This is a genomic window from Jeotgalibaca porci (assembly GCF_011299095.1).
Lineage (GTDB): Bacteria > Bacillota > Bacilli > Lactobacillales > Aerococcaceae > Jeotgalibaca > Jeotgalibaca porci.
The window spans coordinates 1,282,501-2,205,246 of sequence record NZ_CP049889.1 but is presented as its reverse complement, the minus strand read 5'-3'; the positions used below and the strand labels follow the sequence as shown (position 1 = coordinate 2,205,246).

General features: G+C 40.3%; 876 protein-coding genes, 10 tRNA genes, 3 rRNA genes, 1 other RNA gene, 11 pseudogenes, 7 riboswitches and 6 other annotated features (2 of these 914 cut by a window edge). Of the genes and pseudogenes, 242 read left to right on the top strand and 659 right to left on the bottom strand.

The features are described 5' to 3' along the window. The 4 genes from cmk to G7058_RS11080 all read right to left on the bottom strand — a co-directional run. On the bottom strand, positions 1-606 hold the 5' portion of the coding sequence (gene cmk / locus G7058_RS11095; protein ID WP_166063583.1) for a (d)CMP kinase. The gene continues 57 nt to the left of window position 1, outside the view; only the first 606 of its 663 coding nucleotides appear in the window; the start codon lies at positions 604-606; its stop codon lies off the left edge, out of view. 71 nt (positions 607-677) lie between these two features. After that, positions 678-1,271 (bottom strand): LysM peptidoglycan-binding domain-containing protein, encoded by a 594-nt coding sequence (locus tag G7058_RS11090; protein WP_166063582.1) that lies wholly within the window; start codon positions 1,269-1,271, stop codon positions 678-680. A gap of 67 nt (positions 1,272-1,338) precedes the next feature. Then, positions 1,339-2,793: a RecQ family ATP-dependent DNA helicase gene (locus G7058_RS11085; RefSeq protein ID WP_166063581.1), complete on the bottom strand. Its 1,455-nt coding sequence runs from the start codon at positions 2,791-2,793 to the stop codon at positions 1,339-1,341. Continuing rightward, complete coding sequence (locus G7058_RS11080; RefSeq protein ID WP_166063580.1) at positions 2,777-3,832, bottom strand: helix-turn-helix domain-containing protein; 1,056 nt, start codon at positions 3,830-3,832, stop codon at positions 2,777-2,779. The genes G7058_RS11085 and G7058_RS11080 overlap by 17 nt, the downstream gene beginning before the upstream one ends. Before the next feature lie 42 nt (positions 3,833-3,874). Here G7058_RS11080 and G7058_RS11075 point away from each other — a divergent pair, with 42 nt between their 5' ends. Then, on the top strand, positions 3,875-4,099 hold the full coding sequence (locus tag G7058_RS11075) for a ferredoxin (protein WP_166063579.1): 225 nt from the start codon (positions 3,875-3,877) through the stop codon (positions 4,097-4,099). Positions 4,100-4,225: 126 nt separating this feature from the next. Here the strand turns inward: G7058_RS11075 and G7058_RS11070 are convergent, their stop codons facing one another. The 16 genes and pseudogenes from G7058_RS11070 to dnaE all read right to left on the bottom strand — a co-directional run. Continuing rightward, positions 4,226-4,801, bottom strand: a complete 576-nt coding sequence (locus G7058_RS11070; RefSeq protein WP_166063578.1) for an ECF transporter S component — start codon at positions 4,799-4,801, stop codon at positions 4,226-4,228. Positions 4,802-4,934: 133 nt separating this feature from the next. After that, a riboswitch (FMN riboswitch) is annotated at positions 4,935-5,062 on the bottom strand. A 93-nt stretch (positions 5,063-5,155) separates the two neighbouring features. Then, the gene (locus G7058_RS11065) at positions 5,156-6,916 is read right to left on the bottom strand and encodes a sensor histidine kinase (RefSeq protein ID WP_166063577.1); all 1,761 of its coding nucleotides are present in this window, start codon (positions 6,914-6,916) and stop codon (positions 5,156-5,158) included. 32 nt (positions 6,917-6,948) lie between these two features. Next, the gene (locus G7058_RS11060; protein WP_319593427.1) at positions 6,949-7,662 is read right to left on the bottom strand and encodes a response regulator transcription factor; all 714 of its coding nucleotides are present in this window, start codon (positions 7,660-7,662) and stop codon (positions 6,949-6,951) included. 24 nt (positions 7,663-7,686) lie between these two features. After that, on the bottom strand, positions 7,687-8,409 hold the full coding sequence (locus G7058_RS11055) for a pseudouridine synthase (protein ID WP_166063575.1): 723 nt from the start codon (positions 8,407-8,409) through the stop codon (positions 7,687-7,689). A 10-nt stretch (positions 8,410-8,419) separates the two neighbouring features. After that, a complete protein-coding gene (gene scpB / locus G7058_RS11050) occupies positions 8,420-9,001 on the bottom strand; it encodes an SMC-Scp complex subunit ScpB (RefSeq protein ID WP_166063574.1) in 582 nt (193 codons plus the stop codon). 3 nt (positions 9,002-9,004) lie between these two features. Then, entirely contained in the window at positions 9,005-9,772 is a 768-nt protein-coding gene (locus tag G7058_RS11045; protein WP_166063573.1) for a segregation and condensation protein A, read from the bottom strand. After that, entirely contained in the window at positions 9,769-10,155 is a 387-nt protein-coding gene (locus tag G7058_RS11040) for a GNAT family N-acetyltransferase (protein WP_166063572.1), read from the bottom strand. Before G7058_RS11040 ends, G7058_RS11045 begins: the two co-directional genes overlap by 4 nt. A gap of 112 nt (positions 10,156-10,267) precedes the next feature. Next, entirely contained in the window at positions 10,268-11,086 is an 819-nt protein-coding gene (locus tag G7058_RS11035) for a purine-nucleoside phosphorylase (protein WP_166063571.1), read from the bottom strand. Positions 11,087-11,111: 25 nt separating this feature from the next. Further along, positions 11,112-12,284: a phosphopentomutase gene (gene deoB / locus G7058_RS11030; RefSeq protein WP_166063569.1), complete on the bottom strand. Its 1,173-nt coding sequence runs from the start codon at positions 12,282-12,284 to the stop codon at positions 11,112-11,114. 13 nt (positions 12,285-12,297) lie between these two features. Then, positions 12,298-13,188 carry a site-specific tyrosine recombinase XerD gene (gene xerD / locus G7058_RS11025; protein ID WP_166063568.1) on the bottom strand — a complete coding sequence of 297 codons (891 nt, stop codon included), beginning with the start codon at positions 13,186-13,188 and terminating at the stop codon, positions 12,298-12,300. 2 nt (positions 13,189-13,190) lie between these two features. Continuing rightward, positions 13,191-13,649, bottom strand: coding sequence for a ferric iron uptake transcriptional regulator (fur, locus tag G7058_RS11020; protein WP_166063567.1), 459 nt, complete (start codon positions 13,647-13,649; stop codon positions 13,191-13,193). A gap of 20 nt (positions 13,650-13,669) precedes the next feature. Beyond that, a complete protein-coding gene (locus tag G7058_RS11015; RefSeq protein WP_166063566.1) occupies positions 13,670-14,545 on the bottom strand; it encodes a CvfB family protein in 876 nt (291 codons plus the stop codon). Positions 14,546-14,737: 192 nt separating this feature from the next. Then, a complete protein-coding gene (pyk, locus tag G7058_RS11010) occupies positions 14,738-16,495 on the bottom strand; it encodes a pyruvate kinase (protein ID WP_166063565.1) in 1,758 nt (585 codons plus the stop codon). A gap of 36 nt (positions 16,496-16,531) precedes the next feature. Then, a complete protein-coding gene (gene pfkA / locus G7058_RS11005) occupies positions 16,532-17,494 on the bottom strand; it encodes a 6-phosphofructokinase (RefSeq protein ID WP_166063564.1) in 963 nt (320 codons plus the stop codon). Between the two features lie 160 nt (positions 17,495-17,654). Further along, entirely contained in the window at positions 17,655-18,086 is a 432-nt protein-coding gene (locus G7058_RS11995; protein ID WP_264372335.1) for an OB-fold nucleic acid binding domain-containing protein, read from the bottom strand. A gap of 6 nt (positions 18,087-18,092) precedes the next feature. Next, a pseudogene (gene dnaE / locus G7058_RS11000) lies at positions 18,093-20,983 on the bottom strand (DNA polymerase III subunit alpha); the annotation flags it as partial. Positions 20,984-21,115: 132 nt separating this feature from the next. On the opposite strand from dnaE, the gene G7058_RS10995 reads away from it, so the two are divergent. After that, positions 21,116-21,301: a YjzD family protein gene (locus tag G7058_RS10995; RefSeq protein WP_166063563.1), complete on the top strand. Its 186-nt coding sequence runs from the start codon at positions 21,116-21,118 to the stop codon at positions 21,299-21,301. A 78-nt stretch (positions 21,302-21,379) separates the two neighbouring features. Here the strand turns inward: G7058_RS10995 and queA are convergent, their stop codons facing one another. From queA to G7058_RS10885, 22 genes are all read right to left on the bottom strand, one after another. Then, positions 21,380-22,426 (bottom strand): tRNA preQ1(34) S-adenosylmethionine ribosyltransferase-isomerase QueA, encoded by a 1,047-nt coding sequence (gene queA / locus G7058_RS10990; protein ID WP_166063562.1) that lies wholly within the window; start codon positions 22,424-22,426, stop codon positions 21,380-21,382. An 8-nt stretch (positions 22,427-22,434) separates the two neighbouring features. Next, entirely contained in the window at positions 22,435-23,448 is a 1,014-nt protein-coding gene (ruvB, locus tag G7058_RS10985) for a Holliday junction branch migration DNA helicase RuvB (protein ID WP_166063561.1), read from the bottom strand. Between the two features lie 12 nt (positions 23,449-23,460). Beyond that, positions 23,461-24,063: a Holliday junction branch migration protein RuvA gene (gene ruvA / locus G7058_RS10980; protein ID WP_166063560.1), complete on the bottom strand. Its 603-nt coding sequence runs from the start codon at positions 24,061-24,063 to the stop codon at positions 23,461-23,463. A gap of 129 nt (positions 24,064-24,192) precedes the next feature. Next, positions 24,193-24,618, bottom strand: a complete 426-nt coding sequence (gene msrB / locus G7058_RS10975; RefSeq protein WP_166063559.1) for a peptide-methionine (R)-S-oxide reductase MsrB — start codon at positions 24,616-24,618, stop codon at positions 24,193-24,195. A 75-nt stretch (positions 24,619-24,693) separates the two neighbouring features. Next, a complete protein-coding gene (gene mutL / locus G7058_RS10970) occupies positions 24,694-26,538 on the bottom strand; it encodes a DNA mismatch repair endonuclease MutL (protein WP_166063558.1) in 1,845 nt (614 codons plus the stop codon). A gap of 12 nt (positions 26,539-26,550) precedes the next feature. Further along, entirely contained in the window at positions 26,551-29,112 is a 2,562-nt protein-coding gene (gene mutS, locus G7058_RS10965) for a DNA mismatch repair protein MutS (protein ID WP_166063557.1), read from the bottom strand. A 9-nt stretch (positions 29,113-29,121) separates the two neighbouring features. After that, positions 29,122-29,487 (bottom strand): YlbF family regulator, encoded by a 366-nt coding sequence (locus G7058_RS10960; protein ID WP_166063556.1) that lies wholly within the window; start codon positions 29,485-29,487, stop codon positions 29,122-29,124. Further along, positions 29,487-30,293: a TIGR00282 family metallophosphoesterase gene (locus tag G7058_RS10955; RefSeq protein ID WP_166063555.1), complete on the bottom strand. Its 807-nt coding sequence runs from the start codon at positions 30,291-30,293 to the stop codon at positions 29,487-29,489. Before G7058_RS10955 ends, G7058_RS10960 begins: the two co-directional genes overlap by 1 nt. Positions 30,294-30,400: 107 nt before the next feature. Then, positions 30,401-31,963: a ribonuclease Y gene (rny, locus tag G7058_RS10950; RefSeq protein ID WP_166063554.1), complete on the bottom strand. Its 1,563-nt coding sequence runs from the start codon at positions 31,961-31,963 to the stop codon at positions 30,401-30,403. 220 nt (positions 31,964-32,183) lie between these two features. Continuing rightward, positions 32,184-33,224, bottom strand: coding sequence for a recombinase RecA (gene recA, locus G7058_RS10945; protein WP_166063553.1), 1,041 nt, complete (start codon positions 33,222-33,224; stop codon positions 32,184-32,186). A 108-nt stretch (positions 33,225-33,332) separates the two neighbouring features. Then, entirely contained in the window at positions 33,333-34,574 is a 1,242-nt protein-coding gene (locus G7058_RS10940; RefSeq protein ID WP_166063552.1) for a competence/damage-inducible protein A, read from the bottom strand. 95 nt (positions 34,575-34,669) lie between these two features. Then, positions 34,670-35,254 (bottom strand): CDP-diacylglycerol--glycerol-3-phosphate 3-phosphatidyltransferase, encoded by a 585-nt coding sequence (pgsA, locus tag G7058_RS10935; RefSeq protein WP_166063551.1) that lies wholly within the window; start codon positions 35,252-35,254, stop codon positions 34,670-34,672. Between the two features lie 24 nt (positions 35,255-35,278). Beyond that, positions 35,279-36,148 (bottom strand): helix-turn-helix domain-containing protein, encoded by an 870-nt coding sequence (locus G7058_RS10930; RefSeq protein WP_166063550.1) that lies wholly within the window; start codon positions 36,146-36,148, stop codon positions 35,279-35,281. 70 nt (positions 36,149-36,218) lie between these two features. Further along, on the bottom strand, positions 36,219-36,944 hold the full coding sequence (gene ymfI / locus G7058_RS10925; protein ID WP_166063549.1) for an elongation factor P 5-aminopentanone reductase: 726 nt from the start codon (positions 36,942-36,944) through the stop codon (positions 36,219-36,221). Then, positions 36,941-38,242, bottom strand: a complete 1,302-nt coding sequence (gene yfmH / locus G7058_RS10920) for an EF-P 5-aminopentanol modification-associated protein YfmH (protein WP_166063547.1) — start codon at positions 38,240-38,242, stop codon at positions 36,941-36,943. Before yfmH ends, ymfI begins: the two co-directional genes overlap by 4 nt. Next, positions 38,235-39,506 (bottom strand): EF-P 5-aminopentanol modification-associated protein YfmF, encoded by a 1,272-nt coding sequence (gene yfmF / locus G7058_RS10915; protein ID WP_166063546.1) that lies wholly within the window; start codon positions 39,504-39,506, stop codon positions 38,235-38,237. Before yfmF ends, yfmH begins: the two co-directional genes overlap by 8 nt. A 121-nt stretch (positions 39,507-39,627) precedes the next feature. Beyond that, entirely contained in the window at positions 39,628-40,587 is a 960-nt protein-coding gene (locus tag G7058_RS10910) for an ABC transporter permease (RefSeq protein WP_166063545.1), read from the bottom strand. Further along, the gene (locus tag G7058_RS10905) at positions 40,588-41,661 is read right to left on the bottom strand and encodes an ABC transporter permease (RefSeq protein WP_166063544.1); all 1,074 of its coding nucleotides are present in this window, start codon (positions 41,659-41,661) and stop codon (positions 40,588-40,590) included. Further along, positions 41,654-43,228: an ABC transporter ATP-binding protein gene (locus tag G7058_RS10900; protein ID WP_166063543.1), complete on the bottom strand. Its 1,575-nt coding sequence runs from the start codon at positions 43,226-43,228 to the stop codon at positions 41,654-41,656. Before G7058_RS10900 ends, G7058_RS10905 begins: the two co-directional genes overlap by 8 nt. Positions 43,229-43,410: 182 nt before the next feature. Next, positions 43,411-44,514 (bottom strand): BMP family lipoprotein, encoded by a 1,104-nt coding sequence (locus tag G7058_RS10895; protein WP_166063542.1) that lies wholly within the window; start codon positions 44,512-44,514, stop codon positions 43,411-43,413. Positions 44,515-44,675: 161 nt separating this feature from the next. Continuing rightward, entirely contained in the window at positions 44,676-47,126 is a 2,451-nt protein-coding gene (locus tag G7058_RS10890; RefSeq protein ID WP_166063541.1) for an FtsK/SpoIIIE family DNA translocase, read from the bottom strand. Between the two features lie 104 nt (positions 47,127-47,230). Further along, positions 47,231-47,542: a DUF1033 family protein gene (locus tag G7058_RS10885; RefSeq protein ID WP_166063540.1), complete on the bottom strand. Its 312-nt coding sequence runs from the start codon at positions 47,540-47,542 to the stop codon at positions 47,231-47,233. Positions 47,543-47,661: 119 nt separating this feature from the next. Here G7058_RS10885 and G7058_RS10880 point away from each other — a divergent pair, with 119 nt between their 5' ends. Together G7058_RS10880 and yidC are read left to right on the top strand one after the other, a co-directional pair. Further along, positions 47,662-47,937, top strand: coding sequence for an acylphosphatase (locus tag G7058_RS10880; protein WP_166063539.1), 276 nt, complete (start codon positions 47,662-47,664; stop codon positions 47,935-47,937). Between the two features lie 102 nt (positions 47,938-48,039). Beyond that, positions 48,040-48,972, top strand: coding sequence for a membrane protein insertase YidC (gene yidC, locus G7058_RS10875; RefSeq protein ID WP_166063538.1), 933 nt, complete (start codon positions 48,040-48,042; stop codon positions 48,970-48,972). A 129-nt stretch (positions 48,973-49,101) separates the two neighbouring features. Here yidC and G7058_RS10870 read toward each other — a convergent pair whose 3' ends face one another. The 3 genes from G7058_RS10870 to gndA all read right to left on the bottom strand — a co-directional run bounded on the left by G7058_RS10870 (position 49,102) and on the right by gndA (position 52,915). Beyond that, the gene (locus tag G7058_RS10870; protein WP_166063537.1) at positions 49,102-50,604 is read right to left on the bottom strand and encodes a HAMP domain-containing sensor histidine kinase; all 1,503 of its coding nucleotides are present in this window, start codon (positions 50,602-50,604) and stop codon (positions 49,102-49,104) included. 18 nt (positions 50,605-50,622) lie between these two features. Beyond that, positions 50,623-51,330, bottom strand: a complete 708-nt coding sequence (locus G7058_RS10865; RefSeq protein WP_166063536.1) for a response regulator transcription factor — start codon at positions 51,328-51,330, stop codon at positions 50,623-50,625. Positions 51,331-51,484: 154 nt separating this feature from the next. Further along, the gene (gene gndA, locus G7058_RS10860) at positions 51,485-52,915 is read right to left on the bottom strand and encodes an NADP-dependent phosphogluconate dehydrogenase (protein WP_166063535.1); all 1,431 of its coding nucleotides are present in this window, start codon (positions 52,913-52,915) and stop codon (positions 51,485-51,487) included. Positions 52,916-53,087: 172 nt separating this feature from the next. Between gndA and G7058_RS10855 the strand changes: the two genes are divergently transcribed. After that, the gene (locus tag G7058_RS10855; protein WP_227004445.1) at positions 53,088-53,216 is read left to right on the top strand and encodes a DUF4044 domain-containing protein; all 129 of its coding nucleotides are present in this window, start codon (positions 53,088-53,090) and stop codon (positions 53,214-53,216) included. 54 nt (positions 53,217-53,270) lie between these two features. Here G7058_RS10855 and G7058_RS10850 read toward each other — a convergent pair whose 3' ends face one another. The 6 genes from G7058_RS10850 to rpmG all read right to left on the bottom strand — a co-directional run bounded on the left by G7058_RS10850 (position 53,271) and on the right by rpmG (position 57,033). Further along, positions 53,271-53,702: a pyridoxamine 5'-phosphate oxidase family protein gene (locus G7058_RS10850; RefSeq protein WP_166063533.1), complete on the bottom strand. Its 432-nt coding sequence runs from the start codon at positions 53,700-53,702 to the stop codon at positions 53,271-53,273. Between the two features lie 373 nt (positions 53,703-54,075). Continuing rightward, positions 54,076-54,495, bottom strand: a complete 420-nt coding sequence (locus tag G7058_RS10845; RefSeq protein WP_227004444.1) for a rhodanese-like domain-containing protein — start codon at positions 54,493-54,495, stop codon at positions 54,076-54,078. A 64-nt stretch (positions 54,496-54,559) separates the two neighbouring features. Further along, positions 54,560-55,525, bottom strand: a complete 966-nt coding sequence (locus G7058_RS10840; protein WP_166063532.1) for an ROK family glucokinase — start codon at positions 55,523-55,525, stop codon at positions 54,560-54,562. A gap of 37 nt (positions 55,526-55,562) precedes the next feature. Beyond that, the gene (locus tag G7058_RS10835; protein ID WP_166063531.1) at positions 55,563-56,246 is read right to left on the bottom strand and encodes a rhomboid family intramembrane serine protease; all 684 of its coding nucleotides are present in this window, start codon (positions 56,244-56,246) and stop codon (positions 55,563-55,565) included. 35 nt (positions 56,247-56,281) lie between these two features. Then, entirely contained in the window at positions 56,282-56,833 is a 552-nt protein-coding gene (locus G7058_RS10830) for a 5-formyltetrahydrofolate cyclo-ligase (protein ID WP_166063530.1), read from the bottom strand. A 50-nt stretch (positions 56,834-56,883) separates the two neighbouring features. After that, entirely contained in the window at positions 56,884-57,033 is a 150-nt protein-coding gene (gene rpmG, locus G7058_RS10825; RefSeq protein ID WP_166063529.1) for a 50S ribosomal protein L33, read from the bottom strand. A 218-nt stretch (positions 57,034-57,251) separates the two neighbouring features. Between rpmG and G7058_RS10820 the strand changes: the two genes are divergently transcribed. Both G7058_RS10820 and G7058_RS10815 read left to right on the top strand, forming a co-directional pair. Further along, positions 57,252-57,617 carry a LuxR C-terminal-related transcriptional regulator gene (locus G7058_RS10820; protein ID WP_166063528.1) on the top strand — a complete coding sequence of 122 codons (366 nt, stop codon included), beginning with the start codon at positions 57,252-57,254 and terminating at the stop codon, positions 57,615-57,617. 15 nt (positions 57,618-57,632) lie between these two features. Continuing rightward, positions 57,633-58,121: an endolytic transglycosylase MltG gene (locus G7058_RS10815; RefSeq protein WP_166063527.1), complete on the top strand. Its 489-nt coding sequence runs from the start codon at positions 57,633-57,635 to the stop codon at positions 58,119-58,121. Between the two features lie 52 nt (positions 58,122-58,173). Here the strand turns inward: G7058_RS10815 and G7058_RS10810 are convergent, their stop codons facing one another. Then, positions 58,174-60,204 (bottom strand): penicillin-binding transpeptidase domain-containing protein, encoded by a 2,031-nt coding sequence (locus tag G7058_RS10810; protein WP_166063526.1) that lies wholly within the window; start codon positions 60,202-60,204, stop codon positions 58,174-58,176. A gap of 140 nt (positions 60,205-60,344) precedes the next feature. Between G7058_RS10810 and G7058_RS10805 the strand changes: the two genes are divergently transcribed. Next, entirely contained in the window at positions 60,345-62,999 is a 2,655-nt protein-coding gene (locus tag G7058_RS10805) for a YfhO family protein (protein ID WP_166063525.1), read from the top strand. 38 nt (positions 63,000-63,037) lie between these two features. Here G7058_RS10805 and G7058_RS10800 read toward each other — a convergent pair whose 3' ends face one another. Then, positions 63,038-63,646, bottom strand: a complete 609-nt coding sequence (locus G7058_RS10800) for a superoxide dismutase (protein WP_166063524.1) — start codon at positions 63,644-63,646, stop codon at positions 63,038-63,040. A gap of 153 nt (positions 63,647-63,799) precedes the next feature. Here G7058_RS10800 and G7058_RS10795 point away from each other — a divergent pair, with 153 nt between their 5' ends. Further along, the gene (locus tag G7058_RS10795; protein ID WP_166063523.1) at positions 63,800-64,582 is read left to right on the top strand and encodes a DUF1189 family protein; all 783 of its coding nucleotides are present in this window, start codon (positions 63,800-63,802) and stop codon (positions 64,580-64,582) included. Positions 64,583-64,638: 56 nt separating this feature from the next. On the opposite strand, the gene G7058_RS10790 is transcribed toward G7058_RS10795, so the two are convergent. Next, positions 64,639-65,955, bottom strand: a complete 1,317-nt coding sequence (locus G7058_RS10790; protein WP_166063522.1) for a DEAD/DEAH box helicase — start codon at positions 65,953-65,955, stop codon at positions 64,639-64,641. Positions 65,956-66,075: 120 nt separating this feature from the next. Here G7058_RS10790 and zwf point away from each other — a divergent pair, with 120 nt between their 5' ends. Continuing rightward, positions 66,076-67,569: a glucose-6-phosphate dehydrogenase gene (gene zwf / locus G7058_RS10785; protein ID WP_166063521.1), complete on the top strand. Its 1,494-nt coding sequence runs from the start codon at positions 66,076-66,078 to the stop codon at positions 67,567-67,569. A 193-nt stretch (positions 67,570-67,762) separates the two neighbouring features. Here zwf and G7058_RS10780 read toward each other — a convergent pair whose 3' ends face one another. Genes G7058_RS10780 through G7058_RS10770 form a run of 3 tightly spaced genes read right to left on the bottom strand, consistent with a single transcriptional unit; the run spans position 67,763 to position 70,772 of the window. Continuing rightward, entirely contained in the window at positions 67,763-68,725 is a 963-nt protein-coding gene (locus G7058_RS10780) for a DHH family phosphoesterase (RefSeq protein ID WP_166063520.1), read from the bottom strand. A gap of 13 nt (positions 68,726-68,738) precedes the next feature. Continuing rightward, entirely contained in the window at positions 68,739-70,064 is a 1,326-nt protein-coding gene (locus G7058_RS10775) for a DRTGG domain-containing protein (protein WP_166063518.1), read from the bottom strand. Positions 70,065-70,091: 27 nt separating this feature from the next. Further along, positions 70,092-70,772, bottom strand: a complete 681-nt coding sequence (locus G7058_RS10770) for a metal-dependent hydrolase (RefSeq protein ID WP_166063517.1) — start codon at positions 70,770-70,772, stop codon at positions 70,092-70,094. Between the two features lie 172 nt (positions 70,773-70,944). Between G7058_RS10770 and G7058_RS10765 the strand changes: the two genes are divergently transcribed. After that, positions 70,945-71,271, top strand: coding sequence for a PadR family transcriptional regulator (locus G7058_RS10765; RefSeq protein ID WP_166063516.1), 327 nt, complete (start codon positions 70,945-70,947; stop codon positions 71,269-71,271). 15 nt (positions 71,272-71,286) lie between these two features. Further along, on the top strand, positions 71,287-72,267 hold the full coding sequence (locus G7058_RS10760) for a permease prefix domain 1-containing protein (RefSeq protein ID WP_166063515.1): 981 nt from the start codon (positions 71,287-71,289) through the stop codon (positions 72,265-72,267). A 44-nt stretch (positions 72,268-72,311) separates the two neighbouring features. Here the strand turns inward: G7058_RS10760 and G7058_RS10755 are convergent. The 15 genes and pseudogenes from G7058_RS10755 to G7058_RS10685 form a co-directional block, all read right to left on the bottom strand. Next, a pseudogene (locus G7058_RS10755) lies at positions 72,312-73,132 on the bottom strand (ZIP family metal transporter). 4 nt (positions 73,133-73,136) lie between these two features. After that, entirely contained in the window at positions 73,137-74,279 is a 1,143-nt protein-coding gene (dinB, locus tag G7058_RS10750; RefSeq protein WP_166063514.1) for a DNA polymerase IV, read from the bottom strand. A 20-nt stretch (positions 74,280-74,299) separates the two neighbouring features. Next, positions 74,300-74,953, bottom strand: a complete 654-nt coding sequence (locus tag G7058_RS10745; protein ID WP_166063513.1) for a metal-dependent transcriptional regulator — start codon at positions 74,951-74,953, stop codon at positions 74,300-74,302. 307 nt (positions 74,954-75,260) lie between these two features. Beyond that, a pseudogene (locus G7058_RS10740) lies at positions 75,261-75,776 on the bottom strand (transposase); the annotation flags it as partial. A gap of 109 nt (positions 75,777-75,885) precedes the next feature. After that, a complete protein-coding gene (adhE, locus tag G7058_RS10735; RefSeq protein WP_166063511.1) occupies positions 75,886-78,486 on the bottom strand; it encodes a bifunctional acetaldehyde-CoA/alcohol dehydrogenase in 2,601 nt (866 codons plus the stop codon). A gap of 297 nt (positions 78,487-78,783) precedes the next feature. Then, complete coding sequence (locus G7058_RS10730) at positions 78,784-79,065, bottom strand: post-transcriptional regulator (protein WP_166063510.1); 282 nt, start codon at positions 79,063-79,065, stop codon at positions 78,784-78,786. Between the two features lie 33 nt (positions 79,066-79,098). After that, positions 79,099-79,422, bottom strand: coding sequence for a preprotein translocase subunit YajC (gene yajC, locus G7058_RS10725; protein WP_193567957.1), 324 nt, complete (start codon positions 79,420-79,422; stop codon positions 79,099-79,101). Between the two features lie 60 nt (positions 79,423-79,482). After that, complete coding sequence (gene tgt / locus G7058_RS10720) at positions 79,483-80,628, bottom strand: tRNA guanosine(34) transglycosylase Tgt (RefSeq protein WP_166063509.1); 1,146 nt, start codon at positions 80,626-80,628, stop codon at positions 79,483-79,485. 106 nt (positions 80,629-80,734) lie between these two features. Further along, positions 80,735-81,496 carry a sugar phosphate isomerase/epimerase family protein gene (locus G7058_RS10715; RefSeq protein WP_166063508.1) on the bottom strand — a complete coding sequence of 254 codons (762 nt, stop codon included), beginning with the start codon at positions 81,494-81,496 and terminating at the stop codon, positions 80,735-80,737. 19 nt (positions 81,497-81,515) lie between these two features. Continuing rightward, on the bottom strand, positions 81,516-82,301 hold the full coding sequence (locus G7058_RS10710; RefSeq protein WP_166063507.1) for a hypothetical protein: 786 nt from the start codon (positions 82,299-82,301) through the stop codon (positions 81,516-81,518). Next, positions 82,301-83,281, bottom strand: a complete 981-nt coding sequence (gene floA, locus G7058_RS10705) for a flotillin-like protein FloA (protein ID WP_166063506.1) — start codon at positions 83,279-83,281, stop codon at positions 82,301-82,303. The genes G7058_RS10710 and floA overlap by 1 nt, the downstream gene beginning before the upstream one ends. 1 nt (position 83,282) lies before the next feature. Continuing rightward, positions 83,283-83,885 carry an NfeD family protein gene (locus G7058_RS10700; RefSeq protein ID WP_166063504.1) on the bottom strand — a complete coding sequence of 201 codons (603 nt, stop codon included), beginning with the start codon at positions 83,883-83,885 and terminating at the stop codon, positions 83,283-83,285. Positions 83,886-84,004: 119 nt separating this feature from the next. After that, positions 84,005-84,169, bottom strand: coding sequence for a hypothetical protein (locus tag G7058_RS10695; protein WP_166063503.1), 165 nt, complete (start codon positions 84,167-84,169; stop codon positions 84,005-84,007). 9 nt (positions 84,170-84,178) lie between these two features. After that, on the bottom strand, positions 84,179-84,520 hold the full coding sequence (locus G7058_RS10690; RefSeq protein ID WP_166063502.1) for a metal-sulfur cluster assembly factor: 342 nt from the start codon (positions 84,518-84,520) through the stop codon (positions 84,179-84,181). 68 nt (positions 84,521-84,588) lie between these two features. Beyond that, on the bottom strand, positions 84,589-85,356 hold the full coding sequence (locus G7058_RS10685; RefSeq protein WP_166063501.1) for a prolyl oligopeptidase family serine peptidase: 768 nt from the start codon (positions 85,354-85,356) through the stop codon (positions 84,589-84,591). A 105-nt stretch (positions 85,357-85,461) separates the two neighbouring features. On the opposite strand from G7058_RS10685, the gene G7058_RS10680 reads away from it, so the two are divergent. Further along, positions 85,462-86,262 carry a Cof-type HAD-IIB family hydrolase gene (locus tag G7058_RS10680; protein ID WP_166063500.1) on the top strand — a complete coding sequence of 267 codons (801 nt, stop codon included), beginning with the start codon at positions 85,462-85,464 and terminating at the stop codon, positions 86,260-86,262. A gap of 226 nt (positions 86,263-86,488) precedes the next feature. On the opposite strand, the gene G7058_RS10675 is transcribed toward G7058_RS10680, so the two are convergent. The 7 genes from G7058_RS10675 to G7058_RS10645 form a co-directional block, all read right to left on the bottom strand. Then, positions 86,489-88,906, bottom strand: coding sequence for a glycogen/starch/alpha-glucan phosphorylase (locus tag G7058_RS10675; RefSeq protein ID WP_166063774.1), 2,418 nt, complete (start codon positions 88,904-88,906; stop codon positions 86,489-86,491). A 39-nt stretch (positions 88,907-88,945) separates the two neighbouring features. Then, the gene (glgA, locus tag G7058_RS10670) at positions 88,946-90,379 is read right to left on the bottom strand and encodes a glycogen synthase GlgA (protein WP_166063499.1); all 1,434 of its coding nucleotides are present in this window, start codon (positions 90,377-90,379) and stop codon (positions 88,946-88,948) included. 14 nt (positions 90,380-90,393) lie between these two features. Next, positions 90,394-91,545, bottom strand: coding sequence for a glucose-1-phosphate adenylyltransferase subunit GlgD (gene glgD / locus G7058_RS10665; RefSeq protein ID WP_166063498.1), 1,152 nt, complete (start codon positions 91,543-91,545; stop codon positions 90,394-90,396). Continuing rightward, positions 91,532-92,680 carry a glucose-1-phosphate adenylyltransferase gene (locus G7058_RS10660; RefSeq protein ID WP_166063773.1) on the bottom strand — a complete coding sequence of 383 codons (1,149 nt, stop codon included), beginning with the start codon at positions 92,678-92,680 and terminating at the stop codon, positions 91,532-91,534. Before G7058_RS10660 ends, glgD begins: the two co-directional genes overlap by 14 nt. Positions 92,681-92,720: 40 nt before the next feature. Then, positions 92,721-94,640, bottom strand: coding sequence for a 1,4-alpha-glucan branching protein GlgB (gene glgB / locus G7058_RS10655; protein WP_166063497.1), 1,920 nt, complete (start codon positions 94,638-94,640; stop codon positions 92,721-92,723). 239 nt (positions 94,641-94,879) lie between these two features. Further along, positions 94,880-96,163: an alkaline phosphatase family protein gene (locus tag G7058_RS10650; protein ID WP_166063496.1), complete on the bottom strand. Its 1,284-nt coding sequence runs from the start codon at positions 96,161-96,163 to the stop codon at positions 94,880-94,882. A gap of 105 nt (positions 96,164-96,268) precedes the next feature. Continuing rightward, positions 96,269-97,156: a DUF4349 domain-containing protein gene (locus G7058_RS10645; RefSeq protein WP_166063495.1), complete on the bottom strand. Its 888-nt coding sequence runs from the start codon at positions 97,154-97,156 to the stop codon at positions 96,269-96,271. 457 nt (positions 97,157-97,613) lie between these two features. Between G7058_RS10645 and G7058_RS10640 the strand changes: the two genes are divergently transcribed. Further along, complete coding sequence (locus G7058_RS10640; protein ID WP_166063494.1) at positions 97,614-98,396, top strand: hypothetical protein; 783 nt, start codon at positions 97,614-97,616, stop codon at positions 98,394-98,396. Between the two features lie 62 nt (positions 98,397-98,458). On the opposite strand, the gene cdd is transcribed toward G7058_RS10640, so the two are convergent. Continuing rightward, on the bottom strand, positions 98,459-98,872 hold the full coding sequence (gene cdd / locus G7058_RS10635; protein ID WP_166063493.1) for a cytidine deaminase: 414 nt from the start codon (positions 98,870-98,872) through the stop codon (positions 98,459-98,461). A gap of 180 nt (positions 98,873-99,052) precedes the next feature. Between cdd and G7058_RS10630 the strand changes: the two genes are divergently transcribed. Then, positions 99,053-99,967 carry an AEC family transporter gene (locus G7058_RS10630; protein ID WP_166063492.1) on the top strand — a complete coding sequence of 305 codons (915 nt, stop codon included), beginning with the start codon at positions 99,053-99,055 and terminating at the stop codon, positions 99,965-99,967. Positions 99,968-100,035: 68 nt separating this feature from the next. Here G7058_RS10630 and G7058_RS10625 read toward each other — a convergent pair whose 3' ends face one another. The 3 genes from G7058_RS10625 to G7058_RS10615 all read right to left on the bottom strand — a co-directional run bounded on the left by G7058_RS10625 (position 100,036) and on the right by G7058_RS10615 (position 102,230). Beyond that, on the bottom strand, positions 100,036-101,010 hold the full coding sequence (locus G7058_RS10625) for a DUF1002 domain-containing protein (protein WP_166063491.1): 975 nt from the start codon (positions 101,008-101,010) through the stop codon (positions 100,036-100,038). A 68-nt stretch (positions 101,011-101,078) separates the two neighbouring features. Next, entirely contained in the window at positions 101,079-101,630 is a 552-nt protein-coding gene (locus G7058_RS10620; RefSeq protein WP_166063490.1) for a hypothetical protein, read from the bottom strand. Positions 101,631-101,711: 81 nt separating this feature from the next. Next, positions 101,712-102,230 (bottom strand): transcription repressor NadR, encoded by a 519-nt coding sequence (locus G7058_RS10615; RefSeq protein WP_166063489.1) that lies wholly within the window; start codon positions 102,228-102,230, stop codon positions 101,712-101,714. Between the two features lie 111 nt (positions 102,231-102,341). On the opposite strand from G7058_RS10615, the gene G7058_RS10610 reads away from it, so the two are divergent. After that, the gene (locus G7058_RS10610) at positions 102,342-102,785 is read left to right on the top strand and encodes a GNAT family N-acetyltransferase (RefSeq protein WP_166063488.1); all 444 of its coding nucleotides are present in this window, start codon (positions 102,342-102,344) and stop codon (positions 102,783-102,785) included. 14 nt (positions 102,786-102,799) lie between these two features. Then, entirely contained in the window at positions 102,800-103,027 is a 228-nt protein-coding gene (locus tag G7058_RS10605) for a hypothetical protein (RefSeq protein WP_166063487.1), read from the top strand. A 45-nt stretch (positions 103,028-103,072) separates the two neighbouring features. On the opposite strand, the gene G7058_RS10600 is transcribed toward G7058_RS10605, so the two are convergent. The 3 genes from G7058_RS10600 to G7058_RS10590 all read right to left on the bottom strand — a co-directional run bounded on the left by G7058_RS10600 (position 103,073) and on the right by G7058_RS10590 (position 105,025). Further along, on the bottom strand, positions 103,073-103,738 hold the full coding sequence (locus G7058_RS10600; RefSeq protein WP_166063486.1) for a YrrS family protein: 666 nt from the start codon (positions 103,736-103,738) through the stop codon (positions 103,073-103,075). A gap of 70 nt (positions 103,739-103,808) precedes the next feature. Then, positions 103,809-104,258: a threonine/serine exporter family protein gene (locus G7058_RS10595; protein ID WP_166063485.1), complete on the bottom strand. Its 450-nt coding sequence runs from the start codon at positions 104,256-104,258 to the stop codon at positions 103,809-103,811. Then, a complete protein-coding gene (locus tag G7058_RS10590) occupies positions 104,255-105,025 on the bottom strand; it encodes a threonine/serine exporter family protein (RefSeq protein WP_166063484.1) in 771 nt (256 codons plus the stop codon). The genes G7058_RS10595 and G7058_RS10590 overlap by 4 nt, the downstream gene beginning before the upstream one ends. Positions 105,026-105,167: 142 nt before the next feature. Here G7058_RS10590 and G7058_RS10585 point away from each other — a divergent pair, with 142 nt between their 5' ends. The 6 genes from G7058_RS10585 to G7058_RS10560 all read left to right on the top strand — a co-directional run bounded on the left by G7058_RS10585 (position 105,168) and on the right by G7058_RS10560 (position 108,747). Then, positions 105,168-105,953: an NAD-dependent epimerase/dehydratase family protein gene (locus G7058_RS10585; RefSeq protein WP_166063483.1), complete on the top strand. Its 786-nt coding sequence runs from the start codon at positions 105,168-105,170 to the stop codon at positions 105,951-105,953. 87 nt (positions 105,954-106,040) lie between these two features. Further along, positions 106,041-106,346, top strand: a complete 306-nt coding sequence (locus G7058_RS10580; protein WP_166063482.1) for a hypothetical protein — start codon at positions 106,041-106,043, stop codon at positions 106,344-106,346. 57 nt (positions 106,347-106,403) lie between these two features. Beyond that, positions 106,404-106,506, top strand: a riboswitch (TPP riboswitch). Between the two features lie 72 nt (positions 106,507-106,578). Continuing rightward, complete coding sequence (gene thiT / locus G7058_RS10575) at positions 106,579-107,154, top strand: energy-coupled thiamine transporter ThiT (protein WP_166063481.1); 576 nt, start codon at positions 106,579-106,581, stop codon at positions 107,152-107,154. Between the two features lie 56 nt (positions 107,155-107,210). Next, positions 107,211-107,293 (top strand) — tRNA-Leu (locus tag G7058_RS10570). A gap of 273 nt (positions 107,294-107,566) precedes the next feature. After that, entirely contained in the window at positions 107,567-108,019 is a 453-nt protein-coding gene (locus tag G7058_RS10565; protein ID WP_166063479.1) for a PH domain-containing protein, read from the top strand. Positions 108,020-108,096: 77 nt separating this feature from the next. Beyond that, on the top strand, positions 108,097-108,747 hold the full coding sequence (locus G7058_RS10560) for a helix-turn-helix domain-containing protein (protein ID WP_166063478.1): 651 nt from the start codon (positions 108,097-108,099) through the stop codon (positions 108,745-108,747). A gap of 314 nt (positions 108,748-109,061) precedes the next feature. On the opposite strand, the gene G7058_RS10555 is transcribed toward G7058_RS10560, so the two are convergent. The 5 genes from G7058_RS10555 to G7058_RS10535 form a co-directional block, all read right to left on the bottom strand. Further along, positions 109,062-109,916, bottom strand: a complete 855-nt coding sequence (locus G7058_RS10555; protein ID WP_166063477.1) for a DegV family protein — start codon at positions 109,914-109,916, stop codon at positions 109,062-109,064. Positions 109,917-109,941: 25 nt separating this feature from the next. Then, positions 109,942-110,394: a SprT family protein gene (locus G7058_RS10550; RefSeq protein ID WP_166063476.1), complete on the bottom strand. Its 453-nt coding sequence runs from the start codon at positions 110,392-110,394 to the stop codon at positions 109,942-109,944. A gap of 71 nt (positions 110,395-110,465) precedes the next feature. Continuing rightward, a complete protein-coding gene (locus G7058_RS10545) occupies positions 110,466-110,984 on the bottom strand; it encodes a type 1 glutamine amidotransferase domain-containing protein (RefSeq protein WP_166063475.1) in 519 nt (172 codons plus the stop codon). 63 nt (positions 110,985-111,047) lie between these two features. Continuing rightward, positions 111,048-113,210, bottom strand: a complete 2,163-nt coding sequence (locus G7058_RS10540; protein ID WP_166063474.1) for a Tex family protein — start codon at positions 113,208-113,210, stop codon at positions 111,048-111,050. A gap of 7 nt (positions 113,211-113,217) precedes the next feature. Further along, positions 113,218-113,967: a metallophosphoesterase family protein gene (locus G7058_RS10535; protein WP_166063473.1), complete on the bottom strand. Its 750-nt coding sequence runs from the start codon at positions 113,965-113,967 to the stop codon at positions 113,218-113,220. Positions 113,968-114,202: 235 nt separating this feature from the next. On the opposite strand from G7058_RS10535, the gene G7058_RS10530 reads away from it, so the two are divergent. Continuing rightward, complete coding sequence (locus tag G7058_RS10530; protein WP_166063472.1) at positions 114,203-115,675, top strand: NCS2 family permease; 1,473 nt, start codon at positions 114,203-114,205, stop codon at positions 115,673-115,675. A gap of 267 nt (positions 115,676-115,942) precedes the next feature. Beyond that, entirely contained in the window at positions 115,943-118,606 is a 2,664-nt protein-coding gene (locus G7058_RS10525; protein WP_227004530.1) for a cation-translocating P-type ATPase, read from the top strand. A 123-nt stretch (positions 118,607-118,729) separates the two neighbouring features. On the opposite strand, the gene gorA is transcribed toward G7058_RS10525, so the two are convergent. The 12 genes from gorA to G7058_RS10465 form a co-directional block, all read right to left on the bottom strand. After that, a complete protein-coding gene (gene gorA / locus G7058_RS10520) occupies positions 118,730-120,079 on the bottom strand; it encodes a glutathione-disulfide reductase (protein WP_166063470.1) in 1,350 nt (449 codons plus the stop codon). Between the two features lie 11 nt (positions 120,080-120,090). Continuing rightward, on the bottom strand, positions 120,091-120,624 hold the full coding sequence (locus G7058_RS10515; RefSeq protein WP_166063469.1) for a dihydrolipoamide dehydrogenase: 534 nt from the start codon (positions 120,622-120,624) through the stop codon (positions 120,091-120,093). A gap of 10 nt (positions 120,625-120,634) precedes the next feature. Beyond that, positions 120,635-121,204 (bottom strand): chromate transporter, encoded by a 570-nt coding sequence (locus G7058_RS10510; protein WP_166063468.1) that lies wholly within the window; start codon positions 121,202-121,204, stop codon positions 120,635-120,637. Between the two features lies 1 nt (position 121,205). Continuing rightward, the gene (locus G7058_RS10505) at positions 121,206-121,772 is read right to left on the bottom strand and encodes a chromate transporter (protein WP_166063467.1); all 567 of its coding nucleotides are present in this window, start codon (positions 121,770-121,772) and stop codon (positions 121,206-121,208) included. Positions 121,773-121,941: 169 nt separating this feature from the next. Further along, positions 121,942-122,661, bottom strand: a complete 720-nt coding sequence (locus tag G7058_RS10500) for an MIP/aquaporin family protein (RefSeq protein WP_166063465.1) — start codon at positions 122,659-122,661, stop codon at positions 121,942-121,944. Positions 122,662-122,671: 10 nt separating this feature from the next. Beyond that, complete coding sequence (locus tag G7058_RS10495; RefSeq protein WP_166063464.1) at positions 122,672-124,324, bottom strand: FAD-dependent oxidoreductase; 1,653 nt, start codon at positions 124,322-124,324, stop codon at positions 122,672-122,674. Next, positions 124,324-125,838: a glycerol kinase GlpK gene (glpK, locus tag G7058_RS10490; RefSeq protein WP_166063463.1), complete on the bottom strand. Its 1,515-nt coding sequence runs from the start codon at positions 125,836-125,838 to the stop codon at positions 124,324-124,326. Before glpK ends, G7058_RS10495 begins: the two co-directional genes overlap by 1 nt. 130 nt (positions 125,839-125,968) lie before the next feature. Next, positions 125,969-126,349, bottom strand: a complete 381-nt coding sequence (gloA2, locus tag G7058_RS10485; RefSeq protein WP_166063462.1) for an SMU1112c/YaeR family gloxylase I-like metalloprotein — start codon at positions 126,347-126,349, stop codon at positions 125,969-125,971. A gap of 10 nt (positions 126,350-126,359) precedes the next feature. Further along, positions 126,360-127,538: a hypothetical protein gene (locus G7058_RS10480; RefSeq protein WP_166063461.1), complete on the bottom strand. Its 1,179-nt coding sequence runs from the start codon at positions 127,536-127,538 to the stop codon at positions 126,360-126,362. A 16-nt stretch (positions 127,539-127,554) separates the two neighbouring features. Next, entirely contained in the window at positions 127,555-128,379 is an 825-nt protein-coding gene (locus G7058_RS10475; protein WP_166063460.1) for a hypothetical protein, read from the bottom strand. Further along, positions 128,376-129,065 (bottom strand): ATP-binding cassette domain-containing protein, encoded by a 690-nt coding sequence (locus G7058_RS10470; protein WP_166063459.1) that lies wholly within the window; start codon positions 129,063-129,065, stop codon positions 128,376-128,378. Before G7058_RS10470 ends, G7058_RS10475 begins: the two co-directional genes overlap by 4 nt. After that, positions 129,058-129,429, bottom strand: coding sequence for a GntR family transcriptional regulator (locus G7058_RS10465; RefSeq protein WP_166063458.1), 372 nt, complete (start codon positions 129,427-129,429; stop codon positions 129,058-129,060). The genes G7058_RS10470 and G7058_RS10465 overlap by 8 nt, the downstream gene beginning before the upstream one ends. Positions 129,430-129,863: 434 nt before the next feature. On the opposite strand from G7058_RS10465, the gene G7058_RS10460 reads away from it, so the two are divergent. Next, positions 129,864-130,427, top strand: coding sequence for a recombinase family protein (locus tag G7058_RS10460; protein WP_166063457.1), 564 nt, complete (start codon positions 129,864-129,866; stop codon positions 130,425-130,427). Between the two features lie 279 nt (positions 130,428-130,706). On the opposite strand, the gene G7058_RS10455 is transcribed toward G7058_RS10460, so the two are convergent. The 6 genes from G7058_RS10455 to G7058_RS10430 all read right to left on the bottom strand — a co-directional run bounded on the left by G7058_RS10455 (position 130,707) and on the right by G7058_RS10430 (position 134,514). Continuing rightward, positions 130,707-130,994 (bottom strand): type II toxin-antitoxin system RelE/ParE family toxin, encoded by a 288-nt coding sequence (locus G7058_RS10455; RefSeq protein ID WP_166063456.1) that lies wholly within the window; start codon positions 130,992-130,994, stop codon positions 130,707-130,709. Further along, a complete protein-coding gene (locus G7058_RS10450) occupies positions 130,984-131,313 on the bottom strand; it encodes an AbrB/MazE/SpoVT family DNA-binding domain-containing protein (RefSeq protein ID WP_166063455.1) in 330 nt (109 codons plus the stop codon). Before G7058_RS10450 ends, G7058_RS10455 begins: the two co-directional genes overlap by 11 nt. Positions 131,314-132,028: 715 nt before the next feature. Then, complete coding sequence (locus tag G7058_RS10445; protein WP_166063454.1) at positions 132,029-132,805, bottom strand: class I SAM-dependent methyltransferase; 777 nt, start codon at positions 132,803-132,805, stop codon at positions 132,029-132,031. A gap of 98 nt (positions 132,806-132,903) precedes the next feature. Beyond that, positions 132,904-133,362, bottom strand: coding sequence for a putative immunity protein (locus G7058_RS10440; RefSeq protein ID WP_076768367.1), 459 nt, complete (start codon positions 133,360-133,362; stop codon positions 132,904-132,906). Between the two features lie 232 nt (positions 133,363-133,594). Beyond that, entirely contained in the window at positions 133,595-133,921 is a 327-nt protein-coding gene (locus G7058_RS10435) for a hypothetical protein (RefSeq protein ID WP_166063453.1), read from the bottom strand. Between the two features lie 113 nt (positions 133,922-134,034). Further along, entirely contained in the window at positions 134,035-134,514 is a 480-nt protein-coding gene (locus tag G7058_RS10430; RefSeq protein WP_166063452.1) for a hypothetical protein, read from the bottom strand. A 208-nt stretch (positions 134,515-134,722) separates the two neighbouring features. Between G7058_RS10430 and G7058_RS10425 the strand changes: the two genes are divergently transcribed. Further along, on the top strand, positions 134,723-135,172 hold the full coding sequence (locus G7058_RS10425; protein ID WP_166063451.1) for an NUDIX domain-containing protein: 450 nt from the start codon (positions 134,723-134,725) through the stop codon (positions 135,170-135,172). 344 nt (positions 135,173-135,516) lie between these two features. Here G7058_RS10425 and G7058_RS10420 read toward each other — a convergent pair whose 3' ends face one another. The 5 genes from G7058_RS10420 to G7058_RS10400 all read right to left on the bottom strand — a co-directional run bounded on the left by G7058_RS10420 (position 135,517) and on the right by G7058_RS10400 (position 139,881). Then, positions 135,517-136,572: a 2,3-butanediol dehydrogenase gene (locus tag G7058_RS10420; RefSeq protein ID WP_166063450.1), complete on the bottom strand. Its 1,056-nt coding sequence runs from the start codon at positions 136,570-136,572 to the stop codon at positions 135,517-135,519. A 395-nt stretch (positions 136,573-136,967) separates the two neighbouring features. Beyond that, entirely contained in the window at positions 136,968-137,459 is a 492-nt protein-coding gene (locus tag G7058_RS10415; RefSeq protein ID WP_166063449.1) for a hypothetical protein, read from the bottom strand. Positions 137,460-137,595: 136 nt separating this feature from the next. Next, entirely contained in the window at positions 137,596-139,056 is a 1,461-nt protein-coding gene (locus tag G7058_RS10410; RefSeq protein ID WP_166063448.1) for a DUF2812 domain-containing protein, read from the bottom strand. Then, positions 139,034-139,372 (bottom strand): PadR family transcriptional regulator, encoded by a 339-nt coding sequence (locus G7058_RS10405; protein WP_166063447.1) that lies wholly within the window; start codon positions 139,370-139,372, stop codon positions 139,034-139,036. Before G7058_RS10405 ends, G7058_RS10410 begins: the two co-directional genes overlap by 23 nt. Positions 139,373-139,707: 335 nt before the next feature. After that, positions 139,708-139,881 carry a hypothetical protein gene (locus G7058_RS10400; RefSeq protein ID WP_166063446.1) on the bottom strand — a complete coding sequence of 58 codons (174 nt, stop codon included), beginning with the start codon at positions 139,879-139,881 and terminating at the stop codon, positions 139,708-139,710. A gap of 283 nt (positions 139,882-140,164) precedes the next feature. Between G7058_RS10400 and G7058_RS10395 the strand changes: the two genes are divergently transcribed. The 3 genes from G7058_RS10395 (at position 140,165) to G7058_RS10385 (ending at position 141,572) form a co-directional block, all read left to right on the top strand. Next, on the top strand, positions 140,165-140,368 hold the full coding sequence (locus tag G7058_RS10395) for a helix-turn-helix transcriptional regulator (RefSeq protein WP_375812846.1): 204 nt from the start codon (positions 140,165-140,167) through the stop codon (positions 140,366-140,368). A gap of 3 nt (positions 140,369-140,371) precedes the next feature. Continuing rightward, positions 140,372-140,839, top strand: coding sequence for a hypothetical protein (locus G7058_RS10390; RefSeq protein WP_166063445.1), 468 nt, complete (start codon positions 140,372-140,374; stop codon positions 140,837-140,839). A gap of 181 nt (positions 140,840-141,020) precedes the next feature. Continuing rightward, positions 141,021-141,572: a tyrosine-type recombinase/integrase gene (locus G7058_RS10385; protein ID WP_166063444.1), complete on the top strand. Its 552-nt coding sequence runs from the start codon at positions 141,021-141,023 to the stop codon at positions 141,570-141,572. A 676-nt stretch (positions 141,573-142,248) separates the two neighbouring features. Here the strand turns inward: G7058_RS10385 and G7058_RS10380 are convergent. Beyond that, positions 142,249-143,568, bottom strand: a complete 1,320-nt coding sequence (locus G7058_RS10380) for an IS1380-like element IS1678 family transposase (protein ID WP_166063443.1) — start codon at positions 143,566-143,568, stop codon at positions 142,249-142,251. Between the two features lie 265 nt (positions 143,569-143,833). On the opposite strand from G7058_RS10380, the pseudogene catA reads away from it, so the two are divergent. The 3 genes and pseudogenes from catA (at position 143,834) to G7058_RS10365 (ending at position 147,842) form a co-directional block, all read left to right on the top strand. Then, positions 143,834-144,553, top strand: a pseudogene (gene catA, locus G7058_RS10375) (type A chloramphenicol O-acetyltransferase). A gap of 608 nt (positions 144,554-145,161) precedes the next feature. Continuing rightward, a complete protein-coding gene (abc-f, locus tag G7058_RS10370) occupies positions 145,162-146,643 on the top strand; it encodes a ribosomal protection-like ABC-F family protein (RefSeq protein WP_010706272.1) in 1,482 nt (493 codons plus the stop codon). Further along, positions 146,643-147,842, top strand: coding sequence for an MFS transporter (locus G7058_RS10365; RefSeq protein ID WP_010706273.1), 1,200 nt, complete (start codon positions 146,643-146,645; stop codon positions 147,840-147,842). Before abc-f ends, G7058_RS10365 begins: the two co-directional genes overlap by 1 nt. 252 nt (positions 147,843-148,094) lie before the next feature. Here G7058_RS10365 and G7058_RS10360 read toward each other — a convergent pair. The 12 genes and pseudogenes from G7058_RS10360 to G7058_RS10305 all read right to left on the bottom strand — a co-directional run. After that, positions 148,095-148,301, bottom strand: a pseudogene (locus tag G7058_RS10360) (IS256 family transposase); the annotation flags it as partial. A gap of 358 nt (positions 148,302-148,659) precedes the next feature. Continuing rightward, the gene (locus tag G7058_RS10355; RefSeq protein WP_166063442.1) at positions 148,660-148,806 is read right to left on the bottom strand and encodes a hypothetical protein; all 147 of its coding nucleotides are present in this window, start codon (positions 148,804-148,806) and stop codon (positions 148,660-148,662) included. 353 nt (positions 148,807-149,159) lie between these two features. Further along, positions 149,160-149,516 (bottom strand): DUF6075 family protein, encoded by a 357-nt coding sequence (locus G7058_RS10350; RefSeq protein WP_166063441.1) that lies wholly within the window; start codon positions 149,514-149,516, stop codon positions 149,160-149,162. Between the two features lie 210 nt (positions 149,517-149,726). Continuing rightward, a complete protein-coding gene (locus G7058_RS10345; protein ID WP_166063440.1) occupies positions 149,727-150,206 on the bottom strand; it encodes a JAB domain-containing protein in 480 nt (159 codons plus the stop codon). Between the two features lie 956 nt (positions 150,207-151,162). Beyond that, positions 151,163-153,283 (bottom strand): type IA DNA topoisomerase, encoded by a 2,121-nt coding sequence (locus G7058_RS10340; RefSeq protein ID WP_227004443.1) that lies wholly within the window; start codon positions 153,281-153,283, stop codon positions 151,163-151,165. A gap of 86 nt (positions 153,284-153,369) precedes the next feature. Further along, complete coding sequence (locus tag G7058_RS10335; RefSeq protein WP_025785303.1) at positions 153,370-154,101, bottom strand: hypothetical protein; 732 nt, start codon at positions 154,099-154,101, stop codon at positions 153,370-153,372. Next, a complete protein-coding gene (locus G7058_RS10330) occupies positions 154,094-155,941 on the bottom strand; it encodes a site-specific integrase (protein WP_025785302.1) in 1,848 nt (615 codons plus the stop codon). Before G7058_RS10330 ends, G7058_RS10335 begins: the two co-directional genes overlap by 8 nt. A 5-nt stretch (positions 155,942-155,946) precedes the next feature. Continuing rightward, a complete protein-coding gene (locus G7058_RS10325) occupies positions 155,947-158,577 on the bottom strand; it encodes a helix-turn-helix domain-containing protein (protein WP_025785301.1) in 2,631 nt (876 codons plus the stop codon). Beyond that, on the bottom strand, positions 158,555-159,910 hold the full coding sequence (locus G7058_RS10320; RefSeq protein ID WP_025785300.1) for a hypothetical protein: 1,356 nt from the start codon (positions 159,908-159,910) through the stop codon (positions 158,555-158,557). Before G7058_RS10320 ends, G7058_RS10325 begins: the two co-directional genes overlap by 23 nt. A gap of 388 nt (positions 159,911-160,298) precedes the next feature. Further along, entirely contained in the window at positions 160,299-161,207 is a 909-nt protein-coding gene (locus G7058_RS10315) for an Mph(B) family macrolide 2'-phosphotransferase (protein WP_025785299.1), read from the bottom strand. Positions 161,208-161,218: 11 nt separating this feature from the next. Continuing rightward, the gene (locus G7058_RS10310; RefSeq protein WP_025785298.1) at positions 161,219-162,082 is read right to left on the bottom strand and encodes an alpha/beta fold hydrolase; all 864 of its coding nucleotides are present in this window, start codon (positions 162,080-162,082) and stop codon (positions 161,219-161,221) included. A gap of 43 nt (positions 162,083-162,125) precedes the next feature. Next, positions 162,126-162,734, bottom strand: a complete 609-nt coding sequence (locus tag G7058_RS10305; RefSeq protein WP_025785297.1) for a TetR/AcrR family transcriptional regulator — start codon at positions 162,732-162,734, stop codon at positions 162,126-162,128. 503 nt (positions 162,735-163,237) lie between these two features. Between G7058_RS10305 and G7058_RS10300 the strand changes: the two genes are divergently transcribed. Together G7058_RS10300 and G7058_RS10295 are read left to right on the top strand one after the other, a co-directional pair. Beyond that, positions 163,238-163,984 (top strand): ABC transporter ATP-binding protein, encoded by a 747-nt coding sequence (locus G7058_RS10300; protein WP_104844536.1) that lies wholly within the window; start codon positions 163,238-163,240, stop codon positions 163,982-163,984. Next, the gene (locus G7058_RS10295) at positions 163,981-165,945 is read left to right on the top strand and encodes an ABC transporter permease (RefSeq protein ID WP_104844535.1); all 1,965 of its coding nucleotides are present in this window, start codon (positions 163,981-163,983) and stop codon (positions 165,943-165,945) included. The genes G7058_RS10300 and G7058_RS10295 overlap by 4 nt, the downstream gene beginning before the upstream one ends. Positions 165,946-165,975: 30 nt before the next feature. On the opposite strand, the gene G7058_RS10290 is transcribed toward G7058_RS10295, so the two are convergent. From G7058_RS10290 to lnu(G), 3 genes are all read right to left on the bottom strand, one after another. Continuing rightward, on the bottom strand, positions 165,976-166,899 hold the full coding sequence (locus tag G7058_RS10290; RefSeq protein WP_219842500.1) for a sensor histidine kinase: 924 nt from the start codon (positions 166,897-166,899) through the stop codon (positions 165,976-165,978). A 65-nt stretch (positions 166,900-166,964) separates the two neighbouring features. After that, entirely contained in the window at positions 166,965-167,639 is a 675-nt protein-coding gene (locus G7058_RS10285; protein ID WP_101152101.1) for a response regulator transcription factor, read from the bottom strand. 403 nt (positions 167,640-168,042) lie between these two features. Then, positions 168,043-168,846: a lincosamide nucleotidyltransferase Lnu(G) gene (lnu(G), locus tag G7058_RS10280; RefSeq protein ID WP_025785293.1), complete on the bottom strand. Its 804-nt coding sequence runs from the start codon at positions 168,844-168,846 to the stop codon at positions 168,043-168,045. Positions 168,847-169,466: 620 nt separating this feature from the next. Between lnu(G) and G7058_RS10275 the strand changes: the two genes are divergently transcribed. From G7058_RS10275 to G7058_RS10265, 3 genes are all read left to right on the top strand, one after another. Beyond that, on the top strand, positions 169,467-169,667 hold the full coding sequence (locus G7058_RS10275) for a hypothetical protein (RefSeq protein WP_166063439.1): 201 nt from the start codon (positions 169,467-169,469) through the stop codon (positions 169,665-169,667). A gap of 12 nt (positions 169,668-169,679) precedes the next feature. Further along, a complete protein-coding gene (locus G7058_RS12075; protein WP_166063770.1) occupies positions 169,680-169,799 on the top strand; it encodes a type II toxin-antitoxin system RelE/ParE family toxin in 120 nt (39 codons plus the stop codon). Between the two features lie 138 nt (positions 169,800-169,937). Further along, complete coding sequence (locus G7058_RS10265) at positions 169,938-170,111, top strand: helix-turn-helix transcriptional regulator (protein ID WP_166063438.1); 174 nt, start codon at positions 169,938-169,940, stop codon at positions 170,109-170,111. A gap of 137 nt (positions 170,112-170,248) precedes the next feature. Here G7058_RS10265 and G7058_RS10260 read toward each other — a convergent pair whose 3' ends face one another. The 6 genes from G7058_RS10260 to gcvT form a co-directional block, all read right to left on the bottom strand. After that, a complete protein-coding gene (locus G7058_RS10260; protein ID WP_227004442.1) occupies positions 170,249-170,596 on the bottom strand; it encodes an iron chaperone in 348 nt (115 codons plus the stop codon). Positions 170,597-170,611: 15 nt separating this feature from the next. Then, complete coding sequence (locus tag G7058_RS10255) at positions 170,612-171,316, bottom strand: beta/alpha barrel domain-containing protein (RefSeq protein WP_166063437.1); 705 nt, start codon at positions 171,314-171,316, stop codon at positions 170,612-170,614. A gap of 399 nt (positions 171,317-171,715) precedes the next feature. Beyond that, the gene (gene gcvPB / locus G7058_RS10250) at positions 171,716-173,161 is read right to left on the bottom strand and encodes an aminomethyl-transferring glycine dehydrogenase subunit GcvPB (protein WP_166063436.1); all 1,446 of its coding nucleotides are present in this window, start codon (positions 173,159-173,161) and stop codon (positions 171,716-171,718) included. Next, the gene (gene gcvPA / locus G7058_RS10245) at positions 173,158-174,510 is read right to left on the bottom strand and encodes an aminomethyl-transferring glycine dehydrogenase subunit GcvPA (protein ID WP_166063435.1); all 1,353 of its coding nucleotides are present in this window, start codon (positions 174,508-174,510) and stop codon (positions 173,158-173,160) included. Before gcvPA ends, gcvPB begins: the two co-directional genes overlap by 4 nt. Next, positions 174,510-174,899, bottom strand: a complete 390-nt coding sequence (gene gcvH, locus G7058_RS10240; protein WP_166063433.1) for a glycine cleavage system protein GcvH — start codon at positions 174,897-174,899, stop codon at positions 174,510-174,512. The genes gcvPA and gcvH overlap by 1 nt, the downstream gene beginning before the upstream one ends. A 12-nt stretch (positions 174,900-174,911) precedes the next feature. Further along, positions 174,912-176,027: a glycine cleavage system aminomethyltransferase GcvT gene (gene gcvT / locus G7058_RS10235; protein ID WP_166063432.1), complete on the bottom strand. Its 1,116-nt coding sequence runs from the start codon at positions 176,025-176,027 to the stop codon at positions 174,912-174,914. Positions 176,028-176,273: 246 nt separating this feature from the next. On the opposite strand from gcvT, the gene G7058_RS10230 reads away from it, so the two are divergent. After that, the gene (locus tag G7058_RS10230; RefSeq protein ID WP_166063431.1) at positions 176,274-179,705 is read left to right on the top strand and encodes a pyruvate carboxylase; all 3,432 of its coding nucleotides are present in this window, start codon (positions 176,274-176,276) and stop codon (positions 179,703-179,705) included. Positions 179,706-179,760: 55 nt separating this feature from the next. On the opposite strand, the gene G7058_RS10225 is transcribed toward G7058_RS10230, so the two are convergent. From G7058_RS10225 to G7058_RS10215, 3 genes are all read right to left on the bottom strand, one after another. Next, on the bottom strand, positions 179,761-180,288 hold the full coding sequence (locus tag G7058_RS10225) for an acyl-CoA thioesterase (RefSeq protein ID WP_166063430.1): 528 nt from the start codon (positions 180,286-180,288) through the stop codon (positions 179,761-179,763). 49 nt (positions 180,289-180,337) lie between these two features. Then, positions 180,338-180,952, bottom strand: a complete 615-nt coding sequence (locus tag G7058_RS10220; RefSeq protein WP_166063429.1) for an NUDIX hydrolase — start codon at positions 180,950-180,952, stop codon at positions 180,338-180,340. A gap of 143 nt (positions 180,953-181,095) precedes the next feature. Next, positions 181,096-182,676, bottom strand: coding sequence for a hypothetical protein (locus G7058_RS10215; protein WP_166063428.1), 1,581 nt, complete (start codon positions 182,674-182,676; stop codon positions 181,096-181,098). Positions 182,677-182,820: 144 nt separating this feature from the next. Between G7058_RS10215 and G7058_RS10210 the strand changes: the two genes are divergently transcribed. Continuing rightward, entirely contained in the window at positions 182,821-184,074 is a 1,254-nt protein-coding gene (locus G7058_RS10210) for an MFS transporter (RefSeq protein WP_166063427.1), read from the top strand. An 84-nt stretch (positions 184,075-184,158) separates the two neighbouring features. On the opposite strand, the gene G7058_RS10205 is transcribed toward G7058_RS10210, so the two are convergent. The 6 genes from G7058_RS10205 to G7058_RS10180 all read right to left on the bottom strand — a co-directional run bounded on the left by G7058_RS10205 (position 184,159) and on the right by G7058_RS10180 (position 192,099). Further along, the gene (locus G7058_RS10205; protein WP_166063426.1) at positions 184,159-185,415 is read right to left on the bottom strand and encodes a dicarboxylate/amino acid:cation symporter; all 1,257 of its coding nucleotides are present in this window, start codon (positions 185,413-185,415) and stop codon (positions 184,159-184,161) included. A 171-nt stretch (positions 185,416-185,586) separates the two neighbouring features. Beyond that, positions 185,587-186,534 (bottom strand): DNA-methyltransferase, encoded by a 948-nt coding sequence (locus G7058_RS10200; RefSeq protein ID WP_166063425.1) that lies wholly within the window; start codon positions 186,532-186,534, stop codon positions 185,587-185,589. A 144-nt stretch (positions 186,535-186,678) separates the two neighbouring features. Then, positions 186,679-187,506: a metallophosphoesterase gene (locus tag G7058_RS10195; protein ID WP_227004441.1), complete on the bottom strand. Its 828-nt coding sequence runs from the start codon at positions 187,504-187,506 to the stop codon at positions 186,679-186,681. A gap of 1 nt (position 187,507) precedes the next feature. Further along, positions 187,508-189,280 carry a DNA helicase RecQ gene (gene recQ, locus G7058_RS10190; protein WP_166063423.1) on the bottom strand — a complete coding sequence of 591 codons (1,773 nt, stop codon included), beginning with the start codon at positions 189,278-189,280 and terminating at the stop codon, positions 187,508-187,510. A 68-nt stretch (positions 189,281-189,348) separates the two neighbouring features. Beyond that, positions 189,349-190,884: an ATP-binding cassette domain-containing protein gene (locus G7058_RS10185; RefSeq protein WP_166063421.1), complete on the bottom strand. Its 1,536-nt coding sequence runs from the start codon at positions 190,882-190,884 to the stop codon at positions 189,349-189,351. Between the two features lie 261 nt (positions 190,885-191,145). Next, positions 191,146-192,099 (bottom strand): 2-hydroxyacid dehydrogenase, encoded by a 954-nt coding sequence (locus G7058_RS10180; RefSeq protein WP_166063420.1) that lies wholly within the window; start codon positions 192,097-192,099, stop codon positions 191,146-191,148. A gap of 287 nt (positions 192,100-192,386) precedes the next feature. Here G7058_RS10180 and G7058_RS10175 point away from each other — a divergent pair, with 287 nt between their 5' ends. Beyond that, positions 192,387-192,587, top strand: a complete 201-nt coding sequence (locus tag G7058_RS10175) for a cold-shock protein (protein WP_076768310.1) — start codon at positions 192,387-192,389, stop codon at positions 192,585-192,587. A gap of 344 nt (positions 192,588-192,931) precedes the next feature. Here G7058_RS10175 and G7058_RS10170 read toward each other — a convergent pair whose 3' ends face one another. After that, positions 192,932-193,816 (bottom strand): NAD-dependent epimerase/dehydratase family protein, encoded by an 885-nt coding sequence (locus G7058_RS10170; protein WP_166063419.1) that lies wholly within the window; start codon positions 193,814-193,816, stop codon positions 192,932-192,934. 453 nt (positions 193,817-194,269) lie between these two features. Between G7058_RS10170 and G7058_RS10165 the strand changes: the two genes are divergently transcribed. The 17 genes and pseudogenes from G7058_RS10165 to G7058_RS10080 all read left to right on the top strand — a co-directional run bounded on the left by G7058_RS10165 (position 194,270) and on the right by G7058_RS10080 (position 210,997). Then, positions 194,270-194,584: a YdcP family protein gene (locus G7058_RS10165; protein ID WP_000421280.1), complete on the top strand. Its 315-nt coding sequence runs from the start codon at positions 194,270-194,272 to the stop codon at positions 194,582-194,584. 20 nt (positions 194,585-194,604) lie between these two features. After that, the gene (locus tag G7058_RS10160) at positions 194,605-194,982 is read left to right on the top strand and encodes a YdcP family protein (protein WP_001234189.1); all 378 of its coding nucleotides are present in this window, start codon (positions 194,605-194,607) and stop codon (positions 194,980-194,982) included. 9 nt (positions 194,983-194,991) lie between these two features. Continuing rightward, positions 194,992-195,765, top strand: coding sequence for a Mom family adenine methylcarbamoylation protein (locus G7058_RS10155; protein WP_000185760.1), 774 nt, complete (start codon positions 194,992-194,994; stop codon positions 195,763-195,765). Between the two features lie 21 nt (positions 195,766-195,786). After that, a complete protein-coding gene (locus tag G7058_RS10150; protein ID WP_001130247.1) occupies positions 195,787-197,190 on the top strand; it encodes an FtsK/SpoIIIE domain-containing protein in 1,404 nt (467 codons plus the stop codon). A gap of 181 nt (positions 197,191-197,371) precedes the next feature. Beyond that, positions 197,372-198,556 (top strand): MobT family relaxase, encoded by a 1,185-nt coding sequence (mobT, locus tag G7058_RS10145; protein ID WP_166063418.1) that lies wholly within the window; start codon positions 197,372-197,374, stop codon positions 198,554-198,556. Positions 198,557-198,821: 265 nt separating this feature from the next. Beyond that, positions 198,822-199,043, top strand: a complete 222-nt coding sequence (locus G7058_RS10135) for a hypothetical protein (RefSeq protein ID WP_001009054.1) — start codon at positions 198,822-198,824, stop codon at positions 199,041-199,043. Between the two features lie 59 nt (positions 199,044-199,102). Then, the gene (locus G7058_RS10130; protein ID WP_000494842.1) at positions 199,103-199,864 is read left to right on the top strand and encodes an abortive infection family protein; all 762 of its coding nucleotides are present in this window, start codon (positions 199,103-199,105) and stop codon (positions 199,862-199,864) included. Between the two features lie 61 nt (positions 199,865-199,925). Further along, a complete protein-coding gene (locus G7058_RS10125; protein WP_000421245.1) occupies positions 199,926-200,426 on the top strand; it encodes an antirestriction protein ArdA in 501 nt (166 codons plus the stop codon). A gap of 71 nt (positions 200,427-200,497) precedes the next feature. Beyond that, entirely contained in the window at positions 200,498-201,523 is a 1,026-nt protein-coding gene (locus G7058_RS10120) for a hypothetical protein (RefSeq protein WP_000234705.1), read from the top strand. Positions 201,524-201,593: 70 nt separating this feature from the next. Further along, positions 201,594-201,989 (top strand): conjugal transfer protein, encoded by a 396-nt coding sequence (locus tag G7058_RS10115; RefSeq protein WP_000723886.1) that lies wholly within the window; start codon positions 201,594-201,596, stop codon positions 201,987-201,989. Further along, positions 201,973-204,426 (top strand): conjugal transfer ATPase TcpF, encoded by a 2,454-nt coding sequence (tcpF, locus tag G7058_RS10110; RefSeq protein ID WP_000941001.1) that lies wholly within the window; start codon positions 201,973-201,975, stop codon positions 204,424-204,426. The genes G7058_RS10115 and tcpF overlap by 17 nt, the downstream gene beginning before the upstream one ends. Beyond that, on the top strand, positions 204,423-206,450 hold the full coding sequence (locus G7058_RS10105) for a CD3337/EF1877 family mobilome membrane protein (RefSeq protein ID WP_000192390.1): 2,028 nt from the start codon (positions 204,423-204,425) through the stop codon (positions 206,448-206,450). Before tcpF ends, G7058_RS10105 begins: the two co-directional genes overlap by 4 nt. Continuing rightward, positions 206,447-207,469, top strand: a complete 1,023-nt coding sequence (locus tag G7058_RS10100; protein ID WP_000768374.1) for a bifunctional lytic transglycosylase/C40 family peptidase — start codon at positions 206,447-206,449, stop codon at positions 207,467-207,469. Before G7058_RS10105 ends, G7058_RS10100 begins: the two co-directional genes overlap by 4 nt. A gap of 16 nt (positions 207,470-207,485) precedes the next feature. Then, positions 207,486-208,415, top strand: coding sequence for a conjugal transfer protein (locus tag G7058_RS10095; protein WP_000584387.1), 930 nt, complete (start codon positions 207,486-207,488; stop codon positions 208,413-208,415). A 313-nt stretch (positions 208,416-208,728) separates the two neighbouring features. Beyond that, positions 208,729-208,776 (top strand): annotated as a pseudogene (locus G7058_RS12070) (hypothetical protein); the annotation flags it as partial. Between the two features lie 15 nt (positions 208,777-208,791). Beyond that, a complete protein-coding gene (gene tet(M) / locus G7058_RS10085; protein ID WP_000691737.1) occupies positions 208,792-210,711 on the top strand; it encodes a tetracycline resistance ribosomal protection protein Tet(M) in 1,920 nt (639 codons plus the stop codon). 100 nt (positions 210,712-210,811) lie between these two features. Beyond that, on the top strand, positions 210,812-210,997 hold the full coding sequence (locus G7058_RS10080; protein ID WP_413926387.1) for a cysteine-rich KTR domain-containing protein: 186 nt from the start codon (positions 210,812-210,814) through the stop codon (positions 210,995-210,997). Positions 210,998-211,054: 57 nt separating this feature from the next. Here the strand turns inward: G7058_RS10080 and G7058_RS10075 are convergent, their stop codons facing one another. Further along, the gene (locus G7058_RS10075) at positions 211,055-211,408 is read right to left on the bottom strand and encodes a helix-turn-helix transcriptional regulator (protein ID WP_001227349.1); all 354 of its coding nucleotides are present in this window, start codon (positions 211,406-211,408) and stop codon (positions 211,055-211,057) included. Between the two features lie 531 nt (positions 211,409-211,939). Between G7058_RS10075 and G7058_RS10070 the strand changes: the two genes are divergently transcribed. From G7058_RS10070 to G7058_RS10050, 4 genes are all read left to right on the top strand, one after another. After that, positions 211,940-212,362 (top strand): RNA polymerase sigma factor, encoded by a 423-nt coding sequence (locus G7058_RS10070; protein WP_000804878.1) that lies wholly within the window; start codon positions 211,940-211,942, stop codon positions 212,360-212,362. Continuing rightward, the gene (locus G7058_RS10065) at positions 212,359-212,589 is read left to right on the top strand and encodes a helix-turn-helix domain-containing protein (protein ID WP_000845144.1); all 231 of its coding nucleotides are present in this window, start codon (positions 212,359-212,361) and stop codon (positions 212,587-212,589) included. The genes G7058_RS10070 and G7058_RS10065 overlap by 4 nt, the downstream gene beginning before the upstream one ends. A gap of 495 nt (positions 212,590-213,084) precedes the next feature. Next, on the top strand, positions 213,085-213,285 hold the full coding sequence (locus G7058_RS10055; protein ID WP_000633909.1) for a DUF3173 domain-containing protein: 201 nt from the start codon (positions 213,085-213,087) through the stop codon (positions 213,283-213,285). Positions 213,286-213,311: 26 nt separating this feature from the next. Continuing rightward, complete coding sequence (locus tag G7058_RS10050) at positions 213,312-214,505, top strand: site-specific integrase (RefSeq protein WP_000237798.1); 1,194 nt, start codon at positions 213,312-213,314, stop codon at positions 214,503-214,505. Positions 214,506-214,572: 67 nt separating this feature from the next. On the opposite strand, the gene guaA is transcribed toward G7058_RS10050, so the two are convergent. Together guaA and coaA are read right to left on the bottom strand one after the other, a co-directional pair. Beyond that, positions 214,573-216,126 (bottom strand): glutamine-hydrolyzing GMP synthase, encoded by a 1,554-nt coding sequence (gene guaA, locus G7058_RS10045; protein ID WP_166063416.1) that lies wholly within the window; start codon positions 216,124-216,126, stop codon positions 214,573-214,575. 18 nt (positions 216,127-216,144) lie between these two features. Beyond that, positions 216,145-217,068 carry a type I pantothenate kinase gene (gene coaA, locus G7058_RS10040; RefSeq protein WP_166063415.1) on the bottom strand — a complete coding sequence of 308 codons (924 nt, stop codon included), beginning with the start codon at positions 217,066-217,068 and terminating at the stop codon, positions 216,145-216,147. 228 nt (positions 217,069-217,296) lie between these two features. Here coaA and G7058_RS10035 point away from each other — a divergent pair, with 228 nt between their 5' ends. Genes G7058_RS10035 through fni form a run of 6 tightly spaced genes read left to right on the top strand, consistent with a single transcriptional unit; the run spans position 217,297 to position 223,045 of the window. Continuing rightward, on the top strand, positions 217,297-217,545 hold the full coding sequence (locus G7058_RS10035; RefSeq protein WP_166063414.1) for a hypothetical protein: 249 nt from the start codon (positions 217,297-217,299) through the stop codon (positions 217,543-217,545). Next, entirely contained in the window at positions 217,546-218,901 is a 1,356-nt protein-coding gene (locus G7058_RS10030) for a tripartite tricarboxylate transporter permease (RefSeq protein WP_166063413.1), read from the top strand. 28 nt (positions 218,902-218,929) lie between these two features. Then, positions 218,930-219,880 (top strand): mevalonate kinase, encoded by a 951-nt coding sequence (gene mvk / locus G7058_RS10025; protein WP_166063412.1) that lies wholly within the window; start codon positions 218,930-218,932, stop codon positions 219,878-219,880. Next, complete coding sequence (mvaD, locus tag G7058_RS10020) at positions 219,877-220,881, top strand: diphosphomevalonate decarboxylase (RefSeq protein ID WP_166063411.1); 1,005 nt, start codon at positions 219,877-219,879, stop codon at positions 220,879-220,881. Before mvk ends, mvaD begins: the two co-directional genes overlap by 4 nt. Before the next feature lie 17 nt (positions 220,882-220,898). Then, positions 220,899-221,987 carry a phosphomevalonate kinase gene (locus G7058_RS10015; protein WP_166063410.1) on the top strand — a complete coding sequence of 363 codons (1,089 nt, stop codon included), beginning with the start codon at positions 220,899-220,901 and terminating at the stop codon, positions 221,985-221,987. Next, the gene (gene fni, locus G7058_RS10010; protein WP_166063409.1) at positions 221,984-223,045 is read left to right on the top strand and encodes a type 2 isopentenyl-diphosphate Delta-isomerase; all 1,062 of its coding nucleotides are present in this window, start codon (positions 221,984-221,986) and stop codon (positions 223,043-223,045) included. The genes G7058_RS10015 and fni overlap by 4 nt, the downstream gene beginning before the upstream one ends. A gap of 133 nt (positions 223,046-223,178) precedes the next feature. Here fni and G7058_RS10005 read toward each other — a convergent pair whose 3' ends face one another. Next, positions 223,179-223,502, bottom strand: coding sequence for an AzlD domain-containing protein (locus G7058_RS10005; RefSeq protein WP_166063408.1), 324 nt, complete (start codon positions 223,500-223,502; stop codon positions 223,179-223,181). Beyond that, positions 223,492-224,199, bottom strand: coding sequence for an AzlC family ABC transporter permease (locus G7058_RS10000; protein WP_166063407.1), 708 nt, complete (start codon positions 224,197-224,199; stop codon positions 223,492-223,494). Before G7058_RS10000 ends, G7058_RS10005 begins: the two co-directional genes overlap by 11 nt. Positions 224,200-224,328: 129 nt before the next feature. Here G7058_RS10000 and G7058_RS09995 point away from each other — a divergent pair, with 129 nt between their 5' ends. Then, positions 224,329-225,030, top strand: coding sequence for an MgtC/SapB family protein (locus G7058_RS09995; protein WP_166063406.1), 702 nt, complete (start codon positions 224,329-224,331; stop codon positions 225,028-225,030). Positions 225,031-225,072: 42 nt separating this feature from the next. On the opposite strand, the gene G7058_RS09990 is transcribed toward G7058_RS09995, so the two are convergent. Both G7058_RS09990 and rpiA read right to left on the bottom strand, forming a co-directional pair. Further along, positions 225,073-226,374: a pyrimidine-nucleoside phosphorylase gene (locus tag G7058_RS09990; RefSeq protein WP_166063405.1), complete on the bottom strand. Its 1,302-nt coding sequence runs from the start codon at positions 226,372-226,374 to the stop codon at positions 225,073-225,075. Positions 226,375-226,380: 6 nt separating this feature from the next. Continuing rightward, positions 226,381-227,079 (bottom strand): ribose-5-phosphate isomerase RpiA, encoded by a 699-nt coding sequence (rpiA, locus tag G7058_RS09985; protein WP_166063404.1) that lies wholly within the window; start codon positions 227,077-227,079, stop codon positions 226,381-226,383. A 140-nt stretch (positions 227,080-227,219) separates the two neighbouring features. Here rpiA and G7058_RS09980 point away from each other — a divergent pair, with 140 nt between their 5' ends. Next, positions 227,220-227,900, top strand: coding sequence for a serine dehydratase beta chain (locus G7058_RS09980; RefSeq protein WP_166063403.1), 681 nt, complete (start codon positions 227,220-227,222; stop codon positions 227,898-227,900). A gap of 10 nt (positions 227,901-227,910) precedes the next feature. Then, positions 227,911-228,822, top strand: a complete 912-nt coding sequence (gene sdaAA, locus G7058_RS09975; protein WP_166063402.1) for an L-serine ammonia-lyase, iron-sulfur-dependent, subunit alpha — start codon at positions 227,911-227,913, stop codon at positions 228,820-228,822. Between the two features lie 223 nt (positions 228,823-229,045). On the opposite strand, the gene G7058_RS09970 is transcribed toward sdaAA, so the two are convergent. From G7058_RS09970 to murB, 7 genes are all read right to left on the bottom strand, one after another. Beyond that, positions 229,046-230,116: an ABC transporter substrate-binding protein gene (locus tag G7058_RS09970; protein ID WP_166063401.1), complete on the bottom strand. Its 1,071-nt coding sequence runs from the start codon at positions 230,114-230,116 to the stop codon at positions 229,046-229,048. Further along, entirely contained in the window at positions 230,113-230,955 is an 843-nt protein-coding gene (locus G7058_RS09965) for an ABC transporter permease (RefSeq protein WP_166063400.1), read from the bottom strand. The genes G7058_RS09970 and G7058_RS09965 overlap by 4 nt, the downstream gene beginning before the upstream one ends. Beyond that, positions 230,955-231,764, bottom strand: coding sequence for an ABC transporter permease (locus tag G7058_RS09960; RefSeq protein WP_166063768.1), 810 nt, complete (start codon positions 231,762-231,764; stop codon positions 230,955-230,957). Before G7058_RS09960 ends, G7058_RS09965 begins: the two co-directional genes overlap by 1 nt. Before the next feature lie 15 nt (positions 231,765-231,779). Beyond that, positions 231,780-232,868, bottom strand: a complete 1,089-nt coding sequence (locus G7058_RS09955; protein WP_166063399.1) for an ABC transporter ATP-binding protein — start codon at positions 232,866-232,868, stop codon at positions 231,780-231,782. A gap of 23 nt (positions 232,869-232,891) precedes the next feature. Beyond that, positions 232,892-233,434: a helix-turn-helix domain-containing protein gene (locus tag G7058_RS09950; protein ID WP_166063398.1), complete on the bottom strand. Its 543-nt coding sequence runs from the start codon at positions 233,432-233,434 to the stop codon at positions 232,892-232,894. A 752-nt stretch (positions 233,435-234,186) separates the two neighbouring features. Then, positions 234,187-235,890 carry an ABC transporter ATP-binding protein gene (locus G7058_RS09945; RefSeq protein WP_166063397.1) on the bottom strand — a complete coding sequence of 568 codons (1,704 nt, stop codon included), beginning with the start codon at positions 235,888-235,890 and terminating at the stop codon, positions 234,187-234,189. A gap of 34 nt (positions 235,891-235,924) precedes the next feature. Next, positions 235,925-236,869, bottom strand: a complete 945-nt coding sequence (gene murB, locus G7058_RS09940) for a UDP-N-acetylmuramate dehydrogenase (protein WP_227004440.1) — start codon at positions 236,867-236,869, stop codon at positions 235,925-235,927. Positions 236,870-237,076: 207 nt separating this feature from the next. Here murB and G7058_RS09935 point away from each other — a divergent pair, with 207 nt between their 5' ends. The 4 genes from G7058_RS09935 to G7058_RS09920 all read left to right on the top strand — a co-directional run bounded on the left by G7058_RS09935 (position 237,077) and on the right by G7058_RS09920 (position 239,565). Continuing rightward, positions 237,077-237,328, top strand: a complete 252-nt coding sequence (locus G7058_RS09935) for a hypothetical protein (protein ID WP_166063396.1) — start codon at positions 237,077-237,079, stop codon at positions 237,326-237,328. 11 nt (positions 237,329-237,339) lie between these two features. Beyond that, complete coding sequence (locus G7058_RS09930; protein ID WP_166063395.1) at positions 237,340-238,101, top strand: exodeoxyribonuclease III; 762 nt, start codon at positions 237,340-237,342, stop codon at positions 238,099-238,101. 67 nt (positions 238,102-238,168) lie between these two features. Next, positions 238,169-238,735, top strand: a complete 567-nt coding sequence (locus tag G7058_RS09925) for a helix-turn-helix domain-containing protein (RefSeq protein WP_166062738.1) — start codon at positions 238,169-238,171, stop codon at positions 238,733-238,735. Next, positions 238,621-239,565: an IS3 family transposase gene (locus G7058_RS09920; protein ID WP_227004523.1), complete on the top strand. Its 945-nt coding sequence runs from the start codon at positions 238,621-238,623 to the stop codon at positions 239,563-239,565. Before G7058_RS09925 ends, G7058_RS09920 begins: the two co-directional genes overlap by 115 nt. Before the next feature lie 58 nt (positions 239,566-239,623). Here the strand turns inward: G7058_RS09920 and G7058_RS09915 are convergent, their stop codons facing one another. The 8 genes from G7058_RS09915 to G7058_RS09880 all read right to left on the bottom strand — a co-directional run bounded on the left by G7058_RS09915 (position 239,624) and on the right by G7058_RS09880 (position 246,322). Further along, the gene (locus G7058_RS09915) at positions 239,624-240,151 is read right to left on the bottom strand and encodes a GNAT family N-acetyltransferase (RefSeq protein WP_166063393.1); all 528 of its coding nucleotides are present in this window, start codon (positions 240,149-240,151) and stop codon (positions 239,624-239,626) included. Further along, positions 240,141-240,617, bottom strand: coding sequence for a tRNA (adenosine(37)-N6)-threonylcarbamoyltransferase complex ATPase subunit type 1 TsaE (tsaE, locus tag G7058_RS09910; protein ID WP_166063392.1), 477 nt, complete (start codon positions 240,615-240,617; stop codon positions 240,141-240,143). The genes G7058_RS09915 and tsaE overlap by 11 nt, the downstream gene beginning before the upstream one ends. A 145-nt stretch (positions 240,618-240,762) precedes the next feature. Beyond that, positions 240,763-241,743 (bottom strand): phosphate acetyltransferase, encoded by a 981-nt coding sequence (gene pta, locus G7058_RS09905; RefSeq protein ID WP_166063391.1) that lies wholly within the window; start codon positions 241,741-241,743, stop codon positions 240,763-240,765. 277 nt (positions 241,744-242,020) lie between these two features. Next, entirely contained in the window at positions 242,021-242,704 is a 684-nt protein-coding gene (locus tag G7058_RS09900; protein WP_166063390.1) for a hypothetical protein, read from the bottom strand. Continuing rightward, positions 242,701-243,720, bottom strand: a complete 1,020-nt coding sequence (locus G7058_RS09895) for an LLM class flavin-dependent oxidoreductase (protein WP_166063389.1) — start codon at positions 243,718-243,720, stop codon at positions 242,701-242,703. The genes G7058_RS09900 and G7058_RS09895 overlap by 4 nt, the downstream gene beginning before the upstream one ends. 73 nt (positions 243,721-243,793) lie before the next feature. Further along, the gene (locus G7058_RS09890) at positions 243,794-244,660 is read right to left on the bottom strand and encodes a prephenate dehydrogenase (protein ID WP_166063388.1); all 867 of its coding nucleotides are present in this window, start codon (positions 244,658-244,660) and stop codon (positions 243,794-243,796) included. A 256-nt stretch (positions 244,661-244,916) separates the two neighbouring features. Next, a complete protein-coding gene (locus G7058_RS09885) occupies positions 244,917-245,639 on the bottom strand; it encodes an alpha/beta fold hydrolase (RefSeq protein WP_166063387.1) in 723 nt (240 codons plus the stop codon). Continuing rightward, a complete protein-coding gene (locus tag G7058_RS09880) occupies positions 245,636-246,322 on the bottom strand; it encodes a uracil-DNA glycosylase (RefSeq protein ID WP_166063386.1) in 687 nt (228 codons plus the stop codon). Before G7058_RS09880 ends, G7058_RS09885 begins: the two co-directional genes overlap by 4 nt. A 94-nt stretch (positions 246,323-246,416) precedes the next feature. On the opposite strand from G7058_RS09880, the gene G7058_RS09875 reads away from it, so the two are divergent. The 3 genes from G7058_RS09875 to G7058_RS09865 all read left to right on the top strand — a co-directional run bounded on the left by G7058_RS09875 (position 246,417) and on the right by G7058_RS09865 (position 248,310). Further along, positions 246,417-247,283: a Cof-type HAD-IIB family hydrolase gene (locus G7058_RS09875; RefSeq protein WP_166063385.1), complete on the top strand. Its 867-nt coding sequence runs from the start codon at positions 246,417-246,419 to the stop codon at positions 247,281-247,283. 49 nt (positions 247,284-247,332) lie between these two features. Beyond that, positions 247,333-247,473 (top strand): YvrJ family protein, encoded by a 141-nt coding sequence (locus G7058_RS09870; protein ID WP_166063384.1) that lies wholly within the window; start codon positions 247,333-247,335, stop codon positions 247,471-247,473. A gap of 102 nt (positions 247,474-247,575) precedes the next feature. Next, entirely contained in the window at positions 247,576-248,310 is a 735-nt protein-coding gene (locus tag G7058_RS09865) for an amino acid ABC transporter ATP-binding protein (protein ID WP_166063383.1), read from the top strand. Positions 248,311-248,358: 48 nt separating this feature from the next. Here the strand turns inward: G7058_RS09865 and G7058_RS09860 are convergent, their stop codons facing one another. Next, positions 248,359-249,552: a 3D domain-containing protein gene (locus G7058_RS09860; protein WP_166063382.1), complete on the bottom strand. Its 1,194-nt coding sequence runs from the start codon at positions 249,550-249,552 to the stop codon at positions 248,359-248,361. 767 nt (positions 249,553-250,319) lie between these two features. On the opposite strand from G7058_RS09860, the gene G7058_RS09855 reads away from it, so the two are divergent. The 3 genes from G7058_RS09855 to G7058_RS09845 all read left to right on the top strand — a co-directional run bounded on the left by G7058_RS09855 (position 250,320) and on the right by G7058_RS09845 (position 254,616). Further along, positions 250,320-250,805, top strand: a complete 486-nt coding sequence (locus G7058_RS09855; protein ID WP_166063381.1) for a nucleoside 2-deoxyribosyltransferase — start codon at positions 250,320-250,322, stop codon at positions 250,803-250,805. 152 nt (positions 250,806-250,957) lie between these two features. After that, the gene (locus G7058_RS09850; RefSeq protein ID WP_166063380.1) at positions 250,958-252,529 is read left to right on the top strand and encodes a Ppx/GppA family phosphatase; all 1,572 of its coding nucleotides are present in this window, start codon (positions 250,958-250,960) and stop codon (positions 252,527-252,529) included. Positions 252,530-252,564: 35 nt separating this feature from the next. Further along, complete coding sequence (locus tag G7058_RS09845) at positions 252,565-254,616, top strand: RNA degradosome polyphosphate kinase (protein ID WP_166063379.1); 2,052 nt, start codon at positions 252,565-252,567, stop codon at positions 254,614-254,616. Between the two features lie 77 nt (positions 254,617-254,693). Here the strand turns inward: G7058_RS09845 and G7058_RS09840 are convergent, their stop codons facing one another. After that, positions 254,694-256,055 (bottom strand): ISL3 family transposase, encoded by a 1,362-nt coding sequence (locus G7058_RS09840; RefSeq protein WP_166062228.1) that lies wholly within the window; start codon positions 256,053-256,055, stop codon positions 254,694-254,696. Between the two features lie 150 nt (positions 256,056-256,205). Further along, entirely contained in the window at positions 256,206-257,546 is a 1,341-nt protein-coding gene (gene brnQ / locus G7058_RS09835) for a branched-chain amino acid transport system II carrier protein (RefSeq protein ID WP_166063378.1), read from the bottom strand. Positions 257,547-257,648: 102 nt separating this feature from the next. On the opposite strand from brnQ, the gene G7058_RS09830 reads away from it, so the two are divergent. Further along, positions 257,649-258,626 (top strand): hypothetical protein, encoded by a 978-nt coding sequence (locus G7058_RS09830; RefSeq protein ID WP_166063377.1) that lies wholly within the window; start codon positions 257,649-257,651, stop codon positions 258,624-258,626. Between the two features lie 83 nt (positions 258,627-258,709). Further along, positions 258,710-260,338 carry an ABC-F family ATP-binding cassette domain-containing protein gene (locus tag G7058_RS09825; protein ID WP_166063376.1) on the top strand — a complete coding sequence of 543 codons (1,629 nt, stop codon included), beginning with the start codon at positions 258,710-258,712 and terminating at the stop codon, positions 260,336-260,338. Positions 260,339-260,403: 65 nt separating this feature from the next. Here G7058_RS09825 and G7058_RS09820 read toward each other — a convergent pair whose 3' ends face one another. After that, positions 260,404-261,153 carry an acyl-[acyl-carrier-protein] thioesterase gene (locus G7058_RS09820; protein WP_166063375.1) on the bottom strand — a complete coding sequence of 250 codons (750 nt, stop codon included), beginning with the start codon at positions 261,151-261,153 and terminating at the stop codon, positions 260,404-260,406. A gap of 21 nt (positions 261,154-261,174) precedes the next feature. Next, on the bottom strand, positions 261,175-261,963 hold the full coding sequence (locus G7058_RS09815; protein ID WP_166063374.1) for an SDR family oxidoreductase: 789 nt from the start codon (positions 261,961-261,963) through the stop codon (positions 261,175-261,177). Between the two features lie 83 nt (positions 261,964-262,046). Between G7058_RS09815 and G7058_RS09810 the strand changes: the two genes are divergently transcribed. Both G7058_RS09810 and G7058_RS09805 read left to right on the top strand, forming a co-directional pair. After that, complete coding sequence (locus G7058_RS09810) at positions 262,047-263,189, top strand: exonuclease SbcCD subunit D (protein ID WP_166063373.1); 1,143 nt, start codon at positions 262,047-262,049, stop codon at positions 263,187-263,189. Next, complete coding sequence (locus G7058_RS09805) at positions 263,176-266,235, top strand: AAA family ATPase (protein WP_166063372.1); 3,060 nt, start codon at positions 263,176-263,178, stop codon at positions 266,233-266,235. Before G7058_RS09810 ends, G7058_RS09805 begins: the two co-directional genes overlap by 14 nt. A 516-nt stretch (positions 266,236-266,751) precedes the next feature. Here the strand turns inward: G7058_RS09805 and G7058_RS09800 are convergent. From G7058_RS09800 to G7058_RS09750, 11 genes are all read right to left on the bottom strand, one after another. Then, positions 266,752-267,162 (bottom strand): universal stress protein, encoded by a 411-nt coding sequence (locus G7058_RS09800; RefSeq protein ID WP_166063371.1) that lies wholly within the window; start codon positions 267,160-267,162, stop codon positions 266,752-266,754. An 83-nt stretch (positions 267,163-267,245) separates the two neighbouring features. After that, positions 267,246-268,376, bottom strand: coding sequence for a PfkB family carbohydrate kinase (locus G7058_RS09795; RefSeq protein WP_166063370.1), 1,131 nt, complete (start codon positions 268,374-268,376; stop codon positions 267,246-267,248). 45 nt (positions 268,377-268,421) lie between these two features. Beyond that, the gene (locus G7058_RS09790) at positions 268,422-268,913 is read right to left on the bottom strand and encodes a tetratricopeptide repeat protein (protein ID WP_166063369.1); all 492 of its coding nucleotides are present in this window, start codon (positions 268,911-268,913) and stop codon (positions 268,422-268,424) included. Between the two features lie 82 nt (positions 268,914-268,995). Next, positions 268,996-270,015: a class C sortase gene (locus tag G7058_RS09785; RefSeq protein WP_166063368.1), complete on the bottom strand. Its 1,020-nt coding sequence runs from the start codon at positions 270,013-270,015 to the stop codon at positions 268,996-268,998. Then, positions 270,012-270,869 (bottom strand): class C sortase, encoded by an 858-nt coding sequence (locus G7058_RS09780; RefSeq protein ID WP_166063367.1) that lies wholly within the window; start codon positions 270,867-270,869, stop codon positions 270,012-270,014. Before G7058_RS09780 ends, G7058_RS09785 begins: the two co-directional genes overlap by 4 nt. Before the next feature lie 90 nt (positions 270,870-270,959). Then, positions 270,960-276,140 (bottom strand): SpaH/EbpB family LPXTG-anchored major pilin, encoded by a 5,181-nt coding sequence (locus G7058_RS09775; protein WP_166063366.1) that lies wholly within the window; start codon positions 276,138-276,140, stop codon positions 270,960-270,962. A gap of 430 nt (positions 276,141-276,570) precedes the next feature. After that, entirely contained in the window at positions 276,571-277,758 is a 1,188-nt protein-coding gene (locus G7058_RS09770; RefSeq protein ID WP_166063365.1) for a CapA family protein, read from the bottom strand. 79 nt (positions 277,759-277,837) lie between these two features. Beyond that, positions 277,838-278,806 carry an ABC transporter substrate-binding protein gene (locus tag G7058_RS09765; RefSeq protein ID WP_166063364.1) on the bottom strand — a complete coding sequence of 323 codons (969 nt, stop codon included), beginning with the start codon at positions 278,804-278,806 and terminating at the stop codon, positions 277,838-277,840. Positions 278,807-279,170: 364 nt separating this feature from the next. Further along, complete coding sequence (locus G7058_RS09760) at positions 279,171-279,704, bottom strand: biotin transporter BioY (protein ID WP_166063363.1); 534 nt, start codon at positions 279,702-279,704, stop codon at positions 279,171-279,173. Continuing rightward, positions 279,701-280,672 (bottom strand): biotin--[acetyl-CoA-carboxylase] ligase, encoded by a 972-nt coding sequence (locus tag G7058_RS09755; RefSeq protein WP_166063362.1) that lies wholly within the window; start codon positions 280,670-280,672, stop codon positions 279,701-279,703. Before G7058_RS09755 ends, G7058_RS09760 begins: the two co-directional genes overlap by 4 nt. Before the next feature lie 281 nt (positions 280,673-280,953). Beyond that, positions 280,954-281,709 (bottom strand): 3D domain-containing protein, encoded by a 756-nt coding sequence (locus G7058_RS09750; RefSeq protein WP_166063361.1) that lies wholly within the window; start codon positions 281,707-281,709, stop codon positions 280,954-280,956. 420 nt (positions 281,710-282,129) lie between these two features. On the opposite strand from G7058_RS09750, the gene G7058_RS09745 reads away from it, so the two are divergent. Both G7058_RS09745 and G7058_RS09740 read left to right on the top strand, forming a co-directional pair. Then, positions 282,130-282,840 carry a helix-turn-helix domain-containing protein gene (locus G7058_RS09745; RefSeq protein WP_166062311.1) on the top strand — a complete coding sequence of 237 codons (711 nt, stop codon included), beginning with the start codon at positions 282,130-282,132 and terminating at the stop codon, positions 282,838-282,840. Next, a complete protein-coding gene (locus tag G7058_RS09740) occupies positions 282,747-283,688 on the top strand; it encodes an IS3 family transposase (RefSeq protein ID WP_227004412.1) in 942 nt (313 codons plus the stop codon). The genes G7058_RS09745 and G7058_RS09740 overlap by 94 nt, the downstream gene beginning before the upstream one ends. A gap of 108 nt (positions 283,689-283,796) precedes the next feature. Here the strand turns inward: G7058_RS09740 and G7058_RS09735 are convergent, their stop codons facing one another. The 7 genes from G7058_RS09735 to G7058_RS09705 form a co-directional block, all read right to left on the bottom strand. Further along, positions 283,797-284,006 carry a heavy-metal-associated domain-containing protein gene (locus tag G7058_RS09735; protein ID WP_166063360.1) on the bottom strand — a complete coding sequence of 70 codons (210 nt, stop codon included), beginning with the start codon at positions 284,004-284,006 and terminating at the stop codon, positions 283,797-283,799. Between the two features lie 12 nt (positions 284,007-284,018). After that, complete coding sequence (locus G7058_RS09730; RefSeq protein ID WP_166063359.1) at positions 284,019-286,472, bottom strand: heavy metal translocating P-type ATPase; 2,454 nt, start codon at positions 286,470-286,472, stop codon at positions 284,019-284,021. A 2-nt stretch (positions 286,473-286,474) separates the two neighbouring features. Beyond that, positions 286,475-286,939, bottom strand: coding sequence for a CopY/TcrY family copper transport repressor (locus G7058_RS09725; RefSeq protein ID WP_227004439.1), 465 nt, complete (start codon positions 286,937-286,939; stop codon positions 286,475-286,477). A gap of 114 nt (positions 286,940-287,053) precedes the next feature. Next, positions 287,054-287,314 carry a hypothetical protein gene (locus G7058_RS09720; RefSeq protein ID WP_166063358.1) on the bottom strand — a complete coding sequence of 87 codons (261 nt, stop codon included), beginning with the start codon at positions 287,312-287,314 and terminating at the stop codon, positions 287,054-287,056. Between the two features lie 180 nt (positions 287,315-287,494). After that, positions 287,495-288,292 carry a Cof-type HAD-IIB family hydrolase gene (locus G7058_RS09715; RefSeq protein WP_166063357.1) on the bottom strand — a complete coding sequence of 266 codons (798 nt, stop codon included), beginning with the start codon at positions 288,290-288,292 and terminating at the stop codon, positions 287,495-287,497. A gap of 84 nt (positions 288,293-288,376) precedes the next feature. Next, positions 288,377-288,634 (bottom strand): YkvA family protein, encoded by a 258-nt coding sequence (locus tag G7058_RS09710; RefSeq protein WP_227004438.1) that lies wholly within the window; start codon positions 288,632-288,634, stop codon positions 288,377-288,379. A gap of 128 nt (positions 288,635-288,762) precedes the next feature. Continuing rightward, entirely contained in the window at positions 288,763-289,422 is a 660-nt protein-coding gene (locus G7058_RS09705) for a deoxynucleoside kinase (protein WP_166063765.1), read from the bottom strand. A 153-nt stretch (positions 289,423-289,575) separates the two neighbouring features. On the opposite strand from G7058_RS09705, the gene G7058_RS09700 reads away from it, so the two are divergent. After that, positions 289,576-290,475 (top strand): nuclease-related domain-containing protein, encoded by a 900-nt coding sequence (locus G7058_RS09700; protein WP_166063355.1) that lies wholly within the window; start codon positions 289,576-289,578, stop codon positions 290,473-290,475. 164 nt (positions 290,476-290,639) lie between these two features. Here G7058_RS09700 and G7058_RS09695 read toward each other — a convergent pair whose 3' ends face one another. The 3 genes from G7058_RS09695 to G7058_RS09685 are packed head-to-tail and all read right to left on the bottom strand — an operon-like array spanning position 290,640 to position 295,375. Then, a complete protein-coding gene (locus G7058_RS09695; RefSeq protein ID WP_166063354.1) occupies positions 290,640-292,448 on the bottom strand; it encodes an ABC transporter substrate-binding protein in 1,809 nt (602 codons plus the stop codon). A 30-nt stretch (positions 292,449-292,478) separates the two neighbouring features. Then, on the bottom strand, positions 292,479-293,948 hold the full coding sequence (locus G7058_RS09690; RefSeq protein WP_166063353.1) for an ABC transporter permease: 1,470 nt from the start codon (positions 293,946-293,948) through the stop codon (positions 292,479-292,481). Between the two features lie 5 nt (positions 293,949-293,953). Next, positions 293,954-295,375 (bottom strand): ABC transporter permease, encoded by a 1,422-nt coding sequence (locus tag G7058_RS09685; protein WP_227004436.1) that lies wholly within the window; start codon positions 295,373-295,375, stop codon positions 293,954-293,956. A gap of 68 nt (positions 295,376-295,443) precedes the next feature. After that, positions 295,444-295,686, bottom strand: a binding site (T-box leader). Between the two features lie 166 nt (positions 295,687-295,852). Between G7058_RS09685 and G7058_RS12090 the strand changes: the two are divergent. The 3 genes and pseudogenes from G7058_RS12090 to G7058_RS09675 all read left to right on the top strand — a co-directional run. Then, a pseudogene (locus tag G7058_RS12090) lies at positions 295,853-296,617 on the top strand (ATP-binding cassette domain-containing protein); the annotation flags it as partial. A 36-nt stretch (positions 296,618-296,653) separates the two neighbouring features. Further along, positions 296,654-297,577: an ABC transporter ATP-binding protein gene (locus G7058_RS12085; protein ID WP_227004529.1), complete on the top strand. Its 924-nt coding sequence runs from the start codon at positions 296,654-296,656 to the stop codon at positions 297,575-297,577. Positions 297,578-297,592: 15 nt separating this feature from the next. Continuing rightward, positions 297,593-298,555 carry an aromatic acid exporter family protein gene (locus tag G7058_RS09675; RefSeq protein WP_166063350.1) on the top strand — a complete coding sequence of 321 codons (963 nt, stop codon included), beginning with the start codon at positions 297,593-297,595 and terminating at the stop codon, positions 298,553-298,555. 20 nt (positions 298,556-298,575) lie between these two features. Here G7058_RS09675 and G7058_RS09670 read toward each other — a convergent pair whose 3' ends face one another. Further along, complete coding sequence (locus tag G7058_RS09670; RefSeq protein ID WP_166063349.1) at positions 298,576-299,769, bottom strand: helix-turn-helix transcriptional regulator; 1,194 nt, start codon at positions 299,767-299,769, stop codon at positions 298,576-298,578. Between the two features lie 112 nt (positions 299,770-299,881). Here G7058_RS09670 and G7058_RS09665 point away from each other — a divergent pair, with 112 nt between their 5' ends. Continuing rightward, positions 299,882-300,859 (top strand): NAD-dependent epimerase/dehydratase family protein, encoded by a 978-nt coding sequence (locus G7058_RS09665; protein ID WP_166063348.1) that lies wholly within the window; start codon positions 299,882-299,884, stop codon positions 300,857-300,859. A 257-nt stretch (positions 300,860-301,116) separates the two neighbouring features. Here the strand turns inward: G7058_RS09665 and G7058_RS09660 are convergent, their stop codons facing one another. Beyond that, positions 301,117-302,031 (bottom strand): DMT family transporter, encoded by a 915-nt coding sequence (locus G7058_RS09660; RefSeq protein WP_166063347.1) that lies wholly within the window; start codon positions 302,029-302,031, stop codon positions 301,117-301,119. A 194-nt stretch (positions 302,032-302,225) separates the two neighbouring features. Here G7058_RS09660 and G7058_RS09655 point away from each other — a divergent pair, with 194 nt between their 5' ends. From G7058_RS09655 to G7058_RS09630, 6 genes are all read left to right on the top strand, one after another. Then, positions 302,226-302,831: a 50S ribosomal protein L25 gene (locus G7058_RS09655; RefSeq protein ID WP_166063346.1), complete on the top strand. Its 606-nt coding sequence runs from the start codon at positions 302,226-302,228 to the stop codon at positions 302,829-302,831. A gap of 154 nt (positions 302,832-302,985) precedes the next feature. Continuing rightward, positions 302,986-304,458, top strand: a complete 1,473-nt coding sequence (gene thrC, locus G7058_RS09650) for a threonine synthase (protein WP_166063345.1) — start codon at positions 302,986-302,988, stop codon at positions 304,456-304,458. 68 nt (positions 304,459-304,526) lie between these two features. Then, a complete protein-coding gene (locus G7058_RS09645; RefSeq protein WP_166063344.1) occupies positions 304,527-305,921 on the top strand; it encodes an L-cystine transporter in 1,395 nt (464 codons plus the stop codon). A gap of 101 nt (positions 305,922-306,022) precedes the next feature. Further along, the gene (locus tag G7058_RS09640) at positions 306,023-307,327 is read left to right on the top strand and encodes a hydroxymethylglutaryl-CoA reductase, degradative (protein ID WP_227004435.1); all 1,305 of its coding nucleotides are present in this window, start codon (positions 306,023-306,025) and stop codon (positions 307,325-307,327) included. An 84-nt stretch (positions 307,328-307,411) separates the two neighbouring features. Next, positions 307,412-307,978 carry a helix-turn-helix domain-containing protein gene (locus G7058_RS09635; RefSeq protein ID WP_166062738.1) on the top strand — a complete coding sequence of 189 codons (567 nt, stop codon included), beginning with the start codon at positions 307,412-307,414 and terminating at the stop codon, positions 307,976-307,978. Beyond that, complete coding sequence (locus G7058_RS09630) at positions 307,864-308,808, top strand: IS3 family transposase (protein ID WP_227004523.1); 945 nt, start codon at positions 307,864-307,866, stop codon at positions 308,806-308,808. The genes G7058_RS09635 and G7058_RS09630 overlap by 115 nt, the downstream gene beginning before the upstream one ends. A gap of 64 nt (positions 308,809-308,872) precedes the next feature. Here the strand turns inward: G7058_RS09630 and G7058_RS09625 are convergent, their stop codons facing one another. Both G7058_RS09625 and G7058_RS09620 read right to left on the bottom strand, forming a co-directional pair. Next, positions 308,873-309,418, bottom strand: coding sequence for an NADPH-dependent FMN reductase (locus tag G7058_RS09625; protein WP_166063342.1), 546 nt, complete (start codon positions 309,416-309,418; stop codon positions 308,873-308,875). An 88-nt stretch (positions 309,419-309,506) separates the two neighbouring features. Next, the gene (locus tag G7058_RS09620) at positions 309,507-310,673 is read right to left on the bottom strand and encodes a hydroxymethylglutaryl-CoA synthase (RefSeq protein WP_166063341.1); all 1,167 of its coding nucleotides are present in this window, start codon (positions 310,671-310,673) and stop codon (positions 309,507-309,509) included. A 145-nt stretch (positions 310,674-310,818) separates the two neighbouring features. Between G7058_RS09620 and G7058_RS09615 the strand changes: the two genes are divergently transcribed. After that, entirely contained in the window at positions 310,819-311,259 is a 441-nt protein-coding gene (locus G7058_RS09615; RefSeq protein ID WP_166063764.1) for a YaiI/YqxD family protein, read from the top strand. Here the strand turns inward: G7058_RS09615 and G7058_RS09610 are convergent. Together G7058_RS09610 and G7058_RS09605 are read right to left on the bottom strand one after the other, a co-directional pair. Next, the gene (locus G7058_RS09610; protein ID WP_166063340.1) at positions 311,236-311,712 is read right to left on the bottom strand and encodes an SRPBCC family protein; all 477 of its coding nucleotides are present in this window, start codon (positions 311,710-311,712) and stop codon (positions 311,236-311,238) included. The genes G7058_RS09615 and G7058_RS09610 overlap by 24 nt on opposite strands. A gap of 139 nt (positions 311,713-311,851) precedes the next feature. Then, positions 311,852-313,240 (bottom strand): uracil-xanthine permease family protein, encoded by a 1,389-nt coding sequence (locus tag G7058_RS09605; RefSeq protein ID WP_227004434.1) that lies wholly within the window; start codon positions 313,238-313,240, stop codon positions 311,852-311,854. A 222-nt stretch (positions 313,241-313,462) separates the two neighbouring features. Between G7058_RS09605 and G7058_RS09600 the strand changes: the two genes are divergently transcribed. After that, complete coding sequence (locus tag G7058_RS09600) at positions 313,463-314,014, top strand: TIGR01440 family protein (RefSeq protein WP_166063339.1); 552 nt, start codon at positions 313,463-313,465, stop codon at positions 314,012-314,014. A 223-nt stretch (positions 314,015-314,237) separates the two neighbouring features. Here the strand turns inward: G7058_RS09600 and G7058_RS09595 are convergent, their stop codons facing one another. The 6 genes from G7058_RS09595 to G7058_RS09570 form a co-directional block, all read right to left on the bottom strand. Continuing rightward, positions 314,238-314,960 carry an amino acid ABC transporter ATP-binding protein gene (locus G7058_RS09595; RefSeq protein ID WP_166063338.1) on the bottom strand — a complete coding sequence of 241 codons (723 nt, stop codon included), beginning with the start codon at positions 314,958-314,960 and terminating at the stop codon, positions 314,238-314,240. Continuing rightward, positions 314,953-315,603, bottom strand: a complete 651-nt coding sequence (locus tag G7058_RS09590; protein WP_166063336.1) for an amino acid ABC transporter permease — start codon at positions 315,601-315,603, stop codon at positions 314,953-314,955. Before G7058_RS09590 ends, G7058_RS09595 begins: the two co-directional genes overlap by 8 nt. A 57-nt stretch (positions 315,604-315,660) precedes the next feature. Continuing rightward, positions 315,661-315,882: a binding site (T-box leader), on the bottom strand. Positions 315,883-315,913: 31 nt separating this feature from the next. Further along, a complete protein-coding gene (locus G7058_RS09585) occupies positions 315,914-317,275 on the bottom strand; it encodes a cyclic 2,3-diphosphoglycerate synthase (RefSeq protein WP_227004433.1) in 1,362 nt (453 codons plus the stop codon). An 11-nt stretch (positions 317,276-317,286) separates the two neighbouring features. Next, complete coding sequence (locus G7058_RS09580; protein WP_166063334.1) at positions 317,287-318,135, bottom strand: transporter substrate-binding domain-containing protein; 849 nt, start codon at positions 318,133-318,135, stop codon at positions 317,287-317,289. A gap of 135 nt (positions 318,136-318,270) precedes the next feature. Further along, positions 318,271-318,499 (bottom strand) — a binding site (T-box leader). Between the two features lie 79 nt (positions 318,500-318,578). Then, entirely contained in the window at positions 318,579-319,598 is a 1,020-nt protein-coding gene (locus G7058_RS09575) for a LacI family DNA-binding transcriptional regulator (protein ID WP_166063333.1), read from the bottom strand. A gap of 99 nt (positions 319,599-319,697) precedes the next feature. Next, a complete protein-coding gene (locus G7058_RS09570) occupies positions 319,698-321,974 on the bottom strand; it encodes a glycoside hydrolase family 65 protein (RefSeq protein ID WP_166063332.1) in 2,277 nt (758 codons plus the stop codon). A 238-nt stretch (positions 321,975-322,212) separates the two neighbouring features. On the opposite strand from G7058_RS09570, the gene G7058_RS09565 reads away from it, so the two are divergent. Together G7058_RS09565 and G7058_RS09560 are read left to right on the top strand one after the other, a co-directional pair. Continuing rightward, the gene (locus G7058_RS09565; RefSeq protein WP_166063331.1) at positions 322,213-323,874 is read left to right on the top strand and encodes a PTS transporter subunit IIBC; all 1,662 of its coding nucleotides are present in this window, start codon (positions 322,213-322,215) and stop codon (positions 323,872-323,874) included. 18 nt (positions 323,875-323,892) lie between these two features. Next, a complete protein-coding gene (locus G7058_RS09560) occupies positions 323,893-324,714 on the top strand; it encodes an endonuclease/exonuclease/phosphatase family protein (RefSeq protein ID WP_166063330.1) in 822 nt (273 codons plus the stop codon). A gap of 192 nt (positions 324,715-324,906) precedes the next feature. Here the strand turns inward: G7058_RS09560 and pepF are convergent, their stop codons facing one another. From pepF to G7058_RS09530, 6 genes are all read right to left on the bottom strand, one after another. Further along, entirely contained in the window at positions 324,907-326,721 is a 1,815-nt protein-coding gene (pepF, locus tag G7058_RS09555) for an oligoendopeptidase F (protein ID WP_166063329.1), read from the bottom strand. A 67-nt stretch (positions 326,722-326,788) separates the two neighbouring features. After that, entirely contained in the window at positions 326,789-327,085 is a 297-nt protein-coding gene (locus G7058_RS09550) for an AEC family transporter (protein ID WP_166063328.1), read from the bottom strand. Positions 327,086-327,206: 121 nt separating this feature from the next. After that, positions 327,207-328,148 carry an IS3 family transposase gene (locus tag G7058_RS09545; protein ID WP_227004395.1) on the bottom strand — a complete coding sequence of 314 codons (942 nt, stop codon included), beginning with the start codon at positions 328,146-328,148 and terminating at the stop codon, positions 327,207-327,209. Then, positions 328,055-328,765 (bottom strand): helix-turn-helix domain-containing protein, encoded by a 711-nt coding sequence (locus G7058_RS09540; protein WP_166062311.1) that lies wholly within the window; start codon positions 328,763-328,765, stop codon positions 328,055-328,057. The genes G7058_RS09545 and G7058_RS09540 overlap by 94 nt, the downstream gene beginning before the upstream one ends. Before the next feature lie 34 nt (positions 328,766-328,799). After that, positions 328,800-329,423 carry an AEC family transporter gene (locus tag G7058_RS09535; protein WP_166063327.1) on the bottom strand — a complete coding sequence of 208 codons (624 nt, stop codon included), beginning with the start codon at positions 329,421-329,423 and terminating at the stop codon, positions 328,800-328,802. 4 nt (positions 329,424-329,427) lie between these two features. Next, positions 329,428-330,282, bottom strand: a complete 855-nt coding sequence (locus tag G7058_RS09530; RefSeq protein WP_166063325.1) for a pyridoxamine kinase — start codon at positions 330,280-330,282, stop codon at positions 329,428-329,430. Between the two features lie 151 nt (positions 330,283-330,433). Between G7058_RS09530 and G7058_RS09525 the strand changes: the two genes are divergently transcribed. Further along, the gene (locus G7058_RS09525; RefSeq protein ID WP_166063324.1) at positions 330,434-330,913 is read left to right on the top strand and encodes an ECF transporter S component; all 480 of its coding nucleotides are present in this window, start codon (positions 330,434-330,436) and stop codon (positions 330,911-330,913) included. A gap of 235 nt (positions 330,914-331,148) precedes the next feature. Here the strand turns inward: G7058_RS09525 and G7058_RS09520 are convergent, their stop codons facing one another. The 4 genes from G7058_RS09520 to G7058_RS09505 form a co-directional block, all read right to left on the bottom strand. Beyond that, complete coding sequence (locus G7058_RS09520) at positions 331,149-331,868, bottom strand: hypothetical protein (protein ID WP_166063323.1); 720 nt, start codon at positions 331,866-331,868, stop codon at positions 331,149-331,151. Positions 331,869-332,160: 292 nt separating this feature from the next. Next, entirely contained in the window at positions 332,161-333,507 is a 1,347-nt protein-coding gene (gene mgtE, locus G7058_RS09515) for a magnesium transporter (RefSeq protein ID WP_166063322.1), read from the bottom strand. 177 nt (positions 333,508-333,684) lie between these two features. Continuing rightward, positions 333,685-333,853: riboswitch (M-box (ykoK) riboswitch) on the bottom strand. Between the two features lie 49 nt (positions 333,854-333,902). Next, entirely contained in the window at positions 333,903-334,535 is a 633-nt protein-coding gene (locus G7058_RS09510; protein WP_166063321.1) for a copper homeostasis protein CutC, read from the bottom strand. 99 nt (positions 334,536-334,634) lie between these two features. After that, positions 334,635-336,323: a bifunctional diguanylate cyclase/phosphodiesterase gene (locus G7058_RS09505; RefSeq protein WP_166063320.1), complete on the bottom strand. Its 1,689-nt coding sequence runs from the start codon at positions 336,321-336,323 to the stop codon at positions 334,635-334,637. A 152-nt stretch (positions 336,324-336,475) separates the two neighbouring features. Between G7058_RS09505 and G7058_RS09500 the strand changes: the two genes are divergently transcribed. Further along, positions 336,476-337,444, top strand: coding sequence for a tocopherol cyclase family protein (locus G7058_RS09500; protein WP_166063319.1), 969 nt, complete (start codon positions 336,476-336,478; stop codon positions 337,442-337,444). A gap of 273 nt (positions 337,445-337,717) precedes the next feature. On the opposite strand, the gene G7058_RS09495 is transcribed toward G7058_RS09500, so the two are convergent. The 19 genes from G7058_RS09495 to G7058_RS09410 form a co-directional block, all read right to left on the bottom strand. After that, positions 337,718-338,593, bottom strand: coding sequence for an ROK family protein (locus G7058_RS09495; RefSeq protein WP_166063318.1), 876 nt, complete (start codon positions 338,591-338,593; stop codon positions 337,718-337,720). 196 nt (positions 338,594-338,789) lie between these two features. Further along, positions 338,790-339,740, bottom strand: a complete 951-nt coding sequence (nrdF, locus tag G7058_RS09490; RefSeq protein ID WP_166063317.1) for a class 1b ribonucleoside-diphosphate reductase subunit beta — start codon at positions 339,738-339,740, stop codon at positions 338,790-338,792. Between the two features lie 12 nt (positions 339,741-339,752). Then, positions 339,753-342,278, bottom strand: a complete 2,526-nt coding sequence (gene nrdE / locus G7058_RS09485; RefSeq protein ID WP_166063316.1) for a class 1b ribonucleoside-diphosphate reductase subunit alpha — start codon at positions 342,276-342,278, stop codon at positions 339,753-339,755. After that, positions 342,279-342,512, bottom strand: coding sequence for a glutaredoxin domain-containing protein (locus G7058_RS09480; protein ID WP_166063315.1), 234 nt, complete (start codon positions 342,510-342,512; stop codon positions 342,279-342,281). A 120-nt stretch (positions 342,513-342,632) separates the two neighbouring features. Then, positions 342,633-342,823, bottom strand: a riboswitch (cobalamin riboswitch). Positions 342,824-342,914: 91 nt separating this feature from the next. Further along, positions 342,915-343,850, bottom strand: a complete 936-nt coding sequence (locus G7058_RS09475; RefSeq protein ID WP_166063314.1) for a 2-keto-3-deoxygluconate permease — start codon at positions 343,848-343,850, stop codon at positions 342,915-342,917. Positions 343,851-344,029: 179 nt separating this feature from the next. Further along, positions 344,030-345,613: a xylulokinase gene (locus tag G7058_RS09470; protein ID WP_166063313.1), complete on the bottom strand. Its 1,584-nt coding sequence runs from the start codon at positions 345,611-345,613 to the stop codon at positions 344,030-344,032. Between the two features lie 7 nt (positions 345,614-345,620). Beyond that, complete coding sequence (locus tag G7058_RS09465) at positions 345,621-347,039, bottom strand: glycoside hydrolase family 43 protein (protein WP_166063312.1); 1,419 nt, start codon at positions 347,037-347,039, stop codon at positions 345,621-345,623. A gap of 15 nt (positions 347,040-347,054) precedes the next feature. Then, positions 347,055-348,266: a glycoside hydrolase family 27 protein gene (locus tag G7058_RS09460; RefSeq protein WP_166063311.1), complete on the bottom strand. Its 1,212-nt coding sequence runs from the start codon at positions 348,264-348,266 to the stop codon at positions 347,055-347,057. Next, positions 348,266-350,233: a glycoside hydrolase family 127 protein gene (locus G7058_RS09455; RefSeq protein ID WP_166063310.1), complete on the bottom strand. Its 1,968-nt coding sequence runs from the start codon at positions 350,231-350,233 to the stop codon at positions 348,266-348,268. Before G7058_RS09455 ends, G7058_RS09460 begins: the two co-directional genes overlap by 1 nt. A 63-nt stretch (positions 350,234-350,296) precedes the next feature. Further along, positions 350,297-351,721 (bottom strand): L-arabinose isomerase, encoded by a 1,425-nt coding sequence (gene araA / locus G7058_RS09450; protein ID WP_166063309.1) that lies wholly within the window; start codon positions 351,719-351,721, stop codon positions 350,297-350,299. Next, a complete protein-coding gene (gene araD, locus G7058_RS09445; RefSeq protein WP_166063308.1) occupies positions 351,722-352,429 on the bottom strand; it encodes an L-ribulose-5-phosphate 4-epimerase in 708 nt (235 codons plus the stop codon). 430 nt (positions 352,430-352,859) lie between these two features. Continuing rightward, a complete protein-coding gene (locus tag G7058_RS09440; protein ID WP_166063307.1) occupies positions 352,860-353,954 on the bottom strand; it encodes a GntR family transcriptional regulator in 1,095 nt (364 codons plus the stop codon). 85 nt (positions 353,955-354,039) lie between these two features. Further along, a complete protein-coding gene (locus G7058_RS11915) occupies positions 354,040-354,198 on the bottom strand; it encodes a DUF6171 family protein (protein WP_227004528.1) in 159 nt (52 codons plus the stop codon). A gap of 86 nt (positions 354,199-354,284) precedes the next feature. Next, a complete protein-coding gene (locus tag G7058_RS09435; RefSeq protein WP_227004431.1) occupies positions 354,285-355,736 on the bottom strand; it encodes an alpha-N-arabinofuranosidase in 1,452 nt (483 codons plus the stop codon). A 20-nt stretch (positions 355,737-355,756) separates the two neighbouring features. Continuing rightward, positions 355,757-356,710, bottom strand: coding sequence for a glycoside hydrolase family 43 protein (locus G7058_RS09430; protein WP_166063306.1), 954 nt, complete (start codon positions 356,708-356,710; stop codon positions 355,757-355,759). 12 nt (positions 356,711-356,722) lie between these two features. Continuing rightward, positions 356,723-357,346: a DUF624 domain-containing protein gene (locus tag G7058_RS09425; protein WP_166063305.1), complete on the bottom strand. Its 624-nt coding sequence runs from the start codon at positions 357,344-357,346 to the stop codon at positions 356,723-356,725. 34 nt (positions 357,347-357,380) lie between these two features. Then, complete coding sequence (locus G7058_RS09420; protein WP_166063304.1) at positions 357,381-358,217, bottom strand: carbohydrate ABC transporter permease; 837 nt, start codon at positions 358,215-358,217, stop codon at positions 357,381-357,383. A gap of 14 nt (positions 358,218-358,231) precedes the next feature. Further along, entirely contained in the window at positions 358,232-359,164 is a 933-nt protein-coding gene (locus G7058_RS09415) for a carbohydrate ABC transporter permease (protein ID WP_166063303.1), read from the bottom strand. 65 nt (positions 359,165-359,229) lie between these two features. Then, a complete protein-coding gene (locus tag G7058_RS09410; protein WP_166063302.1) occupies positions 359,230-360,612 on the bottom strand; it encodes an ABC transporter substrate-binding protein in 1,383 nt (460 codons plus the stop codon). A gap of 423 nt (positions 360,613-361,035) precedes the next feature. Here G7058_RS09410 and G7058_RS09405 point away from each other — a divergent pair, with 423 nt between their 5' ends. Beyond that, the gene (locus G7058_RS09405; RefSeq protein ID WP_166063301.1) at positions 361,036-361,938 is read left to right on the top strand and encodes an ArsR/SmtB family transcription factor; all 903 of its coding nucleotides are present in this window, start codon (positions 361,036-361,038) and stop codon (positions 361,936-361,938) included. Positions 361,939-362,066: 128 nt separating this feature from the next. Here the strand turns inward: G7058_RS09405 and arfA are convergent, their stop codons facing one another. The 6 genes from arfA to G7058_RS09375 form a co-directional block, all read right to left on the bottom strand. After that, the gene (arfA, locus tag G7058_RS09400) at positions 362,067-363,566 is read right to left on the bottom strand and encodes an arabinosylfuranosidase ArfA (RefSeq protein ID WP_166063300.1); all 1,500 of its coding nucleotides are present in this window, start codon (positions 363,564-363,566) and stop codon (positions 362,067-362,069) included. Between the two features lie 83 nt (positions 363,567-363,649). After that, positions 363,650-364,291: a YesL family protein gene (locus G7058_RS09395; protein ID WP_166063299.1), complete on the bottom strand. Its 642-nt coding sequence runs from the start codon at positions 364,289-364,291 to the stop codon at positions 363,650-363,652. 11 nt (positions 364,292-364,302) lie between these two features. Next, on the bottom strand, positions 364,303-365,202 hold the full coding sequence (locus G7058_RS09390) for a carbohydrate ABC transporter permease (protein WP_166063298.1): 900 nt from the start codon (positions 365,200-365,202) through the stop codon (positions 364,303-364,305). 11 nt (positions 365,203-365,213) lie between these two features. Continuing rightward, positions 365,214-366,182 carry an ABC transporter permease gene (locus G7058_RS09385; protein ID WP_227004430.1) on the bottom strand — a complete coding sequence of 323 codons (969 nt, stop codon included), beginning with the start codon at positions 366,180-366,182 and terminating at the stop codon, positions 365,214-365,216. Positions 366,183-366,262: 80 nt separating this feature from the next. Continuing rightward, complete coding sequence (locus tag G7058_RS09380) at positions 366,263-367,975, bottom strand: type 2 periplasmic-binding domain-containing protein (RefSeq protein WP_166063296.1); 1,713 nt, start codon at positions 367,973-367,975, stop codon at positions 366,263-366,265. A 307-nt stretch (positions 367,976-368,282) separates the two neighbouring features. Further along, complete coding sequence (locus tag G7058_RS09375) at positions 368,283-369,038, bottom strand: helix-turn-helix transcriptional regulator (RefSeq protein ID WP_166063295.1); 756 nt, start codon at positions 369,036-369,038, stop codon at positions 368,283-368,285. A 106-nt stretch (positions 369,039-369,144) separates the two neighbouring features. Here G7058_RS09375 and G7058_RS09370 point away from each other — a divergent pair, with 106 nt between their 5' ends. Continuing rightward, entirely contained in the window at positions 369,145-371,055 is a 1,911-nt protein-coding gene (locus G7058_RS09370) for a right-handed parallel beta-helix repeat-containing protein (protein ID WP_166063294.1), read from the top strand. A gap of 203 nt (positions 371,056-371,258) precedes the next feature. On the opposite strand, the gene G7058_RS09365 is transcribed toward G7058_RS09370, so the two are convergent. From G7058_RS09365 to G7058_RS09355, 3 genes are read right to left on the bottom strand one after another with little or no spacing between them, the layout of a single operon-like run. After that, positions 371,259-372,863, bottom strand: a complete 1,605-nt coding sequence (locus G7058_RS09365) for a glycoside hydrolase family 43 protein (RefSeq protein WP_227004527.1) — start codon at positions 372,861-372,863, stop codon at positions 371,259-371,261. A gap of 45 nt (positions 372,864-372,908) precedes the next feature. Then, a complete protein-coding gene (locus tag G7058_RS09360) occupies positions 372,909-374,789 on the bottom strand; it encodes a sialate O-acetylesterase (protein ID WP_166063292.1) in 1,881 nt (626 codons plus the stop codon). Positions 374,790-374,794: 5 nt separating this feature from the next. Continuing rightward, entirely contained in the window at positions 374,795-375,814 is a 1,020-nt protein-coding gene (locus G7058_RS09355; RefSeq protein ID WP_166063291.1) for an endo-1,4-beta-xylanase, read from the bottom strand. 296 nt (positions 375,815-376,110) lie between these two features. Here G7058_RS09355 and G7058_RS09350 point away from each other — a divergent pair, with 296 nt between their 5' ends. Then, entirely contained in the window at positions 376,111-377,295 is a 1,185-nt protein-coding gene (locus G7058_RS09350; protein ID WP_166063290.1) for an ROK family protein, read from the top strand. 61 nt (positions 377,296-377,356) lie between these two features. On the opposite strand, the gene G7058_RS09345 is transcribed toward G7058_RS09350, so the two are convergent. The 7 genes from G7058_RS09345 to xylA all read right to left on the bottom strand — a co-directional run bounded on the left by G7058_RS09345 (position 377,357) and on the right by xylA (position 387,074). Continuing rightward, on the bottom strand, positions 377,357-378,970 hold the full coding sequence (locus tag G7058_RS09345) for a mannitol dehydrogenase family protein (protein WP_166063289.1): 1,614 nt from the start codon (positions 378,968-378,970) through the stop codon (positions 377,357-377,359). An 11-nt stretch (positions 378,971-378,981) separates the two neighbouring features. Beyond that, positions 378,982-380,049, bottom strand: a complete 1,068-nt coding sequence (uxuA, locus tag G7058_RS09340) for a mannonate dehydratase (protein ID WP_166063288.1) — start codon at positions 380,047-380,049, stop codon at positions 378,982-378,984. Positions 380,050-380,106: 57 nt separating this feature from the next. Next, positions 380,107-381,633 (bottom strand): glycoside hydrolase family 43 protein, encoded by a 1,527-nt coding sequence (locus G7058_RS09335; protein WP_166063287.1) that lies wholly within the window; start codon positions 381,631-381,633, stop codon positions 380,107-380,109. A gap of 37 nt (positions 381,634-381,670) precedes the next feature. After that, positions 381,671-382,780 carry a glycosyl hydrolase family 8 gene (locus G7058_RS09330; protein WP_227004429.1) on the bottom strand — a complete coding sequence of 370 codons (1,110 nt, stop codon included), beginning with the start codon at positions 382,778-382,780 and terminating at the stop codon, positions 381,671-381,673. A gap of 30 nt (positions 382,781-382,810) precedes the next feature. Continuing rightward, positions 382,811-384,163 carry an MATE family efflux transporter gene (locus tag G7058_RS09325; protein WP_166063286.1) on the bottom strand — a complete coding sequence of 451 codons (1,353 nt, stop codon included), beginning with the start codon at positions 384,161-384,163 and terminating at the stop codon, positions 382,811-382,813. 100 nt (positions 384,164-384,263) lie between these two features. Then, complete coding sequence (gene xylB, locus G7058_RS09320; RefSeq protein ID WP_166063285.1) at positions 384,264-385,751, bottom strand: xylulokinase; 1,488 nt, start codon at positions 385,749-385,751, stop codon at positions 384,264-384,266. 12 nt (positions 385,752-385,763) lie between these two features. Beyond that, positions 385,764-387,074 (bottom strand): xylose isomerase, encoded by a 1,311-nt coding sequence (gene xylA, locus G7058_RS09315; protein ID WP_166063284.1) that lies wholly within the window; start codon positions 387,072-387,074, stop codon positions 385,764-385,766. 218 nt (positions 387,075-387,292) lie between these two features. Between xylA and G7058_RS09310 the strand changes: the two genes are divergently transcribed. Beyond that, on the top strand, positions 387,293-388,465 hold the full coding sequence (locus G7058_RS09310; RefSeq protein WP_166063283.1) for an ROK family transcriptional regulator: 1,173 nt from the start codon (positions 387,293-387,295) through the stop codon (positions 388,463-388,465). A gap of 72 nt (positions 388,466-388,537) precedes the next feature. On the opposite strand, the gene G7058_RS09305 is transcribed toward G7058_RS09310, so the two are convergent. Continuing rightward, positions 388,538-389,086, bottom strand: a complete 549-nt coding sequence (locus G7058_RS09305; protein ID WP_166063282.1) for a GNAT family N-acetyltransferase — start codon at positions 389,084-389,086, stop codon at positions 388,538-388,540. A 31-nt stretch (positions 389,087-389,117) separates the two neighbouring features. On the opposite strand from G7058_RS09305, the gene G7058_RS09300 reads away from it, so the two are divergent. After that, positions 389,118-389,459, top strand: coding sequence for a hypothetical protein (locus G7058_RS09300; RefSeq protein WP_166063281.1), 342 nt, complete (start codon positions 389,118-389,120; stop codon positions 389,457-389,459). Positions 389,460-389,502: 43 nt separating this feature from the next. On the opposite strand, the gene G7058_RS09295 is transcribed toward G7058_RS09300, so the two are convergent. Then, complete coding sequence (locus G7058_RS09295; RefSeq protein WP_166063280.1) at positions 389,503-390,708, bottom strand: L-lactate MFS transporter; 1,206 nt, start codon at positions 390,706-390,708, stop codon at positions 389,503-389,505. A gap of 287 nt (positions 390,709-390,995) precedes the next feature. Further along, positions 390,996-391,310 (bottom strand): hypothetical protein, encoded by a 315-nt coding sequence (locus G7058_RS09290; RefSeq protein WP_166063279.1) that lies wholly within the window; start codon positions 391,308-391,310, stop codon positions 390,996-390,998. A 147-nt stretch (positions 391,311-391,457) separates the two neighbouring features. Here G7058_RS09290 and G7058_RS09285 point away from each other — a divergent pair, with 147 nt between their 5' ends. Then, complete coding sequence (locus G7058_RS09285) at positions 391,458-391,655, top strand: helix-turn-helix transcriptional regulator (RefSeq protein WP_166063277.1); 198 nt, start codon at positions 391,458-391,460, stop codon at positions 391,653-391,655. A gap of 3 nt (positions 391,656-391,658) precedes the next feature. Continuing rightward, on the top strand, positions 391,659-392,084 hold the full coding sequence (locus tag G7058_RS09280) for a hypothetical protein (protein ID WP_166063276.1): 426 nt from the start codon (positions 391,659-391,661) through the stop codon (positions 392,082-392,084). 52 nt (positions 392,085-392,136) lie between these two features. Here G7058_RS09280 and G7058_RS09275 read toward each other — a convergent pair whose 3' ends face one another. The 4 genes from G7058_RS09275 to chvE form a co-directional block, all read right to left on the bottom strand. Then, positions 392,137-392,460 (bottom strand): PTS sugar transporter subunit IIB, encoded by a 324-nt coding sequence (locus tag G7058_RS09275; protein ID WP_166063275.1) that lies wholly within the window; start codon positions 392,458-392,460, stop codon positions 392,137-392,139. A 13-nt stretch (positions 392,461-392,473) separates the two neighbouring features. Further along, positions 392,474-393,670, bottom strand: a complete 1,197-nt coding sequence (mmsB, locus tag G7058_RS09270; RefSeq protein ID WP_166063274.1) for a multiple monosaccharide ABC transporter permease — start codon at positions 393,668-393,670, stop codon at positions 392,474-392,476. Then, on the bottom strand, positions 393,671-395,203 hold the full coding sequence (gene mmsA, locus G7058_RS09265; RefSeq protein WP_166063273.1) for a multiple monosaccharide ABC transporter ATP-binding protein: 1,533 nt from the start codon (positions 395,201-395,203) through the stop codon (positions 393,671-393,673). It abuts the gene before it with no gap. A 67-nt stretch (positions 395,204-395,270) separates the two neighbouring features. Further along, positions 395,271-396,362 carry a multiple monosaccharide ABC transporter substrate-binding protein gene (gene chvE / locus G7058_RS09260; RefSeq protein WP_166063272.1) on the bottom strand — a complete coding sequence of 364 codons (1,092 nt, stop codon included), beginning with the start codon at positions 396,360-396,362 and terminating at the stop codon, positions 395,271-395,273. A 242-nt stretch (positions 396,363-396,604) separates the two neighbouring features. Here chvE and G7058_RS09255 point away from each other — a divergent pair, with 242 nt between their 5' ends. The 3 genes from G7058_RS09255 to G7058_RS09245 are packed head-to-tail and all read left to right on the top strand — an operon-like array spanning position 396,605 to position 400,608. Beyond that, on the top strand, positions 396,605-397,573 hold the full coding sequence (locus G7058_RS09255; protein ID WP_166063271.1) for a substrate-binding domain-containing protein: 969 nt from the start codon (positions 396,605-396,607) through the stop codon (positions 397,571-397,573). Positions 397,574-397,585: 12 nt separating this feature from the next. Further along, a complete protein-coding gene (locus G7058_RS09250) occupies positions 397,586-399,031 on the top strand; it encodes a sensor histidine kinase (RefSeq protein ID WP_166063270.1) in 1,446 nt (481 codons plus the stop codon). Beyond that, the gene (locus G7058_RS09245) at positions 399,031-400,608 is read left to right on the top strand and encodes a response regulator transcription factor (RefSeq protein ID WP_166063269.1); all 1,578 of its coding nucleotides are present in this window, start codon (positions 399,031-399,033) and stop codon (positions 400,606-400,608) included. The genes G7058_RS09250 and G7058_RS09245 overlap by 1 nt, the downstream gene beginning before the upstream one ends. A 275-nt stretch (positions 400,609-400,883) precedes the next feature. On the opposite strand, the gene helD is transcribed toward G7058_RS09245, so the two are convergent. The 4 genes from helD to G7058_RS09225 form a co-directional block, all read right to left on the bottom strand. Next, a complete protein-coding gene (helD, locus tag G7058_RS09240) occupies positions 400,884-403,136 on the bottom strand; it encodes an RNA polymerase recycling motor HelD (protein WP_166063268.1) in 2,253 nt (750 codons plus the stop codon). Between the two features lie 186 nt (positions 403,137-403,322). Then, positions 403,323-403,943 carry a sugar O-acetyltransferase gene (locus G7058_RS09235; protein ID WP_166063267.1) on the bottom strand — a complete coding sequence of 207 codons (621 nt, stop codon included), beginning with the start codon at positions 403,941-403,943 and terminating at the stop codon, positions 403,323-403,325. After that, complete coding sequence (locus G7058_RS09230) at positions 403,940-404,710, bottom strand: SDR family NAD(P)-dependent oxidoreductase (RefSeq protein WP_166063266.1); 771 nt, start codon at positions 404,708-404,710, stop codon at positions 403,940-403,942. Before G7058_RS09230 ends, G7058_RS09235 begins: the two co-directional genes overlap by 4 nt. A 118-nt stretch (positions 404,711-404,828) precedes the next feature. After that, on the bottom strand, positions 404,829-405,761 hold the full coding sequence (locus tag G7058_RS09225) for a ring-cleaving dioxygenase (RefSeq protein ID WP_166063265.1): 933 nt from the start codon (positions 405,759-405,761) through the stop codon (positions 404,829-404,831). Positions 405,762-405,869: 108 nt separating this feature from the next. On the opposite strand from G7058_RS09225, the gene G7058_RS09220 reads away from it, so the two are divergent. After that, positions 405,870-406,037, top strand: coding sequence for a hypothetical protein (locus G7058_RS09220; RefSeq protein WP_166063264.1), 168 nt, complete (start codon positions 405,870-405,872; stop codon positions 406,035-406,037). Positions 406,038-406,046: 9 nt separating this feature from the next. Here the strand turns inward: G7058_RS09220 and G7058_RS09215 are convergent, their stop codons facing one another. The 6 genes from G7058_RS09215 to G7058_RS09190 form a co-directional block, all read right to left on the bottom strand. Beyond that, on the bottom strand, positions 406,047-406,688 hold the full coding sequence (locus tag G7058_RS09215) for a hypothetical protein (protein ID WP_166063263.1): 642 nt from the start codon (positions 406,686-406,688) through the stop codon (positions 406,047-406,049). Positions 406,689-406,768: 80 nt separating this feature from the next. Further along, positions 406,769-407,431: a DUF6320 domain-containing protein gene (locus tag G7058_RS09210; protein ID WP_166063262.1), complete on the bottom strand. Its 663-nt coding sequence runs from the start codon at positions 407,429-407,431 to the stop codon at positions 406,769-406,771. Continuing rightward, positions 407,431-408,807, bottom strand: coding sequence for a condensation domain-containing protein (locus G7058_RS09205; RefSeq protein ID WP_227004428.1), 1,377 nt, complete (start codon positions 408,805-408,807; stop codon positions 407,431-407,433). Before G7058_RS09205 ends, G7058_RS09210 begins: the two co-directional genes overlap by 1 nt. Then, positions 408,758-409,747: an alpha/beta hydrolase gene (locus tag G7058_RS09200; protein ID WP_166063261.1), complete on the bottom strand. Its 990-nt coding sequence runs from the start codon at positions 409,745-409,747 to the stop codon at positions 408,758-408,760. Before G7058_RS09200 ends, G7058_RS09205 begins: the two co-directional genes overlap by 50 nt. A 245-nt stretch (positions 409,748-409,992) precedes the next feature. Continuing rightward, complete coding sequence (locus G7058_RS09195) at positions 409,993-413,235, bottom strand: DEAD/DEAH box helicase (RefSeq protein ID WP_166063260.1); 3,243 nt, start codon at positions 413,233-413,235, stop codon at positions 409,993-409,995. 114 nt (positions 413,236-413,349) lie between these two features. After that, positions 413,350-413,856, bottom strand: coding sequence for a GNAT family N-acetyltransferase (locus tag G7058_RS09190; RefSeq protein WP_166063259.1), 507 nt, complete (start codon positions 413,854-413,856; stop codon positions 413,350-413,352). A 131-nt stretch (positions 413,857-413,987) separates the two neighbouring features. Between G7058_RS09190 and G7058_RS09185 the strand changes: the two genes are divergently transcribed. After that, positions 413,988-414,830, top strand: coding sequence for an aldo/keto reductase (locus G7058_RS09185; RefSeq protein ID WP_166063258.1), 843 nt, complete (start codon positions 413,988-413,990; stop codon positions 414,828-414,830). Positions 414,831-415,086: 256 nt separating this feature from the next. Here the strand turns inward: G7058_RS09185 and G7058_RS09180 are convergent, their stop codons facing one another. The 5 genes from G7058_RS09180 to G7058_RS09160 form a co-directional block, all read right to left on the bottom strand. Further along, the gene (locus tag G7058_RS09180) at positions 415,087-415,518 is read right to left on the bottom strand and encodes a GatB/YqeY domain-containing protein (protein WP_166063257.1); all 432 of its coding nucleotides are present in this window, start codon (positions 415,516-415,518) and stop codon (positions 415,087-415,089) included. Positions 415,519-415,592: 74 nt separating this feature from the next. Then, a complete protein-coding gene (locus G7058_RS09175; protein WP_166063256.1) occupies positions 415,593-416,252 on the bottom strand; it encodes an NADPH-dependent FMN reductase in 660 nt (219 codons plus the stop codon). Between the two features lie 186 nt (positions 416,253-416,438). Next, a complete protein-coding gene (locus tag G7058_RS09170; RefSeq protein WP_166063255.1) occupies positions 416,439-417,671 on the bottom strand; it encodes an ABC transporter permease in 1,233 nt (410 codons plus the stop codon). Next, positions 417,668-418,372: an ABC transporter ATP-binding protein gene (locus tag G7058_RS09165; protein ID WP_166063254.1), complete on the bottom strand. Its 705-nt coding sequence runs from the start codon at positions 418,370-418,372 to the stop codon at positions 417,668-417,670. The genes G7058_RS09170 and G7058_RS09165 overlap by 4 nt, the downstream gene beginning before the upstream one ends. A 3-nt stretch (positions 418,373-418,375) precedes the next feature. Beyond that, positions 418,376-419,497, bottom strand: a complete 1,122-nt coding sequence (locus G7058_RS09160; protein WP_166063253.1) for an efflux RND transporter periplasmic adaptor subunit — start codon at positions 419,495-419,497, stop codon at positions 418,376-418,378. A gap of 114 nt (positions 419,498-419,611) precedes the next feature. Here G7058_RS09160 and G7058_RS09155 point away from each other — a divergent pair, with 114 nt between their 5' ends. Then, a complete protein-coding gene (locus G7058_RS09155; protein WP_227004427.1) occupies positions 419,612-421,063 on the top strand; it encodes an amidase in 1,452 nt (483 codons plus the stop codon). A 309-nt stretch (positions 421,064-421,372) separates the two neighbouring features. Here the strand turns inward: G7058_RS09155 and G7058_RS09150 are convergent, their stop codons facing one another. The 3 genes from G7058_RS09150 to G7058_RS09140 form a co-directional block, all read right to left on the bottom strand. Continuing rightward, complete coding sequence (locus G7058_RS09150; RefSeq protein ID WP_166063251.1) at positions 421,373-421,780, bottom strand: hypothetical protein; 408 nt, start codon at positions 421,778-421,780, stop codon at positions 421,373-421,375. A 97-nt stretch (positions 421,781-421,877) separates the two neighbouring features. Continuing rightward, positions 421,878-422,363 (bottom strand): AI-2E family transporter, encoded by a 486-nt coding sequence (locus G7058_RS09145; protein WP_264372313.1) that lies wholly within the window; start codon positions 422,361-422,363, stop codon positions 421,878-421,880. A 74-nt stretch (positions 422,364-422,437) separates the two neighbouring features. Next, on the bottom strand, positions 422,438-423,256 hold the full coding sequence (locus tag G7058_RS09140) for a carbohydrate deacetylase (RefSeq protein ID WP_166063249.1): 819 nt from the start codon (positions 423,254-423,256) through the stop codon (positions 422,438-422,440). Positions 423,257-423,377: 121 nt separating this feature from the next. Between G7058_RS09140 and G7058_RS09135 the strand changes: the two genes are divergently transcribed. Then, positions 423,378-423,626: a hypothetical protein gene (locus G7058_RS09135; RefSeq protein WP_166063248.1), complete on the top strand. Its 249-nt coding sequence runs from the start codon at positions 423,378-423,380 to the stop codon at positions 423,624-423,626. Positions 423,627-423,641: 15 nt separating this feature from the next. Next, positions 423,642-424,334: a DUF554 domain-containing protein gene (locus G7058_RS09130; RefSeq protein ID WP_227004426.1), complete on the top strand. Its 693-nt coding sequence runs from the start codon at positions 423,642-423,644 to the stop codon at positions 424,332-424,334. Positions 424,335-424,378: 44 nt separating this feature from the next. Here the strand turns inward: G7058_RS09130 and G7058_RS09125 are convergent, their stop codons facing one another. Continuing rightward, entirely contained in the window at positions 424,379-425,086 is a 708-nt protein-coding gene (locus G7058_RS09125; RefSeq protein WP_166063247.1) for a class I SAM-dependent methyltransferase, read from the bottom strand. A gap of 89 nt (positions 425,087-425,175) precedes the next feature. On the opposite strand from G7058_RS09125, the gene G7058_RS09120 reads away from it, so the two are divergent. Continuing rightward, positions 425,176-425,811 carry a DsbA family oxidoreductase gene (locus tag G7058_RS09120; RefSeq protein WP_166063246.1) on the top strand — a complete coding sequence of 212 codons (636 nt, stop codon included), beginning with the start codon at positions 425,176-425,178 and terminating at the stop codon, positions 425,809-425,811. Between the two features lie 46 nt (positions 425,812-425,857). Continuing rightward, complete coding sequence (locus G7058_RS09115; RefSeq protein WP_166063245.1) at positions 425,858-426,343, top strand: hypothetical protein; 486 nt, start codon at positions 425,858-425,860, stop codon at positions 426,341-426,343. A gap of 114 nt (positions 426,344-426,457) precedes the next feature. Here the strand turns inward: G7058_RS09115 and ald are convergent, their stop codons facing one another. From ald to G7058_RS09100, 3 genes are all read right to left on the bottom strand, one after another. Then, entirely contained in the window at positions 426,458-427,570 is a 1,113-nt protein-coding gene (gene ald / locus G7058_RS09110) for an alanine dehydrogenase (RefSeq protein ID WP_166063244.1), read from the bottom strand. A gap of 234 nt (positions 427,571-427,804) precedes the next feature. Next, complete coding sequence (locus G7058_RS09105; protein WP_166063243.1) at positions 427,805-429,712, bottom strand: cobalamin-binding protein; 1,908 nt, start codon at positions 429,710-429,712, stop codon at positions 427,805-427,807. A gap of 12 nt (positions 429,713-429,724) precedes the next feature. Then, the gene (locus tag G7058_RS09100; protein WP_166063242.1) at positions 429,725-430,792 is read right to left on the bottom strand and encodes an NAD/NADP-dependent octopine/nopaline dehydrogenase family protein; all 1,068 of its coding nucleotides are present in this window, start codon (positions 430,790-430,792) and stop codon (positions 429,725-429,727) included. 126 nt (positions 430,793-430,918) lie between these two features. Between G7058_RS09100 and G7058_RS09095 the strand changes: the two genes are divergently transcribed. Next, positions 430,919-431,461 (top strand): DUF924 family protein, encoded by a 543-nt coding sequence (locus G7058_RS09095; protein WP_166063241.1) that lies wholly within the window; start codon positions 430,919-430,921, stop codon positions 431,459-431,461. 263 nt (positions 431,462-431,724) lie between these two features. Here G7058_RS09095 and G7058_RS09090 read toward each other — a convergent pair whose 3' ends face one another. The 3 genes from G7058_RS09090 to G7058_RS09080 form a co-directional block, all read right to left on the bottom strand. Further along, positions 431,725-432,306 (bottom strand): PepSY domain-containing protein, encoded by a 582-nt coding sequence (locus G7058_RS09090; protein ID WP_166063240.1) that lies wholly within the window; start codon positions 432,304-432,306, stop codon positions 431,725-431,727. 30 nt (positions 432,307-432,336) lie between these two features. Next, positions 432,337-432,516 carry a lipoprotein gene (locus G7058_RS09085; RefSeq protein WP_166063239.1) on the bottom strand — a complete coding sequence of 60 codons (180 nt, stop codon included), beginning with the start codon at positions 432,514-432,516 and terminating at the stop codon, positions 432,337-432,339. 81 nt (positions 432,517-432,597) lie between these two features. Further along, on the bottom strand, positions 432,598-433,551 hold the full coding sequence (locus tag G7058_RS09080) for a Gfo/Idh/MocA family protein (RefSeq protein ID WP_166063238.1): 954 nt from the start codon (positions 433,549-433,551) through the stop codon (positions 432,598-432,600). Positions 433,552-433,659: 108 nt separating this feature from the next. Between G7058_RS09080 and G7058_RS09075 the strand changes: the two genes are divergently transcribed. The 7 genes from G7058_RS09075 (at position 433,660) to G7058_RS09045 (ending at position 438,739) form a co-directional block, all read left to right on the top strand. Further along, on the top strand, positions 433,660-434,118 hold the full coding sequence (locus tag G7058_RS09075; RefSeq protein ID WP_166063237.1) for a flavodoxin: 459 nt from the start codon (positions 433,660-433,662) through the stop codon (positions 434,116-434,118). Positions 434,119-434,151: 33 nt separating this feature from the next. Beyond that, positions 434,152-435,036 carry a coiled-coil domain-containing protein gene (locus G7058_RS09070; RefSeq protein ID WP_166063236.1) on the top strand — a complete coding sequence of 295 codons (885 nt, stop codon included), beginning with the start codon at positions 434,152-434,154 and terminating at the stop codon, positions 435,034-435,036. 14 nt (positions 435,037-435,050) lie between these two features. Continuing rightward, positions 435,051-435,593: a GNAT family N-acetyltransferase gene (locus G7058_RS09065; protein WP_166063235.1), complete on the top strand. Its 543-nt coding sequence runs from the start codon at positions 435,051-435,053 to the stop codon at positions 435,591-435,593. A 174-nt stretch (positions 435,594-435,767) separates the two neighbouring features. After that, entirely contained in the window at positions 435,768-437,012 is a 1,245-nt protein-coding gene (locus tag G7058_RS09060) for an aminopeptidase (RefSeq protein WP_166063234.1), read from the top strand. Between the two features lie 505 nt (positions 437,013-437,517). Next, complete coding sequence (locus tag G7058_RS09055; RefSeq protein ID WP_166063233.1) at positions 437,518-437,778, top strand: hypothetical protein; 261 nt, start codon at positions 437,518-437,520, stop codon at positions 437,776-437,778. Between the two features lie 64 nt (positions 437,779-437,842). Then, positions 437,843-437,915 (top strand) — tRNA-Arg (locus G7058_RS09050). A gap of 104 nt (positions 437,916-438,019) precedes the next feature. Beyond that, positions 438,020-438,739 carry an MBL fold metallo-hydrolase gene (locus G7058_RS09045; protein WP_166063232.1) on the top strand — a complete coding sequence of 240 codons (720 nt, stop codon included), beginning with the start codon at positions 438,020-438,022 and terminating at the stop codon, positions 438,737-438,739. Positions 438,740-438,753: 14 nt separating this feature from the next. Here G7058_RS09045 and G7058_RS09040 read toward each other — a convergent pair whose 3' ends face one another. From G7058_RS09040 to guaC, 3 genes are all read right to left on the bottom strand, one after another. Then, entirely contained in the window at positions 438,754-439,569 is an 816-nt protein-coding gene (locus G7058_RS09040) for an HD-GYP domain-containing protein (protein ID WP_227004425.1), read from the bottom strand. An 829-nt stretch (positions 439,570-440,398) separates the two neighbouring features. Continuing rightward, the gene (gene nagA / locus G7058_RS09035) at positions 440,399-441,544 is read right to left on the bottom strand and encodes an N-acetylglucosamine-6-phosphate deacetylase (RefSeq protein ID WP_166063230.1); all 1,146 of its coding nucleotides are present in this window, start codon (positions 441,542-441,544) and stop codon (positions 440,399-440,401) included. Positions 441,545-441,645: 101 nt separating this feature from the next. Beyond that, positions 441,646-442,680: a GMP reductase gene (gene guaC / locus G7058_RS09030; RefSeq protein ID WP_166063229.1), complete on the bottom strand. Its 1,035-nt coding sequence runs from the start codon at positions 442,678-442,680 to the stop codon at positions 441,646-441,648. Positions 442,681-442,901: 221 nt separating this feature from the next. Here guaC and G7058_RS09025 point away from each other — a divergent pair, with 221 nt between their 5' ends. Both G7058_RS09025 and galT read left to right on the top strand, forming a co-directional pair. Continuing rightward, positions 442,902-444,059, top strand: coding sequence for a galactokinase (locus tag G7058_RS09025; RefSeq protein WP_166063228.1), 1,158 nt, complete (start codon positions 442,902-442,904; stop codon positions 444,057-444,059). Continuing rightward, complete coding sequence (gene galT, locus G7058_RS09020; protein ID WP_166063226.1) at positions 444,056-445,507, top strand: UDP-glucose--hexose-1-phosphate uridylyltransferase; 1,452 nt, start codon at positions 444,056-444,058, stop codon at positions 445,505-445,507. The genes G7058_RS09025 and galT overlap by 4 nt, the downstream gene beginning before the upstream one ends. 233 nt (positions 445,508-445,740) lie before the next feature. Here the strand turns inward: galT and G7058_RS09015 are convergent, their stop codons facing one another. From G7058_RS09015 to G7058_RS08995, 5 genes are all read right to left on the bottom strand, one after another. Further along, on the bottom strand, positions 445,741-446,901 hold the full coding sequence (locus tag G7058_RS09015) for an MFS transporter (RefSeq protein WP_166063225.1): 1,161 nt from the start codon (positions 446,899-446,901) through the stop codon (positions 445,741-445,743). Between the two features lie 3 nt (positions 446,902-446,904). Then, positions 446,905-447,741, bottom strand: coding sequence for a Cof-type HAD-IIB family hydrolase (locus G7058_RS09010; RefSeq protein WP_166063224.1), 837 nt, complete (start codon positions 447,739-447,741; stop codon positions 446,905-446,907). Positions 447,742-448,012: 271 nt separating this feature from the next. Next, positions 448,013-448,309 carry a rhodanese-like domain-containing protein gene (locus G7058_RS09005; RefSeq protein ID WP_166063223.1) on the bottom strand — a complete coding sequence of 99 codons (297 nt, stop codon included), beginning with the start codon at positions 448,307-448,309 and terminating at the stop codon, positions 448,013-448,015. Further along, positions 448,302-449,957: an FAD-dependent oxidoreductase gene (locus G7058_RS09000; RefSeq protein ID WP_166063222.1), complete on the bottom strand. Its 1,656-nt coding sequence runs from the start codon at positions 449,955-449,957 to the stop codon at positions 448,302-448,304. Before G7058_RS09000 ends, G7058_RS09005 begins: the two co-directional genes overlap by 8 nt. Before the next feature lie 2 nt (positions 449,958-449,959). Further along, positions 449,960-450,271, bottom strand: a complete 312-nt coding sequence (locus G7058_RS08995; protein ID WP_166063221.1) for a rhodanese-like domain-containing protein — start codon at positions 450,269-450,271, stop codon at positions 449,960-449,962. Between the two features lie 133 nt (positions 450,272-450,404). On the opposite strand from G7058_RS08995, the gene G7058_RS08990 reads away from it, so the two are divergent. After that, on the top strand, positions 450,405-450,665 hold the full coding sequence (locus G7058_RS08990) for a metal-sensitive transcriptional regulator (protein WP_166063758.1): 261 nt from the start codon (positions 450,405-450,407) through the stop codon (positions 450,663-450,665). Positions 450,666-450,900: 235 nt separating this feature from the next. Here the strand turns inward: G7058_RS08990 and G7058_RS08985 are convergent, their stop codons facing one another. From G7058_RS08985 to G7058_RS08945, 9 genes are all read right to left on the bottom strand, one after another. Then, positions 450,901-452,619, bottom strand: a complete 1,719-nt coding sequence (locus G7058_RS08985) for an ABC transporter permease/substrate binding protein (RefSeq protein WP_166063220.1) — start codon at positions 452,617-452,619, stop codon at positions 450,901-450,903. Between the two features lies 1 nt (position 452,620). Beyond that, on the bottom strand, positions 452,621-453,808 hold the full coding sequence (locus tag G7058_RS08980; protein WP_166063219.1) for a quaternary amine ABC transporter ATP-binding protein: 1,188 nt from the start codon (positions 453,806-453,808) through the stop codon (positions 452,621-452,623). A 105-nt stretch (positions 453,809-453,913) separates the two neighbouring features. Then, on the bottom strand, positions 453,914-454,540 hold the full coding sequence (locus tag G7058_RS08975) for a GntR family transcriptional regulator (protein ID WP_227004424.1): 627 nt from the start codon (positions 454,538-454,540) through the stop codon (positions 453,914-453,916). 122 nt (positions 454,541-454,662) lie between these two features. Beyond that, positions 454,663-455,430, bottom strand: a complete 768-nt coding sequence (locus G7058_RS08970; RefSeq protein WP_166063217.1) for a glucose 1-dehydrogenase — start codon at positions 455,428-455,430, stop codon at positions 454,663-454,665. Between the two features lie 339 nt (positions 455,431-455,769). Continuing rightward, positions 455,770-456,369, bottom strand: a complete 600-nt coding sequence (locus G7058_RS08965; RefSeq protein WP_166063216.1) for a ribonuclease H1 domain-containing protein — start codon at positions 456,367-456,369, stop codon at positions 455,770-455,772. Continuing rightward, positions 456,359-458,149 (bottom strand): ABC transporter ATP-binding protein, encoded by a 1,791-nt coding sequence (locus G7058_RS08960; RefSeq protein WP_193567955.1) that lies wholly within the window; start codon positions 458,147-458,149, stop codon positions 456,359-456,361. Before G7058_RS08960 ends, G7058_RS08965 begins: the two co-directional genes overlap by 11 nt. After that, entirely contained in the window at positions 458,142-459,905 is a 1,764-nt protein-coding gene (locus G7058_RS08955) for an ABC transporter ATP-binding protein (RefSeq protein WP_166063215.1), read from the bottom strand. The genes G7058_RS08960 and G7058_RS08955 overlap by 8 nt, the downstream gene beginning before the upstream one ends. 70 nt (positions 459,906-459,975) lie before the next feature. Beyond that, positions 459,976-460,263, bottom strand: coding sequence for a GNAT family N-acetyltransferase (locus tag G7058_RS08950; RefSeq protein ID WP_166063214.1), 288 nt, complete (start codon positions 460,261-460,263; stop codon positions 459,976-459,978). A gap of 14 nt (positions 460,264-460,277) precedes the next feature. Next, complete coding sequence (locus G7058_RS08945) at positions 460,278-461,087, bottom strand: aldo/keto reductase family protein (protein WP_166063213.1); 810 nt, start codon at positions 461,085-461,087, stop codon at positions 460,278-460,280. 199 nt (positions 461,088-461,286) lie between these two features. On the opposite strand from G7058_RS08945, the gene G7058_RS08940 reads away from it, so the two are divergent. Further along, complete coding sequence (locus G7058_RS08940; protein WP_227004423.1) at positions 461,287-461,949, top strand: YczE/YyaS/YitT family protein; 663 nt, start codon at positions 461,287-461,289, stop codon at positions 461,947-461,949. A gap of 63 nt (positions 461,950-462,012) precedes the next feature. On the opposite strand, the gene nagE is transcribed toward G7058_RS08940, so the two are convergent. The 17 genes from nagE to G7058_RS08855 form a co-directional block, all read right to left on the bottom strand. After that, on the bottom strand, positions 462,013-463,479 hold the full coding sequence (nagE, locus tag G7058_RS08935; RefSeq protein WP_166063211.1) for an N-acetylglucosamine-specific PTS transporter subunit IIBC: 1,467 nt from the start codon (positions 463,477-463,479) through the stop codon (positions 462,013-462,015). 414 nt (positions 463,480-463,893) lie between these two features. Next, positions 463,894-465,027: an AI-2E family transporter gene (locus tag G7058_RS08930; RefSeq protein ID WP_166063210.1), complete on the bottom strand. Its 1,134-nt coding sequence runs from the start codon at positions 465,025-465,027 to the stop codon at positions 463,894-463,896. A gap of 21 nt (positions 465,028-465,048) precedes the next feature. Beyond that, positions 465,049-465,948, bottom strand: coding sequence for a DUF7916 family protein (locus G7058_RS08925; RefSeq protein WP_166063209.1), 900 nt, complete (start codon positions 465,946-465,948; stop codon positions 465,049-465,051). A 132-nt stretch (positions 465,949-466,080) separates the two neighbouring features. Continuing rightward, positions 466,081-467,034, bottom strand: coding sequence for a ribose-phosphate diphosphokinase (locus G7058_RS08920; RefSeq protein WP_227004422.1), 954 nt, complete (start codon positions 467,032-467,034; stop codon positions 466,081-466,083). Between the two features lie 90 nt (positions 467,035-467,124). Next, the gene (locus G7058_RS08915) at positions 467,125-467,853 is read right to left on the bottom strand and encodes a hypothetical protein (RefSeq protein ID WP_166063207.1); all 729 of its coding nucleotides are present in this window, start codon (positions 467,851-467,853) and stop codon (positions 467,125-467,127) included. A gap of 196 nt (positions 467,854-468,049) precedes the next feature. Continuing rightward, positions 468,050-469,480, bottom strand: a complete 1,431-nt coding sequence (locus tag G7058_RS08910) for an FAD/NAD(P)-binding protein (RefSeq protein WP_166063206.1) — start codon at positions 469,478-469,480, stop codon at positions 468,050-468,052. A gap of 225 nt (positions 469,481-469,705) precedes the next feature. Then, positions 469,706-470,251 (bottom strand): hypothetical protein, encoded by a 546-nt coding sequence (locus G7058_RS08905; RefSeq protein WP_166063205.1) that lies wholly within the window; start codon positions 470,249-470,251, stop codon positions 469,706-469,708. After that, positions 470,248-470,787, bottom strand: coding sequence for a hypothetical protein (locus G7058_RS08900; protein ID WP_166063204.1), 540 nt, complete (start codon positions 470,785-470,787; stop codon positions 470,248-470,250). The genes G7058_RS08905 and G7058_RS08900 overlap by 4 nt, the downstream gene beginning before the upstream one ends. Before the next feature lie 4 nt (positions 470,788-470,791). Next, on the bottom strand, positions 470,792-471,781 hold the full coding sequence (gene pilM / locus G7058_RS08895; protein ID WP_166063203.1) for a type IV pilus biogenesis protein PilM: 990 nt from the start codon (positions 471,779-471,781) through the stop codon (positions 470,792-470,794). 22 nt (positions 471,782-471,803) lie between these two features. Further along, positions 471,804-472,562: a prepilin peptidase gene (locus G7058_RS08890; protein ID WP_166063202.1), complete on the bottom strand. Its 759-nt coding sequence runs from the start codon at positions 472,560-472,562 to the stop codon at positions 471,804-471,806. A gap of 59 nt (positions 472,563-472,621) precedes the next feature. Next, positions 472,622-472,984 carry a prepilin-type N-terminal cleavage/methylation domain-containing protein gene (locus G7058_RS08885; protein WP_166063201.1) on the bottom strand — a complete coding sequence of 121 codons (363 nt, stop codon included), beginning with the start codon at positions 472,982-472,984 and terminating at the stop codon, positions 472,622-472,624. A 143-nt stretch (positions 472,985-473,127) separates the two neighbouring features. Further along, positions 473,128-474,330 (bottom strand): type II secretion system F family protein, encoded by a 1,203-nt coding sequence (locus G7058_RS08880; RefSeq protein WP_166063200.1) that lies wholly within the window; start codon positions 474,328-474,330, stop codon positions 473,128-473,130. A gap of 18 nt (positions 474,331-474,348) precedes the next feature. Further along, positions 474,349-475,362 (bottom strand): type IV pilus twitching motility protein PilT, encoded by a 1,014-nt coding sequence (locus tag G7058_RS08875; protein ID WP_227004421.1) that lies wholly within the window; start codon positions 475,360-475,362, stop codon positions 474,349-474,351. Positions 475,363-475,374: 12 nt separating this feature from the next. After that, the gene (locus tag G7058_RS08870; RefSeq protein WP_166063198.1) at positions 475,375-477,000 is read right to left on the bottom strand and encodes a GspE/PulE family protein; all 1,626 of its coding nucleotides are present in this window, start codon (positions 476,998-477,000) and stop codon (positions 475,375-475,377) included. Positions 477,001-477,015: 15 nt separating this feature from the next. Beyond that, complete coding sequence (locus tag G7058_RS08865; protein WP_166063197.1) at positions 477,016-478,677, bottom strand: PilX N-terminal domain-containing pilus assembly protein; 1,662 nt, start codon at positions 478,675-478,677, stop codon at positions 477,016-477,018. A 5-nt stretch (positions 478,678-478,682) separates the two neighbouring features. Further along, entirely contained in the window at positions 478,683-479,138 is a 456-nt protein-coding gene (locus G7058_RS08860) for a prepilin-type N-terminal cleavage/methylation domain-containing protein (protein ID WP_166063196.1), read from the bottom strand. Next, a complete protein-coding gene (locus tag G7058_RS08855) occupies positions 479,101-479,490 on the bottom strand; it encodes a type IV pilus modification PilV family protein (RefSeq protein ID WP_166063195.1) in 390 nt (129 codons plus the stop codon). Before G7058_RS08855 ends, G7058_RS08860 begins: the two co-directional genes overlap by 38 nt. Before the next feature lie 441 nt (positions 479,491-479,931). Between G7058_RS08855 and G7058_RS08850 the strand changes: the two genes are divergently transcribed. Next, complete coding sequence (locus G7058_RS08850; protein WP_166063194.1) at positions 479,932-480,273, top strand: hypothetical protein; 342 nt, start codon at positions 479,932-479,934, stop codon at positions 480,271-480,273. A gap of 7 nt (positions 480,274-480,280) precedes the next feature. Here G7058_RS08850 and G7058_RS08845 read toward each other — a convergent pair whose 3' ends face one another. The 10 genes from G7058_RS08845 to G7058_RS08800 form a co-directional block, all read right to left on the bottom strand. Beyond that, a complete protein-coding gene (locus G7058_RS08845; RefSeq protein ID WP_166063193.1) occupies positions 480,281-481,336 on the bottom strand; it encodes a GGDEF domain-containing protein in 1,056 nt (351 codons plus the stop codon). 28 nt (positions 481,337-481,364) lie between these two features. After that, positions 481,365-482,075, bottom strand: coding sequence for an EAL domain-containing protein (locus G7058_RS08840; protein WP_166063192.1), 711 nt, complete (start codon positions 482,073-482,075; stop codon positions 481,365-481,367). A 275-nt stretch (positions 482,076-482,350) separates the two neighbouring features. Next, complete coding sequence (locus G7058_RS08835) at positions 482,351-483,052, bottom strand: Crp/Fnr family transcriptional regulator (protein WP_166063191.1); 702 nt, start codon at positions 483,050-483,052, stop codon at positions 482,351-482,353. Positions 483,053-483,085: 33 nt separating this feature from the next. After that, positions 483,086-484,777 (bottom strand): arginine--tRNA ligase, encoded by a 1,692-nt coding sequence (gene argS / locus G7058_RS08830; protein WP_166063190.1) that lies wholly within the window; start codon positions 484,775-484,777, stop codon positions 483,086-483,088. Between the two features lie 85 nt (positions 484,778-484,862). Next, positions 484,863-485,801 carry a carbamate kinase gene (arcC, locus tag G7058_RS08825; RefSeq protein WP_166063188.1) on the bottom strand — a complete coding sequence of 313 codons (939 nt, stop codon included), beginning with the start codon at positions 485,799-485,801 and terminating at the stop codon, positions 484,863-484,865. Positions 485,802-485,819: 18 nt separating this feature from the next. Next, positions 485,820-487,157 carry a M20 family metallopeptidase gene (locus G7058_RS08820; RefSeq protein ID WP_166063187.1) on the bottom strand — a complete coding sequence of 446 codons (1,338 nt, stop codon included), beginning with the start codon at positions 487,155-487,157 and terminating at the stop codon, positions 485,820-485,822. 31 nt (positions 487,158-487,188) lie between these two features. Next, positions 487,189-488,694 carry a YfcC family protein gene (locus G7058_RS08815; protein ID WP_166063186.1) on the bottom strand — a complete coding sequence of 502 codons (1,506 nt, stop codon included), beginning with the start codon at positions 488,692-488,694 and terminating at the stop codon, positions 487,189-487,191. A gap of 69 nt (positions 488,695-488,763) precedes the next feature. Continuing rightward, positions 488,764-489,765 (bottom strand): ornithine carbamoyltransferase, encoded by a 1,002-nt coding sequence (gene argF / locus G7058_RS08810; protein ID WP_166063185.1) that lies wholly within the window; start codon positions 489,763-489,765, stop codon positions 488,764-488,766. A 36-nt stretch (positions 489,766-489,801) separates the two neighbouring features. Continuing rightward, on the bottom strand, positions 489,802-491,028 hold the full coding sequence (gene arcA / locus G7058_RS08805) for an arginine deiminase (RefSeq protein ID WP_166063184.1): 1,227 nt from the start codon (positions 491,026-491,028) through the stop codon (positions 489,802-489,804). Positions 491,029-491,292: 264 nt separating this feature from the next. Continuing rightward, a complete protein-coding gene (locus G7058_RS08800) occupies positions 491,293-491,775 on the bottom strand; it encodes a prolyl-tRNA synthetase associated domain-containing protein (protein ID WP_166063183.1) in 483 nt (160 codons plus the stop codon). Positions 491,776-491,890: 115 nt separating this feature from the next. Between G7058_RS08800 and G7058_RS08795 the strand changes: the two genes are divergently transcribed. Beyond that, positions 491,891-493,333 (top strand): PTS transporter subunit EIIC, encoded by a 1,443-nt coding sequence (locus tag G7058_RS08795; protein WP_166063182.1) that lies wholly within the window; start codon positions 491,891-491,893, stop codon positions 493,331-493,333. A 3-nt stretch (positions 493,334-493,336) separates the two neighbouring features. Continuing rightward, positions 493,337-493,657, top strand: a complete 321-nt coding sequence (locus G7058_RS08790) for a hypothetical protein (protein WP_166063181.1) — start codon at positions 493,337-493,339, stop codon at positions 493,655-493,657. Between the two features lie 48 nt (positions 493,658-493,705). Here the strand turns inward: G7058_RS08790 and G7058_RS08785 are convergent, their stop codons facing one another. The 4 genes from G7058_RS08785 to G7058_RS08770 form a co-directional block, all read right to left on the bottom strand. Continuing rightward, the gene (locus tag G7058_RS08785; protein ID WP_166063180.1) at positions 493,706-494,743 is read right to left on the bottom strand and encodes a 3-deoxy-7-phosphoheptulonate synthase; all 1,038 of its coding nucleotides are present in this window, start codon (positions 494,741-494,743) and stop codon (positions 493,706-493,708) included. Positions 494,744-494,832: 89 nt separating this feature from the next. Further along, positions 494,833-495,642 (bottom strand): PTS system mannose/fructose/sorbose family transporter subunit IID, encoded by an 810-nt coding sequence (locus tag G7058_RS08780; protein ID WP_193567954.1) that lies wholly within the window; start codon positions 495,640-495,642, stop codon positions 494,833-494,835. After that, positions 495,635-496,438, bottom strand: coding sequence for a PTS mannose/fructose/sorbose/N-acetylgalactosamine transporter subunit IIC (locus G7058_RS08775; RefSeq protein WP_166063178.1), 804 nt, complete (start codon positions 496,436-496,438; stop codon positions 495,635-495,637). The genes G7058_RS08780 and G7058_RS08775 overlap by 8 nt, the downstream gene beginning before the upstream one ends. A 4-nt stretch (positions 496,439-496,442) precedes the next feature. Further along, on the bottom strand, positions 496,443-497,372 hold the full coding sequence (locus tag G7058_RS08770) for a PTS mannose/fructose/sorbose transporter subunit IIAB (RefSeq protein WP_166063176.1): 930 nt from the start codon (positions 497,370-497,372) through the stop codon (positions 496,443-496,445). Between the two features lie 177 nt (positions 497,373-497,549). Here G7058_RS08770 and G7058_RS08765 point away from each other — a divergent pair, with 177 nt between their 5' ends. Next, positions 497,550-498,260, top strand: coding sequence for a GntR family transcriptional regulator (locus G7058_RS08765; RefSeq protein ID WP_166063175.1), 711 nt, complete (start codon positions 497,550-497,552; stop codon positions 498,258-498,260). Between the two features lie 30 nt (positions 498,261-498,290). Here G7058_RS08765 and G7058_RS08760 read toward each other — a convergent pair whose 3' ends face one another. After that, positions 498,291-500,069, bottom strand: a complete 1,779-nt coding sequence (locus tag G7058_RS08760) for a glycoside hydrolase family 35 protein (RefSeq protein WP_166063174.1) — start codon at positions 500,067-500,069, stop codon at positions 498,291-498,293. A gap of 241 nt (positions 500,070-500,310) precedes the next feature. Here G7058_RS08760 and G7058_RS08755 point away from each other — a divergent pair, with 241 nt between their 5' ends. From G7058_RS08755 to G7058_RS08745, 3 genes are all read left to right on the top strand, one after another. Further along, entirely contained in the window at positions 500,311-500,799 is a 489-nt protein-coding gene (locus tag G7058_RS08755) for a nucleoside deaminase (RefSeq protein ID WP_166063173.1), read from the top strand. Further along, entirely contained in the window at positions 500,792-501,097 is a 306-nt protein-coding gene (locus tag G7058_RS08750) for a DUF4298 domain-containing protein (RefSeq protein WP_166063172.1), read from the top strand. Before G7058_RS08755 ends, G7058_RS08750 begins: the two co-directional genes overlap by 8 nt. Before the next feature lie 114 nt (positions 501,098-501,211). Next, on the top strand, positions 501,212-501,739 hold the full coding sequence (locus tag G7058_RS08745) for a VanZ family protein (RefSeq protein WP_227004420.1): 528 nt from the start codon (positions 501,212-501,214) through the stop codon (positions 501,737-501,739). A 224-nt stretch (positions 501,740-501,963) separates the two neighbouring features. Here the strand turns inward: G7058_RS08745 and G7058_RS08740 are convergent, their stop codons facing one another. Together G7058_RS08740 and G7058_RS08735 are read right to left on the bottom strand one after the other, a co-directional pair. Beyond that, positions 501,964-502,335, bottom strand: coding sequence for a hypothetical protein (locus tag G7058_RS08740; RefSeq protein WP_166063171.1), 372 nt, complete (start codon positions 502,333-502,335; stop codon positions 501,964-501,966). Positions 502,336-502,442: 107 nt separating this feature from the next. Next, positions 502,443-503,654, bottom strand: a complete 1,212-nt coding sequence (locus tag G7058_RS08735; protein ID WP_166063170.1) for an MFS transporter — start codon at positions 503,652-503,654, stop codon at positions 502,443-502,445. Positions 503,655-503,932: 278 nt separating this feature from the next. On the opposite strand from G7058_RS08735, the gene G7058_RS08730 reads away from it, so the two are divergent. Further along, positions 503,933-505,945 (top strand): right-handed parallel beta-helix repeat-containing protein, encoded by a 2,013-nt coding sequence (locus G7058_RS08730; RefSeq protein ID WP_166063169.1) that lies wholly within the window; start codon positions 503,933-503,935, stop codon positions 505,943-505,945. 234 nt (positions 505,946-506,179) lie between these two features. On the opposite strand, the gene G7058_RS08725 is transcribed toward G7058_RS08730, so the two are convergent. The 10 genes from G7058_RS08725 to G7058_RS08680 all read right to left on the bottom strand — a co-directional run bounded on the left by G7058_RS08725 (position 506,180) and on the right by G7058_RS08680 (position 516,067). Further along, positions 506,180-507,700 carry a carboxylesterase/lipase family protein gene (locus tag G7058_RS08725; protein ID WP_166063168.1) on the bottom strand — a complete coding sequence of 507 codons (1,521 nt, stop codon included), beginning with the start codon at positions 507,698-507,700 and terminating at the stop codon, positions 506,180-506,182. A 110-nt stretch (positions 507,701-507,810) separates the two neighbouring features. Further along, positions 507,811-508,260: a GNAT family N-acetyltransferase gene (locus tag G7058_RS08720; protein ID WP_166063167.1), complete on the bottom strand. Its 450-nt coding sequence runs from the start codon at positions 508,258-508,260 to the stop codon at positions 507,811-507,813. A 92-nt stretch (positions 508,261-508,352) separates the two neighbouring features. Next, positions 508,353-509,348 carry a Na/Pi cotransporter family protein gene (locus G7058_RS08715; RefSeq protein WP_166063166.1) on the bottom strand — a complete coding sequence of 332 codons (996 nt, stop codon included), beginning with the start codon at positions 509,346-509,348 and terminating at the stop codon, positions 508,353-508,355. A 51-nt stretch (positions 509,349-509,399) separates the two neighbouring features. Further along, entirely contained in the window at positions 509,400-510,068 is a 669-nt protein-coding gene (locus G7058_RS08710) for a Na/Pi symporter (protein ID WP_166063165.1), read from the bottom strand. A 217-nt stretch (positions 510,069-510,285) separates the two neighbouring features. Further along, positions 510,286-510,801, bottom strand: a complete 516-nt coding sequence (locus G7058_RS08705) for a hypothetical protein (protein ID WP_227004419.1) — start codon at positions 510,799-510,801, stop codon at positions 510,286-510,288. A 159-nt stretch (positions 510,802-510,960) separates the two neighbouring features. Continuing rightward, the gene (locus G7058_RS08700) at positions 510,961-511,404 is read right to left on the bottom strand and encodes a GNAT family N-acetyltransferase (protein ID WP_166063163.1); all 444 of its coding nucleotides are present in this window, start codon (positions 511,402-511,404) and stop codon (positions 510,961-510,963) included. Between the two features lie 25 nt (positions 511,405-511,429). Next, complete coding sequence (locus tag G7058_RS08695; RefSeq protein ID WP_166063162.1) at positions 511,430-511,882, bottom strand: GNAT family N-acetyltransferase; 453 nt, start codon at positions 511,880-511,882, stop codon at positions 511,430-511,432. 843 nt (positions 511,883-512,725) lie between these two features. Next, entirely contained in the window at positions 512,726-513,667 is a 942-nt protein-coding gene (locus tag G7058_RS08690) for an IS3 family transposase (RefSeq protein ID WP_227004395.1), read from the bottom strand. Next, on the bottom strand, positions 513,574-514,284 hold the full coding sequence (locus tag G7058_RS08685) for a helix-turn-helix domain-containing protein (RefSeq protein ID WP_166062311.1): 711 nt from the start codon (positions 514,282-514,284) through the stop codon (positions 513,574-513,576). Before G7058_RS08685 ends, G7058_RS08690 begins: the two co-directional genes overlap by 94 nt. A 445-nt stretch (positions 514,285-514,729) precedes the next feature. Further along, the gene (locus G7058_RS08680; RefSeq protein WP_166063161.1) at positions 514,730-516,067 is read right to left on the bottom strand and encodes an MFS transporter; all 1,338 of its coding nucleotides are present in this window, start codon (positions 516,065-516,067) and stop codon (positions 514,730-514,732) included. 570 nt (positions 516,068-516,637) lie between these two features. Between G7058_RS08680 and G7058_RS08675 the strand changes: the two genes are divergently transcribed. Genes G7058_RS08675 through G7058_RS08665 form a run of 3 tightly spaced genes read left to right on the top strand, consistent with a single transcriptional unit; the run spans position 516,638 to position 519,618 of the window. Beyond that, on the top strand, positions 516,638-517,540 hold the full coding sequence (locus tag G7058_RS08675) for a substrate-binding domain-containing protein (protein WP_166063160.1): 903 nt from the start codon (positions 516,638-516,640) through the stop codon (positions 517,538-517,540). Then, complete coding sequence (locus tag G7058_RS08670; RefSeq protein WP_166063159.1) at positions 517,524-518,975, top strand: HAMP domain-containing sensor histidine kinase; 1,452 nt, start codon at positions 517,524-517,526, stop codon at positions 518,973-518,975. The genes G7058_RS08675 and G7058_RS08670 overlap by 17 nt, the downstream gene beginning before the upstream one ends. Beyond that, positions 518,959-519,618: a response regulator transcription factor gene (locus tag G7058_RS08665; RefSeq protein WP_227004418.1), complete on the top strand. Its 660-nt coding sequence runs from the start codon at positions 518,959-518,961 to the stop codon at positions 519,616-519,618. Before G7058_RS08670 ends, G7058_RS08665 begins: the two co-directional genes overlap by 17 nt. A gap of 401 nt (positions 519,619-520,019) precedes the next feature. Here the strand turns inward: G7058_RS08665 and rpsI are convergent, their stop codons facing one another. From rpsI to G7058_RS08635, 6 genes are all read right to left on the bottom strand, one after another. Continuing rightward, entirely contained in the window at positions 520,020-520,412 is a 393-nt protein-coding gene (rpsI, locus tag G7058_RS08660; protein ID WP_166063158.1) for a 30S ribosomal protein S9, read from the bottom strand. A 12-nt stretch (positions 520,413-520,424) separates the two neighbouring features. Then, a complete protein-coding gene (rplM, locus tag G7058_RS08655; protein ID WP_166063157.1) occupies positions 520,425-520,868 on the bottom strand; it encodes a 50S ribosomal protein L13 in 444 nt (147 codons plus the stop codon). A gap of 139 nt (positions 520,869-521,007) precedes the next feature. Continuing rightward, positions 521,008-521,790, bottom strand: coding sequence for a tRNA pseudouridine(38-40) synthase TruA (gene truA, locus G7058_RS08650; RefSeq protein WP_166063156.1), 783 nt, complete (start codon positions 521,788-521,790; stop codon positions 521,008-521,010). 11 nt (positions 521,791-521,801) lie between these two features. Next, positions 521,802-522,599 carry an energy-coupling factor transporter transmembrane component T family protein gene (locus G7058_RS08645; protein WP_166063155.1) on the bottom strand — a complete coding sequence of 266 codons (798 nt, stop codon included), beginning with the start codon at positions 522,597-522,599 and terminating at the stop codon, positions 521,802-521,804. Continuing rightward, positions 522,592-523,467 (bottom strand): energy-coupling factor ABC transporter ATP-binding protein, encoded by an 876-nt coding sequence (locus G7058_RS08640; protein WP_166063154.1) that lies wholly within the window; start codon positions 523,465-523,467, stop codon positions 522,592-522,594. Before G7058_RS08640 ends, G7058_RS08645 begins: the two co-directional genes overlap by 8 nt. Beyond that, positions 523,443-524,282 (bottom strand): energy-coupling factor ABC transporter ATP-binding protein, encoded by an 840-nt coding sequence (locus tag G7058_RS08635; protein ID WP_166063153.1) that lies wholly within the window; start codon positions 524,280-524,282, stop codon positions 523,443-523,445. The genes G7058_RS08640 and G7058_RS08635 overlap by 25 nt, the downstream gene beginning before the upstream one ends. Positions 524,283-524,454: 172 nt before the next feature. Between G7058_RS08635 and G7058_RS08630 the strand changes: the two genes are divergently transcribed. Further along, the gene (locus G7058_RS08630) at positions 524,455-525,204 is read left to right on the top strand and encodes an alpha/beta hydrolase (protein WP_166063152.1); all 750 of its coding nucleotides are present in this window, start codon (positions 524,455-524,457) and stop codon (positions 525,202-525,204) included. Further along, complete coding sequence (locus G7058_RS08625; protein WP_166063151.1) at positions 525,191-525,709, top strand: GNAT family N-acetyltransferase; 519 nt, start codon at positions 525,191-525,193, stop codon at positions 525,707-525,709. The genes G7058_RS08630 and G7058_RS08625 overlap by 14 nt, the downstream gene beginning before the upstream one ends. Here the strand turns inward: G7058_RS08625 and G7058_RS08620 are convergent. Continuing rightward, positions 525,706-526,656: a VOC family protein gene (locus tag G7058_RS08620; protein WP_166063150.1), complete on the bottom strand. Its 951-nt coding sequence runs from the start codon at positions 526,654-526,656 to the stop codon at positions 525,706-525,708. The genes G7058_RS08625 and G7058_RS08620 overlap by 4 nt on opposite strands. An 83-nt stretch (positions 526,657-526,739) precedes the next feature. Between G7058_RS08620 and G7058_RS08615 the strand changes: the two genes are divergently transcribed. Further along, positions 526,740-527,594: a nuclease-related domain-containing protein gene (locus G7058_RS08615; RefSeq protein WP_166063148.1), complete on the top strand. Its 855-nt coding sequence runs from the start codon at positions 526,740-526,742 to the stop codon at positions 527,592-527,594. 624 nt (positions 527,595-528,218) lie between these two features. Here the strand turns inward: G7058_RS08615 and rplQ are convergent. From rplQ to pth, 49 genes are all read right to left on the bottom strand, one after another. Next, on the bottom strand, positions 528,219-528,599 hold the full coding sequence (gene rplQ / locus G7058_RS08610) for a 50S ribosomal protein L17 (RefSeq protein WP_166063147.1): 381 nt from the start codon (positions 528,597-528,599) through the stop codon (positions 528,219-528,221). A 28-nt stretch (positions 528,600-528,627) separates the two neighbouring features. Next, positions 528,628-529,572 carry a DNA-directed RNA polymerase subunit alpha gene (locus G7058_RS08605; RefSeq protein WP_166063146.1) on the bottom strand — a complete coding sequence of 315 codons (945 nt, stop codon included), beginning with the start codon at positions 529,570-529,572 and terminating at the stop codon, positions 528,628-528,630. A gap of 78 nt (positions 529,573-529,650) precedes the next feature. Then, positions 529,651-530,037, bottom strand: a complete 387-nt coding sequence (gene rpsK / locus G7058_RS08600; RefSeq protein WP_166063145.1) for a 30S ribosomal protein S11 — start codon at positions 530,035-530,037, stop codon at positions 529,651-529,653. Positions 530,038-530,062: 25 nt separating this feature from the next. Then, positions 530,063-530,428, bottom strand: a complete 366-nt coding sequence (gene rpsM, locus G7058_RS08595; protein WP_166063144.1) for a 30S ribosomal protein S13 — start codon at positions 530,426-530,428, stop codon at positions 530,063-530,065. A 20-nt stretch (positions 530,429-530,448) separates the two neighbouring features. Beyond that, positions 530,449-530,562 carry a 50S ribosomal protein L36 gene (gene rpmJ, locus G7058_RS08590; RefSeq protein ID WP_166063143.1) on the bottom strand — a complete coding sequence of 38 codons (114 nt, stop codon included), beginning with the start codon at positions 530,560-530,562 and terminating at the stop codon, positions 530,449-530,451. Between the two features lie 34 nt (positions 530,563-530,596). Beyond that, complete coding sequence (gene infA, locus G7058_RS08585) at positions 530,597-530,815, bottom strand: translation initiation factor IF-1 (protein ID WP_062470719.1); 219 nt, start codon at positions 530,813-530,815, stop codon at positions 530,597-530,599. Positions 530,816-530,954: 139 nt separating this feature from the next. Beyond that, entirely contained in the window at positions 530,955-531,602 is a 648-nt protein-coding gene (locus G7058_RS08580) for an adenylate kinase (protein ID WP_166063142.1), read from the bottom strand. Between the two features lie 60 nt (positions 531,603-531,662). Beyond that, on the bottom strand, positions 531,663-532,958 hold the full coding sequence (secY, locus tag G7058_RS08575) for a preprotein translocase subunit SecY (RefSeq protein WP_166063141.1): 1,296 nt from the start codon (positions 532,956-532,958) through the stop codon (positions 531,663-531,665). Then, positions 532,958-533,398: a 50S ribosomal protein L15 gene (rplO, locus tag G7058_RS08570; RefSeq protein ID WP_166063140.1), complete on the bottom strand. Its 441-nt coding sequence runs from the start codon at positions 533,396-533,398 to the stop codon at positions 532,958-532,960. Before rplO ends, secY begins: the two co-directional genes overlap by 1 nt. A 33-nt stretch (positions 533,399-533,431) precedes the next feature. Beyond that, on the bottom strand, positions 533,432-533,614 hold the full coding sequence (gene rpmD / locus G7058_RS08565; RefSeq protein ID WP_166063139.1) for a 50S ribosomal protein L30: 183 nt from the start codon (positions 533,612-533,614) through the stop codon (positions 533,432-533,434). 14 nt (positions 533,615-533,628) lie between these two features. Beyond that, positions 533,629-534,129: a 30S ribosomal protein S5 gene (gene rpsE, locus G7058_RS08560; protein ID WP_166063138.1), complete on the bottom strand. Its 501-nt coding sequence runs from the start codon at positions 534,127-534,129 to the stop codon at positions 533,629-533,631. A gap of 20 nt (positions 534,130-534,149) precedes the next feature. Next, entirely contained in the window at positions 534,150-534,506 is a 357-nt protein-coding gene (gene rplR, locus G7058_RS08555; protein ID WP_166063136.1) for a 50S ribosomal protein L18, read from the bottom strand. 54 nt (positions 534,507-534,560) lie between these two features. After that, positions 534,561-535,097, bottom strand: coding sequence for a 50S ribosomal protein L6 (rplF, locus tag G7058_RS08550; protein ID WP_166063135.1), 537 nt, complete (start codon positions 535,095-535,097; stop codon positions 534,561-534,563). Positions 535,098-535,142: 45 nt separating this feature from the next. Continuing rightward, on the bottom strand, positions 535,143-535,541 hold the full coding sequence (rpsH, locus tag G7058_RS08545) for a 30S ribosomal protein S8 (RefSeq protein ID WP_166063134.1): 399 nt from the start codon (positions 535,539-535,541) through the stop codon (positions 535,143-535,145). A 33-nt stretch (positions 535,542-535,574) separates the two neighbouring features. Then, positions 535,575-535,760 (bottom strand): type Z 30S ribosomal protein S14, encoded by a 186-nt coding sequence (locus G7058_RS08540; protein ID WP_076768503.1) that lies wholly within the window; start codon positions 535,758-535,760, stop codon positions 535,575-535,577. A 19-nt stretch (positions 535,761-535,779) separates the two neighbouring features. Continuing rightward, positions 535,780-536,319 carry a 50S ribosomal protein L5 gene (gene rplE / locus G7058_RS08535; protein ID WP_166063133.1) on the bottom strand — a complete coding sequence of 180 codons (540 nt, stop codon included), beginning with the start codon at positions 536,317-536,319 and terminating at the stop codon, positions 535,780-535,782. 28 nt (positions 536,320-536,347) lie between these two features. Beyond that, positions 536,348-536,656, bottom strand: a complete 309-nt coding sequence (gene rplX / locus G7058_RS08530; protein ID WP_166063132.1) for a 50S ribosomal protein L24 — start codon at positions 536,654-536,656, stop codon at positions 536,348-536,350. A gap of 33 nt (positions 536,657-536,689) precedes the next feature. Further along, positions 536,690-537,058: a 50S ribosomal protein L14 gene (gene rplN / locus G7058_RS08525; RefSeq protein WP_166063131.1), complete on the bottom strand. Its 369-nt coding sequence runs from the start codon at positions 537,056-537,058 to the stop codon at positions 536,690-536,692. A 43-nt stretch (positions 537,059-537,101) separates the two neighbouring features. Beyond that, the gene (gene rpsQ / locus G7058_RS08520) at positions 537,102-537,368 is read right to left on the bottom strand and encodes a 30S ribosomal protein S17 (RefSeq protein ID WP_166063130.1); all 267 of its coding nucleotides are present in this window, start codon (positions 537,366-537,368) and stop codon (positions 537,102-537,104) included. 24 nt (positions 537,369-537,392) lie between these two features. Then, on the bottom strand, positions 537,393-537,590 hold the full coding sequence (rpmC, locus tag G7058_RS08515; RefSeq protein WP_166063129.1) for a 50S ribosomal protein L29: 198 nt from the start codon (positions 537,588-537,590) through the stop codon (positions 537,393-537,395). Beyond that, positions 537,580-538,014 carry a 50S ribosomal protein L16 gene (rplP, locus tag G7058_RS08510; protein ID WP_166063128.1) on the bottom strand — a complete coding sequence of 145 codons (435 nt, stop codon included), beginning with the start codon at positions 538,012-538,014 and terminating at the stop codon, positions 537,580-537,582. The genes rpmC and rplP overlap by 11 nt, the downstream gene beginning before the upstream one ends. 3 nt (positions 538,015-538,017) lie before the next feature. Then, complete coding sequence (gene rpsC / locus G7058_RS08505) at positions 538,018-538,674, bottom strand: 30S ribosomal protein S3 (RefSeq protein WP_166063127.1); 657 nt, start codon at positions 538,672-538,674, stop codon at positions 538,018-538,020. A 3-nt stretch (positions 538,675-538,677) separates the two neighbouring features. Then, entirely contained in the window at positions 538,678-539,034 is a 357-nt protein-coding gene (gene rplV, locus G7058_RS08500; RefSeq protein ID WP_166063126.1) for a 50S ribosomal protein L22, read from the bottom strand. A 20-nt stretch (positions 539,035-539,054) separates the two neighbouring features. Next, positions 539,055-539,336: a 30S ribosomal protein S19 gene (rpsS, locus tag G7058_RS08495; RefSeq protein WP_166063125.1), complete on the bottom strand. Its 282-nt coding sequence runs from the start codon at positions 539,334-539,336 to the stop codon at positions 539,055-539,057. Positions 539,337-539,384: 48 nt separating this feature from the next. Then, the gene (rplB, locus tag G7058_RS08490; RefSeq protein ID WP_166063124.1) at positions 539,385-540,215 is read right to left on the bottom strand and encodes a 50S ribosomal protein L2; all 831 of its coding nucleotides are present in this window, start codon (positions 540,213-540,215) and stop codon (positions 539,385-539,387) included. Between the two features lie 44 nt (positions 540,216-540,259). Beyond that, positions 540,260-540,547: a 50S ribosomal protein L23 gene (rplW, locus tag G7058_RS08485; protein ID WP_166063123.1), complete on the bottom strand. Its 288-nt coding sequence runs from the start codon at positions 540,545-540,547 to the stop codon at positions 540,260-540,262. Then, a complete protein-coding gene (gene rplD / locus G7058_RS08480) occupies positions 540,547-541,170 on the bottom strand; it encodes a 50S ribosomal protein L4 (protein WP_166063122.1) in 624 nt (207 codons plus the stop codon). The genes rplW and rplD overlap by 1 nt, the downstream gene beginning before the upstream one ends. 27 nt (positions 541,171-541,197) lie before the next feature. Continuing rightward, the gene (gene rplC, locus G7058_RS08475) at positions 541,198-541,833 is read right to left on the bottom strand and encodes a 50S ribosomal protein L3 (RefSeq protein ID WP_166063121.1); all 636 of its coding nucleotides are present in this window, start codon (positions 541,831-541,833) and stop codon (positions 541,198-541,200) included. A gap of 51 nt (positions 541,834-541,884) precedes the next feature. Beyond that, positions 541,885-542,193 carry a 30S ribosomal protein S10 gene (rpsJ, locus tag G7058_RS08470; protein WP_166063120.1) on the bottom strand — a complete coding sequence of 103 codons (309 nt, stop codon included), beginning with the start codon at positions 542,191-542,193 and terminating at the stop codon, positions 541,885-541,887. A gap of 814 nt (positions 542,194-543,007) precedes the next feature. Next, the gene (locus G7058_RS08465; protein WP_166063119.1) at positions 543,008-544,297 is read right to left on the bottom strand and encodes a mechanosensitive ion channel; all 1,290 of its coding nucleotides are present in this window, start codon (positions 544,295-544,297) and stop codon (positions 543,008-543,010) included. 149 nt (positions 544,298-544,446) lie between these two features. After that, positions 544,447-544,953, bottom strand: coding sequence for a general stress protein (locus G7058_RS08460; RefSeq protein ID WP_166063118.1), 507 nt, complete (start codon positions 544,951-544,953; stop codon positions 544,447-544,449). A 160-nt stretch (positions 544,954-545,113) separates the two neighbouring features. After that, positions 545,114-546,301: an elongation factor Tu gene (gene tuf / locus G7058_RS08455; protein ID WP_166063117.1), complete on the bottom strand. Its 1,188-nt coding sequence runs from the start codon at positions 546,299-546,301 to the stop codon at positions 545,114-545,116. Positions 546,302-546,430: 129 nt separating this feature from the next. Beyond that, positions 546,431-548,518 (bottom strand): elongation factor G, encoded by a 2,088-nt coding sequence (gene fusA, locus G7058_RS08450; RefSeq protein WP_166063116.1) that lies wholly within the window; start codon positions 548,516-548,518, stop codon positions 546,431-546,433. 63 nt (positions 548,519-548,581) lie between these two features. Further along, on the bottom strand, positions 548,582-549,052 hold the full coding sequence (rpsG, locus tag G7058_RS08445; RefSeq protein WP_166063115.1) for a 30S ribosomal protein S7: 471 nt from the start codon (positions 549,050-549,052) through the stop codon (positions 548,582-548,584). A gap of 51 nt (positions 549,053-549,103) precedes the next feature. Then, on the bottom strand, positions 549,104-549,526 hold the full coding sequence (gene rpsL / locus G7058_RS08440; protein WP_166063114.1) for a 30S ribosomal protein S12: 423 nt from the start codon (positions 549,524-549,526) through the stop codon (positions 549,104-549,106). A 471-nt stretch (positions 549,527-549,997) separates the two neighbouring features. Continuing rightward, a complete protein-coding gene (gene lysS / locus G7058_RS08435; RefSeq protein WP_166063754.1) occupies positions 549,998-551,473 on the bottom strand; it encodes a lysine--tRNA ligase in 1,476 nt (491 codons plus the stop codon). A gap of 206 nt (positions 551,474-551,679) precedes the next feature. Continuing rightward, positions 551,680-552,045 carry a pyridoxal-phosphate dependent enzyme gene (locus G7058_RS11985; protein WP_166063753.1) on the bottom strand — a complete coding sequence of 122 codons (366 nt, stop codon included), beginning with the start codon at positions 552,043-552,045 and terminating at the stop codon, positions 551,680-551,682. Next, positions 552,030-552,554 carry a pyridoxal-phosphate dependent enzyme gene (locus G7058_RS11980; protein WP_166063113.1) on the bottom strand — a complete coding sequence of 175 codons (525 nt, stop codon included), beginning with the start codon at positions 552,552-552,554 and terminating at the stop codon, positions 552,030-552,032. The genes G7058_RS11985 and G7058_RS11980 overlap by 16 nt, the downstream gene beginning before the upstream one ends. Before the next feature lie 12 nt (positions 552,555-552,566). Next, a complete protein-coding gene (hslO, locus tag G7058_RS08420; RefSeq protein ID WP_166063112.1) occupies positions 552,567-553,448 on the bottom strand; it encodes an Hsp33 family molecular chaperone HslO in 882 nt (293 codons plus the stop codon). A 135-nt stretch (positions 553,449-553,583) separates the two neighbouring features. Continuing rightward, positions 553,584-555,656 (bottom strand): ATP-dependent zinc metalloprotease FtsH, encoded by a 2,073-nt coding sequence (ftsH, locus tag G7058_RS08415; RefSeq protein WP_166063111.1) that lies wholly within the window; start codon positions 555,654-555,656, stop codon positions 553,584-553,586. A gap of 128 nt (positions 555,657-555,784) precedes the next feature. Continuing rightward, positions 555,785-556,324, bottom strand: coding sequence for a hypoxanthine phosphoribosyltransferase (gene hpt, locus G7058_RS08410; protein WP_166063110.1), 540 nt, complete (start codon positions 556,322-556,324; stop codon positions 555,785-555,787). Continuing rightward, on the bottom strand, positions 556,305-557,690 hold the full coding sequence (gene tilS, locus G7058_RS08405; RefSeq protein WP_166063109.1) for a tRNA lysidine(34) synthetase TilS: 1,386 nt from the start codon (positions 557,688-557,690) through the stop codon (positions 556,305-556,307). The genes hpt and tilS overlap by 20 nt, the downstream gene beginning before the upstream one ends. A gap of 99 nt (positions 557,691-557,789) precedes the next feature. After that, positions 557,790-558,290, bottom strand: a complete 501-nt coding sequence (locus tag G7058_RS08400; protein ID WP_166063107.1) for a S1 domain-containing RNA-binding protein — start codon at positions 558,288-558,290, stop codon at positions 557,790-557,792. A 72-nt stretch (positions 558,291-558,362) separates the two neighbouring features. Continuing rightward, positions 558,363-558,791, bottom strand: a complete 429-nt coding sequence (locus tag G7058_RS08395; RefSeq protein ID WP_166063106.1) for an FtsB family cell division protein — start codon at positions 558,789-558,791, stop codon at positions 558,363-558,365. A gap of 98 nt (positions 558,792-558,889) precedes the next feature. Continuing rightward, complete coding sequence (locus G7058_RS08390) at positions 558,890-559,156, bottom strand: RNA-binding S4 domain-containing protein (RefSeq protein WP_166063105.1); 267 nt, start codon at positions 559,154-559,156, stop codon at positions 558,890-558,892. After that, entirely contained in the window at positions 559,143-559,835 is a 693-nt protein-coding gene (locus tag G7058_RS08385; RefSeq protein ID WP_166063104.1) for a MazG nucleotide pyrophosphohydrolase domain-containing protein, read from the bottom strand. Before G7058_RS08385 ends, G7058_RS08390 begins: the two co-directional genes overlap by 14 nt. A 12-nt stretch (positions 559,836-559,847) precedes the next feature. After that, positions 559,848-561,431 carry a putative polysaccharide biosynthesis protein gene (locus G7058_RS08380; RefSeq protein ID WP_166063103.1) on the bottom strand — a complete coding sequence of 528 codons (1,584 nt, stop codon included), beginning with the start codon at positions 561,429-561,431 and terminating at the stop codon, positions 559,848-559,850. Next, entirely contained in the window at positions 561,421-564,948 is a 3,528-nt protein-coding gene (gene mfd, locus G7058_RS08375) for a transcription-repair coupling factor (RefSeq protein ID WP_166063102.1), read from the bottom strand. Before mfd ends, G7058_RS08380 begins: the two co-directional genes overlap by 11 nt. Before the next feature lie 46 nt (positions 564,949-564,994). Then, on the bottom strand, positions 564,995-565,564 hold the full coding sequence (gene pth, locus G7058_RS08370; RefSeq protein WP_166063101.1) for an aminoacyl-tRNA hydrolase: 570 nt from the start codon (positions 565,562-565,564) through the stop codon (positions 564,995-564,997). A 182-nt stretch (positions 565,565-565,746) separates the two neighbouring features. Between pth and G7058_RS08365 the strand changes: the two genes are divergently transcribed. Then, positions 565,747-566,721 carry an L-lactate dehydrogenase gene (locus tag G7058_RS08365; RefSeq protein WP_166063100.1) on the top strand — a complete coding sequence of 325 codons (975 nt, stop codon included), beginning with the start codon at positions 565,747-565,749 and terminating at the stop codon, positions 566,719-566,721. Positions 566,722-566,961: 240 nt separating this feature from the next. On the opposite strand, the gene G7058_RS08360 is transcribed toward G7058_RS08365, so the two are convergent. The 10 genes from G7058_RS08360 to G7058_RS08315 form a co-directional block, all read right to left on the bottom strand. Continuing rightward, the gene (locus tag G7058_RS08360; RefSeq protein WP_166063099.1) at positions 566,962-567,945 is read right to left on the bottom strand and encodes a ribose-phosphate diphosphokinase; all 984 of its coding nucleotides are present in this window, start codon (positions 567,943-567,945) and stop codon (positions 566,962-566,964) included. Between the two features lie 91 nt (positions 567,946-568,036). Further along, entirely contained in the window at positions 568,037-569,413 is a 1,377-nt protein-coding gene (gene glmU, locus G7058_RS08355; protein ID WP_166063098.1) for a bifunctional UDP-N-acetylglucosamine diphosphorylase/glucosamine-1-phosphate N-acetyltransferase GlmU, read from the bottom strand. Between the two features lie 233 nt (positions 569,414-569,646). Next, on the bottom strand, positions 569,647-570,459 hold the full coding sequence (purR, locus tag G7058_RS08350; RefSeq protein WP_166063097.1) for a pur operon repressor: 813 nt from the start codon (positions 570,457-570,459) through the stop codon (positions 569,647-569,649). A 148-nt stretch (positions 570,460-570,607) separates the two neighbouring features. Beyond that, entirely contained in the window at positions 570,608-571,426 is an 819-nt protein-coding gene (locus G7058_RS08345) for a metal ABC transporter permease (protein WP_227004417.1), read from the bottom strand. Beyond that, complete coding sequence (locus G7058_RS08340) at positions 571,372-572,079, bottom strand: metal ABC transporter ATP-binding protein (RefSeq protein WP_166063096.1); 708 nt, start codon at positions 572,077-572,079, stop codon at positions 571,372-571,374. Before G7058_RS08340 ends, G7058_RS08345 begins: the two co-directional genes overlap by 55 nt. A gap of 15 nt (positions 572,080-572,094) precedes the next feature. After that, positions 572,095-573,069: a metal ABC transporter solute-binding protein, Zn/Mn family gene (locus tag G7058_RS08335; RefSeq protein WP_166063095.1), complete on the bottom strand. Its 975-nt coding sequence runs from the start codon at positions 573,067-573,069 to the stop codon at positions 572,095-572,097. A 432-nt stretch (positions 573,070-573,501) separates the two neighbouring features. Next, the gene (locus G7058_RS08330) at positions 573,502-574,365 is read right to left on the bottom strand and encodes a metal ABC transporter permease (protein ID WP_166063094.1); all 864 of its coding nucleotides are present in this window, start codon (positions 574,363-574,365) and stop codon (positions 573,502-573,504) included. Next, positions 574,362-575,276: a metal ABC transporter permease gene (locus G7058_RS08325; RefSeq protein ID WP_166063093.1), complete on the bottom strand. Its 915-nt coding sequence runs from the start codon at positions 575,274-575,276 to the stop codon at positions 574,362-574,364. Before G7058_RS08325 ends, G7058_RS08330 begins: the two co-directional genes overlap by 4 nt. Beyond that, on the bottom strand, positions 575,257-576,024 hold the full coding sequence (locus G7058_RS08320; RefSeq protein ID WP_166063092.1) for a metal ABC transporter ATP-binding protein: 768 nt from the start codon (positions 576,022-576,024) through the stop codon (positions 575,257-575,259). The genes G7058_RS08325 and G7058_RS08320 overlap by 20 nt, the downstream gene beginning before the upstream one ends. A 15-nt stretch (positions 576,025-576,039) precedes the next feature. Continuing rightward, positions 576,040-576,966: a metal ABC transporter solute-binding protein, Zn/Mn family gene (locus G7058_RS08315; protein WP_166063091.1), complete on the bottom strand. Its 927-nt coding sequence runs from the start codon at positions 576,964-576,966 to the stop codon at positions 576,040-576,042. Between the two features lie 146 nt (positions 576,967-577,112). Here G7058_RS08315 and G7058_RS08310 point away from each other — a divergent pair, with 146 nt between their 5' ends. Further along, on the top strand, positions 577,113-577,766 hold the full coding sequence (locus tag G7058_RS08310; protein ID WP_166063090.1) for a metal-dependent transcriptional regulator: 654 nt from the start codon (positions 577,113-577,115) through the stop codon (positions 577,764-577,766). Between the two features lie 50 nt (positions 577,767-577,816). Here G7058_RS08310 and ispE read toward each other — a convergent pair whose 3' ends face one another. The 11 genes from ispE to G7058_RS08255 form a co-directional block, all read right to left on the bottom strand. Beyond that, positions 577,817-578,671 carry a 4-(cytidine 5'-diphospho)-2-C-methyl-D-erythritol kinase gene (gene ispE / locus G7058_RS08305; protein ID WP_166063089.1) on the bottom strand — a complete coding sequence of 285 codons (855 nt, stop codon included), beginning with the start codon at positions 578,669-578,671 and terminating at the stop codon, positions 577,817-577,819. Positions 578,672-578,796: 125 nt separating this feature from the next. After that, complete coding sequence (locus G7058_RS08300) at positions 578,797-579,054, bottom strand: Veg family protein (protein ID WP_166063088.1); 258 nt, start codon at positions 579,052-579,054, stop codon at positions 578,797-578,799. A 118-nt stretch (positions 579,055-579,172) separates the two neighbouring features. After that, a complete protein-coding gene (locus tag G7058_RS08295) occupies positions 579,173-580,486 on the bottom strand; it encodes a sensor domain-containing diguanylate cyclase (protein WP_166063087.1) in 1,314 nt (437 codons plus the stop codon). A gap of 163 nt (positions 580,487-580,649) precedes the next feature. Further along, positions 580,650-581,003: a hypothetical protein gene (locus G7058_RS11905; protein WP_227004416.1), complete on the bottom strand. Its 354-nt coding sequence runs from the start codon at positions 581,001-581,003 to the stop codon at positions 580,650-580,652. A gap of 98 nt (positions 581,004-581,101) precedes the next feature. Next, positions 581,102-581,962: an AAA family ATPase gene (locus tag G7058_RS08285; RefSeq protein WP_166063086.1), complete on the bottom strand. Its 861-nt coding sequence runs from the start codon at positions 581,960-581,962 to the stop codon at positions 581,102-581,104. A gap of 26 nt (positions 581,963-581,988) precedes the next feature. Next, complete coding sequence (gene rsmA / locus G7058_RS08280) at positions 581,989-582,885, bottom strand: 16S rRNA (adenine(1518)-N(6)/adenine(1519)-N(6))-dimethyltransferase RsmA (protein WP_166063751.1); 897 nt, start codon at positions 582,883-582,885, stop codon at positions 581,989-581,991. Further along, a complete protein-coding gene (gene rnmV, locus G7058_RS08275) occupies positions 582,882-583,460 on the bottom strand; it encodes a ribonuclease M5 (protein WP_166063085.1) in 579 nt (192 codons plus the stop codon). The genes rsmA and rnmV overlap by 4 nt, the downstream gene beginning before the upstream one ends. Next, positions 583,457-584,230: a TatD family hydrolase gene (locus G7058_RS08270; RefSeq protein WP_166063750.1), complete on the bottom strand. Its 774-nt coding sequence runs from the start codon at positions 584,228-584,230 to the stop codon at positions 583,457-583,459. The genes rnmV and G7058_RS08270 overlap by 4 nt, the downstream gene beginning before the upstream one ends. An 83-nt stretch (positions 584,231-584,313) precedes the next feature. Continuing rightward, complete coding sequence (gene metG, locus G7058_RS08265; protein WP_227004415.1) at positions 584,314-586,332, bottom strand: methionine--tRNA ligase; 2,019 nt, start codon at positions 586,330-586,332, stop codon at positions 584,314-584,316. A gap of 86 nt (positions 586,333-586,418) precedes the next feature. Continuing rightward, positions 586,419-587,180 carry a MerR family transcriptional regulator gene (locus G7058_RS08260; RefSeq protein ID WP_166063083.1) on the bottom strand — a complete coding sequence of 254 codons (762 nt, stop codon included), beginning with the start codon at positions 587,178-587,180 and terminating at the stop codon, positions 586,419-586,421. 191 nt (positions 587,181-587,371) lie between these two features. Beyond that, the gene (locus G7058_RS08255) at positions 587,372-588,676 is read right to left on the bottom strand and encodes a C40 family peptidase (protein ID WP_166063082.1); all 1,305 of its coding nucleotides are present in this window, start codon (positions 588,674-588,676) and stop codon (positions 587,372-587,374) included. A 215-nt stretch (positions 588,677-588,891) separates the two neighbouring features. Next, positions 588,892-589,094: a binding site (T-box leader), on the top strand. Positions 589,095-589,150: 56 nt separating this feature from the next. Here G7058_RS08255 and tyrS point away from each other — a divergent pair. Further along, positions 589,151-590,413: a tyrosine--tRNA ligase gene (gene tyrS / locus G7058_RS08250; RefSeq protein WP_166063081.1), complete on the top strand. Its 1,263-nt coding sequence runs from the start codon at positions 589,151-589,153 to the stop codon at positions 590,411-590,413. 3 nt (positions 590,414-590,416) lie between these two features. Continuing rightward, positions 590,417-590,914: a GNAT family N-acetyltransferase gene (locus G7058_RS08245; RefSeq protein ID WP_166063080.1), complete on the top strand. Its 498-nt coding sequence runs from the start codon at positions 590,417-590,419 to the stop codon at positions 590,912-590,914. Between the two features lie 39 nt (positions 590,915-590,953). Here the strand turns inward: G7058_RS08245 and G7058_RS08240 are convergent, their stop codons facing one another. From G7058_RS08240 to G7058_RS08165, 16 genes are all read right to left on the bottom strand, one after another. Continuing rightward, positions 590,954-591,325, bottom strand: coding sequence for a hypothetical protein (locus tag G7058_RS08240; protein ID WP_166063079.1), 372 nt, complete (start codon positions 591,323-591,325; stop codon positions 590,954-590,956). Then, positions 591,325-592,161: a DsbA family protein gene (locus G7058_RS08235; RefSeq protein ID WP_166063078.1), complete on the bottom strand. Its 837-nt coding sequence runs from the start codon at positions 592,159-592,161 to the stop codon at positions 591,325-591,327. The genes G7058_RS08240 and G7058_RS08235 overlap by 1 nt, the downstream gene beginning before the upstream one ends. Further along, positions 592,154-592,297: a hypothetical protein gene (locus G7058_RS08230; RefSeq protein ID WP_166063077.1), complete on the bottom strand. Its 144-nt coding sequence runs from the start codon at positions 592,295-592,297 to the stop codon at positions 592,154-592,156. The genes G7058_RS08235 and G7058_RS08230 overlap by 8 nt, the downstream gene beginning before the upstream one ends. A gap of 18 nt (positions 592,298-592,315) precedes the next feature. Further along, entirely contained in the window at positions 592,316-592,498 is a 183-nt protein-coding gene (locus tag G7058_RS08225; RefSeq protein WP_166063076.1) for a hypothetical protein, read from the bottom strand. A 3-nt stretch (positions 592,499-592,501) separates the two neighbouring features. Continuing rightward, the gene (locus tag G7058_RS08220) at positions 592,502-593,233 is read right to left on the bottom strand and encodes an NAD(P)H-dependent oxidoreductase (RefSeq protein WP_227004414.1); all 732 of its coding nucleotides are present in this window, start codon (positions 593,231-593,233) and stop codon (positions 592,502-592,504) included. Positions 593,234-593,584: 351 nt separating this feature from the next. Beyond that, positions 593,585-595,306 carry a glycoside hydrolase family 3 protein gene (locus G7058_RS08215; protein ID WP_166063074.1) on the bottom strand — a complete coding sequence of 574 codons (1,722 nt, stop codon included), beginning with the start codon at positions 595,304-595,306 and terminating at the stop codon, positions 593,585-593,587. Between the two features lie 20 nt (positions 595,307-595,326). Next, a complete protein-coding gene (locus G7058_RS08210) occupies positions 595,327-596,175 on the bottom strand; it encodes an HAD family hydrolase (protein WP_166063073.1) in 849 nt (282 codons plus the stop codon). A gap of 93 nt (positions 596,176-596,268) precedes the next feature. Continuing rightward, complete coding sequence (locus tag G7058_RS08205) at positions 596,269-597,117, bottom strand: SDR family oxidoreductase (RefSeq protein ID WP_166063072.1); 849 nt, start codon at positions 597,115-597,117, stop codon at positions 596,269-596,271. Positions 597,118-597,198: 81 nt separating this feature from the next. Continuing rightward, positions 597,199-598,251: a mannonate dehydratase gene (gene uxuA / locus G7058_RS08200; protein WP_166063071.1), complete on the bottom strand. Its 1,053-nt coding sequence runs from the start codon at positions 598,249-598,251 to the stop codon at positions 597,199-597,201. 21 nt (positions 598,252-598,272) lie between these two features. Then, the gene (gene uxaC, locus G7058_RS08195) at positions 598,273-599,688 is read right to left on the bottom strand and encodes a glucuronate isomerase (protein ID WP_166063070.1); all 1,416 of its coding nucleotides are present in this window, start codon (positions 599,686-599,688) and stop codon (positions 598,273-598,275) included. Positions 599,689-599,722: 34 nt separating this feature from the next. Next, positions 599,723-600,370: a bifunctional 2-keto-4-hydroxyglutarate aldolase/2-keto-3-deoxy-6-phosphogluconate aldolase gene (locus G7058_RS08190; RefSeq protein WP_166063069.1), complete on the bottom strand. Its 648-nt coding sequence runs from the start codon at positions 600,368-600,370 to the stop codon at positions 599,723-599,725. 551 nt (positions 600,371-600,921) lie between these two features. Then, positions 600,922-601,998, bottom strand: a complete 1,077-nt coding sequence (locus G7058_RS08185) for a Gfo/Idh/MocA family protein (protein WP_166063068.1) — start codon at positions 601,996-601,998, stop codon at positions 600,922-600,924. Between the two features lie 19 nt (positions 601,999-602,017). Beyond that, positions 602,018-603,049 (bottom strand): Gfo/Idh/MocA family protein, encoded by a 1,032-nt coding sequence (locus G7058_RS08180; protein ID WP_166063067.1) that lies wholly within the window; start codon positions 603,047-603,049, stop codon positions 602,018-602,020. Positions 603,050-603,077: 28 nt separating this feature from the next. Further along, positions 603,078-603,863, bottom strand: coding sequence for an AraC family transcriptional regulator (locus G7058_RS08175; protein ID WP_166063066.1), 786 nt, complete (start codon positions 603,861-603,863; stop codon positions 603,078-603,080). A gap of 608 nt (positions 603,864-604,471) precedes the next feature. Continuing rightward, positions 604,472-606,223, bottom strand: a complete 1,752-nt coding sequence (locus tag G7058_RS08170) for an ABC transporter ATP-binding protein (RefSeq protein ID WP_166063065.1) — start codon at positions 606,221-606,223, stop codon at positions 604,472-604,474. Further along, the gene (locus G7058_RS08165; protein ID WP_166063064.1) at positions 606,220-607,962 is read right to left on the bottom strand and encodes an ABC transporter ATP-binding protein; all 1,743 of its coding nucleotides are present in this window, start codon (positions 607,960-607,962) and stop codon (positions 606,220-606,222) included. The genes G7058_RS08170 and G7058_RS08165 overlap by 4 nt, the downstream gene beginning before the upstream one ends. Before the next feature lie 343 nt (positions 607,963-608,305). Here G7058_RS08165 and G7058_RS08160 point away from each other — a divergent pair, with 343 nt between their 5' ends. After that, complete coding sequence (locus G7058_RS08160) at positions 608,306-609,478, top strand: pyridoxal phosphate-dependent aminotransferase (protein WP_227004413.1); 1,173 nt, start codon at positions 608,306-608,308, stop codon at positions 609,476-609,478. Between the two features lie 825 nt (positions 609,479-610,303). Here G7058_RS08160 and G7058_RS08155 read toward each other — a convergent pair. From G7058_RS08155 to G7058_RS08145, 3 genes are all read right to left on the bottom strand, one after another. Then, entirely contained in the window at positions 610,304-610,789 is a 486-nt protein-coding gene (locus G7058_RS08155; protein WP_264372333.1) for a CDP-alcohol phosphatidyltransferase family protein, read from the bottom strand. Positions 610,790-610,917: 128 nt separating this feature from the next. Continuing rightward, positions 610,918-611,859 (bottom strand): IS3 family transposase, encoded by a 942-nt coding sequence (locus tag G7058_RS08150; RefSeq protein ID WP_227004412.1) that lies wholly within the window; start codon positions 611,857-611,859, stop codon positions 610,918-610,920. After that, positions 611,766-612,476, bottom strand: a complete 711-nt coding sequence (locus G7058_RS08145; protein WP_166062311.1) for a helix-turn-helix domain-containing protein — start codon at positions 612,474-612,476, stop codon at positions 611,766-611,768. Before G7058_RS08145 ends, G7058_RS08150 begins: the two co-directional genes overlap by 94 nt. Positions 612,477-612,715: 239 nt before the next feature. Here G7058_RS08145 and G7058_RS08140 point away from each other — a divergent pair, with 239 nt between their 5' ends. Both G7058_RS08140 and G7058_RS08135 read left to right on the top strand, forming a co-directional pair. Continuing rightward, positions 612,716-613,615, top strand: coding sequence for an ABC transporter ATP-binding protein (locus G7058_RS08140; RefSeq protein ID WP_166063061.1), 900 nt, complete (start codon positions 612,716-612,718; stop codon positions 613,613-613,615). Continuing rightward, on the top strand, positions 613,608-614,867 hold the full coding sequence (locus G7058_RS08135; RefSeq protein WP_166063059.1) for an ABC transporter permease: 1,260 nt from the start codon (positions 613,608-613,610) through the stop codon (positions 614,865-614,867). Before G7058_RS08140 ends, G7058_RS08135 begins: the two co-directional genes overlap by 8 nt. 123 nt (positions 614,868-614,990) lie before the next feature. Here G7058_RS08135 and yidD read toward each other — a convergent pair whose 3' ends face one another. From yidD to G7058_RS08060, 15 genes are all read right to left on the bottom strand, one after another. Further along, positions 614,991-615,302 carry a membrane protein insertion efficiency factor YidD gene (yidD, locus tag G7058_RS08130; RefSeq protein ID WP_227004411.1) on the bottom strand — a complete coding sequence of 104 codons (312 nt, stop codon included), beginning with the start codon at positions 615,300-615,302 and terminating at the stop codon, positions 614,991-614,993. A gap of 63 nt (positions 615,303-615,365) precedes the next feature. Next, positions 615,366-616,532, bottom strand: coding sequence for an aminotransferase class I/II-fold pyridoxal phosphate-dependent enzyme (locus tag G7058_RS08125; RefSeq protein ID WP_166063057.1), 1,167 nt, complete (start codon positions 616,530-616,532; stop codon positions 615,366-615,368). Further along, a complete protein-coding gene (locus G7058_RS08120) occupies positions 616,529-617,023 on the bottom strand; it encodes an Lrp/AsnC family transcriptional regulator (RefSeq protein ID WP_166063056.1) in 495 nt (164 codons plus the stop codon). Before G7058_RS08120 ends, G7058_RS08125 begins: the two co-directional genes overlap by 4 nt. A gap of 213 nt (positions 617,024-617,236) precedes the next feature. Next, the gene (locus G7058_RS08115; RefSeq protein ID WP_166063055.1) at positions 617,237-617,803 is read right to left on the bottom strand and encodes an NADPH-dependent FMN reductase; all 567 of its coding nucleotides are present in this window, start codon (positions 617,801-617,803) and stop codon (positions 617,237-617,239) included. Beyond that, positions 617,804-618,874 carry an LLM class flavin-dependent oxidoreductase gene (locus G7058_RS08110; protein ID WP_166063054.1) on the bottom strand — a complete coding sequence of 357 codons (1,071 nt, stop codon included), beginning with the start codon at positions 618,872-618,874 and terminating at the stop codon, positions 617,804-617,806. 330 nt (positions 618,875-619,204) lie between these two features. Continuing rightward, on the bottom strand, positions 619,205-620,965 hold the full coding sequence (locus G7058_RS08105; RefSeq protein WP_166063053.1) for a glycoside hydrolase family 3 protein: 1,761 nt from the start codon (positions 620,963-620,965) through the stop codon (positions 619,205-619,207). A gap of 294 nt (positions 620,966-621,259) precedes the next feature. After that, positions 621,260-622,093, bottom strand: coding sequence for an alpha/beta fold hydrolase (locus tag G7058_RS08100; RefSeq protein ID WP_166063052.1), 834 nt, complete (start codon positions 622,091-622,093; stop codon positions 621,260-621,262). A gap of 72 nt (positions 622,094-622,165) precedes the next feature. Then, entirely contained in the window at positions 622,166-622,582 is a 417-nt protein-coding gene (locus tag G7058_RS08095; RefSeq protein WP_166063051.1) for a VOC family protein, read from the bottom strand. An 88-nt stretch (positions 622,583-622,670) separates the two neighbouring features. Next, positions 622,671-623,360, bottom strand: coding sequence for an ABC transporter ATP-binding protein (locus G7058_RS08090; protein WP_166063050.1), 690 nt, complete (start codon positions 623,358-623,360; stop codon positions 622,671-622,673). 9 nt (positions 623,361-623,369) lie between these two features. Continuing rightward, on the bottom strand, positions 623,370-624,455 hold the full coding sequence (locus tag G7058_RS08085) for an ABC transporter permease (protein ID WP_166063049.1): 1,086 nt from the start codon (positions 624,453-624,455) through the stop codon (positions 623,370-623,372). Between the two features lie 484 nt (positions 624,456-624,939). Further along, positions 624,940-625,311, bottom strand: a complete 372-nt coding sequence (locus tag G7058_RS08080) for a hypothetical protein (protein ID WP_166063048.1) — start codon at positions 625,309-625,311, stop codon at positions 624,940-624,942. 48 nt (positions 625,312-625,359) lie between these two features. Then, positions 625,360-626,250 (bottom strand): diacylglycerol/lipid kinase family protein, encoded by an 891-nt coding sequence (locus G7058_RS08075; protein ID WP_166063047.1) that lies wholly within the window; start codon positions 626,248-626,250, stop codon positions 625,360-625,362. 18 nt (positions 626,251-626,268) lie between these two features. Continuing rightward, positions 626,269-627,438, bottom strand: coding sequence for a GNAT family N-acetyltransferase (locus G7058_RS08070; RefSeq protein ID WP_166063046.1), 1,170 nt, complete (start codon positions 627,436-627,438; stop codon positions 626,269-626,271). A gap of 18 nt (positions 627,439-627,456) precedes the next feature. Then, the gene (locus tag G7058_RS08065; RefSeq protein ID WP_166063045.1) at positions 627,457-628,308 is read right to left on the bottom strand and encodes an HNH endonuclease; all 852 of its coding nucleotides are present in this window, start codon (positions 628,306-628,308) and stop codon (positions 627,457-627,459) included. A 20-nt stretch (positions 628,309-628,328) separates the two neighbouring features. After that, positions 628,329-629,699: a Sau3AI family type II restriction endonuclease gene (locus G7058_RS08060; protein WP_227004410.1), complete on the bottom strand. Its 1,371-nt coding sequence runs from the start codon at positions 629,697-629,699 to the stop codon at positions 628,329-628,331. 190 nt (positions 629,700-629,889) lie between these two features. Between G7058_RS08060 and dcm the strand changes: the two genes are divergently transcribed. After that, entirely contained in the window at positions 629,890-631,116 is a 1,227-nt protein-coding gene (gene dcm / locus G7058_RS08055; protein WP_166063044.1) for a DNA (cytosine-5-)-methyltransferase, read from the top strand. A gap of 86 nt (positions 631,117-631,202) precedes the next feature. Here dcm and G7058_RS08050 read toward each other — a convergent pair whose 3' ends face one another. The 8 genes from G7058_RS08050 to G7058_RS08015 all read right to left on the bottom strand — a co-directional run bounded on the left by G7058_RS08050 (position 631,203) and on the right by G7058_RS08015 (position 642,052). After that, the gene (locus G7058_RS08050) at positions 631,203-633,794 is read right to left on the bottom strand and encodes an SNF2-related protein (protein ID WP_166063043.1); all 2,592 of its coding nucleotides are present in this window, start codon (positions 633,792-633,794) and stop codon (positions 631,203-631,205) included. 3 nt (positions 633,795-633,797) lie between these two features. Continuing rightward, positions 633,798-635,072 carry an RNA polymerase subunit sigma-70 gene (locus G7058_RS08045; protein ID WP_166063042.1) on the bottom strand — a complete coding sequence of 425 codons (1,275 nt, stop codon included), beginning with the start codon at positions 635,070-635,072 and terminating at the stop codon, positions 633,798-633,800. Positions 635,073-635,086: 14 nt separating this feature from the next. Continuing rightward, positions 635,087-635,800 carry a PDDEXK family nuclease gene (locus tag G7058_RS08040; RefSeq protein ID WP_166063041.1) on the bottom strand — a complete coding sequence of 238 codons (714 nt, stop codon included), beginning with the start codon at positions 635,798-635,800 and terminating at the stop codon, positions 635,087-635,089. A 510-nt stretch (positions 635,801-636,310) separates the two neighbouring features. Then, a complete protein-coding gene (locus tag G7058_RS08035) occupies positions 636,311-637,246 on the bottom strand; it encodes an ABC transporter ATP-binding protein (protein ID WP_166063040.1) in 936 nt (311 codons plus the stop codon). Beyond that, a complete protein-coding gene (locus tag G7058_RS08030) occupies positions 637,230-638,318 on the bottom strand; it encodes an ABC transporter ATP-binding protein (protein WP_166063039.1) in 1,089 nt (362 codons plus the stop codon). Before G7058_RS08030 ends, G7058_RS08035 begins: the two co-directional genes overlap by 17 nt. Before the next feature lie 2 nt (positions 638,319-638,320). Then, positions 638,321-639,367 (bottom strand): ABC transporter permease, encoded by a 1,047-nt coding sequence (locus tag G7058_RS08025; RefSeq protein ID WP_166063038.1) that lies wholly within the window; start codon positions 639,365-639,367, stop codon positions 638,321-638,323. Continuing rightward, on the bottom strand, positions 639,360-640,301 hold the full coding sequence (locus G7058_RS08020) for an ABC transporter permease (protein WP_166063037.1): 942 nt from the start codon (positions 640,299-640,301) through the stop codon (positions 639,360-639,362). The genes G7058_RS08025 and G7058_RS08020 overlap by 8 nt, the downstream gene beginning before the upstream one ends. Positions 640,302-640,387: 86 nt before the next feature. Then, on the bottom strand, positions 640,388-642,052 hold the full coding sequence (locus G7058_RS08015) for a peptide ABC transporter substrate-binding protein (RefSeq protein ID WP_166063036.1): 1,665 nt from the start codon (positions 642,050-642,052) through the stop codon (positions 640,388-640,390). Positions 642,053-642,588: 536 nt separating this feature from the next. On the opposite strand from G7058_RS08015, the gene G7058_RS08010 reads away from it, so the two are divergent. The 4 genes from G7058_RS08010 (at position 642,589) to G7058_RS07995 (ending at position 646,817) form a co-directional block, all read left to right on the top strand. Further along, positions 642,589-644,556: a S9 family peptidase gene (locus G7058_RS08010; RefSeq protein ID WP_166063035.1), complete on the top strand. Its 1,968-nt coding sequence runs from the start codon at positions 642,589-642,591 to the stop codon at positions 644,554-644,556. 241 nt (positions 644,557-644,797) lie between these two features. Next, positions 644,798-645,385: an acetate uptake transporter gene (locus G7058_RS08005; RefSeq protein WP_166063034.1), complete on the top strand. Its 588-nt coding sequence runs from the start codon at positions 644,798-644,800 to the stop codon at positions 645,383-645,385. A gap of 118 nt (positions 645,386-645,503) precedes the next feature. Next, complete coding sequence (locus tag G7058_RS08000) at positions 645,504-646,487, top strand: aldo/keto reductase (RefSeq protein WP_166063033.1); 984 nt, start codon at positions 645,504-645,506, stop codon at positions 646,485-646,487. 15 nt (positions 646,488-646,502) lie between these two features. Then, positions 646,503-646,817 (top strand): hypothetical protein, encoded by a 315-nt coding sequence (locus G7058_RS07995; RefSeq protein ID WP_166063032.1) that lies wholly within the window; start codon positions 646,503-646,505, stop codon positions 646,815-646,817. Between the two features lie 160 nt (positions 646,818-646,977). On the opposite strand, the gene G7058_RS07990 is transcribed toward G7058_RS07995, so the two are convergent. From G7058_RS07990 to G7058_RS07975, 4 genes are all read right to left on the bottom strand, one after another. Beyond that, on the bottom strand, positions 646,978-649,335 hold the full coding sequence (locus G7058_RS07990; protein WP_166063031.1) for a glycoside hydrolase family 3 protein: 2,358 nt from the start codon (positions 649,333-649,335) through the stop codon (positions 646,978-646,980). A gap of 89 nt (positions 649,336-649,424) precedes the next feature. Further along, entirely contained in the window at positions 649,425-649,652 is a 228-nt protein-coding gene (locus G7058_RS07985; RefSeq protein WP_166063030.1) for a hypothetical protein, read from the bottom strand. 39 nt (positions 649,653-649,691) lie between these two features. After that, positions 649,692-650,696: a sugar kinase gene (locus G7058_RS07980; protein ID WP_166063029.1), complete on the bottom strand. Its 1,005-nt coding sequence runs from the start codon at positions 650,694-650,696 to the stop codon at positions 649,692-649,694. 150 nt (positions 650,697-650,846) lie between these two features. Further along, complete coding sequence (locus G7058_RS07975) at positions 650,847-651,626, bottom strand: IclR family transcriptional regulator (protein ID WP_166063028.1); 780 nt, start codon at positions 651,624-651,626, stop codon at positions 650,847-650,849. A gap of 129 nt (positions 651,627-651,755) precedes the next feature. On the opposite strand from G7058_RS07975, the gene G7058_RS07970 reads away from it, so the two are divergent. Next, the gene (locus tag G7058_RS07970; RefSeq protein WP_166063027.1) at positions 651,756-652,757 is read left to right on the top strand and encodes a nucleoid-associated protein; all 1,002 of its coding nucleotides are present in this window, start codon (positions 651,756-651,758) and stop codon (positions 652,755-652,757) included. Between the two features lie 330 nt (positions 652,758-653,087). Here the strand turns inward: G7058_RS07970 and G7058_RS07965 are convergent, their stop codons facing one another. Beyond that, on the bottom strand, positions 653,088-654,854 hold the full coding sequence (locus G7058_RS07965; protein ID WP_166063026.1) for an ABC transporter ATP-binding protein: 1,767 nt from the start codon (positions 654,852-654,854) through the stop codon (positions 653,088-653,090). Further along, a complete protein-coding gene (locus G7058_RS07960; protein ID WP_166063025.1) occupies positions 654,844-656,598 on the bottom strand; it encodes an ABC transporter ATP-binding protein in 1,755 nt (584 codons plus the stop codon). The genes G7058_RS07965 and G7058_RS07960 overlap by 11 nt, the downstream gene beginning before the upstream one ends. A 171-nt stretch (positions 656,599-656,769) precedes the next feature. Here G7058_RS07960 and G7058_RS07955 point away from each other — a divergent pair, with 171 nt between their 5' ends. After that, positions 656,770-657,606, top strand: a complete 837-nt coding sequence (locus tag G7058_RS07955) for a helix-turn-helix transcriptional regulator (protein ID WP_166063024.1) — start codon at positions 656,770-656,772, stop codon at positions 657,604-657,606. 125 nt (positions 657,607-657,731) lie between these two features. Further along, positions 657,732-659,069: a DUF1576 domain-containing protein gene (locus G7058_RS07950; protein WP_166063023.1), complete on the top strand. Its 1,338-nt coding sequence runs from the start codon at positions 657,732-657,734 to the stop codon at positions 659,067-659,069. Between the two features lie 47 nt (positions 659,070-659,116). On the opposite strand, the gene G7058_RS07945 is transcribed toward G7058_RS07950, so the two are convergent. The 6 genes from G7058_RS07945 to G7058_RS07920 form a co-directional block, all read right to left on the bottom strand. Then, positions 659,117-659,857, bottom strand: a complete 741-nt coding sequence (locus tag G7058_RS07945) for a sulfite exporter TauE/SafE family protein (RefSeq protein ID WP_166063022.1) — start codon at positions 659,855-659,857, stop codon at positions 659,117-659,119. Positions 659,858-660,657: 800 nt separating this feature from the next. Continuing rightward, entirely contained in the window at positions 660,658-661,872 is a 1,215-nt protein-coding gene (locus G7058_RS07940) for a YcjF family protein (protein WP_166063021.1), read from the bottom strand. Between the two features lie 19 nt (positions 661,873-661,891). Continuing rightward, complete coding sequence (locus G7058_RS07935) at positions 661,892-662,491, bottom strand: TetR/AcrR family transcriptional regulator (protein ID WP_166063020.1); 600 nt, start codon at positions 662,489-662,491, stop codon at positions 661,892-661,894. Positions 662,492-662,658: 167 nt separating this feature from the next. Then, entirely contained in the window at positions 662,659-663,354 is a 696-nt protein-coding gene (locus tag G7058_RS07930; protein WP_166063019.1) for a zinc metallopeptidase, read from the bottom strand. A 54-nt stretch (positions 663,355-663,408) separates the two neighbouring features. Beyond that, the gene (locus tag G7058_RS07925; RefSeq protein WP_166063018.1) at positions 663,409-664,023 is read right to left on the bottom strand and encodes a 5' nucleotidase, NT5C type; all 615 of its coding nucleotides are present in this window, start codon (positions 664,021-664,023) and stop codon (positions 663,409-663,411) included. Positions 664,024-664,134: 111 nt separating this feature from the next. Next, on the bottom strand, positions 664,135-665,451 hold the full coding sequence (locus G7058_RS07920) for a uracil-xanthine permease family protein (protein ID WP_166063016.1): 1,317 nt from the start codon (positions 665,449-665,451) through the stop codon (positions 664,135-664,137). Positions 665,452-665,900: 449 nt separating this feature from the next. Between G7058_RS07920 and G7058_RS07915 the strand changes: the two genes are divergently transcribed. Next, on the top strand, positions 665,901-667,457 hold the full coding sequence (locus G7058_RS07915) for an NAD(P)H-hydrate dehydratase (protein WP_166063015.1): 1,557 nt from the start codon (positions 665,901-665,903) through the stop codon (positions 667,455-667,457). A gap of 141 nt (positions 667,458-667,598) precedes the next feature. Here the strand turns inward: G7058_RS07915 and G7058_RS07910 are convergent, their stop codons facing one another. Further along, a complete protein-coding gene (locus G7058_RS07910) occupies positions 667,599-668,474 on the bottom strand; it encodes a glucose 1-dehydrogenase (RefSeq protein ID WP_166063014.1) in 876 nt (291 codons plus the stop codon). 61 nt (positions 668,475-668,535) lie between these two features. Further along, a complete protein-coding gene (locus G7058_RS07905) occupies positions 668,536-669,135 on the bottom strand; it encodes a cob(I)yrinic acid a,c-diamide adenosyltransferase (RefSeq protein ID WP_166063013.1) in 600 nt (199 codons plus the stop codon). A 111-nt stretch (positions 669,136-669,246) separates the two neighbouring features. Between G7058_RS07905 and G7058_RS07900 the strand changes: the two genes are divergently transcribed. Continuing rightward, positions 669,247-670,434 (top strand): AI-2E family transporter, encoded by a 1,188-nt coding sequence (locus G7058_RS07900; RefSeq protein ID WP_166063012.1) that lies wholly within the window; start codon positions 669,247-669,249, stop codon positions 670,432-670,434. A gap of 46 nt (positions 670,435-670,480) precedes the next feature. Here the strand turns inward: G7058_RS07900 and G7058_RS07895 are convergent, their stop codons facing one another. The 7 genes from G7058_RS07895 to G7058_RS07865 form a co-directional block, all read right to left on the bottom strand. After that, positions 670,481-671,407 (bottom strand): 2-dehydropantoate 2-reductase, encoded by a 927-nt coding sequence (locus G7058_RS07895; RefSeq protein ID WP_166063011.1) that lies wholly within the window; start codon positions 671,405-671,407, stop codon positions 670,481-670,483. A 26-nt stretch (positions 671,408-671,433) separates the two neighbouring features. Further along, on the bottom strand, positions 671,434-672,480 hold the full coding sequence (locus tag G7058_RS07890) for a PTS sugar transporter subunit IIC (RefSeq protein ID WP_166063010.1): 1,047 nt from the start codon (positions 672,478-672,480) through the stop codon (positions 671,434-671,436). 236 nt (positions 672,481-672,716) lie between these two features. After that, complete coding sequence (locus G7058_RS07885; RefSeq protein WP_166063009.1) at positions 672,717-673,730, bottom strand: hypothetical protein; 1,014 nt, start codon at positions 673,728-673,730, stop codon at positions 672,717-672,719. Positions 673,731-673,733: 3 nt separating this feature from the next. Beyond that, a complete protein-coding gene (locus G7058_RS07880) occupies positions 673,734-674,453 on the bottom strand; it encodes a 16S rRNA pseudouridine(516) synthase (RefSeq protein ID WP_166063008.1) in 720 nt (239 codons plus the stop codon). Further along, positions 674,443-674,823 (bottom strand): DUF1622 domain-containing protein, encoded by a 381-nt coding sequence (locus tag G7058_RS07875; protein ID WP_166063007.1) that lies wholly within the window; start codon positions 674,821-674,823, stop codon positions 674,443-674,445. Before G7058_RS07875 ends, G7058_RS07880 begins: the two co-directional genes overlap by 11 nt. Positions 674,824-674,915: 92 nt before the next feature. Further along, positions 674,916-676,373: an MFS transporter gene (locus tag G7058_RS07870; RefSeq protein ID WP_166063006.1), complete on the bottom strand. Its 1,458-nt coding sequence runs from the start codon at positions 676,371-676,373 to the stop codon at positions 674,916-674,918. A gap of 395 nt (positions 676,374-676,768) precedes the next feature. After that, complete coding sequence (locus G7058_RS07865; RefSeq protein WP_166063005.1) at positions 676,769-678,949, bottom strand: DNA topoisomerase III; 2,181 nt, start codon at positions 678,947-678,949, stop codon at positions 676,769-676,771. Positions 678,950-679,029: 80 nt separating this feature from the next. Here G7058_RS07865 and G7058_RS07860 point away from each other — a divergent pair, with 80 nt between their 5' ends. After that, positions 679,030-679,671, top strand: coding sequence for a ribonuclease P (locus tag G7058_RS07860; RefSeq protein WP_166063004.1), 642 nt, complete (start codon positions 679,030-679,032; stop codon positions 679,669-679,671). Positions 679,672-679,882: 211 nt separating this feature from the next. Here G7058_RS07860 and G7058_RS07855 read toward each other — a convergent pair whose 3' ends face one another. Beyond that, positions 679,883-682,303, bottom strand: a complete 2,421-nt coding sequence (locus G7058_RS07855) for an AAA family ATPase (protein ID WP_166063003.1) — start codon at positions 682,301-682,303, stop codon at positions 679,883-679,885. Positions 682,304-682,542: 239 nt separating this feature from the next. Here G7058_RS07855 and G7058_RS07850 point away from each other — a divergent pair, with 239 nt between their 5' ends. From G7058_RS07850 to G7058_RS07840, 3 genes are read left to right on the top strand one after another with little or no spacing between them, the layout of a single operon-like run. Beyond that, entirely contained in the window at positions 682,543-683,160 is a 618-nt protein-coding gene (locus G7058_RS07850) for a phosphoribosyltransferase (RefSeq protein WP_227004409.1), read from the top strand. A 32-nt stretch (positions 683,161-683,192) separates the two neighbouring features. After that, positions 683,193-683,426: a DUF1858 domain-containing protein gene (locus G7058_RS07845; protein ID WP_166063002.1), complete on the top strand. Its 234-nt coding sequence runs from the start codon at positions 683,193-683,195 to the stop codon at positions 683,424-683,426. Next, positions 683,423-684,628 carry a DUF438 domain-containing protein gene (locus G7058_RS07840; RefSeq protein WP_227004408.1) on the top strand — a complete coding sequence of 402 codons (1,206 nt, stop codon included), beginning with the start codon at positions 683,423-683,425 and terminating at the stop codon, positions 684,626-684,628. The genes G7058_RS07845 and G7058_RS07840 overlap by 4 nt, the downstream gene beginning before the upstream one ends. On the opposite strand, the gene G7058_RS07835 is transcribed toward G7058_RS07840, so the two are convergent. Beyond that, the gene (locus tag G7058_RS07835; protein WP_166063001.1) at positions 684,625-685,191 is read right to left on the bottom strand and encodes an NUDIX hydrolase; all 567 of its coding nucleotides are present in this window, start codon (positions 685,189-685,191) and stop codon (positions 684,625-684,627) included. The two genes, G7058_RS07840 and G7058_RS07835, sit on opposite strands and share 4 nt — an antisense overlap. A 15-nt stretch (positions 685,192-685,206) precedes the next feature. Next, positions 685,207-685,443 carry a hypothetical protein gene (locus G7058_RS07830; protein ID WP_166063000.1) on the bottom strand — a complete coding sequence of 79 codons (237 nt, stop codon included), beginning with the start codon at positions 685,441-685,443 and terminating at the stop codon, positions 685,207-685,209. 121 nt (positions 685,444-685,564) lie between these two features. Here G7058_RS07830 and G7058_RS07825 point away from each other — a divergent pair, with 121 nt between their 5' ends. After that, the gene (locus tag G7058_RS07825) at positions 685,565-685,885 is read left to right on the top strand and encodes a putative heavy metal-binding protein (RefSeq protein WP_166062999.1); all 321 of its coding nucleotides are present in this window, start codon (positions 685,565-685,567) and stop codon (positions 685,883-685,885) included. A 22-nt stretch (positions 685,886-685,907) separates the two neighbouring features. After that, positions 685,908-686,585, top strand: coding sequence for a Crp/Fnr family transcriptional regulator (locus G7058_RS07820; RefSeq protein WP_227004407.1), 678 nt, complete (start codon positions 685,908-685,910; stop codon positions 686,583-686,585). An 80-nt stretch (positions 686,586-686,665) separates the two neighbouring features. Here the strand turns inward: G7058_RS07820 and G7058_RS07815 are convergent, their stop codons facing one another. From G7058_RS07815 to G7058_RS07800, 4 genes are all read right to left on the bottom strand, one after another. After that, positions 686,666-686,986 (bottom strand): hypothetical protein, encoded by a 321-nt coding sequence (locus tag G7058_RS07815; protein ID WP_166062998.1) that lies wholly within the window; start codon positions 686,984-686,986, stop codon positions 686,666-686,668. Positions 686,987-687,019: 33 nt separating this feature from the next. After that, positions 687,020-687,766 (bottom strand): DNA/RNA non-specific endonuclease, encoded by a 747-nt coding sequence (locus tag G7058_RS07810; RefSeq protein ID WP_227004406.1) that lies wholly within the window; start codon positions 687,764-687,766, stop codon positions 687,020-687,022. A gap of 2 nt (positions 687,767-687,768) precedes the next feature. Continuing rightward, positions 687,769-688,230, bottom strand: coding sequence for a hypothetical protein (locus tag G7058_RS07805; protein WP_166062997.1), 462 nt, complete (start codon positions 688,228-688,230; stop codon positions 687,769-687,771). A 78-nt stretch (positions 688,231-688,308) separates the two neighbouring features. Then, the gene (locus G7058_RS07800) at positions 688,309-689,817 is read right to left on the bottom strand and encodes a DUF1846 domain-containing protein (RefSeq protein WP_166062996.1); all 1,509 of its coding nucleotides are present in this window, start codon (positions 689,815-689,817) and stop codon (positions 688,309-688,311) included. Positions 689,818-689,946: 129 nt separating this feature from the next. On the opposite strand from G7058_RS07800, the gene G7058_RS07795 reads away from it, so the two are divergent. Beyond that, positions 689,947-690,018, top strand: a tRNA-Val gene (locus G7058_RS07795). Positions 690,019-690,077: 59 nt separating this feature from the next. Here the strand turns inward: G7058_RS07795 and G7058_RS07790 are convergent. Continuing rightward, positions 690,078-690,590: a hypothetical protein gene (locus G7058_RS07790; RefSeq protein ID WP_166062995.1), complete on the bottom strand. Its 513-nt coding sequence runs from the start codon at positions 690,588-690,590 to the stop codon at positions 690,078-690,080. A gap of 54 nt (positions 690,591-690,644) precedes the next feature. Further along, complete coding sequence (locus G7058_RS07785) at positions 690,645-692,660, bottom strand: methyl-accepting chemotaxis protein (protein ID WP_166062994.1); 2,016 nt, start codon at positions 692,658-692,660, stop codon at positions 690,645-690,647. Positions 692,661-692,812: 152 nt separating this feature from the next. Between G7058_RS07785 and G7058_RS07780 the strand changes: the two genes are divergently transcribed. Then, the gene (locus G7058_RS07780; RefSeq protein ID WP_166062993.1) at positions 692,813-693,688 is read left to right on the top strand and encodes a nuclease-related domain-containing protein; all 876 of its coding nucleotides are present in this window, start codon (positions 692,813-692,815) and stop codon (positions 693,686-693,688) included. Positions 693,689-694,203: 515 nt separating this feature from the next. Here the strand turns inward: G7058_RS07780 and G7058_RS07775 are convergent. After that, positions 694,204-696,810: an ABC transporter ATP-binding protein/permease gene (locus tag G7058_RS07775; protein WP_166062992.1), complete on the bottom strand. Its 2,607-nt coding sequence runs from the start codon at positions 696,808-696,810 to the stop codon at positions 694,204-694,206. A gap of 224 nt (positions 696,811-697,034) precedes the next feature. On the opposite strand from G7058_RS07775, the gene G7058_RS11975 reads away from it, so the two are divergent. The 5 genes from G7058_RS11975 to G7058_RS07745 all read left to right on the top strand — a co-directional run bounded on the left by G7058_RS11975 (position 697,035) and on the right by G7058_RS07745 (position 702,512). Beyond that, a complete protein-coding gene (locus G7058_RS11975) occupies positions 697,035-698,120 on the top strand; it encodes a hypothetical protein (protein WP_264372312.1) in 1,086 nt (361 codons plus the stop codon). Positions 698,121-698,151: 31 nt separating this feature from the next. After that, complete coding sequence (locus G7058_RS07760) at positions 698,152-698,829, top strand: PspA/IM30 family protein (protein WP_166062991.1); 678 nt, start codon at positions 698,152-698,154, stop codon at positions 698,827-698,829. Positions 698,830-698,979: 150 nt separating this feature from the next. Further along, entirely contained in the window at positions 698,980-700,368 is a 1,389-nt protein-coding gene (locus tag G7058_RS07755) for a glycoside hydrolase family 1 protein (RefSeq protein WP_166062990.1), read from the top strand. Between the two features lie 28 nt (positions 700,369-700,396). Further along, complete coding sequence (celB, locus tag G7058_RS07750) at positions 700,397-701,671, top strand: PTS cellobiose transporter subunit IIC (RefSeq protein WP_166062989.1); 1,275 nt, start codon at positions 700,397-700,399, stop codon at positions 701,669-701,671. Positions 701,672-701,798: 127 nt separating this feature from the next. Continuing rightward, the gene (locus tag G7058_RS07745; protein ID WP_166062988.1) at positions 701,799-702,512 is read left to right on the top strand and encodes a GntR family transcriptional regulator; all 714 of its coding nucleotides are present in this window, start codon (positions 701,799-701,801) and stop codon (positions 702,510-702,512) included. A 719-nt stretch (positions 702,513-703,231) separates the two neighbouring features. Here G7058_RS07745 and G7058_RS07740 read toward each other — a convergent pair. The 5 genes from G7058_RS07740 to G7058_RS07720 all read right to left on the bottom strand — a co-directional run bounded on the left by G7058_RS07740 (position 703,232) and on the right by G7058_RS07720 (position 706,461). Continuing rightward, positions 703,232-704,200 (bottom strand): Gfo/Idh/MocA family protein, encoded by a 969-nt coding sequence (locus G7058_RS07740; protein ID WP_166062987.1) that lies wholly within the window; start codon positions 704,198-704,200, stop codon positions 703,232-703,234. A 14-nt stretch (positions 704,201-704,214) separates the two neighbouring features. Continuing rightward, the gene (locus tag G7058_RS07735; protein WP_166062986.1) at positions 704,215-705,072 is read right to left on the bottom strand and encodes an ROK family protein; all 858 of its coding nucleotides are present in this window, start codon (positions 705,070-705,072) and stop codon (positions 704,215-704,217) included. A 108-nt stretch (positions 705,073-705,180) separates the two neighbouring features. Further along, on the bottom strand, positions 705,181-705,498 hold the full coding sequence (locus G7058_RS07730) for a PTS sugar transporter subunit IIB (protein ID WP_166062985.1): 318 nt from the start codon (positions 705,496-705,498) through the stop codon (positions 705,181-705,183). Between the two features lie 2 nt (positions 705,499-705,500). Beyond that, the gene (locus G7058_RS07725; protein ID WP_166062984.1) at positions 705,501-705,821 is read right to left on the bottom strand and encodes a PTS lactose/cellobiose transporter subunit IIA; all 321 of its coding nucleotides are present in this window, start codon (positions 705,819-705,821) and stop codon (positions 705,501-705,503) included. A 169-nt stretch (positions 705,822-705,990) separates the two neighbouring features. Then, the gene (locus tag G7058_RS07720) at positions 705,991-706,461 is read right to left on the bottom strand and encodes a YehS family protein (RefSeq protein ID WP_166062983.1); all 471 of its coding nucleotides are present in this window, start codon (positions 706,459-706,461) and stop codon (positions 705,991-705,993) included. Between the two features lie 74 nt (positions 706,462-706,535). Between G7058_RS07720 and G7058_RS07715 the strand changes: the two genes are divergently transcribed. Continuing rightward, complete coding sequence (locus G7058_RS07715) at positions 706,536-707,423, top strand: RluA family pseudouridine synthase (protein WP_166062982.1); 888 nt, start codon at positions 706,536-706,538, stop codon at positions 707,421-707,423. 60 nt (positions 707,424-707,483) lie between these two features. Here G7058_RS07715 and G7058_RS07710 read toward each other — a convergent pair whose 3' ends face one another. Then, a complete protein-coding gene (locus tag G7058_RS07710; RefSeq protein WP_166062981.1) occupies positions 707,484-708,182 on the bottom strand; it encodes a B3/B4 domain-containing protein in 699 nt (232 codons plus the stop codon). A 131-nt stretch (positions 708,183-708,313) separates the two neighbouring features. After that, entirely contained in the window at positions 708,314-709,216 is a 903-nt protein-coding gene (locus G7058_RS07705; protein WP_166062980.1) for a LysR family transcriptional regulator, read from the bottom strand. Positions 709,217-709,333: 117 nt separating this feature from the next. Between G7058_RS07705 and G7058_RS07700 the strand changes: the two genes are divergently transcribed. Further along, positions 709,334-710,506 (top strand): uroporphyrinogen decarboxylase/cobalamine-independent methonine synthase family protein, encoded by a 1,173-nt coding sequence (locus G7058_RS07700; protein WP_166062979.1) that lies wholly within the window; start codon positions 709,334-709,336, stop codon positions 710,504-710,506. A gap of 64 nt (positions 710,507-710,570) precedes the next feature. Here the strand turns inward: G7058_RS07700 and G7058_RS07695 are convergent, their stop codons facing one another. The 10 genes and pseudogenes from G7058_RS07695 to G7058_RS07650 all read right to left on the bottom strand — a co-directional run. Further along, entirely contained in the window at positions 710,571-711,311 is a 741-nt protein-coding gene (locus G7058_RS07695; protein WP_166062978.1) for an SDR family NAD(P)-dependent oxidoreductase, read from the bottom strand. Positions 711,312-711,556: 245 nt separating this feature from the next. Continuing rightward, positions 711,557-712,831: a peptidase U32 family protein gene (locus G7058_RS07690; RefSeq protein ID WP_166062977.1), complete on the bottom strand. Its 1,275-nt coding sequence runs from the start codon at positions 712,829-712,831 to the stop codon at positions 711,557-711,559. A gap of 18 nt (positions 712,832-712,849) precedes the next feature. Further along, positions 712,850-713,770, bottom strand: a complete 921-nt coding sequence (locus G7058_RS07685; protein WP_166062976.1) for a peptidase U32 family protein — start codon at positions 713,768-713,770, stop codon at positions 712,850-712,852. Between the two features lie 208 nt (positions 713,771-713,978). Continuing rightward, the gene (locus tag G7058_RS07680; protein ID WP_166062975.1) at positions 713,979-714,917 is read right to left on the bottom strand and encodes a 2-keto-3-deoxygluconate permease; all 939 of its coding nucleotides are present in this window, start codon (positions 714,915-714,917) and stop codon (positions 713,979-713,981) included. Positions 714,918-714,975: 58 nt separating this feature from the next. Next, on the bottom strand, positions 714,976-715,959 hold the full coding sequence (locus G7058_RS07675; RefSeq protein WP_166062974.1) for a sensor histidine kinase: 984 nt from the start codon (positions 715,957-715,959) through the stop codon (positions 714,976-714,978). A gap of 2 nt (positions 715,960-715,961) precedes the next feature. Then, positions 715,962-716,639 carry a response regulator transcription factor gene (locus G7058_RS07670; protein ID WP_166062973.1) on the bottom strand — a complete coding sequence of 226 codons (678 nt, stop codon included), beginning with the start codon at positions 716,637-716,639 and terminating at the stop codon, positions 715,962-715,964. Positions 716,640-716,654: 15 nt separating this feature from the next. Beyond that, positions 716,655-718,763: an FtsX-like permease family protein gene (locus G7058_RS07665; protein WP_166062972.1), complete on the bottom strand. Its 2,109-nt coding sequence runs from the start codon at positions 718,761-718,763 to the stop codon at positions 716,655-716,657. Beyond that, complete coding sequence (locus tag G7058_RS07660) at positions 718,753-719,523, bottom strand: ABC transporter ATP-binding protein (protein WP_166062971.1); 771 nt, start codon at positions 719,521-719,523, stop codon at positions 718,753-718,755. The genes G7058_RS07665 and G7058_RS07660 overlap by 11 nt, the downstream gene beginning before the upstream one ends. Positions 719,524-719,652: 129 nt before the next feature. After that, positions 719,653-720,513 carry a BKACE family enzyme gene (locus G7058_RS07655; protein ID WP_166062970.1) on the bottom strand — a complete coding sequence of 287 codons (861 nt, stop codon included), beginning with the start codon at positions 720,511-720,513 and terminating at the stop codon, positions 719,653-719,655. 12 nt (positions 720,514-720,525) lie between these two features. Continuing rightward, positions 720,526-720,906 (bottom strand): annotated as a pseudogene (locus G7058_RS07650) (acetyl-CoA C-acyltransferase); the annotation flags it as partial. A gap of 474 nt (positions 720,907-721,380) precedes the next feature. On the opposite strand from G7058_RS07650, the gene G7058_RS07645 reads away from it, so the two are divergent. After that, the gene (locus G7058_RS07645; protein ID WP_166062969.1) at positions 721,381-722,691 is read left to right on the top strand and encodes an MATE family efflux transporter; all 1,311 of its coding nucleotides are present in this window, start codon (positions 721,381-721,383) and stop codon (positions 722,689-722,691) included. Positions 722,692-722,876: 185 nt separating this feature from the next. Here the strand turns inward: G7058_RS07645 and gloB are convergent, their stop codons facing one another. Together gloB and G7058_RS07635 are read right to left on the bottom strand one after the other, a co-directional pair. Beyond that, positions 722,877-723,578, bottom strand: a complete 702-nt coding sequence (gloB, locus tag G7058_RS07640; protein ID WP_166062968.1) for a hydroxyacylglutathione hydrolase — start codon at positions 723,576-723,578, stop codon at positions 722,877-722,879. A gap of 50 nt (positions 723,579-723,628) precedes the next feature. Then, positions 723,629-724,207 carry a hypothetical protein gene (locus G7058_RS07635; protein ID WP_166062967.1) on the bottom strand — a complete coding sequence of 193 codons (579 nt, stop codon included), beginning with the start codon at positions 724,205-724,207 and terminating at the stop codon, positions 723,629-723,631. Positions 724,208-724,336: 129 nt separating this feature from the next. Between G7058_RS07635 and G7058_RS07630 the strand changes: the two genes are divergently transcribed. Then, positions 724,337-725,872 (top strand): FAD-dependent oxidoreductase, encoded by a 1,536-nt coding sequence (locus G7058_RS07630; protein ID WP_166062966.1) that lies wholly within the window; start codon positions 724,337-724,339, stop codon positions 725,870-725,872. Between the two features lie 40 nt (positions 725,873-725,912). Here G7058_RS07630 and G7058_RS07625 read toward each other — a convergent pair whose 3' ends face one another. Beyond that, positions 725,913-726,281: an ABC transporter ATP-binding protein gene (locus G7058_RS07625; protein ID WP_166062965.1), complete on the bottom strand. Its 369-nt coding sequence runs from the start codon at positions 726,279-726,281 to the stop codon at positions 725,913-725,915. 46 nt (positions 726,282-726,327) lie between these two features. Beyond that, positions 726,328-726,903 (bottom strand): TetR/AcrR family transcriptional regulator, encoded by a 576-nt coding sequence (locus tag G7058_RS07620; RefSeq protein WP_166062964.1) that lies wholly within the window; start codon positions 726,901-726,903, stop codon positions 726,328-726,330. A 182-nt stretch (positions 726,904-727,085) separates the two neighbouring features. Here G7058_RS07620 and G7058_RS07615 point away from each other — a divergent pair, with 182 nt between their 5' ends. Beyond that, positions 727,086-727,712, top strand: a complete 627-nt coding sequence (locus tag G7058_RS07615; protein WP_166062963.1) for a phosphatase PAP2 family protein — start codon at positions 727,086-727,088, stop codon at positions 727,710-727,712. Between the two features lie 60 nt (positions 727,713-727,772). On the opposite strand, the gene G7058_RS07610 is transcribed toward G7058_RS07615, so the two are convergent. Together G7058_RS07610 and G7058_RS11970 are read right to left on the bottom strand one after the other, a co-directional pair. Beyond that, the gene (locus G7058_RS07610) at positions 727,773-728,801 is read right to left on the bottom strand and encodes a Gfo/Idh/MocA family protein (RefSeq protein WP_166062962.1); all 1,029 of its coding nucleotides are present in this window, start codon (positions 728,799-728,801) and stop codon (positions 727,773-727,775) included. A 265-nt stretch (positions 728,802-729,066) separates the two neighbouring features. Then, positions 729,067-729,192 (bottom strand): hypothetical protein, encoded by a 126-nt coding sequence (locus G7058_RS11970; protein ID WP_264372311.1) that lies wholly within the window; start codon positions 729,190-729,192, stop codon positions 729,067-729,069. Positions 729,193-729,606: 414 nt separating this feature from the next. Here G7058_RS11970 and truA (G7058_RS07605) point away from each other — a divergent pair, with 414 nt between their 5' ends. Beyond that, a complete protein-coding gene (gene truA / locus G7058_RS07605) occupies positions 729,607-730,353 on the top strand; it encodes a tRNA pseudouridine(38-40) synthase TruA (RefSeq protein WP_166062961.1) in 747 nt (248 codons plus the stop codon). 198 nt (positions 730,354-730,551) lie between these two features. Here truA (G7058_RS07605) and G7058_RS07600 read toward each other — a convergent pair whose 3' ends face one another. Then, positions 730,552-731,016, bottom strand: coding sequence for a hypothetical protein (locus G7058_RS07600; protein ID WP_166062960.1), 465 nt, complete (start codon positions 731,014-731,016; stop codon positions 730,552-730,554). Positions 731,017-731,143: 127 nt separating this feature from the next. Continuing rightward, positions 731,144-732,016: a DegV family protein gene (locus G7058_RS07595; protein WP_166062959.1), complete on the bottom strand. Its 873-nt coding sequence runs from the start codon at positions 732,014-732,016 to the stop codon at positions 731,144-731,146. A gap of 174 nt (positions 732,017-732,190) precedes the next feature. Here G7058_RS07595 and G7058_RS07590 point away from each other — a divergent pair, with 174 nt between their 5' ends. Then, positions 732,191-732,757 carry a YaaA family protein gene (locus G7058_RS07590; RefSeq protein ID WP_166062958.1) on the top strand — a complete coding sequence of 189 codons (567 nt, stop codon included), beginning with the start codon at positions 732,191-732,193 and terminating at the stop codon, positions 732,755-732,757. Positions 732,758-732,831: 74 nt separating this feature from the next. Further along, positions 732,832-733,458 (top strand): D-alanine--D-alanine ligase family protein, encoded by a 627-nt coding sequence (locus tag G7058_RS07585; RefSeq protein WP_166062957.1) that lies wholly within the window; start codon positions 732,832-732,834, stop codon positions 733,456-733,458. Between the two features lie 25 nt (positions 733,459-733,483). On the opposite strand, the gene G7058_RS07580 is transcribed toward G7058_RS07585, so the two are convergent. The 3 genes and pseudogenes from G7058_RS07580 to G7058_RS07570 form a co-directional block, all read right to left on the bottom strand. Then, on the bottom strand, positions 733,484-733,993 hold the full coding sequence (locus G7058_RS07580; RefSeq protein ID WP_166062956.1) for a DNA-deoxyinosine glycosylase: 510 nt from the start codon (positions 733,991-733,993) through the stop codon (positions 733,484-733,486). A gap of 44 nt (positions 733,994-734,037) precedes the next feature. After that, positions 734,038-735,021 carry a sensor domain-containing diguanylate cyclase gene (locus G7058_RS07575; protein WP_166062955.1) on the bottom strand — a complete coding sequence of 328 codons (984 nt, stop codon included), beginning with the start codon at positions 735,019-735,021 and terminating at the stop codon, positions 734,038-734,040. Positions 735,022-735,040: 19 nt separating this feature from the next. Then, a pseudogene (locus G7058_RS07570) lies at positions 735,041-735,742 on the bottom strand (alpha/beta fold hydrolase). 262 nt (positions 735,743-736,004) lie between these two features. Between G7058_RS07570 and G7058_RS11890 the strand changes: the two are divergent. Next, entirely contained in the window at positions 736,005-736,106 is a 102-nt protein-coding gene (locus G7058_RS11890) for a DUF6512 family protein (protein ID WP_227004404.1), read from the top strand. Positions 736,107-736,173: 67 nt separating this feature from the next. On the opposite strand, the gene G7058_RS07565 is transcribed toward G7058_RS11890, so the two are convergent. Together G7058_RS07565 and G7058_RS07560 are read right to left on the bottom strand one after the other, a co-directional pair. Then, positions 736,174-736,998: an SMP-30/gluconolactonase/LRE family protein gene (locus tag G7058_RS07565; RefSeq protein WP_166062953.1), complete on the bottom strand. Its 825-nt coding sequence runs from the start codon at positions 736,996-736,998 to the stop codon at positions 736,174-736,176. A gap of 104 nt (positions 736,999-737,102) precedes the next feature. Beyond that, entirely contained in the window at positions 737,103-738,539 is a 1,437-nt protein-coding gene (locus G7058_RS07560) for a 6-phospho-beta-glucosidase (protein WP_166062952.1), read from the bottom strand. Between the two features lie 249 nt (positions 738,540-738,788). On the opposite strand from G7058_RS07560, the gene G7058_RS07555 reads away from it, so the two are divergent. Then, a complete protein-coding gene (locus tag G7058_RS07555; RefSeq protein ID WP_166062951.1) occupies positions 738,789-739,889 on the top strand; it encodes a glycerol dehydrogenase in 1,101 nt (366 codons plus the stop codon). A 67-nt stretch (positions 739,890-739,956) separates the two neighbouring features. Here the strand turns inward: G7058_RS07555 and G7058_RS07550 are convergent, their stop codons facing one another. The 3 genes from G7058_RS07550 to G7058_RS07540 all read right to left on the bottom strand — a co-directional run bounded on the left by G7058_RS07550 (position 739,957) and on the right by G7058_RS07540 (position 742,450). Then, positions 739,957-740,901 carry an IS3 family transposase gene (locus tag G7058_RS07550; RefSeq protein WP_227004523.1) on the bottom strand — a complete coding sequence of 315 codons (945 nt, stop codon included), beginning with the start codon at positions 740,899-740,901 and terminating at the stop codon, positions 739,957-739,959. Continuing rightward, positions 740,787-741,353 (bottom strand): helix-turn-helix domain-containing protein, encoded by a 567-nt coding sequence (locus G7058_RS07545; protein WP_166062738.1) that lies wholly within the window; start codon positions 741,351-741,353, stop codon positions 740,787-740,789. Before G7058_RS07545 ends, G7058_RS07550 begins: the two co-directional genes overlap by 115 nt. Before the next feature lie 158 nt (positions 741,354-741,511). Further along, positions 741,512-742,450, bottom strand: coding sequence for an NAD(P)H-dependent flavin oxidoreductase (locus G7058_RS07540; protein ID WP_166062950.1), 939 nt, complete (start codon positions 742,448-742,450; stop codon positions 741,512-741,514). Positions 742,451-742,601: 151 nt separating this feature from the next. Between G7058_RS07540 and fabV the strand changes: the two genes are divergently transcribed. Beyond that, positions 742,602-743,798, top strand: a complete 1,197-nt coding sequence (gene fabV / locus G7058_RS07535; protein ID WP_166062949.1) for an enoyl-ACP reductase FabV — start codon at positions 742,602-742,604, stop codon at positions 743,796-743,798. 299 nt (positions 743,799-744,097) lie between these two features. Here the strand turns inward: fabV and G7058_RS07530 are convergent, their stop codons facing one another. From G7058_RS07530 to G7058_RS07485, 10 genes are all read right to left on the bottom strand, one after another. After that, positions 744,098-744,718, bottom strand: coding sequence for a ThuA domain-containing protein (locus tag G7058_RS07530; protein ID WP_166062948.1), 621 nt, complete (start codon positions 744,716-744,718; stop codon positions 744,098-744,100). Between the two features lie 13 nt (positions 744,719-744,731). Next, on the bottom strand, positions 744,732-745,187 hold the full coding sequence (locus tag G7058_RS07525) for a VOC family protein (RefSeq protein WP_166062947.1): 456 nt from the start codon (positions 745,185-745,187) through the stop codon (positions 744,732-744,734). Positions 745,188-745,563: 376 nt separating this feature from the next. Further along, positions 745,564-746,298 (bottom strand): SDR family NAD(P)-dependent oxidoreductase, encoded by a 735-nt coding sequence (locus tag G7058_RS07520; RefSeq protein ID WP_166062946.1) that lies wholly within the window; start codon positions 746,296-746,298, stop codon positions 745,564-745,566. Between the two features lie 388 nt (positions 746,299-746,686). Beyond that, positions 746,687-748,597 carry a heavy metal translocating P-type ATPase gene (locus G7058_RS07515; protein ID WP_166062945.1) on the bottom strand — a complete coding sequence of 637 codons (1,911 nt, stop codon included), beginning with the start codon at positions 748,595-748,597 and terminating at the stop codon, positions 746,687-746,689. 109 nt (positions 748,598-748,706) lie between these two features. Further along, complete coding sequence (locus G7058_RS07510; RefSeq protein WP_166062944.1) at positions 748,707-749,975, bottom strand: competence/damage-inducible protein A; 1,269 nt, start codon at positions 749,973-749,975, stop codon at positions 748,707-748,709. 114 nt (positions 749,976-750,089) lie between these two features. Next, positions 750,090-750,422, bottom strand: a complete 333-nt coding sequence (locus G7058_RS07505) for a four-helix bundle copper-binding protein (protein ID WP_166062943.1) — start codon at positions 750,420-750,422, stop codon at positions 750,090-750,092. A 73-nt stretch (positions 750,423-750,495) separates the two neighbouring features. Further along, positions 750,496-750,687, bottom strand: coding sequence for a helix-turn-helix transcriptional regulator (locus G7058_RS11825; protein WP_193567953.1), 192 nt, complete (start codon positions 750,685-750,687; stop codon positions 750,496-750,498). Between the two features lie 4 nt (positions 750,688-750,691). Then, the gene (locus tag G7058_RS07495) at positions 750,692-750,994 is read right to left on the bottom strand and encodes a hypothetical protein (RefSeq protein WP_166061624.1); all 303 of its coding nucleotides are present in this window, start codon (positions 750,992-750,994) and stop codon (positions 750,692-750,694) included. A 232-nt stretch (positions 750,995-751,226) separates the two neighbouring features. Further along, positions 751,227-753,131 carry a heavy metal translocating P-type ATPase gene (locus G7058_RS07490; RefSeq protein WP_166062941.1) on the bottom strand — a complete coding sequence of 635 codons (1,905 nt, stop codon included), beginning with the start codon at positions 753,129-753,131 and terminating at the stop codon, positions 751,227-751,229. Between the two features lie 144 nt (positions 753,132-753,275). Further along, positions 753,276-753,926: an NAD(P)-binding oxidoreductase gene (locus G7058_RS07485; protein WP_166062940.1), complete on the bottom strand. Its 651-nt coding sequence runs from the start codon at positions 753,924-753,926 to the stop codon at positions 753,276-753,278. Between the two features lie 263 nt (positions 753,927-754,189). Between G7058_RS07485 and G7058_RS07480 the strand changes: the two genes are divergently transcribed. Then, positions 754,190-754,606, top strand: a complete 417-nt coding sequence (locus G7058_RS07480) for a Lin0368 family putative glycerol transporter subunit (RefSeq protein ID WP_166062939.1) — start codon at positions 754,190-754,192, stop codon at positions 754,604-754,606. After that, on the top strand, positions 754,603-754,944 hold the full coding sequence (locus G7058_RS07475; RefSeq protein WP_166062938.1) for a Lin0368 family putative glycerol transporter subunit: 342 nt from the start codon (positions 754,603-754,605) through the stop codon (positions 754,942-754,944). Before G7058_RS07480 ends, G7058_RS07475 begins: the two co-directional genes overlap by 4 nt. Before the next feature lie 297 nt (positions 754,945-755,241). On the opposite strand, the gene G7058_RS07470 is transcribed toward G7058_RS07475, so the two are convergent. The 5 genes from G7058_RS07470 to G7058_RS07450 form a co-directional block, all read right to left on the bottom strand. Next, on the bottom strand, positions 755,242-755,919 hold the full coding sequence (locus G7058_RS07470; RefSeq protein WP_166062936.1) for an ABC transporter ATP-binding protein: 678 nt from the start codon (positions 755,917-755,919) through the stop codon (positions 755,242-755,244). Further along, on the bottom strand, positions 755,919-757,046 hold the full coding sequence (locus G7058_RS07465) for an ABC transporter permease (protein ID WP_166062935.1): 1,128 nt from the start codon (positions 757,044-757,046) through the stop codon (positions 755,919-755,921). Before G7058_RS07465 ends, G7058_RS07470 begins: the two co-directional genes overlap by 1 nt. Positions 757,047-757,116: 70 nt before the next feature. Further along, complete coding sequence (locus tag G7058_RS07460) at positions 757,117-757,707, bottom strand: TetR/AcrR family transcriptional regulator (protein WP_166062934.1); 591 nt, start codon at positions 757,705-757,707, stop codon at positions 757,117-757,119. 89 nt (positions 757,708-757,796) lie between these two features. Then, on the bottom strand, positions 757,797-758,585 hold the full coding sequence (gene yghU, locus G7058_RS07455; RefSeq protein ID WP_166062933.1) for a glutathione-dependent disulfide-bond oxidoreductase: 789 nt from the start codon (positions 758,583-758,585) through the stop codon (positions 757,797-757,799). Between the two features lie 205 nt (positions 758,586-758,790). Next, the gene (locus tag G7058_RS07450; protein ID WP_166062932.1) at positions 758,791-759,669 is read right to left on the bottom strand and encodes a nuclease-related domain-containing protein; all 879 of its coding nucleotides are present in this window, start codon (positions 759,667-759,669) and stop codon (positions 758,791-758,793) included. A gap of 110 nt (positions 759,670-759,779) precedes the next feature. Between G7058_RS07450 and G7058_RS07445 the strand changes: the two genes are divergently transcribed. Beyond that, on the top strand, positions 759,780-760,136 hold the full coding sequence (locus G7058_RS07445) for a DUF2500 domain-containing protein (protein WP_166062931.1): 357 nt from the start codon (positions 759,780-759,782) through the stop codon (positions 760,134-760,136). A gap of 51 nt (positions 760,137-760,187) precedes the next feature. Here the strand turns inward: G7058_RS07445 and G7058_RS07440 are convergent, their stop codons facing one another. The 3 genes from G7058_RS07440 to G7058_RS07430 all read right to left on the bottom strand — a co-directional run bounded on the left by G7058_RS07440 (position 760,188) and on the right by G7058_RS07430 (position 763,264). Next, positions 760,188-761,156 (bottom strand): sugar-binding transcriptional regulator, encoded by a 969-nt coding sequence (locus G7058_RS07440; protein ID WP_166062930.1) that lies wholly within the window; start codon positions 761,154-761,156, stop codon positions 760,188-760,190. 115 nt (positions 761,157-761,271) lie between these two features. Further along, positions 761,272-761,928, bottom strand: coding sequence for a deoxyribose-phosphate aldolase (deoC, locus tag G7058_RS07435; protein WP_166062929.1), 657 nt, complete (start codon positions 761,926-761,928; stop codon positions 761,272-761,274). A 184-nt stretch (positions 761,929-762,112) separates the two neighbouring features. Beyond that, entirely contained in the window at positions 762,113-763,264 is a 1,152-nt protein-coding gene (locus G7058_RS07430) for an MFS transporter (RefSeq protein ID WP_227004403.1), read from the bottom strand. Between the two features lie 192 nt (positions 763,265-763,456). Here G7058_RS07430 and G7058_RS07425 point away from each other — a divergent pair, with 192 nt between their 5' ends. The 4 genes from G7058_RS07425 (at position 763,457) to G7058_RS07410 (ending at position 767,576) form a co-directional block, all read left to right on the top strand. Next, positions 763,457-764,728 (top strand): amidohydrolase family protein, encoded by a 1,272-nt coding sequence (locus tag G7058_RS07425; RefSeq protein WP_166062928.1) that lies wholly within the window; start codon positions 763,457-763,459, stop codon positions 764,726-764,728. A 70-nt stretch (positions 764,729-764,798) separates the two neighbouring features. Then, positions 764,799-765,365, top strand: coding sequence for a helix-turn-helix domain-containing protein (locus G7058_RS07420; RefSeq protein WP_166062738.1), 567 nt, complete (start codon positions 764,799-764,801; stop codon positions 765,363-765,365). Beyond that, entirely contained in the window at positions 765,251-766,195 is a 945-nt protein-coding gene (locus tag G7058_RS07415) for an IS3 family transposase (RefSeq protein WP_227004523.1), read from the top strand. The genes G7058_RS07420 and G7058_RS07415 overlap by 115 nt, the downstream gene beginning before the upstream one ends. 91 nt (positions 766,196-766,286) lie before the next feature. Beyond that, entirely contained in the window at positions 766,287-767,576 is a 1,290-nt protein-coding gene (locus tag G7058_RS07410; protein ID WP_166062927.1) for a ClC family H(+)/Cl(-) exchange transporter, read from the top strand. Between the two features lie 80 nt (positions 767,577-767,656). On the opposite strand, the gene G7058_RS07405 is transcribed toward G7058_RS07410, so the two are convergent. The 3 genes from G7058_RS07405 to map all read right to left on the bottom strand — a co-directional run bounded on the left by G7058_RS07405 (position 767,657) and on the right by map (position 771,090). Next, positions 767,657-768,535 (bottom strand): GyrI-like domain-containing protein, encoded by an 879-nt coding sequence (locus G7058_RS07405; RefSeq protein WP_166062926.1) that lies wholly within the window; start codon positions 768,533-768,535, stop codon positions 767,657-767,659. Positions 768,536-768,746: 211 nt separating this feature from the next. Continuing rightward, a complete protein-coding gene (locus G7058_RS07400) occupies positions 768,747-770,240 on the bottom strand; it encodes a diguanylate cyclase domain-containing protein (RefSeq protein WP_166062925.1) in 1,494 nt (497 codons plus the stop codon). A 106-nt stretch (positions 770,241-770,346) separates the two neighbouring features. Continuing rightward, positions 770,347-771,090: a type I methionyl aminopeptidase gene (gene map, locus G7058_RS07395; protein WP_166062924.1), complete on the bottom strand. Its 744-nt coding sequence runs from the start codon at positions 771,088-771,090 to the stop codon at positions 770,347-770,349. Between the two features lie 216 nt (positions 771,091-771,306). Here map and G7058_RS07390 point away from each other — a divergent pair, with 216 nt between their 5' ends. Next, on the top strand, positions 771,307-772,257 hold the full coding sequence (locus G7058_RS07390) for a 2-keto-3-deoxygluconate permease (protein ID WP_166062923.1): 951 nt from the start codon (positions 771,307-771,309) through the stop codon (positions 772,255-772,257). Positions 772,258-772,338: 81 nt separating this feature from the next. After that, entirely contained in the window at positions 772,339-772,719 is a 381-nt protein-coding gene (gloA, locus tag G7058_RS07385) for a lactoylglutathione lyase (protein ID WP_166062921.1), read from the top strand. Positions 772,720-772,789: 70 nt separating this feature from the next. Here the strand turns inward: gloA and G7058_RS07380 are convergent, their stop codons facing one another. After that, positions 772,790-773,050 (bottom strand): hypothetical protein, encoded by a 261-nt coding sequence (locus tag G7058_RS07380; protein WP_166062920.1) that lies wholly within the window; start codon positions 773,048-773,050, stop codon positions 772,790-772,792. Between the two features lie 141 nt (positions 773,051-773,191). On the opposite strand from G7058_RS07380, the gene G7058_RS07375 reads away from it, so the two are divergent. Together G7058_RS07375 and G7058_RS07370 are read left to right on the top strand one after the other, a co-directional pair. Then, positions 773,192-773,686, top strand: a complete 495-nt coding sequence (locus G7058_RS07375) for an ATP-binding cassette domain-containing protein (protein ID WP_166062919.1) — start codon at positions 773,192-773,194, stop codon at positions 773,684-773,686. Next, positions 773,670-774,392: an energy-coupling factor transporter transmembrane component T family protein gene (locus tag G7058_RS07370; protein ID WP_166062918.1), complete on the top strand. Its 723-nt coding sequence runs from the start codon at positions 773,670-773,672 to the stop codon at positions 774,390-774,392. The genes G7058_RS07375 and G7058_RS07370 overlap by 17 nt, the downstream gene beginning before the upstream one ends. A 421-nt stretch (positions 774,393-774,813) precedes the next feature. Here the strand turns inward: G7058_RS07370 and G7058_RS07365 are convergent, their stop codons facing one another. The 6 genes from G7058_RS07365 to G7058_RS07340 all read right to left on the bottom strand — a co-directional run bounded on the left by G7058_RS07365 (position 774,814) and on the right by G7058_RS07340 (position 781,778). Continuing rightward, a complete protein-coding gene (locus G7058_RS07365; RefSeq protein WP_166062917.1) occupies positions 774,814-775,794 on the bottom strand; it encodes a LacI family DNA-binding transcriptional regulator in 981 nt (326 codons plus the stop codon). A 110-nt stretch (positions 775,795-775,904) separates the two neighbouring features. Then, positions 775,905-776,771 carry an ROK family protein gene (locus G7058_RS07360; protein ID WP_166062916.1) on the bottom strand — a complete coding sequence of 289 codons (867 nt, stop codon included), beginning with the start codon at positions 776,769-776,771 and terminating at the stop codon, positions 775,905-775,907. Continuing rightward, entirely contained in the window at positions 776,768-778,255 is a 1,488-nt protein-coding gene (locus G7058_RS07355; RefSeq protein WP_227004402.1) for a glycoside hydrolase family 32 protein, read from the bottom strand. The genes G7058_RS07360 and G7058_RS07355 overlap by 4 nt, the downstream gene beginning before the upstream one ends. Positions 778,256-778,288: 33 nt before the next feature. Further along, a complete protein-coding gene (locus G7058_RS07350; RefSeq protein WP_166062915.1) occupies positions 778,289-779,905 on the bottom strand; it encodes an ABC transporter substrate-binding protein in 1,617 nt (538 codons plus the stop codon). Positions 779,906-779,928: 23 nt separating this feature from the next. After that, positions 779,929-780,810, bottom strand: a complete 882-nt coding sequence (locus G7058_RS07345; protein ID WP_166062913.1) for a carbohydrate ABC transporter permease — start codon at positions 780,808-780,810, stop codon at positions 779,929-779,931. Between the two features lie 14 nt (positions 780,811-780,824). Further along, the gene (locus G7058_RS07340) at positions 780,825-781,778 is read right to left on the bottom strand and encodes an ABC transporter permease (protein WP_227004401.1); all 954 of its coding nucleotides are present in this window, start codon (positions 781,776-781,778) and stop codon (positions 780,825-780,827) included. A gap of 362 nt (positions 781,779-782,140) precedes the next feature. Between G7058_RS07340 and G7058_RS07335 the strand changes: the two genes are divergently transcribed. Together G7058_RS07335 and G7058_RS11885 are read left to right on the top strand one after the other, a co-directional pair. After that, positions 782,141-783,352: a potassium/proton antiporter gene (locus tag G7058_RS07335; RefSeq protein WP_227004400.1), complete on the top strand. Its 1,212-nt coding sequence runs from the start codon at positions 782,141-782,143 to the stop codon at positions 783,350-783,352. Next, complete coding sequence (locus G7058_RS11885; protein ID WP_227004399.1) at positions 783,340-783,735, top strand: TrkA C-terminal domain-containing protein; 396 nt, start codon at positions 783,340-783,342, stop codon at positions 783,733-783,735. The genes G7058_RS07335 and G7058_RS11885 overlap by 13 nt, the downstream gene beginning before the upstream one ends. 171 nt (positions 783,736-783,906) lie before the next feature. On the opposite strand, the gene G7058_RS07330 is transcribed toward G7058_RS11885, so the two are convergent. From G7058_RS07330 to G7058_RS07320, 3 genes are read right to left on the bottom strand one after another with little or no spacing between them, the layout of a single operon-like run. Beyond that, positions 783,907-785,631, bottom strand: a complete 1,725-nt coding sequence (locus G7058_RS07330; RefSeq protein ID WP_166062911.1) for a metallophosphoesterase — start codon at positions 785,629-785,631, stop codon at positions 783,907-783,909. A 52-nt stretch (positions 785,632-785,683) separates the two neighbouring features. Further along, positions 785,684-786,922, bottom strand: coding sequence for a 5-methylcytosine restriction system specificity protein McrC (locus G7058_RS07325; protein ID WP_166062910.1), 1,239 nt, complete (start codon positions 786,920-786,922; stop codon positions 785,684-785,686). A gap of 5 nt (positions 786,923-786,927) precedes the next feature. Then, positions 786,928-789,171 carry an McrB family protein gene (locus G7058_RS07320; protein ID WP_166062909.1) on the bottom strand — a complete coding sequence of 748 codons (2,244 nt, stop codon included), beginning with the start codon at positions 789,169-789,171 and terminating at the stop codon, positions 786,928-786,930. Positions 789,172-789,582: 411 nt separating this feature from the next. On the opposite strand from G7058_RS07320, the gene G7058_RS07315 reads away from it, so the two are divergent. Together G7058_RS07315 and G7058_RS07310 are read left to right on the top strand one after the other, a co-directional pair. After that, entirely contained in the window at positions 789,583-790,017 is a 435-nt protein-coding gene (locus G7058_RS07315) for a MarR family winged helix-turn-helix transcriptional regulator (protein WP_166062908.1), read from the top strand. Between the two features lie 17 nt (positions 790,018-790,034). Further along, positions 790,035-791,867, top strand: a complete 1,833-nt coding sequence (locus G7058_RS07310; RefSeq protein ID WP_166062907.1) for an ABC transporter ATP-binding protein — start codon at positions 790,035-790,037, stop codon at positions 791,865-791,867. A 57-nt stretch (positions 791,868-791,924) separates the two neighbouring features. On the opposite strand, the gene G7058_RS07305 is transcribed toward G7058_RS07310, so the two are convergent. After that, positions 791,925-792,659 (bottom strand): YcjF family protein, encoded by a 735-nt coding sequence (locus tag G7058_RS07305; protein ID WP_405002859.1) that lies wholly within the window; start codon positions 792,657-792,659, stop codon positions 791,925-791,927. 109 nt (positions 792,660-792,768) lie between these two features. On the opposite strand from G7058_RS07305, the gene relB reads away from it, so the two are divergent. The 3 genes from relB (at position 792,769) to G7058_RS07290 (ending at position 793,934) form a co-directional block, all read left to right on the top strand. Beyond that, positions 792,769-792,990: a type II toxin-antitoxin system RelB family antitoxin gene (relB, locus tag G7058_RS07300; RefSeq protein WP_166062905.1), complete on the top strand. Its 222-nt coding sequence runs from the start codon at positions 792,769-792,771 to the stop codon at positions 792,988-792,990. Next, the gene (locus G7058_RS07295; protein ID WP_166062904.1) at positions 792,991-793,263 is read left to right on the top strand and encodes a type II toxin-antitoxin system RelE family toxin; all 273 of its coding nucleotides are present in this window, start codon (positions 792,991-792,993) and stop codon (positions 793,261-793,263) included. It begins immediately after the preceding gene. A 93-nt stretch (positions 793,264-793,356) separates the two neighbouring features. Further along, positions 793,357-793,476, top strand: a riboswitch (SAM riboswitch). A 50-nt stretch (positions 793,477-793,526) separates the two neighbouring features. Beyond that, on the top strand, positions 793,527-793,934 hold the full coding sequence (locus tag G7058_RS07290; protein ID WP_166062903.1) for a hypothetical protein: 408 nt from the start codon (positions 793,527-793,529) through the stop codon (positions 793,932-793,934). A 50-nt stretch (positions 793,935-793,984) separates the two neighbouring features. On the opposite strand, the gene G7058_RS07285 is transcribed toward G7058_RS07290, so the two are convergent. The 5 genes from G7058_RS07285 to G7058_RS07265 form a co-directional block, all read right to left on the bottom strand. After that, entirely contained in the window at positions 793,985-794,773 is a 789-nt protein-coding gene (locus G7058_RS07285; RefSeq protein WP_166062902.1) for an ABC transporter permease subunit, read from the bottom strand. Further along, positions 794,773-795,681: an ABC transporter ATP-binding protein gene (locus G7058_RS07280; RefSeq protein ID WP_166062901.1), complete on the bottom strand. Its 909-nt coding sequence runs from the start codon at positions 795,679-795,681 to the stop codon at positions 794,773-794,775. The genes G7058_RS07285 and G7058_RS07280 overlap by 1 nt, the downstream gene beginning before the upstream one ends. Before the next feature lie 424 nt (positions 795,682-796,105). Then, a complete protein-coding gene (locus G7058_RS07275; protein ID WP_166062900.1) occupies positions 796,106-797,053 on the bottom strand; it encodes a nucleoside hydrolase in 948 nt (315 codons plus the stop codon). 376 nt (positions 797,054-797,429) lie between these two features. Continuing rightward, positions 797,430-797,502, bottom strand: a tRNA-Thr gene (locus tag G7058_RS07270). Positions 797,503-797,580: 78 nt separating this feature from the next. Continuing rightward, positions 797,581-798,900, bottom strand: coding sequence for a DUF2254 domain-containing protein (locus tag G7058_RS07265; protein ID WP_166062899.1), 1,320 nt, complete (start codon positions 798,898-798,900; stop codon positions 797,581-797,583). 247 nt (positions 798,901-799,147) lie between these two features. Here G7058_RS07265 and tnpA point away from each other — a divergent pair, with 247 nt between their 5' ends. Beyond that, positions 799,148-799,606: an IS200/IS605 family transposase gene (gene tnpA, locus G7058_RS07260; protein ID WP_166062590.1), complete on the top strand. Its 459-nt coding sequence runs from the start codon at positions 799,148-799,150 to the stop codon at positions 799,604-799,606. Then, entirely contained in the window at positions 799,581-800,726 is a 1,146-nt protein-coding gene (locus G7058_RS07255; RefSeq protein WP_166062898.1) for an RNA-guided endonuclease TnpB family protein, read from the top strand. The genes tnpA and G7058_RS07255 overlap by 26 nt, the downstream gene beginning before the upstream one ends. 787 nt (positions 800,727-801,513) lie before the next feature. Here G7058_RS07255 and G7058_RS12020 read toward each other — a convergent pair. The 3 genes and pseudogenes from G7058_RS12020 to rlmH form a co-directional block, all read right to left on the bottom strand. Continuing rightward, positions 801,514-801,762 (bottom strand): annotated as a pseudogene (locus tag G7058_RS12020) (NAD(+)--rifampin ADP-ribosyltransferase); the annotation flags it as partial. A gap of 430 nt (positions 801,763-802,192) precedes the next feature. Continuing rightward, positions 802,193-803,461, bottom strand: coding sequence for a glycosyltransferase (locus G7058_RS07245; RefSeq protein ID WP_166062896.1), 1,269 nt, complete (start codon positions 803,459-803,461; stop codon positions 802,193-802,195). A gap of 344 nt (positions 803,462-803,805) precedes the next feature. Further along, positions 803,806-804,285: a 23S rRNA (pseudouridine(1915)-N(3))-methyltransferase RlmH gene (rlmH, locus tag G7058_RS07240; protein ID WP_166062895.1), complete on the bottom strand. Its 480-nt coding sequence runs from the start codon at positions 804,283-804,285 to the stop codon at positions 803,806-803,808. Positions 804,286-804,370: 85 nt separating this feature from the next. On the opposite strand from rlmH, the gene G7058_RS07235 reads away from it, so the two are divergent. The 3 genes from G7058_RS07235 (at position 804,371) to G7058_RS07225 (ending at position 807,936) form a co-directional block, all read left to right on the top strand. Then, on the top strand, positions 804,371-805,750 hold the full coding sequence (locus G7058_RS07235) for a TrkH family potassium uptake protein (RefSeq protein ID WP_227004398.1): 1,380 nt from the start codon (positions 804,371-804,373) through the stop codon (positions 805,748-805,750). Between the two features lie 111 nt (positions 805,751-805,861). Beyond that, on the top strand, positions 805,862-807,253 hold the full coding sequence (locus G7058_RS07230; RefSeq protein WP_166062894.1) for a TrkH family potassium uptake protein: 1,392 nt from the start codon (positions 805,862-805,864) through the stop codon (positions 807,251-807,253). A gap of 14 nt (positions 807,254-807,267) precedes the next feature. Then, complete coding sequence (locus G7058_RS07225) at positions 807,268-807,936, top strand: potassium channel family protein (protein WP_166062893.1); 669 nt, start codon at positions 807,268-807,270, stop codon at positions 807,934-807,936. Positions 807,937-808,373: 437 nt separating this feature from the next. Here G7058_RS07225 and G7058_RS07220 read toward each other — a convergent pair whose 3' ends face one another. From G7058_RS07220 to G7058_RS07210, 3 genes are all read right to left on the bottom strand, one after another. Continuing rightward, positions 808,374-809,819 (bottom strand): TrkH family potassium uptake protein, encoded by a 1,446-nt coding sequence (locus G7058_RS07220; RefSeq protein ID WP_166062892.1) that lies wholly within the window; start codon positions 809,817-809,819, stop codon positions 808,374-808,376. Between the two features lie 11 nt (positions 809,820-809,830). After that, positions 809,831-811,183: a Trk system potassium transporter TrkA gene (gene trkA, locus G7058_RS07215; protein WP_166062891.1), complete on the bottom strand. Its 1,353-nt coding sequence runs from the start codon at positions 811,181-811,183 to the stop codon at positions 809,831-809,833. A 174-nt stretch (positions 811,184-811,357) separates the two neighbouring features. Then, a complete protein-coding gene (locus G7058_RS07210; protein ID WP_166062890.1) occupies positions 811,358-812,164 on the bottom strand; it encodes a hypothetical protein in 807 nt (268 codons plus the stop codon). Between the two features lie 346 nt (positions 812,165-812,510). On the opposite strand from G7058_RS07210, the gene G7058_RS07205 reads away from it, so the two are divergent. Beyond that, positions 812,511-813,125 (top strand): hypothetical protein, encoded by a 615-nt coding sequence (locus tag G7058_RS07205; protein ID WP_166062889.1) that lies wholly within the window; start codon positions 812,511-812,513, stop codon positions 813,123-813,125. Between the two features lie 120 nt (positions 813,126-813,245). On the opposite strand, the gene G7058_RS07200 is transcribed toward G7058_RS07205, so the two are convergent. The 13 genes from G7058_RS07200 to G7058_RS07140 all read right to left on the bottom strand — a co-directional run bounded on the left by G7058_RS07200 (position 813,246) and on the right by G7058_RS07140 (position 826,466). Further along, a complete protein-coding gene (locus G7058_RS07200) occupies positions 813,246-814,373 on the bottom strand; it encodes an acyl-CoA dehydrogenase family protein (protein WP_166062888.1) in 1,128 nt (375 codons plus the stop codon). Positions 814,374-814,406: 33 nt separating this feature from the next. Beyond that, the gene (locus G7058_RS07195; protein WP_166062887.1) at positions 814,407-815,309 is read right to left on the bottom strand and encodes a LysR family transcriptional regulator; all 903 of its coding nucleotides are present in this window, start codon (positions 815,307-815,309) and stop codon (positions 814,407-814,409) included. A 137-nt stretch (positions 815,310-815,446) separates the two neighbouring features. Continuing rightward, a complete protein-coding gene (gene fadE, locus G7058_RS07190; RefSeq protein ID WP_227004397.1) occupies positions 815,447-816,664 on the bottom strand; it encodes an acyl-CoA dehydrogenase FadE in 1,218 nt (405 codons plus the stop codon). A gap of 24 nt (positions 816,665-816,688) precedes the next feature. Next, positions 816,689-817,144: a MaoC family dehydratase gene (locus tag G7058_RS07185; RefSeq protein WP_166062886.1), complete on the bottom strand. Its 456-nt coding sequence runs from the start codon at positions 817,142-817,144 to the stop codon at positions 816,689-816,691. 29 nt (positions 817,145-817,173) lie between these two features. Continuing rightward, a complete protein-coding gene (locus G7058_RS07180; RefSeq protein WP_166062884.1) occupies positions 817,174-818,352 on the bottom strand; it encodes an acetyl-CoA C-acetyltransferase in 1,179 nt (392 codons plus the stop codon). Between the two features lie 39 nt (positions 818,353-818,391). After that, positions 818,392-819,726, bottom strand: a complete 1,335-nt coding sequence (locus G7058_RS07175; protein WP_166062883.1) for an acetyl-CoA hydrolase/transferase family protein — start codon at positions 819,724-819,726, stop codon at positions 818,392-818,394. A 16-nt stretch (positions 819,727-819,742) separates the two neighbouring features. Continuing rightward, positions 819,743-820,741 carry an acrylyl-CoA reductase family protein gene (locus G7058_RS07170; protein WP_166062882.1) on the bottom strand — a complete coding sequence of 333 codons (999 nt, stop codon included), beginning with the start codon at positions 820,739-820,741 and terminating at the stop codon, positions 819,743-819,745. 28 nt (positions 820,742-820,769) lie between these two features. After that, on the bottom strand, positions 820,770-821,546 hold the full coding sequence (locus tag G7058_RS07165; RefSeq protein WP_166062881.1) for an enoyl-CoA hydratase-related protein: 777 nt from the start codon (positions 821,544-821,546) through the stop codon (positions 820,770-820,772). A gap of 12 nt (positions 821,547-821,558) precedes the next feature. Beyond that, entirely contained in the window at positions 821,559-822,413 is an 855-nt protein-coding gene (locus tag G7058_RS07160; protein ID WP_166062880.1) for a 3-hydroxybutyryl-CoA dehydrogenase, read from the bottom strand. A gap of 37 nt (positions 822,414-822,450) precedes the next feature. Continuing rightward, positions 822,451-823,656, bottom strand: a complete 1,206-nt coding sequence (gene fadE, locus G7058_RS07155; protein WP_166062879.1) for an acyl-CoA dehydrogenase FadE — start codon at positions 823,654-823,656, stop codon at positions 822,451-822,453. A gap of 561 nt (positions 823,657-824,217) precedes the next feature. Beyond that, positions 824,218-825,330: a lactate oxidase gene (locus G7058_RS07150; RefSeq protein ID WP_166062878.1), complete on the bottom strand. Its 1,113-nt coding sequence runs from the start codon at positions 825,328-825,330 to the stop codon at positions 824,218-824,220. Between the two features lie 40 nt (positions 825,331-825,370). Beyond that, a complete protein-coding gene (locus G7058_RS07145; protein WP_166062877.1) occupies positions 825,371-826,081 on the bottom strand; it encodes an LrgB family protein in 711 nt (236 codons plus the stop codon). After that, on the bottom strand, positions 826,071-826,466 hold the full coding sequence (locus G7058_RS07140) for a CidA/LrgA family protein (RefSeq protein WP_166062876.1): 396 nt from the start codon (positions 826,464-826,466) through the stop codon (positions 826,071-826,073). Before G7058_RS07140 ends, G7058_RS07145 begins: the two co-directional genes overlap by 11 nt. A 385-nt stretch (positions 826,467-826,851) precedes the next feature. Here G7058_RS07140 and G7058_RS07135 point away from each other — a divergent pair, with 385 nt between their 5' ends. Beyond that, positions 826,852-827,745 (top strand): LysR family transcriptional regulator, encoded by an 894-nt coding sequence (locus G7058_RS07135; protein WP_166062875.1) that lies wholly within the window; start codon positions 826,852-826,854, stop codon positions 827,743-827,745. Positions 827,746-827,818: 73 nt separating this feature from the next. On the opposite strand, the gene G7058_RS07130 is transcribed toward G7058_RS07135, so the two are convergent. The 11 genes from G7058_RS07130 to G7058_RS07080 form a co-directional block, all read right to left on the bottom strand. After that, positions 827,819-829,060 (bottom strand): S1C family serine protease, encoded by a 1,242-nt coding sequence (locus G7058_RS07130; protein WP_166062874.1) that lies wholly within the window; start codon positions 829,058-829,060, stop codon positions 827,819-827,821. A 154-nt stretch (positions 829,061-829,214) separates the two neighbouring features. Next, positions 829,215-830,030 (bottom strand): MBL fold metallo-hydrolase, encoded by an 816-nt coding sequence (locus G7058_RS07125; RefSeq protein WP_166062873.1) that lies wholly within the window; start codon positions 830,028-830,030, stop codon positions 829,215-829,217. A 68-nt stretch (positions 830,031-830,098) separates the two neighbouring features. Continuing rightward, entirely contained in the window at positions 830,099-831,907 is a 1,809-nt protein-coding gene (locus tag G7058_RS07120; RefSeq protein WP_166062872.1) for a DUF2207 domain-containing protein, read from the bottom strand. Between the two features lie 650 nt (positions 831,908-832,557). Next, positions 832,558-833,781 (bottom strand): MFS transporter, encoded by a 1,224-nt coding sequence (locus tag G7058_RS07115; protein WP_166062871.1) that lies wholly within the window; start codon positions 833,779-833,781, stop codon positions 832,558-832,560. 135 nt (positions 833,782-833,916) lie between these two features. Further along, positions 833,917-834,852 carry a two-component system regulatory protein YycI gene (locus tag G7058_RS07110; protein ID WP_166062870.1) on the bottom strand — a complete coding sequence of 312 codons (936 nt, stop codon included), beginning with the start codon at positions 834,850-834,852 and terminating at the stop codon, positions 833,917-833,919. Continuing rightward, complete coding sequence (locus G7058_RS07105; RefSeq protein WP_166062869.1) at positions 834,842-836,158, bottom strand: YycH family regulatory protein; 1,317 nt, start codon at positions 836,156-836,158, stop codon at positions 834,842-834,844. Before G7058_RS07105 ends, G7058_RS07110 begins: the two co-directional genes overlap by 11 nt. Next, complete coding sequence (walK, locus tag G7058_RS07100; RefSeq protein ID WP_166062868.1) at positions 836,158-838,005, bottom strand: cell wall metabolism sensor histidine kinase WalK; 1,848 nt, start codon at positions 838,003-838,005, stop codon at positions 836,158-836,160. The genes G7058_RS07105 and walK overlap by 1 nt, the downstream gene beginning before the upstream one ends. Before the next feature lie 4 nt (positions 838,006-838,009). Then, positions 838,010-838,717, bottom strand: a complete 708-nt coding sequence (gene yycF / locus G7058_RS07095; protein WP_166063737.1) for a response regulator YycF — start codon at positions 838,715-838,717, stop codon at positions 838,010-838,012. Between the two features lie 158 nt (positions 838,718-838,875). Next, complete coding sequence (locus G7058_RS07090) at positions 838,876-840,252, bottom strand: L,D-transpeptidase family protein (protein ID WP_166062867.1); 1,377 nt, start codon at positions 840,250-840,252, stop codon at positions 838,876-838,878. Between the two features lie 135 nt (positions 840,253-840,387). Continuing rightward, positions 840,388-841,092, bottom strand: a complete 705-nt coding sequence (locus G7058_RS07085) for an O-methyltransferase (RefSeq protein WP_166062866.1) — start codon at positions 841,090-841,092, stop codon at positions 840,388-840,390. An 81-nt stretch (positions 841,093-841,173) separates the two neighbouring features. Further along, positions 841,174-842,505 carry a hemolysin family protein gene (locus tag G7058_RS07080; RefSeq protein ID WP_166062865.1) on the bottom strand — a complete coding sequence of 444 codons (1,332 nt, stop codon included), beginning with the start codon at positions 842,503-842,505 and terminating at the stop codon, positions 841,174-841,176. 276 nt (positions 842,506-842,781) lie between these two features. Here G7058_RS07080 and cbpA point away from each other — a divergent pair, with 276 nt between their 5' ends. Next, complete coding sequence (cbpA, locus tag G7058_RS07075; RefSeq protein ID WP_166062864.1) at positions 842,782-843,420, top strand: cyclic di-AMP binding protein CbpA; 639 nt, start codon at positions 842,782-842,784, stop codon at positions 843,418-843,420. A gap of 455 nt (positions 843,421-843,875) precedes the next feature. On the opposite strand, the gene G7058_RS07070 is transcribed toward cbpA, so the two are convergent. From G7058_RS07070 to G7058_RS07010, 13 genes are all read right to left on the bottom strand, one after another. Continuing rightward, on the bottom strand, positions 843,876-844,517 hold the full coding sequence (locus G7058_RS07070; protein ID WP_166062863.1) for an MBL fold metallo-hydrolase: 642 nt from the start codon (positions 844,515-844,517) through the stop codon (positions 843,876-843,878). Positions 844,518-844,571: 54 nt separating this feature from the next. Continuing rightward, positions 844,572-845,060, bottom strand: coding sequence for a QueT transporter family protein (locus G7058_RS07065; protein ID WP_166062862.1), 489 nt, complete (start codon positions 845,058-845,060; stop codon positions 844,572-844,574). A 7-nt stretch (positions 845,061-845,067) separates the two neighbouring features. Next, positions 845,068-845,113: riboswitch (PreQ1 riboswitch) on the bottom strand. Between the two features lie 91 nt (positions 845,114-845,204). Further along, positions 845,205-847,172 (bottom strand): FtsX-like permease family protein, encoded by a 1,968-nt coding sequence (locus tag G7058_RS07060; RefSeq protein WP_166062861.1) that lies wholly within the window; start codon positions 847,170-847,172, stop codon positions 845,205-845,207. Next, positions 847,162-847,932, bottom strand: a complete 771-nt coding sequence (locus tag G7058_RS07055; protein ID WP_166062859.1) for an ABC transporter ATP-binding protein — start codon at positions 847,930-847,932, stop codon at positions 847,162-847,164. Before G7058_RS07055 ends, G7058_RS07060 begins: the two co-directional genes overlap by 11 nt. A gap of 104 nt (positions 847,933-848,036) precedes the next feature. Beyond that, a complete protein-coding gene (locus G7058_RS07050) occupies positions 848,037-849,005 on the bottom strand; it encodes a sensor histidine kinase (RefSeq protein WP_193567952.1) in 969 nt (322 codons plus the stop codon). Position 849,006: 1 nt separating this feature from the next. Continuing rightward, positions 849,007-849,687, bottom strand: a complete 681-nt coding sequence (locus tag G7058_RS07045) for a response regulator transcription factor (RefSeq protein ID WP_166062858.1) — start codon at positions 849,685-849,687, stop codon at positions 849,007-849,009. Positions 849,688-849,694: 7 nt separating this feature from the next. Next, the gene (alr, locus tag G7058_RS07040; protein WP_166062857.1) at positions 849,695-850,831 is read right to left on the bottom strand and encodes an alanine racemase; all 1,137 of its coding nucleotides are present in this window, start codon (positions 850,829-850,831) and stop codon (positions 849,695-849,697) included. Positions 850,832-850,844: 13 nt separating this feature from the next. Further along, positions 850,845-851,195, bottom strand: a complete 351-nt coding sequence (acpS, locus tag G7058_RS07035) for a holo-ACP synthase (protein WP_166062856.1) — start codon at positions 851,193-851,195, stop codon at positions 850,845-850,847. A gap of 27 nt (positions 851,196-851,222) precedes the next feature. Then, entirely contained in the window at positions 851,223-852,560 is a 1,338-nt protein-coding gene (locus tag G7058_RS07030; protein ID WP_166062855.1) for a metallophosphoesterase, read from the bottom strand. A 390-nt stretch (positions 852,561-852,950) separates the two neighbouring features. Beyond that, complete coding sequence (locus tag G7058_RS07025) at positions 852,951-854,531, bottom strand: DEAD/DEAH box helicase (protein WP_166062854.1); 1,581 nt, start codon at positions 854,529-854,531, stop codon at positions 852,951-852,953. Between the two features lie 377 nt (positions 854,532-854,908). After that, positions 854,909-856,285 carry a UDP-N-acetylmuramoyl-tripeptide--D-alanyl-D-alanine ligase gene (locus G7058_RS07020; protein WP_166062853.1) on the bottom strand — a complete coding sequence of 459 codons (1,377 nt, stop codon included), beginning with the start codon at positions 856,283-856,285 and terminating at the stop codon, positions 854,909-854,911. 64 nt (positions 856,286-856,349) lie between these two features. Then, the gene (locus G7058_RS07015) at positions 856,350-857,435 is read right to left on the bottom strand and encodes a D-alanine--D-alanine ligase (protein WP_166062852.1); all 1,086 of its coding nucleotides are present in this window, start codon (positions 857,433-857,435) and stop codon (positions 856,350-856,352) included. A gap of 98 nt (positions 857,436-857,533) precedes the next feature. Next, complete coding sequence (locus G7058_RS07010) at positions 857,534-858,283, bottom strand: hypothetical protein (RefSeq protein ID WP_166062851.1); 750 nt, start codon at positions 858,281-858,283, stop codon at positions 857,534-857,536. A 165-nt stretch (positions 858,284-858,448) separates the two neighbouring features. On the opposite strand from G7058_RS07010, the gene G7058_RS07005 reads away from it, so the two are divergent. After that, positions 858,449-859,189: an SMI1/KNR4 family protein gene (locus G7058_RS07005; protein WP_166062850.1), complete on the top strand. Its 741-nt coding sequence runs from the start codon at positions 858,449-858,451 to the stop codon at positions 859,187-859,189. Positions 859,190-859,242: 53 nt separating this feature from the next. Here the strand turns inward: G7058_RS07005 and G7058_RS07000 are convergent, their stop codons facing one another. Continuing rightward, the gene (locus G7058_RS07000) at positions 859,243-859,506 is read right to left on the bottom strand and encodes a type B 50S ribosomal protein L31 (RefSeq protein ID WP_166062849.1); all 264 of its coding nucleotides are present in this window, start codon (positions 859,504-859,506) and stop codon (positions 859,243-859,245) included. Positions 859,507-859,718: 212 nt separating this feature from the next. Here G7058_RS07000 and G7058_RS06995 point away from each other — a divergent pair, with 212 nt between their 5' ends. Continuing rightward, positions 859,719-860,573: a DegV family protein gene (locus tag G7058_RS06995; RefSeq protein WP_166062848.1), complete on the top strand. Its 855-nt coding sequence runs from the start codon at positions 859,719-859,721 to the stop codon at positions 860,571-860,573. 206 nt (positions 860,574-860,779) lie between these two features. On the opposite strand, the gene G7058_RS06990 is transcribed toward G7058_RS06995, so the two are convergent. The 7 genes from G7058_RS06990 to G7058_RS06960 form a co-directional block, all read right to left on the bottom strand. Beyond that, entirely contained in the window at positions 860,780-861,142 is a 363-nt protein-coding gene (locus G7058_RS06990; protein WP_166062847.1) for a thioredoxin domain-containing protein, read from the bottom strand. Between the two features lie 39 nt (positions 861,143-861,181). Continuing rightward, positions 861,182-862,432, bottom strand: coding sequence for a transcription termination factor Rho (gene rho, locus G7058_RS06985; RefSeq protein ID WP_373706216.1), 1,251 nt, complete (start codon positions 862,430-862,432; stop codon positions 861,182-861,184). A 51-nt stretch (positions 862,433-862,483) separates the two neighbouring features. Then, a complete protein-coding gene (locus tag G7058_RS06980; protein WP_166062845.1) occupies positions 862,484-863,755 on the bottom strand; it encodes a UDP-N-acetylglucosamine 1-carboxyvinyltransferase in 1,272 nt (423 codons plus the stop codon). Between the two features lie 60 nt (positions 863,756-863,815). Beyond that, on the bottom strand, positions 863,816-864,598 hold the full coding sequence (locus tag G7058_RS06975) for an AAC(3) family N-acetyltransferase (RefSeq protein ID WP_166062844.1): 783 nt from the start codon (positions 864,596-864,598) through the stop codon (positions 863,816-863,818). Between the two features lie 67 nt (positions 864,599-864,665). Continuing rightward, the gene (gene fba / locus G7058_RS06970; protein WP_166062843.1) at positions 864,666-865,523 is read right to left on the bottom strand and encodes a class II fructose-1,6-bisphosphate aldolase; all 858 of its coding nucleotides are present in this window, start codon (positions 865,521-865,523) and stop codon (positions 864,666-864,668) included. A gap of 609 nt (positions 865,524-866,132) precedes the next feature. Then, complete coding sequence (gene rpoE / locus G7058_RS06965) at positions 866,133-866,705, bottom strand: DNA-directed RNA polymerase subunit delta (protein ID WP_166063734.1); 573 nt, start codon at positions 866,703-866,705, stop codon at positions 866,133-866,135. Between the two features lie 44 nt (positions 866,706-866,749). Further along, positions 866,750-867,199 carry a DUF1934 domain-containing protein gene (locus tag G7058_RS06960; protein WP_166062842.1) on the bottom strand — a complete coding sequence of 150 codons (450 nt, stop codon included), beginning with the start codon at positions 867,197-867,199 and terminating at the stop codon, positions 866,750-866,752. Positions 867,200-867,303: 104 nt separating this feature from the next. On the opposite strand from G7058_RS06960, the gene G7058_RS06955 reads away from it, so the two are divergent. Continuing rightward, positions 867,304-868,119, top strand: a complete 816-nt coding sequence (locus G7058_RS06955) for a lipoate--protein ligase family protein (RefSeq protein ID WP_166062841.1) — start codon at positions 867,304-867,306, stop codon at positions 868,117-868,119. Positions 868,120-868,124: 5 nt separating this feature from the next. Next, a complete protein-coding gene (locus G7058_RS06950) occupies positions 868,125-869,492 on the top strand; it encodes an HD domain-containing protein (RefSeq protein ID WP_166062840.1) in 1,368 nt (455 codons plus the stop codon). Between the two features lie 290 nt (positions 869,493-869,782). On the opposite strand, the gene G7058_RS06945 is transcribed toward G7058_RS06950, so the two are convergent. From G7058_RS06945 to G7058_RS06930, 4 genes are all read right to left on the bottom strand, one after another. Further along, a complete protein-coding gene (locus G7058_RS06945; protein ID WP_166062839.1) occupies positions 869,783-870,334 on the bottom strand; it encodes a folate family ECF transporter S component in 552 nt (183 codons plus the stop codon). A 36-nt stretch (positions 870,335-870,370) separates the two neighbouring features. Further along, positions 870,371-870,478: riboswitch (THF riboswitch) on the bottom strand. Between the two features lie 82 nt (positions 870,479-870,560). After that, positions 870,561-872,162: a CTP synthase gene (locus tag G7058_RS06940; RefSeq protein WP_166062838.1), complete on the bottom strand. Its 1,602-nt coding sequence runs from the start codon at positions 872,160-872,162 to the stop codon at positions 870,561-870,563. Positions 872,163-872,374: 212 nt separating this feature from the next. Then, positions 872,375-873,529, bottom strand: coding sequence for an aminotransferase class I/II-fold pyridoxal phosphate-dependent enzyme (locus G7058_RS06935; protein WP_166062837.1), 1,155 nt, complete (start codon positions 873,527-873,529; stop codon positions 872,375-872,377). 82 nt (positions 873,530-873,611) lie between these two features. Beyond that, entirely contained in the window at positions 873,612-874,493 is an 882-nt protein-coding gene (locus tag G7058_RS06930) for a serine hydrolase (protein ID WP_166062836.1), read from the bottom strand. A gap of 128 nt (positions 874,494-874,621) precedes the next feature. Beyond that, positions 874,622-874,886: a binding site (T-box leader), on the top strand. 41 nt (positions 874,887-874,927) lie between these two features. Continuing rightward, positions 874,928-875,169 (top strand) — a binding site (T-box leader). A gap of 67 nt (positions 875,170-875,236) precedes the next feature. Here G7058_RS06930 and G7058_RS06925 point away from each other — a divergent pair. The 9 genes from G7058_RS06925 to G7058_RS06885 all read left to right on the top strand — a co-directional run bounded on the left by G7058_RS06925 (position 875,237) and on the right by G7058_RS06885 (position 881,406). Then, complete coding sequence (locus G7058_RS06925) at positions 875,237-876,310, top strand: methionine ABC transporter ATP-binding protein (protein WP_166062835.1); 1,074 nt, start codon at positions 875,237-875,239, stop codon at positions 876,308-876,310. A gap of 2 nt (positions 876,311-876,312) precedes the next feature. Further along, the gene (locus G7058_RS06920) at positions 876,313-876,990 is read left to right on the top strand and encodes a methionine ABC transporter permease (RefSeq protein ID WP_166062834.1); all 678 of its coding nucleotides are present in this window, start codon (positions 876,313-876,315) and stop codon (positions 876,988-876,990) included. A 25-nt stretch (positions 876,991-877,015) separates the two neighbouring features. Continuing rightward, positions 877,016-877,834 carry a MetQ/NlpA family ABC transporter substrate-binding protein gene (locus G7058_RS06915; protein ID WP_166062833.1) on the top strand — a complete coding sequence of 273 codons (819 nt, stop codon included), beginning with the start codon at positions 877,016-877,018 and terminating at the stop codon, positions 877,832-877,834. 30 nt (positions 877,835-877,864) lie between these two features. Beyond that, a complete protein-coding gene (locus G7058_RS06910) occupies positions 877,865-878,686 on the top strand; it encodes a MetQ/NlpA family ABC transporter substrate-binding protein (protein ID WP_166062832.1) in 822 nt (273 codons plus the stop codon). 117 nt (positions 878,687-878,803) lie between these two features. Further along, positions 878,804-879,988 (top strand): amidohydrolase, encoded by a 1,185-nt coding sequence (locus tag G7058_RS06905; protein WP_166062831.1) that lies wholly within the window; start codon positions 878,804-878,806, stop codon positions 879,986-879,988. A 187-nt stretch (positions 879,989-880,175) separates the two neighbouring features. Next, positions 880,176-880,331: a hypothetical protein gene (locus G7058_RS06900; protein ID WP_166062830.1), complete on the top strand. Its 156-nt coding sequence runs from the start codon at positions 880,176-880,178 to the stop codon at positions 880,329-880,331. Continuing rightward, complete coding sequence (locus G7058_RS06895; RefSeq protein WP_166062829.1) at positions 880,318-880,863, top strand: GNAT family N-acetyltransferase; 546 nt, start codon at positions 880,318-880,320, stop codon at positions 880,861-880,863. The genes G7058_RS06900 and G7058_RS06895 overlap by 14 nt, the downstream gene beginning before the upstream one ends. Beyond that, complete coding sequence (locus tag G7058_RS06890) at positions 880,860-881,129, top strand: hypothetical protein (RefSeq protein WP_166062828.1); 270 nt, start codon at positions 880,860-880,862, stop codon at positions 881,127-881,129. The genes G7058_RS06895 and G7058_RS06890 overlap by 4 nt, the downstream gene beginning before the upstream one ends. A 16-nt stretch (positions 881,130-881,145) precedes the next feature. Then, complete coding sequence (locus G7058_RS06885) at positions 881,146-881,406, top strand: hypothetical protein (protein WP_166062827.1); 261 nt, start codon at positions 881,146-881,148, stop codon at positions 881,404-881,406. 142 nt (positions 881,407-881,548) lie between these two features. Here G7058_RS06885 and G7058_RS06880 read toward each other — a convergent pair whose 3' ends face one another. The 3 genes and pseudogenes from G7058_RS06880 to G7058_RS06870 form a co-directional block, all read right to left on the bottom strand. Then, a complete protein-coding gene (locus G7058_RS06880) occupies positions 881,549-882,073 on the bottom strand; it encodes an HD domain-containing protein (RefSeq protein WP_264372332.1) in 525 nt (174 codons plus the stop codon). A 129-nt stretch (positions 882,074-882,202) separates the two neighbouring features. Continuing rightward, a pseudogene (locus G7058_RS06875) lies at positions 882,203-882,637 on the bottom strand (ASCH domain-containing protein); the annotation flags it as partial. Beyond that, the gene (locus tag G7058_RS06870) at positions 882,637-883,050 is read right to left on the bottom strand and encodes a GNAT family N-acetyltransferase (protein ID WP_166062826.1); all 414 of its coding nucleotides are present in this window, start codon (positions 883,048-883,050) and stop codon (positions 882,637-882,639) included. The gene G7058_RS06870 and the pseudogene G7058_RS06875, both read right to left, overlap by 1 nt. A 105-nt stretch (positions 883,051-883,155) precedes the next feature. Between G7058_RS06870 and G7058_RS06865 the strand changes: the two genes are divergently transcribed. From G7058_RS06865 to G7058_RS06840, 6 genes are read left to right on the top strand one after another with little or no spacing between them, the layout of a single operon-like run. Beyond that, positions 883,156-884,358, top strand: a complete 1,203-nt coding sequence (locus G7058_RS06865; RefSeq protein WP_166062825.1) for a hypothetical protein — start codon at positions 883,156-883,158, stop codon at positions 884,356-884,358. Between the two features lie 13 nt (positions 884,359-884,371). Beyond that, complete coding sequence (locus G7058_RS06860) at positions 884,372-885,562, top strand: hypothetical protein (RefSeq protein ID WP_166062824.1); 1,191 nt, start codon at positions 884,372-884,374, stop codon at positions 885,560-885,562. Next, positions 885,559-886,458 carry an ABC transporter ATP-binding protein gene (locus G7058_RS06855; protein ID WP_166062823.1) on the top strand — a complete coding sequence of 300 codons (900 nt, stop codon included), beginning with the start codon at positions 885,559-885,561 and terminating at the stop codon, positions 886,456-886,458. The genes G7058_RS06860 and G7058_RS06855 overlap by 4 nt, the downstream gene beginning before the upstream one ends. 4 nt (positions 886,459-886,462) lie before the next feature. Continuing rightward, positions 886,463-887,263: a hypothetical protein gene (locus tag G7058_RS06850; protein WP_166062822.1), complete on the top strand. Its 801-nt coding sequence runs from the start codon at positions 886,463-886,465 to the stop codon at positions 887,261-887,263. A gap of 15 nt (positions 887,264-887,278) precedes the next feature. Further along, positions 887,279-887,833, top strand: coding sequence for a GNAT family N-acetyltransferase (locus G7058_RS06845; protein WP_166062821.1), 555 nt, complete (start codon positions 887,279-887,281; stop codon positions 887,831-887,833). Between the two features lie 56 nt (positions 887,834-887,889). After that, entirely contained in the window at positions 887,890-888,783 is an 894-nt protein-coding gene (locus tag G7058_RS06840; protein WP_166062820.1) for an SDR family oxidoreductase, read from the top strand. 53 nt (positions 888,784-888,836) lie between these two features. Here the strand turns inward: G7058_RS06840 and nrdG are convergent, their stop codons facing one another. The 5 genes from nrdG to G7058_RS06815 all read right to left on the bottom strand — a co-directional run bounded on the left by nrdG (position 888,837) and on the right by G7058_RS06815 (position 893,383). Further along, positions 888,837-889,388: an anaerobic ribonucleoside-triphosphate reductase activating protein gene (gene nrdG / locus G7058_RS06835; RefSeq protein ID WP_166062819.1), complete on the bottom strand. Its 552-nt coding sequence runs from the start codon at positions 889,386-889,388 to the stop codon at positions 888,837-888,839. A 13-nt stretch (positions 889,389-889,401) separates the two neighbouring features. After that, a complete protein-coding gene (gene nrdD / locus G7058_RS06830) occupies positions 889,402-891,498 on the bottom strand; it encodes an anaerobic ribonucleoside-triphosphate reductase (protein WP_166063732.1) in 2,097 nt (698 codons plus the stop codon). A gap of 226 nt (positions 891,499-891,724) precedes the next feature. Beyond that, a complete protein-coding gene (mgsA, locus tag G7058_RS06825; protein WP_166062818.1) occupies positions 891,725-892,153 on the bottom strand; it encodes a methylglyoxal synthase in 429 nt (142 codons plus the stop codon). 194 nt (positions 892,154-892,347) lie between these two features. Beyond that, positions 892,348-892,749 (bottom strand): hypothetical protein, encoded by a 402-nt coding sequence (locus G7058_RS06820; RefSeq protein WP_166062817.1) that lies wholly within the window; start codon positions 892,747-892,749, stop codon positions 892,348-892,350. Positions 892,750-892,858: 109 nt separating this feature from the next. Then, complete coding sequence (locus G7058_RS06815) at positions 892,859-893,383, bottom strand: general stress protein (protein WP_166062816.1); 525 nt, start codon at positions 893,381-893,383, stop codon at positions 892,859-892,861. A gap of 200 nt (positions 893,384-893,583) precedes the next feature. Between G7058_RS06815 and G7058_RS06810 the strand changes: the two genes are divergently transcribed. The 5 genes from G7058_RS06810 to mscL all read left to right on the top strand — a co-directional run bounded on the left by G7058_RS06810 (position 893,584) and on the right by mscL (position 898,193). Then, complete coding sequence (locus tag G7058_RS06810) at positions 893,584-894,348, top strand: SDR family NAD(P)-dependent oxidoreductase (protein ID WP_166062815.1); 765 nt, start codon at positions 893,584-893,586, stop codon at positions 894,346-894,348. Positions 894,349-894,495: 147 nt separating this feature from the next. Next, the gene (gene proB, locus G7058_RS06805) at positions 894,496-895,320 is read left to right on the top strand and encodes a glutamate 5-kinase (RefSeq protein ID WP_319593441.1); all 825 of its coding nucleotides are present in this window, start codon (positions 894,496-894,498) and stop codon (positions 895,318-895,320) included. Between the two features lie 2 nt (positions 895,321-895,322). After that, positions 895,323-896,597: a glutamate-5-semialdehyde dehydrogenase gene (locus G7058_RS06800; RefSeq protein ID WP_166063731.1), complete on the top strand. Its 1,275-nt coding sequence runs from the start codon at positions 895,323-895,325 to the stop codon at positions 896,595-896,597. Positions 896,598-896,642: 45 nt separating this feature from the next. Beyond that, positions 896,643-897,734, top strand: a complete 1,092-nt coding sequence (locus G7058_RS06795) for an NAD(P)/FAD-dependent oxidoreductase (RefSeq protein WP_373765732.1) — start codon at positions 896,643-896,645, stop codon at positions 897,732-897,734. Between the two features lie 66 nt (positions 897,735-897,800). After that, positions 897,801-898,193 carry a large-conductance mechanosensitive channel protein MscL gene (gene mscL, locus G7058_RS06790; RefSeq protein ID WP_166062811.1) on the top strand — a complete coding sequence of 131 codons (393 nt, stop codon included), beginning with the start codon at positions 897,801-897,803 and terminating at the stop codon, positions 898,191-898,193. A gap of 4 nt (positions 898,194-898,197) precedes the next feature. On the opposite strand, the gene G7058_RS06785 is transcribed toward mscL, so the two are convergent. The 14 genes from G7058_RS06785 to dnaX form a co-directional block, all read right to left on the bottom strand. Continuing rightward, the gene (locus G7058_RS06785) at positions 898,198-898,617 is read right to left on the bottom strand and encodes a hypothetical protein (RefSeq protein ID WP_166062810.1); all 420 of its coding nucleotides are present in this window, start codon (positions 898,615-898,617) and stop codon (positions 898,198-898,200) included. 103 nt (positions 898,618-898,720) lie between these two features. Further along, the gene (locus G7058_RS06780; protein ID WP_166062809.1) at positions 898,721-899,728 is read right to left on the bottom strand and encodes a YdcF family protein; all 1,008 of its coding nucleotides are present in this window, start codon (positions 899,726-899,728) and stop codon (positions 898,721-898,723) included. A 13-nt stretch (positions 899,729-899,741) separates the two neighbouring features. Further along, complete coding sequence (gene rsmI / locus G7058_RS06775; protein ID WP_166063730.1) at positions 899,742-900,611, bottom strand: 16S rRNA (cytidine(1402)-2'-O)-methyltransferase; 870 nt, start codon at positions 900,609-900,611, stop codon at positions 899,742-899,744. Next, positions 900,607-900,888 carry a GIY-YIG nuclease family protein gene (locus G7058_RS06770; protein WP_166062808.1) on the bottom strand — a complete coding sequence of 94 codons (282 nt, stop codon included), beginning with the start codon at positions 900,886-900,888 and terminating at the stop codon, positions 900,607-900,609. The genes rsmI and G7058_RS06770 overlap by 5 nt, the downstream gene beginning before the upstream one ends. Beyond that, a complete protein-coding gene (locus G7058_RS06765; protein ID WP_166062807.1) occupies positions 900,878-901,639 on the bottom strand; it encodes a tRNA1(Val) (adenine(37)-N6)-methyltransferase in 762 nt (253 codons plus the stop codon). The genes G7058_RS06770 and G7058_RS06765 overlap by 11 nt, the downstream gene beginning before the upstream one ends. After that, the gene (locus G7058_RS06760; RefSeq protein ID WP_166062806.1) at positions 901,626-901,985 is read right to left on the bottom strand and encodes an initiation-control protein YabA; all 360 of its coding nucleotides are present in this window, start codon (positions 901,983-901,985) and stop codon (positions 901,626-901,628) included. Before G7058_RS06760 ends, G7058_RS06765 begins: the two co-directional genes overlap by 14 nt. 26 nt (positions 901,986-902,011) lie before the next feature. Beyond that, the gene (locus G7058_RS06755) at positions 902,012-902,818 is read right to left on the bottom strand and encodes a PSP1 domain-containing protein (RefSeq protein WP_166062805.1); all 807 of its coding nucleotides are present in this window, start codon (positions 902,816-902,818) and stop codon (positions 902,012-902,014) included. A 25-nt stretch (positions 902,819-902,843) separates the two neighbouring features. Beyond that, complete coding sequence (gene holB, locus G7058_RS06750) at positions 902,844-903,821, bottom strand: DNA polymerase III subunit delta' (RefSeq protein ID WP_166062804.1); 978 nt, start codon at positions 903,819-903,821, stop codon at positions 902,844-902,846. Between the two features lie 8 nt (positions 903,822-903,829). Beyond that, a complete protein-coding gene (locus G7058_RS06745; protein WP_166062803.1) occupies positions 903,830-904,159 on the bottom strand; it encodes a cyclic-di-AMP receptor in 330 nt (109 codons plus the stop codon). A 22-nt stretch (positions 904,160-904,181) separates the two neighbouring features. Then, positions 904,182-904,820 carry a dTMP kinase gene (gene tmk / locus G7058_RS06740; RefSeq protein WP_166062802.1) on the bottom strand — a complete coding sequence of 213 codons (639 nt, stop codon included), beginning with the start codon at positions 904,818-904,820 and terminating at the stop codon, positions 904,182-904,184. A gap of 76 nt (positions 904,821-904,896) precedes the next feature. Continuing rightward, positions 904,897-905,211: a DUF2508 family protein gene (locus tag G7058_RS06735; protein WP_166062801.1), complete on the bottom strand. Its 315-nt coding sequence runs from the start codon at positions 905,209-905,211 to the stop codon at positions 904,897-904,899. An 18-nt stretch (positions 905,212-905,229) separates the two neighbouring features. Then, positions 905,230-905,826, bottom strand: coding sequence for a recombination mediator RecR (recR, locus tag G7058_RS06730; RefSeq protein WP_166062800.1), 597 nt, complete (start codon positions 905,824-905,826; stop codon positions 905,230-905,232). A gap of 21 nt (positions 905,827-905,847) precedes the next feature. Beyond that, entirely contained in the window at positions 905,848-906,165 is a 318-nt protein-coding gene (locus tag G7058_RS06725) for a YbaB/EbfC family nucleoid-associated protein (protein ID WP_193567982.1), read from the bottom strand. A 16-nt stretch (positions 906,166-906,181) separates the two neighbouring features. Next, positions 906,182-908,011 (bottom strand): DNA polymerase III subunit gamma/tau, encoded by a 1,830-nt coding sequence (gene dnaX / locus G7058_RS06720; RefSeq protein WP_166062798.1) that lies wholly within the window; start codon positions 908,009-908,011, stop codon positions 906,182-906,184. Between the two features lie 194 nt (positions 908,012-908,205). Between dnaX and G7058_RS06715 the strand changes: the two genes are divergently transcribed. Next, positions 908,206-908,523, top strand: coding sequence for a hypothetical protein (locus tag G7058_RS06715; RefSeq protein WP_166062797.1), 318 nt, complete (start codon positions 908,206-908,208; stop codon positions 908,521-908,523). Positions 908,524-908,634: 111 nt separating this feature from the next. On the opposite strand, the gene G7058_RS06710 is transcribed toward G7058_RS06715, so the two are convergent. From G7058_RS06710 to tadA, 4 genes are all read right to left on the bottom strand, one after another. After that, the gene (locus G7058_RS06710) at positions 908,635-909,576 is read right to left on the bottom strand and encodes an IS3 family transposase (protein ID WP_227004395.1); all 942 of its coding nucleotides are present in this window, start codon (positions 909,574-909,576) and stop codon (positions 908,635-908,637) included. After that, positions 909,483-910,193 carry a helix-turn-helix domain-containing protein gene (locus G7058_RS06705; protein WP_166062311.1) on the bottom strand — a complete coding sequence of 237 codons (711 nt, stop codon included), beginning with the start codon at positions 910,191-910,193 and terminating at the stop codon, positions 909,483-909,485. The genes G7058_RS06710 and G7058_RS06705 overlap by 94 nt, the downstream gene beginning before the upstream one ends. 134 nt (positions 910,194-910,327) lie before the next feature. Next, an RNA gene (gene ffs, locus G7058_RS06700) (signal recognition particle sRNA small type) lies at positions 910,328-910,413 on the bottom strand. Positions 910,414-910,464: 51 nt separating this feature from the next. Then, complete coding sequence (gene tadA / locus G7058_RS06695) at positions 910,465-910,965, bottom strand: tRNA adenosine(34) deaminase TadA (protein WP_166062796.1); 501 nt, start codon at positions 910,963-910,965, stop codon at positions 910,465-910,467. 127 nt (positions 910,966-911,092) lie between these two features. Between tadA and G7058_RS06690 the strand changes: the two genes are divergently transcribed. Then, positions 911,093-911,971 carry a helix-turn-helix domain-containing protein gene (locus G7058_RS06690; RefSeq protein WP_166062795.1) on the top strand — a complete coding sequence of 293 codons (879 nt, stop codon included), beginning with the start codon at positions 911,093-911,095 and terminating at the stop codon, positions 911,969-911,971. A gap of 116 nt (positions 911,972-912,087) precedes the next feature. Here the strand turns inward: G7058_RS06690 and G7058_RS06685 are convergent, their stop codons facing one another. The 3 genes from G7058_RS06685 to G7058_RS06675 all read right to left on the bottom strand — a co-directional run bounded on the left by G7058_RS06685 (position 912,088) and on the right by G7058_RS06675 (position 914,202). After that, positions 912,088-913,029: an IS3 family transposase gene (locus tag G7058_RS06685; RefSeq protein WP_227004395.1), complete on the bottom strand. Its 942-nt coding sequence runs from the start codon at positions 913,027-913,029 to the stop codon at positions 912,088-912,090. Beyond that, positions 912,936-913,646 (bottom strand): helix-turn-helix domain-containing protein, encoded by a 711-nt coding sequence (locus G7058_RS06680; protein ID WP_166062311.1) that lies wholly within the window; start codon positions 913,644-913,646, stop codon positions 912,936-912,938. Before G7058_RS06680 ends, G7058_RS06685 begins: the two co-directional genes overlap by 94 nt. Positions 913,647-913,875: 229 nt before the next feature. Beyond that, positions 913,876-914,202, bottom strand: a complete 327-nt coding sequence (locus G7058_RS06675; RefSeq protein ID WP_166062794.1) for a hypothetical protein — start codon at positions 914,200-914,202, stop codon at positions 913,876-913,878. A 119-nt stretch (positions 914,203-914,321) separates the two neighbouring features. On the opposite strand from G7058_RS06675, the gene G7058_RS06670 reads away from it, so the two are divergent. Further along, positions 914,322-915,488 (top strand): cation diffusion facilitator family transporter, encoded by a 1,167-nt coding sequence (locus G7058_RS06670; RefSeq protein WP_166062793.1) that lies wholly within the window; start codon positions 914,322-914,324, stop codon positions 915,486-915,488. Positions 915,489-915,703: 215 nt separating this feature from the next. Here G7058_RS06670 and G7058_RS06665 read toward each other — a convergent pair whose 3' ends face one another. Together G7058_RS06665 and G7058_RS06660 are read right to left on the bottom strand one after the other, a co-directional pair. Then, a complete protein-coding gene (locus G7058_RS06665; RefSeq protein ID WP_166062792.1) occupies positions 915,704-918,202 on the bottom strand; it encodes an ATP-dependent Clp protease ATP-binding subunit in 2,499 nt (832 codons plus the stop codon). 37 nt (positions 918,203-918,239) lie between these two features. Beyond that, positions 918,240-918,704 carry a CtsR family transcriptional regulator gene (locus G7058_RS06660; RefSeq protein ID WP_166062791.1) on the bottom strand — a complete coding sequence of 155 codons (465 nt, stop codon included), beginning with the start codon at positions 918,702-918,704 and terminating at the stop codon, positions 918,240-918,242. A 244-nt stretch (positions 918,705-918,948) separates the two neighbouring features. Between G7058_RS06660 and G7058_RS06655 the strand changes: the two genes are divergently transcribed. Further along, complete coding sequence (locus G7058_RS06655) at positions 918,949-919,653, top strand: glucosamine-6-phosphate deaminase (RefSeq protein ID WP_166062790.1); 705 nt, start codon at positions 918,949-918,951, stop codon at positions 919,651-919,653. A 97-nt stretch (positions 919,654-919,750) separates the two neighbouring features. On the opposite strand, the gene rrf (G7058_RS06650) is transcribed toward G7058_RS06655, so the two are convergent. The 9 genes from rrf (G7058_RS06650) to G7058_RS06610 form a co-directional block, all read right to left on the bottom strand. Beyond that, positions 919,751-919,866 (bottom strand): 5S ribosomal RNA (gene rrf / locus G7058_RS06650). Positions 919,867-919,918: 52 nt separating this feature from the next. Continuing rightward, positions 919,919-919,992, bottom strand: a tRNA-Pro gene (locus G7058_RS06645). Positions 919,993-920,004: 12 nt separating this feature from the next. Continuing rightward, positions 920,005-920,078 (bottom strand) — tRNA-Arg (locus G7058_RS06640). Positions 920,079-920,088: 10 nt separating this feature from the next. After that, a tRNA-Gly gene (locus G7058_RS06635) sits at positions 920,089-920,160 on the bottom strand. Between the two features lie 7 nt (positions 920,161-920,167). Next, a tRNA-Thr gene (locus tag G7058_RS06630) sits at positions 920,168-920,240 on the bottom strand. A 25-nt stretch (positions 920,241-920,265) separates the two neighbouring features. After that, positions 920,266-920,338 (bottom strand) — tRNA-Lys (locus G7058_RS06625). A gap of 46 nt (positions 920,339-920,384) precedes the next feature. Beyond that, positions 920,385-920,457: transfer RNA gene (locus tag G7058_RS06620), tRNA-Val, on the bottom strand. A gap of 25 nt (positions 920,458-920,482) precedes the next feature. Further along, positions 920,483-920,598: ribosomal RNA gene (gene rrf, locus G7058_RS06615) — 5S ribosomal RNA — on the bottom strand. Positions 920,599-920,702: 104 nt separating this feature from the next. Next, a 23S ribosomal RNA gene (locus G7058_RS06610) occupies positions 920,703-922,746 on the bottom strand (it continues 870 nt past the right edge of the window).

Sequence of the window (922,746 nt, the reverse complement as noted above, 5' to 3'; positions counted from 1 at the left end):
CGTGTCTAATTCAACGGCATCATCTGCTTTTCTCAGCGGTGAGGCTTCACGATTCATATCGTAATGGTCACGGGCCTTCATATCCTCGGTTAACTGCTCCAAGGAAACAGTCATGCCTTTAGCGACTGACTCGTGATATCTTCTTAATGCGCGCTCTTCCGCTGAAGCAACGAGATAGATTTTCAAATCTGCATTTGGTAGAACGACGGTACCGATATCGCGGCCATCCATGACAATGCCGCCTTTTTCTGCGAAGCGTTGTTGCCTTCTTACCATTTCCGCTCTCACTTTTTCATGAGAAGAAACAACACTGACATTTTTTGTTACATCTGTCGAACGAATCGTTTCTGTTACGTCCTCATCATTTAAGAAGACGGTTTGATGCCCTTCTACTTGTGTCAGATGAATCTCACTCTCATCCAAAACGGCAAGAATCGCTGGTTCACTTTCCAAATCAGCACCTTTTCTCAGTGCGGATAAAGTAAGTGCACGATACATTGCCCCCGTGTCCAGATACGTCGTGCCAAGACGCGCTGCTACTTTTTTGGCAATAGTACTTTTTCCGGCTGATGAAGGGCCATCGATTGCTATGTTATATTGTTCCAAGAACGAAACCTCCTGATAAATAGACCAAGGTCCGCGTAATCGCAGACCTTGATGCTCTGTTTCACTGATTATTATTCTTTAACTTTTAAGGCAGTTCCAACTTCGATACTATCAGTTGTGATGCCATTAATTTGCTTCAAAACTTCTAAATCCATACCATGATTTAATGCGATACGATATAAGTTATCTCCGGCTTTAACAACGTAAGTACCTGTATATTCTCCGTCTGTAGGTGTCGATTCTGGTTGTTCTTCACTTTCAACAGGTTGAGACTCAACAGGGGCTTCAACTGGTTTACTGGACTCTGATTCTTCAGATTCACTTGAAGAACGACTCGAACTTTCTGATGATTCAGCAGAACTTACTGCGGATTCAGAACTTTCTGTTTCGCTGCTTTCTGTTTCAGATTCACTGCTCTGTTTATTCATCAAGACTTGTTCTGGTGTTTGTGGGTCAGGCGTCGTGCGTGATCTCTCACTCCAGTAATAGGTCGCAAACGGAATGATGAGCAAGGCTAAAAAGAGAAACAAGAGCACTTTATAAAGGGGTGCTACTTCTTGCTTTTGTGTATTCCGGGCTGACCGAGAATATTTTCTATTGTTGAAGTTTTCATCTTCACCAAACCGGCGTGACCATGGCTCTTCGTTATTATTTTTCTTACTCATCTGTCTTATCCTCCTAAAGATTCATCGGACTTATTGTAGCACATTTCTCGTTCGAAAAAAGGTATTTTCACAAAAGAAAAAGACCTTTAATAATTTCTTTCCAATTGTCATTGCTTTTTCCCTCTTCTTTTGAATAATTATAACTATTCTTTATAGATAGTAACAGCTCTGCCGTATCTACTTGGCAGCTTGAACAGCACCAATCAGGTTTTTCGGTATCACCATACTTAAAATAGTCAGCCACCCCTTCACGTTTACAATCACGTCTTGTTATTAACTTACCTATTGCAGTGAAGTTATTTACACGTGTCTGAATACGCTTCTCAATAAGTTGCATTGCACTATGTGGCGACAATGCTTGGGCGGTTATAATCTGAAGCATCGCTAAATCCGAATCTGAAAAGGCCATAGCTTCCAATTCAACTTCAGAGTATTTATTAGCCACTAGTGTCTCGGTTAATCTGGTTTCCCGAATCATTTTATATTTAAAGACGGCATCTGATTGTGAATAGAGTAAAGTTGCGATACTTTGCTCACCATCGCGACCCGCTCGTCCGATTTCTTGCAAATATTCCTCAATAGCATTAGGCATGTGATAATGAATAACAAAGCGAATATCTTGTTTATTAATCCCCATCCCAAATGCTGAGGTTGCACAAATAACATCCAAGTTCCCGTTTAAGAATTGTCTTTGAATAGTTTGCCGGTCCTCAGAGGTACGATCTGCATGATAGGTATCAATCCGAAGTGTGGTTGCTTGCTTCAGCAACCAGCATACTTCCTCAGCACGCTTCTTACTGCTGAAATAAATAATGCCCGGCGGTGTATATGCAGCCATCATCTGAACTAATAATGAATCTTTCTCATGAGCATCCACTTCCAGAAACTGATAAAAGATGTTATCCCGGTTCGGGCTCGATAGATGAATGGCCGTCTCCCGATCATTCAAATGCAGAGCGTGGATAATTTCTTCTCGAACAAGTTGAGGAGCGGTTGCCGTTAAGGCTAATGTTAATGGGTTTCCCAGTTTTTCTCTGACTTCTCCCAATAACAAATACTCTGGCCTGAAGTCTAATCCCCACTGCGAAATACAATGTGCTTCGTCCACTACAAATAAGGCTATTTTCATGGTATTTAACTTTTGAAGCAACCAAGGAGATTGAAGCATTTCTGGTGACAAGAATAAAAATTTATAGTAATCAATTCGACTCTCTACCAATCGTCTTTCCTTTTTTGAAAGCATACTATTTAAAGCTGCCGCTCTTTTTTCACCGGATTGGTTCAACTGAAAAACTTGATTATCCATTAAAGACAGTAACGGTGACACCACCAAAACCAAGCCATCCAGACTATAACCGCAATATTGATAAATCAATGATTTACCTGTTCCGGTGGGCAGAACTGACAAGGTATGATTCCCTTCGAGAACACTCGTAATTGAGTCACGTTGTCCCGCTCTAAATGACTGATAACCAAACCACTTATTTAAATTTTCTAACAAGGTTTCATTTTCTATCATCATGCACTTCTCCTTTAACTTGCATCAGACGACTTTGGAAAAACGAAACATCTGGAAATGCTTGTTGGATCTCATTATAATCAACTGGTTTTCCTGCTAATATTTCGGCTTCTATGTAAGCCAATTGTTCTTCACTTAAAAATTCTTCATAAGGAAAGGTCTCATATAAAATTGCCATCTCCGTTAAATGATCATTAATGGTACTTTGTTTTAAGCGTCTCCTTTCGGCAACTTGCTCAAGCGATACGCCGTCCGCCCACATACGATAGGTTTCTTGCGTACTCTCAGAACAAAGACCGGCATTCCTTTTTAATTCAGCCAGTATAGTAGATAAGAGCGGATATTCTTGCGGTTTTTCGTTTACCGTTATTAGTAACTGAATCCACTCTCTCTGTAAGAGTACATAAACCTCTACTGGATCGCGATTATATTCATCACTCATTTGTTTGTTAGTCTGTTTGGATTTGTGGTATCCCTCAAACTGCGCGACAAATATTTCTGGATTTTGTATCTCCGGTTCAGCCAGTATTCGCAACCACTCTTCTCCAAGAATTTTACTTTTACTTACTGATGTCAAATCATGTTTCACTAAAAAATGCTTAAGCCAGCGTTGTTCAAATAAACGCGGTTGAATCGGATAATATTTTTTACTTTCATGTACGCGTTCAGATAAGACTTGCGTTAAAAAAAGGCAACGCATCTTAAATAGCGCTGAAATAGCTTGATATTTCAACTGTTCTTTCAAATCTGGTCTCGCATGGCTCATGAAATACTGATGTTTCCTCTGACTGCCTTCTGCTGTAAGTTGATATTCGGCATTCAAAAGCTCTAATTGCATCATGAGTTTTATTCTTTCTTCAAAAAATGACTGTTGCAACTTTGGAAAAAACGCATAATAAGCTTCTAAATCCATCCGCTTCGCCTGCATAAGTACAGAAACCGTGCGCTTTCCGGACAGAATATGAAAGAGAGAGTTTATTTTACGAGATTCTTTTGTTGAAAACAGATCCAAAAAAAGATAATCTAAATAAGTAAGTTCCACTTACAACACCTCAGTTAAATAATAATAGAAAGATGTGTTCTTATGCATTATACCAAAATAGAACGTGAATCATGCATTGCATGTGGTTTATGTCAGCTTATTGCCCCCAATCTTTATGAATATGACGAAAATGGTATAGCCTATACTGTTCAAGATAATAATGCTGGAATCACTCCTATCTCAGAAGATGAATTTGATTCTTTCAAAAAAGCCTACACGAGTTGCCCTACTGGTGCAATTAAACGTTCAACTACTCCGTTTGAGTAGACCTATTCATATATAAGCAAAAAAACGTGATTTCAATTTAAATAATTGGAAATATTTAAAAGAAGAGGAGCTGGAAATATTTTCCGGCTCCTCTTTCTGTCTGTTATGATGCTTTCTCACTCTTATTTATTTATATTGCATCATCCGATGATTCTTTTCCAACCACGGTCTAAGTTTCGGCATAACAACCATGACCGCTGCGCCCATAATAACTCCTTTAATAATATTAAAAGGTGCCACACCAGCAACGATATAGTCGCGTAAATTACCGACACTGAAATTCAATATATTTAAATACAAAGGTGTTATGATTAACCAGTTCGCTAGCGTCATAATAACAGTTAAAGTAATTGTTCCAGATACAAGCGCTATAACTAATGTTTTTTTAGTTTTTGATTTTCTACCAATAAAGTAGATAGGTAAACAGTATGAGAGAGTCGCCAGCAAGCTCGCGAAGTCGCCGATAGGATAACCCATATCGCCACCTGTTTGTATGTAGTGCAAAATAGATCTAACGAGAGCGGATAAACTGCCGCCAGCAGGTCCATACAAAATGTATGAAACAAGAATAGATAAATCGCTAAAGTCTATCTTCAAATACGGAAAGGCCGGCAATATTGGAAACGCAAAAAACATGAGTACAAATCCCAATGCCCCAAATAATGAAATACCAACAATGCGATGTGTCTTACTTTTTAACATATGAAATCCTCCTGTTGAAACTATCTCAGAGAAGAATCCAATGATATGAAAAAAAGAATCCATTACTCCTCTATCTTCAAAAAAAAGAAAATGGGAGAAATGGATTCTATGGCTTTTATACATACCAAAGAAACCTAATCTTCTTCCATCCAGACTTTACTGTCGGTACTGGAATTACACCAGCTCAGCCCATATTTCGAAAAATATGAGGTCGTGGACTTTACCACCGGTCGGGAATTACACCCTGCCCTGAAGACGTTTCGATATATTTATTTACAACTTCTACTATAGCGGATACTCGTTCAGTAGTCAACTATCTAATTCGAATTAAAGGTATTTAGTTTGAAATAGAAATTAAAGGGGCAATCGAATCACAAAAGAGGTTCCTTTATTTTGGGTGCTCTCTACCTCGATTTTGCCACCATGTTCTGTGATCACTGTATAAACAAGCGATAACCCAATACCGGATCCATTATTCTTAGGCATCGTTCGCGCCTTATTATCTTTAAAGAAACGTTCAAAAATAAAAGGAATGCTCTCTTTGCTGATACCTATCCCATTATCTGACACCGTTATTACTAAATCATCAACCAACTCATCCAAACCGACCTCTATATGAATGTAACGTTTATAACGTAAATCAGGATCGGCAGCATAATGAATCGCATTGTCGATTAAATTATAAATGGCATGATGCATTTTTTCCTCATCCATTTCATAATGAGAAGTGCCCGGTTTAACTACTAAATCACATTCTATCTTTTCAGAGTTTAATCGTTCGGTAAACCGATTGATTACTTTATGGAAGAATGCTGAAATAAGAACACTTTCCTTATTAAGTTCGGAAAATCCTGCTTTCGTTCGCGAGACCGTTAACAGACTCGTTATCATCTGACTCATTTGAGTGGCTTCATCGTGGATAATCCTTGCCATTTCATTTTTCTCATCAGTTGTTTCTGCAATATCATCTTTGATTGCTTCACTATATCCTTGAATTGTTGCCAGTGGCGTGCGCAAATCATGCGATACATTCGTTATCAAATCTTCTCTAATGGATACCAATTGTTTATCTGTCGTAATATCCTTCGTTATCAAGAGTACGCCCTGCGTTTTTAGTTTTTCATCGATTTCAACTGGAATAAAACGGACATCAAAGATTAATTGATTGTGCTGAATTTCCACCTGAATGGGTTCATTCGTTCGCCAAGCCTCAAAGATGAGTGATTCATAATATGAGTCGATTCCAAATCGGCCTTCATCATTTTTGATATAGGACGTAAAGAAGCGCTGTCCAATTGTATTTAAATCGGTTATTGTGAAATCCTCTTCAACATACAAGACGCCTGTATCCAATGAGTTATAAACATGCATTAAAAGCTTACGCTCTTGCGTGTTAATAAGACTGGTTGCTTCTAACGTTTTGCCCATTTTATTTAAGGCAATTCCTAAGTTATCGATTTGATCATTCGATTGCAGTTCGATACTATTTTCAAACTTGTTCTCAGAAAATTCATAGGCAAGTTCGGTCATTTGCGAAATGCGAGTAAAGACACGTTTGTTCAGGAAAAGCACTAACACAAAGAAAATCGTGATTAAAGACATAACCAGACCGAAGTCTAAGAGCTCTTTATTATGCAAGTAACCTTCAAAAGCAGTCGCATTTTTAGAAACAAGAATGAAACCTGCTTTCGTTCTTCTCTTCAACGAGAAAAAGGAATAGGTTTCGTTAAAATCATCTTGATATGAAAAATACACAGGCTCGGGAGCTCTGTTATCTAAAAACTCTTGCCCATCTTCCGAATGAATAAATACAGACTGTAAAAGTGTCGAAAGTCCTGCAGATGCCAATTCTTGATTCAATTCTTTCGTTGTACCTTCTTGAATAAGGATTACACTTACATCTGGCGCAACTTGCAAATCAGAAAAATTCATGTCTGGATGGTCATTAATAAACTTCTCGGCTTTATTCAAAGTAACAGTCACGGAGTCCATATATTCTTGTTGAATCGTACTTTGATAATTTTTCCGCTCCAACTGATTAAAAACAGTCACGATAACTAAGGTAGAAATGATTAGAATAAAAGCATTGCGTAGATTAAGATTTTTCCTTTTCATAGCTCACCTCAACTATACTCTGAGTTTTGGCTTTACTCGCCTCGTACAGGCGAGAATTTATAGCCTGTTCCCCAAACCGTTACAATCATTTTTGCAGCCAGATTGGATTGCTTCTGGAATTTTTCACGTAAGCGTTTTACGTGCGTATCGACTGTTCTCAAATCACCAAAGTGGTCGTAACGCCAAACTTCCTTTAAGAGCATCTCTCTGGTAAACACACGTTCTGGATTACGAACCATGTACAAAATCAAATCAAATTCTTTTGGGGTTAAAACAAGCGGTTCACCGGCTGCCAAAACGAGACGCGAATCGGGATGAATTTCTAACTCTGAAAATGTGATTATCTCTGGTTCGGAATGATAGACTTTCGTACGTTTCAATAGTGCATTGACGCGCAACATCACTTCTCTCGGACTAAACGGCTTCACAATATAATCATCTGCTCCGACTTGGAAGCCCTCGACACGATGAATTTCTTCACCACGTGCCGAAATCATAATGATTGGTGTTTCTTTGACTTTTCTGACTTCCTTAATGATTTCCATACCGTCTATCCCCGGTAACATTATATCCAGGAGCACTAAATCATAGTCTTTGGCTAGAATGAGCTTAAGGGCAATATCGCCGTTTGCGACCTCTTCTGTTTTGTAGCCCTCTTTTACCAAATATAGATTTAATAATTTCCTGATTCGTTCTTCATCATCAACGATAAGTATCTTAGCTGTTGTCTCCACTAAACCAATCACCCTCCTTGATAGAAATACAAGTTATTATTGTTGTTTTGCCATATTTTTCATTTTTTCGATTTCAAACGCTTTTAAAGGTCGGTACATCCCTGGTTGTAAGTTTCCTAACGTCAAGAAACCAAAACGCTCTCTTTTTAACTTTGTAACTGGACAGTCAATTGCTGCGAACATCTTCTTAACTTGATGATTCCAGCCTTCGTGAATTGTTAATTCTACAACTGCTGTTCTATTTTTAATGTTTTGTGAAATTAAGCGTGTTTTTGCTTTGGATGTTTTTTTGCCATCAATAACGACACCACGCTCTAAATTGAGTAATTGTTCCCGTGTCGGGATTCCGTTTACCTTGGCAACATACGTTTTTTCAACATGATGCTTTGGATGCGTCAAGAGATTTGCAAATTCACCATCATTTGTCATAAGGAGTAATCCAGTTGTATCGAAGTCTAAACGGCCAATCGGATAAATTCTTTCTTTACTACCTTTGAAATAATCATTTACTACAGTACGATCACGATCATCTGATACTGCTGACAAAGTATTTTTTGGTTTATAGAATAAGTAATAAACAGGCTCTTCGCGGTAAATCGGCAGGCCATTTACTTCAATTTTGTCGCGGTTTGAAACTTTAATTCCTAGTTCCACAACACGCTTACCATTAACCGTTACGCGACCCTCTGTAATCAACTCTTCTGCTTTTCTTCGTGATGCAACACCTGCGTGGGCAATCACTTTTTGTAGTCTTTCCATAATATCTCCTCTATTCTTCCTCATTCATTGGGAAGTCTTCTTGCTCGAATAAATCGAACATTTCATCATCTGTTATATCAAACAGTCCTTCAGCATTCGGTAAATCTTCCAAGTCTTTCAACCCAAAATAATTCATAAAATAATCTGACGTACCATAAATAATCGGTCTACCTGGCGTTTCGGCTCTACCTAGATCTTTAACCAATCCTCTTAAAACCAAACGCTGTAACATATTTGCAGACTGCACGCCTCTTATTTCATCAATTTCGATACGCGTAATCGGCTGTTTATAAGCAATGATTGCCAATGTTTCTAAGGCTGCTTGCGAAAGATGTGAAATGAATGGAGATACAGCATATTTCTTAATCAATTCGGAATAGCGGCGCTTTGTTGCCAATTGGTAACGACTCCGCGTTTCGATTACAGTTAACCCGGAACCTTCCTTTTCTTCATATGATTTTTGTAATGCTAATACCAAGTTATGAGCCTCCAATGGCGTCATCTCCAATAAAACCGCCATTTCTTCCAGCGTCATGCCTTCGTCTCCTGCAATAAATAAAAGGCTCTCTAAAGCACCCGTTCTCTCTTCCATCAATTACTCACTCTCCTGCAGCCTTTCCAGCAATATTTCGCCATATGTAAAATCTTGCTTAAACATAATTTTACGTTCTTTTACTAATTCCAACATTGCTAAAAATGTATTTACAATAGCTGTTTTGGAAGGAATTTCGAAAAATGAAGTGAAGGGAAGTTGCATACTTTTTTTATTCGTACATTCTTCAAAGCGGCCCAAAATATAAACCATCGTCCGTTCAACAGAAATTTCTTCATGATTCATCTTGGCGCGCAATGGTTTCTTCTTTTGCATCCGTTGATACATCTTCTGAAGGGCATGCATCAAATCGTCACGTGACACTTCTCCAGGTTCAAGAGGTATCGACTGGCGATAATGCTCTAAGTCAGCTGGAAGTTTTGTGAAGTATTCTCCCCGCTCTTCCTGCATCTCTTTCAAGAGTTTTGCTGCTTCTTGAATCCTTTTATACTCCAATAGCTGTTGAATTAATTCTTCGCGTGGATCAATTCCCTCTTCATAGAAATCTTCTTCGATTTCTATCATCTTCTTGGGTAAGAGCATCCTGCTTTTAATTTCAACTAACGTTGCAGCCATTAACAAATAATCTCCAGCAATATCAAGACGTAATTCTTGCATTGCATGAAGATATTGGAAATATTGTTCAGTTATTTCAGCCATTGGAATATCAAGGATATCCACTTTTAATTCTTTAATCAAATGCAACAAAAGATCTAAAGGTCCTTCGAAGCTTTCTAATTTTATCGTTAAAGACTCTTGTTCATTGGTCATGGTTGGTTCCCCGAATTATCTGTTTCATTCATTTTTTGAGCCCACTTTGCAATTAAAGGTGCTGTTTCCAGTGTTCCGTTAATCGCGTGATCTGGGAAGTGGCTTTGTAATTTATCTAACGTTTTGTAAACAATCCCCTCGTTACGAAACGATGGATTGATAGCTAAGTGACGAACTAATACGACGACATCATTGTATTCCAAACCAATAATGCCAACAATATTCTCTGTCTCTTTATCTTTCCACAAATATAACCGTTTATCTTCGGAATGAATATAACTTTCCATTTCATCTAGTAAACGATCGACTGCTTTAAAGTCTGCAATGTAGGAAAGAAGTCCCATGGCTATTTTTTCATAATTCTGGTTATAAGAAATTAGCACTTTATTCTCCTCACATCTATAGAAATGATTATTAAGCTTCCTAACCCTGAAAATCCAAAGGTTACTTTACCACACAGGGTCAGGAATCTCAAATAATCAGTCAAGCTGCTGACTAAATTTCTTTTAGGATATTTTTAAGTAGCTCTTTAAATGTGTGGTTCACACGTGTTGTTGTTTCAACTACTTCATCATGATTTAAGTTGGACTGCATACCCGCAGCTAAATTCGTAATACATGAAATACCGAAAATACGTAAGCCGGAATGACGGGCAACAATTGCTTCTGGAACAGTTGACATTCCTACTGCATCAGCGCCTAATGTACGCGACATAACGATTTCAGCTGGTGTTTCATAAGTAGGTCCACTGAAGCCCATATAGACTCCCTCTTTAATAGTTACATCCATCTTAGTTGCTACATCTTTAATAATTTCTTGGTACTCTTTATCGTATGTCGTACTCATATCTGGGAAACGTGGTCCCATTGCGTCATCATTTTTCCCAATTAGCGGATTTTGTCCTGTAAAGTTCAAGTGATCCGTAATTAGCATCAAATCGCCAGGTGTGAAATCAAAGTTAACCCCACCTGCTGCGTTCGTAACTCCGATTGAGTGAACACCCAACAGTTTCATGATACGGACTGGCATCGTTACTTCTTGAATGTGGTAGCCTTCATAGAAATGGAAGCGTCCTTGCATCGCAATAACTTTTTTACCAGATAATGTACCGTAAACCAACTGGCCTTTATGCCCCGCAACCGTTGAAGTTGGGAAGTTAGGAATTTCGTCATAAGGAACTGCAATCGGATCGCTAATCTCGTCAGCCAAGTCACCTAGGCCAGACCCTAAAATCAAACCAACTTCAGGCTCCAAGAATCCTTTTAATTTTAAATAAGCTGTCGTTTCTTCTAATTTTTCCATTGTAATATACATATTTTGCACTCCTATAGTTTTATATTTAGTTTAAGTCTGCTAAAAAGCTCTTTCCATTCTCTGTTTCTTTCACTTCAAAGTTGTCTACGACTGTTTGAGCGATATCAGAGAAATAGCCTTGCGGAAGCTTGCCTGCTTTTTTCATTGATTTGCTGTAAGCCAATAATGGTACATACTCACGTGTGTGGTCTGTTCCTGGAGCTGTCGGATCGTTTCCATGGTCAGCTGTGATAAGCAGTAAATCATTTTCTTCCAAAGCATTTAATATTTCTGGAATCCGCTTATCGAAGTCCTCTATTGCTTGTCCGTATCCTTCTGGGTTACGACGGTGTCCGTATACCGCATCAAAGTCAACTAAGTTCAAGAAACTGATTCCCGTGAAATCACGTTCCATAACTTTAAGCAATTGATCCACACCGTCCATGTTGCTAACAGTACGAACAGAATCAGTAATCCCTTTATCATTAAAAATATCGCTGATTTTTCCGATTGCAATGACATCCAAGTCAGCATTTTTCAAATGATCCAACGCTGTATCTTCAAATGGACTCAAAGCATAGTCGTGACGATTACTTGTACGAGCAAAGTTGCCTGGCTCGCCTAAGTAAGGACGTGCAATAATACGGCCAATCATGTATGGGTCTTCTAACGTGATTTCACGTGCATATTCACAAATTTTGTAAAGTTCTTCCAAAGGAATAACTTCTTCATGAGCAGCAATTTGCAATACCGAATCCGCTGAAGTGTAAACGATCAGGTCGCCTGTTGCCAGTTGATGCTCACCGTATTCGTCTAGTATTTCTGTCCCACTTGCTGGTTTGTTTCCGATGATCTTACGATTTGAAAAAGTTTCAATCTTTTCAATCAGTTCTTCTGGAAAGCCGTCTGGGAATACTTTAAATGGTGTCTCAATATTCAATCCCATAATTTCCCAGTGACCAGTCATTGTGTCTTTACCAACTGAGATTTCTTCCAATTTTGTATGGTATCCCACGTAGTTTTCTACGGGCTTAATTTCCTTAATATCGGCAATATGACCCAGGCCTAACTTCTCAAGCTCAGGCACGTTCAATCCAACCGTTTTTGCGATATTACCCAGCGTATCCGCACCAACATCGCCAAATGCCGCTGCATCCGGTGCTTCGCCTATCCCCACTGAGTCCATAACAATAATGTGTATACGTTTATATTTTTTCATATTTTTTCTCCTTTCAAGCTCTCGGGTGGTGTTTACGATATGATTCAACCATCCGCTCTTTACTAATGTGTGTATATATTTGTGTTGTTGAAATATCCGAATGACCGAGCAACTCTTGCACAATCCGCAAATCAGCGCCATTTTCTAAAATATGCGTTGCGAAAGAATGTCGGAGCATATGGGGAGAAACATTCTTGTTAATTCCTGCTTCTCTGACCAATATTTTCAGATTCTTCCAGATTCCTTGTCTGCTGAATCCCTTGCCATGAAAGTTCAAAAAGACATACGGTGCGTTCGCTCTTCCATGCGATAAAGCTGGACGGCTCGTTGCCAAGTACTCTTGCATCCAATAAGAAGCCTCTTCGCCCAGTGGCACAATCCGCTCCTTATCACCTTTCCCTATCGTTTGGATGAATCCTAATTCCAAGTGAAGCTCGGTTAAGGTAAGTGTGATTAATTCTGTTACCCGAAGACCCGTCGCATAAAGGACCTCCAAAATAGCCCGGTCCCTTAATCCCAGAACCGTCTTTACGTCTGGTGCAGCGAGAAGTTGTTCTACTTCTGCCATGCTTAATGATTTAGGCAAACTTTGTTTCTTCTTAGGCATCTTCAAGTCATCCATTGGATTTTTCATAATTATTTTCTCTTGTACCAAATACTTATGAAATTGCCTTAAAGCTGATATCATCCGACTTATCGAACTCGTTGCCAGATTTTCTTCATTTAAAATCGTTAAATAAGCTTGAACATCTAATTTCGTCACAGCATCAAAGGTCGGAATTTTATGTTCCTCTAAGTAACGACAAAATTTCAGCAAATCTCTTCTATAACTTTGAACGGTATTGACGGCAAGTCCTTGTTCAATTCTTAGATGCTGTAAGTATTCTTGAATAATATCATCCATTGTTAGCTCTCATCTCTTTCAGCGAATTGACAGATTTTACAGACCCCATGAAAAGTTAACCGGTGATCCATAATATTAAAGTGATAATCTGTCTCAATTTTCTTTTCGATGTCGAATAATAAGTCCTCGAATACTTCTTCAATTTCGCCACACTTCACACACAATAAATGATGGTGAAAGTGGCCTGTTTCTTTCCGCTTCAAATCATAGCGGGCAATACCGTCTTCAAACACTATTTTTTTTACAATCGTTAGTTGAGTAAGAATCTCTAACGTGCGGTAAACAGTCGCCAGTCCAATATCGGGATGCGAACGTTTGAGGAGCATGAATAGTTCTTCCGCGCTCAAATGTGCTGTTTTATGCTGTATCAAGACTTGAACTAAAGCTTCTCTTTGAGGAGTCATCTTAAAGCCAGCTCGTTGCAACTGGCTTTTGATATCACTTATAGATAGTTGTAGCATTCTACTCCTCCTCTAAAATTTTACTTCGTTCCTTCAGTCTTTAGCTTGGTTTGTCCGTCTTCTTGAATGATTAAGCCTTCCTTCATTAAACGACCCAATGCACGTTTAAATTGCGCTTTACTGATACCAAAGTAATCGCGGATATCATCTGGATCACTCTTGTCGTAGTAAGGTAAGGATTGTGTTGCGCTTCTTTGTAAGAGCGTTAGAATCATTTGTGCATCGCCTTCTAGTGCTTCATGTACACGTGGTTTTAGTGATAAATTCAACATACCGTGCGGGCTCACACCAATAACACGCGCATTAACTTGTTCACCAAGACGCGGCTCAACTTCTCGTTCTGTTGGGTGGATAAAGCCGATGTAGTAATCATCGGTAAGGATAAATGTCCCAACCATTTTCAAACGATAAACTGTCCCTGTTACGTCTTTATTCCGCCAATCGTCGCCTTGCGGTATACGTGCAATAGAGCGCATTAATTCTTCGTCTGCCAATTCTCCCCAAATACGATCCTTGTCATCTACAGTTAAGCCAATCATCAAGCGATCGCCTTTTTTCGGCCACAAGCTTTTAATATCAGAAAGAAAATCCAGTGAGACAACAATCTCTTTGTCAGGAAGTCCGATGTCGACAAAGACACCTAAATCTTTTCGAACTTCAACGACTTCTCCCCAACCAAAGTGCCCAACCTGACTTTTTGGAATATTTGTAGTGAAGGATAACTCTTTTTTAATTGATTCATAGGCGAACCCTTCAATTGTATCCCCTAAGTCAAGTTCTGCTTCTACCTCTGTTTTTGCCAGTCGATATGTAACGCCACTTTTTTGAACAAAGTATGCTTGTTCATTTTTGTCCGTTACCAGTGCTGTAACAACTGTTCCCAGATCTTTATTCATGTCTTTCCTCCGTCTGGACTCTGCCTTCGAATCCGCTTTATTCTTCGTTATTTATGTCTTTTAACGCTTAGTGTTATTTTATCATAATTCCCGCTGTTTGTTTCAAATAAGGTCAATATTCACAAACAAAAAAACTGGAGAAAATACACAAACCGTGTATCTCTCCAGTTTTGTTTACTTTTTAGTTAAAGATTAGATTGCTGTAGTTGTGCCACGATAGATAATTCCGCGACGTGCATCAACAGTGATAATTTCACCGTCTGTAACTAATGTAGTTGCATTTTCTGCCCCTACAACTACAGGAATACCTTGTGCAATTGCAATAACAGCAGCATGGCTAGTCAATCCACCAGTTTCTACTACGATTGCGCTTGCTTTTTCGATAGCTGGCATGTAGTCTTTATCCGTCGTTTTAACAACTAAGACACAATCTTCTGTTGCGTTTTTGTTCGCTTCTTCAGCTGAACTCGCTACAACTGCTTTACCAACGATTGCTTTATCGCCAATTCCTTGACCATCAATCAATTTAGATCCAAGTAGTTGAATTTTCATCAAGTTCGTTGTTCCACGCTCACCAACTGGAACACCAGCTGTAATAATAATCAAGTCACCTTCAGATGCAAAACCACTTTCCTTAGCAACAACAGTTGCTAGGTCCATCATTTCATCAGTTGAAGCTGGTTTAGTAGTTACAAATGGATAAACTCCGTATGATAATGATAAACCACGTGCTTGACGATCAGAGAATGTAACAGCAACAATATGAGCTTTTGGACGGTATTTAGAAATCATACGCGCTGTATGTCCTGATTCTGTTGCAGCCACGATTGTTTGAATGTTCAAGTTACGTGCTGTATGACCAACCGATTGGCTAATAGCTTCTGCCATATCAGTGTTTGAGTAAGCTTTAAGTGCGAATGAATCACGGCCAACTAATGCATCTTCCGTACGTCTTGCAATTGTAGCCATTGTTGTAACAGCTTCTACTGGGTAATCTCCAGCTGCTGTTTCACCAGAAAGCATAACTGCATCTGTTCCATCAAAGATTGCATTCGCAACGTCTCCAGCTTCCGCACGTGTCGGACGTGGGTTACGTTGCATAGAGTCTAACATTTGTGTAGCTGTGATAACTGGCTTACCTAGACGGTTACATTTTTCAATCAACATTTTTTGTGCGATTGGAACTTCTTCCGTCGGGATTTCAACACCTAGGTCACCACGAGCAACCATGATACCTTGAGAAACTTTCAAGATTTCATCAATGTTGTCTAGACCTTCTTGGTTTTCGATTTTTGGAATAATTTGAATATGCGTTGCATTATTCTCTTCTAAAATTTCAGTAATTGGCAAGACATCACTTGCACGACGAACGAAGCTCGCTGCGATAAAGTCTACATCTTGTTCGATACCAAATTTGATATCGGATGCATCTTTTTCAGTGATACCAGGTAAGTTTGTGGAAACGCCAGGGACGTTAACACCTTTTTTATTCTTCAAAATTCCAGAGTTTTTTACAAGCGTAACAATTTCCCCGTTAGCTTTATCAATTTCAGTTACTTCCAAGTCAACCAATCCATCATCAAGTAGGATGTGGTTACCTACAACAACGTCATCAATTAGACCAGGGTAGGAAATTGAAAACTTCTCTTTGGTTCCTTGTACTTCCGTCATTGAAATACGTACTGTCTCACCAGAAACCAAAGATACGATACCATCTTCCATATTATGCGTACGGATTTCTGGTCCTTTCGTATCAAGCAGAATACCTACCATTTTTCCTGTAATACGGGAAGCTTCACGAATATTTTTAATACGTGCTAAATGTTCTTCATGGTCACCATGTGAAAAATTTAAACGTGCAACGTTCATTCCTGCTTCAATCAATTGAACAAGTGTATCGATTGTTTCACTTGCTGGACCAATCGTACATACAATCTTGGTTTTCTTCATACTTAAAACTCCTCTATGCAATTATAGTTAAAGAAATCAGAATGAGATTTCTTTGTTGATTTGGTAAAGAGATAGATATGGAACATCACGTTTTCTCTCTAACGTCTCTATTATATCATTAAAGACGACTTGAGAGCCACTTATGCCGATGCACAGTCCTCCCTTTCCTTCCTTAAGTAATTGTACCGCATTATAGCCAAATAAACTACCTAAAACTCGATCTCTTGCAGAAGGTGATCCTCCACGTTGCACGTGTCCAAGTACAGTCACGCGTGTATGGTAATTTTTGTACTCTTGTAACTTTTCTGCAAATTCGTTTCCGTTCATAACACCTTCAGCAAGCATAATGATGGTATGTTTTTTACCGCGTCTACGACCATCTTCAATTTCCTTAACAATTTCGTCCATTGAAAAGTTCATTTCCGGGATGACAATACTCTCTGCTCCACTACCGATACCTGTCCATAGTGCGATGTCCCCAGCATTTCTACCCATTACTTCGATAACAAATGTACGAACATGACTTGTAGCTGTATCACGAATTTTATCAACTGAGTCTAAGACCGTATTGATTGCAGTGTCGAATCCAAGTGTATACTCTGTTCCTGGGATGTCATTATCAATCGTTCCTGGAATAGCAATAGTTGGGAAGCCTAGTTTAGACAACGCTGCTCCACCACGGTAAGAACCGTCTCCACCAATAACAATCAGACCATCAATACCAAACTTCTTAAGTTGTTCAATTCCTTTTTGTTGCCCTTCGACGTTACTGAACTCTGGATAACGTGCCGAATAAAGAACTGTACCTCCACGTGCGATTGTATCGCCCACATCGTCTACTGTCAGACGATGGATATCTCCGGCAACCATTCCCGCGTAACCATAGTTAATTCCGTAAACCTCTAGACCATCATAAATACCTTTACGCACAATTGCGCGAATAGCTGCGTTCATTCCGGGTGCATCCCCACCACTTGTTAAGACTGCAATTCGTTTCACAATATTCACCTCATTAAGTAATTTGAAAAAGTTAAATCAGCCAGATTTTATCTGGACAATTTACCTGCTAGCTTACATTCCTTATATTACCACTGTTTTCATCTAATATCTTAAATCAAATCATAGAAAGAAACAATTGTTAACGGTAACAGGACCTTTATTATTTTACCACAACATTAGCTAATCCATACATTTTTTTTATTTCATTTATAACCGTTTCTGTTGGATTGAAATGATACATTTGATCCAGCAATATTTTACGGTTATTTACCGTATCAACAACAATGGTACGGCTTCTTCCAGGATTAGCTTTCAGTAGCTCTTTTAATTGGTCAAACTTCTCTTCATTTTCACTGGTTACCCTTATAAAACAGGTGATAGGTTTGTTTTCACGCTCAGAAATATACGTCTCAATCGGAATCATTTTTTGAATGATTAGCGATTCTTTATCTTTTCCACGCTTATTATCCAGTTTTCCAGAAAGCACCAGCAACTGTCCTTCCTGAAGGACCTTCAGGTGCGCACGATACGTTTCCGGAAAAAGTGTTCCGCTCATTACGCCCGTGGCATCCGTTACCGTTATAAAGGCCATGTTATCGCCTTTTTTGGTCTGAATCTTTTTAACCTCTTTAATAAGTCCCATAGTTTGACCAGTCTTATTGGGTTCCATTTCTGTCAGATATTTCATATTATCTTCTTTATACAAATAATGGTATTGATCTACTGGGTGGCCGACTAAAGCAATACCTAAGTATTCTTCTTCCATTTCTGCCAATTCCGGTGCCTTGAATTCTTCCACTTCCACATACTTCGGTTCTAACACCTGAAACAAATCAACGTTATTGCCACTATAAGCGACACTGGCTAACATGCCGGGCAACGATTGCTCTAAGCTTGCGCGATTGTAACCAAAACCATCTAAAGCGCCACTACCGATTAGCGGCATAATCATTTCCGGTTTTAACCATTTTTCCGGTAAACGCCGTAATAAATGAACAAAATTTTGATACGGACCGGAACGATTTCGTTCTGAGAGGATGGCTTGAATAAAGTCACGTCTCACACCTTTTATCGCACCAAGTCCAAATTGGATCTTATTATCTTTCAGAGAAAACCCCCAAGAACTCGTATTGATATCCGGATACCCAATCGCCAGTTTATTTTTCTTCATGTCCAGAACGTAGTCATTCATTTTGTCCGAATGTGGGTTAATCGAGTTCAGCAATGCCCCATAAAATGCTGCCGGATAATGAGCTTTCATATAAGCCATTTGATAAGCAATGTAAGAATAAGCTACCGAGTGCGAACGGTTGAAACCATAGTTGGCGAACCGTTCAATGTAATCATATACTTGAGAAGCCGTTTCTTCTGTATAACCGTTTTTTAGGGCACCTTGAACAAAATACTGACGCTGTTCATCAATGGCCTCTTTTTTCTTCTTCCCAATCGCACGTCGTAAAATATCGGCTTCACCTAAAGTAAATCCAGCTAATTTCGAGGCGACCTGCATAACTTGTTCTTGGTAAACCATGATTCCATATGTCACTTTTAGAATTTCTTCCAAGTTGGGATGCGGGTAGATGATTTGTTGCTTCCCTTTTTTACGGTTAATAAATGTTTCGATTTGTTCCATTGGACCTGGACGGTAAAGAGCATTTACTGCAACCAAATCTTCAATGTTTTCAGGACCTAAACGTCTTAAAACATTTCGAATTCCCCGTGACTCGAACTGAAATATCCCATTCATGTCCGCACTTCTGAACAAGTCCAACGTGGCGGAATCATCAGTCGGGATCGAAAAAATATCTAGTGTTGTATTGTTTTGCTTCTCAGCAAGCCGAACGGCATCATTTAAAATAGTTAAGTTCTTTAAACCTAGGAAGTCCATCTTCAGCAAGCCGATTTCTTCTATATTCCCCATTGGATATTGTGTTAAGAGAATATCGCCATCGCGATGCTGGAGTGGAATTAATTCCATGAGCGGCTGGCCGGAAATAACCACCCCCGCAGCATGTGTTGATATGTGACGGGGGACCCTTCTATCTTCATGGCTGTTTCAAAAAGCAACTGATTTTCACGCGAGGACTCCGTCAGTCTCTGCAATGCCGGAGATTGCTTCCAGGCATCTGCTAAACGAATACCTAACTGAGCCGGAATCGCAGCTGACCATTCGCCTGCTTCTTGTGTTGTCAGACCAAAGACACGTGCTGTATCTCGAATAGCCATCTTAGCTGCCAATGTACCAAATGTAATAATTTGTGCAACGTGTTCATGACCATATTTTTTATGAACATACTGTAAGATTTCGTCCCGTCGATCATCCGGAAAATCCAAATCGATATCCGGCATGGTGTATCTTTCTTTGTTGAGAAAACGCTCGAACAGCAAGTTATAAGCAATGGGATCAACATGGGTGATTCGTAATACAAAAGCGACCAACGAGCCTGCAGCGGAGCCTCTCCCTGCTCCAGGTAATACCTTTACACGCCTTGCATAGTCCATGACATCCCAAACGATTAAGAAGTAATCATCAAACCCCATTTCGTGAATAACAGATAGCTCATACTCTAGTCGCTTGTTGTACCGCTCATCCGCATCCGGAACTCTTTCCGCCAAACCTTCATAACAAAGCTTTCGTAAATAATCCGGTGTCTGTACACCTTCTTCTAAAGGGTATTCCGGCAATAGATTTTGATGTAACGGTAAATCGACGGCAATCTGATCAGCAATTTTCTGTGTTTGGGCAACTGCTTCGCCTAACCCTAACTCCGTGAAATGGTGAGCGATAACTGCTTCTTCAGGTAAGAAATGTGTGCCGGTGATAGTCCCATCCAGCACCTCTATTTGTTCGCCGTCACCAATCGCTTTTAAAACGTTCGTACTGAAATAATCATTTTTATTTAAATACCGGACATCATGCATAGCGACTGTTAGTAATGTGAGTTTATTTGCTATTTCTGTTAAAGGTTTTATTAGTTGCTGAAGCTGGCGATGAATCTGCACCCCTATAAAGAAATGTTCCGCTGGAAATAATTGCTTCCAAGCCTCAGCCACTTCTTCAGCTTTAGTTTGCTCGTTTTGTAACAACAACTCCTCAATTTCGCCTGTTTCACCCGGAGTGATAGCAAAAATATTTTCCATCCCTATTTCCATTGCTTTTTTTAGTGCAAGGAAATCATTTGTTGAGCGAACCGTCGATAATTCTAAAAGCTTCTGATAACCGACGTAATTCTTCGCCAGAAATACCATCGTGAATGTTTGATCTGTCAGCACCAATCCAGGCATTTCGAGCTGAATCCCGATTAATGGTTTTATATGGTGTTTTTTACATAACTTAAAGAAATCAACCTGACCATACATATAATTGAAGTCTGTCAGAGCAAGCGAATTGTATCCTCTTTGTTTGGCCGATAGAACTAAATCCTCAAGAGCGGTCGTTGTCTGCAAGAGCGAAAAATGACTAATTACTTGAAGTTGAACGAATGCCATTGCATATATTCCCCCTTCCTATCCATATGTTATTATATACGATTGACCTGATTTAAAGTAGTTCTACTTGTTACTAATTCTTGTGTTATTTCATAAACGTGATAATATTATGAAGGAGAGAAGGTGCAAGAAATGAGATACTTGGTAACTTTATTCTGGGGCTTCATCCTAGGCCACGTCGCTTTCTATATCGGAAGTGCCCTTGAAGGAAACGGTTATAATTTCGCCTACGCTTCCATTCTCGGTCTGTTCACCGGACTAGTTGTTATTGGTCTAACAGCAATGTTTCCCAAAGACAAAAAAATGGAAGTTAAATAAAGTAACAATAAAGCTCTGAGAGTCCCTCATATAGGATTCTCAGAGCTTTATTGTGTCTAGAAGATTAAACTAACCCTTCTATTTTTTTACAAACATTGCATCACCAAAACTAAAGAAGCGGTAACGCTCTTTAATAGCATGGTGATACGCATGCAAGACATTCTCTCTGCCTGCAAATGCACTTACCAGCATTACCAATGTTGATTTTGGCAAGTGGAAGTTCGTAATAAATGCGTCCACTACTTTAAATGTGTAACCAGGTGAAATAAAGATATTTGTCCAACCGCTATCAGCTTGAATGTCGCCATCGAATTTCGTACCGATTGTTTCTAAGGTACGGATAGATGTTGTTCCCACCGCAACTATCTTCTTGCCCGCTGCACGTACATCTCTCAAAGTCTGTGCAGATTCCTCTGATAAGTCATAAAATTCGGAATGCATCTCATGACTGTCCAAGTCGTCTGCAGAAACCGGTCTAAAGGTTCCCAAACCAACATGTAGGGTTAGATAAACAATTTTAACCCCTTTTGCTTCGGCTTGTTTCATCAAATCTTCAGTGAAATGCAGGCCAGCTGTCGGTGCTGCTGCAGAACCATTTTCTTTCGCATAAACTGTTTGGTATCGATCAGCGTCATCCAGTCTTTCTTTGATGTATGGCGGTAGCGGCATTTCGCCTAAACTTTCTAATGTTTCCAAGAAAATGCCGTCGTATTGGAATTCAATAATACGACCACCGTGGTCCAATACTTCTTTCACAACAGCCTTTAAAACACCGTCTCCAAAGGAAAGAACGGTTCCCACCTTCGCACGCTTCGCTGGTTTAACAAGTGTTTCCCACTGATCACCTGTCGTATTCGTCAAAAGTAACACTTCCATATGTGCACCAGTGTCCTTTACACCATGTAATCGCGCCGGTAAAACACGTGTATTATTTAGGACTAAAGCGTCTCCCGCTTCTAATTCATCCAAAACGGATGGGAAATGTTGATCGGAAAGTGTTCCGGATAAAGCATCCAAAACTAAGAGACGAGAAGCAGAACGGTCTGTCAAAGGTACTTGGGCAATCAGTTCTTCTGGTAAATCAAAATCAAAATCGCTTGTTTTCACATTAATTCCTCTATTCATTCTTATATCTATTCATTCGTTTTAGGTAGATCGTACCCCAGATGATCGTAAGCAATCGGTGTTACAACCCGACCTCTTTGCGTTCTCTTTAAGAACCCGATTTGTAACAAGTACGGTTCATACATATCTTCAATCGTGTCACGGTCTTCTCCAATTGTGGCTGCAATAGAGCCAATCCCGACTGGTCCACCATGATAATAATCAATCATTGTTGTTAAAATTTGTCTATCAATTGCGTCTAGACCTTCTTTATCTACTCGCAGAAGCGTAAGGGCTTTGTCTGCCAGTGGACTGGTTATAATCCCATCTGAATAGACTTGCGTATAATCTCGCACTCGCCTCAATAAACGATTCGCAATCCGTGGTGTCCCACGTGAACGACGTGCAATTTCAAGTGCTCCTTCTTCTTCGATAGAGTTATTTAAAACACCGGCAGTCCGCGTTACAATCTTAGTCAAATCCACAACGTCATAAAATTCCATTCGCAATACAATGCCGAAACGTGCTCTCAGCGGTGCAGATAAGCTCCCTGCTTTTGTTGTCGCACCAATCAAAGTAAACGGCGGCAACGTGAAATGAACGGGACGAGCATTCACGTCTTGCCCCACGATAATATCAACGAAATAATCTTCCATTGCCGAGTACAAGATTTCTTCAACAACTCGTGGCAAGCGATGTATTTCATCGATAAACAAGACATCTCCAGGTTCTAGTTCATTTAACAGAACCATCAAATCGCCCGGCTTTTCAATGGCCGGACCACTGGTTGTATGAATATTTACATTCATTTCATTCGCGATAACACGTGCGAGCGTCGTCTTTCCAAGTCCCGGAGGCCCGTAAAGTAGCACATGGTCCAATGCTTCGTTACGGAATTTAGCCGCTTCAATGTATATTTGTAATTCATTGGTTACTTTCGTTTGGCCGATATATTCTTTTAGCGCTTGAGGGCGAAGCGATTGCTCGATAATTTCTTCGTTATCTTCTACAACGTCACTTGATAGCATGCGAAATTCATCCATACTCTACCCCTCCTAACTCTTCAGTATCAACTTAAAGGCAGCACGTAAAACTTCTTCAGTACCGCTGAATGTCTGTGCTTTTAATTTCGGCAGCACTTTATTAATTTCACGAACAGAATAACCCAAGCCTTGCAGTGCTTCTTCTGCTTCAGCAATATATGCATTTTCATCCGGCGCAATGACTATCGGCTCGTCTACGCTGATTTCTCCGAGCAATTCAGTCAGCTTCCCTTTCAAATCCAAAACAATTTGAGAAGCGGTTTTCTTACCTACTCCTGGGAATTTTGTCAAATACGTACTGTTCTCTGTCTCGATTGCTTGAATCAACCCTTCATGGTCACCATTTGCCAATATCGAGAGACCACTCTTCGGTCCAATTCCGGATACACTGATTAGTTTAAGGAAGAGCTGTTTGGCTTTAAAATCTTCGAAGCCATACAAAGTCATACTATCTTCACGAACTGCCTGATGAAGATAGATTTGCACATCCTCATCTATTGAGGATGAATAACGGAAAGGATTTGCTACAAGAATTTGATAGCCGATTCCATTCACATCGAGAACAACATAAGTTGGGTAAACTGCGACGAGAAGACCTCGCATATATTCATACATGTGCCTTTCCCCTTTCGTTTTTTCTATCATCTATCATATCACACGCTGCGTTATGCGTGCAGTAAAATTACAGCATTAAGAAAGGACCTCAGTGAATAAACACTAAGAGGTCCTTTCTGGAAAGGGATCTTATTCGAATAACGACATGTAGTCGCCATATCCTTCTTTTTCCAAATCTTCATAAGCAACAAAACGCATTGCAGCAGAGTTGATACAGTAACGCAAGCCGCCCATTTCTTCTGGTCCATCTTCAAAAACATGTCCCAAATGCGAATCAGCTTCACTACTGCGCACTTCTGTTCTTTCACGGGCTAATTTCGTATCCACTTTTTCAGTTAACTTAGCAATTGGTTTAGAGAATGAAGGCCACCCACAACCAGCATCATATTTATCTGTCGAGCTGAATAGCGGTTCGCCACTAACTACATCTACAAAAATGCCATTTTCATAGAAGTCATCGTATTCACCAGAGAAAGGTCTTTCCGTTGCTTCATTTTGGGTTACTTCATATTGTAGTGGTGTCAACTTTTCGCGTAATTGTTCTTTATCAGTCATTTTTACATTCCCCTATTCATCATTTTGCTTGGTTATATTTTATCTTATATGTTTGAATATTCAAAGGAATCAGGCTTAGTGTGCATCTTGAATTCGTTTGAACATCTTTTCCATGTCCACATTGGAAAAATGAACTAATACAGGCCGACCATGTGGACAATTGTAGGGGTTTTTCGCCTGAGCTAAGTCGGCAAGTAATTGGCGTGCCTCATAGTCAGGAAGATAATGATTCGCTTTGATGGATCGCTTACAACTCATCATTATAGCAGTTGCTTCACGCAATTTTCTTACTGATAAGGACGCATCCGTCAGAACCATCTGTACGATGTCATTGACGATCCCTTCTTCCTGTCCCGGCTTAAACCATGTTGGATGCTGGGATAAAAGGAAGGTTTGTTTCCCAAACGGCTCCAGGAAGATACCAATTTCCTCTAATTTATCTTGATTATCCTGCACTTTCAAAAATTCATCCATAGTTAAATCAACTGTAATCGGAATAAGTAAACTTTGTTGATCACGGGCTACATTTGCAATCTCATCACGGTAATACTCGTATTTAATTCGCTCCTGAGCGGCGTGTTGGTCAACCATGTATAATCCGTTATCATTTTGCGCAAAGAGATACGTCCCATGCATCTGTCCAAAATAATAGAGCTCTGGGAATGTACGTGTGACTTCCCCTTCGTTTTCTATTTTCTTAACAGTTTCCAGAATAGCTTCGTCGTGATTCTCAGGTGGCGTGTAGTCGTGATTATCTGCTAAAGGCTCTACCGTTTCCTCCACGACTTCTTTTGGTACAAAGGTTGGCTCAAGCCGTTGCGACTCCTCACGCACAGGCGAAGGAGTAAAGGCTACTTGCATTTGTTCATGCTGAACGGCTTCTTCCATTGGCTTCCGTTTAAATGATAGATTATCCAATCCACTTGGAATCGAAACAACTTCTTTCAAGGCAGCTTGAATAGCTCTGATGATTAGAGCGGAGAGCTCACTTTCCTTGCTGATACGAATTTCTTTTTTTGAAGGGTGAACGTTAACATCCAGTAGCAACGGATCAGTTTCGATGATAATTACTGCAATCGGAAAGCGTCCGATCATCAAGCGCGAACCAAAACCTTCTACAATCGCTTTTTGCAAGTTGTAATTTCGGATATACCGCCCATTCAATACAAATGTCATATAATTACGACTGGCACGGGTCAATTCCGGCTTACTAACAAACCCACTCACCTTAAAATCAAGATCTTCAGACGCGAGTGTTAGCATTTTTCGGGCTGCATCGGTACCATATACACCGGCAATAGCTTGTTTTAAATCGCCATTGCCAGAAGTACGCAGCATCTGATTGCCTTCGTTGATTAAGCGAAAGGCAATCTGCGGATGACTAAGTGCCAGACGATTCACAATATCCGAGATACTAGCTAATTCGGTTTGGACTGTCCGAATATATTTCAAGCGTGCCGGCGTATTATAAAAGAGACTCTCGACTGTTACGGTTGTCCCTTTTCTGGCACCGTGTATACGTTCCTCCACAAGGGTGCCCCCTTCGATGTAGACATGCTTACCAGGTAAGTCGGTTGTCGCGGTCTCAAGTGTCAACTTGGAGACAGAAGCTATACTGGGTAAGGCCTCACCCCGGAAACCAAGGGAATGAATCCGAAATAAATCCTGAGTTGTATATATTTTACTGGTAGCATGACGTTCAAAAGCAAGCATTACTTCATCAGGGTGGATGCCATCGCCGTTGTCACTGACTTGAATTTTCTTCAATCCAGCTTCTTCAATCAAAATATCGATTTGCGTACTTCCAGCATCAATCGCATTTTCAACCAATTCTTTTACTACTGAGGATGGCCTTTCAATTACTTCTCCGGCAGCAATCTGATTGGATAGTTGCTCAGATAATGTTTTTATTGTTGCCATATTTTATCATCCTCATTTCTTTTTCAATAATTGCTTCCAGTCATTAACTTGATTCATCACCTGCAGCGGGGAATTATTTTCTAAAGAAAAATCTGTAATTTCATTAATGATTTGTTTCTCATTCATATCCATTTGACTCGCGCTAAAAAGGGAGAGTTGTTGGCTATCATCTGTCACTAGTGGAGCTTTCTCGTTACTTTCCAAGCGCTCCAAAATACGTTTTGCTTCCACCAATAATGCATCCGGCATACCAGCCAACTTAGCAACATGTAGACCGTAACTTTTGTCAGCCGGACCATTCATAATTTTATGCAAGAATACTAACTCACCGTTTTGCTCAATTGCACCAACGTGAACGTTACGTAACGCCGATAATTCATGTTCCAACACTGTCAATTCATGATAGTGAGTAGAAAACAGCATTTTTCCTTTTCCTGAACCATGCAAATAACGAATAATCGCTTCAGCCAAAGCCATACCATCAAAGGTGGCGGTCCCTCTTCCAATCTCATCGAACAAAATCAAACTTCTATCAGTTGCATATTGTAGAGCCTGGTTGGTTTCAACCATTTCCACCATAAAAGTACTTTGGCCTGAATATAAATCATCTGCCGCACCAATACGCGTAAAGATTTGATCAAAAATCGGCAATTCTGCTTGTTCAGCAGGAACATTACAGCCGATTTGGGCCAGAATAACAATTAACGCTAATTGACGCATATACGTACTCTTACCCGACATGTTTGGTCCGGTTATTAATAAGATGTCATTTTGTTCATCCATAATCAGATTATTCGCGATGTATTTTTCTTTGCCCAACACTTCTTCTACTACAGGGTGGCGTCCGTTCACGATATGGATCGTTTTCGTTTGCGAGGAAATTTCTGGTTGTACATAATGTTTTTCTTCCGAAATTTCAGCAAAACTCTGGTAGACATCCAATTCGGAAATACATTTCGCCAGTAGCTGCAATTGTTTGCTGTGTTTTTTTACTTGATCACGAATTTCTAAAAACAACTCATATTCTAACGTTGCTGATTTCTCTTCAGCTTCCAAAATAATTTGTTCTTTTTCTTTTAATTCCGGCGTGATAAAACGCTCTGCATTCGTCAAGGTCTGTTTACGGTCATAAAGTCCTTCTGGCAAGTTTGGAACGTTCGCTTTTGATACTTCAATGTAATAGCCAAAAACGCGGTTGAATCCTATTTTCAGTGTTCTGATACCTGTTTTTTCCCGTTCGGATTGTTGAAGGGATGCAATCCATTTTTTACCATTGGTCATGGCATCGCGATACTGATCCAGTTTTTCATTATAGCCGTCTTTAATAATATTTCCGTCCGTTATTAAGATAGGTGGATCTTCTACGATGGCTTGATTAATTAAAGCGACCACTTCGGGCATTTCTGCCATTTGCTTTAAGGTTGCTTCCCAAATAGAATCACCGGTTGCTTCCAAAATTTGTCTCAATACAGGAAGTTGCTCCAATGAGCGTTGCAGTTGAATTAAATCACGACCATTGACGTTTCCAAATGAAATCTTGGCAACAAGACGCTCTAAATCATAAACAGATGACAACGCCTGTGCAATATCCATTCTCTCAAAATAATGGGCAAGTAATGATTGCACCATCAATTGCCGGTTCCGAATTGCCTGCTCACTGATTAATGGTTTTTCCAACCATTGTTTTAATTTCCGTCCGCCCATTGCTGTTTTTGTTCGGTCAATCAACCACAGAAGACTTCCCGCTTTTTGTTGGTCACGAATTGAAGTTGTCAACTCTAGGTTTCGGCGTGCGTACGTATCCATCTTTAAAAACTGATCGGATTTATAGCGGATTGCTTTCTGGATATGCGAAAGACTTCTTTTTTGCGTATGCGATAAATAGCTAATCAATAGTCTTAATACATCTTGACAAAACAGTTCCGTAATATCTTCCAATACAACCGTCAGAATCGGATCTTCAATTTTTCCATTTTGACGGGAGATAATAATTCCTAATCGTGTTTCCAACGTTTCAATAACAGGGTATTGAGCTTCTGATTGAACGACTACTTCTTTAGCTTGTACTGACTGAATTTCATTCAAGACCGCATCTTCGTTCTCTAATAGCGTGACGCGTGTCTCACCGGTCCCGATATCCGTATAAGCCAAGGCGTACTCAGAACCCTGTTTTTCAAGAGCAACGAGGTAGTTGTTTTTTTTACCATCTCCGTTCACTTCACCCATATAGGTACCTGGTGTCAGGACTTGGACAACTTCTCGTTTGACCATCCCTTTCGTCGTTTTGGGATCTTCCATCTGTTCACACACTGCAACCTTGTAACCACTGTCAATCAACTTGCGTATATATTCTTTTGCAGCATGGTATGGAACGCCACACATAGGAATCGGATTGTCAGCATTTTTATTGCGACTAGTTAATGTGATTTCTAAAATCTTTGCTGCATTAATTGCGTCTTCGTTAAACAATTCATAAAAATCTCCCAAACGGTAAAATAAGAAAGCGTCGGGATATTGTTCTTTTATTGCCAGATATTGTTCCATCATTGGCGTATGTTTTGGTTTTTGTGGCATGCTTTCACCTCAATTATTTATTGAATCTATCTCACTCTGGATTTGTTTGAATAGATGTTGGACGATCTCGTTTGCTTCAGCCAATGACGTTCTATACTTTTGAACCGAAATATTTCTATCAATTTCGTTATTTAATGCTTCAACTTCATTTAATGTTTCTCTATATGCTTGCGGTTTTTCATAATATTCAAAGTTCACGAGATCTTTTTGTTTTTCTTTAATCTTTTCAATTTTCTCTTGAATCCATTTATTGTGAGTAATATTTTCTTCTGCTGTTTTAAATGTAATGATTTCATCTTTTTCTGTAAGCAAATCTATCAACTGCTCTAATTCTTGGTCAATTTTCATTTCAATCGTGTATTGCTGATTTTCCACTAATAGTCACTCCCAAATGGTCGGTCCTCATTGATTAGAATATTTTCAATTTTTGTTGCTTTCCCCGTACGATCGTCTATTTCAATATAGCAACCGCTAAGGAGTTTTCGGCCTTCTTCAGGGATTTCATGTCGAACAGGAAGTTGCGTTAAGAACTTCTCTAAAATAATATGTCTTTCTACACCTAAAATACTATCGTAAGCGCCTGTCATTCCAGCATCCGTTAAATAGGCTGTTCCTTGCGGAAGAATTCGTGCATCATTCGTTTGAATATGCGTATGCGTTCCTACTACGGCAGATACGCGCCCATCTAAATACCAACCCATTGCTTGTTTTTCACTTGTTGCTTCGGCGTGGAAATCAACAAAGATACAGTTCGTTTCGTCGCCAATTTCTTCTAGAATAGCATCCATTTTGCGGAATGGATCGTCCAATGCGTTCAAAAATACGCGGCCTTGAACGTTTATAACCGCAATTTTATTTTGGTTAATCTGAATTATCTTATAACCTAGTCCGGGTGTTCCTTCTGGGAAATTCGCGGGACGAATCATTTTTATTTTTTCGTTTCCAATAAATTCAAAAATATCACGATTATCCCAAGTATGATTTCCCATGGTAATCACGTCAACGCCTGCTTGAAGAAATTCTTTGTATATTTTTTCTGTAATCCCTCTGCCAGCTGCTGCATTTTCTCCATTTACAATCGTCAGTTGTGGACGGTATTTTGCTTTTAGTGCGGGCAAGGATTCAATCAACATTTTTCTACCAATTGAACCAACTACATCCCCTACGAATAACACTTTCATAATTATATAGGCCTCTTCTCTTATACTCATTCATTTATTTAGTTTAACATAAAATCGTTCGAAATAGACGGGACAAATAGAAAAGACAGAGCTTACGCTCTGCCTCATTATTTTGCATATTCAATTGCTCTTGTTTCGCGTATAACCGTAACTTTTATGTGTCCCGGATAGTCTAATTCTTCTTCGACTTTTGATTTAATATCGCGTGCCATCAAAATAGCGTGAGCATCATCTACAGATTCAGGCTTCACCATAATTCTGATTTCGCGACCCGCTTGAATAGCGAAGCTGTAATCAACGCCTTCAAATTCGTTCGCAATACCTTCCAATCGTTCCAATCTACGAATATAATTTTCCAAAGATTCACTTCGTGCTCCCGGTCTCGCTGCTGACAATGCATCAGCTGCTGCAACTAGGACAGAGATGATGTTTGTTGCTTCGACATCGCCATGGTGGGATGCGATAGCATTAATAACAACACCATTTTCTTTGTATCTTTGCGCAATTTCAGCTCCAATTTCAACGTGAGAACCTTCGATCTCATGATCGAGAGCTTTACCAAGGTCATGAAGCAATCCGGCGCGTTTCGCAAGTGTAGAGTCTTCACCTAGCTCGCTCGCCATAATACCAGCAAGTTTAGCGACTTCAATACTATGGTTCAAGACATTTTGACCATAGCTCGTTCTAAAGTACATCCGCCCCAGAATCTTAATCAAATCTGGATGCAGTGAATGGATTCCAACCTCAAATGCGGCTTGTTCACCAATTTCACGGATTCTTTCATCCATCTCTTTACGAGCTTTATCAACAGCTTCTTCGATTCGAGCGGGATGGATACGTCCATCCTGAATCAGTTTTTCTAATGCCATTTTGGCAACTTCACGACGTATTGGATCAAATCCACTTAACACTACCGCTTCAGGTGTGTCATCGATAATTAAATCAATTCCTGTTAACGATTCAAGTGTTCGGATGTTACGACCTTCTCGTCCAATGATACGCCCTTTCATGTCATCATTAGGTAAAATAACAACTGAGACAGTTGTTTCTGAAACCATATCCGCAGAGCTTCTTTGAATCGCTTGAAGAATAATATTCTTCGCTCTTCTTTCTGCTTCATCTTTGGCTTGTTGTTCAGATTCCCTAACCATGATTGCACGTTCATTAGTTAATTGGTCTTCCATTTCTTTCATGATGATTGCTTTAGCATCTTCTCTCGAAAGTGTCGCTACTCGCTCCAGTTCTTTCTGTTGTGACTCGATAATTTCCTGGATTCGATCTTCTTCATTCTTCAACGCTTGCGTGCGCTTAACAAGATTTTCTTCTTTTTGCTCGATATTTTTTTCACGTTTGGAGAAATTATTATCTTTTTTATCCAAATTTTCTTCTTTTTGGATTAGTCGATTTTCTTGTTTGGTCAGTTCGTTTCTTCTATCGCGCAATTCTGCCTCGATAGCGGAACGATATTCTTGGCCTTCTTCCTTCGCTTCTAACATAGCTTCTTTTTTCTTGGTTTCAGCTTCTCGTTCAGCATTTTCCAGAATAGCTTCTGCTGTATTGTTAGCGCCAGCGATTTCCTTTTCATGATTCGATTTCCGATATGTATACCCGATAACGACACCTAAAAGCAAGGCTATGATAGCAGCGAAGGCAACGTACATCCATTCCATCGTTTCACCTCCGTATCTATTCAATTTGTCGTTAAATTAAAAATAGTTATTATTTATATGCGCTTTCTTACAAGCAACATATAATTCAATTCTAAACTTTGTAACCGCTACTGTCAATCAAATTATCTATGCTAAGCCTTTTGATTCAGTGATTAAGAAGAAAGGCTGAGACAAATTTCGTCTCAGCCCTTAATTTTATCGTTCAAGATTTCAAAATGAATTACTCTTCTGGTTTTTCTACTGTTTCTTCTACTGGAACGCCGCTTCCGATTCCGTAAAGCGTACGGACCTTGTTATCAATTTCTTCAAGCATTTGCGGATTGGCAATCAAGAATTTCTTCGCATTTTCGCGACCTTGACCAATTTTTTCATCTTGGTATGCATACCAAGAACCACTCTTATTAATAATGTCATGCTCAGACGCGATGTCTACGATTTCACCTACACTCGAAATCCCTTCGCCATACATAATATCGACTTCTGCTACTTTAAACGGCGGTGCTACTTTATTTTTAACAATTTTAATTTTCGTGCGGTTACCAATCACATCTGTACCAGATTTAATTTGTTCAGCACGACGCACTTCCAAACGAACGGTTGAATAGAACTTCAATGCACGTCCACCCGGAGTTGTTTCTGGGTTACCAAACATAATACCGATTTTCTCACGAATTTGGTTAATGAAAATAGCAATCGTTTTTGTCTTATTGATAGAACCAGATAATTTACGCAATGCTTGAGACATCAAACGCGCTTGAAGACCCATGTGTGAGTCTCCCATTTCGCCTTCGATCTCAGCACGCGGTACCAATGCTGCTACCGAGTCAATAACTAAAATATCGATTGCTCCCGAAGAAATCAATGCATCTGCGATTTCAAGTCCTTGTTCCCCTGTATCTGGCTGTGATAATAGAAGCTCATCAACGTTTACACCGATTGCACGTGCGTATTTAGGATCCAAGGCATGCTCAGCATCAATAAACGCAGCGACGCCACCTTTTTTCTGAGCTTCAGCAATTGCATGTAAAGCAACTGTTGTTTTACCAGAAGACTCTGGTCCATAAATTTCGATAATTCTTCCGCGCGGATAACCACCAACACCAAGTGCAATATCTAATGATACCGAACCACTTGGGACTGTTGAAATTTCAGTTTCAATCTTGTCCCCCATTTTCATAACTGAGCCTTTACCGTAAGTACGTTCTATTTTCTTTAATGCTTCATCTAAAGCTTTTTGTCTATGATCGTTATTATTTGCCATTATTATATAGCCTCCAAAAGGTTTATTTCGAATCTCTTTATCAGCATACTAATATTATAATACTTAGAATAAAAAAGCAAGAAAAATGTGAACAAACGTTCGCTCTTTTTATTTTAGCGCCCGCCTTACTATATCCAGACCCTGCATGACACTTCGTTCGCGATTTCCGGTCCGTCCATGCATAAAACGATACTTCTGGGCTGTTACTGTTCCATCACTCATACTCAGCCCAATCCACACAGTACCAGGTGGCTCACCTTCTAGTTCTAAAGGTCCAGCCACACCGGTGAATGAGATGCCGATATCTGTTTGAAAGAGACGACGTACCTCATCCGCCATTGCCATAGCACACTCTTGGCTCACAGCCCCGTATTCCTTTAAAACGTGTGCTGGAACTCCCAAGACATTCTTTTTAATCGCATCATTATACGAAACAATTCCACCATGAAAGTAGTTGCTGGCTCCCGGAACAGAAATAAGCGTCGATTGAAACAATCCTCCAGTTAAACTTTCTGCGGCACTGATTGTTATGTTCTTTTCTAAAAGCAGCTCACAGACCGTGTTAGCCAAACTATTTTTTTCTCCTTCTCCATAGTAATAATCACCAACAATTTCTAATACTTCCGATATCGTTTGTTCCAATAAAACTTGACATTCATTCGCATCAACACCTGCAGCAGTCACCCGCAAGGTTACCTCATAGTCCCCCGCATAGGGTGCAATAGTCGGATTTGTTTGGCTCTCTATGAAGGTGTTTAATTTTGTTGCTAAATCAGATTCTCCAATTCCAAAAAAACGCAATGTTTTAGAAAGGATATATTGACGATCGTCGTCTATCAAGGTTTCTAAAAATGGCAATACTTCAGTATCAAACATAAGGGTCAGTTCTTTTGGAGGTCCCGGTACTAAAAGATAGGCATGTGCACCTTTTTGAATAAATGTCCCAACAGCATGCCCGTTTCGATTGGGAAATGAACGCCCATTCTTAAAATATAAAGCTTGTTTTTGATTGTTATCTGTCATTACTCGTCCTGATAAATCAAAGTAGCGCTTAATATACTTCAGAGCGACTTCATCCATAACCAGTTCCTCATCCAGATAATCCGCCACCGTTCCTTTAGTGACATCATCTTGAGTGGGTCCCAGGCCGCCCGTTAATATGAGTAGTTGACTCCTTTCTTCTGCTATTTTAAGCGCTTCTGCCAAGCGGACAGGATTATCACCAACAACCGTTTGATAGTAAGAGTTGATGCCTACTTCCGCTAATCTTTTTGCAATGAACGTAGCATCTGTATTTACGATTTGTCCTAATAATAATTCTGTCCCTACAGATATAATTTCCGCAATCATAGTCCTAACCTCCTACATATATATAAGCAAAAAAACGCGATTTCAATTTAAAAAAAGAAAACAATTTTAAAATTGTTTTCTTTTTGTTCGTGCTCTTAATCTTTGAATGAATCTGCAAATATTTGTTTGTTCTTGATAAAGTAGTCCACACCTGAATAAACGGTAAATACTAAGCAAAGGTATAACATCAACGAAGCAACTGGAATACCTGCGCCTTCGAATGGGAAGTTATTGAGGAACAGAAGTATAACAGCTAACATTTGTGTTGCTGTCTTAATCTTTCCAGGCCAAGCTGCGGCCATCACTTCGCCGCCTGTAACTAATAGTAATCGTAAGCCCGTAACTGCTAATTCACGACATATAATAACTGCCACAACCCAGCCCGGTGCAAGTCCCTTTTCAACTAAAATGATGAATGCAGTTGCAACTAACATTTTATCTGCCAAAGGATCAGCAAACTTACCAAAATTCGTTACAATATTATCTCTTCGTGCAATATAGCCGTCCAACCAGTCCGTAAAGCTAGCAATTGCAAACGTAAGCGTTCCTAATAATTCTGCGGTCGTAAAAGTTGATCCTAATAGCGATATCGTGCCCCAGTCTAGTGGTGCCACCATCAAAAAGATAAATAAGGGAATCATAAAAATCCGTAGGATGGTCAATTTATTTGGTACATTCAAAATAAAAATCTCCTTAATATAAAACTACTCGATAGTGAACGTGAGTGTTTGTGTTTGATTTGTTTGGTAATCTGCGGGCATTTCAACCGTTGCTTCACCAAATTTAACTGTTGTAGAAGGAAGGAAACCAATGCGGACAAAAACCTTATTCATTCCTTCTTCTAATGGAATCGTTTGGGTTGATCCCCCCTGAATGACTCCTTCGAATAAGGGGTCATCCCCTTCAGTTGTAACAAGAACCCAAGAGTTTCCAGTTGTATCAACTTCAATAGACAACGTATTAGGTAGTTCGAATCCCGCTACTGAATATGTCGGGGTTGCTGCTTGTTCGGTTGAGGCAGTCACAACTGTTTCTGGTTGCGGTGCTTCACTTTCCACGCTACTTCCGGCACTTTCTGAACTCTCAGTTTGCGTCTGGATCATTTGCTGATTCGGAGCATTTCCTTCACTTATATCTGGGGTATCATCACCCATATAAAAAATATAATACCAAATAGCTCCCAAAATTAATAAAAACATCAGAACCAATAAAAATGTTGGTAAGGTACTCTTAGAATCGTTGCTGTACGTAAATTTCGTTTCACGCGAGGAACGCTTTAATTCTGATCGTGTCGGTAACACTTTCTCTTTTGATTCATGGGTATAGCCTTCTGCAGGAGTATGTTGAATATGTCGCTGCTCTTCACCTTTTAAAGAAACGCCTACAACGTCAGCATACTGGCGGATAAAAGCATTAACAAAAAAGTCTCCTGGTAAATCATCCAAGCGATTCTCTTCAATTGCTATTAAATAGCGTTTTTGAATCTTTGTTAATTGCTGTAAATCATCCAGAGTATGCCCTTGTTTTATTCTGGCATTCTTTAAACGGTCTCCGATATGAGTAGGTTCATCCATTTTAAACACCACCTTTTTCTCACTTTGAAGTCATTATATCACAGTTATTTCGAGAGAAAAAAACATCTGATTATTTTAGCCAACCTCCGCTGACGGTCAGTGTCTGCCCCGTCATATACGCACTATCCGGCTTCAGTAACTGTTTTACCCAAAAGCTTATTTCAGAAGGTTCTCCCAATCTACCCACCGGAATATCACTCTCTAATTCTTCTAGATCATTTAAGGAGAAATGTGTATTCATATGTGTCTTAATAGCACCAGGACTGACCGCGTTAACGGTTATGCCCCAACTGGCCACCTCTTTACTGTATGCTTTGACAAAGGCCAATTGCGCCCCTTTTACAGTGCTATAAAAGACCTCATTCGAACTTCCCATTTCGCCATAGACAGAACTGATAAATACAATCCGTCCTTGATTACTTTTATGGATTTTACTTTGAGTAGCCTGTGTAATTAGAATCGGCGTCTTCACATGCATTTTCCATAAGTAATCCATGCGCTCAGGGGTCAAAGCATCCAACAAGCCGTATTCAGTCGTCCCATGCGCAAAAACAACCGCATTAAGAGAGAAGAGTTGGCTTGTCAGCATTTCAACGGCATTTTCTTCGACAAGATCCGCTTTAATCGGAATAAATTCTTGATTTGGGTATCTCTCTTGAAATTCTTGCATCATGTCAGTTATCCGTTGCTGATTAGAATGATAATGTAAATATATAGACCAACCTTCAGCAGCCAATGCCTGACAAATACTGGAGCCTATATCACCCGAAGAACCGGTTACTAAAACAGCTTTCATACGTTTGAACCTTTCTTTGGTTTTACGATAAACGTACTAATTACTTGTTCATTAATATAGTGCTCTGCAAATGCCGCGATATCTTCAAGTGTTAACGTTTCGAGTCGCTCAATACGATTAAACATTTCGATACCTGCTGCATACAAATAACCATATTGATTAGAAATATACTCAAGCGAATTAAATGCTTGCAGTTGTTCACCAATAAAAGCGCGTTTCAAAAGATTAAAGTTTTCAGCCGTAAAACTTGAATCATTTTTCCAGTTCAAAAGAATGTTCTTCCACTCTTTAATCACTTGTTCTGGTTCATTGGTATCCACTTCTAAGGCCATAAAATTGAAACTACGATCGATAGTGAAACTATAATTGAAGCTGTCATCTAAAACGCCATTATCGTAAAGTGTATTGAAGTTGTCCGATCCGCGTCCAAAAAGCATTTCCATTAGTAATGAACCTTTTAAGTAATAGTTATCGGATTCGTTCCCTTCCAATTGTGTAGTTAAACCTTTTACTCCCATAATTAATTTCGGACGTTTTACATCCATTTCAATTTCATCATGAGCGGTTAAATCACTAATTGTTTCAGAAGGAATAAAGCGCAAGATATGCTCTTCTTTCGCGAATTCTTTCGCATCTTGATTGTTCCGGATTACAACCATTGTTTCTTCTACTGGGAAGTTCCCAATAATCACCAGGTTCATGTTAGAGGGGTGATAAAACGTATCGTAGCACGTTTGTAAAATTTCAGGCGTAATCGCTTGGATACTGTCGACAGTACCGGCGATATCAATAGAAAGTGGATGCTTCGGATACATATTTTTCAACAGACCATAAAACAAACGCCAATCCGGATTGTCTTCGTACATCTGGATTTCTTGTGCGATAATCCCTTTTTCTTTCTCGGTTCCTTCTTCTGTGAAGTATGGCTCTTGAACAAAATCGAGAAGTGTTTCAATATTTTCCTCTACTTTACTTGTTGCTGAAAAGAGATAGCTTGTTCGCGTAAACGACGTAAAGGCATTTGCAGAGGATCCCAATTTAGAGAAATCATCAAACGCATCATGCTTCTCCCCTTCAAATAACTTGTGCTCCAAGAAATGAGCAACGCCATCCGGTACAACTATTTCAGAATCTGATTGTAATGGTACAAAGTGATTATCAATAGAACCAAAATCAGTGGTGATAATTCCATATGTTTTGGCGAATCCCGGCTTGGGAATCAGAATCACTTGCAGTCCATTCTGCATTTTTTCATAGTAGACTGTTTCATCTAAAAGAGGATATTCAACTTTATGCATCTTTATCATCTTCCCCTTTCAAAAAGAAAATAATTTGGAGAGCCATTTGGTTCGCCAGTTCAATAATATCTTCACGCTTCACACGTTCGATTCCGCTCAGCCATTCCTCATCTGAAATCGTGCGGCCTGCTAATAAGTTATTCGAATAAATTTTACTCAATGCTGCAGACTGATTATCATCATTTTGCTTATACTGATTGATTAACATATCCTTAGTCTGAGCGATAAGGTAATCTTCAAAGTCTCCTTTTTGCATATCAACAAGCTGTTTCAATACGATTGCTTCAGCTTGGTCTTTCTTCTCAAAAGCAATACCAGTAGAAACAATCATGACGCCTCTGATGTAATCAAGATAGCTTGATGCAGAGTAAGCTAGACTTTCTTTCTCCCGAACGTTTTGGAAAAGCTTGGAGTGTGGGAATCCACCGAATAGACCATTGAATACCATCCCTGTATAATACTCAGCCTCCCCATAATAAGCTGGCGATTTAAAGCCAAATAAAAGTTTCCCTTGCGAAACATCAGAAACATAATCAATATGAGCCGCTTCTGAGCGTGGTGTCAACGTCACAAACTTATTGTTGGACGTAACCGTACGGGTTGAAAATGGTTGTTGCATGATAGCTTTCTCTATTCTCTCTGAATCAACATCTCCCGAAACATAAATATCAATAGCATTATCAGCAATCATTTCTTGATAAGTTGTATAAAGAGACTGACTTGAAATGTTGGGTAGAAATGTTTCTGAACCCATGCCTAAGTAAGCTTGATCGGTTCCTTCGAACAGGGCTTCATTGAGCTTGATTGTCGCAAACCTACCCTTGTCATCTTCCAACGAATTAAAATAATTTTCTAAATTAATTTTTTCTCTATCAAACGTCGGTTGGTGAAATGCAGCATCTTCAATATTGGGGTTGAAAATAACTTCTTGTAAAAAGGCAAAGCCCTCTTCTAATAAATTATCATAGCCACCAATAAAACGATCGTTAATAACCTTTAAGCGAAAAGATAACACATGTTCAGTTCCGTATCTTTGTGTAGACGCACTTAAGGAAGCCCCGTATAACCATGACATCTGATTATCCAGCGCTTTTTGAGAGGGATATTTTTTTGAATTTGTTACCATAATGTTTTTAAGTAAGGTTCTTTTTGTTGCTATTTCCGGTTCGTACTTCGTTCTAAATTTATATTCAATTAGTACCGTTTTAAATTTACTGGTCGTTTGAATGTGTGCTCGAACACCATTTGTAAGTTGTAAGTCCATCTATTCACGTCACTTTCTCGTTTTACACATATAAGAAAACTATACTCTAATTTAAATGCTTTTACAAATGAGATAAACAACATAGAAAAAACCTCGTTTCCGAGGCTTTTTCGTTATTATTTTATTTAGTCTTAACGTATGTTGTACCGTTAGCTGCAGGTCCTTTAGACTTGCCAATAAAGCCGACTAATACAATGATTGTCAAGATGTATGGTAATACAAACAGGAATACGTTTGGAATGTCTTTGATAACTGGAATATAGTTTCCAATTACACTCAAACTTTGCGAGAAGCCGAAGAATAAAGCCGCACCCATAACCCCAATTGGATTCCACTTACCGAAGATCATTGCCGCCATAGCGATAAACCCTTGTCCTGCAATAGTTGCATGCGAGAAGTTCAATGAAATTGATTGTGCAACAACCGCTCCACCAATACCACCCATCAAGCCGGAGAGCATTACCCCAGCATAACGCATCATATATACATTGATTCCCAATGTATCTGCTGCTTGTGGATGCTCGCCTACTGCACGCAGGCGCAAACCGAATGATGTGCGGAAAATAATGAAGTAGCTAAGGAATGCAACAAGAATACCAACGTAAGCAACACTCAATGTGTTTGTAAAGAAAATCTTTCCAATCACAGGAATATCCTTTAAGTAGCGGAAGCTTGTTTTACCAAAGTTACGAACGATGAAATCAGTTTGTCCACGACCATTATAAAGAACTTTCGTTAAGAAAAGCGCCAATGCCGGTGCAAGTAAGTTAAGAACCGTACCAGAAATAATGTGGTCGGCACGTAAATGAACTGTTGCTAGTGCATGAATCAAGGAGAATAAGACCCCAATTAGTCCACCTACCAAAAGTCCAAGCCATGGCGTTGCTGCGCCAAATGTTTCAGCGAATGATAAGTTGAAAACAATAGATGAGAATGCTCCCATTACCATGATTCCTTCAATACCAACGTTAACAATTCCTCCGCGTTCAGAGAATGTTCCTCCCAGACCCGCGAAGATAAGTGGAGCAGAGTAAACGAGCGTATTCGATACGACTAATGTCAAAATGCTAATTAAATCCATCTACGCCACCTCTTTCTTTTCAGTCTTTTGAAGCTTCGAAAGCAATAAACGGATAATGTAGTTTGCTCCAACAAAGAAGATAATCAAAGCAATAACAATATCTACGATTTCGTTCGGTGTTCCAGCAGCAAGCGGCATTGTTGTACCACCTGTCTTCATGATACTAAATAGAAGTGAAGAGAATAGAATACCGATTGGGCTGCTTCCCCCTAACAATGCTACCCCCATACCATCGAAACCGATTTGTGGAATACCACCTTGCACGAAAATGTTTTGGAAGTTTCCTAAACCTTCCATTGTTCCGCCTAAACCAGCTAAAGCCCCACTGATTAACATTGCCATTACGATATTTTTCTTCGCATTCATTCCGGAATACTCTGCTGCATCTGCATTCAAACCAACAGAACGCAATTCGAAACCGAATGTCGTACGATTCATAAAGATTGAAACGATAAATACCATGACGATAGCGATAAAGATACCTATATGCAATGTAGAATTATTCGTAATACTTGTTAGGAATGGAATACGCATACTTGCATTTTCGCCAATCCTTTGTGTTGAATCTCCAACTTCTACCAGATACGTTCTGATAATATGATTCACTGTATGGTAAGAAATGTGGTTAAGCATAATTGTTACGATAACTTCACTTGTATCAAAGTAAGCACGTAGAACTCCGGCAATACCTGCCCAGATTGCACCTGCAATCATACCTGCAATAATAGCCAACGGAAGTAAAATGAATTTTGGCAAGTCCGGCAATGTTTGTGCAACAACGATGGATGCAAACCAACCCATTAGAACTTGTCCAGAAAGCCCGATGTTAAAGAATCCAGCTGTATTTGCAACCGCAAACCCTAAACCGATAACGATTAATGGTGCTGCCATACGCAGTGTTTGTCCGATGTAGAACGGATTGGACAACGCACCACGGAACATAGCGACATACCCAGCAACTGGGTCATATCCAAACGAAAGCATCAAGATTGCTCCAACGATGACACCTAGTATTACCGAAAGCAACGGAATTGCTAATGCTTGGAATCTTTTGTTCATATAAAGATTATTCATGACCGATTCCTCCTTCCGGTTGCTTGTGGCCCAGCTCTTCTCTGGCTTTTTCTAAAGAAGTACCTGTCATCAACAAGCCCAACTCTTGCTCGCTTGTTTCAGATGGAATAACTTCCGCCACAATATTACCTTTATACATAACCACAATACGATCAGATACATTCAAGATTTCATCCAATTCGAAACTCATTAGAATAACGGCATTTCCTTGATCACGATGATTAACAAGACGTTTATGAATAAATTCAATCGCGCCCACATCCAATCCACGTGTTGGTTGTGCTGCTATCAACAAGCTTGGATCACGGTCAATTTCACGCGCAATAATTGCTTTTTGCTGATTACCACCTGATAATGAGCCAGCAGTAGAATGCTCACTTTGCGTACGCACGTCAAACTCTTGAATCATGCGAACTGCATAAGCGTCCATTTCATTTTCATTTAAGAAATAATTATGACTGAATGGTTCTTTATAGTAGCTTTGCAGTGCAATGTTCTCGGAAAGAGTCATCGGCAAGATCAAACCATGACGTTGACGGTCTTCTGGAATATGGCCTAAACCTGACTCTGTAATTTTTCTTGGAGGCAAGTTTGTAATCTCTTCACCATTCAATTTAATGTTACCACTTTCAACTTTACGCAATCCCGTAATAGCTTGAATAAGTTCTGATTGACCATTTCCGTCAATTCCAGCAATCCCGACTACTTCCCCTGCTCTGACAGTCAAATTCAAACCACGCACCGCTTCCAGTCCACGGCTTTCTTTTACGTGAAGATTTTCAACTTCCAAAACTGCTTCTTTAGGATTTGGCGCTGTTTTATCCGTTTTAAAGATTACAGAACGGCCAACCATCATGTCTGCCATTTGTTGTTTTGTTGTTCCTTTAACGTCAACTGTATCAATACTCTTACCTTTACGAATAACTGTTACACGGTCGGCTACTTGTTTAATTTCATCTAACTTATGGGTAATCAAAATAATTGATTTACCTTCTGCAGCTAAACCTTTCATAATCGACATTAACTCTTCAATTTCTTGTGGCGTTAAAACTGCGGTTGGTTCATCAAATATAAGAATGTCGGCGCCACGATATAATGTCTTTAATATTTCGATACGTTGTTCCATTCCTACAGAAATATCTTCTACTTTTGCAGATGGATCAACATATAATTTATATTTATCAGATAAGTCCTTGATTGTTTTTGCCGCGTCTTTTTTGTTTAATACTCCCAGCTTAGTGGTTTCTTTACCCAAAATTATATTCTCAGTAACAGTAAAATCTTTAACAAGCATGAAATGCTGATGTACCATCCCAATTCCTAATTTATCCGCTACAGTTGGAGATGCTATAACTTCTTCATTTCCATTTACCTTAAGCATTCCGCTTGTCGGTTGTAATAAGCCAGATAAGATATTCATCAAAGTAGACTTTCCTGCTCCGTTCTCACCTAAGAGAGCATGGATTTCTCCTTTTTTGACTTTGAGGTTGATGTTATCGTTCGCCTTGAAATTTCCAAAAGCTTTTGTAACATTAATCATTTCAATTACATAATTTTCCTCAACCATGCGCTTTCCTCCTTTTATATAACTTTTGATACAGTTACCCTATTATACTGTAATTGCAACGCCCAAGCCATATGAACCATCTAAAATTATGATTATAAAGCTTCTCAATTATTTAGAATTCAATAGAAAAAGGGGACGGAGCCTCTATGCCCCATCCCCTCCAGAATTCATTAATATATTAATTAAGGTGTTTCTGGAACTTCGATTTCACCATTGATGATTGCTTGCTCTGCTTCACGAACAGCAGCGATTGCTTCTTCTGACAGTACTCCGTCAGTTAAGCTAACTCCACCTTCAGCTAGACCTAAGAATTGAACCTCGTTCGCTGGGAACTCACCGTTCATTGCTAAGTTAGCGATTTCTTGAGCAGCCACACCTACACCTTTAACAGTTGAAGTCAATGTCAAGTCGCGTTCTTCGCCGTCAACTGTCAATTTACCTTCTTCTTGTTGGTCACGGTCTACACCGATTACGTAGATTTCACGTGATGGATCAGCAGTTACGATATCACGTGCTTCAGCAAACACACCGTTACCAGCGTTACCAGCTGCTTGATAAATGATGTCTACGCCGCTTGAGTACATACCATTAGCGATAGATTTTGCTTGTGCTGCATCAGCAAAGCTACCTACATATTGAACAGTTACATCGATGTCTTCACTTACAGATTTAACACCTGCGTAGAAACCAGCTTCGAAACGATCGATTACAACGCCTTCCATACCACCAACAAATCCAACGTGGTTTGTTTTAGTTGTTTTAGCAGCCGCAACACCAGCTAAGAATGCTGCTTCGTTGTCTGCAAAAAGAACAGAAGTTGTATTTTCGCCTTCGATTTGGTCATCGATAATTGCGAATAATGTGTCTGGGTAGTTGCTAGCAGTTTCTTGCATAGCATCTTTCAAGATGTAACCAACACCGAAAACAACGTCAAAGCCGTTGTTAACACCCGTTGTCAAGTTTGTGATGAAGTCAGCTTCATTATCAGATTGGATGTATTCGTAACCACCCACACCTTTAGCTTTGCCTGTTTCTTCGCCCCAAGTTGTTAGACCTTCCCATGCGCTTTGGTTGAAGGACTTATCGTCAACGCCACCAACGTCAGTAATCATAACTACTGAGAAATCATCGCTTGATGTTTCAGTGTCTGAGCTTTCAACTGCAGTAGAGCTAGCAGTTTCATCCGCATCAGATGTTGCTTCTTCAGATTCATTGCCACATGCTGCTAGTAGCACACTTGCACTCAATCCTAGAGTCAACAAGCTTAACAATTTTTTCTTATTCAAAGTAAACCCTCCATTTGAGTGTAAACACTCGATTTTTGCAAGCACATGTCTCGCTTAAGTAAACAATATCACAGTTTTGAAATTAAGGAAATATGTGTGCAACAAATTTCATCTAATTTTCATTTTTAAAGCGGTATTGTTCCGAATGTAAACTCTTACTTTTAAACGTCATCATCAATTCCCGAACTTTGACCTAACATCTCCGCGTTAACATTAACCTTTCTCGGCTTACTACCGTCAGCAGGCCCCACATAGCCCCGTGCTTCCATATCATCAATAATTCTAGCTGCCCGGTTATAACCAATACGAAACTTCCTTTGAAGCTTAGAAATACTTGCTGCGTCTTCTTCAACGATAAACTCTAATGCTGGTTGGAAGAACTCATCCTCCGGTTCATCTGATTGAACCGGTGCTGCATCCAATTTCATCATTTCTTCGGAATAGTTCGGTTCTTGTTGCTCTTTTACGAAACTAACAATGCTTTCGACCTCAGAATCCGAAAGATACGCCCCTTGAACACGTTTCGGTTTATTTTCACCCATCGGACGATACAACATATCTCCCCGTCCCAGAAGTTTTTCTGCCCCTGCTCCATCGAGAATGGTTCGCGAATCGATTGAACTGGAAACGGCAAATGCCATCCGAGAAGGAACGTTGGCTTTAATAATCCCGGTAATAACATCCACACTCGGTCTTTGTGTGGCTAGAATCATATGAATTCCAGCTGCACGTGCCATTTGAGCCAAGCGCGTAATGGCATCTTCCACTTCATTACTAGCGACCATCATTAAATCGGCTAACTCATCAACAATGACCACAATGTACGGCAATGTTGGGTTATTTTCGCCCTTTTCGACATTATATTCCAAAATTAATTCATTATAACCATCAATGTTACGCATCCCTGTCCCAGCAAAGAGCTCATATCTTCTTTCCATTTCAGCTACTACTTTGTGTAATGCTTGCGCTGCTTTCCTTGGGTTCGTTACTACTGGTGTCAGCAAGTGGGGAATTCCGTTATAAACGTTTAATTCCACTTTCTTCGGATCAATCATCATCATTTTAACTTCATTCGGCTTAGCCTTCAGTAAAATACTAATAATGATACCGTTGATACTGACCGACTTACCGCTACCTGTCGCTCCGGCAATCAATAAGTGAGGCATTTTCGTCAAATCGGCATATTGGATGGCTCCTGAGATATCACGCCCCAAAGGAACTTCCAATAGCTTATCGCTGCTATGGGTGCGGTCAATCACACTACGGAATGAAACTGTACTCACTTCGGTATTCGGCACTTCAATACCAATAAAGGATTTACCAGGAATCGGCGCTTCAATCCGGATATCTTTCGCTGCCAATGCTAATGCCAAATCATCCGCTAAGTTAACAATTTTACTTACTTTCACACCTACAGCCGGTTGAATCTCATATTTGGTAACAGCCGGGCCTAAGTTTGCCTTACGAACTTTAGCATCAACTCCGAAACTCGCAAAAGTATCTTCTAGTTTCTTAACATTCTTTTCAATAATCGAATACTCACTCGATTGATCTACAGGCGGTAATTCTTTCAGCAAGGTCACCGGTGGCAAATGATAATCGTGATTTTCTGTTTCTGCTTTGATTTCAAACTCCAGAACACTTTCAGCATCATCTTCTGGCTCTCCGTCTTGTTTGATTTCACTCTCAGGCACTTGCGTTGGCGCTTTTTTATCTTCCATATATTTAGCTAAGTCATCATCACCTTGATAGCTATCAATCGTTAACTGAACGGCTTCCTTTTCACTAGCCGTATCCCCTTCTGAATCGGTGTCTGTTTCGACCGTTTTCTTAATGCGATTTTTGGCTTTACTTAACCAATCATTTTTAACTGTTTCAATTGGTGCCTCATCTTCAAGAAAATGATGTTGCTCATGATTCTCAACAATTACAGAAGACTCACTTGCAGATTCTTTAACACTTTTATCAGCAAAATAAACTTTGACTCGCTCAAAAACAGGAGAGAACACCCTTTGAAATGATGCCGCAATTGTTGCAAATCCTTTTCTGACCTGATCCATGATGTCTTTGATTGTGAATCCGAAGAGAATACACAAACTTAGAAATACGAAAAGAACTGCAAGTGCGTAAGTACCCCATTGTGAAAATAAAAAGTGGCTGACAGAATATACTGCTGCCCCAATCATTCCGCCACCCATGTTGCCAGAAATTAACCCAGCACGCATATCTGCTAAGAAGCGCATCAAGGTAACTTGGAACACTGAGCCTTCACTCGCCATCACATGCTGAAAGGTATTCGCATGCAAGATTAACATGAACCCTGTTAAAGAAAGTGCACTTGCCGTGATTGTTCTTTTCTTAATTCGTGGTTCTCTTCCCATTATTAATAGGTATAGGCCAAATATACCAAAAAGCGCTAAAGGCACTTGATAAATTTCACCAAAAAAGAAACGAAAGAAGTTCGCTAGAAGGATGCCCATAAATCCGAGATTACTTAATCCTAATACAGCTGCAAAAATAAATAGTAATCCAATAAGTTCATGAGAAAGTTTATTTGTATTTTTCTTTCTTTTATTTGTAGGTTTTGATTTTGTATTTTTTGGTCTCGCCATCTATTTCACTCATTTCTCTATTTAAATCACAAACACTCTCCATTATTATAGCACTATTCACATCAATAATTTAGGCTTATCTCATATAAGAAACAGCAAAAACCTTAATTACAGGTATTTGCTGTTTCTTCAATCGCTTTATCATTTTTTAAGAGCATGAGGCCATAGTATAATTGGATATCGTCCTCACATGATTCACAATAAACAGACTCATCTTCAGACCAATAGGCAACCAAGTAGTTTCCCTTCGTTTTCTTAAATGGATATTTACTCGTTAACTGTTCGTCATGCTCATTATAGCTACGCACTGCTTCTTCATAGGTAGGAAAGCTTGTTTCGCTAAGAACCAAAGTCTTCCAATCTTCAAAAAACCACCACGGTTCATATTCACCCTTCATTAAATAAACTTGATACATAATAAAGTCCTCTTTTCAAATGGATTAAATTGACGGCTCGAATTTAAATGAGTACACTAAAAATATAACAAAATTCGCCTCATGAAGGAACTTTTATGCTTGAAAGGAGTCAGCATCCAATGAAAAAAGTAGTCATCACCGTGCAAGGTCGTGTACAAGGTGTTGGATTTCGCTACCACACAAAGTTACTGGCCGATAAAGTTGATGTAACAGGAACCGTAGAAAACCAAATAGATGGTTCAGTCTTAATTAAAGTCTCCGCCCCTACTGATAAAACCGACTCATTCATTGATTCTTTAGAGAAAAATAGACCACCCTTTTCCCGTATCGATTCAATTCATATAGTAGAAAATAATGACTTGCCAGACTTTTCTTCTTTTAAAGTCATTCATTAAGATTCCTTTGGGTTTGGCGTAATTAGCCTAATGAGCATTGAAATTAACCCTTGTGTAAGTTATAGTTAAAGACGATTGAATTTTAAAAAAGGGAATGTTGATATGAGAATAAGTAAAAAAATATTATTTTCAGCTCAAATGCTCGCACTTGTCACATTGCTGACAGGTTGTATGCAATTTGATGAAAATAAAAATCCTACCGGATTCATCTATGAATATTTGGTAGTTCCAACTGGAAACGCCATCGTATGGTTGGCAGAATTACTAGGCGGCAATTATGGATTCGCTATTATTGCAATCACAATTATCGTCCGAATTTTAATTATGCCGCTTAACTTCAGTCAAATGAAGAAATCTATGGTACAACAAGAAAGAATGAAGTATATCAAGCCTGAATTGGCAGATATTCAACGCCGTCAAAAAGAAGCAACAACACAAGAAGAAAAAGCAGAAGCTTCTCAAGATATGATGGCACTTTACAAAGAAAATAACATCAGCATGACTGGCGGGGTCGGTTGTTTACCTATCTTGATTCAAATGCCTGTATTTACGGCTATGTACCAAGCAGTTAACTTAACACCTCAAATCGCTGAAAGTACATTTTTGGGAATCAACTTGGGTAATCCAAGTCCACTTCTAGCTGTACTAGCTGGTATATCTTATTTCTTACAAAGTCGTATTTCAATGATAGGCATGCCTGAAGAACAACAAGCACAAATGAAATCCATGATGTTCATGAGTCCTTTGATGATTCTCTTCTTCTCTTGGTCATCACCAGCCGGTCTCGCGTTGTACTGGTTAGCAGGCGGAATCTTTGCAGTTGGACAGACATACTTGCAAAACAAACTAGTTAAACCAAGAATTATGGCTGAAGTCGCAGCTGATATGGAAAAAAATCCAATCAAACGCCCAATCAAAACTGCTAAACCTGTTGCAAAACAAGCAACTAAACCAGCTACAAAAACATTGTCTGCTTCTCAACAGTATAAAAATAAAAACACTGGTAGAAATGCCGGCAAACAAAAACGTAAATAATCACTTTATTAAACTGTTCCCGCTAATGGGAGCAGTTTTTTTGTAGTTACGATTAGCTCACTCTGAGTGAGCCTTTTTACAGTAAAATCCTACCAAAAAACGGTCGGGACAGAGTCCTAACCGTTCTTTTTAAATATCTATTTGTGATTTTATCTTTTTAACTTCTTCCTCTTCAATAAAAGGTAACTGAATACGGAAGACCGTTCCGTGTCCCAATGCACTTTCCACTGAAATATCACCTTTATATCCTTCCAACAACTCTTTCGCAATTGAAAGTCCCAGTCCATGTCCACCTTTTTCGCGCGAACGTGCTTTATCAACACGATAGAAACGGTTAAACACTTTTTGTTGATCTTCAACTGACATACCTTCTCCAAAGTCTTGAATGGCAATCTGAATCTTCATCAAGGTTTCCGAGATAGACAGATGGATTTCTTTCCGTTCAGTGGAATATTTGACAGCATTATCCAGTAAAATAACGAGTATCTGCTCTAAATGGTTCCGATAAATACGAACGGTTCGCTCTTCCGTCAAATCGTCATCAAAGAAGAAATGGAAATCTGGATAGAGAATCTGGAAATTATGGAATATCTGTGTCACAACAGCTCTAATTTCTGTTGTTTCATATTGATAGTGGTCTTGCACTTGCTCCGCTCTGGATAAATCTAACATTTCCTGGACAAGCGTCTTCATTCGCGTAATTTCATTCAGGGAAGCTGCTAACGACTCATCCAAAACTTGCGGATCGTCTTTACCCCAACGGTTCAAAAGCTTCAAATGCCCTTCTACTATTGCAGTCGGTGTGCGCAATTCGTGCGAAACATCTTCAACAAACTGCTTTTGTTGGGTAACGTATTTAGCCATTTTGTCTAACACGGTATTGATTTGGATAGACAGGTCCGTTAATTCATCCTCTTTGCGTGTTGTATTGACATTTAAACGCGTTTCAGACAAATTATCTTCTGTGATTTCATTCATTGTATCAGCCATCTGTTTAATCGGTCTGAAAAAGAGCTGTGCAAACCCATATCCCAATATCAGTGATACGACAAGACCAACTAAAATTGAAAAGAACACCCGTTTATTAACGGAGGCCATCACATCATGGAACGTATAGAGCCGGAAGAACACTTGCACATAGCCTCTTAATACTGAAGTACTCGGGCTGACAATCGTATCTCCGCCGACAAAACCTTCCCGATTATTAAACTTTGTTTCATTGAAATAATAACCTGAGTTTCTCGTAAAGGGTGTATTATTTTGGCGCGATTGATACAAGAGTTCACCATCACCGTTAAAAACCCGCAACACAATACCTTTTTTGGTCATGTCTTCTAAATAGGGAACAGTTCCTACCTTCACAACACCACGCGTCGTTGTGCTGACAGATATCTTCTCAATCAAACTTTCCACATTTGAGCGTGTCAAGCGTGTATCCACTTGCTCAAAGGTATTCGTAATCTGTTCAAGAAATGATTGCGCTTCTCTTCTTTCCTCTTCATAAAGACGATTTCGAAAACCTGCAAGTAAAACAGAAGATAGTAGAAGGATTACTAACGAAAATGCTAATGTTAAGCGAAAGCCCCATTTCCAACGAATGGATTTGGGGCTGTTTTTTCTTTTATTCGGCATAGAATTCACCTATTGTTTCTAGTTCGAAGAACGCATAACGTATCCTGTACCACGAACTGTTTGAATATAACTATCTTTCCCGGGAACATCGATTTTATTACGTAAGTAACGAATATAAACGTCCACTACGTTTGTCTCAACTTCTGATTTGTAACCCCAAACTTTATTTAGGAGTACTTGACGTGATAAGACAACGTTGATATTTTCCATTAAAATAAGCAACAATTCATACTCACGTTTTGTAAGTTCGATTTGCTCTTCTCCGCGTTTAACGATACGATTTTCTTTCTCAATCACTAAGTCACGGTATGACACAGTTGTCTGTTTCACTTTACGTTGCTCTTCTTCGATATCGATACGACGTAATAGTGCCCGGATACGTGCCAATAATTCTTCAATTGCAAATGGTTTTACAATATAATCATCCGCACCATGATCCAGTCCGGATACACGGTCAATAACGGAATCTCTCGCAGTCATAATAATGATAGGTACATTCTTAACCGGTCTCAAACGACGGCAAACTTCAATACCGTTCAACTCTGGTAACATTAAGTCTAAAAGAATCAAATCCCAGTCAGAATTCAAAGCTGCATCCAAACCAGTTCGCCCATTATAGCAAATCTCAGTTTCATAGCCTTCATGCTTTAATTCCAATTCAATAAAACGGGCAAGGTTCTTTTCGTCTTCAATGATTAAAATACGTTGGTTCTCTTTTTTCTCCATAGACGTCTCCCTTTTCATCTTAAATAAACATTATACGTTTATAATTAAATTCTGCTTTCATTCTAACATATTTCCAATGAAAAGCGTATCATAATTGTATCCATCTCAAAAAACAGCAGTTGGCAAGTGCCATCTGCTGTTTTGAGGGCAGTAGTTAGTCTTGTGGTACTTCTACTTCTTCATCCCATTCAAAATGGTATGAGCCTTCTTTATCGGTACGTTCATAAGTATGAGCGCCGAAATAATCACGTTGTGCTTGAATGATATTAGCTGGCAATGTCTCTGCACGGTAGGAATCAAAGTAAGCAATTGCTGAGGATAATGTTGGTATTGGAATACCCGCTGTGACAGCAGTTGCAACAACTTTACGAACAGACTGGTGATAGTTCTTTGTAATGTCAGTAAAGTAACTATCTAATAGTAAGTTTTCTAACTCTGGATTTTTGTTATAAGCATCAGTAATATTTTGTAGGAAACGTGCACGGATGATACATCCCGCGCGCCAAATCTTAGCAATTTCACCATATTGTAAATCCCAGTTGTTTTCTTCACTTGCAAAACGCATTTGTGAGAAACCTTGTGCGTAGCTCATGATTTTACTGAAGAACAATGCTTGGCGAATGTTTTCTAAGAATTCCGCTTTATCTACAGAAGGCACTTCGTCTACAGTCGGTAAGATTTTGCTTGCTGTAACACGCTCAGACTTCAAAGCTGAAATAAAACGTGCAAATACAGACTCAGTAATCAATGGTAGCGGAACACCTAGATCAAGCGCACTTTGTGATGTCCATTTTCCTGTTCCTTTGTTACCTGCACGGTCCAAAATAACATCGACCATAGGCTTTCCTGTTTCTGGATCATATTTCGTTAAAATATCAGTCGTAATATCAATCAGATAACTGTCTAATTCGCCTTCGCTCCACTCTTTAAATACGGCAGCAATTTCTTCTACACTCATCTTTAAGAAGTTACGCATTAAGTCATAAGACTCAGCGATTAACTGCATATCACCGTACTCAATTCCGTTGTGGACCATTTTTACATAATGACCTGCTCCATCGTTCCCGATGTAAGCAACACATGGTGTGCCATCTTCGGCTTTAGCAGCGATTTTTTCTAAAATAGGTGCTACTAATTCATACGCTTCTTTTTGTCCGCCTGGCATAATAGAAGGTCCTTTCAGCGCACCTTCTTCACCACCGGAAACTCCCGTTCCGATAAAGTTAACACCAGAGTTTTCTAATTCTTTGTTACGACGGATTGTTTCTTGGTAGAAGGTATTTCCACCATCAATCAAAACGTCTCCTTCATCCAAATGTGGTAATAGGGATTGAATCGTCATATCTGTCGCAGCACCTGCTTGAACCATCAAGAGGATACGTCTTGGTTTTTCTAAAGAATCTACAAACTCTTCAATGGTATATGTTGGTACGAGATTTTTTTCAGGATTTTCATTAATAACTGCCTCTGTTTTTGAACCTGTACGGTTAAAAATGGATACAGAGTAACCTCTGCTTTCAATATTCAAGGCTAGGTTTTTACCCATTACGGCCATACCTACAACGCCTATTTGTTGTTTAGACATATTTAATACTCCCTTCACGATAAACACATTCTACTCTAAGGATAATCCTATCAAAAAAGCTGTTAAATGGGAAGCAAAGATTAGTAACAGATTTGAAATCTCTTGAAATGTTTACATTTCTCGTTATTTCCTGTAGACTAAGTATTGAAATCTATTAAAGGTGGGAATCAGTTTGACTAAAAAAACAAACACTACTTCCAAAGCGAGCAAATTTTCTAAAATCATTATCTGGTTAATGGTCTTTGCGATGGTTGGCAGTATGTTCATCTCAGTCCTCTATTCACTTTTCTTTAACCTATAAACTAAATAAAACCAATTACCTCTATTGTTAAAAGGTAATTGGTTTTTTTCTTTTTTATTCCGCATCAATTTTGAATACATAGCGATGCCCTTGCGTGAGACTGTGATAGAATCCTTCACCTTGATACAATTGGAACACTTGCGCTCCTTGGCGATCGGACTCATCTGGATAGACATGTTTCACATAAGGATTGTCTTTTAGTAATTCCTTTAACATCGCCTTATCCACTTGGCGAATTTTACCCTCAATCCGGATTACTTGAATAAGATAGCCATCTTCCGACATAGCTGTAATAGCGACATTTTGATTCGTCATCAACTGAGAGTAAAAATTCGTACGCGGGTGAGTCATAAAAAATACACCATGCTCGTTCGCAACTCCAATATGCGCGTGACGGGCATGCGGTTTATTATCTTCGTCAACAGTAGCAAAAACAGCAACTTTCATTTGCTCCTGTAAAATTTTCATTACTTCTTCAAGATTCATGATAGCACTCCTTCACTTAAATAAATGTGTTCACTTCATTTCTAATTATAGCATATCAAACGACCTTGTTTGTACTTTTATTCACATATATTATTACTTTTATGAGTTAAATAAAAAATACGAGAGTGGGGAAAAAAAGCGTTTAGATCCGAAACACTGGAACGAATAAGCATAGGATGGACGCAGGCCATCCTATGCTTATTCCAGGAGCACTGTGGGCTGAAGCCCAAGTGTATCATGTTTGTAAGCTGCTAAAGCAGCAACAACCATGACAAAGTGGATGGCGGATCTGCCTTTTTGAGCACGTTTACGCCACAATTATTCGTTAATAGGAAAGGGACCGGGAGTTATTTCCCGGCCCCACATTAATAAATTATCTACCTTTTTTAATCTTGCCATCCCAATTATCATAACCACCCTTAAGGGCATAGATATTTGAATAACCATTTTTCTTTAAAATTGCCGCAGCACGACCCGAAAGAACATTTCGTTGATCATAAAGATAAATCGGTTGGTCCTTACGTAATTCCAAGTAACGCTCTTTGAATTGCGAAAATGCAATATTTCGCGCCCCTAGAACATGGCCAGCTTCAAATTCAGGAGATTCACGTATATCCACGATTTGGACTTTACGCATATCCTGCTTGAACTCTTCTGGTTTCAAAACTTTGGCGGCTCTTTTACCTTCAATAAAACGGTAAAGCCAAAAAATACCGTAAATAATTAATCCTGTCCACAAAATAAGTGAGAAAATATCAAAACCATTCATAGCTATCGATTCCCATCCTTCCATAAACCTTACCTCTTAATTTTACACAATTATCAGGTAATAATCTATGTTTTTTCTTGAATTTCGTTTACAGTCCTGTTTTTACCAGATAACTTGCGCCAATAACGCCCGCATCATTACCTAGCTCAGCGATTTTAATCTTCGTTGTTTCACGGACATTCGGAAATGTGAATTGTGCGAAGTTTTTGCGGACTTTCTCCAATAAAAACTCCCCTGCATTCGAAACACCGCCACCGATGACAATGAATTTCGGATTAAGAATATTCCCTAAATGGCTGCAGGCAAGGCCCAAATAAAATGAAAACTCATCAACTACCATTTCTGCTAAATCATCGCCTTGTTTTGCTAAATCGAAAACTTGCTTCGATGTAATCTCTGCACCATCATCCACCATTGTTTTCAATTGTGAATCACCAGCATACTCTTCAGAAAGCTTACGCGTTAAGTTTAAGACACCAGTTGCAGAAGCAACGGTTTCTAAACACCCCTTCTTACCGCATGTACAATCGAATCCGTCTTTAGGATCAACTGTAATATGTCCCAATTCGCCACCTGATTCTGCCACACCATGCACCAAATTGCCGTCCGTAATAACACCTCCACCAACACCGGTCCCTAATGTTACAAAGACAACATTATCATCGTCTGCTCCTGCTCCTTGCCATTTTTCACCAAGTGCAGCAACGTTTGCATCGTTATCAATAAAGAACGGGAGACCTGTTTCCGCCTCAATTGCTTGCTTAATTTCAATTGTTTGCTTCCAATTCAAGTTGTAAGCACCGAAGACCGTACCGTTTTCACGGTTAACCGCTCCAGGAGAGCCCATTCCAATCCCTAAGAAGTCCTCAGATGTCATCTCATATAACTCCATGCGATGTTTGATAGACTCGATAATATCCGGTACAATGTGCGATCCTTCATCCAATATATTCGTCCGAATACTCCATTTTTGTTGGATTTCACCATTTTCCGTTAAAATTGCAAATTTAACTGAGGTACCACCTAAGTCGATACCTAAAATTTTCTTAGTCATTTTTTCTGTCAACCTCCTGAAAACTTATATACTCTTATTAAAATCGTGAATAGCCGATGCCAATCATTAAAACAAGAATAGCAACATAGGCAATTGCGGCTTTAACGCGTGTGCCTGTTTGTACCGGAAATAATGCGGGTACTTTAATAAAATATGCCGACAAAGCGCCACCAACTGCACCACCGATATGGCCCCAGTTGTCGATACCCGAAGAAGCAAAGCCCGTCAAAAAGTTTAGTATAATCAGCACAATAAACCCTTGCGCCATGTTTCGAAGCGTATGATTGTGCGGATAAATTCTTCCCAAAGCTACCGCTGCAGCAAAAAGACCGAATAAGGAAGTGCTCGCTCCTGCTGATACCGCATCGGTTAACCCAAAACTCACGACGTTCCCCATCAAGCCACCTAAAATATAAATAAGAAAGAAACGCCCGCTGCCATATATCCATTCCATTTGGCTACCTAAGTAATAGAGTGTAATGCTGTTCATTAAGATATGCGTAAAACCAATGTGTAGAAAAATAGGCGTAATGAAACGCCACCACTGACCACTGATGACGGCCGGGCTGAAATTAGCTCCGTATCTAATGAGCGTATAAATATTAGTACTCCCACCATCTAACGACATCAATACAAACAAAACTATTTGTATTCCTAAAAAAAGATACGTCACTAGCGGTTGGTTACTGCGAAAATAATGGCGTAAATTTATTTTTTTCATAATGAAACCTCCCCGTTAATTGGTTCTATTATAATTTATCTAGAAGCAATGAACAATTTCTGTATCGCAACATCAAAAGATTCGACTAATACATCAATTTGTTCATCCAACTGAAACGGGTATAAGATGGCACAGGTTTTACCTAAATAATCGGCAAGATAACGGTCATAATAACCGCCACCAAAGCCAATCCGGTAACCTTCCTGGTTATAAACCAGTCCGGGTATAATCAGTAACTCAAGCGCATTTTTAGGTATTTCTGTCGTCCGGTTTACTGGTTCCATAATACCAAAACGACTTCGTTCCAACTTTGTATCGGGTGTGTAAGCATAGAAGGATAACTTTCGGTTTTCCCCACTGTAAGGGATACAAACTCGTTTCCCTTCTGCCCAAGCACGTTCAACAATTTGTTTTGTATCAATCTCAGGGAAATTAGCCAGAGTGATTCCTATTGAATTGCTATTCCTCCATAAGTCACTCGCAGTCAACTGCTTTAACAGGCTACTATCGAAGACCTCTCTATCATGAGGTGACAGTTTCTTTAATTTTTCCAACATGATATGTCGCATGGTTTTTTTATTTTTCAATAAGAAACCCCTTTCTTTTCCTATTAAAAAAACAACAGGAGATCCTGTTGTTATTTAACTTCACGGTGAAGAGTAACTTTTCTTTCACGTGGGCAAAATTTCTTCAATTCCAAACGATCAGGGTTGTTACGTTTGTTTTTCTTAGAAAGATAATTACGTTCTTTACATTCCGTACATTCTAAAGTAATGTTAAGTCTCATTTTTCTAACCTCCAAACATAGAAAAGTTGAAGAATACTAGTTCTTCTTGCACGTTGCATTGTATCATTTACCGAGCTAAATAGCCAGTGCTTAATCACAACTGTTACTATTATACACACATTACTCAGGAAAAAAAAGGGAAACTTGCAGTTGCACAAAGTTATTTAGCGTATTAGAATATTAAGAGTGGTTTAATCATCCAGAATTGAGGTGAAAATATGGAATTATGGCCAATTATCATCATCTTGTTTGTTGCAGCAATCATTCTTTTGGCGCTTTCATTTTTTGTGAAGGAAGAAGATGATGGAGTTATGAAAGAAATAGCAGAATTCACACTCCAAATGACAGAAGAAATGCACATTCTAAAAACACGTGTTAGCCAATTAGAAAAAGCATTAGGAAATACAGAAACAGAAGAACAGCCGTTAACAATCAAAAAACTGAGCGACGTAACCAAACAGCAAATTTTATCTCTATATGAAAAAGGTAAAACCTTTGATGAAATAGCAGAACAACTAAATTTGCCTGAAACAACCGTTGAGTTGGAAATCGATAACCATCAAGACTCTCTAAAAAGTGAGTAAGAGAAAGGAATCATCATGAAAAAAGATCAATTACGTTTTCTAGCTTTAGGATTCTTTCTTGCAGCTATACTCCTGACTGTTTTTCAAGTGAGTGGACTTGCTCGAACAAAAAACACAGATGAAAAACCAATGCCGGTTGAGTCATCTGTAGAATCAGCAGAATCCCTTGTAGTGAAGGAGTCTGAGTCAAAACCAGAACTTTCTTCAAGTAGCGAAGATGAAGAAGAAATAAATACGAGCTCCCAGGAGTCCGAGTCGCTTGAGTCTGAAAGTTCTCAAGAGGAATCTGTTGATTCTGAAGCATTCGTTTTCGTTGTTCAAGAAGGACAACCAACTTCAGTCGTTATCGAGAACCTGCACCTAACCGGTCTGATTGAAGACCCAGAAGAAGTCCAAACTTATATTGAAGAAAACAATTTAGCAAACAGAATGCAATTTGGATTATATGAGCTGTCAAAAAATATGTCATACCAAGAAATTATTTCTATCATTACCATTCAATAAAAACAAGAGGGGCCGGGGAAATTACTCCCGGCCCCTCTATTTCACTCTATTCTTAGTTAAATCCAAAATACGCATCCATGGTCGCTTTTACAAGGTCTCCGGCCGGAAGTACGGATTCATTGCGAATATACGGTACAATGACCGCTACGGCAATTTCCGGGTTCTCATAGGGCGCAAAGGCTACGTAAGTAGAATTGGTTGTCGTTTCATTAATTATTTCTTTTACTTCTCCTTGATAGAAAGACTCTCCTGAACCCGTTTTACCGGCAACCCCAACAGGGTAATTGCCGAAGTTGTTATAAGAGCGGCTGCCTACATCATGAGTTACAGCCCAAAACCCTCTGTGTACCCGTTCGAATGCCTCTGGATCCACATTAACTTGATTCATGATCAATGGTTCTTTCACTAACTCCACCTTGCCTAAACTACCATCACTTTCAGTTCTACGAATTTCTTTTACTAAACGCGGTGCATAGCGCGTACCTTTACTTGCTATTGTAGCCGCATATTGTGCTAATTGCATCGGTGTATAGTTATCAAACTGTCCAAATGACTCATCCAATACTTGCCCCGATTCATTTGGAACACCTAGGAAACCTGTTGATTCAGACGGTAAATCAATCCCCGTTCTGACTCCCAAACCAAATTGCGCATAATAGCCACGCAATGCATCAAGTGTATAATCACGCTTCATTGATAGTTCTTCTAGATAGGTATAACTGTTTTGTCCACCAATCATCATTGCGATTTTCATCATATACGTGTTCGAAGATTTTTCCAATGCCTGGATATCATTCACGGCAATACGTCCAGAAGGGTTGAAAAGAGATTTTTTTGTAAGTGGGCCTTTAAAGGTTAGCGGCTCATCAACCAGAACATTATTATTGAAATCAATAACACCTGACATATATCCTGCTAACACCGTAGCACCCTTCATACTTGAACCAACAATAAAGTTCTCGTTCAAGACACCATGAACACTATCACTAATTTCTCCGGTGGTTACATCGATCTTCTTGCCTGCCATCCCGATAACGTCACCGTTTCGCGGATCCAGTGCTACGATATAAACACGATCGTTCCATAAATCCTGACGGCTATTCAGAAAGTCAGTCGCAATTTTTTCGATTTCTTTTTGAAACTTGATATCCACTGTCAACACTAAGTTATCGCCGGACTTACCCTCGTAGGTCTGTGTTGTCGCAACAATATCGCCTTCTTGATTCGTAACCGTATCATAACGGGATTTTGTTCCACGTAATACTGTTTCATATTGCTGTTCGAGGTACGCATTTCCTACGCGATCGTTTCGTGCATAACCCATCGCTAAATAAGTTTCAACCAGATTGGTTGGAATCCCCGTTTTTTCAGAAGTAACCCCTCCAAAAATGGTTGCTAACAATTCGCCATTCGGATAAACACGTGTCCAGTCTTTAGAAACTTCTACGCCCTTAAGATTCATTAAGTTTTCTGAAACGACTGCCAATTCCTGCTCTGTTACGTCAACGTTTTTGATGTTTACAGTTGTAAGAGACGTCGCACTATTCATACTTTTGAAGATAGCGGCGGCTACTAGTTCTTTCCCTGAAAAAGAAATGTCTTCTGCTGTAATCTTCGCTAACTCCGCCTCATAAACTTCGGCACCAGAAAGCAGCTTTTCTTCCTCTGTCAAACGTTCTAAAAGTTCTTCACGGTTACCGGCTGCCCAGTAGTCTTTACGATCCCGTTCCGTAATATTTTCTGTGTCAACAGTAATCATATCTGCTAGGATAACGGCCGTTTCTGCCATTGAAGAGGCACTGTCATTGGTACCACGTGTATATGTGATAGAATGCTGCGCTTCGTTCCCAACCAGTACATTTCCATTTCGATCATAAATGAGACCACGAGGGACTGTTTGCGTTATGGTTGTTGTTTCAGTTCTCCTGACAATTGCTTCAAATTCTTCTCCCCTGATAATTTGTAAAAAGCCCAGACGGACAATTATGGCAGAAAAAAGGACAAAAACAATAAAGAACAGAAGGTTCAACCGAAACGGTATATGCGACTTAAACTTATTACTCTCGCGATTCTTTTTATCCAATAGACACACTCCTGTTTCTTCCAATTTCAATACCCTATTATATCAAAAAGATGTTTCAATTCAACGGCAACTCGTAAATGCAAAACTTTCTTAACTATGTTATTTTATACTGTAGTGTAACTATGGAGGAGGAACGTTTGATGGTGTCCGACGAAAATAAAAAATATAGCAAGAAACAATTACTGCTCATATCATTTGCCTTACCGTTTACTATCATGTTGATTATCTATATCGCGATGGGCGTCTATCCTTTTGGGAAAGAAACGCTCCTAACAATTGACTTAGCTCAACAGTATGTTGATTTTTTTAGTTATTATCGCCATACACTCTTACATGAACCGCAAGCCTTATTTTATTCCTTTGCTAAAGGGATTGGGGGCGAAATGGTTGGTCTCTGGTCTTATTATTTGAACAGTCCCTTCAACCTGCTCATGTTACTTATGCCGCAGCGCTTCTTGCCAGTAGGTATTATGTTGCTGATGCTCATTAAGATTGCTTCTTCTGGTCTTTCTTTTGCGTATTTACTAATAAAAAAATTCGAGGGGTCAAATTTATTAGTCCCTCTTTTCTCACTTTCTTACGCATTGATGGGATATACAATTGTCAATCAATTACATGTCATGTGGCTCGACAGCCTCGTTTTTTTGCCACTCATTGTCCTGGGTCTGGAGAACATTATTTCTGGTAAAAAAGGTTATTTTTATAGTATCATGCTCGCCCTTGCATTATTCTCACAATATTATCTTACCTATATGATTTGTCTTTTCCTTGTTCTATATTTCTTCTTTGCATTAGCCAAACAAAATCTGACTAAAGATTATTCAAAAAAACAGAAATGGGCCTTTTTCGGGAATCGTTTTTTAAAATTTGCAGGCTATTCTTTGCTCGGCGGGGGGATGGCTGCATTTTCCTTAATACCAAACTTCGTTTCTCTATTAGGTGGCAAAGCAGCGCATACGAGTCAGATATTGGATTGGAAGTTTAAGTATTCCTTTCCAGATATCTTATCGAAAACATATTTAGGTGCCTTTGATTTTGATCAGTTGCCTTCTGGTCTTCCAAATATTTTTATCGGGACGATTGCTTTGGTTAGTTTTCTTTATTATTTCTTCAATCGTCAATTTCACTGGAAAGAAAGAGCGACTGCATTTATTATCACCGGCATCTTCATTATTTCCATGAATGTCGATATTTTAAATAAAGTATGGCATGCTTTTCAGAACCCGGCTTGGTACCCGTATCGCTTTTCATTTGTCGTATGTTTCTTTTTTATTCTGAATGGTTTCCGTAGCTTAAATAAATCAAAAGCGATTCCCTTGTGGTTCGCAGTGACGCTACTCGTTTTGCAAACAGCGAGTGCTCTGTATGTATTGGAGCAAGATTTCTCATTTCTTGAACCAATCCAAGTATTGGTAACCACTCTCTTATTGGTATTGGTTCTGGTCTTATTATTATTGAAAGATATGAAATATCGCTGGCTTCCTTACACGTTGGTTACTATCGCGGTAGTTGAAATGAGCGCCAACGCTACAATCGATTTAGCGCGTTTGGGTTATGTTGATATGGCTCCATTTAATAATTACCAAACGGTTTTGGATGATTTCATAGAGCCGATTCGACCGCAAGAAAATGAGTTCTATCGAATCGAGAAAACCTTTCAACGCTCTAAAAATGATAGCTTTCAAGCAAATTATCCGAGTGCCTCACATTTTAGCTCGACTTTTGAGACGGAAGTTCCTACGCTTTTTGGACGCCTTGGTTTTCCTGAAAGTAGTTTTGTTATTTCCTACTCAACCGGCACATTATTCACAGATGCATTTTTCGGAATCAAGTATTATGGCGATAATAACGTCATGTCTGAAGAATTTACGAAAAATAGTGAAAATTATCATATTCGTCCGAATGCTTTTCGCCCAGATTTAGTCCATTATCAAAAAATAAACGAGACATTTCGAACAAGTGTTTATGAAAATACGAATGCCTTCTCCTTAGGCTTCACAGCTCCTAATAAGATGAAGTCAGTCGTCTTAGTTGATGATGAGCCAATCGCTAATCAAGAGAAAATTTTACGTGCGTTATCGCGGAATACCTTTGCAGAGCCTTTTTATCTAGTCGAAAATATCCAAACAGTGGTAACGCAAAATATAAGTCCGAACGAAAACGCTGCTCTTAACAAAACCTATACCAAGGCAGACAAAGACAAGCCGGCCTATATTGATTTCCAATTCTTAACAAAGAGCGATGCGCCGTACTATATGGTCGTTGACTCTCGAATCGATGAAGACAACACTCACTTTAGATTGAACGGCGAAAGCTTCCCTTACTATAAATCGTATCGAACGGATCAAGTCTTCAATCTTGCGAGTGGAACTGCTAACCAGTCCGTTGAATTTTCTTTTGAATTACTAGAAGAAATGCTGACCATTCGCGATTTAAATCTCTATCGCTTCAACCTCACCCAATTCAATTCGTTGATGAATGAAATGGCTAATCGGCAAATGGTAATTGATTCCTTCAGCCAGACGAAAATTGATGGGCGGATTACAGTCACGGATAATACCGATATATTTATGCTATCTATTCCTTATTCGGAAGGATGGACAATCGAAATTGACGGTAAAGCAGTTGATACTTTCCCGGTTCTGGACGGCTTATTGGCCACGGACATCACTTCCGGCGAGCATCGAATCACACTTTCATACCGTACACCTTATCTGACTATTGGCATTTTTACATCGCTGTTTTCTGCATGTATCCTTTACTTAATCGACAAGAAAAAGAGGCAGGATCACTGATCCGCCTCTTTTTGATTTGTTACTATTCAGTTATGAACTTATTTTGCAGCTGCAAAACGTTTGTTCACTTCATCCCAGTTTACAAGGTTCCAGAATGCTGCAATATAGTCAGCACGAACGTTTTTGTAATTTAGGTAATATGCGTGTTCCCAAACATCTAAGCCTAATACTGGTGTTTTCCCTTCAGATAGTGGGCTATCTTGGTTAGGAGTAGAAGTAATTTCTACCTTACCATCGTTAACAACTAACCATGCCCAACCTGATCCGAAACGACCCGTTGCTGCAGTAGCGAATTGTGATTTGAAATCTTCAAAGCTGCCGAAAGCAGATTCAATCGCTTCTTTAATTTCACCTGTTGGTTCGCCACCACCATTTGGAGAAAGGATTTCCCAGAATAGTGAGTGGTTAGCATGTCCACCAGCATTGTTACGGATTGCTGTACGAATATCTTCAGGAACAGCGTTTAAGTCAGCAAGTAGTTCTTCAACTGTCTTATCTGCTAGTTCTGGATGTTTCTCCAAAGCTGCGTTTGCGTTACTCACGTAAGTTGCATGGTGTTTGCCATGGTGTAAATGCATTGTCTCCTCGTCGATATGTGGAACAAGAGCATCATGTGCATATGGTAATTCTGGTAATGTAAAAGCCATTAAAAATTCCTCCCAGTAATGTTGTATTTAATTCTGATAGCTTAATGGTACCATTTGAATTCGAAGAATACAAAGTTATTGCTTGAAAAAATTGTCTGATTGCGTTTTTTTGTATTTTTCGCTAAGCTATATTTATATTTTTTAGAGAAGAGTGTGATTATTATTTTCATATTTAAATTAATCTGGGATGTCTTTATGTTCCCGGAGAATCTTTGGCGGGTCACTACCCTTGCCAAAAAGAAAGCCACAATCGTTTTCGTCCTATTCGGAATGATTATAGGCGCACCTTATTTGAAAGCAAGTTTGCAAACTTTGGAAACTATTGCAATTGACATGCAAATTATTTCAGAACGCATTCCCGAATTAGTGATTGAAAATGGAAAATTAGTTCTTGCAGATCAGCTTGAACAGTCCGTTTTAGTAAAAACCGACACCGCTAACCTCGTGATTTATGCCGAAAACGCGCCGGATTCTTTGACGATTGAACGGGCAATTAAACGTGCTCCCTTATCCTTTCTAATGGGTGATTCCCAGTTGAAAGTTGCAACTCCTGCTACCGATTTTGATTTATCTTACGATTTATTAGAAGGTCTTACCGATGTTTCTTTGAAGGCGATGATGACTGATTTTGGCTCGCTAAGTGCGCTGACACTCATTCCGATGGTAATTGTAAGCCTCTTAGTTGGACTGGTTGATGGCCTTCTACAGCTAGTCATTATGGCTTTATTCGTAAACATTTTATCACTTCTGTTCCGAGTCCGTCTTCCTTTTGCTCAGAACTTTAAGCTTGTTTTAGTTGCCTCTTTCATGCCTACTCTCATTATGTCGATTCTTAACATAATTGGTGTTTACCCGGCCGCTCAAACTGCATTGATAGCTGGTATTACTGCCTATATCTATTACAAAGGCATCATCACGCACGTCACGCGGCTCTAATTGCATACGATAGAAAGAGGTTGGGATCAATTAATCCCAACCTCTTTCAGTTTTGTTTAACGTTTTTTACGGTTACCATCTGAGCCTTTGTTCTTTCTGACTTGTCGCTTAATTTGCTCATTCAGGCGGCGTTTATAGCCAGGTTTTACTTTTTTCTTCGCTTTGTTAACCATTCCTTTGATACGTGGGTCAACTTCAGCGGCATTCTTAGAGTTCCGTTTTTCGCGGTTTCTTCTGTCATCTGTTTCGACAAATCCACCGTCTTTCATAACGACTGGTTGGAATTTTATTCCAACTTTCTCTAATGCTTCCACACTTTCTAATTCATCGGGACCATACAGTGTAATAGCTGTTCCCGGTAAATTCTTACGTCCCGTACGACCAATTCTATGAACAAAAAATTCTGTGTCTTTCGGAATTTCATAGTTGATAACGTGCGAAACACCTTCAATATCGATACCACGTGCTGCTAAATCAGTTGCAACCATGTATTGGAAATCCATATTGTGGACACGTCTCATGATACGTTTTCTTTCACGAGCTGGAATATCACCGTGCAAAACGGCTACTTCATAATTCCGGCCACGCAATTCATGCGCGATTTCGTCTACTTTTTGTTTCGTGTTAGCGAAAATAAGTGTAAAGTATGGCTGACCAATAGACAAAGCACGGTCCAGAACATCCATTTTATTTCCACTCTTCGTTGCTAACAAGTAATTAGAAATAGATGCTGCTACAATTTGTTTTGGTTCCAAGTTGATGATTTCAGGATTTTCCATATACTTTTTCAAAAACGGTTGTAGTTTTTGTGGAATCGTTGCTGAGAATACCAACATTTGTAAATGTTTTGGCATCCGTCCGGCAATTTGATCCACATCATGCAAGAATCCCATGTCTAAAGTCATATCCGCTTCATCGACTACGAATGCTTTGGTTGTATGAATTTTTAGTACTTGTTCATTCACTAAATCCAAAATACGACCCGGTGTTCCAATAACCACGTGTGATTGTTGTTGCGATAGTTTGTTAATCTGACGTTGTTTATCTGTTCCCCCTACAAAATTGGAAATACGAATTTCGTCAGGTGAATACGTCACTAGCTGCGTTGCAACTTGGTACAACTGCTCTGCTAACTCACGACTTGGCGTCGTAATAACGATTTGTGTTTCTTGATTGGATGGATCCACTTGATTTAATAATGGCAGTAAAAAGCTGTGGCTCTTTCCAGAACCCGTTTGTGATTTACCGACAACGTTTTTATTCGCTTGGATAATAGGAATAATCTGCTTTTGAATCTCTGTTGGCTCAACGAATCCTAGATCATCTATTGCTTTTAGAATGAAAGGATTCAGATTTAGTTCTTCGAATTTCATTGTACACCTCTTGTCTCTCTTGTTGTTACATGCCATTATAGCACAAACCTGTTGCAGTTAAAAAATGATAATAGTATAATAGATAAATGAACATTTGCAAATAAATCGAGGAGGTTTCTAATGAATACCGAGATCAGCGCTTTGTTCACCATATTTGGTGCAACTGGGGACCTAGCCCACCGCAAACTATACCCATCTTTATTCCGATTATTTAAAAAAGGTTACATACAAAAAAACTTTGCTGTCATCGGTACAGCACGACGTGAGTGGACCGACACGTACTTCCGTGAAGTTGTTGCAGATTCCGTCAAAGATATAGTTGAGAACGAGGAAGAGTTGACAGAATTCACTTCTCACTTCTACTATATTTCTCATAACGTCAATGATGCCGCACACTATGTCGAGTTGAAGAAACTTTCTGAAACATTAGATGAAAAATACACTATAAATGGTAATCGTATCTTTTACTTGGCTATGGCACCACAATTTTTCGGTGTCATCGGAGATATGCTAAAATCCAATCATTTGATTACTGATAATGGTTTCAATCGTCTTATTATCGAAAAACCATTCGGACACGATTTACAGTCCGCTACAGAATTAAACGAACAACTTGCTCGTTCATTCTCAGAGGATCAAATTTATCGAATCGATCATTACTTAGGTAAAGAAATGATTCAAAATATTTCTGCGGTTCGTTTTTCAAATATGATTTTCGAAGCTTTATGGAACAACAAGTATATCGATAATGTCCAAATTACATTGTCTGAAACAGTTGGTGTCGAGGACCGTGGCGATTATTACGATCATACAGGTGCTTTGCGTGACATGGTTCAAAACCATGTGCTTCAAATTGTCGCCCTTTTAGTCATGGAACCACCCTTATCATTAGATGGTAATGATGTTCGTAATGAAAAAATTAAAGCCTTACGTTCTTTACGTTTGTATGAAAATAAACAAGATGTGTTAGATAACTTTGTCCGCGGCCAATATGTTGCCGGTAACGAGCAAGTTGGCTATACGGATGAACCAAATGTTAATCCGGAATCAAATACAGAAACATTTGTAGCTGGTAAGATTATGGTTGATAACTTCCGTTGGGCCGGCGTTCCGTTTTATATTAGAACGGGTAAGCGTATGTCTCAAAAAGATACGTACATCCATATCCAATTTAAGCACGTTTCAATGAACCTCTTCCCTACTGAAGGTGTGGAAGAAGTTGCCCAACCGAATATTTTAACCATTCATATTTCTCCACTCGAAGGCTTCTCGTTACGTTTAAATACGAAACGTGTCGGTCAAGGAACAGAAATGAAAAATATCCGGATGCATCAAATTCTTGATGAGCAAACAAGTGCGAACAGTCCAGAAGCTTACGAGCGTCTGCTGTTGGACTCTTTAAATGGTGATCCGACCAACTTCACACACTGGAAAGAAGTCGAACAATCATGGCGGTTTATTGACCAGATTCGTAATGCGTGGGATGACGAAGAAAACTACATTTTCGATTACGAAAGTGGCTCAATGGGACCTAAAGAAAGTTATGACTTATTGGCGCGTGACAACTTTGACTGGATTGAATTTAACTGGTCAACCAAGTACAAAAAAGACTAATACTTTGGAGGTGAGACGTTGTGTCTCGCCTTTTTTTGAGCAGAAATAGCTCTTAATAATTGCGCACTCGGAAAGAATTTCCACTTTGAGTGCGCAATTTGACCTTGAACCCACGCACTCAAAATGGATTTTAAGTTTGAGTGCGCAGTCAGCAATAAAAAAAGAGCTCAATTTGAGCTCTTTTTTTATTGGCTTATTTTTCTTTTTGCCATTCAATTACCGCTTCATCGAATTCTGCAATAATTTCTTCAATCTCACTGTAATCGGCCGCATTAGCACCGCTTGCCAAGGGATGACCCCCGCCTCCATGGCGTTTCGCCACTTCATTAATTACAGGACCCTTGGAACGTAAACGACAACGGAATGTACCTGTTGTTTGTTCTACAAATATCCCCCAACAAATGATGCCCTCAATCGTTCCCGGTAATGAAACGACCGGCGCTGTATCACTGTCTTCTGCATCAAACTGTTGAAGAACTTCTTGTGTCAAAATGATATGAGCAACACCCAAATCATTCACTTCAATATTTTGCAGGACATAGCCGGATAAGTTCGCAACCTTCTTGGAATTTGTGTTCATGAGTTGTCCCATTTCGGAAGCAGAGAAATCATGTTCCATTAATTTGGCAACGATTCGCATTGTATGCGCCGTCGTTGCTGGGTAAAGAAAACGACCAGTATCTCCGATAATCCCGCCATACAATAACCGTGCAGCTTCAGCAGTTAAAGGCAGACGATTATCTAAATAGACAGAGAAGTCGGCAATAATCTCACTACAACTACTCGCATTCGTATCTACCAGGCTAACATCTCCATATACATCGTCATTCGGATGATGGTCAATTTTGATGAGTGTCTGCCCTTTTGTATAGCGCTTGTCATCTATTCGTGGGCGATTCGCTGTATCTGTCACAATGACCAACGCTTCTTCATATTGTTCTGAAGCAACTTCATCCATGACACCCATAAAGTTCAGACTCTCAACATCTGCACCGACAGCAAATACTTTTTTCTCAGGAAAACGATTTTGAATAAGTTCTTTTAGTCCTAATTGCGACCCCAGAGCATCCGGATCGGGACGAACATGACGATGGATAATAATTGTATCGTTCTCCACTATTTTTGCGTAAATCTCTTCATATAATTCAGTAATCAAAAAATCTCTCCTCCTAAGTACGTTCCATCATTTGGCAAACGACGATTGCTTTGGCCACAATCGAATTTTCGAGGTAGACCTCCACATCCAACTTGGATGAGCGGCGCCCTACTTCAAAAACGGAAGTACGGATCTCAATAATACTATCAATTTGTATCATTTTAAAATGATGCACATCCATTTGCTCAATAACAGCATTTCTTTTTTGAAATTGGAATAAAACTTTTTTGCCAACACTTGAAATAACTTCGCACAAAACGCCAAAAGAAACAGTCCCTAAATTATTCGTCATTTGCGGCGTAACTTGGAATTGATAGTACGGCATTCCCTTTTCATCCACCGAAGAATGAACTAATTCCAAGCCCTCTAAAATTTGATCCTCAATCGTATTGCCGACTTGCGGTTGACGTTGCGCCAGCTGCATTGCCTTCATGACATCTTGTCTGGAAATAATCCCCAACAATTGTAAGTTATCTCTCACGACCGGCATTACTTCATAGCCATCCCAAATCATACGGTGCGCAATACTGGCCACACTCATATGTTCTTTCGCGATAATTGGATCTTTGGTCATCACCCGCTCCATCGTAATAGAATCGGCCTTTCCGAGTGTGTCTTTCGCGGTAATCACACCCACTAACCGCATATTATGATTCACTACCGGGAAACGTGAATGCTTGCTCTCTGCGTTTAATTTACGATAGTCCAAAATGGTATCGTCTATTTTGAGGTAACGTGTCTCTTCTAAACGCGTATAAATGTCACCTACAAGCATAATTTCTTTCTTGATTAATTGGTCCGTCATCGCTCGGTTAATCATTGTTGCGACTGTGAAAGTATCATAAGTCGTTCTTAAAATAGGCATCTCCACTTTGTCAGCCAATTTAAGGATTTCATCATCTGTTTCAAAACCACCGGTAATTAATACCGCGGCCCCATTTTCCAATGCATATCTCTGAATATCATTCCGGTTCCCGACAATCATTAAAGATCCTGGGCTGATATAGCGATCAATCGCATCTTTTTGCATCGCACCAATGATAAACTTACTTAACGTTTTATCCAACCCTTTACGCCCACCCAAAATATCACCTTCAATAATATTCGAGATTTGCCCAAAGGATAGTGTTTCAATATTTCCTTTATTCTTTCTTTCAATTCTAATTGTTCCGACCCGTTCAATCGTCGAAACCAACCCATTATTTTCTGCTTCCTTAATGGCGCGATACGCTGTCCCCTCTGACATACCCATATTCTTGGCTATCGTTCTAACAGAAAGTTTCTCGCCTACCGGCATCGATTCAATATATTGAATTATTTGTTCATGTTTAGTTGCCATTGAGATCCCTCACACATCATAATCATTCTATATTTTTATTGACTCTCCCACATTAAGAGCAAGTCCCTGACCGTCTTTCAGTAAAGATGTAAAGTCTTCAGGATTTTGCTCGATTAAAGGAAATGTATTGTAGTGAACAGGTACTGCTACTTTCGGATTTAAGAACTGCACTGCTCGAGCTGCATCCTTGGGTCCCATTGTATAATTATCACCAATAGGTAAAAAGGCAACATCAATTGGAAATGTTTCACCGATTAGTTTCATATCCGAAAATAGTGCGGTATCGCCTGCATGATAGATTGTTTTTTCATTTATATGCAACAGTACCCCGGCTGCGATACCTAATGTTATAGCCACTCCGTCACTTGAATAAGTGGATCCATGTATGGCAGGCGTTAACTTAATATAACCAAAATCAAACTGATAACCGCCACCCGGTTGCATACCATGCGTTTCTAAACCCCGCTCTGCGAAATAGTCCGCTATTTCAACAGTGGAAATGATTAAGGCATTTGTACGTTTAGCTATTGCTTCGGTGTCACCAATATGGTCGGAATGACCGTGCGTCACAATTATTACATCGCTTTCAATTGTATCAGCATCCAAATCACTCAATGGATTTCCAGTAATAAAAGGATCAATAATAATTTTTTTGCCTTCATTCGTTACTATCTGTACACAAGATTGTCCATGCCATGATATCTTCATTACACTCTTCCTTCCTGTATCATCTGTTTCTTTTAACTGTTATATTCTGTTCTTATCGTACCATTAAAACAACGAAACTCAAACAATAATATTTATTTATTACTTTACCTGTCGTAGTAAACGTGCTACACTCTAATTACAACGACAGGTGAAGTAAAGAGAGGTGAGTAGTTTGGTTACAAGTGATGTGATGCGCGGCTTTAACGATTTAATCATTTTATCAATTTTGGCTGAATCCGATTCGTATGGTTATCATATTTCTAGTAAGATTAAAGATTTAACCGAAGGAAAGTACGTGATGAAAGAAACGACGTTGTACTCTGCATTTGCTCGGCTTGAGAAAAAAGAATGTATAAAAGCTTATTCATCAAATGAAACTTTTGGTAAACCACGAACCTATTACACCCTCACACCACTCGGCAAAGCAATATTGGAAGAAAAGAAATTAGAATGGACAGAGGTAACAACTATCGTCGAAAAATTTATTAATCTTATATAAGAGGAGCTGAGAGAAATGAGTACGATATATGCTTATGTCGAATCAATTTTTAATAAATTACCACCATCAAGAGAAATGTTACAATTGAAAAATGAGATGCTTGCCAACATGGAAGATAAATACAATGATTTAGTGACTGAGGGGCTGTCTGAACACGAAGCCATCGGTCAAGTATTGGCGGAGTTTGGGGATATCAGCGAAATAATAGAAGCATACAACTTAGATTTTGAAGAATCAGAAAGAAATGATCCAAATGTTTTATCTTTATCGAAAAATGAAGCGGAAGCCTATTTCTTCCACCGTCAAAAATATGCTCTCGCGATTGCAACCGGCGTTTTTCTGTGTATTATCTCAGTTGCATTTTTATTTCTTACATTAACGATTCGTTCATTCTTCTTTTCTGCGGTATCAGAGGATAGTATTACATTAATCGGTGTCGTATTAATGCTGATTACCATCGCTATCGGAGTTGGACTTTTCATCGTTTTTGGTATGCAAGAATCAAACTATCCCTTTGATAAAAAGGTATTGCATTTGGATCAAGCAACGTACACCATGATTAATCAGCAATACTTGGCTTTCAAACCGAAGTTAAGTTACGCTATTGCAGCGGGTGTCGTGTTTTGTATATTAGGTCCCATCTTCCTACTTTTGTCTTTTGCTTTACTTACTGAAGAAAACCTTATTGGACTTGTGTTTTTAATGGGGTTCATTGCAGTAGGCGTCTTCCTATTCGTATATTATGGCATTCAGAACGATACATATGAAAAATTATTAACAATCGGATCACACACACGGGCACATGTCCTTTCAAATACGATTACGGAGCGCATCGCGTCTATTGTCTTTCCGATTGCTACTTTGATTTACCTGTTCCAAGGTTTCGTGAATGGCGCTTGGGGGACTGCTTGGATTATTTTCCCTATTGTCGGAATTGGCTTCGCTATTCTCTCAGCGATTATTGAAGCTGTTACAAACCTAACGAATAAAAAATAAAGATGAGGGATCGGGAAATTTTTCCCGACCCCTCATCTTCTTTTCTAGCCTAATGCCACATCTAAAATCATCATAATGGTAAATCCAACCATCAAGCCCATCGTTGCGATATCACTGTTCCCGTTTGTTTGTGATTCAGGAATCAATTCTTCAACGACTACGAAAATCATTGCCCCTGCTGCAAATGCTAATGCATATGGTAAGATTGCTTGCATGGATACAACTGCCAATGCACCGATTACGGCTGAAATAGGTTCTACAATCGCTGATAATTGCCCAAGATTAAAAGCTTTCCAACGACTGCTGCCGTCTGCACGAATTGGCATCGAAAGTGCAGATCCTTCTGGAATATTTTGTAGACCAATCCCTAAAGCTAACCCAATTGCACCCATTAAAGTATTCCCGCCAGCCAAACCGTGAGCAGCGGCACCAAATGCTACCCCTACAGCCAATCCTTCAGGAATATTATGAATCGTAATTGCTAAGAATAAAAGGACATTACGAGAAGCTCCCGTTGTCGGTCCTTCTCTATTTTCAATTGGTTCCCCTAAGTGTAGGTGAGGAATAATAGCATCAGTCAAACGTAAGAAAACTCCACCGAACAAAAACCAATTGCTGCAGGGACAAACGCCCACACTCCATAACCGTTTTCTTCCGCAAAAGTAATCGATGGCGCCAACAGTGACCAAAACGATGCTGCAATCATGACACCAGCAGCAAAGCCACTCATTACATCCAAAACTTTTCGGTTGACCGTTTTAAATAAAAATACAAAGGATGAACCGACTAGCGTACATCCCCATGTAAATAAACCGGCGATGAATGCCTGTAAAACCGGATTAAAACCACTAAATGTTTCTAACATATTCTCACTTCTTTCTCTCATTTTCATCTTTATTCCACAAGGGTAATTCGATATTTGTATAGTGCTGCGGTGCTAAATGCGAGAGGGTAATACCCAATAATCGGACTTCTCTCTCGATTTCGCCATGTTCCAGCCACAATTCTTGTGCTTTCCAGAAAATATCCTGTTCACCACCTACAAATGAAGAAAAACTCTTTTGACGTGTTGTTGTTTCGAAATCTGCATACCTAATTTTCAAGGTTACGATACGCCCATGAACTTTATTTTTTTCTAAGCTGCGATGAACACTGGCCGCTAATTCCCGCAACGCACCTATCACCTGCTCCTCGGAAACTAGAAAAGGACCAAATGTACTTTCTTTCCCCACTGACTTTCGTTCCCTATTGGCAGCAACTGGCGTATTATCAATCCCGCGAATACGCTGATATAAGCGATATCCCATCTTACCAAACTCATCAACTAGAAACTTCGCAGATAACTCATAGAGTTCACGGCCATTCGTTATTTCCTGTTGTTCCAGTTTTTCCGCTGTTTTCTGGCCAACTCCATAAAACTTATGAATGGGCAGCTCCCACAGAAAATCTTGGGCATCATCGGGTGTTATAACAGTCAGTCCACCAGGCTTTTTAATATCAGATGCGATCTTCGCTAAGAATTTATTGTAAGAAACACCTGCGGAACAGGTCAGCCCCACCTCATTCCAAACATCTTTTTGAATTTCCCTCGCAATCAGAGTCGCACTGTTCAAGTTAATTTTATTTTCAGTGACGTCAAGATAGGCTTCATCCAACGATAATGGTTCAATCAAGTCTGTATACTTTCGAAAAACATTTCTTATTTGTTGCGATATCTCCGCATAGTAACTCATACGCGGTGAAATAAAAATTGCGTGCGGACACTTATCTAAAGCAACTTGTGCACTCATAGCTGAATGTACGCCAAACTTTCTCGCTTCATAATTTGCTGTCGTGACGACCCCTCTTCCGCCTCTTGTTCTCGGGTCATGCGCAATAATGACGGCCTTATTTTTTAATGCTGGATTATCACGAATTTCAACAGAAGCATAAAAGGCGTCCATGTCCACATGAATTATTTTTCTTTGAATATTATTCTGCGGCTCTTTAAATTTCAAAATCCCGTAATCCATTTTGAACACCTTTCAATTCTTTACTGATCCCTATGAATCCTAACTTTGTGACTGTCTTGATTGGAGATTTGATACACTCTTCCAACCTCATCCGAAAAAAGATAATACCCATCTGCACTTTCTTTTTCAATTAAAGTAAATATGTTCTGGAGTTGAATCTTTTTATCTGTTAAATAAGTCAAAAATTCTGTATCATCAACAACTTCCATAATGGTAAAGTTATTGCCGACCGTCAATTCATCCAGCGTTTTCGTAGAAACTTTCTTTTGCTTCCCATCACGGTCTGGAATAACACTGCCGTGCGGGTCGACACTCGGATAGCCTAGGAATTCTTCCAGACGGTTAATCAATATATCCGGTGAAACATGCTCTAGCATTTCGGCCAATTCATGCACTTCTTCCCAGCCAAATCCTAAATGCTTTTCCAAAAAAACTTCCCAGAGTCGGTGCTTTCTTATAATCTTGTTGGCATATATCAAACCTTTATCACTTAACCTCACACCTTGATAGGGAATATGCAGGATATATTCATCCTTTAATAATTTTGCTGACATCTCCGTTACCGAGGCAGCTGACACTGAGAGTGCTGTCCCAATCATTTTGTTAGTGATGAGATTATCAGCGCCGCCTAACTCAAAAATAACTTTCAGATAATCTTCTTTTTGTGGTGTCATTTAGCACTCCCTCCTTTTTTAGGCACGCCTAAAACTTAGTTATATTATAGCACTAAATAACTAAAGTTCAATTTTAATCTTACTTTAAAATAGAAGTTTTCAGAGCCGGTAAACGCTGACTCAAATCGAAAAACCAGTTTGAGTCGTCACTTTTACCAGAAAACGCTGACTCAAATCAAAATATCAGTTTGAGTCGTCACTTTTACCGGAAAACGCTGACTCAAATCAAAATATCAGTTTGAGTCGTCACTTTTATCAGAAAACGCTGACTCAAATCGAAAAAACGGTTTGAGTCAGCGTTTTTCCTTTAGTTGTAGTCATTACTTCTCAGGTGTCGATGATTATAGGTGATGCCCGAACCGCTTTGATCATATTTCAGGACCATCTGGCCTTGGAATTTTTGGCAGCTGAAGCATGGGGGCAGTTCATGTACCGGCTGGTGTATTGTAGAAGGGGCTGTGCCGCCTTCTTCTCTTCCGGTGTCAGCGTCCGTCCGCCGCAACAGCTTCAAGACCGCATTTTGCCGATGGACACGAAGGAGCTTATACGGGATATAGTCGTAGTTCTTCCATTCCCCGCTATCGCTTAACCCTATCATGGTCACAATCATGTGGTCACGCAGATTGAACTCCAACTGGGAACCGAATGTATGTAATCCGGCAATGATACCTGGAGTTATCCGCTTTTTCTGAAAATACATTTGCACGACATTGGCAGTTTCGTCCATCAGCCCCTTCAGTAATTCCTTGCGATTGTTAAGGGGCAACTTCCGCAACCCCTCATCAATCGTGAATACGATATGCCGATGGATTAAATAAAACACGCGGAACCCGCAAAAACAATGAATGACGTTCCCCCAGAAACTTATAAAAGCCTATGCTGCAAAAAAAAGACTTCAAGGTTTGACCCTTGAAGCCCTTCTATCGTACTTATTATTTTTGCTCTTTGCCATAGTATGCTGACGTTAGAACTTCTTTCAGTTCTGAAATTAGCGGTTGTTTTGGATTAGCAGTTGTACATTGATCTTCAAATGCTAATTCTGCAATCTTATCTCCATCACGTTTCAACCACTCTTCTGGAACACCTTGTTCTTTCAAGCTCATCTTGATACCAACATCTTCACCTAATTGATGGATTGCTTGAGCCAGTGCTTCAACTAATTCTTCTGTTGTTTCACCTTTCAAACCGATGTAACGAGCAATTGTTGCGTAGTCTTCATCTGCTTGGAAGTGTTCGTATTTCGCCCACATTGCCAACTTGCTTGGTTCTTTCGCGTTATAGCGAACGATATGTGGTAATAGGATAGCGTTCGTACGACCATGAACTTGATCCCATAGTCCTCCAATTTTATGTGCTAATGAGTGGGATATTCCCAAGAATGCGTTAGCGAAAGCCATACCTGCAATTGTAGAGGCATTATGGATTTTCTCACGTGATTCTTGATCTGCATATTCATAAGAATTACGTAGGTTTTCAAAGACTAACTTAATAGCTTGTAAGCTCAAACCTTTCGTATAGTCACTTGCCAGTACTGATACATATGATTCAATCGCGTGTGTCAATACGTCCATACCTGTATCAGCCGTTACAGTTTTTGGAACACTGTATACGAATTGTGCATCAACAATTGCTACGTCAGGTGTTAAAGCATAATCTGCCAATGGATATTTGATATGTGTTTCACTATCAGTAATAACAGTAAATGGTGTTACTTCAGATCCAGTACCAGATGTTGTCGGAATAGCTACCATTTTAGCTTTCGTCATTGGCTCGATTTTGTAAGTACGTTTACGGATATCTAAGTATTTTTGTTTAGCTCCGAAGAAACTGCTTTCTGGATGCTCATAGAACAACCACATTGCTTTGGCAGCATCCATTGGAGAACCCCCACCGATTGCAATAATTGTATCCGGTTCGAAATCTCTCATTTTTTTAGTTCCGCGTTCAACAGTTTTCGTAGAAGGGTTTGGTTCAACGTCTGAGAAAATTGTGTAAACAATTTTATTGCTGCGTTGTTTCAGTTGTCCCAATACAATATCCACGTAACCAAGTTTCATCATTCCATCATCACATACAATAAACACACGCTCAATGTCACGCATATCTCTTAAATAACGAACTGAGTTTTCTTCAAAGTAGATACGGTCTGGAACTTTAATCCATTGCATATTATTTCTCCTTTTAGCAATTGTCTTGATGTTTAGCAAATCGAACGAAGAAACGTTACCGGATACGGAGTTATGACCATAAGATCCACACCCTAGCGTTAGAGAAGGAATGTTGTGGTTATAAAGACCACCGATCCCACCTTGAGCAGATGGTGAGTTTACCAAGATTCGACAAGCTTTCATTTCTTTACCAAAATCTTCAATTAAATCTTTACGTCTTGTGTGAATAGATGCTGAGTGACCCAATCCATCAAGGTCTAGCATTTGTTTTGATAATTGGAAGCCATGCTCAGTAGATTCTGATTTCAACATTGCCAAGACTGGGGATAGTTTTTCGCGTGAAAGTGGATAATCAGGTCCAACTCCGTCGATTTCTGCAATTAGCATTTTTGTATCTTCAGGCACTTTAATACCAGCTAATTTTGCAATTTCGATTGCAGGCATACCCACGATTGAACTGTTAACACCTGTTTTATCTTCGCGCATCATTGCATTTTCAAGTTTTGCTAATTCTTGTTTTTTAACAAAATAAACTTTACGTTTTTTGAATTCCGCTACTACTTCTTCATAGATTTCTTTGTCAGCGATAACCGCTTGTTCTGAAGCACAAATCATACCATTATCAAATGTTTTTGAAACAACTAAGTCATTCACTGCTTTTTTAATATTTGCTGATTTTTCGATATAAGCTGGAACGTTACCTGGTCCAACCCCTAGTGCAGGTTTTCCTGTTGAATACGCGGCTTTAACCATTGCTGATCCACCGGTTGCAAGTACACAAGCTATATCCGGATGATTTAGAAGTAAGCCCGTTTTTTCCATTGAAACGCCTTCTACCCATTGGATACAACCTTCTGGTGCTCCTGCTTTAATTGCTGCTTCATACAAGATTTCAGCTGTACGGACTGAACATTTCTCTGCGCTCGGATGGAATGAGAAAACAATAGGGTTTCTTGTTTTCATGCTGATTAAGGATTTGAATATCGTTGTAGATGTTGGATTCGTTGTCGGTACGATACCAGCAATTACACCTAGTGGTGCTGCAATACGTACTAATTGGTCAACGTCATTATCTTCAATAATACCCACTGTTTTATTTTTTTTGATTGCATGCCAGATATTTTCAGAGGCATAAATATTTTTCATACATTTATCTTCATATACACCGCGACCTGTTTCTTCAACCGCCATCTTTGCTAATTCCATATGGTGATCCAAAGCAGCAATAGCCATTTGATGTACAATATGATCCACTTGTTCTTGATTAAAGTCTTCCATTACTGCCAAAGCTTTTTTACCTTTTGCGGCTAATATTGAAATTTCCTGCTCTGCAGTCTGAATCTTCTCTTCAACTGTTGTAGTCATAATTATCTCTCCTAAATGTTTGGTAATCATTTCACAAGTAAATTGTACCCCGGGGTGTAAAATAAGTAAATGCTCTATTGTGATTACATTCACATAATACTCATTAAATGCTTTGGGCACGTTTTCATTTTATTATCAGCACGGTTTTCATCTTTCTTTCTACTTGTGAATAACTTAACATTACGTGCAAATATAGTACAAACAGACTCTAAAAACAGATATTTCAAGGTTGTTTAGAGGTCATTAAAATCGAAAAAACACGAAACGTAAGGATGACTCCTTATCGTTTCGTGTTTTTTATAAAAATTCATCAAAATTAATATCGTCTAACGAAGATACTTGATAAACTTGCGCTTCTAGTGATTTGAAATCAAAATATTGATTCACATTGAATCTGACGATATCGAATACGCGTTGGTAATAGTGTTCCGGCACTGTGTGCTTCCACACAAAATTCTTGAAACAAAGATAAATATCTCTGACCTCAATATTCGGATAACCCTCTACAGAAAATTCAGATACCTTTAATTCAAACCATGGAAGCAACTCCTCATAGAAATCTTTCGATTCTTCGGCCATCCACTTTCACTCCATCACATTGCCTAAATATTATTATTCAGGTAGATCCTCTGTACTCTCTTCTAAAACTACAGTTTCTTCGGGTGCGATTGGTGTCGTTTGTTTGATTTTAGCAATTGCTCTTTTCTCAAACGTTAAGAAAATGCCTTCACAATCCAAAGTAATTGTATTATCAGTTGCATTAATTTCATCAATGACACCATTTAATCCACCGATTGTTACTACGTGGTCACCTGGTTTCATTTGACTTAACATATCCTGTGCTTTTTTAGCTTGTTTCTTTTGTGGACGAATCATTAAGAAATACATCACTCCAAATAACAAAGCGTAAAAAGCTATCATTACTAGTGTATCCATAGGTACTTTTCCTCCATATTAAAGCGTTTTTTTGTCGTATTTAAATCATACCACAACTATCTAAAACAGTTTAGCATTTTCTTTGTTATATCCATATTCTTCTACAAAAGCTTCACGGAATTCCAATAAATTGTCATCCATAATCGCTTGTCTAACATTGTTCATTAAGTTATGTAGGAAGTATAGATTATGGTATGTCGTCAAACGCAATCCAAATAATTCATCGGCTTTAATCAAGTGGCGAATATAAGCACGCGTATAGTTTTTACATGTATAACAATCGCATTTTTCGTCAATTGGACGGAAGTCACGTTCGAATTTCGCGTTTTTAACAACCAACCGGCCAGCACTTGTCATACATGTACCATTACGTGCAATACGCGTTGGTAACACACAGTCAAACATATCAATACCACGGATAACACCATCTATCAACGAATCCGGTGCTCCAACACCCATTAAATAACGTGGCTTATTGGAAGGAATAACTGGTGTGATATAGTCAAGAACTGCATTCATTTCTTCTTTCGTCTCACCTACAGACAATCCACCAATAGAGTATCCTGGGAAGTCCATTGATACGAGGTCTTTAGCACTTTGTAGGCGTAGATCTTTATATCCAGCACCTTGAACAATACCAAATAACCCTTGCTTATCAGCTTTTGCATGTGCTTTTAGGCCACGTTCAGCCCAGCGAGAAGTTCTGGCAACTGAATTCTTAATGTAATCATAGCTTTCGTCAAACGGGGGACACTCATCAAAACTCATGATGATATCAGCACCCAGTTTGTTTTGAATGTCAATTGCTTTTTCTGGTGATAAGAACATTTTAGATCCATTAAGGTGGTTACGGAAATGGACACCTTCTTCAGTGATTTTGCGGTTTTCCGCTAATGAGAATACTTGGAAACCACCAGAGTCCGTTAAAATACCTCTATCCCAGTTCATAAACTTGTGCAATCCGCCGGCTTCTTCTACTAATTCAGCTCCTGGACGCAACCAAAGATGATACGTGTTACTCAAGATAATTTGAGAACCCATCACTTTTAAATCTTCGGGTGCCATTGTTTTAACAGTTGCCAAGGTACCAACAGGCATAAACATAGGGGTCTGGAACGTGCCGTGGGGTGTCGTGATTTCTCCCAAACGTGCACCTGTGTTTTTTTCTTCTTTAATTAATTTGTATGTAATTGCTGGTTCAGTCACATTATTGCTTCCTTTCATAAAAAACTTGTCGTTCCTCAGTATAGCACACTTGGGAAACCTTATAAAATTAAAAAAGACTCAGAACTAATTCTGAGCCTTCCTAATTTTATCGAGTAATCCGACGATATTCTTGTTTTAGAATAGACAGTGCCTGTTCTTTTTCTCCACATGGATACTCAATCGCAGCGATAATCCGTTCTTCATTGTCTAGTGTTTCCAATACTTGCTTAATCGGAATATCACCCTTCTCGAATAAAGACAGTGCGATACCATCTTCAGAAGAAGAGACATTTTTAATATGGATATAATTAACATACTTGCTGAGTTGTTTTGCCGCTTCAAGCGGGTCCACACCGATATATATAAAATTACCCGTATCAAAAGTCATACCTAACTTAAGCCCGGACTGTAAGGCTGTCTCCATGAATCGTTCTAACGCTTCCGGACTGCCCCCTTCACTGGATTGATCATTTTCAATGCTTAGGCGAATATCCGGATACTTTGCAAGAGTGGACTTAACAGTGGAAACCATGTCGTCAGCAAACGTCTCATAGCTTCCCATCGTCAACTTGACTTGGATGGCACCCATAGCTTTGGCTTCTTCAAAATAGAGGCCTAATTCTGGATTGACACCTTTATTAATAAATAGACTGGATGGGATTGAATAAAGGAGTGCTAAACCTGAATTAGCAGCTTCTTTATTTGTTTCTTGCAATTCCACTTTGAAATCACGGAAATATTCTCTTCGTACTTCAACAAATGGAACACCTATTTCAGCTAATACTTGGAAATATTCCCATTGTCTCTTTGTACTATTTTCTAGTTCATCTAAAAAAACTAGCGTATTGACGCCGGTTAAGCGAATCATGTCATTCCGCCTCTCATCCTTAAATATCTGGTCTTTCTAATATCATTGATGCGATAACTGCATCGCGTAGCCATTCACGATTTATTTTCTGGTCAATATTCGCATTGTCTTTATTTCGATGGTGGCGTGTTGCCCGCACTTCAGGAGCAGAAGTCGGAATATCTTGAAGCAAGCTGCTAAAGTAGTCTGCAAACTCATCATACTCTGACACAAAAGCATCGACTTCTTGGCTTAAATAATTCGCATCTCCATCCATTTGAACAAACATCTCATCATAATCATCATCGTTTTGCTGAACAGCTACTGGCACTGTTTTGGCAACTTTTTGCTTAACCAGTGGCTTTTGTGTGCTTCGTGATGAATTTAGTCGTTCGGGAAGAGATTGAAGGACGGGCCATACATCTTTCCGACGTAAAAATTTAACTAATTCCATCATCGGGCGTTGCGAATTGAAAATGGCTTTTATCTCGCTCTCGTAAGAATCCGGCATGTTCTCTCTTAATAACTGATAAAGCTCTTTCGGATCTTGCTTGAGTAAATCTTGCCACGTTTGAGTTTTAGGTTGCTGTGATTGACTATTTCTTCTACTTCGTGTCGCATTGTCAACATGAACCTGTCTGACCGTCTGGGTATGCGCTTTGTCCCACTGATTACGTTGGGTATGCTGTGACCGTGACGAAGACGTTTTGCCGCGTTGATCTTGACGAAAAGTACGAATTAAATTTCGTATGAATGTTATCCAAATAACCAGGATAAATACGAAGATAACAAGATTAAAAAAATAGGGAATCAAGAACGGAGTCATTAGGAATCACTTCTATCTTTATTGTTCGATAGTGAGTTTCTCATATCCGTGTCTGCTGTTATATTTTTCATACGGTAATAATCCATCACGCCAACGTTCCCGCTTCTTAAAGCTTCTGCCATAGCTAGTGGTACTTGTGCTTCGGCCTCAACAACTTTGGCTCTTTGACGTTGAACTTCAGCAATCATCTCTTGCTCTTCAGCAACTGCCAATGAGCGTTTTTCTTCTGCTTTAGCTTGTGCCACACGTTTGTCAGCCTCAGCCTGTTCAGCTTGCAGTTTAGCACCAACGTTACGACCCACATCGACATCGGCAATATCAATGGATAGAATTTCAAAAGCTGTTCCTGAATCCAACCCTTTACGCAAAATAGTTTGGGAAATAGAGTCTGGATTTTCTAGTACTTGCGAGTGTGCCTTAGCAGAACCTACTGTTGTAACAATCCCTTCACCTACACGGGCAATAATGGTTTCTTCACCAGCCCCACCAACAAGACGTTCGATGTTTGCTCTTACCGTTACTTTCGCCTTCGCCTTCACTTCGATACCGTTCATCGCAACCCCAGCGATAATAGGCGTTTCAATAACTTTAGGATTTACACTAACTTGAACAGCTTCAAATACGTTACGACCCGCTAAGTCGATTGCAGCTGCTTGTTCAAATTCTAGGTCGATATTCGCACGTTGCGCCGCAATTAAAGCATCGATTACTTGGTTAATGTCTCCACCTGCCAAATAATGTGCCTCCAATTCGCTGATATTAATGTCCAATCCAGCTTTTGTTGCTTTAATCATAGGTTGCACAATCATACTTGGTGCAACTCTTCTTAAACGCATTCCGATTAAATCTGAAATTCTCAGTTTTACTCCAGAGAAGTACGCTGTAATCCATAATCCGACTGGTACAAAACGGAAAAACAAAGATAAAACAAGAATGACTAAAACTGCAATAATAATTAAACCGATTAATCCTTCTGGCATATTAAGTCAACTCCCTCACTATAATTTTAATTCCTTCAACTTTGACTACTTCTATCACTGTACCTTCTGGAATGACTTTCCCGTCACTCACCACATCAAGTATTGTCCCGTTTACCTCAGCTTTTCCTGCCGGACGCAAAACAGTTACGGCATGCCCCCGTTGAAGCAGGTATTCTTGGTAATTCTTTCCAGTTGAGTAGCCTCTTTGACCTTGCAACGACGATGCAAGAATCAATTTTTGACCCGGAACGAACCGATACCCTTTTCTCAAAAGAATGTAAGCTGTCACCACGGCAATGATTAGAGCTAAAGAAAGGTCCATCACACTACCCCATAAATCTGTTCGGTTAGAAAAGTACCCAAACCCAATCATTCCGATACCAATTATTCCAATTAATCCAAAATCTGGAATAAATACTTCAGCAATCAGCAATAATATCCCAATTAAAAAGAGCACGAAAGTCAACAAAGTTCCGCTATCCATCAGCATGAAATAACCGAAGAAGCTGGCCACTGCAGTAATACCAAAGAGCATAAAACGGTTAGTAAATAACAAGAGCACTAAACTCATAAAACCAACAACCAAAAACAAAGACTCTATCACATATATCACCCCCTTACGTTAAATTGTACAAAACGGATGATTCATCTTTAATTTTATCGTACTTTTTTCAATAATGAAAGCGACAGCATTACAAATAATACTATCGCCCACTAGATTCTTTACTTATCTTCTTTATTTAATTCGTTTTGCGGAGAAATATGAATCATTCGTGTTTCTTGATTCATTACTGTATCTCCTGAACTTCTGACTATCAGCCACAACCATCCCAGCGTCAACAAGATGAGGCCGATACACGCTAACTTTTGCTGGTTCGCTTTATCCATACCTTTAATCTAGCGTATTCCCAATGCAATGCGTGCATAACGTGACATTCTTTCTGTTGACCAAGCTGGGTACCAGACCAATTTGATATTGACCTCTTTAACTTCAGAGACTGTTTTTAAAGCACGATGTACCTCATCATGGATAACATCAGCTAAAGGACAGCCCATCGTTGTCAACGTCATATTGATTTGACAATAGCCATTTTTTTCTAATAACACTTCGTATATTAAACCCAGGTTAACAATATCAATACCCAACTCTGGATCGATGACTTGTTCCAGCGCTGAAAGGACGTTCTCTTTAATTGCTTCTAACTCTTCATTTGTATACGTGATTTCTGATTCAGACACGTTTAGACCTCCTTCGAAACTTAATATAAATAGTTTACCAACATTCACTGTATCTGACAACGCTATCCTTATTTTGGTGATTCTAAGGTTTCTGCCATCTCAACAAAAATTTCATAGGGGACTTTATGTCCTTTCCCTTCCGAAAAAGTCACTTGGACATTCCGGGCATAATCCTGTTCAGCAATCGCAGTTACAAAGTGTTCCATTTGCTCAAACGGAACCGTTTGGTCTTCTTTCCCGTGCCAAATATAGAAAGGACGACCCGCTATTTTTTCCGGCGCTTCCTTCAGGCTGAGTGGTAAAAACGGACGCATGGCCACTTCAACCGTCGCTTCATCTACATTCGCCATTTCCTCAATTGAATCGCGCCAGTGTGACGTTAACAACCATTTTGTAAATGAAACAGGATCGGGATTACCCATCAGGCATCCAGCCGCTTTAATCCACGGATATTTAGCAAAAGCCATACACGTAGCAATTGCTCCCATTGAAAGCCCGGTAACTGTAACCGAATTGTGCGAAGCTAATTGGCGTGAAACATAGTAATCGACTATTTCCGGTAACTCTTCTATCGTTTTCATTTCAATGTGCCAAAAGGCCATTTCTTTGGGACCGTGATAAGGTTCATCTATTCTTTCGCCATGTAAATAAGCATCGGGAATAACCGTTCGAAATCCCTTTTTCGCTAACTCATAGCCAACTGTCAAACCCTGTTCTTTTTGATTTGTTACACCATGAAAAAACAGTGCTAAGGGAAGGTTCTTATGTAAGGCATCCTGCTCCACCATTTCAATAACAGGAACATTATTAATTACTTTTTTCTCAATGACGATCACGGTATCCACTCCTTGATTGGTAACTCATGCTAGATTTATTCGTATACTTAGTGTAACATTATCGAGAAATAACCGCCAACACTCAGATAGGGAGGTCCTGGAAATATGAATCAAAAATTAATCGCAATTGATTTGGATGGTACAACCTTAAACGATCACTCACAGCTAACACCCCGGACCATCTCTACGTTAGAAAGCATACAAAAAGATGGCCATATTGTTATGATTGCAACGGGAAGACCGTATCGTAACAGCAAGGAATTCTATGATACCTTAAAGCTTACTTCTCCTTTGGTAAACTTTAACGGTGCTTTATGCCATTTCCCGGACAAAAAAGATTTCTACCATAAAACGCTGGACTTGGACTTAGTCATGGACTTACTAGACTATCAAGAAGAATTAGGTGTGGATTGGATTAGTGTCGAAGGAAAGAAACAGCTCTATGCGACGTATAAAGATATTCCAGTCAGTGAATTTTATCCCAAAAATACGAAGTCGACTTTCATTTCAATGGAGACAAAATTAGATGAGAGACCGACTGCATTGAGCCTATTCATGGACGAGGATAAACAAGAAATCGTTCGAACCCGCATTATTGAAAAATATGGCAATGAGTTATCCATTCGTACTTGGGGCGGTAAACTGCCCTGTTTGGAAATTGTTGCACCGGGTATTCAAAAGGCTTTGGGTGTGGATGAAGTCGCCCGTTTCTACAACATCGACCGCCAGAATATTTTAGCTTTTGGTGACGAAGATAACGATATGGAAATGATTGACTATGCTGGTCATGGAGTCGTTATGACCAACGGAATTCCCACTCTTAAAAAAATTGCCAACGATATTACGGAATTTACGAATGATCAAGACGGACTTGCCATTTATCTCGAGAAATATTTTAGCCTTTAAAACCGATTAATTCAGTATAGATAATAGCCAATAAAAAAGCAGAACGGCTGGAATTTCCAGCCGCTCTGCTTTTTAACGAATAATAGTGGCGTAAACGTGCTCAAAAAGGCAAATCCGACGTCCACTTCACGAATAATGCGCGGATGGCTTGCGCCACCCTGTGCTTATTCGTTCCAGTGATTCGGATTTAAGCGCCTTTTTCCCACTCTCTGCTTTTTTAAACCTATTACGCTTCAGGTTGTAATAAAATATTTTCTTCACCGGGCTTCATCTTCCAGATTTCATCTGCATAGCGATGAATCGTATAATCAGCTGAGAACGGTCCGGCATTGGCGATGTTCATCAACGCTTTCTTATTCCATTTCATTCGGTCTTTGAAGTCAGTATCTGCTCGTTTATGAGCTTCAATATAACTGTCAAAGTCTTGAAGTAAATAATATTCATCATTGTATTTCACAAGGCTGTCGAAAATATCTTGCCCAATTTCTTCAGTGTTTGGAATCGAACCATCGACTAACATATTCAAGACTTTGTTAATCCTTGGGTTGGTCTCATACAAGTGACGGGAATGATATGTCCGATTTTCATTTAAAGTTTGAACTTCATCATTCGTCATACCAAAAATGTAAATGTAGTCTTTTCCAACGTAGTCATGAATTTCTACTGTCGCACCATCCATTGTGGCAAGAGTTAAGGCTCCGTTTGCCATTAACTTCATATTACTTGTTCCTGATGCTTCTTTACCAGCAAGCGAAATTTGCTCACTGATATCTGCAGCAGGAATAATTAATTCTGCTAAGGAGACACCATAGTTTTCTACAAAAACAACTTTAATTAAATCATTGATTGAATCATCGTTGTTAATCATGTTTGCAACTTCATTAATGAGTTTGATGATTTGTTTTGCGTAGTGATAACTTGGAGCAGCTTTCGCACCAAAAATGAAAACGCGTTTTGGAATGTCTGTATTTGGATTTTCTTTTATAAAGCTGTAACGGTCCAAGATATGAAGAACATTCAACAACTGACGTTTGTATGCGTGCAGACGTTTAATCTGAACATCAAATATGGCAGTCGGGTCGATTGTAATTCCCATCTCTTCTTGTACATACTTCGCAAATTTTTTCTTATTGTTCAGCTTTACTTCATCTAGACGTTTCAAAACATCTTTATCATTAGCAAATGCTTTCAAAACAACAAGTTCATTTGGCGCTTTTTTCCATTTCGTACCGATGACATCATCCAACAAAGCAGTCAGTCCCGGATTAGATATTTGAACCCAACGCCTCATTGTGACACCGTTTGTTTTGTTGTTAAATTTGTTTGGGTACATGAGATAAAAGTCATGGAGTGTTTGATTCATTAAAATATCCGTATGCAGTTTCGCTACACCGTTAATGCTGTGGCTTCCAATAATAGCCAAATTAGCCATCTGGATTTGTCCGTGATCAATGATAGCTGTGCGATATGTTAAATCTTCCCCGTATAGAGGAATTTTCTTCTCGATATGACGGCGGTTGATTTCAACGATAATCTGATAAATACGCGGTAGTAGTTGTGCAATCATATCAACTGGCCAGCGCTCCAAAGCCTCTTGAAGAATGGTATGGTTCGTATAACTGACTGTCTTTTTCGTAATTTCCCAAGCTTGCTCCCAAGACAACCCTTCTTCATCCATCAAGATACGCATGAGTTCAGGTATAACAAGCGTTGGATGCGTATCATTGATATGCATTGCGATTTTATCCGGGAAGAAACTCCAATCCAAATCCATTTTCTTGTAATACCGGATAATACTCTGAACACCCGCTGAGGAGAAGAAGTATTCTTGCTTCAAGCGCAACATTCTTCCTTCATAATTAGAATCATCTGGATAGAGATATTCGGTAATTTGCTTGACTTGGTCTCGTGCTTCATCCGTTGGGTATAGATATTCTTCCCCATAAGGAATTTCGGCCGACCACAGACGAAGATTGTTCACAACACCGTTATCATAACCTACTTGAGCAGTATCATACGGAACAGCTAAAATATTCATTGTATTATGATACTCTGGCCGTTTGACACCATTCTCGTCCTCATCTAAGGTTACATGCCCACCGAAGCGCACTGTCACAGCTTTATTCTCACGTCTTACTTCCCACACATTACCATTTCGTAACCAGTTTTCTGGGAGTTCGATTTGATTCCCATCAATAAATTTCTGCTTAAACAGACCATATTGATAACGAATACCATTTCCATGCCCAGCTAAACCATTGGAGGCGATGGAGTCCATGAAACATGCAGCCAATCTACCCAAACCACCATTACCAAGCGCCGGATCCATTTCACCAGTCGCAACTTCATCCAGATTAAGGCCTAATTCTTTAAGGCCATCTGAAACAGTGTCTAATAAACCCAGGTTCAAAAGGTTACTCTTTAACATCGTTCCGGGCAAAAATTCCATCGAAAAGTAGAAAACTTGTTTTGATTTGTTTTCAAGATACGTATCAGACGTTTGACGCCATTCCGGCGCATACATATTCTTAATTAAATAACCCAGCGTCAAAAACTGCTCTCGTATTGATCCTTCTTTGTAATCAAAGGCATACATTTCCTCAAACTTTTTTACATATCTTTCCTTGAACTGATTCACATCCATAACTTCCATTTACATCCTCCTCATTTTCAAGCAGCTGTTCTATAAAAGTGACTGGTAAATTGACAGGTACTCTTTAGCTGGTTGTGCCCAACTAAAATCCGAGTCCATTCCCTGAGACATGAGCTGTTGCCATTCTTCAGGCTGATCCTCATAAACATCTAAAGCACGACTAATGGTAGCCAACAAGTTGGTGCTGTTAAAGCCCCAAAAACTAAAGCCGGTACCTTCGCCCGTTATTTCATTATATGGGATAACTGTATCTTTCAATCCGCCAATTTCATGAACAATCGGAATGGTGCCATAGCGCATAGAGATCATTTGTGAAAGTCCACATGGTTCAAATGCTGAAGGCATCAAGAACATGTCTGACCCTGCGTAAATGTGCTGCGCTAAGGTTACATCAAAATCAATGATTGCCCGGCATTTATCCGGATACATCTGCTCCATATTACGGAATGCATTTTCAAATTCAGCGTCCCCTGTTCCTAAAATAACAATTTGGACATCTCTGGTAGCCATTAGTTCATGTATTTTTTCTTCAATTAAGTGAAAGCCTTTTTGACCGGTCAAGCGGCTTACAGCGCCAATAAGTGGAACGTCTGCCATTACCGGGAGTCCTAAGCGCTGCTGCAATGCTTTTTTATTAGCTACCTTTCCACTCAAATCCTCAGCAGTATAATGGTAGTCAAGACGTGAGTCCGACTCCGGATTATTAATATCATAATCAATACCGTTGATAATTCCCCGAATTTTCCAAGAATTATAGCGTAATGTTCCTTCTAGTCCTTCTCCAAACGCAGGCGTCTGAATTTCTTCTGCATATGTGGGACTTACTGTCGTAACAACGTCTGAAAAGTTAATACCGCCCTTTAAGAAATTCACGTTTTCATAGTATTTTACGCCGGCTTCATGGAAAATGCTGTGTCCTGTATTAAAGACTCCTCCCAGAATATTTTCAGGGTAAATACCTTGAAAGAGAATGTTGTGGATAGTGAGAACTTTGCGAATTCCTTTATATGCTTCAACCCAGTGGTATTTATCTACCAAAAGAGCTGGAACCATCGCTGTCTGCCAATCATTCACATGGATGACGTCAGGAATAAAACCGATTTTTTCCATCATTTCGATAATTGCCATGGAAAAAAAGCCGAAACGCTCGCCATCATCCCATTCGCCATATAGGCCATTGCGATTAAAATAGTCCTGATTATCTATAAAATAATAAGTGACACCCGCAAGTTCTAGTGTCTTTATACCGCAATAAACCCATTTAAGACCTACATGCATATAAAAATACACTAAATCTTCAGCCATCTCTTTGTACTTGGTATCGATTTGGCTATAGAACGGGAGGACGACACGAATGTCGACCCCCTGCTTCACTAATTCTTTTGGTAAAGCACCTGCTACATCACCGAGTCCGCCTGTCTTGATAAAAGGTGCTGCTTCAGCTGCTGCAAATAAAACCTTCATGAGTTCCCTCGTTTCTAAGCCGTAACGGTCTTGTTTTTCTCAATAACGATTAAATTATCTATGGAACCTTTCAGAATGACACCCGGTTCAATCGTAACGTTCTTGTCCAGAATACAATACTCGAGAATTGCACCTTCACCGATTTTTGAACCTTGCATAATGATTGAATCACGGATTTCTGCATCTTTACCGACATTCACTTTGCGGAAAATTAACGAATTCTCGATTGTTCCTGAGATATAACTACCTGTTGCAAGGAGTGAACGTTTCACTTTTGCATCGCTACAGTAATAAGTAGGTGCTTCGTTTTTAACTTTTGTAATAATTTTTCTTTCCCCATGGAAAACAGCGTCATAAAAATCTTTATTCAAAAGAGACATATTGGCTTCGTAATACGATTTAATGGAATCAAAGTTCACAATCGGTCCAGTATGCTCATATGCATCCACTTGATAAAATTTAGAATAATAGGCAACCAGACGATCAATATCCATTCGAATGCCTTCTTTAGTTGCACGGTCAATTATTTCAATCAACTTAGATACATTCATCATGTAGAAGTTTAAGCTCATTGGAGCTGTCTCACCCGTAAAATCACAATCACTACTTGGCCGCATTTCTAAAACATCACGATTGCTATCGAATTGGAGGACTTTTTCATAGTCATGACCTTTCACTTCATCCACCGGCATATTTTTATAGAGAACTGTAATATCACCATCATGCTGCATGTGGAAGTCACGCATAGCTAGAAAATCGAATGTTCCAATAATCTTTCCTCCACCGACAATCACATATTCTGCTCGGGATTTCGTTAGGAATTCACGTTGATTTTCATAGAAATGATTTTCACCAAAATGTGGATCATCTGTATGTTGTTTCATATAGGTTTGGGAGTAGGTGAAAATCCCACCACTTAATGTTGATTCTAAGTTCCAAACAGCTCCACTTCTAATGTGGTCGTAGATAGAGCGTCCTGACCCACCGATAAAGATTGCTGCTGAATCCATTTCTGCGTGACTAAAATTTGATAGATGGAAGTCAATCGCACGGTAACGGCTTGCGAATGGTAATGCTGCCACCGGACGACGTGTCGTTAATGGTTGCATATCCCGTGTACTTGGATCTGTTAGGCTTAGAATTCCTGTGATTTTATTCATTCTCATAGTCTGTTCCTCCTACTTGTTCTTGATAACCGATTACTTTAATATCATCGCGTGCTCCGATAATCTCGGTACCATCCTGGATATTCGCGTACTCACCGATGATGGCGTATTTAATCGTTACATTCGCACCGATTTTAACATTGGCCATAATCACACTGTCTTCGACCACACTGTTTTCACCGAGTGAAACATTTTGAGAAATGATAGAGTGATTAACAGATCCGTCGATATAGCAACCGTCTGCGAGCATTGCATTATTTACAGTTCCATTTTCAGAAATATATTGCGGTGGCGCGATCGGGTTTTTTGAGTAAATACGCCAGTTGTCATCACGGATGTTCAAGCTATGGTTTGGATCCAAAAACTCCATATTCGCTTCCCATAAGCTGTCAATTGTTCCGACATCTTTCCAATAACCTGTAAAGGAATAAGCGTAAAGGTTCTCTTTATTATTCAAGTATGCAGGAATAACATCGTGACCAAAGTCCATCATACCTTTTGTTTCTTTATTATCTTCAACCAGATACTTACGCAATTTTTTCCAGTTGAAAATGTAAATCCCCATAGATGCTAAATTACTCTTCGGCTCTGCGGGTTTTTCGTCGAATTCAATAATACGGCCAGAATCATCTGTATTCATAATTCCAAAACGCGATGCTTCTTTAATATCGACTGGAATAACCCCAACTGTTAAGTCTGCATCATTCTCGATGTGTGACTGTAACATGGCATCATAGTCCATTTTATAAATGTGGTCCCCTGAGAGAACAAGCACATATTCTGGATCTTTTGAATCGATAAAGGAAATATTTTGGGTAATCGCATTCGCTGTCCCTTCAAAATATTTTTCACCATCCGCATTTGTATAAGGCTGAAGAATGGTTGCTCCTTTTCCATGTCCGCTCAATCCCCACGGTTCACCGTTACCGATATGATCATTCAACTCAAGCGGTTCGTATTGTGTGACAACCCCTACTTGCTTTACCTCAGAGTTTGCACAGTTACTTAGTACAAAATCGATAATCCGGTAACGTCCGCCAAACGGGACAGCCGGTTTAGCCGTTTCTCTAGTTAACTTACCTAGCCGGGTACCTTGTCCACCTGCTAAAATCATTGCTAACATTTCATTTTTCATATGCTCAGGAAGAATCATCAACTCTTCCCTTCCCCTCCTTTTATGCTTTTTTGTTTTTATTCAAGCCATAAATTCTTTTGGGCCTTATATATACAGTTCCCATTGCCGGGACAACCAACTCGATTGTATGCTCGAATTGTTTATAAGGTTGATTCACTGATTTCATATCCGGTTGTGGTGTTGTCCACGTTCCACCAAACTCTAACATTTCTGTATTCAATAATTCTTCGTATGTCCCTTTATAAGGAACACCAATCACAAAATTTCGTCTTTCTACTGGTGTGAAATTAGTAACCACAATTAAGAAATCACGTTCTTTCTCAGACTTCCGGATAAATGATAAAACTGTTTCTTCTGTGTTATCTGCATCAATAATCTCGATTCCCGTATAAGATTCATCAATTTCATGAAGTGCTTTTTGCTTACGATACAAATGGTTTAACGTCTTGATAAAATGTTGATACTCTTTGTTAAATTCATTACTATAAAGAACGCCCCATTCGAGTTCATCATAGAAGCGCCACTCTAGAAACTGCCCGAATTCATAACCCATAAAATTCAACTTCTTGCCGGGATGTGCCATTTGATACGCTTGTAGTGTTCGCAATGCTGCAAACTGATTGTAGCGATCTCCTTGCATTCTACCGAGCAGTGAGTTTTTACCATGCACAACTTCATCATGCGAAAACGGCAATACAAAATTTTCATTAAAAGCATACATGAACGAAAATGTAATCAAATTAAAGTTGTCTTTCCGATACAACGGATCCATTTCAAAGAAGCGTAAAATATCATTCATCCAACCCATGTTCCACTTGTAGTTAAATCCAAGTCCGTCCATTTCAACAGGTTTCGTAACACCTGCCCAAGACGTACTCTCTTCAGCAATCATTAACATATCCGAATCTTGTGAGAAAATAACTGTATTCATTTTCCTTAAGAAATCAACACCTTGACGGTTGTGATTACTCCCATCTTCGTTTGGAGTCCAAGGACCCTCGTCATAATCCAGATATAACATATTCGATACGGCATCGACCCGGATTCCATCAACATGAAATTCTTTCATCCAATAAATAGCATTGGAAATTAAGAAGCTATGAACCTGCATTTTGCCTAAATCAAAGTTCATTGTTCCCCAACGATTATTTACTGCCCGATTTGGATCGTCATATTCGTAAGTAGGTGTGCCATCAAAATATGGCAGGGCATAATCGTTCTTGCAGAAGTGCCCTGGAACCCAATCCAAAATAATTCCGATTCCATTTTTGTGCGCCTCTTCCACAAATTCGCGGAATGCCGTAACGTCGCCGTAACGTGCTGCAATTGCAAAATAGCCCGTTATTTGATAGCCCCAGGATGCTTCTAAGGGGTGTTCCATCAACGGCATGAATTCAATATGCGTATAGCCCATTTCTTTCACATAAGGAATTAAGGTTTCAGAGAGTTCTTTAAAGGTATACTGACTGCCGTCAGGATGACGACGCCAGGATGCAAAATGAACTTCGTAAATATTGAGAGGTTTTTTATAGATAGTTTTGCGTTTTTTGTTTGCATACCATAAGCTGTCCTTCCACTTTTTAGAAGGCAACTCTTTAACGATAGACGCATCTTTTGGAGGCACTTCATAAGCGCGTGCATATGGATCAATTTTATAAACCATTTCGCCGGCCTGTGTTTCGATTAAATATTTATAACAGTCACCTACCGCAGCTTCCTTAGAAAAAATCGACCACGCCCCCGTTGTACCCACACTTTCCATGGGTACTTGCTCCCAGTCAGAAAAATCTCCAACTAAAGAAACCGACTTCGCATTGGGAGCCCACACAGTGAAGCGCCATCCATCTTGATTTTGTTCATAGCTACGGTTATTTCCCATGAAACGGTAACTCTCAAAATGTTGGCCATTATTAAATAAATACATTTCTTTCTCGATGTTAGCTAAAATCGAACTTCCCATTTGACGTTATCCTCCTCCACAAAATATTCCGATAGAACTTTTCCATAATTATGTTTTATTAGAAATTGCTCTTCTTTATAATACCATTCTTACTTTAAATAATCCATGTATAACGGCTATGCGAACGTTTTTTTTGAAAAATATTATCCTCACTTTTCTTTCATTAGATTGGATTCGCTTTCATTTAATAATTAGAAATAAGACAACAATTTTATACTGTTGTCCTCTTTCGTAGTGAGCTACAGAAATAATTCTTTTAATATATGTCCATCTGTTTTGACCGGAAAAGCGAGTCCAATTGCATGAAGAAGCGTTGGCCCCTCATCGACGAGTCGCGCTCCTTCCAGACGTGCTTTGGTATTGATTCCCGGCCCGGATAGCAACAGCATCGTGTTGTAATTATGTTTGTCAGGATGGAATCCGTGAGTCGCTTTCGCTAACGTTCGGCCGCTTAGCGTCTTATCGGTACTCTCCATGAACGGATAAGACACATCCTCTTTAAAGTAGTAACCGGCTTTCGCTTCTAAGATAAAAACAGCATTCTCATCCACACCATCATATTTAAATTCCTCTTTGGTAAAGATTTTGTCGATGCGGGAATCGATCCCTTTCAATGTATCCAGAATCATTTTATTGGTTATACTGGAATCTTTACGGTAAATATAAGCTGCACCGTCAGCTGCTTTCAAGATGACTTTCCAATCGGTAATCCGATTATTTTTATCTGTTTGAATCCATCCTTTTTGTACAAATAAGTGATTGGGACGGATAACAGTATGGGTATCAATTTGGTAATGATCTCCAAGAACAGCTAATACAGTATCCTCCATCATGTCGCATTCTTTTAAGGTAGTAAGAATTTCACCAAGCCGTTTATCCATTCGGACCACGGCATCTCGTGCTTGCGTACTCTTCACCCCATACTTATGACGCGTACTATCTAAATCAACGAGATGAATAGCCATCATGTCCGGCTTTTTATTTTTAATCGTATCAATCGCCACAGCAGTGATAAAATCATCTAACTCGGGTTGTTGAATCCCATTTCTCAAGTGCTTATATTTTTTATTCATATCCAGAGCATAGGTCAGACTCGACGCAAACCCCGAGACCATGATTTGGTTTTGCCACGGCCGATTCGGAAATATCTCTGCTAAATTATAATCAATCGCTTTACTTCTTCCTGTTACCGGCCACAGTAACGTACTAATTGAATAGCCCGCTTTTTTGGCAACTTGAAAAATCGTTGGCGTTTTTATATCTTTCTCATACCAATACCAGTCTGCCGAAACACGCTCAGGTTGCAAACGTGTGTTATTTACGATTCCATGCTGATTCGGGTACATGCCCGTCGCAATGCTGGTGTGAGCCATATAAGTTAAAGATGGATAAACAGTTCGAACTCCTGTTACAAGCGCACTTCTGGCCAATAACTTGCGGAAATTCGGCAAGGTACTGGCAAACGTCAAGTCCGCATCTCCAAATGCATCTAATGAAATGATATAAAGTCGTTTTTTTGTCATTACTTGACCTCCCTGATTCAAACTGTTCTCATTTTAAATTATACATTACGTTCATATTTTCAAACAAATATAGCACTCTCTAAACCATATGAGAGTGCATTTTCTCTAATCTTTTTTTCTTTTCTCTAGAACAACTTTACGGCCATAGCGAATAAGTATCGCAACGACAACGATAATTACGATGAATGGGAGCGCATAAATAATCCAAATGGCTGCGTCTTGTACCCAATAATAGAAACTATAAAGGGAATCAAGTACCGCTTCTTTCGCTCTACCCCAGAAAGGGAGCGTTTCATTTCTTCCGTTAGAAACCCGTTGCCGCTCAACGAGATGTAAATGAACTGTCGTATAATCAATTAAATTATCGATACCATCTAATTGCGATTGTAGAATCTCACGCTCAGCGATTGTCTGGCTCAAGTTGTCTTCTATTTGTAAGATTTGATCAATTGTTTCTGCCTCTTCCATAAGTTCATTTAATCGCTTCTCTTTTTGGTTGAGAACATTAATCCGTGTTTCTGTATCGCGATAGGTCTGAGTTACGTCTTCAGAACCAATTTGCTCACCTATTTTCACAGCTTCCATACCTTCTAAAGATTCTAGAAGTACAGTTACTTGCTCTTTCGCAACGCGGATTGTGAAGTCAATGCGGCGATATTGGCGTGCTTCTCCTCCTATTATTGCGCCTGGTGAATAAGAAGATTGGTTCGAATATTCAATATACGCATCAACCTCTTTAATCGTTTCTATTACGTGTTGATTGGCCTCATCAAAATAGAGTGTTTCGTAATCAAGGTTTATCGTGGTTATAACCTTTTCACCAACCAGACCATTTTCTATTGCGATTTCATCATTGGTCATCGCACGTTCTTCTAAAGACGCGTTGTTGACCGTGGATAAGCCGGCCTCATCTTGACTCAGTTCTTGCGACTTTGAACAACTAAATAGAAATAATGTAAGCAAAAGAATTATATAGTTCCGAAACTGTTTCATAATAGCCACCCCCAAACGTATCTATGTACATTATAGCAATCTTATGCCTTTTGTGAAAGAGCTTTCATTTTCTAAGGGTATTAAATTTGAATACAAAAAAAAGAGTTACTCCAATGAAGGAGCAACTCTTTTTCCGCGGCATGGAAAACCATGAGTAACGTCTTGTTCACAGCAATAAGTTACCAAACATACACTTCCTGTGGTGTGATTGAACACAATGTCCCGCTAAACAATTTACGATTCCAATTGGATCGTAAGTCGCCTCGTCGCATAAAAAGTATATTATCATATTATTTTTTACTTTGCAAGCTTTTTTAATCGGATACAACTTAAATTTTGTAACCGTCTGAATCATGTTTTTTCAAAATTGGCTCGGGTTATACTAATTTTGCTTGTGCTTAAATAAAATCTCGATTATGCTATGAAAGAATGAAATCGTAAAGGAGCAGGTTTTAATATGAAACAATGCTATTTCTGTAACCAATCAATCCCAATGGATGCAAAAAAATGTCCGATGTGCGGAATGGACGTGACTGAAGAACAATCTACAACATCCGAAATAGAAAACCAGACATATAATATTAACTTTAATCCCGTATCTCGAAAAGAAGAAAAACGCTTCAACTTTCTAAAAAGTTTTTCAACTTTTTCTCAGTATTTACACTACCTCACTCGGAAAGTAACGCATCCGCAAGAAACGGATTTTTCTCTTAGCGGATCGTCTCTGTATGGTTATTTGACAATCCTTCTCTCTGCTCTTCTTGCTGCTGGAACTGCAACACGTGTGGCTGCAACTTGGGATCAAACGTACCAAACGTTGGCTTCAATCTCTATTCTTCCGGTCGTGTCTTTTTCTTTTAATGCGATTGAGTGGTTCATGAAGTTGAGTCTCTTCTTCTTTGTATATGCCTATCTCTATGGCTTTATTTCTTTCATCTTTCAGAAAAACCAATCTGAAGAAGAATATTCATTCGCCTTCTGGCTCACACATTTTGGCGGTATGAACGCACTCTCACTTTTTGTCTTAGGTGGATGCTTCATCTTATCGTTAATCGCACCGCTCGCTTTAGGGATTCCGGCTCTTATTTTTATCTTCTTGTACTTAATGAGCTATACGCTTAGCTTCGCACTTTCTCTGGGTGGTACAAATATAAATAAACGTTATTACCAAGGAATAATTGCTTCAAGTATCCACTTCTTGTTGCTCTTAGCATTTGGATACCTACTAGTGAAAATATAACGCTTCAAATCAAACAGAGGGGCTGGGAATTTTTTCCCAGCCCCTCTCCTATATTCTCTTTTTTAGTTGTTTAATGAATCAAATGCATAAGGCACTAAATCGGCAACAGTCAAACGTTTGATGTCGCCTGCTCCATTTGTTAGAAAAACGGGTGTATCATACTCACATAGTTCAACCATCACCTGACGACAAATGCTACATGGCATAATATAATCTTCTGTATTGGCTGCCACAGCAATTGCTGCAACGTCATGCTTGCCGTACCCTTTTGTTATACCTGTAAATAAAGCTGTACGTTCTGCACAGTTTGTCGCGCCAAAAGATACGTTCTCCACGTTTACACCTTGAATAACTTCGCCGCTTTTATATAAAATGGCTGCCCCAACCGGGAAATGTGAGTAAGGAACATAGGCCTTCTCTTTTATCTCTTTTGCTTGGTCGGCCAATGATTTAATTTGTTCTTGCAAGATATCCATTCTGGTCAACTCCCTTATTATCAGTAAAGTATACCTATTATAACTGAATTTTATTAAATTTCCTCAATTATTAATTAATTCTCAGTATTCATCATAATCCAACTAATATTAATGTTTTGTCCCTTTTGTGATATGATAAATTTTGTCTAGTTTAAAACGAGAGGAGTCTTTCATCTAATTATGTTTATTATCTTATTACAGCAAATGTTAACAATGCTGTCTTTAATTATTTTTGGTTTCATCTTAATAAAAAGGAAAGTACTCGACGCTGATGGAACTAAACAGATTTCAACATTACTGTCGATGTACGTGATGCCAGCATCCATGATCGCTTCATTTAACGATGCGTTCGATTTTGATCGGCTGAAACTGTTCGGATGGGCCATTATTGCTGCATTATTAACTATTACAAGTCGGATTCTACTGAATCATTTTGTGTTTGATAAAGAAGATCGGACTGCAAAATACGGGGTAACTTTTCCGAATTCCGGCTTTTTTGGCATTCCCATTGTAACAGCATTAATCGGGATTCAGGGAATTTTTTTCATGTCAGCCTACATTATGTGTAACAACATCTTGCAATGGACATATGGGCGCGCTTTAATATCTGGCGATCGTAGTTCGATGAGTATTCGCAAAGTCTTCTCGAATCCAGGTATGATTGGTGCAACAATCGGATTGATCCTTTATATTATCCCGTTACCTCTACCCGCATTCATGTGGAAAGCAGTCGATAGTATTGCTGCCTTAAATACATCCTTGGCAATGATTATTATCGGGAGCTTCTTAGCAAATAGTGATTTGAAAGCAATCTTTACGAATAGAACTTCTTACAAAGCCTCGTTGATGCGCCTAGTGATTACACCTATTTTAGCTATTATCATCATCAAGCTTCTGCCCATTAACAACAGCGAAGTTGAACTTGTTATGACGATTGCCTCAGTCGCACCAGCCGCAGCCAATACTGCCATTTTGGGCCGTGTCTTTGGAGGTAATTATGAATACGGCGCGCGTATCGTAGTGTTGTCATCCCTTTTTTCAATCCTAACGATTCCGTTTATGCTCCAATTCGCGACATTTATATACGCACTCTAAAAGAATGAATATATCAAAAGACTGGAAAAGCCCCTATAACAGGGCTTTTCCAGTCTTTTAATATCTATTTAGTTAAACAGACCTGTAATGGCTTGCCAAATTTGGCTGAAGAAATTACCGATACGATCTATCAGACCACTTTCTTCTGCTTGTGATACGAAATCAGAAATTTTGTTTTGGACATTTTTGGATAAATCTTGTAACTGTTGTTTTACTTCAGCAGAATCGATAGCTGATGTTTTTTGGTATTTTTCGAATAAATCAAGCAGCTTTTGGAATTGATCCTGCGTTACATAATCTTCCAATTTATTTTTCGCTAAGGCATCATTAATAATTTTCTCGATATCCTCACGTGTCGCTAATTCACCGGCACGCTCCTTTAGTTCAGATAACTCTTGTTTAATATCAATAATCGCTTGGTCCAGTCGCTTAGCATCGAAGTCTTCTTCTCCAACGTTTTCCTGGGCAATCTCATTCGTTGTCTCTAATTCTTCCTGAGCAACTTCCATGCGGTCTTGATCTAATTTCTCACCATTCGCGTCAAATGCTTTATAAATTCCGGTTAAGGCACTTTCTCCAGTTACACGGCTGACACTCGCAACAAGGATTGTTGCATCGGCTACACCAGCTGTAATTGCAGCATTCGTATACTGTTCTTCAGTAATTTGAGTAATATTTTCAGGCGTCTTAATATCGACAACGACACCCTTGCCGCTGTTTTCTTTCTGGACTAAGACAGAAGAAATCATGACAGAGGTATCAGCAGCTCCTTCGTTCAAGTAACTCGCGAGATCCTCTCCGGTAACTGCCATGCTGTTCACGTTATCCCTGACTTCAATATCCAATAAATCTGCAGTTGTATCTATTTGGGCATCAGATAAGCCACCACCATATACAAATGTAGGCTTGCCCCATTTTTCATTGATTACCGTTGTATCAATCCCACTTTCGTCAGCAGATACAGTGTTTGGAACCAGTAATCCTAATGTACCGAATGTTACAGCAGCAGTTATTAATACGAGTCTTTTCTGTAATTTTTTCATTTAATCATCCTCCTATAACGACCAGTCTACTTTAAATAAACGGAAGGTTCATCCAACCTGGGGCCGATTTAGTTCGTTTTAATAGCTCCAGCCGGTAATGCGCGCCATACAATCTGCGCTAATTCTAAATCAACCATACTGTGGATGACTGTTCCTACGCCTACAAGTCCCATTACCGACAGTAAAAGCCCTTTATCGTAATAAGCAGTCGAGAGATTTCCACCAAAATAAAAAATAGACACCACGACTACTTCGCAAGCTGCATGAAGAACGCCAATTAATAAACTATACAGCCATTTACTTTTACTATTCTCGAGCGTACTCGGATGTTTTGCCAAATATTTCGCTCCAAAATAAGAAAAAATTAAATGACTGGCTGCTCTTAAAGTAACGACAATCGGAAAACCGCCTAACATGAAGCCAAATGCTGTTCCAATTGCTACTGCAATCGCAACATAAGGTGATATAAACATCGCAATGAAAGTTGAAACGTGGCTTGCTAAAGTAAACGAAGCCGGCTCCAAGATAATTTTTAATGGGGATATCATCGGGATAAGAATGCCAATGGCTATCAATAATGCCGCTATAGTAATTTTTCTAGTACGTTGCCTACTTTTCAATTAAATCAACCCTTTCCACAATTCTGTCAACTGAGGTGTCAAGACACCTACCTTATGATTATATTTTTTTTGCGAAAAATGTCAAATGTATAAAATACCGTGTTGATGAAGTTCGTTCTTAATACGCGTAAAAGTGTCTTGGTCTGGACAATGTATAACATGCGTATGTACACCATCCGTCAACGAAGAAAGCATTTTTGCCTCATGCTTCTTGACGTGATTCAAAAATTCTTTAATATCATAACGCGTCGCTATTTGTAGCTTTCCGGTCAATAATCCATAATATGGATGTTCCACACTGACATCCATTACACGGCCACCGTTATCGACGATTATTTGTAACTCTTCCTCTGCTTGTTGAGGAGTGTGTAAACAAACCACTTTCCCTTCGTAAAAACTTTTTTCATCCGCTTTTGCTGGTAATATATATCCCCTTGGAGTTGATAAAACATCATGTCCTTCGGCTCTTAATAGTGCTATATCTCCTACTATCACCTGACGACTGACGTCAAATTTCTCAGCCATTTTTCTGGCGCTGATTGCAGCATCCAATTGGGTTAAATATTTCAGTATTGCCTGTCTACGCATCGCTGGGCCCATACGTATCCTCCGTTTCTTTTATCCTTAGTCACATTTTAGCATGTTCCCACTGACTTTTCCTTTTTTCTCAATTATAATAAGTGAAAGAAGAAATGCGAAAGGATGGGAATCGTGGTACAACTAAATAATTTAACCGCTGAAAACCTACAAGAGACGCTTGCCCTTCAAATGGAAGGTTGGCAAGCAAAGAATCTTCCCACGATTGCAGAAGAGATTGCTATGGCTTACGTGGATCCAGAAAATAGAGTCCCATTAGCACTTACAGTCAACGACAAAGTGATAGGCTTTATGGTATTTTCTTTTTTACAGATGCATGATACAGTAGCTATTCCTTATTTTATGATTGACTGGCAACAACAAAACAAAGGCTATGGAACAAAGGCCTTACAAGAATTTATTCAGTATGCTGAAAATCTGCCCGGCATCAATAAAATTCGTTGTGTTGTCAATACAGGTGATTTATTCGGTAGAAAGACACTGGAGTCCGCCGGTTTCGTACGCGGTCAGACAAATTTAGAGGAAAAAGAAAATGAAATGGTATATATCATTCGTTAATGATGGAGGATTTTATGAATACAATGGTTTATGAAGCATACAAAGAGTGGCGCGAAGGCATGGTACTCTTTCAAGATGATTTGGCATGGGACGAGCAAACGGAAGCAGATTTTGCAATTTGGGATGCCGCAGACCATGAGGCGCGCGATGATTTCAACATGTTTTTAGCAGCAAAAACATTGGATCAAGTTAGTTTTACTGAAATGAAAGAAATGGAAGTACGTTACGAAATAGAGAATTAATACAATGAAAAAAGCGTTAAGCTCACAGGCTTAACGCTTTTTTTCTTATTGAACAACCGTTCTAATTTCATCATAACGTGTGACTTGCCAACCTTTTCCATCATTCCAAGTTAAATATGTTTTGAAATACTTTCCAGTTGAAACTTGCATTATGGTCGCAGTTACACGCTGTTCGCCAGCATTTCCAACCCAGTATTCCACTATATCATCTTCAGGAACACCTGTTGCTTGTGATGCTGCACGTTTTATTTCGATACGATCCGCGCTACCATCATTGTAGTCTGTTACATGAGTACCCGACTGTGTTGTTCCGATTGGCTCCCAATCTGCGGCATAAGCTTTGATGACATTTGGATCATTCGAAGGAATTTCACGAATGTCAGCATCACTCTCTTCAGATGTAACCTCGGAAGATATTTCTGCCTCTGATTCACTTGACTCCTCTGTTTCGTCTGATTCGACCGTTTCAATAGATTCGTCTTCTTCAGATTCCTCACTAGATTCTGTATCAATGACCACCGATTCTGATTCTTCATTACTTCCGAGGACTAAATCCGTTTCATTTGAACTGTTTGAACCTGGATAGATAAATTCAAGCAATAAAATAAAGATAGCAATAACTAACAGGCCAATCGATAATTTTAAAACTAAATCTGAGCGATTATTATTATTTTTATTTCTTTGTGAACGTGATTGTATTTTATTAGACAACAAATTCGCCTCCTTCGGATATACTACCATGGCAATTTTACCACTCGTTCGCAATAGGGTTACAACCGCATTACTTTTTGGATAAACTAATCACTTTCAAACGTGCTTGCAAGTTAAAAATGGAGTCGACTAAAAAGATGGCAACTGCAATAGAACCTGAAACTAACAAGGCACCATTCAGATAAACGGTCGCTGTACTGTAATCACCGTCTATAAAAGCAAATACAGCACGGTAAATCCCCTCTCCTGGAACAAGTGGGAAAAACGCAGGTAAAAAATAAATGGTTGTGGGGGTCTTTAAAATTCGAGCGAAATATTGCGACAACAGAGCAATTGTTAAACTTGCCAATAAAGTCGCAACCACTTTATTAAAGAACTGCATACCGATTAAGAATACAAACCATCCGGCAGCTCCGGTTAATCCAATATGGAAGATAGAACGTTTTGGCGATTGAAGAAGAACAGCAAACAACGCATCTGCCACAAAAGCAACCAGCGATTCAAATATTATTGTAATCATCCGAATAGTCTCCCTCCTAACACCAAACCAGAACCAATTCCGATTGCTACAAAGATGGCAATCAAGAGCGCCTCAAGCATTTTCGCTCCTCCCGACATATAGTCACCTCTGAAAATATCACGCACACCGTTCGTTAAGGCAGTACCGGGTAACAAAGGCATAATCGCTGAAATAATCATGATATCCTCTGATATAGAAACTGGCATGATGACACTCATAAAATAAGTGATTAAAGCAATCATAAAACTAGCAATCATATCAACAATAAAAGAAGTAACACGCCATCTACCACCGTAATAACGAATGATTGCGACCACAATTGAAATAGGAATAAGGGCGATAAACTCCGGGAATCCCCCCTTATACATAATAGCAATGGCTTGAATAAAACCGATTAAAGCAATCGATTGGAACCATTCATTATACGTCTTACCAGTAATGGTATTTAATTGCGCATAAGCCTCTTCAATCGATATGACACCACTCGTAACACGACGGGAAATATCATTTACACGGGTAATATTCCCTAAGTTCGTACTTCTGGTAGAAATACGTTTCACCACAGTTATGGCCTCCATATCTGGACTGTCCAAGGTAGCTATCAGGCCTGTCGTTAACGCTAATGCATCAATCATTGTCAATTCTGTCAAATTTAGAATGCGGGTGACTGTCTCTTCCACCCGATATGTTTCAGCGTTACTTTCAAGCATAATCTTCCCAGCGAGCACCGCTGTGTCCATATAAAGTTCGTAATTCATTTCTGACATCTTTCGGTCCTCCTTCTATTCTTTCATTTGAATGTAGTATAGCTCAAAAACTTTCTTCTTTCTTGCTTTTTAATGGCTTTTAATTGACATTTAATATGTAAGCCCATAAATTAATATTATAACAAAGTAGGAGGCACACATTATGGCTAAAGTAATGATTACCGGTGCCAATGGGAATATTGGCGTCGTCCTCACCGAGCACTTGAAAAAAAACCATGACTTAACACTGGTAGATGTTGATTTTTCAAACTTGTCCGACTCTTTACTCGAAGGGACAACGTATTTAAATTTGGACTTAGTGAAACGTGAAAATTGGGATGGCTTGCTCTTGGATATTGAGTATGTCATACATCTCGCCGGAGATCCGAGTCCAGAAGCAGATTTTTACGATACACTCTTGGATTTAAATTATAAAGTTCCGCATAATTTATTTGAATCTGCGATTAGAAGCGATGTGAAAAGAATAATCTTCGCAAGTTCTGTCCATGCCATCATGGGCTATCCAAAGAATGTTCAAGTTAAAACGAGTGACTATCCGAAACCTGCTGATCCGTACGGGGTCTCCAAAGTCTATATGGAGGCATTGGCGAGCTATCATGCCTTTACATCGAATCAAGAAGCAATCGGTATCCGTATCGGTGGTTTCGACAGCACAATTGAACCTGGCGTTACCGATTTAGACGGGCTGTCGATGCATTTATCAAAGAGAGATATGTGTCATTTGATTGATTGTTGCTTGGCTGCTAAGTTGGATGAACCTTTTCTATTGGTAAATGGGGTTTCCAACAACCGTTTCCCACGCATGGATATCTCACAGGCACATTTTGATATCGGCTACACACCACAAGATGATGCCTTTACCATGTTACAAGATGGCGTCTTGGACTTTAAGAAAGAAGACGCCGTGGAAATGGATCCTGCGGAATAAACACCTGAAGCTGTCTTACCAATATTGCAGTATGGCAGCTTTTTTTGCTATACTATCATCTAAAGATAACGAAAAGGAATGACACTATTGGCAAAGAAAAAAGGTTCCAACATTCAACGGAAAAATATTAAACCCCAAACTTCGCTTTATCACTCTTTGGGAGACAACTCAAAAGATGAAAGTAATCAACCTACTGAACACGTAAATAGCTTCACTTTCACCACAATCGGGATGTTCGCGGGATTAATTATCGGCTTGTTGCTGGACGAGATAAGTTGGGGATTCGGAATTGGACTCTTATTGGGCGCAATAATAGATATTATTCTGAACTACCGTAATAAGAAAGCCTTCGAAAGAAAATTTGGCATTTTAGATAAAACTAGTACAGAGTAACCGTCGTTGTTGCATTTCATTTTTGTATATGCTAAGCTAGTTTTAACTGAATAGGAACTTATCACAAAGGGGTGCCGGAAACGGCTGAGATTGAATGAAAATTCTGACCCTTCGAACCTGTATCGTTAATACGAGCGTAGGAATTGTGTGAGTTGAGAACACGTTATAACGGTTTTCTCCTCCTTTGTGTAGTTGGTTTGTTCCATTCTACTATTAAGGAGGAGATTTTTTTATGTCAAAAAATTTAACGATCTGGATTGAGGCAACCATTATGGCTGCCTTAGCAACCGCTCTCTCGTTCATACCTTTGGAAATTGGACCGAGCTTTACTATTACAGTTGGGCAACCTGTACTCATTCTCTTTGCGCTACGGCGTGGGCTCGTCCCCGGCTTAGCAGCGAGCTTTTTATGGGGAATCATGCACATCTTCGTGGCAAACGCATATATTTTGACACCTCTGCAAGGTTTCATTGAGTACTTTGTCGCGTTTGGTTTTAGTGGATTCGCTGGCTTATGGGCTAATAGCCTCCAATCAAATGCGGATGAAGGAAATAAAGCACGGGTGAGAGTCCTTATTGTCGTAGGGTCAATTGTCGGAACAGCTGCTCGTTTCTTCTGGCATACCATTGCGGGTTATTATTTTTGGGGAGAATATGCACCGGAGAACTGGAGTCCTTGGTTCTACACGATTGTAATGAACGGAGCGAGTGCCTTTGCTACGGCAACCTTTACCGTCATTGTACTCTTAATTATTTTCCGTACCACTCCTTCTCTGTTTGTTCCTAAAAATAAGAAGTATGGGTACTGATCTCTCACTTTTATCATTGACAAAAATCGTTTTCAATTCTATACTAAAATAGTTGCGCGGTCATGGCGGAATGGCAGACGCGCCAGCTTGAGGGGCTGGTGGGGGCAACCCCGTGGAGGTTCAAGTCCTCTTGGCCGCATACTATTTTAGTAACGTTTCTAGCACTTACCTGTTTAATGGGTAGGTGCTTTTTTTATACTCGTACCGCGTATGTACCGCATAAAAAATATGTTTACTTTAAAACTCCTCTATCCATTTTTTTGGGAATACAACACCTTATTTTATTAACAAATAGCAAAAAGATAACTATCTAATTTTCTATTGAGGTCTAGATACCAATGCTATAATATAGACATATGTATATTTTAACGAATCCTTATTCTGAAATATTTGAAAGGAGGAAAGATATATTATGGCAAAATTTGGCTTTAGTAATATCGTTCAAGGTGTCCTCGGCAATATGAATGAAGAGAACAAAGAATCACTTTCAAAAGAATATTCTCAGTACCTATTTGATAACGAAGAAATTCAAAGTGGTTATAAATTAATCCGAGACGCAATTATATTTACCAATCTAAGAATCATCTTCGTTGACAAGCAAGGTGCTACAGGGAGAAAGACTTCGTTCAAATCCATCTATCTCTCCCACATTGTGGACGTCGAAATGGAGACCGCCGGAACAGGATTTGACGATAGCGAAATTACGATTACTTATCTCACAAATATTAATCGTATCGCAAGGCATGAGGTTTTAGAAAGTAGAAAATTTGAATTTCCCAAACAAACCGACATTGTCCCTCTTTACAAATTCTTCGGGAATTTGGCCATGAAGAACAGAGCGGAAATCAATCAAGTCAGCGTATAATACGACTCTTCATATTAATCATTTTTTATTTTATATGAGTGGATTTAGGTGTCCATCATTCAGAAAGGACAACAAACTTGAACAATTTACTACGTTTTATTGGACGCAAAATAACTTTTTTCAGGAGAATTCGAGGCGTTTCGCAAGCTGAATTGGCTGATGAGGTTTCTATCGAAAAAGAAGAAATTGATGCGATTGAAAAAGGTAAAAAAGATCCTTCTATTACAAAACTATATAAAATATCACAATTCCTAAGAGCAAAAATAGAAGATTTCCTTCCTAAAAAAAATGTGAGCAACGACTTCGCTCAGATTTATCAGCAACTTAAGCGGCCAAACCAAGAAAAAGTTTTTCATTTTGCACGACATTTGCTTCGTGATCAGACTAAAATTATCGATTTTGATAATTTTAAGAATAATCCTTCAAAAGAGCAAAATAATAAGACTTTTAGAATCCCTATCCAATCTGATTTTATGTTTTTAGTTGATGATGCCAGCATGGCTGACTTAATACCGAAAGGGTCACCTGTCTTCTGCAAAAGCCAATCCACAGCTAAGGATGGCGATATTGCTGTCCTTGAAGTATTTCGGTTAGGAACAATTTGTAGAAAAATTTCCTATGACTTTGAAGAAGGAACAGTCACTCTCAAACCCCTAAACCCTGAATTTACCGAAATCAAGTACGAATATGATCAGGTTAAGGTTATTGGAATAGCTTTAATAAGGTAACAGAGTATTTTAGGAAAGAGAGTGGGAAAAAAGCTTTTAGATCCGAAACTTCTAACGCATACCATATCCGTAAGCTACTAAAGTAGCAACGGCTACGGCAACTGGAGCGAATAAGCACAGGATGGGTGAAGGCCATCCGCGCATTATTTCAGTAGCACTGTGGGCTGAAGCCCAAGTGTATCATTTTTGTAAGCTGCTAAAGCAGCAACAACCATGACAAAGTGGCTATCGGATCTGCCTTTTTGAGCACGTTTACGCCACAATTATTCGTTAATAGTAAAGGGGCCGGGATTTTTTTCCGGCCCCTTTACTATTTATTTTGAATATTTTTTTAAGTATGCAATACCAAGCGTTCCAAGTCCTGCGTGTGTCGCAACACTGGCTCCAACAGGCCGAAAAACAATGCCGCGTGAAGCAATTTGACTTTCAACTTCCGCCAGAAACTCCTTGCCCTTTTCGATGTCCTCACTATATGCCACGCCTATTATTTGCTTCTCAATTTGATCTGCTTTTTCTTTGATTACTTCAATCATTCGATTCATAACTTTCTTTTTCCCTCGAATTTTTTCAGTTATCACAACTTTACCATTGATCAATTCCATAACCGGATTGATTTGAAGCACTGAACCAATAGTTGCGGCCGTTTTAGAAATCCTTCCGCCCTTTGCTACCCAGTTCAAATCAGATAATGTAAATAAAGTTACCAAGTTATTCGCCATAAATTCCATCCGGTTGGTCACTTCACCAAGACTCCTATTAGCTGCGCGCATTTCAAGGGCTTCAGAGAGCATGACCCCTATTCCGATCGAAGCTGTTCGCGAATCGATTACTGTAATCTTCACCTCAGAGAACTCTTCTTTCACAGCTTTAAGAGCCATTAAAGCCGTATTGTATGTTCCTGATAAACCAGAAGATACAGAGATGTAGATTCCTTCTTCTTTTTCTTTCGCAATCTGCTTAAATTTAAGGTAAAAGTCTGCTACCGCGACCTGCGCTGTCTTGGGATGTATCCCGTTTTTTATAGTGTTATAAATTTTACTGGTGTCAATATCCAAGATATCTCGATACTCTTTTTCGCCTAACGTAATGAGAGCTGGGAATAAATGAAGGTCTTTCTCTTCTAGAAACGCTAAGGGTAAATCGCATGTCGAATCGCACATTATTATCATTTATTGTAAAACCTACCTTTTGTTATTAGTTTTCGATTGCTATCAGCCTGCCACGGCATTTCCCACAAACATAGCGTGCCACATTCACCTTATTTTTCCGTGAAATTTCAGCCGCACACTTTACACACCGGTATTGATGCAATGATTGTCTTTCTTCTGGGGTTCGCAAATCTTTCACGTAGCGACTTCCCCCTGTGGCAGCAAGCAAATTTTTGAAGTCCGAATCCCGATGTCGGTAGCCTCTTCCTTCAAGATGAAGATGATAATGACAGAGCTCGTGTATGATGACTTTAGTAAAATCAGTCATTCCATAAATTTCTAAAACGCGCTTATTAAAATCCAAGTCATGTGTTTTTAATAAGTAGCGCCCGCCTGTCGTCTTTAATCTTGCGTTAAAAGTTGCCTTATGAAGGAATGGTTTTGAAAAGTTAGTGAGCGATGTTTCTTCTACTAACCTCTGGAGTTCTATTTGGTTCACTGCTCATTCTCTCTTTCTGTCTTCATAGAAAACGGCAACCCGCTATAGAACAGGGTTGCCGTTTCATCATATTATTTTTCTAACGCCTTGACAATAGCTTTGTTAAAGACTGGTAAATCTTCAGGAGTCCGGCTCGTAATCAAACCACTTTCGTCGATTACAAGTGCACTGTCTTCCCAGTTTGCACCCGCATTCTTCAAATCAATAGCTACTTGACTGACTGAAGTCATTTTCTTGCCTTTGACAACTTCTGCATTAATCATGAGTTGTGGACCATGGCAAATAGTGAAAATAGGCTTCTGTTCTGTATCAAAGTGTCGAACAAATTCTAAGAAACTTTCATGTTTTCGAAGCGAGTCGGGTGAAAAACCACCAGGTATCAACAAGGCATCAAAATCTTCAGGGTTAACTTCATCAATCCCTTTATCAATTATGACTTCGGCCTCTCCCTTTTTCCCTTTTACAACATTTCCTGCTTTATGCTCAATGCTTACAGTTGTATGACCGGCCTCTTCAAGCGCTTGAACGGGAGACGTATATTCGGAATCTTCAAATAAATTGGTAACAAGTACTGCAATTTTCTTTGACATATCTGATTTATTCCCCTTTCTTTTGCTGTTTTTAGTCTAACAAACATTCAAAAGGGAGACAAATTATTTGGCTAACATGGTCAAAGAAATACGTCCTTTTTTAGCATCTACTGATTCAATCCAAACTTTGACGATGTCTCCTACCGCTACAACATCGGTCGGGTGTTTAACAAAATTATTACTCAATTTAGAAATATGAACCAAACCATCTTGCTTCACACCAATATCAACGAAAGCACCAAAGTCAACAACATTCCGAACGGTTCCCTCTAATTCCATACCTTCTTTTAAGTCTTCCATTGTTAGAACATCTTGGCGCAACAAAGGTTGGGAAATATCATCACGTAAATCGCGACCTGGTTTGGTTAAACCTTGGATCACGTCATGAAGCGTTTCTTTTCCTAATCCCGTTAATTCTCGCGCTTCTTGTTTGTCTAATTTTGCCAAGACTTCTCGCGCTTTCTCAGAGCCTACATCTTTCAAGTCCAAGTCAACCAGTTTAAGGACAGATTTCGCTTCAGCGTAAGATTCCGGATGGATATCCGTATTATCTAAAATGTTCTTCCCATCTATTATACGAAGGAAGCCCGCTGCTTGCTCGAAAGCTTTGGGTCCTAGACGCGGAACTTTTTTCAATTCAGTACGTGAAACAAACGCACCATTTTCTTCACGGTAAGCCACAACGTTATTCGCAATCGTTTTATTTAAGCCGGATACATGTTGCAACAGTGGCGCACTTGCAGTATTTAAGTTAACGCCTACTTGGTTAACAGCTGTTTCGACGACGAAGTCCAAGCGCTCTGTTAGACGTTTTTGAGAAACGTCATGTTGGTATTGCCCAACACCTACAGATTTCGGATCAATTTTCACTAATTCAGCGAGCGGATCTTGCAAGCGACGCGCAATGCTGACAGCACTTCTCTCTTCTACTTGGAAGTCAGGGAATTCTTCGCGGGCAATATCACTCGCAGAGTAAACTGAAGCACCCGCTTCATTCACTATTACATAATAAACTGTTTGTTCCAGTTGTTTAATTTGCTCGGAAACAAATAATTCTGACTCTCGGCTTGCCGTTCCATTTCCAATCGCAACCATCTCTACATTATAACGCGTAATTAATTCATTGAAGCGCGGTCCCGCTTCTTGCATTTTAAATTTCGATGCCGGTTTATGTGGGTAAATAACATCTTTTGCCAACACTTTTCCTGTTGCATCTACGATAGCCAATTTACATCCTGTCCGGTAAGCCGGATCAAAGCCCATTACAACCTTCCCTTTCATCGGTGGCTGCAATAATAAATTTCGTAGGTTCTCACCAAAAATAGAGATTGCCTGCTCTTCTGCTATTTCTGTGAGTTCATTGCGAATTTCTCTTTCAATTGCTGGTCCGATAAAGCGTTGATAACTATCTTTATAGGCGGCCTCAACGAGTGGCACCGTCATGCTCTTTTCATTTTTTATTAGATTTGTAGCCAAGTAGCCGAATATTTTTTCCGTATCAATAAGAAAAGAGACACGCAAAATATTCTCTTTCTCACCACGGTTCATTGCTAACATCCGATGCGGCTGAATCGTTTGGATGGCTTGTGAGAAATCATAGTACATTTCATAAACGCCTTTTTCATCCGCTTCTTCATTCTTTACTGTACTCGTAATTTGTCCAAAACGTTTTGTAAACTCGCGGATGCGCTCGCGGAATGTTGGTTCATCACTCACAATTTCAGCGATGATTTCATGCGACCCTTGCAACGCAGCTTCGACAGATTCAACTTCTTCAGTTATAAATTCACGTGCTTTATCTTCGATTGACCCAGATATTGGGAATGTCATTAACCACTCTGCCAACGGTTCAAGACCTTGCTCCTTTGCAATAGCAGCCTTCGTCCGGCGCTTTTGTTTATAAGGACGATACAAATCCTCTACTTTTTGCATTTTTTCAGCAGCTTGAATAGCAGTCAGCAATTCCGGCGTCATTTTCCCTTGTTCTTCGATAGTTCTAATAACTTCTTCTTTACGATTCTCTAGATTAGTCAAATAGTGATGGCGTTCTTCCACTTCTCGAATTTGGACCTCATCCAGCGAACCTGTCATTTCTTTCCTATAGCGTGCAATAAAAGGAACTGTATTCCCTTCAGCCAACAATCCTAATACGGATTCGATTTGCCCGCTTTTATATCCCTTTAATTCTTTCTTCAAAAGTAAAAGTATCTTCTCATTTTCTGCCATTAGTTTATTACGTCCCTTCAATATAAGTGATGCATTCAGGTACATCGTTCTTCTTTTGAACGCCATAGTGCGCGACAAGCGTATTCTGGTCAAATACTAAGCCATGCAGAATACCACCAAAAACCGCCCCACCATCTATACCTATTTTATTATCTGATTCCCAAATATCATAATTGTTGTCAGCATTATGTAATCCCGGTGTCGGAGTATGTCCAAAAACAATAACTTTCCCCGTTTGATTAATCCCTCGATGAAAGGGTTCTCGAATCCAATAAAAATCTTTTGTTGGTGTTTCCTTCCAATCAGGAAGTGATAAGTCCACTCCCGCATGAACGAATAAATAATGATGCCATTCAAAATAAAGCGGCATGGAGGAAATAAAGGCGATCAAATCTGGGTATTGGTCCTTTATTTTTTCCGCTATTTCTGTTGGTTGAGCTGTACTCTGTCTTAAATCCGGCAGCAAGGAACTAATTGTACTTGCGCCGCCATTAATCAAATAATTGCCATAAAAGGTATCTGGCTGCTCTAAGAATTGTAAAAAGAGTTGCTCATGATTACCGGTCAAACAAATGGCATCTCCCGCCGCAACTAGTCTATATACTAACTCTATACATGCTTTAGAATTCAGCCCTCTATCCGCTAAATCACCAACAAAAAGTAAGGTTTGTGTTTTCTTATCCCACTGTTCCAGCAGCTTCACAAGCATGTCATACTCCCCATGGATATCTCCTACCACAAATAATTGCTGCCTCATCTCGACGCCCCCAGTCAGTTCTTTATACATTCTACCATAGATACAAAGAGTGATAAAAACTTCCTTTTAGCCTTAAAATACGAACATTAGTTATTTTGTAAGTTACAATTGTTAACATTTTAATATTGATTATGAATTACAAGTCGGTTATAATGACTGGGTGCTACACATTTGTTAACATTTTGCATTTATTTCTTTTAGGCACACAAATATATCGTATAAAAGGAGATTAATCATGGACCAGTTTTTTAAACTGAAAGAACACGGAACATCTGTATCAACTGAAATTTTAGCGGGATTCACAACGTTTTTCGCAATGGCTTATATCATTTTTGTTAATCCAAGCATCTTGGCTTTGTCAGGTATGCCAAGCCAAGCAGTATTTCTTGCGACTATTATCGCTTCTGCTATTAGTACTTTAGTAATGGGATTATTCGCGAACGTTCCTTATGCACTTGCACCCGGAATGGGATTAAATGCATTCTTTACTTTTACAGTTGTTTTCCAACTAGGTTTCTCTTGGCAACAAGCTCTTGCAATGGTATTCCTATGCGGGGTGGTTAACGTTCTAATCACTGTAACTAAAGTTAGAAAAATGATTATTAAATCCATTCCTGAGTCATTGCAACATGCAATCAGTGGTGGTATTGGTATTTTTATCGCTTATATCGGTATTAAAAATGCAGGCTGGTTAGAATTTACTTCTGATGCTGGTACTATTCTTTCTATTAATGGTGCACCATATGATGCAGCTCAATCTGCTTATGATGGTGGTATCGGTACTGTTATTACAAGCGGCGGAATCGTTCCGGCACTAGTTAACTTTACGCAACCTGCTTCTTTATTAGCATTGTTCGGTGTTATTCTAACGATTATCTTAATGATCAAAAATGTACGTGGTGCCATCATGATTGGTATTATTGCTACTACTCTTGTAGGAATTCCAATGGGAGTTGTACAAGTTTCACCTGAAATCCTTGCAGCTAACACATTAGGATCTGCAATTGATGAGCTAGGTGTCACATTTGGTGCAGCATTCGGAAGCGAAGGACTATTATCATTATTCACTGATACTTCTCGCCTTCCACTGGTTTTAATGACAATTTTTGCTTTCAGTCTATCCGATACATTTGATACAATTGGAACATTTATGGGTACGGGTCGTCGTACAGGTATCTTCTCAGCCGAAGATGAAAAAGCTTTGGAAGAAGGAAAAGGTTTTAATTCTAAAATGGATAAAGCTCTTTTCGCAGATTCAATCGGAACAATCTTTGGTGCTATTTTCGGAACTTCCAATACAACTACTTTCGTTGAGAGTGCAGCAGGAATCGGTTCTGGTGGTCGTACTGGTTTGACAGCTGTAGTCGTTGCTATTCTATTCGTAGTTAGTGCATTCTTCGCTCCACTTATTGGAGTTGTTCCGGCAGCAGCTACTGCTCCTTCCCTTATCATTGTGGGTGTTTTGATGATGGGTTCATTTAAAGATATCAATTGGACTGATTTAGAAGAAGCAATCCCTGCTTTCTTTGCTTCTGTGTTTATGGGATTGACGTACAACATTTCAACAGGTATCGCAGCTGGCTTCATCTTCTTTGTAATCGTGAAAGTTACGTTGGGTAAAGCGAAAGAAATTCACCCTATCCTATGGGGTTCAACTATTCTATTCTTAATTAATTACATTATTATGGCATTCATCCAATATTTTTAATCATTTCAAGTTTTTGCTTGATAATTAGCATATTTAGCCTTATACTGTAAGAAGTGTTAGATTCGAATATCTCCATAGGGGAGTAACTAGCAGCTCCGGCTGTGGTAGCATCAACAATAAGTAGAAGTTTCACTATTCTGCTGGTGTTATCTTAAATAGTGAGACTTATGCATACAGGAAAACTTTCTACTTATAGAGGTTTGTCTTGAAATGCATAGGTCTTTTTTCATATCTAGCACAAAATATATAGTTTTAGAGAGGGGAAAAATTGTGGCAAAAGAACAATTACGTGAAGCTTTCTTCGCTCAAAATGCTGAAACAGTCTTATCAAAACTAGACTCAACAGCAACAGGTCTTACGAGTGCAGAAGCAAAAAAACGGGCTGAAGAATACGGTCCTAACGCTTTAGAGGAGGGAGAACAAAAATCACTCCTTGCTAAGTTCATGGATCAATTCAAAGATTTTATGATCGTAGTCCTATTAGCAGCTGCTTTAATCTCTGGCGTTCTTGGTGAAATTTCTGACGCAATTATTATTTTAATGGTAGTTGTTTTGAATGCTGTTCTTGGTGTTTATCAAGAATCTAAAGCTGAAGAAGCAATTGCGGCTTTGAGACAAATGGCATCTCCTATGGCTCGCGTAAAGCGTGATGGCGAAGTTGTTACTGTTCGTAGTGACGAAATCGTTCCTGGTGATATCGTATTACTAGAAGCTGGTGACGTTGTCCCTGCTGACCTACGTTTGATTGAATCAAACTCCCTTAAGATTGAAGAAGCTGCTCTTACAGGTGAATCTGTTCCTGTAGAGAAAGAGCTTGTTGATATCGATGCTGATGCTGGTATCGGTGACCGCTTGAACATGGCATTCTCAAGTACAAACGTAACTTACGGACGTGCAGCGGGTGTTGTTGTTGGAACGGGTATGAATACAGAAGTTGGTCACATCGCTAACATGTTGGCTAACGCTGAAGAAACAAAAACACCTCTTCAAGAGAACCAAGACCAATTAGGTAAATCTCTAACAATCTTAATTCTTGCTGTTGCAGCAATTATGTTCGTTGTGGGATTACTAAACGGCCGTGACTGGTTAGAAATGTTACTTACTTCTATCTCTGTTGCAGTTGCTGCTATTCCTGAAGGATTGCCAGCTATTACAACAATCATTCTAGCTCTTGGTACACAAAAAATGGCTAAGAGAAACGCTTTAGTTCGTAAACTTCCAGCTGTTGAAACACTTGGTGGTACTGAAGTAATCTGTTCTGATAAAACGGGTACATTAACAATGAACCAAATGACTGTTGAGAAAGTTTTCTACAACGGTGAAATTCATGATGCTGATGCAGCAATCGCTTTGGACTTACCAGTTATGAAAGTTATGAACTTTGCTAACGATACTGAAATCAGTAGCGATGGCACTCTAATCGGTGACCCAACTGAAACTGCAATGGTTCAATACGGTCTTGATAAAGGTATGAACCTAAAAGCGGATCTTGCAAAAGAGCCACGTGTTGCTGAGGTTCCATTTGAATCAGATCGTAAATTGATGTCTACAATCCATAAACTTGCTGACGGACGTTACCTAGTTGCTACAAAAGGTGCGCCTGATGAGTTGTTGAAACGTGCAACTACAATTGATATGAACGGTGAAGTTCTACCAATGACTGATGCAATTCGTGAAAACATTCTTTCTGCTAACCACAGTCTAGCTGTTCAAGCTCTACGTGTATTGGCAATGGCATACAAATTTATTGATGAAGTTCCTGCTACAATGTCATCTGAAACGGTTGAGTTTGATATGACTTATGCTGGATTGATCGGTATGATCGACCCTGAGCGTCCAGAAGCTGCTGCTGCTATTGCAACTGCTAAAGGTGCTGGTATCCGTACAATCATGATCACTGGTGACCACAGAGATACTGCTGAAGCAATCGCGCTTCGTCTTGGTATTATCGAAAATGGTCAAAAAGGCGCTGTTCTTACAGGTGCTGAATTAAACGAACAAACTGACGAAGAATTTGCACGTAACGTTGAGAAATACTCTGTATACGCACGTGTATCTCCTGAACATAAAGTTCGTATCGTTAAAGCATGGCAAAACCATGGTAAAGTTGTTTCCATGACTGGTGACGGTGTTAACGATGCTCCTTCATTGAAGACAGCTGACATCGGTGTTGGTATGGGTATCACTGGTACTGAAGTATCTAAAGGTGCTTCTGACATGGTACTTGCTGACGACAACTTCCAAACAATCGTTGTTGCGGTTGAAGAAGGACGTAAAGTCTTTGCTAACATCCAAAAAGCAGTTCAGTTCTTACTATCTGCTAACTTGGGTGAGGTTCTATCTCTATTCGTTGCTACTTTCCTAGGTTGGACAATCCTAGAGCCTGTTCATATTCTATGGATTAACTTGGTTACTGATACATTCCCTGCTATCGCTCTAGGTCTTGAAGATGCTGAAGCTGATATCATGGAACAAAAACCTCGTGGACGTAGCTCTAACTTCTTCTCAAATGGTGTTGGTGGCGCGATTATCTATCAAGGTATCCTTGAAGGTGCAATCACTCTATTCGTTTACTGGTGGGGTTCTTCCAACCCAATGATGGGTCATACGGGCGAATTAGCTCATATGGACGCTGAAACAATGGCATTTATCACATTGGGTATGATTCAATTGTTCCACGCGTACAACTCTAAGTCTGTTTACAAGTCTATCTTCCAAGTTGGCGTATTCAGTAACAAGACATTGGTTTACGCAACAATCCTATCTGCTGTACTATTGTTAGGTGTTATCTTAACACCTGGCTTGAGCACATTCTTCGGAGTTTCTCAATTGACTGGACTACAATGGGCAGTTTCCGTTGGTTCTGCATTTGCGATTGTTCCAATTGTTGAATTAGTTAAAGCTGTACAACGTGCAATGGGTAAAAAATAATTAAGTAAGTCACTAACAGACTGGGACATTTGTTCCAGTCTGTTTTTGGTTTAAAATCGCTCACATAAAAAAACCAAGGTGCTGAGGGTCTATCCCCTGCTCCTTGGTTTTATTATTTACGTATTAACGCATTGTTACGAATTCTTCTGCACCCGTTGGATGGATGGCTACCGTATTATCAAAATCTTCTTTCGTTGCACCCATCTTAATGGCAACAGCGAATCCTTGAATCATTTCATCAACCCCAAAACCAATCCCGTGGAGTCCTACAACTTTCTCGTCTGGACCTTGGCAAACTAGCTTCATCTTCACAGTCTGACGATGAGCTGTAACGGCTGTATACATCGAACCAAATGTAGAAGTATACGTCTTAATATTCTCTTCACCGTGTTTCGCAATTGCCTCTACTTCACTCAAACCAACTGTCCCAATCGGTGGATGAGAGAAAATGACCGTTGGAATATTATCGTAGTTCAACTTTTCATTCGGTTTATTATTAAACAGACGCTCTGACAATCTTCTTCCCGCTGCAATCGCAACAGGTGTCAGCATTGTTTTTCCAGTCGCATCTCCTACTGCATAAATGTTATCTGCACTTGTATTTTGGTAGTCGTCAACTTGGATAAAGCCAGCTTGGTTCACACGTACACCGGCCGCTTCTAAATTAATACTGTCGATATTCGCTTCACGGCCCACTGCCCAAATAACTTTGTCAAAATCGTCTGAATAGTCATTTTCAAAATGTAAGGTAATCGTCCCATCCTCATTCTTCTCCGCTGCTTTTGGCACCGAGAATGGATGTAAGATTGGGCCATCTTTTTTCATCTCTTCAACTAATACATTGATGATTGTTTCGTCGTAAGAACGCAGCGGACGATCTTGGCGCGTGAATAAATGAACATCCACACCCAATGTTTTCATGACTCCGGCCAATTCAACAGCAATATACCCTGCTCCAACAACTGCTACTTTTTTAGGTAGCTCTGTCCATTCGAAGAAGTCATCTGACGTTTCACCTAGTTCTTTGCCTGGTATATCCGGATAGACTGGTCTTGCACCAGTGGCAATCAGAATATGTTTCGAACGAATTTGTTCGCCATTAACTTCAACAGTTTGATTATCAATAAACTTCGCATGTCCGTTAATTACTTCAACGCCCCGTCTTTCGAAACCAGCATCATAGCTATTTCGCGATCTTTCGATATACGCTTCACGATTCTTTAATAATGTATCAAAATCAAATTCCGTTTGGCTGCTTGTAAAACCATAATCCGGCCCATATTTTGTAATTGCATCTTTAACTTCCGCTGCATACCACATAATTTTCTTCGGAACACAACCAATATTGACACATGTTCCTCCTAATAAGTTGCTTTCGATAACAGCTGTTTTTGCACCGTATTCTGATGCACGGTTCATCGTAGCAATTCCACCACTACCGCCACCAATTGCAATAAAATCGAATTCTCTCACTTTTATTCCTCCTATAGTCTATCTTCCAACCAGACACAGCACATTGTCTGTGAGGCTGGAATAATCGTTTTATAACGCCCATGATTATCATAACCACGGTAAAATAATTTCCCCGCTTCGTTGTATCCATAGCCATAGACGACGAGCCAATGATTCTTGTATTTACTATTTAGATAGCGTGTCGTCCCGACGATGATTGGTCGTGGATTCTCACTGCTCAGGATTTCGGGAACAATCCGTTCTGTGAGAATTCCCGTCTTTACACGCCAGATTTTTGAATGACTCAGCATTCTTCTGATACCATGTGCCAAATCCCAATAAAATGTCCCTCGATACGGCATGACATCATCAACAACCACACGCATCCCATTTAATAAGACTTTTTTGGGAAGTGAGTGTTTGGTTCTTTGATAAATAGCATCATGGACAAGAACAGATGCGCAATAAGTGCCGCATATGCCTGGTCTTTCCTTGTTAATCCAGTTTTTGTATTTCATAAAACGGGCTGGTGGTAAACCAAGCCATTTAGTGGGCACGTCACTCATAGAATTCCTCCTACATGATTCCTAGAAATGATAATAAAATAGCACTCACACCACATATAAAGATAACAAGCATCGCATCCACCTTATATTTCCGCAATGCAAACAAGGCAATTATCAGCATAATAACAGCAATCACATTTACTTCGAACCCTGCGATTTGGAAGCCACCTGTTTGGAAAAGCGCAGTGACCAGCAGGGCTGCTCCTGCAGAAGCGATTAAAGCCACAACTGCGGGTCTCAGTCCAGCCAGTACTCCTTGCATCGTATCCACACTGCGATATTTGTAATACATTCTCGCCAATATTAACGCAATAATCACGGATGGCGCTACAACGCCTAATGTCGCAATCACGGCACCAATGAAGCCACCAACCTTCGTACCTACAAAGGTCGCTGAGTTAATCGCAATAGGACCGGGTGAGATTTGAGAAATAGTAATAATATCTGTATATTCTTGTACTGTAATCCAGGCTTTAGCATTCACAATTTCATTTTCGATTAAAGGTAACGAAGCATACCCGCCGCCAATCGTGAATAGACCAATCTTAAAAAAAGACCAAAATAATTCTAGTAACAGCATGTTATACTTCTCCTTTCATACGATTATTGATAAATCCTAGTATTCCAGCCACAAATATAATAGCAATAACATTCACATCAAACACAAAGGCAGCAATAAAGGCACCCACTAGAATAAGAATATTCACATTGTCTTTTCTTTTGAGAACATCTTTCACCATATTAAATACGACATTCAGAATAACTGCCACTACTCCGACTTGCATCCCGAGCATTAAAGCGTCCACAATCGGATTATTTCTAAACGACATATAAAAATAAGATATGATTGTGATAATAATGAGTGGTGGACTGACCGTCCCCAACAATGTTATCAATGCTCCGGTTACACCCGCAATCCGGTAACCAATCAATATCGATGTGTTAACCGCTAATGCACCTGGCATGGATTGTCCCAAGGCTACCAAATCAAGCATCTCTTCGGAATCGATCCAATTCAGCTCTTCCACAAACTTTTTTTGCATGAGCGGAACAATAACATACCCGCCTCCGATTGTGAATGCACTTAAAATGAATGTCGATTTTACCAATGTCCAATAAATTGCTAACTTACTCTCCTTTTTGTCCATCCTTCACCCTCCATAAATTAATCCTACTTCTCATTTTATCAGACTTGGAATGTTAAAGGAAAAAAACAGTTCCAAATAGTACTATCTTGTGAAATGTTCCGAGCATAGTATCCAATTAAAATAGACTCACTCAGACTAAAAATATGTCTGAGCGAGTCTCTTTACTTTCTTAAGGTATTAATAAATACAATACAGCAGCAAGAGCTCCACCAATTAAGGGACCTATAAACGGAATCCAAGCGTAACCCCAATCCGAGTCTCCTTTATTTGAAATAGGTAAAATCTGATGGGCAATTCTTGGCCCAAGGTCACGAGCTGGATTGATTGCATATCCCGTCGTTCCACCTAAAGACATCCCGATTGATACAATCAGCATTCCGACAACAATCGGATTTAAACTGTCTGCAAATGTCGCCCGACCAAAAGCCAAGAGACCAAACACGAGAATCATCGTGCCAATAATTTCGCTAATTAAATTCGATATTGTATCACGAATTGCCGGTCCAGTTGCAAAGACAGCCAAGATAAGTTCAGAATCTTTTGTTTCATTGAAATGCGGTTTGTAGTGCAACCAGACTAAGATAGCACCCGCAATACCTCCAGCGATTTGAGAAAGGATATAGGGAACAACTGCTGACCACGGCGTCTCACCAGCGATTGCCATACCCAACGTTACAGCAGGATTCAAATGCGCTGGCGATAAATAACCCGAAGCGAACACAGCAATGGTAACGGCTAAGCCCCATCCGAACGTAATAAGCAGCCAGCCGGTTCCTTCAGATTTCGTTTTCTTCAAGACATTTCCCGCTACAACGCCATCTCCTAACAGGACTAAAATCATTGTACCTATAAATTCACCAAGTAATTCTGTCATCATCCGAGAATCCATCTTTTCACTCCTATCTTAAGTCTGTCAAATGCGCCCGTTCCATTGCAGAAATCAGTTTTTCTTTCTCTTTTTGTTGTTTCTCTTCACCCCATTGATAGTGAGCGGCCATTTGTTCCAATGCTGGCATCAATAATGCGCGCATCCGATTATAGTCAAACAGCAACGTCTCTACTCTTCTCAAGAAATAGTCTTCCAAGTTTAGTGCCATTTCATACTGCATGGCATACTGCAAAGACAAAGCATCTTTCACAGGTAACCGGCTCTTTTTGACCGCATCCAACCCTTCCAGGACGCTTTCAAAATCAGTCCCGTACCAATCAATCAACGTTCGTGCATCCGTCTCGCTGAGCCCTGCTGCAACCCCTATTTTAATAGCTGGCTCACAGTAGTCGTTAAATGTATACCCTGCTTTAATTTCACCACCTGATAAGTGAATTGTAGCTGTATCTACTTCCAAAAACTTCTTATCTAAGAGACTTTCAATCGTTTTAAGCGTATCCTCAGCCATTAATCGGTAATCCGTCAACTTCCCACCGCCAATTGTCACAAGTCCTTCTTCAGATATAAAAATCTCATGCTCGCGGGAAATGTCAGAAGGATCTTTAGCATCTTCCGGTTGAATGAGGGGACGTAGACCCGACCAGCCTGTTTCAATATCAGCAAGCGTGAGGTTCGCACCTGGGAAACGTATATTTATTGCCTCTAAAAGATAGGTAACATCCTCTTGGGTAATTTTCGGATCAACAAGGTCTCCTTCATAAGGTGTATCTGTCGTACCAAAGTAGGTCTTACCATTACGGGGAATAATGAATAGCATCCGGTGATCCTGTAGCCCTGTGTCCGTATAAATGGTTCGCTTAACGGGCAGGCGACTATGATCGACCACAAAATGAACGCCTTTCGTCGGTAACATCCGGCTCTCTTGGCGATTCTTCTGCATGTGTCGGGTTTCGTCTGACCAAGGACCTGTTGCATTAACAACTACGCGAGCATAAACTGAGAACGTCTCTCCCGTTTCTTTGTCTGCCACTTCAACACCATTAATTCTATTTTCTTCGTCATAGAGATAACCTACCGCTTTGACATAGTTCGTAATTTTAGCACCCTGTTGATGAGCCGTTTTCAAAATGCTAATAGTCAAGCGTGCATCATCATTCAAATAGTCTAAATATAGCCCGCCTTTTAGCAATCCTTCTTCTTTGATACCCGGCGCTTCCTCACGTACTTCTTCTTTAGTTATAAGCGAATAACGCCATTCTTCACTCACTTCTCCTAACTGATCGTATAACTGCAGAGCAATTTCCGCTGAAAAATCTGTGAACGAAGCATCTTGCTCATCATAAACGGGCAATAGCATTTTGCGGGGTTGGACGATATGCGGCGCATTGTGATGAATGATGGCCCGCTCACGTGCAACATTTGCTACTAACTCAACTTCAAAATTTTTCAAGTAACGGAGACCACCATGAACAAGCTTCGTTGAGCGACTGGAAGTACCTGCCGCGAAGTCCTGCATTTCAATCAATCCGACTGCCATCTTCTTCGCACTGGCATGTAGGGCGATACCTGCCCCAGTAATGCCCCCACCAATAACAAGTAAATCTAACTGATTATTCTGGAGCCAGTCTATATTTTCCGTGCGTGTTTCTGCCGAAAGTTTCATTATTCCTTCTCCTTCCGGGCTTTATGACGAAATACCTTCGCAGCTTCAACAGCGTTTTTCCAACCGCTGTATAAATCCTCTCTTTTTTCTTCAGAAAACTGCGGTTCGAATGTGGCATCCTTCTCCCAATATTTTTTAACATCACTTTGGTCTTTCCAAAAATCGGTAGATAGTCCGGCCAGATAAGCAGCACCGAGAGCCGTCGTTTCACTGATTTTCGACCGTTCAATCGTAACATCTAGAATATCGGCTTGGAATTGCATCAAGAAATCGTTCATAGCCGCGCCCCCGTCTACCCTTAGAATCGGAATTTCGATTCCAGAATCCGCTACCATTGTTTCGAGGACATCACGTGTTTGATAAGCTAAAGATTCAAGTGTGGCACGGATAAAATGTTCCTTTGTAGTTCCGCGCGTAATTCCAAAGACAGATCCACGCACATCTTGATCCCAGTGCGGTGCTCCCAATCCTGTAAATGCTGGCACAACATAAACATTATCAGTCGTATCCACTTTCGTTGCATACCCTTCTGACTGAGGCGATTCTCGGAACATCCGCATCCCATCTCTCAGCCACTGAATTGCTGAACCTGCCACAAAGATACTTCCCTCCAATGCATAATATACTTTGCCATTAATCCCATACGCTAAAGTTGTTAGCAAGCCATTATCCGACTTGATTGGCTCCTCTCCGGTATTCATGATGATAAATGCTCCGGTTCCGTAGGTATTTTTAACCATCCCTTTTTCAAAGGCCGTTTGCCCAAATAGAGCCGCCTGTTGGTCACCCGCCATACCTGAAATCGGAACTGCGGTATCGAAGAAGACTTCCGGCATCGTTTTTCCATACACTTCCGAGGACGAACGGACTTCTGGTAACATTTCAATCGGAATATCCAGGATGTCTAAAATTTCTTCATCCCATTTTAAATCATAAATGTTATACATCATGGTCCTGCTGGCATTGGAATAGTCGGTCGCATGAACTTCGCCACCCGTTAACTTCCATAGAAGCCACGTATCAATCGTTCCGAACAATAACTCACCATTTTTGGCTCTTTCTCTTGAGCCTTCAACTTTGTCCAGAATAAATTTAATCTTTGTCGCGGAAAAATAGGAATCGATTACTAAACCGGTTTTATCTAATATCTTCTCTTTGTATCCGTCTTTAATGAGCTGATCTGCAATATCAGAGGTCTGTTTGGACTGCCACACAATTGCTTTATGAATCGGTTCACCTGTCTCTTTATCCCAAATAACCGTTGTCTCGCGTTGGTTCGTAATACCAATTGTATGTAACGCAGCTGGTTTAATGCCTCCTTCAATCATGACACCCGCAATAACTTGCAAGGTTTTTATCCAGATTTCGTTGGCATCATGCTCTACCCATCCCGGTTCCGGGAAATATTGTTTAATATCTTGCTGTGATTGCCAACGCGGATTTCCGTCATGATCGAATAATATTGCCCGAGTACTTGTGGTACCTTGATCGATTGATAAGATAAACTTTTCCATTATTTTTCCTCCTTCTGCTTTCCATTTTATTTTAACGTAATCGCTTTCATTTTTATAATGAAACACTTTAAATAATAAAAAAAACAATCCAACACACATGTAATGTGTCAGATTGTTAGTTATAAAAGAACTATTCATGCAACTCCAATGGTAAACCATCCGGATCTTTAAAAAACGTGAATTTTTTATTGGTGTAATCGTCCATGCGAATCGGCTCGCATTCTATACCTTTTGCTTCTAACTTTTCAACGGCAGCTTCAACATCCTCTGTATAAAAACATAAATGTCGCAGCCCTACTGCTTCGGGCGTGTTCGGTCTCTCGGGTGGATTAGGAAATGAAAACAATTCAATTTCACTCGTGCCCACTTGGAGATCTAGCTTGTAAGAATCTCTATCCGCCCGATAGTTTTCTCGGATAATCGGTAATTCTAAAATTTCTGTATAGAAATGCTTTGATTTCTCGTAATCTGAAGCAATGATTGCGACGTGATGGATTTTTTCTAAAAACATGGAATCGCTCCTATTCAGTAAAAGTGATGGTATCAAAATAACCATTTGTAGAAGTGCCAACAACGTTCATTTCGATATAGCCTTCTGCTAGTATACCGAACTCTTCCAAATTGACAAATGTAAATTGAAGAGTGTCTTCTGTATCATAGAAATAGTTTTCAGCTACTAATAACATCCCATCTTTGCCAAGAATTGAAAAACTTGACTGATAGCTGTTGGAATCATCACTTTCAATTGGAAGTACTTCTTTCCAAATAACACGCTGCGCATTTAATTCAGATTTCTCTATGACAAGCTGCTCGTCTATTTTATTGATGACAAAAACGCCTGCTTTGGATGCATAGAACAAGTTCTCTGGTTGATACGCAGCTTCTGATAGCTCTATTTCTTCACGCGATCCATCTTGTAAATTGAATAACCAGTAAGCATACTCATATGCTAGTTCTATTTCTCCTGTTGCTTTTTGTTCACGTACAAGTAGCATCTGTCCTTCTTCGTCTACAACGAAATTAGTGTAGCTATGATTATCCATTTCATCGTAAAGTGTCAGCTTTTTATCCAAGGTATTAATTTCTATTTCATCTTTCAAGTCGTAGACAATTGTCTGCATCTGGTCTTGTCGCCAATCAACCGAAACATCCATTATCACGCGGTCACCATTTACGATTACATCATACACATGAATAAAGTTGAAGGGTTGTCTGCCTTTTATTGTTATTTTACTTTCTTTTTCGTTGCCTGTGTTTTTATCCAGCACTGCAATCGGAAGGGTCATTTCCAAAACCGGCTCGTCACTATCATTACTGCTTGTATAATTTTCTACATAGACAATACTGTCTTTTGTTTCGTGAAAATTTTCAGCAGCGCGTGACTTTCCGCGCACAAAGGAAGGATAACGCTCCATTAAATAAGCAACTTCCCTCTCCTCCCAAACGTAACTGGAAAAATTAGTTGTTGTACTCACATAATGTGCCTTTCCATTTTCAATCATAATGGTCTCGGAATCATAACCTTTATTTACAGCACCAAAAAAGTGAATATCTTTTATTAATGTTTCATCACCTGCTGTGGTGACTACATCAAATGAAGCACGTGAGTAGCCCGTAACCAAAGGAGCAAAATAAGAACCAAATAGAATGATCATTATAACAATGCCCAAGCCGGCCAAGATACGTTTCTGTTTTTTCATTTTAGTCTCCTCCTTCTTATACACTAATTTTATTATTCATCAGATAGTGGCTTGCTAGTAAAGAGCCAACAGTCACAAGGACACTAAATAGAATCGTCAATGCTAATTGTTCTATTGGGAAAATATAATCCAGCCAACCTGAAAGCAATACTGCTATAAAGAGAGCAAGAAGGATTCCAATTACCGCAATCCCCATTGCCAAGCCTTTCCACTTAAAGCTTAACCGCAAAACAATCATAAGATTGACAGCAACTAAAATAGCAATGCCTACAGTATAGTGAAGAACAAAATCTAAAATCCGAGATGGTAAAATAAAGCTGATCACTTCATTCTTTGCGGGCTGACCTAAAAAGCGAAGAGTTTCGAACATCTCATCCGGCAACAGTATGCCAGTCAACATTTCTCCCAGATAAAGCATCACTATCTGCGTTGCCAGCAGTCCACCGATTAGAAAGAGAATACAGGCTAACTTCGCATAGAAAATACTCATGCGGGAACCTGGAAGTGTCAGGAAACGATAGGATAAATTATTCTTCCCAATCCAATCGCGGTACCATATAACAAAGACATACAAGACCAAAGCAAAGATACCCAGCATGATAGAGAGTTCAAAGATAAAATGATTTTGTACTTGGAAGAAATCAAACTTTCCCCAATTTTCTAAAAAGTCGTTCATACTCCCTCTAGTTTCTTTCACATGGTTTTTATACATGCGCATAAAATTATTACTTGCCCAAATATTTGCGACTATTTGTAGGGAGACAATCAATCCAATCAGCATCAAATAAGCTTTCTTTATGCGATTGATTTCGAATAATAATAAATCAGTAAACTTTTTCATCCTTGGTACACCTCCCGCATCATATCGATGATTGATTTCCCTTCCGTTTCACGCAATTCCTCAGCGTAAAAATCGTGGGTAATAATGCCTTGATTCAGCATAATAACGCGATCTACTAACGTCTCAATTTCTTCCATATTATGTGTCGCAAGGAGCACGCCTTTACCGGAAACAAACTGACTGGTGAATACTTCCAAAATTTGTTCTCTGGCAAACATGTCAATCCCTGACAATGGTTCATCCATTAGATAAAAATCAGCATCCTGTGCGATACCCAATAGAATACTTACTTTTGCTTGGTTTCCTTTCGATAAATCTTTAATTTTATCGCTAGCTTGCAGCTTAAAGAATGAAAGAAGTTCATCAGCTTTTTCTTGGTTCCATTTTTCATAAAAGGTATGCATAAAAGTCATTGCTTCCTCAATTGTCATAGTGCGCGGAACTGTAATCGTATCGGCAATGTAGGCGATTTTATCGTAATTAGTTCCTGAAATAGGTTCTTGGTCTAAATGAACGCTCCCTTTTTTAACTGGTAATAAACCCATAATAGAATTCATAAGCGTCGTTTTTCCTGTTCCATTTATCCCTGTAATACAGGTGATTTCATCCCGATTCAAGTTGAAAGAAACGCCATCTAAAACTTTCTTTCTACCGAATTGTTTATGTAGATTCTTTATTTCAAGCATTCGCTTTCTCCTCCTTAAACCTTTCGGCGATAACATGATTCAAATCCTCATACGTAAGCCCTAACCGCATCGCAACAGTTATAAAATTATCGAGGGCCGAATCTAGCAGTTCAATTCTGACTTCTTTGATTAACTCCGTATCTTCCGTAATTTTACTAGGCGAATTTCCATCCGTATAAATCAAACCGCTTTCCTCCATTTCCTTAAAAGCCCGTTGTGCAGTATTAGGATTAATTTTATAAGTAGCTGCAATCTCCCTTCGTGAGGGTAATTCTTGTCCCGGCTTCAATTCATTGTTAGCAATCTGTTCTTTGAAATGATTTACTAATTGTTCATAGACCGGACTACGGCGATCAAACTCCATCTAATCCACCCACCTTTCTTTTTTGCGTATTAATCACGTAATACGCTTCACGTTGTATTGTAAGGTTAATACACTCGAGGTGTCAATAGCCAACGAGCGGAAATAAAAATATACTAACAATCCCAATAAAATTCGGATTGTTAGTATTTTCCCTTTCAAATTTTTATGAAATAGTATTTAACGAATTAAATCTTATCCAAAGTTCTTTAGTCACTTACGTATTTAACTAAAAAGAAAGAATCAAAAAAGGTTTCATTTTTTATCGGCGTTGCTATGTATCAAAAACAATCGATTATGAGACAAAATCATATCGCCTCTTTTATTAAATAAAAGAGGCGATATTCTGTATCATAACTTGTTACATTAACTACGTATCTATAACACCCTTTTATGATACAATGAAACCAGAATTAAAGTACGAAAGGAAGAAAAGCATGAGTGGATACATTTATGGTTATGCCCGGGTGAGTACGCGTTCACAAGAACTACATCGTCAATTAGACTTACTCAATGAACAAAATTGTAATGAAATCCTAACTGAGAAAATGACGGGAACCAAAGCGGATCGTCCCCAACTAAATCGTTTAAAAGATAAAATTCGTCCGGGAGATACGGTAATTGTGGAAAGTTTCTCTCGATTGGGTCGTAGTACAAAGGATTTGATTGATCTTGTTACCTATTTTGAAGAACACCATGTTAAGCTGGTGAGCTTGAAAGAAAACTTCGATACCAGCACGCCTCACGGACGCTTAATGATGACTGTCTTCCAAGCATTTAGTCAGTTCGAACGTGATTTAATTGTTGAACGTACCAAAGAAGGTTTGAAAAGTGCACGTGCGAGAGGTCGTAAAGGTGGCCGTCCACGTGTGAACCAGAAAGATGTTGATCGAGCAGTAAAATTGTATAAAAGTCAGGTTTATAGCGTAAAAGAAATTACGGAAATGACTGGTATTAGCAAGGCAACACTCTACCGCTACTTAAAAGACAATAGGGAATAATCTATTTTAATCTTTAGGAATCTATAATATTTATGGGAGAATGAGAGTGATTTTTTTATTATTACTAAAAAACAATATAAAATAACGCATTTTAAGCCCTCTTTGTGCATAAGGATGAAGCGTTTGATTTGAAAGAGGCTTAAAATGCATTTTAATTTTTTCTATTTTTCATAAATATATAGGTTAGTGGTTTAAAAATATAGGGTATTACAACTCTCAGCTATTAAAAATTATCTTTTAAAGTGTAGTCTATCCTCTCAAGTTGATAACGTTGGGTTCTTACCTAATTTTTTTTAATTGTTCATAAAAATTTTCATGCGTTCCACATAGTAAGATAGGTATCACTGCATTATCTTTAATTTCATATGCAACGCGATATGTCGTACCTGCATACTTGAATCCCATAGCCCAAATTCCTGATAAATCACCCGTTTTTTTTTCTCCCGAATAAGGACGAACTGCTATCTCATCATAAATTATCGTTAAAAATTGTTCTTTTAATGTTTTCTCTTTTAATTTTTTTAGATACTTTATTACGTGTTTAGAAGGTAGAATCTCATAAGCCAATTTCTGCTGCCAACTCCTCTTTTGTCATCGGTTTAGAATTTGCAACAGTCTCTTCAGCAATAGATCTAAATGCAGAAGTTAACTCATTTTTTCTATTTCTAAATTCTTTTAATATCTCATGCTTATTATAACCTTCTGAAAGAATATCAGCCAAAACATCTTCACTAAAATCAAAAAACTCTTTTTTAGGCTCTACAAACTCATAAAGTATACCATTCTCTACAAGCTTAGCTTCTACTTCAACACCATTGGGAACATCGAATTCTTTAGGGACAGTTAACATAATAGAATTTCCTTGTTTTCTTGTTTTTGTAATCATATTATTTCCTCCATCATTTAACACTTCGTAAGCACGATGTAATTACTTAGTAATTACATTGTACTCTATTTTTAGTAGAAATACAAAATAATAAAACTCCTTTAGAACAATTTCCAAAGGAGTTTTATTTGATTAGGAAGGAAATTATGTAGAATAATAATATGTTTTTAACTTGAAGCCAAAAACGCACTTGCAAGTAAGTTTACTTCAATACATGAAGTTGCTTAAAAACGTGTATCTAAAACCTTTATAAAATAAGGATTCTTATTTGTTCAAATGATCAACATGCTCACTCATAGTATTCAATTTCATTTTTATAAGATCAACATCTGATTTTAACCGGTTAATTCTTAGAGCAAGGGATATTATTAGTACACATAGCGTTGCAATAAGTGAAAAAATAACTATATTATTCATTTTTTAAACTCCTTATAATTATTATTTTTATGTAACTTTATAGATATTGATATTATTGCTCATTTTTTCACTTTATTCAAGAGACCATGTTTGATTAAATTTCGTTATTTAGTAAATGTCATACATGAAATTATATAAAATCTTGTGTTCCAAACCTTGTGTAATCAAGGTTATTTTTCATCTTAAAAAGAAAAAAGATAGAGCATAAAATCTACTCTATCTTAATCTTGTCAGTCCTTCTAGCACTTTTTCTGAGTTTGTCTTAATTGGCATTAAGACAAACTCATGCAGTGAAAGATTACAATTTAACACAAAGATTTGCTAGGTAGTCTTTTCCATATTTGGTCAGTCTATTTCTTGAATCTTGAGATTCGTAAAAATCAATCATTGCAAAACCAGCTTTTAGCTGCCCACCTATTTGCGATTCTAGTGTGTGACTAAATTCGTATCCATACTCTGGGTATATTTTAATGACTCCCTCTTCTTCTAATTGTCTTGAATTAAATGGCAAATTATATTTCAAAAACAGTTCTTTTTCAGGGTAATCCCAAACAGTATCTGCATCATACATATAAATCCAGGGATTCATGTATCCCACCATTAGTAAGCCACCTTTTTTTAAGACTCTAAAGGATTCTTGCCACATGTTTTCTAAATCTTCTACATACGCATTCGATACAGGACAAAAAATAATATCAAAGCTTTCATCATCAAATGGAAATTTTTTTGTCATATCTGCTTGAACGGTAGTCATTGTTAGGCCTTCTCTATCAGCAACAAGTCGATCAGAATCAAGCTGTGCTTCAGAAAAGTCCATTATTGTTGTTTCGTAACCTTTAATAGAAAATATGGGCCCTTGTTGACCACCACCACAAGCTAGTCCTAAAAGTTTATTTCCTTTGGCTTTTTCAAACCATTCTACTGGAACAGCTTTCCCAACTGTCAGTGCGACTTCAATCGGTTTATTTTTAGCTTCCACTAATTCTTTGTGGGTTATTGGAATGGTAAAAGAATTCCCTTTATTTCTGGAAATTCTATTCCATCTTTCTTTATTAAAATCGTTATATTTTGACATTATATAGTCTCCTTTTTTCCCATATATTTTGAATTTTACTTAATTAGCATTAAGACAAACTCATTTATTGAATTTGAAGAGGTTATTTTAATATCTTTTTATAAAAATTTATTTATTTCATTAAGTTGCCATTCTCGTTCAAGAGTAATTGACTCTAAATCATTAGAACTCATTAATCCTATAGTCTTTACTGCGTAATCAGAAGCTACCATTGCGTGTTCTTTCATATGGCCACTTCCTACAGCTTGGCCAACTACCCTTAATGCAGTTTTACTTATTTCTGAATCACTTTCACGAGCAATTTTGTGGATTTTGAAACCTGCTTGTCTTACATCGTACATTCTGGCTTCTTTTATTTGCCATAATTCATTTATCCTAAATCCTTCTTCTATCTCATTTATTGATTTATAATCTATATTAACAATTTTCAAGATATGTTTTGCCATTGATAAAGACCATTTTGCTACGTTTATCTGATTCATATTTTCATATATTTCATCAATTTCTTTTCTCAGTTCATTATTATCTATTATTTTTATTTTTGGTTTTGTTGGCATGGTAACACCTCCTTGAATACAAACAATTCTACTGAATTCTTGTTGGGATAAACTCAGACCTACCAATTTAAAATACACTATTTTACATAGATTAATGTATTAAGAACCTTGATAAACCAAGGTTCTTTTTCTTTAGAATTTCAGTAAAATATAAACGACAGCGTAAAATACAGGAACTCAATTCTTTGAAGCTGTCTATTTAAGATAGAAGTTATTCTACAAAACAACTGGGCTAGTCTGAGACAACATTTCTATTCAAAGTTATGCTAATAACATTCAAAATAATTGTTGTGAAAATAAGTATCGCTGCGACCCAATTTAAAGTACCTACCGTATCCAGAAGAGCAGGATAATCATTGATTTCAATTAAATATATGTTATAGGATAGTTGAGACCACAAAGCAATTGCACAAGATCCCATACTTAATAATGTCGGGATTGAATGATTATTCCCTCTTTTCTTGTGTCGTATAATATTAAAAATGGGAATTATCCAAGCAATTAAACCAAAAACTAAACTACTCATATTAAGCCAGCCGTAATCAAATAAATTAAACATACTAAACTCCTTTCAAAACTGTTTATTATGTAAATATTTTAAAAAAAACAGTAAACTATATTTCAAATTAATACATGAAAATGCTCAAAAAGTGTATCGAGAATCGTATTTAATTAATGATTAATAGAATTAAAATATCTGATACCATCTGCACCAATCTCAGTATCAAAGGATAATTTTTGTTGTGAATTAACTGTTATGTATTCACCTTCATATTCGCCAAAATTATAGCTGGATTTGGTGTTTTCAGGATATCCATAAAGATAACAGACAACTTTTCCGTCTTTAACAAATACAATTTGATTCATATTATCATTTACAGTTTCACTTATATTGTCCCATTTGTATCCAACAATGTCATATATAGTTTCTTTTGTAGTATATGGTGAAAAGCTATAAAGCGTGTCCCATTCAAAAGGAGTCCATTTTGAAAAGTCATTAATAACCATAGGATCGCTCAAACTATCAGTTAAATCTTCTAATTTACTAGCATTTATATCCCATACATCTTTTTTTAATGGACCAAAAATAAGAAATATTGTAACAACGATACCTGTCAAAATAGTCCATAGAAGTACATTATTTTTTTTCATAACAATCCCCATTCTAGTATGAATTTCTTTGTTATAACATACTTCTATCATAAACTTTATTTTCTTTTAATTCTATAATTCCTATAACTATTCAATTATTCTAGATACATGAAATTGTATAAAGTCGTGTATCAAGAACCTTTTTAAAATAAGGTATATTTTTAACTCATTTTTATTATTTTAAATAAACGTTAAGGAGTAATTTAATATGGATTTAACTTTAGATACAGATTCAGGAAAATTAAATATTAGGGTAGCAGCATGGATAGAAAGCCAAAATAGTTTACTAGTTTCTAAATACGTTGATGGAATAATTTCTTTACCAGGTGGTAGAGTAAAATTTTCAGAGACTACTAGTGAAGCAGTAAAACGTGAAGTTTTGGAAGAAACTGGAGAAAAATTTTATGATGTAGAATTATTTTCAGTAATTGAAAATTTTTTCTTAGAAAAACAATCAAAAAAGGATTTTCATGAATTTCTTTTTGTTTATAAAGGTAAAATAAAAGAGAAAAAAGAATATCATGGTATAGATAATGATGATCAAGATATTACATGGGAATCTTTAAAAGTTATAAATGAATTAAAACCTAGTATCTTTAGTGAGCTAGCTGGTTTCAAAAATAAAAATCATATAATTCACTTAGTAAATACTGATTAATGAAATGTATCCAAAATAATCACTATTAAGACAATTCTCAAAGTTTGATTCATACATGAAATTGCATAAGTTTCGTGTATTGAAAACCCAATAAAAAGAAGCCTTTAAAAAAATTAAGGGCTTCTTTTTATTGGATATAATTAAAAAATATAGAAATATTCAAGAAGTACATTCTATCTGCTTTCATATAAATTAGTAAAATAATTATTAAACTGAGAGCCGATTGGTATTGTTGCATATGCTGACATATAATATAAACGATGTGTGCAGCATGCAAAATCAGTCAAACAGCCTATACTTTACTATATAATTGTAAAGTATAGGCTGTTAAAATCCGTTAATTTTTATTTGTCGCCACTAAGTTTTACAAGGATTTTCGCTTGACTCTTATCATTGCTTAATGATTCAAAACCATTTTCAACGATATTTTCTAGCTCAATATGGTCAGTAATAAGTGGTGATACATCAATTTGATTATTTTCAATCATCTTCAGCGTTAGATCAAAAATATCATCTTCATACGCTAGTGTTGATGATATACGAACACCAGAAGCTGTTAATAACATTGGATTAAAGTCAATGGGTTCTTCAAAAATAGAGACCACAGTGACTGTACCGCGTGGACGAGTCACTTGAATTGCTTGTTCTAATGTTACAGGTACGCCAGCCACTTCAAATGTTCGATCAACTCCATCTGGGTAACGTTCTTTAATGTACTCATTCGGATCAACTTCACCCGAGTTAACGACATGAGTTGCTCCAACTTCTTTCGCTTTTGCTAGTCGCTCTTCCGATAAGTCAAATGCAAAAATTTCTTTAGCACCAGCTGCACGTGCAGCAATAATATTTACTAATCCAATCGGACCAACACCAAACACTGCTACCGTTTCGCCAAACTCCATCTCTGATTCTCGAATAGCTTGCATCGCAACAGCAGTCGGCTCTACTAACGCAGCAATTTCTAAAGAAACATCATCACTGACTTTAACCACGTTAATCTTGTCAACAACTGTATAATCAGCAAATCCACCATCTGAGCCTAAACCAACGAATTGGAAGCCTTTATACATATCATATAAACGATTATCATGATTACCACTTGTGATAAGTGGATTAATTGCTACTTTGTCACCTGGTTTTACTGTCTTAACGTTACTACCAACTTCTTCAACAACACCTGAAAATTCATGTCCCATGGTAATAGGACGTTTTTGACCAGTAAGTGGATCAGGTTCATCGCCTGGAGCTATGATTGGCCCTGCTAAATATTCATGTAAGTCACTACCACAAATACCCGCCCAAGCTACACGCACTTTAACATCATCGTCACCAACTAGCTTTGGTTCTTCGATGTCTTCCACACGAATATCTTTTGCATTATAAAATCTTGCCGCTCTCATTAATATCAACCTTTCTTTTTATACAATAGTTACCTTTAAAATAACTTTATATAATTATTATATAGAAAATGAAAAATATCACAAGGAAATGAACTTATATTTTTTCTTATAATAAAACCTGAATAATTCATACCTCTATAATTTAAGCTGGTTTCTTGAATAAATTAATCGTTCTTGGAAAAATTGGGAATTTTTCTACAAAATAGTGCGTTCTCGAAGTAGATTTTAACTAAATGAACCTTCTTACGATTCTCTTGGCTGTAAAAGCATTTTGGTTCTTTTGTTGAGTTTGTCATATTTGAGATTAAGACAAACTGGATTATAAATTTTTTAACGATGTATAATTCTAATAATGCGACATAATTAATATTTTTATTCATTATGTGTATTAAAAATTATAGATTAATTTCATCTGTTCCTATATCAGATAAATCTATAAATTCTAGTTTCATTTCTGCTTCTACTTTTGAACGATAAAAGATGATTTTATTATAGGGTTTCAAATTGTTTTGCCATGATTCTATATTACTCAGAAAATCTGCTCCGTTTTCAGCGATTATAAAGCACTCTAAGTCCTTATTGATATAACAAATTGGTGCGTTACTTTCTAAGTCACATGATTGGCCAATGGTTCCGATAAATCCACCTCTACTATCTTTTGCCATAATATCTACCTGTGGAACCGTATAAAATTCTAAATGTGGAATATAATCATCAAATATAAATTGAATATCATAATCGTTAGCATATCTTTGATACTCCTCATTTCTATCACCAACACTCATAGAATAAATTGTTGTACCTGCTGATATAATAATCTCAGTATCTTTTGAAAATACACTTATAGCTCCAGTAAATTCTGTTCTATCTATATAAATATTTCGCATCTTCAACCTCCGTAAAATCTATATTTATTCATATATCCATATTATTTTAATGTCGCATTTATCTACTAATGTTCATCAATTTACAATCTTGGGTTTTACTTAATTGACATTAAGACAAACTCAATGGTATTAGATTTTATAAATCTAATCTCTTTTTTATTATCTCTATCACTTTAAGATCGGTAAAATCTAATCCATGTATATAGAACACTTCTTTACCTTTTCTTATAACTATCTCATCTTTTCGATAGTTTAAGAAGTATACTTCATCAAGATCCCATAGATTTTTATCGTCCTTAATTATAGCTTTTTCTTTTGCTATCTTTATAGCTTCTTTTACTGCTTCTTTAATTGATTTTACCTTGAAACGATCAAATTCTTCTTCTGTTATACCATTTGATTCTAGAGAATAATCATAGATATCTTCTTCCACTAAAATCTCTATTTCCCAAGATATCCTATTCTCAACAGATTTCTCAGCTTGCTTTATATACCTCACTACTAGGTTTTTAGCTATTCCTTCTGTAAGTCCATTTGAATACTCAGTCTTTACAGAGATATCGCCTTTAGGCCAAGACCAATATGTGTAAGATGTTGGAATAAGAAAACTAGTATTTCTCATCAAATCTCCTTCATCTTCAGAAGGTTTTTCTTTAAAATCATTAGCTGAAAGTACTTTGTATTCTTCTATATCATGATTATTGCTATCCATTGCAAATGCATTGATACTTATAAAAGTTATACTTATAGATGCTAGTGTTGATAGTATAAGAGCTAGACCTAAGAACACCTTCTTATATTTGACAGTTTTTTTAGATGGTTTTATGAAGATTTTATAGAATATACCTATTGTTACTCCTATTACTAGAGGAACAAATCCTATTAAAATAATCTTAGAGTTTAATATAAACGCTGAATAAAAACTATATGAAACAAATAAAATCAGGAATAATAAATATATGCAAGAAGTCGCCTTTTCAAAGTAAAATTTTGAGTGTACATATTCTAATGAATCTCCGAGTTCCATATTCTTCCTGTTTATTTTTAAGAATTTTTTTATTCTTATTATTTGATAAATTGCTGATATGAGAAATATCGGTATTACAGGAGCTATTATCTGAACCATTCCATTTTGTAAAGTTTGAATATCTTTAAATATTCCACCTAGAATTGCCCACGATAAGTATATATAAAAAGGAATTAAGATATAAGATGATATCAATTGTTTTCTAGCTATTCTTTCTAATGTGTTGAACTCATCTTCTTCATCTGTTGATATATCTACCACTTCTGTTCCAGCCTTTTTGAAATAAATATGAAGATCACTTGCCTTCATAGCATAGTTCCAGCCTACTGACTCACATACAGATTGAAACTCTTCTAACTCTTCTTTACTCTTTACAGTAAATGCTGTTTCAACTTCATATGGAGATATTGAAAAGTCTAGTTCTTCAGGATCTATTTTCTTATATATAAACAAGCTTCCCATTGTTATTTTATCGATCATCCACCCAAGACTAGCCATTTTTTCAAAGTGTTTCTCTACTAATCGATAATTTGTTATATCTAAAAATCTATTTTCTATCTTGAAATTCATCTTCTTGACCTCCCTCTACTAGCTTTGCATCTTCTAATAATTGTCCTAATCTCTTTACTTCTTGATTTAATCTCTCTTTACCTTCATCTGTAATTATATAAGTCTTTTTATTATCATCATCTGAGACAAGTTTTATAAGCTTATCATCTTCAAAACGAGAAAGAAGTGAATACAGTGTTCCTGGTCCTACCTTCACACGGCTATCAGTAAGCCAATCTATATATTGCATAATTTCATATCCATGTCTTTTTTCTTTTAAACTTAAAAGTATATAATACATTGGCTGTGTCAGCACTTTTGTTGTTTTCTTATTCATATTGCCCTCCTTGAAATCATATCGGCTACAGTTATATCAGCACCTGATACGATTATCGTATATCAGGTACTGATATATGTCAATAAAAAAATCATATAAACCGTCAACCGATCTATATGATTCATTTAATTTTATTGGTTAGTATTATAATTTATTAATTATTTGTCTGAGTTTTACTCAATTCTTAATGTGACAAACTCAGTTTCTGCTTTATAAATACATGAAATTGCTTAGAATCGTGTATCTAAAACTTTGTATTAACAAGGTTCTTTTTTTTAAATCTGCAGAGCAAGTTCTTTAATTTTTTGTGTGTAACAGTTAATTTTAAAAAAAATTCATTTTTTTGGAGCTGCTTTTCTAGCTATATTAAGATTAAAAATAAAATTTAATTGCCAAAGGTAACTATTCAAACGCATATAAGATCCTTCTTGAAAAATAAAAAAAAATCCGATAAAAAAACTAGCTATAGCTATGTAAAAAGACGGGTGTTTAAAGATATCTTTTTTCATGAAATCCCTCCTAAATGTGTCATAAACGAATCAAAAGCACGTGAGCATTTTTTTTTACTTAAATACGTTATATAAGTTTATTCAATTTTTATTATAACAAACTGACATCATCATTTGTAATTCATCTCTTTATTTCAATACATTAAATTACATAGAATCATGTATCGAGCACTTAAGAAGATTCTATAAGGGATTCATATATACCTAAAAGTGTAGTTGACTACACTTTTATAGTGAAGTATATTAAGAATATAGATTGTAAGTAACGTAAGGGAGGCCTATTTTGGCAACAATTATAAATAAAGTGAGAGAAAAAAGAAAAGAACAACATTTAACACAGGAAGATCTCGCAAATAAAGTAGGAGTCACAAGAAAAACAATATTATCATTGGAAAAAGGAAGTTATATCCCATCATTACTACTTGCCATGGATTTAGCTAGTGCATTAAATATTAAAATTGATCAATTATTTTTTAGAGGAGAATAACGAATGAGAAAAATTATATTTGAAGCTATTGGAAATTTAATATTGGTCTCATTATTCGCTGCTGTAATTATTGAAGTTTTCGTAACGAATGTTAAGTACACAAATGATGGGAGCCAATTTACAACAGGCACTATTTCAAGCATATTTTTGATCTACTTGATTGTTTTTCTAATTAGTAGATGGGTACTTAGTAAAAAAGATAAAAGTTATTCATTGAAGCAAGGTGAGTTTAGTGCTGCTGATGAAAGAGAGAAAAATAATGCTTATTTTGCAAGTATCGTCTCCTATAAGTCTACGATTATTAGTTTGTTTATTGCTTTAGGTATTTTTGTATTTATAAATAATCTCCTTAACCCACCGTTTGATATTGAACTAAATTTATTTGTTTCAGGAGTAGTATTATTTACACTTGTAATTTGTATAGGTTTTCTTTCATATGCAATTGCTTGGGTTTTTCAAGATACAAGATGATTATAAATTCATTTAGTTTAAAATCTATTTTTAGAAATACTAACACATCAAATTGGATAAAATCATGTATCAAGAATCCTATACCTATAGGGTTCTTTTTTTGTACTCCCCCTAAACACACGATTTCGTGTTATAATGACTATAATCATGTATTCGAACAGACTAAAAAGGAGGGATTGTCATGGGCTATAATGTTCAGCCACTACGGTCGCAACAGGAGATTAATGATTTTTTATTTTGCCTGCGACGGAATAAAAATGCGGAACGTGACGTTTTCTTGTTTCTAATCGGAATTAACAGCGGTCTGCGCATGTCCGACATCGTCAAACTCAAGAAAAAAGACGTGATTACCTCAAAAAACCCGCGCATCGTGGAGCAAAAGACGGGGAAAACACGCATTTTATACTTAAGCAGCTTACAGGACTTGATTCACGGCTATACCGCAGCCTTAGATCCGGAGGCTTACTTGTTTCCCAGTACTAAGGGCGGCCATTTAGAAGTCAACACGGTCTACCAGATGTTTCAAAAAGTCGCTAACCTGTTGGGGCGCGATGATATCGGCACCCACACCCTACGAAAAACCTTCGGTTACCACTATTACAAGAAAACCAAAGACGTGGCCACCTTAATGGAAATCTTTGGTCACAGCAGCGAGAAGATTACCAAACGCTACATCGGGATTAATGAAGACGAGATTAGTGAAACGTTATTAACCTTCCGATTAGGCTTTTGATCATTCCCATCCTCATATAATGAGGGTAGGAGATCATGCGTAAACTAACGTAATGTTACTCAATCTGTGAAACTGTACGCTAGCCAAGTCTACAGCGTCTAAGAAATGATTAAAATAACCGGTATTAGCAGAGTCATCCTCTATCGCTATTATATAGAGGTAAAAATAACGCATTTTAAGGCTGTTTCAGATTCATAGATGGGTAATTAACCATGAAGAAGCTTAAAATGCGTTTTAATTTGATGGGTACTATGTCTTTTTGTAAAAATCATCTTACTTATAAACATAAGATATAGATATGAAAAAAGCCATTGAATATCATGTACTATCAACATAATCATTAGTCTTGAGTTATGACACCCACACAACAAAAAATAAGCCGATTATAATCGACTTTAGTTTTTATTAAAGCACCCATTAGTTCAATAAACGAAAATTGGATAAAGTGGGGTATTTTTAAAATATATATTTATCCTGAATAATTCATAGCTTTAATTCTTTGGCACATTTTATTGAAATATGTATCACTAATATCCCTATCAACTGATTTTGACTAAAAAGTTACTTCAAACATTCACTGTTCAAAAATATTGAGGAATAAATTTTGGGTGTAAGGCATTTTGAGCATACTTCTCCCTGGATAACTTCCCAGTAAAAAAATCGTTAGATTGTTGGATTAGATCCATTGACTGGCTCGCCTCAGGCGAGCAAAGACCCTGTAGAATTCATTCTGATACACATGATAACTAGATAATTTGAGATAGACTCGTCTACCCGTTTGGACTAATTTCCCAGCAACTTTCAGAAACTTCAATCGAATAGAATGAATGGTCATTCCCTTTTGGACTTCTTCAAAGCCAATCGTTCTTAAGAAGTTGACTAAGTTGTAAGCTATCAAGCTGAGCATCATTCGGACATGATTCTCCAAAAAGCGAGGACTGTCTGTTTTGTCAAAGTAAAAGCCAGCTTTCGCTTCTTTAATGAAGTTCTCCATTGTGCCACGTTTGGCATAGATAGAAAAGATGGTATCAGGAGAAACATTTTCTGATAGATTCGTCACGATAAATTCATGTCGAAAGAGTAGTTCGCCCGCTTCACGTGTTGAGCGTATACACACGCGACGACTTTGTGACCAGGATTGTGCTTGATAAGTGGTCGAGAAGTACTGAACTTCTCGTTCTTCCCACTTTTGATTATCGCCATAAAGTACTGATTTCTCAGCTATTTGACCTAGTCTACGATTATTCTTCAGTCGAATAACATAATGACTCTTTTTTGATTCACACGAATCATACACACCAGGTGTAGCGAACCCGCTGTCTCCACGAACCAAGATGTCAGTGTTTGGTAGAGAGTGATTATAGTGCTCTAATAAAGGTGTGAGAAACTCCTTTACGCCTTTTGATGTATATTGATTTCCTGAACGTAGTTCAGCTTTTAAGAAGTCACCAGTCAATCCGTCAAAAGCTACCAATGGATGGTAACCATAGGTTTGGTAGTGTGTATTATAATTCGTTTGTTGTTGGTGACCAAATGTATCTGAATGGGTCGAATCTAAATCAATGATTAATTCCGTATCATTACGGATGAGGCGTGCTTTATCGATAAGTTCTTGGTTCAAAGCTTGAAGTTCATGGATATTCTCCTCAGATAGTCGATCTAAAAATCGGGAAAGTGAAGATTGAGAAGCGAGTTCTTTCCTATCTAAAACAGCTTTAAACACAGGATCTTGTCTCAGGAGATTAGCTGCAGAATCAGCTGAGTAACCAGCAATTAATTGCATAATGAACTGCTCAAGTATGGATAAGTTGTCATGAGTAAAATACGCTCGTTCGTCTTCAATGTGAATGTGTTGCTTAGCCAGTTCAGAAAAACCAAAGATGTTCATCAGCTCTTTCACTAGGACGAGACCCGAATCACTCGATAATTGACCACCTGTATGAGAAATAGTGATATTTGAATTGAATTTTACTTGGTTTTTGTGTAAGCTAGTCATGAAAAGAACTCCTTTCTTTTGGTTGGTTTAGTCACTTTAACCATAGCAGAAAGGGGTTCTTTTTTCATCACTTAACGGGTGAAGATGAAAAAGTAATTGTAAGCTGCCGTGAGGCAGTTTCACATGGTTTTAATTAAAAGTATGAATTATTCAGGATTTATGTTACAATAATACTGACTTTTAAAAAAGGATTGATTCTAATGAAGAAAGCAGACAAGTCAGCCTCCTAAATTCACTTTAGATAAAAATTTAGGAGGCATATCAAATGAACTTTAATAAAATTGATTTAGACAATTGGAAGAGAAAAGAGATATTTAATCATTATTTGAACCAACAAACGACTTTTAGTATAACCACAGAAATTGATATTAGTGTTTTATACCGAAACATAAAACAAGAAGGATATAAATTTTACCCTGCATTTATTTTCTTAGTGACAAGGGTGATAAACTCAAATACAGCTTTTAGAACTGGTTACAATAGCGACGGAGAGTTAGGTTATTGGGATAAGTTAGAGCCACTTTATACAATTTTTGATAGTGTATCTAAAACATTCTCTGGTATTTGGACTCCTGTAAAGAATGACTTCAAAGAGTTTTATGATTTATACCTTTCTGATGTAGAGAAATATAATGGTTCGGGGAAATTGTTTCCCAAAACACCTATACCTGAAAATGCTTTTTCTCTTTCTATTATTCCATGGACTTCATTTACTGGGTTTAACTTAAATGTCAATAATAATAGTAATTACCTTCTACCCATTATTACAGCAGGAAAATTCATTAATAAAGGTAATTCAATATATTTACCGCTATCTTTACAGGTACATCATTCTGTTTGTGATGGTTATCATGCAGGATTGTTTATGAACTCTATTCAGGAATTGTCAGATAGGCCTAATGACTGGCTTTTATAATATGAGACAATGCCGACTGTACTTTTTACAGTCAGTTTTCTAATGTCACTAACCTGCCCGTTAATTTAAGTGTACTACTTCACAAAACGCATTGCTTATTACATATGTAATAAGCAATGCCACAACTCTTAAGTTAAGACTATAATGACAAATGTAACTAATAATATTTTTTACGGTGGATTATATAATGAAGTTAGCCACCGCTAACTAAAAAACGCCATGTGAATTTCATGTTATATTGAAGTTACCTTGAATGGCGAAAAAGGAGCAAGAGTATTTTTTTTCATATCACCTATTATAAGTTATCTTGACCTATAATAGGTGAGCATAACTTGACTATTTGAAAAAAATGTTTTAAGCTTTATGAGACGTTGGTAGAAAGATACGTGTTCATTTGAGCAGTATCTAGTATACAAATAGGATGTACAAAGGAGAATTTGGAAAATGACAGCATCTATAAGATTGTGGTTTAACCTTTTGAAATAATAATTAAATACTATTATTCAAAAGGTCCTGTTATATTGGCAGAAACAGGGGAGCAATCTGTCTATTTTTCAAATTCTATTTATCTAAGAAAATATAGATATGGAAATTGTCAAAAGAGGTAGAAATCTATCTCTTTTTTGTGTACCCAAAAATCTGTTGATTGCACGGCCTAATTTAAGGAGTGCAAAATAATGAAAAATATATCTTTAGAATTAAAAAATATAGAAGTAAATTTTGGAAACAAAGAACTAGTAGCCATTAAATATTTAACTGTATATGAGAATGATCGAATTGGCATTGTCGGAAGAAACGGACAAGGGAAAACAACGCTACTGAATCTTATCCAAGGAAAGTTATCACCAAATTCAGGGGAAGTTAACCGATTTGTGGAGTTTAATTACTTTAAACAGATGGAAGAAACCAATAATTTATACGAATTTGATGATCTTAACGCTGAACTTATTAGTCGATTCACTATTCCGAGAAATACGATCGAAGTACTAAGCGGAGGTGAAGAAAATAAATTACGTTTAGCTAGAGTGCTATCAAATTATAAGATGGGATTACTAATGGATGAACCTACAACTCATTTAGATGGAAAAAGTATACAACTATTAATAGATGAATTGAGCTATTATTATGGGACAATGATTCTCGTTAGTCATGATCGATACTTTTTAAATCAGTTAGTAAACAAGATATGGGAAATAGAAGATGGAAAGGTTACTGAATATCCTGGAAATTACAGTGACTATATGAAACAAAAAGAACAGAAAAAGTTAGAGGAAGCAAGAGGATTTGAAAAAGTTGAAAAAGAAAAAACACGTTTAGAACAAGCGATAACACAAAAAAGAAAACAAGCAAAAAAAATGAGTAGTGTTAGTGAAAAAAATAAAAAAAGAAATATTAAACCAGATCGACTTTCATCTTCTAAACAAAAAGATAGTGCGCAAAAAGCTGTTCAAAAATCAGCTAAAGCATTAGAGTCTAGAGTCAATCACTTGGAAGATATTGAAAAAAAAGAAACAATTAAACCTATACAATTTCCAACAAGTTCGGCATTGGAACTTTATAATCGTTTTCCTATAATGGGTCAATCAATTAATTTATATGCAGGAGATAAACTATTACTAGACAATGTGGATTTTCAATTTCCATTAGGGAAAAGAATTGCTATTACCGGGGACAATGGAACCGGTAAGTCAACATTACTACATTCTATTTTAAATGAAGCAGAAGGAATGATTGTATCAAAAAAGGTGATATTTAGTTCTTATAAACAGATGGATTATAAGTTAACCGGATCAGTACCTGTGATTGATTATTTAATGAAACAAACTGATTATCCAGAAAATACTGTAAGATCAATTCTGAATAATTTAGGATTCAAACAAACAGAAATTTTAAAACCAGTTAATACTTTGAGTGGTGGAGAAGCAATTAGGATTTCAATGGCTAGTTTATTTGTACGACCATCAAATGTATTAATTTTAGATGAACCAACAAATTTTATCGATATCCAAACAATAGAAGCATTAGAAGGATTCATTAAGCAATATCCTGGGACAATAATTTTCACGTCTCATGATAACTACTTTGTAGAAAAAATAGCTGATCAGATTTGGAAAATAACTGATAAAAAACTCTCTTTGATGAAAGGAGACGTTCTTTAATGGAGAACCAAACAAAAAATTGGCGAAAACAATTTATTCCATTAATTTTAGGTCAATCCATTAGCTTGATTGGCAGTTCAGCAGTCCAGTTCGCTTTGATGTGGTGGCTTGCAAGTCAAACAAATTCAGGTACAGTATTATCAATAGCAGGACTATTTGCTTTTTTACCACAGCTTATTATCGGCCCCTTTGCTGGGGTCTGGGTTGATAGAATGGATAAAAAGCGAGTTGTTATCGTCGCTGATCTGTTTACCGGGCTTGTTGCACTTCTTCTTTCACTCTCTATCATAGTAAGTGAACCACAAATAGCGTTTATTTTGATTTCGTTGTTTTTAAGAGCTGTGGCAAGTGTATTCCATACCCCTGCTATTCAAGCGATCGTTCCGACCTTAGTTCCAGTCGATGAATTAGTGGAAGCCAATAGTTGGAATCAATTTTTGCAATCTGGAGCGTATATGCTAGGTCCAGTTATAGGAGCCATTCTTTATTCAATAGTACCATTATGGGTCATTTTAATGACTGATACTTTAGGAGCGGTAATCGCATGTATTATTATCGGAAGAATCAACATAAAAAAAATTGCGGTATCTGGGGAAATAACACCCTATTTTGAAGAGTTAAGATTAGGTTTTAAAGAATTTATTCAGAATAGAAAAATTTTGAATGTTACCATTATTGGTGTTTGTGTGATGTTCTTTTATTTGCCACTTTCTTCTTTATTTCCATTGATGACAACAAGTCATTTTAAATTATCAGCTGCTTATGGAGGAATCGTTGAGTTTGTCTTTGCTTTTGGAATGCTTATAGGATCTATAGTGATTGGAAAACTCAATAGAAAACAGAATAAATTAAAGCAAAGTATTTATGGCTTGATAGGAATCAGTATAGTGACTGTATTGTCAGGTATTACATCGGTTAATCTTATTGGCTTTTGGCTATTTGTGTTCTGCTCTTTCTTAATGGGTGGTTTTGGGAATCAATTTAATATACCTTTTTACTCTTATGTCCAAGAAGAGATTCCTACAGAAAAGTTGGGCCGTTTTTTCAGTTTTTATGGCAGCATCATGAGTATAGCGATGCCCTTGGGATTGCTATTAGCTGGTCCAATGACTGATTTATTAGGAATAAATACGTGGTTTCTAATTGCAGGGACTTTTAGTTTAATGATAAGTATTATTGGGTACTTTAGTATTAAGTAAGTATACCTTTTTTGAAAATGAGGAGTCCATAGCTTACTAACTAAAGATAAAAAAGTCTAAAAAGTTTTTGTCCTAATGAATGTGAACTTTTACCCGAAAGCTAGAAACTCAAAAAAGAGGGTTTTTAGTTTTTGGGTTATTTTTTATTTTGTTTTCGCTATACTTTTATAGAATAGTTTTTAAACGGAGGGTTTTTTTATGGGAGCGTCAATAATTTTGTGTAAATAAGTCGTCCTTCTGCAAAATAATGAGTTACTCCGTAAACATTGAAGCTAATGTATCCGTCACTTGTTGGAAGCCTTTATGGCTTCTATTTAAGAATTTTTGATTGTATGTATCAAAGATGGATACTAGGAAACGCTCTAGTGATTCTTCATTTTGAAACTGCTCTTTTCTGCGGCTGTATTTCTTGATTTGTTTATTGAAAGATTCGATTAAATTAGTTGAGTAAATGCTTCGGCAAAAAAAGACTTAACGTCAATGCATAGAATATCGCGCCTTGGTTGATAGGTATAGTCTATCTTGATCATGATTCATACACCTCATTTCATTCCTCATTTTATACTCTAAACCATTTAGTCCAATCATATTCTTCCACATTGCGTATCAAATCTAACTCACACACTACTATTCCTGATTCCATCGTTTGAATATAAACGTAATTCTCATAATAACCAGCAACGACGCCTACTAGATCATCTTCATATCTACCATTAAATAAGCAATCTAATTGAATGGCTACCGTTACCTTTTGACTATAAGAATAGTCAATTAAGGGATAGATAACTTCTACAGGCTGTTTCTCTTTTTTTATAATTTATTTTCCATGCTTACGTTTTTCTTCTTTTACGAATTCATTATGCTCCGACAGTATCAAACCTTGCCACTTAGCCATCTTCCTATCTCTATAACCTGTGGTATTTGGATTGATTAGTATATTTTTCTCTTTCGATTTATTCTCCAATATAAACACCTTCTTGTTCTCTTTTAACCCTATTATACGAACGTGTGTTCGACATGTAAAGAAATAACGAACTCGTGTTTGCATAAATACATCATTTAGCAATACGATAATGTGTGACGCCCAATTTCTTAGAATAGTTTTGTTTACTACTTCACTCAGAAAAACTGGAAAATCAATATAATTTTTTCAGCGTATAGCTAATAAGATATAAAAAAATAAGAGCCACTTTGAAAGTAGCACTTATTTTTTTATATCTTTCCAATTTTCTGTAGATAAAAATCTAATATTCTTTTTTATAGACCACTCTTGAGTGAAAACTATTATTTATACCTTTCAATTACAAAGAAGCAGCCCTATTTTTCAAGTGCGTCAAATCTGCTGAAACGTATTAAAATAGCGTTTAAGCAGATTTGGAAGTTATCATCATCAAGTCCACTAAATATTCTAAGCGGGTCTGGTGATGGATTACCATTGTATAAATTGAATGCAAGTTCAACCATTTTCTTACTACTGCTACTAAAATCAGTCTTTTCAAAGTAATCTGTCTTAATCCAATGAGTATTGAAGTCATAGATATAATCGACCTTGCTGAAAATATCGGCATTTGCAAGAATATAAAATAGAGACTTCCGCTCCAAATCAGTAGGGCTTGTATTATCTTTTTCTAATAATTCAAAGTAACGTTCATCGTGCTCTGTTTGATTGGTCATTGTTTTTTATCTCCCTTTATCTTTATTATTTAAGGAACTTTATTTTATTATACTGTAATAGCTATCAATTTATCATTATAAGTCAAAAATAAGGAGAAAGTTTTATTCCTACTAAGACATCTCCGTCTTATTATTATCTGTTACTTAGTAGCTTATCCCATTTATAAAAATAGTTCCTTCGATCTCAGGGCCTTCCTCAAATAATCGTTCTCATATTTCCTCAAAAAAACCAAAATCTTTAAAAGAAAACCAATGTCTATCACTAACTATGATATGGTCCAAAACTTCTATTCCTAATATAATCCCTGCCTCTACTATTCTTGCAGTAAAATACAAATCAGCTTGTGAGGGTTCGAGGTCTGAACTGGGATGATTATGATAAAGAATAATACGTGCACCATTGTTCAAAATCGCACTTCTAAATATTTCTCTCGGGTGAGCTACAGATGAATTTAAACTACCCGTGAATACCCGGTGAATAGCATTGATTTGATTTTTCGTATTGAGTATCAGGATAAGAACGACCTCTTGCGCTTCGTCACCGATTTCGTTCATTCCTAAGCGTCCCGCTCTTTCTGTCGAAGTAATACCTTCAGCATAGGCAACGGGCCTTTCCATCACAACTTGCTTAACTCTGACAATTTCTGTAATCGTTTCTTGTTCGGTTAATAAATTTAATTGTTCTAACATGTCATTTCCCTCTTTCTCAATTTATTCCTTCATATATAGATAAGTAAAAGTTCTCAAAAAGCTTTTTTTATTATCCAAAACGCACATTCAACGTTTAGACAGTGTCACAAAACTTTCACAAATTCGTATCTTTCCAATCCTTTTATGTCATTTTTCAAGTTATTTACTGCTACTACTCATTTTTATTTATTCATTATTTCCCACTCCCTTTTTGTTTTGAGTCGCATATGCGTGAGCTAAAAGCTGAATTTTTTCCGTTTTGTTGGCTAGCCAGTAATTATGAGGTTTAAAAGGGAATCAAGAAAAAAGAGCCCCTCGCTGCTTCAGCAGGTAGGGACTCTTTAGACAAAAAGTTTATTTGGAGTGGAGTGGAATAAGATGAAACGCAAGGAGAAAAAAAGTTTTTTCGGTTCTTGATTTTCTTTTCTGTTCTCGGATAAATCCGTGTGGGACCGAAGGGAAGGGCTCCCGCATGGAGATTGCCGTTAAGAACAGCCCGAAATGATAAAGCCCTGATCCGGCCCTCTCGGATCGTTCAGGGCGCTTGGCGACACAAAACGAAAAAATGACTTTAAATAATAGTGTTTGAAAAAACCAACCATGCCCTTAACTCTTATAGTTTGAAATAATATATTTTATTACGTTATTATTTTTACCTGTTCGCTTCTAAAAAGAGAGCGTATGTTCTGAATATCACATACGGACAACCGAAATCTAGCATATTCTGTATGAAGCCATTCAAACCAATAAAAAAGGTGGCATACAAATAGAAGCCGTCGAGTACAACGGCTTCTATCCGGAAAATATCAGCGAATCTATTAAGAATACGACTCGCTGATTATTTATATAAAGAACCATAAAGTTCACTATAATAATATAAGAAATATACAGTTCTAGAGTTTAAATCTGCTTCTATAGCTTGAATAGCATGAGATTCAAGCGAATATCAGGAGGTTTTACTTTGGATTAGGAAAATCAAAAGCTAATTTATTATTAACTAACTTCAATTTGGCATTGAAAGGTGTATCTTTTTTACTCTTAAATCCTTTTATAAGACTGGTTTCTTGTTTGACTAACAAATCCTTTATATTCTTCTTTGTGAGGGTCTTTCCACTCCACTTTTTAGGCAGTGTAAGGGAACATCCCTCACGGTAACCCGTGCAACCAAAGAACTTCCCTTTATCTATTATATCCTTCTGGCATTGCGGACACACACCTATGACCGTGTCTGAATTACCTTTTTCGGCATATGTTTTTATATCGATGGTCTCAAACGTACCTGGTACTTTTTGGATTAAGTGACGAATAAAGTTTGTAATACTATTCAAGAACGCTTCTTGCGTGCCTTCATGGTTACGTATTTTTTTAAGGTACTTTTCCCATTTGGCTGTCATAGTAGCATTGGCTATTTCATCATGCTGAATGACTTCACACAGCGTTTCGCCTTTTGTTGTGACTAGAATATCGTTTTTCTGAAGTGTGATATAGTCTTGTTTTTTCAAGGTTTCAATGACACTTGCGCGTGTCGCTTCCGTTCCAATGCCTTCGGTTTCTTTTAAGATGACTTTATTATCTTCATCTTCAGCATCACGTCCTACATTTTTCATGGCCGTAATCAGGGTTCCCTCTGTGTAGTACTTGGGTGGCTGGGTCTTTCCTTCCTTAGCTAAAAAATGACTGACAACTGCCTCTCCTTCTTTTACAGCAGGAAGTGTTTGATTTGCTTCTTTCGATTGTGTGGATTCTTTTTTATGCTTGTAAAACTTCCGCCACCCCATCGTTTTTTCTACTTTTCCTGTTGTCTTAAACAATACCGCATGGACGGTGGTTTCAATCGTGGTTTCATCATACACATATGGTTTTTCAAAGATGCTTAGCGTGCGATACAGAATCAACTCATACATATTTCGTTCTTTTTGAGATAGTTTTGCTAATTGTGGTAATGTCCGCGTTGGGATAATCGCATAATGCTCTTGGACTTTGGCGCCATTGACATAGCGCTTGTTCTCTTTTAGTTGTGGGTCGTCGATTGTCTCCTTTACCAGATTCAAATAACTTGAAAGAGACGTTTTTAAATAGTCGAACTCTGGACGTCCAATATAGTTCGTATCCGTACGCGGGTAAGAAATCAATTTTTTCTCATACAGACCTTGCACGATTTTCAATGTTTCAGAAGCGCCATAATTAAAGCGTTTATTCGCTACTGCTTGCAAATCAGAAAGACTAAAAAGTTTCGGTGCATACTGCTTCTTTTCCTCCGTCTTGACGGATGTAATCTGTCCAGGAAGCGAATCGCTTAGTGAATGCTTCTCTTTAAATGCCTCTAAATCTGCCTCACTATCAAAACGCTCTGCGTATTTCCCTTGATAAACACCCTTTTCATGTCTAAAGTTGCCATACAACTCAAAAAAAGGTTTACTGACGAATGCCGCAATCTCTTTATTCCGCTGGTAAATCAGATACAACGTCGGTGTTTGAACACGACCAATACTAAAGACGCCTTTCATGCCATTTTTTTGCATATAAAGCGTGTAAAGGCGAGAGAGATTCATACCGACCAACCAATCAGCGATTTGCCTAGTTTCGGCCTCTTTATAACTAGAATAGAATGCTTCTCCATTCCGTAAGTTGCGGAACCCATTTTTTATTTCTACTTTTTCCAATGAATTAATCCAGAGACGTTTGAGTTGCTTTTGGCTATTTCCTGAAAGATTAATGATTAAACGCGCAATGGCTTCTCCTTCTCGATCGCCATCTGTAGCGATAATAATCGTGTCTGCTTCATCTAAATGCTTCTTCACAATCATATATTGTTTTTTCTTTCCTTCACTGACTTTAAACTGATACTCCGTTGGTAAGAGCGGTAATGTCTGCAGGTTCCATTTTTTCCATTCTTGGGTGTAATCTTCTGGTGAAAAAAGGGATACGAGATGACCGAATCCATAGGTAATGACGGCATTCGAAAATTCATTATCTGACACAATAAAGTAGCCATCTTTACGTTCTGAATAATCAAAAGCGTCTGCATAAGCGGACGCTTGACTGGGTTTTTCGGCCAAAATTAATACGTATCCCAATTTTAGGTCAATCTCCTTTTCTACACGTTTTCATTGGTATAAGTCTTGTTCGACTTTTTCATAAAGTCGAACAAGACTTATGGTTTTTAATAATCATAATCATCTTCCTCCAAAACATCACTTTTGGGTTGGAACTTAACGACATTATTTGTCTGATCGTCTATAGTAAAATTACCTATCTCTAAACGTTTGCTGAACTCGTCAATGTATGCAGCAGGATTTCCGAAAGTTTCAGACAATGCATAATTCACTATATCTGATTTCGTACTACCCCTTTTCATTACTTTATTTAATTCTTTTTCAGATCCTATAATATTGTAGAATAGCCCGTCCAATAAAGACTGTTGATTGCTGTTTTTTTGTTCTAATATTTGAATTCGTTCATCCTTTTTTACAATCTGTTCTGATAGGCTTCGGGAATTACTTTGAAGCTTATTAATTTTATTGACAAGCCTATCTAACAAATCATTATAAGGAAGGAGATATTTAATTAACGATTCTTTATCTCCATAATTCTTTTCTATCACATCAAGGATGTCAAAAACGTCTAAGTCCTCTGTTTCGGATAAGGGTATGGTTCTTTTTTTTACTAAATTGTATTCGTCTACTAAATGTTTTCCTTTTGTTTTCCACCACGTATATCCAGGATAAAAATCAACTTGGCCATTATCATACTGCGATTTAACGAAATCATAGATGTCTTTATATGTGATTTTAGATTTGATATTATGGTTTTCATCATATTCAACAATCAGTTTCCTCAATGAAGTCTCTTTTTCTATATCATCCAAAATGCCTTTAGTACCGATTTTATTCATTATCTGAAACCCCTAACATAGACCGTAATTTTGCAATCCGTTTAATATCTAATTGAATTTCCTTTGACGTTGAAGATAAGTCTCGTTTTGTATTATTATTGACGTTTTCTGTGTTATCGAATTGCAGATCAAATAGCGACTGTATAAACTTGATTTTCCCTCTTGTTTCTTCATAAAGTAAATTCAAGTCAAAAGCAATTTGATTTCTTTTTTCTTCTAGTTCTTGATTGGAAATAGACCAATGTTTACAAAAATAACAACCTCTATGTTTCCAATTGAAACTAGGACAGGGCATAGTTTTGTCCATACAAGAGCCTAAATCTAATTTTAAATATTCCTTTTCCTCCACATTCTTGTTTATGTAATTTTTTTTGCTTTGATTCTCAAAAATATCTTGGGATTTTGGATGTAAAAGTGAAATTTCATTGTCATTAAAAGTTGAATTTATTGGTCTATACTGATTGAATTCCTTCTCCATTTTCTGTATTTCAATGTCCATCCAGTTTTCCATATGATTGAAATAGCTATATTGTATATCCTCTGTAATATGTCCTGCCAATCGCTGAATCTCAACCTTGTCATATCCCTGCATCATCATATTAATAATTGCGATGTGTCTTAAATCGCCAAGGTTAATCATTGTATCTATACTACCGATTGCTGAATCAGATATAAATGCCTCTTTTGATCTTGTTGAGTAATTTCTCCGGTAATGCTTATTTATAGAAATAATATTGATTTTATATTTCTCGTGTACTATTTCTTTGAAAAAACTTGCTATTGTATTATTGAAATTATGATAGTTAAACAAAGAATTATCATCATATGTTTTTTTATCATCGCTGAAATAATGACGATAAACCTTATGTGAAATTAAATAATTCGATAGTCCATACTGTTCCGAGCGTATTAAATAGTTTTGAAAAAGGTCGTACAATTCTTGAGGGATAGGTAACGTGTCGTATTCAATGTCTGTTCGATGTGTACTAATTCGATCGTACTTCATTCTTGGAAAGGTGATGAAATAATTTCCATCCTTTAATGAAAAACAATTTCTTTTAATGTGACAAAACTCAATTACCCTCATAGGGATAATAGTTGTTAGATTCCACCATAAAACAAGAGGAAAATATTTAAGTAATTTTTCACTATCGTTTTTTACCGCTTCTTCGTACCAACTGTCTAGACATTGTTTTATGGTTAAAATATCTTTGAAAGACGGCAACTTTCTGTAGTTTTTTTCCAATTTGATTTTCGCTTTATGTTCGTTTAAATCATTTATGAAATATACAAATTCATCTCGATTATAAAATTCTAAAAAATTGACAAGATCCGATATAAATCTATACATAACATTGTTAGACACTTTTTTGACGTTATATTGATTTTTTGAACCTCTACGGATAAGATTGCTTTCCTGAATCATTTCCAATAATTCACTATGTTCCCTAAGACCCTTTGTAGATAGAAAAGCAGTAACAAGGTTTAAAAGCCTAGCCTTTGTAACCGTTATAGAGCTTTCATTAAGTTTTTTGGCCATCCAACATTTCACTGCGATAAATAATTCCTCTTTATTTTCAGTTGTACCAAATTTTAAAGAGTGGGAAATCATCGTGTAATCAAAAACCACGTTACTTCGCGTGAACTCTTCATTAAAAATCCATTTACTATCTTCAAAATTTACACTAACTTTTTTAACTCTATAATCATGAAAGCTTTCTAAAGACTTCTTTGCCTCTTCTACATTCTTGCTAATATCAAACCCAGCACCTCTTATATCCCCTGGATTAATACTGCTGAAATCAAGCATTAATGATCCTACATTCCTTTTGCTTGCCACACACGTCACCCCCCTAGTATTCCTGAAGTTCTAAAACTCTTTAGTCCTTTTGTTGATAAATCTAGACCTAAGTTCTTTATTCGCTCGGTATTTCCTTCTACAAATCCATCTACAACCTCTCTGCCAAATCTACTTCTTGCTTGATCAACAACGTTATGCAGTAGAAAAAACTGGTTTGCAAGCTTCTGTTTTTCTCCGATGGTTGCACTATCAAACTCTTTTGCTATTTTTTCCATCATAAAGATATAATTGTCCATTATATTTTCTAGCGCATACACATTAATCATTGATGCTGCACAAGTATCACACGATGGTCTTTCACCGTATTCATTCTCATATTTACATTCAGCATAGATACATTGATGGTATCTCTGTTTTGAAGGAAGCGATCCTGTTAGGGATTGGTAAAAAAGGGCACGAAGTCCTTCCATATCAAACTCTGCGAGGTATTTTAATACATGCTCCCTTTCTGTTGTGATTCTGTTAATTAATCCTGCGGTCGCTTCAATTTTAAAAACATCACCGAATTGCTTATTTACCTCTAACATTCTTTCCGTTTCGATACTTTTGTTTGTTTCAGTGCCAAAAAGTATATTCGTTAAGGTTTGTGTTACAAATCCAAATTGATTTCTTTCAAACAATTCATCCACAAGATTCTTCACTTGTTCGTTAGATAGCTTAATATAATGGTTAATGGTTGTTTGATCTTGCAAGTGGCTTCTTGATACTTGTGATTCTTTTAACCCTTTCCCCATATGTCTAAGCACTGACCAGATTAGAGTGTTAAGAGTTCTATTCATCTTTCTGTTTTCAAATTTAAATCCATTAGTAAACTCTGAAAAGAAATCTTTATGTGGATTATATTTTTTCACTAAATGACCTGATAAATCTATTAAGGTAGAACTACTATCCAATGTTGCTCTTCTACGAAACTCACAAATACTTATCGCAGTTGCAAAAGCAACTTTGAGTGGCTCACCAATAGTAAATATTCCTTCAGCACTTACATCTGTTTTATTTATTTTTGTTACATACCTGCTAATTTGATAAATGATATTGTTTGCATCCTCCACCGAAGGATCATTTCTCTTTAACCACTCCAAGTTTTCAATTGAGGTAGTTGATAGATCAATTCTTGGAATTTGTGATAGTACGGTACTATGTCTCCAATTATTTGTTAATTGAACTAGAATATATAACCAGCAACTGTCGTATCGTTTATACTTTGTATAATTCATGCTTTGGATTAACTCAGTAACATCTTGTATTGCTTTCTCTTTATGAAATCCTACACGATTGGTATATTTGTATAGCTCATGATATTCCTCTAAAGAATAAATATCCGTGGCTACTTCCTTAATTCTTTTAAAGGTTCTTGGGTCATTTAATTCATCTACGCTATACGGTAAAGGTAATCCTTCCATAGTAAAAGTTTCAAGCATTTGTTTTAAGAAATAATAGAAATCCCCTTGATAACTTCTTCTAATATTAGGTGTATCGTTAAGAAATTTACTATTGATTTCTTTTCCAGAATAGGAGTATATTTCTTTATTAAAAGTAGTGAATATTATTTCCGTACATCTGGCAAATTGATTAGTTAGAAATGTAATTCTATTCTTATCAGACATCCTAGTCCTAAGAAGGTATTTTTCAACATACTGATACCATAATAATTTTGTGTTTTGCTGAGTTTTTGTAAATTTAATATTTAACACTTGCTCAACTTTGAAAAGAAAATCTTCAAAAGGATCTTCTATCGACATAGAATTCATATCCAAATAAAGCTTATAATCCGCCCATAGATTATCAATTTCGTTTTTTTCATAGAGTTTCATTTGAACACCAAAGTGTGAGATTAATAGCAGTGGGGGATCAACTTTTGTTACCTTTATTCGAACCTTATCTTCTCCGCCTTTTATATATTGCGCAAAAGCATTACTATATTTCGCTTGAATTTGCTTCGCTGTGTAATAATTGTTGCTATATTTTTCAATAAGCCTTGCTTGTTCAGAAAACAATTCGAATACGTGCTCTTTTTCAAAAAGCATTCTGTCTCCATATTTATCTGACACGAATAACAACTTTTCTTTAATTAACCTTTGAGTAGTCGCATAAGAACAATTTAATTTTTTCATAACCTCATCAAGTGACAAATAGTTGTGTTGATTTTTATATTTTTCGAAAGTATGAGTTCTCCACCCCCATTGTCCCTTGCCTGCCACTGTGTTTATTATCTCAGTTAGTTCTTGTGCTATTTCTATTGAAACAAAAACATCTAAATTTCCACCAAGTATAATTTCAGTTGGGTTTAGTTTTTTATAATATTTGTGAATTGTAGCGTCGCTAACAACTTTTTTTAGTTTTGCCTTGAGAGATGCCTTTGGTACATAATTTCTAAAAAAACGTTTTACATCTTCTTTCAAATATAAGTTTTTAATATTTTTATCATATTTTTCAACGTAATATTTTTCTCTGAATTCGACCTTTGAAATCTTACATTCAGCTGGTAATTTTGATATGGATTCTTCTAATTTGTAAATAAAATAGTAATTATTGGGCTTCTTATTAAACTTCTCTTCGGCTATCTCGTAGATTGTCATGTAATCGTTAAAGTTAATTTCTAAGTCCTGACCCAAATTCTTGAACCTCCTTCCACATTTTATTATTTATTGGCATATTTAAGTTTGCTATATTACTAGATTGATCTGGAGAGAGTAAGCCTAAAGCCTTTCGAATATTATAAGTGGCAGTTATAATATCAAAATATGACTCCATTGATTGAGTAGATCTATCACCTCGTAATACGGCCGTCTGTTTTTCATTAAATCCAGCATCTAAACACATGTTTGTAAATACTCCTCTCCCTATATGAGAGCGCCACTTTGTTTGAGAGAAGTCTAAATAATCCTGATATCTACCTTCTGTACCTAATAACATCCCTAAATAAGCATTCTTTAATTTTAAAAAGCGCTTATCATACGTGTCGGCAGACATTGAATTTCCTTCCGTATTATAAAACAATGCATTAGGCTGTTTAGGTCCTTTCACCTTTTTAAGTACCACTTCCATATGATTTTTATATAGATAATTTAAAATTGGATCAATAAGACATGATTGGTCTCTTGGATTTTTCACCTGCATTGTTGAAACATCCTCAAACCTATTAAATAAATCAAGTTGACGATCCCTGACAAGTATCACTAATCCTTCAACACCATAATCTTGCCCATTTTGCGACTTTAAAGCTGTTCTAGTCAGGTTTACGACTTCACCTTTACGTAACCCTCCAAAAATTTGTAAAGCCACTCCAAATGCTATATCAGGTACTTCATGCTTTGCTACGTAAAGTATCTCTCGAATATATTGCAAACGAATAAAGATTCTGTTCTCGTTAGATTCATGATTTTGAGGAACTAAATCTTTTCTTTTAATCTTCTCACGTAAAAGAGTTTCATCTGTCTTCTTGTAGGTAAAGTCTATTTTATAGACTTTTCTGATTTCTTTTCCTGTTCTTACTGAAACTAACTTGAATCTGGGCTTATGCTTTAATACTTTTTCATCCCATAAGTACTTATAAAACTTGGATAAAAAGTTCTCTTTCATTTCTAAAGTGCTATTCTTATTTGATTTTTCATCTACACAATATTGTAAATAAGCATTAGCATGACACTCTTGTAAGTCAACCAATCCTTTGATTGCAGTATAATTTAACGCTTCTTGATTCACTTTATCTAATACAAAGTTCAAGAAGGGAACAATAATTTGCGCCACAGTTAATTCAGTATTTACTGAACCCGAGTTTCTATGGTATTTCTTATACAAAAAATGGCTTATGGGATGAGGGAAAACTTCTTTTGTTTCTCTATCCTCTAGACCAATAATAAATGAAGGTGTACTTACAATTTCTCCACCTTGTTTTCTATTGTATTTTATCGCCTTCCAGACGAATCGATATTTTGCATTATACATTTTATCCCCTCCTCCAAACCTTTAAACCGAACGTTTATTCTTGTTTTTAGTTTGGACGATTTCTGTTTAAAAGTCAATCAAATTCGGGTTTAAAATAATATTTATTCAAAGAGAACTCACTTTTTAATTTAAACACAAAGAACCTGTTTTAAAAAAGTCTAATTTAAAACAGGTTCTCTCTTCACCAAATGCTATAGGATTTTTATAAAGCGATTAATCATTTCTTCCGCCTAAGATTAGATAATGATTAATTCTAACATCTAATTGAACTAATGCACCCTTTAGTTAAAGAGTAATCCTTCACAATCTCTCTTACTGCTATACAAGCGATTTTTACTTATGTGGAAACCGAATTATGTGGGAACGTGTCAACGAAGGCATCAACCACCTACGAACTTATCACTCCCAATGCTTCCTTTGCCATATGTTCATATTCCTCGATGCCTGACACTAATGCAAACTCAGCAATTGAAACTGGGTATGCTGCGTCAAGTTCAATAATATGCTCTTTCATCTTAGGCCAGTAATACCCACCAGCTTCTTTATAAGCAAGAATTAGGGCATCTAACCCTTCTTCACCAAAAGCTTTAAAGTTGAAAATAAAGTCATTCGAAATGTCTGTAACTTTAGCTTCAGTCCAGTCGATTAATCCGGTCACATTAGCATCTTTATCAATCATGGTATGTCCGGCATGTATATCTCCATGAATCAGACCAGTTTTCTTAGGCCACATATCGTCATCATTCACCCATGTTTGCCATCTGTTCCATAGATTCTCACCTACACCAAACTTTGCTCTTACCGCATCCATACGCTGCTTCATTGACATTCTTGCTTCTTCTGGTGTGTGTACTACTAAGTCAAGTTCCACGGCTTTATCACTCGGTATGCTATGAATCTCTGCTAACACTCTTCCAAGAGACTTGTGAAAAGATTCTGGAACATTGTTAATATCTATTTCCCAAACATAGTTCCCTATATTATGATCTATAGTTCCTGCTGGTACGCCATCTAGCTTCTTGTAAGCTATTAGCTCATCTGAGTAAATAATCCAATTTGGCGCCTGAAAAGATTTTCCATACTTATTAACCAAATCTAATGCTTGTTTTTCTACCTTTGTTCTAGGCATAACATCTTCCCGCCTAGGCAATCTAAGAACCCACTCCGTACCACTTTCATCTTGGGCAAATACAACTTGAAAATCCAGTCCGGATTCATTAAACTGTATTGTTTCTTCCTTTAAAATTAGATTATGTTTTTTAGCTATTTCCATAACTTGTTTCATTTCTTTACCCATTCAAATCACTCCTATCTAATTTTTAAAAATTTCGGTAATAAATTTGCTGCATGCTTTGATATAGAATTAATAATTTCATCCCAATCATTATAGTTAAGCTCATGTCCAGAACCATCTAAGGTAACTAATACAGCATTTGGTATAATCTTAGAGAGATGAACTCCATGCTCGTATGGAATAATAGGGTCTTCTATTCCGTGAATTACCAATGTAGGAGCGTTTATTTCAGCAGTTCTTGATAAATATGAACCCCATCCCCTTATAATTCCGTGATTATCCCTACTCTGTAAATTACTAGCCCTATCAAATTCTTCTTCATTCAGTCTTCTTATTTTTTCTTCATCAAATATATGTTTAGAGCCTATAAGAACTTTGCTTTTTTTAATAAAGCACTCTATCACTTCATCTTTGTTTTGCCAATTTTTGATTTTAAGCTCACCTAAAGCTTCTGTTACTTTACTATCCTTTTTAGGAAGGCTAGGGTCAAAATTTGATGTCATAACCAATGAAATAGTAAGCACCCTGCTTGGGTGTTTAAGAGCTACTATCTGCGTAATAATCCCTCCCATAGACATACCGACTATATGAGCCTTATCAACCTTATACGCATCTAGTACCTGAATTGCATCATCAGCCAAGTCCTCAAAAGTATACTCTGGATGGCCATACTCGTAAGTAATTGATTTACCTACATCCCTATTGTCATAGCGTATAACATGAAACCCTTGATCGCTTAATCTCTTACAAAACTCTTCCTCCCACCAAATCATTGATGTAGTAGCTCCCATAATTAACAAGATAGTTGGATTATTAATATCTCCAAAACTCTCAGTACAGATATGAACATCATTAAAACGAATTATTTTTTCTGTCATGAATTATCACCTTTTTTAGTACTTTCATCTGATTAATACTTACCTAGACCAAATAAGACCGAGTAATTCGATCAGCAACAGCTTCGAATAATAACTCCCTAATCATTTCATAATTGTATTCCAGTAAATCTCCCTTTTGTGAGCCTATTAATAAAGCTGCTCTTAAAACGCCAGCAATTACGCTTGGTTCTTCGTCGATAATCTCCTTAGAATCTTGACGTGACCTGATAAAGTCCATAAGAGGGGTGATACTTCTAAGATTCTCTGATCCAACATACTCTGGATTTAGCTTTCTTGATACAAGCTTGTACTCCTCGAGATCGTAAATCAGCCTTTGAGTTAAAATCTTATTTTCTAGCTCCAAAGCCATCTCATCTAAGTATATTTTTATAGCTGAACGTATATCCTCAGCAGCTAAAACCTTTGGCCAAACCTGATTTTCAATTTGCTCTCCCTCATGTGATAACAACTCCATATATAGCATTTCTTTTGATTGGAAAAATACATAAAAAGTACTCTTCGCAATGCCAACAGACGAAGTTATATCCTCAAGGGAAGTACTCTTAAAACCCTTTTCAACGAAAAAACGATATGCCACTTCAAATAATTCTTTTTTAATCCTTTCTTTTTCTAATTGTGTGAATTTAGCCATAGTCCTAAACCTTCTCTTATAAAAACATAAAAACAAGTTTTTCATTTGTTTTTATGTTAGCATAATGTGCATTAAGAAATCAAGGCATACTTAATTTGATTATTCTCATACAGTAAAGTAATGGAATAATATTTTCAGTAAGCTTCATCAACTAAACTGCCCCTATAGCGAAATGGTGCTCTCCTTTATTCAAGATAAGCACCTGTTACTTCAATAACCCCCCTTCGTTATTTATATTAACTCCAAAAAGTCAGTCGTGACCAATAAAAGATAATAATATAAATCATGGTTGTAAAAATAAAATCATATCCACAGTCCTCTCATGATGGTTATAACATATTTTAATAAGATAACGATTATTTTAGTAATTCTAATCTTCCAACCGAGAGTTCTACTATGCAATTTTTTATTTGTGACAGATTTGTCATGTTGCATTATATTACATCGATGGTTGGTAATCCTATTCAGAGGTATAGTATTGACATTGAAAGGGGACTAAGCAAATGAATACAATTATTCAAACGAAAAACTTATCTAAATCATACGGAAAGACTCAGGTCTTAAAAAATATAGATTTAGCTGTTGAAGAAGGTGAGTTTACCGCAATTATGGGTCCATCTGGATCAGGAAAAACAACATTAATGAATACATTATCCACGATTGACACATTTAATGGCGGGAACATTTGGATTGAAGGGACCTCGCTATTGGAAGTAAAAAAGAAATCATTACGTGAATTTCGTCAAAAGCGGATGGGGTTTATTTTTCAAGACTATAACCTACTAGATACGTTGACAGTAAAGGAAAATATTCTTTTGCCACTCTCATTACAAAAGACACATGTTGAGGAAATGGAGAAACGACTATCCAATATCATTCAACCGCTAAACATTGAATCGATCTTAAATCATTATCCATCTGAAATATCTGGCGGGCAGAAACAGCGTACTGCTTCGGCACGTGCTATTATTACTAACCCAGCGATTGTCTTTGCTGATGAACCTACAGGTGCACTTGACTCTCGCTCTGCAACACAGCTACTGGAACAAATTGAATCACTTAATCAAACATTTAAAACAACGATAATGATGATTACACATGACCCCTATGCTGCAAGTTACTGCCAACGTGTCATTTTTCTACGAGACGGTAAGATTGTAAATGAGCTGTTCAAAGGAGAACAAACCCAAAAGGAATTTTTTGATCGCATCCTCACCTTTCAGAGCACTCTAGGGGGAAATCGCAGATGAAATTATTGGATTTATCGTGGCGCAATGTCAGACGGAATTTTAGAATTTACTCCATCTATCTTATTTCGATGATTATTGGAGTAGTTATTCAATTTACTTTTTCATCTTTAATCTTTAATGAGGATGTTTTAGCTGCATTAGAAAATGAAGAAAATTTTCAGGTAGGGCTTATAGCAGCATCCATTGTGGTGTTTTTATTTATTATTTTTTTCATACTCTACGCTAATACATTTTTTATGAACCAACGTAAAAAGGAATTTGGAATGTATTTGCTTTATGGGATGAGTGAGCGTCAAATTGCTTTGATGGTCTTTGTCGAGACTTTTATTCTTAGTAGTATTTCGCTCGTCATCGGCATTTTAACAGGTGGTCTGCTTTCCAAATTTTCTGGGATGCTTTTAATGAATTTAATGCAGTACGACGAAGTGATTTCATTTACTTTCCCGCTCGAGGCTATCGGGGCGACTATTGTTTTATTCATTATACTAACTGGGATTATTAGTATACAAAGCTACTTCAGTGTACGTCGTATCCAACTGGTAGAATTATTTCATTCAGGAACAAACTTGGAAAAGCTTCAACCAGCTTCTAAGCTGCTTGCCTTATTATCTATTCTGCTATTAGGGATGGCTTTCTTTTTAATTAGTCGGGATGGTACTTCTATCGTCTGGGAAGATTATCGTCTGGCTAGCATAATTGTTATGGCGATAGGACTTGTCGGAGGTACTTATTTATTCTTTCGTCAATTTTCGGGGTGGTTATTAGAAATCGTTAGTCGAGGTAGAAAATATAATGAAGGAAACCGTGTTTTATGGACTTCTTCACTTCGATTTTCCATTCGCGGAAACGCCTTAAATCTTACTTCCATTTCATTATTTAGCGCAGCAATTATCATTTTAGTAGGTTTTGTAGCCATTAATTACGCTGTTCAACTCGATGGGAGTACTAAAAATTTCCCAAATGATATTGCTTTCGAATCTCAGGATGAACATATTCAGCATCAAATTGAAACATTGATTCATGAATCAAACCACCCAGTTATCACTCATGAAACGATTGAAGGGATCTTAGTAAATCCCGTTACAAACAGAGATGTTGCCTTTGAACAATCGGATTATCTCACAGAAGATATCCTTTTATTTTCAGAGACCCAATTTAACGATATAGTTGCCTTACGCGGTGATGACCAGGAAGTTAACCTGCATGGCCAAGAGGCTATTGTTCTTTCAAAAATAGATACACCCAAACAGTTCACACAGGATGATCAATCAGAATTCACAGTAAAAGTAGGAGATGAGTCTACTTTTCACCTTATAGAAAGAAAAGACTATGCACTACTTGGCCCTGCCAGTAATTTGAGTAACACCAATGTTTTTCTTCATCTTGCTATATTCATTATCTCGGATGAAGCGTATGCCACTATACAAAATAGTCAGAATACCCAAATGTATGAACTATACCAAATTGAAAATGCTAAAGATGCGTCAGCTTTATCAGCACAAATACAAGCGATTGTTTCGCAATCACCTGATATCTATTATTCAGCTTTTGCGGACGGCTATGCTATTCAAGCTGAATCTTCAGCATTATTACTGTTTACAGCAGCTTTTCTTGCCGTCATCGCTGTATTTGCTTTAGGAAGCATTATATATTTCAAACAATTACGTGAAGCAACAGACGAACAAAAACAATATGCTATCCTGCGTAAAATTGGTGTTAGTAACACTGAAATGAAAAAAGTCATCCGTAAGAAACTGCTTTTTGTCTTCTTGCCTCCACTTATACTGGGAATGCTGCATAGCTTGTTTATTATGAATTACTCTATATTCGAGGAAGTGAGAGACTTCCCACAGCTCACTTCTATCATGTGGGCAATACTAATTATTTATTTTGTTATCTATTTCTTGTTTTACGTGTCGTCAACCAATCTTTACTATAAGATTGTTAATCAACAAAAGTGATAAAAATAAAGCAATGACTGATTTTATTAGTCATTGCTTTTCCTTATTCATAAACAAAAAAGGATCATCATCTTTTGGAAAATGGATAATAAATTCTGTGTAGGAACTAACTTCAGATGTACAAGTAATATAGTGACCAAGTTTATTGGATAATTGTTGTGCTAAATATAGGCCCATCCCTGTTGATTTAGAGTATGTTCGCCCCGTTTCACCTGTAAATCCTCGGTTAAATATTCTTGGTAGCTCTTGTGGTGTAATTCCGATCCCATTATCTCGGATGATGAGTTGTTTTTCTTGTGGGGTTTCATTGGTACCAATCAAAATTTCTCCACTGTTGTCCGTATACTTCAAGCTATTGGTTAAAAGTTGATTTACTATAAATTTCAACCATTTAGAATCACTTTGTACGCTCATCGATTCAGAGGGCAAGAGGATTCGAACTTTTTTAGAAATAAAAGTTTTGGAATGGTCTCTCACCGTATCTTTCACAATGCCAATCATATCGCAACTCCCTATACTATAATCTTGATTAAAACTATCTAATTTAGCATAATAAAGAGCTTGATCAACATAATTTTCAATTTTCTCGATTTCTTCCCTTAAACTATTCGCATCTATATCCGTTTGTTGGATTAAATGGAGGACAGCAATTGGCGTTTTGATTTCATGAAACCAAGAAACAATAAAATCATAATGTTCTTTTTGTTTCTCTTGAACAGCATTCATTTCTCGTATATGCTCTTTTCTCATCTCATCCATTAATTGTTGCATCTGCTCAGCTTCTAGAGATAATCTGTCAAATGCCTCATGATCAATATTGTGGATTGCTCGTACATTTTGTTGATAGCGAAATACTAAAAATCCAATCAATACAATCGTGCATAAAGCAAAGGCATATAAAAAGGTTCCCCAAGTGAAATTTATATTAACATCAAGGAAAAACACAGTAGCCATGAGCATGAAACCTATTAAATAGACGCATATATAAGACTTTTCATACCGTAAAAACCGAAAAAAAGTCATTCGATAATATACCCCATTCCTTTACGGGTAACTATAAAATCATTCAACCCAAGACTAGCAACCTTTCGACGTAAACGATTCACATTTACTGTCAGTGTGTTATCATCAACAAATTGCTCTTCATTCCACAATGCCTGCATTAAGTCATCTCGTGATACGATTTTCCCAATCTTGCGCATCATTAATTGTAAAATAATAAATTCATTGCGAGATAGCTCTGCGCTCTGTCCCTTATATTCAGCCACCGAATTGCTTATATTTAATTTCAAACCCCGATGGATAAGTTGTACAGATTCTTCATCTCGATAGGAATAATTTCTACGTAAAAGTGCTTTTACTTTGGCAACAAGTATATCTAAATCAAACGGTTTTTGCACAAAGTCATCCCCGCCCATATTAATAGCCATAATAATATCCATGTTTTCGTTTCTAGAAGAAAGAAATATAATAGGGACTTTGGAAACTGAACGAATCTGCTGACACCAATAAAAACCATCCAATGTCGGTAAATTGATATCCAATAATACTAAGTGTGGCTGGACCTGTTCAAACTCCGTTAACACTTGGTCAAAATTTGTAACCTCAATCACATCATACTTCCATTTGTGAAGCACATCGGAAACGATTCTTCTAATTTTTTCATCATCTTCTACCATCATAATTTTATACATGAAATCACCCATCAGTGCTTTAAATTATAGCATGCCACTTTATAACTGTATCCATTTATATTCTTTAGAATTTATGTACCTTTTCAAAAGTATATCATAATTAAAATAGCGTTACATAAAAGTCGTTTTTATTTAAAGTTTACCATATGTAAATTCCATAGTATTCATCAAGGTAAAGAATATGAAACACTAAAAGAACTTGCTTAACAAAATCCCTGCCTTACGACTAACCCCTTTACTACTATGCTCTTATATTCTAATTGGAATCCAAGTATATCTATATAAAACCATTTCGACTTCTCAATGTACTTAACTGAAAACTCTGGAATTAAAGAGTTGAATTTTATTCTCTCACTCACCTTCCTTTTTGTATTAAGCACCCGATAGCACAATAAGTTTTTTTCTATTCATTCATATAATGTAACAGTTTTTCGAAAAAATCATTGCTAACGGTTAACTGATACTGTTTTTCAACAAGATTTCGAAATTCCATAACGAGAAGCAAAGAGTTCTTATAGGCTTCATATAGTTCTAATTCATTTAATCGGGCAGTAGTCTTTTTAAACTTTTCATAGTTTTCAGGACTAATTTCTTTTTCAAGATTCTTTGTCATATTAAACCAATTATCGGCATTTTCTTCCGCAATTCGAATGAGTTGCAGTATATTTTTTTGTAATTGAGATAAAATTTCCAGTGAACGTGCATATTCCCCTCTTTTAAGAACATTAATCCCCATTAACCATAGGTTGGAAAAATTATTCAATAAAAAATTTACGTTTTCTTCTGTAAGTCTATTTGGTCCCGAACCTTCCAACCCTGATAAATACAATTCTAATTGTCCTGTTTCATCATAAATAAACATTGCTTTTGTGTCAGGAATGTAGCCTGATTCTTTGAATGAAGGAATAATATTCATTTCGCTTTCGGAAAGGAAATGAAATTCACCACGTATTAGATTTTCAAAAATTACTACTTCCGTACCGTACTCATTTTGATAGAGTAAATGGTAGGAAGCGACTTCATTTAGCCATTTTGCTGAATCAAAGGTGGAAATTGTATCATCTTTCAGAAAAACATAATATTCTATATCAGAGTATTGATCTCCCTCTCCTTTTGTAAAAGACCCATACATCATACAAGCAGATATTCGTTCATCTGACTGGACAAGTTCCTTAACCCTTGCCATTAGTTCTTTTTGTTTTAACAATTCGATTCCTTCTTTCTTTATTTTGATTCTGGGAGAATAATAAAAAATCCTCCCATATAATGTTGGAAGGATTAGTCATGTCACTCTTTACGATACTCAAATAAAACTAAGTAGCCTTTTTAGCTATTCAGTCTTACATTTATTTAGTATATGAAAAAATGGGCAAACTAATCCTAAGTTTTTAAACTGAAATATACTATTTCAATTGTTAAAAATTAGATTAGTTCTTCATTGTCCACCCATCTCTCCTTTCGATTAATAGTATATTAACACTTCATAGTTCAAAGTACAAGTTGTTGTGAAGAAATACACTTAAACTATCCTGCCCGTTTAGCTTAAGTACATTTTTTCACAAACCCAAGAAAAATCTTTAACTTTATACCTATTATTCCTTTTTTATTCGACTTTTCCTTTCATATAGTCGAACATTTATATGTCCTATTCCTTCTTGGCAAACAAGGTGTTAGAATGTTTTTTCAAGTCAAGAACCTACTTTGAACAATATTATCCATATAACAAAATAACGGTTTTACTCATTCACTCACTTCTTTCTTTGCTTTCTCGACAATATATCAAATTTGATATATTGTTTAATTATACAGAACGTTATAGGCGTTTCTATGAAAAAATACGAAATAGAAATTTATGAAGATAAAAAAGGGAACAGTCAAATCATGGATTGGATCAAAGAATTAGATCGTAATCCAACAAAAGAAAACAAGTCAACCTTAAAAAAGCTCTACTACCAAATGGAACGCCTTGAATATGATGGCACATTTGTAGGAGAACCGCTAGTAAAACAAATTGACGGGAAACTGTGAGAACTACGCCCCATCCCTAATCGGGTCTTTTTCGCAACGCTAGAAGATAATCAGTTACTTTTATTGCACCAATTTAGAAAAAAACACAAAAGACGCCCAAAAAAGAAATCGAACAAGCGAAACGTGAACTAGCTGATTGACTAGAGCGTAAGAAAGGATAATTCATATGAAATGGACCGATGTAAAGAAAGATATTAGCAGCATTTCGCAAGAAGATAAAAATCTAATTGAATTGACCGCTCTATTAGCTAGCTTGCGTAAAGAAAAAAAATGACGCAAAAAGAATTAGCTGACAAGGTGCATGTATCTCAAGCTCAAATAGCTCGGGTAGAAAATTTTTCTTATGCTCCTTCTCTAAAGACCATTACAAAAATTGCAGATGGTTTAAACTTAGAACTCACATTCATCGACAAAACAACAAAAAAATTGGTGGAAAATAAATGATGGTTTACAGACTTTCGTTCTAAACCTAAAAGCAGCATTACCAACACTATTCTTTTGGGATTGGCAACGTTGCTTTTAATACTTATTAAATAAGAAAAAACAACCATCCGCTTAAAACGATGGTTGTTCTCGTGTATTTATATTTCTGTCTCTTTCAATCGGTACTGAACCATTTTTCGAATTAATTCGTATGGAATCGGTTCATTCAAAGGAAAACGAATCGAACCTTTGCCGTGTTTATAGGGCGTTAATGCTTCTTCAAAGGGCGTGATTCCAGAGGGCGTCGGATAGAATCCGATGTGTGATTTGAAAGCCGCGAAATGAAATAAATTTCCACCGCGCCAATATGTCGGCATTTGATAACTTATTTTCTCTGTGATTTCGGGTGCTTCTTCAAAAATGATGGTGCGGATGTTCGTTAAGATTTCTTGCACTTCTATGGGAAACTCAGAAATATAAACGTCTACAGAATCATTTTCTATCACACTTCCACCTCGCTGTTATTTATTTTTAATTTCGTTCCGATAAATATCCATCTTTTTCTTGAAGAGCTCCGTTACACTTGGCGGGGTATAGGAAATCGCGTTGGCGCCAGCTTCGATTGTATCCAAGATATCTTGATCTGTCTTACCACCCGTTGCGATAATAGGAACATCAGGAAATTCAGCGCGGATTTTCCTTACCAAATCAACTGTATTTGCACCGCCACTGACGTTTAATATATCCGCTCCCGCATCTAAACGTGATTGGATATCATTTGCTTCAGATACGATTGTCGCGATGACAGGAACATCAACAGTCTCATTTATTAATTGAATCGTCGCAATCGGAGTCGGTGCATTTACCACAACTGCAATCGAACCCAAAGATTCTGCGAAAAGACTAATGTTAGCAGAACGCGGACCATGAGTCAGTCCCCCACCTACACCTGCAATAACGGGTACTGGTGCTGCAGAAGCAATCGCTTGGATGATTCCCGGATGTGGTGTAAAGGAATAGACGGCCAAAATAGCATCTGCATCGTTATTACAAATAATCGCGATGTCGGTTGTGAATAAAAACGACTTTAATTTACGTCCGTTAATATTGATTCCGCTACATTTTGTTATGACTTCCGGAACTTCTACGATGTCTTTTCTTAAACTGGAAATAACACCAGGAATATGTTTTTTATCTCTTGCCAATGGGAGTTCCCCTTTCTTCATCGCATTTAAATTTATTATATAGAAATTATACCACGTTTATAAAACTATACACGGTGTCTGAAAATTAATATTTTCTCAATAAAAAAGAAAATATACCGGCTTACAGACTTACGAGTATCGCTAGACGCCGGTAAAATCATCTAATTACCGGCATACGGCCTATGGTTAACGGCTGAAAGCCGGTCTGTTAATCATTCTGCCAACTAAAAATCAATTATTTACCCTCCGTGGAACAAAAAAACACGTGGAACCCACAAAAAAATGAATGACGTTCTTACAGAAACTTACAAACCATACTTTAAAAAGGCTTCGCTCCGAATCAACGAAACGCGTACACACAGATGGTCTGAACCTTCTGTGTGTACGCGTTTTGTGATATCGGAGCTACCTTATGGATACTTATTCAGAATAGTAATTCACTTTAATTTGTCGTGCTGCTTTCGTTTCGTCCAAACGGCGCACAGGTTTATTATGTGGTGCTTCGCGAACCAAATCAGGATTCTCAGTTACTTCAGTCGCAATTTTAATCATCACATCGGCAAATTCATCTAACATTTCTTTCGACTCTGTTTCTGTCGGCTCAATCATCATCGCTTCTTCAACGATTAATGGGAAGTAGACAGTCGGAGCATAGAATCCGTAATCCAATAAACGCTTAGCGATATCTAACGTTCGCACACCTTGTTTCTTCTGGCGTTTTCCGGACAGTACGAATTCATGTTTACAAATTTGAGGATATGGAAGATCATAGGTCTCTTTCAGGCGACTTGCTAAATAGTTAGCGTGTAAGACCGCACTCTCGGATACTTTTCGCAATCCAATTGGTCCCATTGTACGGATATACGTATAAGCACGGACTAGAACACCGAAGTTTCCGTAGTATGCTTTCACTCTACCAATTGAATCTGGATATTCAGCATTCAATGTATAACCTTGCTCTGTTTCTTCTACACGTGGCACAGGTAGGAACGGAATAATGTGTGCTTTCACTCCAACCGGACCCGCACCAGGACCTCCTCCGCCGTGTGGTGTACTGAATGTTTTATGCAGATTTAAGTGAACGATATCAAAGCCCATCAAGCCGGGCGATGTCTTAGACATAATCGCGTTCAAGTTGGCACCGTCGTAATAAACCAAACCACCTGCTTCATGAATGATATCAGCAATTTCAACAATATCTTTTTCAAACAAGCCAAGTGTACTTGGATTCGTCAACATCAACGCGGCTGTATCCTCGCCTACTTTACTGCGTAAAGCCTCCACATCAACAAGTCCATATTCATTCGTAGGAATACTGATGACATCATAGCCAGCAATATTTGCGCTCGAAGGGTTTGTCCCATGGGCACTATCGGGCACAATGACTTTCGTCCGTTTTGTGTCACCATTTTTTTCGTGGTAGGCACGCACCATCATGAGCCCTGTCCATTCACCATGTGCACCTGCAGCTGGTTGAAGGGAAACAGCATCCATTCCAGTAATAACTTTTAAGTCTTCTTGCAATTCATACATCAACTGCAGCGCACCTTGAACATGTTCAACCGGTTGAAACGGATGAATGTTCGCAAAGCCATCTAGACGCGCTGTTACTTCATTAATTTTAGGATTATATTTCATCGTACAAGAACCCAATGGATAAAAGCCGTTCTCAATTCCAAAGTTATCGTGTGATAGACGTGTGTAATGGCGCATCAACTGAAGTTCGCTCACTTCAGGAAGACGTGCCGGTTCTTTCCGCAATACTTGCGTAGGAAGTTGTTTCATAGGAACATCGGATTCAGGAAAGCTATACCCAATACGTCCTTCACGTCCCAGTTCAAAAATCATCGGATTTACCTCACTCATGCCCAGACACCTCCTAGAGCTAAAACGAATTGATCGATTTCTTCTTTCGTCCGTTTCTCAGTTGCGCAGACAAGAAGATGATTGGGTAAGTCATACTCTTCCGCCAAAGAGTAGCCACCGATAATACCTGCTTCCAGAAGGCGTTTATTCGCATTCTCTGCTGTCATATTTAATTCGACAACAAATTCATTGAAGAAAGGTCCTTCGTTGTAAACGGTGAAGCCGTGAGAGGCTAACTGATCTGCTAGATAGCCCGTTTTATTGACATTTAATTGTGCCATTTCTTGTACACCTTGCTTGCCTAATGAAGTCATGGCAACCGCAGATGCCAAAGCATTTAACGCTTGATTCGAACTCATATAAGAAGTCGCTTTTTCACGACGAATATGTTGCTCACGACTTTGTAACGTCAATACAAAACCACGCTTACCATCCTGGTCAACTGTTTCGCCGACCATTCGTCCCGGAATTTTTCGAATATCCCCCTTGTTTACAGAGAAATAACCGCAATGCGGGCCGCCATAAGCCATAGGTAGTCCAAACGGTTGAGTATCGCCGACCACAATGTCTGCCCCTAAATTCCCAGGTGCTTCTAAAAGCGCTAACGCAAGTGGATTGGCAACAACAATCAATTTGGCTTTGGTGCCTTCCAGCAGCCCTTTTATTGCGGATAAATCTTCAATCGTTCCAAAGAAGTTCGGATATTGCACGACAACAGCTGCCGTATCACCATCCAACTCCGTTTGTAAAATATCCATATTCGTTAAATCTTTCTCAAGCGGAACTTCAATAATCTCATTCCCACGTCCGGGTGAGGCCGTATGCAATACCGCACGAGAATGTGGATGGACCCCTTTAGAGACCAATATTTTTTTCTTACGCGTTACTGCTTGTGCTAATCCAACTGCTTCACCCAAGGAAGCTGCTCCGTCATACAACGATGAATTGGTAACCTCCATCCCGGTCAGTTCACTGATCATCGTCTGGAATTCAAAAATTGCTTGTAATTCGCCTTGACTGGCTTCTGGCTGATAGGGTGTGTAAGCAGTTAGAAATTCAGAACGCGAAATCACTGCATCCACAACACTGGGTATTTCGTGGTCGTAGACCCCCGCACCGGTAAAGATTGGCAATTGATTCGCCGTGGTATTTTTTGCTGCCATCCGTTGCATATGACGCAGTAACTGGCCTTCCGCCATGGCGCCTGGAATAGCTAATTCCCCGCTCATTCGAATCGCGTCAGGAATATCAGCAAATAGGTCTGCAATCGAATCAACACCAATTTCTTCTATCATCTCTGCGATATCTTGTTCAGTATCTGGCAAATAACGAAAGAATTCATCAGTCATTAATTATCCTCCTCGGCAACAAATGTTTCGTATGCGCTTAGATCCATTAATTCTTCCAATTCTTCTAAATCAGAAAGTTCCAATTCGACCATCCAACCTTCTGACATCGCAGCTTCGTTGATTGTTTCAGGGGCATCATTCAGAACTTCGTTTTGCTTTGTGATGGTACCAGATACCGGCGCATACACATCTGAAACAGATTTTACCGATTCCACAGTGACGATATCGTCACCCTTCGCTACTTCACCAAGTTCCGCAATAAAATCAATAAAGACGATATCTCCCAGTTGTTCTTGCGCATGATCCGTAATACCGATACGTACCGTATTTCCTTCCACAACTTGTACCCACTCGTGCTCTTCTGTAAAATATGTTTTTTGCTCTGCCATATTTAAAACCTCCTACGCTTTTTTATAAAATGGTTTCGTGACTACTTTAGCCGCAATCTTTTTATTGCGTGCTAATATTTGAATCGGCGTTCCGATTTCACTGTATTCAACAGCAATTAACGCCATCCCAATTCCCTTTTGAAGAGAAGGTGATTGCGTTCCCGAAGTAACCACGCCGATTTCAGTCCCGTCTTCTGACAGCACCTGGTAATCGTGACGGGGGATACCTCTTTCCAACATTTCAAAGCCGACAATTTTCTGCGTTACTCCTTCTTCACGTTGCAATCTCAAAGCTTCTTGTCCAATAAAAGACGTACTTTTCTTAGTTTTTACTGCGAAGCCTACGCCTGCCATTATAGGGGAGATATCCGCGCTCATGTCTTGCCCGTATAAAGGAAGACCGGCTTCTAAGCGCAGAGTATCACGCGAGCCAAGTCCGCACGGCATCGCGCCTAATTCTAATAACAATTGCCAAACACGTTCTGTTTCAGCAGCAGGTAGGTAAAGTTCAAAGCCATCTTCGCCGGTATAGCCTGTTCGAGAAATCAGCGTGTTCTTGCTGCTATTTAATTCTATTTTCTGTTCAAATTTATGTCGTTTGATGGTGTCCAAATCTACGGAAGCAATTTGTTGTAAGACAGATTGCGCCTGTGGACCTTGAATCGCAATCAAACCAATAGCCGCAGAAATATTTTCAAGTTTTATTTCTTCATTTTTATGCTGTTTTTGCATCCAGTCCCAAACTTTTTCAGTATTCGAAGCATTAGAGACTACCCAATACTTGGAAGCATCAAAACGATAAATCATGACATCATCAATCGCTCCACCTGTTTCCGAACAAAAAACATTGTACTGGACTGAATTATTAGTCATTTTAGAGACATTGTTAGTAACTAACCGATTGAGGTATTGCTCTGAATCTGGACCTGTTACTTCAATTTCCCCCATGTGTGAACAATCAAAAATACCCACTTCATTACGAACTGCTTGATGTTCCTTAATAATTCCGTTAAATTGTATTGGCATTGCCCAGCCACCAAAATCAACAAGTTTAACTTTTTGATTTTGATAAAATCCGAATAGCGGTGTTTTCTTCAAGTCGCCCACAACCTCACCCTCTCTGCTCATGTTACTGCCATTTTAGCATATTGACAGAAATAAAGACTATCCATATGATGACAATCTTCTATTGCCAGTTTCTAAAAATACTGTAAAATACTTAATTAAGAAAAGATTAGATTTTAATGCGTTTTTCTCCATAATATTTCGCACAATATCCCTTGCAATTTTACTAATATTTTTGTCATTGATTAATACATGAAACGTGAATATCAAAAGAATGATATTCTACTAGAAACGATGGAGGAGATCCTAATGAAAAAAGTACTTGTAGCCAACCGTGGTGAGATAGCGATTCGTATTTTCCGTGCTCTGACTGAACTTGAAATTGATACGGTTGGTATTTATGCCCAAGAAGACGAAGGTTCAGTCCACCGTTTTAAGGCGGACGAAGCTTACTTGGTTGGTAAAGAAAAGAAGCCAATTGATGCTTATTTAGATATTGAAGGTATTATCAAAATTGCCAAAGATTCTGGTGCGGACGGCATCCATCCAGGCTATGGTTTCTTATCTGAAAATATTCACTTTGCCAGACGTTGCCAAGAAGAAGGTATTAAATTTATCGGCCCGACCTTGCACCATCTGGATATTTTCGGCGATAAAATCAAAGCTAAAACTGCTGCAATCGCAGCTGGAATTCAGTCCATACCCGGTTCAGATGGTCCGGTATCAACAATTGAAGAAGTCTTAACATTTGCGGATGAGCATGGGTATCCAATCATTATGAAAGCTGCATTAGGTGGTGGCGGCCGCGGTATGCGTGTTGCCCGTGATAAAGAAGAAGCAATCGATGGATTTAAACGTGCAAGGAGTGAAGCACTCTCTGCTTTTGGTAATGACGAACTTTACGTAGAGCGTTACATCCAAGATCCGAAACATATCGAAGTTCAAATTTTGGGAGACGAACACGGAAATGTTATTCACCTTTACGAACGTGACTGTTCTGTTCAAAGACGTCACCAAAAAGTGGTTGAAGTAGCACCGTGTATCAACATGCCGGACAGCTTACGAAATGAAATTTGTGAAGCTGCGCTCCGTTTAATGAAGCATGTGGGATATGTGAATGCCGGAACGGTAGAGTTCTTGGTCGAAGGCGACCGTTTCTACTTTATTGAAGTCAATCCTCGTGTTCAAGTCGAACATACAATTACTGAACTTATTACGGGCGTTGATATTGTTCAAGCACAAATCGAAATTGCCCAAGGTTTAAGATTGCATGAAGATATTGGTATTCCTGAACAAGCGAATATCCCTTTAATCGGAGCCGCGATTCAGTGTCGAATCACAACTGAAGATCCGTTAAATAACTTCTTCCCGGATACCGGTAAAATAAATACTTACCGTTCTCCAGGTGGTTTTGGAATTCGTTTGGATGCCGGCAACGGCTTCCAAGGAACGGTTGTCTCACCTTTCTTTGATTCATTGTTAGTAAAAGCTTGTGTTCATGCACCTGACTTTGCACAAGCCAACAAAAAGATGGTTCGTGCACTCACAGAATTTAGAATTCGTGGTGTGAAGACGAATATTCCGTTTTTGAAAAATGTTATTATGCATCCTGAATTTGTTTCAGGTGATGCAAAAACAACTTTCATTGACGGAACACCAGAATTATTTGAATTTCCGGAAACATTGAACCGGGGAAATAAAATGTTGGCATACTTAGGTAATATTACCGTTAATGGATTCCCTGGTATCGAACGTAATACGAAGAAATTCTATGAAATGCCCCGTATTCCGCAAGGCTTGCAGGTTCCAGAGAAAGAAATAGTTACAGCTAAAATGATTTTAGATAAACAAGGTCCGGAAGCTGTCAGCCAGTGGGTCCGCGAACAAAATAATGTGTTATTAACCGATACAACGTTCCGTGATGCTCATCAAAGTTTGCTGGCAACACGCGTCCGTACAAATGATTTACTGAAAATTGCAGAAGCAACCCAAGCTGGCATGCCCCAACTGTTCTCTAACGAGTTATGGGGTGGCGCGACATTTGATGTTGCTTATCGCTTCTTAAACGAAGACCCTTGGGAACGTCTGCGTAAATTACGTAAGAAGATGCCGAACACCCTCTTCCAAATGCTGTTTCGTGGTTCGAATGGTGTGGGTTATCAAAATTATCCGGACAATGCCCTGAAACGTTTTATTGAAGGTGCAAGTGAAAATGGCGTGGATGTTTTCCGCTTGTTCGACAGTTTGAACTGGACGGAGCAACTTGAAAAGAGTATTCAATATGTGCGCGATGTGAATAAAATTGCGGAAGCAGCTATTTGTTACACTGGTGATCTGAATGATCCAAAACAAGCGAAATATACCATTGCATACTACAAAGAAATGGCAAAAGAACTGGAACAGATGGGTGCCCACATCATCGCAATTAAAGATATGGCTGGATTATTAAAACCGCAAGCAGCATATCGCTTAGTAAGTGAATTGAAAGACACGGTATCCGTTCCGATTCACTTGCATACACACGACACGAGTGGAAATGGTATTTTTACCTTAAGCGAAGCAATCAAAGCCGGCGTTGATATTGTGGATGTTGCGCAAAGCGCGATGAGCGGAACAACGAGTCAGCCATCATTGAGCAGCTTGTATTTTGCAATGGAAGGCAGCGAACGCGCTCCTGAAATCAATATTGAAAATGTACAAAAAATCAACCGTTACTGGGAAGATGTCCGTTCGTACTACAATGATTTTGAAACAGGTATTCATACAACTTCAACCGAAGTGTATCACCATGAAATGCCAGGTGGCCAATATACAAACTTGCAACAGCAAGCCAAATCGGTCGGCTTGGAAGATAGTTGGGACACTGTAAAAGATATGTACGCAACAGTGAACGGCATGTTCGGAGATATCGTGAAAGTAACCCCTTCTTCAAAAGTAGTTGGAGACATGGCTCTCTTCATGGTTCAAAACAAACTAACGGAAGAAGCTGTCTATGAGCGTGGCAACACATTAGACTTCCCGCAATCGGTAGTAAGCTTCTTTAAAGGTGATTTAGGCCAGCCGACTGGTGGTTTCCCTGAGAAACTGCAGGCGATTATTTTGAAAGACGAAGAACCACTGACTGTCCGTCCCGGTAGTTTGAGAGAGCCGATTGATTTCGAAGTACTTAAGCAAGAGCTGACTGAAAAAATTAAACGGGAACCTTCTGAAGAAGATCTACTTGGGTACTTGATGTATCCAGAAGTGTTCTTAGGCTATGCAGAGAATTTGAATCTATTCGGTGATGTTACGAAACTGGATACCCCTAGTTTCTTCCACGGAATGCGGACTGGCGAACAAATTGAAGTTGTGATTGAAAAAGGAAAAACTTTAATTATTAAACTGAACCAAATCGGTGAGCCCGATGCGGATGGGATGCGTGTTCTCTACTTCGAATTAAATGGCCAAGGTCGTGAAGTTGAAGTGAAAGATGCAAGTATTACGTCTACTTCTGCTATTCGTAAAAAAGCTGAACCAACGAACAAAGGTCATGTCGGCGCAACAATGCCGGGATCCGTATTGGAGGTCTTGGTTAAAAAAGGCGATCGAGTGAACAAAGGCGATGCTGTCGTTGTCACAGAAGCTATGAAAATGGAAACAACCATTCGTTCCACAATCAACGGTGTCGTAGATCAAATCTATGTCATTGATGGGGATCGTATTGATAGCGGTGATTTAATGATTGAGATTGATTCAAAATAACATGATTACACACAAAAAGCAGACCGCGCGGTCTGCTTTTTGTGTATTTAATCCCTTATCTTTGTTCCCAAATAGGAGTTAATTGAATGACATCTTTAATCTTTTTACCTTGTTTACGTTTTTCCAAGTTTATCTCACGACGCTTCGCATATCCTTCACAGATGGTAATTTCTTCTTCTGATTCCGGAACCAATATTGGCATGGTGAATTCTGGATTGTTACGGTCCTGCACAACATATGTCAAGAACGCATAAGCTGCCAGTCTTTTTTCAAATGTTTTTAAATTACTCGCAATCAACTTTGTGAAGACTTCGACTGAAGATGTGCCGGCTCCTGAAACAAAAGCTTCCACATAGATTTGTTCTGATTTATAAACAGGACTAACGAATGTCATTTCATCCACAGTCGCTGTAAACGATGCTTTTCTTATGAAGTTGAAGATTGCTCCCCCACCCGCACTATCAAAATGCGCCATAATGTCTCCACCGTAGTAAGTATCTTTATCATTCAAATGACGATCTACGATTATTTCCGATCGTATATTTCTCGTTTGGTTGCACGTACGCGTTTCCTTATTGACCATGGTATTTCCTCCTGAATTTACAAATATCATTTATCAATATCATATATTATCACATTATTTCAACTTTAGCCGTTATGATATCTATAAAATGATCCGTCAAACTCGCTGTATACCCCCAAAGCGAATGTCCATTTAATTCATAAAAGGGAATTAAGTGACCGCCAACCTTGAAACGGTAGTCTTTTCCATTTGGGATTAAATGGTATGGAAAGTCTTCAGGATGCTCCAAAATAAATTTTGATGTGTAGTAGGTCGGGCGATTAGTCAGGAAGTAATTGAGCGGAATGGTGAATAAGGATGCTACTTCTTGATTAAAATTTATTTCTTCTACAGTAAGATCCAGCTTACTAACAAAGCAGTGAATAATCGCATGTTCATTAACAATATAATTAATCTCACCCAACACTTCGATGCAGTCACGTGAAATATTCAATTCCTCCATTGTTTCACGAATTGCCGCTTCTTTGAATGTTTCGCCCGCTTCTACCGCACCACCCGGGAAGGACGTTTCACCCGGTTGAGAAATCCGTTTACTTCTCACTTCGTACAGAATATGCCACTCATCGCCCTGTTTAATCAATGGCAACATAACAGAAAACTTGCGCTTACTACCTAGCGGCTCGGACAAATGTTTACTTAAAACGCTCTCTATTGCATCAATCATGATACCACCTCTTTTATTGTTAGGATTATTGTAGCAGAAATTCCTTTTTATTTCAAATTCGAAATATTAATTAGTAGCTCGTTCATATATGCGAAAAAACGGTACCAGGACCTGTATAGGACTAGTACCGTTTATATATATTATTATTTTATCGTGATGTTAATGACTTCTTCTTGCTGTATTTCCAAAATCACTTCGTCTCCCGTTTTCAAGAAGGGTAAGGCTTGATTTAGACTGACTGGAATCGTGTAAATACTTTCCGTGTCTCCTACAATCGTCATGTAGTATATAGTCTCGCCACCAATTACTACAGATTGTAATAAATCAACCGCGCCATTAACGGTTGTTATATCCCCTTCAAGAATCGGATTTTCATCCGTGATGGTTACTTCCCCACCATTGTAAGACTGCCATGCTTGGTTCAATGTATTGCCAATTCCAACTTTTTGATAATTCAATGCATCGACAAAAGCATACAACTTAATTAAGCCAGCAGAATCCTTTAAGGACAATTGATAGACAGGCTTCCCATTCATATTAAATAACAACGGGAAGGTACTCGTATAGTCTTTTTCTTGAACGGATCCTTCTGCACTATCCATCGCACTCCATTCGGTTGCAGTACTGATGTTGTAGCGGTGAGATTCTTTCGTACGTGAATTCACCAGCACAAAACCAATATTTGACTCATCAGATACAACTGAAGTCAAACCGGTATACAGATATAAATCATCGTCCATGACAATATAGTTGTATCCTTCGGCGTTTTGAATAACACCGCGTTTTGTTACCAGACTATTCCAAAAGCCATTACGATACTGGCCGTTATAGTTAATCTGATTCATGACCATATCTGCCGGGAAAACGCGATCAACCCAATCAGGGATATCTTCCAAATCGTAACGGACAATTTCTCCGTTTGTCGCATTGACTACAAAGGCCCCAACAATATCTTTAGGTCCTAAAAAGCTAAATTGACGCTTCGCAATTGGTGCAACATAGTAAGGAGTTCCCTCATCGTCGAGTTCCAACACCGGATTTTCAAATAATGTCGTCGGATGCTTAAGGAAAATATGACGCGTAATGTCATCATTTAGGAATCCTGAATGTGAATAACGAATGTTCTCTTCTAAGTCCACTAAATCGGCTTCACCAGTAACCATGTCAACAACGACGTAATGTGGAATCCCCTCACTCCGATTGCTAAACCAACGCCAAACGTTGACGTATTCCAGAGGTGAGACACGCACCGACTGACCTTGATATGCAATTTGTGTAAACTCATCTGCCACATTGAACTGCGAGACCAGATCCAACACTTCACCAATCTTACGACTTCCCAATCTTTCCGCCATATCACGGTCAATCGTTGGAATATCGCTTGGATTCGTCACAATCATATCCTCTGAGAAATCACCTTCTTGATGTTCAATCAATTTAGCATAACTTCCCGATCTGAAGATTGGTAACCCTATCACCATACCAACTAACAATGCAAGAATACTCACTCCTATTACCGTTCCATTAATTGCTAGTACACGCGTGTTTTTACGTGCATCCAACAAGTAAGAAATACCTGCACTGACTACAAAGTAAAGTAAGAAATTAAACCAAAATTCAAGTGATTGGAATGTTAATGGTGTTAATGAAAAATACCAGTAAACGCATAGGACAATCAATGGCAGTCCGTAAGACAATGCCAGATTTTTCCATCCTTTAATCATTATAAAACCTCCTTTTTTGTTTCTACTCCTAGTATACCATGCTCGAATTCCAATTTGATAAGTCTAAAGGATGAATATTAGATTCGTTATTTTAATCAAAACTGATACAATGAAAATACTACTAACAGATGGGCGGGATGTTTTGTGAAACTCAATTACAGCCGAACGATTCGAGTTGGATTTGCTTTTTTATCAATCAGTGCTTTTTGGCAAATGTATGACAATGTTGTACCGTTAATACTTAAGAATACGTTCGAAATTGGTGATACACTCGCCGGTTCTATTATGGCAATGGATAATGTTTTGGCGCTATTCATGCTTCCTATTTTCGGGGCTATCAGTGATAGATCAACCAGTAAATATGGGAGACGAGTCCCGTTTATCGTTGTCGGTTCTATTCTTACCATTCTTTTCATGCTAGTCGTACCTGCAACTGTTGAAAAACGATCACTGTGGTTATTTTTCGTTTCTCTTGGATTTACGCTCTTATCCATATCCATTTATCGTTCTCCGGCAGTTGCTTTAATGCCCGATGTTACACCTGCCCCACTTCGTTCCAAAGCGAACGCCATTATCAATTTAATGGGAGCATTAGGTGCTGTCTTCACCTTGGTTCTGACTCCTCTATTAATTACCAAAGCCGGGCATCAGTCCTACTATCCACTGTTTATCGCGGTTGCACTGTTGATACTAGTAAGTGTTCTGGTTGTGATTTTCACTGTTCCGGAAAATAAATTGCGGATTGATGAAGAAAAAGTAGAAACGCAAACGTCAAATCAAACGATGTCGATTGCGATGAAACGGAGCTTGATTTTCTTACTTATCTCTACATTTTTATGGTTCATGGGCTATAATGCGATAACAACAGCTTTCACTAAATACGCTGAAGTAGTCTGGCAAATGAACATCAGCGCTGCTTCTACCAGTTTATTAATTGCGACTATCGCAGCGGTTATTAGCTTTATCCCAGTTGGTATTCTCTCTTCTAAGTTAGGAAGAAAGAAAATCATTGTAACCGGCGTCCTGCTTCTTGCATCTTGCTTTGCGTTAGGAACGTTCTTTACTTCCTTTTCACCGCTCGTCTACGTATTGTTTGCAATTGTTGGTTTTTCTTGGGCTTGTATTAACGTAAATTCGTATCCGATGGTCGTTGAAATGAGTCAACACGGCGATACCGGTAAATTTACAGGGTTTTATTATACTTTTTCAATGGCTGCTCAAATCATTACACCCATTGTTTCGGGTGCCTTTCTGGAATTTGTGGGCTACTGGACACTATTCCCATATGCCGCTTCAATGGTCGGCCTTGCACTTATTACCATGTCCTTTGTCAAGCATGGTGATAACCGACCGGATATGGGTGATAAATTAGATTTTTTGGGAAGTATTGATAATTAACAAGCAGGCATTTTTAACATAAGATAAAAAAAAACAACCTTGAGATTCCACTTTATAGTGATCCCTGAGGTTGTTTTTTAGTTACTAAATTTCGTTTGCAGGTACAATTTCATCAAAAATTTCGTTACTATCTTCAAGTTCTTCAGCGATACCGAAGCGCCCTTTTACTTTATCAACAATCAGAGCCACTGCGTTATCACCAGAAACGTTACATGCCGTTCCAAAACTATCTTGTGTCAGGTAAAGAGCAATCATGAGACTCGCCAATGGACCGTCAGAAACGATACCAATAAGGGGCAAGAATGGAAGAGCACTCATTACTGCTCCACCTGGTGCTCCAGGGGCAGCGACCATACTGATTCCAAGAATCATGATAAATGGTGCAAGTAAGCCAAAACTGACTTCCATATTGTTCATCATTAAGATGGCAGTTGAAAATGCAGTTAAAGAAATCATACTTCCTGAGAGATGAATCGTTGCACACAAGGGAACAACGAACTCACGAATACTTTTCGATACACCGTTTTTCTTCGCCACTTCCACGTTAACCGGGATGGTAGTTGCAGATGACTGTGTCCCCGCTGCAGTGAGCCAAGCTGGGAATTGATTCTTCAAATAGGGAAGCGGATTTTTTTTTGCGATAGCACCAGCTACACCAAATTGGAAAACCAAAATGAGGAAATGCATCGCAAAAATGATTAAATACACACGCCAGAAAATAGCTAATACGCGCCATACTTCACCCGTAAAACTCATCAGCGAGAACGTTGAGGCGATGTAGTAAGGCAATAAAGGAATAACTGCTTTTTCCAGAACCATCTGAATAATAAACTGGAAGCCGTTAAAAAAATCGCCCATCATCGCACCAATTTCTGCTGTCTTCTCATTCCCACGTAAGGCTGAAATTCCCAGACCCATAATAAAGGCAAAAACTAAGGCAGACGTCACATCCAATAAAGGGAGTAGTGGAATTGTGAAAAGTGGCGCCACCGACTGCACGTTACCATCCATAATAGCTGACGTCGTTGCTTGGTCAATAAAAGTCGGAAAAACCAAGCGAGAAACAACGTAAGAGAAAGTTCCTGAGATCAAAGTAAAACCATACGCTAAACCTAACGTTAATCCCAATAACTTTCCGGCACCTGACCTCAGTTCTCCAATACCAGCTGTCACAAAAGCAATAATCATCAAAGGGATAATAAAGGAAATAAATGCTGATACAAAAGAGCTAAAGGTAACAAAAATACTGATGATGGACTCGGATGCAAAGGACCCTAATACAATACCTATAATAATACCCATAATCAATTTAGGGACTAAGCCGAGTTTCTTCTTTTCCATCAAACATCCTCCGTTCAAAATTAAAATTCGATTAAAACATGTTTCCTATCATACCGACAGATAACCTGTTTGTCAATCACATTTTGATAGCGGTGTAAAAAGAAATGAATCGGACACTTTGTTCCAGCCCACTGCGCTCCTGAAATACTACGCAGATAGTCTTCTTCCATTCTATGTTAATTTACCTTTTTGTGTTTCTTGAACGTTCCGATCCCAAAATATTTGTTGCCGGTAACCTTGAATGGATGAATCGGTTAGAGCTGATTCCAAACGTTTTTCCGTCCAAGTGGCGTAACGTTCATTTTGTTCAATACCAATATAGTTCCTTCCTAATTTTTGGGCAACGACACTGGTCGTCCCAGAACCAAGGAATGGATCTAAAATAATGTCCCCTTTATTGGAGCTGGCCAGGACAAGTTTTGCGATTAATTTTTCGGGCTTTTGAGTAGGATGAGCGGTATTTTCGGCCATAGACCAAAAAGGAATTGTAATATCATTCCAGAAATTTGATGGATATGTGTCCCGAAAATTACCAGTCTTCGTTTGTTCCCAATCTTTCGGTTTACCACCTTTCGTGTAAGGCGCCCACACTTTTTTACGCATCTTCACATCATCAACGTTAAATGTATAAGTATCACTCTTGGTACAAAACCAAATATCTTCCATACTATTCTTCCAATTGGAGCGCGATCCACGGCCTTTTTCACGTTGCCATGTTATCCGATTTTTTACTTTGAGATGCTTTGATAACAACGGTCCAATTATCAAGCTCGATTGCCAGTCACAACAAACATACAGACTACCGTTCGGTTTCAATAAGAGCACTAATAAAGACAGCCAACGTTCAGTATATTCCTCATAGTCCGTTGTTTTTTGTTTTGAAAATTGCTTGCCATGATAGGATTTGGTTAGATTGTAGGGAGGATCTACAATAATTAAGTCCGCTTTTCCTAGGGGGAGTAAAGGTAAAACTTCAAAGGTATCTCCAATAATGGTGCGATTCAAAATAGCTTGAAGTGTCTGTGGCTCAGTGACACTCATACAACGAGAAAGATAATGTTTCCCTTCTTCAACAGTTAAATCAATCGTTTTATTCCTCTTTGATTTTTGCAATTGCATCTGACTACCCACCTGCCTTTTTACCATTATATAACGCTTTCAGATATTATTATACAGCAAAATAAAGCGCATACATTTTTTGCGTGATTATAGTGCCTTTCACTCTTTTAAACAAAAAAATAAAGACCGCTTTAATCGCAATCTTTACTCTTTTGTTTCTAACGTAATCATTATTATTTCTGGACGATTCATAAATCGAAACGGGATGCCACTATTTCCAAGTCCGCGACTGACAATCATTGTCGTTTCATTCTCAACATAGGACCCTATCGAATACTTAGGGAAGAAACCTTGCCCTGGTGCGACCAATGCACCAATAAATGGCAAGCGAATTTGGCCGCCGTGTGCATGACCGCTCAGAACTAAATTAATATTTTCATCCACGTAACTGGCCATCTCTTCCGGACGATGCGACAGTAGAATCTGGAAACTATCCGGATCACTTAACTCGGTCAATTTATTATGCATCTGTTCATACTTTTCTTCGAATGAAAGAGCAGAATTAATGAAATTAGGATCTTCCAGACCTATCAGATGGATAGATTGCCCATTCTTTTCTAAGGTTAACGTACGATTATCCATCATCATAACACCAGCGGCTTCCATTTGAACGGCTAGCTCGCTGAATAAATCAAAGCGGCTTGCTTCATGATTGCCAGTCACATAATAGACAGGTGCAATTGCGCGTAAACCCTCAATGGCTTCCAAAGCAATGGCCGTATCCGGAAAGTTACTATCAATCAAATCTCCAGTCACCGCAATCAGGTCTGGTTCTTCCACAGCAACTTTATCAATCATGGCGCTACCGAAATCCTTGTTATGCAAATCTGAAACATGGGCTATTTTCATTCCCGAGAATTCAGAAGGTATCTCTTCATCTACAAGCGTAAAATAATTCACTTCCAATGCATTCGTTCCCCAGTAAATATAGCCTATCAGGAGCACAATCGTAATCAGTATTTTCTTCCACAAACTATTTTGACTCCTTATACTCTTTGATGATAGCCATAAACGTTTCGCCATAGTTAACCAGCTTACTTTGGCCCACACCATGAATATCCAGGAATTCATGGTCTGTTGTTGGCAGTTTATTTGCCATATCAATGAGACTTTTATCTGTAAAGACAACGAATGGGGGCTTGCCAATTTCTTGGGCAATTTCCAAACGTAGCTTCCGCAGCTCTTCAAACAAGCTTTCGTCGTAATCAACGGCTTCAGCAATCGTGTGCGGTACTTCTTCTACAATCTTACGGGTCATAATTAACGTATCTTCAGCCTGCAGTAAAGCATTGCTTTTTTGGGTAAAATTCAAAATTGGATACTTGTCTCCCGACAAAGTTAAGTACCCTTCGCTGAGCATCAAAGAAATGATATCTTTAATGGTGCTATCTGTATATTTTGCCATAATACCATAAGTAGATAACTGCTCAAAACGAAATTGTCTAATCCGTTCATTGTTTTTCCCACGCAACACATCTGTTACCATACCCGTACCAAAGCGTTGGTCCATGCGGTAAATGCACGACAAAATCTTTTGGCATTCTACCGTTACATCCATTGTTTCGGTCTGGCCATCACAGTTGGAACAATGCTCGCATCTTGTCCAATTCGGTGTCTCGTCAAAATAATTTAAGATATATGTCCGCAAACATTTCCCCGTTTTACAATAAGAAATCATGCGGTTCAATTTGTCTTTGGCATGTGGTTGATTTCCTTGTTCAATTAGGAAGGTATTCGTAATAATATCTTGACCCGAATACAATAGGACTGCTTCAGCAGGTGCCCCGTCTCTTCCAGCACGCCCTGCTTCTTGATAATAACTTTCCATATCCAAAGGCATGTTGTAGTGAATAACTTTTCTAACGTTCGACTTATCAATTCCCATTCCAAATGCATTCGTAGCCACAATAATTGGTTTGCGATCATAAATGAAATTGTCCTGATTTTTATTTCTTTCCTGAGTCGGAATACCCGCATGATAATACGTTGCCGGTAAACCTTTTTTAACCAGGTTATTGTACACAGATTCTACGTTTTTGCGCGTATTACAGTAAATAATCGTCGCGCCTTCTTTTCCTATGTAACGGAAGACATCTTTACTCTTTTGTTTCGAAGAAATAACTGAGAAATATAGATTCGGACGGTCAAAACTGGCTACAAACTCATGCGGACTTTGTAAGCGCAACTGTTCAGTAATATCATTTTTAACAAGTGTTGTAGCTGTCGCTGTAAAGGCGGCAAACGGTACCCCAGCACTCACAACATCGCGTAATTGGGGAATTGTTTGGTAACTCGGACGGAAATCTTGTCCCCATTGCGAAATACAGTGGGCCTCATCCACGGCAACAATATTTATATTCATATGTCCGAGCGTATTTAAGAAATGTTCGCTGGCAATGCGTTCCGGTGCTATGTACAACAAGTCATAGTAACCGAATAATGCCTTATCCATTGTCTCTCTGTAAGTTGCCGGGTCTAATTGGCTATTGATATAGCCTGCTTTTACTCCCATTGTCTGCAACGCATCAACCTGATCTTTCATCAAGGAGATTAAAGGAGAAATCACAATCCCGGTCCCTTCCTGACAAATCGCCGGAATTTGGTAGCAAAGGGATTTTCCGCCCCCTGTCGGCATAATACCTAAAACATCTTGCCCATTCATCAACGATTGAATCAACTCTTTTTGACCAGGTCGAAAAGTGTCATAACCATAATATTCTTTTAGTATTGTATCTATTGTTTTCATGTCATCGCTCCAAAAAAATCTCTTTATCCAGTATACACGATTTATACGATTTTTTTGATAAGAATCCGTTATATCTGTATTTCTTTTAATCCAGTTGCGGTCATTTCATAGACCACCTCGCATACTTCTCTTAAGAATGTCCGATCATGTGAAACCGTCAAAATAGCACCTGGAAATGAACGCAGCAGTGTTCGCAGTTCACGTTGCGACAGGGGTGAGAAGTTACGAGTCGGCTCATCCAGAAGCAGAACATTCTGACCTGTTAAATCAATCTTTATCAGAAGTAATTTAGCCTGCTGCCCGCCTGACAACGCCTTAATTGGATGCGTCATTTCTTCATGCGTGTACCGCATACTTCCGAGATACGTCATCACTTTTGTTTTCTCTTCCCAATCGCCTGATTCATTTAGAAATGTCAGTGGCGTCTCTTCCGCTGGTAAAATATCCAAGTAGTTCTGGGGCATATAGCCGGTATAAATATCTTTTCTGTCTCGCATTTCTTCCCATAATTGTTTCAACCAGGTACTTTTTCCAATTCCATTTTGTCCAATGATGCCGACTTTCTGCTTCCCTTTCAGGTGCAAACTTAAATGCGTGACCAATGTTTTCCCTTCAAACGAAACAGAAGTCTGGTCCAAATGAATAATTGTTTTTCCATCAGGTAATTCTTTGGTATTACTGAATTTCATTAGAATTGCATCTTCTTTAATGGGTATATCTTCGAAGTTATCCTTTTCGCGTTCAAAGCGTTTGCCCATTGCTTTCACGGTATGCATCTTCTTCTTCAATAAACGGGCAACACCCGGTTCTTGACGTGAGACGCTCTTTTGCGCATCGTGCACACTACTTTCTATCCGTTGATGGCGAGCCATTTGTTTTTGATACTCTTCTCTCTGTTTACTCGCAATCCGAGTTTGCATTTCAAATTTATTTTCTTTCTCATTCTGATATTCTTCGTAAGATAAACTTGAAACCGTCGCAACGGGAATCGTCTTATGACGCAACAGTTCCAACTGAATGACTTTCGTTGCGGTCGCTTTCAGCAACGATTCATCATGAGAAATAAACAGAATCGTAAGCGGGCTCGTTTTGATAAAGTCTTCCAACCATTGAACTGTTTGTAAATCTAAATCATTGGAAGGCTCATCCAATAACAGTAAATCGGGATTCTGAGCCAGAATTTTCAACAGCTGAATCTTTACTTTCTCTCCGCCTGATAAGTCGCGCAATAACTGAGAACTGGTCAAACGATCGGGATCAAACCCCATTTTTGTGACCGTTTGATACAAAAGTTGATAATCTATTTCCAGAGCATCTTCAACTCCAAAGAAGAACGCATCCAAAGTCAGATTATGTTTGTCAGCGGGCAAGGCTTGTGGCAGGTAAATGGTCTTACTGAAGTGATTAACAAGCGTGCCTTCTGCTTGAATATAACTATCAATACTTAGATCGCGATTAATCCACTTTAACAAAGTCGATTTCCCATTGCCTTCTTCGCCAATCAGGGCTACTTTGTCACCGGGATTCACGGTAAAACTCAAATCTTTGATGATTGCTTTCAAATCTTTCATATGGTGCATCGTCAGTTTTTTTACTTGTAACATAAACATTCTCCTATCTAAAAATAAAAACAGACCACCCGCAAGTTTCTGCAGACAGTCTGGTTGTGTCATTTTAAAGATAGAAGCGTTGTGTTCAGCTATTCTATCTAAAACCGTCGCAAAGAAACCTGCACTGAGGCAGAAACGTTTCTTTTCAATTACGATGGGATTAGATAGTGTACATGCACGCACAACCTTCCTGTTATTTTGGTGTCATTATAACAAGCGCTTATCTACATTGCAACGGAAAAATGTAAGCCTTTCCTAATTCACAAGATTTTGTGGTTTACCTTTTAAGTATGCCAGTGTGTTTTCGAATACGATTTCAGCACGCAGCACCATTGACTCATCTGTCAAGAAACCAACATGAGGTGTCAATACAGTGTTCTTAGCAGCTAATAATGGATAGTCTGCTGGAATCGGTGGTTCCATATCAAAAACATCCAGACCTGCCCCAGAAATTTCATCTGCGTTCAAAGCGTCGGCCAATGCATCCGAATCAATAACTGGTCCCCGCGCCGTGTTAATAATAATCGCACTTTCCTTCATTTTTGAAAGCATTTCTTTCGAAATAATACCGCGCGTGTCTTCTGTTAATGGTAAGTGAACAGAAATAATATCACTTTCTGACATGACTGTTTCCAAATCATGATATGTCATTCCGAGTGCTTTTGCTTCTTCATTCTCGCTGCGGTTGTACCCAATTAGGTTTGCACCGAATGCTTTGAACAATTCAGCTGTACGGGTCCCTAATTGCCCTGTTCCAACAATACCAACTGTTTTCCCTTTTATTTCACGGCCTTGGAATGGTCCCGAGAAATCTTTGCTGCGTACTTCGGTATTTCCGGAACTGATGCCGCGATAAACGTCCAACGTCAGCCCGATTGCTAATTCAGGAACCGATTGATTCGAATAACCAGCCGCATTTGCGATCTTAATATCTTTTTTATTGGCTGCTTCCGCGTTCACATGGTCTACACCAGTAAAAGCAATGTTAATGAACTTCAGATTTTCGCTTGCTTCAATAACTTCCGCCGGATACGGATTATTGGCAATCATGACAATATCTGCATCTTCACTGCGTTTAATCAACTCATTCGTATCTGTCGTTTTTTCCTCATAATAAACAAATTCGTGCCCCATATCTTTAATCGGTTGTGCTAATTCCTCTATCATATCTTTTGGAACACGTAAAGGTTCCAGTAATTTAATAATCATTCTATCCACCCTTTCACATCTACTACTCTCATTGTCTGAAAGATTCTGACTTTTTGCAAGTAACAGACCCCTTACTTTATCAATAAGGAAGGGGCCCAGTATTAATTCCAATTTTTATTTAGATAACCCTTTACATTTATCAAAGTATCATGTATAGTTAGTTTTATAGTAATTTTGTTATCGAAATAAGATTGTAAGTTATTCATGTAGATGATTAATTCTCTCTTTATTTTTGAACGAAGTATTATAAATATAACGTGCAAAAGCACATATGGAGGAATTTCATTATGAATAACGGTACAGTAAAATGGTTTAACGCAGAAAAAGGCTTTGGTTTTATCGAATGTGAAGGTTCTGACGATGTATTCGTACACTTCTCAGCAATCCAATCTGAAGGTTTCAAATCTTTAGACGAAGGACAAGCAGTTACTTTTGAAGTAGAACAAGGTAACCGTGGACCACAAGCAGTTAACGTTCATAAAGCTTAATTTAAACTTTAACTTATCAAACACCTCAGCGATTTCGTTGAGGTTTTTTTCTATTCACTCTCACCCTTCCGCACTCAGACGGGATTTCGGGTTTGGGTTAACATCATCCAAATAAAAGAGTTCCAGCCCCTTCGTAAATAAGGATCTGGAACTCTTTTTTTGTTATTCCTACTCAATAGTCACTGTTGAGCATTTTGATGTTACTTGGATGAAGGAAACATCACGACTGATAACTTTGAGGGGTTTAGAAATATACTAAAAAGAAGCATAAGGGCTATACGCCCTCTGCTTCTTTCAATAGTGTCATGCTAAAAATTTGCCTCTGGTCACACAAATTTATTATCTTATTGAGCGCGCATCCCATCGACCAGATCTTTCATCAATGGTTTTAACCAGGAAGCTAAGTTATCTAATTGGAAACCAGCTTCAGCGATTTTATCAGAGTTCAGGTACCAGTGATGACGTGTGTTAAACGGTGAGCCCGTGATGGTTTCATCCGTATAGTCAACCTTGATTGTTTGACCCGTCATTTCTTCGAGCCATTCGATAAATGTTTGACGAGTGATTGCGTCATGTGAACTAATATTAAAGCTACCTGCTTGTTCGTTCTCAATTGCCCAAACAATCGCATTGGCTGCACTGCTTCCTTTAACAAAGTTTATTTTGGCATCTGGATTGTTGAACTGAATGGTTTCGTGTTTCAGTGCTTTATCAACATACGAATGCAGACGTTTCGTATAATCATCGTTATCTAGCACAATCGGGAAACGAAAAGCTGTCACTTGGAAAGGTGCTTGAGTGAACAAAACTTGTTCAGCTTGGCGTTTGCCTTCACCGTAATCAACAGTTTTATGCGGATTAATTTCGTAAGTTAATGGATTGAAATCCGCTTCTACATAACCATCTTTATCCCCCATATAAGTTGCGAGTGATGACGTGAAATAATAGTGCTTTAATTGTTGACCCAATTTTTCAATGCGGATATGAGCATCTTCGGCGTTGTAACAAATATTATCAAACACCGCATCCCACTGTTGGGCTTGAACCGCTTGCCAGCCTGCATGTAAAGAATCACTCGCATCTAACACGATATGTTGCACTTTATCTTCAAATGGAATTGGATTATTTCCTCGCGTCGCGACAGTCACCTCATAACCTTTGTCTAATAATAATTGAACTGCTTTCTTGCCAAAGAAATTCGTTCCGCCTAACACAAGTATTTTTTTCATATCATTCACCTTTTCTGATTTCATTCAATTTATTTTTTACAATAGTCCTAGAATATACAACTCACTCATAGTTGTCTACTTTAAGCTACTAATTAAAACAGCGACAACCCTTTAGTCTAAAAGGTTGTCGCTGTTTTACTTTTATTTTACTCCCACTCTGTTTTAAGGGTATGGCATATAAGCGAAAATGCTGTAATATCAAGGATTTTGGAAACGTATAAAATCGAATAAATTATATTTAAAAAAATAAAAAGTGCAATAAAAGTGCAGTATTTGCACCTAAGCAGACCTGATTAAATTCGAAATGGAATTCTAAACTCAATATTCATTTAAATGATAGACGTTCATAATGAGCGTCTATTTTTTATGCTTTGAAAGGTTGTGATACTAACAAATTTTTAAATGAATAAAGTAAGCCAAAAATATTTTATGTGAGAAAGGAACGATACACTTATGGAATTAAAATATGTCATTCCCAATATGGAAAAAACATTTGGTCAATTAGAATATGCTGGTGAAGGGAATATTGAACAACGTCGAGTCAATGGCAGACCAACTATTCTCTCTCGTAGCTACAATTTATACTCAACGATTCAACGAGCAGATGATATTGTTGTCATTCTTCCCTCCGAAGCTGGCGAGAAACATTTTGAATCCGACGAAAAAGTCAGACTCATCAACCCACGTATTACCGCAGAAGGTTATAAAATTGGCAATAGAGGATTTACCAATTACATTATGCACGCAGACGATATGGTGAAAGCTTAAGAAAGGAAAGGTGAAAAAATATGAGATTAGCAGAAGGTATTGTGATTGAAAAAGACCAGACATTTGGCACATTGAAATTTTCCGCTTTACGTCGTGAGGTTCGTATTCAAAATGAAGATGGTTCGGTTTCCGAAGAAATTAAAGAACGTACCTATGACTTAAAATCAAAAGGACAAGGACGCATGATACAAGTCAGTATCCCCGCTTCTGTTCCTTTGAAAGAATTTGACTACAACGCAGAAGTGGAATTAATCAATCCTGTGGCAGATACCGTAGCGACGGCTACTTTTCGAGGGGCAGACGTTGATTGGTACGTGAAAGCAGACGATCTTGTATTAAAAGGACAGACAAAACCTCATCAGAAATATAAAAAAGAAGCGTCCGAAAGTGAAAAATAGGTGTTGCTTATGACAAACACACCATTGATTTTGAAAGAAATTCCGAAAGATGAAGCCATTTCTTTTATTCGGCAATACCATTATTCAAAGATACTCCCTAGATTGTGTAAATACTTTCTAGGGATTTTTTCAGAAGAAAAATTATTAGGCGTTGTGGAATTAGGCTGGGGTACGCAACCCCTACAAACCATACGCAAACTCTTTCCCGACAGTTCCCTTCAAACCACAGATTATTTAGAAATTGGAAAGATGTGTTTTCTTCCAGAAATGAATCAAACCAATTATTTTGGCAGTCAAGCTCTTTCAGCTCTAATTAAGTGGTTGAAAGAACATACGGACTGTCATTTTTTATATACATTGGCAGATGGAATTGAGGGAAAATGTGGCTATGTCTATCAAGCGTCCAACTTCTTTTACTGCGGGTATTTCAAGACAAGTGTCTATCGTGATAAACAGTCATGGGAAAAGATACACCCTCGAAGTGCTCGCCTTTTATTAGAGGAAAATGCTCGTTTTGAACAGGTAGAGAAAAAGCATTGGCTTTCCCAGGCATTTTGCGAATACAAAGGGATTGAGAAAATCAATGGACGCATGTTTCGCTATCTCTATCCGTTGACAAAAGAAGCGAAAAAACTGTTAGGACACACGCTCTATCGACGTCATTATTATCCGAAAGAAAAAGATTTACGCTTTGAAAAGCGAATCGCTTATCGGAAATATGAAGCCATTTCTCAACCAACTTTTGATAAACAGGCTCGTATCTACAATACACAATTATTTTGATAGATGGAAAGGAGGATTTTTATGCCATTGCTTCATGACAGAGGAAAGCGAATCAAAGCCAACGATAAGGACTTGGTCTATCATTTTGTGCTGATTTCATTGCTGATAGTTTTTCTAGTCGTTCTACTCCCTTTTCATTGGAGAACGTTACAATCGGTGAATTGGCAAACAGTTCAGTTAGATACATTTTTCTATCAACTGCATACGCCATACTTTTGGAGCAGTATTCTCACTGCTTTTTTTGTATGCGGACTCATCAGCTGGCTCTATTATCACTATCGCATAGATTCTATAAAACAGTTAGAGCACCGTCAAAAGTTAGCTCGTATGATTTTAGAAAACCATTGGTATGAAGCCGAAGAAACTCAATCAGAGGGATTCTTTAAAGACTTATCCAGCAAGAAAACCAAACAACGAATCCGCCATTTTCCTAAAATGTATTACCGAATGAAAGATGGACTGATCCATATTCATGTAGAAATCACTTTAGGGAAATATCAAGATCAGCTCTTGCACTTAGAAAACAAACTAGAAACAGGCTTGTATTGTGAATTAGTGGAAAAAACGTTGAAAGATTCTTATGTAGAGTATGTTCTACTTTATGACACCATTGGCAATCGAATTGGCATTGAAGATGTGGTAGCTCAAGATGGACGTGTCAAATTGATGGAATCGGTCTATTGGGAGTTTGATTCTCTCCCTCACATGTTAATTGCTGGGGGCACGGGTAGTGGAAAATCCTATTTTATTCTCACATTGATTGAATCTCTCCTGCATACAAATGCGAAGCTTTATATTCTCGACCCTAAAAATGCTGATTTGGCAGACTTAGGAGCGGTCATAGATAATGTCTATTACCGTAAAGACGATATGCTGGCATGTATTAGTCAATTTTACGACGATATGATTGCCCGTAGTGAAACCATGAAGCAACACCCGAACTACAAAACAGGAGAAAATTATGCGTATCTTGGTCTACCTGCGAACTTCCTGATTTTTGATGAATATGTGGCGATGATGGATATGTTAGGTCGTGATAGTGCACAAGTTATGAATAAACTCAAACAAATTGTTATGCTCGGACGACAAGCAGGCTTCTTTTTAATTCTTGCCTGTCAGCGTCCAGACGCAAAATATTTTAGTGATGGTATTCGAGATAACTTTAACTTCCGTGTGGCTTTGGGTCGTATGTCTGAAATGGGCTTCGGTATGATGTTTGGAAGCGATACACAAAAACAATTTTTCTTAAAACCCATCAAGGGAAGAGGTTATGTGGATACAGGAAAAAGTGTGATTAGTGAGTTTTATACACCCCTTGTACCAAAAAGGTATGATTTCTTAGGAGAAATAGGAAAAGTCATTCAAAAAAAGCAATCTGAGCCTGTACCGCACGAAGTGAAAGGTACAGGTTCAGACTTGCTTTGATTGGTGTGGCGTTAGCCACGCCAATCCTTTAGCCCCCTCTACCTAACAGGGGGGCACAAATACAACTGAAAACAGGCAATTCTCATCAACCAATGTTGATGGTACAAGGAATTGCGGAAAATAGGAAAGATGTAAACTCAAGGGTCATAGTTTACATCTTTTTTAGATTGGAGGTTTGCGAATGGAAAACGAAAAAATTTGGATTAAGGAATTGAAAGAAAAGCGACTGGCTTATGGCGTTTCTCAAAATAAACTGGCGCTTGCTTCTCATATTACCAGACCTTACCTATCGGATATTGAAACAGGCAAGGCAGTCCCTACTCAACAGGTGAAAGAAGATTTACTGAACGCTTTGGAACGCTTCAATCCCGATAACCCATTGGAGATGTTATTCGACTATGTACGGATTCGATTCCCTACCAATGATGTGTCTCAAATTATCGGTGAGGTTTTACGCTTGAATATGGATTATATGCTACACGAAGACTTTGGCTATTATTCTTATCCCGAACACTATCGTTTCGGTGATATTGTTGTCCTAGTCTCTCATGATGTAAGTAAAGGGGTTTTATTAGAACTGAAAGGAAAAGGCTGTCGGCAATTTGAAAACTTTCTATTGGCTCAACATCGGAGCTGGTATGGTTTCTTTCAAGATTGCATGGAACATAAAGGTATTTTCAAACGCTTGGATTTAGCCATCAACGATAAAACAGGGATTTTGAATATTCCAGAATTGGCAAAGAAATGTAAACAGGAAGAATGTATTTCCGTCTTTCGGAGCTTTAAAAATTATCGCAGTGGTGAATTGGTTCACCGTGATGAAAAACCAGACATGGGAAACACCCTTTATATTGGCTCATTAAAAAGCGAAGTCTATTTCTGTATATATGAGAAAGATTATGAGCAATACGTGAAAAATGATATTGCCTTAGAAGACGCAGAAATAAAGAATCGCTTTGAAATTCGTTTGAAAAACGACAGAGCCACTCAAGCCATGAAAGATTTGTTGGAACATCAAAATGCAGAAAAAACAGCGTTTGAGATTATCAATCGTTATATTCGCTTTGCCGATAAGGACGAAACCAAGCGACGGAGTGATTGGCAAACCAATGAACGCTGGGAATGGTTTATCGGCAAAAATCGTGGAGCATTACGCCTAACCATACAGCCAGAACCTTATTCTTTTGAACGAACATTGAACTGGTTACATCATCAAGTCGCCCCTACATTAAAAGTCGCAAGCATTTTAGATATTCTCAACGGTACAACCATTATTTCCACCATGATTCATGAAGCCAAACTGACAGAAAAACATGAGAAATTAATTGAACAACAACATCTAGGCATGGAGGATTTGATTACATGAGCCTCTTAACAGAAGAATTAAAGAAGTTAGGGTTTCAAGCGTATATACAAAATACAGGGAAATATACGTCTCTCATTATTGAGGGAAAACGGCAAGCTGGTGATACCATCTATACCTATGATTTTTACAAAGTGAGCTTTTATAAGAATTATACCAGTCGAATAACTGTTTATGGAGAGCATTTAACTCCTTTTCAATTATTAAAGCGTGTAAAAAGCTATATCTACTATCGAGAAAAATATCTTAAGGAAAGGAGGACAATCACATGAATTTTGGGCAGAATTTGTACAACTGGTTCTTGGATAATGCACAGTCATTGGTATTGTTAGCGATTGTCGTCATTGGACTGTTTTTAGGTTTTAAACGAGAATTTTCAAAACTTATTGGCTTTTTGATTATTGCTTTAATCGCCGTCGGACTTGTGTTCAATGCAGCTGGCGTGAAAGATGTGTTATTAAACTTATTTAACCGAATCATTGGTGCTTAACAGATATTTTTCATGATAAAATAGGAAGTATATATTTTGTTATGAAAGGATCCATGAATATGTTTACAAATGATCAATTTAAATCTCTTTTAATTAAAACATTAGAAAGAAAGAGCTCTTCAAATTATTATGAAGGAGGTAACGAGATTGTTTCTAAAATGAAAATATCAGAGGTAACTTTAGATGAGACTAACGAGTTTACTTATTATAAAGGATACAAAAGGGATTGGAATACGCTTTGCACCTATCTTAAAATAAGAGCTCCTTTTGATGATTTAGACTTTTTTGAAAGTCATAAAGATTTGCTTACCCAGACAGCAAGCTCCATATATGATAAACAAGGTGATAATGTATTAGTGGATACTATTTTAGTACCACTTCCAGAGAATTACGAAGTAATTAACTTTAGTCAGTTGAAAATTAGTGATGTGATTTCACAAGCTATTGAAGACGCTGAGTCTTTCATGAGTAATGGTGAATATCAACGTGCCTTTGACAGAGTTCACACTGCTTTTCATGGATATTTAATTGAAATACTAAAAAAATATGAAATTACAGTTCCTAGAGACGAAAATCTATCTAAATTATATAGTAGGATACAACAATTAATTGAAAAAGAAATTCAACCTACTGAACTTGCTGATATAGTGAAGACAACGATAAGGTCATCAAATGGAATGATTAGCTCTCTTAATGAAGCAAGAAATAGGCATTCACTTGCACATCCTAATACAAATATTATTGGAAAGAGAGAAGCAAAACTAATAATAGGTATTTCAAGTACAGTTACAGATTATATTAGCGGATACCTTGATAAGTAGCGTCATTAACTGATTGCTACTTTTTTTTTGACTATATTTTATAAAAAGGATGTGATAAGAATTGGAATTGAAAGTCTATGTGGCAAATTTGGGACGGTATAATGAAGGTGAATTAGTTGGATCATGGTTTACTCCACCAATTGATGAGGAAGAAATGGCAGAAAGAATCGGTTTAAATGAGAACTACGAAGAATACGCCATACATGATTTTGAGCTTCCTTTTGATGTGGACGAATACACGCCAATTAGTGAAATCAACCGTCTATGTGAAGCCATTCAAGAAATCGAAGGTACACCTATTTATAATGAACTCAAAGAAATTCAAGGCATGTGGTTTAGTAGCTTGGAAGAATTACTGGAAAACAAAGAGAATATTCATTGTTATAGTGAATGTGATTCTATGGAAGATGTCGCCCGTTATTATGTGGAAGAAACAGGACAACTTGGTGAAGTACCTTCTAATTTACAAAATTATATTGATTATCAAGCTTTGGGACGTGATATGGAAATAGAGGGAAATTATCTTATCACCTCTCATGGAGTATTTGAGTATTCTAATTAACATGGATTACTCTAAACTAGCAATACTGCTATAATAATTTTATACGTTCTGAATTAAGGAGGATTGTTCAATTGGTAATAATAGATGTTTATGGGAAAATAACAAAAATAAAATTGTCAGATAAATTGAAACTATATATATCTAATGTTTCTGATGACTGGAAGGAAAGCATTATAGAAGACATGTTACAAGAAATTCGACAACAAAAAGTTGACATGGCAGATAATTTGAAAAGGTATGGTAAAACATTTCAAACAGAATATTCTATATCTTATTTGAAAGAAATCGTTCACGCCAATGTTGAAGACTATACAAAATATAATTTAGATTCTATTGAGTCATGTCTTCAATGCCTTGTTGATAATATGATATGTCTATTCTTTGACTATGAATATCAGGATATGCCTTTTTTTGATTGGACAAGCAATTGCTTTGATGGTCGTTTTTGTGAAGAGGATTACGCTGAAAAAGTGATGTATTTTAGTAACTTTGTAAATCATGATATACAAAATGGTATTCATATGAACTGCATTTATACAAGTAATATGAATCCTAAAGAGCATACTAGGATATTATCAAATCTAAGTTTTAGAATTGATTCAAACTTTAAAGGGTGCAGGACTACAGACGACTACATTACGGAACTTAAAAAAATGGGCAACCGAATTGATTCTATACTAAAATCGGAAAACGATTATTACAAATTAGATTATATTATGAACGGGATATATAGTGATAATAGTTATAATCAAAATCATTATTTAAAGACTTTTACTTTGTTAGAACTTGTATTATTAAAACCAAATCAGAATACAAATGAAATTGACAAATTACTAATACCTTATCTTGATAAGAAATATGGAGAGGTTTCGAGTGAAGTAGCAAAATTATTAAGACAAATGAGAAATAAAATCGGACATGGTGATTTCAAAGGTTTTAACGAAAAAGCAGAAAAATTCGCTCAAAAATTTATGAAACACTTTCATTTTGACTATACAGAATACAGTAGATTAAATTGGGTATTACTTCATACCTGCTGTCTTTTAGATGATTTACTCAGAATAACTATTTTTCAACAATTAAAAGTCACAAAATAATTATTATTTTATAGAGCAATCACCTATTTTGATTGCTCTTTTTCTATTTTTACGGAAAGGACGTGAAGACATGAAAAAAATAAGAAGTTACACCAGTATTTGGTCAGTAGAAAAAGTGATTTATGCAATTAATGATTTACAACTCCCTTTTCCCATAACCTTTACACAAATGACATGGTTTATCGTTTCTTTGTTTGTCGTTATAATCTTTGGCAGTTTACCACCACTTTCCTTGATTGACGGAGCACTACTCAAATACTTAGGGATTCCCGTTGTCCTCACTTGGTTCATGTGTCAAAAAACCTTTGACGGGAAGAAACCCTATGGATTTTTAAAATCTATTATTACCTATGCTCTACGCCCTAAAATAACCTATGCTGGCAAACAAATACGATTAAATAAAGAAAAAATGAATGAATCAATCACGATTGTAAGGAGTGAACAATTAAATGGCACACCCCATTAAATATATCGAAGATAATCTCGTATTTAATCATGATGGCGAAGTATTTGCTTATTATGAATTAATTCCCTATAATTACAGTTTTTTAAGTTCCGATGAAAAAGTTCAAGTTCATGATAATTTCCGTCAATTGATTGCCCAAAATCGTGATGGTAAGATTCATGCCCTGCAACTAGCAACCGAATCAAGTATTCGAGCGACACAGGAACAATCGAAAAAAGAAATCACTGGACGATTAAAAGAGATAGCTTACGAAAAAATAGATGAACAGACCGAAGCGTTAGTTTCTATGATTGGTGACAATCAAGTGGACTATCGCTTTTTTATTGGTTTTAAACTCTTGCTGAATGAACAGGAAGTATCGGTCAAAAATATTGGCAAAGACATTCAAAAAGCATTTGCGGAATTCTTTCATGGCGTGAATCACAAGTTGATGGGCGATTTTGTTTCTATGCCTATGTCAGAAATCGAACGCTTTTCTAAAATGGAACAGTTATTAGAAAGTAAATTATCCAGACGCTTTCACATTCGCCCATTGGGGAAAGATGATTTTGGGTATATCATTGCCCACCTTTACGGTCAAACAGGGATTCCTTTTGATGACTACGACTACCATTTACCCAAACGATATGAAGATAAAAAAGTGTTGGTAAAGAAATACGATATTATTAAACCCACTCGCTGTTTAATCGAAGAAAAGCAACGCTACTTACGGATGGAACAGGAAGATACTACCACTTATGTGGCGTATTTTACGATTAACAGTATCGTCGGCGAATTGGATTTCCCCAATAGTGAGATTTTTTATTACCAGCAACAACAGTTCACTTTCCCGATTGATACCAGCATGAATGTTGAAATTGTTGCTAATAAAAAAGCTCTGTCTACCGTTCGCAACAAAAAGAAAGAATTGAAAGACTTGGATAGTCACGCATGGGAAAGCGACAATGAAACCAGTACCAATGTGGTGGACGCTTTAGAATCTGTCGACGAATTAGAAACCAACCTAGACCAAACCAAAGAATCCATGTACAAACTAAGCTATGTGGTACGGGTATCGGCAAAAAATCTGGACGAGTTGAAACAACGTTGTGATGAAGTAAAAGATTTTTATGATGATTTGTCTATCAAATTAGTACGACCTTTTGGCGATATGCTAGGCTTGCATAATGAATTTATTCCCTCAAGCAAGCGATATATCAATGACTATATTCAATATGTCACGTCGGATTTTTTGGCTGGTCTTGGTTTCGGAGCTACACAAATGCTTGGTGAAAATTCTGGTATTTACGTCGGTTACAATCTCGATACAGGCAGAAATATTTATCTCCAACCCAGCCTTGCAAGTCAAGGAATTAAAGGCTCTGTGACGAATGCGTTAGCGTCTGCTTTTATTGGTTCATTAGGTGGCGGAAAATCATTCTCTAACAATATGCTGGTCTATTATTCGGTACTCTTTGGCGGACAGGCAATCATTGTAGACCCAAAAGCTGAACGTGGCAAATGGAAAGAAACCTTACCTGATATTGCCCATGAAATCAATATCGTTAATCTCACGAGTGAGAACGACAATAAAGGGTTACTTGACCCTTATGTGATCTTAAAACTCCCGAAAGATTCAGAAAGCCTAGCCATTGATATTCTCACGTTCTTAACAGGCATTTCCAGCCGAGATAGCGAGAAGTTTCCTGTCCTGCGTAAAGCGATTCGGAGTGTCACTCAAAGCGAACAACGAGGGTTGTTATTGGTGATTGATGAATTGCGAAAAGAAGATACACCCATCAGCAATAGTATTGCTGACCATATCGAAAGCTTTGTCGATTATGATTTTGCCCATCTGTTATTCAGTGATGGCAATGTCACCCAATCCATTAGCTTGGAAAAACAACTCAATATTATTCAAGTGGCAGATTTGGTCTTACCCGATTCCAATAGCTCTTTTGAAGAATACACCACCATGGAATTATTAAGTGTGGCAATGCTGATTGTCATTAGTACCTTTGCTTTAGACTTTATCCACTCTGACCGTTCCATTTTTAAAATTGTTGACCTTGATGAAGCTTGGAGTTTTTTACAAGTGGCACAAGGAAAAGCTCTATCTATGCGTTTAGTTCGGGCAGGGCGTGCCATGAATGCAGGGGTCTATTTCGTTACTCAAAACGCCGACGATTTACTAGATGAAAAGATGAAGAATAATATTGGCTTGAAATTCGCCTTTCGTTCCACTGACCTAGTGGAAATCAAAAAGACCTTAGAATTTTTTGGCGTGGACAAGGAAGATGAAAACAATCAGAAACGCTTACGTGAATTAGAAAATGGACAATGTTTAGTTTCAGACATCTATGGTCGTGTAGGGGTTATGCAGTTTCACCCGATTTTTGAAGAGTTGCTTCATGCCTTTGATACCAGACCGCCTGTGCGAAATGAGGGGGAAAAATGACACAAAAACAAAAGAAATTTCTTCACTATAGTTGGATAACGCTCCTTTGTGTGGGCGTTATTTTACTTTTATTAGGCACGCTGGGCAATGCAGTACAAGCAACAGGCTTAGTTGATGAAACCATTGATACAAGCAACGAGTATTCCAAGTATGGTTTAAATCATTATCAGCTTGATTATTATGTGGACAATAGCTGGGGCTGGCTGCCGTGGAATTGGAGTGACGGCATAGGGCAATCAGTGATGTATGGACTGTATGCCATTACCAATTTCATTTGGACGATTTCTCTTTATCTTTCCAACGCCACAGGCTATTTGGTCAAAGAAGCCTACGCCTTGGATTTCATTAGTCAAACGTCTCAAGCGATTGGTGAGAACATGCAGACCATTGCAGGGATTACACCGAATGGCTTTTCCAGTTCGGGTTTTTATGTCGGCTTCCTTCTTCTTTTTATTCTGATTGTTGGAATCTACGTTGCCTATACAGGACTGGTGAAACGAGAAACGACCAAAGCTATACGAGCTGTGTTAAATTTTGTGGTGGTGTTTATTCTATCAGCTTCCTTTATTGCGTATGCTCCCGATTATATTGCGAAAATCAATGATTTTTCCAAAGATGTGAGCACTGCCAGTTTAGATATTGGGACAAAGATTGTCCTTCCCGATACGGATAGTCAAGGCAAAGACAGTGTGGATATGATACGTGATAGCCTATTTTCTGTTCAAGTCAAGCAACCGTGGTTATTACTTCAATATGGCTCAACCGATATAGAAACCTTAGGTGAAGACCGTGTGGAAAAGTTATTGGCTACCAGTCCAGATACAAACAATGGTGAAGATAGAGAAAATGTAGTGATTGAAGAAATTGAAGATCATGACAATACCTATTTAACACTCCCGAAGACCATTTCCCGATTAGGAACGGTCTTCTTTTTGTTTGTATTCAATATTGGTATCTCGATTTTTGTTTTCCTTCTAACAGGAATCATGATTTTTTCGCAAGTGCTATTTATTATTTTCGCTATGTTTTTGCCAATCAGTTTCCTATTAAGTATGTTGCCGAGTTTTGATGGCATGGGCAGGCATGCCATTACCAAGTTATTTAATGTGATTATGACAAGGGCTGGTATTACCTTGATTATTACCGTTGCCTTTAGTATTTCCACTATGCTTTATTCGCTGTCAGCAAGTTCTCCCTTTTTCATGATTATGTTTTTACAAATTGTGACCTTTGCAGGGATTTATTTTAAACTGGGCGATTTAATGAGCCTATTCTCTTTACAAAGCAACGACTCTCAAAACATGGGCAGACAAGTGTTTCGCAGACCTCGTCAAATGATGAATCGACAAACCAGAAGATTTCAACGCAGTATGAGTAAGATTTTTCGTGGAAAAGCAGGGTCAACGAAGCAAAAGACAATGACAACAAAGCAGAATCAAACCAATAAAGCTAACCATACTCGTCAAAATGAACGGACTACACCAAAGAAAGAAACAGCACTTTCCAATGTGAAAAAGCAACAAGGCGGTATCGGGCAACGATTAGGTGAAAAGACAGCCCATGTATTGGACACGAAAAATCGTCTAGTCAATAAAAGAAAGCAGGCTAAACAACAGATACAGGCGACACCAACCCATGTCAAATATGCCCTTCATCAAGGAAAAGAGAATGTCACTCATAATGTAACAGACTTTAAACAATCTATGGCAGATACCAAAGCTCAACGCAAACAACAGCGTATGAACCAGCAGGAGCAAAAACGAAAGAACATTGCTCAAAAGCGTTTGGAGCTGGATAAAGCAAAAGAAAAAAGACGAAAAGAAAACCCATCATCTCCTGTTCAGAATAACCAGCAGCATGTTCGCAAGCGTCAGCAAACCGTCACGCCTGTTTTGTCACAAAACACTAAACGTGAAAATCATCAGCGACCATTGAAAAAAGAGCAAAAACAAAAGACACCACCGAAGCAATTCAATCAGAGGAAGCTAAATAAAAGAACGGATAAGCGAGGACAACAAACATGAAGCTAAAAATAACAGTGATTTGTAGTGTGGTCTTCTCTCTCTTCTTTTTTCTCTTATTATTCCTAGTCATTTTCTTTGCAGATGATACGGACAGTGGCGAAAACAACAAGGATTCTTCTATTTCACAAGGCGGTGTGACCGTTTCACCAGAAGTGTTGGCACACCGTCCGTTGATTGAAAAATATGGTAAGGAATATGGGATTGAAGACTATGTTTCTTATATCTTAGCCATTATGCAAGTGGAATCGGGCGGTACAGCAGAAGATGTTATGCAAAGTTCCGAATCTTTGGGTTTACCGCCCAACAGTTTGAGTACCGAAGAGTCCATCAAACAAGGGGTTAAATATTTCAGTGAATTATTAACCAGTGCAGAACAACAAGGAGTGGATATAGATTCTGTTATCCAATCTTATAATTATGGCGGTGGCTTTTTAAATTATGTGAGGAGTCATGGGAAAAAATATACCTATGAATTAGCCGAACAGTTTTCTAAAGAGAAGTCGGGTGGTCAAAAAGCAGACTATCCCAATCCCATAGCCATACCTGTGAATGGTGGTTGGCGATATAACTATGGAAATCAGTTTTATGTTCAGTTGGTTTCACAATACCTAACCGACACTTCCCCAACAGAATTTGATGATGAAACCGTGCAAGTCATTATGGACGAAGCCTTGAAATACGAAGGGTTTCCCTATGTCTTTGGAGGGGCGTCGCCTACCACCTCTTTTGATTGTAGTGGCTTAATACAATGGGTGTATGACAAAGCTGGCATTTCTCTCCCTCGTGTCGCCCAAGATCAGTATGACGCTACGCAAGAAATCTCTATGGAAGAAGCCCAAGCAGGCGACCTTATCTTCTTTCATTCAACCTATAATGCAGGCACATATGTGACTCATGTGGCGATATATTTAGAGGGAAATCGCTTTTATCATGCAGGCGACCCAATCGGTTATGGCGACTTAAGCAGTCGTTATTGGCAAGACCATCTGATTGGGGCTAGACGTGTTATTCATAACTAAGAAAGGAATGAATCAAATGATTATAAAAATCGAGCGAAAAGAAAAGAAGGAGAAACCAAAGAAATCTAAAAAACCGAGCAAGCAAAGAAAAGTTCCGATGATTAAAGTTGGCACGCATAAGAAATTAACCTTTGTTTTATGGGTTTTATTGATTGGTAGTGTCGGATTTGGAATCTATAAAAATTTTACTGCCATTGACACTCATACTGTCCGTGAAACAGAAATCATTAAACAGCAGATTGTCGATACCAACCAAGTAGAAAGTTTTGTGAAATCCTTTGCGAAAGACTACTTTTCGTGGCAACAATCCCAAGAAGCCATTGATAAACGAAATGAAAAATTGACCCATTATTTGACGGAAGAATTGCAGGTATTAAATGAAGAAATGATTCGTAAGGATATTCCTACTAGTTCTAGTGTGAACGATATACAGGTGTGGCAGGTTTCTCAAGTGAATGAGAACACCTTTGAGGTACTGTTTTCTGTTGAACAAGTTATTACCGAAGACAAAGACAAGGAAACTATATCGTCTAGCTTTCATGTGGTTGTCCATATAGATGAATCAGATAATATGGTTATTATCAAAAATCCGACAATGAGTAAGAAACCTCAAAAATCGGACTACCAACCCAAACAGCTAGAAAGTGACCATACAGTAGATACAGAAACGATGGACGAAATCACTAGCTTTTTAGAAACGTTCTTCCAGCTCTATCCTACCGCCACAGAAAAAGAATTGACTTACTATGTAAGTAATCATGTGTTACCTATGATTAACAAGGAATATGTTTTCGAGGAATTGGTGAATCCTATCTTTACCAGAAAAGATAACCAAGTAATCGTGAATGTCGCTGTGAAATATTTAGATCAAGAAACAAAGGCAACCCAAATCTCGCAATTTGAGTTGATATTAGAAAAACAAGATAATTGGAAGATTGTAAAATAACAAATATTGGTACATGATTACAGATACTTTGTAATCATGTACTCTTTTTGATAAAAAATTGGAGATTCCTTTACAAATATGCTCTTACGTGCTATTATTTAAGTGACTATTTAAAAGGAGTTAATAAATATGCGGCAAGGTATTCTTAAATAAACTGTCAATTTGATAGCGGGAACAAATAATTAGATGTCCTTTTTTAGGAGGGCTTAGTTTTTTGTACCCAGTTTAAGAATACCTTTATCATGTGATTCTAATGTATCCAGAGAATATCTGTATGCTTTGTATACCTATGGTTATGCATAAAAATCCCAGTGATAAAAGTATTTATCACTGGGATTTTTATGCCCTTTTGGGTTTTTGAATGGAGGAAAATCACATGAAAATTATTAATATTGGAGTTTTAGCTCATGTTGATGCAGGAAAAACTACCTTAACAGAAAGCTTATTATATAACAGTGGAGCGATTACAGAATTAGGAAGCGTGGACAAAGGTACAACGAGGACGGATAATACGCTTTTAGAACGTCAGAGAGGAATTACAATTCAGACAGGAATAACCTCTTTTCAGTGGGAAAATACGAAGGTGAACATCATAGACACGCCAGGACATATGGATTTCTTAGCAGAAGTATATCGTTCATTATCAGTTTTAGATGGGGCAATTCTACTGATTTCTGCAAAAGATGGCGTACAAGCACAAACTCGTATATTATTTCATGCACTTAGGAAAATGGGGATTCCCACAATCTTTTTTATCAATAAGATTGACCAAAATGGAATTGATTTATCAACGGTTTATCAGGATATTAAAGAGAAACTTTCTGCCGAAATTGTAATCAAACAGAAGGTAGAACTGTATCCTAATATGTGTGTGACGAACTTTACCGAATCTGAACAATGGGATACGGTAATAGAGGGAAACGATGACCTTTTAGAGAAATATATGTCCGGTAAATCATTAGAAGCATTGGAACTCGAACAAGAGGAAAGCATAAGATTTCAGAATTGTTCTCTGTTCCCTCTTTATCATGGAAGTGCAAAAAGTAATATAGGGATTGATAACCTTATAGAAGTTATTACTAATAAATTTTATTCATCAACACATCGAGGTCCGTCTGAACTTTGCGGAAATGTTTTCAAAATTGAATATACAAAAAAAAGACAACGTCTTGCATATATACGCCTTTATAGTGGAGTACTACATTTACGAGATTCGGTTAGAGTATCAGAAAAAGAAAAAATAAAAGTTACAGAAATGTATACTTCAATAAATGGTGAATTATGTAAGATTGATAGAGCTTATTCTGGAGAAATTGTTATTTTGCAAAATGAGTTTTTGAAGTTAAATAGTGTTCTTGGAGATACAAAACTATTGCCACAGAGAAAAAAGATTGAAAATCCGCACCCTCTACTACAAACAACTGTTGAACCGAGTAAACCTGAACAGAGAGAAATGTTGCTTGATGCCCTTTTGGAAATCTCAGATAGTGATCCGCTTCTACGATATTACGTGGATTCTACGACACATGAAATTATACTTTCTTTCTTAGGGAAAGTACAAATGGAAGTGATTAGTGCACTGTTGCAAGAAAAGTATCATGTGGAGATAGAACTAAAAGAGCCTACAGTCATTTATATGGAGAGACCGTTAAAAAATGCAGAATATACCATTCACATCGAAGTGCCGCCAAATCCTTTCTGGGCTTCCATTGGTTTATCTGTATCACCGCTTCCGTTGGGAAGTGGAATGCAGTATGAGAGCTCGGTTTCTCTTGGATACTTAAATCAATCATTTCAAAATGCAGTTATGGAAGGGATACGCTATGGTTGCGAACAAGGATTATATGGTTGGAATGTGACGGATTGTAAAATCTGTTTTAAGTACGGTTTATACTATAGCCCTGTTAGTACTCCAGCAGATTTTCGGATGCTTACTCCTATTGTACTGGAGCAAGCCTTTAGAAAAGCTGGAACAGAATTGTTAGAGCCATATCTTAGTTTTAAAGTTTATGCACCACAGGAATATCTTTCACGGGCATATAACGATGCTCCCAAATATTGTGCAAATATCGTAAATACTCAACTGAAAAATAATGAGGTCATTATTATTGGAGAAATTCCTGCTCGATGTATTCAAGATTATCGCAATGATTTAACTTTTTTTACAAATGGGCTTAGTGTTTGTTTAGCAGAGCTAAAAGGATATCAGGTTACCACTGGCGAACCTGTTTGCCAGACCCGTCGTCTAAATAGTCGGATAGATAAAGTAAGATATATGTTCAATAAAATAACTTAGTGCGTTTTATGTTGTTATATAAATATGGTTTCTTATTAAATAAGATGAAATATTCTTTAATATAGATTTGAATTAAAGTGGAAAGGAGGAGATTGTTATTATAAACTACAAGTGGATATTGTGTCCTATTTGTGGAAATAAAACAAGACTACGAATACGAGTGGATACTATACTTAAAAATTTCCCTTTATACTGCCCCAAATGTAAGAACGAAACTTTAATTAATGTTCAAAAAATGAATATAATAACAATCAAAGAGCCAGACGCCAAGACGCAGAGCCGATAATTTGAGAAATGAAACTCTCATCTTATCGGCTCTTTTTGTTTATCTGAATTTTACTGACTAGCCTTCAATATTTCTTGCTTCATTGATACCTTTTGCTAGTGCTTCCATTAAGGATAGTTCTTTGTCTGTAAAGCTATCCATGTATTTTTCTATCTGTAGCCTTCGAGTGCTTTTTATCAAATTATCTGTAGGTAAGAAAAATTCATCAATAGACACATGGAGTAATGATACAAGATCATAAAGCACCTGTGTACTTGGGTGTTGCCCTTTATTTTCTATATTTGTTAAATAACGTGGGTCAATTTCAATGATTGTTCCTACTTGTTCACGGGTGAGACCACGTTTTATTCGAGCCTCTTTAATCGCTAGACCAACGGCTCTAAAATCGTATTTATCTTCTTTTTTACGCATAATAAACCACCTCTATACATTTTACTGTTCCTATCCAAGTGGAAACAGGTATAGAAAAACGTGTTATGTAGTTTGTGAGTTCTTTTAAGAGCGCTATTATGCTTATGAATGTGATAAATCCAATCTCAAATAGAAAGGTCGCTGATTTTATTTACCCATACAACTATATAAAATTTAGTTATGCTGCTAAAAAGTAGATAAAATTGGCGACTGAATGGAGGTCACAGTCGCCATGAAAAAGATACGTCACTATCTAATTCTCTTAATTAGGTTCTTATCAAAAAAACTTACCCACCTACACTAGATAAATATGACCATCAATGTGGTTTTACAAATCGTATAGACAGAACAATTGAAGCACATGAACAGAGAAAACAATCTGTTTATGTGTTTTTTTGGCTACTTCGTGAATATCTTTTAAGATTTTTCTTCACTTATGCAACAAATCCCCCTTTCGTGTCGGGACTTAGTATGAAGGGAGATAAAGAAGTACATGCCACTCCCTTTCACGACAGAAAGGGGGTGAAAAACATGAAACCATCTTCTTTTCAAGAAACCATAGAAAATCAGTTTGACTATATCTGCAAACAAGCCATTGAAGATGAACGGAAAGATTATTTCAAACATCTAAGCAGACTGTCCAAAAAAGAAGTTTCATTTTCTGAAATAGATAACTACCTTGTCACCTCTTTTTCTACGGTTGATACGTATGTCACTGATTTTCAACTATTCACATTGTATGGATTAAGAATCAATGTTGAAAGTGATTTGTTAAGCGAAGCCTTACGCCACCTTCCAGAGAACAAGCGGAACATCATTTTACTTCATTATTTTATGGATATGAGTGATGTGGAAATTGCAGAATTACTAAATGTAAATCGTTCAACAGTTTATCGTCATCGAATAAGTGGACTAGCCATGATTAAAGAATTCATGAAGGAGTGTAAAGAATGAAAACAGCCTATCCAAGGGTTCCCTTCCCCCTCATTGTAAAGGCGACAGATGGCGACGTGGAAGCAATTAATCAGATTGTTAAACATTATCGAGGGTATACCTCAAAACGTTCTTTGCGTCGCATGACAGACGAATATGGCAATTCTCATATGGTTATTGATGAAACCCTACGTGGCAGAATGGAAACAAAACTCATCACCAAGATTTTAGCGTTCGAAATTAAATAATCTCATTTTTTCGTGGAAGCGTGTTGAACCGTTCCACGCTTCCCGATTTGGGAGGTTTGTTATTCCATCAAAGCCTACTGTATGTTCAGTATGTTTTGATAGGCTAACAAGCCAAACGTTCTTTGACAATTGAATAAAGCCAATCGAATACGTTTCGATAAGAAAAGAGCCAACGAACTAACACGCCATGATCTATGAAGATAGCGAGCGATTCATGTTAAAACTTCGTAAACAATCTTTAGCAGGATTGTTGCCATGACTTTCTTATCGTGATAATGATACTCCCGTATAGCCACAGTCCGAGCGTTAGTAGCGTCGCAGACAATGGGTACGGCTACATGAAAATCATGCAGGGGTGAAATGCCCGTGAGCTTTGCTAGAGCTGTTCGATTGCTGGGATATTCTTCTCTTGTCAATGTATTATCATAAAAATATTTGATATAATTATAGGTGAATATTGGAGTTTTCCTAGCCTATAATGGGAAAGGAGTAATAATGATAACGGTCACAAAAAAAGATTTAGTTGAGCTAGGATATGGAACTTCTTTTTCAGCAGACATCATAAAAAAAGCAAAAGAATTGATGATTACAAAAGGGCATACCTACTATCAATCTCGAAAGTTAGATAGAGTCCCTCGTGAAGCTGTTGAAGAAATTCTAGGAATTCGGTTTTCAAATGAAAACAGGTCTGAGTAGTTTTTGCACAGTAAGGAGTAAAAACTATGGTTAAAGACCCAATAAAAAAAGCAAAGAATGGAACCTATTATTTTCGTGCAAATCTAGGTTATGATTCTAAAGGAAAAAAAATTCAAAAATATCGTAGTGGATTCACTACTAAAAAAGAAGCAAGAGAAGAATATTCAAAACTACTACTGATGAAACCAGAAGAATTAAGTGAGAATAAGGATAAAATGACGTTTAATCATTATATCTTTGAAATTTTTCTTCCATGGTATAAGACACAGGTAAAGCTCAGAACATATGAAAATCGCTTACCAACTATTAAGAAACATTTCTCTTATTTTGATAAAATGGCTGTTTCCGATATTGAGCCTATTGATGTGCAAAATTGGCAACTAAAATTATCAAAGAAATGTAAGTCTTCTTATGTGAGAGCTGTTCAAGGACTATTTTCAGTTGCTATGGATCGAGCAATTGTCCTTGGGATAACCACCACAAATCCATCTAAGATTATTGGCAATGTGAAAAAGCAAAAGTCTAAAATTGAATTTTGGACAAAAGAAGAATTTGAAAAAGTAATCTCTCTAATTTATAAAGAAGATTACTATCAACACTTTTTATTTATCTCTCTGTGGTTTTTATTTATGACTGGAATGCGAATTGGTGAAGCTACTGCCATTCAATGGGAAGATATTGATTTTGACTCTGGAGTACTAACCATCAACAAAACACTTTATTACAAGAATCAATCGGATTATAGATTTGTTGAACCAAAAACAAAGGCGAGTGTTCGTCATATTGTATTAGATGAATGTACTCTAAATTATCTATCCGAATGGAAGAAAGCACAACAAAATCTAATTCAGACAGACTTTGTAATGAGCTATAACGGTATTCCTACCCAAAAACATACGCTAGCACATGCTATTGAACGCTATGCTAAGCTGGCTAGTATTCATCGAATCAGAATTCATGGTTTACGGCATTCGCATGCTTCCTTGTTAATCAGTATGGGAGAAAACCCACTCATCATTAAAGACCGTTTAGGACATGAAGATATTGAGACGACTTTAGGAACGTATGGACATCTTTATCCTAACAGTAATTTTGAGGTAGCTAACAAATTAAATGGAGCCATTTCCTTTAAAGAAGCAAAACAAAATTATGATACTTCACCAAAGAATCAATTTACTGTAGACTACTTGCGAAACAAAGAAATGAAAAAAGTGCAATAAAAGTGCAGTAAAAAAATAAGAAGAGCCAGAAACCCTTGATAAACAAGGATTTCTGGCTCTCCTACAACTACTCCCACTCGATAGTCGCTGGTGGCTTGCTCGTAATGTCATACACGATACGGTTAACGTGTGCAACTTCATTAACGATTCGTTTCGAAATAGTTTCTAGTACGTCGTATGGGATTCGTGCCCATTCAGAAGTCATTCCATCTACGGAGTTAACCGCACGAATTCCTACTGTGTAATCGTAAGTACGTCCGTCTCCCATAACTCCGACACTACGGATACCTGGTAGAACGGTGAAGTATTGCCATACGTCACGATCAAGACCTGCGTTTTTGATTTCTTCACGTAGAATGTAATCAGACTCGCGAACGATTTCCAATTTTTCTTCAGTGATTTCACCAAGAACACGAATTCCTAGACCTGGGCCTGGGAACGGCTGACGCCATACTAGACTTTCTGGCATACCTAATTCAATACCAAGCGCACGCACTTCGTCTTTGAATAATGTATTTAGTGGTTCGATTAATTTAAATTGCATATCTTCTGGTAATCCACCTACGTTGTGGTGAGATTTAATTGTTTGTGCTGTATCAGTACCACTCTCAATAACATCAGAGTAAATTGTTCCTTGTGCCAAGAATTGAATACCGTTCAATTTGCTAGCTTCATCATCAAAGACGCTGATGAATTCAGCACCGATAATTTTACGTTTTTTCTCTGGATCAGCAACGCCTGCCAATTTAGACATGAAACGCTCTTGTGCATCAACTTTAATAATGTTAAGTCCAAATTTGCCTGAAAGACTTTCCATTACTGCCCCAGCTTCGCCTTTACGCAATAAGCCGTGGTCTACGAAAATACAGGTTAATTGGTCACCGATTGCACGATGTAATAATACACCTACTACTGATGAGTCTACCCCGCCAGAAAGAGCAAGTAGTACTTTTTTGTCGCCAACAGTTTCACGGATTTTATCAATCTCAAAATCGATAAAGTTCGCCATAGACCAGTCGCCTTTGCTTCCGCAAATATCGAACGCAAAGTTACGTAACATTTCGTTACCGTGCACAGAATGACGTACTTCCGGATGGAATTGTACACCATAAAATTGACGTTCAACGTTTGAGAACGCCACAACTGGACATTGTGCATTCGTTGCTGTTACTTCGAAACCAGCAGGAATGTCGGTAATTAAATCACCATGACTCATTAAAACTGTTTCAGATCTTTCAAGACCGTTAAACAAAGGATCATCTGTATGGAGGATTTCAATTTTTGATTGGCCATATTCACGATTAGCAGCTTTTTCTACTGTTCCTCCGAATTGCGCTGTCATCAACTGCATTCCGTAACAAACACCTAAAATTGGTAATCCTAGGTCGTAGATAGCTGGGTCGACTGTAAAAGAACCTTCTTCGTAAACGCTGTTTGGTCCGCCAGAGAAAATAATTCCTTTTACATTCCCCAATGATTTTATTTTTTCCGCAGTTGTCTTGTGTGACAGCAACTCTGAGTAAACTCCGAATTCGCGGATGCGGCGTGTCAATAATTGATTGTATTGGCTTCCGAAGTCCAGCACAATAATTTTTTCAACACTGCTAATTTCTGTCTTCATGAATATTTTTCCCTCCATTTAATACTTTTTAATATTCAGGTAATCAATATGATGATTATCTGATTTATGAATAATTAAATCTGCGCGAGTCATGGTCGGTGCAATAAACTCTTGAAGATTCTTCAAGTTTACACTCTTCCAGACTTCACGTGCCATTGCAATGGCTTCATCTCTGTCACCAATTGCATAGTTATAATAATAGTTATCGGGTTGATCCTTAGCTAAATCCATCAACATCTCAAAACGCTCGATATACCATTTTTCGATATTCTCAATTTCTGCATCGACATAAATAGAAAAATCAAAAAAGTCGCTCGCATAAATTTGTTGATTGGACGGCAATTGCAGGACATTTATTCCTTCGACAATAAGAATGTCAGGCTCATGGAGAACGTTATAGTCATCCGAAATGACATCATAAATGCGATGGGAATAAACCGGATATTTAACATATGGCTTTCCTATTTTAACATCTAGTAAAAATTGAATCAATTTTTCCATGTCATAACTTTCAGGAAACCCTTTTCTAGTTAGTATGCCACGTTTAATTAATTCCGCATTCGAATAAAGAAAACCATCTGTTGTTACTAAGCCGATATTCTTTTCGGGGTAAAATTTCCCCAACGTATTTTGCAAGACACGAGCTGTGGTACTTTTACCGACTGCTACACTCCCTGACACCCCGATAACCATTGGAGACGGTTCATACGGACGATCAAGGAACTTACTTTTCATTCTTCTTAAACTACGATAATTTTTTGTGTACAAATCGATAACTTCAACTAAAGGTAAATATATATCCTTTACGTCCGCCAGGGACAGCTTATCATTCAATGAAATTAAGCTCTCAAGTTTGTCTTCTGATAAGATGGGAACATCTTCTTGATGAAAAGTTCGCCACTCCTCGCGACTGATTTGATAGTAATTGCTATTAGGAATCATCTTAAGCCCTTTCCGCCAAAAACTAATTTTTGCCTATTGTATCATAGATTTGACTTTTATATCTAAGAAATTGGCAGTTTGCCTCATTTTTACTGAATTAATCACTCGTCATTAACTTTCACCGATAGTGTCGTTAAGTTTTCTTAAAATAGAGTGCGAATTGTTTACTTTACGCTGTTCTTTGCTAGAATGAGATTATAAAAATAGAATACTTAAGAAGCGGTGGAGATGATATTGAATCAAAAGAACAAATATCTGGAGCTTTGGGGCGATTTAGTTGGCATCAAAGATTTACTCCAAGCTATTTTACTTTCAGGCGGGCTTACGATGGTCGGCTATTTTGTTGCGCCATCCGGAGATACAACGAGACAATTATTTTATGGCCTCGGTGGCGCAGTTAGCGCAATGGTGATTAATACCGTGATGATTAAACCCAAACGCGACATCAAAAAAAATAACACGCAGGAGGTTGAATAGATGGACACAGGATTATTACTTCAAGTTGTCCTTGCTTCACTAGGTGCAACCTTTCTTTATACGCTAATTGGTTTTATCCCGGGAACAGACGAAACGGCTGTACTTATGCCTATCACACTTGCCGTCGTTTTATCGGGCGTACACCCCATCGTAGTCCTCACATTTTTCATTTCGGCAATCGTTTCGTTAAATTTAATGAATGCCATGCCAACACTCGTTGTTGGACTTCCCGGCGGTGTATTGTCGACACCTATGATTGAACACGCGATGACGATGAAAAAAGCAGGCCTTACTCATGAAAACATCCGTAAAGCGGCTGTAGGTGCTTTACTAGGCGTGGTAACTGCTGTACCAACGAGCTTGTTAATCGCAAATTTGATTGCGCCCCATGCTGAAATTATTAAACAGTATGCGAACCTTTTGTTTGTCATTGGTGCGATTTTCTTATCTTTAATGGGTAAGGCAAAGCTTTTATCTTTAGCAATGATTATACCGTTGGCAATGCTTTTTCAAAGTTTGCGAACGATTTATTGGGATTTGGGAATTATTCCGCAAGACAAAACAGTTACAACTTCTTTCTTTCTGGGTATTACAGTAGGGCCTCTACTCGTTAACCTTCTTTCCTTTTTGACAAAATCGACTCGTGAGCAGGCAGAAACAACGCAATTAAAAGAAACGTTGATCCCTTCTGTCAGCCAGACGCAGCAAACCTTCAACCCTTTTAAAATTGTTAAGAAAGACGAATCGATTAGCGCTATCCTCGCTTCATTTTTCTCAACCTTTTTATTCGTTTTAAGTCCGGTGGGTATTACGATTTTATTCGGTGAAATTGTCGGTAAGCGTAAAAGTGATGCCTTGGAAAAAGCTAGTACGTCTATCATTACAATGAGTGCATTGGCACAATCTACTTATCTATCCGGTATTATTATTTGTGTTGTAGCATTGGGAATTCCTCTTTCTCCTGCCGCAATTGGACCGGGTGGCGCTCTATTTACTGCACCGCCTATTTTTTCAATGGAGAGTAATATTCACCATGCTTTATCCCAGGGCGAATTCACTTTTGCGATTATCTTGGGTGCTGTTCTTTCAATCAGTTTGGTGTATTACTTGTCCCTTCGTTATGCAACACAGATTACAACATTCGTATTAACAAAAATTCCGCATGAAGCGGTACTTGGTTTGTTCATTGGATTGGTCTTACTTCTGGCCTATATGGATGCAGGTCTCTTAAATATTTTTGGCGTCATGCTAATTGGCTTCATTTGCGGGAATCTTAATCGGCTTGGAATGAACTATGGTATCCAGTTTATGACCTTGTATGCCGCCCCTTATATTTTATCTTTGTTCACACGTTAGAAAACTAATTATTATAGGAAGTGATTGAATGGAAAATACAAATGCAAAAGGATTATCCCATGGAAAAATCATCTTGATGGGAGAACACGCTGTTGTTTACGGTGAACCTTCAATTGCTCTACCATTTCCGGCGGTAGAAGTAGCTGTTACTATCGCACCGGCAGAAGATGCAACTATCATTGATTGTTCTTACTATAGTGGTATTGCAGCGGAAATGCCGGAGATTCTCCAAAGTCTTCAAACAGCCATTAATACGGCACTCAAAAGTTTGAATAAGGAAAACACACCTCTAGCTATACAAATTTCAAGTACGATTCCACCTGAACGGGGGATGGGATCAAGTGCGGCTGTTTCAGTTGCGGTTACACGTGCCATTTACAACTATTTCAATGAAGAATTAGATTACGACCGACTTTTAGAGTTGGTTGACGTTTCAGAAAAAGTAGCACATGGGAACCCGAGCGGCCTTGACGCTGTTACGACCAGTGGTGATTCTCCTGTCTTCTTTAGAAAAGGTCATCCTTTCGTGCCCTTTGATCTTCGTCTGGACGGTTATTTAATCGTCGGTGATACAGGTATTACAGGCCAAACAAAGGCTGCAGTTGGCAGTATCGCTGCTCGTCTAAAAACAGAAAAAAAAGTACAAACAGAAAAAGAAATTCGTTTACTGGGTGACTTAGCTGAACAAGCGAAGCAGTATTTGGAAACGAACCAACCAGAGCGATTAGGAACGGTTATGAGCCAGGCGCACAACTTATTAGCGGAACTGGGTGTATCAAGTGACGAATTAAATCACCTGGTAGGAGCGGCTAAACAAGCAGGAGCATTGGGAGCCAAATTAACAGGTGGAGGCCGTGGTGGCTGTATGATTGCTTTGGCAGCATCTGAACAAGAAGCCCAGACTATCTCTCAAGCATTACAAGATGCCGGTGCCGTTAAAACTTGGATTACATACCTCAATCAGGCGGTGACAGTATGACAAAAGCAGCAGTTAGAGCGCATACGAATATCGCGCTTATTAAATATTGGGGAAAAGCGGATGAAACATTATTTCTTCCTATGAACAGCAGTTTATCCCTCACTTTGGACGGCTTATACACAGACACATTCGTCGAAATATCTGATACATTCACTGAAGATCAATTTTATTTAAATGATGTCCTTCAATCGCCTGAAGAAACTGCAAAGATTTCGCGCTTTTTGGATCTATTCCGAAATAAGGCCGGTATCACTCACTTTATCCAGGTTAAAAGTATCAATCACGTTCCAACAGCTGCCGGTTTGGCATCCTCTGCTTCTGCTTTCGCGGCATTAGCTGGTGCAATGAACCGCGCAACTGGCTTGAACATGGATCTTGAAACCCTCTCAACATATGCGCGTCGAGGTTCCGGTAGTGCGACACGAAGTTTATTCGGTGGTTTTGTTGAATGGCAAAAAGGAACCTCATCAGAAGATTCGATGGCTGTACCGGTTGATGACGCCAGTTGGGATATTGGAATGGTTATTATCGCAGTGAATAAATCAGCTAAGAAAATTTCCAGTCGGATAGGCATGAAGCAAACAGTCGAAACATCCCCCTTTTATCCTGCTTGGGTAGCGTCTGCTGAAGAAGATTTACTGGCTATAAAAAAAGCGATTAAAGCGCGGGACTTTGAAAAAGTAGGACAAATTACCGAGCACAGTGCGATGAAGATGCACGGCTCCATGTTAGGGGCGGAAACGCCGATTATCTACTTTGAACCAGATAGTATTAAAGCCATTCACGCAGTCCGTGCGTTGCGAGAACAAGGTATTTTATGTTATGTTACTATGGATGCCGGACCGAACGTAAAGGTTTTATGTCGTCTGTCCGAAGCAGGAAAAATCAAAGAAATGTTGCGGGAGTATTTCTCAGAAGAACAACTGTTAATTAGCGGGCCTGGTCAAGGTATCCGTCCTCTAACAGCGCAAGAGGCTGCTGAATATAACTGGCAACTCTAATAGGAAGGAAGAGAACATTGATTAAAGCAAGTGCACCGGGAAAACTGTTTATTGCAGGTGAATATGCAGTTGTTACAAATAACCACCCTGCAATCCTTGTTGCAGTGAATCAATTTATTACTGTTTCTCTAGATGAAGCAATTGATGAAGGAACAATAAATTCTACTTTAAATGGTGGGTTACCTGTTCCTTGGACGAGACAAGATGGTGCGTTGCATATCGATGAACGTGAAAATCCTTTTATTTATATCACCCAAGCTGTAACAGTAACTGAGCAATATATAAGCGAATTAAATAAAGAGTTGGTCTTTTTTCACCTTTCTGTTGAAAGTGAATTAGATAATGCCAAAGGTAAAAAATATGGGCTCGGCTCAAGTGGCGCCGTTACAGTCGCTACCATCAAAGCCTTACTTAAATTTTATAAGGTTCCTTATACACCTGAGCTCGTTTATAAGCTGGCAAGTTTGGCACATTTATCAGTAAAGAGTAATGGTTCCTTTGGTGATATTGCTGCGAGTTGCTTCACAGGTTGGATTGCCTATTCCTGCTTCAATCGTGAATGGGTTAAGGAAAGACAAACAGAAATGACGATAACCGAGCTCATTACGATGCCTTGGCCGGATTTGATGATTCGTCAATTAAGAGTCCCAGATAACCTGCAACTCTTAATTGGCTGGACAGCAAGTCCTGCTTCTACTACTCACTTAGTTGATAAAGTGAATGATAAACGTCAGGACATGGCTGATTTCTTCCCGAATTTCTTAGCAAAGAGCAAGACGATTGTTAACGATTTAATTATTGCTTTTGATCAAAATAAAACCCAAGCTATCAAAGATGGGATTAGAAAAAATCGTGCCCTTTTACTCAAGTTAGCAAAACATACAGGTATCTCCATTGAAACACCTCTCCTTGAAAAGTTAGTGGAGGCAGCCGAAACATTCGGTGGTGCCGCAAAGAGTTCTGGTGCGGGCGGTGGTGACTGTGGAATCGCCCTTGTAGATAATGCAGACACTATTTTACCGTTATTTAAACAATGGGAAGCAGACGGGGTTGTTCCCTTGCCTCTGGAAGTGTATCAAGAAGATGAAGGAGCAGGAGTATTATGAATATAGATTCTCAACGAAAGGATGATCACGTTGATTTGGCTGAGAAGCAATATAATGCAGCCAGTCAATCTGACTTTCAAAAAGTACGGTTTGTTCATCATTCCTTTCCACAAATAAAAACGCAAGACGTTTCACTTGCTTCACATATGTTAGGCCACGATATGCCCCTACCCTTTTACATCAACGGGATGACGGGTGGTAGCAAAAAAACGGCCGTGATTAATAGAAACTTAGCGGAAGTCGCAAAGGAATTGGGCTTAGTAATGGCATCGGGTTCTATCAGTGCTGCCATTAAACATCCTGATTTAGCAGACAGTTTTAAAGTTATTCGTGAGGTTAATCCAAACGGCTTTGTACTCGCGAATTTGGGTGCACATCATACCGTTGAAAATGCCAAACGTGCAGTTGATATTCTCGAAGCCAACGCGATGCAAATTCACATTAATGCGCCGCAAGAGTTGGTAATGCCTGAGGGAGACCGCGACTTTACGATGTGGTTAAATCAGATTGAACAAATTGTAGCGCATGTCGGAGTGCCGGTTATGATTAAAGAAGTTGGATTTGGTATGAGTTTAGAAACCATGCAACAACTTAAAAATGTCGGTGTTAAGTGGATTGACGTTTCGGGTCGTGGGGGTACAAATTTTGCGGCCATTGAAAATGCCCGTCGTACAACCTTCTCTTACGATGATCTGGAGAACTGGGGACAATCAACGGTTATTTCCTTATTGGAAGCACAACAGTTGGAAAATGACGTGCATATTCTTGCCTCTGGTGGTGTAAAGACACCTTACGATATCATCAAAGCACTGAGTTTGGGTGCAGAAGCAGTCGGGCTATCGGGCCAATTCTTACATATGGTTGTGAACGAAGGTCCAGAGAAAACGATTGAAACTGTTCAAGGTTGGAAAGAAAAAATGACTGCAATTATGACCTTACTCGGTAAGCGTAATGTTGCTGAACTTAAGCAAACCGACCTCATTTTCCACCGTGATATTATTGACTGGTGCGAAATGCGTGGGATTGATTACCGTAGTTTTGGAAAACGATCTAAATAACAAGATAACAAGACAAAAGGCTGGAACCAAAATTTTATGGTTCCAGCCTCTTTCTGTATAAGTATTTCCTTTTATGATTGGAACGATTCGGACTTTCTATTCAATATTTTTATTGATAAAGTCTGAATAACCATCATAGTACCCAAATGAGTATAGCAATCGAGAGAACACCGGCGACAATGGAATAAATCATACTTTTTGTTTTATAGGCGATAAAAATAGTAACTACTGACGGCAATAATTTCGCATTTTCGAGAATGTTTAAATTTAAGTTCTCTTCCCAGAAGAAAATATCGGTTGCAATAAGTGCTGCAAAAATCGATATCGGTAAATAGCCCATCCATTTTTGGAACCACAGTGGCAATTCCGCATCCTTAAACAACAGGATTGGTAAATAACGTGGGAGATACGTTACTAAGGCAGACCCGAGAATGATAATTACGATATCACGACTCATGTACAGCGCCTCCTTTTTTACCCATGTACGTTTCTAAAGTTACACCAAACAATGACGAAATAATCGATGCCACCAAAATAGCAATCCCGCCTGGCATCATTAATTTCATCAAAACTGCCACTACTAATCCAAAGAGCCCTACCCAAACTAGTAACTTATTTTCCATTTGTGAGACAAGCAAGAAAATGAACATCGCTGTTAAAACGTAGTTCATCACGACAGTGGATACGGTAAAGGTATTGCCTAATAGCGATCCTGCGACTGTGCTGAAAACCCATGTCAACCAAGCAGTTATGCTCGCGGCCATCCCTTTTTCGGTAGTCCAGTTCGAATCCAATCGGAATTTCAACGTATTAACTGCAAATGACTCATCCGTAATGATATGAGCAAAGAGCATCGTAAATAGAGGCGATTCCTTACTAAGCCTTTTTGCAAACGTAGAACTCATTAATAAATGACGCAAATTAATAAAAAAGACCATCGTTATAATTTCAAAAGCTGCAAGCCCACTCAGCACCATCGATGCGATTAGAAATTGAGAGGCACCGCCATATATTAAGACACTTGTAAAGAACACAGCTAATGCATTAAACCCAGATTGTTGTAAAACAATTCCGCAAGCCAATCCCAATGGAATATAGCTGATACTAACAGGAAAAATGGTTCGTATTCCTGATAGCCAATCCTCTTTTTTCACCGCGGGAACCTCCTCATTAAAATTTAATATAACTATCATATCATATTAAATGTCCTTTCATAGGAGGTTTTTTTTACTTTTGAAATGAAGTCTCTTACAATAAAAGAAAGAGAGGAGTGTGAGATATAAATGTATGATTTAGATTACACAGAAATTGCCTTACGACTATTGGTTTCTGCTAATTTGGGACTCGCAGTTGGTATTGAGCGTGAACGAAAAAACCAATCAGCGGGAATCCGAACCAATATTATCGTTTGTGTATCGGCGTGCATATTAACCATTATTCAAGTCGAAATTTCATTCTCAATAATAAGATTGGTATTAGACAATCCTGACTTACAAGGAATTATCTCAACGGACTTTTCCCGAATCGTGGCTCAAATCGTCAGTGGAATCGGATTTTTGGGTGCCGGGTCAATCATCACCACTCAAATTGATAAAGTCTCAGGATTGACTACAGCAGCCACAATTTGGGCTGTAGCAGGCTTAGGAATTGCGGCGGGATATGGATATTATTTCCTCGCTATCATTTCTACACTTATTTTAGTTGCGGTGTTATATTTATTGAAAAAAATCACGAAACCCGGTGATAAATATATCCTGGACATAAAATTAACCAGCCGTACCCAAATTGAAGAAATTAGAACACTTTTTAATAAATATAATTTGAGAACCACTGATGAAGACTTCGCCATGATTCGCGAGAATGGCGAGCCTGTCTATAATTTTATTTTTACCATCTATCTTCCGAATCGTACCGAACCAAGTGAATTAATAAGTGAATTCCTAGAAATTGGCGATTCTATCGTTGGTATTTCGTTCAGAGATTAAATAAACGGCAACCCTAGAATTCTGGGTTGCCGTTTATTTAATCTATTCAGTTATAACTTTATGGATTAGAACTGGTTCTACTTTTTCTTTTCCGTAGTGATATGCTTGTTGAATCATTTTCTCTGCTTCCGCAGTATCTTCAAAGTTCGCATAAAGCGTCACGATCACATCGCCTTTTTCAACATAGTCATCTACTTTTTTATGAAGCATTAATCCAGCAGCTAAATCAATGACCGACTCTTGCGTTTCACGTCCTGCTCCAAGTTTCATTGCAGCCACACCAATATCATCAGCGGTAATTTCCGTAATGTAGCCTGATTCAGTTGCTTTAACATCTTTAGTAATGCTTGCCTGTGGCATCAATGAATAGTCTTCTACTACGTTTGGATTCCCATCTTGTGCTTCCAAGAAAATCTTGAACTGCTCCAATGCTTCTCCGTTCGTTAATTTTTCTTTCAACAGTGCTTTGGCATCTTCTAAACTTTCTGCCCCGCCGCCTAGGTAAACCATTTGAGCACCAAGTACCAAGCAAAGCTCTTCTAAATCCTTTGGTCCGTTGCCTTTCAACGTCTCAATCGCTTCTTCAACTTCTAAGGTATTTCCTACTGCACGGCCAAGTGGTTGGCTCATATCCGAGATAATCGCCATTGTTTTTCTACCCGCTAAATTTCCGATAGAAACCATTGCGCGCGCTAGTTTCTCAGCATCTTCAGGTGTTTTCATAAATGCGCCTGCTCCAACTTTAACGTCCAGTACGATTGCATCTGCTCCCGAAGCAATTTTTTTACTCATAATCGAGCTTGCAATCAACGGCAAGGAGTTTACTGTTCCTGTTACGTCACGTAGTGCGTAGATTTTTTTGTCCGCTGGCGTTAGATCACCTGATTGACCCACGACCGCTACTTTATTTTTATTAACTAATTCCATGAACTTTTCTTCTGAGATCTCTACGTGGAAGCCTGGTACAGATTCTAATTTATCGATGGTACCACCTGTATGTCCTAGACCACGCCCGCTCATTTTTGCAACCGGAACGCCTGCACTTGCTACAAGAGGCGCCAATACAAGCGTTGTTGTATCGCCTACTCCCCCAGTTGAATGCTTGTCTACTTTAATACCTTCAATTGCAGACAAATCAATTTGGTCGCCAGATTCAGCCATGGCCATTGTCATTTCCATCCGTTCGTTATCGGTCATATCTTGGAAATAAACAGCCATTGCAAAAGCGCTCATCTGATAATCCGGAATAGTACCATTTGTAAAGCCTGAAATGATGAAATTAATTTCTTCTTTCGTTAATTCTTTTCCTTGCTGCTTCTTAACAATTAAGTCAACCATGCGCATATGTTTCTACTTCCCTTCAGAATAATATTGTCTTCCTATTGCAATATCTTGGACCCCATCAGCTGATCCAACCAGTACACGGGTAACCATGTTCAGGAAGAGGCCGTGTTCAACGACACCTACCATTTGATTTAATTCCGCTTCAAGAGCAGTTGGATTTTCAATCGTGCCTAAATGCAAATCGATAATATAGTTATCTTCATCCGTTAGATACTTTCCACCTGCTTCATCCATTCGAAAAGCAGGTTTGTACCCTTTTTCTTCAAGGTGATTAAATACTTGTTGTGAACCATATTTGATGACTTCCAATGGGAGTGGAAATGCACCCAATTTATCAACCATCTTGCTGTCATCCACAATCCAAATAATTTCTTTAGAATTGGAAGCAACAATTTTTTCGATTAAGTGTGCACCACCGCCACCTTTGATCCCATGGAAATCAGTACTGATTTCATCAGCGCCGTCTACAGTGATATCAACATGGGTAACGTCATCAATATTTTTCAAAGGAATACCTAAGCTTAACGCTTGTTCTTTCGTCCGGATAGAAGTTGTTACACCAGTAACTTCCAATCCTTCTTCTTTCACTCGGCGACCGATTTCTTCAACAAAATAGTAGGCTGTTGAGCCTGTTCCCAGACCTACAATCATTCCCGATTTGATGTACTCTGCTGCTTTTAAACCTACTGCTTTTTTAAGTTCCATACTATCTAATCCCCTTCAAACTTATTGTTTTAATTATAGCATAGCGCTTTCCTTCTAGAATAAAAGATAGATGAGAAATGCGACTATTTCGTTCCGTTTTGATATAATGAGGGACGAATTCAATATGTGGGAGGTATAAAATGGCTAATACATTTCGTAGTGTTTTCGATATTATTGGACCGATTATGGTCGGACCATCCAGTTCACATACTGCCGGCGCTTTAGCCCTCGGAAAAGCAGCCGCACAACTATTTGGTATGATTCCTAAAAAAATTACGATTCATTATTACGAGTCCTTTGCGGATACACATTTGGGACATGGAACGGACTTTGCCATTTTAGGTGGCATTTTAGGTTTAAATGCCGATGATCCGATGTTACCCAAAGCCGTGGAAATGGCAGCATCCCAACAAATTGCGGTAAGTTTTTTTGAAGAGAAAGACCCCTCTCCTGTTGGACACCCGAATACTGCACGTATGATCCTGGAACGTGATGATTTACGAATCGTCGCAACAGGCAGTTCAATCGGCGGTGGTTCGATTGAACTAAACGCAGTTGAAATCGGGGACTTCCAGATGACCATCAATGGGCATTTACCTCTTTATTTTATTAAACAAAACAGTTCGCATCTCGGTTTATTAAAGCTGCGGGACTGGGAAGTTTTTTTCACTAACCATGGGTACCGTTTAAGTGATATCCGCATTTTCCGGGAAGAAGAGAATGAATGGGTGATTCTCTATTTAGAAACCTCTCCTTCTAAAGAAATGATTTCTGAAATTAATACAATGCCCTTTATCGAACAAGCTATTTTAATCAGGTAGGAGGATAACGATGTATCAATCTGTCGAAGAACTCGTAAACGATGCACGTGAAAAGCAAGTGCCCATTTCCGAATTAATGGTGCAACAGGAAATGCAAACTTCTCATCGTTCGCGTGAGGATATATGGGAACAAATGCGTAAGAATTATCGCGTGATGAAAGAAGCAGTTGAGAAAGGCTTGACTGGTGACGGCGTCTTTTCACCAACCGGCTTGACTGGTGGCGAAGCGGTGAAGCTGATGAATTATCGGAAACGTGGGAAATCTCTTTCCGGGGACGATTTACTCATTGCTGTTGAGAATGCCATTGCGACAAACGAAGTGAATGCGTCATTAGGTATAATTTGTGCTACGCCAACTGCTGGTTCATCGGGTACTCTGCCTGGCGTGATGTTTGGTATTAAAGATAAACTCGGGCTAGACGAAGATCAGATGGTTCAGATGCTCTTTTGTGCCAGCGGATTTGGAATGGTCATAGCAAATAATGCCATGATTTCCGGTGCTGCTGGTGGCTGTCAGGCGGAAGTCGGCAGTGCATCCGGAATGGCTGCCGCTGCTGCAGTTGAAATTGCGGGTGGCTCACCTGAAGAAAGTTCTGAGGCTCTCGCAATGGCATTAAGTAACTTATTGGGGTTAGTTTGTGATCCAGTTGCCGGCTTAGTTGAAATTCCTTGCGTGAAGCGAAATGCTATTGGGGCGGTCAATGCCTTGATTTCTGCGGATATGGCATTGGCTGGTCTCACGAACAAAATTCCAGCTGATGACGTTATTGAAGCGATGCGTCGTGTCGGAAAAAACCTCCCACCTTCTTTGAGAGAAACGGGTTTGGGTGGCTTAGCCGCAACCCGTGAAGGCATTCGCTTGAAAATGAAAATTTTTGGGACTGAGATGGAAATTACACCCAGCGATTACTTGGGCGAATAGTCGTTATAGATTAACCATGCGCACTCAAATCTGTTTTTGCATTTGAGTGCGCGAATTTGCACCATAACTGCGCACTCAAATCCTTTTTTGCGTTTGAGTGCGCGGAATTGCACCATAACTGCGCACTCAAATCCTTTTTTGCGTTTGAGTGCGCAAGTCGATAACAATTACAAAAAAAATAGGAAGCCAAGACTGATTCTATCAGCTCTGGCTTCCTTTTTTGTTAATTCTGGTACATTTTTACTTCTAGGAACAAATCATTGTAGATTCCCAATAGTTCTGGTCCTAAGTTTTCATATACTTCCATGAATTCAATTGCCTCATCAGAAGGATAAAATTGTTCATCACTCGTAACTTCTGGATCCATCAGTTCCAGTGCCGCATCGTTTGGCGTTGAATAGCCGACATAGTCTGCATTGAGTGCCGCATTTTCTGGATCTAACATGAAGTTGATGAACGCATACGCGCCTTCGGTATTTTGAGATGTCTTAGGAATGACGATATTATCAAACCATAAATTCGTTCCTTCTTCGGGAATGACGTAGTGTAGATTTTCATTTTCCCAAATCATTTCACTCGCTTCTCCAGAGAAAGTAACGGCCATCGCAGCTTCTTCTTGAATCATGTACATTTTAATTTCATCAGCGATAATTGCTTTGACATTCGGTGTCATTTCTTTTAACTTCGCAGCAATTTCAACCAATATCTCCGGGTCGGTTTCATTTAAAGAGTAGCCTTCGCTTTGCAGACCAATCCCCATTACTTCACGTGCCCCATCAATCAGCATCAATTCATTCCGAAATGTTTCGTCCCATAAATCATTCCAAGTAGTCGGTGCCTCATCAACAAATTTATCATTGTAGATGATTCCTAACGTTCCCCAGAAATAAGGAATCGAATAGCGGTTACCTTCGTCAAAACTCAAATCCAAGAAGCGTGGATTAATGTATTCCAGTCCTTCGATTTTTGAGTGATCCAGTTCCATCACCATATCTTCATCAATCATCCGAGAAATCATATATTCGGATGGAATAGCAATATCATAAGAGGTACCGCCTTGATTGATTTTCGTATACATTGCTTCGTTGGAGTCAAATGTCTCATAAGAAATTTTATACCCTGTCTCTTCTTCAAATTTCTTAATCAGAGAGGGTTCGATATAATCGCCCCAGTTATAAATCGTTAACGTATTCTCACCTGTAAATCCTTGTGCTTTGTTCAAATAATCAATTCCGAAAGCCAAGAGTAAACAAACAGATAAGACGGTAGCTGCAGCCCATACTAGTTTTTTCATGGTTCAACCACCTCGTTTTTTGTAAATCCAATGGCTTTAACGTCTTTATCACGTTTACGTTGCCCATATATTTGAATGGCATTGTAACCTAAAATCAAAACTAGAGTAAACAGGAACATCAATGCACTCAAAGCATTAATTTCCAAGCTGACTCCACGACGGGCACGGGAGTAAATCTCCACTGCCAAGGTACTGAAGCCATTACCAGTTACGAAAAATGTTACAACAAAGTCATCCAAAGAATACGTGAAGGCCATAAAGAAGCCACTTAAAATTCCCGGTGTAATACTTGGCAACAAGATTCTCGAAATAACTTGCCAAGAGTTAGCGCCCAAATCTTGAGCTGCACTAATCATCGAGTCTTTCATTTCATATAACCGTGGCAATACCATCAATACAACAATTGGAATCGAGAACGCAACGTGAGCGAGTAAGACAGAGGCAAAGCCTAAGCTAAAGCCAATCAAGGTGAATAAAATCAACAGACTTGCTCCAATAATAACATCTGGGGAAACCATCAAAATATTATTCAAGCTTAGTAATACCCGGCGTGTTTTCATTTTCCGCGTGTAGTAGATGTAAATCGCACCAAATGTACCAACGACTGTTGCAATTAACGCTGACAATAAAGCGACCAACAATGTATTCAACACAATTCCGATTAAACGAGTATCTTCAAATACAGCTTGATAATGTTCCCACGTAAAGCCGGTAAAATTATTCATTGTACCGCCTTCGTTAAAGGAGTAAAAAATCAAATAGAAAATCGGCGCATACAACACGACGAATACAAAGATAAGATAGAAATTATTCCATTTAGAGTTGGAGGTTAACCGCATTATCTTTTCCCTCCTTTAGTATTCTTTTCACCTGTAAGGAACATGATAACGATCATCGCTACAATCAGGATAACGCCAATCGTAGAACCCATTCCCCAGTTTTGCGTAACCAAGAAATGTTGTTCAACCGCAGTTCCTAAGGTAATAACTCGGTTCCCACCAATCATTCTCGTTAGCATAAACAAGGACAATGATGGAATAAAGACCGCTTGGAACCCGCTGCGCACGCCGCTCATACTTAATGGGAAGATGACACGTCTCAGTGTTTCCCAACGCGTTGCCCCCAAGTCATAGCTGGCCATTTGCAATGAGGGATTGATTTCCATAATTGAGTTGTAAATCGGTAAAATCATAAAGGGTAGTTCAATGTAAGAAGCTACAAAGATAAAACTAAAGTCCGTGAATAATAATTGTTGCGAACCAAAACCAAAGAATGTCAGAAATTGATTCACAGAGCCGCTTTGGCTGAAAATACCAATGAAAGCATAGGCTTTAAGCAGCAAGTTTACCCAAGTAGGTAAGATAATCAGAGACAGCCACAACTGCTTATGTTTTGTACGGCTTAAAAACAGAGCTGTCGGGTAACTAATTAAGAACGTTACCAAGGTAATTAAAAAGGCATACAAGAATGAATTGACAGTCATCGCCACATAATTCCCAGAGGTAAAGTAAGCTGCATAATTTCCAAGGGTAAAGTTTCCCGAAACATCAAAGAATGATTGATATAAAATCAGTAATACTGGAATAATTACGAACAAGCCTAACCATAATAGATATGGGGCAGAAAACCAGTTTTTTGAACGTGTCATCATCTCTACCCCTCCTTACTCTTCGTAGCTTTCAAGACGCGCATCGAATTCTTCTTCTGTCTCGCCTAAACGCATAACATGAATATCTTGCGGATTGAAATACAGGCCAACTTCTGCGCCTATTTCTGCACGCTTCGTAGAGTGAACCATCCACTCATTTCCATCAGCATCGTAACCGATGATTTCATAATGCACACCACGGAATAATTGGGTATCAACCTTCACAACCAATTTCCCTTTATCAACTGTTGTCAATTCCAAGTCTTCAGGACGAATAACAATCTCGATCTTTTCGCCTGGAGTAATCCCGGCATCGGCACATTCGAATTCTTTTCCAACAAAGCTGACACGGTAGTCTTCCACCATGCGGCCTGGAACAATATTGCTTTCGCCAATGAAATCTGCAACAAAGCGGTTAATTGGTTCGTCATAAATATCAACCGGCGTACCACTTTGGACAATATGTCCTTTGTTCATAACAAAAATCCAGTCACTCATCGCTAAAGCTTCTTCTTGATCATGCGTTACAAAGATAAACGTAATACCTAAACGGCGTTGAATATCCCGCAGTTCGTATTGCATTTCCGTACGTAATTTCAAATCTAATGCGGAAAGTGGTTCATCCAGTAACAGCACTTCCGGCTCGTTTATAATCGCACGCGCAATAGCTACACGTTGTTGTTGTCCACCAGACATTTCCCGGATTTCACGTTTCTCATAACCGGATAACTGGACCATCTTCAAGGCATCTTTAACTCTTTGCTCAATTTCTTTTTTAGGCAGCTTCTTCAAAGAAAGACCAAATGCAACGTTATCGAATACGTTCATATGTGGAAACAATGCATAATCCTGAAACACCGTATTCACACGTCTTTTATTTGGTGGGATATCATTAACGACTTGATTGTTAATGCGAATCATCCCGTTTGTTGCTTCCGTAAAACCTGCAATTAAGCGAAGAATTGTCGTTTTACCACAACCGGATGGTCCAAGTAGCGTATAAAACTTTCCACGCTCAATTTCAAAATCTATATTATGTAATACTGTTTCGTCATCATATACTTTATTGACGTTTTCCAAAGTAATGATTGTTTCATTTGCCATTATTTACACCTGCGCTTTCATTTTTATAAATAAGAATCTGTAACTACCAACAGGACACGTGCCTGTGTTGATGCCACATTTCGTAATTGATGGAATTCTGAAGCCTCGAAGTAAAAAGATTGCCCTTTTTTTATTATATAGGTATCTTCACCTAATTGCACTTGAATGGATCCCTTCATGACGTATCCGAATGTTTCAGATAAAGATGGTGGGAATTGCTTGAACTCCCCTTCTGGTTCCAATGTTAACATAACAGGTTCCATTTCTTTGTCATTTGAGTTGGGAATCAACCAAGATGTCGAAAAACCTTTTTCTTCATCTGTAAAGATTGTTACATCGTTTTTGGTATAAACGATTTGTTGTTCGGAACTTTCCGGATCAAAAAAATCTTTCGGAGTCGTGCCCAGCACTTCCAAAATTGCAAAAAAAGTTTCCATTGAAGGAGAACTAAAGCCATTCTCTAATTGAGATATGTACCCTTTCGTTAAATCGGTACGTTCCCCGAGTTCTTCTTGCGTCAAATTCTTCTGCAAGCGTAATTCTTTAAGCTTCTTTCCGATATCCATAGGGCCACCTCTTTCTGCTCAAGAGTTTAGTAAAAGTAATCTTTAAGTTTAGCTTCGGATATGATTATAATAGTCTTTGAGAAAAAAACAAGAGGAAACATCAAAAAAACAGTTTGAGTCGTCACTTTTGCCGAAAAACGCTGACTCAAATCAAAAAAACGGTTTGAGTCGTCACTTTTACCAGAAAACGCTGACTCAAATCAAAAAAACGGTTTGAGTCGTCACTTTTACCAGAAAACGCTGACTCAAATCGAAAAAACGGTCTGAGTCGTCACTTTTACCGAAAAACGCTGACTCAAATCAAAAAAACGGTTTGAGTCGTCACTTTTGCCAGAAAACGCTGACTCAAATCGAAAAAACGGTTTGAGTCAGCGCGTTTTCCTATTAACTAATAATGGTAGCGTAAACGTGCTCAAAAAGGCAGATCCGACAGCCCCTTCAGTCATTCCTTGCGAGGGACACCCCTTCACAAACAACCGAAATCCTTTCTTGATACCCCACAATAACGAAACTTATCTACTTCTGTGAATCCTCTTCCCATACATTCTCACCAGGGATTCCCAATGATCTTCCTTATCAAAGAAAATGGCGTGAAGAATATTTTTTTCATGGTTCTATTTACCCTCAGTGGAACAAAGATAAAACACGTGGAACTCGCAATAACAATGAATGACGTTCCTCCAGAATCTTATAAAACCCTACACTACAAAAAAACTCACGCAGACTAGAAATAATCTGCGTGAGTTCCTGATTTAGAATAAACGTGCGACCCGATCATAGTGGATAAATTTATCGGTAAAGCCGTAGGGATCTGTCATATTTAGTTGTTTGGCAAAGGTTAAAAGATTCGTTTCTTTTAACGACGCTGCTTCGATTATTTCTGGTGTTGCCAATACTAAAACAGGAGTAGAATCCGCAATGACTTCTCCTTTTGCCATAACGACTGCCCGCTTTGAATATTCGAGCATCAAATGAATGTCATGCGTAACTAGTAAAACGCTGACGCCACGCAAGTTAATCGATTGTAAAAAGTTCATTATTTCAGTGTAGCTGTTCAAATCTTGGCCGGCTGCCGGTTCATCCACAATAATCAATTCCGGATCTAATACTAGTACCGAACCGATTGCCACTCTACGCAACTGCCCAAAACTAAGAGCTGCGATTGGTAACTTTCGAATATATTGCAAGCTGCAAATACGAATGACTTTCTCAATTCGACTTGAAATATCAGCTTCAGAAAAGTTGCGATTTCGTAGACGATAGGCTAACTCTTCATCGATTGTCGACTGTGTAATGAGCTCCAACGGATTCTGAGGCACATAGCCAATCAACGTTGCTAAATCATTGGCACTAAAGGTCGAAACATCTTCACCCTTCCAAAACATTTTACCTTCATGAATTGGCTCTTGTCCGGAAATGAGCTTTGCAAGTGTCGTCTTACCTGAACCATTCGGACCGACCAGACTGACCATCTCGCCTTCATAGAACGTGAGACTGATATGATTGAGAATCGGATGCGCATTCCATGGATATTGGAAATTAAGATCTTTTAATTCCATTAACGGCTTCCCTTTTTCACTATATTGGAATTTCGGCAAATAAGATAACCATAACTCCATTTGTTCTTTTAAGTTCGGTCCATTAATATTTTGTGCATTATCCAGATTGTTGACAGAATCCAGGTTTACGCCTGCATAACGCATCGCTGTAACATACAAGGGTTCACGAATTCCGATTTCACTCAAGACATCGGTTTTTAATATATCCGAAGGTTTTCCATCAGCCATCAAACGTCCTTCAGAAAATAGAATCAATCTCTCAAAAGGATAGACTAATGCATCCTCTAAACGATGTTCGATAATTATAATCGTTGTATCCGTCTTTTCAGCCAATTCATCAATAAACCTCATCGCAATATCTCCAGATTTAGGATCCAGATTTGCCAGTGGTTCATCAAAAATCAAAACAGGTTTATCATTGACGAAAAAACCTGCCGATTTTATTTTTTCAAACTGATGGTTGGATAAGCGACTATTACTATTTCTTAGTGATGGATATTTACTTAAGAACCATTCCATACTTGCCAACTTTTTTTGTCCGAGATATGTCTGGAAAGGCTCAACAGCAGGTTTTGAGCGTAGATTACGACTCTTCTCATGAAGCGCCACTGCACTTTCTTCCATACTGATAGCCAATTCGTTGGGTAAAAAGTTTGAAATGAAGGGTTTTGCATTATCTTCACCGATGAATATGTTTCCCAAAAAGTCATTATTATCTTTATTCGGTAATACACCTGACAAACAACGAGCAAAGGTGGATTTCCCAGATCCGCTTGGGCCAATAACGAGTATCTTTTCACCTTCATTTATAGATACATTTAACTCGTTGAGAACAGGTATCGTCTGGTCTGAATAGGTAAATGTAAAGTTTTGAAAGGTAATCAATGGCTTTTTCAAGAAATCTCCTCCTTCACTTAATTTGATGTTTGTTTCATATGTTTTCTTCCTGAGTGCTAACTGTCGGGTCTTCCCCGATAATCCGCACTTCTGTTTCTAAGCTGACATCGTAAACTTCTTTAATTACTTTTTGGATATACGCAATTAAATCAATATAATCGGTTGCAGTAGCGTTATCGATATTCACAATAAAACCGGCATGTTTCATTGAAATTTGAGCGCCGCCCCATTGCTTCCCTTGAAGTCCCGCATCTTGAATCAACTTACCAGTAAAATAGCCTGTCGGACGTTTGAAGACACTTCCGCATGAAGGGAACTCCAGCGGTTGTTTGGATTCACGTAACTCCGTCAACTCAGCCATCTTTTCTCTAATTTTATCTTCTTTACCTTTTTCTAAAGCGAATGTTGTTTCTAGAACGATATCGCCTGTGGCCTGAATCGCACTGTGGCGGTAACTGAATGCCATATCTTTATTTGAGTAAAGTTTTCTTTCACCCGTTAAGGTTACCACTTCGACGGATTCAATCACTGATTCTACTTCGCCACCGTAAGCACCCGCGTTCATATAAACAGCTCCACCGATACTTCCAGGGATTCCACACGCAAATTCTAAGCCCGTCAAATTCTCGTTTAAAGCACGTCTGGATGTTTCAATTAAGGAAGCACCACTCTGTACAATAATGTGATTTTTTTTGACTGTGATGGCATTTAAATCAGTTAAAATGATAACTATGCCCCGAATTCCGCCATCGCGAATAATTACGTTACTGGAATTGCCCAAAGTAGTCAGAGGAACACGATTTTCATGTGCCCACGTTACTATCATTTGCACTTCATCTTTCGTTCTTGGAAAAACTAGAGCATCGACTGGTCCACCCGTTTTGGTGTATGTATAACTGCTAAGTTGTTCATTTTCTTTAATCAAAACATCCGGAAAATGACTGCGTAGCTCCGCCGCTACTTTTATATATTCTTGCACTCTTTTCGCCTCGCTAAATTTCGTTAATTATTTTTCGTTATTCTGTTGCATCGCACTAATTATTGTAGCACACCTTACCTTGATAATAATCTCTTTTTTCCATAGTAAGCCAATTTGTAATCTTTGTCATCATTCATGCAAAAGGATTTATCGCAAATACAGGTAAAGGTATGCTAAAATATTGCGGAGAGGAAAGGAGAATGACTTTTGAAAAATAATAAACTACGTAACGCAACTGTCTTCACACTATTATCTATTCTATATCCGGTATACCTTTTCAGTACAAAGGATCCAGATACAATCGCAACCATTTCAATTCTTTTAGCCCTGTTCTTCCCACTGGTAGGTGTTATCTACGGATTGAACGTTCAAGAAAAGAAATTTAAATGGGCAATTGTAATCATTAATCTAGTTGTACTAGGTATTTTCAGTAACTTTGCTTTAAGTATCTTCTTCTAGGAGGAACCAACGTGCAACTAAAACTAGTATCTTGGAACGTCAATGGTCTCAGAGCTGTCGTTAAAAAGAACTTTCTAGATGTATTTTCTGAGATGGATGCAGATTTCTTCTGTCTCCAAGAAACGAAATTACAAGCGGGACAAATCGATTTAGAATTTGAGGGTTATGAGTCTTATTGGAATTATGCCGTTAAAAAAGGGTATTCTGGTACAGCTATCTTCACTAAGCATAAACCACTGTCTGTCCATTACGGACTCGGTATTGAAAACCACGATCAAGAAGGACGTGTGATTACATTGGAGTACACCGATTTTTGGTTGCTCACAGTCTATACGCCTAATTCTCAAAATGAACTGGCTCGTATCGGCTACCGGATGGAATGGGAAGATGACTTCCGCGCTTATTTGAAAAAGTTGGAAGAAACAAAACCGGTTATTGTTTGCGGTGATTTGAACGTCGCACATACTGAGATTGATTTGAAAAACCCAAAATCGAATCGAAAAAGCGCCGGTTTCAGTGATGAAGAACGTTCCAAATTTACGCAATTACTGGATTCTGGCTATATAGATACATTTCGTTTCTTCCATCCTGATGTCACGGGTCGCTATAGTTGGTGGAGTTACCGATTCAACGCTAGAAAGAACAATGCGGGTTGGCGAATCGATTATTTCCTTACTTCCCAAAATCTACAGAACAACCTCGTCAGTGCTGAAATACACGATTCGATTCTTGGCAGTGATCACTGTCCCGTTTCGCTTGTCGTTTCAATTTAATAAAAACCGTTGGAGGGTACCGACCCCAAAAGTTAGAGTAAAATCTAAACTTTTGGGGGTTCTTTTTATGGCAAAATATAGTGAAGCATTCAAGTTACAAGTTGTGCAAGAATATCTGGATGGCCCGTTGGGATATAGCGCCTTGGCGAAGAAACATGCCATTCCTGATGCCGCAACCGTCCGAAAATGGGTGACATTTTTCCAAGAATTCGGGTTGGAAGGTCTGAAGAGGAAGCGGAAGAAGACGGTCTACCCTGTTCAATTCAAGGTGGATGTATTACACTTTATGAAAGAAACAGGCGCTTCTTATTCCGAAACGGCCATTGCCTTCGGCATGAACAATCCTTCCCTCATCGCCAACTGGAACCGGGCCTTCCAAGAGAACGGGATAAAAGGCCTGAAACCAAAACAAAAGGGGCGACCTCCCATGTCCAGAAAACCGAGAAAACAGCCGGGAAAACAAGCAAAGTCCACTTCTCTTTCCCAAGAAGAGCTGGAACGTGAAAATGAATTACTAAGATTAGAGATTGCTTACTTAAAAAAGTTGAAAGCTTTCCGGGAGAATCCAGACACCTTTCTCGAAAAGCACAAACAGCAGTGGCATACGCACTCAAAGAAGAAGGATTCAAACTGAAGGATATCCTTTCAGTAGTTGGAATCCCATCCGCAACGTACCATTACCACGCGAAACAACTGGGAATAGCGGACCCGGATGGGGCTCTAAAAGAGCTGATCCGACAGCTTTTCTTTCAGTTCAAAGAGCGGTATGGGTATAAACGACTCACGAAGGAAATGCAAAAACTGGGACATTGCGTCAACCACAAAAAGGTGTACCGCCTCATGCAAGAAATAGGTTTAAAATGTGTCAAGTTCATGCGGAAGTCTCGCAAGTACAATTCCTATAGAGGGAAAGTGGGAACCGTTGCGAAGAACCGACTGAATCGGCGCTTCCACACCACTATCCCCTTACAGAAACTCGTCACGGACGTCACTGAATTCAAGTGTATGGGGGAGGAGAAGTTATACTTTAGCCCTATTCTGGACTTGTATAACGGAGAGGTCATCGCCTACAGCATGAATAAGCGACCAACTCTGGACTTCGTGATGAAGCCCCTGCAGGAGGCCGTCGGCATCATTCGTAAACACGGCACCGTCCGCACGACCCTTCATTCGGACCAAGGGTGGCAGTACCAGCACAACAAGTGGGTTAAAATCTTGAAGAAAAACAAACTCTTTCAAAGCATGTCTCGGAAAGCAACGTGTGCTGATAATGCAGCGATGGAAAATTTCTTCGGCATTCTGAAACAGGAAATGTATCACGGAGAAAAAATGGTAAGTTATGGTGAGCTTGAATCAAGGATTTCCGAGTATATCGATTGGTACAACCAAGTTCGATCGAAAGAAAAATTGGCTGGCCTAAGTCCAGTAGAATACCGAACTCAAACCAGCCAATTGGCTGCATAATTAAAACTCTAACTTTTGGGGGTCGCCACCGAGCGGCATGCTTCCAACGGTTTTCTTTTTAGTCTATCAGTAAGCTCATCATGACGCCATCAGCGAATGCGTCATTAATAAACATCGCACGGGATAACACACCTTCGCGTTGGTAACCCATTTTTTCGTACAGTGCAATCGCACGCTCATTATCCGCATGGACGGTTAATTCCAGGCGGCGAATAATGCCTGATTCTTTTGCCCAAATTTCGACTTCTTCCATCAATGCTGTACCTAATCCATAGCCCCAGAAATCTTTTGCTACGGTGATACCCACTTCTCCCACATGTTGTGTTTTAGGTTTATCGTTTGAACCAACTGAAGCAATACCGATTAATTCTTCATTATCAATGGTAGCAACTAACATGATGGCATTTTCTTTTTCGATTAGGCCTTCTAAATACATGGCTTCAAATGCTTCTGAAAGTTCAAGCCCTTCTGGTCCATAAACTAAAAAGTCAGTTTCAGCGCCTGTCTGCTCACTAAACTCAAGAATATCTTTTGCGTCTGAAGGAATAGCTTCTCGGATAATAATTTCTAATTTTTCAGTTTTCATTTGTAGTTTTCCAACCTTCTAATAGTTTTTCATAACGGTCTCCGAATGACTCGATAGTAAACAGACGGTTTTGTAAATAGTAACCTGTCTTATCAATTTGGACGAGTAAATAATGCGGAGGCAGTTCATCGGCGATAAATTTCGACCATTCTACAACACTCACGCCATCTCCGTAGAAGTATTCTTCTAATCCCATCTCGTCACTGCCTGCTTCTTCTAATCGATAGACGTCCATATGATAGAGTGGTAAACGTCCTTTGGTATATTCCCGAATGATTGTATAAGTAGGACTTTTTACAACTTGTTCGATGCCTAACCCGAGAGCCAACCCTTTGGTAAAAGTCGTCTTACCAGCTCCCAAATCCCCTTCCAGTAAGATAACATCGCGTGCTTGAACTAATTCCCCCAACTTCTGTGCCAGAGCAAGTGTTTCATTTTCATTATTCGTTTCAATTGTATAAATCACAGTGTAACCCCCACTTCAATCTCATTTCAATTATAGCTTAAATTAAGATGTAAGAAAAGCGGCTGGTTAGACGGACTAACAATAGCCGAGCTAATAAAAAAACAGAGTTCGGATCGTATCATCCGGACTCTGTTTTATTAGTTAATTATTTTACTAGTGTTTGGTTTGCAGTGATGATAGCTGTCTTGAAGACATCTTCTTCCACACAACCACGAGAAAGGTCAGAAATTGGTTGGTTCAAACCTTGTAAGATTGGTCCAACAGCTTCGAAAGCTCCGAAACGTTGTGCAATCTTGTAACCAATGTTACCTGATTGAATCTCTGGGAAAACAAATACTGTTGCTTTACCAGCAACTTCTGATTCTGGTGCTTTTTGTTTAGCAACTGCTTCAACAAAGGCAGCATCAAATTGTAACTCACCATCAATTTTATATTCTGGTGCCAATTCTTGTGCAATACGAGTTGCTTCAGCAACTTTTTCTTGCTCTGGAGATGAAGCTGATCCTTTTGTAGAGAAGCTTAACATCGCTACGTTAGGCTCGATGTCAAACATTTCTGCCGTTTTAGCAGATTCTACAGCGATTTCAGCTAATTCTTGTGCGTTCGGGTTGATGTTAATCGCACAGTCAGCGAACAAGTATTTTTCTTGGCCACGGCCGCGAAGCATAATGAACGCACCTGAAGTACGGCTTACACCTGGTTTTGTTTTGATGATTTGTAGAGCTGGTCGAACTGTATCACCTGTTGAGTGTACAGCACCACTTACTAAACCATCTGCCAAGCCCATGTATACAAGCATTGTTCCGAAATAGTTTTCGTCCAACAATGTTTTACGTGCTTGCTCTTCTGTTGCTTTACCTTTACGACGATCAATGAAAGATGCAACCATTCCATCGAAATCATCATAGTTTGCAGGATCTATAACAGAAATCCCTTCAATGTTGAATCCGCGTTCTTTCGCTGCACTTTCAACTTCTGCAACGTTCCCTACCAAGATTGGATCAACCAAATCTTCTGCTTTCAAACGTACAACTGCACCTAGAATACGTGAATCTGTCGCTTCCGGGAAAACGATTTTAATTTTTTTACCTTTGATTTTTGCTTCCAAACTTTCGAACATGTCCATTTTTAGAGTTCCCTCCTCGGATTTTTAACTACTCTTCTATCATACATCAAATACATTTAAATTTCAGCAAATAACCATGGAAACAGACTAATAAACTGTTTCATCATTTCGAGTAAGTCGTCTTTCTATAATAAAGAATGCCCATAACGCCCTTAAGAACAACGCTGATACAACAACGCTGTTCCTATTTTATTTATTCTCAATAAGTTAAACTTATAATTTTCCACTAAAATCCTATAGTGAAACAGTTCGTCTTGTGTATTAGTTATCTGTTTTCTTAGTAATATTTGAACGTCCATTCCAGAAAGACTTGTTTCGTAGTCGGTACTAAAAACTCATCTTCGGGTTCATAAAGCTTTCCTGTGTCTTCTTCTGCTATTTCGATTCGATCATAAAATACAAAGCGTGTGTCATTAAAGCCGATTGTTTCAAACTCTGGGTCTTTCAAACGATACAATGTCCCAACAATTTCTGTTTCATCTCTGTTAGCATCAAAGAAAACGCTCGTCTCATACTGTTTGAAAATCTGTTCGTCCCGTTGGAAATAATGGTGGCGGTGTTTCTTACCGAGATAAGTGACTGCTTCCGTTACAGTTTCTTCATTATAAAGACCAGTTGCCATCACTCCTTCCGGATCATGATATCTAGCATAGGTATCAATCGTAGAGCGGGTCATCGGCTGATAACCTTGAAAAACTTTATACTGCATATGACGAATAACAGGTGTAACACGTTCGGCAGGTTCTAAATAGGTCCCATAGCGTTGATTGTTGATGAGGATCAAAATGGTTGAGCTTCCTAAAACTAGTGCTGCTATTTTAATTACCCTTTTGCCGATTTTTGTTTTTCTTTTACTTAAAGTAAAAACCATTACCAATGCCGAAACCATTATCAATCCCAATGCGGTTGGCGCCCATAGATAGTACCATTTCTCAGCAGCGATCCAAAAAGACAATGTCATAAATCACTTCCACCTTTTTGTAAGTTAAATTCTTGCGCTAAGTAACGGTACGACTGTTGTCTCACTTCTTGTGGGTCAGCGAATGTCACAATCATCGCTTCATCAATTTGATACCGTTCACCATATTCTCGTAATTCAGTCGCAACTGATTCAGGAGTTCCGATTAACAGTCCTTCACGTACTTTTTTCAGAAACAGACGGTCCATTTCAGAAAAGGATTGATTGGCAGCTTCTTCTGGTGTCAACATTTTACCCATCGGCAATCCGCGCATCAAGTTCATCCGTGAAATTAAATATGGTAAAGAATAATATTCAGCTTCCTCTTTCGTTTCACAAACCATGGCATAAAAAGCTACGGATAATTTTTTCTTTTCCATAAATGGTGAGGGTTTGAAATTGGCATTATAAATTTCAAAGGCTTCCGGATTTAACTTGCCACTGAAGAATTGGGCATACGAATAACCCATCCCTTTCGTTGCTGCTTGCATAGCACTGTCTCCGCTAGAGCCCAGTAGCCACATTGCCGGAACTGTTTCGCTTTCAGGTGTTGCGGGTGTATGCTGATACACTTCATATTGTGGCTGTTTATCCAATAATAAATCTTGCATGACATCTATCTTGTCATATAGACTAGTCAAATTCGGCGCTTTCCCTTGTGATAAAGCAAAAATAGCATTGCGATCCCCTCCCGGGGCACGTCCTACTCCCAAATCAATTCGACCTGGATGGAGAACCTCCAATGTCTTAAATGTCTCAACAATCTTTAAAGGGGAATAATGCATCATCATGATGCCACCTGTACCAACGTGAATGGTGTTTGTTTTTGAGGCCACATGTGCAACGATTATTTCTGGAGCTGAGCTAGCTAAGTTGGTTGCGCCATGATGTTCAGAAAACCAGATGCGACGATACCCCAACTCTTCGGCAAGTTGTGCTAACGAAACTGCATTTTCTAATGATTCTCGAGCACTACCTGAAGTCGATACAGGCACTTGATCCAAAATACTTAAATCCATTATTTACGCTCCTTTCACACTATTCTTATCAATTCAAGAATACCATAAATTCAATGAGTAATCTTTTGTTCTTTTACTTTCCTTTCAAATCAGAGTCTTCTAATTTGATTCTACGCGCCGTTGATTCTGTAAAAAGGGCTTCCAATTCCTTTTGATTATCCTTCTCAATTGCATTCTTAATTTGAGTAAATTGCGCTTCGAAGTTTGTCATCGCATCCAACAAAGCTGATTTGTTTTCCATAAATAATTCCGTCCATAAACTCTGATTAATTTTAGCTATCCGTGTCAGATCGCGGTAACTATCTCCAATAAAACGAACCGTATCGCGATGAGGATCATCACTATTAATCAAAGCAACTGCAATGGCATGACACAGTTGACTGGTGAAGCCAATCATTTCATCATGTTTATCGGGATTGATAACAGTAACACGTTTGAACCCCAAGGCTTTAAATAGGTGAATAAGTGTTTCGATATTTTGCGATTTATTCGTTTCAATCGGTGTAATTAAGTAGTTCGCACCTTTGAAAATAGTGCCCGTCGCATAAGCGTATCCACTGCTCTCGCGTCCGGCCATAGGATGACCAAAGATAAAATCAACTTGCTTTGGAATGTCGTCTTTCATATTTTCAATGAGTGCACCTTTCACACCCGCTGTATCTGTCACAATCGCCCCTGCTTTAAATTGAGAACCATGCTTCTTGATAAAGGCACGCATGGCTTGCGGATAAAGCGCAATAATAACAATATCAGCTTCCTGTAATATTGACTGATTTTCAGTTTCTCCGCGCTGAATAACGCCCTCTTCTAGAGCTTTACTTATAGTCGCTTCGTCTTTATCAATTGCTAAAACACGATAATCTGTCAACTGGTTTTCCTTGATTGCTTTCGCGAAAGAGCCCCCTACCACACCCAGTCCTACTATTGCGATTGTTGTCATTGAACCGTATCCCCCTTTATAAAAATACCCCTACCAAGAAAATTCTCAGCAGGGGCTCACGAACCAGTTATTAAGTCCAACCGCCTGATAGATGAAAGCAGTTGTAAGCATGTCAACACAACCACTCTCGATATGAACGCTATCTCGAGAAGGTGTCATAATTAAAAGGTGATTGCAGACATTCTTGCTTCTTCATGGTTCGTCCTCGTTTCTATTTTGTAGAATAAGCATAGTGTACTTTCATTCTAAAAACAAGTTATTTCTCATCACTTTTTAATTTATCTAGAAACAAGGTAACAGTCTCTAGAAATAGAGCTGGTTGGTGAACAAAAAAGTCATGGCCGCCCTCTGGACAAATAAACAGTTCAGAATCGGCAATCGTTTCTGCAATGGCTTCGGTATGGGAATGTGCCACGATATCAAATTCACCTGCCATTACTAATGTTGGTACTTTAATTCGTTTTAGGTCTTCTTCTGTGAGTGCCAATTCATGCAGCATGAGATTAAGGACATTTAACTTACGTACATTTTCGGGCGTCTGTTCACGTCCTTCCAGTCTCTTTTGGTAACTTTTCACTTTCGTAAGTAGCTCTTCCTCAAGTGCATCCACTTCATAATTAGCACCCATCATAACCAGACCCTTGATGCGTTCCGGGTAATGCGAAGCTAAATACATACCAATATTTCCACCATCGCTGTAACCAACGATTGTGACCTGTTCAATAACCAGTGTATCCATAATAGCGATCACATCCTGAGCAATCTGCTCAAAAGTCAGAACATCCACACCCAAATCCGATTGCCCATGTCCGCGTGTATCCATTGCAATAATTGTATAGTCCCGACAAAAGTCAGCTAATTGTCCCTTAAATATGGAAGTGTCCTCGCCATTTCCATGGATAAAGAAAAGTGGTTCGCCCGCTCCACCTGTTTTGTAATAAATATTACCTGTTTGTGTTTCTAATATATTTTCTTTCATTCTGTCACCTCGTTAGGAATTTCCCAATTAATGGGTAATTGGCCTATTTTTATTAAAGCCTCGTTGGCCTTTGTAAAAGGTCTGGATCCGAAAAAACCACGGTGAGCGGATAAGGGACTCGGATGCGGCGCTGTGATAACTGTATGTTTCTCGGCATCAATAAAGGCTTTTTTCGCAATCGAAGCATTTCCCCATAAAATGAATACAAGTGGTTTCTCGCGTTCATTCAATGCACGGATGACTGAATCCGTCAATAATTCCCAACCTTTCCCCCGGTGTGAATAGGCTTCGCCCTTACGAACGGTCAATACAGTATTTAAAAGAAAAACACCTTGTTCCGCCCAACTTGTCAAATCACCGTGATTCGGTGGGTCTATTTCTAAATCAGTTTTCATTTCTTTATAAATATTGCGTAATGATGGCGGGATGCGAATACCTTTTTGAACAGAAAAACTCAGGCCGTGAGCTTGATTCTCGCCATGATAGGGATCCTGGCCAATAATCACGACTTTCACTTGATTAAACGGTGTTAATTCAAATGCATGCCAGATTGCATGCATATCGGGATAGACCGTTTCATTTTTATATTCTTGCTTTAAAAATTCACGTAGTTGTGAATAGTAGGCAGTTTGAAATTCAGGTTCCAATATTTTTTGCCATTCATTATGGATAATCTGCTTCATCTACTCTCCCTCTCTTTCGTATGTAGTGTACCAAAAGAATATAAATGTTACACTATAAATGAAACCAAAAAATTGGAATGTGGGAGGATAAAATGTGATTGAATTAATCGTATCTGACATGGACGGAACACTCTTAAACAACAAGATGGCAGTCTCTGAAGCAAATCAAGTAGCTATTAAAACAGCTGAAAAGTTAGGCATTAAATTTATGGTAGCAACAGGTCGTGGGTATACGGAAGCAGTTCCTGCTTTAGAGGAAGTTGGTATTCGCTGTCCAATGATTACTGTGAACGGTGGACAAACATATGATGAGAACGGCACTTTACTCGGAAACGTTGGCATCGATCAAACACGGATTCGGCATATTCTGAACTTTGCGCGTGAAAAAGGTCTGTATGCGGAGTTAGTGATGGCGGATGGTGTTTATTCAGATAACAAAGTAAAACGTATCGAAACGATGACGAGTCTCTTACAAATAACAAATCCTCATACAACATTTAAAATGGCCTTAGTATTAGCGCTTAGCCGATTGGAGCTTCTTAATATTAACTATATTAAAGATTATGAAGACGTATTGACAGAGGATCGCTTGGCCTTGAAAGTACTCGTCTACTCAAATGAGGGGCAACCGGAGTTACAGCCTGTCCGTGAGGAATATGAAAAGGATGCTGAACTTGTTGTGACTTCTTCCTTCTATAACAACTTAGAAATAAATCATGTGCAAGCTCAAAAAGGCATTGCCTTGGAACGCGTTGCCAAAGAAATGGGAATTCCTTTGGACCGTATTATGGCGATTGGTGATAACTTTAACGATGCCTCAATGCTTGAAAAGGCAGGCGTCAGCTTCGCCATGGGGAATGCCGCAGAAGGCGTTAAAAAAATTGCAAAGTATGAAACCGCAACGAACACTGAAGATGGTGTTGCGAAAGCGATTCTTCGTTGTATTGACGAGAAATTGTAACACTTTCCAATTCTAAAACGTCTTTCTATATAGAGAGGAGGCGTTTTTGATGGAAACGGGTTTATCATCCTACATCGATCTCATCAGCAACACAGGCTTTCCGATTGTAATTTCCATGTATTTATTAAATCGCATGGAAAAGAAATTGGATAAGCTAGTGGATGCGATTGAGAAGTTAGCTAGGATATAAAAACTAAAGGCGTGTTCAAAAAGAGGACACGCCTTTAGTGTCCTCTTTTAATGATTCGCCTTTTTTGGTAGAATAAGACAAAGTGTCGAAAGGAGTACACAAATGACGAATACAAAAGTAAAAGTTACAGACCTTAAAAAGAGCTTTGGAGATAATGAGGTCTTAAAATCCATTAATGTAGAGATTGCTGAAGGAGAAGTTGTTTGTATCATCGGTCCTTCCGGTTCTGGTAAAAGTACGTTCTTACGTTGCTTGAATGGTCTAGAGGAAATTTCTGGCGGTCATGTTGCGATTGACAATGTCGACATTACAAATCCTAAAACAAACATTAATAAAGTCCGTGAAGAAATCGGAATGGTTTTCCAACATTTTAACCTTTTCCCACATTTAACGGTTGCCCAAAACATTACCCTTGCACCGATTGAATTGAACCGAATGACTAAAGAGGAAGCAAAAACAAAAGCTGCCGAATTATTGGAAATGGTTGGATTAAGCGAAAAAATAGATGTATTCCCCAACTCGTTATCAGGGGGACAAAAACAGCGTGTTGCCATTGCTCGCGCTTTAGCAATGAATCCTGATATTATGTTGTTCGATGAGCCGACTTCTGCACTGGATCCAGAAATGGTTGGAGAAGTATTGGAAGTTATGAAACGCCTTGCCCGTGAAGGGATGACAATGGTCGTTGTTACACACGAAATGGGATTCGCCCGTGAAGTTGGTGACCGCGTTATTTTCATGGACGGTGGATACATCGTTGAAGAAAGCACACCGGAAGAAATCTTCCAAAATGCACAACATCCACGTACTCAAGACTTCTTGAATAAAGTATTATAATATAAAAAAGATGGCTGCCAGATTTGACTGGCAGCCATCTTTTCTATATTAATTTAAGACTGTAACTGTAAGTTGGCGACGTCCAAATGCCCACGCACTATTTAGATTTTCCATATGAATATCGATACGGTTTCCTACAATCGCACTTCCTGTGTCTCCTGCAAGATAAATACCATACCCTGGAACTTCTACTAGTGACCACAGCGGGATAACTGACGGATCTACGGCAATAACCATTGGATTGTCACGTAAATCAATGCCTAAAAATGTATGATTACTCAGACTTGGTTGGTTTCGGGAATAAGCTGTTGCATTAACTGAAACTTGGCGGCCTGATTGGGCCGGTTCAGTAGGAACAGCAGGTGCCGATACATCTTCAACAACCGGTTTTTCTACAACTTCAATTTTTTCTTCTGCGGGTGGTGCTGTAACAACTGATTCAGTAGGAGCTGGAGTTGTTTTTTTAACGGCTGCCGCTTCTTTTTTAGCTGTTTCTTCGGCTTGTTTTTCTGCTTTCTTCGCTTCTGCGGCTGCCACTTTCTCTGCCTCCGCTTTTTCCGCTGCTTCTTTTTCTGCTTGGGCCACCTTAACAAGACGCTCTTCTTCAGTTGCTCTCTCAGCTGCAAGTCGGTTAAGTTCTACTTGATTATCATTGAGTATATCTTGTAATGAACCCAATTCGTGCGCTAAGATTTCAGATTCTGCATTCAATTGTGAAGTCGTTTCTTCAATGGCAGCAATTTCTTCATATAATCGTGTTTCTAAAGCTACTAATTCTTGCTCTTCTTTGATTGCCAACTCAATGCGATCGTTATCAACACCTTGCAATTGGCTGATTATCAGAAATAAATTGATAAAGTCGCTGAAACTTTCCGCTTCCATTAACATTAATACACGGTTATTCATTGAAGACGATGTTTGGAGTGCAACTAACCGTTCCTCTAGTTGGGCTTTACGAGCAACAATAACTGCTTTTTTATCCTCAATCTCAACAAGTGTTTTAGCTTTTTGATCCTCTACTTGTGATACTTGTTCATTCAGGTCGTCTATTTCAGCTTTTTTTTCGTTAACAGAGTTTAATCTATCATGTATCAACTCTTCAACAGCTGAAATTTCAGCTTGTTTAGACTGTTCTTGTTCCTGAATTTCATTTAATGTACTGGCTTTGATAGGTGCTGCAAATAAAAACTGCGCAGCTAATGCAGCCACAAGCACTTTACCGAGCTTTCTTTCTATTACCAATTGGGCTCGCCTCACTTTTTCTTCAAAATACTTTTCTCATTATACGGGTCCAGTTTGAGCGGGAGGTTTCAAACACCTTACGATTGTGTATCAACTTTTGTTTAACTGTAACATGGCTGTAACATTCAACTATGGAAAAAGTCATTCTATGCCGCTCAATATTAGGTCATACCTGCGCACTCAAACGCAAAAAGCAGTCTGAGTGCGCAGTTTTAGGTCACACCTGCGCACTCAAACGCAAAAAGCAATCTGAGTGCGCAGTTTTAGGTCATACCTGCGCACTCAAACGTAAAAATGAATCTGAGTGCGCAGTTTTAAGTCATACCTGCGCACTCAAACGCAAAAACGAATCTGAGTGCGCAGTTTTAAGTCATACCTGCGCACTCAAACGTAAAAATGAATCTGAGTGCGCAGTTTTAAGTCACACCTGCGCACTCAAACGCAAAAAGCAATCTGAGTGCGCAGTTTTAAGTCACACCTGCGCACTCAAACGCAAAAATGAATCTGAGTGCGCAGTTTTAAGTCATACTTGCGCACTCAAACGCAAAAAGCAATCTGAGTGCGCAGTTTCAGGTCATACTTGCGCACTCAAACGTAAAAAGCAATCTGAGTGCGCAGTTTCAGGTCATACCTGCGCACTCAGAATTGTTTTTTTAGCCTCTATGTCGTACCTCAGCTCACTCCTCAGTTAAAAAGCCCTTTGCATCCTCTTAAAACAATTGTTAAGATAATGCATAAGAAATAAATTTACTTAAGGAGCTATTACTATGACAAAAAAAGGTTATTACGCTGCCCCACTTTTTTCCCATATGGAACTGCAATACAATGAGTTTCTTGTTGGTAAAATCCGTGAGGCTTACCCTGAATTAGGTTTATATGTACCCCAGGAAAATGGTGAAATTAACGATAAAAATGCTTACGCAGATTCTATTTTAATTGCGAAGCAGGATACAGATCGACTATTAGAATCAAATATTATGATTGCTATCTTGGATGGTCAAACAATGGATGTTGGAGTGGCTACTGAGATTGGGGTTGCTTATCAAGCGGGTATTCCAGTCATTGCCCTTTTCTCTGATTCACGTCAGCAAGGCGCTACGAATGAAAAGAAATTAGCTGCTCTTCAAGAAGTTGCTGAGTCACAATTCCCTTATGTAAATCTTTATACAATCGGTTTGATTAAAACAAACGGTGTGGTTGTAAATAATACAGATGATTTAATCACCCAAATTGGGCACTACCTGAATAAATAATCAGTAATAATAGTTCTAAGTAACGGGCTGGGAAGCTATTTCCCAGTCCGTTCTTTGTTTCGTAAATTTCACTAGCGGCAGAGTTATCTTATGACAAATAGTAGATAGTTATATAGAATGGAAGTAACGCAACGACAGTGAGGAGAATAGATATGAACACTGAAAAAATTGCATTAATCGATATCGGATCAAACACCATTCGTCTCGTTATTTTTGAAATTACTACCGACTATAATCTACTCGAATTACAAAATATTAAAACACCCGCGCGGTTAAGTCAGTACTTGGATGAAAATAAAACTATGTCGCAGGCCGGAATTGATGCTTTAGTTCAAGTTTTAGAAACATTCGTCGCAGTAACCAATCAGTACGATGTGACTCAAATACTTCCAATGGCTACGGCAGCTATTCGCCAATCAACGAATAAAACGGACATCATCCAACAAGTTTTAGACCGTACCGGTATCACCTTACAAATTGTGCCGGAAGAAAAAGAAGCGTACTACGGCAGCTATGCAGTCACCCTTTCCACTGAAACAAAAGACGGCGTTACCGTCGATATTGGGGGTGGGAGTACTGAAATTACATACTTTGTAAATAAAGAGATTGTACGCTATCACAGTTTCCCATTCGGAGTTGTGACTTTGAAACAGATGTTTTTTGAGGGAAAAGAACACAACAGTGAAAAGGCAATCAAGAAAATGAGTGCATATATTCAAGAAGCGTTTAAGAGTCTGGAATGGCTTCAGGATTTACGCGTCCCTGTCACAGCTATTGGGGGTTCCGGACGGAGTATAGCCAATGTGCATCAGCGACAAATAAACTACCCATTGGCTGGTGTGCACGGCTATCAAATGTCGCGCGATGGCTTAACACAAACGTTGAAATTATTTAAAAGCTTATCTATTCCTGAATTGCAAGATTTGGATGGCTTAAGTCAAGACCGAACAGATATAATTATTCCAGCCAATGTTGTTTTTCGGACTTTATTTGATGAGGTAAACGCACCGGCATTTATCTTTAGTAACAAAGGGTTGCGTGAAGGTATCATCATGGACTATCTAAATAATAAATCGGATGATCAGGCATTTTCCAAGATGAATACGAGTACCCAAAGCATTTATAAACTCGGACTTTCTTATCATACACAGGATAAAGTGGCCGATCAGCGTGGAAATCTGGTTAGTATGCTTTACGAGGAGTTTTGTAAAGAAGGCATTCTTGAAAAAGACCGCTATGTGGCGCGCTTGCTGCAGTATGGGAGTTATCTGTATTACTTAGGCGTCTATGTCGAAAGTGGTGCTGTTTCACAACATACCTTCTATATTATTTCCAATAGTGAGCTAAATGGTCTCTCACATAAGGAGCGTGTGGTTGTTGCTCTGCTCGCAAGCTTCAAGAACCGTTCGTTATTCAATCAATACTCCGAGCCCTTTACGTCGTGGTTTGATTCCACCTATCTTAATCAAATCAGAGAATTAGGCGGCATTATCAAATTTGCGAATGCTCTGAATGATTCTCATCTATCGGTTGTTAGGAACATTGAACTGAAAAAAAACAAAAACGGTTATGAACTTCTGTTGTACTACAAAGGTTCCATTATTGCTGAAGAATACCGGGCAATGCGGCAACGCAAACATATTCAACGCCTCGTCAAAGGAGATTTGAACATTGCGTTTGTTGATATGGTTACAGGTAAAAAGAAAGTAATAAATCATTCCTAATTATTTTTCGTGAATAAAAGGACGGTGCTTATACGATGGACGACTTACATCTAAACTTGGAAAATCCAGCTTATTACTTTAATCGGGAATTAAGTTGGTTAGAATTTAACAAACGCGTGATTCAAGAAGCGGATATTTCTGAAAATCCTCTGTTGGAACAAATTAATTTCTTAGCTATAGGCAGCTCTAACCTGGATGAGTTTTTTATGATTCGGGTCGCCGGACTCCAAGATCAACTCCAATTTGACCCTGGCTCAAGGGATTCAAAAACACAGCTGAATGCTGAGGAACAATTAGAAGAAATAGCGAGAAAGAACCGTCAAAATATTACCCTTCAATACGACTTATTGGATAAACGGAAAGAGGATTTGAAAAAGTACGAGGTTCATTTCACAAACCTGTCAGAACTGACGGATTCCGAGTTGGCGGAAGTTACAGAATATTACGACACGCTTATTTTCCCGGCTCTTACACCTTTGGGAATTGATGCATATCACCCTTTCCCGCGTTTAAACAATAAAGTTATGCATCTATTTGTTAGTCTGACGAAAGACGAAGAGAAACACACTGCAGTCATTCCTATTTCTAATTTTTTAGAACGTTTCTACCTTCTAGAAACAGAGGAAACAGTGAAAGTCGTCTTGCTTGAAGAAATTATCCAAGCGAATATCCACCGGTTATTTAACGGTTATGACGTTTTGGACAGCTTTACCTTCCGAATTACGCGAAACGCTGACTTTGATGTGCAAGAAGAAGGTGCCGAAGATTTGCTGTCGGTTATCGAGGACTATCTAAAACGGCGTAAAAATGGCGTGGCAGTCCGCCTGGAAGTCGAGGAAACTCAACCGCAAAATGTGACCTTATTACGGGATGCATTAGGGCTATTGGAACGCGATGTTTATCAAATTTCAGGCCCTCTGGATTTAACCTTGCTGGCAAAGTTAGCGGATAAGTTGGAAGAACGGTTCCCGGATTTACGATATCCCTCTTTCACGCCAATCATTCCAAACGAATTACTGAGTGAACCTATCTATGCCTTAGCGGATCGGCAAGATATTTTTCTCCATCATCCTTATGATTCCTTTCGACCGGTTCTGGATTTTATCGAAGAAGCATGTAGAGATGAAAATACATTGGCAATTAAGCAGACGCTTTACCGCGTTTCAAAAGACTCACCAATTGTAAAAGCATTGAAGACCGCTGCTGAGAGCGGCATCCAAGTGACTGTTTTAGTTGAATTGAAAGCCCGCTTTGATGAAGAAAATAATGTGCACTGGGCAAAAGAACTGGAAGATTCTGGTGCGCACGTCCTTTACGGCGTAACAGAATTAAAGACCCATAGTAAAATTACGTTGGTTGTAAAAAAAGAAGGCACACAACTAAAACGTTACGTGCATTTGGGAACCGGTAATTATAACGATAAAACTGCTCGCGGTTATGAGGATATGGGTATTATTACAACACAATCGGAAATTGGGGAAGACGCAACCGAGTTCTTTAATTACCTGAGCGGTTTTTCTAAAGTGCCGAAGTACCGCCAATTGTATGTTTCTCCCTATGAAATACGTTTATCTTTTTTTGAACATATTGAAAAAGAGATGGCGTTCCATCAAGCGTTTGGGAATGGGCATATTATTGCGAAGATGAATTCTTTGACTGATAAGAAAATCATTAAGAAACTTTATGAAGCCAGTATGATGGGTGTCAAAATCGATTTGATTATCCGGGGAATTTGTTGCCTGAAGCCAGGGATTATAGGCATCAGCGAGAACATTCGTGTTATGAGTATCATCGGGCGCTATCTGGAACACAGTCGCGTGTATTATTTTCACCAGAATGGTGCGAAGAAGCTCTTTCTTTCGTCCGCCGATATGATGACACGGAATATGATCAATCGCGTTGAGATTGAATTCCCTATTTTAGATGAAAAAATCAAAAATGAAATCTTAACTATTCTGGACGTTTATCTGAATGATAACCAGAAAGCCCAAGAATTGCATAAAGATGGTCATTACGTTCCCATCATCAATAGCGAAGAACCGCTTCATGCCCAGAAAAAATTTGTTCAATGGGCACGTGAAGAGTAAAAAAGAGGATGGCTGGGAAATTTTACCGGTTCTATGTCAAATAGTGTTGGTGGACCAACTGAAAGTCAAAGCGAAAACTAATTCGCTTTGGCTTTTTCTTTTTCTTCTTGTCGGCGCTTTTCCTCCTTGTAATGGAGTGCCTTCGGCTCAAATTGGCTCGCCGTCAGGCGGTAACTGATGAGGATGCGTGCACGCAGGTGGCTATAATTTCGATAACCGAATCCGGAACGCTTGATGTTTTTTATTTTATTGTTGACCCCTTCGATGGCCCCGTTGGACAAGGTATACAGACAAGCATTCCGGATGCCTTCCTGATACTTGAACAAAGTCTGCACGGTGGTACGGACTTTTTTTGGCAGTACATATTTCCTGGATTCTTCTAAAATGGTTTTGAATTGGTCAAAGTCATGCCTTTGGAGGGCGAAACGTAGGTCATTCACCAAGGTATAAACCTGGCGCAAGCGCGGGTTGATATGCAATAAATAGTCCACCATCATCTTCTCGGTCACCAGTCCCTCGTAAAGCCGGTGCGTCCGATAATCGGTGACGTCTAATTCCCACTCATTTTTCAAAAGCAATTTCCATTGTTTCTTCAGCTTACGGTAGTCCGTCTCGCTTTTTTTCTTGGCTTCATTCATGACGCGGATACGGAACGAATTGAGTGCCCGATTCAGGTGTTGGACAATATGGAACCGATCGATAACGATTTGCGCTTTAGGAAAACAGTCTTTTACGACCGCCAGATACGGGGAATACATGTCCATCGTGACAGTCTTCACGCTATAACGCGATTCCTTGGGATAGCGCATGAAGTAGTCAATCAGCTGATTCTGCCGTCTGTCCTCGACGACATCGATCAACCGGTGGTTTTGGGCATCAAGAAACAGGAAGCTCATGGCGCCGGACACATTTTTGACCGACTTGAATTCATCGATGGAAAGGTGTTGCGGGAGATAGATATGATTGGCCTCCAATGGCTCCGCCACTTTTTCAAGGACTCGGATGACCGTGCTGTTGGAAACGGAAAGGTGTTGCGCCACCAACCTCATGGACTGGATTTCCCGCAGTTCCATCGCGATTGTCCGTTTGATGATGTTGGAGATGAAGCAGTGTCGTTCAACGAGTTTTGTTTCAGCGATGAAGGTTTGAGCACAGTGTTTACACAAGAAACGTTGTTTCTTCAGACGCAGGAGAACCGGCTGGAAATTGATGTGGGTCAGCTTTATTGTGGACAGCTTCGTCCCGTTCTTGATGATATCTTGGTGGGAATCGTTTGTGATGCCGCATTTCTTACAACACCGCGGGGTGTAAGATAATTTCCCTTGGACAACGATGTTTTTAACTTGCTTGTTTTCTTCGAATACAACGGGCATGTCATCTAAATATATATTTGGGTCTTCTATTCCGAGCATTTTTTTAATACAATGAGTATGGGCCATGTGAGTCCTCCTATTGTTTTGTGTGGTAACTAAATTATAGGGGTTCACTGGCCTTTTTGCATTTAAAAACAAAAATGGTGCCAGTGAATCAAAATGATTCACCAACACCAAATATTATAGAGCCATTTTACCCGGCCATCCTCTTTTAAATTATTTCTTAAGTTTCGAAAGAACAAAACCAATGACAAAACCAATCAATGCGGGCATCACCCAGCTCATCCCGTAGGTAAATAACGGAATTGTCTTTTCAGCCCACTCAGAAATGAAAGCTAGATTTGCGGTTGCTTCCCATTCTTTCGGTAACGCATGAATGAAGTCCAATACTGCAAATGATAATGTAAAGAGCGTTGTAACTTGATAAACAATTGCTTTGTCCTTAAATAAAGGACTAAAAATGGCTGTGAAAATTAGCGTAATGGCGAGTGGATACAAGAACATTAAAACAGGAACAGATAAGGTAATAATTTGTGCAAGTCCCAAATTGGCGATTCCAAAAGAGATACCCGTAAATAAGTAAACAAATTGGTTGTAGGTAAATTTGTTCGGAAACAGCGTTACAAACATTTCGCTGATTGCGGTCAAGAGACCAACGGCTGTTTTAAAACATGCAGCTGTAATAATAACTGCCAAAACGACGGCGCCCAAACTGCCAAAGTAGTGATTAGAAACAACTGCCAGAGCTACTCCACCATTTGCACTTAATCCAAAAATCCCTTGGCTAGATGCACCTACATAGACAAGACTCGCATAAATGACAGCCATTAAAGTAGTACTAAATAACCCTGCGATGATTGTGTCTTTGGCAATGGCACTTGGCTTCGTAACACCCAGACTTTTTATTGTACTAATAACGATAATTCCGAATGCCAAAGCTGCCAAGGCATCCATTGTATTGTATCCTTCAAGAAATCCACGGAAAAACGAGCCTTCTTGGTACAGAGGTTGAACCGGGATTTGTGCGACTTCTCCCATTGGTTTCATAACGGTAAAAATGACAAGCCCGGTTAAAGAAACTAAAAAGATTGGGTTTAATACCTTACCTATCCAAGTCAGAATACCGGACGGACGCAATGTGAACCATAAAGAAAAGCCAAAAAATAAAGCTGAAAAAATCACGAGCGCAATTTGCAACATGCCTTGATCTAAATATGGCGCAAAGGCTGCTTCAAAAGAGACGGTTGCTGTCCTGGGAATGGCAAAGAAAGGACCGATTGTCAGATACAAAGCTACCGTGTAGAACATGCCATAACCCGGTGAAATTTTACTTGCCAGTTCATACATACTCTCTTTGCGCGCCAACCCCATGGCGACAATACCTAGGAACGGCAAGCCTACTGCAGTAATAATAAATCCGGCTGTTGCCAACCACATGTCTGAACCAGCCAGTTGCCCCATTTGAATGGGGAAAATGAGATTTCCAGCTCCGAAAAATAAGCCAAACAACAGTGAGCCGATAAATACGTAATCTTTAAATTGTAATTTCTTATCCATAACAATCTCCATCCCCCTAATTTTTGTCTATTCTAACATGATTCTTTGTGAACCTCCATATGGTATAATCATATTGCGAGATTTTGTGAAAGGAGGAGTATAATGGATAAATTTGATGTCTTATTAACAAATTTAAGTATCAAAGGGACTTACTTTGATGTGTCTCTTTATAGTGGTCACTTTTATCTTTGGCGAAACCCGAAAGAGGTTTCGATTTATCACTGGCATAACTTGATGGACCATCTAAAACTGGAACAACTGCCAATATACCAAGAGCCACTCATCAATCAGTCCCTCTTTATAGAAGAAAGGGATCTGGCACCCTTCCTGTTCAAAACGTTAACTTTTGATTATCCAGTCCGTGACAGCTTCATTTTTCGTCACCGGCTTTACTATATCGATGAAGAAGGATTCAAAGTTCGTTATCCCGAAAATGCTGATACCGCCAGTACACTGTTAGTAAAAGGTGAATTCCATCAACTGGTAATTGGCCGTAACGATCGTCTGATTCTTGTTTCTCAGACTGAAGGAATCTTTGAATGGTATATGAAAACCTTGCTTTCTTGGGATAACACCCCAACTTTCTCTATCGAATTACACGATAACGACATTTTACAGTTAAACGAAGCGGATCAGCCGATTCAATTATTGGTTTTTGAATCACAAAAACGCGAACCCTATTTATTGAAGAAAGTTCCTCATGAAAAATTACAGCTTAATAAAACATTCTTCAATACTTCTTTGGATCTTCACAGTGATGATGGAACCCAGATGGAAATTCTGAATCTTTTTCAGTTCTTATCGAACGAGGCTGACGCGTCAAAAAAAGCAATGGGGAATCCCATCTCTATTTCGAAAATGCCGCCCCGCTATTTAACGACTCTGACACTGAATGATCAGGTTCTTTTAATAGAAGAAAACACGAATAGTCTAACACTTCGTTTTGGATTAGAGGAATATATTCATTTAAATGATTACAACCGTTATCGACTCTTTCCCAAATCACAGGACTATCAACACCATCTCCATCTTGTTTCACAGAACCAAGTGAGTCTATTTATGTTTCATGAACTCATTTAATCATTGACTTAAAAGCTTTCATTTTGACAAGATTATGTTAGAATGTGAAAGGACTATATTAAACGAATTGAGGAATGCCAAAAATGATTACTGTATCAAACGTCAGTTTACAATTTTCTGACCGTAAACTTTTTGACAATGTAAATATTAAATTCACTCCTGGCAACTGTTATGGTGTAATCGGAGCAAACGGTGCCGGTAAATCGACTTTCTTGAAGATTCTTTCTGGCGAAGTTTCACCATCTACCGGAGATGTTATCTTGGATCCAAACGAACGTCTCTCTGTTCTAAACCAAGACCACTTTGCATTTGAAGATGAGCAAGTTTTAGACACTGTTGTAATGGGAAATAAACGCCTTTATGAAGTACGTCAAGAAAAAGACGCTATCTACATGAAGGAAGAGTTTACAGACGCGGATGGCATTCGTGCCGGTGAACTTGAAGGCGAATTCGCTGAATTAAATGGTTGGGAAGCTGAAGCAGACGCAGCGAGCTTATTGCAAGGTTTAGGAATCTCCGAAGACTTGCATAGTAAGAAAATGAGCGAACTAATCGAACCGCAAAAAGTGAAAGTGCTTCTTGCACAAGCATTGTTCGGTCAGCCAGACGTTCTTCTATTGGATGAGCCTACCAACGGTTTGGACAAACAATCAATCGACTGGTTGTCAGAATTCTTAATTAACTTCCCGAACACTGTTATTGTTGTATCACATGACCGTCACTTCTTGAATACGGTATGTACACACATGGCAGACGTTGACTTTGGAAAAATCCAACTTTATGTTGGTAACTATGATTTCTGGTTGCAATCAAGCCAATTAGCAGCTAAATTAGCAGCGGATCAAAACTCCAAAAAAGAAGAAAAAATTAAAGAACTACAAGACTTTATTGCACGTTTTAGCGCGAACGCTTCTAAATCTAAACAAGCGACTTCCCGTAAGAAAATGTTGGATAAAATTACTCTGGATGATATTCAACCATCTTCTCGTAAATATCCATTCGTTGGATTCTCACCTGAACGTGAAATCGGAAACGATGTATTAATCGTAGACGGTATCTCGAAAACAATCGATGGCGAAAAAGTATTGGATAACATCAGCTTTACATTAGGCCGTGAAGATAAAGTTGCCTTTACAAGCCGTCGTGATATCGCAACAACTACTTTGTTCAAAATCTTAATGGGCGAAATGGAACCAGATTCTGGTTCATTTAAATGGGGCGTTACGACTTCTCGTAGTTACCTGCCTAAAGACCACTCTTCTGAGTTCCCAAATCCAGATACAAACATCTTGGAATGGTTACGTGAATTTGCTGGTCCAGAAGAAGATGACAATACATTCTTGCGTAGCTTCTTAGGTCGTATGCTATTTACTGGTGACGATGTAATGAAGAAAGTTTCCGTTTTATCCGGAGGCGAGAAAGTACGGGTTATTCTTTCTAAGATGATGTTCTCTAAAGCAAACGTATTAATCTTGGATGATCCAACAAACCACTTGGACTTGGAATCTATCACAGCGTTGAACGATGGTATGATTGCATTCAAAGGCGCGTTGATATTCACTTCTCATGACCACGAATTTATTAATACAACAGCAAATCGTATTATCGAAGTATCTCCTAACGGGGTTGTTGACCGCTTGGATACGACTTATGACGATTTCTTGGAAGATAAAAATGTTCGTGAACGTGTAGCTGCGCTATACGAAAACTAATTTCAAAAAAATAAATACCTCTGCTTCCCTTTATGTAAAGGAGAAGCGGAGGTATTTTTGATTATTTAGCGTTTTACCCAAGTAATATTGGCGATACACGCATTGCCGCCACCATTTTCGATAACATGAGCAGTCATTACTTTATTATCTGCCAGTTGTTCAACCGAAACTGTACTTTCAATCATATTGCCGAAGCCCACTTCTTTTTCATACTTAATGGTTACAGCTTCAATCAAATAGTTCTCTAAAATATCAGTATCAATCGTATTAATAATCCAGTCGAAATATTTGGCGTTATTTACGTGCATATTACCATCAATGTCTAAATAGCGAACACGAAATGGCATACTGGTTGCTGTTTCTTTGTTTACCGGCTTAATCTTAGGCGCACGCAACATCGTACGAATTTCTTCAGCTTGATAAGGAGCTATCAACTCTTTTGATACTTGCGTTAACTTCCGGGTAGTCATTTCCATCACACCAAAAGTTGTAATAACTTCTACTAATAAGTTATCGGCTTGGTCAAAGGCTCTAAAAGCACGGTATGTGAAAAAGCGATTGTAACTTAATGCTTCTGTTTCCAGAGTTATTTCTTCCCGACGTGTTGGCATCCGGTTAATCTTAATATCATATTGAATAATTATCCAGGCTAACCCGCGCTCAGACATTTGTTCTTCCGTATTCCCTAGAGCATGACTCTGCAAGCCGGATGTTTCTACCATATTATTAATTAATGACGGTAAGGTCATATTACTTGTTTTGTCACATTCATACGTTGCTACAATATGATTGTTGCGAAATTTTAATCCACTCATTTAATTCCATCGCCTCTTCTATTAACTAATTACTTTTGCCATACCACCGTCAACCAAAATCGTTGATCCGGTAATATATGTATTTGTATCTGAAAGTAAAAATGTGACGGCTTTACCAAATTCCTCTGGTCTTCCTACACGACCCAACGGAATTCTTGCAGCTGTTTCTTTCTCAATTTCTTCCACTGACATATTCCGCTTCTTGGCTCTGTCTTTATTTAATTCGTCGATTCTGCCAGTGCCTATTGTTCCTGGCGCTGCCACGTTTACGAGAATATTATAGGGACCGAGTTCCTCAGCCAATGATTTCGATAAGCCTACAATTCCATTTCTAAATGTGTTGGAAAGGATTAAATTTGTAATAGGCGTTTTCACCGACATTGAGGCAACATTTACGATTCTTCCGCCCTCTTTTTTCAAATCGGGTAAGACTTCACGAATAATGCGAACATAACTCAATAAGTTTAACTCAAATGATTGCTGCCATTCCTCGTCATTAAAGTCTTCGAACCCGCCACTTGGTGGTCCGCCTGCATTATTTAACAAAATATGAATCGTACCTAAACGTTCCTGCGTTTCTTTTACGAGTGCTTTTATTTCCTCTGGTTTGGTTATATCACAGGGAAAATAGGTTACTCGCCCTTCACCTAATAACTCCAGTTCAGCTTGAACCTTACGTAACGCGTCTTCACTGCGACTCGTTAACATAACATTCGCACCCTCTTTGACGAGTTCAGTTGCCACTGCCTTACCTAAGCCTTGACTGGACGCAATAATAAGTGCATTTTTTCCTTTTAATCCTAAATCCACTAAAACCCCTCCTTTTCCGAACAAACGTTTGTTATAATAAATGAAAAGTACTAATTTCATTTTAGCATAAAGGAGTGATGAAAGTGCGAGTATTGCATACAGCGGACTGGCATTTAGGTAAAATCGTAAATGAATTTTCGATGATTGAAGATCAACGGCATGCTTTAGAACAGCTCGTTGAAGCCGTAAAAACACAAAATATTGATGCCGTTATTATGGCGGGAGACTTGTACGACCGCTCACTTCCCCCCAAAGAAGCTGTCGCTTTGGCAGACGAAGTGTTGACACAGATTGTTAACGAACTGGGGATTCCGGTATTGGCTATTGCCGGTAACCACGACAGCAGTGAGCGCCTGGAGTATGGCTCCCGTCTCTTTACTCAAAATAACCTATTTATCGAAGGAACCCTTAAACATGAAACGCGGAAAGTCAGGATTGACGGTGTAAATTTTTACCTGATGCCTTTTTCCGATCCAGCATTCGTTCGTGAAAAGATGCAACAACCAGATATCCGGACAATGGAAGATGCCGCGCGTTATCAAATTGAAGCGATTAAGAGTCAATGGAACCCTGCTGAATTAAATGTCCTGATTGCCCATGCGTACGTTATCAATGGTGATGTTGATTCAGTCGAAACATCTGATTCGGAACGTCCTCTCAGTATCGGAACCGCGGAATATATTCCCGTTGGCCTTTTGGAAGGGTTCGATTATGTTGCGCTGGGGCATTTACACAAGCCACAAAAAGTAAAAGAGGCGTTTATTCGTTACAGCGGTTCTTTGTTGAAATATTCAAAGTCAGAAGCAAATCATGTGAAGCAATTGACTGTTGTTGATTTACAAAAAAGCAGTGTGACACAAGAACCCTTCTATTTTGAGCCTTTACGCAACATGCGGGTTATTCGGGATTCCTTTGAGGCGTTACTCAAACAGCGGTCCGACGACTATATCTTTTTCGAACTGACCGACTCGGATATTATTTTCGACCCCATGAATCAATTGCGAAAGAAATTTCCCAATGCAATGGGATTAGAGTATGTCAATCGTCACGTCACGACGGTCACGGATATTGCTCTTAGTCAATCCGACTTGAAATCGAAAAAATTGCCGGATTTATTTGCTGATTTCTACGAAAATTATACCCATTCAACCTTGTCATCGGACAGCCGTTCTCTAATTGAACGCGAATTCAATGATGCGGAAAGGAGTACACATGAGACCCATTAAATTAGAAATGAATGCGTTCGGTCCTTATAAAGAAAAGACAGTTCTGGACTTTACAGAATTAAATAATCAAACACTTTTCCTAATCAGCGGCCCGACTGGTGCAGGTAAAACAACCCTTTTCGATGCTATTGCGTACGCTTTGTATGATGATGCGAGTGGAAATAGTCGTTCTAAAGAAGCCTTTAAATCGGACTTCGCTACGGATAACGATTTTTGTTATGTGGCTTTTACCTTTGAAGTAAATGGTAAAGAGTATTACATCCGTCGAAATCCCGCACAAAAAGCACCTGGCAAACGCGGCATTATTGACCACGGATCAGCCGTTGAATTTCATCACGACGGAAATGTAACGACCAAAATTTCCGACGCAAATAAAGAAATCATTGCGCTACTGGCTCTTTCTTATGACCAGTTTAAGCAGATTGTGATGTTACCCCAAGGCGAGTTTAAGCATTTATTAGAATCAGATAGTAAAGATAAAGAAGCTATTTTTCGAAATATTTTTGGCACGCAAGTCATACTGAAATTTCAGGAAAACCTCAAAGTAAAAGTTTCGAAACTAACGAAAGATGTTGCCAGTAATCAATCAGAATTAAAAGCTTCTTATCAATTCTTGAATTCTCTCGAAGATGCTCTCCTTCATAGTTACTGCGATGAGGAAGATACAGAAGCAGTATTGGATCGTTTAGGCGAACTAAATAAAGAGTTACTTACTGAAGCTTCCAACATTCAAAAGAAAATCGAAGAAACAACCCTCTCCATGCGAAAATACGAAAACCATTGGGAGCACACAGAAAAATTGCAAACTCTGACTGCTAGATCTGAGGAATTAGCCTTAGAGGCAGCCCACTATAAAGCATTGGAAAGTCAGATTATTCAATTTGAAAAAGCACAGGATTGCTTGGACGCCAAAGGGGATTTCCAAAAAGAAGTCGCGGCGAAAACGGAACTAGATACAATGTTACGCGAAACGCAAGAGAAATTCACAGGCTATCAAGTTAATTTGAACGACAAACTCGCAACATTCGAAACGATGGAAGCTGATTACAAGCAACTGCCGGAATGGCGGCAACTGTTGGATACACGTAATAAACAGTTGGAAGTCTTTGAACAGATTCAAAAACTTGAAAAAGAAATTGCGCGGCTGCTCGAAAGCCAAACCGAAAATCAAGAAAAAGCAACTGTACTAAGAATGACGGATACCCAGCTGGCCGATGACCTCACTGACTTTCTGGCACAACTTGAAGAAAGCCAGTTGGCCCAGGCTCGTGTAACTGTCAGTAAGGATAAGTTACACGAACTTCAAACAACCCATTCCCTATCAAAACAACTCATCGATCAGTTGGATAGAATGGCTGGACTCATTTCTGCTCATACCCAGGCTCTTACAGAAATGCAACAAGCAGAAACCGAAGCCCTTGAGAAAAATACATTATTGATGGCGTCTCGCCGTCTCTTCAATCAAAATATGGCCGGCATTTTGGCTGACAATCTAAATCCCGGTGACGAATGTCCCGTGTGTGGATCTCTTTCACACCCAACACTAGCAACTAAAATTTCTAAAGCTCCTTCAGAGGATGAACTTGAACAGATTCAAAAAGAAAGTACTGCTTCTGACAGATCTTTTACGCAGAAATCGGAGCACGTGCGGAGCATCAACCTTCAGATTACTGACTTAGAAATACAGACGGGGGTTACCCGAGATGGTCTAGCTGCAGCGTACGAAAGTAAAATGACTGAGTACGAGGAAATGACAGCAGAAATTGCGCACACGTCTAAAGAACTTCAAACTTCCGAATTAGTAGCAGCACTTTCGGATGCGAGAGGCAAGCAAGTCAGTGCCGTTCAAGATGAGAGAAGTACTATCCAGCTGAAGCTGAAAGAATTGGAAACATTCTATCAAGCAAGGATGGAACAAATTACGACGCAAATGAGCGCGTTAGAAACTTTGAAAGGTAAAGTGAATGATTTAGAAGTGGATTCGGTTCGTGAAGAGGCGGACAATTATCAAGCTAAAATTGTCTACACGGAAAAAGCCTTCCCAGTTGTAAAACAAGAAGTGAATGACATCGAAAAACAGATTGCTCTTTCAAAAAACTCGCAGGAGTCATTGGACCAGCAGTTAGGTGTTGCGGATAAACGAATGACCCAAGCTAAACAGCGATTAGATGAAAAATTAGTCGAAGCACAGTTGGGTGAAGATTTCGAGGAACATTTACTGCCCTCTCATACTGTGGCCAAAGCGAAAAAAGAGTTGGTAAACTACATGGATGAGTGTAAAATTACGCAACGAAATCGCGAAGAACAAGAAAAAATTGTGGCTGCTTTCCCGGAACAATTAAGTAGTGATGCTGTCCAAGAACGAATTACGGCACTAAAAGCCGAACTGCTTCAATTGGATGCGGCCAGCAAGAAAATATCCAATGACTGTCAGACTGTGAAACACGGCGAAGACACTATCAAATGTATTTTCAATAAAGGAAAAGCTGTCTTGAAGGAATACGGCCAAGTAAAGCGCCTCTCCGACATTGCCAATGGACAGTCCGTTGAGACCGGCAGACTCTCGTTTGAACGGTATGTCATGGCTATTTATTATGAAGAGATCGTTCATGCCGCAAACTTACGTCTTATTCAAATGACAGACAATCGGTACTTATTGAAACGCTCCACTCGTGAAGCGAAAGGTGCTGGCGCCAAAGGTCTTGAATTAGATGTCTTCGATCACTTCACCGGTCAGACGCGGAGTGTTAAAACACTATCAGGCGGTGAAAGTTTCAAAGCATCCTTAGCATTGGCGTTAGGTTTGAGCGATGTCATGCAACAACAAAGTGGAGGGATACAGATTGATACCCTCTTTATCGATGAAGGCTTCGGGACTTTGGATGCTGAATCATTGGAACAAGCAATCCAGACGCTGTCAGAACTCAATGCCAATGGTCGCATGGTTGGGATTATCTCTCATGTTGAGGAACTAAAAACGCGCATTCCCGCTCATATTAAAGTGACCCACTCTTCTTCGGGTAGCAAGGCTACGATTAGTGTCTGATTTATTTTGAGTGAGCGGTTTACAATGCAAACTACATAAAAACACGTAATGGAAATTATGAACTGTCCTCTGTCAAGAAGACAGTTAAGTAAACAAAATAGTTTGTGCCATGTATGATAATTTTCATGCATGGCATTTTTTGTAGTTTAGGATTTTATAAGTTTCTGAGGGAACGTCATTCATTGTGTAGACGTGCAAAGGTCAGTAAAAAAGGCCAACTCGCACTATTTTCGCAAATGGCTCACTCAGAGCGTTAAATCAGTTTGAGTGAGCTGTTATTTTGAAAAGAGCTCACTCAGAACGTTAAATCGGTTTGAGTGAGCTATTATTTTGAAAATGGCTCACTCAGAGCGTTAAATCGGTTTGAGTGAGCTATTTAGTTTATTTGTTCTAATTTACTAACTGTAATGAAAGTTCTTCGGTTGTATGTTTACGGTTCGAACGCATAAAAAATCCCCCTAAAGTAGTCTTTTACTTTAGGGGAGCATATCATAAAGATTTCTATTACGTGTTATTTTATTTAGCGATTAAGACGTCGCAACGTGCATGTTTTGTAACATAGCTGGTAATGGAGCCGATGACCATTTTGGCAATATTACCTTTTCCTGTGGCGCCCATAATAATTAAATCAATATTCCAGTTTTTTACAAGTTCTTCAGCAATTAATTTCTTAGCACTTCCGAATTTTACGTATTTCTCAATCAGCTGGTTTTCACGTTTTGCATAGGTCTCCAATGCTGAGAAAAATTCCTCACGATTGCGATCAATTTGCTCAGCTTCATTGGGTTTGTCTGCCTTGTCTACAACGGTTACGAGGTGTAAAACTGCATCATTTCGTTTGGCAATATGAACGGCCTTCTTAAAGGCTTGAATAGATGACTCTGAACCATCGACAGGTACCATAATGTGTTCGTACTTCGGTTTCATCTGTATATCCGCTCCTTCCAAAATGAATTGAAAACGCTCTCTACACCTTCATTGTACTGTAGAACAGCTGAAATGTAAAAGACCTAGATTTCTAATTTTTTAAATTCGATATCACCAAAAGCTTTAATATCTTTTTCTAGTGTTGCTTGGGTTAAATCCTCGCGAACCTTGTTAACGGACTTGGCTGTCATAGCCGCATTTACTATCCCGGTCATCATCACATCGACTAGATTTTTAGTATGAAGATAACGATAAATAATTCCAGCTATTAATGCCTCGTGGGTTCCCCACACATAATGTTGAGAATCTTTATTTTGGAGATCAAATCTGACCAAACCGTGTTTATGACTACCGTAATCAATGCTACGACTGCGATCTGAAATAACAACATGTTCTGCTCCCATTTCTAAGTAACGTTGAATCGCTTCAACCGCTTGCTCATCCGTCGCAATAGTCATCTCGAGCAATAATTCCGCCTCTTCACGACTTGTAACAAAAAGATTCACACCTTTTAAATCATCCGGAATATTGTGTGCCTTTAAAGCCGAAACCGTTACAAGCGAAACAGGTGTCTTATTCTTGAAAGCAAAATCCATGATTGCTTCCGTAGTGTTTTTTGGAACATTATTATCAATAATAATTGCTTTCGCTTGTTTCAATAATGATAAGCGTTTTGCCAACCAATTCGGAGACATTTTATCGTAAATGTCCATTTCTGAAAGCGCCAATGCCACTTCGCCGTTTTCATCGACTACTTCTGTATAGGCACCCGTTGTAGCACCTGAAACCGTATCGATTTCATTGATTTTAACAAATGACCCCATGTAGTCCCTAATTGCTTCTGCTTCAATATCGTCTCCGACTACGCTTAATAAGACCACATCTTCTTGTAAGCGACCCAAGTTTTCCGAAATACTCAACGCAACGCCACCACATGTCGTCCGAGACGTAACATTTTTTGATGCACGATGAACAAGTTCACCGTCCACAAAAAAGCGTCTGTCAGTTGCTGCAGCACCGATACATACAATTGGTCTAGTCTCATTCACCACATAGGCCTTACCTAATAAGTAACCTCTTTTAACTAGTCCCGAGATAATATTCGCTACTGCAGGTCGTGATAGTCCGATTTTATCAGCCAACGCCTGTTGGGATATAAACGGATCTTTCTTAATATACGTAAAAACTTTTGACTCTTTCTCATTCAATGCCATATGACATACCCCTTCTCAACAAAAATATACCCAAACATAAAAATGTCATACTTTATTCGCTTTCTCACTGTACAGTGTAGCCTGTTTCAATACTTCTTTTAATTTATTTTCTTTATCCCACAACTTGTATAGTTTAGCAGCTTCATAATAAGCGGCTGCCAGCCCTTCGTAATCATCGGGAACCTGTTTCTTACGGTAACGAATTTCTTCTTTAATGAGAACCTCTGTCGCTTCATAGTCTCCAGACTCCCGCATAAGAACTACTAACTGCTGATACATTTCTAGTTCATGAGGAATATTCATGACTTTTTCTGCATTTATGCGTCCTTCTTCAAAGCATCTCTTTGCCCCATCATAATTTTTCTGAGCTGCATAATTAATACCTAAGCCATAGACGACAAGTTGATAAAGTTTATTTTCTTTATCATCAAATAAATACAAGGCTTCAAGAAATAATGTTTCGGCAGATTCGAAATCTCCCGCTTCGTGCAAGGTTAGTGCCCGATGCACTAAATCTTGGATTTTTTCGATCAACATATTCTCACCCGTCCTGATTACCTTTACATCAATTTTACATGATTAGTAATTTTAAGTAAACCGAACGCGAGGGTTATATGACTCATTTTCCGCGTAAATGAAACAAATTTCGGATAAGTAAACAAAATGCTATAAAAATTGCAATCATACTCAATAAAACAATCCCTCTATTTAATAGTAAATTTCTTTTTACCGGTGCTAGAATTGTCTCACTATTGAATTTGAATGTAACAGCGACGAATGATTTGACTCTATTTATCGGTGTGAGTGACTCTCTCTTTTGCTCTTGGACGGTTGGTTGTTCAGATACAGAAGTGGGTTCATCTGAGACTATTTCTTGCCCTTCTTCAGCAATGACCTCCCTTTGAGTAACAACAGATGCAAAGGTAGGTGCAACCGCCGTGGTCGGTACTCTTTTGGCATGAACGAGTAGACGTTTGTCATTAATCATATAAGGATGACACGTTAATAAGGTTAATAAATCCTGTTCTTTCTCAAATCCAAGACTGGAAGGATCGTCTGCTTCGACAACTTGATTGCCGGTTACTTCATAAGTTAAAGTCTTTTTCAAAATGGTTATGAGGATTTTATCACCTGGGACCAATAAATCAATGTGACGGAAATAATTAGCTCTCGCGTATCCTCTATGAGCAGAAATGACGGAATGAGTACCCTCTCCTCCTACTGGCAAAGAAGTTCCGGCCACTGTCGCAGCTCCCAACGCTAAATGCTCATTTGTTGCGCCGTTATAAATCGGTAACTGTTCGCCTATCTTGGGAATATAAATAGAACCGATTACGCCATCTGGGAATAATTTTTTAGTTACTTCATATTCAACGGGAGCTACTTCCACTATAAAAGGATCGTTATAAATCGGCACTTCAGAAACGGCTTGTGAACTTTCAGTTTGTGGATTTGAGTTAATCTGTTCCAATGTTTCCATGTATATATTTAAATCCTGCTCCGGATATACCTCAACAACTTCAGTGTACGATTGGAGTTGTGTAGCTGTCTGAAGTTCATTTAGCAAAATTCGAAATTGTGGTACACCAATAATGAGGACACCGATAATAAAAAGGATGAGTGACACATTTTTTTTCATGTCTTCTCACCCTCTTTCTTCCTTCTTTGCCAAATAACTACGCTTCCGACCAGGATTACTATGCCACCAACAAATATCCAGATGAGGATGGGTCCTTTTTCATCGACAGTTGTAATAATTTTTTGAGTTGGTGTGAGTGGTTCCGGTTCTTTCGTCGCATCCAAGGTAATACGCGCGCCTCTAACCAGTATCCGATGTGTATTTATCATATAAGGTGTACAGGTGATCAGCGTAACCAAATCGCGATCATCCATAATTTTCAATGTTTCCGTTTCGTGTGGTAAGACCGTTTCAACGCTCTCGACTTCATAAGCTAAGGTTCCTGCTAATGAATGGATATAAAAAATATCACCAATCTTCATTTCATCCAAATCAGTGAAAAGTTTGGATTCAGGAAGTCCGCGATGCCCCGTTAAAGCAGCATGCGTTCCCGCACCACCGACTGGCATGGAGCTTTTTTCTAAAAGCCCGATTCCTTTTTGGAGAATATAATCGGTTGTTCCATTATAAATCGGAACGTTCACAGAAATCTTAGGAATTGCAATATAACCGATAGGATCGCCTAATTTCTCACTACTCTTATCCTTTAGTGTCTCGGTCGCAGCCTCGTTTGTCTCAAATGGATCCTCGTACACCACTGTGTTGTCTATTAGTGATTTATTATATTCGGCTATGCGAGCCATTTCGATTTTCTTAATCTCTTTACTCATCTCGGATTGTTGACGATTATACGATAAGATGATCTGATACTGGGATATTTTTGCATAAATTTGTGTAAGGTTAGGATACATAAAAATACCTAAGCCCAATAAAAATATAAGCCCCATCAGCCATTTTTTTCGTTCCTTTTTCATAGAAACACCCCATTAACTATGCTCACCCAAGGGGCCGGCAGACCAGCCCCTTGGGTGAACAGATGATTACTCATCCGTTCACCTCTGGTATTATTCTTTTTCTTCTTTCTTGTATAGTTTAACTGCACCAGCCATCAAACCTACACCTGCGATGGTAAAGAGGATTGTACCCATTCCACCTGTACTTGGAAGATCAATTCTTGGTCGGTTTTGAATAGGAACTGTCGCTTCCGCATTATAGGTATTCGCAGTAACATCAAATTCAAAATCAGTACCAGGGAGCATGTGTCCAGGAAGAGCGACACGTTCTTCTAGGTAATAGGTTCCAAATGATAGTCCCTCAATCTTGAATGTTCCATCTGTTAACGATGTGAGAGTAAACGGAGTATCAGTAGCTGTACTCCAAGAACGATCTGCTTGTAAGTATTCTTTATCATCACCGTTCATACGATATACCCAGAATTGCGCACCACTAAAGTCTTCCAAATCTTGTCGTGTGGATGTCTTATCGAACATCGCACCACCAGTTTGGGTAAATGGTGGCTCTTCCATTGTTTTAGAATCAATTTCGGATCCATTGTCAAAGTCGAGTACAAAGTTATTAGGAATTTCTTGACCCATTAAAGCTGTTTCATTAATTTTGGTATTAAACGAAATCTTCAAATTATCGCCTGCATATTCTGCTAATTTTTCAAGGTCAAAATCAATGATGAGCGTACCGCCACTTGTTGTAGTTGGTTCAGTAATGGTTGCCAATCCGGTTACAGGTAAACCGTCGATTGAAATTTCTACGTTACCCACATAGTCCAGACGAGAATCTAGCGTATCTGTAAATTTATACATTGTATAGTCTTCAATATTCATAGGGAGACGAACATCAATGTTCCAGTTGACGATTTCACCCAAGTTTGCTGAGAAGTCATCGTTATCATCATCTGTATTTGTTTTTTCCGGTTCAGTGATGATGTAGTTCATAAGTGGGGTTTCAGCATTATTAGCATGAACAGTGGCGTTATTATCATTCAAAGTGGTGTCATGATCAGCGTTTGTAATAGCAACCGGAAATTCCGTACTATCTAATCCATATGCACCGCCAACCGAAATTTCTTTTACATAATAGGAGCCTGTTTCATAACCATCGCCATCGTTTGTAAAAATAACTTTACCATTTGCCGAAAGCGTTTCTTCCTCTAACAATGCATCCGTCTCGGCATCATAAAGACCAAATGTTGCTGTTGCTCCTTCTTCTTCTTCGAATGCTTTGTAGAAATCAACAGTTGCCAATACTAAACGGTTTTTCGGATAAACATGAACGGGATTTAACCATCCTGTACCAGCCGCATTGGTCATCGGTACGTCAACCAAGAAATTCGGACTATTGTAGTTGACACCATGTGGTAGAGTATCCACATCTTCAACTACTAAGTAACGTCCCATAGGCAAGTCTTCGAATGTCAATAATCCACCAGCCGTTGTAATTCCAGTGTCAGATGGAGCACCCACAGGAGTAGTTTTACTCGTTTCGTCGTCTGCTACTTTATAAATATCAAAGGTGACACCAGCCAAACCAGATGTATTTGGAATAGTTATCTCTGTTCCATCATGATTTTCAATGTTAGGAATTTCTTGCCCATTGAACTGTAGTTTATGAATCACTAAATCAGCGGTAGTTGGTTTTCCGGATGGTGGTCCTGGTGCTGTCTCAACCGCAGCAATCGGACGTATTGCACCCATCATTACAATTAAAGCCATTAACAACGTGGTAAAAATCTTCGTGATACGATTCATTTTATTTCTCCCCTTTCGATCTGTTTGACTGAAGGAAATACCGGCTACAAGCATGAGTCCTACTCCAATTAATGTGAATAGAATTGTGCCTGGCCCGCCTGTGCTAGGTAACGTTTGCATGCGCTTATTAGTAACTGTAATCGTAACGTGCGGATTTGTTTGATTTTCTTCAGTAATGGTGATTATCCAAGTTTGATCAGTTAATTCATAACCATCGGGTGCCTTCGTTTCTACCAACGTGTAAGTGCCAAAAGGTAAATTGTTAAAACTTAGAACACCGTCTACTGTTATTCCCGTTAATTCGTTTCCTTGAATATCTTTCGCTACGGTTCCATCTGCCTCTTGCAATTCAAATTCTGCACCATCCAAGAGTGTTTCATTTTCTCCTAGTTTGGTAATAGTCAACGAGCCAATCTTCAAAGTATTTGTAATTTCATAGTCTGCTACTACTGATTCATAATTTGCAACGGGTACTTCTTTGATGGTGTACTCATACTCTTCTCCTTGTGCATTAAAACGAGGAAGATCAGTAAAAGTTCCCTTCCATAATCCGTCTAGACCTTGAGTAAGAGTTAAATCTTTTCCGATCATATATGTGCTATTTTGATAAATTTGAACAACTACTTCTGTTGGTCGCGCATTCAAATCATTATCATTATCAACCCAGAATTTTTGGACAGGTATCGATATCGTGGCAATTTTATTCACGATAACCAACGGATTACTTGGAATTACCGTTTGAGTTGCATCCGTAACTGTAACGGTTACCTGGCCACCAGTAGATTCTACTACCACCGTATATATTGTAGAATCCAATACATAGCCATTAGGGGCAATGGTTTCTTTCAAGGTATACGTTCCTTTACCTAGCCCAGTAAAGGTGGCGATTCCCGTATTGCCGGTCGTTACAATGAGATCCTGAGAACCTGATTTGGACAATATGAACGTAGCCGGATTATTGAGTATCAGTTTGCCTTCTTCATCTTTCTTATGAATGATGAGCTGTCCAGTTTTAATTTTTACAGTAATATAACCTGTAATTGTACAGCCTTCAGCATCAGTCACGACAACTCGGTAAGTAGTTTCAGATGTTGGGGTAAATGTTGGGTTACGATCCGTGGAAAGAACTGTTGTTTGATTTCCTAAGTACCACGCGTAAGTATATTGGCCTGTCCCACCCGTGATATTTAAATAGTTATTAGCTGCAGGATCTGTTCCCATGCCAAGTTGGATAGAATCTCCCAACAAGATTTCAGCGTTTGTCGTTGTAATTTCCAGGATTCGCGGTACATGAACGGATGGTACAGGGAATGTCAATTTTTGATTTGGATTATTATCGACATCCGTGTAAGTCAATTCTGCAACTTTGTTCGTTGGTAATTTGACTGTGACATCCTCACTACCAATAACGGAATCTTTCGCTTTAACTTTATAGGTTAAGGTCGGATTGCCTGATAGCGTGCCGATATTCCATGTAATGGTACGCGTTGCAGCGTCATACGTAGCTCCCGCTGGAAGCGATCCAGCAACGAGATCAAAATCGTCACCAATGACATCCGTCACGACCCCATTTGTACCGTAGTTATTGATCTGAGTATAAATGGAATTAAATATTGTTTGGAGTTGCGCAGCTGTTGGGGCTTCGTAAAAACCAGCATTTTGTGTTTGGTTCAAGAAGTAACGTGCTGCGGTAAGTTCGTCACCAGTCATTCCCGTGGTTAAACCAATTGAGAAGAGGCTACCGTAATTTTTGAGGTTCGTTGCTGCATTGATGGCATTCGTATAATGAATCGTATTCGGGTTGGTTGACTCATTATATTGATAACCAATACTTGCAGTAGGGAGACCATCTGTAAATAGAATGGCAACCTTCTTAGAGGTAGGATTTTGAGGATTTGCATTTGTGAAAGCATTGTATCCCGCGATTAATCCCGCTTGAGTATTTGTACCATTCACTGGATTGAGTCCATTAATAGCATTGGAAACATTGTTGATGTTATTAGTGAAGTTTTGAGTCAACGATGCCTGGTTTTGGTTACCAGAACCAGTGGTCGTAGATGGGCCGTCATATTGTACGACTGCGACACGGTTGCTAGTATTTGCTGCGAGGACCATACCAGAAAAGGTAATGGCCGCCTCTTTTAATGCGTCCATACGTGATTTCGCCGTCAATTGATAGAAACGCTTCGCAACAGGTGAATTGGACTGGGTCGATCCGGCTAAACTATCATCACCTGTCGCGGACCAAGAGACATAACGTCTGTTTCCAGATGATACATATTGCCAGTTTCCATAGTTATATGAAACTCTGATATAGTTGCCATTTACTCTTACATAGTAGTATGTATTAGTAGATGGGCTACTTGTGATTGCCGAATAGCTATCAGACATACTTCCTGATTTGTCGAGGATTAATACGACGTCCACTGGTTTAACTGGCGGAACACCGGTTATATCAAGGGTGACTTCGTATGTTCGACAGCCTTCGCATGCTTCAGCAGTTTTATTCACTGATACGCTTCCTGGAACGCTGGTTGTACGTAGCATTCTACTTACTGGAATAAAAGGAATCGGAAACGTATTGGAAATGTATGACTTTGGAACGGGTTCTGCGATAGTAGGATCAAAGGTTTCCTCTTCTAGTTCTGTTACCTCTTCTGACTCTATTTCTTCTTGTGGTTCTGGTTTAACTTCTGGTTGTGGTTTTGGTTCTTCTGGGGATGCAAGGGGTGGATGAATGACCTCATTAGGTTTTTCTTCCGGCGCGGATGATTCCTGCTCAGGAATATCTTCAGATTCAGCTACCTCTTGGGACGGCTGCTCTTCAATTATTTCACTGGCGGATTCCTCTTCGGCTGGGGGTAAGGACTCTTCGGAAGTCACTTCTTCCTCTGGAGCACTTGTAATTATTTCGGAAGATTCTTGTTCAACTTGATTTAGGGGTTGGGGAACTACAAAGTTGAGTTTTTTTACTAATGGGGATGTTTGAATCGTGGCTAATGAGGTTTCATCACCTACTACTTGAACAAGCATGTTGAGTGAAAATTCATAATCTGTGGAATCTGCAATTGCAGTTGAAAATGTGAGGATAGCGGTATCCCCTTCTAAAGTGGGATCCGTTGCTTTTATGAGGGTTATATTATCTTTCGTTTCAGAAAAAAGAGGTGCACTTAGATTAATCGGTGTCTGTAAGCCGCTTTCTAAAATGTCGATTTCAAATTGCAGATAGGTCGGTATCGGTGTCGGATCTTTATTTAAGGTCACTGTCCAATCAATTTTCTGCGCTTCTGGATCATGGACCGCCTGTACGGTGGCAAACCCGTCTGGACCTTCGTATAAAACGGCATCAACAATACGGTTATCTGTTGATGCTGCTGCGTATGTAGTCAGACTTCCAACAAATCCTAAAAGTGTTGGTACTAACATTACGAAGCTCATCATCCAAACAAGTAATTTGTCCAGATAGCGAATACGGTTATCCATATTCATTCCTCCTCTGTTACACAAGAGAATAAGGTTAATTTCAACATGGCAAAGTTAATAGTTTGTGACGAAGAAAAAAGTATGTGAGAAATGAGTGGAGAATTGCGGATGCGCATAAAAGAGGTCAACAAATAAGAGGCGGAAATGCTTGAAGATGAAAAAAATAAAATGGGTAGATAATGAAAGGACTTGCGGAGAGGAATTACTAAATAGGATGAAATTAAATTAGGATGAAATTAAATAAAGAATGCATTTCTAAGGATTAGAAATTGATGAGTTTCTTTATTTGCCCCCATTATAAGGCCAATCCTTCAAACATGCAAGCCTTTTCTAAACTTTTGTGAAAATATCTTTCTAGCCAAAATAAATAGAGCGCGAGCCACATTCGTCACAAAAATGCGACTCTGCTCTAATAATATGTAATATGTTCTTACTGAAGTAGGAACTCTGGTGCAATAACGCTTTCGACTTGCTCTTGATAGCTTTCTTTCGTAACAGAAATGCCATCCAACGCGTTCAAGCCATGCTCTACTGCTAATTCATCCGTGTATTGATCTAAATAGTAAATTTTAAACTTTCGTTTCAAACGACCATTATCATTGTAATGGTAGCTAAAATGCGAGACTGTTGGACGGAATACGATGTTTTCGATATCTGTTCCCTCTTCGGTTACGACAAAATCAAACGAAACCATCCCCCCAAGCGTATTAATATCATCAAGTGCGTGGGCTAATAAATTCCCTAGCGACCAGACAACTAACGTTTCGTTACCATTTGCGCCAGTCAGCCACTCAACAGGTTGAATGACATGCGGATGCGTTCCGATGACAACATCGACTTCCAAATCAGCAAACAACTGACCATAATATTCTTGGTACTCATTTACGACATAGGTATTCTCGTCTCCCCAATGGGCTGAAACGATTACCACATCGCTGACTTCTTTGGCTTTTGCGACATCTGTACGGATTTTCTCTTCGTCGAAATAGTTCACACGCCAATTCGTATCCGGTTCGATTCCGTTTGTACCATATGTATAAGCCAAGAAAGAAAATGTCACGCCATCTCGTTCAATGGTTGGTATTTCAAGGCTTGCTTCCTCGCTTTCAAAAACTCCTGTGTAACGCACATCTTCGTATTGTTTCCAAAAATCAAGTGCATACGTTGCACCGGCAACGCCGAAGTCCAACGTATGGTTCGTGGCACCGTTAATTAAATCAAAGCCTAAATCTACCATATTTGTACCCAGTTGTTCAGGTGTATTAAATGAAGGATAGCCGGAGTAAGGGTAATCCGGTCCTGCAAAAATTGTCTCTTGATTCAAAAATGCTAAGTCAGCATTTTCAACGTCAGCTGCGATATTCTCGTACATATTTGAAAAGTCATAAGAGCCATCAGGTGTTTCAGCAGCCCAGATGACATTTTCATGTATTAAATTATCTCCCACTCCGATGAACGAAATCCGTTTCTCTTCAGGTTCTTGTGGTTCTGAAGATTCTATTGTAGCTTGAGATTCTGTGCGTACTCCCTCTTCTTCACCAGATTCTGCTGGCTCAACTGTCTGTGTGGTACATCCAAACAGAGCAAAGGTAGATAGTAACGTTAACCATTTTTTCATATTAATCCTCCAGGGTTTGTATCATGTGTACATTATAAACCCTATAGATTAAAATAACACGAAGAAAGTGTGGGTTTATTTATTCGGGTACCGTAATAGATGCCGGATCAATACCAAGTGCTTTAGCAACTTCTTCGTTTACAACTAGTTCCAATACCTCTGAAGATTGGATAGGCATCGTTGCTGGATCAGCGCCCTCTTCAATAATTTCTAGAGCCATTTCACCTGTTTGTCTTCCCAGTTCGTAGTAGTCGATTCCATATGTTGCTAAGCCACCTGCTTTAACTTGGTCCGTGGAAGCAGCAACGACCGGCAATTTATTTGCTTCTGCCACTTGCTTAACAGATCCCATCGTACTCGCTAAAGTATTGTCAGTTGGCACGTAAATACCTTGCACGTCTCCTGCCAACGATTCCATCGCTTGTTGTACCTCATTTGTAGATGAAACGGTTTTTAATACTACTTTTACGCCTGCAGCTTCTAATAATTCCGTTGCCTGATCGCCTTGAATAACAGAGTTTGGTTCGCTTGAATTATAAATGATTCCTATGTGGGTCGGATTCGTCGTTAATGAAAGAAGTAAAGCAATTTGTTCCTCAAGCGGACCCGCATCTGTCGTTCCGGTTAAATTCCCACCTGGTGCATCCAAACTCGCAACTAAGTCCGCATCAACTGGATCAGTAATTGCTGTAAATAAAATCGGTGTTTCTTGATCCACATTTGCTAGAGAAACAGCCGCTGGCGTTGCAATGGCTAGAATTAAATCATTTTGTCCGGATAGACGTTCTGACATCGTTTGTAAATTGGATTGATCCAATTGTGCGTTCTGGTAATCCACATTCAAGTTTTCGCCTTCAATGTACCCTGCATCTTCCAACACATCCAAAAATCCTTCGCGAGAAGCGTTTAAAGATTCGTGATCCATTAACTGTAAAATTCCTAAATTAACGGTTCCATCTCCTTCTGCTTTGCTTTCTCCACTACACCCTGCCAAAATACCTGCTGATGCCAATACCAATCCCGCTTTTAATAACCAATTTTTTCTCATCTTATATTCCTCCTATTTATTCACTGATAAGAACACAAAAACCCATCCAGATATCAACAATCTGAATGGGTCGCTCAAATTCTTATTGTAAAAAGAAAGTTTTCCTTTTCGCAATCACCACTCAGATTTTAATCTATGTGGCAGTTGCTCACGCAAACTCACTCTAGCCGCCATAGATACAAACAATGTTTGAAATGTCTGTATCCACTGCGTGTGTCTACAGAACTATCTAAAGTAGCTAAAGTAAAAATTGATTTGGATTTGGTTTGCATGTTTCTTATTCATCGTGAAAACCTCACATTTTTTTATTTGGTATCTGTATCTTAAGGGTTAATAAATGAGAAGTCAATGAGTAAATTAAATTTTAATGAGTTTTGCTTTTATTTTGGAAGACCGTCACTCTGTTTATACTCTTGAGAAAGCCAATAGACAGTAGAGCTTTCATAGCGTCTCCGGGCAGAAACAAGAGAACTCCGGCATACAAAATATCTTTAAAAGATAAATTTAAATCCAGTACTTGATTAAGGATAAAAGCCATATAAGGTGTACCGATAACGTAACTGATTACTGTCCCAATGATCACTAAGTGGCTCGCCTTTTTAATCCTGCCACTTTCTTTCAACCACGCGAGTAGTGTCGCGACAACTATAAATGAAATGAGAAATCCAAAGCTGGGACTGATTATAATTTGTGGTCCTCTCAACAATAGCATTAATAATAAGTTTAGTAATTGTGTGTAGAAAGCCTGAATGGGCGTGAAGAGTAAGCCCGTTAATAAAACGAAGAGTGTTTGCAAGGTTACGGCAACCGGCCCTAGCGGGATTGCAATAAAGCTACTGACGAGCGTTAGAGCTGCCATGATACTCATGTGTGTCAAATCTCGCGTTGTAAGCTTCATTTTGAACCTCTCCAATCAATACTAATCTCACCGTATGAAATTTTCGTGCGTGTTTGATCTTCCAACAGGATTTCCAAAGCCCCCGCATCATCGATTCCTGTTGCAATCCCTCTATACGTTTGCTTATTTTTGATAAAAGAAACGGATTTCCCCAATACAAAACAACGGTCACGATAGTCATCCAGAAACGCACCTGTTTCCATCGTTTCGTATACTGCATAGAAATGATTAATAATACTAGCTGCTAACGTATTGCGGCTGACTGTACTTTCCCCACTAAAGAGTGCTCCCACAATGGGTTGTAAATCTTCCGGTAAGTGCTCGTCTTCCAAGACATTTATACCAATTCCGAGAATAATTGATTGAATCGTCTGCGTTTCAAGGCTTAGAATACCTTCTGTTAAAATACCACATACTTTTTTACCATCAATAAAAATATCGTTGACCCATTTTATTTGAGGTTTTAGGGTTGTCAGCTCTTCGATAGCCTGACAAACCGCCACAGCAGCTGCCGTTGTTAATAACGTCGCGTCACTATTGGGGCTCAGTTCATGGAGAGCCAAACTCATGTAAATGCCTGTACGAGGAGGGGAATAGAAGGTTCTTCCTAATCGCCCTCTTCCTGCTTCTTGGTGCTCGGATATAATCAAAAAGTCTTCATCCGGATGATTATTCAGACGTCGCTTGGCTTCTGCATTGGTTGAATCAATCGTTTGAAAAGTTTCGACATTTAGACGGCGCTGTACTAACGGTAGAATTGCTGCAGTATTTAATGAATCGCTCGGTTCAAGCAACCGATAGCCCGCACTGGGAGTTGAATGTATCTTATAGCCATCTTCTTTTAAGGTATTAATTGCTTTCCAAACAGCGGTTCTACTTACTCCTAAAATTTCTGCAATTTTTTGACCGGAAATATTTTCTGTCTTTTTTTGTTCGAGTATTGCTAGAACTTCATCCTTCGTTGACACGTCATCACCTACTTCTAAAATTATAGTTAAACTGTAACTTAAAAAATCCGCATCGTCAACCTGTAACATTAACTGGTTAACGATGCGGATGAACGCGGGTAGATTTAATTTTTAAGTAGGATTTTAGTCTTAGTCGGCAAAGGTTGGTTTCATTTTACAAACCTTTGCTCACTTAGGAAGAAAGGTCGGCAAAGGTCGGCCGTTTTTTCCGGACTTCTGCACACTTACAGATTGAGACAATAAAAAAACCGGAACACAAGGTTCCGGCGTAATCATTGTTATTATTGTGGTGGAAGAACTGTTACAGTCATTCCTTGACGACCAAATGCCCATGCAGCATTCAAGTCTGTAATATGAATATCAATACGGTTCCCAATAATTGCTGAACCTGTATCTCCTGCTACGAATGTACCGTAACCAGGAATAATTACTGTAGATCCTAAAGGAATTACACTTGGGTCTACCGCTACAACGTTAGGGTTTTGACGTAAGTTAATTCCGGAATAAGTGTAATCACTTAATGATGGTTGGTTAGTAGAGTAAGCAGTTGCTTCAACAGTCATTTGGTAACCAGCGCTTGAAACTTCTTGTGCTGGTGCTACTTCTTCAACAACTGGCTCTTCTACTACGACTTCTTCTTCGTAATATTCAACCGGTGTTTCAACTTCTACAATTTCTTCTTCAGAACTTACATCGTAAGATTTTTGTTCTTCACCTTCACCAACAGTTACAACTTTGTTGTCTGATGATAAGCGAATTGAATTTCCTACTATAATCATGTCTGCATTCGAAATGTTGTTAACTTCAACGAGTTTATCCAAAGAAATTTCTGTTGCTTGTGCGATTACTGAAAGTGTATCGCCCCAAACGAAGGTATATTTACTTCCGCTTTCGTTTTCTTTAATGTCTAGTTTAACTTCGTCAGCTGTACGAGCTGTCCATTCTGCTGCACTTGCTTCAGTTGGGTTAGCAAAAGCTAGAATTCCTGAAAATGCAATAGATGCACCTGCTACAAATAGTTTGTTCTTAAATTTCATGTTTTTATTTCTTTCCTTTCTTATCCTTGCTAGTAATTTCTGCAAGATCCATTAGATACTGACCGAGTGACAAATACGAAGGTCTTGTTTTCTAAGCATCGTAATACTAACACGAATAAAATAGGCTGTGCTGAAATACATCGTTTTGTTAACGCCCCTTAACATCATTGTATTAAAACCGAACGTTCATTACAGTTATAAGGCAAATATGACAAATATGACAACAAACAATTGTTTTTGTAACATTAGAATTGCTCATCTATTTCTTAGAAATCCTTTTAAATAACGTTTTTTTTTATACGTTTTACAAACTTTTGTTGGAAAGCGTTATTATTCAAAATAAAAGACGGAGTTATTTGATAAGCTCCCTTCAAAGTAGACACTGAAAAAAACAAACTACTTTGAAGGGGGTTTTTTTCTATGACTAGAAAACATACCGATCCAGAACTGTTACATTTAATTGATTTACACCTAAGGGGTGTTTCTTATCGAACGCTTGTTGATCAGCACCATCTCAAACTATCTGATACCACTTTTATGAATTATGTCCATCGGTACCAGGACCATGGCATGGAAGGGATCCGCTCCCAGAAGAATTACCGCAGTTACTCGAAAGAATTCAAGCAGAAAATTGTAGCTGAATACCTACAGACGGGTTACGGCTTTTCATACTTAGCCGCTAAATATAACATTCCATCTAAAACAACGGTAAACAAATGGGTAATTCGATATACTGAAGGAAAAGAGAATGAGACATATTCTCCGAAATCTGAGGTGTACAACATGACGGGTGTTAAAAAATCATATGAAGAAAAATTAAAAATCGTAGAAGATTACATAGCCAATCGCCTGACTTATCTGGAAGCAGCGGAGAAAAACCATGTAAGTTACAGTAACATTTATTCCTGGGTGAATAAATACAAAAAGCATGGACCGATAGGTCTGGAAGACAACCGGGGCCGCGGGAAGCCCACGGAAATTCAAACAACGGAAGAACGTTTAAACGCAGAAGTAGAGACACTTAAAGCCCGGAACAAATGGCTAGAAATGGAGAACGATGCGTTAAAAAAGCGCCGAAAAATCGCTGGGAATCACAAATCACAGGGGTTAGACAAGAAGTGGAATATTTAACTATTGAAGAATTAAAGCATAAATATCCCGTTATCCATCTTTGTGACATACTGGGTATCGCCAAATCCAGCTACTATAAGTGGTTAAAACGGGAACCCTCAGAAACAGAATTAAAACGCCTGAAACTGATGTGGGCGATCAAAGGAATCCACGAGGCATTCGGTGGGATTTACGGCTACCGAAGAATGACCATCTTTCTCAACTTTTTTAGAAGAGCGAAAGTGAATCATAAGTGTGTACACCGCCTCATGAGAATCATGGGGATCACAGCCGTCATCCGTCGCAAAAGAAGGAACTACGTGCCACACAAAGCTGCACATGTGGCTGAAAACATCTTAAACCGTGATTTCCACGCTGAAAGACCCATGGAAAAGTTATTGACGGATGTCACGGAATTCCGGTTGACCAATGGGACAAAACGTTACCTGAGCGCTATTTATGACCTCGGGTCAAAGAAAATCGTGGCTTATAAAACCAGTCACCGCAATGACAACCCGTTAGTACTGGATACACTAAAGCAGATTTTGGGTGATGTAAAGCCTGAAACCACACTGATTCATAGCGACCGCGGTTCCCAGTACACCTCCCATGCCTTTAACAAGATGATTAAAGATCACCAGATAATCCATAGTATGTCACGCGTCTCGAAATGTATTGACAACGGCCCTATGGAAGGCTTTTGGGGTACCCTCAAGGTGGAGATGTTTAACCTGGATACGTTTGACAGACCAGCGTACTTAGACCGGAAAATCAAGGCATACATCGCGTTCTTCAACAATGAACGCGTTACTTTGGATATGGGATTAGCAATTCCTACGGAAGAGAAGATTCTACAAATGATTGCATAAACGCTACAAAAAAAAGACCACACATTTTTACATGCATGGTCTAAAATACTTTGTTTTTTTACCTGTCTACTTGACAGGGGGCAGTTCAATTATCTCCGCCTCTTTACATTATTTTATTTCAGAAACTACAAATTTTGTTTCTGCTAATGCGTCTGTATACTCTGACTCTGCAATCTCACGGTCGGCTTCAACGGTTGCCAATTTTGTATCACGGTCAACCAAGACGCGTTCGACTCCTTGAATAGCCATGAACAGTTTGCTTACTGTGTTTGAGCAGCCTTCGCATTTCATTCCTTCTATTACTACTGATTGTTTCATATCTATTTCCTCCTATTTATTTGATGTTTTGAATCGCTTTAGTCTTAATGCATTTAAAAGAACCGATACAGAGCTGAAACTCATTGCTGCTCCGGCGATCATTGGATTCAGGAGCGGTCCACCGAATAAATACAATACGCCCATAGCTACTGGAATCCCCAACACATTGTATGCGAAAGCCCAGAATAAATTTTCTTTGATATTTTTAATCGTCGCTTTACTTAATTCAATCGCAGTTGGAACATCCATTAAATCACTGTGCATCAACACAATATCAGCTGACTCAATTGCTACGTCCGTTCCCGTTCCGATTGCTATTCCAATATCTGCTTGGGCAAGTGCTGGTGCGTCATTAATGCCATCACCGACCATAGCAACTTTCTTCCCTTCTGCTTGGAGTGCAGCAACCTGTTCAGCTTTATCTTCAGGAAGTACTTCACTCAAGACACGGTCAATACCGACCTGTTTCGCGATAGCTTCAGCTGTTCGCTTATTATCGCCTGTCATCATCACAACTTCAATGCCCATCTTATGTAGTTCCGCAATCGCAGCTGCACTGCTGGCTTTCAAAGTATCCGCCACTGCGATGATACCCGCCAACTGCTCGTCAATCGCAATGTACATCGGCGTTTTCCCTTCAGAAGCCAGACGGTGGGACTCTTCTTCCAAGGCGGAAATTTCAATCTTATTTGTAACCATCAGTTTGCGGTTACCTAATAAGAGGTTATTGTCCGCTATACGTACTTTTATACCATAGCCCGGTATTGCTTCAAAATCAGAAACCTTGGCCAAATTCATATTTTGATCTGCTGCTGCTTTAACAATTGCCTCTCCGAGTGGATGTTCAGAACCTTTTTCTGCTGAAGCTGATAAGTGTAATAACGCTTCTTCAGTTATTTGGGTTGTTAAAATATCTGTCACTTTAGGTTCGCCTTCAGTGATCGTTCCTGTTTTATCAAATACTACTGTTTGGATATTGTGCGTCGTTTCTAAAGCTGCACCACTTTTGATTAAAACGCCATTTTCGGCTCCTTTACCTGTTCCAACCATGATTGCCGTTGGAGTTGCTAAACCGAGTGCGCACGGACAGGCAATAACGAGTACTGAAATCGTAATCGTTAGAGCGAAAATCCACGACTCCTGGCCCAAGAAATACCACAACAAGCCAGAAAGCACAGCTAAAACGATGACAATTGGGACAAAGACACCTGAAATTTTATCCGCCAACTTGGCAATAGGTGCTTTAGAACCTTGTGCATCTTCTACTAACTTGATGATTTGAGCCAAAGCAGTATCTTTCCCTACTTTTGTAGCACGGTAGTGAATCATCCCATTCTTATTGATACTTGCTCCAATAACACGATCTCCGGGTTTCTTTTCAACCGGCATACTTTCACCTGTCAGCATCGCTTCGTCGATTGCAGTTAAACCTTCTGTTATCACACCGTCCACCGGCAATTTTTCTCCGGGACGAACCACAATCACGTCATCCACTGCAACAGCTTCGACCGGAATTTCAACTTCTGCACCGTCTCGCATTACTCGTGCTGTTTTGGGTGCTAACCCCATCAGTTTTTTTATTGCTTCTGAAGTTTTACCTTTCGAAACCGCTTCGAAATATTTCCCAAGTGTAATTAAAGTCAGGATTACCGCAGCTGATTCATAGTAGAGTTCCATCGCAAATCCTATTTCTCCCATATATACACGAAATGTTGCATAGAGGCTGTAAATAAAAGCAGCGCTTGTTCCCAAAGCAACGAGTGAATCCATGTTTGGATGACCTTTGAATAACGCTCGGAATCCGCCCGTAAAAAATTTCGTTCCCAAAATCATTACCGGCATCGTCAGTAACAGCTGTAAAATTGAGAAGTTTAGCGCGTAATGCATCGGGTCGATGATTCCTGGAAGTGGCAGCCCGATCATATGACCCATCGAAACGTACAATAACGGAACCGTAAACACCGCCGAAATCCAAAATCTTTGCCACATTTCTTTGATATGTGCTTCTTTTTTCTCTTGGTCCTTATCTACGGTGTCCGCGTCCCTGACTTCAACAACTGCTTCATATCCCGAATCAGCGACCGCTTTCGTAATATCAGCAAGAGTGATTGCATCCGGATTATAATTGACAACCATTTTTTCAGTCGCAAGATTAACCGAAGCGTGCCCCTCGCCCACTAGTTTGAGCGTGGCATTCTCGACAGTTTGTGCACAACTCGCACAAGACATGCCTGATATACCAAACGTTATTGTTTCTAGTGGCTTAACAACTTTATACCCAGCATCAGCTACGGCCTGTTCGACTTTACGAATATCAAATGCTTGATCAACATCCAAGGCAAGCTTCTCTGTAGCCAAGTTAACCGAGGCATTATTCACTCCTTCAACTTTTCCAGCAGCTTTTTCGACAGCTTGCGCACAACTCGCACACGACATTCCTTCTATTAATAGTGTCTCATGTTTCATTGTTATAACTCCTCCTCGTGGTTCGCATGACAGTCACATTGCCCATGTAAACAGTGGCATTGCACTGTCTCCACAGCATCCATGGCTTTTTCAGAAACTGCCCGTTCTAAAAGTTTAATGTCTTCTTTACTTAAAACCGATTGCGAAATCAGTTCAGCCAGGGTGGCTCCCACTTTCGTCGAACAAACATGCTGCAACACACTACCGGTCCGTTCACGCATACTTTCTTCTTCCGATATAAGTGCGGAATATAAAAAACGATTCCCATTTGCTTCTGTGGATACGAACCCTTTTTCTACTAAACGACCAATCAAGGTTTTAATTGTGGCAGCCTTCCAATCCATTTTCTCACTGAGAACTTCCGTAATCGTTCGACTTGTCACAGGTTCGTTCGTCCAGATGACACGCATGATTTCCCATTCAGCATCTGATATTTTAGGCGTCGATACAATTTGCATATTCTTCATCCTTTCTAACTTTCCTGTTTGTGTTTACATTTGTAATCATTACCTTAACTTCAGTTTACATCTGTAAACGATATTTGTCAAATTTATATGCTCAAAAAAAGTAAGCGAAGCTTTTTATGCTCCACTTACTTTTTTTCTAACCGTATCTGAAGTAAATAAACATTTACTTCTCTCATCTTCATATTTACCCCAAATTTCGATTTTCCAGCAGTCACAGTTTGCGCCTACAGGACATATCAAACGCCCTTTTGTTAAAGGGATATCTAAATAAATACTTCCATCATGATAGACTATTACTCTGTCAGGTTTTGCATTCACTTCGGTTAATGCCCGTGTTGCCGCTCCGATATACGCTTCCGCTGACTCATCGTTCATTTTAATGGTCTGCTTTATTTTGGATATAATAAAATTTTCCTCCTTCTATTTAATGGCCTTCCGTTCAATCTATCTACTCGTTTCTTTTAAACCGACCGATTCACGCATTTACATTACCATCGGAAACTCTGTTTGTCAAACGTACACAAACGTCAGAAGGCTGTTCACTTCCTTCTATTATTATAGTCCGATTAATTGTTCAATGGTGTCGAGTAAGCTCGTCGTATTGTGATCTGCGATTTCGTATTTCGCAACGGCTTTAACAGATGGTTCTGCGTTCGCCATTGCATAGCCGTGTGTAACTTGCTTTAACATTTCAATATCGTTCGGACTGTCGCCAAAAGCTGCACATGCGTCCACCGAAATATTCCAACGTTCCTGTAAGAGTTTCATCCCCAGCCCTTTATGAACGTTCGGTAATAAAATATCTATAAAGCCAAAGCCACTTCCTACGACAGAAAGATGCTTACCAATACGCTCCTCCAAATACTCCAGTACTTCTGGTACTTCAGTGACTTGAAAAATCGTCGTAAAACTTAGAATCTCATCTTCTATCTCATGGAGATTATTCACTTCTTCGATATTTAAATAGTATTGACGAAAAATATCGGCATACTTTCCAGTCGCACCCTTTTTGAGATAGCTCCCGTTTACACCGCATAGTAAAAAGGGTGTGTCACTATAAGCTTGAAGCGCATCAATTCCTTTTTGCACCATCTCTGTAGACATGACTGCAGAATAAAGCACTTCACCTTTATGGATAATATATGCGCCATTTTCCGCTACAAAAGTCATCCGATCCGTGAGGCCTTCAAAATAATATTCTAGTTTTGGTAGTTGATTCCCACTTGCACAAACAAAACGAATACCTTTTTCGTCCATACGGTCTAGCAACTTCTCGAATCGGGGCCGGTCGTAAGTCTTTTCTGAATTCAAAAATGTTCCATCCATATCTACTGCTATCATTTTTATATCCATCTTGCACCTCTTTGTTATGATACTTCTATTCTATCAATAATCCATACAAATAACTATTTGTCTCCCAAAAAAAAGAACATGCAATTAATTTGCATGTTCTGGATTATCTTCACTGGAGACTAATTTCTCGGCAATTATTAATAGAAGTGGAATCAGGATGTCATCGGCATAACCAGCCATAGGAATAAAATCAGGGATAAAGTCGACAGGACTCACGATGTAAAGAATGATACCGAGCACCATCAATTTTCGGCGACGTTTCATCTTTGTATCAAACAAGGAAGTGACTAATGACTTCACTTTGTTAACAGGTGTCTGTCTCGTTTTGGCTTTCATTTGCATCATGCATCTTCCTTTCCATTTATTTTCGTTGATGCTCTCTTATTATAGAAGAAACACGTTCGAAGTGAATCAGTCTAAAGAATGAAAAAGCATTCAGTCCCAATGATTAGGAACTGAATGCTTCTTGATTATGCTTGAGCCATATTCTCAAAACGTGCTTCTGCTACTGCTTTTTGAATAACTTCCATCACACGATCTTGATCGTCTTCAGAGTTTAGAATGTCGTAGTCAGCAATACTGATTTTAATTTTGGCGCTGTGGTTATAGCTTTCGTACCATGCTTCATAGTTATCGTACAACAGACGGTAGTAAGCCAACAAATCAGGATTGTCTTTGATTTGTTCGAAATCACGGCCACGTTCCTGAATACGTTCCAAAATTATTTCAAATGGACCGTCTAAGTAGATTAACAAGTCTGGTGCTTTCTTTGGAATACCTTCCAATTCTTCCATCATGTTATCCAGAAGGTCATTATAAATATCCATCTCTTCAATTGAAATGTTTCCTTGCAAATGGTTCACATGCGTGAACAATGCATCTTCATAGATTGAGCGGTCCAACACATTATTGTCGTCCACCAACGCATCTTTAATACTTCTAAAACGCGCATTTAAAAAGTAAATTTGTAAGCTGAATGCCCATTTCTTAGGGTCATCATAAAATTTATCAAGGATGGGATTATAATCGACACTTTCATAGAAAGCCTGCGTTCCCAATTTATTAGAAATCATCTTTGTATACGTAGATTTCCCTGCTCCAATCATCCCTGCCAACACTAGCACACTCATCATATCCCTTCCCTTTTGTTTTATTCATCGAGGAATTACAACATGTTGTATCATACCATAAAGTGGCCCACAATATGTCGCCACAATTATATTTTATTTAAAAAAAGCTTTTTAACATTTTTTGCTTATATATATACAGGAGGTGTCATATATATGACCGGAAAATCTGAAACTTTATTATTGTTGGAATCATTAGCGATTAGGATGGCAAGTAACGAACAGCTGGAAAAATATCTAATGAGAGAAGGAAAAGGCCATACGGGTGAGAGACAGTTGCTTAACGAACTAAAAAAATTAAACACGGAACACATGATTCTATCAGATTTGTATTTTGAAACTCATAGTGGTCAAAAATTTCAAATTGATCATTTGTTGGTAATCGGTAACGTCTTATTCATTTATGAAGTGAAAAACTATGAAGGTGAATGGAACTATGGGAATGAGTTGTTTACGAAAGGAACCAATTTTTCCTGCCCGAATCCTTTGATACAATTAACCCGGACAAAAAATTGTTTTAAGCAGTTTCTTCAAGACTTAAGTTTAGCGAACTGCGAAGTGAAAGCAGCGGTAGTCTTTATTAATTCTCATTTCACCCTTTTTAACGTTCCAGTAGGTAAACCTCTGCTTCTACCTACACAAATCCATCACCATATTCAAACGATGGATCAATTCCCACCGATTACCGATAGTCTCCGCGTAGTTGTGCAGGAATTGCTACGAAACAAAGCAAAGGCAGAACCTTTTCGTAAAAATATTCCTTTATATCGTTTCGAGGAATTAAAGAAAGGGATTCGTTGTAGAGCGTGCGGGGATATCGTTGTCCCGTTGAATACTAAATTTTATCGCTGTTCAAATTGTTCTTCAACAGGCAATGTTACGCAGGCTATTTTGGATGCAGCCAGGGAATTCCAACTTTTATTTCCAAATATGAAATTAACCGTCAGTTCTCTTTATGAATGGTGTGGAAAATCATGTGCCAAACAAAGATTCAGCAATGTTTTAACGGCTAACTTCATAGCACAGGGGAAATACCGAGGAACCTATTATTTATAAGTAGTTGGTTTAGAAAATTCATCGTCCAACTGATTGTAAAGCTATTTACAGCGAGTTCGAATGGAAAATAAGGCGGCCAACTGATTGTAAAGTTGTCATCGGTTCATTTCTTCCTATTATAATGTCTAAAAAAAAGCCTCCCGGATTAAGGGAGGCTTCTCTGATTATTCTGCTAAATATGCTTCGTAGAATTCTTCTACTTTAGCTGGGTCTGCTACTAGTTTGTTACCTGTATCAACAAGTGGTGTCACTGTTGAGTATGATGGTAATTTTTTACCGTTGTAAGCAGCGTTAATCTCATCTTGGTTAATGGAGAATAAAATCGATTTACGCAAGTTTTCACTTTCAGAAACAGCGCGTCCGGATGTATTGAATAGCATATAAGAAACAGCGTTACTTGGCATGCTTTGTAGTGAAAGTTTATCATCTTCTTCAATAATCTCGTATTTCGTTTCACTTAGTCCGTATAGCAAGTGAATTTCGCCTGCACGTAATGCCGATAAAGCACTGTCAGAATCAGCGATAAAACGAACTGTCACGTTTTTAATTTGCGCTGTTTCTGGTGTTTCTGGACGGTAACCAGGGTTTGCTTGGAACGTTGCTTCGTAGTCATCTTTAGAAGTCATGATGTAAGGGCCACTTGTATACAAGTGGTTGTCGCCGTTGATTACAGCACGTTGATCTCCGTAAGCAATATCCACTGATGGGTCAAATGAAGCAATGTCATAAGTATTGATGCTTTCAACTTGTTCTTTAGAAACAATACCTGCTGATTGGTGAGCTAGGTAGTTCAATACTTGTGGGAAAGCCTCAGTCGTTGTCAATTTGATAACTTGGTATGAACCTTCGTCATTATTAACATCTGCTGCATTTTCAACTGTTTTAGAAATAGGTGCATCCAAATCTTCAGCCAAAGCATCCAACACATTGCCAGAACCATCAGATAATTGAACGTTTTCCAATTCAGCAACATCTGTTACTAATTCTACAGTGTCAATATGTTCATGCAATGAGTAAGTACGGTGATCCGGAACAGAGTCTGCATTTTTTGCACGGTCTAGCGAGAAAATAACATCTTGTCCGCTAACCATTAGACCTGTGTCTACTGCTTCGCCGTTCTCTACTGCCGCAAAGTTAATATCATCGCGCAGCACAAAGTAAAATTCTGAGTTACCTTCTGCGATAACGTGGTTGTATGATAGCGAGCCATCAGAAACAACATTATCATCATCTGTTAAGTTAACCAAACGCACATACATGTTTGTATTCAACTGGTTAATAGAACCATCGTTTCCTTTAACAGGGTCCAATGATGTTAAATCACCATTTACTTGCGTCAGCATCAATGAATCAGAAGCATTTTTAGATTCGTCAACAAATGAAACAGGCTCCCACGCAAATGCACGTGATTTAGAAAGACGAATTGTGTCGCCATTTAATACTTCGCTGTTATAAGCTTGTGCTTTTAGTGATGTATAAAGCGGAACGATGTAGGCATTTTCTGTAACCAATACATCTTCAAACTCTTTATATGTTTCTTGATACTCTTCCGGTGTTTCAACTGCAGCTTTGTCAATCAACGCATCGACATCAGTGTCAGATAAGTTACTGTAGTCACCATCTGTAATAAATAGTGAACGGACAGCATAGTCCGGATTACCCGTTACCGTTGTCCAACTTGAAAGTGATAAGTCGTAGTTTCCAGCATCTTGTTGTGCTGAGAAACTTGCGTAGTCGGGTTGTGTGTTTAATTTAACATCGAAACCATTTTTGATTAACTGATCACGGACAATGTTCATGTCCGTTTCATTTGAGCTTGTTCCCAGAATCTCGATCGTTGTTTTGTCTGTTGATTGTGTTACGTTAGATTCTGTATTTGAGTCTGAATTCGCGTCACCTTCCGTTTGAACAGAGCAAGCTGCCAATACCAGTGCAGCGGATGTTGCTAGGAATGGTAGTAATTTCTTCTTCATTGTATATAAACCTCCAATTATATTTTTTCTTTAATTTAATTTCGGATCGGTCGCATCACGCAATCCGTCACCCAAAAAGTTGAATGATAAAACGAGTAAAATAATCGCCAATCCTGGGTAAATCGCCAGGTATGGATTGGTTTCAAGATATTGACTCCCGATTCGCAGGATATTTCCCCACTCCGGTACATGCGCTTCAACACCCAGTCCTAAGTAACTTAAACTACTTGTGGAAATAACTGCCGTTCCGATTGTTAAAGTCGAACGAACAATCATCGGCGCCATAGCGTTTGGCACAATGTGTTTAAGAATCAAGGTACGGTTATCCTGACCCAATGCACGGGCTGCTTCGACATATTCGTAGTTCGCCACTTGCATCACATTCGCACGCATGGTACGGGCATAGGAAGGTATAGAGCCTAGACTCAAAGCGATAATCAGGTTTGTAGTGGAAGCGCCAAATGACGCAACAATTGTAATGGCCAGTAGCATTCCAGGTATAGCATATAAAACATCCAGCAAACGCATAATGACGTTATCCGTTCTATTTCCATAAAATCCAGAAACAGCACCTAACGTTCCGCCTATGAAAAACGGTAGTAAGGTTGATAACAAGCCAACTGCCAAGGAAATTTGAGAGCCAAAAACGATACGAGAGAACACATCTCTACCATAGTTATCTGTTCCAAATGGGGAAGCCATTGTCGGAGGCTGTAAAATGTTCGCATAGTTATTTTGAACCGCGAACGATTCACTGAACGTAAAGTTACTTGTCCAAGCCAGAGATATCAAAAACGTAATAAACATTAATCCTAAGAGCGCGGCCTGGTTACGGGTCAACTTTTCCCGGACACTCGTCTGCCTTCTATCCCCTGCCAGGTCTTGATTCGTTTTATACATGGAAACAGCCACGAACAAAGCTAAAACGTTCCCCAGTAATGCTGTCAGTACGAGTAAAACGAGACCCGTTACCTGAGCTTTTTTATTTAAGTGATACCACTTCTGGCCGAAAACGGCGACCACAATGTGGAAAAGTAAAACGGCGATTAATAAATATAACGTTAGTAAAAACGTATTGGATACGAATGGTTTAAAGAGATTCAAGAGAGTCACAATAATAATAAACACATCCACCAATACCATATACAGACTATAAATGAAGCCAACATCGGGATTCTTTTTCCGTGCGATAGCGCCCGATAGGAAAGTGAATATATTTCCGGCAAATAATCCGAGTATTAATAGTAGAGAAAATACCTTAAAGAGTGGTTGCTGTTGGTCGGCATCAAATGATGCCCGCTTCATTTCTTTCAGCATGACCGTATGCAGGACACTCAAAACAGCGTGTACTACCGCGCCAATTAACAACGGCAACTTGAAACTTAAAGGACTAAAGTTAATACTGAGTAGGAAGAATACTGCTGTCATCCCCCAGCTTAATCCATTGTTAAATTGGAAGTAACGTAACATCTGTCTGCCACGATAACTTTTAATCATCATTCTTGTTACCCCCTACCCTTTTGAATCCGAGAACGAATACGTGGATCCAAGAAACTATACATGACATCAATGAACATATTTACGACTGAAAGGATAATCGCAATATAGATGACACCACCCATTACACTCGGGATATCCGGTATAAATTGTTTATCAACAATGTAACTACCAATACCATTAATATTAAATACTTTCTCCGTTACAGAAGAACCACCCAACATTCCACCAAACTGCAAACCAACAACAGTCACAATCGGAATCAAGGCATTCGGAACCGCATGACGCAAAATAACACGTGTATGCGAAAGTCCTTTTGCTCTTGCGGTCAAGATATAGTCTTCATTAATCACTTCTAACGTAGATGAACGCGTCATCCGAGCGACCGATGCCATCAATCCTGTCCCTAAAACAACGGCTGGCATCAATAAGGATAAGGAATTGCTAGTACTATAAGTAGCCGGCAACCACCCTAAGTTGATGGAGAAGTTTAGGATGAAAATGAGACCTTGCCAAAAACTTGGAATCGAAATACCGATTAAAGCAATTAACATAAATAAATTATCAAAAGTTGAGTTAGCTTTTACGGCCGCATAGATACCTGCCGGTAAGGCCACCGAAAGTGATAACGTTAAGGCCATAATCGTTAAGCGTAATGTGACAGGGAAACGGCGCATGATGGTTGCAACCACCTGTTCATTCCCTTGATACGCATTGCCTAAGTCAAATGCAAAGATACCTTTAATCGTGCGACCCAGTTGAACCAAGTAGGGATCATTCAAGCCATGTAATTGACGGAACGCTTCGTATTGCGCATCCGTTGCTTGGTCACCTAAAATATTAACTGCAGGGTCAGATGGCGAGAGATACAACAGTGTAAATACAATGACGGTCACTCCCACAATTACAAACAACATCATAACCAAGCGATTAACGATGTAATGTAACGTCGGAAGCGAAAGAATCAACAAGTATATGTACATCGGCCATGCCAGAATGATTGAAAGTATAAATCCTGGCCAAGTACCGATTGCAGCAAGTGTTGCTTTCAAATATGTATCAGGTTCTGTTCCCTTTTCTTGATAATGTATTTTTTTCAGCTGCTCAACTGTTTTAGTCAGCTCGCTTTTGAATAGCTTCTCCGTATCATTCTCAATTTGAGTGGGAGTCTTTACAATACCTAAATACTCATTTTTCTTTATTTCTTGTTTCTTTAGTTTTTCTTTCAAAGCCTCTGCTTGACCGCTCTTAATGAATTCTTCACGCCAATGACTATCATCGGTGCGCGTCCCTCCTAAAAAGTACTTCAGCGCAACCAACACATGAAACAACAAACCAAAACCAATTAAACCAAAACGCCAACTTTTTTTACGATAGGCACGTTCGTAATAATAGCGAATATTCGTTAGTAGCGGGCTATTTCTTTCCACTTTCATTTCCTCCTTCTTTCCTGAATATAAAAAAAGCCCTTAAATAGTCAGCTAAAAAAGCCTGGCTATTTAAGGGCAAAGTAATTTGCGGTTCCACCTTAATAAGACAACCTGCATATGGGTTGTCGTCTCATTCAGTACATTATTAGACATATACTGTTTTGCTGTAACGGGCAATCCCGTTATGGGCTGATAAATTTCACCCATACGACTCCAAGATGCACTTCCAAATCTTGTCCTAGATCCCCTCACACCAAACGGGACTCGCTTTGCTAATACGTAATTTGTACTTTTCTTTTCATAGTCATTTCAATTTTGAATTAAATTTCTAATCTGTAAACAATAATATAGCAGAGGGCTTTTTTCGTCAAGACATTTGACTTACTTTTTTTTAGTTGATTAATAAGGTCTTTCATTTTTTGACAAGTCGTGCTATTTTTTGATTAGATAGATTGCAAGATTAGAAAGGACGACACTATGACAAACTTATTATCTGTAAATAATTTATCCGTTTCTTTTACGACGGGCTCTACTGTTCAAAAAGTTGTTTCCGATGTATCTTTTGATGTAAAAAAAGGTGAAACAATCGGCTTAGTAGGCGAATCCGGGAGCGGTAAAAGTGTTACAGCCCGTTCCATTATGAAGCTCCTGGCTCAAAATGCACATATTCATCCTGAATCCAGCATTGCTTACCTTGGAAATGAATTACTCACAAAATCTGAAAAAGAAATGCAACGTATCCGTGGTAATGATATCGGAATGATTTTCCAAGATCCGATGACATCGTTGAATCCCACGATGACAATGGGAAAACAAATAACCGAATCACTCTTATTTCATGAAAAATTGTCTGCGAAAGAAGCAGAAAAGCGTGCCAAAGAAATTATGACGAATGTTGGTATTAACAATGTGGATTACCGTTATACGCAATATGCCCATGAATTTTCAGGGGGCATGCGTCAACGGATGATGATTGCGATGTCCTTAGCTTGCAACCCATCACTCATTATTGCCGACGAGCCGACAACAGCGCTCGATGTGACGATTCAAGCACAAATTTTACAGTTGCTTAAAGATTTGCAAAAACAATACGGAATGGCAATTATACTCATTACTCACGATTTCGGTGTTGTTGCAAATATGTGTGACAAAGTAGTGGTAATGAAAGATGGAAAAGTCGTTGAGACTGGCACTACTACAGCCGTTTTCGAGAACCCACAAAACGACTATACCAAAATGTTGTTAGCTGCGATTCCTAATTTACATCAAGAAAAAACCATGAAAAAACGTGAAAAACTGGCGGAAATTCATGCTGGAAAGCGCGAGCCTATTCTTCAAATTACGCAACTGACGAAAGCTTTCCCGTATGGACGTAACCAACAAGTAACAGCAGTTGACCATTTAGATTTCACCATTTTCCGTGGTGAGACTCTAGGTTTGGTTGGTGAATCAGGCTCCGGAAAATCAACAACTGGTCGCACCCTTTTACGTCTTCACGAACCAGATTCAGGAGAAACGTTATTTGAAGGCTTTGACATCAACCATTTGAAAGCAAATGATTTAAAAGCGATGCGCAAGCATATGCAAATGATTTTCCAAGATCCTTATGCATCATTGAACCCGCGTATGAAAATCCAGGACATAATTGGGGAAGCTTTGGATATTCATGGTTTGACTAAAACGAAAGAAGAGCGTAAAGCGCGCATTCTGGAACTTTTAGATTTAGTTGGCTTGCACCCTTCGTTTGCTGAACGCTACCCGCACGAATTCTCAGGCGGTCAACGTCAACGGATTGGGATTGCACGTGCATTGGCTGTGGATCCGACCTTTATCGTGTTGGACGAACCGCTATCTGCACTTGATGCGTCGATTCAAGCGCAAATTGTTGATTTACTTGAAGATTTACAAGAAAAACTAGGACTCACCTACTTATTCATCGCGCATGATTTGGCAATGGTGAAGCAAATTTCTGACCGTGTTGCCGTCATGCATAATGGAAAAATTGTTGAATTAGCTGATTCGGAAGAATTATTTAATAACCCGATTCACCCGTATACCAAAAAATTGCTCGCGGCCATTCCGATTCCAGATCCGAATCATGAAAGTAATCATGACTCTATCGTCAAGGCAGAGGACGAATTGGTCGCCTATAAAGGGAGCGAATTCAAGGAAGTTTCACCCCACCACTGGGTTTATTGCTAATTGGAGGAGATTTAAATGTCTTTGCCTTTACGAACCTTTAAGATTGCCGTTGCAGCCTTTATTGCTATTTTAATCGCTGAGTCTGTCGGTTTATCTTATGCTATTTCAGCTGGGATTATTGCAATTTTGAGTATTCTTGATACGAATAAATCTTCTTTTTTAACAGCTATTCAACGTGTTATCTCAACTGTATTAGCTTTGTTTATTGCTGCTGTTTTATTTTATTTCTTGGGATTTAAAGTCTACGTATTCGCGTTGTATTTACTCATTTATGTGCCGCTCGCTTACCGATTGGGAGTTGAGTCCGGCGTCGCACCTTGTTCGGTTTTGGTTACCCACCTTCTAGCCGAACAAAGCGTGGCATGGAGCTTAATCAGCAACGAATTGATGCTAATGTTAATTGGAGCAGGTATTGCAATAATCGTTAACTTGTATATGCCTTCAAAAGAAACGATCTTTTTAGGATTGATGAAGGATGCAGATGAAAAATTGAAGGAAATATTGGTCGATATATCCGAAGCACTCTTGCATAATGGCGAGAGCAAGGAATCTGAGCTGGATGCATTGGATCTCTTGTTAGATCAAGCTTCCGATTTAGTTTTGACTGAGACTGAAAATAGGCCGTGGAAAGAAACGCATTATTACAGCAATTACTTTGAAATGCGCCGAAACCAGAATCGGATTCTGAGGTACATCCATCACAATATCTCGCTTTGTACGATTCCGATTAAAGAAGGAAAAATTTTATCGGGCTTGCTCTATCTCACTGCTGATCAGCTGCATGAAAATAATACGGGCGAATTTCTTTTGGAAGATATCCGTCTTTTATTAGACGAATTTCGAAACAGTCAATTGCCACAAGCGCGTGAAGAATTTGAAAACCGTGCTTTATTATTTCAAATTTTGAATGACTTTACTCGTTTCATCCAACTGAAAAAAACATTCTACAATGAGTATGGAATATTTTTAGAAGAATAGTTAAAAAGCAGAGCATGCGGTCATAGTGGCCATTTGCTCTGCTTTTTGTCTTGATGCGGTGTAGTATTCAAATACTTTTTGTAGTTGCGGATGAGGGTATTAACATCAGAGAAACCTACTTTGATAGCTAGTTCGCTCAGATTAAAATCATAATTCTGAACCAACATTCGCGCGACCTGCACGCGGCAGCGATTCAATAGTTCTTTAAACCCTATATTCAACTTATCGTGTAAGAGCTTATTGATTTTATCACTTGAAAAATTCGTGTGCGTCACCACACTTTCAAGGTCCAATTGCGTACAACAATTCTCTAAAATATAGATAATAACGTCCCAACTATCATTAAATCCAATCATCTGCTTGTTTTCTTTCAAGTTTTGCCGGTACTGGGTTGGTGTTAAGTCGTGAACTTCTTTAAACTGTTTATAGAAATTGGCATTGGAAGCATAGCCACAGATAGAGGCGATTTTTTGAATAGTAAGATCGGGAAACTGTAACAAGGCAGTCGCATTTCGAATTCTCACTTGATTCAACAATTGAATAAAATCCATTCCGGTTAGTTGATTTAATGAAGTACGAACTTCTTCTTTAGTCAGTGCCAGAGCATGTGCGACCCGTTCCACTGTCAGTTCGTCTTGATGATAAAGCTGTAAATATTCCAGACTCCGCCAACCGTTTGCCGGTTCATTTTTGTGATAGGGATTCATTTTAATCGTTTGAAATAAGTAAGAAATGTAAGACGTTAACGAAATATGCAATGTTTCAAAATGCTTATTATTTTGATTTTTTTCATAAATGACTTCATCGCAAAAGAAACGCAACTGTCTTTGTTTACGAGCATTCAATGAAATAATCGGAACCGTATAATCCATATGTGTCAAAGCTGACAGGTAATTATCTTCATTTACCGAAGACAACAATAAGAGCCCGAGCGAAAAACGGATGCGAAAACACTCCACGGACTGGTTGTCTGCGAGTATCAACTGATGAACATGATACGGTAATAAGTGAATTAAATCGCCCTCTTTAATCGCAAATAACTGCCCATTGATGGCAATTTCACCTTTGCCAGAAACAATAAAAATAAATTCCACTTCATTATAAAAATGCGGCGTTTGTGTAGCTTGAATATGCTGATAGGTGAGTGACAGATCTTGTGGTTTGAAGTTTTCCGAAAAATAGTGACTACCGACAAACGGGTAATTTTTTACCATAATATTCTCCTTAAAGTGAAAGGTTAACGGATAAATGATGATTTTTTTGGTTTCGCATCCATTATACTTCATATGTGAACAAAATAACAAGCATTAAAAAGGAGAATGAACTATGTCAAAAGTATTCGTTTTAGGTGGAACAGGTTTTCTAGGGTATTACACAACGATGGAACTGTTAGCTCGTGGGTACCAAGTTAAAACAATCGCATTGCCTCCGATGCCAGAAGAAAATTTGTTGCCAGCAGAAGTTGAGATTACATTAGGCGATATGAATGCATTGACCGACCAAGAAATCATTGAACTTTTAAGCGACTGTGAGGGATTTATGTATGCAGCGGGAGCCGATGAACGCGTTGTTCCGGCAAAACCAGCCTTGAAATTCTTTTACGAAGCAAATGTATTACCGACACAGCGTTTCGCACGCTTGGCTAAACAAGCAGGTATAAAGAAATTTGTTATTTTTGGCTCTTATTTCGCAGAGTTTGCTGAACGATTAGTAGGCAAATACGACCTAAAAAGCCAACCTTATCCAAATACGCGTTTACTGCAAGAACAAGTTGCGTTTGCTGAAGGTGAAGGCTCTATGACGGTAACAAGTTTGCGTCTTCCTTATATTTTCGGAACGATGCCAGGGCGTTTACCACTATGGAAAATGTTCACGGACCGGATTAAAGATCGCCCTGTCTTTCCTGCCCTTAAAGGTGGAACGGCAATGGTAACTGTCGAACAGGTGGCAGAAGCAGCAGTTGGTGCAATGGAGAATGGAAAGCATCGCAAAACATATGCTATTTCCGCAGTTAATATGAAATTCCAAGAATTTTACCAAATGATGGTAGATGCGCTTGGTCAAACAGAAACAACAACAGTTCCAGTGCTACCATTTGAACAGATGAAAGGTTCTTACGAGGAAATTGATCGTCACGCTGAAGAAAATGGAGTCGAACATGGGATTCTCTATTCCTTGTCCGGGCAAGTTCAAGAAGAAGATTTATTTGTAGACCCGGCTGATACATGGGAAGAATTGGGAATTAAAGACCATGACGTCATTGCCTCTATTAAAGAAACGCTAGAAAAATGTGTAGCAGAATAGCTGCTTGATTTAGCTAATCATTCTTGCTATAAAACGTGCACTCAGATTCAAAAAACCGTTTGTGTCGTCGCATAGGAGAGGGGCCGGGAAATGATTTCCCGGCCCCTCTCCTATTAATGAATACTAGCGGTGTAAACGTGCTTAAAGAGACAGATACGACAGCCACTTTGTTATGGTTGTTGTTGCTTTAGCAGCTTACGGATATGGTATGCATTAGAAGATTCGGATTTAAACGTCTTTTTCCCCATTCTATTATATTACTCTATACTTAATATAATAATTCCTATGATAATACCTGTAACTGCTAAGTATTGTTTCGATGTCAGTTTCTCTTTCAAGAAAATTCGGGACAAGATAACGGAAACAACCGAATAAGCAGAAATCATTGGTGCTACTACAACGGCATTTGAACTGATTGCATACACATAGAAAAACTGCCCCAATGTTTCAAATATAGCAGCTAAGCCGCGATTTTTTTGTTCCATTAACTTGAATGATTGTTTCTTAATAACAACGACATAAATAAATGCAACAGCTGCAACTAATAACCAAGTAAACTCATACGATAGGTTCGCCTGCATTTCCAAGTTAGCCTCATCGACTGAAGCATAATAGTCGAAAAACCAAGCATCTGCGAACGTTCCTAGTGAATCAAGTAAAGCGTATAAGAGCGGGAATAATAATGCTAATGCACCATATTTATATTTACGATCAATAACTTCTTTATTCTCTAAACGTTCTTTTTCTGCTAATTGATGTTCGAAAACACCTAACAAAACAACGCCTACTGTAATGAGGACTATCGCCCACAATTGTATAGATGTCATTCTCTGTCCGAGGAAAATAAATGTTAATAATCCAGCGATAGCGCCTGAAGAGTTTTGAACTGGCGATGAAACTGATAATTCTAAAAAGCGAAGGCCAGCGTATCCGACTGCCATGGAAACGATATAGAAAAAGGATACGGGCAAATATTTGATTAAATAACTTGGATCATACTGAATGCCTTCTACAACTAGAACATATACAGCATGCAATCCCATAATAAGCCCAACCATAATAACTGTTTTGAGATAACTGTATTTATCTGCAGGATCAGCACCCTTCTTATAAAATAAATCAGCTGTACCCCAAGCAACCGTTGCTACTATAGCGGGAATAAACCACCACATTCTTATCAACTCCTTTTTTATTTTTTTACTACCGTATGAGTATACTAAAGCTTGCGAAAAAAGGACAATTGAATTTTTTAATTACAGCTATGTAAACGCTTCGAGCATATCATTAGCCTTTTGTTGTTTTAAATGTTACAATAACTATATATTATGCGCATTAAATTAATAGCGCGTTATGGAGGGAAATATTTATGAAACTAAAAGCTCAAAAAAGAGAAAGACTAGGTACGTCTGCGTCTAAACAAGCTAGAAACGATAATAAAGTACCCGCAACAATCTTCGGTTCAGATATGGAAGCACAATCTGTCTTAATCGACCGTAAGGAATTCGATGAACTATTACGTGAACTAGGACGTAACGCAGTTTTTAACATCGATTTAGATGGAGAAGAAACGCAAGTGTTGATTAAAAACATTGATCTTTCTGCTCTAAAACCTGAAATTTACAACGTTGAACTGAACGCACTTACGAAAGGTCAAAAAGTTACCGTTCCAGTTACAATCGTTCTGGAAGGCTTGGAAGATGTTAAAGAAGGTGTCGTAACACAAACATTGAACGAAGTTGAAGTGGAAACTGATCCACTAGATATCCCAACTGAAATCACGCTAAACGTTAGCGACTTAGTAATCGGCGACACTGTTGTTGTTTCTGATTTGAAAGTTCCTGAGAACGTAACTGTTCTTGCAGAAGCTGAAGAAACAGTAGTAGTCGTAGCTGCACCTCGTGTAGAAGAAGAGCCAACTGATGGCGATGCTGAAGTAGCTGAACCTGAAGTTATTGGTGAAAAAGAAGAATAAGAGACTTTTCAAGAGGCCTGAACATTTTGTTCCGGTCTCTTTTTTGTTGGGAATGACCGAAAGCTCCCCTTACAACTACAAAACACTAATTGAGTTTTCTCTAATAATATGGCATACTTTCATTAGAAAACACTCATTTTGAAAGGAGTTCACCATGACACTAACATACCATAGCACGCGCAATAAAGATTTAAAGGTTACTGCTTCTCAAGCGATTTTAGCTGGAATAGCGCCAGATGGTGGTTTATTCGTTCCTTCCTTTATTCCCAAGTTGAACGTTCCTTTAGCTGAGTTACCTCATAAATCGTACGAAGAAATTGCTTATGCGGTTTTACAATCTTTTCTAACTGACTTTACGGAAGAAGAACTGAAGGAATGCATCCACGTTTATTCTGAAAAATTCTCGGATGCGGCCATTACTCCTCTCGTCCAAGCGGGGAATTCTTATTACTTAGAGCTTTTCCACGGACCGACCATCGCTTTCAAGGATGTCGCACTTTCGATTTTACCGAAGTTTATGACCATAGCAGCAAAAAAAAATAAAAATAAGAATGATAGTGTTATTTTAACCGCGACAAGTGGCGACACAGGCAAAGCCGCACTTGTCGGTTTCCAAGATGTTCCAGGAACTAAAATTATTGTTTTTTATCCTAAAAATGGTGTGAGCGCGTTTCAAGAAAGACAAATGCTGACGCAAAAAGGCACCAACGTTTCAGTTGTCGCAATCGAAGGTAATTTTGATGATGCGCAAAGCCAGGTGAAAGCTTTATTTGCCGATCCTGATTTACGCCAGGAATTAGCAAACCACCATTTGCAACTATCTTCGGCGAACTCTATCAACATTGGTCGTCTGATTCCGCAAATCATTTACTATATTGATGCTTATAAGCAGCTTTTGGCCACTAATAAATTGACGGTTGGCGAAGAGATGGATGTCTGTGTTCCAACTGGAAACTTCGGGAATATTTTAGCGGCTTATTATGCCAAAGAAATGGGGCTGCCTATCGCTCGTTTGATCGTTGCATCAAACGAGAATAATGTCCTGACTGATTTCTTTAAGTCCGGTACCTATAATCGAAATCGGGAATTTGTTCTGACATCCTCCCCTTCGATGGATATTCTCGTTTCAAGTAACTTGGAGCGTCTGCTTTATCATTTATCGAAAGAAAATTCAGAATTAATTGAAACATACATGACAGATTTGTCGGTTAAAGGACAGTACCGCATCACTGCGCAAATGTTACAGGACGCGGAAGCATTCAGAGCCGGTTCCGCCACCGAAGCAGATGTCATAAATGAAATTAAACGGGTACATACCGAAGCCAACTATACGATTGATCCGCATACAGCGGTGGCTTCTTTTGTAGCAAGTCACTTCCAAAATGACCGGCCAATGGTGATTGCTTCTACTGCTAGTCCGTACAAATTTCCCGAGGCAGTATTGGAAGCTCTAGCTCCTGATTTCGAAAGCACGGACTTAATAAGCGCCTTGAAAGAAGTGCGCACACTCACGCATAATCCCTTCCCTGCCGCCATTGAAGAAGCATTATCTGGAGAAATCGTACATGATAAAGTTGTTTCTATTTCTGAAATGAAAAAAGCTGTAAAAGACTTTCTACATGTTTAGAAACTGATTATTCGAATATCCCTATCTATTCCTCTATAATGATCGTAAGAACTAAAGGAGGAATAGAAATGGATAATTTTGTTATTGTGGCTTTGCTACTTGTATTTTCACTTATTTTATTTGCACTTTATCGTATGTCCACAAAACATATTAAGTTTACGACACGTGTTTTTACTGCATTAATAGTCGGACTTGTTTTTGGTATTGTTATTCAATTGATTTTCGGAGCAGATAGTCAAACGACTACTACTTTTATTGATTGGACGAATATTGTGGGGTCAGGTTATGTCAGCTTCTTACGTATGCTGATTATGCCACTGATTTTTGTTTCAATCGTGGGGGCATTTACAAAAATAGAGCAGACAAAGGATCTGGGTAAAATCAGTGGGTCTGTCTTGTTCACTTTATTAGCCACTACTGCCATTGCTGCTTTTATTGGATGGGCATTTGTGCTTATCTTCAACTTGGATGGTGCACAATTTACAGAAGGTGCGGCTGAAACCGCACGTATTCAATCGTTAGCAGATCGTCAAACTCAAGTTGAAGGGTTAACAATTCCGGGACAAATTTTATCATTTATCCCCCAAAATATTTTCCAAGACTTTGCGGGTCTGCGTGACACTTCGACTATTTCTGTCGTTATCATTTCATCGCTGACTGGTTTAGCATATATGGGTATCAAACGGAAAGAACCAGAGCACGCTGCTGCGTTTAAGAAAGGGTTAAATGCTCTTCATGCCATCGTTATGCGTATCGTAACCTTGATTCTAAGATTGACACCTTACGGAATTCTTGCTTTAACCACACGGATGATGGCAACGTCCAGCTTCCAGGCCATTGTTAATCTGGGTGTGTTCGTGTTAGCTTCCTATGCAGCATTATTTGTTGTTCTGTTGGTTCACTCAGCGATTTTAATTAGTCAAAAAGTGAGTCCGATGACCTACTTCAAGAAAGCTTTCCCTGTTTTGAGTTTTGCATTTACGGCACGTTCAAGTGCAGGTGCTCTGCCACTTAACATTAAAACGCAAACAGAGGCTTTAGGGGTGGATGATGCATCCGCAAACTTCTCTGCCAGCTTTGGTGTGTCTATCGGGCAAAACGGCTGTGCGGGCGTTTATCCGGCGATGTTGGCTACCATTGTAGCGCCGACTGTCGGTATTGACGTTACGAGTATCGGATTCCTTCTATCACTTATCTTAATCGTAACGATTGGCTCATTTGGTGTTGCCGGCGTTGGTGGTGGTGCAACCTTTGCAGCATTAATCGTTTTAAGTACATTGAACCTACCGATTGCAATTGTTGGATTGGTTATCTCGGTTGAACCAATTATTGATATGATGCGGACAATGGTTAACGTGAATGACTCCATCCTTGCGGGTGTCGTCTCCTCTAATGCTATTGGTCAGTTTAATAAAAATGTTTTGCTGGATCCTGAAGCAACGGTTGAACGCGAAACAATGTAAGATGATTAAGGAGGTTGGGACAACTTGTTCCGGCCTCTTATTTTATTTGTAGTAGGTTTATTGTATGATAAGCATGAGAGTAAGTGATGAGGAGAATGGAATTGGAAGATAAAGAGACACACTATTTAAGTAAATTTTATCAAAAAAGTAAATCGGAACGAATAGAAGCTCTCGTCAAGTCGGGGGTTTTATCGGAAGAGAGCGCAAAAGCTTTTACTGATGATTTACAATTATCAGCGGAAATAGCTGACAGCATGATTGAAAATCAGTTGGCAACCTACCAACTTCCCTTTGGAGTCGCTTTGAATTTTCTAATTGATGATGAAGCGTATGCCGTTCCAATGGCGATTGAAGAACCCTCTGTTGTTGCAGCAGCCAGTTCAGCAGCGAAGCTATTTGCTCCTTACGGCGGCTTTAAGACAGCAACGACAACACGGACGATGATTGGACAGGTTATCTTAACCGATATACCGGATTGTTTACAGGCCATCAAAGTGTTGGAAGATGCTGAGGCAACGATTATTCAGGCGGCAAATGATGCCCACCCTTCTATCGTTAGACGAGGCGGAGGTGCCGATGTCATAAGTCTCAATCATATTAAAGAAGATATTGCGGCCGGAACACCGGAATTTTTAATTTTACATTTATATGTAAAAACGCTTGAAGCAATGGGTGCGAATATCATTAATACGATGATGGAAGCAATCATTCCTTTGGTTGAAGAATTATCCGGTGGAAAGGCGTTGATGGGCATTTTATCCAATTACGCCACCGAATGCCTGGCAACGGCAACCTGTCGCATCCCTAGTACTGCATTGGCTACTAACGATTGGAGCGGAGAAGAGGTCCGTGATCGTATTGTTCTCGCTTCTCATGCCGCGGTCGTAGACCCCTATCGAGCAGTTACCCATAACAAAGGCATCATGAATGGAATTGATGCCGTTGTGATTGCGACTGGAAATGACTGGCGTGCAATCTCAGCCGGCGTGCATGCTTATGCTTCGCGCAGCGGTCAATATCGCAGTCTAACCAACTGGTCAAAGGGAGAAAATGGAGATTTAGTGGGAGAATTAACGATTCCTCTGCCTATTGGGGCAGTCGGTGGATCAATCTCCTTCCATCCTGGAGCAAAAATTGCGCATGAGTTACTTGGAAATCCGAGCGCAGATACACTGGAATCAATCATCGTTTCGGTTGGACTGGCTCAAAACTTTTCCGCAATCCGCGCCTTGGTTACGGACGGTATTCAAAGGGGGCATATGGCCCTTCACTCACGCTCACTGGCAATCAGCGCAGGTGCACAAGGTGATGAGATTATGATTGTTTCCGAAAAATTAAACCAATCGAAAAACATGAATCTCGCAACAGCAAAAGAAATCTTAGAAAGCTTCCGTCAATCCGAATAATTGCAAAAAAACAATGCTCAGAGGGCCACTTGGTACCGACCCCCAAAAGTTAGAGTAAAATCTAAACTTTTGGGGGTTCTTTTTATGGCAAAATATAGTGAAGCATTCAAGTTACAAGTTGTGCAAGAATATCTGGATGGCCCGTTGGGATATAGCGCCTTGGCGAAGAAACATGCCATTCCTGATGCCGCAACCGTCCGAAAATGGGTGACATTTTTCCAAGAATTCGGGTTGGAAGGTCTGAAGAGGAAGCGGAAGAAGACGGTCTACCCTGTTCAATTCAAGGTGGATGTATTACACTTTATGAAAGAAACAGGCGCTTCTTATTCCGAAACGGCCATTGCCTTCGGCATGAACAATCCTTCCCTCATCGCCAACTGGAACCGGGCCTTCCAAGAGAACGGGATAAAAGGCCTGAAACCAAAACAAAAGGGGCGACCTCCCATGTCCAGAAAACCGAGAAAACAGCCGGGAAAACAAGCAAAGTCCACTTCTCTTTCCCAAGAAGAGCTGGAACGTGAAAATGAATTACTAAGATTAGAGATTGCTTACTTAAAAAAGTTGAAAGCTTTCCGGGAGAATCCAGACACCTTTCTCGAAAAGCACAAACAGCAGTGGCATACGCACTCAAAGAAGAAGGATTCAAACTGAAGGATATCCTTTCAGTAGTTGGAATCCCATCCGCAACGTACCATTACCACGCGAAACAACTGGGAATAGCGGACCCGGATGGGGCTCTAAAAGAGCTGATCCGACAGCTTTTCTTTCAGTTCAAAGAGCGGTATGGGTATAAACGACTCACGAAGGAAATGCAAAAACTGGGACATTGCGTCAACCACAAAAAGGTGTACCGCCTCATGCAAGAAATAGGTTTAAAATGTGTCAAGTTCATGCGGAAGTCTCGCAAGTACAATTCCTATAGAGGGAAAGTGGGAACCGTTGCGAAGAACCGACTGAATCGGCGCTTCCACACCACTATCCCCTTACAGAAACTCGTCACGGACGTCACTGAATTCAAGTGTATGGGGGAGGAGAAGTTATACTTTAGCCCTATTCTGGACTTGTATAACGGAGAGGTCATCGCCTACAGCATGAATAAGCGACCAACTCTGGACTTCGTGATGAAGCCCCTGCAGGAGGCCGTCGGCATCATTCGTAAACACGGCACCGTCCGCACGACCCTTCATTCGGACCAAGGGTGGCAGTACCAGCACAACAAGTGGGTTAAAATCTTGAAGAAAAACAAACTCTTTCAAAGCATGTCTCGGAAAGCAACGTGTGCTGATAATGCAGCGATGGAAAATTTCTTCGGCATTCTGAAACAGGAAATGTATCACGGAGAAAAAATGGTAAGTTATGGTGAGCTTGAATCAAGGATTTCCGAGTATATCGATTGGTACAACCAAGTTCGATCGAAAGAAAAATTGGCTGGCCTAAGTCCAGTAGAATACCGAACTCAAACCAGCCAATTGGCTGCATAATTAAAACTCTAACTTTTGGGGGTCGCCACCCTTATGACCTTCAGAGCATTGTTTTTATTTTAAATTATTTGAATTTTTTAGTGAAAGCGTCGAATGTTTGTCCGACTTCTTTCAAGAATGCAGCTGTATCCGCATTTGCTACTTCGCCTTCTTCACCCAACAATTCGCCTGAATTAGCTACGTAAACTTCAGGTTGTTGCATTGTTGGCATATCCAAGAAAGTCAATGATTGACGTAGAACATGGTTCGCCAATACGCCTGAGATACCTGAAATAGATTGAGAAGCCACTAATGCTGGTTTACCAGCCCAAACGTTTTCACCCCATGGACGTGAAGCCACATCTAAAGCATTTTTCAATGCTGCAGAGATACTACGGTTATGTTCCGGAGTCGTGAAGATAATTGCATCTTGCGCAGCAACTTGCTCACGAAACTTCGTGTATACTTCTGGTGAATCTGCATCGTAGTCTTGATTGTAAAGTGGTAAATCCGCAATTTCCAAATACGTTACTTCTGCATCTGCGGGTAAACCTGCTACAATACCGTTTGCTAACGTTCTTGAAAATGAATTCTTACGTGTTGATCCAACTACTACACCATACTTTGTCATCAAAAAACTCCCTTTCTAAAATCAGATTTTCTCTTACAAACCTAGTATAACATTTCGAATTGGGAATAACAATTTTAGTGCTTGTAGACTAATTTATTTCGTAAAAGCGTTTATGTTCACGTACAGCTGCCAAGCGAACGGCTGAAGAATCCTTCTCAGCGGGAATAACCAACTCCCCACCATCTTTAGGAAGACTTTGTGAGAAAATGCGTTCATATTCAGCGACCGTAATTTGCTCACGTGCGGCGAACATCTCTGCTACTTTTTCAGCCGATAGCGACGCTTTGAATGCAGGAGCTAACGTTCCGCTAAAGAATTCACCCACTGCACCCGAACCGTAACTAAATAATCCGATGCGATCACCGGCATTTAACGTATTGCTATTTAATAGAAGAGAAAGAAAACTCAAATATAAGGAACCCGTATAAATATTACCTACATTGCGATTCAGCAAGGTACTGGATTGATAATTTTCCAGCAACGCTTTCTGTTTGTCTTCATCCACCTCGTTTAGGATTTCTGAGAAAGCCTTTTTCCCCATCTTCGTATAAGGTAAATGGAAGCAAAGAGCTGCGAAATCCGCTAAGGAGTGTGCTGTTTTTTGTTTGTAAGTCGCCCATACTTCCTTAAAGAAAGCGATGTACTGCTCATTTGAGTATTTACCGTCTACCATTGCATATTCGGAATAACTTGGGCGCCAAAAGTCCATGATATCACGCGAATAGAAAGCACTCTCGGAATCTAATTGTAGGATGCGAGGATTTGCAGTAATCAACATTGCAATCGCGCCAGCCCCTTGCGTAACTTCCCCACCCGTTGCTAAACCATAACGCGCGACATCTGTACCGATTACCAAAGCAGCCCGGTCCGGATGCAAAGTCACATAATCTTTCGCCATTTGAATCCCGGCAGTTGCTCCGTAACACGCTTGTTTCACTTCAAATGAACGTGCATGGGGCTGAATGCCTAATAATTCGTGAACGTAAACGGAAGCTGATTTGGATGCATCGAAGCCACTTTCTGTCCCAACAACAACTAAATCAATCTTAGCTCTATCTTCATCGTCCAAGAAAACAAGTGCCGCATTTACTGCCATTGACACAATATCTTGACTTAAAGGTGCGACAGCCATTTGTGCTTGACCAATTCCAATTGTATATTTGCTTGGATCATCACCACGTTCGTTGGCTAAATCTACCATATCTATGTAATAGGGTGGACCATAAAATCCTATCTTATCTATCCCAATTTTCATATATTATCCTCTTTCCGTTCGTATTCTATACTATTATGTTAATTTGTTTTAAGTTGTAAAACAAGTATATTTAACGATACTTATACAATTTTCAAGTTTTACCGCTATTCATGTTAAAATATGACTAACGAAAGGAATGATGTTTATCAAGATTATGATCGATAGTGACGCCAGCCCCGTGAAAGATATTGTCATCGATGAAGCAAAAAAGCATGGTTTGAAAGTGGTCTTGGTAGCCAGTTATGCCCACTATTCAACAAAGATTCATCCCGCTCATGTGGAAACGATTTATGTCGACTCAGCAAAAGAAGCTGCCGATTATCGTATCATGCAGCTTCTTCAAAAAGATGATATTTTAATTACGCAAGATTACGGTCTTGCTTCTCTTGCACTTGGTAAAAAAGCGACGGTTCTTCATCATAAAGGATTTGAATACAATAATGATAACATTGCGAATTTACTCGAATCGCGCTATATCAGTGCCAAAATCCGTAAAAGCGGGAAACGGACGAAGGGTCCCAAACCTTTTACAATAGAAGATGCTGAAACATTTCGCCGCTTGTTAAATCACACGCTCGCTAAGTGAAGTCTCAATTTCTTCAATATATTTCCTAAAGGTGTCTTTATCTAAGGTAAAGGCCCTTTTTTCTGCGATTGTCCGCAAACGCTCCAATTGCATCATCCACCCGGCTAAATCTTTGGACAGGCCAGTAAAATCATAAGGCAGCTGTTCTTTAAAATGAATGAGCGTTTTAGCCGACTCAAGTTCTTTAAGCATAAAGCTTACGCGTCCACTCCCCCATTTGAAACTCAATATAGCTCCTTCAACATATTCAAGAAGGGTCATTTCCTCTTGGCCATTTTCCGTCTTAAAGGTCAACATGCCCGCTTCTGGTAAATTATCTGCATGTAACTCAGGAAACCATTGCGTTATTCCCTCGGTTGTGGCCAGTAACTTCCATATCTCTGATTTCGCAGCAGCAATTTCTAAATCAATCGTCAGCTGTGCATGTTTGCCGTTTTCAAATCGATAGTTCATACCTATCCCTTCTTTCAACATTCGTAAAAAAGAATAACACATTTAAATAGAATCAGGAACAAAGACGCTTAGGGGCGCGTGCCTGCCTTAGACATAGAAAAAGACCTGGACAGCTGTCCAGGCCCTTCTTTACTATCTTCTATACTGCTTCTTGAATTTCTACTGTTTCTTGTTGTTCTTTCAGGATAATGTTTAATAACAGTGCAACAATCGTTCCTGCTGAAATACCAGATGAGAACAAACCACCTAGGAAGGCAGGTAAACCAGCTGTAACTTCAGGTCGGAAGGAAACTCCTAATCCAACTGCAAGAGCACCCGCAACGATTAACATATTACGATTATTAAATTTCACACGTGATAAGGATTGAATCCCTGCCGCTGCAACGTTACCGAACATCAATAGCCCTGCACCACCAAGAACTGGCATCGGCATAATGGAAACAAGTGTTGCAAATTTAGGGAATAGACTCATTAAGATCATAATGAAACCTGCCGCAATGGCAACTTTACGAGAAGCATTACGTGTCATCGGAATCAAACCTGCATTTTGACTGAACGTAGCAGTCGGGCCTGAACCGAACAACGGTCCAATCCAAGAACCTACAGCATCGGCACGCACACCTGCTGCGATATCTTCGTCTTTAAGTTCTGTTTTCGTAACTTGACCTAGCGTTTGCATAACTCCTACTGTTTCAATAATTGTTACCAAGTAACCTGTTAAGAAAGGAAGTGCATATTCTAATTTAAATGAGATACCATACTTAAATAATTGAGGTAATGCAAACCAGCTAGCATCGCGAACTTGTTGGAAATCAACCATACCCAATGGAATACAAATGAAGTAACCAATTGCCGCACCTAATAATACTGCTAATGGCGCAAATTTCTTACCTGCATAATGATTAATTAAAACGATGATTAGAAAAACGATTACCGCGATTGCTAAGTTGAGAGGCGCACCATAAGTTGCGGAACCTAATCCGCCTGCGGCCCATTCCATTGCAACCGACATTAATGTCATACCCATTAAGGCAATAACCGAACCTGTTACAACTGGCGGAAAGAATTTCATCAAGGGCTTAATGAAATAACTCATCCCTAGCTCCAACAAGGATGCTAACATCGTTCCACCGAAGTAGGCTGCAATCCCCCCTGTTGCAATAACAGAAGCTGCCGGGCCAACGAAAGCAAAGTCCGTCCCCATGATGGTTGGTAGACCTGCCCCTACTCGGAAAAACTTAGGACCAATACCTTTAGACTGTATAATTGAGACAATACCAGAAACTAATAATGCAGCACTAACGAGGTAAGCTGTATCCGTCACGCCAAATCCTGCCATTCCTGCAATCACTAACGGAACAGCTACTAACCCACCGAATGAAGTAATAACATTCTGAAAACCCAAAACAGTTGTTGTTACGATATCAGGCGTATCATCAATTCCATAAATTAAATCTGAGCTCTCGTCTTTTTCTACACCAGCTTTTTTGTTAAGCATTGCTACTGGTTTCGTCATTTTAGTTTCCATTTTATCCCCCTATATACGAACGATTATTTGAAAAAAGTAATTAAAATATGTATTTATTAACTATTTACATTATATGTCCTATATAAAGAATTGTAAACACCCTAAATACGAACAATATGTTTTAAATTATATTTCTCGTTCGAAAAAACGCTCTCAACACTAGGAGAATGACAAAACTATTTTTTTATTAGATAATAGTAAAGATGAATGGAGGAATAGAAGATGTTAACAGAAATAAAAAATCAAGTAGAAACAGCACTGAATGAATTGCTTGCTGTTTCAAAATTAGAAGATGGCGATATCGTAGTCATCGGCTGTTCTTCAAGTGAAGTCAATAGCCAGAAAATCGGAACGGCTTCAAGCGAAGAAACAGGGAAACTGATCTTCGAAACTGCACAAAGAATCCTGTCAGAACATAATTTGTATTTAGCAGCGCAATGTTGCGAACATTTGAACCGCGCATTAGTGATTGAAAAAGCAGCTGCCAAAGATTACCGTTACCCAATCGTAAATGCCGTTCCTCACATACATGCTGGTGGCAGCTTTGCTACTGCAGCTTATAACCAAATGGAACATGCTGTCGTAGTAGAAGAAGTCGAAGCAAAAGCAGGTCTGGACATCGGCCAAACGTTTATCGGTATGCATATGATCCCTGTCGTTGTACCCGTTCGCTTAGAAACGAAAAATATCGGCGGTGCGATCCTTTCTGCTGCCCGGACAAGACCCCGTTCAATCGGCGGCGAACGTGCGCATTATAATGAAGCATTAAGTTAAATTTTGCAAATGGCTCACTCAAACGAATTTTCTTGCCTGAGTGAGCCATTTTTCTGTTTATGGCTCACTCAAACCGTTTTTCCTGTCTGAGTGAGCCCTTTTTCTGCTTTTGGCTCACTCACGCGCCTTTTTCTGTCTGAGTGAGCCACTATAACCCATATACACAAAAACCCGCAGCTTGCTATTCACTCTTCAGTGAAGACAAGCTGCGGGTTTTTTATTTTTATAAGACTTTAGATAAAAAGTTTTGCGTTCGTTCGTTTTGCGGGTTATCAAAAATTTCTTCTGGTGTTCCTTTTTCGACTACTACGCCATCGTCCATGAAGATGACGCGATCGCCTACTTCACGAGCGAATCCCATTTCATGCGTCACAACTATCATGGTCATACCGTTAAGCGCAAGTTTCTTCATAACTTGTAAAACTTCTCCAACCATTTCGGGATCCAATGCGGATGTTGGTTCATCGAACAACATCATGCTTGGCTCCATTGCTAATGCCCGTGCAATTGCAATACGTTGTTGTTGTCCACCAGAAAGTGATTTAGGATAAACCAACGCTTTATCAGCCAATCCCATGCTTTCCAATAAGTCCATCGCAATCGTTTTGGCTTCGGCTGCACTTTTTTTATTTATTTCCATCGGTCCGATGGTAATATTTTCCAAGACAGTTAAATGAGGGAAAAGATTAAAACTTTGGAATACCATACCCATTTTTGTACGAATGGCATCGATATCTGCTTTTGGTTGTGTGATTGTTATATCGCTGAAAATAATGTCGCCGGATGTTGGTGTCTCCAGTAAATTCAGGCAGCGTAGAAATGTACTCTTTCCAGAGCCGGACGGACCAATAACAACAACAACTTCGCCGTCCTTCACTTCTTCATTAATACCTTTTAATACTTCTTTGTCACCAAATGATTTTGTTAAATTAACCGTTTTAATCACTTTGTTTTAACCTTCTTTCATAAATTTCAAGCAGTTTCGTAAAGATAGTTGTGAGGATAAAGTAGAAAATAGCTGCGATGATGTAAGGAGTGAATGGCATAAACGTTGCTCCTGCAACTACTTTCGCCTTAAACATCATATCTTGCATGCCTATAACGGAAACAATCGATGATTCTTTCATCAATGTAATAAATTCGTTCCCTAGTGCGGGTAAAATATTCTTCAATGCTTGCGGATAAATAATCTTGCGCATTGCTAAATTTTGATTCATTCCGATTGAACGCGCTGCTTCCATTTGGCCCTTATCAACGGCTTGAATACCCGCACGAATAATTTCAGCGATATAAGCAGCAGAGTTCAGAGAGATGGTAATAACACCAGATGCGAAATCCGGTAAGTCAACATTTAGTACGTAAAGACCATAATAAACAATGAATAATTGCACCATCAATGGTGTTCCACGTACGACTTGAATGTATGCATGTGCTGGGATGCTAAGCCATTTACTGGATGACATTTTGGCAATTGCCAAGCCGCTTCCCAAGAGCACCCCTAAGATAACAGAGAAAAATGATAAGGCAACCGTATAGCCGGCACCTTGAAAGTATAAGGGCAAATAAGTTTGTAAAAATTCGATGGACATAATTTTTGGTACTCCTTTGTTGAAAATATTTAAAATAAAAGACCGTCTCTTACGTGTGTAAGAGACGGGTAAAGTTATTATCCGCGGTACCACTCTAATTGATGTGTTTTTTGCACACCCTTCTTATTCACATAACGCTTGTTCTGCGGAAAAGGCTACTAAGTTTCACCCTTTCATCGATAAAATGCGGTTCAATCAAATCTGTCTACGGGGCTTTCATCATCCCCCGCTCGCTGTTAAAGACAGTATTTTCTCTACTCTTTTTATCATGGATTGTATCACTATTCAGTTGTAAGAGTTCCAGATGATATTAATTATGGGCAACAGCAGTTTTCTTTTCTAGTTTATGATGAGCAATAAACTGATCCAGCACTGTTTCTAAATTAGGTGTTGTTACTTCATCCAACTCATAATGAACACGTGTATGTGGTTTGTTAATCGTAATAATACGCGATAAATCGATTGGTGTACCGATAATCACGACATCACAATCTGTGTTATTAATCGTTGTTTCTAAATCTTTCAGTTGTTCTTCTCCATAACCCATCGCTGGCAACACATTTTGAACGTGCGGGTATTTTGCAAAAGTATCAACAATTTTTCCAACTGCATAAGGATGTGGATCAACAATTTCCGTCGCTCCATAACGTTGTGCAGCGACGGAACCTGCTCCAATTAGCATTTCCCCGTGCGTCAGTGTTGGACCATCTTCTACAACCAATACGCGTTTTCCTGCGATTAATTCGGGATTATCTACAGTAATCGTAGAATCAGCTTTAATGATGGTTGCAGCAGGATTTGCTTTCACTACGTTTCCTTCAACGGTTGCAATGGCATCACTTGTTGCACTATCAACTTTATTGATAATTGCTACATCTGCCGTACGCAAGGCAACTTCACCGGGATAATATTTCAACTCATGGCCTGGACGATGTGGGTCCAAAACCGTAATGCTGAGATTTGGCTCATAGAATGAGAAGTCATTATTTCCACCATCCCATAAAATTACATCACAGCCACTCGGATCATTTTCCGCTGCAGCAAGGATATCAGAGTAGTCAACGCCGGCATAAATGACATTTCCACGTTCAACGTGCGGTTCGTACTCTTCCATCTCTTCAATCGTGCAGTGGTGTTTTTCTAAATCTTCAACAGTGGCAAAACGTTGGACACGTTGTGCGTTCAAATCTCCGTAAGGCATTGGGTGACGAATTGCGATGACACGCAACCCTTTATTCATCAATGTTTCAATGACTTTACGTGATGTTTGGCTCTTCCCTGCTCCGGTACGAACAGCTGTTACAGAGATAAGCGGTTTGTTACTTTTTAATTGTGTTTTTGTTGGTCCCAATAGAGAGAAGTCAGCACCAGCAGCATTGACGATTGCGCCGACTCCCATTACCGTTTCGTAATGAACATCGCTATAAGAGAATACGCACTCTTCAACTTGCAAGGATGCAATCAATTGTGGCAATTGTTCTTCTGCATAAATTGGAATACCGGCAGGATATAATGTTCCTGCAAGTTCAGCTGGATAACGACGACCATCAATATCAGGAATTTGTGTGGCAGTAAAAGCAACGACATTATAGTCTGTGTTATCACGGTAGAATGTATTGAAGTTATGAAAATCTCGACCAGCAGCACCAATTATTATAATATTTTTAGCCATCATATTTCCTCCTATTCAGCTGAAACTTTTTCTTCCATCAATTTTGTATTTTCTTCGTAAAACTCATCTAACTTACCAGACTCTTCTAATTCAGCGAGAATCTCATTAATCTTGTCAGTAAACTCTTTATTCCCTTTTTGAACTGCGATTGCAGATGAGTTAGGTGTACTTTCGATTGGCGCAGTTGCAATTGCCAAATCTGGATTTTGTTTTACATATTGTTCCGCTACAGCATCAACCATTAGAATGCCATCCACTTTACCAGTTTTCAAAGAAAGAATTGCTGTTCCCCATTGACCAACTGATTGCAAGTAGCTTTCTGGATATGTCTCTTTGATGAAGTCTTCTTGGACAGTTGCTTTTTGTGTTGCCCATTTCATATTCTCGATACCTTCAAGCGTTGAATATTTTTCGGCATCTTCTGCTCTGACCATAACAACGTCAGTTTCTAAGATATAAATGTCTGAGAAATCGACACTTTCTGATCTTTCTGGCGTTGGGTTCATCCCAGCCATAATTATATCTGCTTTTCCTGTTGAGACAGCTGGAATTAAACCGTCAAAATCCATATCTGTAATATTTAATTCAACGCCAAGTTCAGCCGCAATGTACTCTGCAATAGCAATATCAAATCCGACAATTTTATCTTCGCCATTTTCAATCAAATGCCATTCGTATGGTGGCCAATCTGCTGACGTAACCATATTCAGAACGCCTGCTTCTTGGATTTGTGCGATTTTATCTCCAGCAGTTTCAGCTGCTTGTGAACTTTCATTTGTTGTTTCCGCTTCAGCCCCACAAGCTGCCAATAATACTGCACTCATAATTCCTACAAAACCTTTTATCATATTCTTTTTCATCTTAATTTCCTCCTAAGGGTATGTTTGTTAGTATGCATGGATTTTTATTTGCTCTCTAAGCTACTTCGTCGTTTCATCATCATTGGTATCCCCTTTTTAGAAATTTAAGTACAAAAAAAACGCCCCTTGCTAATCGCAAGAGACGGGTTCATATATATAGGAAGTCCGCGGTACCACTCTAGTTGACATGCTCATGGCATATCCACCTCATTGTAATAACGCATGATCTGCGGAAGAAGCTACTTAGTTTCACATCTTCATCGATGGAGTGCGGTTCAACTGGTTTTTTATTGACAGGCTTCCACTCTACCCTGTCTCGCTGAAATAAAATAATCCAATTTACTCTCTTCATCATTGATTTTTTATTTATTCAATTTTTAGTGTTGAATGTATATTATATAATTCGAAATCGATTGTCAACAATTATTTTCAAATAAATTTCATTACGCGTTTTGATTCATCTTTTTAACTGTTTCACGTTCGACTACTTCATGAGGCACAATTACCTTTGACATCAACGTTTCCGGCTCCTGCAGATAATGAATAATGAGCATTGCTGCCTGCTTCGCTAATTCTTTTACATGAATATCAACAGTCGTCAAAAATGGATGTGACAACGTGGCGAAAACGGAATTATTAAAACTGATTAACGATATATCTTCCGGTACACGTAAGTGTTGTTGTTGTAAATATTCACGGACCTGCAATGCAAGACGATCGTCTGCAACAACTAAGCCTGTTGGTTTATTCTCCGTTATAAACGTTTGAAATCCTTCGAAATCTGCTGAAGTTTCAAACGATAATTCTGGAAAAACTTCTAAATCAGCTTCCAAAAGTGCGTCCCGATACCCTTCATAGCGTAACTTGTCCACTAATTGGGAAGGCGTTAATCCAATATAACCAATTTGGGTATGGCCATTTTGAAGTAACCATTCTGTCGCATTTTTCCCTGTTAAGCGGTTATCGTTATCGATATAGAGGGTCTCATTTTCATAAATATCCGGCTTCCCTACGAGGACATAAGGAATCTTTCCTTCATGCAAGAACTTCCGGATTGGATCGTTCGCTTCCGAATACAAGAGTATAAATCCATCAACTAATTTACGTTGATGCATCAACCGTACACTGTCTTTCAATTCATCTAGTGTTTTCCCGGTCGCAAGCGAAATCATATATTTTTTTTCATTGCAAACTACCCCTATCTCTTGAATCATTTCAAGAAATAAAGGGTTTTGCGCAGGGTTTCCCATAGTTGCTACTGGCAGAATTACCCCGATGGTACGCGTCGATTTATTGGCTAGGTTTTGAGCAGCAAAATTAGGTGTATAACCTAACTTCGCCATCGCTGCCCGCACTTTAATTTTAGTCGTTTCACTGATTAACGGACTGTCTTTTAGGGTCCGAGAAACCGTTGAAGTCGCGACTCCTGCTTCTTTTGCAACATCTTTTATCGTAACAGTCATAAGCTCTATCCTTAGTATTCGTTTTAGTACTATAAGATTACCATGTAAGCGTTCGAATGAGAAGTGCATCATTCGAACGCTTCTGAAAAATGACTGTTTTTATTTAGCTACTTTATTCAAAGGAACGTGAACAGAGTCTGTTAGTTCATGTGTCTCATTGTAAAGTGTCACAGTTAGAGTGTCACCCTTCACAAGGTCTAAACGAACGCCTTCTGCATCAACCGAAATTAAGATTAAACGGCCACGGTAGTTAATGTGGAATTCATAGTTATCCCAATCAGTCGGTAAGAATGGTGCAAAATGCAAGCCATTTTTAGCACGCATACCCGCAAATCCTTCTGCGATTGTCAACCAGCTACCTGTCATTGACGTAATGTGCAAGCCGTCTTCTGTATCGTTGTTGTAGTTATCCAAGTCAAGACGCGCTGTCCGTTTGTACATTTCAACAGCTTTTTCTTCTTTCCCTAATTCAGCTGCTAAAATCGCGTGAATACATGGAGATAGGCTTGATTCATGAACTGTCATTGGTTCGTAGAAATCAAAATTACGTTCTTTTTCTTCCAACGTGAATTCGTCACTGAACAAGTAAACCCCTTGTAGAACGTCCGCTTGTTTGATGAAGCATGAACGTAGAATTTTGTCCCATGACCAATGTTGATTCAACGGTAGGTCTGATGCCGGTACATCTTCAACTGGCATTAAGTCTTTATCTAAAAACGTATCGTGTTGAACGAATACACCTAATTCTTTGTCGTATGGGAAGTACATGCGGTCAACAATATCTTGCCATTTCGCTTTTTCGTCTTCTGTGATTTCTAAAGCAGCTTCGCGCGCTGGGAATTTTGCAATACTTTCTAATGTATAACGCAATACCCATGCAGCAATACGGTTTGTGTACCAGTTATTGTTTACGTTATTTTCGTATTCGTTTGGACCTGTTACGCCATGCATCATGTATGCTTGCTCGCGTTTTGAGAAGTGAACACGGTCTGCCCAGAAGCGACTGATTGCGCTTAAGACTTCCAACCCTTCATTTTCCAGGTAGCTTTCGTCACCTGTGTACGCTGAATAGTTATAAATGGCGTAAGCAATTGCACCGTTACGGTGAATTTCTTCAAACGTAATTTCCCACTCATTATGACACTCGACACCTGTGAAGGTAACCATTGGGTACAAAGCACCCTTCAAACCTTGTTGTTGTGCGTTGTGGAATGCACCCGGTAATTGGTTGTGACGGTATTTCAATAGGTTACGTGTTACTTGTGGATCTGTAACAGCCAAGTAGAACGGTACGCCGTACGCTTCTGTATCCCAGTAAGTTGCTCCGCCGTATTTCTCACCTGTGAATCCTTTTGGTCCAATGTTCAGACGCTCATCATCGCCATAGTATGTTGCGAATAATTGGAATAAGTTAAAACGAATCCCTTGTTGTGCTTCATCATCGCCACCGATTACGATATCCGCTAATTCCCAACGTTGCGCCCAAAGTTCCGCATGTGCTGCCAACAATTCTTCGAAAGAACGGTCGGAAACATTTGCGTTGTAAATTGCATTCGCTTCTTCAGCTAGTTGCTCTTTTTTATAATCACGGCTTGTTGTTAAGGTAATGTATTTTTCTAAAGTGATTGTGTTATCTTTATCTGCTGTTCCTTCAAATACCTGTGATACGAAGAAAGAATCTTTTGTATTCCCAGTATTTTCGAATCCCGTTGCATTGTGGTGCATCGCAGCTGCTACGCTAAATTGCTCGATACCGAAGTTATTTGGAATCGTCTCAACCACAAGTGTGTTGTCTGAATTTCCTACAAATTCCCAGAACATTTCATCGTAGTTGGAATCTTCGTTGCGAACGTCGCCGTCCAACGCGCTCTCTACCCGAATCGCTGTTTTTTCTGAAGCTGTCACTTCCATTTTGATTGCACATAATTCTTTTGTTTGGATACTTAGGAAACGCGTAAATTTAACAGAAACATCTTTTCCATTCTTTACAATTGTGAAGCTACGCTCTAATAATCCTTTTTGCATATCAAGTGATAAATCGAAATCCTTCAATTCATCAGTATACAAATCTACTTTTTCGCCATCTACATAAATGTGCATGTAGATATAGTTCAAAGCATTGATTACTTTTCCAAAATATTCAGGATAGCCGTTTTTCCACCAGCCAACACGTGTTTTGTCCGGGTACCATACGCCTGCCATATAGGTTCCTTGGTGATGATCGCCGGAATAAGCTTCTTCGAAGTTACCACGCATTCCCATATATCCGTTACCTAAGCTGGTTAAACTTTCTTGTAGACGACGGTTTTCTTTATCTAATTCAGTCGTTGCTACTTTCCATGGATGGATGCCAAAAATTTGTTGAGTCAAAATCATTTCCCCCTAATCTAAGAATTCTACTACAGTTTACGTGCAATCGGTTGCACTGTCAACTGTCATTTTGATTTAAAAAATAATTTACGGATTTGTAATTATTTTGGCGTGCAGAGAAGGTTTGTGGCAATCAAATTAATTCCAAAGAAAAACGCTTGCAAAATTTCACTTTATATTTTATACTACCAATCATGTGTAACGCAAACGGTTGCACCATTTGTATACGAGGGGAGTTTTTAGGATGAAAAAACTATTTTCATTCGAATTTTGGCAAAAATTCGGTAAAGCTTTAATGGTCGTTATCGCAGTTATGCCAGCTGCAGGTTTAATGATTAGTATTGGTAAAATGATCGGTATGTTTGCCGGTGATATGCAATTATTATTAACTACTGCTGGTGTTATTGAGGACTTAGGATGGGCAGTCATTGTTAACCTACATATTTTATTTGCAGTCGCAATCGGTGGTTCATGGGCTAAAGATCGTGCCGGCGGAGCATTTGCTGCTCTACTCGCTTTTATTCTTATCAACCGTACCACTGGTAAATTATTTAACGTAACAGGAGATATGCTTCTAACTGAAGGCGCTACTGCAAAAACGTTCTTTGGACAAGAAATATTAGTCGATGGTTACTTTACTTCAGTATTGGGCGCACCTGCGCTGAATATGGGAGTATTCGTTGGTATTATTGCCGGTTTTGTCGGAGCGGTTATATATAATAAATACTATAACTTCCGAAAATTACCAGATGCTCTTTCTTTCTTCAATGGTAAACGTTTTGTACCATTCGTAGTTATCGGATGGTCTGTTGTTATTTCTCTTGGTTTAGCAGTTATCTGGCCTGTTGTTCAAACAGGTATTAATAACTTTGGTATTTGGATTGCAGGATCTGCTGATACTGCTCCAATTTTAGCGCCATTTGTTTATGGTACGCTTGAGCGTCTGTTGTTACCATTTGGTCTCCACCACATGTTAACAATTCCGATGAACTACACGCCACTTGGTGGAACGTACACAATCATGACTGGTGCTGCAGCTGGTTCGCAAGTATTTGGTCAAGACCCACTTTGGTTGGCTTGGGCAAGTGACTTGGTTAACTTAAACAATGCGGGCGATGCTGGTGCATACGACACATTGCTAAACTCCGTCGTACCTGCTCGTTTCAAAGTTGGTCAAATGATTGGTGCAGCTGGTATCTTAATGGGACTTGCTTTCGCAATGTTCAAAAATGTCGATGCTGACAAACGTCCGAAATACAAATCAATGTTCCTATCTGCTTCTGTTGCTGTATTCCTAACAGGTGTTACAGAGCCGCTTGAATACATGTTCATGTTTGCTGCGCCTGCTCTATACGGTGTGTACGCGGTGCTTCAAGGTCTTGCATTTGCAATGGCTGACATCATTAGCCTACGTGTTCACTCATTCGGTGTGTTGGAATTTGCAACACGTATTCCAATGTCACTTAAAGCAGGTCTTTGGTTAGATGTTGTGAACTTCATTTGGATTACTGCTGCCTTTGCTGTAGCTATGTACTTCATTGCAAGTTTCATGATCAAACGCTTCAAATTCGCTACGCCAGGTCGTTTAGGTAACTACACTGACTTCGACGGTGAAGGTGAAACAACGACTGTAGCTGATGGCAGTACTTCAGATGCTACAACGGATGAAGCGCGTCTGGCATTAAACATTATTGAAGCTTTTGGTGGTAAAGAAAACATGACTGACGTGGATGCATGTATGACACGTCTACGTGTAACTGTTCTGGATGAAACAAAGGTTGCAGAAGATAAAGAATGGACAAAACTTGGTGCTAGCGGCGTAGTCCGTAAAGGTAAAGGAATCCAAGTTGTGTATGGTCCAAAAGCTGACGTCATTAAATCTGATATCATTGATATCATGCAATAACAATTAAAGGAGAGGCGTATGAAACTATTATCTTTAAACACACATAGTTGGGTTCAAACACAGGACCCTTCAGCATACGCTGCTTTGATAGCGGACATTATCGAAAGTGATTATGACGCTATTGCATTACAAGAAGTAAACCAGCTTTCTGTTAATGAAGCTGTTATTCAGCCACTTGGCTATGTTGCAACGCAGGCTGATATTCCCATCAAGGAAAATAACTTTGCCTACTTCTTAGTCAAAGCACTGGCTGAAAAAAATGTACATTACAATTGGTCATGGGTACCCTGCCATTTAGGCTATGATATTTATGATGAAGGTGTTGCAGTGCTGTGTAAACAGCCGATTCAATCGGTTCAGCACATTCAACTTTCTAATGAAAATGATTTTACCAGCATCCTTACCCGCTTCGCGATGGTCGTAGAAACAGCGACTGAAACGCTGGTTTCGATTCACCTCTCTTGGTGGAAGAACGAAGGCGAAAATCCATTCCTACAAGAGTGGAATCGTCTGGAAGAAGGACTCAGCAAACAAATGGAAAGTAAGCGCCCGATTTTTATTCTTGGAGATGTTAACAATCCGGCTGATGTTCGTGATGAAGGTTACGACTTTATCATTGATTCTAAATGGTTCGATGCTTATCAAGCTGCAGAAGTTAAAAGCGGTTCTGCTACGGTCCCACCCGCAATCGATGGCTGGGCAGATAACGAAGTGCCACTGCGCATTGACTATGTTTTCTCTAATCATGACTATGAAGTAGAGAAGTATGAAATCAAATTCGACGGTGATAACCTTCCTTTAGTATCTGATCATTACGGTGTAGCTGTCATATATAAATAAAACAGAGTGGGAAAAAAGGCGTTTAGCCCCGAATCACTGGAGTGAATAAGCAGAGGGTGGTCGTAGACCATCCGAGCATTATTCGCGAAGTGACGTCGGGGTTGCCTTTTTGAGCACGTTTACGAGGCAGTTGCTCGTATATATCAAAAAACCATTCAGCCCCTTAAAGTAGGGGCTGAATGGTTTTTTTGATTAATTCAATTCTTTTGTTAAAGCAATCATACGGTCGACAGAACGGTCTAGATACGCAATTGTATCTTTCAATGGTTTGTCAGTCGTAATATCAACACCTGCAATTGCAGCTGCTTCTGCTGGAATGTACGTGTCTCCTGTTTTCAGGAACTCTAACCAACGCTCAACGGCTGGCTGCCCTTCTTCTTTTACTTTCAAGAATGCTTGAGTCGCAATTGTTAGCCCTGCAGAATATGTATAAGGATAAAGTCCCATGTAGTAATGCGGTTGACGCATCCACGTCAATTCAGCACCCGGGTTAATTTCAACTGCATCTCCCCAGAATGTTTCCAGAACGTTACGTTTTAATTCACTCAATTTTTGTGCGTCAAAGCCGAGACCTGCATCTACCAATTTGTAGACTTCACGTTGGTAAGCGGCTTCCAATAAATGCGTTACAAAGTTATGGAAGTACGTATCCGACATCATTTTCGTTAAAGCAAAACGTTCCATACGTGGATCATCTGTTTTGCGCGTTAAGGAATCTGTTAGCAACAATTCATTGAATGTTGAAGGTCCTTCAATCAAATATAATGATGGGTTGTCGCCCACTACAGCATTATGGTCAGATGACATAATCCCTTGTCCTGCATGACCAAATTCATGAATAAGCGTATAAACGTTACTCAAGTGGTTCGTCCAAGACATTAAAATATACGGATGTGCTTTATTGGCAGATACAGATGTACAGAATCCGCCGGTTGACTTCCCTGTATTTTGAGCAAAATCTACCCAACGTTCCGGATAGGCGCGCATAATCATTTCCGTATATTCTTCCCCTAAAATAGAAACAGCATCTGCTACCATTTTTTGTGAATCTTCAATGGTTACTTTTGGTGAGTACTCAGGATCTAAGTCAATCTTCAAGTCTGCATACGTTACTTTGTCCAGACCTTGTACTTCTTTCAAATGCGTGATGTATTTACGCATAACAGGCGCTAAATCAGACATAATAACGTCGATTTGACGGTTATACAAATCTTGATCCACTTCTTGATTATAAAGTAAGTAATCGAAAATAGAATCAAAACCACGCATCGTAGCCAATGTTTTTTCTGTTTGTACCTTTGAATAGTACGCTTGTGCAATCACGTTTTCGTATTGCTTCAACACTTTAGAAAAAGCGTCAAACGCTGCACGACGAATCGCTGTATCCGTATGATACATATAGAAATCTTCGTAAAGGACAAAGCTCAGTGGATAATCTTCTCCATCAACTGTAAAAGTTCCAAAGTCCATATCCGCTAGTTTAGCTTGATCATAAATACTTTCGGGTGCATATAAGGTTGGTGAAAGTTGCGCCAATGCTTTTTCAACTTCCGGAGTCAATTGAATATGCTTATCGGCTTTTGTGTGACGAATAAAAGAAGCATAAAGCGGCTCTATTTCCACTACTGCATCTAGAATTTCTTCAGGGACTTGAGTCAATTCAGAATCAAAAAATGACAGTGTTGCCGAAACAGTTGCCATCTTGTTATCGAATTGGCCGGCCATTTGCGTATAGTCCGCATTGGTTAAGTCCGTCGCTGCCGGTAGATTCGCATAATGATAAAGAACAGACACTTGCGTTTGAATCGCTTCATAGGCTTTGATTGCTTCAACGATTACTTCCGCATTATTTAAAGCACCTGTAAATGTCTCCGCAAATTCTGCTACGTCAGCTTCCATTTTTGTTAGTGCTGTTTCATATTCAGCGCGGGTTGCGAAAAGGACTTCTAAATCCCACGTTAATTCTACTGGTACTTCTGAACGTTTTTTTAGTTCTTGTTTCTCCATCTTCTAATCTCCTTTAATTACTAATTGTACTTCTTTAATACAACTATCTTCATATTTTAACACAGCTCTAACCGAATAACAGGCTTAAAAGTGGAATTGTAAGGACAGATATAATGGTGGAAATAAAAACATAGCGCGTCGCCATTCCGGTATTTCCATCATATAAGGTCGCTAAAGTGACCGCCATCGCAGGTCCCGGCATACCCGCTATTGTAATGAGAACGCCAAGAATCAACGGGTTCGTAATAATCGGGCGTAAAACAAACCACATTGCGGCAGGAATAATGAGCATACGAAAGACTGCAAATGCCAACAACCGCATATCTTTAAATGCATCACCGATATTGATTCGTATCATCGACATTCCAATGATGAACATCGCGAGGGGCGAAGTAATATTGAACTGCCCCCTGTCAAGTAGACAGGTAAAAAACAAAGTATTTTAGACCATGCATGTAAAAATGTGTGGTCTTTTTTTGTAGCGTTTATGCAATCATTTGTAGAATCTTCTCTTCCGTAGGAATCGCTAATCCCATATCCAAAGTAACGCGTTCATTGTTGAAGAACGCGATGTATGCCTTGATTTTCCGGTCTAAGTACGCTGGTCTGTCAAACGTATCCAGGTTAAACATCTCCACCTTGAGGGTACCCCAAAAGCCTTCCATAGGGCCGTTGTCAATACATTTCGAGACGCGTGACATACTATGGATTATCTGGTGATCTTTAATCATCTTGTTAAAGGCATGGGAGGTGTACTGGGAACCGCGGTCGCTATGAATCAGTGTGGTTTCAGGCTTTACATCACCCAAAATCTGCTTTAGTGTATCCAGTACTAACGGGTTGTCATTGCGGTGACTGGTTTTATAAGCCACGATTTTCTTTGACCCGAGGTCATAAATAGCGCTCAGGTAACGTTTTGTCCCATTGGTCAACCGGAATTCCGTGACATCCGTCAATAACTTTTCCATGGGTCTTTCAGCGTGGAAATCACGGTTTAAGATGTTTTCAGCCACATGTGCGGCTTTGTGTGGCACGTAGTTCCTTCTTTTGCGACGGATGACGGCTGTGATCCCCATGATTCTCATGAGGCGGTGTACACACTTATGATTCACTTTCGCTCTTCTAAAAAAGTTGAGAAAGATGGTCATTCTTCGGTAGCCGTAAATCCCACCGAATGCCTCGTGGATTCCTTTGATCGCCCGCATCAGTTTCAGGCGTTTTAATTCTGTTTCTGAGGGTTCCCGTTTTAACCACTTATAGTAGCTGGATTTGGCGATACCCAGTATGTCACAAAGATGGATAACGGGATATTTATGCTTTAATTCTTCAATAGTTAAATATTCCACTTCTTGTCTAACCCCTGTGATTTGTGATTCCCAGCGATTTTTCGGCGCTTTTTTAACGCATCGTTCTCCATTTCTAGCCATTTATTCCGGGCTTTGAGTGTCTCTACTTCTGCGTTTAAACGTTCTTCCGTTGTTTGAATTTCCGTGGGCTTCCCGCGGCCCCGGTTGTCTTCCAGACCTATCGGTCCATGCTTTTTGTATTTATTCACCCAGGAATAAATGTTACTGTAACTTACATGGTTTTTCTCCGCTGCTTCCAGATAAGTCAGGCGATTGGCTATGTAATCTTCTACGATTTTTAATTTTTCTTCATATGATTTTTTAACACCCGTCATGTTGTACACCTCAGATTTCGGAGAATATGTCTCATTCTCTTTTCCTTCAGTATATCGAATTACCCATTTGTTTACCGTTGTTTTAGATGGAATGTTATATTTAGCGGCTAAGTATGAAAAGCCGTAACCCGTCTGTAGGTATTCAGCTACAATTTTCTGCTTGAATTCTTTCGAGTAACTGCGGTAATTCTTCTGGGAGCGGATCCCTTCCATGCCATGGTCCTGGTACCGATGGACATAATTCATAAAAGTGGTATCAGATAGTTTGAGATGGTGCTGATCAACAAGCGTTCGATAAGAAACACCCCTTAGGTGTAAATCAATTAAATGTAACAGTTCTGGATCGGTATGTTTTCTAGTCATAGAAAAAAACCCCCTTCAAAGTAGTTTGTTTTTTTCAGTGTCTACTTTGAAGGGAGCTTATCATATTCCCCAGACTCACCAATGTTTTCGAAAGTAAAGAAGGCAGCTGAATATCAAAGAGAAACAGCAAGAGTGCCAAAAAAGCCGATATAATAGCGGGATTTAGTAGCAATTTTCGTAAATCAATCGTCTGTTTCTTCTTCCCTCTGGAAATGAAATAAACACCTAACGAATACACGAGGATATTATTCGGAATATTGAAGATAGAAGCATAAAACAGCCCACTTGTTCCAAACAAGGCCAATACCACGGGTAATCCCATAAAGCCGTTATTCGCAAACACAGTCACAAATTGTAGAACGCCTATTTCATCCGGCTTTACTTTGAAAAGCTTCGGGATAAAAAACGCTAATAAGGTAAAAAATACATAGGAACTGCTCGCAACGAAAAGAACGATTAAACTGTCCCACTTCGATCCAGCCACTGCCCCACCATCCGTTGCTGACAAAATTAACGCCGGTACTGTAACATAATTAATTAAAGTCGCAAAATTCATTTCCGCATGGTCATCAAGCAATTTCATTCGTGCCACGCTATAACCGATTAGCATCACAAGCATCAAAAGCAGTAACTGTTCCACCACAACTAGGGGGTTCATTTATTTATCTCCCTTCATGAACGGATTGCATCAGAAATGGTAAATCTGTTTCAAATTGTACGCCAAACAGCGGGTCTGACTCACTATTGATGGTTCTTTGAATCACACGGTTGACATACGCTACGGCGATTGTTGTCGCCTCTTCTAATGTTTTTTTCTGAAATAAAAGACCTCCAACAGTACTAGAAAATAAATCACCCGTGCCATCAAAGTGCCCCTGATGCCATTTATCGAAACAATAGTTAATATCAGGGGAACCAGCATAATGACTGGCTGCTCCTAACTCTTCGTCATTAAAACGCACGCCTGTTAAAATAGTTGTGCGACTATTCAGAGCTGCAAGCTCCTTAATAATTTCTTCTACATATTCTTTTGTATACGGTCCACTTTTATAGGGACGATCCAGCAATAAACTCGCCTCGGTCATGTTCGGGATTATAACTGAAACCGCGCTACAGAGTTCGCGCATTTCACGAACGTAACCAGCATCAAAGCCCGTGTATAAAAAACCATGATCTCCCATTACTGGGTCCAAAATGGCGATACCGTCCGGCTTCAAAAAGTCTCGAATGATGCGCTTCACCAGAGCAATCTGTTCAGTCGAACCCAAATACCCGATTAAAACACCGTCATATTTGATACCCAAAGATTGCCAATGATTTAATATCTTTTTTATCTCATTTGTTAAATCAAGGTAAGTAAAATCTGAAAAACCGATCCCCGTATGCGTACTTAAAAGGGCTGTCGGTAAAATATTCACGGCATTATTTAAGCAGCTTAAAACGGGAACAGCGACGTTCGCTGAAATCCGGCAACTGGCGGATATATCTTGTATTACTAAAACACGCGGTTGGTGCATTACACATCCGCCTCCTTTTTAATCTATCTAGATTATTGTACCAAAAGAAAGCAAGTGATGTGGCATTAATATTACTTAGTGGGTAGGCTTCTCTAATTCGATATTCATTTTTAAGCAATCATGTATAATATGATGAAAAAGGAGTGTTCGAATGAAAAGAAATAAAACACACCAATTGGTTCTGTTCGCCATGTTCGCTTCATTAACAACGGTTATGACCCTACTCTTTCGCATTCCAATCCCGAGTGCACAAGGGTATGTAAATATAGGCGATACTATTTTGTTGTTGGCCGCTTTAATTTTAGGACCGGCCGCCGGTTTTTGGGCAGGTGCCATTGGTTCTGCTTTGGCAGATATGATTGCAGGTTATGCCATGTATATCCCCTTTACTTTTTTCGTAAAAGGACTAGAAGGTCTTTTTGCTGGAGTTCTATATAAAAAAACTGGAAAGATCTATTTTGCAGTATTTATACCCGCAATCTGGATGACAGCCGGCTATTTTCTGACGGATTGGTTCTTGTATGGATTAGCAGCAGCGTTCGCGGCCTCACCTATGAACCTCTTACAAGGTATCGTCGGTGCAGCCTTTGCTATTATTCTTTATAAAGTCTTAATGCCCATCTTAAAGTAACTAAATAGCTCACTCAAACTGATTTTTCAATCTGAGTGAGCCTTTTTGCGAAAAATAGCTCACTCAAAACGATTTTTCGATCTGAGTGAGCTATTTACGGTAAAAATCTATTATTATACCCTCCTTGGAACAAAAGGAAAAAACGTGAAAATAATGAATGACTTTCCCCCAGAAACTTATAAACCCTATACTATGAAAAAATCAGTACTGGGCGTTTTCCCCAGTACTGATTTTTTTATTCACTCAATTCCAATTCAGGGTTCTTTTCCAGTTCAACCACGCGTTTGCGGCGTAAGTAGAAATAGCCGATTAAAACAATTAACAATGAACCCAGTGCATCCACAATCAAATCTTCCATTGTGTCGCGCACTGCTTCTCGCCCTATAAGCATCTCACCCTCAAATGTTATAAATTTCTGCATATTTGTACCGAGAATACCGTCCGCCATAAATTCATATATTTCCCAAACTACGCCAGATGTCAATGCAAAGCAAAATGCGAAAAACGATACAAAGCCTGGACTCAAGCGTAAATTCAACTTCTCAATTCCCGTCATAAAATTAACCAACATGAAGCCGACTGCTCCCAGCATTCCTGCACTAAAAAAATGCAGAACAGCATCCCAATTTGGAAATAAGAAATAAAAATTCCGTACTTCCCCTAAATAAATAGCTAAAAATAAAAAGATTATATAAATAATTTCGATTACATTCGGAATATCAATTTCAAAGTGGTTTTCCACTCTTTGTGGTAAAAAAATAACGAGAGCGCCAAACGTACACTGTAAAATCATTAAGATATAATCACTCTTCATTCGCTCTCCCTCAATGCCGGTAGCTTCTTCAGGTGCTTGAAAGAACATGTAGACCGCAAAAATAATTGAAGCCACCAATAGTATAAATACAATTCCTAAAAGTAAATTCTTTCCTTTCGTTAAACGTCCTTCATTCTTCATATACTCCTCCTTCATACATTATTTTTGTGAACAAGCGACAATCCTACTATTATAAGCCAAAAAATTAAGAGAAGCGAATTTTATAAATCAGGCCGCCTGTCATTAACTATCTTAACTCCTTTATCCGCATTATAAAAGTACCTGATATTAAAAAGCAAAAGATATCCTTTTACGTTCCACCACAATCTAGAAATGTTGGTTTTCCTTGGTTTTTTAAGCTCTTTTTTAGCTCTCGAGCAAGCAAAAAAGGAGCGAAGGACTCTTATCCCTCTCTCCTTCTATATTTAGTATTCTATAATAAATGTAACAGGTGCGTTGCAATTGAAAAATAAATGATTAAGCCTAAAGCATCATTTATGGTTGTGATAAACGGACCTGAAGCAACAGCCGGGTCAAGCTTGAATTTATGGATGATAACCGGTATAACAGCTCCAACAACATTGGATAAACTTAGCGTTAGAAGCAACGATACGGCGATAATAATTCCTAAAATGGTATTACCATAAAATAAGGCTACAATTAAACCAAGAACGATTCCAGCAGCAGCTCCTATTATGGTCCCTACCAGAAATTCTTGCCAAATCGTTTTCCAGAATTCCTCACTAAACGGATTATCTCCGACTGATAATTTTCGAACAGCAACCGCAAGCGATTGTGTCCCCACATTTCCGGCTGAATCCATAATGATAGGAATAAATGCCGCCAACAAAACGACTTGATTTAATGTATCTTCAAACGAACTAATTAACGAAGCACTTATCATTCCTAAAAAGACCAATATAATAATCCAAGGCATCCGCACGCGGGCATCATTCCAGACACTTTCTTTAGCATTAGTGCTAGAGTCTGATTTACTAATTGCCGCAAATTCGTGGAAATCTTCTGTGACCTCTTCCGTTAATACGTCCATAACATCATCGACCGTGATAATTCCTTTCATTTTCCCAGCATCATCCAAAACTGGAATGGCAATTAAATCATATGCCTGCAGCATCTTTGCTGCCAACTCCTGGTCATTCGTAGTTGCCACCGACACTAGTTTTGTAACCATGATTTCTGTCAAAATCTTACTATCCGGATTTGTCATTAAATCACGCAACGACACAACTCCACATAGTTGCCCTTCGCCATTTAGAACATAGACATAATACACCATTTCAACTGTGAGTGCCGAAGCACGTAACCGCTCTGCGACATCTTTGACCGTTTCATTCATTGTCGCAATAACAAAACTCTTATTCATGATAGATCCAGCAGTCTCGGGATTAAAGGTCATAACTTCCTTGATTTGGCAGCGTAAATCTTCTTCTTGTAAGTGGAGTAATTCTTCTGCTTGTTCCTCCTCCAGAATGGATAGAAACTTAACAATGGTATCTGTTTCCATATAAGGCAGTAAGCCCGCTACATAATCTCGGGAAAATACCTCATAAACTTCTTTTTGTCCCTCAGTGTCCATCCATTTAAATAGATCTGAAAACTCAGCAGGTGTTAAAAAGCCTTCGATTTTCTCTTTGTTTTTCGGATACAAAGCGTGGTATAGCTCCTCTTGGTCCTTCAAGTGAAGCTTGAAGAAGCTGGAGCGGAACGCTTGGCGGTTGTTGTTTTTAGCAGCTTGGAAAATGTTTTCGTAGTTTTTCATGATTAGTAATCCCTCTCAAATAGGGGGCAATGTCCCCCTCAGTTATATTGTTTACCATTTTTTTATTGCACCTGGGCTTCGGGTCCATTACAACCACCTCCTGAAAGTTCATCTAAACAAAAAAAGCATGCTCCCAAAGAGCATGCAAAAATACAACATATGTGTACAGTAAAAGAATTCGCACCTCTTCGTCGAGTTTTAGCTCTGTACAGCATAGGGATTGTGAATCCCAGCTACGTTAAGAATTCCCTTAATTCGGAAATTCCTGTTGACCCATTGGCGTCTTTCGACGTTTCTGGGCAGCAGCATATCTCTAGTACAGTAACCTCACCTAACAAGGCTATTAAGTTTTTGTCTTAAACAGTTTAACATACTTAATTAAGCATGTCTAAGTTTTATACAATTCGAGTGCCGTGGACTTCCACAGCATCGATATGCGTCAACAATTCGTCTAAGTTGTTTTTCGTCAGTCCGCCGCCTGGCATGATTGTCATATCGGGGCTAATTTTCATCAGTTCAGCAATATTTTCAATGTTTTCAAAAATCGTTTTTTCAGCAGGTCCGCCGTGCGTTAAAATTCGTATGAATCCGTGCTCTTGCAGCCATAATAATGACTCTCTCTGTAAGTCTTTTGGTATGAGATCAAAAGCCATATGGAACACTAAAGTCATGTGTTTATTCTTTGCCAAAGTTGCGATTTCTTCCAAAAATGGTTTGTCCAATTCATTTTCGGCCGTCAAAGCACCTACTGCAATACCTTCTGGACGCAATTTGCTAATTTCTTCCAAGTCATGGATCATCATTGCTTTCTCCATAATCGAATAGACAAAATCTCCACCACGCGGTCTCAGCATAACGATAACGGATACATCATTATCATAGCAATATTCCGTTGAAACTTTTATTACCCCTAAACTTGGCGTTGTTCCGCCGACAGATAAGTTATCACAGAGTTCAATCCGTTTTGCTCCCCGATTAATTACTGCAGGTACATCTGTAAAATTTTCTACACATGCTTCTTTCAGCATCTTTCATCACCTCACATTAACTATAACCTTTTATTCTGCTGACTTCCATTCCCAGATAGTTTTATTTACAAAAATTAAAAAGCGCGAATACGGGTGATTTTATTTCCCCATATCAGCGCTTTTATTACTAAAATCCATTAAAAATTTCTCTGCCACTGATCGTTTCAGCGGTTGGCTAAAGTAGTAGCCTTGAATGCGTCGGCAGCCTAATCCAACGAGTGTATCCAGTTCTTCTTTTGTTTCGACACCTTCCGCAATCACATCAAAGTCTTTGTAATCTCTGAGTTTGAGGATACTCTCAATGAAAAGACGCCGCTTTTTATCTTTGATATGTTCGACTAATGATTTGTCCAGTTTTAGCGTAGTGATTTCAAATTCAAATAAGAAGTTGAAGTTTGAATACCCCATCCCAAAATCGTCAAGAGCAATTTTGAATCCATCTGCCAACAAATCATTAATAATCGTTATATTCTTGGCATTGGAATTCATGACCGTTCGTTCCGTAATCTCTACTTTTATTTTTTCTGGCGGAACGTCGTACTTTACGCACGTCTCCAGCAATCTCTCTCTAAAATCCTTTTGGAACAATTCAACCGGCGAAACATTAATCGAGAGTGTACCAAATTCCAGTCCTAGATCGATCCAACTGCGGGCAGTTTTTATAGTCTCTTGCAACAACCAGCGTCCAGTTTTCACGATATATCCTTTTTCTTCAGCAACAGGAATAAATTCAGCTGGTGAAACAAAGTCCAATCTTTTATTATTCCAACGCAACAGGACTTCAAATCCAGTGATTATATTATCTACAACGTTTAATTGTGGTTGATAAACAAGGTAGAATTCGTCGTTGTTCAAGGCATTAGCCAGTTCGCTTTCAATCTGCATCCCGCGATTAAACGTCTCCATCAATTCCGTATCAAAAAAACTGGCACGGTTACTGCCCTGCTCTTTAGAATGAGAAATTGCAAAGTCGGATTGTCTAATGAGTTCAATCGCATCTTTATCCGCATCCGGAAATAATGTCATACCAATGCTGACATTCAAATAAACGGGCAGCCCTTCAACAATCAGCGGCGCTTCCAACATTTTAATAATCTTTTTGCCGAGATTCTTAATTTCGTCATTACTGGTTACGTTGTCAATAAGCAGCATAAATTTATCATTCGGGAACCGCGATACTTCGTCCTTTCCACTTGTAAAGTTCAGTAAAATGCGACTCATCTGATATAAGACGATACTCCCAAACTTGAAGCCGTAGTGATTGATAAGAGAATGTAAATTGTCGATTTCGAGATACAACAAGGCTCCTATGCTATTCTCTTTCTGCTTATTCTGAATGGCATTTCCCAACTTCCGCGTCAGGTACTTTGCATCGACAAGGTTGGTTGTATAATCATTCCCTTTAAGCATCTTGTTTGCAGATACATCGTAAATAAGACCCGCTAATTTGTTCGACTCCATAATGGTGCCTTTACAAAATACCCAGTGCATTTTATCTTTGCTATCAAGGACTCTAAAGGTACTTTGGAACACTTCTTCTTTTCCATTTAAATAATTATTTAAGTCTTGAAGAGCTATTTCCAAATCTTTAGGAAACACATAACGCTCCAAAAAATCAGGTAGTGAATGAATCCCTTGTAACCGGTATCCTGATATGTGTTCAATCAATTCAAACGTACCTGTGTCCATATGCCAGGAAAACATTCCGATATCACCGGCTGCGACAACATTTTCTATAATGTCGTGTGCCTCATGTTCATCCATACTACCCTTCTTGTCGAATAACATTTTTTCATCTCCTCACGATATCCGAGAAAGCTATCATCGTAGATGATTATATCATATAGCGATACTTTTCCCTTCCGTAAACCATCTTGTTTAATAAAGCGACGCGTACTAGGGTATAGTAATAAAAAGACGAATTGGGTGTGATAGGCGCTATGAGAAAAGACAGAAACCTTTTTCAAGGGAATTTGAATAAAAAGAACTACTTCGAGGGTTGGTATTATAAACAAGTGAGTACCAATGGGAAAACAGCTATTAGTTTTATTCCTGGTATCAGTTTACATGCTAGTGATCCTCATTGTTTTGTTCAATATATTATCGTTGATGAGACGCTAGAAAATGATATTGCAACGGGGTATGTGCGTTTTCCAGTTGAGTCATTTGTTTGGAATGACGAGCCTTTCGCCGTAAAAATAGAAGATAACTTTTTCTCGGAATCGTTGGTTTCCGTTCATTTAGAAAGTGCTACTGACATAATAAGCGGTAATTTGAAATTAGGCCCACTCACTCCGATTGAATCGACAGTATTGCGTCCTACCATTATGGGACCTTTCGCCTATATTCCTAAAATGGAATGCTACCATGGTGTTACGAGCATGAATCATTATCTAGACGGCAGTCTGGAAATAAACGGTCGCATCGTTGCCTTCTCCAATGGGAAAGGTTATATCGAAAAAGATTGGGGAACGAAATTCCCTAAAAACTATGTATGGCTCCAAAGTAATCACTTTGAGGAACCGGACACCAGCCTCTTCTTTTCTATGGCTTACATTCCTTTTTACGTGCGTGACTTTTTGGGTTTCATTTCCAATATTCAATTGAATGGCAAAGAATACCGTTTTGCTACTTACAACAACAGTAAAATAAAACTATCGCTACCGTCTAATGATACCATTTTGGTGACGATGGAAAATAGTAAAGCCAAAGTTAAGATTTTCGGAAAGGCCGAGCATATGGGTAATTTGCAAGCACCCGTTCTAAGCGGCATGGATAAGACGATTAAAGAAGGCGTATCAGGCACCATCGAGTTGGAACTGTGGGATAAAGAAAATAACACTCACTATCATGGTACTGGATCCATGGCTGGCATCGAGATTGTAGACGCTGAAGATTTAGTTATGTAATTTTGGATGAGATAGATGATGTTTAGTAAAATTACTGATTCTGGACTAAGCTGCTTGCGCACTCAAATCCATTTTTACGTTTGAGGGCGCGGAATCTTGCTGAAACTGCGCACTCAAATCTATTTTTACGTTTGAGTGCGCAGGTGAGATACATTACTACAAAAAAAGGAAAGTGGTTGGCCCCAACCTCTTTCCTTTTTTATAGCATTTTAGTTTTTTTCATTTACTTCCTGCATGTTTTAAAAGAAAATACGACTCCAAACAGACAGGCTTTTAGCGTTTATCGAAAGCGACGACGGCTCCCATTAAATTCGCGTCGTTGTTGTACTGACAAGGAACCACATTCACTTCCACATCTGTTGCATTCGTTTTTTTGAGCAAGTGATGAATGCGCTCCGTTACTTCTGGAATTAGTTCTTTACGCGCTGAAATCGCGCCACCAATTACAACTTTCTCCGGATTCAAAGCTACTAAAAGTGTATGAATGCCCCTTGCCAAATTGTTTTTCAAATTTTCCACATAACGCACGGCGATGGGCTCTCCCTCCTCGGCACGGGTAAATAATTCTTTCCCAGAAATCGTTCCTTTCGGCAATCCTAATTCTTCTGTGTACAGTCTTGCAGCGCGAACCGGACTCGCTAAATCACTGAACGAAGCGTCTCCTTCCAACAGCATAAACCCAAACTCTCCACCGAATAAATTCTTACCTTTTATTAACTCTTTGTTGATAATAACCGCTCCGCCGATACCAGAGCCAATAACAATAAACAATGCGTTATCAACATCTCGCGCCGCACCGTAGGCCACTTCGGCAAGCGCTGCACAATTGGCATCATTCTCGATTGAAACAGGTACTCCTAGTAATTCACTTAATTCCGTTTGAATAGGAATGTTATGAATGTATGGAACAGCACTGAAGCCGTTAATAACACCCGCTTCTGAATCTACTGCACCCGGGCAAGAAAATGCCGCCCCACTGAATTTTTCTGTTGTTTTTTCTTGTAAAGCGTTAAATATTCGGCTTAATTCCACCTTCATTTGTTCCCAATTATCAGGTGTTTGAAATTTATCTTGTTGCTCGATTTGGTCGTCCGACCAAATGCCATATTTAACTGCTGTTCCACCAATGTCAAATACTGCTAATGCCATTTTTCCACCTTCACTTTATTCATTATTGTAATCGGATACATTCTCCTACAAATTAGTATACTATTTATACCGTCCGAAAAATACTGTCATTCTTAACAATTCTTGTCACTTACCGCTCATAATGCCTTATATAAAAAACCGCTCACTCAAAACGAAAATCCCGTTTTGAGTGAGCGGTTTGTCGCATATTATTCAGTTAAAAATCGTAATCGTCATCATCCATCGCTTCAACATTCCCCATCAAGTAACCCGAACCGACTTGTGAGAAGAAGTCATGATTAGTTGTATCTGTTGATAAGCCATTCATGACAATGGGATTGACCTGTTCTGCACTGGCATCTGGGAAAAATGGTTCAAATCCCAAATTTTGCAAAGCTTTATTCGCATTGTATTTTACAAACGTTTTGACCTCATTTGTCCAGCCGATTTGATCATACACTTCTTCCGTATACAACAATTCGTTTTCCATTAAGTCATAAAGCAGTTCATACATCCAATCGCGGATTTCAGCTTGCTCATCTTCATCTAATTGGTTATAGCCCAATTGGAATTTATAACCCAGGTACGTTCCATGAACCGATTCATCGCGGATGATTAATTTAATAATTTCTGCAACGTTTGGTAGTAGGTTATTACCTAAATACCATAACGGCGTATAAAATCCACTGTAAAATAAGAATGATTCCAGAAAGACACTGGCGATTTTCTTTTGCAACGGCGTGCCATTTTGATAAATGTCATTGATTCGTTTCGCCTTATATTGCAACGTTTCATTTGAATTGGTCCATTCGAAAATTTCTTCGATTTTGCGGTTGTTATTTAATGAAATAAAAATCGTACTATAACTTTTCGCATGAACAGACTCCATAAATAAGATATTATTTAGGACCGCTTCTTCATGCTGTGTCCGGACTGCATCCCGCATGACATTCGCGCCTTCTTCTGATTGCAAGGTATCCAAAAGCGTTAAGCCCCCAAATGCTTTGTTCACAACATCGCGCTCTTCATCGGTTAAGCTGCGCCAGTCATCCAAATCATTCGAGACAGGTATACGTGTATCCAACCAAAATTGGGACGTTAACTTTTCCCATGTATGCTTATCTAATTCATCTTCTAATTTATTCCAATCAATTGCTACATAACTCATTTTATCTTCCTCCTAAACCATACAACTTTCACATGAATTCGCGCCAATTATTTCACCATCATCGGTATAGGTGCGTACATAGTACAAGGATTTAATCCCTTTTGAAAAGGCATAATTACGTAGTCGATTTAAGTCGCGTGTTGTCATGGCAGCTGGTTTGCCTATTTTCCACTCATAAAGACCTTCAGGAATTTGTGAGCGCATAAATAACGTTAAGCTCATACCTTGATCAATATGCGGTTGTGCCGCAGCGTATACATCAATGATTTGACGTTGATCCATATCAAATGCTGAGGTGTAATACGGCATTGTCTCATTTGACAAATAAGGCGCTGGATAGAAAATAGCCCCTACTGTCTTTTCTTGACGGTGCTCAATTCGTTGTGTGATTGGATGCAAGGACGCACTCGTTTCATTGATATAAGAAATCGATCCGTTTGGGGCAATTGCTAGGCGATTACGATGGTAAAGACCATGTGTTTGAATCGCTTGCTTCAATTCTTCCCAATCAGCTCGAGAAGGAATTCCAACATTTTTGAAAATAGCTGCAACCTTTTCTGATTGGAAGGCGAATTCATTTTCTAAATAAGCATCAAAGTAACTGCCGTCCGCATATTTTGATTTTTCAAAATTATGGAACGCCTGTCCTTTTTCTTTGGCTATTTTATTACTTGCTAATAGCGAATAATAATTTAAGGATCTAAAATATGCATCCGTAAATTCCAGTGATTCCGGTGTTCCGTATGCCATTTGATTACGCGCAAATGCGGTATGAAGACCCATCGCTCCTAGTCCGATTGTATGGTACAAATCGTTCCCTTTTTTAATCGTTGGGACTTCATTGATTGCCGTATGCTCCGTCACTGTTGTTAGCGCACGGACCGCCACTTCAATCGATTTCCCAAAATTAGGAGACGTCAAGATGTTGGGAATATTCGTTGAACCGAGATTACAACTAATATCCGTACCCGTTACGTTGTAAGACAAATCATCATTTAGGATGGACGGCTCTTGCGGTTGAAAAATCTCACTACACAAGTTACTCATAATCACTTTGCCTGCAACAGGATTCGCACGATTTACCGTATCAATATTGATAATATACGGATAACCGGATTCTTGTTGTAAACGAGAAATCTCTTGCTCAAGCTCACGTGCATTAATTTTCGTTTTGCTGATAGCATCGTTTGCGACCATTTCATCGTACTTTTCAGTAATGTCGATATAGGAGAAGGGCTTACCATAAGCGCGCTCGACATCATACGGACTGAATAAATACATTGGGCGGTTTGTTTTCAATAATTCATAGTACTTATCCGGCACGACAAGGCCAAGAGACAACGTTTTTACACGGATTTTTTCATCCGCATTTTCCTTCTTAGTCGATAAAAACGCGTAAATATCCGGGTGGAAAACGTTCAGATAAACAGCTCCTGCTCCGTTACGTTGCCCTAATTGGTTACTGTAACTGAAACTGTCTTCCAAAAGTTTCATGACCGGTACAACACCGGATGAAGCATTCTCAATCTTCTTAATCGGTGCTCCGGCTTCACGCAGGTTGGATAGGTTTACTCCCACCCCGCCACCTTTACGAGACAATTGCAAGGACGAGTTTATCCCGCGTCCGATTGACAACATCGAATCATCTAAATCAATCAAGAAACAGGACACCAGTTCTCCACGCCGTTTTTTTCCTGCATTTAAGAAAGTAGGCGTTGCTGGTTGGTAACGTTGCGTAATCATTTCTTCCGCAATATCGCGGGCCAGCTGCTCATCACCATTTGCCAAAAATAGTGCGTTGAACACGACACGATCTTCATAGCGTTCCAAATATTTCGCGCCATCGTTCGTTTTCAACGCATATTGGGTATAAAATTTATAAGCTGCCATAAAGCTCTTAAAGCGGAACTTGTGCGCGTACACTTTTTGGAATATCTCTTTTATAAATGCATCGGAATAATTCTCAAGCATTTCTCCGTCGATATAGTCTTCACGAACTAAGTACCCCAACTTTTCTTCTAAGGTATAGAAGAAGACCGTATTCATATTAATTTCTTCCAAAAAATAAGCACGAACGGCTTCCTTATCTTTGTGTAAAGGAATCATTCCATCCACAGGAATATTCACTTCGTTATTTAAATTAAAGTAACTGACTCGTTTCGTTTTCTGACTCATTCTATCCAACTCACTTTCTAATTTCTGAACGTCATAATCGCTACCTTGAAACTCGAATTCATGCAGTACGGGTAACCCATATTGTTGCTCCAAATCATGAACCGTAAAGCAATATAAATCAGCAAAATTGCGGTTCCCACCACCAAATAACCCCAAACACAACCGGGCATTTTCTCCGGTTTCTAAAAAATCATTCACCGGTTCCGTAACCTCTGAAACATAGGTTGGAACGACTAATATGAAAGGTTCATCCATTTTAATAAACGGATTCGTTACGGTGATTTCAACACTTTCGATATGTGGCAACTTCGCAATAAAACGTCTGGTTTGTCCTGTAACTGAGAAATAAGCTAATTTCGGCATTTAAATTACCAACGCATCCAACTTCTGTGGTTGGTAACCCGTAAACGGTTCTTCTCCTTCAATCACAATGACAGGCAAAGTTTGGAAACCGAGTGCTTTAACTTCTTCTGCCCAATCCGGGTTTTCAGAAATATTCTTTTCGAAATAAGAGACCTTACTTTTATCGAGATATTTTTTAGTAAACATACATTGACCGCACCCAGGCTTGCTATAAATCGTTACTTTCTTTTCCATTTTTTTCGCTCCTTTATATTTTTGGATACAAAAAAACCGTTCATGTGGAATGAACGGCAAAAAACGATAGAATTCCCTATTTAGAGAGCCCACCGTTTCATCTTTTTCATCCCCGAAAAATAGAAACTACAATAAAAGGCAGGTCTCCTGGCTCATGTATCATCCTACTTTAGCCCTTCCCATGTTTTCTTCTAAAAAGAAAACACAGTGGTTTGCTATTTCGTCCACACTAACAGTTGCGGGGGCAGCTCCAGCTTTTCACTGGATTCCCTATTAAGGCATTAAATGCCACTTTTTATCGCGGTACTATATTTTGTATTTTAAATTTTAAATGTAGGTATATGCATACTACATGTAGAATAGTAACACAGGTTCTCAAACTAGCCAAGCTTATTAACTAACTTATTTTTTATAGGTTGAAGTATAAATTTTCTTTACAATAAAAGATGTCACTACGCTGGTAACGACCACTGCCGTCAAAATTTGTCCCATTGCATTTGCAACGTACGGTTGTAAAACAGGAAACGCTGCTGCTAAGGCTGCGGGCGTTGAAACCGACACTCCTGCAACAGATAACATGCCCACTGCTGCAATTCCATCTTGTTTCAATATGCGCTTATCAACAAAGTAAATAGGAAGCATTGCGATGTAATAAATAACAACTAAGAGGAGACCTAAAATACCAGCTTTGGCAACTTCCAAGAAGTTGATCCCTTGTCCGATATTCCAACCAAGAATTGGCAACAACACACTTACACCCGGAGCAAATAATGTTGCAAATTTCTTATCTAAGTTTCCAAGCAACATCCCAACTGCGATCGGAATTAATGAGGAAAGAACAGGCATCCAATCCAATTCCGCACCAGCTGCCGATGCCAGACTATACGTCAACATTGGAACAACCGGAATACTAAACAAACCAATTAGACCCATTGCTGCAGCATCTTCTTTTTTACCATATTCATTTACTAGCGACAAGTAAACAGCGGGGTTTAAGCTTGCGATCCCAACGACCATTGCCATTGTACTCAAGCCGAACAGCCCATCTGTTCCAAGTGCCTTAATTAATACAAACCCAAGGGCAACACTGATAATCAGTTTTACAACGAGGAGAACGCCTTGACGTTTCAAAATATTTACAAGTTTTTTTAAATCGATTCCGGTACCCGAATAGAAACACAAGGCTCCAAGAATAAAGTTCATATAATCACCGGAAAACAGAGCTTCAGTTAACCCGCCAATATGCACCATTTCTGGCCAAATAGTATAAAGAAGTGCACTAAGTAATAATGGAACCAAGAACAAGCCTGCTGGTAATTTGCTTACTTTATCAAACATTTCTTAACCCCTTTTTTATTTATTTTATTAGCTGACCATAGCATATCCAACGCTAGAAAAATAGTAATTTGGTAAAGCAAACAAACAGTTGCTACAAAGCGCAAAAATACTTTGGATTCGGCTCTGTTTCTGACAATAAAAAGAAGAAATGAGATTTGCCCCCATTTCTTCTTTTTTCCCTACCGCATATGTTTAATTGCTGCCCGCTCAATATGTAATGCTTCACGGTATTGCACCATAAAATCATTAAAGCTGGCAACACCCGTTGGATCTGGAGCTAATGTTGACCCTTTATTTCCTGCAAATACTTTTGTATCTAAGTATTTCTCCAACGATTCCCCGGATTCTTTATTTACTAAGTAAGCAGCCAATAGAGCCATACCCCATGGACCGCCCTCACCTGCTGTCTCCATAAGTGAGACAGACACTTCCATCGCATCAGCCATGATTTGTTGGCCGACACGTTCCGTTTTAAAGAAGCCACCATGACCTAATAAATTATCTAGTTTCACTTTTTCTTCTTTTGTTAAAATATCCATCCCGATTTTAAGAGTTCCAAGTGCAGAATAGATTTGTGTGCGCATAAAGTTCGCTAAAGTTAAGCGGCTGTCCGGCATTCTCACAAATAGTGGACGGCCTTCTTCAAAGCCTGTAATAGGCTCGCCCGAGAAGTAGTTGATATTCATCAATCCGCCTAAATCAGCATCTGCTTCCATCGCTTTTTCGAATAATGTCGTATACAAATGTCCCATATCAACATCAGCACCAATCGCACGCGCTGTTTCAGCAAACAAACCAGCCCACGCATTAATATCTGACGTAAAGTTATTACAGTGAACCATCGCAACTGGTTTCCCTGTAGGTGTTGTAACCATGTCGATTTCCATATGGACTTTTTCAAGTTCTTTTTCTAACACAACCATCGCAAAATCAGACGTTCCAGCTGATACGTTACCTGTTCGTTCAGCGACACTGTTCGTTGCGACCATTCCTGTTCCGGCATCCCCTTCAGGCGGTGCGATTGGAATACCTGCTTGAAGCGTTCCAGTTGGATCCAATAATAAGGCTCCCGCTTCAGTCAACGTCCCAGCTGCTTCACCCGCAGAGAGAACGGTTGGCAAGATGGTTTCCAGGTTCCATTCAAATGGAACCAATTCATTGAACTGGTCAACCATTTCGGCATGATACGTTCCAGTTTGGCTGTCAATTGGGAACATGCCGGACGCTTCACCAACACCCATTACTTTTTCGCCGGTTAATTTCCAGTGAACATAACCCGCTAAGGTTGTTAAATGCGCAATGTCTTTGACGTGTGTTTCTTCGTTTAATAGTGCTTGATAAAGATGCGCAATGCTCCATCTTTGCGGGATGTTGAAGTTGAATTTCTCAGTTAACAGCATTGCTGCTTGCTCTGTAGAAGTATTACGCCATGTACGGAAAGCAGCCAGTTGGTTGCCATCTTTATCAAATGGTAAATACCCATGCATCATTGCTGAAAAGCCTAGAGCACCTGTCGTTGTCAGTTCAACATCGTATTGCTCTTTCACTGCTTTTGCCAACTCCGCATACGCTGTTTGTACACCTGCCCAAACAGATTCAAGACTATATGTCCAATAGCCTTTTTCAAGCTTATTCTCCCAGTCAAATGAACCAGAAGCCAGTACAGTATGATTATCAAAGCCGATTAACACTGCTTTAATACGTGTTGATCCAAATTCGATTCCGAGCGCTGTTTTCCCTTGTTCTATTAATTGCTTCTTCATCCTATCCCTACTTTCTCACCATCATGAAGGCTTTACCTTCTGGAGTTAAACCTGTAAAGGTCATTGTTTGTTTTTCTGTATATTCATCCCATTGCGGTAAAAAGTGGCCGTTGACGGTTTCTCCGTTCAACTGAACTGTTGCCAGCCCCTGTTCACCTAATTCTACTTTCCCAGAATAGTCACCTGAAATTTTCTTATTAGTAATCGTTATGCCTTGCGACACAATCGTGTCTGGAACAATCGTGTTTTGATCTTCAATTATTAAATAGTCACCTTGAACATCACCGTATGATACTGTCTCTATTTTTTCACCCGCATAACGACGTGGCGCAATAACAGGCCAACCATCCGCGTTAAATAATAATGCATGCACACGAACTTCATGCATTTCTCCCGATTCAGGGAAACGTGTATGGAAAAGTATGAAGTACTGGTTTAGTTCTTCATCGTAATATGCCGAGTTATGCCCGGGAGATACATAACCATATTCTTCATTTTCGCTATACTGCCATAAATAATTCCCTAATACCTTGGTTCCGTATGGCGCAATCGAAATATCATCAAAAATCGTGCCATCTTCACCTTTAGCATCAATCATATCTTGATTATTCATGTCTTCGTATGGACCATCCGGATTCTTGGATCTTGCAACTCGAATATTATATGAGCCATCTGCATCCAACCCGCCAAATGACGTAAAGAGATAATAAAACATCGTTTCTTGATTGTATAAAATATAAGGTGCTTCAATTCGTGCATGATTGCCACCTAGTAATTTGGTACCGTAAGTTTCTTCTGTTGGTAAGCCGGTCGTTTTATCCAGAGGTAATATGAAAATTCCGCCCGAATACGAGCCGTAAACCATCCATAATTCGCCTGCTTCATCATAGAAAACGTGCGGATCAATAGCATTTGGATGAATCGTTGCATTATAAGGTTGCCCGTCAGGTGAACGACCGCGTCCAGACGTCAAGAAAGATTCGACTTTTTCATACGGTCCTTCAATGTCATCTGAAACTGCAAGACCTAACACAGACAACGGGCTACTTCCTTCACATAAACAATAGTAGAGATAATAACGACCGTCTTCTAATTGAATAATGTCGCTTGCCCAAAAAGTAGTAGTCTGTGCGTATGAAAATTCTTCCTCAAATTCTTTAAACACATCTTCGAAAAGTTGAGATGACGCTACACTCTCAGAGAGTGTTTCCCACTTCATTAAGTCTTTTGACTTCGCAAACTGTAAATGTGAACCAATAATGTACTTCTCATTCCCATCTAGCCATACTGAAGGATCATGAACCGAAGTATTTTCAAATTGAGGTTTTTCCAACACCTGTTTGACTGTTTTAACGTTCGAATTTTCAAAGGAGCATGCAGATAAAAGAGCAGAACTAAGTAACAATAACGCACCTACTTTTTTCATAATCCTATCCTCTCATTAATAACTGACTAAACAATCATGTGCAACTAAGGTTTCGCTGTTCTTTAACTTAGCAAGTGCGACAATCTCTGTTGGCGTAACACGTTCCGTATCGCTCAAATTAAAGATGACGTAATAAACCGTGGCATTTGCTTCTGTCTGCCATACAACCCAGTCATCTTCATTGTGGATTTGACGGGCATTACGACCTTCTTGATGCATTATTTTCAGCGTTGGTTCACGTAGTAAGTGCAATGTCCAGTCATCTAAATCGGTTAATTCGCAGCCGAGCATTAACGGTGAACGAAAAATAGACCACAATGTCATCATTGTCCGTTGCTCTGCTTTGGTAAAGCGCGTTAAACGATCCGCCCCACCACCATCAACAGAGCGAATACCAATATGTCCTAACGGCAACATATCACAATCAGGCCATGAGCCTGGTCCAACAAACGGGGACCATTGCGCACAACGCGTGAACATGTCTTTCAACTGTTCCCAATTGTCCCAAAAATCGTCGGTCAATCGCCACATGTTGGCATATTCCTGGAAGAACGTTCCGTATTTTAGCGGTGCCGGTCCTGGTGATAAACTCAAGACCATATCCCGCCCCGTTTTGTCGATTGCCTTTCGAATAGCTTTGATTTCCTCTAAATGCGTACTGTACAATTTTGAATCTGCAATATCATCGACTTTGATAAAATCAACGCCCCATTCCGCGTATAACTTAAAAATCGAATCATAATATGCTTGTGCCCCTTCTTTGCCCATGTCAATCCCATACATATCGGTATTCCATGGACAAATAGAATTCGCATGTGCGATATCCCGTGCTCTTAAGTTTGTTCCGGCAATCGGTACGTTCAAATGAACCGCTTGCCGCGGAATGCCTCTCATTATATGAATGCCGAACTTTAATCCCAAACTGTGAACATAATCCGAAAGGTTCTTAAAGCCCACTCCGTTTACAGCAGATGGAAAACGATTTTCAGCAGGTAATAAACGACCATATTCGTCCATTTTCAATTCAGCGAAAGCGTGATAATGAGAGGAATCAGCAGTCGGCTCATACCATTGGATATCAACGACGACATATTCCCAACCATGAGAAAGTAAATTTTCTGCCATGTATGCTGCATTTTCTTTGACTTCTGATTCTGTTACACTTGCTCCGTAAACATCCCAACTATTCCACCCTTTAGGGGGTGTCGTCATTTTTAAGTTAGCCATCATTCGCCTCCGTCATTTAACCATACGCGCATTTCGCCGGTATCTCTGTTCGCCCAACAATAATAAGGAATCAATCGTAAATTCTTTTCAAGATAACCAGGTTTTTGATACAGATAATATAAACTAGATGGCTCTGTCTGTTCTAACTTCTGAGCCGGTACATCAATAACGGAAATAGGTCCTAAGACCTCATCTTCAATATCTATCGCTACCGGCTCACCCTTCACATGATAAAGATGTAAGGCTGACTCATTATCACTTTCTTCAGCCGCATAGATAAAGGGACCTTTTTGGAACGCAACTTTTCCGTATGCACTTTTTACATTCGGATTGGCCTGCCATTTCAATACGGGCATATTATAGGTCAGACGCACTTCAATCGAATTGGAAAATAGAATCAGCTTAAAGTAACCATCAGTAATTTCTAGTACCTTTTCTTCGCCATTTACCCAAACGCTTACGTTATCCAACCAATAAGGAATCCGAATAAAAATCTCCGTTTCCAGATCATTCGTATTCGTAATCGTAAATGTCGATTCTTTTTTGTTTCTGAAGTCATGTTGTTGCTGCAATGTTGCGTTTTCGAATGCGCCTGTGCTGTCAATCCACTGGTTAATCCAAATACGTTTCGTATCTTCGGATTCGTCATAAATGTAGCGCTGAATCGCCGGAATCGTCCGTGCTAAGTTCGGTGGACAGCATGCACAACCAAACCAAGAAGGACGCGTTGCTTTCACATGACTTTTATCTGGATTTTTCAAACTGGCTTCCGGATCCACTTCGAGCGGGTTAACATAGAAGAAATGTTCGCCGTCCAGACTCATCCCACTTAGCATACTGTTATACAAAACGCGTTCCATAATATCTGCATACGCATTATTTTTATCCGATTTTTGCAAAACAGAAGTAAAATTCAATAATCCGATGGCCGCACAGGTTTCGCAGTACATCGTATCCGTCGGCAAATCGTAATCATATGTAAATGCTTCTCCTCTTACTGTGGAGCCGATTCCGCCTGTGATGTACATCCGCTTAGATACAATGCTTTCCCATATTTTTTTTGCTGCATTCAATAATGCCGAATCATTTAAGTAGTACGCCGTCCCTGCCATTGCTTGGGCCATATAAACCATTCGCACTGCATGTCCGCGCGGTTCAAGTTGCTCAATAACAGGCTTGTGCGCTTGAAGATAGACCAAATCAATATGTGGCATATGTCCTTCATGAATGCCATTTTTCTCATTTTCTAGTAATTGTTTATGGTAAAAATCTGGATCTTGTCCACGTACATTTAAGAAATAATAGCTTAAATCCAAATAATTTTTATTGCCGGTAAATTCATATAAACGAACCAAAGCTAATTCAATTTCCTGGTGACCGTCTGCTCCATTAATTTGCCCTTCATTTGGGCCAAATGCTTTTTTGATACACGCTATGAAGCGGTCTGAAACTGCGATTAAACGCAAATCACCTGTTGCTTCTGCATAGGCGACAGCAGCTTCAATCAAATGACCCGCACAATACAATTCATGGCTTTCCATGAGACGTCTAAATTTCAATTGTGGTTTCTCAATTTGATAAAACGTACTCAAGTAACCATCAGCGTCTTGCGCCTCTTCGATTAATTCCACACACGTTTCCATGAGTGTCAGTAAATGTTCATCCGGTTTCACGCGATACGTATTCGCTGCGGCTTCAATCCATTTATATAGGTCACTGTCTTGAAACAGCCATCCATAATGATTGCCTTCTTTCTTACCCGCTGCGATTAAAAAATTCGCAATAACGTGGCTCTTTTCAGTCGGAATATTCACGTCATCGCGTTCACTTTCTATCTTTACAGTTGCCTTATCATTCAAAATATCCCATTGGAAGGGAAGCATTTTTTCTTTTACGATTTCCATGTATTTCTCCCAAAACGGACTCGTTACGTGAACAGGAGAGAATATTTTTCCGTTATCATTCATAAATTTAACATTCCTTTCAATGAAAGAGGGTAAAGTCTCTGCTTCACCCTCTCTTTTTGGATACTATTGAATGACGATATATTCTAAATCAACCATTTTTGCCCAGTCGATGATTTGATCAACTGTTAGCGCTAATGAAATAACTGTGTGGTGGCCGCCGCCCGCTTCAATCCAAGCTTTCACACCATCGTGGAAGTTTGGTTTCGGTTCCCACATCACACGTGCAACGGGTAATTTTGGTGCTGGAACGTCCGGTTTAATTGCTTCGACTGCGTTAATAATCAAGCGATAGTGTGTTCCTAAATCAAGCATTGAAACAACAACTGCTTCTCCGCCAACGCCATCAAATACATAACGTGCTGGGTCTTCACGATCACCAATACCCAATGGTTGTACCACTACTTTTGGTCTTGTAGCTGCAAGCGTTGGATCAACTTCCAACATATGAGAACCTAGAATCACTTCTTGACCTTCTACCAAGTGATACGTGTAATCTTCCATGAATCCTGTACGGTCGTTGTTTGCCATCACTTTCATCAAACGGTCCAAAGCAGCTGTCTTCCAGTCACCCTCACCGGCAAATCCATAGCCTTCAGCATTCAAACGCTGAACAGCTAGACCTGGCAGTTGTTTCATACCATGTAAGTCTTCAAAGTTGGTTGTAAAGGCTGTGTAGTTTCCTTTTTCTAAGAAACGACGCAAGGCAATTTCAATTTTAAGTTGCTCTTCTACTTGGCCTTTGAAGTATTCAGGTGTGTTATCTCCCACTTCTAAGTCCGCAACTTTTTCTAAATCTTCGTAAGCTGCAGCAACTTCCTCAGCTGTTACTTCTTTAATCTCAGCAACTAAATCGCCGATACCAAAGTAGTCAATTGTCCAACCAAATTGAATAGCTGCTTCTACCTTGTCACCTTCTGTTACCGCAACGTTACGCATATTGTCTCCGAAACGTGCAACGCGGATATTTTGGCTTTCAATATAACCAACTGCACTCGTCATCCAAGCAGATACATCTTCTTGAACGCGTTCACTTCCCCAGTGGCCGACAACAACTTTATTATTTTTCTTCAAACGTGCTGTGATGAAGCCATGTTCACGGTCACCGTGCGCACTTTGGTGGGTATTCATGTAGTCCATGTCGATTGTATCCCATGGAATTTCACGTTTGTATTGTGTTGCCAAGTGTAACAATGGTTTTTGCAACAATTTCAAACCTGGAATCCACATTTTTGATGGTGAGAATGTATGCATCCACGTAATTACGCCCGCTACTTCATCGTGGTAGTTGGCTTCTTTCATTACGTGTTTAATTTCATCTGCTGTTTTTACAACTTCTTTGAAACGAATCGGATACGCTAATTTACCTGAATCATTTAACCCTTTTACGATTTCTTCAGAGTCTTCACGTACAACATTAATAACATCTTCTCCGTACAAATGTTGACTACCTGTAACAAACCAAAATTCTTTTTGCGTAACTGTTAACATTTATTTCGTCTCCTTTTTTTGGCCATAATAGGCATTTTTTCCATGTTTACGTAAATAATGTTTATCGAGTAATGCTTGATCCATTGTAATGCCATGCGGATTCAATTGCAGTGTGTGGTAAGTCATTTCTGAAATTTGCTCCAGTACGACTGCATTGTGAACCGCATTAACAGCGGATGTTCCCCAAGTAAAGGGGCCGTGATCATTAACCAGGACACCAGGAACTTGAGCCGGATCAATTTGACGGTTACGGAACGTTTCGATAATAACGGATCCAGTATTTTTTTCGTAGGCTGTTTCGATTTCTTCTCGTTTCATCTGGCGCGTTGTTGGGATACTTCCGTAGAAATAATCACCATGCGTTGTGCCTGCTGCTGGGATGTCGAGACCTGCCTGAGCAAATGAAACTGCCCACGGACTATGGGTATGTACGACACCACTTATTTCTGGAAATGCTTTATACAGTTCCACATGCGTGGCAGTATCGCTTGAGGGATTCAATTTTCCTTCAACAACATTCCCATCCAAATCGACGACCACCATATCGTCAGCTTTTAGTACATCGTATTCAACGCCACTTGGTTTAATGACGACCAAATTCTTTTCTCGATCAATGCCGCTCACATTTCCCCAGGTAAAGGTAATGAGGTTATATTTTGGCAATAACATATTCGCTTCATAGACTTCTTTTTTTAATTTATCTAGCACAAGGCCACCTCCAACTTCCTAACTATTTAAAGCAACCGTTTACAATTCCATTTTATAACTTTGGTACGGATGTGTCAACGCTTAATTCGGTAAATGGTACGGATGATTTAATAACATAATCTTCAAAACCACGCTCTTTATATTGCTGAGCATAACAAAGAGCTACATTTTATTGAAATCTATGAGATAAAAGGTGGAATCGTTTTGTGGCTCTTAGTCGGGATTATAGTGTTTGACTCTTTATACCGGCTTTCAGTACTTTTCAATTTCCTGAAAGCCGGTGTTTTGTCGCTTTTACCGGCTTTCAGCTTTTCTTCCCCTCCTGAAAGCCGGTAGTTTCTCCTTTTTACCGGCTTTCAGCCCTTTGTCTTCTCCTGTATGCCGGTAGCTGCCCCCACTTTTACAGCTAAGCAATAAAAAAGAAGCCGAACTATTGTCCGAACTTCTTAGTTGTTTCTTGAATGATGAGGCGTGGTTCATAAATAATTGAATCACTCTTGGTTCCCGTTTGTTCAATCGCGTTCATCAGTACACGTGCTGCATCTTTACCCATTTGTTCTTGTGGATGCACAATAGATGTCGGAGCCTTGCCATTGTGATTCAATCGCATGCCGGAAGCATCGTGACTGACAAGTGACAAATCATCCGGAATCAAAAGACCGCGTTCATTAGCAGCTTCTTCAATCATCAGGGCCACTTGATCGTTGTAGGCTACAAAGGCCGTCGGTGGATTTTCAGCGGTCAATAGTTGCATAATTTCACTGCGCAAACCATCAGTCGTACGGGTTTCATACGTTAAAACGTGATCGCTTGACACGAAATCCCCAGCCTCCTCAAAGGCTTTGAAGTATCCTTTCAACCTGTTTCGGCCTTGGATATCATCTACTTTGGAAACAATCGCAATCTCACGGTGTCCTAAATCCAATAAATGCTTCGTCGCTAACTCTGTGCCGGCTTCATCGTCCATCGCTACAACTGGCGCATCCATTTCTGGATAGGCAGTATGTAAATAAACGAATGGAATCTGATTCAGTTTTAACTGAAGATAGTAAGACAGATTAGGATTAAAAAAACTACTCCGGGTCGGTTCAATTATTAAGCCATCCACCTGCTGCCGCAGCATCATCTCGATACTTTCACGTTCTTTTTCAGTGTCATTTTGAGTACTTGCCAAAAGCAATGAATAGCCATTCTCACGCAGTTCTTCTTCGATACCCCGGATAATACTGGGGAAAATATAGTCAGATAGATACGTAGTAATGACGCCGATTGTTTTACTTTTCTTTCCCATTGCTGCCTGTATTTTACGTTGCTCAACAACAAACGTTCCTGAGCCTTGAATTTTTTCCAAGACCCCTTCGTTCACTAAGGATGAGATTGCTTGACGAACAGTATGACGACTGACAGAAAAAGTTGTCATCAATTGTGACTCTGCAGGGATTTTTTCCCCTACTAAATATGCACCATCTTGAATTTGCTTTTTAATTTCTTCTTGGATAATCTGGTACTTCGCAAGTTTAGTCATTTCCTACCCACCCCACCTATTTTAGAATATTATAACACGATAGGTATGGTTTTGAAACGAAATTACATGAAGTTATCCGTACCACTTACCATTTTCCGACTGGACAGCTTTTTAATTTTAGACTGGCACGAAAGGCAACATAGCAACCGCACTTTGTGCATGTATGAGACTGTCGAAATGGACAGCTAGCGCAAATAGCTAACCGGCTTTCTCTTAAGTTATCTGACGATAGATTAATCTCCATAGACAGTTGTTCTTCAACTAGAGCTAATACCTTCTCATCCGTCAACTTCAGTAATTGCTCATTTCTTTCGCAACCAAAGCAGGTCATTATTTCTCTTCCTTCACATAGATAGAAACAACGCTCTTTGGCGGCAAAGTAATTATTAATGTCTCTCCATCCACCTTGTAAGTTTTGAATGCTTCAACAGTCACGCGTTCCGGTTCTTCAAAAGTATTATGTGCATCCAATTCTTCGCTAACTAGTATTTCTGCGTTAACATTTTGAATAGGGAAGCCAAGGTCCAGTGTCACTTCATCAGACTCATCAACTGCATAATTACAGAATGACAATGTGATTATGCCCTCTTTCTTAGACACTGTATAACTTGTTGTTTCTTTCATATCACCCCATGAATCAATCTTTGTTGCATCCATGTGATTCTTATACAAATTAAAGACATGATACGTAGGTGTCTTAATCATTTGGTCGCCGTCCGTCAAAATCATGGATTGCAGCACATTAACCATTTGTGCGATGTTCGCCATATGGACACGATCTGAGTGCTTGTGGAAAATATTTAATGTTAAACTCGCAATCATTGCATCACGAATCGTATTTTGTTGGTAAAGGAATCCTGGATTAGTACCTGGCTCAACAGCTAGCCATGATCCCCACTCATCAACGATTAAGCCCACACGTTTTTCTGGATCATATTTGTCCATAATTGTACTGTGTTTGGTAATTAATTCATCCATTAAATTCGCACTGTCAATTAATGAGTACCATTCTTTCTCAGGGAATCCAATAGCTGGACGTTTATCTTCCCATACAGATGCCAGTGAATAGTGGTGCAGACTTATCCCATCCATAAACTGATGGGCATTCTTCATCAGAACTTCCATCCAGTCATAGTCATCAATATTAGGGCCGCATGCAATTTTGTAAATGCTGTCCGTTGTGTAATTTCTTACATATGTCTGATAGCGACGATACAAGTCGGCGTAGTATTCAGGGCGCATATTACCGCCGCAACCCCAGCTCTCATTACCAACTCCAAAGAACTTCATTTTCCACGCTTCTTCTTGACCATTTTCACGTCTTAAATCTGCCATTGGAGATGTCCCTTCCATGGTCATGTATTCTACCCATTCTTGCATTTCTTGAACTGTACCACTCCCAACATTTCCGTTGACATAGGCTTCAGCACCCACTTGTTTACAAAGTTCAAAAAATTCATGCGTTCCGAAATGATTATTTTCAGTCACACCACCCCAGTGTGTATTTACAATAGTTTTTCGGTTTTCAACAGGGCCAATTCCATCTTTCCAATGGTACTCATCCGCAAAACAACCACCTGGCCATCTAATTACCGGAACTTTAATTTCTCTCAAAGCCTCAACAACATCCTGACGAATGCCATTTACATGTGGAATCGGTGAATCTTCTCCTACCCAGACACCTTCATAAATACATCTCCCTAAGTGCTCAGCGAATTGGCCATAGATATACTTGCTAATTGTTCCAGTCTCTCGAGTTGAGTCAACAATAATTTTCTTCAATGTTTTATCATCCTTTTAAGTTATTTTCCTGGTTCACCAAATTCAGGGAATCCCGCTTCATTCCAAGTAAATACTTGTGCATTTGCATGACGGTCGGGAACATCTAGCGGATCGCCTGCTTCTACTTTTTTTGGTCTTGCATGATAAATAAGAATATCTTCTTCACCGTCTTCACTAATTGTAAAACTGTTGTGTCCGGGTCCATACAGACTATTTTCTTCTGAACTCATAAATACCGGTTCTTCACTCTTATGCCAATTGTAGCCATCCAATAAATCAGAATCTCCATCCGCCCACAGCAGACCCATACAATAATTCTCGTCCGTAGCACTTCCAGAATATGTGATAAAAATCGTGTTGTGACGAATAATAACCGCTGCTCCCTCATTTACCCAAAATCCAACCTTTTCCCAGTCATAGTGTGGAATGGACAAAAGAATTTGTTCACCTTTTAAGGTCCAAGGGTTTTCCATTGCTGAAATATAGAGGTTTGAGTTCCCAGGAATAGCCGGATCTTTTTGTGCCCAAACATAATAGAGTTCATCTTTCCATTCAAAGACAGTCGCGTCCAGACTAAAACTCTCAAAAGCTGTTTTCACTTGACCTTTTTCAATCCACGTACCCGTTAAAGGATTTTCGTCACTACACTCTAGTACGTACATTCGGTGTTGGAATGTCCCTTTTGCCACATCGGGATTTCCCGCTGCTGCGAAGTAGATATACCATTTATCATTTAAATAGTGAATTTCCGGCGCCCAAATCAACTGGCTCATTGGTCCAGAATCATGTGCTGTCCATACAGTCGCAGTTTCACCATCACTTAGCTCGTTTAATGTTCTTGCTCTTCTCACTTCTATTTCTTGATATCCCGGAACTGATCCAGTGAAATAGTAATAACCATCCGTGTGTTTGTATACCCACGGATCAGCGCGTTCGATAACGATTGGGTTGTTGTATATGCGTTTGCTAGTCATAACATTCATCCTTTATATTGTTTTTATTAAAACTTTTTTCTCATAAAGCTCATATATAGTCACTTTATTCATCGTGAATATTGTTGCAGAAATCAAAAAGAGTAACATGCTTATTGGAATGAGATAAGCAATAATAATACTGATAGACATAAGCCCAAGAGTAAAAATACTAGTTTTGGGAAGTAACAACGGACCAGTGATAATGACTTTAATTTTAGACTTAATATCTCCTTCCCCCATAATTATTACAGGGGAGAATAAGACGGCTGTTACAAATATATATAGTAAGAAGAGGAGTGTTGGAATTAGTAATATAGCCGCCATTAAGGCTTCTTGTTTCATTAGAGTTATATTGAAATAGGTAATGAATCCCATTACAGCGTAAATAGCTCCAATACAATTTGCTTTAACAAAAAACTTTAAATAGTAAGAAATATAACTTTTTATTATTGGAAGAAGACGATTTTGTGGTTCAAATAAATCTTCGTCGTTAAATATCTTGAACAGTGCAAATGAAGCCGGGAAAAAACCTAGGATACCTACTCCAACAGCGACACCTAATAACCATAAGCTATTTAATAACACCAAATACATGATTATTTCCATCCATCTCATTGCTTTATCTGACCACTCCATCAAATACTCCTCCCTTTATAAATCATTTTTTAAGTTATCCTTTGACCCCACTTAATGCCACAGATTCAATAATCTGTCTTTGGAAAATAATAAATACCGTTAATACGGGAATTAATGATATAACAGAAGCAGCCATTATGAGTGGATAGTCGGTTTGAATAGCATAGGCAGCATTCAAGTTAGCTATAACAACTTGTAATGTTTGTTTCTCAGGACTATTCAAATATAGTAATGGCGCTAGATAATCATTCCAAGCTCCCATAAACCATAATATAAATTGCGCTGCAATTGCCGGTTTTATAGCTGGAAATATTAACTTAGTGAACGTTTGCATGTATGTCGCACCGTCAATTTTCGCTGCTTCAATGATAGAATCTGGAATATTATTTAAATACTGTTTTAAGAAAAATATCATTGTGATATTCCCAAACATCCCAGGAACTATTAAGGGCAACAATGTATTAACCCAACCAATTTTAGAAAACATAACAAATTGCGGAATCATTATACTTGGATACGGTATCATCAAACCAGACAACAACAATAAGAATATAAGGTTTTTATAAGGCAATCTTAGTTTGGCAAATGAAAAAGCTGCGATACTGGAAGTGATACTTCCGACAACCGTTACAGAAAGAGATACAATTATCGAGTTCTTAATTCCACTCCAAAGTGTGCTTAGCTCACTCAGCCTTTCAAATGCCTCAAATGTGAATGGATCCGGAATCCATTGTGGGGGTAAAGAAAATACACCCGCCTTATTCTTAAATGATGTCGAAATCATCCAAAGTAAGGGAGCAATCATTATGATTCCTCCTATTGCAAGAATGAGTGTTATCAGCCCATTCACCTTTCTAGATTCATTTTTCATTTTAATGGGCCTCCTTAATCTAACTTGTAATCAGAACGTTTATTCAGGTGGAACTGTAATGCTGTAATAACGAATATCAACACACCAAGAACAACCGAAATCGCGGAAGCATAACCCATTTTCCAGTTATTGAAAGCTTGTCTCCATAAATACCAGACAACAGTTGCTGATGAATACTGTGGACCACCAGTTGGCGTCATGATATTAATTTCGGTAAACATTTGTGAACCGCCTATAATATTTGTGACAATTAAAAAGAATGTAATAGGTCTCACCATAGGCCACGTAATATATTTAAATCTTTGTAAAGCATTTGCACCGTCCAGTTCAGCAGCTTCATAAAAGGTTTTTGGAACACTTTGGATAGCTGCAAGATATAAGAGCATGGAATAACCTAAACCTTTCCAAACTGTCATAATGATAATAGCTGGTTTGATTGTGTTCACATTTTGAAGCCAGTTGGGCCCCTCAACACCAATTAGTGCTAAAGCCTGATTAACTAGACCGAAGTCGCCGTTGTACGCCCACTGCCATAAAATCGAAATAGCTGCCAGTGATGACACGACCGGAATATAGTAGATAACCCTGAAAAAAGTTTTCCCGACAATTTTTCTGTTTAATGCTGAAGCCAGTAAGAAAGATAAAATTAGTCCAACTGGGATCCCAAGCATTAAATAAAAAGTATTACCAAGCGTTTTCCAAAAATATGGATCTTTAATTAAATTTTTATAGTTGGTCAGTCCTGTGAAATTCATCTGACCAATTCCGTTCCAATCTGTAAACGAACCGTATAAACTCACAAAGAAAGGAAATAAAGTAAAAATAATAAAACCGATTATCGGAATCAAGATAAACAAAAAAGCAGCGCGATACTCATTGTTGTAAAGTTTACTCTTACTTTTTTTCGTCTTTTTTATCTGGGTATTACCCAATGTATTTGTTTCCATGATTAATTTAACCTCCTTAATAGAGAAAGAGCATCTCACAGGCAGTTAGATGCTCTTTCATAAAATTAATTAGCTGATTGCTCGTGCTGAATAATGGATGCATCTAGTAATTCTTGCATTCTTGGTTGAACTTGCTTCACATATTCTTCAGCTGTTTGCTCTCCATCTAACACCGGTTGAATATTGATGAAAAACTCGTCATACCATTCTGCAGTATAAGTTCTTGCAGCAGGTAAAGCACGACCATATTCACCTACGATATCAACAAATTCCTTTTTATTGTTTGGAACTGATTCCGTATCAGCAGCCCATTCATCTGCCATATCAATTAAGTTAGGAATTTGTATTTGTGCATCTACCAATTGTTGTTGACCTTCTTTAGAGGTCGAAAGATACATCGCTAATTCAATTGCTTCATCCACATGCTTAGTTGCTTCTGATACACCGATTCCCAACGATCCAATATATGTTGCCGCAACACCCGTCTTACCAGCAGGCCACGGAACTAAATCATATTCGAAATCAAGTGTCGCATATGTACTCATATCCCAAGGTCCAACAGGGAAGAAAGCAATCTCTCCATTCATCCAGCGTTGATAAGTATCTAAAGTTTGTGCTTGTGCTACTGAAGGTGTTAGTCCATGAACGTTTTGTAAATCCGCAAAATATTGTAGAGCTTCTATAAATTCTGGACTATCAATTAAAACTTCAGAGTAATCTTCACTTAAATACTCGCCGCCATTACTCCAAACAAATGCATGAAGCGACCAGTTAACATTGAATCCTGTCGCCCATTGATCCAACTCCCCATCTCCATCGTTATCCTTAGTTAGCTGTTTTCCTACTTCTACAAATTCTTCAAAGGTGTATGGTGTATCAGGATCTGGTAAATCTATACCTGCTTCTTCAAACATAGCTTTGTTGTACCCAAGCGCAAATGGCCCAACATCTTTCGGTAAGCCATAGATATTTCCTTGTCCAATATTTTTTCCGTCATATCGGTAACTATTAATTCCGTACTCCCAAACATTTTCAATATCGAAATCAGAATTTTCCACTTCTTCAGTAATGTCTTTTAAGATACCATTATCTACATAAGCCATAACATCCCCTTGTTCGACATAAAATACGTCAGGAATATCATTTCCAGCTATTGCTGCCTGAAGCTTCGTTGCATATTGATCAGCATCTGTCGAAATAACATTTACACTTACACCAGGATTAGCATCCTCAAATGCATTTATCGCTGCTTGGTATGCCTTTTTCTCATCTTCGCCACCCCTGAACATGAATGTGAGTTCTTTATCTCCATCACTTCCGCCTGTGCCTTGAGATCCTCCGCTATCGGCAGTTTCTCCTCCTCCACACCCTACTAGTGCTAAAGCTGATAAAAAAGATAATGAACCTGCGAGCATCTTTCTTTTGTTAAACAAATTGAACCCCTCCATTAGTTAGTTTTTTTCTACGTGAATGGTATTCCAAGAAAAGAGTTAAAATAGTATCTATCTGTATTGCTGTCAGTAAATAATATTGTTACGTTAATCTAACACATCGTTTTATTCGCTTCGGAGTTGAGTCATACCTTTTCTTTTTTAAAACTAAATTCTAATAACGGTTAGAAGCAAATCAACTGTGCACAGGTCAAAATGCCTTAACTTTTGAGTAAAGTATATATTTAATTGAAAGCGTTGTCAATAATGTTTTTGTTATTTATACTGTTTTTTTAATTTTATTATTAACTAAAACGTTAACCATAACTAATTTAATTGCCGTTTTTTATATCTTTATTGTACCTGTTTAATTTTTATTGACTTTTATAACGTAAACATATATATTAACCTTATATATTAATTTTGAGAGTAGGTGAAAGAATGCAACTTGATATTACTGAGAACTCCCTCATTGTGTACGAAGCTCTTGCAAGCGAGGTCCGTCTTAAGATTATCCAATTATTATCCAAACGCATTATGAATATTAAAGAACTAGCTGAAGAACTCCAATTAAGCAGTGCAATTGTCTCGAAGCATATTAATAAATTGGAAGATGCAAAAATTATTAAAACCGAACGCATTCCAGGTAAATCTGGTACTCAAAAAGTTTCAATACTGAAAGTTGATCACATCGATGTGGTATTCCCTGTTCAAATCTATCCTTCCTATGAATTGTATGAAGTTTCGATTCCGATTGGTCACTATACAGACTATCATATTGAACCATCATGTGGTTTGGCCGACAACAAAGATTTTATCGGTAATGTTGATGAGGCCAAATACTTTATGGATTCCCGTAGAATGAATGCTAGTATTTTATGGTTTACATCCGGCTATGTGGAATACAAGACACCGAATTTTATTAAACCCGAAAATATTTTGCAGCAAATAGACATTAGTATGGAGATTAGTTCCGAGTTCCCGTTCTCAAATGATGTTTGGCCATCTGACATAACCTTTACTTTAAATGATGTCGAGCTTGGAACCTGGACTAGTCCAGGTGATTTTTCTGATACTCGCGGCCGTTTGAATCCCGAGTACTGGCCAGACAATTTGAATCAGTATGGGCTATTGAAAACAATTCGAATCACGAATCACGGAACATATATGGATGGCGATCCTATATCTGATGTTACTTTATTGGACATCAACGATCGCTTAGATATTTGGAATCTCAAAATAGAGGTTAAGGAAGACGCTCAAAACGTCGGTGGCGTTACTCTATTTGGTAAATACTTTGGGAATCATGAGCAAGATATCGTAGTCAAAACTTATTATTCATAAGCGAGAGGGCTGGGAGTGTACCCGCCCTCTCTTTGTGTCCTATAGATTTTTATTAACTGAAGTGTTGAACACTCCTAATATAGACATAATAAACCCTCTCAAACTTACTGTTCGAGAGGGTTTACGTTTTATTTCACCTTAATACGAATCACATTCCAGGATAAGGGAGAAAGTGATGTCGTTAGTTGATTGTCAGCGATCGTTGCTTTTTGGACAATTGATGGTTTAACAACTTCTGCACCCGCTGCATTTGTTGCTTTTACATCGAAGCCTTCCATTGCTGTTTCTTCAATAATCGATTCAAATTCGAAGCCTTCTTGCTCAAATACAAATTCAAGTGTTTCTTCTTGTGAACGGTTCACAGCGAAGATAACTAATTCGTTGTTTTCTTCGTTGTAAGTCGCAATAGTTTCTAAGTAAGGAACATGCTTGAACCCTTCCACACTATATGAGTCTGATTCAACAGATGGCGTTAGAACAACACCGCGTCCGTGGTTCGAAACATGCATGAATGGATAGAAAATTGTTTGTTTCCAAGTTTCTCCATCATTTTCAGTCATGATTGGTGCGATTACGTTAACTAATTGGGCGAGACACGCGATTTTCACACGATCAGAGTTCTTAAGCAACGTTATCAACAAACAACCGATTAATAAAGCATCTTCAAAGTTGTAGATGTCTTCCAATAATGGCGGAGCGATTTGCCATGGCTCCATGGCAGCATCTTGCTCATTCGAGTGATACCATACGTTCCACTCATCAAATGACAAGTTAATCTGCTTGTCGCTCCCTTTTTTAACTTTCACGTAGTCACAGATAGAAACAACTGTCTTAATGAATTGGTCCATATCTAATGATTGCGCTAAATAATTTCCTAAGTCATTCTCAGGGTTTCCGTAATAGCAGTGGAGAGATAAGTAGTCTACATATTCATATGTATGCTCTAAAACGACACGTTCCCAGTCTCCGAACGTCGGCATCTTGCTGGATGAGCTTCCGCAGACAACTAACTCAATACTATCATCAACGAGTTTCATTGCTTTTGCTGTTTCAGCAGCTAAACGGCCGTACTCTTCAGCTGTCTTGTGACCAATTTGCCATGGTCCATCCATTTCATTACCCAAGCACCATGTCTTAAATCCAAATGGCTTTTCAGTACCATGCTCTTTTCTGAGGTCACTCCAATAAGTACCGCCTTCAAAGTTACAATATTCTAAAAGTTCCATTGCTTCCTGGATTCCTCTTGTACCCAAGTTTACAGCCATGTTTACTTCCGTATCAACTTCTTTAGCCCACTTCGCAAACTCATGAACACCTACTTGATTCGTTTCAATGGTCCGCCACGCTAAATCCACTTTACGCGGACGGTTTTCTTTTGGTCCGACACTGTCTTCCCACTTGTAACCTGAAACAAAGTTACCACCCGGATAACGAACAAGCGGTACATTCAATTCTTTAACCAATTGTTTAACGTCGTTTCGGAATCCTTCTGCGTCTGCAGTTTCATGCGTTGGCTCGTAAATACCATTGTAGACAGCTCTTCCTAGATGCTCTATAAATGATCCGTATAAACGCTCATCAATTTCACTGATTTTTTGATGACGTTGTACTCTTAATTTAGCTTTCATAGAATCCTCCTGTGAACTTTGATTTAAATTTTGAAGGAGCCAAAAGCACATAAAACGTGTGTTTTTGACTCCTTCACAAAAATCTAAAGAGTGAGTTTACTATTTAAATGCTCTAGTAAATCTTCATCTGTATAATTATTAAATAGCGTTTCTAAACGCGGACAAATTTTGGATAATGAATAGGCAGGTACGATTATAACCAAAGCCGGGATAAGATACACTGCTGAAACCGAGATTACGGTCACAAACAAAACATACAGTGTCACTTTAAAGTGAGCGATTGATAGGACAAAAGCATTTTTCCAAACAGTCTTAAGGTTATCTTCAAATCGTGAGATATATGCCAATACCATCACTAATATAGGCGTAATCAAAATGATAACAACTAATAAGAATATTTGTGAAAAATGGTTTAACCAAGACCCTGCTAAATCATTGACTAACAGCATTTGATTTAATCCAAATACCAGTGTGATCATAAAATATATTAACCATGAAACAGTCGCCTGCGGGAGAGAGTTTTTGAATGTTTTCCAAAAGACACTCCATACGATGCCGTTCCCTTCTTTCATTCTCACTTGGACTGCACGATACGTCGCACTTGTTGCTGCACCAATTGTGACAATGGGTATTGAGAACACAAACCACAAGATACTGAACATTAACATATCTGCGACCCAGCTCATTTTCTCTAAAAATTCCGTTCCAGCTTTTGATTTAAACATATTTATCCCTCTTATTCTTTTACCCCACCAATTGTTAAACCACTAATAAAGTAACGTTGTAAAAATGGATACAGACACACAATAGGTAAAGCTGTAATAATTGTTGTTGCTGCACGAATGGACATTGGAGTTACCATTGATGCTCCGGCATTCTTCATGTCGTTCGCATTTGCCCCTTGACTCGTTACGGATGAAAGAAGCTTCATCAATTCATATTGCAAGGTTGTGTAGCGTTCGCTAAAACCATTATAGATCATTGTGTCAAACCATGAGTTCCATTGTCCAACAGCGATAAACAAGGCTACCGTTGCCAAAACAGGTTTACATAGCGGGATAATAACTTTCATGAATATTGTGAAATACCCGGCGCCATCAATTTGAGCCGATTCGACCAAACTTTCAGGAATACCGCGGATATACGTCCGAATAACTAACAAGTTAAAGGCACTGATCATCCCTGGAATAATGTATACCCAGAATGTGTTTGTGAAGCCTAAGCGATTCAACCATAGGTAGTTTGGAATCAAACCTGCGTTAAAATACATTGTGAAAATGAATAGTAAGGTAATCGGTGTCCGGAAAATGAATTCTTTTCTACTTAACACAAATGCTAGTAAAGATGTTAGGAACAATTGTGATACGGTACCAATTACAGTTCTTAAAACCGTGTTATATGCTCCTGTCATCAAAGATTTTTTTGATAGCACAGAGCGGTAGTTATCGAGTGTGAATTGCCGCGGGAAAATAGTAATCCCGCCCCTGATTGCATCGAGTCCTTCGTTAAACGAAACTGCCAACGTATTCAAAATTGGATAAAGAGTCGCTAAGAAGAAGAAAATCAAGAAAATCCACTTAACTACATCAAACACTATATCTGAAATAAATACTCTCTTTTGCACTGATTTTTGCATTGATATCCCTCCTAGAACAGACTTTCTTCCCCTGCTGCTTTTGAAAACTTATTAGCGATTGTGATTAAGATTACGGAAATAACACTATTGAAAATACCAGCTGCTGTTGCGAGCGAGTAGTTACCCAAGCTGATTCCATATCTCAATACGTAAATATCAATTGTTTGTGAAACTTCTTGTACCAGACCATTACCTAATAGGTACTGAACTTCAAATCCGGCATTCATAATGTTCCCGATATTGATTAACAACAGAATGAAGATTGTTGGTTTAATACCTGGTAATGTGATATGCCAAATTTTTCTCAGACGACTTGCGCCATCCATTTCAGCTGCTTCATAAAGTTCATCATTAATTGATGACATTGCTGATAGATAAATGATACTTCCCCAACCCGTACTCTTCCAAACGTTGGAGAAACCAACAATCCACCAGAAATACTTGGGATCCGCCAGGAAGTTAATCGGTTGATCGATAAAATTAAATGTCATTAATAGTTGATTAATAACGCCCGTTTCAGTAGATAATACATCCAAAACGATACCAGTTACAATTATCCAAGATAAAAAGTGAGGTAAGTAAGAAACTGTTTGGATGACTTTCTTGATTGATTTGTTTTTCAATTCATTTAGCATAACAGCAAATGTGATTGAGAAGAAGAAGCTTAGTGATAGATTGATGATACTCATTGAAATAGTATTGCGAATGACTCGAATAAATGATGAATCCGAAAATAGCTGCTTAAAATTTGCTAGTCCGACCCATTCTTGTTCGAACATACCTAAAGCTGGTTTGTACTTTTGAAACGCCATTGTCCATCCCACTAATGGGGCATAATTGAATACAAGAATATAAATAACAAATGGTAAGGCAATAAGAATGAGTTCCTTTTGTTGCCATATTCTTGTCGCCAATGTTTTCTTTTTCTTTTCCTTCTTCACCACGACATCTTTTGCTGCATCCATATACAATTTCTCCACCTTCCTTTACCAAAATCGAAATCTATATAAATTTTGTGAAGAGGACGGTCCCCCTTCACAAAATTTAATAAATCATATTTCTATTCTTCGCCTAATTTTTCTAAAATTTCTTTTTCAGATTCAACACGACGTTTTACTTCTTCAGTCAATGCACCTTCGAATGCTTCTACATCAACTTGATCTTCGTATTCCGCCATGTAAGCAGCCCAGTTATCTTCGAACTTATCTGGTCCACCCATGATAATTTGTGGCAACCATTTCATTTTAACTTCTGTCATCTTTTGGTTAGCAATTCCAGCTGGTTCGTCTGCTGTCCAAGTACCACGTTCAGTATAGATTGGGAACCAAGGATATACCGGATCTTGAACTTCCATGAAGTCTGCCCATTTCTCGTGGCCATAAGCTTCAAGAACTTCTAAGTCGATATCAACAAGGTTAGCTTGGAATTCTTCAACTTGCTCATGTGGCAATACCGCGTTAATTCCATCTGGCAACATTCCTCTATATGATGTGATGTAACCATAGTCTAATCCATTGTTATCTACCCAGTCAGTATTACGCCAGTTCGCACGTTGCTCTTCTGTACGATAGAATTTACCATTCTCATCAATTTCGTAGTCGATGCCTTCTTCACCCCAACCACGAAGAATCATTGCTTCCTCACTTACTACGCCATCCAAGAATGCTAATGTTCCTTCTATGTCATCGTTACTTACAGTGATACCTAGACCACCGTTTGTATTCAATGCTGGTGCTTCTCTATATTGTGGTTGTACAGATGGATCAAGTACGAGACCGAATGGAATGTAAGTCAATTCGTCTTTTCCTTGTGATCTTAGAGAGTTGACAGCTTGTTCAAATTGCCAGTATTGGTCAATCATACCCAATACACGCCCGGAAGAAATCTTCGCGATATATTGGTCATATTTAGCTGTGAATGTCTCAGGGTCGATGACGCCATTCGCATATTCATCTGTGAGTTTTTTGAAGTATTCTTTTGCTTCCGGAATAGTGTCGTAAACTTTTGCTTCCAGTGTTTCCGGATCTACGATTGCAGCTCCATCGTTCGGATAACCAGCAAGGAATGCAGGTGGATTTTCTAGAGCAAAGTAACGCCAGTCATCAGATAGAACCTCAAATCCGATTGTTGGTTGTCCATCTGTTTCTGGATGTTCTGCCAAGAACGCATTGATTAACTCGAAATACTCATCAACTGTCTTGATTTCTGGGTAATCTGCCCACTGTAGAACTCTCTTTTGAATCCAGAAAGCTTCTTGTCCGTAGTTTGTTTCTGTGTTTTCTCCACGAACGGAACTAAATGTTGGAATTGTGTAGATGTGACCATCATTGGCTGCTTTTATTTTTTCCCACTCAAGGTCTGTATAGAGTGCTTTTAAGTTTGGATAGTCATCAATATAGTCCTCAAGCGGAACGAAAGCTCCAGCATCAACCATTTGTGAGTAACCATCAGAAGCATCTACTAAGTCTGGATACTCGCCACCAGCAATCATAACGCCAATTCTCTCTTTTGCTGTTTGACCTGTTAACCATGTAACTTCTGCTCTTGCTCCAATTAGTTCCGCTAATGCGACGTTAATACGGTTGTCTTCCGGTAGTTCTTTACCTGCAACCCCCATGAAGGCACTATAAACTCTAATGTCATCATTGGTTGCTGTTGTATCTCCGCCACTTGTTGATCCATTTTCACCAGTAGTTCCGCTTTCGCTACTACAACCTGCTAATAATGCAGCACAGGAAAAAGCTGCTAAAGACCATTTAACAATTTTTTTCATTTGACTTCCTCCGAAAAATTTATTTGGAAAGCAATACGAATATAACTTATGCACGTACCTAAATTTAAAAGTCTTTTACTCCTATAACCAAATACCGCTTACCCTAAGCCTTCATCTCCTTCCTGTAGATAAATTATTTGGAACAGAATCGGGAAGCGTTTACAACATAGCTCAAAAAAATTGGGTGCCTCCCTGAAAAGCAATCCATAGGTTTGTTTATAAGCTAAACTAACTTATCTAAAGTTTAAGCTAAAATGAATGCGCTGTCAACAGTAAAATGCTTTTTTTTATCATTCTACCACGAATATTAACCTTTATTCCGGAACTGTAAGGGGGTACATGCAATGATATTCTGGAAATTCCGATTGAAAGTTCGCATGTTCTGATAGCCGCAGTCCATAGCAATTTCTGAAATGCTCTTCTGGGTCCCGCGTAATTGATAACAGGCCTGGGAGATGCGGTATTGATTTAAATAGTCATTGAAGCGATAAGTGGTGACCTTCTTGAATAATTTCGATAAGTAAAAGTAATCGTATTTAATATTTGCCGCTGCTATTTTTAAAGTAATTGCTTCCATATAGTGTTCATCCACATAGGCAATTAACGATTGAACTGCTTTCGTTTGCGCCGAATATTCGACTTTTATTAACGAGCTATTTGTGACTAATTGGTCACATACACCATACAAAAATGATTTTTGATAGTAATAAGAATCTATTTTGGAGACGGGAAATGGTTTTTCTAGTCTTAAAATCGGATTTTCCGGCACATAGCCTTTGTATTTGGTAAAAAAACTACCAATTAGTTCTGGTGAGAATACTAGGATTTGTAAACGTGCTTGTTCGATAAAAATGATTTCGTGCATTTGATTTGGAAATACAAAAATACACTCCCCTTTCTTCAGTTGCCAATTTTCCTGCTCAATGGAGACTGAGATTGTCCCTTTCTCTACCCAGATTAGTTCGGCTGCGCGATGAAAATGAACCGGAAAATTTTGATCCACAAGTTCTATCAATGAGAAGAAATTATGATTCTCGATTGCATAGTCCTCAAAGAAAAACATAAGCACCTCCAAAAATGACTAATTTTGTCTATCAGTATACTATTTATCGCCTAGATTGAGAAGCGCTTTCATGACATAATAAAATAAAAATAGAGGAGTGACAAAATTGAATACAATTTATCATGTTGCGAAAAGTGGAACTAAAACTGGAAATGGATCAACCGAGAATCCTTTCTTGACTATTAACCAAGCCGCTCAGGTCGCTGTTGCCGGGGACACAATATTTGTCCATGAGGGTGTTTATCGGGAGTGGGTTTCCCCTGTTAACGCTGGTCTGAATCATCACCGTCGTATTACCTATCAAGCTTTCCCGGGCGATAAAGTTACAATTAAAGGTTCGGAAGAAATCAAGTCTTGGGAACACATCCAGGATGGTATCTGGAAAGTTACCCTTCCCCATTCCTTTTTTGGAGACTTCAACCCTTACAAAGAAGAAGTTTTTGGCGACTGGCTCCAAAAAGAAGATCCGCGCCGTCATCTAGGTGACGTCTATTTAAACGGTATGTCTTTCTTTGAAGCAGAGACGTACGAGGAACTGGAAAATGCCGAGGTACGTACGGAGCGGCCTGACTATTGGACCCAAGAAACCTATACCTATGTCAATCCTGAGCAAACAAAATATATGTGGTATGCAGAAGTGTCAGCGGAAACTACAACCATTTTTGCAACATTTTACGAGGCTGATCCAAACAAGGAAAGTGTTGAAATCAACGTCCGTAAAGCATGTTTTTCACCTTTAAAAGTTGGAATTGATTATATTACTGTTCGTGGCTTTGAAATTTGTCAGGCTGCAAGTCCGTGGACCCCACCCACTTCCGATCAAATTGGAATGGTTGGTCCCAATTGGAGTAAAGGCTGGATTATCGAAGACAATATTTTGCATGATGCCAAATGTAGTGCCATCAGTATTGGTAAGGAAGGCTCTACTGGACATAATCACCACAGTTTCCGTGCTGATAAGACCGGTCACCAATACCAATTAGAAGCTGTTTTCCTCGCTCACCGCATTGGTTGGAAGAAAGAAACGGTTGGTTCACATGTTATTAAGAATAATACGATTTATGATTGCGGGCAAAATGGGATCGTCGGCCACTTGGGTTGTGTGTTCAGTACGATTGAGAACAACCACATTTACAACATCGCTAGCAAACGTGAATTCTACGGTCATGAAATTGGCGGAATTAAACTGCATGCACCGATTGATGTTGTAATTAAAAATAATCGTATTCATGATTGTTCATTGGGAATTTGGCTGGATTGGCAAACACAAGGGACACGTGTACATGGCAACGTCTTTTATCGTAATAATCGCGACTTATTTATTGAAGTAAGCCATGGTCCTTATGTCGTTGATCATAATATCTTTGCTTCTCCTGTTGAGTTGGACAACTTTGCTCAAGGTGGTGCTTATCTCCACAACTTGTTCTGTGGGCCTTTTGAAATTCAAAACGTCCTGAATCGTTCCACACCTTATCACTTCCCGCATAGCACGGATGTGGCAGGCTTCTCCTTTGTCCACAGTGGAGACGATCGCTTTATGAATAATATGTTTATGCAGACAAATTCAAAACGGACAGTTGGAACGGCTGGTTACGATGATTTTACAACAACGTTTGAAGAATACTTGGAAGTCATGAGTAAAGACCGGACTGGACTATGGGAAGGTCAACAAGCAATCTACTTAGATAACAATGCTTACTTCAACGGTGCTACCGCTGCCAAGCACGAAGCTACGAGTCATACATGGAAAGATTTCAATCCAAATGTTACTTTGGAGGAAGAAGATGGTCGTTTGTACCTTTCCTTTGAGTTGCCGGAAGACTACATTGCGAAAGGTGATATTATTGAAACGAAAACACTCGGTACAGCGCGAATCGTGGCTGCACCATTCGATGCACCAGACGGCAGTGATTTAATTTTCGATACCGATTTGAATGGCAATAAACGCCTCGAAAAAGCAGATATCGGACCTTTTGAACAATTGAAAGGTGGAACAAACCGCTTCAAGATTTGGTAATACAAACAAGAAAACGACCTTGCGGGGTCGTTTTTTGTTTGGATTAGTTTATTCGGATTTTTGATGGTTGAAAATTCATTATAAAGTCCGTATTGTCATTTATTCGGACTTTCTTAACTTGCTTTTTGCTTGAAAAGCCCGAATCGTACAAAGCGCCGCCCCAAAAAGATAAAACACCCCGAAAAATCAGGGTGCTTTTGATATTATTTTTCTTCGTAACGGAAGTAGTCGAAGTCTGCTGGTAATCTTCTACCAGAAATATCGATACAGTGCATTCCAACGAACGCGCCTGTAAAGAATCCTGCTTGTTCGATATAGTCATCTGAAAGCTTGTAGCTGTCAAAAGCAACATCGATACGCTCATAGTTCTCACCATCAAATGAATAGGAGAAGTAGTAGTGTTTTGCATCCACTTCGACACGGAAGTAAACAGATTCCACATCTTCAGGAACTGGAATTTCATTTCCTTGGATTGGATGTGTTGTTTCGAAACGCTCACACGCCATCAAATCAATCACGCGGCCTTTTTCTTCGTTCCAGGTTACGTTCGCTGTTGTCCAATTACGTGTATTATAGTAGCAGATTAAACCAGCCATTTGTTGGAAACTTTCCGGTTCAAACGCCACTTTTGTTTCTGCAACAAACTCAAATGATTGCCATCTTCTGGCAACCAATGACTGTGTAAAGAGTGAATGCAAAGATTCACGTCCATATAGACGTAAGTGCCCCGGACGCTCTGTCAAACTACCAATTTCTTCGTTAAACGGAATACGCAATGTATTAAAGTGAATGTTCAATTCTTCTGAATCAAACTCATCTTTCACCGGGTAATTCATTTCAAAGGTATGCTCCGGCAAATCAGGTGCTTCTACCTCTACACTCGGTTTGTTTCCGCCCACAATGTATGGCCAGTCATTTTCCCAGTAAACTTTTTGAATTGCCGTTTCTCTTCCTAATGGACAATATCCGCGGCTTTCCAACATCTTGACGCCATCAAGTTTCAGTGGACGACCTGTTAAATGCGCGAAGTACCATTCGCCATTTTGCGTTTCAACGAAGGAACCATGACCTGCCTTTTGTAGGGGCAATAGTGGATGTGCCCATGAAGAAATTAAGGGATCATGTGGATGTAACTCATAGGGTCCATCAATATTTTTTGAGCGTGAGACAGATGATGCGTGCTCAAATTTCGTTCCACCTTCTGCAACTAACAAGTAGTAGTAACCATTCATCTTATACAAGTGAGGGGCTTCAGTCAAACCAAGTTCTGTCCCTTTGTAAATAACTTTACTTTCACCCACTAATTTTTGCTCTTCAACGCTGTACTCTTGCAGAACAATTCCGTAGAAACTGTGTTTATTTGAACGGTGGTCCCACATCATGTTAACTAACCATTTACGGCCGTCTTCATCGTGGAATAACGATGGGTCAAAACCAGAGTTATTTAGATAAATAGGTTCGCTCCACTCGCCATCAATCGTCTCACTCGTTACCAAGTAGTTTGCCCCATCTTTGAATGTATTTCCTTCCACAACTTTTACGTCAGAGTAAATCAACCAGAATTGCCCGTCTGCATACGTCAATGCCGGTGCCCAAACCCCACCTGAATCCGGATTTCCAAGCATATTTAGTTGGCTTACACGGTTGACCGGATGGCTGACTAGTTGCCAGTTCACCATATCTTTCGAATGGTGAATTTGTACGCCTGGGAACCACTCAAATGTAGAGGTTGCGATATAGTAGTCCTCACCTACTCTACAAATACTTGGATCTGGATTGAAACCTTTAAGAACTGGGTTTTGTATCATTTTAGTCATGGATAAATCAATCTCCTTCACTCTTGTTTTTTATTATTATTTTTCCCACAGAAACGGACCGACTGGATAGCCGTCTTTACTAAATAACGCCGGATTTTCCGGATTATTTAGATACGCATAACGGACGCCTCTGATAGAGGTGGTGTTTGGTAGTGAGAGCAGGACCGTCGTCTTATCGGTCTTTACAGAGACTTCCTGCCAGTCACCATCCGCCGTTAAAACTTCCATATACGTATTCGCATTCATTTGCTGAATTTCGGTATCGAAAGTTAGCACCACATTATCGTGCTTCTGTACCACATCTTGTAAGTGTGGTTTCGTTATTTTTTCTTCTTGTCTATAAGTCTCATGTAGAGCATCCGCCGCCATACGATTCGCTAGCGTTTTTTTATTATGCGGATGTAAATCGTTTGCCTCACCAATATCAATCGAAACGGTCATATTTGTTCTCGGAACCGTTCTTTCGACTTCTGCTTGTTGAAGACGTAACGCTCCCCACATTCTATCGTCTTCCTGTGCCAATGGATCAGAGTAGTTCGTCAGTTGGACATATAGAAATGGCAACGTATGGTCATTCCAATGCAGACGCCAACGCCCCACCATCCGCTTCATCAAATCAGCGTATACTTCAGGAGCACCCGTATTTGATTCTCCTTGGTAGAAGAGAAAACCGGCTATTGGGTAGTCTTTCAACGGATAGAGCATACTGTTGTGGACGCCAGTAGGTCCGTATTGAATAAAAGTAATCTGTGCTAACGCATCCACCTTTGCAACACGTTTAGCCTTCCAGACACCCGCTAAATTAATGGGTTCTCCATCGCCTTCTAGCAAATACTCTTTTCCAGGCCCACCGACAAAGCCGCCATTATCGCCATTGATTAGAAGTCTGACAGCCAGTACATTTTCGCCTAATTGGATGACACCTTTGGGAACTGGATATTTCCGTGGTGGATAACGGTATTCTGTTTTTCCGATTGGAACACCATTTAACCAAACTTCGTCATAATCTATTAGTGCACCGAGATTTAAGCGTGCTTTCTGCTCAAACAGATTCAGGTCTTCAACTTGGAAATTTTGTCTAAACCAAATCGCACCGGCCTCAGAACCAACACTGGTTCCTTTTAACATACCGGGAACCGTTATCTTTTCCCAACCGCTATCGTCAAATGCTGGTTCCGTCCAATGATCATAAGGATCTTGTGTTTTTTCTAATTTCTCAACTTTTTCATACCATTTCTGAACACGTTTTTCATCTCGCTTCGTTACATCTTCAATCCAGCCAGCTGTCTGAAGCTTTTCAAGCTTATCTGTCGCCTCTGGATAATCAGTTAAATCATCGGCAGTCATCCACGCCTCGATCGGGGTTCCGCCAACCGCAGTCATTAAGATACCTACTGGTACATTCAATTTACGATGAAGATTCTCCGCAAAGAATGTTCCCAACGCACTCATTTCCAAGGTGTTATCCGGTGTTGCTGTTCGCCACTTTCCACTTAGTTTGGACAGTTCTTGGGGACCAGAAAAATCGAATTCGATAGGCACTCGGAATTCTCTCACCAACGGCAGTTGCATTGTTTCAATTTCAGTTTCGTAGAGATCGTGCGCACGGTCCAATAGCATTTCCATATTGGACTGGCCCCCTGCTAGCCAGACTTCACCAATGTAAATGTCGGATAGTGAGCGTTCCTCACTACCGCGAATATTTGCAGTATAAGGACCGCCCGCAGTTCTTTCGCTGAAATAGACTTTCCAACTGCCATCTGCTCCGGCTGTCGTTTCCACTGTTTCATTTTCTAAGCTGATATACATGTGTTGATTTGGTACATCGAACCCCCAAAAACAAATCGGTTTATTCTGTTGGACGACCATACCATCGCTGATAATCGGAGGTAATTTAAACATTGTTTGTTTTTCCATAAGGCTTATTTCTCCTCTAATGTGTTAACAACACGCCAGAATGCTGGCTTTGGTTCACTCTTTTCATCTAATAAGAACGGCCAATTTTTTCTGTCTGGAACAGGAAAGCCGTCTAGCCACGTATATGCATCATCCACTCCCCAAAATGTGACTGAATCAATTACATCACTGTGTGCTCTGAATATTTTGAAGAATGCCTCGTAACGCTTGGCTTGCAGTTCCAACTGCTCTTCGGTCGGACGCAATAAATCTGTTCTTCTGTCTTCAAAATCAAATACGGATACATCCATTTCTGTTATATGGAGGCGCACGCCAAGTGACGCATATTTTTCAATCGCTTGCTCAATATCCGTCAGTGAAGGGTTATTTAAGTTCCAGTGGCATTGTAACCCAATCCCATGTACTGGAACCCCTCGTTCTAACATTCCTTTGACTGTTGTATAAATCTTTTCAACTTTCTCAGGTGTTGATTCGTTGTAATCATTGTAGAACAATTGTGCCTTGGGATTTGCAGCATGTGCAATTCGGAACGCTTGGTCTATAAAGTCCTCACCCATAATCTTATACCATAAGGATTCGCGTAGACGCATGCCTTCTTTATCCTCAATCGCTTCATTTACAACATCCCAACAAAGGATTGAGTCTTCGTAATGCTTCATCACCGTTTGAATGTGAGTCGTCATACGTTCTAACAGGAGCTCTTTAGATGCCAATGTGGTTTTATCTTTATCGGTGTAAAAGACCCATTCTGGTGTCTGATTATGCCACACAAGGGTATGTCCGCGTACAACCATGTCATTCGCTTTTGCAAAAGCCACAATACGGTTTCCTTCTGAAAAGTCGAAAACGCCCTCTTCTTCCTGAATGCTTACAAATTTCATGCTGTTTTCTGCCGTTAAACTATTAAAATGCTTAGCTAAGACTTCTTCTCTCGTTTCAAGTGTAAAATCATTTACGGCAGCACCGATTCGAAAAGAATCGTGAAAAACTTCTTTTAAACGTGGAATAATTAAGTGGTCTGTCATCTTTTCGTTCTCCCAGTAGTTATTTTTGTGAATACGTTTACACGTAAATACTAGCAACTGTGATCGTCAATCCGTGTTTGTTTATTTAAAATAGCGTTCCTCCTGTATTTTCTCTGTTCAAACTAACAATATTGTGGTAATGTAACAGCAACGCCGTTAGTTTGTATAACTAACTAATTGATTATATAATAAAGTAATCGCTTTCACTTGTCAACTGTACAAACTAAAGTATAATAAGATTTATTGGACAGATTACATGTATATGACTTTTATATCAGCCAAGAGGAGGACACACTATGATAATTGACCGTTACAAAATTAGAGAGCAAAATGAAACGTTGGTCTTATCAACCATTATCCATAATGCCAGCATTTCGCGCGCTCATATTTCACAGCTTACTGGCTTAAATAAAGCATCCACCTCAGCAATTGTTAAAGATTTAATTGATGAATCACTGGTAATAGAGATTGGTACTGGTGATAGTACGTCCGTAGGTGGCCGACGCCCTATCCAACTGTCACTCAATAAAAATGCTGGCTTTTCGTTAAGTATTGATCTGGGATACGACTATATTTCGTCGATGCTGACGAACTTGAATGGTGAAATAATTGCAGAATTCAAAGAGAAGAACTTTTATGTCCGCAAAGATAACGTGATTGAAAAGATTAAACAAACCATTCGCTCTTATGAAACATATTATTTAGATTGTAAATTCCGTTTAATCGGTGTTACCCTTGCTATCCATGGAATTGTCGACCAAGAAGATATTATTTTTACTCCTTACTATGATTTGGATCAAATTGATTTAGCCTTCGAATTGCAGCAAGCCTTGGATATGCCTGTTTATGTTGAGAACGAAGCGAATTTGACAGCCTTGGCCGAAACATCTTTTTCTACTAATAAACTGAACCTGGTCAGCGTCAGTATCCACAGCGGAATTGGAGCAGGCATCATTATTAACGGCGAGCTTTACCATGGCCGAAACGGGCACAGTGGAGAAGTCGGCCATATGATTCTCTATCCTCATGGTGTTGCGTGCCCGTGCGGGAATAAAGGGTGTTTAGAACAGTACTGTTCCGAAAAAGCAATTCTGCAGCAATATCGCCTTTTAAAAGCAGATGACACGCGTACACTGTATGATTTAGCGGAGGACTATGATGCAGGAGACAAAGATGTCATAACGTTCATCGAAAAGGCCGCCCACGAAATCAGCATCGGTATCCGTAATATTATTTCTGGCTTTGCTCCCGGCGTAGTCTATATCAATAGTCCACTCACACGTAAATTACCTTTTCTACTAACCTTGATTAATAACTGCATCCGCAGTAAATTTTCGAAAGAAGTTCCGATTCTGACTTCAGAAATCGGAGCAACAGCATCCTTACTTGGTGCAGCGGTTCTTAATTTACAAAACTTTTTTAATATTCCTCATCTTCATTTTTCCGAAGAACCGTTAGAAAAATTAACACCAGTCCTTTAATCGAGCTAAGCTCAGAATCACTGACATTCTTCACAGTGATTCTGGGCTTATTTTTCAAAACTTATTCAACAATTTTACGCAACGTCTTCTCTACAGCACCTTCTGATGCAATCATTTCTTCAAATAAATCCAGTACCTTATCCGCCATATTTACTGCTACTAAATCTACGCCGAAAATCGTTTTGTCTTTCAACAACGCCCCAAGATTAAGACGATCGATTGTCGTATCACCTATTTTGATATCTTTAACAAATGCAGATACTTCTGTCATACGGGGGTCTGAACTCTTCTCAAATACCTTACCGGTATCGTCTACTCCCAGCAAATAACGTAGCCAACCAGCTAAGACGAATGGGATAGCTTCCAAGCTCGCTACGTCATAGGTATCAGAGTTTAGGTAGGATTCAATCGTTTTCCCAAAACGAATCGCCAATTTTTGTGACGTATCGGTCGCAATTCTTTGCGGTGTATCCGGAATAAACGGATTCGGCAATCTCACGCCCACAACTTCATCGATAAATTCCTTTGGATTGATAATACCAGGGTCTACAACAACGGGAAGTCCCTCCTGATAGCCTACCTTTTCCGCAAGTTTCTTCAGTAAGGGATTCTTCATTTCATCAGAAATACGCTCATAGCCTAATAAACAGCCGAAAATAGCCAGCGCTGTATGAATCGGATTCAGACAGGTTGTCACTTTCATCGTTTCCACTTGATTAACCGTGTGGCGATCGGTAAAAATAACCCCTACTTTGTCTAGCGGTGGTCTGCCATTCGGGAAAGCATCTTCAATTACTAAATATTCCGTTTCCTCTGCATTTACAAAAGCCGCAGTGTAGGTATTTTTTTGCGTTATTTTATAGTCGACTTCCTCAAAGCCATCTTTACGTAACATTTGTGCTACCGTTTCATCTGGCCTTGGTGTAATCTTATCAATCATCGACCAAGGGAATGAGACTTTTTCGGGATCATTCACATATGCGACAAACTCTGGTGTAACCAGACCATTCTCTTGCCAATTGCTTGCGAAGGTATGGATTGCGCTCTTTAAAATGTCTCCGTTATGAGACATGTTATCCATGCTCACAAATGCAAGGGGCAACTGTCCTGCCAGAAAACGACAGTGTAAAAGTGCCGCAACTTTGCCGATATAGCTTTCTGCGACTTCCGGGCCATTCGTGAAGTCTTCCACTATTTGTTGCCCATAATTACCGCGACTATCTGTTAGTGAATAGCCTTTTTCCGTAATAGTAAAAGAAACCATTTGTAACGTTCTATTTTCGAAAATCGCTACCAAGCGTTGGTAATCTTCTTTGGATTCACGGTCGATTTTTAACGATTCCATGATACTGCCGACAACACTCTTCTCAATATTACCATCTGTTTTCAAAGTCACCAGCAGTGAAAGGTTATCATTCTGCTGTTTCATAATATCAACGATTTCATAATCGTAGCCCTCTGCGACAACAATACCGGTATCCACTTGCTTAAGGTCTAAAAGTTTTTGCATTAACATTGCCGGGAAAGCACGGAAAATATTTCCTGGTCCCAAATGGAGCCAAGTTGGAGCCGTTTCTGTTTGTCTTTTTACAGCCGCACGATCAAATGTTGGCACGCGGATTCCGGCTTCTGTCCATTGTTCTTTATTCTCAAGTTCTTGTTGGTTCAGTAGCATTTTATGACCTCCTAATTGGACACTTTCTCTAATGTTTCCCAAATGCCATTCATATAAGCAACACCAAGTGCTCGGTCGTAAAGTCCGTATCCTGGCATGGATATTTCATCCCAAATTTGACGGCCATGATCCGGACGAATAATGCTGTCAAAGCCTGAGTCCCGTAGTGCTTTAATAATCGCTACCATATCTAACGAGCCGTCGCTAGATAAATGAGAGGCTTCATCGAATTTTTGATAGCCATGGTATTTGATGTTTCGTAAATGTGCAAAATGAATGCGGCCTTTAACCGCATAAATCGTACTGATTAAGTCGTTCTCTGGATTAGAGCCCAACGATCCCGTACAAAATGTAATCCCGTTCAATGGATTCGGCACGGCTTCTAATAATTTGGTTATATTTGCCTCAGAGTTAATAATTCGCGGCAAGCCAAATACTGGCCAAGCCGGGTCATCCGGATGTATAGCCATTCGGATTCCATACTTCTCACACGTTGGCATGATCTTATTTAAGAAATAAACCAAATTATCAAATAACTGCTCTTCAGTAACCGTCTCATAAATAGCGAACAGTTCTTTTATTTGAGCCATTCGTTCCGGTTCCCATCCTGGTAACTCGAAACCTTGCGCTTTTTTATTCATTTGATCCGCAATTGAATCTGGATTTATTTTATCAATTAATGCTTGGTCGTAAGATAACACTGTTGAACCGTCCGGCAGTACTTTAGCTAAGTCCGAACGCGTCCAGTCGAATACAGGCATGAAGTTATAACAAATCATATCAATGCCCGCTTCACCTAAATTTTCCAACGTTTTAATATAATTTTCAATATATTTATCCCGCTCCGGGAGTCCTGCCTTTATTGCATCATGAATATTAACACTCTCAATACCAGCAAGCCGTAATCCCGATGCTTCTATCGTTTTTTTCAGATTACGAATCCGTTCTAAAGGCCACACTTCACCTGGTTTTGTATCATATAATGTTGAAACGATTCCAGTCACGCCTGGTATTTGCCGGATGTTTTTAAGGCTGACGCTATCAAAATCTTCTCCAAACCAACGGAGTGTCATTTCCATCGTTATATTCTCCTTTATTAGAAGAAGAGGTCGGGACGATTCCCAACCTCTTCCCGCTTATTTCGTCAATTTAATCCAATTCGCATCCACATATCCTGGCGCTTCTACATCAGAACTTGTGTAAATACCAACTGTACAGCCGACAAATCCGCCAGCCAACTCTGTACTTAGATAGTGTGTTGCAACGTCTTCAGCGACCACGATTTCTTCGCCCCTAGCTACAACGATTCCTTTAAGCTTTTGTCCTTCTCCAACAAACTTCAATTCCAACTCAGATGCAGTCACTTTTGTTTCTCCGTGCACTTCATCCACACCGTCGATTGTTGTAATGAGTTGAATCACTTTTTCTGAATCTTTCACATGAACAGCTAATTTCAGCGTATGGTTTTCACCTTGAATAACGGCAATACCCGCTTCGCCACCTGCAGCTAATTGTATATCCAATGCCGCAGTATATTCAAACCATAAAGAAGGTTGACGCAGACCTAGATACGTTGGTGAGCCTTTTTCATCTTTGAATCTTCCCACAGTTGGTGTCATACGGATCCAACCTTCACGTGCAGTCGTATCGTAATGGGTCATATCCGGATTACGGATAAATAAGAACTCCCGGTGAATCTCATTTAGCTGATAGTCGGTTTTTTCTTCAACCGGCACCAATGGCAGATTGATTTCTTGTTCTTCCAATAATCGACCAATCCCTGGATTAACAACCGGCCAACCATCTTCCCAAATAACTTCTGCCAGGAATGTTTCACGTCCCAAGTTACTGCTTCCCTCGAACTTACGACTCGCAAGAAGAACCATGAACCATTGGCCATCTGGTGTTTCCACCAAGTCGCCATGTCCAACGTTTTGTACGGGGAATGCAGATCCCAAATGACGGTGCGTCAAGATTGGATTGTTTGCAAAACCGATGTATGGTCCGTCGATTTTCTCACTGCGCGCAATTGTGACACTGTGGTTTGGACCTGTCCCACCTTCCGCAATCATCACATAGTAGTAGCCATCTTTCTTATAAACATGAGGTGCTTCCGGCCAAATAACATTGCGCATGGCACCTTTCCAAATCTTCGTGCTCACGCCGGTCAGCTGCATCGTATTCAAATCTAATTCTTGCAACCAAATTTCCCAGTCGCCGTTATGCGTAACGCCGGTTGGATTTGGACGTGTGCCCGAATAGTAGCAACGACCGTCTTCGTCAAAGAACAAACTTGGGTCAATCCCAATTGCACCTTCCAAATAGTACGGTTCAGACCACGGTCCTGCTGGGTTTGTTGCCGTTACTACAAAGTTTCCTCCGTAAGTCACGTTCGTAGTAATCATGTAAAATGTTCCATCATGGTGACGGATGGTAGGCGCAAAAATACCGCGCGAACTACCTGCATCTTCCAAGTTTAATTGACTCTCACGGTCCAGCACGTTCCCAATCTGTTCCCAGTTCACCATATCTTTACTGTGGTAAATCGGTACGCCCGGGAAATAACCGAAACTGGATGTTACTAAGTAAAAATCTTCTCCTACTGCACAGACGGATGGGTCTGGCGAGAAGCCTTCAATAATTGGATTTTTAAATGTACTCAAAACGTCAACTCCCACTATTCATTATTATTTGTTCAACTTATTTCCACATACGATAGTTGCCACTCAATGCCAATATCGCAAAGAAGTACAGGCAGTTATCGTAGTAACGGTTGCGATCCGTACGCATGGGTGTATTCCAAAGTAAATCAATAAACCATTTCCCTTTTGTGCCATCGTCATATGCAAGCGATGCTGCTGCGTTTGTTGCCAATAACCCCAATGGGTGACGTGCTTTTTCATCGAATTTCGTTCCATCGATCTTATAGCGTGTATATTCTTCCGGATCAACGCCATGGAAGAACTTATGGATATTTTCGACAATTTGAACCGGTGTTTCTTCACGTCCGCACCATTCATAATCCATACCGATATTAGCCGCTGTACGGTAAGAGTCACTGTAGAAATCCCCGAAGCCACGAATATGGTTTGGTGTCCCATCATCATAAGAATATTCCGGTGTTAAGCCTGTCTCAGGATGAGCAGCGGTTACTAAATAAGTACGGCTGCGTTTGGCTGCTTCCGCCCAAAATGCGCGGTCCTCTTCATTTGCCCACTCAGCAAATAATTCGTAGAAATGTGGCAAGTGATAAGATGGGTCGGTAAAGTCAACACCCGGAACAAAACGAATTAAGTAGTTATCGCGGTCCCACATCGCATGCCCTTCACGCTCATAACCTTTGTGTAAACAGTCGGAAAGGATGGTCCGTGCCATCTCTGCATAATTATAAATGCCTTCTCCGTTACCCCAGCGATTTGCCGCAAAGAATAATGCCATAGCGAAGAATTCCTCGCCATCCGGAGCTGGACCATCATCTATCTTGGTGCCGTCCGTGTGACAATGCCATGCGAAGTAGCCTTTATTGAAGCCATCTTGGTGATACATATTTTTATGTGACCATGCCCAGATTTTATCGAATACTTCTTTCTCATCCATCTGTACAGCCATCATCATGCCGTAAGACATACCTTCACTTCGTGCATCATCGTTACCCGTATCCAACAAGTAACCGCCCATGTCATCTGTATAATAGATTTTCTCAGCCGCAGCATCATCCATGAACAATTTGTTCCATGTATCTTGTACTTTTTGATCAATTTTTTCTTGACTATAGCCACATTCGGCGAATAAATTACGGTATTGTTTCACTCTTCACTCTCTCCCTTTATATCACTATTTTTAGCGTAATAACGCTCTTTTCCACCATTTATTTCGATCGTTTTTCATAAATAAATATGTTGATATTAGCAAAATAGTCATCGTACTGAACCAAGCAAGTGGGTGACTGTAAGCGATGGCCGGGAATCCGAATGTCCCAACAAAAATTAATGGAACGAATGAACGAATACCCATTTCGACCAAGCCGGAAATAGTCGGCGCAATCGTGCGGCCCATCCCTTGTAAGCTATAACGTAATACGAATAAAACTGCCAGAAACACATAAAATAACGCTGTCATTTTAAAGTACGCTTCAATGCTGTTCGTAGTCGCTTCGTTTGTCGCTCCCACCAGCCATGCTACAATCGTACTGCCTTTGAAATAGACCAGGCCTCCCATAAAAAAACCATACGTGACCGAAAGGATGAGGCTGGTACGAATACCCTGCCAAATACGATCCGTCAATCCCGCTCCATAGTTTTGAGCAACAAAGGTGGCAGTTGCGACTCCAATCGTCATCATGGGAGCAGTGACCATACCTTCCAAACGTGTTGCAATTGCATGGGCTTCTATATTCCCCAACGTCAATTCATTAAGCTTGAACTGCAAGACGATGTTACCGATTGAAATAATAGAGTTTTGCAGTCCGATTGGTACACTGATTGTGAGATGAAGACGCAGTTCATCTCCCTTCAATTTCCAATCATTTTTATTCAACTTAAGGACCGGATAGCGCTTGGATAAGTGGCGAAATATTAGGACACTGACGATTAACTGAGACAACATTGTCGCAATTGCCACGCCGACCACACCAAACGAAAAGACCACAATTAAAATAACATCGAGTAGAAAATTTAGTGCATAAGACAAAACACTATACCAGAGTAATGTTTTCGTACTGCCCATTGCCCGCATCACATTACTAAATAAATTAAATCCCATCACAATAATGAGCCCGAACATAGCAGTCGTAAAATAAGCTTTACTGTCGCTGTATAAAGCTTGGGGAATTTTGAGTGCCGTCAACAACGTATCAGAAAGTAGAATGCTCACAATACTAATCACAACTGATAAGACAAAGGCAATTCCCATACTCGTAACATAACTATCGTGAATACGTTGTTCATTCTTTGAACCGAATCTTTGGGCTAAGACGATGGACAGCCCTGAACCCACTCCAATCACAAATCCTTGAATGAAGAAAATTAAACTGGCAACGGCTCCAATTGAACCTAAGGCACTCGTACCCAGCGTGCGACCAACAATAACAGTATCTGCCAAAGTGTAAAGTTGTTGAGCAAAGTTACCCAGCAACAAAGGAATAGTAAAATAGATTACATGCTTAAACGGACTGCCAATTGTCATGTCTTTCATCTTTTTCTCTCCATATGCTTATTTGCATACACTTCATTTTTATAAAGAAGAGAGAGCGTAAGGATACCCTCTTGCTCTCTCTTACTTTTTAAAATTTATTTTATTTTTGTAACGCGTGACTGATGTCTTTTGTTGCACCATATCCATCGCGATAAATCGCGTAAATATGTTCGTATGCTTCTACCTGTTCTTTAACGGGCTCATAGGTTTTTGCTTCTTTGACAAAAGTTGCTACTAGTTCTTCAACACTGTCAAACCAACCTTGACCCATTGCAGCAAGCATGACAGCTCCCATTCCAGGTCCTTGTTCAGTTGTCAAAGTTACAATCGTGGCATCAAAAATATCCGCCTGCATTTGTAACCAATCAGGATTCTTTGCTCCGCCACCAACAGAAACAATTTTTCTGAAGTTCTTGCCAGCACGTTCTTCCATCAATTTTTGAGAATCTTTCAAAGAAAAAGTAATGCCTTCCAAGACAGCACGCGCAAAGTGATCTCGTGTATGCCCTTGATCCATTCCTAGGAAGCTGCCACGGATTTTACTGTCCGTATATGGCGTGCGCTCACCAGAAATATATGGCATAAACAATAAGCCCTCAGACCCTGCCGGAATGGTTCCGATATCTTTCAACAACGCGTCAAAATCTTCATTCGGAGCAAATGTATTCTTAAACCATGACAAGCTGTGACCAGCTGCCAACGTTACGCCCATTGAATAGAATGAATCTCTCAAAACATGGTAGAAATAATGCAAGTCACCTTGGTACTCTTTGCCTGCTTCTTCGTATGCTAAGAATACGCCTGAAGTACCAATACTTGCCATGCCAATATCAGGTGAAATGATTCCTGCGCCTAATGCTGCAGACGCGTTATCCGCACCACCAGCGTAGACATTAATTGTGTGAGTAAAACCAAACTCTTTCGTCAACTCTTCTGATAGCGTTCCAATCTTATCGCTCGACTCTACAAGCGGTGGGCAAATCGTTTTTGGCAAATCAAAGGCCGCCAAAACTCTTTCACTCCACTGTTTATTTTTTAAGTCTAGCAATAATGTTCCAGCAGCATCGGAATATTCCATTTGCTTCGAACCCGTCAAACGAAAACCTAAGTAATCCTTTGGCAATAAAAATTGACGCGCTTTTTCAAAAATAGCTGGCTCATGTTCTTTCACCCAAAGAATCTTTGGTAAGGTGAAACCTTCAAGCGCTTTGTTCTGAGTGATAGAAATAAGTTCCTCGCCCAGTGTTTCTTTAATTTTTTCACATTGTGCTGTTGTTCGCACATCATTCCAAAGAATCGCATTGCGTAAGACCGCATCGTTTTCGTCCAATAGAACCAAACTGTGCATTTGTCCTGAAAAGCTGATTGCTTCCAATCCTTCTTTTGCATCTGGAACGGTTTCAACAATATTCGCCATCACTTCAACAGCTGCACGGTACCACTCATGTGGGTTTTGTTCGCTGTATCCTGATTGCGGGTGAATCAGTGGATAGTCAGAAGAAGTGGTATAAACCACTTCTCCCGCCTGATTCACTAAGAGACCTTTCAATGAGCTCGTCCCTAAATCTAACCCGAGTACGTAACGCATAGGGTTCGCCTCCTAGTAAATGTATTCGTTCAGTTTTGCTTTCACTAATTCAATATGTCCAGATTTATTTTTAACTTCTTTGTTAGACAATGCATATTCAGTCAATGATTTAAGATCTGTCTTGTCGCTGATGATATCTTTACCAATACCTTCTTGGTAGCTTGCATAACGATCTGCTTTCAAGTTATCGAAGAATTTATCTTCTTTCAACCGCGCAGCTGCTTTCAAGCCACGTGCGAATGTATCCATACCTGCGATATGTGCCAAGAATAAGTCTTCCATTTCGAATGAAGTACGACGCACTTTCGCATCAAAGTTGATACCACCTGGTGCGATTCCGCCATTTTCCAAAACTTCATACATTGCTAACGTTACAGAATATAAGTCAGTCGGGAATTCATCTGTATCCCAGCCTAGTAACATATCGCCTTGGTTCGCATCCAATGAACCCAGTGCATTGTAGTTACGTGCCACATTCATTTCGTGCTCGAAAGTATGACCTGCCAATGTCGCATGGTTAGCTTCCAAGTTCAATTTGAAGCGATCCGTTAAGTCATATTTTTGCAAGAATGCCATAGATGTCGCTGCATCAAAGTCGTATTGGTGTTTCATTGGCTCTTTTGGTTTAGGCTCCAATAGGAATGTTAACTCTTCGTGACCAATTTCGTTAGAATACGCAATCGCCATTTTGTATAGACGTGCGATATTTTCTTCTTCGAAAGCCATGTCTGTATTTAATAGTGTTTCGTACCCTTCACGTCCACCCCAGAATACAAAGTTCTTTCCGCCTAGACGCTTGCTAATATCAATCCCTTTTTTAACTTGTGCAGCAGATACTGCATAGACATCTGCATTATTTGAAGATGCCGCACCATTTACGTAAATAGGGTTTGCATGACGGTCAGCCGTGTTCCAAAGTAATTTGATGCCTGTTTCTTCCATTTTCTTCTCGATTAAATCTACGATTTCATCCAAATTTTTGAAGAATTCTTCTAGAGAATTACCGAAAGGTGCAACGTCCATATCGTGGAAACAGAAATACTCTACCCCTAATTTTTCAAAAAACTCGAAAGCTGCTTCGACACGGTTTTTAGCAGTTTCCATCGGATCATCTGTTAACCATGTCCGTTCATTAACGCCTTGACCAAATGGGTCGTTTCCTTCGTTAACAAATGTATGCCAATAAGCAATTGCAAAACGCATGTGTTCCTTCATTGTTTTACCTAAGACAATTTCTTCTGGGTTGTAATGACGGAATGCCAAAGGATTATTCGTTTCTGTACCTTCGTATTTAATCTTTTCAATAGTTGGGAAATAAGCCATGTTCATTCTCCTCTTCGTTTGTTTGTATAATTAACTAACTGTAGTTTAAGACAAATATAAAATGTTGTCAAGCGTTTTCATTATTGTTTTTACAACTTTCTTCTAAATAAATAATTGTTTAAAAGAAACCGCGAAACACTTGTAATAATAATCTTTATTTAACCCGTCTTTGTTGTACAATAGTGATACAGAACATATACATGAAAGGTGGGGTAACTATGATTGCCAACAAGATGACCTTAAGGGAACACAATGAAACCTTGATCCTATCCACTATTATCCACAACCCTGAAATTTCGCGTGCCGCTATTTCGCAACTCACGGGATTAAATAAAGCTTCAACATCAGAAATCGTTAAAAAATTTATTGATGAACAATTAATCAATGAAATCGGAATTGGAAATAGTACAGCTTCCGGTGGTAGAAAACCTATTCAGCTACAAATGAATTACGATGTCGGTTGCTCTTTGAGTATCGATATCGGATACGACTATATTTATGGATTACTTACCACCTTAAATGGTGAAAGTATCCATTACATTGAAAATGAAGGAAACCGTCTGACAAAAGAAAACACAGTTTCAGAAATCAATAAAATTGTTAAAGCAATGCAGCCCTACTATGAACATAAAAAGTTCCAATTAATTGGTATTACCATTGCGATTCATGGGATTGTCTATAATAACAACATTATCTTTACGACCTATTCAGATCTACACGAAATTAATCTTGCTGAAATCATCGAAACGAAATGGAATACGCCTGTTTATATCGAAAACGAAGCGAACCTAAGTGTTTTAGGCGAGAAAGGATTTACAACGCCCTTGAAAAATATGGTTAGTGTCAGTATCCATAATGGTATAGGTGCCGGAATCTTAATTGACGGTGAATTGTATCATGGTACTAAAGGGCAAGGTGGAGAAATCGGACACATGATTTTGCAACCACACGGCCGTCCCTGCCCGTGCGGAAATAAAGGATGCATGGAACAGTATTGTTCCGCAGCAGTTCTATTAAAAGATTACCGTGTGCTAACGGATTCGCCTGGCGCGACTTATAAAGATTTGAATGAAAGCTATAAGAACGCAGAACCAGCCGTATTGGAGCTCGTCGATACAGCGGTTGATTACTTGTCTTTTGGTATTAATAATTTAATTATGAATTTGGATCCGGAAGTCATTATCTTAAATAGTAAACTGTTTGATTATCTCCCTACCCTTCTAAATGCCATTAAAGAACGCATTACGAATCGTTTCTCGAAAGATGTACAAATCGTAGAATCTTCCCTCAACCACCAAGCAATCCTTCTGGGCGGCACGATTTTGAACTTGCAACATTTCTTCAATATTCCTGATTTAACGTTGCATCAAAAGACTTACAAAGAAAACTAGAATAAGCGCAGAATAGAATGCAGTGACTGCATTCTACTCCGCGCTTTATTACGTTGATATTGGTACTTCACTCTATTTCGTTATCGCATACCCCATCAAATCCCGGTGTTCTCCTTTGATATAAAGTATTTTTCTCCTAGTGCCCTCGTAGAGCATTCCAGCTTTCTCCATAACGCGAGCGGAGCCCTTATTTTCAACCATGCAAAAAGCTTGAATACGAACCAGATCCAGGTGCTCAAACCCAAATTTCATGACTGCTTCAAGTGCTTCGGACATAATACCCTTACTCCAATATGCTTTTGATAGGGCATAACCTACTTCTGCGACTTTATGGTGCTCTTGCCAACTTACAAAATCAATGGTTCCAATGACTTTATCTGTCTCTTTATATACGATTGCCCATGGTGCCGGGCTATTACTAGCGTAACGAGAAAGAACAAATTGGATAAAATCCTTTGTATCTTGAATCGTTTGGTGTGCATTCCAAGTAACGTATTTCGCAACAGCTTCGTCGGACGTATAGGCAAATAAATCTTCGGCGTCATCTATTGCTATTTTTCGAAGGATAAGGCGTTCTGTTTCAAGAGTAGGAAGATTACTGAAAATACCTTTTGCTGTCATAATATATGTGCCTCCTGAATTGTTTGTTTTAATGATTATACACAATCTAATAGATATTCGTTGTAGAACGTGCGGAGATATCGCTGTTCCGCTTGTTCTTCAACGGGAAATTCGCCGTTCAACTGATTTTAAAGCTGTTTACATCGAGTTCGGATGGGAAATTCGTCGTCCAACTGATTGTAAAGCCGTTTACATCGAGTTCGGATGGGAAATTCGTCGTCCAACTGATTGTAAAACTATTTACATCGAGTTCGAATGGGAAATTCGCCCACCAACTGATTGTAAATCTGTTTACATCGAGTTCAAATGGGAAAAACACCGTCCAACTGATTGTAAAACTATTTTTCAGTTCATTTCTATTTTAACATCGTAAAAAAAAGCCAGACCCCGTAGGATCCAGCTCTTTCAGGTATATATTATTTTACTTCTACTGCTGGTGTTTCTTTTTGGCTGATACGTTTCATATACCACATTGTTAATACGATACCGAATACTGCCATTACAGTTGAAATGATAAATGCCAATGAGTATGAACCAGTTGCTTCGCGAATCATTGAAGCTAGTGATGGTCCGAATACTGCAGCGATTCCGTAAGCGATAAACATCCAACCGTAGTTAGATGCTGATTTAGAAGCGCCCCAGTTTTCTGCTGTAATTCCTGGGAATGATCCAAGGAATCCACCAAATGACAAAGCAATTCCGACTAAACCAACGATCCCTGCAACTGCTCCTAATCTATCTGTAAAGTTAACTAACATCAAGCCAACCGCAGAAACGATAAACATCAATACTAAAGTCTTGTAACGTCCTACTTTATCAGAAACTGTACCCCAGAAGATACGTCCTAATGTGTTCGCTAAACCGACGATCATAACAACAACAGCACCAGTACCAATACTATATGTAGAGGCAATGTTTGCCGCATGTCCGATGACCATCATTCCGCTTGTAGCTGCAAATGTATAAATAACCCATAGAATCCAGAAATTAGATTCACGAAGCATTTCTTTGTAGTTTTTGTCCGTATCATTCGCTACAACTGTCGCATTTTCGTTCACTGGAGGATTCTCCATCAAGAATGAAGCTGCACAGATAACAACTAATAATACTGCTCCAAGAACACGGAAAGTCATGTTAATTCCCATACTTCCAATCATGCTTGTTGCGATTGGTGCTAAAATAATTGCTCCTGAACCAAATCCAGCTGCTGTTAGACCGCCAGCCAAACCTTTTTTGTCTGGGAACCATTTAACTGTTAGTGCAGTAGCTGTACCATAACCAGCACCAATTCCAAAACCAAGAATAACTCCGTAAGTTAAGTAAAGCATAATAATGCTGTTTGCATAACTTGTTAAGAACATACCGATACCGAATAAAATTCCGGATATAAGAACGACTTTCTGTCCGCCGTATTTATCTACGATTGGACCACAGATAATCATTGCCACAGGTACCATGGCAAATGAAATACTAAATGCCAGTGAAGTCTCGCTTAAAGACCACGCTGTATTTTGCTCAAGTAGAGCTGTTTGGAATACAGACCAAGCATAGCCTGCTCCCAAAGCTAAGTTGGTAATAATTGCTGCAACCAGAATAACCCAACGATTTTTTTGTTGTTTCACTTTCTTTCCTCCTAAAAAATGTTTAACCAACTCTAGTAAAAGCGGTTCCAATCATTATTCTATACGGGTTTAGCTGATTACACTACCAACAGAATATTATACGAACGATAACTTCAAATTATAGATTCAAAGGAATGCGTTATAGTCTTCTCTAGTCCTGAAAAAACAAAAAAATCCTCGAATGATTCCGAGGATTTTCATTTAAAACACCAATAAATTACCAATCATAGCAGCTCACTAATTTAAACAACGAAGGAGCTGGAAATCATCCCCAGCCCCTTCACCTGCTAACCTAAATTTTGAACTATAAATCCAGCAACGCGATTATATGCTTCCATCAAAACGCTCACTAAATGATTCGTCATGATTTGGAAATCTTCTGGATTTTTTATGAAATAATAAACCAATAATGCCGCTGCTACGTACTTCAAATATTTCCTAATCCATCTCTTTGTGCGTGTTCGGGTCTTGCGAAGTGGCTTGCTTTTCCAAACTTTTTTGCCTGTATGATAGTGGGTTGGCGTAATGCCGATATAACCCAACACTACTGGAACAGCGATGTTCCAGTAGTTTCTATATAGTCGTTTCAATTTTCTTTTCAAAATAATGGCCCTTCCTGGATTTACTTTCTGCCCTGAACCATTATCTCAAATAATGCCATATTCACAAATTTTATTCTTTACACCGATCTAAATGTAAGATATACTTTACATAAAGAAAGATATAACTTACAAAACGAGGTGGCATTTATGGCGAAGAATATCCGATTAAAAGTCGCTCGTACTGAAAAAGAGATGTCACAGCAACAATTGGCAGACGCGGTCGAGGTGACGCGCCAAACCATTAGCGCCATCGAACGAGGCGACTATAACCCCACTATCAATTTGTGTATCAAGATTTGTAAAGCGCTCGGCGTCACACTGAACGATTTATTTTGGGAGGGATGAGGAATGTTTGCACAATACGATGAATATCAGCGCTTATTGCGTTATAAAAATGGTTGTTATGCTTTTTATTTAATCAATATTTTATTGTTTATAAATCAACTTATTACTTATATCGGCGAAATCAAATGGGCACAGGATTCTTTTATCGAGTATTTAGTTATTATTATGATTCCTATTATGTTTATGAATATCCGAAATACGTGGCAAGGCTCTCATTTTGATAGAAAAGAAAAGCCTTCAGTAGTAAACGTACTAAACTTATTACTCGGTTTGACTTATTTCTGGCTTGCTCTTAATCGTAAACAGCCTCTCATTGAAGATGGGCTCGTCACTTTACAAGTCAGCCAACTGTTACTGGGGCTTGTATGGATTTCCACGCCTATTACTTATTTCATAAAGTATTTCCGTGATTCAATCGTTTCTGAATAAAATATAAAAGCACATTCCATTATTTCGGAATGTGCTTTTTTCGGAGGTTCTATTAAATAAGTTTCATAATCTCATCAAGAACTGCTTTGCCATCCAAGGTTTCGTAGGCTTCTCTTGAGATCAATTTATAAGGAACTGCTTTGTAACTTAGAAAATCTTTTAGACGGTTAATTTCGTATTCGGATTGCGGTCCAATTAAAAGTCCATCGATTTTCTGTGTTTGGATCGCTTGTTCAGCGATGATAGCCGGTGCAGAATAAATTTGTAGTCCTAATCCTTTGGCATCTACTTCTGCTTGGACATTTCTAACTAATAGTCCTGTTGTGATACCAGCTGTACAAATCAGTAATATTTTCTTTGTCTCTTCACTCGTCATTTCAACACAACCTTTAAGAAATTTTTCTCTTCTTGTTGTAGATATCTAGTACAACTGCTAGTAGTAAAATCAAACCTTTGATTGCTTGTTGCCAGTCGACACCGACACCTAGAATGGACATACCGTTATTCAATACACCCATTACCAAACCACCGACAATTGCTCCCACAACTGTACCAATACCACCAGAAGTTGACGCGCCACCAAAGTATACGGAAGCCATCGCATCCAACTCCAATGAGTTTCCGGCTTGCGGTGTTGCAGCATTCAAACGTGCCGCCAGAATAAGGCCGGCAAGTGCTGCCAGGAAGCTCATGTTAACAAATACCCAGAACGTAATTTTCTTTGTATTAATACCAGACAACTCTGCCGATTTACGGTTCCCACCTGTTGCATAAATTTGACGTCCTGCAACCGTTTGATTCGTAATAAAGCCATACAAAATGACAATAAAAGCAAGAATAATCAAGATAACTGGGAATCCTTGGTAGGATGCGAATACAAAGCTCAACACCATTACAGTCACAACTGTAAAGATAGCCAATGCCACGAATACTGGGAATGATTGTACTTCGAAGTTATTTTCTTTCCGTTTCTCGCGTGCACGCCATTGTCCAAATACCATCATGGCTGCCAACAAACCACCTAAGATAAGTGTCGTGATATGCAGCCCATCACCTCCGAACAAGTTCGGTAAGTAACCAGTAGAAATCTTTTGGAAAACTTTAGGGAAAGGTGCCAATGATTGTCCACCTAAAACAACTTGTGTCAAACCACGGAACATCAACAACCCTGCCAACGTCACGATAAAGGCTGGTATACCGACATAAGCCACCCAGAACCCTTGCCATGCACCAATTAAAGCACCGACTAACAAACAAACCGGAACAGCAATAATTGGACTAATATCGTTATTTACCATCATGAGGCCGGCAATCGCGCCGACAAAAGCCATTACCGATCCAACTGACAAATCGACATACCCCAATAGAACAACCAATAACATCCCTACAGCCAATACCAAAATATGACTATTTTGCAAAACAATATTTGTAATGTTTAGAGGTCTGAGGAAAATACCATCTGTCATTAATTGAAACGCAATTAATAAGACAACGAGGATAATGATCATACTATATTTACTAAAAATATCGAGCAGCTTCTCGCTCAACTGGAATTTCTCTTTTCTATCTTTTGTAATATTTTCCATTTACATGACCCTCTCTTTTTCAGTTGTCATTAGATTCATCAAGCTTTCTTGATCTGCATCTTCTCGCATCACTTCACCTGTAAAATGTCCGTCATTCATCGTATAGATGCGATCGCACATCCCTAATATTTCTGGTAATTCTGATGAAATGATACAAATACATTTGCCTTCCGCAGCCATCTCTTCAATGATGGTGTAAATTTCATACTTGGCACCGACATCGATTCCACGAGTGGGTTCATCCAAGAATAAAATTTCTGGTTCGGTCGCAAGCCATTTTGATAGAACAACTTTTTGTTGATTTCCACCACTCAAACTCGCAATATTTTGCGAAATTGAGCTCGTCTTCGTACGCATCTTGCGACGGTACTCTTCTGCAATGGTGATTTCTTTTTCTTTGTCCAGAATGCCGTTTTTACTTACTTTCTCTAAACTCGCAAGCGTCGTATTTTCCCGCACATCCATGATAAGATTTAACCCCAATGACTTACGGTCTTCCGACACGTAGGCAAGTCCATTTTTAATGGCTGTTGGGACGTCTTTAACGGAAATTTCTTGACCGTCTTTGTAGACTTTTCCGGTAATCTGGCTACCATAAGAACGACCAAACACGCTCATCGCAAATTCCGTACGACCCGCTCCCATTAAACCAGCAATCCCAATGATTTCGCCTCTGCGGATGGTCAGATTTAAGTTCTTGTTCACAACGCGATTGGAATCAATCGGATGGTGGACATTCCAATCTTTTACCTCGAAGTACACGTCACCGATATTCGCTTTTCTTTCAGGGTAACGGTTCGTCAAGTCACGTCCTACCATGCCACGAATAATACGTTCTTCCGAAATCTCTTCTTTTTCGAGTGTCTCAATCGTTTTACCATCACGAAGAATTGTGATTTTATCGGAAATATCCACAATTTCATTCAGTTTATGAGAAATAATAATCGACGTAATCCCTTGTTTTTTGAACTCACGCATCAATTCCAAGAGGTTTTCACTTTCCTCTTCGTTCAAAGCTGCCGTCGGTTCATCCAAAATCAGAAGTTGAACATTCTTAGCAAATGCTTTCGCTATTTCGACCAATTGTTGATGCCCTACGCCAATTTGTGAAACCAACGTATTCGGATTAACGCGTAATCCTACTGTCTTTAAAAGGTTCTCTGTCTTTTTCTCTGTCAAATTCCAGTCGATGATGCCTCTTTTAGCCTGTTCATTACCGAGGAACAAGTTTTCTTTAATAGATAAATAAGGGCTCAAAGCCAATTCTTGATGAATAATAACAATACCTTTTTCTTCGCTGTCTTTCAGTTTCTTAAATTGAGCAACGTCACCTTCATAAATAATCTCGCCTGAATAACTACCAAATGGATAGAGTCCGCTTAAGACATTCATGAGGGTTGATTTACCTGCTCCGTTTTCACCACACAACGCGTGAATCTCACCGCGTTCTATTTTTAAGTTCACGTTATCTAAAGCCCGTATACCAGAGAATTCTTTAACGATATTTTTCATTTCTAAAATGTAATCTGCCATTCTCTCACTCCTCTTTAAAGAAAAAGCCAGAAATAGTTTCGAGAGAACTATTCCCGGCTTTATATTGTTAGTTGATTGATAAATCGTCTTTTGTATAATAATCTGTATCAATCAGTTCTGCTTCAAAGTTGTCTTTATCAACCGAGATAGGTGTTGATAAGTATGTTGGAACAACTTTCACGCCGTTATCATAGGTTTCTGTATCGTTAACTGGTACTTCTTCACCGTTGTGAATTGCTTCAATCATTTCGATTGTATTTTTAGCTAAAATACGCGTATCTTTGAAAATTGTTTGTGTTTGTTCCCCAGCAATAATGGATTTCACCCCTGCTACTGTTGCATCTTGACCAGTAATAACTGGTAACGGTAATTCGCTTGTTCCGTATCCGACACCTTTCAATGAAGAAATAATGCCTAAACTGATTGGATCATAGGGAGACAAAATAGCATCCAACTGTTTGTCTGTATAGTTTGCACTTAGCAAGTTATCCATACGAGACTGAGCCGTAGAGCCATCCCAACGTAACGTTGCAATTTGGTTAAAGTTCATTTGATTTGAAGGAACAACCAGTTGCTTACTATCAATATACGGTTGGAATACAGACATGACACCGTTATAGTTGATCAAGGCATTGTTATCATCTGGTGAACCACCAAACAATTCGATATTGAATGGCCCTTCGCCATCTTTCAATTTAAGAGCTTCTTCAATATAGGATGCCTGTAAGACACCTACTGCAAAGTTATCGAATGTTGCATAGTAATCAACAAAGTCTGAGTTCATTAACAAACGGTCATAAGCAATAACATCAATATCTGCTGCATCCGCTTTTTCTAGAACATCTGTTAAAGCCGAACCGTCAATCGATGCAATAACCAGTGTGTCAACACCTTTAGTAATCATGTTTTCGATTTGAGCTACTTGGTTCTCAACTTTATCTTCACCGTATTGCAAGTCTGTTTTATAACCTAACTTCTCAAGTTCATCAACCATGTTATTTCCATCCGCAATCCAACGTTCAGCCGATTTCGTTGGCATCGCAATTCCGACGTATCCTTTTGCTTCTGAATCGCCACTTTCGCCACCACAAGCCGTAAGAGCTAAACATGACAGTAAAGAGAGAGCTGAAACGATACCTTTTTTCACCATTCTATTCATCTAATAATTCCTCCTCGGTTTTTCTAAACTAAATATAACGCTTACTGAAAACGATTTCATTTGATTTGTTATTGATTATCTATAAATTCTTATGGAAATGATAAACTAATCTTGGTTTTCTTTCGATTTCCCTTGGATTATATTAGTTAGGGAACGAATTATCTTATAATATGGTAAAATTATTTGGTAAGCGTTTTAAAATCTAATGATAATTTTATGGAAGTATTCGAAAGGACACACCTATGAAAAAGTTTTTATTTTACCTGCTCACTTTATTCATTTTAACGGGATGTACTCATGCCATCGATCGCGATGAAGATGCCCTTTCTCCGGTCGTGGGTTTTTCGCAATCGGGAACTGAAAGTAACTGGCGTAAAGCGCATACGGATTCAATTATCACTGAATTGGAAAAAGAAGACTATCAAGTGCTTTATCGCAATGGTTTCCTAAATCAAGAACGTCAAATTCAAGATATACGCCGCTTTATTGCTTATAAAGTCGATTTGATTATTTTAGCACCACTTGTCGAAAGTGGATGGGATACTGTGTTAACCGAGGCAAAAGATGCCGGTATTCCCGTCATCATTGTAGACCGCAATATCCAAACGAGCGATTCGGACTTATATATTACTCATGTCGGACCTAGTTTCAAGGCAGAAGGCAGTCGCGCTGGCCTGTATTTAAGTAACTATGCTTCCCAATCTTCGGAATCTACTATTAACGTATTAGAATTAAAAGGTCTCGAAAACGCGGCCTCCACTACTTTACGTCACGAAGGTTTTCTGGAAACCATCGGACGCGATAACCGCATCCAGGTGACGCAAACGTTGCAAGGTGACTTTATCCGTTCGAAAGGAAGAGAAGTAATTCGAACGGCCCTTCAAGATGGAACTTTCAATGCTATTGATGTGCTTTATAGCCACAATGACGAAATGACTTTAGGAGCACTCGAAGCTTTAAAAGAACTGGCACCAGACAAAAGTGATGAACTAGTGATTATTTCGATTGATGGTCAGAAAGATGCCATAGATTTGTTAAAGAAAGGCATTATAAACTGTGTAGTAGAATGCAATCCACATGTTGGTTGGTATGTGGTAAATGCCGTTAGTCGCCATTTATCCGGTAGTAAGATTCCAAAAGAAATTTACGTTCCGGAAACTGTCTTTTCTGATCAAGGTGACCTAAGCATGATTCCTACAAGAAATTATTAACGAGGATAGACGATGACTACAAAAAAAACGATTAGAGAACTCATTTTCCAATCAACAAAATGGATGCGTTTACTAGCTATTATTCCGCTGGTAGTCAGTATCATTATTTATACGAATCATCTTTTTACATATCAACGAGCGGTAAATAATATTCATCGCGCCAACGAGATTTCAACTGCTTTTCGTACACAAGTCATTGAGGATGTTTGGGGATTGGTATATGGCCAAGTGACCCCTGCTGTTTTCAGTCAGGAAAATATTATTACTGATTTACGTGAAGATATCACCGATATGGCAGACAAAGCACAGAGTCAGGCGGAACATGCCACTCTAATGCTCACTTTAGAAGCAGTTGATTCGATGGAAACATATGTCGAAACGATTAAAGAGAATATCGTTATGAACCAACCCGTGGCTAAAAATGAAAATGTGATGCTGCAGGTTGAATCCAGTAACTTGCTTGTTCTTGATATTTTGCAGGAATTCATTGAAGTTGAAATCAATTTTGCATCTTCTACAGGTTCGGAAGTTATGAATTCTGTTATTGTATTGTCCATTATTGAAGGCTTTGTCCTTCTGGCTACCTTCATTTTATCGAAACGAATCAAGCATTCCCTTACTAAAAACGTCGAAATGCCATTGAACGAATTAATGGAAATGTCGGATCAAATTTCCAAAGGTAATTTAAATTATCGCGTCTCAATTCCGCCGATTACGGAATTGGCCGCTCTCAGCAACCAGATGAATGGGATGGCTGAAAACCTAAACGTCCTACTGGAAGAAAATGCTAAGAAACAATACCATCTCGCTCAAAGTGAAATGCGCGTTTTACAAGCCCAGATTACTCCGCACTTCATATATAACAGTCTGGATGCTATTCTAGCGCTCGCTGAACAAGGTGATATGGCTGCCGTTCAAAAAATGACCTATTCTCTTTCCGATTTCTTCCGTATTTCTTTGAGCAAAGGAAGGGATTGGATTACCTTAGAAAAGGAAATCAAACACATTTCTGATTATTTACTTATTTTGAAGATGCGGTATGGGGATATGTTAACTTATGATATTTCTGTTAGCGAAGAGCTTCATTCGTACACCATCTTGAAGATGCTACTTCAGCCGGTTGTTGAGAACGCCGTCTACCATGGGACCAAAGCGGTGCGTCGCGTAGGCTTAATCACAGTCACTGCCTATCAAGAGGATGATATGCTTTGTTTTTCAATTGCGGATAATGGTAAAGGTGTACCGCCAGAGAAGTTAGCTGAAATTAGAGCCGAATTGAATAAGGGTGTAGAGACTGACTTTAGAGAGGGATATGGGTTATATAATGTAAACAAGCGACTCTTACTTTATTACGGAGAAAAAGCGCGTCTTACTTTTGACAGTCAGCTTAATCACGGAACGACCGTAACCATTCGCGTTCCGCTCCATGAATTAGACCAAGAAGGTGGAATAAATTAATGTATAAAGTATTTATAGTTGAAGATGAACCGTTGATTCGGGAAAACTTACGAAACGAAGTGATGACGCTGGCAGAGCGCTACCCGATTACGTTTGCGGGAGAAGCTGGAGATGGTGAATTAGCGTTAGCTTCCATTATTGATATTAAACCGGATATTTTATTAACGGATATTAAAATGCCGTTTATGGATGGAATTGAATTGGCACATGAGGCAAAGAAAATATACCCTTGGATGCGCATTTTATTTATTTCCGGATTCGATGACTTTTCCTATACGAAATCTGCCATTCAACTTCAGGCGGACGATTATTTATTAAAGCCGATTAAACCCAAGGAACTAGAGAATGCGTTGCACACTATTATCACGACTTTGGATGCTCAGAAGAATACGTTCTCGGTTAAAGATGAGAATGAAGAACTGCTTACGCATGAAGTTCACAAAAACCATTTCTTGAATTGCCTCTTCCAAGGTGATTTAAGAATGAGTGAAGTCATTAAAGAAGCGGAACAATTTCAAATAGCATTGGCGGGCAAAAAGATGTCTGTTCTCTTGGCCACAAACCACTACAATAAAAAATTTGAAGATTATTTCCATTTTAGTGAGAAACTTAAGGCCTTTTTCGGAAAGGACAGCGGCGTTTTATTTTCGAGTATTTCCTCACGGTTTATTAAAATTTTGATTTTCGAAACAGATTACGACTTGTTATTGGAAAAATGTTATCAAACGGCTAATACACTCATTCATGAATTGGATATTGATTCGTCCGATTTAGCGGTGGGAATTGGCCCGATTGTAGACCGCATCAGTGAGATTCCGCATAGTTACCAAATGGCAAAGCAATTGGTCGGGACGTATGGTCAAATCAGATCGGAGAAAATCATTAGTTTCGTTGATAACATTAAAGAAGGTGAATTGTCCCCTTCCAATCCGTTTAAGATTGATCTAGCTGATAAGATTGCTGATGTAACGATTAAAGACATCGATCCTTTTATCTATTCTCTAACCGGGCTTGATCTGGATACACTCGAGCGTCAACGCATGTTCCGCTTTTTCGTTCTCATGGAGATTGAAGCATTGCTAGTGAAGAAGCAGGCTCACAAAGAGTCACCCATTTATCGCATTAATGATTCTCAGGAAATGGGCGACATCGCGAAGTCGCTGGATCGCTACCAGAAGTATTTGAAGAATGCTTTAACCTATTTGTTGGAGGTTGAAATTCATCCAACCATGATTAAATACCGTAGCCTGATTCAACAAGCTCTGACGTATATCAATAATCATTTTGCTGACCCCGATATGACATTAAAAACTGTATCGGAAAATGTGGCCCTTAGCCCTTCGCATTTCTCGACCATTTTTTCACAGGCATTGGGTAGAACCTTTATCGAATATCTGACCGAACAAAGGATAAATTATGCCAAGAACTTACTGGTAACGACGGATGACAAGCTTACTACCATTACCCTTGAGGTTGGTTACAACGATTCCAACTACTTCAGTTATTTGTTCAAGAAAAAAGAAGGGGTATCCCCTACCGAGTACCGAAAGCGCCAGATAGAGTGTGGCGCGGTTTAGAACAAGTTTATTAACGGCCTGGACAATGTGTCCCGGCCTTTTTTTGTTTGGCGTGTGAAGTGATATTCTGTATTTAAACTACTGATGCTGCTTTCCCGCCCATTTCTAACTGTTTAAAGCACCATAAGCTCCAAAAAACGCGCACTCAAATTCAAAATGCCGTTTGAGTCGGCGTTTTTATCGGAAGACGCGCACTCAAATCAAAAATGCCGTTTGAGTGCGCACATATAAAAAAGAGAGCAAGACGTTTTGTCTCACTCTCACTCATATTTACATTATAAAACTTCGTATGACGATGGATTTGTACCTTTCAACAAGGCTGTCTGCTCGTCGGTTGTTACAATATACAATTGGTGCATGGCACGACTGAAAATTGTATACCAGATTTGCTGACGGCCATCATTCGGTAGAGACGCTAAAATAGCATCCGTTCCGCAAGCAACCACCACATCAAACTCCAGACCTTTGGCCAGACCGATTGGCATCGCAACAACTTGTTTATTCATGATACTGTCATCGCTTGAAATAACTTGATGATCGACTCCCCATGATTCAAGGAACGGTTTTACTTCATTCAATCCAACAGCTGTTGGTGTCAAGAACGCAACACGCTCGCCTTTACCAATATGCTCAGCTAAACGGCTTTTCAACGTTTCATCGAAATGCGTGTGTGACTGATGCAGGACTTCCGGCTTTTTACGGGACCGGATTGGCTGGGCGCGATGATCTTCCAACAGTGCATATTGATCCGCGAAAGCCATAATTTCTTGTGTCGAACGGTAGCTCGTCAACAAGAGATGGCGACTAATTTCTTCTTCTTCCAAAATCCTTTCCAGTTCTTTATAATCCAGATTGTTTTGCCAAATATTCTGGTTCAAATCTCCCGCCATAATATAACGGGCACGTGGATACAATTTCTTCAACAGGCGCAGCTGGAAAGGTGTAAAATCTTGGATTTCATCAATACAGATATACTGATACGCTTTTTGCGTCATCATGCCCTTCATTTGCAGGAGCAATGCATAATAACCGGTCATATCATAAAGCGATAATCTATTTTTTTTCATATCCTTTAGTACGACTTCTACATGACTTGCCCACTCTTCAGTAGTAATGCCAAATGAAGATAAATCAATCAATTGTGGAATCGAACGTAGGAAATGCAAGTACTGTGCGATATAGCGAATATGTCCTTGGCTGTTAACACGACGTTCAATAATTCTAAATGCATCCCCTACTACTTGTTTACGTAGGTAACCTTCCATCTTCACAATGTCGTGCGTCTGACGCTCGAACTGATGAATATGGTCAGTTCCATAATGTTGCAAAGCATCGTCAACCCAATCCGCCGATAAATGAATGATTTTCAATTCATCCAAACGTTGCATTAACATGGAACGTAAAATATCCAACTTCGCAGCTAAAGATCCTTTACTATCAATACGTTTGAACATCTGTTGGATTTCTTCTTTTGAAATCAGAACTTCGTCTTCACGCTTAATATCACGAAACAGTAAGTATTTTTTCTTCAACAAGCGACTGTAACGCTCGAGTGCATCATAATACTGCGAACTGCCTTTAACAGTACTGAATTTATTGTTTTCACCAATATCACTTGGAATCATGTCATAATTAGAAACCCGATGTTGAATGAATTGTGAGAAGGTATTACCCTCTACATCCCACTCACCAAGAGATGGTAAAACTTGTGAAATGTATGCTTGGAAAATGCGGTTTGGTGAGAATAACAAAATCTCATCAGCCTTCAAATGGGCACGAAATGCATATAAGAGGTAGGCAATTTTCTGCATCATTACGACTGTCTTACCTGATCCGGCTACACCTTGAATCAATACGTTACGTGGCAACGTATCACGGACAATCCGATTCTGTTCTTTTTGTAAGGTTGCGACAACTGGTCCCATTTGATTGCTGGACCCGCCTTCTAACACTTCCATTAAGTACGGATCTCCCATAACATTATCCGTATCAATCATACCGACAATTTCACCGTTCTTAACACGAAATTGACGTTTCAAATCAACTTCGAAAGCTTGGAATCGATCCCCAATTTTCAATTTTACCTGATCGCCAACGTTTCCTTCGTAATACAGTGATGAGATCGGTGCGCGCCAGTCTACGACTAGATTGTCATTGTTATCAAAGAGCGACCCGATTCCAACATAGATTTGTTCAGCTTCAGGGTCTGTTACATTGTGATAATCAATACGTCCAAAGTAAGGATCTTCTTGCATTTTTTCAAGGATTGTTCTGCGATTTTGAACTTGGGTCAGCTCATTGCTTTTAATAGTCAGATTTTGTTCGAATTCACGTAATTCTCCGGAAGATTCCCACATTGCCTCGTTGGAACTATTATTAATACGAATCTGTGAGGATTGTTTCAGCAGTTGCTTTTGAATCTCTAGTTTACTAGAGTATTCTGATTTCAAGCGATCCGCTTCTTCAGTAATAACGGAAATAACATAATCCATCCGTTCTTGTTCTTGTTGTATGGATTCATTGTTCACTTGGGTATCTCCTTTCAAAATCTTATTTTTATAAGATATATAGGTAAAAATAACACAATAAATTATACCACGTATCCGGAGATTTTGCTATTCGCTAGTAAGCTTGTATAAAAAATAAGGGCTGAGAAAAAGCGCTCAGCCCCGTAAATAATTATCTCATTAATGCACTAATGATTAGCGCATTTTTTACTTTAGATTTTCCATATCGCGATGGAATTGTGCTTGTTTTTCTTTCCAGTAAATCTTGTCCGCTTCGGTAATATCCCGGATAACGCGACACGGATTCCCAACAGCCACGGTATTACTTGGAATATTGCGAGTAACAACTGATCCGGATCCGATTACAACATTATCCCCAATAGTAACGCCCGGATTAATCGTCACGTTTCCTCCAACCCAGACATTGTCGCCAATCGTAACCGGCGTTCCAAACTCGAGTTTGGTATTACGTACTTCTGCGTCAATCGGATGACCCGCTGTAAAAATATTCACACGCGGTGCGAACATCACATTATTCCCAATATGAACTTCCGCAATATCTAAAATGAGACAATCGAAGTTCGCAAAGAAGTTGTCACCAATATAAATATTATTCCCATAATCACAGTAAAACGGTGTTTGAATTTTGAAGTTTTCACCTATGCTTCCAAACAAGTCCTTAAATAAAGCTTCACGGCGTTCCAGCTGTAAATGCGACGTTTGGTTTAGTTCATGCAAAATCGTTCTATTTTTGTCCCGATCCTTATAGAGTTCCGGATCTTCAAAAATATACAATTCTCCTGCAAGCATGCGCTTTTTTTGAATCATTGATTATCCCTCTTTTTCTGTTGTTGGTGGCCGGCTACACTTACAACCAGGCGACGTGGTAAGAGTTTCGCCATCGCTGTAGCAGCTTTCATTGTTGCACCAGGCACAATAATTGTCTTTCCGTTAAAGAGATGACGCAAGCCATAACGTGCACATTCCAATGCTGTAATACTTGGTAAGCCGAATGAAACACCGGCAACGTCATTAAATTCAGTGTCCACAGGACCTGGACAGAGTGCACTCACTACAACGTTACTCTTTTGATCACGTAGTTCTTGGCTGATTGCCTGCGTCAAACTGGTTACGTAAGCTTTGGACGCATAGTAGGTCGCCATGTAAGGTCCCGCCGGCATTAAGCCTGCTGAAGAAGCAACGTTTAAAATGTAACCAGTATCTCGCTTGATGAAATCTTTTAGGAATAACTTCGTTAAAAGATGTAAGGCAGAGATGTTCAGATTAATCATGTTCAATTCACGGTCAAGTTCGGTTGAGGCAAAGTCACCAAGCAGACCAAATCCGGCAGAGTTGACGAGAACAGTGATATTCTCATCTTTAACCGTCTTGTAGAGCTTATGGACTTCATCCAGGTCGCTGAGGTCCGCAGTAATGATGCGGCAATCAGTATCCAGTTGTTGGCTGATTTCGATTAGGCGGTCTTTACGACGTGCAACAAGAATTAAATCATACCCACGTTTACTGAGTTCAATTGCAACTTCACGGCCGATTCCTGAACTTGCACCTGTTACTAAAGCATATTCTTTTTTCATAGAGTTGTTCCCTTCCAAAATATTCTTAATTTAGTATACCGAAATAGCTACAACGTTGCTAGTAATGTATTTTCCATATAAAAAGAGGCCTGGACGTTTGTCCAAGCCCTCTGATTCTTTAATCTAGATTTCTTACCGTCACGGGGTCAAGCCCAGCTACCAACTCTTCACGTCTTGCTTCATAGTTTTCCGGTAATTTTATTGCAGTTCCTAATTCTTCTACTGCTTCGTCAACCGCAAATCCTGGTGTATCTGTTGCAATTTCAAAGAGGATTTCGCCTTGCTCACGGTAGTAGATGGCATTAAAGTAGTTGCGGTCTTTTACTTCCGTAACATAATGATTGTTATTTTTAACGTGCTCTTGCCACTCCACTAGGTTCTCACGATTTTCAGCGCGCCATGCAATATGGTGAACCGTCCCAATCCCCATTTCCCCTCTTGATACGGGTGATTGTTTAATATCAATAATATTCCCGATATCCGCTGTTGAACGGAAACGTACGAGGTCCCCTTCTTCTCCTACTTTTTCTAACCCCATTACTTCTTGAACAGCCTGAATGGTTTCAGTAGGATTTGTGGAAAAGAGAATCGCTCCGCCGAATCCTTTAATTCCTACATCAGGTGTCACTTCGCCATGTGACCATTCGGTAATTTCCCCCGCTTCACGTTCGACGATTTCTAAAATCAAGCCATGATAATCTGTAAATTGTAAATATGTTTCGCCAAAGCGGTTTTCTTTGCTAAACGGAATATCAAATTTGGCTAAGCGTTTTTCCCAGAATGGCAAGGCGCCAGTTGGAACGGCGTAAGTCGTCACACCAACTTGCCCCCCACCAATTTGTCCTTTACGTGCATTGTTCCACGGGAAGAACGTGATTACCGTACCCGGCTTCCCACCCTTATCACCAAAATACAAATGATAGGTTCCGGGATCATCAAAGTTTACTGTTTTCTTGATTAATCGCAGACCTAAAATTCCTGCATAAAAATCGACGTTCTCTTGCGCTTTTCCTACAATTGCTGTTATGTGGTGGATTCCTAAAGTTTTCATATATATGTACACTCCTTCTATTTATCTCTAATTCGAATTAATTATATCTCGAATTCGAATTATTGTCAAATAAGAAATTGTTTAGGTGTAGGAGGACGAAAATCGGACATGATTGTTATCGCATGTCTGATTTTGGGTGGAAAACCGGACATGATTGTTATCGCATGTCCGGGTTTGGGTGGAAAATCGGACATGATTGTTATCGCATGTCTGACTTTGGGTGGAAAAACGGACATGATTGTTCTGACATGTCCGATTCCACAAAAAAAGCGGTAAGCATAAAGCTTACTCGCCTGTTGTAATACCTTCTTGAATATCGGAAATAGAAATTTGAATATTGCCCGGTTCTGCCGCTTTCAATGTTTCTTCCATACCTGGTGTTGCTTGTAGGAAGAACGGGAAAGCTGCTTCGTTTGGAAATTGTCCAAATTCTGCTTCTTCTAAATAAACTAATTGGTTGTCCCACACTTTTGCATCGTTAATCGCAAAATCTAAAACGAATTGCAGATCTTTTAACGGTTGACCGGTACGGTTCATCCCGATGAAGTAACCTTGCAGCGTTCCATCTGTATTTTCTAAATAGTAACCTGTATAGAAAATCGTGAATAATCCTTCTTCTGCACCTTCCGTACTGGAAGCATATTCTTCCGCAATCGCAATCACTTGATCATAATCTTCGGTGCCTTCATCTTGTTTTAAGACATCCGGAATATATAAATCCAAGCTTTCTGTATTATTAACCGTGTCGTCGCTGGCTACGTTCCCACCAGTACCACGTGACTCTTCTGTTGCAACACTAGATTCTGTTTGCGATTCTTCGCTGACGACTATAGAGGATGATGCTTCTTCACTCTCTGTTTCAGCATCCGAACTACATCCTGCTAGTACAAAAAACGCTGACAACCATGCCAAATGTTTTAATTTCATTTCTCATACCCCCACTACATTTCTAGTTTCATCCTAACACAAATCTGTCCTGTAGCTGAAATAATACGAAACTGAACCAATCAGATAAACATGCGTTTTTGCACTTCCCTCAGCATGTCAGACCCTCTGAAAATAAAAATAATCACGAGCATCAAAGCACTTAATCCGATTGAAATCCAGCTAGGAATAACCGTTGTTACTAAGTTAAAAAGTAAAAATAAAATCGGAACTAAACCTAAAATAGCTGCCGCAACCAGATACAATACGTAATCTGAAACACGCATTTTCATAAAATAAGCGGCAATAAACAGCCCACTGATTGATGCACTACAAATAATTGGAACCGCAAAAGTTGTTGACCACCCTGTCCAACCAATCAGATAATCCAAATAAATACACAGGAGCGACAATGTGATAAGTAAATATAAGATACTCTTCGCGACATTCCGACGTTTACGCAAGATAATGAGAACAACCAACCACATGGTCATGATACCGAATAGAGACGCTTGCAACCATTGAATCCGTCCTTGCCAAATGAGCCCAAGAGCGAGTGTGACAAAAATAATCACAATCGATAAAATCGACAACCATTTCGTAATAGAGCGTTTGTCATATTTTAAGGACACTTCCGGATACGAGCTGGCAACAACTTTCTGATCTAAATCAAGCGGTAATTCACAGAGGGGGCAAAGTTCCCAGTTACCTTTGATTTCAACTTGGCAATTGTCACATTTACGCATTAGTGAACCCCTCCCAATTCTTCTTCAGTTACCTTATTCACAGTCACCGTCACAGGAATACCTTCCTTCGTCAAATGACTCGCAAACTGTTGATAAATAGCGGTTTCAATGTAAGGCGAAGTAAATGATATCGTGAAGATATCATTATGACTAATTGCACAAAACTGTGGACGAACAGCAATCGTATGAAAATAAACTTGCTTAATCAAAGGATCGACAATTTCTGGAAAACTAACCCGTCCGAGATTGGAAACAGCTAATGTTAATGAACGGTTATTATTGTAGTTAATAATTTTCAAAGCAATATCTTTTATTGGCCTTGGTACTAGGCGTCCTACCGGATGGTATTCATAGTAAATAAGGCGCGTCAACAGCGTTTGTAAATGTTCTTTTGTCAGCTGAGGGTCGAATTGTTCCTTCATTTCTGCACAAATTTCTGACAGTGTATTCTCACGATCTTCTTTATAAGTATATTCCAACCGTGTCACCGCGAAAAAATTACGCGCGGATTCAGATGGGAAAAACTGACGTAAGTTGACAGGAACTGAGACCGCCATTGTTTCGTTTCCCCGGAAGTCAGGCGCACTCTTCCGGACCGATTCCATAAATAATGCCGTTAAATATAAGGTGAGCGAAACTTTTTCACGTTTCGCCAGCTGAATAATGGACTGAACTGGCATTTCCATTTCGACAATCCGCGGACGGTTGTCTGGCGTATACGTACCTTTATAATGGTAAACTTTTTTCGTATCCGTTTCTACTTTTGGAAATAATAAGTTTTTAGCTTTTGCACTCACATCGCCAAATTTCTCGAGTGCGGATTGGGTTGCCTTGTTAAAGTTCCGCTGTTCCTTACTCCGAAAATGGCGGAAGAAGCTATCTTCACTAGACTTATCATGAATATAAGTAGACTTAAGCAGGGCATCCGTTTCAATTTCAGGGTGACGCAATCGTAAGTATTCCGCCAGCAAATCTTGAAGAAACCACATTGCTCCGGTTCCGTCAGATAAGACGTGGAAAACTTCGATACTGATGCGTTTTTTCCAATATACAACGCGGAATAAAAGGTCGCGCCGATCGAAGTGATACAGTGGTTCACAAGTCGGATTGATATCTAATCGCACCGTTGGTTTTAAGTCACTTTCTTCCAAGTAATACCAAAAAACACCCCGCCGCAACACACTGTGATACAGTTTGTAATCCTCATACACTTTATTCAGTGCTTGTTGTAAGAGATCAGGATCTACTGTTTTAGTCACTTCCGCACTGAAGCGAAACACTTTGCTGTCCCGATTCGACATAGCCGCAAGAAAAATGTTGGAAGCGTTATCGAGTCGAACCCAATTCTTCCGCTTGATTCTTTTCTTTTTTTCCAAGTGAATCACTTCCTTTCAAACTGTTATCCAAGAAGCCTTTCATTAAATGGTAAGATTTAGTAACGATATCTGTCGTCAATGGTCCAAAAATATAGTTATGAACGGTATCTTGGGCTCTGAAAATTCGAACTTTATTTCCAGCGTCTTTTAATAAATGGCCATACGCTTCCCCTTCATCACGCAAGGGATCGAATTCTGATGTGATAATCAAGGTCTCAGGCTGGTTCGAGAAATCATCCGTCATTATCGGAGAGATATAAGGCGATTGCCTTGCCGCTTCCTCTGGTTCATACATTTCCATGTATTCCTGCATTTTTTTATTCGTCAATCCATAATCATAACCATTTTCTTCCACACTCGGGAAAGGGGACCGTTCGTCATGATTCCAGAAAGTTACCGGATTTATTAGGATTTGTTTCTTAGGTAGTAACTTTCCTTCGTTCCGCAAACGTAAGGATACAGCAGCCGCTAAGTTTCCTCCGGCTGAATTCCCCATCAGAATCAGTTCTGTCGCTCCGGTAATGCCGGACAGTTCAGGCTGATTTATTAGTACATCCGTAACGCGGTAGCAATCTTCAAAGCCAGCTGGAAATGGATTTTCCGGTGCTTTTAAATAATCAACCGCCAAGATAGTTCTACCAAGTTCATCGGCCAACTGGATGCAGTCACGGGTATACGTATCAATACTCCCGGTTACCCACCCGCCTCCATGGAAAAATAGCACCAGCTCATCACTGATTTTTTCTTCCGGATGGAAAATACGGACCGGGATTTCATGGGTTAAATCTTCAGAGTAAATTTTATGGTCTAAAATCCGATAATTTTCTTTCTGAGGTGTTGCCATTAGTTCTTGAAACTTGCGTACACTTTTATAACTCTCTTGCATGTCGATTTTAGGTGAAGAAAAAATTTTTAGTATCATTTTTGTCAAAGCATTCATAGTGTTCCCTCATTAACTCAATCATTTATTTTGTTTCAGTTTGCGTGTTCTATCGTGCCTTGTCAACTTGATAAAGCTTATTTATTTTTCAGCCAGGCTTTTTCTGCAATCCCTAATGCACGCAGGTGTGCTGATTTTATAAATTGATGTTCTTGTGATTGCATCGGTATTTCTTTACTCTTCAAGCATATTATAGCACGCTGGAAGTAAAAAACTCCCTACCACACGTGTAGGGAGTTCTGGTATTAGTCGGCTAATATAGTCAGAATTTCGTCTTTTGTTAAGGCACTGAAGGATTGCTTGCCTTCAGTAATAACTTGATCGATTAATTCGCGTTTTTTATCTTGTAACTCATTAATGCGTTCTTCAATCGTTCCGGTACAAATCATCCGAATAACCTGAACTTTTTTGGTCTGTCCGAAACGGTGTACGCGGTCTGTTGCCTGACTCTCGACAGCTGGATTCCACCAACTATCGTACAGAATAACCGTGTCACCACCCGTCAAATTCAAGCCCGTTCCACCTGCGCGTAATGAAATTAAGAAAAGATCCTTTTCTCCTTCATTAAATCGCGTCGTTAATGTAAACCGGTCTTCATTCGCTGTCCGTCCATCCAAATAAAAGTAATCGCGGTTTTGCTCCGCCAAACGTTTTTGGATTAAGTGAAGCATTTGCGTAAATTGTGAAAACAACACAACGCGTTTCCCATTTTCTCGGGCGTTATCCAAATATTCCATGAGACGATCCAACTTGGCGGACTCGCCTTGATAATCTGGATTCACTAAACGGGGATCACAGCAGATTTGACGTAAGCGTGTGAGTCCTGCCAAAATCTTAATGCGATTCTCTTCTACAGTTCCTGCATCAATTAACTCGTTCGCTTCGTTCCGTACGAGACGCAACTGTGATAAATACAGAGCCTTTTGGGACTCAGCCAGGTCAATATATTCAACAGATTCGACCTTATCCGGCAGTTCAGTCAACACATCGCGTTTCAATCGGCGTAGCACAAAAGGTTTTATCTTTTGATTAATCTGAGCGATGTCTAAATTCTTAAACCCTTTTTGAGTAGGAAATAATCCGGGAACAACAATTGAAAAAATAGAGTAAAGTTCTCCCAACTGATTCTCCAATGGCGTTCCACTCAATGCAAATTTATTATTCGCTCGCAATTGCCGCACGGCTTTCGTCGTCTTTGCAACATTATTTTTTACTATCTGCGCTTCATCCAAGATAACACTCCGAAAATGTGTATCGGCATATAGCTCTGAGTCACGTAACAAAACGGGATAAGAAGTAATCCAAATTTTTGCCTCTTGTTCTTTTGCTTCAGTAATTAAAGCTTCGCGCTCTTCTTTTGAACCGGTTATCAAAACCGGCGTGATGTTCGGGATAAACTGTTTTGCCTCTTTCTGCCAGTTGAAAAGAACACTAGACGGACAGACAACCAGAACTGGTCCCCCGTCTTCTTCAATCGTTGAAGCGATGTATGTCAACGCCTGAACCGTTTTACCCAGTCCCATATCATCGGCGAGTATGCCGCCGAATCCGTATGCGTCCAACGTTTTCAACCATTGAAAACCTTCTTCTTGATACGGTCTGAGATCGGCTCTTAACGCTTCAGGTAACGGATAGTTTTTCTCTTCTAATGAATCCAAGCGTTTTAAGAAAGCTTTGACCGGATTCTTTAAGTCAGCCACTTTCAACATGTCTTCATCCAGTGCAAAAATACGGTGGAGTGGCATTTCCATTTCGCTCTTCGCTTTGGCTGGACTAATATCTAATCGATCCAAAGTATCTTGGTACTGTTGGAACACTTTATCCTGCAAATTCACAATCTTCCCGTTCGACAAGCGTCGGTAGCGTTTGTTGGCAGCCAAGTCTTTCATTATTTTCTTCAGTTCAGATTCTGCAATTCCTTCGATATCGAAAGTCACGTGCAGCAGGTTACTCTTTTCATTCATATCGATAACCAACCGCGGTGATGAAGGCGCGGTATAAATCAGATGCTCTACATCCGATGTCGTATAGACTTCCACATAGGCGCTTAATTCCGGTAACATATCGTAAATAAGGCGGAAAACATCATCTGAATTGGAAAGTGTCAGTTGCTCTTCTTCGTAAGCAAAATCCATCTCATAATCATAAATGATGTTTAAGATGTTTCCTTCTGCTTGCAAATCATTCAAAACTGTTTCTGGCAAAGAGTTGTGATCATTGTAAATGAGGGGACGATAGTAATGTTCCTCACCATAGTGGAATTTCAAATCGAGCCAAAGCAGACCCTCTCGCCAATCTAAATACAGCTTCGCCTGCAGAGGCACTTTCTGGAATTCTTCTTGCACTTTTCGTGAAAAAGTTATGGGAAAACGTTTTTGAACAGCCGGTAATGAACTGGTCATAAAGTCCCGCATCATCTTCTTCGGTATTTTCAGATTTTGATCAGTTGTACTGGAAACCGCATTCGATAAAATACGTAACAAACGATTGTCTTCTTCCGATAGAAAGAAAAAATCATTTTGGTACAGCATTATTTTCTGGTACGGAAAGACCTTTAAATCTTCACCGATGATTGTCTCAGAATGGAATTGGAAGACCCCTGGTTCGTTAAAGTCTTCTGATATGTTAAAAGCTAATGGAAGTAACGTTTCACCTTCATCAAACACAATCGGATCTTTGATTGCTTCCGTATCTGAATCACGGTGATGTATTTTCACAAGGTGATACTTCATGTCCAGTATCTTTTTAAGTACTTCTTTTATCATAATGTTTGGAATCGTAATTTCACTTTTATTTCCATTTGAAAAATTATAGTAATTTCGGGACTGGTAACGGTAATCTTTTAGATTCAATAAAAGATGTAACATATTACGGTCGCGCGAATCAATATAGTGTTCAGCCGGGTCATAGTCAAAGTGCTTTCCGAATGATTGCGGGAATTCTCCCAATAGATTTTGGACTACCTGCTCAATATCTTTCATTTGGTACAGTTTGCCCGTTCCAACTTTAATCCGAATCGAACTTTCCTCGTCATCATCCAGCGACTGAATCGCAAAGTGGTATTCAAATTTCAATTTTTCACGTCCACGGAAACCGGTGTCTGCATCTAAGAAATCAGCCATATAATTCATCATATATTGGGCCGCTACATAAGGGTCTTCGGCTGGTTTTACCACTTCTTCAACATGTTCTGAGGCTAGTTCGTTGTATTTATAAATAGAAGCGACGATATGACCGCATGGCGTTGCATTTTCATAGTAATAATCACACGTACATTCGACTGACAACTGATGCTTTTCTGGTTGAAAAACAAGCGAAGCAATCTCACCTTCATCAAATTCAGCTTTCATAGTGATTTTATTTTTATTTTCATTTATCCGGACTGAAACAAAGCCATCTTCTTCATATATAAGTTGGCCTTCTTCAGCAACTTCAACAGGTATATCATTCTCTAAAAAAGAAATAATAGGTATGTGGTCCCAGCGCATCAACAATCCCTCCTAGAAGCTATTCATCTTACCATTATAACATATGCCTGATAGAACCAAAGAAAGTGCGACAATAAGCAGATGAATATTATCTCTGCTCGTTGTCGCACTTTCTTAGATTAATGGTTTTTCGTAAGCATAACGGAGATCACCGTTACTCATAAAGACATGTCCACAATATGCGTAGCCTGCTTTTGTTAAGGCACGTTGCATACTTTTGTTTTCTGGATGGGTATCAATTCGCATCGATTGTAACCCTTTTTCCAGGGTCAATTCTTCTGAATGTGCAAAAATGCGCCCCATGATTCCTTTGCCTAAATGCTCTTTGCCAACAGCGACACGGTGAATCACGCTGTAAGGTAAATCAGTCAGCCATTTTCCTTCTTCTATATGTAAGTAATTTGGATCTATATCAAACACAAGCGCTAAAATCGCTACTGTTTCGCCTTCTACTTGTGCAAAATACAAATCATTATTATTAATATCTTCCATCATAACTGCTTCATCCGGATAACCTTTTTGCCATTGGTCGATTCCGTTTGCTTTCAGCATTGCTTTCGCATCGTTAATAATTTCCATAATCTTCGGCATGTCTTGCGCCGTCGCCTTCATAAATTGCATCCTCAATCTCCATTCACTACTAATATTATTATGCAATCTACTATAACGTATTGAGCAGGTTTTCGTCCAATGTTGTGGTTTTTTGTTTAATTCTGGTAAACTAAGTGTAATACAATAAGGGAGGAAATTTGATGCACATACCTACAAAAATGTTAAATGATGGATGCGTTGTTCCCGCAATTGGCTTTGGTACCTTCTCGTTACAAGGTGCAACTGGGGTACGCGCTGTTGACTCGGCTTTGAAAAATAATTACCGTTGGCTGGATACAGCTTTCACGTATGAAAATGAAGGAACAGTTGGACGTGCGATTGCTCAAAGCTCGGTGCCGCGCGAAGAAATCATTATCACATCCAAATTGCCGGGGCGTTGTCATGAATATAATAAAGCCGTCTATACGATTCAAGAGTCGCTTTACCGCGCGAATTTAGATTATTTTGATTTTTATTTAATCCATTGGCCCAATCCAAAGCACGATAAATATGTTGAGGCTTGGCAAGCGTTAATTGATGCACAAAAATGGGGCTTGATTCGTTCGATTGGTGTTTCTAATTTCTTACCGGAGCATATTGAAAGGCTGGGAAATGAAACCGGTATCTTGCCAAGTATCAATCAAATTGAAATGCATCCCTATTTAAATAATCGTAACTTATTGGAATATAACCAGTCAAAAGGAATTCAAACGCAGTCCTGGAGTCCGGTTGGCAATCGGCTTGTGACCGAATTGAGTAGTCATCCTTTGATAAGTAAAATGGGTGCGAAATACGAAAAGTCCATAACGCAAATTATTTTGCGTTGGCATATCCAACTTGGTTCTATTCCAATCCCGAGTTCCCGCCGTTCGGCCCATCAACTGGAAAATATTTCTATCTTTGATTTTGAGCTGACCGATGAAGAAATGGCCTTGATCGATAGTCTGACTAAACCGGACGGCCATGTATTCGGACAAGAACCAAATACCTATCACGAATATTAAATAGATACAAAAAACGCTGACTCAAACCGATTTTCGGGTTTGAGTCAGCGTTTTTGGGTAAAAGTGATTACTCAAAGCGATTTTTGCGTTTGAGTCAGCGTTTTTGGGTAAAAGTGACTACTCAAAACGATTTTTGCGTTTGAGTCAGCGTTTTTGGGTAAAAGTGATTACTCAAAGCGATTTTTGCGTTTGAGTCAGCGTTTTTCTGGCTAAGGTGCTAACTCAAATCGATTTCCCGGTTTGAGTTAGCACTTATTTAGTTTGCAAGCAATTCTCTTACGATTTGCGAAACCATTTTCTTCTCGGCTTTGCCGTCCAAATCGCCCATTGCTAGTTTCATCGCATCTTTCATCGCCATGTCGACAACGCCTTTTTCTGTGAGGTATTCGCGAACTTCAGATTCAGTCATCATTTTTGGAAGGTAATTTGAAATGATAGCCAATTTCGCTTCGTTCTCTTCAACCAGGTCTGCACGACTTGCGTCTTTTGCAAAGGTCAGTGCTTCTTCAGTTTGTTTCTGTTCTTTCAATAGATAGTTAATTTGTTCTGTGTCAGTCATTTCGCGACCTTCGTCAATTTTGAAAGCGTCAAAGTGCGATTTAATAATACGTAAAACATTTGTTTTCAGTGTATCGCGATCTTTACGCGCTTGGATAAAATCTTTACTAATTTGTTCATTGATGGTCATTAGTACCACTCCTTTATCATTTATTTTAGCACAAAAAGAGAGTGCCAGGAAACCCGACACTCTCAGAAATTTTATTAGCGAATTGTTTGGAAAGCTTTTGACCATAGCAATAGATCATCCAACATTCCATTTGCATTTGCTGCATGGTACTCATTTGGTTGGAATACTGACATATTTTCGAAGTCAGAAATCAATGAGAAGTTGATAGTCGTACGAACCGTAGCCACGCGTAATTCTGCCAAAATGATACGTAGGTTTTCGTGCGCACGTGCCCCACCCAAGCTTCCGTAACCAACCATTGCTGCAGCTTTGTTCGCTACTTCCGGGTTCAAGTAATCTAGAGCGTTCTTCAACGCACCACCTAGAGCGTGGTTGTATTCTGGTGTAATAAAGATGTAAGCATCAAATGAAGCCATTTTTTCTGACCATGCTTTAATCGCAGCGCCTGCTTGTTCTTGCATTTCAGCTGCAACTTTTGCACCCATTAATGGTAGCTCATAGTCTGATAAATGAACTAATTCGTATTCTACGCCTTCATCTGTGCGGTTTGCTGCGAAATTCATTACCCATTTTGATACTGCCGTTGCATTGTTTCCTTCACGTACGCTTCCTGAGATAATACCGATTTTCATAATTTTATTCTCCTCTTCTTCTGTAAATTGGTTATGTTTTGCTGCAGATTCATTTCCTTTTAGAAAGGACGTTAATCGTGCAAATAAATTCTTTTTAGTCATTACAAACTCCTTACCTCCATATTGTTATTTCCGAATTAATTTATCTTGATTTCGAAATAAGTATATAACGTAACTTACTTTTTGTCAACAGGTTAAATTAAAATATTTAAAATTCGAAGTAATTAACCAAAAAAGCCTCAAGTAGAATCTGACAATACAAGTTCTACTTGAGGATAAATTGTAATTTTACTGGTAAATCGCTTTGATTGGATCCATTCGAGATGCGCTTAAAGCTGGAATGATACCAAACACCAGACCCGTGATAACTGAGACGGATGTTGAAATAATCATAATAGACGGCGTCAGAATAACCGGTATGTCGATAAAAACGCCTACCAGTACTGCCGCACCATAGCCCAACAACAAGCCGATAATTCCCCCGATAAAGGTAATAAAGGCTGCTTCCAATAGAAATTGCCAGAGGATCATACGCGGTTTTGCACCAATCGCTCGCCGAATACCTATTTCACGTTTCCGTTCTGTTACCGACACATACATGATATTCATTACACCAATACCACCAACAAATAATGAAATTGCCGTTATTGCAACGAGGAATAATACAATCCCGTTGATGTAACTATTTATTTCTTCCATCATCTGCTCATTTGAGCGGTCCTCTTCAAAATAACCTTCATCGTCAGGATAGGCCATCATCAAGTCATCTAGTACCGCCATCGTTACCATATCGCGATCACTCGACTCGGAAACTTTAACCTTTAATTGACGAATTTCGCGTGTGCCGGTCAGTTGATTGTAAGCCGCATGCGGCACAACGCTCGTGTACGCATCATCCCAAGAATAATCGGCATCCGGAATCATATTTTCAAAATCGTAGGGCTCTTTAATCCCAATGACTTCGAACATAAAACCATTGATACTCACTGCCTGTCCGAGCAGTGTCTCAGGATCATCCACCACAAAGCCGTACCGCAATACTTCATCCGACAAAACAATGACATCGCGATCCGCATCATGCGGTGTGATATCACGCCCATATTGAATCCGCGTTTCTTTTTTGAACGGGGTGACAGAACTGTATGCTTGTGCCCCGAAGTAATCCAAGTTCACTTCGAACATATCTATACTCGATCCGGACCAATTATTGTGACTCGGTAAAACGGATTCGACACCCGGAATTCTTGATATCCGCCGCATGTCGGACTTGCTGAAAGTAAACGTATCTTCGATGTAACTCATACCGGAATCGTCTGTTTGATTGATACCATGGATGACGGTTACCATATTGGCTTGCGTGGTATCCGCTAAATCAAAACTCTTGCGCCGCACCCCTTCACCAAGAGCAGCTATCGTCACAACGGAGGCAATCCCTATTATAATTCCCACCATTGTCAAGAACACACGGAGTTTATGGGCGCGCAAACTCAGCAAAGTACTCAGCAAAATATTTCGAATCATCCCGCTGCCCCCTCTTCTACGAAACTACCGTCGTGCATTCGGATTACACGTGTCGCATATTGTAATAAATCCTCGTCATGCGTTACCATCACGATGGTTTTCCCTTCACGGTTCAACCCTTTCAAGAGTTCCATAATCGCGGTTCCCGTTTCGGAATCCAGAGCCCCGGTCGGTTCGTCGGCCATGATTAAGAGCGGTTCATTGACCAAAGCGCGGGCAATCGCCACCCGTTGCTGCTGTCCCCCTGACAACTCTGTCGTTTTTGCTTTTATTTTTTCCGGAATGCCTACCAACTCTAAGTAGTTTTCGGCTAAATCCCAACGCTCTTTTTTATTCGTTTTTCCACTATAGACAAGTGGGAGTTCCACATTTTGATGAACGTTCAAGGAATTAATTAAATGAAATTGTTGGAAAATAAAACCGAAATTCAAGTTTCTAATTTCTGACTTACGGTTCTCAGCCAAATCCGCTACTTCTTCACCGAGGAAATAATAGTTTCCCGTGGTTAAACGATCCAGAAAACCGATAATGTTCATCAAGGTCGTTTTTCCACTTCCGGACTTACCAAGAATCATTAAGAAATCGCCCTCATAAATCGTTAAATTGACGTCTTTTAATACGGTATTTTCTATTCTTCCTGTCATAAAAACTTTACGGGCTGATTTGATTTCAACGAGTTTACGGCGTTTTTTTGTTTCCATTCGCTACTCCCCCTCTGGCATTTCCATCATTCCTGGATCCAGAATGTCACCTTCTTGTACGGGCGTTTCGGAAGACAGGATAATTTCATCCTCGGCTTCGAGACCACTTGTAATCAGGGTTCCTTCCGCAGTTTCGTCTCCAAGTTGGAGGGTACGTTTGGCCACTGTACCGAAATCATTGACCAATACATAGGCAGTATCTCCCTCTTTATGAATGGCTTCTGTTGGGATCATAATTTGTGTTTCTTCCAGTTGAATCGTCGCTTGAACGTGATAACCATTTACAATGCCTTCTAATGAATCAAAACTTAATTTGACCGGGTAAGAAGACATCGTTGCCATACCGCTGTATGGATCGCTATTGGCTTCCGTAGGTGTCGTATCAACAAAAGAAACTTTTCCTAAAGTAGTAAAATTGGTCGAAACAACCGTAATATCCGCTGCTTGATCGACTTTGACTTTTTCTAAATCTTTTTCATTTAATGTACCGGAAACGTAGAAATTCTCAGAAATCAGTTTCATTAATGGTGCTTCAGCTGTTTTCTCTTCCGGAATAACCACTTTCCCTTTAAATGGTGCTAAAACTTCTGTATAGACTTCGGATTCTAAAAGTTCAATATTTGCATACTGTTCCGTTATTTGTGAATCAATCTCGCTCAGATTAAATTCCATATAAATTTCGTCTAATGTTTGTGAACGTTCTTCTTGCGGAACCTCATACCATCTATCGATTGCCAATTGTTGTTTGTAAGCTGTATTGGCGCGTTGCGTTTCCAATCGTGCAGCTTCATTTGTCAGCTGGTTAATTTCTTTTTGGATGGCATCGTTTGTATAGCTGTATAAAAGAGTGTCCTCTTCAACAATGTCACCATTTGTAACCATTAAATCACTGATTTCACCGAGATTAGCATCTTTATGAAAATCTTGAGATTGCTCCGGTTTCACTACTCCATTAACAAATACCTGTTCCATCGGTGGGACCATAAAATAGGTTATACCAAGAGGATCCTCATCCATCGTAAGCGGAGCATCGGACTGATTATTCGGTAAAAACCGCAGAACAATAAAGCCTAAAAATGCTAGAACAGGTACTAATAGAAGCCAAAGCCATTTTTTCTTTTTCATGTGTGAACCTCCATTTTTTATAAACTTACATAGGTGTATTATACCCTTCATACAATAAATCGCAATCGCTTTCTATGTTATAATTATTATATGATTATTAAGGAGCTGATTTTTTTGTTTCACATTAATCGAGAAGAAGACGCTTTGCATTTTGCACATTTAGTAAAACAGAAAGAAGCTTCGCCGCGGGAACTCGTAGCGCAAGCAATTACTCGTATAGAAAAAGAAAACCCGGCTTTAAATGCGGTTATTCATCCGCGTTTTGAGGCAGCTTTAAAAGAAGCGGAAACCCGTGACTTTACCGGCAAGCCATTTGGCGGTGTTCCTATTTTGGTGAAAGATATGGGACAAACATTAGCGGGTGAGCCGAGTACTTCAGGTTCCGTTTTGTTAAAAGACGCTATCAGTTCTCAAACCAGTCACTATACTCAAAAGTTACTGGATGCTGGTTTTATCGTTATTGGGCAAACCAATGTGCCAGAGTTTGGCTTTAAAAATATTACCGATGCACGTATCTTTGGCCCTTCACGTAATCCTTGGAATCCTGATTACTCTCCTGGTGGTTCCAGCGGTGGTGCTGGTGCGGCAGTTGCAGCCGGGATGGTGCCGCTTGCGGGAGCGAGTGATGGCGGTGGTTCCATTCGTATCCCTGCCTCCTTTACCGGATTAGTCGGGTTGAAACCGACACGTGGACGCATGCCGGTTGGTCCAGGTTCGGGACGTAATTGGCAAGGTGCCGCGATTGATTTTGTCTTGACGAAATCGATTCGAGATACAACTGCGATGCTCGAAAATATGCAGACCGTTCAATTGTCAGCTGCTTTCCAAGCACCGCTGTTGCCAGAAGGTTTCATGATGAATGGGCGTCGTAAATATAAAGTGGCTTACTCTTTGCAATCTCCGATTTTATCCGAAGTCAGCGAAGAAGCGAAAACGGCTGTTATGAAGATGGTGCGTTGGTTAGAAGCGAATGGTCATGAGGTTGTCGAGAAAGATCCGGATTATGATGGTGTGGCCTTAATGGAGAGCTATTACATCATGAACTGTGGTGAAACAGCCTCCATGTTGCAAGGGATGGAGCAAAATCTCGGTCGTCCGTTCACGCTGGATGATATGGAACTGATAACCTGGGTGTTGTATCACGCGGGGAATAAAGTTTCTGCTGCGGAGTATTCCAATACGTTTAAACGGTGGGACGCGGCTGCCGAAGCAATGGCCCATTTCCACGAAACGTATGATTTGCTGTTAACACCGACTACGGCAGAAGCAGCTCCGCTTGTAGACATGGATTGGCAATCGGCTGATTTGAAAGCGAAAATGGCAAACATTCAAGAATTTAGTGCCTCAGAACAACAACAGATTGTTTGGGATATGTTCGGTTTGAGTTTACCTATCACGCCATTTGGAATGCAGGCCAATTTGACAGGCGCGCCTTCTTTAAGTTTACCGATCCATGTAACGGAAGCTGGTCTGCCACTTGGTGTCCAATTTACAGCACCAAAAGGACGCGAAGATTGGTTATTGGGATTAGGAGAAGCAATCGAAGCTGACGGCTTGTTTATTTAACCGTTTTTGCGCGCTAGTCGGAACTAGAACGCGTATTTTTTCAGTTCTAGCTCCGAGCTACCCTAAGTGAAATGGATCATAACAGCTCACTCAAACTGATTTAACGCTCTGAGTGAGCCTTTTGAGAAAAAATAGCTCACTCAATCTGATTTAACGCTCTGAGTGAGCCTTTTGCGGTAAATAGTGCAAGAGGGTGGACTTTTTTACTGACCTTTGCACGTCTATACAATGAATGATGTTCTCACAGAAACTTATAAAACCCTATAGTTTAAGCAAAAAAAGTGAAGAGCGGGCGCTCTTCACTTTTTCTTATTGTCTATATTGCTCTTCGGCTTCTTGGCGTGCTGCTACAGCTTCTTCCAATGTATCGAAAGTTCCAAGATGCTTGTTCTTTCCGTCTACACTGATATTTGCTTTATAGCGCGTACCGCTTTTCAATTCTACTTTAGAAACGCCGACATGGCCTGTTCCTTTTGAAGTTTTCTTAGCTGGTGCTTTTGCTTTTTTAGGAGCCGCTTTTTTAACTTCTTTCACAGCTGTTTCTTCATGTCCACAGTTTGTCACGACTTGGTTTTTCAAGTCAGATTGCTTAACTACTAGCTCATTACCACAGACACATTTCACGTTCCAAAAACGGCCTTTTTGCTTCGTTTCAGCTTTCCCCAGAACCGTCAAATCGCCAAATTGTCTGCCCGTTAAGTCAATTCTCTTCTTCATTCGTAATTACCTCTTTCTATCAATAGCATACAGTCCACACCGGGACCAACGTTTTTCATTATACTGAAAACCGCGCCATTTGGCAAATTACGCTGAATTAGAGCACATTTCGGTCCTGATAGCGACGTACTTCGAAGAGTGATTTAAGTATAATCGTCACAATGGCTCCTAACACTGCTCCTATCGGCCCGAATATCATAATACAAACAATCGAGGCCAAGAAGGTATAAAGCGGACGGACACCTATGGCTTTCCCTGTAAAAATGGGCTCTGCTATCTGCCTTACTACGACTAAAATGATATATAAAACGCCGAGTTGCCAAGCAATCGTTGTGTTCCCGAGCAGTAATTGAATGAGTGCCCATGGAATCATAACGATGCCACTTCCCACTACCGGAAGCATATCCACCACCGCAATTAGGAAAGCAATCACGAACCACCACTTAACGTGGAAGAACCATAAACCCACACTCAATATGATAAAACCCAACAAAGATAATTTTAACGTTGCTTTTAAGTAACCTATAATGCCTGTAGAAACAGATTTTGATATTTCATGTAAATAGTAATTGAACTTATTCATGGCTAACCACCTTTCTTGTTCTTCTATTATACAATGAATATCAAAAAGGAATATCAGTCTTGAGAATGATTCGTTCATTTAGAAAAAGCTTCTGTCCAGGTCACGAGTTGGATGTTTTCCTCTTCAATTGTTTCCAAAAAATCAGGATCCATTAAGAATTCATACTCCCAAACCCGTTTCTGCCATTCTGAATCCTGACTGAAATGAATACTATCAGGTTTGGATGGATGCAAATATAATTCGGTGATGCCATCTGGTAAGCCGCGCAAGATTCGTAAATAGAACTTCTTTAGTGCTTCATAGGAAGCAATGTTTTCAATTGGATGGTGATTCGAGAGGACTTGATCCGGTAAACGGACGCCTTTCTTTTCCGCAAAATCTGAAACTTCAAACTGGGATGCTTTCACGCGTTCGGTTAAAGGATGGGGTGTCATATCGATTAAGGCATCGGCATTTTTAGGATAGCGGAATGGCAAGTTATGTGCAGCACAAAAATGAAGACAAACCGGTAGACAATTAACTTCACTCTCTTGATACAAAGTCCCGCCATGACTATCCAAGTGATCAAATGTAATCCCATAGAAGCGCCCTTTTTCATATTGCGCCGCAATCTCCTTCATAGCTGTGAGACTTTTTGTTTCTTCATAGATGTTCTGAGGTAAATCACTCAGAAATGCCGTACTCAAATGGTCGCACTGTAGCGTAGCATGAAGTCCAATACTGATTAAATGTTTAAACTTAGCGACACGACGAACGGCATCCTGGGTACTATTCCCCAAAATCATTAAGGATGTTGCGGTAATACGTCCGGCCAAAGCCAATTCTTCAATTGCCTCATTCGTCGCTTCACAGATTCCAAAGTCATCGGCGTTCACAATCAGATACTTTACCATCTTCTCACCTCCTCTGTTTTCTTCATTGTAAGCGATACCAACAACAAAATGCAAAAGTTATTGTTAAACGGAGAAATCATTGCTAAAATGAGCTATCAAAATATGAAAGAGGTCAACCATCATGGATTTAGAAAAACTATTACAAGAATTCGAAAAATTTAAATCAGAAAATACTGACCATGCTCTAGACATCGTAGTTGAACAAGTCAAAGATTTGGACGATATTTTCGGTGAGATGTATATTATGGCCTACGACGAAGAAGGAAATGTTGTAAATGATACATTACTTCTAACCATCGAAGATCCCGCTAAAGAAGATATGAAACAATTGCGTGGTATTGCGGATGCATTACGTGCACGTTTAAAGTAAAGACGAGGTGAGACAATGATTTTGGCAGGTGCCTTGGTAAATGGTGTTGCAATAATAATTGGCGGAATTGTTGGTATGCTGTTTCGTAGCGGCTTATCAGAAAGAGTCGCAAGCGCGTTAATGAATGCACTCAGTTTGTGTGTTCTATATATTGGAATTAGTGGACTATTCAGCGGCGAAAATATGATGGTTATCATTCTTTCGCTCGTAGCCGGTACATTAATCGGTGAACTATTCGATTTAAACCAAAAAATTACTGTATTTGGGAATCGTCTAGAGTTAAAATTCGCTTCCAAATCTAAAAATTCCTCAATCTCAATCGCCCAAGGTTTTGTTACCGCAAGCTTAATCGTCTGTGTGGGGGCAATGGGAATTGTTGGTTCTTTACAAAGTGGGCTTGCGAATGACCACAGTACTTTATTTGCCAAAGCGTTAATCGATGGTATTGTCTGCATCGTTTTGGCATCGACTTTGGGGATTGGTGTGGCCTTATCAGGGTTTGTCATTATTCTTTATGAAGGAAGTTTGACGCTATTCGCCTCTGTTCTGGCACCATTACTAACAGACAGCGTCATCAATGATTTGACGACAGTTGGCTCTTTATTAATTATTGCATTGAGTTTGAACCTATTAAAGGTGACAGATATTAAAGTAATGAATTTGGCCCCAGCAGTATTTATGCCAATCATTTTTAGTTTGTTCATGTAAAGAGAGTGTGAAAGAGGCATTTTGCCTGTTTTCACACTCTCTTTTTATTTTTGAAAAACAAAAATCATATCGTCCGAATCATTTGTCAGTGCTTCTTTATCCCAACTGCCCCAACGTGCGACCACTTCCAGGCCAGCCAATTTCCCCATCAATTCTAGCTCGGATGGCCAGACATAGCGATGCTCCGTTTGATAAGAAGCTACCTGCCCGGCCGACAAATCATATTGGTGTGAAACCACTGTTTGATTGATTCGGTCGTACTCATCGAAGCCAATGAAGTCTTCTTCCAACGCAAAGGGCGCACGATTATCCCCCACAATTTCATGCAAACGTGGAACAAAGGTCTCGATTACTAACATACCGCCCGTTTTCAAATGACGCGCCGCATTCTTTAGCGTCGCTAATTGATCTTCCAACGTCAACGCGTAGCTGATGCCATTAAAAATCAAGTACGCCAAGTCAAATGTTTCAGAAATTGACACATCGCGCATATCCCCGACCAAAGTTTTAACGGTATCACTCTTCTTTTTAAGTTCCAAGAGCATACCTTCCGAAATATCTATGCCTGTCACATTAAATCCTCGTTCTGCCAGCGGAATCGCAATTCGGCCCGTCCCCACCGCCAACTCCAAAATGTCTTTACCAAGCGCCAGTTCTGCCAACCTTTCGACTGTCGGAAGCACAAATTCTTCTTCATTTAATGGATAAATATCTTCATCGTAATCTTGTGCTATTTCATCAAACCTATTCATCACACACCCCATATCTCTCAATCCAAATACTTGGAATCGAAGCTTTACTTTGCTATATTCATTATACAAACCCTTGAGGAGGAAGTCATTTGAAAATAGAAATTTGGTCCGACTTTGTCTGTCCGTTTTGCTATATCGGTAATAAACATTTAGAAGATGCCTTAGCAGAATTCGACCACGCGGATGACGTGGAAATTGAATATAAAAGTTATCAATTGGATCCAACCGCTAAATACCTTCCCGGTAAAACGATGGAAGAAACGCTATCAGAATTAAAAGGAATGCCCCTTGAACAAGTGAAGCAAATGAATAAGCAAGTAGAAAGGAGTGCCGAAGCAGTTGGTTTGACATTTAACAATGACACGGCAAAATATACCAACACCTTTGATGCACATCGCCTGTTTCATTTCGCAAAAGAAGTCGGCAAAGGCAATGAACTGGATGAGCGTTTGAAAAAAGCTTATTTTACAGACTCGTTATTGATTAGTGATTTTGATACCTTAACTGCTTTGGCTGACGAGGTAGGCATTTCTAAAGAAGACGCCCGCATCGTTCTAGAATCGAATCGCTATACCGACGAAGTCAATGCTGAAATAAACGAAGCGGTCCAAATCGGTGTCCGAGGTGTCCCCTTCTTTGTATTTAATCGAAAATATGCTGTATCAGGAGCACAGCCAAAAGAGATATTTACCAAGACCTTAGAAACAGTTTGGGCAGATAAGTAAGCGATTTTATGTTACGATAGGTTCAAACGAATGGCGAGGTGACTGGATGGGACTCTTTGATTTCTTTAAAAGTAAAAAAGAACCGGTGAAACCGGCTAAAACTACAGAATCTTCACGTACATTGGGTTCAGATGTGAAATTTGAAATACGGCTGACAAATCGTCAGATGGATGCAGACCAAGCCACGGTGGATAGAATCGCCGAAGTGATTATTGCAGAAGATCCATTTGTAAAACCATTCCAAGGTAAAATGGATGCGGATTTCCGTGAAGGTGAACGCCGTACCTTTGAATACGAAAATGTAACGACCATGAATGTCTCGCTGGAACCAGACTTTACGTTGGTTATCGAAGGGATTACGCTTGGAAAAGTTCCGGCAGATAAGATTACGGCTATTAAGCCCTACTATCAATCCAACATGGCTACAATCTATGTCTATGTCATCGGAGGACGCAGTAAACAACGCGTTGCAGGCGAGCTTGTTGAATATGAATCGCCGTATGGTTTAGATATTTATATGCAGTTTAATTAATTAGATGAGTCATTGGCTCCGCACTCAAAGCCAATACTACTTTTGAGTGCATATCTAAACTGCCAAAACAAAAAGAACTGAGACGAAAAAAATCGTCTCAGTTCTTTTTTTATTTTAGAATAATGATGTAACTTCTGCGTACTCTTTATCTAATGATTCAGCTACGTCAGGATTGGTTACTTTTCCTTTGAACACGTTGAAGCCTGTTAAGATGGTATCATCTTCTTTGGCAGCTTCAATATACCCAAGTTTCGCAATGCGTGCAGCGTATGGTAACGTTGCGTTTGTTAAGGCAATCGTTGATGTACGTGCAACCGCACCTGGCATGTTTGGTACTGCATAGTGTAGCACACCGTATTTCGTATAAATAGGATCATCATGTGTTGTTGTGCGATCTTCTGTGGCGAAGATTCCACCTTGGTCAACGGCGATATCAATAATCACAGAACCTGGTTGCATTTGTGAAACCATTTTTTCTGAAACTAATGTCGGTGCTTTACGTCCTGGAATCAGAACAGCTCCAATTACGATATCCGCATCTTTAATTGCTTCTTCAATGTTTAGTGAGTTAGACATCAGTGTCACAACTTCTGTACCATAAATTTCTTCAATTTCTGTCAGAACTTCTGGTTTAACATCCAATACTGTACAGTGTGCGCCCATTCCGAGTGCGATTTGTAGAGCGTTACGGCCTGTTACACCACCACCGATGATGACAACTTTACCGTTTTGAACGCCTGGTACCCCACCAATTAGTGTTCCTTTTCCGCCATTATGGCTTTCTAGGAAGTGGGAAGCAATTTGTACAGACAAACGACCAGCAATAACAGACATTGGGTTTAATAATGGTAACGTTCCTGTCTCGCTTACCATTGTTTCGTAACCAATTGCTGTAACGCCTGATTCTTCTAACGCAGTTGTAAGTTCTGGTTCATTAGCAAGATGTAAGTAAGTGAACAAAATCAAGTCTTTACGGAAGTATTTGTATTCGGATTTTTGCGGTTCTTTTACTTTAATGACCATTTCTGCTGACCATACTTTTTCAGCGGATGGCTCAAGTATTGCACCAGCTTCAGCATATTGCTCGTCAGTAAATCCTGATCCAACGCCAGCTCCTGCCTGCACCATTACTTTGTTCCCTTGTTTAACAAGTAGCTCAGTTCCACCTGGTGTCAGTCCTACGCGATTTTCGTTGTTTTTGATTTCTGTCGGTATCCCGATTAGCATATGTATTTTTCCTCCAAATTTTCTAGTTTTAAGATTTATAGTTAATATCATACCATGAAAAGCCGCCGCAATAAAAAAATACGCTTTCTATATAAAAAAATTGTTTCCATATAGTAAAAAAAGGGGTTGGAAATATCCCTCCCAAACCCTTTCCTCAAAGTAACAACCGCTATTTCTTATTCTTGTGAAAAAAGTAGCGAATAGTCAACTTAAATATATTTAACTCTATTTTTTTCAGAATTCCATGCCATTTCGCTGTTGTTTTAGGCGGTATTCAACTTCCGGAATGTGACGAATAGCTGCTTCAACTACTTGTTCAGCAGTCAGGATTTCTCCGTTTTCATCCACGGCCCAAACACCGCCCTGATAAGGTTTTGTCCGCCATTTCGTTGCGTACTCAAATTCTCCTTTTTCTGCCCAAATGTAAGGTGTCGGCATAAATCCTGCTGCAAAAATTGTATAAAACCCTTCTGGTGAATACGGGTCAGTCACATGGGCTTCGATGGCTGCCACTATTTTATTCACTCGCTTCAACAAAATTTCAGTTCTGCTTAATACATCTTCATTTTTGCTCATATCCGGAACTAATCCTGCGCGTCTTTGGCGACGGTATTCTTGAATCGCTGTTTGCGTAATTTGTACACTCTCGTTGATGACAGGCGGTGTAGCTAAATGATCTGCTTCTGAATAACTGACAACATGTAGTACAGGTGGACTCTGCTCGTTCAACGGTTCGATATCATCTATCAAAGCGGAAACAGCAGCCAATTGAACCCGTGCCTGATCCAAATCCGGTGAAAAATAATCCAGGCCTGCCCGTGGTTGTAAAATGACGCGAAAGTTCTCATCTTCCAAACTGCGAACTAATTTTAAAGCAGCGCGTGCTTTTGCCAAATCTTGAACCCCCCACGTATAACGCGGTGTATTCAACATTATTTGAAGTACAAAAGTCTGAATACCCACTTTCTTCGCCAGTTTTGCAGCCAAGTAGGCTGATAAAACATAGGTCGTGTCATCGGCACCGCGGAATCCAAAGTGATGCGGTGTGTTTGGCTCGAAAGGTTTATTCGTTTTGGCAATGTACTTCATGGTCTTTACATGTTCGACGAGATTCGTATATACATCGTACGGTCCTCGCCCATCCATCTTATTAAACCACCAAAGCGAAAGTGCATGCCAAGCTGTATTGAGATGCTCTTCATAGATCTGTGCCATTTCTGGAATTCGTTTCGTCCCCGAATAAGTCCGTACCAACATCGGACTTGCAGCTGCAGCAATCTGTTCAAACTCTTCCGGTGTGTTTACCGGAACGCCCCCACCGTTCGGTTTATCTCCCCAATCCTCCCCAAAATTCGATTGCGAAAGTTGCGAACTTCCAATGGAGACGATATCCAAATATCCGGTATCTGAGAGGTATTTACACCAATCTTGAAATTCTCGGACATTCTCTTCACGTGTCGCATCAGATGAGAAAGGTCCTACATGGGCACGTAGAAGTGGTGCGTAATTGTCTGTCATCGTTGCATTTATCCGTTTGATTAAAGTGTCCTTGTTCGTGCCTTTATCTGGATAAGACGCCCGACTAATTGGCTTCATATCTAAGTAGGCTTTTTCACGAATAAGTTCAGCGCCAAAATTTAACAGTATTTCATCGTACTTACTGCCTTCTTTCATCTCTTCCGGAATACGCTCTTCAGGAACACCGTATCTATTGAGCGTTTCTTGGGGCGACTCGCTCCCTTGAAAAGTCAAAACGAAGTCGTTGAACTGTTCATTAATCTGCTTACACGCTTTAGGTAACCCCGCAAATGATACGCCATTAATTGGTCCGCCCTGGCTTGCTAACATTTGATTTTCCCTCAGAGCATACAGAACATAACCGACCATATCCACTGCGACCGCTTCATCCAAACGATAGCTTAAGCCGATATGGGTAATTTTATTTTGACGCAACCAAGCAATTAATTTTTCTTGATTCGTTGGGTAGCGAATATCATTTAGTATATTCGCGATTGCAACATCCCCCGTTATAACTTGGTAGCCACAACTGCGTAACAGCTCAGCTGCTGCATTCACGCCCAATGTGTGAGCATCGAGTGAAGGCTTTAAATAGGCAAATATTTCATTATCTTTTACTGACATGCAACAACCTCCTTAATTTAGTATCATTTTTGCTGAAATGCCATTCTTTTCAATCAATTCGTGTAGATTACGGCCTTCTTTACGAAAATCTATTTCCATCAATGCTGATGCTAAGTCAATAATCAAACTGATGGCTTTCATTTCCAACCCGAGTTCCTTTCCAACGGCTTCCAATGGCACAAGCCCCGTCGGAATATCCTCCGTGATATAACGATGATTAAGCGAACGCGGCGCGGATATGGTTGCGTAAGCAGCGTTATTTTGAATAACCGCGTATAAAGTATCGCCTTCTAAATCATACGTGCGCTTCATCCACTCCATCGCCGATTCAATCGGATGTCCCAATGCCTTCGCGACCGCAATCCGTTCGTTATCCATTTTTTCAATATAATGCGCAATCGTTTTACTGATGCCTGTCCGATAGTAATTAAAATCATCATTTTCGCTTTCCACCCAGCCCGTATTGAGTAAAATCGGTGCACAGTGCATAATCATTCCGACATTTCCAATCGATGTTTCAATCATCGAACCAGCGGGAATAAATTTGTCCCGCAATCCTGTTGGCAGTGCTTGAACTAATACCTCGTTATCATCACCACTAATAGTAGATACCAGAACATCCTGTTTCAATGCGTATATCTCCACTTCATTTTGGTTAATTTTACGACACGTATAGAGAATCGTCTGTGTTTCGGCAATAATTGGATTAACAAAGGGATTCTTTTTGTGAAAATTATATTGAAATTCCAAAGCGCCAAAAGTTCGTCCGGGATTTAGTATGATTGTAGTTGGTTTTGTAAGGTAAATCGCAAATTGTGCTGCCAAGTCCGCATGTGAAAATGCAGGTGTCGTCACAAAGATAACTTCTGGATTAGCCAAGGCAATGCGCAAATTATCCGTAACTAATGTAATAAAAGCCTCGCCGTTAATAACTCCTGAACAGCGAATAACTGGGTTGTCCAATAAGTCTTGAATATTCTCTTTCGAGCGATTCCACAGCGTTACCTCGTGTCCTTCAATCGAAAGATGGGCTGCCATAGCCAAGCCAGAATTACCAGCACCAATAACTGTGATTCTCATTTCCTCACCCTGCCTTTCCTCTTTGATGTTAGCGCTATCATCATTTGTTAATTAAGTTATATCACAGTCCGAGAAAGTCGTCCAACTTGAATATATGATACAATAATCGCGAAGGAGGCACGACAAATGAAAACATATCAACCCGTATTAGATTTTTGGTTTCATCCTGAACACGCACCCTATTGGTTCGAAAACAGTACTGCCTTTGATGAAAAAATTCGTTCAGAATTTTATGACCTCTGGCACTCTGTTTCTCGAGCTGAATGTTGGTATTGGCGTGAATCTATTCAGGGCCGTCTAGCAGAAATTATCGTGCTTGATCAATTCTCTCGCAATCTTTTCCGCGATTCCGCTGAAGCATTTTCTCAAGATACGATGGCCTTGGTGCTCGCTCAAGAAGCCATACAATTACCCGAATTCGATGCGCTCTCTTTAGACGAAAAACGCTTCTTATTGATGCCCTACATGCATTCTGAATCTAGCGCTATTCACAAGCTGGCTGTTCCGCTCTTTAAGGAACACACTGATGATTTATCTTATGAGTTTGAATTGAAGCATCAAGCGATTATAGAGCGTTTCGGTTACTATCCGCATCGTAATGAGGCACGTAACCGTAACTCCACACCAGAAGAAATAGAATTTTTGAAAGATCCGAATAATTCTTTTTAAATAGGAAAAAGAGGAGCTGGGAATAATCCCGGCTCCTCTTTTATTAACGAATAATTGTGGCGTAAACGTGCTCAAAAAGGCAGATCCGATAGCCACTTTGTCATGGTTGTTGCTGCTTTAGCAGCTTACAAACATGATACACTTGGGCTTCAGCCCACAGTGCTACTGAAATAATGCGCGGATGGTCTTCGCCCATCCTGTGCTTATTCGCTCCAGTGATTCGGATCTAAATGCCTTTTTTCCCACTCTCCTTCATTAACTTGTTAGTCTATTTCAATAACTTCTCCGGTTTCAGCATCTAGTTTTACATCACGGTTGCTACCTTCGAATTCGATATCGTATTTCGTACGATTATCATCCACATCCAATTCCCAACCTTCTAAGACGGCTGCTTCTTCTGCTAAAGCTGTCTTAGCAATTTCGATTGCTTCTTCCGGTGTAATGATAGTATCGAATGCCAGATAAGCATCATCATCAACGTCATCTTCATCTACTTTAATGATCTCACCTGAAACAGCATTAATTTCAACTTCATACTCACGATTTTCAGATACACCTGTTATCTCATAGGTCCAGTCGCCAGAGTCTTTATCATAATCAACCTTTTGAATCTGTGCGTTCGGATATTCTCCCATATAGATATCTACAACTTCTTCTAAACTTAAAATATCTTCCGTTGCAGTTGTTGAATTATCCACAACACCTGTATCTTCTGTTACAGAACTTGTCTCTGTAGTCGTATCATTTGTCGCAGGAGTTGTATCCGTCGTTTCCGCGTTATTTCCACACGCAGCTAATACCAAACCTGATAAACCAATTAAACTGAGCGCTTTCCAATTCTTCATGACAGATAGTCCCCTTCCTTATGTTTCGCTTTATTCTTCACTGTCGGTCGCGTCATCTTCCATACCATCCATTTCCATTCCCGATTCATCAATCGGATCTTCAACAGCTGGATCATCTAAGGGAGTCTCTGATTCAGTAGTGCTCGCGTTACAAGCTGTTAATGCAAGTGTCGCTACCGCAGCCAATAGGAGTTTTTTCCACTTTTCCATTGAACTTCCCACCTTTCATATCTGACGTCTTTCAACAATAATGTTAAAGGAAACAACAAGCAAACTCAAACGATAACCCTTTTAGTTAGATAGGAGTTTTTCGAACCAATGCGTCACTAACGCTGCCCCGACCACGTCAGCTGGACTTTTACTTTTTCCATTTAATTCATCTACTACTGCTTGAATAAAAGCCAAACCAACATGCTCAGGATCCATCATTTCGTGGACTGTATCATTCAAAGTAACGTCGGTAATACCCGTTCCCGAAAACACCATTTTCCCGGAAGTTCCGGTAATAGTGACTTCATCCAACTCATAGCCAGCTACGTAACACCACGTTGCGGTGCCAATGATGCCCGTTGCAAATTGCAAAGTAGCCACAGTGGTATCTTCAACGGGATATAATCCGCCGTTATTAAGAGCCTGACCGCTCAGGTGGGTCAGGTGTCCGAAAAAATAACTCAAGTAATCTAGCACATGCACTTGGGTATCTAACGCTTTACCACCGCCTGCTTCGAGTTGTAAGCGCCATGGCAAAGGCTGTTCATAATCAGATGCTTCTGGTTTTCTAAAATGGCGAATATCGACAGTCAACGGCTTGCCAATTAATCCTTCTTCCAGACTTGTTTTAATGAATTGTATTTTTGGCAAACTGCGACGATAAAAATTAACAAATACGGGAACATTCAGTTTTTCCGATAGCATAATAATCTCCAGGCATTCCTCATGCCGAATAGCCATCGGTTTTTCAATCAAGACAGCTTTACCAGCTTTCAACGCTTGGATGGCGTAATTATAATGACTCTCGGGCGGTGTCGCAATGTAGACAGCCGTAATAGCACTGTCGGCCAGCATTTCTTCAACCGTTACGTAAACTTGTCCGTGACCGTGGCGCTCCACCCAATCTTCCGCACGTTTGGTCGTACGGTTGAAAACCCCCTTCAGCTGACTGCCCTCTGCTTTGTATAATCCCGGACCTGTTTTCTTCTCGGTTACATCACCGCAACCAATCATTCCCCAGATAACTTCTTTCATTCTTAACGCCTCCCATCTTTCCTACTATTATACCGTTCACGGATGATGTAACCTATTCAAAAATTTGTTATACTTTGAATAAAGATGAATGAAAGAAGGATGATTGCCATGACGCAAGCTTTGATTGTCTATGCGAGCCTAACAGGAAATACAGAAGAGATTGCGGATATTACCGCTGAAATATTTGAGGAACATGGGGTCGATGTAGACATCGTCGAGTGCGTACAAGCGGACCCAGCTGATTACGAAGATTATGATTATTGTATCGTTGCCAGCTATACATATGGTGTAGATGGTGATTTACCAGATGAAATTGTCGACTTTTATGAAGAGTTGGAAGAAATTGATTTAACTGGAAAAATATATGGCGTTGTCGGATCCGGCGATACCTTCTACGAACAATTCTGTACCGCCGTTGATGATTTCGAACAACAATTCGAAAAAACAGGCGCTAAAAAAGGTGCTACAGGCGTAAAAGTAGATTTGGATGCGGAAGAAGAAGACGTTGAAAATTTACGTACATTTGTTAAAGGTATGATTGAAACGCACGATTCAACTGTCGGATAACGAGGAGTACAATTGGAACTGGGGAGATTATCTATGGATGTAGGTATGGAATATGAAGTCTTATTACTTCAGCTCGGCTCCCTCACGCGCAAGCATTATGCTGCTGAGGAAACGTTACGTGAACAGCAAGAAAAGTTAGAGAATGCGATTAAGCGCATGTCCAAGAAAAATGCCAATTTGGAAAAATTGCAACGTGAATCTCTTTCTAACACCATTTTAAAGTTGTTAGGATCTTATCAGCGTCACGTTGCCTTTGAAGAAAATGATATTATTAGTGCGAAACTGACATTCGATAAGGCATACGCGTTAAAAATAGAAGCACATCGAAGCGTCATTGCTCTGGAATATGAAATCGAAGAGAAAAAGCATCGCATACGTGAAGTGAAAGAAGACTTAATTCGTCGTAATATCGCTTTAGAAGACACCGTAACCGAGATCGAACAGCAAATTATTCGTCTGCGCTATGAATATGTCCAAACACTGGAAGCGGAGGAAGCTTCTTACCAGTTATTGGAAATTATCACAGATATTATGGCGACTCTGGATACTTCTCAGACTGTTTCCAATTGGGATCAGATTACCGAAATTGACTACCTGCTGAACCATGTCGCTCCGGAAGAATTAGATGTCGCCGAAGCAATGTTATTAGACTTGGAAAGAAAAACGCAGAATCTCGAACGTGAACTTCACGATTTAAAGTATATTTATGAGAGTGAATATCAAACTCTGACGCAAGCGGGCCCAGCTATTACGAAGTTCTTTAAAGACCTTTTCTCGGAGTGGTCTACAAAAGCAGTCGTGGAAAAAAGCTTGGTACAATTAAAGCAGTTGGAAAACAATGTCACTGATTTACTGGCAAAGATTTCAACTGAAAAATCTCGTTTGGAACAGGAATACGCCTCAATAACAGAAAAGTAAAAGGAATTGATACCATGCACGTTTTGCCCGCAACAACACCTGAACAATTTGATCATATCCATGCACTTTATTTAACTGCATTTCCGGAAAATGAACGTAAATCTTTCACACTGATGCAAGATTTAATGAAAAAAGGATTACTCGATATCGTCTTTTTTGAGACGGACGACCAGCCCTTTATCGGCTTCGCAATCTTAGCGATTCATGACCAAACCATGCTCGTTGATTATTTAGCAATTAACCCGGATTATCGCGGTAAAGGCTATGGCAGCACAGCTATAGAATGGCTCATAAAAGAGTACCCGCGCCATAAGATTTGTCTGGAGATCGAGTCGACAAATGTGGACTCGGACAATCCTCAAGAAAGAATCAACAGAAAAGAGTTTTATTTGAAGAATAAGCTCACGATGCTTCCTTTTGAGGCTGAGGTATTTGAGGTGCGGTTCGAGTTGTTAGCAAATGATACGGCTATTTCACCAGAAGAATTTGTTGCAATTTACCACAATGTCTATGGTCCGCACATTTCTAAAAATGTCAGTATTATTGATGCCGAATAGTCTATGACAATTCGGGGAACCATGTTATAATGGTAACGGTTACTTTCCAGTGATCGCTAATTAAATCCCCCCAAAGATTTAATTATTTCTATTCCCCGGCATGAGCTGGGGGATTTTTTTTTGCTTACTTATGGTATGATAGAGAATATTAATTATAAAGGAGTGTCACATTTTATGGTTTTACCAAATTTTGAAGAAAATTTACAAAAATATGCACGTTTGTTAATTTCAAAAGGAATTAACGTACAAGATGGTCACACTGTAATCATCAATATCGACGTTGACCAAGCACCATTGGCTCGTCTTTTAACGAAAGAAGCTTATGCTTTAGGCGCTGAAGAAGTTATTGTTAAATGGGCAGATGACATCGTAACACGCGAGAAATATTTGCATACACCTGAAGAACGTCTAACAGACATTCCACAATACCGCATTGATGAATCAGAAGATATGATTGAACGCAAAGCAAGCCGCTTGTCAGTTCGCTCTGCTGATCCTGATGCTTTGAACGGTGTAGATAGCTCTAAATTAGCTGCAGTTATGAAAGCTAACTCGAAAGCATTGATGGCACAACGTATTGCAACACAAGCAAATAAAGTTTCTTGGACTGTTGCTGCTGCTTCAGGTGCAGCTTGGGCTGCGAAAGTTTTCCCTGAGTTGGAAACAGAAGAAGCACAAGTAGACGCATTATGGAACGAAATCTTCAAAACTTGTCGTGTTTATGAAGCAGATCCTGTTCAAGCATGGGACGAGCACGAAGTACGTCTACGTTCAAAAGCTGATGTATTGAACGCTGAACAATTCGATTCTTTACATTATACGACGCCAGAAGGCACTGACTTAGTAGTCGGTATGCCTGAAAAACATATTTGGGATTCAGCTGGTGCTGTTAACGCACAAGGCGAAGTATTCGTTGCGAACATGCCTACTGAAGAAGTTTTCTCTGCTCCAGATGGCCGCCGTATCGATGGTGTAGTTAAATCAACAAAACCATTAAGCTACAGCGGAAACATTATTGAAGGTATGACATTTACTTTCAAAGATGGCGCTGTAACAGAAGTTTCAGCTGAAAAAGGCGAAGAAGTCTTGAAACATTTAGTTGAAGACAACGATGGTGCTCGTTCATTAGGTGAAGTGGCATTGGTTCCACATAAATCTCCTATCTCACAATCAGGTTTAGTATTCTTCAATACTCTATTTGATGAAAATGCATCTAACCACTTGGCATTGGGATCTGCTTACGCATTCTCAATCGAAGGCGGAACAGAAATGACTCAAGAAGAATTAGCTGAACGCGGTATGAACCGTTCAAACGTTCACGTTGACTTCATGATTGGTTCAGAAACAATGAACATCGATGGAATCCGTAAAGATGGCACACGTATGCCAATCTTCCGTAACGGTGACTGGGCATTCTAATTAAAGTGTCTGAAAAGCTTCGCACAATTTTACTTGTGCGAGGCTTTTTTAGTTTGTTCTAGGGCATCTGGATGCAAAAACGACTACTCAAATCGAAAATGTCGTTTGAGTCAGCGTTTTGGGCGGAAAACGACTACTCAAATCGAAAATGTCGTTTGAGTCAGCGTTTTGGGCGGAAAACGACTACTCAAATGCAAAATGTCGTTTGAGTCAGCGTTTTGGGCGGAAAACGACTACTCAAATGCAAAATGTCGTTTGAGTCAGCGTTTTGGGCGGAAAACGACTACTCAAATCGAAAATGTCGTTTGAGTCAGCGTTTTGGGCGGAAAACGACTACTCAAATCGAAAATGCCGTTTGAGTCAGCGTTTTGGGCGGAAAACGACTACTCAAACGCGAAAATCGATTTGAGTTAGCACCTCGCTAGTAATTAACGGATATCTTTTTTACATTATTTATTCGTTGCGTTATAATTAACTAAACAAACAGAAAGCTGGGTGAATTCTTTTGGAAAAGAAAAGCGCTAAAGAAACACTAGAATATATCAAGCCAAAACCAGAAAATGAATCGCCACCTAGAAGTTGGTTCTACATTTTGGTTGGCGTTATCTTGATATTTGGGCTAACTTTTATTTTTCAAGAATTTAATGAGCAATCAGATGAGAATATAGACCCTACTAGCTTTGAACAGTTGAAAGATGACGTCCGTAGCTTGAATTTTAAGATTTCCGAGCTCGAGCGTCGTATAGAAGAGATGGAGTCCAGATAACCAGTTTTCCCACTGGTTTTTCTGGACTTTTTACTACTTTAGTGAAATAATGAATACTGTTTTTGGTCCCGTAGCTCAGTGGAGAGAGCACTCGTTTCCTAAACGAGGTGTCGGAGGTTCGATCCCTCTCGGGACCGTTTTTTTTATGAACAGTATGTATTACATGTTATTTTCGAGGGCTTTTTATTGACTGAAAGCGCGCATTAATCGTATGATTGGCTTCTGAAAGTGAGGTCATGCAATGCTTGAGATTGAAACATTTGCGAATGCAAAACAAATTACCATTGAAAAAGAAAATAACCTTTTTATTATAGAAGAGAATGACGGCTTAATATTGATTGATACTGCCGTCGAATCCGAACAAATCAATGACGTTATCGCATTGATAAAAGAAGATGGCCGTCCTTTAAAAGCCATCGCGATTACGCACAGTCATGATGACCATTTAGGGGGCTTGATTGCCTTTAAACAGGCCTTTCCTGATACACCCTTCTTATTCCCCGAACGTGAGTATCAGTTAATCTTGAAAAAAGAATTACTACCTTCTGATAAACAAGTTCCATTAAAAGAAGGCATTCCGAATCAACTACCCTTTGTTCCTGATAAACTATTGGTAGCTGGTGATAAGGTCGGAGAATTGGAAGTCATTTTTACGCCTGGGCATACACCTGGACACATTTGTTTCCACAACCCAGCTAAACATTACCTCTTGGTAGGCGACGTTTTGCAAACTTTGGGTGGTGCTGCTATTTGTGGCGTTCACCGCGATGCTTTTCCAAAACCAGCTCGTTTGAACTGGGATTTGGCATTAAGTATTGATATGGTGAAAGGGTTCATAGACCTGGATCTCGATTACATCGGTACAGGTCACGGAGAAGTAATGACGCGTCCAAATGACGTTCTTCCGCTTACAATTACAGAAGCTGAAGCACTCATCTCTGTTGCACATAACGCTTCATAACAAAAAACGGCTTCCTACTCTAATATAGAGCGGGAGACCGTTTTTTCATTTATCTTAAATTCCTTGTTCCTATTTAATACATTTAAAAAGGCATCTGTTATTTCTGGATCGAACTGTTTACTCTTGTTCTTTACAAGTTGATCCAGCGTATAAGCCATATCAAACTCATCGCGGTAAACACGTTTTGAAGTCATCGCATCAAATGCATCTGCAACAGCTACAATCCGTGCAAATAAAGGAATATCTCTCCCCTTTAGTCCCTCTGGGTAACCCGTTCCATCATAGCGCTCGTGATGGTAACGAACAATATCCAAAACACCATTTTTCCGGTAATCGTCTATGTGATTAATCATTTGATAACCAATTTCCGCATGTGATTGAATGGTTTTGTATTCCTCATCAGTTAACTTCCCATTCTTCATCAGGATGCGTTCAGGAATTCCTATTTTACCGATATCATGAAGAAGTGCACCCGTCCGAATACTATCGATACTTCCTCTGGATAAATTCATTTCTTCAGCAATCGAAACAGCATAGCGCGCAACATTTAGAGAATGATTCATTGTGTAAGTATCCCGATAATCCAAAGCAGTCGATAAAGCTTTGATTAACTCGAGTTGATTATTCTTTATTTTTATAGCATGTTGCATCAAAGCAGCAGAAATCACCGCCACAACATAATAGGTTAAAACACGGGTTATGAATATTCCTAACGTCAAGGATTCAATCGGAATAAAAAAGAAACGAATGGTCACAACCAGCACGTTCACCAAGAATAAGAACACGGGCGACTTATAACTGTAGGCAAGGCCGAAATTTGTAGCTAACAAGATAAATAAAATACTAAAATAGTCGTTATTCCTAAAAATAACACCATTTAAAAGCATACTTGTTAATAGAAGCCAATAAAAACTTCGTCGGAGGAACTCAGGCCTGTCTATTAATTTTTGAATTACTTTATATATTTTACTCTCTCCTCTACAAGATGACGTATCCAAAAAGCGCCTCATTTGACATTGAATCGTACTTCAAAAATTTAACACTCTCATAATAACAAATACCGACAAATAGTGCTAGCCCTCTTCTTATAATACAATGAGAACCGTTTCCAATAAGGAGCGGTTCTCATTTCAATATAAATCCAAGTTCAGCAGGCTGACATTCGTTAGTCATTTTGAAGTGAGTATAAATCGAAAAAGCCTTTAATTCGAGGATTTTTTTATTCAATTATTTTATTTCGAGGGACCAACGAAAAGAAACGACGATTTTCTTTTACTAAAACATCTGACAACAAATGCCTAAGAAACGAATCTAATTTTGGCCCTCCTTTTTTGTTTGCGTATAAACTAATGTTTGACGAAAGTTTATTACACCATCGCCACTTAAATTATAATCTTTTATGACCTATAAATGCAAATTAAAATTTTAAGCAATCTTACGTTTTAATTTGCATTTTACTAAAAATATGTTACTGAATATTATTATAAATATCACTGACAATGGACGAAAACCTAGATAAGATTAAAATTAAGTTAGAATTCATCTCTTTTTAAATAGCGATATATTTTTAAATTTAGTTAAAAATTAGGCAACATTAAGATACGATATTGTTTAATTAAACGACTACTGACGATCAAGTTTAAACATTTGTTTATTTTATTATTTTCTAAACACAGACTTACCGTCTAAATAGGTTTCAAGCAGACCTAAATCTTGGTCAAGTATCAAGAAATCAGCAGGATGCCCTTTCTTGATTTGTCCACAGCGATCATCAATGCCTACACTCTTAGCCGGAACAATGCTTGCCATGTTAATCGCTTCTTCTGGCGTCGCAATTCCCCAAGCAACAACGTTTTGAACCGCGGTAATCATTTCCAATACGCTACCGGCTAAGTTGCCGTCTGATTTCAACCGTGCTGCACCGTCTTTAATCGTAACTTCGAATTCCCCTAACATGGAGTCTCCCTCGCCAATTCCACCACCGCGCATACAATCCGTCACAAACATCGTTTTGTCACGGCCATGCGCATCCATTACAATACCCGCTGATACCGGATGAACATGATGGCCATCACAAATTAATTCTGAAAAGGCATCTTTCAGACTCATTGCAGCACCTACCACACCCGGTTCACGGTGGTGAAGTCCACGCATACCGTTAAATGTATGAACAAAGATGTTTGCGCCCTGATCAACCGCCGCTTTACATTGCTCATAGGTCGCATCCGTATGGGCGATTGCAACGTTAATGGCATTCTTAGTCGCATAATCGATAAATGGTAATGCCCCTTCTCGTTCTGGTGCAATAGCAATTTTACGAACTGATCCATTTGCTAATTCTTGCCATTTTTTCAAGGTCGTAATGGACGGATCGTTCATATATTTAGGGTTTTGTGCTCCTTTATATTTATCATTAAAGAAAGGTCCCTCAAGGAAAATACCTTGTATTTTTGCACCTTTAATTTTATCGACGTTCTCCCCAATCGTCTGACAGACCGCATCCAAATCTTCTGTTGGAGCGGTTAGCGTTGTAGGCAAATAAGATGTTACACCACAAGATAAAATACCTTCGGAAATAATATTTAAACCTTCAACATTATTATCCATGACATCATGGCCGTTATAACCATGAATATGTGTGTCTACAAATCCGGGTGCTACCTGCTTGCCACTGTAGTCCAAGATTTCACCTTCCGGCTTCTCCGTTTGAAATCCTCCAAACTTCCCATCTTCGATCGCTAGATATCCGGGACCTTTAACACCATTTGCACAATAAAAAAGCTCTGCATATACATACTTTTTCACATGATTCGCCTCTTTTTCTTTTTATGTACTTTCATTTTATACTAAAAACGGATATGAAAAAAGCAGATTAGGAAAGATAACCTAATCTGCTTCAGAAAGTGCTATAGAATTGTATCGCCTTCACCAAAGCTTGAACGTCCTGCTTCGATGATTGCTTGATTGGAGCTGTCTCCGTTATAGATAGAGTTTTTAACTAAAACGTAATCACATTTACGGATAGATGCTAAATCATTTCCACCTGCGTATGAGATAGATGATTGTAGGTCTTGTTGCATTTCTGTTAATGTATCGCTTAGTGCCCCTCTATAAGGAGTCAGAATTTTCTTACCTTCGACGTTTTTGCGCTCGCCTTTTTGGTACTCAGATGCGCTACCGAAGTATTCTTTATATTTTTGTCCGTTAATTTCTTTAATGCCACCTGGTGACTCATCGTGTCCAGCGAATAATGAACCGATCATAACCATGGATGCTCCGAAACGTACAGATTTCGCAATATCACCGTTTGTACGAACGCCGCCGTCCGCAATCAAAGGTTTGCGTGCTGCTTTTGAACACCAGCTAACTGCTGCCAATTGCCAACCACCTGTACCGAAACCAGTTTTAATTTTTGTTGTACATACTTTACCAGGTCCAATTCCAACTTTCGTTGCATCAGCACCGGCGTTTTCTAATTCACGGACACCTTCTGGAGTTCCCACATTACCCGCAATTAAAAACGTTTCTGGCATAACTGATTTAACGTGCTTAATCATCTTGATAACTTGATCAGAATGACCGTGCGCAACGTCAATCGTTGTGTATTCTGGGACTAAACCCTTTTCGACTAATTCGGTCACGAAATCAAACTCAGCTTCTTTGATTCCCAAGCTAATTGAAGCAAACAAACCTTTCTCATGCATTCTCTTGATAAACGGAATACGTGCCGCTTCATCAAAACGGTGCATAATATAGAAGTAACCTTCTGCTGCTAGTTTCTCAGCTAATGGCTCATCTAAAATCGTCTGCATATTTGCAGGAACCACAGGCATTTTGAATGTTCTTCCTCCAAATTCTACTGAAGTGTCACATTCTGACCTGCTCTGTACGATACTCTTGTTAGGTATCAGTTGAATATCTTCGTAATCAAATATTTTCATTTTATTAAAATTCCTTTCTGTTAGTGCACCATGTTGGCTTTACACAGATATCAGAACTTGAAATATTAAGTCCCAAAAATAAGTTACACTATATTCATTCTTTTGTCAAAGTCTAGCGCTCATTTAAAATCACAGTTAATTTTTACTAATTATTTTACTTATGTATTGAGTAAATCAAAGAAAAGGTTTACAATGTAAGAAAAATCATGAGGTGACTATAGATGAATCATTTAAGCAAAGCGTTTCTTAAACACTTTAATTACGAACCGACTGCTTCCTTTTTTTCTCCTGGGCGTATTAACTTAATCGGCGAACACACAGATAACTTTGGCGGCCACGTTTTTCCTGCAGCCATCACACTGGGTACTTATGCGGTTGTGGGCAAAAACAATACCGGTCTGTTGCGTCTCTACTCGCTTAACTTCCCTGAAGTCGGCGTCATTACTGTCGATTTAAACGAACTAGATTTTCGTAAAGAAGATAACTGGGCTAATTATGTCAAAGGCATGGCGAAGTATTTGAAAGAAGCGGGTCATGCAATTACTGTGGGACTGGACATTCTAATAGAAGGAACCATTCCCAATGGCTCCGGTCTCTCTTCTTCTGCTTCTTTGGAAATTCTAGCAGGTATCATTTTTGAAAAAATGAACGACCTGACTATTGATCGTTTGGATATCGTAAAACTCGGTAAGAGAGTTGAGAATGACTACCTGGGCTTGAACAGCGGGATTATGGATCAATTTGCTATTGGAATGGGTGCGAAAGACCAAGCTCTACTCTTGGATACAAATACCCTCGTTTATGAAAAAATTCCGGTCAAACTGGGTGAGAACATTGTCGTAATTATGAATACGAAAAAACGGCGTGAACTTGTGGAATCAGCTTACAATGACCGCTTGCGTGAATGTCAAGAAGCACTGAAACGGCTACAGACAAAGCTTCCAATTGCTTCTTTAGGTGAACTGGACGAAGAAAGCTTCAATGCCCATACAAATTTAATTGGTGACCCCATCTTAATTAAACGGGCACGACACCCTGTCTTTGAAAACCGTCGAACGCTACGTGCGACGGAATATTTGAAAGCAGGCGATTTGAAAGCATTCGGTAAATTAGTGAACGACTCACACATCTCTTTAAGGGATGACTATGGAGTGAGTTGTTACGAACTCGATACCCTGGCGGAAAATGCTTGGGAGCAGCCAGGTGTTCTAGGTGCACGCATGATTGGGGCCGGTTTCGGAGGCTGCGCCATTGCGATTGTTGCCAAAGACCAAGCTGATGCTCTTATCAAAAATGTCGGCAAAATTTACGAGGAAAAGATTGGCTATCCAGCTGAATTTTATATTGCTGAAATCGGGGACGGTGCGCGTGCTCTATGATAAAAAGTAGCGATCAAGCGATTAGAAAATTGTTACAGATTGGCGTCTCGAAGGGATATATTGACCCTTTGGACGTCATATTGAAACAAAACCAGTTATTACAGGTGTTAAAAAAAGATAGTTTGCGGACGGATGAAACCTTGCCCTCAGAATTACCCGAAGCAAAAAAACTGTTCCCTCTTTTATTGGCGGACGCAATCGAACACGGGGTTATCACAGACACAATTACCCAGCGCGCGATTTTAAGCGCTCAAATAATGGCAATTATCACGCCGGATACCTCCGTTGTGAATCGTACGTTTTGGGATTTGTATAAGGAAAAACCTCAAGCAGCCACGGATTGGTTCTATGAATTAAGTCAGGTAAATGATTATATACAAACAGAAGCCATCGCGAAAAACATTGCCTTTGATTATGAATCCGACTATGGCACGTTAGAATTGACGATTAATTTATCCAAGCCTGAAAAAGATCCAAAGGCTATTGCGGCGGCATTAACTACTGAATCTGTTCACTATCCTTTGTGTCAATTATGTATGGAAAACGAAGGCTACAAAGGCACTCTAACCCACCCTGCTCGAGCGAACCATCGCATTGTCCGTTTCCAATTGGACGGAGAAACATGGGGATTACAGTACTCACCTTACGCTTATTATACAGAGCACTGTATCTTCTTGTCAGAAGAACACCGTCCGATGCGTATTGAAGAGAAGACGTTCCAAAACTTATTCGGCATTGTTGAAAAATTCCCGCATTACTTTGTGGGATCTAATGCCGATTTGCCGATTGTCGGCGGATCCATTTTATCGCACGAACATTATCAAGGCGGTCGCTACACGTTCCCGATGAACGAAGCAGATGTAAAAGAAACGTTCGTGCTAGCTGATTTCCCTACTGTTTCTTTTGGAATCGTCGCTTGGCCGATGTCGGTCATTCGCATGGAATGCTTGGATAAAGAGGCGCTAACGAAAGCAGCGGTGTATATTTTGGAGCAGTGGCGCGGTTACAGTGATGAAGCAGCTGAAATTATTGCGGAGTCTGATGGAACGCCTCACAATACCATCACGCCGATTGCTCGCCGTAATGGTGATACGTTTGTCTGTGATTTAGTATTGCGAAATAACCGCACTAGCGATGAGCATCCAGATGGTATTTTCCATCCTCATAGAGACGTGCAACATATAAAAAAAGAAAATATTGGACTGATTGAAGTGATGGGATTGGCGATTTTGCCGCCGAGACTGAAAGATGAACTGACGGAAGTAGAAAAATATGTAGCTGGTGAAACGTCCCAGATAGCGGATATACACCGTGATTGGGCTGACGAAATCTGTGAGTCTGGCGAGACCGTCGAGAATGCTACCGGTGCCGTTTTCCAACGTGTATTGGAAGATGCCGGTGTCTATAAAGATTTGGCAGCATTCAAGCGATTTACAAGTAGCTTATGAAAATACGGACATGATTGACTTAACATGTCTGGGTTTACAGATAAATTTGGACATGATTGGCAAAACATGTCTGCGTTTACCGATGAAATCGGACATAATTGACCAAGCATGTCTGGGTTTACGGATGAAATCGGACATGATTGGCTTAGCATGTCCGGGTTTCCAAAATAGTTTACATCGGATAAATAAAAGCGTCACCTCCTGGGCTAGTACTTAACCTGGAGGTGACGCTTTTATTTATTTTTCATCGTTCGGTTGAATCGTTCTGACATGACAACCATCAGCAATGCAAAGAATGCTAAGTAGAATGGAAAAATTGTGACAGAAATATTATTTGCCAATAAGCCGAAAAGCGGTGGCATGAATGTCGAGCCGACATACGCACCTGCCATTTGCAAACCGATAACAGCTTGCGAGTTGACCGCTCCAAAGTTAGTCGGCGTGGCGTGGATAATGGCCGGATAAATCGGCGCACATCCGAACCCGACAATGACTAAGCCAATGAGAGAAAAAATTTGGATGTCGGTCGGAATTAAAATCAAGACGACTCCGCCACACAAAACCGCTAACCCAATTCGAATCAACTGGCGATCATTGAACCAACGCGTCACGACTCCGGATAAGAAACGGCCTGCGGTGATTCCCACAAAGAATAGCGCACCATAACGCGCAGCCGTTTCGACATCTATTCCGCGTCCTTCAACCAAGTACGTGGTTGCCCACAATGCTGTTGTCTGCTCTACTGCAGAGTAAGCCAAAAAAGTTACAAGCATAAACGATAAGCCTTTCAGACGAAGCGTTTCTTTAAATGGCTTTACCTCGGTCTGATCTAATGTTTCCTGCAGTCCGTTCGCTTTCCAAAGCGGTAAGCTAAGGAATAAACAACCCGTCAAAATAATTTGAATAATTGCTATCGCTCTGTAGCCACCTTGCCAGCCGCTGGCATCCAATAAATAGTAAGCCATGATATTGGGACTGATGGCAGCACCCACACCCCAAAAGGCATGCAGCCAGTTCATATGGCGTGAAGCATAATACAAAGCCACATAATTATTCAAAGCGGCATCTACTGCCCCAGCACCCATCCCATACGGAATCGCCCATAGAACCAACAAATAAAAATGATTTGAAATACTAAAACCATATAATGCAATGGCCGTCGTCAAGACACTGACGGCAGTAATCATGCCCGTTCCAAATCGTTTCGTCAACCGATCCGACATGAGACTGGAAAAAATCGTCCCGACAGAAATCGTCATCGTAATAATCCCGGCATAAGAAAGCGGCACGCCTAAATCACGTTGCATAACGGGCCAGCCTGAACCCACCAAGGAATCAGGCAGCCCTAAACTTATAAAAGCAATATAAATAATCGTTAGTAATAATGCGTACATAAATTAAATATACCTCTCCAAGAATACCGCAATCCCGTCGTGGTCATTCGATAACGTCACTTCATCAGCAATATCTAAAATTTCTTGCATGGCATTCCCCATCGCCACACCCATTCCGGCGTACTCAATAATCGAGCGGTCGTTTTGGCCATCTCCAAATGAAATCACATTTTCCGGCAAGATACCGTGCGCTGTTAAAACCTTGTTCAATGAAAATGCTTTGTCGATTCCTTTATCTGTCAATTCGAAATAGAACGGCGTTGAGAACACACCGGATGTAATGTCTTCAAACGGCGCATGAATCTCTTGATAGACCTTTTGTAAATAATCCGGATTTCCCGCAATCAGTACTTTATTTTGCGGTTCGTCGACGAACGCAGCCAAATCTGCTTGTTCAGATAACAGGAAATGGCACATGCGCGCTTCGTATTCTACGATATTCATTGTAGGACCATCCAAAGTTTGTATTTCATTATGATAAACATCATTCACATACATATGCGTATCACCGTAAATCATTGGAATTACATCAAATTGTTTCAAATGCTCTAAAATATTTTTACTCAAGTCCGTATCCAACGCTTGGTTGAACAATACTTCTTTCGTTTCACAGTCCGTCACACGTGCACCATTAAATGAGACCAGATAGCCGTTATGTTTATCCAGTTCCAATTCTTCGGCCAAATGCCACATACCGCGAGTCGGGCGACCCGACGCAAGAATCACTTTAATCCCATTTTCCTGTGCTTTAATTAAAATATCACGCGTTTTTTTACTGATTACCTTTTCCGTTGTTACCAATGTTCCATCAATATCCAATACGATTGCCTTGATATCCATTCTATTTACCCCCAGTTAATCTCGTAGTCTTATAATTTATAGTACCATACCCGCTAATCCAAAAAAATACTTTCTTCTTTTCAACAGAATCAGCGGAAATGGCTGCAGTTTCATGGTTTTACCGGCGCTCACTGATTTATTAATTTTTGTATGCCGGTGTTTTCCACTTTTTACCGGCATTCAGAATTTCTGTTGAAGCTGTAAGCCGGTAAACGACCAAAAAAACAGGAGAATGCCCTCGTATTCGGGCATTCTCCTGTTGTAATATCATTTATTCTAAAGGTCCCATCCAGCTGCCTGTTCCGCCCATCACGTTCGTCACGTTAAATCCTTGGTCAGACAAAAATTCTGCTGCCATTGCTGAGCGTCCGCCTGATTGACACACGAGGTAGTAATCTGTGTTTTTATCCAATTTCGTGAAATCAGAACCTAGATCGCTCAGTGGAAAATTTACTGCTCCCGGAATGTGACCACGTGCGTATTCATCCGTTTCACGCACATCAACAATCGGTAACTGTTTCTTTTTGGCTTCTTGATAAAATTCGGGCATTCCTACTGATTTATACATATTCTAACTCCTCCGGTCTAACCGTTTTATAAAGTGCAAATGCACCATCCAAGTTTTGCACTTTCAAGCCGGCTTGTTTCATTTGACGCTCCGCAATATAACTGCGTTGGCCGCTATGACAACTGACAACATATTCTTTCGACGCATCCAACTCATCCATTCGTTCTCGTAATTCATTCAAGGGAATATTGAGTGCATTTGGAAACTTACCATTTGCCAATTCGCCTTCATTACGCACGTCCAACAAAATTTTACCGTTGGCTAATTCTTCATTCAGCTCATGCCATTGAACAGAGTCGCTCAATCCTTCCGCAAGGTTCATCGCCGCATAACCTATCATATTTACTGGATCTTTCGCTGCTCCAAATGGCGGTGCGTAAGTAAATTCAAGTTCTGGCAAATCAAAAATCGTTAACTTCCCTTTAATCGCTGTTGCTAAAATATCGATACGCTTGTCGACACCTTTTTTGCCAATTCCTTGTGCGCCGTAAATTTCACCTGTTTGAGGGTTAAAAATTAATTTCAAAATAACATCAGTTGCGCCAGGGTAATAACCGGCGTGGTCTTTACCGGAAGTATGAATCACAGCAAAGTCTAATCCCGCTAGTTTCGCAGCGCGCTCACTTAACCCGGTGGCTGCTGCTGATAAATCAAACACACGGACGATTGCTGTGCCAATGCTGCCTTTGTTGGTACGTTTCAGACCAGCAATCACATCGGCAACTTGGCGGCCCTGACGGTTTGCTGGGGACGCCAGTGAGATAAGCGCATCTGCGCCAGTTATTTGATTCTTCACAATAATCGCGTCGCCGACTGCATAAATATCAGGATTACTTGTTTGATAGTGCTCGTTCACTTTCAAGCCATCACGCAAACCTAACGCTAGTCCAGCAGCCTTCGCCAATTTCGTTTCCGGTTGAACACCTACAGACAGAATCGTTAAATCACTTTTCAAAATCGTGCCGTCTTCCAAAATAATTTTGTTACCCGCTTCTTCAAATGCGGTCGCAGATTGACCAGTAATCACTGTTACGCCCTTGCGTTCCAATTCTTGGGTTACAAATGCTGCCATCTCTTCATCAAGTGGTGGTAAAACATGCGGTGCTTTTTCCACAATCGTCACTTTCAATCCACGTGCGTGCAAGTTCTCGGCCATTTCCAAACCGATAAATCCGGCTCCAATCACGACTGTCTCAGCTGTTCCTTTTTCTTCGAGTTGCTTCATAATCGCATCCAAATCCGGAACATTACGAAGACTGAAAACATTGGTTGCTTCATCTAAACCTGTCATCGGCGGTACAAATGGGCTGGCACCTGGTGATAGAATCAGCTTGTCGTAAGTTTCTTCCAGCGTACCCGCGTTATTTTTTACCGTCACTGTTTTCATTTCTGGATTGATAGCAATCACTTCATGGTATGGACGCACATCTAAGTTGAAACGTGCTTTTAGTGATTCAGGTGTTTGCACTAGCAACTGATCGCGGTCATTAATTTCTCCGGAAACATAGTAAGGCAATCCACAGTTCGCAAAGGAAACATAAGGGCCTTTTTCAAAAATAATAATTTCTGCATCCTCTTGCAATCGTCTCAAACGTGTTGCTGCCGACATTCCTCCGGCTACGCCACCTACAATAACTACTTTTGTCATCTTTATTTTCCTCCTTTGATAGTTCCGGTCCATTGGCTCATCCCGCCGCGGACGTTAATGGCTGTATAACCTTTTTTCTTAAGCATACCTACCGCTCTCTTGCTGCGCATCCCAGATTGGCAAATGACATAAACAGGCGTTTCTTTATCCCCTACATAAGTCGCAATTTTATCCAATGGGACATTTTTTGCATTCGAAATATGCCCCATTCGGTATTCACCAGGTGTACGGACATCTAAAATTGTTTTTTCTGAAAGGTCATTTTCTAACTCTTTCGTTGTGATAGCAGCGTTTTTACTGAACAGTTTGAACATATTTTTATTTCTCCTCATCTGTTTATACCTTATGGGGTATATTAAACCGTATAAAACCAAACTTGTCAACCATGATGTTTCTTGACTTTTATACCCAGGGTAGGTATATTATTGATTTGAGAGGATGATAATGATGGAAATAACTAATAAAAATGTCATCAACCGGTTAAAACGTACGGAAGGCCAAGTCCGTGGTATCCAGAAGATGATTGAAGAAGAAAAAGATTGCATGTCTATCATGACGCAGTTGAGCGCTGTTCGTTCCAGTATTGATCGGGTCATGGGACTTGTCGTTGCCGAGAACCTCAAAGCATGCTTAGAAAATCCGGATACGAATCCTGAAGAACAAGCCAAGAGACTTGAACAAGCCATTAATATGATTATTAAGAAGTAAAATAAGAGATCTTAGCCTCAAGTAGAATTCTTTTTTTCGGGTTTTACTTGAGACTTTTTAGATAAATCGGGCAAAAAACAGTAGGGTCTGCACAAACTTTGAAATTTCAGAAGGGTTTGTGCAGACTATGAGAAAGAGTCTGCACAAGATTGGGTTCATCCGCCAAGTTGTGCAGACAATGTAAAATAACTCAAAAAAACAGACCTGGTCAGCTGACCAGGTCTGTTTCTTGATGTTACTCTAACCAACTTTCAACTTTATCAGGATTGGCATCAATCCAATTGCGAGCTGCTACTTCAGGCGCCACACCTTCACTCATTTCCAGCATGACACTTTGCATATCTGCAAGCTCCCAGTTGAAATTATCCAGAACCTTGTAAACTTCTGGCATATCTTCTTCGAGACCGATTCTTGCAAGGGAAACGATTGTTTCGCCCTCTCCCATTACATTTTTCGGGTCTTCTAACATTTTCAAATCGTAACGTTCGAACATCCAGTGCGGTGTCCAACCAGTAAAGACAATCTCTTCTTCTTTCGCGATTGCTTGACCTAATTCAACGGTCATCGCGCCAGTTGAAGATGTTTTTTGTGTCCAACCAGCCAAATTTTCGTAAACTTCAAAGGCTTCTTCAGTTAAACCAGTAATACCTGCACCAGGCTCAATCCCCGTAATAACTTGTCCTGCTTCGTCAGATAACTCAGCAATGGAATCAACGTCCATGTAAGTAGGGACCGCAATTCCGTTTTGTGCACCCGTTAAGTTTGGTCCCAGATCCACAACGCTATCTTTATATTGTTCAAAAATAGCACCTTGCGTAATCGGTAACCATGGTGCTACAGATCCGTCCGCTTCACCATTGGCAACAGCACTAAACATAACCGCTACATCTAAATAACTGATTTTCACATCATACCCTAAATCTTCCAGGACCTCTTTCACAACGTTCCCAGATGCAATTTCACTGTCCCACTGCAAGCTACTTAGTGTTACTTGACGGCTCTTATCTTGCGAAGCTGTGTAGTAAACTGCTCCACCAATTAAAACAACCGCTGCTACCACGCTACCGATAATATTTCTGCGTTTGCGTGCTGTTTTTTCTTTTTCAGTTCGACTCACGACAGGTTGATTCAAATTTTGTGTCACACGGTCAATGATAATCGCTAGGATAACTAACGAAATACCGCTCACGAATCCACTACCGATTTCGGCACGTTGTAAGGCAGACAAGACGCCTTCTCCAAGTCCTGGAGCACCAATCATAGATGCTGTTACAACCATCGAAAGAGCCAACATCGTCGTTTGGTTGATACCTGCAAAGATTGTTTGTTTTGCTAATGGCAACTCTAATTTGAATAGTTTTTGCCAACCCGTGCTACCAAATGCTTCCGCTGCTTCACTTAAATCTTCAGGAACTTGTTTGATACCCAAATTCGTAAAACGAACAGTTGGCGGTAGTGCAAAGATTACCGATGCGAATACACCCGGTACCATACCGATTCCAAAAAATGCTACTGCCGGAATCAAGTAAACAAATGACGGCATTGTCTGCATAAAGTCTAGAATCGGCGTAATGATTTTATTGGCAATTGAACTTTTAGCCATCAAAATACCTAACGGAATCCCAATAATGATTGAAACTAGACTCGCTACAATCACAAGTGTGACTGTATTCATCAAGTTCGTCCATAGTCCTTGGTTATAAACGAAAAGCAATCCAAGTAACGTAAAGACTGTTAAACCTATTTTCTTTTTCGAGATAATAAACATAAATAGTGCTAGTAAAGGGATGAATAGCAACGGCGGTACCAACATGAGCATACCGGTCATTCCGTTCATCATTGCTTCACCCACTGTTTGTAAGAAACTAAATAGCCCTGCAAATGTGGTCGTTAACCATTCTGTAAATGTATCAATCCAGCTTGCAACTGGTAATGCGTGTCTTAAAAAGTCCATCTTATTTGCTCACCTCGCTTGTTTTGGCTAATGCATCAATAATCGTTCCACGTCGGATAATGCCGAGTAGGCGATTATTTTCCACAACAGCAATTGGCGCTAGTGAGTCATTCATCACTTCAAACAGCTCAGCAACTAATGTATCAGGCGCAACGCGCGTCACATTCGTATCAATTAATTCCATCGGTGACGTATTGTTACGACGCGCATCAACGAGTGTGTCTGCTGGAATATATCCCAACAATTCACGTTTCTTATTGATAGCCATAACTAAACTTGTCTTCTCATGACGGATTTCATTCAGAATCACGTTCGGTCCTTTATTTTCCACAACAGATGCAATCGCAGGAATCATGATATTGGCAGCCGTCAATACTTTCGAACGGTCAACCTCTTCAACGAATTCTCTTACATAATCATTAGCAGGATTCGTCAAAATTTCTTCCCCTGTTCCGATTTGCACGACCTCGCCGTCTTTCATAATCGCAATACGGTCACCGATACGAAGTGCTTCGTTCAAATCATGTGTAATGAAAATGATGGTCTTGCGAACGGTATTTTGCAATTCAATCAGTTCATCTTGCATTTCCCGACGAATCAATGGATCCAATGCAGAGAACGCCTCATCCATTAGTAAGATTTCCGGATCGTTTGCCAATGCACGCGCTAAACCAACGCGTTGTTGCATCCCACCAGAAAGTTGATGGGGATATTGATCCTTGAAGGATAATAGCCCTGAGTTCTCCAAAGCTTTTTCCGCGCGCTTACGACGTTCGTCTTTATCCATTCCGCGAACTTCCAACCCAAACTCCGTATTTTCTAACAGTGTTCGGTGTGGGAATAACGCAAAGTTTTGAAACACCATATTTATCTTGCTGCGTCTAACTTCACGCAAATCTTCTTTATCTAATTCAGCGATGTTCTCACCATCTATATATATAGCACCGGTTGTTGGTTCAATCAAACGATTCAATAAGCGAATCAATGTTGATTTCCCACTTCCGGACAAGCCCATAATAACAAACAATTCGTTCTCATTGATATCTAGACTAACGTTATTGACTCCCACAGTGGCGCCTGTTTGTTCTAGTATCTTTGTCTTTGGTTCGTTATTCTTTACCATTTCCAAAGCTTGTTTGGTTCTTTTACCAAAAACTTTGGTTAAATTTTCTACTTTTAACTTTGTCAAAACCTCTAACACTCCTTTTTGTTCATTTTCTGAAAAGTGACTATAAAACAATAACATCAATAGTCACTTTTGTAAAATGATAAGGATTGATAGAGCAATAAATCATTAGTAATTTCCGAAAAAGAAATCCCGCATTCTCTGTAGCGTATATTCATTTCCGACGAAGTAAAGCGTGTCACCTTCCCCTATTTTTGCGTATGGTCCAGGTGATAAGAATAACTTCTCATTTTGTAAAATACCCACAATTGTCGCCCCTGTTGCTTGCCATACATTGATTTCAGCGATTGTTTCACCTAAATGATTTGCTTCTTTTGTTAGTATTATTTCGTAGGGGATAAAAGGATTTAAATCCACAGACTGACGGGTGTGGGCAACAAGTTCATTAAGAAGTTTGTTGAAATTTTGCCACTCTTGCTGTTGGCGGTTTACACTGTCCTTCAATTTACCACGAACATTTTCAATAGTCTCTTTGTCTTCGAACTGACGCACATACTGCTCTGCTCGTTCTTGAGAGGCGACATAGGTTCCACTTCCGTGATGCGATTCCATAATTCCCAAGTCGTCGAGTATTTGAACAGCCTTGCGGGCGGTTTCTGGCGAAACATTGAAGGCTTTGGCCAAAGTCGAACGGGCGTGCAATTTATGTCCTTCCTGATACGTTCCCACCGCAACACGTTTTGCCAATTTCAAGGCAATTTGTTGGTATAGTGGACGTTCAATTTTATTTTTCACATGGCATACCCCTTTTACAGTAAAATACAAAAAAAGGACCTGTCTGAATTGAACGGGTCCCATTTTTGAGGTTCTATTCTTCTTTAGAATAGGCGTAAAAGACCTATTCCGCAAGCAAAACATTAGAAGGCTGAAGTCCAACCACCGTCAGCTACGATAATTGTCCCATTAACAAACGCGGTATCGTCAGATCCGAGGAATACTGCCACTGAACCGATATCTTCAGAAGTTCCTGTCGCTGGAATGACGCCGTGTGCCAAACGTGCACGACTCATCCCTAATTCGCTGACGCTGGTCATTCCAGAACTAATATTGGTCGCAACGGCACCCGGAGCAATCCCGTTCACACGAATATTCTTTTGTGCGTACATGAACGCGGTATTTTTCGTCAAGGCTACAACCGCATGTTTAGACGCCCCATAGGCAACCCCGGCATGCGCACCATTCAAACCACCTGTCGAAATAACGTTGATAATATTGCCTTTTTTATCATTTTCCAGCCAATAATTTACTGCTTTACGCATTGCACGCATAACGCCTTTTGTATTCACATCAAAGATACGCTCCCATTTCTCATCCGTGACTTCGCCAACGGGTTCAAATGAATCCATAATCCCCGCATTATTGACTAATATATCAAGTGAGCCATACTCAGAAATCGCTGTATCAATCATAGCTGCGATGTCGTTACTGTCAGCAACATCCGCTTTAACGGCCAATGCTGTACCACCCGCTGCAATAATTTCTTTAGCTGCTTCCTCTGCCCCTTCAAGATTGTAGTCAGCCAAAACAACTTTTGCGCCTTCTTGAGCGTACATCACAGAGATAGCTCTTCCCATTCCTGAAGCTGCTCCTGTTACAACCGCTACTTTGTTCTCCAATTTACCCATAAAATAACCTCCTGTTTTATCTATCCACCTTTATGATAGCGTTTTCTTTTTTAAAAATCCAGCTATTTGTGAAATTATTAATTAAGTTATTACTTATGGCCTCGGTCGGCAATAGTTGGGCTTTTTTTACGAACCTTTGCCGACGAATCTCTCTAGGTCGGCAAAGGTGGAGACTTTTTAACGGACCTGCGCACTCAAACGTAAAAATCAAGCTGAGTGCGCAATTCTTACTCCAACCTGCGCACTCAAACGTAAAATTCGATCTGAGTGCGCAGTTCTTACTCTAACCTGCGCACTCAAACGTAAAAAAAGATGAGACACGTATGCCTCACCTTCTCTTTATAGCCCCAACGCGCGTTTTGCCAGTTGGTCGGCCATTTCGTTATATTCTACTCCCGTATGGGCTTTTTCTTTTTGGAAATGAACTGCGATTTGCGGCGCTAGTTCTTTGAACTGTGCAATATAATCTTGTGAGACCGGTTTGTTTGCTTTCCACATACCTGTTGCCCATTGCTCAATCCCCATATAGTCATAGCGAATATTGATTGCTTTGTAGCCTTTCTCAATCGCCCAGCGAATAGCAGCCAAAGCACCAAATACTTCACCGGCAATTTGGAAGCTCTCCACATAGCGCGGATCATTGCTGGCTTCACTAAAAGTTTCAACGACCTGACCATTCTTCACAATCACCGCCCCATAAGCATAGCGGCTGCTGGAACGGTCGAACGAACCATCAACATACGCTTCAATGGTATCATCCGCCAGCCAATCAACGGCTGGCTTGGACGGCGGATTAATAAAGTCACGCGCTTCCTGTTCTGTCATAAAGGACTTGAACTGTGCACCGGAAAAGCCAGCAACTTGTTTTTGTGCATCCGGCCAGGTTTTATAAATACCTGGCTTACGCCCTTTTTTTACTGCATAAAACTTACTCGCCATCTTCTTCTCCTTTTTCTTGGAAGGTTTGTAATTGATACATATCGTGGTAAATACCGCCTTCAGCAATTAAGCTGTCATGGTTTCCTTCCTCGATAATACGACCATGACGCAACACATAAATACGATCGGCATCCCGAATGGTCGACAGACGGTGTGCGATAATAATCGTTGTCCGTCCTTTACGCATATTCTGTAAGCCTTGTTGGATTTTCTTTTCTGTCTCGGTATCGATATTCGCTGTCGCCTCATCTAAAATCAAAATCTTCGGATCACGTAAAATAGTCCGTGAAAAGCTCAGCAGTTGTTTTTCTCCGGTTGAGAAAGTACTTCCCCCTTCAATAACTTTTGCATCGTACCCGCCTTCTAAATCGGTAATAAAACCATCCGCGTTAACGAATTGAGCAGCTGATTCAACAGCTGCGTCAGCGTAATTTCCGTGTAAACGAATATTATCTGCAATGTTTCCGAAGAACATAAAGCTGTCCTGTAGCACAAGACCCATTCGCTCACGCAAACGTTTCACAGGAATAGTGCGAATCGACTGGCCATCCAACAGAATCTCGCCTTTTTGAAAATCGTAAAAACGCATCAAAACGTTAATAATAGAACTCTTACCCGATCCCGTTTGCCCCACCAACGCGATGGTTTCACCCGGATTAGCCGTAATTGACACGTCATGTAAAACATCATTCACCCCATCATATGAAAAGGACAGGTTCTTAATTTCAATTTTACCGTCTGTAATTTCTCCCGTTGCTCCTTCATGCGCTTGCGGTGCATCATCGTCACGGTTCAAGACATCCATAACCCGTGAACCTGAAACCAAACCATCTTGGAAGACACTCAAACTATCCAGCATACTTCCAATCGGATGGAAGAACGACTTCGAGTAAGAAGTAAAGGCATAAACCACCCCGACATCTGTGGCGGTCATATCCAAGAACTGCATTCCGAATACCCACAACACAATAAACAATGCGACTGCTTCAATCAAATTCACAGCTGGCATCAAGAGGAGTGCATTCATACGGAACATACTGATACGTGCTGAAACATACTCTTGGTTCACTACATCAAACTCTTGCTTCATTCTTTCTTCTTGGTGGAAATGTTGAATAATCGACATACCGGTAATGGACTCGCTTAACTTCGCATTTACTTGACTCAACGCTTCACGCATACGTCCATAAATAATCGTACTGTATTTTTGGTAGATATACATTAAAACAATTACAATAGGAATGAACGCCATAAATATCCAAGCAAGACGCGCGTTTAACGCGAACATCGCAATTCCGATTGAAATAGCATTTAACAAGCCATCCACAAACGTTAAGAATACATTCCAGAATTCTTTGATTGTTTCCGTATCGTTTGTGACCCGTGAAACAACGGATCCAGTCGGTGTTTGGTCAAAATAACGCATGCCCAAATTAACGACTTTATGATAAATCCGGTTCCGCATACTTCCGACAGTTTGCTCGGAGGCCATTTTGAATGTGTAATCTTTGAGATAGACCAAAATTAATTTCAAAATAACGAAACCGAGATAAGCTAATGAAATCCGAATTGTCAGTTCCATCGTCGCATTACCAACTGCTAGATAGTTATCAATATACCGTTGAATCATGACCGGTAAATAGGCGTTAATAGCTGATACAGCTACCATTCCGGCAATAGATAAAGCAAATAATTTCCAGTAATTCTTCGTAAATGAGAACAGACCCTTAAGGATGTGTGCTTGTTCTGTTAAAGTAAAATTCGTTTTTCTTTCAGCCAAGCGTCTCGCCTCCTTGGTCTACTTTTTGTTGCAATTGTTGCTCTTCGTACATTTGGCTGTACCATCCTTCATTCGCAAGCAATTCAGTATGCGTACCGCGTTCAACAATCTGTCCTTTATCCAGAACGATTATTTCATCCGCATGCATAATGGAGCTGATCCGGTGTGTTGCAATAATGGTGGACTCATTACGACGAATATCGCGTAAATTCTCTAAAATACGCGCCTCCGTTTGTGCATCCACCGCTGATAATGCATCGTCCAAAATTAAGAACTCTGCTTGTGTTGCCAGAGCACGTGCAATCGCAATCCGTTGTTTTTGCCCACCCGATAAGGAAACGCCGCGTTCGCCGACTTCCGTGTCATAACCTTCTGGAAACTGTTCGATATCGTCATGGATATCCGCCAATTTAGCAAAGTGTTCCACCTGCTCTTGTGTGAGTTGTGGATTTACAAAACAGATATTTTCACGAACCGTTGTGGAAAACAGAAATGTGCCTTGCGGAACATAACCGATTCCTTGCGAAACGGCATCTAAACTATAATGCTTTATATCTTTGTCATTATATTTAATTTTGCCTGTGTAACCGTCATAATCGCGAAGTAACAGTTTAAAGATGGTACTCTTACCGGATCCGGTATGACCAACTATTCCTAAAGTATTGCCTGATTTCAGTTGGAAATGTGCATTTTGTAAAACTTCATTCTTTCCATCCGGATAAGTAAAGGAGTCCACCGTAAAGGCAATATCTCCCGCTACTGGTGTCTGGATTGGATTTTTAGCTTCTTTCAAGCTAGATTTTTTAGATAATAAATCTGTCACCCGATTGTAGCTGGCATTCCCTCGCTCCAATGTGTTCGCTACCCGACCAATTGCCAACAGCGGCCACGTCATCATGGATAAATAACTGAAATAGGCAATTAATTGTCCCAACGAGATACGATCGATTGAAATAAAATAAGAACCGAAAAACAGAGTCAAAACATATGTCAAACCAGTAATCCCTTCGATAATCGGTGAGTAAGCCGAGTCGACCTGATAAACAGCCTTATTACGCGCAATAACATTCTCAATATCGCCTGTAAAATCAGCGTAATGTGCTTCTTCTTCGCCAAATGTCTTGATTACTTTCATACCGCCAACACTCTCTTGGACACGGTTGTTCATTTGAGAAAAGGATTCTAAAGATTTACGGTAACGCTTGTTGATCGCTTTCCCCATGTAGCGCGCTGCTACGATTAATAAAGGGAATGGCAATGTTGTGAATAAAGTCAATTTCCAGTCTACGAAAAAAATCATACTGAATAATGTGGTCCCACCGATAAAGATGGAATCTGTAATGGATAAAATCCCGCCGCCTGCTACGAAACGTAAAGCAGCCAAATCATTGGTAGCATGTGCCATCAAATCCCCGGTCCGGTACTCATGGAAGAACTGACTATCCATTTTAGTAAAGTGGGCGAATAGACGATTACGCAGAATCGATTCCAACAAAGTAGAATTCCCAAAAATCGCAACGCGCCAACCATACCGGAGGCCGTACATCGCAATTGCAAAGACCAAAATTGTCCCTGACTGCAAAGCCAGACTTTGGAACGTCAAGGTACTATTTACCATTTGATCAATGATATTACCTAAGATCAAAGGTGTCACTGCGGAAAGAATCGCAACCGCAATTAACCCAAAAACACCGAAAGTATAACTCTTCCATCGCAGCTTAAAAAACCAACCTAACTTCCTTAATATTGAAAACATAATTTCCCCCTCTAACGTGCTGAAAAAGAAACTCTCCATCGTGTTGGAAAGTTTCTAGTTTTGCATACACTTATTTATGTTTATTGTAATTGATAAAATCGTATTTTTCCGGCTCTTTCTCAAACTTCCTGACAACGTACGGACATAGGGGCATTATCTTTTTCCCCTGTTTATCCATTTCAGCCACCAGATGGTCTAATATCTTACCCGCTATACCTTGGCCTTCCAATTCTTTGGATACATACGTATGGTCTGCAATCACAAACTTTTCCCCGGCAGGTGAATAGGTTATTTCTGCAACTTTATCGCCCTTGTCATTTTTTGCTATATAACCATTTCCAGCTTGCTCAAATTTCATACTCTAACCTCCTCTTATAATTCAGTAATACGTGTTTTCTCTTCTTTCGTTAACTCAAAATCAAATAAGGCTAGGTTCTGTTTTTGACGCTCGCTGTTATGCGATTTAGGAATGACGGCAACGCCACGTTCGAGTTGGTAACGTAGTGCAACTTGCGCCCAGGTCTTTCCATACTTAGCGCCAATTTCAGTTAGCATTGCACGATCAGAGTCTTGAACACGTGAAAGTGGTCCCCAGGCAACAGGTGTAACGCCATTGGCCTGGCAAAATTCTATTATACCATGATTCCAGTGTCCGGGGTGTGATTGAATTTGATTCGTAGCGGGTTTAATCCGACCATGATCGAGTAAATATTGCAGTTGCGTTTCATCAAAGTTGGAAACGCCAATCGCTCTTAGAACGCCTTCATCTACATAGTTTTCTAAAATTTTCCAAACATACAGCATTTCCTCCAGATTGTCCCATGGATGGTGAATTAAATAAAGGTCGATATAATCGGTTCGCAGGGCATTCAGACTGGCTCTCACTGCGTTATGGACTGCTTCATCGGTCCCCACATGTTCCGGACGCCCCGGAATTTTTGAAGTGAGGAAGAATGCATCTCGCGGTAGACCACTTTTAACCACTGCGTCCCCTACAACCGATTCATTGCGATAAGAAATCGCCGTATCAATATGACGGTATCCGGCTGCTATCGCTTGGTCAAGTTCTGTTGTATCTCCGGTAATAGTGCCATCATATTTATTGTTCTCTTTCCCGTATGTGTTTGTGCCTGTTCCGATAATCGGCATCTCTGCTCCGCTTCCTAAATAGATTGTTTCCATTCAATCGCCTCCGCACATTAATAGTGTCTCCATTATAACATTCACAAAGCAATAGCTCATTCATTGTGACTCCTCATTTAAAATCGCTTTCATTGTAACTATATTTTCTGTTCTTACCATTATAGGTCATGGAGTTACCACTAAATAAGTTTTTTTCATGATAATATAGATTATGAAAGTAAATTCGGAGGTGACTTTTTTGAGTCAGCAATTAATGAAAAGGGTTTTTCTGTATGTCGTTGGTCTTTTTATGCTTTCTTTCGGTGTCAGTTTGTCTATCTACGCTAATTTTGGCGTCTCCCCTGTTTCGTCTCTCGCCTATGGGTTGTCTTTGATTACCGGGGTTTCAGTCGGCGCAACTACCATTTTTACGCATATCATCTATATTATTATCCAAATGATTATCCTTAAACGTTTTGATATGAAATACGCACTCACGCAATTGGTCATCGCATTCGTGTTCGGTTTCTTTGTAAACGCTACTATATCAATCAGTACATTGCTCTTACCAGTAGCCGGAACAATCGTTTTGCAGTGTGTTTACTTAGCTCTCAGTCTGTTGCTGGTTGCTTGTGGCTTGTTCATTTATACGAACGCACAGTATACGTTGATGCCTTATGACGAACTCACTCAAGTAATTAGTACATCCTACAAAATGCCTTTCGGAAAAGCAAAAATTATCGGTGACGTTTCAAATGTTATCATTGCAATCATCCTTTGTCTCACATTCTTGAAGACAATGGGATCCATTGGTATTGGAACAATCGTAGCAGCTGTTTCGATTGGTAAAATTTTGGGTATCGTTGCTAAAAAATTCCAACCGCAGATGGATTTATTCTTGAAAAGGGAAGAACTTATTTAAATGAAAGTCGATGAACTCAAAAAAGCAGCACCTCGGAAATGAGGGGCTGCTTTTTTTATATTTTTACTTATCTGATTTTAGCTTAATTAACTCATCCGCTACGAATTGAACTTCAGTTCCGACAATAACTTGTAAGTCATGTTTGCTCACGCGGTTCAAGCCTGGTACGCCGGCTGATTTAATTTTGCTTTCGTTAATTTTATCCATATCTTCGATTTCCAAACGCAAGCGTGTTGCACAGTTATCGATTGAACGGATGTTATCAGGACCACCCAAACCAACTAAAATTGTTTCTGCTTGTTGGCGGAAACGTGCTTCTTTAGTTGTTGGTGCTGCAGTTGCAGAGTCCGTCTCTACTGCTTCCTCCAACTCGTCGTCACCACGTCCTGGTGTCATCAAGTTGAATTTTGTAATCATGAAACGGAACAAGAAGTAGTACAATGCTGCAAATAATAACCCTTGTAGCAATAACATAAACGGTTTATTTGCCAATGGTAAGTTGAAAGATAGAATATAGTCAACTAAACCAGCAGAGAAACCAAAGCCTGCTGTCCATTGGAAAGATGCAGCGATAAATAGTGAAATACCTGTCAATACCGCATGCGCAATATACAATGCTGGAGCAACGAACATGAATGCAAATTCAAGCGGCTCTGTAACCCCTGTAAAGAATGAAGCAAATGCTGCTGCAATCATCAAGGATGCCGTGAATTTTTTCTTGTCTTCGCGTGCAGTATGGTACATTGCCAAAGCTCCTGCCGGCAGACCAAACATCATTACTGGGAAGTAACCAGCTTGGTACATACCTGTTACACCAAGTGTTCCGTTTCCAGACCAGAAGTTACCAATATCATTGATATTCGCAACATCGAACCAGAATACAGAGTTCAAAGCATGATGTAGACCTGTTGGAATTAACAAACGGTTGAAGAAGCCGTAAAGACCCGCACCCAATGCACCCAATTCTGAAATAGATGTACCGAATGTAACAAGTGCATTATACACAGGTGGCCAAACGAATAATAGGACAACTGAAACTGCCATCATTACAAATGAAGTAACGATTGGAACCAAACGTTTTCCACTAAAGAACGCCAATGCTTGTGGCAAGGTAACTTTATGGAATTTATTGTATAGAGCTCCTGCTATCAAACCACAGAGAATCCCGATAAATTGTGTTTGGATTTTACCAAAAGATGGATCCACATCTTCAATAGCAATACTTTGAAGCATTGAAACTGATCCTGGCGATAAGAGTGTTGTTACAATCTGCCAAGCTACTAAACCACTAATTGCGGCTGCGCCGTCGCGGTCTCTGGACATCCCCAAAGCAACCCCAACAGCAAATAAAATACCCATATTATCAATAAGTGCACCACCGGATTTAATCAAAAATGCCGCAACGACACTTTCGCCATCCCAACCACTCGGGTCAATCCAATAACCAATCCCCATCAAAATTGCCGCTGCTGGCAAAACTGCCACTGGCAACATCAATGATCTTCCTAAACGTTGAAAATAAGTTTTCATTATTATTCCTCCCATTCTTCGCCCACAAACGAAATCGCTTTCATTGCCTTTAGGGCAACAAATACTCCTTTCCTTATTAATAAACTAATTCTATCAATTTGCAGGGTGTATAGTCAACTATTCGTCAAAAAAAATAAATAGTTTTACAAAGAACGAACCTGGGTAATGAAGCGCCAATCATTACTCGCTTTACGAAAAACTGCGCACTCAGACCCATTTTCCCGTTTGAGTGCGCAGGTTGGAGTAAGAACTGCGCACTCAGATCCCTTTTCCCGTTTGAGTGCGCAGGTTAGAGTAAAAACTGCGCACTCAGATCTATTTTCCTATTTGAGTGCGCAGGTTGGAGTAAGAACTGCGCACTCAGATCAAAAATACCGTTTGAGTCGGCGCATAATAAAAAAACTGGCAGCAGAGTTACTCCTCCGTCGCCAGTTGTTTCATTTGTAATCTCTTTTTGGTCAAAATACCTATTACTTGGTAAACAGTCGCAAACACCGGAACCCCTAAAAGCATGCCGGCAATTCCACCAACACCTGCCCCGATTGTAATAGCAACTAAAACCCAAATACCTGGAATACCGATACTATTTCCCACAACACGTGGATAAATTAAATTCGACTCTAGCTGTTGTAAAATGATGATATAAATAATGAAGAATACAGCTTGTGAAAGATCTTGGGAAGCAATCAACAAGAATCCGACTGCTGCTCCAGCCCATGCCCCGAATAACGGAATCAAAGCCGTAAATCCGATGAATGTTCCGATTGTCAATGCAAACGGTAAGCGGAATAACAGCATCCCTACACCACACAAAGTTCCTAAAATAACAGCTTCCAATGTTTGTCCCACAAAAAATCCTGAGAAGTTATGGTCAGTTATATCCAAGAGTGTCGCCACACGATTATACGTTTTAGGCGACAAAAATGCTCTGCCCAGCGTACTCATTTGCTTCGTTAAGCGTTCTTTCCCAAATAAAAGATACATAGCAAATGAAAAAGCTATCACAAACGAGAATAACGCTGTCGTCGCACCACCAACCACTTGCATCACGGATGATAATAATTGGTTCACGCTTGTGGTGGCAAAATTCAAAATACGTTGGCTATAGTTATTAAAGTCCGAAATCAAGTTATTACCGAAAAAGTTAAAAACTTCAGAAGCGTCACTATCTTCAATAAAAGTTTGAATCTGCGAAACTAATAACGGCAACCCTTGAACGAGCCCGGTTAAAATGGTTAACACTTGTGGCACAATCAGCTTAATAATCAAATAAATGACCAACCCAACTATAAATACCGCCGATACCACACTGATTACACGGGCTATAAAGGGTTTCGTTGCTTTAACCTTACGTAGCAGCGAACGTTCCAACCGCACGACAATAATATTAAGTAGATAAGCAATTAAGCCTCCGATAATTAACGGGCGTAAAACATTTAGCATGAACCCCATCAACACTACAATCGTTGATGAATAATTGTAAATGAGTAATAAACCAAAGATAACTAATAAATACTTGATGATTGTTGCATCTAATTTTTTGTCCATTCCGTTGGATCTACCTCCTTTTTATCGATTGATTGAGCGCGCCATCCGAGAAACTGCATGACGCTGACCCCGGATTGCTTTGCTCAAGGCAAAGATATTTTCGACCGGAGCTAACCCACCGTAGCCGGAATCGCCAATATGATGCATATCGACACCACAAATTTTATTTTTAATCGCAATGTCCCGTACCATCTCTGGCTCAGAACTTTCTTGACTTGTTCCCATGGCACTCAACACAAGCGCACCTTGCGCATGGACTTCTTTAACAATGGCTTTCATTTGATCCTCGTCAAATCCTGGAACCGTTCCGACCGCCGGAACCAGAATAATATCCGCTCCAGCTACTAAAAAGTGCTTTACATCTTCTAAAGTCACAACCGGCTCATTTACTCCAGAACTGTGCATTTTCCCAGCGATAATAATCCCGCTGTAATGCTCTTTCGCTAATTTGATTGCGGAAATAATCTGCGTATTGCTGACACCCGTTGCCGGATTGCCCGTCAAACAAACGAAGTCATACTTATCCGTTTCGATTCGTTTGAAAGCCTCCGCGTTGGCTTGACGACCATTTCCGATTTTTAAGGCCTCTTCCGTCATTTCCGCATCTAAATCGATCGGTTCTAAATTCACTCCGATGGGTGCTCCAACGAGATGATGCAGGCGCTCAATCACTGTCTTTTCTTGTAAATCCAATCCAAATATTTTTGGTTCCAAAACATCCAACGTATTCAATAAAATTAAATCGGCCCCAAAAGATTTCGCAATCTCAGCATTGGTTACTTCAGCCACAATCGTTTCGCGCGTCACTATGTTTTCGGAAAGTACGACCCGACCATCACTGGCGTGGATACTTTGTAACAGTTCTTCCCGGCTCATTGCCATAATTTCAGACGTATTTGCACTAATTAATCTCTTTACCATTTGGAAGTCCCCCTCGACTGATTGTTTTCTTTATTTTAACGTAATGGATACAAAAACTCTCGTTAAGTCTTTTAAAAGAAGCGTTTATCCTCAGCTCCACAGCTCCGTGATAAACGCTTCTTCCATTCATAATTAATCTTCGCTATGTAAGGATCTTTCTTCATAGACACACGTGATGGCATACGCGATTAAGTCTGCCACACTGATTTGTGTTAATTTGTTAAAAACCTTGTCTTCCGGCAAATAAATAGAGTCTGTTACGATCACCTGCTCGATACTTGATTTTTCCAAGAAGTTTGCTGCGTCTCCGGAGAAAACAGCATGCGTTGCTGCAACATAGATTTTTGTTGCCCCTTTTTCTTTTAGAACTTCAGCGGCTAATGCTACGGTGGTTCCCGTATCAATTAAGTCGTCAAAAAGGATACAAATTTTATCTTTCACATCACCGATAACATTGACGGACTTAGGTGCGCGCGGCGTATTTGAGCGCTTATCCACAATCGCAATCGGAACTTTCAGGCAATCTGCCATTTGGCGACTGCGGCTGACACCACTGTGATTCGGAGCTACGACAACTGTTCCTTCTCCCCCCAAGCCAAGATTCACAAAATGCTCTGCCAGTAGCTTGGTTGCGGATAAATGATCCACTGGAATATCAAAGAATCCCTGGATTTGAGGTGCATGTAAATCAAGTGAAATCACCCGATCAGCACCAGCTGTCTGCAATAAGTCTGCGACTAATTTTGCCGTAATCGGCTCTCTTGGTAGTGCTTTACGGTCTTGTCTTGCATAGGCGTAGTACGGCAAAACTACGTTGATTGTCAGAGCGCTTGCACGCTTGAGCGCATCCATCAAAATGAGCATCTCCATAATATTCTCATTTACCCGGTGGCAGTTTGATTGAATTAGAAAAACATGCTGTCCACGAACACTCTCTTCAATAACAATCTTAGTCTCCCCATCACTATGTTGGATAACAGAAGCCTTCCCTAATTTCACATTAAGGCTCTCTGCAACTTTTTCGGCTAACGGTCTGTTCGAATTAAGTGAAAATACGGTAAATTGCTGTTCTTCTTCAATATTCAATAACGTCTCCCCCAATTCCTTAGTTACTTCTAGTTTAACATGTTTCACTGAATTATCTAGAGACATTAAAACAGTTTCTGCATTCCTTTTTCATTCCGCCAGTTCTTGAAAATAAACAAACTCATGGTAACTTATTTTAACCTCTTGATTTTGGTAATGTTTGGCTAAAGTTCGGAAATTCTCGTCTACTTTTTTCAGTCCTAAATGATAATACGTATTTATATCTTTCAGATCATGTTTCCCGGGTGGCTGCAGTTCATAGATTGTTTCCAAAGTCTTCTGGTGAAGGTGGCAGAGACTCGCTTCCGTCTCTATATGAGGGATTTCTTGCCCGCGGTAATAATTCATAATGGTTACTCCGTCGCAACAGTCGCGAATCAAGACTTCCAATTCTGCGGTAAATCCCAGAGAATCATAAAAGTAAGGAATACACAGAATGAAGGAAACTCCCAGACTATGGGCTTTTTGATAGGCATTTCGCATCGCTGACACATAAGCCGCCATGATTTCTTTGTTGAAGCCCTTCAGCAAATAAGGTTCCACATCAACCACAATCCCGTCCCATTTAGTAGCTTGTTCAATGTGACGGTGAAGGTCTTTCGGCTCAAGTGCCCAGTTCGCTTCGCCTGCCAATAAGAAGACTTTTACATTGGCTTGGCGCCCACGTTTGATAAAACGCGCAATTGTTTCCTGCATATCATTGGGGGTCACATGTTGGTAAATCGCTGTGATACCATGTTGTTGTAAAAATGAAAAAAATGCTTCCGGATGCGCCAACTCTTTGGAGAACCATGAAAAAAGTGATTTTTGTAATTTCATCGTCATTTCTCCCCGTTTTTATTTATATTATGACAGATTTCGACGTTGAATGTTGTATATAATTGTGAAGACCAAGTAAGAAGCGGACTCTGAAATAACAATCCCAGAATTATTTTATGTGACGTTCTTACCGTGAACCATTCGAAATCAATCTAAAACGCACGCTCCGGAATAATCGGGCGTGCGTTTCTTTTGGTTATTTAGTTAAATCATGACGAACCACTTTACGCGCTTGCTTCATCAAAAGATGCGCGTTGTTGCCATATTGCAGGCCGATCACTAACTGCCCGTGGACATACAAATTATTCAAAACGCCATAACGTGGGCTGATCGCCTCTGCTCCCGGCCAAAGAACTTGTACACCACCGAATGTTTCCGGCTGCAGAATCCGTTCGTTGATAAGTTGCCTCAACAAATCCGTCGGCAGTTCACTGTTCGTTAGAATCTGATTCTGTCCAGTTGCATTGATTAAGTAATCAACTTCAACCTCTTCATCCTCCAATTTCACTTTGAAGCGTTCTTCAAGCATCTCTACGGCTTCCATATTTTCCCATACTTGAATTTCCCCTGTGTTCCAGGCATCCATCAAACGCTCCAATGATTCTTTGGGCATCGGTGTTCTGAAATGACGGAATAGCGGTTCATAGTCTGTGTAAAATAGTTCCCGGTCTTCTTGAGTCAACGCAGCCATCAAATCTGCCAAATAGAAGTCCAGCTTGTGGATAATTCCCTGTAGAACACCCAAGTCTGTATTTTCCTCTAATAAATGATTTAATTGCTCCTTCGAGCCTTTTCCGAAGCGGTACGTTAAATCTTGAAAATCAATCCCTTTATCTTGGCATTCTAAATGGAACCATTCCAATATCTTTGAAAAAGTAACAAATCCACCGTGCATTTGCTTCTCTTTCTCCAAGTTCTCAAGAGTTAAAAACTTCAGGTCTTTATCGTATTCCAACCCGCGATATAAAGAAAAATGGGCGTTTCTGGCAAAGAAGCCAAGAGTAAGATTTTTGTTTTGATTTCTTAAAAAACGCATCAAATCAATGGATGTTAAACCCGTTCCAATGACACCAATCCGGCTCCCTTCTGGAAAATGACTTAATTTCTCTTCGACCGGATACGGATGATAGACGAAATGCGGATGGTCCTTCAAATGATACGGGTCTTGATAAGGTAATTGTCCCGTACAAAGGTGAACCTTATCGAATTCTCCTTGCGTGGTCGCTGATTCAATATGATACGTTCCATCTTTTAGAACACGGATGACTTCCACGTTTTCCTGGATGATGGTCGGATTCAAAATAGCCACAGCACTCTTCAGCTTCTCTTTTAAGTATTCACCGTACCATTTCCGTGGAATAAAATCCTTGTTTCCAGCGGTAGAATCCTTATTCACTTGGACCCATTTCACAAAATCGTACTTGTCTTCCTCTTCTAAACTCATCGTATCTGCAGTTTGATTAATCAAAAGCAACTCTGAATCATCTTGATAAGGGACGCCTGTTCCAAGCGTGCGCGGTTCATTAAAAAGCACAATTTCAAAATTTTGGTAGTAGTCGTGGGCAGCCATTTCTTTCAAGACACTGATGCCCGTTACCCCCACACCAACAATGGCAATTCTTTTCATATTCATGTTTCCCCTTTTGAATAGAAATTCTTATTTAATAATCATTCTAATGTTCTTGTTGCTATTATAACCCATTTACATTCAAGGTGCCTAGACTTGGTCTTGGGATTGTTCTTTAATTTTGTATCGGTCGGCAAGAGTTGTTTGTTTTGAATAGACCTTTGCCGATACAACCCCTTTTCCGCAAAAAAAGACTGGAAACAAACGCTTCCAGTCTTTCAATCGTTATTCAGTTGCATCGTGGCTGTAAAACGTGACGCTAAATGAACCACTGTATGCTTCTTGGGTATCTTTTTCAAAATGAAACGCTTGGATGTTCCAGACGCGTTCCATGGTCGTCAATTCCTCCAACAAGTTAATCATATTATCAGGGCTGGCGCTTGTCAGCGTTACTTCATACACGCTGGCACGGTAACGCGGATCCATGCCTTCAATTGCTTCCGGTTCCGTACTACGCGCGAAGCTTGTGACTTTCACATTACTTTTGCCCGCTGCTTTTTCCAACGCAACAACATCATTATTCACCTTTTCGCCTTCTGGTAAAAAAGGTTGTGTTGCATCATACTCTGTTTTTTTCTCTTTTAATAACGCTTCATCGGGCGGGTAAGCTACCAATAACGCTTTTTGATCATCAACGGTGTTTGCGACCACTTCGGTTTGCTCCTTAAGAGGCGTCATGACATATAACTGCCCGTATGCAAAGCTTCCTAGCGCCAGGGTAACCATACTAAAGACAATGATTAAGGCCGTACGATTCCACTCTAATTTCATTGCGCCGCCTCCCCTCTCAAAGTCGCTTCATCAAGGGTAACCCAAATTTCCGCTAACGAACCAGTATCCTCAGCATCAGACTCCACCCGGATTAGTTGTACATTCGCGACATAATCCTGTTTACGTAAATCCAGTACTGTTTCATCAATCTGCGTTACGGATAGATTTCCCAAAACTAACGTCAGTTGATTTTCAGCGGACAAATAAAAGGATGTAATATTTCCAGAACCGCCCGGAATACGCTTAACGAGAAGTTCCGCAGCTGTTGCCATCGGATATTCCATTTCTTCAAAAAGCGATTTTTCATCATTCAGTTGCATTGTTGTTTCTGCGTAATTCTTTATCTGGCGCGAAACCAGAACCTGCTCCGCTTCAGTGACCAACCATTCTTTATTCCGTTCATCTTGACGGACCAGTGAGGTGTAGGCAGTGAAAAAATACAGACCGATCCCCATTATCATTATAAGAGTAAAGGCCCCTAGCAAAGCAGGAAGGTAATTCTTTTGTTTCTTTTCAAAAAAATTGACTTCAAACACTTGGCTACGCCTCCTTTACCACTTTTCGTTTCGTTTTATTCGTGCCTTTTTGTTTCATTGAAAGACCATATAACGGTAGATATTTTGATTCAACTTCTTCCACTTGCTTAATATGATGAATTGGCAAATAAAAACGGTTCTCCATATTTTCTTTCAATTCTTCCATATAAGAAAAATCACCGGCTAGAACAATTTCCGTAATCCCATTTTTACCATCTAAAACGGAGTAACGGTAGAATTCTAAAAAGCGTTCCAAAACATCCAATGTTTCTTTAATCTCTCCCAGCAAAGACTGCTGGTCTTTTTTCCACAGCCATTCACCCTCAGCTGTCAATTCCCAGTCTTCAAAAACGTTTGGATTACGTGAGTTTCTCGCAAACTTCGGCAAATTCTGGTTAAAGACCATATTCGTTGTATGTGTCGGGGTCCATTGAAACACAAGCGTGTGGTTGTCATCAGCCAATTTGATGTCATTATTACTTTCAATCATACGATACAGGCACAAAGAAGAGATATCTGCGAACTGTGGGTCCAAATTCGCTCCCGTCAAAATAGCTTCAAACTCACGAGTCGTCGCTGTGGGATATAACATTAAAATTACTTTTTTCTCCGTCTCACTCTGCCAAACAATCTCGTGATGAAAGCTCGTTTCCTTAAATGGTGAACGAATTGACTGCCCCATGTGCAGATTGAGATAGTCTTTCACTTCCGCCTCAGTCAGTTGCCCCGGAATAATCTCTTCCCGAATAACCACCGAATCATCCGGCAATAACAATGACGCTTTCGCATTTTTCCATTTTTTCTCTGTAACAAGCGCATGCAGGCGGTTTTGAATTAATGACGGATTCGTAATTTTACCTTCATTAATAATTTTCGTTTCAAATTGTATTTCAGCTTTGTCGATAACCGCCTGGCTCTGAGGATCCGTCACAACATAACGGATTCTTGTTTCTAGAAATTCAAAGTATAGATTTGGTTTCTTTTTAAATAGCATATTTCACCTCATTATGACTTGTTCAAAATCCAAGCAACGATACATACCACGTAATAAGTGCATCCCCATAAAATAAAACTGTCATGGCGGCTAGACCGATATACGGACCAAAAGGAATCAGCGTTTTCGCTCCTTGCTTTGTGCGCTTCATTGTAATCAGTCCACCGACCAATCCGAACAGAACCGCCAGGAAGAACGTTAACAGAAAACCTTTCGTACCAAATACAAACCCCAAGAGTGTAAAGTACTTCAAATCCCCTGCGCCCATGCCGCCTTTTGATAGAAAGAGAATGAGAAGTAGCAAAGTAAATGCAATCCCTGCGCCTAAAAGTGCGTCCCAAAGCGGCGTCAGCGGAAAGACCAGATGGTAAATCAAGAACAACGGGAAGAAAAAGAGTAGGATTTTATTCGGGATCCGGCGATACGCAATATCCGAAACGGTAATCGGAATGACCAGACTAATTAATAATAAACCTAACAGTAACGCTGGACTAAAACCGAATCGGTAATACGTGAATGCAACCAAAATTCCAGTCGCAAGTTCCATGAACGGATACAGCGGCGAAATTTCCTCTTGGCACTTCCGACATTTTCCTTTTTGAATCATAAATGAAAAGACCGGGATTAATTCCTTCCAAGTTAAAGTGCGCTCGCACGTGTCGCAATAGGAGCGCGTTTGCGAAAACAAGCTTCCTTTCGGTACTCGCAGCCCCACAACATTAAAGAAGGAGCCGAAAATGAGGCCATAAATGAAAAAGATTAGGGTGAATATAACGTCCATTGTCAGGCTCCTTTATTAAGAAAGAAAGACCCCGAGAAGGAGTCTTTCAGATAGTTAAATTATTTTGGAGGAGTTGTCGATAATGTATAGACTTTTTTCCCGTCAGTTCCTGTTGTAACTGTAAGAGTTTTTCCCTTTAACTCTGGATCAGATTCCAAATATCCTGCATTTACTAATGGGTCTATATCTATTGCTTTACTAGCATCAAATTTAGTACCTGCTTCTACAGCCTGCAATTGTGCAGCATTAACGATTAGCTCACTTTGAGCTGCATCAGCCTTAGTTTGTGAATTACTAACCACATTCCCAATCATCGGAACAGCAATCCCCACAATAAGTGCTAAAATCGCTAGTACTGCTAGTAACTCTACCAATGTAAATCCTTCTTCTTTGTTTAACAATTGTTTGATTTTGTTTCTCATTTCCTTTTCCCCCAACAATTTTATTTGACCTTAAAACAACGTGTGACTATCAAGTAACTTGAATTTTAGTACAAATGTTTGATTCATCTTATTATACTCACTTATTTATATATAAGCAACATCTTTTTATCAAAAAATTGCCTTTAAAACGTCTCAAACATTCCGAACATCGGAACGACAATTGCCATTACAATAAAGCCAACAAATACTGCCAATGTGACAATCATAATCGGCTCAATCAGCGACTGTAATTTATCAGAAGCTTCTTCTAATTCCTGATCATAGATATCTGCTACTTTTTTGAGCATGGTATCCAATTCCCCACTCGACTCACCTACCTGAATCATCTGTGTAATGAGTGGCGGGAAGAACCAGTGACCGTCCATCGCTTTCGCTAAGGACTCTCCTTGTTCCACATCTTTCCGGGCAGCCTTCAACACTTTCGAGACCACTCTATTCCCCACAACTTGGCTCGTAACATCAATCGCATCCAAAATTGGAACGGAACTATTCAGCAACGAACTCAGCGTTTGCGTCATCCGTGCCAATAACGTTTTTTGCATAAACAGACCAATAAGTGGAAAACGTAATACAAAAACATCTTTCGAATACGCATAGCGTTCTTGCTTCAAAAGCCGCTGTGAAGCCAATATGAACAACAAAACTACCAAGACCATAAGTATCCAAAAATCTTTGAAAAAGTTACTCAAGTTGAGAACAAGTTTGGTAATGGCTGGCAACTCGCCCCCCATTGAAGCAAACATGTCGCTAAATATCGGTACGATGAAAACCAACAAAAATATCGTAATACCGATTGCCAATGTTCCGACGACCAACGGATAGGTCATGGCCGTTTCAACCTTCTTCTTAATCCGGTATTGTTTCTCGTAGTAAGAAGCCATTTGATCCATAACCTCTTCCAAACGTCCACTGACTTCAGCCGAATGTGTCATATGTACTAATAAGTCCGGGAAAACTTTCGGCTGTTTTGTCATTGCGACAGACAATGCTTCACCGTTTTGAACATCCGAGGCCAACGTTTCCAGCGCTACCATTAAAACGGGATCCGTGGTTTGCTTGGCTAAAAGTTCGACACTATCAACCAATAAAATACCGGCATTCAAAAGCGTTGCGAACTGGCGCAAAAAAATGATAAATTCTTTTTCTTTTAGCGTTTTTCGTAACGTAATATCTTTGTTTAAAAGTGCGTTCATTGGTTCTACTTTAAAGACAACTAAATCCATACTACGGAGTTCTTCCATTGCATCACGTTTCGTCACACTTTCAATTTTACCTTTAAGTTTTTTGCCATCTTTCGTTTTCGCTTGATAGGAAAATACCGCCATCCTTTACCCCCCTTTCGTTCACCATACTTGCTCCGGACTAATCTTTCCTTCATTTACTAACTGTCTCAGACTCATTTCCATGGTGTGCATACCTTGGTCTCCCGAGGTTTGTAAAATATTAGGAATCTGGTGCATTTTTTCATTGCGGATAAGATTTTTGATGGCCGTATTATTTATTAGCATTTCTGTTGCCGGTACACGCCCTGTCCCATCCCGCCTCGGCAAGAGTCGTTGTGTTAAAATCCCTAACAGTACATTGGCCAACATCAGACGCACTTGATTGCGTTGATCACCCGGAAATACATCTATCATCCGCTCAATACTGCCGGTCGCACTGGATGTATGCAAGGTTCCTAAAACCAAGTGTCCCGTTTCCGCTGCTGTAATTGCAGTGGAAATCGTCTCTAAATCGCGTAACTCACCCACTAAAATGACATCCGGATCCTGACGTAAACTGGCTCTTAATCCAGACTGAAAGGATGCAGCGTCAAATCCAATTTCACGTTGGACGATGATTGATTTTTTATGCGTATGCAAATATTCAATCGGATCTTCCAGAGTGATAATATGCCGGTTTTGCGTTAGATTCAGATGATTAATCAGCGACGCCAACGAAGTCGTTTTTCCGCTTCCGGTTGGACCAGTCACTAGAAAAAGGCCATGTGGTTCTTCAACCAACTTACGGGTAACCGTGGGAATACCCAGCGTTTCCAGTTTCGGTATGTCCATCGCGATAATTCGAAAAGCCATTGATAACGAATTTCTTTGATAAAAGACATTCACGCGAAAGCGGGTCAAACCATTGATTCCATAAGAAAAGTCGATTTCACGTTTTTCTTCTAGAAATGCCACCATTTCAGTGGGCAAAATCGCATGCGCAAATACTTTAATGTCTTCCGGACTCAGTCTCTCACCAGGTTGTGGAATGAGATTGCCATCAACTCGAAAAACGGGAGGCGTACCCACAACTAAATGAACATCAGAAGCGCCAGCATAGAAAGCTTTTTTTAATATTTCATTTAAATTTTCCATCATTCTCCCCCCTTAGTCATCGAGAGAAGCAACTCGAAGAATTTCTTCCAGAGTCGTTTTTCCAGCTTTTACCTTCAACAAGCCATCATCTATTAATAGACGCGTGTTTTTTTCAATCATATGATTTTTTAATTCTTGGAACGACGCATTATTCATCATCAATTTCTTCATTGATTCATCCACAACCAGCAATTCATGAATAGCCATTCGGCCCCGGTAACCCGTTTGACGACAGGCATCGCACCCTTCACCGTTTGTGATTGTTTCAATCGTTTGCCCACGACGCTCAAAAATCTCTTTTTCAACCGGCGTCGCTTCTCTTGTATACGAACAGTCTTTGCAGATTGTTTTAACCAAACGTTGTGCAACCACTCCACTCAATGCGGAAGTGATCAAGTAGGATTCAATTCCCATATCCATCAACCGTGGAATCGCCTCAATCGCGCTATTTGTATGCAGCGTACTAAAAACTAAATGCCCAGTCAGTGCGGCACGGATACTGTTTTCAGCTGTCTCCCCGTCACGGATTTCCCCAACCATGATAACATTCGGGTCTTGTCGCAAAATAGAGCGCAATCCCGCCGCAAATGTCAGACCAATCTGTGCATTCACTTGTACTTGGTTAATCCCTTCGAGCTGATATTCTACCGGATCTTCAACCGTAATAATGTTCAAGTCCGGCCGATTCAGTTCATTTAGCGAACCGTAAAGTGTCGACGTTTTTCCTGATCCGGTTGGGCCTGTTAAAAGAATTAAGCCAGATGGTTGCTTTAACAATGCTTCATAGTCTTCTAAAACATCCGGCTCGAAGCCTATATCAACCACTTTTGTGAACAGATTCGACATATCTAAAATACGCAGAACAACTTTTTCACCGAATACAGTTGGCAACGTGGCCACCCGCAAATTCGTTTTTTTACCGAGTATTTTAGTACTGATACGCCCATCTTGCGGCAACCGTGATTCCGTAACATTCAATCCCGCCATAATTTTAATGCGGGCAATCAATGAGTTCATTAATGATTTGGGTAAAGGTCGGTCCGTTCTCAATACACCGTCAACGCGGTAACGAACAGTTACTTGATGTTCCGTTTGGTCCAAGTGAATATCGGAAGCACGCAACGTCACGCCCGTTTCCAATAATTGCGTAAAAATACGAACTGCCGGCGCGTCTTCGCCTTCGATATGCTCCACATTCACTTCTTTTGAATCATACACCCTGTTCATTGTCTGCAACAAGTCATCACGTGTGGCGATAACCGGTTGAACAACGTACCCAGTCGCGAACTCCAATTCCTCGATTGCATAAAAGTCCAACGGGTCATTCATCGCAACCAAAAGATGTGAGCCTTCAATCTTAATTGGAAGCAACAACTTCGAACGGGCGAACTCTTTTGTAACCACGTCAGCCAATGCGGGATCTAAAGGATACTGGTAAAGCGACACACTATCCAATTTCAATTGGATTTCTAATACATCCAACAATTGTTTTTCAGTAATGAAGCCTTGTTCAACCAAAGCATTTCCCAATTTTTGATCTGCTTTCTTACGCTCAATCGCTTCAATGATTTGCAGCTCCGTAATCAAGCCAGCTTCTTTCAGTAAATCCCCAAGTTTCTTTTTCTTGAAATCTGCCAAGCTTTCACGTCCTTTCTAGTTTGGTTCGATGATTGGAGTGGAAGTAATTAAATCTATAGCTTCATTTTCGGCACCACCATCAAAGTAGAACCCCGCTGAATCAATTATCTTACTCATCAAATTACCTCCACCGCTGAGCGTTACTTTATTTCCAATCAATGTCCCATTTATATAGTAACCTTCTCCTAAAGTGATATCGGCTGCTGGAGCGATCATAATCAAATTTGACTCTCTACTTGCATTCCCACCAGAATAAGAAACGGACTTGCTATCTGTAACGAATATACCATTGATACTGGAATTTTTTATTGTTAGGGCGTCACTATTATTTATAGAAAATACATTAGCGTTCATATAAGTAAGTTCACTAAAGTTTGGTGTACTCCCTCTATATACAAATAAGAGTTGTTTTGAACTTCCGGGGTTGTTAATCATCGATTCATTATTAAATTCTAGGGACTTATTAACCACTATTGTAACATTATTGCTATTTTTAATATTAATTTTGCTTGACAAAACTTTCAAATCGTCTACCCTTATCGTGACATGTCCATCTACCTCAATATCAAGACTCCCCGCCGGTTGTATCGTTAATTTATTTAAGTAAATATTTATATTTCCAGAGCCTTTTAAAAAAACTTTGCTTCCAGATCCGATGCTTATCTCATCAATCACAAGGGACTCTGCGCCGCTACTGAAAGTAATATTAGTAGATTTGTCCGAATCGAGTATTAATTTAGGAATATATTTGTTGTTATTTACTTTAATATCATAGTGGGAAAACATCCAGTTATTAACTAAAACACTCCCATCCGAAGTAACAACTTGGTATTTATTATATTGATCTTTTTCAAAGTACTCTTCAGGTAATCTTTCAAATGTATTTTTATTAATTGTCACTGGCTGATTAAAATCTTTTTTAATCGCATTTAATAGATCTTCATAATTATTCCAATAAAATTTCTCTTCTCTAGAGATTAACTTCGGATAAGGCTCATAGATTTGGGATTTATCTAATATATCTTCTTGCTTAACTCCTAATGGATAAACAATAGTACCTGCATATCCACCTTGGCCACCTTTTAAAAAGATGGCATTTTTCGCCTTGGAGTCAATATAAGCCGTACCATTCAATGTCCCATTAGTTAATGATAACTTGTTCCTGGCTACTATTGCCGCATTTGGAGGAGTGGACGGTAAGTTAATCGCTTTGCTCTTTTCTATCCAGTTAATATTAAATTCTTTTTTTACCACTCTTTCATTTCCACTGACTTTCCCAGTGGAAATGATAATATATTTCATTTCTCCGGTCTGCTCAATCTTTACATGAGCTTCCGGTTGGCTATTTTTCTGGTTTTGAAAGTTTTCAACAATCTTATCATCAACGCTTCTCACTAAAGTATTTATTGCGGATACATAAGCGTTTTTTGTAGAACTGGACTCATAAACCTTAGAAACTTGACTCTCGATGTTTCTATAAATAGTTTCAGCACCAGCTTCTGCTATATAATATGCAGAAGTACTATCCTGAGTTTCACTTGCGAGGCGGTAACTCCCCACAGTAACCATCCCGACAGACATACCTAATAGCGATAACAGTAAAAGTACCATCAAAGTGTAGACTAATGCACTGCCTTGTTCGTTTTCAGATATATTTTGTGGTTTTTCAATGCGCATTGTCATCACCTTCTTAAGTAGATAGTTGTCTCATACATTTTTTGCTTGACATCCGTTTGGGCATTTTCTAAAGTAATTCCAATTGTTTTGTCTGTGTTTTCGACTACTTGAAAGCCACCAGTTTTGACATTATCTGCTAATATTTCTTTCCCGGATTGCGTCGTCTTAACTAATTGAGAACCACTTTGTGCGAACACAACTCCGTCTACTGTGATTGATCCAGCAGAAATCACTACCTCTTCTGCGCTTCGCACTTCCTTTGACAGCACTGTTAATGCGTACGCATAATCATTCGACTGCTCTGCGACATAAACTTGCTGATCATACTGCTTGAGTCCAAACATGGTAACGGAGCCGATTAATCCGATAATGAGCGAGAGCACCGCTAAGCTCGCTAACAACTCCACTAATGTAAAACCGGCTTCATTTCTTAAACGGCAATCTTGTTTCCATCTGCGCAAGAGGCTTCTCCTCCTTCGATACAATTACCATAACGGCCTGTAAATCATCTTTTGGTTCAAAAGTTACGTGTATGTTATAGCCATTTTTACTAGTGGCTAATTTCTTTTTTGTGTCGGCCACTGTCAGCTCTTCTGAATAGCCGGTAATAAGTTCCAGCTGCTCCTGGGCAATGAAAGTTGCCTCGTTCATGTCATCAATCCGGTTATTGGTGCGGCCTGCCTGGACGAAAAAAGTGAGAAATGTTGTGACGATAATCGTGAGCAGCACAATAGAAGCCAGTAGTTCCACCAAAGTGACGCCACTCTCTTGTTTTAGCAATTTCTCTTTAATTTTTTTCATCATCTCTGCCATATTCTTTACCTATTCTAGTGTGACTTATTAATTCAAAGTATATGCTTTAGCTCAAAAACTGTCAATAACAGAAGTTTACTATTTTTTAAGAATGTAAAATATGTAGACAGAAAACCCTTTCTTTCCAACGTTTAATCTTTCTTGTTTCAAACATTTGTTTTTACTTAGCATTTTTATTGCTTTTAGGATGAAACATTTTAAACATATTTGACCATATATTCTATTATTGTATTTTCCAAGGTGGTTTTTCACAAACTTTGCAAGATACAACAAAAAAAACACGCAATGTAAATCATTAAGATATGCTCCCCCAAAAGTAGACACTTGAAAAAGTAAAACTACTTTTGGGGGATTTATTTTGCGTTTGAACCGCGAACACAAAAACCGAAGAACTTGAAAGGTATATCAGTTTATATCCCGAAGAAGGAACCCGCGTAAAAGATGACTCTATCATGGTTATTCTGGGTATTCTTCTCAGAAATCCCGGAGGACATTTCCTTCACCAACCCCGAATCACCTAGAACCAAAGTGGGGAATGAATCGGACATCATTCCCCAGTTATGTCCTAAAATGGGCAATCAATCGGGCATCATTCCCCAGTTATGTCCTAAAGTGGGCAATGAATCGGGCATCATTCCCCAGTTATGTCCTAAAATGGGCAATGAATCGGACATCATTCCCCAGTTATGTCCTAAAGTGGGCAATGATACGCCATTCATTACTCACTTTACAAAAGGCAAACCCGATACAACAAAAAAAACACCTCTCTTAAGAAGTGTTTAGTCAATTTTTATTCAGTTGGAGCAACAGTTAATTGATTACGGCCATTCTCTTTAGAATGATACATCGCACGATCCGCTAATTTCCACAGTTTATGCAATGTTTCACCTTCTCTTGAAAATGCCAACCCGACGGATAAAGTAACAGAAACTGATTCCTCCCTATTCAAAGGAATAGGACGGTTTACGACATTATCCATAATGTCTACTATAAAAAACTCTGCTTCTTTCTTCGACATGCCTACCATGATAACAGCGAATTCTTCGCCCCCTATGCGGTACACAGTGGCATTCTTAGATGAGTATGCTGCAAATACCTGCGCCACTCCCCAAAGGATATTATCCCCGGCATCATGGCCGTACGTATCGTTGAATTGCTTAAATAAATCTAGGTCTAACACAGCTATGCTGACATGTGCATGCGAAACTTTGTCTAAAGTGGTTAATCGTTCTTTAAACTTCCGAACATTTAAGAGTCGCGTTAAGTAATCAAAATCAGAACGTTCCCTCAAAATGCGTAAATCAGCCATCTGCATGAACATCCCAGTTGTTATAAGCAACGACAGAGTCACGATGACAAGAAAGAACAGGAAGGTTCTTTGCACATCTTGAGTAGTTCTGTAAACCAACACAGTTTTGAGTACGGCGTTGTACAGAACAAGAGATAGCAACTGACCATAAGCTTCAAAGCGCTTTGCGGCCAATTTCGCTACAAAGTAAAGCGACCATGCAAAAAGAAGAGTAGTAACGAGTCCCACTAGCATAGTCGCATGTCCGGTATGAAAGATATGCACTACTTCTGCAAGCAACATACTCGGAATAGTTATCTTCCAACCAAAATAGGTCATCGAAATACTAAAAAAGAGGATACGCGAATCTACTGGAATGCCCACAAAGTCCCAAGATAAGTATACGAGAGCAATCCCTACGAGTGACTCTACACAGACGAACAGCAACCATTTTTGAAAAGATAATTGTTTGATATCTGCAATCGCGTAGTTGCTGCGAAAATACAAATAAATTGGAATAAAGATAATAGTCACGTTGGCAATCATTGTAGCAAACATAAGATTCTCCTATATATTTAACTTTGCACTATAGAACTTTGCCTCTGCCCCAGAAATAACCTTGCTGATAAACGGCTCCCAAATTACTGAGCTCGTTTGCCAGCTCTTTATCTTCAACTGCCTCGACTACTAATGCAACATTGTAACGCTCCGAAATCTTAATCCAGCCTTCGATAAAGTGTAGAATAGTCGGACGATCCATCATGCGAAATGGCAGCAATGAAAATTTGATAACTTTGATTAAATCGATGTGTTCCATCACAAACTGAAGACTGTTCAGTCCGCTATCGATATCATCTAATGCAATGCGATAGCCGAGTTTGTTAATAGCACACATCCACTGACGTGTCGAAAAATTATTTCGAACATAACTGTCAGGAACAAATTCGGTGAATTCAATCGTAATACGATTACTGAATATTTGGATGTCCTTTAAGAACTTCCAAGTTGATTCATGAACAAGCTGTTCGTGATGGACATTCAAGGATAATCCAATGTCCGGACAACTTTCCATAAAATGATAGACCATTTTTTTATATTCGTCCAGAAGAATTTGATTACTTTCTTCGTCACTGATTAAATCTAGAAATAAATCTATAGGAAAACGTCCCTCTTTACGGGAACGTAATAATACTTCATAAGAACTGATAGTATGACTTTTTTCAGACTGGGTCTTTACGATAGGTTGAAATACAAAGTATAAATCAGCCACTTTTTCTTTAATGACATATGCAGTCAAATTAGGAAATTCTCCTTCTTATCACCTTATATTTAGGTTTACTTTTCATACATTGTTATTATCGAGTATTTAATTTCACATAGCTACTACGATAGTCTATATCGGCAATAAGTGAATATATTTAAGTTATAGTTTCTAATTATATTGTGCTTATGCTAGAAACGTTCCTTATATTCTTAAATCAGCCAAGAGTCCTTAAATGAACGCAGAAAAAAAAGGGAGACAAAACATGTCTCACCCTTTTAAAATTATGTATTTGCTTCATATAAATAATTTCAACTATCCAATATTTTTTGAAAATATGCGACATCCAAAAACTCAACAGATTTGCGCGTCATCGAAATCCGTTTTTCTTTCGTCAGCATTTTCACGACCCGGCTTGCTGTTTCTCGGGTCGTGCCTGCTACTACGCCTAAATCACTGATTGTCATGGGATAGTGAATCACCCGTTTCCCAGACCGTTCCACGCTCAAATCTTCCATCCAAATGGCCAACGTATGAATCACTTTTTGGGTTGCATTTGGAATAGTGGTCATCTGAATACGTCTTTCCAAAAAGCGTATAATTTTAGTTGTTTGCTGATACATATAAATCAGTTGTTCAGAATTTTCTCTAACCAAGTCACTGATAACGTGTTGGGGTATCAGCATCAGGTCTATATCGGTTTGCGCATAACCGGTATAGGTGTAGGTTTTATCGCGTAACACTTCTCCATATGGGAAAAATGTATGATCTGAGATATAGTCTACATACGCAAATTCGCCGGTTTCATCCATCTTCTCCAGTTTAATCAAGCCTTTGAATAAATAATAGGCATAGCGATTCGGATCCTCCTGGAAGAAAATGATTTGGCCTTTTTGATACTGATGAAAAAGAGATTCGGATGTAATCTTTAAAATCTCTTCGCTCGAAAAGCGTCGAAAAAATTCTTCCTCTTGAATATTTGAAACATATAACTCTACGTCACGGTTAACCAAAAAGTGCCTCCTATCTAGATAGAGCTGCAGCTCTTACATCTTTTCAGGAACTTCTATACCCAGTAAATGCAGACCATCTTTTAGAATAACTGATGTTGCTTCCACCAATGCCATACGTGATTCCAATTGTGCATTATCTTCTAATATTCGGGTATTTCCGTAATACTTATTGAACATTTGCGCCAGTTGGATGAGATATTTCGTCACGACTGACGGCTCATAAGCAGCCGCAGCTTGTCTGATTGCCTTCCCGTAGTCTTCCAATTTCTTGATAACTTCCCAACTGTAGTCATCTTCTAAACCAGATAGACGATCCAGGTTGATTTCTTTGCCGTACTTTTCTAAGAGACTGCGTGTTCGTACATAGGAATATTGTACGTAAGGTCCTGTTTCACCTTCGAATTGTACAATCTCTTCAATTTTGAAGTCAAAACTGTTCAGACGGTCTTTTTTCAAATCATGGAAAATAACGGCTCCAACGCCAACTTGTTTGGCAACTTCGTCCTTATTCTCCAAGTCAGGGTTCTTAAGGAGTATTTGTTCTTCTGCTAATTTAATTGCTTCATTCAAGACGTCTTCCAGCAAGATGATTTTCCCTTTACGCGTGGATAATTTCTTACCGCCCAGTGTAATCAAACCAAACGGAACATGGTGCATGTTTTCCGCCCAATCATGGCCGAGACGCTTCAAGACAGCCTTTAACTGTTTAAAGTGGTTAGCTTGCTCATTCCCCACCACGTAAACACTCTCTACAAAATCATACGTCCGTTTCCGGTAATAAGCCGTTGCTAAGTCACGTGTGAGGTAAAGGGTCGCGCCGTCAGACTTTTTAATTAATGCCGGTGGGAGTCCTTCTTCTTCCAAGCGTACAATCGTCGCACCATTTTCAATCGTTGAAATGCCCTGATTTTCTAATTCATCCAAGACCTCTTGCATCTTATTATTATAGAAAGATTCGCCGTTATAAGAATCGAATGTGATACCTAGAATTTCGTAGATTTTATTGAACTCTTTCAATGATTCTTCTTTGAACCAACTCCACAGTTCATACATTTCTTCGTCGCCCTCTTCTAACCTCTTGAAGGCAGCGCGGGCTTCTTCTTCTAAGGAAGGATCTAAATCAGCCTTGTCATGGAAGTCGACATACAATTTCACCAGTTCATTAACAGGATCCTGTTTAACAATTTCCTCGTCGCCCCATTTCTTATACGCGACAATTAATTTACCAAATTGCGTACCCCAGTCTCCTAAGTGATTAATACGGATAACCTTGTAGTTCACTTTTTCAAGAATATTTCCGACTGCATTTCCGATTACTGTCGAACGCAAGTGGCCCATCGACATCGGCTTGGCAATATTAGGGGAAGACATATCAACAGGAGCATTCCCGCCTTTTCCAATGTCTTGCGCACCATAATTCTCGCCTTGGGTTAAAACCTCTTTCAAAACGGTTTTGCTGACAGATTCGCGATTCAGCTTAAAGTTAATATAGGGTCCGATGGCATTCATTGATTCAAAGTTACTCGCATCGATTTTCTCAATGAGTTCCTCGGCAATTTTATTTGGTGCCTGACGGTAAACTTTCGCCAATGAGAACACAGGAAAAGCTAAATCACCAAATTCAGAATTATTCGGGATTTCAATCAAACTTTCTATTTCTTCCTCGGATAGATGTTCCCCCACTACAGGCAATAGCGCTTTCAATATACTTTTCTTATATTCCATATCAAGAACCCTCTCTATACAAATAATACCAATAACCTCCAGAAACTTCCATGTAAATATGGGAGGATTCCAGAGGTTTGGTTTGCTATTTGGTAATAATCGTCCCAGCATTCGAATGAATCAAACTTCCAATGTTCTCTAAAGAAGTAATGATTGCTGTATTCGCTTCGCCACTCTCTACAAAATCAATTGCTGCCTCCACTTTCGGTAACATGCTTCCAGGCGCAAATTGTTTTTCCTCAATGTATGTGTGTAAGTCAGAAACTGTTACTTGTTCCAACTTCATTTGATCTGGCTTGTTGTAGTTGACGAAGACGTAATCCACTCCGGTCAAAACGACAAATAAATCGGCGTTCAGTTGCGTAGCGAGTTGTTGGGAAGCGAAGTCTTTATCAATAACGGCTTCAATTCCTTCTAACTTGCCTTCTCTTTCGATAACAGGAATTCCACCGCCACCGCCTGCAATAACAATGTGTCCCGTTTCAACTAAGTTACTAATTGTTTTAATTTCTTTGATGGTAACTGGTTTTGGTGATGGCACAACTTTACGCCAGCCGCGGTTTGAATCTTCCTTAAATGTTCCTTTACCCTTTTCAATTTCTACTTTTGCTTCTTCCTCGCTGTAGAAAGGCCCAATAGGTTTCGTAGGGTTTTCGAAAGCTGGATCCTTCTCATCCACAATAACTTGCGTCACAATCGTCGCAACTTCCTTGTCGATATTTCTTTCTGCCAAAGCGTTTTGTAACGCATTTTGTAACCAGTAGCCGATGCTGCCTTCAGTCATCGCAACCAGACTGTCGAGTGGAAAAGCTGGATTTTTATCGGAGTCAGCTTCCAAGTTTTGCAGCAAGAGATTCCCAACTTGTGGGCCGTTCCCATGTGTAACGATTAGCTCATCACCGTTTTCAATAAATTTAACTAAATGCTCAGCAGTTTGTTTCACTGCTTGTTTTTGTGCTTCTGCTGTTGGATTATCGACTAAAATCGCATTTCCACCCAATGCTACAACAATTTTACGTCCCATATACTCTCTCCTCTTTCGTTAGTCACATGTGAGTGCTTTTATTGCATGCGCGTATATTTCCATCGCTTCATAGAAGTTTTTAACGGGCATGTTTTCATTTACTTGATGCGCAGTCATTGGAACATCTGCCGTCCGAGCTCCGAACGCGACACAGTTATTCATGGTGCGTGCGTAAGTAGCACCACCTGAACTGATCGGTTCACTGTTATCGCCGGTTAAGCCACGATAGACTTCCAATAATGTTTGAATCAATGAATGGTCTAAAGGCACATACAATGACCGTAAGTAATCATATTCTTCATATTCCAATCCATAGGTGGTAGCTGCTGCTTTAAGGTCGGCCACCAATACTTCTTTATCTGCTGTTACCGGCAAACGCAGGTCAATCGCCACGACGGATTCGTCAGGTGTGACAAGCAACTTGGCGATATTTGCAGTAAGGGCGCCGCTATCCGCGTCAGCCACTTCTCCAAATATTTGTTTTGCATGTGGATCGTTGACAAAGTTATCAGCAATAAACGCTAGCGCTTCATGCTCGTAGTGTTCTTTTAATAAATCTGCCAGATTCACGACAGCATTGACGCCATCTTGTGCGTCTTTCGCATGAACGGACACGCCAGTCAAAACGAGTTCATCGGCTTGATCCAAGTAGGAATAGCCGCGCGCATCTGCCAATGCCTTCATTTCTGCTACTTTTTCTTTTTCATTGTAGACAGCTTTATCCGGTACCACGTTAAAAGCACCATCGTTATGCGTCTGAAAATCCTTACTTCCTGGTCCATGTAACTTCACTTGTAACAGACCTTTTTCAGCATAAGTTAACGGGAAATCGGAATCCGGTGCGAAACCGTATGTCGCTTCCGGTTCTTTCTCGTTGTATTTATCCATACAGCGCCATAAGTTTTCCTCGTCTGTACCGAAAATAAAACGAATTTTTTTATTGAAAACTTCTCCTGCATCCACCAACGCTTTGACAGCGTAAAGTGAGGCGATGGTTGGTCCTTTGTCATCCTGTGTCCCACGTCCGTAGATTTTACCTTCGTCAATGGTTGCCGTAAATGGTCCAAATTTCCAAGCAGCTTCATCTTCGGCTGGTACAACGTCAATATGGCATAAAATCGCCATTGTTTCGGTACCTTCACCAATCTCCGCATACCCGTAATAACCCTCAGGATCCATATACGTCGTCATTCCGAGTTCTTCACACGTTCTTAAGGTGAGTTCCAGCATCCGCTGAATCTCATCTCCAAACGGCCACTTTGAGGATGTTTCATTTAAAACTGAAGGAATGGAAATCCATTCCTTCAGTGAAGTTAATGCTTGTTCTTGTACATTTTTAGTTAAAGTATACGCCACACTCATTACCCCTTTCGAACATCGGGTTGTCTTACATACCCAATAATGCGAATACTACCAATAGAACTGCTGAAGCCGCGAAAATCATAACAAGGAGCTTGCTCATAAATTTCCACCATGTTGTAATTTCTAAGCCTGCAATTGCCATCGCACCCATTACCACACCGGATGTTGGCGTAATTAAGTTTACCAGACCAGATGCTGATTGGTAAGCAGTAATAATCAAGCTTTCTGCTACTCCAGCAAATGTTCCAAGTGGTGCCATGATTCCCATTGTCGCTGCAGCCAATCCAGATGTGGATGGAATCAAGAATGACAATGGAATGTAGAAGATATACGTTACGACGATAAAGATACCTTCAGATAGGCCGCTTAAAAGTTGTTCGCCCCAATAGAGTACAGTTGCGGTAATTTGACCATCGTTCATTACAACTTGAATTCCTCTGGCAACCGCACAGATTAAAGCAACACTTAACAAGTCTTTGGTACCTTCCAAGAACACATGGATATAGCGATCTTCAGGAATACCATATACAAAGGCGATGATGATAGACATGACGAAGAATAATACTGTGATTTCATTCAAGTACCACCAACCAAACGGTAGGAAACTTTGCCCGATTAAGGCACCAATGACTGGTGTATCCTGCATGCTGTAATAAATATCTTCAAAAAATGTGAAACTTGGGAATAAGTCGCTCCACGGAATAAGTCCCACAATCATGATTGCAAAACTCAAGCCGAACAAGATAAGGACTGTTCTTTGTTTAGAAGTCATCGCTTCCATATTTTCTTTTACTGCGAATTCTTTCTTTTGATCTTCCATTTTTTCATAAATGAGGGAATTCTTAGGATCCGCTTGTACACGGTTTGCGTAGCGGGATACGTAGGATGCTCCCAAGAAGTACATTACCAGGAAGAAGACAAGACGTGGAACAATACCTTCTGCTAAACCAATTCCCGCCATTGCGGAGGCAATACCCGTTGCAAATGGGTTAACAGTAGAAGCTAATACACCCATGCCTGATCCGACCAAAACAACCGCAACAGCAGTTAGTGAGTCAAATCCTACGGTTACCATCAACGGAATAAGTAATGCGTAGAACGGCATTGTTTCTTCCGCCATTCCGTAAGTCGAGCCACCAAGTGCAAAGATGAACATTAGAATCCAAATTAAGCGACCCATGTTCTTTTCGTTCTTTTTAATAACTGCTGAGATACCCGCATCGATCGCGCCTGTTTCGGTTACAACAGCCAAGAATCCACCGATTACCAGGATAAAGAGTGAGATTTCAATCGCGCCGCCCGTTGCTTCGTTACCGATCATTCCGATAAACGGTGCCGCTAGAACATCCCAAATCCCTTGTGGTGCGGCATCCACTAAGTGGTAAGTACCACTTAAAACTTCGCCGTCAGCGTTCAAATCATATTGTCCAGCAGGAATAAGCCAGGTCAAAATTGCAGTAAGTACAATGATAATAAAAAGTATGGTAAAAGATGTTGGCATTTTAAATTTTCTTTTCTTCGTTTCCGCCATTTTATTCACATCCTTATAAGTCTAGGATTGGGACGGCTGACCCCAATCCTAGCTTTTTATTTTATATTTTTATACTTTAGGAATGAAGAGATTCCCATTTGTTACAGCCATAATTGCCTTGATCGAGTGCATACGGTTTTCTGCTTGTTGGAATTGACGCGCTTGTGGACCTCGGAATACTTCATCCGTTACTTCCATTTCGCCGATTCCAAATCTTTCCAAAATATCTTTTCCGTATAGTGTTTCAGTATCATGGAATGCTGGCAGACAGTGTAATAAAATCCAGTCGCCTTCGATATGATTTGTTAGTTCTTTGTTGATTTGGTATGGTTTCAGTAAGTTCACGCGCTCTTCAAACTTGTCTTCCTCACCCATGGATACCCAAACGTCTGTGTATAACGCATCTGCATCTTTCACTGCTTCAGCTGTTTCAGTTGTAATTTCGATCACTGAACCAGATTCTTCCGCATATTTCTTAGCCATATCCACTAATTCTTGTTCAGGGAATAGAGATTCTGGTGTAGATATCGTAATGTTTACTCCCAGAATCGCTCCTGTAATCAATAGACTGTTCGCCACGTTGTTACGGCCATCACCTAGATAAACCAATTTTTTCCCTTTTAATTCGCCGAATTCTTCTTTTAATGTCATGAAATCCGCAATCATTTGTGTTGGATGCCATGCATCGGTCAGACCGTTCCAAACTGGAACGCCTGCATATTTACCTAAGTCTTCTACCATTTCTTGGCTGAAGCCACGGAATTCGATGCCGTCAAACATACTTCCCAATACTTTCGCTGTATCTTCAACCGATTCTTTTTTACCCAGTTGGATATCGTTTGAACCTAGGAACTCTGGCGCTGCTCCAAGATCATTCGCTGCTACAGTAAAGGCTGCACGTGTCCGTGTCGATGTCTTTTCGAATAGCAGAGCGATATTTTGACCTTTTAGGTATTGATGTGGAATACCGCGTTTCTTCAAATCTTTCAAATGGATAGAGAAATCTACTAAGTAATTCAATTCTTCTTTTGTAAAATCAATCTCTTTCAAAAAGTTTCTTCCTTGGAACATGTGTGTCTCCCCTTTTCTATTTGGCTAATGATTTAATTAAATGTTTTCACGGTAAACTGGCATACTCATACAACGTGGGCCCCCACGACCGCGAACCAATTCACTTCCATCAAACTCGTGAACCGTTATCCCTGCTTCGCGCAACAATTTGTTTGTAACGGTGTTACGGTTGTAAACAATTACGACACCTGGTGCGATTGTCAGCGTATTAGAACCATCATTCCATTGCTCACGTGCTGCGATAACCGGATCGCCACCACCACAACGAATCAATTCTACTTTTTCAATTTCAAGTGCTTCAGCCAAGATATTTTCTAACGTATCAACTTTTTCTTCAATTTTGACGCCTTCGCCATCTTTCGTAACAGAGAACACTTGCAAGTCTCCTTCGATTTCTGGGTGAATCGTGAATTTGTCGTAGTCAACCATTGTAAAGACTGTATCCAAGTGCATAAACTTACGATTTTCCGCAATAGAGAATGCCAATACTTCGTCATAGCTTGTCGTTCCAAAGATGTTTTTCGCCAATGTTTCGATTGAGCGTGCATCCGTTCTTTGCGAAATTCCGATTGCTAGTGTTTTCTCGGAAAGAATGAGGATATCTCCACCTTCGATACGTGTTTCGGCATCGCGTTTGTAATAAGTTTCTGTATCTTTGAAGTTTGGATGGAAATCAAAGATGTATTTACCGTATAGTGTTTCACGGTTACGCGTTTCGGCATACATGTGGTTAATAGAAACACCATTTCCGATCGTTGCAAATGGATCACGTGTAAAGTAAAGGTTTGGCATTGGATCAACCAAGAATGGATAGTCACCACTGATTGAGTCTGCCAAGGATACAGAATCAGAAACTTCTACTTCTGTTTTTGTATAACCTTCCATTGTTTTAAGAACCATTTCGAAGGTATCATCATAGTTCAACAAGTCTTGGCGAATTGCTTCATACGTTGCGCCTTTTGCTAGGCCCGTTTCAGCTAACCACTCGTCAACGAATTGTTCTTTAACGTCTGCTGCATCAAGTGCTTCTGTAACCAATCTTTCCAAGTAAAGAACTTCGACACCGTTGTCTTCTAGAATTTTCGCAAATTCGTCATGTTCTTTTTGAGCTGCTTCTAAAAACGGAATATCATCAAACAATAGCCTGTCCAAGTAATCTGGTACTAAGTTTTCTAATTCTCTACCCGGTCTATGTACGATGACCTGTTTAAGTTTTCCAATTTCCGAAAAGATATTTACTGCCTGACCTGTGTTTGCTGCCATTGTATTATTCCTCCTTGTTTTTTTGTTATCTATACTATACTGCGAAGTGAAAACGCTTTCTTGCGTTTTATCACGCCTTGAATGTGATATTAATCACATCGTATGCTCCTATTGTAATTATACTTATTGTTTTCTCATTTAAAAAGCGATAACCCCGGCATCAGTTGGTTGCGCTTTCATTTAGATGAGTAATGTATAAGAAATAATTATTTTTTTCTAATTTTAATAAAAAGCGACTGCTCCCCTAGTTGGAAACAGTCGCTTTTACAAGGTGACGGTGTGGTACGTGTACCCTAGTTCTTCTATAAAGCGCAGAATATCTGACGTTTTGAGAAAGAGTGTCATTTCATTGAAATTGGGATGGAAGCTCATGACTTCTTCCGAGATGATGTCTTTGTCAAAATAAATCTGTACGTCTTTTTCTTGGTTATTTAATAGTCCAAAAATTGATACTGCGCCCGGTTCAACGCCCAATTTCCCCATCAGATTTGTAGGTGACGCGAAGGATAGACGTTTACCTCCCACACTTTCTTGGAACTTTGTGATATCTAAGCGCTTGGAATCATCCATGATTAATAAGTAATAAGCGGTTTTTTTACGATTCGTCAGAAAGAGACTCTTCGTACGGACGCCCTCTTTTCCTTCTATATATTGGTTCGCTTCTTCAGTCGTAAAGGCAGGCGGATGGACAACTGTTTCATAAGATATAGCCAGTTCATTCAACTTCCTCAATACCTCTTCATGCATGAGACTGACTCCCTTCTTTTTTATTTCATTATAACGGAGGGCTTGCGAGGGTTCAAATGGGATTTTTAATGGGCGGTCACTTATAATAGGTTTCAAAAGAGAGGGGTTGTAAACAATGGTAAAAGAAAAAAATCAGTACCAAGAAATGGCTCGGCAAATTGTCGACGCTGTTGGTGGCGATGCGAATGTTACTAAAGTTATCCATTGTGTGACGCGCCTACGTTTTTATTTGAAAGATGATGAAATTCCTGTTAACACGGATATCGAAAATATCGATGGCGTGATGGGTGTCATCGAAGCGGGCGGACAGTATCAAGTGGTTGTGGGGCAAGCTGTGGATGATATTTTTAAAGAAGTTCAAATGCAACTTACCACCTCCGGCCACGAGAAGCATGAAGAGCCTAAACCTGCTCTCACTGGAAAAAAGAGAGTTAAAGCATGGTTCAACGAATTGATTGGAATTATCACAGGATCAATGATGCCGATTATCAGCATCCTATCTGCTTCCGGGATTATAAAAAGTTTACTTGCAGTTCTGACTACGACAGGCCTTATTACGGCTGAAGGAAGTATTTATTTAATCATTAATGCAATGGCAGATGCGGTCTTTTATTTTTTACCTGTCCTTATTGGTTATAACGCCGCAAAAAGAATTGATGGAAATCCAATTTTAACAGCGGTTATCGGTGGGGTTATTATTCACCCTACTGTTATCGAAGCTGCAAATAATAGTTTGAATATTTTGAGCTTCGGGAATCTTAATTTCCCATTCGTTTCTTATACGTACTCCATTTTCCCGATGATTTTGGCTGCGTGGATGGTTAAGAAATTGGAAGCCTGGCTGAAAACGTGGGTATCCATTTATGTGCAAGCTATTTTTATTCCGATGGTTGTGATTGGTTTGGTTTCAGCAGTGACGTTCATTTTAACGGGTCCTGTTATTACGTTGCTATCGCAAGGTTTGGCGGTTGGACTGCAAACATTGCTGACATGGAATGCGCCGATATTTGGAGCAGTCATTGACGGGTTCTATCAAATACTCGTTATCTTTGGATTGCACTGGGGTATTATCCCGATTTACGTGAATGACTTCGCGACTTTGGGTTACAGCTACTTGTCCGCGATGGTGAGTATGCCGATAGTGGCCCAAGGTGGTGCTGCGTTGGCCGTAGCAATTAAATCTAAAAATCCAAAAGTAAAAGAGATCGGTTATGCCGGGGCGATTTCAGCGTTTAGTGGCATTACCGAACCGGCGATTTATGGCATTAACTTGCGCTTCAGTAAACCCTTTATCATGGCGAGTATCGCGAGTGCGGTCGGCGGTTTCCTGACGGGTGTCTTCAAGATTAATATGTGGAGTATCATCGGTTCGATTATTGGCTTGCCTTCATTTATCGATCCGGTCAACGGCATTACTTCGAATTTTTGGTACGCCGTGTTCGTGACTTTCCTGACGTTGGCGCTCTCGTTCGTCCTCACTTATATTTGGGGCTACAATGACGACATGGTCATGGCCGAGAAACGTGAAAAACCAATTAACCCTGGGAAGAGAAAATAGAATATGCGGGTTGGTGCGCACTCAGATTCAATTTCGTGTTTGAGTGCGCAGGTTGGGGCTGGAAATGCGCACTCAGATCTAATTTCGCGTTTGAGTGCGCAGGTTGGGACTGGAAATGCGCACTCAGATCTAATTTCGCGTTTGAGTGCGCAGGTTGGGACTGGAAATGCGCACTCAGATCCCGTTTCTCATTTGAGTGCGCAGGTTGGACCTAAAAATGCGCACTCAAATCCAGTTTCACGTTTGAGTGCGCAGGTTGGGCTTGAAAAGGCGCACTCAGATCTAATTTCGCGTTTGAGTGCGCAGCACAAGCCTAAAAAATAAGAAAAGACGATGAATCCCACACTAATTTTAGTGGGTTCATCGTCTTTTCTAGTTTACTTGTGTATGGGACGCAATGAAGCGAACCAACTCTTCTGTTTTATCCCAGCCGATACAAGGATCTGTGATGGACTGGCCGAATTCTTGGCCGCCCGGTTCTTGACGTCCATCTTTCAGATAACTTTCAATCATGAAGCCACGGACATAGTCATTGATTTCTTCATTCCATTTCCGGTTCATCAGTACTTCTTGCACGATACGCAGTTGTTGATCGAACTTTTTACCGGAGTTGTCATGGTTCGTATCAATAATAACAAACGGATTCTTCAGTTCGCTTTCCTTGTAAAGATTAATCGTCTTCATTAAATCTTCGTAATGATAGTTCGGAATGATTTCGCCGCTTTCTTTAAGAGCACCGCGTAAAATAACGTGTGCCAAAGGATTCGAACTTGTCTCGACATCCAGACCGTTGTACATCAATTCCTGTTTTTGTTGCGCGGCATATACCGCATTGAACATCACTTTCATGTTGCCGCTAGTTGGATTCTTCATTCCGGTTGGATGGTCAATCCCACTTGCTACGAAGCGATGCTGTTGGTTTTCAACCGACCGCGCGCCAACCGCATGATAACTGACTAAATCTTCAATAAACATTAGATTATCGGGATACAGCATTTCGTCGGCAGTTGTCAGACCCGTTTCGGTAATGACTCGGTTGTGCATTCGACGAACCGCCACCATCCCACGAATGAGGTTGATTTCCCCGCTTGGATCTGATTGGTGCATCATACCTTTGTAGCCGTCACCGTTCGTTCGCGGTTTATTTGTATAAACACGTTGCACGACGAAAATCTTGTCTTTTACTTCTTCTTGCAAAACAGCTAAACGGCGTGCATATTCTAACACCGCTTCTTCATTATCTGCAGAACAAGGCCCAATAATTAAGAGAATACGCTTGTCCTTACCTTCGATAATTGCTTTCAGTTCGGTATCACGAGCTGCTTTCATAGCTGCAGCTTCCTCAGATAACTGAGTAATTGCTTTGATTGTATCAATGTTTACATGTTTGCTTAATGCTTCAAAACTCATTTAGACCCTCCTCCAGGAAAAGTTTCATCTATTTTACCAGATTATAATGGAGTTTGGGGTGCTATTCAAATTTAATTTAAAGATTACGCTTACGCTAGAATATTAAGACTTCTCAAGACGATTGAGAGAATCAAGATAATCCAAATCACACGTGTTGAGTTCAGTCCTTTTCTGCCTAACATCCAGTACGTCAAACCAACCAATGCTGCTGGGACCAAGCCTGGCATTATCGCATCCACTGTATCTTGTAAAACCAGTTCAACGCCTTGATTTTCATAAACGTAAGGAACTGTTGCGCGGACAACCGTTGGAATCAAAGCACCAATTACCGTAATCCCTAAAACGGTTGCAGCATTAGTAAATGAAGTCAATTTATCTTTAAGCGTTGTAACGAGCTTCACACCTTGTCTGTAACCCAAAGGTAGTAGCAATGAACGACCATACATCAATATCATATTAGCAACAATCCACATGATAACACCGGCAGAGCTACCTTGTTGTGCAAGGCTCGCTGCGATCGAACCAAAAATTGTTCCCCAGATAACGTGGAAAAGTGAATCTCCAACTCCGGCCAAAGATCCCATCAAGGCAGTCTTCAAAGCAACGATTGTTTCTTTTGATTCGTAACCATCTTGCTCTTCAATCGCGATATCAATACCCAAAATCAAGTTACCGAAGTTCGCGTTGGTGTTAAAGAATTGGTTATGTGTTTCCATCATATCTTTGTATTGTTCTGGTTTGTCACCGTAGATTTTTTTCAATGCTGGTAGAATCGCGTACAGATAACCTGAACTCATCATCCGTTCATAGTTCCAGTTCAATTGGCTTCCTAAGATATACCTCCAACTCATTTTCGTTAGATCTTTTTTGGTAATTTTGTTATCCACTGTCTTATTCATCCCCATCAAATCCTCCTTCAAAAGTACCTTGTGTTGCCGTTTGAACGTTACCTTGGCCGTTTACAGATTTATTATTATCGCTGTTATAAACGAACAATGAAGCTACTAAACCAATCATTGAAATTCCCAACATTGGAATGTTCAAGTATGCAGCTAGGAAAAATCCGATTAATAGGTAAGGCAGATAACTTTTAGTTGGCATATAGCGTAATAAAATCGCAACCCCGACTACCGGCAGAACGCCACCAGCTGTCTTCAAGCCATTCATCAACCACATTGGAATATTTTCAGTAATGGTAATAACAACAGAATCTCCAACCACAAGCATCAAGAATATTGGTAAAGCACGGCTTAAGCCCCAGAAAATTGAGCCTGCCAAAACAAGACCCGGAATTTTTTTGTCTTGCATTTTTTCAATGGCAGCATCTACACGGTGTAACAAGAAGACGTTACCCAGACGCGCCACAACATCCAGTTGCAACATCAGTAGTGAAACAGGAACAGCAAGTCCAATTCCGAACTCTGCCCCTTCACCTGAAATAATAGCAAAAACAGTACCGATAACAGCACCTGTAAAGTAGTCAGGTATACTCGCCCCACCAAAAGCAGCGATTCCCAATTGCATCAGTTGCAATGTTCCCCCGACCATCAGACCGATCGTTGTGTCTCCCATAATAAGACCAGTGATGAAACCTGCGATAACAGGTTGCGTTAAAGTATTGGATATCAATGAATCATTGATTGCCCAGAATGAAAAAATAGTAAGTAATAGTATTTGAAAGAATTCTAGTTGCATAAGATTATTTCTCCTTATTCGTTAGTTTTTTCATGAAATCTGTTGCCGGTTCGCTTGGAACCAATTGTGCTGTTATATTCACACCACTATTTGAAATAGCTGCAAATATATGTGCTTCTTCTTCCGTAATGTAAATATTTTTCGTGATTTCGCGGTTGCCTGTTTCGAAACTCATGTTTCCAACGGTTACATGTTCCAATTTTCCACCTAATTCGATGAATTTTAAAACATCACTTGGTTTTTTGAAAATTAAAAACAGTCTTTGTTTACCATATTTACCGGCATTGATGTTGTTCACTGCATCTTGAACCGTCAATACAGATAGACGCATTGATTTTGGCGCAGCCATACGTAGAGATGTTTTTTGCAATGTATTCTCAGCAGCAGCGTCGTTAATAACCATCAAACGTTGTGTTTTCAACGTACTTGACCAAATACCAGCTACCTGCCCGTGAATCAACCGCTCGTCTATACGGGCATTAACAATGTTCGCTTGCCCGGCAAATGCTTCATATTGAGACAAATTATTTTCCAAGACATCCGGTGCTTGAATAACTTCCTCAGCAGATGCCTTCAAATCAACCATTGTTTCTTTTGCAGATGCTAGAATCGCAGTGGGTGTGCGATCACCGCCCAAGACACATTCCAAAGCAACTGGTAAAGACAAGCCACTCATAATTTCTACATCCGGGTTATCCATGTACTTTTGCAACGAAACGTTCGCAGGTGTTCCTCCCAACAAGTCCGCAATAATGATTGTTTTACCTGCAAAGGTTTTCATTTTCTCTTCTAATTCTTCGCCAAATTGTAGGTTATCGCCATCTGGAGTTAGTGAGATGGTGTGAAGGTTGGGTTGCTTACCCGCGATCATTTCTAATGAAGACTTTACACCTTCTGCCAATAATCCGTGGCTTACTAAAACGATATTTTTCATATTTTCCTCCATAATTATTAAATTTCCTCCTTAACTTGTTCGGTTAAGCTATTAAGGATTGCGTATTAATCTTATAAAACCTCATTTTTCAAGCTTCTTATAACATTGATTAACGTAAGTTAACATGGTATCCTTAAATAAATCATTCTCCTATTGATAAAAGAAGGGAACGTTCATATGACATTACCGAAATACGAACTCATTAAACAAGATTTACTAAAAGAAATCCAAGACCATAAATTTTCACCCGGTGATAAATTTTATTCTGAATCCGAGCTGAAATCGCGATACAGCGTTAGTTCCATTACAGTTGTTAAAGCTTTGAATGAACTGGCAGCTGCTGGTTATTTGTACCGTGTCCAAGGGAAAGGTACATTCGTTTCAAAGGCGAAAATGGGTGCAACTGTCAAATTTTCAGATATTGAAAATCACGCGCTGGATACGGAATCTGTCACAGTACTATCTATTGAAGAAAAGAACGATCCGGATATTTTGAAAGAGCTGGGTCTGGCAGCTGATCAATCTTATGTACAGATTGTACGGGTTCGAAAAACTATGAACCAGCCCTTCCTCATCCATTTTACACATTTGTCGCCTGATCTGGTTAAAATGCCAATCAAGAATAAAGATGCTTACTCAAGTATCTACGAAAGAGTAAGAAAAGATTTTGGCATTGATATGTATACACTCGCTTCAACGGAGACGAATGAGATTATCTTTCCAGAAGATCCAGAAATTTTGAATAGCCTAGTCTTGAGTTTCCGTGAGCCTGTCGTTGTGCAAAAGAAACACTCTTATCTTAGCGATGGTACGATAGCTGAATATGTCGTCAGTTACAAACATTGGAAATATTTCAAAACGAAAATTGAAGTAGAAGCTTTAATTTAACGAGGCTGGGAATAATTCCAGCTTCTTTTTTTATTTGTAAACCGGTTTGTCAACGAAATTCAAATCCTCGATCAGAACACCTTCTGTTTCGAATACCACAATCTCATTCTTGCCCACTTTCAATAAATCTTTTGGACAGTACAAGGACGCATGTGGCCCTCTTTCCCAGTATCTACCCAAGTTAAAGCCATTTATAAAAATCACGCCTTTTCCGTATTTCGAACAGTCGATATACGTATCGGCGACTTCTGTCATTTCAGGTGTAAATTTATAAAATGACGGTGCAGTATAATCACTTTCTTTCGTGTAATCAATCAAGTTTAGTTGTTCCGCATCCAGTTCTAAATAAAATTGTTCAAATCCTTGATGGAAATGAATGTCATACATCACACCCCCGCGAATTCCTTTTGATTGTGTCGGAGCATTTAGCTTGTGTCCGTAGTTTACTCTTCCTTGGTTTTCCAGAAGAATCGCAATATTTAAGTTTGCATCTTCATTTATTTCTTCAAGAAGAATATCTTCACCAATTTCATGTTGCGTCTGAGTTTTGATTTTTTCTTCATTCAGATAAACATGAATCCGGTCGCTCGCTTCGATTACACGCAATCGATTTTCACGACGATAATTTTTAAGTGCCAGTTTGTACAATATGTAGCCGTAACCACTGCCAGCTTCTTCCATACGAAGCGGATAGGCTGATTTGATCGAATTAGCGATATCTGTTACTGTGTTAAATAAACTAACTGCAGCCGTTACTGGATACTCTCCCAAAGCCTTCGTCGTTTTGCAGCGTGGTTCTGCTTGCCAAACATCCGGACACACTTCTTTAATCACACGTTGTACGGCATAATATTTCTCTGTTGGTTGCCCTTCTTCAGTCAGAAGTGCATCGTAATCATAACTGGTTACTTGCGGTAAATCAGTCGTGCCGCGCGCTGAACTGCCGTTGTTGAAACCAAAGTTCGTCCCGCCGTGGAACATATACAAGTTCAAAGAACCCACTTCCAGCATTTCTTTGACATCGCGTGCCAAGTCCTCTGCATCGCGGCGTACAATATCTTCGCCCCAACGGTTGAACCAGCCATCCCAAAATTCCATACACATCAATGGCCATTTTTTATTATGGCGCTCCATGAATGCTTTCAGGACGTCCGTATTTTCTTTTGATTTACTACCAAAGTTCCCCGTCACGAAAATATCATCTTCAATCAAACTTCCCGAATCCAATACTTCATTCCAAGTCCCATCAGCGGTAAATAACGGAACGTCGATGCCACAGTTTTGCATAATTGTTTTCGTTTGGCGCAAATACTCTTTTTCCATGCCGTAAGAACCGTATTCATTTTCAATTTGCATCATAATGACCGGTCCACCTTCTGTTACTTGGTAAGGTGCTAACTTTGGCAGTAGATGCCCAAAGTAGTTTTCAACTTTTTCCATAAAGCGGTTGTCGGTTGAACGCAGACGAATATTAGGAATATTCAGTAGCCATGCTGGCATCCCACCAAATTCCCACTCAGCACAAATGTATGCGGATGGACGTAAGATAACGAGAAGCCCTAACTCCTCAGCTTTTTCGATAAACTTAAAAATATTTTTTTCATTTTCAAAATCAAATTGTCCTTCTACAGGTTCGTGGATATTCCAAGGGATATACGTCTCAACCGTATTAGCACCCAGTGCCTTTAGGTTATATAAGCTGTCTTCCCATTGGCTGGGCATCATCCGGAAATAATGAATGGCCCCACTGATTAATTTAACCGGACTGCCGTTCAAGATAAATTCTTCTTTAATCTCAAAAGTCTTCATATTACTCCCTTTCTACAACATTTCCAGAAAAGCCCTTACATTTAGAGTTGAAAATGAAAGGAGGTTTCTTTGTATCGGAAACATTAATGGCTTCATTAATAAAAATTAACATTCTTTAGTTGATATGTTAACATATCAACTCTTACAAATTCATTATACTTAATAGATTAAATAATGCAACACTTAATTTTATTAATTTAAACAGTTTGCTACAATAGGAAACAAAAGGCGGTGAATATTTATGATTTCGAAGAATGATTTGGATTATTTAGCACGCTGTGTGGCGTTAGCGCAGGAGGCTTTGGACAAGGGCGATGAACCATTTGGATCACTACTGGTTTCTGAAGACGGGAGGGTTTTATTTGAAGACCATAATCATGTGGCTGGCGGAGATCATACGCAGCATCCAGAATTCGCAATTGCGCGTTGGGCTGCTCAAAATATGACACCTGAGAAGCGTAAAAAAGCCGTGGTGTATACTTCGGGCGAGCATTGTCCCATGTGTGCGGCTGCGCATGGCTGGGTCGGGTTGGGCCGTATTGTTTACGCCAGTTCTTCCAAGCAATTGGCTGAGTGGAACAAAGAAATGGGTAACCCCCAGTCCCCTGTTTATAATTTAGCGATTGAAGAAGTGATTCGGGATGCGGATGTCGCCGGCCCCGTTCCAGAACTGGCTGCCAAAGTTAAAGAAATGCATTTGGAATTGCAAAGGAGGAAGAAGAATGGATAATAGCGAACGCATCAGTACGATGGAAAAACATATGAACGACTATAATTATGCGTTGTCGCGTTTGGAAGATGCATTGGATCAGTTTGAAAAGAAGCAGACGGACCTTGCAGTCTTAAGTGAATACTACGGTAGTGAAACGTGGTATGCTGATAGAGAAAGTGATGATGAAGGAAAGCTCCCCCCTACTTTGGCTCGCGGTGTTTTAACAGAGGATCTTATTTTCAATGCCTTGATAGATAACAAGAATATTGCAATCAAGTTGCTGGAAGTGGCGACTAAGATTATTAAAGAACGGTAACCGGCCAAAAATAATTAATCACTCTGTATGAGGTTAATTAGGGCTATAGTTGGATATAGTTTTCACGAATCTGATATACACTTTCAGTACACTATACGAAAGAAGGTTCAACCCATGCAAACGACTATATCAGGTTTAGTACTTATTCCATTTTTTTTACTTACTGTTTTTTATGTCATGAAATATAAAGTAAAAGGCACGCTTACGATTTATCAAAAAATAACAGTGATTTCTTGTATTTTTTACAGTTTCGCAGTTATTTACCTGACCTTTTTCCCCTTCCAAATTCAAACCGGGATGTACGCAAACCAAGCACCATGGAAAAGTCGAATTAATTTTGACCCTGTTGTGGACCTGTCCGCCCTTCCGAACTTGATTATGTTGGCGCCTTTAGCGGTTTACTACTTCTTGATGAAAAAAAGCGCTTCGCTTTTCAAAGTGATTCGTTTCAGTTTTTTAGTTAGCTTGGGAATTGAATTCCTCCAATTTTTGACAAACTACTTCCTTGGCGGCTGGCGTGGTGCCGATGTCGCAGATGTAGTGGTCAATACACTTGGTGCGGTGATGGGTTACTTGATTGTCAGAGAAGTTTACAAAAATGCCCACCCAGATTCCGTGATCCATGAATTTCGTTTGAACTAACAAAATGAAGATGCGTGAAGTGCTAACTCAGAGTGAAATTAGTGTTTGAGTTAGCACCTTCATGTTAAAAACGCTAACTCAGATTGAAAATCTAGTCTGAGTTAGCACCTTCGAAATGAAAATAAAAAAATACGAGATGAAACAACCATAGCTGGTTTTGTTTCATCCCGTATTTTTAGTAAACAAACTGTTTTTCATCCAGTTGTCGCGATTTTTATTCGAGTTTATAGAACAATCGTATTAAATGGCATGGATTCGTCATTCACGTAGACCTCCAGGAAATTGTCCTCGCCTTCAAGGTACAGATAGTAGGTGTACTGCTGAATGCCAAAACTCGCATCCTTCGTATTCGTTTCTTCAAACTGAATGCGCACGCTTTTTCCATCTATTTGGATATCCGCCTCTACATCCCCAGTTGATTGGAAAATAATATAAGAACCACCTTCCTCTGACCAAATGGACTGGAGGCGGTATTCGGGATTCACTTGTTCCTGAATATCCTTTGGTACTTTTGTGACTTCCTCTAAACCTGGCGTTGGCTTACTACAAGCCACGAGAGTCAAAAATAACGTAAAGACAAGAATTATTTTTTTCAAAAAAACACCCTCTTCCTTCTTTTGGTAATCCATTCGCTCATTGCTTTGTTACCTCTATTATAACGTATCGAAAAAAACACCCTCTTATAAAGAAAGTGTTTCACCCGTTACTTCTTTTTAGTCTTCACCGTCATCATCAATAGTAACAAAATAGTCAGGATGTTAATCCCTGCCGTTAGTAGTAAGGCCGGAGTATATGACCCTGATAAATCAAATAGGTACCCTACCAAAGAAATAGATAAGGCTCCGCTCGTCGCAAGGCCGAATGAAATAAGCGGAAATACTTTATTAAAATAGACGTTTCCAAGTAACTCTTTCGTTAACAATGAAATACCAACTGTGGGAATCGCAAGTGTCGCTCCGAAGAAGAAAGCCCCCACAAATAATAATGTTGGCCCGGTTTGGATCATAAATAGAATGACGGATAATAAACCGCATGCAATCATCAATAAGTTCGCCACAACCGCGTTTAAGCGATCGCTGATTGCCCCAACGGATAATTTAAAAAAGATATTTCCTATCATTGCCACCGCTAACATCATCGCCCCAATTTCCGAGCTATACCCCGTCGATTCCGAGAAACCTGGGAGATGCTGTCCGAGCCCTGTAATGGCAGTATGCAGTATTGCAACGACGGTAACTGCGATAAACATTTTTCTATTAAAGACATTCTTAGATACATGCGATGCATGAGTAACAGAATCCTTACTGTGAACTTCACCCATACCAAGCGGCTCTAATCCTTCCAATACCGGATTTATCTTAAATGGAATAAGAATTCCTGGGAGCAATAAAAGAATCATAAACGCCCCAGAGATGAAGTACGTATTTCGCCAGCCAAATTGGAAAATAAATTGAGTGAAAATAGGCGTCAACACCGCTCCAGTTACCCCACTGAAACTTAATACAAGGCTCATCACGACACCATGATATTTGTGAAACCAATGATTCAAAATAATCGCGACCGGCACCGTCGAAATCAAACCGACCCCAATACCTCGAATACCACCCCAAAGATTAAATTCCCACAAATGTTGGGCAAAGCCCATCATAATGTTCGGTACACCGGAAAGTACAGCGGCTACGATTAAAATATATTTAAGTCGAAATTTTTCCATTAAACGAGGAACACATAAAGATGAAATAGCACAAATAAATAATGTGAGTGTTGCATGAAACGAGAAATCTCCCCGTTGGAAACCGAGATCCGTTGCCACAGGTGATAAAAAGACCCCACTCAAATTAATCGGAATACTGAAACAGGCGGTAAAGCCACATAAAATCGCAACAACCAGCCAATGCTTTTTATTCTTGTTCATATAACACCTCAATCATGATATGTGGATGAAAATACGAGATGACTCGATTGTATATGTAAAACGCTTTCAAATCCATGCTTGGTGCTACTGTGTTTCAGAATAAATTGACTTGAAGTGTGATTATGTATAAAAAGAGTAGCATCTTTATTCGAAATAATACAACAAATCAGACTCCCCAATCCCCCTGTTGCATTTCCCCCTCTATCTTCTATATAATACAGATAGCGCCCTTTTGTAAGGGCTTTACTTTTTGCTATATTGAAACGAGGAGCGATTTAATGAACTATCACGTATCAATGCAAGGAAATGATCAAGCTAGTGGAACGCTGGAACAACCTTTTCTAACAATTTCTCACGCTGCGAAAGTGGCAATGCCGGGCGATACCGTTGTGGTGCATGCCGGCGTTTACCGTGAATGGGTAAATCCTGCGAATGGTGGAACGTTCGACCAACGTATTACTTATAAATCCGCTGGGGACGGCGAAGTGGTGATTACCGGTGCCGAACGCATCACCGATTGGGAAGCTGAAGGCGAAAATGTTTGGCGAACAGAAGTGCCGAACGCCCTCTTCACAGTCCGTAATCCTTATGAAGTGGAATTAAGCGGTGATTGGTTATTCGATGGGGACTTGAAAGCACATCTGGGCGATGTCTATTTAGATTACAAATCACTTTATGAATGTGGTAGTATCGCGGAAGTAAAAAATCCTGAAGTCTGGTCGGAAGCGAAATATCCAGAAGACTCACTGTTGAAATGGTACGGCGAAGTAGGACCTTCTACAACAACTATTTGGGCAAACTTTGGCGGAAAAGATCCGCGTACTGAAAATGTTGAAATTAACGTCCGCCCGCATTGTTTCTGGCCGGAAAAATCAGGTCTTGACTACATTACCGTAAGCGGATTCACTTTGCGCCAAGCTTCTCCGCAATGGGCGCCACCGACTGCTTATCAAGAAGGTTTAATTGGGCCGCATTGGAGTAAGGGCTGGATTATTGAAAATAACATTATTTCTGAATCAAAAAGTGTCGGTGTCAGCCTGGGAACTAAAATTGGGACCGGACATAAAAAGTATTCGGGTAAACACAAAAAAGGCGGTACGCAGCGGGAACAGGAAGTTATTCTGCAAGCTTTGCATTCCGGTTGGCATAAAGATAATGTCGGCAGCCATATCGTCCGCGGAAACGTCATTCATGACTGTGAGCAAGCCGGTATTGTTGGGCATATGGGGTGCGCCTTCAGTGAAATTTACCAAAACCATATTTACAACGTCCATCACAAACGCTTACGGCACGGTGCGGAAGTTGCGGGGATCAAACTGCATGCTGCGTTGGATACAATGATCAGTGAAAATAAAATCCACAGTAGTTACCGGGGAATTTGGTTAGACTGGCAAGCGCAAGGAACGCGCATCAATCAAAATATTTTATTTGATAACCTGTCTGAGGACTTATTTATTGAAGTATGTCACGGCCCTTACATGGTTGATAACAATCTCTTCCTATCACCAATGAACTTTAGAAACATGGCGCAAGGCGGTTCTTTTGTACATAACCTATTCGCAGGTCGCTTCGTTGTGCAATCGGAGTTGTCACGGATTACGCCGTACCATTTCCCGCATGAAACCGCGATGGCAGGCTTTTCAAATATTTCGAGTGGAGATGACCGCTATTATAACAACATTTTCTTAGGCGATGGCGAAACGAAAGTCGATCCGGTCCCGATTACATTCTTTGAGCATTTACCGCTTAAACCGCGCGAAGTGCCTGAAGATGATGGAAAAACAGTGATGGACGGTGTTCCGGACGATTCGATTTGTTACTTGTACCCTGTCGGTCTGGGCAGTTACGACAAACATCCAAATGCCAAAGATAAACAATTATGGGAATACACGAAGGACGACCTGATTGCTCTAGGTGATGCTGCGAAAGACTTCTTCGTCGGAAATGCCGTACTGCCGGTTGCGATGGATGGAAATTTGTATTTGAACGCGGCTCTACCAAGCAACCATGAACCAGAGGCAACAGTCTTGGAGAAGAGTGGCTTTGAAATTACTACCGATCCGACTGCTGGAACTGTTCATGTGACAATCACTGATTCTGGTTTCGTGCGCGGAACCGGAGCGGTAACTGTTTCAACCGATTTATTGGGTAAAACGTATCACGCCGACATGGCATTCGAAAAGCCGGACGGATCAGCGTATTACTTTGATACAGATTTATTCGGGAATAAACGGACAGAAATGACTCCGGGCCCGTTCGAAATTACTGAAGCACAGGTATTCGAACTTTAGAAGTTTCTGGTTTATGAAGATTACTTGTTTGCCTGCGCACTCAAATCGAGAAAGTGATTTGAGTGCGCAACTTTACCTTCTAACTGCGCACTCAAATGGGAAATGCAGTTTGAGTGCGCAACTTTGCCTTCTAACCGCGCACTCAAATGGAAAATGCAGTTTGAGTGCGCAGTTAGGAAGCAAAATAAATAGCGCGATGAAACGTCCCCATCAGGATTGTTTCATCGCGCTATTTTAGTTAGCCTTAAAGTATTGATTTACCAGGAAATGCATCAGTTCACTCGGTTGTTCTTTAACGAATTCTGATTTGTCGCCAAAGACCATGCCATAAGGTGCATCCACCGTATATGGATCCCACTGCGGCATTTTTTCTCCCGTGACATCTTCCCCGTTTGGATTTCCTGCAGTAATAAAGTTAGCCAAATAATTACTCATTTCCCGCGCTAAGTCATAGTGCTTTCCGACAAACGGACGCCAGCATTTCGCCAGAGTTTCAAAAAAGAACCACAAGTCGGAAGAGTGGAAAGTCCCCGGATTATCCCATCCCGGTATTTCCGGATCAAAGTTGTAGTAGTAAAGCGGCATATCAAAACCCGTGTCGTTATTCGCTTTACCCAGTACACGAATCGCATACTCTATCGTCGGCACCGCCGCTTTTTTCTTCATTGCCTCCAAATCGCCTGATTCAAAATCACACAGCTTCAAGAACTCAGACGCATCCGCTCCGAAAAGTTTTTCAGCCATGCCCTTGAATTCATCCAGACTGGAGACTTCCGGAACTCCGAAGAACTCAGTGGATGTCTGTCCCAACATTACCGGTACCATTAAGCGTTTGTTTGCCATAAACAATTCGAAGACATTTCCCATGACAAATTTATTATCAATAACTGGTCCCCAGAACGCTTTATATTCCAATAATTTTTCGCGGACGAATTCGCCGTCCAGGGCACGTGCTTCTTCCAATGAAGACACACCTATAAAATTAAAGAAGTCCACGCCCGCCTGTTCAACTTCGGCTAACGTTCGACCACTCCCCGGTATACCACCATTTTGATAGACATTTGTGAAAACGCCACTCAGAACAACAGCGCTTTGAAAGAGCCCTTCATTTTGCGGTGCAGTCAACTGGTGCATCACACTCGCGCCTCCAGCAGATTGTCCACCGACCGTAATGTTATCCGGGTCGCCACCGAATGCCGCGATGTTGCGTTTGACCCACTCGATGCCAGCCTGTTGATCTAATAAGCCAAAGTTAGTTGGTGCTTCAGGGGCTTCTTGCGTAATTTCCGGATGGGCCAAAAATCCGAAGACATTCAAACGGTAGTTCACGGTTACAACGATTGCACCGCGACGTGCCAAACGTTCGCCATCGAATTCCATTTCGGATGTATACCCATACTGGAAGCCGCCGCCAAAAATCCACACATAAACCGGCAACTTCTCATCCGTACGCTTCGCCGGTGTCCAGATGTTTAAGTATAGATTATCCTCATCCATCGGCACATTCGGATCCACGTGCCATTCACGTGAATAAAAATCATCCGGGTTAACACCGGGCGTCGCTTGCATCGAAATCGGTGCAAACTCAAATGCTTTCAGTGTCCCTTCCCAATCCGCTGCCGGTTGCGGTGCACGCCACCGATTCTCACCAACTGGCGGTGTTGCAAACGGAATTCCTTTAAAAACTGTAATCCGTGGATCAGCAGCCGGTAACCCTTGAATCAAACCATTCTCTACTTTAACCTTTCTCAACATCAACTCGTTCTCCTCTCGCTTCTGGAGTCCTCACGTGTAAATAAGCATGTAAGGGCTTTCTCGCTACAAACAATTTATCATTCACGAGATACTGAGTCAACAGCGATTTATCAAACCCGATACTGAAACAGCAGCTCACCATTCGGATCGCGCTCATTCATCTCTTCAAATCCCATACTTTCATATAAGTGGCGGGCAACTTCGTTCTCTTCCACGATGCTCAAATAGATTGTATCTACCCCATACTCTTTTGCGACTATTTTAATCAATTGCTTCATAGCCTCTTTGCCGTAACCTTTGCCTTGAAACGTTTCATCAATTATAATCCGATCAATCCAAGTATCCGTGTTAGCACCAAATGCTCCGTACATCGCAAAACCAATCACTTGGTCAAAATTGTAAATCGCTACAGGATGCCACTCGGAATGCAAGGCAGCTTCTTCCAGACATTCCGCTACTGTTTCAATGAACGTTTCTTGTCCACTTTTTACCTTTATTTTCAAAACATCAGCCGCATTGTCCGCATCAATAGCGCGAAAATTCAAACCTTCACTCTGCATCAAAACACCTCTCTTTATAAGCAAAATTATAGCACACTCGCTTTTCCCAAAAGAAAAAACACTCTCAAAATCGAAAGTGTTTTTCAAAGCTATTAACGTACTGCGTTTGCTAGTTCTTCTTTTTCTACTGCTTCCATTGCTTCTGTCTTACTTCCCGTTGTTGAACGGATTGAGAAGGCAACGTTCACAAGGTGGTCTGAAATTCTTTGTAGTGAGAACAAGGTTGAGTACACACTCTTCGATGCTTCAACCGGGTACAACTCAGAACTCAAGCGTGCCACATGCGCGTTACGAGAAGCGGAAATCATTTTTTTGATTTTCTTTTGCAGACGCGCGATTTCTCTGAAGTTTTCTGTTTTACGATGTGTAAATGCATCAAAACCTAAGGCAAACATTTGATCGATATAAACATAAATTTCATTTAATTCTTCTTTTGTTTCTTCTAAGAACTCAATTTCATTTGACTTCATTTCATTTGTTTCTTTTACCAAAAGGACCGCGTAGTCGCCTAGACGCTCGATATCGTTCGCAACGTGGTGTAGTCCACCAATCAACTCTTCATCTCGTGCGTTTTGGTTAACAGAAGAAATCTTGATGAAGAAACTTGTTAATTTGTTTGTTAAGAAGTTAATACGGTATTCAACATCCGCAATTGTTTTGCTTTCACTCATATCCGCATTAATTAAAGAAGCAAATGCACGGTCGATATTTTCTTTAGCAAGATTTGCCATGTCATGCAATTCCTTCAAAGCTTGTTCAATTGCAACCGATGGCGTTTGTAGGAAACTTTCGTCGATATAGGTTAATTCTTCCAACTCTTGATCTTTATCCTTGATTGTTTTCGTTACAAAATTAACAAGTGGATCCAGGAACAACAGCAAAATACTCGTATAAATCGCATTGTAAATTAAGTTAAATGTTGCCATACTAAATTGTGGATTCGTCGGGAACATATTTTCAAAGAAACTTACGATTGGCATTCTGAATGCAATCAGAATGAACATAAATGAAATCGCACCAATAACACTCGTAATGACATGGAACAACGCGATTCGCTTACCATTTGCGTTTGTCGTTAAGGATGCCATGATACCATCACTACACGTCCCAATATTCGCTCCCATGACCAAGAAAAATGATTAATCAATATTCGTAATAACACCAGAAGCTAAGAAAGCAATAAATACCCCAGAAGCTGCTGAAGATGATTGAATAATTGCCGTAAAGAGAATTCCCAAGATAACCAATAAGAATGGGTTTTGCATAATTTCATATTTAAATATTTGTGATAGTCCAATACTAAGTGGTGAATCCGCACCACCAATAGCAGTTTCCATAACTTCCAAACCGATAAATAACATACCAAATCCAATTAGGAATGGTGCAATACGGTTTAGTTTTTCGTTACTTGTGGTAAAGATAATCAAAACACCAATAAATGAAAGTGCAGAGAAAAGTGCACTAATTGAAAAGGCGCCTTTACTCAATCCAGAAAGAGCAAAGATGTAAGCTGAAACTGTTGTTCCCACTTTCGCACCAAGAATGAAACCTGCACCTTGCTTAACTGTAACAATCTTTGCATGAGCCAAACCCACAGTCATAATCGAAGTTGCAGAAGATGATTGAACAAGTGCAGTTGCTCCCGCTCCGATTCCGTAATTTACAACTCTGTTTTTATCCATTTTCTTAAATAAATTCCGTACGCCATTACCTGCGCTCTGTTCTAGACCAGAGCTCATCTGTTTCATCCCAAACATGAAAACAGCGACTCCTCCGAGCATCATCAACAAATTCATTGTAATTTCCATTTTTGCTTCTCCCTTATTGACTATTCTAGTACGCTGATTTATGAATCCGCGTACAGTCTTTTAAGTTTCCCTTAAATACTTTAATGCATTTTTCTTACAAACTCAATGACTTCTTTCATAATCTCATCAAAAATCCATAGAAATAGAAACTTTCTTCATTAAAGCAATCTAAAACAAAGTCATCCTCCGATTGCATGATTCGACTTGTGATTTATTGTTATTTTTTACTACCTAAATTTGTAAAAAGAAAGCAATCGCTCGGACTCCAAATATGTTTGTCATCCGCACTGTATCCTCGCAACCATAAATCCCCAGCGATATTTCTTAAATAAAACCCGGTTGGAAAATCTTCTTCTTCACTCAAAACAGGTAAAGCCACCGTGACAGAGCCTGTCGGGGCATGATTGTTACTTAATAGGCTGCCATTCGTATCTTCAGGTTGATCCCTATACTGCAGGCGAAAATGAGGCGCTAATTCTAATGGACACAGACCGAGACCACGTTCTCTCGCTCTTTCATAAATTTGTGACAACGTAGCACCTTCAGAGAAACCTAAATCCATTACAGTTCGCTCAACCGTATCTACACTGTATTTCTCCTTAGAAGTTGTAAACCGCTCATCTTCAAATAATCTATGGGCGTACTCGTTCAGCTTAATAGACTGACTTTCCATCATTTCCATTAATGTTTCTTTACTTAATCCGCCAACTTCTATTCTCCTATTTGTATACATCATCACCCCTCCTCTCTTTCATTTTACGACCACTTTTGCCTCACCTATAATTATAACCTTACTCTCTCCATCATTTCACCTCATAAAGTGACTATTTGACCTTTTAACATCATAGAACAAAAGAAAACACCCTCCAAAACGAATGGAAAGTGCCTTGTCTTAATCTTCGGATACGTAGAACCGCATAAATATATAATCGTCCTCTATATCATCGGACATTTCGAAACCTATCTTCTTCCAGAAGTTTTGAGCAAGAATATTCTCACGTTCTACTGGTAAAGAAATTCTATTGGCGCTGTATTCTGTACAAAGATATTCTATACAAAGCTTAGCCGCCGCCAGTCCATAGCCCCTTTTTTGAAAATTACTATCAATCATAAAGTTAATGATTTGCGGATTATTTTCACCAATATACATGAGGACATAACCGACTAAAGTATCGTCTGCGTAAATCGCAAAAGGCCGCGAAGCATCGTAAAATACCCACGCCTCCGCTAAAGACCATGCGACCGGATCCACAAACCTTTCATCTGAGACTGACGTTCGTAAATTCAGGCACTCTTCATAATTATCTTCATTAATTTTTCTTAACGCTACTGTCATTGACGAATCCTCTCTCTACAATAAATTATAGTTCTTGCGCCAACCTGAGCATATCCTGGCATTGTATCCCATTCTCATAGATTTCTTCCTCGTAATTACGTATGAAAAAATCTTTATCAACACCTGTGATCCTAAATCCGCATTTTTGATAAAGGGCTAATTGACCGATACTTGAATTTCCAGTACCCACTTCAATCGTCTTAAAGCCTTTTGTTTTAGCTTTTTCGATTGCATCTTTTACCAAAAGTTTTCCAATACCTCTACTTTGATATTTTTCTGCAACTGCAACATTCACTAACTCGACTGTTTCAGGTTCAGTAGCGAGTAGTACATAAACGCCTATGACTTGTTTATCACTCTCCGCGACAAAGCAGTCCCCTTTCTCTAAATATTCCATAACTAATGGCAGAGAAGGATCCGCTGATAATAATAAATCAATAGGTGGCTTTTCCTTATCACTTAATAATCTGATGTCCATAGTGCTCTCCTATTAAAATAACTATTTTTTATTCACTAACCTACTCAATATACAAATTGTTCTTTATTATGGTCTTTTTCAAAATAAATAATCTTAGTAACTATTATTTATTTTTCAATCTCTAATATTACAGTCCATTCTCTATGTTTTTTTTCGTTCAGGGCTCAAACGAAAAATCTATAATAAAATCATTGTTACGACTCACTATTAATTCAGATTAAATGGTAGCGCTCTATATTATTAGTATTTTTCAACCTCTCTGCAGCACTAAATAATTTTTGATTCAAATTTGCGCTCATTTATGTATTTCCTCATTTCAATTAGCATTCTTTTCGCACAACGTTTCATTTAACAAAGTATGAAATGATTAGTTGGCATCCATCCTTATAATAGCATGAAACTGTGGTTTGTAACTCTGGATTATGGGGTTATTTTTTATTACAGTTAGTAAACGAGAACAAATAAACAAGATGGCTCACTCAAACCTGATTTTTCGACTTGAGTGAGCCATTTACGAAAAAATAGCTCACTCAAACCGTTTTTTCGACCTGAGTGAGCCATCTACGAAAAAACAGCTCACTCAAACTGATTTTTCGAGCTGAGTGAGCCATTTACGAAAAAAATAGCTCACTCAAACCGTTTTTTCGAGCTGAGTGAGCTTTTTACGGTAAAGAGTACAAGAGTTGGAGTTTTTAGTGCAAAGGTCTTCACACAAAAAAAGACACCTTCCAAATAAATGGAAAGTGCCTTGAAATGTGAACTGCCCCCTGTCAAGTAGACAGGTAAAAAAACAAAGTATTTTAGACCATGCATGTAAAAATGTGTGGTCTTTTTTTGTAGCGTTTATGCAATCATTTGTAGAATCTTCTCTTCCGTAGGAATCGCTAATCCCATATCCAAAGTAACGCGTTCATTGTTGAAGAACGCGATGTATGCCTTGATTTTCCGGTCTAAGTACGCTGGTCTGTCAAACGTATCCAGGTTAAACATCTCCACCTTGAGGGTACCCCAAAAGCCTTCCATAGGGCCGTTGTCAATACATTTCGAGACGCGTGACATACTATGGATTATCTGGTGATCTTTAATCATCTTGTTAAAGGCATGGGAGGTGTACTGGGAACCGCGGTCGCTATGAATCAGTGTGGTTTCAGGCTTTACATCACCCAAAATCTGCTTTAGTGTATCCAGTACTAACGGGTTGTCATTGCGGTGACTGGTTTTATAAGCCACGATTTTCTTTGACCCGAGGTCATAAATAGCGCTCAGGTAACGTTTTGTCCCATTGGTCAACCGGAATTCCGTGACATCCGTCAATAACTTTTCCATGGGTCTTTCAGCGTGGAAATCACGGTTTAAGATGTTTTCAGCCACATGTGCGGCTTTGTGTGGCACGTAGTTCCTTCTTTTGCGACGGATGACGGCTGTGATCCCCATGATTCTCATGAGGCGGTGTACACACTTATGATTCACTTTCGCTCTTCTAAAAAAGTTGAGAAAGATGGTCATTCTTCGGTAGCCGTAAATCCCACCGAATGCCTCGTGGATTCCTTTGATCGCCCGCATCAGTTTCAGGCGTTTTAATTCTGTTTCTGAGGGTTCCCGTTTTAACCACTTATAGTAGCTGGATTTGGCGATACCCAGTATGTCACAAAGATGGATAACGGGATATTTATGCTTTAATTCTTCAATAGTTAAATATTCCACTTCTTGTCTAACCCCTGTGATTTGTGATTCCCAGCGATTTTTCGGCGCTTTTTTAACGCATCGTTCTCCATTTCTAGCCATTTGTTCCGGGCTTTGAGTGTCTCTACTTCTGCGTTTAAACGTTCTTCCGTTGTTTGAATTTCCGTGGGCTTCCCGCGGCCCCGGTTGTCTTCCAGACCTATCGGTCCATGCTTTTTGTATTTATTCACCCAGGAATAAATGTTACTGTAACTTACATGGTTTTTCTCCGCTGCTTCCAGATAAGTCAGGCGATTGGCTATGTAATCTTCTACGATTTTTAATTTTTCTTCATATGATTTTTTAACACCCGTCATGTTGTACACCTCAGATTTCGGAGAATATGTCTCATTCTCTTTTCCTTCAGTATATCGAATTACCCATTTGTTTACCGTTGTTTTAGATGGAATGTTATATTTAGCGGCTAAGTATGAAAAGCCGTAACCCGTCTGTAGGTATTCAGCTACAATTTTCTGCTTGAATTCTTTCGAGTAACTGCGGTAATTCTTCTGGGAGCGGATCCCTTCCATGCCATGGTCCTGGTACCGATGGACATAATTCATAAAAGTGGTATCAGATAGTTTGAGATGGTGCTGATCAACAAGTGTTCGATAAGAAACACCCCTTAGGTGTAAATCAATTAAATGTAACAGTTCTGGATCGGTATGTTTTCTAGTCATAGAAAAAAACCCCCTTCAAAGTAGTTTGTTTTTTTCAGTGTCTACTTTGAAGGGAGCTTATCAATGTATAATTGAATGGTACTCGATTTCTGTGAAATCTCCGTCCCATACTTTATCCGTAAGCGAATGAATTCGCAACGGCTCCAGCAATTAACGTTTTGAGAATTGACCCGCTTTACGAGCTTTTTTCAAACCTGATTTTTGACTCTCGGCATTTATTAATTTAATAACAGCTTCAAGTTGATGATTAATCCTTGAAATAACTAGGTAACATTAAAATACATTTCATTGACTTCAATTAAGAAGAAGGTCAATTAGATTACCAAAATATAACATGAATGGGCGTGCTAATTTCAATAAACTAAAATAGTTACGAATGTGATTCCCTCTTTTAAGTTTCTCTTTTTAAATTAAGTTTTTCGTCTCTGTTCAGCTCTAGAAATAGTTATACAACTTTTACTTTCTCTTCAGTTTTCGACAATACCAGATAGCCCACTGCCGCAAATGCTGATAAGAAAGCTACAACTGTGTAAGACCAGAACCAACCGAATTGATCAGCCAGTATCGGCATCAACCAGTTAGAACCCATATTTCCAATCAAATACGCCGTCAAACCTACAAAACCAATAGCCGTTCCCGCTACATTCAGTGGGACAAAGTCAATTGTGAGAATATTAACAATTAGTTGTGGTCCGTAAATTAAAGCACCTAAAATGCCACAAATAACCAAAAAGAAAGGATAATTTGTTACACCATCGCTAACCAGTTTTTCGTATAGAAAGACGAATCCTACCATGGCGAATAAGCCCAACGCTCCAATTTTAGCCATTTTATTCGGGTATTTACTAGCCAACCAAGCAAAGACTAATGACCCCGGAATCGCAACCCATTCTAAAACAGAAACAGCTAGTTGTGCTTGGGTATTCGATAGGTTCCCCACTTCATTCAGATAAATCGGCATCCAGTCTGCAATTCCAAAACGGAGGAAATATAAAGCCACGTTGACAGCCGCTACCAACAATAATTGTGGATTGGTAAAAACATATTTCCAAATCAGCTGCCAATAGCTAAGTCCTTCTCTTTCTTCTTCAGTTGCAACATTCGATTCACCAGCGTCTCCATACATAGTCCGCAAGGAGTCCAGGCCTTCAGACTCAGGGCTGTCTCCACCGTAACGCCAACACAGGTAAGCAACTAGTAGCACCAATATTCCTGGAACCAAGAATGCCATGAGAATGTTTCCGGTTTCCGGAACGACCAGTCCCATGCTAGTCAATGCTACAATGATTAAAGGAAGTAAAGCAGATCCAGCATTTTGTGAGATATTCCAACCTGCAATAGCTGCTCCACGTGAGCGGTTAGAATAGTAGTTGGCAAGCATCGCTTGAGACGCAGGTGCTAAAGCCCCCTGCACTACTCCACACAACACCAAGAGAATAGCCAGCGTTGTAATGGATGTGTTAAAAAATCCAATCATAATAGCGATAAGGGCACTAGCTCCCAAGCTGATTGAGAAAAGTTTCCTCAAACTCACCCGGTCTCCTAAAGCACCCATATAAAACTTAGCCAATCCATAAGAAATCGTTAAACAAGAAAGCAAAAAAGCAATATCCGCTTTATCCCAACCATTCGTAGCCATAATAGTGCTGGACATTAATTTGAAATTATTTCGTACAAGATATGCTGAGACATATCCTACAAATGCAATAATAAAGATTATTTTTCGCCGAAAGAGATAGCGGGCAAATTTTTCCTTGTTTTGTTTTTGATAAGCTAATTCCATTTTCGAAATCCTCCTATATCCTATATTGTAAATTCCAGTAACTGAAGTTTTACGATTTTTTTATTCAACTCTATGATGTGTTTCCCGAAAGCCTCCCTCCTCTTTTTATGAAAACGCTTGAAAAATAAAGTATCCTTCTGCTATTGCGTATCCATGCTGTGATGGGGAAGAGCGTGATCCCACCCTTCCGGCACCAGGAATATACCCTTCTCAGAATAAGACGCAATGCTTTGGTTGTAAAAAACCGCTAAAATAGAATAAGCGCTACCAACTATTCCTTACTGCAAGCTGAATCTGCGTTTCCTTTATGTTGCGCAAATATTTTCGCTACCTGCATAACGGTTACATGAATATTATGTTCTTTTTTAAATTTAATAACTATCAGCAAATATCTTATTATTTGTAAGATAATTAACTTTATATTGTCAGAAAATATCCTACGCTATTTTGCTTAAGCCATTTACCTATTCTTGGTATAAAAATATGCTTGTGATATAATTGGTATAATCGAGATTGCTTTTTGGTAGCAAAAATTCTCAGAAATGAATCCATTCTTGGGAAAGGAGAAACATGAAAAAAACATTTAAACTTCTACCTTTTTTACTACTATTATGCATATTGGCAAGTTGTGAACGGAACTCCTCCACCCAACAAATTATTTTTTCAGAAGAAGAAAAACAAACTCCTGACAGTATACAGGATGAAAAAAATCCGATAAGGCTAGCTATTTCTAGTGTGCTTTCTCCAACAGACACAATCGTTCATTACCGGGAAATCGTAAATTATATTGTAGAGAAGCTGAACCGACCAGCTATTTTAATTCAACGCAGAAGTTATAATGAAATCAGTAATCTGATGGTCAACGGGGGAGCCGATATCGCCTTGCTTCCGACAGGAGCTTATATCCTGTATAAGGATAAAGGGGGGTTTGAAGGGATTGCAACCCAAGAAAGGTTTGGCAGCCCCTATTATTATGGTTACATTATCACTAAAGGCGAGAATGAATTCTTAGAACTTAATGATCTTAAGGGCAAAGATATAGCCTTCTATGATCCTTCAAGCTATTCAGGCTATCTTTTTGTGGAAGAAGAATTAGAGGATAGAGGAGAAGATATCAAAAGTTTTTTCGGAAGGCATGTCTACACCTACAGCCATGAGGGTTCCATTAACGCTGTTTTAAATAGTATTGTAGATGCCGCAGCTGTTAATTCTCTGGCTTTCGAAACCATGAAACGGGAAAATCCTCAAGAAACAGCAATGTTGAAAATTATTGAAAAATCAATGCCCTTAGGCACCGGGCCTGTAGTTATCCGAAGCAACTTGCCCGAAGAAGAAAAAGAGCTGATTAAAGAAAGCTTTCTTACTATGCACGAACAGGAATTTATGAAGCAGGTACTTCAGGGATTGTATATTGATCGCTTTATTCCATTCGATTCAGAGTATTATGAGGTTCCCTATGAAATGGATGAATAATTTGAAGATAAACCAAAAAATATTGGCGGCAATCATGCTCTCGTCACTTTTTCTGGCTAGCATTTTTGGTTGGATCATATGGGATTCCCTTACCAATATGATGATGGAAGACCTTGCGAAACGCGGCACCAGCATTGCAAAAAATATCGCTGAAACAAGCTCAGACTATATCCTCTTTGACGATCAGTATTCAGTGGATAGCCTCATTAATGAAACCAAAAAAGTGGACGAAGAAATCCGCTATATCTTGGTATTCAACAGCCGCGGAAGGCTTTATGCCCATACCTTTTCCAATCCCGAAATGCTGCCAAAAGGAATTCTGAAGGCTCGTTCTTCCCAAGTGGTTGCCCAGCCCCAGCATATCATCCTCTCCTCAGATGAAGGCAATATTCATGATGTCGCAGTTCCTATTGAAGAAGGAGAAGTTGGATATGTACGAGTGGGGATGTCAGAGGAGAAATCTTTGGAATATATCTATTCCAGAATCGCTAAATTATTGATGGCTACTTTATTCGTATCGATAGGTGCTATCGGAATCGCTTATCTTGCCACCCGTATGATAACCAAACCAATCAATACTTTAGTAGACGTAGCACTAGGTATATCAGCGGGGAACCTATCCCTGCGAGCAGAAGAGACAAGCAGCGACGAAATCGGAGAATTGGCGCGAACTTTCAATGAGATGACGAACCATCTTATTAATTCCAATAAAGAAGTGGACTATCTACTTAAGGAACTTCAACACAAGGATTTGTTGCGGGATAAATTGATATCAAAGTTATTATCTGTTCAAGAGGATGAAAGAAAAAGAATCTCACGTGAGCTTCATGATGAGACCAGTCAAGCCCTCACCTCTTTAATGGTCACCATGCGAATCATGGCAAATGAGGCGAAAGATAGCGAGCAACGTGAGCTTCTTTATACAAGCAGAGATATCGCTGCGGGAATTTTAAGGCAAATCCGGGATTTAGCCGTTGAATTACGCCCGCCCATCCTGGATAAGATGGGGCTGGTTTCAGCGATAAAGAAATATGCGAGAAATTTTGAGGAAAACCATCAAATCCAGGTTCTCTTATTTGTCCCTCAAGAGGACGTTGCCATAGCGGAGCATATTACATTGGCTCTGTATCGGATCGTTCAAGAAAGCATGAATAACGTAGTGAAACATACCAATGCTACCGAAATCAGGATCGGGTTGGAAATTAGCAAGCAATGGATAGACTTGACCGTAACAGATAATGGGCAGGGGATTCATAAAGCAAGTTTTGAAAAAGCCAAACAGCAAAACAGGATTGGCATACACGGTATGAAAGAAAGAGCAGAGTTGCAGGGAGGTACGTTTCTTATCAGAGCCAATGAAAAGAAAGGGACAGAAATTTATGTTTCCATGCCCTTAAATCCAGAAAGAAGTGATAAAGTTGGAGCAGAAACCTAAAGAAAAAATTAGTATTATGCTGGTTGATGATCATGCTATTCTTATATCAGGCCTAAAGCTTCTACTGCAAAAACGAAGTTCTTACCAAGTTGTGGGGGTGGCTGAGGATGGGCATAAGGCGATAGAGCTTTATGATAAATTGAAACCGGATATCTTGCTTCTCGATATTTCTTTGCCTGGCATGGACGGACTGCAAGTACTTAAAAAAATAAGATCACGTTATGAACAAGCAAAAGTGATTATTCTAACCATGTATGAAGATGAGGAATATGTCTCTTTAATTATGAAAGCGGGAGCATCTGGTTATGTTCCGAAAGTAGCTGTAGATGAGGAGCTTTATTCTGCTATTGATGCGGTTATGGGAGGTTACATCTATTTGCGGCCAAAAGAAATGACGACCATCCTAAAAAATAAGCAGAGCGAAGAAAAGATTAATAAAATGTATGCAACATTAAGCCTTCGCGAACAAGAGGTGTTGCAATGGATTGTTAAGGGGTACACGCTAACTGAAATTGCTGGTGAACTGCTGATAAGCATAAAAACAGTAGATACTTATAAAACAAGGATCTTCAATAAGCTGAATTTGACCAAAAAAAGTGAACTGGTCGAATTCGTCACTAAACATAATTTGATTAACAGGTAAGAGAAGATGGATACCGGTGCCAAACATTTTATGATTTTGCTTACGCAATGAGAATTGGGTACCTTTTAAGGTCTTTCTCTCGTCTGGGCTAGCGCATTCGTAAATTCAATGCGATGTTTAATGCTACCTATTAACGTTTCCTATAAAGTATTCCTTAGCAGCCCTTGAGTCCCTGCTTGACAGAAAACACACACGTTCGATTCCCCGTTAAGAGTAATCGTCAACGTGTGTGTTTTTAGGGTTCTGTTTTAACCATACTAAGATTAGTATGGAGCCAAAAAAAGACACCCTCCATAAATGGAAAGTGTCTTGAACTGTATAATTGAATGGTACTCGATTTCTGTGAAATCTCCGTCCCATACTGTATCCGTAAGCGAATGAATTCGCAACGGCTCCAGCAATTAACGTTTTGAGAATTGACCCGCTTTACGCGCTTTTTTCAAACCTGGTTTCTTACGTTCAACCATACGTGGGTCACGAGTAAGTAGTCCAGCTGCTTTAAGCGGTGCGCGGAAGTCAGGGTCTACTGAAAGTAGAGCACGAGAAATTCCGTGACGAGCTGCTCCAGCTTGTCCAGTAAAGCCACCACCGTTAACGTTTACGTATACGTCGTAGCTTCCTAGAGTATCTGTAATGTTTAATGGTTGTTTGATTACTTCGTACAAGTAAGGGAATGGAATGTAATCTTCCATGTCTTTCTTGTTGAAGACAATTTTACCTGTTCCGGGTACTAAACGTACGCGAGCAGTTGAGTTTTTACGGCGACCAGTGCCGATGTATTGTGCTTGTGCCATGTTATTCCCTCCTTAAATTAGGTTAGTGATATCTAAAACTTCTGGTTTTTGAGCTGCATGTGGGTGAGTTGCTTCACCGTATACATGTAGTTTTCTGAATTGGTCAGAACCTAGTGCACCTTTTGGAAGCATACCCTTGATTGAGTATTCCATTAGACGACGAGAGTTCTTAGCACGCAATTCTCCTGCAGTTACCTGTTTTAGACCACCGATATAGCCTGAGTGGCGAGAATAGATTTTGTCTGATGCTTTTTTACCTGTTAATTTAACTTTATCCGCATTAATAATAATAACGAAGTCACCAGTATCCACATGTGGTGTGTAAGTTGGTTTGTTTTTTCCACGCAAGATTGATGCAGCGATTGATGAAATACGTCCCATTGGAACATCTGTTGCATCGATAACGTACCATTTGCGTTCGATTTCGTTAGCTTTAGCCATGTATGTTGTACGCACGTTCTTTTCCTCCATATTCTTATCTGAATGTTTGATCCATCTGAGTTTCCGGGGCTCTTGTGGGGCAAACAATACCGTCTTATATAATACAACACTCCCGAGCGTTTGTCAATTTTTTCTGTAAAAAAAACTCACTCTTTTAAAAGTGAGTAAATTTCTCTTTGAATGTATTGTCGTAATAGACTTCTACTAAGTACAATCCTTTACCTGATGCGGTCGGGCCCGCTTCGTTCCGGTCTTTCACTTCCAACAGGCGATCGATTTCTTCGGGCTGTTTTAAGCCATCCGCAATCTGTAAACACGTTCCTACAAAAATACGAATTTGATTATATAAAAAACCATTCCCGATAAATGTAAAAATCAGTTCATTTGCTGCTTCATCAATTTCGTATTTCGCGACGTATACCGTCCGCACTAAATTCTCTTTTTCAGTTTTAGTCGAACAGAAACTGGTAAAGTCGTGCTCCCCTACTAATTTATCCAGAGACGCTTTTAGTGCATCAAGATTCATGCGGTAAGGGTGATGCAAGGTATGATACCGTTTGAAGGGATCTGCGAAACGATTCAAGTCCACACGGTAAACGTACTTTTTCCCTTTCGCCGAATAGCGTGAGTGGAATGCGTCGGATACTTTTTCAACCTGTCGAATCGAAATATCTGCCGGCAACATGCTGTTTAGCGCGAGCTGCAAAGATTCCGGTTTAATTTGAATCGGTAAATTAAAATGTATGACCTGTCCCAGGGCATGTACGCCGGAATCAGTCCGACCAGACGCATCAATTTTGATGGTCTGGCCCTTCATCATTTTTCGTAGAGCTTTTTCAATTTCAGTCTGAATACTGTTTCCGTTTGGCTGCACTTGATAACCGACGTAATGTGTCCCGTCGTATTGAACAATGCATTTATAACGTTGTGTAAGCATTATCCACCTCTTTAATTTCTTAAGAAGAACAGTAAGGCCGTTAATGCTACAAATGCAAGCATAGCGATGGTATCGCGCAGTTGCCAGTTAAGTTCGCGGTACTTGGTCCGGCCTTCGCCGCCTTGGTAACCACGTGCTTCCATGGCATTAGCCAATTCATCCGCACGGTTAAAAGAACTGACGAACAACGGTACTAAAATCGGCGTTACAGCCTTCATTTGCTGAATGATGTTTCCTTCACCAAAGTCGACACCACGTGCGCGTTGTGCGTTCATAATTTTAGAAGCTTCATCCATTAATGTTGGTACGAAACGCAAAGCAATCGAAAGCATTAACGCTAGTTCATGAACAGGTACTTTGAAGCGTTTCAGCGGTCCCAATAATGATTCAATAGCATCGGTTAGTGACAGCGGCATGGTCGTCAATGTCAGTAATGTCGACATGAAAATAATGAGGACAAAGCGCATGAAGATAAATGCACCGTTTAACAGACCAAAGGAAGTGATGTTGATAACGCCAAAGCTAAAGTACGATTCGCCCCCAGTCGTAAAGAGGACTTGGAGAATAACGGTAAACAAAATCAACCAAATTAACGGCTTCACGCCATTTATAAAGACTTTTAAAGGAATATCTGATAGATAGACGCAGAGCACGGTGAACAGCGCCATAGCCAGGTAAGTGGACCAGTTATTCGCCAGGAAGATAACGACAATAAAATAGAAGGCGCCGATTAATTTCGCACGGGGATCCATTTTATGCACATAGGAACTACCTTGAATGTAGCGACCGAATAGCAATTTCTCAAGCATCCAGGTCACCTTCTTTCAACATTTCGATGATAGCAGCGGCCAAGCGGGATGTTCCCAATGGTCGTTGATCGCCAAAATCAATACCTGTCTGTTGTGAAAATTTCTGTAGGAATTCCAGTGATGCTGGTAGACCTAATTGTTTTTCTTGTAAAAATTCTGCATCCAAGAAGATTTCTGCTGGCGATCCCATTTTAACAACGGTTCCTTTATCCATGATAATAACGTGGTCTGCATATGTTGCCACATCATCCATTTGGTGCGTTACCAAAACAATGGAAATGCCTTGTTCTTCATGAAGTTTGTTAAACATGGTCATAATTTCGCGGCGCCCTGCTGGATCTAATCCGGCTGTCGGTTCATCCAAAATTAATACTTCCGGTTTCATTGCCAAAACGCCGGCAATCGCCACACGACGCATTTGACCGCCTGATAAATCGAACGGTGACCGATCCATGAATGTCTCATCCAAACCAACGAGTGGTAAAGTTTCCTTGGCTAATTCCAACGCTTCTGCTTCGGAAACACCGAAGTTCATCGGACCAAAGGCAATATCTTTGGCGATTGTTTCTTCGAATAGTTGCGATTCAGGAAACTGGAATACAATCCCTACTTTTTTACGAATGAATTTCAAATTCTTATTGTTGGTTTTGTTATCAATCACGCGATCGCCGATTGTAACGGTCCCAGTAGTCGGCTTTAGCAACGCATTCAAATGCTGCGTCACAGTCGACTTCCCACTCCCTGTATGGCCGATTAGAGCCGTATAGCTGCCTTCTGGGATAGCGAGGTCCACATCATACAGGGCCCGGCTTTCAAATGGTGTACCAGCGCCGTATGAGTATCCTACATCTTTGAGAATAATGTCCATAGCCAATCCACCATCCTTTCTTCGGTTAAGTATTCAGCTGGAACAGCCAGTCCTTGGCGTGCTAATTGGTATTTTAATTTCTCCGGGAAAGGAATATCCAAGCCCATGTCAATAATATCAGCACCAACCGCGAAGATTTCTTCCGGTGTCCCGATTCGTTTCAATTCGCCTGCCTGCATGACAAAAATGCGGTTTGCTTTCGCCGCCTCATCAATATCATGTGTAATGGAAATGACAGTTAAGTTTTGTTCTTTTTTAAGTTGCTGAATGGTTTCAATCACTTCTCTGCGGCCTTTTGGATCCAACATTGTCGTTGCTTCATCCAAAATAATAATATCCGGCGCTAAGGCAATAATACCGGCAATCGCTACCCGTTGCTTTTGTCCACCTGATAGACGCGCTGGTTCTTTATCCATGAAGTCTGCCATGTTTACAACTTTAACTGCTTTTGCTACACGCTCAAGCATTTCTTCACGCGGAACACCGATATTTTCCAATCCAAAGGCAACGTCATCTTGAACCGTTGATCCAACAAATTGGTTATCTGGATTTTGGAATACCATCCCGACTTTGCGACGGACATCCCACACTGATTCTTCAGTCAACTTTGTCCCGCCAATAATAACTTCGCCAGCGTCGGCTTCGATCAACCCATTGATTGTTTTCGCAAGGGTGGATTTACCTGAACCATTCGGCCCGATTACAGCAATCCATTCTCCTCTGTTAATCGACAACGAAACGTTATTAAGAGCTGGGCGCAAATCTTCTTCAGAATAACTGAATGAGATGTTATTTAATTGGACTATTTCTTCCATTTGTAACCCTACTTCCTTCTTACTTCACTTAAGTGTATTATAAGTTATTTCATTTATTTAATATATAAATGTGTCTGTCTGATACTGATTTTGTCACTTATCTAGTATACTTGAAATAGAGTAGAATTGCATTAGGTGTCTTGTCACTTTTTTAGGAAACGGAGGAATTTGAATGGGCGTTATTAATGGTACAATGTGGTCCGATGCACTGGGGATGAATGTGGGGTACTCGGCTGTCCTACCAGAAGGAATGAAGGGGCCCTATGAGGTTTTATATTTACTTCATGGACATTCGGACGATCATCATGCTTGGCTCTACCACACAGGCTTAACACGCTATTTAGAAGGACGTAACTTGGCGGTCTTTATGCCACAGGTACATTTAAGCTTTTATGCAGACATGGTTGCAGGCGGCAAGTATTGGACGTTTATCAGTGAAGAATTTCCCGAAAAATTACACCGCATCTATCACATTTCTGACAAGCGGGAAGAGACGTTTGTCGCTGGTTTATCGATGGGTGGCTATGGGGCTTTCAAGCTTGGGCTGAACAAGCCGGAAATGTTCCGTGGTGCTGCTTCTTTCTCAGGTGCTTTAGATGTTGTGGCGCTTTGGGAAGGTGATTCAAACCGGAATAATACCTTTTTGAATGCCTTTGGGTCGGTAGAGCAATTGCGTGGATCGCTAAATGACTTAGTTGCGGTTGCAGAAAATTTATCTGTGGACGATACCTTACCTGCTTATTATCAATCCTGCGGGTCGGAAGATTTCTTGATTGAAAATAACCGTTCCTTCAAAGAAGTGATGGCACCTTTTGATTTCGTATATACAGAAAGACCGGGTGTCCATGATTGGCACTTCTGGGACGCCGAGTTACCTTTATTATTTAAATGGATGGATGGTTTAAAATATGAAGATGCATAAATGTACAAGCGAAGACTTAGAATTATTGCGAGAAATCAGTATCGAAACGTTTACGGACACCTTTGCCGCGGATAATACACCGGAAGATTTGGCAGCCTATTTGGAACGAGCGTATCACCCTGATCAATTAAGGTCGGAATTGGCTAATCCAGACTCTTCTTTCTATTTTATCTACTTGGAAAGTAAGCTGGCCGGATACTTGAAACTCAATACGGGCGTCGCTCAATCCGAAGAGATGGGATTAGATGCTTTAGAGATTGAACGGATTTATGTGCGTTCTGCGTTCAAACGCCGTGGTTTAGGCAAGCAGTTAATTTCATTTGCTATTCAACATGCGCGTGAGACGGAGAAAGCTGCAATTTGGTTAGGTGTATGGGAACATAATACCCGTGCTTTGGAATTCTATCGGGTACTCGGTTTTGAGAAAACAGGCGCGCATTCTTTTTATATGGGCGATGACGAACAAACGGACTATATCATGACAAAAAGACTAGAAGCTTTCTAGTCTTTTTTTATGCCTGCTAATGGGTTCAAATTTTCGAAAATTTCTTCGCGTCTTTGTTCCAGGAATGGCGGTAAATCAAGCTGGGTGCCTAGTTCTTCTGGTGTTTGGTCGACAGTAAATCCGGGGCCGTCCGTTGCCAATTCAAACATAATGTTATTGCCATCGCTGAAGTAGAGACTTTCGAAATAGTAACGGTCGTGCCGGGCAACAACTTTGTAGCCGTGTTCGGTTATTCTTTCGTGCCAATAATTGAGTTCTTCATGGTCGGCAACGCGAATCGCCAAATGGTGCGTACTCCCACGCCCTGGTTTTTCTTTAGGTCCTTCTTCTTCAGTCACCAGAATTTCACCGTTTTGGTTGCCTTTTACGGATTGGTAAAGGGCTTCTTTGCCGTTGTTATAGACTTTGTGATAATTGAATAAAGCGACTAGAGTTTTTTGTGCTTCGGCTAGACTGTGGACAACTAGTTCTACTGGCCCCATGCCCTTAATTTGATAGGCAAGTGGAACCGGTGAATCCGGCCATGGTTCGAAAAATGGCGCTTGTGCATGATTACTAGCAATGAGCGCGAGCTGCACCGTGTCGGAATCTTGAAACAGGATTGCCGGGTAGTTCGCATACGTCCCAATTTCATAGGGGATATTGTGGGCGGTCAAGCGTTCCTCCCAGTACGGGAATGCTGCTTCAGTGTCAACGAAAAGGCCGACAGTGGTAATCGCGTTTGTCCCCCGCTGCGTTTTTCCGAGTCTTTGATTTTCAAAGAAAGTTAAATCAAAGCCAGGACTGCCGGTATTATCCCCGTAAAAGATATGATATTGGTAAGGGTCGTTTTGATTAACGCTGACTTTAACGCGCTTCAAACCGAGTATGTCACGGTAGAAGTGGGTGTTGTCGTCCCCAGATTTGGTACGCATAGAAATGTGGTGATGCCCTAATATGTGTGTCATAAAATCACTCCTTAAAAATAATTTTAACATAAATAAAGCTTTTCGCGATTTTTTGCGTATATATATATGAAAGGAGTTTTATTATGAAACCAAAAACTTTGGAACTGTTAGAAGCAATGGATGGACGTATGTTATTTAATGACGATCAAAAGCGGTATGTGTGGAATTTGCAATGTGGGTATCGGGGTGAGTGTGAATTTGTGCAGTTAATGGAAAGTGTGCGATCTCAGCATATTTTGCTGCGCGATTTGTATTTCGAACCGAAGTTTTCCGGTCAGATTCAGATTGACTTTTTGCTGTTGGTGGGAAATACCGTCATCATTTACGAAGTGAAGAATTATTCTGGCATGTGGCAACACAGCGAGGAGATGTATCGCCAGTCAGGTATGGAGCGCGCAAATCCGTTGATACAACTGGCGCGGACCAAAAATAATTTCAAGGCGTTATTGCGTGAACTGGGTTATCCACAAGCAAATGTTGATGCGGTGGTCTTTCATGTCGGGAGTACTTTTACGTTGTTGGGTGCACCGGAGAATCGGAATGTAATATTGCCTACCCAGATTCAGGATCATTTGACGAAATTAAATCATTATCAGTATGCCGTTTCAGATACGTTGGTAGATTTGGCCGTTGCTTTGGAGGGGGTCGCTCTTCCCGCCCCGCCGTTCTTGAAAATGATTCCGAAATATCAGTTTGAGTCGATGAAGAAGGGGCTACGCTGTTGCAAGTGTCGGTGTTTTGTCGTGCGGTCTTCGCAACGTCTCTATCGATGCCAAGCGTGCGGTCATAAAGGTCATTGCGGCGATGCTGTTCGAACTGCATTGGCGGATTATCGGCTATTATTTCCGGAGCGCCTGCTCTCGGGAGCAATTTTGGCAGAGTGGTGTGGCGGATTGTTATCTGCTTCTCAATGTAGAAGGATTCTACAGAGGAGTTGAGCACTCAGATCTGTTTTTGTGTTTGAGTGCGCAGGTTAGAGTAAGAAATGCGCACTCAAATCCATTTTCGCGTTTGAGTGCGCAGGTTAGAGTGAGAAATGCGCACTCAGATCCATTTTCGCGTTTGAGTGCGCAGGTTAGAGTAAGAAATGCGCACTCAAATCCATTTTCGCGTTTGAGTGCGCAGGTTGGGGTGAGAATTGCGCACTCAAATCAAATTTCGCGTTTGAGTGCGCAGGTTGGGGTAGGTAATGTGCACTCAGATCCGTTTTTACGTTTGAGTGCGCAGGTGGGAGTGAGAAATGCGCACTCAAATCCATTTTCCCGTTTGAGTGCGCAGGTTAATCAAAAAATAGCACCCCCAGCAGTCTGAGGGTGCTATTTACGATTTAAAACAAAAAAACGAGGCATCTGCCTCGTCTGAGAAACCTATTTGAACGGTAACGGGTACTTAGAAAAAAAAATAGAGCTGAACTTCGCTGTTCATCTCTTCGCATAAACAAATGGTGAGCCACTTACGGAAATCACGATTTCCGTAAGGGTCCCACGAGCTAGACTAACTTCTCAACCAAAATGGGAGAAGCAACCATCATAACGCTCTTTTCATCTGAAAATGTTTCATAATTAAACTAATTCAATGATAACCATTGGAGCTGCGTCACCGCGGCGTGGTTCTGTTTTTAGAATACGAGTGTATCCACCTTGACGTTCTGCATAGCGTGCAGCCAAGCCATTGAAAAGTTTTTGCAATGCATCTTCAACAACGATTTTGTCGTCTTCTTCACGTACGTCTGCAACTTCGTTACGAACGAATTGTGCTGCCAAACGGCGTGATGCTAAATCGCCACGTTTGCCTAGAGTAATCATTTTTTCAGTCGTTTTACGGATTTCTTTAGCGCGAGCCTCAGTAGTCACGATACGTTCGTTAATGATTAGGTCTGTAGTCAAATCGCGAAGCATAGCTTTTCTTTGTGAACTTGTACGTCCTAATTTACGATAAGCCATTTCTGGTTAATCCTCCTTTGTTGCAGTACTAGTCATCTTGGCGTAAGGACAATTCTAGATCAGCTAGTTTGTTCTTAACTTCTTCAAGTGATTTACGTCCGAGATTACGTACTTTTATCATTTCTGCTTCTGACTTTTCAGTCAGTTCTTGGATTGTGTTAATACCTGCGCGTTTCAAACAGTTGTATGAGCGAACAGATAGATCAAGTTCTTCGATTGTCATTTCAAGCATTTTCTCTTTTTGAGTTTCCTCTTTTTCAACCATGACTTCAGCCTTGCGAGCTTCGTCAGTAAGGTTAACGAAAATGTTCAAATGTTCAGTAAGGATTTTAGCTGCCAAGCTGACTGCTTCTTCCGGACTTACAGAACCGTCTGTCCAAACATCCAATGTTAATTTGTCGTAGATATTTTGTTGGCCGATACGTGTATTTTCAACTTGGTAGTTAACTTTGTTAACTGGAGTGAAAATTGAATCGACTGGAATTACACCAATTGGCATATTTTCCGTTTTATTATGTTCAGAGCGAACGTAACCGCGGCCGTTCTTTGCGTCCATGCGCACGTGGAAATGTGCACCTTCTGCCACTGTACAAATATATAAATCAGGGTTTAAAACTTCTACATCACTATCATGATTGATGTCTGCAGCAGTTACGACTGCAGGACCTTTCACATCGATTTCGATTGTTTTATCTTCTTCAGAATAGAATTTCAATGCTAGTTGTTTAATGTTTAGGACGATTTGTGTTACGTCTTCTAAAACACCATCAATAGCTGAGAACTCATGCAATACTCCATCAATTTGAAGAGTTGTTACTGCAGTACCTGGAAGTGAAGACAATAGAATACGACGTAATGAGTTACCAAGCGTTGTCCCATATCCCCGTTCAAGTGGTTCCACAACGAATTTGCCAAACGTGGCATCCTCGCTGATCTCAATCGTTTCAATTCTTGGTTTTTCAATTTCGATCATATGTCAATTTACCCCTTTCAAAACGGTTCGTTCATCCTAGTGAGGCCATTGCGATACAAAACGATACGGAATATAATATTATACCCGACGACGTTTTGGTGGACGGCATCCATTGTGAGGAATAGGAGTAACGTCACGAATTGCTGTAACTTCCAAACCTGCAGCTTGTAGAGAACGTACTGCTGCTTCACGTCCTGAACCAGGACCTTTAACTGCAACTTCTACAGATTTCATTCCATGTTCCATACACACTTTAGCAGCAGCTTCTGCAGCCATTTGAGCAGCAAAAGGAGTTGATTTACGAGAACCTCGGAAACCTAACGCACCTGCTGAAGACCATGAAATAGCATTTCCATGAGTGTCAGTAATCATAACGATTGTATTGTTGAATGTTGAGCGAATATGTGCTACTCCGGAGTCAATATTCTTTTTCACACGACGTTTACGCGATACTTTTTTAACCATGAAGTTTTAACCTCCTTCACTTTTATTATTTTTTCTTACCAGCGATTGCTTTTGCAGGACCTTTACGAGTACGTGCGTTGTTCTTAGTATTTTGACCACGAACAGGCAATCCACGACGGTGGCGAATACCTCTATATGAACCGATTTCCATCAAACGTTTGATGTTTAAGTTCGTTTCACGACGTAAGTCACCTTCGATTTTTAATTTGTCTACTTCTGCACGGATACGATCTAATTCATCGTTTGTTAAATCACGTACACGAGTTTCTTCGGATACTTCTGCACTCTTAAGCACTTGCTTAGCAGTTGTATTACCGATACCGTAAATATATGTTAATGAGATAACGATGCGTTTATCACGCGGAATATCTACCCCAGCGATACGAGCCATAAATTGGCACCTCCTTGTTATTATCCTTGGCGTTGTTTGTGTTTAGGATTTTCGCAAATCACCATAACACGGCCTTTTCTACGAATGACTTTACACTTTTCGCAAATCGGCTTTACTGATGCTCTAACTTTCATTCTTAAATTCCTCCTTTAAAATGATGGAGTGGCATTATTTGAAACGATATGTAATACGGCCGCGTGTAAGATCGTACGGTGACAATTCAACCGTTACTTTATCACCAGGTAGAATACGAATGTAGTTCATCCGGATTTTCCCTGACACATGCGCGAGCACAATATGGCCGTTTTCAAGTTCTACCTTAAACATTGCGTTTGGCAAAGTTTCAGCGACTATTCCTTCAATTTCAATGACATCATCTTTCGCCATCTTTATACCTCCTCACATTCTGCTGACCTGATTGAGTATGACTTGTCTATGCATTTATTTTACACTAACTGCTACATTATACCATAATGACAGACTGTTGCAAAGAAAATACTGTTTAAAAACAAGCCTTTTTTCAACTTTAGTCGATGATGTTTTGGACTTCTGAGAACACGTTCTCGATTCCAATTTCACCATCTACAGTGTGAAGCAATCCTTTGTTAGAGTAGTACTCTAAGATTGGTGCGGATTGTTCTTGGTTGATGCGAATCCGATTTTCCACTGTTTCAGGTTTGTCATCTTCTCTTTGATACAAATCAGTACTGCCGCATTTATCGCAAACACCTTCCACTTTTGGTGGGTGGTTTACTTTGTGATAAGTAGCGCCACAATTACGGCAAATAATTCGACCTGTCAAACGAGACATTAGTACTTCGGGATTCACATCAATGTTAATAACCGCATCGATCGTACGATCTAGGTCAGTCATAATCTTATCCAAAGCATCTGCTTGGTCCATTGTTCTTGGGAATCCATCAAGTAAAAAGCCATTTTTTGTATCTTCTTCTTGTAAACGTTCTTTAACAATCCCATTTGTAACTTCGTCAGGAACGAGTTCGCCTTTATCCATAAATGATTTAGCTTCAAGTCCTAACTGTGTTTCATTTTTGATTGCTGAACGGAACATATCACCAGTTGAAATATGAGGAATCTCATATTTTTCAATAATACGCTCAGCTTGTGTACCTTTCCCAGCGCCGGGAAGTCCAGTAATAATTAGGTTCTTCATTTTGTCTCGTCTCCTTTATGCAAGCGCAAGTTGCTTGTGGGGAAAGACCCCACATACACCTTACTTTTGAATAAATCCTTGATAATTGCGTTTCACCATTCGTCCTTCAATTTGTTTAGCAGTATCCAAAGCGGTACCGACAACGATTAGAAGGCTTGTTCCACCTAGAGCTAGTGAGTCTGGGAGGTTCCACAATGACGAAGCAATGATTGGCAACAGGGCAATCAAGCCGAGGAACAAAGCACCAACTGTACTTAAACGCATCAACATACTCGTAATGTAATCTTCTGTTCCTTTACCTGGACGAACACTTGGGATGTACGCACCAGATCTTTGTAAGTTCTCAGCCATTTTTTCAGGATTAATCTGAATCAATGCGTAGAAATACGTGAACGCGACAATTAAAATTGTATAGATTACAGCACCAATTGGCTCACGGAAGTTAAATAAAGTATTTAACACAGTGTACCAAGTTGCTTCACTATGGTTCGCTGCGAAGAATCCTAAGATTGTTTGCGGCGTCATCATGAAGGAGCTGGCGAAGATTACCGGAATAACTCCAGCAGAGTTAATCTTTAATGGTAAATGCGCTGCTTGATTGGAACCAGTAGCTCTTTTAGAATATTGAATCGGAATTCTACGTTCCGCTTGTTGAATAAACACAACAAAAATTATCAGCAGTACCATTGCTACTAGCAAGGCAACTGCGAAGATAATATTCGAGATTAGCTGATCACCAGCATCGACGAATCGATCTTGGTAGAATGTCATCAAATCAACTGGAATACGGGCAACGATACCGGAGAAGATGATGAGAGAAGTCCCATTACCAATCCCGTGCTGTGTGATGGAGTCACCAATGAAGATAACGAACATCGAACCAGCAGTCATTATCAATGCGATAATAAGGTAAGTTGTGATTCCAGGATTCTTAATCAAGCCCAAGTTGGACAGTTGATTAAATCCGATGGAAATACCGATTGATTGTACAAATGCAAGAAATACAGCTAAGTATTTAGTTCCTTGATTTAACTTTCTTCTACCTACTTCACCTTGCTTAGACCATTCCGTAAACTTCGGAATAATATCCATTTGCAAGAGCTGAACGACGATAGAAGCAGTTATGTATGGCGAGACACCCAAAGCGAAAATCGAATACTGACTCAGCGCTCCACCCCCGAATGTGTTCAGCAAGCTGAACAATCCAGTAGATGCTAAATTTTGAATGGCTGCCGCGTCAACACCTGGTACTGTGATATGTGTTCCAATACGGAATACAATCAACAATGCAAGGGTGAAGAAAATTCGGCTTCTAATGTCTTTAGTCTGAAATGCTTCTTTCAGAAGTTTAAACATTAGATCACCTCAACAGTTCCACCTGCAGCTTCAATAGCTTCTTTCGCTGCATCAGAGAATTTATGAGCTTTAACAGTCAATTTCTTCTCTACTGCACCTTTAGCAAGAACTTTGATGCCGGATTTTTCGTTACGAACAACGCCGCTTTCAACAAGCAATGCTGGTGTTACTTCTGTACCTTCTTCGAAACGGTTTAACGTATCTAGGTTTACAACTGCGTAGTCTTTACGGTTGATGTTTGAGAAACCACGTTTTGGAATACGACGGAACAATGGTTGTTGTCCACCTTCAAAACCTAGTCTAACTCCACCACCAGAACGAGCTTTTTGACCTTTGTGTCCGCGTCCAGATGTTTTACCATTACCGGATGAAGAACCACGGCCTACACGGTTACGTACTTTACGTGAACCTTCTGTCTGTTGCAATTCATGAAGTTTCATATTAACTGGGCACCTCCTTCATTTTTGATTCTATTATTTAACGTCTTCTACTTCGATCAAGTGGCTGATTGTATTAACCATACCGTTAATAGCTTCGTTAGCAGGTTTAACAACTGTTTTACCAATTTTAGTTAAGCCTAAAGCTTTAGCAGTATCTTTTTGGTTTTGAGGACGTCCAATCAAGCTACGTTTTAAAGTGATCTTTAATTCTGCCATTTTGTATATCCTCCCTAGCCTAAGATTTCTTCTACGGACTTGCCACGTAATGCAGCAACATCCTCAGCTTTTTTCAATTGTGTCAAACCATCAACAGTAGCACGAACCATGTTGATTGGTGTGCTTGATCCTAGAGATTTAGATGTAATATCCGCAATACCTGCCAATTCGATGACGGCACGTACAGGACCACCAGCAGAAACTCCAGAACCAGCAAGTGCAGGTTTCAACATCACGTTACCGCCGTTGAAACGACCAATAACTTGATGAGGGATTGTTGTATCTACAGTAGGTACAGCAATCAAGTTTTTCTTAGCTGACTCGATAGCTTTACGAATAGCTTCAGGAACTTCGTTCGCTTTACCAGTACCAAAACCTACGTGTCCGTTTTTATCACCGACTACAACTAGAGCAGCAAAACGTAGACGACGTCCACCTTTAACAACTTTAGTTACACGGTTAATCGCAACAACGCGATCTTCTAATTCTAAATTAGTTGGGTCAATAAATACCATGTGTGGTTATCCTCCTTTTCCTAGAATTCTAGTCCATTTTCACGTGCAGCTTCAGCTAATGCTTGTACACGGCCATGGTATAGATATCCACCACGGTCAAATACGACTTTCTTCAAACCTTTTTCTACAGCGCGTTCAGCGATCATTTTACCAACAACTGATGCACTTTCTGATTTAGTAACAGATTCTGCTACATCTTTTTTGCTAGAGGCACTTGCCAGCGTCACACCCGCTACGTCATCAATTAATTGAGCGTAGATGTGTTTGTTAGAACGGAATACGTTCAAGCGTGGGCACTCTGCAGTTCCAGAAATCTTTCTTCTTACACGAGCGTGTCTAGACAGACGTGTTTTGTTTTTATCTGGTTTATTAATCACAATTGTCACCTCTTTAATTAGATTAGTTATGCTGCAAAAAGGAATAACTGGCTATTATTTACCAGTTTTACCTTCTTTACGGCGGATGATTTCGTTAGAGTACTTGATACCTTTACCTTTATATGGCTCTGGTGGGCGTACCGCACGTACGTTAGCTGCTAGAGCGCCAACGCGTTCTTTGTTGTAACCTGAAATGATGATTTTAGTGTTAGAAGGAACTTCTACAGTAACGCCATCTTCTGGTACGAACTCAACTGGGTGTGAGTAACCTACGTTCAATACAAGTTTGTTTCCTTGTAGTTGAGCACGGTAACCAACTCCGACTAGATCAAGTTCTTTTTTGAATCCTTCAGATACACCAACTACCATGTTTGAGAACAAAGCACGTGAAGTACCGTGAAGAGATTTTGTGAACTTTTCTTCGTTTGCACGAGAGAAAGTTGCGATGTTGCCTTCAATATTCATTGTAATCAAGTCACTGAATGTTTGAGTTAGTTCACCTTTAGCGCCTTTAACTGTTACAGTGTTTCCATCTTGAGTTACGGTTACGCCAGCTGGAATTTCGACTAGTTTATTACCAATACGACTCACAGGGCTGCACCTCCTTCTATTATTTGTGTTGCAGGGAAAGTTGGATTACCAAACGTAAGCCAATACTTCTCCACCAACGTTTTTAGATCTTGCTTCTTTATCTGTAACGATACCTTCTGATGTAGAAACGATTGCGATTCCTAATCCGTTTAATACACGAGGAACTTCGCCAGTTTTCGCATATACACGCAAACCTGGTTTCGAAATACGTTTCAAACCAGTGATGACACGCTCGTTGTTAGCACCGTATTTCATAAATACGCGGATAACGTTCTGTTTGTCATCTTCGATAACTTCGTAGTTTTTGATGAATCCTTCATTTTTAAGGATTTTAGCAATTTCCAGTTTCATGTTGGAAGCAGGTACTTCCAAGCTTGCATGGCGTACCATGTTCGCATTACGAATACGAGTAAGGAAATCTGCGATTGGGTCTGTCATAACCATTAACTTTTACCTCCTTCTTACGGATATGGCTGATTACCAGCTTGCTTTCTTCATGCCAGGGATTTGTCCTTTATAAGCTAGTTCACGCAAACAAATACGGCACAATTTGAATTTGCGGTAAACAGAATGTGGACGGCCACAACGTTCACAGCGTGTGTACTCTTGTGTAGAGAATTTAGCTGGACGTTTGTTCTTTGCGATCATTGATTTCTTAGCCACTTATCTTTGCTCCCTTCGCTTATTTTTGGAATGGCATTCCTAGTTGTGTCAATAATTCTTTTGATTCTTCGTCAGTGTTTGCAGTTGTAACGATAACAATATCCATACCGCGAACTTTATCAACTCTATCATAGTCGATTTCTGGGAAAATCAATTGTTCTTTAACGCCTAATGTGTAGTTTCCTCGTCCATCAAAAGAACGATTGCTGATACCACGGAAGTCACGTACACGTGGTAATGAAACTGTTACTAGTTTGTCTAGGAACTCGTACATTCTTTCGCCACGTAGGGTAACTTTTGTTCCGATAGCCATGCCCTCACGTAGACGGAATGCAGCGATTGATTTTTTCGCAAGATTGATGATTGGTTTTTGACCAGAGATCAATGTTAGCTCTTCAACAGCTTTATCCAAGTTTTTAGCGTTAGCAACTGCGTCACCAACACCCATGTTGATAACAATCTTTTCAACTTTAGGTACTTGCATCACTGAAGTATATTCGAATTTTTCCATCAATGATGGTGTAATTTCTTTAGTATATTTTTCTTTCAAACGGCTCATTTAACGAAATCCTCCCTTCTTGTGTTAATTAGTCGATAAGTTCGCCAGTCTTCTTAGCGAAGCGGACTTTTTTACCGTCTTCAACTTTGTAACCTACTTTAGTAGGTTCGCCAGTTTTAGGATCGATTAGCATAACGTTAGATACGTGAACTGAAGCTTCTTCTTCAAGAATGCCACCAGTAACGTTTGTTTGTGAAGCTTTACGGTGCTTCTTAACAATGTTGATGCCTTCTACGATAACGCGGTCTTTTTTAGGCAAAGTTTGTAGCACAACGCCTTCTTTACCTTTATCTTTACCAGTAATGATTTTAACTTTATCGCCAGTTTTTACGTGCATGAGTTGTTGCACCTCCTTCAATATTACAGTTTCTTATAGCACTTCTGGAGCAAGGGAAACAATCTTCATGTAGTTGTTGTCACGCAATTCACGGGCAACTGGACCAAAGATACGTGTTCCACGCGGGCTCTTGTCATCACGGATGATTACACATGCATTTTCATCAAATTTAATGTATGAACCATCTTTACGGTGTGCACCTGATTTAGTACGCACGATAACAGCTTTAACAACTTCACCTTTTTTGACAACACCACCGGGCGTAGCTTGTTTAACTGTAGCAACGATTACGTCACCGATGCTAGCAAACTTGCGGCCTGAACCACCTAGTACTTTGATAGCTAAAACTTCTCTAGCACCAGAGTTATCAGCAACTTTCAAACGAGATTCTGTTTGTATCACTTCTGTTTCCTCCTTCCGGATCAGGAATAATTTCTTAGTTTAATTAGATGATTACGGATTCTTCAACGATATCCAGCAAACGGAAATGTTTTGTTGCTGACAACGGACGAGTTTCCATAATTTTAACGATGTCACCAAGTTTAGCTTGATTGTTTTCATCATGTGCTTTGTACTTTTTAGAGTAACGAACACGTTTGCCGTATGTAGGATGGTTTTTGTATGTAGATACTTCTACAACAATTGTTTTATCCATCTTATCGGAAACAACTTTACCTTGGTAGACTTTACGTTGGTTACGTTCTTCAGTCATTTGTAAGTCTCCTCCTTTGCTGAATTACTGATTTTGCAATTCTTGCTGACGCAATACTGTTTTAATGCGCGCAATTGATTTGCGAACTTCTTTAAGGCGGGCAGTATTTTCAAGTTGCCCTGTAGCAAGTTGGAATCGTAGATTGAAAAGCTCTTCTTTAAAAGCTTTTTCCTTTTCAATCATTTCAGCAGTGGATAATTCTTTGATTTCATTAGCCTTCATTCGATTCACCACCAATTTCTGTACGTTTTACGATTTTAGTTTTGATTGGCAATTTATGTGATGCCAAACGTAAAGCTTCGCGAGCTACTTCCTCAGGTACGCCACCAACTTCGAACATGATTTTACCGCGTTTAACCGGTGAAACCCATCCTTCTGGTGCCCCTTTACCTTTACCCATACGAACGCCGATAGCTTTAGATGTGTATGATTTGTGAGGGAAGATTTTAATCCAAACTTTCCCACCACGTTTCATGTAACGAGTCATAGCAATACGAGCTGCTTCGATTTGACGGTTAGTGATCCAGTTTGAATCAACTGCTTGTAATCCGTACTCACCGAAAACAATTTCTTTTCCGCCTTTGGCTTCTCCGCGCATTTTTCCACGGAATTCGCGACGGTGTTTTACACGTTTAGGTACTAACATTGGTTATTTCCCTCCTTTCTCTGTTTCTTTACGAGTTGGCAATACCTCTCCACGAGAAATCCAAACTTTAACGCCTAGTTTTCCGAAAGTTGTATCTGCTTCTTCCCATGCATAGTCAATGTCTGCACGTAGCGTATGCAATGGAACTGTTCCTTCTGAGTGAATCTCTTTACGAGCCATATCTGCACCGTTCAAACGACCTGAAACCATAGTTTTGATACCATGAGCTCCAGCTCTCATTGTACGTTGAATAGCTTGTTTTTGTGCACGACGGAAAGCAACACGGTTTTCTAGTTGTTTTGCAATTCCTTCAGCAACAAGTTTCGCGTCCAAGTCAGCTCTCTTGATTTCAACAATGTTGATGTGAACACGTTTGTTAGTTAGAGCGTTAAGGTTTTTACGTAGTTTTTCAACTTCGGAACCACCTTTACCGATAACCATACCTGGTTTAGCAGTGTGAACAGATACGTTAACACGGCTAGCTGCACGTTCAATTTCTACGCGAGAAACTGATGCTTCGCTTAGGTTCTTAGCGATATATTCACGGATTTTCAAGTCTTCATGTAAGAAATTAGCGAAGTCTTTTTCTGCGTACCATTTAGCATCCCAGTCACGGATAATGCCTACACGCATTCCGATTGGATTAATTTTTTGACCCACAGATTATCCCTCCTTCTTTTCTGATACCACTACAGTGATGTGGCTCGTACGTTTCATGATTGGTGAAGCAGATCCTTTTGCACGAGGACGGAAACGTTTCATAGTTGGTCCTTCGTTGACATAAGCTTCGCTTACTACCAAGTTTTCGATATCTAAATCATAGTTATGTTCTGCGTTCGCAATAGCTGACATTAACACTTTTTCTACTGCTGGTGAAGCAGCACGTGGTGTAAATTTCAGAATGGAGATTGCTTCTCCAATGCTCTTGCCTCTGATAAGATCGACTACAAGACGAACCTTACGAGGTGCGATGCGAACAGTGTTAGCAGTTGCTTTCGCTGCTGTGATTTGTTCTGCCATTATAATTCCTCCCCTCGTAATTAACGACGTCCTGTTTTCTTATCGTCTGCCGCGTGACCGCGGTAAGTTCTAGTAGGAGCGAACTCCCCTAATTTATGTCCAACCATATCTTCCTGAATGTAAACAGGAACATGTTTTCTTCCATCATATACTGCGATTGTTTGGCCGATGAATTGTGGGAAGATTGTAGAACGACGTGACCAAGTTTTAATAACTTGTTTCTTTTCGCTCTGTGTTGCAGCTTCCACTTTCTTCATAAGATGCTCATCGACGAAAGGTCCTTTTTTCAAGCTACGACTCATGGTGAAGCCTCCTTTCGAATCTCTTCGGTTTCATATCTAAGTTACTTACTATTTTTTACGTCCACGTACGATTAGCTTACTTGACTTAGCTTTCTTGTTACGAGTCTTAAGACCAAGTGCTGGTTTGCCCCATGGAGTCATTGGTGATTTCAATCCGATTGGTGCTTTACCTTCACCACCACCGTGTGGGTGATCGTTAGGGTTCATTACAGAACCACGTACTGTAGGTCTCTTACCTAACCAGCGGTTACGTCCTGCTTTACCAATGTTAATCAATTCGTGTTGTTCATTACCTACTGAACCAATAGTAGCACGGCAAGTTGAAAGAATCATACGAACTTCGCCTGAGTTCAAACGAACTAGCGTGTATTTTTCTTCTTGTCCTAAAACTTGTGCAGAAGTACCAGCAGAACGGATCAATTGTCCACCTTTACCTGGTTTCATTTCGATGTTGTGGATAAATGTACCAACTGGAACATTTTTCAATGGTAGAGCATTCCCTACTTTGATATCAACATCTGCCCCTGATTCAATTTTTTGACCAACTCGAAGTCCTTTAGGTGCGATAATGTAAGTCTTAACACCGTTTGAGTAATGGATTAATGCGATGTTAGCTGTACGGTTTGGATCGTACTCGATTGATGCAACAGTTCCGACAATGCCGTCAATGTTACGTTTGAAATCGATAATACGGTAAGCACGTTTGTGTCCACCAGCTTGGTGACGCACTGTGATTTTACCTTGGTTGTTACGACCAGCGTGTTTGTTGTTTTTTTCCAACAAAGTTTTTTCAGGTGTTGTTTTCGTAATTTCTGCGAAATCAGAACCTGTCATATTACGACGGCCGTTTGTGGTAGGTTTGTATTTCTTAATCGCCACGTTGTTTTCCCTCCTATATATTAATGTGGGTTTTTAAATGGTCATTATTCTTCTTCGAATAATTGGATTGTCTTTGAGCTTTCAGTCAAAGTTACGATAGCTTTACGGCGTTTTTTAGTATAACCGGAGTAACGGCCCATACGTTTTAGTTTACCGCGAACGTTCATAATGTTAACTTTCTCAACTTCAACATCGAACAATTTTTCAATTGCTTGTTTTACGTGAGTTTTGTTAGCACGAACATCTACTTCGAAAGTATATTTTTTGTCGTCCATTACTAGCATGGAAGCTTCTGTAATGATAGGACGTAGAATAATGTCATGTAATTCCATTATTTAAGTGCCTCCTCTACTTTAGAAAGAGCAGCTTGTGTTAGAACTAGTTTGTTGTTAGATACGATATCTAAAACGTTCAATCCGTTTTCTCCCAAAATTGTTACTGTTGGAAGGTTACGTGCAGCCAATGCTGCGAAGTCGTTATCGTTTTCTAGGACTACCAATACTTTGGAGTCAACGTTTAAGTTTGTTAACACTTTTGCGAATTCTTTTGTTTTTGGTGCATCGAAAGCTAGTTGGTCAACTATGATTAAGTTTCCTTCAGCAACTTTTTGTGAAAGAACTGACTTAAGAGCTAAACGACGTGTTTTTTTGTTTAATTTGTATTTGTAAGAACGAGGTGTTGGTCCAAAAACCACTCCACCGCCAACCCATTGTGGTGAACGGATAGATCCTTGACGAGCACGACCTGTTCCTTTTTGACGCCAAGGTTTGCGTCCGCCTCCGCGAACTGCGCTACGGTTTTTAACCGCGTGTGTCCCTTGTCTTAATGAAGCACGTTGCATGATGATTGCATCGAATACAACACTTTCGTTTGGTTCAATCCCGAAGATTTCTTCGTTTAATGTTACATCGCCAATTGTTGTTCCATCTTGTTTAAATAGGCTTACGTTAGGCATATTTCTCGTTCCTCCTTTCTATGATACTTATTTAGCAGCTTTACGAGCTGAACGAATTTCGATTAATGATTTTTTAGATCCAGGAACATTTCCTTTAATAAGGATAACGTTCTTTTCAACGTCAACTTTTACAATTTCAAGGTTTTGGATTGTAGTACGATCTCCACCCATTTGTCCAGCCAATTTTTTGCCTTTGAATACGCGTGACGCATCAGAAGCAGATCCCATTGAACCAGGACGACGGTGATAACGAGAACCGTGTGACATTGGACCGCGAGATTGTCCGTGACGTTTAATTACGCCTTGGAAACCGTGTCCTTTAGATGTACCAGTGACATCAATGATGTCGCCTGCTTGAAATACATCTACTGTAATTTCTTTTCCTACTTCGTACTCTCCCAGCTCAACATCTTTGAATTCCTTAATGAAGCGCTTAGGGGCAGTTTTTGCTTTTGCTGCATGACCTTTAGCAGGTTTGTTTGTCAATACTTCACGAACGTTGTCGTAACCTAATTGTACAGCTTCGTATCCGTCAGTTTCTACAGTTTTAACTTGTAGAACAACGTTTGGAGTAGCTTCGATAACTGTTACAGGTACTAATTCACCGTTTTCAGTAAAGAATTGAGTCATACCTACTTTTTTGCCTAAGATTCCTTTGGTCATGGTAACACCTCCGTTGTTTTTATTAGTTTTTTATTTTGGGTTAACGATAAATTATAGTTTGATTTCGATGTCTACACCAGATGGTAGATCAAGTTTCATCAAAGCATCAACAGTTTTACTTGTTGGATTGATAATGTCAATCAAACGTTTGTGAGTGCGCATTTCGAATTGTTCACGTGAATCTTTGTATTTATGTGGTGAACGAATTACTGTGTACAAGTTTCTTTCAGTTGGCAATGGGATTGGACCTGAAACAGAAGCTCCTGTTCTTTTAGCCGTTTCCACAATCTTGTCTGCTGATTGATCTAGTGCACGATGCTCGTATGCTTTCAAGCGAATACGAATTTTTTGTTTTGCCATGTTATTTCCCTCCTTCGTCAAATGTAACTCATAAGACTAGCTCCACGAAAATTTCCGGCCGCACCCCTCCGTGGCAAAGCGTCCGGGCGTGTCGCAACCTCTCGTTTCTTAGCTAGGGCCCATTTACACGGGACCCGCGTGTCACTGCTTCTGCAATTTCACACTTGATTAGTATACCGGGTTCCAGAAATAAATGCAAGTCTTTTTCTGAAAAAACTTAATTCTTTTAGCTTTATATTATTGTCATGTTTGAATCATTCGAAAACGCGTCATTTCAACGTAAAAAAGAGATTATTTCTGGATACGAAATAATCTCTTCCTATTATATATGTAATTTAAAGTTTGATTTTCTTTTGTCGGGAAACTTCGGTGGAAGATACCGATGCCGTTAATTGCCATTCCTACCCAGGTAAACAAAGGAACTGGGAAATAACTCCGGCCCCTTTGTTTGTTATTTACGAATTTATAAGGCCTTTCTAATCAAAAATAATGGGTAAAAAGTCCTTATAAACGATTATAAGGACTTTCTAATGAAATTTAGACCCACAAAAGTCCTAATTAATCGTAATAAGGTCTTTTTAATCCAAATTTAATTGACTTAAGTCCTAATTATCCAGACAAACAAAGGAACTGGAAAATAACTCCAGCTCCTTTGTTATTTACGACTAATCGGCGCGCAAACGTGCTCAAAAAGGCAAAAACGGCGTCACTTCCCGGAAAATGCGCGCTGGCTTGCAGCCATCTTGCGCTTTTCCAGTCCAGTGAGCCGTTTTTGAACGCCTTTTTTCACACTCTCTTGTTTCTATGGTGTCTATTATTCGAATGAATCGATTTCTTTCTCTACTTCTGTTTTAGAAGCTGTACCTGGGATTTGTTTTGCTTCTTCTTGCATTTTATTATCTAAACGATCGAGTTGTTTTTTCGCAAACTCGCGACCGCCTAGTCCAAATGCAAGTGCAAATGCTACTGCCAAGCCGCCAATTACAAACAAGAATGCTGTGTTGACAATTGATGATGCAAATTGTAATTGGTCAAGCGTCATGAAGACTGCTAATACATAAACGATGTATTTAACAATTTCTCCTGTCATACGGCTACCTGTTGAATCTTTAACGAATGAAGATAATGCGTTACCGCCAAAGATTCCCAAACCTAGAATAACAATCGCAATTAATACTGATGGCAAGTAAGCAATTATCGCTACACCGATTGTATTGAGGATTTCAAGGTTTAATACATTTAAAGCTTCTACGACGAAGAAAATCATTAGAACCGTTTGAACAATACGTGTAATGATTGTTGATAACTTCATCTGTGGATTGTTTCTGGATAAGTATTTAGAATATTTATCCACGCCTGAACTTGTCAACAGACCCTCTAATAAGTCACCAAGTAATTTTGCAATTAATCCTCCTGCAATCAATAGAATGACCGCAACAAGGATATTCGGAATTGACGCTAGCACTTGGTTTAGCACATTGACTATTGGTTCGGAAATTGATCTAATTTGTAATGTTTCCAAAGCCATTGTAATAACTGGGATTAGAATCACAACAAATACTGTATTAGCTAAGACACGTGCAATTGTGAAACGGTTTGATTCTACTTTTGCAGCGGATGTCTGACCTGTCTTTTGAATGTACTTATTCAAGAATCGATCAATGTTGATTGTTTCTAATACGTTTTGCACCAGTTCCTTAACAAATTTAGCTACAAAGTAACCAATTGCTAAGATTAGAACTGCTGCGAATAGTTTCGGCAAGAATGCTAGGAAACCATCGAACATGTTTGTAATTGGAACAGCAATGCTAGACAGTCCAATTTGCGCCAAGATACCTGGGATAAAGAATAACCAAATTAAGTAATATAAGATTAAACCGATTGACTCGATCATGCGATTCCCGTCATCCGTTGTGTTCGCTACGCCCCATCTCATTAACTTCTGATCAAAGTTAATAGCATGAAGACCCTTTGTAACACCTTTCTTGACTAAACTCGCAATCACCCATGCCAATACAATTAGAAGAATTGCTCCTAACAAATTCGGGAGAAATGCTACAAATGAGGTCCAAATACCTTGCAAAGAATTAGTGAATTGATCCATTTTTCTTTTCCTCCTTATAATTAATAAATACTTAATACATTCTTATTGTAACGAAAACGTGTTTGAATTTGAAATGATAACCCTTTAAACAAGCAAACAGCAATAAAAAAAGAGCTGGAAATTATTCCGGCTCTTTAAATTTATCAGTCTTATGGGAGATTACGTGGGTCACGATCCATGAAATCATCATTTTCTAAGGGAGGGTCTGATTGCATGTCATTTGTTGTGAAATCTGGTGTCGTATCCCGACGCATATCATCGGCACCCATAAGCGGTTCTGTTGGAGGAATGTGAGTCGCTTCATTTTCATCGACTAATACAACTACTTTTCCGGCTGCTAAGTCATTGCGATACTTTTCAAGCGGGTCATTGGGATTATCTCCTGTCGGATCCTGATACGCTTCATCTGTATACTCATTGAATGTAAAAGCATCTTTGATTTTTCCCCATAGTGAGCGGTCATCTTCCATCTCACCTTTTCTGGCTTCGTCAGTTGCAGATACTTCTGCGTCCATAGTGAACGGAATGGATTCTCTTACTGAACGGTCGGCAATGACGTGGATATCGTTTCGTCCATAGCCTTGATCACGTAAACGTTCAACGGCCATCATTGCTTCATCAATACTTACGTATGTTCCTACTAATCTTTTACTCATGAAGATTACCTCCTTGGGTAGTAAAGTATAAGTTTCTGGGACATCTTAAGTATAACGAGAAAGAAATATTAAATGCAAACAATACCACTTTTGGCAGAAATACAAAAAAAGAGCCAGGAAGAAAAATCTTCCTGACTCTTTTATTAGATTAGCGTATTAATTAACCTTCGATTGAAGAAACAACGCCGGATCCAACTGTACGTCCACCTTCACGAATAGAGAAACGAGTTCCGTCTTCGATAGCGATTGGGTGAATCAATTCTACAGTCATTTTAACGTTGTCCCCAGGCATAACCATTTCCACGCCTTCTGGTAACTCAACAACACCAGTTACGTCAGTAGTACGGAAATAGAATTGTGGGCGGTAGTTAGAGAAGAATGGAGTATGACGTCCACCCTCTTCTTTAGACAATACGTAAACTTCAGCTGTAAATTTAGTATGCGGAGTGATTGTACCTGGTTTAGCAAGTACTTGTCCACGTTGGATGTCATCACGTTGAACACCACGTAACAATGCACCAATGTTGTCGCCAGCTTCAGCGTAATCCAACAATTTACGGAACATTTCTACACCAGTAACGATTGATTTAGTGATATCTTCGTCGATACCAACGATTTCAACTTCGTCACCAACTTTAATTTGTCCACGCTCAACACGTCCTGTAGCAACAGTACCACGACCAGTGATTGAGAATACGTCCTCAACTGGCATCATGAATGGTTTGTCTGTATCACGTTCTGGGTTTGGAACGTAGCTATCTACTGCAGCCATCAATTCAAGAATCTTAGCTTCGTATTCTTCTACGCCTTCTAGAGCTTTCAATGCAGAACCAGCGATAATTGGAGTGTCGTCACCAGGGAAGTCGTATTCTGACAATAGGTCACGAACTTCCATTTCTACTAATTCAAGCAATTCTTCGTCGTCAACCATATCCATTTTGTTCAAGAACACAACGATGTATGGTACACCAACGTTACGAGACAATAGGATGTGCTCGCGAGTTTGTGGCATTGGGCCGTCAGCTGCAGAAACTACCAAGATAGCTCCGTCCATTTGAGCAGCACCAGTGATCATGTTTTTAACGTAGTCCGCGTGACCTGGGCAGTCCACGTGAGCGTAGTGACGATTTTCTGTTTCGTATTCTACGTGAGAAGTGTTGATAGTGATTCCACGTTCTCTTTCTTCTGGAGCGTTGTCTACTGATGCGTAGTCAACTGCTGCCCCACCGTAAGTTTTCGCTAGTACAGTTGTGATTGCTGCTGTTAATGTTGTTTTACCGTGGTCAACGTGTCCAATAGTACCAACGTTAACGTGTGGTTTGGAACGGTCAAATTTTTCTTTTGCCATTATTGATTTCCTCCTCAAAAAGGGTGTTTTAATTTTTTAGACTACTACATTTTCAGAGTCGTCTATCACTATAAAGTATACCGACTACGACTCTAAAATGCAATATTTCAAACTTATTTGGTGATAGGATTACTCAGCGTTTTTACCGCTTTTAGCAATAATATCTTCTTGTACAGACTTAGGAACTGCTTCGTAGTGATCGAATGTCATTGCGAACGTTCCACGTCCTTGTGTAGCTGAACGAAGTGTTGTTGCGTAACCGAACATTTCTGACAAAGGAATAGTTCCTTTAACGATTTGAGCGTTACCACGTGCAGTTGTACCTTCGATACGACCACGACGTGCACTTACGTGTCCCATAACATCTCCTAAATATTCTTCAGGAACTGTTACTTCTACTGCCATCATTGGTTCCAAAATAGCTGGGTCAGCTTTCTTAGCAGCGTTACGCAATGCTAGGGAAGCAGCAACCTTAAATGCTGTTTCAGAAGAGTCAACGTCATGGTAAGAACCATCATATAGTCTAGCCTTAACGTCTACCAATGGATATCCAGCAAGAACACCGTTATCCATTGAGTCTCTCAATCCTGCTTCAACTGCTGGGACATATTCACGAGGAACAACCCCACCAACGATAGCATTCTCGAATGCGAAGCCAGCGCCTTCTTCGTTAGGTGTGAACTCAATCCATACGTGACCGTATTGACCTTTACCACCTGATTGACGAACGAATTTACCTTCTGCTTCAACGCTCTTGCGGAATGTTTCACGGTAAGATACTTGTGGTGCACCAACAGTAGCTTCAACCTTGAACTCACGTTTCAAACGGTCAACGATAATGTCTAAGTGCAACTCACCCATACCAGCGATAACAACTTGTCCTGTTTCTACGTTAGTAGCTGCACGGAAAGTTGGATCTTCTTCGGAAAGTTTTTGTAGAGCGATACCCATTTTATCTTGGTCAGCTTTTGATTTAGGCTCAATAGCAACTTCGATAACTGGTTCAGGGAACTCCATAGATTCTAAGATAATAGGACGTTTTTCGTCACACAATGTGTCACCCGTACCTGTATCTTTCAAACCAACTGCTGCTGCGATATCTCCGGCATGTACTTCGGAAATTTCTTGACGGCTGTTCGCATGCATTTGTAGGATACGTCCTACACGCTCACGTTTACCTTTAGTAGCGTTTTGGATATATGAACCTGATTGTAAAGTACCTGCATAAACACGGAAGAATGTTAGACGACCAACGAATGGGTCTGTCATAACTTTAAATGCTAATGCTGCAAACGGATCTTCGTCATTTGCTGGCACTGCAACTTCTTCGTCTGTTCCTGGAATAATACCAGTAATTGCAGCAACGTCAGTTGGAGCAGGCAAGTAATCAATTGCAGCGTCCAACGCTAGTTGAACACCTTTGTTCTTGAATGCTGATCCACAAAGTACAGGGTAGAATTCTACGTTTACTGTTGCTTTACGGATTGCAGCTTTCAATTCATCAACTGAAATTTCTTCACCTTCAAGGTAACGTTCCATCAATTCTTCGTCTGTTTCAGCAACAGCTTCAATCAATTTAAGATTCCATTCTTCAGCAACTTCTTGGTACTCAGCTGGAATTTCTTCTTCGTGGTAGTCTGTACCGTCTTCAGAATCGTAGATTTCTGCTTTCATCGTTACTAAGTCAATGATACCCGTGAAGTTATCTTCAGATCCAATTGGTAATTGGATTGGGTGAGCATTAGCTTGTAGACGATCGTGCAAAGTACCTACAGAGTACAAGAAGTCAGCACCGATTTTGTCCATTTTATTAATTAGAACAATACGTGGAACACCGTAAGTTGTTGCTTGGCGCCAAACTGTTTCAGTTTGAGGCTCAACACCAGATTGTGCATCCAGCAAAGCAATCGCACCATCAAGTACACGTAGTGAACGTTCAACTTCAACAGTGAAGTCCACGTGACCAGGTGTATCGATAATGTTTACGCGGTGACCTTTCCATTCTGCAGTTGTAGCAGCAGAAGTAATTGTAATACCACGTTCTTGCTCTTGTTCCATCCAGTCCATCTGTGCCCCACCATCGTGAGTCTCACCGATCTTATGGATTTTACCAGTATAATAAAGGATACGCTCAGTTGTCGTTGTTTTACCAGCGTCGATATGAGCCATGATACCGATATTTCTAGTGTTTTCTAAAGTGAAATCTCTTTTTCCCATCTGCTTCATACACCTCTTTCAGTTAGTATTTTCAAACTATACAATACACGAAATGAGGAGATTTTACCAACGGTAGTGAGCGAACGCTCTGTTAGCATCTGCCATTTTATGTGTATCTTCACGTTTCTTAACAGAAGCACCTGTGTTGTTAGCTGCATCCATGATTTCTTTAGCTAATCTTTCTTCCATGGTATCTTCACCACGTAGACGAGAGTAGTTAACTAACCAACGTAGTGCTAAAGCTGTACGACGTTCTGGACGAACTTCAACAGGCACTTGGTAGTTAGAACCCCCTACACGACGAGCTTTTACTTCCAAAACAGGCATGATGTTTTTCATTGCTTGTTCATAAACTTCAATTGGTTCATTACCAGTTGAATCTTTGATGATGTCAAATGCATTATATAAAATAGTTGCTGCTTTACCGCGTTTTCCATCAACCATCAAGCGGTTGATTGTGCGAGTAACCAATTTAGATTGGTAAATTGGATCTGGCATTACTTCACGTTTAGCGACTGGACCTTTACGAGGCATACTGACTCCTCCTTTCTCGAGTATAATTAGATTATTGTTTTAGTAGTTAAATTATTTTTTAGCTGCTTTAGGCTTTTTAGTTCCGTATTTAGAACGTGATTGCATACGGCCGTTTACACCAGCTGTATCCAAAGCACCACGTACGATATGGTAACGAACACCCGCCAAGTCTTTTACACGTCCACCACGAATAAGAACAACACTATGTTCTTGTAGGTTATGGCCGATACCAGGAATGTAAGCTGTCACTTCTAAAAGGTTAGACAAACGTACACGCGCATATTTACGCAAAGCCGAGTTAGGCTTTCTTGGAGTCATTGTACCAACACGAGTACAAACACCACGTTTTTGAGGTGAGTTAGTGTTAGTAGTTGATTTCTTAAAGCTATTGTATCCTTTTCCTAATGCAGGAGATTTAGATTTTTCAATAGCAGATTTACGAGGTTTGCGAACTAATTGGTTAATTGTAGGCATTTTGTTTCCTCCTTCCTCATTCAAAGTTATCTTGGTCCACACATCCAGGTGGTCCATTTTTGGTAAAAAATAAATAATCGAACAAAATTCGATTTATCAGTGGGTGTAAATAGATGCCACCAGTCAGCATGACTGAAGTTTTGTTTCAGGAAACTGCGCATAAATTCACCTTTGTAATAGTAACACTTAAAAATAGGTTCGTCAACATTATTTGAAAACTTTTTTTATTTTTTATGAGGGTGGTCGGTGCTTATTACCGGCTTTCGGCATTTTTTAATTTCCTGAAAGCCGGTGTTTTGTCGCTTTTACCGGCTTTCAGCTGTTTTTATTCTTCTGAAAGCCGGTAGTTTCTCTCTTTTACCGGCTTTCAGCACTTCGCTTTTTCCTGTATGCCGGTAAGCTACCCACACTTTTTACAACTGCGCACAAAAAAGACTGCCGCAAGCGACAGTCTTTCGAGTCATTCTTTAATTAGTTATCTAAGTTACGCATTGTTGGGAACAATAGAACGTCACGGATTGATTGGCTGTCTGTTAACAGCATAACCATCCGGTCGATACCGATACCCAGTCCACCTGTTGGCGGCATACCGTGCTCCAATGCTTCAATAAATTCTTCATCCACGCCGTGCGCTTCATCGTTACCTTGTTCTTTTTCGACTGCTTGCGCTTCGAAACGTTCACGCTGATCGATTGGATCCGTCAACTCTGTAAAGGCATTCCCGTACTCTTTACCCATTACAAAGAATTCGAAACGATCCGTAAAGCGTCCATCTTCTTCATTCTTACGTGCCAATGGTGAAATTGCTGTTGGATGACCGTAGATAAAGGTTGGTTGCTCCAACTTATCTTCTACGAACATTTCAAAGAATTCGTTCACGACATGTCCGAAAGTCATATGTTTTGTTACAGGGACATTGTGTTCTTTCGCAATTGCACGTGCTTCTTCGTCAGACATTTCTTTCCAGAAGTCAACGCCAGTTTGCTCTTTAATTGCATCTACCATATGAACACGTGCGTAAGGTGCAGCCATGTTCAATTCGATGTCATTATACGTAATCGTTGTTGTGCCTTTAACTGTTTGCGTAACGTCTTCGAACAAGCCTTCAACCAATTCCATTACATCATAATAATCCGTGTAAGCTGTATACACTTCAATCATTGTAAATTCTGGGTTATGCGTTGTATCGATTCCTTCGTTACGGAAAACACGGCCGATTTCGTAAACTTTTTCCATTCCACCGATTACTAAACGTTTCAAATGTAATTCCAACGCGATACGCATATATAATTCCATATCCAAAGCGTTGTGATGTGTAATGAACGGTTTCGCTGACGCGCCCCCCGCCATATTATGAAGCACAGGCGTTTCAACTTCCAAGTAGCCACGTGTATCTAAATAATGGCGAATTTCAGAAATAATACGGCTACGAGTTACGAAACGATCATAGCTGTCTTTGTTACTGATTAAATCCAAGTAACGTTGACGGTATTTTTGTTCAACATTCGTTAAACCATGGAATTTATCCGGTAACGGACGAAGTGCTTTCGTTAAATGAACAAACTTTGTAGGACGAACAGTTACTTCACCTGTGTTTGTCTTCATTACTTGTCCAACTGCTCCAACGATATCTCCTAAGTCAGCATGATCAAATATGTCATAATCTGCTTCGCCGACTTCATCTTTACGCACGTAAATTTGAATTTGTCCAGCGCTGTCTTGCAAGTGAGCAAAACCTACTTTACCTTTTCCACGTTTTGTTACAATCCGTCCTGCAACTGCAACTTCAACATTCTTTTCTTCAAGTTCTTCTTTCGTTAATCCATCGTATGCTTCATGCAACTCTTGGGACAAATGCGTCCGTTTGAAGCCATTGCTGAAAGGTTCATTCCCTTGTTCACGCAATTGTTGCATTTTTTCACGGCGAATGATTAATTGGTCATTCATTTCTTCGAAATTGTTCTCTTGACTCAATGAGGTCACTCCGTTCTACTTTCGTATTCTATCTCATCCTATATTGCCAAGAAATGGCACAAATTGCAAGATGTCTGGCAAAATAATCCATAAACTTTCCTTTCACGCCGCAAACAGCGTGGGTCAAATTGAAAGAGGCCCGGACATAGTCCCGACCTCTTCTTCCTATTATACAATCCTTAAACAACAACGACCGTTTTTCCACGGCCAAGTCGTTTGGCTACTTCCACTGCTCCAACAATGGCTGCCGCAGTCGCGTCACTGACCAATAACCCTTGCTCTTTGGGGAGACGGTCGCTCATTGCGTACGCTTCTTCAGTCGTCACACGAACAACACCGTTATAAAGCGTTAATTCTAACACAGGAGGAATAAAGCCGTAACCCATTCCTACTAAAGGATGAAGTCCTTCGACTCCACCACTCAACGATTGGGAAGCTTCCGGTTCAACTGCGAAAATTTCAACATTCGGATTAGCAGTTCGCAAGGAACGGCCGACTCCGGTTAAGGTTCCACCTGTTCCAACCGAAGCTACGAAAGCATCGATTTTAGTTTCCCCATTGCTTCCAGTATTTCCGGTCCCGTTGTCGCTTCGTGTACAGACGGATTACCTAGATTCGTAAATTGCGCTAAATAATAGTACTCCTTATTTCGGGCGATTTCTTCAGCTTGGCTGATGGCTCCAGACATCCCTGCATCTAACGGTGTATACAAGATTTCACCGCCGTACTTCGTGATGATTGCTTCGATGGCTGGGTTTAATCCTTCCGGCGTCACAATCAGACTGCGATACCCTTTGGAAGCAGCTAGCATGGCGAGTGAAATACCGGCATGTTGGTCACAGGCATCTACAAGTGTTGAGCCTGGTCCGATAGCACCGTCTTCTTCTGCAATCTCTATCAAATTCAACATAACCCGGTCTTTCAAACTGCCGCTGGGATTCAAAAATTCAAGCTTCAAGTAAATCTTGGCTGCACCTTCCGGGCTGACTGTTGGCAATTCAACTACGGGTGTTTCCCCTATTTGCGTCGCTAACGTTTTAATAACTTCTGTCATTCGTATTCCTCCTTACTTATTTGCGTTCAGTAATTCAGTCAACTCATCTTCTGTATAGTTATATTTTGTTCCACAGAACTGGCAGACAACTTCTGCGCCGTGGTCTTCTTCGATAATAGCTGTCAATTCTTCTGTTCCGATTGCAGCCATCCCTTGTTTGAAACGGTCGTGTGAGCAATCACATTTGAATTGAACTGGCATTTTTTCGATAAAGTGAACATTCTCTTCACCTAGAATGCGGTGCAAGATATCTTCCGGTGTTGCGCCATTTTCCATCAAACGGGAAACAAGTGGCATTTCAGCAATATTCTTCTCAATAGAAGCAATTGCTTCGTCAGATGCAAATGGTAATACTTGAATCATGAAGCCGCCCGCTACTTTGATTGAATCATCTGTATCAACCAACACACTCAAGCCAACTGCTGAAGGAATCTGCTCGGAGTTCGCCATATAGTAAGTGAAGTCTTCACCCAACTCACCACTGACAATTGGCACTTGACCAGAGAATGGCTCTTTTAGTCCCAAGTCCTTAATAACCGATAACGTTCCTTCTGTTCCAACAACGGCACGTACATCCAACTTTCCGTTCGCATTCAGAGGTAAGCTGACGTGTGGGTTTTGGATATACCCTTTTACATCGCCCTGTGCATTCGCATCCGCTAAGATACGGCCGCCCAGTCCGTTACCATTTACGATTACGGTCATTTTTTGATCGCCTTTTAATCCCGTTGTTGCTACTAAAAGAGATCCGACCATTGTTCTTCCTAATGCCGCTGAAGAAGCGCTCCACGTGTCGTGGCGTCTTTGTGCTTCTGCTACAGCTTCTGTTGCGTCAATTGCATATACACGGAATTGGTTATCGTACGCCATTCCTTTAATTAAATAATCAGTCATTTTTTTCCTCCATATCGGTTTCTACACTTATTTTACTATAGTAAGGGAAAATTAAAAACCGTTCCGCTTTTGAGACGAACGGTCTTTTCAAAAAAACACTGGAGACCGGGTTTTAACCCAATCTCCAGTCTTGCTTTATTCTTCTTCTGAAGGTGTACTTTCTTCCGGCAATGCTTCAGTCCGTTTTTCTTCAGCTTGTTCTTGCTCTTCTGCTCTTTGTGCTTCTTTTTTCTCGCGGGCACGTTTGGCCTCATCGAAAGATGCAGCAGATTCACTTGGGAATTCATCTTCTTTATTCTCAGCAGGCATTAATCCTGTTTCAAATAAACTCTTGATTGTCTTCTCATCCAAGGTTTCAAGTTCTAGAAGCTTTTCAGCAATTAAATTCAATTGTGAACGGTGCTCCATGATAATTTCACGTGCTTTGTCATGCGCTTCGCCCATAATGCGACGAACTTCAGAGTCAATTTGGTAAGCAATATCTTCTGAGTATGCACGTTTAGAGCCGTAATCGCGGCCGACAAATACTTGGCTATTGCCTTCGTACTGTACCGTACCTAATTTATCACTCATACCGTACTCTGTTACCATACTACGAACAAGCGCTGTTGCTTGTTGGAAGTCATTACTTGCACCAGTCGTTTGTGCGTTGAAGACAATTTCTTCTGCCAAACGTCCACCAAGTAAACCAACTACTTGTTCAAACATTTCTTCTTTCGTCATCAAGAAGCGGTCTTCTTTCGGTAACATAATCGCGTATCCACCAGCGCGACCACGCGGTACGATTGTTACTTTATGAACGGTACGTGCGTCACTTAAGACCATACCAACCACTGTATGTCCCGCTTCATGGTAAGCAACCATGTTACGTTCGCGTTTACTAATGACTTTATCTTTCTTAGCTGGTCCCGCAATAACACGGTCATGAGCCTCGTCAATATCAAGTGCATCAATTTTTGTTTTGTCACGACGTGCTGCTACAAGTGCTGCTTCGTTTAGTAAGTTTTCCAAATCCGCACCAGAGAAGCCCGGTGTTTGTTGTGCAACTACTTTCAAGTCAACATCATTTGCAAGCGGCTTGTTACGTGCGTGAACTTTAAGAATCGCTTCACGCCCTTTTACATCTGGACGACCGACTAAAATTTGACGGTCAAAACGTCCCGGACGCAGTAACGCCGGATCGAGTACGTCTGAGCGGTTTGTTGCTGCGATAACGATAATTCCTTCGTTTCCTTGGAAACCATCCATCTCAACTAACAATTGGTTAAGGGTTTGTTCACGCTCATCGTGTCCGCCACCCATACCTGCACCACGTTGACGACCGACTGCATCAATCTCATCAATAAAGATGATAGCTGGTGCAGCTTTCTTAGCATTTTCGAATAAGTCACGGACACGGCTTGCACCGACTCCGACGAACATTTCCACAAATTCCGACCCGGAGATTGAGAAGAACGGTACGCCCGCTTCTCCCGCTACGGCTTTAGCCAGCAATGTTTTACCCGTTCCTGGAGGTCCTTCTAGAAGAACACCGGCTGGGATACGTGCGCCTAAAGCTGTAAAGCGTCGTGGGTCTTTCAAGAATTCAACAACTTCAACAAGTTCTTGTTTCTCTTCCTCTGCACCTGCTACGTCAGAAAAACGAATTTTAACGTTCTTCTTGGACATATCTTCTGACTTCGTTTTACCAAAGTTCATTACGTTACGTCCGCCGCCGCCTTGGTTACCGCCTTGTCCCATCATCATATACATGAAGAATACAAAGATAACTAACGGTAAAATAGTGAACAGAAGGCTGATCCAAGCACCTGATTGGTCTTGTTCTAAGATTGTAACATCTGTATCATTTTGCTCAGATAGTTCACCGATTCGACTCAAGGTCGCATCGTTTGGCAAAACGCGTGTAGTGAATGATTTTGTTGATTGTTTTGAATCATCAAACAAAATTAAATCACTTGTACTTGATTCTTTTTCGACTTCACGTTCTTCGCGGTATTCACCTACGATATCCCAAACTCCGGCGCCTGGTTGCATCGTGAACTCTTTGATCTCTTCATTTTCTAGATTACGGATAAATTCCGTTGATGTGACTGCTTGACTCGTCTGATTTCCGACACCTCTTGTCATCATTGTGACAACACCAATGACTGCCAGGAAGATTAGAATCCAAAAGCCGCTACTCTTGAAAAAATTATTATTTTTTTTCATTTGACCCTCCTTGCAGATAGTATGCCTTGCAGGCTTATATCTAACTTTTTAGTTCGTAATTAGCTCTATATAAAATAGGTTTCTAAGTCATCTTAACATAATTGACCTATTTTAACTATTAATTAATACTACTGATAAACTTCCTCTTTTAACACACCGATATAAGGAAGATTACGGTGTTTTTCGATATAGTCCAAGCCGTAACCGACTACGAATTCGTTCGGTACCTCAATACCTACCCAGTCCGCTTGCAAATCAACAGCACGACGCTCTTTTTTGTCTAAAAGCGTTACAATTTTAATTGATTTCGCTTTACGGTAACGGAAAATTTCAATCAAATAGCTTAATGTACGGCCTGTATCAATGATATCTTCAACAATCAAGACATCACGGCCTTCAACGCTTGTATCCAAATCTTTGATGATTTTAACATCTCCGCTCGATTCCATACCCGCTCCATAACTGGAAACGTCCATAAAATCTAACTCTAAATCGCAGTCCATTGCGCGGGATAAATCCGTCATGAACATAACGGCACCTTTAAGGATACCAATTACTAATGGGTATTTGTCTTTGTATTCCTCTGTTAAAACTGCTCCCAAGTCTTTTGTTACTTTTGCAATTTCTTCTTCTGAATAAAGTACTTCTTTAATATCTGGATGTAACATCTTGCACCTCGTTTATATTTATTAGTGATAATACGAAATCACCTGATTCGTGAACCCAAATGGAGGAGGCATAACCTGGAACTAAGAGTATTTTACCCTGTTGATCCGTTACGACCCACGCCGCTTCGCGTTCTTCCACTGGTATTTTCTTATCTATGAAAATACGGGATATTTTTTTGGTAAATGTTTTTTTATGATTCATTTGAATCGTATCCCCTGGTTGCCAATTACGGACAATTAGCGGGAGTGTCACTTCTTCTTTTCGAACATACATATTTGGTTCGCTTTCACATTCTTGTTTAGAAGGTAAAAACAATCCTATTTTACCATTAAATGGGAGTACTAACCATTTATTTAGACTTAAATCTTCTTTAAATTGTAATTTCTTTAATTTAGCAGCCTGAGGCAATAAAAAGCGAATCACGGCGTATCTTCTCTGTACAGTCCCATCTGCTAAGTTGATTTCGGACTGGGGCTTTTCATTTGTGGTTAGTGCGATGATGTCGTGAACATGTTGTCGTTGAACGGCCACTTGCCAGACATTCGTCAGAAAGTGGCTCATGACGAGCCGTTTCATGGCATCCGAGTATTTCAAGAAGGCGTCTCTATCTAATTCCCACTCTTTGCCTTTTTGTGTAAAGACACGCTGACAGTTCTCTTGAATTAGAGGTTCTGCAATGGTCACCAAGTCGGTTAAGTCCTTTGAGAAATCCGTAAAGTGCTGGGCAGCTTGCTTGTTTTCCTTTTTGATTAAAGGAACCACTTGCTGCCGGTAGCGATTCCGGGTATATCCCAACATCTGATTCGTCTCATCTTCGCGAAAGGGAACGGCATGAGCCGCACAATAGGCATAGAGTGTGTCCTTTTCGACAGTGAGTAAGGGCCGGATTAATGTCCCCATTCCAAATGAACGCGTCGTTTGGATGCCGGCGTACCCTTTTAGCGTACTGCCTCTGGTCAAACGCATCAAAATGGTTTCTATCTGATCATCCGCATGATGGGCCGTTAGAACTGTCGTACTACCTGTTGCTGCCATCTGTTCTTTGAAGAAATCATAGCGAAACTTCCGAGCAGCTGCTTCGACATTAGTATCAGGCGGATTTTCCCAATGTTTTACTTCCAGATTCAAATGGTGCTCCCAACAATAAGCGCGAACTAATTGATAATCTGCTTCGGCTGCTTCACGTAAATGGTGGTGAACATGAAGAACAGTGATGTCCGGACGGTCTTCCACGGGTAATTGTTGCAGCGCGTGTAGCAAGGCCATGGAATCGACCCCACCGGAACATGCGACTAATACCTGCTCATTCGCTGACCAGTAGTGGCTAGCGGCATTATCCTTTTGTAATAATTGCACGATACTCACTGCATTCACCGCCTCCTTTTGAACCATATAATAAAAATAGAAAAAAAGAGGCGGAACAAATAGGCTTTCACCCTCGTTCATCCTCTTGTTACAGACTTATTAGTTGCGTCTACCGCCGCGGCCGCCACGTTTTCCTTCTGTGTTACGTTTTAATGACGTCAAGCGATCATCGCTATCTTTCAAAAATGCACTCATTAAAGAATCGAAGCTGTTATCTTTCTTGTTGTCTCTTCCTTGTGGTGCACGGTCACGGGAATCTCTTGCCTTGTTATATGAAGGACGGTCTTCTCTTGGTTTATTATAAGATGATGTGCTTCGTGGAGCTGGCTTATGTTCACGTTGAGGTTGGGAACCTTCGTCTGAATTCTCTTGCGCCTTGCGAATTGACAATCCAATTTTCCCATCTGCTGCAATGGTCATAACTTTAACCTTTGCTTCGTCCCCAACACTTAGGACATCATTAATATCCTTAATATAGCTATCGGAAATTTCACTGATATGGACAAGTCCAGTCTTTCTATCTCCTAAATCGATAAATGCTCCAAAATTTGTGATACCAGTTACTTTTCCAGATACAATCGTACCAACCTCAATTGACATAAAAAAAGTGTTCCTCCTTAGATTTTGTATGCTTATTATAGCATGTAAATTCCTTTAATAGTAGGTACGAAATCAATTTTCGCCCTCGATTTGACTTGCTGCCTTGCTTTGATTATCTTCAGGCAAGCTAAAAATAATCTCTTTATCTTTACTAAAGTAGTACCGACTACGTGCCAACTTTGCCACATATTCGTCATCCTGCAAGAGACCGACTTGAACATTCAGGCGCTGGTTTTCTTTTTCCAGTTCCTTCTTCTCAGCCTTCGCTTCGGCAATTTGCACATCAACTTGATTAATTTGATGTACATTACTGACCACATTGTACCCAAGTGGTAAGAGGATACCAGCAGCAATAATCGCTAAAGCCGTCTTACGTCTTCTTGCATTTCTATTTAATAAAGTGAGTTGTTGTTTTTCTAATGTTTTTTCATGCGTATAGTTGTTATTTATTTGCGTAATGTTTTGTTGTTTCGGGTCGTTTTTTCTCCGATTCCGCAGCATGGTATATTCCCTCCAAGCAGACCGTATACTGTTATTAGTATAGAAGAAATCTTACCGAATGTCACGCTTCTTTATGCAATTTTTTTATACAACATTATTTATTCAATTGTATCCACCATTGTTTCTTTCAAAATGGTATACATTTCCTGTGCTTCGTCCTTTTTAGTCGTATCGACAATCTTGTCGATTCTCAGTTCCAATGTCTTATTGCCGAACTGAATTGTCATTTCATCACCGACTTTTACATCTGTGCTGGACTTCGCTTGTTTGCCATTAATAGCAATACGTCCTTTGTCACTGACCTCTTTGGCAATCGTACGACGTTTGATAATACGAGATACTTTCAAAAATTTATCGAGTCTCATCGTTATTCTCCTTTTCCTTCTTTTTAATAGCTTGCCACATGGCATCAATATCTTCAATTGTTTCAACCGGATACCCATCAAATACATGCGGATGGCGTCTGCGCAACTTCCGATTCAAAGCTTCCAGAATATCTTCAAGGCTGAAGGTCCCTTCTTGCTCGGCATGACCCGCATGGTAAATGACTTGAAGTAAGATGTCGCCTAACTCTTCAATCAAATTATCCTCGTCATTATTGGCAATTGCTTCAAAAACCTCTTCGCTCTCTTCTTTCAAATAAGGCAAAAGACTTTCATGTGTTTGCTCTTGCACCCAAATATCACCGGCTTGAATCGCATCCATGTAATATTGGGTTGTCGCAAAGCTCTTTGTCCGCTCATCAAGCGGAAGCGGCGGAACGTAAAGAATAAGCTTCGCATCGGTAATCGGATATTGATCTATCTCATAAAGCGGTAGATGCGCGATTTGTTGCGTATCTCCAATCATCACGACCACAGGATGTTCGTCTGGATATTTCTCCATTAAAGCAAGTTTTACGTCACTTGCTATAAAGGTATCTGCAATCTTAGTAACAAGCAAATGGCTACCTAAGTCCAACCGATTTGAATCCAGATTAATTCCACTGATTATTTGAAGCCCTTCTGTTGGTTCAATGCCAAATATGCGAATCAGTTCATCCATACAAAAACTCCTTTAGCGCTTCATTTTTTTCATTAGTTTTTTCCCAAGTGGAATTGAAACCCACTCGCGGTTCGTAATCAGCTTGACGCGAATCACATATAGTAAAAATACAAAGACACCAACCACAACGGTTAAGAGTGCAACGAGGGTCGCGTTGGTTCTGCCTGGTTGGAAGAACAACCACAGAATCCGTTTGGTCAGAAAGGCACTAATAAACAAGAGAACAGCTCCCGCCCCTAATTTAACCAAGAAAGCATCCCGGTTCCACACATTACGTAGTGACAATGGCAGCTGCTTGTGTAAGAAAACAACCATCGTTACCAAACCTGTTACGGTGGCAAGGCTAGCGCCCCACGTATCCCATTGTGCAATGAAAAGGGAGTTAGCAAGTAATTTTACTACTAATCCGATTGCCAGTGCAATTAACGTTAAACGAAATTGATTATAACTTTGACAAATGGAGTGGTAGGCCATCAAGATGGATGCTACGGCAATTGCCAGAATATACACTGAAAGCACACCATTTCCACTTGTATCACCAAATAACATTTCATTGACTTCAGGTAAGATAGCCAACAATCCCGCTACTGCTGCAAATGAAAAGACAGCGGTCATACGGATAAGTGACTTGGCAGCGCGATGGAAGGCATCTAATTGTTTAGATGCATAAGCCCTGCTCATCAAGGGAATAAATCCAACCGAGAATCCGGTCCCTACAACCATCCCCAATTGAACAAGGGGCTGACCGCGATCGTAAATCCCCTTCAATGACTTAGCAACATCTGCTGCAATCCCGTTTTCCAATAAGCCTTTATAAAGTGTAAACGAATCAACCAGTTGAAAAAGGACGAGCAGTGATGTTAGCAGACAAATAGTCAGTCCTTCCGTCAAATAAAGAGCGGCCAATTTCTTAAAAGACACTACCGGAGATGCGTCTGTTTCTTCTAGCGGCATTTCTTTTTGTTTATATGAGAAAAAATAAACGAGTAAGACTACTGTCGCTGCAGCTGCTCCCCAACTCGCCCCGCTCATCGCTTGGGCGCCCATGCGATACAAATCATCGCCGCCTTTTGTGAATATCCACGCTGCGAAGATAATAATGCCGACGCGAATGAGTTGTTCCAAAACTTGAGAGAGTGCCGTTGGTTTCATCCGGTACGTTCCTTGGAAGTATCCCCGTAACGTTGCTAAAACAGGCGTAAAAAGGAATAACCATGCGACGGATTGAATAATCGGTAACAGTTGCGCATCCCCCATCATTTTCGCGATGGTTCCAGCAAAGCCATATACCCCTGCGAAAAGGAAGACAGAGAAGAGCGTTAGAATCAGTAAACTGTTTCGCATCAAGCGACTGTGTTCTTTTTGAGAACCGGCCTGGGCGATTATTTTAGAAAAGAAAACAGGGAAACCGGATAAAGCAAAGGTCATGCCAATCCCATATAAAGGGTAAACTTGTTGATAGACGTACAATCCGGTGTTCCCCACCATATTTTGAAAGGGTACGCGATAAACAGCACTGAGCACTTTCGCGATTAATGCGGCCACCGAAAGTAAAACCGCACCATTCATCATGGTTTTAAGTTGTTCATTTTTCATCTGCAGTTACCTTCTCATCTTCACAGGCGGAAAGGAAAATCTTAATGTGATCCATCCAGGCCTGCGTTTCCGTTTTCCCGATTTGCAATGAAACGGCCAACTTGCCATTTTTCATATTTACTTGCGCACGCAATGGGATGCTGCTCAACGCTTCGAAGACGGCCGCGCCTTGCAGACGGTTCGTTCCTTCTGGGTTAAACGTAACTATAACCGTATCGCCTTGACGCTTAATCGCTTCTGCTTGAGCCAGTTCAGCCACGTGTTTAATGAGACCGACTTGCGTCAACTGCGTTACTTCTTCCGGAATCACACCAAAACGATCTTCGAAATCATCCAGAATATCAAATGCATTTTCTTCACTCGAAATTTTTTGAATCCGTTTATAGAAATCAATCTTTTGTCTCTCATCGGAAATGTAAGCTGCCGGGATGTACGCATCCACACCTAAATCAATCTCAATGTTCACACGTTTACGTTGTGTACCAACGCCACGCTTGCGTTCAACCGCTTCACTTAGCATTTCAGAATATAAATCAAAACCGACTGAATCGATAAACCCATGTTGTTGGGCGCCCAGTAAGTTTCCGGCTCCACGAATCGCTAAATCACGCATCGCAATCTTGAATCCAGAACCCAATTCCGTAAATTCTTTAACAGCTTTCAAGCGTTTCTCACTAATTTCACTTAAGGTTTTATTAGGTTGATACATGAAATAAGCATACGCAATCCGGTTCGTACGTCCGACCCGGCCACGTAATTGATACAATTGAGAGAGTCCCATGTAATCAGAATTTTCAATAAAGAGTGTATTCGCGTTAGGGATATCTACACCCGTCTCTATGATGGTTGTTGTTACTAACACGTCATAGTTGCCTTCGACGAAATCCATCATAATATTCTCCAATTGAACTTCTGTCATTTGACCATGGGCCACGCCAACGCGGGCATCGGGTACTAACAAGCGGATTTCATCGGCTTTCCGCTCAATGGTTTCCACACGGTTATAGACGTAGAACGTTTGACCGCCACGTGCCATTTCCCGCTCGATTCCGTCCTTCACAGCACCGCTATTTTGCTCCATCACATACGTTTGGACCGGATAACGGTTAGCAGGCGGCGTCTCAATGACAGACAGGTCACGCACACCCAACATCGACATATGCAACGTTCTTGGAATCGGCGTCGCCGTTAAGGTCAACACATCAACCGAAGCCTTCAATTGTTTCAAGGATTCCTTATGTTTTACCCCAAAGCGTTGCTCTTCATCCACGACCAGTAAGCCGAGATCCAGGAACTTCACATCTTTAGAAAGTAAACGGTGGGTACCAATCACAATATCCACGCTCCCTTTACGGATTCCGTTAATGGTTTCTTCTTGTTGTTTCTTCGTTCTAAAACGACTCAACAAGCCAATCTCAAACGGCAAATCATCAAACCGCTGCATCAAGGATTCATAATGCTGTTGCGCGAGAATCGTTGTCGGTACGAGGAACGCGGCTTGCTTGCCTTCAATCACGGCTTTAAATATCGCCCGCATCGCTACTTCTGTTTTACCGTAACCAACATCCCCAACTAACAAGCGATCCATTGGTTTGATTTTTTCCATGTCTTTCTTAATTTCTTGGGCACTACGCAGTTGATCTTCTGTCTCTGTAAACGGGAAGCGGTTCTCGAATTCAACTTGATCCACCGTATCTGGCGGATACGCATATCCTCTTTCGGACTCACGCTTGGCATACAATTCAATTAAATCGTCTGCCATGTCTTCAACTTTTGCTGCTACTTTATTCTTGGTCTTCGTCCACTCTGTTCCACCCAATTTGTTTATCTTCGGTGTTTTTGATTCAGATGACACATATTTTTGAACGAGGTGTAGCTGTGTAACCGGAATAAAGAGTTTCGCGCCATCTTGGTAGACGATAGAAATGTAATCTTGATGAGCTTTGTCTACAACAATCGTTTCCATCCCAGTATATTTCCCAATACCGTGATTAACATGCACCACGTAATCGCCCGGTGATAGCTCAGTATAACTTTTCAGGCGTTCAGCGTTCGACATTTTTTGTCGACGCGGTTGTTTTTTCTTCGTTTTATTAAATAGTTCTTTTTCCGTAATAAAGACCACTTTTTCCATCGGCATCTCGAAACCGCTGGCCATACCGCCTACGACGATATTGACGTGTCCCGGCGTAACCGCATCATGGCCTTTAATAATGCTCTCGATTTGGAAATCAGCAAAGGTCTGATGAACCTTTTCCGCACGTTCACTATCTGGAACAAGGGTAAAGACTGTCATGCCTTGACGCAACCAACGCTCCATCTCAATTTTCACCATATTCATTTGACTAAAGAACTGCACAATACCGCGGTACTGTAGGTTATGAATGTCGATGAAGCGGATATTTCCCAACCCTTTTTGAAAGAGAGAATAGAATAATTTATTATGGTGGCTCTTTTTGACAATCTCTCGTACTTCAGCCATCATTTTTTGTTTTGGCAGGATGATACCATCGTATTGCTTACTCGCCTGCCAATCCGCTGCTTCCATTTCCTGGTTTTTGTCGGATTCAAGCGTTCGGCCATATTCATCCATAATCAGGAGTGCATTTCCCGGGATGTAGTCCATAATAGTCGTTTCTTCTTCAAAGAGAAGAGATGTGTACATCCGTGGATTTTCCGGCAGTTCACCAAGCTCTAACTTTTCAATAAAATCGGTGAAGTGCGTTGTCAGACGTTGCTTGACAGTTTCATCTTTGACGGATTTAATTCGCTTGTTAATAACTTTGTTTATTTCTTCGCTACGAATAGTGATGGTAGACGGCGGGAAGACGGTATCTTGCGCGGGTAATACCAGTACTTCGGTAATCGGATTTTCAAATGATTTCTGAGTGGCTGGTTCGAAGAAGGCCATCCGATCCACTTCTGCATCAAATAGCGATATACGAATCGGATTTTCTTCGTTCAGTGCGTAAATATCCACGATATCACCGCGGATACTAAATTCCCCCGGTGCAGCGACCATCGATTCACGGATGTACCCCATTGCGACTAGTTTCTCAGGTAAGCCCTCATAGTCTATTTCTTCGCCAACGGTAAAATGGAGATTATGTTGCTTCCATACTGATACCGGAGAAAGGAGCTTTTTGAATCCGGCTGTTGGGATAATGACGATTCCTTTTTGTCCGGTCGTTAGAAAATGCATGGCCTCGACACGTTGACTCCGGAATTCTGGCGAAGAAAAGGCTAATTCTACAGCCAAAGATTCTTCTACCGGAAAAAGAAAAACGGGAATGTCGTCTGAAATTTGGGTCAAATCTTCATAGATTTGGGTTGCTTGCAATAAGTTCGCTGCCCATACAACAATGGGACTCTTAATATTGCGGTAAACAATTGAAGTCAACAGGTTTCGGGATGAACTGCTAATACCCGTAACAAGTTGGTTACCTTCATAACGCGTTTGCTCAATTATCTTTTGAATGGCAGGCGACTGCTGCAGATAATTTTCTATATCTCTCATATCGGACTCCTTATTCGTGCGTAAATAGGCTCAGCCAAAGCTGAACCTATTTCTTGCGATTAAATTTATTCATCGTCTTCAAAAAGTCATCGCCTTTAATATAATCAGCGATTGCATCCACACTCTCTTTTACAGAAAAGAGTATATCTTCGTGGACTTCTTTCGGAAACGGACTGAGGACGTGCTGGACCACCGTCATGTTCGGTGCCGGTCTCCCCACCCCTATGCGAATGCGGTTAAAATCTTGTGTTCCTAAATGTTGAATCAAACTCTTAATGCCGTTATGACCACCTGCGCTGCCTTTTTGGCGCAAGCGAATACGGCCTGGCGGCATATCCATATCGTCGTAAACAACAACAATATCTTCTATTTCAATACCAAAATAATCCATCAGCGGTCGCACAGCGCGTCCGGAATCATTCATATAGGTCATCGGTTTTACAAATAATACCTTTTCCCCATTTATACGTTCCTCTGCATATAACGCATCGAATTTCGATTTATCAAATGACAGTTTGTTGTGGTATGCCCAATCATCTAATGTGATAAAGCCAATATTATGTTTTGTATCACTATATTTCGGTCCTGGATTTCCTAATCCAATGATCATTTTCATCTCTTTCACCTTTTCTCTAGAAAGTCGAAAAAGCTGGACGCAATCCGTCCAGTCATCAATTTAGTATAGCACATTCTCCAACAAAGCTAAATGAAAAAGCGCCGGACACAAATCTCAGCCCTTTTACAAATAAATGTTATAATGAAATGAGAAACGCTATTTAGTTTAATGGAGGGAATGTTATGTCGAGAGAAGATAGAAAATTTGGTCAAAAAATTATTTTAATTGGTGACGGTGCGGTTGGTTCAAGCTACGCTTTTGCTCTTGTTACACAAAACGTGGGACGTGAGTTAGGGATCATTGATATGAACGTCGCTAAAACGGAAGGTGATGCTATCGATTTATCCGATGCGTTAGCCTATACAAGTCCTAAGAAAATCTATGCGGCTACGTATGATGATTGTGGCGATGCTGATTTAGTCGTCTTAACAGCTGGTGCTGCGCAAAAGCCTGGTGAAACACGTTTAGATTTGATTAATAAAAATTTGAAAATTTTCAAGAGTATTGTTGATCAAGTGATGGCCAGTGGTTTCAACGGTATCTTCTTGGTGGCTACCAACCCTGTTGATATTTTGACGTATGCAACTTGGAAATTTTCCGGTCTGCCAGCGAGCCAAGTTATCGGATCCGGTACTTCTTTAGACAGCGCACGTTTCCGTCAAGAAATTGCGAAACTTGTAAATGTGGATGCCCGTAACGTTCACGCTTATATTTTAGGCGAGCACGGCGATACCGAATTCCCGGTATGGTCACATGCTAACGTGGGTGGTTTACAAATGTATGAATGGGTGAAACAAAATGGTACACTGGTTGATGAAGAAGCTTTAGTCGAAGCTTTCTATTCCGTCCGTGATGCGGCTTACCGTATTATCGAGAAAAAAGGTGCGACTTACTATGGTATCGCGGCTTCACTGGTGCGTATTACACGCGCTATTTTCAACGATGAGAATGCTATTCTACCGCTATCTGTTCACCTATCGGGTGAATATAAACAAAAAGATGTATTCATTGGTGTTCCCGCCGTAATTAATCGCGAAGGTGTCCGTGGTATCATCGAGATTCCATTGAACGAAGTAGAACAAAGCAGTATGCAACATTCAGCTGATACACTCCGCGGCGTTATTAAAGATTCTTTCGCAGCTTTGGAAAATGAATAAAACTTTGAGGCCAGCCGTTCAATTTTGAGCGGTTGGTTTTTAATTTGTGTGGATAAATCGATTGTCTGCACAAGTTTTAGTTTTTTGCTGAAGTTGTGCAGACTATTTACGTTTGTCTGCACAACCTGGGCCTTTTTTGAAAACTTGTGCACACTATTGTCCATTTTCTTCTCTAGTACCTGATACAAAAAACTCCCCCTGGAGCTAAAATGCTTCAGAGGGAGTTTCTTTATTTTTCTATTAATCGATTATTGTGAATTTTTCTTGGAATAATGGACTTACAGAACGGTTTTCGTGGATCCGTTTGATTGCTTCAGCAATTAATTGGGATACGGATACTTGTACAATTTTTGGACTCATTTTTTCTTCAGGCAATTGGATAGAATCTGTTACGATGACTTCCTGAATGATAGAATTTTCCAAACGTTCGATAGCTGGTCCTGAAAGAACCGCATGCGTACAGCAAGCATAGACAGCAGTCGCACCTGCATCTTGCAAAGCTTGAGCTGCCAGCGTAATTGTACCAGCTGTATCAATCATGTCGTCAATCAAGATTGCTTTCTTACCTTTTACGTCACCAATAATATTCATTACCTCAGCAACGTTTGCTTTTGGACGACGTTTGTCAATAATAGCAATTGGAGCATGGATAAATTCAGCTAGTTTACGTGCACGTGTTACCCCACCATGGTCTGGTGATACAACAACGATGTCGTTTTGTAGCATTTCGTTATCCAAGAAGTAGTTTGCCAACAATGGTGCACCCAACAAGTGGTCAACAGGAATATCAAAGAATCCTTGAATTTGTGGTGCATGAAAATCTAGTGCTAACACGCGGTCAGCTCCTGCATCTGTAATCATGTTCGCAACCAATTTAGAAGTGATTGGTTCACGTGATTGTGCTTTACGGTCTTGGCGTGCATACCCATAATATGGGATTACAACGTTAATCGTTTTTGCACTTGCACGTTTCAAAGCATCGATCATAATCAACAATTCCATCAAATGGTCGTTTACAGGGAAACTTGTTGATTGAATAATGTATACGTGTGCCCCACGAATACTTTCGTCGATATTGATTTTAATTTCGCCATCACTGAATTGTGTGGAAGACACAATTCCTAGTTCTACGCCAACCTCGGCTGCAATTTTTTCTGCCAATGGACGGTTGGAGCTCAAAGAAAAAATTTTCAATTTCGGGTCTTTGTAGTGTTCTGTAGTCATAATTTTTCCACTCACCAATCTGTTTTTTTTACGTACTTTCTATTACTTCTATTATTAAGCTTTTACTCATTTATTTCAATAAAAGAATTACTTATTTTCTTGATGGTGGTAATTTTCCCCAATAACCATCTTTATTCTCTTGGCGGCAACGTGCAATACCCATTGCTTCGTCCGGAACATTTTTTGTAATCGTTGATCCAGCTGCCAAGAAGGCATTTTTACCAACTGTTACCGGCGCAATCACGTTTACGTTACAGCCGATAAAACTGTTGTCACCGATAGTCGCACGGTGTTTCTTTTGACCGTCATAGTTTACAAATACAGTTCCGCAGCCAACATTGATGTTTTCACCCAAGTCAGCGTCACCTACGTAAGTCAAATGTCCAACTTTCGTATCATTCCCTAAACTAGAATTTTTGATTTCTACAAAGTTACCGATATGAACTTTTTCACCCACTACACTGTTAGGACGTAAGTGACTGAATGGCCCGATATTACTGTCATCAGCCATGGTAGCTTCTTCGATATTGGAACTTGTGACACGTACACGGTTGCCGATTTTTGAATCACGGATTTCAGAATTTGCTCCGATGAAGCAGTCTTCCCCAATTACAGTGTTCCCTTTCAATACAACGCCAGGCTCGACGATAGTATCTGAACCGATCACAACTGTTGATTCGATGTAAGTATTATCTGGATCTAATAATGTAACACCATTACGCATTTGTTTTTCGTTGATACGTTTCTTCATTTTCGTGCTTGCTTCCGCCAATGCAACGCGGTCGTTTACACCCAATGCTTCTGCCATATCAGCCATTTGGTATGCTGCTACGATTTCACCTTGTTTTTTCAAAATTTCAATAACGTCCGGCAGGTAATATTCACCTTGGGAGTTATCATTTTTGACAAGTGATAACACTTCAAAAAGTGCTTCGTTATCAAAAACATATGTACCTGTATTAATTTCTTGTACAGCCGCTTCTGCTTCTGATGCATCTTTTTGTTCTACAATTTTTTCTACAAAATCTTCTGTGTTACGAATAATACGTCCATAACCAAATGGATTATCCGCATGAGCAGTCAAAATGGTTGCTTTTGCAGATTCACTTTCGTGATGTTTTACTAAAGCCGCCAACGTTTCACTCGTAAGTAATGGCGTATCGCCACAGATTACAAGTGTTGTACCTGCTTTACCACCCAGTGCTTCTTGTGCTTGCAAAACCGCGTGACCTGTTCCCAATTGTTCTGCTTGCAGAACATATTCAGAACGCTCTCCGATTACTTGCTTAACAGAATCCGCACCATGTCCTACGATTGTTACGACGTGATCAAATCCAGCTTCTTCTACTTGATCAATAACGTGTTCCACCATTGCTTTACCGCAAACTTTGTGGAGTACTTTGTATAACTTACTTTTCATTCTTGTACCTTGACCGGCAGCAAGAACAACTGCAAAACGATTAGCCATTATACTATCTCCTTCGCTCTTAAATGAACTCACACAAAAATAATCGTACCCGAAAACCCTCTTTCTAGCAACTTTTGTAAGGGCTTAGATACGTATTTTTCTCTATTTTCTCATATAAATAGCTTCTCTTACAAGCAAAATTCAATAACTTGCTACAAAAAGGCAATATAGTCTGCTGGATTCTTCGGAAAAAAGAATAAGGCCGGGAGACGTTTACCCCCGACCTCTTTCATTTAATCAAAATAACTACCGGGTCCAACTGACATCGTACGATTACGCATGTCTACTTCGTTCACTCGGATAAGTGACGTGTAATCTTCTGTTTCTTTGGCCGTGTAAGCTGCTTCAGCGAAGACGGTTACGCCGGCAATTTCAGAATCGAATTCCTCGATTATGCTCTTCATACCGTTGACGGTACCGCCGCCCTTCATGAAATCATCCACGATGAGGACGCGTGAGCCACTTGGCAGACTGCGTTTGGACAGCTCCATTTTTTCTACGCGGTCGGAAGATCCAGATACATAGTTAATACTTACGGTTGAACCTTCTGTGACTTTTGAATCACGACGCACAATAACAAAAGGAACATTCAAATACGTTGCTACTGCCTGTGCAATCGGAACACCTTTCGTAGCGACAGTCATAACTGCCGTTACATTTTTTTCTTTATATTGGGAAGCAATCATTCGGCCCACATGATTTAAAACCTGTGGATCGCCCAGCAAATCCGAAAGATATACATAGCCACCAGGCAAAATGCGTTCTTTCGAATCCATCTTACGACAAATATCTTCAATAAAATGATTAGCCGCTTTTTCGTCAACAGCCGGAATGTACCTTACTCCGCCAGCAGCTCCTGGCAACGTTTCGACGATTCCAAACCCGTTGTCTTCAAAAGCGCGTTTGATGATAGTTAAATCCTCACTGATAGAAGACTTTGCTGAATCATATTTTTTAGAAAAATGAGTCAAAGAGACCAGTGTATGTGGGTGAGTCAATAAATAGTGTGTCATATCTACCAAACGGTCGCTACGTTTAATTTTCATAAGTTGGTAATCCTCCTCGATTAGTTATGCATTAGTATAACCAGAAATACTTAAAAATGAAAGCATTTTTTTCTCTATTGTTCGCGTTTAATTGGAAATATAAAGAAAAACAAGCATTGACGAGCAATGCTTGTTCGAATAAATTCATTTATCCTAATCTTCGTCTTTTTGCAACTGCTTTAATCACACTTGTCAGTACAAATAGGAACACAAACATCAAGGTAATGGTCGCTCCGGGAGGTGTTCCCAGTTCATAGGAAGCGAAAAGTCCGCCGTACATCCCCAGTAATGCGATTATTGTACCAACCCAAATGACCGTTTTGAAACTCGTTACTAAACGCATCGCGATTGCCGCTGGTAAAACCAAAATGGCTGAGACAAGCAATGACCCGGTGATGGGCATGATTAGACTGATTGCGACACCGGTAATAATAGAAATAAATAATGAAATCCCGCGTACCGGAAGTCCAGCTGTTGCCGCTGTATGTTCATCAAACAGCAAGACATATAACGGGCGACGGAAAATAATGTATAAAGCCACAACAAGAGCCGTTAAAATGAATAAGGTCCAAATTTGTTGTTCATCAATCGTTACGATTGATCCAAACAGGAATTGTTCAATACTTTTCGTTTGTTGTCCGGACACAAAACTCATCAGTACCAATGCTACTGCCATACCTGTTGACATGAGAATAGCGATTGAAATTTCTGAATAGCCCCGAAAAACATCTTGTAAATATTCAATCCCAATTGCTACTAAGATAACCACTAAAACAGTTGTTAGTGTTGGATTCACTCCAATTAAGAATCCTAACGCAATCCCTGCCAGTGAAACGTGAGAAAGTGTATCCGCCAAAAGAGATTGTCGGCGTAAAATAAGTGTCAGACCAAGTATCGGCGCAATTAAGGCGATTAATGTTGATGCTTGGAATGCCCGCTGCATGAATCCATAGAAAAACATCTCCACGGCGAATCCTCCTTTCTTCTCAACGTAATTTGACGATCCATATATTCTTTAATATCTTCGTGTTCATGCGTTACCATCAAAATTGCTTTGTTATGAACCCGTGAGTTATGACGCAGTAACCGGTAGAAACGCTCGCGCGATTCTTTATCCATCCCTGTCGTCGGTTCATCCAATACGAATAAATCCGGATCTGTAGCGAAAATACGTGCCAAGGCGATCCGCTGCTTCTGTCCACCGGAAAGCTCTCCGATTTTCTTGTTACGCAAATCCCACATGCCGACAGATTCCAACGCTTTTTTCACGTGATCATGATCTTCACTATCCAAACGCTTGAACCAACGATTGTTTTGATAGCGACCCGATTCAACAAACTCTAACACTTTACTGGGGAACCCAATATTAAATGAAGAGATTTGTTGAGGAGCGTAGCCTACCATTAATTTTTCGCCACGGGTATTGGTCTTAGAAATCGCAGCTGAGCCTTCTTGCGGTTTGAGGAGGCCGAGAACACTTTTCAACAATGTCGATTTCGCTGCCCCATTCTCGCCCGTCAAAATAACAAACTCTCCCGGCTGAACTGTAAAATTAATATCTTGTAAAACAGGTTCATCGTCATACGAGAACGATAAATTATCGACTGTAATATAGTCCACTAGGCTTCCTCCTTATTAGTTAATTGTTTGTTTCAATGCTTCCAAATTATTATGCATGATTGTCAAATAGTCAATACCTGCTTCTTGATCACTTTTCGTTATGCCTTCAACCGCGCTTAAAACACCTAATTCAGTATCTGTTTCTTTAGCTAGCGTTGTTGCTAAAGCATTATTACCGGAGTCCTGATAGTAAATCACTTCTACATCATTTTCTTTTATAAAGTTTCCAATCTCCGCAAGCTTAGCTGGGCTGACTTCTTGATTCGATGTCAATGCTGAGATAGATACTTCGGTTAAGTCATAGCGTCTTGCTAAATAACCAAACGCTGCATGTTGCACAACGAAAACCCGATTATCAGCAGCTTGGAATGCCGCTTGAAATTCTGCATCCAATGCTTCCAATTGTTCTACATAAGCAGCTGTATTTTCTTGATAAGCCATTTTATTTTCTGAATCAACGGATTGAATGGTCGCTGAAATGGTTTCAACCATTTGCTTTGCATACACAGGGTCCAGCCATACATGTGGATCGACAGCATGGTTGTGGCCATCGCCTTCATGATGTTCTTCTTCGTCATCATGGTCGTGGGCATGGTCTTCTTCATGGTCGTGATTATGGTCCGCATCGTCATCTTCATAAAATGGAATACCTTCAGAAGCATTAATAACTGTCACATCACTATCGGACAATGTTTCTAAAACGGATGGAACCCATGTCTCCATATATTCACTGCTATAAACAAATACATCTGCTTCCGCAATCGCCGCCATATCTTTCGGTGTCGGTTCGTAGCTGTGGGTATCTTGTCCGGCACCCAACAAAGCCGTTACGTTTCCGTTCGTTCCCACGATATTTTCGGTAAAATTATACATCGGATAAAAAGTTGTCACAACATCCAAACTTTCAGTTGTACCTTCCTCCGTGTTTGAAGTTCCACAGGCTGCTAAAAAGAGCACCATGAAAGGGATTATTTTCTTAAAGAGATTCATCTAATCTCTCCTTCCTTATCTAAATCGAAATGATTCCTATTTGAGCACTTGATTACTTTAGCACATCTTTAATTAGACCGTCAATACATTTAATCCTGTCTTTATATTGCTGTTGGAGGAAACTAGATTTTTCTGCAAACACTTTTCACCGCGGTATTAAGTTCGTTCGTAACATATGACTTTCCATTCATAGCTTAAGAGCAACTTTTAGATAGGCTTTCAGTCTGAGCGAAATCTTTCTCAACTAAACAGCCTACTCAATATTCCGAGTGAGCCATTTCAAGCAAAAGAGCCTACTCAAACCTAAATTTCAGTCTGAGTGAGCCATTTCCAGCAAAAAAGCCTACTCAACAGTCCGAGTGAGCCATTTCCAACAAAAAAGCCTACTCAACAGTCTGAGTGAGCCATTTCCAACAAAAAGACTTCCAGCCATTACGCCGGAAGTCTTTTATTTATTTTCTTCTGAAATAGTGTTCCCATAAACGCAAGAAGTGTGGTTATACCCGTTATGACTGCAATCATTCCGGCAATCGCTACATCGAACTGAAATGCCAACAATACCCCAACAACACTGTTGAAAATTGCTACCAAGACCGTCAAGCCAATCATAGTTGGCAACTTCTTACTATATAAATGCGCAGTCAGTGCCGGTCCCACCATAAAACCAACGACTAAAATTGATCCTACTGAATCATAAGCCCCTACTGCCGTAAGCGATACAATCGTCATTAACCCGTAATGAACCAGTACCGGGGAAAATCCGAGGGCGGCTGCATATTCCGGATGAAAAGTAGTAACTTGCAGTTCCTTATAAAACAATGCAATTAAGGCTGCATTTAATAATAATATAGCGAGATTAATCCACAATGCTTGCGGACCTAAATCAAGACCGAACAAGGTGAAACGGGTAAACGTTGTAAAACCAATCTCTCCCATCATCACGCTGTCCACATCAAGATGGACACTGCCCGCATAGCGGGTAATAAGTATAATCGCGATACTGAAAAATAAGGGATAAACCAGTCCAATCGCTGCATCTTTCTTCATCAACCGTGTCCGTTGTAAAGTTTCCGTTAACCAGACTGTCGCAACACCTATCGCCGCCGCTCCCAAAAACAACCAGGGAGAGCTTAAATCCTGTGTAACAAAAAATCCTAAAACAATACCCAACAAAACAGAGTGCGTAATCGCGTCAGAAAGCATGGTCATACCGCGCAGAACCAAAAAGACACCCGGCAATCCACACGCAATGGCAACGACAATGGCTACTGCTATTATTTCTATCATCATATTCATGTCGTTTGCTTCGCCCTTTCTATCAGTCGTTTTCTTGCTTTTCTATTTCGTACTTGCATCGCTATTAGGCCGCGCTTCGGTGCAAAGAGGATACTAATTAATACAAAAAGGCTCGCAACCAAAACAATGGTCGGTCCGGTCGGAATTTGCTTTCCAATGGAACTAATAAATGTTCCGCCAATACCAGATAAAAATCCGAAAACACCTGCGACCACTGCTACAATATGCATCCGGTTTGACCATTGGCGCGCTGCAATGGCCGGGGCAATCAAGAGCGTACTCATTAAAACGACTCCTACTGACTCCAAACCAATCACAATCGTTACGACAATCATCAAAGAAACCAAAGCATTCAAGAATGTGCCCGAGAAGCCAAGTGTATAGGCAAAAGTCGGATCAAATATATACAGTTTTATTTCCTTCCAAAAAATGACTAAAAGAACCAGTAGAAGTGTTCCCAATCCGACTGAAAGGTAAACATCTTTCAAAAGCATCGAAGACGCTTGTCCGTAAATGAAATTCTCGAGGCCGGCCTGATTGCCGTTGGGCTGCCTTTGAATGTAGGTCATAATAACCAAGCCTAATCCAAAGAAACTCGATAACGTCACAGACATAGCTCCATCACCTTTGATAATACTTTTTTCTTTCATCCAATTAATAAGGGCTGTTGCTATTCCGCCGGCAATCGCCGCTCCAACTAGCATTATAATCAAATTCTTTTCTCTTAATACAAGAAAAGCTAGCCCAATTCCCGGCAAAGCGGAATGACTTAAAACATCACCCAAAAGACTTTCTTGCTTTAATGTTGCCAAGGTACCGATAACGCCACTGAACAAGCCGAGGAAGCCGGTTCCCAGTGCGACTGTTTGAAACGTGTAGTCGTTAAAAAGGTTATAAAGTGATTCCCACATCTTCAACACCTTCTTCTCCCAAATTATGATCCACACGGTATGTTTCCTCAATATGTGCGTCTGTGAATACTTCTGCGACAGGACCTGCAGCAACAATTTCGCGATTCACAAAAACGACTTCATCGAAATATTCTGCAACAGTCTGCAAATCATGATGCACGACCAAGATGGATTTGCCCTCACGACGTAATTCTTTCAATAATTCGATAATAATACCTTCTGTTTTGATATCGACGCCGGCAAAGGGTTCATCCATTAAATAAAGTTCAGCATCCTGAACCAATGCTCGGGCCAAAAATACTCGTTGGCGTTGTCCGCCTGATAATTGACTGATTTGGCGATTAGCAAAAGACGGCATGCCAACTTTTACCAACATTTCACGCGCATAATCATAATCAGCTTTTCGTGGACGCTTCAACCAGCCTAAATGTCCGTAACGTCCCATTACTACAACATCCAGAACTGTCGCCGGGAAATCCCAGTCCACACTCGTATTTTGCGGCACGTAGGCGATTCGTTTTTTTACTTTTCCATAAGAAGACGGTTCGTTATCTAAATAATAAGTAACGGAACCGTTCAACGGCTCAATCATATTGAGCATCGCTTTCATCATCGTTGATTTCCCAGCGCCATTCGGTCCGATAATCGCAGTCATCGCACCCTTTTTAAAGGTGGCATTAATATTCCAAAGTACAGGATTCGAACCGTAAGCAACGGTCATCGTCTTCAGATCAATCACTCTATTCATGTACAGGTTCCTTTCTTACTTCAGTGCATCTATTATCGTATCGATATTATAACGATACATTTTTATATACGTTTCGGCGTCTTGCGATGGGTCACCCAACGCATCAGAGAATAACTCGCCCCCGATTGTGACTTCCCAACCTTTATTTTGAACAGCATCCTTTAAGGACTCGATTGTTTTGGTTGGTACAGAACTTTCTACAAAAACAGCTTTGATTTCATTAGCAGCGATAAAATCCGCCAAGGCACTCACGTCACCAGTTCCGGCTTCGGTCTGTGTATTAATCCCTTGCAAGCCAACTACCTCGAAGCCATATTCTGCACCGAAGTAGCCAAATGCATCATGAGCTGTAACCAAGTAACGTTGGGCTTCTGGTAAACTTGCCACACGTTCTTTTATGTACGTATCCAATTCGACTAATGCTTCCTGATACTGTTCATTGTTCGCTTCGAATACTGACTTATTATCCGGATCATGCTTGCTCAATTCATTCGTGATGTATTCAGCAGCCAACTGCCAGTTTGCAACACTGAACCAAATATGTGGATCGCTTGCAGTTGAATTGCCTTCTTCCTGAATCAGTTGCGTTTCCGGAAGCGCCTCTTCCAACACAAAGAGCGTTTTATCTTGCTCCATCAAATTTTCGAAAACATCTCCTAGTTTCCCTTCCAAATTCAATCCGTTATACGCAACAATATCAGCATTAGATAATTTCATCACATCGGACGGTGTTGGTTGGTACCCATGGGGGTCGATACCCGGTCCCATCAGCCCTTCAACTTCAACCGCATCTCCACCAATTTCATTGACTAAATCAGTCAGCATAGTGGTTGTGGCTACAACTTTTAATCTATCTGTACTTTCTGCCTTACTTTCTGTTTGTGCACAGCCTGCTAATAGGAAAAATAAACTCAGTGTAATAATTCTTTTAAAACTCCTCATAGTACCCCTCATTTCATCATGTTTTTCTATATTGTTAAGTATACTTAATAATATTACTAAGTCAACTTTATTCGTTTAGATGATTGCGGACTTATCAAAAGATACGTATACTATGAATGAAGAGTATAGATAGAGGAGATGTCATTATGACTCCAAGTAAGGGAGACTTCTTAAAAGCAATCATCAAGCTCGGTGGTGGAGAGCGTCAAGTCAGTAACAAGGACATTGCCAAGGAGCTGCATATATCATCTGCAGCAGTGACAGATATGGCTCAAAAGTTATTAATCGACGGATACATTTACTACGCACCATACAAAGGAATTGAAATTACTGAAACCGGTAGAAAAGAAACAAATAAATTGATACGTAAACACCGACTGTGGGAAGTTTTTCTATATGAAAAATTAGGTTATAAATGGAATCAAGTCCACGATGACGCCGATTTATTGGAGCATGCTTCATCAGACTTTCTAATCGATCGTCTGGATGAATTTCTAGGGTTTCCCCAGAGTGATCCGCATGGTGAGTTTATCCCGAATGCAGAAGGAATCGTGCAGCCTTCCAACACCTTCCCACTCAGCGACATAACAGTCGGCAAAATATTTACGATTAAAAACGTTTCCGAAGATCCGGGGTTATTGGAGCATTTGTCACGGAATAACATTAATCTTCAAGAAACCTTTAAGTTAGTAGAAATTGAGGAGTATGAAGGAGCATTCTTGTTGGAAGATGCGAGTGGCAACCAAAAACGAATCAGTCAGCGAACAGCGACTTTTATCAAAGTACAAGTAAACGAATGATAAATGTCCATATAAAAAAATAGACGAGTCGTACTTATCAGTACTCTCGTCTATTTTAGTGTTCGGGTAATATATACTTCTTCGCAAAAACCGCGCAAACTATTATATACACGCTTCGCACGTGAATAATTTTGACTGAAACCAATAATGGTTGGCCCGCTGCCGCTCATTGTTACGCCGTCCATACCATAGCGTTCCATTCGCTCGCTTAATTGTCGGAGCTTGGGATGGCGTTCAAACGTGACCGCTTCTAAGGCATTGCTGAGATTGTCGGCCATTCCCTTATAGTCACCTATTTCAATTGCATCCGCAACTATCCGCGACTTCGGTATGTAATCCAACCGTTCAACTTCAAGGGCACGAAAGACGGTTTTAGTCGAAACACTGATACGTGGTTTGGCCAAAACGACCCAACAGGAGGGCATCGGATTAATGGGTGTCACAATTTCACCCCGTCCAGAAACAAAGGCGGTGCCGCCTACAATTGAATACGGAACATCCGTCCCTACCTGCATGCCTAATTCAATCATTTCCTGAACAGACAAATTCAGCTCCCAAATGCGGTTCAATGCGCGAAGTGCAGCGGCTGCGTCCGTGCTGCCACCACCCAGGCCTGCTGCTACAGGGATTTTCTTCTCAATCTCAACAAGCATCCCTTCGCGGATATTGTAGCGCTCTTTTACTAACTTGATAATCTGATACACATGATTACGCTGATCGACGGGTAAAAAAGCTTTATTTGTAAAGACCTCAATCTTGTCTTCTTCTAAGGGAGTAAACGTCAAATAATCGGCTAGATCCACCGATGACATAATCATCTCCAACTCGTGATAATCATCAGCGCGTCTATATAGTACATCGAGCGTGAGATTAATTTTTGCAGGTGCACGTTCAATCCATTCCATCCGCTACTCCCTCCTTTGTATATTCATATTACATGATTATCAAGGTTTTAGAAAGAAAAAAAGACCAGAATATCATTTAAGAATTCTGGTCTTTGCTATTAGTCATTCATAATTATTGCGAGTGGTTACGCGTATTGACTCGTTTCTTCATCGTAGAAGGAAATTTCAACTGAAGATGTTAATACATCTGCATAACTATATGAAACACGTTCAAAAGCATTTTCTTCTTGATCCAAATCTACGACAAACACAGAGTGGTAGGTTTCACGTAAAATTCCTTTACGCTCCGTCTTACGCTTTCTACCTGCTTGAGCTGTCAACAACACTTTTTTACCTAAGCGACTGTCAAGTTCTTCTTTAATCTCCATCAAACTTTCTGGCATGCTCTTCACCTCACTGTGTCTAACTATAACACAAATCCATAAATTTTTCAAGTATATCACAGGTCTTATTTCTTGACAATACTTAAAGTGTGGTTATTTACCATTTTATAATGGAACATTATGCTTTACCCTGACATTTCTGTTGATACATCGCTTCATCTGCTCGGGCATAGATTTGTTCGAACGCTGTACCGGCATGGGCCACTGCCCAGCCAATCGACACACTGATGGAAATGGTGTGATTTTGGTACTCAATAGGGTAGCTAATCTTTTCGCGTAACTTTTCAATGAGTGCCTCAACATGTTCTGGTGTTGCGATATCCTGTAAATAAACCATGAACTCATCACCGCCAATCCGCCCGACTTTATCCGTTTTACGAACGAACTTTCTGAGGCGATCGGATATAACAATCAGAACGTAATCCCCAACCGCATGTCCATATTCGTCATTAATCCGTTTAAAATCATCAAAATCAATGAGTAAAAGTGTATCTCTACTTTTCTTGTTTTTCAGGCGTGTCCTGACATACTTCTCAAAACGCTTCTTATTCAGTGTTTGCGTCAAACCATCATGGTACGCATCCTCGCGGTGCTTCCAATAGGTGATGAGCAGTAAGTATAAAAGGACAGATGAAACAACCCAGATAAAAAAGAAAGCGGATTGTTCGGGGTAGTACGTGATACTCGGTTTGTCCCAGCCGCCCCTTGGATACGCCGCGAAAATCCAATCTTCGCCCGAAAGCTCTAATTTATCTATTTCAGGATCTTTATCGAAGATAGAAACATTCCCCCAACTGACTCCCCCTGAACGGGGATTTATTTCTGAATTGACTTGCAAGGCCAATAAGATATCCCCAAACGTATCCTCAATATCACGGGCCTCCAACAATTGATAGAAATTAACACCAATAGAAACGAAACCATAAAATGTATCGTCAATGAAAACAGGTTGCCGGTTATAAACCATTAGCGTGCCGCCCTCTTCAAAAGGTCCTTGCACCACAGCTGTTCGATTTTTTACGGCGTATTGTGTACTTAATCTCTTTTCTGGTTCGCTCAGTAAATCTTGACCCAAGAATTGGTCGTTTTGAGGTGTAAAAGGATAAATAAAGGCGACAACACCATCAGGAGCCAGAACTGCCGAAGTAACGAAATCATTTTCAGCAATAATCCTTTCCGCATATAATTGGAACTCCTCCACAGTAAAATCTGTATCTTGTTGAATAATTAATTCTAAAAAATGTGCATAATTCAAAGCTGATTGCAGATCAGCTTGCATAACATCTTTGATTCTGGTAAGTTCTCTGGACGCTTGAGCACGGACGTCTTTGCTATGCTCTTTCGCATACTCCCTTTCCAAGATAAAGACAGGAATAGAAATTAAAAAGGCAACCAGTACAGAAATTACCAAGGATCCAATTTTTCTTTTCATAGCTGAACTCCTCTATTGAAAATCCTAAGTATGTGTACCTAGCTTACCTCAATATAACGATATTATCAATGTTATTTTGTGTTTGAGGAGTTATCGTTTTCCTCAACAGTCCGCTCAATCTTACCCCACTCATCTTTTTTCTTACGATACCCTCTAAAAGAAGTCATACCCCGTGAAAAACATACAATTTATCCGTGTGCTTTTTGTTGTATTCTGCCAGTGCTTCGTAAAAGGCAGGTGGATGCAAGGTGTAGACCCGAATGGTATTCGCGTTCATTTCGGCAATTAATTTGAACCAACGTAAATATTCTTCTTTCGTAATGGCCGATTCTCCTGGGAAATGTCCCGGCTTGGCGATTCCCATATTGACGCCCTTAATCGGTATCTCAGTCCACGTATCATCTGCCTTTTGAATTTCGAAGACGTTATCCACAATGCGAGCAGGGACATTTAGATCTGTATTATTCTCTTTTCCGACATATTCATTTGCCAGACTCATCAGGCCGACAGCGGTCAATAGCCCACCTATGATAAGTACACGCTTTTTTGCATAAGAGCTCTCCTTCTTTTTATTATAATTGGATACCAAAAAACTGACAGATTCAAACGAATGTGTCAGTTCCGAAACTCTTCTTGATATTTTTGAAAGAAAGCATAATAAGTTCTGACGTTTTCCAACTCTGTCCATTTCTTAGAAACGACAGGCTGCGTGTCCAAATCGTAAATACGAGCTTCCTTTAAAGCCAACAAGAACGGCGAGTGTGTCGAAATGATAAACTGACAACCAAAAAAACGTGCAGAATCTTCGATAAATTGAACCAACTCTAATTGTCTGGCCGGAGATAAACTATTCTCCGGTTCATCCAACAGATAGAGGCCGTTCTCTTCGATTTGATTGGTAAAATAACGAAATGCATTTTCACCATTAGAATATTCACGGACATTTCCAGGCATCTCTTGCCTGACAAATCGGGACTGCGTCTTCCTACGCGCTTCCACGACTTGTCTGAGTTGTTCATAGTCATCCAGCGAGCGCAATTGAAACTGTGAGTGTTTCAGACTGAGATACTCTTCGAACATCTCTTCCCGTTTTTCGTCGATTCCTTCATTTACCGTACGGATATTCAAAATATAGTCAAAGACATCATCACTTGTGATAATCCGACTTTCTTTTGGTAACGTATTGTAAAGGTCTGCTTCGCAATACTTTAGGTAATCTTCAAAGAAATTAGAACGGTTGTATTTCGCCTGTCTTTGTAAGGCTAGTTTCTCCGCGATAATGTTTAAGGCCGTTGTTTTCCCAGATCCATTTCCACCATACAGAATCGTGATGGGGGCACAGTCCATTCTCGTAAACCCTTTTTGAGACAGCACCTGAAACGGATAATAGGTATCATAGACTGTTCGTTTGATGTTTATAAAGAAATTAAATTCAGCCTCCCGCTCAGGAAATAAGAAAGAATTTAAATAGACCATAAACTGCCTCCTTAAACGATTAACCCTTAACTATTTTTTAGAACGTCAGATTGGTAGAATTCATTCGCTAAAGCCGCGAACTCTTCAATCGCTAGTGTTTCTGCACGACGGCTGCCTTCAATTCCAACAGCTTCCAAACCTAAACGTAGTGCTTCTTTTGCTTCATCGGTTTTTCCATAAATACCCATTAAGTTATTCCATAGTGTTTTACGACGGTGTTGGAAAGAGCCGCGTGTCAATCTGAAGTAAAATGCTTCATTTTCAACTGTAACTTTTGGTACTTCACGGCGTTTTAATTTCAATACAGCAGAATCAACATTCGGCTGTGGCACAAATACCGTACGTGGTACGATAAAGGAAATTTCTGCTTCCGTATAATAATCGATAGCCACTGTTAAAGAACCGTAATTTTTTGACCCAGGCGATGCCGTCATACGCTCGGCAACTTCCTTTTGCATCATCATAACGTACGCATCCACTGGTAAATTGGCTTCGATAAAATTCATAATAATCGGTGTTGTAATATAGTATGGCAAGTTCGCCGCTACAACAATGCGGTCTGTTGGTTCAAAGCGATCAGCAAATAATTCCGGCAAGTTTGCTTCTAAGATGTCTTGAAAAATAACTTCAATGTTGTCATATTCAGCCAATTCATTTTTCAAAATGGGTTCCAAACGACGGTCCACTTCAAAGGCGATGACTTGTTTCGCTTCTTGTGCTAAGCGCTCCGTCAATGCACCAATCCCCGGGCCGATTTCAATGACTACTGTGTCTTTATCGATTTCCCCTGCTGCCAACATCTTCGTTAAGATACCTGGTTCAACAAGAAAATTTTGTCCCAAGCTCTTTTTCATGGTTAAGCCATATTTTTTTAGTATTTGTTTCGTTCTACTTGGTGTCGCGATGTTTTTATTATTCACTATACCAACTCCTGTCCTTGTGTCGTTGGAACCGGAAGTCCGATTTTATCCATTGCAACACTGATTTCTTCTTTTGTAATTTGAAACATTTGGATTCTCTTTAAGAATTGCTTGCCATTTGTATGACCGATTCCTAGTTCGTCTCCTAATTTCTCGCGGTATTCTGCCGAATGCGGCTGACCCATCAGGCCGGCTGCAAGGAAAAATGGTTTTAGATTTTCGGTCGGTGCCTCTAAGTACGGCGTTTGTACATTTTCTAGTGCCTGGCGAATTGTCTCAGGCGAAGCATGTTCAACACCAAGACTTCCCCCTGTCGGCGACTGGCAATCTTCCTTTCGCACAAAGGCATGCTTGATGGTTGGGATCCGCTGCGTCAGCGTTTCACGTATTTTTCCGCCGGGAAAGTCCGGATCCGTCAAGACAATCACGCCTCTTGTTTCGTGGGCCTTCATGACTCTTTGAATCGTTGCTTCATCCAAAGCAGAACCATTTGTTTCAATTGTATCTGCTTCAACGGCCAATTTTATTCTGGCCGTATCATCTTTACCTTCAACTACAATAATCTCTTGTACTTTCATATGTCTTCCAATCTAAACAATTTGTTTGCATTTTGCATTGTAATAGCGGCAACTTCTTCTAAGGTCATGCCGCGCAGTTCTGCCACTTTCTCTGCAACGTATTTGACGTAGCTAGGTTCGTTACGTTTCCCACGATACGGTACGGGAGCTAAATAAGGGGCATCTGTTTCGATCAATAAGCGGTCCAACGGTACAGCCTTCGCTACTTCGTGAACGTCTTGTGCTTTTTTGAACGTCACGACTCCGCTCAAGGAAATATGCATGCCCAATTCTAGAAATTTCTCCATGTAAGCAACATCGCCACTGTAGCTGTGCATGATGCCACCAATTTCAGAAACATCTTCGTCTTTTAAAATACGATACGTATCTTCAATCGCATCACGCATGTGAATGGATATCGGTAATTGTAATTGCTTGGCAATTTGAATTTGACGGCGGAAAACATGTTCCTGCACGTCTTTGGGATCTTCCATCCAATAATAATCCAAGCCAATTTCACCCATTGCAATAACTTTTTCCGTGCGTAACATGGCTAGTAAGGATTCTTCAATCTCGATAGTATAACTACCGGCCTCGGTTGGATGCCAACCAATAATGCTATAAATTTCCGGATGCGCCGCGCTCAATTTGAGCGATTTTTTAATGGTTTTCGCATCGAATCCGACGACTGCAAAGCGCGAAACACCTGCTTCCTTGGCACGTTGGATGGTCGCTTCTGCATCCTCTTCGAAAGCATCAACATTCAAATGACAGTGGGTATCAAATAACACGCGCTTCATCTTCCTCTCTCATTCATATCTAGTCTTATTATACATGAAAAATGAGCTGGTGCTTACGCGCCAGCCCATTTTTATTACGCTACCGTCGAGCCGTTTGCAGCTTCTTGCGGTGCTAAAATAACTTGTAGTTTACCGTCTTTTTCAGCGGATAGAATCATCCCTTGACTTACTTCGCCTCGCATTTTACGTGGTTTCAAGTTCGCAACGATGACTACTTTTTTACCGATGAAATAAGCTGGATCTGAGTACCACTCGGCAATTCCAGATAGAATTTGACGGTGTCCTTCGTCTCCGGCATCTAAACGGAATTTCAGTAGCTTGTCCGCTCCTTCGACTTTTTGACAGTCGATTACTTCGGCTACTTTCAATTCTACTACGTCGAAATCGTCGTATTTAATTTGTTTTTCTTTTTCAGATACAAGTTTTGTTTCATTTGGATCAAAAGCTGTTTCTTCTACTTCCTCAGCTTGAACGCCTGTGGATGCGATTTGCTCTTTCAAGAAAGCAACCTCCTCTTCTTGGTCCAAACGTGGGAAAATCGGTGTTCCTTTTTTCACGACGTTTGTGCCGGCTGGGAACTTACCAAAGACTAAGTTTTCCCATTGTCCTTGTGTTTCAAAATCCAGACCCAATTGTTCGAAGATTTTAGCTGGTGATTGCGTCAAGAATGGTGAGAGGAGAATCGCAGTAATACGCAATACTTCCGCCAAATGCACCATTACGCTACCTAATTCTTCTTTACGAGACTCATCTTTTGCCAGTACCCATGGTTGTGTCTCATCAATGTATTTGTTAGAACGTGAAATCAGACGCCATACTTCAGCCAGTGCAACACTGAATTGCATGTTGTCCATTTCTTTCGTATACTTTTCGATTACAGAAGCAACAGTTGCTTCCATATCTGCATCGAATTCTGTTGTTTGATTGGACCAAGCAGGAACTTCACCATCGAAGTATTTGTTAATCATTGCGATGGTTCTGTTTAACAAGTTTCCAAGGTCGTTGGCCAAGTCAAAGTTAATACGGTTGATGTAATCTTCAGGTGTGAACGTACCGTCACTTCCGAAGCTGACTTCACGCATCAAGTAGTATCGCAATGCATCCAAACCGTAACGCTCTACCAATGGTTCTGGATAAACAACGTTCCCTTTGGATTTAGACATTTTACCGTCTTTCATTTGTAACCAACCATGACCAAAGATTTTCTCTGGTAACGGAATATCTAATGCCATCAACATAATCGGCCAGTAAATCGTATGGAAACGCACGATTTCTTTCCCAACCATATGTACATTTGCCGGCCAGTATTTTTGGAACAATGAATCGTCTTCTGAACCGTAGCCAAGTGCTGTAATGTAGTTCGCCAACGCATCAATCCATACGTAAACCACGTGTTTTGGATCTCTTTCTACTGGGATACCCCATGAGAATGTTGTCCGTGATACAGCGAGGTCTTCAAGTCCCGGTTTAATGAAATTGTTAATCATTTCGTTCTTACGTGATTCCGGTTGGATAAATCCTGGATGGTCTTCGTAATATTTCAACAAACGATCCGCGTATTTGCTCATACGGAAGAAGTAAGATTCTTCTTTAACCAATTCGACTTCGTGTCCACTTGGTGCCACTCCGCCGATAACTTTGCCATTTTCGTCTTTGTATACTTCAGCCAATTGCGTTTCAGTAAAGAACTCTTCATCTGAAACAGAGTACCAGCCTTCGTATTCTCCCAGATAAATATCCCCTTGTTCAACAAGCTTTTCAAAAATCATTTGAACAGCTTTTACGTGGTTTTCATCCGTCGTACGGACGAAGTAGTCATGGGAAATATCCAATTTCTTCCATAGCGCTTGAATGTCCGTTGCCATTTTATCAACGTATTCTTTTGGTGAAATACCTTGTTCAGCTGCTTTTGTTTCAATTTTTTGTCCATGTTCATCCGTTCCCGTTAAATAGAAAACGTCAAAGCCTTGTAGGCGTTTGTAACGTGCCATCACATCGCACGCAATAGTTGTATATGAGTTTCCGATATGTAATTGCCCACTTGGGTAATAAATCGGAGTCGTGATATAAAATGTTTCTTTTTCTTTAAACACGAATGAGTGCCCCCTTAAAAGTTCAATATATGCATTCTCCATTTTACCACAAAAAGAGGCCCTCATGCGCTTTTATTTAAAGAAATCTATTCTGCCGCAAAGATATGGATAGCGTCACGTAAAAATTGTGCTGCGCCTTCTCCTGCCGGCTCGTCATAATATTTTGTGAAGCGCTGATCCGCAATATACATTTCTGCCAATCCGCGATGTGCCGCTTTTGAATAAGCTGGCCAAGTAAAGCTTAACCAGTATTTATGTAGCTTCGCTATCTCTTGTGCAGTTTCACTGGCTGGATTGCTCGTTTTCACTGCTTCTTTAAGATTTGTAAGAATCTTCTCGGCGGTTGCCTGCATGTCTGTGTATTGTTTTTCCGTTAGATTTTCAAATTGGTTATTCGCCTTTTGGATTGTTTCTGCGCCGTATGCGTTACGAATCTCTTTCCCGTATTTTGCCTCGTTATCCGCTAATTGCTGCTGCTTGAATCCTTCAAATTTTTGTTCATCAGCCATGGTTGTCTCTCCTTTTAGGTTTTCGAGTGTCGTATCAAGTGTTTCTAACAATTTTTCCAATCGGTCTCGTCGTGCTAACAGTTGTAGGCGATGTTGATTCAGTGCTTCTGTATGATCGAAATCTGGATCATCGAGATAGTTCTTAATTTCCTCTAACGGAATTTCAAACTCACGGAAAAATAGAATCTGTTGGAGCCGGTTGATTTCCTCTTCTCCATAAATCCGATAGCCGGATGAATTAATGCGTTTGGGTTTCAACAATTGAATCGTGTCATAGTAGCGTAACGTTCGACTTGTTAAACCAGCCATTTCTGCGAGTTTCTTGATGCTATATTCCATCTGCTCCCCTCCTATATGTCCATACTAAACCTTGACGTAACGTCAAGGTCAAGCGGAATGTTTATTCTGAGTGATTTTTTGGTTAGGGTGCTAACTCAAATGGGATTTGCAGTTTGAGTTAGCGGTTGCCGGGTCAAAGTGACCAAGCAAAAAAAACAGCCCGCTTTGGACTGTCTTTTGAAAGTTTAATATTAGTTTACGCGTACTGCGAATTGTGGTGTAAAGTTTGAAATAGTGTTTACTTCAACTGTACGACCTTCGTATGGTGCGTGGATGTATGATCCGCCACCCAAATAAATCGCTACGTGGTATGTGCTTCCAGCTGATCCCCAGAATAATAAATCTCCTGGTTGTGCTTGAGAAACACTGATTTTCGTTCCAAGGTTTTCTTGCGCGCCTGTCCAAGAACCGATTTCCATTCCGTAAGCTTGACGGAATACATATGATGTAAATCCAGAACAGTCAAATCCTGCTGGTGTTTTACCGCCCCATACATAAGGAACGCCTAGATATTTGTAAGCTTCACCAATCAAGTCCCCTGAATGAGAAGGAGCTGGAGCTGGTGCTGGTGCTGGTGCTGGCGTTGGTGCTGGCGTCGATTCCGGCGTAGTAGCTGGTGCCTGAGCAACAGTTTCTGTTGGTGCAGATTGTTGTGGTGCAGTCACTGCTGGAGCTGCAACGTTTCTAGATGTTGTTGCTACAGTTTCAACTTCTGCTACTTCTTCTACTGCGATTGCTGCTACACGTGCTGCTTCTTCTGCAGCTGCAATAGCTGCCGCTTCTGCTGCTGCGATTGCTGCGGCTTCTTCAGCTGCACGACGATCTGCTTCTTCTTTTTGTGCAATAAATTTGTCGCGGTCAGCTTGAACAGTTGACTGTTCAGCATTCAAAGCTGCAATTGCACTTTCTTCTTCGATTTTTTTAATATGTAAATCAGCTTTCAATTGCTCAAGCTCAGTTGACATACCGATAATTTCTTCAAGTTTCTCTTCAGAAGCTACTTTTTTATCTGTAACAGCTTCTTTATCAGAAATTTGTTGTTCAACTAATGATTTGTTCGCTGATACCATTGTTGTAACGACTTCAACACGTGCAACTAAATCTGTTAAAGATTCAGAAGCAAATACAAAGTTAATGTAGTTTGTGTTTGAACCATTTACCTGTACAGAACGGGCTTGTTCTTGTAATTGCTCTTCACGTTTTTCAATAATAATTTCTAATTTTTCGATTTCTTCAGCCAATGTAGTTACTTCGTCTTGTGTTGTGATACGAGACTCAAGTAATTCATTTGAACGAGATTCTGCAGCAGAAATTTCTGCTTGAACAGCAGTTAACGTTTGTTGTGCTGATAGAACTTCAGATTGAATTGCTTCTAATTTAGATTCTTGTTGTTCAATTTTATTTTGTAATTCATCTGCGGAAGCGGCAATAGGTGCTATCATCGTTGATGCAAGCAATGAACTTGTGAGTAATAATGTGGCAAGTTTCTTCTTCAAGTTAGTACCTCCGTGTCGGTTTCATATATATTTTAAAGTTTATATTTATCTCAGTGATGAAATCATAGCATAGTTACTTTGTGAAAAATCGTTTTTCGACAACTTGTAGCTTCTTTGTAACACATCTGTAACACAACCCAACTTATGTCCTAAAGCGCTTTAGACAGTTGACGGAATCAAGCGCGCTCGTTATAATAATTGCAATCATACAAATATTAAAAGTGATGACGGAAACCAGTAGGATTAAGGTTTTGAATTCGTAGAGAGCCGATGGTGGTGAGAATCGGTACGACCTTGAACTGAATTACACTCCCGAGCTTTCTTAAACAAGCGTTTAGCAGACGTTACCTGCAAAGAGGTATTTCGATTTTTTCGAAATGCAATCTGGGTGGTACCACGGTAAATTATCGTCCCTGACTGTTACAGTCGGGGACTTTTTTTATACAAAAAAATAGAAATCGGAGGCAAATATACATGAATATTATTGAAGATTTAGAATGGCGCGGTGCCATTAATCAACAGACGGACGCTGAAGGACTAACGAAGTTAATTGAAAAGAAAAGTATTGGCTTATACTGTGGAATCGATGCTACGGGTGCAAGTATGCATATTGGACACTTGATTCCCTTCATGATTCTGAAAAGATTCCAACTAGCTGGCCACAAACCGGTCATTTTAATCGGCGCTGCAACAGGTTCAATTGGAGACCCTAGCGGAAAGTCAGAGGAACGCGTTTTACAATCAGAAGAAACGGTCGCTTACAACGCGCAAAAGATTACAGAACAAATGCAAAAGTTGTTCAAAGCTGGCGAGTCAGACTCAGAAATTCGTCTCGTTAATAACTTAGACTGGACGAAGAACCTCTCATTGTTAGATTTCCTGAGAGATTTCGGTAAAAACTTCAACCTGAATACCATGTTAGCAAAAGATATCGTTGCAAGCCGTTTGGAAACAGGAATTTCATTTACGGAATTCTCTTACCAAATTTTGCAATCCATGGATTACCTCCACTTATACCGTAACCTAGACGTGCAATTGCAAGTTGGTGGTGCGGATCAATGGGGAAATATTACAGCCGGTTTGGAATTAATCCGTAAAAAAGAAGGCGCGGAAGCAGAAGCATACGGTCTGACTATTCCGTTGATGTTGAAAGCGGATGGTACGAAATTCGGTAAGACGGCTGGCGGCGCGGTGTGGTTGGATGCGGAAATGACAACGCCTTACGAATTCTACCAATTCTGGGTAAACCAAGATGACCGTGATGTCGTGAAATACTTGAACTACTTTACATTCCTTTCACAAGAAGAAATTTCTTCATTGGCTGAAAAAGTTGAAACAGAACCACATAAACGCGAAGCCCAAAAAACACTTGCAGCTGAAATGACAAAATTTGTCCACGGCGAACAAGCGTTGGCAGATGCATTAAAAATTACGGAAGCACTATTTACTGGAAACGTAAAAGAATTGAACGCCAATGAAATCGCGCAAGGGTTCAAAAATATGCCCACTTTCGAATCTGATTTAACTGAACAAGAATTGGTTACATGGTTGGTTGATTTAGGAATCGAGCCATCTCGTCGTCAATCACGTGAAGATATCCAAAACGGTGCTATCACGATTAACGGTGACAAAGTAACAGATTTAGATTTCGTTATTTCACGTGAAAACTCATTCGAAGGCCGATTCATCATTGTTCGTCGCGGCAAGAAAAAATACTTCCTAGTGAAGTTGGTTTAGACGATGACGAAACTCGTACCAGTAAGAGATACATTGCAAGTTGAAGACATTGCACACATGGCTGAGATAATTTGGCAGGAGCACTACCTGCCGATTTTGGGCGAAGCTCAAGTTCGTTATATGTTGGCCACCCTTCAGTCCGAAGAAAAAATGGTTCAGGATATCGCGCATAACAAGGCCGATTACTTCATTATTGAAGCCGGCGTTTCGGAAATTGGTTATGTGGCTATCGAATGGCAGGAGAACGTGCTTTTCCTGAGTAAACTCTATCTATTAAAAGAAGCGCGTGGACTCGGGCATGCTGCAGCGATTCTAAAAGAACTGCTGCAGATGGCGACTGAACGCGGTATGAACGGGATTACGTTGACTGTTAATAAGTACAACTCTGACGCTATCGCTTTTTACGAAAAAGCCGGTTTCGAACGGACTGATTCAATCATTTCCGATATCGGCGGCGGTTATGTAATGGACGACTATGTCTATCATCTTGAAATTACTTGATTTAAAAGGATACACTAAAAAAGAACAGGGAAACCGCACTCAGCGGATATCCATGTTCTTTTTAATTTCTCTTCTTTTAAGCTTAATGACCACATTAATTCCGATAATCAAAACGCCGACTACCACCAACACCCAAATGTTCGTGACCTGCAACCATTTCAATAGTAGTAATGAGAAGCCATAAGCTAAAATAGTCGCTAAGTCCCACTTATCTTCCCATGTATCAAACGTTGCGCCACTCTTGTCCAAGCGCTTAAGCAGCCAGTTGATAGCAAATAATCCGATGGCCGCCGTGAAAACAAAAATAATATTTTCGTATTCTCCCAGCGCACTACCATAGAATCTTTTTAACAAGACGATCGCGACAACAAACACGGCTTGGAAGAGATTTTCTTTTTCGTTTAGTTTCATTAAACTGTCAACCTTCTGTAATAATCTTGGCCCAGTACTTCGCCTTTTTGGACGTTTTCTTTACCGACAATCATGTCGACAAATCCCGGTACTTCTGACTCTTCCAAGTTATAAAGCACTTCGATTTCTCTATTCATCAAAAATGGTGTGGTTTTCATGACTAAATCCAAACTTGGAACAGGCGTCTGAATCAATTCCTCAACGCCCAAGATTTGTTTCAAAGCACTCTCTAACGCTTCATACGGCTGTGCACCAACGACTTTAACTCCTTGATTTTGTTCATTTACCAAAACGAGTGTTGGAAATCCAGTTGCGGTTAGCGCACGTGCTAAGCCAAGATCGCTATTTAACAAACTACGACCTTCGAAAGAATCGGCATCGTTCAGTATTTTTTCGTGATCCAAGCCCATTTCTTCGAGGATGCCTGCCAGTACTTCTCGTTTAGAAATATCCTGGTTCCACACCATAACTGTTTCACGCAATTTACGTAAAAACGCCTGTGCTTGCTCCGGATAGTCACGACGCACAATTTGAAATGCTTGCGAACTAGGGAATGATGAATCGATTGGCTCATCCAGCCAAACCCGGCCATCAATCACCATGCGACTGAAATCACCAATTTCGCGCCAGTGTTTGGCAACATCAGCAGCGGATTGAATACCATTGCTGCTATCACCGCCGAATTTCTCCCATTTCTCAATCATTCCGCCCATAACGGTTGTGTCATTGCTAATGTAAGAAGCATACTGATAACGGAATTTTCTCAATGTCGGTTCAAATGCCCAACAGAATGAACATAGTGGATCCGTTGCGTAGTACATTTCAATTTTACTCATCTGATTCACTCTTTTCTTTTGGTTGGTCATTTTCTTCCGGGAGTGGCCCGCATAAGCCTGTCATTGGATCGCATATCATGCCTTCTGCTATGTCATCCGTATCAGTTTCAATAAATGTAAAATTTGGTAGTGTCATTTCTTTATTCCCCTCTCTTTAATTGTCCCAGTCTTTGGGACTCCAAGACCGGCCATCAATCTCGCCCTCTGCTTGTTCAATGCGTTTATACTGCTCCTTAACAAGTTCAGATAATTCTTGATACAACGCAATTTGACGGTAATCTTTGCTTTTATTTTTTAGCTGTTCAATCAGGGATAGCATCCATTCTTGTTGTTCCATCGCCTATTCCCTCATTTCCTGAAGCGTCCAGTTTAAATCATTCAAGTGCTCGCGATTCGTTTGCAACTGTTGGATAAGTAAATCCACTTGCAGACAGTCGTCTTCAGACAAATGCACTTTTCCAAGTGTCGTGAGTTCTTCTTCAAACCACGCTTCCTTCTCTTCCAACGTTCCCCACAAGCGTCCCGTTAACACTTGCCGGTACTGAATCAATAATTTCCGGCGCTCCTGCTCACTCATATAGTCAAACTGAGAAATGACAAAAAGCGGGAAATACTGCATCTGGCATTTTATAGCTGTTGCTTGAAACGGACGCATTAATTCCGGCAATGTAAACTGCTCCAAACCGCCTGCTTGATAATCTTTTTCCGGAACCCCAGTCGCAACAACCAGTTGCAATTCTTTCCCAACCAACTGACTTCCAAAGCGACCATACGCAAAACCTTCAGTTAAAACGGCATCCTGCCAGGCTTTTAGCAGTGGCGGCGAACTATACCAGTAAAGTGGAAATTGAAAAACAATGCGGCCATGCCCTTTCAGCAATCTCTGTTCTGCGGTCACGTCTATCACACCATCCGGATAAACAGCTTCCAAATGATGCCACGTCACGTCCTGTTCGGGCAAACTCTCCCATAAGAATCGTTGCGTGTGCGATTCCATCAATTCGGGGTGAGACACAATAATCAAAGTCTTCATACTTTCTCCTTCCGCTACTGATTCTATTTCTAAAATCATAGCAACCGTAGCCCCAAAAAGCAATATTACTGCCTAATCCCTTTGGCCTTTGCGGAGACGGCCTACTCAAACGGAAAATCCACTCTGAGTGAGCCATTTACAACAAAAGAGCCTACTCAAACGGAAAATCCACTCTGAGTGAGCCATTTACAGTAAAAGAGCCTACTCAAACGTAAATTTCAATCTGAGTGAGCCATTTACGACAAAAGAGCCTACTCGATGGTCTGAGTGAGCCATCCACACCCACCCACAAAAAAATAAACCGGGACAGAAGCGTCCCGGTTTGCTTTTGGCAGCTTCGACGCCCGCTTCACAAATAGTGATGCGGAGTTGAACGCCTTTTTACCATTCTTATAGTTTAGCTTGCCATTTGTTTGCCCAAACGTTTTCGTTAGGAGTTCCTTTGAATTCGGATTTTCCTTCTAGTTTGTCAATCACTTGGCGAATTGTTTCTTCGTTATTGTGGTATGCGTTAACGAATGTCTTAACCATTGTTGCATCATGCAAATGCGTTGTAAAGTTCAACGATACGAATACTGTTGGAACTTCCCATACGTACCAAGGAACTTCGTTGGACATTGCTGTCTTCCATTTAATACGGTAGTTATTTTCTGCACCGTAACCTGCTACGTTTGAAACAGTTAATGCGAAATCAACATTTTCACGGTATTCCAACGTTTTACCTTTCACACGTGTGTGGCCATCGTTAACAGTTACTTCATAGCCACGACGCTCTAATTCTTCAACGAAGAATCCTAAAGCGTTATTCTCTGAAGAAACGTTCATCGCCTTTTCACCTTCTAGGTAGTATAGACGAATACGACGGTGTGTTTCTGGGCTAATTGGCAAATTATTTTGTGTATCCTTCACCAATGTAATACCCTTATCAGCTGCATCTGCACGCATCTCCAAGTGCTCTTCACAACCGATTACTTCTAATTCAGATTTGTCTTTCAACAATGTGCCTTCTGCTTGTTTCAAGTGAAGGTTCAACTTCGCTTTCAAACCAAGAATACGACGTAAAGCATCAGTCATACGTTCTTCAGTGATGACACCATTTTTGTAGCCGTTCATCATGAACATGGTATCTTCTTCAATATCGTTGAAGAAAAGGAACATGTCACAACCAGCTGCGATTGATAATGGAACATAGTCTTCACGGCGCATTGCTGAAGTCATACCCAACATGTGAGCAGCATCAGTAATAACCATTCCGTTGAAGTCTAATTTTGTTTTCAATAAATCTTGGATCAATTCAGGCGCTAAAGTTGCTGGCATGATATCTTCATCTTTCAATGATGGATCCAAAGCTTTTTGGTATTCTGGCAATGCGATATGGCCCGCCATGATCATTTCCACACCATTTTCAATATGGTTACGGTATACGCGGCCAAATGAATCTTCCCACTCGTCAACAGATAGCTCGTTCACGCCCAACACCAAATGTTGGTCACGTTCTTCTGTACCGTCTCCTGGCCAGTGTTTGATACATTGGATGATTTCACTTTGTGTCAAACCTTCCAAGTAAGCATTTGTATATTTGATGACACTGTCAGCGTTTGTACCATAAGCACGTGTGTTTACGATTGTATTACGCCAGTTCATCAAGATATCCACACATGGGTCAAAGTTTGTATTTACACCAAGCGCTGTTGCTTCACGTCCAGAAACGTAACCAGCATTGTAAGCAACGGAAGTGTCGCCAGACGCTTCTGCTTGTGCACCGGATGCGATGTAAGTACCATCGTTAGTAGCACCGTCACCACCCGAGTCACAGTTGGCTGCAACTAGCAATGGAATCTTACTTGCACTTTGAAGCTCGTTCAACAATCCCTGTACTTGTACGGAGTCTTGCCCTTTGTAGCGCGCCCCACCGATATGGAATTTTTCCACAATTTCTTGGTTGGTAAATTCGTTCCCACTGTACTCATCTGATCCTGGGAAGAATAAGTTAACGAACAACTGTCCGACTTTCTCTTCATCCGTCATGCCAGCGATTGTGTCTTCTACCCATTTAATTTGATCTGCGTTCAAATTATAAGGTTTTTTTGTTAAATCAACTAGTTTAGCCACTGCTTTTAACCACCTTTTTATTAGTCGTATTTACTTAGCAATTCATGGAAATCTTTTTTCAATGTTGCTTGGTATTCTTCAGTAAATTCACCATTTAAGAATTTCGGCATTGCTTCGTTTACTAGACGATCCCAGCATGCTTTTTCTTGTCCAAATAAGATTGGGAAGAAATAAACACCATTTTTCTCAGCTGCTGCTTCGTCTCCGGGTGCATCTCCGACCATCAATACATGTTTCTTTTCATAACCTTTTGTTAACAAATCAGCGATTGCTTCTGCTTTTGTTCCACGGTCTTGTGCGTAGAATGCGTCAACAGAATCCAATAATTCGTGACGTTCCCACTCACTTTCAACTGCTTCTTTATTTGCAGAACTTACAATTGCCACATCCGCTAATTTTGTAATGGCTGCTAAACCATCTTTAGCACCTTCGAATGGACGGTCTTCACCGACTAATTCCGTTTCGATGGCATGGTTTACGCGTTGGCTCCAGTCTAACGTTTTCTCGAAATCTTCAGATGGATTGTTTTTCAAAATTTCTTCGATTGCGCCGTTTGAAAGTGAACTTGCTGTTTCCGCCCACTCTGTCAAAGCAGTGATATCACCAACATCTTCACCGCGTTTTTGTGCATTTTGCAATGCCATAACCAACGCTTTGAAACGGTTCACGCCACGTGTACTTGAGAATAAGTTGATGCGGTTCCAGTCCTCTAGGTATGTTTCACGGTCTTCGATACCGAAAACGTCCGCTGAGAAAGGTCCGAAGAAACGCTCGTGTTTGATGTCCATTGTGTCCATTGCACACCCGTCTGAGTCTACACACACTAAAAAGTTATTTTGTTTTTCAAAAGTTAAAAATCTATCTGTCATTGAAGTTGCCCCCTTATATTTAAAAGGAGCCGAACAGAAACTTCATCTATAATATGAAGATGTTTCTATCGGCTCCTTCCTTAAATTACTATATTAAACGCCTGAGTAAGCGCTGAATCCACCATCGATTGGCAATACAACTCCGTTAACGAAGCTTGCTGCTTTTTCGTCAGCCAAGAACATTAGTCCGCCCAATAATTCTTCAGAGTCACCGAAGCGGCCCATTGGTGTGTTATTAATGATTTTTTGTCCACGTGGTTTTAGTGTTTCGTGGTCAGATTCGAATAACAAATCGCGGTTTTGGTTTGAAACCAAGAATCCTGGTGCGATTGCGTTACAACGAATACCTGCTTTAGAGAAGTGAACTGCTAACCATTGTGTAAAGTTAGAGATAGCAGATTTAGCTCCTGAGTATGCAGGGATTTTTGTTAGTGGTGTGAAAGCATTCATACTTGAAATGTTGATGATGTTTGCACCTTCACGCCCAACCATGTCTTTAGCAAAAACTTGTGTTGGCAACAACGTTCCCAAGAAGTTCAAGTTAAATACAAATTCAACGCCACTTTGGTCTAAATCAAAGAATGATTTTGTTCCTTCTGGCATGTTTGTTTCGTGGAATTCGTTATCTGTTGTCGCACGCGCATTGTTACCGCCAGCACCGTTAACTAAGATGTCAACTGTACCTAAGTCAGCATCAATACCTGCTTTAGCAGCTTCGATCGATTCTTTATCTAGAACGTTACATTTGTAAGCTTTAGCTACTCCGCCTGCTGCAACGATTTCGTCAGCATAGCCTTGTGCAGCTTCTTCGTTTAAGTCTAGCAACGCTACTTTAGCACCTGCTTTTGCGAATGCTTTTGCGAAATCTGAACATAAAACGCCGCCGGCACCTGTAACTGCGACTACTTTATCAGTAAAGTCATGTACGAATGGATTTGTCATAATAATGAACCTCTTCCTTTTAGTTTAAGTGATAGAAATCTCGCGCCCCCAATCTATCGGGGGCTTGAGAATTTTATGAAATTATTTGTTTTGAGCTGCCAAGTTTTTCTTAACTGCTTCTTCTAAACCGTTTAGGTAAGTTGCTCCTAATGCACGGTCATACAAACCGTAACCCGGTTTTCCTGTTTCTCCCCAGATCATACGACCGTGGTCAGGACGGATTGCGCCTTCGAATCCAGCTTCAACACATGCTTTAACAACTTCGTACATGTCGATTGAGCCCATTTCAGATAAGTGAGCTGACTCTTCGAATGAACGTCCACCAACAAGTTTGATGTTACGTGCATGCATAAAGTTAACACGTTTCTTAGCAAGCATATCTTTCAAGATTGCAATTGTATCGTTCTTAGGATCTGATGCGTAAGAACCAACACATAATGTTACACCGTTATATTCTGAATCATACAAGTTGATGAAACGGTTCAACGCTTCGCCACCTGTGATGATACGAGGTAAACCAAAGATTGAGTATGGTGGATCATCCGGGTGGATTGCCATCTTCACGCCTGCTTTTTCAGCAACTGGCATGATTGCTTTAATGAAGTACTCTAGGTTTTCCCATAGTTTTTCTTCATCAACTTCTTTGTACTCGTCCATCAATGCATTCATGCCTTCTGGTGTGTAGCTCTCATCCCAACCTGGAAGTGATAGCGTACGTGGGTCCATTTTGTTTACTTCTTCTTCGTCGAAGATCAAAGCATTTGAACCATCTGGTAATTCGTAAGCCAAGTTTGAACGTGTCCAGTCAAAGATTGGCATGAAGTTGTAACAGACAACTGGAATTCCAGCTTCACCTAAGTTAATAAGTGTTTGCTTGTAGTTTTCAATATATGTATCGCGATCTGGACGACCAATTTTGATTGACTCGTGAACGGGAACAGACTCGATAACGTTGATATACATACCGTGCTCTTCTACGTCAGCTTGCAATTTTTTGATGCGTTCTAGTGGCCAAACTTCTCCAACTGGAATATCGTAAATTGCTGTAACGATTCCTTCCATACCTGGGATTTGACGAATATTTGCTAAAGTAACTGGATCATCATGACCGTACCATCTGAATGACATTTCCATACAAAAACACTTCCTTATTTTTTATTTTTTGAATTCAAAGTATTCAACAGCATTGTTGTAGCTTATATTTGTAATTAATTTTTCTAGTAATGCATCATCGTTTGGAATTTCGCCGCGTTCTACCAAGTCACCGATAAAATCACATAGTAAACGACGGAAGTACTCGTGACGTGTGTATGATACAAAACTTCTTGAATCTGTCAGCATTCCTACGAAGTTCATCAATAGGCCTGATTCAGACAAGGATTTCAATTGTTTCAACATGCCGTATTTCGTATCGTTGAACCACCAACCTGAACCCAATTGAACTTTGCTGCGGATTCCCTCAGCATTCATTTGGAAGTTCGCAGCCGCCGTACCAGCTAAATCAAAGTACGTTGGGTCTAATGGGTAAATAATCAATTTTGGTAACTGATTGTTTTCGTCCATCGCGCCCATTAAGTTATTCAATGCATAACTTACGTTCGGTTGATCCGTGATTGAGTCTACTCCTGCATCCGGGCCAATGTTTTTGAAAATACGTCTGTTGTTGTTACGGATTGCTCCGAAGTGCAATTGCATCACGAATTTCTTAGCGTGATAAATTTTACCTAATTCAACAAACAGTTTTGTTTGATATTTCGCGTATTCTTCTGTCGTTATTTCTTCACCTTTAGCAGCTTTTTGGAAGATTGCTTCAATCTCCTCATCCGTTGCTTCAGCGTAGTGAATCGTTGTCAAACCATGGTCAGAAATATTCGATCCGTGGTCTGCGAAGTATTGAATACGTTCTTCCAAGCCTGCTAACAAATCAGCAAAGCTTGTCATCTCGCGTCCCGTTACTTCTTTCATCTTCGCTAGGAAGTTTGTAAATTTCGACTCATCTTGAACAGCGAATGCTTCGTCTGGACGGAATCCTGGAAGAACCGCTACATCGAAAGAGTCATCTTCAGCGATTTGCTTGTGCCAAGCCAGATCATCAGTCGGGTTATCCGTTGTACATACAAACGTAACGTTGGAGTTCTTAATCAACTTGCGCGCTGTTAAGTTCTCTTCTTCAATTACTTGGTTACATCTGTCGTAAATTTCTTTCCAGTTCTTGCTCGTTAGTAATTCGTCAATGTGGAAGTAGCGTTTTAATTCCAACGCCGACCAGTGGAACAAAGGATTACCGACTGCATTTTCACATGCATATGCCCAGGCTTCGAATTTCTCTTCGTCTGAAGCATCTCCTGTAATCAATTCCTCACTGATACCCATTGCACGCATCCCGCGCCATTTGTAGTGGTCGCCGCCTAACCACAGCTCTGTTACGTTTTTAAACGTGTGGTCCTCAGCAATTTGTTGTGGTGATAAGTGACAGTGGTAGTCAAAAATCGGCATGTTCTTTGAAAAATCATGGTATAAATGTTTCGCTGTTTCACTTTGCAACATAAAATCATCATGAATAAAAGACATCTAGTAAAACCCTCCTTATTGTTGGTTAAGAAAATTATTTACCTTGGATAGCTGCCAATTTATCAGCAAATTCCTTCGCGTTTGCTGTTACTTGTGTCATACCGCCTTCAGCCATTCCTTTAGTCAAAGCACTTCCGACACCAACAGACCAAGCACCGTTTGCAATCCATTTGTCCATGTTGTCCAACGCTACACCACCTGATGGCATTGCTTCTACCCATGGAATTGGACCGTGTAGGTCTTTAATGAATCCAGGTCCTAATAAACCGCCTGGGAATAATTTAACCACTTCACAACCAGCTTCCAGTGCATGAGAAACTTCAGTAATTGTTCCACAACCTGGTAAATAAGGGATTGTATAGATGTTACACATTTTTGCGATTTTCTCATTGAAGTTCGGACTAACAATAAATTTCGCACCATTTAGAATTGCAAGTCTTGCTGATACTTCATCCAATACCGTACCCGCACCTACAACCATGTCTGTTCCTTCAAATTCATCAGCTAAACGACGCATTACTTGCTCTGCGTTCGGAGTAGAAAACGTTACTTCAACGTTTTTAATACCACCCTCGTAGACTGCTTTCGAAATTTCATATCCTTCTTCTTGGGTTTTCCCACGAACGACTGCAAATAGAAAGTTTTGTTGCATTTGATTCAAGACATCTCTTTTGAAACTCATTATTTTTCCTCCGTTTCGTAATTACCGTTTCACAATGTGAAACGGTATATCGCATTGCGATCCAACTTTTTTCAATAAAGCTTTATTAACCCTCACCCACTTTGCCTTACTTCATCCAACAGTTCCAATAACCGTTCGCAATGAGTGACTGAACGAAGTGGCGGACAGGTGACTTTTAGAACGCGATTTACTCACTTTCAAGTCAGACTGATGTAAGCTCGAAAGTTTTGTTAATGTTTCCAAAATGCTGAGGCTCTATCAATCGATTGCTCTTTTGATAGTCCATATTCTGCTATTCGTGCTGCCATACGCTTACAAATCTCTAGTTCGAAAGTGTCTGCGTATGTTGCTTTCTACACTACAAGTATAGCAAGCAAACCCACTGTTTGGCAAATGTACTATAATGACTTCAAGTTGTAAAAATGTGCGTTTGCCGTCAAAGGCAAGCGCTTTCTTTATTATGTTGACCGTTCAAGCAAACGAACAGCGTTCACCGCTCTCTCAGTCAAATGTGAAACCTGACTCCTAAGCCAGGTTCCGCATCGTTTTTATTATTCAGTTATGTTCATTGCTTGTTCTTGGGCAAGGAGACATAATTCTTGCGCTTTAAAGATATGAGCTTGTGTCATTGCTTTTTCTGTTCCATTAATAATATCTAAAATCATCTCGCCGAAGAACGGGAAGCCTACTTGGCCTGTCACTTGATGATGTTCTTCGCCGTCTTTTGTCACTAAGAAGACATGGTCACCTGATGTATCCGTTGCAACGTTGATGTATTTACGGATTTCAATGGTTCCTTCTGTACCTGTAATGAAGGTACGGCCATCTCCCCAAATGCCTAACCCGTCTGGAGTAAACCAGTCAACTTTAAAGATAAAGGTGGCGCCGTTATCACCAACGAGTGTTGCATCACCGTAATCTTCCAATTCTGGCGTATCTGGATTGCTGTAGTTGCCAACTTTACTGTGCAATACTTTTGCATCTGTATTACCGGTGAAGTGTAGGAATTGTTCGATTTGGTGGCTTCCGATATCTGCTAGAATTCCGCCGTACTGCTCTTTCTTGAAGAACCACTCTGGACGTTTCTCTTTGTCTAAACGGTGTGGGCCGAATCCCGTCACTTGAATCACGCGACCGATTTTACCTTCTTCAATCATTTGGCCCGCTAATACTGCTCCTTCAACGTGCAGACGCTCGCTGAAATATACCCAGTACTTACGACCTGTTTCTTTCACAACTTTTTTCGTTTCTTCCAGTTGCTCAAGCGTTGTGAAACCTGTTTTATCCGTGAAGTAGTCTTTCCCTGCACGCATCACACGGTTCCCCAAAGCACTGCGTAAATTTGGAACTGCCGCAGCTGCTACGAGTTGCACTTCCGGGTCTTCCAAGATTTGTTCCAAGGATTCTGCCGCTGGAATATCCGGGAATTGTTCTTGGTACGCTTTCAACTTCTCAGCGTCTGGATCATATACATACTTGATCGTTGCCCCAGCTTCCAACAAACCATTTGTCATACCATTAATATGGCCATGGTCCAATGCTGTTACCCCTACTACAAATTCGCCTGGCTCAACTACCTTATTCTCTTTCCCTTTTGGTGCATAATTCATTCCATCTTTAGATGCCATTCTTAAACCCCTCCATTTTTTAATACATTCCTATTTTAGATTCCTTTATTAAATCTACCATCTGAATCGTTTGATCCAAACGTGTGGATTCTTTCATTGCATCAATCATTAACATTGATGGCAGTGCTTCTTCAACGGACACATAGTCAGCTGTATCATGTTCAATAGCATTATAAAAACGCTGGATGATAATCCCGTGACTTGGACCATAGTACGATTTCGTATCGGCTCGTTGCTGATCGCGGGCCAACGATTCGAAATCGCCATTCTCGTCTATCACAAAGAGTTGATTGTTTTTAATCATGTAGGTGCATTTCTCAGTTACTACTTCAATTTCGACACTTGCATTCGTTGCATAGGCATTAGTCGACATATAGAAGCCTCTTACGTCATTTTCGAAAGTAAAGTTCGCCACAGCCGTATCTTCGACTTCCATAGCATAATCCGTAAGATTAGAGAGACTGGCTTTACAGGTTTGTAATTCGCCACCTAATAATTGCATTAAATCCAATGTATGGATGGCTTGATTAATGATAGTTCCGCCACCCGCTGTTGCCCATTTACCCCGCCATGGTTTATCGGTGTAATAATCTTCTGTTCGATTCCATGCTACCAACCCTTTGATTGCTTTGATGGCTCCGTGATCTTCAGCCTTCAATCGCCGCAGCAATTCTTGAAAGGTCGAATTGTAACGATTTTGGAAACAAATTCCTATTTTCCCCGGTACATTCTTGGCCAATTCAGCAGTCAGAAGGCCTTCGTGGTAATCCATCGCTAATGGTTTTTCTTGGAGAATATGCACACCGCTCTCGGCACATATTTTCGTAATCGGATAGTGAAGATGATGCGGCAAACAAATGTGAACAACGTCCAACTCCTCAGCCGCGAGCATTACCGCGACATCTGTATAAAAAGGAATACCGGGATAATCCTCTTTCTTTTCTTCATCACTATCACAAACCGCTACTAGTTTGCCATTGTGCGTCTCTAGGATGGCTTGGCTATGGACTTTGGATACCGTTCCTAAACCGATAATTGCTACTTTCAGCATCTCATTTCATCTCTCTCTGTTCTTAAGTTTATAAGGAATAGCTTTTTCGAAAGCGATTAGGCGTTTGACCGAAGTTTTTTTTGAAAAATCGGCTAAAATGCGCGTCACTTTCAAATCCGTGCTCATACGCAATTTCCTTGATGGACTTTGTTTGATCAGTCAACAAAGCGCTTGTGGAAGCTGACAAACGGTAGCGCATCAAGTAATTCATAATGGAAAATCCAGTCATTTCCTTAAATACGTGTGAAATATAGGATTTGCTTAATTCCAGGCCATTTGCGATATCTTCAATGGCGATTGCGTCACGGTAGTATTGGAAAATATAGGTCAATACGTCTTCGGCGATTTTTATCTTTTCATCTTTATATAGACGGCTTTTGTCTCGAATTGCGACCGTAGAGAGGTCGATTCGTAATAAAAGCCCAGTAATCATTGTTTTTCGTAGTGCTTCATGCTTATAATTATGGGTCAAATCGTTCAACTGGTCAATTTTTAAGAACGAGTGCTCAATGGCTTCGGCATCCTCTTTGGAAAATAAACGAATCTTTCCATTGCGATTCTCACTGAATAAATCGAGTAAGTAAGCGACACCCAGTTCTTCCAACAATGGTTGGAGCCATTTTGAATGAAATTGGATAATACTTCGTTCATACGTTTCGCTTTCGTCGAATACATAGGCACTTTGAATGGTCTTCCCATCAAGTAAAAGCAAGTCTCCCGGGCGGAGCGGATAAATTTTGTTACCTACTAAATAGCGACAGTTACCTGCGTGCACCAATATCATTTCGAACTTTGGTTGTTCTTTAAAATCCATTTCGGACTCTTTTCCTTCTTTTCGATAAACTGCTCTCAATTTAATAGAAATTCTGCTCTCCTCCTTTCGGAAGCTCCTAATAATTATATATGAACCGTTTTCTTTTTAACAATGACTGCAACTGCTTACATTGGTTTGCGGTTGACCAGAAGTGCTTTTTTTGTTAGAACGTTCACGAACAGGACTAAGAGTCAAAAAAAAAGCAGATCTGATAGCCGCTTTGTCATTAACTTAAGGGAGTTAACAGCTATAGAAAGGGAGCATTTTTTAAGTTATCCGAGATGAGATGGAAATGCCCCGCTGCCCTCCGACCATTTCCAACAAATAACCTTCTGGTTTAAATGGCTTGCTTTTTATCGTTGATGTTACCTTCAACCACCGACCAACTGATTTTAAAACTATTTACAACGAGTTCGAATGGGAAATTCACCGACCAACTGATTTTAAAACTATTTACAACGAGTTCGAATGGGAAACAACTAGCTAAATTAGAAAACACCGTCATATCTAGGAAGAATAATCCTTGATATGACGGTGTTTTTAATTACTCAGACTATAAATTATTACTAAAAAGGGACTTTTCCCACTCTTCTTTCCTATTAACTCACTTACGCACCGTTTCCTTCTTTTTGCATCCGGTACATTTGGGCATAGACACCATTTTGTTGTAACAATTCAGTATGTGTCCCACGTTCAACAATTTCGCCGCTTTCCAATACCAGAATTTGATTCGCATGTTGAATCGTAGATAAGCGGTGCGCGATGATAAATGTCGTCCGCCCCTCTTTCAACACATCCATCGCGTGTTGGATAACTTGCTCGGTTTCCGTATCAATGGAAGACGTCGCTTCATCTAAGATTAGAATCTTCGGATCAAAGGCCAGTGCACGCGCAAATGATATCAATTGACGCTGTCCGGAACTCAAAGTTGCACCCTTTTCCACAACGGGCTCCTGCATCCCTTTTTCGAAATGACTCAACATTGGGCCTCCGCCCACTTCCAGAAGTGCACGCTTCGCTGTTTCTGCATCGATACCCGGATCGCCCAAAGTGATATTGGATTCCAGCGTACCGGTAAATAGAAACGGATCTTGCAACACAATCCCCATACCTTTACGGACACTTTGACGGGAATAGTCTGTCGTCGCATGCCCATCAATTTTAATTTGGCCTTCTTGCGGATCATAGAAGCGGAACAAGAGGTTCATAATAGAGCTCTTTCCGGAACCGGTGTGCCCCACCAATGCAACTGTTTCGCCCGGATTCGCAGTAAAGTGAATATCTTTCAATACTTTCTTGTCATCGCTATAACCAAAGCTGACATGGTCGAAGGAAACTTCTCCGGCTGCAACCGGAAGTTCGCCTTCTTTCTCCACTTCGCCCGGTGTATCAACTAATTCAAAAACCCGTTCACCCGCCGCAATCGCCTGTTGAACGAATGCCATTTGCTGGATAATACCTTGAATCGGGTCAAACAGACGTGTGATGTAATCACCAAACACATACAGCGTACCAATCGAAATCCCTAATACACCGTCTAAATATTGCGTGGAGAAATAGACCATCATCAGTAAGAGTGCTATATGACGCAATAACCCTCCTAAAGTAAATTGTGCCGCTGAATCCAGAAGCACGTATTTACGTTCCGTTTCAAACCATTCATTATTAATGACTTGGAACTCATCAGCAATCTGCTCTTCTTGTTGGAACGCTTGAATAATCGACATCCCTTGGACCGATTCATTAATCTTTCCGTTGATGTCACTATTCAATTCACGCTCTTTCCGGCTCAATGCACCTGCGTACTTACTATAAAACTTATGCCATATAAACATTAAAGGAAGCAATACTAATAAAGCTATTCCCAATCCTTTGTGCAGGCGCGTAATCGCAATGTACGTTCCAATTACATAGGTAATATTTAACATCACATTACTGATCGTTGCGACATAGAACTGTTGACGCAAGACCTCCGTATCGTTTGTAATGCGAGAAACCACTTTACCGGCCGGCAAGTTATCGAAGTACCGGATTGGCAATGTTTGTAAGTGACGATATGCTTCGTCACGAATCCGTTTCACGATACTATTCGCTGCTTTCGTTAAAATCAAGAAACTGATGTAACGCAATACCGCAGTCAACAGCATTAAAACAGCATAGATGACCAACAAACGTAATAAGACGTTTGTGACAAATACGCCCTCAGCAGCTGCCGGTGTAATGACATCATCAATCACGCGTTGTGCAATTAATGGTGCTGACAAGTCCGCGAACACCGCAGCAATCAACAAACCAAAACCAACTACAAATTTTAATTTATCAAATTTCATATATGTTAAAAGTCGTTTGAATGTTTTCATTCTTCGTCACCTTCTTTCAATTCTTGACGAAGAAATTGGGTATAGTACCAACCACCAAGTTTCAGTAATGCTTCGTGCGTACCTCTTTCGATAATCACACCATCTTCCAAAACGACAATTTCGTCGGCTTGTTTCACTGCGGAAAGGCGGTGGGTTGAGATAATCGTTGTCTTCCCTTTTCTAACGTTTTGAATATTTGCAATAATCTTTTGTTCGGTTTTGGCATCCACCGCTGAGAGTGAATCATCCAAAATAAGAATCTCCGGATCTTTAATCAACGCCCGTGCAATCGAAACACGCTGCTTCTGACCACCCGAAATCGACACACCTTTTTCACCAATCATCGTGTCGAGACCTTTTTCCATTCGCAACAAATCATCCTCAAACGCTGCGATATGAACACTTTCCATAATTTCTTCGTCAGTCGCGCTCCCTTTCCCAAAAGCGATATTCTCCCGAACACTACGAGAAAATAAGACATGGTCTTGCGGAACGTAACCAATTAACTTTTGGAAATGACGGCCTTGATAATCCAAGACATTCGTATCGCCATAACGAAACTCGCCTTCTCCAAGCGGATATTGGCGCAATAATTGACGCAGGAATGTCGTTTTACCGGCACCAGTCTTCCCTACGACACCTAACATTTTGCCTTTTGGAATCACGATATCGATTTGTTTCAGGTTCTTATCTGTACTGGATGGGTATTGGAAATCCAACCCATGCATAATAATATCATCGGCTGTTTCGATTAATTTCAAGCCACTTTCTTCCATATTATCTTTTGTATCCAGCACTTCTTCGACCCGAATCATCGATGCACTACCTTGACGCAGAACATTCGTTAATTCACCGATGGAAATAATTGGCCATACAATCATACCGAGGTACATTTGAAACGCGACTATATCCCCAACCGTCAATACATTCTGGCTGACCAGGTACGCCCCGTAACCAAAGGCGATGATATTACTAAACGTAATAAAGAACTTAACCATCGGCGTAAACAGTGCATTCGCTTCAGCTACTTTATTATTTTTACCCAACATACTCTCTGTCTCTTTGCGGAACGTGTCCACGTAATCTTCCTCTTTGACATATGCGCGAATCACGCGGATGCCATCAATGACTTCTAGTACATCGTTATTTAAGGAAGAAAAAGCATCTTGGGCAATCGTATAACGTTTCTCAACGATATTACCGACTTTACCAAATGTATACGCCAAAAATATCAGAGGAAATAAACTAAATAAAGCCAGACGCCACGATACAGATACGCCCATCATGGTAATAATCGTTACCAAGAAGAGTGTCGCATTCATCAGCACCATCATGCCGTAACCAGCTGTATCCGAAATCGAGCGGATATCTTGGGTAGAACGGGCCATCAAATCCCCTACTCGGAATTTTTCATAAAATGAAGCACGCATCTTCAAAAAATGCGCCATCATATTTTTACGCATATCGCGTTGAAGTTTGGCCGATCCTGTAAAAAGGTAATAGGACCAAGTGAACTCTAATAAATAAGCTGCAACCAAACTGAATAAAAAGGCACCGCCGAATTTCATTAATAAGGCACCGGTTAGTTCTTGTTTGATGATGCTGTCGATGATTCGCCCGATTAAATACGGAATAAAAACACTAAACAAGTTACTAGCAATCATCGTAAAAAATGAAATAAGATAATCTTTTTTGTTTTGCTTAAAGAAGTCTTTCAATTTAAACATGACACTAAACATTCTGTCTTTCCCTCTTTTCTGCCTTCCTACGATTCCACTTATTAAAAATAAGCACAAAAAGAGCGTAATCCGTCCGTGACAGATTACGCCCATTTTCATTTAAAATAAATGGTCAAATCGTTCTATGGAAGGAGGTAGTTTCGTATTGATTGTAAACGTGTACTGCAACAATGTTATTCATTGTGTTACCCTCCTTTTCTTAGTCTGTTTCTATTTTAACCGTTTGCATTTAATAGAACAAGTGTTAAATGAAATTTTCGTAAGAAAAACTAGTACTTTCCCAGAAGCAACGAAACTGTTATGATAGTTAGAATAAATTTAGAAGTTAGAGGTGGCATATTCTATGCATCAATGGTCGACATTATCACAAAACTACCCAGCATCCAGCATTCGTAAAATGGCAAAACGCGCGCGTGAAATCGGCAATCCGATTATGCTGACAATGGGTGAACCTAATTTTGAAACACCGGATTTTATTAAGCAGGCTGCTATTCAGGGCATTAACGAAAATCGTACGTACTATGGACCCAACGTGGGCGAACATAATTTCCAAACGGCAGTTGCGGATAAATATACTAAAATGACTGGGTTTCAATTCGAGCCGGATAATATTATGGCGTCGTTTGGAGCTACAGAAGGTATTTTATTAGTGATGATGAGTGTATTGAACGAAGGCGATGAAGTGTTGGTTTCCAATCCACACTACCCGAACTATTTGGGGCAGATTATGTCAGTCGGTGCGCAGGCAGTTGACGTCCCTGTTTACGAAAAGAATCAATTTAAGATTCAAGCAGCAGACATCGAAGCAGCGATTACGGACAAGACTAAACTACTGATTATCAATTCGCCGAATAATCCCTTGGGTTCGATTTTGGACCGTGAAGATTATGAAGCGATTCTAGCCGTTGCCGATAAACATAAAATTACAATTCTATCGGATGAGGTCTATGAAAATATTATTTATGACGGCAAGGAACATGTCAGCTTGTTCCAAATTCCAGGCGCCAGCGAGAATCATTTCGTTGTGAACAGTTTTTCGAAAACTTATGCGATGACCGGCTGGCGAGCTGGGTATGTTGTGGGTCATAAACAAGCGATTCACGTCATGGCAGAATTCCGCGAAGGGATTGGCTTTGCGGTGGCTCCTTTCACACAAGATGCTGCCGTTGCAGCTCTAGAATCCGACCAAACAATCGTACGTGAATACTTACAGGCTTATGATGAACGTCGTCATATCGTTGTGGATGGTCTGAACGCAATTCCCGGCTTCACGTGTTTGAAAACAGAAGGCGCCTTCTACGCTTTCCCAAATATCCAGGCCTTCAATAAATCATCAGAAGCGTTTGCGATGGAATTATTAGAGCATACTCACGTTGCTATCACACCCGGTTCTGCATTTGGTTCGATGGGTGAAGGTTATCTCCGAATTTCATTTGCCCAGTCAACCGAAGATTTGAAAGAAGCTATTTCGCGGATTGGGGAATATGTGGCTCGGGCTTATCCGGAGTTGCATTAGTGGTAGAGCACTCAGAGTCCATATTGGATTTGAGTCAGCGGTTTGCGGATAAAACGACTACTCAAAGGCTGTTTCACGTTTGAGTCAGCGTTTTGCGGATAAAACGACTACTCAAAGCCAGTTTCGCGTGTGAGTCAGCGTTTTGCGGACAAAACGACTACTCAAAGCCAGTTTCGCGTGTGAGTCAGCGTTTTGCGGACAAAACGACTACTCAAAGCCAGTTTCGCGTGTGAGTCAGCGTTTTACGAATAAAACGACTACTCAAAGCCAGTTTCACGTTTGAGTCAGCGTTTTGCGGATAAAACGACTACTCAAAGCCAGTTTCGCGTGTGAGTCAGCGTTTTACGAATAAAACGACTACTCAAAGCCAGTTTCACGCTTGAGTCAGCGTTTTACGAACAAAACGACTACTCAAAGCCAGTTTCACGTTTGAGTCAGCGTTTTGCGGACAAAACGACTACTCAAAGCCAGTTTCGCGTGTGAGTCAGCGGTTTGCGGATAAAACGACTACTCAAAGGCTGTTTCACGTTTGAGTCAGCGTTTTACGAACAAAACTACTACTCAAAGCCAGTTTCACGTTTGAGTCAGCGTTTTACGAACAAAACGACTACTCAAAGCCAGTTTCGCGTGTGAGTCAGCGTTTTGCGGATAAAACGACTACTCAAAGCCAGTTTCGCGTGTGAGTCAGCGTTTTGCGGATAAAACGACTACTCAAAGCCAGTTTCACGTTTGAGTCAGCGTTTTGCGGATAAAACGACTACTCAGCCGCTGTTAATCACAATAATAAACAAAAAATCTTACCCAGCTAGGCTGAGTAAGATTTTTTTATTTGCGCGCTTGGTATTTTTGATAGAATTTCAACATATACTGAGAAAATGTAATAATTGCGAGAAGTGCAACCACGACTTGCATCCAGAATATACCAGGAATTTGGAAAGCTGCGAGAATGATGGTTAGAAATACCAACACAGTCGTTGCTTTTCCGAAAATATTTGCCGGGATAATAATACGCGGCTTCAGACTGACTATCCACACACCCAACACTATCTGCAGCACTTCTTTCACTAAGATAATCCAGAAAAACCAAACCTCCAGATAACCCGTGTCATAGAGGGTATAAAGAACCGCAACCTGCATCATTTTATCCGCGAAAGGATCAGCCACAATCCCGAATTTCGAGACTACTTCATATTTGCGGGCCAAGTAGCCATCCAATACATCGGTAAAACTGGCAGCAATAAAAATATATAACGCATACTGTAACGCGTTGGGGCTTTCCATATAGAAAACCAGCAAATAAATAGGAATCATAAATAAACGTAATAAGGTCAAAAGATTCGGTACATGTTTCTGAACTGCCCCCTGTCAAGTAGACAGGTAAAAAAACAAAGTATTTTAGACCATGCATGTAAAAATGTGTGGTCTTTTTTTTGTAGCGTTTATGCAATCATTTGTAGAATCTTCTCTTCCGTAGGAATTGCTAATCCCATATCCAAAGTAACGCGTTCATTGTTGAAGAACGCGATGTATGCCTTGATTTTCCGGTCTAAGTACGCTGGTCTGTCAAACGTATCCAGGTTAAACATCTCCACCTTGAGGGTACCCCAAAAGCCTTCCATAGGGCCGTTGTCAATACATTTCGAGACGCGTGACATACTATGGATTATCTGGTGATCTTTAATCATCTTGTTAAAGGCATGGGAGGTGTACTGGGAACCGCGGTCGCTATGAATCAGTGTGGTTTCAGGCTTTACATCACCCAAAATCTGCTTTAGTGTATCCAGTACTAACGGGTTGTCATTGCGGTGACTGGTTTTATAAGCCACGATTTTCTTTGACCCGAGGTCATAAATAGCGCTCAGGTAACGTTTTGTCCCATTGGTCAACCGGAATTCCGTGACATCCGTCAATAACTTTTCCATGGGTCTTTCAGCGTGGAAATCACGGTTTAAGATGTTTTCAGCCACATGTGCAGCTTTGTGTGGCACGTAGTTCCTTCTTTTGCGACGGATGACGGCTGTGATCCCCATGATTCTCATGAGGCGGTGTACACACTTATGATTCACTTTCGCTCTTCTAAAAAAGTTGAGAAAGATGGTCATTCTTCGGTAGCCGTAAATCCCACCGAATGCCTCGTGGATTCCTTTGATCGCCCACATCAGTTTCAGGCGTTTTAATTCTGTTTCTGAGGGTTCCCGTTTTAACCACTTATAGTAGCTGGATTTGGCGATACCCAGTATGTCACAAAGATGGATAACGGGATATTTATGCTTTAATTCTTCAATAGTTAAATATTCCACTTCTTGTCTAACCCCTGTGATTTGTGATTCCCAGCGATTTTTCGGCGCTTTTTTAACGCATCGTTCTCCATTTCTAGCCATTTGTTCCGGGCTTTAAGTGTCTCTACTTCTGCGTTTAAACGTTCTTCCGTTGTTTGAATTTCCGTGGGCTTCCCGCGGCCCCGGTTGTCTTCCAGACCTATCGGTCCATGCTTTTTGTATTTATTCACCCAGGAATAAATGTTACTGTAACTTACATGGTTTTTCTCCGCTGCTTCCAGATAAGTCAGGCGATTGGCTATGTAATCTTCTACGATTTTTAATTTTTCTTCATATGATTTTTTAACACCCGTCATGTTGTACACCTCAGATTTCGGAGAATATGTCTCATTCTCTTTTCCTTCAGTATATCGAATTACCCATTTGTTTACCGTTGTTTTAGATGGAATGTTATATTTAGCGGCTAAGTATGAAAAGCCGTAACCCGTCTGTAGGTATTCAGCTACAATTTTCTGCTTGAATTCTTTCGAGTAACTGCGGTAATTCTTCTGGGAGCGGATCCCTTCCATGCCATGGTCCTGGTACCGATGGACATAATTCATAAAAGTGGTATCAGATAGTTTGAGATGGTGCTGATCAACAAGTGTTCGATAAGAAACACCCCTTAGGTGTAAATCAATTAAATGTAACAGTTCTGGATCGGTATGTTTTCTAGTCATAGAAAAAAACCCCCTTCAAAGTAGTTTGTTTTTTTCAGTGTCTACTTTGAAGGGAGCTTATCATTCATAGCCAGCCTCCCTTTTACAAATATAATACCATATAGCGCATGATTACGATGCGAAAGAGAACCCGAATACGCTAAATTATTTCTTTTACTACTTCGGTTTTAACTTTCGAATTAGACATATTAAGCGTATAATCAAGTTGTTACAAGTAAATTACGTTTGGAGGAACATACATGTTAGAAGTCAAACAGCTATACAAGTCCTTTGGCAGCCTAAAAGCAGTGGATGACGTTTCATTTACAATTCGCGAAGGCGAAATCATGGGTATGATTGGCCAAAACGGTGCCGGAAAGACAACAACCTTTCGTTTGATTCTCGATTTTTTGACTGCAGATAGCGGTGCTGTCCTCTGGAATGGTAAACCACTTACGAAAGACGACTACAATGTCATTGGTTACCTACCAGAAGAACGCGGACTCTATCCACGGGTTTCGATTGAAGAGCAGCTCATTTATTTTGCACAGTTACGCGGGATGTCGAAAAATGATGTCAAAGGGAAAATCGATTACTGGATGGATAAGTTCCAAGTAAAAGGTAAGAAAACGGATAAAGTTAAAACGCTCTCCAAAGGGAACCAACAAAAAGTCCAACTCATTTCTACTTTGCTACATGAACCGAAACTCATTATTCTGGATGAACCGTTCAGTGGCTTGGATCCTGTTAATGCCAGCCTGTTAGAAGAAGGAATCAAGGAACTACGTAAGCACGGCTCCAGTGTTATTTTCTCAAGTCATAATATGAATAACGTTGAAGATATCTGCGATCATTTAGTTATGTTAAGAAACGGTTCTGTTGTTTTAAAAGGTGTCGTGACGGACATTCGCGAGCAGTTCGGTCGGACTAAACTTTTCTTGGAGTCACCCTTAAGCGATGACCAACTATTGGCTCTCCCAGGTGTTAAGACCGTTTCCCATAATGCGGATGGCTTCCAAGTTCTGGATTTAGAGGATCCATCTTACGGCCACGCTATTTTTACAGAAGTGACTAAAAATGGCTATATCCCTACTTTCAGCCAACAGCCACCCACTCTGGATGAAATATTCCGTTTGAAAGCAGGTGCGACACATGAGTAAATTTTGGGTTATCGTTGGGCAAGTTTATCGTAAAAATGTAAAATCACTCGGATTCGTTACGATGATGCTGAGTCCGATTATCCTTTTAGCTATTATTGGTGGTATTTTCAAATACATTGAAACAATCGAAACCGAAGTACCCACTATCGCGGTCTTCTCTGATTCTCCTGAAGTAACGGAAGTTCTGCAACAGGAGAACACGAGTTATGCTGTTGAATCCGGCGTAGCATCTGTTGAAGATGCTGAAAAGTTAATGGAATTGGAAGGTTTGGACGGCTACTTAACGGTTGCGCAAGAAGGTAGCATTTTCAATGCTTCTTACATCCATACATCAGACAGTGAAACACTTGATTTGACTTATATTCAAGCTTTGCTCGCCAACTTACAAATCACATTACAAGCGGAAGAATTAAATTTGTCCGCTGAAGATATTAGTACGTTGTCCACCCCACCCGTTATCGAATCAAACACGATTTCTTTCGAAGATGGAAATGTTGTTTACGGTGATCAAACCGAAAGTGGCATCAAGTTGGGCGCTGCCTATGCCATTAGTATTGCAATATTCATGTTTATCATGACGTACTCTAGTATCATTGCTGAAGAAATTGCATCTGAAAAAGGCACCCGGATTATGGAAGTTATTTTATCCAGTGTTGATTCTACAACCCATTTCTTTGGTAAACTCACAGCGATTTTCTTCATTTGTTTAACACAAATTGGCTTCTATGCATTGATGGGTATCATCGCCTTCCAATTCGATGTTGTGAAGAATCTTATGCCGGAAGGAATCGATATTTTCCAAACGCTTCGCGCTGTCATCGGCGTTTCCATGTACTATTTTGTAATGGGAATTTTCCTATACGCCGTTATCGCTGCGTTCCTAGGTTCACTTGTTTCGAAAATTGAGGATGTATCCAAAGCCGTTACACCAATCGTATTTATCGCCTTAATGGGCTTTTACGGTGGGATGTTCGCGCTTGTGAATACGACACACCCGATTATTAAAATTGGTTCCCACATTCCTTTATTCACACCATTCATTATGCCATTCCGAATCGCCTCTGAAACAGCCGGCGCCTCTGAAATTGGAATTTCGATGGTCGTTATGTTTGCTTTTACGGTCCTCATCACTTTCATTTCAATGATGTTGTATCGTTCAAACGTCCTGATCTACTCAGATGCCGGGATGTTTAAAACGGTTCAGACTTCTATTCGGAGCATTCGAAATGACAGAGCAAGCGGGAAAAATTAATTTAAATGAAACAGGACTCTCGAAAGATTACGAGAGTCCTGTTTTTCTGCCCCTATCAAAGATACTCCCTAAATGAAAAAAAATGATTGTATTTATCCTTAATAGATAAACACAACCATTTATTCATGACATTTTTTTCAAATCAGACTCTACTCGCTTTTCCATTTCCTCGCGCATCGCGATGAGTTGTTCATCCGCGTTGGGATTTCTGCGTAACGTAAATTTCTTCGGTACGGGATCAAAACCCCCATTAACAAATGGTTGGCAACGCAGAATCCGTGCTGTCCCCATTAACGTTCCTTTGGCCGCACCGTGCGTTTCAATTGCCTGAATCATATAAGTAGAACACGTCGGATAATAACGACAACTCGGCGGAAAGAGAGGCGAAATATTCTTTTGGTAGCCTCTTACACCTTTGATTAATATCTTTTTCATTGTGACCGCCCTTTCTGTCTTTATTATACGACGTTTAGTAACGAAGTTCATGTTTACTGAACTTTATTGATTACGTAAGCGTTCGATAAAATGACCGACACGTAAGAAGGCCTCACGCAACTCTTCAATCGAATAGGCATATGAAATCCGAATGAACCCTTCGCCGGAATCTCCAAAGGCACTTCCCGGAACGACGGCTACTTTCTCTTCCAACACTAATTGTGTCGCAAATTCTTCCGAAGTCATGCCGAATTCTGAAATATTTGGAAAGACGTAAAAAGCACCATAAGGTTCAAAACAAGGGAGATTTAACTCTTTCAAAGCATTCATCAAATAACGACGGCGTTGATTGTAACTCTCACGCATTTCTTGAACTTCTCGGTCACAGTCTCGTAATGCTGCAATACCGGCATACTGGCTGGAAGTCGGTGCCGCCATAATCGCAAATTGATGAATTTTCGTCATTTCTTCCAAAATCACTTTCGGACCTGCTGCATAGCCGAGACGCCATCCGGTCATCGCAAATGCTTTCGAAAAACCATTGATTACGATTGTTCGTTCGTGCATCCCTGGCAGAGATGCGATACTGATATGCTCTTCCTGATAGGATAATTCACTATAGATTTCATCACTAATGACATACAAATCATTATCAATAATCACTTTTGCAATAGCTTCCAAATCTTCCTGATTCATAATCGCACCGGTTGGATTATTCGGATAGGAAAGAACGACCATTTTAGTTTTTGGTGTAATGGCTGCTTCCAGTTCTTCTGGTTGCAGGCGGAATTGGTGCGCTTCCTGCAACGGAATCGTAACCGGAACCCCGTCCGCCAACACGACACATGGAACATATGAAACGTAGCTAGGCTCCGGAACAATCACTTCATCGCCCGGATCCAACATTGCGCGCAACGCCAAATCAATCGCTTCACTTCCCCCGACAGTTACCAAAACTTCATCTTTCGCACTGTAAGAAAGGTTGTATTTCCGGTAAAGATAGTTACTGATTTCTTGACGGAGTTCCATCAGACCGGCATTTGCCGTATAAAAAGTAAACCCTTTTTGGAGGGTATACATCCCCTCTTCACGAATAACCCAAGGCGTGTCGAAGTCGGGTTCTCCCACACCTAAAGAAATAACACCGGGAATTTCATTCGCAATTTCAAAAAAACGGCGAATACCGGATGGTTTAATTGCTTGAACTTTTTGATTTAACGGATTTCTCACGGTGAAACCACCATCCGTTTGTCACGATCTTCCGAAACAAATAAGGTACCGTGATCTTTATAGCGTTTTAGAATAAAATGTGTCGCGGTTGATTGCACTTCATCGATTGTAGAGAGACGGTTCGCCACAAATCCAGCGATTTCCTTCATCGGTGCTTTTCGCATTTCGACAAGTAAATCATATGCGCCTGACATCAAATAAACAGCATCCACTTCCGGATATTGGTACACCCGTTCGGCAATCTTATCAAATCCTGCTCCACGCTGCGGATTCACTTTCAACTCGATGACGGCAGAGACTTCATCATCTGCAGCTTTGTCCCAGTTTACCAGGGTATGGTAGCCGCAAATTACTTTATCTTCTTCCATTTGTTTCAGGGCCGTCGCCACATCCATTGGATCCAAATCCAACATTACCGCGATATCCACATTCGTTAAACGGCTATTTTTCTCAATTATTTTTAGAATTTTTTCTTTTGCCTCTTTAGTCATCTTTACGCTTCCTTTCTCCACCAAACAAAACTAAAAAATTGTCTTAATTTTAGCACCGCCCGCCCCTATTAGCAATGGATAGTGTGATTAATTTTGTTTTAAGACAGTATAACGATATATAAGTTTGTTATATAACAGCTGAATAGTTCTAATTCGTTTCTTTGTGTTAAATTTTCTCCAAATAAAAGAAGCGCCACAACAGCGCTTCTTTCATTAGAACCCGTATTCGGCTTCTTTGGCTTCCCAAATTGTTTGATACGTTTCGGTCAAGACCATCGTATCTTCAACCAGACGTTGAAGACGGAAAATAATATCATCGTTAATAATTTCATTGCGGTAGAAATCCTTTTCTTCGATAAAGACGTACGTGTGGACAAGCTGTGCCTTCATGTAAGAAAGAATCGGTCGCAATTGTTGTTCAGCAATCAAGTAGTGCTTCGGAGATCCAGCCGTAACAACCATGCTGACAACCTTATCACGCAACGCTTTCTCCGGTAATAAATCAAAAACATTTTTCAAAGATGCCGGAATCGAAGCCTGGAAAATAGGCGTTCCGATAATCAGCGCATCTGCGTTCATCACTGTTTCAGCAATATATTTTGTATCTCCTTCGTACTCGAGATAGTTCCGTCCATCACTGAACTGCATCTGATATTCTGCTAAATCCAGTAGCGTGATTTCACTATCCGGATAATTTTTTTCTATTTCAGCGACGGTATAATTCATCGCCGTCCGCGTCTTCGTTCCCACATTTGACCCGGACAAAACAACTACTCGCATCTAGTCATTCCCCTTGTCTTTTTTCGTATATTTTTTAATCGCTGGTAAAATCTCATTTCCGATTAACTCAATATTTCGCATTAACTTATCAAATGGTACACCGCCAAAATCCATCTGTGCAATATAACGTTGGTGTCCAAACATCTCATGTTGATAAAGTATTTTTTCAATAATTTGTTGTGGACTCCCGACGTTCATGATATCGCGGGGATCCGCACCTTGCGCAAATTGCTGCTTAGGAAAGCCGCTTCCGTTGGTTAACTTCATCCCTTCATTAATATGGGAATAGTAATCACGCTGCGCCTGTTGCGTTGTATCGGCCGCAAAGAAAAATCCCGCTGTTGCGACCGGTAACTCGCTCGGATCAAAACCGCTTCGTCGCGCTGCTTCACGATATGCATCCACTGAATTTTTAAAGTGTGAAGCGGGTCCGCCCAACATTGCCAAGAACATCGGCACACCTGCATAACCGGCTTTAATCGCACTAGCCGGGGCACCACCCACAGCACGCCAAATCGGCAAACTTCCATTTTTTGGTCGTGGCAAGATTTGCGCATTGCGTAATGGTGCGCGGAACTGCCCTTCCCAGTTCACAACTTCTTCTTCATTTAATTTCAAAAGGAGTTCAAATTTCTCTTCAAACAATTCCTCGTAGTCACGCAAATCGTAGCCTAACAACTCAAATAATCCGATCCGCGATGCACGCCCCGCAATAATCTCCGCACGACCATTGGAGATTAAGTCCAACGTTGCAAAATCTTCGTAAACACGAACGGGATCAGATGTACTAATAATCGTTGAGGAACTTCCTATTTTAATGTTTTTCGTTGCTTGTGCGATTGCAGAAAGCACGACCGTATGTGCCTGCGTTGCAAAATATTCTTGATGGCTCTCGCCCACACTAAAGAAATCGATTCCCGCCTGATCAGCAAGTTTAGCAAATTCAATAATCTCCTGAATCCGCTGTTGGGCCGAAATCCTTTCACCGGTATTTGGGTTCGCCAAATGATCCCCTAACGTGTAAATTCCAAATTCCAGACCATTATCTGGATTGATTCTATATTTCTCCATGCCCTCAACCTTCCCATCTCACATTCTACTTACTTTTGTATAGTTTAGCATATTTGCCATCATTCTAATAGATTCCCGCTTAAAGAACCAGAATGGGGAATGAAGCACCAATCAGTACTCACTTTACTAAACAGCTCACTCAAACTGATTTTTCGATCTGAGTGAGCCTTTTGAGAAAAAAAAGCTCACTCAAACCGATTTTTAGCCCTGAGTGAGCCTTTTGAGAAAAAAACAGCTCACTCAAACTGACTTTTCGATCTGAGTGAGCCTTTTGCGAAAAAAACTACAAAAAACACGGAGTCACGAGGACTCCGTGAAAATTTTATTATCTTAGAATTTTGTGTCTTCGAAGCCACAGAATGCATCTACTGGAGATACACCTACGAACTCAGAACGACCCAAGAACTTCTCAACCAATGCTTTCATTGTAATTTCTTTAGCATCGTATGCGTTGATATATGTTTGTACTTGCGGAACGTCAGCCAAATGGAATGGCGCTTGCAAGGATACAAAAATTGTTGGTACTTCGTGTACGTAGAACGGAATGTCCGGCGTACCTTTCGAAGCTGGCCATTGAATACGTTGATCAGTATTCGGGTTAACAACTGCCAAGTTAATGATTAAGTCATAGTTGTCAGTCAAATCAGCGATTGGACGTTTTTGTGCATAAACGTTACGCAATTCTTTTTGACGTTCTTCTAGTGGTAGACCACTGATACGCTCTTCAGCTGATTCCCAAATTGAAACTTCGAATCCTTCTGCTTCAAGAATTTCTTTCATCTTAGCAGATGGTTTTTCGTTGTTCCCAATCATTGCTCCAAATCCACCTTTTGTTCCAGCAACGTCTACAAGTAGAACGCGTTTCTTCGTTTCTGGTGAGATTGGGAAAATGTTTTCGTTGTTCTTCACTAAAGTGATTGCTTTGTCAGCTACTTCTTCAGCGATTGCCAAGTTTTCTGGCAAACCAATTTTAGCCATTGCTTCTTCTTTAGCCGGCAAAATTTCAGTCTTCGCTTTTTTGTGTAGACCAAGCATTGCTTTCATACCTAAGATACGTGTTAATGCTTCAGTCAAACGCTCTTCAGTAATCACACCGTTTTTGTAGCCTTCTAGCATCCATTGGAAATCTTCGTCTGGATCGTTGAAGAATAAGAACAGGTCAGAACCTGCAGCGATTGCTTGTGGAAGCATATCTTTACGTTTCATTACGGAAGTCATCGCAACCATGTGGCTCGCATCAGTAACAACAACACCGTTGAAGCCCATTTGCTCACGCAACAAATCTGTTAAGATTTCTTTGCTTAATGTAGCAGGCATGTTTGCTTCTTGAAGTGTTGCGTCTGGATTAAATTTACGTACGTAAGAAGGAAGTGCAATATGTCCAGCCATAATAGACGGTAGACCTGCTTCAAACAATGAGCCGTAAACACGACCAAATGTTTCGTCCCACTCTTCAGTTGAATAGTGGTTAGGAGCAGCTGATAAATGTTGGTCACGCTCGTCAATTCCGTCACCAGGGAAGTGTTTTGCAGCTGGTGCAATACCACTCTCTTGAATTCCACGCATGTATTCCAATGACAATTCAATTGTTTGGTCTACATCTTCACCCCACGTACGCGTTGAGATGATTGGGTTACGCCAGTTACGTAACAAGTCAACGATTGGTGCGAAACTCCAGTTACATCCGATTGCAGCAGCTTCAACACCAGAAACACGGCCTAATTCGTAAGCGTATTTTGGATCATTCGTAGCAGCAACTTTGATTTCGTTACCGATGTAAGTTCCATCAGTTGCAGCACCGTTACCACCCATTTCTGTGTTGGCAGCGATTAGCATTGGAATCTTACTGTTCTCTTGAAGAATCTTGTTTTGTTCGTAAACTTCATCAGCTTTACCTGGGTTGTAACGAACCCCTCCGATGTGATACGTGTTCAGAACGCCTGTTAAATACTCTTCAGTACGCTCAGCTCCCATATTGATGAATAATTGACCGATTTTTTCCTCTTCAGTCATACCAGCGATTGTCTGTTCAACCCATTTGATGTCTTCTGCCGACAAGTTATAAGGCTTTGCTGTTAAATCTACTCTCATTATATTTGAACTCCCTTCAGTTTGTTATAAATAAATTGTAACGGAAAACCCTTTAAACAGCAAAGTTATTTTGCCGTATTTCCTTTCCTTTTGCACTTATTTGCAAAAGTCGCAAGTTTAGTACAACTTGAATTGACGGTTATTGAAACGTTTTCTAAATTCAGATGGCTTGCTAACGACTTAGAAAGCACGTCATCGCTCTTGTTACAATTTATTTATATTCACACACCCTTAATAAAGAGCAACAAAAAGAAGCTGAAAATTAATCCCAGCCTCTTTCGAAATCACTCACTATTATTTCTTAATAAAATTCTTAACCAGCGTTGCAAACTCTTCTGATTTCTCAATTTGCGTCCAGTGTCCGCAGCCGCCGAAAATATGCAGCTCTGCGTTTGGCAGCAAGTGAATCAAACGCTCTGAGTTTGTTACTGGAACAACGGCATCTTCGCGACCGTGTACCAGTAATGTTTGATGTTCAATCTTCTTGAACGTCTCATCCGGGAACGAAAGGTTATCAACGGATGGTTGGCGTGGATGTGGGAACATGGAGCTAAACGCTTCATGGAATCCTTCTTCCATTGACGCTTCGTAACGTACATGCGCCAATTCTTTCGTTGCAAATTTCTTGTCGTAAGTGAACAAGTCGATCAATTCAACCATATGCTCTTCTGTTCCTTTGTAACCCCAAACTTGGTCTAATCCGTATGGAATTTGTCCTTGTGGCCCCATTGCTCCCATTGTAATAATCTTTTCAACACGGTCTGGAACTTTTAGAGCTGTTGAGAAGGATAACGAACCACCGAACGAGTTACCAACTAGAATTACTTTTTCGATATCCAGTGCATCCAAGAAATCGATAATCTGTTGAGTCCACAGTTCTTTACCATAATCTACTTCAGCACCTGTCGGTTTGTCTGAGAAACCGAAGCCGATCATATCCATTGCATACACGTGTGCCACATCTTCTAATAGTGGCAATACTAAACGCCAGTTAGCATACGCTGAAACACCTGGGCCTGATCCGTGAATGAATAGTAACGGTGTACCGCCATTCTTTTCTCCTACTTCTAGATAGTTCGTTGTAAAGTTACCTGTTTTTACACTTTTTCCTACTTCTGGTCTACTCATGTTATTATTCCTCCTAAATTAAGTAAAAGTCCGGGCTGAATTTATCCCGGACTTACAGCAGCAATGTTTGTGTTATTTAATATGCTCAGCTTCCGGGCGTTTTTCTTCAATTGCTTCCTTGAATTTTGGTTCAAGGCGATTGCGAATCGCACGCTCTTCTTTTAATTTATTTTCAAGTGGGTTGTAGTAAATATTTGAAGCCTCATCGGTATCTACAATCGCTGGCGTTCCGTAACGGAAGTATGTACTTGGCAATTCGCCACCATACCAGATAATTGCTAATTCTGTATCTTTTGCTTCCCATTCGACTGTTGGGTAATCTGGATCCAAGATGAGGTAACCTGTATCTCCGAACAACTCGATACGGTTTCCACCTGGCTCTATAATATACATACAACGTGCTTGGGATACACCATGCTTCAGATAAATCATCCAGATGTTGGGGTGCACCATACCAGAATGCCAAGTGGTGAAGACGTCCGTGTCCACCTAATGTATCTCCCATCAACTTGTGCAGACTTCTACCATCCAGCCCACAAAAAAAAGAGTTGGGAACCTTCTCCCAACTCCGTTTTTATTACTCTTTTTCTGCTTCTTTTTCTCTCTCGCTGAGTACGCCATCTTTCATGACATAAACGCGGTCACAATAAGAAATCAAACGCTCGTCATGGGTTACCATGATGGTAGCTTTTTGTTTTTCTTTCGTTTCACGAGCCAGAATTTCCACAACTTCGAATGCCTTCTCCGTGTCTAAGCTGGCAGTCGGCTCATCTGCTAAGATAACAGCCGGGTCATGGTACAACGCACGCGCAATCGCCACACGTTGTCTTTGACCACCTGACAAATCACTTGGGTATTTATTTTCTAACTCTTCAATTCCCAGTCCATCCATCAATTCTTTATTCTTTTCCGAATCGAATTTCGTACCGTTCACTTTATTAACCAAACGTAACTGGTCGCGTACTTTCAAGAAAGGCACCAAGTTCGAAGCTTGTAAAATAAAACCAATTTCCTCAAAACGTAACTTCGTACGTTTTTTGTCACTGACTTCACTAAATTCCTTCTCTTGAATTTCAACTTTTCCGGTCGTCGGCGTTTGTAAACCACCCAAAATCGTCAGCAATGTACTCTTACCCGAACCACTCGGCCCAATAATTGCGACGAATTCGCCAGCTGAAACGGAGAAGTTCGTTTTCTTCAGCGCTTCAATTTCTTTACCACCATCATCAAACTTTTTCGAAACGTCTACTGCATCTATTAATTTCATATGAACCTCCTAACCGATCGCTTCTAGCGGATCTATTTTGGCAATCGCACGTACTGAGAAGAAAGCACCCAATACCGCAAACAGAATCAACATTCCCGTAATCACTGCCAAGAAAATAATGTTTGTTGAATACGGAACTGTAGCCGGCAATACAAAGGCTGTGCCGACCGTTAAAATAAGGCCGATTCCGACACCCACTGCCGCCAAAATGAAGGTCTGTGCAACGACTGACTTCGCAATATAGGCAGTTGAAATTCCTTGAGCCTTCATAACGCCGAACAGGCTCGATTTTTGAACCGTCAGTACATACATAAAGATTCCGATTACGATTGCTGCAATCACGATCAAGAAACCAATCATCAATCCGAACGTTAACACTTGCGCCATATAGCCAGGAATCTCTTCAATATATTCCTTGATTGAATAAGAGCGCAAGTCTTCATTATCCAATTCTATATCTGAGAAAGATTCATCACGTGCAATAATTGCACTGATGCGTCCTTCCTCAGATTCATCGATTTGACCAAAACGAACATCTTGGTACGTATTTACCGTTGTATATAGAACCGGCGCTACGTTAAATTTCGCGTCTTCAGTAAATCCAACAACTTCAACTTCCAATTCAGAACCAGCCATTTTCAAAACATCGCCCAGTTCAATACCGAACTCTTCCTGCAAACTGATATCAGCAATAACTTCATAATCCTCAGTGAATTCCTCACCATCGATTAAATCCGGCATCAAAAATTGATCCTTCTCAATCCCGAAGAACGTCACGTTAATTTTTGCATCTTCGCCCGTTTCGCCTTCTTTTCTGACAACGTTAGGTGCTTGCCCCAAAATCGCTACCTCATCCGCATCCACATCGTCCGCTAAACTCCGCGGCATCATGGACATGTTGATATTCGCATTTGATTCATCCGTCAAAACAATTCCCGATGCATCCCACTTATCAACACTCGTGCGGTTATCCATTGCTAATCCGTACGCTAATCCTACTAAGAAAAATACCAAATACGAAATCAAAGTCATAACCCCGATAATCAATGTAAAGCGTAGTTTTGCGTGCTTAATTTCATTCCAAGCTAAAAACATTCTTTCACCTCTCCCAAATTCTCATGTTTACCTTTAATATTTTATCATCTGATAAGTTTAATTCAAAATAATGTGCTCAGAACTTTTAAAAAAATCTCATAGCGTAATTAAACCACCCTAGATCCCCTCAAACCAATCACCTCCCAAGAAAAAAAGCATCGGAAACTCCTATTCTGAACAGTTTCAGAATAAGCATCCAATGCTTTTTTATTTATCTAACAATCCTCATTTATACTTTAGGTCAGAAATGCCTACAGACAGCGTGCAAAGGTTGGTTGATTTAGACTGACTTCTGCACGCTTTCGCGGTAAATAGTGCAAGAGTTAGTCTTTTTTAACTGAACTTTGCACCTTTTTCAAGTTTTTAGTGCATAGGTCTTCACTTCTTCACTGACCTTTGCACGTCTACACAATGAATGACGTTCCCCCAGAAACTTATAAAACCCTTTACTACAAAAAACTAAAAAATGAATCAGCCACTGCTATCATTTTTTCACTATTCTATATTCATTCCAGAAAAACTTACTCAGATTTATCAAAATAACCACACTGAACAAGGAAAGCTTCAAGACCCGATCCGTTACGGCCACAATTGCAAGCATAAACAGAAAGCTCACAAACCAGACGTGCCTCGCCCTAGGAACAGTCGTCAACTCAACAACATCCCCATCTGTCACATCCAAAACATTACTTTTAGAACCTAAAATTTGAACTTGCAGCTTTCCTGTTTTATTTTTCAGGGGAAAGTAAGATCGCTCACCATGAACAATACGCCCCACAATTTCCCCGTCCACTTTAACATTCATACGCCCGGCACTGCCATAGACCCCTGTATTACGTACGATTTTCACTTGCATAAGCCACACACTCCCGAATATTTTTAAAACTAGCTCAACCGCTACAGCCTATTCTGGTACCAATACCGTTAAATGCTGCGGTAATACAGTAATATCCAGTGGTAACTTATCACCCGGATCACCGTCTACATTTGTTACCAAGTCATCCCCGTCTTCAACAGAAAAATGCCCCTTCTCAAATGCACGGTACAGCACATTATGGTCATCCATTGCTTTTCCAGAGAAAATCTTCGGTAGCAAGCTCACCTTGTCCACCAGATTATCGCCTTTCAAAACAATCAGATGCAACTTCCCATCATCATAAGAAGCATTCGGCAACAACGTTTCCATGCCCCCGACCGAATTCGTCAAGGCAATTAATACCGCCATTGACTCTTCTTGAATCTTTTCATCGTCAATCGTCATATCGAACAGATAACTCTTATTATCCCGAACAGCTTTCAGCCCTTCCAGAACATAAGCGAACGATCCTAGTTTTGTCTTCTGTTCCGGCTCTACTGCCTGAACAGCCTCCGGAATCGTCCCAATCGCGACGACATCGATAAAGTAATGATTATTAATCTTGCCAACATCTAATTTCTTCTCAACCAAACGATCCAACTGACTGATTGCCTCTTCCGGATTCATCGAGATTCCGAGCGAACGCCCCAAATCATTCACTGTCCCCAGCGGAATAAAACTAAACTTCGGACGATACGCTTCTTCGGCTAATCCACTTACGCCTTCATTAACCGTTCCGTCGCCACCCATCACAAAAACAGCCTCATAACGCTCTTGCGCCGCTTCCTTCGCAAACGCCGTCGCATCACCCGCTTTTTCCGTATACTTCGCAACAACCTCAGAATATTTTTTCTCTAACGCCTCGGCCACAGAGTCAGCATAACGTTTTCCCGCTTCCTGACCCGAGGAAGGATTCACTACTAATAAAACTTTCCCCATCCTAAACACATCCTTTTATTAAAAGTTCTCATTTATACTCGGATAACCGGCCGCTAACGCCTTCCGCCACACGGGCACCAGCAAAGGAGCAACCTTCGCCTGCCCATTGCGCTCATACCAATCAATCCCGTGGAACCCAACCATCAGCGTCGAAAACGCTCCGATGTCCATTTCCAGAACCTTATCCCCCGGCGCATCCAGCACCTTTTCCACTGACCCATCCAGACCAATCTGGAAAAAGGCGTCGTTCCACTCCGCCTGCGAATCATTCACTTTCACGTGTAACGTTTCTTCCAGCTCAACAAACGGATACAGCTTCAAGAAAGCTTCCACATCCACAATCCGAATCATCTTATCAAAGTAAACTTTCCGTTCCACATTCGGTTCCTTAAAAATAACCGGAAAAGAACTGTGTGCCGGCATCGTGCCGACAACTTCTTCAACTTGAGAGCTGTGTGAACGCACATAGCCCCACAACACCCGGTCCGAATGCACGTTTATCGAATAAAAGTCTTTGATTCGGAACGTTTCATCCTTCGTGTTATAACGTATGTACCCCTCAATCAGGCCATCCGCATCCAAACTTACCACAAAATGATCTTCCGGAGCACGGTCTTCCAGACGTTGCCACCAGTCATTATCACGGAAAATCTGACCATTTAGAGTCCGCACCACCTCATTGTGGAATGTCTTTACTTTTTCAAACCATTCGCCTTTTTCAGTGTAGTTAAAACGAACCACACGACCAGATTCCGATTCTCTCAAAGTTAATGCATCAGAAGGAATGCGATACTCCGTATTTTCAAAATAAACGTCCCAACCAAACTTCCGATAGAACGATTCAGAAAATGGCGCCAGCGTAGACAATACCTGTCCATCCGCACGCATTTTCGCCAAAGACTCGCGCATTAATTGCGACGTATGCCCACCTGAACGGTACTCCGGATACGTCGATACCCAGCCAATGCCGCCCATCTTCATTTCAACCCCAAAAACATTCGAGACAAAAGGAAACACAACTAACTGCGTCGCCAACTGCTTACCATCATAACCACCTATAATCGCGCCCTGCTCCAGCCACGGCAACATATCCTCATCCGTCGCGTTCGCATGAACCGGCTCAAAACAGTATCTTCTCAGCTTAACTACTTCATCTATCTCTGACTTCGAAATTATTTGAAAATGCATAAAAGACTCCTTTCGGGATTAAAAAATACCATAGTAACTTTCCAGTTTTTGCTTATTTATATCGATTTCGTGCCTTTGATATAAGTCTTTACGCTTATCATACAAAACTTCAATCATTTCTAATTTTTGTGGAATTATTGCATGATGAATTCTGCTATGACAAGTCGGACAAAGGCAAACGACATTATCTGTAAAATCTATTGTATTATCATAGTAGTCTTGCGTAGCCATGGGAATCAAGTGATGTGCATCTAAATAAGGTTTTTTGTTAGCCATACTTGTAAAAGTTTCATGTTGATTATTGAACTCACATTGCCAATTACACTTCATTTTTGCCTTATACACAACTAAACGATTACGCGGATAAACGTATAATGAACCTACTTTTATCTTTGGTTTCTTTTTCTGAGGCCTCTCATATAGAGCAGATGTTTCTTCTATAATATCTTCACCAAAATCTAGCTTATTAATATCATAGTTTAATTCATTGTCTATCATTTCTTCAGATTCACTATTCAAATATGCTACATAACTGATAAAAGAATTTAAAGCAGCATTAGGAAATCTAGCCTCCCTGATATTGTAAATGCAGAATTCATCTTTGAATGCATCTCTTAGAATTTCAATTTTCTTAATAGCTTCAAATGTTTTAATTTCCAGTAGTTTATCTCCGATTATTTCTTCATAGAGTATAACTAATCTAATTAAGTAGCGCGCATACGAATCAGGCTTTCCGCTCACTGACTTAACTTTTTCCTTATCCTGAATAGATAAATTGAATCTTATAAAATCCTCATAGATATCAGCAAACCTAATCTTTGTTTGCTTGTACGCTTCGTCAGTCGCAGGTATCTTCCGGAACTTGCTCATTAAGATGCACTCCTCTATTACTACTTAATAATTTTTGCTACATACTCTCTATCTAACCAATAGCACTGTTTTGTAATTCTTTGTCCATCAGGAAGATCCGTTTTATCTGAACCGTCTTTTGCCTTTGGTCGTATATGCACGACTCCATTAGATTTTGGTTTAGGAAGGTTATTTAAGACCCTATTTCCTTTATCTACAAGTTGGACTCCCTCACTCAAAATGTTTTTGACTTCTATCCACATTTTTTTTAGTTCTTCGTTAATAACTTTTTCTGGCATATTCCATAACTTTATGGTTTTGAACACAGGCTCTCTTTCCGGATTTTCGTCTTTCGTTTGACTATATTGAAAGACAATAAATAGGAATTTGGTCGGCTCAAATTTCTCATACAATTGAGAATCTTCCCATTCTGATTCAAGCCAATAATTAAAATCGATATTTTCAAATGACATATGTTCTTTTGGGATACCATCTGGTTCTAAGCGGATAGTCTTAAACTGAATATTAGCTTTCTCAAATTCTTCAATCTTATCTAGTCTAGTTCCTGTTATTCCTAAGATACGACTGATCATATTTGGTATGGCAGACTTGTTGGACATGTTAATGGCGTAATCTATCTCATTACTAATTTCAGAAACTGTTTTCCCTAAATATGGATCAAATTTTTCATATAAAAGTTCTTCTAGTGTTTTTGTTCGTAACTCATTAGCTTTTGCAAACGAAATTACTTTTTCATTACTTAATTTCTGCCTTATTAAAACTGTCATATAGGATGCTTTGAGTGAATAAGCCCGTTGCATTGCTAAAGCTTCAGAAAATGGTTGCTTACGTAATGAACTTCTATTGGCACCTTTTGTACAGGCAGCTAAGTAAAGCGTATCTCCCTCTGATAATTCTTCCGCTTTCCCAGCTCGGATTTTCCCAATTATTATTTCCCAATCTTGCCTTATAATTTCTAAATCTGCAGCGGGAAAACTATACAGAAGTGACTTCAAAATTTTATAATCTCTACGTTCTATATCTTTTTCCCACAAATAAAACATCATGAGTAGCTTTTTATTTTTTTGCCAAAATGAAGATTCTTCAAATTTTTTGTCATATTCATTCATGTAATTGATGATATTTAAAACCAGTCGTTCTTTTGCTGAAATAGTTTTATTTCTATTTATTTTTACAGGTGTAACTTTTAATTCAATTCCTAACTCACCAAAATCGGCAGAAGAATCACTATTAATTTGATACTCAAATAAACCCTCTTCAATAACCTGGCCGAGACCACCTTTATTCCCTCTTGAATCCAGGCGTTTATTAATATCATAATCGCCGAAACGTTTACCTTCAGCTTCTTTTGATTTTGCTAAAACTTGTTCTACCGTTTCATATTCCATCATTCACACCACCAATTAGTTTAATATATTTGTATGCGTTTCCTTTATTATACCGTAATAAAAAGTATGTAAGCATTTAGATTTATATCCCTTAAACAATATGTTAACGTAATTTCGTATCTAATATTGATCTTTTTTACCAAATCATGTATAATAGATTTATTCATAACCGAAAGGATGTTCGTATCAAATAATGACAACTAAACCACTACATATATTCGAAATGTTTGCTGGGGTTGGTGGGTTTCGTGTCGGGCTCGAACGAGCTGATGAAAATTTATTTCAGACAAAGTGGGCTAATCAATGGGAACCTTCCAAGAAAGCACAAGAAGCATTCGATTGTTATGACGCACGCTTTCCTGACAGCCTAAATTTAAACGAAGACATTTCTGAAGTCCCAGACTCATTTTATACCGACAAAGAAATTGATATGATTGTCGGTGGTTTCCCTTGCCAAGACTACTCTGTTGCGCGATCACTGTCTGGTGAGTTGGGTATTCAAGGTAAAAAAGGCGTGTTATTTTGGGAAATTGTAAGAGCAATCGAACTCTCTAACCCTAAGTATGTTCTGTTAGAAAACGTTGACCGCCTATTAAAATCTCCTTCTACACAAAGAGGTAGAGATTTTTCTATTATGCTAGGAGCATTTAATAACTTAGGTTACTCCGTCCAATGGCGAGTAATCAATGCTGCTGAGTATGGATTTGCTCAACGCAGAAGAAGAGTTTTTATTTTTGCTTATCGTAACGATGATAACTATTCAAAAAAATTAGCAGAAGATTTAGATGAGAATATCATCTTCTCAACTGGTTTGTTTGCTGAATTATTCCCAGTTCAGACCCATATAGTGAAGAAACGCCATGCTGTTGGAACTCTATCTGACGATATCGTAGATATTTCCGATTCCTTCTCCACACCTATCTTTAATACGGGTATCATGCGAGATGGCAAGTTCACGACAATCGAAACAGAAGCTGTTTACGTCAATCCCACGACTCTGGGTGAAATACTTGTTCCAGAAGAGACAGTCGATGAAAAATACTATCTATCTCCTGAGCAACTTGAGAAGTTTGTTTATCTAAAAGGACCAAAAAAAATCAAACGAACCAGTGCTACTGGTCACGAATATATCTTTTCTGAAGGCAGTATGTCCTTGACTGACTCTTTAGAAAAGCCTGGAAGAACAATGCTTACAAGCGAGGCTAGCATCAATCGAAGCACACATATTGTAGAAGTTGATGGACGTATTCGATTCTTAACTCCTGTCGAATGTGAAAGATTGAATGGATTCCCTGATGACTGGACAAATACCATGCATAATCGCATGAGATATTTCTGTATGGGTAATGCACTTGTCACCGGCGTTATAGAGCGTTTGGGGCAAGGGATTGCTATATTAGAAGCAAACCCTAAAAATTAAACTAGTTAGAAACTTCAAAGTAGAGTAAATAACTAAACTAAAAGATAGATATGGATTAAAAGCCCACATCTATCTTTTTTGCTTTATTAATATCCACGTTCTGAATAAATAATTCTTTTCATCTCTTCGATTTCATCATCTTCGAATTCAGGAATTAAGAATTCACCGTCTATCGCTGCAATCATTCGTTCAGATTTTTCGTTCAATCTTGTATATATCTTTTGATCAATGAAGTTAAACATTTCTTTATCTGAGACAGTCATAAGATAATAGTAATTTGTTTTATCATCTTTCTTTAGTCCTAGTCGATGTATCCTATCACGTGACTGCAGCATAAAGGTCAAGTTATAATTATATTCAAAGTATACTGCATCATGAGCAACAGTATGTAGAGAAACTGACTCACCTAAAGTATTAGGATTTGATACCAACACTGTGATACTCTCGTTTGATTCTTTAAAAGTGTTTATCATATTTTCTCGTTCTTCTTTTGGGGTTCCACCATAAATCAAACCTACCTTTATTCCATGCTTCTCAAGACTCTTTGTTATTTTTTTTAAAGTATCAACGAAAAGGCCCCAAACAACAACTTTTTTCCCTTCGCGAACCAACTCTAATACTAAGTCTATTCCCCTTGTAAACTTAGGTGACTCTATCTTAGATAAGTCCCAATCCTTCACTTCTCCTACGGAAGCATTATGTATGCTTTCTTCTAGTTCCTTCCTAAACCTTTCACCCATTTGGTCATAAGATTCATCTTCGAACGTATCGGCATCACTATAACCTAAATCATTATAGTTAATAACTTGATTAATTAGTTCAGGATTTGTGGATAACTGAATCATCCTAATCCAAACGGCCAAACTATTTTCCGTTTTGGTGTATATAATTTGGGACAATCTTTCTTGCTCTTGACTTGGTCGAACTTCAATAATATGATCCGCTTCTGCTTTAGGAACGCCTAAATCTTCTTTACTAGTCCTCCAGTAATATGGTTTTAATTTTTCATTTATTTCTTCAATCTCATACTGATCTGGATTATTCAGTAATTTGTAATCAAATCCAAAATAAGAATTATATTCATTTTTATAAAGAATATTCAAGAAATTATAGATATCTAGGTAACTATTAGGGATTGGAGTTCCCGTCAGAACATATCTATAATCAGCTTTATCCGCTATTTCTAAGGCAGAAATTGCACGTTTCGATTCGATACCTTTTACTCGATGAACCTCATCATAGACAATCATGGTATCTTTCGTCGTCTCTAAACATTTTATAATTGAGTCTTGGAACTTGTTTAATGATTCATAGTTTACGAGTACCAAGTTTGAGTCTACCCAGAAAGTCTCAAAAGCATAAATATTTCCGTTCACTTTTTCATCATGAACACTTAGTTGCTTCAGTTGCTTTTTACTTCCAAAAACAAACTTAAATTCATCTATCCATGACATAAATGCGTTTATTGGACAAATCACTAAGATTCTTTTTATTGGAGTCTTCTTTTTTATACTATTTAGATATGCAAATATTGAAAGTACCATTGCGGTTTTCCCAGAACCAGGGACAGAAAAGTTAGCTGCTCTTTTTTGGGTAAGCATATACATTGCTGCTTGTAGTTGGGCTTTTTTCATAGGACGAACAACTTCATCGGAAACGATTTCTGAAAACTCTCGGAATTCTTCTCCCCATATAGCCAAATCCATTTCTTTAAGTGTAAGCCCTGATTTTCTATATTCATTAATTGAATATCTTTGTGAGTTAATAAATCTTTTAACTTCTGGGGTTATAATAAATTCATAACCATTCTTAATAGTCTGTTTTTGAGCATTATCAATAATTTTTTCTACAGTCTTATAATCAAAATCTCCCCTAAAATAAGGATATCCTTTTTCATCGTCAACATAATAAATAAGTTTATTTTTGAAAGACTTTTTGCCGATAGTTTCTTCATTTGTTTTATCAATTAAATAGAAATTATCAGCATCCATATCGAACACTACCATATTGGATTCTAGTGTATAGTTTTTTTGAATCTTACCTATATTGTAATTTCCAATTAGTTCATAAATAACATCATTAGCATTTTTTACTTTTATAACATCATGGAGATTATTCCATAAAATATCGAACTCAGTAGTTTTTTGTGTGATTCTTTCTCTAACGTTAACACTTGTATCCCATGAAAAATCTACATCAAATGAATCATAATTATTCTCGATTCCTCTGGCCGTTTCATTTAATGAACCATTGAAATATACCTTGTCCCCTCGTTCGTCTTCAAATAGACCCCATTTTGTATGAAATAATCCGTTATTAACAAATCCAAACTTAATATCAGCTCTATTACTAGCAATCAAAAAAGCTAAATTACCTAGTCGTTTTTTATCAACATCGGTTAACCTCTCGTCCTGCGAGCGTAATCTATATCCCTCTTTTATCTGATTATAATCGCCTTGAGAAATGTCTTGCGAGATTATTAATTTCATTTTCCCATTATTCTCAGCTAGCCTGTCTAATCCTTCAGAATATAGCGATAGAGCTTTGGAAGAAAAATAACCACTAACACGCTTATACTCTTTAGATTTTGCAAGAATAGGATTGTAAAACTCTCTAGGAATATCATTCGAAAGGGAGTTGTAACTTCCTTTAATATCATTTTGCAATGATTTTAACATTAGTTATTCACCTGCCGATTTTATAGCATCTATATAGAACTTTAGCTCTTCTAGTTTGTTCAATAATTGGTATTTATCTTTCGACTCTAAATGAGGGATAACTGATATATCTATAGAACTTAAACTATTAATAGCTCTTGTCATCAACGTTATAGGCATAGTTCTTTCCTTATGATTCTTTACTGACTCTGAAAATTTACCTGTAATATCTTGAACCTCAGACAAAGCTGTGGAAATTGATTTATTACTAGCAAGCACGGAGGTTAATTCAATATTACTCTTTATGGGCTCACTACTATCTAAAGCATCAACAATTAAATCAGTAACGTCTTCCATTTCTTCAATGAAATTACTTTCTTTCTTTGTTCCAACCACATTTTTCACAATTTCTCGGTATGATTTTTTATAATCTTCTTTAGTTATTCTAATTTGTAATATTTTGGTAAATATAGAATCTAAAAGCTGAGTTTCGTTATCTTGGCCTTTAAACTTTTTGTATTGAGGTATTAAATCTTGTATAGGGCCGTCTAACTCTAGTTGCTTAGCTAATGCATAATTTTCAGGGTCAGCATTGGAGAATTCTAAAAACCTCACAATTAATTCAGCTTCTAGTATTCTTTTGTTTACTTCATTTGTTGACCCAAATCCTGCATACTCAGAGTATTCTTTTGCAGTCATTATATTATTTACTTTTACGGTCTTATAAGCATCTATTGCTCTATCAATAGCATGATAATCTACTTTACCAAGCTTGCCAAACTGAATTTGCAACTCTAAAGATTTTATTTTCTTTTGGTCATCATGGTTTTTAAAAGATAGATCATTTAATATTACGGCTTCAAAATACTGATCACCAGTAATATCTGCATCTTGTTGTAACAGCCTTTTAGCAGTAAAACGTCGATTGCCATCAATAACTCTACCATCTTTTAAGACATAACCTGCCTCTTGTTGACCTTTCACATGCATATCTCTTTTTAATTTTTCCATCTCTTTTTTTGTCGAATTTTCTCCATCATTTATAATCATATTTTGAATTGCTAGATTGTACTCTTCATTATGTCCAGGAATTATTCGACCATTAGTACTTTCATACTCTGAAAGAGCAACTCCTATTCTCCCATTTTGATCGTTGTAATATAGATACTCCAATGGAATCATGTAAGTTTCCCCACTATAACTTTCTCCATTGAATTTTTTAATTGGAACGTTCAGATTATGAACTCCTTTTTTAACTATTCCTTGATTGTATAATTTAATCAAATCTATTTTTGACATATTACATTCACCCTTTATCTTTCAATAATTTCATTTACATATTCTTTATTAAACCAAAATCTTTGTTTAACTAAATACTGTCCCGTGGGCAATTTTGTTTTATCTTCTCCATTTACTCCTCCTGGGCGTAAATGTCCTAAATAATTAAATTTAGCTGACGGCAAATTATTTTTATTTATTATTTTTCCACTTTTTTGCCTTGTCGGAGTAATTTCTAGTTCTCCAGTATTAATAAGTCTACATACTTCTTCCCATACCTCTTTTAATCCATTATTAATATCATAGTCTGTCATTTTCCAAACCACTGCATCTAAAAATGTCATCTCATCATCAGCTACTCTTTGTCCAAGTGGATATTGTTGAAATATAAATAAGACTAGAGTTTTCTTCTTAAAGTAGCGATACAGTGAATTATCTTCCCAACTTCCGCACGATACCCATTCTTGAAAATCTATAGGCATAAAAGACATTGACTCTGCTGGTTTTTCATTTCCTGTAATACGAACAGTCTTTAATACGGCATCTATTTTTTCATCACATAGAAAAAACTGATTACTTTTCAAACTTAACATCTTTTTTGATAGCTCAACAAACGAGGCTTTATTATCTAGTAAAGTTAATTCAAGAATTTCCTTTTTTATTGTAGAAACTTTTACACCTTTATAAGCTTGGACTTTTATATCGATTTCATTTTGTGCCATTTCTAATAATTTTTCATCGGTAAGCATTTGTTATCTCCCTTTCACTGATGACTTTACAGTTCAAAATTTAAGTTCAGGAATAACATAAATTTAATTTATTAGTTTTTCATTATTGATTAAATTATGATTACCCTTACATTATATCATCTAATATAACTCAATGCGTAAATAAATATAATAATATTAACGTACCTTGTTTTATTATTTATATAGTAGTTTCCTTTTTTGATTAAATAAGAAATCCCTGCAGAAATAGCACCGCGTGAGAGCCATGAAAAGGATGAAATGCGAATTAAGCCCCGTTCCACTTTAGTGGCTACGGGGCTTTTGAGGCTTTCAAGCTTGGAGACCTGGGCTCCAAGCGGTCCCATGGCTACTCACAAGCAGTGCGTATTTCGGAAGGGATTTCCTCCCGAAGCGAACTTCACCCCTATCCAAACCAATAAAATTCGCATTCTTCCCATCCACACAAAAAACCAAACAGGCACACGCCACTACTGCGCGTACCTGTTTGGTAGGAGGATGTTTCATATGCAGTTAATCTTCGGCTTGCCATTTTTCGACATCTTCATCTGTACCAAGAACGTAGTGAGTACCATCGATGAGATGTTGGCTGCCTGCGTTATAATCCAATCCGCTCGTTTCATAGTCATAAGACAATGCCACGCGTTTGCGTTCAACAATCGGGTTTGGATGTGGGATAGCGGAAATTAAAGATTTCGTATACGGGTGAATAGGATTGTTGAAGATTTCTTCAGTCGTGCCTGTTTCAATCATATGGCCCAAATGTAGAACCCCAATTCGATCAGAAATGTAGCGAACCATTGATAAATCATGCGCAATGAACAGATACGCAATATTCGTTTCCTCTTGAATCTCTTTCATCAAGTTCACGATTTGCGCTTGGATAGACACATCCAACGCACTGATTGCCTCATCCGCAATAATTAAATCCGGATTCATAATCAATGCCCGGGCAATACCCAAACGTTGACGCTGCCCACCTGAGAATTGACTTGGGAAACGACCTGCAAAATCACGGGACAAACCAACACGTTCCAAGATATCCATTACCTTTTGTGCTCGCTCGTTCTTCGTACCCGCCGTCCCTTGAATATCCAAGCCGTGTGCAACAATATCCATCACATTTTTACGCGGATTCAAGCTCGCCATCGGATCTTGGAAAATCATCTGCATCTTCGTACGCAACATACTGTTGGTCTCACTTTTTAATTTTCCCGAAATGTCCTGCCCGTTAAAGTTAATCGCGCCGTCCGTAATATCATGGAGACGAATGACAGAGCGGCCAATCGTTGACTTCCCGCTTCCTGATTCCCCTACCAATCCGTACGTTTCACCCGGATAAATGTCAAAGGAAATACCGTCCACAGCTTTCACCGTATAATTACGGTTGACCTTAAAATATTGCTTCAAATCTTTCACTTGTAACAGTGGTTCAACTTGTAATGCCATGCGCTACTTCCTCCTTTCCCTTCATCCGCTCGATACGTTCAACCAATTCTGCCGGCAACGTATACGCCGGACTATCTTCACTCAGCAACCACGTAGCGGCAAAATGAGAATCAGTCACTTTCATAAGATCCGGTTCTTTTTCTTTATCAATATGTAAAGCGTAAGCATTGCGGGGATAGAATGGATCGCCCGTCATTTCTTTAGCCATGTTCGGCGGATTGCCTGGAATTGAATAAAGTTTGCTCGTTTTCGTATCCAAGTCCGGCATCGCCAATAGCAAGCCCCATGTATAAGGGTGTTGCGGATTATAAAAGATTTCATCCGTCGTACCTTTTTCCACAATACGGCCGGCATACATCACATTTACATAATCCGCCACTTTCGCCACAACACCGAGGTCATGGGTAATATAAATAACGGAAATACCGGTTTTCCTTTGAATATCTTTAATCAATTCCAAAATCTTCGCTTGAATCGTTACATCCAACGCTGTCGTCGGTTCGTCACAAATCAGAACATCCGGGTCACAAGCAAGGGCAATCGCAATTACAATCCGTTGGCGCATTCCGCCTGACAAATGGTGCGGGTAGCTCTTCATCCGTTCTTCCGGATTCGTAATCCCAACCAGTTCCAACAAACGCACTGCTTTTTCATACGCTTCTTTCTTCGGCGTTTTGTAATGCGTCCGCATGCCTTCCATCACTTGATTTCCGATACTCATCGTTGGGTCCAAAGACGTCATCGGATCCTGGAAAATCATCGCAATACGTTTGCCGTTAATCGTCTTCCGCATTTGCTTTTTCGAAAATTCTAAAATGTTTTTAGTTACTTCTACTTCTTTATCCTGATAGGTGTAATTGATTTCACCTTTTTCAATCTGACCATTCTTACTTAAAATACCCATGATGGCCTTTACGGTCACAGACTTACCGCTCCCTGATTCGCCTACAATCGCGATTGTCTCCCCACGATACAAGTCCAAATCAATACCGCGGACAGCCTGTAACTTCCCGCCATGCGTCTTAAAGCTGATGGTTAAATCTCTTATTTCCAATACTTTCTCTCGTGCCATAGTTACACCTCTTTCAACGTTGGGTCTAACGCATCACGTAACCCATCTGCGAGCAAGTTAAAGCTCAACATCAAAATTCCCAACACCAATACGGGTGGAACAATCATATAAAAATGTGTCGTTAACGACTTAAAGTTTTCTGAAATCAATGAACCTAACGATGCCATGGGTACCGGGATACCAATTCCCACGAATGCCAGGAACGCTTCGGTAAAGATGGCACTCGGAATCGAGAACATCGACATAATCAACAATTGTGAGAAGATGTTCGGCAATACTTCTTTGAACATAATCTGCAGGTCATTCGCGCCCATTGTGCGGGCTGCCAAGACATACTCACTGCCCTTTAACTTGAGCATCGATGCCCGGGCAATCCGGCTCATGCCGATCCATCCCGTAATCGCGATAGCTAACGTAATACTCAACAGACCGGGTTTCAAAATGATGATTAATAATGTGACAACGACTAAACTCGGAATTCCGTTAATGATTTCCAACGTCCGTTGCATCACGTTATCTACTACACCACCGTAGTATCCTGAAACCATTCCGTACGTCATTCCGATGAGAACATCCACAATTACCGCTACTAATGCGATATACAAAGAGATACGCGTCCCCATCCATGTCCGGGTAAATAAATCTCGGCCCAGGACGTCCGTTCCAAACCAGTGATACACATCTTCTCCACCAGCAAGTGTTTCGTATTTATTGACAACAAGCTCGCCGGTAGATGTTTTCAACGTTTCTGAACCATCAAAAATGCCTAAATTTTCTAATACAGGAATGCGCGGCGCCATGCTCTCATGACCGGTAATTTGTTGGTCATATTCATATCCCGAAATCATCGGACCAAAAATAGCCAGCCCGGAGATGAGAATAATCATGAAAAAGCCGATGACAGAGCCTTTATTGCGTGCAACCCGCCCAAGCATTTGTTTCCACTGCGGGTCTTCTTTATAAATACTCTCTTCTATTAAAAGTTCTTTATCTTCCACAAATACTAATTTTTGTGTCATTTCTTTTGGGGTATGCAGTGTGTTATCCATTTACATTCTCCTTTGCCAAGCGAATCCGTGGGTCCAGGACGCCATATAAAATATCCACTACCAACATGATTGCCACATACATCGCGCTATAAACGAATGCCAACGTCAAAATAACGTTATAGTCATTCGATTGAATCGCCTGGATCATCAACTGACCGATGCCCGGTACGGAGAATATCTTCTCAACAACCAGACTTCCTGTCATCAAACTGACGACAAGCGGGCCTAGAATTGTGATGATCGAAATAGAGGCATTTCTCAAGGCATGTTTGAAAATGAGTTGGATCCCGGAAACACCTTTACTTTCAACCAGTTGCACATAATCGGAATTCAACACTTCAATCATTTCCGTCCGAGTGAAACGGGCTACCGTAGCAGTAACCGTCATGCTGAGGGCTAATGCCGGCAAGACGTAAGCGACAAAGCCGTGATCTTGATTAAAGAGCATCGGAAACAGTCCCAATTGGAACCCGAAATAGTACGAGAGGCCCAAAGCAAACACGTAAGATGGGATAGAAACCCCTACTACGGAAAAGAATGTGGCTGCTGTATCAAAAATTGTGTTGTGTTTCAGAGCAGCGAAGATTCCCAATACCAAACCTGTTATGGTTCCCAATGCAATCGACATCCCTCCTAAGAGGAGAGAAATCGGCAGACGGTTTTTCAATAACACTGAAACGGGGGTATTTTTCGAAATCGTATACGATTCTCCAAAGTCGCCGGTCAGCATATTTTTCACGTATCGGAAGAATTGGACGAAAACGGAATCGTTTAGCCCATACTTTTCGCGTAAAGCGATTTGTTGCTCAAACGACAATTTTTCATCGTTGAACGGTGAGCCCGGCATCCACTGCATGAGTACAAATAAAATGAGAACAATAACAAATAATGTGACAACTGATAAAACGATGCGTTTTCCTATATATTTTTTCATTGTGCGTTCCTTTCTATTAAAGTGAAAAAGGCGGAACGCGCAACGTGCCCGCTTCCGCCAGTCCTTTTCACTCTCAGAAATTTCTATTAATCGATTACTGCGTTTTTATATACGCGTGGAACACCCACCGTATGGAAGTCAACGCCAGATACGTTGCTCTTAATCATTACCGCGCTACCCTTTTGGTAAACAGGTAAGATGGCTGCATCGTCCAGAAGGATTCCTTCCGCTTCTTTCAATGCTTCCCAACGTGCTTCCACGTCGCTTGCAAGTTCACCTGTTTGTGCAGATTTAACAATTTCGTCGTAGCGTTCGTTTGACCAACTACCATTGTTGTTAGATGCGCCTGTCACCCATAAATCCAAGTAAGTCATCGGATCCGCGTAGTCAGGACCCCAACGTGTCAGACCCATATCGTAGTCTTTTTGTTGCATACGATCCAAACGTGTTTTCTTCGGCATTTGTTCGATTTCAACAGTCAAACCTTCCAGGTTCGCTTCGACTTGTGATTTAATCATTTGTGAAACGTTAATGGCACTTTCTGTGTCTTCAACTAAAAGGCTGAAGGTAAATTCTTCTGCGCCCAATTCTTCTTTTGCTTCTTTGAACAAAGCTGCTGCCGCATCTAGGTCTTGAGCCAAGTATGTATCTGCTGTTTCCCGGAAATCTTTTCCGTCCGGTCCATTTGCTAAACCTGTTGGGATTGCGAATTCAGCCGGGATTGAGCCGTCTTTCAATGCTGTGTTTACAATTGCTTCTCTGTCGATTGATTTGGCAACTGCTTGTCTTAATTTCGCGTTACCCAATCCTTCAACTTGCGTATTCACTGAGACATACCATAAGTAGCCATCTTGCACGTTAATGAATTCCGGATCAGCCTTGAACAAGTCCACTTGCTCCCCTGCTAAGGTTACAACGTCCAAGTCGCCGTTTTGGTAAGAAAGCATCGCTTGTTGCGAGTCTTTGATGACGAGAACGTTCATACCATCCAACGCAACATTTGCTGCATCGTAGTAATCTTCGTTTTTACTTAATTTAATACTTGTCGCAAGTGGTTCGTAAGATTCTAGCTTGAACGCACCGTTGGCAATCGTTGTTTCCGGAGATGTTCCATAGTTCGCGCCGACTTCAGTCATGAATTTCTCGTTCATCGGGAAGAAAGAAACAAAAGCCATTAAACTTTCAAAGTATGGGACTGGATGCGTCAGTTTCACTTCCAACGTTTTGTCATCTTTCGCCACTGCCCCTAATGTATCCGGAGCTTTGGATCCGTCCATGATGGCAGCTGCATTTTCTACACCAGCGATATCCATAATGTATGCATACTCGCTTCCTGTCTCAGGATCTACCAAACGTTGCCACGCGTAGACGAAGTCATGAGCCGTTACAGCATCTCCGTTCGTCCATTTTGCATCACGAATCGTGAAGGTATAAGTCAAACCATCTTCACTGACTTCTGTTTTTTCAGCCATACCAGGTGCGGCATTGCCTGCTGGATCAAGTTGGTAAAGACCTTCCATCATACTTGCAACAACTTGGAATGATGCACCGTCTGTTCCGATTTGTGGATCAAGAGATGCGACCTCTACGTCGAATTGGACATCAAGGATATTATCGCTCGCTTCCGTATTTCCGGAATTAGCGTTACTTGTGCTTTCTGTCGAATCCGTTGCGGTTCCCCCACACGCTGCCAATAATGTTGCAGCTGCTAAACTTGTTGCATATAATTTTAATTTTGCCTTCTTTGCCATCTTAATCCCTCCGAGTATCGTCCTAAACCATTAAATTAGAATTTTCTAATTATTAATTAATGAGATTATAACCTCAAGTGCTATGTATAGTCAAACACTTTTAAAGATAAGTCCGCATATTGAGTCAACGAATGCTGTTTTCGTGCGTTTTCTAGGAGGTATTATTTTTCATGATGAGGGTTATTTCCTCTTGTTATCGTTCGTAGATACGGCCATTATTTTCTCATTTTAGGGGAACGGATTCTAATAATGAGCGTTTATTAACTTTAGGGGTGATGAAGGAATGAGATTGTTCCATTTCGTTGTGAATCTTAATTTTGGGAACACTTGAGTGAGGGTGTGCACAACTATCTCTGAATTCTTGATAGTTGTACAGACTTTGCGAGATAGTCTGCACAACTTTGAGGATTTAGGTTGGAGTTGTACAGACTATTTTAATAACGGAGCCGCCCTCTTTCAATATTTAATAATTAATCTTTGGACAATCGATTAAGAGTTTGCTTAAATTAAGTGAATACAAATTTGGAGGCGGTTTTTTGGATAAAGCAACAGTAACAACCGAGAGTTTATTCGATTTAAAGAGTTTGGGACAGCCGGTTGCGCATGGCAATCGTATTTTTTATATTGAAACAATTCCGAATAAAGAGGAAAACGGTTATCATTCTTACATTTATAGTATCGACCGCACGACGAAAGAACGCCGCCGTTGGGGTGATGCTGGCACGAGCCAGGCATTACTGACTATTTCTCCAAATGGAAAATATTTGTCATACTTGGGAAATGCAAACAAAGATAAGAAGATGCAAGTGATGATTATGCCGCTAGATGGCGGGAGTGCTTACGCTTTGACGGAAGAAAAGAATGGTGTGTCCACTTACCGCTGGGCGGAAAATGGTGCGACAGTTTACTATCAGACATATGAGAAAAATGAAGAAGAAAAAGACAGCGATTTGAAAGAAAAGAAAATGCCGAACACGACTGAGATTGATAAGCTGACGTATAAGTTGGACGGCATGGGTATGCTACCAAAAGATTTGACGTATCAGATTAAAAAAATCGGCGTGGCGTCTCGTGATGTTGCCACGTTATTGGAAGACACGGAAAGCGTGCGATTAAACTATGTGGCCCATGACGAAAGTTATTTGCTCATTGCGGGTGAGTTGGACAGCGCGGATGAATGGAATTACGGCGGCACAGTTTACTATTATGATGTGGCTTCCAAGGAAAAACGGTCGTTAACCATTTCTGTTCCTAAAGGTAGTTTCTCGTTTGCAGCCATGTCCAAAAATGAAGATTACCTTCTATTAAACGGAAATGATTTCGAATATGCGTTTGTGACGTTGAGTCGTATTTACGGATACGATATGAAGACGCATGAATTAAAATGTTTAACGGCGGATTTGGATGCGGAAATCAGTGACGTGATGGTTGCCGACTTCCAGCAAAATGTTTATGGGTTGCCGATTGAGTGGTTAAACGAGACAGAGTTTCTCTTCCCTGCTACACAACACGGGAAAACGCAGTTGTACAAAGGAAATTGTGACGGCGAAACGAAATTGGTCTTTGATCAACGCGTGCATCTAACCGATGGCCACTTAATTGCGGGGAGTGAAACGTTGGCTGTGACGTATTCTACTTTGACGAAAACGTCAGAATTGGCAGTCCTTGATTTAGCTAGTGGTGAGCTGGATGTATTGTATCAGCCGAATGCTGCCTTTTTCAAAGAACACGCCGTTGTGGAGCCGGAAATGTTCTGGTACAAGGGCGCGGATGACTGGGATATTCAAGGTTGGTATGTGCCACCTGTTGCGGAAAAAGCGAATCATCCAGCCATTTTATATATCCACGGTGGCCCACAGGTGTGTTACGGGGAATCGTATTTCCACGAAATGCAAGTATTGGCGGCGCGTGGGTATGGCGTCATTATGTTGAACCCGCGTGGTGGAAATGGCTACGGTCAAGATTTTGTTGCATCCATCTTGGGTGATTATGGAAATAAAGATTTCGCGGACTTAATGCTCGGTACGGATTACGTGTTGGAACAACATCCGGAAATCGATAAAGACCGCGTTTATGTCATGGGTGGCAGCTACGGCGGCTTCATGACGAACTGGATTGTCGGACATACGGACCGCTTCCGGGCTGCGATTTCGCAACGCTCGATTTCGAACTGGATTAGTTTCTACGGAACGAGTGATGTCGGCGCGTTCTTTGTGGAATTCCAATTGAAACGTGATTTATCTGATGTGGATGGGTTGTGGCGGATGTCTCCTCTAGCGCATGCGGCACATGCGAAGACACCGATTTTGTTGATGCACAGCGAGCAAGATCTGCGTTGCCCGATGGAACAAGCAGAGCAATTTTACGTGGCAATGAAGAAACACGGGGTAGATACGAAATTGATTACCTTCCCGCAATCGAATCACGGCTTGTCCCGCGAAGGTTTACCAAACTTGCGTGTGAAACGTGCGGATGCGATTTTTGAGTGGTTGGAAAAATATTAAGAAGTTTTAGGGCCGGGGATTATTTCCTCGGTTTTTTATTATATTCGTTTTCATAAAGACGATTGTTTTCACAAAGTCATTTCGTTTAAAATAGCGCTATCATTGCTATTTGATACGGATATTGCGCACAAAACTTTGAAAACAAGTTGTTTTTTTTGCGAAATGTTGACAATTCGATAGAACAGGCTATAATGCAATCTAGTGTGTAAATCACAAGTATATCTTTAAGGAGCAATCAGAATTGGAAAAAGTTAAGACAGTTTTGTATACAGAAGTAACGGCTAATCCGGCACCACTTGGTTTAATGGGCTTTGGGATGACAACTATTTTGTTGAACATTCATAATGCAGGTTTCTTCCCGCTAGACGCTATGATTTTAGCAATGGGAATTTTCTTTGGTGGATTTGCTCAAGTCATTGCAGGTATCATGGAATTTAAAAAGAACAACACTTTTGGAACAACGGCATTCACATCATATGGTTTCTTCTGGCTATCGTTGGTTGCTTTGAACATTTTACCGTTGATGGGCTATGGTGAAGCTGCAGGCTCACTATCAATGGCTGCTTACTTGTTCATGTGGGGACTTTTTACATTATTCATGTTCATCGGAACGTTGCGTATTAGCAAAGCACTTCAAGTCGTGTTTGGCTCTTTAACTCTTCTATTCTTCTTGTTGGCGCTTGGAAACTTCACAGGCTCAACACTTATTTTGACAATCGCTGGCTATGAAGGAATTTTGTGTGGATTCTCTGCAATCTACGCGGCAATGGCACAAGTATTGAACGAACTTTACGGAAAATCTGTTATGCCGATTGGTGAAGTTAAATAGTTATTTTGAACCTGGTGCTTGGCACCGGGTTCTTTTTTTACGTATAGTTGTAAACCCTTCCACCTTTCGGGATAGAACGGTATAATAAAAGCATCTAATCAGATGAGGGGCTGAATAAATGAAGTATATGCAACTGGGAAATACTGGAATGAAAATCAGTGAATGTGCGTTAGGAACATGGGCGATCGGCGGCGACTGGGGACAGCGCGATGACAAGGAAGCGTTGCGTGCTATCGACGTTGCGATTGAATCAGGGGTTAACTTTTTCGATACGGCCGATGTGTACGGTTCAGGCCATAGTGAGGAGTTACTTGCTGAAGCGACTAAAGGCCGTGAGGAAAGCATTTATATCGCTACTAAATTTATACGGATGGGTGATATTACCGATCCTGCGAATTACAGTGAAGCACAAATTCGGACCTATCTCGAAAACAGCCTGAAACGGTTGAACCGCGAGCAGATTGATTTGTTCCAAGTCCACTGCGCACCGTTCAATATGTTGAAGGAAACGGACCTCTTCCCTATTCTTGATAAATTAAAGCAAGAAGGTAAAATCCGCGCGTACGGTGTGAGTGTGGAAACGGTTGACGAAGGTCTGTTTGTTTTAGATCAGACCAATGCGAGCGCCTTGCAAGTTATTTTCAACGTGTTGCGTCAAAAGCCGCAAGATGTTCTTTTTCCGAAAGCGAAAGAACAAAATGTCGGTATTCTGGCGCGTGTTCCGTTGGCGAGTGGTTTATTGACTGGGAAATACACAGCGGATACTACGTTCTCTTCTGATGATCACCGTCACTATAACCGTGACGGCCAGGCCTTTAACGTCGGGGAAACGTTTGGCGGTTTGCCTTTCCAAAAAGGTGTGGCGTTGGCAAATGAAGTGGCGTGGATTGCAGAAGAACGTGGGAATTTAGCGCGAGCTTCGTTGAAATGGATTTTAGAAAATGATGCTGTCACAAGTGTGATTCCTGGATTTAGGAATGTAAAACAAGTGCAGGATAACTTGGCTGCAGTGGATGAAAAAGGCTACAGTGCTGAGGAAATGGCGCGCCTGGAAGAATTTTATTGGACGAAAGTACATCAACATATTCGCGGTGCATACTAAGGGGAGGTTTTGAGGGTGGAAGTTCAGAATGAAGCAGAATTATTAGCGGGATTGGAACGACGAGAGGAAACACTGGTTGTTAAAGGGGAACTGCGGGAAACTGTGCGTAAGTTGTTAAAAACGAAATTGACGGATGAAGAGTTAATGGGTTTTGAATTAGGCTCAGCCGGAACAGGTGGTATTTTAGCAGAACTTATTTATTGGATTTCCGGGCTGTTAAGCAAACAACCCAAACTGCAAAAAGATATGGAATCTGCTATCCGTCAATACAATGCGAAGCTAGATGATGACAAAAATATCGTTTTGTATTTAAGACAGCTGGATTACTAGTAAAGTGCTAACTTAGATTGGTTTTTCCGTTTGAATGAGCACTTTTACGCCCCAACAAAAAAGTGTGTACAACTTTTCGCTTTTTAGCGGAAGTTGTGCACACTTTTGGTAAAAGTCTGTACAACTTTGAGGGATTCCTCAATTGTTGTACAGACTATTTTTATTTGGGATAGTTTAGGCCAAATCCTGCGCGGTAGTAATTTCCGCTTGCATCGCAGTAGGCGTAGCTACCACCTTTTACTTTCGCCAATATTTCTGGCGCAATGTATGGGTCCTTATCGTATCCCGGCACATCGTTTGGGGAAACGCAGACTTCACGTATTTCGCCCGCGATTTCTTGTTCATGAACGGCAATCACTTCCAGAGATGAAACCATAGTCAGACTCATCTTACCGGTTGGATTATACGCCCCCACCAACACATCCATCTGAGCGCGAATCGCATTGTGTAGCGCAACTTTGCTCGTCGTATATTGGAAAGTTAAGGCATCCACGAACGGTTCCAACTTGTCCAACAACCATGGATTAGTAACCACACACGTCGCAATCACTTTACCGCCATTTTGACGAACGATTTCACTTATCTCTTTAATTTCCGCTACTTCCTTCAACGTGGTAATAGAGACTTTTTTGCCAGATCTTTTCTGACTCTTGTTCACTTCACGTTCGTCGAACAGTCCATTATCCACCATTTCGATTACCGGCGTTGCGAATTGATTAAATACCATCCCGTTCGAAATCGGCCAAACGTGGAAATAGGCATAGTCGGTCTCTTCGGGATTTTCAACAATAGTAAAGCCCTGCTCCTGGAACAATGAAACGATGAAGGCATGTAATTTCTCTTCTTCATCTTTCGGCTCATGTTTCTTCCCTCTTGCCGCAGCCATGAACGAAGCCCCGGTATCAATTCCTTTAAAGCATTTTATATACACAGATTTTTTAGCAATTAAAGGTAGAGCCTCCGCCTCATTCTTCGCCAACACAACTGCTTTTTGGTTCGCAAGATAAGCCTCTTTTTTGGCCGAATCGAGATTCTCTTCTCGCACTTGGTTGGCATAATCCGGATCCAAATAAGGATTGTCGACTCGTTTCGTTTTGAATAAACTCAAGAGACGATTATAGCTGGCGCGGTCCAGGTCTGATTTCTGCAGATACCCTTCTTCCACGGCCCTCACAATATTTTCAGGATCTGCATTTCCTCCAACAACATCTGTCCCCGCTGCAATCGCTTTGGCATAACGCTCGGGAACTGAAAGATTTTCTACTCCATAAACTTGAACAGTTGTAATACCCGAATCCGAGTTCACATACCCGCCGAAGCCCATCTCGTCACGTGCCAAATTCACCAACAGTTCTTTACTATAAGCCGTCCCCACTTCTTCTTTGGCTCCCGATTTACCGCGATACGTTTGCGGCACACTGCGGCTGTCATTTGAAATACGGGAATAGTTCGGCATGATTGCAGAAGCTTTCATATCAAATGCAGCCTGGAATGGTGCCAGATGGTACTTTTCCAACGAACCTTCCGTTGGGTAAAGGCGGTATTGGCCAATTGGCATGTGCGACTCAAAGCCGTTTTCAGACGGTCCATCTCCCGGGAAATGTTTCACCGTCAAAACAACTGATTCTTCATTTAAACCTTCAGTTCCATTTTGATACCCTCTTACCAATTCCGAAACAATCCCGGCCGCGATATCACTGCGCTCGCCATATGTTCCACTATTTCGCGGCCAACGCGGATCCGTCGCGATATCAACTTGTGGGCCGTACATAATATTCTGACCCGCTGCTTTCATCATCTTGCGGTCAACACGAGCCATTTCGTAAACGAGTTCAAAATTCTCATCCCCCATCACCGCCGCCCCAATTCCCAATGAATCAGGGTAACCGATATTAATCGGATTTGTGTGCAAAGAATACGGGATTGCCACACCACCGTTGCACGCTTCATATTCCAACATCTGCGTGCCAGCATTATGATAGAGCGCGCTCATCGCTGCTTCGATATCCATCTCGCCACGGTAGACACCGCCTGTTATTTTCCGCTCCAACACGTCTTTATCATCTACTGCCATAGAAACGCCCGGCAGCGGTGATGCCGGAAGCTCTGCAGATGGGTCATGCTTTTTATATATTTTATCAAATTGCAATTCGTTATTTTCATTCATTGCTGCATCGCGACTTGGGGCAACTGGTGAATTCCACAGCGTATTCAATACCAAACCGGCCTGCTGATCCAAGCGCATATGGCGGACCATATCTTTCGCACGCGTTTCATCATCGAGACGCCAATCTTTATAAGGCGCCATTTTCCGTGAATTATCCATATCTTTGAAATACAAACCGTCTTGAACAAGAACACCACACGTTGTTACACCAATCGTCGGACCATTTTCATTTTCGAAAAATACAGGTTCCAAATACTGCCCATTGATACTTTCGCCTTCTTCTAGTTGATACGGCGCTTCGATGTAGCCATTTTTAAGCGACTTATCAAAATCCAGTGCTTTCTTTACCATTCTATTCCCTCCCGATTTAAATTTAACTTTAGCATCACCACGAAAAGAAAGGGCTTACAAAGACGGTTATTGGAGTGAAAACTGCTTATTTAAATAAAGTAAGCAGCTTTCTCCAAATCTTCTTTTTTTAAGAGAATACGGTATTCATAAAGGGTATCTGTTTTCATCCCGGTAGTGCCGGCATAGGACCGGTTAGCGCCGAGACGGGTATTGGTTTTCACTTTGTAAGGAATGTGCTCTTTTTGCAGTGCCGCTATTACAGCATTCATCTCTTCCATTTTGTAAAGTGTTCGAAATTCGCGCCAATCCCAAAACATACAACCACTCCTTCAAATGAATAGCTTTTTGTTATTTTTTTAGCGTTCCACTGACGCATCAGCTGTCATTGTTTTTTCTGTTTCTTCGACTGAGAACGGTGAAACATCGCCGTTTACAGTATGCTTCAATGAAGAAAATGCCGTTGCGAAGTTAATAGTGTATTCCGGATCTTTATTTTCTAAAATACCGTGAATAACGCCGGCTGCAAAAGCATCGCCGCCTCCGATACGATCGATGATGTGATCCATGTTCTGCACTTTTGAGTAATACGTGACGCCCGCTTTCCAGAATGTTCCTTGCAAAGTATTGTGCGTTGCGGAAATAACGTTACGCAACGTTGAGTAGAAAATCTTAATGTTAGGATACATTTCATTCATTTTTTGGTAATAGTAATCCAGTTCATTCTCTTGCTCTTCTATTTCAGGGACTCCAAAGAATGTAATGGCATCGCGTTTTCCAGCTGAAAGATAATCCACGTACGGAAGAACGTCTTGCAAGAATATTTTACATTCTTCAATCGTCCATAGCTTAGAACGGTAATTTACGTCAAAGTTGACAGTAATGCCTTTCTCATGCGCTTTCTTCATTAACTCTTTGGTCATTTCGCGGCTGTCTTCTGAAAGCGCAGCAGTAATGCCCGTGATGTGGAGCATCGTTTTCCCTTCCAACAAAGCATCCACGTCAACTTCGGATATCTTCATTTCTGAAATTGAAGAGTTCGCACGGTCGTAAATAACTTTCGACGCACGTGGACCTGCACCAGACTCAACGTAGTAAGCACCCATACGACTGCCGCCAAACAGAACTTCACTTGCGTTTACGCCATATTTTTGGGTATGACGAATAGCAGAATGGCCTAATTGGTTATCTGGAACTTTTGTGAAATAGGTTGTCTGATGGCCTAAAGAACTCAAGTTAATAGCGACGTTTGCTTCGGCTCCACCGTAATGCAAGTTTAACTTAGTAGTATCGTAGAAGTGTGTTCCGACTTGCGTAGAAAAACGCATCAATGTTTCCCCTACACATAAGATGTTGTGTTTCATCTGTATCCCTCTTCATTTTGTATTTTGGTTGCGCTTTAATTTCCATATAGGAAACCATGCGTTCGTTAAAGAAACTTTCTCTTTATTATAGGCCATAAGAAAAGAGAGAGCAACCGTTTTCTAAAAAATATTAGAAACGATTGCTCTCTTTTAAATATACATGTAAACATTCTGAAGTTCTTTTAAAATTCCTCGACGGGCAGTTCTGATTGCTTCGGCAACAGTTGCTTCTTTTTCTGGCGTACGACGATAGGTCGGCATGCTCACACTAAACGCTCCGTAATTCTTACCGTTTATAGAAAGCGTGGCTCCCATGCAAAATACTTCAATTTGCTCTTCACTATTGTCAAAAGCTAATTCTTTTTCACGAATCTCCGCCAGTTCTTCTTTTAGCGTGGTTGCGGTTACCAAGGTATGCGGCGTGAAAGGTTTAAGCTCCACCCGCTCTAAATAAGCGTCAACTTCGGCTTCCGGCAATTCGGAAAGAATCGCCTTCCCCATCGCGGAGGCATACATCGGTTTAGAATAGCCGATTCGGGAGGTCGTTACTACAATCGGGCGCATGGACTCCAACTTATTTACATACAGGATTTCATCACCCTCACGGATAGATAGGTGGACCGTTTCGTCCAGTTTGTCATGTAATTCTTTTAAATAAGGATACGCGATCTTGGAAATATCCAAGTTGGCTAAATATTGGTTGGCATAACGAACCAAACCGCTTCCGAGGACATAGGTTTTGTCGGTGTCATTCTTAGTGACGTACCCGATAAGTTCCAACGTTCCCAGTATTTTAAGGGTTGTGGGATTGGTCATTTCAGTTGCTTTTGCGATGGCGTGTAACGGCTGCGGCGCATGGGCAGATGACAGGAAATCGAGAATTTTATCTGCTTTAATCAGTACCGTTCCATACGGTTGTGTCTGTGTCATAGTTCTTCTCCATTCTCTAACTGTTGATTAAAATATAAGGGATATTTTGGTTTTAGTAAAGGTTTGTTGTGTCGCGGGGTGCGTTTTTGTGAGATACTGTTAGTTGTGATTTCAAAACGGAGGGACAAAATGATCTATATTCAACAGGCAATTTTGCATATACTCGACATTAATACAAATGAACCGATTTACTCATTGGCAGGACTCGATATTACGGAGAAATTTACGTTGGACTACATCCACGCAATGATTGAAAAAGTCGAAGATTCCGACAATATGAAAGAAGGCACGCTACCGGAAGATAGTCCGGTTGTGGGGATGCTGGCAAATGTGAAGGACGATTTTGTAGCGGCGACCCGCGCTTTGACGGATAAATTTTACGGCATTACAAAATTGAACTACGAAATTCCGGCGGCAGATTTATTATTTGTTCAGTTTACACTGGACGAAGTTGCGTGTCTGGGGATGTTCAAATTGAACTATTCAGATAGTATTACGCACCACGTTTCGCAGGAAGATGATACGCTGACAAACCACCTGATTGTGAACCGGGCAATTTTGCCGAGTGCGCGCCAAGCGATTCAGGAAGGGATGGTCTTGAACTTAGAATCGATGCAATATCACGTGCTCGAGAAGAAGCATATGATCACCGAGCTGGCAGAGAAGCGGTTTTATTTTACCGAAATGTTTTTAGAGGATGAACCGAAGCCAAGTTTGAAAGAAAATATTGCAATGATCAAAAAGGCGGTTCAGAAAACGAGCAAGGCATTTAACGATGAGGAGTTCGTAGCCCTGGCGGAAACGAAACAGGCGCTTGTCCATAGTATGGAAGAAGAAAACGTGATCGATAATCAGGTCGTAGCGGATCGTTTGTTTGGCGACAACTACGCGAAGAAGGAAAAATTCTTCCAAGAAGTTGAGGAGCTGGGCTATGTAGACCGTGCGCCGGCTGAAGTGGCAGTCGCAGGACCGAAATTTTCAAAACAAAAATTACGTTTGGATAATGGGATTGAGATTAGTATCCCTATGGACTTGTATCAAGATGCGGAAGTTGTGGAGTTTATCAACAATCCGGATGGTACAATTTCGGTTATGATTAAGAATATTGAGAAAATTAAGAATTTATTTTAACCAATGAGATAAGTGCGGACTTCGAGGGCGGGATGGCTCTATGAAGTTCGTGCTTTTTTGTTTGAAGTTCGCGGCAGAAGTGTTTTACCGGCTTTCAGTCTGGACATAATTGCTGGACGCCGGTGGTTCGAGCGGTTTACCGGCTTTCAGTCCGGACGTAATTGCTGAACGCCGGTATTTCGGCTGGTTTACCGGCTTTCAGTCCGGACGTAATTGCTGGACGCCGGTGGTTCGAACGTTTTACCGGCTTTCAGCCCTCACAAAAAATCTGTACGCCGGTACCAACCCAAATAAAAGCCCTGGACGCGGTGTCCAGGGCTTTTCCGTCTCTTACATTTTCTTCAACAGCTCTGATTGTGTCTTGTACAAGTGATAGTAACGACCACGTTGTTTCAGCAACTCTTGATGGCTGCCGGATTCGAGAATCTTACGGTCGCCGATAAAGAAGATGCGGTCACTGTTACGAATCGTCGATAAGCGGTGTGCTACTACAAAGGCAGTTCGTCCTTCTAGCAGACGATCCAATCCTTCTTGCAACAGCACTTCCGTTTGCGTATCAATACTAGAGGTCGCCTCATCCAAAATTAAAACTTTCGGATCAGATAACAATGTCCTTGCAAAGGAAATCAGTTGGCGTTGCCCGGCTGATAAGGTACTCCCCCGCTCCTGAACATAGGTCTGATACCCACCTTTCAGATCCTTGATAAAATCATGCGCACGCACAACTTTAGCAGCTTCAATAATTTCTTCTTCTGTCGCATCCAATTTTCCATATCGAATATTATCCATAATCGTTCCGGAGAAAATGAACGTATCTTGCAGCATGACCCCAACTTCCGTACGCAGCGAGGACAATGTCACATCGCGGACATCAATTCCGTCCACCATGACTTTCCCTTCCTGCACATCATAGAAACGGGGAATCAAGTTAGTTATCGTTGATTTACCAGCTCCAGTTGGGCCAACCAGGGCAATCGTCTCACCTGGATTCACCTTAAAGGAGAGGCCTTCGAAAATGTTCTGCCCCTCTTTGTAACCAAACGTCACATTTTCAAAAAGAACTTCTCCTCTAACCGGGGGCATGTCGAATGCGTCCGGTGCATCTTTGATCATCGGCTCCAAGTCCATCATTTCAAAGACGCGTTCCAAATAAACCGTTCCGGAAACGAGCGAGTTGTAGAAGTTACCCAAGTTAATAATCGGGTTCCAGAAGTTTGTCACGTATGCGACAAAGGCAATCAACACACCCGTTGAAACGTCTACGCCGAGCCCGCGAACCCCCGCAAAATAAATGAAGGAAATCGTTACGACCGAAATGACTTGCACAATCGGCCCTAGAATAAATTGGGCGCGGACAGCTTTCATCCAAGCCACGCTTTGTTGGTTGCTGACATCGGCAAAAATATCAAAGTTCATCCCCTCACGTGTGTACGATTGGGTGGTTTTAATTCCCTCAATCGATTCATGAATATACGCATTCAAGTTCGATTGTTTCGCGCTCAATTCTTCGTATGCGAGACGCTGTTTATTTTTAATAATCATCGTTACTGCGAACAAGACCGGCAGCAAAATGAAACTATACAGTGTCAACACAACATCAATGGACAGCATAATCGCCAGCGTCACAACAATACTCAAGATATCCGAGATAACCGTAATTAAACCGGATGATAAAATGTTACTCAAAGCATTGATGTAGTTAACTACCCGCGTCAGAATCTTCCCGTGCGGCCGGCTGTCAAAGAAGCGAAAGCCAAGTTTTTGCATGTGATTAAACAGATCCGAGCGAATGTCGCGCAGGACGTCCTGTCCTAATTTCGTAATATGGTAAATGCGGTATTTAATCGCACCGGCATTCAGAACAGAGACGGTCGTATAAAACACCGTAATCCAAATAATCGCGTTGGTGTCTTGATTCGGAATGACCGTGTCAATCACATAACTGATGAGGAAAGGCCCCAAAATCATGGCGAAGTTAGAAAACAATAACATCGCCAGAATCTTTCCAATAGCTGCTCCATAAGGTTTCAAGTAACTTCCGATTCGCTTAAATCCTTGAAAGTCTATTTTCGTTGTACGTGTGTCATTATATTCCATCTTCTTCACCTACTTCCGCTTGTCCTAACTGCTCTTGATAAATTTGATAATAAAGGCCACCCTTTTCAAGCAATCCTTGATGTGTGCCCCGTTCTACAATTCTTCCTTTTGATAAAATAATAATCTTATCGGCATTTTTAACAGAAGAAATACGATTAGCGATAATGACTGTTGTTTGTTGGCCGGATGTCTGGCGCAAACCTTCTTGAATCTTGACTTCCGTCTCCATATCCACAGCTGATGTTGTATCATCCAAAATTAAAATCGCTGGATCTTTAATCAAACCACGTGCTAACGATAGCCGTTGTTTCTGACCACCTGACAAACCACTTCCACGTTCACCTAAATAAGTATCGTATTGATCCGGCATCCGCTCGATAAACTGGCTCGCATCAGCTACTTGCGCTACTTTTTGAACCCGTTGAAACGGAACCCGCGGCGCACCATACATAATATTGTGCTTAATCGTATCCGAGAAAAGAAACACATCCTGCATCACCACTGCGATTTGCTGACGCAAGTTAAGAACGTTCATTTCTTTAATATCAATACCGTCGATTAATACCCGACCTGCCGTGGGGTCAAAGAACCGTGAAATTAAGTTCACCAACGTCGATTTCCCAGAACCTGTTTCGCCCAATACACCCAGCGTTTCACCGGCTTTAATACTGAAATTGATGTCATGTAATACATCTACTTCCGGTTCATCTGAGAAAGCAAAGGACACATTTTCAAACGTAATATCTCCTTGCAAACGGGGTACCTCAATCCGTTGTTCAATCGGAATTTGCGGCTTCACTGCCAGCATTTGACGAATTTTTTGAGTACTAGCATCGAAGTTTTGCAAGTCATTGACGTGATTCCCTAAGCTGCGCATCGGAACATTTAACATCCAGATCAAGCCGTTAAAGGTAACCAGATCTCCTAAAGACATCGATTCGTTGATAACAAACAAACCACCCAATCCGACTGTAATAATCGAAAGGAAGCCTGCGAACACTTCGATTATCGGTAAGTATTTCGCTGAAATAGCAGCGGAGTCCAAGTTGCGTTGACGAAAGTCTTCGTTGAAACGATTGAACTTCTCAATTTCAAAGTCTTCCCTTACGAAAGCACGAACGACTTTATTTCCGCCGATATGCTCCTCGACAACAGTATTTAAACGCGAAAAACTTTCACGAATTTGGTAGAAAGCTTGGCCTGCATGTCGTGAGAGTAAGACGGTAAAAACTGCGATAAAAGGCGTGACTACCAACAACGCTAAAGTTAAGCGCCATTCGATGGCTCCCAGGAAAATAAGTGCTGAGATAAATAAGACGGCATGATCCAAAATATTATAATACGCCCAGGCGACTGCGTGACGAACAGCATCGGTATCGCCTGTCATCCGTGCCATGATGTCTCCTACCCGGGTTGTGTTAAAGAATGTAAAATCGAGTTCCTGTAGTTTCACATATAAATCTTCACGAATCTTAAATAACACATTTTGACTAATTTGTTCGAATTGAATTTGATAAATATAACGCAGGGTCATCCGCGTTATGGTTACAGCAATCATGAGTCCTAATAAGGGTAGCAACCAATCTGTTCGGTTGTTGAGAATGACTTGATCGACGATTGTACCGCCGATATAGGGTGTAATAACGTTAGTCAGGGCAATAATAACTGTCAACAGACTGGCCCAGAACCAACCGAAACGGTAAGGTTTCAAATAACTTTTAACCCATTTGATACTACTTTTCATCGTGATTCCACCTTTCTTAGTATTTACAAACCATTTTAAAGGGTATCGGTGACGAACCGAATGGACGATACACTCAATGAGGATGGACAAAGTTATCAAGAGAACATTTTCATAGCGTGTTCGCTCCGGAAACGCTATAATTTTAGTGATAGACAGGAGGTAGGTTACACGATGTTGAAGATTGATTCCAAAACTTTCAATCCCGAAATTCTCTACGTATTCGATTCAGAAATGGTTGGTCCGACGGCAGGAAAGAACCATTATCATGATTTTTTCGAACTTTCTATTTTAATCGAAGGCCAGTCAGAATATACGATTGAGGGTAAAAAACACCTCTTGAGTAAAGGTTCCATTTTATTATTTAATCCCGGCGTATATCATTACGAGCAGGCTTTTGAAGGCATGTATAATCGGCAAATTCATATTGGTATCCGCCGTTTTTCAATTGATCGTTTTCCGCGCGACTTTTTCCCATTGGATACAACCATCGTTCATCTGAGCGAGTACGAAGATGCCTTTTTCGAAACGTGTACTGAAATCGTGAAGGAGCGCAAAGAACGCCAAAGCGGCTACGACATTATTTTGAAGGCATTGGTTTTGAAATTAATGGTCTATATTCTACGTGATAAAAGTACCGAACAAAGGGAAGATAAGGAATTGCTACTCACTGACGAAAAGTTGGAACGGCAACAGTTAGTGGATCAAATCAAGCTCTATATCGAAACGAATTACCGCGAGGATTTAACTGTTAATGGAATTGCGGAAGCCTTTTTCTCCAGCCCCGCCACCGTCTCTCGCATTTTCAAAGAGCAACTTGGTGAATCCCCGATTAACTATTTGATCCGCTATCGTTTGGAAAAAGCCAAAGTCTTATTGGATAGCGCAGATGATATCTCTATAAAAGAAACCGCCCATTTAATCGGCTACGAAGATGCTTTGTATTTCAGTAAATTATTCAAGAAATATTACGGTAGCTCCCCAACAGACTACGCAAAACGGCCGAAATAAAAATATAAACATGTTGTCCAGTCACAAATTAGACTAAAAAAGGAAGATTATTGTCTTGCCAATATATTGCAATTTATAGTAAGATGAAAAAAATTATTGGGAATGCTATCTATGGGAGGAATGTTATGACAGCTGTCATGCTTCAAAAAGATTCAAATTTTCAGTCTGTGCCGACAAGAGTGCTGTATGGCTTGTTTGTCGGCTTATCACTCGCAATGATTGTCCTGGCCTTTTGGTTCAACACGCCTACTGAAATCTGGGAGGGTTTTTGGTTAATTACACGCTCACCAGCGACACTTTTGACTGATTATATGGCTTTGGCAAATCCAGGCGCAACCCTTATGAACGCTGCTATCATGACTTTGCAGGCGATGGTTGTTGTGTGGATGTGTCGTGCCAAAATTAATGGTCCCGTTATTTCAGCACTATTCTTAATTATTGGTTTCTCTTTCTTCGGAAAGAATTTCTATAATTCCATGCCCATTGTTCTCGGTGCTTTAGCATATGCAAAAGTGACAAATAATCCTTTAGAACGCTCGTTATTGGCAGCCTTATTCGGTACCGCACTTGGCCCGTTGGTAAGTGAATTAACCTTTAATCAAGGGTTGGCTTTACCAATAGGCGTAACAGTTGGGTTATCAGTCGGATTCATTACGGGCTTCGTCCTTCCTCCGTTGGCACAACATCTTATTACTTTTACGAAAGGTTTTAGTTTATATAATGTTGGGTTCACGTGTGGATTCGTAGGTTCAATATTTATTTCGATTATGCGGAGCTTTGGTATGGAAATAAATACCGTCAGCATCATTTCCACTGAGTACACAGAGGCATTTAGTGTGATTTTACTTGTTTTGTTTGGTGTGATGATTGTTTATGGGGCATTTGTAAATCAATTCAAACTGGCAGGTTTGGTAAATATTTACAAACACACAGGTCAGTTATCTACGGACTTTTTGGATGTCGGTGGAATTGGCGCAACTATTATGAACATGGGAGCTTTGGGGATTTTCTCAACGCTTTATGTTCTTACACTAGGCGGTGCTCTTAGCGGACCGGTCATCGGCGGAATTCTAACCATTGTAGGATTTGGTTCATTCGGTAAGCACCTGTTCAATTGTATGCCGATTATGGTCGGTGCAACATTCATGTCCTACATTACCGAGCATACGACGCAAGAACCTGCCATTTTAATTGCTATTTTATTTTCGACGACACTAGCTCCAATTGCTGGTCGGTATGGAACACTGGTCGGTATTATCGCCGGTGCTATCCACCTGACGTTAGTAGTCAATGTCGGATTTCTTCACGGCGGTGTGAATTTATATAACAATGGGTTTGCCGGCGGTTTAGTTGCCGGGATGATGGTGCCTATCCTCGAAGCGATTCACGTTCACCGTGTGGCACGTTTGAATCCGCAACGACCTGAAGTGGACCCGGCTGAGGAAGTCGAAACATTATCATAGCTACCAAAAACACCAACTCGAAAGGGAGTTGGTGTTTTTCCATATTTCTATAAGAAAAGCCGGATAGCCGTTATCGCAGTCATCACGATAATCAGACGACGATAGGTCTTTTCACTGATGTTCTTCACAATCCAAATGCCTCCCCAAGCACCAATCGCAATAAAGGGAATGGCAAAGAGTGTGTACTTCGCCGTCTCAAGAGTGATGGTTCCCCACAAAAAGATGTGGAAAGGCAGTTTTAAGATGTTCATTAAGAAAAAGAACCACGCTGTCGTACCGATCATCGTTTCCTTCTTCAAGTTCTGAGCCAGAATGTAGACGTTAAATATCGGTCCGGCAGCATTTCCAATCATCGAAGAAAAACCACTAATCACGCCTACTCCTCCTTTTAGAAAGGGATTGTCCGGCAAAGGAATCGTTCGCTTTTGAGATTCACGAATAGCAAGGAGGATGACGCAAATGATGACGATAATTCCGATTAACATTTTGAACTGTCCATCATTAATCCAAGTTCCAACGAGTGCACCCGCAATAATTCCCACTACCGCCGCCGGAATCAATTTCATAACATCACGGATATTCCCCTGTTTCCCATATTTCATAATAGCTACTAAATCTCCGACCATCAACATAGTGAGAATAATACCTGAAGAATCCTTACCACCAAAAATAATGGCCATCATGGCAACTGCTGGAATAGTCGCCCCTTGGATACCCGCTTTGGAAAAGCCAACGATGAGCGCACTCACCACCAACATTATTATTTCAATTACATCCAGACCGAACATGCTGCACCGCCTTTAGATTTTGATTTAACTATAGCATTGCGCTTTCATTTCAGCAAAAAAAGAGAAGCATCGGCCATTGCTATTCTGAACAGTTTCAGTATAAGCAGCCGATGCTTTTTTATTTATCTAACAACTCCCGTTTTTCATCACGTAAGCAACGTCCACAGAAGTGGAGAGGTTGTGTTAGTGTGGCGCGGCGTGCAAAGGTTGGTTGATTTAGGCTAACTTTTGCACGCTTTCGCGGTAAACAGTGCATGAGCTGGACTTTTTTAACTGACCTTTGCACCTTTTTGGAGTTTTTAGTGCAAAGGTCCTCACTTTTTTACTAACTTTTGCACGTCTACACAATGACTGACGTTCCTACAAAAAAAGAGAGAAGCAGGGGCGCGACCCCTTGCTTCTCTCTGTTCACTTATATTAGTGTTCGTTTTTTAGTTGTTCGCCATAAATGATTACTGCATTTACAAGCTCTTTCCAGAATGTTTGTTTACTCATATTTATCTCTCCTTTATAATCATCTCTATATTATTATAGTTCAGTGCCTATGCACTCTCAACTCATTACAATATTATTGTATACCATTTTCATAATACTGTCAAATGCGAAGCTTTCACATTTAATTATAAAGCCTATTAAAACAACTTATTTCTGAAAAATAAAGCAATACATATAGTTATATTACACTAATAAAATAAATAAACAAAGTTTGTTAACCATTGAACTATCCATCAACATAATGTTAAACGCGTTTTCATTATTGATAATGAAAGAACCATCCCTTTAAAAGGAATGGTTCGATATCATCTTTTTAGTTTATTGATCATTTTTTTCACAAGGCTTTCTTTTGGAGCGTCTGCAGCCTTCTCCTGTTTCAACATTTCTTGCATATCAGGGTCCCTGTCACTATTCTTCAAACGGTGCTGTAATTCTTTCCGCATAAGTTCACCGATGTTCTTCAGGTCGGGATATTCACCCTTTACCTCCCCCTTTGCGATAAAAGAAAGCACCTCAATATAGCTCAGCGCCAATGCAGTCGTCAAAACTGAAGCCGTTCCACCACTGATAATGCCGCCTGCTATCGTTCCAGCACCCGGGATCAGTTTCACCACATTGGACACAATGTAGCGCCCCAGATAAGTCGCACCACTTGTTCCACCGATTGCCCCCAAGATACTAGCTATGCTTGTTCGTTCCAACGAAATTCCGAAAATGGCGGTAATGTGGGCCATCATCGTAATCTGCATGGGTACTAAAATCGTCGCATCTGAGAAGGGAATCGGTGTAAAGCCAACTCCGAATGTTGTTGCTACGTATCGTCTCGCCCAACTCCTGGCTGCTTTCGCTTTGCGTTCTATATCCACTTGTTGGGCGTTGTTAAAAGCATCTTTCACTTCTGACGGAATGACGTCAAAGGTTAAGCCTATCAATTCCTTTAGACCTTTTTGCGGAATCGTCAGTTCTTCAGAAATGACAAACGGTTCCGCCATGACCGTCCGCACTGCAATAACATCCAAATTCAAATCATCAATGTATTTCTTAAACGTTTCTGCCGGCTGTCCAATTGCTTGCGTTAAAACAATAATCACCGGGACTTGCTGAGACAGTTCACTAATGAAGCTGATCTCCGATTCTTCAATTCGCGAAGAATTGGCGTTAATACAATAGTAAATAACATGGATCGCCTCATCGGGTCCTTTTTTACGATTCTCTTCCAACGCTTGGAAAATTTCCTTACGAACCTCGGATTGGACACTCTCGCTCAATTCCAACCCGCGTGTATCGTAAAGGACGATTGGAACGCCTTCTTTAGAAATACGGCGTAGATGCTTTGTGATGGGCTTTCCAATACCCGTTGACGCGAGTTGCTCACGAAAGACATTATTCACTAACGTACTTTTCCCTACACCAGTTTTCCCTACCAACAGAATATTCACGGGTGCCATTTTTTCGATTTCGGCTTGGGTTTTATTTAATAACTCTTCCACCAGTCCTAAGTCTAAATTTGTTTTCGCCATATTCTCACCTCTTCAAGTATTAATACTTCAGGCCAGTCAGGTATACAGAAACAATTTTAAATGTATGCTGGGACATAACGGCTGGCGATTCAACCAACCCTTCATGTAGCCACGTTTGGACAATCCCCTGCATCGCATATGATATCGCAGAAACAGCATACACGGGCGGAATGTCAAAGTGATTCGCATCCACACGTTCGATAAACGTATCTTTTAGAAATTCGTTGAATTTAATATGGAAAGAGTAATTGCCTTTCTCTCCTGTCAAACTCTTAACGAAACGCTGATGTTCTTTAATATATTCAAACAAAGCCGTCAACATATCTTCAATTTCACTTTGGACATTTTCCGGACCTTTATTTGTCAGTGTGAGGGAAATGATTTCCGTCCCAATTTCACGCATTTCCAGAATTAATTGGTTCACGCTTTTTTCCATTAAGTCATATTTATCTACATAGTGGAGATAGAACGTCCCTCGGTTAATACCTGCCAAATCAGTTATTTCTTTTACAGTAATTTCATCTATTGTCTTTTGCTCTAACAATAGTGTTAACGCATTCAAAATCTCTTTCTTGGTACGTACAATGCGACGGTCGGTTTGCTTGCCATTTATTCTCATAATGCCCTCCTATCAGTTATGCAGACTTTCTCACAACTTTTTTATAAGTATATATAATAATAGCGGAATTAACAACAAAATTGGCGAAATAGTTGGATATACGAAAGATTGTCGATAACACTGTATAAAAAAAGGCGAGACACTCGGCCTCACCTTCTTCACTCTTATTAATCTCTTCTGCGTCCACTGAACATGAGAACAAGGCGCAATAATTGTAGGAAGCTCATGATGGCAGCAGCCACATAAGTAAGTGCTGCAGCATTCAGAACTTTTCTCGCTTGCGGAACTTCATCGCGTTCCAAAATATTTCCGCCGCCTAAAATATGAAGTGCACGACTAGATGCATTAAATTCAACGGGCAGTGTCACAACTTGGAAGACAAACGTCAAGGCAAATAGAATAATTCCCATTTGAATGAAAAGTCCACCAGCTTGTCCCAGAACAAGGCCGATTAAAATCATCGGCATGGAAATGCCTTGGCCAATATTTACAACCGGCACCAAACTATGACGCAGGCGCAAAGGAACGTAGCCAACTTGATCTTGAATAGCATGACCGACCTCATGAGCCGCAACTCCGATAGCAGCAACAGAAGTTGAGTTGGCTGTAGAATCTGACAAACGCAGCACTTTATTACGTGCATCGTAGTGATCCGTCAAGTCTCCGCGCACACGTTCAACGCTGACATCGCGAATGCCGGATTGGTCCAAAATATATTGAGCGGCTTGCGTCGCTGTATAACCCTTCCGGCTTGCTACTTCACTAAACTTTGAAAATGTACTCTTTACGTACGCTTGGGCAGCGAGCGAAATAACCAAACCAATAATAATTAAGAAATACGTTCCATCGAACATGAATGGCATGTATATCCCTCCTTTTAGATAAGTGTATCAAATTTGTGTGAATTTTCTATGAAGTTATTTCAACGCAGCTAAACTTTTTTCATAAGCTTTTATTCTTCTTTCACGCGTTTCTTCAATACGGTGCTGACGATTATCTATAAAGTGACCGTGCGCATCCGTCCAACTATCAATACGCGTAAATGGCGCTTCGATTTTCTGGTTGAAATGAGCGGTATATAAGATGCCTGTTCCTTTGAATTGATGGAGCTGTTTTATATTATCATCAATCAAATAGTCGGAGCGAACAACTTTTTTATTTCCACAGTAAATATAGTGATTCACATCTAAGAACGGAAAGTTTTCTTGCAGCCATTCGAATTTATCCTGGAATGAACCCGGAATTTCCATTGCGGCCGTTGCAATATAAACATCGTATACGTCATTTAATTCTTTGACAACTTCAATCGCATTTTCTTTAACGACTAAATCGCGCGTGAATCCCGGAGAGTTAATTTCATTAAACATCTGCATCATAGTCGTTTCATCAAAAACCGCTTCTAAGTCGAGCGTCAACAAATCATCCGGAATATAATTCGTTTTCTTGAGGGTATTATAGGACAGCACCATTTTTTCGGTCGTTCCGGCCAAGACATCATCCATATCGATTGCAATACTAATTTTATCAGTCATGTATTCGTAATCCCCTTTTTATTTTCTCCTTCTATTATAACAGAAACCGACAGATGAACTAAAAAAGATGATTGGGCTCACCTTGAGCACAACCATCTTTTCAAATGAATTTTATTCTTTGGTTTTTCCAAATTCAGGTACTTCTTTGGGATCATAAGCTTCTTCTTGCGGCAAGATGAGGTTCAATCCGATTCCTGCTAAAGCGCTCAAGGATGTACCTGAAAGCGTCAAGACCTCCATGTCCAGAGTCGCGCCACCTAATCCAAGCACCAGCATGGAGCTTGCGATGATCAGGTTACGAATCATTCCGAAGTCTACTTGCTCTTCAATCAATACTTTCAACCCATTGCTGGCAATGACACCGTACAACAGAATGGACATTCCACCAAGGACTGCGTTTGGAATTGTGGAAATCAATGCTGTAAATTTACCCAGGAAGCTCATTCCGATTGCAAAGAAAGCTGCATTTCGAATAACGGCTACTGAAGCGATACGTGTCATTCCGATAACGCCGGTATTTTCACCGTATGTTGTGTTGGCCGGTCCACCGATGAAAGCAGAAACAGCTGTTGCAACACCGTCCCCGATTAATGTGCGGCTTAAGCCGGGATCTTTCAAGAACTGGCGATTACAGATTTTACCAAGAACGGTATGATCTCCGATATGTTCAGAAATCGTTACAAGCGCCACCGGGACAAGCGCTAACGCTTCTGGCCCGAAGTACAAGCGGTAGGAAGCAAAGCTTTCCGTTTCGAACGGCAAGTAGAATTGAGGGATTTCAAACCATTTCGCTTCTAGAACCGGCGTAAAGTCAACCAAACCGATTGCAAAAGCAATCAGATATCCGCCGACAATACCGACTAAGAAAGGAATAATTTTGAAGAAGCCTTTTCCTTTGGTATTGACGAATGCTGTGATTAAGAAGGTTACAACGGCAACAAAGATGCTACGAATATCGCCGCCTTCAACAAAACCGGCATTTGTAACTGCTGAACTAGCCAAGCCCAAACCGATAACCATAATCATCGGGCCAATAACAATCGGTGGCAACAGTTTGTCTATCCACTTTGTTCCGATTATTTTAATAATAGCTGCAGTAATAACGTAGACAAAACCGACCATGATGACACCCGTCTGAGCTGCACTGATATCGCCACCCATTTGGTCAATCGCTACTGCCATGGCCGTAATATAGGCGAACGATGATCCTAAGTAAACAGGTATTTTTGCTTTGGTAGCGATTTGATAAATAAGTGTTCCGATTCCACTTGCGAACAACGCGACTGATACAGGCATTCCTAAGATTAATGGCACTAGGATAGTGGCACCGAACATTGCGAATACATGTTGGAAACTGAGTAGAATCCCTTTCAATACTGGTGGTTTTTCGTGAACGTCTAACAGTAACGGTCTTTGATTAATAGCCATACTTATACTCCCCCTATTTTTGGGCATAAAAAAACGCCCTTTTATACGCAAAAGGACCTATAGGTATCAAATATGGATTTGTTACCCTTCTTGACCTCTCTGGATCAGTTTAAAGGACTCTGCTCCAATTAATATAGCACGGTCTTTTTTAAAATGCAAGACCCTATTATTTGAAAAGACTTCCGTAATTCTAATCAAATTTTCGTTAAACTTTTACACAATCCAAAAGATTTCCTCGTACATTTCCAGTATGCTATATGTGTAAGTAAGAGCAGATGCTTTATATGACCTAAAAAAATTCAAAAACATTGTTAGGAGCTGCAACTCCTACCCCCACCTAAACAACGCCGATGCGTTGTTTTTTTATTTTAAAAATACCCACATTGTTCTCATTTTCAGCAACACGATGGTATACTTGGTACGAGCGATGGTTTTTTGGAGGAATTACAATGAAAAAATTAGTAAACAGCAAACAAATGAAAGCAATTGATGCATATGCGATTCACACAATCGGGATTCCTCCGCTTGTGTTGATGGAAAACGCTGCGTATTCAGTCGTCAGTTGTATGGAGAAAAGTATTTCGAAAGAAGACATCATCTTAGTTGTATGCGGTTCTGGCAACAACGGCGGTGACGGTTTGGCAGCAGCGCGTATTTTATTAAATCGCGGTTATCAAGTAGACGTCTTTTTAGCGGGTAATCCGGCACATTTATCTGAAGAAACAGCGACACAATTGAAGATTTTAGAAAACTTGGAAATGGTTATCTGGAATCATTTGGAAGAAGTAAACTTTGCCAACTACACGATTTTAGTAGATGCGTTATTCGGCATCGGCTTAGAGCGTGACATTGAAGATGAACAAGCAGCAGTCATCGCAGAGATGAACACGCACGAGGGAATCATATTCGCCGTTGACATGCCTTCAGGAATTTCCGCGGATGACGGAAAAGTTAAAGGGACGGCTGTTAGAGCCGATTACACAGTTACGTTTGGCGAAGAAAAAGTGGGCCAAATCCTCTTCCCAGGTAGTGAATATTGCGGCACCTTAGTCGTTACGGATATTGGCTTTCCACCATCAGCCGTTGATTCAGTCGCATCCGAATTTTACCGCTACGAAAAAATGGACTTGGCACGCTTGCCATGGCGCCGTGCGTACAGCAATAAAGGGACGTTCGGACGTGTCCTAATTGTAGCAGGAGCCAAAAATATGAGTGGCGCGGCGTATTTGTCCGCACTCGCAGCTTACCGAACAGGCGCTGGTCTAGTTGAGATTATGACGGTGGAGTCGAACCGCCTTATTTTACAAGGGCAGCTACCTGAAGCAATCCTTACAACAATCAATCCGGATTTATTGGATACTACTGAAGAAAAAGAAAAAATTAAGCAAGCAGTCGGCCGTTCCGATGTTATCGTGATGGGGCCGGGATTGGGCGTATCTGATAAAGCTAAAAAGGTATTGGACTTTGTGACATTGTATGCCCAAGTTCCTCTAATTGTAGATGCGGATGCTATTAACATCGCTGCCCGTTATTTCAATACGTTCCCGTTGATGCGCGGTAATACATGTCTGCGTCTCAATGAGTTAAATAATTCCTTACCAAAAGGAACTATACTTACACCGCACTTGCTTGAATTAGCGCGGTTAATGGATCAACCTGCGAGCGATATTCAGGATAATTTGTTGAAAACAGCGGACAGTTGTACAAAAGATACCGATCTAGTGTATGTATTGAAAGATGCGCGTTCAGTTGTAGCATATGAAGATGAGCGCTATCTTAATTACTCAGGAAACAACGGAATGGCAACTGCCGGCACCGGCGATGTTTTGACAGGCATTCTGGCTGCTCTAATTGCACAAGGAATGGATTCCTTCGAAGCAGCAAAATTGGGTGTTTACATCCACGGTTTGGCTGGCGATGTTGCAGCTGCTAAGAAAAACCGTTACAGTATGATTGCTTCAGACGTCGTGAATGGTCTGGAAGATGTGCTAGGCGGTATGATTTAATAGACTTAAGTGGCCTTGGGGTATTTCCCGGGGCTATAAATTTGGATACTTTTATTCAGGTGCTAACTCAAATCAATTTTCGCGTTTGAGTTAGCACACAAAAAGACTGCTCCCATCATTTAATGAGAGCAGTCTATATTTTTAACCGTTTACGATTTCCCCGCCGTTAATATGAATCGTTTGGCCCGTAACGTAGCTGGAATCCTCGCTTGCTAAATAAACATAAGCTGGTGCACATTCATAAGCTTCTCCACCACGGCCCAACGGTTGCCCGCTTCCATGTTCCTCTTTGGTTCCGCCCGTTGTTGCCGGAATGAGCGGTGTCCAAATCGGTCCTGGCGCAATCGCATTGACCCGTATTTTCTTATCAAGAAATTCTTTATTTTGAGCTAACGAACGCGTAAATGTTACCATGGCACCCTTTGTAGAGGAATAATCCAACAAATTAGGAGAGCCGCGATAAGCAGTCACCGAAGTTGTATTAATGATGCTGCCGCCTTCTGCAAAATGTGGCAGCGCCGCTTTAACAAAATAGAATAAAGCAAAAACATTCGTCCGGAATGTCCGTTCCAGTTGAGATGCTGAGATATCCAGAATCGAATCATGCACTAATTGCTGCGCGGCATTATTCACTAAAATATCGACTTTACCAAATGCACCCACCGTAGCATCAACGACTTCCTGAGCGAAATTCTCTTCACCCACGTCCCCTGTCAACCAGACAACTTCAGAGCCATATTTCTTACAGAGTTCACGTACTTTCGCAGCATCTTCTCCGTTTTCTAAATCCGTTAACACGAGGTTGGCGCCTTCCTTGGCAAATGCAACTGCTACCGCGCCGCCGATTCCACTGTCCGCTCCGGTAATAATAGCAACTTTGTCATTCAATTTATTTGCTGATTTATAATTATGATTATCGATCTGTTCTTCCGTCTCATCCGCGTCGATTTCATCGGATGTCATGTAGCCTTGCTTCGGTTCCTCTGTTTCAAAGATGTCGTTTTCTTTCTCTGTCATAACAGTTCCTCCTTAAATGGCTTAGTAATACCATTATTTTAGCAAGAACGCTTTCAATCTCCTAACGATTACGTTTTTCGCGCGAAACGTGGAACACTTTTTCACTACGCTCATATGGAACGTCGGCAACCTCATGACGCACATTCATGACACGCGCTACTACGAAGAAATAATCCGACAAACGGTTCACAAATTTCATGACGAACGGATTCACTTCTTCCGGCTCAACTTGCATAAAACGCACAAGTGTCCGTTCTGCATTCCGTGTTTCTGTACGCAATACGTGTAAATAACTTGCCGCTACCGTACCACCTGGAATAATGAAGTACTGGATTTCAGGCGCAATCGCATCCAGCGCATCAATGCGTCCTTCTAACCACGTAAGATGCTCGGCGGTAATCTTGTATTTCCGGTGTCCTTTCGGTACCGATAAATCTGACGTGCAATCAAATAAAAACTGTTGAATCACGCGTAAATCCTCGCGAATATCACTGGCCTTTTCATCCGTTACCAACGTCGCTTCAACCAATCCACACCATGAGTTAATATGATCCACTTCACCAAATGCGTCTACGCGCGCGTCATTTTTATCAACGGCCATGCCGCCGCCAATCCGCGTTCTTCCTTTATCCCCTGTTCGTGTGTAAATTGCTGGTTTCATCCAATCACTCCTTTTTGAATATGATACCAGACAATCAAACCTTAGGAGGAGATAAATGTTCCGAGATTATGCTAAACTAAGGAAAAGATGTCTATAAAGAGGTGTTTAGTAATGTCAGAAAAAGAGAGAGTGAAAGGTCCTGTCAACAGCGACCAGCGCTTCATCCGGTTTTTCGGCGGCCGTAAATTAATTTTCAGTCTCGCCATATTAATTATGCTTGGTATTTTAGTAATGATTTATAATCAAATCTCATTTATTTTCTTACCATTGCGCGTAATTTTTTCCACAATCGTGGCTCCGCTTATTCTTGCCATTGTATTCTTTTATATTTTGAATCCGCTCGTTACCTTCCTAGAGAAGCGGAAATTAAATCGAACGTTGGGAACAGCGCTCGTGTTGGGCGGTTTCGCCGTCCTTGTCGTATGGGGAATCATCTCGGTGATTCCGATTCTGGTTGAGCAAATCACCGGATTCGTCGAAGCCTTCCCGGGTTATATCGATACCTTGAGCGGCCGTTTTGAAGAATTTGTCGTTGGTAGTCAATTTGAGTCCTACTACAATGAGGCAGTGAATAATTTTGACGAAATCGTTGGCGAGATTCCACAGATGATCTGGAACTGGGTTAATAATTCTTCCCAACGCATCTTCAGCGTCTTTTCCACCATTTCCAGCGTGGTAGTCGTATTAGTGACTTTCCCTGTGATTCTCTTTTTTATGTTAAAAGAGCGTGGGAAATTTAAACCATTTATGATGAAATTGACCCCTCCTATTTGGCGGGATGACTTAGATATTTTAGGCAATCGCATGGCTGGCGTATTAGGTTCGTATATCGTCGGTGAGGCACTTGTAGCTCTAAGTTTAGGAGCAATCCTATTAGCGGGGTACTTAATTATCGGTTTGGATTATGCATTTGCTCTAGCCGTAATCGCGACAATCACTGCGGTTATTCCGTATATCGGCGCAACAATCGGAATTGTTCCGGCACTCGTTGTCGCAGCTTTTACTTCACCAAGCATGCTTTTGAAAATGGCAATCGTTTGGGTAGTGGCACAAGCAATCCAAGGGAACTTAATTGAACCGAATATTATTGGCAAGAGCCTAAAGATGCACCCACTGACAATCATTATTGTCTTACTGATTATGGGGAACCTATTGGGATTGATTGGTATGATACTAGGTATTCCCATCTTCGCCATCATCAAAGTGCTCTTTGATTATATTTTCGAAAAGTTCAAAAAACATTACAATCGTTTCTATGGGAATGTAGCAGGAACCTATGAATACGAAGACTTAGACTAAATAAAAAAAGCGGTTAGGACTAAATTGTCCTGACCGCTTTTAATATTTATTTACTGATTCCCAATACATCTTCTTTTGCATGGATAAGTTGGGTAATCATTTGGCAATATGGCGCTTCTAGGCCTTTTGCTTCTGATTCTCTTGCCACTGTTCCATTCAAGAAGTCGATTTCCGTTAATCTTCTATTTGCTAAATCTTGGTGCATGGAAGGGTAATGGCTACCTACTTTTAACGCCAATGCTTTCAAATAAACAATTGTTTCTTCTACATCCAGCTCGACGCCTTCAGTTCTAGCCAATTGTGCAAATTCTGAAACAATGTGATTCAACAAGAAATCGATTTGTGAGCTTTCGAATACTTCTTTAATCGTTCCATCCAACAAAGCACACAATGCGTTCATCGTTCCGTTTACACAAGCTTTTCTCCAAATTGTAAAATGAACATCTTCACTGTACACGCCGTTTAGGCCTGCTTCGGATAATAACGCTTCTACTTTACGAGCTGCTTCTTCTTGCGAAGGATCGGCATTTTGTAATTCTACCGGACCTTGTCCCATGAAATGTGTCACGCCCGGAGCGTCGATACCCGCTGTCCAGACTGTCGTTCCCATGATAATATTTTTCTGTGAAACATATTCTGAAAGTGTTTGTGCATGTCCCAAACCATTTAACAAGCAGACGATTTGCGTGTCTTCTTTAATGGTATGTTTGATGGCTTCCATCATGCTGCGTAAGCCCATAGATTTCGTAAAAACAAAGATAACATCAAATTTGTCTTCGATTTCTTCCGGTTTACCAATTGTCATTTTCGCATTATCCACTTCGCCGTTAATGGAAATTGTCAAACCGTTTTCGCGAATACTTTGAATATGATCTTCCCAATAATCCATTAGCGTAACTGCGTTACCATTTTTTTGTAAAAGGTATCCAAACCCACAACCTAATGCTCCTGAACCTGCAATTGCTACTTTCATATATAAAATCTCCCTTACTTGTTCGTTTAGTTTGTTGCTGGTACAAATTTGAAAATTTCATGCTCATACACTTTAACTACTTTGTTACAAATGAAGTCAATTAGAAGTGCACTACCAAATGGAATTACAAAGTATGCAAGTGCTGCTGTTATGAGGCTTGACCCCATATTTACGGCTTGGATAGGTCCAACTAGACCAACAATACCGAAACCAGCTGTTTGTGGTGTTCCTTGGATTGTTAAGAAGTAAACGCCTAATCCTGAAACAAAACCATTTAAGATAATTGGAATAATAATTTTTGGATATTTAATCAAGTTAGGCATCATCATTTTCATACCGCCTAAAAGAATCGCAAGTGTTGTACCACTTTGATTCACACGTAATGACCCGATGACAAGAATGGCTGTACATGATGTAACACCAACTGCTGCTGCACCTGCACCCAGACCTGCAATTCCGACTGCGATTCCGATTGCAACTGTAGAAATCGGTGAAATAATTAAAATAGCAAAAGCAATAGAAATGAGGACTGCCATCAATAATGGTTGTAAGGTAGTAAAGCTGTTAATCAAGTTACCAATTGAAGAAGTAATTTGGCTGACAACTGGTAAAATCAATAACCCCAGTGTTCCTACTCCACCGCCGACAATAATCGGTAGCAAAATCAATGTTAAGGAACCCAAACGTCCTTGTAATAAACGCGTTACAAAGGCAGCAATACCTGCTACAATCATCACGTTCACAAGGTCACCGATACCGACCATTTGAACACCTGCTTCAGTTACCGTATAAGCACCCGAACCCAGATAAGTTGCCGCACCAATAATAACGCTCTCGATTGCATTAAATTTGAATTGCATCCCTACCAAAACACCAATCAATGCTGGTGTTACAAATTGCATAATACTCACAACACTTGCCATTGTCGCGAAAATAGATCCATAAGGAATAAGCGCTTTTAGTATACCACCTAAAATGGCATTTGCGATTAGCCCAACTACGACACCACTGGCCGTTCCAGCTAATACCTTGTTCATATAATCTTTAAATGAGTACTGTATTTTTTGTTCCATTATCCTCGACTCCTTTATTATTTATTACATAGTTAACATTATCACAATTAGTGAGCAATACAAGAAAAGCATTCTCATCTTCTCTCATTATCCTCTAAGTGTTAGCGCTTAAATTATCATTTTTAGGGGTGAGTAACGGGTTCCATTGTTAATATAGTACTTTTTTAGCGTATTTTAAATTCTAATGTTAGTTTGTGAATTATTTCGTATAAAAAGCAAGCAGTAAGTTTTAACCTTTACTGCTTGCCTCTAAAATTCTTGCGATAAACTGCCTGCACGTCATTCAAGCTATCGATTTGCATTTCCAGAACAAGCGGCCCTGATAAAAATGTCGCGCCCACTTTTACAAAATGCTTACAATAAATAAAATCTTGCCAACGCACCATATTCATAGGATCATATCCGGTTATCTTCCCAGTGATATGTTCCTTTTCAGTGAAGTGCGTCATGATTGCTTTACGCTGCTCTGTTTCTTCTTTCAAAATCTGTGTAATTTTTTCTTCATGCCTAACGCTAAAAGGGAGTGGTTCAATTTCTTTAGTCAATTGTTTGTAAATCAACTCAGTTTGATTCAACTCCACGGGTGGAAGTGCTAGCAGCAGTAATGTTCCCGTGTAATAGGCTTGACGACGAACAGCCAGTATTTCGGCGGACAAGCCGGTAATGGCTGCCAGATAGGACTGAAGCCGCTCCTCAAACTTATCCGGTGCTAACTGCCGAAGAGCCCGCATACCGACAAACTCGGCTGCACCTTCGATTGTTTCAATCTTCCATTCATTTTCTATATGCACAGGTGTTTTCTTATGACGCGTGTCACGCAAATAGACGAATTGCTGCAACGCTGACCTGTCAGCCGTTTGAATATAGTGCACCAATCGTTCATTTTCTGCGTACTTTGTTTGAAATATCTCAATATCTAAAGGATAGCGCAAAAGTTCCAAATCGTTGGCAAACCGGCTCTCACCATGTTCATTTTGATAGCAATGAAACATTTCGTGCACTATATTTGCAGTCAGTAAATCTAAGTCTTTATTTACTTCAAAATCCATGTTCCAGATGGCCATGTACGAGCCTTCAAACGCAATCGCAGTATTAGCGAGAAAGCGTTCGTCCCAAGGGATTTCACAATCAGCTAAATAGACGATTTGATCGTCATAAAGTGCAAATGGAAACAGATTGAATCCCGGCCATAAAGCGGAAAAATCCAGGCGGTCTAAGCGTGCTTGTATCTGATGATATATTTCTCGCATTGTCTATCCCTCTTTATACGTAAAATACGGTTTAAGTAACTGTAATTCTTGCTGAGTTAAGGAGCGATAACTCCCTAGAGGCAAAGTTTCATCCAACTCTAATGGCCCCATCGCTATCCGTTTCAAATGAACAACTTTTTTTCCAACTGCTAAAAACATCTTTTTCACTTGGTGGAATTTTCCTTCTGACAAACTCAAACGCGCACGATGCGCATCCACTATTTCTAGTTGCGCCGGTTTACACATTTCACCACCGATGAAGACAATCCCAGCTGCAAAAGCTGCTATATCGGTCGTTTCCAAAGGTTCTTTTGTCGTCACTTCATAAACTTTAGAAACTTTCTTGTCGGGAATGAGTAACTGGTAACCTAATTGGCCGTTATCCGTTAATAAGAGAAGCCCTTCCGTGTCGCGGTCCAAGCGCCCAACGGGATACAACCCCTCTGTCTTATCCCTATCATTTATCAAATCTAAAACTGTTTCGCAGGTCGCATCCGTCAAGGCTGTGACGACGCCAGCCGGTTTATTCAGCATCACATATTGATGTGGAAAGCCACTGATAGGCGCTCCCTGGACAGTGACCTGATGCAGACGTCCCTCTACGTTAAAACTCCCATTCGTAACTGCTTCGCCGTCTACCAAAACAACTTTTCTTTGAATGAGGCGCTTGACCGTTTTGCGCGAACCAAATCCTTTTTCTTCCAATATTTTATCAATTCGCATTTTTCTTCTCGTTGCCTTCTACTTCATCTAAACGATGGACCAAATCACTTTTCTCACTGGATTCTATTTCCCAGTGAATAACAAAAGTCAAAATCACCCGCAATACCACGATGGCTGCGAGAATAATAAATTCATCAAGCGTTTGAATCACAACTGATTTCAATATTTCCGCAGCCAACTTGAACTCTAAACTGTAGGCGAGCGCTTTGGCCAAATCTAATTTAGGATCAGATGCCATTAAATTCCCACCTGAAAAAATAAATAAATACAGTGAGCGAATAACGCCGTATACCACTACTACGACACCAATTAACTCGATAATTGCTGCAAGATTGGGAATAATTTGTACTAACAAGCCATGTAAGTCCATTCTGTTTTCCTCCTTTTTTTACCTTTCTTCTATTGTACACGTGGACAAAAAAATAGACCAGAGACTTGTGTCTCTGGTCAGGGAACGTTTAATTAGTTACTTTTACTCTTTTTAGTTGCAATATCAGTTTGAATCTGATCCATTGCTGCTCTATCAAGTGGATAGATACGGATTAATACCAATACGATCAAGTACAGAACCATTGGTAGTCCGATCATGATCATCCCACCTGTTAGAAGTGCAGATGTTAATTTTTCACTTGCATCTGGGTAGCTTTCAGTAAATCCAACACCTGCAACGATGAACCCGATTACGATTGGAGCTAGAGATGAAGCAATAGAGTCTGTTAATGAGAAGATTGTTCCAATCAACCCAGAAACGAAACGTCCTGAACGTGCAGTTTCGTAGTCTGTAATATCTGCTGACATTGTCAATACAACAGATGTTGGGTAAGAGTTACCAACTTTTAGACCGATAAATCCAATGATGAATAGGATTGATGGTAAACCACCGTTAACGAAAATTTGTGTTGGGTCTTCTGAGAAGAACAAGATTGTCAACATTGTAGCTGCCGAAGCAAGTGCTACTAAAACACCAGCTGTATAAGATGACTTCAAGTCTTTCTTAGTTGCAAGACGTGTAAACAAGATAACGACTAATAGGTTAGGAATAATTTGTAGTAATGAAATTTGTCCAGATAAACCGTAGTTACCTAAGATGATACCGAACAGAATAACGATAAACGCTTGGTCACCGATCAACTGTGCGTTAAACTTCATCAAACCACCACTGATAGCTAGAACTTGCAATGGCTTGTTACCTTTAATAACAGACCAGTAATCTTTCAATGATTTCGTTTCAACAGTATCTTCACCAAGACCAAAGTACTCTGTGCGGTCTTTTCTTCTGATACCAATAACAGCAAGTGTCGTTAGAATTGCTGAAAGAATCATTACACCACCAAGGAATTCTGTATAGAATGCTTGGTTAAACTCGCCACCGTGACGTGGTGATAAGAAGTTAGAAACAACAACTTGGCCTAATGCGAATACTCCGATTGAACTGAATACAGTGTCATAGATGGAGAACAATGGACGTTGTGATGGATCATTTGTCAAAGCTGGCTGTGCAGCTTTTGTTACTGTTTGTTGGAATGAGTACACGACTTTATGGAAAATAAGAGCGATTAAGAAAATAACTGTTTGTAGAGCTCCCTCAAAGCGGTGTGTACTGAATAATAGCAAGAACGATAGAACGAGCCCGATGTTTGAAGCAATCATCAAGGGACGGAATTTACCCCAACGTGTATTGAATCGGTCCATAATAACTCCGATTGTTGGATCGATGAAACCATCGAATAGACGTGCAGCTCCTAGCAAGTTACCTACAACCAAAGTTGTAAATCCAGCGATACCAGTTGCATAATAAGTCAAGAATCCAAAAGCAAATAAGTATAAGTTAGTAGCAGAGTTGTTCAAAGAGAAGAATGCGATTTCCCATTGTTTCGCGCGATGGTAATTCCCTGTTGTACTAGATTGATTTTGTGACATGGTGTTACTCCCTTCCTTTATTGGAATAATATTTACAATAAAAGGACGTCATAAAGAATGTAAATCGCTTCCATTGCATACCATAATTATAGCTCAAATTATTTAAAATACAATATATAACCTATTGAGACATTTGTGCGGATTTGCGACAAATCAGTCAATATAGTTCAAACATCTAAAATGGTTGCGTTTTCAATGGATTTGTAAAGCTTTTCAGAAAAGCGTTCTCCATTTTCTGAAAACGTTGACTATAACTGCTATGTGAATCTGCGAACAAAAGAATTGGTTTTTTGCGAAATAAATGAGCCCGGACATGATTACTCTTGCATGTCCGTTTTATTAGGTTTATGTGTATGCATGAAAAAAGCCGGGAAATAACTCCCCGGCTTCTTTTATTAATCATCTAGTTTTAGTCCTTTTAGTGCGTCAAACAATCCGTTATTGACCGGCTCGTCTTTTTGTTGCATCTTCAAATATTTTTGGACGTCGCGTTTGTCCGCTTTTTTATTATTTTGCTTGCGACGACTTTGGAACACCGAAAGTTTTTCGCGATGTCCGCAATTCTTGCAGACAAACATCTGCCCGTCGCCCTCGCCGACCATTTCCAATTTCTTATGGCACTGTGGGCAACGTGCGTTGGTCACACGAGAAATATTCTTGCGGTGGCCACACTCGCGGTCTTGGCAAACCAACATTTTGCCTTTTTTACCATTTACTTCCAACATTGGCTTGCCGCAATCTGGGCAAGCTTTTGAAGTCAGGTTATCGTGCTTGAATTGTGTATCGTCTTGCTTAATTTCCGTCACAATCGCTTTGGCATAGTTTTTCATTTCTTCTATAAAGACGGCTTTATTCAATTGACCTTTTGCGATTTTTTCAAGTTTCAGTTCCCACTCTGCAGTCAGTTCCGGTGATTTCAACTCTGCCGGTACCAATTCTAGTAACTGACGTCCTTTTCCAGTCGTGTGAATATTATTGCCGCGTTTTTCAATCATAAATGAGTTAAATAATTTATCGATGATATCCGCACGCGTCGCAACAGTACCCAATCCACCGGTTTCTTTCAAAGTTTGAGCGAGTTTTTTATTGCTTGCTTCCATATAGGACGTTGGATTTTCCATCGCTGACAATAAGGTCGCTTCTGTAAATGGTGCTGGGGGTTTCGTTTGTCCCGTTGTTTCATTTACATAGTCAATCGCCAGAGTCATGCCTGCCTCCAGTTCTGGAAGGAGCTGCTCTTTTACTTCATCCTCGTCGTCTTCGCGGTGGTTGTAGATATCACGCCATCCGGGATTAATAATCGTTCTACCTTTTGCAAAGAAACGTTCGCCCTGCAAATCAGCTTCTAACGTCACTTGTTCCCACACTTCATTCGGTGATAAAACCGCTAGGAATCGTTTGACAACCAAGTCGTAAATTTTGCGTTCACGGTCTGTCAGCTTCTGCAATTGCACAACTTCTTCGGTTGGAATAATCGCATGGTGATCAGAAACTCTTGCGTCGTCAACAAATGATTTGTTAACTTTAATCGGTTGGTTTTGAATCATATTAGCTGCGGAACGGTACGCCGGAATTGCGATGGCACGCAAACGATCAGGAATCGTTCCAACGATATCGGCAGATAAATAACGCGAATCAGTACGCGGATACGTCAGCAATTTATGACGCTCATAAAGAGTTTGCATCAGGTTCAGCGTTTCTTTAGCAGAGTAGCCGAAGAGGCGGTTCGCGTCCCGTTGCAGTTCCGTTAGATCGTATAAACCCGGCGCAGGTGTCGACTTGCGTTTGCGATCAATATTTATAACGGTCGCATCAGAAGTCCCTAGCTGCTTATGCAGTTTTTGGATTTGTTCACGGTTAAAGGAACGGGTGTTGTTCTGTTTATCGCGCCACGTTAATTTGAGTCCATCGCTGGTGCGAGCTTCCAATCCGTAATACGTTTTAGGTTGGAATTGTTTAATCTCATCTTCACGTTTGGCGATAATCGCAACGATTGGAGTCTGTACACGTCCACAGTTCAGTTGTGCATTGTGCTTCGTCGTCAAGGCGCGCGTTGCGTTCAGCCCGATGTACCAGTCCGCTTCCGAACGTGCCACAGCTGATTGATAGAGATTTTCGTAGTTTTTGCCCGGTTTCAAATTATTGAAACCATCATTGATGGCTTTGTCCGTTACGGAAGAAATCCACAGACGCTTGATTGGCTTTTTAACTTTCGCCATATCAATAACCCAACGTGCTACCAGCTCCCCTTCACGCCCGGCATCTGTCGCAATGATGATTTCATTGACGTCCTTGCGAAGCAGTTGTTGTTTCACTGCATTGTACTGCTTGCCACTTTGACGAATAACAGTCAATTTCAGGTTGTTCGGCAGCATCGGTAAATCATTTAAGTTCCACGTTTTATATTTCTGATCGTATTGTTCTGGTTCCGCTAAAGTAACGAGGTGTCCCAACGCCCAAGTTACGATATAACGGTCACCTTCCAAATAACCTTGACCTTTTTTGTTACACTTCAAAACACGCGCAATGTCACGCGCGACTGAAGGTTTTTCGGCCAGTACGACACTTTTTTGCATAGTAATTTTCAATCCCTTTCGATTGTAGAGTCGGTAATACTATACCACTTTGTTATAATGAGTTAAAGGAGCGATGATAGATGAAAGTTGATGTTGCAGCATTAGAACAGTATGTAGGTTATCGTGATATGAAATATATTGCCCCCGCCAAGGCTGGTGAGCGCGCGGATGAAATGGAAACATTTAAGAAAGACGGTCAAACTGCCCGAGCTTCTTTTTCAGATTTGGCCAAGCAGATTGATTCAGAGCTCGCTCATTTTAAGATGGAACGCGTCAGCGGGTGGATGAATCAGGCGCAAATTGGACGCCCTCTTTTCTTTTGTTACTACAATCATGAGGCTGCCAGTCGATTGGATCCAACATTTGCGATTCGTTTAGTGATGATTGAAGAACGGTTGGGAATTACGGTCGAGGTAAGTTTCATCGAACGGGGTGTCGTTCCAGAAACCATTATTCGGCAAAATCGGGTGTTGGATGCTCCCGTTTCTGACGGTGTTTATTATTTTGTTCAGAGGGACGGGGAAAGCCATCGCATCGAAGGAACCGAAGAAAATCGGCTGGATTTAATGGAGCAGCGCACCGCTGGTCTTTTCAGGAAAGTGTTGGTAAAATTCGACATTTCAGATTTAGGCCAATTTGAGACAGACGAAGACTTAGTTGCAGAAATAATGTCCGGTTTCCGTGCCCTCCATCCGTATTACGAAGCGACTCGGAATAATTAGGACTTAAGTCGATTAAATATTGATTAAAAAGTCCTTATTATGGTTTATTAGGTATTTTAGGTCGTTAAATTTGATTAGAAAGTCCTTATTATCGTTTATTAGGACTTCTAGGCCGTTAAATTCGATTAGAAAGTCCTTATTAATGAATACACGAAAAAAAGACTGGAGGCAATTGATTATCTCCAGTCTTTCTTTGATGCTTTTTCTCACACTATAATTCTTTAATATCTTCTGGCAGAATCGTAAACAGGTCGGCCTCTTCATCCAAGGCCAGACGGTTACTTTGCTGCAGTTTTGTTTGTTCAAATAAACTGCGGGCTGCGCGGGCATTTCCGAAATGACGATCGCGGTTTGCGTAGGCTGCTTCGAAAACTTCTCCCAATTTTGCAACAGTCTCCTCAAGCAATACGAATCCTTGCTTTTGAGCACCCATTGTAAAGATCTCAACGAGCTCCTCACTGCTGTAGTCATGGAAATCAATCGTGTAAGACACACGACTGCGGATACCAGCGTTCATGCTCAGCATCCGCTCCATTTCATCCGGGTAACCAGCCATAATAACGACCAGTTTGTCACGGTTATCTTCCATTTCTTTGATTAAGGTACTGATCGCTTCGTAACCAAAGTCATTCTGCGAACCGGAGTACAGCGAGTAGGCTTCATCGATAAATAGAACCCCGCCATATGCTTCCTTAATTTTATCCAACGTCTTCGGACCGGTTTGACCGACGAACTGGCCGACCAAATCATCACGCGTCACTTCAATCATGTGGCCGCGCTTCAGAACACCGATGGATTTCAGTATTTTACTGATTAAGCGCGCAATCGTCGTTTTACCAGTCCCGGGCTTCCCGGTAAATACCATATGCAAAGCCAAATCCGTCATCGTATAGCCTTTTTCCTCGCGACGTTTCTCAGCACGGACGTAGTTGGTAATCGACTTCACTTGTTCTTTTACATTTTCAAGTCCAATTAATTCTTCGAGCTGTCCCATTAAATCTTTGATGTCGTCTCCGAATAATTGCGCCGGATCAATCCCAAAATCTAATGGTTCTAAAATAACCAGGTCCTCTTCTTTTAACACCTGATCACTCAAACGGAAGGCGCGCTCACGCATCGCTGCTTCCATGATATTGCGGACCGCACGCGCGTTGGCGAACTGTGGCAGTACTTTTTCTTGATTCACTTTCACCACAAAAGCTTTTTCGCCAGCTTCAGTCAACGTATAGTGATTGGCTTCTGCTTGCTGCTTCGCAATATCTAATAATTCAAAATCAGAGAAATCATCAAAGTTTACTTGCATGTTAATACGGCTCGACAAACCAGGATTGGATTTCAACAATTCCTTCATACCTTCATCATAGCCCGCTAAAATAACGATAAAATCATTACGGTAATCTTCCATTGATTTAATTAAAACTTCCAATGCCTCTGATCCATAGTCCGATTGGTCATTTTTGGCAGGGGCCAATGCGTACGCCTCATCGATAAACAAAACGCCGCCTTTTGCGGATTCAATCACTTCGCGTGTCTTCTGCGCTGTCTGCCCCATATAACCGCCGACTAAACCAGAACGGTCCACTTCCACCAGCTGTCCTCTTTCCAGTATCCCTAATGCCGTGAAAATATCGCCAATAATACGTGCAACAGTTGTCTTTCCTGTTCCCGGATTTCCGGAAAAGGCGAAATGATAACTCGGCTGTTGGCTCTTCTCAATCGAAAGCATATATGAACGGCGTTTCTCATATTCCACGAGTTTAACTATCCGGTTTATCTCGCGTTTCACATCGTCCAAGCCAATTAAATTGTTTAACTCTTCCAAAGCATCATCCAATGAACGCTTGGCTTTGTGGTTGTAAGGCTGCGCCGCTTCAAATCCGAAGAAATCATCCGCGTTTGAGCGACGATTCTTTTTCGGTTGCATACTATCAATCAAAGACGCCACTTTCGCCGTACTATGAGACAGTGGGCGCGTCTGTTTCAAATATTCAAAAATCTTGCGGCACTCTTCAAAGTCACCGTGAATGTAGTATGCATACACGCGGTCATACTCGATGTCGTCATCATACCCGTGTTTTTCAGAGACGGTGATTGAATCTAAAATAGCGTCTAATGGCGCTTCTTTTTGCAGTAAGATTTTTGTTTTCAAACGGTGTGACGCATACGTTTTTGGTCGTTCTGCCAAAATTCCTTCCGTCAACGTTAATGCTTTATCTAATTGGTTACGGCCAAATGCCATATCCGCCAAAATTTTTGCTGCTTCCCAATTACCCTCATTCGCTTCATAAGCGCGGGCTGCATAGTGTTCTGCTTCTTTAGCCATTTTCAAATTCAAGAATAACTGCGCCAACAGGACCAGGTAGTTGTCCCTATCCGGCTCAGCTTCAACTGCTTTTTGAGCAAACGCCATCGCTTTTTTATAATCATGACTCTTGAAGTAACTCAGAGCCAGCAAGTAATTTACTTGCGGATGTTCGGGATACGCTTGGTAAGCTTCCCGTAAAATCGGTACACTGCTCAAAGCCATATTACTTTTAATATTGTATTCCATCCCGCGCAGACGCGACTCCATCGTTTCGACTGTCATTCCATCCATTGTGATAGAGCCATCTTCCTTAAATGTTGATTCCACTGTTTGCCCTCCTTTCCTAAAATCTGTATCTATATTTAAAATTTCTGTTTCATTTATCGCTTCCTATTCTAGCATAATTCACCCTTCATTTCCCTATTTTACGCTTATTTTCATAAATCCTTCACAAAATGAAGCAGTTCAGAAACCCTGTTTACATTTGCGATTGGGATTTTGATTCATTCGTGCTATTATTAAGACATAAGAAAGCGTTTCATTTTATTATGAAAGGAGCCTTTATCATGTTTAAGAATCGTCAAGATGCCGGCGTTCAGCTCGCAAAAAAACTGGAGCACTACCAAAATCAGGATGTCGTTGTTTTTACTCTCCCCCGCGGTGGCGTACCACTCGGAGTGGAAGTAGCCAAGCATTTACATGCACCACTGGATTTGATTATTACCAGAAAAATTGGTCACCCGCTCAACCCTGAGTATGCGATTGGCGCCATTTCAGAACATGGACGGACTTTATATAATGAACTGGAAATCGCGAAGGTCGATCCGACTTGGTTAAATAACGAAGAAGCGCGGCTCATGAATGAGATTAAACGCCGCCGCTATAAATATGGTACGAACCTTGTGTCGGCCAATGGAAAAACAGCGATTATTGTTGATGATGGCATTGCGACTGGTTTTACGATGCGGGCTGCCATCAATGATGTCAAAAAAGATAATCCCAGTCACATTGTTGTGGCTATCCCGGTTGTCCCGGAACGCATGGCACAGCAACTTGAAACATTGGTAGATGCTGTTATCAGTATTGAACGTACACGCGCGTATCGTGGTTCAGTCGGTTCGTACTATCACGAATTCGAGCAGCTCACGGACAGTGAACTGCTAGAACAGCTTGCTTTAAAATAAGGAATTGTTTAGTATTTATGCGAGGTGAGGAAATGAAAGAAATCAGCTTGAAAGATACCGTCTATGAAACAGTAACGAAAAACCCGGAGATCCGCGAGGTTATTGTCGGCTTGGGCTTTGCGCCGTTACGTGATGATAAAATGCTACAAACTGCAGGACGCATGATGACACTGGGTAGAGCCGCCAAACAATTTGGCATTTCCTATGAAACAGTTGTCAAGACGCTCCAAGCAAACGGCTTTACCATTAAGGAGGACAGCTTGTGATTGAAGAATTAAAGAATAAACGTTCTAAAGATTTTGAAGCACGCCAAGCTATTTTAAAAGATTTGATCTTACGGCTTCATGCTGATGAAGATCAAGAAGTGATTAAAAAAGAATTTAAAGAACATTTCGGTACTGTGAGTGCCTTTGAAATATCCGTTATGGAACGCCGTTTGATGGGTGAAGGAATTGAAGCTGAGGAAATCATGCGTTTGTGTAACGTCCACGCATCCCTTTTCAATGGCTCAATCGAAGCCGTCTACGAGCAAGGTGAAGGATTCGACAGCCCGGGTCATCCCGTTCGTGTTTTGAAAGAAGAGAACCTGGCATTAGAAAGTACGATGGATAAGATTGTGAACTTATTGAAAGTTTACTTAGATTCACCCGACGCGCAATTGAAAAAAGGATTGCTGATGCAACTGGATATGCTGTGGGAAATCGATAAGCATTACGCACGAAAAGAAAATTCCTATTTCCCCATTATGGAACGTTATGGCATGACTGCGCCGCCTAAAGTTATGTGGGGCGTAGATGATGAAATTCGTGAGCTGATCAAAGATTTCCGTACACGTATTGAAAACGATGATTTAGATGGGATAGATTTCGAACCGGCTAAATATGAAGTCGAAGAAATGATTGTTAAAGAAGAAGAAATCATGTTACCGATGATTATGCCATTCTTTAACGAAGATGACTGGATTTCAATTGCCGCGGAGTCGGATGAAATTGGCTACTGTATCGTTAAACCAGATAAAAAATGGGAACCAAAACGTGAAGTTGTGGATGCCAGCGTTGAATCTGGCAATATTGATTTGGGTCTTGGGTATTTGACACAGAAAGAATTGCGTAAAATTTTGGACTTGCAACCATTGGAACTAACCTTTATTGATGCCAATGATATTGTCAAATATTTCAATGAAACACCTGGACGGAAGCTATTCCCACGTACGCGAAACGCTATTGGGCGCGAAGTTTATAACTGTCACCCGCCAAAGAGCCAATCAATCGTTCGCAAGTTGATTGCTGATTTTAAAGCGGGTACGAAAGACATTGAAACATTGTGGTTTCAGACGCGCGGCACGTATGTCATGGTGACGTATGCAGCTGTTCGTGATGACGATGGTTCATACATGGGAACATTGGAATGGGTACAAGATATCCAACACATTATTGATATTGATGAAGAAAAACGGACAATCGATTAAGATTGCCCGTTTTTTGGTAATTTATCGTTTAATTTCTGATAAATCGGCTTCATTTCCGATTCAGATGTTTTAGCTACTGCTTCAGCCAACGCCATCCAAGCGACCGCACTATTTTCGTCCGGTTTAATCGTTAATGCACCCGATTCTGACGCCTGCAATAAGTATGTCACGTTTAAGTGTAAGTGCGGACGGATATGTTGCCCATTTTTCATATGGGCGGGAACTTCGAGTATTTCCAGGCCATAAATTTCTTCCGACACAGGCGTTAAATCCTTCAGACCTGTTTCTTCTTCGGCTTCCTTCAAAGCGACCCGTAAGAAGTTACTGTCCCCGTCAACGTGTCCACCCGTCCAAGCCCAAGAATCGTAGATATTATGATAGACCATCACTGTTTTTGTATAGTCTTCGTTTACAATCCAAGCAGACGCTGTGAAGTGAGCAGCGGTACTGTCACGGATTAAAATATCTTGCACTACATCGATGTATTCGAGCATGCGGGCTTTATCTGTTCTTTCCTGTTCGTTGTAAGGTTCAAAATCCATTATTTCCTGGCGATAATTCATTGTCTCCCGACTCCTTCAGTTCACATGATATTTGTGTACCACGAATTGATTATGATTATTGCGTTTGCCATAAATGACAATCGATTTACCCTCGGTGACCTGGAAAAGGAAATTGAGTGAATGGTTTTTGATGAGACAATTCTCTCTTGTCTCACGTTCATCTGTCAATGTGAACCGCACAAGCGGCATCTCTTCCAGTTTCAAAACTTTTATTTTTTCGACCTTCCCTTGCAAACACCATTTCCCTTCCATTTTCCGCACCTCATTTCTTCGTTCTCATTATACGAACATACGTTCACGCTTGTCAAGCGAACAACTAGAAAGGATATGGTATAATTTTAACAGATTCAACCAAATTTAAGGAGGCGTTCGTATGATTATCACAACTACAAATAGTATTGAAGGTAGAACAATCGTATCCTATGAAGATGTTGTTTTTGGCGAAGTTATTTCCGGAATTAATTTTATGAAAGATATCGGTGCAGGGATGCGGAACTTTTTTGGTGGCCGCTCGCAAGGTTACGAGGAAGAAATCGTTATGGCGCGTGAACAAGCTCTAACTGAAATGGAGAGTCGTGCCCTTGATTTAGGTGCAGACGCCGTTATCGGTGTAAAGATGGATTATGAAACTCTTGGTGCGGATAACGGTATGATTATGGTGACTTGCAGTGGAACCGCCGTTAAACTAAATTGAAATCACTTAAGGAGTGAATAAGGTGTCTAAACATTCACGCGACCACGTTCATTCGTGTGTCTCGCTTGTACCGATCTTCAACCACTTAGAAAAAGAACAAATGGACGAAATTTCAGCAACTGCTCACACCCGACGCTTTAAAAAAGGTGAACGCCTTTATCAGCCTCTGGATGAATCCGATTCTTTATATATTGTGCATAAAGGATTTGTGCGGATTTATCGTTTGACAGAAAACGGTAAAGAACAGTTAGTTCGCTTTCTGGGACCTGGCGACTTCACCGGAGAAATGGCTTTATTCCGCTCTTCGCTTCATGATTCGTTCGCAGAAGCGACGCGCGATACGGCTGTTTGCGTTATCACCAAAGATGATTTACAGCCTTTGTTGGCCACTTATCCTGCTATTTCATTGAAAATATTAGCGGAATTTTCCAATCGTTTGGAACAATCTGAACGTCAGACAACACTTGTCGCAACTGAAAAAGTGGAAAATCGTTTAGCGATGTTCCTCGTGGAATTGTTGGAAGAAGGTTCAAACATTGCTACGTTACCGATGACTAAAAAAGATTTAGCTTCATTCTTGGGGACAACACCTGAAACAATCAGTCGAAAACTTGGGGCAATGGAAGACCGCGGTTTAATTCGACACATTTCGAACAGAGAGATTGCGATTATGGATGCCGATGAATTGTTACTCGGGTAAAAAAAGGAAGGGATCGGGGAAATAACTCCCGGACCTCTTCCTTTTTTATGTGTAAGTATAAAACTCAAGATTTTTTGAGCCTACCCCATAAAATGGCTCAGCAAAAAACCTGCCAACAACACGGCAATGGGTATTGAAATAACAAAGGCCAGGAACCCTAGCAACGAGCGATCCTCGAGCCACACCAAAGCAATGAGATTCCCCACTAAACTTAAAAAGACACCTAAAATACCTGTTAAAGCAAAGAAAATCATTAACCAATCAAAACTGTTCGGTTGACCAATTGGGCCTCCCAATCGCGGCTGCAACAGCGCGACCAACACCCAGCTTATAATAAAGTATAAAATTCCACATGCTGATATTTTCCCCAATAGCGTGTGCGGACGTAGCGTTAGTTTCATCGCGATTCCTCCTCTGATTCCGTTCTAATTTTGCTATTTTGCCACTTTCTTGCTGGAACCATCACTGTAATTAATCTCATAACCTTCTTGGACGTTGAAGATATAGACATTAAAACGCAAGCCTTCATCTTCAACCGACTGAGCCATCAACTGTACACCACGGGCCACTTTTTCTTCATCTCTGAAAATCGGGCGGACCATATAACGCACGTGGTTTTTCGTCTGCTTCAAATAATAAGCAATATCGTTTTCGAACCGTAACATATTGGGGTTGTTCAGACTTCGTGTTCCCGTCATTAAATTACGGATATTGTTGTTCTCTCCGGTTAGTTGGAAACCAATTAAATGACTGCGGTTATATAACCATTGTCCGTTAGCCAGTTTCTTTTGTTTCCAACCAGTCGGATCGATATATAAGCCCACACGCTCTTCAGTTGGAAACAGATCGACTCCCAACATAGCGTGAGCCGGACCCACTCGGTTTAAGCGGTCCAGTTCTGTAAATGCCTGCCAACTGCCGTCTTCCAATGATAATTCATCTTCTGAAAACTCAGGCATGTTGTCGTTCACTTCGATGACTTGATTGACACCGTCATACTCTAAGTATGTCAGTTCGGATTCTGGAATCGTCTGTGTCATCAAAAGTGATTCGACAAAGTTATGTATAACCGGCAACGGCTGCGTTAAGAAGATAAACAGTGTGGCTGCAACCGTCAATACACTAGATATCACTTTTAAATTTACATCTATTTCGTCTTTCTTTTTTCTACTTCTTGTCATTTTTAACCTTTCTCAAACCCTTCATCATGCAAGTAACCTTCTCCTGCTTCTTTCGTTTTAAAGATTCCTTCTACTTGGCCATCGGCAAGCGTAACAGACCACACTGGATTTTCATATGTCAGACGTAAGGCATCTCCTTGCGCATCAAACCATAACTCGGAGTAGCCGTCCTCATAGCCATCGACAGTTTTTTTCAAATGTGCGATTGCTTTATCGACCCATTCCCGCAAAGCTGCTTCATCTGCTTCCAGAACGGAAACATAGCCTTTTTGTGTTTCTTCTTTTGGTAAATAACCTGCGTAAATCCATGCGTTTCCGTTTGGATGCAAATGGCGAACCAAAACTGTCTTTTCTACAGCGCTGTCTTTGAAATGATAATTGAACCGTTTCAAAGAAACCGGTGCTGCTTCTAATTCTGTGTAGCTGTCAAAAATTGCTTGTTTTTCTTCAAATGATAATGTCATTGGACACCTCTTCATAATAGTATGTTTTGTTTATTATAACAGAAAATGGAGTGCCTCTACACAGCACTCCATTATTGATTATATGTAATAAAGGTTTTCTGATGGGTATTGTGCGTCGCTGGTAATATCAATTCCCAAGTTACGTAATATTTGTTCGTCATCTTTTTTCAACATAACTGTTGAGTGTGCTTGCACACCTTCCAGCTCAGATAACTTGTTATAGCAAAGTTGTGCTGTCGGATTGGTTACGGCACTGATGGCAAGGGCAATCAGTATTTCATTCGCATTTAAAATGGGACGACGATTATGCAAGACATCCGATTTCGTTTTTTGAATCGTTTCAAGAATAGTCAACGACAGCAATGGAATTTCATCGCCGACATTTGCCAATTTTTTAATCGAGTTCAAAATCGCTGCAGATGAGGAATCCATCAGATTGGATGTCCGTCCGGTAACAATTTGACCATCATTCAATTCAAATGCAATAACTGCCTGTGTATCGTTTGTCTCAAAGCGTTTACGGCATTCATCGGCATAATCTCGAGCTGGTTGAACAGAAAGACGGTCCGTTGGTGTCAGTTCCGCTTCATCCAACAATATTTTCATCCGATACACAACATCTTCACTTAGAAGACCTTTTTTGAAATCAGATTCAATCGCAAAGCTTCGACGGATTATTTCTTGCTTGGATGCAGCACGCACGACTTCATCATCCACGATACCAAATCCAACCCGGTTCACACCCATGTCCGTTGGCGATTGATAGACAGATTCTTTTTGCGTAATTTTTTCAATAATACGTTTGATGACCGGAAAAATCTCAATATCGCGGTTATAGTTAACTGCTACCTCGTTATATTTCTCAAAGTGGAAGTTATCAATCATATTTACATCTCTCAAATCAACCGTCGCTGCTTCATAGGCCATGTTCAACGGATGCTTCAATGGTACATTCCAAACCGGGAAAGTCTCGAACTTGGAATAACCGGCAGTCCGGCCCATTTGATTTTCGTGATACAGTTGGTTCAAGCATGTCGCCAATTTCCCACTACCACCACCTGGAGCTGTCATAACAACAATCGGGCGCGTTGTTTCAATATATGGATTCGAACCGAACCCTTCTTCACTCACTATCATTTCAATATTAGATGGATAGCCGTCGATACTTTGGTGACGGTATACCTTGATATCGCGTTTTTCTAGTTTATTGATAAACAGTTTGGTGTTTGGTTGGCCGTGGTAACGTGTAATCACAACACTGTTTACCAAAAGGCCGTACTCACGGAATTCATCGATTAAGCGGAAGACTTCCATATCATATGTAATGCCGTAATCCCCACGAATTTTATTACGTTCGATATCGCCCGCATACACACAAATCACGATCTCGGATTTATCTGCCAAGCGTTGTAAAATTTTTAATTTCGCATCTTCATCGAAACCAGGTAGGACCCTTTTTGCATGTTTATCGCCAATTAATTTCCCACCGAATTCTAGATAAAGTTTATCGTAATCATTGACGCGTTCAGAAATATAACGTGTCTGTTCTTCGATGTACTTTTTTGAATCAAATCCTATTTTATTCATTTCCTACCTCCTCGATTCTAATCAACTCTATTAATTATAGCCTTTTTTTTGAGCATGGCAACGTTTGGATGGAATATTGACTTTCCTTTAAAGGTCAGCGTATAATAGAATCATTACCCCCAAAAAAACGGGCCGTTAGTTCAGTGGGAGAATGCTTCCTCGACAAGGAAGAGGTCACTGGTTCGAACCCAGTACGGCCCATTATATAAAAAGTGCACGCTTCGCCGGATTTAGATCCGTTGAGGCGTGCACTTTTTTGTTTACCACTCTTGGTAATTTTCAAACGTTTTATGGTATTCCTTAATCATGGCGTCTTTCCGCTTTTTCAAAATTGCAATTGCACCCAACAGTTGATCGGGTTCATCTGTCATATTGCAATCCTCTTTCTGCCGTTCCATCGCTTCTTCCACAGGCTGATATGGCGCTTTGCGTTTGATTTCATCCAACATCGTATAAATTTGCTGCCGCATCCGCTCCATCCTTTCCGGCTCGGCTGCTTTAATATCTTCCAAATGCGCCAAGACATAACGGAAATTCAAGTGCCGTAGCATTCTGCCATTTTGCACATGCACATATTCTTTATTAAATGGCGAAACGCCGGTAGCCTGGCCGTGAATTTGATACCATCCGTCATAAATCTCCCAGACACCTTCTGGACCATCCGGTTGGAAATCGCGCTTTAATTTGAATGTCGGATCTTCCCCCGTAATCTCTGCGACCCAGCGTTTTTCATCGGTTATATTTGGCATCAAATGCAAAATTTGTGGTTTCAACGTATCACTTCCTTTAGCTTATCTGCTTTATTTTAACACAGATGGCATCCAAATTTATATTTTGAATTTTGCTAAATCGGCTTCAAGAGCTTCGGCAGCGCGTTGCACTTCACTGGCATTTTTTTCGATTCCGTTATTTTCTTTTGCGATATGATGCGATTGTTGGGACAGTTCCTGAATGGTCGCAACAATTTCTTCAGTACCAGCCGATTGTTCTTCTGTGATTGCTGCAACAGAGTTAGCCACTTCGTCCACATCCATTATCTGAGTTAAAATTGCATTTAATAGACGGCTGGTTTCGTCAACATGGTCATAAATTTCAGTGAACGTTTTGCTGGCTCCACCAACTAGTTGCGCACTGTCCTTAATGCTTTCGGCACTTTCCGAGCTCTTTTCAATCGTACTTGTCACTTGACTGTTCACTTCGTTAATCAGTTCAGAAATGCCTTTTGCCGATTCCGAACTGCTTTCTGCTAATTTTCGCACTTCGTCAGCCACTACGGCGAATCCTCGTCCAGACTCTCCCGCACGCGCTGCTTCAATACTGGCATTTAATGCGAGCAGGTGCGTTTGAGCAGCGATACCACTCATGACATCGACGATCTTGTTAATTTTATGATTCGACGTTTCGATTTCAGAAATAGTCCCGATTAAAGAAGCTACAGTCTGCTCTACAACTGTCATGGACGCATTGATTTGATCCATATTCATTTTCCCTTGTTCGGAAACAGAAACGGTCTCCTGCATATGTGCTTTCGCTTCCGAACCTTTGCTGCTCGTTTCCGAAACAACCGTCGCAAGCCCGGTCGCGTGTTCAACCATTTCAAAAGTTGATTTAGCCAGTTCTTCAACAGCCACACTCAGTTGTTCCATAGAGAGTGATTGAATATCAGTCGATTGTTGCACGTTCACAACGACACTGCGGCTTTCTTGCGACTGATTTCTCAAATGCGCTGCTGTATCAGTAATACCACCAAGCATCTGGCGCATCGTTTCTACAAACACACGCAAACGTTCTCCCATGACGGTAATTTCATCGTTATTTTTGGGTTCGATGACAACGGTAAAATCACCCTCTGTTATTTGCACGATGTGAGACGTTAATTCATTAATCGGACGTATGATGAAATGAACCGTTCTTTCAATAACCACCATTAACCCAATAATAGCAACCAAAGCAATAATCATAATAGTATTTCTCAATCCATTTAATTGGCTCACAACTTCGGAACGTGGGACATAAGAAGCCAATACCCAGCTCGTATTTGCGATTGTCTGAAGATTAGCTAAATAAATGTCCGTTTCAAACGTCTCTGTCTCTTCACTCGCTATTTTTTCAAATATACTTCGGAACAACGGGTCTTCACTCTCTTCCGAAATTACCGTTGCAATATAATCCGGGTTGCTATGAGCGATAATCGTATTCGTTTTCGCATCCACTAGCATCGCTGCACCCGTTTTCATTAGTTCGATTGCACCAATCATATCCGATACTTCGGTTAAGGCAATATCAATGGCCGCAACGCGCGCGAGTCCTCTTGCCGTGTTCAAACGTGTGGTTGCACTCACCACATATTCTTCAGAAATATCATCTAAATAAGCTGCACCAAATGTAAACGTCTCATTATCAATACCTTCCTGATACCACTTCCGGGATCTGAAATCATAATCCGCATCCGGAACCCAACCAGAAGGATCAATATAATTACCTGAACTCTCTCCTATATAAATCCCATTCGGGTAGCTCTCATTTCTGTTTAAAGATGTTTTTAAGTACGCCATTTCGCTTTCTTCATCAAAAGAAACCGTTTTCAGTGTATTTCGTGCTTCTTCTAAATAAGAAAAAATACCTTGTGCCCATGTTTCAACCTTGCTGGCACTAGTGGCGGATTCTGATGCTACCATTTTCATTCCGTAATCGATAATAATTTTTTCAGATGAATTAAAAGTAAGGAACAGTATTGTGACGACGGCTGTTGCGATAGTTGGAATAATAATTGCAATTAACTTTGCTTTGATACCAAATTTTACTGTATGTGCTTTACGAGTTTTTGACTGCCTTTTTTTCACTTATTAGTACCTACTTTCCTTAGTTTGAGTTAATCTATTTATCGGATTAAGACGGTAAAAAGTTAAGGTTGAACACTTATAAAAATTTCTTTTAAATAAAAAAAGCTTTTCATGATTTTTTGCTTATATATATATGAAAGGAGATTTTTAAGATGAAGCCAAATACGTTAAGAGTGATGGAAGCTTTAAACGGACGCTTAACATTTAACGATGAGCAGTTCCGTTATTTGCGAAACATGCAAGGTGGATACAATGGTGAGTGTGAATTTGTTGCGGTGATGGAGGATTTAAAATGCCCCCATATTTTGCAGCGTGATTTGTATTTTGAACCGAAGTTTTCGGGTCCGATACAGATCGATTTTTTGTTGCTGATTGGGAATACTGCGGTTATTTACGAAGTTAAAAATTATTCCGGCGTGTGGCAGTATTCGGAAGAAGCGTATCGCCAAAAAGAATTCGAGCGCGCCAATCCCCTCATTCAGTTAGCGCGAACGAAGCAGAATTTCAAGGCATTGCTGCGGGAGCTGGGATATACGCACGTAACTGTGGATGCGGTGGTGTTTCATGTCGGTACTACCTTTACGTTGCTCGGCGCGCCGGAGAATCGGAATGTCATTTTACCGACCCAAATTCAGGAACACGTGACGAAATTAAATCAGTACCAGTATGATGTGTCGCAGTCATTAGTTGATCTGGCCGGTCAGCTGGAACTTGCGGTGCGCGTCGCACCGCCGTTTACAAAGATGATTCCGGAGTATAGCTTTGGATCATTGAAGAAGGGATTAAAGTGTGAAGCATGTGCTGGATTTGTCGAGCAGTTTTCGCAACGGATTTGCCTCTGCCCGTCATGCGGCCACAAGACTAACCGCGCCGATGCTGTCGAGGCGGCCATCACAGACTATGAATTTTTATTCTCGGATCGGAAGTTGAGTGGTTCTGTTTTGGCAGAGTGGTGTGGCGGTTTGATTTCGCAGTCACATATTCGAAGTGTTATCAGGATGAGAAACGCTGACTCAAACCGAAAATAACTTCTGAGTCAGCGTTTTATACAAAAAACGACGGCTCAAACCAGAAATAACATCTGAGTCAGCGTTTTATAACAAAAACGACGGCTCAAACCAGAAATAACATCTGAGTCAGCGTTTTATAACAAAAACGACGGCTCAAACCAAAAATACCATCTGAGTCAGCGTTTTATAACAAAAACGACGACTCAAACCAAAAATAGCATCTGAGTCAGCGTTTTATAACAAAAACGACGACTCAAACCAAAAATACCATCTGAGTCAGCGTTTTATAACAAAAACGACGACTCAAACCAAAAATAGCATCTGAGTCAGCGTTTTATAACAAAAACGACGGCTCAAACCAAAAATAGCATCTGAGTCAGCGTTTTATAACAAAAACGACGGCTCAAACCAAAAATACCATCTGAGTCAGCGTTTTATAACAAAAACGACGGCTCAAACCAAAAATAGCATCTGAGTCAGCGTTTTATACTAAAAAACCTGTCCCCTGGTTGTTGGGGACAGGTTTTAGTATTTTATTCTGAGCGTAATGCTTCTACTGGATCTTTCTTGGCTGCCATTCGAGCGGGGATTAGTCCAGCGATGACTGTCAACACTAAGCTTACAAGGACTAGGAAGGCTGCACCTTCAATTGGTAAGGATGCGATGCCTGAAATACCAGTCATATTTTTAATAATGACACTGATTGGAATATTCAGTAACGCTGTGATACCAATTCCCAATAGTCCAGAGAACAAACCAATGATAAATGTTTCCGCATTAAATACGCGGGAAATATCACGCTTGGATGCCCCTACGCTTCGCAGGATTCCAATTTCTTTGGTACGTTCTAACACAGAGATGTATGTGATAATTCCGATCATGATGGAAGATACCACTAAAGATACTCCAACGAACGCAATCAGAACATAGCTGATAATATTAATGATAGATGTAACAGATGACATGATTGTTCCAACTAAGTCACTGTAAGTAATGACATTTTCGTCGCGACCTGCATCTGTTTCACGTGTGTTGTAATCGGAAATAATTGCTTCCAGATTATCTTTTGTTTCGAAATCTTTTGCGTACAGGTTAATCGCAGATGGTTTTTCTTCATCTACAGCTGCTAAGGTTGCCAAGTTGCTTTCGTATGTGGCGTTGAAATTGTCTTGGTAAGTATTCAACAATTCTGCCAATTCCACTTCGGAAAGAGTCGCCATATATGCGCGTTCTTCGTCTGACAATGCTGCGAAATCAAATTCTTCGTTGGCATTTTCTGGGAATTCCAGACCTGTGAAAACGTTGATTTCGGGATTATTGATTTGTTCTTCCACAATCTCTGAACCATTTACGGCTTGCATGATATGTTCTTTCAATAAGCTTGTGTAGCCGATTGAACCTGTTTCGCCGGTAGTAACAGCTTCCGGATTCGGACGCATGATTCCTACGATTTCCATGTCTTCGCCGTTTGCAACTACTTCATCCACAAACGCTTGATCATCACTGCGGTTCGCCCACAAGTTGTTTTCTTTTTCATAAAGGTCGGTATTTAATACTAATTTAAATGTCATGCCTAACAACTCTTCATTGGAGTAAGTCGGAATGTCCGATAGTTCATAATCTTTGCCTTCCAAAATGGATTGGAAACTTTCACTTAATTCTTCCTGACTCAACAAACCTAATGAATAAAGCATATAGTCACTGACGCGGTTATTCTCATCAACGATTAAAATAACTTCGTTAAAAGATTCAGGCCAACGTCCGCTTACTGTATCATACTGGCTCTCCAACAATTCTTGATTATTCAATAATTCTTTCCAAGAATCGACACCAGATGCCCCCATCATTCCGCCGCCACCCATTGCACTTTGCAACGGATTAGAGGTTTGAGCATCCATCGCTTGACCCATGCCAATTGCATTCATAACATTCGAAGGATTTACCTGCACAACACCATCGACACCATTCTCGTTGAAAATGTTAATCGGAATATTGTAGCTGTACTGAATCGCATTGATGTTCTCTTGAACAGCTGCGTCTTCTTCCAAAAATTCTTTGAAGGCAGTTAAGTTATTTGAATCTTTGCGACTTGCCAATGTAGCCAATACATCGGTCATAATCGGTGTCCCTGCGACTTCGCCCTCTTCAACTTCGTCCAACTCTTCCGTGTTGACACCCATCAAGGCACCCATAATCATTCCCATATCTAAAGTTGATTCTTCAATCGTTAAAGGATACGAAGACAAGGTATCTTCTTCAATACGAGCAATATAATTTTGCACACCGTTTGAAAGGGACATAATTAAAGCAATACCAATAATCCCGATGCTTCCTGCAAATGCCGTTAACAGTGTTCGCCCTTTTTTCGTCAATAAGTTATTGAAACTCAAACTCAAAGCTGTAAAGAAGGACATGAATGTCTTATCATTTTTCAAAATCTTACTGTCGCGTATTTCGATTTCGCTCGCTGGATTGGAGTCGCTGATGATTTCACCATCCAAAACTTTGATAATACGCGTAGAATAATCTTCTGCCAACTGCGGGTTATGCGTTACCATGATAACTAAGCGGTCTGCCGCAATTTCTTGCAACAATGCCATGATTTGCAAACTCGTTTCTGAGTCCAATGCTCCGGTTGGTTCATCCGCCAAAAGGATTTCTGGATCGTTAATCAAAGCACGGGCAATTGCCACCCGTTGCATTTGTCCACCTGATAGTTGGCTCGGACGTTTCGTAACATGGTCCTTCAACCCAACCTTTTCCAATACTTCGCGCGCGCGTTCACGACGCTCATCTTTGGAAACACCAGACAATGTCAAAGCTAACTCGACGTTTGACAAGACACTTTGATGCGGAATTAAGTTGTAACTTTGGAAAATAAAACCGACAGAGTGGTTACGGTATGTATCCCAGTCACGGTCTTTATACTCCTTGGTTGAACGATCGTTAATCAGCAAGTCGCCTTCTGTATAACGGTCCAACCCGCCAATGATATTTAGTAATGTTGTTTTACCGGATCCACTTTGACCCAGAATCGAAACAAATTCATTGCTGCGGAATTTTAAGTTGATTCCTTTTAGCGCTTGGACAACTTGGTCGCCCGTTCGATATTCTTTTGTAATATTTTTTAACTCTAACATGCTCTCTCACCTTCCAGAATAGTCTCTGCCAATCACGCTTATCTTCGAACTATCTACTAATAGTGTACACCAAAAGCCCTCATTATTATTTAATATTTGCTTAATAACACTTTGTAAGCCCTTTTATGTTTTAATGGGTTCAAAATTGCACCTGAGAAACGCATGTGATATATTGAAGATATGAAAGTTATCTTGAATGAAAAATGAGAGAAAGAGGGATGCCCATGGGTAGAGGAGGAGGAGGCGGTGGTCGCGGCGGTGGCGGCGGCTCGTTTGGCGGTGGCGGTGGTTTCCGTGGCGGCGGTGGCTCGTTCGGTGGTAGCCGTGGGGGTGGCGGTCGCAGTAGTTCAGGTGGTCGCGGCGGTGGCTCATTCGGTGGCGGCTCTGGTAGCAATCGTGGTGGAAGTTCCTGGGGTGGCGGCAGTTCATGGGGGAGACCCATTCGAACTGGTCCAATCTTTGTAAATACAGGACGAAGACATTATTCAAATCGCGGGCCAAATTATCCAGGCGGTGGTGGCGGTGGTGGCGGCAGCGGCTGTGCACCAGGTTGCGGAACAGCGGCACTCGTTCTTATTGTATTAATGGCAGTCTTTATCTTCTTGGCTAATGTCGGTAATGGCAGTTCAGGCGGTAGTAATTCTGTAGCTCCTTCAACAATTGAAAGAGAAGCGCTCCCTTCAGGTGCAGTTAAAGAAACAGCCTATTTCACCGATGAAGCAGGCTGGATTACAAATGATGGGCAATTAACAGATGGTTTAAGACATTTTTATAACGAAACCGGTGTGCAACCTCATTTGTATATTACAGAGGAAATTAACGGTTCTGAAAGAGCCAGCATGGCAGAAGTTGAGACATTTGCAAATGATTTGTACGATGATTTATTTACAGATGAAGCTCATCTCCTGTTTGTCTTCTATGAAGGTGTACCAAATGAATACATTACCTATTATGTGACCGGTACACAGGCCAAGCAAGTCATTGATGCCGAAGCAGGAACAATCTTACTAGATTACATTGATCGAAACTACTACGACAAAAGTTTGACCGACGAACAGTTCTTCAGTCGTTCATTCAAAGACGCAGCTGATCGGATGATGGAAGTAACCACATCACCTTGGATTCCAGTCTTAATTATAGTAGGACTTGTCGGCTTGGCAGGTATTTTATTCCTATGGTGGCGGAAACGCAAAGAACAAGAAGCAATCGAAGCAAAACGGACTGCGGATATCCTGAATACACCAATTGATACATTTGGTACAGATTCCCCGGCCGACGACTTAGCAAAGAAATACGAGGATAAAGAATAATAAAATGAAATATTTTAGGAGGAAACGAATTATGTCAATTTTAGGACGCTTTTCAGATATTATCAGTGCAAATGTAAATGCTGTGATCGATCGCATGGAAGACCCGGAAAAAATGATTGATCAATATCTCCGTGATATGATGGAAGATTTAGCAGAGGTTAAACAAAATACTGCTGGTGTAATGGCAGAAGAAACACGTGCCAAACGCGAAGTAGACCAAAACGAGGCCGAAGTTAATAAATACAACGAACTTGCTAAGAAAGCTTTAGAAGCTGGCAACGAAGATGATGCCCGTATTTTCCTCTCTAAGAAACAAGAAATCGAAAGTGTTGGAGCTGGTCTCGCAACGAGCTATGCTTCTGCACACGAAAATGCAGTGAAGATGCGTCAGATGCATGACAAGTTAGCGAAAGATATTGAAACACTTCGTCAACGTCGTTCAATGATTAAAGGTAAGATGTCTGTTGCCAAAGCACAAGAAAAACTGAACGATGTTTCTGAAAACGTGACACGTTCTGAAAGTGCAATGGGTTCATTCAAACGTATGGAGGACAAAGCAAATCGTATGTTGGATGAAGCAAACGCAATGTCTGAGTTGAACTCTGAACCAGTTGACAGCGCAAAAGCTTTGGAAGAAAAATACGCTTCTCAAACTTCTGCAGCTGTTGAAGACGAATTAGAAAGATTGAAAAAAGATTTAGGTATGTAAGCAATTCCCCATTTAGGAAGGGCCAGGACAATTCGTCCAGCCCTTCCTTTTTTATTTAAATATTTTTAAAGAAATCGCTTGCAATAATCTTTGCGCAAATGTATAATTCATTATGAAAGTATGTATAGACAAAGTAAAGGAGTTGCTTAGATGAATTACAAATTTCCAGCTGACTTCTGGTGGGGTTCTGCAATAAGCGGACCGCAAACAGAAGGAACAGTTGACGGTGACGGTAAAGGAAAGAGTATTTGGGATCACTGGTATGAAGAAAGCCCGGAGCTATTCTTCGATCAAGTTGGACCTGGTGAAACTTCAGATGTCTACAACCGTTACAAAGAAGATATTGCTTTAATGAAACAAACTGGTCATAACTCACTACGGACATCCATTCAATGGAGCCGTTTGATTCCTGATGGTTCAGGTGAAGTAAACCCCGAGGCAGTTGCATTCTACAATGCTTACATTGATGAATTGATTGCGAACGATATTGAACCATTCCTTAATCTTTACCACTTTGATATGCCCTTAGCACTACAAGAGAAAGGAGGATGGGAAAGCAAAGAAGTTGTAGAAGCATACGTTGCCTACGCACGTAAGTGTTTTGAATTATTTGGTGACCGTGTTAACAAATGGTTCACGAACAATGAACCAATCGTACCGGTTGAAGGTGGTTATTTATACAAATTCCACTACCCAAGTATTGTGGACATGAAAAAAGCAGTGCAAGTTGCTTATCATGAAAGCCTAGCAAGTGCGAAAGCTATTCAAGCGTATCACGAAATGAATCTCGGCGGACAAATTGGTATCGTGTTGAATCTAACACCAAGTTACCCACGTGATGAGAATGATCCGGAAGATGTGAAAGCTGCAAAACTTGCTGATGCATTTTTCAACCGTTCATTCTTGGACCCTGCCCTACGCGGTGAGTTCCCTGAAGATTTGGTCGAATTATTGAAAGAACTGGATTACTTACCTGAATATACGGCTGAAGAATTAGAGATTATTAAAAACAACACTGTGGACTTATTAGGTATTAACTACTACCAACCACGCCGTATCAAGAAAAAGGAAAGTACTGAAAGACTGTCTGACAAACCTATGCCAGATGATTACTTCGATAACTACATTTGGCCAGAACGTAAAATGAATCCATATCGTGGTTGGGAAATCTACGAAAAAGGGATTTATGATTGCTTGATAAACGTACGCGATAACTATGGAAATATTCCATGTTTCATTTCCGAAAACGGAATGGGTGTAGAAGGCGAAGGTCGTTTCATTAATGCTGATGGCATGATTGAAGATGATTACCGCATTGAATTCCTGAAAGATCACTTGTCATATGTACACAAAGCAATTGAAGAAGGTTGCAATGTTAAGGGATACCATATGTGGACATGCATGGATAACTGGTCTTGGACAAACGCATACAAAAACAGATACGGTTTTGTTTCCGTCGATTTAGACAACAACAAAAAACGTACCATCAAAAAGAGCGGCCATTGGTTTAAAGAAGTCGCAGATAATAACGGCTTCTAATTTCTAAAATGAGAAAGGAAATAAAAAAATGAATAATTTCATTGATAAACTAGCGGAGAAATTAACTCCGTTAGCAGCAAAATTAGGCTCTAACCGTTACTTAACAGTATTACGTGATGCATTTATGCTTGCTTTCCCATTGACGATGTTTGGTTCCATCGTTGTCGTATTAAACAACTTGCCATTTTTCAGCGACGATCTTAAAGGTACATTAAACGGTTTGTTCGGAAACGGTCAAAACGCAACAATGTCCATCATGACACTATTTATTGCATTTGGTATCGGTTATTATTTAACAAAATCCTATGATGAAGACGGCGTATTCGGTGGGGTTGTCTCACTTGCTTCCTTCTTAATCTTAACTCCTTTCAACCTTACTACTGCTGATGGCGTAGAAGTCGGTGGCGTTCTTACATCAGACCGTCTTGGTGCAAAAGGTATGTTCATCGGTATGCTTGCTGCTTTCCTAGCTGCTGAAATCTACACACGCGTTAAGAAAAAAGGTATCGTAATCAAAATGCCTGAAGGTGTTCCTGATGCTGTATCTCGTTCATTTACATCATTAATCCCTGCTATTGCGACATTGTCAGTATTTACATTGGTTAATGCTTTCGTAAGTGGCGCTTTCTCTACAAACTTGCATGACGTTATCTACAAGTTTATCCAACAACCACTTACTGGTTTAGGAAGTAGCTTGCCTGCAACATTGCTAGCTCTTCTATTAACTCAAATGCTTTGGTTCTTTGGTTTACACGGTCAAGTTATCATCAACTCCGTTATGGAGCCAATCTGGCAAGCACTTGCATTGGAAAACTTGACTGCATTTGAATCAGGTCAAGATTTGCCACATATTATTACTAAATCATTCATGGATACTTTTACAGTAAGCCTTGGTGGTACTGGTATGACTTTGATGGTTGTTATCTTGATGGCATTCGTAATGAAGAGTAAACAAATGAAAGAAATCGGTCGTCTAGCTATTGGACCTGGTCTTTTCAACGTTAACGAGCCTGTTATCTTTGGTCTTCCAATCGTATTGAATGCAGCAGTTGTTATTCCTTGGGTATTAACACCGCTTGTTGTTACAACATTCAACTACTTCATGATGTATTCAGGTATCTTCCCTGCAACAACAGGTGTTATTGTTCCTTGGACAATGCCTTTGTTCTTCAGTGGTATGATGGCAACAAACTCAATCATGGGTGGGGTTCTTCAATTAATCGACGTTGCTATTGTAGCAGCAATCTGGTTCCCATTCTTGAAAGCACAAGACAAAGTAAACTTGGCTTTCGAAGCAGAATAATTACTCATTTCAAAAAAGGACAACTGACTATTATATCAGTTGTCCTTTTTTTGTAGACATTGTTTTACTAAGTATAGACATTATTGTATAATAGAGCAAACATACTCTGTCTCTTGGGGGGATATACTTGAATAAATATGAAGAAATAGCAAATGAACTCAGACGCCGCATTGCCGAAAGCGAATATGCTGAAGGTGAAATGTTACCGGATCAAATCGCATTATCAAAAGAATTTAATGTTAGCCGCATGACCCTAAAGAAAGCCATCGATATCATTGCAATGGAAGGTCTCGTTTTCCGTAAAAGAGGCGTCGGAACCTTCGTCCTTAAAAGTGCTCTATGGAATACCAGCGACTCAAAAATTGACGACTATACTGGTCTTTCAAAACAATTCCCAAACAAAAAAGTAGAGAGTAAAATTATTCTCTTTGATATTGTTTTCCCATCTAAAGAACTACAATCTTTGTTGATGATTGAGGAAAATGACCCTGTTTACCATATTAAACGTCTACGAATTATTGATAACAAACCGTATATTTTGGAAGAGACTTACTTTGTAGCTGGTTTAGTTCAGCAATTAACGGAAGAAACCATCTACGCTTCTATTTACGAATATATCCAACAGACATTGGGACTCAAAATCGGCGGTGCTTATCGTAAGATTCATGCGGATCTGCCTAATGAATTGGATTTACTTGAACTGAACTGCACGGAGAGTACACCGATTCTGGAAGTCGAACAAGTTGTTTATCTGACAAATGGTACGCCATTTGAGTATTCAACCTCACGCAGTCGTTACGACACGCGTGCGTATACTATTACCGATATTATTAAACAGTAAAAGTAAGGGACTTAATAACTATAGAAAGGGAGCATGCATCTGTTGGATGGGTGCTTCCTTTTTTTGTAACCATTTTTTAAGTTATTCGAGATGAGACGGAAATGCCCTGCGGCCGGGGAATACCAGCGTTTATTTCCAAATATGAAATTGACCGTCAGTTCTCTGTATGAATGGTGTGGAAACTCATGTGCCAAACAAAGATTCAGCAATGTTTTAAAGGCTAACTTCATAGCACAGGGTAAATACCGAGGAACCTACTTTTTATAATCAGTTGGGACAGAAAATCCGTCGACTAACTGATTGTAAAGCTGTTTACATCGAGTTCAACTAGGAAATTCGGCCACCAACTGATTGTAAAGCTGTTTACATCGAGTTCGACTGGGAATTCCAGAGACCAACTGATTGTAAAGCTATTTACAGCGAGTTCGACTGGGAATTCCGGCCACCAACTGATTGTAAAGCTGTCAGCGATTCATTTCTTCATATATAAAGTCTAAAAGGAACTGGGAAATAACTAGCTAAATTAGAAAAAACCGTCATATCTAGGAAGAATAACCCTTGATATGACGGTTTTTTAATTACTCAGATTATAAAAAAGTGACTTTTTCCCAGCCCCACAAACTATTTTGTTTATTTAACTGTCTACTTTAGTAGCTTACGGATAGGATATGCGTTTAGAAGTTTTGGATCTAAACGCCTTTTTTCCCACTCTCTTACTTCTATTCAAACGGATAAACGAGTCCCCAGTCTTTTCTGGCGACGTCCATTATTTCTACAACGTCTGCGGTCAATGTCAGGGTATGATTTTCTTTTTTCGCGAGAATCATCTCGGTAACATTCGCAACTTCATAATTCAGTGCCTCAGCGGAATCACCTGCTTTAATGGTCTGCTGTTTGCCATCGTAACTAGTAAAAGTCGCTTCCGTAGCACGCGGATAATCCATAATTGTAAAGAAGCCTTTTTCAAAAGCAACAATCCCCTGTTTCGGCATTTTCGCACGGAATGTTAAGGAAACAGTTGCCATTTCCTGCTCTTTATTCCGTAAGATAATGGCCGATGTTTCATCCACGCCTGACTCATGTAGATTTCCCATAGTTAAAATTTCTGTAGGCGTGCTGCTCAAGAAATAACGGACGAACGACAAGGCATAGGTTCCGATATCGAACAAAGCCCCGCCTGCCAACTCTTTGTTGAAATAGTAAACAGATGGGTCTGTTTCTTTAAAGCTGCCAAATGACGCTTGAATCATTTTAAGTGGACCCAAATCATTTTCTTGAATCCATTCTTTTAATTTCCGATACAGCGGCATATTAAAAATCGTCATGGCTTCCGCCACATAGAGTTGTTTTTCTTTAGCTAACGCCATGATTTCTTGCAGTTGTTTGCCATTTATAGTAATCACTTTTTCACACAGGACGTGTTTACCTGCATGGAGAGCGGCTTTTATTAATTCGTAGTGATGATTATGCGGAACAGCAATATATACCACATCCACATTTGCATCATTTAAGGCTTCTTCGTAGGATCCAAAATAATTAGGAATCGCATACTGCTCGCAAAAGCCCTGTGCTTTTTCTTCATTACGAGATGCCGCTCCGTAAAGCGTCGCCTTCTCTGCTTCGAAGGCTTTAGCGAATGAGTTAGCAATTGTTCCGGTTCCTAAAATGACCCAATTTAATTTCTTCACAGTCTTCGCCCCTTTTATAGTTGTTGATTCGCTAAAATAAGTGCACCGGTGATACCGGCGTCGTCTTCCAATCCAGGCAGTACTAAGTATGAATCGGATGCAGGTACAGGCACGTAATCACCTAATAGTGTTTCAAAACTCCGTTTCACTTTGTTTAAAAGACCTGGTACCTTCATAACACCACCTCCTAAAACAATGCGCTCCGGACGTAAAATAACCGTATACGCCACAATTGCTTGACCTAAGTAATAAGCGATATAATCCCAAACGGCATTGTCTGGATCGACATCTTTACCTGCTACTCCCAGACGGCCATCGATTGACGGACCTGCCGCCATCCCTTCCAAACAGTTGCCATGGTACGGACAAAAGCCCGCATAGTGGTCATGCTCATGCGGTTTTACTAAGAGATGTCCCATTTCTGGATGACCAATACCTTCCAGAATACGGCCGTCAACAATCGCACCGCCACCGACGCCCGTTCCGACTGTCAGATACAACATATTCGTCAATCCTTTAGCCGCTCCAAATATAGACTCTCCTAACGCAGCCGCGTTTACGTCCGTCGTCCAGCCCATCGGTACATGATAGCGGGCTTTCATCGCTCCAATAAAATCAAAATTTTTCCAAGCTAACTTTGGTGTGGAAAGGATGTAGCCATACTTTCCAGAAGCCTCATTTACTTCAATCGGTCCAAATGATCCAATCCCGATTGCTTCAACTTCATATTTATCAAAAAATGCAAAGACATGTGCCAATGTCTCTTCCGGAGTCGTGGTTGGAAAGGAAACCCGTTCAATAACTTGGTTTTCCTTATCTCCGATTGCACAAACAAATTTTGTTCCGCCAGCTTCAATTGCGCCTACTAACATTTTTCCACTCCTTATCTTTGGTTGTTTCATTTATTATAACGTGAAAGATCTGAGATTCAAAAAAAGAGCTAGAGCGTTTCTGCTCCAACTCCTCTTGTTTTATACTTCTTAGTTTAATTTTTCCAAGGCTTCAGTTAGAACTTTTTCGCCCTTCATCATGCCGTAATCTTGCATATTGATGACGTCAAGTTTCGTTGATGAACCTGCTAACTTTTCTTCGAATTGTTTGTGCATATATTTAACTTGAGGTCCAAGTAAAAGGATGTCGATATTTTTGCTTGCCAAGTTTGCATCTGCATCAGAAGCTGATACAGCAAAGATTTCAGCGTCTACGCCTTTTTCTTCTGCTGCTTTTTTCATTTTAGATACCAACAAACTTGTACTCATTCCAGATGCACATACTAACATGATTGTTTTATCAGCCATAATTATTTACTCTCCATTCTTTTATATACTTCAATTATTTCTTTTGCTAAGTCTTTAAATGCTATTGCTGTCATTAAATGGTCTTGTCCATGAATCATTAGTAAGGATACTTCAACAGCTTCTCCAGAAGCTTCTTGCGTCAATAATCCTGTTTGCGAATGATGCGCTTCCACTAATGCTTGCTCAGATTCTTTCAGCTTGTTGTTAGCGGATTCAAAATCGCCCGCTTTGGCAGCTTCAATCGCTTCGATTGCTTTTCCTTTTGCGTCGCCACCGTGCATAATAAGTTGCATAATTACTTCAAGATTTTTAGGTTCTGACATTGTCTTACTCCCTTTTAATTTGTATAGACATACATTATTTTATGATTAGCCTTTTCGTATCACAACCCTATAATAACATATATTTTTACAAATTAAAACACTTACATTCCATTTAATACGCATTTCTCAAAAAAACACTTCCTCAAGACGAGGAAGTACCTTTTCGTTCTTATCCGCGGTATCTAAGTGCCAAACCTTTTAAGAAGTTTCTGACATAGCGATCGCCACATTCTTTATAATTCCGATGCCCTTCTTTTCGTAAGACGGCACCTAACTCACTTTTTGAAATACGTGCTTCGACGCTATCCAAAATTTCTAACATATCGTCTCCTGTTAGCGAGAGTGCAATTTTCACTTTTTTCAACAGTAAGTTATTAGCATTTCCGTGGTGAAGTTCGAATTTTGGCTCAGGTGCGCCTTCTTGTACGCCTCTTTGCGACGTAATCATTCCGTTCAAGAAACGCTCAAATGTTTCGTCAGCCAATTCCTTTTCATAAACGCCCTCTTCATCGCGCTTTGTCATGGCACGTACCTGTTTTTTTGTTACGGTTGCACCGCCCAAACGAAAAATTTCTACCATATCATTATCTTTAATATTCAACGCATAACGTAAACGTGTTAATCGATCATTATTATCCATATTTAGCACCTTCCATTTCTCTCATATTATAACAAATTTTCTGCTATACTACAGTGACAACATAAGAAGAAAGAGTGATTTCTATTAAAACAGGTGTAACGGATTATCAAATTACCGAACCAACAACCCTTTTACCATTTCTGATTGAAACGCATGCCCATTTAAGTCGTAATGCCGTTAAAGCTATTTTGACGCGCGGCCAAGTTGCAGTCGACGGCAAAAAAGTAACCCAGCATAACCACCCGCTAGCTATCGGTCAAACGGTCAGTGTCATGAATAACAAGACAGCAATGATTAAAACAGCTCTCAAAGGCATTCGTATCCTCCATGAAGATGATTCTATCATCGTTATTCATAAAGATGCCGGCGTCCTCTCAATGGGAGACCGCAGCCAGGCGGAAATGACAGCGTATCGTCAATTAACGCAGTATGTAAAAGAAACCAATAAAAACAATCGCATTTTTATTGTACATCGATTAGACCGTGATACATCAGGTGTGATGCTCTATGCGAAAACTGAAGCCATGAAAGAGGCTTTGCAACAGGATTGGCATACAATCGTCAAGGAACGTATTTATACGGCGCTTGTCGAAGGTGAAGTCGCGGAAGCAGAAGGAACCATTAAGTCTTGGTTAATGGAAAGTAAAGCGATGAAAGTCCATTCTTATAACTATGATAATGGCGGAAAATATGCCGTTACTCATTGGAAAAAAGTACGTAATAACAAAGATTTTTCTTTATTGGAAGTGGAACTGGAAACAGGCCGCAAGAATCAAATCCGCGTCCATATGGAATCATTGGGACATCCTGTCGCCGGCGATAAAAAATATGGTGCGTTGCGTAATCCTCTAAAACGTTTAGGCCTGCATGCGACGACACTAGCCTTTATTCATCCAACAACTGGGAAATTAGAACGTTATACTTCTAAAGTACCCAAAGAATTTATGACACAAACAAAATAACAGATTAAAAAAGTAACCGGCAATCAGAGATTTTTTAAGTCTCTGATTGCCGGTTTTTCGTTAGATTTCAATCGTGGGGTTTGAAACCGTTACTTCAAAACGATTTCCTTTTACACCAAAATACACTTCGCAACGTTCTTGGAGTGCCTGCATGGCTTCTCTTGTTTTGGGAATCATGTCCGCGTCGACTGCTTCCATCAGGAGAATCGCATGCGTGGTTTTTTCCGTCAGCATGGTGCGTTGCGCGTCACGCCAGTTCAGCGACCGACAAATCGCCCCTTCTTCATCATAGTAAATAATTTCTTCGGGCAAAGCAGGTGAATCCGCCTCGTCGCCCAGTGCACGAAAGCTTTCGCCACCCTGTGCTTTCCCAAGAATCATATCACCTTTCATCGTATCCAAATCCTCACCACCGCAAGGAACGGCATACGTCAAGGAGACACTGTTGTAAATGTCTACCAACGGATTAATCGGCGTGAATGTCCGGTCCTGATCAACCCGTTTCAAAAGCGCCTCAATGGATGAACGGGCACCCTTTTTCGTTTTGAATTTTTTGTACGCATCCCGCCACGTTTGAACAACAGCATTTTGCGAGAATACATCCTCTGTCAGGTATTGCTTACTCGCCATTTTTGCCTCTTCCAACATCTTTGAAAAATCCGTATTCCCTGGGTTATTATTAATCCCTTTTAGTACGAGAACACTGATTTCTCCTTCAGGAAATACTTCCCAGAAACTGGGTGATACTTTAAATTGCATCGTTAAACCTCCTTTTAATGTAAGCCTTATCAAGTATAGTGTAGCATATTATCCAAACAACCTATACTAGCCAAGTAGATCCTATATCCGAATATCTGCATTGTAGACGTCGCCTCCGTCTACTCTTTTTGCTAATCAGTCAAGCTCATCCTTAACAATTCGATGTAGCGTATCGCTGTTACGCTCAAGGTATGGAAATCGTTAGTAATATAGCCGATTTCAATCTCTTCATCCGTTTCTAAAGGAACAGCGACGATATCCTCACCATTTAATTCTTTATTCAAATTTCCGGAACTGATGGTGTAGCCATTTAGACCAATTGCTAAATTAAATAAGGTAGCACGATCCGTCACAATAATGGATTTTGGTGAGGGATGATCGGCTAATACTTCTTCCCAGTAGTAAAAGGAATTGTATTTACCTTGTTCGAAACTAAGCTTGGGATAAGGCTCTAAATCCGCCAATGTAACAGATTGCCGATTGACCAAAGGGTGTTTTTTAAAGACAAAAAGATGCGGATGTGCTGTTTTCAATGGATGGAAGGTTAAATGTTGCTCCTCGAGTTTTGTCGTGATGACCCGGTGATTATAGCGACTACGGTACAGGACGCCAATCTCACTCTTAAGATTTGCCACTTCCTCGATAATATCGTGGGTTCGTCCTTCATTCAGATTGGCTTGATAGCGTTCCGCGTCGATTTCTTTTAATAATTTCACAAAGGCTTCAACTACGAAAGAATAATGATGCGCTGCAACACTAAAAATGCGTTTGGGCGATTCTTGATTCTTATAACGCCGATTCATAAGTTCGACTTGCTCCAAAACTTGGTTAGCGTAGGCAAGAAATTCTTCACCATCCTTGGTCAAAATAATGCCTTTTGCACTGCGATTAAGTATTTGAATATTCATTTCTTTCTCTAATTTAGTAATCGCATTGGATAATGACGGCTGCGAAATATAGAGTTCCTTGGCGGCTTGGGTAATAGACCCCTTCTCCACGACTCGCACAAGGTAGTGTAGATGGCGGATATTCATAGGCTCCTCCTCTTATTCATAGTTTTTTACTATGGATAGCGACTCTTTATAAGTATTATCAATGGTAAGTTTATTATAATACAATGAGAGAACGAAAACAAAACAAGGAGAGATTACATGACATCTAAACGCTTTTTGACTGTTGGTTCATTTTTAAGACCTGCTGACTTATTAGAATATAAAGAAAAAATTGAACACCGCGATGATATTACTTACCCTTTTTACGAAGACTTCAAAGGTTACCGTGAGACAGAAGAGCAAGCTGTCAATCAAATCGTGGCAGAACAAATTGAAGCCGGTTTACCAGAAATTACCGATGGCGAGTTCTCACGTTCGTTATGGCATTTAGACTTTTTCTGGGGATTTGAAGGAGTCCGCCGTTTTATCGCAGATCATGGCTATTTCTTCCAGGAAGAAGCGCATTCCCATACGACGGACTACAATTTCGAAACACGCAAGGACATCGGAATTGAAATCACTGCGCCACTAACTAGCAAAAAACACCCTTTTATCGCCCACTATGTGCGCACGCGTGAATTAACGCCCGACAATGTTGAAGTAAAATTAACGATTCCTTCTCCTGGACATCTGTACGGAGAGCTGACAGGTCGTCCAGAATCTTTCAGCAATGTTTATGCGACTCCGGCTGAGTTAGCGGAAGGGATGAAGGTTGCTTATACCCAGTTCTTCGAACAATTCGCTGCTGTTGGAGGTAAAACCATTCAACTAGACGACTGCGTGTGGTCTCTTTTTGCCAAAGATAATCCAACTGGTTTCCACAATAATCCCGCTATGACTGAAGAAGAGATTGAAGGTATTGCCCTTAGTTTCATCAATTTGAACAATGCTGCAATCGACGCTGCCCATGCGGTAGGTTTGACCGTTTATACGCATAACTGCCGCGGCAACTATGCTTCTCGTAACGCCATGGCTGGTTCTTATGGCGAAGTGGCGAAATTTTTCCTAGAGCGTCAAAACTACGACCGTTTCTATCTCGAGTGGGATGATTCTCGTGCGGGCGGACTCGATGCTTTAAAAGTATTCGAAAATAAACCTAACACAGAAGTTGTGCTTGGTTTCCTATCCAGCAAAACCACAACTTTGGCGGACGAAAAAGAAGTATTGGCTCAACTAGAGGAAGCAACCCAGTATGTGGACAAGGATAAATTATTCCTTTCCCATCAATGTGGATTTGCATCTTGTGACTGCGGAAACGAGCTTTCCTCTGAGCAACAATGGGCAAAAATCAAACAAGGACAAGCTATTGCCTTAGCATTTTGGGGCGAATAAACTTAAAGAGGAGTTCGTGACGTTTGACCGTCAACGAACTCCTCTTTGAGTTATTTATGTTAGCTTAACGCCCTACTGTCCAACCACCATCCATCAAGACCGTTGCGCCGTTCATATAATTTGAATCATCAGAAGCCAAGAATAACGCCAAGTTGCCAATTTCTTCCGCCTTACCCGCACGTTGATCGGGGATTTCCTTCAAGCGCGCTTCTTCTAATCCGTCTGTCATCGGTGTTTCGATGAAGCCCGGCGCCAATAAGTTTGCTTTGATACCTTTTGGCCCAAAGTCATATGCAAGTTGTTTAGTAAATCCTTCTATTGCATGTTTTGTTGTGACATAAGCCGTCCCGCCTACTCCAGCAAAACGCGTTGCTTGTGAACCAACGTTAATAACTGTTCCTGATCCCTTTTCCACAAAAATCGGCATGACTTCTTTTGTCGCCATAAATGGTGCTTTCACATTCAAGGCGATTAAACTATCAAAGGTGTCTTCATCTGTATCTATCACATTTTCATACTTGTCCAAAATACCTGCACCATTATATAGAATATCAATCGTTCCGTATGTATCAACGACTGTTTGAACACTCGCTTTAATTTGCGCGACATCCATCAAATCAACGCTCACAAAAATAGCCTCGCCACCTTTTGCAGTGATTTCTTCGACAATTCTATTCCCATCTTCTTCTGAACGACCGGCAATAGCGACTTTTGCACCCTCTGCGGCAAACTTCTTCGCGCTAGCTTCGCCCAAACCTGACGTTCCTCCATACACTAAGGCGACACGATCTTGTAATTTACTCATTACTTTCATCCTCTCCTTTGTCTGTTCTTTTATTATAGAGGTCTCTGGAAAGCTTTCCAAACAATCCACTTTCTTGATAGAAACGAATAGTCTGCACAACTACGGCGCTAAAGGCTAAACTTGTGCAGACTTCTTACAATAGTCTGCACAACTATGGCTCCAAAGGCTGAAGTTGTGCAGACTATCGGTTTATGCATACTTAAAGAGACACCCCGACTCGGGATGCCTCTTCTTATTCAGGTTAATTATTTTTGAACAGCTTTCCGGCGTGTACGTTCTAAAGATTTACGAATCATGTCTTGCGGTTTTACCGGCTGTGACACTTTCATCGTAATCACTTGCATCGCATGTGGTGCTGCGTCGATATTTTCACCGACCTCGTCCCAAATCTCTTCAATCGTTTCCATATGATGGCGCATGCCCGGTCCGTAAAATTCAACAGTGTCGCCCACTTTAAACTTGTTGCGTTGTTGGATAGTTGCCATTTGCGTTTCTGGATCATATGCTAACACTTGACCAACGAATTTATAACGCGGCAAACGACGACGCTCGCCGAACAATTGCTCATTTTCCGTTGGTGCACCGTAGAAGAAACCAGTCGCCAGCTCGCGTTGCGCCACTTTCCACAATTCATCGACCCAGTCTTGTTGCAGTTCGTAATTTTCTGGATCTTCTAAATAGCTGTCAATCGCTTTACGGTATACATTCACGACCGTTGAAACGTAGTGAATGGATTTCATTCGCCCTTCAATTTTCAACGAATCGATGCCGTTCTCAACGATATCCGGGATGTGCTCAATCATCGATAGGTCAACGGCACTCATCGAAAATGCTTCGTCGATATCTTCGTCTTCTTCGCCTTTTCCGACCAATTCACGATTCCCCGCTGTTGGCAGGTCAAATAAACCATATTTCCAACGACAAGATTGCGAACAACCGCCACGATTCGCATCGCGGTTAGACATGTGATTAGAAAGCACACAACGTCCAGAGTAGGCAATACACATGGCGCCGTGGATAAATGCTTCGATTTCGACGGTCGTATTTTGGCGGATTTCAGCCACTTCTGCCATAGAGACTTCCCGTCCCAATACACAACGTGTCAAACCAGCTTCTTGCCAAAAATTCAAAGTTTCATAGTTTACTGCTGATTGTTGTGTTGATAAATGGATTTCTAATCCCGGTGCATCCATTGCCGCAATCTGCATAAGCGCAGGGTCAGAGACAATAATTGCATCAATCCCAATATCCCGGATCGTCCGGAAAAATTCACCCGCGCCGATTTCATTGTTTTCGTGCGTTACCATGTTCGCTGCGACATATACTTTTGCGCCGCGTTCGTGTGCAAATGCCACGCCTTCAGCCATTTCTTCGAACGAGAAATTCCCAGCTCGACTACGTAGACCATATGCGTCTCCGCCAATATAGACAGCATCCGCACCGTAATGAATGGCCGTTTTTAATTTTTCAAGTGTCCCGGCAGGTGCCAGCAGTTCGGGACGTTTCATTTGTTTCGTCATTTTCAGATGTCCCCTTTTCTATTGTACTTTGTCCGCTGTATAGAGGAAGAAGCCCGTATCCATCTCGCGGTTAGCGGGGTGCGCCTTCTTCACTGCTTCATCCAATGGCGAGATAATTTTATTATCCCATTTATTCATTTTCAGATGACGGCGAGCCTGATCATACGCCTTCACTACCGTTACGAAATCTTCGCCCGGTGTATAAAGGCCGTCGAGGTACCATTTTTTCGCATTTATTTCATACAAAAGTGGTAATTGTTCCATTAAATGTATGTCGTTGTTCGCAAAAACATGTGTCCCATGCGAATCTTGGTAAATAGAATAGTGCGTTTCATCTTTTCCGGGTTCGGAAATGAAAAGGTGACGTTCTTCAAAGTTTAGAGGTTCTTTTCCAATAAAATTAAAATAATTGTCCAATAAATTTCGTTTGCTTTGTTGGATGCACTGGGCACCATAAACTTGTGTCACAACTGGAAGTTCTGCTTTGGAAACCAAATGTTCCAACTCAACATAAGGTACTTCGCGGGCAACTAGAGCCGCAATCGCACCATATTTTTTCCAGAAATTCACTTGTCCACTGCTCGTTGTCAAAACGGAAGCATCGTAAATATACGGGATATAAAGTTCAGGGTCTTTCATAATTTGAATCAGGCCTGTGTCACCCACGAGAAGTTTATCGACCTTCAGTGCCTTCATCCGTTTTAAGTAATCGCGCGCCAACGCAATTTTGTCGTTATGTAAAATGGCATTCGCCGCGACAACAACTTGTTTCCCGTTCGCATGTGCATGTTTTATCAACTTGCCTATTTCCTCGTCTGTCAAATAACCCGGCAGGCGCAAGCCAAAAATCTCTTCTCCCGTAACGACGCAATCTGCACCATTATCAAGGAGTTTTATGCCTTGTTCCAGCGATTCAGTTGTTGCAATCAACTCAATCATCTTTCAACCTTCTTTCATTATTCAGTGCTTCTATCTTATCGCTTTGTAGTGTAAATCACAATTGTTATTTTAGTTTATGCGAACAGATTTAGGCTGAAAGTGTGCAAGAGTCGGTTGTTTTTGATTAACCTTTGCACGCTTTTCGTTAGAAAAAATAATAGAGGGACCGAAAATAATTCACGGCCCCTCTTTTATTCGATTCTGGTTCTTAGTGATGTCTTTTTCCATATAACTTTCTAACGATAATCGGCGCAAATACATTCGTGATAATAGTCGCTGTCAAAATTTGAGCGGTAGCTGAAACAACATATTCACTTACTTGCGGTAAAGCAACCGCCACAATAGCCGGAACAGCCGTGGTGACACCCGCTACTGTACTCAAAGCAATACCGGAGTAGCCTTCGTAATGCAGAATTTTCGTTTCGAAAAAGTCCATCAACGGCATTGTCAAAGCCATAAATATAACTGTGACAATCACACCGGAAACGCCTGACTTGATTGCTTCAAACATATTCATGTTTTGTCCCAACAACCAACCGAGTAAAATAAGTGAAGCAGGCATCGCTGCCCCGAATATTTTACCCATTTCTTTATCAACGTTCCCGAAGATAATCCCTACAATCAATGGGAAGAAAACGGAAATAACCGGTGTCCAGTCAACCTCGCCCAAGCCACCAGAAATATAAACACTCATAATAATTAAAGGAATGGCCGGCAACGACGGAATCACCGCAAAAGGATAAATAGCTGCATCGTCTTTTTCACCATATGTATCCGTGATGGACAAGTTAATCGCTGGATTGATTGACATGATAACCGCAACGAAGCCTAGCCCTGAAATACCCCAAATACCTTCCAATCCGAAAAAGTACAGAAACACGAAAGAATAAATAATTGATAATACAATTTTAAATACAACTAGTGCACCTTGATGCTTTAATAATTTCCCAATTTTGTGTAGGTCTACCGTTGTTCCCGAAGCAAAAACGAGTAGTCCAATAATATAATTTGTTCCCATACTTGAGAAGAAGGCTTCTGTCGGTCCTCCAATCTTAAATAAGCTTGGCCAAAAAGAATAGATTACCATCGACACAACCATCGGAATCAGGAACGTGCCTGCTGGTACCCTTCTCATAAAGTTAATCATTTCATCACCTCTTATTTATTTGCTATTATCATATTCCTCAAAAGTTATTTATTCAAGATTATTTTGGGATAACCAAGGACATGCGCAAGCCTTCCTCGGTCTCCGCTACGAGTTGAATATTCAAATCCGTAGCGATTCGCTGAGCTAAATATAAACCCATCCCGGTCGCTTTCGCTCTCCCACCAGTAAAGCCTTTATCAAATATAAAAGGCAAATCCCGCGCCGAAATACCCGGCCCATTATCATGGAAAGTCACAATAATTGCTTCCTTCTCTTCAATCCTCACCGACAAGTGAGCACCCTTGCCGGCATATTTCGCACTGTTATGAATAAGCTGTGCCAAAATAAACAATAAACTCCGACGATCCGAAGTGACACTTATATCGTTCCCTTCAATGCTTATCGTTAAGTCACTTTCTGCTATTAATGACGCGTTTTCAGCGATTGCTTCTTCAAAAACCGCACGTAACGCTACCCGTTCAAATAAATAGTCACGGTGAACGGTTCGCAACCGCGAAAAATAAAGAATCTTTTCGACATCATTTTGAATTTCATTCCGGGCATGCGTTGTGCGTTGCCGAACCAATGCGGACATTTCATCACTGCGGTTATCTAAAATCAAAGTCAATAAGGAGAGCGGTTTTTTTATTTCGTGTACCCACTCTTCAATATATGTTTCATAGTCAGAAACTTCCAAGTTCTGTTGAGTCAGTCGGTCTTCCTTTTCCCGCAAGGTTTCGCCTAGTTGTTGGATTAATTTGCTATTGCTTTTGGACACAAAGCGAGCCAAATATTGCTCGTTTTCCAACTCTGGCTCTGCCAGGAATATACGAAAAGCCTTTTGCACTACTTTTTCCTTACGCATCAAATAACCAATCGGAACGAGTAGCAACAATCCACTCATCAAAACCATCACTAAAATCAACACTGTAAATGTTTCAGGATAGGCCAGCCAAGCTAAAAAGATAAAAAAGGCAGTTAAGATGAACTGACTTATTATCCAAACGCGTGCATCATAAAGATGTTGGAAAAATCGTTTCATTCTTATCCCTGCCTTTTCTTTAAGTAGTAGCCTTGTCCACGAACCGTTTCAATTAGATGATCCATGCCCAACTGTCGCATCGTTTTGCGTAAGCGCGTAATATTTACCTGCAACGCATTCTCGTCGATAAACTCCGATGTTCCCCATAGCTTCTCACTCAATCTTTCTTTCGTGACAATTTGGTCTTGCATTTCTACCAATGTCACGAGGATTCTCCCTTCATTGGGCGGTAAGACGATTGCTTTCTGCTCCCAGTAAACGACAAACGTTTGCGGGTCAATTTGAAACTCCCCACCATCCAACAAACGCGGTCCACTCTCTGTTCGTCTTAATAGATTACGAACGCGCGCCATTAGTTTTTCCTTATGAAAAGGTTTGGTTAAATAATCATCGGCACCAAGATCCAATGCATGCAGCTCATCACTCAAACGATTGCGCGACGTGAGAATCAAAACCGGTGCGAGACCTTTATTCTTAGCCCCACGACAAATTTCAAACCCCGATTGATTCGGTAAATTAATATCCAATAATACCAAATCAGGTGCTAAAGCAGCTAATTGAGACAAAATATCCCCTTCAAAATCAGTGATGGCTACCGTCTCGTAATCTTCTTTTTGAAGCAGATGAACTAGCTCTTCCTGCAACATTTCATCGTCTTCGATAACGGCAATTTTAGTCACTTTAGCACCTCGCTTCTATTTAAAGTTTAGTTGTTCCAACTCACGCGTTGAAGTTTTATAAACTGCCTTTGCATATATATATTGTATCAGAAGAAACACGGATATCATTAGGAAAACAAAAGGTAACATTTTCATAATAGATGGTAAAAACTCAACATTAAAACGAATGTAAGTCTTCATAGCAATGATACCCACTGTGCCACTGATTAATGCCGGTACCAGCGGAAACAGGAAGTACCACGTAATTTGTTTGCGAATCGACTGGCGCATTTGTTCGCGTTTGGCACCAAGAAATGCTAGTGTCTGATAGCGACGCATCGTTTGCTTGAATTGCGTCAAAAAGTGTAACGCCAAAACAGTACAGCCTATGATTAAGAACAAGAAGGATAAATATAGCATCGTGTAACTGCCGGCAATAATATAGAACAGTTGGCGACCAAAGTTTTGGAGGTAACTCTCGAACGTAAACCCCTTTTTAGAAATCAATTCGCTGGCTTCCTTCATCGGTACCATCAACCCTTTTTCAGCAATAATTGCTTCGGGCATCGTGAAATTCCAATAGATTTCTCGACTATTCGGTTTCGTATAAGCTTCAAAAAAAGCATCCGGCACTACCAAACCACTCATAATCGTAATACTGCGATCCGTCACCAAATCTTTCATCGGCAATCCAGGAACCAAATAAAAAGGTTCGCCCGCGATTTCTCCCATCGCGGTCTGTTCCGTAGCGCTTTCCTTTATGATTTCTTCCAACAACGGTTGCGCGCCGAAGCCATAATCTGAGTTCATATAAACCGCCAGTTCATTTTCCTTCAACTGAATGGGTTCTTCACCGGCTGCTTCCAACAAACGGTTATAGTTCGATTCTCGAATCAGATAGCCGCCCATGCGCCCCGCCAGTATCCATAATAGATTTTCCGCAGCGGATTGGTCTTCCGTAATACTGTAGGAATCCGGACTTTCGATGGTGGGATCCGCCATTCCTTCAGGCAAGCGCGCCACAATGAGTTGACGCAGCTCCTCCCACTCAAAGGAAACGTCTTGGTCCATATATGCTAACTCTAAGGGATTCAAATGTGATACATAAGGCGTCATCTCCGCTGAAGTCAGGAATGACTGAATGGCTGGGTTATCTCCTTGCAATGTGAAATCATAAACAGCAGCATCTCGATCGAGTTGCTCAGTAGCACTCATAATTGTCGAACCGCCCTCTGCCAATAGAATCAGCGAGAACATCATCAGAATAGACGAAACGGTAATAGCCGTCGCACGGTTCGCAATATTTTCCTGAAGTTGACGAATTGTAAAATTCTTCAGCCCTTTCGCGTTTCTATCGCGTAAAGCAAACGCATTTAAGAGGCGTGCGGTTCCACGAATGACCAGAATAGTTCCGATTATCCCGAGTACAACAGCCAAAGCAATCATCGGAATATTCACTAACCAAAAGTAACGAATGATTAAGAAGTAAGCTCCTAGTAAAAAAAGCACCCCACTTGTAAAAGTTACCCAATTATTTTTAGTTTTTCCCATGTTTTGTTTCTTCGCCGTTTGTCCATATAACAACCGGTCCAACTCCCGATTAGAAAGTGAGCCTGCTAAAATCAATAAGGCCACTATTTGAATTGCTAAAAAACCAAGAATCGTATACCCCACAGCCAATAAGGAAAAACTGGATTCGTGGCCGATAATCCCTTGCCCAATCAGTCGCGAAGTTGCCAAACTGATTATTTCCGCCAATAAAGATCCGAGCCCAATCCCGATTCCAAGTGCCAATAACGACGTCAAAACACTCTCAGCCAGCAATAAAAGGAACAATCTGACTTGTGACATCCCCATCATCAAATACATGCCGAACTCTTTACTCCGACGATCCAATTGATACCGATTCGCAAAGAGCACCAAGAAGAACAACAGAAACAACGCAAAACCATATAAAATAGGCATGAGGCTAAATAAACGGTCTACCGCTTCACTCTCAAAATCTTTCAAATAGAGAATGACACCCTGATTTTCTAACGAGAGAATCAAGTAAAAAGAAGTCACGGCCGTTACCAAGGTCGCAAAATAAATCAGATTTTCTTTGCGACTGCGCTTTGCATTTCGAAAAACGAGATTAAAGAACATTTGCACTTCCTCCTCCGAGCTGTGCCATTACTTGCAAGATCCGGTCATAAAATGCTTCGCGCGATTCATTTTCCTGGTAACGCAATTCATGGAAAATGACACCGTCCTGGATAAACAAAATACGCGAACAAAAGCTGGCAGCATTGGCATCATGCGTCACCATTAAAATATTTCGTCCTTTCTCTTCATTGATTCCTTTTAATTTTTCCATCAACGTGCGTGCCGAGCGTGTGTCCAGAGCACCGGTCGGCTCATCTGCCAAAATTATCGCTGGCTCCGGAACAAGACTGCGTGCAGCAGCGACCCGTTGTTTTTGCCCACCCGACATTTGCGCCGGAAATTTATCCAGCACATCGGTTATATTCAGATAATTCGCTATCTCCGTTATTTTTTTCTCCGCTGTTGCAACGGACTCCCCATGAATCGACAACGGCAACATGATATTTTCACGCCCTGTCAGATTATCGAGGAGCTCAAAATCTTGAAATAAATAGCCGATACGATTACCACGGTACGCTGCCAGGTTTTTACTGTTAAAGGCGCTGATGCTTTCACCTTCCAATAAAATCTGCCCGGATGTTGGCTTAATAATTGTTGCGATACAGTTCAATAATGTCGTTTTCCCAGAACCGCTCGGCCCCATAATTCCCAAGAACTCTCCTTCCAACACATCAAAACTGATGCCTGCCAAAGCCTGTGTTGGCAACCCTTCACTGTCATACACTTTCTCTACATTATCTACTTGTAATAGTTTACTCATCGCTTTCTCCTCCGTACTCTCTTTGTCACCTTAACTATACGACAGATGCCGTTCAAAAAACACTTACAGTATTTGTAAGGAAGAGAGCAAAAAAAGAGCGAGACTTTTTACAGTCCCACTCTCTTAGCTTTATCTTGTTATACCTAATATGGCACGCGCATCATCCGGTGTTGCAACCGTATTGCCAAACTCGTGAATGATTCTGGCCGCACATTTCACCAACTCACTATTAGTAGTCAATTCACCTTTTTTATAGTAACGATTATCTTCCAGCCCTACGCGGACATGTCCGCCTAAAGCCAATGTCGTATATAAAATAGGTAAATGATGAATACCTACTCCGAATGCGCTCCAATTAATACCTTGTGGCAAAGCTTCCTGCATCGCAAGTAAATTCTTGACCGTCGCAGGTGTTCCGCCACTAATCCCTAAACAAATTTGGAAGAAAGCATCCTGTTCCAGAACTCCCTCAGCCATTAGTTTCTCCGCTAATGCGATATCTCCTACGCTGTAGACTTCTACTTCGGGCTTAATCTTCTGGGCTTGCATTTCCACACCCAACTTGCGTAAAAAAGGCAAAGGATTCATAAAAATACGTTCTCCAAAATTCAGTGTCGGAATATCATAGGTTGCAATATCAGGTTCTACATCTAGAATACGCAGCCGTTTTTCTTGATGGGCGTCTGCTGTTCCAATTAAATCCATACCTTCGAAATGATTGTATTCGCCAGAAGTCGTAAAGTTTATAATCAAATCGCACTTGCTTTGAATTCCTTCTTTAATATACTGGAATTTATCGTTATTAATTTCCCGCTCGATTCCATCATCTGCTTTTACATGGATATGGACAATTGCTGCTCCATGCAAATAGCATTCGTAGGCATCTGCAATGATTTCATCGCAAGTCACAGGTGTATAAGGATTTTTCCTTTTATTACCCTGTGATCCGGTAAGGGCAGCGGTGATTATTGTTTTATTTTCGGCTTCCATTTCATCATCTCTCTACTCTGTCGCAGCTATGTTCTCTACAATTGTTGCAATTCCCAATCCACCAGCGATACATCGTGTAACTAAACCGTAACGCTTACCCGTTCTTTCTAACTCATGCATCAACTTGGTCATCAAGATTGCACCTGTTGCACCAATCGGATGTCCGAGGGCAATTGCACCACCATTAGGATTTACTTTTTCTGAATCATACGGTAAATCAAAGGCTTTGAAGAATGCCAGTGATTGTGCCGCAAATGCTTCGTTTAGTTCAATAACATCGATATCTTCGATTGTTAAGCCTGCTTTTTTAAGTGCTTTTTCTGTAGCTGGAATTGGCCCTTCACCCATCGTTGTCGGTTCTACACCAGCAGCTGCTTGTGCAATAACACGTACACCTTTATTGTCAAATGAATACTTTGGGAGCACTCTCTTTTAAAAGAGAATGGTCCGCATTCATTAACCCGGTCTTATAATTAACGATTTAAGATTAGAATGGCTGTTTTCTAATTCATCGATAAGATGACCCTTGTTGATCGCTTCGAAACGATCAAACAAAGCACGCTTTGTTCGTCAAACTCCGAAACCTCAACTATATTTAATTGTTTCATATAAACTTCACATGAAGGAACCGCTTTACATACGTAAATTAACATGCTCTAATTATTATGGCAAGCACTTACACGATTAGTTTTTGATGAGAAATCTTTAGGGGAAAGATTCTACTATCTAATGTGTGCTAAACTATTTGATAAAAAACCGTATATTTTCGCCGGAAAATATGTTGCGTGCTATTTTTGTTTGCGTAGGCCATTGAAGCAAACAAAAAGGGGCGCTTTTTTTATATTCAAAAAGAAGGAGGCATTTTCTATGCGGACAATCCATCGGGAATTTTATCAATTTGTCACGTTCAGTATTATGAGTATGGTCGGCCAATCTCTGTTCATTTTGGCTGACACCTTTTTTATTGCAAATGGTGTCGGTGCGCAGGGACTGGCAGCGTTAAACATTGTTCTGCCGGTTGTGAATATTATTAATGGTTTGGGCTGGATGTTTGGGGTGGGTGGCGCGACACAATTCGCGATTACCAAGAGCCAGGGAATGTTGGATAAGGCCAACAATCATTTTACGCAAACGGTTGTGGCAGCGAGCTTGATTGCTATTTTATTCACGCTATTGAGTCAAATGTTTGTAGATGATATTTTAGGTTTCTTGGGTGTGACCCCTGCTCTATTCGAAATGTCACGCAGCTATTTTACGATTTTGACACTCTTTACGCCTTTATTTATTCTCAATAATGTCTTTATTACCTTTATTAGAAATGATTTCAATCCGCGTTTGGCGATGATTGGGATGATTTTGGGTGGAATTATTAACATCATTTTTGATTATATCTTTATTTATCCAATGAGAATGGGACTGACGGGTGCGGCCATTGCGACCGTCTTTTCACCGGCAGTAGGTCTAATGATTTGTAGTTTTCATTTCAAATACAGCCGCCGTACATTGGCATTTCAACCGATTAGGCTGCGTTTTGGCAGTATTCTTGCGACTTTACGAAATGGATTTTCATCCTTCTTGAATGAGTTTTCTTCTGCATTTGTGATGTTAATTTTCAACTTAATTGTTTTAGATTTGGCGGGCGATATTGGCGTCTCTGCTTACAGTATTGTAGCAAATATGAATATCATCGCGGTGGCTATTTTCACGGGAATCGGGCAAGGCGTTCAGCCGCTGGTCAGTGCGTATCACGGTAAAGATAATCGTGAGGCTGTGAATACCGTCTTGCGGTTGGGACTGAGAACCGCGCTGATAATTGGTGGGCTGTTTGTAGCTATCGGCTTATTTTTACCTGATTTGATTGTCGCTATTTTCAACGGGGATGGAAACATCGAATTAGCGAAATTGGCGACCCCTGGTGTACGTTTGTATTTCACTTCATTCTTATTTACCGGTGTGAACTTCACAATGATTTTCTATCTAGCTGCGATAAACGAAGGAAAGAAATCCATGGTTATTTCCGCATTGCGCGGCTTGGTTTTCGTTTACCCTGCTGTCGCATTGCTGAGTCGATCACTAGGGCTCACGGGCGTGTGGCTGGCAATGACCGTTGTGGAGATACTCACGCTGATCGGGATTTTAATGATTTTTTGGAACGAAAGAAGAAAACGTGTTGTGTGAAGATGTGTGGGGACTGCTCCTGGATGGGGGCAGTTTTTTTGTGTCTAAATTGCGCACTCAAACGGGTTTTGCAGTTTGAGTGCGCAGTTTGCTACCTGAATCGCGCACTCAAATGGGTTTTGCAGTTTGAGTGCGCAACTAAAAACTCAAAAAAATACAGACCCGCCATTGCAGGTCTGTTGTGCTTAAAATTTGTCGCGCGCTTGTCTGAGTTCTATAAATTCTTCCAGTGATTCAGCACGGAGGAAGAGATTGATTTGTTTCTCTTTTCCAATCGTCGATGGCAATGTTGGCAAATCAGATGCCCGTCTTTCGTTGACAGCGTGCAATGTGCTCAGAATGTCCGGATTCGTTGGCGTTTCGCTCATCGCAAAGCGCAGATTCGTTTGCGTATATTCGTGTCCGGCATATACTTTAACTCCATCTGCCAATTGATTAAACTTTTGGAGCGCGTCGTATTGCGCCTCGAAATCGCCGGTAAACACACGGCCGCAGCCGCCTGAAAACAGCGCATCGCCACTGAACAACGCATCTTCAATTAAGAAACTGATATGCTCTTCAGTATGTCCTGCTGTTTTAATAACTTTAACTTGTTTGTCAAACAACTCAAACCTGTCGCCCTCTTTAACCACCTGAGTCGCCAAATCCGCTGTTTCAGTCGGACCATATACAAGCGTAGCAGGATACTTTTCTAAAATTTCACGGACTCCGCCGATGTGGTCATCATGCTTATGCGTCAACAAAATCGCTGTCAGACCCAATGCTTGTTCTTCCAAATAACGCAACACGCCCTCCGCTTCACCCGGATCCACAATGACTGCCTCTGTTCCTTCTTCCATAACCCAAATATAATTATCTGAAAATGCCTTAACTGGATTGATTTCCACTCTTATATCCCCCTTCGCAAATCTTTGATTCCATCCTATCAAACTTTTCATTAAATAACGATTTCCGTGCTTCCGTCTTTTTTTAACGGAACCTCGGATTCATTAATAATAAACTGATAGCGGGAAATATCTTCCGACAGCGCAGGTGTAACAACGTACGTATAGGTGAGATTTCCGTCTGAACCACCACCGCCCTCACTTCGACAATTAAATTCCTCATCCGTGCCAGTAATGGAAAGCGTGTGGAATTTCATACGGCCCTCTTCAGTCATCGAAACATTTAAATACACGACACTCGCATTTTCAAACTGACGCATCCACAATATTGAATAGAAACCATCATTCGCTTCTTTTGTCCGCATCACGGATACATTTTTTATAAAATTTTCCGGTTCAATATCCGATCCATGCATTTCTTCAAAATACAGCGTTGAAAAAATACTGTTCAAAAACATTGCATTGAAATCGTATTTTTGAGCCCACTCATTGATTCGTATTTGCATCGGAAAGCCGGGATTCCCTTCCGCACGCTCTTTTCGTTCCTTCACTAACTCACAAATCTTTTCATCTATACCCGCAACCCGTTCATCATAATAATCGGACGGCGGCTCAAAATTCATTTTAGCCATCTTAATCCTCCTTTTTCAAATGTGTAGCGTTTACATTTATTATAGCATGCACCGTTGTTTTTACTTTTCCTCACTCCACAATTGTAGTAAACTTGCGGAAACAAGAGAAATTACTAGGAGAGTTTCATTATGTCGCACGAACAACACAACCACTCACTTGCTGACTTCCCTCATTCCTACTGGCGCTCCTACCCGATTCCTCACCATCCACCTATGCAATCCGACCAAACAACCGAAGTCGCTGTTATCGGCGCCGGAATCGTTGGGATTATGACGGCGTATTTACTGACGAAAGCTGGAAAACGCGTGACGCTCGTAGAAGCAGACACGGTTCTCACCGGCGTGACAGGCCATACAACCGCTAAAATAACGGCGCAACACGCCCTCATTTACGATGAACTGATTCAAACTTTTGGAAAAGAAAAAGCACGGCTTTACTTCGATGCAAACATGGATGGTCTCCATTTGATACAAGAAGTGGCCGCAGAACTAAACATTGATTGTGATTTGGAACCTAAGAAAGCTGTTCTTTACGCGACTTCAGAAAAAGGTGTACAAAAAATTCGGAAAGAAGTCCGTGCTTACCAACAATTAGAAATACCGGGCCGTTTTTCGATGGGGCCACTCCAAGATCTGCCTTTCAAAACACTGGGAGCTTTAACGATGCCCGATCAAGCGCAGTTCCATCCGGTCAAATTCCTTGTTCCCCTTTTAGACGCTATCGTTGCGAGCGGCGGAAAAATATACGAACAAACCCGGGCCGTTAAATGTCAGCATGCCACTAACATTGAAATGGAGAATGGAACAGTGCTTAAAGCAGATAAAGTCGTCGTTGCCACGCATTTCCCGTTTAACGATTTCAAGGGTTTTTATTTCGCAAAGTTGGAAATTAAGCGCTCATACGGTATCGCTGCGAATGTCGTTGGCCCGATTCCGGATGGGATGTATATCAGCGTTGAGGAACCGACGCGCTCCTTGCGTTCGTTACCCAATGGCCAGTTGTTAATCGGTGGGGATGGCCACCCGACTGGAAAAAGTAACGAGGATACCCAAAGTCATTATCAAAACTTAGTCGCATTTGGCCAAGAACATTTTGGCTTGACCGACGTCATGAATCATTGGTCTGCTCAGGATATGACGACACTGGATAAGATGCCTTACATCGGTGAAATGACTAAGCGGACGCCCGATATTTCCGTCGCGACCGGCTTTAATAAATGGGGAATGGCAGCGGGGGCTATTACCGGAAAGGTTCTTTCAGACGCCATTTTAGGAAATGAAAATTCTTATACGCGCTTGTTTGACCCTACCCGTCCGAAATTAAAACTGAAAGATATGCAACAATTTACGAAAAAGAATCTTGCTGTTGGAAAAGACTTGCTTGTTTCTAAGGCAAAAAGACCAGACAAAACACCGGAGGAACTCGCTGTCGATGAAGGTGGTCTACTCTCTTTTAACGGACAAAAGTTAGGTGGATACCGTGACAAAAAAGGCAAGCTGCATCTCGTTAAGACAACGTGTACCCATCTGGGCTGCGGATTAAATTGGAATGATGCCGAGCGTTCTTGGGATTGCCCGTGCCACGGCTCGCGCTTTAGCTATGAAGGCGCTGTGTTAAATGGTCCGGCTGTAAAACCATTAGAAAGAGTAGAAAGTGGCGAATAGTCCAACAAAAAAAGACCATTATGGTCTTTTTTTGTTGGCATTAATTGTTATAAATATCCATGTTAACTCGACCATCTTTAATCTCGATGATACGGTCGGCTTGTTGAGCAACCCTTTGATCATGTGTAATCAGAATAAAGGTTGATTTGTATTCGCGGTTGATTTCCTTTAGTAACTTGAAAACAGTTTGGGTTGTTTCGGAATCCAAGTTACCGGTCGGCTCATCTCCTAAAATAATTCGCGGATTGTTAATTAAGCTTCTGGCAATAGCGCCACGCTGTTGCTGTCCACCGGAGATATCTGTCGATTTATTATCTTTTACTTTCGTCAAACCTACGATATCAATCAAGTCATTCGCGCGTTGCATCGCTTCTTTAGTGACTTTTCCATGCTTTATACGATAGGGCATCAGCACGTTTTCCAGTAACGCTCCATTTTAATAACCTCCTCGGACATTATGTATCTTTTCTATCAATGATTCCATAAACAAATAAATGAACCAGTTGGTCGGGCCGCAACGTCTCATGATTCCCCTCACTTTTTTGAATATAAGGGGAAATATTACCATAGAAGTGCATCGCCAACTCAACTGCATTAAACAATGCGTCGTCTTTAATATATTGAGTGAATAAATCAATCAAGGGCTGGAGATACGATTGACGCCATAATTGATACAAGAACTGATGGTTCTCCTTGGACATCTCATTATTAATGTCATGCCGCATGATAAAAAGATTGACGGGATGTTTTTCTTTCAAAAAATGGATAACATGTAACAACTTTTCTTCCAGAAGTTGATTATCTTCCTGAATAATCAGTTCCAGTTGCTCTCTGACCACTTTAGACAAATCTTCAAGAACAGCAATATAAATTGCTTCCTTTGTTTTGAAGTGATAGTACAGATTAGGTTGAGTAATCCCCGCCCTTTCTGCAATTTGACGTGTAGAAGTCGCCTGAAAGCCTTTATCCATAAATAATTCCGAAGAAATATCTAATATATTTTGGCGTGTCGTTTTCTTTTTACTACTCACATCTTACACCTACGTTCTTTTTTATCAGTTGATAAGTACAATCAAAGAATATCAAATTTGAAATAATAATGCAAACATTTAATTTCTTTTCTTAAATATTCTGTTTACAGCATTTTTCTATAACTTTCTGGATAAGTGTTATATGATACTGCTAATGAAATCAATTAAACAAGGAGAGTACCATGAAAAATATTCAAAAAGCACTGTTGGCTGTCATTCCATACATTCTTATTCGGCTCTTATTTATCTTTGCACCAGAAGAGACAGCGCGTTTCGACCAGTCAGTCACTGATTTCGTCATTCAATTTCGTAATGGGATTGCCTATATTTATTTCCGTCTGATGACTACTTTGGCAAATGAGGAATTTGTGATTATTGCTATTCTCGTCATGCTTTTAGTTGTCGTATTAGCATTTAGGAAATGGCGTGTTGCACTCATTTATTTAGTAGGCGTTGTCGTTGGGAATCTCGGAGTTAATTCTTCACTAAAGAACGTGTTCAAACGCGAACGTCCGGCTGAAGAACTGAGACTCGTTTCCGAGAGCTCTTTTTCCTTCCCGAGCGGGCATTCATTTGCTTCGGCTATGATCTATCCGTTAACTGCCTATATTTTGATGCGCTACACAAGCTTGGGACGGTATCCTAAAACTGTCGCAGTTGTTGTTGCTTTGATTATCCTTTCAATCGGATTCAGCCGTATCTACTTAGGTGTTCATTTCCTGACGGATGTTCTTGCCGGTTATTCACTTGGCTACGCATTTTACTACCTAACCCGCTTTGTGATTGAAAAAGTTGAGAACGTCACATAGAAAAAGCAGCAGCCCGGAACTTTTTGTTCTTGAGCTGCTGCTTTTTATTATTGGCGTCATCTATTCACTTTTCGTAAACGTACTTGCGTGTACTGTTTCTTTTGTTTCGCTTGATTTACGCATCATATCAATCATAAGCATGCTTCCTAAAGCATCTTCAATGTGGATATAATCTTCTGTTTTATCAATAATAGCTTTGTAAAATGTCTGAATCGCTAAAAGGTGCCCTTGACCATAATAAGACTTCGTACTTTCAAAAATATCATCACTTTCGAGCAGAACACCATCATCGCTGTTATATTTATATTCGAATAGTTTGTAGTCTTTAATCACAAAACGTCTTCGCTCTGTTATCACTTCAAGCTCTACTGGTGAATTCACCGCATAACTATTGGTTGCGAAATACAATCCGGAAATATTTTCTTCGAACTCGTACCGTGCTACTGCTGTATCTTCTACTTCGATTTTATAATCTAACAAATTTAACAAGTGGCCGTTACATGTCAATGGATTACCGCCAAACAAATGCATCAGGTCCAATGTATGAATCGACTGGTTGATTATCGTTCCGCCACCCGCACGCTCCAATTGCCCGCGCCACGGCTGTGCTTCATAATAACTCTCCGGTCTAAACCACGTAACCACGCCTTTTACTGCACGGATAGATCCAATTTCCTCAACGGGCTGATTTTCTAAAATATCAATCAGTTTTGTTGTTGTTCGATTATAACGGTTCTGGAAACAGACACCTAGTTTATATTTACTATCTGAAACAGCTTTTGAAAGGTTTAGTCCTTCTTCGTAAGTCAATGACAGCGGCTTTTCTAAGAAAACATTCACGCCGTATTCCATACATTTTTGAGCGATGGGTGCATGCAAATCATGTGGCAAACAGATATGAACAACGTCTAGGTTTTCTTTTTCCAACATCTCTTCGCAGTTATCATAAAAAGGTAGATCGGCATAATCGCCAGCCGTACTCGGATTGCTATCACAAACCGCGACCAGTTTCCCTAAACCACTTTGTTGAATTCCTAATTGATGGATATAGGAAATTGTTCCCAATCCGATAATTGCTACTCTCAGCAACTTGTCCACTCCTCATTAAAGTACTTTATTTTAACTATCAATTTGTAGCATAATGTTTGTTCACTATACCACATGAATGGGTAGAGATACTAAACAAACGTTTTAATCATTTCCAAATAGGAAAGATTATATCTTAGTAGATACCACATCTATTATGACATAATCAGAAAGCGCCTTCAAGTTGTGTCGAAAAAAGAACCCGAAAAAGTTAGGTTTTTACGCTAACTTTGCGAGTTCTTGGGAGATAAGAGTGAAACACTTTTATCTATTTTTTAGGTGTTGGTTTTTTCTTTAATCGTTCTTGCTTGCGCATTTCGATTTCTTTGAAATAATCTTCCCAAGATATTTCAACCGTCACATTTTCTGTGTTGGTATAGACGATATTTTCCATATCGTACTCCTTTTTAGGACACCATATGCGCGTCCCGGCGTTTTTCAACCCCCTTGATTTCCTTTTTTCCGTAATAAAAAAAGCACTCCTCTGAGCACCTTCCGCTTCTTATTTATAAGAAAGAAAAAGGTATTCCTATAGTTAGGAAACACGACTTTTTCACTATCAAATCTAAATCTTGGAAATTCATTATGAAGCACCTGTGTACTTCGTTTATAAATTTAACTTCACTTATTTTTGGTTCCGAGTATCTGCAGTACTTGCTGCAGTATAGAGAAAAGCCTTCGTTCCTTACATAGTGTTGCATATGTTAGGATGTTGAGTACGTAGTATACCACGAAAAATCCAGCGATGCAAATGACAGCTTTTTCGGTATAATGGTGAGAGATACATATAGAAAATGGTGAATAGATGATGAGAAATATCAAAATGACTGTCGAGTATGACGGAGCCCGTTATTTAGGCTGGCAACGTCTAGGTGATTCCGACAAAACAGTACAAGGAAAAATTGAAAATATTTTGTCAAACATGACAGGAGAAGAGATTGAAATTGTCGGATCGGGACGTACGGATGCCGGCACACATGCGCATGGACAAGTTGCGAACTTTAAGACAGAATCTGTGATGACTTTAGAAGCGATGCAAGAGCACCTCAACCGCTATTTGCCGCGCGATATCGTCGTGAAAGAAGTATTGGATGTTCCCGATCGTTTCCACGCACGTTATCATGCAATCAGCAAAAAATATAGCTATTACATTTGGAATAATACCGTTCCTTCTGCCTTTGAGAGAAATCGGAGCTTCCACGTTTCCGACGAATTAAACTATTCGTTGATGCATCAAGCGAGCCAAAAGTTCGTGGGCCGTCATGATTTCCTAGGCTTCTCTTCTTTGAAGAAGTCGAAAAAATCAACCGTTCGTACGATTGAAAGTATCAAAATTATTGAACACGGTAATCTTGTTCAATTCGCTTTCGTGGGCGAAGGCTTCCTCTACAATCAAATCCGGATTATAATGGGAACCATTTTGGCTATTGGCGCCGGTCGCATGCAATTGGAAGATATTGACGCGATTTTTACTAGCGGGATTAGAGCCCAAGCAGGCGAAACTGTTCCTGCCCACGGTTTATTCTTGGACGAAGTATATTACGAAGAAGTATAGTAACCTGCGCACTCAAATTCATTTTAGCGTTTGAGTGCGCGGAAACAGAACAAAACTGCGCACTCAAATCCGTTTTAGCGTTTGAGTGCGCGGAAATAGAACAAAACTGCGCACTCAAATCCGTTTTAGCGTTTGAGTGCGCAGCACTAGAACGTCAAAAAACCGACACCTATCATTTTACGATAGGTGTCGGTTTTTTCATTTAATCATTTGCTCTTCAAGCAACTTTTTCGCTAAGCCTACTGCCAGTATTTCAATGGGTTCTAATAAATCATTATCGACTAAGAAGTGCGTTTCGCCGTTTTTGTATTGAACTTGGAAGAGATTTCTTCCTTCAGCGTCCACAATTTTTCCATCATCTTCAATATACCAATCTCTTCCCACTACTACGAGCGGAACCGAAACTAGGTACCCAATGCGTAACTCTTTAACACCGAGATACTTTTCGTCCGCAACGAAAAGTCCCATCTCAACTTCAAAAACGCGCGACACAACATCTTTCAGGACAGCGATTTCCACTTCTGTTTTACCATCATAAATCGTTATATAGCGACCATATTGCAACGGCTCATGTACCACTCGGTAAAGCTTCTCACCCTGACTGCCAAAAACATAATAGGACGGTCGTTCTGTAAAGCCATTCTGCTTCATTATTAAGTACAAAGCACTCACCTGCCTTTGCTCATAGCATATAACATTTTTCTGGAAAGTTCTTATAATAACCCTTCTCAGAGAGGATGCTCACCAGTCTACGCAACGTGAGGGTGTCAGAAATTTTCTTTGCAATTTATTACTGGTTTTCTTTTTCCATAAAGAACATCGAAACGCCACCAAGGCCAACGTGTGTTCCAACTGCAACACCCATCTGCATGATGTAGATATTTCCCGTGAAATGCGCTTTCTCAACTAGACGTTCTTTTAATTTTTCTGCGATTGAAAGATCGTTGGAATAACCGATGATAACAAAATTCGTCCATTCTAAGTCCACACGTTTGATGAATTCATCCACGTAGTGTTTCAACGCTTTATTCATCCCTCTTACTTTTGTTGCAATTGTTCCTTTGGTATCTTTCATTGTCATGATAGGTTTCACTTGAAGCAAGCTGCCGATAAAGGCACCTGCATTGGAAATCCGACCACTTTTGATTAAGTTATGCAAATCTTCTACACACAAGAAATGTTTAACACGTATTTTATACGTTTCGCAAAACGCTACCAATTCTTCGAACGTGTAACCTTCTTCGCGTAATTGTGCGGTTTTCAGAATTAACCACCCACTACCATGACTCATCGACAATGAATCGACTACATGGAATTTTATTGTAGATTCCGGATGACGTTCAAAATAAAGTTCCTTTGCAATAACTGCAGATTGATAGGAACCACTTGTTCCACTTGACATACAGATGCATAGAAACTCCGTATAGCCTTCTTTCATGGCTTCATCTACGATATTCAAATATGCTTCGGGACTAGGCATCCCTGTAGTTGGTAGCTCTTTCAATTTTGGTAATTGTTCAAAAAACGCGTCTGCTGTAAGATCAATTTTATCTTGATATGATACGCCATTAATTGTAATATTCAATGGTGCTACCCCAATATTATATTGCGCTAGAACTTCCGGTGATAAATCGCAAGTCGAATCCGCCATGATTTTAATCATTATAATCTCCTCATATATAAATCATTTTCTCTACTTTATACAAAGTATAAACAATTCTAACAGTTATTGCTATACGAATCACGCCACTTAATAGACATTTAACCTTATAATTGTTTACAATTATGAAAAATAAAAGAATTCCTGTAACCTCTATAGTGAGAAAGAAGGTAAAAAATGAATATTATTATTTCACCGTCAAAAGAAATGACGTCCACCGATTCACAACAGCCAGCAATCCACCTCTATAATGGCTTACAATTTCGTTATCTAAGGGAAAATCTTACCAATGAGGACTTCTCGTTCTTAAACCAACAGTTACATATTATTTCTGCCGAGCATGGACTACTACGTCCCCTTGACGAAATCGGTGCCTATCGCCGTGATTTTACCGAAAAAGGCTTGTACAAAAAATGGAACGACCAGATCTATCAAGCGCTTGTAAAAGAAGGACGTACGATTTTAAATGTAGCAAGCGATGAGTTCTCAAAGACAATCACGCGCTATGCAACACCCGAAGATCACATCGTCTCCGTTTCATTTTTCGAAAGGGATAGTGAAGGCCATCTGAAGAAACATTCCACGATTTCTAAGAAAGGACGCGGTCAGTTGGTGAACTTTATCGCACGTAAACGCGTAACCAATCTGACTGATATTAAGTCTTTTACCGACATGGGGTATCAGTTTAGCGAAACGGAATCGGGGCCAATCAATTGGGTATTTATTCGTCCCAAAGGCGCATAATGTCTTTTAATGGCACATTTGCGAGGTGATGTTATACTTAGTTTATCAATTAAGTACAATATGGAGGGATCGAAATGCACATCGCTTTAATTCATTCCAAGTACGACAACGTAGATGAAACAGATGAGATTCGCTCCGACTTTACGTTTCCTTTGATCGTGAAGCCAGAACATGAAGGGTCAGGAATTGGCGTAACGGAATCTTCCAAAGTAGATTCCGTTGCGCAACTGAAGAAAGTTATTAAAGAAAAACTCCACTTATACAAGCAGGTCTTACTGGTCGAGGAATTCTTGCCGGGTCGTGAATTTACCGTCGGAGTAATAGGCAATGAAGTTCTGGAAATTTTGCCTATTAAAGAAACCATTTTCCATAAAGATGGTCCACAAATTCTGACGAACACAGAAAAAGCCGGTTCTAAAAGTACGGAAATCATTCCTGCGAACCTTTCGCCGGAACTCCAAGCAGAAATTGAAGAAATGGCAGCCAAAACGTACCGCATTTTACGTTGCCAAGATTTCGCACGTGTGGATATTCGTCTCGACGCCGAGGGACACCCACACGTGATTGAGTTGAATACTTATCCGGGTCTTGGAAAAGATTTTTCTTATTTCCCACGTTTGGCGCAAGCGGCTGGATATACGTATGACGCTTTGATTAACCGTCTGGTAGCTATCGCAAAAGAACCAAAAGGATTTAACTAAATAGAAGGACCAAAGTGAGCGAATTTTACGCATCTTTTGGTCCTTCTTCTTTATTCAATCCATAACGGATAGCTTGATTCCATTGCGCCATCCGTTCTTTTTCACGTCCGTTATTGAGACCGCTTGTTGAAAGGGCACTGACAACTTCATAACGTTCGAAAATAGCATGCTTCTGCGTTTCGCGATAAGCCGTTTGACCGTTAGCGATAATCAACCGAACGTCGCTGCCATCTAATATGCGTGAGAAGTCGTTCAGCGTTTCATTCTTAATGTTAACATCCAAACTACCCGCCCGCTGAACCGTATCATAGACATCCCACAGTCCGATTCCGTTCTCCAATAGCAGTTCCAAGCGTTGCGTGTAATCAACGGGGTCGGTTACTTCCAGGGCATGAAAGACAGTCCGCCAAAAAGCATTCCCGGGATTACCATAATATTGTCTTTTACGTAAGGAAGGGACTCCCGGATGACTACCCAAGATTAGAACGCGTGTCTTCTCATCAAAAACCGGACCAAAGCCTTGTGTTGTCTCCATGTTATACACCCCTTTTTTATTCGTTAAATTAGCTGCTGAGCACTTTATGATGACACCATATTAAAATGAGTCGCACAGTTACGACCTCTTTCTTTGGATAAATAAAGTGCTTGATCAGCTTTCGTAATGATTGAATAAGGATCATCATCTTCGGTAAACGTTGCGATACCGGCACTGATTGTCATCCGGTTCACGATATCCCAATGAGCGTGTTGAATATTATCTTTCAGTATTTCGGCGGTAGCCATCGCATCGTTTTCTGACATGCCCGGAAGTAATACAACAAACTCTTCTCCCCCATAGCGTGCTACTACGGCATTTTCCGGAAGATTCTCAAATAAAATCGCTGCTACTTGAATTAAGACTTGGTCGCCTATTTGATGACCGTAACGATCATTCACGCGTTTAAAGTGATCGATGTCCATCATCATGAGTGAAAATGGTTGCTGAGTCTTTTCATACTCAATGACGATTTCATCAAATTTATGGTGGAAATACCTGCGATTAGGGATGTTGGTCAACTTGTCGGTGTTGGATAATACCACCAAATGCTCATTCATATTTTCTAACTCTATTTTCTTTTCTTTAATTTCTGCATATAGCGCTTGTAGTTCTTGATGTGCGACTTCTTTTTCTTTCAAAATCTCTTCAACTTTTACTTTAGTTTGACGTAAAACCTGTTCATACTCCATCCGCTTTATCATCGGCAACATCACAATGTCCACGCGATACGCAGCCTCGGCCTCGAAGCAGCGTGCACTTAGTATAAAAGGTACTTCTTCTCCAGATTTTTTCATCAATTTCACAAATAATTCTCTTACTCTGCCGTAAAGATGAATCGTCGGATAGAAATAAGAATGAAAAATCATACGTGCGGGTGGCCGGCAAATGATTTCCACGTGTTTACCAACCAATTCATCCTGTTCATAGTTCATTTCAATTAAAAATGTATCATTGACAGCGACGATATAACCCTCATAATCAATGGATAGAAAACCACAAGGCGCATTCTTAAAGCGCTCTTCCATCTCTGATACCCCCTCATAATCAGGCTATATATGCTCTAATTGCTTCAATTGTTTTCTCTGGCTGACTAATATGTGGATAGTGACCTTTCGTTTCCATGACAAATAATTCGCTGTTCTTCAGATGATCTTTTAAGTAATAACCCACCTCAACGGGAACGATACTATCTTGTGCACATTGTAAAATCAAGGTTTTGACATCAGATTCGGGTAAAATATGACGATAATCAGAGAAAAATGTTACTTCTGCGAATTGACGAGCAATCCCTGGTTCATTGGAAACAAATGTACTTTCCAAGTCCCGTACTTTTTCTTCATCGGGAGAAGCTTCCATCGCCATTGGAGCCATGTAGCTAGCCCATCCTTCAAAGTTCATTTCCATCATTTCCAACATATCCGTGATATCTGCTTCATCAAAACCGCCTTGATAGTCGGTTGTGTTCAAGTAACAAGGTGAAGGGCCAATCATAATCAAATCAGTAATTAAGTCAGGACGGGCATTCGCTGCCAACAAACCAATCATGGAGCTTACCGAATGACCGACGAAGGTGACATCACTTAACGCGAGGGATTCAATTACATCAATAACATCTTATGCGTATCCTTCCAACTGGTTATATTTTTCTGGATCATACGCACTGACATCTGAATTTCCAGATCCCACATAATCAAACAGAACAACTTGATAATCATGTGTAAATGCGGGCAAGATATACCGCCACATCCCTTGTTCACATCCAAATCCATGTGCAAAAACGAGAACTTTATCCCCGTTCCCAACCACATTGACATTATTTCTTTTGATTATGTTTTTCTCCATGATACTCATCCTCCCACTTTCCTAAACCCATGCTTACTCATTTCTATCTATATGCTACTTTAGGAGATTTTTGCGCTATTTTCGAGATGTTCCGACATATCTCTTTGTTTACCTGTTTAGGTCCTCTATTATTAATTTAACAAATAAATAGCAGGAGGTTTTTTACATGAATGCTGTTGCTCGAAATAGACGTGGGGGACTGATTGCGCCAATCAACGAAAGCATTTGGGAACATTTGAAGCTAGTATTTTGGCCGTTTCTCTTCTGATGGACAGTTCTTTCCTCTAATAAATGGTTCACGGGAAAAGCCTTTTCGAGCATTTTTTATACGCTAATTATCTAATTTTCACTTTGAATAGCCCACCGGATAACGGTTCATCGTTCTCTTTGGCAGTAGTGATATAGAGATACGCTTTGTTTTCCCCACCAATGCAGCAAGAGGTAATATTGGATACGGGCATCGGAATCGTTAGTAACTTCTCTCCCGTAGCAGGGTCCCACTTACAAATTTGTTTGCCGCCATATTCTGCGACCCAAATCTTTTCGTCCACATCCACACACATACCATCTGGAGAACCATTGCCTGTTATCTCAACGATTGTTTTTCCGTTCGATACCGTACCGTTGGCTAAATCATAATCGTACTGCTTGACTTTTTTAGTCGGTGTATCAATATGGTAAAACGTGCGGCCATCCTTCGTCCAGCCCATACCATTGGAAAGCGTCAAATCACTAAGCAATATACGCACTTCGCCATCTTCAATAATAAACAGACGTGCTTCTCCCTCAAGCGTTTCTCCGTAACCCATTGTGCCGATCAAAAAGCGCCCGTTTGGATCCAGTTTCCCATCATTATAGCGTTGACGTTCATCTTCATTTGCCTGCATCAGATAAGTCCGTTCTTTTGTTTCCGGATTGATTAAATAAATCCCTTGCTTCTCTGCTGAGATAATCTTTCCATCTTTATTTAAAACGGCAGCCCCTACCGGTCCGTTAGTCGGGTAGGAAGTAATTTCCGTTGTTTCTTCGTTCAACCGATAAATCATTTCATCTTCAATCGAGACAAAATATAAACGTTGCTCTTTCTCGCTCCATACTGGGCCTTCAAGTAATTGATTTCCGGCATAATAAACAAGTTCTGGTGTATATGTCTTTTGCATGCAAATCATCCCTTCTGAAAGTTCGTCTTACATTCATTCTACCTGAATTCGTTCCCACTCCAAACAAAAAGACTGTCTCTATTACAGAAACAGCCCCCTTACCTCTATTTAAAATTATCGGCGTTTAAATTCTCACCGTTCGTTTCAATCACTTTTTTATACCAGTAGAATGAATCTTTGCGGCTACGAGCCATCGTGCCGTTCCCAGCATCGTCGCGGTCTACATAAATGAAACCGTAACGTTTGGACATTTCGCCCGTTGATGCGGAGACTAAGTCGATACACCCCCATGTCGTATAGCCAAGCAATGGAATGCCGTCAATTTCAACGGCCGCTTTGAATTCTTCGATATGTTGCTTCAAGTAATCAATCCGGTAGTCATCATGGACAGAACCATCTTCTTCCGGCTTGTCATACGCCCCTAAGCCATTTTCAACGATGAAGAGCGGCTTTTGATATCTTTCCCAAAGTGTATTCAATGTCGTACGCATACCCAATGGATCAATCGCCCAACCCCATTCTGATTTTTCCAAGTAGGGGTTTACTGCTCCCACAAATGCATTCCCTGTCGTTGCTTCTCCAGGCTCAAGCTCTGCTTTTGACGTGCGCGTTGAATAGTAACTCAAGGAAATATAATCTACCGTGTTTTCCGCCAGTACTTTCTCATCTTCTTCAGTCATTCCGATTTCAATGCCTTCTTCGGCAAATTTATGCTTCGTCCAGTTCGGGTATTTCCCGCGTGATTGGACATCAATAAAGAAGAAGTTTTCCTGATTCGCTAATTGTGCAGCACGAATGTCTTTCGGGTTCGCACTATACGGGTAGTAATCGCCCGCTGCAATCATACATCCCATTTGGGCATCAGGATCAATCTCTCTCAATGCTTTGGTTGCCCGCGCACTCGCCACTAATTCGTGATGCGCCGCTTTATAAAGGACCTGTTCGCGGTTCTCACCTTCTTCCAAATAAATCCCTGCACCCATAAAAGGCAGGTGGAAGAGCATATTGATTTCATTTACCGAAATCCAGTACTTGACTTTCCCTTTGAAACGTTTGAACAATACCGTTGCGTATTTCTCAAACAAAGCAATCATTTCGCGACTCTTCCATGAACCATAGTTGTCAATCAACGTTTTTGGCACATCGAAATGATTAATCGTTACAATCGGTTCAATGTTATATTTTAGTAACTCATCAATCACATTTTCATAAAATTGCAGGCCTTCTTCATTTGGCTCCTCTTCTAAGCCCGTTGGGAAAACCCGTGACCAGGCCATCGAAAAGCGGTACGCCTTGAATCCCATTTCGGCGAACAACGCAATATCTTCTTTATAGTGTGTATAGAAATCAATCGCTTCATGTGATGGGTAAAATTGTCCTTCTGGTACGTCCTCGTAATGACGCAGGCCGGCTAGAATTTCACGACGGTATGCGCCATGCGGAATCAAGTCAACACTGGTTAACCCTTTGCCACCTGCTAAATAGCCACCTTCTATCTGGTTAGCAGCAGACGCGCCGCCCCAAAGAAAATCCTTTTGCATTTTATAATCCCCTCTCTTGTTGCTTCAATGTTGTTAGGAGGTAATCCCCTTTTTTGTTCTTTAGTTATTATAACATCTGTGAAATGTATTTGTATTCGTTTTCAAATTAATAGAATTTATCCAATGTGATTTACTAACAATCTTTTCCTAGTCGGTAATATTGTTTTAGATATATTTTTGACAAATTTACATCCTTCCTGTAACATATATTGTGAATAACTTAACAAATATAGATAGGGGAAAAGCATAATGAATAAAATAGCATTTCGTTCACCCGCACGTTACGTTCAAGGGCAAGGCGTTTTGACAACTTTGGGTACAGAAGTTGAAAACTTGGGTACCAAAGCGCTCATTCTATCAGACGATATCGTCTGGAACTTACTCTCAGATAAAATAGATAAAAGCTTTTCTGACAGCAAAGCAACATTTGCGTTTGAGAAGTTCAACGGTGAATCTTCCAACAATGAGGTACAACGTTTGGTAAGTGTTGCTAAAGATAATGAAGCAGACGTGATTGTGGCGTTGGGTGGTGGAAAAGCCGTTGATACTGCGAAAGCACTGGCGGACGAAGTAGGTGCACCGGTCATTATTGCACCAACGATTGCCTCAACGGATGCTCCGACTTCCGCACTTTCAGTCATGTATACCGACGAGGGCCAATTCGAAGACTACCGTTTCTACAAAAAGAACCCTGATTTAGTCTTGGTTGATACTGAAGTAATCGTGAATGCCCCGGCGCGTTTATTTGCTTCGGGAATGGCAGATGCAATGGCGACACTGGTAGAAGCAAGCGCGGCGTATCGCAATAATGGATCAACGATGGCGGGAGGAAGCCCTTCACTTGCAGGTCAAGCCATTGCAGCAGTTTGTGAACAAACGTTATTTACAGAAGGGATTGCGGCATACGCAGCGGTTAAAGAGCACTTGGTAACACCGGCAGTTGAACATGTGGTGGAGGCGAATACGCTTCTTTCCGGCCTAGGTTTCGAAAACGGCGGACTGGCTGGCGCGCACGCGATTCATAACGGCTTTACTGCTGTTTCAGGCGAAATCCATGACTTAACACACGGTGAAAAAGTGGCATACGGAACGTTGACACAACTCGTGTTGGAAAATCGTCCTGTAGAAGAAATCTATCAATTCATGCGCTTCTACAAAGCAATCAGCATGCCCATTACATTGGCAGAAATGCATTTAGACCAGACCTCTTATGATGAATTATTAAGAGTGGGCGCATTGGCAAATGGCGAAAATGACACAATGGGCAACATCGGCAGAACGCTGACAGCCAAAGAAATCGCCGATGCGATTCTCGCAGTTGATGCACTTGCGAAGACGTTGGAAAAATAAACTCCATTCAAATTACGCGAATAAAAAACTCAGATCGGGTAGCGACCCCCAAAAGTTAGAGTTTTAATTATGCAGCCAATTGGCTGGTTTGAGTTCGGTATTCTACTGGACTTAGGCCAGCCAATTTTTCTTTCGATCGAACTTGGTTGTACCAATCGATATACTCGGAAATCCTTGATTCAAGCTCACCATAACTTACCATTTTTTCTCCGTGATACATTTCCTGTTTCAGAATGCCGAAGAAATTTTCCATCGCTGCATTATCAGCACACGTTGCTTTCCGAGACATGCTTTGAAAGAGTTTGTTTTTCTTCAAGATTTTAACCCACTTGTTGTGCTGGTACTGCCACCCTTGGTCCGAATGAAGGGTCGTGCGGACGGTGCCGTGTTTACGAATGATGCCGACGGCCTCCTGCAGGGGCTTCATCACGAAGTCCAGAGTTGGTCGCTTATTCATGCTGTAGGCGATGACCTCTCCGTTATACAAGTCCAGAATAGGGCTAAAGTATAACTTCTCCTCCCCCATACACTTGAATTCAGTGACGTCCGTGACGAGTTTCTGTAAGGGGATAGTGGTGTGGAAGCGCCGATTCAGTCGGTTCTTCGCAACGGTTCCCACTTTCCCTCTATAGGAATTGTACTTGCGAGACTTCCGCATGAACTTGACACATTTTAAACCTATTTCTTGCATGAGGCGGTACACCTTTTTGTGGTTGACGCAATGTCCCAGTTTTTGCATTTCCTTCGTGAGTCGTTTATACCCATACCGCTCTTTGAACTGAAAGAAAAGCTGTCGGATCAGCTCTTTTAGAGCCCCATCCGGGTCCGCTATTCCCAGTTGTTTCGCGTGGTAATGGTACGTTGCGGATGGGATTCCAACTACTGAAAGGATATCCTTCAGTTTGAATCCTTCTTCTTTGAGTGCGTATGCCACTGCTGTTTGTGCTTTTCGAGAAAGGTGTCTGGATTCTCCCGGAAAGCTTTCAACTTTTTTAAGTAAGCAATCTCTAATCTTAGTAATTCATTTTCACGTTCCAGCTCTTCTTGGGAAAGAGAAGTGGACTTTGCTTGTTTTCCCGGCTGTTTTCTCGGTTTTCTGGACATGGGAGGTCGCCCCTTTTGTTTTGGTTTCAGGCCTTTTATCCCGTTCTCTTGGAAGGCCCGGTTCCAGTTGGCGATGAGGGAAGGATTGTTCATGCCGAAGGCAATGGCCGTTTCGGAATAAGAAGCGCCTGTTTCTTTCATAAAGTGTAATACATCCACCTTGAATTGAACAGGGTAGACCGTCTTCTTCCGCTTCCTCTTCAGACCTTCCAACCCGAATTCTTGGAAAAATGTCACCCATTTTCGGACGGTTGCGGCATCAGGAATGGCATGTTTCTTCGCCAAGGCGCTATATCCCAACGGGCCATCCAGATATTCTTGCACAACTTGTAACTTGAATGCTTCACTATATTTTGCCATAAAAAGAACCCCCAAAAGTTTAGATTTTACTCTAACTTTTGGGGGTCGGTACCTCGCCATATGGCCGTCTGAGTTTTTTTGTGAAGCCAGTTTATGATGCTTTCCCCTGAATATTTTTCGTTTATAGGACCGCAAATGTTTTTTATCCAGCCCTATTCCTATAAATCCAATTTCAAATTTCCTAGCACTTCTTCTGCTTCATGGAATAATTCTTCAATGATTTGTTTTACAGATTTAATTTCGTGGATGATGCTGGCAATTTGGCCGTAAGTCACGATTTCATTTTCAGTGTCGCCGTCTCTTGCGGCTTTAATCAGTGATGGGAGTGTGAATTTTTCAAGTGTGTTCATATCTGTTTCTGGATTTTCATCCAACGCGACGTGCTTTTGAGACGCGTTGTTTCGTTCGATTCGAATCGGTCCACCTGAGCGGCGACCGGAAACAAATGTTGCTGTGTCAGAGGCATTCAAGATCGCCTGTTTATAGTTTTCATGAATGGGCGCCTCTTCTGAAGCGACAAATCGTGTTCCAAGTTGAACGCCTTCCGCGCCGAGTGCAAAGGCCGCGACGATTCCGTTTCCGTCTGCGATTCCGCCGGCACTGATAACGGGTATTGAGACTGCCAACGCCGCTTGACGAGTAAGCGTGAATGTTGTTGCCTCACCCACATGCCCCCCTGCTTCGGTTCCTTCAACTACCACACCGTCTGCGCCGTGATCTTCCATTTTTTTCGCGACACGTGCAGAAGGAACGACTGGAAAAATAATCCCGCCCGCTTCATGAATCGGCGCAATCAAAGGAATCGGATTACCCGCTCCAGTTGTAAAGAATTTAACGCCTTCTTCTAATAGAACACTGAGTATTTCTTCTACGTTTCCGGCAATAATAGCAATATTGGCACCGAATGGTTTCGTTGTTTTAGATTTTATTTCGCGAACAGCTTCTCGCACGGCCTCGGGCTTCATCCCGGCTGTTGCCAGAATTCCCATTCCGCCTGCTTCAGCCACTGCACTTACTAATTGGGGACGTGAAACGCCGCCCATCGCCCCACAAAAAATAGGATACGTGATTCCCAACATACTTGTTACTCTACCCATTTGCAATTCCTCCAGTTATCACTCTTCATTTGTTACATGTATCACATACTATTATAACACTTTTCATTAAGCTACAATAGTCGGTTTTATGTTCTTTTTCATTCATTTCTGATATGATGCAAGAATAAAACCTACAGGGGGAAAATAACTAATGCTAGAGTTCAAACAAAACATACGCGGAAACGTCGCTTTGGGCGTGAACCCAATTGGCTGTAAACAAGAAGTATTGAATCAAGTGAACTACGTTAAGAGTAACGGAACATTCGATGGGCCAAAGAAAGTCTTGATTATTGGTGCTTCTTCCAGCTATGGATTAGCGACACGTATCAGTTTAGCTTTTGGAACAGGCGCCGATACAATTGGTGTTTCCTTTGAAAAGGGACCAAAAAGCGCACGTTCATTGGGAACGCCAGGTTGGTATAATAACATCGCGTTTCGTGAAGCTGCTGAAAAAGAAGGTTTAGTCGCGAAGAATTTCGTGGCGGATGCATTCAGTCATGAAACGAAACAAGACGTTATTGATTACATCAAAAATGAATTCGGCGGAAAAGTAGACTTGGTTGTTTACAGTTTAGCGAGTGGCCGACGGAACGATCCGGATACAGGCGAGGCGTATGTTTCTTCAATTAAAGCGATTGGAGAGCCTGTAGTGGGTCCAAATATTGAAATGCAAACACAAAATTACTATACACAAACGTTGGAAACAGCGACAGAAGAAGAAATTGCGAACACCGTTAAAGTAATGGGTGGCGAAGATTGGCAGTTATGGATGGAAGCTTTGAAAGAAGCGGACGTCTTAGCTGATGGCGTATTGACTACCAATTATTCCTATTTAGGATCCGAATTGAACCGTCCATACTACGGCGGCGGAACGTTGGGACAAGCAAAAGCGGACTGTGATGTGAAAGCAGAAACGATTAACGACTTGTTGGCGGATGTGAACGGGAAAGCACAAGTGATTGTGGCTACAGCTGTAACGACGAAAGCCAGCTCTGTTATTCCGTTCTTCCCGGTCTATTGCATTGGCCTGTACAAAGTAATGGAAGAAAAAGGCACGCACGAAACACCAATTATGCACATCGACCGCATCCTGCGCGATATGGTTTACGGTGACAAGGCGGAATACGATGAAATGGGTCGTATGAGACCGGACAGTTGGGAATTAGACAGCGATACCCAAGCAAAAACGAAAGCATTGATTGAAAAAATAAATGCTGAAAACTTCAATACAGATCTTACTGCTTATGACCTTTTTGTTAAAGAATTCTCGAATCTAAGCGGCTTTGACGTGGATGGTTATGTAGAAGAAGAGGTAACGTTAGAGGATTTGAAAGCTTTAGAATATTAAAATAGTAAGGGGCCGGGAAAAAACTCCTGGCCCCTTGTTATTAATGAATAATAGTGGCGTAAACGTGCTCAAAAAGGCAGATCCGACATCCACTTTGTTATGGTTGTTGCTGCTTTAGCAGCTTACAAACATGATACACTTGGGCTTCAGCCCACAGTGCTCCTAAAATAATGCGCGGATGGCCTGCGTCCATCCTATGCTTATTCGTTCCAGTTGCCGTAGCCGTTGCTACTTTAGTAGCTTACGGATATGGTATGCGTTAGAAGATTCGGATCTAAATGCCTTTTTTCCCACTCTCTTTAATCACACAACCATTCTACGGACTGCTTGAATAGTTTCTTAAATGTTTCGTCCTCGAATCCTTCTTTTCTATGCGTCGGAGTCAGGCATAGGACCTTACCTTCGTCGATTGTATGACGCCAACCTGCTATTTGCTTGCCTTCGCTCGATTTGCTTCGCAGGAAAACATGCGTCTCTTCTTCATCCACATCCACAAAATAATGCTCATCTAAGAAATGAAAAGAAATCGCTTCTGATTCAGGTGCAGTTCCTTCATACATGACATCCAGATGTTCTTCAGGATGATGGAGAAAATGGCCTTTTGCCAATTGACGCATCCGCGAATCTTCCGGATACGCACTAAGACCGCCATGTAGGACAAGTAGATTGCCCCCATTTGATACATAATCCCATAACTCTTGATCCAATTGAGGTGTCAGCCATGGTTTTACATCCTCTTCTTCCGGCGTCGTCCGGTTTTCTTTGCTGAGAATAAACAACTCTGGTTGCTTCTCCAGTTCTTCGCTGAGGGAGTCGCTTGAAATATCCGTCAGTTCTTTGTCGTTTAGCACTTCTTTTATAAATGCCAAGACTAAATCATGGCTGTGATAGTAATCGCCCAGCAATGTGAGAATAGACATAGTAGTCCCCTTCCTAATCATTTTCGAGTAGCTCAATCATCACTTTCAATGGCTCAAAGGCATCCAAATACGCATATTTTCCACCTTCGTACGCGCCTTTTTGGACAACAGGAATTTGGTCTTTTTCTAAAGTATCTTCAATCGTTTCCATATCATTTACAAAGAAAGCAATATGGTGGACCCCTTCGCCTTTTTCATCCAAATGCTCGCGCCATGTCGATGGTTTCTCATCTGGCTCGATCAATTCAATCTGCAGGTTTGTACCGACATCAAAGAAGGCCAGTTTTGCCGTCGCCGTTCCCTCTTCTCCTCGGTAGTACATTTTTTTACCTGCAGGCGGTACTGTTACTGATATTTCCGGTATTTCCACATTAAGAAACTTTGCGTAGGCCGCTGCCGTTTTTTCAATATCTTTTACAATTATGCCAACTTGAACGACTTCTCTTGTTCCTAACTTGCTCTTGTCCATGTAATCGCCTCTTTCTCAATTTGGGTTCTTTTAAAGTTTATCAAAGCACTTACAAATTGTCCATTTGTAGTGCTTTACAGAGGAATCAAACGCTTCTTCCACGCGACAGAAGTGGAGGGTTTGCGTTAGAGTGGCGCGGCGTGCAAAGGTTAGTTGATTTAGGCTGACTTTTGCACGCTTTCGCGGTAAATAGTGCAAGAGTTTGTCATTTTGTACTGACCTTTGCACCTTTTTGGAGTTTTTAGTGCAAAGGTCTTCACTTTTTTACTAACTTTTGCACGTCTACACGAATGAATGACGTTCACCCAGAAACTTATAAAACCCTCTAATACAAAAAAACTCCTGCCGCAAAGTGCAGGAGTTTATTAGTATTGTGTTATTGTGTTAAACCGCCATCAACGATAAATTCTGATCCAGTAGAGTAAGAAGATTCGTCACTTGCTAAATAAAGCATCAGGTTCGCAACTTCTTCTGCTTGCGCCATCCGTCTCATCGGAACAAAGTTTGTGTAAGCTTTGATTTGCTCAACTGCATCACCTTCCATTGTCATTGGTGTTTCGATAATTCCAGGATGAATGGAGTTTACGCGAACGCCTTGTGGTGCCAATTCAGCAGAAGCTGCCTTTGTCATTCCACGAACGGCAAATTTAGAGTCTGTATAACCAATTGCACCAGCTTTCAAACCGTTAATTGAAGAAGTGTTAATAATTGAACCGGCACCTTTTTCAATCATAATTGGTGCGATTTTTTGCATACCAAGGAAAACAGAAACTTGGTTGATTTCCAAAATTTTGCGGTATTGTTCTTCTGTCATCGTCAAGAGTGATTGTGCAACAGAGATTCCTGCATTATTTACTAAAACATCTACGGTTCCAAATGCTTCCAATGCTTGTTTCTTCACTTCTTCCCAATCACTAGCTTTTGTTACATCGATTGCTACAAAGATTGCTGCATCGCCTAATTCTTCTGCTAATGCTTGGCCGCGCTCTTTGTTTAAGTCACCAATGACAACTTTAGCGCCCTCAGCCACAAATTTTCTTACGGTTGCTTCCCCGATTCCACTTGCTCCACCTGTTACTACGGCGACTTTATCTGTTAGACGTTCTGACATAATTATTACCTCCGCTAAATATATATTTTTTATTCTTTAATCGTTTGTTGCAATTATGTTGCCGACCCTCTACAACAAATTATGTTAACGTTTACACATCGTTAATCAAAAAAACATCCAGTTGTTTGCTAAAAGGGGACGACTAACGCACTTTTAAAGTATGCGCATACATTATTATACCATAGATATTGTGAATTGGAATACATATAGGATGTGATATAAACATCTGTTTTTCTATTTTTGTACATTAATAAATATTTTGTTCCCATATAATAAAATTGTACCTACAATCAACAGAGGAATAAATACGAAACTGAAGTTATAATTTACATAGAAAAGGCAGCTTCACTCCGAATAATCGGAAAGAAGCTGCCTCTTTGGTGTTCTGTTATTTACGCAGTAAACGTAAGCCGTTCAAGATAACCACGAGCGTACTGCCTTCATGGATGATGACGCTGATAGCAATATTCGTTAAGCCCAGTAGACCGACCGTCACCAGAAAGACAACGACCAGCATAGAAAAAATAATATTTTGCCACATAATGCGATTCATTCGTAAGGCGATACGGTGTGCTTCAATCAGTTTTAGTAAATTATTCTTCATTAATGCCAGGTCTGAAACTTCGACTGCCACGTCCGTTCCATCTCCCATTGCGATACCCACGTCCGCTTTAACTAAGGCCGGAGCATCGTTAACACCATCGCCTACCATTGCAACCACACCATATTTGGTCTTTTGATCACCGATAATGTCGGATTTGTCAGCGGGCATGACATTGGCAATTATTTCATCTATCGCGAGCTGTTTGCCCACTGCCTGACCGGTCATTTCGGAATCTCCGGTGATGAGTGTCGTATGGATGCCACGCGATTTGAAATAGGCGATGGCAGCTTGAGCGTGTTCGTTAGGAATATCCATTAGCGCAATAAGACCTTGTACATCGTCATTTTTGGAAATATAGACAACAGTATTTCCTTCTGCAGCCCATTTCGCATTTAAATGGGCAATTTTTTCAGGTACCTTTTCAAAAGTGCTTGGTTTACCAATGCGGTAGCTGTCCTGATTGGCTGTAGCAATTAGCCCTTTTCCAATTTCGTTCGTAACCGTTAGAGTCAGTTTTTCGCGTGCCGTAAAAGCCTGTAACATCGCGGTTGCCAACGGATGATTGGATTCTGACTCCATTGCGACGATCACATCAATGAGATGGGCTTCATCTGCGGAATCCATGAAGTAAGTGTGCGTCACTTCCGGTTTTCCTTTCGTCAGTGTACCCGTTTTGTCGAAGGCAATCGCTTTGATATCTGCCAATTGTGACAAATAGGTGCTTCCTTTGGACAAAACGCCCTGCTTTGCGAGTGTGGAAGTTGCGGACAACGTAGCCGAAATCGTTGCCGCTGCAAGCGCACATGGAGACGCGGCGACTAAAATAACCAGACCTTTATAAAGACTTTCATTCCAACTCCATTTAAATAAAAGCGGTGCTAGTATAACAAAAAGTGGAATGGCGATTAGTACAAAGGTGACATATTTCGGCTCGAACTTTTGGATGATGCTCGCAGCTTTTGTTTGATTGCTTTGATTCTGATTAACAAGTTGCAGAATTTTCGCAAAAACGGTATCTTTCGCTTCTTTGGTTACTTCCATTGTAAAGGAACCTGTTCCGTTAATCGTACTGCCGAAGACAGGGTCACCACTTGTTTTCTCTTTCGGCATACTCTCGCCATTGATGGCTGATTCATCAATAGCAGTCGTTCCAGAAATAATAAGACCGTCAATGGGAACTTGATCACCGTTCAAGACTTGTAGATGGTCGCCTTTTACTAATGCTTCGACCGCGACTATTTCCGTCTGGCCATCCTTTTTGATACGGCGCGCTGTTGTGGGGTTCATTTCAAGTAATTTTGTGATTTCTCTTCTACTTTTTCCTTCCGCGTATTCTTCAAGGAAATGCGCACCGGAGAAAATGAGAATCAATAGCGTCCCTTCCCAGAAGTTGCCCATTAAGGAGGCTCCAATGGCAGCAAGTCCCATCAAAATATGAGCATTGGGAGTAAAGGCATGATTGTGTTTTGTATTTTCAATCGTTTCGCCCAACCCTTCCAGAATGACAACATGGTAGCCAGCCGCAATGGTCGCGATGGCAAAAAGACTATTTCTTAAAGGTGCAATATCCTCACTCAAAAATAAGGCGATGAGTGCCAACACGAGCCCGCCTATATAGAGTATAATTGGCATTTTCCCATGGTTATGCTCGTGCTGATGCTGGTGGGTTTGTTCATGATGATGTGATTGGCTCATGGCAATTCTCCCTTTCATATGAATATTCATTCATGTGTTAGTTATATTATAGCTCAAATACCATGGAAATCAAACAATAACGGTGATGCATGCGCCACCGTCTTCCCATTTACTTTTTCTTCACTGTATCAGGGATTGCTTCGCCAACGAGTAGCTGGCGGACCATGTTAAAGGCGCTCCAGACCGAATATTCTCGATTTAAATTGCGCTTGTAGCCGAAGTGAAATTTCTTAGCAAAGGTTTCGTTTTCTTTCGTAGCTATTCCAACCCATACTGTGCCCGGAATTTCTCCTTCCAATGAACTCGGACCAGCCGCGCCGGTTAGAGAAACCCCAATGTCAGCATTGAATTTGGCTCGCGCCTTTTCTGCCATTTCAAATGCGCATTCGGCACTGACAACCCCATGCTTCCTAATCGTTTCTTTGGTCACACCCAAAAGTTCATTTTTAATGGTTTCGCTGTATGTGACAATACCGCCTTCAAAAATAGAACCCGCCTCGAACAAGCTAGAAACTTCACTCAAAAATGCACCGCCCGTTAAACTCTCAGCACCGGTAATCTTCAAATCTTTCGAAATCAGCAGTTCCCGAACGATATTCGGTAAATTCTGATCGCCCTCGCCAATGATAAACGGTTGCGTGCGCTTGACGATTTCTTTTTCAATTTTAACAATAGCTTCCTGCGCTTTTTCTTCACTTTTGTGCATGGCGGTTATTTGCACTTCAATTTCCAGCCCATCCGGGTAAAGTTGAACAACGGGGTTCGTTTCCGTCGTCAGCAGGTCCGCCAAATCATGGTTTGCTTGTGCCAGTGTCAGGCCGAATAAGCGAATAATTTTCTTTGCAATCTTTTTATTTTTCAATAGATGCTTGGTAATAACCGGTTTGGTATTTTCGTTAAACATCGGAATTAATTCATCCGTCGGCCCCGGTAATAAGAGATAGGCATGAGTGTCACTTTGATAAAACATCCCCAAGGCAAGACCCGTAACGTTCTCCAAGGGAATAGAATCCAGCAGCGTCAAGGCCTGTAACTGGTTGTTTTCCGGCATGACCAGGTCGGAGTTTTTGTGAAAGGTAATAATCCGATTCTGGGTATCCTCATCCAGAACCAATGGCTTTTTCAGATATTTTGAAAGCGTGGTTTTTACGCTATCGTCAGCGTCAGGTCCGAGTCCCCCGGTAATGACGATGAGATCCGCGTGCTTTTCCGCGCGTTTTAGAGTTTCGGTAAGTTTTTCTGGCTCCTCTGCTATCATGACGGCTTCCGCAATCGTGATTCCAAGTGCCGTGAGTTCCCGCGTTAAAAAAGCTGCGTTCTCATTAACTGCGCGTCCCGTCAGCAGACTGGAACCTACAGAAATTATCTCAGCTTTCATACTTCCATCCCCTTTATCTGTCCGCTTTTGTTGGGTTCAGTTTAGCACAAACCGAAAGGCGTTCAAAAAATAAAGAGCGCCTGACTAGTTGTCAGACGCCCTCCTTCATTCTTATTAATTGTGAGCTGCAACATACGCATTACAGGCTTCTTCACACGCACGGCATGCTTTCGCACATTCTTGACAGTGGTCATGATCATGTTTTTCACATTCATCTGCACACATGCCGCACGCACGTGCACATACTGCTACTAAATCCGGGAATAATTTACTTTCGCGTTGAGAAAAATCCAATACAATCCCACACATATCCGCACACTCTCGGTCCGAACGGATACATTCTGCCATCATATGATCCTCTTTGAGACAGGCATCAAAACACATATTACAAGCCTTTTGACATGCGCGCACCTTTTCCACTAACGTCTCCAATGTAGCATCCATCATCAATCGCTCCTTTTGTTTTGTTCTGTCTTTATGATAACGCTAACAGAACCCCTTTCGCAAATGAAACCCATTTTCACTCACTTTCAAACAATTCGTCAACGGTCGTCTGCAGAACTCGGGCCAAATCAAAGGCGAGTTGTAACGTCGGATCATACTTATCATTTTCAATCGCATTAATAGTCTGACGGGTGACGCGGCACTTTTCCGCCAACTCTTTTTGTGAAAGCTTCAGCGGTTTACGCAAGTTTGCGATTTTATTTTTCACTGCGTCAACCTCCGAATTTTCTTTTGTAATAAAGCAGTGAACAGAAGTAGCAGATTGACATAAAGCCCAGAAATAGCAGCGGACTGAAACCCGCGTAAGGAGTAATGGTTGCATGGTTAAACGATTTGACGAACATTTTTATAACATGATACGCAGCGAAACCGTTACTCGCGATAAATGTAACCCACGTTGCACGTTCTTTAATACGTGCAGATCGTTCGTCAGCTTGTTTGCTCAGAGAAACAAGCATCAGTATATTCAAGACTAAGGGGACAACGACAATTAAAATTAAGATAATATCTAACATTTCATTTCTCCTTTAATGTAAAAAGTATTTTACACTTTCATTATAGCGAGGTACTTTGTCAGTGTCAAATACTTTTGACACTTTAGGGCGTAAGTCTCAACTAGAATGAGTTTTTTTCAATTCTACTTTATACTTTTGGCCAGAAGTATAAAGTAAAACAGGATTTCCGGCATTCTACTTGATACTTCTCATAAAAAATAAGCAGATCCCGTTCGGAACCTGCCCACACTGTTTATTTTTCTAAAATGAAATCACTCTTCGGTTCTGTGACAGTTCTCTTTCTATCGCCCTTTAGCGAAAAGTTCAACAGACGCATCCCGTTCAAAATAACAACGAGAATACTGCCTTCATGAACCAGCATACCGATTGCCATGTTCATCCAATCGCTAAACAGTAAACTGGCCAAGAGAACCAAGACGACCCCGACTGCAATCAGAATATTCTGTTTCATATTGCGCGCCGTAATTTTCGTCAATCCCAGTGCATGTGGTAAGCGGCTGAAATCAGAGTTCATCAACACCACATCAGACGTTTCAATTGCTACGTCCGTTCCGCTCCCCATCGCGATTCCGATGTCCGCTAAAGCAAGTGAAGGACTATCATTGACACCATCACCAACAAATGCGACGATTTGACCCTGCTCTTGCAGCTTGCCAATATAGGCAGATTTATCTTCTGGCAGCATGTGCCCATGCGCTTCGGTCAAACCTAGTTCTGCAGCAACCAAATCAACTGTTCCTTGGTTATCTCCAGAAAGAACGACCAAATCTTTCACACCTAAACGCTTCAATGCCTGCAAATCCTCTTTTACTCCTGGACGAATTTGATCCCGTATTCCCATCAACACGGCTAATTCCCCGTCGACTGCTGTTAAAACAAGCGAATTTCCATTCTTTTCAAAACGAGCGATATCTTGGCGTGCCTGTTCATTCAAGCCTACCTTTTCACGTTCCATCAATGCGACGTTTCCAACCGCCACTCGTTTCCCTTCAACCGTTGCGATAATCCCGCCGCCTTTAACAACTTCTGTGTTTTCGACTGATGAAAATGTTGTTTCGCCGATTTCTTTCAGGACAGCTTTTGCCAATGGGTGGTCCGATTCGCGCTCGATACTGGCCAAGTAACCGAGAATTATTTCTGTATCTTCGTTGTAGTATGCTTTTTCTGCCACTTCTGGATTACCGACTGTCAATGTTCCCGTCTTATCAAATACGATCGTATCGACGCGACTGAAATCTCCGATTACTTCGCTCCCTTTTAACAAGACGCCGTGACGTGCACCGTTCCCAATTCCCGCAACGTTCGATACCGGTACTCCAATCACCAAAGCACCCGGACATCCCAGTACCAAAATAGTGATGCCTAACTCTACATCACGTGTAAATAACCAAGCGACGAATGCAATAACCAAAACGGCAGGCGTGTAGTATTTAGAAAAACGGTCGATAAAACGCTCTGCTTCTGATTTTGAATCTTGAGCCTCTTCTACCAATTCGATGATTTTACCAAAAGTCGTATCTTCGCCGACTTTGTCAGCGCGAATTTGAATCGTTCCATTTTCAAGAATGGTCCCGGCGAAAACGCCCGATCCTTCTATTTTAGTAACAGGGACGGACTCACCCGTTATGCTGGCTTCGTTTATATGCCCTTCCCCAATTAATACCGTGCCATCAACCGGAACGCGCGCGCCTGTCTTCACCAATAAAATGGCGCCTTCGTCTACATCATCCACGTCAACTTCCACAAATTCTCCGTTTTCTGTCTGCAATAATGCACTTTCAGGCGCCATTTCCGTTAAAGAGCGAATAGCGGAACGTGTTTTGTTCAAAGTCCGTTGTTCCAAATACGAACCAAACAAGAATAGAAACGTGACGATTGCGGACTCCTCGTAATTTTGAATCGCAAATGCGCCAATAACGGCAATCGTAACCAATACATCAATACTAATCACTTTTACCTTCAAAGATTGATAAGCCTGAATGGCAATTGGTGTTGCTCCAAGAATTGATGCGATAATAAATGCTGTATTAAAAACGACTGTACTATGTAAGACGAAATGGCCAAACAGACCAATCAGAATCAGAATACCTGAGACAAGCGTGATTTGATTTTTACGTGCTAATATTTCCCTTTGCATAACGTTATTCCTCCATTTTTTATTTTCCGGTGCCTCTTTACACTTATAAGTATAGGTTGGGAGCGAAAAATAAAAATTGACGGGTATCAAGTTTGCAACAAAAAAAGCGCCAATACAGGGGTAAATCCCCGTATCGACACTTCATTAAATACTTTTTACAGCTTCTTCAACAGCGGTCTGTCCGCCCAGCACTTCAAACTCTTTCTTGATCGTGTTGTCACTATGCAAAACAGATACCAATGTTTGTGCGACATCTTGACGCGGTACTTCCGCTACCTCTTGTCCCATTCCGACTGAAACCTTCCCTGTTCCTGCATCATTCACCAGGATGCCCGGATGTACGATGGTCCAATCCAATGTTGTCCGATTCTTCAACCACTCATCGGCATAATGTTTCGCAATCGTATACGTTTGTAGCGCATTTTCTTTTGCCATCTCTTCGTGACCCGTCCGGAACGTACTGACCATGATAAAGCGTTTGATTCCCGCCTCTTCAGCAGCAGTCATTGTTTTTACGGCCCCTTCTAAATCAATTAACACGGTTTGTTCCGGGCTGCTTCCCCCTGCTCCTGCACTGAAAATAACCGCATCTGATCCGCGCATTCCCTCTGCCAGTTCGCTCACTGTATTTTTGGTCAAATCCAACAAGACCGTTTCAATCCCACGTTCTTTAAAGAAGTCCGCTTGTTCTGCATTTCGAATCATCGCAACTTCTTGAATAGCGGCATCATATTTGACGAAATCGGCAAAATGACGCGCTACTTTTCCGTTTGCACCTACAAAAAACACTTTCACAATTATCTCTCCTTTAAATGTTCTTGGTTTTATTGTAACAAACTTATCTGAATTCACCCGTATACCAGCTTGGGATGACATTTTATTGCTGGTTTGGGGAATAATGTCATCACAATTGCATTTACATTATTCTTCTTTATTTTGATTCAACAAGTAAAACGGACTTATAACGACACCTTATTGCTTACATAATTATTAACTACTTTTCAACACTTAAAAAAAGACTAGTATTGAATGTAAATGGCTTTTTAGGAGGAAATACAATGAAATTTCTACGTAGTATGATAGGCTACATGATTGCCGGTATGCTCGTTATGACTGCATTTGATGCATTTGCAGGACAATACGGTATCGTTGGTGGCGTTTTTGCTGCTTTCATCGTGATCGGTCCAATGTGGTTCATGAACCACTATGTTGGTTTAATCCAAAACTTGGATGAGAATGCTTTTGTCGATATGACAATGGGTATTGGTCTGGTTGGTATCTTCAGAGACACATTTATTAAAGGTATGCCTGCTTTGATGGATACAGTTCCAACACTTGCATTAGTTATTTTAGGAGCTGTTATTGCTGGTTTTGTAGCAGCAGCGATTGAAAAAGATATGGAAAAAGATGATCACGTTCCAGCTGATACTGAGCCAGGACCAGGATATGATGCGGATGGAGGAGTTAACAAATGACATTAGGACAAGCAATTGCAACTGTATTTGGAGGATTCCTATTCCCATTTGTCATTCGAATGGTATGGGGTAAAATGGTTGAAACGTTCGGCGCTCCAGGTGGGTGGGTTGCAGCAGCGTTTGTTGTTGGAACGCTTTGGACAATTAACCACGGTTTAGACAATCCAATGATTACACAAAGTGGTGGCGTTTGGATTGATATGGCTGTTGCAGGTGGCGTGGGTGTTTACGTAGCTTCTGCAGTTAAAGGTGGTAAAATTAAAGGCTCATTAACGAACTTGGCGGCAGCATTGGCTGGTGGCGTTCTGGGCGGATTCATTTTATCATTATTCTTATAAGCATATAGCAAAACCCTTTGCGCTTCTCGGAGCGTAAAGGGTCTCTTGTTGTTTCTTTTAATCTGCTAGGCCAACAGTTATATTTTCATAAATCGGATCTTGTAAGATTTTTAAAATAAAGTGAACAGCGGCTGTCCATGAAATTATACTTGATTTAACAGAACCTACTTTCTGTTCTTATTCTGAAATCTACTCGCTTACGTCCCCCAGTATACAAAATAAATAACCTTATCGTCTTATTCTCTTTTTAGCGTAATAAAAGCCAGGGAAATCCACAGCTTCTATCGTTCGTTATTCTCAACTTTCTTGTGTTAAAATACCATCTTCGATTCTATAAACACGGTCACAGTAGCGTAACATACGCTCATCATGTGTTACCATAACAGCCGCTTTTTTACGCGCTTTTACTTCTTTCGCGATTAAAGATACGACTTCGTGTGCACGTTTTGTATCAAGACTGGCAGTTGGTTCATCAGCTAAAATGATTTTTGGATCATTCATGAATGATCGCGCAATCGCAGTACGTTGACGTTCCCCACCTGATAATTGGTGTGGGTACTTATTCATTTTTTCTCCGAGACCGATATCAGTCAGCAATTCTTTTGCAAATTCGCGATCTTCCGGCGTAATTTTACCGCTCATTTTCTTAACAACTAGTAATTGATCGATTACTGTTAAGTAAGGAAGTAGATTTGAAGTTTGCAAGATGAAACCAATTTTTGATAAACGTGCATAAGATAGTTTTTTCTCAGACAATGTTGCGATGTCCTCGCCGTCGATCATTACTTTCCCTTCGCTCGGTTGCAGCAATGCACCCGCTATTGAAAGGAACGTACTTTTACCGGATCCAGATGGTCCGATAATCGCAACAAACTCTCCAGGTTCTACACTTAGAGATAAGTTGTCTAATGCTTTTGTTGTTACATCAGCCTCTGTATATACTTTTGTTACATTCGTTAGTGTAATACCACTCATTATTCAACCCTCCCTAATGCAGTAATTGGATCAATTTTGATAATGCTTCTAATTGAGAACAATGAACCAATTAAACTTGTAGCTAGCAAAATGACGCCGTAAAGCATAACCATATTTGGCAGCAAAGTAAACGGCATGTCTTCTGGCAATACTAATGTCATCAAGTATGTCAGTCCGACACCGATTAAGATGCTGATACCAGATAGCAAGAACACTTCAGAAACAACGCTCTTAATGATAAAACCATTGCTCGCACCGATTGCTTTCATAACTCCAAATTGATTTACTTTTTGAGTAGTCAATACATAGAAGAAGACAGCAATAACAAATGCAGAGATAAAGATTAACAACCATAACATTAAGTTGATTGTGCCACTCTCGGCAGAATAACCCGGAATACCGTTTAATGTTTCTTTGATACTACCTGTTTCGATTCCATCAATGGCAGCAGTCAATTCTTCAGTATCAATGTTGTTACCTTTTAAGAATACAGCACTGATTGGTTTTTCAATACCCATATCTGATCCCGGTACCATGTATTTAAAGCCGCGCAATGTATCCATGGTTACGAAAATAGCCGGCATATGATTCAATGTTTTGTTCGATACAAAACCACCGATTGTATATTCTGTTCCGACACCATTTAAGGTGATTTTGTCATTAAGTTTGAAGCCTTCACGCATCAAACTTTCATCGACTAACACACGGTTCGGTTCCGCTTCATCTAAATTTTCACCTGAGATAGTCTTAGGTTCCATAAAACTTCCTGGCTCAATACCAACAAATAAAACGGCTGTCTTTTTGCCGGTTTCTTCATCAACGTTTACCCCACGATAGATTGCTCCAGCGGCTGTTGCGATACTGGCAGCTTCTTCCACTCCTTCAACTTCAAGAGCTTCTGCTACTACTGACTCCGGTAACGTAGACTTCCCTAGAGTCAATTCTGAATCCTTTTCAAAAATAGCTACATCCAAATCTGAATAACGGATAACTGCCGTTCCTAGGTCGGATAGACCATTTCCTAATCCTGACAATACAAATACGAGCCATGTAATAAGGACGATAATAAATCCAATTAGGAAAAAACGTTTTTTAGAAAACCATAGTTCTTTACGTGCTAAAAACATAAAATCCCTTCTTTCTTCTCTTGATTAATGAAAGCAGGGATAAGCATAACCCAAAGTGACGCTTGTGTCACTAATTTTGTTTTAGAATTCCTTCAAAAAGCATTTTTTTTACATAATAAAGGCGTTGCGCGTTTGATAGTTGTGCTTGATTCGGAATATTGATGATATGAAAAATGGTTTCGATAATCACTATTGGGGGAATATCCGAGTTCAAATAGCCTTCTTTCATTCCGGTAGCAATCGCTTCTTGAATAAATCCAAAGAAACGAACATGCAAATCTTTAGATTTAATGACATTCGGATCGTTTTCATTTTCTTTGGTCCACTTCTGCGTCGGAACCATGGATGAAATCTGGTGCGTTTCAGCATAGCCAAATACTAAATCAATCACCCCATCTAATTTCTGAAGATAATCTGTTGGCCATTGCGTCGTTTCAACCTGCTCGACAACTTCTTCAAGCTTCGCATTTAAGTAGGCATTTAACAATTCATCTTTGTTTGAAAAATGCTTATATAACCCGGTCCGCGTTATATCTAATTCTTTTGACAAAAGCTGAAAAGTAAAGTTAGCGTATCCGACTTTTAAAATGAGATCATGGGTTGCCTGGTACAATTCTGCTTGGGTAAATGTTTTTTTACGTGCCATTTTTTCTCCTTTCACGAAGACTACTCCTTCTTATAGTATACTCCTTCAGCACAAATGTGTGCTGAAAAAAATGCAGACTCGTCAATCGAGTCCGCATTTTTTCATTAGTTTTCCAGTGATTTATACGCGACAGCCAGGCCTTTTTGTACGCCTGGTCTTTCAGAAATACGTTTCGACCATTCCATTACATGCTTGTAGGAGGCGACATCCAAGAATTCTGCCGAACCTTCGTAAAGGTCTCCCATCGCTAAACGACCATACCATGACCAAATCGCGATATCCGCGATTGTATACGTTTCGCCAACAATGTACGGACGCTCTGCCAATGTTTTATCTAATAGATCCAATTGACGTTTCGTTTCCATCGTAAAGCGGTCAATCGGATACTGCAACGGCTCCGGTGCATAAGCAAAGAAGTGCCCGAATCCACCGCCGACATATGGTCCCGCTCCAACTTGCCAGAATAACCAGTTTAATGTTTCCGTCCGTTCGTGAAGGTCGTTCGGAAGAAGCTTGTTGAATTTCTCAGCCAGGTAAAGAAGGATGGAGCCGGACTCGAAAATATTAAGGGGTTTATCCGCACTATAGTCGACGAGTGCCGGAATTTTTGAGTTCGGATTGATTTTGACAAAGTCTGAACCAAATTGATCATCTTTTCCAATATTGATGGTATAGACATCATAATCCGCATCCACAATCCCAAGTTCTTTCAACTCTTCAAACATAATGGTTACTTTAATTCCGTTCGGTGTTCCCAATGAATACAACTGGAAAGGCGCCTCGCCAACCGGTAACGTTTGCTCAAAACGGGCACCCGCTGTCGGACGGTTTCCACCTTTATTCAATTCCTCGTCTTCCCACTTCCACACTTTCGGTTTCTCGTATGCTGTCATTATGCCACTCCTTACTTTTAGTTTTTAACATTATCATACTATTAATGCACCCTTCTGCCTATAATTTAGCTTTTTTAAAAATAGTCTGCACCAACGTGAGTCTAAACTCAAAACTTGTGCAGACTTTGTTCAATAGTCTGCACAAGTTCAGCTATAATCAAAAAGTTGTGCAGACTATCCGGGAATGTCTGCACAACTTTGCCGTTTATTCGTTAAGTTGTGCAGATTCTTTACTACCAAGCTGTTTATGGATGAGTCTTTTTGAAACTAATCCATCACACCACTGATAAATTTGGTGCACACGTTGCTTTTCAAGCGGAAATAGTAAATCTAATTCGGTGATGGAACGCTTCAAGCTATTTTTCTTGAGTTCGTTAAAGCCACAGTCGCCGCAAATCAGATTTTTCGCATGATAAGGACGCATAGCCACCCGACAGTTCGGGCACATGATTCCAGACGCTACCGTTTTGCTGCTGTAAGGTGGTAATTTCCGATAGGGATTATCTGCGACATGACACTGCACCAAACGCTCACCCAGTTGAATATCTGAGCGTTGAATAAATCTCCTATTTTGACGGCGAAGTCCCTCGAAAAACTTGGGCAACTGATGCGCCATTAAAATAGGATCCTCCTGGCGCAAACCATACAGACATACACCCGGCCCCATAAAAACCAATCGCATTTCTACTGGAACGGAAATACGCAAATTCCACAGCACCCGTTCGAGAATTTTCCGCGATCGATTTAATTGCGCCAATGGACATGCGGAACCGCCCAGGAACTCACCATTATTCAAACGAAATGCACCGGTCCAATTCTTTACTTCAAATAAATACAGCACACCATCACAAATATACAACGCATCCACTTGGCATAACTTCCCATCGGCAGACAATACCAAATCATTCACGCGTACCAAATGACTTTCGTACTCAGCGCCTATACAATCAAACGCCCGCTCTCCCATCTGTCCCGATTCAGAATTCCAAAGTTGACGCTCCATTTCCGGTGAAAATAACAGGCGACCTTTTAATGCTTGTAAAATTCGCAGCTCAATTGCTAATTCGCGTTCTCTTAATAACACATCAATCCCCCCTTACATATATATAAGCAAAAAAACGCGAAAAGCTTTTTTTAAATAAAATATTTTTGCGATATAATAAATAAAACGCTTTTAAAAAAGGGGAGTCTTCAATGTCTGGAATATTTGGATTGTTCTCATCGCTTATTTTCATTACGGTTGCTGGAGGGTTTTTATTTATTATCATTACCGGACTCATAACTTGGAATCGCAATAACAAATCACCGCGTGTGACGGAAGAGGTAGTTATTGTCGCAAAACGCACCCATGTGAACCAGAACAACGGTGCAAGCGGCACACTGCACCCACACAGTTCCACTACTACATCTTATTACGTTACCTTTTCGTTTGCGGATAACGCGCGCAAAGAGTTTCTTGTCAGCGGTAAAGAGTATGGGCTTTTAGCGGAAGGTGACGTAGGGGAATTATCGCACCAAGGGACTCGCTATTTAGGTTTTGAACGATTTTGATGATACAAAATAAGCGCGTGGGAAAGTTAGTCTTTTCCCAGGCGCTTATTGTTAACGTACTAGTAAATTTTGGGCGAGCAAAGTATCAATAATGACGTGATTACAATAGCCACCCGTCAAAGTCGCGTGGACGCCGTTTACTTTGTTGGTCCCACTCGCAATGAGGATACTATGCTTAATATCTTTCAATTCTTCCAACTGAATACCAACCGTACGTTTATTCAGCTCTTCGTCGACAATCTTGCCTTCGCTATCAATGAAACGCGAGACGATGTCGCCGGTCGCATGTTTTCGTAAACTCTCTTTTTCTGAATCTGTTAAATAATCCAACTGGAATAACAAAGCATTTTTCCGAACCGTTCCCGCACTGAACACGGCAATATCCGCTTCTCGTCCTAATTTTAAAATACGGCTCATAAAGCGATCGGATTCCACAATCTCCTTCGTTTCTACCTCATCAAAAATGGTAGGTAACGGCAAGTATTGCGGACGCGCGTTCATAACATTGGAAAAATTATTGATTGCTTGATACGCATACGTTTCTGCATGCGATAAGCTCACGCTCCCTTTTAGTTGCACGACATTGACCCCTGTCGGCGCCTGGTAACTTTCCTCTTTTAAAAGTGTAACCAGTTGTTTGGACAGCTCATTAATTGTCTTACCCCAACCAATTCCAATGGTGGTATTTTCTTCGACTAAGGAAAATAAATAATTCGCAGCATACGCGGTGACTGCTTCCAATGGATCCTCGAAACCATCATAACTGTCCGGTACCACCACAATGTCCGTTTGGTATTTCTCACTCAGTTTCTCACTCAATTCAATCGCTTTTGCATAAGGATTGTGAATTGCAATGTTTACGATTTGATTTTCACGTGCATATTGGAGAAGTCTTGAAACAGTCGGTCGTGATAAATCCAACTTCTTGGCGATTTCCTTTTGATCAAGGTCATCAACGTAGTAGAGCTTTGCGACCTCGACACTCTGCGAGATACGCTTAATATCAAATTTATCTTTCAATCTTCTCACCTCTTTTTGTAATTCGTTTACAAAAAATTTATAAAATAAATAAAAGCTATCGTATAGAAGCGGCGTTCCAACGCGTGGAACACCACTTCTAACACTAGCTTTTTTATTAGTTACTCATGATTTCAACGGTACGGCTCAAGCCAAGACGGTTTGCGCCAGCAGCCATCATTGCTTCTACATCTTCAATTGTACGGATGCCGCCTGATGCTTTCACACCAACGTTTTCGCCAACTGCCTCACGCATTAATTTTACGTTTTCAACTGTTGCGCCAGCACTTGCATAGCCTGTTGAAGTTTTTACGAAATCAGTTCCTGCTTCTTTAGAAAGTTTAGAAACTGTCACGATTTGCTCGTCATTTAGGTAAGCTGTTTCGATAATTACTTTCAATAATTTACCTTTTGCATGAACTGCATCCACAACGGCTTTCACATCTGCTTGAACGAATTCAAGGTTGCCATCCAACATTTCACCAATGTTGATAACCATGTCGATTTCTTCTGCTCCAAGGTCGATTGCTTCTTGTGCTTCAAACACTTTGGAAGCTGTCGTTCCAGCACCAAATGGGAAGCCGATAACCGCGATTGGTTTTACGGAAGTGCCTTCTAGTTGTTCTTTAACAAATGGAATCCAGTGTCCGTTTACACAAACCGTTGCTGTTTCGAATTGTTTTGCTTCATCACAAACGCGTTTCACGTCTGCACGTCTTGCGTCTGGGCTTAAAATAGTATGGTCAAAGTATCCTGCTAAATTTTTAGTAGTCATGTTGTTACCCCTTTCAACTTATAAACCTCATTATAGAGTTCTAAATTTAAAAATCAATTATTTTTTACATTATTTCTTAAAATATTTGAAATAATGTAAAATCAGTTGCGGGGGTGTGGAGTTGATATTCAATCTCGTACACAAAAAAACGATCAGCCACCTTACCCGGCTAATCATTTTTAAGTTATGCCAATGTGCGCTTTGCTAAAATAGATACGCCAATGCCCGCTACCAATAAAGTAATACCCATCAACACAATTGGCATGGCCCCTCCCCTTGCCAATAACCAACCGCCAACCGTACTACCAATCATGATGGAAAAGTTAAACGCAGCTGACTGAAGGGAAGTCGCAATGGCGGCCCCCTTTGTGACTTGTCTGGTAACCGCTGTTTGGAACAACGTTACCAATGCTCCAAATCCAATTCCCCATAAAATAAAAGAGAAATGGTGGAAGAAGGTATAGTCGACAAAATAGAAAATCGCCATTGCGATGCTGCCTGCTGCCAACATGCCAATAGAGACAGCTTGCAGATGGCGGTCAATAAACCGGCCGGCAATTAACACTGACAGGATAGAACCTATCCCAAATAAAATTTGCGCAACGCCAATTCCTGGATAACCCAAGTCGCTTACGAGATAGGTTATATATGTGTACACCCCATAGTTCGCCACAACTGCCAACACAGTCAACAGAATAATAATCAGAACACCTTTATTCTTCAATATGGTCAATGGCGAGTTCGACTTCGAACGCTTTTCGCCTTTCACTTGTGGTAAATAAACCCAACACAAAGCACCCACAATACAAATCAATATTCCCATAACAATAAACGCAACATGGAATCCAAACGTCGTCCCGATCCAAGTCATCACCGGCAACCCCAGACTCATGCCGAGCGTCGTTCCTGCCATGATAACCGCAACAGCTTTTCCGTATTCGTGTGGAGAAACAAGACTCATCCCATACGCTGAAATCATTGGCCACAAAACACCTGCACAAATACCGCCTGCAATTCGTGCAACAACTGCCAACCAGTAGACAGAAACAAAGCCAACTAGGATATTCGCAAAGGCAAAGCCTGCCAATAGGATCATCAGTAGCTTTTTACGGTCCCATTCCACCGTTGCAGAAACAATCGGGATTCCGAAAATAGCACTGGCAATCGCATACTGGCCGACGAATCCGCCTGCCTGCGCTTCAGTAATACCAAATCCAGCTGCCATCTCCGGTAAGATACCCGAAGGCATTAACTCAGACAAAATAGCCAGAAAAGTAATACTCCCCATCAAGATAAAGAGAGGCCATGAAAAACCATATTTGTGTGTTTGACGCATGAAAACATTTCCTCCTATTTAATACCAATATTATGACATCACATTCCATTATAACAATTTTGCAATCAAAATCAAATCATCTAGAACACAACTGTTTTAAACGTCGTTTTAATTTTTGTTTCGTCAAGGGATTTGCTTTATATCACTAAAGGTAGTAGAGTGGATATACAATACATTAGGAGGTTATATGGATTGAAGAAGAAATTCATCAATGCATCCATCTATAAGCATGATGGCGCATCAGAAATTTTAGTGAAAGATGGTAAGTTTTCAGCCATCGGTAATGATTTAGGTGACGCGGACGAAGTCATCGATTTGCAAGGGCGTTTTGTTTTACCGCCTTACGTTGATTCCCACTTGCACCTGGACTATTACTTCACTGGACAAGATGACGAAATCAAGAACGAATCCGGTACCCTTTTCGAAGCCATTGATTTATGGAACGATTATAAAAAAGGGACAACCAAAGAAGAGATGAAACAACGTATCCGTCAAGCCGTTAAAGACGTTGCTTCATATGGTACGCAGTTCATCCGTGCTCAAACAGACTGTACGGACCCGAATTTGACAGGAATCAAAGCAGCAATCGAAGTGCGTGACGAGTTGAAAGACAATATCACGATTCAAGTTGTGGCATTCCCGCAAAACGGTATGTACTCTTATAACGAAGAAGGCAAATCCGGTCGTGACTTAGTTGAAGAAGCCCTACAATTGGGTGCTGACTGTGTCGGAGGAATCCCGCATAACGAATGGTCTGCTGAAGATGGAAATGCCTCGATCAAAGAAATTGTTCGCCTGGCTATTAAATATGACAAACTGATTGATGTACACTGTGACGAAACAGATGATGATCAAGCACGCTTTGTTGAAATGTTGAACGCTGAAGCAATGAAACAAGGCTATGGCAAGTCAACAACTGCGTCACACACAACGTCATTTGGTTCCACAAATGATGCGTATGCATTCCGTATGATGGGTCTTTTCCGTCAATCCGGTATGAACTTCGTTGCCTGCCCGACAGAGAACTTGTTCCTGCAAGGCCGTCAAGACACGTATCCAAAACGCCGTGGTTTAACACGCGTAAAAGAATTTGTTGATAACGACATCAACATTGCATTCGGTCAAGACTCGATTGTTGACCTGTGGTATCCAGCTGGGTCCGGAAACTTGATGAATATCTTGGACAACGGAATTCATGCCGCACAATTGATGCGTGAAGAAGACTTCCCGCGTAACTTTGATTTAATCACTTATAACGGTGCAAAATTAATGCAAGTCGAAGATATCTACGGCTTGGAAGAAGGCAAACCGGCTAACTTCATCGTTTTGGATGCGCCAAACGCATTCGAAGCGCAACGTCGCCGTGTTGAATGTCTCGCTTCTGTTCGTAACGGTGAGTATCTATTCATGAAGACACCACGCACGTACGATACAGAACTTGATATTGCGCGTAAGACTAAATAATGAAAAGTCCCCGTTAAGGTACCGACCCCCAAAAGTTAGAGTAAAATCTAAACTTTTGGGGGTTCTTTTTATGGCAAAATATAGTGAAGCATTCAAGTTACAAGTTGTGCAAGAATATCTGGATGGCCCGTTGGGATATAGCGCCTTGGCGAAGAAACATGCCATTCCTGATGCCGCAACCGTCCGAAAATGGGTGACATTTTTCCAAGAATTCGGGTTGGAAGGTCTGAAGAGGAAGCGGAAGAAGACGGTCTACCCTGTTCAATTCAAGGTGGATGTATTACACTTTATGAAAGAAACAGGCGCTTCTTATTCCGAAACGGCCATTGCCTTCGGCATGAACAATCCTTCCCTCATCGCCAACTGGAACCGGGCCTTCCAAGAGAACGGGATAAAAGGCCTGAAACCAAAACAAAAGGGGCGACCTCCCATGTCCAGAAAACCGAGAAAACAGCCGGGAAAACAAGCAAAGTCCACTTCTCTTTCCCAAGAAGAGCTGGAACGTGAAAATGAATTACTAAGATTAGAGATTGCTTACTTAAAAAAGTTGAAAGCTTTCCGGGAGAATCCAGACACCTTTCTCGAAAAGCACAAACAGCAGTGGCATACGCACTCAAAGAAGAAGGATTCAAACTGAAGGATATCCTTTCAGTAGTTGGAATCCCATCCGCAACGTACCATTACCACGCGAAACAACTGGGAATAGCGGACCCGGATGGGGCTCTAAAAGAGCTGATCCGACAGCTTTTCTTTCAGTTCAAAGAGCGGTATGGGTATAAACGACTCACGAAGGAAATGCAAAAACTGGGACATTGCGTCAACCACAAAAAGGTGTACCGCCTCATGCAAGAAATAGGTTTAAAATGTGTCAAGTTCATGCGGAAGTCTCGCAAGTACAATTCCTATAGAGGGAAAGTGGGAACCGTTGCGAAGAACCGACTGAATCGGCGCTTCCACACCACTATCCCCTTACAGAAACTCGTCACGGACGTCACTGAATTCAAGTGTATGGGGGAGGAGAAGTTATACTTTAGCCCTATTCTGGACTTGTATAACGGAGAGGTCATCGCCTACAGCATGAATAAGCGACCAACTCTGGACTTCGTGATGAAGCCCCTGCAGGAGGCCGTCGGCATCATTCGTAAACACGGCACCGTCCGCACGACCCTTCATTCGGACCAAGGGTGGCAGTACCAGCACAACAAGTGGGTTAAAATCTTGAAGAAAAACAAACTCTTTCAAAGCATGTCTCGGAAAGCAACGTGTGCTGATAATGCAGCGATGGAAAATTTCTTCGGCATTCTGAAACAGGAAATGTATCACGGAGAAAAAATGGTAAGTTATGGTGAGCTTGAATCAAGGATTTCCGAGTATATCGATTGGTACAACCAAGTTCGATCGAAAGAAAAATTGGCTGGCCTAAGTCCAGTAGAATACCGAACTCAAACCAGCCAATTGGCTGCATAATTAAAACTCTAACTTTTGGGGGTCGCCACCTAATCGGGGCTTTTTTTCTTTTTAAGTGAGGCGTACAATAAAGTACAGGAGATGATTCTATTTGGTAGAAAAAAGATTAGATTTTAGAATAGGGTTTTTAAGCATTCTTACCGGTGCATTCGTTGGCGTGATTGTCAGTATCTTCCGCCTGGCTATTCCCTATGTAACAACATTCGTACAGCATTTATTAGCTTTTGGAAATGAAAGCATCCTTCAGTCTCTTCTATTCATTCTTAGCTTTTCAGCACTCGGACTGATTGTTGCTTGGAATGTCAAAAAAGAACCGCTGATTGGCGGCTCGGGCATTCCGCAAGTCATTGGAAAACTGGCGGGTAAACTAGAATTCTCTTGGCCATCCATTTTATTCCATAAGTTAATGGGTGGGATTTTGACAATTGGCTCGGGACTCACGGTTGGTCGCGAAGGTCCGTCGATTCAGATTGGGGCTGCCATCGGACAAGGCGTCGCCGAAAAAGCTAAGTTAAATAAAGACAATCAAAAGTATCTGATTTCGGGTGCAGCCGGTGCAGGAATGGCGGCAGCCTTTAACTCCCCGGTTTCCGGGATTATCTTTGCGTTGGAAGAGCTTTTGAAACGCACCTCCCGACGTGGCTTTTTATCGAGTTCGCTAACGATTATAACAGCAACGCTTGTTTCTATTACTTTGCTGGGAAATAAGGCCACGCTTGTTATTCCGATTTCTCTAAAGTTGGCAGGAAAAAACTACCCATACCTCATTTTACTGGGTATCATAGTCGGCCTTTCCGGCGTTTTCTTTAACAAAGTTATTTTATTCGGTAAAGGCCTCTATGCGAAATGGCAGGTTTCGACTACCATCAAAAGCGTCTTTCCCTTTTTTATAACGGCACTCTTTTTACTTTGGGATCCGCGTTTAATTGGCTCAGGCGAGTCCTTAATTTTAATGCCGTTTAATGAAAATGTTGGTATGCTAACGCTAATAAGCTTTTATTTCATCAAATTATTTCTGTTGGTCGTCGCTTTCGCTTCCGGTTTACCGGGCGGTATCTTTTTCCCTTTGCTCTCACTTGGCTCTTTAGTAGGAAACATTGTCGGTTCCGGACTTCTAATGGGCGGACTTATCACTAATCAGACAGTGCTTGTGTTCACAGTCATTGCGATGGCAGCACATTTTGCAGCGGTTGTCCGGGCACCATTGACCGGCATTTTCTTAATTTTGGAAATGACGGGCGGCTCGATTGGCTATCTCCTTCCTGTCGCATTGGTCACCTTTATCGCCTACTTCATCGCGGAGCTCTGTCAATCCAAACCAATCTACGAAGCTTTGTTGGGATTATTACTAAAAAATGAACCCAGCGTACAAAGAAGCTAAAAGGTCAGTAAACGGAGAAAAAGACTGCAACGAAAAGGATAAAACCTTTCGTGCAGTCTTTTCTTTTTTTGACAGAGGTATTATAGGTTCTTTTCTATGACCGGCAACCAAACTTCCTCATAATATTTCCCGTTTTCAGCTATACCATAGATTTCAATATCCGCTCCAGGCGCTTTATCATAGCCTGATGATGGCAGCCACTCACTATACGCGCGGTTAAACAATTGTGGTATCTGCAATGCTGTCGTATCCGCTTCGTCACTGCGGAATATTGCCCAAGTCGTCTTCGGAATTTTTACAACTTTAAATCTGTCCGTTTTGCAACCGTCTTTTACAAAAGCACAAAGCATGTAAGGGAAAACGTTGTCGCCTGGTTCACCATATCCGCAAATAGCGTTGACAAGACAAGGACCTGGAGGATTTTCTGCTCCGCCTGCCGCCTGAAATAGCCGTTCATATTCACCGTTATTATGACATTCTGTCCAAAAGTCTGGAACCTTACTTGTTTCATCATTTGCAAAAACACGTTCAATACCGAATACTTCAAATGCTTCTTTTTCTTCTATTCGCCAATTCATAGCCTGCACTCCTTTAATTTTAATTTGAAAAGTTAAGGGCGGAAAGATGGTTAGATTCACATCGGGTTGCCGTGCGGCAGAGGGTGTCACACCATGCTGTTTGACAAATGCACGCGTAAAACTATCCGCGCTATCGTATCCATACTTGACTGCCAGATCAATAACTTTCTCATTACCACTTTTGAGCGCCATTGCAGCCAAGCTTAACTTACGTTTACGGATATACTCCGACAGCGTCATATCGGAAATATAGTAGAACAGTCGCCCAAAATGATAGTGTGTATAGTTCGTGACAGTTGATACATCCGCCAGATTTAAATCATTTGCGATATGCACTTCAATATACGCCATCGCGTGGTTTAACTGGGTAAGAATATCCAAACTACCGGCCTCCTTTATAAAATCAGTCTAACAAGAATTATAAACCGATACCCGACAATTTCTTTAGAGTTTTGTAGGGGTATCTTGCTTTACAGTTTTTCTACAGGTAAACCTGACCGCGCTCTGCCGTCCTTACCCATTCCACCGCATCACCCTACAACAAATAACGCCCTGCCAACAGTTAATCCTATTAGTATGGCGTCTTTGTATTTTATTTCCAGATAACAGTTTTGTTTCTACCTGCAGCTTTCGCTTGGTACAAAGCTTCGTCGGCGCGTTTTATCAATACGTCCGGCGAGAGATTCTCACTTGGTATCGTAGCGGCAATACCTAAACTGAGTGTCACAGTCGGGCCATCTTCCGGAAGTTCCAGAGCCGCCATCTCACTAATTTCTAAACGGATGCGCTCTGACATCTCTGCGGCTTTCCAAGCTGTCGTATCGGAAAGGACCATAATCATTTCATCGCCTCCGTAACGCGCCACAAAATGATCGGGTTGCAACGTAAACGACTGCAGCGTCTGTGCTACACGCTTAATCCATTCGTCTCCAAACAAATGCCCATACGTATCATTCAAACACTTGAAATGATCAATATCGACCATAACAAGAGCCAAAGAAGTCCGGTCGCGTACACTTTTCTTCCACATTTCACCGTACGCGCTGTCAAAGCCCAGGCGATTCATCACTTCTGTCAGACCGTCCAACATTGCACGCCTCTTCAATTCTGCGTTCGCAATCTGCAACAAGTCGTTCGCCTCTTTCAGCTCTTTCGTTCGACTTGCCACATCTACCTGCAGTTTTTGACTCAACTTCCGGTATTTATTAACCGTATAACTCGCTATCAAAATAATAATAACAATCACAATAATCAACGTGCGAATCAATATATTTCGCATAATTCCAAATGTAAAATAAAAAACACGTTCGAATCGCCACTCTTCCAGAACTTTTTCCATCGTTCTGTCTTCGCGCATGGTTTCCAGCCCACTATTGATTAAATCAAGCAGTTCTTTATCTCCCTTTTGAACAGCAATACGTGAATACTGACTCTCGAGAAAAGTGGGAATAACCTCAATATCGGTAATTTCTTCTTCGGCCAAGATATATTCACCAGCCCACCTATCGACGACGACAGCATCCAACTTATTCAACCGGATATCATTAAAAGCTTCTTTTAGTCCGGAAATAAGGACCAATTCGATTTCCGGATAGGCCATCAACATCTCATACGGGAAGCTCTCTTTAATAACCCCTATTCTCTTTCCTTTCATATCGACAAGTTGACGGCTCTGCTTATTGCCCATTTTGACGAATAACGAAAAATCGGACTCCAACAGTTCATCAGAGAAATCATAGATTTTGTCGCGTTCCGCATTCGGATTGATTTGTAGCAAAGCGTCTGCTTCGCCATTCGCCACTTTTCGCTGCGCATCTGACCAATCCATGGCGACGACTTCAACTTGATAACCAATTTTTTTACCGAGCGCTTTCGCGATATCTACTGTGACACCCTTAGCTGTGCCATTTTCATCATAAATAATGGGAGGCATATCGGCATTTCCTAAAAATAATAGTGTTCCATTATGCGGGTTATTCTCGTTCGTATTCTTTAATCTATTCATTGTAAACAAAGACAGGGATATACCTATAATCATAATCGCAACAAGAAATAGTCGCTTTTTACTTGTTTTTATATTCCTCACCCCATCTTCCTCACTCACGGTTCACACATTCAATATAATTATACCAAAACTTATACCTATTGACGCAAAAAACTCCAACAAACCTCAGTTTGTCGGAGTTAGCGTTCTATAGTGTCGTAATAATGGGACCGTCTTTCGTAACAATAACCGTATGTTCGTACTGAGCAACGATGCTTTCACGTGTTAACAGCGTCCATTCATCCTTTGTGGATTGAATGATGCTCTCTTCTTTCGTAGAAATAAAAGGCTCAAATGCAATAACCATGCCATCTTTCAAAAGCTCATCATCCCAACGTGAGAAATAGTTGAAAATGTGATCCGGTGCTTCATGGATAGAACGGCCGATACCATGTCCAGTTAGCTCCTTAATAACAGTCATGCCATTCCGTTTCGCTAAATTATGCACAGCTTTCCCAAGTCCACTTTTCTTCGAACCGGGCTTCGCTTTTTCTAGACCTGCGTAAAAAGCATCTTTTGCAACTTGGCAAACTTTCTCTTTCTCCGGATAGCCTTCTCCCACCACAAAGGACACGCCTGTGTCAGCAAAATAGCCATCTTTAGAAGCGGAAACATCAATGTTCACAACGTCCCCTTCTTGAATAACGCGTGGCCCCGGAATACCATGCGCGATTTCTTCATTCACACTGATGCACGTATAGCCCGGAAAGTTGTATGTTTCTTTCGGCGCTGATAAGGCACCATATTCATCAAATAGTTCCTTCGCACGATCATCCAATTCTTTGGTCGTGATGCCTACTTTTGTCAGGGCAACTAATTCATCTCTGATTGCAGCACAAATACGGCCAATCTCTTTTAATCCATTAAAATCTGCTTCTGTTTTCGCGATCATTTTATAGCCTCTTTCCTCGTTTTTAATTTCTATCTCCAGTTTGTTGCTTCCCCTTAATCATACCATTATCTGAGGGTGAGAATGGTAAAAAAAATGGTTTCAAACGCGTGATAACGTAATCATTTAGCTAAATGTTGAGATTTTCCTTTATCCACGTATAATGGGAAAAGTACCCCATATGTACAAATATACTTATATAGGAAGAGGTCACATACAATGATTATGAAATTTATAAACAAGATTCCGGCCGGCATCTTTATCGTCCCTTTAGTCGTCTCCATGATTTTATTCACGTTTTTCCCTAACCTTTTTAGAATAGGCGGTATTACCGAGTCTTTCCTTTCTGCAAATGGCTCCGGATTCGTTATCGGAATGTTGTGTTTTGCTTCAGGTTCAACAATTAAACTAAGTGATTTGAAAAAGCTGATTAAATTCCAAGGAAGTCTCATTCTCTCTAAAGTTGTTCCTTCCCTTATTCTGTCATTCGCATTTCTATACGCTTTCGGTTTGGACGGCATTCTGGGTATTTCTGGTCTGGCATTCGTAGCGACGATTATTTCTACAAACCCTGCTGTTTATGTAGCGATTCTTAATGCTTTTGGACGCGAACACGAGGCAGGTATTTACCCCTTTGCAGGAATTATTGCCCTGCCGATTTTGCCTCTCATCGTTATGAGTGTGTTCGTTTCAGGCGGTCTGACCGGTGTAAACTGGTGGCCCGTTATTTCCGTTTTTGTTCCTTTAATTCTCGGGATGATTCTCGGTAACATCGATCCGTCCCTTTCAAAAGTATTCGCAACATGTATGCCGGCTCTCCTGATGTTATTGGGTTGGACACTCGGACAAGGCATGGACTTCATTGAAGCAATCAAATCCGGCGTCCCGGGCATTTTGATGACTATTTTCTTCATTGTTGTGACACTGCCGCTGACTTACCTCTTTGAGAAAAAAGTCCTTAAAGGCGATGGGTATTCAGCGATTGGATTATCAACGATTGCAGGTGTATCTACTTCTACTCCGGCTGCAGTCGCAGTTGCAATTCCAGAACTACAACCGTATGTGACATCCGCAACAGCGATTATTTTGACCGGCGTTATGATTACATCCATCTTAGCACCTTTCTTGGCGGGTAAATTGGCTAAAAAGCGCGGCGATCGTTTTATCTAACATCCTGCGCCGGTGCAATCACATGCGTCCGAGCCTCATTCATGTTAGAATGAAATTAATAACTTATTGGAGGATGATAGCATGAACCAAGTATTAGTTGAAATTTGTCTACGTATTAAAGATCTAGATGCGACTTTAGACTTCTATACAAATCTATTTGATTTTGAAGTTGCGAGCCATAGAAAGTTCCCAGAAGACAAGTTCGATCTTGTTTACCTGAACTCTCCGGGTGCAACTGTACAAATTGAGTTAACGTACAACTATGATTCAGAGCCGTATACCATCGGAAATGGTTTCAGTCACTTAGGTGTAACGGTGAGTGATTTAGAGAAAATGCACGAAATCTGTAAAGCATCTGCTTACGAAACGGGCGAATTAAGAGGCCTTTCAGGTGGTACACCATCTTACTTCTTCGTTACGGATCCAGATGGCTACCGGATTGAAGTCAAACGCGCAAAATAATTTTGTAAAATAAAAAAGCATCGGACACTGCTGTTCTGAACGGTTTCAGAATAAGCAGCCGATGCTTTTTTTATTTATCTAATAATCCACGTTTATGCATCACGTAAGCAACGCCCACAGACAGTGCCATGACTGAAATCAACACATAACTTTGAACCGAACGAAAGTTATCCGGTCCGATAATCAAGTAAGCTCCCAGAGCAATAATAACTGGCGTAATCGCCAATTTCTTGGCTTTGAATAATTGCGGAAGCGTTATTGCGCCAAGTAAGGCAGGCGTAATATTATCGAATCCGGGTTTTAATACCGGATTACTTAACAATGGTGCCAAGATTTCTCCGACTACAAAGTTTCCTAATATTAAAATAACGACCGTTACTAACGAGGAAACCCCAACACTAATAATGGCAATAACGTCACCTTTATCCGACCCCGGTTCTACCTTTGCGATTTGATGACCGGAAACAACAGTATGAAAGATTTAAAGTTTAATTCTAAGAATAGGAAAGAGTGGCTTTCTCACATTGGACTTGTTTTTCAAGATCCTTCTCTTCAATTTTTAACAACTTCATGTTTTGATGAATTGAATATTGGCGTGCAAGCTGTTTATCCTGAAAAGACTGAAGAAGAAACTAAAAAATTAATCACTAATCTCTTGAAGCGACATAACTTAGAAGATCAAGCTTCTACTTCACCATGGCTTTTGAGTCAGGGTCAACAACGCCGATTGGCAGTGCTTTGTATGTTAATTAAAGGGCAGAGACTGCTACTCGTTGATGAACCAACCTATGGTCAAGATAAACAAAATGCACTTGAAATAATGAATAATTTAAATGAACTTAGGCAAGATGGAACGTCCATCATCTTCACCAGTCACGATCATGACTTAGTAAAGCACTATGCTGACCGTGGTTATCTATTAGAAAATCAAGAGTTAATTGAGGTGACCTATGATCGATCGCATTAACCCATTTATAAAACTAGTCACTGTTTTAGTCACCAGTTTACTCTTAATGTTCTCACCAGACTGGCGCCTCAATACGTTTATAAGTGTGATTGTTCTCTTACTTCTATTTACGAGTAAAAGAGTTCAATTAAGACAAGCATTAAAAATCATTCTTCCAGCTCTGTTCCTATCATGCTCTTTCTTCATTACCGGATGGAAGTTTAGTCATACTGGCGGCGCTGACCTTAGTCTATCCGTACAATCAACACGTTATGTTTTGGAAGATGCTGCATTTTTAAATGGACTGCAGTTAGGGACACGTATCTTTTCTTTCGCAGTACTTGGTTTATTAACAGCATTGACTATCTATCCAAATGAGTTAATTGCTAGTATGGTTCAGCAAGGAAAGTTATCGAACAGTCTATCTTATGGTGTTCTGGCATCTGTTTATCTCATCCCTTCAATGAGTAAAAATTATTCACAAGCAAAACTCGCTTTCCAAGTTAGGCAGATTAAATTGAAAAAATTTGATTATAGACCGCTGGTTGGACTCCTCATTAGGTCCATACGTTGGTCTGATGCATTGGCAATGGCCATGCATGCAAAAGGATTTTCTGAAGAACGAACCCATTATATTCAAACGAAAGTGAAAGGGTCAGATGTTGTTTTTCTCATTAGCCTTCCGCTCATCACGTTAGGCGGGTTGGTGTATCTCATGCTTCTATAATTTTGGTTGTGCACGATATGACGTGGGTGGACCCCATAAAAGTCAAAGCGAGATTTTATTCTTTGCTTTGGCTTTTTTATTTTCAATTTTTTACCCTCTTCACTGTCATACCACAATGTCTTTGGCTCAAAGCAGCTTACCATCAAGGGCTAGCTCATGAGAATGCGCATGACTATAATTTTGGTAAGAAACCCTGACCATTTCATGCTCTTGACTTTATTAATAACATCTTCAATTGTTCCGTTAGACAGCGTATAGTGTGGATCCTCCTGTTTTTTGTATGGTAACGTAACTATAGGTTTTTCTTTAAAGCAGAAAAAGTACCAGTGACTCCTTTCGATTCACCAGCACTTTTATTAGAGAGCCATTATTTGCTTAAAGTACTTCCAATAGAATATCGAACTGATCTAAAGGTTGTCTTCTATAATATTACATTTTTTGTTGTATTTCCTTCTGCAAAAAATACGGGCAGTACGGTTCGAGACGGCGTTCCTTTTCCTTGAATGACATCGAGTAATAGAGCTACTGCCGTTTTTGCCATTTCTTCAACTGGTTGAACGATTGTAGAGACAAGGTACTCCGTTGCTAGCGTCATTTTCAAACCATCGAATCCAATTACTTGAATATCTTCAGGCACTCTTTTTTCCAGTTTTTTAATAGCTTTAATGACATCAACAGCCGCTAAATCGGTAATCGTGAATATACCATCGATTTCAGGATGAGCAATTAAGAATTTTTCTACTTCAGAGATTAAATCGCTAATCGGTTCATTTAAATCCAGTACTGCACAGTTTAGTCCCAATCTTTCAGCTTCAAGCTGAAAGTGTTTGCGCCTATTTTTGGTTTCATTAGGTATTTCCTGATGACCCCCTATAAAGGCAACATTTTTTGCACCCCGTTTCTTTAGTTCATTGGCCGCTATTTTACCGCCTGCAATATTATCAGCTGTTACATAAATAACATCTTCTGTAAAATAACGGTCAATACTTACGAAAGGAAGAGTAGTGGAAATATACTGGTCAATATCCGAGTATGTGATACCAATAATACCATCGACCTTATTTTGTTTTACCATTTGAATATACTCGTATTCTTTGGCAGATTTACCATCAGAATTACATAAATACATTTTATAATTTTTTTCCTCTAATGCTTCTTCAACGTAGTAAGCAAATTCACTAAAAAAAGGATGCCAAACAGTAGGAAGGATGAGTGCAACGGTCTGAGTCTTATTTGTTTTTAGACCTCTGGCGTAAATATCAGGCTCATAATTTAATTCTTTGATAGCAGCTTTTACTTTAGAGGCTGTACTTTCTTTAACAGGCACATTATTTATAACGCGTGAGACACTGCCAACTCCGACCCCTGCTAACTTTGCAACATCTTTCATTGTTGCTTTCACTAGTTCCACCTCCATTTTATTTGTTCTCATTGACTCATTATAAATGACTCATAACTAAAAAACCATTACCCCTCCAAGATATTCATTTACCTTGGAGAGATAATGTAATGCTAATCAAAATGCTTTTTTGCAAGTGCCAAACAACCGATTGTTCCTGCGTTGTCTTTTAATCCAGGTTGTAGAATGTAAGCATCCAAGTCAGGCGTTGCAACATAAGCGTTCATTTGCTCTTTGAATCTTGCTTTTATCTTCTTCAGTAAATTGGGTTGATTCATTACTCCACCACCAAATATGATGACTTGAGGTGATAAGAGTAGTGTTGTGTTATAGGCGGCTTGAGAAAGATAATCTGCTAGATAATCCCATACCGGATTATTTTCTTCAATTTTCTCTCCATTTATTCCTAATCTACCCGCAATGGTCGGACCTGCTGCAAGACCCTCGAGACAATTTTTGTGGAAAGGACAATTCCCTTCGTACGTATCTGAATCATGTTGCCTAACAATCATGTGTCCCATTTCTGGGTGACTAAACCCTTGAATGAATTCTCCTGCATTAATCGCGCCTGCCCCAACACCGGTACCAACCGTGAAGTAAACACAACTTTTGGTTCCTTGTGCATGACCTTTAACATATTCACCATAGCACGCTGCGTTCACATCTGTAGTGAAATGTATCGGAACGTGTAATGCTCTTTCTAAATTCCCGACGATATCATACATGTTCCAATTTGCTTTGGGTGTATTTGTAATATAGCCATAAGTCGCTGACTCTTTCGCGATATCCGCAGGTCCAAAAGAACCTAAGCCGATTCCCTTCAAAGAATAATCCTTGAAAAAACCGATTACTTCTTCAATTGTTTCTGCGGGGGTCCTTGTAGGGATGGTTATTCTTTGGATGATATTTAAATCATCGTCACCAACTGCGAGAACAAATTTTGTTCCACCCGCTTCGATACTTCCGTAAAGGCTACTCATACTTCTACACTTCCACTCTCCAATGACAATACTTTTAATAGACCCTCTGAATAAATCTTTAAGTTTGACTCATTAGCCTCTCCATAAAAGGTGAATGTCATCGTTTTTTCATTATTAACAAATACTTCAATAGCGGATTTATCCATAAAAATCTCTAATTCAAAAACCGCTTCCTTGATGCCTACTTGTCGCTGGGTTAAGTGTTCTTTTTCATCACCGGTTATTTTATAACCATAATTATCCCGGCTTAAAGTAAGTAATTGAGTGTCTTTGTTATAGCTTACTACTAATCCTGCATTTTCAGTGCCTAATAATAGAAGCGAGAAGTTTTTATTCTCATGAGTATCCACTTTTAGTTTGTAGTATTGGTTTTTTGTTACATGCGATTCAAACTCTAAAACTTCGTCCTGAATAGTGAAATCTGTGTTCGTTTCCTTTATTTCAATAAAATTATATATCTCAGAAACAGGCTTTTGATAAAGTTTATTCTCTTTAATGCCTAATTCGCGCGGCAATGTCATTGAACCAGCCCAACCGTGACGTAATTCATCAGTAGGTAACGTTCTTCCCCACATTTGCATCCAGGCAACCATAATTCGTCGGCCTTGGTCATCCGTCAATGTTTGGGGGGCATAAAAGTCTAATCCGTAATCAATTTCATGAATATTATCGACCTTCAATGTCCCTTTTTCCCAATCCATTTCCCCTATAAATACAGCTGTAGAACTCGTATTATGGTATTCAATTCCTTGCGGCGTCATTTGGATTGGCGACATAATTAAAACATCCTTACCATCTAGATAGAATAAATCAGGACATTCCCACATAATCCCTTGTTCTGGTTTTCCTTCTAATAAGACGGAATAGAAAGTCCAGTCAATTAGATCAGAGGATTTATAAAGAAGGATTAACCCTCTCTCATCAGCTGTCTTTGAAGCGACAACTGAATAGTAAATCCCATCTTTCTCGATAACTTTCGGATCACGGAAATCTTGAATCAATCCATATTCGCCTATTTCATTTTTACCGATAACGGGATTCGCTTTATGTTTGGTAAAATGAACACCATCTTCTGAAACTGCCACACATTGCGTCTGAGTAACTTTCCCATTTTCGACAACATGGCCTGTGTACATCAAATACAATTTTCCATCTTTTTCAATAGCACTACCTGAGAAGCATCCATCCTTATCATACGTCTCATCTGGCGCTAACGCTGTAGGTAGCTCTTCCCAATGAATAAAATCTTTTGTTTTTGAATGTCCCCAATGCATCGGTCCCCATTTAGAATCGTACGGATAAAATTGATAAAACAGATGATATTCCCCATTATAATATACGAACCCGTTCGGATCATTCATCCAACCTACAGGTGGCATCAAGTGAAAATTATTTCTAAATGTTTCATTTACTGTTTTTCTTTTTTTACTAATATACTCTCGTGCTCGGTCAAGAGAGTAGGCTTGTTCTATTAATTTTTCCACTAAAGCACCCCTCTTATATCATTTAAATTATTATTATTGGTTTGATTGGAACTGGTCGTAGGCAGCTTGCTTAATCGTTACCCATTCTTCTAGTCCTAATCGTTGTAGTTCTTCTAGATAGCTATCCCATTCTTCATCAATCATGCCATTTGTAATCCATTCGGCACGTTTTCTATTCACAAATGGGAACAAGTCTGCATCGATTTGTGCGATACGGTCAGCATCATCTAAACTTAAAAAGACACGTGGATAATTGTTTTCGTTATTAGCATCTTCAACATAATAATCACGTAAAATGTCCAAACGCCATTTTGCATCATCTGGCATTGTTGTAACTGTTCCATAATATTCATCCAAAATTGCTAGTGGTCCTCCGGCTTCGGTTTTCTGACGAAGTTCACCAGGCGCTGTTCCATTTAAAGGTAAGTGTTTCAACATGTTATTAGCTTCATCTAGCTCAAAAATATTTTGCTGCTCTTCATCGCCATATGTTCCCCAATTATTTTGAACTGACTGGATTGGTTCATACATTTGATCCACCCACTTGGCCGTTAATTCCAAGTTTTTGTTCGCACTTGTAATGACAAAACGATCACGGCTAAATCCAAATCCATTTGTTCGTGTGACGTGTTTGATACCTGTTGGCCCTTCCAAAACTGGCAATGGTTGGTAAGATTCATTTGCTCCGGATGCATTCGTTTTATCCCAAGTGAAATATAATCCATAGCGTTGTTCTTTTCCTTTTGCTATATATGTATTCCAATCGTGTTCAAACGCTTCCGAATCAATCAGTCCTTTTGTATATAACTCATTAAAGTACTTCGTCGCTTCTTTGTACTCTTCGTTATCTGCCGTAAAGTCGACCGTGCCATCATCATTCACAACCAAGTGATCGTCATTGTCACCAATTCCGAAAGCACCGTATAAGAATTTCATATCTTCATTGCCACCATCAAAAATAAAGGAAATAGGAATTTCATCCGCTTCACCATTACCATTCGGGTCTTGCGTTTTGAAAGCCTCCAAAACTGTCATTAACTCATCTGTTGTTTCCGGCATTTCTAGATCCAGTGCTTCTAACCAATCTACGTTAATCCACGGAATATCATTTACGGTATGAATGGATTCTTTCCCTTGTCCCAGTTCTTCAATCCATGGCAATGAATAAATGTGACCGTCTGGCGCTGTAATCATCGCCAAATATTCTGGATTTTCATCCAATACTTTCTTGAAATTGGGCATATGTTCATTGATTAAATCCTCTAAAGGGATAATGACACCATCATCCGCCCAGGATAGGAGATCATAGTCACTGGCACCGGCGTTCCACATCGCATCCGGCAGGTCACCTGAGGATATATCTAAGTTCCGTTTTTCAATATAGTCAGAAGAATAGTTTTTCCATTCAATCTGTACACCAGACTTTTCTTGCAAACGTTCAAAAATCAATTTTTCATTTGGATCTGCTGGAGCTAGAGGCGAACTAGACGTCGACATCTTTAAAGTCACAGGCTCTTCTAACGGGAATGTAACATCAGTTAGCTCATAATCTTCTGAAGATGCACCGCCACTCCCTCCTCCACAGGCTGCTAATAATAAACTGGCAGAAGCTCCTAACACAAACGGAAATACGCTTTTTCTTTTATTCATTATATTGATCTCCTTTTTATTTATTATCCTTTTAATGAACCAGCCATCATACCTTTGTCAAAGTATTTCTGGAAGAACGGGTACATAATTAACAATGGTAAACTGGAAACGACGATCGTAGAATATTTAATCAATTCTGCTAATTGTGCCATCTCAGCCATTTCCGTTGCAGCACCCACCATGTTTTGTTGTGGTTGATTTTGAACAAGTATTTTGCGCAATACGAGTTGCAGTGGTTGTAAATCAGCGTCATTCAAATAAATCATTGCATCAAAGTACGAATTCCATTGCCCAACGAATGCGTATAAGAACAGGACGAAAATAATCGGTTTTGCTAACGGCAACATGATTTTGAAGAATACTTGCATTTCATTGGCGCCATCGATTATCGCTGCTTCTTCGAGCTCGTCCGGCATTTGACTGAAGTATGTGCGCGCTAAAATAATATTCCATACATTCACAGATCCAGGAAGAACAATGGCCCAAATACTGTTTAGCATACCTAAATTTTTAATTAATAGGTATGTCGGAACAAGCCCCCCACCAATAAACATTGTTAAAATTAGAAAAATTGTTATCGGTCTCTTACCAACTAGATTTTTTTTAGCTAATGGATAGGCCGTTAAAATCGAAACTGCTACGGTTAAAGTACTGAAGGTGACTGAATAGACAATTGAATTGATAAAACCTCTTACAATTGCAGGATCTTGTAAAACGCGCTTATAGCCTTCTAGAGTCCAGTTCCCAGGATTAAGGCTCAAGCCTTGCGTTCTTAAAGTGAACGGATCCATAAACGAAGCAATCAAAACATATATTAAAGGTCCCAATGTAATTAAAATCAACAAGCCAATCACTAATCTGTTTAACCAAAGAATGCGTCTATCAAATTTTGTTAATGAAATCATCTTTTATCCCTCCTCTATAGAGCACTTCCGTCATCACTTATTTTATTTGCAATGGTATTTACCAATAGAAGCAAAATGACATTAATTACTGTATTAAAAAGTCCTACAGCAGTTGAGTAGCCATAGTCTCCCATTTGCAAACCTACCTTGTATACATACGTTGAAATAATCTCAGATGTCGGTAAGTTCATTGGTGTCTGCATCAAAAACGCTTTTTCATACCCTACGTTCATGATTCCTCCAACTGATAAAATAAACTGAATAACCATAATCGGACGTAAAGTTGGTAAATCAATGTACCAAATACGTTGGAAAATATTTGCCCCATCTATAAAAGATGCATCTATTAAATCTTGGCTAACATTCGATAACGTTGCAGTGTAAAGAACCGATGCCCAGCCCATTCCTTGCCAAATACCAGAAGCAATATAAATGGAACGGAAATAGGATGGTTCACTCATAAACCGAATACTATGCCCCGTTAAACTTTCAATTAAGCTGTTGATTGGCCCATTTGCAGAAAGGAACATAAAGAGCATCCCTACCACAATTACAAGTGAAATAAAATTCGGTGCATACAAGATCAATTGAAATCTTTTTTTCCATTTCGTACTCAGTATTTGATTTAACGAAATGGCAAGTATGACAGGAGGAAAGAAGCCCAGTAAAAGTCCATAAATACTAATTTTCAAAGTGTTTTCCAATAGCATGCCAAAATTTGGCGAGATTATAAATTGTCTAAAGTTATCTAACCCTACCCAGTCACTTCCCCAAATACCACGCAATGGATTATAGTCCTTAAAAGCAAGTAATATTCCGTACATCGGAATATACTTAAAAACAAGCGTCAACAAGAGTCCAGGGGCCAACATGAGGTATAGTAAACGGTGTTTCTTAACATACTCCCACTTTGAGGATTTTTCTTTTGTGTTTCCTTTTTGTTTCACTACTTCGGGAGAAGACTCCACTCTAATTCCTCCTTTTTTGAAACGTTTCCAATTTCTATAAAAAATAAAATTTCCAGATATTGGAAACGTTTCATATTTGTTAATCACATAATAACTTGAATTGAAAGGGCTGTCAATTGTTTTTTTGAAAAAATAAAAAGTAGAAGAACGAATCTGCGTTTGTCTCATTTATTCTTCTTACGTTCAAGTTCATTCTTGGCAGCTCACTGAATCATTTTCCTCCTTCTCTCTACAAAATGAATGGCATTATACCTGTTAGCCTGACTCTATCTTCTCAAAATATACTTCATCTTACTTCCTCATAATCTCACATCTATTCCTATGTTATACTATTAGATACAAATAATCTGATTGAAAGAGGGATGACAATTTATATACTCATAATTTCACTTGTACTTATCTTAGCTTTAGTAGCCATGCGACTTGCTAATGATTTTAAGATACCGCAATTATTACTTTTCATGCTTTTAGGCGTTTCCTTTAATTTCTTTGGTGCAGACTTTACAAATTATGCCTTTTCCAATCAAGTCTCTTCCCTAGCCTTGATGTTCATTATTTTTTATGGTGGTTTTGGTACGAAATGGAAAATGTCTAAACCTGTTGCTAAGGAAGCTATCATTTTAAGTTTCCTCGGGACCATCTCCACCGCCTTGCTCACTGGGTTTTTTGTGTACTTTGTATTTGATTTTTCGCTGTTAGAAGCATTGTTGCTTGGTTCCATTGTTGGTTCGACGGATTATGCGAGCGTCTCGGATGTTTTAGTATCGCGCCATTTGAAATTAAAGTACAACACGGATTCCTTGTTGGAGCTCGAGTCTGGTTCTAACGACCCCACTGCCTACACCATGGTTGTTCTTTTTGTATCATTGTTACAAGGCCAACGTGTAAATGTTCCGATCCTCATTCTTTTACAAGTTGGGGTGGGACTGGCGTTTGGTTTCATATTGGGTTGGCTATTTATCCGTTTGTTAGATTATCTGAAATCAAATGAAGGCTTGGAAGTTATTCTTTTGGCCGCCGCAGCTTTATTCACTTATGAATTCACTAACCAGATGGGCGGTAATGGCTACCTCGCTGTTTACATTTTTGGAATTTATATTGGAAACAAAGAGTTCATAGGGAAACGCGAGGTCGTTTTCTTCTTTGACAGCTTTACAAATTTGGCCCAAATCGGCCTGTTTTTCTTGCTCGGTTTGTTATCAGACCCCGGTTCAATCATTGCGATGATACCCATCGCGTTTGTCATTATGTTATTTATGACTATTATTGCGCGACCTGCTTCTGTTTATGGTCTCATGCTCCCGTTCAAAATGAAAAAAAATCAGCTGGCCGTGATAGCTTTTGCCGGTTTAAGGGGTGCCGCTGCCATTGCCTTTGCCATTAGTGTGGTGAATTCAGATACGCCAAATATGAACGATCTCTATCATATTGTTTTTGACATTTGCTTATTGTCATCACTCATTCAAGGGGGTTACTGCCGGTTCTTTCCAAGAAAAGTGATATGGTTGACCCGGAAGATGCTTCCTTACGTAATTTCAACTCTTTACAGGATAAGAGTGATATGGGCTTCTTAGCAACCAAAATAAAAGCTGATAGCGATTTAGCGGATGCTTATATACGGGATATTAACTTGGCTTTTGATTTTATTATCGCAAAAATTCTTCGTCAAGGTGAGACCATCGTTCCCAAAGGGAATGTCCAACTCAAAGTAGGCGATATTGTCGTAATGGCCGGACGCTCATATTTTGACGTAGTCGGAACGGATCTCTTAGAATTCCGCATCAATGACTATAATAATTGGGTAAACAAAAAAATTAAAAATATCCATTTAGATCATGAATTCCTCATTGTTCTGGTTTTAAGAGATGACAACGAATTAATTGTCCCTAATGGCGATACCAAGATCCGCGAAGGGGACACAGTTCTCGTGTTGGATGCAAAAGGTATTGAAGGATAAGAAACAGAGTGGGAAAAAAGGCGTTTAGCCCCGGATCACTGGAGCGAATAAGTGGAAGATGGTCTGCGACCATCTGAGCATTATTCGCGAAGTGACGCCGGGGCTGCCTTTTTGAGCACGTTTACGAAGCAAATATTTGGAAAAATTTCCCTTCTTTTCCTTAACTAAGACTTAAAGTTCCTTAATTTGATAGTTAGAATTTACCAAATCCACCAATTCAAATCCTGTATTTATTTTTGAGTAAATTGAGCACACCACAAAAATTTCTTTACCTGCAAACTTCACAACTTTGCTTCGTCCAGATGATGCTGGTATATGATGATGACCGTGTATGGCTCCTATGATATTGTGTTCCTTAAATAGTTTTTCAATTTTGGGCTCTGAACAATAATAATCATTATTATATGCATTACTTTTCATTGAGAGCATATTTAATTCGTTAAACAGTGGTGCATGTGAGATAACTACTGTTGGAATATCATAGTCCTTATTAAGCAATTTCTTTAAGGTTTTGAGAATAAATTTTTGTTGTTCTTTCTTTCTTTTAACTAAAACAACAGGTATTGTGAGCCCTATATATTGGACTCCTTCATGAACCATACTACTATTATGCAGCACTTTTACTTGCGGGAATCGTTTTTCAAGTTCTTCCTTTGCTACCTCGTAAAACCTATGGCTTCCCACAGGCAACATGTACCACGATTCGTCTGGATCAGCTAATAGTTGTTTAAACCAGTCACTCCTCAAAAATGGTCTCCACTTTTTAGTTTGAAGTTCCTCTCTACTCCTCGGTAGCACGTCTACTAATTCATGATTTCCAATAACATAAATACCTTTTATTTCTTTATTTGAAACATGAGAGTCGGAGACATCTCCAACCAATATGTTAAAATTCTTGTTAGAAAACGGAAGTCGTCCATCACTTGCATGTATATCGGAGACAACATTAATTAAATTTGTATTCTCTGTAGAAAGGACATTTTCAAAATACCTTTCTGACTCTTTCGGATGAACACTATGCGCAATATAGGTTTTTCTAACACGGGAAAGCTCTTCCCCGTATTTCGATTTTAAAAGTGGCTTATTTATTGCAGGAATGGCCTTTTTAGAAATGAGAATTGATTTTTCTATACTTAGTTTTACTTCTTGTGGTAGTAAGCTTATTGCAATTTCAGTATTTGATTCATATGTTAAAAAACTATCCTTATCCCTGCTATCAGCAAAAGATTGATTCATTAAATTGGTTTCCAACAACTCAACGCTTTTTCCATCAGTTGCTATGGGTAATGATTTAGTGAGTTGAATAACAAAGTTCAGATATTCAAAAATATACTCCGATATTCCTGTATGTATATTTTCATTAAACAAGAACTTACCTGGCAGGTTTGCGGAAATTGGTCCAGTCTCATCATGCTGTAGTAGTCGCCCAAGAATTTGAATCTCAAATAACGGATTTTGAAATATTGCATTATATGCTTGTTTAACTTCAAAAGAGTCTTTACCTACACGTTTCTTTGTTACTTGAAAAATGCTAGGCATAATATACGTTTCTAAATTTACTTTATGACTTCTGATATACTCACGTGCCTCTTCTGGATAAAGTAAATACTGAATGGCTGCACGTTGAATATAATTCCTAGATGTATCATAAGGAATAGCAGAATAGACTATGTCTCCTCTGGATGATATAGCCAAATCTTTTTTCTTCATATCGTACGTTAATTTAAAATAATCATTTTTAAACAATGTTTTGTTAACGGGGCGCCGCTTATTTTCTGGATAAAGTTCAAAACGGGTAATAAGCTCTGTCGGTAGTTCTACTCCATTTTCTGTTGATAAAAGGGGGGACCGCTTCTCATCATGGACTAAAGAACCTTCTGTTTTATTAAATTTCATCAAATCACCTCACCCTTCAGTGATAATAACTGACTGTTTAACTTTTACATAATCACTTACTTTTTCCCAACATCTCATGAGCGAACTGTACCATTCCTCCATAATCTCCTGTCTCGATAAACCTCTCTAACTCCACCAAATTCACGCTACGTAAGATAATCCGTTGCTTACTTTCGAGAATGGGTATATTTACTAGAATTTTTTGGTCAGGGACATCCTGAATGCTCGGATACAATATAATTGGGTGAACTTTACCTTCACCAATAGAAAAACCATAATTTGAAAGCTGATATAGGTCGGAGGTAGAAACGTTATTTTTGACTAAGTCTTTGTACTTAAAATCGATAATCCTGATTAAATTACTTGCTTGGAAAACCATCAAATCCGGACGGATAGAAATCGCCGCTTTATTGAAGGGATTAGAGTCATTTTCATATTTGAAAATGGTACGATTTGAGACTTCTGACATGAAACGATATTCTGGAGCATAGATTGTAAAAACCTTGGTTAAGTAGTTTTGAAATAATGCGTTCATATTGATCCACATAGATTTCCCAAGCTGGTTGCCTCGTGCAATTCCAGTAATTGAAAGTAACCAATTTAAGTACTCAAGCGGTATTTTATATACTTCTTCTAGTCTTGTTAACCGCGATAATAGCCTATCAAGTAACTGACTACTAAGAGGGATACTTGAAACTAATGTATATTTTCGTAATAGTAAGTTAACTTTATTTATTATAAAGGGATTACTAGTCCCCTTTTTAAAGTAAAGCAGACCAGCTTTAATCATTTGGTTCAACGGTTGATCGAGTTCGAGCACCTGGTATTCAATAGGCGTATGAGATGTAACAACGCCTTGTTTCGCTAATTCTTTACTGTTAATTTTCCCTTTAATATAACTTTCACGATTTTGTATCGTAATATAATTTTTCCTCATTTTAGAACTTAACTTCTCAATTAAGTCCACCCATTGCAATATTAATAAATCCAGAAAAGATGACTTTCCTGAACCTAAATGAGCCAAGTTTTCTTCATTCGTCGGGATAAATCCATGGAGGAATCCTATCATTTTTATCATGGAGATAGATGAGACTTTTGGCTCAATGAACAAACTAAAAGATTCATTTGTCTCAAAGCCAACATTCGAGTTAGCAGTAACCAAAATCCCCTGCTCAGTAAGACTCGTTTTTATAATGTTTCTCTTTTGTAAATCAAGCAATCTTTGTAAAGTTAAGCTATCATATTCTGAGAGTCTGACTGTTTCCCATTCTTTTAATCGTATCGTTTCCAACACCATTACAACACCTGTTCATCCAAGGCTTCAACCAAATCAGCAAATTTAGCTTCTGTAAGTAAATCTTTCTTAAGACGGTTAGATGAGTCGAAAATCTTCCGCCCTAATATTCTTTTTAGTTGCTCCGTATTATTGTAGGTATACTCTTCTAGCAATGGAATGACCTCATATTTAATGACATCGACTAACTGTGCGGGTTCAGAAATAACATCACCCTTTGATAAGAAATATGAGTGCCCAATTTGTAAATCCTTACCTTCAGAGCCTAATGTATCTATAATTCTTTCATTAACAGCCAGCAACCAATCACTGATGTTGATTTCAGCTCCTCTTGTTGAACTTTCTGGATCCATATTTTCATCAACAACATCTTCCTCGTCTACTAAAATAGGATTTTCTTGGATAACTTGATTAATTAGTTCGTAATCTGTCTCCAAGTTTATAAAACCAAATCTACGTCTTAAAGCTAAATCAATCATTGAGACTGATTTGTCAGCATTGTTCATGGTTCCAATTATGTAGAGATTGCTAGGCATAGTAAATCTATCTTTTGAAACAGAAAGTTCTATGTATTCACCGCGTTTCGTGTTTTCGATGGAGTAAATCAATTCACCAAAAACTTTCGTCAGGTCTGTCCGATTAATTTCGTCCAAAATTAAGTAATAATTTTTGTCAGGTTCCAAAATAGCTTCATTGGCAAATTCTTTTAGCACACCATCTTTTACATTGAAAACTAACTCACCATTGACATTCTCAGGGCGTAAACCTTCTACAAATTCTTCATAACCGTAATTCGAGTGCATGACAACTACTTTGATTTGTGTTGAATTTTTAACTTGTTTTTGTTCCTCAGGCTGCAAATTAACAAAACTATTCTGATAATTTTGTCTAGCCACTAATTCATAGACAGTATTTAAGGCCCAATACGATTTACCGGTTCCCGGTGCGCCTGTTAGGATAACCTGTTTCTTCTTCATTAGCAGCGAATTGATTTCTCTCATAATCCCTTTAAGCGGTTTTACCTCTTTTCTGTTTGGCAAGATTGTAGAAGAAACCGTGTCGCCCTTCTCAACTGCCAGTTCCACGTTTACTTGATCTTTTATAGGGTAGATTCTGTTGATTAGTTTTGGCACTTTTCCACTGATTTCAAAAGTATCTTTGACTTTGTGCCAAACAATGGGCACACGGTGTTGAAAGGCTTCCTCGCTTATAAATTCATACTCCCCCTTTAAGACGCCAACATACTTAGCTTCCCGCTCATCAACAAGCAAAAGTACATCGTTACGCTTCAGGCCTATCGTTAATGAGTTGATTTGAGTAGCACTATACTCACGATAATCAATTTCTTTTGTAAATTCCCTCAACTCTTTTGTAGAGGTAAAGTCAGACAAGTCTCTGTTTAATTTTATAGGTGGAAAGAAATACTCTGAGTGAATCATTTTATCAAGGTCTGAGACAGAATATTTGTTGAGTTCCACTTTATAGTAATTTGTTGAACCTAACTCGAAGACGGAATAAATAATTTTGCTTAAATTTGGATGTGTCAAGCCAATCCTTTTTACAAGTTCGTTATAAAGGAAGTCAAGAATATAGGTGTTGTTTTCTTCCTCCACCGAAATTTCATTTACAAATGGATGCTTGAGCTTTACCAATAAGGATCTGAAAGTGTTCGTTGAGGAAAAATCTGTAACTTTTTCTGGATAAAAAAGATGGAAATATTTATGAACCCACCCATATTGATAAAAGCGAACAAGTTCTTGATCCGCTTCGATTGCTCTAACCATTTCGCGAATATCCTCTAAAGTTTCATGCGGGCTATTTTCAATGTGATGATGTAGTTTAACTAGGTTTTGGCTAATTTCATAAGCTCTTTCTTGTGCCGCCTGATCGGAAATAGGAACTTGAGAATTCCCCTCCCATTTTACCCATTGACTGAACTTATTAGAATGAAAAATCGTGAATTTACCAGCCGTTCCCCCACCGATGCCGCCAAAGTTACTTGTATTGAAATCCTCATCATTTTTAAATTCCAAATGATAAACCAGACTATCTCTATTTTTTGAGTTCATCAAATTTTCAAGAGCTTCCTCCGGTGTCATCCTCTTTAATACTTCTTTCGAAAATTTGGTTGTAAAATAATTGCGTTGTTCTGCTAATAAATCATCGTTCACAAAATTTATAGAACTTTTTAAACGCTCGTATTGTTGACACAGGAAACCAACTATTTCTTCAATATTTTTTTCCATACTGTTCCTCCTTAATTATTATATAAGACTCCTACATACGTTCACTTTTCATCATTTCTAGGAATCATTATGCAGTTCTCCTTGCTTTTTTGTTATCGTATTGTTTGCATAAAAATGACTTTATATTCAATCCCATCAATGCCTACAGTAAGTATAGCTTGAATGACTCCCTTATCCTCTATCTGCACTGAGCCAAACGGATATTTCATTTTATTTTTATTATCTCAATATTACTAAACTTATTCAATGCTTCTTAACGCTCTCGGAAATCTTTCACCACCTTATCGATTTCCCAAAAGTACTGGGGAGCTAACGCTTCATAATGCTCTCCACCTTGACAAAGCATACTTAATCATTTATAATAGTTAACACAAGTTAATCATTAACAACTATGAACGAAAGGATGGTTCGATGGAAAACAATCCGAATACCCCTGTCACTGAAATCCTCACACACATCAATCGCTTAAAGCTACAACGTCGCTCCCAACAAAAAACTGGGCGCGGAACCGGCATCGTTCTTTCTTACCTCTATGACAATGACACTAACGTCATTCCCAGCGAGCTCGGAAAAATGATGAATGTCTCTACGCCCCGTATCACGACTATTCTCAATAAACTGGAAGCTAAAAACCTGATTGAACGTAAAATTTCACCTGAAGATCGCCGCAATGTTTTTATTACCTTGAGTAATGAAGGCCGAAAGATGGCCGCAGAGAAAAAAGCCCAACAGGAAAAGCTTATTCAAACGCTGGTGAGTCGGGTCGATGAACAGGACATCCAGGCTTTTATCCGCGTATTGGACGCACTGGAAATAGTTATCGATGAACAAGGTTGGGAACTTTAATAGAGGAGCGTGATTGATTGAGAAGAATCAACACAAGAGAACTAGACAAAGAAATTACTGCGCAGCCACCAAAAGTCACAAGCCAATTACTGAAACGCATCTATTTATATTTGAAACCTTATCAACTTCAAGTCGGCTTAAGTATTCTGGTTATTCTCTTTGCTTCTCTCCTCGGTGTTCTGCCCTCCATGCTGACCGGTCGGATTATCGACGAAGGCTTTATCGGCGGAAACTTTACCAAACTTGTCACCCTCATTGCCGCATCATTTCTCGTTTTGATTTTAACAGGTCTGGTCGGTCTCCTTCAAAGCTACCTCGGCTCCTGGCTATCTCAAAACATTGGAAAAGATATGCGTAACCACATGTACGGCCACCTTCAGAAACTCTCGCAAGGCTTTTATTCTTCCGGTAAACAAGGCGAAATCATCACACGGATGACCAGCGACATCAGTGGTGTCCAAAGCTTCGTGACCGGAACCCTAACCCAAACCATCGCCAATCTCGCAACACTTACCACTTCCATGATTGCCATGTTCCAAATGAACGGCGCCTTAGCAATCGTGGCCATTCTCATTGTTCCGCTATTAATTTTCCCGATTAAATTAGTCGGCAAAAAGCGTTGGGAACTAACCAACGAATCCCAAGATTTAAACGATGAAGCCAATGAGCTCTTAAACGAAACATTGAGCGTCAGCGGTCAGCAACTCGTTAAATTATTTACCAAAGAAGAAGCGGAGTACGCGCGCTACAGTTCAATCAACGAAAATCTGACTACGGTTAAAATCAAAGAGGCAACAGTCGGCCGCTGGTTCAGAATGATTGCCCAAACGTTCGTTGAAGCCGGTCCGATGTTCATTTACTTAGTCGGTGGCTTCATGCTACTCGTAAATAATCACCAGGGTCTGACAGTCGGTGATATCACTGTTTTGGTTGCGTTGATGTCACGCATGTACCGACCGTTGATGCAGTTAATGGACATTCACATTGAATTCATCCGCTCCCTCGCCCTCTTCACGCGTATCTTCGATTATTTAGATATGCCGGTAGATATTGAAAATAAACCCGATGCGACGCTTCCAACCACTCTTACCGGTGACCTCAGCTTTAACGCTGTCACGTTCCATTACAACGAACAATCTCCTATTCTCAAAGGTATCAATTTCCAAGTTAACGAGGGCGAAACGCTCGCGATTGTCGGTCCTTCCGGCGCTGGTAAATCAACTATTTTCAATCTTATTCCCCGTCTTTATGATGTAACTGGCGGCGAGATTAAGATGGGCGGTCATGACATTCGCGATTTGGACCTTCATTTCCTGAGACAAAACATCGGAATGGTGACTCAAGAAACGTACCTCTTCAACGCATCCATACGCGACAACTTGCTGTACGCCAAGAGCGATGCGACGGAAGAAGAACTCATCCAAGCCTGTAAAGAAGCCAACATCCACACCTTTATTTCCAACCTTCCGGACGGTTATGATACTGAAGTCGGAAACCGCGGCATTAAGTTGTCCGGCGGTGAAAAACAACGACTCTCCATCGCCCGCGTGTTCCTGAAAGATCCAAAAATTCTGATTCTGGATGAAGCAACCTCCAGCTTGGATTCTCTTTCTGAAGGCTTGATTCAAGAAGCATTAAGCTCTTTATTGAAAAATAAAACCAGCCTGGTCATTGCGCACCGCTTGTCGACCATTATGTCCGCCGATAAAATCCTCGTGTTGGAAGATGGAAAAGAAGTCGAACGCGGCACACACCAACAGCTGCTTCAAAATGACGGGATGTACAAATTGATGTACGAAACCCAGTTCAAGCCGTACCTCAATGAGGATAGGACGCTCGTGTCCGCGTAGAATAAACGAAAGAAGCCCCACCGTAATCAGCTGTTGATTACAGTGGGGCTTCTTGCATTATTTACTCTTCTTATTTGATGCTTGGAGGGTCTTCAAGAGGATATCAAATTGCCCCTTGAAGGACGTGATATCATCAAAGATATCTTCACCTTCGTTCAATAATTTGACAGTTACCCAGCCCAATGCAGCTGTAATCGTACTGGCCACTGCACCGTTTATAGCCGCTCCGGCAACAGTCCCTACAGTCGGTACCATTTTCAATAGATTCCCGACAACACTTCTGCCTAATCCCACGACAACAAGCTCTTTAGATAATGCAGAGCCTAAGTTCTCTGACCATGACTGCCCGAATGTTTTATGAAGGCGTGACATCATTGTCAGTTGAACAGGGACTAAAAGAAACGCATCCGAGAAAGGAATTGGTGAACAACCAATAATTGCAGCTGTCAACGTCGCAGCATGAATAGTTTTATAACATTTCTTCCGGATCTCAGGATCAACCCCTACCAGAAACTCATCAAAGATCTTTTCATACTGCTCTTTGCTGTTGGATAATATTTTTTCAGCTTGTTGTTTAGATTTATCAAATGATCCCATTATTATTGTCGCTGTCTTTTGGGGCAGCTTCTTTAGCACTTCGTTGAAGAACATGGAAAATTCATTAGTTTCTTCAATAACAACTTCCTCTTCATTATCTTGTTTTTTCTTCTTGAATGAATTTTTACTAAATTTTTTTTTCATTAAGAATCCCTCTTTTCTACTATAGTATGTGTATTTCTTACGAATTCGCATCCGATGAAATCGTTTTATAATTTGTGGTGATTATATCATATTAAACATTTGAACACGCGTTATTTTTGTATTACAATGTATATACAAAAGGTGAAGGAGGTCGATTATAATGACTGTTATATCACTGCGTTTAGATGAGCAAGAAGATAAACTAATCAAAGAGTATGCTAAAACTAAAAACATTTCGGTATCGGCTTTAATTAGAAGTTCTGTTTTGGAAAAGATAGAAGATGAAATTGATTTAGGCTTATACAATCAAGCTATGAAGGAACATAGAGAAAATCCACAAAGTATATCATTTGAAGATATGCTGAAAGAGCTTTCTGATTAAATGAACTCAAAATACAAGGTAGAGTTCGAAAATGGAGCTCAAAAAACATTAAAAAAGCTAGATAAACATCAAGCGCTATTAATTATGGGTTGGATTCAAAAGAATCTAGTAAATTGTACGAATCCTAGGCTTCATGGAAAAGGACTAACTGCAAATCGTTCAGGGGAATGGCGTTATAGAATCGGTGATTACCGCTTAATAGCGGATATCAACGATGAGACAGTAACTATTTTAATGCTTCAAATTGGGCATAGAAAAGATATCTATGACTAGAAGGTTGATCTGAAATCACTAATAACGTAATCTTCCAGTCTCAGATTCGACCTTCTTTTGCAATTAATGGTAATTTATATGCTATACTTCATATACCTATAAAGAGTGCGCGAGAGACAAGCTCGTTGACCGCACAGCAACCTGCATATGTAAGGTGCTTCAGCTTGGCCGATGGGTTCATATTTTCTGGAATCTCATCGGTGGCGATGGGATATTTTTTTGCCTTTCTTTATAGGAATAAAATGCCTTAAGGAGGCAGGAATATGTATAAGATAAAAAATTTAATTGATGAGCATGAAGTTGTTTGGTTTAGTGTTGGCAGTAACGAGGAGATACACGCACAGTTTCTAAGTGAATTAAGAGAGTTAGGAATTACGTGGGTTAGTGGCGATAGCGTCTGTGAAAATGATACCTGTAGCTATTTCATGGGAATCAGTTCTAACCGCAAAGTAGGACATGTCAGTTGGCAAATTTGGCGCGCTACCTGGTTGAGTGAAGAAGAAAATCCTAATAACCGCGAACGCTTTTACAGTGACGGACACATTCCTTTGCGCGTCGATTACGAAAAATATAGCCGCGGTGAGTTAGACTATCTCGTCAAAGAAAATAGCGTAACCGAGGTGAGCGGCTTCCTCTACCCTGTCGGTGGGCGCGCTGTTTCCGTTAATTAAGTGTTAAACAGAAAAATGACCCTTTCCTATATCAGGAGGGTCATTTTTTGTTAGTAATCAATATCACGTTTCGTGTAGCGGTACAGTCCTAAGAATAAAAAGACAAAGCTAATCGCATAGTTGGCGGCGATATATTTCCAAGGGATGGTATCCGTGTTGATGATAAAGGACGTGCTGCTATAGTGAAACGGTGTGAGCCACCGTAAAAATTCCCAATCGGGCTTAAGATTTGAAATCACGAGCAACGCATACAGAAAAACGACAACAAACGTTCCAAGTGTCGCATTTTTATAGGGTACTAACTCAACGAGTCCCAATGCCAAAAGGTGGATGTTTAAATAAAGTAAAAAACTGACCAAGTGAATCTTGAAAAAGATGCCTGCAGCCACTTCTTGCCCCGAAAAATATACCGTCAATAAACTGATGCTATACACACACAAGAGAACCACTAAAAGAATCACTGTGCTGGCCAACAACTTCTCCGCTATCACACGCACACGACTCACCGGATGCGTCAAAAGGAACTCGCTTGTATGTTCACGCTCTTCTTTCAAAAGCAGATTACCGCCCAACATAGCCGCGTAAACACTAATCGTTAAGTTGACGAGCACATCATGTTCCATCCCATAATAGCCCTCCAAACTACCTAACTGGGTTATATCAATATTCAGTAGGTTCGTAAAACTCGAGAGATCACCAAAGGCCGCCATCATATTTTGTGCGTCATCGGAAAATGCGGGATAAATAGTTATCACAATCATCATGAACAGTCCCAAAATAACGCCAATTGCTACGGTCGTTATCCGGTGTCGTCTGAGTTCATTCTTAAATATATACATCAATCATCCCTCATTTCTTTATCCGTCACATAGAAATGCCTGAACACTTCTTCTAAATCAGGCTCGACGATTGATAAATCCAGAATATTATCTTTGTATGAATACAAAACTGTCATTAACTGCGCCAATGTATCTTGGTATAGAAAACTAATGCCATCCTGCGTTTGCTGCATGTCCTTCATCTGTTCTTCCAGTTCAGGAATGGCGGTTATGCCTTGAATCACGACACGCTTAACCGACGTTTTCCTCAATTCTTCCATCGGCCCGGCAGAAATAATTTTTCCTTCGCTAATAATAGCCGCCTTCGTACAGTAGCGTTGCACCTCAGTCAGGTTATGCGACGACACAAAAATCGTCGCTCCCTTTTGATGCCGTTCTTGCATCTCTTCCCAGAAGACCGCCTGCATTAACGGATCCAACCCACTCGTCGGCTCATCAAAAATATATAAATCCGGCTGATGCTGCAAAGCACAAATGATGCTTACCTTTTTACGATTACCCAACGAGAGCGCTTTTATTTTCTTATTCGCATCAATGTTAAACTTATCCATCAACCGCTGACTTTCAGCCAGAATGGTTTCATCACTGCCACGCAAACGCGCTGAAAACAAAATCGTTTCGCGTACTGTTAAATAGTCATAAAAAACCACTTCAGAAGGAATATACCCAATACGCGCCAGAATGGATGAAGTTTGAGTCGTGACAGGTTGATTAAATACGCGCGCTTCCCCTTCCGTTGCCTGAATCAGACCCAACAAGATACGCATGGTTGTACTCTTTCCCGCCCCATTCGGACCAACAAAGCCGTAAAAATCCCCTTTTTCAATATCGAGACTAATCTCCTCAATCGCATAGGCATCCCGATACTTTTTAGACAAGTTGCTTAGTGTAATCACTGGTTGTGCCATTAGAAAACCGCCTTTCTATCAGAATCTTAGCTCTATTGTACCGCGGTGGGTCAAGTACGGATAGGAATTATTTCTTCTAGCAGAGGAGGGTGTTAAGTAAGGAAGAATTCTAATCCCAACTCCCTGTAAACCTTTTACTACGTTTAAAACACCATACTTCTCGCGTTTCTACGATATAGTCTGTACAAAAAATGAGTTTTCCCCTAAGTTGTGCGCACTATGACAAATAGTCTGCACAACTTTGGAAAATCCCAAAACTTGTGCAGACTTCTTCTTTATTTCTGAGACGCATGCTTGTATCCCATACCACAGCAATTTCTTAATTGCATTATGTGTACTATGGAACCATAATCATTCATACCATTCGAATGAACGCCACCGAACAGATAGAAATAGACAGCTACCATCCACATGCGAATCACAATCAACGATTATTCGTATTCTGGATATAGGTGATTACCGTCTCCTTAAACTCAGCTCTAAAACGTGCTAAGTCAACTCCCATAATCATTTGTACATTGGGTTCTTGAGGAGCGCGAATCCGTGCATCCACATACGTCATCCCTCTCGTTTCGCAACTGTCATAGCTGACATCAATTTTCAAATCTTCTGTTTCAAAAATTTCTGGATGAAGGAGATGTACGATAGGAACCACATCATTCGGGGTACAACTCATTCCAAATCCCAAGCTATTATAAATAGACATTGACGTTTCATTAGTCGTTAACATAAACTGGCCTAGTCTCTTATCATATGACGCAATCTCCTCTAAATCTTCCTTGTAAAGTCTTGCGACTTCCGTTACGTCTAAACCTGCCAATACAACAGGAAGACCAGATTTGATAACGACGTGCGCAGCATGCGGATCTACGTAGAAATTAAATTCCCCTGTCGTGGTAATATTTCCACCTTTGAGTCCGCCACCCATAATGATTATTTTTTCGATTTTATCTGTCAGTTCAGGATAAGCTTTCAATAAAATAGCGACATTCGTTAGCGGTCCCACTGCAGCTATAATCACTTTCTCTTGTGTATTTCGTAAGATATGGACATACGATTCAAGAGCAGTTTTTTCTGATAAAGGTGCGAAATTGTCAAATTCGTAGCCGCTCATTCCATTGGCTCCATGAACATCATCCGCAAAACTTGGCTCTACCACTAAGGGCATATTACTTCCTCGACAAATAGGAATATCATAGCGATTTAAAAAGGCCAATACACCCTGTGCATTGTTGGTTGTATGATCGACATTTACATTTCCCGCTACTGTATGAACAGCCAATATTTCAATTTCTTCAGAAGCGACGGCATAAATCAAAGCCATTGCATCATCTATTCCTGGATCACAATCAATAATAATTTTATGTGTCATTTTGTCATTCTCCTCTAATTTCGCTTGTTTTATTCGTAAGTATAAGCACTAAAATATACTTGGCATGGATTTTAGTCCTTTTTAAATAGCCTATTCGCCTGTTAGTGCAAAGGTTCACCTCAAAATCCAAACCTTTGCACAATCAGACGGTGCTTTCCGCTCACAACAGCTCAACGGTATGTACAAGACATGGTTCACACTTAAATGATGAGTGATTTAGTCGTCATTTGTGATACGCGTGTTCCATTGTAATGCGACACCTTCTTTTCCAGCAAGTTTACCGACGGATGTGTGACGGTTTGGTTTTGGGAAATATTAGCCAGAAAAAAGTACATCTCAGGGGTTAAACCTTGATGTACTTTCTAAATTAATGTGATACCGGCTATAGGGATCGAACCTACGACCCCCGCGTTACGAGTGCGATGCTCTACCAACTGAAATAAACCGGCATTCTTTGTGTTTTGAACTAAAGAGAATATTATAAACCTTTCAGCGAAAAATAACACAGATAGTTTTCAGTTTCAAGCTCATTCCTCTAGCTCAGGATGGTTAATCCCTAGAATACGTTGTTGGCGTTCCTCGATATTTTGAATATCTAGTCTTTCCGTAAAATTGGGACTCGTTAGATTAAACAGATAATTACTGTAATCCTTAATATAGTTTAGCTTCTTCGGATGTGCAGAATAAGCAACTGTCAACAAAGAGTCAAACAGTGCCACCACTCCAGAAATATCTTGCTTCATATAGTGAATTAATTGCCAATAACTTTCATATAAGTCTTTTGGAAAATTATTGAAATCATAAATCACGTTACCTCCCGAAGAAAATGTCTCATCAGTGTCTTCGCCCATCACCACAAACCTTCCTGGTATACTGGCAAATTTTGAATCCAACAAAGCCTTGTAGTTTAAGATATAAATGGCGGTATTAGGATCATTTATGCCTGGCGAAACCGCCCTCAGAGCTACTTCAATCAATTTAGCTCGAGCAAAATTTGGATCGTACATAGAAGAAGGTTTTTCTTCATAAGTTAGGGTGCGGTTTATTGCCGCTTGGAGCTGTGATTCATCTTTAACTTTTCGGTTAGTGTATAAATCGACTAGCGGCTGATTTGCGGAAATAAACTCTCCTATTCTTAGATGTAGCACTATGGTGCCTTTGAATTCCTTGCTCAGTTCAACTAGTCGATTAAAATTAATATATTCAACATAACCACTCTCGTTAGCCTTTACTGTGAAGATGTGTAGCGTGTCTATTTGAGGAAGATGATCCAACAAAGGCATTTCTTGAAAGTATTCAATCGTTTCATCCGCAACTGACTCGGCCTCCTTGTACAATTTAGTCACAAGATGGTTCAATTGTACGGATGTTGCCACATTATAAACGAACTTCGTAAAATAAAAAACGCAGGCAAGGGCGTACAATAAGGCAATGGAGGCCGAAACAACCAAATATTCATCTTCTGAATTGCGCATAAAAAACAAAGAGGAAAGACAATAAATAAAACCACCAAGAAAAATCCCCAAAGTTTGCATAGATGTTTTCTGTAAGAGAAAATTCTCAACAGTCCGGGGACTGAAATTAGATGAGTAGAACGAAATGACCGATAACATCGTCCCAAACGTGAAGGTTGCCACTGAAAAAAGGGAACCCGCTAGCAGGCTCAAGATTGATTTGGCCAGATTGACGCTCGTTAGAAAAACAGTCGGGAAATAGTCCACCACATTTATCATTCTGGTGTCGAGCAAGATAACACCAATCGCTAAAATGAAAGAAAAGAGCACGCTCCCTCCTAGAATAAGCCAAATACGTTTATCTTCAAAAAATAAGCCAAATGCCTTGACCATGTTCTATAACCCCTCCCTTGATAGAATTATTTTCTCTATTATACCACTCTCTCCTTAGGAATGACTTCTTTTCAGCCGTACTTTTTCTGATTCGTTGAGAGAAAACACGGGCTTTCAAACCCGTGATGAACGAAACCATCTTGTAAAACTCGTCTCGCACATGGTAGATGACATAATCGATGTATATCATGTTATGTCGGTCTTCCATATGGTTGCATATGGTCTTGTTTATTGGTATAATGGACACATGAGAGACGAAGAACGATTCACTTATGGCAGAACCTCTGTCTACAACCTAAACTACCACATCATCTGGCGGACCAAGTACCGCAACCAGGTCATCAACCCGGCCATCAGCGCCCGCCTGAAGGACATCCTTTATGACATTGCGGCTGAGTACGGCTTCACCATCTCCCACCTGGAGGTGGGGTTGGACGACCACATCCACCTGATGGTGAGCGCTCCACCCAAGCTGTCCGTGACCAATATTGTCCGCTGGCTGAAAGGAACCAGCGCCCGGTTACTCTTCCTCGAGTTCCCAGAACTGAAGAAGTCTTACTGGAAGAAAGAGGACCGCCACCTGTGGGCGCCCAGTTATTTTGTAGAGAGCATCGGTACGACCAATGAGCACGCCATCGCCAAGTACATCGATGACCAACGCAGAAAGGAGGGGCAACCCGATGGTATTGAAAGGCATCAAAATTAAGCTCTACCCGACCGAAAAGCAGAAAATTTTCATCGACCGCAATCTGGCGCTGAACCGCTTCGTGTGGAACCAGCTGCTGGCGATGCAACAGGCACGTCACGAGAACGGTGGCAGGTATGTGGGCAAGTACGCCATGCACAACCTGATGAAACCACTCAAGTGGGAATTTCCATTCCTGAAGGAGGCGAACAGTACCAGCCTGGAGTATACCTCCGACGATTTGGATGCTGCGTTCCAGCGTTTCTTTAACAAGCAGAACGGCTATCCCCGCTTCAAGTCGCGGAAGCGTCCGAAGAGCACCTACACCACCAAATGCATCAACAACAGCATCACTGTGGTGGACAACCATTACATCCAGATGCCCAAATTGAAGTTAGTGAAGTGCCATGGCGCCCACCGCATCACCGGGCGCATTATGCGTGCCATCATCCGTAAGGAACCGGACGGTTCCTATACGGCGACTATCCTGGTGGAGGAAGCCGTTCCGATATTGCCGAAAACGGGCGCCACCGTGGGGCTGGACATGGGGATTACCCACTTGGTCATCCAGTCGGACGGATACAAGTTGAAAAACAAGCAGTTTGAGCGGGCATTGGCGAAACAGAAACGCATCTGGCAGCGCAAGTTCGCCCGCCGGCGTGAGCGTGCCCTGCGGGAAATCGCAGCCGCCAAAGCAAACGGCGTCGAACTCCAACTGACTGACTTCAAGAACCTGCAGAAAGCCAAGCAGCAGGTCGCCCGCATCAACAAACGCATCAAGAACCAACGCCTGAACTACCTGCATCACTACACAACCCAACTGGTAAAAGAGCATGACATCATCGTCATGGAGGATTTGAAAACCAAAAATCTAATGAAGAACCACCATTTGGCGCGTTCCATCGCGGATGCCTCCTGGGGCATCATCAAGAACCTATTGACCTACAAGTGCGCGTGGCACAAAAAAGAGCTCATCCTCGTTAAACCGCACTACACAAGTCAAACGTGTTCGCATTGCGGCATGAACACCGGTAAGAAACCGCTGCACATCCGTATGTTCAATTGCCCGCATTGCCATACCGTCGGTATCGACCGAGATATCAACGCGGCCGTGAACATCCGCAACAAAGCGTTCGCCTAACGTTAAAGGGCATAAGTGTGGACGCGCTTTGGTCAATAGCCGTAACCGCTGCTCGCTGTTATCACAACAATCGAGTAAGTCAGCGGCGTTCCCAGAAGCTCGGTCATTCATGGCCGAGTAGTTCCCTAAGTTACGAACGCGATAAGCTTAAAAAACTAAGATGCTAACCCTTTCTTACAGGATTAGCGTCTTAGTTCCGTAGGTTAATTGGAAGGTAAAAAAAAGCGGAAAGCCCGTCATCATAGGCTTTCCGCTTTATCGATTCTATTCTCTTTTTCAAACCTTTTCTGTCACTAACTCAGGAATGCCATCACACCGCCATTCTCCCCAAAAAAATGACCTCATTTATGATAAGCATGTGCGTATCATATTCAACTGCGGTTTTTTAAAGCATTAGTGATGTTGCGGGTAGGATAGACATTTAACCCCACATCCTTCATTATGGATATGGGGTCAAAGTCTTATTTATTCGCCATCTGTATGCAACCTGTATTCCCGGAAATTTATAACGAGGATATTGTAGAAACTTAGTAACATAAAGGCTTCAAGAGATTTTTTAGATTAATTCCCCCTCGTTATAATCAACATTTATAACAAGGGGAAAATCCACTGATATCAAGGTTCGCAGCCATTCTCGTTACACAATTCGGGAATGCAGGATGCAATCCTAGAATTCTCCCATTTTAAAGGCAATCTGGATAGCTTAGTTATAGTTATCTGAGTATTTATATTTCTTCATCAGTCGTTTAATTGTTCTTCTACATTTGCACAACCTGATTCACGAATATCTAAAAGGTGCTTGCGAACGGTAGGAACGGGTCAGATTTCCTGGGAATTTCTTGTCCGTAACATTCGGGTCATTTTCGAAATCCCCAGTTGGTTCTACAATATAAACCCGTTCTCGTCCATCACCTTTTGCCAATGCGGCCGCAAGTCCAGCCCCACTAATCACAGCCGTGAAATAAATGTGATTCATTTTAAGTCCGGATTTGTAATTCGATTCTCCTTTTGCTGTCAGCAGCTCACCTACCTGCAGATCTGCTCTTGTCCCATGAAAAAAAGGGCCTGGATCAGAAGGCGTACCCTTATACGAATGCGATAATTCAACATGCTTTTTCGCCTTGTCCGGATCGGATAACGCCTCATAGCATTTCGCGATGTTCCTATATAAATATGGGAACGCACTCTTTACCGCAATATCATTCACTTCTAGCGCAAACTGCAAAGAGGTTTCGAACCATTTTAATTTGTCTGATACATTTTTTTGATGCCGGGCCACATAATAAGCCGCGATAAATTTTTCAAAATCGTCTATCGCTTCACTCCAGGCCTTAGAAAACAGCAGGCTGGCCTCTTCAGGTTTGCCGCTGTCTTCCATGCCCATCCCCTGAAGAAGCAGTTGAATAATCTTGTTGTTGGGGTCGAATTGGTTATCCATCTACTTTCTCCTCCGTAAAAAATTAATCCTACTTGTTGTAATATCCATCACAATAACGTTCAATATATTTTATAGCGTTCTCTGTCCCATTCTCTACAGATAAAGCACTTTTTATATTTTGAGCCTTTTGCTTTACTTCAACTTTTTCTAATTCTTTAAATCTACTGATTAGTTCTTCAGTTGTTACTTCACTTTCTTTTATTGGTTCCAAAGCATACCCTAACTTATACAGCCTATTTGCCCAAAACGGCTGATCCACTGCAAAAGGTATAATTATTTGTGGCTTGCCACTTTTTAAAGCAGCTGCCATCGTTCCGACTCCACCATGATGGATTATTCCTTTAGCTAAAGGAAATAACAACGTATGCGGAGCCGCTTTTATTGTTAAAAGCTCTTTTTCCCCTTCAACAGCAATGCCACTATTACCCGCTATAATAATTGCACGATTATCGGTTTCTTTTAGTGCCTTAACTAATTTCTCCTTGAATAGATCTGGTGACTTCAGGGGCATACTGCTAAAGGAGATTACAATGGGTTCTTTTCCCAAATTAATAAACTTCAGTATTTCTTCCTCAAGTACTTCAATTTCCGTATCAAGATAGAAAAATCCTGGTAAATACACTTTATCTGCCCAACTTTTCACATCTTTAAATAAATACGAACTAATAGGATAGATGATAGGTATCTCTCTACCATCAATGTTAAATGTGTACTCACCACTTTTTCGCTTAGGTAAGTTTAATGTTTTCTCTCTAAAATCATTTACTTCCTTAATACTAGCACTTTCTGCCTTATCCATTACTTTATATGTTAATTTATTAATGACTTTACCCAAGTTTCTGGTAGGTGATATTGCTAGATTCGGAAACTCTTCAATTGGATAGGTTATTGGAACGGGCGGCATACTGATACAAGGAATGCCTAAAAACTTTGCTATATCAGGCGCTCCAAAAGCTTTAGGATGATAAATAATTACATCTGCTCCTTGTGCACTTTTATAAAAGTCATCTAATGTTTTTCTAAATGCTGGATTCACCATATCTTTTAAATAGCGCTTAGTCTTTATGGGGTGTTTCAAAGCATCATTAAATACCATTTTCCCTTCTTCAGTCTCAAGCATAGCCATCAAATCACTGGTAACCGCTTCAAACGCAACACCATTTCCTTCAATAAAATGTTGAAAACTTTTCCCGGTACATATTACTGCACTATGCCCTTTTGATATTGCAGCTTTTGCTAGAGCAACATACGGTTGCACATCCCCTCTTGAACCCAGTGTAAATATGGCTATTCTCATAAAAATCCCTCCGTATGTGCAGACTTTTTACTACTTTCTCGCATCTCTTACATATCTTCATATTTTTCTATTAACATTTCCTATACTTCAGAAAATCAGTTTTATTAAATCCGCCAGAATACTCCTGTCAATACTGGAATGAAAAGGGCACAGCCCAATGAGAAGGTGGGGGGGTAGTTCAATCATACTTCCTCCTATTCACCAAATCGGTTAATCTTTAAATATAAGTATAGTTCGTTGACTATTTTTTTCAAGTTAAGCCCGAAGTATAAAAAAAGTAGAAACCATTCATCAGATTTCTGCTTAACTATTAGCACACAGGAGATGGATCATCAGATCCTCATTTATTTATGATAAGCATGCCCATTAATAATCCGAAACGCCCGATAAACTTGCTCCACCAAAACCAACCGCATCAACTGATGCGGGAACGTCAACTTACCAAACGAGATTTCCTCGTTGGCGCGTTTGAGCACTTGCTTGCTTAATCCGAGCGAACCACCGATAATGAAGGTAATATCACTTTTTCCGGTGATACCAAGATTTTCGATTTTTTTGGCGAAGTCAACGGAATCGTATTGTTTGCCGTTAATGGCCAGGGCGAAAACATAGCTTTGATCGCTGACTTTGGCGAGGATGCGTTCGCCTTCTTTGTCTTTGATCATTTCCATTTCTTTGTCACTCAAATTTTCGGGTGCTTTTTCGTCGTTGACCTCGATGATTTCCATTTTGCAGTAGCTGCCTAAACGTTTGGCATATTCAGCGATGCCTTGCTTCAAATATTTTTCCTTTAACTTTCCAACTGTTATAATTTTTATATTCATGTAAAATACGCCCCTTTTTCATCCTCACTCTAATGGTAGTGAAAAAGGGGCATTCTTGCAATACAAATCGAAGGGAGATAGGACCTTGCGTAAATGGATAGATGGGTGGCATACATCTTTAAAAATTAGTGCCAGTTTTCTTGTAATGATTCTGATTGGGTTTATTTTCCTTATTCTACCAATCAGTCAGGCGCCGGGTTCGGAAGCCACGCTGTTCGATCACTTTTTCCATACGGTGTCATTAGTGACGGTGACGGGGTTAGTCATCCATCCCGTTGCACAGACGTATTCGCTGTTTGGGCAGATTATATCGCTCATATTGATGCAGGTGGGTGGTTTAGGAATTATGACCATCGTGGCCAGTGCCGTTTCTTTTATGGGAAGAAAGATGAGTTTAAAGAACAAACTCGTAGTACAAGCCAGTATTAACCGTGAGGATGCGACGGACTTCCGGTCATTTATGCGGTTGATTTTAAGATATGTCCTTATTTTTGAAAGCTTGGGATTTATCCTGTTGTCGTTTCGGTTCGTACCGGAATTTGGTTGGGGTCGAGGGCTTTTCACCGCCCTCTACCTCGCGGTTTCCGGCTTTACGAATGGCGGATTTGACACACTTGGCGCGGTTTCTTTAGCGGCTTATGTGCATGATCCGTTAGTGAACATTGTTATTTCCGTTTTGATTTTTTTAGGCGGGATTGGCTTCCACGTCTGGTTCGATGTCACGAAGTTGATCAAGAGATGGTCACAACGGACTAACAAAAAACACATCCGTTTTTTCTTCCGGGAGTTAAGCTTGCATTCGCGGTTGGCCATTTCCGTCAGTTTCTTTTTAATCATTTCAGGAACACTGACCTTTTTATTGGTCGAATTTAACAATCCGAATACGATTGGCGATTTCACTTTCGGCCAGAAGTTGTTGGCCAGTTCCTTTCAGACTATCACGATGCGAACAGCCGGTATGACAACAATCGATTTTACTGAAGTGCACTCTTTTACACTGTTTTCTTTTATTTTATCGATGTTCGTCGGTGGTTCGCCGGGTAGTACAGCCGGTGGGATTAAAACAACCACGTTCGCAATGGTTGTCTTACTCATTATAAATGAAAGCAAGGGACAGAAAAATGTAAACATCTGGAACTATACGTTACCGGTTAGCTTAGTGCGTAATGCGGTTGTTATTTTCTTGATATTCCTAGCTACCTTTATTGGTGGAACAGGATTGTTATCGTTATTGAATCCGAAAGTTGACTTTATTGTCTTAATGTTTGAATCGGTTTCCGCGATTACGACTGTTGGGATGTCAGCACGGTTGACCCCTACGCTTGGTGTGTTAAGCCGGGTTATCTTAATGATTTTGATGTTTGTGGGAAGAATCGGTCCGATTACGATGGCGGAAACACTGGCGCGAAAAGATAAAGAAACGAAGAATATTCAATTTGTGGATGGAAAAGTCATCCTGGGATAAGAATATTTACCACCAAAATTTAGTTAGTTTTTCTACTTTTTTTTCGCTATCTTTTTCAGGCCATTCGTATTAAAATACGTCTATCCTAAAGCATGATAAGGAAGAAAGGAAATGTTCATTTTGCTAAATAAAATAGGAAGCTGGACGACTTCTCAAAAAATTGCTTCCAGTTTTGCGAGTGTTATTTTTATCGGATCACTCTTACTATCTTTACCAATCAGTCAATTATCTACTTCGAATGCCACTTATATTGATAATCTCTTTTCAGCCGTATCGATGGTCTGTGTGACCGGCTTGTTCACAGAATCGATTGCCGACTCTTATACACTGTTTGGGCAAATTATCTGTATGCTGCTCATCCAAGTCGGTGGTCTGGGGCTGATGACTTTAATCGCCTATTTTATAACACAACTTTCAAAAAATAAAATTGGCTTTCGTAATAAACTAGCTGTTCAAGAAGGAATTAATCGAGGGGACGCCAAAGATTTTCGAACCTATATTGGAACAATTATGAAATATACAGCTATAATAGAAGGAACAGGAATGGTATTACTGAGTTTCTATTTTGTTCCAGTATTTGGTTTTGCAAAAGGTTTGTTTATTTCGATGTTCCTTTCAATCTCTGCTTTTTGTAATGCAGGCTTCGATACAATGGGTAATAGCAGTTTGATTGAATACGCTCATAATCCGGGGATCAATCTGGTTATCGCAGCGTTAATCATTTTAGGCGGAATCGGTTTCTCTGTGTGGTTCGATGTTACCAACTTGTTCCACGCTACTGCAAAAATGAAACAAAAACCGCCATTAATGCGTCGTCTTCGTTCATTAACATTGCATACGCGCTTGGCAATCCTTATGACAATAGGATTGTTAGTGGGCGGTACCCTTTTGTTCTTAATATTTGAATATACAAACGATGCTTCAATCGGGACTTTTTCTTTCGGGGATAAAGTGCTTGCCAGCTTCTTCCATACGGTAACCATGCGTACTGCTGGATTTGCTTCATTGGATTACAGTACGATTACTCCAATCTCCATGTTCATGAGTGTCGTTACTATGTTCATTGGTGGTTCTCCTGGTGGTACTGCCGGTGGTATGAAAACGACGACCTTTGCGATTGTATTCATCATGATTTACAACGAAATACGGGGACAAAGTAATGTCAATTTATTTAATCATACCATTCCGAAAAACGTTGTTAGACAAGCTTTAATTATTTTTGTTGCTTTGTTAACCACATTGACGGTGGGTACGAGCTTGTTATTACTATTTAATCCGGGAACAAATCCGTTGTTCTTATTGTTCGAAGCTGTATCTGCTTTAGCAACGGTTGGCGTTTCTGCTAATGTCACGGCTTCTTTGGATACACCGAGTCTGATTGTGGATATGTTCTTGATGTTCGCTGGAAGAATCGGACCGATTACGTTAGTGGACAGTTTAATCAGAAAAAATAAAGCAGTAAAAGATATTGCCTATACAAAAGGCAGCATAATTATTGGTTAGGAGAGAATCATACAATGAGTAAATTAATTGGTATCCTGGGGCTAGGTATCTTCGGATCTACTATTGCCAAAACGTTGTCGGAGTTCGGTAGTGATGTAATCGCAGTTGATAAATACGAAGAAAACGTCAATCGGATTGAACCATATATTGCTAAAGGTGTTGTCGGTGATTTTACTGATATCGAGTTGCTACGTACGATTGGATTGGAAGACTGTGATGCAGTGGTTATCGCAACGGGGACGTATTTAGAGGCAAGTGTGCTTGGCGTTTTGAACTGTAAAAAGCTTGGTATTAAGCATATTATTGCAAAAGCAAAAAATAAAAACTACCGCGAAGTATTAGAAGAAATTGGTTCCACCATTGTGGTTCAGCCTGAAAAAGAATCTGGCGTGCGTGTTGCCAAGAATCTATTGCGTACGAATATTGAAGATATTGTTCGTTTGGACGACTCCACTTCAGTTGTGGAATTCTATCCGCCCGAACGTTGGATTGGAAAGAGTTTGATCCAACTCGATTTGCGTCGTAAATACGACATTAACATTATTGGTATGCGCCGCAATAAATTGGGCAAGCTCGTGGTTTCATTTGACCCGAATGAACCGATTGCCAAAGATTTTGTATTGGTCGGTATAACGGAATCGGATAAATTCGAACAAGTGGATTATTTGAATCAACTCAATTAATTTTGGAAAGCCAGTTATGGACTGATAACGTTCATAACTGGCTTTTTTAATGTGCATAACTCTGGTGTTATCCACCTTCCCCCACAAGTTATGCACAATACTTATCCACATGTACACATGTTCGCCACCATATTTAGTTGAGGTTTCGTTTTTTAATCAAGATGTTGTTTTCTGAAATTATTTGTTTCTTTCGTTATCTCCGAGTTATGCCCAGCTTATTTTCACAAACTTTATACTTATAATATAACGTTTGACATCGTTTTTTCACAAATGGACAACGGTTATGCACATCCGTTGTGGGAAACTGTGGATAACTATTCGAGAGATAAACACCTGATTAGATGGGTTTAAACCGATTACGCACATGGGCTAAATACTTTTCCTCATATTTATCCACAAAAAAGAAAAAAGACACCATAATAGTGTCTTTTTCTCTGTTATTTTTTCCAAGTACGTGGCGAAAATAAAATCAATATTGGAAATATTTCTAATCTTCCCGCTAACATACCAAAGGATAGAATAATTTTAGAGAAATCTGTTAATTCTGCAAAGCTATGGGCTGGTCCTACTACCCCAAGTGCTGGTCCGATATTATTGAATGTAGCAGCAACTGCGCTAAATGCGGATAGGAAGTCCGGTACATCCAATGTTAGCAATACGAGCATTCCTGCAAAAAGAAGGAAATAAATAATCAAGTAGTTTGCCACACTGTGTTTGGTGTTTTTATTTAAAGGTTTTTTATCGTACAAAACGGTAACGATTCGGCTAGGATTAGCCATTCTTTTCACTTCTGCAACAAATATTTTGGCGTAAACAACTACCCGAGATACTTTCAATCCCCCTGCTGTTGAACCCGCACAAGCTCCTACAAACATCAACAACAATAGTATGGTTTGGGAAAAGAGTGGCCATTTACCAAAGTCAGCCGTTGAAAAACCCGTCGTTGTAATAATAGAAGAAACCGTAAAAAATACATCCCGGATAAGTACTGAAAAAGAGTGATAGGTACTGAATAAATTCATACAAATCAAACCAACCGCACCTGTAACGATTAAAATGTACCATTTCAATTCTTCGCTTTCCCACACTTGCTTGAATTTCCCGAGTAAAAAGAGATAAATGAGATTAAAATTGATCCCGAAGACGAGCATACCTATGCCAATAACCCATTCGAAATAAGGCGTTTCGTAAGGGGCTATGCTACCGTTTCGAATGCCAAATCCACCTGTTCCCGCTACACCAAATGAATGGAGCAAGGAATCAAAGAGGTTCATACCACCGAAATAAAGAAGTGCTACAACTACAACTGTCATGGCAAGATAAATAGTATAGAGAATACGTGCAGATGTGGACAATTTCGAAACCAATTTCCCAAATGTGGGACCGGGTGTTTCGGCCTTCATGATATTAACGGATTGGGAATCGATTTTCGGTAATATTGCCAAGGCAAATACCAAAATTCCCATACCACCCACTAAATGGGTAAAACTACGCCAGAATAAACTGGAATGTGCCAGTATTTCAACATCCGTTAAAATACTGGAACCCGTCGTCGTAAACCCACTGCTCGTTTCAAAAAAAGCATCCACAAGTGACGGGATATCTCCATTAATAACAAAGGGCAGACCTCCAAAAAATGAGAATAAAACCCAGGACAGGGCTACAATGACAAACCCTTCCCGGGCAGTGAGGCGCTTATTATCTGGCATTTTAAATGCCAATACTTGCCCCACAATCAACAAAAATAAAATGACTGCGAAGAAGCTTATTTTATAGATGATTGCTTCTTCATATATGAAACTCACGATTAAAGGAAGAATTAAAAGGAGCGCTTCGACTTGCAATAAGCGTCCAACCACATAACGAACAATTTTTATATTCACTCCAGCATCCCCTATCTTAAAATGTCATCAATGTCATCGAAATATTTATCTTTGGTGATGATAATGACCTGGTCAGAAGGCTGAATGCTATCTTTTCCTGTAGGGATAATCAATTTACGGTTGCGGATGATATACGCAACCAACAGATTGTCTCTGGTCGCAAGTTTTTCCAAGGGAATACCAACAGCCTTGCTACCATTTTTAACTTTGAACTGAATGGCTTCTGCTTCATTATTTGCTAAGCGATAGAGGGCTTCAACGTCGGAAATGGAAGGATTACCCAAACTACGTACAAAACGGAGTATGGAGTTCGCAATGACCCGCTTTGGTGTAATGACTGATTCCATTCCTAACGAATCGAAAATCCCCAATAGAATCTCTCTGTTTACTTTCGTAACGACTTTATCAACGCTTTGTTGAAGGGCATAGAGAGAGGCAATAATGTTCTCTTCATCGACTCCCGTCAAACTAACAAAAGCATTATAGTTTTCAATTCCTTCTTGTATTAAAATATCTTGATCTGTTCCATCACCGAGAATAATTTCGACATTTGGATAACTCGCACTCAAATCTTCCGCAATTTCGCGATGTTGTTCGATTACTTTGATAGCCATGTGATAGTCTTTAAGCACATCCAATAAATAGTACGTCAGACGTCCTCCACCAATTATCAAGACAGACTGAACGTCTTTTGTTTTCCGGCTTGTTTTTTTATAGAATTTACGAATCGTAGTTTTACTACCTAAAACATAGATATGGTCTCCGATGCGAATAGTGTTTTGGCCGGAAGGAATAATCGTCTCGCCTTTTCGACGAATGGTGCAAACGAGTATTTCCCCATACCGTGTTCTAAAATCATTCAACGACATATTTGCCAATGGGCTGTCTTTTTGAACTTCTAATTCAATCAATTCAACTTGATCTTTCGCAAATGATTGAATACTTAAAATATCTGGGAATTTAATAATTTTGGCGATGCTGCGCGCTGACTCCATTTCTGGGTTAATCATTAGACTAACGCCAAGACTTTCGCGGAATGAATCAAAATGTTTGGAGTATTCCGGGTTACGAACACGCGCAATAGTGTATTTCGCTCCCAATTTTTGGGCAAGGATACATGCCATAATGTTTACTTCATCTTGAGGTGTCACCGCAATAAAAATATGGCTATTTTCTACACCAGCTTCTTTTTGAATATCGATGCTTGCCCCATTCCCGACAATACCGGAAACATCGACTTTATTAATGAGCTGCTCGAGACGCATTTCATTCTTTTCAATTATTATAATATCGTTATCTTCGGTGGCAAGTTCCGCACATAAAACGGATCCTACTTTTCCGCCACCAGCGATGATAATTTTCATCTCATTCTTCCTTTCCAATCACACAATACGTGTATTATGCCACACATGCCATACACTTTTCATCCTTATTATCAAATAAAAAAATTTGCGCTGAGTGGGCCAAAACACGAAAAAAAGACCGCTCAAAAGTTTGAGCAGGCCTCTTCGTTCGTTCTTTTACCATGCAAACAGCAATTAGCTAGGATTTGCATACCAAATAGTTAAATTGTATCGGCCGTTTGCACCGATTTGATAGTCGCATGTTTGGAAGGTTAGGGCTGCGCCCACGTCCTTCATGTTGTAGTAGGCATTCTCATCATTCGCGACGCCTGACTGCATATGGAAAATGGTATAGCGTTGTCCGTCAATCACAATTTGTGATCCCACGTGTAACTCACGAATAACGCCACCTGCGGCTCCCATCATTTCCACTAAATAATGACTTGGATCTGTTGACCAACGATAGATATACGAATCTGCTGGAACTTGACCTGACCCAGAGAACCATGCAATATCGAAATGTCGACCATTAAAGTTGAAACCATCTGTACGCGCTTGTACGGGTGCGGCTTGTTGAACAACTTCAGTTACAACAGGCTGTGTATTAGCCGGCTCACTTGCGGCTGCAACTTCTTGTGCGACGCGTGCTTCTTCTTCGGCAATTTCTTTGGCAATTCTTTCTTCTTCAGCTTGTTGAGCCTTCTTAGCTTCTTCAGCTTTTTTCGCTTCAGCCACTTTCTTTTCTTCTTCGGCTTTTGCTTTTGCAATTTTTTCAAGTTCTATTTTTGTATTGGATAATCGTCTTTGTTTTTCGGTTTCTTGTGCTTCGCTGGAGAGTTGTTCAATGAATTGGGTGTATGTTTCTACATCTTTGTAATTGACGTGTGTCTGACTGAGTGTCTGAATAGTTATTTCTTTTTTGTCATTTTGTGCATTGTAGGGGATCAAACCAAACAAACCAACAATAATAAGTAAAACTGGTAAAAATTTCTTTATTGTCACTCTTACACCATCCTTTTATTATCGTAAAGCAAGAAAAATTGTATCATGGATTTCCTTTTAAAAAAAAGAGGGAAAGTAAAATTATTGCACTTTTATTTAAAATATTATTATTTAAACTATCGCATTCGTTATCATATTTCTTATGAGTTTTTTAGAAGCTTGTCTAGATAACTATCTCGATGTTACACTATTTTAATCACCTTAAAAAAGATAACGTTTCCAATGAATCATTTGCATTCAAAGATGACGAATCGCGAAAAATAGAGTACAATAGAGGTGAGGAAGTTTACTTCGTATCCAATTATGTAAACGCTTCCAATTTGATTAAAGGAGGTTCAACTAACGAATGATAATCGTCCCATTTTATAACTTTTTCATTAGGAGGGAAAGATATGCGTACATATTTATTGCTTACTGCACTAATTGGCATTTCATTTTCTGGGGGAGTTTATCTGGCAAAGATGCACACAACATCTCTGCTCATGCGTACCTAGTAGAACCCCCTATCATCGAACAAGTTGTGTTTATTGAAGAAGAAATCGAAGTTATTGAGGTTGCGCCGGAAATCGAAATTTATGTAGAACCTGAAGAAGTCGAAGTTTATGTAGAACCTGAAGTCCAAGAGATCACGGAAACCAGAGCTTCTGAAGAACCCGAAACATATGATATGATTCATCAAAAGGACGTTGCCGAAGAAGAAGACCCGGTACCACCTGAAGTCTCTGCAACTTGGTATGTAGAAGATGCTGCAGTTTTGGGTTTGGAAGCAATCCTGGCTGCGTACCCTGTTTTCGATTACGAGTATTTTATTGTCTCTACACCTTCTAACTACATTTACCAATATGATTTCTACGTAGATTCTCCTGACGGTGGGCATGCTAATTTAGTCGGTATTTACCAATACGACGCTACAGGTCAAGCAACTTTTCACCTTAACCCTGTGACGGGCAGTTGGGAATAAAATAAATAAACAACATCCTCGTACTTCTGCGAGGATTTTTTTGTTGGAACTGTACTCCCGGGCAAAATAAAAAACCGTACGAACTGTTCTGGTTCCGCACGATTTTTCAGTTCAGTTCTTTTAGCTGTTTACCCACGGCTCTGTAATCATTCGTCGTTGCGATCTGGAGGAACCCCCGTAAATGGATGTCACATTTGCGTCACGAATATAACGTTCAATATCGCTATCTTTCATGAAACCATAACCGCCTGTCAGTTGAATAATTGATTCCGTTACCTCCAACGCAATATTGGCTGTTAATAACTTCGCCATCGCCACTTCTATTGAATTCTGCGTATCCGTCATAACCATACGAACGAAAGCTTCAGCAGAATAAATACTCGTCTTCATATCCGCCATTTTTTCTTGGGTCGACTGATTATCAATAAGACGGTTTCCAAACTTACGGACCACACTCATATGCTCAAGGCCTTTGGCAAATGCTCCTTGCGCGATACCGACTGCCTGCATCGCAACCGACAATTTCATGAGATTCATAGTAAAGGTAACTTGGTCTACCCCTTCAAGAGTATTTCCCAATAACGCATCGTGTGCGACTTCAATTTGTTGCAATTGAACGGAAGCGACTTGGAGCGATGTGATACCTGTCTTCTCCATTGGCTCAGTTACAGTTAACCCTTTTCTATCTGTTTCAACAATAAAGATACCGGTCCCGTCACTGCCGTCCAAACTCTTGGTACGGGCTGCGACTAGCAAAACGCTTGCAAGTGGCGCATTGGAAATATACTTCTTATTTCCATTAATAACCCATCCAAAGGGCGTTTCAACCGCCAGGGTATGAATGTAGGTTGGATCGCCGGAATCGTTCTCCTCGGATAAACCAAACCCACCATAGCTTGTTCCACTGATTAAGTCAGGTAAGTATATAGCCTTTTGCTCGTCCGTTCCGAACTGATGCAGAGGTACAACAGCGTAGAAACCTTGCGTCAGCAAAATACTGCCCAATGCGGCGAATTTACTTGAAACAATCCGAATCGTCTCTAAAAAGACCGTCAAGTCTTCTTCAGAATTGGAGGTCAGTAGCGAAAAAAAGTCATTTTGGAAAAAGTATTCCATCGGTTCATGCGGAAATTCTTCAGTTTCATCATAGTACCGCGCGATACTTGCTATTGTATCTTCTGTATAGTTCTCTACCTCTTCCAATTTACGTTGGAGTTCCGGATTATTGAGTCGCATTGAAGCTGCCATAAAGCAAACCTTCCTTTACAAATTTTTTATACTTTATTCAACCGGCTGATAAAAATAGTTGATTAAATCATCGAATACAAAGTTTTCCACTGATGTATATTTCTTCTTAAACGATCTGCACAAATGAAAGTTAAAAGGAATATAGTCGCGGAAATGTCGAAAATCAGTCTGTTCACTCTGGAAAAACTTTTCTACTGGACGTGGTAAAATAGCAACGATATCTTTATTACGTGTCGTTTCAATCAGGTAATCCCATGAAGAAGACGTGAATTGAATTTGATGCGCCGTCGAATGCGTTTCTAATTTCTGAGTAACCAAATGATTCGTCATGAATGTCGAATTAAATGTCGCAATGGGGTAGCCTTTTAGATCTTGCCATTCCAGTTTTTCGTTTTGAGCAAGTGGATTTTTAGGATCCATGAAGGCAACCATTTCATCTATCTGGATGACATGCTGCTCATAGTTCTTCGTATCTAAACTGGTTGGTTCAATAAGTATTGCAATATCAATTTCACCATTAATCAGCTTTTTACGCAAGTCGTTACTTCCGTTTTCAATAATTTCCAAATGCACATTGGGATTATTGAGAACCAAATTTGGGAAATAGTCAGAAAAATAGACACGTAAAATCAAGGATGGTAATCCGATACGAATCGTTCCTTTTTGCTTCAAACCTTCAACACGAACCATTTCTTGCATTTCTTCATGTTGTTTTACGATTTGAAGTGCGTACTGGTAAATCATCTCACCAGCTCGGGTTAGACTGTTTAGTCGTCCTTGTTTACGATTAAATAATTGTACGTCTTTTTCATTTTCAAAATTTGAAATAAACTGACTGAGCGCAGGTTGGCTGATATGAATTTTTTTAGCTGCCAAGGATAAGTTGTAGTCGCATTCAACGATGTTTATAAAATAATATAATTGTTGGATATCCATTCTTATCATGCCTTTACTATTTGAATTGTTGTTACTTTCATCTTACCGAAACTTTAGGTTTATTACTATCTTTAATTCTTAAAAAGAAGACACTTTCGAGATTCATGTCTCGAAAGTGTCTTTAGCTTCATTACCGGTTATACAAATGCACTTTCGCCTGTAATAGCGCGTCCGATTACAAGTGAGTTAACTTCGTGTGTTCCTTCGTATGTGTAGATTGCTTCTGCGTCTGTAAAGAAACGCGCAACATCGTACTCATATACAATACCGTTCCCACCACATATTTCACGTGCTAGGGCAGCATTTTCACGCATTAATTTAGAGTTTTGCATTTTTGCAATAGAAGAACGAACTTCGTCGTATTGACCTTCTGTTTGTAGGTCAGCGACACGTGCGTTGACTGCCAATTGCGATTGCAAGTTAGACACGATACGTGCTAATTTTTCTTGAACCAATTGGAAGTTCGTCAATTTTTTACCAAATTGTACACGTTGTGATGTGTAAGATAGAGCAGCGCGGTAAGCACCACCAGAGTTTCCAGCAGCCAATACGCCGATAATCGCACGTGTTGCGTAAAGAATGTTCGCTACATCACGGAAACCGTTGATGTGTGGCAAACGATCTGATTCCAGCACTTCTACATCTTCAAGGTAGATATGGCCATTTTGAACCATTCTCAAACCAATTTTGTTTTCGATTTTGTCTACGCGTAGACCTGCTTGACCTTTTTTAACAACAAAACATTTGATTTTGTTATCTTCAATGTCACGTGCAAATACTGGGATTAGGTCTGCTGAACCAGCGCCACCGATCCAACGTTTTTCGCCGTTTAGGATCCATTTGTCGCCATCGCGCTTAGCAGAAGTTGCTAATCCACCAGCAATATCAGAACCGTGATCTGGTTCAGTCAATGCAAAACATGTTTGTAAATCGAAGCTTTGGAATTTCGGTAACCATTTTGCTTTTTGCTCGTCTGATCCACCAAATAAGAATGTGTAGTAACCAAGACCAGCATGAACTGCCATAAATGTTGCAATTGATACATCAAAACGTGCCATTACATAGTATAAGTATGTATTGTAGTATTGTGAATGTACGTAGTTTTCTGCTGTCTTGTCAGCGAATAGACGCTCGTCAGATAGCATTTTAACGTCTGCAACGACTTTAGAAAATGCTTCAAAAGGAAATTCTCCTTTTTCAGAGTGCGCTGCAAGAACAGGACGCAAATGTTTTTCCATTGCTTCTTCAAGCTCCATCAAAACATCGATTTCGCCGTCCGTTAAAGTTACTGCTTGTAAGAATAAATCTTCAGGAAATAGTTGAGATAATTTTTCGTTTTTAGTAAGTGTTGTCAATTGTATAACCTGCCTTCATTCAATTTATTTTGGTCTGGTAAAACCAAGTATTTTGTTCTGCATAACCATGCGAACTTCATCTTTTTGATTTTTAGTGATTGTTTCAACTGTTAGAATACCTTGATTCGGCTTCGAACGGGACATCTTGATATCCTTAATTTCGGTACGAATGTGAAGAATATCGCCTGCTCTTGTCGGACTTGGCCATTCCAGTTTTACTTCCACTCCAACTAAATCGAAACCAAATGGATTAGAAGCAACTTGCAATTTCATCATAATAGCGGCTGTTAACCAGCCGCTCGATGCTAATCCCTTGAAAAAGGAATCTTTTGCTTTTTCAGGATCTGTATGGAAATATTGCGGGTCGTATTGCTTCGCAAAGGCGATAATTTCTTCTTCGGTCACTTCATATGTGTCGGAGACATAAGAGTCCCCGACTTCACACTCACCGAGCCAAATAGCGTTATCTTTCATTTTCATTACACTCCTGCTCTTATTAAGAGATTAGATTAACGTTTAACGATTACAGAAACCCCTTGTCCACCACCAACACATAGTGTAGCTAGACCTGTTTTGCTGTCACGTTTTTGCATTTCATTTACAAGAGATACTAAAATTCTTGCGCCACTTGCTCCAACTGGGTGACCTAATGCAATTGCGCCACCGTTAACGTTAGTGATTGAACGGTCGAAACCTAATTCTTCAATTACGCTCAACGCTTGTGCAGCAAATGCTTCGTTTGATTCGATCAAGTCTAGGTCAGCAACAGTCATGTTCGCTTTAGCCAATGCTTTCTTAGTAGCTGGGATTGGACCTGTACCCATGATACGTGGGTCAACGCCGCCGATTCCGTAAGAAGCAACTGTAGCTAGAACTTCTAATCCTAATTCTTCCGCTTTTTCACGTGTCATCAAGATCAATGCTGCTGCACCGTCGTTGATTCCAGATGCGTTACCTGCTGTAACAGTACCGTCTTTTTTGAATACTGGACGTAGTTTAGCCAATGTTTCTTTTGTTGTTCCAAAACGTGGACCTTCGTCTGTATCAACGATAATATCTTCGCCACGTCTTTGTGGAACAGCTACAGGAACGATTTCGTCTTTGAAACGACCTGATTTAACTGCTGCTTCAGCACGGTTTTGGCTGTCTGCAGCCAAGTCATCTTGTTGCTCACGCGTGAAGTTGTATTTTTCAACAATGTTTTCTGCTGTTACTCCCATATGGTAGTCATGGAATGCATCGTGTAAACCGTCGTTAAGCATTGTATCGATGATTGTGTCATCGCCCATACGTCCGCCGAAACGGTAGTTAGGTAGAACGTAAGCTGCACGAGACATGCTTTCTGTACCACCAACAACAACAACGTCGCTGTCGCCTAGTAATACGGATTGAATACCACTTACTACAGCACGTAGACCTGAACCACATAGAATGTTTACGCTTGTTGCGTGTGCTTCTTCAGGGATTCCAGCGTAGATTGCTACTTGACGTGCTACGTTTCCTTTAAGACCTGCACTATAAACGTTACCGAAAACAACTTCTTTAACTTCTTTAGGGTCTAGGTTAATAGATTCCATAGCACCTTTAATAACTGCTGTTCCTAAGTCTACTGCAGATACATCTTTAAATACGCCACCAAAGCTTCCGATAGCTGTACGTTTTGCTGCTACAATTACTACTTCTGTCATTTTAAATTACTTCCTTTTCTGTTTAAGATTAGTGAGTTATTAACGTTTGTTTGAGCGTCTCCAAATATTCATTTGTTCTGCTTGTTTGATAAGGTCATCACGGAAGTCCGGGTGAGCAAGTGAGATAATGCCTTCAGCACGTTCCCAAGTGGATTTACCTTTTAGGTTCACGATACCGTATTCTGTAACGATATTTGATACAAGTGAGCGTGGGATTGTAACGATTGATCCTTGGCTCAAGAAGTTCTTGATACGTGAGTGACGTTGTCCTGCACGGTCTACGTAAGAAGAAGTCATCGCGATATAGGATTGACCGCCTTTAGATTCATATGAACCGATTGTAAAGTCTCCTTGTCCACCTGTACCTGAGATTTGACGCGTACCAACTGACTCTGAACTTACTTGACCATATAGGTCGATTTCCATACAGTTGTTAATTCCAACCATGTTATCTTGTTGTCTGATAATCATTGGGTCGTTTACATAATCAACGCTGTATGCTGCTGCTGCAGGGTTGTTGTGTAGGAATTCGTATGTTTTGTTTGTTCCCATTGCAAAGGTATAAACGATTTTGCCTTTATCCAATTGCTTTTGGCTTCCGTTCAGGTTACCAGCTTCATACATATCAACAAAAGCATCTACAAACATTTCTGTATGTACGCCTAAGTCTTTCAAGTCTGATTTGGCAATTAATGATCCGACTGCGTTTGGCATACCACCAATACCTAGTTGAATACAAGAACCGTTTCTGATTTCTGGGATAATGAGTGAAGCGATTTGTTCGTCTTCTTTAGAAGGCAATGCATTTGGGATTTCAGGAACAGCCCAGTTTGCTTCTACAATGTAGTCAATTTCAGAAATATGAACCGTTTCGTTGTTACCACCCATAACACGCGGTAAGTTCGGGTTCACTTCTAAGATAACGATTTTAGCTTTTTCAACAATCGCACGGCTTGTTGCAACAGATGTACTAAAGTTAAAGTAACCAAAGTCATCCATTGGCGTTACTGCCAAGATTGCCACGTCTACGTCCAGGAAGTTTTTGTAATAGCCTGGTTTTTCGTGATAGAAAATAGGAATAAAGAATGCTGAGCCTTGGTCTTGCAATTTACGGTCATACCCACTGTAATGGAAGTTGTTGTAAGTAAATACTTCTTGATGTGGATCTGCTTGAACGACTGCAAGCGGTGTTGTACGTGTTGTTGCACGAATCTTAACATCTTGAAGTTCATCTTTACGTTTTGCTAATGCTTCATCTACTACTTGTGTTTGACAAACAAATTGTCCGTAATCTACCCAATCGCCAGATTTTACAGCTTTAGCTGCTACATCTGCAGATACAAGTTTCTGTCTATACTCATTTACAAATTGCATACTATTCACCTTTCACTCATGTGCCGTTTATTTTTATTATTGTTCTGCCAAGATGTTGTCCATCTTTCAACTTAGCAGCTGTTTCTGGTATATCTTGAAGAGCTATTTCTGTGTGGTGTAGAACAGCGACAATATTCCATTCGTTTGCCAATTTGTTCCACAGTTGTTCACGTTCAGCCATATCAGTGCTGACCGAGTTAATTCCCAAAAGGTTAACGCCGCGTAAGATAAACGGCAATACGGTTGTATTCAACTTCACGCCACCAGCGTTTCCACTGATTGCAACGCTTCCGTACTCGTCTACTTTTGATAAAACATCTGCGGTCAAGTCGCCGCCTACCGTGTCGACTACATATTTGTATTCGCGACGGTTAAGAGGACGTCCGTTTGATTCATTCTCAGTGATATTCCAAATTTTAGTAGCTCCAAATTCTTTAGCACTTTCAACTTGGTAATCTTTACGAATAGTAGCTGTGATGTTCTCATATCCTAACTTACGTAGAATTTGAGTCGCAACGCTTCCTACTCCACCTGTAGCACCTGTTACTAATATTTCTGGTTGGTCTTCCACTTTCATGCCGTTCTTCTCAAGAGCTGCGATAGACAGAGCTGCGGTAAATCCAGCTGTTCCATACATCATTGCTTCTTTAGCAGATAGGTTCTCCGGTAATTTAACAACCCACTCACTTGGTACACGGGCAACTTCACTGAATCCGCCCGTGTGCTCTGTTCCAAGCTTGTAGCCTGTTATCAATACAGGATCTCCTGGTGATAATGAAGGATCTTCTGAAGAGATAATCGTTCCAGCCAAGTCAATCCCTGGAATCATAGGATAGTTACGGATAACGCCACCCTTTGTTTGCAGACCTAACATATCTTTGTAGTTGATTGAAGAATATTCAACAGCAATTGTTGTATTTCCTTCACCTAGAAATGATTCTGTTACTTCTTCAACTTGGTGTGTAACTTGATTCTCTTCGTTCGTTCTCACTACATAACTTTTAAATGGTTTCACTAATCATTACCTCCTTGGTAAATCTGTGTTAATTAAAGTTAGCGGGACGTTTCTCTAAAAAGGCAGCCATTCCTTCTTCTTGGTGTGGACTTGCGAACAAAGAACCAAAGTTTTTTGCTTCAAGCGCCAACGCGTCTTCTAATGTTAAGTCACTTCCGATTTCCATCGTTTTCTTAGCCATTTGAACACCTGCAGAAGATTTGCTGATAATTTTAGATGCTAGCTTCTCAACTTCAGTCATTAGCTCGCTTTGAACAACCACTTTGTTGGCAATTCCTAAACGGTATGCTTCTTCTGCATCAATTGTATCTGTTGCAAGAACAAGCTGTTTCGCTCTTCCCCAGCCAATTAAGCGGCCCAGGCGTTGTGTTCCACCGTAGCCAGGCATAATTCCCAGTCCGACTTCCGGCAAGCCTAATTTTGCATTTGTAGAAACAAAGCGCATGTCACAAGCCAACGCAAGTTCCATTCCGCCTCCCAAAGCAAAACCATTTACTGCAGCGATAACCGGTTGTGGTAAAGCACCCAATTTAGAGAAAATTGCATTTCCAAATTCTGATTGCTTCGCAGCTGCTTCACGGTCTAAATCTTTCAATTCAGTAATGTCAGCGCCTGCTGCAAAAGCTTTTTCGCCTGACCCAGTGACGATTACAGCTTTCACTGTGTCGTCATTTTGGATCATCTCGATTGCTTCGTTAAGTTCTGTCAACAATTGTTGGTTCAGAGCATTTAGAGCTTTCGGGCGATTGAGCGTAATGTATGCCAATGAATTTTTAACTTCATAGATAATTGATTCAAATGTCATGATGATGCTCCTTTATTTCGTGTAGTCGTAGAAACCTTTACCAGTTTTACGTCCTAGTTGTCCAGCTTGTACGTATTTAACCAATAATGGTGCTGGGCGGTATTTTGTATCTTTGAATTCGTTATAAAGAGTGTTCATGACTGCCAATACAACATCCAAGCCGATGTAGTCAGCCAGTGTAATTGGTCCCATTGGGTGGTTTGCTCCCAATTTCATTGCTTCGTCGATTTCTTCAGCAGTAGAGATGCCTTCGCTTAGTACGAAGATTGCTTCGTTAATCATTGGTACAAGAATACGGTTTACAACAAAACCTGCTGAGTCTTTAACAACTACTACTGTTTTGTTCAAGTCTTCGCCGACTTTACGCATTGCTGTTAGTGTTTCGTCTGAAGTCAATAGACCCATGTTTACTTCAATCAGTTTCATAACTGGAACGGGATTGAAGAAGTGTAGTCCTACAACTTTTTCTGGGCGGCTTGTAGCTGCTCCAATAGAAGTAATAGAAATCGAAGATGTATTAGATGCCAAGATTGTATCTTCAGATGTAATTGCATCCAATTGTTTGAAGATTTCGAATTTAATTGTTGGATTTTCAGTTGCTGCTTCAACAACCAATTGACATTCTTTAGCATCTTCATAGCTTGTAGAAGCTGTAATGCGTCCTACGATTTCAGCTTTGTCTGCTTCAGAAATTTTTTCTTTCTTAACAAGACGGTCAAGGTTTTTGTCGATATTTGCCAAACCTTTTTGAACAAACTCTTCTTTAATATCATTTAGGTATACGCTGTAACCAGCTTGCGCAAATACTTGCGCAATCCCGTTACCCATTTGGCCTGCGCCAATTACCATTACGTTTTTAATTTCCATTTCATTCACTACTTTCTTTTATAAATGCCAGTCAGAATTAGAATGCGCCTACGCCAGTGATTGCACGTCCAACGATCAATGCGTTGATTTCGTGTGTTCCTTCGTAAGTGTAAACTGCTTCTGCGTCTAGGAAGAAACGCATAACGTCTGCTTCTAGTGTAATTCCGTTACCACCACAGATTTCGCGTCCTAGAGCTACGTTTTCACGCATGTTTAGTGAGTTGTGCATTTTAGCTAGTGCTGAGTTAGTCATCAATGCATCGCCTTCTTCTTGTAGGTGAGACAATTGAACGGAGTAACCTAAGTTAGCAACAAAGTTTGATTGCATACGAACCAATTTCTCTTGTACTAATTGGAAGCTTGCTAATTTTTTACCGAATTGCTCGCGCTCTGTAACATATTTGTGAGCAGCGATGAATGAACCAGCTGATACACCCATAGCCAAGTGAGCGATGTCTGCACGTGTGAATGTTAGGATGTCGTTTACAGATTTGAATCCTTCAATGTTTGGTAGACGGTCTGCTTCAGAAACTTCTACGTTATCTAAAGTGATGTGTCCGTTATGAATCATACGTAGAGAACCTTTATGCGGGATAACTTCTGCTTTGTATCCTGGAGCGCCTTTACGAACGATGAAACATTTGATTTTGTTGTCTTCTGTATCACGAGCGAAGATTGGAATAATGTCAGCTGTGTCAGATCCACCGATCCAACGTTTTTCGCCGTTCAAGATCCATTTGTCGCCAACGCGTTTTGCTGAAGTAGCCAAGCCACCTGCAATGTCAGAACCGTGATCTGGTTCAGTTAAACCGAAACATCCTTGGTATTCGAATGAGCGTAGTTTTGGAACGAATTCATTGATTTGCTCTTCAGAACCACCTACTAGGATTGTGTTCAAGCATAGTCCGCCGTGTACTGTAAAGAATGTAGCGATTGAAGCATCAAAACGTGCCAATTCTAGGTATAGGAATGCGTTAAACAATTCGCTTGTTTTAAGTTTGTTTTCGCGTCCTTCGAAAATACGATCATCGTTCATGAAGTTAACGTCAGCTACTACTTTGTAGAATTCGTCAAATGGGAATGTTCCTCTTTCATAGAAGTCAGTTAGAACTGGGCGTAGGTGTTTTTCCAATGAAACACGTAGTTCGCTAAGTACAGCAACTTCGCCTTCAGTCAATTTGTGTGAGTAGCCCAATAGATCCTCTGGATAAAGTTCTTTTAATGTTTGAATTTTTGCGTTCATTTTCATTAATCCCCTTTTTTGTTTTGGAAATCGCTTCCAATGTTGTCTATGTCTCAATTTTAAGGTCCCTCACGTCACTTCACAACTTACTTAAAATTAAAGCATCTATAAGTCTTGGTTATAGTATTATTAAATAGGGCTTTCATAAGGTTTACATAAGATAATGTTTAATAATCTTCATTGATTTCTAATTAAAAATATGCTTGCAAAGTTAGATGTAGTAGTGCACATTATAGAAATTCGTCTTAGTCATGAAAACAAAAGTGATGATTGATTGAGATATGCGGCGTTTCGTCATAAGGACCTGTTATGGGTATGGGGGTGCTAACTCAGATGGTGTTTTTGGAGTGAGTGAGCACTTTCTTCGCTAAATCGCTAACTCAAATCGGTTTTCTCGTTTGAGTGAGCACTTTCCGGTCTAAATGGCTCACTCAGATTCATTTTCGCGTTTGAGTAGGCCTTTCTGCTCCAAATGGATCACTCACGCGTTTGAGTGAGCCATTTTACCCACCAAAAAAAGACAGCCTCTCGCTTTCGAGGCTGTCTTCGTTCTAACTGCTCTTATTTGATATCAACTAGGCGTGATTTTTTCACATCTTCGATTGTTTGTGTTCCTGCTAATTGCATGACACGTTTCAAGTCGCGTTCGAAGTACTCGAGAACGGATTGGACACCTTTCCAACCACCAAGAGCTAGTCCGTAAAGAACTGGGCGACCTAATGCGACAATGTCTGCTCCACTAGCAAGTGCTTTAAAGATATGCTCGCCGCGACGGACACCGCTGTCAAATACGATTGGAACACGGCCCGCAACTGCTTTGGAAATTTCCTCCAACATTTCGAATGAGCCAGGAGCGCCATCCAACTGACGACCACCGTGGTTAGAAACCCAGATTCCTGCTGCGCCCGCTCCGATTGCCAGCAATGCATCTTCTGCTGACTGTACACCTTTAACGAATACAGGAAGACCTGAATACTCGGAAATGAATTTCACATCTGCCGGAGCAATCTTTTGTTTGGATTGCGCGTAGATATTATTCAATGACATATTCTTACCTGTTCCCGTCAAGTAACGCGATACGATTGGCATGCCAAACGGATATACGAACTTGTTACGCTCATCTTTATGACGATTCCCGCTCAACGTTGCATCAGCTGTCAAAATGATTGCTGTCGCGCCATCTGCTTTGGCTTCATCCAAGATATTTTTATTTAATTCATCATCTTTACTCATGTAAATTTGGAACCAACGCGGGCTGCCGTTCAACCCTTTATCAATTTCATCAAATGATGCGCCTGAGTAAGCACTGATTGACATAATTGTTCCGAATTCAGAAATACCTTTTGCTGTTCCGGCTTCTTTCGTTTCGTGAGCCAGACCGTGTGCTGCGATTGGGGCCATAATAAATGGTACCTTTATGTCGTGACCAAAAATGGATGTGGATAAATCTGGATTCTCAACGTCAGCTAGAACGCGTGGTACGATTCCTTTTTTGTTCCATGCTTCAATATTTTGACGTAATGTAAATTCGTCTCCAGAAGCGCCTGAAATATAATCAAAGCCGCCTTTTGGTACGATTTTACTCGCTGCTTCCTCTAAGTCGTATGTATTTACAACCGTGATCTCTTTAATTTCAGTTGGTGCTGCATAATGATTCGTATCTACTGTTGTCATTGATTTACACTTCCCTTTTTTTAGTTTTGTTTAAGTTTTATTACCCAAAGAATAGTTGCGTTAATGGCTGCGTTAATGGTGCCAAGATAACGACGACGATACCTGTTACGACGATGGACAGTCCGGACATTGCCCCTTGGACGTCTCCCATTTCAATTGCTTTTGTTGTACCCATCGCGTGGGATGAACTCCCCAGAGCAACACCTTGTGCAACAGGGTCATCAATCTTAAAGAGTTTAAAGACTGTAGGGCCGATTACTGCACCGATAACCCCGGTGAAAACAACCACCGCTACCGTTAGTGAAACAATACCGCCAAGCGATTCAGATACACCGACCGCGATGGCAGTCGTAATAGATTTTGGAACGAGTGTTGCTGCCATTTGCGTATCAAATTGGAAAATGAAGCCAAAGATGTAAATCATAATCGTATGCAAGATAACCCCCGAGAAGATTCCCGTTAAGATTGCTGAGTAGTATTGTTTTAAGTAAACAAAATTCTTTTCCAATTTAATGGCTAAGGCTACGGTCGCAGGTGTTACAAACAAGCCGATGAATTGTCCACCTGCATTGTATGTTTCCAACGGTGTACCTGTTACCAATAAAATGAGAATGACCATAATAATCGCAAACACGAGTGGTGTGAATAATGGATTTTTCGGCCACTTTGCTTTTAATCGCGCTGCTAGCAGATAAAGACCAACTGTCAGAGTGATCCACATTAATGGGCTCGTAATTAACTTATCCAGCATGTGTGCCACCTCCTTGATTCTTCGGTAAACCTTTTTCAACTTTACGTTTAACAAACTGAACGATTCTTCCAACGAATGCCATCATCAGAATCGTTGTGACGACCATAATGATAAGCAATTGCCACCAAGTGTCCGCGAGTATACCAAAGTTGGCCATCAGACCGACACCGGCTGGTACGAAAAAGATTCCCATATTATCTGTTAACCACGTTCCTATTTCATCTACTTGTTCTAAACGTAGAATCTTTGTGTGTAGCGCGATAAACAGAAGAACCATACCAATAACACTACCTGGTATCGCTATAAAAGAAGCAATGATTGCGGATACAATTTCACCAATGAATGAGAAAAGGAAGATCCAAAATAGCTGTTTGTATATTTTCAAAATTGTTACTCCTTCCAACTTCTTAATTACAAGTTGCTGTTGTAGTTACACTATAGCACTTGATTCGAAATAGAGATAAATACTCTTTTCTTATGTACTTATAAATATTATTTATATAAGGTCGCCTAATTATACGTTTTGTTTATGGTAACGATTTCACAAACTTTGCAAATAAGTAACATAAGAGCCTATTAATAATCGTGATTACTTCATACTAGCGAATTCACAAACTTATGAAAATGCACCAAAAAAACCCTTATTAATCCTCCTTTTTTCCAACGCTTTAAGCAACATTCTTTTTTTAAATGTTGTAAAGATGGTAGTTTAGGCCAAAAGGTTATATACTTGTCATGATACCGGATTCAAACAATTAAGGAGGGCTTTGATGAACCTACAAGATATTATTTACTTTTACCATTTAGCTGAAAGCCTCAGCTTCACGGATACGGCCGCGCATTTTTTTGTTTCTCAGCCCTCCATTTCGATGTCTTTGAAGCGATTGGAAACGGAACTCAAAACAACGCTTATCGATCGGAAAAGATTCCATAAGCGAATGAGTTTGACCCGTTCCGGTGAAATCCTTCATAGACATGCAGGCGTTATCCTTGACTCGTTATCGCAAATTAAGGATGACATCCATGACTATAAAAATCAAATTGTTTACTTCGGCTTCCTACCGACAATCGGCGGGCACTTTATGTCGACTCTGCTCCCCCGTTTAGGGAAATTTACTTCTTCGGTTAAATTCGTCGAGGAAGAAAGCTCTGATATTATGTACGAATTGGTGCGTTCCGGCGAAGTTCCGATTGCTATTACAGGGAGTGACTTGCCGCATTTCAACGACGAGAATCTCATCCAGATACCAATTGCAACGCAAAAGCTATCTTTATGGGCTGCGCCCGATCATCCTTTAACGAGGCAGAAACAGATTACTTCTCAGGATTTAAAAGATACGGTTTTTATTTCTTTAGAAAAAGGCTATACTCATGAACGTATTTTCGACCGCTGGGCTCAAAGTAAATTCGATCAACCACCGCAAACTTTGTATACGAAAGAAATTCAAACTGCGCTTTCGATTGCTTCTTCCACTCACATGGTGGCCTTTATGATTGATATTCTCGTAAAGGAATCAAAAGATTTAGTGAAAATACCTCTTATAGATCCACCTGAGTTTTATATCAGTCTCATTCTTAATAAAGAAAGTCAGGACAATCCTTTTCAAAATGAATTCAATGAAATGATGATGGCACTCGCGAAAGAATTATCGGAAAACAAATAACCGACTCTGCCAAATTTACAGTACAAAAAAGCAACTGGGGACGGATTTCCTCAGTTGCTTTTTTTACATCATCCTACAGTTGTTCCTGCCCGTCAGTCAATTTGACCGAAATCGTCATCCGTTCACCATTACGGTAAAGATCGACTGGTACGGTAGCACCGACTTCTTGACGGTAAAGAATCTTACGGAGTTCAACCATATTGGTAATCTCATCGCCATCCATTCCGACAATCACATCATATTGCTCAATCCCTGCTTCACTTGCTGCAGAAAGGCCTTGAACATCTGATACAACGACACCTGTCGTAACGTCTTCCGGCAATTTCAAAATGTTTCGTTGTTGGGAAACAGAAACTTGTTGCAAGTCCATCATGCTGACACCGAGAACTGGACGAATAACTTCACCGTTCGCTTCTAATTCAGCGATAATTCGCACCACATCGTTACTCGGAATAGCAAAGCCCATTCCTTCGACATTTGATGACGCAATCTTCATAGAGTTAATCCCGATTACTTGGCCGCCAATATTTATCAAGGCACCGCCCGAATTTCCCGGGTTAATAGAGGCATCCGTTTGAATGGCTGTGACATCCCAATCCACAACCCCGTCCCCATTAATATCTGTTTCGACTGTTCTTTCCGTTGCAGAGACAATCCCTTGCGTAACTGAAGTCGCAAATTCTGTCCCAAGCGGTGACCCAATAGCAATGGCCGGTTCACCGACATTTAAGTTGTCTGAATTACCAAATTCCGCTATAACATCCACATGTTCTGACGAAATCGCAAGGACTGCCAAGTCGGTCCAGACATCGGCGCCGACAATCTCTGCTTCTATTTTCGTCCCATCCTTCATTAGCACTTCGACTGCATCGGCGCCGCTAATAACGTGATTATTGGTTACGACATACGCCGTCCCATCCTCTTTTTTGTAAATAACCCCACTTCCTGTTCCATTGGTAACGAGATCATCATCGTCACTGGATTCCGTTTGTGGAATAACAAACCCGAATGGATTCCCCGCGTTCTGTTTCAAATTAATAACGGACACGACGGCTTCTTGGACACTTTCCACTGCTTCTGTTGTAGCTGTCGTAATGTTTAGGCTGACATTGGTTGTTCCAGAATCGCTTGTCGCCTCTTCTGTCACAACAGGCTTATTCATGTCGACATCGTCCTTTGACATTTCTAAAGTACCGGAACCAAATAAAATACCCGTTCCCAACAAAGCAACCGTTGCGCCACCGATAATTCCTCCAACAATCCCATTTTTTATTCCAGACTGTTTCTTTAGTTGTTTATTATATCTCTCGCTCATGTGCGTGCTCCTCTCTCTTCTTTTCTCCTTTAGTATAAATGACAATTTTGAAAAAATTATGAATATTCTGGGTAAAATTACGTTTCCTCTACACTTACTAGTATACGAAAAAAACCGAAAAAAAGCTTATTACAAGCATTTTCCGGTTTCATTTTTAAACTGTGAAGAGTTCGGTCGGTGTGACAGGATCGGTATCTAGAACACGAAACGCGTCATTAACGCCATGTCCTTTTGAAAGTAAGATGCTTTCCGCAGTCTCGTGCGCCAAAGCTTTGATGTTATTGTCTTGGCTTAAGTGGCCCAAGAAAATACGTTTTGTTTGGTCACCAATCATTTCAGAAATTGCCAATGCGCCATCATCATTGGATAAATGCCCATGATCTCCCAAAATACGTTGTTTCAGAGACCACGGATAACGGCCCATTCGCAATAATTCTAAATCATGGTTACTTTCTATCAAATAAGCATCGGCATTCCGTAACAGCGCCCGCAAGCGGTCACTGACATAACCGGTATCCGTCAGCATAACAAATTGTTTATTTTCATAATGGAAAGAATAAAACTGCGGCGCTGCTGCGTCGTGTGAGACGCCGAAGCTCTGAATATCTATATCGCCAAGAGTTAATACTTCGCCCATTTCAAAAATATGTTTTTGTTCATTTTTTATGACACCTACTGATGTAGGTAGAGATTGCCAGGTTGCTTCGTTTGCATAAATATCAAAACCATAGCGACGCGCTAAGACACCCAGGCCATTGATGTGGTCGCGGTGTTCGTGGGTTACTAATACAGTATCCACGTCAGATAAATCACGACCCACTTCATTCATGAGAGCCTGAATCTTCTTACCGCTCAAGCCACAATCGACCAGAATCTTCCGTTTCGGTGTTTCGATATAGGTACAGTTACCCGAGCTGCCACTGGCCAGTATACTAACCTTGAAGCCGCTCGTATGATCTAATTCATTCACTCAGATTCCCTCCAATATTTCCTATCTATTCTAACGCATCTGAGTAAAAAAATCACTGTCTTTTACTTTTAAAAGGCCCCGCCGCCGGATCCACCACCTGAACCGCCCGACGAGCCGCCGCTGAAACCGCCGCCCGAGCCACTGGATGAATCGGATTGGGGAGTGGAGGATACAATCCCTCGGGAAATCGGCTCTCTCACGCCATAGAGATAAGCCGGGTTCCGGTAGTAGTACGGATAGAAATAAGAATCCTCATAGAGCGTATCGTTTGGATACTGAATCGCCATCTGATCTAAAACTTCATCAGCGATTCCCATCGCAGCCGCATAGACAACGTAAGTATCCCACATTTCCACGGAACCAACGTCTGCCATAGAAAATGTACCGACATCGGTCAGCATCCGCTTGAAAGCCCGCCAATCTTTCATCGCGCGGTCCCCTTCCGGTGTCAGTGCCGGATGCATCACATAATAAACAACGCCATAAATAGCCAGTAGAAGGCCAGTCAAACCGAGTAAGAACAATAACCACCGTAGTTGTGTTAGAAGGAGAATTAATAACGCGATGTTCGCTATAAGCGATAGAATCACCCATATGCTCGCAGCTTTCGCATGCGGTGCCTGATAGCGTTTCTCGTAGGTCTTCGCTTCTTTCAGAACCGCCTTTTCCCAAGCTAAGTGCTCTTTATAAAAGGCTTCTCCAAGTTTTGTATCTGCTTCAATTGCTTCTACTTCGCCCAGAGTAACGGACTCCCCGTCTCCTGCTGTATCCAAGAACCATTTCAACAAGTGCCATTCTTGGTCAGAAAGGTCTGTATCCGATTCTTTGGTTTTGCTGATGAGATAATCAAAGCCGTTTTCCAGTTCTATCTCATCCATTTTCAAATAACCCCGGCGGACCAAATCAAGAAGAGTTGCCGTAACCGTGTCGGGATTCGGACGTTGACCAAAAATTGCTTTATTCATAACTGCCGGTGCTAGAGGAGCGGGTAGTTGATACACGTATTCCGGTTCATCATATGGATCCGGGTTGCTTTTTTTATTTTTTCGTTGCATCCATACTAAAGTCAGCAGAGCGACCAAGGGCCCAAACAGCCCCAGAAGCGTACCACCAATCAAAATATTACGGCGGCTTTCGATTTCATCACGTTCCAATTTTTCTTCGGTCCCGATGATCTGTTCCAAACGGTCTTCCGCGACCTTATTCGGATTATTCCACGTCACATAAGTCGGGAACACCACGTTTGCCTCGACAAACGTATTTTCCGGATTCCTTCCGACTTCCAATAAGACTACTTGATTATCCTGCAACGTGACTTCGCCCGTTGCGTCGCCATGTCCCCATGCTTTTAACTCGCCGGGTTCAACCGGCATCGGCAATTCAATCCGCACATCCACATCAGAAAGAACATCATCCCATGCCGAACCAATAACGCGGCGATTAAACTGCGCTGTGTCGTTATAATTCGTCACCATCTCCGGAATCCGGTACGCATATACGACCGTCATTTCATCATCGGAAATAGGTTTATAAACTGTGAAACGTAAAAAATCTGCTTCATTTATCAGTTCATACGTACCAGGTTCTTGAGAAGTAGCCTGTCTGAACAATTCTCCCGCTTGCCCTTCACCTTCAACCGTTACCGAAATATCAGTAGGTGATGGATGTGAGGCATAGTCCAGATTAAACAAGACACCATTAAACTCGCCATCAAAATAATAAGTAATCCGTTCTGTAAAAAACGCACTGCCGTCCTCTTGTATTTCTACAAGGACATCGTAGTTATCGATGTCGTAGGAGCGTGCGGCAACTTTGGGAGAGGAAATACTGAGTAAAAAGAAACTTACAAAACTAATAATAGCCACTATCTTTTTCATTGAACTGCCTCCTTTATTAAATTATAGTGGAAAGAACTATTCAGCGCGAATAAATTCGTAAAAAAGAGAGCGGATACGCACTAGAAAAGGATTCATCGCTGCTTTGGACAAGAGTGGCGACAGTACTAAAGATATGGAGTTATGCAGACTCTGATGGAACACTTGCGTAGTACACAATCCATTACTGAGTTTAACCAAACACTCGCCGACGAAGCCATTACTTATATTTACCATGCGTCTGTACATAAGGATGCGGCCCCATAAAGGCAACAGGAACAGAGAAAAATTTAACTAAAACAGCTCACTCAAACCGGTTTTACGATTTGAGTGAGCCATTTCCAACAAAAGAGCCTACTCAAACCCAAATTTCATGCTGAGTGAGCTCTTTCCTGCAAAAGAGCCTACTCAACAGTTTCGAGTGAGCCTTTTGCGGTAAATAGTGCAAGAGTTGGACTTTTTTAACTGACCTTTGCACTTTTTTGGAGTTTTTAGTGCGAAGGTCTTCACTTTTTTACTGACCTTTGCACGTCTATACTAATGAATGCGTCTACACGAATGAATGACGTTCCCCCAGAAATTTATAAAACCCTGCACTAAAAAATCCGACACGCGGCCTGATTCTTGGCCGCATTGTCGGATTTTTTTGTTATTTATTTATCTTTCTGAGCACTGCGATATGCTCCCACCCACGAGACACCAATGAAGGCGGATGCGATTGCAAGAGCGATCCAGGAATAGTTATAAGAGCCTGTTAAATCTGCGACGCCTGCTGCAAATAACGAACCGGCTGTCATACCTAGTAGAAGCGCACTTTGCAGATAACCATATGCTTTTGAGAAATCTTCCGGGGCATAAATCGCTGCAGTAATCAGTGGTGGCGCCACTGTTCCAACGGCGTTACCAAGTCCAAACAAAACAGCCATCACAATCGCTAGAGAATAATTTTCCGCAAGCGTCATGACTAAATACGTCACCGTTAGCAACACTGCTGCATAAATCGTACTGAAGACAGTCCCGAAACGGTCCGTGATGTTCCCTAAAGTAATCTTCCCAACGATACCTACAGCAGAGTAGAGCGAAATAAGTGTGGCTGCACGAATCGGTCCATGTAAATCTGCCAACACGGGAGGGAACTGTCCCAAGCCGCCGTTATTGGCCAGACCAACCATAACGCCCCCGATTAATAAGAGAATAAAGTATGGTTTCGTCACCACGACGCCACTAGCTGGCGGTGTTGTAGCTGCAACCTCTTTTTCTCCTTCTTTAAGAGACACAGGCTCTTCCGCCCCATATGCAGTCATTCCCATATCTTCCGGTCTCGCCCGGAATACAAACCAACCAATTGGAATACCGACAAGCAAAATAATCAGTCCATAAATGAGGTACGTATAGCGCCAGCCTACATTCGTAATTAGAAAAGTAACGGCCTGACTAAATATAACCCCGCCAACTCCCAAACCTGTAAAACTCAAACTTAAAGCCAGTCCTCGTTTCTTAACGAACCAGTTGTTCACCAGCATACTGACCGGGATGATTGTTGTAGACACGTTCCCTACACCCACCAACAGCGCCAACGCATAGAACACATACATATTCGGAGCAAAACCGAAGCCGATGTAGGCAAGCCCGTAAATCATTACCCCTACAATATAAACCAAACGAAAATTTCCAAACGCTAATTTTTTAGATATAAAAGGTGATAAGAATATACCCATTCCCAACACTAATGAGTTACTGATAGCAAATTGACTATTCGTAATTCCAAATTCATGTGTAACTGGGTTTTGAAATAAATTCGCAACTGCAACAGATGCAGGGCCCATAACTGCCAAGGAAATTGCTGAAAATAGTACAAGCCACCAACCATAGAACACTTTATTATTTTTCTCCTCTCAGTTAAGTCCTCACTATCACGGCATATTGAAAACGATTGTGTCAACATTCTTTTATCTCTTTCATTTTCAACTAAAAAGAAGCCGGCCACAAGGGCCGCGCTTCTTAGTTTCAAGCTATTCACTGATTAGTTTCCGTTCCGATAAGCCGGCTTCTGCTTCGGAGGATAATTGAAGATCCGTTACGACGTCATCTTGGTCAGAGAAACTTTCTGATTCCATCGTATCTGCATTATCTTCCTGTACAACTGGCGCAGATATAATACTGCCTGTCAAAGCATCTACCCGCTTCACTTGAATCCCCACATTCTCGCGCGCGATTTCAACATACCACATCGGACTGTAGATATTCATATCCTTCAAACTCAAGGTTTGATAGTAAGAGAGCGTCAGTAACCTAATCGTAGAGTCATCCGGTATTTGATTGTTCAGGTACAAGGACTCAATCGCCGTCTGCTCAGAAATAACCGTTCGTAAACGCCCTTGCGCTTCGGAATCTCCCACGTAAGTTTGTTCGTAGGAAATAACTTCATTGTCCGCATTCAAATGGAAAACGAGTGTTGCCGTTCCATCCGCAATCGGAACTCCGTCGTCAGAATGCTGAACGTAATAAATACGCTGATTGAGTTCTTGGTAGGAAATAAAATCGTACTTCGCACCCTCTAAAACATTCCCGCTATCCTTAAATTCTTGCAGTGGTTTTAGACGGTTCGTCAACGTTAGGTCCTTCGTTTCAAAATCCAATTCAATGGGTTCAGAGAGAATACTGAACAACAGGTTATTATCCATACGTGTTGTTTGATTCTTTAATGATGAGGCATTTTCACGAAGAAACATATTTTTATCTGTTTTGATAACCGCGATTTCTTCATTTTCGCGACTTAATTCTGGACTCTGGATATTATCGTTGCGCAACCCTTCTTCCAGGTTGACGGTCGTACTCGAGTCACCAAAGTTAAATGCGTCATCCTTTTCCAGGAAAACCGTCAAAAGATACAGATTCAAAATAGAGAACGTAATGATTAAAATGATTTGTACTCTTTTATAATCCATCCGCATCACCTCTTTGTCTTGCATCAATTGCGTCGTCGACTGTACTCCACGTTCCATCCAACTTCACGAACCAACGCGGGACCAGACTTGCGACGCGTGTACTCTCGTCATTGCTAATCCATTCATATCCCAATCCCATGTCTTCAATCGCACTGTAGGGAATCCCTGCCCCGTTCAGCTGCACGATTAATTCTTGAGCGTCCGGCAGTACAATTTGTTGTTCCCGGTCTTCCAATGGTGTCTGAATAATTTCCGTTGGATAATACAAGTCAACCAAGCCACTGTTCTTCATTTCCATGCGAATCAAACCACGATCTAAAGCGCCTGAAATGGGCATCCCGTTTAAGTAACGGCGGTACGTAACTTGCCCGTTCTCTTTATCGTAGCCTTCGAAGTGAGAGGCTTGTGTCCAAGTATCGATAAACTTCAGTGTATGGAAGCTATCGCGTATTTGTTGAAACGCAGTTAGATCATCTTGTTCAACACTGTTACGGTAGTAATAAAGAATTCCCGTTTCCTTGTGAATTCGCAATTCCGAGATATTATCACTATAAATCGTAAAAACATCATTACTATCGTCCCGTAATTCTGTTGTATCCTCGAACAGCTGCCCAATAAAAAAGCTGTTTGGTTGTTTTTCAACCAAATAATCTACGCGATTCAGAGTAACATCTGATTGCGGTAAAAACTTTATTGTGTCTTTAAATGAATACGCATTGGCATTCACATAGTAGTCTTTATTGGCTGAATAGAGACGCATCAATGGCTCTATTGACCCTTCGAAACGCTCTGCCGTATAGACATTCCGACTCTCATCATCCAAGAGATAGATCGGTTCTTCCACGGCGGTCGAAATCAAAATACGGTTGATACTATTCTTTCCCATCCCCTCCGGAACACTGTTAAAGTAACGGGAAATCATTTCGATTGGAACAGCCGCCGGAAAGCGCAGTTCGATACGGTTTCTTTTCAAAATAAATTCATCATATGTTTCTTTAGCATAAGTCGAATCAAAAACAATTTCGCCCATTGGGTTATCCTTAAAAAATGAATCCGCATGTTTGATGATGCGCTCATCGGAGGCCACGAACGTATTCGACTGGGTGTGGAAAGTGAGACGATGCGGCGAAAAGATCTCTTCCATACTTTTAACATTTGATATACTCGTCGAAGTTTGGGTCGGTGCGATGGTTTGAATATTCTTCGCCCCTGAAGGAACACTCATGATGCGCCACGTTAAAACTAAACTAGTCGCTACCAGAGCATAGAGTATGAAACTAATCCATTTTGAGTCTACCTGTTTCATTACCATTCCTCCTCTTCAAATGATTCGTAAGGTAAGGAGATGAAGAAGGTTGACCCTTTATTTTCCACACTGGTTGCCCAAATACGGCCGCCATGAAGCATCAAAACTTCTCGGGAAATCGCCAAGCCCAGCCCCGTTCCACCCATTGAACGTGCACGCGCTTTATCAACGCGGTAGAAACGCTCGAAGATATGCTGGAGGTCCTTACGCGGAATACCCATTCCTTCATCCGTTATACTCAAGACCACACTGTTGTGCGTTTCCATCAGGCGACACGTAATCGTTCCACCATCCGGAGAGTATTTCAAAGCATTATTCATAATATTATCAATCACTTGTGTAACTTTATCCTGGTCAATATCTACCCACAATGTTCGCTGCGTTAGATCGCGTTGAATCTTGTAGTTTTTATTGCGATACGCTTCTGATTGGAGAACCATATCGAAGCGGTCCAAGATATGTGAGAACAAATCGTTCATGCTGACATACTCACGTTCCAGCTGCAACTTACCTTGGTCCATCCGCGATAAGTTTAGAAGGTCCGTAATCATGCGAATCATCCGTTCCGTCTCTGTGGAAATAACTTGCAGGAATTGCGGCGCGATATCGGGATCTTTCCACGCACCATCTTGTAAAGATTCGGTGTAGCTCTTCACGCTCGTTAAAGGTGTCCGCAACTCATGTGACACGTTTGATACGAAGTTTCGGCGCTCTTGTTCGACTTTCTCCTGCTCGGTGATATCCGTCAATACACACACCACCCCGCTGATAAAGCCGGTGTCACGTTGAATAACAGAGAACTCTCCTTGCAAAATACTGTCGGCCTTCCCTTCGCCTTCGTCAATATGCAGAATTAAGTCTTCATTTGTTTCCAACAACTGGCGGAAAGTGAATTCCTTACTTAAATCCAAGACCTTCATAATTGATTTTCCAACCGCTTCTTCGCGGTTCAATCCCAATAAATCAACAGCACGGTTATTCACAATAACAATTTTTCCGCGGCGGTCCGTCGCAATAACCCCGTCTGACATGTGTTTCAAGACGCTATCCAGACGCTGGCGTTCCGATTCGGTGGTCTCTTGTGCTTCTTTTACTTTTGTAGAGAGGTCATTAATCGTATCAGCCAGTTGTCCCAATTCGTCATTCCCGTAAATACGGATTCTGCCTGAATAGTCTCCCTGGGCAATTGCAAGTGTCTTGGTCCGCATTTCCGCAATCGGCTTCGAAATCCCCTGCGAAATGATAATCGCTAAGATAATCGTAATCACAATCGCAAATAAAGACGCGTTCAAGAATATTTTTACGATTTCGCTGATTTGGGAGTAGACCGTTTCAATATTCGATTCCATTATAACAACACCGATTACTTCGCCTGGACTCGTCGTGGCAAACATCGGTGAGACGACTTTTAAGACACGGTCCATTCTGTCTTCATCCACATATTGATACTTCCGGTCGCTTTCTAAAAGAAGCGCTTGTTGGACATCCCGGTCCGTCGATTTTGTACCGACGACAGATTGTCGGGTTTGATCATTCGTCCCCAAGATATACCCTTCAGCATCCACTACTTGGATTTCTAAGAAATCACCGCCGATATAATCCTCTAAAATATTTTGAACAGTTGCGGGGGTTTCGCTTTGATCTTCGTCTTCAATAACCGGAACAAGTGAATTTTCCAAGAAACGGACATTCAAACTCATTTGGTTGTCGAAGTTATCAATCAAGTCTGTTTCCAGTTGGCGAATAAAATAAGCCCCAATAATTTGTAAAGATACCAATAGCAGAAAAATAAACAGCATTGGTATCTTAAAGTGTATGGATTGAATTCCATTTATTTTTTTTTGCATCGCATTACTCCTGATCTGGGTTTCTCAAGAAGTAGCCGACTCCTCTACGTGTAATTAACCAAGATGGATGACTCGGTGTGTCTTCAATCTTTTCACGCAGACGACGGACGGTTACGTCCACAGTACGAACATCACCAAAGTAATCATATCCCCATACCGTTTGGAGCAGGTGTTCACGGGTCATAACTTGTCCTAAATGTTTTGCTAAATAGTGTAATAATTCAAACTCACGGTGCGTCAGTTCAATTTCTTCTCCACGTTTAGAGACAACATACGCATCTTCATGAATCGTCAGTGCGCCAACATAAATTTCATTAAGAACTTCTTCTTCAGGCTGTGCTTGCGCAGATGAACCCACACGACGTAAGTTCGCTTTCACACGCGCTGCAAGCTCACGATTGGAGAACGGCTTTGTAATATAATCGTCCGCTCCTAATTCTAAACCTAATACTTTATCAATTTCTGAATCTTTGGCAGTCAGCATAATAATTGGAACATCACTTGATTTACGAATTTGGCGGCAGACTTCTAGCCCATCCATTTTCGGCAACATTAAGTCTAACAAGATTAAATCTGGTCCAACTGTCTCAAACTGCTCAACCGCTTCTTCTCCATCAAAAGCAACGGATACATCATATCCCTCTTTTTCCAGGTTAAAGCGAATAATATCGGAAATTGGTTTTTCGTCATCGACCACAAGTATTTTTTTCATCATTTATCAGACTCCTTAAAGGATTGATTCCTTTTCTCAGTGCTTCTCTTACATTATACAGGTGTTGAAAGCCAAGTGCAAAACACTTTGTGTAAACGCTACAATCCGGTGCTCGGCTCATTTTTTAATTGTGCCAAACCCCGGATTGCTATAAGCGATTAAAAGAATACGACTGGTGTTCCTACTTCCATCAGTGAGAATAATTTTTCCATTGCGCCTGGTGGGGTATTGATACAGCCGTTAGAGCCATTATTTACCCATTGATTAGAAGCGAATGATGATTGCCAACCTGCATCATGAATACCGACACCCGTCCAATCCACTGGTATCCAGTAATTAACAGGTTGTGCATACTCATTGCCACGTCTTGGATTGTACCCGACCAGCTCTGCATTCTCTTCTTTATTCCAAGCGTAGAATACGCCAACTGGAGTTGGTGTCGTTGTATGTCCGGAAACGATGGGCGTCTCCAATAGACGTTCACCATTTTTATAGAAATACATTATTTGGCTTTGAAGATCGACCTCGACATACGTATTGCCGATATCTGTTCCATCTTCATGGTAACCGGAACCGAGAATTTCAGGTGTTGTTTTAACGTCTTCTCCGGCTAAAATGTAGCCTGCCAAGTTTTGTGACTCAGCTTCCATTGCCAGTGACCAACCATATTCACCGGGTGGCACTTGCACTTCACCACGGTTTGTACTTTTAAACGTCCGCGTTTTTTCGTAGGTAGCATATTTGTCATGTAGTGTTTGTAAATAAGCCTTCGCTGCTTCAACTGAAACAGTTGGCTCGCCGTTATTGTCTAAAGAAAGCCATGTAGCAATTTGCTCTTTCGGAACGACAATCTCGTCGCCCATCAGCGTGTAAGTGATGGTAACATCTGCCAAGCTTTGCAACTTTTCAACAACTTGCTTCAGCTCGTTACTCTCCGCTGTTAAAGCAGGCAGAACATAAGCATCCTCCAATGTGAGCGTATCTTCACTGGACAAAACAGTTTGTACAAGTTGCTCTTTCAAGCGCTCCGTATCAATGATTGTACCGGGCACTTCAGGTTCAATTACAAAAGCGCCGTCTTTACTTTGGACATTGGCACTCATTGGTGCGACACGGTCTGGTTTTGATAAAGTCAGTGTTTCGACGAGTTTGGCCAAAGCATCTTCATCAAATTGAACATTTACTTCTGACGTTTCGACTTCATACTTGTTAAAGAAAGCCAGTGGCCACGCCCAACTATTTTGTTCGTCTTTAACTTTTGTTAGGAAAGCATCACTGTCAACTTTAGCGTCTAAATCAAAAGGCGTGAATGTTGTTACAGTCTCTCCATCTTCCGTTACCGTTACTGTATTGGCATGCAACTCTTGCGTTACGACACGCTTTGCTTCTGCAACCGTCACACCCGATAATTCGGTGTCACCCATTGTAGTATTGGGTAAGAAACGACTATCATAGTATTTACTTCCTCCGAAGTATGCAAGAATTAAAAGTAGGAAAATTCCAATACCTGTAAAGATTAGCGGTTTGTTTTTCATTAGTATCCCTCCATGTATCATGGAAAACCCATATATTTCAAATTGTTACTCAAACATTACAATTGTGTTACAAGCTTCCTATTTGCCTATTGTAACGCAAAAAAAACATTATTACTATATTTTTGCTTATTTTAATTAAATCTCTTCTAATATATAACTGAAATCATGCGGTGCGATTTTCTTAATCATTAACAAGCCGTCCCCTAATGGAACGAGTGACGTTTCCAAGGATGGATGATTCAAAACCGTATCCATCAGTAAATTCAAGCGGCGGTGGATTTTGCGAACACGACGCGGAATTTCTTTTTCGTCTTCTAGAATCGTTCCACCTTGGAAGACGTCATCAATAATTAACATCCCGCCCTTTTCCAAGACACGCATACAATGCGGCAGAAATTCGTAGTATTTCGCTTTAGCACTGTCCATGAAGATAAGGTCAAACGTCTCATCCAAAGTAGGCAGAATATTTGCAGCATCCCCTTCAAGTAATGTCACTTTGTCCGATAATCCCATTTTTTCAAAATTGTTTTTGGCACGTTCAATCATAATGTCAAAACGATCAATCGTCGTCAAATGACCTTCTTCGCCTAGATGTTGCGCCATCATACTGCCTGAGAAACCAATCGCTGTCCCAATTTCCAATATTCGTTGAGGCTTCAGCATACCGACAATCATATTCAGGAATACAGCTGTTTCATGTGGAATGATGGGAATACCGCGCTCATTCGCGTATGCTTCTATTTCTGCCAAACCTCCTGAGAAAGGTTTTAGTTCTTTACGCATAAAATCTACTAACTCCGGTTTTACGACCGGACGGCTCATCATTGGATTCTTTTCCATTTCTTTCTATCTCTCCCAAATAAAAAGGCCCATCTAAGCGTCGGGATGCCCGCACGCTTGAGACTAAGCCTTCTCTTATTATTATTCGTTTTCGTTTTCTTCGTCTTGCGGTTTGCGTTCCACATGGATTGAGCGAATACGGCCACTTTCGACTTTTGATGTCGTCAATAAGTAAGGTCCGACACGCACGGATAACTTCTCGTCATCTTCCGGGAAGTAACCCGCTTCTTCAATCATGTAGCCACCAATTGTGTCTACTTCGCTTGATTCAAGGTCTGTGTTGAAAAGGGTATTAAATTTCTGCAGATTCATTTTACCATTAATAGAATAATTCTTCTCGTCCACCTTACGTGATAGACGCTGAATCTCATCGTATTCATCTTCAATATCGCCGACGATTTCTTCTAACAAATCTTCCAGCGTTACAATTCCTTCTACACCGCCATATTCATCTTTTAGAATGGCCATGTGCGTATGTTTCTTACGGAATTCGATTAATAAATCATCGATGAAAATAGTCGATGGTACAAATAACGGTTCATTGACCAAAGTCCTGAAATCAAGTGCATCAAAACCAATATCTTTGGAAGCCTTCAATACGTTCTTCATATGTAAGACACCAATAACATTGTCTTTGTCGCCTTCGTATACCGGCATCCGCGAATACGGACTGTTCAATACTAATTCCAAGTTCTCATCCAAAGTATCATCTAAATCAATCATTAATGTATCTGTACGCGGCACCATCAGTTCACGCGCCAAACGTGTATCCAACGACAATACACCTTCCATCATCGTAAATTCGGAAGGATCAATTGCGCCTTGACCACGGCTCTGGGCAAGAATTTGACGCATCTCATCACGCGTCAACTTTTCTTCTTGTTGGGTAAAATCAATTGGTGATAACTTTTTCAAAATATTTGTAGATGCTGACAGCAACCACACAAACGGTCTCGACACTGTTTTGACCATGGAAATCGGTCCGGAAGTGAAGCGCGCAATTTGTTCTGGCATTTGAAGCGCTACTTGTTTTGGATAAAGTTCACCAAGAACAAGGGTGATGTAAGAAAGTACGAGTGTAACCACTACTGTGGCTATCGTTTCCCAACCAGAGATACTTCCTAACAATGGCTCCAAATAGGGAACAAAGTTAGTCGATGCGGACGCACTGTTGAAGAAGCCAGCAAGCGTAATGGCTACTTGAATCGTTGCCAAGAAGTCATCAGAGTTATCCAGTAACTTTAATACTCTCTGCGCTTTTCGGTCACCTTCTTCGGCCATCGCATTCATTTTCTGGCGGTTAATTGATACAAAGGCTAATTCTGCAGAAGCAAAAAAAGCGTTGATAGCCGTCAAGACAACAACAACTAAAATATCAGATAATAACCTCTGGGCTTCGGGGTCTGGGTTCATTTAAATCTTTTCTCCTTTTTTTTGATTAATTTTTTATACAATATCGCTATTCTACAACTATAATAGAAAATATCAAGCTAAAATGCAAGGTATTTTGAATGAGCGTGATTGGACCTTCTCATTTTATTTCTCATATTTCATTAAACAAAACAATTTGAAAGGGTTTTCTTAAGTGTTTTCAAACGTTTCTTGATTGTAATGACTTTCTGAAATTTCGTTGCATTTTCTCATTTTAATGTTATTATCGTTATATAAATTAGATTGGAGGAACCACCCATGCTTATTCGCTCGCTTGCCATTCCTAAAAGAGACCTTACTGTCGTGAAAGAGTCTGCCACTTTGCAAGAGGCAATCGACATCTTGGAAGAATCTGGATATCGTTGTGTTCCGATTCTTGACGAGACGGGCACGCTCTTTAGAGGAAATATTTATAAAATGCATATCTACCGTCATAAAGCAAACGGAGGTGACATGAGCCTTCCGGTAACGCACTTATTAAAGAACGCGACTAAATTTATTTCTATCGACAGCTCATTCTTTAAAATATTCTTTACAATCAAAGAATTGCCATATATAGCTGTACTGAACAAAGACAATACGTTCTTTGGTATTTTAACACACAGCAGCCTGCTAAACATGCTGGCGCAATCTTGGAGTGTGGATGCCGGCAGCTACGTTTTAACTATTGTAGCGCCAAGCCGTAAAGGCGACTTGTTCCAAATCACTAAAATTATTAACAAAACAACTTCGATCGCAAACGTGATTACATTGGATGTTTCACGCGATGACGTATTACGTCGTGTTCTTGTTACATTACCAGCAGATACAACAAAAGTTGAGCTGGAAACAGTAATCACTGGACTAGAAAAACAAGCGTTTAAAGTTGTCTCCATCGAAGATTTAAGAAACGAATAGATAAATAAGAAAACTGCTAACTCAAAGACGATTTCGTTTCTGAGTTAGCAGTTTTGTTCTAAATACGCTGACTCAAAAGCGATTTTCTGTTTGAGTCGTCACTTTTGACCAGAAACGCTGACTCAAAAGCGATTTCTCGTTTGAGTCGTCACTTTTGACCAGAAACGCTGACTCAAAGACGATTTCACGTTTGAGTCGTCACTTTTGACCAGAAACGCTGACTCAAAAGCGATTTCTCGTTTGAGTCGTCACTTTTGACCAGAAACGCTGACTCAAAGACGATTTCACGTTTGAGTCGTCACTTTTGACCAGAAACGCTGACTCAAAGACGATTTCACGTTTGAGTCGTCACTTTTTACCAAAAACGCTGACTCAAAGATGATTTCACGTTTGAGTCGTCATTTTTATCCAAAAAAACTCACTCGGCCATTTCTGGTTTTGAGTGAGTTTTTTGATTACATATCGCCATTAATAAATGGGTTTCTTAGAATTTCATCTTCAACAGTCGTCGGATTACCGTGTCCCGGGAATAAAACCGTTTCACCTTGAAGCGTTAGAATGTGCTCTTTGATTCCTTTTAAGAGTGAGTCTTGACTGCCGTATGGGAAATCAGTACGTCCAATGCTACCTTGGAAAACCACATCTCCTACCATCGCAAAGCCATTTTCCTTAAATAGGAAAACAAGGCTGCCTGGTGAATGCCCAGGAATATGTTGAACTTCAAAATTAAATGAGCCTACTTGGGTTGGACCCATTGTATCAAGATAAAAATCGGCGGGCTTGTCGATGACAATTTCCGGAATAAGCGGGTGTCGGCCAGATCCATTTAGAGATGCATCCTCCAGCCATTCTTTTTCGATTGAACTTTGATACAAAGGAATGTCGTACGCTTCGCGAATTTCATTCACTGCGCCGATATGGTCGTAATGCGCGTGTGTCAAAATAATTGCAAAGGGTTTGAGGTCATTCGCCTCAATAATATTTTTTATTTCATCCGGTTCAGCGCCTGGATCGAAAATAATCGTATCACGGTTATCTGCAATCAAGAAGTAACAGTTCGCTTGAACGGGACCTACCGCTAGGGCAAGTAATTCCATAGTTGTGTCCTCCCTATTTTTCATTATGTTCCAATTATATAGAAGAGGTCATGATTATGCCATTTTTTCAGTAAACCCAATGATTTTATTTAAATATTTGATAAGAGGTGCAGTGACGATTAAAACCACGGCTTCTCCAAACGCTGTCGTTGCGTAACTGAACCAGAACGGTAAATCTAAAACGATATACAGCTCCACAGCCACGAAAGCCATCGTAATCGTAAATACAGCCGCTACTTTCATCATTCGTTTCATTTCAGAATCGCCCGGTTTAAAAAGACGCTCTAAAATGAGGAATGCAAACAAGGTTTGACCGAAACCAAACACTAAGTCCCACATACCCAAAGTTGAGAATATCAGGTTCGAGATAAAAACACCTGCTAAAACCCCGTACTTATAATTTTTGTGATACCCAACAAGATGATTGAGCATTTCCGACACACGGAATTGGACTGCTCCAAACGACATAAAACCAAAAATCCCTGTCATAGCTACATACAGGGCTGCGATGATGGTGTTTATCACCATTTTCCTTGTTCCCATATTTATCTTCCTCCTAGTTTTTTTACGTGGGATGGTCGACGAACCACGCTATGCTTTTTAACAAGCTTTACTAGTTTAGCACAACAAACTTGGGGCAACAAGAAACAAGAGGCCAAGACATCTGTCCCGCCCCCTCCTTCTCAACTATTGAACGATTGAATAATAAACCCGAGCAGTCAGACGGTAGATAACCCAGTAGATTAAAGCAAATAGAACCACGATGCCCGCCATACTTCCAATCAAAATAACATGTGAATTCAAACCGAAGATGAGTAACATTTTGTACAGAATTGGGTAGGCAAAAGCCATATGGGTCGTTGCAACGATAATCGGTAGCATGAACATCCAAACTACCTGGCTGCGACTGGTGTCACGAATCATTTCTTTGTCCAATCCGACTTTCTGCATAATTTGGAAACGCGTCCGGTCTTCATAACCTTCTGAAACTTGCTTGAAGTACGTAATCAAGATAGTCCCGATTGTAAACAAGCCGCCCAAGAAAATACCTAAGAATAGGAAACCACCTGTCATCGCATACCACTCTTCGCGCATTTCAGCCCGCGGTTGGTAATTAACAATCGCTTCTTTTTCAATCAACGGACGCAGCTTATCGGCATAAGCCATCTCTCCTTCAGCCGAAGTATTCGTATTCCAAATAACACTACCCGTTACGCTCGCATCATAACCTTGACCGGTATCTTCATATTTTTGAAGTATTCTATTCAAAGTTTCTTTATTTGGTGCTACGAAGAGATAGATTTCTCCTACTTCTGTGTCTACCATAAAGTTTTCCAGTTCATTATCGAAGATCTTTACGTTAAAGGTTTCTCCGGCAATCACAACTGTATCGTAGGGATAATGTGCTGCTTCATGAAGATAGAGTTCGTTCGGTTCCAAGGTTAGCGAGAGATTTTCCAACCCATTCATCGCTTCTGCTGTTAATAGCGTTGTTCCGGTAAAAGTAGGACCTTCACCCTGTTTCAGCTCGTTGCCATCAAAGATTCCAAAAATGTTCACATAAGTAAAACTTTTCAAGTCCGAAATCGTTAACCCAAATGTATCTGTTTGAATACGTTCTGTTACTTTTCCAAGGTCTGCTTGAACAGCATCAATTGTTTTTTCTTCATCATAATAGACCGTCGCTTGATGATCCGTAGCGATATGACTTCCCAGTGCATTCTCAGAACCCACATAAATTGCAGTCGTGGTCGCTAAAGCGATAATTACCATACAAGATAGAATAGCAATGTTTGCGAGACCCATCGCATTTTGTTTCATACGATAAAGCATCCCGGAGATTGAAATAAACGCACGCGGTTGGTAATACAGTTTTTGATTCTTTTTCATGCGTTTTAAGATATAAATAGAACCGGATGTGAATAAGAGATACGTTCCGCCAATAACCAATACGACTGCTACAAAGAAATGAAGCAACGCAGCGATTGGATCAGAAATCGTCAAGGAAATATAATAACCTGCTCCCAATAGCAAAAGACCTAAAATGAAAAGAAGGACATTACTCTTTGGTTCTTTCTCGCCCTCTTTCTCACCGCGCAACAATTGGATCGGATTTGAAAAAGTCACTTGGCTCACATTATAGAGATAGGCGATAAAGAAAATACCTGTAAAGACGGCTGCTGTCAGCACAAAGTTCAGAGGTTCTAACGAATAGGCCATTTGAATCGGTAATTTCAGCAAATAATTCAAGAAGAGAAACAATAATTGGCCGAGGAGCGCTCCCAAGCCAAGTCCCGACAGAATCGTCACTGTTCCGACGAGAAGCGATTCGAGGAAAAGAATCCGTGCAACATGGCGTTTTTCGAGTCCTAAAATACCATATAATCCTACTTCTTTTTTACGTCTTTTAATCAGAAAACTGTTTGTATAGAGTAGGAAAATGAGGGAAAAGATCCCAATAATTACCGATCCAAAACGGAACAAGAGTATCAGTGAATCGACTCCGCGCATTCCCTCAAATTTATTAGACATAAGCGAGAGCATTTGAAATAGCATAGATACAGTCAAAAGTGCAGAGATGCCATAAGGAAGATAGAGCTGTTTGTTGGCACGAATATTACGCAGTGCCATCTTAAAATAAAAATTATTCTTCATGCTGCTCACCTCGATTGGTCACAACCAACATCGATTGGGCAATTTTGTCACGGAAATCATCCACTGAAAGATTCCCCCGGTACAATTCATGGTATACAATCCCATCGCGAATGAATAAAACGCGGTTTGAGTAGCTCGCTGCCTGCACACTGTGCGTTACCATCATAATCGTTTGCCCTTCTTCATTAATACGCTCAAAAGTTTCCAACAAATTTTGTGATGCTTTCGAATCCAAAGCGCCGGTCGGTTCGTCAGCCAAAAGTACTTTTGGTTGGGTAATCAACGCACGCGCTACCGCTGCTCGTTGTTTTTGGCCACCCGAAACTTCATAAGGAAAGCGTTCGATTTGCTCATGGATTCCTAAATTTTTGGCGATTGGCAACAAGCGTTTCTCCATTTCAATAACAGGTGTTCCAGATAAAACAAGCGGCAAGAAAATATTATCCTTCAAATTGAACGTATCCAATAAGTTAAAGTCCTGGAACACAAACCCTAAGGTGTCACGACGGAAACGAGAGATTTCTTTGTCTTTGATTTTAGATAACGGTTGTCCTTCAAGGTAAACTTCCCCTGAAGAGGGCTTGTCCAATGTCGATAAAATATTCAATAGGGTCGTCTTACCTGATCCGGACTCACCCATGATCGCAATGAATTCCCCTTTATTCACTGAAAAATTGACGTCGCTTAATGCCTCGGTCCCTTTAGTTGCTAACTTCGCACGGTAAACTTTTTTTATGTTTTTAACTTCGATAAATGTCATAGTAATTCCTCCTTGCTTACTATAATAGAGGATTCCTCCACGCGCAGCCTTTACTTTTCCTTACAATCAAAGAAAAGAACCTTACATTTTTGTAAGATTCTCAATTAATCGAATAATCGCATTTCTGTTTGATCCAAATGCAAAATGGCCTTCGTATATTTCCCGACTTCGGACTCGATTTCCAAACGGTGTCCCAGTCGTTTACAAATTTTCCGGCTTAAAAACAATCCCAATCCGGTCGACTTCTCGTGCAAACGTCCGGATAAGCCTGTATAGCCTTTTTCAAATACTTTCGGTAAATCCTCCGAGCGAATTCCCGGGCCGTTATCAGCAATAACGAGACTGGCACCTTCTGCATAAATACTAATCTTTCCTTTAACCGCATATTTCAAACTGTTGGAGAGAAGTTGTTCGACAATGACTTCCAACCACTTCCCATCGGAAACGACCTTCAGCTTTAGCGGTTCATACTCTAACTGGATATGATTATAAATAAAGAGACTGGCGTATTTCTTTATCACTTTCCGAATAACTGCATCCAACTCTACTTCTACTAACTCCAACTCTTGGGTCGAACCTTCGAGTTTCAAGTAGCTCAGTGCCATATGCGTATAGTCTTCCACCCGAATTAATTCCTGCTCAATCTGTTTTTTTGATTCTGAATGCGGTAATTGTTGTTGCAACAGGCTCATAACAGCAATCGGCGTTTTTATTTGATGCAGCCAGAGCGTAAAATAGTCCAACTGCTCCTGTTTACTTTCGTAATCCGCTTGTTCTTGGTCACGCAACACTTCTTCTAATTGTGCGACTTTAGCTAAATAGAGCTGCTCGAGGGCGGTATAATCACCTTCCAGTGCATACTCATGCTGCACATTCCGGTATTTTTCTGAATAACGCAACCATTGAAAAACCCAGTAAAGCATTGTAAAAGCAATCAATAGAAGAAAACTATACCAAAAGAATGCTGACGGGAAGCGAAGTAGGAGAGAAACGATTCCAAAGCAAAGAACCGCAACGCCGAAGATAACGGCTTGCGGTCGGATACTGCTTAAAAAGGATTTGAAAATCGTCATATTACAGTTCCTCCTCTGTTACTGAATAACCCATACCCTTTTTCGTCACAATCAACTGATCCAAGCCGATATTCTTTAGCTTCTTGCGTAACCGCGCGATTGTTACCGCCAACGTGTTGTCATCAATAAAGGATTCGTCCTCCCAAAGACGCACCATGATTTCTTCGCGTGCTACAAAGGTGCCTTTCTTTTGAAAAAGCAGTTCGAGGGTCCGCAATTCGTTGCGAGTGAGGTCTAACTCATTTTCTTCATACAGTAACTTGGATTCACCGGTTTTTAGGATAACCGATCCTACGTTCAAATAATTTTCATTTTCGGTAAAGTCATATGTCCGGCGTAAAAGAGCCTGGACTTTCGCCACTGCGACGTTCAAATCAAAAGGTTTTTGGATATAATCGTCGCCTCCCATTTGAATCGCCATCACGATATCCATGTTTTCCGTCCGACTCGATATAAATATCAAGGGTACTTGGGAAATTTTACGGATTTCTTGACACCAGTAATACCCATTAAAGGCCGGCAACTGAATATCCATTAAGACAAGTTGCGGTGATTCCTCACGAAAGCGGTCGAGGACGTTTTGAAAATCACTGATTATAAAAGGCGAGTACCCCCACTTCGTGAGTTCTGCGGCCAAGATAGAAGCTATCGTACGGTCATCTTCAACAATCATGATTTTCATCGTACCTTCACTCCCCTTTTGAGTCGTTATAAATGCGTGGAACGCGATCAGAAATTCCACATAGAATCTCGTAACCAATCGTACCTAGTTCAACCGCCATCTCGGAAGGATTGTTCCACTCTCCGTTATTCTCGCCTAACAGCGTCACTTTTGTGCCAATTGGATATGCGTGCGGCAAACTAATCATTAATTGGTCCATACATACGACGCCACGGACAGGACAGCGATGGCCGTCGACCAATAGCGTTTGGTTGCCTAAATCACGGCGCCAGCCATCTGCATAACCAATCGGTAACGTAGCTAACCACTCACCTTCATATGCCTTGTAGCGCGCGCCATAGCTAATCGTATCGCCTTCGTGCATCTGTTTCACATAGCTGATTTCTGTTTCCAGAGTAAAGGCCGGTTTTAATTCATAAGGTAAAGGAATCGTCAAATCGGATGGGTTGTAGCCATACATCGCAATTCCCACACGCGTTGCGTCAGTTTCAAAATCTTCATGCCACAAAGTCATGGCCGAATTCGCCAAATGAACCATATCCGGGCGTGTCGTCATACTCTTAACAAGTTCTTTGAACGTCTCATATTGGCGTTCTACTTGGATATCGTCTTCCCCATCCGCGGTCGCAAAGTGCGTAAAGATTCCTTCTAAATGAAGAGATTCATACTTTTCGCAAAACGCTTCAAAAGCTTGGACCTCTTCTTTTGTCCGTAAACCAATCCGGCCCATGCCGGTATCAACAGCCAAATGGATTCGTAACGGATTCATTGTTTTTCTTAGATTCAATAGCGGTAACGCTGCTTCCAACCATTCGAAAGAAGAAACGGTCACACTAATATTTGAATCAGCCATAAGGGCAACATCACGGACTTCCGTTACACCCATCACTAATAAGAAGTCTTCTGTAAATCCATTTTGGCGCAACTCAATCGCTTCATCCAGTATCGCGACACAAAATCCATCCACGCCTGCCTCTTTCGCAGCATTCGCAATGGGAACAGCGCCATGCCCATACCCATCTGCTTTTACAACCGCCAGTAATTTCTTACCGGGTCTGATATGATTTCGTATTTGATTAATATTCCACTTAATTGCCCCTAAATCGACCTTCGCCACTGTGGGACGGTGTGTTCCTCGCGCCATTAACAAAAACCCCTTACTTTTCTAAGATTACTTGCGCAACTATTGTATTCGATGAATGTGAAATGGAAACCCAGACATTGCCTTCAAAAGGCGATTTCGTCACAACGGGCTTCCCACGTTCACCTGGCAGAACCTCCATGTCTTGGAAAGATAACTTACCGATCCCGGTGCCATACGCTTTTGAAAAAGCTTCTTTGACCGCAAAACGACCCGCCAGAAATTCCATCTTCCGGGTACCGGTCATTTGACCAAAAAGAGCAAACTCTTTTTCTGTTAAGACGCGACTCGCGAACTGCGGCCGCTTATCGTAAGCTTGCGTGATGCGATCCAGTTCCGTCACATCCAAACCAATTCCCATAATCATACACGTCACCTCTTGTATTTAATACCCTTATTTTACCAGATATTCGTTAGGGATAAACAGTTTACGGTCATCTAAGTCATTATCTTCCAACGAACGGGTCGAATACTCTTTCAAGAACCCTTTGCTATTTTCTTGAATAATCTTGTACCCGGGATGATTCGCCAGTTCTTCGTCTTTACCAAAATCGAGGCCCGAGAAGTAACGGACGTTCAATAATCCTACAAAATCCATCACATCTTCTTCGTATTCTACTTGATACCACTGCTCTTCAAACATTTGCATGAGTCCGAGCGTTGCACCGTAATCATAGAAAATATCATAAGAAGTCTGACTGTAGGAAAGTAAATCTGGATCTGTTTGATTCGTCGCTTCTGCCCACGCTTCAACAGCTAACTCACGGTGATTATATGTCAATCCGTCGGCGTTAAGCGTTATTTCACCGATACTATTTGGGAAAATCGATAGTGCTCCGGTAATGATTTCGCGTGTTAAGCCATCAGAAGAGATATTTTGTGCATGGATATGGCCAGCGAATAGTGCATTAATCCCTTGTTCCTTTAGCAGCGGATTAATTTCGTCTGCATTTTCCAAAGTATTCCCGGTACGTTCTGATTTAGCATGCGCGAGGATGGGATGGTGCCCAACCCAGATTGCAGGTGCATTCTCTTCAAAATACTTCGCCAACCACGCAGCCGTTTCGATTTTTATCTTACCTTCTGTGGTAGGTGATTTAGATGTTTCGGTATCACTGTAAATATTGTTATCCATCATCATGATCGGATAATTCGGCTTCGGTTCGATTACATAACTGAGTGAATCGGGATCCTGGTGGGTTGCCAAATCGTATCCAAAATCAGCAAACGTTTCTCGGAAAGCTGTCGGTGAAATTTGTTTGGCTTTTTCCATTTCAGAACCGACAAAACGGCGTGCCCAACTGCTATGAATATCGTGGTTACCCGGAATCACGCTCACTTGCGTGCCGTTTTCTTCAATTTGTTTGAAATACTTTGCCAAACCAACCATACTTTCGTATTCACCGTTGAAAGTGAGGTCACCACTGACAATGAGTAATTCAGGTTTCTCTTTTGCTGCTTCCCAGACAAGCGCCTGCATGATGGAATCAATACGTGCAATATCTTTTCCAACTGCTGTTTGTTTCATCTCTGCAAAAGCCGCGCCATTATCATGAAGCTCCGGAGCTATATAATGAATGTCCGTTACCATCCAAATAGTTAAATCTTCATTTGCCTCTACAAGAGGGCTGATTTCTTTATTTTGTAATTCTTCGTTGTTGCCCGCACTGGATAAACGATAGATAAATCCACCTGATAAAATGAGCACGAATAAAATTGCTACTTTCTTCATCCTATTTCCTTCTTTCATACAATATCGACTTATTATGGCAAAAAACAAGGAGCACTGCAAACAAATCCAACTGAGATTCGATTGTCATTACACACTTCCCTCCTTATCCAACTAAACAGCTCACTCAAAACGATTTTACAAGCTTGAGTGAGCCCTTTACGGAAAAACAGCTCACTCAAAACAATTTTTCAATCTGAGTGAGCCCTTTACGGAAAAACAGCTCACTCAAAACAATTTTTCGACCTGAGTGAGCCCTTTATGGAAAAACAGCTCACTCAAACCACTTTTACGAGCTGAGTGAGCCCTTTTGCGGTAAAAACCTATATTCTACCCTCCGCGCACCAAAAAAAGAGGTCCGGATTTATATCCGGACCTCCCAAAACGATTTAATTAGTCGTTGCTTCTGATTTTGAAGCTTGGTTTGCTTCCGCCACTTTTAGCGTTTCCGCCTTTGTTACGGTCGTCACGGCGTTTGCCGCCTCCACCTGAACGATTATTGTCGCGATCTTTGCTCCATGAACGGTTTCCACCGCCACTACGTTCGCCACCACCGGAATGACGACGGTCTCCTGAACGACTTCCGCCGCCAGATTTACCTTTGTATCCGCCACCGCTCTTACCACGGTATCCGCCTTTACCACCTTTACGGGATGGTAATGGACGCTCTGGAGTGATGTTAACTGGAACTTCAGATGCTTCTTTCGTTTGGCTCTTCAAGAAAGCTGCAGCTAATTCTTCAGCTGTATACTTTTCTAATAGATGTTTGATTGCACGCTCGTATTTATCAGCTTCTGTATCTTTAACGATGCCTTCGATTGTGTCAATTGCGTTCTTCAATTGTCCTACCATTGCCTCTTCATCTGAAGGTGGGCGAAGTGGTGACATTGGTTTACGCGTTAATCTTTCGATTGTACGTAGGTAGTCCATTTCGTTTGGAGTAACGAATGTTACAGACATACCTTCCTTACCAGCACGGCCTGTACGACCAATACGGTGAACATAGCTTTCTGGATCTTGTGGAATATCGTAGTTATAAACGTGAGTAACACCTGAGATATCCAAACCACGTGCTGCAACGTCAGTTGCAACCAAGATATCCAAGTTTCCGTTCTTGAAGTCATTCAAAACGCTCATACGTTTTTTCTGAGTCAGGTCGCCATGGATTCCTTCTGCACGGTAACCACGCAGTTCCAATCCTTTAGCCAATTCATCAACACGGCGTTTTGTACGACCGAAGATGATTGTCAATTTAGGGTTTTGAACGTCGAATAAACGAGTCATGTTATCAAATTTCTCGAAATCTTTACATTTCACGAAATATTGATCGATCAAGTTAGCAGTCATTTCTGACGCTTTAATTTGAACGTGCTCTGGGCTCTTCATAAATTGAACACCGATACGCTTGATAGCTGGTGGCATTGTAGCTGAGAACAAGAGTGTTTGACGTGATTCAGTAGGTGTCTCCGAAATAATTGCTTCGATGTCTTCCAAGAAGCCCATGTTTAGCATTTCGTCTGCTTCGTCCAAGACTAGTGTTTCAACGTTTTGCAATTTAAGTGCTTTACGACGGATAAGGTCTAATAGACGGCCAGGTGTACCTACAATAATATGTGGGTTGTTTTTGATTGCGCGGATTTGACGACTAATGTCTGCTCCACCGTAAACAACTTGTGTAGTAATACGTTTTTCGCGACCTAAACGGTACAATTCTTCTTGCGTTTGGATAGCTAATTCACGTGTTGGTGCAATTACCAATCCTTGAATTGCACGGTTGTTACGATTGATTTTTTCCAACATTGGTAGACCGAATGCAGCCGTTTTACCTGTACCTGTTTGCGCTTGTCCAATTACGTCTAATCCTTGTAGTCCCAACGGAATCGTTTGCTCCTGGATCGGCGTTGCTTCTTCAAATCCCATAGCTTCGATGGATTTTAGTAGTTCGGGAGATAATCCCAGTTCTGTAAATTTCATGTTTCCTCCTAGTTTTTGAGAAACATTAAGAGAGTTTTTTATAAAATCGTAGGAAGGCGTCTTTCTCTGCGTTCCTAATCCTCTAAATTGATTGATATCATAAATCATATGCAAATGATTATTTAATCGTTTGAATAGTAAGTTACTGGTCACATTCTTCGTTCGCGAAGAAAACCCTCTTTATTCCTCTATTTTTAACAGTTGTAATCATACCATGCCTTTCATTTTTTTACAAATCTTATCCTTATGAAAGTGAAAACCTTTTAGTTGATTTCGTTTTCAGAAATCCCGACTTTATGCAAAACGCAAGCCCAGCCTAAGAAATACAGGCTGGGCTTGCATGAAATTTCATTAACAATATTGATTTGTCACTCTCATTATTCTTTCAGAGCTTTTACAACTGAAAGGAGGTCGGTACCAAAGCTCGATTTAATCAGGATTTGGTCGGTATGAGTTATTTTTTCTCTCAATGCTTCAATCAATGGCGCTTTTTCACCTTTGAAATGATGCAGGCGATCAGCCGGGAATGAACCTTCAAGTGCCTGATATAAGGGCGCAATTTCTTCACCGTACAAATACACTTCATCAAAATCTTCCGGCTTCACTGATGCAGACAGACTCGCATGCAATTCTGAAGATTTCTCTCCCAATTCACGGATATCACCCAACAACACAAACTTCCGCCCTTCGCGTGGCAAAGCAGCGTATGCTTCCAAGACTGCGGTCATAGAAGTCGGACTCGCATTATAGGCATCGTTTAAGATTTGTGAGCCATTTACGCCGTCCATCCATTGACTACGGTTTTCTGTCAACTCGAAATGCTCCAAGTATGCTTTCACTTCCAACATGGATAAACCGAAATAGTCCGCAATCGTTAAAGCTACCAAAGCATTTTGGACATTATATTCTCCGATAATAGGAATTTCTAATATTTCCCTATCATCCAGACTTACCTTGAATGAGGTTGAATTTTTCCCACTTTGCACGCCATAAGCATAGACCGTGGCTGTGTGATCAATCCCGAAGGTACGTTTATGATAATCTCCATCAATCGGCATCTCTTCACGAATCAACGGTTCATCGATTGGATAAATAAAGAGCCCGTCTGCTTTCAAGCCTTCAAGTATCTCTAATTTTGCTTTGGCAATATTACGGCGGCTGCCTAAATGTTCCAAGTGACTTTCGCCAATAATAGTAATCGCTGCAACATCAGGTGTTGCCAACTGGCTCAAGAATGAAATCTCTCCTGGACCGGACATACCCATTTCCAATACCAAAATCTCTGTTTCTTCCGGCATTTCAAGAATGGTGAACGGTAGACCTATTTCATTATTATAGTTTCCTTTTGTTTTATGCACGTTAAACTTCGCGTTCAAAACAGCTGCAGTCATATCTTTCGTTGTCGTTTTACCGTTACTGCCTGTAATAGCAACAACTTTGGGTTTTATTTCATTCAGGTAGTACTTCGCTAAATCTTGCAATGCCGTTAAAGTGTCATCCACGAGGATAATCGCGATATCATCCGGTGCTTCAGATTCTGGTCGGCTCCATAATGCAGCCGTCGCGCCGTTTTTTATAGCAGACTGAATATAATCATGGCCGTCTGTTTCCCCTTTTAATGGTACAAACAAACTATCAATTCCCGCTTCACGGGAATCAAAAACGACGCGTGTAATTTCTGCGAAACGATTAGGCGAGCTGTAATCGATTGCTTTCACTGCTTTTACAACATCAATAATTCGGATTGGCTTCATTGCTATCGTCCCTTCTCTACAAGAAAAACCGTCTCTTTGGAGAACGGCTTTCCATTTTATACATTTAGTTTACTTGAACACGGGTCGTTTTCCCAGAGTAACGTTTAAGGGCGAGTTGAATTAACTCTTCGACCAAATCGCTGTACTTCAAGCCTGCATGCTCCCATAAAAGTGGGTACATGGAGAATTGTGTGAAACCTGGCATGGTGTTCACTTCGTTGATATAGATTTCATTGTTGCTAGTAACAAAGAAGTCACAACGGCTCAAGCCGCTGCCGTCCAACGCCCGAAATGCAGTTGCTGCATATTCTTGTAGTTTTTCAACTAATTCATCAGGTAGCTCAGCTGGAATATTCAAATCAACTGAATTGTTAATATACTTTTCTTCATAGTCATAAAAATCAACTTTTTTAACAATTTCGCCCGGAACAGAAGCGTGAACGTCAGAGTTACCTAAAATGGCAATCTCAACTTCGCGTGCTTCAATTCCTTGTTCAACGACAACACGTGAATCGTATTCAAAGGCAACTTCGATTGCTGCCAACAATTCATCTTTGTCATTCGCTTTAGAAATACCAACACTTGATCCCATATTAGCTGGTTTAACAAACATTGGATAAATAAGTGATCCTTCACAACGTTGTAAAAATTCTTCTTGTTGGTTTTGCCAATCGAATCTCGTCACTGGAACGTAAGGAACTTGTGGTAAGCCGACTTGTTGGAAGAGCTGTTTTGAGACGATTTTATCCATCCCGGCTGCACTTGCTAATACGCCGCAACCGACGTAAGGCATATCTAACACTTCAAATAACCCTTGAACCGTCCCATCTTCACCGTTTGGTCCATGTAAGACCGGGAAGATAACTGCATCATCAGATTTTACCTCAGCTGGAGAAATGATGATACCAGTAGATTGCTGATCTTTTTCAAGTGCCATTTGTTTAGTGTCCCCTGGTGTTAGACGCAGGAAATCAGAATACTTAACTGGCTCCAGCAATGTCTCACCTTGAATCCATTCACCATTACGCGTAATGTAAACAGGAATCACATCATAATAATTATAATAAATCTCTTTCACGATGGAGTGGGCAGTCAAAATGGAAATATCATGTTCCGCACTTTTGCCGCCGTATATAAGAAAGACTTTCATAGGTTTTCTCCTTAACTTTTAAAATGAACACCGTTATTGTACCACAATCCGTTTCGCGATAACATTAGAAAAGAACCCGCCATTTTTGAGACAGGTTCTTATTTTATTTTGTAATTTAACTTCCATGTTTCATTGTTCGCATCGTAAATAAGGTCTCCAATTGCTGTGCGTTCGTCAAACTGCCCGTCCAGCATACTTAATTGGTCTTCTACGATAAATAATGGCGCTGAATACGTGTCGCCGATGACTGTCATCTGGCGGAATGAAATGCAAATTCCTTCTTTAAATAACCGAATCAAGTCGTTTTTTTCCGGAACAATAAAAGGTGCAATAGTTCTTTCCTTTTGATAGAAGCGGCGTTTCTCATTCACTTTTTCTTTCATACGCAGTGTAATGGAATCCGTGAACTGGTCCAAGAATTCTTCCAAATGACGATAATAGACTTTAGTAAAATTATTTGGAAGTGTTAAATAGATATAATTGTTTTGTAACTTATAATAGAATGGTGAATGAAGGTAGTTATGCGCATGCGCAATATAAAGAATTTCGGAAATTTCAACCGGTGTTAGTTGGTGTAACATTTCTATATTTGAAAAATCAATCCAACTTGGTTTATTCGCTTCATTGGAAATTGACTTTAAATAACGAATGACAGTATCTTGCTCTTTAACAATGTGTAATCCTGTATAGTTATCATATGTACTGAGTTCATGTTTACGATTGTTCAGTAATAGTAAGTTGTGGGGGATACGTTTTAGGGAGATATTTTCTATAATGTTTACAATTCCCTTGCTGAGAACATTATTACCGACTGTATCATAATAAACATAAACAATTTTTTCTGGCATTTATTTATCCCCTCCCATTTTACTGCACCCTCTATTTTACTATACCAATACCGGGCTCACGTCTCAACTACGTGTTAATATTATTACAATTATATATCTTTTTATAGATTTATGCAGAAAGAATTCATTAAATTTACGAAAACTAGTTACTGAAAGGAATGATGAATGATGAACCCGTATTTTATTCCTACTCCCTTTGAGAAAGAAACACCCGTTATTTTGGAAAAAAGAGCCTTAACCCCTACCCTAACGACAGCTGATTTACCCGCACGTTACCTGCAACTTCTAGCTGATCAAAACGGCGGTTATGTGAAAAACATGGTCGTTCCAACGTTAGAGCCGACCTCTGACGGCTTGGACTGCGCCCATTTGCACTACATTTATGGCTTGAGCTCCGATAGTGAAAAGTCAATTCCTTACCAAGATTTTCTACCAGATTATTTTATCATTTTTAGTGCCCATGAAGCTTGTTATTTTGCTTTTGATTACTCAATTTCTGGAACGGAGCCTGCGATTCGTTACTTGGACACTGAAACAGATAATTGGCAGGAAGTGGCGTCGGACTTTGATTCATTTTTACAACTTTTGCGTTATGGGAAGATTTATTTGCCTTTGGAGGGATATTTATCTCGAACCGAAGCCGAGCATGCTTTTTTGTTAGTAACCGACCATGCCGATTTAGAGGAATTATTTGAGCATTTGGAAGGTACCGCGGATAAAGAGTGGTATTTCGCTTGGATCAATCATTTTGCTCAAATGGCAGAAATGCGGGAAGTAGCCTTTCGTGCCTTGGAGACGCAAATTTTGTATTTTAGATTAGTATTGCCGGATAATGCCCAGGCTGTATTTGATTTATTCCCCGAGAAACAAGAATGGATTGAAACGGAGCTGGCGGCGGACTTTTAGAATTTTATTTAATAAAAAAACCAGCCCGCAAGGACTGGTTTTTCGTTTGAAAATTATGCTTCTTCTGTTTCTGTTTTGAAACCGTATTTCTTGTTGAAACGGCCCACGCGTCCTTCTGCTTGTGCAAACTTTTGACGACCAGTGTAGAACGGATGAGAATCTGAAGTAACTTCCATACGGATTAATGGGTATGTGTTTCCGTCTTCCCATTCAACAGTTTCGTTAGATCCTTTAGTTGAACCAGACATGAATTTGAACCCTGTTGAAGTGTCCATGAAAACTACTTGTTGGTATTTTGGATGGATTTCTTGTTTCATCGTTATTTCTCTCCTTTGCGCCCTGAGATATTTCCTATATCAGAGATATTTTTTGACTTGCGTCTATAACATTAAGATAATACCACGCATCTTTTTTATTTGCAAGGCTAAAATAGTGACGATTTTGTTCTTTTCAAATGGTTGCAGACCCTTACTGTCAGCAGGTAAGGAGTGTGGTAAAATTAAAAAAAGGTTTAATGGAGGAACAAAATATGCCCTATGTAATTACAACCGAAAGTGGTTCAGACATTTCGCAAGAGTTGATTGAACGCTTCAATATTAAAGTTATCCCGATGCATGTCACACTTGGAGAACGCACTGTCGACGATGGTAGTATTCCTGTTAGTGAAATATATGATTTTTATGATGAAACAGGTACCTTGCCAAAAACTTCCGGCTCGACTCCAGAAGATTTCCGAGTGATGTTCGAAAAGATTTTTTCGGAAACACCTGATGCGACCATCATTCATGTCGCTTATTCCGCAATTACGACTGTTTCTTATAACTCAGGCCGAATTGCAGCAGAAGATTTCAATAACATCCATCTTGTAGACAGCAAAAACGTAAGTGGTGGTTTGACTGCGGTTGTGGTTGCGACGGCACAGTTTGTTGAAGAGAATCCCACTGCCACACCAGAAGAAATCATTGCTTTTGTAGAGGATGTCCGTGAACGTACGCGTTTCGTATTCCTACCACAAACCTTGACGTATCTGAAAGCAGGCGGACGGGTTTCCAACGTGCAATTTTTCGGAGCAAGTTTGTTGAATATCCACCCAACGATTGCCTTAACAGACGGCAAACTGCTCGCGGCTAAAAAGTACCGCGGTTCTTTCCAGCGCTGCATCAAAAATGTAATAAATGATTTCTTTAAGACGTATGATATCATTCCGGAAACATTAACAATTGGTGGTACGGATGGACTCAGCCAAGCTGATACAGATTTCGCTTTGAACGAAGTCAAATCTCATGGCTTTGCTACAGCGCACACCTTCGATGCGGGTGCCGTGATTTCAAGTCACGGTGGTCCAGGCGCATTTGGTATTATTGCAATCGAAAAGAAAAAATAGCCTCTTTTGGTTACTGCCCTCTCCACTAGTTGGGAGGGCAGTTTCTATTTGGTGGTGTGATTTTGAAGAATTGGGGGAATGAATTGCCAACCATTGCTCACTTTAGAACGAAAACGGGGAATGATACACCAATCATTCCCCATTCCACATCTAAATAACGACAAAAGAACCGCACACCCTTTTTCTCAGGTGTGCGGTTCTTATTTCTAAGCTAAAAGCTCAGTTAATTTTTCTTCGGATGCGCCACTGTCAATGTTCAAGTTCGTGAATGCGTCTGGTCCATCAATTGTAACGACTTGTGGTACTAACGGAACTTCCATTTTATCACGCAGGGCTTTAATTTCAGGATCCGTTTGAGTATTTAGACTATTCAAGTAGTGAATTGTCAAATCATTTTGTTCACGGACATTATCCAATTTCGGAACGAATCTTTGGCAGTAAGGGCAAACGGGCTTCCCAATATAGAGAATCGTCTTCTCACCATTTGCTAAACGTTCTTCAACTTGTTGGGCATTAAGTTCTACAAAATTATTTACTGTTTGTTCATATGCTTTTTGATTTTCATTCATGCTGGCATCTCTCCCTTAAATTTATACTAGCACGGATTTTTACTTCATCAAAGCAATACGTTTGATGAAATCCTCGTTGGTTTTTGTTGTACGCAATTGTCTTAAGAACTCTTCGGTATATTCCAAAGTATCGCCCCGCATCGCTTTACGCAACTTCCAAACGTTTTCTAGTTCTTTCGGATTCAGCAACAAATCATCTCGTCTCGTGCCTGACTTTTTAATATCAATCGCCGGGAAAACACGACGATCGGCTAATTCACGGGACAGAACGAGTTCAGAGTTACCTGTTCCTTTAAATTCTTCGTAAATAATGTCATCCATCCGGCTTCCGGTATCAACCAGAGCCGTGGATAGGATCGTCAAGCTTCCCCCGTCTTCGATATTACGAGCCGCACCAAAGAATTTCTTCGGTTTGTAAAGGGCTGCCGGGTCAATCCCGCCACTCAACGTCCGTCCGCTCGGCGGAACGACTAAGTTGTAAGCACGAGCCAAACGCGTAATACTATCCATTAAAATAACAACATCACGCTTATCTTCAACCAAACGCATCGCACGTTCCAATACCAGTTCACTCACGCGTACGTGATTCGACGGCATTTGATCAAAGGTTGAATACACAACATCGCCTTTGACGCTGCGTTCGATATCGGTAACTTCTTCCGGGCGCTCATCAATCAATAGCATGATTAATTCCACATCCGGATAATTCTCAGTGATTCCGTTAGCAACACTCTTCAAAAGCGTTGTTTTACCAGCTTTTGGCGGTGCTACAATCAAACCACGTTGTCCAAAACCAATCGGTGATACCAAATCAATCATCCGATTCGGTATATTTTGTTGACCAATTTCTAAGTTAATACGCTTATTCGGATAAATAGGCGTCAACCCTGGGAAATGTGACCGTTCTTTTGCTTCATCCGGATTTTTTCCATTTACTGTGTTGACTTGCATGAGGCCGTAATAGCGCTCTGATGCTTTTGGTGGACGCGCTTTACCGCCGACCTTATCACCATTTCGTAAATCAAAACGGCGAATCTGTGAAGAAGAAATGTAAATGTCTTCCTGACTTGGAGAATAGTTAATGGGTCTTAAAAAGCCATATCCCTCTGATGAGATGATATCTAATATTCCTTCAGTCATAAAGAAACCTTGTTTTTCTTCTTGCGCACGAATAATCGCGTGCGCCAATTCCTTCTTCGTCATTTGGCTGTAGTAAGGAATCTTGTACTCTTTTGCATATGTATAAATCTCTTTTAGTGTCTTTTTCTCTAACTCTTGTATGGAAAGCATGTCTTCCAAATTTCTCACCTTCGTTCTGTCAAAATTTTCTATAGTGTTTTGTTAATTTTCTTCTTCAACCATTGAAATATCTGCGCCTAAAGCCGTTAACTTGTCGACAATTCCGTCGTAGCCACGTAGAATATTTTCAACACCAGTAATAGTTGTAGTCCCTTTTGCCATCAAGCCTGCAATCACTAAACAAGCGCCTGCACGCAAATCACTTGCCTTCACTTCTGCACCTGACATAGCATTCGGTCCTTGCATAAATATTGTATCACTTTCAACTTTAATTCCTGCACCCATACGTCTTAGTTCCGCAATGTGATTCACACGTTTTGGGTAAACAGTATCAATAATCGTTCCATCACCCGCTGCTTTTAACATAAGCGGCGTAATAGGTTGCTGGAGGTCTGTCGCAAATCCTGGATAAGGCAAGGCTTTAATATGAACCATTTTCAAGTCATCTGATTTACGAATTAAAATGCTGTCTTCACCAATTTCCATGTTGACACCCATTTCATCCATTTTCGCTACAAAACCTTCCAAATGTTCCACAATTACGTTTTTAACTAAAACTTCTTCACCCATTGCGGCTGCAGCGGCTAAATAAGTTCCCGCTTCAATCCGGTCTGGAATAACCGTATGCCGGCATCCGTGTAACGAATGAACGCCATCAATTCGAATAACGTCTGTTCCTGCTCCACGGATTTTCGCACCCATGTTATTCAACAGGGTACACACATCAATAATCTCAGGTTCTTTGGCTGCATTTTCAATAATGGTCCGGCCTTTAGCGCGAACGGAAGCCAAAATCGTGTTGATTGTTGCTCCAATTGAAACAACGTCTAAATAAATACGGTCGCCTTTTAATCCGTCTTCCGGAGACGTTAAATAAATAGCACCCATTTCATTGCGAACCGTTGCGCCCAACGCTTCGAATCCTTTGATGTGTTGATCGATTGGACGCGGACCTAAGTTACAGCCACCCGGCAAACCGATGACGCCTTCCCCATATTTCGATAGAATGGCTCCCATAAAATAATAAGATGCACGTAAATTTTTGATTTTACCCGTTGGCATGGGAATTGAAATCATATTCGATGGATCGATGTTCATAATCCCGGCCTCTGCATCAAAAGTAACTGCAACGTTGAATTCTTCTAGAATTTCAATCAAAGAACGTACATCTTGAATATCAGGTATTCCCTCTAGAGTAACCATTGAGTCTGCCAAAATAGAGGCTGGAATTAAAGCAACCGTACTATTTTTGGCACCACTGATTGTTACTTCACCATTTAAGGGTTTATTGCCGTTAATGATAATTTTTTTCATCTCAAATGCCTCGTTTCACTTCGTTAATAGAGTTATTTCTATTCTATCAAAAAAAGTTGCTTAAATGTAACCGTTTCTAATGCTATCTGGCAAAGGTTCATTATCAGAGAACAAATCAGGAAACTCGTGTAGCATTTCAGTTAGAACTTCTGTCAATTTAACGGTGTCGCATATCCGCACGTCAGCGTCTCCCAGTTTGCCCATCCACATAGCACCGGTTGCCAGGAGCACGTCATCTACCTTCCAAAAGTGCTCTGACCAGGATAATCCGCAGTGACGGCGTGAAGGTACCTTAATTTTTGTGCCATCAGCTCGTACCGAATAAAGTTCTTCATGGGTATCCGTCATTCTCCCAGGAATATCAACCCATTCCTCGATACCATGGATAAATGTATTCCGCGTCAAATCTACTCCCAGCAACATAATTTTGGCCTTCTGATCTAAAAGTTTGCCCCAAACAGATTCACGGGCACAAGGTGTATCACACTTTTCATCACCACTGACAAATGCTTCTGCATCTTTTCCTAATGCGCCGACTGAATGCGTTGGATGCAACGAACGCACAACACCCGGACGTTTTCTGAATAATTCTGTCAAAATCCCAACATTTGTCGGTGAATCTTCTACATGAAATACCGGATTATCCGCATTGATATACCGCCAAGTATGAGTTGGTAAGACCAATAAACCTTCTTTCATGAAAGTCGATAAACTGTCCAAAACTGTATCGGGGCCGCCTTCGATGGGGCCCATACTCTTAAAGGATGAATGAACCAACAAAGTACCGTTTTTATCAATGCCTAATTGTTCCAGTTGCGTGAGTAATTCTGCCTGCGTATACATGTTATCCCTCCAAATAAGTAAAAAACCGGAGCAAAAAAAGCTCCGGTCGTGTTTATATTTTAATTGATTACGCTTTGTTGCTTGAACCAAATACTGTCATACGTTCGCGAACTAGTTTCACGATTGCTTCTTTACCAGGTCCAATAACTTTACGTGGGTCATAAACTGCTGAATCTGTAGCCAATTTGTCACGAACAGCTGCTGTCCATACTTGTTGACATTCAGTATTCACGTTAATTTTTGTATGACCATATTCGATAGCTTGTTGAATTTGGTGTTCTGGAATTCCTGAACCACCGTGTAATACAAGAGGAGCACCAGTTAATTCAGAAATTTCTTTCATTTCGTCAAAACCTAGTTTAGGCTCGCCTTCGTAAGGGCCGTGAACTGAACCAAGCGCTGCTGCTAGAGCATCGATGTTTCCTTCTTTAACCATACGTAGACATTCTTGTGCGTCAGCGTATTGTACGCCACCAGTGATTCCATCTTCAGTACCACCAACAGTTCCAACTTCAGCTTCTACAGAAGCGCCTTTGGAATGTGCGTATTCTACAACTTTCTTAGTGTTTTCGATGTTCTCATCGATTGAGTAATGAGACATATCAATCATTACAGAAGAGTAACCAGCATCGATTGCTGATTTACAGCTATCAAAGCTTGTTCCGTGATCTAAATGAAGTGCAACTGGAACTGTAATATCCATTGTTTCCAATAATGCGTTAACCATTGATGCAACAACTAAATGTCCACCCATGTATTTAGCAGCACCTTCAGATACTCCTAAAATTACTGGTGACTTTTCAGCTTCTGCAGCTTCAAGAACAGCTTGTGTCCATTCTAGGTTGTTGATATTGAATTGCCCAACTGCATACTTACCTTCTAAAGCTTTATTTAACATCTCTGTCATACTTACTAAACGACTCATGTTTCTGCCTCCTTGGTATTCCATAAAAATATGTTGTGTTTGGACTTTCTAACATAATAATTCTACCAAACAATTGCCCTAAAGACCACAGAAATCGCTAACTATTTATTGTGGTGTAATATTAATGCATCAAAAAGTTATTATTTTCACAGATTATATCCTTGCTATTTTTAGCTAACTAAGAGCTTTACTTGTGCCTTATGCCGAACCAAAACAGATAAAAGTTTAGGTTTAGTTCGGTTTTTAAGAAAATGTTTGTGCATATATATGCAAACGTTTTAGGCTATTCGTTTTCTCTGTCTCTCATTTTTATTTAATGAGAAACCTCCGCTTAATTTAATCATAAATATTATTACATATTAAATAGTGCAACCGCTTGTTCTGAAGCGTTTCCGACCATTATCTTTTAAATGAAGAAGTTAAATTATACGACAGTATTTTCTGACTCTTTTTATTACTTTTCGCCCTTCCCCTTTGCTTATAAAAGCCTATGCAGCACCTTTTTAAAATAATCTATACTTGATCATCCGTGAAAACCCTTTCATAATTGGTGTGGAAATAAACGCGTAAGTATCCAAGTACTCACGCGTTTATTTAAGAAGAATCTGATTACTCTTCTTCTTCCTCGTCTTCTTCAAAGTCGTCGTCGATAAGTGTCAAGTCTTCTTCGATACTCTCTGGAACGTTATCTAAATCATCGTCCAATTCGCCATCTAAGTCGTCAGCCTCAACTTCTACTTCTTCTTCATCCACTTCTACTTCTTCTTCATCTTCGTCCGCTGCGAATGTATCTTCTGGATCATCGTCGTTATAGTCGATTACATCGTCATCTTCGGAAGTAGCAAAAGCATTAAGCTTTTTGCGCTTCTTACGACGAACTTGTACTTCGTCTTCGTCGATTGTGGAAAGAATTTCTTCGTCAATTGAATCAATTGGATACCATGCACGTAATCCCCAACGGTTATCACCTAATGAAATGAAACTACCGTCAACGTTCAAGTTAGTATAGAAACGTGTCATTTTGCTATCTAGCTCTTTTTTAGATAGGCCTAGATATTCTTGTACACGTAACAATAAATCATCGAAATCCAAGACTTCTCCTGTTGTTTCCAAAATCTCATGTGCCACTTCAATCATTGATAATTCGTTTTTGTTTATACCGTCTAATTCGGTTAGCTTCACGGTGCCACGTCCTTTCAAAAACTGTACTCCTAATCATACATTAATTAGGTAGTAAATTGCAACGACATTTCATAACTTCCAAGCGATTCTTCACCAATTCCAATTGTATAGGCCACTTCCACATAGCCCGAGAATGGTTGCTCTTTATAATTTTGAACCATTTGATTCGTTTTGGTTTCGATTTCCATCAAACCAGCTTCTGTCGGTATTTGTGCGGACCCTGATTTCTCTGAGTCAAACGACAAGCGTGACAAAAGTACGTCTCCTTGTCGGCGCATGATTGTCATTTTTCCCGCACGCGACACTTTGATTGTAACTTTGTTACTTGTTTCTGCCTCTACATAGCGTAGGTAAAGCCATTCGCCCATTTGGACCATTTGACCTTGCCCTTCATAGACGAAGATTTCTTTTTGGCCTTCTTGTTCAATCCTAGTTTCTAAACGATACTCCATAACTGTTCCTTTTTGTACCGGCAAATCAGACACTTCCTTCATTTACTCTTTACCCCCCTAGTATAACTTTTTAAAGCGAACGCGGTCAACAAAAGAAGAAGTTTGTTATAATGAAGAAAATATCTATACGAGGCAGGAATGGAAATATGACTAATTATTTCATCTATGAGGATGTGCCGACCGCACTTCAAGGCGATAAATTATTTAATTTCGCAATTGGCGATGCTTTGATTCGTGAAGTCGTTCGAAAACCGGACCAGACACTGTTACATTTCTGGCCGATTGAAAATATGATTATTTTAGGAATGGTCGATACGAAACTGCCCTATCTATCTGAGGCAGTCAACACCTTACAGGAATCCAATTATGAGGTCGTTGTTCGTCCAGCCGGTGGATTAGCGGTTGTAGCTGATGCTGGCATTTTAAACTTTTCGATTATCTTAGCTGAATCAAATGAAGAAAAAATGACTATCGATGAAGGGTACGCTATTATGGTGGATGTGATACGCCAGGCATTCGCTCCTTTCGGTAAGCAGATAGAGGCTTATGAAATCGTTGACTCCTATTGCCCGGGCAAGTTCGACTTGAGTATCGATGGGAAAAAGTTTGCGGGGATTGCTCAGAGACGCTTTAAGAACGGAATCGGAATTATGATTTATTTAAGTGTCGAAGGAAATCAACAAAAGCGCGGGGAAATCATCCGCGATTTTTATCAAGTAGGCTTGAAAGGTGAAGAAACACGTTGGCATTTCCCAGATGTAGACCCCGATTGTATGGCTAACTTAAGTGATTTACTGGGCGTTTCCCTGACAGTACCACAAGTGCGGGATATAATTTTGGCGACTTACGAAAAAGAGAAGCCGGTGAAAACGGGTTATTATAATGAAGAAATTTTAGCAGACTATACGGCTGCCAATCAGAAAATGATAAAACGAAACGAACAAATCTTCAGCAAGGAGTGAGCGTTATGCAAAATTTCTACACGAGCACACTATTAACCAAAGAAAAAGTGTTTCGAGATCCTGTTCATGGGTATATCCATATCCAGCATCGCGTCATCCTTGATTTGATTAACACAAAGGAGTTCCAACGGTTGCGCCGCATCAAGCAACTGGGAACGTCTTCCTTAACTTTCCACGGCGCTGAACACTCACGTTTTAATCATTCCCTCGGCGTTTACGAAATCGCGCGACGGATTTGTGATAAATTCGTCCGTAATTATCCTTCTTTGGAAGTGGGTGACGGACTTTGGGATGACCGCGAACGTTTAGTGACTTTATGCGCAGCTTTATTGCACGACTTGGGGCATGGTCCGTTTTCGCATACATTTGAAAAGATTTTCGATACGGATCACGAAGCCGTGACGATTGCGATTATCCTTTCGCCCAAAACAGAAATTAACGCGGTATTGCGTGAAGTAGGTCCAGATTTCCCAAACCAGGTAGCTTCTGTTATTGCCAAGGAATATCCAAACCCACAAGTCGTTCAGATGATTTCCAGTCAAATCGATGCTGACCGAATGGATTATTTGCTCCGCGATGCCTATTATTCTGGTGTGACTTATGGAACCTTTGATTTAACGCGAATCTTACGCGTCATTCGTCCGAGTTCGAACGGAATTGTCTTTGACATTTCCGGGATGCATGCGGTCGAAGATTATGTTGTGAGTCGCTATCAAATGTATATGCAGGTTTATTTCCATCCGGTTTCACGGGGAATGGAAGTCATTTTGTATCATTTGATGAAGCGCGCGAAAGATGTCTATCTGGACGAACAGCAAGAATTGGGCTATTCGGCTAGCTTCTTGGAGCCGTTCTTCCGTCAGGATTGGCGGTTAGAGGATTATTTGCGCTTGGATGACGGGGTGTTGACGACTTACTTCAACCATTGGACGGACGAGAGCGATCCAACTTTGAGTGATTTGGCCGGACGCTTCTTGAACCGTCAACCATTCAAGTCTGTTCGCTTTGAACGGAAACATGACTTAAAAACGGTGGCGGAGCTTCAATCATTGATTAAGCGTATGGGCTACAACCCCGACTACTACACGTCTACAAATAACAGTTTTGACTTGCCTTATGATTTATACCGTCCAGGACAAATCAGTAGCAAGACACAAATTGAATTTATTCAAAAGAACGGTGAAATCATCGAATTATCTGAAATAAGTGCCATCGTTTCTTCTTTGACAGGGAAAGTCCGTGGTGATGAACGATTGTATTTCCCACGTGAAATTACTCATGGCTTCTCGCAAGAAGGCATTAATCTCTTTGATAACTTGGCGGACGAATTCCGCAGCTATATCGAAAATGATGAGATCATTCAACATAAATAAGAGAGTGTGAAAAAAGGCGTTTAGATCCGAATCACTGGAACGAATAAGCACAGGATGGGCGAAGACCATTCGCGCATTATTTTAGGAGCACTGTGGGCCGAAGTCCAAGTGTATCATGTTTGTAAGCTGCTAAAGCAGCAACAACCATGACAAAGTGGCTATCGGATCTGCCTTTTTGACCACGTTTACGCCACTATTATTCGTTAAAAAAGAAGGAACCGGGAATTATATTCTCCTGGTTCCTTCTTTTATGAATAATTATTGTAAAAACGTGTTAAAAAAAGGCAATTCTATTTTTCTTTCCGCCATTTGACCGGGTAGTCGGTCAATAATCGTTGTATGGATGGATTTCCTGTAATCCAATAGATGATGGCAATCTCGATTGGAAGGGTCAGGATATTTTCTCCTAAACGAATCGGTAACATTCCCCAAAAAGCTTGATCATACAGGATATAGAGCCATAATGAATTCAATCCGACATTCACAAGTACTGTCACAGCAAGATTTGCAGTGATAAGACGGCCGAGTGACAGGCGTTTTTTGTAGAGAATAAACGCATAAATCATGGGACCAATCGCGGCTGAAATCGTGAACCCTGGCGAAAATGGGAAGCCTTTTGGGAAAAGGAAAAAGCCTAGTAAATCAGCACCTGCTCCGGAGAATCCACTCACCCATGGTCCGTACATGACAGCCAATAAAATAGTTGGAATAAACGTAAAGCTGACCCTTACAAATTGTGTTTCGACTGCTAAAAAGCGGGTAAGAACAACTTTAATAGCAATCATCAGACCAATGACAGCAATGTCTTTGGCTGAAAAGCGACGAGATGAAATATTTTTCATCTACAGCAACTCCTTCTTAGAGTCGCTACAAAATTATGCAGCGAATGCGAGAACAAAACCGCAAGCAAGTCCATAGAGCTTCCTTTTCGTCCGGGGGCAACATCCCATCCTCCCGACACTTAACGCTTTGTTCCCTACTCTGGTTTTATTTCCCATACGGGTTGAGCCCCATTTTACGACGGTTACGGGAAAAAGACAACCTCTTGGAAAAGAGATGTGTTCGATTCTAATTGCCTTTCTGCAAGGCTGCTTTAACAAAGCCGGTAAACAATGGATGTGCGCTTAGAGGACGTGATAAAAATTCAGGGTGAAACTGACTAGCAATAAAGAATGGATGGTCTTTTATCTCGATAATTTCTACTAATTTACCATCCGGTGAAAGCCCCGAAAACACCATTCCCTTTTCTTCCAAAGCGGAACGATACGCATTATTAAACTCATAGCGATGACGATGGCGTTCCGCTATTTCCGCAGCTCCATACAGTTCACGAGCTAGTGAGCCTGTTTGTAGTTCACACGGATAAAGGCCCAAACGCAACGTTCCGCCTAAATCAATTTGGGAATCCTGATCCGGTAGCAAGCTAATAATCGGCTGCGGTGTATCGGGGATATTCTCCGTTGAATTGGCTTCGGTAAGCTCTGCAACATGCCTAGCAAATTCAATCGTCGCCAGTTGCATACCTAAACAAATCCCCAAAAATGGCATGTGATTTTCCCGCGCATATTGAATAGCCAAGATTTTCCCTTCGATTCCACGATTTCCAAAACCTCCGGGAACCAGAATACCCGCTGCGTCTTTTAACCTCTGCGAAACTGTATCTTCATTGAGTTCTTCCGCCTGCACCCAGTCAATTTCCACTTCGGTGTTCTCTGCGAATCCGGCATGTTTAAGCGCCTCAATGACAGATAGATACGCATCCGGTAAGGAGATATACTTTCCAACCAAAGCAATTCGAATTTTTTCTTTTAAATGAGCAGTCGTGTCGACGAGGTTCTTCCAGTCCGTTAACGCGCATGCCCCTGCTTCCATTTGAAAATGATTTAAAACGATTGTATCCATTTTTTGTTCTTTTAAAACTAAAGGAATTTGATAAATGGAAGCAACATCCCGAGATTCGATGACTGCTTCTTCATCCACATCGCAAAAAAGGGCGAGCTTCGCTTTCGTTTCTTTCGGAAGCGGCTGTTCCGTACGCACGACGAGAATCTGCGGTTGAATCCCTAAACTTCTTAATTCTTTTACGCTGTGTTGGGTCGGCTTCGTTTTCAGCTCTTCCGATGCTTTCAAATAAGGAACCAAAGTTACATGAATGTAAAGAACATTCTCATTGCCGACATCTTTCCGCATTTGACGAATTGCTTCGAGAAACGGGAGTGACTCGATGTCCCCGACCGTTCCTCCTACTTCAGTAATCACAATGTCCGCGGTTGTCGTTTGCCCCGCGCGCTTCACTTTATCTTTAATCGCATCCGTTATATGCGGAATGACCTGTACAGTTCCACCAAGATAATCACCCCGCCGCTCTTTTTTAATCACTTCTGAGTAAATTTTCCCAGTTGTAACATTCGAAAATTCGTTCAAACGAATATCAATAAAACGCTCATAATGACCCAAGTCCAAATCTGTTTCCGTACCATCATCGGTCACGTAAACCTCGCCGTGTTGGAGCGGGCTCATCGTTCCCGGATCAACATTTAAATACGGATCGAACTTTTGGATGGTCACATTTAAGCCGCGCGCTTTCAATAAATTCCCCAAAGATGCCGCTATAATCCCTTTTCCGATAGATGATACTACCCCGCCTGTAACAAAGATATATTTTGTCATTATAATTCCTCCTCTGCTTTTAGGAGGTTCCGTAAAATAAAAAATCCCCGTTTCCAAAACTGGAACAGGGAGGTCTGTTTATTTTATGTGCACCACTCGATTTCAAGGGTGCCCTTCAAAAATATTACGCTACGAGGGGGCAGGCGTCAATCATTTTTTAGGTGGGATTCGGATTTTTTGCGATGATATTCAGAGTGAAATGTCCGAATACGTTACTTTCCGACAAACATGCTCACGCGACGCATCGCTTCCGTCACTAAATCGGTTGCTAAGGCAAAGCTCATACGGACATAGCCTTCGCCGCCCGGACCAAATATACTTCCGGGAATCATCCCTACGCGCGCTTCTTTTGCTAGTATCTGACAAAATGTCAAATCGTCCGTCCCGAATTTTTCGGGAATACGCGCAAAGACATAAAAAGCTCCTTTTGGTTCGGGAACACTAAAGCCAGCGTCTTGCAAGGCAGCCAAACAAATATTTCTGCGCACTTCATACGCTTCACGCATGCGCTCAATATCGGCTTCACTATTTCGGAAGGCTTCAGCAGCAGCCGCATAAGATACGGTCACACCGGTTGTCACCACCGTTTGGTGAACCTTGAAAATAGGCGGAATCCATTGTTTCTTCGCTGCGATAAACCCAACCCGCCAGCCTGTCATGGCAAATGACTTCGAAGCGCCATTAATCAAAATGGTTTGCTCCGGCAATAATTTTGCCATCGATACGTGTTCCACACCGTAAGTCAGTTCACTATAGATTTCATCACTGATAACAAACATTTCATACTGTTTAATCGCTTCTGCCAATGCCGTTAGTTCTTCTTTTGTATACGTGACACCGGTCGGATTACTTGGGAAATTTAAAACGATTGCTTTTACATTCTCATTCTCAGCCATCGTTTGGTGCAATAATTCCGGTGTCATCAGAAATCCGGTCTCTGATGTATCGACTTCAATTGTTTCTCCGTAAGCCGTTGTGGTTGCTTGTTTATATAACGGGAAATACGGACTCGGGACAATTACCTTCTCACCCGGATTCAAGATACCGAACAAAGCCGAATAAATCGCTTCGGTGGCTCCCGTTGTCATAATAATTTCTGTCTCGGGGTCAAAATCCAAGCCATGACGTTTTTTCATGAACGCCGCCACCGCTTCACGAGCCTCACCGGTTCCCATTGAGTGGGAATAATGCGATTGATCGCTTTGGATGGCCGCAATGGCCGCTTCCTTCACGTTTTCGGGCATTCCAAAATCCGGCTCGCCCATTGTCATCATGATGCAACCTTCTACTGAACGGAAAATTTCATCCATTTCACGAATTTTTGAAGGTACGATTTTTTCCAATTGCTGATTCGTTGTCAAAGCCATGGCTATTCCTCCTGCGTCACTATTATTAAAAACCTCTCATTTTTAATTGTAGCAGTGTTTCGCAACATTTGAAATAGCCATTTTATCCTTGCCATTCGAGCAATCGTAAATTCAACTGTCCGATAAATGCATCCACATTTGGAACATTCTCCGTAAACACAGCCACAACGTAAAGGGGGGTGTCGCCTTCAAAATAAACCCCTATATCATGTTGGTAGGCACCAAAACTGCCGTACTTCGCCGCCATGTCGTTCGAAACGAACATTTTTAATCGAAAATCTGCTTGCGCATTCCGCATAATCGCAACAACTGTGGCATATTGTTCATTTTCAACTGCCCGCATTAAGGTGTGGGCCATAATATCCGTGGTCGCGAAGTTACCTTCCATTATTTCCGGGTTAGTGATATCCAAACCGCTCATTTGCGTCACATCGTACCAGTAGTCCCCAACATTATCTATATAGTAAAACGCCAGCGTATTTGTGGCGGTATTGTCAGAGTGCGTTAACATCTCATAGACCAGTTCTTCGACGGTATAGGCGGCTTTCTTCTCAGAATTCGTCACTGCGCCCTCGCCTGCTTCATAGTAGGATTCGTTATAGGGCAGCTCACTGTCCCAAGCCAGATCTCCTTGCCAAATCAAATCCGAAAACAACATCGCCGTCGCAACTTTTGTTGTACTGCCTGCATTCATCATCCAATCTTCATTCAACACATACGCGTCGTCTTGCTGAAAATGATAATAGGAAATCGCCACTTGTTCCGGGCTGACGCCATATTCATTCATTACTGCCATCACAACCTCTTCGACAGCACTTGCTTTTTCAACTTCTGAACTTTCCGGGCTCACAATTTCGCCACTATCCGCAACAGAGTCAGACCTTGAGAAATAAGTGCCCAACAAGACGGCACCAGCAGTAACAAGCATTCCCAAGATAACAAAAATCTTCGTTTTCTTCTGCATTATTCTCACCCCTTCTCATGAAAACCTTACCATATTATGCTCAAAATCGCTTCTGATAACCCTATCAAAAATCTTTTTTATTCAAGCTGTTGACATTAAATGAGAAATTGGTTATAGTAAGCACATCGAAAAACACAGCGAAGAGAAGAGTACTTCAGGACGTCCTTTTAGAGAGAGCTTGGTCAGGTGAAAGCAAGCAAGGAAAGAATGTAGGAAGATGGTCTCCGAGTGGCTTGGCCGAATGCATCTGCTTTAGGTCAGGACGGGAACGCCCGTTATAGTGTCTCAGTATCATCCGTTTCTTTTGGCGGAGGCACTGGCTAAGGTTGAAGTAGTGATGCTTTGACGAACAAAGGTGGTAACACGAGAATGAACTTGACTCTCGTCCTTTCTGACACGTAAAGTGTGTGGAGAGGACGAGTTTTTTATTTTCAAAAAACGCATTGAAAAGGAAAGTACAGGACGGGAAGTTTCACAGAGAGCTTGGGATGGTGAAAACAAGCAACTGAACGACTGGAAAATGGCCTTGGAGCGGCAAGGATGAGCGGCGACGTAAATCTTTGCTGGGTACGCCCATTATAGCGTCGAAGTGAATTTTTCACTTCCTAAGGGATTGACCTGTGAAGGCTATCCGAACGAAGGTGGTAACACGAATGCTTTGGCACTCGTCCTTTGAATTCTCTCTTTAGAGCGGATTCGGGATGGGTGTTTTTTTATATTCAAATAGAAATGAGGAAACAAACATGATTGACTTACAAAATGTATCAGTCACATTTGTCGATGAGCGCAAACGTGAAATAAATGCAGTACGCAATGTCTCATTAAAAGTAGAACGCGGAGATGTTTACGGAATCGTTGGTTATAGCGGTGCCGGTAAAAGTACGTTAGTACGGACGATTAATTTACTCCAACCGCCTTCAGAAGGAAAAGTATGGGTAAACAAAAATGAAATAACCGCTCTTAATAAAGAAGAACTGCGTGAAGCCCGCAAAAAAATCGGCATGATCTTTCAACACTTTAACTTAATGGATTCACGGACCATATTTGATAATGTGGCTTTCCCATTAAAACGTTCGGACTTAACCAAGCAAGAGATTGCCGAAAAAGTAACCGAGTTATTGGAACTCGTCGGTCTGGCGGATAAAGCCAAAGCGTACCCTTCTCAACTATCAGGTGGTCAAAAGCAACGGGTGGCAATTGCGCGTGCGTTGGCAAATGATCCGGAAATCCTGTTGTGTGACGAAGCAACCAGTGCTTTAGATCCAAAGACAACATCTTCTATCTTAACGTTGTTGAAGGAATTAAATAAAGAATTAAATCTAACTATCGTGATTATCACGCATGAAATGCAAGTCGTGAAGGAAATTTGTAACAAGGTTGCGGTTATGGAAGATGGGCATGTCATTGAAAATGGTTCACTTCTGGAAATCTTCACCCAACCACAAAACCAACTAACAAAAGACTTTATCGACACAGCAACCCATGTGGATCAAGGGATTGAAACAGTTCTATTGCATCCAACCCTTCTAAACTTGGCAGCAGATGATGTCCTGGTTAAACTGTCCTTTGTTGGCGGGTCAACCGGTGAACCGCTCATTTCCAAGTTGAGTAAAGACTTCCAAGTAGCCGGAAACATTTTATTCGGAAACGTTGAAATCCTCCAAGAAACACCGGTCGGAACTTTACTAATCGTTTTATCCGGTGCACCAGATAAAATCGCTGAAGCGGTTCGCTTCCTACAAGATAGCGACGTTACAGTAACGATTATCGAACCGGACGAGATTGAAGCTCGTAAAGTTCAGAAAGGAGAGGAATAATAATGGATTTCATTAATAATTTACTGCCAAACGTGACACCTATATGGGATGACGTTTGGGTCGCTTTCCTGGAAACTTTGTACATGGTGACCATGACCGCTTTAATTGCAGGAGTACTGGGTATCATCCTAGGTGTCATCCTTCTTATTACAGATGAAAATGGACTGACCCCGAACCATCTGCTTTACAATATTTTAGACAAAATCGTTAACGTGTTCCGTTCTCTACCGTTTATTATCTTGTTAGGTGTTATTTATAAATTAACCCGTTTCATCGTAGGAACGTCAATTGGTTCTACGGCAGCAATCGTCCCGTTGGTTATTTCGACTACTCCTTTCTTTGCCCGTCAAATCCAAAATGCTTTGCTGGAAGTTGACCCGGGGGTTGTAGAAGCTGCGCAAGCCATGGGAACAAGCAATCTGGATATTATCTTCCGTGTTTATTTGAAAGAGGGCTTGGCATCTATCATCCGCGTGTCTGCTGTGACCATTATCAACGTCATTGGCTTAACGGCAATGGCGGGCGCGGTCGGCGGTGGTGGCTTGGGTAACTTGGCTATCTCTCGCGGGTATAACCGATTCCAAGACGATGTTATCTTAGTCGCAACAGGTTTAATCTTAATTATTGTTTTTATCAGCCAAGCAATTGGTAATTATTTAGTCAAAAAAGTTAGTCACTAATAAAAAAAGAAAAGAGGAAATAATTATGAATAAGAAATTCTTAGGTTTAACAGCAGGTTTGGCATTGTTCTTGGCAGCATGTGGTTCTGAAACAGCGACGGAGGAGTCTGTTAAAGTTTCAGTCGGCGTCGTAAGTGAAGTTGAAGTTGAAGTATGGGAAGACGTAAAAGAGCGCTTAGTGGATCAAGGGATTGAATTGACAATCGAACAGTTCGGCGACTATGTGCAACCAAACTTGGCAGCACAGGCCGGAGATGTTGATATCAACGCTTTCCAACATGTTGCGTATTTAGAATCATTTAACGCTGATAACGATGGTGACTTGACACACATCGGTTATACCTATGTTTCGCCACTTGGTCTTTATTCAGAAAAAGTTGAAGACTACGCTGATTTAGCAGACGGCGCGAAAATTATTATTCCTAACGATGTGACAAACGGCGGACGTGCGTTGCTATTACTGCAAGCAATCGACTTGATTACTTTGGACGATGCGGCAGGTACAGAACCAACTCTTAACGATATTACTGATAATCCTAAAAACCTAGTCATCACGGATTTGGATGCAAGTCAAACAGCTCGTGCCCTTCCAGATGTGGATGCAGCAGTTATTAATACAAACTTTGCAACAGACTCTGGTTTGGTACCGAGTGAAGATGCTTTATTCTTGGATACAGACAATATTTCCGAAGTAAGCGAAATTTATAAAAACGTTGTTGCAACACGTGCTGATGATGCTGACAACGAAACATACTTGAAAGTTGTTGCAGAATATCAAACAGAAGCAACAGCTAAGAAACTTGAAGAAGTAACACAAGGCAACGACGTTCCAGCTTGGGATTAATTTAATAAAAAAAATTGGGGGTTAGTGATCATGAATAAAAAGAAATTTTTTGGTAGTTTAGTAGCAGCAAGTGCGCTTTTCTTGGCAGCTTGCGGAGGCGGCAGTAACGAAGCAACGGAAGTAACAGTAGGTGTTGTTGGTGAAATCAACGAGCCTTGGGAACATGTTATCAAAGAGTTGAAAGAAAAAGAAAATATTGCAGTTACTTTACAAAAATTCACTGATTACGCAACACCTAATACTGCATTGGCAGATGGTTCGATCGATTTGAACTCTTTCCAAACAGAAATTTTCTTGGATGAGTACAACAAAAATGCCGGAGAAGATTTAACGGTGATCGGTTATACAGTCATGGCTCCTCTTGGTATTTATTCTTTAGACGTTAAAGACGTTGCGGATTTGCCGGATGGTGCGGAAATTGGTATTCCAAATGATGGGTCAAACAACGGACGTGCGTTGAACTTATTACAAACAGCAGGTTTGATTGAAGTAGACCCCGCTGCTGGATTACTTCCTACTTTGAATGATATTACGGCTAACCCACATAACTTCGTATTCCACGAATTGGATTCTTCCTTAACTGCACGTTCATTGGAAGATTTGGATGCTTCTGTAATTAACAGCGGAATGGCTGTGGATGCAGGCTTCATTCCAACTGAAGATGCGATTTTCTTGGAGCCTGTTTCTGAAGAATCCGCACCGTACTACAATACAATTGTGGCACATCCGGATAATGTCGATAACGAAGTCTTCAAGACAATCGTTGAGTACTACCAGACAGAAGGAACAGCAGAAGTAATCAAAGAATCATCTAAAGGATCAAGTATTCCAATTTGGGATCAGGTTGATTAGTAAAACAGTACGTTTTCGTTTTAAGCGAGTAGTGATTTACGATTCATTACTCACTTTCAATAATAGAAAGAGGGGCAAAGGCGACTTTGCCCTTTTCTTATAAAAAGGAGACTGGTTATGGTTGAACAAGCAGTGATTCAGCAAGAAATTTTAGATATTGAAGATTATATCGTAGCGTTACGCCGGCATTTTCATAAACACCCAGAAGTCAGTTTGAAGGAATTTAATACCATTCAACGGATTCGTGAAGAGTTGGAAGAGATCGGTCTACCCTATGTGAATGTTGGTGAAACCGGCGTACTGGCAACACTAACAGGTGGAAAAGGACCGGGTAAAACACTATTGTTACGTGCAGATATTGATGCTTTACCGATGGACGATCGAACCGGAGCAGAATATGCTTCGGTAAATCCAGGTGTAAACCATGCCTGTGGACACGATGGACATGCCTCGGCACTTTTAGGCGCCGTTCGTGTATTAAAAGCACATCAAGAGGCCTTTACCGGAACGATTCTTATCGCGTTTCAACCTGCTGAAGAGATCGGTGCGGGTGCGCGCCAATTTGTGCGTGGTGGTTTTGTGGATGATGTGGACCACGTTTTTGGTATTCACTTGAGTTCACGTCATCCAGTCGGTACTATCATAGCAACGCCGGGACCTAGTAACGCCTCTTGTGATATTTTCAAAATTGTCGTTCATGGAAAAAGCGGCCACGTTTCAAATCCCGATTTAGGACGCGATGCATTGGTCAGTGCGGCTGCGATTGTAACGGAGCTGCAAACCATCGTCTCACGTGAAACCAAACCGAGTGATGAAGTGGTCGTTGGTATCGGCGTTTTACGAGCAGGAACGAATTATAATATCATTGCCAACGAAGCAGTCATTGAAGGAACGGTTCGTACGTTCGATCCCGATGTTCGCGCACAAGTTCTGGAAGCCGTTGAACGCATCGCGCGTTTGACAGCTGAGGCGCACCGCACTTCAATCGAATTTTCCAATTATGATGCAGCTGCGCCATTAATCAATGACGTACGTGCGGCAGAACATGCTTTCCAAGCCGCTAAAAAAATAGTTGGCGCAGAGAATATTATTACCGACGCACCAAAAAGTATGGGCGCCGATGACTTCGCTGATTTCTTGGCAGTCGTTCCTGGCATTTACTGCTTTGTCGGAACACAAAGCGGTGAAAGTACAGCCTTCAACCATCATCATGAACAATTCGATATAGATGAAAAAGGTTTGTTGATTGCAGCTGAATTACATGTCACCTATGCATTGGATTATTTAGCAAACCCTTTTTAGATAGAAATAAGATAGTGTTTTCGCGGGCTGTTTGAGCTTTGTGGGAGCACTTTTTTTAAAGGTACTTTCCGGTTTATTTTCGATGGTTCAAAGCATCCTAGAAGGCAAGACACACGAAAGGGCTTTCTTTCCGGTAATTAAAAGGTTATGATTTTAGATAATAAAACGTACGCAAGGAGATACCCGGATGAAAAAGAACTGGTTTATATATACGATGCTAAGTTTGATGCTTTCCAACCTCTCCTTAACACTTAAACAACCATTGTTTGCTGTCGCTGCTATTTTGATGGCGGTAGCTGGGATTTTAGCTGCGCGAAAGGGGAAAAAGCATGATTCAAGATAATGAAATAACAATCCGTTCGATTAAGGAAGAGGACCTTCCGATTCTTTGGGAGCTGGCATTTAAGGATGAATCGCCCGAATGGAAGAAATGGGATGCGCCTTACTATTCGCATCAAGCTTTGTCTTATGAAAAATTCTTGGAAAATGCATATCGTTGGCAGGAACAAGATGATTTTTGGCTCATTGAAGTGAACGGCGTTGTCTGTGGGACTGTTTCCTATTACATCGAAGATAAAACGTCTTTTTGGATTGAAACAGGAATTATTTTGTATGAAGCACCTAATTGGGGAAATGGCATCGGCACGCGCGTTTTCCGCATGTGGTTCAATCACCTTTTTCAAACGTTGCCGATTGTAAGGATTGGCTTTACGACTTGGTCCGGCAACAAACGCATGATGCATGTGGGTGAAAAATTGGGAATGACGTTAGAAGCGCGCATCCGAAAAGTGCGTTATTATGACGGGAACTACTATGATTCCATTCGTATGGGCATTTTGCGTGAGGAATGGGAACAGAGGGAGGATACAGAATGAAAGCACAGTATGAAAAATTACCCATTCATTTGGAAAAATTCTATATTGCTTTTGTTGTTATGATTCTAGCGGCTTTGCTAGTATTGGTTTATTTACAAATCATGACGATTCCATATGCACTCGTCTGGGGACTTATTTACGTCCTTGGCCACGCTTTTTTTATAAATAAAGCTATCTATGGAAAACGGGAATGGATTTACTATGAAATCGTGACGAATCTACGGGCGGTTGTTTTGATTACACTCTATTTCAAGATTCTGTATTAATGAAGGAGGAGCAGATATGTACTCAAAAATCGATATATTAACTGAAAAAGAGCAAAAGGCGTATGTCTTTCTCTTCAATATCCCCTTCTTCTCGCTCTTGTTTGGGATGTTATGGTTCGATTTCTACTCGACCTACTCTTTAATCCTGATGGGAATCATCTATTTGACCGGCGAAGTCTATTTTATCAATAAGCTCGATGAAGGGAAACTCTCTGTATTTTTCGAGGTCGCTTCTACTGCGATAATACCGGTGATTTTCAAATTAATAACGGGATGAGAAAAAGGATTACTCCATTTTGCGAGTAATCCTTTTTTTACTATTTTCGCGCACTCAGATGGGAATTTCCTTTTGAGTGCGCGTTTTCGTCTCTAATCTGCGCACTCAAACGTCTTTTTTCATTTGAGTGCGCACTTCTCTTCTATTTTTCCCCTTTTATCTCCAGCGCCAACTGATTCAAGAATTCTTCCATAAAAATGGTGCGCTCTCGCGCCATTTTCTTGCCGGCTTCAGTGTTCATCATACTTTCTAATCGCAAAAGTTTTTCATAGAAATGATTAACGACATTCGCAGAGCTGCGGTAGGTCGCTTCGTCCATCTCTTCCGGGTTAAACGGTTGAGAATCGTCATACATGGCATGGCCTTTTGAACCGCCGTAGTAAAATGTCCGTGCGATTCCGATAGCGCCGATTGCATCCAGACGGTCCGCATCCTGGACAATTTTCCCGATGGCTGTCAGCTCGTTCTTTTCTTTTAAATTCTTCGAATAGGACATATTTTCAATCGTATCTAAAATCACTGTCCGGGCTTCTCCCGACCGCACCGTTTCAGAAAGAATACGCACTACTTCTTGTTTTGCAGCCGCGACGTCATCGGTTAATTTGTCATCGCTAATATCATGTAGCAATACCGCTGCGCGAATCGTCACCACGTCCAATGCAGCCATTTTTTCCTGCTTCGCCAACGAAACGGCCAAATTCTCAACGCGCGTGATATGACTCATATCGTGTCCGGTTGTGTCTCCGCCTAGTTTTTCCTCAGTAAAGGCACGTAATGGCGAGAGTTCCACCGCTGAATAGACAACTTCAAATTCTTCACACACCACTAAGGTCGTTTCTGAAAACGGCAACTCTGCGCGCGCAAATTCGTCCCCAAAAAATTCTTCATGGACGGCGCGCCAATATGCAAGCGACCGATCCCCTTCGCCCTCTTTGTAGGCAAATTCTGCCGATACTTCATTAAACGGAACAACCGTAACATTGGTTGTGACGATGACACAAACTGCCTGTCCTTTTCCATCTAAAATAATGCTGTGTCCACCTGCTTGAGGAATCGGTTCACCAGCCGCTTCATATAAATCATAACCGGAAGCCGTTGCTCTTTTCACACCATCCACTGTCAAAAGTGCCAATTCATCCGGCGCGGCACCATATGCCCACGCTTCGTATTCTTTATTTTTTTGTTCAGGATATGCCTCTACATACAATTCCCACAGCGTTTCTGCTTTCATTATTTATCTCCCCGGTAAGTGAATGTAACGGCGCCGGTTTCTTCCATTGTGACGAAACCGACAGAACGATAAAATTGCACCGTCTTCTCGGTATTATCCGTAGATAGAAAGATTTGTCGAATATTTTCCGCCGCTGCCACTGTTTGAGTCACCAACGTTTGTCCAATCCCTTGGCGTTGATAATCGGGATGAACCAACAAATCCTGGATATATAAAATTGAACAGCCGTCGCCCACCGTCCGAATCAAACCGACTAAGCGGTCACCGTCCCACGCGCTCGTATACGAAAGCGCACCAGGTAAGAGCTTCTTCATAACGTTAAGGTCCTTTGTATACGCCGTCCACCCTACACTGTTATATAAATCCATCAATTTTTCAAAAGGTATTCTACCATTTTCACTGTACTGAATCATTGCTTTCCTCCCAACAAGATGTCTCTTTTCTTTCACCCATCATACCAAATAATGAGGCAGGTATGGTAAACTTATGAAAAAATAATGAGAGAAAGGGGTTAGCGTATGATTTTTACTGTTTTTAAAGAAACGTGGGTATATTTGGTGCGTCACACTAAAAATAGATTGACGCTTATTTTGGTCTTTGTTGCACTTTTAGCATATAGCGCATTCTTCCTACCGCGCATGAATAGTTTTAATACGATCGATCTGGAAAAGTTGGAGCAGAGTGTTATTTCGAATGAAGGAATTATGAAATCGGCAATGGAGAGCGAAAACTTTGATGTGAACTTATTTACCGGACAATCTGCGTATGTGGAAAGTAGGCGGAAATTAGAGAATAACCGGGCGCTCTTGATGGCCATTCGAAAGGGAGATGCTTTGCGTTATCGGAAGTTAACGGATATCTATGTTCCCGATTTTCATCTCGAAAGTTTACAAAATCAAGCTGCCAAAAATTCCTTGTTTCCGATGAAAGACCTCAATTATAAACTTGGAAATGAGCGCAATCGCTTAGAGAGTTATACAGACAGCGAACTCACTTTTCATGTGATTCAAGAAAAAACCGCGACGCAACAACTTCAAAAATTCTTTCATGAATGGGGTCCGACAATCCTGATAGCGCTGACGTTATTCATTGGGGCAGATGTCTTTGTTGAGAGTATCCAAAAAAGAACCCAACGCATTGGTGTACCAATTGGCTGGGGGAGCTATTTATTCATTCAATCTTTAGCTCTTTTAACGTTTGTTCTTTCTTTCTTCTTAGTAGCCGGCGCGGTGTTTTATGTATCGAATGGGCTGTTATTTGGATTCGGTTCGCTTGATTGGCAAGTGCCGCTTTATGCCTATACTGATGATCCACTTTTAATGATGGACGCGGCTGGGCTGATGCCTATCAAAACGTTCTTGCTTAAAGCTCTCCCTTTTCTGGGATTACTGCTCTATTTATTTGTACGCTTAACTGCGCTTTTCTCACTGTTTTTCCGTCAAAGTGTTGTCGTTTTCGTAGCAGGCATTTTCACCCTGCTCTTTGAACGCCTCTACTTCAACCGGACCACTCGGGATATTTTCGGTAGCGATATCAGTAATTTCCCGCAAACGTATTTTGACTTTGGAAAAGTCATTTCTGGAGAGAAGAATTTTCTATTAAATACAGGGACCGTTACGGTTGAGAAAGGCCTTCTCGTCTTACTTTTAACTGTAGTGGGTGTGGAGTTACTACTGGCTGTGACGGCATATTTACGTAGTCGTCAACGCTTTATCGGATAAAGGAGGGGAAAAGATGCGACTATTAGCAAAATGGGAATGGAAGAAATTACTGCGGGATTGGAAAACACGAGTATTATTAATCGGATTCTTTCTCTTCTTCAGCTCTTTTTCCCTTTTATATAAACAACAGACATTAACATTTCCGGAACAGGAAATGGACGATCAGTATCAAACCATTCATAATATTTTTAACGCGATTCCAAAAAGTGTTTTTGATGGTGAAGACGGTCAAGAGGTTTACGACAACTTGGCAAAGCTACAGTCGCTTTATGGGATGCAACTTTATATTTTAACCAAGCGCGATGGTAATACGATTGAAGGGTTTGAGCATGTTTTTGACGGCTATCTCGAAAACGGTGCGAAAATCGCCGAATACAATGAAACATTATTAACCTTAACGAATTTTGAATACTACGATTTCTTACTCAGTTATTTACCAGATGCTGAAAAGATTCATCAAGATGTCGCCTTTTACGACTATATGGCAGAGCACGAACTCGACATTGAGTGGAATGCTTTCTCTGCGAGTAATATTCTTCTACAGGAAATCAATGTTTTGATAGGTGTGGTCCTCTTTTTATTTGTGGCTCTTCTCGGGTGTGATCGTTTCACACGCGACCAAGTTAAAAACTGGAGCATTACCCATGGGATTCCCATTCCTTGGAGGAAACAATGGCACTTGCGGACGTTCCATCTGTGGATTTTGATGTGGCTGACTACAATGGGCGGTATCGTCATCAGTTACTCTATCAGCTTACTAACAGAATCAGTGGGAAGTCTCTGGTATCCTGTTCTGATTTATACACCAAACGGCTACACACCCATTGCAATCTGGCAATATGCGTTGTTGGCCCTTGGTTCCGCCATGCTATTGAGCTATTTATTAATGCTGTTTACGGTCGGACTCAGTTGGGTGTTCAGAACAATTTACCTGACCATTATCCTTACACTGAGTACTTACTTCGTTCCTCAGTTTTGGTTGGTCGTACAGCCGTTTACGGCTTGGCAACCGAGTCTTTATTTCCGGATTGAATCGGTCTTGATGGGCGATATGGCACAGGCAACAGGATTACCCGGTGTTTACTTCTGGAAAGGTCTGCTGATTATGCTGGTACTTCTTATTCTGATGGAAGTATTATTCGCAGGTATTTTCGATCGGATTCAAACACAATCACTGGGGCTAAGAAGGAGGATGAAACGATGACATTAGCAGTAAATAATTTAACCGTTCGTTATGGTGAACGGACGATTTTGGATGATATCAGTTTTGAAATTGAAAAGGGGTCGATTATTGGTCTGGTTGCGCCGAACGGGACCGGGAAAACGACTTTATTTAATGCCATGATGCGCTACATTCCCGTTCAAGAAGGATCGATTGTGATTGATGACAGAACCTATCAAAACAGCCGCCGAGATATTTTAGCGTTGCATAAAAAAGTAACGTTTTTCCCGGATCAAGCAGATCTTTACGAAAACTTTTCCGGTCGTGAGCATATTCAGATTTATGCCGAAATTTGGCAAAAAGATGCGGAACGTGTGGATGCCATTATTGATCAACTGCATATGGGCCATTATGTCGATCGAAAAGTACAGACCTACTCCTTGGGGATGCGCCAACGCTTGTGTTTTGCGATGATGTGCGCAGCCAACACACCGATTATGTTGATGGATGAAGTGATGAACGGGCTGGATCCGGAAAATGTCAATCTCGTCTCCAGCGTATTGGAAACTTTGCGGTCAGAAGGGAAAATTATTATGGTCGCGTCCCACTTGTTGGATAACTTGGATGAGTATGCCGATAAAGTTTTCTTTTTGGAAAACGGCCGCTTTACATATATTTCCGATCATCATGAAGCAAAGCAGACGTACGTGAAAGGAAAAATTTCCCGTGATGCCTTTGATGCCCTGACCGATTTACCTGAAGGAACGTTGTATTTAGACAGCGGCTTGTGCTGTATTCCGACAACGGATGATGCAGATGCCGTGCATTACTTGCAATTGCTACGTGCGAACGACGCACAAACCGCCACAGTCGGACCACTCGCAACAGCGGATCATTACGTCCGCATTTATGATTTCACGACAGAAAATAAGGAGTGAGACAATGCGTAAGAAAAATTATGTATTACTAAGTTTTATCCCCCTTCTCGCTGCTTGCTCTTCTTATACCGGTGTTATCAGCCAACAGTATGATGGGGAAAGAATCGAAACAGATACAGCTGTCTTGGCTGCTTATGAAGAAAAGTACGAAATTGTCGGTGACGAAAAGGAGGTACTCGGTGAGGCCCTTCCTGAATTTTTCTATCGCGAGCCTCTGGATTTTGGCGATGATGAAGACTATATGCATCCCCTAACTGAGGAACCGCTGACGGTTGGCGTGGATTTACCGGAGGGACGGTATACGATTGTAAAAAGTGAAGAGATGGGTACCGGCTACTTCACGGTTATGGATACGGACGATACGAAGGTTTTCGAACAACTTCTAGATTTTACACAAAACACACTGGAATTAAACTTGTACGACGGAATGAAGATTACGGCAAATGAAGGCTATTCGCCTCGGTTATTTATATTTGGAAAGCCCGTTGCGCCGTTCGATCCGTCGGCTATGTTCGCTGATGCACCGCACCCAGAAATAGAAGGACAAAAGCGTTTTGGAAACGGTGTTTATCACATTGGTAAACACATTGAACCCGGCGAATACAGTCTAGAAGTGGGACTTGACTATATGGCCTCAGGTGTTAATTATGTGTACGTGCTACAGACAGATGGTTCGTTCAACGTCTTCGAATTAACCGGTGATTATCGTGAAGGGGTGGATAGTTCGATTACACTGTCTTTAGAAGAAGGTCAGACCTTATTTATAGCCAGCAAATCAACGACCGTACTGACGCCGGTTGAATGAAAAAGGAGCGAGTTTATGATTATAATAAAAGAAATAACACCAGAAACGAAGGCAGACTTGCAGTTGAAAAATGAACCATTTGAAATCCGCGGGCGCATGCTTGTGACACGGACATCAGCTGAGTGGCAGCATGAAGTTACATTGTTTGAAGAAAAAATGCAGATGACCTTCCCCGATGAAGCATATGATTTTGACGCGGTGGTTGCAGATGGATTTGCGTTGGGTGCTTATGATTATGATAGCGGGAAATGTGTCGGTTTGGCAATTATGAAAAATGATTGGTTCAAGTATATGTATCTGACCGATTTGAAAGTAAACCAAGCGTACCGCAAACAAGGTGTGGCTTATCAATTAATTGAGGCTGCTCTTTACATGGCACAGGAACGAGGTTATGCCGGCATCTTTACAATCGGCCAAGATAACAATGTGAATGCCTGTGAATTTTATTTGCGCAGTGGTTTTGAAATTGGTGGCTACAACACGCGCGGATACAGGCATACTGTACAGGAAGATAAAGCGGATATTTATTTTTATTGGGATGCACCTAAAAGTTCGAATTCTTATCAATAGCATCATCCACATCGTTTTGTTATCCTTATATTATAATAATAAGGAGATGATTTTTGATGACTGATGCAAATTTGAACGATCCGCGTAAGATGTATTACAGCGAAAAGTTCCCTGTTCAAGAGCAAAACACTCCCGCTCTTCAAGACAAGATGGATCCAAAACCAGATTGTGGTGAAGAAAGTTATAAAGGTTATAACCGTCTCGAAGGCCGCCGTGCACTCATTACCGGTGGGGATTCCGGAATTGGTCGTGCCGCTGCGATTGCATATGCGCGCGAAGGTGCCGATGTTGCGATTCAATTCTTCCCAGGTGAAGAACCGGATGCAGAAGAAGTAAAAGCTTTAATCGAAAAAGAAGGCCGTAAAGCATTGCTGCTTCCGTATGATTTACGTGACGATAACGCCGCTACAGAAATTGTAACGCGCACAGTGGATGCATTTGGCGGATTAGATCTTTTAGTCTTAAATGCTGCCCAACAAATTGCCCAACCTTCGCTGAGTGATTTAACGATGAAACAAGTTCACGATACATTTAAAGTAAACATTATCAGTATGTTCGAAACCGTTAAAGCGGCGGAAGAACACTTGAAACCAGGGAGTGCGATTATTACGACGACTTCGGTTCAGTCGTTTGATCCAAGTGACCCATTAATGGATTATGCTGCTACGAAAGGCGCAATCAGTAACTTTACTGTTTCCTTGTCGTCTTACTTTGCCGACAAAGGTGTCCGTGCAAATGCAGTCGCTCCAGGCCCAATCTGGACACCATTGCAATTGGACAGCGGGCAATTAGACGGTGCGATTCCTGAATTCGGTCAAAGCAGCTTGATTAAGCGCGCAGGCCAACCAGTCGAACTTGCTCCTGTTTATGTGTTGCTTGCTTCAGATGAAGGAAGTTACATTACCGGACAAATTTACGGCGTAACCGGTGGACAAAACATCGGATTATAGAAAGTAAAAAAACCGCTATCTTTACAGCTTATTTCTGTAAAGATAGCGGTTTTTTATGCGTTCCACAACACTACTGCGCTCTGCTTCAGACTTTCTTTGACTTTGATTATACGCTGATTGGAACTGCCACGAAATTGTAACGTTAAATCCTGTTTAGCTAACTCGAAACGACCATCAACTAAAATATCTACACGTTCGAGCAACTCTATTTTATCCGCTGTTTCAACTTGAAGTTCCTCCCACGTGTAGCCCGTCCAACTCCAAATATCTTTTTCTTTACCGAATTTTTCCCGCACTTTATTAACTAAAGGCAATAAGATACCGGTATTCAAAAATGGTTCTCCGCCCAAAAGCGTTAAGCCTTGAACATAATCAGGTTCCAAATCTTTTAAAATTCTTTCTTCCAGTTCTGGTGTATAGCGTTCGCCGTAGCTAAACGACTGTGCAACTTTATTGTAACAGCCCGCACACGCAAATAAGCAGCCGCTCACATACAAACTATTGCGGACGCCTTCACCATCCACAAAATTAAATGGCTTATAGCTCGCTACTTTCCCCCGTGAATACTGTTCGGATGTCCATTCACCCGGCTCTGGATGTCGCAATCCCCTCACACTCCTACATATGTTTCTTACGTGCTAAAATTTCTTTGTGGCGGCCTGATACCATCGGACGTTTTTGAGGATTCCCGAGATACCCGCATGTACGCTTCACGACATCGCACGTTTCAGGGTTATGATTTCCGCAGTGCGGGCATTCAAAGCCTCTGGCAGTCGGATTGAAATCGCCACTATAGCCACATTCAAAACATTTATCGATAGGCGTGTTTGTTCCTAAGTACCCCACTTTATCATAAGCATAATCCCAAACAGCCTCTAGCGCTTTCGGATTTTGACGAATATTGGGATATTCACAGTAATGAATAAAGCCGCCTGATGAATACACCGGATAATCCTTTTCAAAGTCTAGTTTTTCAAAAGGCAATGGTTTCTTGCGCACATCATAGTGGAAACTGTTCGTATAGTAGCCTTTCGACGTAACATCTGAAACTTCTCCAAATTTTTCCATGTCCAGTCGGCAAAAACGGTCTGTTAAACTTTCGCTTGGTGTCGCATAAACGCTGAAGTGATAGCCATATTCATTTCCCCAGTTATCACAATTACGCTTTAACTCTTTCAGAATCTCTAGGGTAAATGCTTTTGCTTCAGGATTCTTTTCCCACGCCGGTCCATAAAAAACTGCGGCACTTTCATAAAGTCCAATGTATCCCATTGATACCGTTGCCCGTTTATTTTTGAACAACGTATCCACATCTTCTTCTGCCGTTAATTTGTGTCCCCATGCCCCATTCATATATAAAATAGGTGCGTTTTCCGGGCGTGCCTCTTTCACACGCTCTACGCGATAAACAAGTGCGTCTTTCACAATTGCGATACGCTCGCGTAAGAGTTGCCAAAACTCCTGCATATCACCATTTGATTCAATTGCAATGCGGGGTACATTCAAAGTCACCACACCCAAGTTCATCCGGCCGTTAGTTACCTCATTGCCGTCAGCATCTTGCCAACTTTGTAAGAAAGAACGACAGCCCATGGGCACTTTATAAGAACCGGTTAATGCGACCAACTTATCATAATTTATGATGTCAGGATACATCCGCTTCGTTGCACATTCAATTGCGCGTTGCTTGATATCGTAGTTTGGATCAGTCGGCCGTAAGTTGACACCATCGCGAATACCAAAAACTAATTTCGGGAAAATAGCCGTGCGGCGTTCTTTCCCCAGTCCTTGAATGCGCACAGCCAGAATGGCTTTTTGAATTTCGCGTTCATAGCGATTGGTTCCTAGACCAAATCCAAACGTCACAAAAGGCGTCTGTCCATTCGAAGTATAGAGTGTATTGACTTCATACTCCAGACTTTGCATCGCATCGTAAATATCTTTCTTCGTTTTTTCCCACGCGTAGTCCGCTTGCTTATCGGATTGCACCCATTTTTCTGCTTCGGCGCGGTGTTTTTGTTCATTCATTTGTGCGTAAGGAGAAAGTAATTCATCAATACGGTCAGCACTGGTTCCCCCATATTGACTGCTGGACACATTTGCAATGATTTGTGCCATTTGAGCAGCTGCTGTTTGAATCGATTTTGGTTTCTCAACTTCTGCATTCCCAATCGTAAAGCCCTGTTCGAACATATATTCAAAATCAATCAAGCAGCAATTAGTCATCGGGGAATAAGGATGGTAGTCCAAATCATGGAAATGAATATCACCACGTAAATGCGCATTTTCGACATGCGCGGGCAACATTCTGAGACCTAGTGCTTTTGCTGTTACCCCGGCGGTTAAATCACGGATTGTATTAAATACGCGACTATCTTTATTGGCATTTTCATTCAAAATCGTTTCATCTGCTTGGATGAGACTTTGAACACGTGATTCAATACTGCGTTGTGACTCTCTAGCTTTTCTTTTGTTGAGGCGATACTGATGATAATTGGCAGCCGTTTGGGTCAGTTCACTCGTTGCCAACATACTCTCAACGCGTTCATGAATAGCTTCTGTTGTAATTTTTTCACCTGTATAAGACTGCATTTGAATGTGAATTTTGTTGATGATGTTTTGTAGTTCCGCAGCATCTTCACTATCACTTTGTCCGTTCATATGATTGGCTTTTTCAATAGCAGCCACAATTTTTTCGATTTTGAATGGCATCATTCTTCCATCTGTTTTTAATACAGTTAAAGGGATACTTTTTACTTCCGGTACAATTCTACTCACTTAAAAAACCTCCAACACACTATATATAGTCTAAATAAAAATAAAAACACTAGATGTTGTTATAACTCTATCACAATCTTACTTGTGAGTAAATACACAAAAAGTAAGCAAAAGAAAACTACTCTTGCCATTTAGAGACAAAGAGTAGTTCTCGAATTGTTAGTTAAAATCCTGGTTCTAACCCATCTTTTTCATCAGAATTGTAAAATTGTCGCCAATCAATCAGTCCCACATCCAAGCCGCGCAACAAAACTTCTGCTGTTCCGATATTGGTTGCCAAAGGAATGTCGTAAACGTCACTTAAGCGAATCAAGGCTGTTACGTCCGGCTCATGTGGCATCGCAGCCAATGGATCACGCAGGAAGATAACAACATCCATTTCATTTTCAGAAATTAAGGCACCAATCTGCTGATCACCGCCTAGTGGACCGGATTTAAAGCGATGAACCTTTAACCCTGTTGCTTCTGAAATCCTTAATCCCGTTGTCCCTGTTGCAAATAATTCATGTTTTTCCAATACAGGTTGATACGCCGTACAAAGTTGAATCATCAAATCTTTCTTACGATCGTGCGCAATCATTGCAATTTTCATAACTCTATTACCCCCACATGAAATGATAAATCCAGTATAGCATTTTTCTTATTTTTATCGTGAAGATTTCATACTTTCTTCATATCTAGAAGTTAATATATAAATAAGCCAATCACAACAATCTTTTTTCTTTGCTCCTCCAAGTAAAGAATAACTCCTTATAAAGAAGCAGCCTAGCCGGGCTGCTTCTTTTTTTAGTATGTCCGACTGGGTATAAGGGTTAATCCCGCTACAAGAGTCAGGTAGTTCTCACTGTTTAAGGTCGTAACGAACCAATAAATGTTATCTGGAAGCGGCAAAGGAAAAGTTACGGCTAGCGGATTCAAAACAGCAATAATCAGTGCCGGCAACGCCACCATAAAGAATAATGATGTGTCCTTCATACGAAAATTATTCCACATAAATAGCAGTGACAGATACAGACCCGTTAAAAAGGGTAACGCAAACTGCAACCATGCATATAAAATGGCGTCATCCGGTGTCGTCAATCGCCACAAAACATTTTGATTAAAATAATTACGAGAAAAAATGACCAATACAAGACCTGCTAACCAAATAAGATTCATTAACCATGGATTATTTTTATTCCTGCGCATCATACACCTCTTACCTATTTTTTAACATTATACCAAATCCACTTCTTTTTGGAATCGACAAAAAAGCGCAGAACTATTTAAATGAGTCCTACGCATAAAATTTTCTGTTTTATTCTCTTTCTACATGTGGGCTATTGTCAGGGAGCAAGGGTTCTGGCACAGCTGCATCAGCCAAGCCGCTCTCCTGCGCCCCATTACCGGTACTCGTAATAACATTGGTCCGCATCGCGTCAGTCGCATCCAAAAACGCTTGATTATCAATCGGTTCGTCCAAATATTGGCTTTCTTCTTCTGTCTCCGTCTCTAGTAAATTCTTTTGGGTTCCCTTCACCAAAACGAGTACACACCCGTTTTCCAACTGCTCTTGATAGCCATAAAGCGGATCATCGTCGGTACGGAAATCAGGCGTATAATTTTGCTCCACTTTCACCGTGCTACGCACTTCATTACACAACCGTTCTTCTGTTGTCACTTCCGGAGCCGTCGGTGCATCATATTTCTGATGAAAATTCTCATGCGTAATCAACGTAATATCTTCATTTGCGCAGCCTTTATTCTTCAGCTCTGTAATCACGTTTGTCACTTTTTCAACTGAGTCATAACAACCAATAATGTAGCGATTTTTTAGTACCATCTCAAACACTCCTTTGGTTTTATTACCTTTATTATAGCGGTACCATCTGATGTCCCCAAAACAAAACCATTATCCCAAGCAATTGAAATCATTTGATAAATATAGTACGATAGTGTTGAGGTGTTTGTTATCTCATTCACAATTAACATTTCAATAAATGCAAACGATTACAAATATATTTTAAAGGGAGAGGTTTTAATATGCTTCATTTGAATGATAAAGTTGCAATTGTTACGGGCGCTGCGATGGGAATGGGAAAATCAACGGCAGAATTATTTGCAAAAGCAGGAGCAAAGGTTATTGTTGCTGATTATAACGTTGAACAAGGACAAGCAGCTGCCGATGAAATAAAAGCAAACGGTGGCGAAGCAACCTTTATTCAAGTGGATGTATCCATCGAAGAAGAAGTTAAAAACTTAGTCGAAAAAACAGTGGAAACGTATGGTCGACTGGATGTCGCTGTAAACAACGCGGCTATTACACCCGATGACAAACCGATTGCAGAAATGGATATGGATTATTACGAGCGTTTAATGGCAGTCGATTTAAAGGGGGTTATGCTGTGCATGAAATATGAAATCAAACAAATGCTTGCACAAGGCAGCCCCGGTTCTATTGTTAACACTTCATCGGTTAGCGGCTTGCGCCCACAGCCGTCCAATCCAGCTTATGTAACGGCGAAACACGGTGTAATGGGAGCAACGAAGTCCGCCGCCATGGATTATTCGCCACAAGGAATTCGCATCAATACGGTTTGTCCGGGTGCCATTGATACACCGATGTTACAGAATGCGTTGCTTCAATTTAATCTTGATCCTGAAGAATACGCGAAGAAATTAAGTATGTTGGGCCGCTTTGCACAATCAGAAGAAGTTGCGCACGCCAACCTCTGGCTTTGTTCCGACCTCTCTTCATACGTTACCGGGGCAACCATTGCAGTTGATGGCGGCTATACTGCGATGTAAGAATATAAAGAAATCACTCCAACAAGAGGCTCGGATGCTAATCCGGCCTCTTGTTTCACCTCTACCCTTTCCCTTACTTCAAGTTTTGAACTTTTCGTGATAGTATTGAGCAAAGTAATTAAAATCAAATGAGGAATAGATATGAATATACGAAAAAAACTACAAAACAGTAAACGCATTGTCATCAAAATTGGAACCAGTTCTTTAATGACTACCAACGGAAAAGTGAACTATCAACAATTCGACCGTCTGGCTTATGTGCTTTCAACTCTGAATAAAGCCGGCAAAGAAATCGTGCTTGTTTCTTCCGGTGCGATGGGCGTCGGCATGGACAAGTTGAATATTTCTAAACGCCCGGTTTCTATTCCCGGCCAACAAGCCATTTCTGCCATTGGGCAATGTGAAATGATGAATCTTTACTCACGTTTTTTCTCTCACTACAATCAAACAGTCGGCCAAATTTTATTAACGCGTGATATTATCGAATTTCCAGAGAGTTTGAAAAATGTTACCAATACCTTTGATGCGCTTCTTGAGATGGCGATTATTCCTGTCGTGAATGAAAATGACACTGTTGCAGTCGAGGAATTGGATCACCAAACCAAATTTGGTGATAACGACCAGTTATCTGCGATTGTAGCGAATATTGTCGGTGCCGATATGCTGATTATGCTGTCCGATATTGATGGTTTTTATGACAAAAATCCAACGACTAATCCCGACGCGACGCTTTACCATACTATTTCAGATGTAACCGAAGATGTGATGGCAAAAGCGGGTGGTGAAGGTTCAGCATTTGGTACCGGAGGCATGATTACGAAGTTAAAAGCGGCACGGTATTTATTGCAACATAACCGGGAAATGGTATTGGCGAAAGCAGAGGACCTGACGATTATCTTTGATATTCTCGAAGGATACGAGATTGGCACCTATTTCACTGCTAAACCCGAGATTATAAAGGAGGCCGAATAATGATGAATAATATGCTCGAAACAATGGGTAGACAGGCAAAAATAACCGCAAATATTTTGCGTAAGACAAAAACAGCCCAGAAAAACCAAGCTTTACTGGCTATGGAAGCAGCTCTGATAAAGAATCAAGCAGCGATTATCGTCGCAAACGAAAAAGATATCGCACGTGCTGAAGAACGCGGTTTGACGCCACCTATGATTGAACGTTTAACCCTCACTCCGGACCGTATCCAAGCAATGGCCGATAGTATTCGCCAAATTGCCGGCCTACCCGATCCAGTCGGTTATATTGAGGAAATGAAAACAAACGAAGATGGCCTGCGAATTGGGAAACAACGGGTGCCGCTTGGTGTGATTGGGATTATTTATGAATCACGTCCAAATGTAACTGCCGATGCTGCCGCACTTTGTTTCAAATCCGGCAATACCGTTATTTTACGGGGTGGAAAAGAAGCATTAGAATCCAACCAAGCGATTCTTGTCGCTTTACGGGAAGGTTTGAAAGCGGCCGATCTACCGATTGAGATCATCCAACTTATTACCGATCCTTCGCGTGAACTGGCAACTGCCTTTATGCAAACGAATGAATATTTAGACTGCCTTATTCCACGTGGTGGTGCTGGGCTTATTCAAAATGTTTTGAAAAATGCGACTGTTCCGGTTATTGAAACGGGAGTCGGGAATTGTCACCTTTACATTGATAAGGACGCCGACTTAGAAATGGCGACCCGTATCTTAGTAAATGCAAAGTGCGACCGCCCTTCCGTCTGTAACGCCATTGAGAATTTAATTGTGCATACCGAAGTCGCTGATGCCTTTTTACCTGTATTCGCAGAGGCGCTTCAACCCTATGCAGTTGAAATACGTGGTGACGAAAAAACGTGTGCGATCCTGCCCCAAGCTATTCCAGTAACGGCCGAAGATTACGATACGGAATTCTTGGATATGACATTGGCAGTAAAAGTGGCCAGTCACTACGATACCGCAGTAGCTCATATTCAGAAACATTCCACTGGTCACTCTGAAATCATCGTGACCGATAACTACCAAACGGCCCTTGATTTCCATGCTGATATCGATGCAGCGGCTGTTTATGTAAATGCTTCTTCTCGCTTTACCGATGGCGGTTGCTTTGGCTTAGGCGGCGAAATTGGGATTAGTACGCAAAAACTACACGCACGAGGACCTATGGGATTGAATGAACTGACTTCCTATAAATATATTATTTTTGGTGAAGGTCAAATCCGTGGCCTCACTGGCGATACATTTAAACGCTAAGAAATTTAAAATGAAACAGACGACTTTCATTTTATGAAGGAGAAAATGATGACACGTAACATAGCGATTATCGGCGGCGGCATTGTGGGTGCGACTGCGGCTTATTATTTATCACGGAACGGACACCAAGTTACCGTATTCGACGAAGGAACCGGACAGGCAACGTCTGCGGCTGCCGGCATTATTTGCCCGTGGCTTTCTAAACGCCGGAATAAGAAATGGTACCGGCTCGCTTCAGAAGGAGCTGCATTTTATAAACAACTTTGTAAAGATGTTCAGGAAGATGGCGGAGACGCGTCTTTCTATACTGTATCCGGCGCGGTTTTATTGAAAAAAACGGCCAAAGCAACCCAGGAACAATACGAAATCGGGTTGAAGCGACGTGAAGATGCACCCGAGATTGGGGACTTAAAGATTTTGAGTAAAGAGGAACTTACGACTTTACTCCCTTCTATTCAAACACAAGAAAATGCCCTATACGTAGCAGGCGGCGCGCGCTTAGATGGTGATGCGATGGTACGAGAACTTCTCACCCTGGTAAAAAAAGCAGGCGGAGAAGTCGTTAGAAAATGGCAACCCGTCGACTCCTCATTACTAGAGACATACGACTCTGTAGTTCTTGCTACCGGTGCTTGGTTGCCGCAAACCTTAGAACCACTCGGCTATGAAGTTGCGATTCGAGGACAGAAAGGTCAACTCGTTGTCCTTCAAACAGGTGATTACGAGAATGAAAAGTTGCCCGTTATTATGCCCGAAGGTGAAATTGACATTATTCCAGTTGGAAATGGAAAAGTATTTGTAGGTGCCACCCACGAAAATGATTTGGGCTACGATTTGACTGTTTCTCCAGATATTATTGCGAATCTACTTGCACAAGGTGAGACTTTATTTACCGGCCTTGAAGGTGCTGAAACCATCGCAGTAAAAGTCGGGACGCGGGCTTATACGCCTGACTTCAGTCCCTTTTTCGGTTATGTCCCAGGTGCTACACAGTTACTGGCAGCAAGCGGTCTGGGTTCTTCTGGGTTAACAACCGGCCCACTCATTGGGTATCAACTGGCCCGTTTAGCCGCAGGAGAAGCCAGTACATTGCCGCTTGAGGATTATAGTCCTGCAGCCTACATAACCTCTAAATAAGTATATTCATTTCATTCTCGTAAAAATTATTTTATAATAGGTATAGACAAATAGGAGGTGAAAAACATGATTAAAGAATTTAAAGAGTTTATTATGCGCGGTAACGTATTAGATTTAGCAGTCGGGGTTATCATTGGGGCAGCCTTCTCAGCAATCGTTAATTCATTAGTTTCTGATATTATTACACCGTTGATTGTCTCTCTGACATCTCAAGCGGCTATTGGTGACTTGGCCATTCAAATTGGTGCTGCTACTTTGACTTACGGTAACTTCATCCAAGCTATTATTGACTTCCTGATCATTGCATTCGTACTGTTTATGATTATCAAATCTGCGAACAAATTCAAACGCAAAAATCCAGATATGGATACAGAAGAAGTGGAAGCACCAACGGCAGAAGAATACCTACGTGAAATCCGTGACCTATTAGCTAGCCAAAACACAACTGACAAGCTGTAACTATCTAAAAAAAGACAGGAAGAACAGAGATGAAGTTAAAGACTTCTGTTCTTCCTGTCTCTTTTTGTTTCTTGATAATATAAAACAAGAATGTAAAAGTATAAAATGAACTGCCCCTTGTTAAGTAGACAGGTAAATAAACAAAATAGTTATGGAGGCGGAAAAAACTCCCGGCTCCTCTACTATTAACGAACGATGCCGGTTCATTGCACACTTTCGGACATAAACGGGGAATCATGTCCGGTTCATTGCACACTTCCGGACATAAACGGGGAATCATGTCCGATTCATTACCCACTTCCGGACATAAATAGGGAATGATGTCCGGTTCATTGCACACTTTCGGATATAAACGGGGAATGATGTCCGATTCATTGCACACTTTCGGACATAAACGGGGAATCATGACCGGTTCATTGCCCACTTTGGTTCCTTCTCCCAGATATAACGCAATATACCTTTCAAGTTTTTCGATAGGCTTATCGAGAAAAATAAAAGCCTCATCCATTAGAGTTCGGAAGAGACTTTTAGTGCATCAGAACATGCATAAGTGCTAAAAATATTGGGAGTGCCACAAAGTGCACCTTACGATAGATTAAAAATAATGCTAAGTACTCACGTATCAAAGCATACGGTAAATAATACAACGGGCTTTTAGCGCCAATTCCTTCTGCTTCGATTCCTAATTGACGGGCGTAAACATTTCCGCGCAGGACATGATACGAGCTAGTCACGAACACTGTATTTTCACCATTTCCCAACAACCGTTGGCTGTAGAGAAAATTTTGATGGGTATTAATGGATTGATTTTCTTGAATAATCTGGTCTTCCGGGATGCCACGGTCCGTCAAATAAGCAGCCATCACTTCTGCTTCGGAAAGCGAATTCCCCGGACTCTTACCACCAGTAACAAGAAAAGTAGCTGGCTGCACATTTTTGGCCTTTTGATTCTCGTAGAACTGAATAGCCTTATCCAGACGATACTTCAGCATTAAACTAATCGTTTCCTCAGCGGTCAAACCTGTTCCTAAAATGACAATAAATGCTTTTTCTAAGCTCGGGCTAATAACACGCGATGAGCCAGCCAATCCGAGAAAGACAAGGAAAGTTGCGAACAAGTAGACAAACAAATAATCCAGTGTATTTTCTAAGCTATACAGCCATTCATTCTGGAGCCAGCGGGCGTTCACCAACACCAAAGCGGATAAAGCTATCATCACACTTCCACTGAAAGCAACCACCCAGTACTTACGTGATTCCGGTCGTTCGCGCAAGCGCGTAACCGCATGAATCAGTAAACCCACGCTGCAAAATCCTAAAACGTAAGGGGCAATTAAAAATAAAAAACGCAAGAACGCACTAACTCCCCCCACAAATACTGCTTCCATGGGCTGAGATTTTCTTACGAAAATCCCCAGCCCAAAGAAAAAAAGGGCAAGAAGTAACAGGGTATTTTGTTCGGTACGCTTCCGTTCTTTGCGCCGTGAATAACGAAGTAGTCCGCTAAAGACTATGCCGATTCCATAAAATACCATGTGCTTCTCCCCTCTACAGTTCGTGGTAAGCTTGATAGACGTCTTGCTTTTTTAACTGACGGATTTTAGCAACGTGCTTAATCGCGTCTTTGGCGGTACTGTTTTCAAATGCCATTACCTGTTCTACATGCTCTTTTAAGTCTTCCGGGAAAAAATGTGTTTTCTCTTCTTCCGGCTCGTCATTTCCTGCTACCATAAAACAAATTTCGCCCTTCACTTCCGTCTGATCTAACCAGTCCAGAACTTCCGCAGCGGTGCCACGTATGAATTCCTCATACCGTTTCGTTAATTCACGGCAAATGACAACTTGACGATCTGCACCCAATACACTGCCCAGGTTCGCAATCGTTTCCTTGATGCGGTAAGGAGACTCGTAAAAAATGAGGGTCTCTTCCTTGTTCTTCAGCTGTTCCCACTGTTCTTTTTGATCCTTTTTCTTGCGTTTCAAAAAGCCAATAAATGTAAACGGCTGTGGATTCAAGCCCGAGGCAATTAAAGCTGTTACCCCTGCATTGGCACCGGGTAATGGCACAACCGGAATACCCGCTTCGATACAGGCTACCACGAGGTCATGGCCGGGATCACTGATAGACGGCATTCCCGCATCACTCACTTGCGCCATATTCGCACCTTTTTCCAACATATCGATAAAATGTGGAATTCGTTCCGTGGAATTGTGCTCGTGATAACTAATCTGTGAAGTCGTAATTTCAAAATGATTCAGCAGTTTCTGCGTATTGCGTGTATCTTCAGAGGCAATCCAGTCGACTTCCTTTAACGTCTCAACAGCGCGGTAAGTCATATCGCCTAAATTTCCGATGGGTGTCGGAACAAGGTAAAGTGTACCAGATTGGTGTGTTTCGTAACTTTTTTGGGTTTCAATCATCGGGTATCTCCTTCTTCCACTCTCTCAAACGGATTTCTTTTTGTCTTCTCGTTAATTGCTTAAAGGCATACTCGGCCTTGGTTGCTTCGCTTCTCGTTTCGAATCCTTTTTCATGGATCATCTGAACCGGACGGCGCATTTTTGTGTACTTCGAACCGATTCCGTTATTGTGTTCCTTTTCCCGACGTTCGGGATCGGTTGTATAACCCGCATAGAAGGAAGCATCCGCGCACTGTAAAACATAAAAATAATGCCGTTTATCTTCATTCGCCAAAAAGGATCGCCTTCACTTCCTCAGAATACTCACGGGATGCATCATGAATGAAAAGAGGTGGCAATATTTTCAGCCCTTCTTCTTTTCCGTCTTTAATCGCTTCGATTAAAATCATATTCGCTTCTTTGCCTTCATACGGATAAATAAAGCGAATTTTCTTAGGCGCCAAACGATTCGCACGCATGGCATCCAGTATTTCAAAGAAACGGTCGGGACGATGAACGAAGTAGGCCTTCCCATTCATTTTCAACAAACGGCTCGTCTGATTCATCAATTGTGGCAAGGTCAACAATATTTCATGGCGCGCAATCGTGTAAGCATCCAAATCATTTTTGGTGCTGTCCGATAAGTCCTTGAAATACGGCGGGTTACACGTGATGACATCGACAGAATCGGCTTTCAGATGCTGGGTAATGTCATTAATATCCGCATGTACAAATGAAACACGTTCTTCAATGGCATTCAACTGAACAGTCCGTCTTGCCATATCGACAAGTTGATCCTGTACTTCTACACCGATAATGGGGTTTTTTGTTTTACCGGTCAATAAAAAAGCGACCGCACCGTTCCCGGAACAAAAGTCCACGATAGTCGCTTTACGTGTTCGAGGTAAGTCGGCGAAGTCGGCCAATAAGACTGCATCCAGTGAAAAAGAAAAAACAGAGGGACTCTGAATAATCTGGATGTTTTCACGTTTCAAAACATCCAGACGTTCGCCCTCTTTCAATAGGGTATCTTTATCTATCACCATGACCGCCCCGTTCTCCGTAAATGACATCCAGACAGAAAACACAGGATTCATCATCTACGCGACGGCTGCCGTAATATACATTACAGACATGGAAGCCATCCTCGTATAACTTCTGGAGATTCAACCGTGATTTAGACATTTCCGGTTCCGTCACGACTGTATCAGGAGCGAGTTGCTTGTCTAGATACTCAATGCGATCACGTAAATGTTGGTTTTCAATCTGCAGATTCGTATTTTCCTCAATCAGTTCGGTCAATTTTTGTTGGATTTCCTGTAAATCTTCACTGACGGAAGAGATACGGCTTTCAACACGATGAAACTGATCAAATAAGGTTCGTTTATCCATTATATTCACTCACAATTTCATATTTCTTAAGCCCATGCAGCTGTCAGTTCTTCCCAAGCGTAATCGACTGTTTTGCGTTCTTCAAACAACTTCACAGTGATGACTTGAGACAGGATATCCAATCCTACAACTTTACCATGGCCTTCCGGGGTAGTGATTTCTTCCCCATAATCCGGCATGGATTTTTTTAGTTCTTCGTATGTTTCATTTTCAAAATTTAAACAACACATCAAACGGCCACACAGACCGGATAGTTTGTTACTATTCAAGGAAAGGCCTTGATTCTTAGCCATCTTGATTGATACAGGAACAAAGTCTCCTAAAAATGTTGAACAGCATAGAGGACGTCCGCAAGGTCCAATGCCTCCCAGATATTTGGCTTCGTCACGTGCACCGATTTGGCGCAGTTCAATTCTCACCTTGAAAATTGCCGCCAACTCTCTGACTAACGAACGGAAATCGACGCGTCCTGGTGCGCTAAATAAAAAAGTCAGTTTTTGGCGATCAAAAGAATAACTCGCACCAATAATATTCATTTCCAATTTAGCTTTGCGCGCTTCCTTCTTTCCTATCTGAAAAGCCTCGGTAGCATCGGCTGTGTTCTTTTGTTCTTTAACCAAATCATCCGGCGTTGCAAGGCGCTCGATGAGTCTGGCAGGCTCCAAAAGATCTTCTTTCTGGCATTCCTTTGAAGCAATAACCACACGTCCGATTTCTAAATATTCGCCTTGTTTGATGATGACCTTATCATCTACTGTGAACATATTCGACTCATCTTCATAATAAAAAATAGGGCCATTTCTTACAAAACGAACACCAAGTGCTTTTTTCACTTTAGCCGCCTCCTCTATTCACTCATCACTTTATGGTCTGATTCTTAATCACAAGACTTTCTAAAATGCCTTGTGCTTGTACATTTGCCTGAATTGCTTTTTTACCATCTAAAATATTCTCGATTTGTTGGGTCAGGTACCGACTCTCACTTTGCAGTGCGTGATACGCTTTGATTAAGTGTTGGTGAACGGCTGCTTGTTCATGGCCGAAGGAAATATATAGCATGTCCCGGTAATGGAACAGTAATAAATCCAGGCACATGGTTACTTGCGCACGTTCTTTCAACACAGGCATTAGATCCGTCTGAACAGTTATGAAAGCAAGAGGATTCCGGTTAACCATTTGATTGAACCAAGTCCAAACCTTGCCTTTTATTTCCTGAAACCACTCATCCTCTTCCAGACGCTTTGCTTCTTCATAATCATTCGTCAAAGCCGACAAAACACCGATATTTTGTTCGGAAATACCTGCTTCCCTAAACGCTTCCGCCATCACTTTCGGTTTCAATGGTTGGAAATGGATAATCTGGCAGCGTGAACGAATCGTTGGTAGAATATTTTCTTTTACCGTTGTCAGTAAAAATAAATACGTATCAATTCCCGGCTCTTCTAAAAAAGTCAAAAGGCTGTTGGCCGCGCTGATGGTCATCTTTTCCGCCTGTTCGATGATATAGACCTTCTTGCTGCCTTCAACGGCACTTTTAGAAAATTCAGCCTTTAACTGTCTGATTTGATCCACTTTAATAGATTGACCGTCCGGTTCTACTGAAATCAAGTCGAGTTGGTTTCCCTCATTCAAGCGGCGACAATTTCGACACTGTCCGCATGGCTTACCTGTTTCCCCATTCTCGCAAAACACGGCTTGGGCAATCCATTCCGCGAGTGCACGCTTCCCAGTTCCGCGGGCGCCTTCAAATAAATAAGCGTGTCCGAGGCGTTTTCCTGTAATAGCGTTGGTAAAGAGACGTTCGAGTTCGGGCTGTTTTTTCTCGACTTCAGTCATTAAAGTCATTAGAACTGGTGGAAGCTTTCCACTGGTAAGACGAAGACGGTCGCCCCACCTACATGTACTTGCATCGGATACGTTAGACTACCATTTAAGGATGTATCCATATTAACCGGAGTAGTCATGAACTGCTCTCTGGATTCACAGTTTACCTTGATAAGATTTAGTACTTCTTCTACTTGTCCGTCTTCAACCCCTATCATGAAGGTTGTATTTCCGGCACGTAAGAAGCCACCAGATGATGATAATTTTGTTGCACGAATATTTGCTTCAACAAGTTCATCCGAAAGTAATGCACTATCTTTATCTTGAACGACTGCCATAATCAGTTTCATAACGCTCTCCTCTTTCTCTCTTCTAATTCCCAAAGAAGCGGGCTTTGATGATTTGCATACAATCTGCCACAACTTCTTCAGGTGTCTGTGTACCATCAATTGTTACAATACGCGTTGGGTTTTCGCGGGCTATATTTAAGTAACCAGCTCTTACTTTGTCATGGAAAGATTGTTTCTCTTGGTCCAGACGATTAAATTCGCGGGTCCCCATCCCTTTTTGAATACGACGCAAGCCAACTTCAGCAGGCACATCGATATATAACGTTAAGTCAGGTTGAACGCCGTCCGTTGCAAAATCATTAATCTTGAAAATCCCAGTCTCGCCAATACCACGCGCGTAGCCTTGATAAGCAATGGAACTATCAACAAAGCGGTCGCAAAGGACAATATCACCTGCTTCAAGAACCGGCAGCACACGTTCAACCAAATGCTGTCTACGGCTTGCAGCGTAAAGTAAGGCTTCCGTCCGTGCGTCCATTTCCGTATGTGCTGTATCGAGAATAATCTCCCGAATTTTCTCAGCAATCGGACTTCCACCCGGTTCACGGGTTGAGACAATCTGTTTATCCGTCAACGTCTTCAGTTCTTCAAAAATCGCCTTCAACGCCGTCGTCTTTCCAGATCCATCCGGTCCTTCCAATGTAATAAAAATCCCATCCATTTTGTACTAGCTCCTTCATATACATAATCTCATTATACTCTAATTCCGTGCATTTTTATAGCTTCTAAAAAGATTGTCAGTTCTTATAAAGGTTGTCTTTCTTGTAACCGCGCTTCTTCAAACCCATCGCCTTTGCTTTCCTCGGCTCCGCAATGTCTCCTTGGATGTTACGACGACGCGCTTCACGCATCAGACACAGATATTTTGCTCCTTCAATCTTTCTCAACGCATTCAAGTCTTCTGGAACGTCATAGGCTTCTTCTTCGAGGTGCAGGAGTAGTTGGTACCTTTTAAAAACAGTTTTTAGGCTCTTGCTTAGCCGCTCATCCATCTCTTGTTTCTGCTGTTTCTTCCTGCTTTTATTCAATAAACGGAATACCATCTGTTTCATACCCCTCATACTTTCTTCTTACAATTCACGACGTCCATCAATGGCACGAAACAGGGTCATTTCGTCAGCATACTCGATATCACTGCCGACTGCCAATCCGTAAGCCAGGCGTGTGACCTTGATGCCGGCTGGTTTAATCAGTCGGGATAAATACATCGCAGTTGCTTCCCCTTCAGCGGTCGCATTGGTCGCAATGATAACTTCATTCATTTCTTCATTTTGCAGCCGTTTAATTAAACCGGGAATGTTCAAATCTTCCGGTCCTGTTCCTTCCATTGGCGATAGAACACCGTGAAGAACATGGTATAAACCGTTAAATTCACGAATTTTCTCCATAGACATAATATCGCGGGGATTCTCAACGACTAACACCGTTGTCTTATCACGGCTTTGATCCTGACAAATCACACAAGGATCCGATTCCGTGATATTTCCGCAAACGGAACAATAATGTAAATCTCTTTTTGTACTGATTAAGGCATTCGCAAACTTCACGACCTCATCCTCTTCCATATCCATACAGAAGAAAGCAAGGCGCGCGGCTGTTTTTTGACCGATGCCTGGTAATTTCATAAAACTTTCAATCAGTTTGGCTATTGGTTCAGGGTAATGCATTTAGTCAGCACCTCTCATAAATTAAAAGTTAGGCATTGCGTTTGCAAATTTACCTAATTTTGCTTTTGTTTCCACATCAATTTTTTCTAGTGCAGCATTTGTTGCCATTAAGATTAAGTCTTGTAGCATTTCGACATCATCTGGATCAACAGCTTCAGGTTTGATAGCGACATCCACAACTTTTTTGTCACCTGTCATTGTTACGAGAACTAATTCGTTTGCAGCTGCACCCGTAAATTGTGTTGCATTGATTTGTGCTTGTGTTTCCTCTACTTGTTTTTGCATTTTTTGCATTTGTTTCATCATACCTTGCATATTTCCCATATTTCCACGCATTATAAATCGCTCCTATTCATTAATCGTTTATGATTGTGACATTTTCTTCACCGAAAATGCTAATTGCTTGCTCGACTACTTCTTGCTGTTTCTCTTCTTCTCTGATGTCTTCATCCGAACCCATCGCAAAATCATCGAATGGTGGCGGTGGAACATCATGATCAGAAAACTCTTGCGTCACCGGTTTATTTGGTGCGGGGTTCTTTTCGGCTTCGGATTCCGTTTGTTTCGGTTGAATCTTGCCGGCTTTTAAATCTTGCACGTAGTTACGACGCAATGTTGCCCATTGTTCAACCGTTAGGCACACCACTTCACCCGGACGATTCGTCATTCTTTGAATGGCCTCCGCTAATGCTTCACGAAGTTCCACATCTTCCGTTGCTTTCTGGCACAGGATATCATATTCAAATGCTAAGATACACGCCTGACCATTCGCTGCCACCGGCTCTGCTTGGCGCAATACTGCGCGTTGCGTAACAGACAGGTAATCCAAAACATCTTTCCAATGTGTTTGTAACGTAACCAATTCTTGCTTGGTTGCTTCCCGCATAATTTGTTGGGCACGCCCGATGTCTGGCTTAAAGACATTGGGACTCTTACGTGATGGGGTCGCTCTGGCCGGTGCTTCAGCAGCTGCCGTTTCGAACTTCCCGTTCTTCAACGCATCCAGTACGGACTTCAATTCCTTTTTTAAGCTAGCTACTTCTTTTTCCAAACGAGTCACTTCTTGGCTATCCGCTGCTTGAGCAGGCGCTTTTACTTCCGCCGCACTAGGTTGAGACAATTTAACCGCCAGCACTTCCAAATAAACATCTGGCTGTGTCGAGAAACGCATTTCTTTTTGGGTCTGACTGAATTCTTCGATAGCCCGATATAAAAACGGCGCTGCCACTTCTTCCGAGAAGGACCGGAATTGCTCCGTTAAACGGTCCGCATCTTGCATGCCTTTCCCGTTGGTTTGCTTATAAACCAAGATGTCACGTGCAAATAAAATCATTTCTTCTAAGAACCGACCGGCTTCTTTCCCTTTCGCCAAAATCGCGTTGAGGATTTTCAATGCTTCCTCCGCATTCTCCGCTTTCAAGGCACCTAAAAAGCCTAACATCATCTCTTCGGTCAGACTGCCCGATACTTGAATCGCATTGTCAAACGTCACCAAGTCAGAGTTATAAGAGATAACCTGATCCAACAAACTAAGGGCATCACGCATCCCGCCATTTGCAGCACGCGCTACGACATGGAGTGCTTCTTCTTCAAAGGCAATACCTTCTTCATTCAAAATGTACGTCATCCGTGCCAAAATATCGGTATAAGTAATGCGCTTAAAGTCAAAACGTTGCGTCCGCGAAATAATCGTCAGCGGAATCTTATGCGGTTCCGTTGTCGCCAAGATAAAGATAACATTCTCAGGTGGCTCTTCCAAGGTCTTCAACAATGCATTAAATGCACCAGTTGAAAGCATATGGACCTCATCGATAATATAAATCTTGTACTCTGCTTGGGTAGGGGCATAACGTGCTTTATCACGAATATCACGAATTTCCTCGACCCCGTTATTACTGGCAGCATCGATTTCAATAACATCATTCAAGCGGCCCTCGGTAATCGCCTGGCATATTTCACATTCATTACATGGCTCGCCGTCTTGTTGATTCGGGCAGTTAATGGCCTTAGCAAAAATTTTAGCCGCACTTGTTTTCCCTGTCCCTCTTGGACCGGTGAATAAATAAGCGTGGCTAGATTTATTTTGTTCAAGGGCATTTTTTAACGTCCGCGTCACTGCTTGTTGACCGGCGATATCTTCAAAGCGCTGTGGTCTCCAGACACGATAGAGTGCTTGATAGCTCATTATTTCCCTTCTTTCCGTCAGTATTTCATCTATTCATTATACGTTAAAAGCAACAAAATAGAAAGCATAGCTCTCAGCACATTTCGGGCCGAAATCGTGATAAACCGGCTTTTTGAAAGGGTATCCAACATTCCTTTGTTTTTATTTAAGTTCAAGCGTATACTAATTATAACGAGACGAAAGGAGGATAAATCATGGACATTCAAATTGTAGCCGCCACGACCTCCATCGCAAATTGTCTACAAATAGTAAAAGACTTACGAAATGACGGAATCGCCAAAGAGGATCTGTTGGTTATCACGAACCTCACAACCCGTGAGATTATTTTCAATAACCACAATCTGCGTCAGAGTGACGGTTCCGTCTTCTCATCACACTCATTGATTCAAAACGTCAAGCACATCCTGATTCTCTCTGACCTAGAAAAAGATGGCCCGATTCCGGAGGCACTCGTTCCTTATAAAGAACGTATTGAATTCGGCAGTATGATTATTGCAGTATTAAATAAATAAACAAGTGATGACAGACTGCCTTTGCTGAACTGCCCCCTGTCAAGTAGACAGGTAAAAAACAAAGTATTTTAGACCATGCATGTAAAAATGTGTGGTCTTTTTTTGTAGCGTTTATGCAATCATTTGTAGAATCTTCTCTTCCGTAGGAATCGCTAATCCCATATCCAAAGTAACGCGTTCATTGTTGAAGAACGCGATGTATGCCTTGATTTTCCGGTCTAAGTACGCTGGTCTGTCAAACGTATCCAGGTTAAACATCTCCACCTTGAGGGTACCCCAAAAGCCTTCCATAGGGCCGTTGTCAATACATTTCGAGACGCGTGACATACTATGGATTATCTGGTGATCTTTAATCATCTTGTTAAAGGCATGGGAGGTGTACTGGGAACCGCGGTCGCTATGAATCAGTGTGGTTTCAGGCTTTACATCACCCAAAATCTGCTTTAGTGTATCCAGTACTAACGGGTTGTCATTGCGGTGACTGGTTTTATAAGCCACGATTTTCTTTGACCCGAGGTCATAAATAGCGCTCAGGTAACGTTTTGTCCCATTGGTCAACCGGAATTCCGTGACATCCGTCAATAACTTTTCCATGGGTCTTTCAGCGTGGAAATCACGGTTTAAGATGTTTTCAGCCACATGTGCGGCTTTGTGTGGCACGTAGTTCCTTCTTTTGCGACGGATGACGGCTGTGATCCCCATGATTCTCATGAGGCGGTGTACACACTTATGATTCACTTTCGCTCTTCTAAAAAAGTTGAGAAAGATGGTCATTCTTCGGTAGCCGTAAATCCCACCGAATGCCTCGTGGATTCCTTTGATCGCCCGCATCAGTTTCAGGCGTTTTAATTCTGTTTCTGAGGGTTCCCGTTTTAACCACTTATAGTAGCTGGATTTGGCGATACCCAGTATGTCACAAAGATGGATAACGGGATATTTATGCTTTAATTCTTCAATAGTTAAATATTCCACTTCTTGTCTAACCCCTGTGATTTGTGATTCCCAGCGATTTTTCGGCGCTTTTTTAACGCATCGTTCTCCATTTCTAGCCATTTATTCCGGGCTTTGAGTGTCTCTACTTCTGCGTTTAAACGTTCTTCCGTTGTTTGAATTTCCGTGGGCTTCCCGCGGCCCCGGTTGTCTTCCAGACCTATCGGTCCATGCTTTTTGTATTTATTCACCCAGGAATAAATGTTACTGTAACTTACATGGTTTTTCTCCGCTGCTTCCAGATAAGTCAGGCGATTGGCTATGTAATCTTCTACGATTTTTAATTTTTCTTCATATGATTTTTTAACACCCGTCATGTTGTACACCTCAGATTTCGGAGAATATGTCTCATTCTCTTTTCCTTCAGTATATCGAATTACCCATTTGTTTACCGTTGTTTTAGATGGAATGTTATATTTAGCGGCTAAGTATGAAAAGCCGTAACCCGTCTGTAGGTATTCAGCTACAATTTTCTGCTTGAATTCTTTCGAGTAACTGCGGTAATTCTTCTGGGAGCGGATCCCTTCCATGCCATGGTCCTGGTACCGATGGACATAATTCATAAAAGTGGTATCAGATAGTTTGAGATGGTGCTGATCAACAAGCGTTCGATAAGAAACACCCCTTAGGTGTAAATCAATTAAATGTAACAGTTCTGGATCGGTATGTTTTCTAGTCATAGAAAAAAACCCCCTTCAAAGTAGTTTGTTTTTTTCAGTGTCTACTTTGAAGGGAGCTTATCATGCAGTTATGTCATCACTTGTTTTTTTGTATAAAAAAAGCACTTATCCATTGATAAGAACAACGTGTTTATTATAACTTACAGCACATGGCGAGTCCTATTTATAGCTGCTTCCTTCCGGATCTGACTCATTCATAAGACCGCCATTGCAGTAAGGCCTTTCGGCAAAATTTAGTATAACATAGATGCTTCCCTCTTTTCAAGGGGTATCAGTTCATCCGGCGCAAATGTTTCCGGTTTTCTTCTTTTCGTTTCAGGCGCAGTTCTTTGAAGAACGTTTGAAGCAAGGCCTGGCATTCATCGTGTAAAATACCCGTTTCGACTTCTGCTTGGTGGTTGAAGCGCGCGTCTTGCAGTAAGTTCATCAACGTTCCCGCTGTTCCGCCTTTTAAATCGGCAGCGCCATAATAAACTTTTTTTATGCGCGAAAGAATAATCGCGCCGCTGCACATTGGGCACGGCTCTAAGGTAACGAATAGTTCCGCATCTTCCAGACGCCAATTGGAAAGGTGCTTATTCGCTTCACGAATGGCTGCCATTTCCGCATGCGTTGTAGCATCATGTGTCGTCTCGCGTTCGTTATGTCCGCGGCCGATAATTTTACCATCCAATACGACGACGGCCCCAATCGGAACCTCACCAATCGCACGGGCCTTCTCTGCTTCGGCAATTGCTTCCTTCATAAAGTGTTCTTTTGTAGTTAATTCCATTGTTTGCCTCTTTCTACTCTGTACTTCTCGTCCTTCATAATATAAGCTATTTCGAATCATCTTTCCAATTATTTTCTATCAGTGTTAAAATGATACTATTATCATACGGATTGCGAGGTCTCGCTTTATGGAAGACTTACTGAAAGAATTATTTCCAGACGGAGTCATTAACCATTCTTCCTGGATGGGAAATGATTATTTTTCTGTACCGTTGGAAGATCGCTACATGCACTTCGCGGCACACACAATCTCAGACAGAGAAAAAAGACTTATTATTCAATTGGTACAACCCGATACTGTTCTTCACACATCATTAAAGAACATCTGGGCTCACTACTTACTCGAAGATGCAACTGCTATTCCATCCGGCTATGCGCGCATCCAAGTCCTGCAAGTATCCTTGAAGCATACTGAATTGGAACCCTTGGATCAGAAGTTATGGTTGGATGCCTTTAAGAATACTTTAGCCTTTGTGATTGACGGCTTCTTTATTTCAAATCAATACGCTGTATTAATCGTCCATAATCCTGACTTTTTTGATTTAACTGCAGAAATCGAAGGATTGTTAAATGTGTTGGATGACGACTTTGGTATTCGGACCAGCGTGTATCTCGGCCAAAATTGGGAAGTAGATAGTCGCCTCCCTACATTGTTCGCCGAAGAGCAAAATATCTTTATGGATACACGCTCACGTAGCCAACGTGATCAAATCGTGACACTCTCAACGACAGCGCTGCCCCATTTTACTTATGAGGCTGCAGCTAAAAGTCCTATTTTAGCAACATTAAAAGAAGGCATCCAAAACATCGATGGCGGTGCCGAACTTGTTGCGGCACTGTGGCAGAACCAAGGAAATATTTCCAAAGCAGCTGCTGATTTATACGTGCACCGTAATACGTTGCAATACCGAATCGATCGCTTCATGGATACGGTTGGTCTGAATCTGAAAAAAATGGATGATTTATTGTTGGGGTATCTGGCCCTTCATGCGCGTGTAAGGGAATAGTTTAATATATAGGAAAGGGACTGGGGTTATTGAACTGCCCCCTGTCAAGTAGACAGGTAAAAAACAAAGTATTTTAGACCATGCATGTAAAAATGTGTGGTCTTTTTTTGTAGCGTTTATGCAATCATTTGTAGAATCTTCTCTTCCGTAGGAATCGCTAATCCCATATCCAAAGTAACGCGTTCATTGTTGAAGAACGCGATGTATGCCTTGATTTTCCGGTCTAAGTACGCTGGTCTGTCAAACGTATCCAGGTTAAACATCTCCACCTTGAGGGTACCCCAAAAGCCTTCCATAGGGCCGTTGTCAATACATTTCGAGACGCGTGACATACTATGGATTATCTGGTGATCTTTAATCATCTTGTTAAAGGCATGGGAGGTGTACTGGGAACCGCGGTCGCTATGAATCAGTGTGGTTTCAGGCTTTACATCACCCAAAATCTGCTTTAGTGTATCCAGTACTAACGGGTTGTCATTGCGGTGACTGGTTTTATAAGCCACGATTTTCTTTGACCCGAGGTCATAAATAGCGCTCAGGTAACGTTTTGTCCCATTGGTCAACCGGAATTCCGTGACATCCGTCAATAACTTTTCCATGGGTCTTTCAGCGTGGAAATCACGGTTTAAGATGTTTTCAGCCACATGTGCGGCTTTGTGTGGCACGTAGTTCCTTCTTTTGCGACGGATGACGGCTGTGATCCCCATGATTCTCATGAGGCGGTGTACACACTTATGATTCACTTTCGCTCTTCTAAAAAAGTTGAGAAAGATGGTCATTCTTCGGTAGCCGTAAATCCCACCGAATGCCTCGTGGATTCCTTTGATCGCCCGCATCAGTTTCAGGCGTTTTAATTCTGTTTCTGAGGGTTCCCGTTTTAACCACTTATAGTAGCTGGATTTGGCGATACCCAGTATGTCACAAAGATGGATAACGGGATATTTATGCTTTAATTCTTCAATAGTTAAATATTCCACTTCTTGTCTAACCCCTGTGATTTGTGATTCCCAGCGATTTTTCGGCGCTTTTTTAACGCATCGTTCTCCATTTCTAGCCATTTATTCCGGGCTTTGAGTGTCTCTACTTCTGCGTTTAAACGTTCTTCCGTTGTTTGAATTTCCGTGGGCTTCCCGCGGCCCCGGTTGTCTTCCAGACCTATCGGTCCATGCTTTTTGTATTTATTCACCCAGGAATAAATGTTACTGTAACTTACATGGTTTTTCTCCGCTGCTTCCAGATAAGTCAGGCGATTGGCTATGTAATCTTCTACGATTTTTAATTTTTCTTCATATGATTTTTTAACACCCGTCATGTTGTACACCTCAGATTTCGGAGAATATGTCTCATTCTCTTTTCCTTCAGTATATCGAATTACCCATTTGTTTACCGTTGTTTTAGATGGAATGTTATATTTAGCGGCTAAGTATGAAAAGCCGTAACCCGTCTGTAGGTATTCAGCTACAATTTTCTGCTTGAATTCTTTCGAGTAACTGCGGTAATTCTTCTGGGAGCGGATCCCTTCCATGCCATGGTCCTGGTACCGATGGACATAATTCATAAAAGTGGTATCAGATAGTTTGAGATGGTGCTGATCAACAAGCGTTCGATAAGAAACACCCCTTAGGTGTAAATCAATTAAATGTAACAGTTCTGGATCGGTATGTTTTCTAGTCATAGAAAAAAACCCCCTTCAAAGTAGTTTGTTTTTTTCAGTGTCTACTTTGAAGGGAGCTTATCATATTTCTCCCAGTCCCTTTCCTACGAATAATAGTGGCGTAAACGTGCTCAAAAAGGCAGATCCGACATCCACTTCACGAATAATGCGCGGATGGCCTGCGTCCATCCTGTGCTTATTCGTTACAGTGATTCGGATCTAAACGCCTTTTTTCACACTCCCTCATTTATTATTTTAACTTTTTAGCCATGTGGTCTTTGTAGTCCACTGCTTTGTCTTTTAGGTCATCTAACGTTTCAAATACAGTATCTTTCCAGCTTCCTGTACGGTCAAAAACATTTAACAATGTTTCGATTTCGTTGTCGCTCAATGAATCAACGACACGCGTAATTTTGTTGTTTCCTTTAAATTTGTTCTTCATGCGTTGGCGGTTTAAATACGCACCAACACGATCAACCGTATCTTCTTCGTAGACAAGAATCGTTGCGACAGCCGCAACAGCAGCAGTTGCAGCCAAACCAATGAGAAATGCTTTTTTAGAATTTGAATTTTTCATTATAAATCGCTCCTTTTCATTTGCCTTTATTTTATCATACTAAAAATGGTATTCCGAATGATTTGGTCGGAGAGATATGGGATAATAGGTCTACATTCTTTATTAAAAGGAGTTTTAACATGTTTGAAAAATGGCTAGACGCTTATGCTTCACACACAACGAGTGAGAAGAAACGCTATCGCATTGGTACGCTTTCCGGCATCGTTGGGTTATTCTCGAACCTTATTCTCTTTTTTATTAAATTGATAGCAGGCTGGTTATCAGGCAGTGTTTCCATTCTTACGGATGCCATCAACAGCCTTTCCGATACAGCTTCCTCCGTCCTGACCTTACTCGGTTTCAAAATCGCGGCAAAGCCGGCTGATAAAGAACACCCCTACGGCCATCAGCGTTTTGAATATATTAGCGGCTTCCTGGTTTCAATCATCATTATTTTTGTCGGGTTTCAATTTTTAACGACCTCGATTGAGCGGATTATTAACCCCAGTAAACTGGAGGCCAGCCCGCTCATTTTTGTTTTATTAATCATTTCGGTTGGTGCCAAAGTAATTCAAGGATTCTTTTACCGCTCCGCTGCTGATACGATTCATTCGACAACACTTCGCAGTGCTGCTCAAGATAGTTTTAACGATGTTTATACGACAATCATTGTATTAGCAGCCTCTCTACTTGAATTTTTCACTGGTTGGACGGTCGATGGCTATGCAGGTACTTTATTGGCTATTTTCATCATTTACAGCGGTATTAGCATGATTCGTGAATCAATGGATGATTTACTCGGAACACGCCCGAACGAGCAGGAATTGGCCGAAATACAGGACCACTTTGAACAGTTTGATTCCATCTTGGGCTATCACGATTTACTAGTCCATAATTACGGACCCAATAAAACCTTCGCATCCATTCACATCGAAGTCGACGATAGTTGGTCCCTCACGCAAGCCCATGTTGTGAGTGATCACATCGAAAAACATTTTAAGGATGTTCTTGGTATCGACCTCGTGTGTCACTTGGATCCGATTGCCGTTCAAAATGAAGAACATACGCGTATCTACCGGGAAGTAAAAGCGATTCTGAAATCAAATCAGCTCAACTTGAAGTTCCATGATTTCCGAGTCGAGGAACTAGAAAATCAATTAAAAATTTCTTTCGATATCGATGTCCCGGAAAAAACCACTGCTTCCAATGACCAGTTGCGCGCGAGCATTACGCGCGACATTATCCTTAAAGTAGGTCCGGCTGAAGTCGTGATTGAAGTCGATCGCTTGAGTTTGTTGAAACACTAAATCGGTATTAAGACCTTTTCACCATTAAAATATAATTAAAACGTTCCAATAATTGTTTATTCGGCCTTTTAGGGATTAAAATTAGATTAAAATGTTCCAATCATCAGTTATTGGACCTTTTTAATCGTTTTTTCACCCTAAAACGTTCCAATAAATAAAAAGTGCACACAAAGAGGCGCGGACAATTTGTCCCCGCCTCTTTTTATGCGTTTCAATTAGGAATTACTTCCTACTAAATCTTTCGTTTTTTCTTCTTTTTTGGCCTCACGAACAGAAATACGTATTTCGCCATTGCGTGCGCCGATCGTAACGGAATCACCATATTTAACAGTGCCGCTCAGCATTTCTTCACTCAATTTGTCTTCGATTTCTTTTTGAATTGCACGACGAATTGGTCGTGCGCCGTATTCAGGGTCGAAGCCGGCTTTGGCAATGACATCAACCGCAGCTGGGGTTACTTTGACATGAATGTCCAAATCTTTTAGACGTTTCACAATCGCATTCACCATTAGCTTCACGATTTCATGCAGCTCATCCTTAGCCAGTGAGTGGAACACGATGGATTCATCAATCCGGTTCAGGAACTCAGGACGGAAGCTGTTCTTCAATTCTTCACGAATTCGTTTTTCCATCTCTTTGTAGTCCTGCTTCACATCTTTCACATTGAAACCAACTGACTTGTCGTCCCGGAGTGCTGTCGCACCCAAGTTAGAAGTCATAATTAAGATGGTATTACGGAAATCGACTTTACGTCCTTTTGAATCGGTCAAATGCCCGTCATCCAAAACTTGCAATAGGATATTAAAGACATCCGGATGGGCTTTTTCAACCTCATCCAACAAAATAACCGAATAAGGCTTTTGTCTAATTTTTTCGGTTAGTTGACCGCCTTCGTCATAACCCACATACCCTGGAGGAGATCCTACCAAACGGCTTGTCGCAAATTTTTCCATGTACTCAGACATGTCAATACGCACCAAAGCATCTTCAGAACCAAACATTGCATCTGCCAACGTCTTAGCAAGCTCTGTTTTCCCGACTCCTGTAGGTCCCAAGAATAGGAAACTACCGATTGGACGTTCTGGATCTTTTAATCCTGAACGCGCCCGGCGAATCGCGCGTGAGACTGCGCCAACCGCTTCTTCTTGACCAATCACACGTTTATGCAATACTTTCTCAAGTTGCATCAAACGGTCGCTTTCCTTTTGCTCCATTTGGTAGACAGGAATTCCTGTCCACAACGCGACAACTTGGGCAACGTCATGTTCATTTACACTCAGCGTATAACTTTCGCTCGTTGCAACTTCTTCTGACTCTTTAAGGGTGCGCTCCAAACGTTGTTTACTGCTCATCTCTTTTTTACGGATACGTGCTGCTTTAACAAAGTCTTGGGCGAGAATAGCCTCTTCTTTTTCTTTATTCAGACGCATAATTTCGTCTTCCAACTTACCGACTGGCGTTTCCCCATGCGTGACATCTAGGCGGACTTTTGCTGCAGATTCATCAATCAAATCGATTGCTTTATCCGGCAAACGACGTGACGTAATATAACGTGTTGACAATTTCACTGCCGCTTCAATCGCTTCGTCCGTTATTTCCACATGGTGGTGGTCTTCGTAACGTGAGCGTAGTCCCATCAAAATATCAACTGTTTCCTCCGCAGTCGGCTCATCGATATGAATCGGTGCAAAACGACGCTCCAAAGCTGCATCTTTTTCGATGTATTTTTGATATTCATCCAATGTTGTCGCACCAATTGTTTGAAGTTCACCTCGCGCAAGCGCTGGTTTTAGAATATTCGAAGCATCAATTGCTCCTTCTGCCCCACCTGCTCCGATTAAGGTATGCAACTCATCGATAAAGAGAATGACATTTCCATCACGGTACACTTCATCAATAATCTTCTTCATACGTTCTTCGAATTCACCACGGTACTTTGTCCCCGCAACAAGTGAACCCATATCTAGCATCATTAAGCGTTTATTCGCTAATTGTTCCGGCACTTCGCCATTCACAATCTTTTGGGCTAAACCTTCTACTATAGCCGTTTTACCGACTCCCGGCTCTCCTACTAATACAGGATTGTTCTTCGTACGACGCGAAATGACTTGAAGGATACGTCTAACTTCACGGTCACGTCCAACGATTGGATCGAGTTTTTGATGACGCGCAGATTCAGTCAAATCACGTGCCAAGGAATCAAGTGTTGGTGTTCCTTCAGTAGCTTTTGTATTTTTCTTAGCGCTTCTGACTGAATTTTTAGTCGGTTGTTTCAGGCCGATTTTTTCATACATTTTTTTACGCAGGAGATTTAAATCGACTCCTAAGCTCTTCAATATTTTCACGGCCAAAACTTCTTCTTTTAGTAAACCAATTAGAAGATGTTCCGTTCCAACTAGGTACACACCTAGTTTTTGCGACTCCGTAGTTGCATACATAACGACAGTTTTAGCGCGAGGCGAAAACGGCATTGGTGCAAATTGATGCGTTAACGGTCTTGCCGTTCCATAGCCCGTTAGATGTTCAATCTCCTCACGGACATGTGTTTCGTCAATATCAAAATCACGTAGAATCTTTCCAGCAATTCCTTCTGGTTCGCGAAGAAGTCCTAAAAGAATGTGTTCAGTCCCAATTGATTGATGTTTGAATCGATGCGCCTCTTCTGTTGCTAAAATGAGCGCTTTATTCGCTTTTTCTGTGAATAGTTCATCCATTCCTAACGCCTCCTTTACGAACGTTATACCTCATAAATTATGCCTTGTAGCGTATACTTTGTAACTGTTTGGTTAAAAGGTGTGCGCGTACAGCATCTTCATCATTTCCAAAAACTTGAAGAGAACCTTTATCCAAAATTGCTAAAATAATGTTGCCTTCTCGTTTAGAGATTAGTTTTTTATTGAATATGTTTTGGACGATTGCAAATGCGTCGCGTTCTGAAATCGAATCACCAATCATTTTAATCATTTCGTCCAGATATTCCACTTCATCCATAAATGTGACTTTCATGATACGAATATAGCCGCCACCGCCTCGTTTACTTTCAACAAGGTAACCATGTTGCTCGGTGAAACGCGTATTAATCACATAATTGATTTGCGAAGGGACACAATTAAAATGACTCGCCATTTCGTTACGTCGTATCTCAACTTGTTCTTTTTGCTTCAGGATCTGTTTAATGTAAGCTTCGATGATATCTGACATATTTTGATTCTGCAATTCATCCGCCCCCTTTCACCTGACTAATTTTGACTATTACACTTCAAATAGTATGCTATTCGAGAGCGAGTGTCAAATAGAAAGAACGCAGGAGCGTCTATTAACCAACTATTATAGCCTATTCAAATCCATTTTTGAACTCTTTTGTTTTGAAATCCGTCTCATCTTTCCCTTAGAATTATTGACAAAGAAACGCTTTCGCTTTAGAATTATTTTAATACAAAAAAAAGGGGTAATTATACTAGTGGAAATCCTTTACGTAAACTCAAAAGAAGAAGGCTCACAAAAAGGCTATGAAATGATTCGCGAAGCTTTAGACAATGGTGCGAAAGTATTTGGCCTGGCAACAGGATCGACACCAGAACGGTTGTACGAGAAATTGACTGAAAGTGACGTTGACTTTTCTGATGCCATTTCTGTTAACTTAGACGAATACGTTGGACTACCAGGAACACATGAACAAAGCTACCGCTACTTCATGGAGCAAAAGCTGTTCAATCAAAAGCCTTTCAAAGAATCACATCTTCCTGATGGAATGAATGAAGAACAAGCAGAAATTGAACGCTATGAAGCAGTTTTAAGTAAATACCCAGTCGATATTCAAATTTTAGGTATCGGCCACAATGGACACATCGCATTTAACGAACCAGGAACAGCACTGGATTCACACACACACAAAGTAGCGTTAACACAATCAACAATCAATGCTAACAAACGCTTCTTTGAAAAAGAGTCTGATGTACCCGGTTATGCTTACACAATGGGATTAGCTTCTATTATGAAAGCAAAGAAAATCCTTCTACTCGCTTTCGGAGAAGATAAAGCGGAAGCCATCAAAGACTTAGTTACTGCGACAGAACCTACAGAAGATATACCATCAACTGTATTAGTAAACCATCCTGATGTAACAATTATTGTGGATCAAGCAGCAGCATCACTTATTAAATAAAGTAGAGGGGGCCGGAAGCTATTTTCCGGCCCCCTTCCTATTAACGAAAAATAGAGACAAACAAAAAAGCCTCCCAAGGGAGACTTTTTTTTGTATTGCGCGGCAACGTCCTACTCTCACAAAGGGAAACCCTTCACTACAATCGGCGCTAAGAAGCTTAACTTCTGTGTTCGGGATGGGAACAGGTGTGACCTTCTCGCCATTATCACCGCACAATGTTATATAAGAAATAAAAAAGACCGGAAACGATACCCAGTCTTGGATATCGGGAAGACAGGATTCGAACCTGCGACCCCTTGGTCCCAAACCAAGTGCTCTACCAAGCTGAGCTACTTCCCGGTGTTAAAAAAATGCAACCAGTAGGAGTCGAACCTACAACCGCCTGATTCGTAGTCAGGTACTCTATCCAGTTGAGCTATGGCTGCAATATACAAAAGCGGAAGACGGGGTTCGAACCCGCGACCCCCACCTTGGCAAGGTGGTGCTCTACCACTGAGCTACTTCCGCAAAGAAATGCCGGCTAAAGGACTTGAACCCTCGACCCTCTGATTACAAATCAGATGCTCTACCAACTGAGCTAAGCCGGCATTACAGTAATAAAACATAAAAATATGAGGCATGCAGGGTTCGAACCTGCGACCCTCTGATTAAAAGTCAGATGCTCTACCAACTGAGCTAATGCCTCAAACAAATTAAAACTCTTTATCCTATCTGTTTGAGAAATCAGATAATGGAGGTTGACGGGATCGAACCGCCGACCCTCTGCTTGTAAGGCAGATGCTCTCCCAGCTGAGCTAAACCTCCGTAAACAAAAAAAGAGAAAATAAATGCGCGGCAACGTCCTACTCTCACAAAGGGAAACCCTTCACTACAATCGGCGCTAAGAAGCTTAACTTCTGTGTTCGGGATGGGAACAGGTGTGACCTTCTCGCCATCGTCACCGCACAATTATTTAATTAAAGGAACAACGTTCCCTCAAAACTGAATCCATAACACGACTGAACAGCTGACCAAAGCTCATTCATCGCTTGCTTTTTTTATTCTAAATCTTGGTTAAGTCCTCGACCGATTAGTACTAGTCCGCTCCATACATCGCTGCACTTCCACTCCTAGCCTATCTACCTGATCGTCTCTCAGGGGTCTTACTCATTCTAGATGATGGGAAATCTCATCTCGAGGGGGGCTTCACGCTTAGATGCTTTCAGCGTTTATCCCTTCCACACATAGCTACCCAGCAATGCCCTTGGCAGAACAACTGGTACACCAGCGGTGTGTCCATCCCGGTCCTCTCGTACTAAGGACAGCTCCTCTCAAATTTCCAACGCCCGCGACGGATAGGGACCGAACTGTCTCACGACGTTCTGAACCCAGCTCGCGTGCCGCTTTAATGGGCGAACAGCCCAACCCTTGGGACCGACTACAGCCCCAGGATGCGACGAGCCGACATCGAGGTGCCAAACCTCCCCGTCGATGTGAACTCTTGGGGGAGATAAGCCTGTTATCCCCAGGGTAGCTTTTATCCGTTGAGCGATGGCCCTTCCATGCGGTACCACCGGATCACTAAGCCCGACTTTCGTCCCTGCTCGACTTGTCTGTCTCGCAGTCAAGCTCCCTTCTGCCTTTGCACTCTACGAATGATTTCCAACCATTCTGAGGGAACCTTTGGGCGCCTCCGTTACTTTTTAGGAGGCGACCGCCCCAGTCAAACTGCCCGACTGACACTGTCTCCCCGCCCGATAAGGGCGGCGGGTTAGACTGGTCCTGCTACAAGGGTAGTATCCCAATGATGCCTCCATCGAAACTGGCGTCCCGACTTCTATGGCTCCTACCTATCCTGTACATGTAGCAGAAACAATCAATATCAACCTGCAGTAAAGCTCCATGGGGTCTTTCCGTCCTGTCGCGGGTAACCAGCATCTTCACTGGTACTATAATTTCACCGAGTCTCTCGTTGAGACAGTGCCCAAATCGTTACGCCTTTCGTGCGGGTCGGAACTTACCCGACAAGGAATTTCGCTACCTTAGGACCGTTATAGTTACGGCCGCCGTTTACTGGGGCTTCAATTCAAAGCTTCGCCGAAGCTAACCTCTCCTCTTAACCTTCCAGCACCGGGCAGGCGTCAGCCCCTATACGTCATCTTTCGATTTTGCAGAGACCTGTGTTTTTGATAAACAGTCGCTTGGGCCTATTCACTGCGGCTGACCTTGCGGTCAGCACCCCTTCTCCCGAAGTTACGGGGTCATTTTGCCGAGTTCCTTAACGAGAGTTCGCTCGCTCACCTTAGGATTCTCTCCTCGACTACCTGTGTCGGTTTGCGGTACGGGCAGTTGTTTTCTAACTAGAAGCTTTTCTTGGCAGTGTGACATCGGGAACTTCGGTACTTAATTTCCCTCCCCATCACAACTTGTCCTTAAAGCAGTAAGCATTTGACTCACCACAAGACTTGTTGCTTGGACGTGCTCTTCCATCCGCACGCTTTCCTTAGCCTCCTGCGTCCCTCCATTGTTCAAACAAAAACAACTGGTACAGAAATATCAATCTGTTGTCCATCGCCTACGCCTATCGGCCTCGGCTTAGGTCCCGACTAACCCTGGGAGGACGAGCCTTCCCCAGGAAACCTTAGTCATTCGGTGGACGGGATTCTCACCCGTCTTTCGCTACTCATACCGGCATTCTCACTTCTAAGCGCTCCACCAGTCCTCACGGTCCAGCTTCAACGCCCTTAGAACGCTCTCCTACCACAGAACCATAAGGTTCTATCCACAGCTTCGGTGATCTGTTTAGCCCCGGTAAATTTTCGGCGCAGGGTCACTCGACTAGTGAGCTATTACGCACTCTTTAAATGATGGCTGCTTCTGAGCCAACATCCTAGTTGTCTGTGCAACCCCACATCCTTTTCCACTTAACAGATACTTTGGGACCTTAGCTGGTGGTCTGGGCTGTTTCCCTCTTGACTACGGATCTTATCACTCGCAGTCTGACTCCCGGACTTGAATCGATGGCATTCGGAGTTTATCTGAATTCGGTAACCCGAGAAGGGCCCCTAGTCCAAACAGTGCTCTACCTCCACGATTCCTTGATCCGAGGCTAGC

What these genes read in the sequence shown, in the direction of transcription:
- G7058_RS11090 (WP_166063582.1), bottom strand. Translation starts at nt 1,271, where the DNA reads ATGAGTAAGAAAAATAATAACGAAGAGCCATGGTCACGCCGGTTTGGT.
- G7058_RS11085 (WP_166063581.1), bottom strand. Translation starts at nt 2,793, where the DNA reads ATGATGATAGAAAATGAAACCTTGTTAGAAAATTTAAATAAGTGGTTT.
- G7058_RS11075 (WP_166063579.1), top strand. Translation starts at nt 3,875, where the DNA reads ATGCATTATACCAAAATAGAACGTGAATCATGCATTGCATGTGGTTTA.
- G7058_RS11070 (WP_166063578.1), bottom strand. Translation starts at nt 4,801, where the DNA reads ATGTTAAAAAGTAAGACACATCGCATTGTTGGTATTTCATTATTTGGG.
- G7058_RS11065 (WP_166063577.1), bottom strand. Translation starts at nt 6,916, where the DNA reads ATGAAAAGGAAAAATCTTAATCTACGCAATGCTTTTATTCTAATCATT.
- G7058_RS11055 (WP_166063575.1), bottom strand. Translation starts at nt 8,409, where the DNA reads ATGGAAAGACTACAAAAAGTGATTGCCCACGCAGGTGTTGCATCACGA.
- scpB (WP_166063574.1), bottom strand. Translation starts at nt 9,001, where the DNA reads ATGGAAGAGAGAACGGGTGCTTTAGAGAGCCTTTTATTTATTGCAGGA.
- G7058_RS11045 (WP_166063573.1), bottom strand. Translation starts at nt 9,772, where the DNA reads ATGACCAATGAACAAGAGTCTTTAACGATAAAATTAGAAAGCTTCGAA.
- G7058_RS11035 (WP_166063571.1), bottom strand. Translation starts at nt 11,086, where the DNA reads ATGTATATTACAATGGAAAAATTAGAAGAAACGACAGCTTATTTAAAA.
- deoB (WP_166063569.1), bottom strand. Translation starts at nt 12,284, where the DNA reads ATGAAAAAATATAAACGTATACACATTATTGTTATGGACTCAGTGGGG.
- xerD (WP_166063568.1), bottom strand. Translation starts at nt 13,188, where the DNA reads ATGGATGATATTATTCAAGAATACTTACAGCATCTAAGAATTGAACAA.
- fur (WP_166063567.1), bottom strand. Translation starts at nt 13,649, where the DNA reads ATGCTACAACTATCTATAAGTGATATCAAAAGCCAGTTGCAACGAGCT.
- G7058_RS11015 (WP_166063566.1), bottom strand. Translation starts at nt 14,545, where the DNA reads ATGAATAAAGATCTGGGAACAGTTGTTACAGCACTGGTAACGGACAAA.
- pyk (WP_166063565.1), bottom strand. Translation starts at nt 16,495, where the DNA reads ATGAAGAAAACCAAGATTGTATGTACGATTGGTCCAGCAAGTGAAACA.
- G7058_RS11995 (WP_264372335.1), bottom strand. Translation starts at nt 18,086, where the DNA reads ATGGCCTTTATAACGGTAACGGATGCCACGGGCGTAATGAGCGGAACA.
- G7058_RS10995 (WP_166063563.1), top strand. Translation starts at nt 21,116, where the DNA reads ATGAGATACTTGGTAACTTTATTCTGGGGCTTCATCCTAGGCCACGTC.
- queA (WP_166063562.1), bottom strand. Translation starts at nt 22,426, where the DNA reads ATGAATAGAGGAATTAATGTGAAAACAAGCGATTTTGATTTTGATTTA.
- ruvB (WP_166063561.1), bottom strand. Translation starts at nt 23,448, where the DNA reads ATGGATGAATTTCGCATGCTATCAAGTGACGTTGTAGAAGATAACGAA.
- ruvA (WP_166063560.1), bottom strand. Translation starts at nt 24,063, where the DNA reads ATGTATGAATATATGCGAGGTCTTCTCGTCGCAGTTTACCCAACTTAT.
- msrB (WP_166063559.1), bottom strand. Translation starts at nt 24,618, where the DNA reads ATGACTGATAAAGAACAATTACGCGAAAAGTTGACACCACTACAATAT.
- mutL (WP_166063558.1), bottom strand. Translation starts at nt 26,538, where the DNA reads ATGGCAACAATAAAAACATTATCTGAGCAACTATCCAATCAGATTGCT.
- mutS (WP_166063557.1), bottom strand. Translation starts at nt 29,112, where the DNA reads ATGCCACAAAAACCAAAACATACGCCAATGATGGAACAATATCTGGCA.
- G7058_RS10955 (WP_166063555.1), bottom strand. Translation starts at nt 30,293, where the DNA reads ATGAAAGTGTTATTCGTAGGGGATGTAGTTGGTTCAATTGGTAGAAAA.
- rny (WP_166063554.1), bottom strand. Translation starts at nt 31,963, where the DNA reads ATGGAATGGATGTACGTTGCCTTCGCTGCTATCATAGCCTTGCTTTTA.
- recA (WP_166063553.1), bottom strand. Translation starts at nt 33,224, where the DNA reads ATGGCAAATAATAACGATCATAGACAAAAAGCTTTAGATGAAGCATTA.
- G7058_RS10940 (WP_166063552.1), bottom strand. Translation starts at nt 34,574, where the DNA reads ATGATTGCGGAAATTATATCTGTAGGGACAGAATTATTATTAGGACAA.
- G7058_RS10930 (WP_166063550.1), bottom strand. Translation starts at nt 36,148, where the DNA reads ATGGATGAACCTACTCATATCGGAGACCGTTTAAAGAATGCCAGAATA.
- ymfI (WP_166063549.1), bottom strand. Translation starts at nt 36,944, where the DNA reads ATGAAAGCTGTTTTAGTAACCGGTTCTTCGGGTGATATAGGCTCCAGT.
- yfmH (WP_166063547.1), bottom strand. Translation starts at nt 38,242, where the DNA reads ATGCATAAAGTTGAATATCCTCTTTTAGATGAAACAGTCTACTATGAA.
- yfmF (WP_166063546.1), bottom strand. Translation starts at nt 39,506, where the DNA reads ATGGACTTACAACTTACAAATGGTGTTCGAGCACACATTCAAACGACC.
- G7058_RS10910 (WP_166063545.1), bottom strand. Translation starts at nt 40,587, where the DNA reads ATGGATTTAATTAGCATTTTGACATTAGTCGTATCGAATACGCTCGTT.
- G7058_RS10905 (WP_166063544.1), bottom strand. Translation starts at nt 41,661, where the DNA reads ATGAATAATCTTTATATGAACAAAAGATTCCAAGCATTAGCAATTCCG.
- G7058_RS10900 (WP_166063543.1), bottom strand. Translation starts at nt 43,228, where the DNA reads ATGGTTGAGGAAAATTATGTAATTGAAATGATTAATGTTACAAAAGCT.
- G7058_RS10890 (WP_166063541.1), bottom strand. Translation starts at nt 47,126, where the DNA reads ATGGCGAGACCAAAAAATACAAAATCAAAACCTACAAATAAAAGAAAG.
- G7058_RS10885 (WP_166063540.1), bottom strand. Translation starts at nt 47,542, where the DNA reads ATGTATCAAGTTTATTTAATGAAGGGTGAATATGAACCGTGGTGGTTT.
- G7058_RS10880 (WP_166063539.1), top strand. Translation starts at nt 47,662, where the DNA reads ATGAAAAAAGTAGTCATCACCGTGCAAGGTCGTGTACAAGGTGTTGGA.
- yidC (WP_166063538.1), top strand. Translation starts at nt 48,040, where the DNA reads ATGAGAATAAGTAAAAAAATATTATTTTCAGCTCAAATGCTCGCACTT.
- G7058_RS10870 (WP_166063537.1), bottom strand. Translation starts at nt 50,604, where the DNA reads ATGCCGAATAAAAGAAAAAACAGCCCCAAATCCATTCGTTGGAAATGG.
- G7058_RS10865 (WP_166063536.1), bottom strand. Translation starts at nt 51,330, where the DNA reads ATGGAGAAAAAAGAGAACCAACGTATTTTAATCATTGAAGACGAAAAG.
- gndA (WP_166063535.1), bottom strand. Translation starts at nt 52,915, where the DNA reads ATGTCTAAACAACAAATAGGCGTTGTAGGTATGGCCGTAATGGGTAAA.
- G7058_RS10850 (WP_166063533.1), bottom strand. Translation starts at nt 53,702, where the DNA reads ATGAATCTTGAAGAAGTAATGAAAATTTTACAGGAGCAAATGAAAGTT.
- G7058_RS10845 (WP_227004444.1), bottom strand. Translation starts at nt 54,495, where the DNA reads ATGGAAGGATGGGAATCGATAGCTATGAATGGTTTTGATATTTTCTCA.
- G7058_RS10840 (WP_166063532.1), bottom strand. Translation starts at nt 55,525, where the DNA reads ATGACTAAGAAAATTTTAGGTATCGACTTAGGTGGTACCTCAGTTAAA.
- G7058_RS10835 (WP_166063531.1), bottom strand. Translation starts at nt 56,246, where the DNA reads ATGAAAAAAATAAATTTACGCCATTATTTTCGCAGTAACCAACCGCTA.
- rpmG (WP_166063529.1), bottom strand. Translation starts at nt 57,033, where the DNA reads ATGAGACTTAACATTACTTTAGAATGTACGGAATGTAAAGAACGTAAT.
- G7058_RS10820 (WP_166063528.1), top strand. Translation starts at nt 57,252, where the DNA reads ATGGAATTATGGCCAATTATCATCATCTTGTTTGTTGCAGCAATCATT.
- G7058_RS10815 (WP_166063527.1), top strand. Translation starts at nt 57,633, where the DNA reads ATGAAAAAAGATCAATTACGTTTTCTAGCTTTAGGATTCTTTCTTGCA.
- G7058_RS10805 (WP_166063525.1), top strand. Translation starts at nt 60,345, where the DNA reads ATGGTGTCCGACGAAAATAAAAAATATAGCAAGAAACAATTACTGCTC.
- G7058_RS10800 (WP_166063524.1), bottom strand. Translation starts at nt 63,646, where the DNA reads ATGGCTTTTACATTACCAGAATTACCATATGCACATGATGCTCTTGTT.
- G7058_RS10790 (WP_166063522.1), bottom strand. Translation starts at nt 65,955, where the DNA reads ATGAAATTCGAAGAACTAAATCTGAATCCTTTCATTCTAAAAGCAATA.
- zwf (WP_166063521.1), top strand. Translation starts at nt 66,076, where the DNA reads ATGAATACCGAGATCAGCGCTTTGTTCACCATATTTGGTGCAACTGGG.
- G7058_RS10775 (WP_166063518.1), bottom strand. Translation starts at nt 70,064, where the DNA reads ATGGCAACTAAACATGAACAAATAATTCAATATATTGAATCGATGCCG.
- G7058_RS10770 (WP_166063517.1), bottom strand. Translation starts at nt 70,772, where the DNA reads ATGAAGATATCATGGCATGGACAATCTTGTGTACAGATAGTAACGAAT.
- G7058_RS10760 (WP_166063515.1), top strand. Translation starts at nt 71,287, where the DNA reads ATGAGTACGATATATGCTTATGTCGAATCAATTTTTAATAAATTACCA.
- dinB (WP_166063514.1), bottom strand. Translation starts at nt 74,279, where the DNA reads ATGGATTACGGGATTTTGAAATTTAAAGAGCCGCAGAATAATATTCAA.
- G7058_RS10745 (WP_166063513.1), bottom strand. Translation starts at nt 74,953, where the DNA reads ATGACACCACAAAAAGAAGATTATCTGAAAGTTATTTTTGAGTTAGGC.
- adhE (WP_166063511.1), bottom strand. Translation starts at nt 78,486, where the DNA reads ATGACTACAACAGTTGAAGAGAAGATTCAGACTGCAGAGCAGGAAATT.
- G7058_RS10730 (WP_166063510.1), bottom strand. Translation starts at nt 79,065, where the DNA reads ATGGCCGAAGAATCGAAAGATTTCTATGAGGAGTTGCTTCCATGGTTT.
- yajC (WP_193567957.1), bottom strand. Translation starts at nt 79,422, where the DNA reads ATGGATACACTAGTAATGATAGCTTTTTACGCTTTGTTATTTGGAGTG.
- G7058_RS10715 (WP_166063508.1), bottom strand. Translation starts at nt 81,496, where the DNA reads ATGATTCGCTTAACCGGCGTCAATACGCTAGTTTTTTTAGATGAACTA.
- G7058_RS10710 (WP_166063507.1), bottom strand. Translation starts at nt 82,301, where the DNA reads ATGACTCCGTTCTTGATTCCCTATTTTTTTAATCTTGTTATCTTCGTA.
- floA (WP_166063506.1), bottom strand. Translation starts at nt 83,281, where the DNA reads ATGCCAGAAGGATTAATCGGTTTAATTATTATTGCAGTTTTAGTCATT.
- G7058_RS10695 (WP_166063503.1), bottom strand. Translation starts at nt 84,169, where the DNA reads ATGGATAAAGCGAACCAGCAAAAGTTAGCGTGTATCGGCCTCATCTTG.
- G7058_RS10680 (WP_166063500.1), top strand. Translation starts at nt 85,462, where the DNA reads ATGAATCAAAAATTAATCGCAATTGATTTGGATGGTACAACCTTAAAC.
- G7058_RS10675 (WP_166063774.1), bottom strand. Translation starts at nt 88,906, where the DNA reads ATGGATGTGAATCAGTTCAAGGAAAGATATGTAAAAAAGTTTGAGGAA.
- glgA (WP_166063499.1), bottom strand. Translation starts at nt 90,379, where the DNA reads ATGAAGGTTTTATTTGCAGCAGCTGAAGCAGCACCTTTTATCAAGACA.
- glgD (WP_166063498.1), bottom strand. Translation starts at nt 91,545, where the DNA reads ATGAGAATGAATAAAATCACAGGAATTCTAAGCCTAACAGATCCAAGT.
- G7058_RS10660 (WP_166063773.1), bottom strand. Translation starts at nt 92,680, where the DNA reads ATGAAAAATGAAATGTTAGCAATGATTTTAGCAGGTGGACAAGGTACC.
- glgB (WP_166063497.1), bottom strand. Translation starts at nt 94,640, where the DNA reads ATGGGAAGTTCGATTTTAGCTAACATCGAGAAAGAAATGTATTTATTT.
- G7058_RS10650 (WP_166063496.1), bottom strand. Translation starts at nt 96,163, where the DNA reads ATGACAAAAAAACGACTTTATATCATTTCATTAGATGCATTTGGAGAT.
- G7058_RS10645 (WP_166063495.1), bottom strand. Translation starts at nt 97,156, where the DNA reads ATGAAACAGTTTCGGAACTATATAATTCTTTTGCTTACATTATTTCTA.
- G7058_RS10640 (WP_166063494.1), top strand. Translation starts at nt 97,614, where the DNA reads ATGAAACAATGCTATTTCTGTAACCAATCAATCCCAATGGATGCAAAA.
- cdd (WP_166063493.1), bottom strand. Translation starts at nt 98,872, where the DNA reads ATGGATATCTTGCAAGAACAAATTAAATCATTGGCCGACCAAGCAAAA.
- G7058_RS10630 (WP_166063492.1), top strand. Translation starts at nt 99,053, where the DNA reads ATGTTTATTATCTTATTACAGCAAATGTTAACAATGCTGTCTTTAATT.
- G7058_RS10625 (WP_166063491.1), bottom strand. Translation starts at nt 101,010, where the DNA reads ATGAAAAAATTACAGAAAAGACTCGTATTAATAACTGCTGCTGTAACA.
- G7058_RS10615 (WP_166063489.1), bottom strand. Translation starts at nt 102,230, where the DNA reads ATGGGCCCAGCGATGCGTAGACAGGCAATACTGAAATATTTAACCCAA.
- G7058_RS10605 (WP_166063487.1), top strand. Translation starts at nt 102,800, where the DNA reads ATGAATACAATGGTTTATGAAGCATACAAAGAGTGGCGCGAAGGCATG.
- G7058_RS10595 (WP_166063485.1), bottom strand. Translation starts at nt 104,258, where the DNA reads ATGATTACAATAATATTTGAATCGCTGGTTGCTTTTGTGGCAGATGCG.
- G7058_RS10590 (WP_166063484.1), bottom strand. Translation starts at nt 105,025, where the DNA reads ATGTCAGAAATGAATTACGAACTTTATATGGACACAGCGGTGCTCGCT.
- G7058_RS10585 (WP_166063483.1), top strand. Translation starts at nt 105,168, where the DNA reads ATGGCTAAAGTAATGATTACCGGTGCCAATGGGAATATTGGCGTCGTC.
- thiT (WP_166063481.1), top strand. Translation starts at nt 106,579, where the DNA reads ATGTCAAAAAATTTAACGATCTGGATTGAGGCAACCATTATGGCTGCC.
- G7058_RS10565 (WP_166063479.1), top strand. Translation starts at nt 107,567, where the DNA reads ATGGCAAAATTTGGCTTTAGTAATATCGTTCAAGGTGTCCTCGGCAAT.
- G7058_RS10555 (WP_166063477.1), bottom strand. Translation starts at nt 109,916, where the DNA reads ATGATAATAATGTGCGATTCGACATGCGATTTACCCTTAGCGTTTCTA.
- G7058_RS10545 (WP_166063475.1), bottom strand. Translation starts at nt 110,984, where the DNA reads ATGTCAAAGAAAATTGCAGTACTTGTTACCAATTTATTTGAAGATTCC.
- G7058_RS10540 (WP_166063474.1), bottom strand. Translation starts at nt 113,210, where the DNA reads ATGGCAGAAAATGAGAAGATACTTTTACTTTTGAAGAAAGAATTAAAG.
- G7058_RS10535 (WP_166063473.1), bottom strand. Translation starts at nt 113,967, where the DNA reads ATGAGGCAGCAATTATTTGTGGTAGGAGATATCCATGGGGAGTATGAC.
- G7058_RS10530 (WP_166063472.1), top strand. Translation starts at nt 114,203, where the DNA reads ATGGACCAGTTTTTTAAACTGAAAGAACACGGAACATCTGTATCAACT.
- G7058_RS10515 (WP_166063469.1), bottom strand. Translation starts at nt 120,624, where the DNA reads ATGAGTGACGTGCCCACTAAATGGCTTGGTTTACCACCAGCCCGTTTT.
- G7058_RS10510 (WP_166063468.1), bottom strand. Translation starts at nt 121,204, where the DNA reads ATGCTGTTACTAGAATTATTTTGGTCTTTTTTTAAGATTGGTCTATTC.
- G7058_RS10505 (WP_166063467.1), bottom strand. Translation starts at nt 121,772, where the DNA reads ATGGACAAAAAGGAGAGTAAGTTAGCAATTTATTGGACATTGGTAAAA.
- G7058_RS10500 (WP_166063465.1), bottom strand. Translation starts at nt 122,661, where the DNA reads ATGGATTCTCGGATGATGACAGAATTACTTGGTGAATTTATAGGTACA.
- G7058_RS10495 (WP_166063464.1), bottom strand. Translation starts at nt 124,324, where the DNA reads ATGAAACTTTCGGCAGAAACACGCACGGAAAATATAGACTGGCTCCAG.
- glpK (WP_166063463.1), bottom strand. Translation starts at nt 125,838, where the DNA reads ATGGAAAAGTTTATCTTATCAATCGATCAAGGTACCACAAGTACTCGG.
- gloA2 (WP_166063462.1), bottom strand. Translation starts at nt 126,349, where the DNA reads ATGTTTTTAGAAAAAATCCATCACGTCGCAATCATTGCTTCAGATTAC.
- G7058_RS10480 (WP_166063461.1), bottom strand. Translation starts at nt 127,538, where the DNA reads ATGAAAAAACAGAAACGTATCTTGGCCGGCTTGGGCATTGTTATAATG.
- G7058_RS10475 (WP_166063460.1), bottom strand. Translation starts at nt 128,379, where the DNA reads ATGAAAAAGTTTACTGATTTATTATTATTCGAAATCAATCGCATAAAG.
- G7058_RS10470 (WP_166063459.1), bottom strand. Translation starts at nt 129,065, where the DNA reads ATGCTTGAAATAAAGAATCTACATAAACAATTCGGTAGAAAGAAAGTT.
- G7058_RS10465 (WP_166063458.1), bottom strand. Translation starts at nt 129,429, where the DNA reads ATGGAGTTTGATCGCCGTAGTCCGGTCTATGAACAATTAGTAAATCAT.
- G7058_RS10460 (WP_166063457.1), top strand. Translation starts at nt 129,864, where the DNA reads ATGAGTGGATACATTTATGGTTATGCCCGGGTGAGTACGCGTTCACAA.
- G7058_RS10450 (WP_166063455.1), bottom strand. Translation starts at nt 131,313, where the DNA reads ATGATTACAAAAACAAGAAAACAAGGAAATTCTATTATGTTAACTGTC.
- G7058_RS10445 (WP_166063454.1), bottom strand. Translation starts at nt 132,805, where the DNA reads ATGTCAAAATATAACGATTTTAATAAAGAAAGATGGAATAGAATTTCC.
- G7058_RS10440 (WP_076768367.1), bottom strand. Translation starts at nt 133,362, where the DNA reads ATGCCAACAAAACCAAAAATAAAAATAATAGATAATAATGAACTGAGA.
- G7058_RS10435 (WP_166063453.1), bottom strand. Translation starts at nt 133,921, where the DNA reads ATGTTTAATTTATTTGATTACGGCTGGCTTAATATGAGTAGTTTAGTT.
- G7058_RS10430 (WP_166063452.1), bottom strand. Translation starts at nt 134,514, where the DNA reads ATGAAAAAAAATAATGTACTTCTATGGACTATTTTGACAGGTATCGTT.
- G7058_RS10425 (WP_166063451.1), top strand. Translation starts at nt 134,723, where the DNA reads ATGGATTTAACTTTAGATACAGATTCAGGAAAATTAAATATTAGGGTA.
- G7058_RS10420 (WP_166063450.1), bottom strand. Translation starts at nt 136,572, where the DNA reads ATGAGAGCGGCAAGATTTTATAATGCAAAAGATATTCGTGTGGAAGAC.
- G7058_RS10415 (WP_166063449.1), bottom strand. Translation starts at nt 137,459, where the DNA reads ATGCGAAATATTTATATAGATAGAACAGAATTTACTGGAGCTATAAGT.
- G7058_RS10410 (WP_166063448.1), bottom strand. Translation starts at nt 139,056, where the DNA reads ATGAATTTCAAGATAGAAAATAGATTTTTAGATATAACAAATTATCGA.
- G7058_RS10405 (WP_166063447.1), bottom strand. Translation starts at nt 139,372, where the DNA reads ATGAATAAGAAAACAACAAAAGTGCTGACACAGCCAATGTATTATATA.
- G7058_RS10400 (WP_166063446.1), bottom strand. Translation starts at nt 139,881, where the DNA reads ATGAAAAAAGATATCTTTAAACACCCGTCTTTTTACATAGCTATAGCT.
- G7058_RS10390 (WP_166063445.1), top strand. Translation starts at nt 140,372, where the DNA reads ATGAGAAAAATTATATTTGAAGCTATTGGAAATTTAATATTGGTCTCA.
- G7058_RS10385 (WP_166063444.1), top strand. Translation starts at nt 141,021, where the DNA reads ATGGGCTATAATGTTCAGCCACTACGGTCGCAACAGGAGATTAATGAT.
- G7058_RS10380 (WP_166063443.1), bottom strand. Translation starts at nt 143,568, where the DNA reads ATGACTAGCTTACACAAAAACCAAGTAAAATTCAATTCAAATATCACT.
- abc-f (WP_010706272.1), top strand. Translation starts at nt 145,162, where the DNA reads ATGAAAAATATATCTTTAGAATTAAAAAATATAGAAGTAAATTTTGGA.
- G7058_RS10365 (WP_010706273.1), top strand. Translation starts at nt 146,643, where the DNA reads ATGGAGAACCAAACAAAAAATTGGCGAAAACAATTTATTCCATTAATT.
- G7058_RS10350 (WP_166063441.1), bottom strand. Translation starts at nt 149,516, where the DNA reads ATGACCAATCAAACAGAGCACGATGAACGTTACTTTGAATTATTAGAA.
- G7058_RS10345 (WP_166063440.1), bottom strand. Translation starts at nt 150,206, where the DNA reads ATGTTAGAACAATTAAATTTATTAACCGAACAAGAAACGATTACAGAA.
- G7058_RS10335 (WP_025785303.1), bottom strand. Translation starts at nt 154,101, where the DNA reads ATGAATAAAATCGGTACTAAAGGCATTTTGGATGATATAGAAAAAGAG.
- G7058_RS10320 (WP_025785300.1), bottom strand. Translation starts at nt 159,910, where the DNA reads ATGTATAATGCAAAATATCGATTCGTCTGGAAGGCGATAAAATACAAT.
- G7058_RS10315 (WP_025785299.1), bottom strand. Translation starts at nt 161,207, where the DNA reads ATGGGTAAAGAAATGAAACAAGTTATGGAAATAGCTAAAAAACATAAT.
- G7058_RS10310 (WP_025785298.1), bottom strand. Translation starts at nt 162,082, where the DNA reads ATGACAGAAAAAATAATTCGTTTTAATGATGTTCATATCTGTACTGAG.
- G7058_RS10305 (WP_025785297.1), bottom strand. Translation starts at nt 162,734, where the DNA reads ATGGCTAAATTCACACAATTAGAAAAAGAAAGGATTAAAAAAGAATTA.
- G7058_RS10300 (WP_104844536.1), top strand. Translation starts at nt 163,238, where the DNA reads ATGAATACAATTATTCAAACGAAAAACTTATCTAAATCATACGGAAAG.
- G7058_RS10295 (WP_104844535.1), top strand. Translation starts at nt 163,981, where the DNA reads ATGAAATTATTGGATTTATCGTGGCGCAATGTCAGACGGAATTTTAGA.
- G7058_RS10290 (WP_219842500.1), bottom strand. Translation starts at nt 166,899, where the DNA reads ATGGCTACTGTGTTTTTCCTTGATGTTAATATAAATTTCACTTGGGGA.
- G7058_RS10285 (WP_101152101.1), bottom strand. Translation starts at nt 167,639, where the DNA reads ATGTATAAAATTATGATGGTAGAAGATGATGAAAAAATTAGAAGAATC.
- G7058_RS10275 (WP_166063439.1), top strand. Translation starts at nt 169,467, where the DNA reads ATGAAAAAATACGAAATAGAAATTTATGAAGATAAAAAAGGGAACAGT.
- G7058_RS10265 (WP_166063438.1), top strand. Translation starts at nt 169,938, where the DNA reads ATGACGCAAAAAGAATTAGCTGACAAGGTGCATGTATCTCAAGCTCAA.
- G7058_RS10255 (WP_166063437.1), bottom strand. Translation starts at nt 171,316, where the DNA reads ATGAAGAAAGGGGAACTCCCATTGGCAAGAGATAAAAAACATATTCCT.
- gcvPB (WP_166063436.1), bottom strand. Translation starts at nt 173,161, where the DNA reads ATGAGTGAGGTAAATCCGATGATTTTTGAACTGGGACGTGAAGGACGT.
- gcvPA (WP_166063435.1), bottom strand. Translation starts at nt 174,510, where the DNA reads ATGACTGATGAATTCTTTCGTTATTTGCCAGATACTGAACAAGATATC.
- gcvH (WP_166063433.1), bottom strand. Translation starts at nt 174,899, where the DNA reads ATGGCAGAGCAAAAAACATATTTTACAGAAGAGCACGAGTGGGTACAA.
- gcvT (WP_166063432.1), bottom strand. Translation starts at nt 176,027, where the DNA reads ATGAGCAGAGAGGGTGAGGTTGTGGGCGACTTGAAGAAAACACCGCTA.
- G7058_RS10230 (WP_166063431.1), top strand. Translation starts at nt 176,274, where the DNA reads ATGAAAAAAGTACTTGTAGCCAACCGTGGTGAGATAGCGATTCGTATT.
- G7058_RS10225 (WP_166063430.1), bottom strand. Translation starts at nt 180,288, where the DNA reads ATGGTCAATAAGGAAACGCGTACGTGCAACCAAACGAGAAATATACGA.
- G7058_RS10220 (WP_166063429.1), bottom strand. Translation starts at nt 180,952, where the DNA reads ATGATTGATGCAATAGAGAGCGTTTTAAGTAAACATTTGTCCGAGCCG.
- G7058_RS10215 (WP_166063428.1), bottom strand. Translation starts at nt 182,676, where the DNA reads ATGATTAAAGGATGGAAAAATCTGGCATTGTCTTACGGACTGCCATTG.
- G7058_RS10205 (WP_166063426.1), bottom strand. Translation starts at nt 185,415, where the DNA reads ATGGAAAAGAAGAAACTCGGCTTAGTCCCTAAATTGATTATGGGTATT.
- G7058_RS10200 (WP_166063425.1), bottom strand. Translation starts at nt 186,534, where the DNA reads ATGCAATTGCAAAAATCAAAGAGGAATAAAACGATTGATTTAACTGTT.
- recQ (WP_166063423.1), bottom strand. Translation starts at nt 189,280, where the DNA reads ATGAAAACAATAGATACAATACTAAAAGAATATTATGGTTATGACACT.
- G7058_RS10185 (WP_166063421.1), bottom strand. Translation starts at nt 190,884, where the DNA reads ATGTTACAAGTAAAAAAACTGACGATGCACCATATGAAAGATTTGAAA.
- G7058_RS10180 (WP_166063420.1), bottom strand. Translation starts at nt 192,099, where the DNA reads ATGATTATTAAATTACTGGAACCTTTACGTGTTCCAAAAGATATGATA.
- G7058_RS10175 (WP_076768310.1), top strand. Translation starts at nt 192,387, where the DNA reads ATGAATAACGGTACAGTAAAATGGTTTAACGCAGAAAAAGGCTTTGGT.
- G7058_RS10170 (WP_166063419.1), bottom strand. Translation starts at nt 193,816, where the DNA reads ATGAAAAAAATACTTGTGTTAGGCGGAACGAATTTCTTTGGCAAGAAA.
- G7058_RS10165 (WP_000421280.1), top strand. Translation starts at nt 194,270, where the DNA reads ATGGAATTAAAATATGTCATTCCCAATATGGAAAAAACATTTGGTCAA.
- G7058_RS10160 (WP_001234189.1), top strand. Translation starts at nt 194,605, where the DNA reads ATGAGATTAGCAGAAGGTATTGTGATTGAAAAAGACCAGACATTTGGC.
- G7058_RS10155 (WP_000185760.1), top strand. Translation starts at nt 194,992, where the DNA reads ATGACAAACACACCATTGATTTTGAAAGAAATTCCGAAAGATGAAGCC.
- G7058_RS10150 (WP_001130247.1), top strand. Translation starts at nt 195,787, where the DNA reads ATGCCATTGCTTCATGACAGAGGAAAGCGAATCAAAGCCAACGATAAG.
- mobT (WP_166063418.1), top strand. Translation starts at nt 197,372, where the DNA reads ATGGAAAACGAAAAAATTTGGATTAAGGAATTGAAAGAAAAGCGACTG.
- G7058_RS10135 (WP_001009054.1), top strand. Translation starts at nt 198,822, where the DNA reads ATGAATTTTGGGCAGAATTTGTACAACTGGTTCTTGGATAATGCACAG.
- G7058_RS10130 (WP_000494842.1), top strand. Translation starts at nt 199,103, where the DNA reads ATGTTTACAAATGATCAATTTAAATCTCTTTTAATTAAAACATTAGAA.
- G7058_RS10115 (WP_000723886.1), top strand. Translation starts at nt 201,594, where the DNA reads ATGAAAAAAATAAGAAGTTACACCAGTATTTGGTCAGTAGAAAAAGTG.
- tcpF (WP_000941001.1), top strand. Translation starts at nt 201,973, where the DNA reads ATGGCACACCCCATTAAATATATCGAAGATAATCTCGTATTTAATCAT.
- G7058_RS10105 (WP_000192390.1), top strand. Translation starts at nt 204,423, where the DNA reads ATGACACAAAAACAAAAGAAATTTCTTCACTATAGTTGGATAACGCTC.
- G7058_RS10100 (WP_000768374.1), top strand. Translation starts at nt 206,447, where the DNA reads ATGAAGCTAAAAATAACAGTGATTTGTAGTGTGGTCTTCTCTCTCTTC.
- G7058_RS10095 (WP_000584387.1), top strand. Translation starts at nt 207,486, where the DNA reads ATGATTATAAAAATCGAGCGAAAAGAAAAGAAGGAGAAACCAAAGAAA.
- G7058_RS10075 (WP_001227349.1), bottom strand. Translation starts at nt 211,408, where the DNA reads ATGCGTAAAAAAGAAGATAAATACGATTTTAGAGCCGTTGGTCTAGCG.
- G7058_RS10070 (WP_000804878.1), top strand. Translation starts at nt 211,940, where the DNA reads ATGAAACCATCTTCTTTTCAAGAAACCATAGAAAATCAGTTTGACTAT.
- G7058_RS10065 (WP_000845144.1), top strand. Translation starts at nt 212,359, where the DNA reads ATGAAAACAGCCTATCCAAGGGTTCCCTTCCCCCTCATTGTAAAGGCG.
- G7058_RS10055 (WP_000633909.1), top strand. Translation starts at nt 213,085, where the DNA reads ATGATAACGGTCACAAAAAAAGATTTAGTTGAGCTAGGATATGGAACT.
- G7058_RS10050 (WP_000237798.1), top strand. Translation starts at nt 213,312, where the DNA reads ATGGTTAAAGACCCAATAAAAAAAGCAAAGAATGGAACCTATTATTTT.
- guaA (WP_166063416.1), bottom strand. Translation starts at nt 216,126, where the DNA reads ATGAAGACAGAAATTAGCAGTGTTGAAAAAATTATTGTGCTGGACTTC.
- coaA (WP_166063415.1), bottom strand. Translation starts at nt 217,068, where the DNA reads ATGATTCCTAATAGCAATTACTATCAAATCAGTCGCGAGGAGTGGCGA.
- G7058_RS10035 (WP_166063414.1), top strand. Translation starts at nt 217,297, where the DNA reads ATGATATTGAATCAAAAGAACAAATATCTGGAGCTTTGGGGCGATTTA.
- G7058_RS10030 (WP_166063413.1), top strand. Translation starts at nt 217,546, where the DNA reads ATGGACACAGGATTATTACTTCAAGTTGTCCTTGCTTCACTAGGTGCA.
- mvk (WP_166063412.1), top strand. Translation starts at nt 218,930, where the DNA reads ATGGAAAATACAAATGCAAAAGGATTATCCCATGGAAAAATCATCTTG.
- mvaD (WP_166063411.1), top strand. Translation starts at nt 219,877, where the DNA reads ATGACAAAAGCAGCAGTTAGAGCGCATACGAATATCGCGCTTATTAAA.
- fni (WP_166063409.1), top strand. Translation starts at nt 221,984, where the DNA reads ATGAATATAGATTCTCAACGAAAGGATGATCACGTTGATTTGGCTGAG.
- G7058_RS10005 (WP_166063408.1), bottom strand. Translation starts at nt 223,502, where the DNA reads ATGAGTCGTGATATCGTAATTATCATTCTCGGGTCTGCCTTAGTAACG.
- G7058_RS09995 (WP_166063406.1), top strand. Translation starts at nt 224,329, where the DNA reads ATGTATGATTTAGATTACACAGAAATTGCCTTACGACTATTGGTTTCT.
- G7058_RS09990 (WP_166063405.1), bottom strand. Translation starts at nt 226,374, where the DNA reads ATGCGCATGGTTGACTTAATTGTTAAGAAGCAGCAAGGAAAAGAATTA.
- rpiA (WP_166063404.1), bottom strand. Translation starts at nt 227,079, where the DNA reads ATGGAACTTAAAAAAGCAGTAGGTTTAAAAGCAGCAGAGTACATCAAA.
- G7058_RS09980 (WP_166063403.1), top strand. Translation starts at nt 227,220, where the DNA reads ATGGCTAATACATTTCGTAGTGTTTTCGATATTATTGGACCGATTATG.
- sdaAA (WP_166063402.1), top strand. Translation starts at nt 227,911, where the DNA reads ATGTATCAATCTGTCGAAGAACTCGTAAACGATGCACGTGAAAAGCAA.
- G7058_RS09970 (WP_166063401.1), bottom strand. Translation starts at nt 230,116, where the DNA reads ATGAAAAAACTAGTATGGGCTGCAGCTACCGTCTTATCTGTTTGTTTA.
- G7058_RS09965 (WP_166063400.1), bottom strand. Translation starts at nt 230,955, where the DNA reads ATGCGGTTAACCTCCAACTCTAAATGGAATAATTTCTATCTTATCTTT.
- G7058_RS09960 (WP_166063768.1), bottom strand. Translation starts at nt 231,764, where the DNA reads ATGACACGTTCAAAAAACTGGTTTTCTGCCCCATATCTATTATGGTTA.
- G7058_RS09955 (WP_166063399.1), bottom strand. Translation starts at nt 232,868, where the DNA reads ATGGCAAATGAAACAATCATTACTTTGGAAAACGTCAATAAAGTATAT.
- G7058_RS09950 (WP_166063398.1), bottom strand. Translation starts at nt 233,434, where the DNA reads ATGGATATCGGAAAGAAGCTTAAAGAATTACGCTTGCAGAAGAATTTG.
- G7058_RS09925 (WP_166062738.1), top strand. Translation starts at nt 238,169, where the DNA reads ATGGCAAAATATAGTGAAGCATTCAAGTTACAAGTTGTGCAAGAATAT.
- G7058_RS09915 (WP_166063393.1), bottom strand. Translation starts at nt 240,151, where the DNA reads ATGAAAACTGAAAAATTAGAAATTATTATCCGAGAAGCTATTCCTTCA.
- pta (WP_166063391.1), bottom strand. Translation starts at nt 241,743, where the DNA reads ATGGACATGTTCGAAAGTTTGGAAGCAAAAATCAAAGGTAAAAAAATT.
- G7058_RS09900 (WP_166063390.1), bottom strand. Translation starts at nt 242,704, where the DNA reads ATGACATTGTCTTTTTGGATCGCTGCTGAGAAATGGTACTATCTATGG.
- G7058_RS09895 (WP_166063389.1), bottom strand. Translation starts at nt 243,720, where the DNA reads ATGGATTTAAGTATTTTGGATCAAGTGCCTGTATCGACTTCAGGTAGT.
- G7058_RS09890 (WP_166063388.1), bottom strand. Translation starts at nt 244,660, where the DNA reads ATGACAACAATCGCAATAGTAGGACTGGGTGTGGTAGGGGGCTCTTTC.
- G7058_RS09885 (WP_166063387.1), bottom strand. Translation starts at nt 245,639, where the DNA reads ATGAAAGAAAATATATTAGAAACACAAACAGGTAATATTTATTACAAA.
- G7058_RS09880 (WP_166063386.1), bottom strand. Translation starts at nt 246,322, where the DNA reads ATGAAGCAGATTATCCATAATGAATGGCAAAAAATATTGGAACCTGAA.
- G7058_RS09870 (WP_166063384.1), top strand. Translation starts at nt 247,333, where the DNA reads ATGGAAACGGGTTTATCATCCTACATCGATCTCATCAGCAACACAGGC.
- G7058_RS09865 (WP_166063383.1), top strand. Translation starts at nt 247,576, where the DNA reads ATGACGAATACAAAAGTAAAAGTTACAGACCTTAAAAAGAGCTTTGGA.
- G7058_RS09855 (WP_166063381.1), top strand. Translation starts at nt 250,320, where the DNA reads ATGACAAAAAAAGGTTATTACGCTGCCCCACTTTTTTCCCATATGGAA.
- G7058_RS09850 (WP_166063380.1), top strand. Translation starts at nt 250,958, where the DNA reads ATGAACACTGAAAAAATTGCATTAATCGATATCGGATCAAACACCATT.
- G7058_RS09845 (WP_166063379.1), top strand. Translation starts at nt 252,565, where the DNA reads ATGGACGACTTACATCTAAACTTGGAAAATCCAGCTTATTACTTTAAT.
- G7058_RS09840 (WP_166062228.1), bottom strand. Translation starts at nt 256,055, where the DNA reads ATGGCCCATACTCATTGTATTAAAAAAATGCTCGGAATAGAAGACCCA.
- brnQ (WP_166063378.1), bottom strand. Translation starts at nt 257,546, where the DNA reads ATGGATAAGAAATTACAATTTAAAGATTACGTATTTATCGGCTCACTG.
- G7058_RS09830 (WP_166063377.1), top strand. Translation starts at nt 257,649, where the DNA reads ATGGATAAATTTGATGTCTTATTAACAAATTTAAGTATCAAAGGGACT.
- G7058_RS09825 (WP_166063376.1), top strand. Translation starts at nt 258,710, where the DNA reads ATGATTACTGTATCAAACGTCAGTTTACAATTTTCTGACCGTAAACTT.
- G7058_RS09820 (WP_166063375.1), bottom strand. Translation starts at nt 261,153, where the DNA reads ATGAGTGGATTAAAATTTCGCAACAATCATATTGTAGCAACGTATGAA.
- G7058_RS09805 (WP_166063372.1), top strand. Translation starts at nt 263,176, where the DNA reads ATGAGACCCATTAAATTAGAAATGAATGCGTTCGGTCCTTATAAAGAA.
- G7058_RS09800 (WP_166063371.1), bottom strand. Translation starts at nt 267,162, where the DNA reads ATGAAACCGAAGTACGAACACATTATGGTACCTGTCGATGGTTCAGAG.
- G7058_RS09795 (WP_166063370.1), bottom strand. Translation starts at nt 268,376, where the DNA reads ATGGCATTGAATGAGAAAGAGTCAAAAGTTTTTACGTATATTAAGAAA.
- G7058_RS09790 (WP_166063369.1), bottom strand. Translation starts at nt 268,913, where the DNA reads ATGTTGATCGAAAAAATCCAAGATTTAGTGCATCGGGCACTAACCTTG.
- G7058_RS09785 (WP_166063368.1), bottom strand. Translation starts at nt 270,015, where the DNA reads ATGAAAAAAAATGTGTCACTCATCCTTTTTATTATCGGTGTCCTCATT.
- G7058_RS09780 (WP_166063367.1), bottom strand. Translation starts at nt 270,869, where the DNA reads ATGAAAAAGGAACGAAAAAAATGGCTGATGGGGCTTATATTTTTATTG.
- G7058_RS09775 (WP_166063366.1), bottom strand. Translation starts at nt 276,140, where the DNA reads ATGGATAACCGTATTCGCTATCTGGACAAATTACTTGTTTGGATGATG.
- G7058_RS09770 (WP_166063365.1), bottom strand. Translation starts at nt 277,758, where the DNA reads ATGAAAAAATGGTTAACGTTACTATCTACCTTTGCTCTGTTTGGATGT.
- G7058_RS09765 (WP_166063364.1), bottom strand. Translation starts at nt 278,806, where the DNA reads ATGAGAAAAAATTGGTTATTAAAAGCGGGATTGGTATTGGCATCAGCA.
- G7058_RS09760 (WP_166063363.1), bottom strand. Translation starts at nt 279,704, where the DNA reads ATGAAGCTTACAACGCGAGATTTGACACACATGAGTATCATGGCAGCT.
- G7058_RS09750 (WP_166063361.1), bottom strand. Translation starts at nt 281,709, where the DNA reads ATGAAATTTAAGAACAAACTATTTGTAGCAGGTGCATCTATTGCATTT.
- G7058_RS09745 (WP_166062311.1), top strand. Translation starts at nt 282,130, where the DNA reads ATGACTAGAAAACATACCGATCCAGAACTGTTACATTTAATTGATTTA.
- G7058_RS09740 (WP_227004412.1), top strand. Translation starts at nt 282,747, where the DNA reads ATGGCTAGAAATGGAGAACGATGCGTTAAAAAAGCGCCGAAAAATCGC.
- G7058_RS09735 (WP_166063360.1), bottom strand. Translation starts at nt 284,006, where the DNA reads ATGAAACAATCAGTAGTAATAGAAGGAATGAAATGCGAAGGCTGCTCA.
- G7058_RS09730 (WP_166063359.1), bottom strand. Translation starts at nt 286,472, where the DNA reads ATGAAACATGAGACACTATTAATAGAAGGAATGTCGTGTGCGAGTTGT.
- G7058_RS09725 (WP_227004439.1), bottom strand. Translation starts at nt 286,939, where the DNA reads ATGAAGAATATGCAAATTGTATCGACGCCTAAAATATCAGATGCTGAA.
- G7058_RS09720 (WP_166063358.1), bottom strand. Translation starts at nt 287,314, where the DNA reads ATGAACGATGAGTCAGCGGAAGCGTATATCGGAGCGGCAACACGGGCA.
- G7058_RS09715 (WP_166063357.1), bottom strand. Translation starts at nt 288,292, where the DNA reads ATGGATATAAAAATGATAGCAGTAGATATGGATGGAACATTTTTGAAT.
- G7058_RS09710 (WP_227004438.1), bottom strand. Translation starts at nt 288,634, where the DNA reads ATGCAAATGAAAGCCAAAACGAGACAGACACCTGTTAACAAAGTGAAG.
- G7058_RS09705 (WP_166063765.1), bottom strand. Translation starts at nt 289,422, where the DNA reads ATGAGTGTGCTAGTGTTGGCAGGGATGATTGGAGCAGGGAAATCTACG.
- G7058_RS09700 (WP_166063355.1), top strand. Translation starts at nt 289,576, where the DNA reads ATGACCGGAAAATCTGAAACTTTATTATTGTTGGAATCATTAGCGATT.
- G7058_RS09695 (WP_166063354.1), bottom strand. Translation starts at nt 292,448, where the DNA reads ATGAAGAAGAAATTACTACCATTCCTAGCAACATCCGCTGCACTGGTA.
- G7058_RS09690 (WP_166063353.1), bottom strand. Translation starts at nt 293,948, where the DNA reads ATGATGATTAAAAGTTATCGTGGCAGACAGATGTTACGTTACTTCCAA.
- G7058_RS12085 (WP_227004529.1), top strand. Translation starts at nt 296,654, where the DNA reads ATGAAAAAACGTGAAAAACTGGCGGAAATTCATGCTGGAAAGCGCGAG.
- G7058_RS09675 (WP_166063350.1), top strand. Translation starts at nt 297,593, where the DNA reads ATGTCTTTGCCTTTACGAACCTTTAAGATTGCCGTTGCAGCCTTTATT.
- G7058_RS09670 (WP_166063349.1), bottom strand. Translation starts at nt 299,769, where the DNA reads ATGGTAAAAAATTACCCGTTTGTCGGTAGTCACTATTTTTCGGAAAAC.
- G7058_RS09665 (WP_166063348.1), top strand. Translation starts at nt 299,882, where the DNA reads ATGTCAAAAGTATTCGTTTTAGGTGGAACAGGTTTTCTAGGGTATTAC.
- G7058_RS09660 (WP_166063347.1), bottom strand. Translation starts at nt 302,031, where the DNA reads ATGTGGTGGTTTATTCCCGCTATAGTAGCAACGGTTGCTTGGGGTACA.
- G7058_RS09655 (WP_166063346.1), top strand. Translation starts at nt 302,226, where the DNA reads ATGAAACTAAAAGCTCAAAAAAGAGAAAGACTAGGTACGTCTGCGTCT.
- thrC (WP_166063345.1), top strand. Translation starts at nt 302,986, where the DNA reads ATGACACTAACATACCATAGCACGCGCAATAAAGATTTAAAGGTTACT.
- G7058_RS09645 (WP_166063344.1), top strand. Translation starts at nt 304,527, where the DNA reads ATGGATAATTTTGTTATTGTGGCTTTGCTACTTGTATTTTCACTTATT.
- G7058_RS09635 (WP_166062738.1), top strand. Translation starts at nt 307,412, where the DNA reads ATGGCAAAATATAGTGAAGCATTCAAGTTACAAGTTGTGCAAGAATAT.
- G7058_RS09625 (WP_166063342.1), bottom strand. Translation starts at nt 309,418, where the DNA reads ATGACAAAGTATGGTGTAGTAGTTGGATCAACACGTAAGAATTCATTT.
- G7058_RS09620 (WP_166063341.1), bottom strand. Translation starts at nt 310,673, where the DNA reads ATGAAAATTGGGATAGATAAGATAGGATTTTATGGTCCACCCTATTAC.
- G7058_RS09610 (WP_166063340.1), bottom strand. Translation starts at nt 311,712, where the DNA reads ATGAACTATCGATTTGAAAACGGCAAACATGCACAGCTGACGATTGAT.
- G7058_RS09605 (WP_227004434.1), bottom strand. Translation starts at nt 313,240, where the DNA reads ATGGAAACTAAAATGACGAAACCAGTAGCAATGCTTAACAAAAAAGCT.
- G7058_RS09600 (WP_166063339.1), top strand. Translation starts at nt 313,463, where the DNA reads ATGTTAACAGAAATAAAAAATCAAGTAGAAACAGCACTGAATGAATTG.
- G7058_RS09590 (WP_166063336.1), bottom strand. Translation starts at nt 315,603, where the DNA reads ATGTCCATCGAATTTTTACAAACTTATTTGCCCTTATACTTTCAAGGT.
- G7058_RS09585 (WP_227004433.1), bottom strand. Translation starts at nt 317,275, where the DNA reads ATGGCTAAAAATATTATAATAATTGGTGCTGCTGGTCGAGATTTTCAT.
- G7058_RS09580 (WP_166063334.1), bottom strand. Translation starts at nt 318,135, where the DNA reads ATGAAAAAGAATATGATAAAAGGTTTTGTAGGAATTATGAGTGCAGTA.
- G7058_RS09575 (WP_166063333.1), bottom strand. Translation starts at nt 319,598, where the DNA reads ATGACTGTTACGATAAAAGATGTTGCAAAAGAAGCAGGAGTCGCGACT.
- G7058_RS09570 (WP_166063332.1), bottom strand. Translation starts at nt 321,974, where the DNA reads ATGATTTTGACTCAACAAATTTTTGGCATCCATCCATGGAAAGTAGCA.
- G7058_RS09565 (WP_166063331.1), top strand. Translation starts at nt 322,213, where the DNA reads ATGAAAAAACTATTTTCATTCGAATTTTGGCAAAAATTCGGTAAAGCT.
- G7058_RS09560 (WP_166063330.1), top strand. Translation starts at nt 323,893, where the DNA reads ATGAAACTATTATCTTTAAACACACATAGTTGGGTTCAAACACAGGAC.
- pepF (WP_166063329.1), bottom strand. Translation starts at nt 326,721, where the DNA reads ATGGAGAAACAAGAACTAAAAAAACGTTCAGAAGTACCAGTAGAATTA.
- G7058_RS09550 (WP_166063328.1), bottom strand. Translation starts at nt 327,085, where the DNA reads ATGTCGATGATACGAATCAATATCGGTGATGCATTTAAAGATATGCGG.
- G7058_RS09545 (WP_227004395.1), bottom strand. Translation starts at nt 328,148, where the DNA reads ATGGCTAGAAATGGAGAACGATGCGTTAAAAAAGCGCCGAAAAATCGC.
- G7058_RS09540 (WP_166062311.1), bottom strand. Translation starts at nt 328,765, where the DNA reads ATGACTAGAAAACATACCGATCCAGAACTGTTACATTTAATTGATTTA.
- G7058_RS09535 (WP_166063327.1), bottom strand. Translation starts at nt 329,423, where the DNA reads ATGAACCCCCTAGTTGTGGTGGAACAGTTACTGCTTTTGATGCTTGTG.
- G7058_RS09530 (WP_166063325.1), bottom strand. Translation starts at nt 330,282, where the DNA reads ATGCACCAACCGCGTGTTTTAGTAATACAAGATATATCCGCCAGTTGC.
- G7058_RS09525 (WP_166063324.1), top strand. Translation starts at nt 330,434, where the DNA reads ATGAAAAGAAATAAAACACACCAATTGGTTCTGTTCGCCATGTTCGCT.
- G7058_RS09520 (WP_166063323.1), bottom strand. Translation starts at nt 331,868, where the DNA reads ATGAAGAATGAAGGACGTTTAACGAAAGGAAAGAATTTACTTTTAGGA.
- mgtE (WP_166063322.1), bottom strand. Translation starts at nt 333,507, where the DNA reads ATGAAAAACTACGAAAACATTTTCCAAGCTGCTAAAAACAACAACCGC.
- G7058_RS09510 (WP_166063321.1), bottom strand. Translation starts at nt 334,535, where the DNA reads ATGCTGAAAGAAGCATGTGTAGAAAATTTTACAGATGTACCTGCAGTA.
- G7058_RS09505 (WP_166063320.1), bottom strand. Translation starts at nt 336,323, where the DNA reads ATGTTATTCGACAAGAAGGGTAGTATGGATGAACATGAGGCACACGAC.
- G7058_RS09500 (WP_166063319.1), top strand. Translation starts at nt 336,476, where the DNA reads ATGAGAAAAGACAGAAACCTTTTTCAAGGGAATTTGAATAAAAAGAAC.
- G7058_RS09495 (WP_166063318.1), bottom strand. Translation starts at nt 338,593, where the DNA reads ATGGCATTAGCAGTATTTGACATTGGTGGAACAGCAGTTAAATATGGC.
- nrdF (WP_166063317.1), bottom strand. Translation starts at nt 339,740, where the DNA reads ATGAGTTATGTAGCAATTGATTGGAATAAATTAGAAGATGAATTAGAT.
- nrdE (WP_166063316.1), bottom strand. Translation starts at nt 342,278, where the DNA reads ATGCCGAAATTAGCTTATTTCTCAGTTACAGGACAAACCAGACGTTTT.
- G7058_RS09480 (WP_166063315.1), bottom strand. Translation starts at nt 342,512, where the DNA reads ATGGAAAAGAAAGTAACGATTTATAGCAAGCCTGGGTGCGGTCAATGT.
- G7058_RS09475 (WP_166063314.1), bottom strand. Translation starts at nt 343,850, where the DNA reads ATGTTTGATAAAGTAAGCAAATTACCAGCAGGCTTGTTCTTGGTTCCA.
- G7058_RS09470 (WP_166063313.1), bottom strand. Translation starts at nt 345,613, where the DNA reads ATGAAGAAGCAATTAATAGAACAAGGGAAAACAGCGCTCGGAATCGAA.
- G7058_RS09465 (WP_166063312.1), bottom strand. Translation starts at nt 347,039, where the DNA reads ATGAAAAAAGTAGGTGCGTTATTGTTACTTAGTTCTGCTCTTTTATCT.
- G7058_RS09460 (WP_166063311.1), bottom strand. Translation starts at nt 348,266, where the DNA reads ATGGCTAACTTAAAAATGACGACACCCCCTAAAGGGTGGAATAGTTGG.
- G7058_RS09455 (WP_166063310.1), bottom strand. Translation starts at nt 350,233, where the DNA reads ATGAATGATAACGGAAAAATATTCTCTCCTGTTCACGTAACGAGTCCG.
- araA (WP_166063309.1), bottom strand. Translation starts at nt 351,721, where the DNA reads ATGTTAACAGTTACGCAAAAAGAATTTTGGTTTGTTACAGGTAGTCAA.
- G7058_RS09440 (WP_166063307.1), bottom strand. Translation starts at nt 353,954, where the DNA reads ATGACTAAACTTGCGAAGTACCAGATTATCCAAGAAGAAATTAAAAAG.
- G7058_RS11915 (WP_227004528.1), bottom strand. Translation starts at nt 354,198, where the DNA reads ATGGAGATTAATCTATCGTCAGATAACTTAAGAGAAAGCCGGTTAGCT.
- G7058_RS09430 (WP_166063306.1), bottom strand. Translation starts at nt 356,710, where the DNA reads ATGACTAGCAAACGCATATACAACAACCCAATCGTTATCGAACGCGCT.
- G7058_RS09425 (WP_166063305.1), bottom strand. Translation starts at nt 357,346, where the DNA reads ATGGAGTGGTCAGATAAAGCAATGAGATGGATGGAAATAATCATGTAT.
- G7058_RS09420 (WP_166063304.1), bottom strand. Translation starts at nt 358,217, where the DNA reads ATGAAAAATGAATCTAGAAAGGTGAATGGGCTGATAACACTCATTCTT.
- G7058_RS09415 (WP_166063303.1), bottom strand. Translation starts at nt 359,164, where the DNA reads ATGGAAACAAATACATTGGGTAATACCCAGATAAAAAAGACGAAAAAA.
- G7058_RS09410 (WP_166063302.1), bottom strand. Translation starts at nt 360,612, where the DNA reads ATGGAGGGGTTCAATTTGTTTAACAAAAGAAAGATGCTCGCAGGTTCA.
- G7058_RS09405 (WP_166063301.1), top strand. Translation starts at nt 361,036, where the DNA reads ATGCAACTTGATATTACTGAGAACTCCCTCATTGTGTACGAAGCTCTT.
- arfA (WP_166063300.1), bottom strand. Translation starts at nt 363,566, where the DNA reads ATGAAAGCTAAATTAAGAGTACAACGTCATCAAAAAATCAGTGAAATT.
- G7058_RS09395 (WP_166063299.1), bottom strand. Translation starts at nt 364,291, where the DNA reads ATGTTTAAATCAAAAGCTGGAACGGAATTTTTAGAGAAAATGAGCTGG.
- G7058_RS09390 (WP_166063298.1), bottom strand. Translation starts at nt 365,202, where the DNA reads ATGCAAAAATCAGTGCAAAAGAGAGTATTTATTTCAGATATAGTGTTT.
- G7058_RS09380 (WP_166063296.1), bottom strand. Translation starts at nt 367,975, where the DNA reads ATGAAAAAAATTGTTAAATGGTCTTTAGCAGCTTTTTCCTGTGCTGCA.
- G7058_RS09375 (WP_166063295.1), bottom strand. Translation starts at nt 369,038, where the DNA reads ATGTTTTTCTTTGAGGACTATGCAATCGAGAATCATAATTTCTTCTCA.
- G7058_RS09365 (WP_227004527.1), bottom strand. Translation starts at nt 372,863, where the DNA reads ATGATACAAAACCCAGTTCTTAAAGGTTTCAATCCAGATCCAAGTATT.
- G7058_RS09360 (WP_166063292.1), bottom strand. Translation starts at nt 374,789, where the DNA reads ATGGAAAAACAAACAATGTTTAAATTACCTCCGATTATCAGCGATGGT.
- G7058_RS09355 (WP_166063291.1), bottom strand. Translation starts at nt 375,814, where the DNA reads ATGACAGACCACTTAATTATTCCACGTTTAAAAGAAGTTTTTCACGAT.
- G7058_RS09350 (WP_166063290.1), top strand. Translation starts at nt 376,111, where the DNA reads ATGATAATTGACCGTTACAAAATTAGAGAGCAAAATGAAACGTTGGTC.
- G7058_RS09345 (WP_166063289.1), bottom strand. Translation starts at nt 378,970, where the DNA reads ATGCTACTGAACCAACAAGAACTTGAGAATAAAGAACAATGGACAGAA.
- uxuA (WP_166063288.1), bottom strand. Translation starts at nt 380,049, where the DNA reads ATGGAAATGACACTCCGTTGGTTTGGAGAAGATTTTGATAGCGTCAGC.
- G7058_RS09325 (WP_166063286.1), bottom strand. Translation starts at nt 384,163, where the DNA reads ATGAAAGACATGACAATTGGCAGTCCGTTTAAGCATGTAATCTATTTT.
- xylB (WP_166063285.1), bottom strand. Translation starts at nt 385,751, where the DNA reads ATGCGTTACGTACTCGGGTTAGATTTAGGGACGAGCTCATTGAAAGGT.
- xylA (WP_166063284.1), bottom strand. Translation starts at nt 387,074, where the DNA reads ATGGCTTATTTCCCAACTATTGAAAAGATTAAATACGAAGGTACAGAA.
- G7058_RS09310 (WP_166063283.1), top strand. Translation starts at nt 387,293, where the DNA reads ATGATTGCCAACAAGATGACCTTAAGGGAACACAATGAAACCTTGATC.
- G7058_RS09305 (WP_166063282.1), bottom strand. Translation starts at nt 389,086, where the DNA reads ATGACAGCAAAAGGTATTTTCAGTAATCTTCCTACTCTTGAAACAGAA.
- G7058_RS09300 (WP_166063281.1), top strand. Translation starts at nt 389,118, where the DNA reads ATGATTATACACAATCTAATAGATATTCGTTGTAGAACGTGCGGAGAT.
- G7058_RS09285 (WP_166063277.1), top strand. Translation starts at nt 391,458, where the DNA reads ATGGCGAAGAATATCCGATTAAAAGTCGCTCGTACTGAAAAAGAGATG.
- G7058_RS09280 (WP_166063276.1), top strand. Translation starts at nt 391,659, where the DNA reads ATGTTTGCACAATACGATGAATATCAGCGCTTATTGCGTTATAAAAAT.
- G7058_RS09275 (WP_166063275.1), bottom strand. Translation starts at nt 392,460, where the DNA reads ATGACGAGTGAAGAGACAAAGAAAATATTACTGATTTGTACAGCTGGT.
- mmsB (WP_166063274.1), bottom strand. Translation starts at nt 393,670, where the DNA reads ATGGAAAATATTACAAAAGATAGAAAAGAGAAATTCCAGTTGAGCGAG.
- mmsA (WP_166063273.1), bottom strand. Translation starts at nt 395,203, where the DNA reads ATGGCAGATTACATTTTAGAAATGAAAAATATCGTTAAAGAATTCTCT.
- chvE (WP_166063272.1), bottom strand. Translation starts at nt 396,362, where the DNA reads ATGAATAGAATGGTGAAAAAAGGTATCGTTTCAGCTCTCTCTTTACTG.
- G7058_RS09255 (WP_166063271.1), top strand. Translation starts at nt 396,605, where the DNA reads ATGAAAAAGTTTTTATTTTACCTGCTCACTTTATTCATTTTAACGGGA.
- G7058_RS09250 (WP_166063270.1), top strand. Translation starts at nt 397,586, where the DNA reads ATGACTACAAAAAAAACGATTAGAGAACTCATTTTCCAATCAACAAAA.
- G7058_RS09245 (WP_166063269.1), top strand. Translation starts at nt 399,031, where the DNA reads ATGTATAAAGTATTTATAGTTGAAGATGAACCGTTGATTCGGGAAAAC.
- G7058_RS09235 (WP_166063267.1), bottom strand. Translation starts at nt 403,943, where the DNA reads ATGATTCAAAAAAAGCGCATGCTTGCAGGAGAATTGTATATTTTTGAA.
- G7058_RS09230 (WP_166063266.1), bottom strand. Translation starts at nt 404,710, where the DNA reads ATGAAAAAAGAATATGCTTTAGTAACAGGTGCAAGTTCAGGAATCGGC.
- G7058_RS09225 (WP_166063265.1), bottom strand. Translation starts at nt 405,761, where the DNA reads ATGAAAACTTTAGGAATCCACCACATAACAGCAATTGTAGGAAAAGCG.
- G7058_RS09220 (WP_166063264.1), top strand. Translation starts at nt 405,870, where the DNA reads ATGATTGTTATCGCATGTCTGATTTTGGGTGGAAAACCGGACATGATT.
- G7058_RS09215 (WP_166063263.1), bottom strand. Translation starts at nt 406,688, where the DNA reads ATGAAATTAAAACATTTGGCATGGTTGTCAGCGTTTTTTGTACTAGCA.
- G7058_RS09210 (WP_166063262.1), bottom strand. Translation starts at nt 407,431, where the DNA reads ATGCGTAAATGTGACAATTGCCAAGTTGAAATCAAAGGTAACTGGGAA.
- G7058_RS09200 (WP_166063261.1), bottom strand. Translation starts at nt 409,747, where the DNA reads ATGAATGCTTTGACAAAAATGATACTAAAAATTTTTTCTTCACCTAAA.
- G7058_RS09195 (WP_166063260.1), bottom strand. Translation starts at nt 413,235, where the DNA reads ATGCGCTGGGACCACATACCTATTATTTCTTTTTTAGAGAATGATATA.
- G7058_RS09190 (WP_166063259.1), bottom strand. Translation starts at nt 413,856, where the DNA reads ATGCAATTTATGAAGGCGACGGCGCAAGACATGCCGAAGATTATGGAA.
- G7058_RS09185 (WP_166063258.1), top strand. Translation starts at nt 413,988, where the DNA reads ATGCACATACCTACAAAAATGTTAAATGATGGATGCGTTGTTCCCGCA.
- G7058_RS09180 (WP_166063257.1), bottom strand. Translation starts at nt 415,518, where the DNA reads ATGACCATCAATGAACAAATTAGTAAAGATTTTATCCAAGCGCGTAAA.
- G7058_RS09175 (WP_166063256.1), bottom strand. Translation starts at nt 416,252, where the DNA reads ATGACTAAAAAGAATTTATTTGCACGATTAACGTCCTTTCTAAAAGGA.
- G7058_RS09170 (WP_166063255.1), bottom strand. Translation starts at nt 417,671, where the DNA reads ATGATTCGAAATATTTTGCTGAGTACTTTGCTGAGTTTGCGCGCCCAT.
- G7058_RS09165 (WP_166063254.1), bottom strand. Translation starts at nt 418,372, where the DNA reads ATGGAAACAAAAAAACGCCGTAAACTCGTTGAAATCAAATCAGCCCGT.
- G7058_RS09160 (WP_166063253.1), bottom strand. Translation starts at nt 419,497, where the DNA reads ATGAAAAAGAAAAAATGGCTTTGGCTTCTATTAGTACCTGTTCTAGCA.
- G7058_RS09150 (WP_166063251.1), bottom strand. Translation starts at nt 421,780, where the DNA reads ATGAAGAAGAGAATTGACTTAACGGGCAGACAATTTGGCGATTTGACG.
- G7058_RS09145 (WP_264372313.1), bottom strand. Translation starts at nt 422,363, where the DNA reads ATGAATAAGTTCAATTACTATTTACATGAAATATCAAAATCTGTTTCT.
- G7058_RS09140 (WP_166063249.1), bottom strand. Translation starts at nt 423,256, where the DNA reads ATGGTAAAGTATCTGATTGTGAACGCCGATGACTTTGGAATCTGTGAA.
- G7058_RS09135 (WP_166063248.1), top strand. Translation starts at nt 423,378, where the DNA reads ATGGATTTAGAAAAACTATTACAAGAATTCGAAAAATTTAAATCAGAA.
- G7058_RS09130 (WP_227004426.1), top strand. Translation starts at nt 423,642, where the DNA reads ATGATTTTGGCAGGTGCCTTGGTAAATGGTGTTGCAATAATAATTGGC.
- G7058_RS09125 (WP_166063247.1), bottom strand. Translation starts at nt 425,086, where the DNA reads ATGAATAGGTTTGATGAAATAGCACAAGATTACGATGAAGATATTTAT.
- G7058_RS09115 (WP_166063245.1), top strand. Translation starts at nt 425,858, where the DNA reads ATGGGACTCTTTGATTTCTTTAAAAGTAAAAAAGAACCGGTGAAACCG.
- ald (WP_166063244.1), bottom strand. Translation starts at nt 427,570, where the DNA reads ATGCTAATCGGGATACCGACAGAAATCAAAAACAACGAAAATCGCGTA.
- G7058_RS09105 (WP_166063243.1), bottom strand. Translation starts at nt 429,712, where the DNA reads ATGTCAGTAAAAGATAATGAAATATTTGCCTATTTAAAGCCTTCACTC.
- G7058_RS09100 (WP_166063242.1), bottom strand. Translation starts at nt 430,792, where the DNA reads ATGAGAATCACAGTTATTGGTGCTGGTAATTCTGGCTTGGCTATGGCA.
- G7058_RS09095 (WP_166063241.1), top strand. Translation starts at nt 430,919, where the DNA reads ATGAAAACATATCAACCCGTATTAGATTTTTGGTTTCATCCTGAACAC.
- G7058_RS09090 (WP_166063240.1), bottom strand. Translation starts at nt 432,306, where the DNA reads ATGAAGAATTGGAAAGCGCTCAGTTTAATTGGTTTATCAGGTTTGGTA.
- G7058_RS09085 (WP_166063239.1), bottom strand. Translation starts at nt 432,516, where the DNA reads ATGGAAAAGTGGAAAAAACTCCTATTGGCTGCGGTAGCGACACTTGCA.
- G7058_RS09080 (WP_166063238.1), bottom strand. Translation starts at nt 433,551, where the DNA reads ATGAAAGAAGTTATCTGGGGAATGATTGGTTGCGGTGATGTAACCGAG.
- G7058_RS09075 (WP_166063237.1), top strand. Translation starts at nt 433,660, where the DNA reads ATGACGCAAGCTTTGATTGTCTATGCGAGCCTAACAGGAAATACAGAA.
- G7058_RS09070 (WP_166063236.1), top strand. Translation starts at nt 434,152, where the DNA reads ATGGATGTAGGTATGGAATATGAAGTCTTATTACTTCAGCTCGGCTCC.
- G7058_RS09065 (WP_166063235.1), top strand. Translation starts at nt 435,051, where the DNA reads ATGCACGTTTTGCCCGCAACAACACCTGAACAATTTGATCATATCCAT.
- G7058_RS09060 (WP_166063234.1), top strand. Translation starts at nt 435,768, where the DNA reads ATGGTTTTACCAAATTTTGAAGAAAATTTACAAAAATATGCACGTTTG.
- G7058_RS09045 (WP_166063232.1), top strand. Translation starts at nt 438,020, where the DNA reads ATGCTTGAGATTGAAACATTTGCGAATGCAAAACAAATTACCATTGAA.
- guaC (WP_166063229.1), bottom strand. Translation starts at nt 442,680, where the DNA reads ATGAAAATATTTGATTACGAAGATATTCAACTGATACCTAACAAGAGT.
- G7058_RS09025 (WP_166063228.1), top strand. Translation starts at nt 442,902, where the DNA reads ATGAATCATTTAAGCAAAGCGTTTCTTAAACACTTTAATTACGAACCG.
- galT (WP_166063226.1), top strand. Translation starts at nt 444,056, where the DNA reads ATGATAAAAAGTAGCGATCAAGCGATTAGAAAATTGTTACAGATTGGC.
- G7058_RS09015 (WP_166063225.1), bottom strand. Translation starts at nt 446,901, where the DNA reads ATGTACGCATTATTACTAACGATTATTTATATTGCTTTTATAAGTTTA.
- G7058_RS09010 (WP_166063224.1), bottom strand. Translation starts at nt 447,741, where the DNA reads ATGGATATCAAGGCAATCGTATTGGATATTGATGGAACATTGGTAACA.
- G7058_RS09005 (WP_166063223.1), bottom strand. Translation starts at nt 448,309, where the DNA reads ATGTATAAATCAGTAGGAATGCCCGAATTTTATCAAGAAGCCAAAAAG.
- G7058_RS09000 (WP_166063222.1), bottom strand. Translation starts at nt 449,957, where the DNA reads ATGACAAAAGTAGTTATTGTAGGTGGCGTAGCCGGAGGAATGTCGGCA.
- G7058_RS08995 (WP_166063221.1), bottom strand. Translation starts at nt 450,271, where the DNA reads ATGTTCAAACTGTTCAGTAAAAACGCTGCTATCACAACGAAAGAGTTA.
- G7058_RS08990 (WP_166063758.1), top strand. Translation starts at nt 450,405, where the DNA reads ATGGAAATAACTAATAAAAATGTCATCAACCGGTTAAAACGTACGGAA.
- G7058_RS08985 (WP_166063220.1), bottom strand. Translation starts at nt 452,619, where the DNA reads ATGGACTTTTTAAGACACGCATTACCAGTTGCAAGCTGGATTGATACA.
- G7058_RS08970 (WP_166063217.1), bottom strand. Translation starts at nt 455,430, where the DNA reads ATGGGTAAATTGGAGAACAAAGTAGCGGTTGTAACAGGAGCAGCTTCA.
- G7058_RS08965 (WP_166063216.1), bottom strand. Translation starts at nt 456,369, where the DNA reads ATGGCGAGTAAGTTTTATGCAGTAAAAAAAGGGCGTAAGCCAGGTATT.
- G7058_RS08955 (WP_166063215.1), bottom strand. Translation starts at nt 459,905, where the DNA reads ATGTTTTCAATATTAAGGAAGTTAGGTTGGTTTTTTAAGCTGCGATGG.
- G7058_RS08950 (WP_166063214.1), bottom strand. Translation starts at nt 460,263, where the DNA reads ATGAAATTTGAGCAAGCTGGAAATGGTTATATAGCAAAAAATGACAAG.
- G7058_RS08945 (WP_166063213.1), bottom strand. Translation starts at nt 461,087, where the DNA reads ATGGAAACAATCTATTTAGGAAGCGGAGCAGAGATGCCGATTATCGGA.
- nagE (WP_166063211.1), bottom strand. Translation starts at nt 463,479, where the DNA reads ATGAAAACTTATTTTCAACGTTTAGGAAGATCATTGATGTTGCCAGTG.
- G7058_RS08930 (WP_166063210.1), bottom strand. Translation starts at nt 465,027, where the DNA reads ATGGACAAAAAATTAGATGCAACAATCATCAAGTATTTATTAGTTATC.
- G7058_RS08925 (WP_166063209.1), bottom strand. Translation starts at nt 465,948, where the DNA reads ATGGTAAAGAGATTAATTAGTGCAAATACGTCTGAAATTATGGCAATG.
- G7058_RS08915 (WP_166063207.1), bottom strand. Translation starts at nt 467,853, where the DNA reads ATGAAATTACAAAAATCACTTTTTTCATGGTTCTCCAAAGAGTTGGCG.
- G7058_RS08910 (WP_166063206.1), bottom strand. Translation starts at nt 469,480, where the DNA reads ATGAAAAGAATTGCCATTGTTGGTGTGGGGGTAACGGGCATCAGTGTC.
- G7058_RS08905 (WP_166063205.1), bottom strand. Translation starts at nt 470,251, where the DNA reads ATGAAATTAGAGTGGAATCGTACGGCCTTAATCATTGTCTTTAGTATG.
- pilM (WP_166063203.1), bottom strand. Translation starts at nt 471,781, where the DNA reads ATGCTATTTAAAAAGAAACCAAATCTATACTTTGAATTTCTAGAAACA.
- G7058_RS08890 (WP_166063202.1), bottom strand. Translation starts at nt 472,562, where the DNA reads ATGGACGTTATATTCACCCTAATCTTTTTCATTTATGGCCTCATTTTC.
- G7058_RS08885 (WP_166063201.1), bottom strand. Translation starts at nt 472,984, where the DNA reads ATGAGAAACAAAATCAAACAATTGTTAAACAAAGAAGAAGGATTTACA.
- G7058_RS08880 (WP_166063200.1), bottom strand. Translation starts at nt 474,330, where the DNA reads ATGGCGGTATTTTCCTATCAAGCGAAAACGAAAGATGGCAAAAAACTT.
- G7058_RS08875 (WP_227004421.1), bottom strand. Translation starts at nt 475,362, where the DNA reads ATGGAAAATTTAAATGAAATATTAAAAAAAGCTTTCTATGCTGGCGCT.
- G7058_RS08865 (WP_166063197.1), bottom strand. Translation starts at nt 478,677, where the DNA reads ATGCGCATTGAAAAACCACAAAATATATCTGAAAACGAACAAGGCAGT.
- G7058_RS08855 (WP_166063195.1), bottom strand. Translation starts at nt 479,490, where the DNA reads ATGGCAGAGATGATGAAAAAAATTAAAGAGAAATTGCTAAAACAAGAG.
- G7058_RS08850 (WP_166063194.1), top strand. Translation starts at nt 479,932, where the DNA reads ATGACTCTATCATGGTTATTCTGGGTATTCTTCTCAGAAATCCCGGAG.
- G7058_RS08845 (WP_166063193.1), bottom strand. Translation starts at nt 481,336, where the DNA reads ATGTTTGCTACAATGATTGCCAACGTGACTATTATCTTTATTCCAATT.
- argS (WP_166063190.1), bottom strand. Translation starts at nt 484,777, where the DNA reads ATGGAATATAAGAAAAGTATATTGAAAGCGCTATTGCCTGTAGTGGGG.
- arcC (WP_166063188.1), bottom strand. Translation starts at nt 485,801, where the DNA reads ATGGGACGTAAAATTGTTGTAGCATTGGGTGGAAATGCGATTTTAGTC.
- G7058_RS08815 (WP_166063186.1), bottom strand. Translation starts at nt 488,694, where the DNA reads ATGGCGGAAACGAAGAAAAGAAAATTTAAAATGCCAACATCTTTTACC.
- argF (WP_166063185.1), bottom strand. Translation starts at nt 489,765, where the DNA reads ATGTTCCAAGGAAGAAACTTTTTGAAAGAGATTGATTTTACAAAAGAA.
- arcA (WP_166063184.1), bottom strand. Translation starts at nt 491,028, where the DNA reads ATGGCAGCAAACACAGGTCAGGCAGTAAATATCTTTTCGGAAATTGGA.
- G7058_RS08800 (WP_166063183.1), bottom strand. Translation starts at nt 491,775, where the DNA reads ATGCATGAAGAGGTATTGAGGAAGTTGAATGAACTGGCTATATCTTAT.
- G7058_RS08795 (WP_166063182.1), top strand. Translation starts at nt 491,891, where the DNA reads ATGGTAAAAGAAAAAAATCAGTACCAAGAAATGGCTCGGCAAATTGTC.
- G7058_RS08790 (WP_166063181.1), top strand. Translation starts at nt 493,337, where the DNA reads ATGCGGGTTGGTGCGCACTCAGATTCAATTTCGTGTTTGAGTGCGCAG.
- G7058_RS08785 (WP_166063180.1), bottom strand. Translation starts at nt 494,743, where the DNA reads ATGAGTTTTGAAGCATTAAGCAAACATGTAAACATTGATACAATCAAA.
- G7058_RS08780 (WP_193567954.1), bottom strand. Translation starts at nt 495,642, where the DNA reads ATGAATAAGACAGTGGATAACAAAATTACCAAAAAAGATCTAACGAAA.
- G7058_RS08775 (WP_166063178.1), bottom strand. Translation starts at nt 496,438, where the DNA reads ATGCAACTAGAATTCTTTCAAATACTATTACTTACTATTTTTTCATTC.
- G7058_RS08770 (WP_166063176.1), bottom strand. Translation starts at nt 497,372, where the DNA reads ATGAAAAATATCGTTTTAGTAAGCCACGGATTATTGGCAGAAGGTGTA.
- G7058_RS08765 (WP_166063175.1), top strand. Translation starts at nt 497,550, where the DNA reads ATGACATTACCGAAATACGAACTCATTAAACAAGATTTACTAAAAGAA.
- G7058_RS08760 (WP_166063174.1), bottom strand. Translation starts at nt 500,069, where the DNA reads ATGAAGACTTTTGAGATTAAAGAAGAATTTATCTTGAACGGCAGTCCG.
- G7058_RS08755 (WP_166063173.1), top strand. Translation starts at nt 500,311, where the DNA reads ATGATTTCGAAGAATGATTTGGATTATTTAGCACGCTGTGTGGCGTTA.
- G7058_RS08750 (WP_166063172.1), top strand. Translation starts at nt 500,792, where the DNA reads ATGGATAATAGCGAACGCATCAGTACGATGGAAAAACATATGAACGAC.
- G7058_RS08745 (WP_227004420.1), top strand. Translation starts at nt 501,212, where the DNA reads ATGCAAACGACTATATCAGGTTTAGTACTTATTCCATTTTTTTTACTT.
- G7058_RS08735 (WP_166063170.1), bottom strand. Translation starts at nt 503,654, where the DNA reads ATGAACAAGAATAAAAAGCATTGGCTGGTTGTTGCGATTTTATGTGGC.
- G7058_RS08730 (WP_166063169.1), top strand. Translation starts at nt 503,933, where the DNA reads ATGAACTATCACGTATCAATGCAAGGAAATGATCAAGCTAGTGGAACG.
- G7058_RS08725 (WP_166063168.1), bottom strand. Translation starts at nt 507,700, where the DNA reads ATGTTGAGAAAGGTTAAAGTAGAGAATGGTTTGATTCAAGGGTTACCG.
- G7058_RS08720 (WP_166063167.1), bottom strand. Translation starts at nt 508,260, where the DNA reads ATGCAGAGTGAAGGTTTGAATTTTCGCGCTATTGATGCGGACAATGCG.
- G7058_RS08715 (WP_166063166.1), bottom strand. Translation starts at nt 509,348, where the DNA reads ATGGCATCCTTAACGACAAACGCAAATGGTAAGCGAATCGCGTTGTTC.
- G7058_RS08710 (WP_166063165.1), bottom strand. Translation starts at nt 510,068, where the DNA reads ATGGAAATTACAATGAATTTGTTGATGATGCTCGGAGGAGTCGCTGTT.
- G7058_RS08705 (WP_227004419.1), bottom strand. Translation starts at nt 510,801, where the DNA reads ATGTATACAAATAGGAGAATAGAAGTTGGCGGATTAAGTAAAGAAACA.
- G7058_RS08700 (WP_166063163.1), bottom strand. Translation starts at nt 511,404, where the DNA reads ATGACAGTAGCGTTAAGAAAAATTAATGAAGATAATTATGAAGAGTGC.
- G7058_RS08695 (WP_166063162.1), bottom strand. Translation starts at nt 511,882, where the DNA reads ATGGACATCAGATTATTAAGTGATAAGGAAAAGCCACCTATTGATTTA.
- G7058_RS08690 (WP_227004395.1), bottom strand. Translation starts at nt 513,667, where the DNA reads ATGGCTAGAAATGGAGAACGATGCGTTAAAAAAGCGCCGAAAAATCGC.
- G7058_RS08685 (WP_166062311.1), bottom strand. Translation starts at nt 514,284, where the DNA reads ATGACTAGAAAACATACCGATCCAGAACTGTTACATTTAATTGATTTA.
- G7058_RS08680 (WP_166063161.1), bottom strand. Translation starts at nt 516,067, where the DNA reads ATGGAATTAGCTTATCAAAAACAAAACAAGGAAAAATTTGCCCGCTAT.
- G7058_RS08675 (WP_166063160.1), top strand. Translation starts at nt 516,638, where the DNA reads ATGAAAAAAACATTTAAACTTCTACCTTTTTTACTACTATTATGCATA.
- G7058_RS08670 (WP_166063159.1), top strand. Translation starts at nt 517,524, where the DNA reads ATGAAATGGATGAATAATTTGAAGATAAACCAAAAAATATTGGCGGCA.
- rpsI (WP_166063158.1), bottom strand. Translation starts at nt 520,412, where the DNA reads ATGGCACAAGCACAATACATCGGCACTGGTCGCCGTAAAAACTCAACT.
- truA (WP_166063156.1), bottom strand. Translation starts at nt 521,790, where the DNA reads ATGCTTACACAACGTTATAAATGCATTGTTCAATACGACGGGACACAT.
- G7058_RS08645 (WP_166063155.1), bottom strand. Translation starts at nt 522,599, where the DNA reads ATGCTTGAGAAATTGCTATTCGGTCGCTACATTCAAGGTAGTTCCTAT.
- G7058_RS08640 (WP_166063154.1), bottom strand. Translation starts at nt 523,467, where the DNA reads ATGGACATTATTCTCAAAGATGTAGGATACTCATACGGCGCTGGTACA.
- G7058_RS08635 (WP_166063153.1), bottom strand. Translation starts at nt 524,282, where the DNA reads ATGGAAGAAATAGTCCAATTAAATAACATCTCATTCAGTTATTCTGAA.
- G7058_RS08630 (WP_166063152.1), top strand. Translation starts at nt 524,455, where the DNA reads ATGGGCGTTATTAATGGTACAATGTGGTCCGATGCACTGGGGATGAAT.
- G7058_RS08625 (WP_166063151.1), top strand. Translation starts at nt 525,191, where the DNA reads ATGAAGATGCATAAATGTACAAGCGAAGACTTAGAATTATTGCGAGAA.
- G7058_RS08620 (WP_166063150.1), bottom strand. Translation starts at nt 526,656, where the DNA reads ATGACACACATATTAGGGCATCACCACATTTCTATGCGTACCAAATCT.
- G7058_RS08615 (WP_166063148.1), top strand. Translation starts at nt 526,740, where the DNA reads ATGAAACCAAAAACTTTGGAACTGTTAGAAGCAATGGATGGACGTATG.
- rplQ (WP_166063147.1), bottom strand. Translation starts at nt 528,599, where the DNA reads ATGGCTTATCGTAAATTAGGACGTACAAGTTCACAAAGAAAAGCTATG.
- G7058_RS08605 (WP_166063146.1), bottom strand. Translation starts at nt 529,572, where the DNA reads ATGATCGAAATTGAAAAACCAAGAATTGAAACGATTGAGATCAGCGAG.
- rpsK (WP_166063145.1), bottom strand. Translation starts at nt 530,037, where the DNA reads ATGGTTAAAAAAGTATCGCGTAAACGTCGTGTGAAAAAGAATATTGAC.
- rpsM (WP_166063144.1), bottom strand. Translation starts at nt 530,428, where the DNA reads ATGGCTCGTATCGCTGGGGTAGATATTCCGCGTGATAAACGCATCGTT.
- rpmJ (WP_166063143.1), bottom strand. Translation starts at nt 530,562, where the DNA reads ATGAAAGTTAGAGCATCAGTAAAGCCGATTTGCGAAAAGTGTAAAGTC.
- infA (WP_062470719.1), bottom strand. Translation starts at nt 530,815, where the DNA reads ATGGCGAAAGATGATGTCATTGAAATTGAAGGAATAGTCGCTGAAACT.
- G7058_RS08580 (WP_166063142.1), bottom strand. Translation starts at nt 531,602, where the DNA reads ATGAAGAACCTAATTATTACTGGACTTCCCGGCGCTGGGAAAGGTACA.
- secY (WP_166063141.1), bottom strand. Translation starts at nt 532,958, where the DNA reads ATGTTTAAACTTCTGAAAGAAGCATTTCAGACTAAAGACATTAGAAGC.
- rplO (WP_166063140.1), bottom strand. Translation starts at nt 533,398, where the DNA reads ATGAAACTTCATGAATTGCAACAGACAGAAGGTTCACGTAAAGTACGT.
- rpmD (WP_166063139.1), bottom strand. Translation starts at nt 533,614, where the DNA reads ATGGCAGAATTAAAGATCACTTTAAAACGTAGCTTGATTGGACGTCCT.
- rpsE (WP_166063138.1), bottom strand. Translation starts at nt 534,129, where the DNA reads ATGGTATTTATTGACCCAACTAATTTAGAATTAGAAGATCGCGTTGTT.
- rpsH (WP_166063134.1), bottom strand. Translation starts at nt 535,541, where the DNA reads ATGGTTATGACAGACCCAATCGCAGATTTCCTTACTCGTATTCGTAAT.
- rplE (WP_166063133.1), bottom strand. Translation starts at nt 536,319, where the DNA reads ATGAGCCGTTTGAAAGAAAAATATACTAAAGAAATTACACCATCATTG.
- rplX (WP_166063132.1), bottom strand. Translation starts at nt 536,656, where the DNA reads ATGCACGTAAAAACTGGCGATAAAGTTAAAATCATTACTGGTAAAGAT.
- rpsQ (WP_166063130.1), bottom strand. Translation starts at nt 537,368, where the DNA reads ATGACTGAAGAACGTAACCAACGTAAAGTCTACCAAGGTAAAGTTGTT.
- rpmC (WP_166063129.1), bottom strand. Translation starts at nt 537,590, where the DNA reads ATGAAGGCTAATGAAATCAAAGAATTATCCACTGCTGAAATGATTGAA.
- rplP (WP_166063128.1), bottom strand. Translation starts at nt 538,014, where the DNA reads ATGTTAGTACCTAAACGTGTAAAACACCGTCGCGAATTCCGTGGAAAA.
- rplV (WP_166063126.1), bottom strand. Translation starts at nt 539,034, where the DNA reads ATGGCAGAACAAATCACAGCAGCGAAAGCAACTGCTAACACTGTTCGC.
- rpsS (WP_166063125.1), bottom strand. Translation starts at nt 539,336, where the DNA reads ATGAGTCGTAGCTTGAAAAAAGGACCTTTCGTCGATGAGCATCTTATG.
- rplW (WP_166063123.1), bottom strand. Translation starts at nt 540,547, where the DNA reads ATGGAATTACATGACATTATTCTACGTCCTATCATTACAGAAGCTTCC.
- rplD (WP_166063122.1), bottom strand. Translation starts at nt 541,170, where the DNA reads ATGCCTAACGTAAGCCTATTTAAACAAGATGGAACAACAATTGGCGAT.
- rplC (WP_166063121.1), bottom strand. Translation starts at nt 541,833, where the DNA reads ATGACCAAAGGAATCTTAGGCAAAAAAGTAGGTATGACTCAATTCTTT.
- rpsJ (WP_166063120.1), bottom strand. Translation starts at nt 542,193, where the DNA reads ATGGCAAAACAAAAAATTCGTATTCGCTTGAAAGCATACGAGCATCGT.
- G7058_RS08465 (WP_166063119.1), bottom strand. Translation starts at nt 544,297, where the DNA reads ATGGATCAATTCACTAATTCTTTGCAAGGTATTTGGACCTCATTTGTA.
- G7058_RS08460 (WP_166063118.1), bottom strand. Translation starts at nt 544,953, where the DNA reads ATGAGTAAAAGATTAGTAGGAACATACGTAAGTATTGATGAAGCAATG.
- tuf (WP_166063117.1), bottom strand. Translation starts at nt 546,301, where the DNA reads ATGGCAAAAGAAAAATTTGACCGTTCCAAACCACACGTTAACGTTGGT.
- fusA (WP_166063116.1), bottom strand. Translation starts at nt 548,518, where the DNA reads ATGGGAAAAAGAGATTTCACTTTAGAAAACACTAGAAATATCGGTATC.
- rpsG (WP_166063115.1), bottom strand. Translation starts at nt 549,052, where the DNA reads ATGCCTCGTAAAGGTCCAGTCGCTAAACGTGAAGTAATGCCAGATCCA.
- rpsL (WP_166063114.1), bottom strand. Translation starts at nt 549,526, where the DNA reads ATGCCTACAATTAACCAATTAGTTCGCAAACCTCGTAAATCTGCTATT.
- lysS (WP_166063754.1), bottom strand. Translation starts at nt 551,473, where the DNA reads ATGAATGACCAATTAATCATTCGCCGTGAAAAAATGCAACAATTGCGT.
- G7058_RS11980 (WP_166063113.1), bottom strand. Translation starts at nt 552,554, where the DNA reads ATGACAGAAGTTATTAAAACGTTAGCGACGCAAATAGGGGAAACACCC.
- hslO (WP_166063112.1), bottom strand. Translation starts at nt 553,448, where the DNA reads ATGACTGATTATTTAATTAAAGGAATGGCGTACGATAACCAATTCCGT.
- ftsH (WP_166063111.1), bottom strand. Translation starts at nt 555,656, where the DNA reads ATGAAAAAAAATAATAATTTTTTCAAGAGTAGCGGCTTTTGGATTCTA.
- hpt (WP_166063110.1), bottom strand. Translation starts at nt 556,324, where the DNA reads ATGTTACATCCAGATATTAAAGAAGTACTTTATTCAGAAGAAGAAATT.
- G7058_RS08400 (WP_166063107.1), bottom strand. Translation starts at nt 558,290, where the DNA reads ATGTCAATTGAGGTTGGTACGATTGTATCTGGAAAAGTAACTGGTATC.
- G7058_RS08395 (WP_166063106.1), bottom strand. Translation starts at nt 558,791, where the DNA reads ATGCTGCGGAATCGGAGAAAAAACGACCCGAAACAACAAAACATTACG.
- G7058_RS08390 (WP_166063105.1), bottom strand. Translation starts at nt 559,156, where the DNA reads ATGAGACTCGATAAATTTTTGAAAGTATCTCGTATTATCAAACGTCGT.
- G7058_RS08385 (WP_166063104.1), bottom strand. Translation starts at nt 559,835, where the DNA reads ATGGATGAACTGATTCGCATATTTGGCATTGAACCAACAGAAGGGCTT.
- G7058_RS08380 (WP_166063103.1), bottom strand. Translation starts at nt 561,431, where the DNA reads ATGAAAAATGAACAACTTAAAACCATGATGAATGGTGCGGTTTTACTT.
- mfd (WP_166063102.1), bottom strand. Translation starts at nt 564,948, where the DNA reads ATGAGAGATATAGAAAATTATCTGCAGCAGTCGCCTGCCATTCAAAAG.
- pth (WP_166063101.1), bottom strand. Translation starts at nt 565,564, where the DNA reads ATGAAAATGATCATTGGATTAGGAAATCCAGGACCGAAATATAGTGAT.
- G7058_RS08365 (WP_166063100.1), top strand. Translation starts at nt 565,747, where the DNA reads ATGTCGAGAGAAGATAGAAAATTTGGTCAAAAAATTATTTTAATTGGT.
- G7058_RS08360 (WP_166063099.1), bottom strand. Translation starts at nt 567,945, where the DNA reads ATGACTACAGAACACTACAAAGACCCGAAATTGAAAATTTTTTCTTTG.
- glmU (WP_166063098.1), bottom strand. Translation starts at nt 569,413, where the DNA reads ATGGCTAATCGTTTTGCAGTTGTTCTTGCTGCCGGTCAAGGTACAAGA.
- purR (WP_166063097.1), bottom strand. Translation starts at nt 570,459, where the DNA reads ATGAAAATTAAACGTAGCGACCGTTTGGTAGATATGACACACTATTTA.
- G7058_RS08335 (WP_166063095.1), bottom strand. Translation starts at nt 573,069, where the DNA reads ATGAATCTCTTTAAGAAAATAATCCCTTTCATGGTGCTCTTTTTAGCA.
- G7058_RS08330 (WP_166063094.1), bottom strand. Translation starts at nt 574,365, where the DNA reads ATGAATATGATGATAGAAATAATAGCAGTAGCCATTGTCGTTGCCATT.
- G7058_RS08325 (WP_166063093.1), bottom strand. Translation starts at nt 575,276, where the DNA reads ATGTGGGAATCACTTTATAACCTTTTTAACGACTACACGTTTCAAACA.
- G7058_RS08320 (WP_166063092.1), bottom strand. Translation starts at nt 576,024, where the DNA reads ATGAATAGAGTGATTGATCTGAAGACGATGACCGTTGCTTACGGTTCG.
- G7058_RS08315 (WP_166063091.1), bottom strand. Translation starts at nt 576,966, where the DNA reads ATGAGGAGTTTTAAAAGAATTATTACACTGAGTTTATTTTTCCTATTA.
- G7058_RS08310 (WP_166063090.1), top strand. Translation starts at nt 577,113, where the DNA reads ATGACTCCAAGTAAGGGAGACTTCTTAAAAGCAATCATCAAGCTCGGT.
- ispE (WP_166063089.1), bottom strand. Translation starts at nt 578,671, where the DNA reads ATGGAATGGATTGAACGTGCACCTGCAAAAATTAATCTCACGCTCGAT.
- G7058_RS08300 (WP_166063088.1), bottom strand. Translation starts at nt 579,054, where the DNA reads ATGCCAGAAAGTTTGATGGAGATTAAAGAAGAACTTGACAGTCGCTTA.
- G7058_RS08295 (WP_166063087.1), bottom strand. Translation starts at nt 580,486, where the DNA reads ATGAAAAGAAAAATTGGATCCTTGGTAATTTCTGTACTGGTTGCCTTT.
- G7058_RS08285 (WP_166063086.1), bottom strand. Translation starts at nt 581,962, where the DNA reads ATGGTCTATTTAAATTCTTTCTTATTTCCTGAGCGGGAGGCTGAATTT.
- rnmV (WP_166063085.1), bottom strand. Translation starts at nt 583,460, where the DNA reads ATGAAAGTACAAGAGATTATTGTAGTTGAAGGTAAAGATGATACGGCC.
- G7058_RS08260 (WP_166063083.1), bottom strand. Translation starts at nt 587,180, where the DNA reads ATGGAATATAGCATCAAGAAACTCGCAGAAATGGCTGGTTTAACAAGT.
- tyrS (WP_166063081.1), top strand. Translation starts at nt 589,151, where the DNA reads ATGAATATTATTGAAGATTTAGAATGGCGCGGTGCCATTAATCAACAG.
- G7058_RS08245 (WP_166063080.1), top strand. Translation starts at nt 590,417, where the DNA reads ATGACGAAACTCGTACCAGTAAGAGATACATTGCAAGTTGAAGACATT.
- G7058_RS08240 (WP_166063079.1), bottom strand. Translation starts at nt 591,325, where the DNA reads ATGAAACTAAACGAAAAAGAAAATCTCTTCCAAGCCGTGTTTGTTGTC.
- G7058_RS08235 (WP_166063078.1), bottom strand. Translation starts at nt 592,161, where the DNA reads ATGAGTAAAATTGAAATGTACTACGCAACGGATCCACTATGTTCATTC.
- G7058_RS08230 (WP_166063077.1), bottom strand. Translation starts at nt 592,297, where the DNA reads ATGACACTACCAAATTTTACATTTATTGAAACTGATACGGATGACATA.
- G7058_RS08225 (WP_166063076.1), bottom strand. Translation starts at nt 592,498, where the DNA reads ATGGAACAACAAGAATGGATGCTATCCCTGATTGAACAGCTAAAAAAT.
- G7058_RS08220 (WP_227004414.1), bottom strand. Translation starts at nt 593,233, where the DNA reads ATGATTTTAGAAATAGAATCAGTAGCGGAAGGAGAAAGTATGAAGACT.
- G7058_RS08210 (WP_166063073.1), bottom strand. Translation starts at nt 596,175, where the DNA reads ATGACAGATAGATTTTTAACTTTTGAAAAACAAAATAACTTTTTAGTG.
- G7058_RS08205 (WP_166063072.1), bottom strand. Translation starts at nt 597,117, where the DNA reads ATGACAAATCCATTCGTACATGACTTTACTGATAAAGTAGTCGCAGTT.
- uxuA (WP_166063071.1), bottom strand. Translation starts at nt 598,251, where the DNA reads ATGGAAATGTCATTCAGATGGTACGGTCATGATGATCCAGTTACTTTA.
- uxaC (WP_166063070.1), bottom strand. Translation starts at nt 599,688, where the DNA reads ATGTCTTTTATTCATGATGATTTTATGTTGCAAAGTGAAACAGCGAAA.
- G7058_RS08190 (WP_166063069.1), bottom strand. Translation starts at nt 600,370, where the DNA reads ATGAGTTTCAAAAGAGATGTCTTGAATCAAATGCAACAAAACTTTCTA.
- G7058_RS08185 (WP_166063068.1), bottom strand. Translation starts at nt 601,998, where the DNA reads ATGGCATCTAAAGATGGAATGAATTATGCACCAAAAGGGAAAGAGAAT.
- G7058_RS08180 (WP_166063067.1), bottom strand. Translation starts at nt 603,049, where the DNA reads ATGCTGAAAGTAGCAATTATCGGTTTAGGAACGGTATCCAAAGTCCAT.
- G7058_RS08175 (WP_166063066.1), bottom strand. Translation starts at nt 603,863, where the DNA reads ATGGATTTTAAAGAACAACCAAAGTTCGAAATGATATTGGTGCACGCA.
- G7058_RS08170 (WP_166063065.1), bottom strand. Translation starts at nt 606,223, where the DNA reads ATGAAAACATTCAAACGACTTTTAACATATATGAAATTTGATAAATTA.
- G7058_RS08165 (WP_166063064.1), bottom strand. Translation starts at nt 607,962, where the DNA reads ATGTTTAGTGTCATGTTTAAATTGAAAGACTTCTTTAAGCAAAACAAA.
- G7058_RS08160 (WP_227004413.1), top strand. Translation starts at nt 608,306, where the DNA reads ATGCATCAATGGTCGACATTATCACAAAACTACCCAGCATCCAGCATT.
- G7058_RS08155 (WP_264372333.1), bottom strand. Translation starts at nt 610,789, where the DNA reads ATGATTCCTATTTATTTGCTGGTTTTCTATATGGAAAGCCCCAACGCG.
- G7058_RS08150 (WP_227004412.1), bottom strand. Translation starts at nt 611,859, where the DNA reads ATGGCTAGAAATGGAGAACGATGCGTTAAAAAAGCGCCGAAAAATCGC.
- G7058_RS08145 (WP_166062311.1), bottom strand. Translation starts at nt 612,476, where the DNA reads ATGACTAGAAAACATACCGATCCAGAACTGTTACATTTAATTGATTTA.
- G7058_RS08140 (WP_166063061.1), top strand. Translation starts at nt 612,716, where the DNA reads ATGTTAGAAGTCAAACAGCTATACAAGTCCTTTGGCAGCCTAAAAGCA.
- G7058_RS08135 (WP_166063059.1), top strand. Translation starts at nt 613,608, where the DNA reads ATGAGTAAATTTTGGGTTATCGTTGGGCAAGTTTATCGTAAAAATGTA.
- yidD (WP_227004411.1), bottom strand. Translation starts at nt 615,302, where the DNA reads ATGAAAAAGATATTAATCAAAGGTGTAAGAGGCTACCAAAAGAATATT.
- G7058_RS08120 (WP_166063056.1), bottom strand. Translation starts at nt 617,023, where the DNA reads ATGACTAAAGAGGCAAAAGAAAAAATTCTAAAAATAATTGAGAAAAAT.
- G7058_RS08115 (WP_166063055.1), bottom strand. Translation starts at nt 617,803, where the DNA reads ATGCGAGTAGTTGTTTTGTCCGGGTCAAATGTGGGAACGAAGACGCGG.
- G7058_RS08110 (WP_166063054.1), bottom strand. Translation starts at nt 618,874, where the DNA reads ATGGAGAAATATAGAATCAATCCAGATAATGGTCTGGAATTTGGAATT.
- G7058_RS08105 (WP_166063053.1), bottom strand. Translation starts at nt 620,965, where the DNA reads ATGAGAGTAGATTTAACAGCAAAGCCTTATAACTTGTCGGCAGAAGAC.
- G7058_RS08100 (WP_166063052.1), bottom strand. Translation starts at nt 622,093, where the DNA reads ATGAGTAGACCAGAAGTAGGAAAAAGTGTAAAAACAGGTAACTTTACA.
- G7058_RS08090 (WP_166063050.1), bottom strand. Translation starts at nt 623,360, where the DNA reads ATGAAATTAATAGATGCAGTAGACGTTTCGAAAAAGTTTGATGATGGT.
- G7058_RS08085 (WP_166063049.1), bottom strand. Translation starts at nt 624,455, where the DNA reads ATGTTTTTAGCTTGGAATGAAATTAAGCACGCAAAACTACGCTTTACA.
- G7058_RS08080 (WP_166063048.1), bottom strand. Translation starts at nt 625,311, where the DNA reads ATGCAAGTGAAAATCGTACGTAATACAGGGGTCTATGGCAGTGCCGGG.
- G7058_RS08075 (WP_166063047.1), bottom strand. Translation starts at nt 626,250, where the DNA reads ATGGGGAAAGTTTTATTAGTAGTGAATCCTTCCTCGGGTCAGGAAGCG.
- G7058_RS08070 (WP_166063046.1), bottom strand. Translation starts at nt 627,438, where the DNA reads ATGCATTTTCAAATAATTTCGAAGTCAGAGATAGATGAAGTAGTTAAG.
- G7058_RS08065 (WP_166063045.1), bottom strand. Translation starts at nt 628,308, where the DNA reads ATGAGCAAGTTCCGGAAGATACCTGCGACTGACGAAGCGTACAAGCAA.
- G7058_RS08060 (WP_227004410.1), bottom strand. Translation starts at nt 629,699, where the DNA reads ATGATGGAATATGAAACGGTAGAACAAGTTTTAGCAAAATCAAAAGAA.
- dcm (WP_166063044.1), top strand. Translation starts at nt 629,890, where the DNA reads ATGACAACTAAACCACTACATATATTCGAAATGTTTGCTGGGGTTGGT.
- G7058_RS08050 (WP_166063043.1), bottom strand. Translation starts at nt 633,794, where the DNA reads ATGTTAAAATCATTGCAAAATGATATTAAAGGAAGTTACAACTCCCTT.
- G7058_RS08045 (WP_166063042.1), bottom strand. Translation starts at nt 635,072, where the DNA reads ATGTCAAAAATAGATTTGATTAAATTATACAATCAAGGAATAGTTAAA.
- G7058_RS08040 (WP_166063041.1), bottom strand. Translation starts at nt 635,800, where the DNA reads ATGCTTACCGATGAAAAATTATTAGAAATGGCACAAAATGAAATCGAT.
- G7058_RS08035 (WP_166063040.1), bottom strand. Translation starts at nt 637,246, where the DNA reads ATGGCATTACAAGTTGAACCACTGTTACAAGTGAAAGATTTGAAGCAA.
- G7058_RS08030 (WP_166063039.1), bottom strand. Translation starts at nt 638,318, where the DNA reads ATGGCACGAGAGAAAGTATTGGAAATAAGAGATTTAACCATCAGCTTT.
- G7058_RS08025 (WP_166063038.1), bottom strand. Translation starts at nt 639,367, where the DNA reads ATGGATAACACACTGCATACCCCAAAAGAAATGACACAAAAATTAGTA.
- G7058_RS08020 (WP_166063037.1), bottom strand. Translation starts at nt 640,301, where the DNA reads ATGAAAAAATATATAGGAAAACGCATCGTTTTATCAGTTGTCACATTA.
- G7058_RS08015 (WP_166063036.1), bottom strand. Translation starts at nt 642,052, where the DNA reads ATGGCAAAGAAGGCAAAATTAAAATTATATGCAACAAGTTTAGCAGCT.
- G7058_RS08000 (WP_166063033.1), top strand. Translation starts at nt 645,504, where the DNA reads ATGAAGTATATGCAACTGGGAAATACTGGAATGAAAATCAGTGAATGT.
- G7058_RS07990 (WP_166063031.1), bottom strand. Translation starts at nt 649,335, where the DNA reads ATGGTAAAGAAAGCACTGGATTTTGATAAGTCGCTTAAAAATGGCTAC.
- G7058_RS07985 (WP_166063030.1), bottom strand. Translation starts at nt 649,652, where the DNA reads ATGTTTTGGGATTGGCGCGAATTTCGAACACTTTACAAAATGGAAGAG.
- G7058_RS07980 (WP_166063029.1), bottom strand. Translation starts at nt 650,696, where the DNA reads ATGAAACACAACATCTTATGTGTAGGGGAAACATTGATGCGTTTTTCT.
- G7058_RS07975 (WP_166063028.1), bottom strand. Translation starts at nt 651,626, where the DNA reads ATGACACAGACACAACCGTATGGAACGGTACTGATTAAAGCAGATAAA.
- G7058_RS07970 (WP_166063027.1), top strand. Translation starts at nt 651,756, where the DNA reads ATGATCTATATTCAACAGGCAATTTTGCATATACTCGACATTAATACA.
- G7058_RS07965 (WP_166063026.1), bottom strand. Translation starts at nt 654,854, where the DNA reads ATGGAATATAATGACACACGTACAACGAAAATAGACTTTCAAGGATTT.
- G7058_RS07960 (WP_166063025.1), bottom strand. Translation starts at nt 656,598, where the DNA reads ATGAAAAGTAGTATCAAATGGGTTAAAAGTTATTTGAAACCTTACCGT.
- G7058_RS07955 (WP_166063024.1), top strand. Translation starts at nt 656,770, where the DNA reads ATGTTGAAGATTGATTCCAAAACTTTCAATCCCGAAATTCTCTACGTA.
- G7058_RS07950 (WP_166063023.1), top strand. Translation starts at nt 657,732, where the DNA reads ATGACAGCTGTCATGCTTCAAAAAGATTCAAATTTTCAGTCTGTGCCG.
- G7058_RS07945 (WP_166063022.1), bottom strand. Translation starts at nt 659,857, where the DNA reads ATGTTCGGTCTGGATGTAATTGAAATAATAATGTTGGTGGTGAGTGCG.
- G7058_RS07940 (WP_166063021.1), bottom strand. Translation starts at nt 661,872, where the DNA reads ATGGCGAAAACAAATTTAGACTTAGGACTGGTGGAAGAGTTATTAAAT.
- G7058_RS07935 (WP_166063020.1), bottom strand. Translation starts at nt 662,491, where the DNA reads ATGAGAATAAATGGCAAGCAAACCGACCGTCGCATTGTACGTACCAAG.
- G7058_RS07930 (WP_166063019.1), bottom strand. Translation starts at nt 663,354, where the DNA reads ATGCCATTCATGTTCGATGGAACGTATTTCTTAATTATTATTGGTTTG.
- G7058_RS07925 (WP_166063018.1), bottom strand. Translation starts at nt 664,023, where the DNA reads ATGACTGATAAAATTAGTATTGCAATCGATATGGATGATGTCTTGGCC.
- G7058_RS07920 (WP_166063016.1), bottom strand. Translation starts at nt 665,451, where the DNA reads ATGGCTATTAATCAAAGACCGTTACTGTTAGACGTTCACGAAAAACCA.
- G7058_RS07915 (WP_166063015.1), top strand. Translation starts at nt 665,901, where the DNA reads ATGAAAAAATTAGTAAACAGCAAACAAATGAAAGCAATTGATGCATAT.
- G7058_RS07910 (WP_166063014.1), bottom strand. Translation starts at nt 668,474, where the DNA reads ATGACAGAGAAAGAAAACGACATCTTTGAAACAGAGGAACCGAAGCAA.
- G7058_RS07905 (WP_166063013.1), bottom strand. Translation starts at nt 669,135, where the DNA reads ATGAAACCAGCAATTTACACACGAACAGGGGATAAAGGAAGAACGCGG.
- G7058_RS07900 (WP_166063012.1), top strand. Translation starts at nt 669,247, where the DNA reads ATGTCAGAAAAAGAGAGAGTGAAAGGTCCTGTCAACAGCGACCAGCGC.
- G7058_RS07895 (WP_166063011.1), bottom strand. Translation starts at nt 671,407, where the DNA reads ATGAAAGTAGCAATTGCAGGTTCAGGAGCATTAGGTTGTGGGTTTGGA.
- G7058_RS07890 (WP_166063010.1), bottom strand. Translation starts at nt 672,480, where the DNA reads ATGGAACAAAAAATACAGTACTCATTTAAAGATTATATGAACAAGGTA.
- G7058_RS07885 (WP_166063009.1), bottom strand. Translation starts at nt 673,730, where the DNA reads ATGCGAGAAATATATCATCAGATACAAGCACGCTTAGACCGCCTGGAT.
- G7058_RS07880 (WP_166063008.1), bottom strand. Translation starts at nt 674,453, where the DNA reads ATGCGAATTGATAAAATATTGGAAGAAAAAGGATTTGGTTCGCGCAAA.
- G7058_RS07875 (WP_166063007.1), bottom strand. Translation starts at nt 674,823, where the DNA reads ATGGACTTACATGGCTTGTTAGTACAAATTATTCCCAATCTTGCAGCA.
- G7058_RS07870 (WP_166063006.1), bottom strand. Translation starts at nt 676,373, where the DNA reads ATGTCACAAAATCAATCTAGTACAACAGGGAATTACCATCGCGCGAAA.
- G7058_RS07865 (WP_166063005.1), bottom strand. Translation starts at nt 678,949, where the DNA reads ATGCAAAAAAGTGTCGTACTGGCCGAAAAACCTTCAGTCGCGCGTGAC.
- G7058_RS07860 (WP_166063004.1), top strand. Translation starts at nt 679,030, where the DNA reads ATGAAAGTTGATGTTGCAGCATTAGAACAGTATGTAGGTTATCGTGAT.
- G7058_RS07850 (WP_227004409.1), top strand. Translation starts at nt 682,543, where the DNA reads ATGTTTAAGAATCGTCAAGATGCCGGCGTTCAGCTCGCAAAAAAACTG.
- G7058_RS07845 (WP_166063002.1), top strand. Translation starts at nt 683,193, where the DNA reads ATGAAAGAAATCAGCTTGAAAGATACCGTCTATGAAACAGTAACGAAA.
- G7058_RS07835 (WP_166063001.1), bottom strand. Translation starts at nt 685,191, where the DNA reads ATGAATTATCGCCAGGAAATAATGGATTTTGAACCTTACAACGAACAG.
- G7058_RS07830 (WP_166063000.1), bottom strand. Translation starts at nt 685,443, where the DNA reads ATGGAAGGGAAATGGTGTTTGCAAGGGAAGGTCGAAAAAATAAAAGTT.
- G7058_RS07825 (WP_166062999.1), top strand. Translation starts at nt 685,565, where the DNA reads ATGATTATCACAACTACAAATAGTATTGAAGGTAGAACAATCGTATCC.
- G7058_RS07815 (WP_166062998.1), bottom strand. Translation starts at nt 686,986, where the DNA reads ATGAAACTAACGCTACGTCCGCACACGCTATTGGGGAAAATATCAGCA.
- G7058_RS07810 (WP_227004406.1), bottom strand. Translation starts at nt 687,766, where the DNA reads ATGACAAGAAGTAGAAAAAAGAAAGACGAAATAGATGTAAATTTAAAA.
- G7058_RS07805 (WP_166062997.1), bottom strand. Translation starts at nt 688,230, where the DNA reads ATGACATTATCATTTGAAGAAAAACAAGCAATTTTTGACAGCTACACA.
- G7058_RS07800 (WP_166062996.1), bottom strand. Translation starts at nt 689,817, where the DNA reads ATGAATAAAATAGGATTTGATTCAAAAAAGTACATCGAAGAACAGACA.
- G7058_RS07780 (WP_166062993.1), top strand. Translation starts at nt 692,813, where the DNA reads ATGAAGCCAAATACGTTAAGAGTGATGGAAGCTTTAAACGGACGCTTA.
- G7058_RS07775 (WP_166062992.1), bottom strand. Translation starts at nt 696,810, where the DNA reads ATGTTAGAGTTAAAAAATATTACAAAAGAATATCGAACGGGCGACCAA.
- G7058_RS11975 (WP_264372312.1), top strand. Translation starts at nt 697,035, where the DNA reads ATGGGTAGAGGAGGAGGAGGCGGTGGTCGCGGCGGTGGCGGCGGCTCG.
- G7058_RS07760 (WP_166062991.1), top strand. Translation starts at nt 698,152, where the DNA reads ATGTCAATTTTAGGACGCTTTTCAGATATTATCAGTGCAAATGTAAAT.
- G7058_RS07755 (WP_166062990.1), top strand. Translation starts at nt 698,980, where the DNA reads ATGAATTACAAATTTCCAGCTGACTTCTGGTGGGGTTCTGCAATAAGC.
- celB (WP_166062989.1), top strand. Translation starts at nt 700,397, where the DNA reads ATGAATAATTTCATTGATAAACTAGCGGAGAAATTAACTCCGTTAGCA.
- G7058_RS07735 (WP_166062986.1), bottom strand. Translation starts at nt 705,072, where the DNA reads ATGTTAGTAGGCGCAATTGAAGCTGGCGGAACAAAATTTGTTTGTGCA.
- G7058_RS07730 (WP_166062985.1), bottom strand. Translation starts at nt 705,498, where the DNA reads ATGGCTGATAAAACAATCATGTTAGTATGTGCATCTGGAATGAGTACA.
- G7058_RS07725 (WP_166062984.1), bottom strand. Translation starts at nt 705,821, where the DNA reads ATGTCAGAACCTAAAAATCTTGAAGTAATTATGCAACTTATTATGCAC.
- G7058_RS07720 (WP_166062983.1), bottom strand. Translation starts at nt 706,461, where the DNA reads ATGGATAATAATGATCGATTAACACGTTTACGTTATGCGTTGAATATT.
- G7058_RS07710 (WP_166062981.1), bottom strand. Translation starts at nt 708,182, where the DNA reads ATGCAATTTAAAGTATCACCCAGTTTCTGGGAAGTATTTCCTGAAGGA.
- G7058_RS07705 (WP_166062980.1), bottom strand. Translation starts at nt 709,216, where the DNA reads ATGAATATCCGCCATCTACACTACCTTGTGCGAGTCGTGGAGAAGGGG.
- G7058_RS07700 (WP_166062979.1), top strand. Translation starts at nt 709,334, where the DNA reads ATGACATCTAAACGCTTTTTGACTGTTGGTTCATTTTTAAGACCTGCT.
- G7058_RS07695 (WP_166062978.1), bottom strand. Translation starts at nt 711,311, where the DNA reads ATGAGTAAATTACAAGATCGTGTCGCCTTAGTGTATGGAGGAACGTCA.
- G7058_RS07690 (WP_166062977.1), bottom strand. Translation starts at nt 712,831, where the DNA reads ATGACGAAACAAATGAAACGTCCCGAACTGCTGGCACCTGCCGGGACA.
- G7058_RS07685 (WP_166062976.1), bottom strand. Translation starts at nt 713,770, where the DNA reads ATGATTGAGTTGATTGCAACAACTGAATCGCTGGAACAAGGCATAAAA.
- G7058_RS07680 (WP_166062975.1), bottom strand. Translation starts at nt 714,917, where the DNA reads ATGATTAACTTTATGAGAAGGGTACCAGCAGGCACGTTCCTGATTCCG.
- G7058_RS07675 (WP_166062974.1), bottom strand. Translation starts at nt 715,959, where the DNA reads ATGAAACGATTTTTCCAACATCTTTATGATGCACGCGTTTGGATAATA.
- G7058_RS07665 (WP_166062972.1), bottom strand. Translation starts at nt 718,763, where the DNA reads ATGTTCTTTAATCTCGTTTTTCGAAATGCAAAGCGCAGTCGCAAAGAA.
- G7058_RS07660 (WP_166062971.1), bottom strand. Translation starts at nt 719,523, where the DNA reads ATGAGTAAACTATTACAAGTAGATAATGTAGAGAAAGTGTATGACAGT.
- G7058_RS07655 (WP_166062970.1), bottom strand. Translation starts at nt 720,513, where the DNA reads ATGGAAGCCGAAAATAAAACAATAATCACCGCTGCCCTTACCGGATCA.
- G7058_RS07645 (WP_166062969.1), top strand. Translation starts at nt 721,381, where the DNA reads ATGCGGACAATCCATCGGGAATTTTATCAATTTGTCACGTTCAGTATT.
- G7058_RS07635 (WP_166062967.1), bottom strand. Translation starts at nt 724,207, where the DNA reads ATGGCTAAAATGAATTTTGAGCCGCCGTCCGATTATTATGATGAACGG.
- G7058_RS07630 (WP_166062966.1), top strand. Translation starts at nt 724,337, where the DNA reads ATGTCGCACGAACAACACAACCACTCACTTGCTGACTTCCCTCATTCC.
- G7058_RS07625 (WP_166062965.1), bottom strand. Translation starts at nt 726,281, where the DNA reads ATGCCCTATCGTATAAAGCATGGAAAAGTCACTAAAGAAGCGATGCAA.
- G7058_RS07615 (WP_166062963.1), top strand. Translation starts at nt 727,086, where the DNA reads ATGAAAAATATTCAAAAAGCACTGTTGGCTGTCATTCCATACATTCTT.
- G7058_RS11970 (WP_264372311.1), bottom strand. Translation starts at nt 729,192, where the DNA reads ATGGAAAATATCGTCTATACCAACACAGAAAATGTGACGGTTGAAATA.
- truA (WP_166062961.1), top strand. Translation starts at nt 729,607, where the DNA reads ATGAGAAATATCAAAATGACTGTCGAGTATGACGGAGCCCGTTATTTA.
- G7058_RS07595 (WP_166062959.1), bottom strand. Translation starts at nt 732,016, where the DNA reads ATGATTAAAATCATGGCGGATTCGACTTGCGATTTATCACCGGAAGTT.
- G7058_RS07590 (WP_166062958.1), top strand. Translation starts at nt 732,191, where the DNA reads ATGAATATTATTATTTCACCGTCAAAAGAAATGACGTCCACCGATTCA.
- G7058_RS07585 (WP_166062957.1), top strand. Translation starts at nt 732,832, where the DNA reads ATGCACATCGCTTTAATTCATTCCAAGTACGACAACGTAGATGAAACA.
- G7058_RS07580 (WP_166062956.1), bottom strand. Translation starts at nt 733,993, where the DNA reads ATGGAGACAACACAAGGCTTTGGTCCGGTTTTTGATGAGAAGACACGC.
- G7058_RS07575 (WP_166062955.1), bottom strand. Translation starts at nt 735,021, where the DNA reads ATGGAAGAGCGCTTTAAGAATGCGCCTTGTGGTTTTCTATCCATTGAT.
- G7058_RS11890 (WP_227004404.1), top strand. Translation starts at nt 736,005, where the DNA reads ATGAATGCTGTTGCTCGAAATAGACGTGGGGGACTGATTGCGCCAATC.
- G7058_RS07565 (WP_166062953.1), bottom strand. Translation starts at nt 736,998, where the DNA reads ATGCAAAAGACATATACACCAGAACTTGTTTATTATGCCGGAAATCAA.
- G7058_RS07560 (WP_166062952.1), bottom strand. Translation starts at nt 738,539, where the DNA reads ATGCAAAAGGATTTTCTTTGGGGCGGCGCGTCTGCTGCTAACCAGATA.
- G7058_RS07555 (WP_166062951.1), top strand. Translation starts at nt 738,789, where the DNA reads ATGAATAAAATAGCATTTCGTTCACCCGCACGTTACGTTCAAGGGCAA.
- G7058_RS07545 (WP_166062738.1), bottom strand. Translation starts at nt 741,353, where the DNA reads ATGGCAAAATATAGTGAAGCATTCAAGTTACAAGTTGTGCAAGAATAT.
- G7058_RS07540 (WP_166062950.1), bottom strand. Translation starts at nt 742,450, where the DNA reads ATGGGTAGAGTAACAAGTATGTTGGGAATCACGTATCCTATTTTTTGT.
- fabV (WP_166062949.1), top strand. Translation starts at nt 742,602, where the DNA reads ATGCTAGAGTTCAAACAAAACATACGCGGAAACGTCGCTTTGGGCGTG.
- G7058_RS07530 (WP_166062948.1), bottom strand. Translation starts at nt 744,718, where the DNA reads ATGTCTATTCTCACATTGCTGGGCGATTACTATCACAGCCATGATTTA.
- G7058_RS07525 (WP_166062947.1), bottom strand. Translation starts at nt 745,187, where the DNA reads ATGGACAAGAGCAAGTTAGGAACAAGAGAAGTCGTTCAAGTTGGCATA.
- G7058_RS07520 (WP_166062946.1), bottom strand. Translation starts at nt 746,298, where the DNA reads ATGTCAGAACGTCTAACAGATAAAGTCGCCGTAGTAACAGGTGGAGCA.
- G7058_RS07515 (WP_166062945.1), bottom strand. Translation starts at nt 748,597, where the DNA reads ATGAGCCAATCACATCATCATGAACAAACCCACCAGCATCAGCACGAG.
- G7058_RS07510 (WP_166062944.1), bottom strand. Translation starts at nt 749,975, where the DNA reads ATGAAAGCTGAGATAATTTCTGTAGGTTCCAGTCTGCTGACGGGACGC.
- G7058_RS07505 (WP_166062943.1), bottom strand. Translation starts at nt 750,422, where the DNA reads ATGATGGATGCTACATTGGAGACGTTAGTGGAAAAGGTGCGCGCATGT.
- G7058_RS07495 (WP_166061624.1), bottom strand. Translation starts at nt 750,994, where the DNA reads ATGTTAGATATTATCTTAATTTTAATTGTCGTTGTCCCCTTAGTCTTG.
- G7058_RS07490 (WP_166062941.1), bottom strand. Translation starts at nt 753,131, where the DNA reads ATGCAAAGGGAAATATTAGCACGTAAAAATCAAATCACGCTTGTCTCA.
- G7058_RS07480 (WP_166062939.1), top strand. Translation starts at nt 754,190, where the DNA reads ATGAAATTTCTACGTAGTATGATAGGCTACATGATTGCCGGTATGCTC.
- G7058_RS07475 (WP_166062938.1), top strand. Translation starts at nt 754,603, where the DNA reads ATGACATTAGGACAAGCAATTGCAACTGTATTTGGAGGATTCCTATTC.
- G7058_RS07470 (WP_166062936.1), bottom strand. Translation starts at nt 755,919, where the DNA reads ATGAGTGGTATTACACTAACGAATGTAACAAAAGTATATACAGAGGCT.
- G7058_RS07465 (WP_166062935.1), bottom strand. Translation starts at nt 757,046, where the DNA reads ATGTTTTTAGCACGTAAAGAACTATGGTTTTCTAAAAAACGTTTTTTC.
- yghU (WP_166062933.1), bottom strand. Translation starts at nt 758,585, where the DNA reads ATGACAGCATACGAGAAACCGAAAGTGTGGAAGTGGGAAGACGAGGAA.
- G7058_RS07445 (WP_166062931.1), top strand. Translation starts at nt 759,780, where the DNA reads ATGTCTGGAATATTTGGATTGTTCTCATCGCTTATTTTCATTACGGTT.
- deoC (WP_166062929.1), bottom strand. Translation starts at nt 761,928, where the DNA reads ATGACTACTAAAAATTTAGCAGGATACTTTGACCATACTATTTTAAGC.
- G7058_RS07430 (WP_227004403.1), bottom strand. Translation starts at nt 763,264, where the DNA reads ATGCGTCAAACACACAAATATGGTTTTTCATGGCCTCTCTTTATCTTG.
- G7058_RS07420 (WP_166062738.1), top strand. Translation starts at nt 764,799, where the DNA reads ATGGCAAAATATAGTGAAGCATTCAAGTTACAAGTTGTGCAAGAATAT.
- map (WP_166062924.1), bottom strand. Translation starts at nt 771,090, where the DNA reads ATGATCGCGAAAACAGAAGCAGATTTTAATGGATTAAAAGAGATTGGC.
- G7058_RS07390 (WP_166062923.1), top strand. Translation starts at nt 771,307, where the DNA reads ATGATTATGAAATTTATAAACAAGATTCCGGCCGGCATCTTTATCGTC.
- gloA (WP_166062921.1), top strand. Translation starts at nt 772,339, where the DNA reads ATGAACCAAGTATTAGTTGAAATTTGTCTACGTATTAAAGATCTAGAT.
- G7058_RS07375 (WP_166062919.1), top strand. Translation starts at nt 773,192, where the DNA reads ATGAAAGATTTAAAGTTTAATTCTAAGAATAGGAAAGAGTGGCTTTCT.
- G7058_RS07370 (WP_166062918.1), top strand. Translation starts at nt 773,670, where the DNA reads ATGATCGATCGCATTAACCCATTTATAAAACTAGTCACTGTTTTAGTC.
- G7058_RS07360 (WP_166062916.1), bottom strand. Translation starts at nt 776,771, where the DNA reads ATGAGTAGCCTTTACGGAAGTATCGAAGCGGGTGGAACAAAATTTGTT.
- G7058_RS07350 (WP_166062915.1), bottom strand. Translation starts at nt 779,905, where the DNA reads ATGAATAAAAGAAAAAGCGTATTTCCGTTTGTGTTAGGAGCTTCTGCC.
- G7058_RS07345 (WP_166062913.1), bottom strand. Translation starts at nt 780,810, where the DNA reads ATGATTTCATTAACAAAATTTGATAGACGCATTCTTTGGTTAAACAGA.
- G7058_RS07335 (WP_227004400.1), top strand. Translation starts at nt 782,141, where the DNA reads ATGACAATTTATATACTCATAATTTCACTTGTACTTATCTTAGCTTTA.
- G7058_RS11885 (WP_227004399.1), top strand. Translation starts at nt 783,340, where the DNA reads ATGGGCTTCTTAGCAACCAAAATAAAAGCTGATAGCGATTTAGCGGAT.
- G7058_RS07330 (WP_166062911.1), bottom strand. Translation starts at nt 785,631, where the DNA reads ATGAAATTTAATAAAACAGAAGGTTCTTTAGTCCATGATGAGAAGCGG.
- G7058_RS07320 (WP_166062909.1), bottom strand. Translation starts at nt 789,171, where the DNA reads ATGGAAAAAAATATTGAAGAAATAGTTGGTTTCCTGTGTCAACAATAC.
- G7058_RS07315 (WP_166062908.1), top strand. Translation starts at nt 789,583, where the DNA reads ATGGAAAACAATCCGAATACCCCTGTCACTGAAATCCTCACACACATC.
- G7058_RS07305 (WP_405002859.1), bottom strand. Translation starts at nt 792,659, where the DNA reads ATGCGAATTCGTAAGAAATACACATACTATAGTAGAAAAGAGGGATTC.
- relB (WP_166062905.1), top strand. Translation starts at nt 792,769, where the DNA reads ATGACTGTTATATCACTGCGTTTAGATGAGCAAGAAGATAAACTAATC.
- G7058_RS07295 (WP_166062904.1), top strand. Translation starts at nt 792,991, where the DNA reads ATGAACTCAAAATACAAGGTAGAGTTCGAAAATGGAGCTCAAAAAACA.
- G7058_RS07290 (WP_166062903.1), top strand. Translation starts at nt 793,527, where the DNA reads ATGTATAAGATAAAAAATTTAATTGATGAGCATGAAGTTGTTTGGTTT.
- G7058_RS07285 (WP_166062902.1), bottom strand. Translation starts at nt 794,773, where the DNA reads ATGTATATATTTAAGAATGAACTCAGACGACACCGGATAACGACCGTA.
- G7058_RS07280 (WP_166062901.1), bottom strand. Translation starts at nt 795,681, where the DNA reads ATGGCACAACCAGTGATTACACTAAGCAACTTGTCTAAAAAGTATCGG.
- G7058_RS07275 (WP_166062900.1), bottom strand. Translation starts at nt 797,053, where the DNA reads ATGACACATAAAATTATTATTGATTGTGATCCAGGAATAGATGATGCA.
- G7058_RS07265 (WP_166062899.1), bottom strand. Translation starts at nt 798,900, where the DNA reads ATGGTCAAGGCATTTGGCTTATTTTTTGAAGATAAACGTATTTGGCTT.
- tnpA (WP_166062590.1), top strand. Translation starts at nt 799,148, where the DNA reads ATGAGAGACGAAGAACGATTCACTTATGGCAGAACCTCTGTCTACAAC.
- G7058_RS07255 (WP_166062898.1), top strand. Translation starts at nt 799,581, where the DNA reads ATGGTATTGAAAGGCATCAAAATTAAGCTCTACCCGACCGAAAAGCAG.
- G7058_RS07245 (WP_166062896.1), bottom strand. Translation starts at nt 803,461, where the DNA reads ATGAGAATAGCCATATTTACACTGGGTTCAAGAGGGGATGTGCAACCG.
- rlmH (WP_166062895.1), bottom strand. Translation starts at nt 804,285, where the DNA reads ATGAATATAAAAATTATAACAGTTGGAAAGTTAAAGGAAAAATATTTG.
- G7058_RS07230 (WP_166062894.1), top strand. Translation starts at nt 805,862, where the DNA reads ATGTTCATTTTGCTAAATAAAATAGGAAGCTGGACGACTTCTCAAAAA.
- G7058_RS07225 (WP_166062893.1), top strand. Translation starts at nt 807,268, where the DNA reads ATGAGTAAATTAATTGGTATCCTGGGGCTAGGTATCTTCGGATCTACT.
- trkA (WP_166062891.1), bottom strand. Translation starts at nt 811,183, where the DNA reads ATGAAAATTATCATCGCTGGTGGCGGAAAAGTAGGATCCGTTTTATGT.
- G7058_RS07205 (WP_166062889.1), top strand. Translation starts at nt 812,511, where the DNA reads ATGATAATCGTCCCATTTTATAACTTTTTCATTAGGAGGGAAAGATAT.
- G7058_RS07200 (WP_166062888.1), bottom strand. Translation starts at nt 814,373, where the DNA reads ATGGCAGCTTCAATGCGACTCAATAATCCGGAACTCCAACGTAAATTG.
- G7058_RS07195 (WP_166062887.1), bottom strand. Translation starts at nt 815,309, where the DNA reads ATGGATATCCAACAATTATATTATTTTATAAACATCGTTGAATGCGAC.
- G7058_RS07185 (WP_166062886.1), bottom strand. Translation starts at nt 817,144, where the DNA reads ATGAAAATGAAAGATAACGCTATTTGGCTCGGTGAGTGTGAAGTCGGG.
- G7058_RS07180 (WP_166062884.1), bottom strand. Translation starts at nt 818,352, where the DNA reads ATGACAGAAGTAGTAATTGTAGCAGCAAAACGTACAGCTATCGGAAGC.
- G7058_RS07175 (WP_166062883.1), bottom strand. Translation starts at nt 819,726, where the DNA reads ATGCAATTTGTAAATGAGTATAGACAGAAACTTGTATCTGCAGATGTA.
- G7058_RS07165 (WP_166062881.1), bottom strand. Translation starts at nt 821,546, where the DNA reads ATGACATTTGAATCAATTATCTATGAAGTTAAAAATTCATTGGCATAC.
- G7058_RS07160 (WP_166062880.1), bottom strand. Translation starts at nt 822,413, where the DNA reads ATGGAAATTAAAAACGTAATGGTAATTGGCGCAGGCCAAATGGGTAAC.
- fadE (WP_166062879.1), bottom strand. Translation starts at nt 823,656, where the DNA reads ATGAACGCAAAAATTCAAACATTAAAAGAACTTTATCCAGAGGATCTA.
- G7058_RS07150 (WP_166062878.1), bottom strand. Translation starts at nt 825,330, where the DNA reads ATGACAACAGTAGATACGAATCATTATGCAGCACCAACTGAAATTAAA.
- G7058_RS07145 (WP_166062877.1), bottom strand. Translation starts at nt 826,081, where the DNA reads ATGCTGGATAAGTTAATTACGAGCCCATTAATGTGGATCACTCTGACA.
- G7058_RS07135 (WP_166062875.1), top strand. Translation starts at nt 826,852, where the DNA reads ATGAACCTACAAGATATTATTTACTTTTACCATTTAGCTGAAAGCCTC.
- G7058_RS07130 (WP_166062874.1), bottom strand. Translation starts at nt 829,060, where the DNA reads ATGAGCGAGAGATATAATAAACAACTAAAGAAACAGTCTGGAATAAAA.
- G7058_RS07120 (WP_166062872.1), bottom strand. Translation starts at nt 831,907, where the DNA reads ATGAAAAAGATAGTGGCTATTATTAGTTTTGTAAGTTTCTTTTTACTC.
- G7058_RS07110 (WP_166062870.1), bottom strand. Translation starts at nt 834,852, where the DNA reads ATGGATTATAAAAGAGTACAAATCATTTTAATCATTACGTTCTCTATT.
- G7058_RS07105 (WP_166062869.1), bottom strand. Translation starts at nt 836,158, where the DNA reads ATGAAACAGGTAGACTCAAAATGGATTAGTTTCATACTCTATGCTCTG.
- walK (WP_166062868.1), bottom strand. Translation starts at nt 838,005, where the DNA reads ATGCAAAAAAAAATAAATGGAATTCAATCCATACACTTTAAGATACCA.
- yycF (WP_166063737.1), bottom strand. Translation starts at nt 838,717, where the DNA reads ATGAAAAAAATACTTGTGGTCGATGACGAAAAACCAATTTCCGATATT.
- G7058_RS07090 (WP_166062867.1), bottom strand. Translation starts at nt 840,252, where the DNA reads ATGAAAAACAAACCGCTAATCTTTACAGGTATTGGAATTTTCCTACTT.
- G7058_RS07085 (WP_166062866.1), bottom strand. Translation starts at nt 841,092, where the DNA reads ATGGAAAAGAATCCAATGATGAGCCGTCCGGTCGTAAAACCGGAGTTA.
- G7058_RS07080 (WP_166062865.1), bottom strand. Translation starts at nt 842,505, where the DNA reads ATGAACCCAGACCCCGAAGCCCAGAGGTTATTATCTGATATTTTAGTT.
- cbpA (WP_166062864.1), top strand. Translation starts at nt 842,782, where the DNA reads ATGCTTATTCGCTCGCTTGCCATTCCTAAAAGAGACCTTACTGTCGTG.
- G7058_RS07070 (WP_166062863.1), bottom strand. Translation starts at nt 844,517, where the DNA reads ATGGAATTACTTGCCCTAGCGGTAGGTCCCGTTCAAGCGAACTGTTAC.
- G7058_RS07065 (WP_166062862.1), bottom strand. Translation starts at nt 845,060, where the DNA reads ATGGGAACAAGGAAAATGGTGATAAACACCATCATCGCAGCCCTGTAT.
- G7058_RS07060 (WP_166062861.1), bottom strand. Translation starts at nt 847,172, where the DNA reads ATGAAGAATAATTTTTATTTTAAGATGGCACTGCGTAATATTCGTGCC.
- G7058_RS07055 (WP_166062859.1), bottom strand. Translation starts at nt 847,932, where the DNA reads ATGACATTTATCGAAGTTAAAAACATAAAAAAAGTTTACCGTGCGAAG.
- G7058_RS07050 (WP_193567952.1), bottom strand. Translation starts at nt 849,005, where the DNA reads ATGACGATTTTCAAATCCTTTTTAAGCAGTATCCGACCGCAAGCCGTT.
- G7058_RS07045 (WP_166062858.1), bottom strand. Translation starts at nt 849,687, where the DNA reads ATGAAAATCATGATTGTTGAAGATGACCGTACGATAGCTTCTATCTTG.
- alr (WP_166062857.1), bottom strand. Translation starts at nt 850,831, where the DNA reads ATGGCGCGAGGAACACACCGTCCCACAGTGGCGAAGGTCGATTTAGGG.
- acpS (WP_166062856.1), bottom strand. Translation starts at nt 851,195, where the DNA reads ATGATTATGGGAATTGGTTTGGATGTGACGGAACTGGATCGCATCACG.
- G7058_RS07030 (WP_166062855.1), bottom strand. Translation starts at nt 852,560, where the DNA reads ATGAAGAAAGTAGCAATTTTATTCGTGCTCATTTTATCAGGTGGATTT.
- G7058_RS07025 (WP_166062854.1), bottom strand. Translation starts at nt 854,531, where the DNA reads ATGAAATTTACAGAACTGGGATTATCTCCCGAACTACTAAAATCCATC.
- G7058_RS07020 (WP_166062853.1), bottom strand. Translation starts at nt 856,285, where the DNA reads ATGAAGCCAATCCGAATTATTGATGTTGTAAAAGCAGTGAAAGCAATC.
- G7058_RS07015 (WP_166062852.1), bottom strand. Translation starts at nt 857,435, where the DNA reads ATGAAAGTCTTTCTTATATACGGCGGCAAAAGTGCGGAACATGATATT.
- G7058_RS07010 (WP_166062851.1), bottom strand. Translation starts at nt 858,283, where the DNA reads ATGCCAGAAAAAATTGTTTATGTTTATTATGATACAGTCGGTAATAAT.
- G7058_RS07005 (WP_166062850.1), top strand. Translation starts at nt 858,449, where the DNA reads ATGATGAACCCGTATTTTATTCCTACTCCCTTTGAGAAAGAAACACCC.
- G7058_RS07000 (WP_166062849.1), bottom strand. Translation starts at nt 859,506, where the DNA reads ATGAAACAAGAAATCCATCCAAAATACCAACAAGTAGTTTTCATGGAC.
- G7058_RS06995 (WP_166062848.1), top strand. Translation starts at nt 859,719, where the DNA reads ATGCCCTATGTAATTACAACCGAAAGTGGTTCAGACATTTCGCAAGAG.
- G7058_RS06990 (WP_166062847.1), bottom strand. Translation starts at nt 861,142, where the DNA reads ATGAATGAAAATCAAAAAGCATATGAACAAACAGTAAATAATTTTGTA.
- rho (WP_373706216.1), bottom strand. Translation starts at nt 862,432, where the DNA reads ATGCTTTCCATACAAGAGTTAGAGAAAAAGACACTAAAAGAGATTTAT.
- G7058_RS06980 (WP_166062845.1), bottom strand. Translation starts at nt 863,755, where the DNA reads ATGAAAAAAATTATCATTAACGGCAATAAACCCTTAAATGGTGAAGTA.
- G7058_RS06975 (WP_166062844.1), bottom strand. Translation starts at nt 864,598, where the DNA reads ATGTATACGCAGGCAGAATTACTCACGCAACTGGAACAATTAGGCATT.
- fba (WP_166062843.1), bottom strand. Translation starts at nt 865,523, where the DNA reads ATGAGTCGTTTAGTAAGTATGACAGAGATGTTAAATAAAGCTTTAGAA.
- G7058_RS06960 (WP_166062842.1), bottom strand. Translation starts at nt 867,199, where the DNA reads ATGAAGGAAGTGTCTGATTTGCCGGTACAAAAAGGAACAGTTATGGAG.
- G7058_RS06955 (WP_166062841.1), top strand. Translation starts at nt 867,304, where the DNA reads ATGACTAATTATTTCATCTATGAGGATGTGCCGACCGCACTTCAAGGC.
- G7058_RS06950 (WP_166062840.1), top strand. Translation starts at nt 868,125, where the DNA reads ATGCAAAATTTCTACACGAGCACACTATTAACCAAAGAAAAAGTGTTT.
- G7058_RS06945 (WP_166062839.1), bottom strand. Translation starts at nt 870,334, where the DNA reads ATGAAAAATATTTCATCTCGTCGCTTTTCAGCCAAAGACATTGCTGTC.
- G7058_RS06940 (WP_166062838.1), bottom strand. Translation starts at nt 872,162, where the DNA reads ATGACAAAATATATCTTTGTTACAGGCGGGGTAGTATCATCTATCGGA.
- G7058_RS06935 (WP_166062837.1), bottom strand. Translation starts at nt 873,529, where the DNA reads ATGGCTTTGACAACGAATCAGCAATTGGAAAAAATCGTACCTTCAAAA.
- G7058_RS06930 (WP_166062836.1), bottom strand. Translation starts at nt 874,493, where the DNA reads ATGCAGAAGAAAACGAAGATTTTTGTTATCTTGGGAATGCTTGTTACT.
- G7058_RS06925 (WP_166062835.1), top strand. Translation starts at nt 875,237, where the DNA reads ATGATTGACTTACAAAATGTATCAGTCACATTTGTCGATGAGCGCAAA.
- G7058_RS06920 (WP_166062834.1), top strand. Translation starts at nt 876,313, where the DNA reads ATGGATTTCATTAATAATTTACTGCCAAACGTGACACCTATATGGGAT.
- G7058_RS06915 (WP_166062833.1), top strand. Translation starts at nt 877,016, where the DNA reads ATGAATAAGAAATTCTTAGGTTTAACAGCAGGTTTGGCATTGTTCTTG.
- G7058_RS06910 (WP_166062832.1), top strand. Translation starts at nt 877,865, where the DNA reads ATGAATAAAAAGAAATTTTTTGGTAGTTTAGTAGCAGCAAGTGCGCTT.
- G7058_RS06905 (WP_166062831.1), top strand. Translation starts at nt 878,804, where the DNA reads ATGGTTGAACAAGCAGTGATTCAGCAAGAAATTTTAGATATTGAAGAT.
- G7058_RS06900 (WP_166062830.1), top strand. Translation starts at nt 880,176, where the DNA reads ATGAAAAAGAACTGGTTTATATATACGATGCTAAGTTTGATGCTTTCC.
- G7058_RS06895 (WP_166062829.1), top strand. Translation starts at nt 880,318, where the DNA reads ATGATTCAAGATAATGAAATAACAATCCGTTCGATTAAGGAAGAGGAC.
- G7058_RS06890 (WP_166062828.1), top strand. Translation starts at nt 880,860, where the DNA reads ATGAAAGCACAGTATGAAAAATTACCCATTCATTTGGAAAAATTCTAT.
- G7058_RS06885 (WP_166062827.1), top strand. Translation starts at nt 881,146, where the DNA reads ATGTACTCAAAAATCGATATATTAACTGAAAAAGAGCAAAAGGCGTAT.
- G7058_RS06880 (WP_264372332.1), bottom strand. Translation starts at nt 882,073, where the DNA reads ATGGCTGCATTGGACGTGGTGACGATTCGCGCAGCGGTATTGCTACAT.
- G7058_RS06870 (WP_166062826.1), bottom strand. Translation starts at nt 883,050, where the DNA reads ATGATTCAGTACAGTGAAAATGGTAGAATACCTTTTGAAAAATTGATG.
- G7058_RS06865 (WP_166062825.1), top strand. Translation starts at nt 883,156, where the DNA reads ATGATTTTTACTGTTTTTAAAGAAACGTGGGTATATTTGGTGCGTCAC.
- G7058_RS06860 (WP_166062824.1), top strand. Translation starts at nt 884,372, where the DNA reads ATGCGACTATTAGCAAAATGGGAATGGAAGAAATTACTGCGGGATTGG.
- G7058_RS06855 (WP_166062823.1), top strand. Translation starts at nt 885,559, where the DNA reads ATGACATTAGCAGTAAATAATTTAACCGTTCGTTATGGTGAACGGACG.
- G7058_RS06850 (WP_166062822.1), top strand. Translation starts at nt 886,463, where the DNA reads ATGCGTAAGAAAAATTATGTATTACTAAGTTTTATCCCCCTTCTCGCT.
- G7058_RS06845 (WP_166062821.1), top strand. Translation starts at nt 887,279, where the DNA reads ATGATTATAATAAAAGAAATAACACCAGAAACGAAGGCAGACTTGCAG.
- G7058_RS06840 (WP_166062820.1), top strand. Translation starts at nt 887,890, where the DNA reads ATGACTGATGCAAATTTGAACGATCCGCGTAAGATGTATTACAGCGAA.
- nrdD (WP_166063732.1), bottom strand. Translation starts at nt 891,498, where the DNA reads ATGATGCCATTCAAAATCGAAAAAATTGTGGCTGCTATTGAAAAAGCC.
- mgsA (WP_166062818.1), bottom strand. Translation starts at nt 892,153, where the DNA reads ATGAAAATTGCAATGATTGCGCACGATCGTAAGAAAGATTTGATGATT.
- G7058_RS06820 (WP_166062817.1), bottom strand. Translation starts at nt 892,749, where the DNA reads ATGCGCAGGAATAAAAATAATCCATGGTTAATGAATCTTATTTGGTTA.
- G7058_RS06815 (WP_166062816.1), bottom strand. Translation starts at nt 893,383, where the DNA reads ATGGTACTAAAAAATCGCTACATTATTGGTTGTTATGACTCAGTTGAA.
- G7058_RS06810 (WP_166062815.1), top strand. Translation starts at nt 893,584, where the DNA reads ATGCTTCATTTGAATGATAAAGTTGCAATTGTTACGGGCGCTGCGATG.
- G7058_RS06800 (WP_166063731.1), top strand. Translation starts at nt 895,323, where the DNA reads ATGAATAATATGCTCGAAACAATGGGTAGACAGGCAAAAATAACCGCA.
- G7058_RS06795 (WP_373765732.1), top strand. Translation starts at nt 896,643, where the DNA reads ATGATGACACGTAACATAGCGATTATCGGCGGCGGCATTGTGGGTGCG.
- mscL (WP_166062811.1), top strand. Translation starts at nt 897,801, where the DNA reads ATGATTAAAGAATTTAAAGAGTTTATTATGCGCGGTAACGTATTAGAT.
- G7058_RS06780 (WP_166062809.1), bottom strand. Translation starts at nt 899,728, where the DNA reads ATGGTATTTTATGGAATCGGCATAGTCTTTAGCGGACTACTTCGTTAT.
- G7058_RS06765 (WP_166062807.1), bottom strand. Translation starts at nt 901,639, where the DNA reads ATGGTGATAGATAAAGATACCCTATTGAAAGAGGGCGAACGTCTGGAT.
- G7058_RS06760 (WP_166062806.1), bottom strand. Translation starts at nt 901,985, where the DNA reads ATGGATAAACGAACCTTATTTGATCAGTTTCATCGTGTTGAAAGCCGT.
- holB (WP_166062804.1), bottom strand. Translation starts at nt 903,821, where the DNA reads ATGACTGAAGTCGAGAAAAAACAGCCCGAACTCGAACGTCTCTTTACC.
- G7058_RS06745 (WP_166062803.1), bottom strand. Translation starts at nt 904,159, where the DNA reads ATGAAACTGATTATGGCAGTCGTTCAAGATAAAGATAGTGCATTACTT.
- tmk (WP_166062802.1), bottom strand. Translation starts at nt 904,820, where the DNA reads ATGGATGGGATTTTTATTACATTGGAAGGACCGGATGGATCTGGAAAG.
- G7058_RS06735 (WP_166062801.1), bottom strand. Translation starts at nt 905,211, where the DNA reads ATGAAACAGATGGTATTCCGTTTATTGAATAAAAGCAGGAAGAAACAG.
- recR (WP_166062800.1), bottom strand. Translation starts at nt 905,826, where the DNA reads ATGCATTACCCTGAACCAATAGCCAAACTGATTGAAAGTTTTATGAAA.
- dnaX (WP_166062798.1), bottom strand. Translation starts at nt 908,011, where the DNA reads ATGAGCTATCAAGCACTCTATCGTGTCTGGAGACCACAGCGCTTTGAA.
- G7058_RS06715 (WP_166062797.1), top strand. Translation starts at nt 908,206, where the DNA reads ATGGACATTCAAATTGTAGCCGCCACGACCTCCATCGCAAATTGTCTA.
- G7058_RS06710 (WP_227004395.1), bottom strand. Translation starts at nt 909,576, where the DNA reads ATGGCTAGAAATGGAGAACGATGCGTTAAAAAAGCGCCGAAAAATCGC.
- G7058_RS06705 (WP_166062311.1), bottom strand. Translation starts at nt 910,193, where the DNA reads ATGACTAGAAAACATACCGATCCAGAACTGTTACATTTAATTGATTTA.
- tadA (WP_166062796.1), bottom strand. Translation starts at nt 910,965, where the DNA reads ATGGAATTAACTACAAAAGAACACTTTATGAAGGAAGCAATTGCCGAA.
- G7058_RS06690 (WP_166062795.1), top strand. Translation starts at nt 911,093, where the DNA reads ATGGAAGACTTACTGAAAGAATTATTTCCAGACGGAGTCATTAACCAT.
- G7058_RS06685 (WP_227004395.1), bottom strand. Translation starts at nt 913,029, where the DNA reads ATGGCTAGAAATGGAGAACGATGCGTTAAAAAAGCGCCGAAAAATCGC.
- G7058_RS06680 (WP_166062311.1), bottom strand. Translation starts at nt 913,646, where the DNA reads ATGACTAGAAAACATACCGATCCAGAACTGTTACATTTAATTGATTTA.
- G7058_RS06675 (WP_166062794.1), bottom strand. Translation starts at nt 914,202, where the DNA reads ATGAAAAATTCAAATTCTAAAAAAGCATTTCTCATTGGTTTGGCTGCA.
- G7058_RS06670 (WP_166062793.1), top strand. Translation starts at nt 914,322, where the DNA reads ATGTTTGAAAAATGGCTAGACGCTTATGCTTCACACACAACGAGTGAG.
- G7058_RS06665 (WP_166062792.1), bottom strand. Translation starts at nt 918,202, where the DNA reads ATGGATGAACTATTCACAGAAAAAGCGAATAAAGCGCTCATTTTAGCA.